The following is a 922,746-nucleotide window of genomic DNA, read 5'->3' on the forward strand; positions in this document are numbered from 1 at the left end:
TTTCTACCGGGCACCGTAAATGTCCGACTATGGGTGAGCAATGGAACCGCACGTGTACGGTTTTTTGTGATATCAGCATTGCTTGCTCTTTTTTGAGCGGGCAATGCTTTTTTTATTCTCATAACGGAGGTAGACAGGATGGAAGCACTGAAACGGAAAATAGAGGAAGAAGGCGTCGTATTATCTGATCAGGTACTGAAAGTGGATTCTTTTTTGAATCACCAAATTGATCCGCTGCTTATGCAGAGAATTGGTGATGAATTTGCGTCTAGGTTTGCAAAAGACGGTATTACCAAAATTGTGACAATCGAATCATCAGGTATCGCTCCCGCTGTAATGACGGGCTTGAAGCTGGGTGTGCCAGTTGTCTTCGCGAGAAAGCATAAATCGTTAACACTCACCGACAACTTGCTGACAGCGTCTGTTTATTCCTTTACGAAGCAAACAGAAAGCCAAATCGCAGTGTCTGGGACCCACCTGTCGGATCAGGATCATGTGCTGATTATCGATGATTTTTTGGCAAATGGACAGGCAGCGCACGGGCTTGTGTCGATTGTGAAGCAAGCGGGAGCTTCTATTGCGGGAATCGGCATTGTTATTGAAAAGTCATTTCAGCCGGGAAGAGATGAACTTGTAAAACTGGGCTACCGAGTCGAATCTTTGGCAAGAATTCAGTCTTTAGAAGAAGGAAAAGTGTCCTTCGTACAGGAGGTTCATTCATGAGAAATGGATTCGGCAAAACGCTGTCTTTAGGGATTCAGCATGTTCTTGCCATGTATGCCGGCGCCATTGTCGTTCCTCTGATTGTCGGAAAAGCAATGGGACTGACTGTCGAGCAGCTGACTTACTTAGTATCGATTGATATTTTTATGTGCGGTGTGGCTACACTTCTGCAAGTGTGGAGCAACCGATTTTTTGGGATCGGGCTTCCGGTAGTGCTTGGCTGTACCTTTACAGCTGTATCGCCGATGATAGCGATTGGATCTGAATATGGGGTTTCAACAGTTTACGGCAGCATTATCGCTTCAGGCATTCTTGTCATTCTTATTTCATTTTTTTTTGGAAAGCTCGTATCGTTTTTTCCGCCGGTCGTGACAGGCTCTGTTGTTACGATTATCGGTATTACACTGATGCCGGTTGCCATGAATAACATGGCCGGCGGAGAAGGAAGTGCAGATTTCGGAGATCTCTCCAACCTTGCTCTTGCTTTTACCGTGTTGAGTATCATTGTGCTTCTATACCGTTTTACAAAAGGCTTTATCAAGTCCGTCTCGATTTTGATCGGTATTTTGATTGGCACCTTCATCGCTTATTTTATGGGGAAAGTTCAATTTGATAATGTTTCGGATGCGGCAGTTGTTCAAATGATTCAGCCATTTTACTTCGGCGCGCCGTCTTTTCATGCAGCGCCTATCATTACGATGTCCATCGTTGCAATTGTCAGCCTTGTGGAGTCAACTGGTGTTTACTTTGCTTTAGGTGACCTGACAAACCGCCGTTTGACAGAGAAAGATTTGTCTAAAGGCTATCGAGCTGAAGGACTGGCTGTGCTTCTGGGCGGTATTTTTAACGCTTTTCCTTATACGGCATTCTCTCAAAATGTCGGGCTTGTTCAGCTCACAGGGATCAAAAAAAATGCCGTCATTGTGGTCACAGGTGTGATACTAATGGCATTTGGGCTGTTTCCAAAGATCGCTGCTTTTACGACCATTATTCCATCCGCTGTTTTGGGCGGTGCAATGGTGGCGATGTTTGGAATGGTGATCGCTTACGGAATTAAAATGCTCAGCCGCATTGATTTTGCGAAACAGGAAAATCTGCTGATTGTTGCCTGCTCAGTGGGATTGGGGCTCGGTGTGACCGTTGTGCCGGATATTTTCAAACAGCTTCCGAGTGCCTTAACGCTGCTTACAACGAATGGCATTGTGGCGGGCAGCTTTACTGCAGTCGTCTTAAATATTGTATATAACGTTTTTTCTAAAGCTAAAAAAACAGAACAAGAAGCTGACCTCGCTGAACAAAAAACAGCAGTCTAACTCCGCCGCGGCGGAGTTTTTTTGCATATAAAAAAGATTGTTGCGGCACAATGTATGCAAAGAGGTGATCGCATGGCGTTTATTTTATCCATTGGAACAAGTCTTCCTGCGTATAATGTAAACCAAGAGAAAGCGGCCGAGTTCGCCCGCTATATGTTTCAGCATTCTTTTAAGGATATTGACAGGCTGTTATCCTCCTTTAAAAACGGGCAAATCCATTCGAGACAGTTTGTTAAGCCGATTGAATGGTATAAAGAGGGGCACAGCTTTGAAGAAAAAAATCAAATATACATAGAAGAAACACTTAAACACAGCAGAGCGGCTGTTCGTGAGTGCCTCTCTCATCCGGAATTTTTTCAAGAAGCCATTCCTTATGAGAAAGTGGAAGCTGTTTTTTTCGTCTCCAGTACAGGTCTTTCCACACCGAGTATCGAGGCGCGGCTTATGAATGAACTTCCGTTTTCTCCATATACGAAGCGGATTCCGATTTGGGGGCTTGGCTGTGCAGGAGGAGCCAGCGGACTTGCGCGTGCAGCCGAATACTGCAAAGCGTATCCTGAGGCTTTTGTGCTTGTCATTTCTGCCGAGCTGTGCAGCCTGACATTCCAGCCGGAAGATAAAACAAAAAGCAATCTGATCGGCACCTCGCTTTTTGGTGACGGCATTGCCGCAGCTTTATTATGCGGAGAGAAGGCGGACCGCAGGGTGTCAAAGCTGAAGCTTGCGCCGAAGATAATGGACGCCCAATCTGTTTTGATGAAACAATCAGAAGATGTCATGGGCTGGGACTTTACCGATCAAGGATTCAAAGTCATTTTCTCACGAGACATTCCGACCTTGGTGGAAAAATGGCTCAAAACAAATGTACAGATTTTTTTGGACAAACATAAGCTGTCATTCCATGATATCAGTGTTTTTTTGGCGCATCCAGGCGGAAAAAAAGTGATCGATGCATACATCAAAAGTCTCGGGCTGTCGTCAGAAAAGCTTTCATCTGCGCAAAGCATTTTGCAAAAGCACGGAAATATGTCTTCAGCCACAATCTTGTATGTGATCAAAGACCATCTGCAGAACGGACATAAAAAGGAAGCTGAACGAGGACTGATTGGCGCATTAGGGCCGGGTTTCTCATCAGAGTTGCTATTATTCAGCTGGGAAAAGGGGGCCTGACTCATGTTTTGGTTGTTGATCGCCATTCTCATTGTTCAAAGAGCAGCAGAAATGGCAGTGGCCAGGCAAAACGAACAAAAGGTAAAGAAGCAAGGAGCAATTGAATTTGGCGAGAGCCACTATCCGTATATCATTACGATGCATATCCTTTTTTTCCTGTCCTTAATTGCCGAGGTGCTGCTGATGAATAAACAGCCGTCCAGCTGGTGGCTCGGTATCGCTGCAGTGATTTTAAGCGTACAGATCGTACGGTATTGGGCGCTTTGTTCCTTAGGAGCATATTGGAATACGAAAATCCTTGTTGTTCCAGGTGTAGAGCTTGTAAAAAAAGGTCCATATAAATGGATGAAACATCCAAACTATGCCGTTGTTATCCTCGAAATTTTGCTGATTCCGCTGCTTTATCAAGCATACGTCACCATGTGTCTGTTTTCCATTTTCAATGCCGTGTTGTTAAGCGTCAGAATTCGCGCAGAAGACAAAGCATTACAGGAATACAGCGTAAAATAGCGATTGAAAATCATTCTCAACCATGTTAAAATGGATTTGAAAAAGATTCTCAATCAGGATGGTGAAGCAAATGACAATGCTGTTTTTGCTTGGAGCGGTTTGTACATATAGTGTATTAATTGGTTTTGTATTAAAAGGAATCTCTAATAAATCTGTTTGATGAATCTGGAACTTGTAAAAGTTGCAGATTTTCTTTTATAGAAGCTGCCGTAATGGCGGCTTTTTTCTATTCTCCTAAAGAAATTTGGTTTATTCTTGTGTAAAATGAAAAGGGAATGAATTCAGATCTTTCAAAAAAGGTTCACAATTGAAACGGCACAAAGGGGTTCAGACTTATGACAGATCAAAACAGAAAAAAGCTTTTGCATAAAACTGGGGAACTTTATAAGCAATTTATTGAGAATCAAGATGAACAAAGGGCTGCTAAACTGGCTGCGGTCATGAAAAAAGCGGCTGATGAAGAGGTTTATATCGCGTTTACCGGGCATTATTCAGCGGGAAAATCGTCACTGCTGAACTGCCTGTTAATGGAGAATATTTTGCCGACAAGCCCGATTCCGACAAGCGCTAACCTTGTTGTGATCAGAAACGGGGAAAAGCGAGTTCGGCTTCATACAACAGACGGAGCGTGTGCTGAGCTGGAAGGGGCTTACCAGAAAGACAAGGTGCAGCAATATTGTAAAGACGGGGAACAGATTAAAAGCGTCGAAATTTTTGACAGGTATACTGAGATCGATTCCGGGGTTGCGTATATTGATACTCCAGGGATAGATTCAACAGATGATGCTCATTTTTTATCGGCTGCTTCTATTCTTCACCAGGCGGATGCGCTGTTTTACGTCGTTCACTATAATCACGTGCACGCTGAGGAAAATGTAAAGTTTCTCAGATCAATAAAAGAAAGCATTCCGAATGTGTATTTTATCGTCAATCAAATTGACCGCCATGATGAGACGGAGACAAAATTTGGAGACTATCAAGCGCAGGTAGAGGAGATGCTTTGCAATGAAGGGATTTCAAGGGAAGCGCTCTATTTTACATCAGTAACAGAACCGGATCACCCGTTCAATCAGATGGGGGCCCTGAGAGAAGAGTTAAGAAGAATAGAACAGCAATCAAAAAGCAATATGCAGGCTTTAACGGAACAAAAAGTCCGTAATCTGCTAAAGGAACATACGGAAATGCTGAAGAAAGACGAAACAGGCGCTCCGAGTTTCGCTGAACAGCTTAATATCCAAATTGGACTGGTCCAATCGCTGCGTGATCAATTGAATGAGGCCGAAAAACAAACGACTGAGGCAGAGAAGAGGATGCAGGAAGAAATCAATCGTATTTTAAAAAACGCAAACCTGACGCCTTTTGAAATGCGTGAATTGGCGGCTGCATTTTTAGAATCACAAGAGCCTTCTTTTAAAACCGGCTTTTTCTTTTCTAAAGCGAAAACTGCACAGGAAAGAGATAAAAGGCGGAATGCTTTTTTCTCTGATGTGGCAAAACGAACAGAGGCCGAAGCGGATTGGCATATGATAGACACGCTTCATAAACTCGCCAAGGTATTTGATGTCTATACCGCTGAAAGTGAAAAGCTGATTCAGGCCTATCGCACACCGCTTGATATAAGCATCATTGAACGCGCGGTCAAGCATGGTGCAGCCTTTTCCTCTGAATATGTATTGCAATATACAAAAGACTTAGCAGAGCTCATCAGGAAAGAGGCGAAAAGAGAAGCCGCAGACATCATAAAGGTGCTCTCCGCTATGGTGAAAGAGCGTGTTTCCAAAGATGTGCAAACAATTAACGACCGGCTCGTCCAAGAATCAGAAAAACTTGTATTTCTTCAAGAACAGGCGTGTTTAGAGAATAATGCCCGAGAGAAAACCGATCGCCTGTGGGCCATTTGGGAAGAAGAGTCCGCATGCCCAATGCATATAGACACAGAATGGTTTAAATCGAAGAAAACAAGAGTGGCGGCTCCAGAGCAGAAACAAGGCCGAAGCCAGCTGACGGCGCAGCCGATGCCGAAATCAGAAATCAAAATGGAACAAGAAATGCCGCTTCAAGACCAAATCAAACGCTTTTACACTTTGTCTGACCTTTTAGGCGAATGCAGCATGTTGTTAAAGCAAACTTCAGCGTTTCGTGAAAGGGTGAAAAGGCTTGAGGAACGGAAATTTACACTTGCTCTTTTTGGAGGCTTCAGCTCGGGGAAATCATCATTTGCCAATGCGCTTGTCGGCGAAAGAGTGCTGCCATCCTCACCAACGCCAACCACAGCGACAATTAACAAGATCACAATGCCAATCAATGGCAACTTAAACAAAACAGCGGATGTAGTGTTTAAGACAGAGGATGACATAACGGCTGAAATTTTGCAGCTCACCGGAATACCAAAGGAACCGGCAGGCCGTTCCTTCACAGAGAAGTGGGAAAAGGCAGTCAAAAAAAACAGGCTGCAGGAAGAACACGTGAAATTGATCAGCAATTTCCTGCTTGCATATGAGAAGTATCAGCAGTATATACAGGAACAGAAGAAATTAACGATTCCGCTATCTGAATTAAAGCCGTATGTAGCAGAGGAAACAACGGCCTGTGCTGTGAAAGAGGTAACGGTCTACTATACATGCCCGCTCACTGAAAAAGGGATTACGATCGTTGATACACCCGGCGCGAGCAGCATGAATAAACGGCATACAGAACTGGCATTCCAATATATCAAAGATGCTGATGCATTTTTTTATATGACTTATTATCAGCACTCTTTTTCAAAAGGAGACCGTTCATTTTTGCGAAAGCTTGGACTTGTGAAAGAATCGCTCAGCATGGATAAAATGTTTTTTATTATTAATGCTGCAGACCTTGCAAAAGATAAAACAGAGCTCGAAACAGTGACCGATTATGTCAGCGCAGAGCTTGTAAAAGAAGGGGTTTATGAGCCGCAGCTCTTTACCGTATCAAGTAAGGAGGAACTGGTGGGAAAACCGGAGTCATTTTATAATCAGTTCCCGAAAGTAAGAAAACACTTAGACCGGTTTATCGAAGTGGATGTAAAAAAAGCGTCAGCAGCGCAGCTCAGTTCGGAGGCAGACAAACTATGCGAAACTGTTTTTCAGCTTCACCAATCCCAGCATCAGTCCCGAGAAGAGAAGGAAGCGCAGAAACAGCGCCTTATGCTGTCATTTGAGCGGACAGCGGCCGATATCGAGAAACGGCGGAACTCAGAAACCATCATTGAAAAAGTAAAAAAAGATACAAGAGAGCAGCTATATCACATTACACAGCGATTATCATATTTTGTAAATGATTTATTAAAATCGGCATTTCATCCCGGGCTGCAAAACGGGGATTGGAAAAAGAACGTCAGTAAGGCGATGACAACAGCCTTACATGAATATCAATTTGAATATATTCAGGAAATCAAAACGCTTGATGTTCGTATGAGCGGTTTCATCGAACGGCATATCAATGAAGAATGGCTGGATCAATTTCAAAAAACATTAAACGAGGACGGCTATTTTTCCGTTTATGCGGGTGATCAGCATTCAAACGGCATACAGTTGAAGGAAGTTGAACCAGAAATAGAAGAACGTGCTTTTGAGCAGGAACTAAAAGAGGTCAAATCACCGAAGCAGTTTTTTGAGCAGAAAGGAAAATCGGCCTTTATCGAAGCTGTACGGATGAAACTTACGAAAATCACAGAGGCATGGATAAAAAATGAAGAAGAAAGCCTGATTTCTCATTACACAGCTCACCTCAGACGCTTACAGGAAGATATGGGCGAAAAAGCAATCGCGCAAATAACGGATCAAAAAGAGACATATTTAAGAGGATATGCGGAAGGGGAACATGCGAAAGAGATTGAAATAGCGTACCAGGCGTGCATCTCCTGGAAAAATTCAGACAATACAATAAAAATGTAAAATTCAGTTGGCTTGTATTTCAAGTCATGGTAGACTAAATAGAAAAAAGCGAGATGAACGATTAATGTCAGAGGTACATAAAGCAATTTCAGCACATTCATCAAAACAGCACGAGCATATCAAAGCATTTATGCGTCTTGAAAATATGCGTGAATTGGCGATTGAAGAAGCTGTTGCGAAATGCAAAAACGATGAGCCTTATACTACAGAAGCAATTAATGAAATTACCGAGCAAATGAATCAGCTCGCTAAAAAAGGCATCGTCCCGACAAGACGGCTTGTATCAAAAGAAATGGTCAGAGAATACGTAAGCCGCATGTAAGCTGGATGATCCTGTCGCGAGTGAACCTCCTGCCGGAAGCATATACTATATGCATCCGACGTAAGGGGGGATTCATGTTGGGCAGAACAAAGCTCGGAAACAGAAATGCACAGGCGAATAACAATGCCAAAAAGAAAAACGGATTTCAAACCCATTTTGACTCTTACGCAGGACGCGAAGCTGAAAAGCTGATCGCCAGCAACAAAAGACACAACGATTGATAAATATCCAAACAGTATCTCTAATTAAAGAGATACTGTTTTTTATTTTTGGGCTGCTTTATGATAAAATAGAAGGAATGAAAGAAAAGGGAGTTATTTGATGAATAATAATAAACTATTGCTGGTTGACGGCATGGCTCTTTTATTCCGGGCCTTTTTTGCCACGGCCGTACATCGCAACTTTATGATAAATGACAGCGGGGTGCCGACGAACGGCGTCAACGGCTTTTTAAAGCATTTGATTACAGCTGTGGAAACATTCCAGCCGACACACGTCGTCTGCTGCTGGGACATGGGGAGCAAAACGTACCGAAATGACTTGTTCCAAGATTATAAGGCTAACCGCAGCGCGCCGCCTGTGGAGCTGATTCCGCAGTTTGATTTGGCAAAGGAAGCAGCCGCAGAGCTTGGAATTATGAATATTGGCTTTGCCGGCTATGAAGCGGATGACTGTATCGGTACTCTTGCCGATTTATTTGCGAATGAAGCGGACATTACGGTCGTAACAGGAGACAGAGATTTACTTCAGCTGTTAACGGATAAAGTAAGCGTTGCTTTGCTTCAAAAAGGAATCGGAAATTATAAAGTCTATACAAAAGAGACTTTTTATGAAGAAACAGGCGTAATGCCGAAGGCTTTGATTGATATTAAAGCGCTTATGGGAGATTCCAGTGATAACTATCCCGGAGTCAAAGGGATTGGAGAAAAAACAGCCTACAAACTGATTCGTGAATACGAAACGATTGACCATTTATTGGGAAATCTTTCTCTTCTTCCAAAAGGACAGCAGGGAAAAATTCAGCAAGGTTTAAGCGATTTGGAGATGTCGAGGAAGCTTGCGGAAATTCATTGCTCAGTGCCGCTGGCCTGCACATTGAAAGACGCTTTATTTACTTTGCAAATGGAGCAGGCGGCTGACATGCTTCGCCGCCACCAAATCAAAGGAATTGAGCGTATGCTTGAAAAGCTGAACGCTAGAGAGATCGTTTAGATCTTCTCTAGCGTTTTGTATTGCTTTTTTTTGCTCTCTCCTCAAGCTCTGTTTTAGGGTCATTATGTGTATTGCCTTCCAGGTCGCCTTGCGGAGTAACACCGCCGGTCAGCCGGCCTTTATCTTTCTTTTTCATGTTAGTTCACCTCGCCATTAGGATGAACCAATGATCAAGATTTAATTCTTTTCATTCAGCCGAATCGCTTCTTTTGCCAGAAGATCGGCTTTTTGGTTTTGCTTGCCCGGTATCCATTTGATGAAAAAAAGAGGGAATGCCGCTTTTAATCGGATGATTTCTTCTACGAACGGTTGAAACGTTTTATTTTTAACCATTTCAAGCTCAGTGGCGCGTTCCACAATATCTGAATCGGTTCGAAAGGAAACCGATTGATACCCGCGCGTTGCACATAGCTTCATCCCTTCAATTAATGCAAGAAATTCCGCTTCTTGATTTGTATGCACTCCGATTGGAATAGAGAAGGATTCTGCTGTTCCCTCATGTTTGATAAAAATGCCGATACCGGAAGGTCCGGGATTACCAGCGCTTGCGCCGTCTACGTATATTTCTGTAGGCATTATGAACTCCTTTCATCTTTAGGTATCATTTTTTTGGCTGCATAAGCATAAGGCAATGAAATCAAAGATACCGCAAACTTAATCAAATATGTAGAAATAAAAATATGAAGCCACACGCCTGCCGGATAAATGCCGAGAAAGGCGACTGCAGTGAATATGAATGTATCAAACAACTGGCTGACTGCTGTACTGCCGCCGTTTCTGAGCCATAAAAGCCGATCAGAAGGAAATATCCTTTTAATTGCCGAATATACATAAACATCCAGCGTTTGGCTGAAGATAAAGGCAAGCAGACTTCCTAACGCAACTCGCGGAAGGAATCCGAAGATCGTTTCCAGCGCTGTTTGTGATATGTCGCTGGAAGCCGGTTCGAAAAGCAGCACGCCCTGCATGACAAATGTCAGCGTCAGGAGCGTTGAGAATCCGAGCCATACCGCTTTTCTGGCTTCAGCTGGTCCGTATTTTTCATTCAGCACATCTGTCGCAAAAAAGATTGTGCCATACATCACATTCCCGAGTGTCGCTGTTAAGCCAAACAGTTCGACTGTTTTGACGACTTGGAGGTTGGCGCAGACTGTCGCAAAACCGATCCAAACAAACAGTCCCATTTTGCCAAATCCTTTATAAAATAAAAGAACAATGATAAAATGAATGATCGCAAAAAAGATCCAAAACGAATTATTAAACAAGATGAAAAAGCTTCCTTTCCGGGGTAAGATTGGTTTGATTATAGCATAAGCCCGGCAACTAATGAATGGTAAGGTGATTGTAATGAAGCTCAGACCGCATTTGAAAATAGAAGCAAAAGGAACAGGATCCGTCTCATTTTTTAGCGAAGACTGGCTGACAGCACAGCAGGCACGTATGCTCGCCAGAGAACTTGGACGTTTTCCATACATGAAAGAGCTAGAGTTCGAAGACGAGAAAGGCGGCAGCTGGACGCTGAAGGAATTGGAAAAGCTGACAGAGGAGCTTGCTCAAGAGCCTGATGACATTACTGTTTATTTTGACGGCAGTTTCGATAAGGAGAGCGAACTGGCCGGTCTCGGGATCGTCATCTATTATTCATTGGGAGGAATCCGGCATCGCTTGAGAAAAAATAAAAGCTTCCGGCTGAAAACCAATAATGAAGCTGAATACGCAGCGCTTTATGAAGCAATAAGAGAAGTAAGAGAGCTTGGGGCAAGCAGAAATTCAATTACAATCAAAGGGGACTCGCTTGTTGTGCTGAATCAGCTTGACGGCAGCTGGCCTTGTTATGATCCATCTCATAATGAATGGCTTGACAAAATAGAAGCACTCCTTGAATCGCTGAAGCTTACTCCAACCTACGAAACAATACAACGAAAAGACAATCAGGAAGCTGACGGCCTCGCTAAAAAAATTCTATCCCATCAATTCGTAGAAAGCCACACGAAATTAGACCGTAACGGAGATGACGATATTGGATAAGAAAATGATCTTTAAAGAACTGACAGAACTGCACGATGAATATTGCAAGGACTGTTTTATTAAGAAGCAGTTTCGCAAAGAATTTGGCAAAACTTATGCGCATTCATTTTGTATCAATAAATGTACGGTTGGTGAAAAGCTGAAACAATACGGAGATGTCTTAACCAATCACTAAAAATAAAAACCGCAGAAGCTGCGGTTTTTATTCTTTGAATTCATCCAGCTGATGCTCGCTGTCATCTAGCAGTTGCTGTTGCTGCTTTACAAATTCAGGATCATCGAGAGCTGCCAGCTCTTCAGATTGTGACAGTTCTCTAGCATCCTCAATGGCTTGGTATGCAGAGTCAACTAATGTTTTGCTTTGGCCTCTCGTCGCAGCTCCTGTTGTTTTCTGCGCTGTTTCCACCGCTAGTTCCAGCTGCCGCTTATCCGTAAAGCCAGTCTGATCCTCATTATGAAATTCTGAAGTCACCAAAAACACCTCCGCCATTATTTTGCAGAGTTTTTTTGAAATTTATGTACCAAAATAGAAAAGAAAATAAAAATAAGCCGATATAACTATTGAACCAGAATAAATAGGACCGTTTTACTATTTGAGGTATCTTGATAGAGAAGGGGAACGCAGCTATGGATGATAAAGACTTGAAGTTGATCCTTCACAAAACATTTATAGAAATATACAGTGATTTAGAAGAACTGGCGGATATCGCGAAAAAAGGAAAACCATCAATGGAAAAGTATGTTGAAGAGATTGAACAGAGGTGTAAACAAAACATTTTGGCGATTGAAATCCAGATGAAAATCAAATAGGAGAGGCGAATGCCTCTCCTCTATTTGTCATCTCATCATCATGTATTGAGTTTAGAGTTTTACAACATTAGAAGCTTGAGGTCCACGATTACCTTCGACAATTTCAAAAGAAACTTCTTGTCCTTCTTCTAATGATTTGTATCCATCTCCTTCGATAGCTGTGAAGTGAACAAATACATCGTCTCCGCCTTCAACTTCAATGAAGCCGAATCCTTTTTCGTTGTTGAACCATTTTACTTTACCGTTTTGCATATTGCTTAATTCCTCCTAGTACTGTAGCACCCATGTGCTAAAAAAAATTTTGTCATCATTTAACTTTGATTCATTGTTAAATGATGGTTCAACTATACACCATCTGGGAGCACCCGTCAAGTTGCGAAACGGCTTATTTTTCAAAAGAAGGGCAAGTTCCATAAAAAATGTAACCGCTTTTATTGATGGCTGAATATAAATAAAAAGAGCACACGATTTTCGTATGCTCTCAAGTACGCCATTACGATAGCACTTTGGCTTTTTGTTTGGCAGTCATCATTTCTGATTCCTTCAGGATATCCTCTAAAATCACTTCAGAGGAGTTTGCTAAATGAAGGTCCTTAATGTTTTTCTTCATGCGATGCAAGGTATCTTCATCTGCAAGAAGGGAAGTGACTGATTCGAGAATCTCTTCATGACGGTTCACAACGATGGCAGCTCCGCGGTCTTCAAAGAAGTTTGCATTTTCTTTTTCCTGGCCAGGCACGGGTTTGTACAGAATGACAGGCACTCCAATGGCTGTGGCTTCTGTCAAAGTAATGCCGCCGGGCTTGGTAATCATGCAATCTGTGATCCGAAATAGCTCATCAATGCGCTCCACATAGCCCAGAACTTTTAATTTGTCACCATTTTCCGCCTCAAGCGCACTCAAAGATTCTTTTAAAGCCGTATTTTTCCCGCACACGACAACCACTTGCACTTGGTCATCCTTGACAAGGTTTTCGCACAGCTCTTTTACGTTCTTTAATACACCGTGGGCACCTGCCATGATCAGAAGCACTTTTTTGTTTGGTGAAAGATTGTACTTTTTATATATCGGGCCAACCGGCATGGATTCTTCAAATTGCGGCCTGATTGGAATTCCTGTGATTTTTACATTGCTTGGATGAGTGCCGATCTCCAGCAGTTTTTCCTTCACGTAATCTGTCGCCACATAATATTTATCCACGTTTTCGTGAACCCAAATTTTATGAAGACAAAAATCAGTCATAACGTTGAAGGTAGGAATGACTCTTCCAGTTCGGCGTCTGTATTCCGGCACGACGATCATCGGAAATGTATTAATAATAATATCGGGCTGATGTTCATCGACAAGTTCGCCCAATCTTTTATTACCCATTTTAAAGTAAATATTGAATTTACGTTTATTATAGATTTTGTCAACTCCGTAATAAAACAAACGATAAAACTGTTTCCCGATTGAGAAGCTTTTTAAATAAAGGTATTGAGTTACCTCTGAAACAATCGGATTTGACTCTTGGTACAAATTAGAAACTGTTACATGCTGAAAGCCGAGCCGTACACATTGTTCATAAAGTGTTTTGGCTACCTGCACATGTCCATTTCCGTAATTTGCAGTCAAAATTAATACTCTTTTATTGGTATTCAAGTAAATTCACCTCAATGTAATCAACAACAAGCAAGCTTCATGCATCGTAAGGAGTTATTGTCTATACATAAACATAACACAAATACATAATCGAATTATTAATGCAGTGAAAAAGTTAAGCTAATTTTAAATGATTTGGATTCCAGTATTTTAAATTTTTGTTATACGCAGACTGAATCAGATGTATTTTATCATATTTTTTGCTCAGCGTATCACTAAAAAAAGAAAAATTAGTCCCATTCATAAGGAGTTTCTTGGTAAACGTAATAATTCAGCCAATTCATAAACAATAATGTGGCATGCGCTTTCCAGCGATTCACTGGCTCGTTGCTGCCTTTTGCAAAATAATGTTTAGGCTCCTCGACAGTAGAAAGGTTTCGTTCCAAATCTCTTTCATACTCTTGAAGAAGCGTATTTGTATCATATTCAGGGTGCCCTGTCAAAAAGACTTGTTTTTCGTCTTTTGACACAATTAAGCAAACCCCGGCTTCCTTTGATGCGGTAAGAATGTTTAAATCGGGCACTGCTTGAAGCTGTTCCATATTTATATCTGTATGCCGGGAATGCGGCACGTAGTATAGCTCGTCAAAACCTCTTACCAATCTTTCGTGTTTTGAAAGAACGGTATGTTCGAACACACCGAAGATTTTTTTCGGCATTTGAATTTTTTCAACACCGTAATGGTAGTACAAACCTGCTTGAGCACCCCAGCAAATATGCAAGGTTGAAGTGACATTTGTTTTGCTCCACTCCATGATTTCCTTGAGCTCTTCCCAATATGAAACCTCTTCAAACGCCAAATGCTCGATCGGCGCACCGGTGATAATCATGCCGTCAAACCTCTTGTGACGGATATTGGAAAAAGTCGTGTAAAATTCGTCAAGGTGTTCTCTCGCAGTATTTTTCGGCGTGTGTGTGCTTGGGATTAAAAATGTGAAATGAACCTGTAAAGGCGAATTTCCAAGCAATCTGAGAAGCTGAGTCTCTGTTTGGATTTTTTTCGGCATCAAATTTAATATAATAATTTTTTGCGGCCGGATATCCTGATGAAATGCTCTGCTTTCATCCATTACAAATATCTGTTCACTTTCAAGCACCTGTTTTGCCGGCAGGTGTGTTGGTATATTAATAGGCAACGTGCCACCTCCATTATTTCCCCGTTTAATTTTCTTCATTATAGGAATTTTCACGCCAATTTTCAATCTATCTATACGTGTTGAGGGGAAACAACAGAAAACTCTTTAAATAAAACGCACTGACACGCCTTTTGGTTTCACAGTAAAATGATTTTCAAAGATGTCAGAGGGAATTGTAATGTTTTATAGAATGATAAGATAAAAAATGAGCGATATGAATTGATAATGAACGGACGCTCATATCGTTAGGTTTCTTATGAGTTCTTAATTGATGTTTACATTTTGAATTGCGATTTAAAAAAGGTAAAATAATCAGCACCAGGGACATAGGAGGGACTTACATGTCTATTTATCATATGAAGGTACGTACAATCACAGGGAAAGACATGACACTTCAGCCTTTCGCGGGAAAGGTACTGATGATCGTGAATACAGCAAGTAAGTGCGGTTTTACTCCCCAATTAAAGCAGCTGCAGGAATTATATGATACATATCAGCAGGAGGGGCTGGAGATCTTAGGGTTTCCCTGCAATCAATTCATGAACCAAGAGCCTGATGAAGAGGCTGACATACAGGAATTTTGTGAAACAAATTACGGTGTTACATTTCCTATGTTTTCAAAAGTGGATGTAAACGGGAAAAATGCCCACCCGCTGTTTGTGTATTTGACAGAACATGCGAAAGGGATGCTGGGAACTAAGGCGATCAAGTGGAATTTCACGAAATTTATAGTGGATAGAAATGGAGAAATCGTTGGCCGTTATTCACCAAATACAAATCCGAAAGAGCTGGAAAACGATATCGTGAAGCTATTAGAGCAATAAAAAGAGGGTGTTTTTATGAAGGAATTGAAGCAGGCAGAGCAAATCAGGACATGGGTTCAATCTATCCTGACTGACGAAAGCTCTGGACATGACTGGCATCATGTATCAAGAGTAGCAGATCTTGCAGCGTATATTGGAGAAAAGGAAAAAGCGGATTTGTTCATTGTTGAAACGGCGGCTTTGGTTCATGATTTAATTGATGTGAAGCTGCCTGACACGGTCAGGCTTTCTGTGAGCGAAGTATATGATCAGCTCGTTTTTTTCGGAGTAGGAAAAGATAATGCTGACAGGGTGATTCATATTATAACAAGGATGTCCTTTCGGGACAGGGGGAAATTGGCGAAGGAGCCGCTCTCAATTGAAGGAAAAGCCGTACAGGATGCTGACAGACTTGATGCGATTGGTGCTGTCGGCATTGCGAGAGCTTTCATGTTTGCGGGCGCAAAAGGGCATGGCCTTTATGGAGATGAGCAAAGCGCCTACGCTCATTTTTTTCATAAGCTGTTGCGGCTGAAAGATATGATGAATACAGACACTGCACGGGAACTGGCAGAAGAAAGACACAATTTTATGCTTCAGTTTGTCCGCCAATTAGAAAAAGAAATACCCGGGATTGATGCCAAAACGTCGTAATAGAAGGCTTGGAGCGACTATGATAGAATAAGTCACAGATATGCTATAGGAGGACGATCATGAAGATAAAATCAATTGAACCTACACCAAGCCCGAATACAATGAAAGTCATCTTAACGGAAGAGCTTCCGGCGGGCAAAAGCAATAACTATAAACCTGAGCAAGCAGAAGGCGCACCGCCTGTTATAGAGGAAATTCTTAAAATAGATGGAGTTAAAGGGGTATATCACGTCGCAGATTTTCTTGCTGTTGAACGGAATGCAAGATACGACTGGAAAGACATATTACCGCAAGTCCGCACTGCATTTGGGATGGAAAGTGCTGAAAGCGGAGAAGAAAATCGTTCTGATCAAGAATCTTTTGGAGAGGTAAAAGTTTTTGTGCAGATGTTCAGCGGCATTCCTATGCAAGTTAAATTAACCGATGGAGAGCGGGAAGAACGCTTCGGCTTACCTGAACGCTTTCAGCAGGCGATCTTAAAACTTAGATCTGAAGCTTCCAATGTTGTGTTTGAGCGGGCTTGGAAAGAACAAGGTGTCAGATTCGGTGACTTTGATGAAATCGGCCATGACGTGACAGAAGAGCTTCAGGCGGCATACAGTGATGAACGGCTGAAACGACTGACTGAAGCAGCCGCTCAAGGAAAGGGCGAAGCAAAACAAACTGTACAGCGCAAAGCGTATAAAGTAACGCTTGATATGCTGGATGATGAGGACTGGAAAAAGCGTTATGCACACTTGGAACAGATGGATCCGAAAGAAGAGGATATCCCGGTTTTACAGAAGGCATTGGATGATCCAAAGGTGTCCATCAGAAGACAGGCTGTTGTGTACTTAGGGATGATTGAAACACCTGATGTTCTTCCTCTATTGTATAAAGCACTTGAGGACAAAGCTGTATCAGTCAGAAGAACGGCCGGAGACTGCCTGTCTGATATCGGCGATCCTCAAGCCATTCCCGCTATGATCAAGTCGTTAAGCGACTCCAGCAAGCTTGTTCGCTGGCGTGCGGCCATGTTCCTGTATGAAGTCGGGGATGAAAGTGCAATTGAAGCTTTGCGCGCTGCCGAAGATGACCCCGAATTTGAGGTCAGCCTTCAAGTCAAAATGGCGCTTGAACGTATTGAGCATGGAGAAGAAGCAAAAGGTTCTGTTTGGAAACAAATGACGGAAAGCAGAAAAAAAGGCGAATAGAAATAAAAAAGGTGCAGATCATGCACCTTTTTTATTTGAATTCACTTTTTATAAAAATTATTTCGAATATTGTTGAAAAATATCCGAAAACTATTTATAGTAAGTAACAATATTAATAGTTGGAGGGTTCAAATCGAAAGAAAGCTATATAAATATAAAAACACGAAAGAACAAAACAAGGTGAGGGCGGCCTGTATTTATCTTATTTGCAAAAACAGCCCATAAATAAACTGAAAATTGTCAAAATAAAATCCAATCAAACAATTGAAAGAATTTAGGAGGATCACCATGGCAGAATTACGCAGTAATATGATCACACAAGGAATCGATAGAGCTCCGCACCGCAGTTTGCTTCGTGCAGCAGGAGTAAAAGAAGAGGATTTCGGCAAGCCGTTTATTGCGGTGTGTAATTCATACATTGATATCGTTCCCGGTCATGTTCACTTGCAGGAGTTTGGGAAAATCGTAAAAGAAGCAATCAGAGAAGCAGGGGGCGTTCCGTTTGAATTTAATACCATTGGGGTAGATGATGGTATCGCAATGGGGCATATCGGTATGAGATATTCGCTGCCAAGCCGTGAAATTATCGCAGACTCTGTGGAAACGGTTGTATCCGCACATTGGTTTGACGGAATGGTCTGTATTCCGAACTGCGACAAAATCACACCGGGAATGCTTATGGCGGCAATGCGCATCAACATTCCGACGATTTTTGTCAGCGGCGGACCGATGGCGGCAGGAAGAACAAGTGACGGGCGAAAAATCTCCCTTTCCTCAGTATTCGAAGGGGTAGGCGCCTACCAAGCAGGGAAAATCAACGAAAACGAGCTTCAAGAACTAGAGCAGTTCGGATGCCCAACGTGCGGGTCTTGCTCAGGCATGTTTACGGCGAACTCAATGAACTGTCTGTCAGAAGCACTTGGTCTTGCCTTGCCGGGTAATGGAACCATTCTGGCGACATCTCCGGAACGCAAAGAGTTTGTGAGAAAATCGGCTGCGCAATTAATGGAAACGATTCGCAAAGATATCAAACCGCGTGATATCGTTACAGTAAAAGCGATTGATAACGCGTTTGCACTCGATATGGCGCTCGGAGGTTCTACAAATACCGTTCTTCATACGCTTGCCCTTGCAAACGAAGCCGGCGTTGAATACTCTTTAGAACGCATTAACGAAGTCGCTGAGCGCGTGCCGCACTTGGCCAAGCTGGCGCCTGCATCGGATGTGTTTATTGAAGATCTTCATGAAGCGGGCGGCGTGTCAGCGGCTCTGAATGAGCTTTCCAAGAAAGAAGGAGCGCTTCATTTAGATGCGCTGACTGTTACAGGAAAAACTCTTGGAGAAACCATTGCCGGACATGAAGTAAAGGATTATGACGTCATTCATCCGCTGGATCAACCATTCACTGAAAAGGGTGGCCTTGCTGTTTTATTCGGTAATCTAGCTCCGGACGGCGCTATCATTAAAACAGGCGGCGTACAGAATGGGATTACAAGACACGAAGGGCCGGCTGTCGTATTCGATTCTCAGGACGAGGCGCTTGACGGCATTATCAACCGAAAAGTAAAAGAAGGCGACGTTGTTATCATCAGATATGAAGGGCCAAAAGGCGGACCTGGCATGCCGGAAATGCTGGCGCCAACATCCCAAATCGTTGGAATGGGACTCGGACCAAAAGTGGCATTGATTACGGACGGACGTTTTTCCGGAGCCTCCCGTGGCCTCTCAATCGGCCACGTATCACCTGAGGCAGCTGAGGGCGGGCCGCTTGCCTTTGTTGAAAACGGAGACCATATTATCGTTGATATTGAAAAACGTATCTTGGATGTACAAGTGCCAGAAGAAGAGTGGGAAAAACGAAAAGCGAACTGGAAAGGTTTTGAACCGAAAGTGAAAACCGGCTACCTGGCACGTTATTCTAAACTTGTGACGAGTGCCAACACCGGCGGTATTATGAAAATCTAGACAGCTGGGGACACTTTCTTTTATTTTAAGGCGTGAACATTTGAAATCCGGCCCTCTCTATAGTATCCTTTACTTCAGATGAAGGATACTAGAGGGGGCTTTTTTTATGTCAATGGCTTATGAAGAATACATGCGCCAGCTTGTCGTACCGATGCGCCGCGAGCTGACTGGAGCAGGTTTTGAAGAGTTAACAACAGCGGAAGAAGTAGAAAACTTTATGGAAAAGGCAGAGGGCACAACTCTTGTAGTCGTTAACTCTGTATGCGGCTGTGCGGCAGGCCTTGCGCGTCCTGCGGCTACACAGGCAGTCCTCCAGAATGACAAAACACCTGACAATACGGTGACTGTTTTTGCGGGCCAAGATAAAGAAGCTACTGCGAAAATGCGTGAGTATTTTACTGGCCAGGAGCCTTCTTCACCATCAATGGCTCTTTTGAAAGGCAAAGAAGTCGTACATTTTATTCCGCGTCATGAAATTGAAGGACACGATATGGAAGAAATTATGAGAAATCTGACTGCTGCCTTCGATGCGCACTGCTAAATGCCCGTTCTCCGGGCATTTTCTTTTTGGGAGTACAGAAGATGATAACAACAAGCTATAGACCGTCTGAACACACCATAAAAACTGCAAAGCAGCTTTCTAAAGAGCTAAATATGCCATACTGCGGCCGGAATAAACAAACGGTTGAACACCTGTTGAAGTCAGCTGAACGTGATTTGCTAGTGGTCGGCAAAGAGCGGTTTGAGCTGTATACGAAACAAGGTGCCAAATTCTTTTTTCATCCGAATACAGCGATGTTCAGAGCCAAACGCTTCTTACAGGGAGAGCAAGAGCCTATGCTTCGGGCTGCCGGCTTATCTGAAGGGGATGCGTTTTTAGATTGCACACTCGGGCTGGGGTCAGATGCCATTATCGCAAGTATGGCAGTAGGCGAAACGGGTTCTGTTGTTGGGATTGAAAAAAACCATCTTGTGTCTGTTTTAGTGAGGATGGGGCTGCATTCATGGGAAACGGGTATAGAAGAGCTTCAAGCTGCGATGAGAAGAATCCAGGTGAAGAATGGTGATTGCTTAGAATACATCAAGCAGCTTCCTGACAACTCTGTTGATGTGGTTTATTTCGATCCAATGTTTCATGAACCTGTAGAGACCTCTGACGGCATCGCGCCTTTACGTGATTTGGCAGAGGATTCCGTTTTGCACGAAGGATGTATCAATGAAGCGGTACGAGTCGCCAGAAAAAGCGTTGTGCTAAAAGACCACTGGAAAAGCCCGCGATTTGAACAGTTTGGTTTTAACGTCATGAAAAGAAAAACAGCACTGTTCCATTATGGCGTCATTCAAACAAGCCCGTGATTCATATCACGGGCTTTCTGTTAATCGGTGACCTCCATGACGACAAAGTATAACAATGTTAAGAGTGAAACTGTGGCAAACAGAGCGTCAATCATGCGGAAAGCCTCCTTTCATGGAATATTGTAAGCGTTTTTACACAAAGTGCATAGCAACGAATCTCCTAATTTGCATATCAGTTTCATATAGTACATGACTTGCATGTTTTGGATGTGCTAAAATAAGAGAAACATGACAATAAAATAGAGAGGAATAAGCAGTCATGAAATTGTGGATGAGAAAGACCCTTGTGGTTTTATTTACCATTGTAACGTTCGGGCTCGTATCTCCTCCGGCTGCCCTTATGGCGGACAAGCCTTCCGGACAGCCGAGCAGTCTTGAGCAGAATGATTACACCGCTTTTTATGATGAGCATGACCTGTACGATGATGAGTCGGATGACAGGCGAGATCCTGAACTGCTTTTTCAATCGTACAAGGAACAGCTCCTTGACAGCGCTGAGGATCAGTCCTTTTTAAAATTCGGCAGCAGAATCGCTCCTGTCATTGAGGATGACTATCGGAAAGAGATCCTGCCAAAAATCGAAAAAGTGATTAGTGATTATTTAGCGACATTGCAAGATGATGAGGCGTACCAAGATGTTGTGATCTCAAGCATGCCTTCAGCGGGCAAAACGGAAAAAATTTTCAACGTTTACAATCGGACAACTGGAGAAGATCTTCTCAGATTCCATGTGCGAAGAGACCACCCGCCTCATGACGGCTACTGGTTTAATTTTCATTATCATACAGCAGAAGATGGATTTCAATCACATCATGAGCTTGGGAGTATTTACTGGGACCGCAACACGCCTCCCAACTGGATGAGTGCCTAAAGGAGATGCCATTAGACATGAAAAAGTACACAATGAATGAAATGGTCGATATAACAAAGGATATGCTGAACAAACGGGGCGTTATGATAGAAGATATTGCACGGATTGTTCAAAAACTTCAGGAAAAATACAATCCAAATCTGCCGCTCAGTGTTTGCATGGAGAATGTAGAAAAAGTCCTGAACAAACGTGAAATTATTCATGCTGTTTTGACAGGCCTTGCACTCGATCAGCTTGCAGAACAGAAGTTTCTCCCCGAACCGCTGCAGCACCTTGTTGAAACGGATGAACCGCTTTACGGCATAGATGAAATTATCCCGCTTTCCATCGTTAATGTGTACGGGTCGATCGGTTTGACCAATTTCGGTTATTTGGATAAAGAGAAGATTGGAATTATTAAGGAACTTGATGAAAGTCCAGACGGTATTCACACCTTTTTGGATGATATTGTGGCAGCTCTTGCTGCAGCAGCGGCGAGCAGAATTGCACATACGCATCAGGATCTGCAAGATGAAGAAAAAGAACAGGATGAAAAGCCTGTCGTCAGCTGACTATAAAAAAATCATTTCTGGGTTCAGAAATGATTTTTTATTGTGTTACACTACTAGAAGACTACTTTTAAAGGATGAAAAAAATGAAACAGTTTAAGGATTTATGCAGACATGTTTTAGAGCAAAAAGGGGCGGTAAGCGTATGATTTCATTCATTTTTGCGATGGATGCCAACAGGCTTATCGGCAAAGACAATGATTTGCCGTGGCATTTGCCCAATGATCTTGCATACTTTAAGAAAGTAACATCGGGCCATTCAATCATTATGGGCCGAAAAACATTTGAATCGATCGGACGTCCGCTTCCAAATCGGAAAAATATTGTCGTTACCTCAGCGCCGTCTTCAGAATTTCCGGGATGCACGGTTGTCGGTTCATTAAAGGATGTACTGGACATTTGTTCAGGCCCTGAAGAATGCTTTGTGATCGGAGGGGCTCAGCTCTATACGGACCTTTTCCCTTATGCGGACAGACTGTATATGACGAAAATTCATCACGAGTTTGAGGGTGACCGTCACTTCCCTAAATTTGATGAATCCAATTGGAAGCTGGTTTCTTCTGAGCAGGGGATCAAAGACGAAAAAAACCCGTATGATTACGAATTTCTAATGTATGAAAAAAAGAATTCTTCTAAAGCGGGAGGATTTTAATTGGTTCGCTACAGCCTTCTGGTGGTTTATATTGTGTATATGCTGTTAAAAAATATGAAACAATTATTTAATCAAACAATGCTCGATCCCCGTCTATCATACAAAAAACAGATGACTCTTGTGTACGAACAGCCAAAGGCGTTTTTGGAAGGCTGTATCGGCATATCCGGTTCAGTTGTGACGATCCATCAGCCAGAGCCAATACCACACGGTCCTGTTTTGTATGTGCATCCCCGTTTGCATTTGGCTGAACTGGCCTTAATTGCTGGATATATTGAGGAACCGGCCGGCTTTATCGCCAACCCAAAAGTGTTCCGCTTGCCTTTTATCGGGCAATGGCTGGATCGGATGGATGTGATTTCAGACGGTGATTCAGAAAAGGTATATGAAGATGTGACAAAACAGCTGGAAAAGGGACAAAGCCTGATTCTTTCACTAGATGGTTCTATTGATCCTGTAGAACTTGCGGCCCGCTATCATCTTCCGTTGGTGATGGTGGAAACGAAAGGAACAGATAACATGCAAAAGGGCTCGTTTTTTAAACGCTTAAAACCGGCAGACATTGAATTGTCCTTTTCAAAAGCTTATATACCTGCCAATGAAAAACAATTACGTGCATAAAAAAAGCGCAGTCGTTAAGACTGCGCTTTTCTGTTACTGTTACGAAAGGAACGGCACTTTTACACAATAGAAGAGCACGCAGAAAAACATGGCGGCGCTCCCGCCCAATACAAAGCTGTGCCAAATGGCGTGATGGAAGGGGATCTTTTTCCAAATGTAAAAGATGGTCCCGACAGAGTATAAAATGCCGCCGAGAAAAAGGAGGCTGAATCCCGCTCCGCTCAGTGAAACATATAAAGGTTTAACTGCAATAATCATCAGCCACCCCATGACTAAATACACGAAGGTTGACAATAGGATAAACCGTTTCACAAAGAAAATTTTAAAAACGATTCCGCCTAGGGCAAGTGACCATACGATAACCAACAGGGTAAAGCCGAGTGTGCCTTTCAGCGGCCCAAGCAAAAAAGGCGTGTAGGTTCCGGCGATGAGTACGTAAATCGCGCTATGATCAATAATCTCCAAAATGTCCTTCGTTTTTTTATGTGTGATGCTGTGAAGCAGGGTGGAACTCAAATATAACAGCAGCATAGAGACACCGAATATTGTAAAGCTGACAATGTCCCATGCAGACCCGTAATTAGCCGCAAATATGATTAGAAACACTAATGCTGGGATGGATAAGAGGACACCGATGCCGTGTGTAATCGCATTGGCGATCTCTTCTTTGATTGTAAACAAGTACATTCTCCTTTCGATCGCTAGATCATTTGATTTTTTAACGTCTCTATAAAGCTCAAGCCCTCAAAGGTAATTTTTGTGCCTGCGCGTCCGCGGCTTTTGGTGACATAATCTTTTTTCTCCAAATAGTCGAGACGGCTTCTGACCTGCTGAGGAGTTAACGAGGTTTGGGTATTTTTGCTGTGTTCAGAAATGATCCGTCTGCTGGCAGGTTCTCCTTTTTCGTTCAATACTTTTATTGTTTCCAAAATAAACAAAAACTCAGCTTTTTCCATTAAAGTAAGCAGTTTCGCTTTTTTCTTCGACGTTTTTCCGTCTATCGTGCCTCTAATATACGGCGGCAGGTCATATGGCTGAATCGTTCCCCCGCTTGATACTGCCGCCATATAATCTGCAGCGTTTTTTAATTCCCTGACATTGCCTTCAAATGCATGCTTCTCAAGCACGGGAAAAACGGAGGGATCGATTAACAATTGCTGACCGGAATTTGAGAGAAAATGCTGTGTCAAAAGCGGAATATCGCTTTTTCGTTCCGATAATTCGGGCAGTGTGAGCGTTAAAATGTTCAGTCTGTAGAATAAGTCTTGCCTGAATGTATGTTCCACGGATCGGTCTGCAGAAGCACAGATCATTCGCGGTTTCTCCGTGTCTGAATCAAGCGCTTTTAACAGCTGAGCTTGTACAGAAGCAGGCATGCGCCATACATCATCAAGAAAAAGGGTTCCTCGTACCGCTTTTTGAAAAACACCTGTGTTTCCGTTAGGGCCAAAAAGCTCATGAATAAGGGTTTCTTCCGAATGGGTGCTGCAATTGACGCTTATAAACGGTTCATTGCTTCTCGAAGATTCCAAGTGTATGGCATGTGCGAAGTGATTTTTGCCTGTTCCGATTTTTCCTGTTATTAAGACAGGAAGCTCCGATAACGAGAACTGCTTGGCGATTCGCTTCGCTTCCAGGAAAGTTTGATGTTCTCCGATTAGATGTTGAAATGTATTGAGTTTTGGTGCACTATTCATCAATTGGCTCCTTTTGGTTCTAATTGGTTTCATTATATCATGCCTTTTGGTTGAAAACACCCTTTATTTTACGATCATCTTTTTTCTTGGCTCTGCAGGATAATGGTTGAACAGAAGTTACCACAAGATGTGGTGGACATAGTCTGTATTTTTTTAATTATTAAATAAAAATAATTGTCTTATTTTTTGAATATTCATGTTATAATGGCATATTAAATAGGGATTTAAAACAAGAAAGGAATCTGTACATGAAACCGTTGCTTAAAGAAAACTCTCTCATCCAAGTGAAAGACATTTTGAAGGCTCACCAAAACGTAAAGGACGTTGTCATTCACACACCTTTGCAGAGGAATGACAGACTTTCTGAGAGATATGAATGCAATATCTATTTAAAACGCGAAGACTTGCAAGTTGTCAGATCTTTTAAGCTCAGAGGGGCTTATCATAAAATGAAACAGCTTTCCAGCGAGCAGACAGAGAACGGAGTTGTGTGTGCAAGTGCCGGAAACCACGCTCAAGGTGTGGCATTTTCGTGTAAACATCTTGGCATTCACGGGAAAATTTTTATGCCGTCTACTACACCGAGACAAAAAGTATCTCAAGTTGAACTATTCGGAAAAGGATTTATCGATATTATTTTGACAGGCGATACGTTTGACGACGCGTATAAAAGCGCTGCTGAATGCTGTGAGGCGGAATCTCGGACGTTTATCCATCCGTTCGATGATCCGGATGTGATGGCCGGACAGGGAACGCTCGCAGTCGAGATTTTAAACGACATTGATACAGAACCGCATTTTCTTTTTGCAAGTGTCGGAGGCGGCGGCCTTCTCTCTGGGGTAGGTACATATTTGAAAAACGTGTCTCCTGATACAAAGGTAATTGCTGTTGAGCCGGCGGGAGCGGCATCCTACTTTGAATCAAACAAAGCTGGGCATGTCGTCACACTTGATAAAATTGACAAGTTTGTAGATGGTGCGGCTGTTAAAAAAATTGGCGAGGAAACCTTCCGGACGCTGGAAACTGTCGTTGATGACATTCTCCTTGTGCCTGAAGGAAAAGTATGTACATCCATTCTTGAATTATATAACGAATGTGCGGTTGTTGCTGAACCGGCTGGAGCTCTTTCTGTCGCAGCGCTTGATTTGTACAAGGATGAAATTAAAGGGAAAAACGTGGTGTGTGTGGTAAGCGGGGGCAATAACGATATCGGAAGAATGCAGGAAATGAAGGAGCGTTCCTTGATTTTTGAAGGTCTTCAGCATTATTTTATCGTCAACTTTCCGCAAAGAGCGGGGGCGCTCCGCGAATTTCTTGACGAAGTCCTCGGGCCGAATGATGACATTACAAGATTTGAATATACGAAGAAAAATAATAAAAGCAATGGACCTGCTCTTGTCGGCATCGAGCTGCAGAACAAAGCCGATTATGGGCCGCTGATTGAACGGATGAACAAAAAACCGTTTCATTATGTAGAGGTGAACAAGGATGAGGACTTGTTCCATTTGCTGATCTAATTTTTTTACACAACCGCGCAAAATGACAGACAGCCCGGCTGGCATCATATATAATAGAAGAAAAACAAAAAAGAGGATTGATAGCTTGTTACTCAAAAGCCTAGAGTTCAAACGCGGTGACGGGATTCAGGTGAAAGTGACAGAAATACCTGTATTAAAGGAAGATGAGCACTATTTCTTTATGTTACATCACCATTTGCAATTCTACTTAAAAGAAGTGTTTTCATCAAACAGCAGGGCAAAAGTGTATTCTTTCCGACATTATATGAAGCGCCGGATGAAGTGGGCAGATTATCAGGCTGTATTTCATCAAGAGGTGTTAAAGCACAACGCGTAACATGCCGTTTTTTACCTGCATGCCCTCCTTTGTAATCGTTAATGGGAGGCATGCAGGATTTTTTTTGCTCAGTATCGAATACAAACATGGGACAGTAAGGACGGTTTTAGAAAGCGTTTTTATGATGGCTGGAAAGGGTGGATGTCATGAAGGTTATCAACGGGTTAACGGCTGGGCTGATTTTTCTGTTTTTGTGTGCATGCGGAGGACAGCAGATTAAAGATCCGCTCAATTACGAGGTGGAGCCTTTTACATTTCAAAACCAAGACGGCAAGAACGTTTCTTTAGAGAGTTTAAAAGGAGAAGTATGGCTGGCGGATTTTATTTTTACCAATTGTGAAACTGTATGTCCGCCAATGACCGCTCATATGACCGATCTGCAAAAAAAACTGAAAGCCGAAAATATAGATGTCCGCATCATATCATTTAGTGTTGACCCAGAAAACGATAAGCCGAAACAGCTGAAGAAATTTGCCGCAAATTATCCATTATCTTTTGATAACTGGGATTTTCTCACGGGATACAGCCAGAGTGAGATTGAGGAGTTCGCACTTAAGAGCTTTAAAGCGATCGTAAAGAAGCCGGAGGGAGAGGACCAAGTGATTCATCAATCTTCTTTTTATTTGGTAGGTCCGGACGGTAAGGTGCTGAAAGATTACAATGGAGTGGAGAATACACCGTACGATGATATCATTTCCGATGTGAAGTCAGCCACTACACTCAAGTAAGCTAAGAGACTAGGCATTTGCAAATCTTCTAAAACATGATACACTTTCCACTAGTAGAATGGGAAGGAGCAACAAGATTGAAGCTGCGCATTTTTTCAATCATGGCCAGTTTGATTTTGCTTCTTACTGCGTGTACGAGCATACGTACATCATCTGAGGGAAAACAAAAAGCCCATGAAACGAAAACAAAAGAACACATTGTCATAGCGGCTGTCGGAGATTCGCTGACAGAAGGAGTCGGAGATCCCGACGGAAAGGGATATGTCGGCAAGGTGGCGGATTCTATCCGGTCAGATAAACAAGTCAAAACGGTCGACGTGAAAAATTATGCTGTAAAAGGGAACCGTTCGGATGATTTATTAGAAAAACTAAAAGATAAAAAGGTTCAAAAAGGCATAAAGGACGCAGATTATGTCTTTTTTACAATTGGCGGTAATGATTTGATGAAAATCCTTCGCCAAAACTTTCTGCAATTAACCGTTGAACCGTTTCAGGAAGCGGAAAAACCGTACGAAAAGCGCTTTGAAAAAATCATTTCTGAAATTCGCGAGCTGAATGATCACGCTGAGCTGATTTATGTCAGCATGTACAATCCGTTTACGTTTACATTATCAGAACTAAATGAAATAAATGGTGTCGTCACGGATTGGAACCATATTGCTGAAAAAGAGCTGAAAAAAGATAAACATGCAAAAATCGTCCATATCGAAGATTTGTTCAATCAAAAAAGTGACAGCAGCCGAATTTCTGAGGAAGATGATTTTCATCCTAATGGTACGGGTTATTCTCTTATCGCAAAGCGCGTCTATCAAGCCATTAAAAAAGAAGGATTACCGAAAGAGTAGGGTGGCAGCATGAATAAGTGGAAGCGACTGTTTTTTATATTGCTTGCAATCAATTTTATCCTCGCCGCCGGGTTTGTGGCACTTGTTTTGCTCCCGGGGGAACAGGCTCAGGTGAAGGATTCATCTGAGAGCGAGTATGGATTTCAAGTGACAAGCACAAAAGAATCATTAGCTGCGTTTGTTAACTCATATTTAAACGACAAAGCATCAAACAAGCTTGATTATAAAGTAGAGATTGATGATGATGTTCATGTCGCAGGGAAAATCAAGGCATTTTCCACGTCTATTGATGCGTTTATCGCTTTTGAGCCGACCGTGAAAAAAAACGGTGATGTAGAGCTGAATGTCACGAAATTTTCGTTAGGGAAATTGAGTATACCAATTAGCTTTGTGTTAAATTATATGGACAGCTTTTATGAATTGCCGTCATTTGTCCATGTTCACCCCGGGGATAAAAGCATTGAAGTGCGTTTGTCAGAAATGCCTTTAACGAATGGAATGTATGTCAAAGCGGATAAGATAAATTTAGAAAAAGATGAAATTGAGTTTTCCTATTACCATCCTAAACAATAGAGGTGACTGAAAATGAAACGGATTTACCAGTATTTCAGTTTATTATCCTTTACATTTTCCCTGTATTTCGGCTGGCTTGCTTATCATCATCTGGCTGCTGAAGACATGGATCAAATGTATTTGAATGTTTCCTATTGTGCCTTGTTCCTAAGTGTGATGGTGTTTACATTCGGTATGCGAGACCGAAAAAAAACCGATAAGTCATGAAAAAAGAGACATGAAACAACGTCTCTTTTTTCGTGCGGTCCAAAGAAAATTTGAGAACACAAGGAGAAAAGATGAAAGCATACGATTTTACACAGGGGAATGTGCTGAAACAGCTTGTACTGTTTTCAATGCCTATTATGCTCGGAAACGCATTGCAGGTTTCCTTTCAATTTATAGACAGCTTGTGGATCGGCAATTTACTGGGGGCAAAGGCCCTTGGGGCAGCCGCGGTATCAAGCACGATTGTTTTGACCGTGCTGTCTTTTATTTTGGGCCTTAACAATGCGACGTTAACCATTTTATCTCAGCAAAAAGGAAAAGATGATATAAAAGGAATGGCGTCGTATATTAACGCTTTTGTTGTTTTATTAACAGGCCTAAGCATCGGATTCGGCGCGGCCGGTTTTTTTCTCTCAGAGCTTTTGCTGCGTCTTCTAAAAACACCGGAGTCAATGATACCGTTTGCTGAGACGTATTTACAGATTCAATTTATCGGCATTTTATTTTTGTTTGGTTATAACTTTATCAGTACTGTGCTTCGTGCGCTGGGCGACAGCAAGACACCTCTCCGGTTTATTGCGTTTGCTGTTGTACTGAATACAGTGCTTGCGCCGCTCTTTATTTCTGTGTTCCACATGGGAATAGCGGGAGCGGCTTATTCAACGATTTTGTCACAGGGCATTGCGTTTTTGTATGGGTTGTTTTATGTCATCAAACACAAGCTTGTGCCATTCTCGATTCCGAGAATGCCCAAGTGGGAAGAGTCCGCGCTGATTTTGAAACTCGGGATTCCGGCAGGTCTGCAGATGATGGTGATTACAGGCGGTATGATGGCGATTATGAGTGTTGTTAACTCATACGGGGATCACGTGGTATCAGGATTTGGCGCGGTGCAGCGGCTTGATAGCATCATCACGCTTCCAGCAATGGCTGCCGGTACGGCCGTCAATAGTATGGCAGGGCAAAATATTGGAATCGGAAACGAAAAAAGAGTGGGAACAATTGCAAGGCTAGGTGTGATAGCTGTTATTTCCTGCATGCTGGTGATTGCGGTTATGATTTGGGTATTTGGTAAATATCTCATAAGGTTATTTATCAGTGAGCCTGATGCGGTCGCATTTGGTGAACAATATTTGAAGTGGATCGCGTTTTTCTACCCTTTTATTGGGATTAATTTTGTGCTGAACGGAATCGTCAGGGCCGCGGGAGCGATGCTGCAGGTTCTGGTATTAAACTTGATCTCGTTTTGGGTGTTGAGATATCCTTTCACAGCTCTATTTTCAGCTTGGCTTGGACAAAAAGGAATCGGGCTTGGAATCGGAATGAGTTTTTTATTTAGCAGCTGCGCGGCATTTTTGTATTATAGATATGGCCGCTGGAAAGCAATGAAGCTGTTTACTGAAAAATAAGTGAAGCACTGCGAAAAGCACATACCTATATATCGGTATGTGCTTTTTTTCACCGTTTTTTATCAAGTTTGCTGAAGAGCTCGATTAACGTGGCAAGTTCAGCATCAGTGTAGCAGTCAAAGCGTTTAAAGAAATATTCCGTTTTTTTCTCGTTAAAGTGCTGAAGGACTTTTTCGCCTGCTTCAGTGATATGAATGCGGATGATGCGTCTGTCTTCCTTCGATCTGATTCTCGTAATCCATTCCTTTTCTACCAGCGCATCGGTCACAGCCGTAATGTGGCTTGCCGATACCTCTAAAATAGGCGCAAATTCAGTGACTTTTTTAGGCCCTTGTTCACTGAGGATCCGAAGAATAGTGAATTCATTCCGCGACAGCTCTTTATCTAAAATTTCATTGATTTCATTGCGTATTTGTTTAAAGACTTTACGGAGTAAAGTTTCCATATCGTACATCATCTGTGTTCTTACTTTCAAATTTGTGAACCTCCATTACATAAGCATATTGCTTAAAACCTATAGATTTTATTGAAAAGCAGAATCATTTTCATTCTATTTTTACATGCTATAATATAATAATACCACGTATTAACAAAGGAGGCACCAGTATGTCTGAAAAAAAAGAAATCGCCACATTTGCAGGAGGCTGTTTTTGGTGTATGGTTAAACCTTTTGACGAACAGCCGGGAATTGAAAAAGTGGTGTCCGGGTATACAGGCGGCCATACTGAAAACCCTACGTACGAAGAGGTGTGCAGTGAAACGACGGGACATCGTGAAGCCGTTCAAATCACATTTAATCCTGATGTATTCCCTTATGAAAAACTGCTTGAATTATTTTGGCAGCAAATCGATCCGACAGATGCCGGGGGGCAGTTTGCTGATCGCGGCAGTTCCTATCGCGCAGCCATTTTTTATCATAATGATAAACAAAAGGAGCTTGCGGAAGCTTCCAAGCAACGTCTGGCGGAAAGCGGCATCTTTAAAGATCCGATTGTAACGGACATTTTAAAAGCTGAACCTTTCTATGAAGCGGAAGGCTACCATCAGCATTTTTATAAAAAGAATCCAGCACATTATCAGCGCTACCGGACAGGTTCCGGACGCGCGGGGTTTATCAGCGAGCATTGGGGGGCTAAATAAATGGCGTACAATAAAGAAGAAAAAATAAAGTCATTAAATCGCATGCAATATGAAGTAACGCAAAATAACGGCACGGAGCCGCCATTTCAAAATGAATATTGGGATCATAAGGAAGAAGGGTTGTATGTAGACATTGTGTCAGGCAAGCCATTGTTTACATCCAAGGATAAATTTGATTCCCACTGCGGCTGGCCAAGCTTTACAAAGCCGATTGAAGAAGAAGAAGTGGAAGAAAAACTGGACACGAGCCACGGCATGATTCGCACAGAAGTAAGAAGCCGAACTGCTGATTCTCATCTTGGCCACGTATTTAATGACGGACCTGGTCCAAACGGACTTCGTTACTGCATAAATTCAGCAGCGCTGCGGTTTGTTCCGAAGCATAAGCTAAAAGAAGAAGGATACGAAAGCTATCTGCATCTCTTTAATAAATAAACTGTTAAAAACAGGCCTGCCTAATGGATAGACAGGCTTGTTTTTATGCCTTTTTCTCTTGATGCAATTCTTCAATAATCTGTGCAATTCTTTCTTTCGTAATGAGCGGGGCTTGATCTGATTGATACCCAGGCAGATTGACTTTGCGAAAGTCAGGATGTTTTTCCGGCTCTGGAAGGATCGCATAAAGGTTGCCCCATTCATACAGTGATTCAATTTCATGTGGAGATGTTAATTCTTCGTGAAGCTTTTCACCTGGACGCTTGCCCACTTCTACTGCAGCCGGCCGCGGGAGCCCATGCTGCGATGCATATTCTTCAAACCCATGAATCAGTTCTTCAAGTTTCAGTGATTCCATTTTGAAAATAAAGGTTTCTCCGCCTTTTGTAATAGCAGCCGATTGTAATGTCAATGTAGCTGCATCGTCTATTGACATGAAAAATCTGGTCATGTTTTTGTCTGTGATGGTCAGGGGTTCACCCTCCATCATCTGTTCAAATAATATGGGGATGACCGAACCTCTGGAACCGAGAACATTTCCAAAGCGGACCGAACAAAACAAGGTTCCTTTGTTTTGGACGTGGCGGTTTGCTTGATGAAACAGCTTTTCAGATAACAGCTTGGTGGCACCCATTGTGTTCACAGGAGATACAGCTTTATCTGTACTGATATTAATGACATGCTGCACTCGGTGTGAAAGGGCAGCTTCCACCACATTTTGTCCGCCGATGAGATTGGTCTGGATCGCTTCAAATGGATGGTCCTCACATGTCGGAACCTGTTTCAGCGCAGCCGCGTGAAAGACGATATCGACGCCTTTCATCACCTGATTCACCCTTCTGTGATCGCGTACATCTCCAAGTACAAATAATAGCCGCTTATCCTCCGCATACTTTTGGCTCATGACATACTGTTTACTGTCGTCTTTGCTGAATACAATCACCTGTTTAGGTGTAAGCATCAAAAGGCGTTTGACAATTTGACTCCCGATTGAACCCGTTCCGCCAGTGACTAAAACTGTTTTGTTATGGAAAAATGGTTTTAGTTCTGCTGTTTGCTGTTTAGGCATGGCTTATCCTCCAACTCTCGTTTCTCTACCATGCATCATATGTTCAACTTTGTAATCGAATTAATGAAAGCAACCAATAAAACAAAATTTAGGGGAATGATCATGTCACAAAGTGTTCTTTTTTAATAGAAAATGGAAAAACGGACGTAACTAGGGAAAAACACAACTAAATAAACAATGTACTAAATATTCAACATATTTTTATTTCGCTCCGCAAAAGGAAATCTGGCAAAGTCATCTCACGTACCTCTTTGGGGAATAAGTTGTTTATGAGTCAGAAACCCTATAAAAAAAGGTTCATTTTCCTCACGGTAATCACCTGTATATATTTTACAATAGTAGTGTTAGTAATAAAAGAGGAGGGTACCAAATGAAGGTTTCAAAAACAATGCTGCTAAGCACTGCCGCGGGTTTATTGCTTAGCCTGACAGCAACCTCGGTGTCGGCTCATTATGTGAATGAGGAACATCATTTCAAAGTGACTGCACACACGGAGACAGATCCGGTCGCATCTGGGGATGACGCAGCAGATGACCCGGCCATTTGGGTTCATGAAAAACACCCGGAAAAAAGCAAGTTGATTACAACAAATAAGAAGTCAGGGCTCGTTGTGTATGATTTAGACGGAAAACAGCTTCATTCTTATGAGTTTGGCAAGCTCAATAATGTCGATCTGCGCTATGATTTTCCATTGAACGGCGAAAAAATTGATATTGCTGCCGCATCCAACCGGTCCGAAGGAAAAAATACAATTGAAGTATATGCAATAGACGGGGATAAAGGAAAATTGAAAAGCATTACAGATCCGAACCATCCTATCTCCACCAATATTTCTGAGGTTTATGGATTCAGCTTGTATCACAGCCAGAAAACAGGAGCATTTTACGCATTAGTGACAGGCAAACAAGGGGAATTTGAGCAGTATGAAATTGTTGATGGTGGAAAGGGTTATGTAACAGGGAAAAAGGTGCGTGAATTTAAGTTGAATTCTCAGACCGAAGGCCTTGTTGCGGATGATGAGTATGGGAACCTATACATAGCAGAGGAAGATGAAGCCATCTGGAAATTTAACGCTGAGCCCGGCGGAGGGTCAAAGGGGCAGGTTGTTGACCGTGCGACAGGAGATCATTTGACAGCTGATATTGAAGGACTGACAATCTATTATGCACCAAATGGCAAAGGATATCTCATGGCTTCAAGTCAAGGAAATAACAGCTATGCAATGTATGAACGGCAGGGGAAAAATCGCTATGTAGCCAACTTTGAGATTACAGATGGCGAGAAAATAGACGGTACTAGTGACACGGATGGTATTGATGTTCTCGGTTTCGGACTTGGCCCAAAATATCCATACGGGATTTTTGTGGCGCAGGATGGCGAAAATATCGATAACGGACAAGCCGTCAATCAAAATTTCAAAATTGTATCGTGGGAACAAATTGCACAGCATCTCGGCGAAATGCCTGATCTTCATAAACAGGTAAATCCGAGGAAGCTGAAAGACCGTTCTGACGGCTAGAATAGAAAGCAGCTTGTGCAGCTGCTTTTTTCTATGAATAAAAAAATCGTTCATAGCAATGAACGATTTTTCATGAGAGCGCCAGATGAATCGCTTTTAGTTTTGCAGGAAGCTCATCAAACGTAAATGCGGGTACGATCTCTTTATAATTGGCTGCTGCAGCTTTTTGCCGTTCTTCAGGGTGGTTGATATAGAAAGCGGCTTTTTCCTTAAAGTCGTTCATGCCGTGATAAGAAATAAAGGATGAAAAAGGATGCGCCGCGGGTAAATCTGTTAATTGAAATGCTTCGCATGCAGCGATATCAAACGTTCGGTTATTAAAACTGGCATTTTTGATGCGCATAGTATTTTGGTTGAAAGCAAAATGATAGGGACGATGCGCATTAATTACGATGTCTGCCCCATTATAATAATGAACGGCCTGTTCGGGTGGAACCCATGTGCTGACGACATCAATATGCGGCTGTTTGAGCACTTTTTTAGGCAGATATTTTCCCCATTCCTTGCCGATTACCCGAACCGTGAATGGCAGATGGACCGCTTCTTTCATAAGCTGAACCCGATTAGGGTAAGGATAGCCGATGATTAACAGATTTGAATGATAGGAATGTTCGGTGTCCATTTTTTTAAACAGCCGATGGTTAACTGGTATCGGAACATAATAGACGTTCTGGTAGCCGAGCTCTTGATAGTAGAGAGCTGCATTTTGTTCTATCGTTAATATGGCGTCAGCAAGCTTAATTACCTGAAGGCTGATATCCGTATAAAATGGGTCTTCGGTCAGCCAAACATACACGGGGATATCCTTACCCTTTAACCAGGTCAGCCAGTCGTGAGGAACGCGGTCTCCAACCATCATAAGTGTGAAATCCGGCTGAAACGCTTCGATCTTCATCAAAGATTCTGCTTCAGGTTTATCTGCAATCATATACTCTGTATGAGTGTTCTGAAAACATTCTTCAGCCCAGCGATCAAAATAACTGTATATTCCTCCGTATCCCGACTGGATATACAAGACTTTCATCGGATGTTATGAAAAGAACGTAACGCTTTCTACTTTGTCTACATCAATTAATGTTGTAGCTTGGCCTGCCGGAGTGACGGAGCTTTCCTGTGTTACAAATACGATCCCGTGAACCTGATCGAAAGCAACGAAAACAACCGGTCCGATCATGTCACCTGAATCAGTCACAATGCTGATTGTAGTGCCTGGTGTAATTCTGGCAAAAATCCATCTTGCCGGAAGAGAAGGGTCTAAAATAGATTCTGCCGTAACCGTTTCACTTTCATCTACTTTTTGATCGATGGCAGCATCAAGCAAGGCTTTAAGATTACTATCCATATTTTCTCCTCCTTCTGTTGCAGTTGGAAATAAAGGGCTTAAAACGGCTTTAATTAAATCCTTTTTTAACTGTGCATTTTCAGAGCTCATTACACACACCTCCTATTCGATAGTGAACTCACGTTAATCATATTCTTCCGGCTGTTATTTGGTATGAGTCGAACGCCGTACCTGATCTAATTTTCATCTATTTAAGGAAAATGCTGATTTTTTAATGGAGTGGACATAGCCTATACCATAAATCGGAGTCGCACATATTGTGAAACAGAGATAAGGATAAGGGAGAGGGATGATTTGGATTTAGAGAAACAAGTGGATCGAGAAGAAAATCAAGATGAACTGCATTTTATTTTGCTTTTGCTGATTCTGCTGATACGTCAATCGTCTTCTGAAGGAAATCCATCTGACCTCAGACGCCAGCTTGTTTTTGCAAAAGAGCTGGGCGTACCGGTTTCAAAAGTCAATTTGATTAACGGAGATACACTTCAAAATGTCATCGTAAAAGAAGTTCTGACTGATTTGGTTATTTTCCAAAACCCGTTAAATAACACGAGATCTCATGTTTCACTCTCAAGTGTTGTAAGCTGGGGTGCTTTTTAAATGATGACAGAGGCTCCGCTTGCTGCGGAGCCGTTTTTATGTTTGACGGAGGGAGGCGGTATAGATGGGAGAGAAAGTGTCTATTATTTTAACAAGTTACAACAAACCCGATTATTTGCAAAAAGCGATCGAAAGCGTGATACAGCAAACGCATGATCTTTGGGAGCTTTTTATCATGGATGATCATTCGAATGCAGAAACAACTGCGGTGATTCACAAGTATCTCCACGACCGGCGCATTCAATATCATAACAGTTTCGTGCATCCTGCAGATCGATTAAAAACAGCTCGTTATGCCACATTAATTAACAGTGCGCTCCCATTTGCAGACGGCGATTACATTTCCTATCTTACTGACGACACTGTTTATCATCCTGAGCGGCTGAGCCGTATGATGCAAGAGTTTTCACATAAGCCTGAAGCGCAGGCGGTCTATTCAAAACAAAAAGTTGTACATGTAAACGAAAGGGGAGAGGAAATCTCACATTTCTACAGAAATGCCAATGCAGTGCTTGATCAGGCCGCTTTTCAAGTTGATCATTGCTCCGTTATGCATCGCCGTTCGTTACTTAATCTCATCCACCATAAATTTGGAGGCTACTGGGATGATGATATGAAGCATTGGAATCATGGCGACGCAATTTTTTGGGCGAGACTCAACAACTTTACCCCATTTCTGCCGATAAATGAAGTATTAGACACAACCTATAAAACCCCAGATTCATTTCAAAATGCATATCGGTTTCTGCCCGCCGATTTGATTGACGGCTCTTTTGTAAAAGGTTCAGATCAAAATGTGTATTTTTTTGATCAGGGTGTAAGGCATCCTGTTGGAGAAAAGTGGGGTTTTTTGTATCTAAATCGGACTGTCGCTGTTCCAGACCCATATTTATTCCAATATAGGATTGGCAAAATTTTAAACATTCCGAATTATATTTTAGTAAAGGAAGCTGACCATCCTGCAATATTTTATATCGAAGCTGGAAAAAAAAGGCGAATTGTGGACCAGTATGCGTTTCAATTTTATCAATTTCAAAGAAAAGACATAGTGACAATTGGAAAAGAAGAGATGGAGACGCTTCCGGAAGGGCCGCCGATTACGTGGAAACGATCTGAATTGATCAAAAATCCGCCTGGCCGACGTCTGTTTTTCATCGAACGCGAGCCGTTTTTGTTTCTAAACGGCGTCTTTCACCCGATTAGTGAACAAGTAACAAGGAAGTTTTTTTTACATCAGAAGCCAATCTCCGCTTCTTTCCGAAATATTCAGCAATTTCCAATTGGAAAGCCGTTTTATCCGGTGTACGATGAGATTATAAAGAAATTGAATATTGCAACAGAGTAAAGGTATAGGTCATAAAAAGGAGACGTTCATGACAGGACATTATTCAAAAACGGAACATCAATATATATTGTTAACGTCTGAATCGGCATCGTTTGATCATTACAGCGTATACAGAGATCCGCAGCTTCCGCAAATTTTTTCTCATAACTTTGTTCAGCTCCATGATACGTTTCCATTGGAGCGGTTACTTAACTTTTTACCCTCCGTACCAAAGCTGCTTGATGCGAATTATCTCCATTTAAAAGCGTCGCCGCAGCATGTTTTTCCGCTCGGTTTGAAGCAGTCGCTTGTAAAAAGCGGTTTTGTCGTCGAGGATGAGCTACTATATGACATGAAGCTTAGTGACTGGAAGGGGCAGATGGGACATCCTTTAACCGCATGGGGGACGGCAAAAAGTCTTTGCGACGGATCTTCTATTATGAAAATTTACGATTCCATTTATATTGGAGAAGCAATCGCTGAACAAAAATTAAAAAGAAAATATCCTTTCTATGAAGCAGGTATAATCATTCTTGTTGTTTGTTACAGCGACCAGGCACAGAAAGTTCCCATTGGGTGCGGCGAGCTGTTTATCGATCATCAAGAGAAAACGGCTAAAATCGAAGAAGTGGCAATTTTAGATCAGTTTCAAAGGAAGGGCTACGGCAGTATCTTAGTGAAAGAAATGCTGTCCATCGCCAAATCACTAGGAATGGAAGCAGCCTACTTAGTGGCTGCAAGCACTGACGGTGCAACTCAGTTTTACGAAAAGCTGACGTTTAAAAAATATGAGCGGGTGCATACTGTATTTCATTATTTCCTTACATGAAATAGGCGTTTGCACAAACCATTTGGGACTTGGCCCGCATAAAATGCCGTATATCGTGATAAGAAAGGATGAAAACAGCATGTATGGATACTCTGGGTACGGTTACGGATTTGGCTGCGGGACAAATACATTTGTGTTAATTGTTGTCTTGTTCATTTTATTAATTATTGTTGGAGCCGCTTTTATTTGCTAGATGCTGAAATTTCAAAAGAGCCTTCCCTATTAGGAAGGCTCTTTTTATGTGAAAAAGTTTTTGCGGGGAACGTCATGCCGCCATTTGGACACTCATACAATATGGTAAAAGGGGTTTTGAGGTGGGAGCATGAGCAGTTATTTGATTAAGCCAGAGCTTAGCTCGGCCTATCCGGTTGTCAGTTATGCGAAGGGTTCATATGTTTATGATCAGACCGGAAAAAAATATCTCGACGGCTCGTCAGGTGCGGTGACATGTAATATCGGCCACGGAGTTCGTGATGTGACTGAGAAGCTGAAAGAACAGCTTGATCAGGTGTCTTTTGCTTACCGCTCACAGTTTACGAGTGAGCCCGCCGAGCAATTAGCCGCTCTCTTGGCACAGGAGCTGCCCGGAGATGTGAATTGGTCTTTTTTTGTCAACAGCGGGTCAGAAGCGATAGAAACAGCTATGAAAATCGCCATTCAGTATTGGCAGGAAAAAAAGCAAACACAAAAATCCATCTTTTTGTCTCGATGGAGCAGTTACCACGGAATAACTTTGGGAGCGCTTTCATTGTCTGGTTTTTATGAAAGGAGATACCGGTTCACCCATCTCATTGAGCGGTATCCAGCTATCTCAGCTCCACATATTTATCGGCTGAATTATGAGACGGAAGAAGACTTTGTTCAGACTGCAGCTGATGAACTGGACACTATGATCAAAAGAATCGGAAGCCAATTCATCGCCGGCTTTGTGGCTGAGCCTATTATTGGTGCTGCAGGAGCAGCGATTACTCCGCCTCCGGGATATTATGAGAGATTAAGTGAGGTATGCCGCACACACGATGTGCTTTTTATTGCAGATGAAGTGATGACGGGGCTTGGGAGAACAGGAAGGATGCTCGCGACAGAGCATTGGGACACCGTACCTGATATTGCTGTACTGGGGAAGGGACTCGGTGCGGGGTATGCACCTATTGCCGCTGCCGTCGTATCTGATTCTATTATTGAAACGATAAAACAAGGGTCAGGTGTGATTATGAGCGGTCACACATATAGTGCACATCCCTATTCAGCCAAAGCTGCTCTTGAAGTTTTGCGATATGTGTTAAAGCACGGCTTGATCAAACAATCAGAAAAAAAGGGCGCTGTGCTGAAGAAAAAGCTTGATGAGGCGGCATCTCAAAGCGGCATTATAGGTGATGTGCGCGGAAAAGGACTGCTATTAGGCATTGAATTTGTGGCAGACCAAAAAACGAAGAAAGTGTTTCCGCCAGAGCAGGCGGTAACCCAGCTTATTGTCAGCGAGGCGAAAAAACGCGGGCTGATTGTTTATCCTTCCAAAGCTGGAATAGACAGTGGAGAAGGAGATGCTGTCATTATTGCTCCTCCTTTTACCATTTCAGACGTTGAAATGGAAGAGCTTATCTCTATTTTTTCAGAAACAGTTGCAGCGGTCGAAAAAAACTTAAAAAAGGATTGACATTAAATGGCGCCATTTCAAAAAGCAATCAGCATTGACACAGCAATTGCAGATGTTCGGGATGGATCGGTTCTGATGTTTGGCGGTTTTGGGGGAGTCGGGTCGCCTCCTTCATTGATTGAAGCGATATTGGACAGCGGTATAACGGATTTAACTGTGATTTGCAATGACGCCGGTTTCCCGGATATAGGGATCGGCCCGCTTATTGTTAATCAACGGGTCAAAACCCTGATCGCCTCGCATATAGGTTCCAATCCTGTAGCCGGAAAACAGATGACAGAGGGGACGTTAGAGGTTCAATTTTCACCTCAGGGAACGCTTGCGGAACGGATTCGCGCTGGCGGAGCGGGACTTGGCGGTATTTTAACCGATGTGGGCATTGATAATCCAATGGTTTGCGAAAAAAAGGACATCGTAACAGTGGCGGGAAAACGATACTTGATTGAAGAGGCGCTGACGGCTGATTTTGCTTTTATCAATGCTTACATTGCAGATGAATTCGGCAATCTAACGTATGACAAAACCGCGCGCAATATGAATCCGCTTATGGCAATGGCCGCCAGGAGAACCTTTGCCGAAGCTGAGCGTATCGTTCCGATGGGGGAGATTTCTGAAGAAATGATTGTCACACCGGGGGTTTTTGTTAAGGGGGTTGTACGAAGCGAGGGAGTGAAGTGGAAATGGGCTTGGGAGTAGCAGAAAGAGAACAGATTGCAAAACGCGCTGCTACTGAAATTAAGCAGGGCATGATTGTGAATCTCGGTATCGGTATCCCATCCTTGGTACCGAACTTTTTGAAGCCTGACATGCAGGTCATGTTTCAAGCGGAAAACGGTGTCCTTGGCATTGGAGAAAGTCCCGAAAAGGGAGAAGAGGATGCGCATTTATGCAACGCCGCGGGATATCCTGTCCGCGCTGTAAAAGGGGCGTCTTATTTTGATACAACCATGTCTTTTGCAATGATCAGAAAAGGCAAAATTGACATTACGATTTTAGGCGCCCTGCAGGTGAGCCAATCAGGAGATTTGGCAAATTGGCTTGTTCCGGGAAAAAAGGTGCCTGGTATGGGCGGGGCGATGGAGCTTGCCCAAAAAGCGAAAAAAGTGGTTGTCGTCATGAGTCATACAGATCAAAAGGGAAGGCCTAAATTAACAGAAAGATGTACGCTGCCATTAACTGCTGCAGGCTGTGTAGATTTGATTATTACCGAAAAAGCGGTTCTTGAGGTCGATAGCCATCACTTCATTTTAAAAGAGCTGATGAATGGCTCGACAATCGATGAGGTGACGAGGCTGACAGAAGCTGAAATCAAAATAGATATGCCTTTTTCTTAAGAGGGGGAATGAGGATGCAAGACATTGAAAGAAAAGTAATCGAGTGGCTTGATCAGCATTCGGCCAAAGCCATTCGTCTTCTCAAAAGGCTCATTGGGGAAAAAAGCACATTGGGGTCAGAGTTTAACGCCCAAGCTGTTGTGCTTGAAAAGCTGCGGCAATTTCATATGGACATTGATGTATGGGAGCCAAGCATAAAGCAATTAAAACAGCATCCCTACTTTAAATCTAACCGATCCGATTTTCATGAGAGCCCGAATATCGTGGCTAAAAAAACGGGAGCCGGCGAAGGTAGGTCCCTGATTTTGAACGGCCATATCGATGTTGTGCCTGAAGGAAGCGTAAAGGATTGGAAGTATGAACCGTATCAAGCTGTCGAAGAAAACGGTAAAATATACGGCCGCGGTTCAACGGATATGAAGGGAGGCAATACAGCCCTTCTTTTTGCTTTAGAAGCCCTGCACGCCTGCGATGTCAAACTGAAGGGAGATGTATTGTTTCAGAGTGTTGTAGATGAAGAGTGCGGCGGCGCCGGTACACTGTCCGCCATCATGAGAGGCTATCGTGCTGACGGGGCACTGATTCCTGAACCGACGAATATGAAACTATTTATTAAGCAGCAGGGTTCGATGTGGTTTCGGATCACTGTGAAGGGATTATCCGCACATGGGGGCACACGCTATGAAGGGGTAAGCGCGATTGAAAAAAGCATGCACGTTATCACAGCGTTACAAGAGCTGGAGAAAGTCCGCAATGCGAGAATTTCAGATCCGCTGTATGACAATATCCCAATACCGGTACCGGTGAATATCGGCACCATCTCAGGCGGTGCCTGGCCATCTTCAGTTGCAGACCGTGTCGTCATAGAAGGGAGATGCGGAATTGCTCCCCATGAGAAAACAGAAGCTGTAAAACTTGAATTGGAAAACTGGCTGAAGGATTTAGAATACCATGACGAATGGTTTAAACGCCATCCCGTACAAGTCGAATGGTTTGGCGCTCAATGGCTGCCGAATGATTTACCTGATGATCATCCTTTAATTTCTGTGCTGCAATCAGCCTATCAAAAAATGAAACAGACAGAGCCGATTATTGAGGCTTCCCCGTGGGGAACGGATGGAGGGCTTTTGTACCATGCAGGAGATACACCAGTAATCGTTTTCGGGCCGGGGGAAACAAAAACGGCTCATCAGGCCAATGAATACATTGAGGTTGAAGCCATGATAGAATCTGCTAAAATTATTGCACTTTTTGTCATGGATTGGTGCGGGCTTCATACAGATGGGGAGGATGCGGATGCTCAAGTCAATAAAGAGTAGCGGTGTCACAGCAGTTTTGGACCATGACGGTTTTAATAAACGAATCAGAGTGGTCCGTTATGACGGAGCCATTGAGAAGGTTCTGCCGGATATCGTGGCAGCGGCAAAAGAAGAGAATGCAGAAAAAATCATCGTCTATGCGAAGCAGCATGATGAGCCAATGCTTGCCAAACAATTATTTGCGCCGGAGGGCTATCTAAAGGGCTATTATCTCGGCCATTCGGCTTGTGTCATGGTACGTTATCTGTCAGAAAGCCGAAGACAAACAGATTCTTATACAGAGGAACAGGAGATCATCGAAGCCATATATCGCACAGCGCCCCGTCTTCGCAACGACAGTAAACCCGTTTTTACGATGAGAAAAGCAGAAACAAACGACATGTACCAGCTATCGATGCTGTATAAAAAAGTATTTCGCACGTACCCAACCCCAGTATTTGACCCCGCTTATATTGAAAAGACGATGAATGCAAATACGGTGTATTATATCATGTTTGATCATGACCGCCTGATCAGCGCAGCAAGCGCAGAAATCAATCCAGAGCTTGGGCATGCAGAAATAACCGATTGCGCTGTGCTGCCGGAATATCGCGGCCATTCGTTAACAAGCTTTTTAATCGAGGCGTTAGAAAAAGAAATGGCTGGAAAGGATATCTTTCATGTGTTTTCTCTCGCCCGTGCTTCGTCTTTTGGGATGAATGCTGTGTTGTACCATTCAGGTTATCAGTATGGCGGAAGGCTGATCAATAATTGCTTTATAGCCGAAGGCCTTGAAAACATGAATATTTGGTGCAAGCAACTGTAAGTCAAAATATGCGCGAGGAGGAGTTCGTTTGAAAAACAAATGGTATAAACCGAAACGGCATTGGAAGGAGATCGAGTTATGGAAGGACGTTCCGGAAGAGAAATGGAACGATTGGCTTTGGCAGCTGACACACACTGTAAGAACGTTAGATGATTTAAAGAAAGTCATCAATCTGACCGAGGATGAAGAGGAAGGCGTCAGAATTTCTACCAAAACGATCCCCTTAAATATTACACCTTACTATGCTTCTTTAATGGACCCCGACAATCCGAGATGCCCGGTACGCATGCAGTCTGTGCCGCTTTCTGAAGAAATGCACAAAACAAAATACGATCTGGAAGACCCGCTTCATGAGGATGAAGATTCACCGGTACCCGGTCTGACACACCGCTATCCCGACCGTGTGCTGTTTCTTGTCACGAATCAATGTTCCATGTACTGCCGCTACTGCACTAGAAGGCGCTTTTCCGGACAAATCGGAATGGGCGTCCCAAAAAAACAGCTTGATGCTGCAATTGCTTATATCCGGGAAACACCCGAAATCCGCGATTGTTTAATTTCAGGCGGTGATGGGCTGCTCATCAACGACCAAATTTTAGAATATATTTTAAAAGAGCTGCGCAGCATTCCGCATCTGGAAGTCATCAGAATCGGAACAAGAGCGCCCGTTGTCTTTCCGCAGCGCATTACCGATCATCTGTGCGAGATATTGAAAAAATATCATCCGGTCTGGCTGAATACCCATTTTAACACAAGCATCGAAATGACAGAAGAATCCGTTGAGGCATGTGAAAAGCTGGTGAACGCGGGAGTGCCGGTCGGAAATCAGGCTGTCGTATTAGCAGGTATTAATGATTCGGTTCCAATTATGAAAAAGCTCATGCATGACTTGGTAAAAATCAGAGTCCGTCCTTATTATATTTACCAATGTGATCTGTCAGAGGGAATCGGGCATTTCAGAGCTCCTGTTTCCAAAGGTTTGGAGATCATTGAAGGGCTGAGAGGCCATACCTCAGGCTATGCGGTTCCTACCTTTGTCGTTGACGCACCAGGCGGAGGAGGTAAAATCGCCCTGCAGCCAAACTATGTCCTGTCACAAAGTCCTGACAAAGTGATCTTAAGAAATTTTGAAGGTGTGATTACGTCATATCCGGAACCAGAGAATTATATCCCCAATCAGGCAGACGCCTATTTTGAGTCCGTTTTCCCTGAAACCGCTGACAAAAAGGAGCCGATCGGGCTGAGTGCCATTTTTGCTGACAAAGAAGTTTCGTTTACACCTGAAAATGTAGACAGAATCAAAAGGAGAGAGGCATACATCGCAAATCCGGAGCATGAAACATTAAAAGATCGGCGTGAGAAAAGGGATCAGCTCAAAGAAAAGAAATTTTTGGCGCAGCAGAAAAAACAGAAAGAGACTGAATGCGGAGGGGATTCTTCATGAAAACATGCGAATGGTGCGGCGAGCTTGAAGCGGTGCCCGGCAGGAACACGGTGTACTGGGAGCTCCCTGATGGAACGAGGGCTATAGAACTGACAGACACCCCTGCCATGGTATGTTCTTCCTGCGGTATGACCTATCAAGAGGAAAACACGGTTAAGGAGATTGAGGATCAGCTGCTTTTAATTCAAACAAAAAAACTGCCTGAAAGCCTGACATATCAGCAGCTCATGGAGACAGAAAGAATTTTGAAACGCAACTATTTTGACTTCTCCTGAGTCATGTTTCAGTATTCTTTTGTTGTAATTTTACACTTGAACTGTATAATAGAACAACAAAAGACAGACACCAGGAGGGGAAACCCATGAAATCCTTTTATCACTATTTATTGAAATACAGACACCCTAAGCCGAAGGACAGCATCAGTGAATTTGCCAATCAGGCGTATGAGGATCACAGCTTTCCAAAAACATCTACCGATTATCATGAAATCAGTTCATATTTGGAGCTGAATGCTGATTACCTTCACACGATGGCGACGTTTGATGAAGCTTGGGATCAATACGAGTCTGAAGTGCACGGCAGATAATAGCTGTTTCATCCGCAGATCACTGCGGATTTTTTTATGTCTCCCATACCATAATTGGATATTTCCTTTGGTTTTCATGCCCATGCGAATTGGCTTCACCCGGCATACGATAGCGTATGAGAAATGTTGCGGCGAGGGGGAGACACCATGAAGCAAAATAAACCGAAATTCCAAGTAGGGGATATCGTAGTCGTCATTATGTATGGAACAGTCGGCACCATCACAAAAGTACACCAAATTGATAAACACTATCTTTATGAAGTCAATCATAACGAAGTTTTATACTTTGAATCATCTATTCAGCTTTATAAAGATTATGAGGGTGTCATTGTCGACATGGAGAAGCTTGATATTGAGTATGAATTCCTTATTGGGGACGTTGTTTATGTAAAAGATTATGGAAAAGAACTCTTTCGCATTATCGGCCATAGAACAGAAATTTGGAGATATTTAGAAGATGGCTGGGAAGATATCATTTATGAGCTGACCCGTTTAAAGGATGGAGAGTGGCTTGAAACGGAGGAAGAGGATCTCACGCTGGTGCTTAGAAAATATGAAATGGACCAGTTTGTGCATCAGCTGTTGTTTGTCCATTATGTCGGAGAAACTGGCCATGAGATCGGCGAAGATATCGCATCGTCTGCTCTTCTTCAGTTTGAAGGCGATGATGAAGATCAAGATACCCTTCACATCCTTGCTGTGTCAATTGTTGATGAGCTTCTGGATATTTATAATGACTACAAAATTCTGTACGAAATGTTTCATGATGAAGAATATAAAGACATGATGATGTTTGTTTTGGAAAGTTTAAAAGAGCATTTCAGTTAGTTTGTGAACATACGGATCAAGACATATAAAAAATATGGCAGACAGCCCCAAATCATCACACGCGTCATTCCTTTGAGCGTTTTTTCCATTATGATATCAAATCTTTCTCCGTCCAGTGCTTCCATCATTTTAGCAATCATAGCGTCAGCCTCCCATGGCTCGTTTTTTATTCAATATATGACTGAAAGAATTGTTTAGAACACCGGGTATAATTCAGCCTGTTTTTTCATAAAACATAAAAAAGGAGGCGGTACGGAGATGAAAGAAATAGATCTTGTGATTGATACGGAAGAAATCGCTGAATTTTTTTACAGAGAGCTTGCAAGACGGGGCTACATACCGAGTGAGGATGAGCTGTTTGAAATCGCTGATATCACCTTTGATTATTTGATAGAAAAATGTATGATAGATGAAGAGCTGGATGAAGATGAGTGAGGCTTAAAACCGGAGTTGTCAGCTCCGGTTTTATTATTCATGTTCTATGACTTCTGTGAAAATTGAGGTGGTTAAATTGTACAAGCCCGTTAGTTTGTTTCTTTTCTTTCTCATTCTAGCTGCGGCCATTCATACAAATGCTGTTCAATCTGCAGATGAAGCAATAAGCAAGGCAGCTGTTTTGATCCGTCAGCCATGGCTTAATGAAGTCATGACGGGGATCACGCATCTTGGTGCTTCTTCTTTTCTGCTCCCTCTAATTGTCATCATTGGAGCAGGCATGTTTTTCTACAGAAAAACATGGGACGGCCTGTTGATGCTCTTAGTATTCGGCACAGATCGGCTGTTAAACAAAGTCTTAAAAGAATGGATCGAAAGAGTGAGGCCTGATTTTGCACCGCTGGTTCATGAATCATCCTTCAGTTTTCCGAGCGGCCATTCCATGAATGCTGCTTGTGTCTATCCTGTTATTGCCTACTTTTTAGTGAAACACCTCCCGTTTTTGTCCAAGCATAAAAAAATGGTATATATCATAGCCGGTGTAATTGCTGTTTTAGTCGGCATAAGCAGAGTGTATCTGGGGGTTCATTTTGTGACAGATGTGTTAGGCGGCTTTAGCCTCGGCTTGCTTCTGTTTTTCCTAGTAAAAGGTTTTGACGAAAAGATTAAGCGGTTTCGACAAAAATAGAGAGAGGAAAACACAGCAAAAACGCCAATATGTTAAAGAAATAAAAGGGAGGGGATCTTGATGATGTTATCCGTGTTTAAAAAGAAGTCTTGTTCCTATGACGTGACAATATTTCAGACACCCCGGTTTGGCGAAAAAAAGGGCTACAGAGCCGTCTATCGAACTGAACTGAACGGGAGCGATCATCAAGACGTGCTGAAAAGAGCATTCTCTTTGTTTAATGTATTCGACACTGTTCCGAGTGATTATGATGCAAGATTTATGGCCACAGGGGACGTGATCCTGATTGATGAAGGCAGAAAAGGGAAAACATATTATCAACTGCTTCCCGCCGGCTGGAGGAAAATCAATCGTCTGATTGTACAAACGACATAATGAAAAGAAAACTGCGGAAACCCGCAGTTTTCTGCAGTTTTAAGGCTTGCGTTTGGCAGCAGAATATTCTTTCCCGTGTGCTTCTTCAGCTGCAATGATATCTTTTTCAGGTATATGATTGTTCTTTTTTTGGCCGGTGATCCGGTTGCGATGTTTTTTACCCATGTCCCACCCCTCCTTCCTGCGGTTAGGTTTTCAAATTAACACCCCGATTATCCGTTTTTCTGAGGAAGTGCCAAACAGATCCTCGAACATTTCTTTTTTCGACATATTCCTTTATAATCAATGCTGAAGTTTGTTTCATCATGACATTCGTTGTAAAATGGACGGGCTGGATGATAATTTAGATTTACAGGAGGATATGAGATGAGTGTACATATAGGTGCTGAAAAAGGACAAATTGCGGATACAGTGCTTTTGCCGGGAGATCCTCTCAGAGCAAAATTTATTGCAGAAACGTATCTTGAAAATGTAGAATGCTACAATGAAGTCAGAGGCATGTATGGATTTACGGGTACATATAAAGGTAAAAAAATCTCAGTACAAGGCACGGGAATGGGTGTTCCGTCTATTTCAATTTATGTGAATGAATTAATTCAAAGCTTCGATGTGCAAAATCTAATAAGAGTCGGTTCTTGCGGCGCTATTCGTAAAGATGTCAAAGTGCGAGACGTCATTTTGGCGATGACCTCCTCAACTGATTCACAAATGAACAGAGTCGCTTTTGGAAGCATTGATTTTGCGCCTTGCGCAGATTTCGAGCTTTTAAAAAATGCCTATGATGCCGCAAAGGATAAAGGTGTGCCGGTGACTGTAGGAAGCGTATTTACAGCTGACCAGTTCTACAACGACGATTCGCAAATTGAAAAACTTGCAAAATACGGTGTGCTTGGCGTTGAAATGGAAACAACTGCATTGTATACATTAGCAGCGAAGCACGGAAGAAAAGCCCTGTCAATTCTCACCGTGAGTGATCACGTATTAACAGGAGAAGAAACGACAGCGGAAGAGCGTCAAACGACATTTCATGATATGATAGAAGTGGCTTTACATTCCGTATCACAATAAAATATATCAAGAGGCGTGCTGGGTGCCGGCAGCCTCTTCTTTATGAATGCGGAAACGATTGATAAAAGGAAGGTAATGTAATATGAAAAAGTCCGGTAAATGGTTCTCACTGGCTGCCGCTCTGAGTGTAACGGCAATAGTCGGAGCCGGCTGCAGCATGTCGAACGGAGATGCTCAAAAGGATACGAAAACCACAGCAGAAACAAAGCAAACAGAACAAAAAACAGCTGACAGCAAAAAATCAAACACTCAAAACAGTGAGTTTTCATTGGAAAGCCAGTATTTCAATGATATTAAAAAAGTCGATGGTCTGGAAACCATTCAAAATCCAGAAAATATACTCGCGCTTGTCAATAAACAATATGCACTGCCCGGAAACTATGAACCTAGCGATCTTGTCATACCTGATGTAGAGTTTTCTTTTGAAGAAAAGATTCAAAAACGTTACATCAGAAAAGAAGCGGCCGACGCATTAAAAACAATGTTCGATGCTGCCAAAAAGGAAGGCTATGAACTGGCAGCTGTCTCAGGGTACCGTTCGTATGACAGACAGAAAGTCATTTTTGACAATGAAGTAAGCCTAAAAGGGGAAAAGAAGGCAAAGGAAGCGGTCGCTTACCCCGGGGAAAGCGAGCACCAAACAGGCCTTGCGATGGACATTTCGAGCCGGAGCAATGGCTTTGAGCTAAATGAAGCGTTCGGAAGCACGGCAGACGGGAAATGGGTGCAGGACAATGCTTATAAATATGGCTTTATCATTCGCTATCCGAAAAATAAAGAAGATATCACGAAATATGAATATGAGCCATGGCATCTGCGCTATGTAGGCAAAAAAGCCGCAAAGGTCATCCAAGATAATGATTTAACGCTAGAAGAGTACTTTGAAAAAGTGAAGAAAATTTAAAATGAAAAGCCCGCTTACACTAGATAAGCGGGCTTCATTGTGTCTGGTGAATCTAGCATTTGTTCTATGCTTACCAGAAGAATAAACCAGCAAGAGCGACCCCTGTAATTAAACCGAGGGAAATCCCGTAAGCTGCTCCGTATCCCCAATAACCGCCCCAATATCCGTAACCGAAACCTCTTGGCCCTCCGCCGGTCGGAGCTATAAAAACTCTGTCTCTTGTTACACGGGTAATTCTGCCGACGTGAACTCTCCCGCCTCTCTCTGTAATTCTGACGACTTTACCTTGATGGTTTTTGCAAAGATGATAATATCTCTCCAATATTGTTCCCCTCCTATCCTGACTTTCTATCAGCATATGATAGATAGGAAAAAAAGGTTGGACGAAAACAGGGGGCGATACGCCGTTTTACTTGTACGCGATAAAAATACAATGACCCATGTACTCACTATATAACTGCATGAGCTGATAATGTGTTTGAAGCGTATCGTAATAGATGGGATCAATCGTTTGCGATAAATCCATTTCTGTGGTTGGTTCAAATTCCATGTCTTCCGGAAGAAGTGTCATCGCTTCTGTTTTTTGAAAGCCATAGGATCTTAGGAGTTTATGCCATTCGCTTTCTTCATGTAAGCAAGTAAATCCGTAAAAATCCATCATTTGCTTCTTTTCTGCAGGGGGCATCGGTTTTTTTAAAGCAGCTTCGATACCAATCAGCATCCCGCCGGGTTTTAAAACTCTTGAAATTTCTTGAAGAGAGGATGTCAGGCGTGAAAAACTGAGGACCGATTCTGACAGGACACAGGAAAAGGACTCAGAAGAAAACGGGAGATGTTCCAGCTCCGCCTGATATGCAGGGATGGCAAGCCCTTCATTCGCAAATCTTTTTTTCGCTTTCTCAAGCATAATAGGATCTTTATCAACGACTGTTACAGGATACAGCAAATGTCCTAAATAAGCCGCCGTTTGTCCTGTTCCGCATCCGGCATCAAGAATCGGCTGATTCGGAGAGGGTGCAGCCTTTTGCAAGACCGCTTTTGAAAAAGCCAGTCCGCCTGGGTGCGCCCCTGCGACACCGAATAAGGACAGCATTTCTAAATATCGGCTCAATATCGAATCCTCCTTTTTCCTTATCATATGTCGTATAAAGACATAGGTTTATGAAAAGCAAAAGAAGGGCGTTTCTCTTTCATTTCTGCTCCGAGTTGACGAATAAGAATTCGTCCATGATAATAATGTAAGAAGAAAAAGGTGGTGTTTAATTGAAACGGCAATTAAAACTGTTTTTTATTGTGCTGATCACTGCAGTTGTCGCTTCGGCGCTTACTTTATTTATTACGGGCAATTCCAGTATCCTGGGCCAAAAATCAACAAGCACAGGAGACAGCAAGTTCGACAAATTAAATAAAGCGTATGAGCAAATCAAAAGTGATTATTACCAAAAAACAGATGATGACAAATTAGTAGACGGAGCAATCCTTATTGTATCCCCAATTAAAGGTTCACCTGCTGAAAAAGCCGGTATCAAACCGAGGGACCAAATCATTAAGGTAAATGGAAAAAGCGTAAAAGGCATGAATGTAAATGAAGCCGTCGCTTTAATCCGAGGCAAAAAGGGCACAAAGGTGAAGCTGGAACTGAACAGAGCGGGAGTGGGGAATATCGATCTTTCCATTAAGCGCGATACCATTCCTGTAGAGACTGTCTATTCAGAGATGAAAGACAACAACATTGGAGAAATTCAAATCACTTCTTTCTCTGAAACAACAGCTAAAGAGCTGACAGATGCGATTGACGGTTTAGAGAAAAAAGGCGCCAAAGGCTATATTTTAGACTTGAGAGGCAACCCGGGCGGCTTAATGGAACAGGCGATTACGATGAGCAACCTGTTCATTGATAAAGTGAAAAACATCATGCAGGTTGAATACAAAAACGGTTCAAAAGAAGTCATGAAGGCCGAAAAAGAACGGAAAGTGACCAAGCCGACCGTCGTTTTAGTAAATGACGGTACAGCAAGCGCAGCCGAAATTATGGCCGCTGCCCTTCATGAATCGTCAAACGTACCGTTAATCGGCGAGACGACATTCGGAAAAGGTACAGTGCAAACGGCAAAAGAATATGATGATGGCTCTACTGTCAAACTGACAGTTGCCAAATGGCTGACTGCTGACGGCGAATGGATTCACAAAAAAGGCATCAAGCCTCAAGTGAAAGCTGAGCTGCCTGATTACGCGAAGCTGCCGTATTTGGACGCAGATAAAACGTACAAATCAGGTGATACAGGCACAAACGTCAAAGTGGCTCAGAAAATGCTCAAAGCACTTGGTTACAAGGTAAACGTTAACAGTACGTATGACCAGGATTTTGTATCTGTCGTCAAACAGTTCCAGAAAAAAGAGGAGCTGAAAGAAACAGGCATACTGACTGGCGATACAACAACGAAATTAATGATAGAACTTCAAAAGAAGCTGTCTGATAATGATACGCAAATGGAAAAGGCAATTGAAACACTGAAAAAAGAAATGTAAAAAAACCATACGCGGCTGCCGCGTATGGTTTTTTTATGCACCCTTTTGATTTGGATTAGCGTCTTGTTTTTTGCCAAATAAACCTTCAATGACAGGATTGGATCCCGCGTTTTTAACGAACAGCGGATTCAGGATCACCACAGCGATCATGTTGGCGGCCAATCCCCAGAATCCTTCATAAATGCCATGTGCGGATTGAGTGGTATACACAATAAACGTAACCGCAAGGCCGACTAATAATCCAATAACTGTCGCTTCTTTCGTTTGATGCTTCCAGAATAGACTGACAGCAATCGCCGGGAAGATTTGCACCATGCCGGATACACCTAATAGCTGGAGTGTCACTAAGGCAGTCGGGAACAGCATTCCAAACAGCAGCGCGAGACCGATGACAACAAAGACCATTGAACGTGTGACAAGAGTAAGCTTGCTTTGCGACACATTCGGATGAATCAAATCCCGGTATAGGTTGTTGGCGAATAAATTCGATGCGCCGATTGCCATAATGGAACAAGGTATTAATGAAGCAAGAGCGATAGTGGCATATGCAAAACCTTGTGCCACGCCGCCGTAAGATGTTTGAATCAAATGCAGCAGCGCGAGTCTTGGATTTGTATCTTCCGGCAGGATAAGAAAGGCGATAAAGCCAAGAAAAATGACCAAAATTAACACAATATTGTAAAGGGGTAAAAACATGCTGTTTTTTCTTACTGCATCGGCGCTTTTCGCTGTAAAAACTCCTGTAGCGGCGTGTGCCCACATAAAAAGTGCCAGAACGGAAACAATAGATGCTGTGATAAACCAAGGAATGCCTTTTGGCCCTTCTGCCGGTATCGTCAGCATTTGCGGTGCTTCCTTCACTAACGTGTCAATCATTGGCGTCCAGCCGTTAAAATGAATGAGAGGGAGGGACACCACCATAAACAGCATAATGACCCATACTAAAATGTCCTTAATGATGGCTGTATATGTGGGCCCTTTAATCCCGCTGAAGAATGTGTAAAGAGCAACAAGAATAAATGAAATGATCACAACGAATTTTACGTTAATATAGCCAGTGCCGGCAACCTGAAGCGTGTCTTGAATGCCGCTCAGCTGAAGGCATATGTACGGAATAAGCATGAGTACCCCGACGATGGCAACGAGGCTTGCCAAAAGCTTACTGTTAAAACGTTCCCGGGCATAATCCGCGAGTGTTGTTAGTTTATGAATTTTCGCAACATTCCAAAGTTTTGGCAAGAAGAAGTAGGCGATAAAGTAGGCCAACACAGAATAAGGAATGGCGAAAAATGCAACACTTCCGCCTGTAAAAGCAGTACTGGTCAACCCTAAGAAAGTATAGGCCGTATAAAGGTCAGCGCCTACTAAAAACCAGACGAGAAGACCGCCGAAACGTCTGCCGCCGACAGACCATTCTTCCACAGAAGTGCGTGAGGATTTGTCTCTTCCGGCGAGAAAGCCGATACAGACAACGGTTAAAACAATAATAGCAGTAATGAGAAGTGCAGTCAGATTCCCTTGCATTATTCAAGTCCTCCATCTTTTTTTTGCATCTGATAAATGCCAAACGAGCATAACGGCGTAACAATAATCCACAGCAGCAGCCAAAAGTGGAAAAACGGCAGGCCGAACATAATCGGTTCTATTCGATTCACAAGCGGCAAAAGCGCGAGCTGAACGAATGGCAAAAGAATGAGAATAACAATAAGTGCTTTTTTAACCATTTACTTTCCTCCTGAAACATGATAATGCTCACTATAATAGCAGTTGTAAGAAAAGATCACAAGATAATTATTAGAAAAAAATGATTTTTTCAATTATTTAATCAAAACACATGGTTTGCATCCTTTTCAATAAAGGTTTAAAATAATAAATATCTTGAAATCGAGATAAATAGGAGTGAGAAAATGAAAACAGAAGGATTGCACCATGTCACAGCATTCGCCAGAGATCCGCAAGAAAACTTGCGATTTTATACAGAAGTGCTTGGGCTCAGGCTTGTTAAAAAAACAGTAAACTTTGATGATCCCGGAACGTATCATTTTTACTTTGGGAATCAAAACGGAGATCCCGGTACAATAATGACCTTTTTTCCGTTCCAAGGAAGCGGACAGGGAACGGTAGGAAAAGGCCAAGCGGGCCGGGTGTACTTTTCAGTTCCCTCAGGCTCCCTGTTTTTTTGGAAGGAGCGTCTTGAGAAAAGCGGGCTGAGCCTAGAGGAAAAAACGTTGTTTGGTGAAAAAGGTCTTATTTTTGATGATACAGAAGACCTTCCGCTGGCGATCATGGAGGATGCGAAAAGCGGCAAAAGCGAGTGGACGCCTGACGGGATCACAACAAATGAAGCAATTACGGGAATGAAAGGTGTGCTGCTATATTCCTACGACCCGCAGGCGACCATACAATTGTTAACGGAAAGCTTTGGATACACCAAAGTGGCCGAAGAAGACCAGATTGTCAGACTGGCAACCTCAGCGGCCGTCGGCGGTGTCATTGATGTCCATTTACACCCTGAAAAAAGAGGAGTCGGAGGATATGGTACGGTACACCATATAGCGTTTCGGACAAAGAAAAACGAACAGGCGAAATGGCTGCCGATTATTGCTGAAAACCATCTGCCTTCGTCAGAAATTCTCGACAGGGAATACTTTACATCAGTTTATTTCAGGGAGAAAGGCGGTATCTTATTTGAAATTGCCACAGATGAACCGGGCTTTATGACAGATGAAACGTTTGCTGAGCTAGGGACTTCCTTAAAACTGCCTGAATGGCTGGAGAAACATAGACAACAAATTACAGACATTTTACCTGAACTTTAAAAGGGGGAATTTATAATGAAGCATATTTATGAAAAAGGAACATCTGACAACGTACTTTTGCTGTTGCATGGCACGGGCGGTAATGAACACGATCTGCTTTCATTGGGGCGGTTTATAGACCCTGATGCCCATTTGCTTGGTGTCAGAGGATCGGTGCTTGAAAATGGAATGCCGCGATTTTTCAAACGTCTGAGTGAAGGAGTTTTTGATGAAAAGGATCTTGTGGTGCGGACAAGAGAATTGAAAGATTTTATCGACGAGGCTGCAGAAACGCATCAGTTTAATCGCGGCCGAGTGATTGCAGTCGGTTATTCAAACGGCGCAAACATTGCGGCAAGCCTGCTTTTTCATTATAAAGATGTGTTAAAAGGGGCTATTCTGCATCATCCAATGGTTCCGATTCGGGGTATCGAGCTGCCTGATATGGCGGGGCTCCCTGTTTTTATCGGTGCCGGGAAATACGATCCTCTTTGCACGAAGGAAGAATCAGAAGAGCTTTACCGCTATTTACGTGACAGCGGGGCATCAGCCTCCGTTTACTGGCAGGACGGGGGCCATCAGCTGACTCAGCATGAAGCTGAACAGGCTCGTGAATGGTACAAAGAGGCGATTGTATAAAAAAAACTTAGTCCGTATTTCGGACTAAGTTTTTTCATATCCTTACAGCCAAGTTGATACTTTTGAAAGCGGCAGGCGGTTGCTTTGATGGGCAGGCTTCACTGCTTTGCCGATTGAAATAAGCATAACCGGAACATAGCGCTCACTGATATCAAATTGCTTTTGGAACTGCTCTTTGTTAAATCCGCCAATTGCGCAAGTGTCATAACCTTTTGCTTTTGCGGCAATCATAAGCTGCATAGCAGCTAAAGAAGCATTTAAGAAAGCGGAATCACGTGCGAATTGCTCGCTTTGGTAAGCACCGTTGATTTGGCCGAGCAATGTTTGTTTGATTTCATCCGTAATATAGCCTTGGCTTGTTAATTCAGCATAAACTTCTTCACCGTTTTCATTTGCCTTTAAATCGCCTAAAATGGCAACAACAGCAGAAGACTCAACGATTTGTTTTTGATTATACGCTACAGGAAGAAGCTCCGCTTTTGATTCATCGCTGTGGAATACTGTAAAATGCCAATGCTGAAGGTTCCAAGCGGAAGGCGCTTTAGCGGCAAGGTCTAATAGCTCAGTCAGCTCCTCCTTAGAGATCGGGGCATTTGTATCATATTCCTTTACAGATGCACGTGCTTTTAAAACATCCAGAGTATTCGTCATAGTGTTTCCTCCTTCGGATAAACGTGGTATGATAATAGAAAAGTTAGAAGCTTACTAAATGTAACTTGAAAGATTATTGTAATGGATCATTGAATACATGTCAATCAATAGATGAAGGGATGAAGACTTGTGGGAAATACGATGTGCCCTAAAATGGAATCCGCATTCTCATTGCTGGGAAAACGATGGAACGGTCTGATCATCCATGTGCTAATGGATGGGCCGAAACGGTTTAAAGAGATAACGGAAACAATACCGATGATCAGCCAAAAAATGTTGGCAGAGCGCTTGAAGGAGCTTGAACAAAACGAGATTGTCGAACGGCAGGTTCTCCCTGAGACGCCGGTCAAAGTCATCTACACGCTGACTGAAAAAGGAACAGCGCTTCAAGCTGTATTTCAAGAGATGCAGGCATGGGCCGATCAATTTTGCGAGCCTGGTGACACAGTGTGTGAAGAAGAGAAATAAGGAAAGCGGCGTCTGAAAAAGCGCTCTTGTTTCCATGGTGAGTCATGTAAGTACGGTTCACACCCGTTTATATGACTTTTTATATTTGTCAGACTGACATTTCCGGATTGGCAAAAGTGTCATGTGCATATGAAGGGGATATATAAAATAGGAAATGATCAATAAGCTATAACATCCAACCTATTGTAAATGGGGATTATGATGTATCTTATTATGCAAATCAGCAAAATTTTATATTTTCGGCCAAAACCCAGTCAGCTTCCAATTGGCGTTTAAACCGGATATAAAAGGAAATCCAGGTTTTTCGTATTGCTGGATGCTTCTATACTGATGACTTCCGCATTTATGAAAAAAAGAGAGAGCTTCTTTGGAGCTCTCTCTTTTTTTATGGGGAGACGAAATCTTATAGTTTTCCATTCAAAAATTGCGCCTCACCGAGACCGAAACTCCAGTCTGCGTCACCATTCTCAGTAATAGATACCATGAGGTCTTCAGGGGAAATTCCGCATTTTTCTTCTAACCTTTCAGCAAGCAGAGCATACAATTTTTCCTTTTGGCTTTCGGTTCTTGCTTTGCTTGTCATACTAATGATGACCAGATCCTTGGTTCTCTGAAACCCTAATCCCGTATCCTGGATTATAAGCTCGTTTGCGGGATGCTGATGGACAATTTGATAACGGTCTCTTTCCGGAACACCAAACGCTTCAACCATCGCTTGGTGAGCAGTATCTAATAACAATTGCAGCGATTTTTCGTCACGGCCTTCAATTACATCAAAACGCAATAATGGCATGTGTACTCCTCCTCTTGTGAAGTTGTTATCCGTCTGTTCTCATATTGTCTCATTTGCTTCCAGACAATGGAGAGATATAATGATTGGCAGTCAACTTTAAAAAACATAACATATAACCAAAAGTTAATCAACATATAACTAATAAATCATTGAGTTAGGTGGTAGGTAATCGAGACAAGCTCATAAAAACGATTGACAGTCATTGATTAGGAGATTAGTATGAACATATTAGTTGATCAAAAGATAACAATCATATAACCAAGACGTTTTTAGTTATTAATGAAAGCGCTTTCTGTTCATCTAGGCATGAAAAGCGCCAAAACATTGTCGCGAGAATCATATAAAACACTTTTGGAGGGGTACCATGCCGATTTTAATTGTAGCTGTCGGAGTGCTGATTCTGTTATTTCTCATTATTAAAGTAAAATTAAATACCTTTGTCTCACTGATTGTCGTTTCATTTTTAGTAGCCATCGGACTTGGAATGGATATCAATAAAATTGTTCTTTCAATTGAGGCTGGAATTGGCGGGCAGCTGGGGCATTTAGCTTTAGTGTTTGGACTTGGCGCGATGCTTGGGAGGCTTGTCTCAGATGCTGGGGGCGGCTACCGGATTGCCATTACGCTGATTGACAAATTCGGGAGGAAACGAATACAGGCGGCGGTTGTAGTTGCCTCTTTTATCATCGGTATTGCGCTGTTTTTTGAAGTGGGTCTTGTTCTGTTGATACCGATTGTTTACGCGATTGCTAAAGAATTAAAAATGCCTTTTCTGTATCTGGGAATCCCGATGGCCGCCGCCTTAAATGTTACTCACGGATTTTTGCCCCCGCATCCTGCTCCAACTGCTATCTCAGTTGCATACGGTGCCCATATTGGCCAGGTGCTGCTTTTTGGAATCATCATCGCTGTTCCGACAACTGTGATTGCCGGGCCATTATTTAATAAATTTGCGATGAAACGGTTTCCTGGTGCGTATCAAAAGCATGGAAACCTATCGGGGTTAGGACCAAGGAAAGAATTTCAGCTGGATGAAACACCGGGCTTTGCGATCAGTGCTGTCACGTCTTTATTCCCGGTTATCTTTATGGCAATGGCAACAATTTTTTCTTTATTATTGAGTGAACATTCAAAAGGAAAAGACATTATAGAATTTATCGGCACTCCGGGAACGGCAATGCTCATTTCGCTGTTGCTTGCACTCTATACGATGGGATATGCCCGTAAAATATCTATGCAGGAAATCAGCAGATCTATTTCAGAATCAATTTCGCAAATTGCGATGATGCTGCTCATCATAGGAGGGGGAGGAGCGTTTAAACAGGTGCTGATTGCCGGCGGAGTCGGCGATTATGTCGCTGATTTTTTCCGTCAAACAAACATGTCGCCGCTATTCGTTGCATGGACCATCGCCGCGGTTCTGCGTCTGTGTCTAGGCTCTGCTACCGTGGCTGCGCTTACCACAGCGGGAATGGCAGCTCCGCTTATGGAGGCTGGCAGTGTAAACCCCGCGTTAATGGTGCTTGCAACAGGAGCCGGCAGTGTCATTGCGTGTCATGTAAATGATGCAGGATTTTGGATGGTAAAGGAATTTTTCGGCTTGAGCATGAAAGAAACATTTCAAACCTGGACGTTGCTTACAACAGTTCTTTCGGTTACAGGGCTCGGCTGTGTGTTATTGGCAGGGCTTGTGATGTAACAATCATAGACAGTCCGTAGCCCAATCGTTTTTCTTCCTTGCTGAATACTTTACGTATAGGCAGACATAAAGGAGGAAAAAATCATGTACCCTCATCATTCGTATTATCGCGGAATCCCAGGTTCAGCCGGATATCCGGCGCGTAGTCCTTTTTTGTTTGGCGCTCCTCTAGTCGGCGGTTTATTAGGCGGTTTTCTCGGGAGTGCGCTGTTTAACTATTCTCGTCCCTATGCCTATCCTCCTGGCCCTTATGGATACGGAGGCGGACCGTACGGTTTTGGTGCCGGTGTGCCATACGGGGGATATCCTGGCTTCTATTAATAAAAACGGCCTGCATCGATTGCAGGCCGTTTTTTATCGGATGATTTCTACCTCGGACATATTGTAGTCTTGCTGTTTTTGAAACATGACTTCCAGAAGGCCATCCTTATAGACGGCTTTTGTTCCTTTGCGTTTGACTAAACAAGGAAGGTTTACTTTTTTCGGATGATCTGCTCTTGGGAGGTTTTCCAACCATAATTCGTGAGATGTGTGTTTGATTCTCACTTGTTCCAGCCATTCTTCGCTGATTGGCACCTTTACAAACACATGGTCTGCTGTTTCGAATATATCAATATCAGGTTTGACATCAGGTTTTGCATCAGGTTTGGCGGGATGTTCTTTTTGGGGGAGAGGATCGCGGAAAGGAAATTGAGCCGCATAATCACTGCCGAACACACTTTCCATCACACGATTGACATACGTTTCAACTTCTTTCGGATCAGCTTTTTTTAATGCTTCTTTAGAAAATTGATTGTGGAAAGGAAAGTACTTGTTCCACTCAAACATTGTCTTCACATCCTTTCTTCACGGACAAAATAGTATATGCCCGCCAGATCTTTCACGTGATATAATATAAGATGCTCTAAAGAAAGGCAGGGATATAAATGCAACATTCAGAAACAAAAAAAGGCGTTATTTACACAGCCGTTTCCTTTATCATGTGGGGCCTGTTTCCGCTCTATTGGAAGCTTCTCGAACAGCTGCCGGCTCTTGATATTTTGGCTCATCGTATTATATGGTCTTTTGTTTTTATGTGTATCGTACTTTTTTTCTTGCAGCAATGGAAAATAGGATGGCAGGAGCTGCGCTCTCTGAAAAAGAACGGAGGGATCCTCTCTTTATTTCTTGCTTCTATCCTGATTTCGATCAACTGGTTTGTATACATATGGGCTGTAAACCATGGCTTTTTGCTTGAGGCTAGTCTTGGCTATTACATTAATCCGCTTGTATCAGTGCTCCTTGGGATTTTATTTTTAAAGGAAAAACTGAATCGCCTGCAATTAGTGGCCGTTTCGATTGCGGCAGCCGGTGTCATCATCTCGGCGTTCCAATACGGCTCCATTCCTTATGTTGCGCTTCTCCTCGCATTCAGCTTTGGGCTGTACGGGTTAAGCAAAAAAAGAACAAGCCTGCCGAGCGCCATCGGCTTAACGCTGGAAACATTCATGATTATGCCCATTGCATTGGGGTATTTGCTGTTCAGCGGACATGGTCAGCCAGCGGGTGCAGAAAGCGGAGGGACGTGGCTGCTTCTCTTTTTGGCCGGTGTGTTTACGGCTTTGCCGCTCTTATTGTTTGCGGAAGGAGCGAAACGGCTGCCACTGTATCAAGTCGGTATCTTACAATATATTGCGCCGACCATTACCCTGCTGATCGGGCTGTTTGTTTACCATGAGCCATTTTCAAGCTCGAAGGCTTTTACATTCAGCTGTATATGGGCTGCGCTGCTCTTGTTTACGTTTTCACAAGTGAAGTGGAAACGGGCGTCAAAAAGCCATTGAGGCCTTTGGCTTTTCAGCTGATGCATATATTATGTATAATCATTTCATGTATGTAAGACATAAAGGAGCAAGACGATGGACAATGATAAAGAGATAGTGAAAGCCTATGCTTCACTTTGGAATAACCGATCTCTCGCACATGATGACGCAGAAGCGGTAGCAGAGGCGATTGATCTTGAGCTCTTGGATAAACGAACACATCCAAGACTCCGAAAACCGATGCTGGAAAAATATTTTGCCGCGATTCAGCGCATTGTGAATTCACAGCTCGAACCGGCTGTGAAATATCAGCTGGTCAAATTACATACAGAACGTGCAGAGTATTTAAAAGAAGAAAGAGGGGAGCAATCATGAAAGCGATCATAAAAGAAGATGTGCAAGCATCTTTAGAACGATATGCGGACCGCCCTGTATATATCCATTTAGAAACCACCACAGGTTCTTATTCAGCGCACTTAAATGAAAAGAACATGACGGTTGTTGCGTATATTCGCAATGCAAAAGTCACTTATCATCAGGCAAAAATCAAAGGCAACGGGCCTTACCGCGTTGGCTTGAAAACAGAAGAAGGCTGGATTTATGCTGAAGGCTTGACTGAATACACGGTAGATGAAGAAAACCGTTTATTAATGGCGGGACACCTGCCGGGCGGTAAACTGGCTATTTCTCTGCAAATCAGCGAAAAACCGTTCACAGTTTAAAGAAAAGGGTGAATAATAATGAAAGAACATGTACTAGTAATCCTGCCTCACCCTGATGACGAATCATATGGAGTGGCAGGCCTCATTGCCTTAAACAGAAAAAAAGACATTCCCGTTACGTATGCCTGCGCCACTTTAGGTGAAATGGGCAGAAATATGGGCGATCCATTTTTCGCGAATCGGGAAACGTTGCCGCTGCTAAGAAAACAAGAGCTCATCAATGCTTGCAAAGAAATGGATATCAATGACCTTCGGATGCTTGGACTCCGTGACAAAACGCTCGAATTTGAAGACGATGAGTATTTAGCTGATATCATGGAAGAGATCATAGATGATGTAAAACCAAGTTTAATTGTCACATTTTATCCCGGACACGGTGTGCACCCTGACCATGATGCATGCGGGGAAGCGGTTATCCGTGCATTATATCGCAAAAAGAAAGAAGACCGTCCGCGTACAATCTGCATGGCCATTACCCGCAACAGAGAAGAGGTTCTCGGCGAAGCTGATGTCGTACTTGATATCAAAGAAGTAGCTGATATTAAAATGAATGCGTTAAGAGCTCACCGCACACAAACAGAAGGCATGCTCAGAGAGCTTGAAGAGAAATTGAAAAATAATGAACCTGTTATGGCAACATGGTTTGAAGAAGAAATATATTGGACGTATCAATGGAATGATTAATCAAAAAGGTATAAGGCCTTAAGCCTTATACCTTTTTTAATTTTAAGTCCGATGCAATTGCTGAAGCGAGAGTGGATCTCAAGGAAATATCTTCGAAAGACAAACCTAGCTGAACCGCTGTTTGCGCGATTTCCGGACGGATTCCAGACAAAGTTGAAGAAACACCGATTAAACGAAGTGCCTCAATCAGACTGAACAGCTGATGGGCAACCATCGTATCAATCACAGCTACTCCTGACAAATCAATATACAGTTGTGTCACCTTTTTTTTCGCACATTGATGCAGTGTGTTTTCCATAATCAGCTTGGCGCGGACTGTATCAATATCTCCGATTAAAGGCAGCAGTCCGACGCTGTGAAACAGCACGATGACCGGAGCGCTCAATTCAGTAATCATATCTTTTTGGGCCTGAAGCTGAAGGCTTGTGTTTTTGTACATTTCTTCTATAAAAATATGAATCACAAGATCAAACGCTTTTATAAGGGCGTGATACAGGTCTTCGGCTTCTTCGCTTTTCACAGTATCCTGATTGAGATGGACAAATTCTTTCACATAAGAAACATATAAATCTCTCACTCTGACAAACTCCCGAATAATATAGTGGATAGGAGTTTTTAAATGCTCTTGATCCTGTGTGACTTCAAAGGCCCATTCTTTCAGTATAGGCAAGTATACGTCCTCATCATCTATAAAAATACGGTTTATTTTATAGTTAAAGGCAAGATTCTGGCTCTTTAAATTGTGAATGACAACAGGATCTGTTGAGGCATAAATGGAATTGGGATCAGTCTCCTCGATTGTTTCATACCACGTTGAACTGATGGTTTCCGCATGCTGGGAAAGATACTCGAATAATTTTTTGTTTTTTGCCATGATTGATCACCTCTTTTAAATGTGTTGTTTTTGCGAATAACGTTTTTGCAGTTTTGCCAGCCTGAAAAACAGCCCAACTGCTCCGGCGGCGAGTCCTGCTATTAATCCAATCCAATAGCCGAATGCACCGAGGCTTGTAAACGTACCGACCATATAACCGACCGGAAGGCCAATGACCCAGTAAGAGACAAAAGCGGCCGCAAGCGTATAGTTCACATCTTTGTACCCTCTGAGTGCTCCCTGGATCGGTGCGGCAACAGCATCGGAAAGCTGAAAAAATAGCGCATAAATTAAAAAGTGCTGTGTCAGCCGGAGCACATCGGGGTCAGAAGTGTACATGCCCGCAATTTGCTCTCTGAATAAAAGGATACAGGCGGCAGTGAACAAAGAAAAGCCGATCGCCATCATGATGCCGATTAAGCTATATGAGCGCGCATCCTTAAAACGGGCTGCACCCGCTTCAAACCCGACAACAATTGTTAGAGCCATGGACACGCTAAGCGGCAGCATATATAAAAGAGACGCAAAATTCATGGCTGCCTGGTGGGACGCGATGGTCACTGTATGAAAATGGCTCATTAGAAGCGTGACAGCTGCGAAAATGCTCGTTTCAAAAAACACGGCGAACCCAATAGGCAGCCCGATTTTGAGCAAATTTTTGCATGCTTTCCAAGAGAACTTATACAAGGTAAGGAAAATCCCGTATTCAGAAAACGGTGCGTTTTTATGAATAATGAAAAAACTGATGATGCAGATACACCAATAAGTTAACGCGGATGCCAGCCCCGCGCCGACACCCCCAAGTGCCGGCATTCCGAACTTCCCGAAGATAAATACATAATTCAATACAAAATTGATTGGAAGAGAACTGAGTGTAATCATCATGGTGACTCTCGTTTTTCCTAATGAGTCGATGAATGATCTCAACACGGTGTAAACAAATAAAGGGAAAATTCCCAGTGATAAAAAGCCTAAAAAGTGTTTAGCAATCTGATGCACGTGAATATCAAGGTTCAATCGGCCAAGAATAAGGTCAACTGCAGCATATCCAATCAATAAAACGGCGATGCTAAGTAGCGCGGCCACGTATACAGCCTGTAAAACAGTAAAGGGAATCTTCTGTTTTTTCTCTGCGCCTAATAACTGAGCGACAATCGGGGTGACCGCCATTAATATACCTGCAAGTCCTGTGTAAACAGGGGTCCAAAGGCTTGAGCCAATCGCGACACCCGCTAAATCAGCGGGGCTGACTTTCCCTGACATCACCGTATCTAGAAAAGTCATTAGAGAAAGCCCCGCTTGGGTAATGAATATCGGTATTAAAATGTGCAAGAGCTGTTTGATTTTTTCCCGGGCGTTTTGAGTTTCTTTCATACATTGATCTCCGTTTCTTTTTCATAACGAGAGAAATTATAACATTTTATGTATAAAAAGCAATGAACGCCGGGCCTATTCTTTTTTTGTCGGTTTCGTTTTTCTAAACATTTGGGCATAAATAAAAGAAAGCGAAATCACGCCTAAAAAGGTGCAAATATACTGAATGATTCTTTCGATTTCCATTCTTTACATCCCTCCTTTACCAATAGAATGTGCATCAATAAGATAAGCATTCGTGAAAAGTTGGAAATTTGAACAGGAGATGAAGATTATGCGCTATGAGCAGATATCAGAAAATGCGTTCAAGGGGAAAATACAGGTGTACCTAGAGCAAATATTAGGTGATGCATCTCTAATCTTGAAAACGCTTCACGAAAAAGACCAGTGTCTCCTTTGTGAATTAGATGATTTGGGGCACATATTTCAGGACATGCAGGGGATCGCATCCTCCTTTTATTTGCAATCATACATTGAGGAATTTACGCCGGCATTTATTGAGCTGGCCAAGGCGATTAAAGCCTTATCGGAACATAAGCATGGAGCTTTAATTGTGATTGAAAGAGCAGATCCGGTTGAACATTTTATTCAAAAAGGCACCTCCCTACACGCCGAGATCAGCTCTTCATTAATTGAAAGCATCTTTTTCCCCGGAAACCCTCTTCATGACGGCGCTTTGTTAGTGAGGGAAAACAAACTCGTGTCAGCAGCCAATGTGCTCCCGCTGACGACGAAGGAAGTGGATATCCATTTGGGAACCCGGCACCGGGCGGCTCTCGGTATGTCGGGCTATACGGATGCACTGGTGCTCGTGGTTTCAGAGGAAACAGGGAAGATGTCGTTTGCCAAAGACGGTGTATTATATCCGTTAATTTCACCAAGAACGTAAAAATAATAAAAAGGGCCTGATTAAGAATCCTATAATGAGACAAAATGACTGAATTCGTATCTTTATTAAAGCATTCGCTTCAAGCTGAATGCTTTTTGTCTTGAAGACAGGGAATATAAACTGGTAGAAAAGTTATATGTGATGAATATTAATCAAGTGAAATACTTTACCTGTTTATGTATTTATAGTACCGTATAAAATATTATATAAATTTTCAAAGGAAGGGTGCTGCCGCATGGCAAATGTATTAATGATCGGTTTCCCCGGTGAAGGGCATATTAATCCCTCTATCGGTGTGATGAAGGAGCTGAAATCCCGGGGAGAAAACATTACGTACTACGCAGTGAAGGAATATAAAGAAAAAATCACAGCTCTTGATATAGAGTTTCGTGAGTATCATGATTTCAGAGGAGATTACTTCGGGAAAAACGCAACCGGCGATGAAGAAAGAGATTTCACAGAAATGCTCTGCGCTTTTTTGAAAGCCTGCAAGGATATCGCGACTCATATTTATGAGGAAGTCAAACATGAATCGTATGATTATGTCATATATGATCACCATCTTCTCGCGGGTAAAGTCATTGCCAACATGCTGAAGCTGCCAAGATTTTCATTGTGTACAACCTTTGCGATGAATGAGGAATTTGCGAAGGAAATGATGGGAGCGTACATGAAAGGATCACTTGAAGATTCGCCTCATTATGAATCATACCAGCAGCTTGCAGAAACGTTAAATGCTGATTTTCAAGCAGAGATCAAGAAGCCATTTGATGTTTTTTTAGCTGATGGTGACTTGACAATCGTCTTTACATCAAGGGGATTTCAGCCACTGGCTGAGCAATTTGGCGAGCGATATGTATTTGTCGGTCCTTCCATTACAGAAAGAGCCGGAAACAATGATTTCCCATTTGATCAGATTGACAATGAAAACGTGCTGTTTATTTCAATGGGAACCATTTTTAATAATCAAAAGCAGTTTTTTAATCAATGCCTTGAAGTGTGTAAGGACTTTGACGGTAAAGTTGTGCTTTCCATCGGCAAGCATATTAAAACAAGTGAGTTAAACGACATTCCGGAGAATTTCATTGTACGCCCGTATGTCCCTCAGCTTGAGATATTGAAAAGAGCCAGCTTATTTGTGACACACGGCGGAATGAACAGCACAAGTGAAGGTTTGTATTTTGAAACCCCGCTCGTTGTCATTCCGATGGGAGGCGACCAATTTGTTGTCGCAGATCAGGTGGAAAAAGTCGGCGCAGGAAAAGTATTAAAAAAAGAAGAATTATCTGAAAGCCTTCTGAAAGAGACGATACAAGATGTAATGAATAATCGTTCGTATGCTGAAAAGGCAAAAGAAATTGGACAATCACTGAAAGCGGCAGGCGGCTCTAAAAAAGCGGCCGATAGCATTCTTGAAGCTGTAAAACAAAAAACTCAATCAGCAAACGCATAGTGTAAAAGCCTGTTCTTATCGAAAGAACAGGCTTTTTGCCATTTCATAAGAGGGATTTGACACGCCGATAGAGAATTGATTAGAAAAATAGACAAGAAAGGAGGAGAAACTGCTTCGTTCATCAATAGAAAACCATCATTTTTACCCTCGCTTAAATAGTTCCTTAGACTTTCGAAAAACATATCGTGCTTATGTAAAATGTTAGATGTTTATTTGAAGGTTTAAAGGTCGAACGATGCTGAAAATGCTGCGCCAAATGTTTGAAAAGGGTTTAACTTGCTGAAAAATTGACGATAAAACAGTTGTGTGCCATTTTTGGAAACAAAATACTAGCTGTTTTTGCAAAAAAACAGTTTAGGAGGTTGAATGAATGAAAAAGAAGATTGTAGCCGGCTTGGCTGTTTCTGCAGTTGTTGGGTCGTCGATGGCCGCAGCACCCGCGGAAGCAAAAACGATAAAAGTAAAAAGCGGTGACTCTCTTTGGAAGCTTTCCCGCCAGTATGATACGACAATATCAGCTCTGAAATCCGAAAACAAATTGAAATCAACGGTGCTTTATGTCGGACAAAGCCTTAAGGTTCCTGAAAGCAGCAAAAAAAGCACGACATCCCCATCTAATTCAAGCAAAACATCAACATACACAGTTGCATATGGTGATTCCCTATGGATGATTGCTAAAAATCATAAAATGAGTGTTTCTGAGCTTAAAAGCTTAAACAGCCTGAGCAGTGACCTGATTCGTCCGGGGCAAAAGCTTAAGATCAAAGGGACAAGCCGTTCAAGCGGATCAAATGGATCAAAGAAAAACAGCGGTTCCAATTCTTCAGGTTCTTCAAAAAGTACATATACGGTCAAGCTTGGTGACTCACTGTGGAAAATCGCAAACAGCTTAAATATGACTGTAGCCGAATTAAAAACCTTAAATGGCTTAACATCAGATACACTTTACCCTAAACAGGTGCTCAAAATAAAAGGAAGCAGCTCACCGAAGAGCGGAAACAGCGGTTCAAAAAAGCCGTCAAACTCCAATCCCTCAAAAACAACGACGTACAAGGTAAAAGCAGGCGATTCGCTGTGGAAAATTGCAAATCGGCTCGGAGTCACTGTCCAAAGCATCCGTGATAAGAATAATTTATCATCGGATGTGCTGCAAATCGGGCAGGTTCTGACTATTTCGGGAGCATCAAAATCTAATCCTTCAAATCCGACAAAGCCAACAAAGCCAAAAGATAACTCAGGGTCAAACATTCAAATAGGCTCGAAGATTGACAGAATGATAACGGAAGCGAAAAAATATGTTGGAGTGCCTTACCGATGGGGCGGAAACACGCCTGCCGGTTTTGATTGCAGCGGCTTCATTTATTACCTCATTAATAATGTATCATCTATATCAAGATTGAGTACGGCAGGATATTGGAATGTCATGCAGAAGGTCAGCCAGCCGTCAGTAGGAGACTTTGTCTTCTTTACCACATATAAATCCGGCCCGTCTCACATGGGGATTTATCTAGGCGGCGGTGATTTTATTCATGCAAGCTCATCGGGCGTCGACATTTCCAATCTCAGCAATTCGTATTGGAAACAGCGGTACTTGGGCGCAAGAAGTTATTTTTAAAAATGAGTATGACAAAAAGCCTTTTATAGGCTTTTTTGTTTATACCAGACAATGATTGACCACACTGTTAGAAAAAACAAGGGGGAGACAGTATGTACCGTCTCTTGCTGTTGATGATGCTGACGGCACTGGGAGTTGCCGGATGCGGACAAAAAAAACCTCCAGACCCTCCTAACCGGGTGCCGGAAAAAAAAGTGGTTGAAACGTCAGCGTTTGGTCATCATGTCCAGTTGGTCAATCGTGAAGGGAAAGCAGTCGGCTTTATAGAGATCAAAGAATCAGATGATGAAGGCCTCGATATTCATATTTCCGCAAACAGCCTGCGTCCAGGTGCTTCTCTCGGTTTTCATATTTATGAGAAAGGTTCTTGTGTCAGGCCGGATTTTGAATCAGCGGGCGGTCCCTTTAATCCGCTGAACAAAGAACACGGCTTCAATAATCCGATGGGGCATCATGCCGGAGATCTGCCGAACCTTGAAGTCGGTGCTGATGGAAAGGTAGATGTCATAATGAATGCGCCTGACACTTCACTGAAAAAAGGAAGTAAACTAAATATTCTCGACGAGGACGGAAGTGCATTTATTATTCATGAACAAGCGGACGATTATCTGACAAACCCAAGCGGCAATTCCGGTGCGCGTATTGTCTGCGGAGCCCTTTTGGGAAATAACGAGAAGCAGTAATATCATCCAAGCCCTTTTGTATTGAGCATACAGGGGCTTTTTTAGTATACTCGTTAATGGAATATGAATAGGAAAGGGAATCTGTCTATGACAACTCAACTACAGCACTTAACATTGCCGGAAGATATACAACAAAAGCTTTTATCATATAAAGAGCAGCCTATTTCCCCGGAGTTTCAATCGCTTATAGGAACATCAGGCTATGAGGCGGAGGATGAAGCCATTCTATTTGACGCCATTATTGCATTAGCCATGGGGAAAAATGTCCTGCTGAAAGGGCCTACAGGTTCAGGAAAAACAAAGTTGGCAGAAACATTGTCCAGCTATTTTCATAAACCGATGCACAGCGTCAACTGTTCAGTCGACTTGGATGCTGAGGCATTGGTCGGTTATAAAACGATTGAAAATCAATCTGGCCAGGCGACAATCGAGTTTGTTTCAGGACCTGTTACAAAGGCAATGAAGGAAGGCCATTTTCTTTATATAGATGAAATCAATATGGCGAAGCCAGAAACACTGCCTATTTTAAACGGTGTATTAGATTACAGAAAAATGATGACAAATCCGTTTACAGGCGAGGTCATACGGGCTAAAAGCGGTTTCGGAGTCATTGCAGCCATCAATGAAGGCTATGTCGGAACTGTTCCTCTGAATGAAGCGTTGAAAAACCGTTTTGTCATCATTGATGTGCCTTATATTAAAGGCGAGCTGCTGAAACAAGTGCTCATGTCTCAGTCAGCCCTGAAAGACGAGAAATTGATTGACAGATTTATCACGCTTTCCTCTGACTTGATCGTTCAGGCCAATAACGGACAGGTGTCTGAAGAAGCGGCATCCATCAGAGCTTTACTCGATACATGTGATTTAGCTGCTTATATTCCGCCGCGTCGTGCCATTGAGCGGGGAATTGTAGAAAAGCTTGATGATGATCGGGAAAAAGCGGCCGTCCGAAATATTGCAGAAACTCTGTTTGAATGAGGGGGCTGCGATGAAATTTATCAAATTTAACGACAGCACGATTGATTCATTTTTATTTATGATGCTGACTGATTTGGCCAAAACACTCACCAAGAGTGAAGCGGTAGAAGTGGAGTATGGCGTTCAGTCCTATTACAATCCATTTGAAAAGAAAATCTATATGAGCCACTTTTGGAAAGACAGGGCAGCTGAGGACATGGAAGCGGGTCTGAAAAGCGACGTCTACCTGCGTTCAGTCGGAACAAGATATAGCTCGCTGCATGAGTTTGCGAACTTTTTGAATGATATCCATCGTCATCTCACCTTTAAAAGTTTTGCCAAGCAGCTCTTTATGCTGCTTGAAGACATTAGGATCGAAGAATGCATCAAACATGAGCGTCCGGGTACGAAACATGTATTTGCGAAGCGAAAAGACATGTACAGAAAACATTTCTCAACTCAGCTGACCTTAAATTTGGAACGAAGCATTTTTACCGATGCGCTCTTTTGCGCGATCTATGTCAAGCTCACAGCGGAATCGCCGCTCGAGACTCTTCCGTCCATGCGTGAAGATATCGATCTGATGCGCCCGTTTATTGAGCAGCAGCTCTTGCGTGTGTATGAAGCAGATTCGACACGGCAGGTTCTGAAAATTGTTGAGGACCTCATGGACGGGCTTGAAGAGGTGCTCGATAAAGACATGTTGAACACCTACTTCTTTTTGCCTGAGCTTGACTACGCAAAAGCTGCAGAACAGCCGTTATTTGAAGAAGAGAAAAAAGCGCCGAAGCTGAGTGATGACATCACGCTTCCAAAACAATCAGACGGTGATGAGGATATCCATGAAGAAGAAATGCCGACATGGCACAGGGAAACAGAAGCACCGTCCAAAAGCTTCCTTCAATTTGATATTGAACACGGCGCAAAATCAGATTTAGGAAAAGATGCTTCAAGGGAAGGCGACGATGGAGATCAGGCCCTTGGCTCTGTTCAAGGATCAGCCAGACAAACGAAACGGAAAGACTATTCCAAGCTGGAAGCGCTGGAGTCCCAAAAAGACCAGCCGAACGGAGCGGGTATGGCTGACGGCAAAGAAAATAAATATGCATTTCCAATTTATAAAGAACCGCAGCCGGCAACCAGTGAAGAAGAGCTTTCTTATAAACAGCAGGCAAAAACGATTGAATCGTATCAAAAGCGTTTGAAACAAATGATTCAAAAAACGCTTGAACATAAAAAAACATTGCCGAGAACAGACCTTCATGCCGGGAGACTGAACAATAAGCTTCTTCGCTACTTCACTGAGCGAAATCCGCGCCTGTTCTACAAAAAGCAAGAACCATCTTCAGAAATCGACGCAGTTTTTACATTGCTGGTCGATTGTTCAGCCAGCATGTTCGACAAAATGGACGAAACAAAACGAGGAATCGTGCTGTTTCACGAAGCGTTGAAATCGGTAGCGGTTCCGCATCAGATTGTCGGGTTCTGGGAGGACACAAATGATGCAACCGAAACAAGCCAGCCAAACTATTTCAATACGGTTATTCCCTTCCGATCATCATTAAGACAAGAGTCTGGACCGGCCATTATGCAGCTTGAGCCAGAAGAAGATAACCGTGACGGGTACGCAATTAGGCAGATGACGAAAAAAATGCTGCATCGCAGCGAGGCGCAAAAGTTCTTAATTGTTTTCTCAGATGGAGAGCCGGCCGCATTTGGCTACGAACAAAATGGGATCGTCGATACAAGTGAGGCGGTTATCGAAGCCCGAAAAAGAGGAATAGAAGTGATAAATGTTTTTCTCTCCAACTCAGAAATAGAAGAATCGCAAATGAAGACGATCCAGGATATGTACGGAAAATTCAGTATATTTGTCCCGGATGTTGATCAGTTACCGGATGTTCTGTATCCGCTGCTGAAAAAACTGCTTCATAAAAGCATAGGGTAGCCCTTAATCCTATGCTTTTTGGCGTTTGTTTTTTCGAATGATTAAATTTTTTGTTTTTTATAAAGGTTTTTTACTATTTTGTGAACAATCAAGGTAGAATCAAATTGCAAACAGTGGTAAAATATCGTTGGAAGCGTTTTTATTACATAATTTTGGACACAGCGTTCGAAAGTTATTTCAAGATAGTGAATCAATCACTTGATTATCTAAGTTGGGGGTAATATTCAAATGTTTCAAAATAGTATGAAACAACGAATGAATTGGGAAGATTTTTACGGTCCGAACCTCGGCTATGCGCTGGAGCTTTACGATCAATATACCCAGGATCCGGACAGCATTGACCCGGATTTGAAGGAAATGTTCGACGAGCTCGGTGCTCCGCCAAGCGATATAAAAGAGGCCTCGGGAACAAAAGAAAAGGGACGTGTTACAGCCGATCTGATTCAAAAGATCGCATCCGCAGTCAGACTTGCAGAAGATATCCGAACCTATGGCCATTTGAACGCTTCCGTCAATCCGCTCAGAAAGGATGGGAAAAAGAGCGAACTTTTTCCATTATCCGATTACGGGCTAACAGAAGAGGAAATAAAAGCAATACCTGCGTCTGTCATCTGCAAAGACGCTCCTAAAAACATTACGAACGGTTTAGAAGCCATTCAGTATTTACGAAATACGTATAAAAGAACCATCTCTTTTGAATTTGACCATGTGCATGACTTCAAAGAGCGCGAGTGGCTGACAAGAAAGATTGAATCTGGCGAGCTGTTCCAGAAGAACTCAGCTGAAAAGCTGTCGGCTGTGCTGGAAAGACTGACTGAAGTAGAGGGCTTCGAGCAGTTTTTGCACCGCACATTCGTCGGGCAGAAGCGCTTTTCCATTGAGGGTCTGGACGCTCTTGTTCCAGTGCTTGATGACATTATTGCACAATCTGTCAAATCAGGCACGACAAGCGTCAACATCGGGATGGCGCACAGGGGACGCCTGAATGTCTTGGCACATGTGCTCGGCAAACCGTATGAAATCATCTTCTCTGAATTCCAGCATGCGCCGAATAAAGATCTTGTCCCGTCTGAGGGATCAATTGGAATCAGCTACGGATGGACAGGGGATGTCAAATACCATTTGGGGGCGAATCGGGAGCTTCAAGACGCTGAAACAAAATCAGCGCGCATTACGTTAGCGAACAACCCGAGCCACTTGGAATTTATCAATCCGATTGTTGAAGGCAGCACAAGAGCGGCACAGGAAACGCGAACACAAAGCGGATACCCGGTACAAGATGAAACAAAATCGCTGGCCATTTTAATCCATGGAGACGCTGCATTTCCTGGGGAAGGAATTGTAGCTGAAACATTGAATTTAAGCTCTTTAAAAGGGTATCAAGTAGGCGGTGCGATTCATATTATCGCCAATAACATGATCGGATTCACAACAGAAAGCGCTGAATCCAGATCGACAAAATATGCCAGCGACCTGGCCAAGGGTTATGAAATTCCGATTGTTCACGTGAATGCGGACGATCCTGAAGCTTGTCTTTCAGCTGTTAAGTTTGCGGTCGAATACCGAAAAACATTCAACAAGGATTTTCTGATTGATTTGATCGGGTATAGACGCTATGGACACAACGAAATGGATGAACCGTCAACCACTCAGCCAATGCTGTATGATGCTGTCAGAAAGCATCCGACCGTCAAACAAATTTTCGCTGAAAAGCTGGTAAAAGAAGGCGTGCTTACCGAGGAAGTCGTTCAAAACATCGAAAAATCGGTAACGAAGCGCATTGAGGATGCATATCAGAAAGTTCCGTCTAAAAAGGAACACACTGCTTGTGAAATTGAACTTCCAGAGCCTGTATCAAACGGTTTCCCAGATGTGGACACTTCGATTGATTTTGATGTGCTCCGCAAGCTGAATGGCGAATTGATCAACTGGCCGGAGTCATTTAATGTTTTCGGCAAGCTAAAGCGCATTTTAGAAAGACGCGCCAAGGCGTTCGATGATGACAGAAAAGTGGAATGGTCTTTGGCAGAATCACTCGCGTTTGCTTCAATTTTGAAAGACGGAACACCGATTCGTTTAACCGGACAGGATTCCGAGCGCGGAACGTTCGCCCAAAGAAACCTTGTGCTTCATGACAGTGAGACGGGCAAAGAATTTGTGCCGCTTCATCACTTATCTGACTGCAGCACATCATTTGCTGTTCATAACAGCCCGCTGTCTGAAGGATCGGTTCTCGGTTTTGAATACGGCTATAACGTGCATTCACCGGAAACGCTTGTTTTGTGGGAAGCACAGTACGGAGATTTTGCCAACGCTGCTCAAGTGTATTTTGACCAATTTATTTCTGCCGGACGCGCGAAATGGGGCCAAAAATCCGGATTAGTCATGCTGCTTCCGCACGGTTACGAAGGACAGGGGCCTGAGCACTCAAGCGGAAGAATCGAGCGATTCCTGCAGCTTGCAGCGGAAAACAACTGGACGGTTGCCAACCTGACAAGCGCGGCACAGTATTTCCATATTTTAAGAAGACAGGCTAAAATGCTGCTTCGTGAAGAAATTAGACCGCTCGTCATTATGACGCCGAAGAGCCTTCTTCGCAACCCAAATACGGTGTCGGAAGTGCAGGAGCTCAGCGAAAGCCGCTTCCAGCCTGTTTATGAACAGTCGGGACTTTCTCATGACTATGAAAAAGTAACCAGACTTGTATTATCCAGCGGTAAAGTGTCTATAGACATCAGTGATCATTTTAATAAGTTAGAAGACGGTAAAGAGTGGCTTCACATTGCGAGAATCGAACAGCTGTATCCATTCCCGGCAAAAGGAGTCAAAGAATTATTTGCAAAACTTCCGAACCTGAAAGAAATCGTTTGGGTGCAGGAAGAGCCGCAGAACATGGGGGCTTGGGGTTATATCAGCCCGTATTTGACAGAGATTGCACCAGAGGGAGTAAGCGTTCAATATATTGGACGCAGAAGACGATCCAGCCCTGCAGAGGGAGATCCGACAGTTCATAAAAAAGAACAGGAACGTATTGTATCTGATAGCTTGACTCGCAAAAACTAAGGGGGAAATGAAAAAATGGCGGAAATTAAGGTACCTGAATTAGCAGAATCAATCTCAGAAGGAACAATAGCCCAATGGTTAAAGCAGCCTGGTGACTATGTAGAACAGGGTGAATATCTGCTTGAACTAGAAACGGATAAAGTGAATGTTGAATTGACAGCAGAAGAATCGGGTGTACTTCAAGAGGTATTGAAAGATTCGGGTGATACCGTCCAGGTCGGAGAAATTATCGGTACGATTTCAGAAGGCGCGGGTGAAAGTTCTGCCCCTGCTCCTACAGAGAAAGCAGAAAGCAAGGAAAGCGTAAAAGAAGAGAAACAGGCTGAACCAGCTGCACAAGAGGTGAGCGAGGAAGCACAATCTGAAGCAAAATCAAGAACGATCGCTTCTCCGTCGGCCCGTAAGCTTGCGAGAGAAAAAGGAATTGACCTGTCTCAAGTTCCAACTGGAGATCCGCTTGGAAGAGTGCGCAAGCAGGATGTCGAAGCGTACGAAAAACCGGCATCAAAACCGGCTCCTCAGCAAAAGCAGCAGTCTCAGGCTCAAAAAGCACAGCAAAGCTTTGACAAACCTGTTGAAGTGCAAAAAATGTCACGCCGCAGACAAACGATTGCAAAACGCCTTGTAGAGGTACAGCAAACATCAGCGATGCTGACCACATTTAATGAAGTGGACATGACGGCTGTCATGAATCTCAGAAAACGCCGCAAAGATCAATTCTTTGAGCAAAATGAAGTGAAGCTCGGCTTTATGTCTTTCTTCACGAAAGCGGTCGTGGCTGCATTGAAAAAATATCCGCTGTTGAATGCAGAAATTCAAGGCGATGAGTTGATCGTTAAAAAATTCTACGATATCGGAATCGCTGTTGCTGCTGATGAAGGCCTTGTCGTTCCGGTTGTGCGGGATGCGGATCGCCTGACATTTGCAGGAATCGAAAAAGAGATCGGCGAGCTTGCGAAAAAAGCAAGAAACAATAAATTAACCCTTAGCGAGCTTCAGGGAGGCTCCTTCACGATTACAAACGGAGGGACTTTCGGTTCATTGATGTCAACTCCAATTTTAAACAGCCCGCAAGTCGGTATACTGGGCATGCATAAGATTCAGTTGCGCCCTGTAGCCATTGATGAAGAGCGTTTCGAAAACCGTCCGATGATGTATATCGCTTTATCTTATGATCACCGAATTGTAGACGGTAAAGAAGCGGTTGGTTTCCTCGTGACAATCAAAAATTTACTGGAAGATCCTGAACAGCTTTTATTAGAAGGATAATAAAAAAGGGTACATCACTTTATCGTGATGTACCTTTTTTGATGCATATTTAAAGTGATAGATTGCTGCTTTTGGATCCAGCTTGTTTCTTTTTCACTTTTTTTGACCAATATGTTGCAAGCATAGAACCTGAAAGGTTATGCCACACACTGAATATTGCGCTTGGTACGGCAGATAGCGGTGAGAAATGAGCCGTGGCAAGTGCAGCCCCAAGTCCGGAGTTTTGCATGCCGACTTCGATTGCAATCGCTTTTTGAGACGGGTAATCCATTTTTAAAAGCTTTGCACAAAGAAACCCAAGTAAATAACCGATACCGTTATGCAGGATAACAACTGAAAAAATGAGCAACCCCGATTGAAGCAGATTTTCCCGATTGCCGCTGACGACAGCTGAGACAATCGCAACGATGCCAATGACAGAAACAAGCGGAAGGGCATGTACGGCTTTTGCCACTTGTTTTCTGAAAAACATTTTGACAATCAGACCTGCAATGATCGGAAATAAAACCGCCTGTAAAATTGAGATAAACAAAGACCCCGGCGAGACAGGAAGCCATTCTTTGGCAAACAGCATAATCAACAACGGTGTTACAACAGGTGCCAATAAGGTAGAAATTGTCGTAACCGCAACAGAAAGGGCAGTATTTCCTTTTGCTAAGAATGTCATAACATTAGATGCAGTTCCCCCGGGACAGCAGCCGACAAGAATAACACCAACTGCGATTTCAGCTGGAAGATGAAGCCCAAATGCGAGGCCGAAAGCAACGAGCGGCATGATCGTATACTGAGCTATTACTCCAATAATAACTTGCCAAGGCTTTCTGACCAGCTCTTTGAAATCATCGGCTTGCAGTGTAAGGCCCATCCCAAACATGATAATGCCAAGAAAAATCGTAATATAAGAACTGATCCACGTAAATAAAGATGGGAAAGAAAATCCCAGCACTGCAAAAACAATGACCCATATGCCAAAGGTTTGTCCTGCAAAATGACTTATTTTTCTAATGATGTCCATAAAAACACTCCTAACACACTTATCAAGAACTTCAGCAGAAATTCTTACAAATTTCATAACATTCTCTTATTATAAATAATTTTCTGAATAATTCAATATTAGTTTTTAGCAGATGTCTATAGATATATAATGTAAACTAATTAAAATGTTCTTGACTATATAGGAAGATATTCTTACAATGAACCTTTATAATGGTTAGATCAAATAGGAGTGATACGGTGAAGGAAGCAAATCAATGGTCTTCGAAGCTCGGCTTTATTTTAGCCGCGGCAGGATCAGCTATCGGGCTTGGTGCGATATGGAAATTCCCATATGTTGCCGGAACCAGCGGAGGAGGCGCATTTTTACTTATTTTTATTTTATTTACGGTTTTAATCGGACTGCCTTTATTGTTAGGTGAATTCATCATAGGCAGAAGAACACAGAAAGATGCCGTTCAGTCCTATAAAACACTTGCTCCAGGAACGAAGTGGCATTGGATCGGTTATTTAGGCATGGTGACGTGCTTTATTCTTCTATCTTTCTACAGTGTCGTAGGCGGATGGATTTTAATTTATATTATAAAAGGCTTCACTGGCGGTTTATCGCAAACATCTGGTTTTGATACGATATTTGCAAGTACCATTTCAAATCCTTATTTGGCTGTAGGAGGCCAGCTGCTCTTTATGGTGGTAACAATTTTAGTTGTTGCAAAAGGGGTAAGCAGCGGAATTGAAAAAGCAAGCCAAGTATTAATGCCGGCGCTTTTTCTATTATTCATTATTTTAATGGTGCGTTCGGTTACACTTGATGGCGCGATGGAAGGAATCAAATTTTTCCTGATGCCTGATTTAACTGCAATTGATGCCAATACCATTTTATATGCAATGGGACAATCCTTTTTCTTATTAAGTGTCGGTGTATCTGTCATGGTAACGTATAGCGCTTATTTAGAGAAACAGGAAAATCTGGTACAGTCCGCTGTATCTGTAACTGTTATGAACATGCTTGTTGCTGTAATGGCCGGAATTGCGATTTTTCCAGCTGTCTTTTCATTCGGCCTCAAACCAGACCAAGGCCCGGTTCTGTTATTTAACGTGCTGCCGACTGTGTTTAATCAAATGCCGTTCGGAATTATCTTTTTATTAGCATTTTTACTTCTATTTTTATTTGCTGCATTGACATCTGCTTTTTCAATGCTGGAAATTTTGGTCGCAGTACTGTCGAAAGGTGATGTCAATAAGAGAAAACGATTCGCTTGGTTAGGCGGAATTGCTATTTTTATTGTCGGTGTGCCGTCTGCATTGTCATACGGTGTCTTAAGTGACGTCTCTATATTTCATCTGTCTATTTTTGATGCGGCCGACTATCTTGTGAGCAATATTTTAATGCCGTTAGGTGCGTTACTGATTTCGATTTTTGTCCCGCTAAAAATACCGAAACAGGATTTGTTTGACGAGCTGAAAAGCGGTTCCAATCTCAAACGAAAGTGGTTTGCGGTTTGGCTGCTGCTCATTCGATATTTATCTCCTGTTGCCATTATCATCGTGTTTTTGCATGTGGTAGGGATTTTTTAAAACACGAAGCCCCCGGAGAAAGGGGGCTTTTTTTAATAGAGCTTCCAAACGACTTCTTTTGCCTGCTCAAAACGTTTTTCAGCCTCGCGCCAATCCACGACATTCCACCAGTGATCGACATAGCTGGCCCGGTCATTTTTGTATTGCAAATAGTAGGCATGCTCCCATACGTCAAGCGGTAAAAGGGGGATCACATCCCATTGGCTAAAGAGCTGGTGTTTTTCTGCCGTTAAAATCTCCAGCCGTCCTGATCGAGGTGCCCAGACCAGAATGGCCCAGCCGACACCTTCCACTTTTTTAGCGGCCTGGGTAAAATGTTCTTTAAAAGCGGAATAGCTTCCAAATGAAAGGTCTATCATTTGGAACAATGCCCCTGTAGGACGCCGTTTTCCGTTTGGATGCATAGAAAACCAAAAAATACTATGCAAATAATGGCCTGCTCCATGGAACGCAAGCTCTCTTTCCCAATGAGTGATTAAGTCATAATTCTTTGTCGCTCTCGCTTTTTTAAGCTCTGATTCTGCTTTGTTCAGGCCATCGACATAGCTTTGATGATGTTTTGTATGATGAAGGACCATAATATCGCGTGAAATATAAGGTTCTAAGGCGGAGTATTTGTAAGGAAGCTTTGGCAGCACGTGTTTCCCTATAGGGACATAAGCGCGTCTTTCACTTGTATCATCTGATTCTGTAATATCCCGATAAAGGGCAGCGGCCTGTTTATACCAATCTTCTTCTGTTGTTTGATCATCTTCCAGAGCCTCAATCATCTTGTCGATTTGATCTTCAAACTGGTCAAGCTGTCCTCGCTTTTGAATCTGATCTTTCAGGGCTTCACACCAATTGAACATCTCCGTTTGATAAGATTCACGTTTCATTTGCTGTCTCCTTTTCAATAGAATCTAAATACTTTCCGACAGCCAGCAAAGAGAATACAAATGGATAACTGTGATAGCGAATATAAAATTGTTTTGGCAATCCGATCCCTGCTGGATACGCGAGGCTATCGGCGCTATGCGAATTGCTGTCGGTAAGGTATTGCATGCCTTTCACAACAGACGGGTGTTCGGAATTTTCATATGTGAGCAAAGCGTCTAAAGCCCAGGCCGTTTGTACAATGGTTCCTCTATGAAGCGGTACATATGTTTTGATTTCGGCGCTTTTGCAGGATTCTCCCCAGCTTCCGTCATCATTTTGTATGGATTTGAGCCAACGCAGAGCCTTTTGTATACCGAGATGCTTTCGGTCAACCCCGCATGCATGCATACCAGTAAGAGCAGCCCAAGTGCCGTAAATGTAGCAAACACCCCATCTGCCGTACCATGACCCATTTTGTTCCTGATGTTCGAAAAGCCAGTTCACAGCGCGTTGAATATGTTGATGTTTTTTTGTGAAGCCAACTTTCTCGCCTAAAAAGTGCAGTACACGTCCGGTGAGGTCGGCGGTTGAAGGGTCAACTGCAGCGTCCTCGGCGGATTCAAGCGGCAGCAGGCGGATCAGCGGATGGTTCACGTTTTTTTCGAAAGCAGAAAATCCGCCGTCATTGTTTTGCATCGATAAAAGCCAAGATACCCCCCGCTCCCATGCTGCAGGAGAATGATTGCGGGGAATCGCCTTTAAAACGGCTGCAGTGTCGTCACAGTCAGGGTTATTTGTATTAATGTTTGAAAACCCCCAGCCGCCAGGAACTGAATTTGGATTTTTGACAGACCAATCTGCTGTTTTGGTATGCTGGCGTTCTAGCAAAAAGTCGGCTGCTTTTGTAACAGAGCCATCCGTTTCGGTCACACCATTTTTTTGTAGGGCATAGCTGATTAGAGCTGTATCCCAAACAGTTGAAGTAGAGTTTTCCAGATAAGGAACCCCGTTGCATTTAGTCACCAGTGATTTAATGCCGGTAATCGCCCTCCTGATAACAGGAGAATAGCGTGACACACCAAGTGACAGAAGGCTGTAAACCATATATATGGTTGCGCTCGCATAGCTGTATAATGTTCCATCTTTTTCAATCCGCTCCAGCATATACGTTTTAGCTGTCTGTAGGCCCAGCTGCTGAAAAGCAAATGGTGCATGAAAAACGCGTTTCCAATGTGACAAAATAGACGTGAGATCTCTTTCTTCGAAAGCATCAGACCGAAGCCAAGTGAAAGGATTTTTTGTCATGTGCGGATCGAGATGGCGAAGAGATGAAATATTGCGGTTAATAAGGACAAATCGCTGATTGAGTGTTACAGCCATAGGAGCAAAATGAATACGGGCATATGAGCTGAACTGATAGAAATGAATCGGCAATGTTGGGGGGAGCGCCATGAGTGATAATGGTAAATACAAAGCAGGCCAAGGATAAAGCCCGTTCGCGGCAAGCATCCATTTTGTCATGAAATGAACATGTCTCAAACCGCCATGTGAGATGATAAATTGTTCAGCTTTCTTCATGTGCGGCTCAGATCTGTGAAAACATCCTGAAGCCAGCATCCCGACATATCCTTGGACGGTAGCCGTTAGATTTCCGCGCGTTTCATCGGGATAGTTGATAAATGTGCCGTCTGGCTGCTGTTTTGCATGAATGCCGGCTGCAAGGGATGATATCAGTTCTTTTTCATTTTCGCCTTCATCTAGTGAGGTAAGGAGCAAAATAAAAAAGGAATTTGTCATGATTGGTCCTTCAAAGCAAAATGTCCATGAACCATCAGCATTTTGCCTATCTCTTAACTCCGTAATGGTTTTCTTTTGAAAACGCCTCACTTTCTCCTGAAGTGTGCCCATCACGCTCAACTCCTTCAGAAGCATATATATTCAGCGTCTTTTACTGCCATTACAGAAAGAAAAAAACTGCTGGCAGGCAGCAGTTTTTTAAACATACATGTTAGTCTTCAAGGTTTATCCATACACTTTTGACTTCTGTGTAATTATCCAAGGCATATGATCCCATTTCTCGTCCGAGTCCTGACTGTTTATAACCGCCAAATGGAGACGCCGCGTCAAACACATTATAGCAGTTCACCCAAACGGTTCCGGCTTGAAGTCGGTCCGCGATATAATGAGCCTGCTTGACGTTCTCTGTCCATAGTCCGGCCGCAAGCCCATATTCTGAATGGTTTGCCCGTTCAATAACTTCATCGACAGTTTCGTACGGAATTGCAGTCAGCACGGGTCCGAAAATTTCTTCTTTTGCGATGGTCATTTCGTCTTCAACATTCGCAAACACAGTCGGTGCGACAAAATATCCTGCTTCAAAAGGACAGCTTCCGCCGGTCACTGCTTTTGCTCCTTCATCTTTTCCTTTTTGAATATAGGAAAGAACGCGCTCATGCTGTTCCTTGCTTACGAGAGGCCCGATTTGAGTATCTTTATGAAGTCCCGCTCCTTGGCGGAGTGACTCAGCATAGGACGCCATTTCATCAACAACTTCATCATATTGGTCTTTATGAATGAAGACACGTGAGCCCGCACAGCAGACTTGGCCCTGGTTAAACATCACACCGTTTAAAGCGCCCGGGATGGCTTTTTTCAAATTCGCATCCGGCAGAAGAATATTAGGCGATTTTCCGCCCAGCTCCAATGTAACACGCTTAATGCTTTTCGCTGCGGTGGACATGATTTTCTTTCCGATTTCAGTGGAACCGGTAAAGGCAATTTTATCAACCGCTTCGTGGTTCGTCAGCGCTTCTCCCGCATCTTCACCGAATCCTGGGATGATGTTGATTACACCGGCAGGGAAACCGGCTTGGTCAATTAATTCTGCCAAATAAAGAGCTGAAAGCGGTGTTTGTTCAGCCGGTTTGAGGACGATTGTACAGCCTGTTGCAAGTGCCGCGCCCATTTTCCACATCGCCATCAGGAGCGGGAAATTCCATGGAATGATCTGGCCGACGACACCGACAGGCTCATGACGCGTATAATTAAAATAAGCGCCGGAAACCGGAATCGTCTGTCCTGTTATTTTTGTACACCAGCCGGCGTAATAGCGCATATGCTCAATAGCCAGCGGAATATCTCCATTAGTCGTTTCATTGATCGGTTTCCCATTATCAAGTGTTTCAAGCTGAGCAAGCTCAGTTTTATGCTCTTCCATTAAGTCTGCCAGCTTATACATCAGTCTGCTTCTCGAAGCTGGAGACATTGTTCTCCATTCACCTTGGTCAAAGGCTTTCCGGGCAGCTTTAACCGCTTTGTCCACATCCGCAGCCTGGGCTTCATACAGCGTCATCAAGGTTTCGCCGGTAGCCGGGTTTGGAGTGTCAAAGGTTGCCCCTGAGGCACTCGGAACAAACTTTCCGTCAATATAAAGCTTCTTTGTTCCCTGTAAAAATGTCTCCAGCCTTTTCGTCACTTGCATCGTTAAAGAACTCATCCGTAACAAACCTCCAGTCATTTTTTATGGTCTGTTCTGAGATTCTTGGTGATAGCACATTGATTCCTGGATTGAATAGCAGAAATAAGCTGTGATAGTTGCTTCAAACGTAAGCGTATACAAACATTCTATAATAGGAATCAAGGCAAAATCAATGAATAACCGATATTGCAATTTACAAAAGAAAAAAGCTACAATATGCTTATAGATAAGAAAAGGAGATTTCATCATGATTCATAAAAATTGGCTTGAAAAAGAAACAATTAAAAAAGTAAAGTGTGTGCAGACAAACGCAAAAAAATATATCGTAAACCGCGTTTTAACGCCGGGAAAAGAATATGAAGTAAAAAATGAAACAGAGGAGTTTCTCTTTGTGGTCGACAATACGAATAAAGTCGGCGGCTATTATAAAGAATACTTCGAAGAGATGTAATGCTTCCTTGAAGCATCAGACAGATTTTGTTAAAACATCGATACATAATCCGCAGCTCAGCTGCGGTTTTTTTGTGGTTAAAACAGGAAATATAAAACAAAATTAAAAAAATCATTAAAAACCGCTTTTTTATAAAAACATTGCTGAATATTGAAACTTTTTTCTCTATATGTGCGTATTACTTGATGACAACAGCTTAAAAGCCAAAAAACAAATCAAAAATTTGAAAAATGTAATCTGTTCGTAATGGTTTAAATGTCTTCTATGTCGTATTCTTATATAGGGATAAAGGACTTATTTTTATGTAGTGAATGATAAAACAAATAGATAAATGCAGAAAGAGGGGTTCTTCATTGGGTATTTTTTCTGTTAGCAGATCAACGGACGCAAAGAAGCTTGAGGCTTTGCTCGTTGAAGGGGAAAGAATAGAATCGATTTATAAGCTCCGAGTGGACCAAATTTGCTTTACAAATAAGCGGATCATTTTCTTTGACAATAAAATGTTTTCCAAAAAGAAGGTTCGTGTATTTCTTCCATATAAAACAATTGAAAGCTTTGCCATCCAAGAAGCGGGAATGTTTGATCCGGACACTGGGCTTTTATTGATGACAAGAAGCAAAACGTTCGAATTAGAATTTGCGAAAGACACCGATTTAAGCGAGGTTCAGGCGGTGCTGACAAAGCATTTGTGCAGCTGAATATTTGATGAGCCAGCCGTTCAAAAAATGGTTAGGCTTTTTTTTATATATATAAAAAAGAACAGGGCATGTGCGCCCTGTTCTTATTACACCACACTGTTTTTCGCTGAGTTCGAATCAACAAGATCTGCATCTAATACATTTGAAATCGGTACGACAAGAGGAGTAAAGTCGCCATTTTCTTCTCCAAACCCTTGATTTATTTTAGCTGATAAAAAGTAATCGACCTGCTGATACGGACCGAGTGTTAAAGAGGAACCTCGATCCATCGTATTGATTTTAAATCCGCCGACATTTACGACGGAGGGTGAAAAGAACATCTCATCACTTCCTTTTGATTGAGGAGTTAACCGCTTCACTTTCAAAAGAGGCCGGAGAATCAATTTGGTCTCTGTCATCCACATGGCTTCTCGTGCCCATAAATCCGCTCGCATCTCCAAAATTCTGTCCGTAGCCTTGATTTTTTTTATCTGAATTTTGCCATTCTGCCAATAAATTTTGTCCTACGTTAACCGCTGAAGCATTTTCAAAGGAATTAATTTTCAGCATGAAAATATTAATATTGATATACGGAGTTGGTTGAACCACAGGCAAACCTCCTTTCTATAGTTGTATGCTGGCGGTTATAAAGTATGTTAAGACAGGGGGCTTCAAATGGATTTCGAAAAGATGAAGCAGTGGATGGAATTCGCACAGCAGATGTACGGCGGTGACTTTTGGAAACAGGTATTTGATGAAGACCAAAAAACCCCTTTTATGACAAATGGCCAATCTCCGTTTCCGTTTGCGCAGCAAGATCAGCGAGGGAAAGGAGATGCTTCATTTCCGAGCATGGATATTGTAGATACCGTTGCGGAAGTGCAGTTTTTAATTTATCTTCCAGGCTACCGTAAACAAGACGTTCACATATTATCGTACGGAGATTATTTAGTGGTGAAGGGGCAGCGCTTTTCCTATTTTAATGAACAGGACTTTCGCCAAAAAGAAGGGAAATACGGAAGTTTTGAAAAGAAAATTCCGCTTTCCGATCATCTTCATGGAAAGATGAATGCCATTTTTAAAGACGGAATCCTATACATCACTATTCAAAAAGACGAAGGTCAAGCGAAAACCATTGTTATTGATGATTGATTTTCATACTGAGTGCATCTGACACATCACGGTCATCAATTGATTCAATCGGAATGACCATAACAATACCATCTGCATTTTGTTCCCCAAAACCGTTATTTCTTTTGATAGCAGAGCACCTGTTCCTTAACTCCGCAGAACCAAAGGTAAGGGATGAGCCGGTGCCTATCGAGTTAGTCTTGAGATGAGAAATATTGATGTTAGTCGGAAGCATGAAAACCTCTCCTTTCTATGGGATATACCTCATTATATATGTAGACGAAAGAGGAGTATGCAAAGGGTCGTGATGTCATGAAAAAAATGTTCCGGTCGCTGATCAGGCATTGCTTGAAACCAGAACTTGACAAACTGCGTGAATGTGAAGAAAGACTCTCAGTGATTGAGAAACAAAAACAAAGCAGCAAACAAGAGTCTGAAGAAACCTATATACATATTGAAACGCTGAATGTCGAAAAAGTTGACTATCATCTTGAATTCGGCGAGCTGACCATTGATGAACTGAGCGGCAGATTAAATATAGGCGCAACCTATTATATACCGCCAGAAGAGAAGGACAAAAAGTGCCAACGAAAACCCGAAGCACCATCGACGCCAGCGGTCACGATCCGTTCAAAAAGGCAGTAGCTCATCTTTCCATCGATGTTTCCATGTTTGACAGAAGGCAAAACGGGAAACAGGATAGAAAGGAGAGGATATACATGGCACTGACAAAAGAACAAACACAGCATCTCTATCATAAATTGCTCGATATGCAAAAAGAATTGTCTGGCGAGAAAAAGGAAACAGAATCAATGACGGAAGAAGTGGGGGAGCTTTCCAATGGGGTTGACAACCATATGGCAGACCACGGGACGCTCGTCACAGACCGGATGACAGACCAAACAGTGAAAGAGATTGACCGGGAGCTGTTAGAGGAGGTCAACCGTGCATTACAAAAGATGAAAGACGGAACTTATGGCGTGTGTGAAAAAACCGGCCAAGAGATTCCTTACGAAAGACTTGAAGCTGTTCCTTATGCAAGAATGACAGTTGAGGCCCAAGCTGATGTGGAGGATGATCTGGAGACAGATGCTCCTTCTTATGAAAGAGAGTTTCATAAACAGGTAAAAGACTTATCCAACAAAGAAACAATTGATCAAAAAAGCTCGCAGACGTATGAAATCTTGGATCGTGAACAAGATTCGAAGTAAAAATGGCAAGCAAGTACACCGATATTAGATGTACTTGCTTTTTTTTGAAAAAAAATCTCATATTCAAAATAAAGTGATTGACTTTACGTAAAAAAGAAAGTAACATACTATTTGTAAGTAAATATAAAAAGTTTACCGGGAGGAATACAAATGTCTACAGTTTTATTTGTAAAATCAAGCGACCGTACAGCTGAAGAAGGCGTTTCAACTAAACTTTACGAAGCTTTCTTAGCTGCTTATAAAGAAAACAACCCTAATGATGAAGTGGTTGAATTAGATCTTCATAAGGAAAACCTTCCTTACCTTGGCAGAGATATGATTAACGGAACATTTAAAGCAGGTCAAGGAATGGAAATGACAGAAGATGAGAAAAAACAAGCAGCAATTGCTGACAAATATCTGGACCAGTTTGTAAAAGCTGACAAAGTTGTTTTCGCATTCCCGCTTTGGAACTTCACAGTGCCAGCAGTGCTTCATACTTATGTTGATTATCTGTCTCGCGCAGGCGTTACATTCAAATACACACAAGAAGGACCAGTCGGTTTAATGGGCGGCAAAAAAGTTGCGCTTCTTAACGCTCGCGGCGGTGTCTACTCAGAAGGACCAATGGCTGCACTTGAAATGTCATTAAACTTCATGAAAACAGTTCTTGGTTTCTGGGGTGTTCAAGACTTGCACACAGTTGTCATCGAAGGACATAACGCAGCACCTGATCAAGCGCAAGAAATCGTTGAAAAAGGTTTACAAGAAGCAAAAGATCTTGCTGCAAAATTCTAATAAAGCCAAGACTCCTATCGTTACAAATAGGAGTCTTTTTGTATATACACATTAATATAGAAGAAAATAATCATTCGCTTTTAGCGAAAAAGGCTGTTTTTTTTATTGTAATATATTTTTTATTTGTCGAATTGTCAGGTATTTTGGAGAAAAAGCAGTTTTATTCACTGGAAAAAGTTTTTCTAAACAATTGTTTTGGCCTCTTGATTAAAAGCGCCTGATGGTGTACTATATTAAAGAAGCTACTTTGTGCGTATTGTTAATTAAGTTTTAACCTTTAAGCTGTAATAGGGAGTTTTATATCGAAGCCGGAATGTCATGCCTCCATTGCAGAGGACGACAGGAACGTTTCTGCAAACACCCACTTTGAGGAGTGGTGGTTTAAAACTTTCTTACTTGCATACGGCAAGACGTAGCGAAAGCCATTTCCTTTTCGGAAATGGCTTTTTATTTTATCTAAAAAGGTTTGGTATAGTGAATATTCCATTTTTATGTGAAAGAAATGAAGGCCGCTTTTTTATGATATGATGGGAGAAATTCAAGGAAAAGCGAGGTTTACACGTTATGTTACATAGAGCCCAATCCCTTCTGGCTCATTATTTTGGTTATGAGAAGTTTCGGAGCGGCCAAGATGAAGCGATCCGCTTGGTGACGGAAGCGAGGCAAAATACGGCCTGCATTATGCCGACGGGAGGCGGCAAATCGGTTTGCTATCAGATTCCGGCATTAATGTTTGAAGGGACGACGATCGTCATTTCACCGTTGATTTCCTTGATGAAGGATCAAGTTGATGCGTTAGAAGAAGCGGGGATTAACGCCGCCTACATTAACAGCACACAATCCAATCAGGAAATATATGAGAGGCTGAACGGACTCAAAGAAGGAGCTTATAAGCTTTTTTACATTACACCAGAGCGACTAACGTCCACAGAGTTTATCCGGATTTTGCAGGGGATAGATGTTCCTTTGGTCGCAATAGACGAGGCGCACTGTATTTCTCAATGGGGCCATGATTTCAGGCCAAGCTACAGGAATATTGAAATCTTGTTCCGTGAATTACACGACAAGCCTGTCATCATGGCGTTAACAGCAACAGCCACACCCGAGGTTCATGATGATATTTGCAAACAGCTGCATATTCAAAAAGAAAACACGGTATATACCGGATTTACCCGAGAGAATTTAACCTTTAAAGTAGTAAAAGGAGAAAATAAAGATCGGTTTATAGACGAATATGTGCAAAACAACAGGCATGAAGCAGGAATTGTCTATACCGCGACCAGAAAAGAAGCTGATCGGATATATGAGAGATTGAAACGAAATCAAGTCAGGGCAGGTCGGTATCACGGAGGTTTGGCTGATGATGTGAGAAAAGAGCAGCAGGAAAGGTTTCTTAATGATGAGCTTCAAGTGATGGTGGCAACCTCTGCTTTTGGAATGGGTATTGATAAATCAAATATCAGATTTGTTCTGCATGCACAAATTCCGAAAGATATGGAAAGCTATTATCAAGAGGCAGGACGAGCTGGACGGGACGGTCTTGCCAGTGAATGTGTTCTCCTGTTTTCACCGCAGGATATTATGGTACAGCGCTTCTTAATTGAGCAATCAGAACATGAAGAGAAACAAAAGCAGGATTTAAAAAAGCTGAGACAAATGGTCGACTACTGCCATACGGAAGATTGTCTGCAGCGTTTTATCCTTATGTATTTCGGAGAAAAGGAGCCTGATGCGTGCGGACAGTGCGGAAACTGTACCGATACAAGAGCGGCCCATGACGTGACGCGGGAGGCGCAAATGGTCTTATCTTGTATCATTCGCATGAAAGAACGGTTTGGCAAGACGATGGTTGCACAGGTGCTTGCCGGCTCCAAAAATAAAAAAGTTCTTGAAAACGGCTTTTCCGACCTTTCAACATACGGGATATTAAAACACCAATCCGTTGGCGAAATCAGTGATTTTATCGAATTTCTTATTTCTGACGACTTCATCAGGATGTCAGACGGAACGTTTCCGACTCTTTTTGTCAGCAGTAAAGGAAGGAATGTGCTGAAAGGAGAATTATCAGTAGCGAGAAAAGAAGCGTTAAAAGCGGCAGCGATTACTGAAAATGACGAGCTATTTGAACGATTGCGCATGGTTCGGAAAGAAATTGCTGCTGAGCAGGGTGTTCCGCCATTTGTTGTTTTCTCTGACCAAACGTTAAAAGAAATGTCAGGAAAACAGCCCGTAAATGATGATGAACTTTTGTCTATAAAAGGAGTCGGAGAACAAAAAAGAGCAAAATACGGCCGGCTTTTTTTACAAGAAATACAAGCTTATGCAAGGATGACAGACTAAAAAACAGAAAAAAAATCTTTTTTTCTATAAAAAACACATTTTATTTTCTCTGTTTCGCCTCAAAATAAAAAGACCTGCGAAGCCTATTATATCAAGGGTTCAGCAAGTCTTTCCATCAGAGAGAAATCCTTCATGTAAAGGAACTGTAATCTAAATCATATCTTTTTGTTATTGATTTGACATTTACGTGTGTTACGATATCACCTGTTAGCCGCCAATAAAAAGCTAACAAGGGAGGATTTACTTATGAAGAAGACGATTATGTCCTTTGTGGCAGTTGCTGCACTTTCAACAACTGCATTCGGAGCTCACGCTTCTGCAAAAGAAATTACGGTGCAAAAGGGTGATACGCTCTGGGGAATCTCTCAGAAAAATGGAGTGAACCTAAAGGACTTAAAAGAATGGAACAAGTTAACTTCTGATAAAATCATTGCAGGAGAAAAACTGACCATTTCTTCAGAAGAAACAACCACGACTGGGCAATATACAATTAAAGCGGGAGACACGCTTTCTAAGATTGCTCAAAAATTCGGCACGACAGTCAACAACCTGAAAGTTTGGAATAACTTAAGCTCTGACATGATCTATGCTGGATCAACTCTTTCAGTAAAAGGTCAGGCAACAGCAGCAAACACAGCTACTGAGAATGCGCAAACAAACGCACCTCAAGCTGCACCAAAACAAGAGGCTGTGCAAAAAGAGCAACCTAAACAAGAAGCTGTACAACAGCAACCTAAACAAGAAACAAAGGCTGAGGCAGAAACTTCTGTTAACACAGAGGAGAAGGCTGTTCAATCAAATACAAATAATCAAGAAGCTTCAAAAGAACTAACAGTTACTGCTACTGCTTACACTGCTAACGACGGCGGCATTTCCGGCGTTACAGCTACAGGCATTGACTTAAATAAGAACCCGAATGCGAAAGTTATTGCGGTTGATCCTAATGTAATTCCGCTAGGTTCTAAAGTCTATGTTGAAGGCTACGGGGAAGCAACAGCAGCAGACACTGGCGGCGCTATTAAAGGAAATAAAATCGACGTATTTGTACCAAGTAAAAGTGATGCTTCTAATTGGGGCGTCAAAACTGTAAGTGTTAAAGTCTTAAACTAATAATATAGATTGTGATAAAAGACATGAGCTTTTGGCTTGTGTCTTTTTTTGTTCTGCTTAGAGCTGTTTATATCATATGCTGATAAAAGAAAGTGGTCCCGTTTTTCTCTTTATGTGCGATTCAGGGGCTCTCGGGTTAAAAGATTGGTTCCACATTACAGAGACATTCGGCATCATGACATTTATAGCTGGTTGTTACTATCTTTGATCAGCGAAACGAGCTGGTGTTGTATCTTTTTTGGCAGATAATAAGCAGTTGGATGTAGCAGATGCCATTTATGGAATCGGATTGATTTCAGACGGTTTTTTATTGTGATATTAGGCTCTTGCAGTTGGGCATGGCAGCTTCGGGAGCGAAGTGGCACAACTTTGTCATACTGAAAATACAAAATAATCAATATCAGAAATTCTGCTGATGTGCAATGGCCGACCATTTTAACAGGGATATCATTCAATCCAGTCTTTTATTGGGCTGTTAACCAAGCAATCGTTCAGCGGGCGTAGGAGCGAGGATATGGATCAATTTAATTCTGGTTGCGACGAGGTTCTCAAACGGGAATTTCAGGTTAACAAAAAGGATCCTGGCAGATGCCAAGATCCTTTTTTATTTAAACCAGCCTTTTTCTTTTGACCGGGTAATGGCTTCAATTCGATTTTTCACTTCAAGCTTTTCTAGAATCATTGAGATATAATTCCGCACCGTCCCGCTTTTGATGCTGAGTTCCTGAGCGATTTCTTTTGTGTTTTTACCGTCAGCCACAAGTTCGAGCACTTCTTTTTCTCTATCTGTAAGAGGGTTAGCTTCGCTGTATAAGTCCTCCATCAGCTCAGGTGCATAGATGCGTTTTCCGTTCATGACGCTACGGATGGCGTTGGCCAGCTCTTCACTCGGACTGTCTTTTAACAAATAGCCTTTAACGCCAGCTTTAATAGCTCTCTGAAAGTAACCGGGTCTGGCGAAGGTGGTTAAGATGATAATTTTGCAGCCTGTATCTTTTAGCTCCTCAGCAGCTTCAAGCCCTGTTTTTCCGGGCATTTCAATGTCCATAATACATACATCAGGCTGGCGTTTTTTGACAAAATCAACAGCATCTTGGCCGGTTGTACCTTTGCCTACGACTTCCATATCGTCTTCGAGGTTTAGAAGTGATCCTAAAGCGCCCAGCAGCATTTGCTGATCTTCTGCAATAAATATACTAATCATATAAGCCATCCTTTATGTTTATTTTGAATTATTAGGAATTGCCATGGTAAGCTTGGTCCCGTTTTCGGTATCGATGTGAAGGCTTCCGTTTGCAAACTCAAGCCGTTCTCTCATCCCGAGTAAGCCATGTCCTTTTGAAAAGGAATTTTCTTCTCCTTTGAATGTTCCATCGTCAGACACTGTTATCACAACTTCCTTCCAGAGCTGCTGAATGTCAACTCGGCAAGTTTTAGCCTGGCTGTGTTTGACGACATTTGTGACAGCTTCCTTTAAGCACATGCTCAAAATGTTTTCATTCAGCAATGAGATATTTTCGGGCCATTTCTCTTCTTCATAGATAAACATAATGTCAGCTGCTTCGAGAATTTGTTTGATGTTGATCAATTCATCCTTGAGCCGTATGCCCTTCATAGAGGAAACGATTTTTCTTACTTCATTTAAAGAAGTTCGCGCTGTTTGCTGAACACTTTTCAGTTCACGAGCTGCTTGTTCGGGATCTTTGTATATCAATTTTCTTGCTAAGTCGCTTTTTAAACCGATAAGAGAAAGCTTTTGCCCAAGCGTATCATGGAGATCGCGGGCAATTCGCTGACGTTCTTCTAATTTTACCAGTTCTGCAATCCGTTCATTTGCATCCTCGAGCTTTTCTTCAAGCCGTTCGCGCTCCTTGCGGCTTCTTATACTAAAGGGCAATAAAATTGCGCTGATGAGGGTTATGACGACAAAAGGAATTTGTGTCAGAAAGAATTCCTTCTTTAATACGAGACTGAAATTGGCTGCGACGGCTGCGCTTATTAAATGGACATAATATAAAATATGAAAAGGGACGCGTTCCTTAATGTTTCCTATAAAATACGCGATAAAAAAAGCAAAATAAATATAACTGAACAGAGTAATGGAGGCGGTTGAAATGCCAATTAATAAAAATCCCCACAAATAAATGGTCCAGCCTTTTGAGACAAAAGCAAATCGATATACCGAAAAAAATAAAAGCGTCAAAATGATGCCGACAATAATAACAAATGTAGATGATGATTTCCATATAAAGTAGAAGGGGAGGATGAAAAATATCGTCCATATATAGGGCGTAATCCCGTTTAGTTTTTGAAATGTAAAATGATTTTTAATCATGATCTTACCTCATTTTCAGCTTTTCATCTTACTTGTAACTTTATCATTGTGAAAGCCAGAATGCACCCTCAAACAATAAAAGGAAGCCTTCTAGTATATTAGAAGACCTCCTTTATCATCAGGCATTCTTCCGCAGCTTCTGTTTTTCTGGTGAATCAGGCGGAAGGCTTACAGCTATATGTTTTATAGCCCGAAATGACACAAACTGTTTGTTATCTTCATCCCATAGACGGAACGCAAGTGATTGCAGGCTTGTTTTTAAGGTGATTGTCGGTACGTTTTTTAATGGTTCGTGATGTTCATGAGCAACTTCAAGCTTATAGTTAGGCACCTTTGGACTCAAATGATGAACGTGGTGGTAACCAATATTGCCTGTTAGCCATTGAAGCAGTTTCGGGAGTTTATAAAATGAACTGCCTTCAACAGCAGCCTGAACGTAGCTCCAGTTTTCATCCGCTTCAAAATAAGAATCTTCAAAGGTATGCTGCACATAAAACAGCCAAACACCGATTGAACCTGAAATCAGAAATATCGGGCCTTGCACCAGTAAAAACGATTGCCAGCCAAAGATCAGACAGCAAGCAGCAGCCAACGCGACAATTGCCAGATTCGTAAGGTATGTGTTTACACGTTCCTTGCGTCTTGCGCCTTTTTTGTTAAAACGGTTCGTGATCAGAAAAACATAAATCGGTCCGAGAATAAACATGATAAACGGGTTTCTATAAAGTCTGTATGCAAGCTTTGTTCGTCTGGATGCAGCTTTATATTCGTTTACTGTTAACATCCAGATGTCTCCTGTTCCGCGTTTATCCAGATTGCTGCTAGTTGCATGATGAATCGAATGGCTGTGCTGCCATTGAAGATACGGGAATAAAGTCAGGACACCTGTCAGAAAACCGAGAATGTGGTTATAGCGTTTTTGTTTGAAAAAAGATTGATGGCAGCAGTCATGGAAGATGATAAAAATTCTTGTCAGAAAACCTGCGGCAATCACCGTTAATGCTAACGTAAGAAGATAGGAGATATCGAGGCTGAGATAAGCAAGAAACCATAGGCCGAAGAATGGGATAAACGTGTTTAAAAGCTGAATCAGGCTGTTTTTTGTTTCAGGCTGAGCAAATGCAGCGACTTGCTTTGTCAGCTGTTTTTGTTTATGTGCAATGGTTTGTTCAGTCATAGTAAGTATCCTCTCATTGTGTGTCTCGGTTCAGTATACGCTAATGAGAGAAGTCTTTTGTAGTAGCACACATCATGCCTCCTATATGACATTTGTCATGTCTCGTGCGGCATACATAACCGATTGCGCTAAAAAAGCTTGTAAAAAAATTTACAAGCTAATTAATGTTTATCAATCCATATGCGTGATGTACCCGAAATAGCTTCAATCCTGCATGTTCCTCCTATAGGGAACGTGGCAATTGGCGAGGTATGTCCGGCATTTATATTTGCGATGATCGGGATGTCGGATAATTCTTTTTTTGTTTCGATCATGGTTTTTACAAGATCCATTGATACGTTTGATGCTTTCTGAAATCTGCCGATCAAAATCGCCTTTACATGTGAAAAAGCGGGGAGGTGGATGAGTGATTGCAGATCGCGGTCAAACATATGGATGTCTGACATATAATCATCTTCAATCAATAAAATAGTATGTTCTGTTTCAGGAAAATACTCCGTTCCCTGCAGCAAATTAAGCGTGCATAAGTTTCCGCCAATTAAAGTGCCTTCCGCATAACCTTCTTGGATTACAACAGGGCCGTTATTAGGATAAAAACGCCTGTTTTCTTGATCCAAAAACCAGCGATCATCGCTCCACTCACTTGAAGGAAGAATTTCAAACGGATCGTCTGAAGCGCAGCAAGAAAGAAAATACTCCTCTGTATAATCAAGCCCTTTTTTCATTGCAAATGTTGAGAAGTGGGGACCTGAATACGTAACAAGACCCGTTTTTTGATAAATAGCGTTGCAAAGAGCGGTTATATCGGAATAGCCGCACAGAATTTTTGGATGTCGTTTGATTTTCTCGTAATCAAGATAACGCAGCAGCTGATTTGAATTAAACCCTCCGAGTGTCGTTAAAATCGCTTTGACGCCTGGATCAAAAAAGGCAGCGTGCAGATCATGGACTCTTGACTCGATAGAGGATGAATCAAATTCGTTACATTCATTTGCGTGTTCAGCGATGGTTACCCGATAACCTAAGCGTTCTAACGCCGTTTTTGCTTGGATTTTTGCTTCATTTGATAATATAGACATGCTGGTCGCGGGAGACACGATCCGGATTTCGTCTCCCTTTTTCAGTTTTGAGGCGTACATAGAACCCTCCATCAATGGTTTTATACCATTACAGCATATCTTGGCTCTTTCTTCCAGACTTTTTTACAAATCAACCCACTTAATGCTGCCGGATTGGGTATCATGATCGATACATACTTTGAATTGATGTTTTTCATAAAAGTGAATCAGCCGGTCTACATGATTCCAATCCCGTTTGGCGATGTCTCCGGTGACTTTCGGTATATTGTGGTCTCTTGCAATATCTTTTAAATATTTCATGCAAATGGAGCCAAACCCGTGATTCGGAGGGCCTTTTATATCCCCTATATGAATGGCATCGTCCTTGTAAGACGCTACAAGTGAAAAACAGCCTTTTCCTCGGTATGCCGTTTTACAATCAGTTAGCATAATTTTGCATGTTTGGCCATCATCAATCGAGGAAACAATCATCCACTCATCATGTTTCGATTGATCAATACCAAGCACTTTGGCATCTTTAGATAAATCCTTCATATTCTCCTGCATGCGATAAATTTGAAATTCTAAATCATTTAGTTCTTCTTCAAGCTCTTGACGATTTTTTTCTTTAATAGTAAACAAGATCAAACTCCTTTCAAAAATCAGCTTAGAAACACAGTTACCAATTGTATTAGAAGAGAGGCGTATTGTAAACAACAATTCCATTATTACTAGAAATTAGCGGAAAGTCAGGTTTGATCGTTTTTAAGAGAGGAAAAAGAAAACTAACCTGTGAAAAAGGAGGAATCGGAATGGCGATTGATTCATTGATTAACAAATTACAGTATGTCCAATTGGAACCGCCGGATAAAATTCTCTCTCTGTATCTCAATACAGACATGAGAGATCCAGAGCAGCAGGGGGGAGAATGGAAGATCGCCCTAAAGTCAGGATTCAGCCGATTAAAAGAGTATTTGGCAGCTAGTGATCCAGAGGAGGAAAAGTGTCTGGATGGAATCAGGGCTAAAATGAATCAATACTTGAATGCAATGGGAAAAGACATGCCCCGCAGTCTCGTGTTTTTTGTTTCCGACAGCGGCATATGGGAACCTATTAAGCTTCAAGTCCCTGTAGATACAAGATTTTACTGGGAAGAAACAGCTGTCCTGGATCAGCTGAAGGATTTGCGCCAGGCATACCCAAGTACGGCGTTTATTTTAACTCAGCAGCATGAAGTGAAAATTATTGAAACTGTTTTAGGGAAAATTGAGGCGGTGGAGCGTTATGAGTATGATATGATCAATGAGTCTTGGAAGAATAGCCATTCCGCTGTAGACAAAGCGCCACCATTTGAAGAGAACCGGATGAGGGAACATGTAACAGAGAACCAATCGAGACTGTATAAGCGGCTGGCTGCCAGCCTTGATCAAAAAGCTGCCGCGAAAAGATGGGAACGAATGGTTATTGCCGGGGATAAAGAAACGGCCGATATCTTGGATCAGCATATGAATAAACCCATTCATTCGAAAATTCAAAAGAACCTGCTGAATGAAAATGAACATAAGGTCATTGAACATTTGATAAAAGAGGCGTAAACCTAACAGGCCGGGGCTAATAGCCTCCGGCCTTTGAAGTGTGTCTAATTTCTGACGAAGCAATCGAAACCGTTGACATCTTCTTTGAATTTGCATACGATTTGGATAGCCAGTACAAATTAGGAGAGGTCACCAAATGAACCAAACAGAAAATAAACCGAAAAATTACACGGGGATTGTCCTTACGCTGACAGTTCTGATTAACGGTTTAATCGCAGTGCTGTTTTTTATGCCTAAATTAGATCAGTTCAGCCATGCGAATATTCACATTTTGCCAATGCTGAATGCGATATTCAACAGCTTTACGTTTATCTTCTTATTGGCCGCGCTGATTATGATTAAACAGAAAAATATCAAAGCTCACAAACGCTTTATTTTGGCCGCATTCACAACAACATTACTATTTTTGATTTGCTATGTGACGTACCACTCGATTGCGGAAAACACGCTCTATGGCGGAGAAGGTATTATGCGCCCGATTTATTTCTTTATTTTAATTACACATATCTGCCTTTCTGCAATTATTGTGCCGCTTGCGCTGTTTACGCTGATCAGAGGCTTCAGCATGCAGGTGGAGCGCCACAAAAAAATTGCGAGATGGACAATGCCTCTATGGCTGTATGTAAGCCTTACAGGCGTTATTGTATATTTGATGATTTCACCGTATTACTAAAAGCCATACTCAGTATGGCTTTTTTTACATGTAAACATGGCAAAAGCCCAAATTCATTTTTGGGCTTTTGTCAGTAAATTGATAGACTCTTATTCATGAGCCTTGGATTCCATGGTTTCAAGTGTTGCAACCTGCAAAGATTCTTCAACAGTTTTTGTTTTTTCTTTTACTTTTTCTGCATACGTATAATCACCGTAGCAATACGGATAGCGGAAATTTTTCGCATTTCCCCCGCAAGTATACAGATCAGGATTTTTTTTGACTTGCTGCTCGGAGTATTGTTTTGCCAATTCCTCAGTATGCGTTCCTCCATGTTCAGCTACAAAATCAATGTAACCTGCCCCCATGTTGTAGCTTTGAATAATGGTATCCAAATCCACGCCTTTTTCCTTACCGGTCTTGTACATGAGGGTAAATTGCTTGATGCCTTGTTTAACACTGAGTTGAGGGTCTGTTATCTCATTGCGTTTTAACCCCAGAGATTCAGAGGACTGCATGGGATCATTGCCTTTTCCTTTTGACTCCTGATACATCATGCCTAATATGAGTGATGTATAATTAGAGAGTCCTTGGCTTTCAAGCTCTTCTTCCACCAGGGGTTTGTAATCGGTTAAACGTTCCAAAACAATCGTTTTCGTATCGATCGGAAGTTTTTTGATTAAATCCCGGTTGAAAAAAAGCAGGACCAATAAAAAAGAGGCGATGACAAAGACAAAAATCATCATAAAACCCGCAGCAGCGAAACAGCCTTTTCTCTTTTTCTTCACTGTGTTTCACCCTCAATGTTTGGAGCAGTATGACCTTTTTTATTATGACATAAGACGGTATATCAGACCAAGTAAAAACCTGATTTGAAACATAAATTTAAACTATGAGATTGAAATGGAATACAAGCAGGCTGGTTTGCACTCAAGCGCATTTGTTATAAGATAAAACTATGAATAAAGAAAGGTGATACATATGACTGAATTTAGAGAAACGGAACAATCGGCTGCTGATCTGGACGAGGAGACGCTGTTTCTAGTCGCGCAAACATTCAAAGCGCTTTCTGATCCTACCCGAATCAGAATTCTCCATTTATTGTCCCAGGGTGAGCATGCAGTAAACGGAATTGCAGAAAAGCTGAATTTACTGCAATCCACTGTGTCCCACCAGCTTAGATTTTTGAAAAATCTTCGGCTTGTCAAATCGCGCAGAGAAGGAACATCGATTTATTACTCTCCGGAGGATGAACATGTTTTAGATGTTCTTCAGCAAATGATCCATCATACGCAGCATGATTGAAAAAGACATCCTTGCTTAACTCGCTGCTAGCGGGCAAGGATGTCTTTTTCTTTATTGTGTCCGTGCTGTTCGAATTCGTTTCTGCTGAGCTTGATGACAAAAGAAGAAAAACCGATATAATAAACGGCTATCAGAAAAAAGACTCCTATTGTCAGAGGGTCCGTTCCGATTGACTGACCGTAAGATCCAAGGCTGTTTAGATCAGGCGAGGTAAGATAAAGCTCTGTCACTCGATATAGAAATCTTGACAGGAATAAGGTTAGGAGAATCATTTCTACCCAAATATGAGTCCGAAAATAGATCTTTCCTCTGCGTTTTTCAAAAGAGATGTTTTTCTTAGCGAAAAAGACAAGGAGCCATCCGCCAAGAATGCCCAAAATGAGATATCCATATAAAAAAGGGTGAATGGCGCTGAAGATTGAAAGGCCAAAAGCAAACAGCGAGAAAAGAATGATACGGGTGAACAGCCAGCGGGGCTTCAGCGGCTGGTATCCGATGGACCTTTTAATTTTTTTATACAGAAAAAAGATGATGATCATGGCAGGATAAACGCTCTGAAGTGTAAGATGCATGATGTGAAATCCCCTCCGTTGAGAAGTGTATGCTTATCCGGTCAGAAATAGTAGCTGAAATAAATACTGAACACAAAAAAGAAGGGGAAACCCCTGTTTTCATAGCATATGCAAGGTGTATTCCGCCGCATGATAGATATGCCCAAGCGTTATCAAAATGTTATGATTGTTTTTGTTGGAAAATACAAGAAGAAAAGGTGCGCAGAATGAAACTGGAACGTTTGTTAGCGATGGTTGTGTTATTGATCAGCAAAAAACAAGTGCAGGCTGCAGAGCTTGCTGAGCTGTTTGAAGTATCTGTCAGAACAATTTACCGTGATATTGAGACGATCAATAGGGCTGGTATTCCGATTGTGACCTCACATGGTTCCGGGGGCGGAATTGGCATCATGGAAACGTATCGGCTTGAAAGAGAGTGGCTGAAGGAGGAGGAATTGTTTGCAATTGCTTCCGCTTTGCAAAGCGTTTCATCTATGTATGAACCCGTTTCTCACAGCACAGCCTATCAAAAAATCAAACACCTTATACCTGAGCAATCTGCTCAAGCATTTAAGCACCAAACAGAAAAATGGTTTATTGACATGACGGCATGGGGCCATACCGAGGATCAAAAGGCGCTTCGTGAGAAAATAAGCGCTGCCATCGATCGGTTGTCAACGATATCTTTTACATATACAAGCGCAAGCGGGGAAACTCTTCTTCGTGAAACTGAACCTTATACATTGGTTTGCAAGGCGGGGCACTGGTATTTATACGCTTATTGCTTGGTGAGAAATGATTTTCGCTTTTTTAAACTAAACCGGATGAAAGATCTGGCCATCTTACATCAGACCTTTATCAGAAAAGACATTCAGCTGGACACTTTGCCATGGGATAAGAGTTGGTACCAGAAGGACCGTTTAACTGAATTGGTTATTCTTGTTCAGCCGGCAGCACGTCAGCGCATAGGTGAATGGTTCGGATATGATGTCCTTCACTGTTGTGAGGAAGATAAAATCTGCCAGGCGGTGATTTCACTTCCAGAAGATCAATGGCTGATCGGTTTTTTGCTCCAGTTCGGAAAGGATATTGAGGTTCTGCAGCCTCTTCATATACGGGATAAAGTAAAAGAAACCATTCATCACATGCAAAAAATATATGAAACCTGACACACTGCTGTCAGGTTTCTTTGTCTATAATCTTAAAAAAAGGAGGAGATCGTATGGGCTTTTCACATATAACACACTTAGACCGGAAACGATTTGCCGGACTGTCACAACGGACAAGCAACGCACTGGAAATGACGGAAGAAAGGAGGATTCCGGCACTGTGGGATCAATTCTGGAAGCAGGATATGAGCGCTCTTTTATCACAGGCTGAAAAAGACAAGAGCATTATTGCCTTATATTCGAATTATGAACAAGAGACGAATGGGTTTTATACGTTTTCAGTCGGAACGTTTCAGGAATACGACGACATTCTTCCGGGACCATATGAAAACATTGATTTGCCGGCTTCCGCTTACGCCGTTTTCACTTCCAGAATCGGTCCTATTGAAGAGATTGTGCTTGAAACGTGGAAGGAAATTTGGACTTGGGATAAGCGGCATCTGCGCACGTTTACAGGTGATTTTGAGATGTATGATCAAAGTGCCGCAGTGCCACAGCGAGCACAAGTTAACATTTATGTAGCGATAAAAAAATAATAAACTCTTGAAAAACTAATGATGTTAGTTAATAATAAAACTAACATCATTAGTTTTTGTTAGGAGGAATAAAAAGATGAGAATGACTCAGTACCAAACGGTTTGGCAGCTGACTTTTTTTCCAGCATTGTTTCCGGTTAATTGCTATTTAGTAGAGGAAGAAAACGAAGTCACCCTTATTGATGCCGCACTGCCAGGCAGCTATAAAGGGATTATTCAAGCTGTGAATCAGCTTGGAAAACCGCTTCGGCATATTTTACTGACTCATGCACATGGGGACCATGTCGGATCACTGGATACATTGGCACAAACATTTCCGCATGCAAAGGTCATGATCTCGGAACGGGATTCATTCTTGCTCCAAGGTGACACATCCTTGCGGCAAGATGAGCCGCAGACGCCTATAAAAGGAGGTATTCCGAAACACATACAAACAAAGCCTCACCAACTGCTGACGGGCGGTGAAACAATTGGTTCTCTGCTTGCCATTCCAACACCGGGCCATACACCGGGCAGCATGTCATTTCTTGATACAAGAAACGGCACTTTAATAGCAGGAGATGCGTTTCAGTTGCGCGGAGGAATCGCTGTATCAGGTCAGATAAAATGGACGTTTCCTTTTCCCGCTTTCGCCACATGGAATAAGGAGGAGGCCATCAAAAGTGCACAATTGCTCGCAGATAAGGCGCCTTCCTGTCTCGCTGTCGGACATGGAAAATTCCTGCGATCACCTTCAGAGCGGATGAGACAGGCGATCCAAAAAGCAAAGAAAGGATGATGAGCATGTCACCGAGAATAGGTTTGACCCAAAAAATGATTGTAGACGCTGCAGCAGAGATTGCCGATCAGGAAGGATTGAATAGTGTCACTCTTGCCGCTCTGTCTAAAAAAATGAATGTGCGCTCTCCGTCGCTGTATAATCATATCAACGGGCTGCAAGCGATCAGAACAGAACTTGCTGTCAGAGGACTGACAAAGCTTTTTGATCAAATGGCGGACTCCGTAACCGAACGAAAGGGAGATTCCGCTATGCTTTCTTTAGCACATGCATATGTTGATTTTGCAATTGAAAATCCCGGATATTATGAAGCGGCTCTTCTTAAGGTTCAGGACAAACGGACGGAAATCGTCTCTGACCAAATTGTCTGTCTTGTGACGAAGCTGCTCATTGAAAACGGCTATGCAAGTGAAAAGACTGCCATTCATGCGACAAGGGGGCTCAGAAGCCTGCTGCATGGCTTTACTGTTTTAATCGCAAAAGAAGCATTTGAACGTGAGGAGGACATTTTAGAAAGCCTGTCATTTTCAATTCGGACATTTTTGTCAGGATTATTAGTAAACAATAAAAATATTATGTAAACAAATAAATAGATGTCTTATATTTCTGAATATTGTATAATATCAAGGGAGTATACATAGGGGAGAGGCATTATGCAATGGATGACATTCACAAGATTGAACGGTTAGCGGCAGCTTCATGGCCGGCTTATTTTCAAAAAAGCGTAGGGCAATGGCTTCTCAGAGCGAATTTTGGCGTAACCAAAAGGGCAAATAGCGTATGGACTTCTGCGGATATGCCTGAAGGGAATTTTCAGCTAGAGGCCGAACTTTTTTATCAAAGTTTAGGCTTACCTGTTTGTTTTCATATTAGCAACGCATCACCGAAAGGGCTTGATGACGCTTTGGCAGACAGCCGTTATGAAAAGGTAGACGAGTGCTTCCAGATGACAGCATTGTGCCGGTCAATTATGAGCCGAACAAATGACAACAGCCGATTTACATACAAGTGGGAACAAGAGCCATCATCTGTTTGGATAGATGAATTTATTCAATTAGAAGGGTTTTCACCCGAGCGTCACAAAGGTTACAAACACATTTTCGAACGCATGCCGCCGTGTAAAACTTTTTTCAAGATGTATGACAAAGAAAGCCTGACAGCGCTTGGCACGGTTTCTGTCATTGATGGTTATGGCGGACTTAGTAATATCGTTGTAGCTGAGGAGCACAGAGGAAAAGGGGCAGGAACCCAAGTGATCAGGGTGTTGACTGAATGGGCAAAAAACAACGGAGCGGAACGCATGTTTTTACAAGTGATGAAAGAAAATCTGGCGGCAGTTTCTTTATATGAAAAAATCGGATTTTCGCCTATATCGGAACACCATTACCGGATTAAAAGATGACCAAAGGAAGGGGTTTGCTGATGGACTCGCTTCAAGAGATGATTTGCGAAAAACGGACATACACACACCTTTATCATTCACATAAGCACGCATACAGCCAATTTCTTTTTCCGCTTGAAGGGAGTATTGATCTTGAGACTGAAGAGCGCCAGGTGAAATTAAAGCCAGATCATTTTTTATATATTCCGCCGGAGTGTGAGCATCGTTTCCGTTCTATCGGAAGAAATGAATGTCTTGTACTGGATGTTCCGCTTCATGCAATGAAAATTGATGAGTATCGTGCAGGATCAGGAATTGAAGCTGCCCTCGATCCTTTCTGGTCTTCGATCAGGTATTTGCTGACAGAGGAAGCAAAGGCCGGAACAGCCAACTCGCTTCATATGCTAGTACAATACATAAAAGAAAAGCTTCAATCCCATAGCTATGCCTCAATTGCATACATTCACAGCCATTTATTTGAGCGGCTGACGATTAAGAAGCTGGCAGAAATCGAGCATTATCACCCAGCTTACTATTCAAGCTGGTTCAAAAAACAGACAGGGAAGTCCCCGCAGAACTATATTGCCGACCTTCGCCTTGAGGAAGCAAAACGAATGCTGATGGAGAGAAATGAAACCCTTACCGTCGTGAGCGAGGCGCTGGGCTTTCAAAACCTTTCTTCTTTTACAAGATGGTTCACGAAAAGCACAGGAATGCCGCCCCGCCTGTATCGAAACACCTTATATTCGGATAAAAAATGATGGCTCTTTCGTTAAAAGAATATTGTATATCTCCTTTACAATAGGAGAAAAAGGAGTTATTGATATGGCAGTTATTGAAGACTTTGAGAAATTGGATATCAGAACGGGAACAATTGTAAAAGCGGAAGAATTTCCTGAAGCAAGAGTACCGGCAATCAAGCTTGTGATAGATTTTGGGACTGAAATCGGCTTAAAACAATCGAGCGCACAAATCACGAAGCGTTACAAGCCGGAAGGTCTCATCAACAAGCAAGTCATAGCAGTCGTGAACTTTCCGCCCCGCCGGATCGCCGGATTTAAATCGGAAGTCTTGGTCCTCGGCGGCATACCCGGCCAGGGCGACGTCGTCCTTTTGCAGCCGGATCAGCCTGTTCCAAACGGCACAAAAATCGGATAACGCAAAAAAAGACGTTTGCCTAGGGCAAACGTCTTTTGCGTATTGAGGCGATGCACCACACGCCACATTCGTGTGTGCCGTAAGGCATGTACATCGGCTTACACAATTCAGCTCATCGCTATATGAATATAGCATGGAGGGCGAAGGAATGCAAGGATTACTTTGTTATTGTGATTGAATTTGTCCGTCTAATCAAGATCTTATTATATGAAATGTAATAATCTTTTAGTACAGAAGGTGAGCATGAACTAAGGTAAGCGATTGACCTCATAAGCAACACGTATTCCAGATTCAATCGCGCCTTGCATCCACGCATGAGTGAGTGAGGCGTGTTCTCCGGCGAAATGAATTCTGCCCTCAGGGACAGGAATATAGGGATACAGCTCTAATTCTTGTCCTGGTTCGAAAGCTGTAAAACCTCCCGCAGAATACGGGTACTGGCTCCAGCTAAAAGAAGTGCCAGACACAAATTCAGACCACACAATATCACCATAGATTTCAGATAAATCCAGTAAAGTATACTGGATACGCTCTCCTTCTGAAAGACTGTCCCATATTAGTGCCTCATCAGCCCAAGTATAACTCGCCAGAATGACGGCATGTCCATTTGCTCCAATATTTCTGCTTGGATAATATGAAAAACGAATCGGAAGATCAGTAATAGATTTGCCGCCGCGCTGACCGGCTTTTTCCCAAAATCGGCTTTTAAACTCTATGCCGATTTTTGTTGCACTGATATAGTTTAGCTCACGGATGGCCCTCCGTTTATAGTAAGAGAATGAATGGTATGGTTCGACTTTTACAAATCGCAATGTTGAAAAAGGAATGGTTACAATAGCGAGATCTGCTGTGAACGATGCAAATTCTGCCGTTTGTTGATGCTGACAATGGATCGTAACACTATTTTCACCCTGAGACATTTTCATCATTTTTTGATGGTATAGAATGTTTGTTTTTAATTGAGGAAGAAACGCGTGAGGCAGCAGATCCATACCGCCAGTTATCTCATAGAAGTGAGCGGGCGATGAAAAAAAGATAGATTCCCGCAATACTTCAACAAGGGACATCCCCATATACGCTTCCATATCCAAAAGTACACCGATCATATCGATCGCGCCATATGAAAAATACGTGTTTAAAAAAGAGCTTAACGAATGATTTTTGTATTGTTCTTCGACAATCCGCCAATTTCTCGCTGGATTTTGATTGATAAAATTTAGAATAGGCTGCAGTAAAGAAAGCAACAGCTCTTCAGACGTTTTCCCTTGTTCATTTGGTGCAACTGGATATCTCAATATTCCAGGAGCTCGTTCAAAAACTTGGAGACGTGTTTTGATTCCATTTGCATAAATGATGTCCATCGGGGTTCTGTTGATAAATACATTTGTTGGCAATTTGAATTTTTTGATATATTCTAAGGTTAACGAATGGTTATTCGGTATGCGCATCGGGCCAGCGTTGAAATACAAATCATCACTAAAGGGAGATCTCAAAGTGCAGACACGGCCGCCCGCTCTGCCGCTCGCTTCGAGAATCGTTACTCTGTGACCGGCATTTTTCAACAAAGATGCTGATACAAGCCCGGACAATCCAGCTCCTATAACAAGAATGTGCTTTGGATGCTGTGACGCGCTAAGGCCATTTCTAATGATCTTTACCATGTCATCATTCATTAGAGAATTCAATTTTTGGAGGCACCTCTTTTTAGAATTTATTGCATTATATTCACTGAAAAGAGCACCTATCACGATCTGTTCACATCTTTTGGAATTTGAAAGGTTATTGTTAAAAGGAAATAAAGGGGTGATGTATGTGACTAACTTTGTTCATAAGACGGTAAATGGCTTGAAAAGTCTTTTAGATGAAAAAGGAGCCATTCAATTGTTTTGTTCTGAAGGGGATATCATGGAGTTCCTTGTTACATTTTCACAGGACAAAGCAACCCTTAACGACATTAAAAGCTTTGAAGCTAAACATCAGATTACCCTTCCAGAGGATTATCAGAAGTTCATGACACTGCATAACGGTGCGAAAATTTTTGAGATTCTTTCTGATGGGGAGAATATAGGTGGAGGACTTCAGCTATTTAGCCTTGAAGAGATTGAAGAGGAGTTAAAATATGAGGATTTGTTTGAAGATATCAATGGTATTCCAATTGGCTACTTATTGGAAGAATGCCATTTAATGATCGATAAAGATAAAGTGAACGAAGGTGATCCCAACTATCTCTATATATTTGAAAGTGGTTTAGAATATAATCCATTAAATGTAAACTTTGAAATATTTTTAGACCGGTATATATTGGCCAATGGGGAACCTTTTTGGGATTGGCGCTACTATACCGCAGAAAATTATTATAGAACAAGATAGTGTGTGATGTATAAGACAGTCATTTTGGCTGTCTTTTTCTGTTATTCAAATAGATTACTGTGGTAAAATTTACATAGAGTAGTCTAGGAAGGAGAATGATATGAAGGTATTTGAGGCTGATTCATTACTCTTTGAGGCCGATAAAAGAACCAAAGAGTATAAGGAACTAAGGTCGCAAATGGTGAAGCTAAGAAAAGCTTTTCAAAACGTAGCTAACCTAGATGACAGTGAATTTTCAGGCAAGGGTGCTGACAACATTAAAGCATTTTATCATGATCATGTCGGTGTTACTGATCAATGGATTGATTTAATTGACATGAAGATTGCTTTCTTAAGCAGCATGTCTGCAACACTTGAAGATGCGAAGATGTCTGATGCTTACATAGAAGAATCCTTTCTAGAACACGAGTTGGCTAACGCTTATGCAAAATCAAAATCCATTATGTCTGAACAGAAAAAAGCAATGAAAGACATATTAAACAACATCAATGATATCCTTCCCCTTGAAATATTCTCAACAGAAGACTTCAAAGACAAACTTTCTTTTGCAGATGACAAACGTGCAAAAACAATCGATAAGCTAAACAAGCTTGATGAGGATTTAAAAACAGAATACGCTGAAACAGAACCAAACGAACAATTTATTCAGCAAGATAAAAAGCTGCAGGAATCAACAGGCAAAGGAAAAAACGCTACACCAATTCACTATAACGCTAAAGCGTACAGAGAAAGTGACATACATAAGAAAAAAGGCGATATTGAAAAGCATTCTGAAGCTTACTTAAGTGTGAAGAAAGAAGAAGCAAAGGAACGTGAAATCAAGGAATTAAAGAAAAAACTTAATGACGGTGTATCTGACCCTGATGAATATTTAGAGATTGCTAAGAAAGTAGGGTACGAGAATCTGGAGCCAACTCAAGTGCAGCTTGCAGTGCAAATTGAACAAGCGAAGCAGCTAGAAGGAGCAGGAGAAATCACCTGGGATATCGTAAAAGGTGTCGGAGTAGGCTTATATAATGTTGGCAAAGACACTGTAACTGGCATGTGGGATTTCATCACCGATCCGGGAGAAACACTCTCAGCACTGGGGAATGCAGTTATTCATCCGGTGAAAACTTACGATGCCATTTCAGCAGCAATAGAAGAGTCATATCAAAAGGATATGGTGAATGGAGATGCCTATTCTAGATCAAGATGGGTTACCTATGCTATTGGTTCAGTGGCTGTAGCTGTTGTTGGTACAAAAGGTGCAGGAGCCATTAACAAAGCAGATGCAGCGGGGAAGGTCATAAACAAAGCAAGTCAGGCAGGGAAGAAAATTAAGGACGTCAAGATTCCAGATTTGCTGCCTTATAATCCTAAGTACGACTTTGCTCTAGCCGATAACGTGCCATACAATGTGGTTGATAGCCAAAGCCTTAAGAATGAACTTTTGACTAATGCGAAGAAAATACCGGATGGAACAAGAAAACCGTTTACTGGCCAAAAGATAAGCCCCCCTTGGCTAAATAAAGAAAAGTATGATGCATATGAAATAGAGGGGAAGGTAAAGGCGAAGGGGAAAGTTAAAGATGTAAGCCGTAGAGTGTATACTATGAAAGATATTGATATTAATCAAAAAACAGAATTCGGTGTTACAAATCTTCAGCTAATGAAAAACGGGAATGCCCCTTATGCAAAAGACGGTACACAGATTAATTTACATCACTTGATTCAAGAAGAACCTGGCCCAATGCTTGAAATCCCGAACAGCTTACATACAAAATATAGTGATGTCATTCATCAGCTTAAGTCTGATGGTGAAAGTTTTAGAAATGATAAGGTTTTAAAAGCACAATACGAGAGCTTTAGAAAGAGATATTGGAAATGGAGAGCGAAACAATTTGAAAATGAGAATTGAGGTGTTTATATGATTTATTCGAAGGTTGAGAACTTTATTAATGAAAATAAACAAAATGCTATATTTACAGAAGGTGCAAGTCATGAAAACATTGGTCGCATTGAAGAAAACCTCCAATGCGATCTCCCCAACAGTTATAAATGGTTTTTAGAAAAATACGGTGCTGGTGGTTTATTCGGCGTTTTGGTTTTAGGCTACAACTTTGATCATGCATCAGTTGTAAATAGAACTAATGAATATAAAGAACACTATGGCCTTACTGATGGACTTGTGGTTATTGAAGATGTTGATTACTTTGCTTACTGTCTAGATACAAATAAAATGAAAGACGGAGAATGCCCTGTAGTTGAATGGGATAGGGTAGTTGGTTATCAAGATACTGTTGCAGAAAGCTTTATTGAATTTTTTTATAATAAGATTCAGGAAGCGAAAGATGATTGGGAAGAGGATGAAGACTGGGACGATTAAGTAAAAATATTGCAATTGCTCAATAGATACACTTGAGTTGCACATCCTCAATCTAAATAAAATAATGGTTTTATCCATAAAGCAATTGTATTCAAATAACATTTCTATATGGTTATAATTAGGATAAGGATTATGCTTTTTAAGGTATAAAAAATGCATAAAATAAAAAGACTAGGGTGCTATCAACACCCCGTCTCTGTACTAAAGCTACCCACTAAAGGGCTTGCTCGATGTGATTTCTTGGTAGACCTATCCCTTCAGGTTCTTAGGCTCAAGGGAGGTCTATTTTTTATTTATATATGTCAACAGAGCAATTACAAATGACCCGAATGCAAGCATTAGCATTAATGCCTGGATGTTGACATAGCCTCACCCTCTTTCATAGGGGATGAGCAAGACTCCCTTGAGTGAGAAAATTAATGTACAGGAGAAAATATACTTTACATAAATGTTCTTGTCGTTATAATTCCATAATAAATTACCAATGTGAAATGGACGTGCTTTAATGCAAGTTCTTCTTTATTTCAAATCCTAAAAAACTCATCCAACAGTATAAAAATAAGCCAAAAAATCAGCTTTTAATAAAATCAGAGATTTTGGCCATTAAAATTGGACAAGGAATCTTTTTTATAAATCCTTAATATTAATTATATTTTAATAAATAATCTGGTCCTTGAGTTGCTAAAAATATTCATCTGCTGCTTCTTTTGATTCAAGAAGTTCCATACTTAATAACACATTCACCTCGTTCTACACCTTCAAAATATGACGTCTCGTGACCTGATTCTTGAGCAAATTTTTCTGACTGGGTAATATTAGGGATGATTTGTAAGGAATATAAAGATTTAAAAGAATAGTTTTTATCCCAATTGTCTTGGGGACAGCCATTGGCTTGTAACTAATTTCGTAAAAGAAGCTCTGCATTTATGCAGGACTTCTGTCGTAAGTTTCATGGTCAGGATCAGGCATTGTTCTTTTCCAGTCTATATCTCGACACTGAAAGTAATGGAATAAAGCACCGAGAAGATTAGCATCATTTCCAAATTTGCATGCTTCTATTATTGGACGTACTTTTGCACCCTGCAATGAATTCATTATGATATCAATTTTTTTATTTATTTGTTTGATAAGATTTTCATTGCTGCTGACTGCGCCGCCAATAATAATTTTCTCCGGATCATAAACATACTGGAGGTTGAAAATACCCTTAGCTAAAGATAAATGAAAATCATCGATGGCTTTCATGCACTCCCGATCACCTGCTTCAGCTGCTGCAAATACTTGTTTTCCATCTAAATTCGATACATCGATTCCTTTAATTTCTGCAACCCGACGAACGAGAGCACCTATTGCAGCTAATTCACTCCATGTCCGGAAAGAAATATTGTTTATATCATCAACAGTATCCATGATCATATTGCCGAATTCTCCGCTGTGCAAGTTAGCTCCTTTATGAACTTTTCGGTCTATTACAACTGCACCGCCGATTCCAGAACCGATTACTACAAATAAAACATCATTGTTACCTACAGCTGTACCTTTCCAAACCTCACATAAAGCCGCACAGTTTGCATCATTTTCGATTTCAACTGGCAAACCGCTTTTGTTTTGAATTATTTCTTTTATATTAGGGCCGTGTATACAAGGGAGGGCACTGGTTCCCCCTATAATGCCGGTGTCGCTATTAACTCCCCCAGGACTGCTGAGAGCAATCCCGGAAATCTGGTACTTATCTTGATTTTTTCTCGTTACTTGTAACAATTCAGAGATGAACTTTTCAAAATCAAGGGGTGAAGAAGGAAATGAACCCCTGGTAAGAAAATCACCATTTTCATTAATAACAGCATATTTAATCGCACTGCCGCCTATATCAAAAACCATGTAATTATTCATAGGTATCCCCCTTTTTTACAACGCAGTTTCTACTTCCTTCAGTACAAATATCTCGGAAGAGAAGTCACCTGGCAACTCCCTTTGCCAATATTCATAAGCGCGGTCTGTGTAGTCCTCAGCTAAAATAATTCCTATATTCATTAATTCATCACCGTAATGATTGCTGCCCCGCTCTTTAATATGATAAAGTTTCTCAGGGTTTAGGCCTTTTAATTTAATACGGTAGTATTTATCGTTTGGTTTTGCGAGGATCTTATAATATCCCACGATTGCTTCTCTTTGATCTTCTGATACAATCATCCAAGACACTTCGTTGGATTCAAAAGGGTTTTGCAGCCGGTAAAACTGTCCGTTACGAATTAGATTGCGTTTTTCTTTAAAGAAGGAAACCTGTTCTTTCACTTTTCTTTTTTCTTCATCATTTAGTTTTGTTACATCAAGTTCGTAGCCAAATGTGCCGAAATAGGCAACATTTGCCCGAGATTCAATCGGTGTGGTCCTGCCGACCTGATGGTTCGGAACAGCCGAAACGTGGCTTCCTATAGAATTTAGTGGATAAACCATAGAAGTCCCATATTGAATTTTTAATCGTTCAACTGCATCTGTGTCATCACTGGCCCAAGCTTGGGGAGCATAATATAGCATCCCCGGATCAAAACGAGCTCCTCCTCCTGCACAAGATTCAAACAAAATTTGTGGATGTTTTTGGATTAAACGCTCGTAAAGACTATAGACTCCTAGAATATACCGATGATAAACCTCCCCTTGTTGATCTGCAGCCAAGCTCATTGAATAAGCTTCTGTAATATACCGGTTCATATCCCATTTGATGTAGCTTATTTTTGTACCCGTGATAATCTCATCCATGAGCGAGAAGATATGATCGACCACTTCTTCTCTTGTAAAATCCAAAATAAACTGGTTGCGGCCATGTGAAGGCGAGCGGCCAGGAGTGGCGATAATCCAATTCGGATGTTCATTTAATAGCTTTGTACCTTTGCATACCATCTCTGGCTCAAACCACAAGCCGAATTTTAACCCTAATACATCTATTTTTTCAGATAAGCCTTTAATGCCAGTTGGCAATTTTTCTTTGTTTGTGAACCAGTCCCCAAGTGAACTTGTATCATCATGTCTTTCTCCAAACCAGCCATCATCCAAAACGAATAGCTCAATTCCTAAGTCCTTGGCCGCCTTGGCAATTGTTAAGATTTTTTCTTCATTGAAATTAAAATACGTGGCTTCCCAGTTGTTAATTAAGATAGGGCGGTCTTTATCACGCCAATTTCCCCTAACCAACCTTGTACGGTAAAGCTCATGAAATGTTTGACTCATTCCGTTTAATCCTTGGTCAGAAAACACCATAACACATTCAGGGGTTTGGAAGGATTCTTTTGAATTTAATTTCCACTTAAAACAGAAAGGGTTAATTCCCATCATTACCCGGGTTACACTATATGCGTCTACTTCAACCTGGGCTAAAAAGTTACCGCTGTATACCAGGCTGAATCCATATACATCACCGGTGTGTTCAGTGGTATCCGGCCGCTTCAAAGCAAGAAAAGGATTGTGGACATGGCTGCTGGCACCTCTCGTGCTATAGACAGATTGGATTCCTTTTGATATTTTTTGCACTTCCATGTGAGCTTCACGGGCCCAAGCTCCTGCTAGATGAACCATTTCATAGTTGTCGTCTGGGAAATCAACATTCATGCTCATAGCATTATTAAGATAAAATGCTTCCTCACCGGTATTGATAAATCTAGAATTTCGGCAAATAACACTTCTATCCGCATAAATAGAATAACTTAAAATTAATTTGCTCTTTAAAGTATGATCCACTAATGTGATTTCGATGGTCTCCGCTTCACTCTCATTTTCTACATAAGTCGCAGGCAATTGATTGAGTAGGGGCTTTCCTTGAATAATTTCATAGCTTTCAAACTGAAAATTTGTAACATGGCTGCCTGCATCATTTGTTATCATATGGGCGGGATATCGATAGTCTGTAGTTCCAAAACTTGGGTATTCTTGTTTTATGTGTTCTAATGATGAAGTGTGATCGCCTTCAAACATATTGCAAGAAGGTCTTATTTCGCGCTCAATAAGATGCTTAAATGACTCCCGGTGTTTTATTTTTTTTCCATAATACAGGTGCTCTAGTTGCTTGCTTTTTTCTAACACCCTAAAAATATAACTAATATTTCGGTTGAAAAGATGAAATTCTTTCGTTTCCTCATTGACCTTAATCGGCATTACTATTCACCACTCCTTACTAATAATAAACCCTTATTTTAGAAAGCACTTACAAAATAATAGAGAAAATAAAAAGAAAGTTGCAAGCGACTTAAATTATAACAAAAATTATCAAAATAAACTATTTATTTTTTGACAATATAAACTTAAATTAAAACTAAACCGTTACTTAATAAACGAACTCATCACAAATCATGTGTCTAATCTTAGTTATTTCTTGATAGTTAGGAACAAATTAGAATTAAATCAATATTTGTAAGCGTTTTCTGTTTTATTTTTGAAAATTTCAAAAAAGTATAGACATTTAATTCTGGTGAATATATAATTATTTTATTAAGTTAGCGATTAACGATTGTTTAAGTTAAGTTAATAATTAAGTTAACTGATTAGTGATTTAATTTTTTTAAAAGGGAGTGAAAAACAAAGAATTTTTTGAAAACTGATCTAAAGGGTTTGAAGGTTTTCGAGAATTCCCAGGATATTTGATAAAGTCATGTGGAGTTCCTTATTAAAAATTAGATAAGGCGGGGTGGAAAATGCATAAATCGAAAACATTTTTGTTCTACATGTTCATCTTACCTTGGTTGATTGGGTTCTTTGTTTTTACAGCGGGGCCCATGGTGTATTCGTTATATATGTCCTTTACTGACTATTCGGGTCTTGGATCAGCAAATTGGGTAGGATTTGAAAATTATCAAAAGATATTTACAGAAGATCCTTTGTTTTGGCAATCATTATGGAATACACTTTTTTATACCGTTTTTGCAGTACCGCTTGGATTGATAGTTGGTTATCTGTTAGCGGTCCTTTTAAACGCAAAAGTAAAGTTTATGGGGTTTTTTAGAACTGTATTCTATTTACCGTCTCTTGTTCCCACTGTTGCCAGCTCTTTATTATGGATCTTGATTTTTCAGCCGGATTTTGGCATTGCGAATGCGATCCTTTCATTTTTTCATCTGCCAACCTCGAATTGGTTGCTGAGTGAGGCAATGGTTAAACCTTCTTTAATAATTATGAGTCTATGGGGAGCAGGTGGAGGAATGGTTATCTACCTGGCCGGCCTTCAAAATGTGCCTGCCTCTCTCTATGAAGCTGCTGAGCTTGATGGAGCAGGGAAGTTATCGAAGTTTTGGAATATAACAATACCTATGACATCAAACGTTATTTTTTTTAATTTAATCATGGGACTCATCGGCGCTTTTCAAATTTTTACACAAGCGTATGTTGTAAGCAGTGGAAACGGTGGACCAAATTATAAATCTCTATTTTATGTTTTCTACTTGTATCAAGATGCATTCAAGTTTTTTAAGATGGGGTATGCATCCGCTCTTGCTTGGATTCTATTTCTCATCATTTTAGTTTTCACACTGATTCAATTTAAGGTATTTGGAAAAAAAGTCTACTATGAATATGACGAATAAGTGAGGGAGGGAAAGTGGAGTGGAAATCGCAAAAGTAAAAACCAAAGCAGTGAGGATAAAAAAAGAGAGCAGCATAAAAAAAGGTAAACTTTTTGAAAGAATTCTGACATACGGACTTCTTGTCAGTTTATCTATCGTTTTCATCTTTCCATTTTTATGGTTGGTTGGGACATCACTAAAGCCTGAAAATGAAGCCATTTCTTTTCCACCTAGTTTGCTGCCGAAGGTATGGGATTTTGCGAATTATATAGACGTATTCACTATCGTGGACTTTGGTCAATATTATTTAAACTCCATCATTGTTACTGTAGCAACGGTAATTGGGACGGTTTTATCCTCGACATTGGTAGCTTACGGTTTTGCACGAATTAAGGGAAAAGGACGGGATGTTTGGTTTATCTTGTTGTTGGCAACTATGATGCTCCCTCCGCAAGTCACCATGATTCCTGTATACATGATTTTTGCGAAACTTGGTTGGACAAATACTTTTTTGCCGCTAATTGTTCCTGCTTTTTTTGGTAACGCTTACTTTATTTTCTTGCTTCGACAGTTTTTTAAAACCATCCCAAAAGAGCTTGAAGAATCAGCTTATTTGGATGGGTGCAGCACTCTGGGAATCTTCTGGCGGATTGTCCTTCCGTTATCCACTCCGGCAGTCATTACTGTTGCCTTGCTGAGCTTCATGTGGACTTGGAACGATTTCTTGGGACCGTTAATTTATCTCAATGACGATTCTAAATTCACGCTAGCTTTAGGGATTCTCCAATTCAAGGGTGCATTATTGATAGAATGGGGACCAATGATGGCAGCAAGTGTGCTTATTATTCTGCCTTTGATAATCATGTTTTTTGTTGGGCAGAAGTATTTCATAGAAGGTATCGCTACTACTGGTGGAAAGTAATAGCTAGGTTTGATTAGTAAGGGTCACGCTAGATAATGACCTTTTCTGGAATCTTATCTATATTTTACTAAATAAATAGGGGGAGTAATTCGATGTTTAAGAAGAAAGGATTAGGTGTTTTCCTTTTAACCCTTGTGCTGGCTTTATCAGCCTTTTTGTCAGGATGTTCTGGATCTGATACGTCAAGTGGGGACTCAAAGAATGGTGTGACGCTCCGTATATTAGTTTGGAATAACAATCCAGAAGGTACAAAACTGGAAAATGAAATCTTTAAAGCATTTGAGAAAGAAAATCCTGGTGTCAATGTTGAAATGGTTTATGCTCCATACGATAAGTTTAACGACAAGTTCCTAACAATGTCTGCCGGCGGTGACCAGCCAGACTTAGTTTGGATCCAACCATCTGCCTTTGGACAGTTAGTATCTAAAAATGTATTGATGGATCTATCTGATAAAGAGATCAATAAAGATGAATACTTGCCTAACATTCTTGAAATGGGTAAGGTTGATGGCAAGCAATACGCGCTGATTCGTGATGCAGCGACATTCCAGATGGGCTATAACAAAGATATGTTTGATGAAGCAGGAGTGCCATATCCTTCAGATGATTGGACTTGGGATGACTTCCTTAATGCAGCGAAGAAATTAACAAAAGTTGAAGGTGGAAAAACAGTACAGTTTGGAATTGAAAACTACTATACTGGGGAAATTTTGGTTCAAAACGGGGGATCATACATAAGTCAAGATGGCAAGACAGTGACAGTGGACTCGCCGGAAACAATTGAAGCAATCCAGTTTGGATCCGATCTTATCAACAAATATAAAGTTCAACCAACTTCAGCTCAAGCACAGGGCATGTCTAATTTGTTCCTAACTGGAAAAGCGGGCATGAAATTAATGGGCCCATGGGACTGGGCAGATACAGAGAAAAACGTTTCCTTTGAGTGGGATGTGGCACCAATGCCAGCAGGAAAAGCCGGCAATGTATCTGCAGCTTCTTATCTGCCAATCGGTATTGGAAAAGGGACAAAACATCCTGAAGAAGCATTTGAGTTGCTGAAGTTCCTATCAACCGGTAAAGGGCAGGATATCCAGATTGATACAATTAACGCAATTCCAGTGGTAAAGCGTCATGCAGATAAAATAACTACTATGAAAAACGCGCCGGAGAATGCAGCTTCATTAGGAACGCTTCTTCAAGAAGGCAAAACTGTTATGAATGCACCGTATACACCTGATTATGCCGAGATTGCAAATAAAATCCAGCCGGTCATTGACAATATTAATTTGAAGGATCTCGATGCGGAAAAAGAATTGAAAAAAATTGCGGATCAGATTCGCAAAGAATATAACCTGAAATAATAACGAAAAGGTACTTGTTAAATCAAGTACCTTATTTCAAGAAGGTGAAACGGATGAATAAAAGTACGTATTTAGACAGCAAGGTTTTCTGGATAATGGATTTGGTCTTTAGCCTGGCTAAAACGAGTGTATTCTTTTGGGTAGCGTTGATAAAAGAGTTCTTTATATTTGGTCTTGTTGCTTCTTTCTGTACATTGGTTGAAATGATGGATGAAGTTCTTTTGGGGAACGGGGTTTCTATTAGGGAAGGACTTCGAGAGAGAAGCCAAAAATACAAAGGTTATAAAAAAATTTCATTGTTTACTTTTTGTTTTTTTATTTATACAGGGCTGTTTATCATATTTCCATTACCTGAATCCGTACCGGCAGATATAGGAGTTTTTACAAAGTTTGCGTTTGTTTATTTGTATTTATTGGGAGTGGTGCTATTCACATATGTATCGTGGAACTTGGTTAAGTTGAATTTAAGTGTAAAGAAAGCTTTATTTTATGGTTTTTATTTAATGTTTAAAAGGTTTGTACGATCTATTTTATTATTTGCTGTATTTTTAGTCATAGTTTTATTAAGTCAGATGAATTTAATTTTTCTTATATTCATTGCTCCTTCTCTCTATGTTATGTGTGGGACTATGATATTGAGAAAAATCTACAAAAGTGAAGTTTTGAACTAAGAATACTAGATCTGACTTAGACCGTTATTTGTTTGCAGGATGCACCTAAGGTTTATCAAATGTAGCCTGCTTCCGCTTTTTATGTTCCTGCTCTATAGTGGTGCGTAATAGATGTGTTTGTGCGGAAGACTCAGCAAAAGCAGTAAAACTATTCTGGAGAGAACTCTACCAGAATGGCGGAGAGCGATAATTATAAGGTAATACAACATAAGATTTCTTTTTTCGCTTAAACATACGCCTTGAAAGAATGTTCTTGAGGTAAGCCTGCAATGTTATTTCACAATTAAGGAGTGCAAAGAAATGAATAATAAGAATATTATCCCCGAGGGTTTTTTCTGGGGAGGAGCGGTAACATCTTTTCAAACTGAAGGTGCTTGGAATGAGGGGGGAAAGGGCCCGTCTATAGTAGATGCAAGGCCGGTAAAGAATAATCATTCAAATTGGAAGGTAGCAGTGGATTTTTATCATCGCTATAAAGAGGATATTGCGCTTTTTAAAGAAATGGGATTTAATGCCTACCGCACAAGCATTTCATGGTCAAGGGTTTTTCCAGATGGAGAAGGAGAACCTAATGAAGAAGGTTTAAAGTTTTATGATGAATTATTTGATGAGATGCTGACAAACGGAATCCAGCCTGTTATCACTCTTTATCATTTTGATTTACCTTTGGCGTTGGCAGAAAAATATAACGGTTTTGCTTCCAGAAAAGTCGTAGAGTTATTTGATAAATATGCAAGGACAGTATTTAAACGATTTGGAGGAAAAGTTAAATATTGGCTTACTTTTAATGAGCAAAATCTTGTTTTAACAAACCCGCAATATTGGGGAGTTACATTGGCTGATAATGAATCAGTTGAGGCTTTAAGATATCAGGTGTGCCACAATGCTTTTATTGCACATGCTAAGGCGGTAAAAGCTCTGCATGAGTTAGTGCCAAATGGACAAATGGCAGGAATGGTAACCTACCTAACAACGTATCCAGCGACCTGTGATCCAAAAGATGCTATAGCAAATATGAAAGCAAAAGAGTTATTGACAGACTTTTATTTTGATGTATTTGTGCACGGCGAGTATCCATCTTATGTTACCAGTCATCTTGAGCAGAACAACATAATGCCGGTGTTTGAAGAGGGAGATGCTGAATTACTTAAGGATAACACAGTTGATTACTTAAGCCTCAGCTATTATCAGAGTCAAACGGTTAAGCACCTGCCGGAAACGGATGGACACATTATTTCAGGTGTATGTCCGAATCCAAAACTAGATACCAATGAGTGGGGATGGGCAATTGATCCAATTGGCTTAAGAGTGGCTTTAAAAGATATGTATGCCCGTTATCGGCTGCCTATTTTCATAACAGAGAATGGGATTGGTGTAAGAGAAGAGCTGGACGAAAACCAAACAGTGGAAGATCAGTATCGTATTGATTATCTAAGGGAACATATTGAACAAATGAAACTGGCCATGAAAGAAGGTGTAGATGTTATCGGATACCTTTCGTGGGGATCAACGGATATTTTAAGCTCTCAAGGTGAGATGAAGAAGCGTTATGGCTTTGTTTTCGTAAACAGAGATGAAACAAATTTAAGAGATTTGAATAGATATAAGAAGAAAAGCTTCGATTGGTTTAAGGGAGTAATTTCTTCAAACGGGGTTAAGTTATAAACAAATAATAGTTTTGTGCTAGATTTAAAACGTTGATAATTAATGATTTGCCATACTCCGCCTATATCCATTGTTTATATTAAAAACAGTGAATATAGGCTTTAATTGTTCCGCTCATACTATTCGCTGCTGTTGTATTAAAATTTACGTACCAATCTGTGCACGCTCTCGGGGTGGATTTCAGTAAGCCTCATTGACAAAAGATTTTATTAGCCATAAAATTAAGTTATCGATTAACAATAATTCAGAGAGGAGCGAGGATTTGAAAACTAATATTACCATGCGAGATATTGCAGAAAAGCTTGGTGTAAGCAGCGTAACAGTATCGAAAGCTTTAAATGATAAAGAAGGAGTCAGTGCTGATCTCAAATTAAAAATCAAACAAGTAGCTGATGAAATGGGTTATCGCTACAACACATCAGCCCGTGCCATGAAAGACGGGCGTTCTTATAATATTGGTGTTACTATTCCAGAACGATTTACGGGCATGACGCAGTCATTTTATTTAAACATCTATCAGTCTCTGTCTAAATCGCTGGAGCAAAAAGGTTATTACGGCATCCTTCACATTTTAAGTTCAAATGATGAAAAAACTTTAGTGCCGCCACGTATTTACTCGGAACAAAAAGTAGATGGTCTGATTATATTGGGGCAGGTCAGTAAAGAATACATTGAGATGATGCAGTCCGTAAATATTCCAGTAGTATTTATGGATTTTTATGATGAGAAAACAGATATGGATGCGGTTATTACGGATAACTTTTATGGCGCCTACGATTTAACAAACTACTTGATCAGCAAAGGACACAAGGAAATCGGATACGTCGGTAATTTATACGCGACAAGCAGTATTCAAGACCGCTTTTTGGGTTATTATAAATCGCTCCTTGAACACAGGTTAGAAAGAAACGACAATTATATTTTAAATGACCGGAATGAAGAGGGGAAATTTGTAGATATTCAATTGCCAGACCAAATGCCAACTGCCTTTGTTTGTAACTGTGACCAGGTAGCACGCCTCTTGATTAATAAGCTCGTCTTACACGGATATCAGGTACCGGAAGATGTATCAGTAGTTGGTTTCGACAATGATGCTTATGCAACAATCGGGTTTCCTGAATTAACAACTGTAGCTGTCGATGTGGAAGAAATGGCACGTACCGCTGTTCAATTTATGTATGAAAAAGTAAACGATCCTTCTAAAAAATTTGGTCGGGTCCAAGTAAAGGGTCGTATCATTTACCGCGATTCTGTCAGTTCTCCAACTGCCTCTCCCCAATGAGTATAGACCTCTTGTCTATGCTTTTTTATATTCAAATTATTACAATCATAGTTTTAATAAAATTAGTAAGTTAATAAGCTTTGCACAAAGTAATTTTAATGTTTTCTAATCAAAGAGAAGCTATACGAAGTTGTAGCGGAGAGCATTTGACACCTATTAAGTGAATCTGTTGGGCTTTTCCAACAGATTCACTATATATTCTGAATTATAAAGGAAAGATGTTAATTGAAACAGATCCGTTTTTCCATTCATAGGCCCGAATCAGAATAGTAGCCATTATATATATGTGCTCAGTGGCTGGCCGGTATATCGGTAAAGTCTGTTTTTCCAGAAGATGATACACGAATATTATCAAGGTAAATCGTGCCGTTAACAGGTTCTGATCCCGTAGCATTTACATAAATAGAAAACGCCCTTACACTTTTCAAGTGTTCAGCTGTTAATGTTTCTTTTTGCCGTTCGGCAGATTCCCATGGGGCCGGTTTAAATTCGGAAAATGGGATTGATACCTCGCTGGCTGTTTTAGAAGCAAGTGACGGATACGCCTCGAAGGCGATTCCTCCGGCATTGAGTTGAACAACCATTTTTTGATTTCCACCGTCTGCTTTCAGCCAGAAATCAATTGAATCTGCTTCAGCCCAGTCAACACTATCTAGAGATTTGGTCATGCCAGTATAACCTGCTCCAGCTAGTGAATAGTCATATTTTAATGCATAGGAACCTTCCGTTTTTACGCTACTGGTTAACGATAGCTTTAAGGGATCACCTTGAGTAGCAAAGGCAGCCTGCAGCTGTTCATCATCGCCATAATATGTCTCAAATGTATCAACAACTGTTGGTGGCTGTTTTTCTGGCTCTTTTAAATACACCTTAATCGTTTGTTTTTGAGAGGTTCCATCAGCAAATTCGGCTGTTACATGAATAGTTGCTTTGTCACCTTTTAAAGCAGCAGACCCTTCATAATAATAACCATCACCTTTGACAAGAGGGTACTTCTTCGCTTTGTCATTCACGGTATAATAAATATCTTTGGGTTTACCCTGAATCACACTAACGCTGATTGGTGTAACTTTTTGGAGCGAAAGACTACGGTCAATTGGCGAAACAATATGCATAAACGGCTTTTCTGCAACTGTTTCCGGTACTGCTCCTCTGTATATATTCCCAACATCTTTCGAGAAAGCAGAATAGGGGTCTTTATAAAAATTGATAAAGTCAGGAAGTAACTCGTGATCTCCGAGCCCATTTGGTGCATTTTTGTATGGAACAAACAAGTTGCCATTAAGCCCGAAGTTAGCCCAGGTCTGCATATAAGAAATTTTTCTTGCATAGGGATCTGCTTTGATGGCATCAAGCACTCTCGTGAACCATTGTGTGTCAAGGTTTCCGTTTGTTTTTAATCCAAGTCCATATTCAGTTAAAGCAGCTATTTTCCCTTTCGAGTCTGCTAATTTTGAGAGCATGCCAAGATCTACTACGAGAGTATTTAAAAACCCTTCAGACCCCGGATTGTTTGGATTATCATACTGATCAAATCCTAAAACATCAACATAATCATCTCCAGGATAGGTTTTTAGGTATTTCTCTTCATCTCCGTTAAAAGATGCACCTGGTGAAAAAGCGTATAAAAAGTTATCGACGCCTTTTACATCACGCAAGTATTCTACAGTATATCGGTAAAGTTCTTTGTATTCTGCAGCCGAAGTGGTTTGAGCTCCCCACCAGAACCAGCCGCCGGTTTGCTCGTGGAACGGGCGGAAAATCACAGGAATATCTTTGCCTTCGTTGTCTTTCAAATCATTTGCAAAAGCAGCAATGTTGTCAAGCCATTCATTGAATCTAGCATTATAGCTTCCGCCCGGCAGGATATTTTTGACTACACGGCCGCTTGTGTCATAAAAGTCGCCGCCGGTTACAAAGTTATGCGGATGAGTACTAAGCGTTAAGATGCCACCAAGTTCATGTGCGGTTTTCATCGATTTGATCAGATTGGCTCGATTTTCGGCGGCAGATTGTTCACGTGATCCCGGCTTTTCATAGCCATCAAGACTGAGCGTATCCCAGCCAAAGAGGGCGGGATAGTCACCGACCGAGTTTTTCACTTCAGATTCGGTAGAACCTGTCCGCAGACCGGGTCCGGTAACGGTAATTCCCTCATCCGTTGCGTGCTGCTGGCCGAACAAAACTTTTTCGCCGCTAATACTTTGCAAGTAAGAAAACAGCTGTTTTGTCGACGTTGATGCTTCAGCATCTACAAGATTAATAATCTGCTCCTGGGCTTGTGCGGAAGGCATAAGAAGAGAAGAAGATAAAACGAAAGCACCCGTAAAAGAAATCCATCCTTTTTTCAGCAAACCAGTTCCTCCTTTTAATCATTTAATGTTGAAAGCGCTTCAATTTTATATTATATATTTAGTTGCTTAATAAATAAAGTAAAAAAATTAATTTTTAAGGTTTTCGATAAATTAAAAAGATGTGTTTTCTGTAAATAAACTAAATTTCTTGTTTGAACAGAAGGCCGGTTGTAAAAATTCTACACACAGAATGTCGCGAGGGAAGAGTGTCCTTGGCTGTTTAATGAGATAAAGCACGTTTATGAAAATATGATCAGTGTAGCAAAGATAAGCATTTCTTTCCCGAGCTTTTAGATAGGCCTTTTTTAAAAAAAGACAAATTGACGAAAAGGCCATTCACTGCATCTAACAGCTTTCAGCATATGGAGAGAATTTGGTTTGATGTGCACAGTAGGCATTGGAGATAATATGTTGCTGAGTAAGCTTGCGCTTGACCTGGAAAGTAAGAAAACAAAGAGTGGCATTGCACGTTGGAGATAAGAGGATGTGCCAAATAAACTCTGGAAGTTTCACCCGTTGTCTAAAATGTGGGGGATAGGAGGGAGGATGGAAAGAAACCTAAATCGGATGGCAATATCGACTGTAGATCAGTTAGCCAAATTTCCTTTAGAGCTGCTTGAAAAGAAGTTCGGAATAATGGGAAACCAGTTGTATTATCATGCTCATGGAATCGATTTATCAGAAATAGGAGCTCCTTTGATGCAAGGGCAGATTAGTTGTCTCTGAGGTACTTGAATTTAATAAAGAGTTGAAATTCAAACTCTTTAACAATGGATTCGTTGAAAATGTCACCGGCAGAGTCCATTACATTAATTTTGAACAACACAGGCTTCATGTAAAAGACCAGAATGACAATACAATGTCTTTGGATCAAGGCGTTTCCATTCGTTTACTTACGAGCGGCTTTCGAAAGCTGGGTTTCTCGGACAATGTTTCAGCGCGGGTATTAATCATTTTATAGCCGATCTTTTCATCTTTAGCCCATGGAGGGATAATACCGGTTATTGGATCCATCGTTGATAATTGTCAGGATGTTTTGTGAAGGAGCGACATTATAGCTAGGGTGATATTCACCTTCAGGTAAGAATTGATCTATGTTGAATTGCTCAATGATGTCATCAAACTCAGAAAATAAAGTGAACTTGCCACACATGTTCATCATCCTTTAGGGTTTTTGAATATTGTACAGGCTTGATACACAAAAATCAAAAAGGAGGAATGTGATGCAGCAGCAAACAGTTGAGGGTTAAGGAAGTTGAATGGAGAAAGAAAAGGTCAGTGATATTTATACAATACATTAAATAGTTTTTCTATAAATAGTTCTGATAGACTGTACAATAATAAGAACGCCCCCATATGGGGGCTTGGATCTGCTTAATAACCATTAAATCCCTTGATTTCAAAGTTTTCTGTATCGAGATTTAGGCTATTCAATTGCTTTAACAACACCTCAAATTTTAAGCAGTTACCGTTTCTTAATTCATCTGGAATATATTTAGGATTTGCAATTTTCATGCCATTCTCAATCCATTGTTTTCGGTATAACTGAATTGCAGCTTCAATTAAGTAATCTGGCGTTACAATAAAACCTAAGCTTACTTCATGATCTTCACTGTAGCCGTATTCAAAATCACAACAAGGGCAGATTTCAAATGTTTTTTGATACTCACCATCATTGTTTAATGGGTTTTGAATTAATCCTTTATATCCGCAAATTAAACATGTATATAATTTTGGCATAGCAATCCCTCTTTATATATTTATAGTTCCTATTGATTTTTATAATAATTATAACCAGCCTTTTTATTTGGATGTTTTGGCTTAAAGTAAGTTATTATAGTGTCCTTATTACCTGAGCGTTCTACAGATAAAAATTCATTTGTCTTTTTATTATACTTATACAAAGGGATTGAGACAGTTGCAAGGAATGGTGAACCGTACACAGTTTTGAACGATTTGCTGTTTGCAACAGGCAATTTACATATTGGTCTGGGGTACGATTATTTAAAGTGCATTGCCTTACTAATCAATGTCAAAAGATTTTTTAGTGTAACAGAGTCATATGGAAATATTTCTGATAAATTAGCTGTTGCTGCTATGAAGGGTGTGCAATTTGATCAGTTCGAGGAAGCTTACAAAGCTTATAAAGAAACAGTTACAATAAATCAAAATAGCTTAATGGACTATTTAAGTGCTTTAATTACTCTGATAAAAGCAGGTGAGAAGCCACAAAAAGCTGGTGAAAGTTTAGCTATCATCATGAATAAACTTATTGAAATGAGTTGGAAAATTCAATGATATAATTGTTTTATGCAAAAGCCCTTATGCGGGCTCTTTTTAATTGTTGTTTGCAGTAACCAACTTCAAAATTTTCCGTATAGGATCTAATATCTCAGGGGTAAGTTTATATCCATCCCAGTGAATATCTGGTTTTTCTAAAAACTCTTTTAGATTTTTTCTTTCCACTTTAGGATCAGGATCATCTGTTAATCCAAGTATGTAATCAACTGAAACATCATATAGTCTAGCTAAAATAACCAACTTGTCCAAAGGTGGTTTTTTGCTTTCAGCTTCATACCCGCCGTAACTTGATTTTGCAATTCCAATTTTCTCAGCTAACTGTTCCATTGTTAATTTGTGTGCCTTTCGTAATTGACGTAATCTTTGGCCATACATTTTGAATAAACGCCTCCCAAAACCATCTAGTTCAATTATATGAGCTTTCATTTCTCAATAAAATAAAAAATCTCAAAAGAATTTCAAAATTTTCACGATTTCTGGCGGAAAATGCATTATAATGTGAAAGCATTACTTTAAAAATGGTAGCAATGAACTAGGAGGAAGTCATGGTAAGCAAGAAGAACAAAATTGTAGCGGCATTATTAGCATTTTTCTTCGGGGGTCTGGGAATACATAAGTTTTATTTGGGAAGAGTAGGACAAGGTATTCTATATATTTTGTTTTGCTGGACTGGTATCCCCTCTATTATCGCATTTATTGAATTCATTATTTTTCTTTGTGGTAGCGAAGAAGGGTTTGATCAAAAGTACAATTTTTATTACTTTCAGCAGCAATCTAAAGCTTAATTTTAAAGAGGGATATACAGTCCCTCTTTAAATAAAATAAGAATTTTAAAGATTTTTATTTTGAATTGGAGGCTCGGTTACATCCCACAGTTACCCTGATTGTCAATTCTTTTTTTCTTTTTCAGAGTCCTTTCAAATAAAAATCTTGCAACTTCTTTGTAAAACTGATCTAAGCTATCATCCTCAAATTTTTGGTCAATAATTCTAATTGAGCAGTTCTTTCTTAGTATAACCTTAATTGTTTTCTTCTTCAGTTCTTCATATTCTTCATATTCTTCATAGATTTGCTTCCCTTCATTAGACAAGCGGCAGCACAATAATTTCACAATCTCTACTGTATATCTCCTTTATAGAAATGGTTCAATGGGAATTCATTGCAGATATTACTCCATCTGAATTAGAAACAAGAATTGTGATCCTACGAAAAAAGGATCAGGATATGGTGGAAGAAGACCACTTATAATGTGTTTCTAGGTATTTGTAATTAAATTACAAATACTTTTAATATTTGCTCATGAATTCGTGGTATTATACTGAAGGGGACGATCAAAAGCTTTGGCATTAGTAATTAAGAATGTTTTAAATGTATACGAGTGCTACCTCAAAGTCGGAAAAAATATTATAGGAGGTAACATATGTTTAAGTTTAAAAAGAATTTCTTAGTTGGATTATCGGCAGCTTTAATGAGTATTAGCTTGTTTTCGGCAACCGCCTCTGCAGCTAGCACAGACTACTGGCAAAATTGGACTGATGGGGGCGGTATAGTAAACGCTGTTAATGGGTCTGGCGGGAATTACAGTGTTAATTGGTCTAATACCGGAAATTTTGTTGTTGGTAAAGGTTGGACTACAGGTTCGCCATTTAGGACGATAAACTATAATGCCGGAGTTTGGGCACCGAATGGCAATGGATATTTAACTTTATATGGTTGGACGAGATCACCTCTCATAGAATATTATGTAGTGGATTCATGGGGTACTTATAGACCTACTGGAACGTATAAAGGTACTGTAAAAAGTGATGGGGGTACATATGACATATATACAACTACACGTTATAACGCACCTTCCATTGATGGCGATCGCACTACTTTTACGCAGTACTGGAGTGTTCGTCAGACGAAGAGACCAACTGGAAGCAACGCTACAATCACTTTCAGCAATCATGTGAACGCATGGAAGAGCCATGGAATGAATCTGGGCAGTAATTGGGCTTACCAAGTCATGGCGACAGAAGGATATCAAAGTAGTGGAAGTTCTAACGTAACAGTGTGGTAGCAGATCATCTTTAATCAGGGGTAGCTAACGGGCTGATGATCGTTCCTTGAGAAGTTTTATAATCAATGATTATTAAAATCGTTAGTAATGGTTAAAGGTTGTTTTCTACTAGGTGAACGGCCTTGGAATTACTGGAGGTAGGGTATTCTCCATCTGGTTTTATAACTTTTCCTATAGGTTAATAGAATGGTATTTAAATGAGAATGCTATCAATTTTTTGTAGTCAGCGCTTGCTCACAACAGACACCTTTACATAACCCTTCTTTATCAAACATAAGCCTTACTCAAAATAAAAATATCTCAGTAGTTAACCAGAATCCTCATAACTTTATACTAGTTAACGGTGGGACTGTTAAGAACAAAAAGTCTAATTTATAAATGGGGACTCTACTGAACAAGACAGGTTAGTTCGAAAAGAACCCAACTTTAGGATTTCCTTAGAGGATTGTATCAGCTCGAACCAAGTTTTTTAATGCGACTAGCTATGGAAATTAAGAAAAGAACCTGGTGAAATTGCCCAGGTTCTTTTTATATTGCACAAAAACAGACACGGTGATATAATCACACTACGTGCGCTTTCTGGTTAAAAAGTTAGAGATATCCATCTTATAATTTTATTATATCCTGCTAGGAAGCTCTTGTCAATATTTATTTTTGAAGGGGAGATGTAGAATGAGTTCTTTGGTTCTCGGTTTACATAAAATTGAAAAAACACAGTTTTCGCTCGTTGGAGGAAAAGGGTTACATTTAGGGGAATTATCAAAAATTCAAGGTATACAAGTACCAGAAGGATTTTGTGTCACAACAGTAGGATATCAAAAAGCCATCGAACAAAACGAAACGTTACAAGTGTTGTTGGATCAATTGACCATGCTAAAAGTTGAGGACCGAGATCAAATTGGTAACATCAGCCGGAAGATTCGGCAAATCATTTTGGAAGTAGACATTCCTTCCGATGTTGTGAAAGCAGTGGCTCACTATCTCTCCCAGTTCGGCGAGGAACATGCCTATGCCGTGCGTTCTAGTGCAACTGCTGAAGATTTACCACATGCTTCTTTTGCCGGTCAACAAGACACCTATTTAAATATTATCGGCGTCGATGCAATCTTGCAGCATATCAGTAAATGCTGGGCGTCCCTATTTACGGATCGCGCGGTTATTTACCGTATGCAAAATGGATTTGACCACAGCCAAGTCTATTTATCCGTTATCGTTCAAAGGATGGTTTTCCCTCAGGCTTCGGGGATTTTATTTACCGCTGATCCGATTACCTCAAGCCGAAAGGTGTTATCCATCGATGCCGGTTTTGGACTTGGTGAAGCACTGGTTTCCGGATTGGTGTCTGCCGATTGTTATAAAGTACAGGATGGGCAAATCATCGATAAGAGAATAGCAACTAAAAAATTGGCTATCTACGGACGAAAAGAAGGCGGAACAGAAACACAGCAGATCGATTCTGATCAGCAAAAGGCTCAAACACTGACTGATGAACAAATTTTACAGCTGGAACGCATTGGAAGACAGATCGAAGCTCATTTCGGCCAGCCGCAAGATATCGAATGGTGTTTGGCCCGCGATACTTTTTATATTGTACAGAGTCGTCCAATCACTACTTTATTCCCCATCCCTGAAGCGAGTGACCAAGAAAATCACGTCTATATTTCTGTTGGTCATCAACAAATGATGACGGATCCCATAAAACCACTGGGGTTGTCTTTTTTTCTGTTGACGACTGCTGCACCCATGCGTAAAGCCGGTGGAAGGCTATTTGTTGATGTCACACATCATCTAGCATCCCCTGACAGCAGAGAAGTTTTCTTAAAAGGCATGGGGCAGCACGATCAGCTCTTAAAAGACGCACTTATGACTATAATAAAGCGACGAGATTTCATAAAGTCGATACCAAATGATAAAACAGCACCAAATCCCAGCAGAGGCAATGCAGATATGCCGGCTCAAGTTGAAAACGATCCGACAATCGTGTCTGATTTGATTGAGAGCAGTCAAACATCGATAGAAGAGTTAAAACAAAACATCCAAACGAAATCAGGATCAGATTTATTTCGTTTTATTCTGGAAGATATCCAGGAATTAAAGAAGATTTTATTTAACCCAGAAAGTTCGGTTGTGATTCGAACTGCTATGAATGCTTCATTATGGATTAACGAAAAAATGAACGAGTGGTTAGGTGAAAAAAACGCAGCAGATACACTCTCTCAATCTGTACCCCATAATATTACTTCAGAAATGGGTCTTGCGTTATTAGACGTCGCAGATGTGATTCGTCCTTATCCAGAGGTAATTGATTACTTACAACATGTAAAAGATGATAACTTTTTGGATGAACTGGCTAAGTTTGATGGCGGAAGCAAAACCCGAGACGCGATCTATGATTATCTCAGCAAATACGGAATGCGATGTACCGGAGAAATTGATATTACAAGAACTCGATGGAGCGAAAAACCAACTACACTTATCCCAATGATTCTTAATAATATCAATAACAGTGGGCCTAATGCCAGCCATCGGAAATTTGAGCAAGGGCGACAGGAAGCTTTGAAGAAAGAGCAAGAGTTATTAGATCGATTGAAGCAATTACCGGATGGTGAACAAAAAGCCAAAGAAACAAAACGAATGATAGATATCATCCGGAATTTCAGCGGGTTTAGGGAATATCCAAAATACGGCATGGTTAATCGATACTTCGTTTATAAGCAGGCTTTACTGAAAGAAGCCGAACAACTCATAGAAGCGGGCGTTATTCATGAAAAAGAAGATATATACTATCTCACTTTTGAAGAACTTCACGAAGTCGTACGCACACATAAACTGGATTATCAAATCATCAGCGCACGAAAAGACGAGTACACATTATATGAAAAACTATCTCCACCACGTGTTATCACGTCTGATGGTGAAATCGTTACAGGTGAGTATAAACGAGAAAATCTCCCAGCCGGAGCGATTGTAGGTCTACCTGTTTCCTCCGGAGTGATAGAGGGGCGAGCGCGTGTCATTTTAAACATGGAAGATGCTGATTTAGAAGATGGAGATATATTAGTTACCTCCTTTACCGATCCAAGCTGGACACCATTGTTTGTATCCATAAAAGGCTTAGTCACCGAAGTTGGTGGACTGATGACCCATGGAGCTGTTATAGCGCGTGAATATGGCTTACCTGCAGTTGTTGGCGTTGAAAATGCTGCCAAGCTGATAAAAGATGGGCAACGAATTCGCGTTCATGGTACAGAAGGCTACATTGAAATTTTATAATGTCTGATGTGTGTAGAGAGCCATCAGATATTCCGCCATCAGCCCTAACTAGAAGTTGGGAGGCTGCAATTGTACCGAATGATAAAGTTCCCGTTGAACTAACGAAGATCGATAGCACATTAAGAAAAGCTGGAACCTCTTGGAGGAGGTCTGGCTTTTCTATATAAAATTGGCGTAGTGTGCAAAAGCCTCATTTTGCGGGCGGCGCTTCTTTAAAGTGAATTTTTTATTACCAGCATTTAAACTTGTATTTGTGCTTAAAACAAGAGAAAAAGGAGCTAAAAAGCTCCTTTATAAATTTAAACAACTTTTGTATAAATAGCCGTGTAAAACCCGATTGAGTAATCAAAATAATGTCGTGTAAGCGTATAAGTATAACCGTTGTATTCTATTGTTGGCTGGAAGTCCATTGGCAGAGGACTAATGCGGTATATAGTGTCATAATCATATTCATCACTTTTTACTGCAACCTCAGACGAAGTGCCAGCAGCCAATGCGGGAATCGCGGATATGAGCATGCCAAAGGATAAAGCAGAACTCATTAAGATTTTCCTAATCTTCAATTACATCAACTCCATTTACAATTTATACATATATTATGTTGTAATTGGAAGTTATTTTGAAAGTGAATAATGGATCATAAAAAGTAAAAATCTCGATTTTAAAGGGAGCAAATATATGTATAGTAGACGACAGTAATGATAAGTATATTTATGCTGGAACCCAAAAAGAAGCAGCATACAATAATGAGTTTGAAAGCGGAATAAGAGTAAGGGTATGGTTCGAAGGCAACCACATACGAACATTTGAGAAAGAACAAAAAGAAGTAGATCCGTTTGGTGAATGTCCCTTACATATTAACTAAAGTGTAAGTCAATGAAACAATGAATAAAAAATACGAAATATAAGATATTGCTTTTGAAGAACTTGTTTTATGTTTTTCGAATGTATAGATAAGTGCAAAACCCAAGAAGAAAACTGTTACAAACCAAGAAGTGTATTGTGGAAAGATGGCGACCGCCAATACCATGATTGTTGAAAAAATAAATGAAGAGTAATGAGTTACTTTATGATCATCATTCAATGAAATCACCTCTACGAATTTTTACCCGATTTAGTCTGTGTATTACCAGCTTGTAAAAGATTCAATATGAGAAAATGAAGAAGTTTCTGGATAGATTTACACTACAGTTTATTGATATGTAGTTATGGAGTGAGATTGTTAAACATGACGGGAGGGAGAAAGGTTGCCGAAAATCGGAGTAAGCTTGATAGTGCTCATTATTTTCCTTGCAGGCTGCAATAAAAATGAACAAAACGGAGACGAAACAAAGATGCAGAGCCTAGTAGGCTATGTCGTGCTTAAAGACAATAATAGGGCAATTCTCATTACCACTACAGAAACTCCAGTAAAAGAAGATTACGATCTTTCTGAAGGACAACTTATGAACAAGTTTAAAAATAACATAGTAATTGTAGGATTAAGTGAGATTGAGATTGATAACACAGATGATCTCAAAAGAGGTGAAAAAATAAAAGTGTGGTTCCATACACTAAAAGAGTCAAATCCACCAAGTGCAACGATACAAAAATATGAATTATTATAAAAAAAATTGTTGAATTCTCATATAGATAACCTCTGAGACAACAAATGTTGTTCTATTGCATTGAAACTGCCAGTGACCAATATCAAGTTCAGTTATGTTAATTCAAGTGGTTTGATATGTTAGTGTCTTCGAACGAGACGAAATATTGGGAAGAGAGTCCGAATATCAATGAGTATTACAAATTGGTCACAGAATAAGAGACTTAAGAGAGTTGTCTGCATTGTATGTTTACTTGAAGGAGAAGAAAACGGATTTTAGGGTGCTTAGTCTTAATTCTTGTCAGGTCAAACTTTACTTGTTCCATAAAATGAAAACTTGCCGTTAATTATAATAACGTTTAATTTTGTGGCGTTTAAATATATGATTCTAGAGGTCTTATGAAAGAACCGTTCATCAAAAAATGAACGGTAGGAGTTAAAAAAGTAATGTCTTTTCCTTTGTGGCAAAAGGCTAAACATATTATTTGAGATCGTTAAGGACGATTTTTGCAGCCTCAGCGATAAGAGCATTATCATAATTAGCATCTTTCGTAAAGCGGTTTGACAGAATTGCCAAAACAATAGGAGCTCTGTTAGGCGGCCAAACGATAGCAATGTCGTTACGTGTCCCGTAGCTTCCGGCTCCAGATTTATCGCCGACTTCCCATCCTATTGGAGCGCCTGCCCGAATCAGTTCGTCACCAGTAGCATTGCCTCGCATCCAATCGGTTAAGATCGTGCGTTTGTCAGTCGTGAGAGTGTTATCTAAAGTGAAAGCTTTAAGATCGGTTGCCAGTGCTTTTGCGGTGCTGGTGTCACGAATATCACCAGGAATCGCAGAGTTTAGATCCGTCTCGAATCGTTTAGCTTTCGTTACATGATCCCCAATCTGTTTCAGTGACTTTTCAAAACCTTTAGGGCCGCCAAGCTGTTGCAGCAAGATGTTCCCAGCGGTATTATCGCTGTAACGGATAGCCGCTTCCGAGATTTCTTTTAGGCTCATGCCTGTATCTAGGTGTTTCTCTGTGATAGGAGAATATGTAACAAGATCGTCCTTGCTGTAGTGGATGACTTCATTAAGTTTTTCAATTGAGTTTTTCTTCAGGACAGCAGCTGCGGCTAGAACTTTATAGGTTGATGCGTAAGCAAATCGCTCATTCGGCCGATAGGCGATTGTCTTGTTTGAACCTGTATCAATTGCATAAACACCAAGCCTGGCATCAAATTTTTTCTCAAGTTGAACTAATTTTTTATTCGTTATACAGCTTGCCATGTTTGTGTCTTCTATGGATTTTGCTTCGGCATGCGTTGAGCTGTAAAAAGGTGTGAAACCAGTAATGCTTAAACATAAAAGCCCAACACATATTCCGAATTTTATTGACGCTTTATTTTTCAACTTCATCAAGCCTCCTCATTCAAATGATTTTGTATTACCTTTGAAATGTTTCCCATGACAGTTAGTGTAACAAACCCCTTTGCGCTAGTAAACATAGAATCAATTGATCTTATATTTTTAATAAGTTGGGAGAACAAGGGCAATTGCCCACCTACATGGTATTATATAAGAATAGGCAAATCAGAATACATATGCTGACAATGGCTGTCAGCAAAGTCATCTATTAGAAAGCTTTATCAATTGTGATTGGAGTGTTGTTGGATGCAAACGAGAAAAGTTTATCTCTACGTATTTCACACAATGTCAGACTGGGAATATGGATATTTAATTGCGGAACTAAACTCAGGGAGATACTTTAAACAAGATGCAGCATCTTTAAAAGTAGTTACAGTAGGGGTTAATAAAGAAATGATAACTACGTTGGGAGGATTAAGCATAAAACCAGATATTTCTCTTGACGAATGTACTCTTGGGAGTCAAGATCTTATCATTTTACCCGGAGGAAACACTTGGGGAGAAGATATTCATCAGCCGATCTTGAAAAAAGTTGGCGACGCTTTAAAGCTCGGCACGACTATTGCTGCAATTTGTGGGGCAACCTTGGGCCTCGCGAATGAAGGATACTTAAATTCGAGAAAGCACACAAGCAATGACCTAGACTATATGAAAATGGTCTGCCCTAATTACAAAGGAGAAACACTATATGAAAAGGAACCTGCAGTATCTGATAAAAATTTGGTTACTGCATCAGGAATTGCTCCTCTGGAATTTGCAGTAGAAGTATTGAAAAAATTAGATGTATTTGCACCAGATACATTGCGTTCATGGTATAAGCTGAATAAGACTTATAAGCCTGAGTACTTCTTTGAGCTAATGAATACAATAAATCGATAGAAAACACTTTAGCAGTTTTTTGTAGTGCTCCTGAACTTATGGGAGCATTTTTTATATGTGTCTAGGAGCTATATAAAGAAATGCAGAAACTTTTAAAAAGAATATAGATTGGTAAGCCTTAAAACTGTTCTTATTAAGGCTCATTTCATGATGCTAAAGATTCATTTGGAGAAGACTGTCTTGATCAGAAAAGACCCTTCCAATATATTGAAGTAAAAAGATATCGGGAGGAACTCTTTTGAAAAAGATGTTGATGTTAGCTTTTACATTTCTTTTGGCTTTGACTATCCATGTAGGGGAAGCTTCGGCTGTTATCGTGAAAGATGAGGAGAAAGTGAGTTTTACAATGACAGAAAATGAAAAATGGTTTATGAAGTCTGATGACCTAAATTCAAACCATTGGACATCTCACTTTGGGTACAGATTCACCATTTTCGATACTGAAGGATGTACAATTAACGCAAGAATCATGCGAATGACTTTGTCAGGATATGAAATAACCGTTAGTGAAAAAAACTTCTCAGGGGATCATTTTGATTTGAGTGCAACTGATCGAGTTGAGACGATGCCTTATAAGACTCATTATTTGATTTTGACAAAAGATCCAGATTGCGGAGATGTTAAAGTAAAAGGTCTATACGGTTTTCAGTTTGATCAGCCAGAATGGTAATAAAAAAGTATCTGGATTCTCACCAGCCTAAACGCCAGCCAAGCTAATGTCTACATGCAGACATTAGCTTTTTTCATTGTTTAATAGGCTGTCGTCAGGATTCTAGAAGACTTTCTCGTAATAGTCGTCTCCTGTCACATGAAGCCCAAATGACAGGGGAAATGTATATCATTCACACTTTCCGTCGTGAAAATGTAAATGTATTCATAAAAATCCCGCAGCATATCAGCAGTGCGCCGAGGATAATATTGATGGTGATCTGTTCGTGCAATTGCAGCCATCCAAAGAATAGGGCTAATACGGGAACAAACATTAATGCCATGGATGCTTTTGACGCTTGGATTTGATTGAGCACCCAAAACCATACGACAAAGGTAAAGCCGGTGGAAAGCAAGCCATTAAACAGCAATGACCACACCGCCTGATATGTCCACTCGGCTGAAGGGACCGGCTCAAATATAAAGGAAAACACCAATAACATGACGGCTCCCATCATAAGGTGCCAGGCATTCATGTGAATAATATCGATATGCTTGAATTGTAGCTTGCTGAACACATTCGCGATTCCCCAGCTAAGCGCTGCCGCAAGTACGCACAGCTCCCCAAATAAAGCGCTTTGATCGATATTGAGCATTTCCTTTCCAAATATAAATAACAGTCCGAAGAGGCCGCAGACCAGTCCCATCGTTTTATACACATTCATTTTCTCGTTTAATGAAAAATGGCTGATCACCGTAACAAATATAGGCATTGTATATACCAAAACAGAGGTTTTCCCTGAATCGACAAACTGCATTCCATACGTCAAAATCCCCATATAGCCCAGCCCCATCAAGAGGCTCATGATGATATAGCTTTTGAGATGTTCTTTTTTAATTGAAAGCTTTTTTCTTTGGATGAAGAGAATGAGAAATAAAGGAACCGCTCCGATGAACAGGCGCAAACCCGAAAATAAAAGCGGGGGGATGTCATGAATTCCTACTTTCATCGCAACCCAAGTATAACCCCAAATAAGTGTGACAGATATGATTCCCAGCATAACTTTTACCATAATGAAGCCGCCTTTCTTGTTTAAATATCGTGCTGGTTTCTATCATATGTTACATTTATGTATAACTGAAATACATTTTTATTATTGGGGGTATAACCAAATGGTTATGAACATGAACCATCTTCACATATTTGTAAAAGTCGGGGAGAAATTGAATATTACAGAAGCGGCAAAAGAATTGTTCATCTCTCAGCCGGCGGTAAGTAAAGCGATAAAAAACCTGGAGAGCTCACTGCAGCTCAAATTATTGATCAGGGATAAACATCATGGTTTAATGCTGACGGACATCGGAAAAGAAATTTTGCTGCTGGCGAGGCAAATGAAGGGAATTGAAAGCAAAATATATCAAGTAGCCAACCGGGAAAACAAGCTGTTAAACGGGAAGGTGAAAATTGGTTCATTTCCTGCAGTTTCAACAAATATCATGCCACAGGCGATTGCGGCATTCAGATCAAACTACCCGCTGATCCGCATAGAATTGATCGAGGGAACCTCTGACCAAATAAAAGGATGGGTTGAAGATCGGACGGTTGATATCGGGATCGCAGCATCTCCATTTGAACCGTTTGAAAATCAGCTATTGTGTAACGACTATATGGTGGCCGTCATCCCGCCGCAGCGTGACGAATTAAAACTTGAAAAGCATGTCGACCTTGAAACATATCAAGATGACCTCATTTTTTGTAAAGGCGGTCATGAAATCGCGATGTCAAACGCATTTTCGCAATACAACATCGAATTAAAGGAAAACTTAACTGTGCAAAATGCCGAAACCTTGATTAATATGGTCAAAAATAACTTGGGTATCGGCATCATTTCAAACTTTACACTTTCATCCGTCCCGCATCAATTGATTAAAAAGGACATCTTTCCTAGGGTCACACGCGATATTGGCGTCATCGCACATTCATTTGAAGAGATAACGCCGGCGGCGCATGAGTTTGTCAAGGTGTTGAAAGCAGTTGTAATCTGAATCAGTTATCGTGGTGCGATGAAATTTGAAGAAGATGAATACTCAGCGGCAGAGTAGAAAAAAGCAACCATTTGAACGTTGCTTTTCACTCTATTTGGGACTTGAATGCTAAGAAAAAGATTCACCAATCTCTGCCTTTGTGGGATTCTGCTCTTTAACTTGTTTTAATGATGCTACTATAAGAAAGCTAACAATCACTAGCAAGAGCCATGAACTTACCTTTCCAAGGTGTACGAGACTCCATGTATCGATTTGGTTTGGATATTTCCAAGCTCCAAAAAACGTAGCGATATTTTCCGCTATCCATATAAAAAATCCGATGAGTACAAAAGAAAGTGCGAGCGGCATACGGTAACGAGCTCCATTCACCTCGTATGTAACCCATGTTTGCCAAAAGACAATGATGACAAGCCCAGATAACCACCATCGAAAGTCTATAGAAAAATGGTGGGTGAAAAAATTCAAATAAATCGCTGCGGCAAGCGGAACAACTGCAAAAAAAGGCGGCCACTTAATCAGTTCAACCTTAAGCCTTCTCCATGCCTGGCACAAATAACTGGCTACACTTGCGTACATAAAACCGCTATACAAAGGTACTCCAAATATTTTGGAGTATCCTTCTTCTGGATAAGACCAGGAGCCCATATGGACTTTAAAAAGTTCCAGAGCAATCCCAATAAGGTGGAATAATGTGATCACTTTTAATTCATCCCGTGTTTCAAGACCGGAACGCACCATCCACAATTGCATGAGAACGCAGATAATGAGCAGCCAGTCATATCGCGGCAAGAAGGGCAGTGGGATGATTTGCGTAATAGCCAAAGAGGCAAAAATAACGGCAGGAAACAAACATGAAAGGGCTTGTTCCCAGCCAAAATGAACGATTTGTTTTATTGCTCTCATGATGTATGCCTCCTCCATAGTTGTGTTCTTCGTGTATGGAAGGGACGCTTAGTATAGCAGCTAGATGGATATAAGTTTATGTCCATAAGCTCACCGCCAATCACTTTATTTTTCTGTTGATCTTACATATTTTTTTACGAATCCTGTGTGTCTTCATCACTTCGGTATTCCAATATATCCCCGGGCTGACATTCTAAAGCCTTGCAAATCGCTTCTAAAGTTGATAATCGAATAGCCTTTGCTTTTCCGTTTTTCAATATCGAAAGATTAGCCATGGTGATGCCAACTCTCTCTGAAAGCTCTGTTACGCTCATTTTCCTCTTAGCAAGCATCACATCAATGTTGATAATAATCGCCATGTCATCACCTCAGACCGTTAAGTCATTTTCTGATTTTATATCTATCGCTTCTTTTAACAGTTTTTGAAGAACAGCAGCAAAGACCGCAATCACCATTGAAGCAAAAATAATAACCAATCCGATCACAATGATACCCGGTGCGTCGTCTATCTCGGCGATCAGATAAAAGACAGGCATGCCTGCTGCGTAAAAGATACTGATAGTGACTGCGCAATATTTTATATTCTTCAAAGCTCTTACAGACAAACCCGAGAAAGCTTTGTTTTTGTCAATATAGCTTAAAAGTTTGAACGCTTGATAAAGAGCAAAGTAAAAAGGTATCGCCGTTACATACAAATAGATGAAAACGAGATATTTTATATAAGCGATATTTGGAAATAATTCTGCTGAATAGTTGGCTATCTTAGGCACTAAAAAAATGCATAAAGCAAGAATTGGAATTCCAATAAGAACCAAAGCTATCTTTAAAAAAATTGTCGACATTCGATTCATAACAAGCACCTCATTTATTTGTTGTCTAATTGAATGTAACAAAAAATTTATCGTTTCTCAATAAAAAAATATTGAAATGAATTGATTTTTTGTTGTTATAGGAGACCCTTTTCATTTTTGACAAGACAAAAAAGCATCCCTCATCACTGGGAGATGCTGAACTACTTCAAACTTGCCGACTGAATGAACCGTGTGCCTCAGTGAGCTCAGGGATCGGTGTGAACAAAGCTAAGCTCTTTTATGAAGGTTTTTATCAACGTCTAAAGATTCAAACAAACGATGGGAAGAAATACATCAAAGGATAAGCGGCTGTTCATACTAATGATCGGGAGGTAAACCGACTTATGATACAAATTTTGATCACTGGTCTTTTTTTATTGGCTCAGCCGAGTGAGCCGCAGGACAGTTTAACGATCACACAGCAAGGACGGACGATTGCCACTGTTAACCGTGAAGACTTTACAATGCCTCTTCCCGGCACTCCAATGGTTGACTATGAAAAATACAGTAAATTCATCAAACAGCTTGATCAGAAAGTGTACCGTGAGCCGATAAATGCTGTCCTTAACGATCATGGAAGCATCGTCCCGGGCAGGGTTGGCTACAAACTGTATCAACAGGCGTTTATGGAAAAGTTTTATGCGTATTTTTATGGGCAAGGTCCCTCCAAGATAGAAGTGCCGGAAATGAACATTTATCCGAAAGTTGACAGCGAGCTGCTAGCTCACATCAGTACGCAGCAGCTTGGTCAGTACGTGACATATTTTAACTCAAGCAATAAAAGCCGTTCACACAATATTTCTCTTTCTGCAAAAGCAATCGACAATCACGTTGTTTTCCCTAATGAGACGTTTTCGTTTAACCAAGTTGTGGGAATGAGAACTCGGAACAAAGGATATAAAAGTGCACCCATTATTGTAAAAGGGGAGTTGTCTGAAGGTGTAGGAGGAGGAATTTGTCAGGTGTCCTCAACTCTATTTAATGCAGTCGATCGTGCAGGACTGCAGATCGTTCAGCGCTATTCTCATACTAGAAGTGTACCATATGTACCGCCCGGACGGGATGCGACGGTAAGCTGGGGAGGTCCTGACTTTCGCTTTCAAAACCAATATAACCAACCAATCTTAATTCGGGCAAAAAGGTATGGGGGAAGTATGATTATTACGCTATACTCTTCTGATGTGATAAACAGCAAATTGAGAAAAATCCCCAAAGCTCCATCTCGGATACCGAAAGAAATAAATGCAGAGCAGTAAAGACAAAACCTCAGGTAAGGTTTTGGTTAAGAGAGCTTGTAGATTGCTCAAAATCAATTCTTTAAGGAACGGCCAGTGAAAAGGAAGGAGGGATAAATGAAGTGAAAAGGGTATTATTTTCTGTAATTGTTTTTACAGCAGTTGGATTTACGTTTTGCCAATCAAAAGCGCATGCCCTGACTTTTACGGTGTTGCCTATTACACAAAAAACAGACCAGTGGTCAGTAAAAGTAAGTGAAGCAAAAAATGCAAAGGAATTTGCGAGACCTCAAAAAGGAGAATATCAAGTATATTCCTTGGAAGTCAAAAATATAGGGGAAAAAGCAGCTACAGTGGATGTGCAATTGTATAGAAATGACCCTAATTCAATCACAAGGTTTTCGCTTTTTGGATGTCCCGATGAAAATTGTGTCAAACCAAAAGAAGATTCTAAAATGTTAGCTGAAAGTTTAAATGATGGCTCACCGCTGAAGTTCAATCATTTTATGCTGGCAGATAAGGCCTCTGAATTAGAGGTTGTTATAATTTGGACACAGAAGGTGCAAGAAGGACGCAATTTAAAACAGACCTTTAAATTCACTGAAGATGGCGTTAATTAGACAGTAAAGATGGAATGGCTTTGGTGATTCGATCTCTTACTTTGCCTGAGGAAAAAACGAAAATAATTGTTGGAAAACCAATCATAGCTGAGCCAAATGTCAAAGTGACTGTGATTTATGACTATAGAGAAGAACCAGAGGCCTTTTGGATACTTTATCCGATGGGAGTGAAATGTTTGTCGATGATCACAAAGTCTTTATTGAATACGAATAGAGACTTTGTGACTGACTGCGCATTTCAGCATAATATTTTACTGATAATGACAGTGACACCTAAACAAGTGCAGCCCGTTCATCATTAAAAAACTCTAATTTCGAAATTTTCAGAGTTCAATTTCAGTCAATTCAGTTATCATCGAAAGAAGAGGCACAAAAGTCACCAGCTATTTGGACAACTTTTAGCGTTTTTTTTGATGGGAGATTTGTGACTCACGAGATCATGAGTATAAATAAATTTGAAAAGTTACTTAATACACTAGCTTGATTTTTAATAATAAAAAGCCATTTTAAGGTTCTTGACTCAATGAAACAAAAAATGCATTTAAGAGCTGTTATACGTTTTAATCTTGTCTTTAGAGAGCACTTTAATTTAAGTCAAAAGTTTAGACAGTCATCTGTTAGATCATTAGCCCTTTTTTATTTTCTTTTCGGTAACATTTTGATCATATTTTCCTACTAAAAAGTTAGGAAAGTGGGGAAAAACATGAGAAAAAAGAATAATATTAAGAAATGGCTATTGATCATTGCTGTATTCTTGATCATCTGCATCACCACATTATTAGTAATGGTGTCAGGAAACGAAGTGAAATATGAGGGCAGCGGGAAAAGCGGACTGTGGATGTCTAACCTTGAAAAATCAGACAAAACTTCAATTGGACCCAATTATTTTCTAAATCTATATTGGCAGGGGAGTAAGAAGGAAGAAAAGTGGACTGTTGTTGAAAGAATTACTCTGTATGTAGATGGCGAAAAGTATCAAGATGATAACGTAGATGAGTACGACTTATCAGAGTACACAGGTGATGAAATGCCAGGTGGGGGACGCATGGAGGACCATATTGCCACCTTTGATTATATGCCTGAAGATGAAGTGATAGGACATGATGTATTAGTAAAAGTGGAGTGGAGGACAGGCCAGAAAAAACAGACAGAAGAAATCAAATTACATAAGAAGCCATGGTATAAAAAATAGCTTATTCGCTGTATTTGTGATCACATTGGTTGTCACTTTTTTATTTGCGGATTCCTAGGCACAGCAATCTAAGATTCTGCATAGGCTGAAATAAAATCTTGTTCATTTCTAAAACGAGGTGCATGCTGTTGGAACAACAACCAATCAATCATGATGACAGAAACGTGCCGCAGCCTATTCGAAGTGATGGAGCTGGAGCTATTGATGCAGGCCCGCGAAATATGATGCGGGATATTCAAAATCCGAATATACTTGTTCCGCCTGTCACAGATGAAGGTATGATTCCTAACTTGAGATTTTCATTCTCAGACGCTCCCATGAAATTAGATCATGGCGGCTGGTCAAGAGAAATCACTGTAAGACAGCTTCCGATTTCGACTGCGATTGCAGGTGTAAACATGAGCTTAACTGCGGGAGGCGTCCGTGAGCTTCATTGGCATAAGCAAGCGGAGTGGGCTTATATGCTTTTGGGACGGGCACGTATCACCGCTGTTGACCAAGACGGACGAAATTTCATTGCTGATGTTGGTCCCGGCGACCTATGGTACTTCCCAGCAGGAATTCCGCATTCCATACAGGGATTGGAACACTGCGAGTTTCTGCTCGTATTCGATGATGGAAACTTTTCTGAGTTTTCAACGTTAACCATTTCAGATTGGCTTGCACACACACCAAAAGACGTTCTGTCTGCAAATTTCGGTGTCCCAGAGAATGCTTTCAACTCTCTTCCGTCTGAGCAAGTCTATATTTACCAAGGGAATGTGCCGGGATCAGTCGCGAGTGAAGACATTCAGTCACCATATGGAAAAGTCCCCATGACCTTTAAACACGAGTTGTTAAATCAACCCCCAATTCAAATGCCAGGGGGGAGTGTACGAATTGTGGATTCTTCTAACTTCCCAATTTCAAAAACGATAGCCGCTGCACTTGTTCAGATTGAGCCTGGCGCGATGAGAGAGCTTCATTGGCATCCCAATAGCGATGAGTGGCAATATTATCTAACAGGACAGGGACGAATGACGGTATTTATCGGAAATGGGACTGCCCGCACATTTGATTATAGAGCAGGCGACGTTGGATACGTACCTTCTAATGCTGGCCACTATATACAAAATACTGGTACAGAAACATTATGGTTTTTAGAAATGTTCAAAAGTAACCGCTATGCAGATGTGTCACTCAATCAGTGGATGGCATTGACGCCTAAAGAATTAGTGCAAAGCAACTTGAATGCTGGATCAGTCATGCTTGATTCTCTGCGTAAGAAGAAAGTGCCTGTTGTGAAATATCCCGGTACGTAAAGACGTAACAGATCACACAGCTGCCCTTCATATCTTTTTAAAGTAGATAGAGCTGAATTTTGGCCTGTGTTTTATTAAATCCCTATATATACGTTATGTAGGGTTTTTCTGCTTGAATCGTATTGTAATGAGCTTTAAAATGTTAATGTGGAAATGAAATGGTAACCATTCGATAATGGGGATTCAATGGCCGATTTCTACCAGTTTGATTGGCTTTAAAGGAGGAGAAGAAATGAAAGCACTCATATTTTTATCCAGTTTGACTGCCATTGGGAGCTCTATATTGGGGCGATGGTTAGGGATGCTGGATGATTCTTATGCTGTTGGCGATGCTTGGTTTATAGGTGTTTTAGCTGGATTGATTTCACTTCTAATATTGATTGACAGTCAAACGATGACAAAGAATTACATAGTAAGTTTAAGTACGATACTAGGCATTCTTGGAGTGGGATTTATATATTTTCCAGCTGCATTCATCAACATATTATTAAGTATTACACTGGATAAACAAAAGAAAGAAGACCTTCATGTAAGATGAAAGAAATTTCATTTAATTCTTAGGAGGGAAAGTGTATGGATTTACCTCTATGGGCTTATATCATATTTGCAATCCACAGGTGCGGCAGGTTTCATAAGTTTAATGTGGTTCAGTTTTTTTGCTGACAAAATAGAAAAGTGAAGCGATTTTATAAAAATGTAAACTATTTTATATGAAAGGAATAACATTGCTTATTTAAGTTTACATAATAAAATTATTTCAAACTGATGCTAAAGATAACTAATTGATCTATGTACTAAATATTCATAATTACTAGAGGGATTGGCACCTAAGGAACAAAGCTATTTGACAAGTTCTTGCTAGAGAATTTTTTCAATCACTACATATGATTTTCTGCATCAAGAAGCTCAGCTGAATTATTTTTGGGTGAATTTACTAATGATGAAACCTGGTATGCTTCCATGTCATCAGCATCATAAGGCAGCAGCAAACTTTGCAGATAATCAGGGCTTGTATTTTTGGGGTTAAGCCACTCCTTTTCATGATCATGGGCCAATATAACCGGCATTCGGTCGTGTATATCTTTCATGAACTCATTAGGCTCAGTTGTTATGATGGTGCAGGTATAAAGAGGGTATCCTTGATGTGTGCTCCACTTTTCATATAAGCCAGCAAACGCAAAAAGAGCAGATGATTTCAATTTGATCCGCATTGGGATTTTGGTTTTGGAATCAAGCCGTTTCCATTCATAAAAACTGTCTGCTGGTATGATGCAGCGTTTGCTGACAAGCGGTCTTCGAAAGGCCGGTTTCTCGGTAATTGTTTCGGCTCGAGCATTGATCATTTTATAACCGATCTTTTCATCTTTTGCCCAAGGTGGAATAAGTCCCCATCTAAGCTTGCCTAAGCGATTATTTGATCCATCATTGATGATTGCAAGGATGTTTTGTGATGGTGCGACATTATAGCTTGGCTGGTATTCACCTTTAGGAAAAAATTGATCGATGTCAAACTGGTCAATAATATCATCAAATGCAGAGAACAAAGTAAACCTGCCGCACATATCCATCATCCTTTTTAGGGGTTTTTGAATAGTGTGTGGGACGAACGTTCATTTAATACAGGTCCAGAACAATGATTTCTTTTCACTTGCGATAAACTGGTATAATAAGAAAGCCAGTTAAGAAGTTATTGTGGAAAAGAACATATGCTTTTTTGTTTGACCGACGCTGGATCTTGATGGAATTACAAGGATCGCTTAAAAATAGCCTATAGTATAAAAAGAGGCACAACGTTTTTAACGCATGGCCTCTTTTATATCAGTAGCCAAATACCAGAGTTGTACTTTGTGATCCGGCATATTTCGTGACAAATTCTTTTGTATATTCCGGCGTTTGGACACGATAGCTATAGTTTGACCCGGGATTCCAAGAAGTCAGCGGAGAGGTTTGCTTGTTGAGTGATGGATAGCTGCCTATGTCTTTGAAATAACCAGTGCCCTTGTCGTCAAGGATGCCGCCTTTTTCACTGCCTTTCCCAAAGTAATTATATTCGGAATATATTTTTGCTTTTGTAGCAATTGTAATCGCCTGGTTAAAATTGTTGCTGTAATTGTTTTTAACATGAAAGTAACCGTATCTCATCAGACCTGGGCCTCTAACATACAAGTTCTCAAAATAATTATTGGCGATTGTCATGTGAGGGTAGCCGTCATATTGATGCTGAGAATCATCCGGGTATCCTAAAATCAAACCGTATTTATGATTCGCAAATTTTGAGTTGCTGATCGTGATATAATCTGCGGATTTTCCGATATACAGGAGTTTGTCCAAATCACTTCCGCTTGCACTATAGCTATGACCTGAGAATGTGACGTGATCAATCCAATAGTTCATACCGGAATCTAAATAAAGCTGGATATCATTATTTCCGTTAATCTGCGGACTGTGTTCAAACGTTAAATTTTGAAAAATGACATTTCCAGAAGCTGATGAAGTTGTTAAATAAATATTTTTCAGCGTTTTTTTCGCGTAAGAGCCCACGAGTGTTTTATTTGAGCCAATGGTAACTGTTGTTTTCGCAGATGCGGAAAGATCATTTTGAAGCACTAAAATTTTCGGAGTGGATCCTCCTAGATGGGTTTTTAAATCATTTACGCTTTGAATGTAAACAATCTGCCCGTTTTTTCCACCCGTTGTGCCCGTTTTAGAAATGCCTTTTTCATTTTTGGCATTTCCGGCAAAACCTAAAAGGCCATTTGTTGAGGTATTCGGAAAATCGGCTGCACCTAATGCTTTTCCAGGCAAGAGAACCAAAAACAAACTAAAGACGGTGAACCATAAACAAAGTCGTTTCATCACAATATGCTTCCTTTCAATTTTAATCATTTCCTTGCGGGGATTATTATTACAGTTAATGGAAAGGAATAATAGGTTCTATCTTCCTAATTAATGTTGGGTTACTTAAAAAATAGAGATTGCGCCAAAAGACATACTAACAATTGAAATAGAAGAAAGGATTGATACACCGTTGACTGCAGCAGCTTATCGAAACACCTTGCTATCACTTTTATGTTTAACAGCTGGAATCGTGGATGTAATCGGGTATTTAAGCCTGGGACATGTGTTCACAGCTAATATGACTGGAAACATTGTATTATTGGGGTTAGCTATCGGCAAATCCATTCAGGTCACTGTTTTTAATTCCTTGACTGCGCTAATCGGATTTATATGCGGCGTGATCATTGCTACATTGATGGTCGGAAAGGCGGAAAATACCCTTTGGCCTTCTGCTGTGACAAAAGCCCTCGCACTTGAAGCATTCATTTTGTTTGTCTTTGCTTGTCTTTCTTTTTACCGGGCATTTGTTCCTGTGCACATTCTAATTATACTCATGAGCATTTCTATGGGGATTCAAACTACAGCAGCAAAAAAACTGGGGATTGCAGGTATTTCTTCAACTGTGTTGACCGGCACTTTGGCTTCTCTTTTAGAGGATATATCCGGCCGTTTGTTTTTTAAGAAGCAAAAGAAGACTTTCTTAAGAGATACTGTGTTAAGAGCACTGGCTATTATTTTGTATTGTGTAGGGGCTATTATTGTTGCTCTGGCTGAGCCTGATTTTTATCACTTCATTATTTGGGTTCCGATTGTGCTGATCTTTGGCATCATGATGACAGCTAAGTTGAAACTGAGCGGGGAAAAATAGCTTTTCCTGTATAGCTGTTATCAGGCCAACAGCCTGTTTCATTTCGTTATTGAAATGCGAATTTTGAGAGGGAAAAATAAGACATTCGGCTGAAGTGCACATTCGTTCATTTGTATTGGCTTTTTCATAAGTACCTACATTTGATATATGAATGATAGTGAATTTGCCTTAAAATCAACTATGAATCTATTTCCTCTTTCAAACCAGATGGATTGAGTCTTATAATGATAATGATTCTCATTTGAAGTCTGGTTTGAGGAGGACCAAATATGAAAAAGATCATGAGTGCATTTGTTGGTATGGTTTTGTTGACGATCTTCTGTTTTTCCCCGCAAGCTTCGGCAGCATATGACGACCTGCATGAAGGTTATGCAACGTATACAGGGTCAGGCTATTCAGGAGGAGCTTTCCTGCTGGATCCCATTCCTTCCGATATGGAGATTACTGCAATAAATCCGGCGGATCTCAATTACGGAGGAGTAAAAGCGGCACTTGCCGGCTCTTATTTGGAAGTTGAAGGGCCAAAAGGGAAAACAACCGTATATGTTACTGATCTTTATCCCGAAGGCGCTCGGGGAGCTCTTGATCTGTCACCTAATGCCTTCCGTAAAATCGGCAATATGAAAGACGGAAAAATCAATATTAAATGGCGTGTTGTCAAAGCCCCAATCACCGGCAATTTCACGTACCGGATCAAAGAAGGCAGCAGCAGGTGGTGGGCAGCAATCCAAGTCAGAAATCACAAGTATCCTGTTATGAAAATGGAATATGAAAAGGATGGTAAGTGGATCAACATGGAGAAAATGGACTATAACCATTTTGTGAGTACGAATTTAGGTACTGGCTCTCTCAAAGTCAGAATGACTGACATCCGCGGAAAAGTTGTGAAAGACACCATTCCAAAGCTGCCTGAAAGCGGAACGTCCAAAGCCTATACAGTACCGGGCCATGTTCAGTTTCCTGAATAAAAAATACGAAACAGCGGATCTTTTCCCGCTGTTTTTTCAATGTTCTGTATCTGCATGTAAAAATGTTTTAATCATGTTCAACTGCTCCTGCTTTGGATAACTGGTATACAGCCTGCTTGAAATCCGAATAGGATCTCCGAAAAAATATCTTTCGTAGTGAGTTTGTCTAGTTCCGAATGAACTCATTGTTAAATCCCATGCCAAACGGAAAATTTTCACACGTTCTTCAGCATTTGTATTGGTTGCTTGAAGATATTGGTCAAGATCTTCCCGTATCTCTGAGTCAAATGCATTTTCGGTAGGCAGTGTCACCATTCCGCTAGCTCCAATTAATTGTATGATTTCAGTAAATCGAGGATATAGCTTAGGAATGATCGTACTGATGACTTGAAGAGGAATTAAACAGGGGCGCATATAGCCGAATTCATCTAACTGAGCATCATTTTCCGATTTGTCAATGAGGGCTTTGATTGTTTCCAATCCCACAATGATTTCTGAGAGCTTTTCTTGGATGTGCTGATATTCGGAAACATTAATGGTGTCGACAAGAAGCTGTGCAACACCTAATAGAAATTCAATTTTTATCATTTGCCTAATGACAACCTGGTGAAAGGTAAAGGCATGAAAAGAGCTTTTTGTCATAAAATCTTTAGCTGCTTCCACATTATCGTAAAAAAACACACGATTCCACGGCACTAACACATGATCAAAAACCACAATTGAATCCATTTCTTCATACCTTGAGCTTAAGGGATGATTAAAGGAAGAGTCGCTTAATACAAATGATTCTCTTGTGATGAATTTTACGCCTTTTGTATTAGAAGGGATTGAAAAAGCATAAGCTTCATCTGTTTCAAAGAAAAATTTAGGCGCTGAAAAAACCAAGATTTCATCGGTCAACCCGCCTTGTGTGGCAAGCAGTCGTGCGCCATGAATCATTAAACCTTTTTCGGTTCTATCAATGACTTTAGCAGATATCGGTTTTTCACTTAGCCCAAAATAGGACTGTGACCGGTTCACTTGCGGAGTAATGAATGTATGGGTAAAGGAAAGGTCATGCTTAGCAGCTTGTTCATACATATCTAGTATATGTTCAGGAAAGCAATTCTCTTTATCTTTTAGAAGCTCCGCTGACGAAGCAAAGCTCATCATAACCGTATTCATGTAATCCGGACTTCTCCCCATCATTCCATGAGTATGTCTAGCCCAATGTTCAATCATGGTCCTTCTTTTTTTCAAATCATTTTTTGTTTTAGGCTGGAGATAGGAAAGGCCGATTCGATTATGATCTCCAGGAAGGCAATAAGTCATTTCATGTATTAACTCATCCTTTGTTTGCAATTCATAAAGTGAGCTTTTTGTTTTGATTATTCCTTTAAATGCAGGATGCTCAGAAATGTTACCCTTTATTTTTTCGCCATCATACCATATTTCGTTTTCTAGTTTATTCAATCGGTCAATGAATTCTTTACCATTGATGATCCCCATTTAAGTTTCGCTCCTTCATATTATGCTGCGTATTGTATTATATTTTCGAGAAAACAGCCGGTTCAGCCAATTTGAGGTGGGAAAAGCCTTTTTTAGAAAAACGAATAAGAGTGACTTACATACCGCAAAAGACTGCAAATTTTACTTAAGGTTTTTCTGTAAGTTCAGAGACGTAAAGAATTTGCTTATTCATATAAGAATATCACTATAAAACTTGATAACACGTGTCGATATTATGGACATGAGCGTAAGCGAATTGGATTCAAACGCGCTTGAACATATTTTATTTCAGCCATTACATTGTGCGGAAAGGGAAAACGACACATGAAAGTGAAAACAAAATTGCTGGGGATTATATCAATATTAGTTGTTTCAATTATTGGAATTGGAGGCTCCTCAGTATTTATGATTTCTTCTACTGTGAAAAAGAATGAAGAACTTAAAGACAAAATGGAATTCCAAAAAGAGATAAAACACATCCAATATGAATTGACCGGGTTATCAAATGATGAAAGAGGCTTCTTGATTACCAGAGACAAAGAATACGACGAGGGTATGAAGGGAAAAGCAGACGATGTCTTAAAGAGCCTTGACCGGGTTAATGACTTGATTGATGAAGAGAAGTATCAATCCAATATTGAAGACATTAAGACAAGTTTTACTCAGTATAGAGCTTTGAATCAGCAAGTAGTAACAGCCTACTCTTCAAATCCTAAAAAAGCAGAAACCATCCATTTTGGAGAAGAAAGAACAATAAGAAAAGAAGGCGTAGCTCCGGCTGTCAATAAGCTGTCTGATCGCCTGGATCAAGAGGTAGAGGATCTAAAGGATGAAATACAGGGCAATGGGAAAATGAGTCAATCGCTCATTATCATTGTCACAGGGATATCAGTAATATTAGGCATTGTTCTAAGCATAATGCTGTTAAAGTCCATTATGGTGCCACTAAGAAGCATAAATAAGCAGCTGGAGGAAATTGCACACGGCGAGGCTGATTTAACCAAAAAAGTCATTGTGAAAAATAAAGATGAATTTGGCCAGCTTGCCCAATCTTTTAATTCTTTTACTCATTCATTAACTCAAATTGTGAAGCAGATCAGCAGCTCATCTGAACAAGTCGCCGCTTCCTCTGAAGAATTATCGGCAAGCGCGGAAGAATCGAAATCAACATCTGAACATATTTCACGAGCCATGCAGATGGCTGCCGACAGCAATGTGAAGCAAAGCTCAATGACAGAAAAGAGCGCAGAATCCATCACTGAATTATTAGACAGTATATCATCAGTCGCTTCAAATACAGGGAACATAGCGGATCTTTCTTCTTCGATGAGAGACAAGGCTGAAATAGGCTCTAAGTCCGTCAACAAGATGTTAGACCAGATGAAATTCATTGATAAATCTGTAGATTCAGCCGGCAATGGATTGCAAACATTGGTAGCGAGCACAGCAGAAATCAGCGATATCTCTTCGCTTATCACGACGATTTCAGAGCAGACAAATTTGTTGGCACTAAATGCAGCGATCGAGGCGGCCAGAGCCGGAGAGCAAGGAAAAGGATTTGCTGTGGTGGCAGAAGAAGTTCGGAAGTTGGCGGATGAAACAAATAAATCTGCAAACCACATCCAATCGGTGGTAGCGACCATCCAAAACGAATCGATAGAAACGGTAAATAATATTAAAGTTGTTCAAGAAAATGTGAGCTCAGGTATTGTTCTTTCTCAAGAGACAACAGGAAATTTCAATGAAATACTGAACCTGGTGGAACAGGTCACTTCTCAAATACAAGAAGTTGCAGCAGCAACTCAACAGCTTACTTCAGGCGTTGAAGTGATTCAGCACACAGTTCATACATTGGCTGCTGGTACAAAAGAAACGTCAGCAAATACAGAAGCGGTTGCAAATTCATCACAGGAACAGCTTCATTCAATGGGGGAAATCTCCTATGCCGCAGAATCTCTATCTCAGTTGGCAGAAGAACTTCAAACCGTCATTAATCGTTTTAAATATTAAACAGGCTACTTACGTGCAACCCCCATCTTATTCGGTGGGGGTTGGCTACTTTTACTGTGGTTGTTTCTAAAAACAGAGTTAACTGACTTCTTTTAAGTTAGTTCCGTTTGTATGGCTAGTCCAAATTTTGATCGATTGTCCCTTCAAAATAGTCATCGCTGACCTGTTCATGAGTTTCAGCCAATCCTTTTTCTAATTGCGTGCTTCCTTTATAATCTGAGGGCTCAAAGTATTTCCCGGCAACATCTGTTGTGTCATTTTTGTTTTCTTTGTTATGAGTTTGTGTTTCAGTGTTTACACTTTCTGTCTCAGTATTGCTGCGTATAGATTGCTGAAAATCATATTCCTTGTCTAATGAAGAAAATCTTTTATAATCATCAGGTCTGTCTGCACCGTTTTTTTGAGTCACTTTACTTCCTCCAGATTATTGATATTTTAGTGGGGGTAAGAACTTATTTCGTTCTTTTAGGATCGGAACCGTGTTTTTTAGGATCATCTGCTTTAAAAGCTGTTTCAGTCTCATGGTCATTTCTTATTTGTTCAATACTTGAATTTTGAATTCCCTTTTTACTCATTGGTTTCACTCCTTTACGAAAAGTGTTGAATATCAACTCTTCTTATTTTGTCTGTTGATCAGGTATTCATGCACTTTTTTCTTTCGCGCTTTGGCCAATCAGGAGAGGCGTTTTCATGCCAGCGTATTATCTAATAAAAGAACGTCATTTTTGAAACCTTTTATTAGCGCATTGCGTATAGCACGTTAGGGAAGACATCTCGATAAAAGAAATACAAAGGTTGTGAATTTATACTAACAGCACTATGAATAAATCAAACAAGGGGGGTGAAAAAATGAAAAAAATCGCATCATATTATTTAATGACATTAGGGCTATCCAGCCTTACATTTGGTTTGTTATTAGGGTTTTATTCTTTCGTTATGTATGGCGATATGATAATTGCATTGTTTACGGCAGCAATTGCTTTATTATACGGTTTTGTGGTGTATGGCCTTTTTGCTGTTCCGCTCCAAATGAAGTTGCAGAAAAAAGCGAGAACTTTCAATGTCATGTACCTATTGATTTACAGTGTGGTTGCTTTTATCGCAGCTTTCCTGTTTTTTGTTATCAATGAACCTGCGTCAATAGCATGGACATTGCAATCGTACTTTTATTATATGTTAAGTATTGCGGCTGCAGTAATTTACTGGTTATGGGATTCTCTGATCCTTTATAAACGTACAGCTTCCGGTGTATAGGCTAATTTTTACCAATCGGAGAAATATGGAGGTTCAATAAAAATTCAGGATCTAAAAGCTTTAGGTTTCATATTTTTTTAAAAAAATCCTCCGCGGATAAAGGCGCAGTATGGGGGCATAATGAGAGCACACATTCGAACCGAATAGGTTTTCTAAGTGTTTTACGATACATACGTTCATCAAGAACATCACGTCATCAAAGGAATATAAAAACTATTGTTGTGGAACGGGCATCTCGAGCCGTTTGAGGAAAGAACATAGATGGTGGTTTATCGTTTTATCAGCGCTTATAGAACAAAGTTTTGGTGGCAGGATCCATACAGCTAAACAGAGGAGAGCGTGACAATGAATCTCGCTCTCCTCAGATTTGTTTTATTCACCCTGATGTTTTTCAACTAATGTGAATGTCCAATCTTTTAACATATGTTTCTGTACATATTTTTTTCCGTTTATTTCAATGTAAGGCAGGTCTGCCATGTCTCCAGCTAACTGTTTTGCTTCAGTCGTTGTTATTCCTAAAAAAAGTCCGATGTAAAAGTAAATATCCCGTTCTTTTATAAGCAAGATATCATTTTGTTCACTACCTTTTGTATGGTTCATCTGCTTTAAGCCTTCACCGATAAAATATCCTGCCAAAGCAATACCAATTCCTAAAAAAACGTCCATGTGTATGCCTCCATTATGTCAATGTTATGTTATACGGGCTTGGCATACTCCGGGTTTCATTATTTTTCAAACCTTTTCAATCTGTACACGGCCTGAAAAAAAGGTGGCGCCGCCGCCCATATCGGACAATCGGTCTGGGGTTAGCGCGTTTACAAGCTGTTTTTTTCCTTGTTCATCCGCCCATAATCCTTGGCTGACAACGACACCTGGCAGCACTTGTTCTCCAACTGCAGCGGTCAGCTCGCATTCTCCCCGGCTGTTCCAAATTCGTACAGGTGCCCCATCAACGATTCCGTGTTCTTCAGCATCTTTTGTGTTGATAAAGAGCTTTGGCGTCTTTTCAAGCTTGATGTGTTTTTCATTATTGGAAAATGTTGAGTTTAAGAAATTATGGTTTGGCCCCGGAACATACATAAACGGATGTTCATTATCGGTTACAAGAGGTGTATATGTCGGTAAAGCAGGGAAGCCGTCTTGTTTCATTTTTTCTGAATATAATTCTATTTTTCCGCTTGGCGTTGGAAGTTCGCCCGGAAACAGCGGCTTTTCACGTTTCGCTTTCATAAATGAATTCTTAGTAAGTGAATCGTAATCAATCTCTGCCAAATGCGGATTATCTGGATGGTCAAGCGCCTGGCGGATTAATTCTTCATCTGAATCTTTAAGCTCCTGATCTGTGAATCCCATTGCTTCAGCCATTAATCGGAACACCTCAGTGTTAGACTTGCTTTCCCCATATCTCTCAATCACCGGCTGCTGAAGCTGAATGTAATGGTGCCAGTAGGAGGTGTAAAAATCAGTATTTTCAAAAGCGGATGTTGCAGGCAGTACAATGTCCGCATATGCAGCCGTTTCCGTTAAAAACAAATCATGAACCACAGTAAACAAGTCTTCCCGCAGCAAGCCCTGTCTGACTTTGTTTGCTTCCGGCGCAACGACGGCCGGGTTCGTTCCGTAAATAAAAAGCGAGCGAATAGGCGGATCTGTTTCCAAAAGCACCTTGCCAAGCTGATTCATATTAAACGACCTCGGGGTGCGCCCTTTCAATAAGTCGGGCCGCTGCAAGGCATTTGTGTTATATTCTAAAATTCCGCTGTTATGCTTAATTGCGCCGCCCCCTGTGTGCAGCCATTGGCCGGTGATCGCCGGAAGACAGGCAATCGTCCTGACAATCATCCCGCCGTTATCGTGATGCTGGGGTCCGTTTCCGATTCTGATAAAAGAAGGGGAGGTTTCCCCGTACATTTTTGCCAGTCGGTAAATATCTTCGGTACTGACACTGGTGATCGTCGATACCTTTTCAGGATCATATTGTTTCACGTGTTCACGGAGCTCTTCATAGCCAACCGTGTACTCGGACAGAAATGCTTCATCATGAAGGTTTTCTTTAAATAAAATGTGCATGATGCCAAGAGCAAGTGCACTGTCGGTTCCCGGTTTTATTGGGATAAACCAATCTGCAAGACGTCCTGTTTGATTTTTATGCACATCGATCACGACAATTTTGGCACCTTGTTTTCGCGCTTTTTGGGCGATCGTAATTTGGTGCATGTTTGTACTGACCGCGTTGATTCCCCAAAAAATAAATAGTTTTGTATGAATGGTTTCCTCAGGATCGATTCCCGCGCTTATGCCCATTGTATATTTATAGCCTTCAGATCCCGCTTTGCTGCAAATCGTCCGTTCAAGCTGGCTTGACCCCATGCGGTAAAAAAAGCGGCGGTCCATTCCTTCAGCTGTCAATTTCCCCATATTTCCGTAAAAGCTGTAAGGAAGTATGCTTTCAGCTCCCTCTGCATCAATCAGCTGTTTCCAGCGGGAGGTGATCGTATCGATTGCCTCTTCCCAAGAAATCGGTTCAAATATCGCTTGGCCTTTCGCACCTGTTCGTTTGAGCGGTGTAGTCAGCCGCTTTTTATCATATATGCGCTCCGTCATATTCCGGACTTTGTTGCATATGTTTCCGGCTGTGACAGGATGATCAGGGTCTCCTTGCACTTTTACGATTTTCCCGTCTTTTTTATGTATTAACAATCCGCACTGATCCGGGCAGTCCAGCGAGCAAACGGATTTGAAAATGCCGTTTTGTTGTGTGGCAAAAGATTTCATGGCCCAGTTCCTCTCTCTAGTTAGATATTTTGTAAGAATTATAACATTTCGGATCATAACGTCAATTCTGAAAAAAGAGATTGACATCAATCTGAGACTTCTTTATGATAAACGTATTCTTTATTCTGAAAATTACATACTCAACATTTTCTATCCAGAGAGGTGGAGGGACTGGCCCTATGAAACCTCGGCAACATTATTGTGCCAATTCCAGCAAGCGTCAGCTTGAAAGATAGGAAAGCAAGGTTTATACCGGCGTCTGCCTGTAACAGAGCGCGCCTATATATGAATCTCTTTCCATCTTCGGAAAGAGATTTTTTTTATGAAAAATACGATGAAAAGGATGTTTTGCACCATGACGGTTTTGGTTACAGCACCGTACAACGAAGAAGGACGAAAAGAGCTAGAAAACTTGTTTGGCTCAGTTGCTTATCAATCTTGGAAGGAACAAGGCCGGGCATATCGGGAAGATGAACTCATTCAGCTGCTAAAAGCAACAAATGCGACAGGCTTGATTACTGAGCTTGATCAGGTAACAGACAGCGTATTTGCTTCTGTTCCCGAATTTTCATTTGTCGGTGTTTGCAGGGGAATGCCCTCCAATGTGGATGTGGCAGCTGCCTCAAAAAGAGGCATACCTGTTTTTTATACACCAGGGCGGAATGCACAAGCCGTTGCTGAAATGTTTATTGGAAATGTGATTACCTTTCTCCGCCATACCAGCGTCTCGAATCAATGGCTGAAGGATGGAAAGTGGGACAGGGATTACTTACAGGCTTATGTCAAATTTAAAGGAAATGAATTATCAGGAAAAACGGTTGGCATGATTGGGTTCGGGGCGGTTGGCCAAAGGATTGCAAAACTGCTGACTGCGTTTGACTGTAAAATAAAGTATTACGATCCATACATTCAAGACGATCATCCGTTGTATGAAAAAGTATCTCTTAAAACGGTGTTTTCAGACAGTGATATCGTTTCTGTACATCTGCCTCGTACTGAGGAAACACTTGGACTTATTGATCGGAAGTATTTTGATCTGATGAAACAGAGTGCGATTTTCGTCAATACTTCAAGAGCAGTTGTTGTAAACCGTGAAGATCTTTTATCTGTATTAAAAGAACATAAAATCAGAGGTGCGATTTTAGACGTTTTTTATCATGAACCTCCAGAGGAATCAGATTATGAATTGATTTCATTGCCTAATGTTCTGGCAACACCGCATCTCGCTGGAGCAACATTTGAAGTGGAGGATCATCACGTGACGATACTGAATAAAGCCCTCAAAAAGTGGAAGGGTGAAAAAACTCTTAATATTCCGACAATGTATAACAAGGACGAACTGAAAACAGGGGTATAAGAAAGGAGGCTAACAGAATGAAAAAACAAAAAGGCTATCTTGTTTTTGATATTGGCACAGGCAATGCGAGGGTAGCGGTCGTGAGTGTAACCGGCAGTGTTTTAACAGTTGAACGGGAGGACATCGTGTATTCCACAGAGACGCTTTACCCGGACAGCCGTTATTTTTCTCCTCAGGTGCTGTGGAAGCAGGTGATGAATTTGGCAAAACGTGCGCTATCCCGTTCGTGTGATATTGACATCATTGGTTTGACATCGACGAGCCAAAGACAGGGGATTGTTTTGATTGATCAAAACGGCAATCCTTTTCTCGGGCTGCCGAACATCGATAATCGCGGCCGAGAGTGGGAGGCGGGCATTCCCGATCGGGAAGAGATATACAGCCGCACAGGCCGCCTGCCAACCGCACTTTTTTCTGCGCTCAAGCTTTATGGATTAAAACAGCGCCAGCCCTCTTTATGGGAAAAGACTGCAAGCTTTACAAGCATCAGTGATTGGGTGACGTACCAACTGAGCGGAAGATTAACATATGAACCATCACAGGCAACAGAAACCCTGCTGTTTGATGTGAAGCAAAACACTTGGTCAGAAGAGATGTGCGACATATTCGGCTTTTCTCCATCTATCCTTCCGCCTCTTGTAAGAGCGGGAACAGCAATTGGAACGATAGCAAATGAATATGCATCCGAATTAGGCCTTTCAATAAATGCTAAGGTTATAGCAGGGGGCGGGGATACACAGCTGGCTGTCAAAAGCACCGGAGCTGGACTTGAGGACATTGTCATTGTATCAGGGACAACAACGCCAATAACCAAAATTACTGAGGATCATGGCGACACAAAACATAAAGCCTGGCTGAACTGTCATGCAGATCAAGGGCATTGGCTTGTGGAAACGAATCCGGGAATTACCGGCTTGAATTATCAAAAATTAAAACAGATTTTTTATCCGAATGAAACGTACGAAGTAATGGAGGAGGAGATTTCTGCACTTGCAAAAGAAGACCATGCATGTGTAGCGGCTCTCGGCTCTTATTTATCGGCTGAAAAGAATGCGTTAACGAGAGGCGGTTTTCTTTTTGATGCCCCGCTGTCAGCACATTTAAAGAGGGCACATTTTGTACGTGCAGCGCTAGAAGAGATCGCATTTTCAATCAAATGGAACTTTGACATTTTAACAGAGGTTACTCCGTTTGAACGTGACTATGTTTGGGTGTGCGGAGGGGGATTCCAAAGCAAAGCGCTCACTCAATATATCGCGGATCTTCTTCAAAAAAAGGTCTATGTCCAAGAGGGATATCATCAGGCATCTGTCGTCGGTGCTGCAGTCATTTGCAATGAAACCTTTCAATTAACGGAGGAGATGTCAGCAAATGTCCGGGTGATCGAACCGAAGGACTGTCAGATAGAATTGGCTTTATATGAGGAATGGAAGCAAACACAGCGCTTTTTTTCAGGATCAGAAAGCAAAGTATTAATTTAAGACGGCATTTCTGCTGTTTTGAGGAATCATTTAATTTTCAACTTTAATAAGGTAATACGGTAATGAATATTAGCATCTAAGGAGGAGACAGATATGTTGGATAAAATAGGAATACTGAAGCGGCTTGCCTGGGGATTTTTAGGGGTTGTTTTGTTTATGATGGGAGATGGCCTTGAACAAGGCTGGCTCAGTCCTTTTTTGATCGAAAACGGGCTCACCGTTCAGCAGTCCGCTTCTATTTTTAGTATATACGGAATTGCGCTTGCCATAGCTTCCTGGTTTTCGGGTGTATGTCTCGAAGCATTTGGCGCAAAACGAACGATGTTTATGGGGCTGTTGTTTTATGTGATCGGTACAGCTGCTTTTATCGTATTTGGATTTGAACAGCTGAACCTGCCAGTGATGTATGTGACTTACTTCGTAAAAGGGTTAGGTTACCCGCTTTTTGCTTATTCTTTCTTGACATGGGTCATTTACAGAACACCGCAAAGCAAACTGAGCACTGCTGTCGGCTGGTTTTGGATAGCATATTGCCTCGGCATGTTTGTGTTCGGCGCTTGGTACTCAAGCTACGCGATCAAAGCGTTCGGTTATTTGAATACGCTTTGGAGCTCTATTTTCTGGGTATGTCTCGGTGCATTTTTTGCATTGTTTATCAATAAAGACCGTTTTGAAAAGAAGAAAAGAAAAAGATCAGAAACAGCCGAGGAGCTTTTAAAAGGGGTTACGATTTTATTTACAAATCCGCGCGTGCTTACAGGCGGAATCATCAGAATCATCAACAGCATTGGTACATATGGTTTTCCAGTCTTTTTGCCGATGCACATGGCCCAGCATGGAATTTCAACCAATGTGTGGCTGCAAATTTGGGGAACGATTTTCCTGGGGAACATTGTGTTTAACCTTATCTTTGGTATTGTCGGCGATAAATTCGGCTGGAAAAATACTGTTATTTGGTTCGGCGGAGTCGGCTGCGGCATTTTCACCCTCTTATTATACTACGCACCTGTTTTCTCCGGCGGAAGCTTAGCGGTTGTCAGCGTGATCGGCTTTATTTGGGGCGGTTTGCTGGCAGGCTATGTGCCGATTGGTGCAATTGTGCCGACGGTGGCAGGAAAAGATAAAGGGGCAGCCATGTCTGTATTGAATTTGGCTGCAGGTTTATCAGCGTTTGTCGGTCCCGCGCTTGCTTGGTTGTTCATCGGTCTCGTCGGTGCGCAAGGCGTCGTCTGGATCTTTGCGGTCCTTTACGTTGCGAGTGCAATCATGACGAAATGCATTCATATACCTGAGGAAAAAGCAGTTAAGGAGGAATCATCTCCTCAATATGCATCTTAATTAGAAAGCGCCCATTTTCCGGGGCGCTTTTTATCATTTGTTCAGCAATGTAAGGATTTCCGATACGGAATGACGCAAAAATGATTGATCTGGACGGGATTTCACCATAACAGTCAGCTGATAAGAAACAGAATATAAGTCTGAGCCGTTTGTTCCACGTTAATTTCACGTCTTAGCTCGCCCGAATGTTCTCTCAAAACAAATTCATAACGGTCTCCAATGCTTTATTCTTCATTGAATTCTCGATGACGAGCCATCAACATTACCTCTTTCTGAATCGATCAGTATATAACTATTCTATAAATTATCGAGGGAGTCTAAAGAAAAATAGACAACATATTGACAATGTAATGAGAAATGTTAAGATGTATAGACAATAAGTTGTCCATTCAAGGAGGGAACATCGTGGATTATTCTAAGGAACTGAAAGATTTATTTTTAATGCAACAGTCTTACGCTACATTTTTTTCCACTTTAAACAAAATCCAATCACGCGGAGACGATTATTATGAAAGCTTAACGTCGAGGCAATTTATGACGATGGTTGCCATACTGCATTTACCGGAAGAGGAAACGACATTCAACAACATTGCAAAAAAATTAGGCACTTCAAAACAAAACATCAACAGACTTGTCAGCGGTATTGAAAAAAGAGGTTATGTCATCACTGTACCAAGTAAACGCGACAAGCGTGCAGTTAATGTGAAGATTACTGATTCAGGAAAGCGTGTCATGGAGGAATGCGGTGAAAAAGCGGTGTATTTTATGGCCGATCTATTTAAAGGCTTTTCGACGGAAGAGCTGGAAACATTATGGGTTTTATTGAAGAAACTGTACAGTTTTGACGGAGAAGAACAGGATGGTTTTGAAGAAGACGCTGCTGATTTTGACATTGAACAAAATCGAGACAATTTGAAAACAAATTTATTGCAGGAATTCGCAAAACGGAGAAAGTAAAAAGGAGAACCAACTATGAACAACGTAGCAACAGTAGAAAACTTGAAAATGCAGTATGAAAACAAAACGGCAGTAGATGGGATTTCGTTCGAAGTGAGAGAGGGGGAAGTGCTTGGCTTACTAGGTCCAAATGGTGCAGGGAAAAGCACAACCATTCATATTTTATCAGGAGTATTGTCGGCCAGTTCCGGAAATGTTTCGATATTGGGCCATAGTGTGAAAAAAGGGTCCAAGGAAATGAAGAAAGGCATCGGGATTGTGCCTCAAGATATCGCGATTTATGAGGAGATTTCCGCTGAGAAAAATGTTCGTTTTTTTGCCAGTCTTTATTCTCTTAAAGGAGAAGAACTGAAAGCCCGAGTCAAAGAGGCTTTGGAGCTCGTACAGCTATATGACCGGAAAGATGACAAGCCAAAGACGTTTTCAGGCGGGATGAAAAGAAGATTAAACATTGCGTGCGCCATTGCCCATCAGCCGAAACTGATTATCATGGATGAGCCCACGGTAGGAATCGATCCGCAATCCCGGCATCACATTTTGGAATCGATAAAAGAGCTGAAAACAAAAGGCGCAAGCATCATTTACTCTACACACTATATGGAAGAAGTCGAGGCAATTTCAGATCGTATTATGATCATGAATGAAGGAAGAATTATTGCCAATGGAACAAAAGAAGAGCTGTACAGAGAAGTCAATAAAGAAATAACATACGCTTTTCAACTGGCGCATGTTCAGCGATTAAATAAAAACTCGATTAGAGAAATCATAGGAGTGACAGGAGTTGATTTCTCTGACCATCAACTAAATGTTACCGTTCAAAAGAACCAAGATCACCTGAGTGAAATCATATTAGAATTGAGTGCCCAAGGCTGCAGCATCCTAAACATGAACAAAAAAGAGGCATCGTTAGAAACGGTATTTTTAGAGCTGACGGGAAGAAATTTAAGAGATTAGGAGAGCAAAATGAGTTTGTTAAAATTAATAACATTTGATTTTATGAATATTTTAAGGAATCCGGTTCTTGTAATAGCCAATACGGTCTTTCCTTTTGTTCTGATTCTGGTCATGGGCTTTGTTACGAAAAGCAGCTTTGGAGCAGGCGGGGTCAGTTCTTATGATTATTACGGAGTGAATATGATGATTTTCACTGCAGCTCTGATTGCTATGACGACCTCTAATACGTTTATGGAGGAAAAGGTGAAGAAGGCGAACCTTCGTATTGTGTATGCGCCGGTTTCGACAACTAGTATTTATCTTTCTAAATTACTATCAACCTTTATATTCAGTGTCATTATGTACAGCATGAATGTGTTGATAGCCCAAACGATTTTTCATTTGAACTTTGGAGGACAATATCTTACGTATTTCATGCTTTTATTGTATGTATTTTTATTTTTCGGTTGCTGTTTTGGCACAATGTTCTGCAGTTTGTTCAAGAATGAAGAACAGGCGAATGGGATTATGCAAATTCCGATAGCTTTTTTTGTTTTCTTTGGTGGCGTATTTTTCGGAATTCATAGATTTGGAGATACCGTCAATCAGATATCGATTCTTTCTCCGATTAAATGGGTAACAGAATGTTCATTTCGTCTCATTTATGATCATGATTTCAGTATGCTGCAGCCTGTTATGTCAGGACTAATATTGGCTTCAATCATTTGTATTGCCGTTTCTCATGTTGTATTTAAGCCGGAGGGATATATATGCTGAGTTTATTCCAAAACAGGTGGGAGCGAATCCTGACCAAAAAAGCCATTATTATCATTGCATTAATCATTATCCCTCTGATGATTGGCGTTGCGATTATGTTTTCCGGGAAGCCGGTTTTCAAAGAAACAATCGCTTTTGTTACAGAACTGGACGAAGTTCATCATTTGCCGAGTGATTCTGCATTTAGAGTGGTAACGGTAGATCAGAAGCCGAAGTTTTCTGATCTGATGTTAGGGAAATATGCAGCCATTGTAGAAAAAAATCAACTTGATTACAGCGTAACCACGTTGAAAAGTAAAGCGGATCAAAAAATGATTCAGCAATTTTTTGAGACTGGAGAAATGCCAGGCAGCTACCGGGGAGAGGATGAATTAAGGATGGAACGGGGAACGGGAACGAATATATTAGGCTTTATCATGATGCTTGTATTGATGCAAGGTGTGGCATTAGCTGCGTTATATCCAGAAGACCGGATGCTCAAAACCTTCAAAAGGATTTTAGTGTCTCCCGTGCATGTGGGGAAATATTTGTTGGTTCAGTTTATCTTTACTTTTTTATGTTTATACATACCCACTTACTTGGCCATCCTAATTACAAATGTACTCTTTCATGCTGAAATTGGTTTCCGTTTAAATATTCTTGCTGGGTTACTGGGTGTTCTTACAGTGCTTGCAACAGCATTCGCTATCTTTATGGCTTCTGTGATGGATCGAAACATCAGTTTGATGACGAGTGGTATCAGTGTGATCACGTGTGTATTGTCAGGCTGTTTTATTTCTTTTGCTCCACATCATCCAATATTAAATGCCCTTTGTGCGATACTGCCACAAAAAGCGTATATGACTTTCATTCACGGGGTAGAAATGGGGGATTCAATGTGGGAATACAAAACTCAGGTTATTTATATTTTGATGTGGTCGGCTACGTTTTGTTTCCTTGGGGATTTTATCACAAGAAGAAGAACCAATAAAGGGATTTATGAGTAGGGGAAAAAAGTTATTAGCATTGTTTTAAGAGATGAAAATCTTGTAGGGATTGATCAAGAATCAAAACGTCATAGCTGATGCAGGTCATGAATCGGACATTTTAAAGGAAAAGGGATGTGGCACAGACCAAGAGAATACCGTCATTCTCTTGGTTTCACAATAGAATACACATTTGTATCATATGGAGTACCATTTTGATACATGTACTGTCTTAAAACACCTTCTTTTTGAAACCCCATTTTTAGGAGCAGACGATTTGATGCATCATTAGCAGTAAATACAACTGCGCCAATACGCGACAGTCCAAGGGCAGAAAATCCGTAAGATACGACCTTTGAAATGACTTCTGATGCAAAACCGTTTCGCCAATGCTCCGGGATGATTTCATAACCGATTTCCGCGCGCCTATGCTTTTGGGCCAGAGCGTGAAAGCCTATTGTTCCGATCAGTTCTTTAGTGTCCCGTCTTTCAATTCCCCACCGTATACCGCGTTTTTCTTGATAGAGGGCAGCAAACGTTTGAATCATTGAAATGGCCTGTTCTATAGATTCCATGTTTTCAAGCCCATAATAGCGTGTCACCTCATCGTTTGAGAAACAAGCAAAAATGGCTTCCGCGTCCTGATCTGTGATTTGCCTAAGTATAAGCCGATCCGTTTCTAATATAGGAAACATTCAACCACTCCCCACGTTTGTGTTTTTGTTTATCATATCCCTTTTATTTCCTCTTTTCTATAGCGAAATCAACCAATGCAGCAAAGGAACGAATTTGTGTTTCTAGTTGCTCTTTGTTTTTGCTGAATTGTTTCAAACGATGGCCGTTCGCGCCTGATGGATGGGGAAAGCCGTTAAGGCAAATCAAATTCTGGAGGCTGTGTTGTCTGATCAATGTTTCACATACTGTTTCGGCCGCTTTTCCTAACGGAATGAGAAGAGCTGGTCCCGTCACATGGTTAAGCTCCGCAGGGAAGTGCCCAAAAGCATAGGTGCTTAGGATAGGAGAATGAGTGATAGCCGGTTTGTATCCGGTATAGTTTTTTTGCTGGATAAAGACAGGATATTTAATAACGGAAGTTGTATGGAGCATATACCGTAATTCTCCAAAAAGCTTTGCGGCGCTTTGAATGCCGAAAGCTTGCGGCAGCCCGCATAAATCCAGCATGGTGATAAGGTTATGTCTCATCGACCCGGAGAAACCCGCTGCTATTTTTGTATCTACCGCCATTTGCTCAAGAGTGCGGCCTTGCCGCAGACTTTCGACTGCTGTTTCGTACGCTGTTTTCATCTGGGAAAAACCCGGCGTGATCCCGGCAATCACAATCGTAGCAGTCCGATTGATATATTCATTATGAGGTGAATAGTAGATGTCAAGTTCATTTTCTTGATGGAGATGAAATGGAGAAATAAGTAAATCCGACTTTGTAAGTGAAGAGGGAAGAGAATGTAGTTTTTCTGCGAACTCCTTTAAGCAACTGTGGTTTACAATCATGCGAAAGCCTCCTCAAAAAATGATATCCCATTGTCCATTCTGATCGAAACAACGGGATATCATTCATCATGACCTGCTATTTAAATGACCAGCCTGCCACACCTCTTTAACAGCTTTAGGAACTTCTTTTACTTCAGCTGCGGTCTGCTGAAACGCGGATTTTTTCATTTGGACATCCTGCTGAATCTTCTTTTGTTTTTGCGTCAGCAGATCTGTTTCTGTTTTTAATCCTTCGATTTGTTTTTGCATAGCCTGCGTAACAGAGGAAAGCTCCTTTAGTGCAGGGTCCATTTTTTTCTTGTTTTGAATCACGTTAACTCCTAAGAAGATAATAGAAACTGCTAATACTGCAAGACTGATATAAACTATAATCATATGTTCACTCCTTTTCTTATGTCATTACCCTGTATCCGTTTTTTTAATCAGAAGAAATGATATTTACACAGTTCGTTTGATTTGCGTATTGGATGTATTGTACTTATAATGTGATAACGTACATATGTAAACAAAGAAAGGGTGCTTCAATTGCAAAATTTACAACATAAAACTGCACTAATCACAGGCGGAGGCAGAGGAATTGGCCGCGCTACTGCTTTGGCGCTTGCCAAAGAAGGCGTGAATATCGGGTTAATTGGCCGGACTTCCGCTAATGTAGAAAAAGTGGCTGAAGAAGTCAAAGCGCTTGGTGTAAAAGCTGCATTTGCTGCTGCAGATGTAAAAGATGCCGATCAGGTTAACCAAGCTGTAGCTCAAGTGAAGGAACAGCTCGGTGATATCGATATTCTCATTAATAATGCCGGCATCAGCAAATTTGGCGGTTTCTTAGATCTGTCAGCCGATGAGTGGGAAAATATTATTCAAGTCAACCTAATGGGTGTGTACCATGTCACGCGCGCGGTGCTTCCGGAAATGATCGAACGCAAAGCCGGAGACATCATTAATATTTCGTCTACAGCGGGTCAAAGAGGAGCTGCTGTAACAAGTGCTTACAGCGCTTCTAAATTTGCCGTTCTCGGGTTAACAGAGTCTCTTATGCAAGAAGTGAGAAAACATAATATCAGAGTCAGCGCGTTAACGCCGAGCACTGTCGCTAGTGATATGTCTATCGAATTGAACTTAACAGACGGTAATCCTGAAAAAGTGATGCAGCCTGAGGATCTTGCTGAGTACATGGTGGCACAATTGAAATTAGATCCTCGTATTTTCATCAAAACAGCGGGATTATGGTCAACAAATCCTTAAAAATGAAAACCTGTCTTTCGACAGGTTTTTTTATTTGAATGAAATTCATACCGGCATATGCAAATCTGACAATCGTTTTAAATTGAAGCTGGCAGTGAATGTAGGCTATAATAGAACTAAGAAAACTATGTACCAAATGTTCAGTCAGAATTTATTTTTTCCGCTACACCTATAATCAGTAAACATGAAATGACTGGACTATCAGTCTTTAATATAAAGAAGGAAAACAATAAAAGAAAATTGAATATTTAGTACATAGTGTTGTCAGTGACAGAAGAAGGAGTGCATATGATGAAAGAAGAAAAAAGGAGTTCAACAGGCTTTTTAGTGAAACAGCGCGCATTTTTGAAGCTTTATATGATAACGATGACAGAGCAAGAGAGACTCTATGGGTTAAAGCTGCTTGAAGTACTTCGGTCTGAATTTAAAGAGATTGGTTTTAAACCAAATCATACAGAAGTATACCGGTCTTTGCATGAGCTTCTTGATGACGGGATACTAAAACAAATTAAAGTAAAAAAAGAAGGGGCTAAGCTCCAGGAAGTCGTCCTCTATCAATTTAAAGATTACGAAGCCGCCAAGCTATATAAAAAACAGCTGAAGGTAGAGCTGGATCGCTGTAAAAAACTGATTGAAAAAGCCCTCTCAGATAATTTTTAATAGAAACAAACACCCGGCGCAGCAGTGTGAACCGGGTGTTTTCTGCTTTTCATTATACATATTTGTCGAAAAGAAACAATACAAATCAATGATGACCTTCAAACTTGACATCATTTCCTCACGTGGTAACATTTTAAACGTGTGAAAATGCGAACAAAAAAGCGAACAAAGGAGATGTTACCGATCTTTGATCAAAAGAAAGTAGCCTTTATAGGAGCAGGATCTATGGCGGAAGGAATGATATCAGGTATCGTTCGTGCCAACAAAATCCCGAAACAAAACATCTGCGTTACAAACCGCAGCAATACAGAGCGATTAACTGAACTTGAACTTCAATATGGCATTAAAGGCGCCTTGCCGAACCAACTATGTATTGAAGACATGGATGTGCTCATTTTGGCAATGAAGCCAAAAGACGCCGAAAACGCTCTGTCATCACTAAAATCACGTATTCAACCCCATCAATTAATATTGTCGGTCCTTGCCGGCATAACTACCTCTTTTATTGAACAATCATTGCTTAATGAACAGCCGGTTGTCAGAGTGATGCCCAACACTTCCAGTATGATTGGCGCTTCTGCAACAGCTATTGCCCTTGGCAAATATGTGTCGGAAGACCTGAAGAAGCTGGCCGAAGCATTGCTCGGATGCATGGGCGAAGTCTATACAATCCAAGAAAATCAAATGGATATATTCACCGGAATTGCAGGCAGCGGCCCCGCGTATTTTTATTATTTAATGGAATTCATTGAAAAGACAGGCGAGGAAGCGGGCCTCGATAAACAGTTATCTCGAAGCATCGGCGCACAGACACTTTTAGGTGCCGCAAAAATGCTCATGGAAACAGGAGAACATCCTGAGATCTTAAGAGATAATATCACGTCACCGAACGGAACGACAGCAGCGGGGCTGCAAGCCTTGAAAAAAAGCGGCGGCGGAGAAGCGATTTCTCAAGCGATAAAGCATGCGGCTAAGCGTTCAAAGGAAATCAGCGAAGATATCGAAAAAACTGCAGCGCCGCTATCAGGAGTGATAAAGTGACGCCTGATACAAGCATGAAAAGAGTCGTTGTGAAGATTGGAAGCAGTTCATTAACAAGCCTTCATGGAGAAATCAGCATTCGTAAATTAGAAGCGCTGGTCGACCAGGTCGTCAAACTCAAAGACGCCGGAAATGAAGTGATTTTGGTTTCCTCAGGCGCAGTGGCGGCGGGATATCGGAAGCTCGGATTTATCCAAAGGCCCGAGAAGCTTCCAGAAAAACAAGCATCAGCTTCAATCGGCCAGGGATTGCTGATGGAGGCTTATTCAAAGCTGTTTTTGGCACACGGCTATGTCGCATCCCAAATTTTAATTACGAGAAGCGATTTTTCTGATGAATATCGATACAACAATGTCAGGAATACAATGAATGTACTGCTCGAGCGCGGCATCATCCCGATCATAAACGAAAATGACACAGTTACCGTCAATCGGCTCAAGTTTGGCGACAATGATACGCTCGCAGCAAAAGTCGCAGGATTGATTGATGCAGATATGCTTGTGATTTTATCAGATATCGACGGATTATATGACGGCAATCCGCGCACAAATCCAGAAGCGAAAAGGATACAGCGGGTGAGTGAAATAACACCTGACATCGAAGCATGCGCAGGTGACACTGGAAGCATCGTTGGCACCGGCGGCATGCGCTCTAAGCTTGATGCGTTTAAAATCGTAATGGCGTCTGGCATTAAAGGTTTCCTAGGTCAGGCAGATGTCGGCGATATTTTATATCACGCCGTTCATGAACAGGCGGAAGGCACCTATTTTGAAGCAGAAGGAACGCTTCCGTTGAATCAAAAGGAGCAATGGATCGCTTTTAATTCCGGTCCGGAAGGTGAAATGATTTTATCAGATGATTGTTCACGAAAAATAACAAACGGCCAATCGAGTTTATACCTAGACGGTGTACAGAAGATTAAAGGGAAATTTAAAAGCGGTTCAGTTGTTCGGCTAATGGATTCAAAAGGGACGGAAATCGGCCTTGGAATCGTCAATTACTCTTCTGTACAGCTTCAAGAACCGGAAAAGAACAAGGAACTGACAAACAGAGCTCTAATTGATCAAGAAGCATTTGTTTGCCATGTGGATTTTTCTTTACCTGTAAATTAATTTGCAGAAAAAAACCCGAAGCTTCTATATAGAAGCTCGGGTTCATTTTTTTTATTGATACTGCTCCAGCTTAGAGAAAAATTGAATGACAAACTCATAAAAATCATTCGCGGAAGGCGCAAGCTCTCTATTTTTCGGTTTAATGATTCCGACAGTCCGTTTTACTTGAGGGAACTCAATTGGAATTTTCACAGTAAAACGAGGTGTTGTTTCAGCAAAAGTACTTTCAGGCAGAAGGGTAACGCCCATTCCTGCGGACACTAACCCTTTGATCGCATCCAAATCCTCACCCTCCGTGGAAACGAGAGGAGCAAAGCCTGCTTGTTTGCAAGTATCGATTGCCATCTCTCTAAGTACAAATCCTTCCGGGAACAATACAAATTGGTCGTTGCGCAAATCAATTAAATGAACCGTTTTTTGTTTAGCAAGCGGATGATTTAATGGAACAAGCGCGTAAATTTTTTCAGTAAATAATATTTTTCCCGTTATGTCAGAGAAATTCGTCGGCACCGGTCCTAATAAGGCCAGATCAATATCGCGGTTTCTGACAGCTTCAATCAGAAACTTATAGGAGCCTTGGCGCAGCAAAAATTCGACGTGCGGATATTCTTCTTTAAACGCTGAAATGACAGTCGGCAAAAGCTGGCTGGCGAGGCTTGTAGGAAAGCCGATCTTTACCGTTCCGCGATGCGGGTCAAGATACTCATCAATTTGCTCTTTCGCATAATCAATGGCTTTCATCGCCGTTTTCACATGAATCAAAAATTCTTTTCCGATTGGCGTGAGTTTGATATTTCTCCCTTCACGCTCAAATAAGGTCACATTTAATTCTTCTTCAAGATTGGCAATTTGTCTGCTGATTGCTGATTGGGCCACATGCAAATGATCAGCGGCTTCTGAAACGTGTTCTCTTTCAGCCACCTCCATGAAATAACGCAGTTGGCGCAGCTCCATGTTTGTCTCACATCCATCTATCTCATTTTGAGATTCTTTTGATCTAAATTATATATTGTTTATATCGTTTTGAAAACCTACAATGATTATAGAGTTGTTAGATTTTATGACCGGTATTATCGGAAATTGATCGGGGGAGAGGAATTATGACGTACAATCAAATGCCAAAAGCTCAAGGTCTCTACCGTCCTGAATTTGAACATGATGCATGCGGAATCGGCCTATATGCACACTTAAAGGGCAAGCAGACTCACGACATTGTCAAACAAGGACTTAAGATGCTTTGCCAGCTAGATCATAGAGGAGGGCAAGGCAGTGATCCGGATACAGGAGACGGAGCCGGCTTACTGGTTCAAATCCCTGATGCTTTCTTTAGAAAAGAGTGCAAAAACATCAATCTGCCAGAAAAAGAACGTTACGGGGTAGGAATGGTCTTTTTCTCACAGAAGGAAGATGAAAGAAAAAAAATTGAAAAGCAAATCAATGCACTAATTGAACAAGAAGGCCAAGTCGTTCTTGGATGGAGAACTGTACCTGTAAATGTCGGAAAAATCGGAACAGTGGCGCAAAAAAGCTGTCCGTTTGTCCGTCAGGTATTTATCGGCGCAAGTTCTGATCTAAAGGACAATTTATCTTTTGAACGAAAATTGTATGTCATTCGTAAACAGGCTGAAAATTGGGGAGTAACGGAAGGTCTTGATTTTTATTTTGCCAGTTTTTCAAGCCAGACCATTGTTTACAAAGGCCTTTTAACACCTGAACAGGTTGATGCATTTTATTCTGATCTGCAAGACGAAGCATTCGTTTCTGCTTTTGCGCTTGTTCATTCACGCTTCAGTACCAATACATTCCCTACATGGGAAAGAGCGCATCCTAACCGCTATTTGGTTCACAACGGTGAAATTAACACCCTTCGCGGAAATATCAACTGGATGAGAGCACGTGAGCAACAATTTGTTTCTGAAAGCTTCGGTGAGGACTTAAACAAGATTTTGCCGATTCTCAATGCTGATGGCAGTGACTCTTCCATTTTGGATAACGCATTTGAGTTTTTTGTGATGGCTGGACGCAAACCGGCACATACGGCAATGATGCTCATTCCAGAGCCTTGGACGGAAAATACGCATATGTCCAAGGAAAAAAGGGCGTTCTACGAGTACCATAGCTCCCTGATGGAGCCTTGGGACGGACCGACAGCTATTTCATTTACTGACGGTAAACAAGTCGGGGCGATCCTTGACCGGAACGGTCTCCGTCCGGCCCGTTATTATGTCACAAAAGATGATTATATTATTTTCTCATCTGAAGTAGGCGTTATTGAAGTTGAACAGGAGAACGTTTTATATAAAAACCGCCTTGAGCCTGGGAAAATGCTTTTAATCGACCTGGAAGAAGGCCGTATTATCTCCGATGAGGAAGTCAAAACACAAATTGCAACTGAGTATCCGTACCAAAAATGGCTTGAAGAAGAGCTTGTACAAGTAAATCCTGATCCGGAGTCAAGAGAAGAAGAACAATTTAGTGATCTTCTTACTCGCCAGAAGGCATTCGGATACACATATGAGGATATCCAAAAGTATCTAATTCCTGTTATTAAAGAAGGCAAAGATCCCCTTGGTTCAATGGGGAATGACGCTCCGCTTGCTGTACTTTCTGACCGAGCGCAATCGCTGTTTAACTACTTTAAACAGCTGTTTGCACAAGTAACGAACCCGCCAATCGACGCGATTCGTGAGCAGCTTGTCACTTCAACGATGACTTGGCTCGGTGCGGAAGGCGATCTTCTTCATCCAAGTGAACGAAATGTTCGCCGGATTAAACTGTATACACCTGTTTTATCCAATGAACAGTTTTACGCATTGAAAACGATTGTTCATCCTGATTTAAAAAGCCAAAAAATTGATGTGCTGTTTTCAGAGGATCTTGAAACTGGTTTAAAGGACATGTTCACACAGGCAGAGAAAGCCATCAGCCAAGGCGTAAGTTTGTTAATTTTATCAGACAAAAAGATGAACGAACGACTGACACCAATTCCGCCGCTTCTGGCAGTAAGCGCACTGCACCAGCACTTAATCCGCAAAGGGCTGCGTACGAAGGTCAGCATTATTGTGGAATCGGGAGAAGCACGTGAAGTGCATCACTTTGCAGCGTTAATCGGTTATGGCGCAGATGCGATTAACCCTTATCTCGCTTATGCGACCTACAAGCAGGAAATTGATGAAGGCCGTTTGGATATCAGCTATGAGGAAGCGGTCAGCAAATATGGAAAAAGCATTACTGAGGGCGTCGTAAAAGTGATGTCCAAGATGGGAATTTCAACTGTGCAAAGCTACAGAGGCGCACAAATCTTTGAGGCGGTAGGAATCAGCCGCGATGTGATCGACCGCTATTTCACAGGTACTGCATCACAGCTAGGCGGCATCGATTTACAAACAATTGCAGAAGAGGCACAGCGCCGCCACCGGGAAGCGTATCAGGATGATTACAGCAAAACGCTTGAACCGGGAAGTGACTTCCAATGGAGAAATGGCGGAGAGCATCATGCGTTTAATCCGAAAACGATTCATACTTTGCAATGGGCGTGCCGCAGAAATGATTACAATCTGTTTAAACAGTATACAAAAGCGGCTGATGAAGAACGCATCGGGTTTTTGCGGAACTTGTTCGCATTTGACGGAAACCGCAAGCCTTTGAAGTTGGAGGAGGTTGAATCCGCTGAATCGATTGTCAAACGTTTTAAAACGGGTGCGATGTCATTCGGGTCCTTGAGTAAGGAAGCGCACGAAGCTTTAGCAATCGCAATGAACCGTCTTGGAGGAAAAAGCAACAGCGGTGAAGGCGGAGAAGATCCCAAACGCTTTGTTCCAGATGAGAACGGCGATGATAGAAGAAGTGCGATCAAACAAATTGCATCCGGACGGTTTGGTGTCAAAAGCCATTACCTCGTCAATGCTGATGAGCTGCAGATTAAAATGGCTCAAGGTGCTAAGCCGGGTGAAGGCGGGCAGCTTCCTGGCAACAAGGTATATCCATGGGTTGCCGATGTCCGCGGGTCAACGCCAGGTGTCGGATTAATCTCACCTCCGCCACACCATGACATTTATTCGATTGAGGATTTAGCCCAGCTGATCCACGATTTGAAAAATGCCAACCGTGACGCAAGAATCAGCGTAAAGCTGGTGTCAAAAGCAGGTGTAGGAACAATCGCTGCAGGTGTTGCCAAAGCGACTGCAGATGTCATTGTGATCAGCGGCTATGACGGAGGTACAGGCGCTTCTCCGAAAACCAGTATTAAACATACAGGGCTTCCGTGGGAGCTTGGCCTTGCAGAAGCACATCAAACACTAATGCTGAACGGACTTCGTGACCGTGTTGTATTAGAAACAGACGGAAAGCTCATGACGGGCCGCGACGTTGTGATGGCTGCCTTGCTCGGCGCCGAAGAATTTGGTTTCGCAACGGCTCCGTTAGTTGTACTCGGCTGTGTCATGATGCGTGCCTGCCATTTGGATACATGCCCTGTCGGTGTAGCGACACAAAACCCAGAGCTTCGCAAAAAGTTCATGGGGGATCCTGACCATATTGTGAACTATATGCTGTTCATTGCTGAAGAGGTTCGTGAGTACATGGCTGCGTTAGGCTTCAAGACATTTGATGAAATGATCGGCCGCACTGATGTACTTCATGTAAGTGAACGGGCGAAGGGGCACTGGAAAGCAAGCCAGCTTGATTTGTCTACACTTCTTTATCAGCCTGAAGGGGTGCGGACGTTCCGATCGCCGCAAAATCATAAAATTGATCAATCGCTTGATATCACAACAATTCTCCCGGCTGTACAAGAAGCCATCGAATCTGGAAAAGAAGCTGATATTTCGATTGAAATCAATAATACAAATCGTGTAGCCGGAACGATAACCGGCAGTGAAATCTCAAAGCGTTACGGAGAAGAAGGTCTTCCTGAAGATACAATCAAGCTGCACTTTACCGGATCAGCCGGCCAAAGCTTTGGAGCTTTCGTTCCTAAAGGGATGACGCTTTATTTGGACGGAGACTCAAATGATTACGTCGGAAAAGGGCTTTCTGGCGGAAAAATCATCGTCAAGTCACCAGAAGGATTCAACTCTGCTTCGGATGACAATGTCATTATCGGCAACGTGGCTTTTTACGGTGCGACAAGCGGAGAAGCATATATTAACGGACGTGCTGGTGAACGCTTTGCCGTTCGAAACAGCGGTGTGAACGTAGTTGTAGAAGGTATTGGCGACCACGGCTGTGAATACATGACTGGCGGCAGCGTTGTCGTTCTCGGTGATGTAGGCAAAAACTTTGCGGCAGGTATGTCCGGCGGAATCGCTTATGTACTGGCCGAAGATGTCAAAGCGTTTAAACGCAAATGCAACCTTGAGATGATTTTATTTGAATCATTAGAGGACGAGAAAGAAATCCAGCAAATCAAAGCAATGCTTGAAAGACATACTGCATATACAAACAGCCAAAAAGCAGAAGATTTGCTTGATCAATGGGAAGACAGTGTGAAAAAATTCGTCAAAGTCATTCCGAAAAACTATAAACAAATGCTCGCAAGCATCGAAGAGCAAAAAGCTGCAGGTTTATCAGATGAAGAAGCCATCATGTTCGCTTTTGAGGCCAACACGAAGCCAAAGCAGAATACAGCAGCATCGGGACAAAAACAAGCGGTAGTACAGTAAGGAAGGGGAGAGGAACATGGGGAAACCAACTGGATTTATGGAGATCAAACGAGAAAAACCTGCGGAGCGGGACCCTCTCACTCGCTTAAAGGATTGGAAAGAATATTCTGCTCCTTTTTCAGAAGAAGCATCGAAACGGCAGGGGGCGCGGTGCATGGATTGCGGTACACCGTTTTGCCAGATCGGTGCGGACATTAACGGATTTACATCCGGCTGTCCGATTTACAACTTAATTCCTGAATGGAATGATCTTGTCTACCGGGGCAGATGGAAGGAAGCATTGGAACGCCTGTTGAAAACAAACAACTTTCCTGAATTCACAGGGCGGGTATGTCCCGCTCCTTGTGAAGGATCATGCACTTTAGCGATTTCAGACCCGGCCGTTTCAATTAAAAATATCGAGCGAACCATTATCGACAAAGGATTTGAGAACGGCTGGATTCAACCTAGAATTCCTAAAAAACGAACAGGCAAAAAAGTGGCCATCGTCGGGTCAGGCCCAGCCGGACTGGCGAGTGCTGACCAGCTGAATCAAGCGGGACATTCCGTCACTGTTTTTGAACGAGCAGACAGAGCGGGCGGCCTTTTAACATACGGCATTCCAAACATGAAGCTTGAGAAGGGCATTGTAGAACGCCGAATTAAATTGCTGACGCAAGAGGGAATTGATTTTGTAACGAACACAGAAATCGGTGTTGACATTACAGCTGATGAGCTAAAGGAGCAATTTGATGCTGTGATCTTATGCACAGGCGCTCAAAAACAGCGGGACCTCTTAATTGAAGGACGCGACTCAAAAGGAGTCCATTACGCAATGGACTACCTCACACTTGCAACAAAAAGCTATTTAGATTCTAATTTTAAAGACAAGCAATTCATTGATGCCAAAGGGAAAGATGTCATCGTAATCGGAGGCGGAGATACAGGAGCTGACTGTGTGGCTACCGCTCTGCGTCAAAAAGCCAAAAGCGTGCACCAATTCGGCAAACACCCGAAACTTCCGCCAGCCCGCACGAATGACAATATGTGGCCTGAACAGCCACACGTCTTTACGCTTGAATATGCATACGAGGAAGCAGAAGCAAAATTCGGAAGAGATCCGAGAGAATACTCCATTCAAACGACAAAAATGGTCGCGGATAAAAACGGAAAGCTGAAAGAGCTTCATACCATCCAAATGGAAAAAGTGAAAAATGAGCATGGAAAATACGAGTTCCGCGAGCTGCCTGGAACGGAAAAAGTATGGCCTGCTCAGCTTGTCTTTATCGCTATCGGCTTTGAAGGCACAGAACAGCCGCTGTTGAAACAGTTCGGTGTTGATTCAGTAAATAACAAAATCAGTGCAGCATATGGGGATTATCAAACAAATATCGATGGTGTATTCGCCGCAGGGGATGCAAGAAGAGGGCAAAGCTTAATCGTATGGGCGATTAATGAAGGCCGTGAAGTGGCGCGTGAAGTGGATCGATATTTGATGGGGAGTTCAGTTCTTCCGTAAATAAAGGGGATTATCATATAAGAGAAACCGGTCTGGCTGCCAGCCGGTTTCTTTTTTTATTCCATTACGATCCCGATGTTTCCAAACTGTCTGCCTTCCTGCATTCTTTTATATGCTTCACATGCTTTTTTTAAAGGATATATCCGGTCAATTACAGGCCGCAGCTTATGTTTGTCAATGAAAGCGAGCATAGCTTGAAATTCCTCACCGCTTCCCATCGAGGTTCCCAAAACATTGACCTGAGGAAAGAATAGAGAACGCACCGGAAAACTGAGATTATCCCCTGAGCTTGCCCCAAAGCTGACAATACGGCCATTTGGTTTTACATGGCGGAAGTATTCCGAAAAGAGGGCAGGTCCTATGCTGTCAAGAACAACATCCGCCTTTTTTCCCTGCAACTGCTCATCCCAATTGCTGTAGCTGTCAAATGCGTAATCAGCACCTAATTTCAGCGCCTTTTTTCTTTTCTCCTCACTGCGGGAGGTCACGCTTACTGTTGCCCCAATCGCCTTAGCCATAAATAAAGCGTAGGTTGCTACACCGCTGCCGATGCCGGGTATCAATAGATGCTCGCCTTTTTTTAATTGCCCCTTTGTAAACAGAGCCCGATATGCAGTTAAAGCGGATAAAGGTAAAACGCCCGCTTCTTCCCAAGATAAATAAGCAGGTTTTTTGATTGCATTTTGTGAAGGAATGATCACATATTCAGCAAGTGTTCCGTCCGAAGGACCTCCCAGAATCTCAGGTACAGGTGGAACATTTTCTGTCAAATCCCAGTTCAATGTCGGGAAAATGACTACTTCTGTCTGAACAGTAACATTTTTCACGCCTTCACCAATCTCTTCGATGATACCCGCGCCGTCAGAACCCAGTATCATGTGAGGATCTTGTTCAGATTTGTTTTTCATAAGAAACAAGTCACGATGATTCAGGCCTGCAGATTTTAATTTAACCTTTACCTCTCCGTATCCAGGCTTTGTTGATGGAACGTCCTGAACTGATAACCCCAGAAGACCGGCTTTTCCGTTGTGAATTACAGCTTTCATGCTGTCTGCCTCCTCATTAATTGTATTTTCATATCTTTACATATTTTACATAGCGGTTTTCTTCGAGTAAAATGAACAAATATGATAGCCAATATCACTTTTCATCATAGCAAGCAGGTGAGAGCGCGTGGAAAGCGGAGATTTAAAGATTTTTCAGGCTGTTGCTCGCGAAGGAAGCATAACGAAAGCAGCCCAAATGCTGAATTATGTTCAGTCGAATGTGACAGCCAGAGTGCATAACCTTGAGGAAGATTTGAATATCAGGCTTTTTCATCGAACGAATCGGGGAATGAAGCTGACTGCTGCAGGAGAAAATCTTTTACAATATGCAGATCAAGTATTATCGCTGTTAGACCAAGCTGAAAAATCGACCCGAATGAGCAGGCAACCAAAAGGGCCTTTGCGGATCGGATCACTGGAAACAATGGCGGTAACGCATCTGCCTGAGCATGCAGCATCCTTCCTCAGGCGTTTTCCTGAAGTGGATTTATCAGTGAACACAGCTGATACGCATCATTTGATTCAACAGGTTCTTGATCATAAAGTTGATGGCGCTTTTGTATATGGACCGGTTGAACACGCTGCAGTTAGACAACTCCATGTCTCCCATGATGAATTAGTTTTGATTTCATCACGAGAAGGGACGGCAGAAGACATGCTTCAGCAGCCGATGCTCTTTTTTGGGGCTGGCTGTTCTCATCGTGACAGGGTCAAAAGATTACTAGAGGAAGCAGGCATACACAATCAAAAAATCATAGAGTTTGGCACATTGGAGGCTATTATAAAAGGTGTTTCCGCCGGGATGGGTACGGCGCTGCTCCCAAAGTCCGCTGTTGACGGCTCCGAGCATCGTACAAATGTATGGATTCATCAGCTGCCACCATCATATCAAGACTTAGAGATCGTCTTTATATACAGAAAAGACTTTTTTATTACGAGTGCGTTTCAGACATTTCTTGATGAGATAAACGAAATGAAAAGATGAAGATAGACGTGCATTAGCAGAATAAAGACGTTTGTCAGTTTTTATTTTAAAGATGTGTATAAAAAAACTGTACTCATTTGAAGCGAGTACAGTTTTTTTATTTATTTACGTTTTAAATTAATGCCGATCGCCGCTCCGTTTCTGCTTGAATCAGCTACACCTTTAAAGGTGCCGTTTTCATGGTCGATCGATATGCTTTGCACGTTTCCGATATCCACCGGACTTGTGCCGAATTTGTGGCCCATCCCGTTTAGCTTGCTGAGGACATCTTTAGGAACTCCGTCTTCGTAACGGTAAGAGCTCATGCTGTTTGTGTAAATTCTCGGCTCTTCAACAGCTGCTTTTAATTCCATACCATATTCAATGTGGTAGAGAATGGTTTGCAAAACGGATGAAATAATTGTGGCCCCGCCAGGAGATCCAACCGTGAGGACAGGCTTGCCATCCTTAAATAAAATCGTCGGGGTCATGCTGCTTAAAGGCCGTTTGTTTGGCTGTACTTCGTTAGCTCCGCCTGGTATCGCATCAAAATCCGTTAATTCATTGTTTAAAATAACACCGTAATCAGGGACCATAATACCCGTTCCGAATAGCTGTTCGATTGTTGTTGTGTAAGAAACAACATTTCCCCATCGATCAGCAACTGTAAAGTGGGTTGTTTGGCCTTCTACTTTGTCTTTCGGCTGTTCAACTTGTTTATAGTTTGCTGATCCTTCTTGGTATTTCCAAGGGTCACCGGCTTTCGGTTTTTTATTCACTTGATCTAGGTTGATTAATTGCTGGCGTTCTTTGATATAATCGGGGTGAAGCAGGCCTTTGAGAGGAACATTTACAAATTCGGGATCACCTGCGTAAGACGCACGGTCGGCATATGACAAATGCATCGTTTCAGCAAGCAGCTGATATTTTTCCCATGAGCGGACATCGTATTGTGAAAGGTTAAAATCATCAAGGATTTTTAGCATTTGCAATAAGAAAATACCGCCGGAGCTTGGAGGAGGAGTAGTAGCGATTTGATAGCCTTGATAGTCTCCCCAAATCGGTTCATCAATTGTAATGTCGTAATTTTCTAAATCTTTTTCTGTCATTGATCCGCCGAAATCCTGGACAGTGTCAGAAAGCGTCTTGGCGAATTTTCCTTTATAAAAAGCGTCAGTGCCTTTGGAGCGAATAAGCTTAAATGTTTTAGCCAAATCCTTTTGAATAAGGGTATCTCCTTCTTTAAGCGGTTCGCCATTTGGTAAAAATACATCTTTTGCGGCAGTCCGTGAAAGCTTTTCCTGATAATCAGAAATGGCCTCTGCCAACACCGAATCAATCGGAAAGCCTTTTTCAGCGAGTTTAATAGAAGGGGTAATTAATTGCTTCATCGAACGGGTTCCCCATTTATCCAAGGCTTCTTCCAGCCCTTTCAGAGTGCCTGGAACACCAACGGCAGTACCTTTTGTTACACGTTCAGAGAAAGGAATTGCTTTGCCGTTTTCGTCCAGAAACATATCAGGAGTTGCGCCTGCTGGAGCACGCTCACGGCTGTCGATTATCGTTGTATCCTTCGTTTTTCCGTCATACACCATCATAAAACCGCCGCCGCCAATACCTGACATCATCGGCTCTGTTACATTGAGTGCAAATTGAATGGCAACCGCTGCGTCAATAGCATTTCCTCCTTTTTTCAGCACATCAGCACCGATTTCAGAAGCAAGAGGATGTGCGGTCGCAACCATGCCGTCTTTTCCAACATCTACTTGTTTGTACTCATCGTAGCTTTTGGGCGGTTTTTTAGCTTCCGCGTGAAAAGGGACACTTCCAGCGACTAACAGAACACTAAGCAGAGCTGTTAAACAGACGTTCCACGTTCTTTTCATGTTCTCCCTCCTATATGAAGCTGTATTGTTACAATCTTAGCGTAAAAAAATTACAGCGTTTTCACAAGTGACAAATGGTATATTATATAGTGCATAATGCCGTTTTTCTGTGCAAAATTGATTATATTGATATGAGCCATGTGCTATATTAGAATCAGCATACGGATTAAGAAGGGACTGCTATATGTATTTAACGATTGAAGAAACAGCAGAATATACAAATCTTTCAGAGGATTATATTAAAAGCTTGGTGCTCGAAGGGAAAATCAGAGCCGTTCATGACGGAGAGCAATTTTTGATTTATAAAGAGCAGTTCAAAACGCATCTCGAACAGCTGGAGAATTACAAAGCACTTGTGCAGGAAATATTAAATGAACCAATCCCGGAAGATATTGATGTAAAGGATGAGGATTAGGACACAATTTGAAGTTGTGTCTTTTTTTTATGTTTTTTTGCGGAAGCTCCAGAAAATTGGGAGCGTCAGATTTCGTTTTAAGAGGATTTTTGAGGATTAGTAGGGGGATAAGTATCCAAGAGATTAAAAGCTTTATAAGAGGCTTTAAAGCTTATTTTATAGGGTGAAGGTTTTAAGAAGCCTTTTTTAAAAGCTTATGTAACACTATGTATATTATGTTACATAAATGCCGCTGCACTTTGACATTCAACGTTTTTCAGATATAATAGTAACATAGACCTCAAAACGTTACATAACGGTTTTTAAGGAGTTTTTTGATGCATATTGTACAGCCAATTCGCAGTCTAGAGAAAATCCAAGAAGTCAAACAGTATTTGCTTAACAAAAACAAGCGGGATTATTTTCTGTTTATTTTCGGCATCAACAGCGCGCTCCGCATTTCTGATATTCTGCCGCTGCAAGTGAAGGACGTTCAAAATAAAGATCATTTATGGGCGACTGAAAGCAAAACGAAAAAGAAAAGAAAGATTCTTATTTTAGAATCGCTGAAACAGGAAATATACGAGTATACAAAAGACATGAAGGAAAACGAATATCTTTTTAAATCAGTGCGGACCAGGAAGCCGATTTCCCGCATTCAGGCCTACAGAATTTTAAGAGAGGCTGCTGCGGCGTGCGGACTTGAGGAGATAGGGACGCATACACTCCGGAAAACGTTTGGCTATCATTTTTATCAGCGAACGAAAGACATCGCCGAGCTGCAGAGAATACTGAATCATTCATCACCATCAATTACAATGCGGTATATCGGTATTGATGAAGATACGACAAGAGCCGCATATAAGGTTTTTGGAGGGCTTTAATACAAATCGCTTGAAAATATTGATCATCAGAGCTACTATATAAATACCAAAAGCTCTAGTAGCACAGCGGATAGTGCAGCAGTTTCCTAAACTGCAGGTCGGGAGTTCGAATCTCTCCTAGAGCGTTATATTCACAAAAAGACAACAGGCACTTTTCGCCTGTTGTCTTTCTTTATGCAAACCAAATAAAAAACGCCCGCTTATCCCGGGCGTTTTTCTTATATAACTGCGTCAAATTGATTGACTTTCCATTTTTTATTTTCTTTCACGAATGTCACTTTCCGTTTTGCAGAAGGGGATCCGTCTAATGTAGGGACGGTAAATTCGTATGTGATTGTGCTGCCTTTTTTAGAGATCAGTTTAGCAGTTGATTTTTTCCAATTCAAAAGATTGTCTCCGTCACCGATTGGAACAGCAAGTTTTCCTTTTGAAACAGTGAAATGATAATCTTTAAAGCCTTTTTCGATTGCTGTTTTTGTAAAAATAGGAGTTAAATAATTCACCGCTTTTGCTTTAGTGCCTAGATCACTGCACATGTATACATATTGAAGATTTTGATACTCGAATGTGCCTGATGGGCAAACTGCTTTTTTCACCTTCGGATTGTGGCCGCTCATGGTGTTCCAAAAATGTTCTCTAGCGGATAATGCCAACTGTAATGCTTGTTTTTGTGATAAATCGCCTGATGTATTTTTCGCAAATGCATTTGTGCTTAATGACAGAATAAGTGCAATGGTTGTTAGAAATAGAAGACATTTTTTCATTATCGCTCTCTCCTTCAAAATCTCTTTCTCTTATGTTACAAATGTTACAATAATTACGGATAGATTACAATACTTTTGCATAAATTATTTTTTTATTCTTTTACTCACAAAAAATACGCCATTACTTGCTAGTTTATTCTTCATAAGCTAAAAAGATGTGTAAAATTAGAAGAATCGGGAAGGGTTTCATATGTGCAGTGATGAATAATAACATGTTACATATCCTGTTTTTGTCAAAAAATGAGGACATGTTTAAAAACGATTTCAAATAAAGGAGTCCTTTAATATGGAAACATCACAAGAACCTCTTGTAACTCAAAAGAAAAGCAAACCATCAGTTTGGCGGTCGATGTCACTCTTTTTAGTGCCGCTTCTGCTGAGCAATGTGCTGCAATCAGTCGGCCAGCTAGTCGGGATGATGGCTGTAGGCAGATGGCTCGGTGTTGATGCAGTGGCAGCTGTATCATCCTTTTTCCCGTTATTTTTTCTTTTAATCTCATTTACGATTGGGATCGGTTCAGGAAGTTCGATTCTGATCGGACAAGCTTACGGAGCGAAAAATGAGGAACGGCTAAAGGCTGTTGTCGGGACGACACTCACGTTTACATTTTTATTAGGCGTTGTGTTAGCCGTTATCGGCAGTATTTTCACCTTGGATATCCTTCGTTTAATGGGAACACCTGAAAATGTCATTCATGTCAGCGCTAACTATGCACGTATTTTATTTTATGCTATGCCGTTTATGTTTTTATATTTTGCATATACTACCTTTTTGCGCGGAACAGGAGATTCCAAGACACCGTTTTATACGCTGATTGTGAGCACGGTCATCAACATCGCGCTTTTGCCTGTTTTAATCCTTGGCATGTTTGGTTTTCCGAAACTGGGCATATACGGCTCGGCATATGCAACTGTCATTTCCACGATTGCGACTTTTCTCGTGTTAATGGTGTATTTACGAAAGCGAAAACACCCGCTGCAATTTGATAAAACAGTGCGTCGTTATTTGAAAATGGATAAGGAACTGCTGGTTCTCCTGCTGCGTCTTGGGGTCCCAGCAAGCATCAATATGATTCTTGTCTCATTATCAGAGATAGCGGTTATTTCATTCGTCAATCATTACGGCTCTAATGCAACAGCTGCATACGGAGTGGTCAACCAGGTGGCCAGCTATGTACAGATGCCGGCCGTCAGCCTTGGTATTGCGGTTTCTATTTTCGCTGCGCAATCGATCGGGGCAAACGAGTTTGACCGCTTAAAGCAGGTCATTCGCGTGGGGATTTGGCTGAATTATATCATTGGCGGCGTACTGATCATACTGATCTATGTTTTTTCACATCAGATTTTGTCGTTATTTTTAACCGAGCAAGAGACGCTTTACATTGCACACCGTCTTTTGATGATTACATTGTGGAGTTATTTGCTGTTTGGAAATGCCCAAATTATTTCTGCAACGATGCGGGCAAGCGGAACAGTTTTATGGCCGACCGTCATCAGTATTTTTGCAATCTGGGGAGTAGAGGTGCCTGTCGCTTTCGTCCTTTCTCACTATACAAAGCTTGAAATACTCGGCGTCTGGGTTGGTTATCCAGCTGCGTTTGCCGTCAGCTTGCTGTTGATTTATGGGTATTATCAATTCGTCTGGAAAAAGAAACAAATCACACGTCTCATCCAATAGCCTCCGAATCACACCGTTCATAAGTTTGAACGGTGTTTTTTTATTTGATAGGGGAAAATATAAAATGGAGGAAATATGGTACAGTACATTGAATTCTTATACTAGCAATGAATCAAGGAGAGGTTGAGTAAACATGGCAAACTTTATTGAAAAAATGACTTATTTGGGAACACCGGCCATCAAAGCGGGCAACGAACATCTAGAAATGATTGTTGTCCCTGAGTGGGGGAGCAACGTCATTTCTCTCGTGGACAAAACAACAAATGTCCAGCTTTTGCGTGAACCGGAAACAGCAGAAAGTTTTCACGACACACCAACATTGTATGGCATTCCAATCCTGTTCCCGCCTAACCGCATAAGTGACGGTACATTCAGTTTCCGGGGCAGAACGTATCATTTTGATATCAACGAGAAGGATAAACACAACCATCTTCACGGGTTTCTTTACCATGAAAAGTGGAATGTCGTGACCACGAAGCAAACTGATGAAGAAGTGATTGTTGAAACAGAAATTGATCTTTCTGAGCTTCCCCATGTGCAGAAGCAATTTCCTCATCATGCCGTCGTTCGGATGACATACACAATCAAGGAGAATACCCTATTTAAACATGCGACGGTCATGAACAAAGGAAAGGAAGCGTTTCCTTGGGGAATTGGTTATCATACTACATTTATATTTCCGGCAGAAAGCTCGTTATTCTCCCTGACAGCAGATCAGCAATGGGAGTTGGATGAACGCCTGCTGCCGACCGGGAAACTGATGGGTGTACCGAATAAAGAAGCTTTGCATGAAGGAATGGATTTGCGCCACAAGCAGCTGGATGATGTCTTTTTATCTTCTTATCAGAAGAGGGGCGGAGAAAACCAGGCAGTCATTTATCATCAGCATGCACATATCAGCATTATTTATAAGGCAGATGAACAGTTTAAACATTGGGTTGTATACAATGCGGACGGAAAACAAGGGTATTTATGCCCTGAACCTTACACATGGGTGACAAACGCAGTGAATCTTGATTTACCTTCGTCACTCACTGGTTTTCAAGTGCTGGAGCCGGGAGAAGAAACGACAGCTAAAAGCAGTATCACCATTGAACTGAATCATCAATAGCCAATGATGAAGCGCAGAGAGGCGGGGAAATTAATGAAAAAAAGCATAAAGCTTTATGTTGCTGTTTTACTGCTTTTCGTCGTTGCTTCGGTGCCTTATATGCATCAGGCTGCGCTTGCCGCTGAAAAACAAGATGCACTTTCCGGGCAGATCGATAAGATTTTAGCTGATCATCCTGCCCTCGAAGGCGCAATGGCCGGCATCACCGTTCGCTCTGCGGAAACAGGTGCTGTTCTATATGAACATTCAGGAGACACCCGAATGAGGCCTGCCTCTTCTCTAAAGCTTTTGACAGCGGCCGCGGCACTTTCTGTCCTTGGCGAGAACTATTCTTTTACAACCGAGGTCCGGACGGATGGAACACTGAAAGGGAAAAAGCTGAATGGTAACCTTTATTTGAAAGGGAAAGGCGATCCGACACTTTTACCATCTGATTTTGACAAAATGGCTGAGAAATTGAAAAATTCCGGCGTAAAAGTAATTAAAGGCAATCTGATCGGTGATGATACGTGGCATGATGACATGCGATTATCACCTGATATGCCTTGGAGCGATGAATACACATATTATGGCGCGCCAATCTCCGCTCTAACAGCGTCTCCGAATGAAGACTATGATGCAGGCACTGTGATTGTTGAGGTCACCCCAAATCAAAAAGAAGGGGAAGAGCCTGCCGTGTCTGTCTCTCCGAAAACCGATTATATAACGATAAAGAACGATGCTAAAACGACTGCTGCCGGTTCAGAGAAAGACCTCACAATCGAAAGAGAGCATGGAACAAACACGATTACAATTGAAGGGAGCGTACCGGTTGACGCAAACAAGACAAAGGAATGGATTTCTGTCTGGGAGCCTGCCGGATATGCCTTAGATTTATTTAAGCAGTCACTAAAAAAACAAGGTATTACTGTGAAAGGGGACACCAAGACGGGTGAAGCACCTAGTTCTTCAGATGTGCTGCTCTCTCATCGCTCAATGCCTTTATCGAAACTTTTTGTGCCGTTCATGAAATTAAGTAATAACGGACATGCCGAAGTGCTCGTAAAAGAGATGGGGAAAGTGAAAAAAGGAGAAGGGAGCTGGGAAAAGGGGCTCGAAGTGTTAAACAGTACGCTTCCGGAATTTGGTGTTGATTCTAAATCACTCGTCTTAAGGGACGGATCAGGAATCTCACATATTGATGCTGTATCCTCAGATCAACTTTCACAGCTGTTATATGACATTCAGGATCAGAGTTGGTTCTCGGCTTATCTAAATTCTTTACCTGTTGCGGGCAATCCTGACAGAATGGTGGGCGGAACGCTGAGAAACCGCATGAAAGACACTCCTGCACAAGGAAAAGTAAGAGCAAAAACCGGATCGCTCAGTACGGTAAGCTCTCTATCGGGGTACGCAGAAACAAAGAGCGGAAAAAAACTTGTTTTCTCTATTCTTCTAAATGGATTGATTGATGAAGAGGATGGAAAAGATATTGAGGATCAAATCGCTGTCATTTTGGCGAGTCAATAATAGCGGCAGACCTGTTTTCCAAGAGAAAACAGGTTTTTTTATGTCTGTAATAACGCTTTGTCGAACCTTCCAACAATTAGAAGAATGATGCACAAAAGAAAATTAGTCCGATTAAAAAGTAGTGTATAAGACCTTATGTAAAACAATACTTTTATCACTTTATATCCGGAAATTTGATAAAAAAAGAAACGAAAAATAAAGAAATAATACTATATTCAAAAAAATGTTATAAAAATTTAATGTTTTTTATTGTACTTTAAAAAATATCCGTTAATATAGTGCATATATGGATTATATAGTCATATAATTTCTTTTATTGTCATTTTTCTGCTTTTTTCTACATTTTCTTATCCTCTTATTAAGAGAACTGGAGGGAATCCGTTGAGCGAACATACTTATTCTTTAACCCATGCCCAAAGGAGAGTGTGGTTTACCGAACTGCTGGAGCCAGATACCAGCATTTGCAATCTCACAGCCTGTGTGAAATTCAAAGGCAATATTAAGCTTGATACTCTAGAGGGAGCGCTGAATCATTCCATCTCCCGCAACGACGCCATTAGATTTCAGCTGTTAGAAGGAGAAGAGCTTGAGCCGCGATTGCACCTTACTGAATATAAATATTATCCACTTAGAATAATTGATTTTTCAAATGTTGAAATGATAGAAATAGAGCAATGGATTCAGGATCAAGCGAGCATTCCATTTAAACTGTTCAACTCGCCTCTTTATCAATTTTACCTCCTTAGAATTGACTCTCATGAAGTTTGGCTATTTGCGAAATTCCATCATATCATAATGGATGGAATCTCTTTAAATGTGATGGGAAATCAAATTATAGATCTTTATCAAAAAATGAAAAAGAAAGATCCTTTACCTGATCAGCCGGAACCTTCTTACTTGAGCTACATCGAAAAAGAGAGTCAATATCTACAATCTCCGCGGTTTGCAAAGGACCGTTTATTTTGGACGCAAACCTTTGAGCACCCGTTGGAATACCACTCGTTAGCCGACCAGACGTCCTTACAAAAACAGAGCACATCTGCATCCAGAGACACCATCATTCTTTCACCTGATCTAGAGCAAACGATTCGAATCTTCTGCGAAGAACACAAGATCAATATCATTTCCTTATTTATGGCTTCATTTTACATATGCATCAGCCGAATCACTTCTAAAAAAGATCTTGCCATTGGCACCTACTATGGCAACAGAGGTTCAAAGGCTGAAAAAGAAATGCTCGGCATGTTCGTTAGTTCCCTTCCAATCAGAATAACGGTTGATCCTGACACAGATTTTCTTTCCTTTGTCCGCACAATAGGCAGGGAACAGCTTTCTGTTATGCGTCATCAACGGTTTCCTTATAATTTGCTTGTAAATGAATTAAGAAATGAACAGAAGGATTTACACAACCTTATCGGTATATCTATGCAGTATCAGCCACTTCAGTGGCACAATGCAGATGATTTTGACTATGAAACAGCGCTTTATTTCAGCGGATACACCGCGAACGAACTTTCAGTTCAAATACAAGAACGGATAGACAATGGAACCATTCAATTAAATTTCGACTATCAAAATACCTTGTTTTCTCTTGAGGATATTAAACGAATACAATCTCATCTGCTTACCATACTGGAAAACGCCCTTAAACATCCGCACAGCTTTATAAGAGAATTAGATATGACGAATACAAGAGAAAAGCAAAAATTGTTGTATGAGTTTAACAAGACGGAAGCTGTTTCGCCTAAAGCTTTCACCCTGCATGGGCTGTTTGAGCGACAGGCAGCTTTCACACCGGAGCGGCTGGCCATTCGCTTTTCAGGCGGTTCGCTGACATACGCTGAGCTTGATATGTACGCCAGCCGGCTGGCTGCGCACCTTGCGGCACGCGGCGTCACAAACGAAAGTATCGTCGGTGTCCTGTCTGAACGCTCACCTGACATGCTGATCGCTGTCCTTGCTGTATTGAAGGCCGGCGGGGCGTATTTGCCGCTTGATCCTGCGTATCCAAAGGAGCGGCTGAGCTACATGCTGAAAGACAGCGGGGCATCGCTCTTGCTGACACAGCCGGGATGCTCCGCACCAAACTTTTCTGGCGAAACGCTTGAAGTGGACATGACATCTCTTGCGAGCGAAAAAGCAGAAAACCATGAGTTTACTCCTGCTGACGGCGGATCTCTCGCCTATGTCATCTATACATCGGGCTCTACCGGGCAGCCGAAAGGAGTGGCCGTTGAGCACCGTCAGGCTGTTTCCTTTCTGACCGGCATGCAGCACCAGTTTCCGCTTTCGGAAGATGACATTGTCATGGTGAAAACCTCTTTTTCCTTTGATGCGTCTGTGTGGCAGCTGTTTTGGTGGTCGCTTTCCGGTGCTTCGGCGTATCTGCTTCCGCCCGGCTGGGAGAAAGATCCGGCATTGATCGTAAAAGCCATTCATCAGGAAAACGTGACAACGGCTCATTTTATTCCGGCTATGCTGAACAGCTTTCTCGATCAAGCGGAAATCGAAAGGCTGAGTGACAGGACAAGCCTGAAGCGTGTATTCGCCGGAGGTGAACCGCTTGCGCCGCGTACGGCAGCCCGTTTTGCTTCTGTATTGCCGCAGGTATCATTAATCCATGGTTACGGGCCGACAGAAGCAACGGTAGACGCGGCATTTTACGTATTGGATCCAGAACGGGACAGGGATCGTTTGCGGATTCCGATTGGGAAGCCCGTACCTGGTGCGCGTTTGTATGTTTTAGATCCGCATTTAGCCGTACAGCCTTCCGGTGTCGCCGGCGAACTGTACATTGCCGGAGCGGGTGTTGCCAGAGGTTATTTGAATCGGCCGGCATTAACGGAGGAGCGTTTTCTTGAAGACCCGTTTTACCCGGGGGAACGCATGTACAAAACCGGGGATGTGGCGCGCTGGCTCCCTGACGGGAATGTTGAATTCCTCGGGCGCACGGATGATCAGGTAAAAATCCGCGGCTACCGGATTGAGCCGGGAGAAATTGAAGCGGCACTAAGAAGCATAGAAGGCGTAAGAGAGGCGGCTGTTACCGTACGGACAGACAGCGGGGAGCCGGAATTATGCGCTTATGTAGAAGGGCTCCAAAGAAACGAAGTGCGTGCACAGCTTGAGAGACTGTTGCCGGGCTACATGGTCCCAGCCTATATGATAGAGATGGAACAGTGGCCGGTTACGCCAAGCGGAAAGCTCGACCGAAACGCCCTGCCAGCTCCTGGCGGAGCGGCAGATGCGGAGACCTACACGGCGCCGAGAAACGTGACTGAGATGAAGCTTTCTCAGCTGTGGGAGGACGTGCTGAAAAATGGCCCTGTCGGGATTCACGACAACTTTTTTGACCGCGGGGGACATTCCTTAAAAGCAACGGCGCTTGTCTCACGGATCGCCAAAGAATTCGATGTACAGGTGCCGCTAAAAGATGTGTTTGCCCATCCGACAGTAGAAGGACTGGCTACCGTTATCCGTGAAGGAACGGACAGTCCATATGAAGCGATTAAGCCCGCTGAAAAACAGGAAACCTATCCGGTTTCCTCTGCCCAAAAGCGGATTTATGTCCTTCAGCAGCTGGAGGACGGAGGGACAGGCTACAATATGCCGGCTGTGTTAGAGCTCGAAGGGAAGCTCAACCCTGAAAGGATGGAGAGAGCTTTCAAAGAGCTGATCAAGCGCCACGAGTCGCTTCGGACCTCCTTCGAACAGGACGCAGGAGGCGATCCGGTGCAGCGCATCCATGACGAGGTGCCGTTTACGTTACAGACTACAGTTCTCGGCGAACGAACCGAACAGGAGGCCGCAGCCGCATTTATCAAACCGTTTGATCTCAGCCAAGCGCCGCTGTTCCGTGCCCAAATCGTAAAGGTATCAGATGAGCGGCACCTGTTGCTGGTCGATATGCATCACATCATTTCAGACGGTATTTCCGTCAACATTTTGATTCGGGAATTCGGCGAGCTGTACAATAATCGGAATCTTCCGGCGCTGCGCATTCAATATAAAGATTATGCCGTATGGCGAGAAGGATTCAAAACAGGAGACGCGTACAAAACGCAGGGGGCGTACTGGCTGAAGCAGCTCGAGGACGAGCTGCCTGTGCTGGATCTTCCGGCTGATCATGCCCGCCCGCCTGTGCGAAGCTTCGCGGGTGACAAGGTCTCATTTACGCTGGATCAAGAGGTTGCATCAGGCCTTCACAAGCTGGCACGAGAAAACGGAAGCACATTGTACATGGTGCTCCTTGCGGCTTACACCGCGTTCTTGTCACGCTTAAGCGGACAGGAAGATATCATCGTCGGCTCGCCAATCGCCGGCCGGCCGCACAAGGATCTTGAGCCGATACTCGGCATGTTTGTGAACACGCTGGCGCTTCGGACACGCCCGGAGGGCGGGAAGCCATTCGTACAGTATTTGCAAGAAGTGCGTGAGACAGCATTGGAAGCCTTTGAGCACCAAGATTACCCGTTCGAAGAGCTTGTTGATAAGCTTGAATTGACACGGGATATGAGCCGGAATCCAGTGTTTGATGCGATGTTTATCCTTCAAAATGTGGAAAAACAAGACATAGATCTGAGAGAAATAAAAGTCCGGCCTGCCAATTTCGCACATCACATTTCCTTATTTGATATCACATTAATAGCTACGGAAATAAATGGATCTATTTGCTGCGAAATGGAATTTAGTACAGAAGTATTCCTAAAAGCTACGATTGAACGGTGGGCTGATCATTTTATCGAATTTCTGCATGCGGCACTTTCAACCCCTGAAACAAGCCTTGCACAAATAAACATACTTAGTGATAAAGAAAAACAAAAAATAGTCTTTGAATTTAACAAAACTCAGGTTGAATTTGCTCAAAAAGATGTTCCTTTTCATCGCATATTTGAAGCGAAAGCTGAAGAAATTCCAGAACATATAGCTGTTATTGATAACGAAACAGAGATTAGCTATCGCCTTCTAAATGAAAGAGCCAATAGTCTGGCACGAACATTGCAAAACAGAAAAGGACCGAAGCCAACTGTGGCTGTTTTAGCCAAGCGGTCCATTGATGCAATTGTTGGGGTGCTGGCAGTGATGAAAGCTGGCGGAGTGTATATCCCAATCGATTCACATTATCCAAAAGCCCGTATTGAATACATTCTTCGTGATAGCGGGGCAGATATTCTTCTTTTACAGAGAGAGTTGAAGCATTTGATTTCGAACTCGCCTGAATCTAAAATGTCTCACATCTTCCTTGACGATGAGGGCTCTTTTGAAGAAAGTAACTGCAACCTTAACTTATCTCCTGCTCCTGAAGAGCCGGTATATATCATTTATACGTCAGGAACGACGGGTGCGCCTAAAGGTGTTATTGTCACCTATCAGAACTTTACTCATGCTGCTCTTGCTTGGCGTCAAATTTATGAACTGGATCGGAAGCCTGTCAGACTGCTTCAAATCGCGAGCTTTTCATTCGATGTCTTCTCAGGAGATTTGGCGAGAACATTGACCAACGGCGGGACTCTAATCGTTTGCCCAGATGAAACACGGCTGGAACCTGCTGAAATATATAAAATCATGAACTCTCAGAGAATCACGGTGATGGAGTCGACACCGGCTCTCATTATCCCGGTGATGGAGTATGTATACCGTAATCAGTTCAAGCTTCCTGACTTAGACATACTGATCCTTGGTTCCGACATGGTGAAGGCTCAAGATTTCAAAACATTGACAGATCGCTTTGACCAAAGCATGCGCATCATTAATAGCTATGGTGTCACAGAGGCAACCATTGATTCGAGTTTCTATGAAACCAGTATGGGTGGAGAGTGTACGGGAGATAACGTACCAATCGGCAGCCCGCTGCCGAATGTACACATGTACGTACTCAGCCAGACTGATCAAATTCAGCCGATCGGTGTTGCCGGCGAGCTGTGCATCGGCGGGGCAGGTGTTGCGAAAGGCTATCATCATAAACCTGACTTAACGCAAATGAAATTTACAGAAAATCCATTTGTCTCTGGAGAAAGGCTGTACAGAACCGGTGATCGAGCATGCTGGCTTCCAAACGGAACGATCCGGCTTCTTGGCCGAATGGATTATCAAGTAAAGATAAATGGATACAGAATTGAAACAGAAGAAATTGAAAGTGTTCTGCTTCAAACGGGGCTTGTCAGAGAAGCTGCTGTTGCCGTTCAGCATGATAAAAATGGACAGGCTGGTTTGGCAGCATATATTGTGCCTTCAGACGTCAATACGAATGCTCTCCGGGCTGCTTTAACAAAGGAGCTGCCAGCGTATATGATTCCTGCACATCTGATTCCTTTAGTAAACATGCCGCTGACCCTAAACGGAAAGCTGGACAGAAATGCCTTGCCGGCTCCAAATAATGTGTTATCGCGTCCATATACCGCACCAGTTAACGACTTACAAAAAACGATGGCGTATATATGGGAAGATGTACTGAGCATGTCACGAGTCGGCATTCACGATTCCTTTTTTGAGCTTGGCGGAGACTCAATTAAAGCATTACAAGTGGCAGCACGTCTGGCAGCTGAAGGCTGGAGCATGACAATACGCGACTTATTCCGTTATTCAACGATTCAGGAACTATGCGGACATATCACACCATTGGCATCTCAAGCGGACCAGGGACCTGCGGAAGGTGAAGCTGAACTCACCCCGATTCAGCGAAGATTTTTCGGACAGGTACATGCTTTTCACTATCATTACAACCAGTCCGTCATGCTTTTCAGTGAAAAAGGATTCAATGCTAACGCGCTTCATCTAGCGCTGCGTAAAATAACCGAGCATCATGATGCCATTCGCATGATTTTCCAACGTGACCAAAACGGCCATGTCATTCAGTTTAATCGCGGAATCAATCACAAGGATCATGAACTGTTTGGCCTTTATATTTCAGATTGGACAAAAGCATCCCTGGAAAGGGCTCATCTTGATGAAAAACTTGCCGCTGAGGAAACCGGCATTCAAAGCAAAATGAATGTAGAAAAAGGGCCTTTGCTGCAAGCAGGTTTGTTTAAAACGGCAGAAGGGGATCATTTGCTGATTGCACTTCATCATCTTGTGATAGATGGTGTTTCTTGGAGAATTCTGCTTGAAGATTTAGCTGCAGCATATCAACAGGCCTTAGAAAAGAAAGAAATCCAATTACCGCCAAAAACGGATTCTTATTTATCCTACGCCGATGGTCTTACCCAAATAGCTGAAAGTAAACAATTGCATTCAGAGAAAACGTATTGGCAAACGATTTTAGACGCTCACACTGCTTTTCTTCCTAAGGACATAGAAAATGTGCCGGACAGACTCCAAAAGAACAGCGACGCAGCAGCGTTTGTACTATCCGGGGACTGGACTGAAAAATTGCTGTTTGAAACCCAGCAAGCCTATGGTACTGATGCCAACGAACTTTTGCTTACGGCTTTAGGAATGGCGCTTTCTGAATGGACTGGGCATGACCAAATCGTGATCAGCACTGAGGGACACGGTAGAGAAGGGCATGTGCCAAACATTGATATTTCAAGGACAGTTGGATGGTTTACTTCCATTTATCCTATTCTGCTAGACATGGGTATTCCCGAGCCTTTCGAGGATCAGCTCGCATACCGAATTAAGATGACAAAAGATATGCTGAGAAGAGTACCGAACAAAGGAACTGGATACGGATTGTTAACACACATAGGAGAACTGCGGCATAAAGAGCCTGAGGTCAGCTTTAATTATCTCGGTCAATTTAGCGAAGAGAAGGAAGCTGAAACGTTTCAATTATCATATTACAAGCCCCGTTACGAAATAGCGGGTGAGAGAGAACGAGAGTATGAGCTGGACATCAACGCTCTCATTACGGACGGACGGCTTCAAGTAAAAGCGGTATACACCCAGGCGTTCAGCAAACACTCAATTGAGTGCTTTATGGATCGTTTTCACAGGCATCTTATCGAGACGATTGAGCATTGTTCGCAGAAAAAAGCACGCGAAAAAACATTGAGCGATTTCAGCAATAAAGAATTAACGTTGTCTGCATTATCTAGCATCGAAGATCTCGTGAAAGATCTTTAACTTTTGAAAAGGTGTGTGGAATTGATGGCACAATCGGCACAAATTCAAGATATTTATCCGTTATCGCACATGCAGGAAGGAATGCTGTTTCATTCACTAATGGATTTCAGCTCGAAAGCATATATCGAACAGACCTCGTTTACGATCACAGGGAATCTATGCGTCGACTCGTTTCAAAAGAGCTTAAACCTTCTTGTTTCTAGATATGATATTTTCAGAACGATTTTCATTAAAGAAGTACCAGATCTTACAGGTCCGCAGCAGGTAGTTCTATCAAACCGTGAATTGACAGTATATAGAGAAGATATTTCTCGCCTGGCTGATCAAGAACAGCAGACGCTGATTGATGCTTTTATGACTAAGGATCGGGAAAAAGGATTTGATTTGCAAAAAGATCCTTTAATGCGTCTTGCCCTTTTTGATAGAGGAGACAGCCAATATACATGTGTCTGGACACATCACCATATCATCATGGATGGGTGGTGTCTCGGCATTATTCTTAAAGAGTTTTTCAGCATGTATGATTCGCTCAAAAATAACTCACCTGTACAGCTTGGCAGCACGGTGCCGTACAGCCGTTATATTGAATGGCTCGGAGAACAAGATCAAGAAGAGACTGCTGCCTACTGGAGCGAATATTTGAAGGAGTACGGCAATACTGCTTCTATTCCCCGAATAAAGCGCCGCACGGCAGACGGGAATTATAAAGCCGACCAGGTCAGCTTTTCATTAGCGCCGGATATGGTTGAGAAACTGACAGAGGCTGCCCAAAACTGGGGAGTGACATTAAACACGCTGTTTATGAGTATTTGGGGCGTGCTGCTCCATCGATATAATGCTGCAGATGATGCCGTTTTTGGCTCCGTCATTTCGGGACGCCCGTCAGCGATTGACGGGATTGAATCAATGGTCGGTTTGTTTATCAATACTGTTCCAGTGCGAATCCGATCTGCGGAAGGCATAACGTTTTCTTCGCTGGTCAAAGCCGTGCAGGAGGATATTTTATCATCTGAACAGCATGGGTATTATCCGCTTTATGAGATTCAAAACCATAGTCCATTGAAGCAAGGGTTGATCGATCATATTTTTGTTTTTGAAAATTACCCTGTACAGCTTCATCAGGCATTAAGCGTGGAGAGTGAAAATGACGAAGGCGCTCTGAAGCTGAGTGACATTTCAATGTCGGAACAAACCAATTACGACTTTAATATCGTTATCGTTCCGGGAGAATCATTTTATATCAAATTCAGCTACAACGCAGACGTTTACGAGCGGGAGGAGATGCTGAGGATTCAGGGGCATCTAAAGCAAGCACTGGATTGCATTTTGACAAATCCCGATGTTGCCGTCAGTGACATCAATATCGTGCCGCCGGAGGAGCAACAGGTTATCCAATCGTTTAACGAAACTGAGCGTCCTTATGTGAAAAAAACGATACCCCAATTGTTCGAGGAACAAGCTCACAAAACACCTGAAGCTGCTGCATTGAAAATGGGAGACGAATGCTGGACCTATCGCCAGTTACAAGTAAGAGCCAATCAGATTGCGCACGCTCTGATAGAAAAAGGCGTTGGATCTGGAGATATCGTTGCTGTAATGATGGGCCGGTCAATGGTAATGCCTGCAGCTCTGCTTGGGATTTGGAAAGCAGGCGGCGCTTATATGCCGCTTGATCCACATTTTCCAGCAGAACGTCTTTCTTTCCTGCTGAAGGACAGTCAAGCGGCTCAATTGCTGATAGAAGAAGACCTTATTTCCTTGATCCCTCCGTCCTATGAAGGAAATACGATAACGATAGAACATACAGAAAGTTACCAAACAGAAGCTCCAAATATGTCGCCAGGTGATCTAGCCTACTTGATCTATACGTCGGGAACGACGGGGCGCCCTAAAGGCGTTTTAGTTGATCATCACGGTATTGCCAATACATTGCAATGGAGACGGGAAGAGTATGGCATGGCCGAACAGGATATATCCCTCCATTTGTTTTCGTACGTGTTTGACGGCTGTGTAACGAGCTTATTTACCCCGCTTTTGTCTGGTGCGTGTGTGCTGCTGACAACAGATGACGAAGCGAAGGATGTGCTGGCCCTTAAGCGAAAAATAGCCCGTTATAAGGTCAGCCACATGATCATTGTTCCTTCCCTGTACCGGGTATTATTGGAAGTGATGACTGCTGACGATGCAAAAAGTCTTCGTATTGTGACATTTGCGGGTGAAGCGGTCACGCCTGATCTGCTTGAGTTGAGTCAAATGATTTGTCCTTCTGCTGAACTGGCAAATGAATACGGGCCCACAGAAAACAGTGTGGCAACAACAATATTGCGGCATCTGAATGAAAAAGAGAGGATCACGATCGGACACCCGATCAGAAACACAAAAGTATTTGTTTTGCACGGAAATCAAATGCAACCGATCGGCGCTTCGGGTGAACTGTGTATTTCCGGCGCGGGTCTTGCGAGAGGATACTACAAACAGCAAGAGCTGACACAGAAAGCATTCTCCGATCATCCATTCCTTGAAGGGGAGCGTTTATACCGAACAGGTGATGCAGGCCGCTTTTTGCCTGATGGAACGATTGAATATATTGGGCGTTTTGATGATCAAGTAAAAATTAGGGGTTACCGTATTGAACTGAGAGAGATTGAAACAGTTCTTCGACAAGCACCGGGGGTAAAGGAAGCCGCGGTACTGGCCCGTGATGTTTCTGCTGAGGAAAAGGAGCTCGTTGCTTATATCGTTCCAGAAAAGGGAAACAGCCTCCCAGATTTGTATCAGCATCTTGCCGGGACATTGCCGTCCTATATGATCCCAGCAAGTATTATCAACATCAGCCGGATGCCATTAACATCCAGCGGCAAGCTTGACAGGTTTGCGCTTCCTGAACCAGAAAACAATAAGAGTGTCACATATATGGCGCCCCGAACCTTAATCGAAGCTGATCTCGCACATATTTGGGAAGATGTGCTGAATAAACAGCACATCGCCATTCGTGATGATTTCTTTCAGTTAGGCGGACAGTCCTTAAAAGCGGCCGCACTGGTATCAAGAATACATAAAAAGCTTAATGTCGAGCTGCCGCTCAGTGAGGTGTTTTCATATCCGACGGTTGAAAGCATGGCGGGCAAATTGATGAGCTTAAAAGAACACGCTTTTACACAGATTGAACCAGCGGATCAAAGAGATGTCTATCCGCTGTCTTTCTCGCAAAAACGATTATATGCTCTTCATCAGCTGGCAGATGACAGCACAGGCTACAACATGCCAGCTGTACTTGAATTACGCGGAAATCTGAATCGCCAGCGGTTGAGAAGCGTTCTCACAGAACTTGTGAATCGGCATGAAGCATTACGGACTGTTTTTGTGCTTGACAGAGACGAGCCTGTGCAGATCATTTATCCAGAGATAGCTTTTGATCTAAAAGAGCTTGAAATGGAATCAGAACAAATGCTTGAGTCTGCAATCGAGACCTTTATCAAACCGTTTGATCTATCATCCGGTCCGCTTTTTAGAGCATGTGTCATTACAATCGGCAATCACCGCGGCTTTTTGCTGCTCGATATGCACCATATTATTGCCGACGGTGTCTCGATGAGCACTCTTGTCCAAGAATTTACTGACTTATATTGCGGAAAAGAGTTGCCAGCTTTAAACCTGCATTATAAGGATTTTGCTGTTTGGCAGCAAGAGAAGCACCCGAAAGAGCTATACAAAAAACAGGAGGCCTACTGGCTCGGTCAGCTTGGCGGGAGTCTTCCTACACTAGAATTACCGCTTGATAAAACAAGGCCGCGTCTCCCTGATTTCAGCGGTGGAACAATTGAAGTCAACATTGATAAAGACATGGCTGATGAACTGCACCGTTTAATGGCTGAAACGGGAACAACATTGTATATGATTCTTCTGGCTGTCTATTCTATTTTGTTATCTAAGCTAAGCGGGCAAGAGGATATTGTTGTCGGTTCGCCTGCTGCCGGAAGACCGCACGCTGATCTGGAGCGCGTCATCGGGATGTTCGTCAATACATTGGCGATGCGCAGCAAGCCCGAGGGCCACAAAACGTTCAGCTCCTATTTGCAGGACATTCGCCACCTGGCTCTGACCGCTTACGAGCATCAGGATTATCCTTTTGAGGAGCTGGCAGATAAGCTCGATACAAATCGAGAGGTAAATCGCAACCCGCTGTTCGATGCGATGCTTGTGCTTCAAAGCAGTGAAGATTTCCGGTTCGAAGTGCCTGGTCTGTCGATTTCGTCTGTCACTCCTAAACATGATATATCTAAATTCGATTTAACATTACACGCTGAGGAGCATCCGAGTGGAATACGCTGCCGTTTTGAATACAGCACTGCTCTTTTTGAAGAAGAAACCATTACGCAGTGGGCATCCTATTTTATTGAATTGGTGAAAGGGGTAACGGCGGATACCGAGATGAGAATTTCGGACATGCAATTGCTTCCTGCTGCAGAGCGTAGGTTGCTCCTTGAAAAAATGGGACAGTATGCGGCTTATCCGAGAAATGAAAACATAGTAAGCTTATTTGAAAAGCAAGCCGCTAAATATCCGGAGCATATCGCAGTGGTGTGCGGCCATTCTCAGCTTACGTATCGAGACCTGAATGAAAAAGCCGAGCGGGCAGCTGCTATGCTGATCAAACAAGGGGTGAGAACTGGCGATATCGTCGGTCTGATGCTCGATCGGTCACCTGATATGATCATTGGCGTTTTATCGATTTTAAAAGCTGGCGGGGCCTATTTGCCGATTGATCCTGAATATCCCAAGGAGCGTATTAGCTTTATGCTTAATGACAGCGGAGCAAAACGGCTGCTGACTGAGCGCGGTCAAAACAAACCTGCAGACTACACCGGGCATATTTTGTATATCGATGAATGTGAAAACGACTCATTTCCGGCTGATGTAAACATTCAAGAAATAGTAACAGATCAGCCCGCATACGTGATATACACATCTGGAACGACTGGCCAGCCAAAGGGAGTCATTGTCGAGCACCGCAATGTGATCAGTCTCTTGAAGCATCAAAACCTGCCTTTTGAATTTAACCATGAAGACATCTGGACGTTATTTCATTCTTATTGCTTTGATTTCTCTGTATGGGAGATGTTCGGTGCGTTATTGAACGGAGGTACATTAGTCGTGGTCTCTAAAGAAACAGCCCGTGACCCCCATGCATTCCGTTTATTATTAAAAAAAGAGCGCGTCACTGTACTCAATCAGACCCCGACTGCTTTTTACGGCTTGATGCTTGAAGATCAAAATCATACAGATCATTTAAACATCCGCTACGTGATTTTTGGCGGCGAAGCCTTACAGCCCGGCATGCTTCAAAGCTGGAATAAAAAATATCCTCATACTGATTTGATTAATATGTACGGTATTACAGAAACAACAGTCCATGTAACATTCAAAAAATTGTCCGCAGCAGACATTGTAAAAAATAAAAGCAATATCGGACGGCCGCTTTCAACTCTGCAGGCTTATGTGATGGATGCTCATATGAATCTGCAGCCGATCGGAGTTCCAGGGGAGCTGTATATAGGCGGCGAAGGTGTGGCAGGGGGATATCTCAACAGAGATGAGCTGACCGCTGACCGTTTTGTATCCAATCCTTATCTTCCGGGAGACAGATTATACCGAACAGGAGATCTTGCTAAGCGCCTGTCAAATGGCGAGCTGGAATATTTAGGCCGCATTGATGAGCAGGTGAAAGTCAGAGGGCACCGTATTGAGTTAGGCGAAATCCAAGCGGCACTTCTTCAGTATCCAATGATTAAAGAGGCGGCTGTCATTACCAGAGCAGACGAGCAAGGGCAAACAGCTATATATGCTTATATGGTGATAAGAGATCAACAGGCTGCGAATATATCAGACATCCGGGCTTACCTAAAAAACGCCTTGCCTGACTTTATGCTGCCTGCCCGTATGATACAAATTGACAGCATCCCGGTGACTGTTAATGGAAAGCTCGATCAGAAAGCCCTGCCAGAACCTGAAAAACACGCTTATACAGCTGATGATATCAGTCCTAGAAATGAGATTGAAACGGTGATGGCTGAAATTTGGGAGGAGCTTCTTAATGTGAATGAGTTGGGTGTAGGCGCCAATTTCTTTGAGCTTGGCGGAGACTCTATTAAAGCGCTGCAGGTTTGTGCCAGACTGAAGCAGCGCGGATTTGAAACGACAGTACGTGAGATGTTTGAACATCAGACTCTTGGTGAACTGTCCGCCCGGGTTCGAAAAGACGTACGCGCCATTGACCAAGGCCCGGTCGAAGGCGAGATTACTTGGACACCTATCCAGCAGTGGTTTTTCTCGCAATCTCTGGAAAGCCATCATTTTAACCAGTCCGTTATGATCTACCGGGCTGAACGATTTGATGAGGCTGCGCTTAGAAAAGTACTAAAAAGCCTTGTGACTCATCATGATGCACTGAGAATCGTATGCCGGCATGAAGATGGCAGGCAGGTGCAGATAAACAGAGGGATAGATCTTTCAGATGAGGAGCTATATGCACTTGAACTGTTTGATGTAAAGGATAGCCTAACAGAAGCACGGTACACGATTGAGGAAGCAGCCAGCCGGATGCAAGAACATATTCGTTTGGAAACCGGCCCCTTACTTCACGCTGGATTGTTTAGAACCGAGAATGGTGACCATTTATTTCTGACGATTCATCACTTAGTTGTTGATGCGGTTTCCTGGCGAATTTTGTTCGAGGATTTTTCAGCTGCTTACAAACAGGCAGTCTCAGGAGAATCTATTAAACTGCCGCAAAAAACAGATTCATATTTAACGTATTCACAAAGAATAGCTGACTACTCTAAAAGCCGCCAGGTGCAGCGCGAAGCAGCGTACTGGGATGAGTGCGAGAACCGTCACATCCAGCCTGTTCCAAAAGACAATGACGCAGCATCTAACACATTCAAAGATACAGAAGTGATTCATTTTGAGCTATCTCGCCACCACACAGAATTACTGTTAACGGCTGTACATAAAGCTTACAGCACGGAGATGAATGATATCCTTCTGACAGCTTTAGGTCTTGCTTTGCAGAAATGGACGGGAAATAACCAATTTAAAATCAGCATGGAGGGCCATGGAAGGGAATCATATCTTGAGGACATCGATATTAGCAGAACTGTTGGCTGGTTCACCTCCATTTATCCTGTGTGGCTTGATATGAGAGATTCCGATCATAAGGACAAAGAAGAGCGGCTGGGCCACCTTATTAAACAGACAAAAGATATGCTGCACCGTATACCGCATAAAGGCGCGGGCTACGGCGTGCTGAAATATATCAGCAAAAGATGGGGCTCTCAGAAAAACAGCCCAGAAATCAGCTTTAATTATTTAGGCCAGTTTGATCAGGATATTCAATCAAATGCCTTTGAGGTGTCTGACATCAAGCCAGGAAATGAGATCAGCCCGAACTGGGAGCGTCCTTATGCACTGGATATCAGCGGCGCCGTTTCTTCGGGGTGCCTGAACATGCACATCATCTATAACAGGTTTCAATTTGAGGAAAAAACAATCCAAACATTTTCCAGGCATTTTAAACAGACTCTGGAAAACATCATTGAGCATTGTACCGGCAAAGAAAACCAAGAGTGGAGCGCATCTGATTTCACTGATGAAGACTTAACGCTTGATGAATTGAGTGAGATTATGGGAGCCGTCAACAAACTATAGGGAGAGGAGATTCACTGATGCCGCAGCAACCCGAAATACAGGATATATACCCTTTGTCATTTATGCAGGAAGGGATGCTTTTTCACTCACTGTATGATGAACAGTCGAGAGCTTATTTTGAACAGGCTTCTTTTACGATCCATGGACAGCTTGACTTGGAGCGTTTTCAGAAAAGTATGGATGCTGTTTTTGACAGGTACGATATCTTTCGAACAGCATTCATCTATAAAAATGTAGCCAAACCTCGCCAAGTCGTGCTCAAGCAACGTCATTGCCATGTTCATTTTGAAGACATTTCTCATCTCAATGAAAAAGATAAAGAACATTGTACAGAGGCATTCAAAGAGCAGGATAAATCCAAAGGCTTCGATCTCCAAACGGATGTACTGATGAGAATATCTATTTTAAAATGGGCGCCTGATCATTATGTCTGTATCTGGAGCCACCATCATATTTTAATGGATGGCTGGTGTTTAGGCATCGTCATTAAAGACTTTCTCCATATTTATCAAGCGCTTGGAAAAGGGCAGTTTCCTGATTTGCCTCCCGTACAGCCGTACGGGACGTATATTAAATGGCTGATGCAGCAAGACCGGGAAGAAGCAGCTGAGTATTGGAAAAAGAGGCTTCAGCATTTCGAAAAAGCTTCGCCTCTGCCTAAAAGAACAGATCAAATGTCGGATGGGACATTACAGCAGATCACGTTTACCATTCCTGAAAAAGAAACCTCCGAATTACAGAAAATCGCTGCAGCATGTGGTGCGACACTTAACACTGTTTTCCAAGCTTTATGGGGAATCATGCTCCAAAAGTTCAATCGCCGCGACGATGCTGTGTTCGGATCAGTTATATCAGGCAGACCTTCTGAGCTAAAAGATGTGGAAAACATGGTCGGACTTTTTATCAATACCATTCCTATTCGAGTCCAAAGTGATTTTCTGTCTTTTTCTGACCTAGTCAGCAGAATGCAAAAGGACATGACTGAGGTAGAAGCTTATAGTTACTTTCCCTTATATGATATTCAGGCGCAGAGCGCTCTTAAACAAGAGCTGATCGATCATATTATCGTCTTTGAAAATACACCTACTCAACAAGAGATTGAAGAGCTGAATCAAGCTGGATCATTTGATTTCTCCGTGAAAGATTTTGAGATGGAAGAGGTAACTAATTATAGATGCAGTGTCAAAGTGATCCCAGGGCGTACTTTGTACGTTCGGATTCATTTTCATACAGGCGCTTATCAACCAAATATGATGTCTGAAATAAAAGATTATTTACAGCACATGATCTCTGACGTCATCTCTGATCCATCTCTTCCTGTGTCAAAGATGACATTGCTAGATGAGGACAAAACACGGAAAATCGTTTCTCAAAATAACAGGACAGTATCTGTTTCACCTGAAGCCCCAACCTTGCATGGTCTGTTTGAACGACAGGCGGCAGTCACACCGGAACGGCCGGCTATCCGATTTTCCGGCGGTTCGCTGACATACGCTGAGCTTGATATGTACGCCAGCCGGCTGGCTGCGCACCTTGCGGCACGCGGCGTCACAAACGAAAGTATCGTCGGTGTCCTGTCTGAACGCTCACCTGACATGCTGATCGCTGTCCTTGCTGTCTTGAAGGCCGGCGGGGCGTATTTGCCGCTTGATCCTGCGTATCCAAAGGAGCGGCTGAGCTACATGTTGAAAGACAGCGGGGCATCGCTCTTGCTGACACAGCCGGGATGCTCCGCACCGAACTTTTCTGGCGAAACGCTTGAAGTGGACATGACATCTCTTGAGCGTGAAGAAGTAAAACGTTATGTGTCTGCTTCTGTTAGCGACGGATCTCTCGCCTATGTCATTTATACGTCGGGCTCTACCGGGCAGCCGAAAGGAGTGGCCGTTGAGCACCGCCAGGCTGTTTCTTTTCTGACCGGCATGCAGCACCAGTTTCCGCTTTCGGAAGATGACATTGTCATGGTGAAAACCTCTTTTTCCTTTGATGCGTCTCTGTGGCAGCTGTTTTGGTGGACTCTTTCCGGTGCTTCGGCGTATCTGCTTCCGCCCGGTTGGGAAAAAGACCCCGCGTTGATCGTACAAGCCATTCATCAGGAAAACGTGACAACGGCTCATTTTATTCCGGCTATGCTGAACAGCTTTCTCGATCAAGCGGAAATCGAAAGGCTGAGTGACAGGACAAGCTTGAAGCGTGTATTCGCCGGAGGTGAACCGCTTGCGCCCCGTACGGCAGCCCGTTTTGCTTCTGTATTGCCGCAGGTATCATTAATCCATGGCTACGGGCCGACAGAAGCAACGGTAGACGCGGCATTTTACGTATTGGATCCAGAACGGGACAGGGATCGTTTGCGGATTCCGATTGGGAAACCCGTACCCGGTGCGCGTTTGTATGTTTTAGATCCGCATTTAGCCGTACAGCCTTCCGGTGTCGCCGGCGAACTGTACATTGCCGGAGCGGGTGTTGCCAGAGGTTATTTGAATCGGCCGTCATTAACGGAGGAGCGTTTTCTTGAAGACCCGTTTTACCCGGGGGAACGCATGTACAAAACCGGCGATGTGGCGCGCTGGCTCCCTGACGGGAATGTTGAATTCCTCGGGCGCACGGATGATCAGGTGAAAATCCGCGGCTATCGGATTGAACCGGGAGAAATTGAAGCGGCACTAAGAAGCATAGAAGGCGTAAGAGAGGCGGCTGTTACCGTACGGACAGACAGCGGGGAGCCGGAATTATGCGCTTATATAGAAGGGCTCCAAAGAAACGAAGTGCGGGCACAGCTTGAGAGACTGTTGCCGGGCTACATGGTCCCAGCCTATATGATAGAGATGGAACAGTGGCCGGTTACGCCAAGCGGAAAGCTCGACCGAAACGCCCTGCCAGCTCCTGGCGGAGCGGCAGATGCGGAGACCTACACGGCGCCGAGAAACGTGACTGAGATGAAGCTTTCTCAGCTGTGGCAAGACGTGCTGAAAAATGGCCCTGTCGGGATTCACGACAACTTTTTTGACCGCGGGGGGCATTCCTTAAAAGCAACGGCGCTTGTCTCACGGATCTCAAAAGAATTCGATGTACAGGTGCCGCTAAAAGATGTGTTTGCCCATCCGACGGTAGAAGGGCTGGCGGCCGTTATCCGTGAAGGAACGGACAGTCCATATAAAGCGATAAAACCGGCTGAAAAACAGGAAACCTATCCGGTTTCCTCTGCCCAAAAGCGGATTTATGTCCTTCAACAGCTGGAGGACGGAGGGACAGGCTACAATATGCCGGCTGTGTTAGAGCTCGAAGGGAAGCTCAACCCTGAAAGGATGGACAGAGCTTTCAAAGAGCTGATCAAGCGCCACGAGTCGCTTCGGACCTCCTTCGAACAGGACGCAGGAGGCGATCCGGTGCAGCGCATCCATGACGAGGCGCCGTTTACGTTACAGACTACAGTTCTCGGCGCACGAACCGAAGAGGAGGCCGCAGCCGCATTTATCAAACCGTTTGATCTCAGCCAAGCGCCGCTGTTCCGTGCCCAGATCGTAAAGGTATCAGATGAGCGGCACCTGTTGCTGGTTGATATGCATCACATCATTTCAGACGGTGTTTCCGTCAACATTCTGATTCGGGAATTCGGTGAGCTGTACAATAATCGGAAGCTTCCGGCACTGCGCATTCAATATAAAGACTATGCCGTATGGCAAGAAGGATTCAAAACAGGAGACGCGTACAAAACGCAAGAGGCGTACTGGCTGAAGCAGCTCGAGGGCGAGCTGCCTGTGCTGGATCTTCCGGCTGATCATGTCCGCCCGCCTGTGCGAAGCTTCGCTGGTGACAAGGTCTCATTTATGCTGGATCAAGAGGTTACATCAGGCCTTCACAAGCTAGCACGAGAAAACGGAAGCACACTGTACATGGTGCTTCTTGCGGCTTACACCGCGTTCTTGTCACGCTTAAGCGGACAGGAAGATATCATCGTCGGCTCGCCAATTGCCGGCCGGCCGCACAAGGATCTTGAGCCGATACTCGGCATGTTTGTGAACACGCTGACGCTTCGGACGCGCCCGGAGGGCGGGAAGCCGTTTGTACAGTACTTGCAGGAAGTGCGTGAGACAGCATTGGAAGCCTTTGAGCACCAAGATTACCCGTTCGAAGAGCTTGTTGATAAGCTTGAATTGACACGGGATATGAGCAGAAATCCGCTGTTTGACGTAATGTTTGTTCTTCAAAACATGGATCAGGAATCGTTGGAGCTGGATGAACTTTGTCTCAAACCTGCAGCAAACAATGGGCATCAAACGTCCAAATTTGATTTAACCCTATATGCCCAGGAACAGCTCCACGGTTTGCTGACGTTCCAAATGGAGTTTAGTACTGACTTATATAAGAAAAAAACGATAGAAAAGTGGCTTCAATACTTCATCAATATGTTACTCTCCATCATCAAAGACAACAAAGCCGCTCTCGGAACAATAAATATCCTGAATGAGGATGAGACCCATTACCTTATCCACGAGCTCAATCGTACAAAAATAGATTATCCAAGAAATGAAACCATCAGCAGACTCTTTGAAATGCAGGCAGAACAAACGCCTAATGCTGTAGCAATTGTCAGCGACACCCAAGTATTCACTTACGAGGACCTGAACAGCTGGGCAAATCAAATTGCCTCAGTTCTACAGATAAAGGGCGTAGGGCCTGATAGTGTTGTAGCCTTGTTGACAGGCAGAACACCAGAACTCATTGCAGGAATGCTGGGCATTCTAAAAGCCGGGGGAGCCTATCTGCCTATTGCTTCTGATCTGCCTGTTGAACGAATAGCTTATATGCTGTCAGACAGCGGGGCGGCATTACTCCTTCAATCTGAAAAAACAGAAAAACAACTATTAGACATTGAATGTGAACAAATCATAATCGAAGATATTCAAAAGCAAGGAAAAACGAAGAACGTTGATTCTTCAGCAGGGCCACATTCACTCGCATATATCATTTATACCTCTGGATCAACCGGTAAACCAAAGGGTGTCATGATTGAGCAGCGAAGTGTAATTCGTCTTGTTAAAAACAGCAATTATATTACATTTACACCTGAAGACCGCCTTCTGATGACATCATCAATCGGTTTCGACGTTGGGTCATTTGAAATTTTCGGACCGCTGCTAAATGGTGCCGCTTTGCATCTGTCCGATCAACAAACATTTCTCGATTCCCATCAGCTTAAGAGGTACATAGAACATCAAGGAATCACAACGATTTGGCTGACATCTTCTCTATTCAATCATTTGACAGAACAAAATGAACAAACATTTTCACAGCTGAAACATTTAATTATAGGCGGAGAAGCTTTGTCGCCGAGCCACGTCAATCGAATCAGAAATGTCTGCCCTGAAGTATCTATATGGAATGGATATGGCCCTACCGAAAATACAACTTTTTCGACATGCCTTCACATTCAAAAAACATATGAACTTTCCATTCCGATCGGGCGGCCGGTTGGTAATTCCACCGCTTATATCTTAAATCAATGGGGAGTGCTGCAGCCGGTCGGAGCTGTCGGTGAACTTTGTGTCGGCGGAGATGGCGTCGCCAGAGGATATTTGGGCCGTCCTGATTTAACGAAAGAGAAATTTGTCCCACATCCATTTGCACCTGGCGATCGACTGTATCGCACAGGTGATCTGGCGCGCTGGCTTCCTGATGGCACAATTGAGTACGTTGGCCGTATTGATGATCAAGTAAAAGTCAGAGGCTATCGTGTGGAGCTGGGTGAGATCGAATCAGCACTTCGCCAAATAGACGGAGTCAAAGAAGCGGCGGTGTTGGCACGTACAGGACAGTCAGGGAGCAAAGAGCTGTTTGGCTATATCAGCGTAAAAGCAGGCACGAATGCTGAACAAGTGCGTTCTCTTCTTGCGCGTTCGCTGCCAAACTATATGATCCCGGCGTACATTATTGAAATGGAGGCTCTTCCGCTCACATCAAACGGCAAATTGAACCGAAAAGCACTGCCTGAACCAGATTTCGCATCTAAACAAACATACATCCCGCCACGCAACGAACTTGAAGAGCAGCTGGCATTGATCTGGCAGGAGGTTCTAGGCATCCAGAGGATCGGAATAGAGGATTCATTCTTTGAATTGGGCGGAGATTCAATCAAAGCCCTTCAAGTTTCTGCACGCCTTGGGCCCTATGGACTAAGCTTGCAGGTAAGTGATTTATTCCGTCATCCAAAGATAAAGGACTTATCACCATTGATCCGTAAGTCAGAGAGAATCATAGAGCAAGGACCCGTTCAGGGAGACGTTCCTTGGACGCCAGTTCAGCAATGGTTTTTTTCACAAGATATTGAAGAAAGACACCATTTCAATCAGTCTGTCATGCTATTCCATTCTGGACGTTTGTCTGAAAACGCCCTTAGACCAACCTTGAAAAAACTGGCGGAGCATCATGATGCGCTTCGGATGGTTTATCGCAACGATGATAGGCGATGGATTCAAATCAACCAAGGCATTCATGAGTCACAGCTATACAGCTTAAGAATCTCTGATCTTTCACAGTCAGAAAGCGGCTGGGAGACGCAAATCAAACAAGAAGTTGCAGATCTTCAGCAAAGCATCAATTTGCAGGAAGGACCATTGTTGCACGCCGCTTTGTTTAAAACACTGACCGGAGATTACTTGTTCCTTGCGATCCATCACCTTGTCGTTGATGGTGTCTCATGGCGGATTTTGCTTGAGGATTTGTCAGCCGGATATCAACAAGCTGCTGCAGGCCAGACGATCCAGCTTCCGCCTAAAACGGATTCCTATCAGGAATACGCAAGACGCATACAGGTATATGCCCAAAGCAGTAAGCTGATTCGCGAAGAGGCGTATTGGCGAACTGTAGAAGAACAGCAAGACGCAGAACTGCCCTATGAAATACCGCATCATGTGAACATCGACTTCAGCAAAAGGGACTCATTAAGCTTTTCACTGACTGAAGCAGACACCGCCGTCTTGCTGCAAAACGTCAATCACGCCTATGGCACAGATACACAAGATATTCTGTTAACCGCAGCATCCTTGGCGATTTGTGAATGGACAGGAGGAAGCAAGCTCCGTATCGCTATGGAAGGACACGGGAGAGAACACATTCTGCCAGAGTTAGATATCAGCAGGACGGTCGGATGGTTTACATCCATGTATCCGGCCCTCATAAGCTTTGAAAATCATAGGTATGAGCTCGGAACCGCATTAAAAACCGTTAAAGATACACTGGGCCGGATACCAAACAAAGGGGTAGGTTACGGTATGCTGAAATACCTTACACACCCTGAAAATAAAAGCATTACGTTTTCAAAAACACCTGAAATCAGCTTTAACTATTTGGGCCAGTTCAACGACATCGAAAGACAGGACACCTTCCGCCCATCAAGCCTTGGGAGCGGAAAGGATATCACTCATACATGGAAGCGTGAGCAAATCATCGAGATGAGCGCAATGGCAGCAGACAAAAAGCTCCATTTCAATCTTAGTTATCCGCCAGCCCGCTTTCACAGAAACACAATGGAGCAGCTTATTAACAGGATTGAACACTTTTTGCTGGACATTATGAAACACTGCGCCGGTCAACAGAAAACAGAAAAGACACTGAGCGATTTCAGCAGTCAATCATTAACGGCTGAGGACTTGGACAGCATATCCAGCTTGGTGGAAGAATTGTAGAAAATCGTGACAGGGAGACATGAACATGACAAAAGCGAATTCAATTCAGGATATTTATCCGCTGTCTTACATGCAGGAAGGGATGCTTTTCCATTCCCTCCTGCAAAAAGATTCACAGGCGTATGTTGAGCAAGCTTCTTTTACAATTGAAGGAAAAGTCAACCCGCAGTTTTTTCAAAACAGCATCAACGCTCTTGTAGAAAGACATGATATTTTCAGAACGATTTTTATCAGCCAAAATGTTTCCTCTCCCCAGCAGGTTGTTCTGAGAGAACGAAATGTCATCGTACTGGAAGAAAACATTACTCATTTAAACGAGGCGGAGCAATCACAGTTTATCGAGCAATGGAAAGAAAAGGACCGGGACCAGGGGTTTCATTTGCAAAAGGATGTGCTCATGCGCATCGCTCTGATTCAAACAGGAGAGAGCCAGTACTCTTGCATTTGGACCTTTCATCATATCATGATGGACGGTTGGTGCCTCAGCATTGTGCTAAAGGAGTTTCTGCATATTTACGCATCTTATGTAAATGCATCCCCAATAACATTGGAGCCGGTCCAGCCATACGGAAAGTATATCAAATGGCTGATGGAGCAAGACAAAGAGCAGGCGGTTTCTTATTGGGACCATTATCTTTCCGGCCACGAACAGCAAACCGTGCTCCCGAAGCAGAAAAAAACAAAGGGAAAAAGCAGGCAGGAACACGTTACATTTTCATTCTCTAAGGAAGAAAGCAGCAGGCTTTCAGAGCTTGCTGCTAGAGAAGAAGTGACACTCAGTACGATTTTTCATACCATTTGGGGCATTCTGCTACAAAAATATAATAATAACGATGACGCCGTATTCGGTTCTGTCATTTCAGGAAGGCCCGCAGAAATCGAAGGCATTGAACATATGGTAGGTCTTTTCATTAATACGATGCCGATTCGGGTGCAGGGGGCAAAAACGCCATTCCTTCAACTTATAAAAGATATGCAAAAAGACCGTCTTGCCGCTGAAGCGTACAGCTACCACCCTTTATATGAGATTCAATCCCGCTCAGCTGTTAAGCAAGGGCTGATTGATCATATTCTCGTATTTGAAAACTATCCGGTGCAGCAAGAGATTCAAATCCTGAACAAACAGGAACATGCTTCTGATCTTTTTCAGATTCATAATTTCACTGTCGCAGATGAAACCAACTACAGCTTTTATCTTATGGTGGCGCCAGGGGAAGAAATTCATATCAAAATGAACTATGATGCGGAGCAACACGATCGGTCTTTTGTGCTCTCTGTCAAAGAGCATCTTCTGAATGCTGTATCACAAATCTTAAATAATCCGAATCTTCCACCTGAAGAAATCGATATCACGACAGATACTGAAAAGCGGCAGCTGATTGGAGAAATCACAGATCGAACACCAGTTTACGAAACCATCCATGCCATGTTTGAAAAGCAAGCGGAAAAGACACCAGATGCTCATGCTGTAATTGATCAAGCCTGCTCATTAACATACAGAGAACTGAATAAAGCGGCTAACAGATTGGCACGGCATTTACGAATGAAAGGCGTTGTGAGACAGGAACCCGTTGCGATTATGATGGATCGCTCTGCGGCGTTTATCACCGGCGTTCTTGGAATCTTAAAGGCAGGCGGCGCCATTGTTCCCGTTGATCCGCATTACCCGGCTGACAGAATCCGTTATATTCTGCATGATTGCGGCTGTTCGCATGTTGTTTCACAAGCGCATCTTTCCTCATCGTTAGAAGACAATTACATTATCACTTATCCAGAAGAAATCGAAAGCAAAGTAGACGGCAGTAACATAAAGTCAGTCAACAATGCTGACGATCTGCTGTATATGATTTATACATCAGGCACAACAGGTAAACCAAAGGGTGTTCAATTTGAGCATCGAAACATGGCTAACTTGCTGAAGTTCGAATATACTCACTCCGGCATTGACTTTGAAGCAGATGTTCTGCAATTTGCGACACCTTCGTTCGACGTCTGCTATCAAGAAATATTTTCTGCGCTTCTGAAAGGCGGCACACTGCACATCGTGCCAGAAGCCATAAAAAGAGATGTGCCTCAGCTGTTTGCATGTATAAACAAACATCAGACGAATATTGTGTTTCTCCCAACTGCTTTTATCAAAATGATTTTCAGCGAGCGAGAACTTGCGAACTCGTTTCCTGATGGCGTCAAACACCTGATCGCAGCCGGGGAACAATTAATGATTTCAGACCTTTTCCAAGATGTGTTGCGTGAACGCGGCATACACCTGCACAATCATTACGGACCTTCAGAAACTCATGTGGTATCTACGTATACCATTCATCCTGGAGACCCTATTCCTGAGCTTCCGCCAATCGGTAAACCGATAGGCTGTACTGATCTATATATTTTGAATCATCAAAAACAGCTTCAGCCATGCGGTGTACCAGGCGAACTCTATATTTCCGGCGCAAGTGTTGCCAGAGGATATGTCAATCACGATAAACTGACAAGCGACAAATTTTCATCCGATCCATTCAAGCCTGATGTGATCATGTACCGGACAGGTGATTTGGCCAGACGGCTTGAAGACGGCAACATCGAATATATCGGACGGGCAGACAATCAAGTGAAAATCAGAGGTTATCGAATTGAGCCGCAAGAAATCGAAGTCACGCTAATGAATCATCCGGACATTAGTGAGGCTGCCATTCTCATCTGGCAAGATCAAAACGGTGAACATGAATTATGCGCTTACTATTGCAGTGTACAAAAGCTGAACGCAATAGATTTACGCAGTTATATGGCTAGTGAGCTCCCAGAATACATGATTCCGGCGAAATGGATATGGGTTGACAGCATACCTCTTACCCCAAACGGAAAAGTAGATCGCGCAGCACTTCCGGAGCCAGATGCTTCAATCAGCGGAAACCCATATACCGCCCCTCGAAATCTGTTAGAGGCAAAGCTTTCACAACTATTTGAAGATGTACTGAATAATGGCCATATAGGCATCCAAGACAACTTTTTTGACCATGGCGGCCACTCGTTAAAAGCAACAGTGCTTATGTCACGGATCGCTAAGGAGTTTCATGTGCAAGTTCCGCTAAAGGACATCTTTGCCCATCCGACTGTTGAAGGATTAGCTTCAATCATTCGAGAGGCAGAACAAAATCCGTATGCAGCAATTGAACCAGCAGAAGAAAGGGATACATATCCTGTATCTTCGGCCCAAAAACGAATGTATGTGCTTCAACAGCTTGATGAGGGTGTCGCCTATAACATGCCTGCGGTCTTAGAACTGGAAGGTGCACTGGATGTCGCCAAACTGTCTGCTGTATGTAAAGAACTGATCAATCGGCATGAGCCGCTTCGAACTTCCTTTGTATCCGGAGCTGATGACGAGCCGGTTCAGCGTATCCACACCGAAGTGCCGTTTACGTTAAGTAAAGAGACCACTATCGAGGGATTTGTCCGTCCCTTTGATCTCAGCCAGGCGCCATTATTTAGAGCAGGCCTTATAGAAGTGTCAAACGAGAAGCATGTATTGCTGGTGGATATGCACCATATCATTTCAGATGGCGTATCCGTTCAGCTCCTAATCCGAGAATTTACCGATCTTTATGCAAACCGGCAGCTTAAGCCATTGCGGATCCAATATAAAGATTACGCCGTATGGCAACAGAAATTTAAAAAGGGAGACTCGTACCAAAAGCAGGAGACTTACTGGCAGCAGCAGTTTAGCGGGGACCTTCCTATACTGGAGCTTCCAACAGATAAACGACGTCCGGCAGAACGGCAATTCATAGGCGGGAAAGTAACCTTTCAATTGGACAAAGAGATCACGGCCCGCATAAAGCGGCTCGCCCATAAAAACAGAAGCACGCTTTATATGACGCTTCTCGCTTTGTATTCAGCCTTTTTGTCCCGGTTAAGCGGTCAGGATGATATCGTGATTGGTTCACCTATCGCCGGACGGCCCCATGCCAACCTTGAAGCTGTTCTTGGGATGTTCGTCAATACATTGGCTCTCCGCACACGCCCGGCGGGTAATAAGACATTTGAGGAATTTCTGAAAGAAGTCAGACAGACGGCACTAGAAGCGTATGAGCATCAGGATTACCCGTTTGAAGAGCTTGTGGACAAACTCGGTGTGCAGCGGGAAATGAGCCGGAATCCTTTGTTTGACACAACGCTAGTCCTTCAGAATATGGAACAGCAAAAGCTAAAAATGAATGATGTACAGCTTCAGTGGAACGACTTGGAGCACCCAATATCAAAATTTGATATTTCCCTATACGTTACAGAGCATGATTCCGAGCTTTTCTGTCAGTTTGAATACAGTACAGCTTTGTTTGAGAAAGAAACCATCCAAAGGTGGGCCAGCCTTTTCACCACGCTTGTGGAACATACAGCTGCCAGTCCTGAAACAGAATTGGACAATATTCCAATCTTAACAAAAGAAGAAGAGCGAGATTTCATTGAATCATGCCATCTGTTTGAGGAGACGGGCTATTCAATGAATCAAACGCTCCACTATGCACTCGAACAGCAGGCAGAAAAAACGCCTGATCAGGCGGCCGTTATCTTCGAAGATGGAGTGATGACCTATAAAGAATTGAACGAACAGGCTAACCGTATCGCCTGGGAGCTGATCGGACGGGGGGTAAAACCCGAAACGACTGTTGCCATTATAGGAAAGCGTTCACCTGAAATGCTGCTTGGCATTTATGGCATTCTTAAAGCTGGCGGCGCTTATCTGCCCATCGACCCGGATTATCCGGAAGAACGAATCAGCTTTCTGCTGGAGGACAGCGGTACAAACATTCTCCTGCTTCAGTCTGCCGGCCTTCATGTTCCGGAATTTACAGGAGAGATTGTCTATCTCAATCAGACAAATAGCGGACTGGCACATCGTTTGTCCAATCCGAATGTGGATGTTCTCCCGCAATCTTTAGCCTATGTCATCTATACATCCGGCTCTACCGGGATGCCTAAGGGTGTTGAAATTGAACATCGATCAGCGGTGAATTTTTTGAATTCCCTACAGTCCCGCTATCAGCTAAAGCATTCAGATATGATTATGCACAAAACATCATATTCATTCGATGCTTCAATATGGGAGCTGTTTTGGTGGCCTTATGCCGGAGCTTCTGTTTATCTGCTTCCTCAGGGAGGCGAAAAAGAGCCTGAAGTGATCGCGAAGGCCATAGAAGAACAAAAGATCACAGCTATGCATTTTGTGCCTTCAATGCTCCATGCATTTTTAGAACATATAAAATATCGCTCTGTACCGATTAAGACAAACAGACTCAAGCGAGTGTTTTCTGGGGGAGAACAGTTGGGGACCCATCTTGTCTCCCGATTTTACGAGTTGCTTCCAAATGTTTCAATAACCAATTCCTATGGGCCAACGGAAGCAACCGTAGAAGCTGCATTCTTTGATTGTCCGCCACATGAAAAACTTGAACGGATTCCAATTGGAAAACCTGTTCATCATGTCAGATTGTATATCCTGAATCAGAATCAGCGGATGCTGCCTGTTGGATGTATCGGTGAACTATACATTGCCGGAGCGGGTGTTGCCAGAGGTTATTTGAATCGGCCGGCATTAACGGAGGAGCGTTTTCTTGAAGACCCGTTTTACCCGGGGGAACGCATGTACAAAACCGGGGATGTGGCGCGCTGGCTCCCTGACGGGAATGTTGAATTCCTCGGGCGCACGGATGATCAGGTGAAAATCCGCGGCTACCGGATTGAGCCGGGAGAAATTGAAGCGGCACTAAGAAGTATAGAAGGTGTAAGAGAGGCGGCCGTTACCGTACGGACAGACAGCGGGGAGCCGGAATTATGCGCTTATGTAGAAGGGCTCCAAAGAAACGAAGTCCGAGCGCAGCTTGAGAGACTGTTGCCGGGCTACATGGTCCCAGCCTATATGATAGAGATGGAACAGTGGCCGGTTACGCCAAGCGGAAAGCTCGACCGAAACGCCCTGCCAGCTCCTGGCGGAGCGGCAGATGCGGAGACCTACACAGCGCCGAGAAACGTGACTGAGATGAAGCTTTCTCAGCTGTGGGAGGACGTGCTGAAAAATGGCCCTGTCGGGATTCACGACAACTTTTTTGACCGCGGGGGACATTCCTTAAAAGCAACGGCGCTTGTCTCACGGATCACCAAAGAATTCGATGTACAGGTGCCGCTAAAAGATGTGTTTGCCCATCCGACGGTAGAAGGACTGGCTACCGTTATCCGTGAAGGAACGGACAGTCCATATGAAGCGATTAAGCCCGTTGAAAAACAGGAAACCTATCCGGTTTCCTCTGCCCAAAAGCGGATTTATGTCCTTCAGCAGCTGGAGGACGGAGGGACAGGCTACAATATGCCGGCTGTGTTAGAGCTCGAAGGGGAGCTCAACCCTGAAAGGATGGACAGAGCTTTCAAAGAGCTGATCAAGCGCCACGAGTCGCTTCGTACCTCCTTCGAACAGGACGCAGGAGGCGATCCGGTGCAGCGCATCCATGACGAGGTGCCGTTTACGTTACAGACTACAGTTCTAGGCGAACGAACCGAACAGGAGGCCGCAGCCGCATTTATCAAACCGTTTGATCTCAGCCAAGCGCCGCTGTTCCGTGCCCAAATCGTAAAGGTATCAGATGAGCGGCACCTGTTGCTGGTCGATATGCATCACATCATTTCAGACGGTGTTTCCGTCAACATTCTGATTCGGGAATTCGGCGAGCTGTACAATAATCGGAATCTTCCGGCACTGCGCATTCAATATAAAGATTATGCCGTATGGCAAGAAGGATTCAAAACAGGAGACACGTACAAAACGCAAGAGGCGTACTGGCTGAAGCAGCTCGAGGGCGAGCTGCCTGTGCTGGATCTCCCCGCTGATCATGCCCGCCCGCCGGTGCGAAGCTTCGCGGGTGACAAGGTCTCATTTACGCTGGATCAAGAGGTTGCATCAGGCCTTCACAAGCTGGCACGAGAAAACGGAAGCACACTGTACATGGTGCTCCTTGCGGCTTACACCGCGTTCTTGTCACGCTTAAGCGGACAGGAGGATATCATCGTCGGCTCGCCAATCGCCGGCCGGCCGCACAAGGATCTTGAGACGATACTCGGCATGTTTGTGAACACGCTGGCGCTTCGGACGCGCCCGGAGGGCGGGAAGCCGTTTGTACAGTACTTGCAGGAAGTGCGCGAGACAGCATTGGAAGCCTTTGAGCACCAGGATTACCCGTTCGAAGAACTTGTCGATAAGCTTGAATTGACACGGGATATGAGCCGGAATCCAGTGTTTGATGCGATGTTAGTTGTTCAAAATAATGATTACGAGCGATTGCTTCTTCATGATTTGCAAATGAAGCCGGCACAAGTTTCTCATCTCGTTTCTAAATTCGATTTGACACTACAGGCATCTGAGGGCGACGGAAACATTCATTTCCTTTTTGAATATTCAACCGCATTGTTCGAGAAAACCACCATTGAACGCTGGGCATCGCATTTAACAAATGTACTTAGCATCATCGGCAAAAACCCGAAGGTGACACTCAACCATATCGACATCCTGACCCAAGAAGAGCGGCACCAGCTGCTTAATGAGTTTAACACCGGGCAAGCGAATCAATACGGAGTTCAAACAATCAGTCAATTGTTTGAGCAGCAAGCTGCACGAACACCAAAAGCTTCTGCACTTGTCAGCGGAGACAAAACACTCACTTATCAGGAGCTTGACGAGTGGTCCAATGGAATCGCACGTGCATTGCGCAGCCGAGGTGTTAAGCCGGACACACCAGTAGGCATCATGATGCATCGTTCGTTCAGTATGATAGCAGCCATACTTGGTGTGTGGAAAGCAGGCGGCTGTTACGTTCCCATTGATCCTGAATACCCGACAGAACGCAAACGCTATATCCTCAGCGACAGCGGAACGAAACTGCTGATGACAATAAATGAAGCGGATCTGGGAGTACTTGCTGACTTTGAAGGAGAGATCTTGACGATAGAAAGCGTAGAGGAAGACGACAAATCGCCGCTGCCGCAAATGTCGTCTGCCCATCATTTGGCTTATATCATTTATACCTCTGGAACGACGGGCCGTCCAAAAGGGGTAATGGTCGAGCATAAAGGTATTGCTAACACTCTTCAGTGGCGGCGAAACGCTTATGCATTCAACGAGACAGATACCATTCTGCAGCTCTTTTCTTTCTCATTTGACGGCTTTTTAACTAGTATGTTTACACCGCTTTTGTCAGGTGCAAAAGCCGTTTTGCTTCATGAAGAGGAAGCGAAGGATATTCTAGCCATTAAGCATCAGCTGTCTCGTCAACGGATTACACATATGATTATTGTGCCTGTTTTATATCGAGCGCTTTTGGACGTAGTGCAGCCGGAAGATGTAAAGACGCTTAGAGTCGTCACACTGGCGGGAGAAGCGGCTGACCGCGAATTGATCGACCGCAGCTTAGCTGTATGTCCGCATACCGAACTCGCCAACGAATATGGACCGACAGAAAACAGCGTGGCGACTACCGTCATGAGACATATGGAAAAGCAGGCATACGTAAGCATCGGCCAGCCGATTGACGGGACTCAAGTGCTGATTTTAAATAGCAATCATCAGCTTCAGCCAATCGGTGTTGCGGGAGAGCTTTGTATAGCAGGCACAGGGCTTGCAAGAGGGTACGTCAATCTTCCAGAACTGACAGAGAGAGCATTCACGCAGAATCCATTTAAACCCGAAACACGAATGTACCGAACAGGAGACGCCGCCAGATGGATGGCCGACGGAACACTCGAATATCTCGGAAGAATCGATGATCAAGTCAAAATCAGAGGATACCGTGTAGAAACGAAAGAAATTGAATCGGTCATCCGGTGTATAAATGGTGTAAAAGACGCCGCAGTAGTTGCTCATGTAACAGCGTCAGGACAAACCGAATTAAGTGCTTATGTGGTGACAAGACCAGAGTTGAGCACAAATGCTGTACGCTCAGAATTACAAAACAAGCTGCCGGTGTTTATGCACCCTGCGTTTATTGAAAAACTGGACTCACTTCCATTGTCACCAAACGGCAAGCTGGATCGCGGAGCACTTCCAAGACCTGTACACAATCGCGAAGGTGAACGTCCATTCCTCCCGCCAGCCAGCAAAACGGAACAAATACTGGCGGATATATGGAAGGATGTACTGGGTGCAGAAAAAATCGGAACAGCTGATTCGTTCTTTGAGCTTGGAGGAGATTCGATCAAAGCGTTACAGGTATCTGCGCGGCTTCACCGGATAGGCAAGCAAATGGCAGTGAAAGATTTGTTTAGCCATCCGACCATTCAAGAATTGGCAGCTTATATCCGTGATTCAGATACAAGTTCCAGCCAAGCTGCGGTTGAGGGAGACGTACAATGGTCGCCTGTTCAAAAATGGTTCCTTTCTCAAGATATAAAAGAAAAACACCATTTTAATCAGTCCGTAATGCTGCATCGAAGCACCTCTGTACAAGAAGATGCACTGCGCAAAACGTTAAAAGCAATAACGTGTCATCATGATGCGCTGCGAATGGTGTTTACACAGAATGAACAAGGAAAGTGGGATCAATATAATCGGCCGCTCAGTCATTCGGACGACGCGTTGTACGGCCTTCAGATGATTGATTTATGCACTGATGGAAATAGAGCGTATGAGCCTATTATCAAACGCCATGTACTTGATATTCAGCAGAAAATGGATTTGAAGAATGGTCCGCTGCTGCAAGCCGGTCTTTTCCACACAATTGACGGTGATTTCTTATTTTTATCTGCTCATCACCTCGTCGTTGACGGCATTTCATGGCGGGTTCTGCTTGAAGATTTGGCTTTAGGGTATCGCCAAGCTGCAAGCGGGGAGGATATCAAACTGCCGCCTAAAACAAGCTCATTTAAAGCGTACACGAAAAAGCTCTCTGACTACGCTGAAAGCCAGCAGCTAATGAAACAGCTCAAGTATTGGCGCGAAGCCGAAGAGTATCAAACAGAGGCATTGCCTTTTGATCACATTGATGGAACTAGAGCACACGAGGGACAACGGTCCACGATTTCGTTTACCTTAAACGAGAAAGAGACAGCAGCACTCTTAAAAGACGCCAACAGCGCATATAACACTGATACGCAGGACATGCTGCTCGCTTCTGTCATTCTTGCGCTGCGCCATTGGACCAATCAATCCGCCTTCAAACTATCATTAGAGGGCCACGGGCGAGAGGATGTATTAGAAGGAATAGATGTGAGCCGGACGGTTGGATGGTTTACCGCCATTTATCCGTTATTGGTTAAATTGAACGCAGACTTGCCAGATTCGGAAGAATACATGGTTCATGTGCTAAAAACAACAAAAGATACACTGAGACGTGTACCTGACAAAGGATTCGGCTACGGTGTCATCAAATATTTGACGCCGCCTGGCAAAAAAGACATCAATTTCACAGGTGCACCAGAAATCAGCTTTAATTATCTTGGTCAATTTGAAAGCGTCCGCTCAGCTGAAGTACCTGAGGAGGACGCCTTCTCATTCTCTCCGCTTGGTGCCGGAGGTGATATCAGCACAACATGGAACCGTGAACAGTCGCTGGATATCAGCGCAATCGCTGCAGAAGGAAAATTGACTGTCAATATGACTTATGACAATGCCCGCTTTCAGCGCAAAACCATCAAACAGCTTAGCGAAACATGCCGTCAATTTTTATTACAGCTGATCGAACACTGCCAGAACAAAAGAGAAACAGAAAAGACGATCAGCGATTATGATGATCAAGAACTAACCGAGGACGCCCTGCAAGAGATTGCTGATATGCTCAGTTTTCACTAATGAAACCGTGAAGAAAGGTGCAGACACTATGGATAACATCAAAAAAATCAAGAACATTTATCCTCTGAGTCATATGCAGGAGGGAATGCTGTTTCATTCCTTCCTCCGTAAAGAGGAGGGGGCGTATGTCGAGCAGTCGCTCTTCACCATTAAAGGAAGCCTCAGCTATGACTGGTTCCAGCGCAGCATTCAAGCCATTATCGACCGCCATGATATTTTCAGAACCGTGTTTTTGCCGCACGTCCCGCATTTGTCGGGACCTCGGCAAGTCGTGATGACAGAACGTGAATTCCATTTGTACAGCGAAGACATTTCCCATCTGCCAACAAACGACCAGAATGAGTATATTGAACGCTTTAAAGAGAAGGACAAGCAAAAAGGCTTTGATCTGCAAAAAGACATGCTGATGCGGATTTCTCTATTCAAGACAGCTAAAGATGAGCATGTCTGTATCTGGAGTCACCATCATATTTTAATGGACGGATGGTGCCTAGGTATCGTTATGCAGGAATTTATGCAAATTTATCAATCGATTCATGCAGGAAAACCACTTTCATTAGACCCTGTCCGTCCGTACAGCACCTATATTTCATGGCTGACAAACCGAGACAAAGAAAAAGCAGCGGCCTACTGGGATACCTATTTAAAAAACTACAGCACTCCATCACCTCTGCCTCGTGTGTCTGATAAAGAAACAAAAGAAGGTTATCACCGTGAAGATTTGATATTTTCATTAAATAAACCACTGACAGACAAGCTGAAAGAGACTGCCAAACAACACGGCGTCACGCTCGCTACCCTTATTCAGGCAGTCTGGGGTGTGATGCTGCAGCAATATAACCGCACAGACGACGTTGTGTTTGGCGCAGTTGTATCAGGAAGACCGTCAGAAATCCCAGGCGTGGAGCAAATGATAGGGTTGTTTATCAATACCATACCGATTCGAATTAAAACACATCAAGACGAAACGTTTCACGAGCTGCTCATACGCTGCCAGAAAGAAATGCTGGAAGCTGAGCCGTTTACCTGCCAGCCTTTATTTGATATTCAGGCAAACACCGCATTAAAACAGGAACTGATTGATCACATTATCGTCTTTGAAAACTATCCGTTACAGCAGAAAATCGCCGATTCCGCTGATCAAACCGATTCACCGCTGCAAATCGATCAAGTTCAAGTATCCGAGCAATCAGGATATAACTTTAATCTTGTCGTTGCTCCCGGCGAAGAGCTTGTCATCAAGTTCAGCTATAATGCATTCGTTTACGATGCTGCCTGGATCAGCTGTATCAAGAGGCAATTTACGCAAGCGCTTAGCACAGCTGCACAGCACCCTCATATGCCAATTGCTGATTTTTCTTTTCTTGATGCAACAGAAAAAGAGCAGATTGTCACACAGTTCAACAATACAAAAACGGAGTATCCAAAGAATCATACAATTATCGATTTATTTCGCGAACAAGCAGAAAAGACGCCAGACCATACCGCACTTGTGTATGGCAATATGTCTATTTCGTATAAAGAGCTTGATAAACGCTCTAATGCGCTCGCCAGAGAATTAATTCAAAAAGGATTTCGGAAAAACGAGACAGCCGGAATATTGGCTGCACATTCTCCCGAATTCATGATCAGTGTGCTTGCCGTATTAAAAGCAGGGGGAGCATACCTCCCGCTTGATGCGGAGCTTCCGCCTGAACGAGTCAGCTTTATGCTTGAGGAAACGCAAGCAAAAATGCTGATTGTTCAAAAGGGGCTGGAGCAAAATGCTGCGTTCTCAGGAACATGTATGATTGCAGATGCGCAGGCATTGATGGGAGAGAACCATTTTCCTATCAACACCATCTCCAGTCCAGACGATCTTGCATATATCATGTATACCTCAGGATCAACAGGCCGGCCGAAAGGGGTCATGATCACGAATCGCAATGTCGTGTCCCTGGTCAGAAACAGCAATTACACGTCTGCGTCCGGTGATGACCGGTTTATTATGACTGGATCTATCAGCTTTGACGCCGTCACCTTTGAAATGTTCGGGGCACTTTTAAATGGCGCAAGCCTTCATATCATTGATAAATCGACAATGCTGACACCTGATCGGTTTGGAGCGTATTTGCTTGAAAATGACATTACAGTGCTATTTTTAACGACAGCTCTTTTTAATCAGCTGGCACAGGTACGAGCTGACATGTTTCGCGGACTCCATACGTTATATGTCGGAGGAGAAGCACTCTCTCCTGCCCTGATGAATGCCGTCAGACACGCCTGTCCAGATCTCGCGCTTCATAATATTTACGGGCCAACGGAAAACACGACTTTTTCAACCTTTTTTGAAATGAAGAGAGACTATGCGGGGCCGATTCCGATTGGAAAACCAATCAGTAATAGCACCGCTTACATCTTAGATACAAAAGGACGTCTTTTGCCAATAGGCGTTCCCGGCGAGCTTTGTGTTGGCGGTGATGGAGTCGCTAAAGGCTATTTGAACAGAGTAGATCTGACAAATGCTGTGTTTTCTCCTCATCCTTTCTTGCCTGGAGAAAGAATATACCGTACCGGTGATTTGGCGCGCTGGCTGCCTGATGGAAACTTAGAATACATCAGCAGAATTGACAGGCAAATGAAAATCCGCGGAAAACGAATTGAGCCCGCCGAAATAGAAGCGCGCCTGTTAGAAATGGAAGGCGTTCAAGAAGCAGCAGTGACATTGAGAGAAAAAGATGGAGAGGCGCAGCTGTACACTCATTACGTCGGTGATCACAAAAAAACAGATACGGATTTTCGCGCCGATTTGGCGCGTGTGCTTCCAGACTATATGATCCCGCAGCACTGGGTGCGTGTGGAGCGGATGCCGCTTACCGGAAACGGAAAAATAGACCGCAGCGCGCTGCCTATTCCAGAAAATAAGCCTGCCAAACGACAGAACATCATATTGCCAAGAAACTTGGTTGAAGAAGAATTGGCGAACATTTGGAAGCAAGTCCTCGGTGTTAACACAATCAGTATTGATGATGACTTCTTTGCTATTGGCGGACATTCACTAAAAGCACTGCAAGTCATACATACACTAAAACATCAGCAGAACATTGACATACCGATTGATTTCTTGTTCGAACATCCGACAATCGCTCAGCTTGCCGAAAAACTTTATTCTAAACAGCTGAGAGCGGCAGATGAACAGCATGTGATCAAACTGAACCAGCACGGCGCGCAAAATCTTTTCTGCTTCCCGCCGATATCAGGATTTGGCATTTATTTTAAAGACCTTGCTTTATTACTGAATGAGAAGGCAGCCGTATACGGGTTTCACTTTATTGAACAAGACACCCGCATTGAACAATATGTTAATTGCATGACGGACATACAGCCTGAGGGCCCATACGTTTTATTAGGCTACTCTGCTGGCGGAAACCTGGCTTTTGAAGTGGCACAGGCTATGGAGCGCAAAGGATTGGAAGTCAGCGACTTCATTATCGTGGACGCTTATCTAAAAGAACAGCCTTTGCCTATCGATACCGGGAATGACGAATCTGCAGCATATCTGCCTGAAGCAGTCAGAGAAAAGGTGATGAAGAAAAAAAGAAACTATCAGGAATATTGGGCACAATTGCTGAATGAAGGCCACATCAAAGCAAGCATTCATTTCATCGAAGCTGGAATCCACCCCGAAACCAGCGGGCATACAGGCTTAACGAAATGGGAAGGCGCCTGCGGAAACTATAGTGAGTACACGGGTTTTGGCGCTCATAAAGACATGCTGGAAGGAACATATGCTGAAAAGAATGCTGACATCATCCTCGACATTTTAGAAAAGATCACTTCAAATAAAGCAATCCCGCACAAACAATAGAGCGGATTCGCGGACAAAAGCATTCTTTGTCCGCTTCTTTTTGTATCAAAGAATGGATCGATGACACTAGGGAATGATAACATCATCCTTTTTCTTGGAGGCTTGTCATGGAGCATTTATCTTTTCTTACGTTTATCATGCTGATTCTAGCCAGTTACAGGCTGACACATTTGATTGTATTCGACAAAATCACAGAATTTATCCGAAAACCTTTTATGAAAAAGAAAAGGATTGTTGATCAAAACGGGCATGTAGATGAAAAAAGCGTGCCGGCTTCTAACTTTGGATACATGCTCAATTGCTACTGGTGTGCCGGTGTTTGGTGTGCCATCTTGATCGGACTTGGCTATCTTTTTTTGCCTCGTATTGCAATACCGCTGATCTTTATTTTAGCCATTGCCGGAGCACAAGCGATCCTTGAAACGGCTGTCGGTGTCGGCGTAAAACTTATTGATGTGTTAAAAAGTCTGCAAACCATGATGAATGATAAAAAGTCCTAAAAGCGGTTCACAACATGCTTTAGGACTTTTTTCGTTTATTTAGTGAGATAGACATTCTGTTAATCACCCTTTTAAAGCCCGGGAATACCGTAATAGCGAATAGTGAAAGTGATGTAATGGGGGAGAAGAAACAGAATGAAGGTTTGCCAAAAGTCGATTGTCCGTTTCCTTGTCAGCTTGATCATCGGAACGTTTGTCATTTCCGTTCCGTTTATGGCCAATGCGCAGTCTGACAGGGAGCTGAGAGCCGTATGGATTGCTTCCGTATTAAATATTGATTGGCCGTCCAAAAAAGGGTTATCTGTGAAAGAGCAAAAACAGGAGTATATCAAACTGCTGGACGATGTGCAAAAAATGGGAATGAATGCCGTTGTTGTTCAGATTAAACCGACGGCTGATGCCTTTTATCCGTCAGCTTACGGGCCTTGGTCGGAATACTTAACCGGTGTCCAAGGGAAGGACCCGGGCTATGATCCTCTTGCATTTATGATTGAAGAAACCCATAAACGAAATTTGGAATTTCACGCGTGGTTTAACCCTTACCGTATTACAATGAATCATACAGATCTTAATAAATTGTCTGAGAGTCACCCGGCAAGAAAACATCCAGATTGGGTTGCCGCCTACGGAAACCAGCTGTATTATCATCCAGGCATTCCAGAAGCGAGAGATTTTATCGTCAAAGGCATTGAAGAAGTCGTAAAACATTATGATATCGATGCTGTTCATATGGATGATTATTTTTACCCTTATAAAATAGCAGGACAGGAATTTCCTGATCAAGCACAGTATGAACAATACGGAAAAGACGCTTTTTCTAATATCGATGACTGGCGGCGGGACAATGTGAACCAGCTTGTCAAACAAATCAACCAAACAATTAAAGCTGCAAAACCGTATGTCAAATTCGGCATCAGTCCCTTTGGAGTATGGAGAAACGCCGCAGATGACCCGACCGGATCGAATACAAAAGCAGGCGTCAGAAATTATGACGATCTATATGCAGACACAAGACATTGGATCCAAGAAGGCGACATCGATTATATTGCTCCGCAAATTTATTGGAGTATCGGCTTTAACGCAGCGGCTTACGACGTGCTGGCTGATTGGTGGAGCAATGAAGTCAAAAATAGACCTGTTCACTTATATATTGGCCAGGCAGCATATAAAATCAATAACAATTTTGATCCGCCTTGGTCCGACCCTGAGGAATATGTGCGGCAAATCACTTTGAACCGCCAGCTTGAACTGGTGAAAGGAAGCATGCATTTCAGCCTCAAGGACCTCAACAAAAATCCGCTTGGCATCAAAGACAGGCTTATCGCCGATCTTTACAGAAATCCGGCACTGGTTCCGCAAATGCCTTGGCTTGACAATACCGCCCCAAAAAAACCGAAGCTTACGAAAGTCACCGAAGACAAAAACGGCAATCTTCTGCAGATTAAAGATCACCCATCAAATCAAAAAACGAAAGAAACAGCCTATTATGCGATATACAGAGCCGAAGGGAAAAAGCAGAGAACATTGCTGGCAACGCAAAGAAAAACACATGAGCAGCAAACCTTCTTAGATAACACGGCAGATCCCAACAAGAAATATACGTATTATGTCACTTCAGCAGACCGGCTTCATAACGAAAGCAAGGCTTCCAAACGAACAACAAAATAAGAAATGAGAAGGACGGCTTTCTAAGTCGTCTTTTTTTAAAAGTGATTTTGGAGACAGGAAACGATGGTAAACCCCTGTAGGCGGTGTTTGGACATTTTCCATTATTGGAATCTGAGAAGCTAGTACTAAGTAAAATCTAAGAGAAACATGTACAGGACGTGTTTTACGTTTTCATTTCTAGTCTGGTTAGGTGCCACATTATTTTTTGTGCTGTTCGAAGATGCTGTGTTGACTGATCCGGCTGAAGAAGCCTTTTTGACGAACTTTCTTCTCTTGGAAGCGGGCACCGCTCTTGTTTTATGCCTTGTGTTCTTTCTCTATCAAAAACTCGATCAATCACAGTTCGCGGTGATCAAGCTATATATGGGGATCAGCGGTCGGTTTATTGATTGATACGATTTCCCTTTGGAATCTCCCTCATCTTCCCGGCTTTATCAAAGGGCCAAGTTATTGCATTTGCGATATGGATGGTATGCGCCTACTGCATGTATTTGCTCATTCCGCTGAAATTATCACATAAAAAATGATTCAGTTTTAATTTTCAGACTTTTCTTGTCAGGGAATGATTATAGAACTCGCCTAATAGGATGTTACAAAGATGTGAAGGAGGAAACGATGTGAATTTTGAGCTGACAAAAGAACAACAAATGGTGCGTGAAATGGTAAAAGATTTTGCGAAAAAAGAAATTGCTCCTCACGCTGAACATGTAGATCAAACAGGCGAGTTCCCGATGCAAACATTTGAAAAAATGGGTGAACTCGGTCTGATGGGTATTCCATTTCCAGAAGAATACGGCGGATCTGGCGGTGATACGATTTCATATGCCTTAGCGGTTGAAGAAGTCGGCAAAGCCTGCGGCAGTACTGGATTAAGCTATGCTGCAGCGGTCTCGCTAGGCGCAAGCCCTCTTTACTACTTCGGAACAGAAGAGCAAAAACAGACGCATTTGACGCCGCTGGCTTCAGGCACAGCACTCGGATCATTCGGCCTGACGGAGCCAAATGCCGGCTCAGATGCAGGAGGCACTCAAACAAAAGCGATTTCAAATGGTGACGAGTATGTAATCAACGGCGAAAAGTGCTGGATCACTAATGCAAGCTACGCACGCACAGTTATTGTAACCGCCGTAACAGGCAAAAACAAAGACGGAAAAAACATCATCTCCGCATTAATCGTGCCAACTGACACACCAGGACTTACGATTACGAGCCCGTACGATAAAATGGGCGTCCGCGGTTCGAATACAGCGGAAATTTTGCTTGAGGATGTAAGAGTGCCTGCGGCCAACTTACTTGGCGATCCAACAAAAGGGTTTAAACAGTTTCTATATACGCTGGACGGAGGGCGAATCTCCATCGCTGCTCTTGCAGTCGGCATTGCCCAAGCGGCCCTTGATGCATCATTGGCATATGCGAAAGAACGAAAGCAGTTTGGACAGCCGATTTCTTCCTTTCAAGCGATTCAATTTAAGCTTGCTGACATGGCGATGGAAATTGATCTGGCACGGCAAATGGTGTTAAAAGCCGCCTGGCTGAAAGACCATAACCACCCGTTCACCAAAGAAGCGGCGTACGCCAAGCTATTCGCATCTGAAATGGCGACAAGAGCTTGCAATCAAGCCATTCAAATCCATGGAGGTTCAGGCTATATGAAAGAGTATGGGGTGGAACGGATGCTACGGGACGCAAAATTAATGGAAATCGGTGAAGGCACATCTGAAATTCAGCGTCTCGTGATCGCCAGACAGCTTTTAAAATAAAAATGTAAACGCTTTCCTATCATTGAGAAAGGAGGAACAATGAATGGCTGAACTCATCCATTCCACAATCGGCAGGCTGCTGGAACAAACAGCTGATGCGTATCCCGATCGAGATGCTGTTGTGTATCCAGACCGAAATATCCGCTATACGTACGCCCAATTTGACAGTCTGTGCCGTCAAACCGCTAAAGGTCTTATGCGGATGGGGATTGGAAAAGGAGACCACGTCGCCATATGGGCTTCTAATATCCCTGAATGGCTTGCCGTCCAGTTCGCAACTGCGAAGATCGGAGCCGTGCTCGTAACCGTCAATACCAATTATCAAGCACACGAGCTGGACTACTTGTTAAAGCAATCGGATGCCGCCGCGCTTATTATCATGGATTCATACAGGGGCACTTCTTATCCAGACATCGTGAGCAGTTTAATTCCAGAACTGCAAGAAGCAAAGCCCGGCCAACTGAAATCTGAACGCTATCCCTTTTTAAAAACGCTAATCTATATTGGCAATAAACGGTTGCCTGGCATGTATCATTGGGACGATACAGAGAGATTGGCGAAAACAGTGACAGATGCTGAGCTTGAAGAGAGAATGAACAGCCTGGATAAAGACGATGTGATTAATATGCAATACACATCAGGAACGACAGGGTTTCCAAAAGGCGTGATGCTGACCCATTTCAATGTCATCAATAACGCTGCTAATATCGCTGAATGTATGGCTTTAACCTCTCAAGACCGCATGTGTATCCCGGTTCCGTTTTTTCACTGCTTTGGATGCGTCCTTGGGGTTTTGGCATGTGTATCCGTCGGGGCAGCCATGATACCCGTGCAAGAATTTGATCCCGTTACCGTCCTTAAAACGTAGAAAAAGAGAAATGCACAGCGCTCCATGGTGTGCCTACCATGTTTATCGCCGAGCTGCATCATCCGGATTTTGATGCATATGATCTATCGACGCTCCGAACAGGAATCATGGCCGGCTCTCCCTGCCCAAGTGAAGTGATGAAAGCTGTGATTGAAAGAATGGGCATGAAAGACATTACGATCGCCTATGGACAAACCGAAGCCTCGCCAGTCATTACGCAAACGAGAGCAAATGATTCCTTCATAAGAAGAGTCGAAACAACCGGCCGCGCCCTGCCACATACTGAGGTGAAAATTGTAGAACCTGGGACATGTCAAGAAGTTCAAAGAGGCATGCAGGGAGAACTGTGCACCCGTGGCTATCACGTCATGAAAGGCTATTATAAAGACAAAGATGCGACCAGAAAAGCAATCAATCATGACGGATGGCTGTTTACCGGAGATCTTGCTGTCATGGACGAAGACGGGTACTGCCGCATCACCGGAAGATTAAAAGATATGCTCATCAGAGGCGGCGAGAACATTTATCCGCGGGAAATTGAAGAATTTTTATACCGGCATCCCGCTATTTTAGATGTACAGGTCGTTGGTGTGCCTGACGCCAAATTCGGGGAGGAAGCTGCAGCCTGGATTAAACTGAAAGACGGTAAAAGCGTTTCACCTGATGAGCTTAAAGCCTATTGCAAAGGGAAAATCGCCCGCCACAAAATTCCGCGTTATGTTATTTTTACGGATGACTATCCGATGACGGCCTCAGGCAAAATTCAAAAATATAAACTGCGAGAAAAAACGATTGAAATGTTCAACCTATCATCAAGTCAATGAGGTGAAATCATGTTTACAAAAGTACTGATCGCCAACCGCGGAGAAATTGCAATGAGAATTATCCGAACATGCAGCCGTCTCGGCATTAAAACGGTCGCGGTTTATTCAGAAGCAGACAAGGACGCGCTCCATACAAAAGCCGCTACAGAGGCTTATTTGATCGGAGAATCGAGAGTCAGTGAAAGTTATTTAAATATAGAGAGAATCATAAAGACGGCGAAAAAAGCAAATGCCGACGCGATCCACCCGGGATATGGATTGTTATCAGAAAACAGCCGGTTCGCTGAACGCTGCAAGCAAGAAAACATCGTGTTTATCGGACCTTCCCCTGATATCATCGCAAAGATGGGCAGCAAAATTGAAGCGCGAAAAGCAATGGAGGCTGCAGGTGTCCCTGTGGTGCCGGGCGTTTCTGAATCCCTCGGAGATATAGAGGCAGCCTGCCGCACCGCAGGTCAAATCGGCTATCCTGTCATGCTGAAAGCTTCAGCGGGCGGAGGGGGCATCGGAATGCAGCGGGTTGAAAATGAAGAAGCATTAAAAAAAGCGTACGAGGGAAACAAAAAGCGCGCAGCAGATTTTTTCGGTGACGGGTCGATGTATATAGAAAAAGTTATTGAACATGCGCGCCACATCGAGGTTCAGCTTTTGGCCGATCAACACGGCCATACAGTACATCTGTTTGAACGTGATTGCTCTGTTCAGAGGCGCCACCAAAAAGTCATTGAAGAAGCACCGTCTCCATTTGTAGACGATGAACTAAGAATGAAGATCGGGCAAACAGCGGTAAAAGCAGCGAAGGCAATCGGCTATACGAACGCAGGCACCATCGAATTCATAGTTGACCAGAAGCAAAATTTTTATTTCCTCGAAATGAATACGAGACTGCAAGTTGAACACCCCGTGACTGAAGAAATAACAGGCCTGGACTTAGTTGAGCAGCAGCTGCGGATTGCTGCGGGCCATACACTCACATTCTCCCAAAAAGACATCCAACGGAACGGGCATGCGATAGAGGTTCGAATATACGCGGAAGATCCCAAGACCTTCTTCCCGTCACCAGGTACGATCACTGCGTTTTCACTTCCTGACCAAAAAGGAGTCAGACACGAATGTGCGGTAGCAAAAGACAGCACCGTTACCCCTTTTTATGACCCGATGATCGCTAAGATGATTGTCAAAGGCCAAACCAGAACAGAAGCAATTGAAAAACTAGAGACAGCGCTTCGCGACTATCGTGTAGAGGGAATCAAAACAAATCTTCCGCTTCTCATACAGGCTGCGGCAACAAAGGCATTTAAAGAAGGGGATGTCACGACTGACTTTTTGAAACAACACCTATAAAGGAGGCAGTTGTCATGACGGTTAACATACAAATGGCAGGAAACCTGTGGAAAGTCCACGTCAAAGCCGGCGACCAAATCGAAAAGGGCCAGGAGGTAGCCATTTTGGAATCGATGAAAATGGAAATCCCGATCGTTGCAGATAGAAGCGGAATCGTAAAAGAAGTCAAAAAAAATGAAGGCGACTTTGTAAATGAAGGAGACGTACTGCTCGAACTGAGCGATTCCACTCAATAATTTGGAGGAAGACCATGACATATCCTAAAAAAGTGACAATCAAAGAAGTCGGCCCGCGTGACGGCTTACAAAACGAGCCCGTATGGATCGCAACAGAGGATAAAATAACCTGGATCAACCAGCTTTCCAGGACAGGGCTTTCGTATATTGAAATCACATCCTTCGTTCACCCGAAATGGATTCCGGCGCTTCGAGATGCTATCGATGTAGCAAAAGGCATCGACCGTTTAAAAGGGGTAACGTACGCGGCACTTGTCCCGAATCAAAGAGGACTGGAGAATGCACTTGAAGGAGGCATTAACGAGGCTTGCGTTTTTATGTCCGCCAGCGAGACGCACAACAGAAAAAACATCAATAAATCCACTTCTGAATCCCTTCATATACTCAAACAAGTAAACAACGACGCACAAAAAGCAAACCTCACAACAAGAGCCTACCTCTCGACTGTTTTCGGCTGTCCGTACGAAAAAGATGTCCCCATTGAACAAGTCATTCGCCTTTCAGAAGCTCTATTTGAATTTGGGATTTCTGAACTTTCGCTTGGAGATACGATTGGAGCGGCTAATCCCGCCCAAGTGGAAACTGTACTTGAAGCTCTTTTGGCACGATTCCCGGCTAATCAAATTGCCTTGCATTTTCATGATACGAGAGGAACCGCTCTGGCCAACATGGTCACAGCACTCCAAATGGGCATCACGGTGTTCGACGGCTCGGCAGGCGGGCTTGGGGGATGCCCATATGCGCCAGGTTCAGCAGGAAACGCCGCAACTGAGGATATCGTGTACATGCTTGAACAGATGGATATCAAAACAAATGTAAAGCTAGAAAAACTGCTATCTGCGGCCAAATGGATAGAAGAAAAAATGGGCAAACCGCTGCCGAGCAGAAATTTACAGGTGTTTAAATCATCTTGATAAAAGGGAGGACGCATACAATGGGAGACTCTATTCTTTTTACTGTTAAAAATGAACATATTGCGTTGATCACCTTAAACAGGCCTCAGGCAGCAAATGCTCTTTCAGCGGAAATGCTTAGAAACCTGCAAATGATTCTTCAGGAAATTGAATTCAACTCAAACATCCGTTGCGTCATCCTCACAGGCACCGGTGAAAAAGCGTTTTGTGCAGGGGCAGACCTAAAGGAACGGATAAAACTGAAAGAAGATCAGGTTCTGGAAAGTGTATCTCTCATTCAAAGAACGGCGGCTTTACTTGATGCCTTGCCGCAGCCGGTCATAGCTGCGATAAATGGAAGCGCATTAGGCGGCGGACTAGAATTGGCATTGGCATGCGACCTTCGAATCGCAACTGAATCAGCTGTGCTGGGACTTCCGGAAACAGGGTTAGCTATTATCCCGGGCGCTGGAGGGACCCAAAGGCTGCCCCGGCTGATTGGCAGAGGAAAAGCAAAAGAATTCATTTATACAGGCAGACGCGTGACCGCACACGAAGCAAAAGAAATCGGCCTTGTAGAGCATGTCACGGCTCCTTGTGACCTTATGCCAAAAGCAAAGGAACTGGCCGCAGCCATTTCTGCCAACGGGCCGATCGCTGTCCGTCAGGCTAAATTTGCAATCAATAGAGGATTGGAGACAGATCTCGCTACAGGCCTTGCGATTGAACAAAAAGCGTATGAACAAACCATCCCGACAAAAGACAGGAGAGAAGGGCTTCAGGCCTTTCAAGAAAAAAGACGGGCCGTATACAAGGGAATATAAAAGGGAGGCAATGCTCATGGATTATGAAAAGGAACGAACAGAACGGGCTGAACGGATTCGAAAAGGCGGAGCGGAAAAGTATCATCAAAGCAATCGGGAAAAAGGCAAGCTCTTTGTCAGAGAGCGGCTTTCCCTTCTCTTTGACGATGACATTGAGCTAGAAGACGCTTTTTTTGCGGAATGTATGTCAGACGGGCTTCCCGCTGACGGAGTTGTAACCGCTATCGGCAAAATCGGCGGCCAAACCGTTTGCGTCATGGCGAATGATTCAACAGTGAAAGCGGGGTCATGGGGAGCAAAAACAGTTGAAAAAATCATCAGAATTCAAGAAACCGCCGAAAAATTAAACTGTCCGCTCATTTATTTAGTCGATTCGGCAGGCGCCCGAATTACCGACCAAATCAATGTCTTTCCAGGGAGACGCGGTGCAGGAAGAATTTTTTACAATCAAGTCAAATTATCGGGACGCATTCCGCAAATCTGTCTGCTTTTCGGACCATCTGCAGCAGGTGGCGCTTATATTCCGGCCTTCTGTGATATCGTCGTTATGGTAGACGGTAACGCCTCCATGTATTTAGGCTCGCCAAGGATGGCGGAAATGGTTATTGGCGAAAAAGTGTCTCTTGAAGAAATGGGTGGCGCCCGTATGCATTGCTCAATCTCCGGCTGCGGAGATATTCTTGCAGAAACTGAAGAAGAAGCCATACAGCTGGCGCGGGCTTATTTGTCTTACTTTCCGGCAAATTTTCAAGAAAAAGCGCCCATTCATAAGAAACGCCCGCCAAAACACTTCGACACTCCGCTTGCCGACGTCATTCCGCAAAATCAAAACGCACCTTTTGATATGCATGAGCTGATTGAGCGGGTCATAGATGAAGACTCATTTTTTGAGATCAAAGCCTTATTTGCACCGGAATTATTGACGGGCCTCGCACGAATCCACGGACAGCCTATCGGCATTGTTGCAAACCAGCCGAAGGTAAAAGGAGGCGTCTTATTCCACGATTCAGCAGACAAAGCGGCTAAGTTCGTTACCTTATGTGACGCTTTTCATATCCCATTGCTGTTCTTAGCCGATATCCCCGGTTTTATGATTGGCACAAAAGTAGAACAGGCTGGGATTATCAGACACGGAGCGAAAATGATTTCTGCGATGTCGGAGGCAACTGTTCCAAAACTCTCTGTCATTGTCCGAAAAGCTTACGGGGCGGGGTTGTATGCAATGGCAGGGCCGGCATTTGAACCGGATTGCTGTCTAGCGCTCCCAACCGCCCAAATCGCCGTCATGGGCCCTGAGGCCGCTGTAAACGCTGTCTACGCTAAAAAAATCGCCGAGCTGCCAGAAGAAGAGAGAGCCGCATTTATCAGCAGCAAACGGGAGGAATACAAAGAGGACATCAATATCTACCGTCTGGCTTCAGAAATGATCATTGATGCTGTTATCCCAGCCAATTCGCTGCGTGATGAGCTGGCCAAACGGCTCAAGGCATACATGACAAAGGAAATGACATTTACCAATCGAAAGCATCCGGTTTATCCGGTGTAAAAGCAAGAACTTAGGAGCGCAAAAAAAGCGCTCCTTTATATATTTACAATAACAACATTATGTCAACTAATTACCATTGCATAAAACGCTTGGTTTTTTAGAATAGTAAATAAAGGCTGCCGCACCTCTAGCGGCAATTGTCAGTTTATCATAAAAAGGGGCCTACATTATGTATCATTTATATTCACATAACGACTTGGACGGAGTAGGATGCGGAATCGTAGCAAAATTGGCGTTCGGAAAAGACATAGAGGTCCGGTATAACTCTGTTAACGGCTTAAACGCACAGGTGCAGTACTTTTTAGAAAAAGCGAAGGAGAGCAACAGACAGGACGCGTTATTCATCACCGATCTCGCCGTCAATGAAGAAAACGAAGAGAGATTGAATGAGTATGTTCATGCAGGGGGCAAAGTGAAGCTCATTGACCATCATAAAACAGCCCTTCATTTGAATGAGCATGAATGGGGATTTGTCCAGGTGGAATACGATGATGGAAGGCTCACATCCGCGACATCGCTTTTATATGGCTATCTCGTTGAAAATGGCTTCATGAAACCGACAAACGCCTTAGATCAATTCACAGAGCTCGTCCGCCAATACGATACATGGGAGTGGGAGCGGTACGATCAAAAACAGGCGAAGCGGCTTAATGATCTTTTCTTTTTGCTGTCAATCGATGAATTTGAAGCAAAAATGATCCAGCGCCTTTCCACGCATGACGAATTTTTCTTCGATGATTTTGAAGAAAAACTGCTTGATTTAGAAGACGAAAAAATCGAGCGCTACCTCCGCAGAAAGAAAAGGGAAATGGTACAAACCTTTGTTCACGAACACTGTGTAGGCATCGTTCACGCTGAATCGTACCATTCAGAGCTGGGGAACAGGCTAGGGAAAGATAACCCGCACCTCGATTACATTGCGATTTTGAGCATGGGGTCAAAACGAGTCAGTCTCCGCACCATTCATGATTACATCGATGTGTCAGAAATCGCCGGCCGATATGGCGGCGGAGGGCATGCAAAAGCGTCCGGCTGTTCAATAACCGATGAAGTATACGAGTTGTTTGTAGCTGAAGCTTTCCGTATTGATCCTGTACGGCCGGATGCCTTCCGTAACATCTATAATCTAAAGGGATCTGCGAATGGATCATTATATGAAAATCGCGCACAAATGAGATTTTTTCTTTTCCCTTTAGACAACGAATGGAATATTCAAATTAACGGAGAAACCCAAGACGAAACATTCGCAGCGTTTGAAGAGGCAGAATGGTTTATTAAGAGAAATTATGCCGCATCGCTCGTGCGGGATGAAGTGTTTGTCGCATTTTTAGCGGAGAATCTGAAGCTGGCAAATCAACATCGCAAGTAAAAAAATATGCATAGGGGAGCGTCAGTCACCCCCTATGCATATCCGCTAGCTATCGTTTAAATATGGCTGTACGTTTCTTAATCACAAAATAAAGGGCTATCACGACAACAGCCAATATCATAATCGGTGTTGTATAAGTGCCCGCTATATTCTCAACATCATCCCACTGGCTTCCTAGCTGTATGCCTAAATAAACAAACAGAATAGACCATGGAATGATAGCAAGCACAGTCAGTACCACAAATTTGAGAAAAGGCATTCTGGCAATACCTGCCGGAATGGATATGGCATGTCTGACAACCGGTATAAAACGAGCCGAGAAGACAACTCCGGCGCCGTATTTCTGAAACCAGTTTTCCGACATGTCGATATGATGCTTTTTAATCAATAAATACTTCCCGTATTTGTCCAGAAATGGCCTGCCGCCATAGCGGCCGATCCAGTAAATAAAGATCTGGGCAATGGTGCCCCCGATAACACCCGCAATAATTGCGCCAATAAATCCAATCGTGCCCTCCGATACCATATAGCCGCCATAAGCTAATACAATCTCACTCGGAATGATTTCAATCATTAACCCAATCGCAATACCCGCATATCCCATGTTCGTCAGCCATGTTAAAATTTCGCTTATCAAACTGCCCACATTCTTCACAACCTGTCCTAATCTTTTTCACTATTATATGACTGATTGACGAGCAAGATGGTTACAATTTTTTTACCGCAGCATTTCTTTCGTTTCCCGTTTGATCACATCTTCTAAATAGGCCAAAAGCTGAGATCTCATTTCGGGACGCATTAAGCCGATTTCGGTGCTCGCTTTAAAACAGCCCAGCTTATCGCCAATGTCATATCGATTTCCTTCCAGCAACCGGGCATGGATCGGCTCCTTACGGCAAACCTCACGAAGCGCATCTGTCAGCTGAATTTCGTTGCCCGCGCCTCTGCCAATTGTCTTCAAAACGGAGAAGATCGAAGAATTCAGCACATAACGTCCCATTACTGCGATTTCCGAAGGTGCTTCTTCAGGAGAAGGCTTTTCCACTAAATCGTTCACTTCATATACATGCCCTTGAGACCCTGATGTATTTATAATACCATATTTGCTGACATCCTCAGGGAGAACTGACTGTACACCGACAACCTCTGTGCCATAAACGTCATATACATCCATTAATTGCCGAAGAGCCGGTGTTTCAGACACCATAATATCATCACCTAAGAGAACAGCAAAAGGCTCATCTCCGATAAAATGCTCCGCACACAGCACCGCATGGCCTAATCCGAGCGGTTCTTTCTGGCGGATGTAATGAATGTTGGCCAAATCGGCAATCTGCTGCATTTCCTTAAGTGTCTCCGTCTTGCCTTTTTCCCGGAGATTGAATTCCAATTCCGCCGACCGATCAAAATGATCTTCAATCGAGCGTTTGTTTCTCCCTGTAATAATCAGTATATCTTCAATTCCTGACTCTGCGGCCTCTTCTACAATATATTGGATTGCTGGTTTGTCGACGATTGGGAGCATTTCTTTAGGCTGCGCCTTTGTCGCCGGCAGAAATCTCGTTCCTAAACCCGCTGCGGGAATAACTGCTTTTCTCACTTTTTTTCTCATTCATCCTCACTCCTGATCCTGTATGTTTTTCAGTGAATCTCCAAATACCCAGATTCGGTTTCCGATAAAATTCATCATCATTCCGCCGATAGTGGCGGCGAGCTTACTCACCAAAAGCGAGCAGCCGCAATTTTGAAACAAATAAAGCAGCAAAAAGGTGATCCCCGACGCGGCAATATTAATCATGAGAAAACGCACGATCTCTTTCCCGTCAGCCTTACGTTTCACACAAAACGTCCAATTCCGGTTCCACACATAGCTGTTGACGATACCTGCAGTATAGGAGCAGATCTGCGCCGGCAGATAAGAGACATGACAAGCGGTAAGAAGAAAGAAGACACCAAAATCTATCAGCGTATTGCCGACGCCTACGGTGCAAAAACGGCCTAAGGTCTTTATTTTTTCTTTCAGCGTAACGGACCTCCCTTCATAAAAGATGCGAGTGGCAGTCATATTTGTTGATATGGATTACTATAGCGGACAGTGTTGAATAAACAATTAATAAAATATGAACAAAACATGAAAAAAGCGGGTATACCGCTCAATAGTTTTTATACTCTTTAAAAAGCAGCGGCATGAACGGCTGATTTTTCGAAAACGCTCATTACAAAAAGATGAAAAAATATGACATATTTCGCAGGGGAAGAGGGCGAAATGATAACGAAAGGTCTTGCAAAGAAGAGAACAATACTTCAATAGATTGAGTGGTCTTAAGCCTTGATTCCCTATCAGCAGAGATGATGTCTATTATGTCAATAATCGAGGGAACAGTCTAAGCGAAGAAGAGTCGGTAACAGCCGTATATGTAGCCCCATCTAAACAATGAATAAATGTATCCAGTTCCTTTGTAGAATCGAACACGAATTCCTCCAAAAGTATTCTATACACTATTTTTTTAATAAGGTAGGATGTTAGATAAAGGGATTTTTTTGAATAAATATACATACCTGCTCAAGCGTTATAGGGGACTTGAACAATTCGCCATTTTATTTTCTGGACAATGACCGCTAGGAATGGGGGAACTTTTCTAGATTGATCTTGAAGAAACAAGTGGTGCAGTCTTCATGACCTGTTGTTAACAAATTTCAAAAGAACCCTTCATTTTAAGGAAAAAGGAGGCTGTTAAGTGATGAGGAAAAAGTGTAGCGTATGTTTATTTGTTTTTGCTTTACTATTGAGCTGTTTATCTGGAAAGTCTGCGTATGCTGCCACAGGTACTACAATTGCAAAACATATAGGGAATTCAAACCCGCTTATCGACCATCATTTGGGAGCGGATCCGGTTGCGCTGACCTATAACGGAAGAGTCTACATCTATATGTCAAGTGATGACTATGAATATAATAGCAACGGAACAATTAAAGATAATTCATTTGCCAATTTGAATAGAGTATTCGTCATATCTTCAGCGGATATGGTGAACTGGACAGACCACGGAGCCATTCCGGTAGCAGGTGCCAATGGAGCTAATGGAGGCCGTGGAATTGCAAAATGGGCAGGTGCGTCATGGGCACCGTCAATCGCAGTTAAAAAAATTAATGGCAAGGATAAATTCTTCCTTTATTTCGCAAACAGCGGCGGAGGTATCGGGGTTCTCACCGCAGACAGCCCGATTGGTCCATGGACCGACCCAATCGGAAAACCGCTCGTAACGCCAAGTACGCCAGGAATGTCTGGTGTTGTATGGCTTTTTGATCCGGCAGTATTTGTAGATGACGACGGAACCGGTTACCTGTATGCTGGCGGAGGCGTTCCTGGCGGTTCAAATCCAACGCAGGGACAATGGGCCAATCCTAAAACGGCAAGGGTCATAAAATTAGGGCCTGATATGACGAGTGTTGTTGGAAGTGCATCTACAATTGATGCGCCTTTCATGTTTGAAGATTCGGGATTGCACAAGTATAACGGAACATATTATTACTCCTATTGCATCAATTTCGGCGGCACGCACCCGGCCGATAAACCCCCGGGTGAGATCGGCTACATGACCAGTTCAAGTCCCATGGGCCCCTTTACATATAGAGGGCATTTCCTGAAAAATCCGGGTGCATTTTTCGGAGGTGGCGGAAACAACCATCATGCTGTTTTCAATTTTAAAAACGAGTGGTATGTGGTGTACCACGCGCAAACTGTCAGTTCCGCTCTGTTCGGGGCCGGCAAAGGATACCGTTCTCCCCATATTAATAAGCTGGTGCATAACCCAGATGGATCCATCCAAGAGGTAGCAGCAAATTATGCAGGTGTAACACAGCTTTCCAATTTGAATCCTTATAACCGGGTAGAAGCTGAAACGTTTGCTTGGAATGGACGCATTTTGACAGAGAAGTCCACAGCACCCGGCGGGCCAGTAAATAATCAGCATGTAACAAGCATTCAAAATGGAGACTGGATTGCTGTAGGAAATGCAGACTTCGGAGCGGGCGGTGCCAGGTCATTTAAAGCAAATGTAGCATCCACTTTAGGCGGGAAAATAGAAGTGCGCCTCGATAGTGCAGACGGTAAGCTTGTTGGAACTCTGAATGTGCCTTCAACAGGCGGAGCGCAAACGTGGAGAGAAATAGAAACTGCAGTAAGCGGGGCAACCGGTGTGCACAAAGTATTCTTTGTATTTACCGGAACAGGTACAGGAAACTTGTTTAATTTTGATTACTGGCAGTTTACGCAAAGATAGCACTCGTAATGGGACCGCTTAAAAACGAGGCGGGTGAAGTACGAGCCATCACCGGAACAGCCCGCCATTATGGATATGCCATGCAGATTTTTTAATACCGTAAAAGACACATGACGAAGGAGAGGAATAAATGATTCCACGCATTAAAAAAACAATTTGTGTATTATTAGTATGTTTCACTATGTTGCCAGTCATGTTAGGGCCAGGCGCTACTGAAGTTTTGGCAGCCAGTGATGTAACAGTTAATGTATCTGCAGAGAAACAAGTGATTCGCGGTTTTGGAGGGATGAATCACCCGGCTTGGATTGGGGATCTTACAGCAGCTCAAAGAGAAACTGCTTTTGGCAATGGACAGAACCAGTTAGGATTTTCAATCTTAAGAATTCATGTAGATGAAAATCGAAATAATTGGTATAAAGAGGTGGAGACTGCAAAGAGTGCGGTCAAACATGGAGCAATCGTTTTTGCTTCTCCTTGGAATCCTCCAAGTGATATGGTTGAGACCTTTAATCGTAATGGTGACACATCGGCTAAACGGCTGAAATACAACAAGTACGCAGCATACGCGCAGCATCTTAACGATTTTGTTACCTTCATGAAGAATAATGGTGTGAATCTTTACGCGATTTCGGTACAAAACGAGCCTGATTACGCTCACGAGTGGACGTGGTGGACGCCGCAAGAAATACTTCGCTTTATGAGAGAAAACGCCGGCTCAATCAATGCCCGCGTCATTGCGCCTGAGTCATTTCAATACTTGAAGAATTTGTCGGACCCGATTTTGAACGATCCGCAGGCTTTTGCCAATATGGATATTCTCGGAACTCACCTGTACGGCACACAGGTCAGCCAATTCCCTTATCCTCTTTTCAAACAAAAAGGAGCGGGGAAGGACCTTTGGATGACGGAAGTATACTATCCAAACAGTGATAACAACTCGGCGGATCGATGGCCTGAGGCATTGGATGTTTCACAGCATATTCACAATGCGATGGTAGAGGGGGACTTTCAAGCTTATGTATGGTGGTACATCCGAAGATCATATGGACCTATGAAAGAAGATGGTACGATCAGCAAACGCGGCTACAATATGGCTCATTTCTCAAAGTTTGTGCGTCCCGGCTATGTAAGGATTGATGCAACGAAAAACCCTAATGCGAACGTTTACGTGTCAGCCTATAAAGGTGACAACAAGGTCGTTATTGTTGCCATCAATAAAAGCAACACAGGAGTCAACCAAAACTTTGTTTTGCAGAATGGATCTGCTTCAAACGTATCTAGATGGATCACGAGCAGCAGCAGCAATCTACAACCTGGAACGAATCTCACTGTATCAGGCAATCATTTTTGGGCTCATCTTCCAGCTCAAAGCGTGACAACATTTGTTGTAAATCGTTAAGAGCACAAAGACACACATAAATAATAGAGTGTCTGAATTGGCGATTTTCCGATTGGGAAATCGCTTTTTTATTTTGTTGCTGAATTACAGGAAGAAGAAAGGATGTACATAAAAACAGCAAAGCTTTAATCTTCATCTTTTCTAGTTTACATAATATATATTCTAGGAAGTAAACAAAATAAATAAATTTCTGTCTCAATATCAAAGTATACTTAAGTTAGTGAGACAGAAATTGAAATTTTACTGCTGAATGACAAATCAAAAAAATGGTGTTGTCAATCCATAATAAACGGCTTCTAAATCTTCCAGCGTCATATCGCCATATGCGCATTTGATAACAGAATCAGCAAACACATCATAGTCATAATCTGTAGAAAATCCTTGCTGCAGCTGTTTTTCGTAAACTTCGATCTGATCTTTTTGATGCTGGATGTCTTTTTCCTTACCTGGATAGTCGGGACCATTTATCATATTACTCATTTTTTTATACAGCACCATATACTGTTTCAGTATTTCATCCACAACGCAAACCTCCTATTAGATGATAAAAACGGACATCGTTACTGATGTCCGCCAAAAAAAAGCTTAACTAATTTGGTTCTGTTCCCCAAATCAGTTTTCCTTGATCATATAATGTGATTTTTTTCGTTGTTTTAAACGTATTTGATTTGAAAAAGGAATAATCGCCGCTTTGTGCATAATTGCTCCAGTCATCATTGTGAAGACGGAGCTGAATATTCCCTGTGCTTGCTCCCGGTGCCAACGTTCCGTTTTTAAATCCAAGTTCCAGATAGGTATCTGCACCTTGCTTTGGTTTATGCAACGTCACAAACTTGTGTGTCACATTGCCGCATCCAATCTGCGCGTAGTCACAGTCAAAGTTTTGGCCTTTGTTTTTCGCTTTATACCAGTAACGGGCAGTGACATCTTTTAAATCAACCGTGGTATTGCCGTTATTTTTTATTTGAAGCTGCGGACGGATTTGGTTGCTGTTCATACTCCCATCCCCTGCTCTGTACTGTACAGAAATACCATTTTCCTGTGTGGGTTTATCTTTTGATGGCGTTTCAGGAATGTCCTTCGTCGAATCTTTGGTGCCGAGAATGTTTTCTCTAACGAATGTTCCTGAAGCAGATAAATCTGACAACCGCCAGCCGCCTGTTTTAGATGCCCCCGGCTTTAAAGCTGAGGATGATTCCTGCTTATCAGAAAGATTCCAGTTCACCCAGCTGATGGTCTTGTTGTCGAGATATTTCAGCCATTCCCTCGATTGATCAAGGAATACACCGCCATTGCCAGACGCGTCGCTTGTTCCCCACTCTGTCACAAAAATAGGTGCTCCTTTGCTGAGTGCATAGTTTGCTTTATCCCGTAAAAATTGGCCGTGTGTGCCGGCATAAAAATGAAGTGCGTACATAACGTTTGCATCTTTTAGCTGGTCATCGGCAGCATCATTCACATCCTGGCTCCATGTACCGGTTCCGACAATGATGATGTTGTCTGGATCATTTTTGCGGATAACTGAAATCACTTCTTCCGCATATGGTTTAATATCACGCTTCCAGTTCACATCACCGTTTGGTTCGTTTGCAATTTCATAAATGACGTTTGGCGTGTTTCCGTAAAGGCTTGACATTTCCTTGAAGAATTCTTTTGCCTTCTCTTTATTTTGGTTTGGATTACCGTCATTTAAGATATGCCAGTCAATGATGACATATATCCCAAGCTCTTTTGCCGCTTCAACCGCTTCTTTTACTTTATTTTTCACGGACGGGTTGTCAATATAACCGCCATCTGCCGTATACATCGCTGCACGGAAAACGGTGATACCCCAATCATCTCTCAGCCATTTTAAGCTGTCTTTATTGACATATTCTCCATACCATTGCAATCCGTGTGAACTGATCCCCTTCAGCTGTACCGCTTTACCGTCTCGGTTAACGAGCTGTGTACCTTTTATGCTAAGCTGGCCATTCTTGGCTACTGGCGTTTTTGTCCCTGCTGCTGATGCCGGCGAAGCTATCATGCCGCCCATTGTCAATAACGTAATCAATAAACACGTAATAAAAATAGAGATTGACCGTTTCATATCTGATCTTTTCCTCCTTCGCATCATTTTGGCTCTACACTTCTTATGAGCACGAACTCATTGTAAAAATCTTTCTCATGATTGTCTATCAACCTAATTTCTTGTTTTTGGGAGGTTTAAAAGCCTGTCAATTTGCTCTACCTCCAATGAATAAGACACACATGACACATATAGAACAAAGAAAACTGGACTGAATTGGGACTTTACACGTCATTTTTCATTCGAGTCGAAAAATTAAATTTATTTCCAATAATGAAAAAGCTGCATTCAACTATTGAATGCAGCTTTGTTTTATATTTATATTATACTTCTTGTTTCTCATCTTCCCATGTTTCAGCGTTTTTCAGCCCTGGGATGTTTTTCGCTTTGAATACAGGATCAAGTCCTTGTTTACGCTGTTTCGCGTAATCTTTATACACTTTGTAGGCAACGTTTGACAGCAGCGTAATCACAATTAAGTTGATCAGCGCCATGATACCCATAAAGAGGTCCGCCATATCCCAAACGATTTGGAAGCCTGATAAAGATCCATACACAACCATAGCAATTACAGCGATACGGTAAATGTTCAGCCATGTTTTGCTTGTTTTAATAAATTCAATGTTTGTCTCGCCATAATAATAGTTGCCGACAACTGAACTGAATGCAAACAAGAACATTGCGACTGCGATGAAAGTCGGCGCCCAGCCTCCAATATGATGGTTAAGAGCAGCCTGTGTGACTTGGATGCCGTCGCCTTTTGGCGTTACACTGTACAGCAAAATAATAAATGCTGTGGACGTACATATGATAAATGTATCGAAAAATACGCCTAATGTTTGAATAAAGCCTTGCTTTGCCGGATGGGATACATGAGCCGTCGCAGCCGCGTTTGGTGCGCTCCCCATTCCTGCTTCGTTTGAAAAAAGTCCGCGTTGCGCACCGATAACGATGATGCCGCCTATTCCGCCGCCGACGACTTGTTCAAAACCTAAAGCATTTTTAACAATTGTAGCGATAACGCCAGGGAAAGCCGTAATATTCGTGATGACAACAAATAAAGCGATAAGAATATAAATGCCTGCCATAACCGGCACAATTAACTGTGAAACAGCGACAACACGTTTTAAACCGCCGAAAATGATAAACGCAGTTAAAACCGCCAGAACTATGGCTACAACTATTTTATTCACATGGAATGCGCCATCCAATGCTCCAGCAATTGTATTTGTTTGAACAGCGTTAAAAATCAAGCCGAATGAGACGGTAATTAAAATTGCAAAAACGATGCCAAGCCATCTGGCACCAAGACCCTTTTGAATATAGTAAGCCGGGCCTCCGCGGAAATCCTCCCCGTCTCTCACCTTATAAAGCTGCGCTAACGTACTCTCAACAAAGCTTGAAGCCATGCCTACTGCAGCTACTACCCACATCCAAAATACAGCGCCTGGTCCGCCTGTCGCAATTGCTAAGGCTACACCAGTCAAATTCCCTGTGCCGACTCGGGATGCGGCCGAAATAAAGAATGCCTGCATAGATGAAACACCTTTATTTCCTTCCGGCTTCTCCCCTACTATTCTGAACATTTCAATAAAATAACGGAATTGGATAAAACCAAAACGTATGGTAAAAAATAATCCAAGCCCTATTAAAATATAAAATAGGTATTTCCAGATGAAATCACTTGGAATATTAATCAAACTATTGAAAAAAGACTCCATATTTACCTCCCGTTTTCATCAATTCAATACGAATTCGATTTTGATGTTAGATTTTTTAACATAACGAGTTTTATTATATCACAATATGACGAATTAGGAAGTTTTTTCGAGAAGAATATTGTCGTAGCCAGATGTTACTCTGTCGACCCCTTCTCTATTATTTTCCTACGAATAAAAACATTCCTTGCAAGCTGGCTTTTATAAAAGAGTGCCCTATTAACAATGTAATCATTTCTTCCCATTCTCTTGCCTTTCTCTTTGATTTAGCACATAAATAAAGTAATAAACCCTAAACAACAAACATATCATTTAAAATATGTTTTTATTCACACCATAAACCGGGTATACATACGCTAATAAAAGAAGTTTTCTCTTTCAAAAACTCTTTCAAAAATAAGCAAAAAGATATATACTTAACAAAGTTAATTTTATTTTTAAATTTAATAAATCAGGTTTACTTTTAGGATGGATTGGGGTATTATTATAAAAATATTCAGTAATATTAAAGGAGGGGGGAGATCATTTGAAAAAAGTAACGATATTGAAAGCATCCATCTTATTCTTGGCGATTGCCAGTTTTCATTTGTTCTCAATTCCCCACGCCTTTGATATCGGCCATCATTATAAAGCCGTAGCCGACCAGCAGGAAATGCATGAGATGAAAGCCGGCCAAAATGCTGATGATGAGAAGAAATCCATCACAGGGGCATTTACGCTGACCGCTTTATGGGCAATGGCTGTTCTGCTGCTGACCGCTGAAAGCAAAAGTACGGGATACTCCCGCAGACGTCAGCGGAAAAAAAGCTTTATACTGGCCAAATTTTATCAATCGTCTTATTTCGGCAAACTTCATGTTCAACATCACCCGATTATGTAACGAAAATATGAGGAGGCTGTTAAACATGTTGTTTATCTTAAGAATGGTGATTTTAGGCTTATTTTCTTTCACAGCGCTGAATTTATTTGTATGGCAGGGGATTGAAGTCATTCATGCTGTAACAGATCTATTCACCAACCATGAAAGCTGATAAAAAACAAACGAAACCCGCTCATATAGTATGAGCGGGTTTTTTATTATTGTTCTGTATGAAGGCGCCAAACAGCTGTAACCTTGCCTGATTCCTCTTCATCAAAAAAGAAAGAGCCATTGCTGTATCTGTCGTTTGTCCGCAACTCTTTTGCCTGCAGTTCTTTTCTGTCGCCTTTTTCTGTTTCTGCCATTAGTCGCTGTTCAAGACCGCAAGCGAACAGTGCTACAACTCGGTGAGGATTCTTTTTCAGTTCCCTTAGCATTACGACACCGCGTTTTGCGCGGGATGTCTTCTCGAACTCAGAAAGACTCATGCGTTTTACCGCTCCCCGCTGTGTGAACAAGACAATTGAATCAGATTGCTGAAGGATCTCACCGGAGACAACAAAGTCATCCTCTTTTAAGTTAATCCCTTTGACACCTGCCGCACGCGCGCCAACTACATTCACTTCGTCTTCTCCAAACCATAGACCATACCCTAAGTGAGTGGCCATAAAGATCTGGCTTTCCCCATTTGTTACATGTACATCAATCAGTTCATCTTCACCCTTCAGATTTAAGGCTACAAGCGCCTTAGAATAACGCTGTGCTTTATAATGGGTGAGCTCTGTCTTTTTCACCATACCGTTTTTCGTAAAGAATAGAAGATATGCCGACGGATCAAATTCTTTTATCGGTATAGCCTTTACAATCGTTTCATCACGGTCAATAGTGATCAGATTTGAAAAATGCTGGCCCATGTCCTTCCATCTGATATCAGGCAGCTGGTGAACAGGACAATAGATGTAGCTTCCTTTGTTCGTAAAGAGCAGCAGCACGTCTGTCGTATTCATTTCAAACTGATGCAGCATCCTGTCCGTATCTTTCATTCCGAAGTCCTGACCGTTGGAAGCGGCAAATGAGCGCTGGCTCGTCCGTTTTAGGTAACCATCCTTCGTAACGGTTACATATACATCCTCAGATGCAACCATGACTTCGAGATTGATTTTAATTTCTTCAATTTTTTCTTCAATCACGGAGCGTCTCGTATCTGCATATTTCTTTTTCAGTGCTTTTAAGCTGTTTGTAATCACTTTTAGCAGTTTTTTATCATTGCTCAGAATAGATTCGAGCTCTTCAATTTTTTTACCGAGCTCTTCTGCCTCTTCCTTAAGCGCTGTGATATCGGTATTGGTTAAACGATATAGCTGCAATGACACGATGGCTTCAGCCTGAGGCTCTGTAAATTCATATTTGGCGATCAAATTGTTTTTAGCGTCACGTTTATCGCTAGAAGAACGGATTGTTGCAATCACTTCATCCAAAATAGACAAAGCTTTCATGAGCCCTTCTACGATATGATGTCTGTCTTTTGCTTTTTGAAGCTCGTAAACGGACCGGTTTGTGACAACTTCCTTTTGGTGTCCGATATATGCATCCAAAATAGACGGCAGGCTCATCAGCATCGGACGGCGGTTATGGATAGCCACCATATTGAAGTTATATGTGATCTGCAAATCAGTATTTTTATATAAGAAATTCAAAATGCCTTTGGCATCAGCTTCTTTTTTGAGTTCAATGACCACTCTCAGCCCTGTTCGATCCGTTTCATCACGAACCTCTGAGATGCCTTCAACCTTTTTATCAATACGGAACTCGTCCATTTTTTTTACAAGGTTTGCTTTATTTACTTCAAATGGAATTTCAGTAATGACAATTTGTTCTCGTCCGCCTCTGATTGTTTCAATTTCAGCCTTTCCGCGGATAATGATTTTTCCTTTTCCGGTTTCGTAAGCTTTTCTTATCCCGTCAACGCCCTGAATAATACCGCCTGTCGGAAAATCAGGCCCTTTAATGACTTCCATGAGTTCATCAACAGAGCAAGATGGCATTTGAATACGCTTAATGACAGCATCAATGACTTCTCCCAGATGATGAGGGGGAATGTCGGTCGCGTATCCTGCTGAAATCCCGGTAGATCCGTTGACCAATAGGTTAGGGAACATCGCCGGGAGTACGACAGGCTCCTTGCTTGTATCATCAAAGTTCGGCACAAATTCAACCGTGTTTTTGTCAATATCCCGAAGAAGCTCAGATGCAATCGGAGATAATCGTGCCTCTGTATAACGCATGGCTGCCGGGGGATCTCCGTCGATGCTTCCATTGTTTCCATGCATTTCGATTAACACATTACGAACTTTCCAATCCTGGCTCATCCGCACCATTGCTTCATAAACCGAGCTGTCACCGTGCGGATGATAGTTACCGATGACGTTACCGACCGTTTTGGCCGCTTTTCTGAAGTTTTTATCAAACGTGTTTCCATCTGTATGCATTGCATACAGAATTCTGCGCTGTACCGGCTTTAATCCGTCTCTCGCATCGGGCAGCGCCCTGTCTTGAATAATATATTTACTGTAGCGTCCAAAACGGTCGCCGATCACCTCTTCTAATGGTAAATCATGAAATAATTCTGGCTGTGACAATCATTAAACCTCCTCAGCGACCGATAAGTTTTCATTTTCTAAAATATTGCTTTCTTCATCTAAGCCGAAAGCGACGTTTTTCTCAATCCACTTTCTGCGCGGCTCTACTTTGTCTCCCATTAACGTCGTCACACGTCTCTCTACACGTGCCGCATCGTCAATTTTGACCCTAACAAGTGTGCGGGACTCCGGATTCATCGTCGTTTCCCACAGCTGGTCTGCGTTCATCTCTCCAAGACCCTTATATCGTTGAATGGTATAGCCTTTGCCGACTTTTTTCAGGACATCACCCATCTCTTCATCAGACCATGCATATTCAATGATTTCCTTTTTCCCGCTTCCTTTACTGACCTTATATAAAGGTGGCAGGGCAATGAACACCTTGCCATGCTCAATGAGCGGTTTCATATAGCGATAGAAAAAGGTAAGAAGCAGCACTTGAATATGGGCGCCGTCAGTATCGGCATCGGTCATAATGATGATTTTGTCGTAGTTGATGTCATCGATTGAGAAATCTGCCCCGACTCCCCCGCCGATCGCATGAATGATCGTATTGATCTCTTCATTTTTAAAGATATCAGCAAGCTTAGCTTTTTCTGTATTAATGACTTTACCGCGTAAAGGCAGAACCGCCTGGAATCTGCGGTCTCGTCCCTGCTTGGCTGACCCGCCTGCTGAATCTCCCTCAACGAGATACAATTCATTTTTTGCCGGGTTTCTTGAACCCGCAGGCGTCAGCTTTCCGCTTAAAGTCGCTTCTGATTTTTTTCGTTTTTTGCCGCTTCTTGCTTCTTCACGGGCTTTGCGTGCCGCTTCGCGCGCCTGGCTCGCCTTGATTGCTTTTTTGACAAGAAGCGTTGCGGTGTCCCGATTTTCCTCTAAAAAGTAAGCAAGCTGCTCTGAAACAATCGCATCCACCGCTGATCTTGCTTCACTGGTACCGAGCTTTCCTTTTGTTTGTCCCTCAAATTGAAGAAGCTCCTCAGGAATGCGGACAGAAATAATGGCTGAAAGCCCTTCCCTTATATCGGTGCCTTCAAGGTTCTTATCCTTTTCTTTCAGCAAAGCCACTTTTCGTGCATATTCATTAAAAGCACGTGTCATCGCAGTTTTTGCACCTGACTCATGCGTCCCGCCGTCTTTTGTTCTGACATTGTTGACAAACGACAAAATATTTTCAGAATAACCATCGTTAAACTGGAACGCAAAGTCCACTTCTATAGAATGATGCTCCCCCTCAAACGAGACCACTTCAGACAAGACGTCTTTTTCTTCATTTAAGTAAGCAACAAACGCTTCTATGCCGTTTTCATAATAAAAAACCTCATGCTGGTCATTGCGTTCATCAATCAGCTCAATTTTCAATCCTTTTAACAAAAACGCAGACTCTCTTAAGCGCTCAGAGAGCGTTTCAAAATTATAAGTGGTTGTGCTGAACATCGTTGGATCTGGCTTAAAGTGTGTAAGAGTTCCCGTCTTTTTTGTTTTGCCGATCTTTTCGAGAGAAGTAACCGGTTTTCCTCCATTTTCAAATCGCTGCTGATAGACAAAACCGTCCCGCTCAATGGTAACCGTCAGCCATTCAGATAAAGCATTCACGACTGATGCACCAACCCCGTGGAGCCCGCCGCTTGTCTTATAGCCGCCTTGGCCGAATTTTCCTCCGGCATGAAGCACCGTTAAAATCACTTCAGGGGTTGGTTTGCCGAGCTTATGCATTCCGGTCGGCATGCCGCGGCCTCTATCCTGTACAGAAATACTATTGTCTTTATGTATTTTGACGATTATGTGATCTCCATGGCCGGCAAGCACCTCGTCGACAGAGTTATCTACAATTTCATAAACCAAGTGGTGCAAACCCCGCGCGTCAGTAGAGCCAATATACATACCCGGCCTTTTCCTGACAGCCTCAAGGCCTTCGAGCACCTGTATGGCATCTTCGTTGTAATCAAATTGCTGTTTTCTAGCCAAACGTACAAACCCCTTTCAAAAACTAACATTGTCTTTCTCTTTTTCAGTGTTACACATCATTTGTATATAAGATATTTTTTATAAACCTCGCCTCGAGCCAGTACTGCCTTGGACTCCTCATTATAACCAATATGTTTGCAATCGCAACATAGAGCTAACGAATCAGTTCTTCTCAAAACATCGGCTAGTGCTGTTTTCACACTATGAGAACGTATGTTTGTTTATTATATATAAAGCAGCAGACCTTCGCAAATCGAACGGCCGAAACCCAGCTGGACAAGGTATTCAAAAAAAGCTGTTCAAGCTTTATTGTATCTGTTTCACCGTAATACGCAAACAATATCTTAAAATTAAAAAGCAAAAATCCTTGAATTTACAAGGATTTTTGCAGTTCTGCACCTATTTTGTTACAGCGTGTGCCACTTTTATGCACAGATCCATGATAACCGTTCTGCCTTTTTCTTTTAGCATCTGGTATGCTTCCTCATTAACTAGCCCTTGCTGTGCCCAAAATACTGGCGCATCTGTCTCTAAAAACTCTTCCGCCACTCCAGGAAGCTGTTCTGAGCGCCGGAATACATTTACGATGTCAATCGGACCGTCAATCTCTTTTAAAGATGAAACGGCTTTGACACCTAGCGCCTCATCAATTGTAGGATTCACAGGGATAATTTCATAACCCGCGTCCTGCATTGCTTTTGAAACCATATGTGACGTTCTATCCGGACGGTCTGAAAGCCCTACTACCGCTATACGTTTGCTTCTTTGAAGAATCTCTTTAATTTCCGCTTTAGAAGGGTTTTGCATCGTGTGTCACTCCTTTTCCACTTATTTTACACGATCAAAACAGGAGAAATCAAAATATGATGCATGTTTGATTGGATTTGTAAGCAAACTTTACAAAAAAACTTATCATCAGATCATGACATCTCATGTTAAAATAAAAAGAAGGGAATTTGAAAAAGGAGAAATGTAGATGTTAATTGCTTTATTGATTATTTTGGCCTACTTGATAGGCAGCATTCCATCTGGCTTAATTGTGGGCAAGCTTGCCAAGGGAATTGATATTCGGGAGCACGGAAGCGGCAACTTAGGCGCTACCAATGCATTCCGTACATTGGGTGTAAAAGCTGGTTCGGTCGTCATAGCCGGAGATATTTTGAAAGGGACACTGGCAACTGCATTGCCTTTTCTCATGCATGTTGATATTCACCCGCTTCTTGCAGGAGTCTTTGCGGTTTTAGGCCACGTGTTTCCCATCTTCGCCAAATTTAAAGGCGGTAAAGCCGTGGCGACATCAGGAGGCGTTTTGCTATTTTACGCACCCCTGTTATTTATCACGATGGTTGCGGTATTCTTCATCTTTTTATACTTGACTAAATTTGTTTCTCTCTCATCGATGTTAACAGGGATCTATACTGTTATATATAGTTTCTTTGTCCATGATACGTATTTATTGATTGTCGTTACCCTGCTCACTATTTTTGTGATATACAGACACCGAGCGAACATTAAACGAATTATCAATAAAACAGAACCTAAAGTAAAATGGTTATAAGCTTAAAAAACTTCTCTTTTGACACAGAATAGCCTAATACGTTTATAATAGAGAAAATTCAAATGAAGAACAAAGGGGTGTTCTGTTATGAATATGACAATTAACGAAGACGCATTGAACTGGTATAAAGAAGAACTCGATTTGGAAAGCGGAGACCAGGTTCGCTTTTTCGTCCGCTATGGAGGCTGTAGCAACGTTCAAAAGGGTTTTTCTCTCGGTGTAGCGAAAGATGCCCCACAAGAGGCTGGAGTCACTGCAGAAGCTGATGGCATTACCTTCTTTATTGAAGAAAGTGATTTATGGTACTTTGATAACCACGACCTTCTCGTCAGCTATTCAGAAGACGCTGATGAACCGGTTTTTGAATACCAATAAAAAAGAACGCACTTCATGTGCGTTCTTTTTTTACAAATGAAATCGTATAAGATGATCGGTTAGGTTTTCTTGTTCCAAAACATATTTTTGTGTTTCACCCAGCAGATCGAAGTGAGGAAATTCACTTTTCTTATGGATCCATTCTTTTTTTAACCCGTACGCCGCTCCCCACTGAACCAGCTTATCAATGTCTGCACAACCGGCTTTTGTCACGGTCCTTGCTTCTGGAAATCGGTCATCCAGCCAGTAATGTGTTAAAAATGCGATTTCTCCTCTTTTCACTGCTTGTTTCCACCGGTTAAGTTCCTCCCGTTTCACACCAAACGCCATATCCCATTCACTTCCCTATTTTTTGGCCTTTTCATATGATGTGTGCCAATCAGGAAAAGCTTTGCGGAATTGAATTGGCTTAAAGCTTTCTTTATCCACACAAATATGAGATGAGGTGGCTTTGATGGAAAGCTCACCGGCCGGATTATAAATGTGATAACCATAGACGGTTTTAAAGCCGTTATATTCCTCTATCCATGTATGTACAACCGCGGTTTCTCCGTAATGAAGCGGCTTTTTATAGGAAATATTGATATCAACGACTGGGGACAGAACGCCTTTTTTTTCCATATCACTATATAAAAAGCCTAAGTCCTTAATCAAGGCCGTTCTGCCGACCTCCATCCACACAAGATAATTTGCGTGATAGACAATCCCCATTTGATCTGTTTCTGCATAACGCACTTCTATTTCTTTTTTTGATACATGCAAGATTACTCTGCTCCCTTAACGTCAATTTAGCCCCATTTTACCATAATCAAATCAGAAAGAAAAAAACCAGGTTTCCCTGGTTTTTTAAGAACGGTATCCGTTTTGTCTCGCTGCAGATTCGTCCTGTATTTCATTACGAAACGCTTCAATGCTCTGTTCGCGCCTTGCATTTTTTTCTTTGATACGCTGTTTATCTTCTCCTGAAGCAAACTCCATTGATGCTTCTGCTTCTTCTATATTTTCAATTGTATTTTGAACCATATCCTGCAATTTTTCCACATTGTCAGAACGATCATCAGGATTAGGCTGCTGATATTGATTTTGGTTCTTTGTCATTCGGATGTACCTCCTAGAAATAAACTCGAATTTTCGCTACTCGCCTTTTGTCTGCATGATAATCGGCCGCTGTCCTGAAGTATCATGCATTTTTTCCCCTTTATTGGCTTTATATTTTACAGGCTTTGTACCCAAGTGGCTTGGAGCATATTGAGGCTGACCGTTTTTCTTGTTGTTTCCCATGTTTATCCCTCCTCAACAGATAGGTTTCTCAAAAGGAGGGGTAAACATGAATACAAATTAAAGGTTATTTTTGCTTAAATCGCTGTTCAAGCTTTTCCTCAAGCTGATTTAAATACTCTGTATTGGTCATCAGCTCTTTTTTGTTTTCCATGACGAGCTCATGAAAAGAACGTTTTCTCATCTTCTTCACGCTTCTCACCTCCGCATATTCTTTTATTTTTTCCAATTCTGAAAACTTGTAAGCATATCTGAGCATAAAAAAAAAACTGAATCTAATCAAGATCCAGTTTTTGTTCCATTTCTTTTTTTGTCATGGTGCCAACATGTATGTCTTGGATAACACCTTTTTCATCTAAGATATATGTCGTTGGATATGACATCACGTTATAGTCAGCATTGATCCCTTTTTTATCAATCAGAATGGGGAACGTTAAGTCATAAGTATCAGCAAACGCTCGGACCTGTTTCTCACTTTTCTCAGCTGAAGTGAAATTTACCGCAACAACCGCAAGTTTGTCGGCGTACTCTTTTTGCAGCTTTTCCATCGCAGGCATTTCCTGACGGCACGGCTTACACCAAGTTGCCCAAAAATTGAGCAGCACTTTTTTGCCTTTTGCATCCTGTAAAGAGCTTTTCTCTCCTGATAGCGTTTTCAAAGAAAAATCAGGTGCTTGTTGCCCCTCTTGAATTCCGACTTCTTTTTTGCTGTATGTTTGATATAAATTCCATCCCGTATAACCGACTAGCATGATAAGCAGGATCCCTGCGAGCCATTTTTTCAGCATATGCCACCTCCGCAGCACATTGTGTCATAAAAAGAAGAGAAAGCGAAATGCCTTCTCTTCCTATTGATTCATCAGGACTGCTTCATTTTTTCACGAAGCACCATTTGAAGGATGCCGCCATGGCGGTAGTAATCAATTTCAACTTCACTATCAAAGCGGACGACTGCTTCAAAAGTTGTTACATTGCCGTCTTCATTGATTGCTCTTACAGTCACAAGGTCACGAGGACGAACTGTTTCATCAACATCTACCTCGATGACTTCTTTACCCGTTAAGCCGAGTGTATCCGCATTTTCACCTTGTTTAAACTGAAGCGGCAGCACACCCATGAATACAAGATTGCTTCTGTGAATTCTTTCGAAGCTCTCTGCAATGACCGTTCTGATGCCGAGAAGGTTTGTTCCTTTTGCAGCCCAGTCACGTGAAGATCCCATACCATAGTCTTTTCCTGCTAATACGACAAGACCGGTTTTATCTTCTTTGTATTTCATGCATGCATCATAGATGGATGTTACTTCACCAGTCGGCCAGTACGTCGTAAATCCGCCTTCTGTACCCGGTGCGATTTGGTTTTTGATGCGAATGTTGGCAAATGTTCCTCTCATCATGACTTCATGGTTTCCACGGCGGGAGCCGTAGGAGTTAAAGTCACGAGGTGAAACACCTTTTTCTTGCAAATACTTTCCGGCAGGCGTATCTTTTCCGATTGCCCCCGCAGGAGAAATATGGTCAGTTGTGACTGAATCGCCGAATTTACCGACAACACGCAGTCCTTTTAATGGCTCAACCTTGCCTGGCTCAACAGACATCTCTTCAAAGAATGGTGGGTTTTGGATGTAAGTTGAATCGTTATCCCATTTATATAAAGCTTCATCTGTTGTTTCAATTTCGTTCCAGCGCTTGTTGTCATCAAATACTGTTTCATACTCTTTGCGGAATAGCTCTGGCGTAACAGTTTGCTTAACAAGTGCATTGATTTCGTCCATTGACGGCCAAATATCATTAAAGTATACGTTTTGACCATCCTTGCCCACACCGATTGGATCGGTTTTTAAGTTAATGTTTACCGTTCCAGCCAGCGCATATGCCACAACAAGCGGCGGTGAAGCAAGATAGTTGCCTTTAACAAGCGGGTGAATACGTCCTTCAAAGTTACGGTTTCCGGAAAGGACAGACGTAATCAGAAGATCATTTTTCGCAACCGCTTCTTCGATTTCCGGTGAAAGCGGACCTGAGTTCCCGATACATGTTGTACAGCCGTACCCAACGAGGTTAAAGCCAAGCTCTTTCATGTATGGAAGAAGGCCTGAATTCACAAGATATCCTGTAACAACTTTAGAACCCGGTGCAAGTGACGTTTTCACGTAATTAGGCACCTTAAGCCCTAACTCAACCGCTTTTTTCGCTACCAGTCCGGCGCCGATCAGAACGTATGGGTTTGATGTATTTGTACAGCTTGTAATCGCAGCAATGGCGATCGCACCCGTTTTCATAACTGTTTCTTCGCCGTTAAGGAGTTTAAACTTAATTTCTTTATTTTCTTCCTCAGCATTTAAACCGAATCCTTGGTTACCTGCAGGGCTGACTAATTGCTTTTTAAACGTTTCCTGCATAGCAGATAGCGGGATCAAATCCTGAGGACGCTTTGGACCCGATAAGTTTGCTTCAATTTGAGACAGGTCAATTTCAACCACATCAGTAAATTGAGGGTCTTCCGCATCTGGAGTGTAAAACAAGCCATTGCTTCTGCAGTATGCTTCAACAACATCAATATGTTCAGGATCACGGCCAGTCAGGCGCAGGTAGTTAAGCGCTTCTTCATCTACTGGGAAGAATCCGCATGTAGCACCGTATTCCGGAGCCATATTCGCAATTGTTGCGCGATCTGCAAGCGGCAGTTCAGCAATTCCCGGTCCGAAGAATTCAACAAATTTACCGACAACGCCTTTTTCACGCAGCACTTGTGTTACTTTTAACGCCAAGTCAGTAGCTGTTGTTCCGTTCGGAAGCTTGCCGACAAGTTTCGCGCCGATTACCTCTGGAACTGGGAAGTAAGAAGGCTGTCCAAGCATTCCCGCTTCAGCTTCAATTCCACCGACACCCCAGCCGAGAACACCGATACCGTTAATCATTGTTGTGTGTGAGTCTGTTCCGACAAGCGTATCAGGATACGTTACAAGCTCGCCGTCTTCTTCAATGGCATGGACAACACTTGCCAAGAACTCAAGGTTGACCTGGTGCACAATACCTGTTGCAGGCGGTACTGCCTGATAATTGTTAAACGCTTTCTTTGCCCAGCTTAAAAATTTGTAGCGCTCTGCATTTCTTTCGAATTCCAAGTCCATATTTACTGCTAATGCATCTTCTGTACCCGCTTTATCTACCTGTACAGAGTGGTCGATAACAAGATCAACAGGAATTTCAGGGTTGATTTTATCAGGATCTCCGCCGACAGCTGCCATTGCTTTACGCAGTGAAGCCAGATCTACTACTGCCGGAACCCCTGTGAAGTCTTGTAAAATAACACGAGACGGTTTGAACGGAACGTCGATATCCTTTAATTCGGCAGTTCCCCATTTTGCCAAATTTTCCACGTGTTCTTTTTTGATAACGAAGCCGTCAACTTGACGCAATACTGATTCTAAAAGAACTTTGATGGAATAAGGAAGCTTCGAAACCTTTCCTATACCTGAATCTTCTAACGCTTTTAAAGAGTAGTAATGATATGTTTTCCCATTTGTAGTAAACGTTTTTCTCGCTTGGAAAACGTCTTTTGCTGCAGTTTTTTGCTCGTTTGCCATTCTCCAAAATCCCCCTTCAGATCAGATCATTCTCAGATGAACATTACATTCCATCACAATTTTCTCACAATTTCATATTAAAACAAAATCATACATAAGTAAATATCAATGTTTTTATTAAATACAATAAGTTAGACTTATGAGAAAAATGTACCGGTAATTTTTACTGTTTACGCTCTCTCATATAACACAATAAAAGAAGCCATATTATGATTGAGGTGATAATGATGGTCAAAAGAAAAGCGAATCACGTCATTAACGGAATGAATGACGCAAAAAGCCAAGGCAAAGGCGCCGGCTATATTGAAAACGACCAGCTTGTACTGACTGAAGCAGAACGCCAAAATAACAAAAAAAGAAAAACCAATCAATAACACCGAACTCTTTTAAGGAGGTTCTCATTTTATGACCAATAAGAATACAAGTAAAGATATGCATAAAAACGCCCCTAAAGGACACAATCCCGGCCAACCTGAGCCTCTAAGCGGAAGCAAAAAAGTAAAGAACCGAAACCATACAAGACAAAAGCACAACTCAAGCCATGATATGTAAGAAAAGCAGACCTTAGTGTCTGTTTTTTTATGCGTTCACCCATTTATAATCCACCGCATATGATGTAAAGCAAGGTTGATATGTGGAGGAATGCTTCCATGAACCATTCAAAACGCAACGATGCGAATGATTTCGATAGTATGGATGAATGGCTTCGGCAATTTTTTGAAGACCCCTTCGCCTGGTACGACGAAACATTGCCTATTGATTTATATGAAACAAGTCAGCAGTATATTATAGAAGCGGATCTGACTTTTTTACAGCCTACACAAGTAACAGTTACCCTTTCTGGATGCGAGTTCATCTTAACTGTCAAATCGTCAGGACAGACTTTTGAAAAACAAATGATGCTTCCTTTTTATTTTAATGACAAAACCATTCAAGCCGAATGCGAAAATCAAATACTCACAGTCGCCGTCAATAAAGAAACAGAAGATGGCTCTTCTTTTTCTCTTCAATTTCCTCTCAGCTAAACATAAAAAGTCACTTTCATCCCCTATTATGAAAGTGACTTTTTTTTCCGTCCATTTATCGTCAAATACCCTCTAGTGACTCTCCCATGGCCAAATAGCAGATTCACTATACAATAGAATATGATCTACTATCTCTTTTGACTAGACGTCTATCACTTTTTTCTATTCTTTTTTTACTGTGTTCTTCTAATCTCTCTTCGTATACAATATGGTTAGAATAAGGGGGAATGATTGATGCTGGAAGGATGGTTTTTATGGTTTATTCTGTTTTGGGTGATCATGATGGTAGTCTTATTATCAATCGGCGGTTTTTTCATGTTTCGAAAGTTTTTAAAGCGTTTACCAAAAGAGGACGGCAGATCAGAGCTTGATTGGCAGGATTACTATATTGAAAACAGCAGACATTTATGGAACGATGAAAACAAACAGTTTCTAGATGAATTGACTGCGCCGGTGCCAGAACTGTTCAGAGATGCAGCAAAAGCCAAAATCGCAGGCAAAATCGGTGAGCTTGCAATAAAAGAAAAGGTAGCAAAGATTGATCAGCAACTTATGATCAAAGGCTATATTCTCGCAACTCCTAAAAGAGACCATACCTTCTTAAAAAGGCATCTGCGGGACAAAAAAATCGATTTGGAACCTTATCAGACCCTTCTCAAATAAAAAACCTTTCCTGACAAGAGGAAAGGTTTTTTAATTCATTTGAATATTAGATGACTGCAGCTCGTTATGAAGTTTTCGATATGATAAATACATGGCGATTCTCCAAGGCACAATCATACCGAAAGCCAGAATCCAAAACATTCCGCTCAGTGCACCATAATCAATTGATGTGCTCAAGATCGATTTCATCACGATTCTGATCACCAAAAGACCGACTAATATAAAAACAAATGCTTTAGAGCGTTTCATGTAAATTTCATTATTTTTAATTTCGAACTTAGAAGTTTTGATTAGAAAAATAGAGAAAATCACACCTAAAGTGAATGCTTCCAAAAACTCTGCACCAGTTACCCAAAATACCGGAAATAAAAACATTAACGCTCCCGTACTCATAAAAATCGGCGGAAGAATGATTTTTTTTGGTGAAACAGGCTTGTCAGAGGACTTTATTCTGACCACCATCACAGCTACAGCCATTAACACAGCAATAATCGATGAAACTATAATCATCATACTTATCATTCCTTTGTTTCTCGGAGTGTTGATACTATATACTATACTCCAAAACAATAAAAAAAACCATTTTGAAAAGAAATGACTTTAATGTCCCATAACGCGGCTTACAGCTTCCAGCACTTTTGTTTCCTCAAACGGCTTAACAATAAAATCCTTTGCCCCCAGCTCAATTGCTTCCGTTACAATTCTTTGCTGGCGCATGGCGGTGCACATGATGACCTTCGCTTTAGGATCAAAGGTTAAGATATCACGAAGCGCTTTTATGCCGTTTTTCACCGGCATTGTAATATCCATTGTCACAAGGTCCGGGCGCAGTTTTTTATACAGGTCCGCTGCTTGTTCACCGTCCGCCGCTTCGCCTGCGATTATGTAATTTGCCTCTTCCAAGATCTCTCTGATTTTCACTCTCATGAACTTGGCGTCGTCTACAACTAAAACTCTTGTCATATTCCCCTCCAACAATCGATTTCCACAGATAATAGTCTTATTGTACCAAAAACAAAAGGATTAGTAGTAGTACGAAAGTAATTTACCGTCAAAAACCAGTAAAGCCTCCAAAAAGATCTGACAGCAAAATAATGATCAGGCTCATCCAATTAAAGAATAACAGCACACCAATCACAATCATCAAAACGCCACCAGCTTTCATAATGAAAAGCTGGTTCTTCCTTATCCACTTCAGCTTTGTGATAAAAAAAGACAATAAAAGAAACGGTACCGCAAAACCGAGTACATATAACATCATGTATGGCACCGCTGAGCCCGGATTGGTGCCTGCAAGTGTGATAACAGCAGCTAATATCGGACCGGTACATGGTGTCCATCCAGCTGCAAATGCCATTCCGATTAAGACCGACCCTAAAAACCCGCTTGGTTTATGCTTAAAATGGATTCTCCGCTCTTTCATCATAGCCTCAGGCCGGAACACACCGAGTGTAATGAAACCGAACAAAATAATAAACAACGCGCCAATTTGCCGAATCGCATCGTGATAATCCCTAAACAGGCTGCCAATAAAAGATGTTCCATAGCCTAAAGCAATAAAAATGACTGAAAAGCCAAGCAAAAAACACAAAGTATGAAACAAGCTTCTTTTCTGCAGCAGCAGCTTTTCAGTTTTTACATCGTCCATGCTGACCCCTGTAATATATGACAAAAAAGCTGGGTAAAGCGGCAGGCAGCAAGGCGAAATAAAGGATAAAAACCCCGCTCCGAATGTCAAAAAATAATTCACGTCTCCCATGTCATCATCCCTTCATGATTTGACATTCCTTCAAGTTATGACAAAATCATTTCATTTTTTTAACACTTTCACTTGAAGGATTTCTATTTTCAGAAAAAACTTATATAATTTAATTTGACATTGAGACATTATACTCCTTCTCATTTGAAAATTAGTATAAATATGGATATAATATAAACATTCACTTTGAAGATCTAATGTATGAAAGGATACATCCCTGTGATTAGAGAGCATCTATTAAAAGAAATTGAAAAAAAAAGAGCAGAGCTGCTGCAAATTGTCATGGCGAACGGAATGACATCTCATATTACGATAGAGCTCAGTCAGGAGCTTGACCATCTTCTCATACAATATCAAAAGCAGCGCCTTCGAGCAGTAGCGGGTGATGAATGATTGCAAAATAAAAAACCCGTATAAGGGTTTTTTATTTTATAACCATGTTTCTCTATATCATAATCTTTACGTATTATTTCGTTTGATTATTCATGGCTTTCATCATTTGATTGATTTTCTTTTGAGAAGGTTTCATTCCCATTTGCATCATCATCATGCGTAACATTTGTTCATTAATAGGCGGATTCTTTTTCAGGTAGCTCATCATATATTTACGAGCAATAAAAAACCCGAGTGCAACACCTATGAGCAATGCAACAACGCCCACTAGGATGCCAACCCATAAAGTCATTTTATTTCCTCCTTCATGTTGTCTAGTTTAAAGTGTACTAAACCAAAAGCTATTATACAACATTTACATCTCTTTTTCTTCGGTTTTAGACAAAATTTCTTTCTTTCACCGGATTTAGCCATCCGTAACGCTTCGAATTGAAATCCATTGCTAAAAAGCAAGGGCTTACTTTTCTTAACACTTCAAAGAATATCGTTTCTGCCTCGTAATCTCCCGAAGCCACAATTTCTATCATGTGCTCCTTCATCATAAACGTCGCGTGGCCTTTTGCTTTCGGCAAAGCTATTCTATAAATATAATCCAGCTGCCTGTAATCCGTCTTGTTTAAATTCATTTTTAACCGCTGATGCATATGTAAAATCGGGATTGGTTGTGTAATATATTGAATCTGTTTCTCTGTCATTTCATACTGCTGCTTTTCAAGGCTTGTCCAATGATAGTCTTGAAACAGCTCAAACATAACCGATTCCCGGCCGAAATAGTGATTGGCAAATTCCTCTTTGATCAGGTACGTATAGTAGTGACGTTCCATCTTTTCATCCCCTTTTCCAGCAGCATTTCATTTGCTCTCTATTATACAAAAGAAGAAAAGAAAGAATTGTCTATTACTGTTAAACAGCCAATACTATTTTTGTCGGATAAACAAGAAAAAGAGGATGATTTGACTCATCCTCTTTCAAAAGCTTACTTATTGATTAATGCCTTAACTCGATTCACTACGTTCGGAACTGAGAAGCCGTATTCGTTAATGATGGTTTCACCTGGAGCAGATGCACCGAATCGGTCTATGCCGAGAACGTCACCTTCAAGCCCTGTGTATTTGCCCCATCCAAATGATGAGCCCATTTCAATTGCAAGACGTTTTTTCACATCTGCAGGAAGGACTTCGTTTTTGTATTCATCAGATTGTTTCTCAAAACGGTCCATTGAAGGCATGCTGACAACAGAAACATCGATATTTTCTTTTGCCAATTCAGCCTGCGCTTCAATTGCAAGACCTACCTCGGATCCGGAGGCAATGAGAAGAGCGTCAGGTGTTTCGTTTTTAGATTTAGAAACGACATATGCACCTTTTTCTACTCCTGCCAATGCTTCTTCAGCTGTTTGATCGATGGTAGGAAGGTTTTGACGTGTAAGCACTAGCGCTGTTGGGTGGTCAGTGCTTTGCACTGCAAGCTTCCATGCTGCTGCTGTCTCATTGCCGTCTGCTGGACGGATCAAAGAAAGGTTAGGCATCGCACGGAGTGAAGCAAGCTGTTCAACAGGCTCGTGCGTCGGACCGTCTTCACCAACCGCAATACTGTCATGTGTGAAGACATATGTCACAGGAAGGCCCATTAACGCTGCAAGGCGAATCGCAGGACGCAGGTAATCAGAGAAGACAAAGAAAGTTCCGCCGAATACACGAAGACCGCCATGAAGCGCCATACCGTTTAAGGCTGCACCCATCGCAAATTCACGTACACCAAACCAGAAGTTTTTGCCTGAGTAATCAACCGCTGTAAAATCACCGGCATTTTTAATAGTCGTTTTGTTCGATCCCGCTAGGTCAGCAGAACCTCCGACAAAGAAAGGAATTTTTTTCGCAAGTCCGTTGAGAACTTCACCGGAAGATGCACGGGATGCCAGGCTGCTTCCTTTTTCATACACAGGAACCTCTTGATCCCAGTCCTTCGGAAGCTCTCCTTTGATTGCCAGTTCAAGCTGTTCAGCAAGTTCAGGATAAACTTCTTTATATTTAGCGAATTGAGCATTCCATTCTTGTTCTTTTTTCTCACCTGATTCTTTAACAGCTGCAGCGAAATGCTCATAAACTTCTGACGGAACGTAGAAGTCTTCTTCATATGTCCACGCGTAAGCTTCTTTTGTTAATTTGCTTTCCTCTTTACCAAGCGGCGCACCGTGAACACCGGATGTACCGGCACGGTTAGGTGAACCGAATCCGATTGTCGTTTTCACTTCAATTAATGTAGGTTTCTTTTCATTTTGGCGTGCTTTTTCGATAGCCGCTGTTAATTCTTCAATATTGTTTCCATCCTCAACATAAAGAACTTCCCAATTCATTGCTTCAAAACGCTGTTTCACGTTTTCAGAGAATGAACGGTCGAGGTCTCCATCAAGAGAGATGTCATTAGAATCGTATAGTACGATCAGACGGCCAAGCTGAAGATGGCCTGCGAGTGAAGCGGCTTCAGAAGAAATACCTTCCATTAAATCACCATCACCGCAAATACTGTATGTATAATGATCGACTACGTTAAATGAATCGCGGTTGTATGTTTCCGCTAAATGGCGTTCAGCAATTGCCATACCGACTGCCATGGCAATTCCTTGGCCAAGCGGACCTGTTGTAGCATCAACACCGGCAGTATGTCCGAATTCCGGATGTCCTGGTGTTTTGCTGCCCCACTGGCGGAATCCCTTAAGATCTTCAATACTAAGATCAAACCCGCTTAAATGAAGCATGCTGTATAATAGTGCTGACCCGTGTCCAGCAGATAAAACAAAACGGTCACGGTTAAACCAGCCAGGGTTTGCCGGACTTACGTTCATAAATTTTGTCCACAGCGTGTATGCCATTGGAGCGGCTCCCATCGGCATCCCTGGGTGACCAGAATTTGCTTTTTCAATAGCGTCTATTGACAGTGTGCGAATGGTAGCAACTGATTTCTTTTCAATTGTATCCATAAAAATCCCCTTCCTTATGTGTTGTACCCTTACATCATAAATGTCTGACGACTTTTTCTCAACTGTTTCAGCTTAAATTTGAGAGAAACTTGTTGAATTTTGTCACATAAGAGTTTTGATTATAGTATATGCAAAAGAGGAATACGATATTGCCGTATTCCTCTTATATTAGTGAAGTTTGTTATTTCTTTGTTCTCTTTTTAGCTTTTCTGGTGTTACATCATTGCCTTCTGGGTCAATGATTTTCACGCTTTTTAACGTGTTCTTCATAGAAGAACGAAAACCTTTCAAATACTCTTGACGGAGCTTTTGCTGTTCGGCTTTTTCTTCTTCTGTAATAACGCCAGCTTTAGCTTTGGCAGCAAGTTCATTAATTCTGGCAATTTTCGCGTTTGAAATCATGTTAAACTCCTTTATTGCATTTTGTCTATATAGTACTAGATCAAAAAAAGTTTTACAACTGATTCACTCTGCTGTCTCTTCATTCTCTATGTATTCCTGAAAACGCCGGTGAACGGTTGCTTTAGAGACATCATAGCCAAACCCTCTTAGAGTAGCCGCGATTTCAGCAAACGTCAGTTTATTCGCTCTCAGGCGGACGATCTCAGAGATTGGCACCTCTATTTTTTCTTTTCCACTGTTCTCATGTTGGTTTTTTAAGTTTTTTTGCGGTTTAAAACCGTTTTTTACTGCACGTTTCATTCCCCGTCTGATTTTCATGTTGTGAATCTTTCGCTGATACTCTTCCACAATGCTGACGATTTCCAAGACCATTGAGTCAGCCTCCGATAACTCCAGTTCACCTCTATGAGCCGTTGTATAGACTTTCACACCTTCTCTATAAATACAATGAAGCAGTGCGATTTTTGCGTTTCCCCGTCCGAGCCTTGTCTCATCCTGAACCAAAATGACATCAATTCCAGCGTTCTTAATCTCATCAAGCAGCTCAAATATACCATCCCGATCCATTTCATATCCGCTGGCTTTTTCTGAAATCACTTTGACCACTTCCATGCCGTTCTCCGCTGCAATGGCCGTAAGCTCCTCCTCCTGCCGCTTTAATGACGTTTCCTGCTGTTCTTTATTTGTGCTTACACGGGCATAAATGAGTGCTTTCATTTTATCTCTCTTTCCTCTCTATTTTACAGTTGCTAATTCATATGCATCCTGATGCTTCTTTTTCAATGGGATCACTAACTCATCACCCGGCTGGATATCAGAGGTTTGAAGTTGATTTTTATCAGCTACCCATTCAATAAAATCATTTTTGTTTATCTTTTTTGTATCTGCTACCTGATCAGCAATTGACCAGAGTGTGTCGCCTTGCTGGACTTCTATTTTAACATACTGATTAAGCTCTTGGCCGCTGCTTGTATATGACAGCATAAGGATAACCGCGCTCAAAATCACTGTGAACAGACCGACAAAAATAATAGATTCTTTACTCATGATCATAACCTCCAACAGGAATGTTTGTTCGCATTTTTATAATTTCAGTATATACGAACAAACGTTTCTGTCAATTGTTTTTTCGAACCTATGTTTGTACTGTAAGGAAAATCATGCTATAATCTTCTTAAAATCGACGTTTTGAGGTGCGAAAAATGACGAAGCTATCAAAAAGGCAACTTGATATCCTCCGTTTTATTAAAGCAGAGGTTAAATCAAAAGGATATCCGCCTTCCGTGAGAGAGATCGGAGAGGCTGTCGGGCTTGCGTCCAGCTCTACTGTCCACGGCCATTTGGCCCGCTTGGAAACAAAAGGGCTGATCAGACGGGATCCGACAAAACCAAGAGCAATAGAAATTCTTGATGAAGAAGTAGACATTCCGCAAAGCCAGGTCGTTAATGTACCGGTCATCGGGAAAGTCACGGCGGGATCTCCTATTACAGCAGTAGAAAATATTGAAGAATATTTTCCGCTCCCAGACCGCATGGTTCCTCCAGACGAGCATGTATTTATGCTGGAGATTATGGGAGACAGTATGATAGATGCTGGTATTCTCGATAAGGACTATGTCATCGTTAAACAGCAAAACACAGCGAACAATGGGGAAATTGTAGTTGCGATGACAGAAGATGATGAAGCAACTGTAAAACGATTCTATAAAGAGGATACCCACATTCGCTTGCAGCCTGAGAACCCAACGATGGAACCTATCATTTTGCAGAATGTCAGCATTCTAGGGAAAGTGATTGGCGTGTTCAGAACCGTCCATTAATCTATTGATCTATCAGATGCATAAAATAACCCCCTCTTCCTTTACGGAGAGGGGGTTTGTTGTTCAAAAAAAGCAGGCTCGCCCTGACTTTTGGGTGCGAGCCTGAATAGGAGGAAAAAGAACATCATGTTTACACCATAATTATCCACCAAAAGATTGTTGAAGTCAAGAAATTTTCTTTCCTTCAGGAAACTTTTATCAAAATATGAACATTTAAAATATTAGACGCCATCTTCTTAAAAACGTTTCATTTTTTAGGTCGTGGAAGGATACGGTTTCATATTTCTTAAGGGGCGAAGCAATTGAAATATACTGAAAATTTAGTACATAGTTTAATTAGTTCAACATTCTGATAAAACAGCTCGCTTTCTTCATATAAAATGTAATATGTATTTCAATTTCACCTTCACCCAATCACTTGTGCAGTTCAAAAGATATGGCATCGTTGAACAAGTCGGGTAGAAACCTTCCCCAAACATAAAGTCTCCACCAACACCCTTCTTTAAATTTAACCTTATATGAAATATGGTTGTGATATCAAAAGTTTCATCATAAAAAGTGCATATGCGTTTTTTCTTGTTTGTAATATCGAAGCCTGTCTTGAAGGGTTCCGGTATGAAATTCAAATTTGTGGCCGTCAGGGTCGGTAAAATAAATTGATTTTCGATCGCGTTCATCTCGTTCTCTGCCAGGCAGAATATTGACATGAAGTCTTTTTAATTTAGCTGATACCTCCTCAAATTCATGATCTTCAATTGTAAAAGCAATATGGGTATAAGAAAGCTTAATGTCATTTCTCGGGATGTCTGGTTCTTCATTAAGCGCTAGCCAGATGCCGTTCATGTCAAAATATGCAGTTGTTCTTCCCTTTACCAAAAGCTTTGCATCAAACACTTTTTGATAAAAATCAATCGATGTATCCAAATGCGAAACTGAAAATAGCAAGTGATTGATTCCTTTTATCTCCACAAATCATTCCCCCCCCTTGATAGCTGATCATCCACATATACGACTTTTTTCATAAGAAAGTTTCATACAGCTGAAAAAAAATACCAGTGTAAACAAAAACGGACTGTTTAAAATAGTAACATGACCATTATGAATGGTTTTGAATTGCATTATTTATCATTTGTTTACGCCCAAGAATTTTCTTCAAAAAATAACAATTTAGGTGGTCAAATGAAACATATCATTGCGCTTGCTTCAAAGATTGCTTTCACTCTCGCCCTTTTATATGTGATTTTGGACAGAGTCTATCACGCATCCTTTTTAAGTGTGATGTTTATTGCACTTTTCTTAGGTTTTGTTTCCTATCTTTCTGGTGACATGCTCGTCTTACCCAGAACAAACAATATTACAGCTTCATTGGCTGACTTTGGCCTTTCATTCGTTATTCTTTGGGTATTTGTTTTAACCCAAACAAGAAACGATTTCTCACCATTTGGAGCGGCTCTCCTTTCCGCTGCCTGTCTTACTGTTTTTGAATACTTTTTTCATCGGTATTTACTGAAAAATGTGCTTGATGAAAATTTCCGAAATGAACTGTCAACGAGAGATAACGCGTTGCAGTATCAAACGGAAGCCGCGGACGAGCTGTTTCCCGAAACGAAAGAGAAACATAAGGAATAGGAGGCTGTCTTATCGCCTCCTATTTTTCAGTAGCTATTTTTGAGAAAACGGAACATCACTTCTGTAAACTCATAAAACCTCTCATTTTGAGTAACAGCTCTGCTTTTTAAAGAAAAGATGCCGAACAAAGACTTTCTAAAGCCTGTGCTCATTTCTATCTGGATACTTAAACCTGTTTTTGATTTATTTGCAATGTTATTCGGACTAACGCCCGCATGCGGATGGTCCATATTGAGCAATACAGCAGGAAAACCGGCATGCTGCAATTTCTCAACTAAATCTGCCGCTCTTACGCGATCTGTACCGCCGACTTCGATCTGCTGATCTTCTTCTGCGTACCCATGTAATGAAATGACATATTCATGATTTCTCGTCATTTTAAGGGCCCGAGGTTCATCAAAGTGCGTGCTCGTAATGTGCAGGACTGAGTTTCCTGCCGATTTTAAGCCTTCAAATAAATACATCGAGTACTCTTTGCTGAGCTCTCTCGCTACTTCACTTGTCCCGCCTTCAATACCTCCTCCGTGAATGGCTAAAACAAGAACAGGGCTTCCGGTTTCTTTCGTAACAACGCCGTAATCAGAAGGATCTTCATTGCTTTTTAATTCCTCAAAATTCTGATATACATCTTCAGCATAAATTGAAGAAATCGGAGTAAACACCATAAAAATCAACAATAATTTTACAATTTTAATAGTTGATGGAAAACGTTTGGCTATGTTACAATCAACATGCTTCAAGGAATGGAGCAAACGGCGGAGCAGGGATACTTTGGCCGGTTTCATCTACTCCGCCTCTAAGTCCAAATCAACAGGATGTAGGTCTCTTTGAGGCTTTAGCACGAATTCTCTCGTCCTCCTTGTTAAATTTTTGTTAAATTCACAATATTATATACCATTAGCCCGGGCGCTGTTCTTCTCATTTTTGAATTTATGAAAAGTAAGCTGGCACCACCTCTCCCATTTCCATACAAAACAAAAATGCACCTGCCCTTTGGCCTGTGCATTTTTTATTTTCTCTTCATTCTTCGTTTTTTTGCTTGATTTAATTTCATGATGTTTTTTTCAATTTTTCTTATGTTTCGCCTTTGCGGGATTGTTTTCATTTCATAATAAACAGAAATAAACCCGCTTACTGTCACTGCTGCAATATAAAGGACGCGCTGTTTGATCATCCGGTCAGCGTGTCCATGATCATTCGCTTCTTTTTCCAGTCTTTCGATCACAGCTTTATCAAACAGCTGATCGACATACACTTGTTTCATTCCCACTGCAAACCCCGCAGCCAGCCAAAGAATCAGAAATAAACTGATATAAAACACCATAAACCCTTCCTTTCCTGTCTTGATGCGGTGCAGAATTTTGAAATGCAGCAACTGGCAGACGAAGCTTCTTCTTTGTGTTAGGTTCTTTCAATAGGCTGGTTAATATGTGTAATGCTGTAATGAACAGTTAGAAATTTTAATCCAAACAGCCACATATGATGAACAGCGGTTAATTTGTTGTCATGTGCAGCTTCTATCAGAAAGGTTTCAGATAAAGGAAGCGGACAAGTTCCCGCTCTTGTTTGCAGATAAATCCCCTCATCCCCCGCTCTGCTTTTTCTCCGGCTGCTTGTTAAAACCAGCTTCTCCTGATGATGATATGGTTTTAAAACACCTGTCATGCTGCTGAATGGAAGCGGTAAAGAAATATTCATATACCCCTCTCCATTTGAACGATACACTGAATAAAGAGCGGTAAAAATGGTTTCGTTTTTTTCATTTGTTCTAATCCAGGCACGTACTCTTTCCCTTCCGTCTTTTTTCGAATGAACACCTTTTATCTTGCTGTACATCCTATACCAGTCAGGGTTCGTCGAAAGATGTATTTGGCCGATTCTTCTGCTGAACCATTCGTAAATAATTGCAAGCGGCCGAAACCACGTGCTCCATGTTACTTTTGCTTTAATATTGTATTCGATGGTTTGTTCATAAAACGAAAGAATGAGCGGCGCCAGTTTTTCTGGTGAAAAATCTTTTGAACGCAGGCTGCCCATATCATCCACAAGTCCGCTGTACCGAGCGTTATTTTCAGCTTGAATGTTAGCTAAAAATTCTTCTCCAATCTTTCTTTTTCCGTAGATACGGCTGAATGTCTTTACACTGTCTGCATCAAAAGGTTTCGCATCCTCTATTCTCCACCCTATGAGAGCGGGCAAGATAACACCAAACGCGTTGACAAAACCGTGAATCCAAATCATCTGATTGATGGTCAATGTAACTTCTTGCCGAAAGACACCAAATGAATAAATCATCGAGAAAGCAATCGTTATCATTAAAACAGCGGAAGAAAGCCGAATAAGAAATGTCCCCGTCTTGGTGCGAAAAGCTGCCGTGAACACCAAAAATGCATGAAGATAAATCGCCGCCATATAAATGCTAACCGCAATGACATCAAGTGTTTTTGAATATGTGATGCCCAGTGCGATAAGAAGGGGCGAAAGCAAAATCACCCATGTTATCCAACTGTACAACATCCGATGTTTTCTAATGGTTCTGCCGAGTAAACCGTTGAAGATCGGGATCAGAAAAGCAGAATAGTGAAAGTGGACAGCAGTCAGCAAAATGATGAGAGGGCCAAATTGCATGATCTGCAAATGGGCAGCATAAGCAAAAAACCAAAATCCTCCTCCCGCCAAATAAATAAGACCGAACAAAACTGATGTCTCTTCGATTCTATGTATCTTTGTTTCCCAAAGGCGGAGGATCGCATACAATGCATTAAAAACTGTGTACATCCACCAGATAAGTGCGAAACCCCCAACCTCCGTCACTAGAGCCAGCACCGCAAAGAATGCGGCTACAGGATAGCACTGGATTAGCCCGTTTTCCATAAACTGAGCAGCACGAACCGGAGATTGACGAAAAACAAAAGGAAAAATTCCCGGCACGAAAAATAGAATGGATAACAAAACGAGTGCCTCTGCCACTGAAATATCCGGTGCTTCTGCTGCAAGAAATCCAATAAAACAAAGCGCACTGACTATGCCATTTCGTTTCATGATTCTCTCTCTTCCTCCTGAAACGTTCCCTTATAAAAGAAAAGAGTGCCAAGAATTGTATTTTGCACATGCACTTCAATGGTGAAACAATTCTTTTTTTCATCAAACGTTTCGCAAACTTCGGATGTACCGGTCAGCCATTTCGGCAGCGGGATTCTTTTTCCGCATATCAATAGCCATTGCTTTCCCGATGTGATCGTAAGAGAGCCGTCAAGAGATGCCTCGAACGTCAAAACAGACAGCAGCAGATGAGGTTTGCCGAAGAAATCAAGTATTCTATTTTCTTTCTTGTCATATATCATTATCGCGTCAAAGAAACGTTTTTTGCCTTTAAAGAAAAATGTACGATTCCATTCTATTCCTGTATGTTGCGATTTCAAAAGACAAGTTCTATTTTGTATTGTAAATGGAATGTCTTTGCCTCTTTCTGAAAAGAAGCATCTGAAAAAAACACCCAGTTTTAACAGCATTCTAACCAGAAAAGAGCCTCCGCTTATTTCTGACATCGTTCCCGTCCCGCTGAATGTTTGAGACCCGTCTAATTGGTACCGTTTCCGCAGCTTGGGATGCAGCAAATGATAGTTAATAATTGATTTTTCATAAATCGAACTCACAATGTCACTTCTTTCTCTTTCGTTTTGTGCGCCTGGCACTGGGGAGCTGCAGGCTAAGAGCGCCGCTTGCAGCAGAAAACACACTCAACAGAACCCACATGAATATTTCGGAACCTAGACAAGCAAACCCAGCAAAAATACAAGCCTGGACACCATGAATGATCCATTTTCTTTTTAAAGGAAGCAGCCACAAAATAGCTAAGCCTATCTCCGCTGTTCCTGCCAATATGCTTGTCTTAACACCTGCAAAGCCTTGATAGAACCAAAACAGGCTGAAAAACAGACACATGAACACATAGATGATAGCAGATCGAATGAAGCGCTTCGGATGTTTATTTTGCTCTACCCAAAGCCTTAATGCATCAAAGCTCCAGGCAGTCGCCCAGCCAAGCAGCGGCCGAAATAATAAACGATCAATCCATCTTCCCAGCAGTCCGTAGGCTGTTTTGTATTGGTACTGTGTTAAAAACGTCATTTTCCCATTTTCTCTCTGTATATACTTCCAGTAGCCGCTTCCATGCCGAATCAGAGATAATGGATGATCAGAGCCAAAAGCCAGTGAAGAAGACCTTTCAGATGAACATTTGTTGAAAACACCGACGGTTTCTCCTGTACCTGACACCTTTAATCCAAAGCCTACCCTTGTTTCGTAAAGAAACTTCTGTTTTTCGCATGGCTGACTATTCAAATACGTAATATTTGAAAACCGGAGATCCCATTCCTTATGCAGTGATGGGTTTTGTGTATATTCCCAGAGTGTATCCAGATCAGATTTCATTTCGATTTCTACATAAATCGGTTTCTGCCTCACAGCCCCTTCTCCCTTCTATTTCAAGCAATTCCTATATTAGCATATTGGTCGATTTGAAAAGTGTATATCTCTCCAAAAAAAGTATCTTTATCCTAATAAATGCATAAAAAAGAGAAGAGATGTTTCCTTCTCTTCCTTGGGATTCATTACTGAGTTTTAACCGTGCCGAAATGAGTAATTGTGACGTTCACACTGTATGTGATGTCGGCTTTACTGAAGGTGTCATCCCAGTTATTTTTCACCCTTTTCCATAAGTGAGGATATGTAAGTCTAAAAGATTCATCAAAACCCGCAACATCTGCTTTATAATCATGCTGAATTTTTTTTAATACCTGACCAACTATTTTCTTTACCTCGTTTTCAATAGTCGTTTCGAGACGATCTATAAACTGGGTGTCCAACGCCTCTTTTGTGTTCCAGTTTTCAACCAAATCGCCTTCTGATTCAATATCGACATGGAATGAAATATCTTTCCCTTTTACGATTGGCTGAATTCTGCTTTTGATTTTATTGATATCGTACGCTAACGTCTGTTGGCTCTTTTTATCATGACTTTTGACAACTCCGCCTTTCCCTTCTCCTCTAATCCATGTAATCCCCTCAGTTTCATATTCATTTAAGGTGCCTATCATTTTTTTCGATTTTCCGTTGATTACAGCTGCTCCGGAATACTTGACCGCTCCATTCGCCGCAACCACATTTTGCAGTAAAAAGCTGCTGCCAGAATGCAGTTTTCCAATTAGTTTCGCGAGTGTCATAGGGGGAAGAATTCTGGAAACTTTATGTTCATTTTCACCTAATCCAATCAGCCGAAATGCCGGAATTTCTCCGTTCTCTTTCAGTTGGAGAGCGTCTCTTGCTTCCCCTTTAGCAGATAAAACAAGACAGCTCAGCCTGATTTCATTATCACGAAAAAATTGATCCAGCATTTCGTCGATTGGAAATGTGTGCAGCACATCTTCACTCATGACAACAACTTTTAAATGCGGGCTAAACACTTCTCGGTCCCGTCTTAATGCAACCTCACTTCCGATCTGCTGTAATGAATCCCCTGTTTCACTTATATTAATGTACGCTTTTTGCGCTCCTTGTCCGCTACCGCCTCCCCCGCTTGTGCCCGCGCCTGCCGCTTTTTCATTAACAAATTGATAGGTCAGCGTAATGTTGTCTTTTTTCGGATAGCTCCCGCCCTCTTCTTTTAACTCTTTTTCAGTGTTCGTTTCTTTTCCTTTATCAATTGCGATAGCGAATGTGAGACCCAGATCTTCTATTTCCCGACTGCTCCAGCATCCTGTTACGCAAATCATCAGCAGACATACTATGACCATAGCAGGCAATTGACGTTTTAGTTTACTTTTCACCTCTTTTCCTCCATTTCGAAATGACTAACAGCAAAATCGGCAAAGCGCCAAATATATACAAAGCGATATGACTGACCGTATCGCCTAATATAAAGACGTCATTTTCATTTTTCGGCATGCAAGAGAGGATATATATAACAGGAAGCAGCCCAAACATACATGAAAGGGGTTTCTTTTTAAAAACTTGTGAGACTCCCAGGGAAGCTGCATAAAAAGTGATAATAAACGTGGCAAAAAGCTGCATAATCCAAATCACAAGCAGAAATGATTCAAACCGTTCAAATATTAAACCAGGTATTTCAAAACTTCTCATCAGGTCAAGCCCCGGCCATGTTCTCGTCACAACTCCCTCAACTGATAGTGCACCGATGACCATAATCATCGTAATCATATAAAAACTGGTCACAACGCCTGTCCCGATCACAACTGCTTTCACCGCATTTTTCGGCTTTTTCATAAATGCTACTAAAATGAACATAATTTCTGAACATGTAAATGAAAGGTTCGTTGTCTTTACACCTCTAAGAACCGGCATGATTCCATCACCTAATACAGGGCGCAAATTGTTGATCTCAAATATACCTAAACTCATGAGGGCTATCGTTAAAAAGATGATGACCGTAATCGGAAAAATCATTTCAAAAAGCCGTGCAATCGGATCTAGGCCTTGTGTAATTGAATAAAGCCCAATCCAAAGAACTGTCATAATGATGGCCCAAGACGGTGTCCCTTCGAGGAGAAAAAAATCCACGATTTCGGACATGACTCTGACTTCAAATGCACCGAGTGCCAGAAAATAAGTAATAAAAACAATACTGATCAGATGCCCGAGCCATTTTCCTACAATATGTCGGGAGTATTCATAAAAGGTCTCCTTAGGATACTGCTGGCTTAATTTAACTATCATCATCCCGGCTATTACCGCTAGGACCCCGCCTAATAAAACTGAAATCCATCCATCAGGAGATTGTGTTTGTTCTGTTACTGTCCGAGGGAGCGTAAGAACTCCGGCAGCAAGCATATAATTAATGATGATAACCGTTGCCTGAGCGGTTGTGATTTTACTGGTTGGGCTGAACATGAGACTTTATCACCATCCTGTCGAGTTCATCACTTCACCCGTTTTGTATTATCTGTATTCATCAATTTAGGCCGGCGCTTCATGACTAAAAGAGGCATTCTGATAACAAAGTCTTTCCAATCTTTTAAGTGATAGGGCACTGCCGGACTTGCGTATGGCACACCAAAGCTCTTTAGCTTTACGACATGGCTGCTTAGCAGCAGATAATACATAATGACTCCAAACAATCCAAACACCGCCGCACAAAACATCGCGCCAAACCGAAGCATCCGAAGTGCTATACCTGTGCTATAATGCGGGATGGCAAATGAAGAAATTGCTGTGAGCGCAACAACAATGACCATGATTGGACTGACAATCCCCGCCTGCACAGCTGCTTCCCCGATGATTAATCCGCCAACTATGCCTATTGCGGGTCCAATTGGTTTTGGCAAACGAAGCCCCGCCTCTCTTAAAATTTCAATCGCGACTTCCATAAATAAGGCTTCAATCAGAGATGGGAACGGAACACCTTGGCGCGTCCCGGAAATTGAAATCGCCAGCTTGGTCGGAATTAACCCAGGATGAAAAGAAATAAATGATATATATAAAGCGGGTGCGAATAACGTTATCATTGCTGCGATGAACCTCAGCAATCTGATGAGCGAGCTCGGGAACCACCGTTCATAATAATCTTCAGGCGATTGAAGCATCATGCTGAAAGTGACTGGAACAATCAAAGCAAACGGAGTGCCGTCTAGCAGAATAGCTACTCTTCCTTCCATTAATCCGCTTATGACGCGATCAGGACGTTCTGTACTCTGTACTTGCGGGAACGGGCTCAAATAATTATCCTCAATTAACTGTTCAACGTAGCCTGACTCCGGCAAATGATCGATCTCAATCCCTCTCACTCTTTTTCTTACTTCCTCGACTACTTTTGGGTCTGCAATGTCATTCATATAAGCGATAATTAAATCCTTTTTTAATCGTGTTCCTACTTCAAATCTCTGCAATGTTAATTGATCATTTTTTCCTTGCTGTCTCAAAAGAGCTGTATTCGTACTCAACTCTTCTGTAAAGCCTGTGCGCGGCCCTCTGACAAGCGCTTCTGAAAGCGGCTCCTCGATACTTCGATTTTGTTTTTTTACAGTTCCCAGAAGAAAGGCCTGCGGTATTCCATCGATGAGAAGCGCTGTCGAACCCATGAAAACATTCAACACGATATCACTGATTTTCTCTGATTCTATGACATCACCGATTGATATGATTTGATTTTTTATCTGTTTCGAAGTTAAAATACCTTTGCCGGATTGAGAAATTTCATCGCTTACCTGATTAGGTTGATTCATGACTAACACTGATAGACCTTTATTAATCAATTCCTGATCAGACAGTCCTTCAACAAAGATCAATGCCGCTTTTACATGTAATTGAGTGATTTCAAGCTCACGGAAATGAACGTCCCCGTTATGTCCTATTTTTCTTTTTACATGTTCTAAGTCGTATCCGATGTTACCGGTTAACACATCCTGATCCTGCTTTTCAGCTGTCGAATATTCTGATTTATGCTGCTTCTGTGTTTTGTACTGATTGTTCCGCCACCTCATCATTGCACCTTCTTATACATGAATCCAAGTAAACACTTTATAGATTACATATGGAACGAGAAATACTACTAACGCTTGAAACCACACATTCCAGTCAGTAAGTGTTGATATCATGTTATCCATCTGTCAGTTCCCCTCTCTCTAATAGGATTATTTTTCCCGTATACCTATTTTTTATGTTCGTCTTTTTTCTCAATAAAAAAGCATGATGAACATTTCATCATGCTTTTAAAGAAATCAACCTGACCATTTTGCATAATTAACACAAAATGAGCCTTTTAGCAGTCTGGAAAAACTAAAATTCCAGCTTGAAGCTTTCTGCCTGATCTGAAACTTCCACAGGAATCCCCATTATCGTTTTCGGTTTGGAAACGTAAACAAAGCGCATTTCTTCCTCTAATTGCTGAAACGCTTTTTCACTAACTAAAATTCTGGCCGGCTTCCCTGGACTGTTATCAATGGCTGCTTTGATTTTTCCAAGCATAAAAAACCTCCTGTTTTAGAAAATGGCTCATTTACTATTAAAACAAAAATCGCAAAATAAATTGGCTGAACAGGAATCCCAGTTCAAACATAACAGTTGCGGCTGCAAACAAGAATGAACGAAATCACAACATACACCTCTCTCTCTTTTTCGCGCATGCAGAATTCTCCCATTCACAGATCAGACTGGCGACTGACACGCTGTTCAACAGCAGCTCTAGCATAAATAATGCACGCTATGGACATGATCTTATTAGTTATTATATGATTGAATTGAAAAAACATCATATGTCAAGAGGTAAACGAAATGGCTCAAAACAACGAAAATGCATTACCGGATATTACAAAAAGCATTACTCTGGAGGCTCCCATTCAGAAAGTCTGGGAGACAGTCTCTACTTCAGAAGGCATTGCCAAGTGGTTTATGCCCAATGACTTTCAGCTCAAAGAAGGACAAGAATTTCACTTACAATCGCCGTTTGGGCCGTCCCCTTGTAAAGTTTTGGCTGTTCAAGCTCCAACTGAACTTTCTTTTGAATGGGATACAGAAGGATGGGTCGTTACCTTTCAATTAGAAGACTTGGGGGAAAAGACAGGGTTTACCCTTATTCACAGCGGCTGGAAAGAGCCGAATGAAGTGATCGGCAAAGCAAACGAGAAAAGCTCCGTCGTTCGCGGTAAGATGGATGGCGGCTGGACTGGCATTGTAAATGAACGGCTTCGTAAGGCTGTCGAAGAATAAAAAAGAGAGAGGTATCTCTCTTTTTTGTTTTTTTCCAAGGGTTATACTTCACAATTTGAGTCCATCAATCATAAAACGTAACAGTTTTAGATTTACCAGAGTAATCGGTAACAAAGAACTCGGCCTTGTTATTGCTCCCATCTACAAATTTTCCAATACTGCCAAAGGTGTGGCATTCTCCGGGTGAAAAATAGTTTGCCCCTACATAATCATCAGGATTGTCACCGGGATCATCCTCATATAAGTGCAGTGAAACAGAAAAAGGAGTGCTTCCTGAAAGGCACACTCTAAAATCTCCTCCGGTCGAGTATACCGTCGGACTTGAGTAAGTATATGTGTAAGTCCCCAACTTATCCCACTCTCCAGCCCCCGCAGTTCCGGCTTTTTCTGCTTGTGCCGTTAATGGAAAAACCGCAGCCAACCCTAAAACAGACAAAAATCCAACTACCTTAGTGAATCTCATCAGCTACACCACTCCTCTATTTCAATGATAGCCGCAGATACGTTTGTATCATTTCCGGCAAAGCTACATAATTGATCCAGCCTGCCTCCCTGCTTCTTAGGCAGGTGGCATTGGACATTATATTCAGCAGCAGCCGTTTTATGAATCCGTCTTTGTGCTGGTTTTAAAATGTTCAAAATAAATGCATTCCCATTTGTACTGCTATCTCTTATAATTTGTTTAAAAGGTTGTACTTCAATCAGGGGGAAAAGGATATGGAATTAAGCTTCACAAAAATACTCGTTATTTTGTTTGTGGGTTTTTTAGTATTTGGGCCTGATAAACTGCCGGCGCTTGGCCGTGCAGCAGGAAAAGCCTTATCAGAATTTAAACAAGCAACAAGCGGACTGACTCAGGATATCAGAAAAAATGACTCAGAAAACAAAGAAGACAAACAAATGTAGGATAAATCGTTTGGGCCGATGAAAAATCGGCTCTTTATTTTGATTTGTTTCTGTGTCATCTGCCTTTTTTTTATCATTTGGACAGCCCTTTTTTCCTTCTATGATTTTAACTGTCCAAGCCGCAAAATCTACTCACCGTATAATAAAGCGTAGTAAAAATAAAGGAGGAGTAAATATGGGTTATTACAAAAAATACAAAGAAGAGTATTATACGGTCAAAAAAACGTATTATAAGAAGTATTACGAATATGATAAAAAATACTATGACCACCATGATAAAAAATATGATGACTGTGATTACGACAAAAAATATGATGACTATGATAAAAAATATTATGATCATGATAAAAAAGACTATGATTATGTTGTAGAGTATAAAAAGCATAAAAAACACTACTAAACGCCATTAACATCTCCTCGTTTTTACTTTCCCCGGCTATTGCCGGGTCTTTTTTGTTTGTGCACTATATGTATATTTCTGAAGCTTCCCTTTCTATGAAAACCTTGGTGACTGAACCCAAAAAAGAATAATGAATATTTAGTACATAGTTTAGTTAGTTCATAAATGAGCGCATTCAGTTTATTGCAGTTACAAAGAAACTTTTATAAACTCTTTGAGGATCATACATAAAAGGAGAGGTTTTTTGTATAGAAACATCGTATTTTATCTCATTTTACTTTGTCTATTTATATCAGTTGTCATGAAAAGCTTTGAGGTGATAAGAACAATAGCCAATGTTATCTGCTTTGTTTTCGTATTGCTGTATTTTAAAGATGAAATGAAAACATACTCACGTAAAGCGTTAGCAATCCTAAGTATTTGTTTTCTTTTCTTAGTCGGTATCTGTGCTTTTATCATTTTACAAGGACAGACATTGATGAAACGTCACCTCTTTTTTACAGGCTGGGAAACGATAGCGGGCATTCTTTTAATGATCGTTTCTTTAAGCATTTGTACTTTTATTTTAGGGAAAATTTCAAATCGGTTAAAACGATTGTGATCTCATTCTTTCCTCTGATAAAGGTATATAGCTTTCAGATTGGCGAAGCGTTTCGTCCCTTACTTCACTCAAAATGAAATATTTTGTCGATTATATACATCAATCCAGTTCCAAAATAAGGTATAATAAATGGCGAAACCACTATCAAAAGGGGGAATTTTGGTGAAAAAAGTATTGATTGCAGGTGCAGTAGGAACAGCGGTTCTTTTCGGAACCCTTTCATCAGGTATACCAGGCTTACCCGCGGCAGATGCTCAAGTCGCAAAAGCAGCATCCCAGTTGCCTAACGGAATCGGCGGCCGTGTCTACCTGAACAGTACGGGCGCCGTTTTTACAGCTAAAATCACGCTTCCTGAAACTGTCAAAAACAACGACTCGGTCTCTACTCCCTATATTTATTCTGGCTTTAGGGCAACAAGCGGAACTGAAGCCGATATCGGGCTTCAGTACAGCAAACAATACAACGTCTGGAAGCCCCTCATGAAGGTTGGGTCCAAAAATGAAGAAACATACATCGAAGGAAAAGACAAATTCACATACAATAAAGGCTTCCGCCCTGGAAGCACAGTCCAAATGACAATCTATAAAAATTTAAGCGGCAATACGCGCATGACCCTTTGGGGAACGAACAATGACGGCTACACCGGACGGATTATCACAGAAATTCAAGGAACCAACATCGGCACGATTTCAAAATGGAAAACCCTTGCTACCGCGGCTGTTTCGTATGAAAGCCAGCGTGATGCGATCAAAGCAACCTTTTCGACATCTTTTAACAACATCACAATCGACAATAAAGCCGTCACTCCTGTGGTAGATACACAGGATTTCGCAAAGGTTTCAGTTGCAGGAAATAACGTTACGATCTCTGTTCATAAATAAACGAAGCAGCAAAAAGCCGCCAGCATTGTCTGGCGGTTTTCATTGGAGCATACTGGTCATAGTTCGTTTCTTCAGCTCTTTTGTTTAAACCTAACTTTAATAAGGGTGGAAATTGGTATGAAATATGAAAAATCAAGTCTTTTTGGAATGATTTTAGTTATTGTAGCACTTCTAATATCTATATATTTTATGTGTAATACAAATGCGTTGGTACCTGCTGGATATGATTTAGCTATTCATGGAATTGTAATATCTAGAACTGTAATGATTGCTTTTACTTTGTATTTAGTTTCAAAGTTAGGATATTTTCTTCTGAATAAAAAAGATTAACTGTAGAGTTAATCTTTTTTATGTATTATACGTGTTTGTCCTTCAATTTTTATTCATCTTCCAGATTGCTTAATGAAATTAGGATACCTGCTATCCATTCACTGCACAATAAAAAGGCAGCATTAAACCGCTACCTCAAATAAAAGCTTGTCCCCATGTTTATAGTTGAATAATTTGAAATCATCAATGGTAAAGTTATAAAAATCTTTCACTTCAGGATTGATCCATAGTTCAGGTGCTTCAAACTGTTCTCTTTCCATTTGAATTTTCAAATTTTCTATATGACGTGTGTACACATGGCAATCCCCAATGTTAAAGATATATTCACCAAGCTCATAACCAGTCACTTGAGCAATCATGCGCTGCAACACATTGTACTGGAATACATTGAATGGATTTCCCAATGCCATGTCATTGCTCCGTGCTCTTACCTCGAGGTGGAGCTTACCTTGCTTCACATACCATTGAGTTTCGTATACACATGGCGTTAAGGACATTGCGTCTAAATCATCAGGATTCCACAGCATTGTAATATGTCTGCGTGAAGACGGGTTGTTCTTCAATTGATGAAGAAGATAGTCTACCTGATCCACTTTTTCTCCATTTAGACTTCTGTTTTTCTTCCCCAGCTGAAATCCATATGCATGTCCGATGGTGCCGTCTTCTTGTTTCCACTGATCCCAAATATGTACGCCCATCTTGTTTAAATCATTAACATCATTAGATTTCAGCTGCCAAATCCAGAGCAACTCTTTAATGGCTGTTTTCCAGGCAACCTTTTTTGTCGTTAAAATCGGAACCTCTGAGTTGTCGAATCTCATTTGCTTACTGATTACACTTAGAGTATGTGCCGGTGTTCCATCTGAGTCCCACTTGGTTCTCACATCAAACTCTTCGTCTGAGATTCCATTATTTATAATATCCTTTATAATTGAATTGTATTGTTTATCGAATTGCGTCATAACTATTCATATCCTTCTTTCATTTTCAGTTCTAAGCATAATTTATTACGAATGCAATATTATCGCAAATACTAAGCACTCGCAGATAAAGTGAGGATCTTATTCCACTCACTGTGTGTTTAAAGAGGAGTTAATAACCCCCTCTTTTACACCTGTATTTCTCCATAACATAGTCTGTCACATAGCTCATAGTTACCGCCAGTTTGGTACATACACCGTTGATAACATTGTTGAGGATTATAAGAAATGGTTTGATATTGCGGCACATAAAAATTCAAATAGTCAGGTGTTTGTGTATACCAAATTGGAAATTGTCTAAACACATTAAATCCTCCAATAGCTTTTTCTGATTTAATGCATTGTATTTTACCTCAATATCAATTGTCATTTGTCCATGTGCAATTGGGCTTTCTTTAAAATAAATTCTCTCTAATTTCATTCATTTTTTTTATGATATTTGGCAGCGGTTCATTCCTTATATGATCTGTTTCTAACCGGTTTTGATGTTTGTTTTTGATGTCTAACTCTAAACCCTTCAAAAGCAGTGTTAAAAATCACATCATAGAGCTCTTGAATCTTAACCATAACGTTCAAATATTCTTCAATGAGAAAGTCCCTTTTTACGTATACTAATCTTCTCTATACACTTTACTATTATTTTACAGTGATTGAGTGCTCTCTCTCGCTCTTAAACAGCTATCCGTTTTGTTTTTCAGAAAGTGTTTTAAACAGCCTCTTTTTACTATTCTTATTTCATTTGACCATACCATATCATTTAAACTTCATAAATTAAATTCGAATAACATAAAGGAGGAATTTAATTGGGTTATTATAAAAAATATAAAGAAGAGTATTACACTTGGAAAAAAACATATTACAAAAAGTATTACGACAATGATAAGAAGCATTATGATTGCGACAAGTATTATGATCATGATAAAAAACATTATGATTACGACAAAAAGTATGATGACCATGATAAAAAGTATTACGATGATCACGATTATCATTACGAAAAAAAGTATTATGATGACGATGATCATTATTATGATTTTGTCGAATCATATAAAAAACATCACTAAATCTCTTAAACGTCTATTAATTCCCCGGCGACATACCGGGGGCTTTTTTATGATATTTATCGACGATACTCAGATTTTTTTGTGAAGTCTTATGTCTCATTTCATCTTATATTTTGAACTTGTCTCAAGGCTGCTGTAAATTCAATTATTAATGAACACATGTCATTTAACTTGGCTTATTATTAGTGGCATTACTAGTTTTTAGTTGCCTTCCCCTATTTATAAAAATTTAGATAAAAGTATTTCTTTATAGAGATGCTTGTTTCATCGACAACTCAATCCTAAATGTGGTAAAATCGATAAAAATGTAAAAACTGTAAATATAATAAAAGAAGCATCTTTATGTATATAAGTATTATAATTTTAGCATCCATGCTTTTATGGGGGGCAGTTATCCACGAGCTAAGTAAACCTTCAAAAAAGCAAAGCACCAGAAAAATTGTTCCTTTGACATCTTTAGGTTCTTTATCGACTTTAGTTATTACTATTTCACTTTTTCAAAACTTCCCTTTTTAAACTTTGTTTTTAATTAAATCCTTCGTATTAAAATATTCATTTTATACATAATATTTATATGTACCTTGGCTGAAACCTCCATTGATCAATCACACAGCATGAAGACAGCCAAGGATTTATTTTGTTTACTTCGTACCTGTTGAACCGAGTCCTCCTCTATCCTCGTTTCCCAAATGCTCGACTTCAACCAATTCAACCGCCGGCATTTTCTTCATGATTCTAAACTGGCAGATACGATCACCCTTCTTAATTTCAGTATCACGCAATGCATAAGCAGGAAAGAACCAGAAATCGTTGTCTCCCTTATATGACTCATCGATAACACCCATTGAATTTGTTTGAATAACGCCAAAGTTCTTATATGTACTTGAACGAGGGACGACATGTGCTTCGTAACCTTCAGGCAGCTCCATTGCAACACCTAATGGGACAAGCTTAAATTCATCTTTTTTGATTGTTACATCTTCAGCTGCCCGAAGATCAATCCAGTCTCCCTGCTCAATTTTGCTGATTCTTGTTTGTGTTTCATCTAGATACTTGATTTTAATTTGCATTGTCATGTACTAGCTCCTTTAATTTTTATTGAGTATCATACAGTAAGGCTTGTTCTTGTGTCATTTTCATCAGTTATAAATTCAACGTCTTCAAAATCATTCTGTAAAGCATTGAAGTACAGTTTTTCAATGATATTTTTGTTTTTACAGTAAATCGAAACGTAGCTATTATCTGCTATCAACAGGACAAGTTCGCAATCACTGTCAGCAAACTCTTCATATGTATTGACTTGATTAACCATTTTTCCATATGGAAATGCTTTCAGTTCAACGAAAATGGTATAGTACTGATTCGTTTTTAATTGTTGCTCAAAAACTGCCCCTTCAACAATTGCGTAGTCATGAAAAAGTTCCTCATCATCGAGCTCTCCTTCTACAACAAAATAAGATTCCCCACTCGTTTGCCACCTATAATTAGCTATTTCTACCGGCTGCAGTATTCTCCATAGAAAATTTCCATATTCATTCGGTATTTGAAAACTAACTCCCCTATTCATGTATACCCCTTACTTAAACGATTTTTGTGAATACGAGTTTAATTATATACTCTGATGTTAGGTTTATGGAACAAGGAATCGACTGCCTTTTCAACCGATTATCTTTTACAGAATTTCCTCAGCCCTTCTCATTTAAAAGGTTCTTCAATGTTCATAACAACGGTAAGTATTTCCTGATTAGATTTCTCGTTATCATCTACCCTTAGAAAAAAATGTCCCGAAACAAATAATCATTTTTGTAATCCTCGGTCGCCGTACCCATTAACACCCCACTTACAAGCCTCATGTATCCCGTACTTGCTATTATTCGAACATTGATAGGCACCTTCTCGTATCACATGGATTTGCTGTTGAATGATTTCAAATAAAGTTGAATAAAATAAGATCGAATCATCCAACAATTAACATTTATTCTTGCGGCAATAGGTGGTATTTACAATCCATAAGAAGGAAGGAAGCGTTGATGATAAAGCTTTGCCGAGAAGTTTGGATCGAAGTCAATCTTGATGCCGTTAAAAAGAATTTGCGAGCGATCCGCCGTCATATTCCACATAAGAGCAAAATTATGGCTGTCGTAAAAGCGAACGGTTATGGTCACGGGTCTATAGAAGTGGCACGCCATGCACTGGAACACGGGGCGAGTGAGCTCGCTGTTGCCAGTGTGGAGGAAGGAATCGTTTTACGAAAAGCTGGGATTACAGCACCTATCCTTGTGCTTGGTTTTACATCCCTTAGTTGTGTAAAGAAGTCAGCAGCTTGGAATATAACATTATCAGCATTTCAGGTTGATTGGATGAAAGAAGCAAACGAGATATTGGAAAAAGAAGCGAGTGCTAACCGGCTGGCCATTCATATTAACGTGGATACCGGCATGGGACGATTAGGTGTACGCACAAAGGAAGAACTTTTAGAAGTAGTGAAAGCCTTAAAGGCAAGTAAATTCCTCAGATGGACAGGGATTTTCACACATTTTTCGACAGCTGATGAACCGGACACAACACTCACAAAGCTGCAGCACGAAAAATTCATCAGTTTTCTCAGCTTTTTAAAAAAACAGGGGATTGAGCTGCCCACCGTGCATATGTGCAACACGGCTGCAGCTATCGCATTTCCGGAATTTAGCGCTGATATGATCCGTTTAGGTATCGGCTTATATGGTTTATATCCTTCAGCCTATATTAAACAACTAAATCTCGTTAAGCTTGAACCTGCGTTAAGTTTAAAGGCACGCATCGCTTATGTGAAAACCATGCGGACAGAACCCCGAACCGTTAGCTATGGTGCTACATACATCGCAGAACCTAATGAAGTAATTGCTACACTCCCGATTGGCTATGCTGACGGCTATTCTCGTGCCCTTTCCAATCGCGGGTTTGTTCTTCATCGCGGAAAACGAGTGCCAGTGGCGGGAAGAGTAACAATGGATATGATCATGGTCAGTTTAGGAGAAAACGGTGAAGGTAAACAAGGAGAAGAAGTCGTGATTTACGGTAAGCAAAAAGGAGCCGAGATTTCCGTTGATGAAGTGGCTGAAATGCTCAATACGATTAACTATGAAGTCGTGTCTACATTAAGCCGCCGCATCCCTCGTTTTTATATAAGAGATGGCGAGATTTTTAAAGTATCAACTCCAGTATTATACGTGTAGAACATCTTAAAATGCTGAATCAAAATCCCTCTACCAGAGGGATTTTGTTTTTTCTGAAACTAAAAAAATCCCTCCTATAAGAAGAGAGATTTTCAACATATTTATAACTCAATAACTGATTGTTCAGGAGTATTATGATCGTGTCGAGAACGAAAATGCTCTTCTAATTCTTCAAGTGTACGCCCTTTTGTTTCCGGCATGAATTTGTACACAAAACCGATTGCCAATACACCTAAAGCCACAAATATAAAGAATGTAAAAGACAAACCTACAGAGCTAAGCAAGATCGGGAAAGCAAAACCGATCACAAAATTTAATATCCAAAGGAAAAAAACACTTATCCCAGAACCAAGTCCTCTTAACCTTTGAGGGAATATTTCCGCTATGACAAGCCAAGTCACAGGTCCTACACACCCTTACATAAAGGCAAGAAATAAAACGGTCAAAGAAAGCACTACATAAGGAAGTGCCATAGATCCATCAAGCACAATTGAGAAAATCGCAATCAATAGGAGAGCTGTAGTCGTCCCCGCCAAACCAATCAATAATATTGGACGCCGTCTCACTTTTCCGACCAGCCAAATCCCAAATATAACTGCAATAACTGATATCAGCCCATTTCCAATATTAGCGATTAAAGCCGCTTTTGTACCAAAACCAGATTCTTTAAGGATTTGTGTGCCATAATACATAATCGAGTTCACACCTGTAATTTGATTCACGATGGCAACACCAATTCCAATCCATAAAAGACGGCGCAGCCATGGTGTAGAAAAGTCCTTGAGTGATGCCTTTTCTAGTGCTGTATCTTTTTCTACCGCTTCTTGAATTTTTCTACATTCAGCTTCTGCACGTTTATCTTCTCGAATTTGTTTAAGAACTCGCAGCGCCTCACTGTTTTTGCCTTTGGTGATTAGCCATCGGGGGCTTTCTGGGACCTTAAGCATACTGGCAAATAACATGATAGCCGGAACAGCACAAATGACTAGCATGTATCTCCAAACATGTCCCGTATTTGCCATTGTTACACCGAGGATCGCATTAAAAACATATGCTAAAAATTGCCCGCCAACAATCATTAGTTCATTTTGGGTTACCATACGCCCTCTCTTTTCATGCGGTGCCATTTCTGCTAAAAAGGCCGGCACCATCGCCGAGGCTCCTCCAACAGCCAGCCCCAGTAAAAAACGAAAGACCGCCATGATGAAAACGTTAGGTGCTAACGCTGTTCCCAGTGATGCCAGGAAAAATAAAAAGGAAAGATTAAGGATCATTTTACGGCGGCCATATCGATCAGCCAATCTTCCGCATAACAACGCTCCAAACGCGGCACCTAATAAAAGAATACTCGTAACAAGCCCTTCTGTAACCGGTGTTAAATCAAGCTGATCTGGCCTTGCCATAAAAGGTAAAGCTCCATTTATAACTCCGGTGTCATATCCAAAGAGAAGCCCTCCAAAAGTTGCTGAAATCATTATTAATTTCAACCTTCGATTTCGATGTTCATTCATATCCATTTCCCCTGCCTTTATTAAGAATACTTAATAAGCTCTTTCAGTGTGGATATTGAGTCAAAACTAAAGTCATCTCTATCTTAGATTTTCGCCTCTGGATTTGTAACCGTTTACATTTTTAGCCAATAGAATAAACCTAAGCTATCAGTTGTTATGTTGTAGTAATGTTTTTGTCACATTATTGTCATTTCTCATATTATCATAATTCCAAAAGCATTTTCAGTCAATATTATTTTCAGGATTATTTATTTCCGCTATGTGATGGTGATGTTTTGATCATCTCGTTGTAAAGTTAACTATTGGCAATTTGGAGTGTTATAAGTTCCCTTGAAGTTTTCCATTCACAAAAAATGTCCATATCGTTATAATGATGATGTTTAAACGCAAAAAGAGAAAATGATAAAGAGGGAATCAATATGAAGAAGATTTTGATCAGTATGATCGCAATCGTTTTAAGTATTACTTTGGCAGCTTGCGGATCAAATCACGCAGCCAAAAACCATTCAGATTCTAATGGGACGGAGCAAGTCTCTCAAGATACTCAATCTAATAAATATAATCAGACAGAACAAAAGGCCGGCACGCCTCATTCAAAAAATCAGAAGAAATTGGTCGATGTTACATTAGATAGAGCAATAGATGGAGATACGATTAAGGTTATTTACAACGGAAAGGAAGACACAGTGCGCTACTTGCTCGTTGATACACCTGAGACGAAGAAACCAAATTCTTGTGTTCAACCATACGGTGAGGATGCGTCGAAACGAAATAAAGAATTGGTCAACAGCGGTAAGCTACAGCTGGAATTTGATAAAGGCGATCGCAGAGATAAGTATGGAAGACTGTTAGCATACGTTTATGTTGACGGCAAATCTGTTCAAGAGACATTATTGAAAGAGGGATTGGCCAGAGTAGCATATGTATATGAGCCTAACACAAAATACATAGACCAATTCAGACTAGATGAGCAAGAAGCAAAATCAGATAAACTGTCAATTTGGAGTAAGAGCGGTTATGTGACGAACAGAGGATTTAATGGCTGTGTGAAATAGAAAAACACTGTTTGTTAAAAAAAGCAGCAAACCTAGCAGAATGCAGTTTCCAAAGAATTAGAAAGAGATGATGGAGAGTCTAGTTCCATTCTGCTTATCAAGCTAAAATCATGCAACTAGCCTGTAAAATTTCCGCTGTATAGTAACAATAAAAAACACCCCTTCACGTCAATGTGAGGGGGTTATTTGTGTGTAAACATCCTTCCTATTTCATCATAAATCAAGAGATCCCTCTACCGTCGTTAGCGCGGTTTCATACATCTTACCCATTGGCATTCCTAAGCTTTCTCACTTCTTGAAGTGTTCGCTGACAGAATACGGTTCCGCTCGTTCGTTTTGTCTGCTGGACACTCCAATACTGTTTAAAGGTTGCGATACCTTATTCTCACCATCTTTTCAAAAGAAGGCAGCCATGTCATCAAAGGCCTTTGATGATTAATCGTTAATTGTTCTTTCGTTGATCTCCAGACAATAACATCATTAGTTTTTTCGAAAGCTCTTCAAAGCTTGATTGAGATCCTTTGTGTGAGTATAAATGTTCTTATACAAATCAAATAGTGTTTTATATTTTTGAACATTTTGTGCCTTTGGATAAAATGCAGCAGCCTCACGAATGAACTGCTCTGCACATTCTTCAAGGGATTCAAACCATCCGCTTCCAAAGGCAGCCAGCATTGCAGCCCCCATAGCTGGCCCTTGTTCATTTTCTAACTTAATTACCCTCGTATTGAAAATATCAGCTTGCATTTGCAGCCACGTATCATTTTTAGCTCCCCCACCAATAGAAACAACAGTATGAACTGATTTTCCCGCTTTACGGAATAGCTCAATTGATTCATGTAAAGAGAATGTGATACCTTCCATTATTGCCCTCAAAAAATGCTTTCTATTATGGGCTCCATCCATTCCGATCAAGCTTCCCCGAATAGAAGAATCAGCATGCGGCGTTCTTTCACCAACCAAATAAGGAGTGTATAGCAGTCCATTGGCTCCTATCGGAATAGCTTCCACCCCCTGCAATAATTGCTCAAACGATTCGTTTGGTGCAAACGTTCTTTTAAACCAGTCCAAGCTGTATCCTGCAGCGAGCGTGACGCCCATCGTATAAAAAGAATCCTTTTTTCCATGATTAAAAAAGTGGACTTTCCCTTTAAAGTCTCTTTCTTTTTCTTCTTCGTAGGAAAGTATGACCCCTGACGTCCCAATACTGCATAATGTTTTTCCGGAAGAAAGGATACCTGCTCCAATAGCGCCGCAAGCATTATCTGCTCCCCCAGCGTACACTTTTGTTTTTTCTAATAGCCCGGTCTTGGCGGCAACGTGCGGAAGCAGCGACCCTACACAATCATGAGATTCAACAAGCGGAGGACAAATATCTGCAGAAATACCAATTTGATTGCAAATATCATTGCTCCACTTCTTGCGAGTAATATGTAAAAGTAAAGTTCCTGCTGCATCGGAGTATTCGGTGTGAATGGCACCGGTCATACGGAATCGCACGTAGTCTTTCGGAAGCAAAAACACAGCAGTTTTTTTAAAAAGTTCAGGTTCATGTTCCTTTACCCATAACATTTTAGGTAATGTAAACCCTTCTAAAACACGGTTTTTTGTGATGTCAAGAAGATGATCGCCAAATTTCTCGGTCATCCTTATACATTGAGGCGTTGTTCTGGTATCATTCCAAAGAATTGCATTACGTAACACCTGACGATCTTGGTCAAGCAGTACTAATCCATGCATTTGTCCCGAATAGCTTATCCCGTCAATATCCTTGGCTTGAACATTGGATATAGAAACCAATTCAGCCAATGCTTCAATTGTTTGCTGCACCCAGTCTTCAGGATTTTGCTCACTATATCCCGCCTTCTCTTGGATGAGCGGGTACTTTTTGGACGTTTCTGCACAAACCTTGCCGTTTTGGTTAACTAAAATGGTTTTAACAGCACTCGTTCCAAGATCTATTCCAATGACATACTTCATTTTTTCACTCCTTGCCCTTTTAAAAAACCATTCACTCTAAATAAATCCTAATTATAGAAGTTACCCGTCATAACAACAAGCAATAGGAAAGGAATCATGACGGGTAATTCAGTGACTTGGTATTGATAGCAGGATCTGGAGCTTATCCTGTTATACTTCTAAAATGTATTGGTTCAATATCGCTTTTAATTTCTCCTGTCTTCCAGATTCGTTTTTAATTAATTTATGATTTAGCGCATATTGCTCAAGTGTGTGGAAATTAGCTCTTCCTTCTATAATTTCAAGACCAATCCCTTCAGTAAAGCTGCGGTAACGATGTTGAATCACATCTTCAAACACACGATCTTCGATTAATTTGTGGGCAACTTTCAATCCTCTTGCAAACGCATCCATCCCTGCAATATGGGCATATATTAGATCATCAGGCTCAAAAGAAGATCTTCTGACCTTCGCGTCAAAGTTTAATCCGCCGCTTCCTAGGCCGCCATTTTGCAGGATTTCGTACATTGCTAATGTCGTAGAATATAAATCCGTCGGAAATTCATCCGTGTCCCAGCCTAAAAGAGGATGACCCTGGTTTGCGTCAACAGAGCCAAGCAGACCATGTACTCTTGCCATGCGTAATTCATGTTCGAATGTATGCCCAGCTAATGTGGCATGATTGGCTTCAAGATTTAATTTAAAATGATTGTCTAAGCCATATTGCTTCAAAAAGGCAATGGTTGTTGCTGCATCTGTATCGTATTGATGGGTGGTCGGCTCTTTTGGTTTTGGCTCAATCAAAAACTGCCCTGTGTACCCGATTTCCTTCGCATAATCCACTGCCATATGCATAAATCTAGCCAAATTATCAAGCTCAAATTTTAAATCAGTATTTAACAATGTTTCATATCCTTCACGGCCGCCCCAAAATACATAGTTCTCAGCGCCAAGCTCTTTTGCTGTTTCTAACCCTTTTTTCACTTGTGCTGCAGCATACGCAAACACATCTGCATTGCAAGAAGTCGCGGCACCATGGACGAAACGGGGATTCGTAAACATGTTTGCGGTATTCCATAATAGCTTAACGCCGCTATTTCTCATGTAATCTTTAATCATGCCCACGATCATATCTAAATTTTGGTTTGTCTCTTTTAGCGTACTGCCTTCTGGTGCAATATCCCGGTCATGAAAAGCAAAGAATGGTGCATCTAGTTTTTCAAACATCTCAAATGCTGCTTCTACTCTCATTTTCGCTAGATCCATGCCTTTATAGTGATCCCATGGTCTTTGCATCGTAGCTGCTCCAAAAACGTCTGTACCATCAGCAGTAAATGTATGCCAATAGGCAATAGAAAATCGCAAATGCTCTTTCATCGTTTTTCCGCCGATTACTTCTTGAGGATTATAATATTTAAATGCTAAAGGATTAGTCGAATCTTTCCCTTCGTAAACCACTTTGTTTGCGCTTCCAAAATAGTTGGTTGAACTGGAATGAGATTGAGCCATGTGATTTCCCCCTTAAAAATAAATTTAAAACATGATCATTCAAATACAAATGCATTTTATTTCATATTGTAAGTTACCTATTAGTTTGTCGTTTAAACAAACTAACTTATTTTCATCTTATATAACCTCATCAGTATTTTCAATATTTTTTTTAGTTTTTTATGAACACATTAGATATAATAAAGGGAAGATTCGCTATGTACTATGTTCATACTTAATTTAAAGATTAAACAAATGGAGTGGATGAAGTGGATATCGCTGATCAAACCTTTGTCAAAAAAGTAAATCAAAAGTTATTATTAAAAGAAATTCTTAAAAATTCACCTATTTCAAGAGCAAAATTATCTGAAATGACTGGATTAAATAAATCAACTGTTTCATCACAGGTAAACACGTTAATGAAAGAAAATCTGGTATTTGAAATAGGTCAAGGACAATCAAGTGGCGGAAGAAGACCTGTCATGCTTGTTTTTAATAAAAAGGCAGGATACTCCGTTGGAATAGATGTTGGTGTGGATTATATCAATGGCATTTTAACAGACCTTGAAGGAACGATCGTTCTTGATCAATACCGCCATTTGGAATCCAATTCTCCAGAAATAACGCAAGACATTTTGATTGATATGATTCATCACTTTATTACGCATATGCCCCAATCTCCGTACGGGCTTATTGGTATAGGTATTTGCGTGCCTGGACTCATTGATAAAGATCAAAAAATTGTTTTCACTCCGAACTCCAACTGGAGAGATATTGACTTAAAATCTTCGATACAAGAGAAGTACAATGTGCCTGTTTTTATTGAAAATGAGGCAAATGCTGGCGCATATGGAGAGAAAGTATTTGGAGCTGCAAAAAATCACGATAACATTATTTACGTAAGTATCAGCACAGGGATAGGGATCGGTGTTATTATCAACAATCATTTATATAGAGGAGTAAGCGGCTTCTCTGGAGAAATGGGACATATGACAATAGACTTTAATGGTCCTAAATGCAGTTGCGGAAACCGAGGCTGCTGGGAATTGTATGCTTCAGAGAAGGCTTTATTAAAATCTCTTCAGACTAAAGCGAAAAAACTGTCCTATCAAGATATCATAGACCTCGCCCATCTGAATGATATCGGAACCTTAAACGCATTACAGAATTTTGGATTCTATTTAGGAATAGGCCTTACCAATATTTTGAATACTTTCAACCCACAGGCCGTAATTTTAAGAAATAGCATAATTGAATCGCATCCTATGGTTTTAAATTCAATGAGAAGTGAAGTGTCGTCAAGGGTTTATTCCCAATTAGGCAATAGCTATGAATTATTGCCATCTTCCTTAGGACAGAATGCGCCGGCATTAGGAATGTCCTCCATTGTGATTGATCATTTTCTGGACATGGTTACAATGTAATTTTTATGGAATGTACAGCTCATCTTTAAAGATGAGCTTTTTTATTCTAGGGGTATTTCTGAAGCAATAGTGACATAGGCACCTTCTCATATGAAAAAGGAGTTCTAAAATAGAAATCTCCTTTTTCATGTGCAAATTATTTTTCTTTATAACGAAAATATCTAAAGTCGGCCGGAATATGATTACCACTGGTATCTTGGCATTGCATCCCTACAAAGGCCCCTGTGAAGAATCCTCCCCCACGGATGTAATCATCTGATAATTTTTTCGATTCCAGTGCTATGTCAATTTTGTGCCAATCTTCTTTGTTAAAAGAATAGAAATAATAATATTTGTCTTTTTCAATATTTACTCTTAAATATACATACTTTACTTCACGAGGAATAACAATTTTATTATTTAATGGCTGTGAAAAAGAAAAGTTGTCACATATTGTTAATTCAAGAATGCGGCCAAGTTCTTCATCATGCGTGACTTGAAGAGCCGTCCAGTTTTCTGTATTGTAGTAATTCACCAATCCAGCGGCTTGTTGAAAATTTTCCGGATAAAACTCAACAGCAGTTTCGGCTTCAAAATGGAGACTTTGCCAGCGTCTGGCTACAAATGCCTGAGTAAATGTCGAGGTCAATGATTCATGACCGAATAATCGTAAATGATTTGGCGCTTGAGTCAATGAACCTAATTCATTCGTGAATGGAATCCTTAAAGTTTGAAAATTTATATTTAATGTTGAATCCTCAAATTCATCAACTTCCGGGTACGTTGCTTCAAATATTGTTTCGGGTATAGAAGGTGCATCTACCTCCAAGCTTCCTTCTTTTCCACCTACTACATAGGGCCATTCATCTTTCCAGTAAAGTTTTTGAATAGCTGTTTCTCTGCCCAAAGGACAGTATCCTCTCTGCTGAAAAATTGAATCATCGTCAGGATGAATAGGACGTCCCGTTAAATGAGCTAAATACCACTCATCTGTATGTGTTTGAACAATGGATGCATGACCACATTTTTGCAATGGATTTCCTGGGTCATGCCATGACGTTAAGATTGGATTATCGGGATGAACTTCATATGGCCCCTCAATATTTGCAGAACGGGCAATTGTAGCAGCATGTTCGTACCGTGTTCCTCCTTCTGCAGTTAATAAATAATAATAGTTCCCGATATGATAAAGGTGCGGAGCTTCTGTCAGTTTTCTATCCGTTCCTTCAAATATAACTTTTGGTTTACCGATTAATTTTTGCTCTTTATCAGAATATTCCTGTATAACAATTCCTCCAAATGAGTGCCGATCAATACGGTGATCCCATAACATATTTAATAAATACTTTTTTCCATCCGTATCATGGAACAAAGAAGCATCAAATCCCGAGCTATTTAATGTAATCGGCTCACTCCAATCACCATTAATCGTTTCACAAGTAACTAAATAATTGTGACAATCTTTCCATGCGCCATCTACTACCTTAACATCCGTATAGATCAGCCAAAACTTCCCATCACTATAGCTTAAACATGGTGCCCAAACCCCACCTGAATTTGGATTTCCTTTCATGTCTAATTGTGAAACTCTCTGTAATGGATGTGCAACTAAGTGCCAATTTACTAAATCTTTTGAGTGGTGTATCTGGACTCCCGGAAACCACTCAAATGTAGATACAGCGATATAATAATCCTCTCCTACCCTACAAATACTTGGATCGGGATTGAATCCTTTAAGTACTGGATTGGTAATCTTCATTTGGGACTCCTCCTCAGTTTATTTTCTTTTTTAAGCTTTGAAATCATCAATATGATCCAAATAAACTTTGTCTCTATTCTCTAATTCTCGAACCATGTTTTTATATTTTTTCTCATCTAAGTTATAGAAATTAATATCAATTAAAGCTAGAACAAGCAAGAACACGGGAATAATGGTTGTTGTAATTAAAATCCCCGTTAATGCCGCCGGGGTTTGTGCCTGATTTGCCACATATCCAAACTTATCAAGAACCAGACCCGGAACAACTCCTCCTAAGGCCATACCAAACTTAAAGAAAAATCCGATTATAGCGTAAATGAGCCCACCCATTCTTTTTCCAGTCCTGTACTCTCCATATTCTATTGTTTCAGGAATAAGCGCCCACATATATCCCCCGGCAGTGAGACTTCCAGCAGCAGCGATTAATCGACAGAAAAGTATGAGGTTAACATTACTTGGCGGAACAAACAGTAAAGCTAAGAGGCCGATAATATTCAGTAATAATGCATAGTTTAGTAATTTCTTTTTCCCCAAAAATTGATGAAGCCTTGGAATAAACGGTAAAATGACCAAAGCGGGCAAACTTCCTATCAAACCGTACCACTTCACCAAATCCTCTCTTTCTACGTTATACGTTACGTAATAAATGCCAACCGAATTACTGATGGAATTCACTCCAAAAATAATAATAAAGAAAATACTTAATACAACAAGTGGACGATTAACACGAAACTGCTCAAATATATCCGTAAATTTAATTTTTTCTTCGGATTTTTGAAGAGTGACCCGCTCTTTTGTGCTTTTAAAACAAAAGATTAAAAGGCACCCGCCTATCATTCCCAAAATACCCATGGTTAGTTGCCAGCCAAGAGACTCGTTGCCGGAAGTATCGCTTAAATAAGCAGCCAGTAAGGGAACAAAAAATGCAACGACAAGTCCCCCAAGATTCGCAAATAACATGCGAACAGAAGTTATACTAACAACTTCTTGATTATTTCTAGTCATTGCAGAAGTTAACGCGCCATATGGAACGTTTATCGTTGTGTATGTAAGCGACAAGCCAACATAGGTTATATAGGCATATACTAATTTCCCCATATCCGAAAAGTCTGGTGTTGTAAAACAGAGTATTGCCAGTATGACAAATGGAAAAGCTCCGAATAAAAGATACGGTCTAAAGCGTCCAAATCTGCTGTTCGTTCTGTCAACTATTGTTCCGATAAAAGGATCAGCGAGAGCGTCGATTATTCTAACCACTAAAAACATAGTACCGGCTGCTGCTGCCGATAAACCAAAAACATCTGTATAGAAGAACAAAAGATACGTAGACACTGTTGCATAAATTAAATTACAAGCAAAATCTCCAGACGCATATCCAACTTTTTCAACCATGCTAATCTTCTTTACATTTTCACTGAGCATGATTTCTCCCCTTTTCGATCCTTTAATATGGAACAGTGTGAAACGGTATAACAATTTCTCGAATTTACGGTCAGTAAACTTTTATAAAAGCGCTTTCAAAACAGTGCAAAAAAATATGGTGATCAGCAAGCAGAAAATTCATCTTTTTTCGTCATACCTTATATACCTGGAAAAGGATAAAAGCCTCATTCTTTCGTTTCTTATATTGTTTAGCTCCATTAAATCGACCCTCTTATCCCCCTTCCATCCATATTTAGTAAGACCTTATCTTGTGGACAATGAAAGTTCATCTTATTAGTTTGTTGATCGAACAAACTAACTTGATTTAATATTATAAAATCCTTTCAACTTTTTCAACATCTTTTTCAGAAAGTTTAAACAGAATGAATTAAATATTGATTTTTGAATGTTTCGTTATATTCAGTGTTTCAAATATTTGCGAATGTCATGTATCATTTAACAACGATCAGTCCGAAAACAGATTCTTGTGTAACCACATGACAAAGATGATCTATGCGAAATAAGGAATTGGTTAGTGGTAAGCTGCATTAACAGTTTGATAAAGGTGATAACAGGATGTATGGAGACTGTTATCGTAGATTTATGCTGATGGCAAACTTGGTCATGAGTAGAAAGAAAAGGAATGGCCAGAGTAGTTTATGTTATAAGTCCAACCCTACATACTTATATCAATACAGGAATAAATAAGAAGCAAAAATAGAGAAGCTTTCAACAGGAGTAGAAATGGCTATTTGACTGTCTGAGGATTAAAGACTGTGTTAAACACTATGATTTATCCAAACTTATTTTAATCTTAAAAATTTAATTGAGGGTGAAAACAAAAGAGAATACAGAAATTAATTCTGTATTAATTTATTCAATATGTTAATTTTACTTTGGTCTTTATGATTCTTCTTCCTTCTTCTATAGCCATCTAATAAAGACTTTTTATAAATCTTGAGGTAATCATCAATCGTTAGCAAATGATATTTCGCTCCGCCATCTTCAAAAACCTCTAGGTTATTATAGTCTACATCTGCAAATGGTTTTAAATCCTCAATATAAGCAATGCCTATTTTTGTATTAGTTTTCTTAAATTCATGCTCATGTAAATCAACCATTTTGTATCCATGCAGTTCCATCACTTTTTTTAGTTTTTCCCACTTTTCCTCTAAAAAAATTAAAGGAATAAGGAGATCAATATCTTCTGGAGAAAAGTCTAACCCAGTTACCTTTTCAAGACCTAAAGAGCCATATAATAATGGAATGATGTCTAGCTCTTTATTAAAAATTTTAGCTATATTGATAAATTCATTATACAATTTCATTTTCCATCCCCGATATTTGGTAATTAATTATTTAAGATTCAACTGCCTCTTGAATTTTCATAAGTCCTTCAATACTAATACCTCAAAGGGTTATTTTTTCAATAATCCTGAAAGTCATCTGTACAATATCTAAAAAGCCTTAAATACTGAATTAAAGAAAAACATCAATATGATAATGGCTAGCACAACAACAATTTCAAAAGTATGTGAACTGCCATCTTCTTTTTCTCGTTCTTTCTTCTCCCTCATTTGCTCCCTATACTTTCTTTGTATTTCATCCTTTTTTTTATCCATCTTACTCGACCCCTTTCATCATAAAGTAAAGTCAAGCAATTCTGAAATTTCCCATCCCTTTCTGTTGACACTTAATTTAATCCAATCCTCATCATCAGCATATGGTTTTTTGAAATGGACAACTAATTGAATCATTCATTTCTCAGCCCGACCTTTAGAATCCTTCCCTAATTACGTAAAACCATTTTAGCTGTTGTCCCATGGCTTGTCGAACTGAACTAGAGCCATATAAAACTTAGATTTTTTCAGTTTCTATTAAAAAAGAGTATTACATGTACTTATACTCTTCTACCCAGTCGTGATATTTTTCATAAAGTGGACGTATTCGTTTGAAATCAAGAGCTATGACTTCACATCCACGATCATCATAGATAAAGAAAATAATGTCTTTTGTAATGTTCACAAAGAAAACATCAGGGTAATCAATAGAGTAACCTCCGAATTTCGGTTTTAATGGAAAATCCTCGTTACTGGCTGCTTTAAGTAATTCAGTTACACGTAAGTCTCGAGGTTTGCATAACAAGGAAAATTGTTGCATCTCGTATTCTTCAGCTTTATTGATTTCGAAAGGGTAGGGATATGTCTTCACCAGAATTTGATTCAAATGATTTTTACACTTTAGAAACGGTTGATAGACCTTTAATTTTCTTATACATTTCTCTTTCTTGTGCTTATACATATTCGTTACGAGGAATATGTCATCATTTTGTTCAAATAATTCATTAAAAAGGATTGTTATTTGCTCATATACAACTTGGAACCTCTTAAGATTCAATTCTTCATTTTCTTTGAGTTGATAGCTATTTTTCCCAAGACAAAAATGGATTCCTATGCCCCATTGATTATAGATGCTAGGAATGAATTCGAGGTTTTGAAACCTTTCCTCCATATACTCCATTATCTTCATTTAGACATTCTCACTTTAGGAATATGATCTTTTTGGAATATCAACAACTCATGCAGTTCGATGTTTTGATAGGGACAGACTTTATCAAACAGCTCTCTCGGATACCGCTCCATTTCGTCATTATATAGCTTTCTGACAGTTGGATACTCATGATCAATATCTCTGGAAAGTTTCCGGATACTGATCTTTCTTTGGTCTATAATCGTTTTTAACTTTGATTTAATCATATTCTCACCTTTTAGTTATTTTTGATCAATTAAAATGATCATTAAGTTTATAATGGATCCTTGACCTCGCTGAATTTAATAATCCCGCTCTTCATGTTCAAATCCATAAATACCTTTTATCCACACATCGCCGCAGCCTGAACTTTTTGTTATTTCCAACTGATCACCTTCTACTCGATCTGCTGCACTGTAGTCCAAATAACTTCCTGGAATTCTTTCTCGCTCCTTGAAAATATCCATCAGTTAGAGCTATTCTGCTAAGTTTCATATTTAGAGTACAGTCTTTATTATTGTGTATTGTGAATTTATAACCAAGTGCGGTCAAAATTCCGGTCGAAATTATCTGCCATGAAGACAATTGTTGATTCCTCGCTCAAAACAAAGTCTACATTTGTTTAATCCACCGTTAGCTTTGCTTCAGCATTCGGAAGAGTAAAACTTGAGACTAAGCCTAAGCAAACCAAAGTTAAACGATTAACCCTTTTCATCCCTCTCTCCCTTACCTATTTATGGCATAATCCGGTAAATAAAAGGGCTTTTTGACCGTGCATAAGGAAAAGGATTGTGATGATTTAAGCTACGCTGCTACCCTCCCAATGTTTTGCAGAAAAACCGAGTCCCAGATCCAAAATATTACGGCAAATGAGACGCTAAACAAGTATATTTCATATCCCATCAGAAAGTTTAAGGTGTTTTTTGGATCAGTAATGAAAGCGAAGAATAACCATACTAAGAAGGAAAAGAATATGTATATGAGTAAATATTTCGCGTTAAACCTTTTTGGATTGCGATTTAAGAAATATTGAACAGGTGCAGCAAAGATTAAACACTTATTAGGAAGTATGGTATGTAGCCGTCATAACCAATGCCAAAAACATAAACAACAGCAGCTGATAACGCGGACAAGACATGAACAAATATGATCCTTAAAACTTGCATGTTTATAACCTCTTTCTAAATGAATGCTTCTTCAACATTGTCTAGATCCTCCTTAAAATCACTTTAAAACTACTGTTCTACTCAGAAATTAAACATCTTGGTCGCATTTCTCATTCTTCCGCCATTGAATAGTATTTCGGCGAGTTATCGCAACAGGTATTAATAGTAGAGTACCGACAATAAGCAACATAAAAAAGATCACAAACAGCGCACCTGTTCCCGGAACAATTTCTTCATAGGTAATAAAGCGCTCCTTCCCCTGCAGGACGAAGAACCGAGAATTTTCAAGAAAGGCTAGATGAAAAGCGATAGACGTCCATAAGCTTCCTGTTACAATACGCAGGAGTTGAAGGATGCATCCAAAAGTCAACAATAAAACGATGTAATCTAATGTGATAGCAGGTGATTCAATTCCAGCTATATATTGCAAAACACTTACAATTATTGGTGCAAGCACAAACAGGATTGGTTGTAGGAGTAAGGCCATAAAACAGTTCCAACGCTTATTTAGAGCATAGTACACCGTCCCACGAAAAGTTAATTCCTCTGGAAAAGCTTCATAAAAGAATGCGATAATCATATTTAGGAGCAATGCTGTCACTAAATGGACAGAGAAGTGAAATTGTGTAACTTTGATCCAGCCTAATAAATGGGCGATAGCGAAACCAGACCCGGATAATACAATCACATATATTGCTCCTATTATGGCTTTCGGAATGGCTTGCCGCCACCCAGACAGTCCTATAGAATAAAAGGGTCTACTAGACATCCGTTTAAGAAGAATGTAGAGCAACGGGACAGTTATTAATGTGACTAAACCTGCTTGGATGCCTTGCTTCAAAAGCTTGGAAGCTCCTGCTTGGCTAGCCATTGAACCGACTAAAGTAGCAAAAAACAAAGCAAATACGAATGTTCCCCAACTGAGCAAGACAGTTCCTAACCATTTATGATGATTGTCTTGTTTTCCGCTTTTGGTGAGATGAATTTGCATTTGGATACCCCTCTCACATCATTCATATTAAGCACTATAAGCCCTACTATCACTATACGTTCTATAGCTGTTATGGTTTCAAATTCCTGCATTACCCCTCTTACAATTCCACTCTTCCTCTAAAATAGCGTAATAATATTCATCCCACCATTCATTGCCTTTCGGAATACATTTTTTAAAAAATCCTTCTCTTCTCATTCCGATCTTCTCCATAACTCGGTATGAAGGAATATTCTCAGGTTGACACGTAGCTATAATCCTATGTAAGTTCATTTCTTTAAATCCATATTCCAAGATAGCTTGGGCTGCCTCAGAAGCATACCCTTTATTTTGATAATTGGGATTAAACACCCACCCAATTTCGTATGTATGTTCACCAAAATACTTATAAAAGATAATATGGCCTATAAGAAAGTCTTCATCTCTTAGTATGACAGGGAATTTTTCAGCGTTATCACCTTTGTTTTTATTTACAAATGCCTTTGCATCTTCTTCAGTAAAAACCCCTTCAGGTATATACTTCATTACATTACTATCAGATGTATACTCATATACTGCTTGCCAATCTTTGAATTCAAATTCACGTATCAATAACCTTTTTGTTGTTATGTGCATTAAAGTAACTAACTCCCCTCAAATATACTTAATCTTTATTTCAATATGAAGACAACAATAACTTCTTTAAATGACTATCCTTATTAACAATATTGCCTCTTGCTAGAAACCGGTTATAACAATAATCTGATAAAATAATGCTATCCGGATTAGTTCCGTATTTTTCTTGAAGGGTTTTCTTTAATTCTTGAGGTGAAACCAACTCATTGATCTTATTTTTCAAAGCATCTTTAATTTGCTCGTAAATTGTCATTATACTTCCCTCAAATTGCAGATTCTTTGGTTGTTGAAATTAGTCATAATTTTTTCTTTTGCCGAAGTGTTATTCTGAAACCAGTTTATAATACTCTTGGAGATTCGGATTTACTTCCCAATATTTCGTTCCATTAGAAGACACTAGCATATCAAACCTTATCTCGAAATTAGAATTTAAGTTAATCGCATCTTCAATATCGTCAATTGAGTCTAGATATAACATATAACCTAATCCTTTTTTTGATTTGTTTGTGTCTATGACATACCTTCCATCAAAATGATATCCTATTAATAAGTATCCCTCTGGGAAATCTTGAACCTCATTATATTCAATGATTCCCTCTAAGCTAAGTATTTCAATGCCATCAAACATTTCCACCCCATTGTGTTGTAACAAAAACTCTTTATAGTCATTAGGGAAAGTAACACCTAATTCCTTTTCTAAGCCGCTAATTTCTTGAGGAGTTGCTGGATTTTTGAAATGAAAAGTAGCATCTTCCAAGACATAACCCCCATGATGAAACACAGGAAATGTACCATATTTAGTAACTGCTTTCTTAATACCATCTAGTGTCATGTGGACTAATTTTCCTTCTTCCATAAATGCTCCTCCTTAAATCATCCCATTAAATTTTCCCACACAGAAATTTAAAAGGGACATAAACTGTTTATAAAGAAACAATTTTATTCATAATTAAAGCAGCATTAGTGGTGAACAAAATGTAAGTATGATTTGCTGTTTTAATCACTACCCTATCCGTAGAGCCATAAGGAAACCCAATCCTTACTGCGCTTTTCTCCTCTCCCCCATAGTTTGGATCAAGAAATACATCATTGATTTCTTTGATTGGAATTTCAATTTTGGATAGCTGCCAATTGATAATTAAGTTTTCATTTGATTTTTCAACGTTGATTCCAAGCATAAAAACATTCCCCTTTTGACTATGAATTCAGTGAAACAAACACGCTTTAAAATTTAATAAATCCAAAAAGTAATACTTACGGGAAATATGACTATAAGCAAAAGAGCCCTTTCAGGCCCTTATTTTTCTTTTACCCTTGGTATGAATTTGTTACAAACTCTTTTGCTTTATTAGCAACAGCTTCCCAAGTGGCGGCAGCATGATCAAGATCCGCAGAAAGCTTATTGATATCCTCATTCTCAAACCCTTGGGCGAGTGAATAAAATTGATTTGCTATAGAATGCCAGATGCCTTCGATTTATCCTATAAACTCCTTAGACTTTTCTGCTTGAGCTATTAAATTAACCAAGTCTATATTGATACTGTGAAGCATCCCCAAAACTTTTACTTCTAATTCTGGAATCTGTATATAATCTTCATCGCTTGGACTTTGATTTTTCTGTTTCTTGAGTAATTGACTTAAAGCTTTCCACACAGTATTGTCCTCCTATGATAGCTTCTTTAGACGTGCCTCTATGAAAATGGTCATTTGGTGATCAGCTTCACGAAATGTCTCAGCAAATGTTTCAATTCCGGTATCCTAGAAACATGGCGTTCGATAATCATGCCCACGGAAGCCCCAGCTGTGTGGATCAGTTGCAAGCATAAGCATTCTGCGATTCATTACCGACCTTGTCAAAGGGATGTTAAATAAAAAAAGAACCTTAATTTTCCCATTGGCTTATTGGCTTACTTTTGAAAATTTATAAATTATTATTATATTGAACAGTGTTGGTATGATGTATACAAGACCAGTTCCAAGTAGACCTATTACTGAACTAGAAATTAATAAAATGCTGAAGATTGGTTTATTATTTGTTTGGATTGAAGCAAGCATGGTTATAATTCCCGCCAAAGTACCTAAAAACCATAAATTCCCCAAAGTGTAAGAGTCATCTATAACCGCAAACAGTTGAGCCAGTACAGAAAAAACCGCTCCTAATCCCCCGGAGAAGATAGTCAATTTTTTCATGAGAAATCTCCTTTTTGAAAATTGATTTAGATTTCAACGTAATTATGGATTCATTTGGTTATGATGTCAATGATAAACATCTACCTTACTCATCTTATTATTGCTGGTAGAAGTATTGAACAATGGAATTATCACAGAATTTGTCGAATTATTTATGCGTATTGCTTTCCTTAAGCATAAAATTATTTTCCTACTTGAAAATTTAGTACATTGTCTTATTAGTGACATAATTAAAAGTGACCTGCTTTTAGCAGTGCCGCTCCATAATTTATTACCTATTAACATAAAAAATCCCTTGACACCTTTAGTGCCAAGGGATTGAAAGATTAATACTGAGACATATACTGTTCGCGTTCCCAAGGATGTACTTGCGTGCGGAACATATCCCATTCGATTTCTTTTGCTTCGATGAAGTGTTCGAATAGGTGCTCGCCCAGCGCTTTGACCATGACTTCGTTTGATTTGAATTCTTCTAGCGCTTCCGCAAGTGTTGCTGGAAGGTCAACGATTCCGTTTTCCATGCGCTCTTCTTTGCTCATCACATAGATGTTGCGGTCGATTGGAGCCGGCGCTTCCAGTTTGTTTTTGATTCCGTCTAATCCTGCAGCAAGCAATACGCTAAGTGCAAGGTATGGGTTTGCAGCTGGGTCTACGCTGCGTACTTCAACACGTGTGCTGATGCCGCGAGAAGCCGGGATACGGATAAGCGGGCTTCTGTTTTGCGCGCTCCATGCTACATAACAAGGTGCTTCATAGCCAGGAACAAGACGTTTGTAAGAGTTTACTGTCGGGTTTGTTACTGCTGTAAAGCTTGTTGCGTGCTTCACGATACCTGCGATGAAGTGTTTCGCTGTTTCACTTAACTGAAGATCTGCGCTTTCATCAAAGAATGCGTTAACACCATTTTTGAAGAGTGATAGATTGCAGTGCATACCAGAACCGTTCACGCCGAACAATGGTTTTGGCATAAATGTCGCATGCAGGCCGTGTTTGCGGGCAATTGTTTTGACAACTAGTTTAAATGTTTGGATGTCATCACAAGAGCGGACTGCTCCAGCATATTTAAAGTCAATTTCGTGCTGACCAGGTGCTACCTCATGGTGAGATGCTTCGATTTCAAAGCCCATCTCTTCAAGCTCAAGCACGATATCGCGGCGGCAGTTTTCTCCTAAATCCGTTGGAGCTAAGTCGAAATATCCGCCTTTGTCGTTTAGTTCAAGCGTTGGCTCGCCTTTTTCGTCCAATTTGAATAAGAAGAATTCAGGCTCAGGTCCAAGGTTGAAATCACTGAAGCCGAGGTCTTCCATTTCTTTCAGAATCCGTTTTAAGTTGTTTCGCGGGTCACCTTCGAAAGGTGTGCCATCCGGATTGTAAATATCACAGATGAAACGTGCTACTTTACCTTTTTCAGCTGTCCATGGGAAGATAACAAATGTATTTAGATCTGGATACAGGTACATGTCTGACTCTTCGATACGAACGAATCCCTCAATAGAAGAACCGTCAAACATGACTTTATTATCAAGCGCTTTTCCAAGCTGGCTTACAGGAATCTCAACATTCTTGATTGTTCCAAGAATGTCAGTAAATTGAAGGCGGATATACTTCACGTTTTCTTCTTTTACTAATTTTTCGATATCTTCTCTAGTGTACTTTGCCATTTGGTAAAATTCCTCCTCTTAAAAGGTAAATGTATATAGCAAAACAGTTGCTAACGGATTAATGAAAGAAGCGGGACATGTCGCCTTGACGGAATGTATTCCCTCTTTGAAAACGGCCGGCTTGCATGAGCTCGTTTTTCAGGAGCTGTCTCAGTTCGTCATCGGACAGATCATGTTTCATTGGTTTTTTCGTCTTCTCGCTTTGTTTTTGCTCTGGCTCAGCTTCGGCTTTCGCCAGAATCTGTTTAATTCCTGCCATGTTTACACCTTGTTCTATCAGGTGCTTGATTTCTAACAGTTTATCTACATCATGAAATGAAAATAATCGTCTATTCCCTTCACTTCTGGCTGGAAATATCAGTCCATTTTCCTCATAATATCGAATTTGTCTTGCTGATAACTCAGTTAACTGCATGACAATTCCTATTGGAAATAAAGGCATTGAGCGGCGAATATTATCACTCATCTCAATTTCCTCCTTTTCTTAACTTAGTTTCATTATAGGTGATGTTATATTTTGTGTCAATACGATGTAAGGATTCTTAACATCAAAATACAGAGAAATTTTTAAAAAATTTAAATTAATTGCTTTTGCATCAATGAATCCACTGCACTGCATATGGCATTCTTCACATGCGAATAGGTTAATCCTCCCTGAACATACGCTACATACGGCGGGCGGATAGGGCCATCAGCTGATAATTCGATGCTTGCTCCTTGAATAAACGTCCCTGCTGCCATAATGACATCATCCTCGTATCCAGGCATGTAGGCTGGATAAGGCGTCACATGAGCATTGATTGGCGATGCAAATTGAATAGCCTGGCAAAAAGCAATCATCTTTTCTCTGTCAGAAAACTCAACGGATTGTATTAAATCCGTTCTTTTCGCATCCCATTTCGGGTTTGAAGTGAAGCCGAGTTTTTCAAGGAATCTCGCTGTAAACACCGCTCCCTTTAGACTTTGAGACACAACGTGAGGCGCCAAAAAGAAGCCTTGGTACATTTCTTGGAGCGAGTAAAGAGATGCCCCCGCTTCTCTGCCGATACCGGGTGACGTCATACGGTATGAGCAAGCTTCAATCCATTTCGCTTTTCCGACGAGGTAGCCGCCTGTTTTCGCAAGGCCGCCGCCGGGATTTTTAATGAGAGATCCCGCCATCAGATCGGCTCCGACATGGCAAGGCTCAAGCTCTTCCACAAATTCTCCGTAACAGTTGTCCACAAAGACGATCAGGTTTTCATTGATTTCTTTTACAAAACGGATCATTTCTTTTATTTCACTAATTAAGAAAGAAGGGCGATTCGCATATCCTTTTGAGCGCTGAATGCCGATTACTTTTGTCTTCGGATTGATCGCAGCGGCGACTGCATCATAGTCTATCTTTCCGTCTTTCGTCAGATCAACCGCATTATAGCCGATTTGAAAATCCTTTAACGAACCAGCGTTTTCTCCACCCCTGACGCCCACAATTTCCTCGAGTGTATCATACGGCTTGCCCGTGATATAAAGGAGCTCGTCCCCCGGTCTGAGGACACCAAACAAAGCAATCGAGATGGCATGTGTGCCTGAAATGATTTGCGGTCTTACAAGCCCCGCTTCTCCGCCAAACACATCCGCATATATGCTTTCAAGCGTGTCTCTTCCGATATCATCATAGCCGTATCCAGTAGACGGCGTGAAATGAGTGTCGCTTACTTTGTGTTTTCTATAGCTTTGAAGCACTCTCCACTCATTTCGCTCGCTGATTTCTTCTATTTGTTTATGAATGCCGGCAATGTCCGCTTCCACTTCCATTGCCGTTTTCTTCAATAATTCTCCGTGTGTTAATGTGTCAAACATGTCTTTATATTTCCTTCCTACATATACTTCTTTAATTCACCGATGATACTTTGCTCTTCTTGGACATAGCCGGATATGTCATACTGTTCATTTTCTTCATTAAAATAGAAGCGGTCTACCATCGTTTCCGATTTGATTCTGGAAAGGAGCTTCCCTTCACTTGCCGGCACATGTGCTTCAAAAGACGTTAACAGTTCTTGGCGCAAATAGCGCTGAATCGCTTCTTTAAAGGCTGCAGCGTCGTCCTCAAATTTCGCACTGACCATAATGTGATCCCTTCCGGCGGACGGTATAAAATCAGGCAGTTTTTGATCACGTTTATTGTAAGCCGTCAGCATCGGGATATCATCTGCTTCAAGCTCCTCGAGAAGCCGAAGCACTGTTTTTTCATGTCCCGCATAATCCTCATTTGAAGAATCAATTAAATGCAGGATCAAATCCGCTTCTTTTACTTCCTCAAGCGTTGAGCGGAATGCAGCAATCAATGTCGTCGGAAGATCCTGAATAAATCCTACTGTATCTGAAAGAAGAACACTGTAGCCGCTTGGCAGGACCATTTTTCTGGTCATCGGGTCCAGCGTGGCAAACAGGAGATCTTCTTCATAGCTGTCAGCACTCGTCAGGCGGTTGAACCATGTTGATTTCCCTGCGTTTGTATAGCCGACAAGCGCAATTTGAAGCACACCGTTTTTCTTTCTTCTTTCACGGTATCGGCTTCTATGGCGAATGACAGTGGAAAGCTGTGTGTTGATTTCATGAATGCGATTTCTGATATGGCGGCGGTCGGTTTCCAGTTTCGTTTCCCCGGGACCTCTTGCCCCAATTCCTCCGCCTTGCCGGGAGAGATTGATCCCTTGTCCCGTCAGACGCGGCAGTGCATATTGCAGCTGAGCCAGCTCAATTTGAAGTTTGCCTTCTCTCGTTCTCGCCCGCTTTGCAAAAATATCTAATATCAATTGCGTGCGGTCAATCATCTTCACTTCAATTGCTGTTGCCAATGACTTCAGCTGACTTGGCGACAGTTCATCATTAAAGATGAGGAGATCAGCTTCAAGCTCTTCCACCAGTGCCTTCAGCTCTTCTACCTTCCCTTTTCCTATATATGTAGCGGCGTCAGCCCTGTTCCGTTTTTGTGTGACGCTGGTCAGTACTTTTCCGTCTGCTGTTTTCGTCAGAGATGCTAGCTCTTCCATAGAATTTTCAAAATGCTCATCCGTGATATGCGGCAGCTGACATCCGACTAAAATGGCTTTCTCCTGAATCGTTTCTTGTTCGTTCAAATGGATGTTCCTTTCTTTTGCATATTGGGCAGTAGTATTATCATACCAAACCCTGCATGTGTATACCACAAATCGATTGCTTTGAAAAGCGGAAATACGAGCAAAAAACAGACCTCTCAAAAACTGAGAGGTCTATGCAGATCCAGATGCTTCTTCTTTAATGGAAAGATCTTGGCTTTTGATGGTCATCAAGTCGCTTTTTAAGTATTGGTCTCCCATTAAAAGCCTCATGGCTTGTGCTCTGATCGATTTTTCGATCACATTTCTGACAAAACGTCCATTGCTGAATTTAATGGGGCTTGTCGTGCTTTTCACTGTCATTAAGTAATCTTTCAATTTCCATTCCGCTTCTTGACTGAGCTGGTATTCCCTTTCATCGATCATTCGTTTCGCAATCTCCATGAGCTGGGTCACAGAGTAATCCGGAAAATCAATGGAGATGGGAAATCTTGATTGGAGTCCGGGATTTAACGAGAGAAAATGATCCATTTCCCGTGAATATCCGGCGAGTATCAAAATAAACTCATGCTGTTTGTCTTCCATATGCTTTACAAGTGTGTCGATCGCTTCTTTCCCAAAGTCCTTTTCGCCGCCTCTTGCCAGCGAGTAGGCTTCGTCTATAAACAAAATGCCACCTAATGACTTTTTGATTAAATCTCTCGTCTTTTGGGCGGTGTGTCCGATATACTCCCCGACCAGGTCAGCCCGCTCCGCTTCTATTAAGTGGCCTTTTGACAGGACATTCATTTCAAAGAACAGCTTGCCGATGAGCCGTGCAACCGTCGTTTTTCCCGTTCCCGGATTTCCTTTAAACATCATGTGCAACGCTTGCTTTCCAACCTTCAAGCCTTGCTCCGCGCGTTTTTGGTTCACAAAAATCCAGGCGTATATTTCCTTGATGTTGCGTTTCATTTCCTCCATCCCAACTAATGCGCTCATCTCTTTTTCGATTTCCTTCAAAATGCCGTGCTTTGCTTCGTTTTTTTGCAATGCAGCCTGATATTCCGCCTCTGCCTCAGCATTCGTCAGCACCTGCTTTTGCCCGTTCAGAATAATGTTGATCTGTCCGTTGTTTTTATAAGTCACAGCGCGCTCCAACATCTTCACCTCTCTGTTCTCTCTATATGATATTCAAGCGGATGCCGATTGTGACAAACGCCTATCATGTGTCGAAACAATTGCTTTTTTCGGGAACAATAAGGAATCCTGCGCTTTCCCGAGAAATACTTTATTTCTTATTGTATTCACGGACATGGAGTGGACAAACCATGAGATTTTGTTTTTAATCATTTTGTCAGAGTATTATAGTGAGCTTCTTTCTCATTATTTCTTTTTCATACAACGGGCTGTTTTTTGTACGAAGCGTATTACCCGCCCTAAGATACCTGAAGTGTTTTTCTTTTTTTCGATTTATAAAGCGGTGTCTTTAATGAAAGGAGCTTTCCTCATCAATTTACGTTTTAAATGCTTGATTTAATATGAACGCAAAGCTTAAAACCAGCAGGAATCAGTGCAGGTTAACCGAACCCATAGTACATACAAACATATGGCGTATGCACAGATTTCATGTCGGACCGTATCTGTTGTCGCTTCATGTTGAATTGTGCGCTTTCCCGAGAAATAATTTCTGGATGTGAAAGGGTTATTTCCTCATTTTTCAGTTGAATGATAATCGTACAAGCAGAAGCCGTGTTTTTTCATATCCTGTAATGAGGTGATGAAAAATGGTTAAAATTTTTATTGATCCTGGCCATGGCGGGTCTGATCCAGGCGCAACAGGTAATGGCCTTCAGGAAAAAACGTTAACCCTGCAAATCGCTTTAGCCTTACGTACGATATTAACTAATGAATATGAAGGCGTTTCTCTGCTGCTGAGCCGGACAAGCGACCAATATGTCAGCTTAAACGACCGGACAAATGCCGCAAATAACTGGGGAGCAGATTTCTTTTTGTCCATTCACGTTAATTCAGGGGGAGGCACAGGTTTTGAAAGCTATATTTATCCAGATGTAGGAGCCCCGACGACGACTTATCAATCGGCAATTCACTCTGAAGTGATACAAGCTGTCGACTTTGCCGATCGCGGCAAAAAAACAGCGAACTTCCACGTCCTAAGGGAGTCGGCAATGCCTGCCCTCTTGACCGAGAACGGCTTCATTGATACCGTTGCCGATGCAAATAAGCTGAAAACGAGCAGTTTTATTCAAAGCTTAGCGAGAGGACATGCAAAGGGGCTGGAGCAAGCCTTTAACCTTAAAAAGACTTCTAGCTCAGGGTTATATAAGGTTCAAATCGGCGCATTTAAAGTCAAAGCGAATGCCGACTCGCTCGCAAGTAATGCCGAAGCCAAAGGTTTTGACTCGATTGTCCTTTTAAAGGACGGATTATACAAAGTGCAGATTGGCGCATTTTCATCCAAAGACAATGCAGACACCCTCGCTGCCAGAGCGAAAAATGCCGGCTTTGATGCTATTGTGATCCTAGAATCATAGCCGAGACGGGGACGAGCGTCTCATAAAAAAACCCGGCTCCTCATCGCGAGAAACCGGGTTTTTTTATTCAAGAATATCAACAACAAACTGTGACCATGTTTCCAGACGGTTGTAGATGTCATCCTGTTTTAATTCAGAAACTTTCATCCATTTACCCGCAATTTGTTCTTTCTCCTTCACTTCCACTTGTGCGCCAGGCTTTAATTGAAGCGCAGAAAGAATACCGATATGCACTTTACCAACACTGTTTTCATCATCATTGATCAATCCCAGTGTGACAATCGCCTGTTTATCTTCTTCATTTATTTGCAGTTCTTCCTCAAGCTCACGGTCTGTGTTCAGCTTTAAGACTTCAGCAAATGAAGCTGCCCCTTCGATGGCGTTCATATGACCGCCAAAGCCGAGAGAAAGCTTGTTGTGTAGTCGTGATTCACCGCCGCCAGCCAGCCGCTCGTAAAGAAAAACTTCATCTTCACGCTTAATGACGACATAAGGTATCGGCTGCTTGAAACGCGGATCTTCTTCTGCGTCCCCTCTTCTCATTTCACGATAGGCCGCTTCAATCTGAGCCATGATTTCGGCTACTCTGCTATCTTCACTGTACACGCCCTGGAAGGTTAAGCTTTCTTTCTTAAACACATCATCGCGCGGGGCAACTAAAATCATTTCGTCCATTTTTCCCATGGGTACTGCGTCCTCCTCATTTGAACCTTCAAGCCGAAAAGAGCAGATATTATATCTGCTCTTTTTCATCTTCAAAATAAAAGTCATCATCTTTGAGCGGCTCAACTGTCGCTTTTTTATAACCATTCCCCTTCATAGAGAAGAAGTCATGCGATTTTGTTTTTGTGTTTAATCCGTTTAAAACGATCGGATTAATGTCTTCCTCTTCGAAGTATGGATCAAATCCAAGGTTCATCAGCGCTTTATTCGCATTATAGCGGATGAATTTCTTTACATCATGTGAGAGCCCGACTTGATCGTACAAGTCCTCTGTATACTCAAGCTCATTTTCATATAACTGATTCAGGAGGTCGATCGCAAATTCACGAAGCTCTGCTTTTTTCTCTTCTGTCTGTTTATTATAAATTTCCTGAGCAAGGAGACCGACATACACGCCGTGAATCGCTTCGTCACGAAGGATCAGGTTAATGATCTCACCGCTTTGCATCAGTTTTCCTTGTCCGTAGAAATATAACGGATAATAGAAACCGCTGTAGAAAAGGAAGCTTTCCAGATAGACGGAAGCAACCATCGCTTTGAACAGTGAAATTTCATCATCTTTTTGAATGGCTTTGTAAAGCCCGACAATCATTTGCGCTTTTTTCTGCAAATATTTATTTTGTTTAACCCATTCAAATACTTCATTGATCGTTTCAGTCGGTGCAAGGGTCATGAAAATATTAGAGTACGACTTCGCATGGACAGCGTTCTCCATCATCGCCATAAAGTTCAGCACCGCTTTCCGCTGGTGGCCGTCTACGTGTTCAGCCACGATCGGCATCCCCGTATTCCCCTGCTCTGTATCAAGAAGCGTAAGTCCGGCCAGTACCTTCATATAAGTGTCCTGCTCATTTTTTCCGAGGTACTTCCATGTGAGGAGATCGCCGTTTAAAGCAATCTCTTCCGGAAGCCAGAACTGTTTCACGTTTTGGTTATAGAACATTTGGGTAAAATCGTCTTCATGCTTTGACCAGTTTGCTGCGTCATAAATTTTTGTCACTATAAACTCTCCTTTAATCAAACAACACAAGAAAGGCAGCTGTCTTGCCCAGTATCTTTCGTTCTTGCATAGTAAATGGTTTTAATACCTCTATGATGTGCATACAGATCGATTCGGTTTAAATCACGGGTCGTCATTGTGTCTTTTAAGAACAATGTAAAGCTGATTCCCTGATCAATGTGCTGCTGGATAGTGGCGATCATATCCACAACCTTGAACATGTCCATATCGTAGGCTTCTTTATAGAAGAACCAGTTATTAGATGCAAGCCCAGGCATTGGGTAGTACGTTTTTGAGTTGCCGTATGTTCGTTCTTCAATGCGTTCCATAATCGGCATAACAGACGCCGTACTTGATTGAACGTATGAGATAGAGCCTGTCGGCGCAATGCATAATCTGTAGCTGTGATACATACCGTGTTCAGCCACAAATGCTTTTAGCTTTTTCCAGTCCTCTGTCGTCGGGATATGCATACCTTCAAACAGATTAGCTATTTTTTCATATTTCGGTGAGAAATCAGTAGAAACGTATTTGTCAAAGTATTCACCTGTCGCATAGGTTGAGCCTTCATATTGATCAAACGTTTCACCCTTCTCTTTTGCGATTTCCGCAGAACGCTGGATGGAGTAGAAGTTCACCATCATAAAGAACGTGTTTGCAAAGTCACGCGCTTCCGGACTTTCATACGCAATGCCGTTTTGCGCAAGGTAGCCGTGAAGGTTCATAGCACCGAGGCCGATTGATTTCATCGCTTTGTTTGCCCGTCTTACAGCAGGCGCATTACGGATGTCAGTTGTTTCAGACACGTGTGTTAAAGAGTCTGTCGCAAGCTTGACTGTCTTTTCGATTGATTTATGCTCCATGACATTTAGAATGTTAAGCGAACCCAGGTTGCAGGAAATATCCAGACCGATTTCATCTTCTTCATCATAGTCTGTGTATGAAGAAACTTGAGATGCCTGCAGCACTTCAGAGCAAAGGTTAGAAAATTTGACCTTGGAAATATGGTTATTCGCATGCACTTTATTGACGTTATCTTGGAACATGATGTATGGATAGCCTGATTCAGAACGAAGCATCGCCAATTTTTCAAGCAGTTTCCGCGGGTTGATTTTTTCCTTTTTCACCCGAGGATTGTCGACAAACTTGTCGTACATTTCGTTCATGTCCATCTCATCCATGTGCTGGCCGTACTCTTTATAAATCGTGTGCGGGTAGAATACATAAGCCGCTTTGTCCTCGCGTGCAAGCTCAACGAACTTATCCGGAATGACAACACCGATCGAAAGCGTTTTGACACGCACATCTTCATCCGCAGAAATCTTTTTCGTATCAAGAAAATCATTGATATCGCGGTGGAAAATGTTTAAATACGCCGCGCCGGACCCTTGTCTTTGTCCCATTTGGTCAGCGTAACGGAACGCGTTATCAAGAAGCTTCATGACGCCTACAACGCCTTTTGTCGCATTCTCAACATCTTTAATGGCTTCACCTTTCGCGCGAAGCTTGGACAGGTTAAGAGAAACCCCGCCGCCAAGCTTAGAAAGCTGCATGGAGATATCGATCGCTCTTGAAATGTCATTTAAGGAATCATTGACTTCCAGCAAGAAGCAGCTCACAAGTTCACCGCGGCGTTTTCTGCCGGCGTTCAGAAATGTCGGTGTGCTCGGCTGATATTCTTGATTGATCATCAGGTTTACATATTCTTTTGCTTTCTCAGTGTCGCCGTTAGCGAAGAACAGCGCAACAATTGAGATCCGGTCCTCATAACGCTCGAGGATTTTTTTCTTGTCATTCGTTTTCAAAGCATAGTCATTATAGAATTTAAACGCACTCATGAAGGAAGGAAAACGAAACTTCTTAGCGTAAGCTGTCTTAAACACTTCTTTAATGTCTTCAAAAGAATAAAGGCTTAAGAATTCCTCTTCGTAGTATTGGTTTTCAACCAAATAATCCAGCTTCTCTTTTAAATCGTGAAAGAAGACTGTGTTTTGATTGATATAATCTACAAAATAGCTATGTACAGCCTCTTTATCCTTATCAAACTGGAATTTTCCATCTTTTTGGATCATGATTTCGTTATTTAACTGGATCCATTTTGGCACTTGATTTTGTGACAACTCTTTCTACCTCCTGAGTAAACAATTCAACGTCTTTAGATGTGCCGCTGAGTTCAAATTTGTGCAAGATCGGCACCTGATATTGTCTTGAAATGGTATCGGCGCTTTTTGCAAAGTTATCGCCCCATACTTTGTTGCCGCTCGCAGCGACTCCTAATAAGAGATGGGCGTATTTTTCGAGAAATGATTGTGTTGATGCCGGTACCTGGCCGAAGTTTGTCGTGTAGGTGACCAAAACAAACGGAGTGTCCACGTGGTCCATTTCGTCCACCTTGCGTATCTGCTGAAAGCCTGTTTTATTCACAAACCGCTGAACATTCCCTGTTTTCGAATCAAATATGATTTGTACCACGTTTTATCACGACCTATCAAAAAATATGAATCTCTCATCACTAACACTATATATAGTATACTACCCTCTAGCAAAAACACAATATATAGATTCGTTTTTATGAAAAATTCATATTTTGATCAAATCAGGCAAATGGACAGACTCATTAGGGCCCAAAAAAGAGAGCAGAACGAGAATCATCTCTCGTCCTACTCGAGGTGTCGTTTTTAGCCGATGTATATCATAACATGAAAAAAAACTGCTTAGTAGTCTAGATTTTTTTTTCTTAAGCTATCACAGCATTTTTCGCTCTCTACTGTTTCTTCTATTTCAACATCCGCGCCGATCTCTTCTAAAACCGCCTTCAAAGCAGTGATAATTGACGCTTCTCTGATTAATTCTTTTCCGTTCACAATGATACTTGTTCCGTATTCATAGCAAGAATCATCTTCGCAAATTTCTTCCCAATGATTCACGATCACTTTATGCTTCATGTTTTCACCCTCTGTTTGATCTGTGTCTGTATTTAGTTTAGCGGCTGGAATCCGCTTTGTAAATTCGAATGCTTGTGAATTTTATTCAAGCTCATCATCCGCGTATTCTTTCTTCAGCTTTACCTCATTGCGGGACTCATTATACTCATAAATTTTGATATAGCCGTCCTCCATCACGCCAAAATGGTTATGTTCAAGTGGAAACGAGGTGGGCTGAGGCGTTTCATAGTCTGAATTGCCGCTGTCTGTTTCAATAATGGTATCTTGATTCCCGCACGCCCCGAACAGTAAAAAGACAGCTATCCATACAAGTGCAATCCTGATTCGTCTCAGTTCTGCTTCACTTTCAAACAAGGTCGATCACTCCCAAATTCATTTTATACATAATATACCATTTTCACTTCCGTATGTTGTTCTCATAAAAAAAGACCGTGCCTTGGCATGGTCAGCTTACACAAAAAGCTTGGAGCAAAAGTGGATTCATGTTAAAAATGGCCGCCGGGAACCCCCGGCAGCCTTTCCTCATGTCTTGACATGGCATTTTTTGATCTATTCGAGTTCAAGCTGGACGTTTTTTTGCGGCGCAAACGTTGAGATCGCATGTTTATATATAAGCTGCTGCTTACCTTCCGATTCCAACAATACGGTAAAGTTATCAAAGCCTTTCACCTGGCCCCGCAACTGAAAGCCGTTCAGCAAAAAAACAGTGACATACGTATTTTCTTTCCGGATTTGATTCAAAAACTGATCCTGAATATTAATCGGTTTCATGTTTCGTCCTCCTTGATTCTCTATATCATACATTTTCGATTAAAGTTCGAGTTTTCCTGCTATATGTGTGAAAATTCCCTTTTTTTTCAGCTCCATATCAACAGGCGGTGTCATATCGAACCATGTGACCTGCATTTTGTTGCGAAACCACGTCAGCTGGCGTTTCGCATACCGCCTCGAGTTCTGCTTTAGCTGTTCGACAGCATCGGAAAGTGTCACAAAACCGTCAAAATATGCATACAGCTCTTTATAGCCTATCGCCTGTATTGATTGACAGTCTCTCACGTTCTTGTCGTATAAGCGTTTCACTTCCGGAAGAAGGCCTGACTGCATCATCATATCGACCCGCTGATTAATTCTTTCGTAAAGCGTGTCTCTATCCATTGTCAGGCCAATTAACACTGCATTGTACAGAAGTTCTCGTTTTTGTTCCTTCAAATGCTGGGACATCGTTTTTCCGGACGTATGTAAAATTTCCAGTGCGCGAATGACTCTTCTTGTATTATTCGGATGAATCGCAGCTGCTGCCTCGGGATCTGCTGCAGCAAGTTTGGCATGAAGAAAGTCAGCGCCTTCCCGCTCAGCGGCCATTTGCATGCTCTCTCGAAACACGGGATCATTTGCCTCTTCCGTAAATGTATAATCGTAAAGCACAGATTGTATATAAAGCCCTGTACCGCCGACAATCATCGGAAGCTTTCCTCTATTTGCAATCTCGCTGATTTTATTTCTTACTAAGCTTTGATAATCGGCAGTAGAGAAAGAGTCTTGGGGATCTAAAATGTCAATCAGATGATGGGGCACTCCCTCCATCTCCTGTTCGGTAATTTTAGCTGTTCCAATATCCATCCCTTTATAAATCTGCATCGAATCTCCGCTGATAATTTCCGCGTTTAAGGATTTGGCTAGCTGAATACTTAAATTGGTTTTCCCCACTGCCGTCGGTCCGACTAAAATGACAACGGGCTGCTTCGTATTATTCAATATGTATCACTCTCTTTTATAAATCTCCCCCCATTATAGCATTCAACATGGACAACCACCTATCCATTTTGCCCTTTTTTTGCATCGGTAAACATCCTTCTACCAGCCGAGCGGCTCATTGCCGACAATTTCCCTTGTCTTTCCTTTCAGGGTATGACGATGCGTTTTTCTTCTGTCATCTCCGGGATCGTACACAACCCCTCCGTACTGGATCTCAATCGGCTCGTTATAGGCCAGATATGTCGTTTCTTCGATTTCATGATAATGTGTGCCATCTGCTAAGGGAATCGCCGGCCCTGAGATTCCGTAATACCGATGAAAATGGCCGTTTTCAAATGAAGTGATCCCTGTATAGTAATGTGTATGCTGATCGGTATTTGATCCGTTTGCCGGCTGAGTAAACCCTTCAATGAGATGATAATGGCCCTGTTCTCTCGTTGTTTTGACATGATAGGCATGTGCGTGGGGCGGTGCTTTTGACCAGTCAGACTGATACAGGCCCAATGTGTTCACATCCTCCTTTTTCTCGATTCGCCCAATCAAATCCGGGCAGGGTGAATACACTGCATCATCTACACTTTATTACAGGAGGAAAGAAAACATGAACGAGTTAGAGCATTTCAGCCCTGAAGATACAAGAATATTTGGAAGACCGTTCGGATTCGGGAGACCATTTGGGTTTGGAAGACCGTTCGGGTTCGGTTACGGGTTTGGAAGACCCGGATTTGGTTATGGGTTTGGCCGGCCATTCGGATTTTTTGGAGGACCGTTTATCGGCGGCCTTGCAGGCGGGCTTATAGGAAGCGCTTTATTTAATCCTTATTTTTATGGCGGATACCCCTATTATCCGTATGCCCCGTTCCCTTATTATTATTAAACGCAAAAGGCCCCTTAAAAAGGGGTCTTTTTAAGTGTGTGAAAATGAATCTCTTGACTCATACATAGGCATACACTAATATTTTTCTAGCTGAAGTTTTTTTTCTAATCTAAAAATATAGTGAGGAGAATTCATGATGTTGATAGGATATATATTCCTCACGATTGCCATATGTTCGGAATCGATAGGAGCAGCCATGCTGAAAGTATCTGATGGCTTCAAAAAGTGGAAGCCAAGTGCTTTGGTCGTTATTGGCTATTCCCTCGCCTTTTATATGCTGTCCCTGACTTTAAACCATATTCCCCTGAGCCTCTCCTATGCGACTTGGAGCGGGGCAGGCACGGTGCTGACGACAGTGATCGGAGTAAAATGGTTCAAGGAAGATCTGAATGCCAAAGGGCTTATCGGGATTCTTTTATTACTATCAGGGGTCGTGTTACTTAATTGGCCGTAAAGGAGTGATGAAGATGAGAGGATTGCTTTATTTGGCTCTCGCCATTGTATCTGAAGTGTTTGGGAGCACGATGTTGAAGCTTTCAGAAGGATTTACACAAGCCTGGCCCATTGCCGGAGTCATAGTCGGATTTCTTTCTGCTTTTACGTTTCTAAGCTTTTCTTTAAAAACAATTGACTTATCAAGCGCGTATGCAACATGGTCGGGCGTTGGTACCGCGCTTACAGCAATTGTCGGGTTTTTGCTTTTTGGCGAAACCATCAGTTTAAAAGGTGTATTCGGTCTCACGCTTGTCATTGCAGGCGTGGTCGTGCTAAATCAATCGAAAGCCCACGCTGAAGATAAAAAACAGACGGCCTGTGAGTGACCGTCTGTTTTCTTTATTCTCCACCCAGTTTCACAGAGGCTTCAAGCTGCAGCTCGACATTTCCTTGAATTGCACGCGAAATCATGCATGACGACTCCGCTTTTTTACAAAGCTTGTGCGCCAATGCGACGTCGTCTTGTGAAGCATCATGTTTAAGCACGACAGAGGGACGGTGAATGATCTTTTTGTATGTAAAGACTCCTTTTGTGACGTCGACAATGCCTTCTGACTCCATCTGTAAGCCTTCTTTTTCCAGCCCGCTTCTCTCCATCATCGCTGCAAGTGTAATAATGTAACAGGTCGCTGCCGCCCCGAGAAGCATTTCATCTGGGTTGGTCCCTTCTCCCGGGCCATCCATTTCTTTAGGAATGGAAATCGATGTGATCAGGTTTCCGCTTTCGATCGTACCGACATCATTACGGTTACCCGGCCAGTTCGCTTTTAAATAAAAATGATGATCTGCCATTGTTTTGCCTCCTTTTTTATCCTATTTCAGTCTACTGATCTTCTCTTATTTTGTCTTCTGATCTGCTTGTTACGAATACTCTTTTTCCAGGACACCTTTGATCGCACTGACATAAGCATAAAATTCACTGTTCTTTGTGTATTTTCTATTTTTATAATAAAAATCATCAAAAAATGCTTCTCTCTGCTCACGGCTGATTTCCAGCTGGATACTTAGCCCCGTTTCCCCTTGGTTATTAATGTTTTCGGCATTCAATCCAGCAAGACCGCTTTTAGACGACGCTAACTCAGCGGAAAACCCTCTCCGCTCAAGGGCTCTCACAATCATTTTCGCCCGCTTTCGGTCTGTTCCCCCTACAAGGGTATTCTTGTTCTCTCCTTTATATCCGTGAAAAGCCACCACATATTGATGCTCCTTGATTTTCTTTTTTGCCAATGGCTCATCAAAGTTGGTGCTTGTAATGTGCAGTGTTTGGTTATCATGGGACTTCAACCCTTCAAATAGGTATGTAGAGTATTCATTATTGAAATAACGCACAAGCTCACTTACTCCGCCTTCAATTCTTCCGCCATGCGGAGACATAATTAAGACTTTGCTTCCTTTTTTCTCATTATATGAAATATCGTAATCGGCTGGGCTCTCATTCTCTGCCAAGCTGCTGAAATTTGAATATGTATCTGGCTGATTTGATGGTTCTGGTTCCAATGAGTAATGAACATATCTCAAGAACAAGACAATGGCTAAGACTAATATGACATTTAGTAAAAATCTTCTCATGTTTAACTCCTTTCATAAGAATGGCGCGGTTCATTATATGAGGTTTAGCCAATAGGTTTTATCTTACCATTGTATACACAATATCATCAGTGAAAAAGTTCCCGGTTTCAAAAAATCAATTGATTGTCACGGTTATTAGCGGTTCATTTCAAATAAGAGTGAAAAAAGGTTGAGAGGAAAGACAAAAAAGGTAGGAACAACCTCACTTGGCAAATAAATGTATATAGGTTTAAGGAGGGTTTTAGTAACAGGTTGCCCGGTTGCTGAGACGGACAGCTGTTACCGGCCTGCAGAATAGAGATTTTGCTTATTTGTTCTCACAAAATCACAGGAGAGGATAGAGTCCAATAAAAATGTTCTGATCTGTTGTTTCGAAAAACAAAATGCTTTGATTTTCGTTTTGCTTTTCTGTCTCACAATAATCGTTCTTTTACTAATCGTTCCGTCTTTCTTCATATATATAATGCTGATTGGCATTTGGCTTTCCAAAGATCGGTGCAAGTAGAAATTCATACGGTTGCTCTCCCCTTCCCAGTTTGATATGATCACATTATAATACGAACAAACGTTCTTTTTCAATCCCCAATGATTTCCTCAGCTTCTGAATCTATCGTATCTAATGCGAAAGATTCAGAAAAACAAACTCTTGTCTGTCTCTTACAGAGGACAAACAAACTTACCAAACCTATCATCTGTTCATAGAGTATACAGAGAACCTTATAATAGGAGGAAAATACATGTTTGGGTACTCTATGGTACAAATGGTGAGAGCAAATGCTCACAAGCTAGATTGGCCGTTACGGGAAACCGTATTGCAACTTTACAAGCCCTTCAAATGGACTCCTTGCTTCTTGCATAAATTTTTCGAAACCAAATTGCAAAACAGAAAAAAAATGTCAGTCATTATCGAATTTGAGGAAGGCTGTCACGAGACCGGCTTTCAAATGGCTGGAGAGGTGCTGCAAAAAGAAAAACGCAGCAAGCTAAAAAGCCGCTTCAACAAAATCAACTGCTGCAGCGCCGAGGTTACTCCTTCAGCATTACATTCCCTTCTCTCTGAATGCAGCAATATCCGTAAAGTGTATTTAAACCGCGAAGTCAAAGCGCTTTTAGACACGGCAACCGAAGCAAGCCATGCGAAGGAAGTCGTCAGAAACGGGCAAACCCTGACAGGAAAAGGTGTTACTGTCGCTGTTGTCGATACAGGAATCTACCCGCATCCTGATCTAGAAGGCAGAATTATCAGATTCGCGGACATGGTCAATCAAAAAACAGAGCCGTACGATGATAATGGTCATGGCACACACTGTGCAGGTGATGTCGCAAGCAGCGGCGCATCCTCTTCCGGTCAATACCGCGGCCCTGCACCGGAAGCCAATCTCATCGGCGTAAAGGTATTAAACAAGCAGGGTTCAGGAACGTTAGCAGATATTATAGAGGGTGTTGAGTGGTGTATTCAATACAATGAGGACAACCCCGATGAACCGATTGATATTATTAGTATGTCGCTCGGGGGCGATGCCCTTAGATATGATCATGAACAGGAAGATCCGTTAGTCAGAGCGGTTGAGGAAGCGTGGAGCGCAGGGATTGTCGTCTGTGTCGCTGCCGGAAACTCAGGCCCTGATTCGCAGACCATTGCAAGCCCGGGCGTGAGCGAAAAGGTGATTACAGTAGGTGCGCTTGACGATAACAATACTGCAAGCAGCGATGATGATACTGTCGCTTCCTTCTCAAGCCGCGGCCCGACAGTATATGGGAAAGAAAAGCCCGATATTTTAGCGCCGGGTGTTAATATTATTTCCCTTCGCTCTCCGAATTCTTATATTGATAAGCTCCAAAAGTCAAGCCGTGTAGGGTCTCAGTACTTTACAATGTCAGGAACCTCGATGGCAACACCGATTTGCGCAGGAATCGCAGCTTTAATTCTTCAGCAAAACCCGGATCTTACCCCTGATGAAGTAAAAGAGCTTTTGAAAAACGGCACGGACAAATGGAAAGATGAAGATCCGAATATCTACGGAGCGGGCGCTGTCAACGCAGAAAATTCCGTTCCCGGCCAATAGAAAGCACCAAAAAACCGGCAATTCTCTCTCAGCAGAACTGCCGGTTTTTTCGTTTGAATATTCATAATCATAAGGTAAAATAATGGAAAATAGATGAAGGAAGTGAAGAAAGTGCCATATTATATCTGCAATACATGCGGTGTGCAACATGCACAGACTGTAGATCCGCCCAACTCGTGTCTGATTTGCGAGGATGAAAGACAGTATATTCATCCCGATGGACAAACTTGGACAACCCTTGAAGACATGCGTGAGAAAGGAAACCTTCAAAACATCCTTAAAAAGGAAGAAGAGCATCTTTACAGCATCAAAACTGAACCAGAGTTTGCGATTGGACAAACAGCCCATCTTATCCAGCATAAGGGCTTCAATGTGCTGTGGGATTGCATGACATATCTTGACCAAAAGACAATTGACCAAATCAACGAATTAGGCGGTATTCAAGCCATCGCCTTGTCTCATCCACATTATTACTCTACTCAAGTTGAGTGGGCTGAAGCGTTTCAGGCGCCGATCTATATCCATGAGGATGATAAAGAATGGGTGACAAGGCCAAGCAATCACATTCACTTCTGGTCAGGGGAAACGCTCAACGTGAAGCCGGGACTGGACCTTTACCGACTGGGCGGACATTTTAAAGGCGGTGCTGTTTTGCATTGGAGCAAGGGCAATGAAGGGAAAGGCTGTCTATTGACCGGAGATATCATTACGGTTGCGGCGGACCGAAACTGGGTCAGCTTTATGTACAGCTACCCAAACCTCATTCCCCTTCCCGCCTCCAAAGTTGAAGAAATAGCAGCCAAAGTAAAACCGCTTCAATTCAACCGGCTTTACAATGCTTTTTCTAAAGTTGTCAAAGAAAATGCCAGTGAAGCGGTCCAGCGTTCTGCCGTACGCTATATCAAGGCTCTCAACAGCGAATTGTTTCATACATAAAGAGTGAGGCGGCTCTTTTCCGTGTAAAAGATGCAGCAATTGGGAATAGTATCGTGTAGATCAAAAGGAGGAATATTGATGGCACACACGAATACACAGCTTTCTCAATGGCTGGAATCAAAAGTCGGCCAGACGCTTGATATTAGAAAAGGTGAATTGACCCATGATGAAGAGATATCAGACTTGGATCAGATCGTTCTCCACCTTCAAAAAGTGGCTATACGCAGTACGAATCATCCTGATGATTATGTTGCGAAAGAAGAGCTGGTTTTAGAAGGCGAAGGAACAACATTCACTGAGGACGGAAACGTACCGCTTCCGCAAAATGCCTATGAGATTCCTTTATTAGGTGACATTCATATTCACCAAGAAAACGAAGGATTGAAGGTCGTAACAGATCGTGCAGTATATACAATTGATATCCAGCACAGCTGACAGTCACTTTCATCAAAATAATACAGCGTAGCGCCTTTGAGCTTTCGTTCAAAGGCGCTGCTTTATATCGAGCCGTTTTTTCACTTTTTTCGTTCTTCACCCTATTGAATGACTCCTAAAATAGATATATAGTTTTAGAGACAGGATTACATTTCAAATCATTCTGTTTTTTGTAAACTAGTTCAGCAATTTGATTCATCTATTTACCCTATTAGGCGAGGAGAATGCAAATGGAAAAATTGATGTTTCATCCGCATGGTAAAGAGTTTCATCACAATCCTTTTTCAGTTTTAGGACGATTTAGAGAGGAAGAGCCCATTCACCGATTTGAATTAAAACGGTTCGGAGCCACATATCCGGCCTGGTTAATTACCCGATACGATGATTGTATGGCCTTTTTAAAAGACAATCGAATTACAAGAGACGTAAAAAATGTGATGAACCAAGAACAAATCAAAATGCTCAACGTTAGTGAAGATATCGATTTTGTATCCGATCATATGCTGGCAAAAGACACACCTGACCATACCCGCCTGAGATCACTTGTTCATCAAGCATTTACTCCCCGAACCATTGAAAATCTGCGCGGCAGCATTGAACAAATTGCTGAACAGCTTTTAGATGAAATGGAAAAAGAAAATAAAGCGGATATCATGAAATCCTTCGCTTCCCCTTTGCCTTTTATTGTTATATCTGAATTGATGGGAATCCCAAAAGAAGATCGGTCACAGTTTCAAATCTGGACCAATGCGATGGTTGATACCTCTGAAGGTAACAGAGAGCTGACAAATCAGGCCCTTCGTGAATTTAAAGATTATATCTCCAAGCTGATCCATGACAGAAGAATAAAGCCAAAAGACGATTTAATCAGCAAACTTGTGCATGCTGAGGAAAACGGCAGCAAGTTAAGCGAAAAAGAGCTCTATTCGATGCTGTTCTTGCTCGTTGTAGCCGGCCTTGAGACGACTGTTAACTTACTCGGCTCAGGCACACTCGCATTGCTGCAGCACAAGAAGGAATGTGAGAAGCTCAAGCAGCAGCCTGAAATGATCGCTACAGCGGTTGAAGAATTGCTGCGATACACCTCACCTGTCGTTATGATGGCAAATCGGTGGGCCATCGAAGACTTTACATATAGGGGCATTCAATCAAAAGAGGAGACATGATTTTTATAGGGATCGGATCTGCCAATCGCGACCCGAATTTTTTTGAGAACCCCGAAATATTAAATATAAATCGGTCGCCTAACAGACATATTTCTTTCGGTTTTGGCATTCATTTCTGCTTAGGAGCGCCTCTTGCCAGGCTGGAAGGCCACATTGCATTTAACGCACTTCTGAAGAGATTTCCTGATATTGAACTTGCGGTTGCACCTGATGACATTCAATGGAGAAAAAATGTCTTTTTAAGAGGATTAGAAAGTCTCCCTGTTTCACTTTCAAAATAACATTCAAAACGCCCCCTTTTAAAAGAGGGGGCGTTTGTGTTTTCTCAGCGCTTCACCAATTCATCTGTTTCTTTTTCTTCCCTCGCTTCATGTTTCTTCCGGAAAGCCTTAAGGAAATTCGCATTCACTACTCCCCTGTTTGAATAGAGCTTTTCGCAAAATTCTAACATGGCTGTTGACGCTTTCGGTTCGGTTAATATCATGAAGTGGTTGCTTGAATCGACATCCACCAGGTGGAAATGAGGAATTTGCCGCTCCCATTCCTCCCAATAGGCAGCTTGATCAAACGGTTCTTTTTCATTTGATAAAGTGAAATAAGTGTCTAAATCACCAAAGAAGGACCTGCTTTTGTTGCGGAAATAATAACATTTTACCGTCTCAGGATCAGGGAGAGGCTTAACAGTGTACGACTCCAAATCATAGGCGCGCTGTGTTTTCATCATTTGCTGAGCCTGCGCACGTATTTGCTTATTTGGTTTGTTTAGCCCTCGTTCTTTTGCCAAGTCAATCAACTCAGACAGGAATTCTTCATCCTCTAAGCTTATGTCCACCTCTTCACGGCTGATGAGAACATCCGTAAGCTTTTCCCGTTTCGCAATCGATGCCAGCATCGTATTAATTGTTTGCAGCATTGACGTTTTCATAGATGCCTCATTCTCTTTTGTCTCAGAACGATATGGGGAGTCAATCATCACCATGCTTTTGACAGCAAGGCCTTGGCTTTGCAGCTGGCGTGTGACTTCATATGCAATCATCCCGCCTAAGGAATATCCGCCTACATCATAAGGACCTTCAGGCTGTATGGATCGAATGATCTCTATATAATAGGAAGCCATTTGTTCAATTCCGTGCAAAGGAGCATAATCAGTCATGAATCCTCTGGCTTGAATGCCGTAAAAAGGGCGCTGGCTCTTTTGTGCAAATTGCTGATAGATTTCAACTCCTCCTACTCCGCCATGGAACCAAAAGACAGGGCGCCCCCGCTTGCCGTCATTTAACGGTATTAATTCCGGAAACGTGCGAGCTTGATCATTTTGTAAGGATGTATCCTCCTTTTTCTTTGCGATCAAGTCCATCATGTCCTGAACAGTATGGCATGCTTGAAGCTCCGTCAAGCCAATGAGAGGGTCCACCTTTGATTGCAATTGCTGTAATAACTGTATGCAAGAAATTGAATCAAATCCATACTGCTGCAATGGCTTATGAGGCTGCAGTTCACCCGGAACCATCCCTAGTACATTTGCTAATATGTGATGATCGCTGCTGTTGTTGATACGCTCATCCTGTGAAACAGAAGGCGTATTCTCTACTGCTTGAAAGCCGTTCCAGCAGCTTCTCTTTTCAAATGGATAGGTTGGCAACGGTATTCTGCGGGCACCTTTTCCTTGATAAAGCTTCTCCCATGGGATTTGCACCCCTTTTGTCCAGCAAAACGCGATCTTTTCAAGGTTGTTTTCAGACAACAAAGTCTCGATCACCATTTCTCTTAATGGACCATCCAGCAAGGCTTCGAGATCTGACGAGCCATTTTCTGCATTTCCGCTAAAGACAGGTACAGAACTCTTCGGCTTATCGCCTTTTTCCGCAGCTAAGCAGGCTTGCAAGCCGATTACCAGTTCTTCTTTACTGCGGACGACGAGCGCCAGGCGGTCTTCCATTTCCTCTCGGCCGGTTTGGAGTGTATAAGCATAATCTTGTAATGACAGTTCTTGTTGTTTATTCAGATAGTCAAGCTGCTGTTGAACAATTGCTTTTAGCCTGTCTTGATTCTTTGCAGAAAGAACTACAATGTGGGCACCATTCTCACTCATACTAACCGGTGGTTTTGGTAAAGGAATATATTCTTCTAAAATGACGTGCGCATTTACGCCTCCAAAGCTATAGCTGTTGATACTCGCTCTGCGCGGAATTTTTTTGCCTGCATCGTCACTTAAATCCCTCCATTGCTGATTCTCGGCAGTCACTCGGAAACGGGTGCCCTTTAATGACACCTGGTCATTCAAAGACGAAAATCCGGATATGCCTGGTATTGTTTGATGCTTCATCGCCATGCTGACCTTCATAAGAGCAGCCATACCGGAGACGAGTTCACCGTGTCCGATGCTCGGCTTTAAGCTGCTGATATAACATGGCGCTTCCTCCCGTACTTCCTGTGGAAGGTCCAATTCGAGCTGACTGCAGCCAGACTTTAACGCTTCTATTTCTATCGCGTCTGCCAATGGAGAGGCGATCCCATGCGCTTCTATATAGGTCACCGTTTTGGGATCAATTTGCGCTCCTTGATAAGCCTTCAGCATTGCATCCTTCATGCCGGCCGGATTTGGCGCGTGAAGTGACATTCCCCTGCCGCCATGCGATACCCCTGAACCTTTAATAACCGAATAAATATGATCAGAATCTTCAATGGCTTTTTGCAATGGTTTAATGATGAGAACTCCCGCTCCTTCACTTCTGACAAAGCCATTTGCATCTGCTTGAAAGGATTTGGCCTGTCCTTTCTCACTCAAATAGCCCATTGAGTCGAAGCCAATAAAGCCTTTTGGTGAAAGCAGCAAATTCACAGCCCCAACAATGGCTTGCTCACATTCGCCGTTTCGAATGGATTGTATAGCTCTGTGCAAAGCCACTAGAGCTGAGGAACAGGCAGCTTCATAATATTCACTTGGCCCTTTTACATCAAGTGCATAGGATATACGGTTTGGAATTAGGGAAGGAATCACAGCTGTATCCGTATTGCCGGCTGCGACAAATACTCCTGTCGGGCGGCTGGATACAACCTGCCCTGTTAAGCCTGCATCTTCCATCGCCTTCCATGCATGTATCAAGAGCAGAAACTCCTGTGGGTCCATATTCGCCGCTTCTTTAGGCGATATGCCAAAAAACAGGGGATCAAACTCACCTATTCCTTCTATAAAACCGCCCCATTGAAGGCTTGATTGCCCTTCCTTATCGGCTGCGGCATATTTGCGCCAGTCCCAGCGTTCTTTCGGCACTTCAGAGACACAGTTCTTTCCTTGGATAAGGTTATCCCAAAATTCCGTTACGCTGTTTGCTTTCGGAAACTGTCCCGACATGCCGATAATGGCTATGCCGTCTGCCGCGTGTTCGATTGTTTTATCCGTGTTCGTCTCGTATGCCGGAATCTGTTTCATTTGGTTTTCGATTTGAGCTGGGCGTTCTTCCTGCTGATGAGCTTCACCAAACAGCTGAGCAAATGATGCTTCATGTTTGTCCGCAAAAAAGTCGATTAGCTCTTGAATAGTCGGATACTCAAAAAACAGAGTCGGATTTAATTCGATCTTTGTCTCTGCTTCCATCTCCCTTGTCAGTGCAACCAATTGAGAAGAATCGATTCCAAAATCCATGATATGCGCTTTTGCAATTGACAATTTTGACGGATCGGCCATGTTTACTGCCAGTTTATCTGTTACATAGCTTCTGATACGATCTTTCAGATTGCTGGCTTTGATGGCCTTATTTTGATTTCCTCTTTGATTCGAAATACGAAGCTGTTTAAGCGAGTAGCCCGAGTAGTGCAGCACTGTTTCTGACGACTCATTGATCACATCTACATCAAACAGCAGCATGTCACCTGTATTCTTAACCAATGTAATCAAAAGCCAGCAATCCCCTTTTATCGTTTGCTTTGTAAACTGGATATCATTGATTCCAAACGGCAGGAAGCCGCCTGTCATGTCAAACTGCTCTAAGAAACTGAGGATAGCCAAGTACGCGCTGTTTGTCATCAATGGGCTTACAGTGTAATGGTGCCCGTTTGCCAGCCCGCTTTGGGGCAGGCGAATTTTTGCCAGTATAGACTTGTGATCTCTGTAGAGATGAGTAATTGTCTTAAATAACTCTCCCCATTCAGGACCGTTTCCGGTTTTATACATCTGATCGATGTGATGAAGCTTAGTTAATGAATGCTTAACGTTCTCGATATTGACTTTTTTCGGCTCAAAAGAACCGATTCCGCATTGTCCGATTGCGGCAGGCTTCCACAAACCAGAGGACGGCTCGCGATACATGATTTGCAGTTCTATGACTTGATCTTTTTGCAGCGGCTTTGCCTGAATTTCAATGGTCTCGCCTTGTTTGATGACAATTGGACTGATATAACTTAATTTGCTGATACGGCCGCTGTTTTCCTCAGGGAACAGGTTAAAAAATGCTTCAATGGCCAGACTGCCATATGTGGCACCGACAAGCACCCGTTCATTGTTGAAGACGTGTCCTTGAACGTAAGGCTCATCATAAGTGAATTGATCTTGAATGACAGGCTGATTGATATTGTCTTCAACATCTGACGATTTCTCATTGATAGACGATACATCGAAATGAAATGATGTATTATGGTCAAATGCATAGTGAGGCAGATGAACCCAGCCTGATCGGTTCTCTCTATCAGCTTCTTTAAAAGTAATCGATCCCCCTTGTACCCACTGCTCTGCTGCGCTTATTTCTCTATCATTAGTTACTGATTCCGCACATGGCTGTAAATCGAATGATGTATAAATGCCTTGCTGGAGTGAGCTTTTTTCTGATGTTCGGAACATCTTTAGTTTTTCGATCAGCTCCTGAGTCGATGTCACTGTAAATGCAGCCCTATGCTCTAAATTGTGGTTGATCCGGTGTAAAGCCTGGACAACGGGTTCAATATCCATAGACGCTTCCTTCCCTAAAAACAATTCCATGTTTTCCAGGTAGCTAAGCAGGCTCCATTTGGTTTTGGCTGAAAAAACGGCAGTGAATTCCTGCTGGCGGGAAGCGATATGGTTTTTCTCAGCTGTTTCTATATATTCTTCTATAATGAGATTGGCATAGGCTCCCCCCGCTCCGAAGGAATTGATCATGCTTCTGCGAGGCAATTGTTTTCCAGTTTCAGGATCATTCAAGCGATGCCATGGCTTTGTTTGTTCCTGAAGATAGAAAGCCGTGTGTTCCAGCTTAATATTTGGATTGACAGGCAGCGCGTTAATTGTCGGCACCAGCGTCCCTTTCTTCATCTGCAGCAGTACTTTTGTCAGCTGAGAAATACCGGAAGCCGCCTCTAAATGCCCCAGATTGGATTTGACAGAGCCTATCGCACAAAACTGTTTCTTGTTTGTATATTGTTGAAACGCGTTTGTTAAGGCAATTACTTCAATAGGATCGCCCAGCGCCGAACCATTTGCCGCCGATTCAATATAGCCAATAGTCTCTGGATCAATGCCCGACCGCTGAATCGACTTGACAATTAACTTTGCTTGCTGCTTCGGGTCCGGAGCTGTATACATCTGTCTTCCGCCGCTATGGTTGGCAAAACTGCTTTTGATCACAGCGTAAATATGATCCTGATCTTCCATCGCCTTCGAAAGCGGTTTTAACAGGACAGCTCCGATGCCTTCCCCGGGAATAAGCCCGTTTCCTGTGCCAAAACTTTTGCTTTGATTGCCGCTTCCCAGCAGATTGGCACGCTCCAAAGAATCATATTTAGAGAGATCGAGTGTTAAATTGACACCCCCAGCAATCGCCATTGAGCAGTTTTTCAATTTCAGGCTTTCACACGCAAGATGTATGGCGTTTAATGAACTAGAGCATGCTGAGCTGACAGCGATACTCGGTCCGGTCAGGTTAAAAAAGTGGGAAACGCGATTTGCAATGTGCCAGTCTCCCCCATTTGAGCTGAGGACTGCCTGCTCTAAAGACGGGATATTCCAAAAATACTGGTTATACATATTCCCTATAAAAACACCTACTCCGTCATCATCCCGCAATTTATCCAGCCGGGTTCGCGTATAGCCGCCGTCCTCAAACGTTTCCCAGACGGTTTCTAAACATAAACGGAGTTCAGGTGTCATTTCCATCACCCGGTTTTGCTCCACCTCAAAAAGCTGATGGTCAAATGCCTCTATATCTTGTAAAAATCCGCCATAGCGTTTCTTATTTGCCGGCTTTTTTGGATCTTTTGATAATGTTTTCAATAAAGATGTGCGCCATCTGGATTCCGGTGCCTCTGTAATACAATTGTCTCCGGCGATTAAATGCCCCCAAAGCTCTTCTAAACTGTTAGACATCGGATAGCGCCCGCTTACCCCGATTATTGCGATATCTTCTGTACTAGAATCATTAAAATGTGTTCTTTGCAAATTACTTGTCTTTTCTTTTTTTAGTGGTTCGGTATTTGCTAGCTGAGTTTCAGTGACTTCCTGCTTTGTAACAAAGCGGCGTGTATGAAAAGTAAATGGCTTATTAGGATCTGTACGCTCTGTTTGAAGTGGAGCTTCATTTTTTGCAGGCTTCGTTTTTTCCTTTAACAATGCTGTCCGGAGCTTATTTTCATGCCCCTTTACTAAATATTCGACGAGTTCTTTTGTGTTGTTATGTTCAAATAAAATGGTTTTTGGAAGCTCTCCTGTCACTTTTTCTAATTCACGAATGAAATTCACCTGCAAAATCGAATCAATTCCATACTTCTCAAATGTCGTATCTTCGTGAATACGTTCTGGTGATAGTTTGATTGATTTTGCCAGCGTATGCTTCACAAATTGTGCCGTTTGTTCGATGAGAGAATCGCTTTCCTGTGAATGATCGATTTCAACATTCATTTGTATATGGCTTGGATCTTCTTCTGCCCCCGTTCTCTTCTTTTGACGGACGACTCCGTTACTTTCAGCGGCAATGATCTGCTGGCCGAGCTGATGCGATTGTTCAGCCATAAAGGAAACATAGCGAAATCCTTCACTCTCAAGCACCGTTTTCCAAGTATCCGGATACAGGCCCGGACAGCCCGGTATGCGAAGATCAGGGTCCTCATACAGCCACCAGCCTTCCAAAAGGCCGAACGTCAAATGCGAGTATATATTATGATCACTTATTTCATTTAAAAGGAGCAGCCCGTTTTTTTTCAAAACTGCTTTTGCATTTCGCAATGTCTGCCGGATATTTTTTGTGGCATGAAGCACATTTGCCGCGATGACCGCGTCGTAGCCTCCCGCATCAATATGCTGTTCAGACGCCGGCTCCTCGACATTAAATCGTTTATATGTCAAATATGGATTGTCAGGACCATACTTATTTTCTGCATGCATTAAAAAAGCTTTAGACAGATCTGTATAGCAATATTCTTTTATATGTGTCTGCCATGCTTTCAATTTTTGAAAAACAGCCGCGCTTGTCCCGCCGGTCCCGGCTCCGATTTCTAATATTCGAATCTTCGCCTCAGGCTCTTGCTTCAGACGTTCTTGCAGATAGGCTGTTAACGTATCTGCAAGCACATCATTAAAATAGTCTGCGACTTGATTGTTTTTATAGACCCCTTCTACTAAATCCATAGATGAATTCGGAAACAGGATATCGGTGGCTGACGCCTTGCCGGTCAGAACCTCCGGCAAGGCTTTAAGTGCTGTCTCCACCAATGTCACCATGGCTTTCATATTATTGTCTTGAAGCAGGTCAGATTTTTGTTCATTCCATTCTTTCCACAGCTCGCTCATGGTGCCTATTGAGCGTATTGGAACATGTCCGTTCTCCGTTCGCTTGAGAAATTGATGCCGTTCTAAAATCGATTGGCTTTCTTCAAACCATCTGCCATAGAAATTCTCCAATACCGGCTGGGATTTACTTTCTGTGAAAAACCCTATGGACTGTAATTGTGCGAAAAGCATTTTACAGAGAATGTCTTCTGTGTTCAGCATTGGCGCTTCCCCTCCTATAACAGTTGTTGAATCTTTGTGCTGTCACCCGGGTGATAGCTTCGCAGCTTTTGAATGGCGGAGCCGTGAGTTTCCGGGTACACTTCAATCGTTTCTTCTGTCTGTTCCGCTTCATCATTCGTTTCGTTTGCCATTTTCATCATCACTAGCTGCTTCAGCGGTCCCCCGAGCAGCAATTCCAAAGCTTCCATTGCTTCAGGGGCTTCAATTGAGCCTATGCCTGCCTGAGCCATTCTCTTCTGGTAATCCGGTGATGAAACAACACCAATGCTTCCCCAATAACTCCAATTCATCACGGCCACTGTACAAGGCCATACGTGAGACAACCGCTGTGCAAAAGCATCCTTAAAACTGCAGCCCGCAGCGTAATTGCTTTGTCCGGAAGCTCTTGCAAACGATTGTACGGAAGAGAAAAACAAAACAAAATCCAGTGGTTCATGCCGGAAAACTTGGGCCATTCGCACGCTTACATCAACCTTTGCAGCAAGAACGTTTCTGAAACATTCCTCACTCATATTCATCAGGCTTCGGTCTTGTAAGACAATCGCAGAATGGATGATGCCGTTGATTTCTCGATGCGTTTGTTTCATTGTTTCATACGCGCGTTCTAATTCCTCTCGGTTAGCCGCATCAGCTTGAATGTAATACGGGGCTGGCCCTAGACGCGCAAGTCTGTCCAGCTTGCTTTGAATGGCTGCATCCTTTTTCCTTCTGCCAATCCAAACGATCTGCGCCCGATATGTTCTGATCATATATTCACTCCACGCCTCACCAATACCACCAGCTCCGCCTATGACAACATAAACACCTCCGTGCTTATACTTCGTGTGCACCGGTTGATTGTTGTGTACTGGAATCAAACGAAGCTTATGCCAAATCTTGTTTCGATAGGCCCACGTATTCCCTTCTTGATCGGCAGGCAAGGAAAGGAGTTGAGATAACGGCAAATCTTCGTATTTTTTAACATCGATCAGCTTTGTCTGCCAATTTGGATATTCTTTTGCCATTGAACCGATCAGGCCGTGCACCCCGGCATCGACCGGGTCGACAATATCATGCTGATCAACATATTGTGTATTCACCGTCACGACCGTCCAGCTTATCTCCTTCTGTCCATAGCCTAAAGAAAGCATTGCCTTAATGAGCCTATACATTTGAATGACGCCTTGATCTTGGGCTTCAATCATTTCATCGCCGACTTCGCACTCTGTCACACGAGAAGGAGACATCCACACAATGTGGTCAAACGATTCGAGTGCTTCAAGCTGTCCTGCAATTCTATGAATTGATGCGTTCGGCTCAATGTACAGCTCCTTGGCAAATGGGATCTGCCTTTGAACAGCTTTTCTGCTGTTGTCATCCCCTCCGAGGATGACAACACGCTCATCAGCAGGCGAAATGATCCTCTTCTCCAGCTGCACTCGATCCCATATCGGCGCCATAAGAAGCGCTCCGTTAAGAGTTGCTTTGGAGTTTCCTAGTGATGTCGGCCCGTCTGGCGGTTGTATGCCTTCTTCCAGCAGCCTTGAGGTAATCCCCTTGATTCTTACACACACTCGGCCTTGTTCATCACACAAATCAATATCCAGTCTCTGTATTTTGTCCTCATTAGGACGAGATGTCACAGACACCCACATTTTATTTGTACACGGGCTGAATATTTCTAGCTCTTGCAGCGCAAAAGGCAGAGAAAGCTGCTCGTCACCGGAATTCAGCTTTAGCCCGATCGACGCTTGTAAAGCAGAATCGGCCATACTTGGATGAAGAACGAATTCATTCAGTGTGTGAGTTACACCAGCAGGCAGAGAAAGCTCTGCCAAGGCTTGATTGCGGCCGATGTAAAGCCGATCTATCCCTTGAAAACCAGGTCCGTAGTCAATGCCGATCGCCTTAAACAATTCATAACACTGGTCGTGTGAGAGTGTGCTTAAACTGCATTGGTCTTGAAGCACGCTGATATCCTGGACTGGAATGTCTCCTGCCCCACGGATTGAAGCACTGCCTTGACAATGTATCTTTCGATCATTGTGTGCAGCCTCTGTATAGACGTTAAAAGCAATCTCGCCGTCCTGCTGGGGATTTAGACTGATATCCACTTGCACAGGCTGGCCGTCCGCCACAATCGGCTGCACCCACACAACATTTTTGATGTGAATAACAGATTGTTGATCTTCGGTTCTTCTCACTGCTCTTATAACGGCAGCATGAACCATCTCAAGATATGCCACGCCCGGCATAACCGGTTTTCCCTTCACCTTATGATCGGCGAAAAAGAACTCAGCACCTGTAAAGGCCGAGCTGAAACGCTGCTCTGACAAATCAGATGTGTTGACATGTATCAATGGATGCAAAGCTGCTGATTCGACTGTTTTTAAAGCTGTTTGATGGGCGGCTGCCTCCTCTTTCGTATCCGTTATCCAGTAGCGTTCTTTCGCAAATGGATAGGTAGGGAGGCTGATGCGTTTCGGCTGTTTGCCGTCATACAGTTTGCTCCAGCCTATTTCCATGCCTTTTACCCATAAATCAAGAAGTCTTTCATATATGTGAGGCTCCCAGCTATTGTTGAGCGTTTTCTGTACTTCGTCATCTGATCTCAATGTTTGTGCGATACCTTTTTCTGCTCTGCCTCTGTACATGTACTTCGCATTGGTGCCCCCTTCTATAAAGAGGTTCAGTTTTTCCAGCAAGTCCCCAGTCGAGACAGCGATGATCCCTAATCTCTCCTCCATTGCATCACGCCCCTCTTGGAGTGTATAAGCAATATCAGTGAGGTCACGAGCAGTGATAGATCGCTTGCTGATAAAGTCTGCTAATTCACGGGCTTGGTCTTTCAGACGATCTTCATCCTTTGCCGACAAAATAAAGATGCCCGGGTGCTGTGCTGTCACAGCTGATGCTGTTGCAGGATGGGTTGTTTCTTTCGGAATATATTCCTCAATGACCACGTGGGCATTGACGCCGCCTATCCCGAACGAACTGATGCCTGCGCGGCGCGGCAGCTCTCGGCCGGCTTCATCCCGAAGCGCCTGCCACTCTCTCGATTCCTGCACAATATAAAACGGGCTGTCATCCAGTCTGATATATGGATTAACAGTTTCACTGTACAGACTTTTGACAAGCGTTTTATGCTTGAGCTGCAATAACACTTTAATGACACCCGCCACACCGGCCGCAAGCGATAAGTGACCGATGTTTGTTTTCGCTGATCCAAGTCCGCAATGGCTGCCATGAACAGCCGGGTCCCCCGTTTTTTCATACAGCTCTTTAAATGCCGCTTTTAAGCCGTTGATTTCTACTGGATCGCCCAGCTCGGTTCCAGTCCCATGCGCTTCAATATAAGTTACGGTTCTTGGATCAATTCCCGCTTTTTCATATGCTGTTTTTACGACATCCGCCTGAGCTTTCGGATTAGGAGTCGTTAGAGAATTTGCGCGGCCACCGTGGTTTACCGCACTTCCTTTAATGACACCGTAAATATGATCACCGTCTCGTTCAGCCGCTGTCAGCTTTTTCAGAAAGAGAATGCCGGCACCTTCACTGACTGCGAATCCATCGGCTTTGTCAGAAAATGTTTTGCATCTTCCTTCTTTGCTCAGCGCCCCGGCCTTATCATAGGCGATATGGCCTTGCGGAGTTACGACCGTGTTGACCCCTCCCGCAATCGCCATTTCACAGTTTCCATTTTCAATGGCGCAAACCGCATGATGAATGGCGACCAAAGAGCTTGAGCACGCAGTGTCGATCGGTTCACTCGGTCCATGAATGTTCAGGAAATAACTGACTCTATTCGGTCCTGCAGAAGGACTCATATTCGCAGCCGCTGAGCCTTCGATGTCTACATTTGACAGAAGTGAACTGTACCCTGTGTTTCCTGTCCCGATGAAGATGCCCGTTTTAGTTCCTGCCAGGCTTCTCGCTGAGTGTCCCGCTTCTTCTATCGCCTTCCACGCATAGGTCATTAACAGGCGCTGCTGAGGCTCCATCTGCTCAGCCTCCAGCGGAGATATGCCGAAGAACAATGGATCAAAGTCAGCTACTTCATCAATAAAACCGCCCCATTTGACGTTTGTTTTATTCGCTTCTTTCAGAGGGTCTCCGTAATACTCCTGCCAATCCCAGCGGTCTTTTGGAACCTCTGTAATACAATCTGTGCCCGATGACAGGTTCTTCCAATATTCCTCAACGTCTTTTGCCTTTGGGAAAACGCCGCTCATTCCCACAATCGCAATAGGCTCAGGCTTGGGATCAGCTTCCTTTTGCATTGGTGTTACCGAAGGTTTTACAAAGCGGTTTTCAGTCGAAAACGTCATATTTTTTATATTCTGTTCGACAGGCTGCATTAGCACCCCAGCTTTGGCAGGCGTTTGAGCTGTAAAAGCATTTGGATATTCTTCTGACAGATACCCTGCAAATGCATAAACAGTTGCGTGCTCAAAGAAGATCGTAGGCGTAAGATCCAGCTTGTACTTCTCATTCAGTGTATTTGCGAATTCAGTTAACGTAATCGAATCAAATCCATATTGATTAAACTCCATGTCCGGGTCAATCTCTTCAGGTTTGATTTTGAGCAATTGAGAGATTGTTTGCTTTAAAACTTCTTGAATGTGGTCGCACATATTTCCTTGATCCATTCTTGCTTCAGATGTCACCGGTACTTGCACTGTTTTCATTGGTACATCATCAGAAGACGGCTTTTGAGTCAGCTTTTCCCTCATCATGTCTTTGATTCCTTCCATGACGATGACTTGATCTTTGCCAAATGCCAAAGCTTTATACAGCGCTTGAATGCCGGTCTCGGTCCGCATTGGAGTCACACCTGTGTTTTTCAACGTCATGTTTTCAATTTCTTTATTCGCGCGCATGCCGCCTTCTTTCCAGAGCGGCCAATTGATTGACAACGTTTGTCCGTGCCTGTACATGGCGGTTACAAGCGCATTTCGATAAGCTGCATAACTGTCCATAAATGCATTAGCCATTGCATAATCGGCCTGTCCCGCGCTGCCGGCAACACTTGATATTGAAGAAAAGAGGATAAAGAAATCTAACGCAAGATGCTCGGTTGCCTCATCCACATTCACAAGCCCTTTCACCTTAGGAGCGAGAACTTGTGTCAGCTCTTCATTGGTTTTGCTCATAAGATAGTTATCTTTAATCAGCCCAGCGCTGTGAATGACACCATTCAAGTCTTCGTAATCAGACGTAATGCTTGTGATAAGCTCGGAGGCTGCTTCCGTTTGTGTCACGTCAACCTGCCTGTATTCTGCGCGAGCCCCTAATTGCTGAAGTTCGTTAAGCTCCGCCTGCTGATCCGCATTCAACGCGGATCTGCCTGTCAGAATGAGCACAGGCTGTTCGGCTTGGCGAGCAATCTCTTTTGCAAAAATAAACCCAAGTCCTCCTGCGCCGCCCGTGATGAGGTATACACCTTTATCTCTCCACGGCATGCTTATTTCCCGATCATCTATTTGCATTTCATCCAGATCATTGATGTACCGTTTGCCTTTTTCATATTTGATGTGCTGATCTTCTGTGTGCCTTTTATTCTCTTTCAGTTTTTCTATTACACTTTCAACATTTTCATGTGAATCGATTTCAATCGTCTGGCCGATTAGTTTTTTATTCTCCAGGCCGGCGGTTTTAAGGAGCGCCGATAGCCCTGAGAATGAGTACTGCTTTCTTTGTGCAGAGGTAAGCAGCTGGATCAGAACATTGCCCTGAGGTCTGCTTTTGAGAAGACCCTGGACCGTCTCAAGCGCTTGTTCGGCATAATCTTGGAACCTCTCTGCAAGTCCTTCGCGGAATGACTCCAAAACGATGCATTCCGCTCCTGTCATTCTTGATTCAATGCGATCTTTTGAGAGGCCATTCATGTCGCAAAGCATGACAATGTGCCGTTCGTAATGAGGCTCAGGACTTTCTTTTTTAAAATCCTTGGGCACCCATTTTTCTTCAAACATCAGGGTTGCCAGCGTTTGATCAGATTCCGCCGATCCAGAGCCGCCTTCTGCTGCTCTGAAAGATAATCCTTTCATCCGTACGCAAACATTGCCGCTCTCATCTAAAATATCCATATCGCGCTTTTGCACCTTATCAGTTGCCTTGCTGCCTTGGCTGTATCTTGCGTATACCCACATTTCTGACGAACATGCTCCGAAGACTTCAAGCTCCTGGACCGCAAAAGGCAGTGTCAGCTGGTTATCCCCGGCTCCTGTCAAAATGCTTGACGCCTGCAAAGCAGAATCCATCAGCCCAGGGTGCATTTTGTATTGGCTGAGCGTATCTGCAGCTGACGGATGCAATGACAATTTTGCCAAAACAAATTGTTCAGCTGTATAGATTTTTTTCACTCCGCGATAAGCAGGACCATATTCAAATCCAATCATTCGATAGGTGTCGTATACTTCGTTTACGCTGAAATGACTTTCCTGACACTGCTCCCGCAGAGATTGCAAATCAACCGCCGGCAAATTTTCAGCAGGATTCAATACCGCGCTGCCTTGACTGTAGACGATTGACTGTTCGCCAGTAACGTCTGAATGACCATAGATTTCATAAGAGATCTCACCATTTTCTCCCGGTAAAAGCCTAATGTGTACTTGCTGCGGCTGATCCTCTACAACAATAGGCCGCACCCACACCGCATTCTTTAGCTTCATGATGCGCGGTACACCTTGTACCTCTGCGGCCTGCTCAACAGCTGCCCGCGCCAATTCAAGATGAGCCACTCCCGGCAAAATCCGTTGGCCTTTCACAACATGATCAGCAAGGAAAAACTCTTCTCCCGTATAAATAGAGCTAAACCTTTGTTCCGAGAGATTGGATGTGTTTTGATGCATTAATGGATGCAGCACGGCTCCGCCAAGGCGGGAGGCTGCTTGATTTGCATCAATGCTGCTTTTTTCAATATGATCAGAGATCCAATAACGGTCTTTTGCGAAAGGATACGTCGGCAAGCTGATGCGCTTTGGCAGATTCTCGCCATACAATTTCGTCCAGTCTACATCAAGCCCTTTTACCCATAATTCAAGCAATTTTGCATACTTTCCCCGTTCCATCCATTTCTCGACGGCTTCTTGAATCTCTTCGTCCTCTGTCAGCATTTGGAGTGTGCCTTTATCAATCCTGCCTTTAAATACATCCTCCACACCGCTTTTCTCCGCTGCAAAGTCTTTTAACTTTTGCTGTAAATCCTCAATGGAACCGGAAATAATCCCGAGACGTTCTTCCATCGCATCCCGTCCGGCTTGCAGTGTATAAGCGATTCGGGCGAGATTTACGTCACTATATGTTTGCTTATCAAGCGCATCTGCCAGCTGCTGTGCATGTTCTTTTAGCCGCGCTTTATTTTTAGCCGATAAAACGAAGATACCCGGATGTTCCGGCGTGATGGATGGTATATTCTCATCGGATGCTTCCGGAATATATTCCTCGATAATCACATGGGCGTTTACCCCACCGATTCCAAATGAACTGACACCTGCCCGGCGAGGAAGCTCTTCTCCCCGTTCATTTTTCAGCGCTTTCCATTCTTCCGTTTCCCGTACGATATAGAACGGACTGTTTTTCAGCTGAATGTATGGATTCACGGTTTCGCAATGCAGACTTTTCACTAAGGTTTTATGCTTAAGCTGCAATAATATTTTAATAACTCCTGCTGCACCGGCTGCCAGCGATAAGTGGCCGATGTTTGTCTTTACAGAACCTAAACCGCAGTAAGGATTGGCTGATGTGTCTCCTTCATTTACACCCAATGCTTTAAAAGCTGATTTCAAACCGTTAATTTCAACCGGGTCTCCAAGCTCCGTCCCGGTTCCGTGGGCTTCAATGTAGGTCACGGTTTTCGGATCGATTCCCGCTTTTTGATATGCCGACTGAATAACATCTGCCTGCGCCTTCGGATTGGGAGTCGTTAAAGAGGCTGCACGGCCGCCGTGATTGATTGCACTGCCTTTTATGACTCCGTAAATGTGGTCTCCCGCTTCTTCAGCCGCTTTTAATTTTTTCAGGAACAGTATGCCGGCACCTTCCCCATGTGCAAAACCATCGGCTTGATTTGAAAACGTCTTGCATTTTCCTTCTTTGCTCAGTGCTCCCGCCTTATCAAAGCTGATATACACCTCAGGAAGGATAATCGTATTTACACCGCCGGCTAATGCCATGTCACAAGTGCCTTCCTCAATTGAAGAGATGGCATGGTGGATCGCCACTAGTGAACTTGAGCACGCTGTATCAATCGGTTCGCTCGGCCCGTGCAGATTAAGGAAATAACTGACCCGGTTCGGACCGACCGATGGGCTCGTATTGGCTGCCGCTGATCCTTCTATTGCCGAATTCGCTTTAGATAGAAGAGAGCTGTATCCTGTATTTCCCGTTCCGATGAAGACGCCGGTCTTTGTGCCTGACAACCTTTTCGCCGAATATCCTGCATCTTCGATCGCTTTCCAGGCGTAAGTCAGCAGTAAGCGCTGCTGAGGTTCCATTTGTTCAGCTTCACGCGGGGAAATGCCAAAGAATAATGGATCAAAATCTGCAATACCGTCAATAAAACCGCCCCATTTCACGTTCGTTTTATTGACTTCCTTCGCCGGATCACCTTCATATTCACGCCAATCCCAGCGATCTTTCGGGATTTCCGTCATGCAGTCTTTGCCCTCTTTTAAGATGTTCCAGTACGCCTCAACGTCTTTCGCCATAGGGAAAATCCCGCTTATGCCCACAATGGCAATTGGCTCAGGCCCAGCATCACTCTGTATGGCGTTTGGCAGCATGACTTGCTGCTTTCTGCGTCTTTTAGCTTTGGCACGCACGGCTTGTTCCTGTTTCGGAGCAGGCTGAATCTGAGCCGATACAGCGCGCACAGCAAATGTCTTCGCAAATACCGATTGATATTCTTCTGACAAATGCTTGCCAAACGCATGAATCGTCGGGTGGTCAAAAAATACGGTTGGCGTCAGCTCTAACTGATAGGCGCGATTGATATGGTTGGTGAATTCAGTCATGGAGATAGAATCAAAACCATACACCGTCATCTCGGCGTGATCATCAATCGTTTCAAGCTTGACCTTTAACAGCTTGGCGATCTCTCGCTTTAACATCGCCTTTACTTTATCCAGCAAACTGTCTGTATCAATGCTATTTATTTGTTCAGTCATGTGTTCTGCTTCCTTCTTTTCCATAGGTGCTGAGGCGTTTTTGGCCAGCATGTTTTGTTTTATTTTCTGCACATCGCCTTCGATTACCATTACTTGGTTTGCCTCTGAATGAAGTGCTTGATATAATGCCTGAATTCCTTTTTCCGCCCTCATAGGAACAATACCGGCCAGTTGCACAAGCCTATTCTCAGTTTCTTGATCGACCTGCATGCCTCCATCTCTCCATAAAGGCCAGTTTACAGAAAGCGTCTTCCCATGCCGCTGGCTGAGGTCGGCAAGCCTATTTCGATAGCCTGCATACATATCCATAAATACATTGGCTGCCGCATAGTCAGACTGGCCAATGCTCCCTAAACTTCCTGAAAGAGATGAAAAGAGAATAAAGAAGTCTAAAGGCAAATCCTTGCTCGCTTCGTCTAGATAAACAAGCCCTTTTACTTTAGGCGCCAGTACATCGTGCAGATCTTTTACCTGTTTATTAACCAGGTAGCTGTCCTTGATGATTCCGGCACTATGAAGAATACCGTTCAGACGGCCATATCTTTTTTGAATGTCGTCAATGAGCTTATAGACTTCAATTTTATTGGTAACATCTGTTTGCCGGTAGGTGATGTCAGCCCCCTTACTATGAAGCTCTTCCAGCTTTTTGCTTTTGCTTTCGCTAAGAGGTGAGCGGCCTGCCAGAATGACTGTCGCATTTTTCGTTTGTTCCGCAATTTCCTTTGCAAAAATATGACCTAGTCCGCCGGCACCTCCTGTAATGAGATAAACGCCATTGTCTTTCCACGGTTTGCTGCCGTCTCCTTTTGCCTGTTTGATTTCACGCCAATCAGCAATATACCGTGTCCCGTTTTGATATTTGACATATGAATCGCCGCTCATTTGATTTTCTAACAGTTTGCCAGCGATGCTTTCTCCACTTTCTTCACCGCTGACTTCAATCATTTGGCCGGTTAGTTTGGCATTTTCCTGACAAGCTGTTTTCAGCAGTCCTGTCAACCCTGAAAACAATTGCTGTTCTCCCTCTGCAGAGGTTACGATCTGAACGAGAATGCCGTCCTTCGGTTTCTTACGAATGATCTCTTGTACCTTTTTAAACACTTGTTCTGTATAAGAATGGAAACGCCCATCTACTGAAGAAGGCCTTGCTTCCAGGCTGTATACATGGACATCCTCGATGGCTGCTTCAATCTGTTCTCTCGTCTCATGATCATATTCACATAGGAATACGAGATGCTCTGCATATTTTTTTGCTGCCGCGCCTTCAGCTGCCTTTTGTTCTTGCCAAACGGGCTGAAGCAATAAAGTTTCAGCGTTGATTTTTGATGGTTCGGTTTGTATATCTGCCTCCATCACTCTCGTCGAAAATCCTTTCATCCGCACGCAAATCGTGCCATGCTCATCGCATAGATCAATATCGACTTTCTGTATCAAATCTCCCGGTTTGTTTTTCGAGTTGAATTGAACATAAACCCACATGTCAGAAACGCACTGACCAAAGACCTCAAGTTCCTCCAGAGCAAATGGCAGTGCTGCCTTAAAGTCTTCAGTGTCTGAAAGTTCCGCTCTGACGACATTTTGCAAATATTCAGCCGCCTGTAACGCTCCGTCCATTACACTTGGATGAAGAACATAATCGCCCAACGTATGTGAAACAGATTCCGGCAGTGATAATTTGGCAAGCAGCTGGCCGTCGCCTTTATATACGGCCTCTACACTCTTGTAACCTGGACCGTAATCGGCGCCAATCATCCCTTCATAAAACGAGGCAGCATCCATTCTGCTTTGATCACATTGTTTCTTGATCTTAGAAAGATCCAGTGCTTTTTCTCGCTTTAACTGAATCAATTCCGCTTTACCTTGGTTATATACAACTGGTTCTGCATCAGCGGATTCCGGATCACCATACATCCGATAAGCAATGTGTCCGCCATCTTCATCGTAAAGTCCGATATTTACCTGAACCGGCTCACTTCCTGCTACAACCGGGCGAACCCACACGACATTTTTCAGCCTGATTCCAGTTTCATGATCCTCCAATCCGCCAATTCCTTGTTCTATAGCGGCTCTTGCCATTTCAAGCGTGACCGCCGCCGGCAAAATCGCCATGCCTTTAATGATATGCTCGGCAATAAAATACTCTTGTCCTGTGAAAATGGAGCTGAAACGCTGCTCTGACAGAACCGATGTATTATGGTGCACCAAAGGATGCAAACGAGATGGTTCAACTGTTGTGATAGCGCCGGTGCTGCTTTCAGGCCAGTATCGTTCTTCGGCAAAAGGGTATGTCGGCAAGCTGATGCGGCGTGGCTTTGTATTTGGATAGAGCCTGCGCCATTCAACGTGAAAGCCATTTGCCCACATCTCGGCAAGCTTTCTCAATTCTTCTTTTGATATCCGTGATGAAGCCATATCATCTGCTTCAGCATTTCCAAGCAGCTGTTCAGCGGATGTCATTCTCGTTTTTTCTCCTTGAATACAGCCTTCTGTGAGCGGCTTTCCAGTCACAAAAACTTCCAGCTGATGTTTCCATTCTTCCAGATCGTTCACTATAAAAACGATCCTGTTATCCATTGCTTCACGGCCGACTTGGAAGGTATATGCAATATCTCTTAAAGAGAAATGCCTTTGCTCGTCTTGACTGATATAGGACAGCATTTCCTTCGCGTATACTTGGAGCCGTTCACTATTTTTAGCTGATATAGGAATGATGTAAGGCTGATTGCCTTCGTTTTCGGTACCTGCATCAGAAATGTTTTCATATTGCTCAAATATTGCATGGGCGTTAGTTCCGCCAAGGCCGAATGAGCTCAGAGCCGCCCGATGGACACCTGCGTGTTTCTCTAACGATTTTCGTTCACGGACAACATAAAAAGGAGAGCTTTCAAACTTTATATCCGGATTCGGCTCCGTACAATTGATGGTCGGTGCAAGTTCATTATGGTATAAACTCATCGCAACTTTAATGCATCCGGCTAACCCCGCAGCTGTATCCAAATGGCCGATATTCGTTTTCACTGAACCGATTCCGCAAAATTGTGTTTTGTCTGTGTATTGCTTGTACACTTTATTTAGAGCAGACATTTCAATAGGATCGCCTAATTTTGTTCCAGTCCCGTGTGCTTCAATATAACTTACCGTTTCAGGATGGATCTTGGTTGTATCCAATACATGCTGTATCACTTCTGTTTGGCCTTTTACACTAGGCGCATAGAAGCCTGCCTTCTCTGCCCCATCATTATTGATACCTATTCCGCGCATAATGGCATAAATATGGTCTCCGTCTTTTACGGCATCCACAGCTTTTTTCAGCAGGATGACTGCTACGCCTTCACCTCCGGCCATTCCGTCCGCCGAAGCATCGAACGCCTTCACATGCCCGTCGCTTGAAAAATTCAACCCGTTTTGGTGCACGTAGCCGATCGCTGATTGTGCGTGCAATGTTGCGCCCCCGACAAGCGCATATTGTGATTCGCCCGATGTCAGGCTTTTGTATGCCTGATATAAACCGACTAGTGATGAAGAACAGTTTGAATGAACAAAATAGCTTGGCCCTTTTAATCCGAGCTTATGTGAGATCATTGTGGGAATGGTTCCGCTTTGGGCTAAAACCCATGAGACATAGCCATCCGGTGATTCATGTCCTTCTGTTGTCTCCTTCGGCAATAACGTTCTATATGAATTGCTGCTTGCAGACATATATACACTTGTTGCCGGAATCTCCTTAGCCACATATCCTGCATCTTCAATCGCTTTCCAGGAGTGCAGCAATAAGAGGCGGAGCTGAGGGTCCATATACTCAGCATCTTTTGGCGAGATTTGAAAGAAACCGGGATCGAATAAGTCTTTCCCTTCGATCACAGATTGTACAGGCACATAGTCAGGATGCTGTATCAATTCTTCGGGAACTCCATTTGCGCGAAGCTCTTCTTCAGAAAAGAATCGTATGCTTTCTTTGCCTTCTTTGATGTGGTTCCAGAAGTCATGATGATTTTTCGCACCCGGGAACTGGCAAGATATCCCCACAATCGCAACACTGTCGCCAAAATAAGGGGGAATCTTCTGTTTCGGGTATTTTCCATCTTTTTTGTCATCATGATCATCTTCATTTTGTGTCCCGGCTAGATCTGAGTTTTTCATCTCCAAAATGTATTCACTGATTGCACGGATCGTGGAATACTCAAACAGCTCAGTAACATGAAACTCACAATCGAATTCTTTTTTGATTCGTTCAGCCACAGCTACAGCCAGAAGCGAATCGCCGCCCGCATCGAAAAATCCGTCTTCCGGCCCAAATCCGCTGACCTTGAGCGTTTCCTCCCAAATGCGCAGCACCTGATCCTCTATTTCCGTTAATTGCAAGTGATTTGGTTTCCTTCTGTTGAACACGATCTCGCGTTTTTCTAATTCTTTACGGTTCACTTTTCCGCTGGGCGATAATGGAAGCTCATCTAAGCGGATAAAGTGTGAAGGTATCATATATTCAGGCAGACTCGATTTTAGATGAAGGCGCAAATCTTTTGGATTGGCAGAGGCATGTCCGCTTTCCTCTGTATAATAAGCAGCGAGCTGTTGATGGCCCTCCAGCTGCTTCACCACTACCGCCTGATCTAAAATGCCCGGAAATTCACTCAGCTTTGTTTCTATTGCGCCCAGCTCGACGCGAAAACCGCGTATTTTGACTTGGCTGTCAATCCGTCCCAAGTATTCTATGTTGCCGTCAGAAAGCCACCTTGCTGAATCACCCGATTTATATAGCTTCGTCCCTGGTTCAAAGGGATTATCAATAAATTTTTCAGCCGTAAGCCCCGGCTTTTTAAAATAGCCTCTTGCTAAGCCGGCTCCAGCGATGCAAAGCTCACCAGGCTTTCCGATCGGGACAGGCTTCAAATGCTGGTCCACAATATAAATTTTCGTGTTGGAAACAGGCTTTCCAATCGGTGTATGGTGACTTGCGATATCTCCTTTTCCGCATCCGAAATACGCAGCGTAAATGGAGGCTTCCGTCGGTCCGTATATATTTTCAACACGGCAGTTTGTAAAGAGCGATACCGCCTTTTTCACTAATTCTTTAGGGAAGGCTTCACCTGCAACCATCATATACTTTAGCGGACCGTCCTCTGTGAATCGCTTGTTGTCTTTCGCGATTTCTAAAAAAACATGCAGCATGGCCGGCACAAAATTAATGTGAGTCACTTTATATGTTTCAATATAATCCATGCAAAGCTGCGGTGATTTCTCCCCATTAGGCGGAAGAATCACAAGACGGCCGTCTCCAATAAACCATCCGAATAATTCTGAGATCGATACATCAAACACATAGTTCGTCTTCAATAAATATGCATCCTCAGCCGTTACAGGATAGTGAGATTCAAGAAAATTCAGGGTATTCATAATGCTCCGATGCTCTACCATAACCCCTTTAGGCTCTCCAGTGCTTCCCGATGTATAAATAATATAAGCGAGGTGTTCCGGTTTTACTTCCCGCTTTAAACCGCTGCTTTGGTGGTCTGTATAATCGTTTCGGCAAGCTAACTCGATATTGATCGCTTTTACATGGCTGCCAGTTAATCCGCTGATCCTATCATGAACGTTAGGTTGGGTGAGGACAATGGATGCCTGACTGTCTTTGAGCATGTACTCTAATCGTTCTTGCGGAAAACTTGGATCTAACGGCACATACGCTCCGCCAGCCTTCAGTATTCCTAAAATTCCGATGATCATATCAAACGAACGCTCTGCACAAATGCCAACGGGCTGTTCAGGTCTAACACCCTGATGTTGAAGGTAGACTGCCACAGATGTGCTTTTTTCATCTACTTCTTTATATGTAAGTGATCTGTCTTCAAACATCACAGCAACCGCATCGGGGGTTTGTTTCGCTTTTTCCTCAAACACCTCATGTATACACTTGTCATTTGCGATGTTTGTCCCTGTCGCATTCCATTGTTCCACCAAATTAGTTTGTTCTTGATTTAATCGCAAAGAGTAGGCTTCAAGCGGCAAAGACGGGTCCTCCATCATGTGCTGCGCGAGCTTCATATAGTTCTCCATCATGCTTTCAATGGAGGACAGTTCATACAAATCAGGGTTGTACAGAAGATGAAGCACTGTTTCATTTTCTTGCTCATATATTTCGAGCGCCAGCTCAAATTCACCCTCTTGCCGAATGTCTTCAATATATTCGATGCCAAGCGTTTGATACGGTTCGAGCACTTTTTGCAAGCCTGTTGCTTGAAAAAAGTTTTGGTACAGAAAAGCTGTTTGAAAAACCGGAGAATCCGCGGCCGAGCGGTCTACATTCAGCTCTCTTACCAATGCAGGGAACGGAAACGCCGCATGATCCAGGCCGTCAGCCACTGTCAGCTGCAGTTCCCGAATAAATGCTGTTAATGGCTGAGATCCGATATTCTTGCTCCGAACAGCCATCATATTGATAAAATAACCGATTAGGGTTTCAAATCTGTCTTCTTGCCGACCCATTGTCGGAACGCCAACAATGATATCCTTTTGTTTTGTATAATGATGCAGCAGCACTTTGTAAATGGAGAGAAACACAACCGATTCATTCACATGATTGGTGCGGGCAAACGATTTAATTTGATTGCTCAGGTGATGAGGGAGCAAGCTTTTATAAGCTTGCCCCTTGAATTTTCGTGCTGAAGACCGCGGACGGTCAGCAGGCAAATCAAGAACTGGCAGACTCCCAGACAACTGTTCTTTCCAGTAAGCGAGATGCTCTTCCCCTTCTCTGCCAGTCAGCATCCGTTTTTCCCAATCGACAAAATCGTAATAATCAGCTGTTAATGGCTGCTGCAAGGGCTCAATCCCATTCAGCAATTGTTGATACGCTTCGAATAGCGCCGATATCAATGTCAGCATCGACACACCATCAAATATGATATGGTGAATTGTTATAAGAACAATGCATTCTTCTAACCGATGAAAAAGGTGTGTGCGCCATAACGGACCAGCATCCAACTGGAAAGGTTCTTTTGCTTTTTCTTTTAGAAAAGGAAAGATATCTGCTGATTTCATTGCTGATATATTCTCTTCCACAAAATAAAGATCCTTTGATAACTGAACCGATTGAAATGGAATGCCATTTTCTTCTTGAATCACACTGGCTAAGATCGGATATTGTCTCTGTACAAACAGAAGGGCTTTCTTGAACGTCTCTGCATGTATTGGTTTGCTGAAGCGAAAGCATAAAGGAATATGATATGCACTCATCCCAGGAGACATTTTTTGAAGCATCCACAGCCCTTTTTGCCCTTCTGAAAGCGGGCTTTTCAACTGCCGCTTCATGCCTTTAAGATGTTCTTCCACCTCAGAAATGGTTAATTCTCCTGATCTGAAGGCATCGAGAATTTCTTTATGATTCATACGATTTACTCCCTTCTATGATGTTTTGCACACTCTTAAAATCCAATTTCCCTAGCGCCACCTCTTGCATCAATCCGATGATTTGCTCGTCTGTATACGTGTCCTTTATTTGATGTGCTGCTGCGCTATGATTTTGTTTTTCCGCTTTTAAGGCCAAATGGTCAGATAGAGCTTGGACTGTCTGACATTCAAGGATTTCCCGGCCGGCCATCTTCAGCTGCGTGGTTTTTTCGATATGCCGCATCAATTTTCGGCCAAGAATTGAATCCATCCCATAATCCAGGAAGTTTCTTTTGAAATTGATTCGATCCTCAGATATGCCCAATTCTCGTGCTAAAAATTGAACAATGATCTTTTGAATGTGGGTTTTGCCATTCGGCTCGTCAATCTCTGTTTTCATATCTTGTGAATGCTGTTTAACGGCCTCTGATTGCTGAGTGCCTGACGAAATCCAATACCGTTCCCTTGCAAATGGATAACCAGGTAAAGAAACCATCCGAACGTGATCGCCATCATGAAAGAGTTCCCAAGGAATCTGATATCCTTTCACCCAGCATTCCGCGATGTTTTCCAAATTTCTTTCTTTTGCGAGAGCTTGCAGAACTGCTTCATCTTGTTCTTCTAAAATCCCTTCTGTATATCCTGTATAAAGGGATCTCTGTTGGCCTGATACCCCACCATTCTTCATTGCTTCCACATATTCCTTCAATTTTCGCACCAATTGCTTCTGATTGTTTGCAACGATCGCGAGCCTTGCTTCCATGGCTTTTCTCCCAACCTGAAGCGTATATGCCACATCAGGTAAAGAAAGGTTATGATTCTGCTCCAGATACGCAATCATGCGGCAGGCAGCATCCTGAAGCCGATCGTCATTTTGGGCTGAAAGCACAATGATCTGCGGTGACCCTTGATGCCGCTGTGTGGACGGCTGATTATCCGGAATGTATTCTTCAATGACTGCATGTGCATTGGTGCCGCTGATTCCAGTCGTGCTGATCGTTCCCATCCTCGGCTTCTGATTTTTCCTGATCCACGAACGGTTTTCTTTGCAAAGCACAAATGGGCTTTCTTTAAACGGAATATACGGGTTTTCCGATTCACAGTGATGAGTGGCCGGAATGATCTGGTTTTTCATAGCCATCAGCATACTGATTAAAGCAACCGTTCCTGACGCTGCAAATGTATGTCCGATTAAAGGTTTAATTGAGCTGATCATACAGAATTGCTTCTGCTTCGTATATTTGCTGAACAAGCTCGTTAACGCTTGGACCTCAAGCGGATCACCAAGATTCGAGCCGGTACTGTGCGCCATCACATATTGAATATCGAGCGGATTGATTTCATTTTTTTCATAAATGTTTTCGATCAATTCTGCCTGGCTAAAAGGATTTGGCGCAGTAATGCCGTTGGTTTTGCCATCGTAATTCACGCCGCTAGCCTTGATGCAGCCATAAATATGATCTTTATCTTCAATTGCCTTTGATAATGGTTTCAAGAGAACAGCAGCCACCGCTTCACCTGGCACAAGACCATTGGCATCCTGGTCAAACACTTTGCATTGTCCGTTCGGAGACAGCATTTCGGCCCTTGTCAGCGCCTCAAAAGACATGTGAGAAATATTCAAGCTGACGCCGCCGGCTAAAGCCATTTCACAATCCCCCTGACGCAGAGCTGAACATGCCTGGTGAATCGCTACCAGTCCAGATGAACATGCTGCTGTCAAAGCCATATTAGGCCCTTTTAAATCCAATGCGTATGCGATTCTCGCAGACAATGTGGCGTTTTGTGTTCCGTTAATGTAATCCGTATCTCCGGTTAGATGCGCATATTCCCCTTCTTCCACACCTACATAAACACCGCAGGATTTTCCTTTTATCCGATCTCCCATATAGCCGGCGTCTTCAAACGTGTGCCATGCTTCCTCTAGAAAAATGCGCTGGCGCGGGTCCATGCTTTCGGCTTCTTTAGGCGATATTTGAAAAAACAGCGGATCAAACCGGTCTATGTCCTTCAAAAATGCCCCCCACCTTGGCACTGCTTTTTCTGGATCTCTGTTAGCTCTCCCCCAGTCCCGGCGTTCGCCCGGGATGTCAGAGATACACGATTTACCTTTTTTCAGATTATCCCACAGCTCATGGACCGAATCAGCTTGAGGGAACCTGCCGCTCATGCCGATAATGGCAATAGGCTCATCGTGAACCTGCCGAATGCTTTTTTTACTGGCTTCTGGTTCTAAAGCTACAGGAATTGCTGCATAAGCTTCAGGGGGCTTTTGCGCCTCTGATGCATCATCCCGGTAAAATGCTTCAATCAGCTCTTTATGATCGGTTAAGAAAAAGCTGATCAATTCTTGTAAAGTTGAATAGCCGAAAAATAAAGCCGGTGTCACTTCGATGTTGAAATGCTTTGATAACACGTTCGAGAATTTAGCCAAATAGATCGAATCAAATCCGAAGTCGGCCCAATTTTTGTTCAAATTCAGCTTGTCCTTTGAAATCTTAAGCAATGTGTGAATATGCTCTTTCAAGTCGTGTTCTAAACGCTTTTCAATGCTTAGTGTTTTTACCTCATCCTTGTTTTCTTGTGCTAGAGGGGCTTGAGTGGACGGTTCTGGAATAGCTGGTTCAGTCATTCCTAAAAATCTGCTGACACGGCTGGGCTGACCGGCTATCACGAGATGCTGAGCATCCTGCTGAGCTAGGATGTGCTCAAACATACGGATACCTTCCTCGGCTTCTATGAAGCGTTGGCCGCTTGATTTCAAGTACATATCCGTTGTTTCCTCATCACCGATCTTCATTCCGCCATCCTTCCACACAGGCCAGTTGATGACAAACGTTTTACCGTTATGCAGCTCATTTCTGTATTGTGCGTAAGCCATCTGAAACCTATTGCCAATCGCATAATCACAACATCCAAAATCCCCTAAAACCGCAGAAGAAGAAGAAAAATAACACATAAAATCAAGGTCTTCATTTTTAAGCCATTCATCAAGCGCTATCGTGCCGTTGATTTTCGGTTCAATGATGCGCTGGAAGCTTTCGATCTTTTTGTCAAAAATAGCAGAGTCGCTCTCGATTCCGGCTGCATGAATAACACCGTTGATGGCACCGAATCGGTCTTTCCCTCTTTTTACGCAGTCTCCCATTGCGATAGGATCAGACACATCTGCTTCTGCATACATCGCTTCGCCGCCTAGATCCTTTAATTCTTTTATTTGCTTTTGCTTCTCATCATTAAAAGGCGACCTCCCTGTCAAAATCAGGTTTGCGGCATAGTTTTTGGCCAAATGCTTGGCAAATAAATAACCAAGCCCTCCTACACCGCCTGTAATCAGGTAAGTACCGCCAGACTTCAATTTGCTGTTGTCCGGTTGTATCGTTGTCTGTTCAATGTGATTTACATATCGTTTCAGATTCTGATACAAAACCGTTTGTTCAGTTGAAGCCTGTAATTCTGCCCAGACTTTACGTGTCCAATCATCCATCGATCCTTGTTCCGCGGGCTGAAAGATTCCAGTGACTTTTGTGTGCGGAAGGACAAGCCCGAGTGAACGTTCGAAGCCAATCCATGATTCCAGATAACTTCGGTCAAGACTATCTTCAAAACATCCTGCCAGCAGCAGCCGTGAAGGATGAAGCTTTGCTGCGGACATACCTTGTAATAGGTAAACAATACAGGAATGGTCCTTTATACAGCGCTTGTCTTCCATAGGCCACATATAGAGGATTGCATCTGGCTCTCCAAGTTCTTCTTTAATGCTCTGGAAGGCCTTTTCAAAAGTAACGGGTTCTTGCCGCACAATCTGATAGCTATATTCAGACTGTTTGCTGTACACTTCGCCCTGTGATATAAAAATGACCTTGGTGTCTTGATCAACGTTTTTCAGGGCTGAAGCAAATGCGTTTTGCTTTTCTCTTTCAGTCAGAAAACAGATGAGCGTTTTGATACGTTTCGATGTGAGAGTCGCCGGCTCTTCTTTCCACACTTCTTGAAACGTCATAACCTTGAAAGGTTCTTCAGTTTGCTGATCATGATCCTGTTCTATAGACGCCGGAGCCTTTGCCGCGCCTGGCGCCCAGTAACGTTCTTTTGCAAATGGATATGCCGGAAGACTGATCCGGACAGGCGTTTGGGTGCCGTACAGCATGCCCCAGTCGAAAGACAAGCCTTTCACCCAAAGATCCAGCAGTTTCGTGTATTTCCCTTTGCTCATCCATGCTTCTATGATTTTTTCCGTATCCTCATCCGCTGATAAGACTGCTAACGCTTTTTTGTTATCATCGATGCGATCCAGATACAGGCTGTCTGCTTTGTTTTCGATAAAATCGTTCAGCTTTCTCTCAAGATCCTCTAGTGATTCCGCTATAAAGGCCAGCCGTTCCTCCATTGCTTCACGGCCTGTTTGCAAGGTATAGGCAATCCTGATCAGGTCTGTTTCGCGGTACCTTTTTTGTTTGATGGCTGTAAGCAGCTGTTCCGCTTTTTCTTGCAAGCGTTCCATGTTTTTGGCCGACAGCACAATCAGCGCTGGAGGATGGTCTTTCGGCGTTTGCGCCCCCGTTCTTGGAATATATTCTTCCAGGATGATATGGGCATTGGACCCTCCGGCGCCAAAACTGCTCAAGCCAGCGCGCCTAGGCACCTCTTGCCCGCCAATCACCGGGCGTTTCCATTCACCAAGTTGCTGCTGAACGACAAATGGAGTATGGCTGAACTCGATGTTCGGATTCAACCGCTGAGCATGCAATGATGGCGCAATTTGGCCATATTTAAACTGAAAAAGTATTTTTGTCAGCCCTGCAATTCCGGCTGCACTTTCACAATGACCGATATTTGATTTGCTGGAGCCGATCGCACAAAACTGTTTCTCCTGCGTATCTTTCTCGAATGCTTTTGTTAACCCCGCTATCTCAATCGGATCTCCTAATGCAGTGCCTGTTCCATGCGCCTCTAAATAACTGATGGTTCGGGCAGGAATGTCGGCGCGCTCCATTGCTTCTTTAATTACCTGTGCCTGTGCATGAGGATTTGGAACCGTGTATCCATTTGTTTTTCCTCCGCTATTAATGGCACTTGCCTTTATCACACCGTAAATATGGTCACCGTCCGCTATTGCTTGCTGCAGCGGCTTTAACACAATGGCGCCTACGCCTTCACCGTCGACAAATCCATCTGCATCATCGCCGAATGATTTACATGTATCACTAGCAGAGAGCATATTCATGACAGATAAATTCTGATAGTGAACCGGGTCGACAACTAAATTGACACCGCCGGCAATGGCACAATCACTCGATCCGCTATAAATGCTTTCCAGCGCTAAATGAATCGCTGTCAGGGAGGATGAGCAGGCTGTATCGACTGCAAGACTCGGGCCTTGGAAATTCAGTAAATAGGATATTCTGTTGGCGATAGACCAATAGCCGTATCCGGTCGGATAATTTTTGTTCATGACTCCGGCAAAGACGCCGATTTTTCTGCTTGAACAGAGCGAGTCAGGCGTGTATCCCGCGTCTTCAATACTTGCATAAGCGGTTTGCAGAAATAATCGCTCCTGAGGGTCCATTCTTTCTGCTTCAAGCGGAGAAATCTGAAAGAATAATGGGTCAAACTTGTCCATATCCTTGATAAATCCGCCCCATTTCGTATAAATTGATCCTTCTTTTCCTTTTTCTTTATCGTAATAAACTTTCCAATCCCAGCGTTCTTTCGGAATTTCCTCAATACAATTTCTTCCTTCTTTTAGGTTGTTCCAAAAGTCTTCCACTGTTTCCGCCTGAGGATAGCGTCCAGAAATGCCGATAATGGCAACGTCACGGCTTGCAAGAGTGTTTGTCGGTGTTTCTTTCTCCCCGCTGAAGCAAAGCTTGCGATAGCGCCGTGTTCTTTTAGCGGCCTGATCAGGTTTCTGTGAAGATTGGGTTCTGCTTTCGGCCGGTGTCTGTTGTTGAACTTGACGGTCAAGACCTGTTAATTTCATCAGCGCTTCTGTTTTTGTTTTGATGAAATGCTCCACTAATGCGTCAATGGTCTGGTACTCGAAAAATAAAGTGCTGCTTACATGGTCAAATTCTTTACGCAATGTATTCGTCAGCTGGACAACAACGATAGAATCAATCCCGTACTTTTCAAGCGGTTCAGATGACTCAATCTTTCCTGCAGGAATTTTCAACGTTTCCCCGATTAGTTTTTTCATATATTCTGTGCTTTTTTCTCTTAGGAGAGCATGTTTCGATTGTCCAGCTTCCTCTGAATCTATGGTATGAATGTAGGCTGGCTCCTGATTAGACGCTTGTGAAACAACCTTCTCCGGCAAGATCACATTTTTCATCATACGTCGAACCAGCCCGTTGCTTGAGGCTGCGACGATTTGGTGACTCAGATCATGTGCCGCCTCGGCCGGGAAAAAGACAGATTCAAAGCCTTCGCTTTCAAGTGCCGCTTTCCAGCTGTCAGGATGTAAGCCTGGACAGCCGGGAATCCGCACTGCAGGATCTTCATACAGCCACCAGCCTTCCAAAAGACCAAAGGTGATGTGAGGGAACAGGCTGTTTCCCGCCATTTCATTCAACAGCAGCATTCCGTTGTTTTTCATTACCGCTTTTGTATGCCGCAGTGTTTGACGGATATTTTTTGTTGCGTGAAGGACATTAGCGGCAATGACGACATCATAGCCTCCCGCTTCAAATTCCTGCTGATCAATCGGTTTTTCCACATCAAAAAGCTGATATGTCAGGTACGGATTTTCCGCCCCATATTCCTTTTCTGCATGCAGCAAAAATGCTTTAGACAGATCTGTATAGCAATATTCATTGATGTGCTTTTGATATGGTTTCAGTTTTTCAAAGATTCCGGCACTCGTGCCGCCTGTGCCTGCGCCTATTTCCATAATGCGAATCGATGCCTCAGGGTCGTGCTTCAGACGTTCATCCAGATAAGCTAATAATGTATCGGCAAGCACTTTATTAAAATAGTCTGCCACTTGGTTATGCTTATAAATGCCTTCCACCAGTTCCATCGAGGAATGCGGGAACATGATATCTGTTGCAGGGACTTTCCCTGTCAAAATATCCGGTAATGCTTTCAGCATGGCCTCTGCTAATACAACCATCGCCTTTGTCTCGCTGTCTTTAAGCCACTTTTCTTTTTTCGCATTCCATTCTTGCCAAAGCAGCTCGATATCCTCTGCTTGGTCCTTCCTCACCAATGAATCTCCAACTTTCTTAAGATAGCCATGCTGCAAGAGAAATTCGCTGCTTTGCCGAATCCATTTTCCATAAAATTCACGAGTCTTATATTGTTGAAGACGTTCAACCGATAATGTATAACCTTCAAACAGCCCGGCCGTTTGCAGCTGTCCTAACAACAGCCTGTAAAGAAGATCATCAAGCTCTTCATGTGTCACTCTTTGAAATCGTGCCGTAGTCGGCAGACGCTCCATCAGGCTCTCTGCATCTGCTGAAGGTTGCTCTGGATAAAGAGTGATGAATTCATTCTGATTCACGCCTTCGACTGCTACAGGCTTTGTCGTATGAATGAAAGCTGTTTGGCTGACTGGCCCAGAAAGCAGGGCTTCCAGCGCCTTCATAGCCTCCTCAGGCTCAATTAAACCTAAGCCGATTTGATTCATGAGCTGTACATAATGTTCATCCTCAGCCGCTTCACTATTCCCCCAATATCCCCAGTTCATGACTTTTACAGGGCATGCCCAGCTCTGAGAAAGCTGGTGAGCAAAAGCATCTGCAAATGTACAGCCAGAGGCATAATGGCTTTGCTTCACATTTTTGATATGGGCTACAAGCGAAGAGAAGAATAAAACAAAATCTACATTCTCCTGACGGAACACTTGGGCCATCCGCATACTGACATCGATCTTCGCCGCCAGTCCAGCGGTGAATTCTTCCGGCTTCATTTTTTCCAGGCTTTGCTCAAATAAAACCATCGCAGAGTGAACAATCCCGTGAATATGAGGATGACGTTTTTTCACTTGATCATAAGCCTGCTGCAATGAATGCTTATCGGCTGCATCGGCTGCAATGTAGAAAGGCTCAGGGCCAAGCGCCGAAAGTCGGTCTATTTTTGACTGGATGGCAGCATTAAGTTGACTTCGCCCAATCCAAACGATTTGCGCCTGGTAGCGGCGGATCATGTACTCACTCCATGCCTCTCCGATATACCCGGCTCCTCCGATGACCACATAGACTCCGCCTTTCCGATATAGCGTGTCGCCAGACAGTGAGTGCCGATATGGGATCAATTGCTGCTGATGCCATTGCTGATTACGATAGGCCCAAGCATGGCCAAGGCGGTCAGCTGGGAGCGCAAACATGTGATTTACCGGCCATGTGCAGCCTTTTTCAAGATCGAGAAGACGGATTTTCCAGTGTGGATATTCCTTTGCCATTGTGCCGGCAAGTCCATGATTGCTTGCATGAGCGGGTTGTACTGCCTCATGTTGCGTAACCGGCTGCGCTTGGATTGTCACAAGAGACCATTCAAGTTGTTTCTCGCCATAGCCTAATTGCAGGCAAGCTTTCACGAACTTAAATAAGTTAAGAACAGCTTCTCCTTGTCTATCACTATTCTCCAGGTCTGACGGGGCAATCCACAAGACATGGTCAATGCTTCCGTACGCTTGCAGTTTGTCCGCTATTGCCTCAATGTCATCTGCAGGGCGGATATCGACAAAGGAAATTTGCGGATAATGATGCTTTATGAAAGTCCGATCAGCTTCAGCAGCTCCGCATAAAACAGCTCTTTTACCAGCAAACGAAGCATTATCCTCCGCTTCTAGAGAGACTGGTTCCCAGACGGGGATCATCATCGTATGCCCGGTCAGCTGAGAATCAGTTACTAGTTGAGACCTTGAATGCCGCTCTCCATCAAGTGCCCGCATCGAGGCACCCTTCATTCGCACACAAACGTGTCCGTTCTCATCACATAAATCAATATCATACTTTCTGACTTTGTCCTCCGCTTTACTGTCTGAACTGTATCGAATATAAGACCATATCTTCTCTGGACATGGGCTGAAAATATCAACCTCCTGCAACGCAAATGGAAGAGACAGCGTCTGAGCTTGTCCAGCGGCATTGACTGAGCTAACGATAAAACCGACTGTGGCATGGAACGCGGAATCCATCAAACTCGGGTGGAGCGCAAAATGCTGCTTGTCGTTTTTTAGAAAAGCGGGTAACGAGATTTTTGCAAGCAATTGATCTTTGCCGACATAGACTTTTTCAATCCCTTGATAGCCCTCTCCATAGTCAAGCCCAATCTTTCGAAACGCTGCATAGCATTGTTCTGACGTCACTGTGTCCAAACTGCATTCTGTCTGTATTGATGAAAGGTTTAAAATGGAAGTGTCCGCTTCATCTGAAATGACAGCGCGGCCTTGGCAGTGTATCGTCAGGGCTTCTTCTTTATGTTCAGAGCTGCTATAAATGTCAAAGGAGATTTCCCCGTTATCCTCAGGAAAAAGGCCAATATGTATTTCTTTTGGTTCACTTTCAATCGTGATAGGACGCACCCACACAATGTCTTTAAGCGACACCACTCTTTGTTCGCCGTCCAGATCGCCTGCAGCTTTTTCCGCTGCTTCCCTTGCCATTTCTAAATAGGCAACGCCCGGCAAAATCTTCTGTCCCTGTACAACATGATCAGAAAGAAAAAATTCCGTGCCTGTAAATACAGAGCTAAAGCGCTGCTCAGTAAAGTCTGATGTATTGCGGTGCACCAGCGGATGTAAGATATGATTCACAGTGCTGGTTTTCATTTCAGGAACCGGGATCCAGTAGCGCTCCCTTGCAAACGGATAGGTCGGAACACTGATTTTAAGCGGCTTGCGATCGCCGTATAGGTCGTCCCAGGTGACCCGCTGTCCTTGAACCCATGCTTTCGCCATTTCCATCATTTCACTGTCTGTTGTCAAATTGTTATTCAGCGCATTTACCGATGCTAGCCCAGCCGCCTCCTGATTCTCCTTGGCTTGTCCGGTCCAGCAGCCCTCGATCTCTTCTTCTCCATTGGCAAACGCCCGAAGTTTAGCCGTTAAATCTTTTATGTCTTTTACAATGAAGGCCGCACGCTCCTCCATTTCAACCCGTCCTGCCTGCATGGTATAAGCTAACGCTAAAAGATTGACGTCCTCGCTAAGAAAATCAAGAAGTTTAAGAGCGTAAGCCTGCAGACGATCTTTGTTTCTCGCAGACAAAGGTATCACTATTTCTTCATTTTTCGTTAAAATCGTCTCTGAATGGCTCTCTGCTGGAATATATTCTTCCAAAATAAGATGCGCATTTGATCCTGAAGCGCCAAACGAACTTAAACCGGCACGGCGGGGATATGTGACGTCCACCCCGTTTTCTGTAAAAGATGGCTGCTCCCATTCCTTTGTTTCATGCTGGACAAAAAATGGGGTTTGATCAAGCTTCAAATAAGGATTCAGCTCTTCTGAATGTAATGACGGCACCAAGGTTTTATGATGCAGCTGCAGGACAGTCTTCGTTAAGCCGCTAATGCCGGATGCAGCTTCAGCATGGCCAATATTTGATTTCACAGAACCGATTGAACAGAATTGCTTGTCCTGCGTATTGCGGCTGAAAGCTTTTACTAACCCCTGTACTTCAATCGGATCTCCCAATGAGGTGCCAGTGCCATGGGCTTCAACATAGCTGATGGTGCGCGGATCAATTCCTGTTTTTTCTAGACATGCTTCGATTACATCAGCTTGAGCTACCGGGCTCGGTACTGTAATTCCGCTTACTTTTCCTACATGATTTATCGCACTGCCTTTGATGACAGCATAGATTCGGTCACCGTCCTGTTCAGCTTTTCGCAGCGGTTTTAGCAATACTGTGCCGACACCTTCTCCAGATACGTAGCCATCTCCGTCTTTGCCGAAAGTATGGCAATAGCCGTCACTTGAGTGCATTCCTACACTGCCATAACTGATATATTTAGCCGGATGCAATGACAAATTGACGCCTCCGGCAAGCGCGGCCTCGCATTCTCCATTCCGGATGCTCTCTATTGCCAGATGAACCGCAGTTAATGAGGAAGAGCAGACCGTGTCCACCGCCATGCTTGGGCCGTGGAAATTACAATAGTAAGAGACCCTGTTGGCGATTTGCGCATAATTCAGCGATAAAGGAAATGGATTGTGTTCTGATAGAGCTTCAGCCCCTATAAGGGAATAGTCCTTATGCATTACGCCGGCAAACACACCGACATGCTGTCTTTTATTTTCTCCCTGCGGTGAAGCAATTGTCTCTGGTGTATAACCCGCATCTTCAATAGCTTCCCAGCATGTCTCTAAAAATAACCGTTCCTGAGGGTCCATCATTTCCGCTTCACGCGGAGAGATTCTGAAAAATTGAGGATCAAAGCAATCAGCCTCCTCGATAAACCCGCCCCATTTCGAGAGTGGCTTGCCTGCAGGTGAATCCTGTCCATTGTTTTCTTTCCACTCCCAGCGTGAGTTTGGAATCTCTGTGATGCAGTCGGTACCCGCTTTAAGATGTTCCCAAAATTCCTGTATGTTTTTTGCCTTAGGATAGCGTCCCGCCATTCCGATAATGGCAATGTCCTCCCCGATCTCTGGTGAAGAGGTAACACCATCAGGAGAATCCTTCATTGGTGAAGGAGATTGGCGGACAGCATCGTCCGCCTCTCCAATTGAATAGTGATCAGCAAGATGAGCAGCTAGTTCTGCAATTGTTGTAAATTCAAACAGCAGTGTCGGAGCAAGATCCGCTCCAATCTTATCTCCAATTTCCTGAACCACGGTAAGCAATGACGGAGAATCCAGACCAAGCTCATAGTACCCAGCGTGGATATCCATTTGTTCTGCCGGCCTTTCAAGCTGCTTAGCAAGCAGCTGACGCAAATACATTTCAAATGCGGGATAGTCCCGACTGATGTTCTGAGAGACAGCAGCTCTTTCTTCTTGAATTTCTTTTGCAGAATGAAAGGCTGACATATTCCGTACAGACTTGCCTGCAAATTGTTTCAGCTCGGCCACTTTTTGTCCTGCTGAATTAAAATATTCAATCGTCATATAAGTGAGTTCTTTCTTTTGGCGCACAGATGAGGAGAGGATCCGTGCTGTACATCCTTTTTGCAATCGTTCTGAAGCAGAAAACGATTCATAATACAATGGCAGGTACATCGTTTGATCTGAGATCAGGCAGCTTGAACCTATGCCGCTGCCGTCAATAAGCGTCGGATGAAACAGAAAAGCATCAGAATGACGCAACGCTTCCTGTCCGACTGCTAAATCAATTACAGCCCCCTCTTTGGCTTCATAAATCTGTCCTTTTGCCTTCATCATGCCGGTATGGACTAACTCCTGAGAACGGCATTGTTCATAGATTTCATCTAAATTCAGAATCCTGTCAGCTGTACTTTTCCACTGATTAAGGTCTATTGATTCGGCAAAAGCGGTTTGCTCTTTACGATGCATGTCAGCAGTCACATATTGTCTCTTGTCAGATAGTGATTCTCCATGCTGTTTTTGTCCGTCGATGATGATGGACCATGTCCCTTCCTTTCTTTCAGACACGTGAATGGTCAGGGCAATGTCATATGACTCATCTGCGATCAAAGGGTAAAAAATGGTCAGGTTTTTTAATTCAAGTTCTTGGTATGCATAACCATGTTCCTGGAATACTTGGTAGATTAAATCTATATAAGCAAGGCCGGGTAATAACGCTTGTCCATATACCTTGTGGTTGGACATGATTGGATTATTTAATGAAATGTGCAGTTGTTCAGTTATCATTTTTCCACTCCTCTCTTATTTGAAAGTTTTCCAAAACATATCTTTAGAAGCCCCTGTGTCTGAATGCACTTTTTTCTGCACGTTTTGTGCTGATGGTTTGATTAAAACGGGCTGCCTATTTAATTCCGGCAAAGGCAGAGGTTTTCTTCTAATTGGACGAGCAACCGATTCATTCCAGGCTTCTATAATGAGATGGGCGTTCGTTCCGCCATCTGCAAAACAATTAATTGCCGCAGCCGGCGTTGTCTCCTTCCACTCGGCTTGCGATCTGCTGAAATACAAATCTGTTTTTTCTATATCAAAATACGGCATATTTTCATTACCTGACAGGAACGGAACCAATTGTCTATGCTTCAGCATTAAAGCTACTTTAATCAGGCTCGCAATCCCCTCTGCACATAATGGATGGCCGATGTTAGGTTTCACCGATCCCAGCCCTAACGGAGCCTTTGATTCAGAACGGTAAATGGACTGGATTGCCTTTAATTCAAGTAAATCTGTTACTGCCGACCCCGATCCGTTTGCTTCGAGATAGCTGATCTCTTCAGTCTTTTTGCCGCTTTTTTCAAGCGCTGACAGCATGACGTCCTTTTGTGCCTCGAGATTCGGAGATGATGGGCCAGCCGTTCTTCCGTCATTATTAATCGCAGCGGCTTTAATGACTGCATATATGGAATCTCCGTCTTCAAGCGCTTGGCTGACGGTTTTGACGAGAACCATGCCCACGCCTTCTCCTAAAATGACACCGTCTGCCCGCTTATCAAAAATATGGAATGACGGTTTGTCACATAAAAGTCCGCGCTCATGAAACATTCGATGCGCATCAGCATCAAGCAAACTGACGCCGCCTACAACCGCTGCCTCAATATCTCCGCTTCGCAGAGCCTGAATGGCCATATTCAGCCCCACCAGTGCAGAGGAACAAGCGGTATCCAGGACAATACTCGGTCCCTTCAAGTCAAAAAATTGTGAGATGTTAGCCGCTAAATAGTTTTGTCCGCCAGCGACTATCGGATTTCTTGCTTTTGAAAGACTGGCCGGATCAGGCTTGTGCTGGCTGCGGCCTCCTATATAAACACCAGCCCTCATGCCTTTCACTTCTTTCTCTGTATAACCGGCGTGATACCACAGCTTCAAGCTTTCCTCCAATACAGCCAAAGCTTGAGGGTCCATCGCTCTGACATCGTTTTCGGACATCATGAAGAAATCATGATCAAATCGGTTCATTTCATCAATGAGGCCCGCGTAATTCGAGCTGGAGTTCCCGAATCGTTCAGGCGGAACAGGCGCAATCGCAGACCGTCCATCACGTATTAAATCCCAGTATTCCTCTAGGGTTTCCGCTCCTGGGAACCTGCAACTAAGACCGATGATAGCGATGTCCTCAGCAAGAAGTGCCGTTTTTTCATGGCTTATCTGTTGCGGCCGCTGTTCTGGCACCGGCTTCTGTTTCATTGCTGATTGCGGCTTGAAAGGTGTCTGTTTCTCAGGAACAGATGGCTGTAAAACAGCTGATATGTCATATTTCGAAATGAGCCAGTGTGCAAAGGATTCTATTGTCGGGTATTCAAACAAAATTGACGGATCAATATCTCCATTTAATTGTTGGTTCATCTGCTGTACCAGCTGGGCCAATATAATCGAGTCGATTCCGTATTCTTGGAAAGGTTCATCCGTTTCAAAGTCTTCTGCAGCTATTTTCAGTTCATCTGAAAAAAGAGTTACGAGCCAGTCGACTGTTTCAGGGAACAGGTTGCGAGTGCCGGTTTGCTCTTTCGTCTCAGGATGCGAGAGAGCTTCGACAGGCAGTGACGGCTGCATCAGCTTATCCGGCTTCCAAACGTTTGTATCTGGTACTGCCGGCAGCACGACAGCATACTGTCTGTCTGATAGAATCTGGTCAAGCAGCTGTAATCCCTCGTCGTTTGTCAAACTGATCAATCCAGTTTGTTCTAAAGCTTTGCTTCGAACCTCGCCTAAACCGGTCTCCTTCCAGTTAGGCCACTGAATGCTTACAATGGGACATTTATCTTGATGAGCCTCCGCAAAATAATCCATAAAAGCATTTGCCATCGCGTAATCAGCTTGTCCTGCTGCTAGTGCAGGGATGGCCGCTGATACTGATGAAAACAAGGTGAAAAACGCCAATGGTTCATCTTGAAGCAGGTCAAACAACGTTTGCAGACCTTCGACTTTCGGTTCAAGCACCTGTCCGATCTCTTCTAGTGATTTTCTGATAAAAGCCGGGTTTTGTTTGTTCACCATCCCGGCACAATGGATGACTCCGCCAATCGCCCCCATTGTTTCGTGTATTGTCTTCAGGCTCTGTTCGACAGCAACCCTGTCTGTGAGATCCAGAGACAGCACCTGAACTTGCGCACCCATGTCTTCTAGCTCTTGAACGGCTTTTATTTTCTCGGCAAGCGAGGATATTTTTACCGAATTCCACTGGTCACGCGGCGGAAGCTCTTCACGGCCGATAAGGACCAGCCGCTTAACGCCGTATGTTTTCACAAAATGCCGCGCACACAGCAAGCCGAGACCTCTTGTCCCGCCTGTAATGAGCAGGACTTTGTCTGTTGAAAACGATACTTGCTTATGACTTAGAGCGGCTTCTGCTGGCTGCTCTGCCAAATATGCTCGATATCGCTGTCCGTTTCGATAACAGACTTCTGATTCTGTGCTCTTGGCATAATATTCAACTGCAATCAGTCTGGCCAGCTCCTCATGAGAGGCTTCGCATTCCATATCTGCATGTCTTGAAGTAAGATGGCTGTACTCACTTTGAAGCATGCGGTATAAACCGGCCCGTGAAGCACCAGACAAAATAACACCCTCATTTGCGTAGGCCTCCAGCCCCTTTGTTACACCCAAGACCGTCAAATGATGCTTGCTTGCACGTCCTTGCTCGATCAGCTTTTGGAGCCAGTTTATCCAGCCCATAGAATGCTCATGGCTCGTTCCGCACCCGATCAGATCGATTGCTCCAGCAACGTGTTCATAGTCAGCAGCAGATACCCGATCCAGCTCTTGGCTGTCAAATATACGGTATGTCGAGAAATACGTCGAAAGCTCTTCCGCTAATGCCATTGTCTCCTCATTTGCCAAAATGGCGACGGTTTGATTCGTCATTTCTGCCGGTTCAATCGGACAAGGCTGCCACTGTTTACGCAGAAAGCAGCGCTTTGGCATCAGTTCGGAATGAGGGAGTGCTGTAGCAATGGTTTCGGGTTCATCTTCTTGAGTTGGCAGCCAGTAATAGTCTTCCGCGAACGGATAAGCAGGCAGGCTGATTCGGCGAGGCGTGTATTCCCCATAAAGCTTGTTCCAATCTATCTGCAGCCCTTTCACCCATAGCTCTGCTACTTTCTCCAGCCTTTTTTTCTCTATCCATGTTTGCAGCAATGCTTTGGCATCATGATCCGTTTCAAACAGCTTGATTTCGCTCTTCTTCGTTTTCACGTGAGCAGCAAATATGCTGCCGTTCGGCATTTCAGCCAAATAATCATCTAAAGCTTTGATCAGCATTTCTCTCGAATCCGCCAAAAACGCCATGCGATAATCCATTGCTTCCCGGCCCGTCTGAAGTGTGTATGCCATATCCTCCAGATCGATATCTTCATTGGAAGTTACGAAATCTTTCATTGCTTCCGCATAGGCCTTCAATTGCTTCTCTTTTTTCGCTGAGAGTGCAAATAATGCTGAGCGGTGCTGCTTTGTTAATCGATCGTACCTCTTTTCAGGCTGATATTCCTCTATCACAATATGGGCATTCGTTCCGCTATATCCGAAAGAGCTCACACATGCTCTCCGCGGTTTTCCATCACCCGTTTCCCAAGGCTTAAGCTCCGTATTTACGTATAAAGGAGAATGCTCAAATTCAAAATGCTCATTCGGTGTCGTGAAGTTCAATGTCGGCACAAGTGTTTTATGATTCATGCACAATAACACTTTTTGAACCCCGGCTACTCCTGCCGCCGCGGATGTATGGCCAATATTGCTTTTGACGGAACCGATTGCGCAAAACTGCTTTTTGTCTGTTTTTTCTTGAAATACGGTGGACAGAGCTTCTAATTCAATTGGATCGCCTTGTTTTGTTCCTGTACCGTGCATCTCGACATAACTGATACTCTCAGGATGTATACCGTATGTTTCATATATGTCTCTTTCCAGATCCATTTGGCTTTTCGCACTCGGTGCCGTGATTCCGTTTGTTTTCCCGTCCTGATTAATACCCGAGCCAATGATGATGCCATAAATATGGTCACGGTCCGCTTCCGCATCTTTCAGCCTTTTCAATACCAGCGCACCCGCACCCTCGCCGGGCACAAAACCATTCGCGCCATTGTCAAATGCTTTACATTGTCCATCAGGTGAAAGCATGCCGGCCTCACACATACTGATGTAAGATTCCGGCGTCAGGTATAAGCTGACCCCGCCGACCAGCGCCATATCAATTTCTTTGTTTATAAGTGCCTGCCGCGCTAAATGTGTGCCGACCAATGAAGATGAACATGCGGTATCAATAGGAATCGCTGGCCCTTTTAAATTAAGAAAATACGGAATACGCGCCGCAGCGATCGCAAAGCTGTTCCCGGTGGCATTTGCTCTTGCCTGCCGGTTCAGCATAACTCCATATTCATTGCTCATAATCCCAAGATAAACGCCGCATCTTTTCTCATTTAATGTTCGGGCGTTGTACCCAGCGTCCTCAAAGGCTTTATAGCCTTCCTGCAAAAAGATTCGATGCTGCGGGTCCATCAGTTCCGCTTCTGATGGCGGAATATTAAAAAACAATGGATCAAAATGTTCAATATCATCCAGCATCCCCATTGATTTGCAGTAGACTTTCCCTTTTTTGTTGAGGACAGGATCATAGTATTTGTCTACATCCCACCGTGATGTTGGAATGTCCCGAATGGCATTTCTCGCATGAACCAGGTTATCCCAGTACTCTCTTACATTACGAGCGCCCGGGTATCTTCCCGATATCCCGACAATCGCTATCGCATCCTCCGGGCGGTCTTGATGAACAGGAACCGTTTTCTTCACATGTTCTTTCTTTATTGGATGTTGAACAGGCTGAAGGGGCCGTTCTGCCGGCTTTGGATGAGATGGTGCTGCTGGCTTTTGCTGGGCTGCTTCGATAGGAACAGTATGCTCTACCTCTCTATCATGATGAGTTCCAAGCTCGGACTTTAGCATTTCGGCAAAATCACGTATCGTTGGATAATCATATACCCTGGTTACCGTAAAAGACGTTCCGTATTGCTTGTTCACCGCTTTTATCCATTCGAGTCCGGTAATCGAGTCCATTCCGATATCTATGAACGCTTCGTCAATATCCACCTCGTATGGCTCCATGTATAACACGTCTGCTATGCTTTCCCTCAAGTTTTCATGCAGCGTTTCAATTGCTACAGTATATTGTCTTGATGCAGATATTTCTGCCGCTGCATATTGAATCGTTTCTTCAGCCTCCTCTTGCACTGGCTGATGATGTTCTAACGGCTGCAGAGATATATTAGCCGGTTTAGCAGCAGGTACCGCTGTTTTTTGTCTTATCGGCGTGTACGTCTCCGTTTGTTTTTTCTCCCCAGCCTGTGTGCTTAACTCGTGTGCTAAGTAAACAGCGAAATCACGTGTTGTCGGATAATCATATACCTTTGTGACATTTAGTGATGTGCCATACTGTTTATTTATTGCTTTTATCCATTCGAGCCCGGTAATCGAGTCCATACCGATATCTATGAATGCTTCGTCTGGATCAATCTCGTTTTGGTCCATGTACAGCACTTCCGCTAAGCTCGCTGTCAGTTCATCGCACAAGGTCTCCGCCGTGATCGTCTCTGTTTCTGTATCTGATGGAACCAGAGATGCTGTCCGCTCCAAACGATCCTGATTGGTCATTAAAGGCTGTAACGTAATATTGGCAGGCTTGCCACTGGCTTCTCTGTCTACAGACGGCTTTGGAATAACGGGCTGTACTGGAGCGAATGGCTCCTCCGTTCTTTTTACCTCAGCCTTTGCATTTACGTCTATCCAATAGCGATCTCTTGAGAAAGGATAGGCAGGTAAACTGATGCGCCGCGGTTTTTGATCCTGATATAGCGTGCTCCAGTCGATTCGCAAACCTCTTACCCACAGGTCTAAAACCTTCGCATATTTTCCTTTTTGCAGCCATGCCTCAATTGTTTTTGACATATCCTCATCAGCAGCAAAAGCAGCAATGGCTTCTTTGTTGCTCTTTACTTGTCCGCGATAGACATATTCACGATTTTCTGTTCCGGAGATACATTCATACAGCTTTTCTTCAAGCTCCTGCATCGTTTCCGCAACGAACGCCAGCCGTTCGTTCATCGCTTCCCGGCCGACTTGCAGCGTATAGGCAATTCGGTGTAAATCTGCTTCAACATATGTTTGTTCACGAATGGCATGCAGCAATCGCTCCGCGCGTTTCTGAAGTCTTTCCTCATTTTTTGCTGAGAGCACAATGACAGCCGGCTGTTTCCTCGCTGGTAAACGTTCCTCCACAGGTTCCGGAGCATACTCTTCTATTAAAATATGGGCGTTCACACCCCCGGCACCAAATGAAGAGACTCCTGCGATTCTCGGTAATTCGATGTCTTTGCCATTGACACTGATGATCGGCCTCTTCCACTCTTCTAGCTCTTGCTGTACTTTAAACGGCGAGTTAAGGAAATCAATATTCGGGTTCAGCACGTTTGAATGCAGGGAAGGCGCAAGCTGCCTGTATTTCATTTGGAGCAATACCTTCGTTACTCCTGCGATACCTGCCGCACTCTCACAGTGCCCGATATTTGATTTGGCTGACCCTATTGCACAAAATTGTTTGTCATCGGTTTCTTGCGTAAACACTTTGGACAGCCCTGTGATTTCAATAGGATCACCGAGAGAGGTTCCCGTGCCGTGGGCTTCGATGTAACTGACTGTCCGCGGATCAACCTTCGCTTCCACAAACGCCTTTTTGATGACATCTGCTTGGGCATTCGGATTGGGCACTGAGTACCCGTTTGTTTTTCCCCCGTGGTTAATGGCAGTCCCCTTAATGATTCCATAAATGTGATCACCATCTTCAACTGCTTTAGACAATGGCTTCAGAAGCACTGCTCCAACGCCTTCCCCCGGCACATAGCCGTCTCCGCCCTGTCCGAAGCTTTCACACCGGCCTTTGCTGGACATAAATTTGTTCTGCCCGAGCATCAAATATTTATTTGGATGGATTGACACATTCACGCCGCCCGCGAATGCCGCCTCACACTCTCCGCGCTGCAGGCTTTGGCAGGCCAAGTGGATAGCCGTTAAAGAAGAAGAACACATGGTGTCTAATGCAATACTCGGTCCGTGAAAATCAAAATAATAAGATACCCGGTTCGCGATGGATGATGGATTTCCCGTTAAAGCCAGAGACCTTCCCCGCACCTGCTCTTGTGCCCCGTACAGCTGATATTCTTCGTACATGACACCGACGTAAACACCGACGCTTCCGCCAAGCTCAGCATCACGCTTACGGCCGAGGTGCTCTCTTGTATAGCCTGCGTCTTCCATCGTTTCATACACGCACTGCAAAAATAAACGCTCTTGCGGGTCCATTAATTTTGCCTCACGCGGCGAAATATGGAAAAACTGAGGATCAAACTTGTCTACATCCTTCAAGAAGCCTCCCCACTTGCTGTAGGTTTTTCCAGGCTTGTCTTTATCTTCATCATAATAAAGACTGTGATCCCAGCGGTCTGCAGGAATTTCAGTAATACAGTCTCGACCGTCTCTCAGGTTTTCCCACAATTCATCAATGTTGTCTGCCTGTGGATAGCGACCTGAGATACCGATGATCGCGATTTCTTCCGTTTCCTTCTCTCTTAACTGCTTCTGCTCTTTATCTCGCAAAGGAAGAAATCCAGACTTTCTTAGGGTAACTGGGATTTCTTGTTTTTCAGGTTCTGATTTTCTTTCAACAGAAGGTTTTCCTGTTTCAATTCCCAAGATGTCCAGCAGTTTTTCTCTGCGGGAATCAATAAAATACCGTGTTAATGAGCGAATATCCTGATATTCAAAGAACAACGTCTTGGACAAAGAACCGAATACTTTTTCTAATTGACCCGTTACATGCATGATCATGATAGAATCGATCCCGTAATCCTCGAGAGGAGCTTCAGCATCAATCTGGCCGGCTGGCAGCTTAATCACCGAAGAAAGCACCTGTTTAAAATAGTTCTCCGCTTTTTCTCTTAGTATCTCTTCATCAATTTCCCCGATCATGTCTGCTTTTTCTGCCTCCTGATTGAGACTGCTTTTTTTGATATCGTGAGATTGGCCTTTGCCATGTCCCGTTTCATGTAAAAATGCACGAATCCGATCAGTAACACCGGAAGCAACTAACACTTGCGGCTTTCCTGACGTCCAGCCATGATATAGCGCCTGAATCCCACGATCTGTTTCCATGGCCACCATGCCTGTTTCTCTTTTCAGCATCCTTGCAGTTTCCGCATCAATTTGCATGCCCCCGTCTTTCCACAGCGGCCAGCACACTGAAAGAGTTTTTCCGTAACGCTTGTGCAGCTCTGCTTGGCCATTGCGATATTCGCTGAATGCATTCATAAATGCATTGGCCATTGCATAATCAGCCTGTCCCGCGCTTCCTACTGCTCCGGCACCTGAGGAAAAAAGGATAAAGAAATCGAGCGGAATATCTTTCGTTGCTTCGTCAAGGTGAATCAGTCCTGCTACCTTTGGAGCAAGAACGGTTTGAACCTCTTCTTTCTTTTTCTTCATAATGAAATTATCTTTTATTAAACCGGCGCTGTGAATGATGCCATCTAAGTCTCCGTAAACGTTTTGGGTTTCTTTTAATAAGGCATCAACCGTTTGTTTGTCAGCCAGATCAGCTTGCCTGTAAATCGCTTGGATGCCAAGTTTCTGTAAGGTTTGAAGCTTCTTCTTCTTCCTTTCATCAAGCGGAGAGCGTCCTGTCAGGATCACAACCGCGTCATTCGTTTGGTTCGCAATTTCAGTTGCAAAGATGAATCCAAGACCGCCCGCACCGCCTGTGATCAGATACACGCCTTTATCCTTCCATGGCATGTCAGCACTTAGGTGCTCACCAGACACTTCTTTCCACTTGCTTACAAATCGCTTCCCTTGCCAGTGGCGGATATGCGTGTCACGCGGATAGCGTCTGTTTTCCTCCAATATTTCGAATAGGTCACCAGCTGACATCCCGGTCTCTATTTCGATCAACTGTCCTGTCAATTTTGGATTTTCCAGTTCAGCCGTTTTGAGCAATCCAGTTAAGCCGCTTAATAGCTGAGGGTCGTCCAACGCAGGCACCGCCACTTGAATGAATGTATGTCCCCCTGTTTTTGAGTGCATTAGCTGTTTGATTTCTTCAAATAACTGTATGGCATAACCTTCAAACCGTTCATCAATTGTCTCTGTATCATGCTGCAGAACTGTACAGTCAAGATGATTTTGGAGGCTTTCCATTTGTTCTCCAACATCACAGATAACGACTTTATGTGTGCCGTACTCTATGAGCTCTTGCCTCTCTGCAGCACGTTCTTCCCAAATATGTTCGAACAATAGCGTGTCAGTCGCTTCAGAAGGATCTTCTTGATCTGTTTCTAACACTCTTGCAGAATAGCCCGTCAATCGCACGCAAACCTGCCCCTCTTCATTGCATAAATCGATATCAAGCTTCTGGATACGATTCCCAGCTGTACTGCCCTCGCTATATGTGATCCGCGCCCACATAGATGCCTCGCAGCCTTTGAAGATTTGGACATCCTGTATGGCAAAAGGCAGCATTGCCTTTCTGTCTTCTAAACTCGCAGCTCCTCCCAGCCTCAAACCGATAGATGCTTGAAATGCCGAATCTATCATGCTCGGATGCAGAATATAACAGTCTTTTGTATCAGAGATTACAGGAGGCATCGTCAATTTCACTAGAACTCCGTTTTCGCCGGCATATAGGCTGTCGATCGCTCTGTGGCTGTCACCATAATGAATACCCATTTCTGTATAAGCCTCGTAGCAATCAAAAGGTGACAGCGTCCGGCCATTATAGCTTGCCTTCAATTCTTCAATGTTGATAACCGGATTTTCACCAGCCTCACAAAGCACTGCACTCCCTTGCCCATATACAATCGGCGACTCCTCTGCGCTTTCAGGGACCCGGCAGATTTCAAATGTAATCTCACCATTTTCCTCAGGATATAGACGTACATCTATATCTTTCTGCTGTTCCGTGACGGCGAACGGCCGGACCCAGACGATATTCCGGAGTCGGAATCCTGTCGGGAACTGATCCGCAGCTGCCCTTTCCACAGCTGCCCGAACCATCTCCAATAAAGCTGCGCCAGGTAAAACGTGTTCGCCCTTTATGACATGATCCTTCAAGAAAAATTCACGTCCTGTAAACGCTGAACGGAAGCGGACACCCGATATGTCGGACACATTTTGATGCAGAAGAGGATGCAGGATGTGCCGCTCCTGTTTTGAACGATCAGTCTTTTTCTCCGCTTTCGGCACCCAATAACGCACCCTCTCAAATGGGTAAGTCGGCAGGCTGATCCGCTTTGGTTTGCTTCCCTCGTAAAGCAGCTTCCAGTCAACACCAGATCCGTTCGCCCACTGCTCCGCAATCTGATCGAGTTTTCTTTGCTCCAGCAATTTATGTACCGATTCGGCGGGACGCGATGGTTCGCTTCCTCTTGACACGCGGCCCTTCCAGCAATGCTGAATGGCTTTTCGTCCTTCTATAAAAGCCTTCAATTGGTCGCTCAATTCTTGAATTCCGGATGCTAAGAAAGAAACCCGTTCTTCCATCGGTTCACGGCCTACCTGCAATGTATACGCCAAATCTCTAATCTGAATCCCATCATGAAGAAAATCCAAGAGACGTTTTGCATATACACGGAGACGTTCTTGATTACGGGCAGAAAGCGGAATAACTGCGGATATGTCAGAATCTGAGGACAAAGAAACGTCCTGCTCCGCTGCTTGAGGAATATGTTCCTCAAGGATAATATGTGCGTTTGAACCTGTTGCGCCAAAAGAACTGATCCCCGCCCGTCGCGGATAAGGGACGTCTTCCCCATTCTCCTTGATAACAGGCTGCTTCCACGTTTCTGTTTCATGCTGTACATAAAATGGAGACTTTTCAAAATCAACGTACGGATTCAGTTCTTCCGAATGCAAAGAAGGCACAAGTTTTTGATGGTGAAGCTGAAGAGCAACCTTGCTTAAACCGCTGATCCCCGCGGCGGATTCGGCGTGCCCAATGTTTGACTTTACAGAACCGATTGAACAGAACTGCCGATCCTGCGTATATTGGCGGAACGCTTTCACTAATCCCTGTATTTCGATCGGATCTCCTAAGGACGTGCCGGTTCCATGGGCTTCCACATAACTGATCGTCCGCGGGTCGATTCCCGTTTTCTCCAAGCATGTCTCAATCAGATCAGCTTGAGAAACAGGGCTCGGCACTGAAATGCCGCTTACAGTGCCCACATGATTCACAGCACTTCCTTTAATAACCGCATAAATGCGATCTCCGTCTTCTTCCGCCTGGCGCAAAGGCTTTAATAAAACCGCGCCTATACCCTCGGCCGGCACATAACCGTCCCCATCCTTTCCAAACGTACGGCAGTGTCCATCAGTGGAAAACATATCCCAGACCCCGTATGTCATATATTTATTCGGGTGCAAAGACAGGTTCACTCCGCCTGCTAACGCAACATCGCACTCACCGTGACGTATGCTTTCCAACGCCAAGTGCACTGCGGTCAAAGAGGATGAACATACCGTATCGACAGCCATACTCGGACCGTGGAAATTACAAAAGTAAGAAACACGGTTGGCGATTTGCGCATAGTTGAGCGAAAGAGGAAACACATTTTCTGCTGATGCTTCTTCAGCTCCGACTAATGTATAATCCTTGTGCATGACACCGGCAAAAACTCCTACATGCTGCCTTTTATTTCGTCCTTTAGGCTTGGCCAACGTCTTTGGCGTATAGCCCGCATCCTCAATCGTTTCCCAGCATGTTTCTAAAAACAGCCGCTCTTGAGGGTCCATTGTCTCCGCTTCTCTTGGCGTGATTCTGAAAAATTGGGGATCGAAGCAGTCGGGATCATCAATAAATCCTCCCCATTTCGAAATGTCCTTACCCGAAGGAGATGTGATTCCTTCAAGTCGCTGCCAATCCCAGCGCGACTCAGGAATCTCGCTAACGCAGTCCTTCCCCTCTTTCAGATTGTTCCAAAATTCATGAATATTGGCTGCCTTCGGATACCTGCCCGCCAAGCCGATAATCGCAATATCGCCTGCTGCCTTAACAGGTGCAGGACGAGAAGCTTCAACAGTCTTACGGTCGTTTATGCTGTCGGAAACGCGTGCTCTTTCATTCTGGCCAAGGGAACCAGCGGCACTAAAATGCTCAGCATATTCCTCGGCAAGAAACGCTGACAGTTCCGCTATGGTGGTATGCTCAAACAGAAGAGTCGGCGAAAGGCTCTCACCGATCTTATCACTGATCGTTTCTACCACCTCAAGCAAGCCCGATGAATTCAGTCCCATTTGGTAATAACCGACCTGTTTTTCAACTTGTTCTACCGGCTTATTGATTTTCTCTGCGATTAATTGGCTTACGAACTGTTCAGCCTCACTATAGGAATTAACGGGAGAAGATACCATGTCAGCAGGTTTATCACGCTCAGCAGTGTCCGCTCTTGTCATCTGTGTCTCCTGTGCATCTTGATGTTTTCCGCTAATCAGCTCCGCTTCTCGCACCAATTTGCTTGTAAAGTTTTTCAACTCAGCCACTTTTTCTCCCGACGCATTAAAAAATTCAAGTGTTACATAAATCAGCTCTTTTTCCCGCCGGACGGAGGAGCGCTTAATTCTTGTCATGCAATCCGACTGCAAAAGTGCAGAAGCGGAAAAGGATTCATAGAACAGAGGCAAATACAGCCTCTGTTCTCCTTTAAGCAAAGATGTGAGCAAATGATTGGCACCCACCCCGCTCCCGTCTATGAGAGTCGGGTGAAACATAAAGCCTTCTGCGTGAAGCATGGCTTCCGAACCGAGAGAAAGCTCAAGAAGAACGCCGTCTTCCTCTTCATAGATGTAGCCTTTTGCTTTCATATATTCGCTGTGCACCAATTCCTGACGTCTGCATTGTTCATATACATCATCAAGCTGAACAACGTTCTGTGCAGATGCTTTGATTTGACTGAAATCCAGTGTTTCTTCAAATATGGCTGGGGAGTCTGCGTGCATGTCAGCCTTCATATAGAGCTTTTCTTCCGAAGCTTCTTTCCCGTCACGTTTTTCAATTCCCTTGGCTGTGATTTGCCACTTTCCTTCTTTTTTCTCCGCGCATTGGATATTCAGAACAATTACTGCATCCTGTTCCGCCCTCAATGGCTGATAGATGGATAAATTCCGCAGCTGAAGCTCTGAGCAGGAGAAGCCGTGTTCTCTGAATATCTGGTAGATTATATCGATATAAGCCAATCCCGGCAGGACATTTTGTCCGTAAACCACATGGTGATAAATAAACGGATTTTTTAACGATAATGTGAGTTGTTTCGTTATCTTTTTCACGTTAGACCTCCACCTCATAAGTATCCCATATGTTTGCCGCAGTCATTTTCGAAGTCTCCGCTTCCAGCTTTGTCTCGCCTGGCGAAAGCATTCGTTTCTTTAATTGAGGAGGCGATTTTGGACTGCGCTTGATGGCGTGTTTTTCATCTTTTTCCCACGCCTCTACGATGACATGGACATTCGTCCCCCCATCGGCAAAGCAGTTAATAGCCGCAGTAGGCTGCGAATCTGTCCATTTTTCCAGGGCTCGGCTGAACGTGATGTTCGCTTTCTGTTGATCGAAATGCGCCATCTCTTTTTCACCTGATAAAAATGGGACAAAGCGGCGCTCTTTCAGCATCAGCACAACCTTAATGAAGCTGGCGATCCCTTCAGCACATAGCGGATGCCCGATGTTCGGCTTGATTGAGCCAAGAGAAAGAGGCGATGAGTGCCCAGAACGGTACACTGATTGGATCGCTTTTAGCTCAAGGAGATCGGTTACGATTGAACCTGACCCGTTTGCCTCAAGGTAGCTGATGTCCTCTGGTTTTTTTCCGCTTTTGAAAAGCGCATCTTTCATGACTTCCTTTTGCGCCTCAAGATTAGGTGTTGCAGGCCCCGCCGTTCTTCCGTCGTTATTGACCGAGGCCGCTTTGACGACAGCATATATGGTATCTCCGTCTTCCAGTGCCTGTTTTACGGTTTTTAGCATGACCATTCCGACGCCTTCACCTAACACAACTCCGTCAGCACGCTCATCAAACACATGGAAGGATGAATGCTTGCTTAAAATGCCGCGCCGGTCAAACAGCCTGTGAGAGGCATCTGAGCTCAGCAAACTGACACCGCCGACTATGGCGGATTGAATATCTCCGCCACGCAGCGCCTGAATGGCCATATTCATGCCGACCAAAGCTGAAGAGCATGCAGTGTCAACTACAACACTTGGGCCGCGGACATCAAAAAATTGTGAAAGATTAGCGGCTAAATAATTTTGGCCGACTGTCACGATCGGATTCTTGGCATGATCAAGGCTGTCTTCATCAGGTTTGTGCTGGCTTCTGCCTCCGATATAAACACCGACGGGCTTGCCCTTTATTTCCTCAGGTGTATAACCGGCGTGATACAAGAGCTTCAGACACTCTTCCAACACGAGCAGTGCTTGCGGATCCATCGCCCTTACGTCTTCTTCGTGAAGCAAAAAGAAATCAGGATCAAAATAGCTGACGCCATCAATCACGCCGGCATAATATGGTGTCTTACAGCCCCAACGCTCTGCCGGAATCGGGCCGATTGACGAACGCCCCTCGGATAGTAACGACCAATATGACTCCAATGTCTCTGCCCCAGGGAATCGGCAAGAGAGTCCGACAACGGCAATACCTTCTGCATGAGAGTCCGGTGACAAAATCGCTGGTGCCTGAATCTGAGGTGTAAGAGCTCGATCCTTCGCAGGAACAGGTGCCTCCACCTCTATTTTGTTCTCCAAAGGTGCTGATGCATCCGATATCCTGCCTCCGAATAAAGCGGACAGCCTTTCGGAATAAGAACCGATCAGCCAATCTGTGAATCTTTGAATTGTCGGGTATTCATATAGAATCGATGGATCGAGCGCTGCCTCTAATTTGCGGTTTATACGCTGGAGCACCTGTGCCAAAATGATTGAATCCACGCCATAATCCTGAAACAACCCGTCAATCTCGAAGTCTTCACGATCTATTCTCAGCTCTTCGGTAAACAGATCAACAAGCCAGGACTGTGTTTCAGATAATAATCCATCACATTTGGAAACTTCATCGGCCTCTTCAATGTCTCTGGCTGGCGGGCTCTGTAAAGCAGCTTCCTGCAAACCGCCCTCATGCGGTTTCCTCCTCTTCATCAGCAGTTCCGGCTCCCAGTTTGTTTGATTCGCCATTGCAGGGAGAACAACCGGTCCGAACATTTTCGATACAATTTGATCTAGAAAACGTAAGCCTTCTGAATTCGTAATGCTCAACAAGCCGCTTTCCCGATACGCTTGATTTGTCACTTCACCCATACCGGTTTCTTTCCAGTTCGGCCACTGAACACTGATGATCGGCACATGTTTCTGATGTGCTTCTGCAAAATAATCCATATAGCTATTGGCCATCGCATAGTCAGCTTGTCCCGCCGAAAGCTCCGGAATAATGGCTGAAACAGAAGAAAATAAGACAAAAAACTGTAAAGGCTCGTTACACACATGGCGATATAACGTTGTAAGACCTGACACCTTAGGTTCCAGCACCCGCTGAATATCATCTGAAGTTTTTCGGATAAATGCCAGCGTATCCATATCCGTCAAACCTGCACAATGAATAACACCGCCAATCGGTCCTAATGTTCGCTTGATATGTTGCAGCGTTTGCTCAACCTGAGCTTCATCAGATAACGTCAGCGACAGCATCTCCACCTGTGCACCCTTCGCTTCCAGCTCCCGCACTGCCTGGATTTTCTGGGCAACTGATGTGTTCGAGGTGTCAAAACGAGCCCACTCCTCTCGCGGAGGAAGCTGTTCTCGTCCGGTCAGCACCAGTTTTTTCACTCCATAGCACTCTGCAAAATGACGGGCGCATAATAGTCCGATGCCTCGTGTGCCGCCTGTAATGAGAAGTACATGATCATTCGGGAAGACCGTGCTTTGTTCCGTGGCCTTACCTGTTTCCGGATGAGCTTTTAGAAAAGCTTGGTACCGTAAACCATCCCTGTAGCAAACCTCCGCATCATAAGATTCGGAATAAAACTCATCAGCGATCAACTTCGCGAGACGGGGATGATCAGTAACCTCCTCAGCATCCATATGCCTTGATATAAGATGGCTGTACTCGCATTGGAGCATTCGATACAACCCAGCCCGTGAGGCGCCAGCCATCCGGACAGATGTGTTTTGAAACGATTCGAGCCCCTTCGTCACACAAAGCAGCCTGAGCCCCTCTTTATGCCCGAATTCAACCAGTCTTTGCACCCATTCAATCCAATCCAGCCGGCCCTCATCATCCCTACCGCATCCGATGACATCCACTAGGCCGTCAAACTCTTTCCAATCAATGTCTGACTGATCATTTTCTATCCGGCTCACATCTAATAAGAGATGATTCGGAAAATACGAAGACAATTCTGCTGCTAAATCTGCTGTCTCTTGATTGCACAGGATGGCAACGGTTCTTGTCCCCGGCACTGCTGAGCCAATTGGACTCAAACTCCATTGTTTCGTCAAAAAGCATGCAGCCCGATCTTCAATCGCATTAACCAGTTCTTTTTTGTCTCTTTCTGAATGTTCCTTTGCCGGCACCCAATAGTAATCCTTCGCAAACGGATATGAAGGGAGGCTGATCAGGCGCGGTTTGGTCTCTCCGTATAATGTGTTCCACTGGATTGAGACCCCTTTGACCCATAAATCAGCAAGTTTGGCGTATTTTCTTTTTCTGATCCAAGCATCAAGTGCCAACGCCATATCTTCATCTGCTGTAAAAATAGTCTGGGTCTCTTTATTTCGATGAGACTGTCCCCGGAAAAATTCGTCTGTTTCTTCCTTACCGTCAACAAACGCCTGCAGTTTCTCTTCAAGCTCCTGCATTGTCCCCGCAACACACGCCAGACGCTCATCCATTTCTTCGCGCCCGACCTGCAGGGTGTAAGCGATGCGGTGCAAATCCTGATCTGTATATTTTTTATTGCGAATCACCTCAAGCAATTGCGAAGCACGATCTATCAGCCTGCTTTTATTTTTAGCCGACAGCACAATTACGTTTGGCTGTTCTGTAGCCGTGTGTTCTGAATTGGCTTTTGGCATATATTCTTCAATCACAATATGCGCGTTTACTCCGCCAATCCCAAACGAACTGATTCCGGCACGGCGCGGAAGCTCGTTTCCGTCACGATCTGTGACAGACTTCCATTCCTGTTTTTCCTGAACGATGTAAAACGGACTGTCAGTCAGCTGAAGATAAGGATTAAGCGTCTCGCAATGCAGGCTTTTCACTAACGTTTTATGCTTCATTTGCAAAAGCACCTTGATCAAACCGGAAATACCTGCTGCTAGCTCTAAATGACCGATATTGCTTTTAACTGAGCCGATGCCGCAACGGTGATCTGGAACATCCGGCTGGCTCTCGCCTCTCATATTGGATAGTTCCTTAAACGCGGCTTTCAGCCCATTTATTTCAATCGGATCGCCCAATTCCGTCCCTGTTCCATGTGCTTCGATATATGTGACAGTGCTTGGATCTATGCCTGCTTGGCGATATGCACGCACCAACAAATCAGCTTGTGCTTTCGGATTAGGCGATGTCAGGGTATTGGCTCTTCCGCCGTGATTTTCCGCCGTCCCCCGAATAACGCCGTAAATATGATTTCCGTCGCGCTCGGCATCTTCCAGCTTTTTCAACATGACCATTCCGACCCCTTCGCCTCTGACATAGCCATTCGCATCGGCGGAGAAGGTTTTACACCTGCCGTCTTTGCTGAGCATCCCCGCCTTGCTGTAGCTAATATGCGCCTCCTCGGTTAAGATCGTATTCACGCCTCCAGCGATCGCCATCTCACAATCACCGTTTTGCATCGCAGTCACAGCACGGTGAATGGCTACAAGAGAACTGGAACAAGCCGTCTCTACTGGCTCGCTCGGACCATGAATATTTAAAAAATAACTCATTCTATTCGGGCCTACCGAAGGAATCATATGACCTGTAGCAGCATGGCCTTCAATTGGAAGATTCGCTCTATGGAATAGATCTTTATAACCGGTGTTTCCCGTACCGATAAAGATACCGGTACCTGTACCCGAAAGGCTTTGCGGCGGGCAACCCGCATCTTCCAATGCCTTCCACACGTATGTCATTAACAAGCGCTGCTGAGGGTCTACATAATCAGCTTCTCGCGGCGAAATACCAAAAAACAACGGATCAAACTCTGCGACACCATCAATAAACCCGCCCCATTTGATGTCGGTTTTATTGACGTCAGTGTCTGGGTTTCCATAATGCTCCCGCCAATCCCATCGATCTTTTGGAACTTCTGTGATGCTGTCTTTTCCTTCTTCTAGGTTTTTCCAAAATTCGTCTATATCCATAGCGCCAGGGAATCGGCCGCTGATGCCGACAATTGCAACCGGCTCAAAATCGGCAGCCTGCTTTTTGTTTCTTTCTGCTTTTGCAATAATAGGCTGTGTAAAGCGGCGCTTTCTACGTGATGTGATTTTCGGCGCTTCAGGGGATTTTGTCTGTAACTCTTCCTGCCCCTCTGGTTTTTCTCGCTCCTGAACCAGGGTGTCACCATGTTCAACGGTCAAATACTCAGCCAGGCTGTGGATGCTTCCATATTCAAAGAAAATGGTCGGCGTTAGCTCCAACTGAAATTCTTCGTTGATCTTGTTTGTAAAGACCGTAAATGTAACGGAATCAAATCCGTATTCACTCAGCTCTGTATTGACATCAATATCTTCACTATTTACTTTTAAAATTGCACTGACCATGTTGCTTAATGATGCCTCCAGGCTGCTTAAACTGTGCACTAAGTTTGTTCTTTCATCTTTGCCTTTAGCAGTAGCATCTTGATTCCATTCGCCCTGATACGCAGCAACTACATATTCAGCCAGGCTTTGGACGCTGCCATATTCAAAGAAAATGGTCGGTGTTAGCTCCAACTGAAATTTTTCGTTGATCTTGTTTGTAAAGACAGTGAATGTAACTGAGTCGAATCCGTACTCACTCAGCTCTGTGTTGACATCGATATCGTCAGTGTTTACTTTCAAAATTGCGCCAACCATTTGGATTAAGGCTGCTTCCAATTTTCTAGTTTGTCCTTGATCCTGATCCGCCTTTCTCTGATCGTTCCGCTTGGCTTTCGATCCTGCGGAAAGCAGTTTTTGTTTCATTTTCTGAAGCTGTCCTTCCATCACAAAAACTTGCGGCTTATCAGATGCTATCCCCTGATAAAATGCTTTCAAGCCACTATCTGTCGGCATCGGGACCATTCCCGTCGTTTTCAGCATTCTCTTTTCATCTTCAGCGCCGACTTGCATACCGCCTTCTTCCCATAACGGCCAATTGAAGGAAATGGTGGAGCCGAATCTCTTTTTTGATGCCGCAAGAGAACGGCGGTATTCAGCAAATGCATCCATAAACGAATTGGCTGCCGCATAATCGGCTTGTCCAGCGTTTCCTAAACATCCCGAAACAGATGAGAAGAAAATGAAAAAGTCCAATGGGAAATCCTTGCTGCATTCGTCTACATGTAACAACCCGCTCACTTTTGGCTGCAATACTTCTTGAAACTCTTCATTCGTTTTATGAATGATGAAGTGATCTTTAATGCTGCCTGCACCGTGAATAATTCCATTGAGAGTGCCATATCTTTCTTTGATTTCCTCAAAAAGATGATGAACCGCATGCTGATCACTTACATCAGCCTCTCGATAGACAACCTCCGCTCCGATGCTTCGAAGAGCCTCCAGTTCGTTTTCCTTATCCTCACTTAAAACAGATCGTCCCGTCAGCACAATAGTAGACCGGCCAGTTCGATTGGCAATTTCCTTTGCAAACAGAAGGCCTAAGCTTCCTGCTCCGCCTGTGATTAGATAAACACCTTCGTCTCTCCACGGCATGTGAAGCGTATCAGCTGAAGGAAGCACCATCTCCCTCCAGCCTTTCACAAAACGGTGTCCAGCCTCATATCGAATCTGTTTGTCAAATGGTCTCTGGCTGTCGTCTTTCAGCTTGAGGTGAAGGTCTATCATCTCTTCAGGTTTCTCAATTTCGATGACCTGAGCAGTCAGTTTGCTGAACTCTATTTCTGCTGTTTTAAGCAGACCGGAAACGCCGGCAAACAATTGCTTCTCTTTTTCCAGTGGAACAATCGCTTGAATGATGATACGGCCTGCAGAAAGCTCACGGACCTTGCTTTGCAGGAGTTCAAAAATGTTCTGCATGTAACATTGATAACGTTCAGCAATATGTCCTACAGCTTCGTTTAGAGTAATCACACGGGCATCTTTCATGTGGGAGGCAATGCTGTCTGTGACACTTCGTTCAGTTTCGAAGAGAACAATGATATGCTCCGTGTACGAAAGATCTTCGTCCTCTCGTTCTTCATTCTGTTTTTCCCACACCGGTTCAAGCATTAAGCGTTCGTGCCGTGTTGAAGGCTTTGAAGGATGAACCTCCCCTTCTAATACTCTCGTTGAAAATCCTTTGATCCTGACACATACGCTTCCACTCTCGTCAATGACATCGATATCCGCTTTCTGAACAACCCCTCCGGAGTGATCGCTGTCACTTAAGCGAGCATAAGCCCACATAGAAGAAGAACACCCTTTGATCACTTCAAGCTCCTCAAGCGCAAATGGCAAAATCAGCTTTTGATCCGTCAATTCCTGCATGATACATATTGTTGCTGTCTGCAAGGCGGAATCCATGATACTTGGGTGCAGCACAAACTGTTCATTCGTTCCAGAAACGATTTCTGGAAGCTGCAGCTGCGCCAAAACCTCTCTGTTTCCTATATTCACATTCTTAATTCCTTGAAAGGCCGGACCATGGAACATTCCTCTGCTTCTGCCTTCTTCGTAAAATTGATCAGGCGACATCTTTCCTTTGCCGCAGCGGCGTGAAATTTCAGTGAGATCTGCGACTGGCGTTTCGGCGGCAGATGCCAGCTCCGCACTACCTTGACTATGAATAACAGGGTCGTCCCCGTCTTCCTGTGTACTGTAAATGTCAAAGGTGATTTTTCCATCTTCTTCAGGAAAGAGACTGATATCCACTTGAGCTGAATGTCTGTCAACCACAACAGGCTGAACCCAGACTGTATGATTCAATCTGATTCTGACATCTTGGCCAATTTCACTTCCTGCCGCCTGGTTTATAGCCGCGTACGCCATTTCAAGGTACGCAACACCAGGAAGCACAGGCTTTCCTCTTACCACATGGTCTCTCAGGAAAAATTCGTCACCAGTGAAAACCGAACTGAATTTCTGTTCAGAAAAATCAGATGTATTCTGATGAAGCAATGGATGAATAGAGCCGATCCCTGTCTGATTTCCGGATATCTGCGCCACCGGTTTGCGGTCATCCTGCGACGGCCAGTATCGTTCCTTTGCAAATGGATAAGTCGGCAGACTCATTCTGTTTGGGCGCTCTCCCTTGTAAAGCTGCATCCAATCTATATGCGCTCCCTTGCTCCACATTTCTGCAAGCTTGTTTACTTTTCCTTTGGCCATCCACTTACGTATGAGTTCAGCGCTGTCCTCATCCTCCGTCAGCCATGAAACCTCTCTGGCATTGTGCTTACTTCCTTGAAAACAGCCTTCAATCGCTGTTTTTCCATTGATAAAATCTGTGAGCCTCTGTTTTAACTCATTTACATGATCGGCAATAAAGACAACGCGATGCTCCATCGCTTCGCGCCCCACCTGAAGGGTATACGCAAAATCAGGCAGCTGGCTGTTCTCAAGCCCTCTTCTTTCTAAATAGGCCAGAATGTCTTCTGCATACTCTTGCAGCCTCTCTTTATTTTTCGCCGAGATCGGGACGATGCAGGTTCCGTCTATCTTTCCCTTATCTGAATCCCTTTTGAATTGTTCAAAAATGGCATGGGTATTTGTCCCGCCAAGCCCGAACGAGCTAAGTGCAGCCCTGTGCGTTTGGATCTCACGGCTTAACGTTTTCTTTTGATCGACGACGTAAAAAGGAGAGCTGGCTAAGTCTGTATTTGGATTCGGCTCCTTATAATTGATACTCGGTGCAAGCTCTTGATGATAAAGACTCATCACAACCTTAATGCAGCCCGCAAGACCGGCGGCTGTATCTAAATGTCCGATATTGGTTTTCACCGACCCAATGCCGCAAAATTGCGTTTTATTTGTATATTGCCTGTAAACGTTTGTTAAAGCCGCAAGCTCGATCGGATCCCCCAGCTTCGTTCCGGTCCCGTGTGCTTCTACATAGCAGATGGATTCAGGATGTATCTTCGTTTGATTCATGACCTGTTGGACCACGTCAGCCTGGCCTTTAACGCTTGGAGCATAAAAGCCGACTTTGTCAGCGCCGTCGTTATTTACACCAATGCCTCTCAGCAAGGCATAGATATGATCCCCGTCCTTTACTGCATCAGCTGCTTTTTTCAGCAATACAACAGCAACGCCCTCACCGCCTATCATTCCGTCAGCTGAAGCGTCAAAAGCTTTAATATGTCCATCACTCGAAAAGTTCAGCCCAGGCTGATGCACATATCCGATATTTGACTCAGTATGCAGCGTTGCACCGCCAACTAAAGCATAATCAGATTCAGCCGACAGCAGGCTTTTATAGGCAGAATGCAATCCAATCAGAGATGATGAGCAGTTGGCATGAACGAAATAGCTTGGCCCTCTCAGCCCGAGCTTATGAGAAATCATTGTCGGAATCGTCCCGCTCTGTGCAAGCACCCACGAAACATAGCCGTCCGGCGTCTCCAAGCTCTCTGTTGTATCTGACGGCAGCAGCGCGCGATAAGAATTATTGCTTGCCGACATAAAAACACTGGTTTGCGGAATCTGCCTCGCAGCATAACCGGCATCTTCTATTGCTTTCCATGAATGAGTCAGCAGCATCCGAAGCTGAGGGTCCATAAATTCAGCGTCTTTAGGAGAGATTTGAAAGAAGCTTGGATCAAATCTGTCTTTCCCCTCAATTGAAGCTTTAGCAGGGACATAGTCGGCATTCTCCGCTATCTCCTTTGAAATGCCAAAGCGCTGAAGCTCTTCTTTATTGAAAAACGCTATGCTTTCCTTGCCGTCTCTGAGGTTCTCCCAAAATTCATCATGATTTTTTGCCCCTGGAAATTCACACGATATGCCAATAATCGCTACACTATCGTCATAATAGTCTGGGAGATCACTCATCTCGGTAGACTGATCTTCTATATGAGCTGCCGGGTCTGTCGGCATATGGTCACTTGCATCGCCCATTCGCTGTTCAGTGATGTACTGGCTGATATTTTTAATCGTTGAATACTCAAACAGGTCTGTGACAGAAAACTCACAGGATAGTTCATGTTTGATACGATCAGCCACAGTGACCGCGAGAAGCGAATCCCCGCCCACATCGAAAAATCCGTCATCCCATTCAATGTCACTCGTTTTCAGCACTTCCTGCCAAATGGTAAAAACAGTATCCTGAATGTTCTTAGGAGAGGTCTGCCTTTGCTTTAGCTGCTCCCCTGATAAATCGATATTCTTAAGGCTGTTTCTATCTATCTTTCCGTTCGGAGTTAACGGCATATGATCAAGCTGAATAAAATAAGAAGGCACCATATAGGCAGGCAAAGCGTTTTTCACAAAATGACGCAGCTCTCTCGCTGTGAGAGAAGCATTTGCATGTTTAGCTGTATAATAGGCAGCTAGGTTATCCATATCTGCGACCACAACGCATTCCAGAATGCCGGGATGCTCACTAAGCCTGCTTTCAATATCACCAAGTTCAATACGGAATCCGCGGATTTTTACTTGATTATCGATGCGGCCTATATATTCAATTCGCCCTCCCGTAAGCCAGCGGGCCATGTCTCCCGTTCTATAAAGCTTAGACCCAGGCTCAAAAGGGTTGTCAATGAATCTCGAATCCGTTAATTCTTCCTTTTTGTAGTAGCCCTTCGCCACACCGTCTCCTGCAATGCACAGCTCACCCGGGACACCTGCCGGCACTGGCGCGAGCTGAGAATCCGTAATATAGATTTGTGTATTGGCGATTGGCCTTCCTATCGTGGCATGAGAGCATTCATCGTTAATGCGCTGAACCGCTGACCAGATAGTTGTTTCGGTTGGCCCGAACATATTCCAGGCTTCGCTGCCCGTATCTAAGAAATATCGTTTTAATGTCTCAGGCAATGCTTCGCCACCGCATAAAATTTTCACGCTCTCTTCATTTTCCCAGCCTGAATAAAAGAGCATCTTCCACGTAGCGGGGGTTGCCTGCATCACTGTCGGTTTGATCGTGCGGATGTCCCGTTTCAGTTTTTCAACGTCTTTTGTATGCTCCGTTTGACAAATATAGCAGTGTGCGCCCTTTATTAAAGGCAAAAATAATTCCAGAGCTGCAATATCAAAACAGTAGGTTGTGACAGCAAGCATTTTATCCTCTGCCGTAAGACCTGGTGTTTCCCCCATCGAAACGAGAAAGTTTGTCAAAGCTTTATGCGGTATCATGACACCTTTTGGCTTTCCTGTGCTGCCGGATGTATAAATGACATATGCCAAGTTCTCTTGCGTGACAGTGCGTGTAAGCACTTTTCGATCAGAGGCTGTTTGAGCAATTTCATCCCAATCTTGATCTAAAAGAGCTGTTGTGACACCGTTCCAACTCAACGTATTTACTAATTCCGATGTCGTCAGTGTAATGAAAACTTCACTGTCCTCAAGCATGTATTCTAATCGTTCAGCCGGATAGGACGGGTCTAGCGGCACATAGGCTCCCCCAGCCTTGAGGATCGCTAATAAACCCACTAGCATGTCCAGCGATCGATCCACATAGATCCCCGCCAGACGGTCAGGACCCACTCCATGCGCCTGCAAATAAATGGCCAGCTGTGTGCTTTTCTCATCAAGCTCCCGATACGTCAATGTTTGACCTTCATAGCTGACAGCCGCTCTATCAGGCGTCTTTTTCGCCTGCTGCTCAAACAACTCATGAAAAGTTATATATGGATACGTTTTTCCTGTGGCGTTCCATGTTTTGAGAATCATCTGCTTCTCTGCCTCAGGTAATAAAGAATACTCTCTTAAAGGCTGAGAAGGATTCAACATCGCCTGCTCTGTTACATAAACAAAATGGTCGAACATGGCGGATATAGAAGCCGCATCAAACAGCCCAGTATTGTACTTGATGTTCAGCTCCATTTTTTCTTCTGTTTCCCACAGTTCAAATACTAATTCGTATTCGCCCTCTTGGTGAATATACTCAACGAAATCGACAGAAAAGAAGTCAGCATAGCGGCTCAGCAAGCTTTGATAGCTTCCGGATTGAAGAAAATTCTGATAGAAAAAAGCGGTTTGAAATACCGGTGAACCTGCTTGACTGCGAGGAATATTCAGATCCCTCACCATTTTTGGAAAAGGATATGCTGCATGATCAAGCCCATCCAATATCGTTAATTGCAATTTTGATATAAAGCTAGAAAAAGTGTCTGCCGGGTTCAGCTCACTCCGAATCGGGAGCATATTGAGAAAATGTCCAATGGCATCATCAAATCTTTCTTCCGGCCTCACCATGGCCGGCATGCCGACGATCTGTTCCTTTTGGCCGGCGTAACGGCCAAGCAGCATCATATAGCAGCTTAAGAATACCGTCGTGACATTTACAGAATGCTCTTTCGCAAACGTTCTGACCTGATTCATGAAGCCGCTGGACAGCCGCCTGGTGTATGTATCCTCTCTAAACTCAGAATCGACTGAACTTGCGCTGACATTAGGCAGCTGAAGATTCGGCAAAGTTCCCGATAGCTGTTTCTGCCAATATGTACGGTGCTTCACACCGTCTTTGCCAGCAAGCATGTTTTTCTCCCATGCCGCAAAATCATGATAAATAGCAGGAGAAACAGCTTTTTCCGGCTGCTGTCCTTTTAAAAGAAGCTGATAGGTATCAAACAGACTGCGTATAAATGTGACAGACGAAACTCCGTCAAAAATCAAATGGTGAATGACAACTAATAAAAAATGCTCTTGTTCAGATCTGGAAAAGCTCATGACACGCACTAACGGGCTGTTTTCCTTTACATACGGTTCCTTTACTTTCTTTCTAAGAAAAGCAGGAATATCAGACTCTTTCAAACTTGAGATATTTTCTGTCTTGATTTCAATTGAAAGTGCTGGCTCATTTTTAAGAAATGGCACTCCGTCTTTCTCTTGGATGACGTGCTTTAAGATTGGGTGCTGATTCAATACAAGGCCAAAAGCCTGCTGGAATGTTTCATGGTGAAGCCCTGACGAAAATTTAAAACAGAGAGGTACGTGATATGCACTTTTTTCGGGTGACATTTTTTGCAATGTCCATAATCCTTTTTGAACCTCAGAAAGAGGTTGAAAAGTTGCCTGACTCCTTTCCGGTTCGGTTTTATATGTGTCCGTGCCCTTTTTGTCAGCAGACGAGCTGCTGAGGTCTTCATGTTCTGATAGATAGCTGGCTAAGCGTTCAATTGTAGGATATTGATGTATCTCTCTGGCTGTTAGTTTGATATGGTAGTTTTTCTCGATCGATCGAATGAGCTTCATCATCTTGATAGAATTCACACCAAGACTTTGGATATTTGCATTTGGCTCCACCCAATCGCGGGAAACATGCAGCTCCTCAGTCAAACAGGTGAGCAGATGCTCCTGTATTTCTTCCCTTACTCTTTTCACATGGTCTGCTTGCTGCATCTCCTCATCCTGGACCGCATCGTTCATCCGATTGGGTTTATGTAGCAAGTGGTCGAACTCTCCATTTTCAAATGAAGTTTTTAGCTGGGTGCGCTGGATCTTTCCGATAGCCGTTTTTGGAATCTCTTCTTTTTGTACAGGCAGCAAATATTCCGGGGTGACTCCGATCACCTGTGAGACATGGGATTGTATGTTTCTAAGAAGCTGAGACATCTGCTCATTATTTAATTTTGCGGAAGTAACAAAGAAGATAGCCAGCTGATCTGTTGAATTCTGGCCCAGACGGACAGCGCAAGCAGCAGTATAAGAAGTTTCAATTTCAGATAATTCTTCAACTGCAGACTCAATTGCATGACTGTAATAATTAATGCCGTTAATGATAATTGCATCTTTCGTACGGCCTGTTATGGTTAAGCGCCCGTTTCGCAAAAAGCCAAGATCTCCGGTTTCAAACCAGCCGTCTTCTGTAAACACACTCTCATTCAAATCAGGCCGCTGGTAATAACCGCTAGTAACAGAAAGACCCGAGACTTGAAAACGGCCGATCTCGCCCTCTTCAACCAATTCATTATGGTCATTCACAATTCTCATAGAGAAGCCGGGGATTGGAGAGCCTATTTCAACAAAATGATCATCATCACTTGTTCCAGCCCGGGTAAATTCATGAGAAAAAATAACGCCCGATGAAGTTTCGGACATTCCCCAGGCAGGTCGGATGGCGTCAGCAGGCAGTCCATGTGGTTCTAAAAGCTCAAGTATTCTGCGCCCTACCTTGGCTACCATTGCTTCACCGCCATTGAGCATGTATCGCATTGAAGACAGATCCCATTTCCTATCTTTTATTTCTTCTGCAAAATCAGTGACCAGACCAAACGCAAAATTCGGCGCCCACGTAACAGAAGCTCGGTAATGATCAATCCAATCCAGCCATTTCAACGGCTCCATTAAGATTGTTTCGCTTGAGACGTTAATTTCCTGACAGCCAAGATAAACATCCCGCAAATGCAGCATTCCGATCCCTCCGACATGGTCAAACGGCATCCAGTTAAACGTAATATCCTCTCTGGTGAAGCCTTGCATTTGAATAATCCCTTTCACCATGCTCATAATGTTACGATGATTAAGCATAACTGCTTTGGGCGTTCCCGTACTGCCTGAAGTCAGCAATAAAAGCGCTAAGTCTTCAGGACTGGATTGATGCCAATCTGTGTCCGCTTCAGCGCTGAGCAGATCCTCTACAGCAATTGCCCTGAACCCTTCAAGCTCTTGTTCTTTTGCCCAATCGAGCATTTCCTGGTGCATCCCTCGGTCCGTAATCACCGCTGGCTTGTCAAGAAGCGTCCATGCGTCTTTCAGCTTTTGAGTGCCGCTGCTCGATTCAGCATACGTTGGTGGAACGGCTAATGGAGCCGGAACCACCCCTGTTAACACACACCCCCAGAACGCAGGGAGAAGCTGTGAATTGTCACCAAGCTGCAAAATCACGCTTTGTTTTGCTTTCAGGCCTGATTGGCGAAGCCCCTTCGCAATACGCAGTCCATCATCCCATAATCGTCTGTATGATTGGTAAACTTCAGTCCCATCCGGCTGCAAATAAATGATTCCCTTTGTATCCCCAAGCTCCGCCGCCGTTCTGTATAAAACTTCAGGTATTGTTGCCGGCTGCTTTTCAGATATATGTAAAGGCTCACCATGACTGACAGAAGGATTAGCTAATATGCGGATATTATCATTATTTCTCATCACGCTGCCACCATTTCACCTGCAAAATTTTATATATATTTTCAGTTAATTACCATATAAGCCTTTGATTCTACTTTTGACTTCTTCATGATGAAATGTTTCCTCATGCATCATCAGTTCCTGTTCAATGACGCGCGGCAGCTGATTGCGAAGCGGGGCAACCAAATGATCTTTCAGTGTAACCAGTGAGTTTCTCGGCTTTTCCGCCAGTTCTTGCGCCAGCTCCACTGCATAATCTAACACTTCTGCACGGGGCAGCACCTTAAAGGGAACCCCTCTTTTTTCAAGATCAGCTCCGCGGTAGCTGCCCGCATTCAATAATATTTCCTGGGCTAGGCTGAAACCCAGTTTTTTAGGAACGATAAAGGTAGCGCCCATTCCAGGCGTAAATCCGTATTTCATAAAATTAGCCGTATACACGCTTTCTCTGCTCAGAATGACTAGGTCAGCAAAGAGCCCCATGACAAAGCCGCCTCCAATTCCATGGCCCTGCATTGCCGCAATAACTGGAATCTCACAATCCAGCGCCAGAGAATAAAGATTGTCATCAGTGAACTTGGTCAATCCCTGTTGAATTCGTAGCAGTCCTTCTTGCGTTCCTCCTGAAGCAAAATAATTATCATATCCTGTCAAAATGACCGCTTTGTATTTGGGGTTCTGCCGTATGTATTTAAACGCTTGAATTAAACCATCTGTAAGTTCTTGTGAAAAAGCGTTTTTATGAGTGCGATCTTGCATCTTTACCTGAATAATGGCGGATTCAATTTCGATAAGCTCTACAACAGAATGCGTCATGATGTCCTCCTAACGGTTCTGATTGAAACGGTTACTGATCCTCCCATGGGAATTGTCCTGTTTCAACATACCTGATGATTCCCATTTGGTTTTGAGGATCAGAAAACATGTTTTGATTTGCAGTTAAAGCGGTGGCTTTCGCACGACTGACTTGATGATCAAGTGAGCTCATAAACTGTTTATAATGTGCGATTCCTTTTTTATTCAGCCTCCGCAAACGCAATAAATGCTTTCTCAGCAGCACGTCACTTTCAGCATCAAAAGCATCTATTAACCCCCATTCACTGGCTTCCTGAACGGAAATCGGCTTTGTCATAAGCGTCATATAATGCGCTTTCTGCCGGCCGATACGGCGGATCAGAAACGGTAAAACACAAGCAGGGTACAGGCCGAATAGCAGCTCAGAGAGACTGAATGACGCCGTCTGATCAGCAATGGCAATATCTGTGGCAGATACAAATCCAAGACCGCCGGCATTCACTTTTCCCCTGACATGCGAAATCGTGACATAAGGGCCGGTCTGCAATTTCATCCACAAATCATAGAGAGGCTCTTGGGAGCTTGCCTGTTTTCTGCCCCTTTTCATTTCCTGATAGATTTCTTGAAAATCCGCTCCGAAACAAAACACCTCGGGAAGCCCCTCTAAAACGACAACCGTCACCGTTGATGTTTCACATTGGTTTAACACTTGCAAGCATTCTTCTATCAGCGTATCATTAATCGTATTATTCGCTTCAGGACGGTGAAAGGTAATATAGCAAACCGACGCTTGAAAGCGGACCTTTATCGTTTGATAGGTCACGAGATCCACCTGTACTTCCGATGAAACTCAGAAATTTCTTCTAAAAACAAGCGCGGCTTCTCTTGAGTGGACTGCATGATGCCCGGTATCATCTCAAAGTCCAGCTTTACATTGCGCGTCCCAAACCGCACCATCCCGCTCCCCTTAAACAATAGCTCATACTCTTCCATGGAGAGCTGATACCGGCGATCCAAATGCTTCTCAATACCAAATGTTCGCTGACGCTCCTGGCCTTGCGGAGTTGTAATTCCGCTGTAAAATTCAGAACAGCAGCCGGATCCGTAGGAAAAACAGCCAATTCGTTTAGGCGTATCAAATCTCCCTTGGTCTATCGTGCTGGCCAATGCCAGAAACAAGGCTGCCCCCATAATATTTCCAACTCGTTGACAGTAGTTTAAACCTGGTTTTACCCGAGTTAAAAAATCCGTCTCAATCCCGGATGTTTTCACCTTCGCCACCTTACGCATCATTGTCCGGTGCGCACCTTTCACCATCCCGCCAAAGGGCGTATGGTAAGCAAGATATTGAAACGTGTCCTGATAATTGGCACCCGGTACACGCTTTTGATATTCCAGAAAGGTCTGTTCGCAGCAATCCAAATATGACATTAAAGACAGATCAGAATCTCCCGCTTCACTGTCGGGAATGGGGCGGCACGTGTCCATCACTTCATAGCCGTAATAACCATTTGCTCCGGGATCTATTTGAAACACCTCGGGATTTTCGCCAACTAAAACGGCCACCGCTCCCGCTCCGGCGCTCGGTTCCGCATAAGACCAATCTTCGCTTAAAGCGTCTCCGCCCTCAGCGATTAAAAAACGTGAAATATCACTGGCGATAACCAGTGCTTTGGCACCCGGAGAAGTTTGGGATAATATAAAATTCACCGCCATCTGAAATCCCGCTGTCCCTGAATAACACGCCTGTTTAACCTCAAACAAACGGCAGTTGCGGTTGAGACCTAAATATTCATGGATATATGTACTTAACGATTTCCCAAAGTCGATCCCGGATTCAGAGCAAGTGATCAGCAATTCAATCCGGTCCTTCTCTGCTTCAGATAAAGCATCAATAATCGGCTTAGCTGCATTGACTCCGAAGGTCACGGGATCTTCATAAGGCAGTGCTACCGCTTTTTCTTTCATTAATAAGTTTTCAAATCTCGCAGTATCTAAGTGTCTGTATTTGGCCAGCTCCATGACATCAAGGTATGCCGTTCCGCCAAAGACATTCATCGCTTCTATTCCGGCTGAAACCATTTATGATTCGCCTCCACATTTCTCAATGTTTTGTATACAAACCGCGGTGTTCATTCCGCCAAACCCCATGCTTAAACTCAGCGCATTTTTGATGCGGTATGAAATCGATTTCTCATTTACCCAATGAAAGGAATCATCGATTGGATGATCCAAATTCCTGCTCGGATGCAGGGCAGATTTTTTCATTTGCAGCAAAACAGAAATAATCTCTACGATGCCCGCCGCACTAAGCCCGTGTCCGGTTATCGATTTTGTTGCATTGATATAAGCATGGGAAAGCCGGCATGCACGGAGCGCCTTTAATTCTATTTCATCTCCAATAAAAGAGCCTGTTCCATGAGGATTAATATAATCAATATCTTCTGGTAAAAGCCTGGCACGCTCCAGTGCCTTCTGGATGACATGAATCTCTCCTTCTAATGAAGGATCAGGATTCCGGTTTCCGTCCAGTTTGATTGACCAGCCAGACAATGCTGCATAAGGTTTGAGACCTCTTCGTAAAGCCGTCTCCTTTCGTTCTATTACCAATGCACCGCACGATTCTCCATAGATAAACCCGTCTCTGTTTTGATCGAAGGGACGGCACGCTTTTTCAGGTTCATCAGCATATTTGTCCGTCCCCATAGCGCCTAAAGCTCTTAGCGCCTCGCATTCCATATAAGAAAGATCCATTAAAGCACCAAGTGCAATGCAAGTATCAACTTCGCCTGACAGGACTTGCTGAATCGCATGAATGACTGCTAACTGGCCGCTGGCCGAGGCTCCTCCCACCGTATATGCTAATCCCGTGATGCCAAACTGATCTGTACATATCCCGCAAAGATCGCTGTCCATGAAAGACAGGCCATACGCCGGAGAAATAAAACCGGAGCGGTCTTGATACCTTTCATAAACTTCAAAGTTTTCTCTCTGCTGAAAATTTGACCCGCCAACAACCAGTCCGATACGTGAGGAATCTGCATCGTCCAATTCAGCCTCCTCCCAAGCCTCTGTGAGAGTTACCAATGCAGCGCGGCTGGAGAATGATGCTTTTCGCAACATTTTTTTAGAGAGTCGGTCAGGATAAGACAATGACGCAATTTCGGCTCCGATAAACCGGCTGTCTTTTTGTCTGCCTGAACGCTTCATGACATCAAAGGCATGTCTGCCGGACAGCAGCGAGGAAGCAAAGTCCTCTTTCCCTTGACCGATAGAGGCCGTAACGCCTACACCGGTCACCACCACCTCAGGCAGATTGCACTTTGTCATAAAGCACCTCAGCTAATTCACCGATGTTTTTCACCCCGGATAGCTCAATGCGAGGGATTTTTAGCGATAAATCCTCTAGCACCATCGTGATAATTTCAGCTCTGTCTACAGAGTCAGCTCCTAGCTCAACTAACTGATCTTCAGGCTCAAATCTGTGTCCGTCTAATTCAGGAAGCACCTCGCAAATATTGGTGATTAGTACTTCAAAGATTCTCTGTTTATCCATAATGCGCTCTCTCCTTCAAGGGATTATTTTAATGATTTTTATAGGTATATTTTCATAATATTCAAACTTTTATTTTTATGTTGTCTGTTTCATGCGACGGCTGATACATCGATTGCATCCGTTCATGAAGCAATACTGCCGTTTCTGTCATTAATTTTTTCCCGATTTCATCCACATGGCGGTTTCGCCAATTTTCTAATTGCGATCCTTTGACCCATTGATTAAAGGCTCCCAGCGCGGGACCGCAGTGAATTTGATAATCGACCTTCGAATGTTCGCTTCCGCTGATTGCCAATTTTGAGCTGTATCTGAAGTACCATCGGAAAATCAAAGCCATTTTATGTTTCGGGTTTTGTTCAGCCTTCTCAATGTCTGCCGCGGGATAATGCAATGCAATATCTTTATATATGTCTTCTATACTGCGTTTAAAGTATTTCTCCTCAAGCTGGGCCAGCATCTTTGCATCCAGCTCACGTATAGACCCATACCGCTGGTACAGTTCATATAACTTGTTTGCCCGCGCGGGAAAGAACACGCCTTTCTTTAGCACCTGCACTTTACTGCCCGATTCAAACATATCACCTGCAGGCGCATAGGCTGTATCTTGTACATTCATCTGCTGAAGCAAATCCTTTACTTTATCACTTGTTGCCGCCTCAACCGTACATTGATTGATTGAGCCTGTTAGAATAAAATCAGCCCCTAGCATAAAAGCCGCCATCGCTGCCTCAGGTGTTCCAATCCCTCCAGCTGCACCAACTCTTATTTTTTTCCGAAATTGATATTTTTTCATCATTTCATCTCTTAAAGATGTCATCGCCGGCATCAGGCTGTATGCCACACCGCCATCTGTATGACCGCCTGAATCAGCTTCTACACAAATATCGTCAGCCATCGGAATGCACCGCAACAACTCAGCTTCGTTCATAGTGATTTTATTTTCTCCTAAAAGCTTTTGCAGCATATTCTCAGGCGCAGGACTCAGAAATGATTCTGCAACTTCCGGCCGTGATATTTTTGCTATGAGACGATTTGAGCATATAACGTCACCATTTTGATTTCGTTTCACTCCTTTTGCGCGGTACCTTACTAATGCAGGAGTGACACTTAGAAATGCTGAAGCCTCCACAATGCTCACTTGATTCGTCAATAAAAGATCGATCATTTTTTCTTCTGATTCAGTATGTTTCATATTGTGGACCAGATTGATGCCATAGGCCTGTCCTTTCCCTAATTCACCTTGTATAGCATGGATCGCATCTTCAACCTCTTTCAGGCTCAGACCTCCTGTGCCAAAGAACCCCATCATTCCCGCTCTTGACAGCTTTACTACCATTTCTTTCGAAGCAATGCCGCGGTACATTCCTCCTGCAAGATAAGCATATGTAAGATGATAATCTTGTTTAAATTCAGCACTTCCTAAAGATTCTGCCGTAATCCCAGCTTGAACATTGCGTTTCTCCTTTAGATGCGCACTGATCGCGGGGTTCTTTTTCGGTATATATGTCAATGGTTCAGCTTCATTTTTAATCCGATGAATGAGACCGGTTAAAACAGTTCCAGGCCCAATCTCTTCAAACTCCATTTCTCCTCTTCCCATCAGGAAACGAATGCTGTCCGTCCATTTCACTGTGTTGTCCATCTGTTCAGATAATGTATCTTTTAATCTGTCTTGATGGTATGGCTCTGCGTAGACATTGGAGATAACCGGGATCGCCAAAGGTGCAAACTGGAATGAGTCAATATATTGCTTAAATACCTGTTTGGCTTCATTCATATATCTGGAATGAAAAGCTCCGCTCACATTTAATGGATGAAACAGCTTTACATCCTTGGTGCTTTCAAAAACAGCCCGAGCTTTTTCAATCTCTTTTTTCGGGCCAGAAATCACAATTTGCCGGGGCGTATTTTCATTTGCCACATCAATGTCATGAAGACGGTGCTCTTCTAAAACGGCTGTAACTTGTTCCTTACTCAGGCCGATCACAGCAGCCATTCCGCCCCCTGTAATTCGTCCCATCAATTCTCCTCTTTTTTTGACGAGCCTTAATCCGGTTTCAAAATCAAAGGCACCGGCTGCCATCAGCGCATTGTATTCTCCTAAGCTATGTCCTGCCGCAAAATCAGGTTTTCTGCCGGTCTCCTCCACTCTCTTCAAGTAATTGAGTGCATTAACAACATACAAAGCCGGCTGCGTGTATTCAGTATGATTTACATCCAGATATGATTTTTCGGTACATAGCTTCTCTATTGAATAGCCCAATATTTGATCTGCTTGATCTGTCAAATGCTGATACTGTTCAAATAGCCCTTGTCCCATCCCCTTTTGCTGGGAGCCTTGCCCTGGAAAGACATATGTAATCATCTTGTAAACTTCCTTTCTGGTGTACGGTAATACTCAACCGTATTCAGATTTTTCAGCTCCTGATGAAATGGTGTTATGATTGAGCAGCAACGGTCAGCTGCATCACCCGGAATCAGCTGTTTCACAAAAGCAGCTAAGGTGCCGGATGGCCCTAAATCGATAAACTTGCATGTATGCTGGCTTTCCAAATATCGAATCGCTTCACGAAACATCATTGGCTTTCTGACCGCATTCCAAAAGAAATTCTCGTCCATTACGTGAAGGCAGCTTCCCGTTAAGCTCGATACAATCGGTATTGACGGTTTTTGAAAAGATTTTGATCTTAAAAATTCTGCATAGGCACTCTCTGCCGGATCAATAAGCGAAGAATGAAAGGCATAGGACACAGGAAGCAGCTGGCAAAGAATCTGCTTCTCCTTTAAATCCTCCATAATCTTCCTTATATGATCTTCTTCACCAGAAATGACGAAGTGCGAATCATAATTGATAGAAATGAGTTCACTATTTCCAAACAGTTGCGGATAATCATTCAGCAATTGCGGTTTGTCCAGAATGGCCAGCATTTTTCCTTTATCGCAGGAATTTTGGATGATAATAGCCTGTTCAAGTATGCAATCCAGTATATCCTCTGCGTCTGACACACCAGAAACTGCCGCTGCTGCGAATTCTCCCAGACTTGATCCCAATACGTAATCAGGATAGATTCCCCTGTCTTCCAAAACCTTATATAAGGAATACTCAATCATAAAAATGGCGGGGTGGGAAAAAAGAATACTGTCAAACGGATCTGACATACGTTTACCTGGATGGTAGATTTCTTCAACAATGGATGTGCCGATTCGCCGTGCTGCAATGTCATCCATTTCAAGCATAGATTGGCGAAACACGGTATTTTCCTTAAATAGTTCTTTCCCCATGTGATAGTATTGGGAACCTTGCCCGGAAAACATAAAAACAAGCGGTTCTTTCATGTGTATAACCTTCTTTTTTTATATTTATAACGGCTATTGGATTTCTCATTTCCATGTATGTTGTAAAGCACATAGCAGCGATTGAAATGAAATTAATAAATGGAAAAGACATATGTGAAAAAGTAAAGGAGATTCAACTTGGAAGGATTGCTATTGGTGCTCTGGATGCGGTTCATTTATGACGTGATCGTAGATGTATGTTGATATCTCAAAATTGATGTAACATAATAACAGGATCAGCAAAGAACATCGACTCTATGATTGGTGGGTACGGTTAAAAAATGGACCATCTAGATGTGGGAGCGATGGTTTGACAGACCGGCTGACATAGTTCAAATGTCTAACTTAATTTATCAGCCTCTTTATGTAACAGTATATAAAGTTATTCAATTAGAAACAGTGGCAATCGAACGATTGAATCTTTAAAACTTTATACCTTAAATGAAAGGAAATCTGTGTTTAGACCTGATTGATGAGGTGCACGGCCATAGGGGCAAATGCTTTAGCGGGGCATTGCTTCCGCATCTTTCTTTATGCGATGAATTAACCCAGTTAAAACATTTCCAGGCCCTACCTCCTCAAACTCCATATGGCCTTTTTTCATTAAGTAGCTTATGCTGTCAGTCCATTTCACTGAGTGATTAATTTGATCAGCCAGCGTCTGTTTCATGAATTCGTATGTATACGGTTTGGCATACACATTAGAAATAACCGGGATAGACGGAGGCGAAAAATAAAAGGCATGAAGGAACTCCTCGAATTCTTCTTTTGCCTTATTCATGTATCTGGAATGAAACGCGCCGCTTACGTTTAAGGGGAGTACCATTGTAACTTCAGTCATCGTTTCAAAAAGAGATGCGGCTTTTTCAATCTCATCTTTTTTTCCTGAAATTACAATTTGATATGGGGCATTCACATTAGCGATATCAACATCATGTAAATGATATTCTTTCAGAGCCTTTGCAACCTGCTCTTCATTTAGTCCCATAACAGCTGCCATACCGCCGTTGCTTATCAGACTCATCAGCTCGCCTCTTTTTCTGACAAGCTGTAAACCTGTCTTAAAATCAAAGGCTTCAGCTGCAAATAACGCATTGTATTCACCCAAGCTGTGCCCGGCGACAAAGTCAGGCTTAACTTCTTCATCCTTGATTTTTTTCAGATAGCTTAGTGCGTTTACCACATATAATGCCGGCTGAGTAAATTGCGTTTTGTTTAAATTGGAATAAGGATTTTCCAGGCAAAGACGTTTGATAGAATATCCTAAGATCTCATCTGCCTGATCCGTCAGTTCTTTAAATTCATCGAATAGGCCGCTGCCCATTCCCTGTTTTTGTGAACCCTGACCTGGAAAAACATATGTGATCATTCTCTCAAAGCCACCCTTCCGATTAGTAGATGTATTTCACTTCTGTATGATTTTATAATAGTGATGACCGGATAAATAGTAGCATGTTCATGTTGATGGTAACCTCTGTAAATATTATCCGTCAAGTTAATTTTTCCTACAGTTTGCTCGATTGTTTTTCTGCTTTTTTCCATTGAGGAATAAAGGATCAGGAGATATAACAGAACATAAGAAAAAAGACCCGGATCACGTATAGGGCACCATATCATGATAATGCGCTTCATTTCCTTTCAAATGAGTTTTCAAAATAAATAACACCTTCTATGTAATCATTTTCGAAAATAAAAATCATTTAGATATTCGAAGAAAAATAGGATAATAGATTCAGAAGGATTATTTAAAATCAAAAATACCTTTTTGGTTTTTACGAGTGCGAAATTTCACAAAATATTCTTTCTTATCAATTTGAAAGTAAATATTATGCTGATAAAGATCCTTTATCGAATGGCCGGGCAATTTGCCAAATGAGTGACCAGGATACACCCGTACATGGGGTGAAACCTCCGACTTTATTCTTTGAATACTATCAAACATCTCTTCCGCAGAGCTGCCATCATCCTCACATATGCCGCACCCTTCTGTAAACACCGTATCTCCGGTAAAAATACTCTCAGAAAACAAATAACACATTCCGCCGGCTGTATGCCCCGGTGTGAGAAGGCATTGTGCTCTTGTGTTTCCTATGCTGATTGTCTGATGATCATCTAGGCTAATTAAATTTCTGCATCGGAATTGATAATAATCAATTTCTTTTTTTGACATATAAACTTGAGCGTTAAACATCTTCGTCAGCGGGTCTACCAGATTTACATGATCATAATGAGAGTGTGTCAATGCGACTGCCTTTAATTCCGCTTCGAGTTCAGAAAGTGTAGTGGTTATTTTACTCAATTCCCATGAGGGATCAACAACAATTGCAGATCTGCTTACAATATCTTCAATGATATAGCAATAATTCGTCCAGCCCTGATACCTTGTTTTAATTGGATGCACCTTGTAAGTAAGATTCATTTATACCATCCCTATCATGTAAAGTTCTTAAACGATGGACCAGTGTTCACTCCTCAGTCCGTCTTTCATTCCACTTTACCAAACAGCATGATCGTTTTCCATTTTTTTCAGAGATCCTTGTTCTTTGAATATAAAAAAGCGACTCTTTTGGACGCATGCCCAACAAGAATCGCTTTTCGCACTAGTGCCTTAAGGATGACGTTTTTGTGTCTCACGTGTATCTTCCACGCAAATTGACTCTACATGCTGCATAATGACCCGCTTGATTCGGTCTTTATTCACTCGCACAGGGTCAAGCATGGCATGTAAAGCCAAGCCGTCAACAAGCGCGTAAAGTCTCTCAGCTTCAATGTCTTTATCAGCATTCGGCTTCAGTAAATCGGATTCATCTAAATAGGCAATCAGATTCCGCATGCCGCTGAAAATCCCGTCATGATTCGCATCAAACATATCCTTTTTATGTCTGGCGTAAGCAGTAAAAGCAAACCAAACCTCCATCTCTCTAATCGTTTCTTCATTCGTCGGGACCATTTCAAGCAAAATTTGCAACACTTTTTCCTTAGGGAGCAAATCCCTCACTGCAATGTCCTTAATTCGGTCCGTCACCTTTTCTTGGACAAGTTTCATTGCAAAAGCAAGCAATTCATCCTGTGTAGAGAAATAATGGCGCAGCGCACCTAATGACAATCCTGCTTCCTTTGCAATATTTCTGGCTGATGCTCCCTCCATCCCTCGTTCTAAAATGACGCGCCACGTTGCTTCTGCAATTTGTTTTCTTCTTTTCTCATGGTCAATTTGTTTTGGCATAGCTTTATTGTAACAAGAAAAAAATGAGAGGGCAATTTTTATAATACAGTTGTGTTACAAAAACAAAGATGGTAACATATTATTTAAATAATACAACTGTATTGAAAAGAGGGAATGGATTGAACGGTATCGCATGGATGATTGTTTTCTGTGAAATTGCGTTTTGGGTTGTCATTGTTTTGGGGCTTGCTGTACGCTACGTATTCAAACGACATACATTAGGACTGCTATTCCTTGCCTTAACTCCAGTTATCGATTTGATCTTGTTAGCGGCAACTGGTGTGGACCTTTACCGCGGAGCCTCAGCGACCGCAGCCCATGGGATTGCAGCTGTTTACATCGGTATATCGATCGCTTATGGGAAACAAATGATTCAATGGGCAGATGAAAAGTTTCAATATTATGTGACAAAAAAAGGAACAAAACCGCTGAAACGTTTTGGAATGAACCATGCCAAGCACGGTGCGAAAGGCTGGCTAAGACATGTGCTGGCCTACTTAATTGGTGCGGGACTATTGGCAGGGATGATCTATTTTATCAATGACTCTTCCCGAACCGAGGCGTTGAGCGGCATTCTTAAACTGTGGACTGTCATTATAGGCATTGACTTTCTCATTACAGCCAGCTATTTTATTTGGCCAAAAAAAGAGAAAGCTTCGGCGAATCTCAGGAGTTAACATGATGAAAAAGGCCCTTCCCCAGTGGAAAGGACCTTTTTTGGTTTTGTTAAAATATGCTATACTATTTTCGTTAGAAAACAGACTTATAGATATTTTGGGCTGATTCAAGGGTAACTGTTTGTACGAGTAAGCAGGTGAAGGGAGTGTCATACATGAACCAAAAAGAACAGAACGAGCACTCTAAAGATTTTAACCTGAGATCAAAATTAATCGGAATTGTATCTATTACTTTTATCGCGGCCATCGCGCTTGCAGTCATCTTCGGCGGCTTTTTCTTCGGGATGAAAGGCTTATTCTCCATACTTGGCATCACATACGCTTCCAATCAAACATTAGCTTTATTTATTTTAGCCTGCTTTGCTGTAGGTTTAATCATAGACCCACTCACAAAGATTATCTCTATCATTTTGGCAAAATCACTTTCATTGAAAAAGACTGCACTTTTTGCTTTTATACTGTATTTTATCAGCAATCTTATAACGATCTGTTTTGCAGATTACTTTATGCAGTCTATTTATATTCCAGATGTCTTGCTTGTTGTGATATCAGCTTTCATGGCTTTCATTGAACTTGCTTTTGATAACCAGCCTAATAGAGAAGCAGCTTAAAATGCCGATGGCAGATATGGGAAATTCATAACACCCTATATTTGGACATCACCAGTTATATAAACGAAAAAAACTCCCTGTTCACACGAACAGGGAGCAAAACACAATGTTGTAATTAAATTCTGCATTCTAAAATGATTCTTACATTCGGATCATCAAGTTCATCCAAAAAGATAATGATCTTCGGACCACATGCCATGTGCTTCCACCCCCTCACCCAAAATATACATTAATCCCAATTGCCTGTAAATGGAAATTTTGTTATACAGAGGAACCATGAAGTATAATGCGTTAACACTGCTCACACGTTTACAACCGTTTCTTATAATCTGACACTCGAAGGAGTACAAAAAAAGCATTGATCCATTCAGAGAATGGATCAATGCTTACCACCCCCGCTACATCACGCGTTTGAACATCTTTTCCATCTCATAAGTGGAATGGTGTATGATGATCGGGCGGCCGTGCGGGCATGTAAATGGGTCTGATGTGCTTCGGAGGTCGTCCAGAAGCGCTTTGATTTCATCGTTTCTGAGGTGGCGATTTGCTTTGATGGAGCCTTTGCAGCTCATCATAATCGCCGCTTCCTCGCGGAGTTTTTTAATATCTATATTTTTGGAGTCGAGCACCTGCTGAATGATTTCTTCTATAAGCTCTGCTTCTTCTCCCTTTGGAAACCAGGCCGGGTGGCAGCGGACGATGTAGCTGTTAGAGCCGAATGACTCTAAAAAGACACCGACGCTTTCGAGCTCTTGTTTGTGCTGTTCAATAATCAAAGCCTCATTTGTGGAGTAGTGGAACGTCAGCGGTACAATCATCTCCTGCACCTCAGGCTCAACCTCCCCCACCTTTTCACGAAAGTACTCATATTTAATACGTTCTTGGGCGGCGTGCTGGTCGATAATATACAGGCCGTTTTCGTTTTGTGCCAATATATAAGTCCCGTGCATCTGGCCGATCGGGTACATAATCGGAACCCGCTCAGACGCTGGCTGCTGCTGTTCCTCATGGCATTCCTGCTCAAATGTTTCAGGCAGTTCTTCTGAAACATCGGACACCTCAAGGGTTTGTTCCTGATCAACGATAGGAGGAGCTTCAAATTGGAGAGGAGGCAATTCTTCCTCCGCATCAATCGGCTCTTTCACGACTGAGCTGAGCTTCATTGGTGAATAAGATGGCGCATGCGCTTTTTCCGGTACTTTTCTTTCCGGAGGCTTTTCATCAAAGGTTATGAACTGCTGCTCATTTTTGATAACAGGTGCCGATTTTTTCGGAAGCTGGGCACTCGGAATCAGCTGCTGCTGTTTAAATACATCTTTAATTCCGTCACGAATTAAGTCATGAAGCTCTGTTTCCTTGCTGAGCCGGACCTCAAGCTTCGATGGATGCACGTTGACATCGACTAAAATCGGGTCCATCGTAATTTCTATAAAAGTAATCGGATGGCGTCCGATCGGCAGAAGCGTATGATAGCCTTCATGAACCGCTTTGACGAGCGGGAAATTTTTAATGTAACGGCCATTGACCACAGACGACATATAGTTCCTCGACGCCCGTGTAATCTCTGGGAGGGCGATATATCCCTTTACTTCAAAATCCAAGGAGCTCACATGCAGCGGAAGCATTTTTTTGGCGACAGCCGTGCCGTAAATCGCTGCCAGTACATGGCGCACATCTCCGTTTCCGTTCGTTTGAAGCAGGTTTTTCCCATGATGGCGCAGGCGGATCGATACCTCTGGATGCGCCAGAGCAATACGGTTAACCACATCCGTAATGTTTCCAAGCTCTGTATGAACGGTTTTCATATATTTCAAACGGGCCGGTGTGTTAAAAAACAGGTTGGAAACGACAATTTCAGTTCCCTTCCTGCTTGAGGAACGCGATTCGGAAATGATGTTTCCTCCTTGGAGGACGAGCTTCGTCCCAGCTCCTTCACCAGTGCTTGTTGTAATCTCCAGATGAGAGACTGACGCGATACTCGGCAGGGCTTCTCCCCTGAAACCGAGCGTTCTCACCCTGAATAAATCATTTTCATCTTTTATTTTACTCGTTGCGTGGCGGCGGAAAGCACGCTTACAATCTTCATTCTCCATTCCTTCGCCGTTATCCAAGACCCGAATGGATGCAAGGCCTGCTTCCTCAATATCGATTTCAATGACTGTGCTGTCAGCGTCGATCGCATTTTCCACCAATTCTTTGACGACTGAGGCGGGCCGTTCCACAACCTCGCCCGCCGCTATTTTATTCGAAAGCTCATCTGACAGCTGGATGACTTTTGCCACATTCATCACCCCGTTTTAATGTAATTTCTTTTGCAGCTTGTACATTTCATTCATCGCTTCAAGCGGTGTCATATCCAGTATATTAAGTGATTTGAAAGCATCGATCACTTGCTTTTCTTTTTTTGAAAGCTTTGGTGTTTCAGCCGGCTTTTCCGCTTCGTCAAAAAAGGACAGCTGTGCCGGCTTTTCTTTCACCTGAGGTTTCTGCACCGGCACTTCCGGTTTGTTTCCTGAATGCTCAAGCTCTTTTAAAATATCTTGAGCGCGCGCAATCAGATCTTCCGGCAGTTCGGCAAGCTGAGCTACATGGATACCATAGCTTTTATCAGCAGCACCTTCTTTGATTTGATGAAGAAAGACAACCGTTCCGTTATATTCTTCAGCGCGAACATGAACGTTTTTCAGCTGAGGCAGCTTGTCCTCAAGAACTGTCAGCTCGTGATAGTGTGTACTGAACAGCGTCTTGGCGCCGATATGATCGTGAACATATTCAATAATCGCCTGTGCCAGCGCCATACCGTCATAAGTGGACGTTCCCCGCCCGATTTCATCAAACAGAATGAGGCTGTTTTTCGTCGCATTGACAATCGCATTTTTCGCTTCAAGCATTTCTACCATAAATGTACTTTGTCCGGAAATCAAATCATCTGCAGCGCCGATTCGTGTAAAAATTTGATCAAAAATCGGAAGCACCGCTTTTTTCGCGGGTACAAAGCAGCCGATTTGCGCCATAATGGAAATGAGCGCGATTTGTCTCATATACGTGCTTTTCCCTGACATGTTTGGACCTGTAATGAGAAGCATTTGTCTGTTATCGCCCATCATGCAGTTGTTCGGGACATATTCCTGGCTGTCCATGACTTTTTCAACAACCGGGTGTCTGCCTTCAATCACTTCGACTTCATCTTTAGAGAACTCCGGTTTCGTGTAGTGGCGATTTTCACTGATTGTCGCAAAGCATTGCAGTGCGTCCAGCTCGCTCATCTGTTTTGCAAGCTGCTGCAGCCGCGGAATATACTGCTTCACTTTCTCGCGCAGCTCGGTAAACAGCTCGTACTCCAGCTCACAGATGTTATTTTCAGCCTCTAAAATGAGCGCTTCTTTTTCTTTTAATTCAGGTGTAATGTAGCGCTCTGCATTGGTTAACGTCTGCTTCCGCTCATAACGCCCTTCCTCAAGCAAATGCAAATTTGCTTTTGTCACTTCAATGTAATAACCGAAAACTTTATTAAAGCCGACCTTTAAAGAGCGAATGCCTGTGTATTCCCGCTCCTGCTGTTCCAGGCGGGCAATCCAGTCTTTTCCGTTTCTGCTTGCATCACGATATTCATCAAGCTTTTGATTATAACCATCTTTAATCAGGTTCCCTTCTTTTACCGATAAAGGAGGATTTTCGTACAGCGCTTCTTCCAGCAGTTCAAGTACATCCCCGCAAGGGTCAATGCGCTCTGCACGTTCCTTGGCCTTGTCATGAGCCAGTGAAGCAACCAGCTGTTTGATGCCAGGAACTTGCTTTAACGATTCCTTCAGCTGAATCAAATCCCGGGCATTGACATTTCCGAATGCAACGCGGCCGGCAAGGCGTTCTAAGTCATATACTTCTTTTAAACGTTCACGCAGATCTTCCCGTTCAAAGAAATGGGACATTAATGTTTCCACCATTTCTTGGCGCTCTTCGATTTGATTGACTCTGATAAGCGGCCGGTCAATCCACTGTTTAAGCAGCCGGCCTCCCATTGCCGTTTTTGTTTCATCCAGCAGCCACAAAAGGGAGCCTTTTTTATTTTTCGAACGGATCGTTTCGGTCAGCTCCAGATTACGCTTTGAGTACAAGTCAATTTTCATCGCTTCCTCAAGCTCATACACCTGCACGGGCTGAAGATGATCAAGGCTGCGCTTTTGGGTTCTTTTCAAATACGTATATAAGCGCAGAAATGTTTTTGTTATATCTTCATTATTTAAGTGCTCAATGATCGTTACGTGTTCGTCTGTTTCTCCGTCTTCAATTGAAATCGTTGCACCGCACCGCTCTCTCAGCTGTGCCACTGTATCGGCATCCAAGCTTCCTGAAACCACGATTTCCCTTGCGCCGACTGAATAAATTTCTGATATGACGTCTTCAAGCCGTTCAATCAAAACAGCCAAATTTTCTCCCGTTGTTAAATCAGACAGCGCAAGTCCGTATCCGTTCGAGCAGGCTGAAACAGATGCGATAAAGTTATTTTCCGATTCATGGATGCCTTTGCCGTCCATTACAGTTCCGGGCGTAATCAGCTGAACCACTTCTCTTTTCACAACGCCCTTTGCGGCTTTCGGATCTTCCGTCTGTTCACAGATCGCCACTTTGTATCCTTTTTTAATAAGCTGTTCGATATACGCGGAAGCAGAATGATACGGCACACCGCACATCGGTATTTTTTCAGCCGCACCGCCATCTCTGCTCGTTAACGTAATTTCCAGCTCTTGTGACGCTTTTTTGGCGTCCTCAAAAAACATTTCGTAAAAATCACCCAGGCGAAAAAATAAAAAGGCATCCTGGTGCTCTGCCTTTATTTTTAAATATTGCTGTATCATAGGCGTATAACCGGCCATTGTTTAATCCCTCACTATGTATCAACGTTTCTATTTTCCAACCTTCATTATAACATAAACAAAAAGTGATAAAAGAATGATATATCAATATAAAAAAGAGACTTGGGGGTACTGTCTCCCCTAGTCCCTTTTTTATTCTTCAGGATCTCCCACTAAAAACTCCGGGTTGATGTCTTCAAGCTCTTCATCAAGCTCATCTTCCCAATCTTCCTCGTCATCCTCTTCCCAGTCAGGATTGACCTCAACAACTACCTTTGTTTCCCCTACCACTTCCGCCAAAAATTCTCTTTCTGCCTGCACAACGATTTTATTTCCATTCGGCGAAATGGTCACTTCAAGGCAGTTTGGCTGCTGAAGCACTTTGGCAATCACTTCATGCTCATCATCTAAGTAATTATTGTCTCTGTATCTGAGTTTAATGACATCTACATATTTTACCCGTTCTGTGACAACCTCTGTCTTTGTGTTGTCCGCGTAAGAGTACCATACGTTTATATCATAATACCCTTCAATTTCTACCGTTTTTCCAATTTTTTCAGCGTCATACTTGTGGTTAATAATCCAACCACCCAAAATGCTGCTCGGTTTTTTCTCAGGCGAGATGGTGTTGGTGCATTGGGTGAATTTTCGGCCTTTCGCTACTACTGCCTTCGTAATAATTTCCCTGTATTCAGACATTCCGGCATGCCTCCTTGTTCTTCTTCGTGTTATCTTATGCTGGGCATTTGTCTAGTGTGCATTTTTATAAATAAAATATAAAAATACAAAGTTTCTGTTCCATTGTATGCAGGGGTGCCTAGAAACTTTACTTATAAGTGCGATAAAGTTTATACGCGGCTGAGCACAGAAAAACCAATTGAACATTTGGTACATAGATTATTTAGTTCGTTTTTAACCGCACAAATGATAAAAAAACACGGGCCTGTAAAGGCACCGTGTTTAGAGAGAACAGCTGTTATTTGAATGCTTCACCTTTGAACCGGTTTCCCCTTTCAGCAGGTCGCCTCCGGTTGATGTGATGATTTCATTTGTGACTTGGTTGGAAATGGTGTGTGCAACGAGCTGCAATAGGTCATTTACTTCCATCTGCGAGTCTCTGAATTCCTGGATAACAGGAATCTCTTCAAGCTCTTCTTGCAGCGCGTCAATTTTTGCTTCTACTTGTTTGAGCGCTTCATGCTTTTCATAATGCTTCAGATTGACAGCCTGCTTTTGCAGGGCTTTAATCTGATTAACGATTGTGGACACTTTGTCATTCTCATTGATTTGCGCTTCAGCCCGTTTGAAAAAATCAACCTCTTCTGTTTCAGAGATCATTTTTGCAAGGTTTCGTGCCTGCTGCACAATGTCTTTTTTTGAGTAGAGCGTCATCTCATTTCACCTCGATTGCTTCTCCTACCATTTCTCCGTCAAGCGACCATGTTTTCGCTTGCTGGATTTTCACGCGGACGATTTTGCCGATGGCTTCCTTCGGCCCTTTGAAATTGACAAGCTTGCTTTTTTCAGTATAGCCGGCAAGAATATCAGGGTTATTTTTGCTTTCACCCTCAACTAATACTTCGACAACCTTGCCTTCGTATTCCTTCATTTTTTTAGCAGAAATTTCATTCACCAGTGCGTTTAGACGCTGCAGGCGTTCTTTTTTCACACGCATCGGTACATTATCTTTCATCTTAGCAGCCGGAGTGCCTTCACGCGGAGAGTAAATGAACGTATAGGCGCTGTCAAACTCCACTTCACGGTATAGAGAAAGCGTTTCTTCAAACTGTTCGTCCGTTTCATTTGGAAATCCGACGATAATGTCCGTTGTCAAAGAAGCGTTTGGCATTGCTTCTTTAATTTTTCGCACCAGCTCCATGTAACGCTCTCTGTCATATTTGCGGGCCATCAGCTTCAGAACTTCTGAGCTTCCTGATTGAACCGGAAGATGAATGTGATCAAGCAGATTTCCGCCTTTTGCCAGCACTTCAATGAGGCGGTCGTCAAAGTCGCGCGGATGACTCGTTGTAAAACGGATTCTCGGGATATCGATTTTTCTCAGTTCATCCATCAAATCACCAAGTCCGTACGTCATATCTTCAAAGTCTTTTCCATACGCGTTTACGTTTTGACCTAACAGAGTAATTTCCTTATAGCCTTCACTTGCAAGCCTTCTCACTTCCTGAATGATATCTTCAGGGCGGCGGCTTCTTTCTTTTCCGCGTGTGTAAGGCACAATGCAATACGTACAGAATTTGTCACAGCCGTACATGATATTGACCCAGCCCTTAATTTTTCCATTTCGGACTTTCGGAAGGTTTTCAATAACGTCCCCTTCCTTAGACCAAACTTCTACAACCATTTCTTTTGAAAGGTATGCTTCTGACAAAAGCTCCGGCAGGCGATGAATGTTATGCGTTCCGAAAATCATATCGACAAACGGATGTTTTTTCAAAATACGGTTCACGACTGATTCCTCTTGGGACATACAGCCGCACACGCCTAAAATCAGATCGGGATTGTTTTTTTTCAGTGCTTTTAAGTGCCCGAGCTCACCAAACACCTTGTTTTCAGCATTTTCACGGATTGCGCATGTATTTAACAAAATGACATTGGCATCGTCAACAGAGTTTGTCGCTTCGTAACCGAGCGCCATAAAGATCCCTGCCATAACCTCTGTATCGTGTTCATTCATTTGGCAGCCGTACGTACGGATATAGAACTTTCTTCCGTCTCCCAATCCTTTAAATTGTTCAGAAATTTTAAAGTCATTATGATAAGTAACGGCTTCCTTGCCTCGTTTTTTCGCGTCTTTTAAAGAAGGCGGAATGTAAACAGCTTCAAAGTACTTGCTGTAATCCTTCTCGGATTTTTTGTCCGATGGATTAACTTGTCCGCTCTCTAATTTTTGTTTTTCATTCATGTCATATTTTCTCCTTTCAAACCAAACTTCCACCCTTCAGTATAAAGGTTATTGAAGCTCTGCACAACTGGCAACCTATCATTGTACACTCATTGAGAATAATAATCAATAAGGAATCAAAAGAGGAAGAGTAAACTCTTCCTCTTGTTACAATAGCTGGAGCTCCTTTGCCGTCTTTTCGATGACATCAAGCGCCTGATCCAGTTCATCCTTGGTGTGCTCTGCTGTTATAATCGTGCGAATTCTGGCTTTTCCCTTTGCTACAGTCGGGAAAACGATACTTTGGGCAAAAACACCGCGAGAAAGGAGCTGATCTGAAAATTGCTTTGCCACACCTTCATCACCTATTAAAATAGGAAGAATCGGCGTTTGACTCTCTATGAGAGTCAAACCCATTTTCACAAGCATTGCTTTAAAATAGGCAGTATTCTCCCACAAGCGCTCCATATGCTCCGGCTCTTCAAGCAAGACATCAATCGCTTCCATACAAGCTGCAGTGACAGCCGGGGGATGAGATGTGCTGAATAAAAATGGACGGCCTTTATGGCGCAAATAATCGATCAGCACCTTTGAACCTGCAGCGTAGCCGCCGAGCACTCCGATTGCCTTGCTTAATGTTCCGACCTGAATATGAACTCTGCCGTCAAGACCGAAGTGATTCACCGTTCCCCTGCCGTTTTCGCCAAGTACTCCGGATGCATGGGCGTCATCCACCATCACAAATGCGTCATATTTCTCAGCGAGCTCTACAATATCAGGCAGAGGAGCTATGTTGCCATCCATGGAAAATACGCCGTCTGTCACAATCAGACGCATCCGATAATTCATTGACTTTCTCAGCACCCGCTCTAAATCACTCATATTGACGTGCTGATACACCTTTTTATCCGCCTTTGTCAGTCGAATTCCGTCAATAATAGAGGCATGGTTCAATTCATCTGAGATGACAATGTCCTCTTTTGATAGAATACTTGAAAGTACGCCTTGGTTTGTTGTGAAGCCTGATTGGAATACAAGTGCCGCCTCCGTTTTTTTAAAGGCTGCCAGCTTTTTCTCAAGCTCTTGATGCATTGTAAATGTACCCGCAATCGTTCTCACTGATCCGGTGCCGGCTCCATACTGCTGAACGGCCTCCTGTGCGACGTTGATGAGTCTAGGATGTGAAGTGAATCCGAGGTAATTATTAGAAGATAGCTGAATGACTTTTTGGTGATTCACTGTGACAGATGGACCCTGCATAGATTCAAGCTGTTTTATGTCTTGCCATGTATGGTTTTCTTTCATACTATCAAGCTCTGCTTTTAAAAAATCAAATTCCTTCGTCATGTTTATCCCCCTTTATGGAATTAAAATTACTTTTCCGCACTGGCCGCTTCTCATCAGTTCGAAACCTTTTTCAAACTCCTCTAACGGAAACTGATGGGTAATAACAGGTTCAAGATCGATCACGTTTGAACTGATCAACTGAGACACCTGGCGCCATGTTGAAAACATTTTTCTTCCTGTGATTCCTTGGATGGTAAGCCCTTTAAATACCACTTTATTCGTCAAATCAATTGTCACCGGATGTTCCGGCAAGCTGAGAATATGAAATCTTCCGCCATTCGCAGCCATCGCAAGACCTTGGGCAATCGCTGAGGGATGGCCCGACATCTCACAAACAAGATCTGCTCCTTCCCCACTCGTTAAAGCGCTTACAATTTTGAGCGGGTCTTCTTTTTCAATAGAAACAGTACAAGTCGCTCCCATTTGTTTTGCAAGCCTCAGCCTGTATTCATTCTTATCAATCGCTATCACCTGAGAAGCTCCTGCTGCTTTTGCAACCGCAACAGCCATAAGACCAATCGGCCCGCATCCAATGACTGCAGTCGTTCCTCCTGCAGGCTGGCTCTCAAGTACGGTATGAACTGCATTTCCTAAAGGCTCTTGAATGGAAGCAATTGACGGGTCCATATCAGCGGGATTTCTCCAAATGTTATCAGCTGGAACTTTTACATACTCCGCAAAACAGCCTGCCGTGTCCACTCCGATTATAGCAGTATTGGTACACACATGAGATTTTCCTGTTAGGCAAGGGACACATTCACCACAAACAATGTGTGTTTCCGCAGACACATACTCTCCCACTTTTACACTGCTGACATTCTCTCCCACGTCCTCTACGATGCCGCTGAACTCATGGCCGAAAACATAGGGTGTTTTGATTCTCTGACGTGCCCATTGATCCCAATTATAAATGTGGACATCCGTGCCGCATATGGAAGCGGCTTTCACTTTTATGAGGACTTCATGTTTATCAATCTCAGGAATGGGAACTTCAGTCAGCACAGCACCGAACGCCCCGTCCTTTTTCATTAGAGCTTTCATCTTTCCACTCTGCATGTACAATCCTCCTTGAAAAATTCTTGTTATATTCGGATTGTACCATGATATGGAATAAGCGTAAACAGCACTGTCTTTTCCAGAAGGACAAAAGTATCTGTCTTGAAAAATGGACGGAAATTTTTTTTTGAAACGTTTTAGCTCATTTCTGATTTTGTATATTCGCTCATTTATGTGCTAAAAATACTATCGGGAGAAAATATCACAATAAATGAAAAACAACCTGTTTGCATTACGCAAACAGGTTGAGAATGCTTTATTTGTTTTTAGCGAGGCTCCACGATTAATTTAATCGCTGTTCTTTCTTCCCCATCGATTTGAATATCTGTAAAAGCCGGAATACAAATCAAATCAACGCCGCTTGGCGCCACAAATCCCCTGGCAATCGCCACAGCTTTTACAGCCTGGTTTAATGCACCCGCTCCGATCGCTTGAATCTCGGCGGCTCCTCGCTCTCTCAACACGCCTGCAAGCGCACCTGCCACTGAATTTGGACTCGATTTTGCTGAAACTTTTAAGATTTCCATTTCTGCTCCCCCTTAGTTTTACAATGGATAAGTGAGTGTTCATTAGAACAATCATTATTAGATGTTGCTATCCAAAAAGCCATCCCCACAATGCTTTTCAAAAATAGCGGGCTACCTTCCATTTTTACTATATTCACTAAGGAGTTGCTATATTCCTGCTTTTCTTTTTAATATTTTTATAAAATAACCATATGTTCAACTATTCAAAGAACATGTGATCATCGTTGATTAAAATACGCTCAATTTTCACGGCTTTTTTCGTTTGATCGTCAATGTCAATGACAACTCCGCTGAGCGTTGTTTTTCCTTCAGCGACAGTAAACCGGACTGGAAGGTTCGTTTTGAATCGCTTAATAATCGTCTCTCTGTCCATCCCCAGTATACCGTCATACGGGCCAGTCATTCCCACATCAGTAATATATGCCGTTCCCTTCGGCAAAATGCGGTTATCCGCTGTTTGCACGTGTGTATGAGTTCCTACTACAGCCGATGCCCGTCCATCCGTGTACCAGCCAAGTGCGAGCTTTTCACTTGTCGCTTCGGCATGAAAGTCAATAAAAATGTACGGTGTTCTTTTCGCAGCTTCTGCGATCAATTCATCCGCTTTTAAAAACGGGTCATCAAGCGGCGGCAAAAACGTACGTCCCTGCAAATTAATAACTGCTAGTTCTTTGCCGTTTGCTTTCACATATGTGATCCCTTTCCCCGGTGTTCCTTCAGGAAAGTTTGCCGGGCGAACCAAGTTCGGAACGTCATCTATAAAATCAAATATTTCTTTTTTGTCCCATGTGTGGTTCCCCATTGTGATTGCATCTGCGCCGGACTGGATTAAGCTGTGATAAATTTTTTCCGTCAGGCCTTTTCCATGTGCGGCGTTTTCACCATTAATAATGGTAAAGTGAGGCTTATATTTTGTTTTTAGCTTTGGTACATATTCTTTGACCATGTCACGGCCCGGTGAACCGACAACATCTCCGATAAATAAAATTCTCATTTTGTAAATCCTTTCTTCTTGAAAATTCCTTGCCGTCAAAAAAATAAAGTGATGCTTAGCGCATCACTTTATTTTGCATACTCTACGGCTCGAGTCTCTCTGATTACTGTCACCTTAATATGACCTGGATAATCGAGCTCGTCCTCAATTCGCTTGCGGATATCTCGCGCCAGTCGATGAGCCTCAAGATCATTAATTGAATCCGGCTTCACCATAATTCGCACTTCGCGTCCAGCCTGAATGGCAAATGATTTTTCAACACCTTCGTAGGACTCAGAAATTTCTTCGAGTTTTTCAAGTCTTCGAATATAATTCTCGAGCGTCTCACTTCTTGCGCCAGGTCTTGCAGCGGAAAGCGCATCTGCTGCAGCTACCAGTACAGCAATAATGGAAGTCGGCTCCTCGTCCCCGTGGTGTGATGCAATACTGTTAATCACGACTGGGTGCTCTTTATATTTGGTCGCAAGCTCTACCCCGATCTCAACGTGGCTTCCTTCTACTTCATGGTCAATTGCTTTCCCGATGTCGTGAAGAAGACCCGCACGTTTAGCAAGCTTTGCGTCTTCACCAAGCTCCGATGCCATTAGACCGGCCAAGAATGCGACTTCCATGGAATGCTTAAGCACATTTTGACCGTAGCTTGTACGGAACTTTAAGCGGCCGAGGATCTTGATGAGATCTGGGTGGAGGCCATGAACGCCAACCTCAAATGTCGTTTGCTCACCCATCTCACGAATATAGTCATCGACCTCGCGGCGAGATTTTTCAACCATTTCTTCAATCCGTGCCGGATGAATACGGCCATCCTGAACGAGTTTATCAAGAGCAATTCTGGCTGTCTCACGTCTGATCGGATCAAATCCGGAAAGAATGACAGCTTCAGGCGTATCATCAATAATCAGGTCAATTCCTGTCAGCGTTTCAAGCGTACGAATGTTACGCCCTTCCCGTCCGATGATACGTCCTTTCATCTCATCATTTGGAAGATTGACAACTGATACCGTTGTTTCGGCAACGTGGTCCGCTGCGCAGCGCTGTAAGGCGAGTGAAAGAATGTTTTTCGCTTTCTTATCCGCCTCTTCTTTCGCACGGTTTTCAGTTTCTTTTGTCATGATGGCGATGTCATGTGAAAGCTCGTTTTCAACCCGCTCAAGAATGATTTGTTTCGCTTCGTCACGAGTCAGACTCGAAATTCGTTCCAACTCAGACTGCTGCATACGAATCATCTCATCCACTTTGCTTTCCATCTCTTCAATATGTTGTTGTCGTTCATTCAGAGAATGATCTTTCTTCTCCAACATCGCTTCCCGTTTATCAATTCCCTCATGTTTGCGATCAAGGTTTTCCTCCTTTTGGAGTAAACGGTTTTCTTGTTTTTGAAGCTCATTTCGTCTTTCACGAACTTCCTGTTCAGCATCTATTCGAAGTTTGTGGATTTCATCCTTTGCTTCAAGCAGAGCTTCTTTTTTCAGTGCTTCAGCATCACGCTTCGCATCTTCAAGAATTTGCTCGGCTGCACCGCGTGCGCCCGCAATTTTCGCTTCGGCAATGGTTTTACGAACAAAGTAGCCAACAACTAAACCGAGTAGAATCAGCAAAATGGAGATGAGAACCATCATAATTGGGGTCATACTTTCACCTCCTCTTGCTATGAACTTGGTTGTTGCTTAAAAAGTGTCGGCATGTACATTGTCTAGTTTTCTCAACATACAGAACCTTCACAGGGAATGAGTGTGTTCATCGCCCTTGTCAAGTTTAAATGGTTTAACAATCATGTTAAAAAAACAAATGTTACAACTTCATTGTAAATGTGTCGGAAATACTTGTCAAGCTTGCCATCTTAACGTTTGCAGGCCAGTCTTCTTTTCACGTGCCGAATGCAATTCATCCAAAAGAAGATCGCCAATCATTCTTGATTTAGAAGCTGGTATATTTTATTGTTCACTTGGCCCAATTTAGCATTATTTTGAATGTTTGAGAACAAAATAACAATGGTTTGCCCAGATTTGCTAAAGCTGTTCAAGATATTGAAGCCCGGCATAACACCATGGTTTGAATAGCTTCCGGGAGCAACATAAAATCCCATGCCGTATGTGGAGCTGCTCCCTGGCGTAAACATCTTTTCATAGCTTTTTTGCGAATACAGTTTTCCGTCTATCAGCGCTTGGTCAAATTTGTACATATCTATAGCGCTCATATAAATATCACCCGCTCCATACAGCTGGGATAAATCAGGTATATACGGTGTAACTGTTTTGCTGCCCTCCATCTTATACCCGACGGCAGGATAAGGTTCTTTTTCATATGTTTTGTAAAAGCCTGCATGCGTCATTCCCGCAGGTTTAAAAATATGATTCTTTATGTACTGTTCATAGGGCTCACCGCTTACTTCAGCAATAATATAAGCAAGAACAGAATAGTTGGAATCCTTGTAGTCCCATACGCCCGGCTGACGTTTGATTCCCTGAAGTTCTATATCTTTTATTAAATCGTCCGGAGTAATGGCGCCGTTTCCTTCAATATGTCCGTTTATCCCCGATGTATGTGTAAGCAGATTCTTCAAAGTAATCGTTTGTCCGTTGGGAAAATGAGGTAAATACGTGCTTACCGGATCACTTGTCTGAAGTTTCCCCTTTTCCTCAAGCTGCAAAATAGCAGTTGCAATCAGCGCTTTTTGTGATGAACCGACATAAAAAGATGTCAATGGATTATTTTGAATGTAGTGTTTACGGTCAGCATAGCCAAAACCTTTATTTGTTACGATTTCTCCATTTCTGACAATCATGGCTGTTCCGCTGAAACCGATCTCTTTTAAATAATTGCTGATTTTTTGGTTTCGATCCACTGTTTTGATTTGTTCCTCTGATTTTTTGGCAGTTTTCTTTTTGACCTCTTTTTTCTGATCGGTATTTGAAACCGCTGCAGTTTCTTGAGATGGTTCGTTTTCTTCACTATTTCGATGAAGAGCATTCCAAATCGTAATGCAAACCATCACTGCTAAAAGACCAAACAACAGTTTTCCTCTTTTATTTAGTTTTCTCCGTCTGCGTTTCGCAGTTCTTCTGCGGGTTGGGCTTGTCATTCATTTTTTCCTCCCAAAATAAATTCCATTTTGCACACGTTTTGTTAGACGAATAAAGCCCTAAAAAAGTTGTCAAAAAAAGCAATATTTTTATCATTTTTTTGCAAAATACAAAAAAGCTGAGTTTTTCACTCAGCCTTTTGTATCATTTGAAACTTATTTTATTTTTATTCTTCAAATTCGAGTTCTTCTTGTGTCTCTTCAGCTTGCTGCTGCACTACTCCGTTATTATCCAAGCCGTAATGTTCGCGAATTTGCTCCTGGATCATCAGCATGATATCTTTATTTTCTTTCAGGAATTGTTTTGCATTTTCACGGCCTTGGCCAAGACGCTCTTCTTCATAAGAGTACCATGAACCGCTTTTTTGCACGATATCAAGTTCAGTTCCTAGATCAATGATTTCGCCTTCTTTTGAAATGCCTTCTCCGTACATAATGTCAACCTCGGCTGTACGGAACGGCGGAGCCACCTTGTTTTTCACGACTTTGATTTTCGTTTTGTTCCCCATTACGTCGTTGCCTTGTTTCAGCTGTTCAGCACGGCGCACTTCAAGACGCACGGAAGAATAGAATTTCAACGCACGGCCGCCAGGTGTTGTTTCCGGGTTCCCGAACATAACACCGACTTTTTCACGAATTTGGTTAATGAAAATCGCGATTGTCTTCGATTTGTTAATGGCCCCTGAAAGCTTACGAAGCGCTTGAGACATTAAGCGTGCTTGTAAACCGACATGCGAATCTCCCATGTCGCCTTCAATTTCCGCTTTCGGAACGAGAGCGGCTACAGAGTCGACAACGACAATGTCAACTGCCCCGCTTCGAACCAATGCTTCCGCAATTTCAAGCGCCTGCTCGCCTGTGTCAGGCTGAGACAGTAAAAGCTCTTCGATGTTAACACCGAGCTTTTGCGCGTATACCGGATCTAACGCATGCTCCGCATCGATAAACGCGGCTTGTCCGCCCTGCTGCTGAACTTCAGCAATCGCATGAAGCGCCACAGTTGTTTTACCTGAGCTTTCAGGACCGTATACTTCAATAATCCGTCCGCGAGGATATCCGCCAATTCCCAGTGCTGTATCAAGAGCGAGGGAGCCGCTTGGTACAGTAGAAATTCTTGTATCTGTCTTTTCTCCCAGTTTCATAATGGAACCTTTGCCGAACTGTTTTTCTATTTGTTTAAGAGCCATATCTAAGGCTGCCTGACGATCACTCATTCTATTTTTTCCTCCTTTATGTTACCACTACATATACTATACCCTGTTTGAAGGGATTTGCCAAGAAAAAAGCGAACGCATATTCGGATTTTTTCTTGGCGTGATTCCTATCAAAATATCATAATGTATCAGAGAAATCATGTTTTCTTAGGAGGATAATGTGCTGAAAATATTATTTTTGCTCTAAAAGCTTTAAGATTAAATGGCAGCCGTATTTAGCGCCGCGTTTTCTGATCCCCGTTCTGGAGCCCGCAAAGTGAAACTCGTGAACCTCTTCTTTACCATTTGCGGAAATGCCGATAAACACATGCCCAGGCTCATGCCCTTCTTGAGCATCAGGTCCTGCTACACCAGTAAAGCTAATGCCGATATCGCTGCCAGTGAGTTTTTGAACACCCTTAGCCAGTTCGGATGCGCACTCCTTGCTGACCGCCCCAAAACGATCTAATGTTTCCTTCTTGACACCAAGCACATTCTGCTTCACGTCGTTTGTATAGCAAACAACGCCCCCGGCAAATAATTTTGAGGCACCGCTATGATCCGTCAGCCATTCAGAAAACAGCCCTCCGGTAAAGCTTTCTGCCGCAGAAATTGTTATGCCTTTTTCCTTACACGCTATAGATAGCTCTTTTACAAGAGAAGTATCATCGTAACCATAGAAAAATTCACCGACACGCTCTAAGATAACGGCCTCTGTTTCTTTTAACAGACGCTCTGTTTCCTTTTCATCGGCGTGTTTGGCTGTCAGACGCAGCGTCACCTCTCCATCAGCCGCCAAAGGCGCAATTGTCGGATTGGTTTGTGCATCAATAATATCTTCCAAATCGGCTTCAAGCTGAGATTCACCGATACCGAAAAAGCGAAGAACAGTTGACACAATTTTTTCATTTGAACCCATCTTTTTCAGCAGAAGAGGCTTTGCCTCGTTTTCAAACATTGGACGCAATTCGCTCGGCGGTCCAGGAAGAAGCATATAATAGCGCGATTCATGCTCTGTGAGCATTCCCGGGGCCATTCCAAAGTGATTCGCCAGCACGTCAGAGCCTTCGATCACAAGCGCCTGTTTTCGGTTATTAGGTGACATCGTGCGTTTTGTTCGTTTGAAATAGTCCTCAATGGATTGGAATGCCTCATCATTTAACACAAGCGGACGTCCCAGCGTATTTGCAATCGTTTCTTTCGTCAGATCATCTTTTGTGGGTCCAAGCCCTCCTGAAAAAATAATGAAGTCAGAGCGTTCTTCAGCAATGCGGATGACCTGCTTCAGCCGCTCCGGGTTATCTCCGACCGCTGTATGATAAAATACGTTGACCCCGATTTCAGCGAGCTGTTTGCTGATAAATTGAGCATTTGTATTGGCGATTTGGCCAAGCAGCAGCTCTGAACCGACTGCAATTATTTCTGCTTTTTTTGGAAATTCCATGACGAAGTCCTTCTTTCTTAGTTAGATGTTTTTAACGCTTCCCAGTTTTTAGAGAAATATTCCCAGCCTGAAACGACAGTAAAGAAGACGGCTACCCACAGCGCCAAGTCCGCAAACGGGAATGACACAAGTTCAAATGGAAGATTATGAAGAAGCAATGCGGATACCGCAATAATCTGTGCCCAGGTTTTGATTTTACCAAGCATGTTAGCAGCTACGACTTCTCCTGTTCCGGCCAAAACAAGCCTTAAACCTGTCACGGCAAACTCCCTGCTGATAATCACAATGACCATCCAAGCTGGAGCGAGATCAAATTGAACAAGGATAATTAACGCTGCGGATACGAGCAGTTTGTCCGCAAGCGGATCAAGAAATTTCCCGAAGTTTGTTACGAGATTTAATTTTCGGGCATAATACCCGTCCACCCAGTCTGTTGTAGATGCAATAATAAATAGAATGGCCCCCGCCAAATGTGCGACCGGGATGGATTCGTCTCCAACTTCGAGCCTGCCCCAGTCAAACGGCGCCAGCATGATAATCATGAAGATTGGGATTAATGCGATTCTAGCTAGTGTGATTTTATTTGGTAAGTTAAACATAAAGCCCCTCCAATTTCATACTCGGACGTGAAGAAAAGTCATCTGATAATTAAGATGACTTTTCTTCCTTTTTATTTACAATCTTTATGGTTTGTGCCATCACTTTTTTCGGATCAAGTTCATATGAAAGAACCTTACCGTTGATTTTTATTTTCAGATTAGGTGCATATCCGGTGCGGATATCAACTTGTTTCTGATCAGTTATGTCTTTTTTATAGGTTTCGTCTTTTTTCAGCGTTCCTTCTTTTAAAGAGCTGCTGTTTTCATCGCGCACTCGAATCCAGGAGCTGTCTGATGCCTTCAGTTCCAGCTCGATTTTATCAGCGCCGGACACTTCATAAGTCGTTAACGATCCTTCAGTGCCAGCAGCTTTAATCTCCAGCTTCTCACTGTCATTTTCTTTTTTCTTATCTTCGTTTTCTTTCGTTTCTTTTTTAGTGTCTGTCTCTTTTTCAGAGCTGTTATTTTGATTCTCTTTCAGCGTTGAATCTTTAGGGATTTCGTACTTGCTCTCACTTTGCGTAATTGCTTTTTCTGATGCCGCATTGTGATCATCACTGTTTTTGTGATTGGCAAACTGAATGATCGCGTACACAATGGCAATCACGACAATCACGCCGAGAATAACAAGTATCGTTGGCAGCAGCTCCAGCGCCTTAGATGCTGGCTTTGGCATTTCCTTTTGAAGATTCATGCCGGAGATCTTTTCAGACACATCATCATGATACGTTTTAGGGATATCTTTTTTATGCTCCTCAAACAGCTGATCCGCATCAAGCCCAACGGCTTCTGCATATTGCTTGATGAATGCCCGAACATAAAACTTCCCCGGAATAATGTCATAGTTTCCTTCCTCCAAGGCGGTTAAATACCTTTTTTGAATCTTTGTTGCCGCTTGGAGATCATCCAATGACATTGCTTTTTCCTCTCTGGCTTCTTTGAGCCGGATTCCTAGTTCAGTCACAACAAACACCTTCCAATTTTAAAAATCAAAGCTTGAAAACCCGGATTGATCAAACATTTGGGGTTCCTCGGCATGTTCATATGTAATAACCTCATCAGGGTCATTTCTCAGTTCAATAATATAATCAAAGTCATCTAGTGTATACTCTGTATTTTGAACGAATATGTCCGGATGCTCCACCACTTTTGTTGCCGGAAGCCGCATGATTTCTCGGACCAGCTGGAGATGGCGTTCCGATCCTCTTCGTGTTGACACAATTCCGTCAACGATAAAGACATTTTCAGTGCTGTATTCATCGGCAATCAGCTGGCTTCTTATCGTCTGCTTCAGCAAGGTTGATGACACAAACAGCCACCTTTTGCTTGCACACACACTAGAGGCTACAATCGATTCCGTTTTCCCGACACGCGGCATACCTCTGATTCCGATTAATTTATGGCCTTCTTTTTTGAACAATTCGGCCATAAAATCGACTAATAAGCCAAGCTCGTCCCGCTCAAAGCGGAACGTTTTCTTGTCATCGGCATCCCGTTGAATATAACGGCCGTGGCGTACGGCAAGTCGGTCGCGAAGCCTCGGTTCTCTAAGCTTCGTTACTTTAATTGTTTCCATCGTTTTTAAGATTGATTCTAATCGTTTAATTTGATCTATATGGCGGCACCTGAGGAGCATTCCCCTTCTGGAAAGATCGACGCCGTTTATCGTTACGATGTTGATAGAAAGCATCCCAAGAAGAGATGAAATATCCCCGAGCAGTCCGGGGCGGTTCACTTGAATTTCATATTCAAAATACCATTCGAGCTTTGCCAAATGATATACCCCCTTCATTGTGGCAAAATTTTACCTTCCTTTATCATAAAGCATTTTTCTCTAATTAGAAAGAAGAATGTTGCTGTGATGAGGAAAACATAAAAAAGAGAGGAAAAATCCCCTCTCTTCCTAGTGAGTGCTGTTATTTTCAACAAGCTTAACCATCATATTGGCAATGGCGTGCTGTTCATCTTTTGATGCTACACTCCAAAGATCTGCCAGCACTTTTTCCTGCTCGTTCTTAGATTCCACTTCATTAGCCAAGTAGCTGCCGATTTCTGTCGCAAGATCTGTAATCGTATCCTGGCTCATACCTTTATCTTGCGCATAGTTTAGACGGTCGCCAAGGAAGTTTTTCCAGCTATCCCAGTTTTCTAATACTGACATGCTTGTTTCCTCCATTTCATGTGAAGTTACAAGATTATTGTGTCCTTCGCAAAAGAAACTATACACCGAATATTTTCGGATCAGCAGTGCCAGCCGCCATTCACCGACAGAATTTGGCCGGTGATATATGACGCTTTTTCAGACAGGAGAAAAGCTGTTGCATCCGCAATTTCTTGCGGCCGGGCCAGCCGGCCGATCGGAATCTCATCAGCGATCTCTTCTTTTTCAGCCGGGGTAAATTGATTCATCATATTTGTATCAACTGCACCTGGCGCTACGGCGTTTACTCTGATTCCGCTTGGCGCCAGCTCCTTAGCCAATCCTTTTACAAATGAATGCTGAGCTCCTTTTGCCATGCTGTACAGCACTTCACAGGATGCTCCAGTCTCTCCCCAAATCGAGCTGACAGCCACAATCGCTCCCGATTTATTCCGAATCATGCCTGGCAGAAGGTTTCTCGTCAGCATATACGGACTCGCCACATGAAGCTGAACCATTTCCTGGACCGTTGCGTTATCTACATCCGTAATCAGCCCAAAATGGCTTCGTCCGCTGTTTAAAACAATCGCATCAATCGGCTGAACAATTGAACTTGTCAGCTTATCTGCTCCATCTTGCGCGGACAGGTCAGCTTGTAATATCTCCGCATTTACGCCAAACATCTGACTTAGTTTTTCAGCAAGCTCCGCTGCCGCGTTTTGATTTGTATTGTAATGCAGCAGCAGATTGTATCCTCTAGCTGCAAGGGTTTCGCTGATGCTTTTGCCAATGCCGCCGCTTGCTCCGGTGATTAGTGCTGTTTTGTTCATCCTCTTTCCTTCTTTCCGCAGAAAAACACCCCTCACACTGGAGGGATGTTTTGTTTATGATTTAGGAACAACCTTGCAGACAGTCAGTCTGTCTGCAGCAATTTCCTCTTGTATTACGTTCTGGACATCCTCGAGGGTAATCTGCTCGAGTACCGTTACAACGTCAAACAAACTCATATCCAAGAACGCATAACGGGTAAATTGATTGGCGATGTATTCAGGGGAATTCAGCGCTTTTAAGAATGTACCAATCTTTTTCTTTCTGGCAAGTTCAATCTTTTCAGCAGTAATCAGTTCACCGGCGCGCAAAAGCATGCTTGAAATGTCTTCAGCCAATTGATCAGGCTCAGGCGTATCTCCGCCGATCGCCGCAAAACCAAACCCATATTCAGCAGTAAAGTCAAAGCTGAACGTTTCGTCAATATATCCTTTTTCATAAAGTGATTCATACTGGGCAGAGCTTTTGCCAAAAAGAGCTTCAAGCAATAAGTTCATTGAAAGTTCATGCTTTAAGAGCTCTTTGCCTAATTTAAACGGCTTTTTGGATTTCAGCCCGACAAGACATTTCGGTCCCTGCACGTTCATTTTGATCTCTTTTTCTTTTCGGAAAACCGCTTCTTGCTCTTTCACTTCTTCTCGTTTGATCTCCGGCTGATCGGTATACGGCTTTTTCTCCTGGTTTTCTCTTACCTGAGAAATAATCGCTTCAGGATCTACAGGTCCGACAATGAAAAGGAGCATGTTACTCGGGTGATAAAACGTTTCATAGCATTCATAAAGAAGGTCTTTTGTAATATGTGAAATGCTTTCCACTGTTCCCGCTATGTCAATTCTGACAGGATGCTCTTTGTACATGTTTTCAATGACCCCGAAGTAAAGCCTCCAATCAGGGTTATCGTCGTACATATTAATCTCCTGCCCGATAATCCCTTTTTCTTTTTCAACCGTTTTTTCAGTAAAATATGGGTCCTGTACGAAATCGATAAGCGTCTCTAAATTGCGTTCAACATTTGATGTGCTTGAGAAAAGGTAAGCCGTTCTTGTAAATGACGTAAACGCATTGGCAGAAGCTCCCTGTTTGCTGAAATCTTGAAAAACGTCTCCGTCCGCTTTCTCAAACAGCTTGTGCTCAAGAAAGTGAGCAATCCCGTCCGGCACGTGAACCATCTCGTTTTTACCTAAAGGGACAAACCGGTTATCTATCGAGCCGTACTTTGTTGTAAAGACCGCATATGTCTTGTTGAAGCCTTTTTTCGGCAAAACGTAAACATCGAGGCCGTTGGACATTTTTTCATGATACAGCGTCTCCTGAAGCTGTTCATATTCGATTGGTTTGATCAAGATGCACCCTCCGTCCCTTTTAAGAAATAAGTCGTATCAAGCTGAATCTTTTCGCCGGCTTTAATGATATCCTCTTTTGTGACATTCTCAATATTGGCAAGAAAGTCTTCGATAGGAATCTCGACTTGAGCAGCGGCCTGCTGATATAAAAACTCAGATAAACCGTATGCTGTATCAATCGTTTCCAGCACTTGATTTCGAATGACGGCCTTTGTCTGTGCTATATCCTGCTCACTGAAATCGCCATTTTTCATTGCCTGGAATTGCTCAGCAATAATCGAAACAGCCTGTTCATAATTTTTTACTTCAATGCCTGACATCACCATTAACAAGCCTTTAAAACTTTCTATACGGGAAGCCGCGTAGTAAGCAAGACTGGCTTTTTCCCGAACATTAATGAAAAGTTTAGAATGAGAGAATCCGCCGAACAATCCGTTAAACACTTGTAAAGCAGGATAATCCTGATCTGTATAAGTGATGCTGGTGCGGTAGCCGATATTCAGTTTTCCTTGCTTGACATCCTCTTCATCAATTACTTCTTTTGGCTGAACTTTTTCATCAGCGTGATTGTTTTCAATCGTGCCAAGAGTTCGCTCTTCTGTTTTGAAATACTTATCAATTGCCGAATGTACCTGGTTACTGTCCACATCGCCAACTACATATAAATCAAGCTGGTCTTTTTGGATAGCGCTTTGGTATGTTTCGTATAATTGCTCTGTCGTAATGTCATCGACATCGTCGATTTCACCATTGACATGAAGCGCGTAAGGCTCATTTTTGCACATTTCCTGTATCAGCCTTAAATTCGAATAGCGCATTTTATCATCATAGACGGCTTGGATTCTTTGCTTAAGCGTCCGTTTTTCTTGAGCCACATATTGTGACTGAAAAGCGTCTCCCTCCAAAGCAGGTGAAAAGACGATTTCTGCGAGAAGCTGGAGCCCTTTCTCAAGTAGCGGCGTTTGGTCTTTTAAATATTTTTCATTCGGAATTTCAAGCCTGAACGTAATGACGTGCCGCTCTCCTTTTTTCGTAAGATCAGCCGATACTGACGTGCCGTACAGCTCATCCAAATATGAACGCAATTCTGCGGTTTTCGGATGGCTTTTCGTTCCGCGAAGAAGCACATGCGGGAGAAGCGCTCTTTTGGTGACTTGGTCCTTTGTCAGCGGCGCAAGCATCTTAAAAATAAGCGAGACGGTTTTGAATTTTTCTGTTTCTACAATGTGTGCGGTTAAACCGCCGTGCTTTGATTTGAGTTCATTAACATATGACATATGGAACCTCCTTCGTTCATTTCTTAATTAGTATGTATTATGACCAATTTTCAGCATCCGCAGAAACACTCTTTCATGTAATTATAGCAACTGTAGGATTTATAAGGAAACAATAACCTCCGCATGCTGTATAGGTACAGTTGTAAACTGTGCAAGGAAGCGCAAAAAAAGACGGCTGGCTAGACCGTCCCTAAGTTTTTTTCTTCTTCTTCACTTTTTTTAGCATCTACAGTAAAGAGCACTAAAAATAAAGAAACGATGCTGCAAAACGCCGAGAGTATGAAAATAATCCAGTTTGCATTAGACATTAATGCAGCAAAAACAGGTGGACCGAGAGCTACTCCTATAAAGCGCATGCTATTGTAGAAGGAGGAAATGGTTCCGCATTGTTCACTTTCAATCCCTTCGGTTATCAATGCATCTAAAGCAGGAAGAGCCATTCCAATCCCAATCCCGCCAAAGCTTAAAAAGACAAATAAAAAATAAAAACTGTGGTTCCACCACAAGGCAATAAACGAAAGGGTTAACAGAATCATTCCTGTAACAACGCAAAATTTCATTCGGCCTTTATCTTTACCGATCTTTTTGCCAGCTATAAAAGAACTGGTTGACAAAAACAAAAGTGGGATTGCCAGTAATCCGCCTTTAGCTACTCCGTCAATAGCATACTTGTTCTCCAGCGTATCTGATAAATAAAATAATACGCCAAATAACAAAAACATAATGACACACCCGATAATGAAGACCGTATAAAGCCAGCGACCATCCTGTTTAAAGATTTTCTTCACACTCTTAATAAACTCAGAAACAGCAGGCGCATCTTCATCTTCTTCAGGCTTGGCCACCAAAAACAATACGAGCAAAAAGCTGATCAAACAGAAAAACGGAATAAACCAAAATGGTACAAACCAATACCAAGAAGCCAGTAAGGCTCCAAGTATGGGACTCAGTACCTTCCCTGACGTGTTAGCGGTTTCAATATCGCCAAGACCCGCGCTGACCTTTTCATCGTCTCCTTTAAACAGGTCGCCGATAAACGGCATGACAATTGGAGCGGCACCTGCAGAACCAATGCCTTGAAGAACCCGCCCCGCCAAGATCATAGCATAAGGATTTTTCATATAGGTCGAGGCAAAAGCAGCTACGGCTCCCCCCAATCCTGCAATGAGGAGGCATGGAAGCAATATTTTTTTTCTCCCGAAACGATCCGACAAATATCCGGCAATCGGAATGCAAATAATTGCTACTACTGAATATACAGTAATGATTAAAGATACTTGAAATGAAGTCACAGACAGCTTTTTCTCCATCATCGGAAGAACAGGAATCAGCATGGAGTTCCCGAGTGTCATCACAAGCGGGACAGAAGACAATGCAATAATATTTTTCATTCCATTTTTCTCTCTCAACATTTTCACCCATTCACTTTCTTGTCATCCCTTATATATTGCGTTAACCGGAATGAAAGTATGTACAAAGAAACATGAATCAGTGCAAATAAAAAAACAGACACATACAGGCGTCCGTTTTTAGAATCGTTTACGCAAAACATGAAATCTGAATTTATCCGCTCTAAAATAATTTAAAGAATAAAGCACCGGTTTATCGTGCTGATCGTAATGGGTTTGTTTTAACAGCAAAAGAGCTGTTTCCGGATCGCATTCAAGCACTGGAGAAATGGTATCGTGATAGCCGATCGGTTCTATATCAGTTACTGCATAGCTGATTACGGAGCCTGAATTTTTCTCAAGCAGGTCAAACATAGATTCTTGCTGATGAGAAAAAGAATTCGGCAAAATATTCATCGGAATTTTGTCTATACAATACACAATCGGCTGTCCGTCAGCTGTCCTGACTCGTTCAAGGTAAAAAAGTTCTTGCCCTTCTGCCAAATGAAATCTCTTCGTATCATCTTCAGACGGCATAAGCACTTGTGATGATAGAAAAATCGTGCCAGGGGTCATATTCGCCTGTTCTATCATCTTGGTTACACTGTTCAGCTGTTCAATGCCCGAAAGAAATAACGGCTTAGAATGGACAAAAGTGCCTACACCATGCCTTCTGATAATCACATGCTCTTCTTCCAGTATCCGCAAGGCTTCTCTTAGCGTCGCTCTGCTGACACCAAGCTTTTTGGAAAGCTCAAATTCAGAAGGCAGCTTTTCCTTCTCAGTGTAGATCCCATTTTTTATATCCTCTTTAATTCGTTCAATTACTTTCAAATACAAGTGCCGATTATCAGCTTTTGTAGACATGTTTCCCCTCCGTAAACCACTTTCGATAAAAATTATTGAACAATTGGGACAACTATATCATGTTTTGTCGAAAAAATAAATAGAAAGGTGATCAGTTTACATAATGTTATTATTGACAACTATAGAAAGCGGAACTCCCTTCATTAAGAAGAGAGCTCATCATATTTCTCTTTTGATAATAATACTTCCCTAGGTTTGCTGCCTTCATACGGTCCGACAACACCGCGTTCCTCCATTGCGTCAATCAGGCGCGCCGCTCTCGTATAGCCGATTCTGAATCTTCTTTGCAGCATTGAAACAGATGCCGTCTGCATGCCGACGATTAATTCAACAGCTTCATCATAAAGTTCATCAGTAACCTCGGAATGAGTTTCCGTCGTCTCCTCAGGAATCATTTCTTCTTGATATTGCGCTTTCTGCTGCGTAATCACATGGTCGACGACCTTCTCCACTTCGTCATCCGACAAAAATGCTCCCTGCACACGGACAGGTTTGTTAGCCCCTACAGGTAAAAACAGCATATCGCCGCGGCCAAGAAGCTTCTCAGCGCCACCCATGTCAAGAATGGTCCTTGAATCCGTCTGTGAAGATACGCTGAACGCGATTCGTGACGGAATGTTCGCTTTGATCACCCCTGTGATAACATCCACCGATGGCCGCTGTGTCGCAATAATAAGATGGATGCCGGCAGCCCGCGCCATTTGGGACAATCTCGTAATCGAATCTTCCACATCAGATGAAGCGACCATCATGAGATCGGCTAGCTCGTCCACAATGACAACAATATAAGGCAGCTCTGGCTGTTTCGCTCCTTCTTCATTGTTGGCGCGTTTTATATAATCATTGTATCCTTCAATATTTCTTGTACCCGTATGAGAAAATAATTCGTACCGCCGCTCCATTTCATTGACAACCTTTTTCAAAGCCTGCGACGCTTTTTTCGGATCGGTTACAACAGGAGCAAGCAAATGCGGAATCCCGTTGTAGACATTTAGCTCTACCATTTTAGGATCGATCATCATCATTTTCACTTCATGCGGTTTCGCCCGCATTAAAATACTTGTAATAATGCCGTTGACACAGACACTTTTCCCGCTACCGGTTGCGCCTGCGACCAAAAGGTGGGGCATCTTGTTTAACTCAGCCAATACAGCTTCACCTGAAATATTGCGGCCGAGTCCAATTAACAGCTTCGCATCCGGTCTGTCATTCAATTTAGACTCCAGCACTTCTTTCAGCGAAACCATTGCCACTTCTGCGTTTGGAACTTCAATTCCGATTGCTGATTTGCCTGGTATAGGCGCTTCGATCCTGATATCCTTCGCAGCAAGCGCAAGCGCTAAATCATCGCTTAAATTGACAATTTTGCTAACCTTCACTCCGACATCAGGATATACTTCATATTTTGTTACGGCCGGTCCGAGATGAACCTGTGTGACTTTCGCCTTTACGCCAAAGCTTTGGAATGTGCGTTCAAGCTTTCTCGCATTTTCATAAATATTCTTTTTATCAGCCTGCTGGCCGGTATGCTTCGGATCTGCCAGCAAATCCAGTGACGGCATCTCGTAATCCTTATTTTCGAGCTCTGTAAAGGTCATAGGAGGAGCAGAAACAGTTTCCTGATCACCTGTCTCCGGTTGGATGTCCTGAAGCGGCTTCGACACAGGTTCGGCGCGCTTTTCTATAACTGGAGACTCTTCCTCTTCATTACGATCAGAAAAGCTTGAGATAATCGGCTCTGAATGAATAAGAGGCGATACTGTTTCATAATCCCCCTCTTCATCAGGAGGCTCCGGTTCCATTTGCTGTTTTTTGCGGGCCGGTTTTTGTTTTTTGCTCGGTGCTTTCGTTTTTTTCGATGACTGCATATTTGATTTGAAGGATTTCATATCATCAATAAATGCTAACCATTGCTCTTTTATAAAACGTCCAATCGGGCTCATCCACTTTTTTAGTGTTTCTTGCAGTGAGCGTCCTGTGACTAAGATCATTCCGATCAAAATCATGACAATCGCCATGATCTGAGAACCAGTCGACGCAAACAAAAAGTGTGAAGCCGCAAACAGCAGCGCACCGATCATCCCTCCGCCTAAATCAGGTGAAGCAGAGCTGCCATTCATGTCCATTAAAAACAATTCCCACGTATTGCGCACCACGCTTGCGGACTCAATAGACCCTTTGTGCGTCAAATTTTTAAATAGCTGCACATGAGAAAGCAGCAATATGCTTGCGATGATACAGTACAACCCGGCCTTTCGTCTCGTTAAAAGGCTTGGGGTTTTCTTCTTCCAAAACAGCGAGACTCCTAACGCCAATAAACCTAACAAGCATAAAATAAACCACTCTCCAGCAAAAAAGCGGAACAAATAGATAAACGTTTGCCCGACTACCCCCAGCTGCAAGATTGCGATAATTGAAATGGCTATACACAGCAATCCGTTGAGCTCGTATTTTATATTGAGCTGTTTCGCCTGTTTTTTTCTTGATTTTCGTTTTTTCTTTGCCACACTCATCACCTTACTGCGTTAAAAAATGTAAGTTCATACATAATGAAGAAAGCAGCCGTTTACAGGCTGCGTTTTTTCTGTAGGATTCCCCTATTATAGCATATTTTGCCCTTAAAAAAGGGTTGGATTCTTATACGTTTAATTTCAGCTTTTGTCCCGGTGAAATGTCCGGATGCAGAAAATGCATTGGATTGGTGCTCATGATTTGAATGACTTCCGCTTCATTCCCTTTCATTTCGACTAGAAGCGGTACACCTTTATATTCAATTTGCTCATGTGCGCTTGTCTCTTGGTTCTGTTCTGCAAACACAATTTCCTGCGGCATCACGGTATAAAGAATCATTGAATCATCCGTCCTTCTTCTTTCCTTGCTTCATCGATGAGCTCATTCAGTTTATTGATTGCCTGTCCGACACCGCCTGCGTGATCGATCAATCCGTATTTAACTGCATCCTTACCGACTACATTTGTTCCGATATCGCGTGTTAAGTTTCCTTTTGAAAACATTAGCTCTTTAAACTTCTCTTCGGTTATATTGGAATGGCTTGTCACAAATTTAACAACTCTTTCTTGCATCTTATCCAGGTATTCAAACGTTTGCGGCACCCCGATGACCAGCCCGGTGAGCCTAACTGGATGAATCGTCATCGTTGCTGTTTCGGCGATATAGCTGTAATCACAGGATACAGCAATCGGAACGCCGATTGAATGCCCCCCGCCAAGCACGATAGAAACGGTCGGTTTCGATAAAGATGCAAGCATTTCCGCTATGGCAAGACCAGCTTCAACATCTCCTCCGACAGTATTTAATATGATCAGCAAGCCTTCAATTTTGGGATTTTGTTCAATTGCCACAATCTGCGGGATGACATGTTCATATTTTGTTGTTTTGTTTTGCGGAGGAAGCTGAACATGGCCTTCAATTTGTCCGATAATGGTCAGACAATGAATATTTGTATCTTGGGGCAGCTGAGGAAGCGTCGTTTCACCAAGCTGCTGTATTTTATTCATAATGCTGTCCTTCGCATCATTTTTTTCAGGACGCTCTTCTTCTGTGTTTTCCATACGATGATCCATCTCGCTTTCATCCTTTCCGAGTTTCTCTTTGTATTATGAACAAAGATACTTCATTCAATCCCGGCTTGAAGGACAAAAAATAAAGACCGGAGCAGCTCCGGCCTTTAGTCAGTCATTATACTTCCATAATAATTGGGATGATCATCGGTTTACGTTTCGTTTTTTCATAAAGGAATTGGTTCAAAGCATCCCGCATTGCCTGCTTCAGCGTTGACCATTCGACATTTGATGTTTCAGTCGCTTCTGTCACGATAGACCGGACAAGCTCAGTAGCCTGTACGATAAGACCTTCAGACTCTCTTACATAAACAAAGCCGCGAGTGATAATTTCTGGTCCTGATACAAGATGTTTCTTTTGTTTATCAAGTGTAATGACAACGATTAAAATTCCGTCCTGTGAAAGCAAGCGGCGGTCTCTCAATACGATATTGCCGATATCACCGACACCTAAACCATCAATTAAAATATTGCCGTAAGGAACTTTATCCCCAATTTTTACGTTTTGGCCGCGGAATTCAACAACGTCTCCTTTTTCAATTAAGAAGATGTCACTGCGCTTCATGCCGGTTTCTTCAGCGATTTTTGAATGAGCTTTTTGCATTCTGTATTCGCCGTTTACAGGAATCAAATATTTTGGTTTAAGCAGGTTGATCATCAGCTTTAACTCTTCTTGTGAGCCGTGGCCTGATACATGAACACGCTTTTGGGCAAAGATGACTTGTGCACCGGCTCTTGCAAGAAGATCTACTGTTTTAGAGTAAATGAGTTCCTGCCCGGGAATCGGAGTTGACGCAATGACCACCGTATCCCCTTCTTCAATGTTCAGCTGTTTGTGAGCTTTGTTTGCCATTCTTGTCAAAGCAGCTAATGGTTCACCTTGGCTTCCGGCTGTAATAATGGCCACTTCGCGCTTCGGATATTTTTTGACATCCTGTACAGAAATAAACAATTCATCATCTGCTTCAATGTATCCTAACTTTCTCGCGAGCTGCAGGACAGATTGAAGATTTTTTCCGGCTACGGCAATCTTTCTGCCATTTTGAGCCGCTGCATGAATGACTTGCTGAATCCGGTTAATATTGGATGCGAAAACAGCAATAATCACCCGGTTCTGTGAATTATACAGCGCATCCGAAATTTCTCCGCTGACAGCCGCTTCTGAAGGGGTGTAACCCGGCCGTTCCGCATTTGCACTGTCAGAAAGCAGAGCGAGCACGCCGCTATTGCCGATCTTGGCGATCTCGCCAATGTCGCACGTCTGATTAAGTGCAGGTGTTTGGTCAAATTTGAAGTCTCCCGTGCATACAATAGATCCAAGTGATGTTTTAAAGCTCACACCTACAGAATCAGGAATGCTGTGAATCGTTCTAAAGAACGATACTTTTGTTGATTCAAATGTAATGACAGATTTGGAGTGAATTTCTCTTAAATCAGTTTTTCGGTTATGTCCATATTGTTTTAATTTCTCTCTTAACAGTGCAAGCGTCAGTTTTGTTCCGTACACTGGAACGGACAGCTTGTTTAATAAGTAAAAAACGCCGCCGATATTTTCATCGTGCCCGTGCGTTAAAAAGATTGCCTTGACGCGGTCAGCCCGTTCAATCAAATATGATATGTCAGGAATCACTACATCAATACCGAGCATTTCGTTTTCTGGATGCATAAGGCCGGCATCAACGACAAATATGTCTGAGTCAATTTCAATGACATAAAGGTTCTTCCCAATCTCTCCGACACCGCCAAGGGCGATAATTCTAACGTTTTCTGTATTTTTCTTTTTCAAAATCTATATCCTCCTAGTCTCATACCCGTCCATCATCACTTGTTCCTATTATAACTGAAAGTAAATTTAGAAAACAAGATAAAGCAGAAGGTTTAGGGAAAACCAATATGTAAAAGAAACGGTCAAACTCAGCTGAATGTGAGAATGACCGCGTTTGTTTCACTGTATGAAATTTTCTTACAGTTCGCTGATCGTGCTGCTTAAGCTCAGACGTTCATCCTCAGTTAACGGGACTAGAGGCAGACGCACAGAACCGACATCAAGACCTCTCAGCTGAAGCGCTGTTTTGACTGGAGCAGGATTAGGCGCTTTAAACAGTTCCTTCATAATCGGCAGCAGTTTCTGATGGATCAGTGCCGCATTAGCTGTTTGCCCATTCGTATAATTTTTGATCATTTGCTGCATATCAGTGCCTGCAATATGGCTCGCCACTGATACAACTCCTCTTCCTCCAACTGAAAGAATTGGAAGCGTCAGAGCGTCATCCCCTGAATAGACATAGAAGTCTTCAGGTGTTTCAGCAATAATTTTTGTAATCGCTTCGAGGTCTCCGCTCGCTTCTTTAATCGCAACCACATTCGGAATGTCTGCCGCCAAACGGATCGTCGTTTCAGGAGCAAGAGAAGCAACCGTACGGCCAGGAACATTATAGAGCATAACCGGAAGAGATGTCTCTGCCGCAATTGCTTTAAAATGCTGGTACATTCCTTCTTGAGAAGGTTTATTGTAATACGGGGTAACAAGCATAACAGCGTCCACGCCCGCTTCCTCAGCTTTTTTTGTCAGCTTAATGGAATCTTTCGTGTTGTTGCTTCCAGTACCAGCGATAACGGGCACCCGTCCGTTTACTTCTTTTACCGTATATTCAAAAAGCGCAATTTTTTCTTCAGTTGAAAGGGTCGGAGATTCTCCAGTTGTTCCCGCTACTACTAAAGAATCCGTTCCGTTTTTCAACAAGTAATCAATCAGTGTAGACAGTTTTTGAAAGTCTACGTTCCCTTTATTGTCAAAGGGTGTAATCATCGCTGTAGACACATTTCCGAAATTCATTTTATTCACCTCATCATGATTCAATCACATTTACTTCGAAAGTTCAAACACTTCATGCAAAGCGTTTACAGCAGGAACCATATCCGCTTCATGGACGAGCACCCATATCGTCGTATGGCTGTCAGCCGACTGAAGGATCGGAATTTCTTTTTCTGAAAGAGCCGATACAATTTTGGACGTAACACCGGGAACACCCATAATGCCCGCGCCGACCGCCGATACCTTCGCGCAGTTTCTCGTCACCATTGGATCATAGCCCATATCCATTAAAATACGCTGAGCTGTTTCTGTTTTATTTCCGGCTACCGTATAGACGATTTCACTAGGTGTAATGTTAAAGAAATCGACACTGATTCCAGCATTTGCCATAGCCTTGAACACTTCAGTCTGAACGTTATACTGGCCGATTTTCGCAGGCACTTTGAACTGCGTGACATCTTTGACATGGGCGATTCCCGTAATCAGCCTTTCAAAAACATCACTGCCGACCTTGGAAGAGTGATGTGATGTCACCAATGTACCTTTATCATTCGAATAAGTCGAACGGACGCGGATCGGAACCTTGGCCTGCATTGCGATTTCCACCGCACGCGGATGAATGACCTTGGCCCCCTGATACGCCAGGTTGCAGATTTCTGTATACGTCACAACAGGAAGCGGTTTTGCATTTTCCACCACTCTTGGGTCAGCAGTCATCACGCCTTCTACATCGGTGAAAATATCGATGTATTCCGCATCAACAGCTGCTCCGAGTGCGGCTGCAGACGTATCGCTGCCCCCTCTGCCGATTGTTGTTGTATCACCCTTTTCAGTTGCGCCCTGGAAGCCTGCGACGACTACCGCATCATGATTGGCGAGCACACTGAATAAACGCTCCGGTTTCATTTCAATGATTTTCGCATTGGTATGCTGATCATTCGTTAAAAAGCCAGCCTGAGCCCCTGTCAGCGCAGCTGCTTTCACACCGTTATCAAGCAGCATGCTTGTAAAGACGACAGAGGAAATAGTCTCTCCGCAAGATAAAAGCAAATCCTGCTCCCTAGGAGAAATCGCTGACTGATCGCCGTAAAGCAGCCCGAGCAAAGAATCTGTTGCATACGGGTCTCCTTTTCGGCCCATCGCTGAAACGACAACGACAACCTTATATCCTTCACTGATTGCTTCTTTAATATGCCCTAAAGCCAGTTTGCGGCCTTTATCATCTTTTACTGATGTTCCGCCGAACTTTTGAACAATTATCTTCACTGTTTTCACTCCAAATTATTCGGACGTAACAGAAGAGAGCAGGCTGATAGCGCCTTACTCTCTTCTATTCGTCTTTAGAAAATTCTCTCTTTTATACGAGGTTTAGTTTTTTCAGGCTTTCTGCAATTTGAACAGAGTTCCATGCCGCGCCTTTTAATAGGTTATCAGAAACAACCCATAAATGAAAACCGTTTGCTCTGTCCAAGTCTTTGCGGATGCGGCCTACAAACACGTCGTTTTTGCCGACAGCATCAGCAGGCATCGGATAAAGCTGCTGGCTTGGATCATCCTGAAGTGTCACGCCCGGAGCTTCTTGCAATAGATTTTTAATATCTTCAACTGTAGCGTCATCACGGTCTATTTCGATGTAGACGGACTCTGAGTGTCCAGTTTGGATTGGCAGTCTCACACATGTAGCCGCTACTTGAAGGTCAGGCATGTGCATGATTTTTTTCGTTTCATTTATCATTTTCATTTCCTCAAACGTATAGCCGTTATCTTGGAATTTATCGATTTGCGGAATCGCGTTGAAGGCGATTTGATAGTGTTTTTTGTCACCTTTTACAGGCATGATCTCAGGCTCTATTTCTTCTTTATTTAAAATCGCCTGTGTTTGGCTGTAAAGCTCTTTTACAGCTTCATTACCCGCTCCTGATACTGCCTGGTAAGTTGATACGATGACTTTGTTTAAGCCATATGCTTTGCGGATCGGTTCAAGTGCCGCAACCATTTGGATTGTAGAGCAGTTTGGATTGGCAATAATGCCATTGTGTTCATGCAAGTCTGCCTCATTCACTTCTGGCACAACAAGCGGTGTATTTTCATCCATGCGGAACGCGCTCGTATTATCTATAACAATAGCGCCGCGTTTTACAGCTTCTGGTGCCAATGCTTGTGATACGCTTCCGCCGGCGCTGAACAAAGCAATATTTACCCCTTCAAAGCTCTCAGGAGAAGCTTCCTGAACAGTCAGCTCTCGGCCTTTAAACGTGACTTTTGTCCCCGCAGAGCGTTTTGAAGATAGCAATGTAAGTGTGTCCATTTCAAAGTTTCTGTCTTCAAGTGTTTTAAGCATTTGTTGTCCCACAGCCCCTGTCGCTCCGACAACAGCTACGTGTAAACCTCTTCCCATCTGTAAAACTCCTTCCGCCAATCAGCTTCATTGAATTGATTTGACTATGATTTTACGTTTTATTTTACCATAGAATATGCAGGTGATGACCGAATTTTTTAGTTTGGGAAAGATTTTCTGTAAATTTAGTCATTTCCCTGATAATTCTCAACTAGAATCGGCTGAAGCTGCTGGTGCATGAGTGCCTTTTCAATCGTTTGCGGTAGCAGATCCATTTTGGCTACCATTGAATTCGGTTTTTTAAAGGGATCGTCTTGCCCGAATGGAATAAAAAAGATATTTTTTGTTGACATGAGCCTCATTAAATTTGTTCCGTTTAAACCAAGAGCATCATTTGTCGAGATACCCAGAACGACAGGCCGATTGTTTCGGATTGTCGCTTTTGCCGCCATCAGCACCGGGCTGTCCGTCATGGCATTTGCCAGCTTGCTCATTGAATTGCCTGTTAAAGGCGCAATGACCATGCAGTCAAGGGGCAGCTTCGGCCCAAGAGGTTCTGCCTTTACAATCGAATCAATGGCCTCATATCCAGTCAGGTCTTCAATTTTTTTAACCCATTCTGCGCCCTCTCCAAATCGGGTATTTGTGGATTTCACATTAAATGTGACAACCGGACGGACTTCAGCTCCTTCGTTGACCAACGCCTCAATTTGCGGGAAAACCACTTCATATGTGCAATGCGACCCGGTCAGCCCAAACCCGATTCTTTTTCCTTTTAATGACGACATCCTTATTTCCCCTCCTCAGCTTGTATTTCAGCCAAAAGCTTGCTCAAGACGTTTGCAAGGATTTGCCCAGCTGTTTTAGGAGCGACAATCCCTGGAAGCCCGGGAGCAAGAAGTGCTTTAATCCCTTGTTTCTCGGCATATTTAAAATCCGTTCCCCCGGGACGTGAGGCCAGATCCAATATTAAGGTTTTTGGTGTCATGCTAGAAAGTACCGTTTGATTTAAAATCATACTCGGTATGGTATTAATGCAAATATCTATATCTTTTACATGCTCTTTCAGCTCATCGGTATGAAAAGGAACGAGCCCCATTTCAGTGATACGTGCCAGATGCGCTGAACTTCTTGCCCCCACTTTTACATTCGCTCCGAGCGCGGCAAATGTACGGGCAATCGTCATCCCGGTGCGCCCCAGACCGAGAACGGCCACCTGTGATCCGTGTATCGTATAATCCGTGTGCTGAATAGCCAGCATGATCGTTCCTTCTACTGTCGGAATAGAGTTGTATATCGCAATGTCATCCCGCTCAAACAGCTTAACAAGTTTTCTTTTTGCCTGAGCTGCAATGTTTTCTAAATAGGCGTTAGAAATTCCTGAGAAAATGACACAATGTGCAGGCGTTCTGTCAAGATGGTCCTGTTTTAACACAACTTCTTCATTCGAAAATACAGTCGATACGACACCTTCTCCTGTTGTCGCGGATACTGGAAGAATGATGCTGTCTATTTGCTGAAAAGGAATTTCATCAATATTGCATTTTACTGCCCCGGTAAAACCGTGATCCAATTGGTCAAAACCGACAAGATAGATGTCAGCCTGCTGTTCAGTGAGCTTTCTTATAATTTCGAGCTGTCTTGCGTCACCGCCAATAACTGCAATTTTCAATCCGGTTAACATTCTAAACGTTCACCTTCTTTGTATATACTGGATCTCTAGTTGTTAAGCTCCCCTTCATCTTATGATCAAAAGGAAATACCGGTGAATATAAAAGATGCGCTTTTTCCATATAAAAAAACATCGGCTCCGGCAGCCGATGTTTCAGATGTTTTCTTTAGAGCCCGCTTCACAGTCAATTGGGCTATTTACTCTTGTCGAGGAGGCATTTCCTCAGGTACATCTAATATAATCATATCTGAACCGATCTTTTGAATATGGTGCCATGGGACACGAATGTCATGACCTTGCTTTCTCAAACCAAACCACTTAACTGTGGGAATGAGGAGTGCTGTAATCTGTCCATCCTGTTCATTGATTTCCAAATCGGTCTGGCCGAGCACTCCGAGCCGTTCAGCTCTTTTGATGTCTACAATTTCCTTTCCTGATAATTCACTGAGCCGCATGTCTGTCACCCCCTTGTACTATGTATGATGAAAGGGATTAAAAAATGCCTGCTCCATTATGGAGCAGGCTTTCCTTTTTAAGACGGCATATTGCCGGAAGGGCTGATAAGTGCTAATGCATAGTCTTCAGTAAACAATTGTCTGGCAAGGCCGTTAACACGCTCTAAGTTCACGGCGTTTAATTCATTGATGATTTCATCTAATGTTTTATGTTTGCCGAGCAGCAGTTCATTTTTTCCGTTTCGGCTCATTTTGCTGTTTGTGCTTTCTAAGCTCAGCATTAAGCTTCCCTTCATTTGCTCTTTGCTGTTTTCCAGTTCTTTCGAGGTAATGCCGTCACGTTTTAATGTGGCAAGGGTTTCTTGAATTGTTTCCGACAGCTGCTGAAGCTGATTTGCACCCGTTCCGCCGTAAATCGTTAGCATTCCGCTGTCCTCATATGAGCTGTGATAGCTGTAAACAGAATAAGCAAGTCCTTTATCTTCACGCACATCTTGGAACAGCCGGCTGCTCATGCTGCCTCCGAGCACATTGTTGAGGACGATTAAATCATAAATACGTTCATGGCCAACCTCTAAGCCTTTAAATCCCAGGCACAAATGAGCCTGCTCTGTTTCTTTTTTTCTCGTCAGTTTTTCCGTGTGGAACTCAGGCTTCTCAAGGCCTGTCGCTTTGCCCTTCGCCTCGTATGAACCGAACCATTTTTCTACATCTTTGATAAAACTGTCAGATATATTGCCCGCTACCGAAATCACCACTCGGTCCGGCGTATAATAATCATGCATGTATTGTCTGAGAGAGTCACCGTTAAAGGAAGCAAGCGTTTCTTCCGTGCCTAGAATTGGGTAGCCTAAAGAATGATTGCCGTAAGTGGCTTTGCTCAGTAAATCATGTACAATGTCGTCCGGCGCATCTTCGTACATTTTAATTTCTTCATATACTACATTTTTCTCTTTTTTCAGCTCGTTTTCATCAAACGTTGAATGAAAGAACATATCTGCTAATACGTCCAGCGCGTAATTCGCATGCTCGTCAAGCACCTTTGCATAGTAGCAGGTATATTCCTTTGAAGTAAACGCATTGACCTGGCCGCCAATACGATCAAAAGATTCTGCTATCTCGCGTGCAGATTTTGTGCTCGTCCCTTTAAAGAACATGTGCTCTAAAAAGTGAGAAATTCCGTTTATCTCCGGCGTTTCATGTCTCGAACCTGTGCCGATCCATACGCCGATCGCAACAGAACGGACTGTCGGGTTATTTTCCAGCACAATTCTTACACCATTTTGACACGTATATCGTTTAATCAAATTTGTTCCTCCTATTCAAAGACAAGCTGCCTTCATCTGTTACTTCAATAGTCTTGTTTCATCCATTAGTTCAGTGACTGTTCCAAGCGCATATCCTTTGTCTTTTATCTGTGTAATCAGCGCTTCAAGACTTTCCGCCGTAGGGTCAGTCGGATGCATTAAAATCATGGCACCATTATGTATCTTGCTTAACACTCTCGTCTGAAGTACAGACGGAGCCGGCTTTTGCCAATCGATTGTATCAACTGTCCACATGACTGTTCCCATCTGTTTCTCTGCTGCAATGTCGATAACCGCTTTTCTGAAACTTCCGCTTGGCGGAGCGAACCACTTTGGCTTAACACCGATCGTTTGTTCTATTTGTTCATTAGTCTTGTCGAGCTGCTCGGAAATTCTTCCTGTAGTCAGTTTGCTCATATCCGGATGATTGTATGAATGATTTCCGATTTCATGTCCGTCTTTTGCAATCTTCTTAGCGAGCTGTACATTGTTTCTCACCCAATTGCCTTCTAAAAAGAACGTAGCTTTAACCTGGTGCTTTTGCAGAATAGGGAGCATTTTTTCCAAATACTCATTTCCCCATGCCACATTGATTAAAAAAGCCACCATCGGTTTGTCAGGATTTCCTTTATAAATAGGCTCAGGCTGAAGTGACTCAAGATGAACACTTGGTTTTACTTGACTGTACACCAAATCTTTTTCCCGAAACTCACCATGCTTTTTCATTTTTTTATATGATTGTTCAATATTGACCTTTAATCCATTGTAGCCTGGAATGCTTTTCCACACTTTATCAATTCTTGCATTCTGGGGCTTAACTTCGTACTCCGGCGCTTTTTGAAGCAATTCTTCATATAATGGGTCTTTTGACGCCGTGACAGTCACCGTATCTTTTTTCATTGCCCCTATATAATCAAGTGCATGCGGATTTTCCATCATCTCAAATGAGACAAAAAAAAGAAATAAAAAAACGGCAAACGGTACAAATTTTTTGTGCATGTTCTGTCCCCCCTCACCTCACATTATGAAGGAGAAGGACAAGGTAGAACCCGCCTGCTTTTGAAAAGCTTCAAAATAAAGAAGCCGGGTCTCCCAGGCTCCTTTTATGTTTTCATTTAAGATTGTTGTTCTTCTTTTTCTTTCTCTTCACGGAGCACCGCTTTGCGGGATAAATTCACTCGTCCTTGTTTATCAATTTCAGTGACTTTGACAAGAATCTCGTCTCCGATTTTTACAACATCTTCAACTTTCCCTACGCGTTCAAGCGCAAGCTCTGAAATGTGCACCAAACCGTCTTTTCCGCTGAAAATTTCAACGAAAGCCCCGAATTTTTCAATCCGTTTCACTTTACCTAGGTAAAGTTGGCCGACTTCAACCTCTCTAACAAGGTCTTCGATGATTTTTTTCGCTTTATGGTTGCCGCTTTCATCTGTAGAGGAAATAAAGATTGTGCCGTCCTGCTCAATATCAATTTTAACACCGGTTTCTTCGATGATCTTATTGATTTGTTTCCCGCTTGGTCCGATGACATCGCGGATTTTATCAGGATTAATGGTCATTGTTAAGATCTTAGGCGCATATCGAGAAAGCTCTTTTCTTGATTCGCTTAATGTTGCAAGCATGCTGTTGAGGATTTCCATTCTGCCCTTTTTCGCCTGCTGAAGCGCTTCTTCAAGAATCTCTCTGGAAAGTCCTTCAATTTTAATGTCCATTTGCAGGGCCGTTACGCCTTTTTCAGTTCCCGCTACTTTAAAGTCCATATCTCCGAGCGCGTCTTCCATGCCTTGGATGTCAGTCAAAACAGTGTAATGTTCGCCTGATTTGACAAGACCCATCGCAATACCAGCAACTGGCGCTTTAATCGGTACACCGGCATCCATCATTGCAAGTGTGCTTGCACAAATGCTTGCTTGAGATGTAGAACCGTTTGATTCAAGCACTTCTGAAACAAGACGGACAGTATAAGGGAAGTCTTTTTCAGACGGAATAACTGGCTCAAGCGCACGCTCACCCAGTGCTCCGTGTCCGATTTCACGACGTCCCGGTCCGCGCATCGGTCCTGTTTCCCCAACGCTGAATTGCGGGAAGTTGTAATGATGCATAAACCGTTTCGACTCTTCGACACCTAAGCCGTCAAGGATTTGCACATCTCCCAGAGCACCTAGCGTACATACGCTGAGGGCCTGAGTTTGTCCCCTTGTAAATAGACCTGAACCGTGCGTTCTTGGCAAGAGGCCAACCTCTGAAGAGAGCGGGCGGATTTGATCGACACCGCGGCCGTCCGGTCTTACTTTCTCTTCAGTAATCAGGCGGCGAACTTCATTTTTCACCAGCTTGGATAAAATCTGCTTCACTTGCTTGATTGTGTCTTCATCATGTTCTTCATCCTCGAATTTTGCCACAACTGCGTTCTTCACTTCGTTAATGGCATCTTCACGGGCATGCTTTTCATGAACTTGGATGGCTTTCAGCAGATCCTCTTCTGCCAAAGCTTTTACTTTTTCATTAAGCTCTTCATCAATTTCAAAGAGCTTAATTTCAGATTTCTCTTTGCCGACTGCTGCAACAATTTCTTCTTGGAATGCAATCAGGCGTTTAATCTCTTTATGGCCGAACATAATGGCTTCAAGCATGATTTCCTCAGGAACTTCGTCCGCTCCCGCTTCTACCATGTTAATCGCATCTTTCGTGCCGGCAACGACAAGATTGATATCGCTTTTTTCAAGCTGATCGACTGTCGGGTTAATGATAAATTGATCATCAATGCGTCCGACAGTAACCCCTGCAATCGGTCCTTCAAACGGAATATCCGATACAGAAAGTGCAAGAGATGAACCGAACATGGCAGCCATTTCTGAAGAGCAGTTTTGGTCAACACTCATGACAATGCTGATGACCTGAACTTCATTACGGAATCCATCGGCAAACAAAGGACGGATCGGACGGTCAATTAAACGGCTGGCAAGAACCGCTTTTTCACTTGGACGTCCTTCTCTTTTAATAAATCCGCCCGGAATTTTCCCTACCGCATATAATCTTTCTTCATAGTTTACAGTAAGAGGGAAGAAATCAAGCGGTTTAGGTTCTTTTGAAGCGGTTGCTGTACTAAGTACTGCTGTATCACCGTAGCGGATCATCACAGCACCATTTGCCTGTTTGGCAAGCTGGCCGGTTTCAACAGTAAGCGTTCTTCCGGCCCAATCTATGGTAAAGACATGTTTTTCTTGTCCCATACAATTACGAACTCCTCTCTTCGTTGTGTGAAATAATCAATTACTCCTATTATGAACGAAATGAATTGAACATATCAATGTCAAAGTAGTATGTAAAAGGATTTCAATGATTTGTTATAAGAAATTTCGCTTTAATACGATAAAAAAGCGGGAATCCTCCCGCTTTTTACGATTATCGACGTAAGCCTAGTTTGTTAATTAACTCACGGTAACGAGTTACGTCTTTATTACGCAGATACGTAAGAAGATTACGACGCTTACCTACCATTTTAAGAAGACCGCGACGTGAGTGGTGGTCTTTCTTGTGAGTACGTAAATGCTCGTTCAAGTTGTTAATTGAGTCAGTTAGGATAGCGATCTGAACTTCTGGAGATCCAGTATCAGATTCGTGTGTTTTGAACTCATTGATGAGTTGGTTTTTACGCTCTTGAGTAATTGCCATCCTGTTTCACCTCCAAATCATATTTAGCCCCAGTTACCTAGCAACCGTCGGTGACTTCGGATTGCCAAGCAATGGTTTTAAGACTACGAAAACTATCATACTAAAAATCGCGCCTATATGCAAATATTTTAGAATAAAATTTGTGTGCGTTGCAAGTTATTTCCGCAAATTGCTGAAATAACGGATGGCTTCCTGCTTATCTTTCTCAATTTGCTCAGTTAATTCTTTGATGCCAGTGAATTTCCGCTCGCTCCGAATCCGTTTGTACCATTCGATTTTTATAGCGGCTCCATATACCTCTTGATCGAAATCAAACAGATTGACCTCGATGGAAGGCTGTTCAGGGCGCTTTTCATAAAACGTTGGCTTATAGCCAATATTGCAAACGCCATTGTAAACTTCGCCGTTCACTTCCGCTTTTACGGCATATACACCTGTGGGCGGAACGATATAGCTGTTATTTAAACCGACATTCGCTGTCGGAAACCCGATGGTCCGCCCTCTTTTATCACCATGAATGACAATTCCTTTAATAAAATAAGGTTGTCCAAGCAAGACATTCGCCAATTCAACATCTCCGTTTTGAAGCGCGGTACGGATATACGAAGAACTGATTTTTTTATCCTGCTCCGTTAATTTTTCTACCATTGTGCACCCAGCTTTTCCGTCTAAATCATCCGGCATGGTCTTCATTGTTCCCTTGCCGTATTTGCCGTACGTAAAGTCAAAGCCTGCCACTGCGTGCTGCACATTAAGGCCGATAATATACTGGTCTATAAACTGCTTAGGAGAAAGAGAAGCAAACACTTCATTAAATTTAACGACATACAGAACTTCTGTGCCTAATTGTTCAATTTGGTTTATTTTGTCTTCAAGAGGCGTAATCAGATCCTTTGGTTCCTTATCTCTGCCCAACACGTGAGAAGGATGGGGATGAAAGGTCATCACAGCTAATGTCAGACCTTTTTCTTCGGCTATTTGCTTCGCTGTGCCGATTACCTTTTGATGCCCGAGATGAACGCCGTCAAAATAACCTAACGCCATCACTGATTTTGCCTGCTCCTCTTTTATTAAATGATGAGGATGTGTAATATGTATCGTCTTCACAGAACGGTCACCTTTTTTCTATTGTTCGCTTTTTTGCATCAATACTTTTGCCGGCTTTAACAGCCCTTTTTTTGCAGGATGAGGGAAATAGATCGCCAAGCAGGTTCCGGATTCAGTAAAGACGGCAATACGGTCTTCACTTGTCATTTCAGAAAACTGCTCGGGCGTCTCAAGCAAAGCCCCATTTTCTACTTTCTTAGCTAATGTATCACTTATGATCCATTTCGGCAAATGATTGAGCGCACGTTCAATAGGAACTGTATGCTCTTCCACGGTTCCGGATTGGGCCTGTGCTTCGAGTTCATCAAAAGTAAAGCATTCGTCGAGAGAAAAATCTCCGGATGCCGTACGGATTAAATGAGACATATGGGCCGGATATCCGAGCTTTTCTCCGATCATGACCGCCAGCGTCCTTACATAGGTCCCTTTGGAGCAAGTCACTGTAAACCGGAAGCTTGCGGTTTCTCCATGATGTTTAATCTCTGTTGTCAGGGCAATGTCTTCAATGGTTATCATACGTTTCGGACGTTCTACTTCAATCCCTGCTCTTGCGTATTCGTATAATTTTTTGCCGTTTACTTTTACAGCGGAATACATGGGCGGAATTTGTTCTTGTTTCCCCTTTAAACTGTTTAAAACCTTTTCTACATCCGCTTTATCAATGTCGTGATTGACAGGCTTTGTTTCCACCGTTTCTCCGGTTTGATCCTCTGTTGTGGTTGAAAAGCCCAATGTTATTTCTGCATCATACGTTTTAGATTTTTCAGTTAAGTATTCGACTATTTTTGTCGCTCTTCCTACACAAATCGGAAGCACGCCTGATACTTCCGGATCGAGCGTTCCTGTATGTCCTACTTTTTTTGTTTTTAACAGCTTTCGGATCTTCATGACACAGTCGTGCGATGTCATGCCAACAGGTTTATGTAAAAGGAGAACTCCGTTAACCATTTGCCTTTCACTCCTTCTTTTGAGTTTTTTTCTTATAAACGAAGAAAGAGGACAGACGATATACGCCTATCCTCTCTTTTTTTATTCAGATGGTTTCTCTGAATGTAATTCGTGAATCAGTGTTTCGATCCGATTCCCGTAATCGATTGATTCATCGAACTCAAATTCAATTTCAGGCGTTTTTCGAAGTCTGATGCGGCTGCCGATTTCGGATCGGATAAATCCTTTCGCTTTTGCCAGCCCTTTCAGCGCTTCTTCCCGTTTTTTCTCGTCACCGAGAACCGAGATATACACCTTTGCAATTTGCAAATCACCTGATACACGTACATCCGTTACTGTCAGAAAACCAATTCTCGGGTCTTTCAGCTTGCGGCTGATAATATCACCGAGTTCTTTTTTCATTTGCTCGCCGACACGGTTCGCTCTCATACTCAATTCAATCACCTCTAAGTTAAAACCACTCTGTCCTAGTGATCGTCCGTTCAATTTCAGGAAAAGAATCGATAAACGCTAGGACGCGCTGCAGTTCTTTTTCTGTTTGAACGCGAGAGGAAGAAACAGCGGCGATTCCGAAGCTGGTTCTTTGCCAGGTGTCCTGATAGCCAATCTCCGAAATCGAAACATTGAACTTGTTTTGAACCCTGGTTAAAATCCGCTTCAGAACGGCACGCTTTTCTTTTAGCGATCCTGCATCATAAATGATGCATTCACACTCCGCAAATCCGATCACGTTCTTTCAATTTCTTGCATGACAAACGCTTCTAGGATGTCACCTTCACGAATGTCATTGTATTTCTTAATTGTAATACCACATTCATAGCCTTGTGAAACTTCTTTCACATCGTCTTTAAAGCGTTTCAGAACATCTACTTCGCCTTCAAAGATGACGACGCCGTCACGAATTAAACGGAGGCCGCTGTCGCGCGTAATGGTTCCTTCAGTAACATATCCGCCGGCAATTGTACCGATTTTAGATACTTTGAATGTTTGGCGTACTTCTACTTGACCAATTACTTTTTCTTCATATTCAGGATCAAGCATACCTTTCATGGCAGCTTCAATCTCGTCGATTACTTTGTAAATGATACGGTGAAGTCGAATATCTACATTTTCAGCTTCAGCCGTACTCTTAGCATTTCCGTCCGGTCTCACATTAAACCCGATAACAATTGCATTGGAAGCAGATGCCAAGATAATGTCAGATTCAGTAATCGCACCAACGCCTGTATGGATGATTTTCACTTTAACGCCTTCTACTTCAATTTTTTGAAGCGCAGCCGTTAAAGCTTCAGCAGATCCTTGAACGTCAGCTTTTACGATGAGGTTGATGTCTTTTACATCACCTTGCTTAATTTGCTCGAATAAATCATCAAGACTGAGCTTCGCTTTATCGCTGCGCTGCTCTTCAAGCTGTTTCGAAGCACGGGCTTCACCGACAGAACGAGCTGTTTTTTCATCCTTAAAGACAAGGAATTGGTCTCCCGCTTGAGGGACATCATTCAAACCGGTAATTTCAACCGGAGTTGACGGGCCGGCAGTTTTCACACGGCGGCCAATGTCGTTGACCATTGCACGGACACGGCCAAATGTATTGCCGACTACGATCGGATCACCGACATGCAGTGTTCCAGTCTGTACGAGCAACGTCGCAACTGACCCTCTGCCTTTATCGAGTTCAGCTTCAATAACCGTTCCTTTTGCCTGACGGTTCGGATTCGCTTTCAGTTCCTCTACCTCACTGACAAGCAAAATCATTTCAACGAGCTCATCAATGCCTTTTCCAGTTAAAGCGGAAAGCGGCACAAAAATGGTTTCTCCGCCCCAAGCTTCAGGGACAAGTCCGTATTCCGTCAGTTCTTGCATTACACGGTCAGGGTTTGCGGATTCTTTATCTATTTTATTCACAGCAACGATGATTGGAACCTCTGCTGCTTTTGCATGGTTAATCGCTTCAACTGTTTGCGGCATGACACCGTCATCGGCAGCTACGACAAGAATCGTAATATCAGTTACTTCTGCACCGCGTGCACGCATTGTTGTAAATGCGGCGTGGCCCGGTGTATCCAAGAACGTGATTTTCTTGCCGTTCTCTTCAATTTGATAAGCGCCGATATGCTGAGTGATTCCGCCTGCTTCTCCTTCAACAACCTTTGTTTTACGGATGCTGTCAAGAAGCGTTGTTTTCCCATGGTCAACGTGGCCCATGATTGTCACGACAGGAGGACGAATTTCAAGATCCTCTTCATTATCAGGCTCTTCGTATTTTTCCAGCTCTGTTTCTTCAAGCACAATGACCTCTTCTGTTTCAACACCATATTCTGATGCAATGAGTTCGATTGTGTCTTTATCAAGCTCTTGGTTAATGGTTGCCATTACGCCAAGAAGCATCAGCTTTTTAATGATTTCTGAAGGCTCTTTGCCAAGCTCTTCAGCAAGTGCGCCAACTGTTAAAGTGCCAGAGAATGTAATTTTCTCAGGAAGCTCTTTTTTCGGCTTTACAGGCTTTTGCTGATGTTGGTTTTTATTATTGTTGTTGTTGCGTTTATTTTTTTTGTTGTTGTTATTCTTCTTGTTTTTGTTAAATTGATTATTCTGCACGTCATTCTTCTTTCCGTCTCGAATTTTATTTGGTTGATTTCCAGCTGATTGCTGATTAACCCCTTGTGGCTGTTTGTTTTTGTTCGTTTCTGCTGGCTTTTGAGATTTAGCAGCTGCGCCGCCTTTTTTATATTTGGCATCTAGCTTTTTAATGGCCTTTTCTTCAAGCATGGCCATGTGATTATTCACTTCTAAATCCATGTTCTTCAGTGCGGTCAAAATTTCCTTACTTGAAACATTTAACGCTTTTGCATATTCGTATACTCTCATTTTAGCCATTCGTTCACCCCCAAAAATATTAATCGAGCAAGCTGATCAGCTTATTCGCAAAACCTTGGTCAGTGACGGCGACAACGACACGGGCTTCTTTACCGATAGAGCGTCCAAGAACCGCGCGACTCTCGACTTTTTTATAAGGGACTTTATAATAATTGCACTTGTCAGTTACTTTTTTTGCTGTGTTAGATGATGCATCCTCTGTAAGCAGGACAAGCTTTGCACGCGCATTCCTGATTTCTTTTATTACCAAGTCTTCGCCTGACACGACCTTACGAGCTCGATTGGCCAGACCCAGCAAGGGAAACCATTCCATTCCAGACATTTTATTTTTTCACCTTTTCCGCCAGTTCCAGCAATTCATCGAAAATCTGGTCATCGATTTGTGATTGAAATTGATTTTGCAAAGTGTTTTTCTTTTTTGCTGCTAAGATGCACTCTTTATCCAGCGTTAAATAAGCACCCCGCCCATTCTTTTTTCCGGTCGGGTCTACTGAGATTTCGCCTTCTTTCGACCGTACAACTCGGATCAGTTCCTTTTTAGGCTTCATTTCACCAGTCACTACACATTTGCGTAATGGGATCTTTTTGTGTTTATTCACCTAAAGTCACCTCTTATTCATCCGATTCAGCAGTTTCAGGCTCCGTAAAGAGCGGCTCATCATCTTCTTCAAGTTCTCTCGGATAGATTCCAAGTTCTCTTGCGTCCGTTTCGCTCTTAATATCAATCTTCCAGCCTGTCAGTTTAGCAGCTAAGCGTGCGTTTTGTCCTCTTTTTCCAATTGCCAGAGACAGCTGGTAATCAGGAACAATAACAGTTGTCGCTTTTTCTTCTTCATTAACAATGACATCAAGCACTTTGGAAGGGCTGAGCGCATTCGCGACAAATTCTACAGGATCACTGGACCAGTTGACAATGTCAATTTTTTCACCTTTTAATTCATTGACGATTGCTTGCACACGCTGGCCTTTAGGCCCTACGCATGAACCGACAGGATCCACGTCAGGATCATCTGTGCGAACAGAAATTTTCGAACGGTCGCCGGCTTCTCTGGCAACAGATTTTAGCTCGACAGTTCCATCATAAATTTCAGGCACTTCAATTTCAAACAAACGCTTTAACAGGCCTGGATGTGTTCTTGACACATAAATCTGCGGGCCCTTCGTTGTTTTTTCTACTTTTGTGATATATACCTTAATGCGGTCATGGGGCTTGTAGCTTTCATTCGGCATTTGCTCATTAACCGGCAGCAAGGCTTCTATTTTGCCTAAAGACACGTAGATAAATTTATTGTCCAGACGCTGGACGATCCCTGTCATGATGTCTTCTTCACGGTCGATAAATTCAGAATAGATCACACCGCGCTCAGCTTCGCGCACACGCTGTGTGACGACCTGCTTTGCTGTTTGAGCAGCTATGCGCCCGAAATCCTTAGGTGTAACTTCGATTTCGACGACATCTCCGACCATATATTCCGGATGGATGCCCTGCGCCTCTTCAATTGAGATCTCTAATCTCTGGTCGTATACTTCGTCAACGACATCTTTTCTTGCAAATACACGGATGGAGCCAGTTTCACGGTTTAGATCCACCCGTACATTTTGCGCTTGATTAAAATTCCGCTTATAAGCAGAAATTAACGCAGCTTCGATTGCTTCGATGATAATTTCTTTACTGATGCCTTTTTCTTTTTCAAGAATCGTGAGAGCATCTAATAATTCACTGCTCATTTAACGGTCTCCCCCCTTAAAACATTTGTATTGATTAGAATGTAACAGCTAATCTTGCATTAGCTATCTTTTCATACGGAATATTGATCCGTTTCTTTCTTGTTTTGATCGTGATCTCAACTGTCACTGTTTGTCCATCAAATTCAGCCAGTTCACCTTCAAACACTTTTACGCCGTCAATAGGCTCATACGTCTTAATGTATACGTTTTTTCCTAGTGATTTTTCGAAATCGGCTTTTTTCTTTAGCGGACGCTCAGCTCCTGGAGATGAGACTTCAAGAAAGTAATTTTGGCTGATTGGGTCTGCCTCATCAAGCTTTTCGCTTAAAGCTTCGCTTACTTTGGCACATTCCTCAATATCCACACCGTCATCGGAATCAATAAACACGCGAAGGAACCAGCTTTGGCCCTCTTTGACAAATTCAATGTCAACGAGTTCCAGCTGAAGGCTGTCTACGATTGGCTGAGCCATTTCTTGAACGGTGTCAGTCACTTTTTTGCTCATGTTCTTCCTCCTTGTGCTGTCGATCTCATATTCGTCTCGTCACTCTGCATAAAAACCCTGCTTCAAAAGAGCAGGGGCTAAAAAGTAAACGATGAACATGTCGAGACAAAATTCTCCTGTTCAATACAAAAGAGCGGGTTTCCCCACTCTTTGCCTCGGTAATCGTTAGCATTTCCAATAAAACTATACCATAACCATATTTTTATTGCAAATGGATATACGCTTACCTTCATACCTAAGCAAGTGACAGAAACTCTAATATTACGATGGCACTTTTTGCGCTTATGTATGCATAGAAGCAGAATTTCTGAGAAATTCTGCTTTCCATATTAGAACAGTGACAATTGGTTTTGATCAGGCAGTGACTCCAGACAGCCATGGCGATCTAAGTACTCTAAAATCGTTTTTGATACTTTCCCTCTCTTTTGCAAATCTTCTTTTGAGAGGAATTCGCCTTCTTCACGAGCTTTTACAATGTTCAAAGCAGCGTTCGTCCCTAACCCTGGAATAGAGTTAAACGGCGGAATAAGACTGTTGCCGTCAATAATAAACTCTGTGGCGCTGGAGCGATATAAATCGACTTTTTGGAATGAATAGCCTCTCTCACACATCTCAAGCGCTAATTCTAAAACAGTCAGAAGGTTCTTTTCCTTCGGTGAAGCATCAAGTCCTTTAGCGTTTATATCCTCCATTACCGCTCTGATTGCTGTAGAGCCCTTGATCATTGTATCAATATCAAAGTCATCTGCACGAACGGTAAAATAAGCCGCATAATACAAAAGAGCATGATGCACTTTAAAGTAAGCAATGCGGACTGCCATTAAGACATATGCCGCGGCGTGGGCTTTCGGGAACATGTATTTAATCTTTTTACAGGAATCAATATACCAGTCTGGGACATTGTTATTTTTCATTTCTTCTTCCCATTCAGGCGTTAATCCTTTTCCTTTACGCACGAATTCCATGATTTTAAAGGCAAGGGACGGTTCAAGGCCTTGATAGATTAAATAAACCATAATGTCATCACGGCAGCCGATAACCTCACTCAGCTCACAAATATTATTGTGGATGAGCTCCTGTGCATTGCCAAGCCATACATCAGTTCCGTGAGACAAGCCTGAAATCTGAACGAGCTCAGAAAAAGTTGTTGGCTTTGTATCTTCAAGCATCTGCCGGACAAATCGGGTTCCGAATTCAGGAATTCCAAGAGTGCCCGTTTTACAGCCAATCTGTTCTTCAGTCACACCGAGTGATTCGGTTCCCTGGAAGATCTTCATCACTTCAGGATCATCCGTCGGAATTGTTTTCGGATCTATTCCGCTTAAGTCTTGAAGCATCCGAATAACAGTCGGGTCATCGTGTCCGAGAATATCAAGTTTTAACAGGTTGTCATGGATGGAGTGGAAATCAAAATGAGTCGTTTTCCACTCTGAACCTGTGGCATCTGCCGGGAACTGGATCGGTGAAAAATCATAAATATCCATATAATCCGGAACTACGATAATACCGCCAGGGTGTTGTCCAGTTGTACGTTTTACACCCGTGCATCCCTGTACGAGCCGATCTATTTCGGCACCGCGCATATGAAGATTGTTGTCTCCGGCATAGCCTTTTACATAACCGTAGGCTGTTTTTTCTGCCACCGTGCCTATTGTTCCCGCACGATATACATTGTCTTCTCCGAACAATACTTTTGTGTAATTGTGTGCTTGCGGCTGATATTCCCCTGAGAAGTTCAAATCGATATCAGGTACTTTGTCCCCTTTAAATCCTAAGAACGTTTCAAATGGAATATCATGGCCGTCTTTTTTCAAAGGCGTTCCGCAATGAGGACATGTCTTGTCAGGCAGGTCAAAACCAGAACCGACAGAACCGTCATTAAAGAACTCAGAATGCTGGCACTCAGGACAAACATAGTGCGGCGGCAGCGGGTTTACCTCAGTAATCTCAGTAAGTGTCGCAACTAATGAAGATCCTACGGAACCACGGGAACCAACGAGATACCCATCATCTAGTGAACGTTTTACAAGTTTGTGAGAGATCAAGTAAATAACAGCAAATCCGTGGCCAATAATACTCTTTAACTCTTTTTCAATCCGCGCTTCGACAATTTCAGGCAGCTCTTCCCCGTAAATGCTTCTTGCACGCTGATAGCTCATTTCTCTGATCTCTTCATCAGCGCCTTCGATTTTCGGCGTATATAAATCATCTTTAATCGGCTTGATGTCATCAACTAAAGAAGCAACCTTTTGGGTATTGGTGACTACGATCTCCTTCGCTTTTTCTTCACCTAAGAAAGAAAAAGCTTCAAGCATTTCGTCTGTCGTTCTAAAATGCACTTTCGGCAGTTCATGCCTATTCAGCGGATTTGCCCCGCCTTGTGAGGATATTAAAATCTTTCTGTAGATTTTATCCTCATCATTCAAATAATGAACATTTCCCGTAGCAACAACCGGTTTATTAAGCTTTTCCCCCAGCTTCGTGATATTCGCAATAATTTCTTTCAGCGCTTTTTCATCACGGACCAGTTCAAGCTCCAGCAAGTGACGATACACTTCAGGCGGCTGAACCTCAAGGTAATCATAGAATGACGCGATATCTTCCACCTCTTCAGGCGATTTTTGCATCATTCCCTCAAAAACCTCTCCCCTGTCACAGGCAGAACCGATCAGAAGCCCTTCCCTGTATTTCTCAAGCTGAGATCTCGGAATACGCGGCACTCTGTAAAAATAATGAATATGAGAAAGTGACACAAGCTTAAATAAATTTTTAAGTCCCGTGCTGTTCACGGCAAGTAATGTTGCATGATACGGTCTTGATCTTTGATAAGCATTGGACTGACCCATATTTTCATTCAACTCATCATGGTACTGAATACCTTTTTCAGCTGCGTCTTTCAGCATTTTCAGAAGCAAATAAGCGGTTGCCTCAGTATCATAGATCGCACGGTGATGCTGTGTGAGTTCGATATCAAACTTTTTACAAAGTGTGTTCAACCGGTGGTTCTTAAATTCCGGATAGAGAAAACGTCCAAGTTCAAGCGTATCAATGACTGGGTTTTTAGCTTTTTCGACTTCAAGAAGCTTTTTATAGGCTACATTTAAGAATCCCATATCAAAGCTTGCATTATGAGCGACAAGAATATCATCGCCAATCCATTCTCTGAAATCTCTTATTACATCTACGACATCCGGAGCGTCTTGTAGCATATCATCTGTGATCCCTGTCAGCTCTATGATTGTGGCGGAAAGCGGACGATGCGGGTTCGCAAACGCCTCAAATTTATCAATAATTTCTCCGCCTTTTACTTTTACTGCAGCCAGCTCAATAATGGTATCGTATACAGCAGACAATCCTGTCGTCTCAACGTCAAAAACAACATATGTTTCTTCTTCGAGCAGACGATGTGCGGCATTATAAGCAATTGGCACGCCATCATCCACGAGATTCGCTTCCATCCCGTAAATCATTTTAATTCCATGCTTTTTGGCCGCAGAATACGCATCAGGGAAGGATTGAACGACAGCATGGTCGGTCAAAGCGATGGCCTCATGCCCCCATTTTTTCGCCTGTTCGACAAGCTTTCCGATACCCGTAACAGCATCCATTTGGCTCATTGGGGAATGAAGATGCAATTCCACTCTTTTTTCTCCTTCAGGTGCTGAATCTTCACGGGTTTTTGCTTTTATTTCGTTTACGTCATTTGCGATCATGACAAGGTCTCTGACAAATGTATCATTTTGAATGCTTCCGCGTGCTTTTACCCACATTCCTTTTTTCAGAGACTTCATCAGCGTCGCATCTTCTTTTTCACGTGCAAACATTTTGATCAAAATACTATTTGTATAGTCTGTAATTTTGAAGATACACAGCGTGCGCCCGCTCTTCAGCTCGCGCGTCTCCACATCAAACACATAACCTTGGACCGTAATTCTCCGTTCTTCGTCCATGATGCTGTCAAGCGTCCGGATTTCCTCGTTATCTTTAATTGGATAACCGATAACAAGAGGACCAGATGGTGCTTGGTCTTCATCACTTTCTTTATCTTTCTTCTCCATTTCAATCAAGGCCTGCATAGCCCGCTCTTGGTCTTCCGCAAGCTTTTGCTCCCGAAACTTTTGAACTTCTTGCTCGGATACAAATATTTCAGCATCAAGCTGAAGATCCGGAAAGCCAAATTGACGGTATTCTGCTTGAATCATGGAACTGTATTTGTTTTTTAGCGCAGCCGCTTCTGTATCCGTTTTGGTTTTGACAATCAGTTTATTGCCCTTCAGCTTCGGTTTTTGCTGGTTTAAAAGACTGATAATCGGCGGCGAAATGCCCTGCAGTTCTTCTATGCAGCGTGACCAGTAGTCTTGTACGATACTTTCACTGACCTCGGCATCCTGAACTTCAATTGAAGATGTCACTTTTGCTATGTGGGCAAACGATTGCGTCAGCCTCGTTGTTAATGTGTCATATATTTGAAAAGGCAGCAAAGATTTAAATTGAAAATGAAAATGCCAAGACTTAGAAGCTTTGTGAATTGTCAGCTTTTTAATCTCGCCATGTTCAAAGTATGTCATGAAGGTATCATCTGTCATATTAATCTGCTGCAGAAGAATTTGAAACTGCCTTCTGTTTACTGATAACTGTTCCATTAAGACAGTATCCCTCCCTAAAAACATCATAAGTGAAGGTACCTCAGGCAATGAGGTACCTTCTATTATTTCTATTTTAACATGTTTTTTGATAAATCGTTATGGTGATTACTGCTTGCTGATAAACGCAGATAATTCGTCTACTGAGATTTCAGTTGACTCACCAGTTTGACGAATTTTCACTTCGACGATTCCTTCGTCAGCCCGTTTTCCGACAGTGATACGGATTGGAAGGCCGATTAGATCTGAATCAGCGAATTTTACGCCGGCACGCTCAGTACGGTCATCATAGAGCACTTCATAGCCTTCCGCTTTTAAATCGGCATACAGCTTTTCAGCAAGCTCTCTTTGCCCATCGTTTTTCATGTTCAATGCAAGAATATGAAGATCGTACGGCGCAACGCTTTTTGGCCATATTAATCCTTTTTCGTCGTGATGCTGTTCAGCAATAGCAGAAAGCGTTCTTGACACACCGATTCCGTAACAGCCCATCAGCATTGGCTGCGCGCGTCCGTTTTCATCTAAATATGTCGCATTCATCGCTTCTGAATAGCGTGTTCCGAGCTTAAAGACTTGTCCGACTTCGATTCCCTCAGCAAAACGGATCGTTCCCTTGCCGTCTGGTGAAGGATCACCTTCTTTAATAAAACGAAGATCAGCAAATTCTTTAATTTGCGCGTCACGATTCACATTGACATTTTTATAATGATGATCTCCTTCATTTGCCCCGGCAACAGCATTAACCATTGCTTTCACAGCTTGATCGGCATATACTTCCACATCCTGATGAATACCGACAGGGCCTACAAAGCCTGGCTCTGTTCCGAGCTGCTGAATGACCTCTTCATGTGTGGCAAGCTCTACAACTTCTGCATGAAGCAAGTTTTTCACTTTAATATCGTTAACTTCATGATCCCCTCTTACAAGCACTAAGACAAAACGGTCATCAGCTTTAAACAATACTGACTTAATGCACGCTTCAGTCGAAACCTGCAAGAACGCAGTCAGTTCTTCGATTGTTTTCACGTTAGGCGTATGAACCTTCTCTAGAGCTTTAGGCTCCTCATCTGAAGGAACTTCCTGGTGAAGAACTTCAGCCATCTCGATATTAGCCGCGTACTGTGATTCATCAGAATACGCAATCGTATCCTCTCCGATCGCAGAAAGTGCCATAAATTCGTGCGTATCCTTTCCTCCCATTGCGCCTGAATCAGCGATAACAGGTCTTACATTAATGCCGCAGCGGGCAAAAATATTAGAATAGGCTTCGTACATTTTTTGATACGTTTCATCCAGGCTCTCTGCAGATGCATGGAAAGAGTACGCATCCTTCATAATAAATTCGCGGCCTCTTAACAAACCGAAGCGAGGACGTTTTTCATCTCTGAACTTAGACTGAATTTGATAAAGAGTCAGAGGGAGACGCTTATAAGATTTAACCTCATCGCGAACAAGCGAAGTGATAACCTCTTCATGCGTTGCCCCTAAAGCAAATTCACGGCCATGACGGTCTTTTAGTCTCATCAGTTCGGGACCATACGTATACCATCTGCCTGATTCCTGCCATGTCTCTGCCTGCTGCAATGCGGGCATGAGCATTTCTACGGCATCAATTTTCTCCATTTCTTCTCGAACAATCTGCTGAATGTTTTGAATCACCTTATACGCAAGAGGCATATAGCTGTATACCCCGCTCGTATTCTGTCTGATAAATCCTGCTCTCAGAAGAAGCTGATGACTTTTTGCTTCGGCATCAGCTGGAACTTCACGGAGCGTAGGAATAAGCGTCAAGCTTTGTCTCATTTCTTCGCACCTCTGATTGATTTACTTTTCGTTTACAAAAACAGCCGCTGGATATCGTTCCATGTGACAACCAGCATAAGAAGCATTAAGAAAGCTACGCCGATAAACACAACAAATGCTTCTTTTTCCCTGTTAATCGGTTTGCCCCGAATCGCTTCAATAAATAGAAACAACAGTCTTCCTCCGTCAAGTGCCGGAATCGGAAGCAGGTTGACAATCCCAAGGTTAATGCTTAAAAACGCCGCAAACTGAAATAAGTTCACTATCCCTGTTTTCGCCACTTGGTCTGTCATGTCATATATGCCGACAGGACCTGACAGCATATCGAGTTTAAATTGGCCTGTTACTAATTTGCTCAGATTGGTTAAAATGGCTTTGGTGACATCAACTGTTGATGTCGCGCCGTAAGCAACCGCTGAGAGTACGCCTTTTTCAGTCGGCGCATAGGAACCGAAACGTCCGATTGTTTTTTTGTTCTCATCTTTAACAGCTTCCGGAGTCACCGAAATATGAAGCGTTTTGTTATCTCTTTTTACTGCAACGTCCATTTCTTTCTCCGGGTTTTCTTTTACAGCGGAGACAATGTCAGTCCAAGACCTCATTTTCTCTCCGTTAATGCTTTGGATATAATCCCCTTCTTTTAGCCCTGCTTCAGCCGCCCGTCCATTGTCTGTCAGCTGCCCGAGCATAGGTTCATTTGACGGTACGCCTTGAATCAGCCCAAGCATCACTAAAATGACGTAAGCTAAAATAAAGTTCATAATCGGCCCTGCAGCAATTGCTTTAATCCGCTGCCACACAGGTTTGGAACCAAATTGGCGATTATACGGCGCAATCTGCACTTCTTCTCCGTCTACAATAAAAAAGGATGTTTCGCTGACAGTAAAGCTGGAAAGTTCGTCCTCTTTCCCCTGTTCATAACCGGTGATCTTCATGTCATGCTCTAGATCCGCTGTTTCCACTTCAATGACTAATGCATCCGGATATTTTTCCTTTTGATTGATGATGACTTTCTCAACTTGATCTTCCTTATTAAACAGAAGCCCGACCGTGTATCCGGGTTTCACCTCAATCATTTCCGGATCTTCGCCGGCCATACGAACAAATCCGCCGACCGGAAGCAGCCTGATCGTATAAACTGTTTCATTTTTTTTGAAAGAAAAAATCTTTGGACCGAAGCCGATCGCAAATTCACGGCAGAGAATTCCCGCTCTTTGGGCTAGCAATAAATGGCCCAGTTCATGGAAGAAAACGAGCGTTCCGAAAATAATGATAAACGCTATAACTGTATTCACGAACATACCACCTTATGTGAGTATTGAATTGACGTATCCCCGGGTATCTTTGTCCACTTCTTGAATGTCCGCCAGGCTCGGTTTTTTCAGTAATTGATGGCGGGTTAGTGCCTTTTCGATACAGTCTTCAATAGCCAAAAACGGTATCTTGCCAGCTAAAAAGGCAGCGACAGCTACTTCGTTTGCCGCATTTAGCACTGTCGGCATTGTTCCTCCTATTTTACCTGATTCAAAAGCAAATTGTAAGCATCGGAACCTGTCAAAATCAGCTTTCTCAAAATGAAGGCTGCCGATTTCCCATAATTCAAGCCTTTTCGCATCTGGTAATGGCAATCGGTCAGGATAAGTGAGCGCATATTGAATGGGGACTCTCATATCCGGAGTTCCGAGCTGTGCGATCACACTTTTATCATGGAACTCAACCATTGAATGGATGATGCTCTCCTTATGTAAAACCACATCAATTTGTTCATAAGGTATATCGAAAAGCCAGTGTGCCTCGATCACCTCTAATCCCTTATTCATCATTGTAGCCGAATCAATTGTAATTTTTGCACCCATTGACCAGTTTGGATGTTTTAATGCATCTTCAACTGTTACTGATTCGAGCTCCTCCCGCGTCTTGTCCCGAAAACTTCCGCCGGATGCCGTAATGATGAGGCGTTCAATGTTTTTAGCCTGTTCGCCTTGAAGAGCTTGAAAAATGGCTGAATGCTCACTGTCAACAGGCAGCAGCGGAACATCATATTTCTTAGCATGTTCTTTTACTATATGCCCTGCAGTGACAAGAGTTTCCTTATTTGCAAGCGCAATTGTTTTTTTCTGTTCAATTGCCTTTAATGTCGGGATAAGACCGACGCTTCCAAGCAAAGCGTTGACAACAATGTCAACCTCCTCCATCACTGCTGCTTCTATCAGTCCTTCTTCTCCCAGCCCGATTTGGCATTCAAAAGAAAAAGACATTTGTTTTAATTTATGATATGTATCCAGATCACCGACAGAGACAAACTTCGGCTGAAAGACCTCAATCATTGGAACGGCCTTATCAATATTTCTGCCAAACGACATAGATACCAGCTGAAATTGGTCTTGATGTGCACGCAGTACATCAAGAGTCTGTTCGCCGATTGATCCTGTTGCTCCTAAAAGACAAATATTTTTCAAAGTTGCCACTACTCCTATTCTTATTGCTGCATGATCAGTCTCATATTCATATTAGACTTTTTTATGAAAAAAGGGCAAGCAGAAAGTACAAGAAAGGCATGACAAACAAGAAACTGTCAAAACGGTCTAATATACCGCCATGCCCGGGAAGAATATTCCCAGAATCCTTTACATCGTAATGTCTTTTCAAGGCGGATTCCACTAAATCTCCCAGTTGTCCAAAAACAGACAAAAACAGCGTGATCAACAGCAGATAGATATACGGGATCGGAAGTTGTGCAACAAGCTGAAAAATCGTCGCCAATACAAGTGCGATGACAATTCCGCCTGCAAACCCTTCCACTGTTTTATTCGGACTGATTTCAGGCCACAGTTTCCGCTTCCCAAGCGATTTACCGACAAAATAGGCACCGGAATCGGTGGACCAAATGACAACACACGCATAAAAAATGTATGTTAATCCGTATTGGTCAAGATTTCTGATTTCGATAAAATAATGAAAACACATTCCGATGTAAATTGCTGCAAGCGTAATAAACCCGACTTCATCAAAAGTAAAGGTGTTCTTGACCAACACTGTGTAAGTCAGCAATAGCAGTACCGCAAATAAAGCTATTTCCATTTTGGAAATCCCGTCCGCTTCAAAAAACGAATACTGGCTTGGCAATAAGAACATCCACAATAATAAAAGACCGATCAAACCAGGCAGTGAAACCAGCTTCAGCTTTTTCATCCGTAAAAGTTCAAAAAGCGCCACACTGCTCATAGCATAAATTAATATGGTGAACGGCAATTTCCCGACAATAACCAAAAATAAAAATACAATTGCTGCCAGAACACCTGTCAAAATTCTTTGTTTCATGTCCACCATCCTCTAAATTCCGCCAAACCTCCGGCCTCTCTGCTGAAACTCTCCTAACGCCTGCAAGAAGTGATCTTCTTTAAAGTCAGGCCACAAGACGTCAGTAAAGACAAATTCACTGTAGGCAACCTGCCATAGCATAAAATTACTCAGCCTTATCTCGCCGCTCGTTCGAATTAAAAGTTCAGGATCCTGCAAAGATTCAGTCATCAAATAAGTAGAAAAAAGCGATTCATCAATGTCTTCAATATTCAAAGAGCCTTCCTTCACTTTTTCCGCGAGTGATTTTGCAGCACTGACAATTTCAGTACGGCCTCCATAGTTAAGAGCAAAATTAAGGATCATTCCGTCGTTTTGCGCCGTGTCCTGTACAGCTTTTTCAATCGCACGTAATGTGTGCGCCGGCAAAGCCGTTTCATCCCCAATGATCCGAACCTGTACATTTTCCTCAACAAGCTCTGGAAGATACGTATTCAAAAATTCTTCCGGAAGCTTCATTAAAAAATCGACCTCCATTTTCGGTCTTTTCCAGTTTTCTGTTGAAAATGCATACAATGTCAGTACTTTGACACCTAATTCGTTTGCGAGCTTCGTGGTCCTTTTTACCACCTTCATCCCTTCATGGTGGCCTGCAATTCTGGGAAGAGAGCGTTTTTTAGCCCAACGGCCATTTCCATCCATGATAATGGCGATGTGTTCGGGAATTTCTCCCTTAAGTATGTCTTCTTTTGTATAACGTTCTAAGTTGGAAGCCGCAGTTTGCTGATTCTTCCAATTTTTGAGTATGTTGAGCATGAGATTCCTCCGTCACCCAAAAAGGTTACATTCCCTGCTGATAATCAATGTAATCAACAGTATTAACAAAAAAACCCCCTGTAAACATGAGAGGGTCTTTTCACTATTATCTATTGTACATAGTTTTTCATTAAACTTCCATGATTTCTTTTTCTTTGTCTTTTGTGACACTGTCAATTTTTGACACATATTCATCTGTCAGTTTTTGAACGTCTTCAGTGGAAGCACGCAGTTCATCCTCAGTAATGTCTCCGTTTTTCTCAAGTTTTTTGAGATCATCGTTAGCATCACGGCGAACGTTACGAACAGCTACTTTTGCTTCTTCAGCATATTTTTTTACAACTTTCACTAATTCTTTCCGTCTCTCTTCTGTTAGTGCCGGAATTGCAATTCGAATCATATTGCCGTCACTTGTTGGTGTAAGACCTAAATCAGCTTTTAAAATCGCTTTTTCGATATCGCCGATTGCTGTTTTATCGTATGGTGTGATAACGAGCATACGAGCTTCAGGCACGTTAATAGAAGACAACTGATTTAAAGGTGTCTGCGCTCCGTAATATTCAACCGTTACTTTATCTAATAATGATGGATTTGCACGGCCTGCGCGTACAGTAGCCAATTCGCGCTGATAAGCAGCAATTGCTTTTTCCATTTTTTCTTTTGTTTGAGTTAATACTTCTTTTGACACGTTATTTCCCCCTCACGATCGTTCCGATTGATTCACCGATAACGGCACGTTTGATATTTCCTTCTTCCATAATAGAAAAGACGATAAGCGGAATGTCATTGTCCATGCATAAAGAGGAAGCTGTTGAATCCATGACTTCCAGGCCGTCTTTAAGAACGTCAAGATAAGAAAGTGATTCATACTTAACAGCTGATTCATCTTTTCTAGGATCAGCATTATACACACCGTCAACGTTATTTTTAGCCATTAAAATAACGTCTGCCTCAATTTCAGCAGCCCGCAGTGCAGCTGTCGTATCAGTTGAGAAATATGGGTTTCCTGTGCCCGCAGCGAAAATAACGACACGTTTTTTCTCTAAGTGGCGTATCGCTTTTCTTCTTATGTACGGTTCAGCAACTTGTCTCATTTCAATGGATGTTTGCACTCTGGACTGGATTCCGAGTGTTTCCAAGCTGTCTTGAAGAGCAAGCGAATTCATTACTGTCGCCAGCATTCCCATATAGTCAGCAGTCGCGCGGTCCATGCCCAGGTCACTTCCTGTTTTTCCGCGCCATAAGTTGCCGCCGCCTACAACAACAGCCACTTCGACTTCAAGCTCAGCGATTTCCTTCACTTGCTTTGCAATGGATTGAATGACAGTCGGGTTAATTCCATTTCCCTGTTCTCCTGCCAATGCTTCCCCGCTAAGCTTTAATACGATACGTTTGTATTTTGGTTTTTCCATGATAACCTCCAAGTGTAAACATTGCCGTTTTCTATTATGCAAGAGAAAAAAAGGTTTGTAAATATAGTTTTAAAAATAGGGAACACAAAATGTGTCCCCTATACTGCCTGAAAAGACGCGACTTAGCCGCGAAATCTTTTCACCATTATTTTTTCACTTGGTTCATTACTTCTTCAGCAAAGTTTTCTTGACGTTTTTCGATGCCTTCTCCAACTTCATAGCGGACAAAAGTTTGAACAGTAGCGTTTTTCGCTGCAATAACTTGTTTCACTTTTTCATCTGGGTTTTTAACGAACGCTTGGTCTAATAGACAAATTTCTTCGAAGAATTTGTTCAGACGGCCTTCAACCATTTTCGCTACGATGTTTTCAGGTTTGCCTTCTTGGAGGGCTTGCTGAGTTAAGATTTGACGCTCATGATTTGTTTCTTCTTCAGATACTTGATCACGAGAAATGTAACGAGGGTTAACTGCAGCAACGTGCATTGCGATATCTTTCGCAGTTTCTTCATCAGTTGTACCGTTGAGAACAGTTAATACACCGATGCGGCCGCCCATGTGAAGGTACGCACCGAATGCAGAGCTGTCGTCTTTTGTAAGAACTGTAAAGCGGCGAAGAGTGATTTTCTCACCGATTTTAGCAACTGCGCTTGTGATGTACTCTTCAACAGTTGAGCCATTTTCCATTTTTTGGCCCATTGCTTCTTCAACATCAGCTGGCGTGTTTGCAAGAAGGTGGTCAGCTAAAGTGTTAAGAAGCTCTTTAAAACCTTCGTTTTTCGCAACGAAATCAGTTTCAGAGTTTACTTCTAGGATAACGCCTTTGTTGCCGTCAGTTTTAATAAGAGTAGAACCTTCTGCTGCGATACGGTCAGCTTTTTTCGCTGCTTTTGCAATTCCTTTTTCTCTTAAAAGGTCAATTGCTTTGTCCATATCTCCGTCAGTTTCAGTTAACGCTTTTTTACAATCCATCATGCCCGCGCCAGTTTTTTCACGCAGTTCTTTTACTTGCTGTGCAGTAATTGCCATTTGTATTCCTCCTTATATGTTTAAACAAGAGTATGTATATTACACATTTTTCTTGAAAAAAGGTGATAAAAGGCAGTCCCTCTTATCACCTTTTGAATAGGTTACGCAGTTGTTGTTTCTGTTTCTGGTGCAGTTTCTTCAGCAACTTCCGCTTCTTCTTCGCCTTGCTTCGCTTCTAAGATTGCATCTGCCATTTTAGAAGTTAGAAGTTTAACAGCGCGGATAGCGTCATCGTTCGCTGGGATAACAACATCGATTTCATCTGGATCACAGTTAGTATCTACGATACCGATGATAGGGATGTTTAATTTGCGAGCTTCCGCAACAGCGATGCGCTCTTTGCGAGGATCGATGATGAATAATGCATCAGGAAGATCCTTCATATCTTTAATTCCGCCTAGGAATTTTTCAAGACGCTCTAATTCTTTTTTCAATTGAACGACTTCTTTTTTAGGAAGTACATCAAACGTACCGTTTTCTTGCATTTTTTCAATGTCTTTAAGACGTTTAATACGTTTTTGGATTGTTTCAAAGTTTGTTAATGTACCGCCCAACCAGCGTTGGTTGACATAGTACATGCCAGAGCGTTGAGCTTCTTCTTTAACAGAATCTTGAGCTTGTTTTTTTGTTCCGACGAAAAGGATTTTTCCGCCTTCAGCAGCAAGATTTTTAGTGAAGTTGTAAGCTTCCTCTACTTTTTTGACTGTTTTTTGAAGGTCAATGATGTAGATTCCGTTACGCTCCGTGAAAATGTAACGCTTCATTTTTGGGTTCCAGCGGCGTGTTTGGTGACCGAAGTGAACACCAGCTTCAAGCAATTGCTTCATAGAAATGACTGACATGTTATTTCCTCCTAATATAATGGTTTTTTTCCTCCGCTTAGGTCATTTTTGTGCAGAACTGCCGCCTGCAGCACCCTCTGCATAAATCGTTAAGCGTGTGTATTTAACACCAAGACATAATATAACACAGCTTTATCCGACAATCAAGAATCCTTTACACCTTTGGAGCGAAATTTTAAAAATAGCTCGATTTCTGTCTTTCCGCTCTTCATTTTCTGGGCAATTTGACTTGCCGAATATCCCTGTTCATATAATTCTATGACCTGGTCTTCAAATGATTGGACCTCACTGTTTACGATCTCTTCCCGACGGTCAACCTCTGTAATCAGACCTTCAATATGTTCAGGAAGATTCTCTGCCTCTTGAACTGGATCCCGCTCTTGATATGTTTCAGAGTGCTGAAGGCCTGGCTTTTGGGATTCTTCATCTGATTGACTTGCAGATGAAGCTTTATTTTCTATCAGTTTCTCATTTTCTTCTTTTAATTCAAGCAGAAATGCCGCCAAGGTGTTTTCCGTCTCTTCAAGTATCTGTTTTTGCTGTTTTTCTGTTTCTTTCACTGCAGCGAGCCTCGTATACAGGATAATGACAGCGTACAGAAGAACGCCGTGGAGCGTAAAGCTTAAAAGCCATAATAGTGTTGACATGTTTTTCACTCGCTAACCATGAAATTCATTATTGTATCACTTTTTCCAGCAGATTCTTTAATTTAAATAATGCCTTTGAATGGATCTGAGATATGCGGGACGTAGAAAGATTTAATACTTGTCCGATTTCTGTCAGTGTCAACTCCTCTTTGTAGAACAAACTCACAACCAGCTGTTCTTTTTCAGAGAGTTCGTGAATTTTTTCCGCAAGCTGTGCAATCAGTTCATCCTTCATAATCTTTTCTTCAGGCGGAACATTTTTGTCATCTCTGATCATGACTTGAATGTTTTCCCCATCATCTTGATCATGGAGCCTTTCATCAATTGACAGCAGATTTGCAAAAAAACCTTCATTCATTGTTGACACGACATCCTGTACCGTCATTCCGAGTTCCTCTGCAATTTCCGCGGGCGATACATTCCGAAGATACCGCTGTTCAAGCTTTTCAATTGCTGCTTCAACCTTTTTTGTTTTTTCGCGCGAGGTTCTGGGCAGCCAATCTTCTTTACGAAGCCCGTCTATGATTGCGCCGCGAATTCTAAACGAGGCGTAGGTATCAAATTTTAAGTCCCGGCTGGGGTCAAATTTTTCAAGGGCATCATATAAACCAAGCATACCAAGGCTCATAAGATCGTCTTTATGCACTGATTTCGGCAGTCCGACAGAAATTCTGCCTACATGATATGTGACAAGCGGCATGTAACGGCGCATTAAGTCGTCACCGGCTTTAGGATCTTTCCACTCTTTCCAGCGCGTCCAAAGCACCTGATCTTCATAATTCAAGGATTGCATTGTTATCCCCCTAATACCTTGATTAAATCGTTTTTTCACCTTGTTTAACAGTTCGAATATGCAGCATGCAGGACTTCGGTTCAAATTCTATCGTCCGGCCGCTTGAGCCGCCCGTATCTTCACTAATAATAGGAATATTAAATAAAGACAGCTGTTCTTTTATCGCTAATACATTTCTCGGTCCGATCTTCATCAAATCATTTGTCGATTTAAATTTAAACATCTCTGATCCGCCGGCCAGCTTTGCTTTTAATGCAAATTTCCGGCATCCCGCTTCTATCAGCATATCAATCGTGGTCTGTACGGCGGTGTCAGCGTACTTAGCCCGGTTGAGCTCGGCAGTTTTCGATAACGTCGAATCCGGAAGCATGACATGAACAAGACCCGCCGTTTGCTTTTCTTTATCATAAAGCACCAGCCCCACACATGAGCCCAAACCAGAGGTCCGGATGGTATCCGGGAAGCGGGCGATCTTCACGTCAGCAATCCCAACCTTTATAACAACAGCCTCAGTTGTACTCATAATGATGCACCTAAGGCGACAAAGAGCTTTTCAAATGAATCATAGTCCGGCAGCATAAACATATGCGCTTTCAGCTCCTGCTGATGGCTTTGGTCAAAAATTGACGTGTCGACAACAATGGCGTGTTCTCCAACCTGACTGAGCTCCATCAGCCCTTCGCTGATCACTGCTCCGAACATGTCCAAAGAGACTTCAGGAACACTTGGATAGAGCTGGAGTTTCGTCAAATCCGCCAAAGCTGTTAAATATGACCCCGCTAAAATATTGCCCAGTTCATGCAAAGCGGATGAGCTCATGTGGTCTTCACCTAAGTCCTCTATGTCAAAATCGGGGTTTCCAATCAGCTCTCTGATAAACTGCTCCGCCTGAAAAAAAGGCATTATAAAGAACATTGAACCCGTTAAATCGCCTTCCATTCTTAAAAAGATGCTGGCAACCGGGACATCGGCGCCGCCGAAAAAATCAACAAGCTCATCAAAAGACAGCAGCTTTGCAAATGGGACTTCCATATCTATCTTTCTATTTAACAGCTGGGCCATTGCAGAGGCGGAGTGGCCGGCGCCTATATTGCCGACTTCCCGCAAAATGTCCATCTGCTCTTCTTTGATTCCATTAAAAATACTCATGTCATAACCCCTTTAAGATTAAGCTTGATCGGGCACAGCGGACTGAGATGATTCTTTATCCAAAACCGCGTTCGCATCAATAATATTTAAGAGTCTGTTCTCTTGTTTCACAATCTGTTCGATCGACACATCCGTATCTTTCTGAACGCCTTCTGGAGCAGATTCTATTTCACTTTCGTGTACGGTAATCACATCATTCGCTTCATCCACAATCCAGCCGACTTCAATATCACGATAAGCAATAATGATAATTCGTGTTTCATCTGTAATTTCATACTCTGGCAAATTCAGGCGTTTTCTTAAATCAATAACCGGAGTCACCACCCCGCGTAAATTGATTACCCCGCAAATATATGGTTCGACGCCAGGTACCCTCGTTGGCTTTTGCCATTTTTCAATTGATTTCACCTGAGTGACGGAAATGGCATATTCTTTGCCATTTACCATAAAGACTATCATTTTTTCGCCTGTTTTAATTTCTGCAGTCATGTGAGACACCTCCTCGAATGGTTAAATAATCAGTGCATTACAATCAATAATGAGCGCTACTTCTCCGTCTCCTAAAATAGTAGCTCCGGAAATTGCAAAGACGTTTGTTAAATAATCTCCGAGTGATTTCAGCACAACTTCCTGCTGGCCAATAAAGGAGTCCACCACAAATGCAGTAGGTTTGTCGCCTTTTTTCACGACAATGATATGGAGCTGTTCCGCATCTTTTCTTGTATCTTCTATTTTAAACTCTTCTTTTAAATAAACGACAGGGACAATATGCCCTCTAAAGTCAATCACTTCACGGTCATGCGTTTGCAAAATGTCTTTTCTGTCAATAACTGCTGTCTCAATGATTGAAGAAATCGGAATGGCAAATGTCTCTTCTTCCAACTTAATCAGCAGAACTGAAATAATAGACAAGGTAAGCGGCAGCTGGATGCTGAATAGAGAGCCTTGACCCTCGGCTGATTTCACACTGACTGAACCGCCAAGAGACTCCAGTTTGTTTTTTACAACGTCAAGTCCTACACCGCGGCCGGAAATATCAGAAATTTGGTCAGCAGTTGAGAACCCCGGAGCAAAAATCAATTCGTAAATTTGGTTGTCTTCTAAGGTTTCAGCTTCTTTTTCCGTTATGACCCCGCGCTCAAGCGCTTTTTCCAGAATTTTTTTTCGATTAAGGCCTGCGCCGTCATCCTCTACTTCGATAAAGACATGGTTGCCGCTGTGATAAGCTTTAAGCACAACTTTTCCTGATTCCGGTTTTCCCTTTTGCAAACGTGTTTCCGGCGCCTCGATACCATGGTCAATACTGTTTCTGATCAAGTGAACGAGTGGATCTCCGATTTCATCAATTACTGTACGATCCAGTTCAGTTTCCGCACCGATGATCGAGAGTTCAATTTTTTTATTCAGCTCTTTCTGAAGCTGGCGAATCATTCTCGGGAATCTGTTAAAAACAGTTTCAACCGGGACCATTCTCATATTCAGAATAATCGATTGCAAATCTCCGGAAATTCTCGTCATTCGTTCAACCGTTTCAGTCAGTTCATTATGCTCAAGCTCTTTCGCAATCTGCTCGAGACGCCCGCGGTCAATGACAAGCTCTTCAAATAAGTTCATTAAAGAATCAAGCCTGTCAATGTTGACACGAATTGTTTTAGATCCGCCGGCTGAATGCTTCGCCTGTTCATCGTTTTTAGCAGGCTGTTTTTGTTTCTCCTGCTTCGCAGGTACAGCTGCTGCTGGTGAATCTTCTTGCTTAGATTCTTCAGGCTTTTCAGCTGATGTTAAAGGAGCCCCTTGAATGACTTCAACATGCTCAATTTCCGACACGCCATTGATTAATTGTTCAATGTCTTCCGCTGATTGATGTGTTAAGAAACAAACTTGAAAGTCAGTTCCAAAATCTTCTGTTTCAAGCACTTCAGCACTTGGAATTGTTTTGGCTACTTCTCCGACTTCATTTAGTTTTTCAAACACCATATAGACACGAACTGCTTTTAACATACAGTTTTCGTTCAGAGAAATCTTGATTTCATATCGTTTGAAGCCTTGCTCCTCCGCTTCTTGTATAACTGTGCGTTCAAATTCATCATATTCCCAATCAGATGCTGAACTCTGTGCTTCTGCAGGTTCAGCGGAGGCAGCGGATTCAGCGTGCGCACCATTCACATCAAGCTTGGCACTCACTTCTGAGATATCTCTTTTACCATCCCCGCCATCAATAATAGACTGAACCATTGCTTCCAGGTGATCCAGAGCTTCAAACAAAATATCCAGCCAGTCTGAGGTGACTTCCATGTCTCCGTTTCGGATTGCATCCAGCACGTTTTCAAGCAGATGGGTAAGATGTGCTAAATCCGTGTAGCCCATCGTTGCGCTCATTCCTTTTAATGTATGGGCAGCCCTGAATATATCATGTACGAGCTGAAGATCAGTCGGGTCTTTCTCTAAAAGAAGAAGCTTTTCATTACATGTTTGTAAATGTTCTTTACTCTCATCAATAAAGACATCTAAATACTGATTCATATCCATTTGAATCACACCCTCTCTTTTTTCACACAGCTTGTGATGGATGCTGCGATATCTTCCACATGTTTAATCTCATGAATGAGACCCGCTTTAACAGCAGCTTTTGGCATCCCGTATACGACACAAGATTCTTCAGACTCCGCAATGGCTTTCACATTGCCGGCTGTTAGCATGTCCTTTAGTCCAGCAGTGCCGTCACTGCCCATTCCGGTCATGATAACCGCTACTTTTTCATAATCTGTCAGTTTCCCGACAGAACGGAATAAATAATCAGCAGATGGTTTATGACGGCTTGGTGTGTCATGGTTATCAAGCACAACCTGGAGTCCTTCGCTGTTTTTAATAACGGATATGTTTTTTCCGCCCGGTGCTATGTAAACACAGCCGTTAAGAGCTGCTTCACCATCTTTTGCTTCTTTTACCTGAATGTCAGATAAATGATTCAGCCGATCAGCCAAAGAAGCAGTAAACCCTTCAGGCATGTGCTGAACGACAACCACTGGTGCGTTCAAATCCTTAGGGAGCTTCGGTATCACCTTTTGTAACGCCCGTGGACCGCCTGTTGATGTGCCGATACACACAATTTGTCTGCCCGTGCCAGGTTTCGGTTTGCTTAATTCAGGCTTAACGACAGCACGCACAATAGGTTCGGGCCGAACTGTCTGGGAAACAGGACGTTTCCGCTTGCCGGAAAGTCCTGCCGCGACGACACGCTCAACTAGTTGTTCTTTAATTTTGTATAGATCCAGAGATATTGAGCCTGATGGCTTTGTGATAAAGTCAAAGGCACCGATCTCCAAACAATTAATTGTGCATTCTTTACCTTTCTCGGTCTGGCTAGACACCATAATGACCGGCAAGTTATAAATCTCAATAATTTTGCGGAGCGTATCTGTCCCATTCATGACCGGCATTTCAACATCAAGAGTAATAACATCCGGTTTTAATAATTCAATCTTCTTAAGCGCTTCTTCTCCGTTTCTCGCAGTTCCGATTACTTCTATCTGCTTTTCTTCGGTCAGAAAATCACTTATCATTTTTCTCATAAAAGCTGAATCATCAACTACAAGCACACGAATCAAATTAAGCCCTCCTCATTAAAAAAGAAGATAATTTCTCAATAAATGTCTGTTTGTCTTCTTTGTGTCTCGTTTCTTCTCTTTCAAACAAGGCGTCCGCTAAAATACGGACTGACCGGCTGGCTTTTGCCTGAGGGCTTTTTATGAAAAAAGGAACCTGTTCGACAACCGCTTTGCTCACGATCACATCGTCAGAAACGGAACCGGCAAACTGAACCTGAACATCCAAAAACATATGAATTGTACGGGAGAGGCGGGCAAAAGCGTCAAGCCCTTCCTTTTGGTCACGGCACCGATTGACAGCCACCTTCATTGAAAGCTTATTTTCTGTCAAAACCAAGTGCTTGACAGCGCTGTATGCGTCCATAATGGCCGTCGGCTCGGGAGTTGTAATAATCAAAATATCTTCTGCTGATAAAATAAAAGGCAGTTGATCTTTTGATAAGCCTGCTCCCATGTCAAACAGCACATAATCGAACTGGCTTAATGCATGAGAAAGTTCATTGGCAAAAAACGTCCATTTTCTCTGATCGAGCTGAAACATCACATCAAGACCGGTTCCCCCTGATATATACCGCAAACCCTTTGGGCCAACGGATAATGACTGCAGCAAAGGCTTACGATCGGTTAAAACATCGATTATCGTGGCAGACGATGAATTTCCTATTAATATATCAATGTTCCCCATCCCGATATCAAGGTCGATGAGCAGCACCTTCTTACCTTTATCCTGCAGCGCAAGTGCCATATTTAAGGTAATATTGGATTTTCCGACACCGCCCTTGCCGCTGATGACAGCAAGTGTCTTCGCTTTTTGTGAATAAACCATTGGCAGAACGCGCTCACGTTTTTCCATTTTCGCCCGTAAAGTTGCTGCTTGGTCATATCTGTTCATCTGCACAGCATCCTCACAAAACCAAGTGGAGATACAGTCTGTATATCCTCAGGCACATTCTGGCCGTTAGTCATAAACCCGACACCTATTTTTGATTCTGCCAGTATATTAAATACAGAACCTAAGGAAGTCGTTTCATCTATTTTCGTAAAAATATACTGATTGACAGGGACGGATGAAAACCGTTTGACAATATGCTTCATATCTTCATATTTTGCAGTCGCGGATAAAACAAGAAATGACTGAATGCTGCTCTCAAAAGGAATCGTTTCTTTCAGTTCATCAATGTATTGCGGGTCTTTGAAGTTTCTTCCAGCTGTATCAACAAACACATGATCATACTCAGAAAATAGCTCCTTCGCCTGCTGAAATTCTTCTTTTGTATAGCAAACTTCCAGAGGAGCCTGCAGCAGTTCAGCGTATGTTTTCAACTGTTCAACAGCTGCAATACGATACGTATCTGTTGTAATAAAAGCGATTTTTTTATGTTTTTCAAGCATAGATATGGCTGCGAGTTTAGCCAGTGTAGTTGTTTTACCAGCCCCTGTTGAACCAAAGAGAACGATATATTTTGAATGAATTGGCTCCTGCCACTTGTCTGCTGAGGGCAGCATATCGCATAGTATTTCCTGAAGTTTGCCGACAACATTTTCTTCAGTCAAGCCGCCTGCTTCAACAGAGAAGCGAAGCAATTTTTTCAGAGTGTTCGTTTTCGTAGACTCTTTGATCCCTGTTTCTTGCAAAAGCTTTTCTGCTTTTCGCAGCGGCTCAGGAAGTACAGATTGATATGCTGAAAAATCACCTAGCTCCTGTTGCGCCGGAATTTGAGGGGGATATGTTCTCTCCTCTATTTTTGGACTGCTGACCGGAGTTTTTAATGTTTGTTTCGGTTCAGCTGCCTTCTGAGGCGTTTTTTTCTCAAGAAAGTCCTGATCCAATACGGCGATTACTTCAACAGCAGGCTTGTTGACGAGGCCAAACCATTTTCGCTTTTTAATTTTTTTCGAATTTAATATGACCGCTTCATTACCTAACTCTTTTCTGATGAGAAGTGCCGCTTCTTGCATTGAAGCAGCAGTAAATTTTTTTATTTTCATTAAATATCCACCACTCCAATGCTTTGTACCTCAACATTCGCCTCAAGTTCGTTATAAGAGAGTACCGGAAGATCAGGGAAGTACCGTTCCAGAAGCTGCTTCACATACATTCTGACAGGCGGCGAGCAAAGAAGAATCGCGGTTTCCTGACGTAATGAGAGCTGTTCAGCTTCTTTGGCGACAGAGCGCACTATACTTTCTGAAATATCTGGTTCAAGTGATAAATAGTTCCCGTGTTCCGTCTGCTGCACACCGTCTGCTATTGCTTTTTCTACACGGCCCGAACAAGTAACAACCTTCAACACTTCATTTTCTTTGGCAAACTGGGCTGTAATTTGTTTAGCAAGCGCTTGTCTTGTATACTCTGTCAAAAGATCAGAATCTGTTGTTAATTTCCCATAGTCAGCAAGTGTTTCAAAAATCGTTACTAAGTTTCGAATTGAAACTTTTTCTTTTAAAAGCTTAGCAAGCACTTTCTGAATATCACCGACAGACAATGGATTCGGCGTAACCTCTTCAACCAGGACTGGATACGATTCTTTCAAGTGATCGATCAGCTGTTTTGTCTCCTGCCTTCCGATCAATTCGTGGGCATGCTGCTTAATTTTCTCCGTAATATGCGTTGAAACGACTGATGCAGGATCAACTACTGTATAACCAAGCATGTCGGCTTCATCCTTTACCGCTTCGCTAATCCATTTAGCCGGCAGTCCGAATGAAGGCTCCACTGTTTCAATCCCTTCAATGAGATCGTCCTCAGGAGTAGGCGACATCGCTAAATAATGATCAAGCAACAGCTCGCCTTTTGCTACCTCGTTTCCTTTAATTTTCAATCGGTATTCATTAGGCTGCAACGCTATATTATCTCTGATTCGCACGACAGGAATGACAAGCCCGAGTTCCAAAGCCAACTGACGGCGTATCATAACAATTCGGTCTAATAAATCACCGCCTTGATTGGCATCAGCAAGCGGTATCAGGCCATATCCAAACTCAAATTCTATCGGATCTATATGCAGAAGCTGAACAACACTTTCAGGGCTTTTAAGCTCGTCCACCTCAGCCTCTTCCTCAAGAATCTCATCCACTTCTTCTTTTTCCTTACCTGATTTAGATAGTGTATATGCGCCAAAAGCAAGCAATCCCGCAAGCGGCCCCGTCAGAAGGATGCCGATCGGAGTGAAAATACCTAAAAGCATGATCGTAGCTGCTGCGACGTATAAAAGCTTTGGATACGCAAACAGCTGGCCTGTAATGTCATGCCCTAAGTTTCCTTCAGAGGCAGCTCTTGTGACCACAATACCCGTAGCCGTAGAAATTAACAGCGCCGGGATTTGCGAAACAATTCCATCCCCTACAGTCAGCATCGTAAAGTGTGAAGCAGCCTCTTGAATGGACATGCCCTGCTGAAGCATCCCGATCACGATTCCGAAAATAATATTGATCATCACAATGATGATTCCGGCAATGGCGTCACCTTTTACAAATTTACTGGCACCGTCCATTGCTCCATAAAAGTCTGCTTCTCTTGCCACTTTTTCGCGGCGATGCTTCGCTTCCTGTTCGGTAATCATCCCTGCGTTTAAATCAGCATCAATACTCATCTGCTTCCCAGGCATTGCGTCCAGCGTAAACCTTGCTGCAACCTCGGAAACACGTTCAGCACCTTTTGTAATGACGATAAACTGAATAATAATAAGGATGATAAATACAACGAGTCCAACTAATACATTTCCGCCGACAACGAAATTTCCGAAAGTCTCGACGACTTTACCTCCTTCACCGTGTGAAAGAATTGAACGGGTAGTTGAGACGTTCAAGCCCAAACGAAATAGGGTCAAAAGCAGCAACAGTGACGGAAAAATCGAAAACTGAAGCGCTTCCTGCATATTCATTGTGGTGAGAAGCACGATCAACGCAAGAGAAATATTAATAATGATCAAAATACTTAACAGCCATGGAGGAAATGGAATCACCAGCATCGCCACAATGAGGACAACACTTATTAAAACGGATAAATCTCTTGTTGACATGCTGTTTTTTCTCTCCTTTTAAATCGAAAAATTCAATATACTTTTTGTTTTGTTTTATATACGTAAGCCAGAATTTCTGCTAAAACTTTAAAAAATTCTTCCGGCACTGCCTGGTCAATTTCCACCTGATCATATAACGCACGGGCAAGCGGTCTGTTTTCTACCATCATGACATCATGCTCTTTAGCAATTTTCCTGATTTTTAACGCAAGGTGGTCGACGCCTTTTGCAACAATATAAGGTGCGTCCATTTTTTCTTCATCATATTTCAAAGCAATCGCATAGTGAGTCGGGTTTGTGATAATGACATCTGCTTTTGGAACTTCCTGCATCATCCGCCTCATCGCCATTTCCCGCTGTCTTTGTTTAATTTTAGACTTGATAATCGGGTCTCCTTCAGATTTTTTGTACTCATCTTTTATATCTTGTTTTGACATTTTGATATTTTTCTCATAGTCAAATCTCTGATATAAATAGTCGAGACCAGCAAGAATCAACAATGCACCTGCACCGCTTAGTCCCATCCACAAAGTGAGTTTTGAAACGAAAGAAAGTGCCTCTTCGGGTGTCAGGAGAGGAAGCCGGAGAATTTCTCCATAATGCAGCCAAAGCACAGCAAAAGCCGCAAAACCAACGACTACGATTTTCAAAATTGATTTAATCAGCTCCACAATCGCCCTCATACTGTATATTCGTTTAAAGCCTTTGATCGGATCCAGTTTTTCAAGCTTAGGCTGTATCACTTCAGCAGAAAATAAGAACCCAACCTGCATATAGTTGCTTACGACTCCTGCAACAAGAGCAACAAGCAAGATCGGTGCGAGTATCATGCCCATATCCTTTAATAAGCTGACAAACAATGTATGCACATTTGATTCTGAGAGCTTCATTGTGAGCGATTCGGTATAAAATGTTTCTATGAATGACAGCAGCCTGTCTCTCATATACGGACCAATTGCAATAAGCGAAAGGAATATTACCAGTAAAGAAACGGCAGTATTGACATCCGAGCTTTTGGCTACCTGCCCCTTTTTTCGCGTATCCTTCCGTTTTTTCGGAGTGGCTTTTTCTGTCTTCTCTCCCGCAAAAAACTGCAGGTCAACTCTAAGCTTCATTAAGAAACACCGACCAATGCTAAAAGATTCCGCATCGTTTCAATCGTTAAGCTGAAAACATTCCGGACAACGACGAAGATAACGGACATACATACAATGAGCATGATGAAACTGACAGCGATCTTTAAAGGCAGACCGACCACAAATACATTTAACTGCGGAACAGTTCGAGCCACGATACCTAATGCTAAATCAACTAGAAACAAGCTGGCCACAACCGGCGCTGACATTTGAAAAGCGATAATAAACATTGCATTAAAGCTTTTCGCAATAAAATAGGCAAACTTTTCATCGCCGAAATTCGGAAATGCCTGATCAACTGAAATATACTGAAAGCTGTAGTAAATACCATCCAGCAACAAATGGTGGGCATTGACACTCAGCATAAACAAAAGTGCCATCGTATAGATAAACTGGCCAATCAACGGACTTTGTGCACCGGTTTGCGGATCAATAACGTTTGCTATTGAAAATCCCATTTGAAAATCAATAAACGAGCCGGCAATCTGCACTGCGGCAATCATCATATAAGCAATTAAACCCAGACATAGGCCGACCAAAGCTTCTTTAAACGCCAAAAGCATATAGTGCTCATCTATCTCCAAAGAGGGCGGTTTATCAATGGTGCTGAAACAAATGACCGCAAGAAAAAAAGCAAAACCTATGCGATGAACAGCTGGCACATTTCGATGTCCAAATAGCGGAATCGTTACAAAAAAAGCAGAGATTCTAATAAAAACCAATAAAAAAGCAGGAAATAAGTCAATAATTGAATTCATCTCTACATTACCCTGCAAAACGATTTAAATTAGAAAACAGCTCTGTTGTAAATGAAAGAATCGTCGACAGCATCCACGGACCAAAAAAAATGAGAGCCAGGAGAACCGCCACGATTTTCGGAATAAACGCCAAAGTCTGTTCCTGGATTTGAGTTGTCGCCTGAAATATGCTGACAATTAAACCGACCAGTAAAGCAATAGCCAATAATGGCCCGCTGATCATCAGCGTTACGTATACGGCTTTTTCCGCCATAGAAATTACAAATTCTGAACTCACGTTTAGCACCTACCCTAAAAGCTCTGAAGCAAAGATTTCACAATTAAATACCAGCCGTCTACCAAAACAAAAAGTAATATTTTAAAGGGCAGAGAAATCATAACTGGAGGCAGCATCATCATTCCCATTGACATCAAGACGCTCGCCACTACCATATCTATAATTAAAAAAGGGATAAAAATCATAAAACCTATTTGAAATGCTGTTTTAAGCTCCGATATGGCAAAAGCCGGAACCATTGTTGTTAACGGAATATCCTTTAATGATTCAGGTTTATCCATTTTCGCGTAATTCATAAACAGCGCCAGATCCTTCTGCCTTGTGTGTTTACTCATAAATTCTTTAATCGGTTCCTCAGCTTTCGTATACGCTTCATCCAAGCTGATTTTGTTGTCCATTAATGGGGTCAGCGCTTCTTTATTAATTTCTGAAAAAGTAGGAGCCATAATAAAAAATGTTAAAAACAGCGCAAGCCCGATTAGAACCTGGTTTGGGGGCATAGATTGCGTCGCAAGTGAAGTTCTGACAAATGACAGAACAATGACGATGCGAGTAAAACAAGTCATAAGAATCAATATTCCAGGCGCCACTGAAAATACAGTTAACAATAATAGTAATTTAACAGTCGAACTTACGTTTTCCGGATCGCTTGAACTGAAAATATTTATAAACTCATTCATGATGACGTGGGCCTTTCTTCTTTCCTTCAGAACGGTTTTGTTTTAACTCTTCAAGTTGCTCTTTTAATGCTTTTGAAAATGAAGGCAGTTTTTGCTGCGGCTGATGTTCAGAACTCTTAAGCGGCTTCACAAACTTTTGCCACTCTATTTTGCTTGACATTGCCTCTTCATGCTGACTGAGAATGACTTCAATCTCTTTTTCATCCTCAATTTCTTTCAGCAGCTGGATCGTCTCTCCTACACCGACGACGAGCACACTTTTCCCGACCTTGATCAATTGTATGGATCTGTTCTGGCCGACCGATGTGCCGCCAATATTTTCAACATATTGAAAAGGCTTTAGGAGCCGATTTCTTTTGTTCATGAGCTTAACCAGCCCGTAAATCAGCGCGATAACAAACAGTAAAGCGAAAATCATCTTTACAAAATCAAAAGCTGAGACAGAAGGAGCAGCCGCTCCCTCCGTCTCATCAGCAGTTTTTGTTGTTTTTTCTTTCTTTTGCTCTGATTGATCTGCAGTTTTTTCATCTTTCTTTTGAAACCATTCGTTTACAGTTGAATTATCAGAGTCTGCCGCGGCAGCAGCAATCGGATGTACACTGAATAAAACGAAAAAACAAATAAAAACAATAAAATATTGACTCTTTTTCAACAGTCGTACACCCTTTAACTTAATGTTTTGTTGATTGCTTCAAGCACACGGTCAGCCTGGAAAGGTTTCACAATGAAATCCTTAGCGCCGGCCTGAATGGCATCAATAACCATTGATTGCTGTCCCATAGCAGAACACATGATGATTCTTGCCTGCGCATCAATTTGTTTAATTTCTTTTAATGCTGTAATACCATCCATTTCTGGCATCGTGATATCCATAGTAACAAGGTCAGGTGAATGCTCTTTATATTTCTCTACCGCTTGTGCTCCATTTTCAGCTTCCGCCACAACTTCAAAACCATTTTTAACTAAAATATCTTTAATCATCATTCGCATAAATGCTGCGTCATCTACAATTAAAATTCTATGTGCCATAATCTATCTCTCTCCTTGTGTTTCGTTATTTTAAATTATTAATGCGCTCTGCCTGGCTTAAAATGTCAGTGACTCTTACTCCGAAGTTTTCTTCAATGACAACGACCTCGCCTTTGGCAACGATACGCTGATTAACTAAAATATCTACAGGCTCACCGGCTAATTTATCAAGCTCGATAATACTTCCGGCAGAAAGCTCTAAAATCTCTTTTACGCTTCTCTTCGTTCTGCCAAGCTCAACAGTAATCGAAAGCGGGATATCCAAAAGCATATCCAGATTATGAATAGGGGCTTGTACAGCTTCGTTTGGATCAAACGCGGAAAATTCCACCGGTGAAACCTGAACTGGCGCTGCTTTTTTTGCTGTTCCCTGCCTTTTTGGCGGCTGCTGCTGTTGCTTCGGTTCAATACGCGGCTCTGGCGTCACAGGCTCTTTCGGCTGTTCGTATGTAACTTCAGGCTGCACCGTTTCTTCTTCCTCTGCACTTTCTGAGTTCATAAGGCTTGAAATTAAATCTTTCGCAAATGTCAATGGGTAAAGTTGCATAATGCTGGAGTCTATTAATTCTCCCACCTTTAAGTTGAAAGAAACTTTCACCAGCATTTCATCATCAGGAATACGGTCTGTACCCTTTTCTTCAGTAACATCCAGCAATTCAACTCGAGGAGGTGAAATATCAATTTTTTTACTGAATACAGTAGACATTGATGTGGCAGCCGATCCCATCATTTGGTTCATTGCTTCTTGAACCGCACTTAAATGGATTTCACCCAGTGAAGGGTCCGCACCTTTTCCGTCTCCCCCGATCATTAAGTCCGCAATGATCGCCGCGTCACTTTGTTCCACGACTAACAGGTTGCTTCCGCTGAAGCCCTCCGTATAATTCACTTCAATCGCTACATACGGTTCAGGAAACGCATCGCTGATTTTACTTCTTGGAATGACCGTTACGCTTGGAGTCGTAATATCGACCTTTTGATTTAAAAGCGTTGACAGTGCTGTCGCAGAACTGCCGAATGAAATATTACCGATTTCACCGATCGCATCACGCTCCATTTCCGATAAGTCATCTACTTCCGGAATCTCTGGCTCATCAAGCGTGCTGCCAGTACCGTTAAGAAGCGCGTCAATCTCATCTTGAGATAATCTATTATTCTCCATCTTGTTCACCTCTTATGTCGTGATCTAAAATTTGCACTGCCTGTTTTCGATTCACCCGGCCGGCTTGTCCTAAAAATTTCGGCTTATCTCCGACCAATACAGTAAGAGGATCCGTGACTGATTTGTCCAAAGTTATGCAGTCTCCGACTTCTAAACTTAAAAACTCTTCTATCGTCAGTTCAGATGTGCCGAGCTCGGCCACGACAGGTATTTGTGCTGTCATGATACGTTTTTCAAGCGACTTTGTTTCCTCAGGCTTTGGCTCATTTCGGTCTGATTGCATCCAATAGTGGACTGAAAGCTTCGGTATGAGCGGCTCGAGTACAATATGCGGGATACAGAGATTAATGACACCGCTGATTTCACCAATTTGAGTATTGAGCGAGATCACCACGACTGTTTCATTAGGAGATACCATCTGAACAAATTGCGGATTCACTTCAAACTCAGTCATTTCCGGTTCAATATCAGCAATTGACTGCCAAGCTTCTTTATAATTACCCAGTGCATTTTCAAATAAATTAGAAATGATTTTTGTTTCAATTTCTGTCAAACTGTCAACCTTGTTATGACTGATTCCAATCCCGCCCATGACTCGATCCATCATCGTATAAGCTATCGTGGGGTTGACCTCCATCATAATTCTTCCTTCCATCGGATGAACATCAAATAGATTCAGAATCGTCATGTTTGGAATCGATCTGATAAATTCCTCATACGGAACCTGATCAACAGAACTGACAGATATGTGAATATAGGTTCTGAGCTGAGCAGAAAAATGAGTGGTAAGAAGTCTTGCAAAATTGTCATGAATTCTCGTTAAACTGCGGATCTGATCCTTAGAAAACCGCAGCGCACGTTTGAAATCATAAACCTTGACTTTCTTCTCTTTTTCTTCTTTTTTCAGCTCTTCAGCGTCCATTTCACCAGTTGATATTGCAGAGAGCAGTGCATCTATTTCATTTTGGGAGAGAACTTCTCCTGACATTTTCCTCACCTCCGTATTCTGTCAAATTATGCTTTATTGCAGATTAAAGGAGGTAATATACACTTTTTCTACTTTTCCTTCTTGGAGGTAGCTATTTATTTTATCTTTTAGTTCCTTCTTAAAGGTTTCTTTTCCCTTGTCTCCCTCAATCTGATCAGCATTCGTATCAGCCAGCAGTGATATAACAGCGTCTTTCACTTGGAAATCACGTTTCTCAAGTTCTTCTTTTGATTTATCAGAATCAGTTTCAAGTTTAATAGCAAGACGGATAATGTTATCAGACTTTAAATTTGTTGTGATCTCTTCTACATCAACAGAAGACGCAACGATTTCATCAATACTTTTTTTCGCTTCACTTTTTTCGGACTTTCCGCCTAAAACAAAATAAGCCGCCGCCCCGAGAGCACCAATTACGATAAGAATAATTAGTAATATGATCATTAACTTTTTCTTCATTCCGGTTCCTCTATTCCTTGATCCATTGCAAATATTTGTATTTTTCGGTAGAAAGCTGCGATCTTTTCCAGAACAGCTTCTTCATCTTCTTTTACTACAAACTTCTTACCATTTGACAGAGTAATTGTAGTATCCGGAAAACATTCAATCTGTTCAATAAATAGCGCATTCAGTGTAAAGGGCTGCCCGTTCAAACGGGTTACTTTAATCATAAAACAGCGGAGAAGCGATTACTCGCCTCCCCTCCCTCCTTAACGTTTAAGGTTAACCAGTTCTTGAAGGATTTCATCAGATGTTGTAATAATTTTTGAGTTTGATTGGAATCCGCGCTGGGCTACGATCATTTCAGTAAATTCGTCAGTTAAATCGACGTTAGACATTTCGAGAAATCCTGATTTAAGAGCACCAGTTCCGCCGTCACCAGGCTGGTTCGCTGCACTGGCCGTTCCAGAGTTTAAAGATTCACGGTATAGGTTGCTTCCGATTTTATCCAATCCATCACTGTTGGCAAAAGTAACAATCCCGATTTGTCCCCCGTCTTGTGTTTTCCCCTCAGCATCAACAATTGACACCTTTCCATCAGAACCAATGCTAAAGCTTTGAGCATCAGTAGGAATTTTAATTGTTCCGCCATTCATATTTAGTACATGGTAGCCATCACCTGTAACCAGTGTTCCAGTATTATCTAAATAGAAGTTCCCTGCTCTTGTATAAGCTGTCCCGTCACCTGTATCAATTCGGAAGTAACCGTCGCCGTCAATTGCTAAATCAAGTGTTCTTCCTGTGCTTTGTGTCGCGCTTGTTGAATGAATTGTATCAATTGTGCCAGATGATGAACCTAAACCGATTTGCTTAGAGTTTGTTCCGCCGATTGTTGCACCAGCAGCAGAACCGCCGGCAATGGTTTGGCTTACCATATCTTTAAAGGTCACACGGCTCTTTTTGAATCCTACTGTATTTACGTTGGCAATGTTGTTACCGATTACGTCAAGCTTTGTTTGAAAGTTCTTCATACCGCTGATTCCAGAATAAAGTGAACGTAACATAATATATTCCCCCAGATGTTTTTATTTAGATGATTGTCCCACAGACATGACATTCGCAGGACTGATCTCGGTCCCATCATCAAGAACGAGATAATAATTTCCTTTAAAATGTTTAACAGAGCTTACTGTGCCTGTTTTATCTGTTGCACTTTTACCATCAGTCCAAGATACTTCTTTTCCCATCCAATCAACATACGTTGTAAACGGATCTTGGTTTTCAACGAATTGAGTCATTGTCGTATTCAGATTCATCATTTGCTCCAAGCTTGAAAAAGTCGCCATCTGGCTGATAAATTCTTTATCGTCAATCGGGTTAAGCGGATCTTGGTTTTGAACTTGAGTCATTAATATTTTTAAAAACTCGTCTTTCCCCAAGCTGCTGTTGTTCGTCGACACAGTGTTCGTTTTTTCAGGCAGTTTATATTCTGAACTTATAGAAGTCATTCTTCTTCCTCCATTTCAACCATCGACACTTCATCGAGCAGATCGCCAAAATCATTTGATTGCTTTTTCTGTCTTTGCTGTCTCTGCCCCTCTTGCTGCTGTTTCTGTTCATCAGCAAGCTGGCCGTATATCGGCTGATCCCCGCTTTGGACCGGAAGAGTAAAACGGTCAATTTGGACGGCCATATTCGGCAATGATTGCTTCAGCTGAGGAAGATGCTGTTCAAGCAATTCTTTTGCTGATTGGCTAGATGCTATGATTTTACTCTGAAACATTCCATTTTCATTTGTCAGCTTGATTGTGACAAATCCTAAATGTTCAGGGTTCAGCCGAATAGTGAAACTTCCCGTCGATCTGCCGAAAGGCGTATATTTCATCTGCTTCCACGCATTAATCACTTGATCAGCCACCGTTTTTGTTTCGGCATTTGGTATATCAGATGACATCTGCTGCAGATCAAGTGTTTGAACTCCTCCTATGCCCCGATACCCCGAAAACAGCATTTGGAGTCCTGATTTACTATCTACAGGCTGAATACTTCCAGAAACATCCGATGCATTTTTGCTGGATGAACTCTGCGAGAGCGGTGTGAGAACACTCTTCCCAAAGTCTTGTGATGATTCGGATGATTTCGATAACAAGAAGGCTTTCAGCTGGCTTTCAGCTAAACTCCATTCTTTGGTCCCTTTTTGAGGAAGCATAGACATTTGATCCATTAAGCTTTGAAAACTTTTCAGCTCTGACGCTGTCATCGAGTAAAGTTTTGAACTTGACTCAGCTTTAGTGAATATTTGCTGTTTAAGATCCTGAATTAGTTGTTGAGATACACCCTTCTTTTCTAATGCAGAAAGGAATTGATCTCCATTTTGGTAAATGGCATGAGCTTCATTGCCATTCCCGAGATCAGTCAGCTTATTCCCTTCTACGAGCTGGCTAATGAACATCTGGATATAGATAAGCTCTTTTGCAGGCTCGGATACTTCATTTTCCTGATTTGATTGCTCTTTATCAGACTTCAGTGCTCCATTAATGTCAGAAGCAGAATCATTGGCACTCAGAGCCGTTTTAGCTTCTGAAAAGATTTTCTCCGTTTCTGTGAGCAATTGATCCGTCCCGCCTGACATTTTTGATTCAACTGCTTGCAAAAGATTTTGCAACATTTGCAGAGCATTCGCATCCAATTGCTTCCCTGTCAGTTTGCTTAATGTTTGCAAAAGATCCGCATTTTGTTTGTCTTGATCTTCAGGACTTGCATTTAGCCATTCACCGATCTTTTTAAGCGCATCTGCTAAAAGCTGATCTTCAGAATTAGGAGTTCCCTTTCCTTGTTCTGAAAGTTCCTTCAATCCAGCCTCAGACATAAGAAAGTTTTGAAAAACTCCTTGGCTACTTTTCATGTTTTTAGCGGCAGAACCCATTGTGGTTTGCAGCAAAGGTCCGGCTAATTCAAGCAGCTTCACCTTTCATTCCCCCTATTCTTGGCTGGCAGCAATTTTTTCTGTATAGGTTGCTGCTTGCTCAGGAGTCATTTTCGCCAATATGTCAGCAAGCTGCTTTTTGCTTAGGCCATTCAATATTTTCAGTGCTTCTTGCTCCTTTAATTGGGCAATAATTTTAGCAGCCTTTCCGCTGTCCATGCTTTTGTACACACTGATCACTTTGTCATTTTCAGAAGAAGCTTTCGAGTCTGCTGATCCTTCAGTATGATCTTCTGATGACTTTTTTTGATCCTCAGCCGTCTTTTCAAGTGAACGGATCTTTTGATTGAGCCTATCGATTTCTGATTTACTTGTTTCTAGATCTTTATTCAATATACTGATTTCACTTTTTTGATCCTTAATGGTCTTTTCCAGAGCTGCCGTATTACTGCTATCCTTACTTGATGCTGCGCCTTTTTTATTTTCGGTTTCAGGGACCAATTCTTTAAGAACCGGCGTTTTTGCCGCAGCATCCTGTATCGGCTTTAAGACATTGATACCAGCAGCCCAAAGAACAATCCCCCCTGCGATTAATAGAAACATCAGCGGGAGGATAATGATAAGCAAAACCGAACGGAACTTACCTGATTCTTTCTTTTTGCCGGACATTACATTCGCTCCTAATGGCCTTGAATCATAAACTGCTTAATCGAAATATCGTCCATTTCTTTCATTTCTGCAGCTTTATCTTCAAGAGCAAACATTTTAAACTGTTTTTCACGCATTTTTTCAAACTTTTTCACTTCAATGTTTTTCTCTGTCAAAATTTCTTGTTTTTGATTCATTTGATTTCTTTTCATAATGACAAGCTTTTGATAGTGATAGATCGTATTATCAAGATTTGAGACAAATTGTTGGTAGTGCCTCATTTCTTGTACACTCATGCCGCTTTTTAATTTCTTTTCCTTATTTTGTTCCAGCAATTCTTTTTTGCTCATATTCTCATATAATTTTTCAGCAACGTTTTCAAATTCAGAAACTGATTGCTGATACTCGGATAAGGATTGGTCTTTTTCATTTTCTTTTAGTTCCAGCAGCTTTTGGAATCTAAATTGATAAGCCACGTTTATTCCTCATTTCCTGTCAAACTAGTTAATACAGCAATGCTTTCTTCCAATAAAGCCGGTTCGTCTGTTCCCTGCTTTAAAAATTGAATAAGCTGCGGATAAAATTGTATCGCTTCATCAATTTCTCTGGATGATCCTCTTTTGTAAGCTCCGATATTAATGAGATCTTCCGAATTTTGATATGTCGATAAAAGCTCACGGAATTTATTGGCCGCATCCAGATGCTGTTTTGTTGAAATGTTTGACATCACCCTGCTGATGCTTTTTAGTACGTTAACTGCAGGAAACTGGCCTTTATTGGCAAGCGCCCTGTCCAACACAATATGTCCGTCTAAAATTCCGCGTACGGTATCGGCAATCGGCTCATTCATGTCATCCCCATCTACCAACACTGTATAAAATGCCGTAATGGTTCCATGCTCGTTTGCACCTGTTCGTTCTAGTAAACGAGGTAAAATAGCGAACACTGAAGGTGTATAACCTTTTGTCGTCGGAGGCTCTCCTGCAGCCAGTCCAATCTCTCGCTGCGCCATTGCCACCCTTGTAACAGAATCCATCATAAACATGACATTTTGGCCTTTATCTCGGAAATACTCGGCAATTGCAGTCGCTGTATATGCCGCTTTCAATCTCATTAATGCTGGCTGGTCTGAGGTGGCAACGACTACAATCGATCGTTTCAGCCCCTCTTTCCCCAGATCTTTTTCAATAAACTCCCGAACCTCTCGTCCGCGCTCTCCGACAAGTGCAATGACGTTTAAGTCAGCCTCTGTCTGCTTGGCGATCATCCCCATTAAGGTGCTTTTTCCGACACCGCTTCCTGCAAAAATTCCAATCCGCTGGCCTTTACCGACTGTCAGCAAGCTGTCAATTGATCTGACTCCAACACCCATCTTTTCACGGATAGGCGGCCGTTTCATCGGGTTGGGCGGTGATTGCTCCGTTGATACAGGCGAAAGCCCTTTCGGCAGAAGTTTTCCGTCAAGCGGTTCTCCAAAAGCATCGATGACTTGTCCAACCAGTCCCGTTCCAACTTTAACCCGAAGTGATTCCCCAGTAGCTTCTACAATACTGCCAGCTGCAATGCTCGCAGCCTCTAAATAAGGCATAAGCAAAATATTTTCTTCCTGGAAGCCGACTACCTCAGCTTTAATGACTTTCCCAGATTGTCCTTTTGCATAAATCAGGCACACGTCGCCAATTGAGCTTGCTGGCCCTTTTGATTCAATCATCAGGCCGATTACCCGCTTGACTTTTCCGTACCGTTTATACGAGTCTGTCATTTCTATACAATCTATCAGACTCTGTGTCTTCATTCAGCTGCACCTGCTTCCAGCGCTGTCAGAAGTTTATCTTTCAATTGCATCAATTGTGTGTCAACACTCGCATCTACCCTGCCAAAAGGAGTTTCAATATAACAGGTTCCTTTTTGAGCTTTTTCATCAGCATATATGCCAAGCCGACATTCTTTATAAAGAAGCTGCTGGATTTCATCTTTTTGCTGAAAGATTGTCTCATAGTAATATGGATCAACATAAATTGATATATCGTCATATTCCTTCACTTCGTTTACAACCTGTTGTACAAGCAGGAGAAAAGCCTCTTTATCATCAGATTTTTGCTGCCAAACTTTTTTTGCTAAGGCAACGGCAAGCTCAACGATTTCTTCATTAGCGTCTTCAAGCTTGTCCTCAACAGCTTTTCTGGACATTTCAGTTATACTGTTTGCTTGGCCGATCAGTTCTGCATACTGTTTCATTGCCTCAGCTTTGCCCAGCGCTACTCCTTGTTCAAAGCCCTCGGCTTTTGCTTCTTCAATAAGCTTCTGTTTTTCAGCCGCCCAATCGTTTTTCTCCTGTTCAATTTGACGGCGAATATTTTCTATATGACTGTTTGCCTGCTCAGAAATCCGATCAGCTTCCTCTTTCACTCGGGCCATAAGCGCCTCCGGGTTCTCTTCAGCCTGCAAAAGGTGAGAATGATCAATACGCACCTCTTGTATAGAAAGTTTTCTTTTTTCCTTTTGTGGAGAAATAGATGATTCTTGTTTAATGATATTAGACAATAATATCATCCCCTCCGCCTCTTGCTATTACAATTTCACCGGCTTCTTCAAGCTTTCTGACGATACTTACAATTCTCGATTGAGCTTCTTCTACATCTTTCAAGCGTACAGGGCCCATAAATTCCATTTCTTCTTTGAAGGTTTCAACCATACGCTGTGACATATTGTTGAATACAATTTCTTTGACTTCCTCGCTTGCAACCTTTAATGAAAGGAGCAAATCGTCGTTCTCAACATCGCGAATGACTCTCTGAATGGCACGGTTATCAAGTGTGACAATATCTTCGAAGACAAACATCCGCTTTTTAATTTCTTCAGCAAGATCGGGATCCTGAATTTCCAATGAATCCAAGATCGTCTTCTCTGTCCCTCTGTCTACCCCGTTTAACACTTCCACAACAGCTTCAATTCCGCCTGTTTGTGTATAATCCTGAGTAAATGCAGAAGATAATTTTTGTTCCAGAATCCGTTCTACCTCATTAATTATTTCTGGAGATGTTCTATCCATAACCGCGATTCTTCTCGCAACCTCAGCCTGTACTTCAGGATTCAGCTCGGATAAAATCTGCCCAGCCTGCACTGGATCTAAATAAGACAAGATTAACGCCATCGTCTGCGGATGCTCTTGCTGGATAAAATTCAAAATTTGTTCAGGCTCCGCTTTTCTGGCAAAATCAAATGGTTTAACCTGCAAAGAAGAAGTCAGCCTGTTTAGAATGTTCTCCGCCTTATCCTCTCCAAGCGCCTTTTCCAGAACTTGTCTTGCATAGCTTAAACCGCCTTGAGAAATATAATCTTGCGCAATGGCTATATTATGAAATTCTTCTATGATTTCATCCTTTTTTTGATGATCGACGCTTCGAACACCTGATATTTCCAGAGTAAGCCTTTCAATTTCTTCATCGGTTAAGTGCTTATAGACAGAAGCTGACACATCTAACCCCAAGGAAATCATGAGAATGGCTGCTTTTTGTTTTCCTGTAAGCTTATCTTGATCACGTCTCGCCATTTCTAATTCCTCCTAATCCTCGGCCAGCCAGCTTCTCAGCAGTTTTGCAAAATCTTCCGGCTTGTCTTTCGCCATCTTTTCAAGCTGTTTTCGTCTGACTGATTCCGCTGTTTCATTTTCCTCTTCGTTGATATCAGGCAAATTGATTGGTTCTTGAGGAACCTCATACTCATATTCCTCAAATTCATCCTCTTGCGCCCGTTTCTTTCTGATAAGCATAATGATCAGAACAATGATCGCTGCGATTAAAACACCGCCTACAATATATGCCCACAGCGGGATACCTGAGGATTCTTCCGTATTTGTATCCAAATTGACTTTTCCGTCGAATGGCTGAACGGAAACAACAATCTTATTATTGATATCAGCATCAGATAAATTCTGATTTTGCGTTTCATCTTTATCCAAAGATGTTCTGACTACAGTTGAAAGGATTTTTTTTTTTGTATATCATCCTGTCTTTCAGTTGATAGCGACGCAGTGTTTTTGGCATCAGGCGGCTCTACCATTACTTGAATCCCTAAATCTCTGACCTTATAAGGACTTTCAGCGATTTCTTTATGAATTCGGTTAACCTCGTAATTGATTTTGTTGCTGTTTTTTTCGTAGTTCCCGCTTTCGGTATTTTCACCGTCAGCCTTATAATTTGTAACATCTTCCTCGCCGGTTCCGGCAGTTCCGCCGTTGGCTGCACCGTCGCCCTGATATGTTTCAGATACCTTTTCAGCGCTGACTGCAATACCTTCCATGTTTTCTTTATCCACAGGCTCGACAATGTCTTCTGTCCGATTTTCTTTTGTGAAATCAATGTCTGCTGTAACGGAGACAACGACTTTATCTTGGCCCATCATCGTACCCAGCAATGACTGTACATGTTTTTGAATGTCTTTTTCAACTTGAGACTTAATTCCTTGCTGAGAAGAATAACTATCCGCGTAGGACCCTGCATCGCTGTCTGATTTGTCGTAGTATGTAGAATTTTGGTCCATGATGACGATGTTATCTTCTTTTAGGTTTGGCACGCTTTTAGATACCAGATGATATAATCCGTTGATTTGGCTTTGATCAAGTGTATAACCCGGTTGAATCTGCAAAACGATTGATGCAGATGCTGCAGATTGCTCCTCACCGACAAACACAGCGTCTTTCGGGAGATTAATCATTACTTTTGAATTTTTAATACCGTCCATTTCATTGATCAAGTTTGACAGTTCTGTCTGTGTAGCTTTCACTTTCACCATATCAAACTCATTGTCTGTCAAACCAAAGCCGGCATTCTGTCCAAAAAACGAATAATCAATTGATCCCGTTTTAGGAAGTCCTTCTGCAGCCATCTGCACTTTCAAAGAATCAACCTGATCCTCCGGAACACTAATCACTGTACCGCCATTCGAAAGTTCGTTTGGCACTTTTTTTGCATCCAATTCTTCTTTGATTTGTCCTGCTTCTTCGGCAGACAAATCTTTGTACAGCGGCGCCATTTTAGAATTCGAAGCAAAAACACTAATAATAATTCCAATAATAATAATTGCCGCTAAAGCACTAACCATTAAAATCTTTTGTAATTTAGATCTATTTTTCCAAAACTCACTCGTTTTGTTTTTCATTTGCATTAGAGTACGATTCATGTTAACCCCCGGTCATTCCACTCTTTCTCTAAATCGTCAGACCCCCTACATTTGCATTCTCATAATCTCCTGATAAGCTTCCACAGCTTTATTGCGGAACTCTGTTGCTGCAGTTAGAGAGATGCTGGCTTTTTGAGCAGCGATCATGACCTCATCAAGATTTACATCTTTTCCTGCAGCCAAGGCATTAGTCATGTTGTCAGAAGCTACTTGGGACTCATTTAACGAACTAATAGAGTTTTTTAAAAGCTCCGAAAAGCTTGTTTGATTTGAAGAATCTGTTTTTTGGCTATTGTTTACTTGATTTGTTGCATTTTGAGTGTTTTGAGTATTTTGAACCTGAAAAGGAGAAATTGCATTAATCACATTCATTCACCTACTTTCCGATTTCTAACGCCTTCATCAGCATTCCCTTTGTGGCATTCATCGCCGTGACATTCGCCTCGTATGATCTGGTGCTGCTGACAAGATCAACCATTTCCTTTAATGGATCAACATTAGGCTTTTGTACATATCCTTCAGCGTTTGCATCAGGGTCTGTCGGATCATAGACAAGATTAAAATCTGAATCATCCTCCGTAATTTTTGAAACCTTCACACCGTTTCCAGCATTCCCGCTTCCGCTCATTTGAGAATTGAGAATAGAAGAGAACGATTCACCTTTTGACTGAAGGGAAACCATTTTTCTTCTGTAAGGCACCCACTCTCCATTCACCTGCTTAGCTCTTGTCGTATCCATATTTGCTAAGTTAGATGATACAACGTCCATTCTGACTCGCTGAGCTGTTAAAGCCGATGCTGAAACATTTAAGCTATGAAAAGCTGTCATCATTTTCCTCCTGTTAATACGGTCTTCAGCGAATTAAATTTACCGTTCATTCTTTCAACCAAAGCTTGATAGTTGATTTGATTTTGCGCCAATTCTGTCATCTCTTTGTCAACATCAACATTGTTTCCGTTTTGCTGATACGATGTATCTCCGCTCGCAACAATTGAATAATTCGAATCAGTATCAGAAAAATCAACATGACGATAGTCTGTTTTTATCGCTTCAAGACGCGAGGATTCTTGATCTAATAAATTTTGGAAAGAGACTTTTTTTGCCTTATAGTTCGGTGTATCTATATTGGCGATATTATTAGTTATGACTTTTTGCTTAATATCCGCTCTACTCAAGGCATTTTCAAGATTTTGTATCGTTCCAGAAAATAAGCTCAAATCCACTTACCTCCATTTCAGTTTTTTTCACCCTCAATATCCTTGTCGAGAATTGTAAAACTATATGCTTATTGTAAGAAATAACAGGCATAAAGTCTATGAAGTTCGTGTAAAAAAATGTCCTCACAATTATCTATTTTGCAACTAGGTATAAAGTCCTAGATTGTTAGAACTACATTTCTCGCCTTGATATAAGCCTGAAAATAGCAGAATTTCTGTTTTTTCTCCTTTCTTTTCGGCATTTTTGAAACTTTTTGAAGAAAAATGCAAAATTTATTAAAATTATTACATAGAAAGACTTTCAACCCAGGAAATAAAGCTTATTGATTTCCTTTATTTGAAATAAAAAAAGAACCCTCAAAAAGGGTTCTTTTTGTGATTAATGAGATTTTAGATTTTCTAATTCAATTAGGAATTTGTTGTTTAGTACCTTGATATAAGTACCTTTCATTCCTAATGATCTAGACTCGATAACACCGGCGCTCTCCAGCTTTCTGAGTGCGTTCACAATAACAGAACGGGTAATGCCGACACGGTCAGCAATTTTACTTGCAACAAGAAGACCTTCATTTCCGTCAAGCTCCTCAAAAATGTGCTCAATTGCTTCAAGCTCACTGTAAGAAAGCGAGCTGATAGCCATTTGTACGACAGCTTTGCTTCTTGCTTCCTCTTCAATTTCTTCTGCTTTTTCTCTTAGGATTTCCATTCCGACAACTGTTGCGCCGTATTCAGCTAGAATTAAGTCATCGTCATTGAATTGATCTTGTAAACGCGAAAGAATAAGTGTTCCTAATCTTTCCCCGCCTCCGATGATCGGCACAATTGTTGTTAAACCAGCTTGAAACAGGTCTCTGTTCTCAACAGGGAAAGCAGTATATTCACTATTAATATCCAAGTTAGAAGATGTTTCAGGGACATTAAACAGATTTTTCGTATATTCTTCAGGGAATTGACGATCCTCAAGCATTTTTTTCATACGATCATTTTCAATTTGCTGGTTAATAGAATACCCAAGGAGTTTCCCTCTGCGGCTTACAACGAAAATATTGGAATCAATTACATCCCGCAGCGTCTCCGCCATTTCCTTGAAGTTTACCGGTTTCCCTGCCGCAGCTTGCAGCATGGAGTTAATAATTCTTGTTTTTTGTAATAAAGCCATGATAAATAATCCTCCTAAACATTCCTCATATTAAATTTTTCACAATATAAATTGACTTAAATCTTTGTTTTTGGCTATCGTTCCGAGCTTTTCTTCGACATACTGTGGTGTAATCGTTATTTTCTCCATCGTTACATCTGGAGCTTCAAACGACAAATCTTCTAATAGGCGTTCAAGTATTGTATGAAGGCGTCTCGCACCGATATTATCTGTGTCCTGGTTCACATGATAAGCAACTTCAGCAATCTTATGAATAGCTTCGTCAGAAAATTCAAGAGATATACCTTCTGTCTGCAATAATGCCTGATATTGTTTCAGCAGCGCATTATCCGGCTCAACCAAAATTCTCACGAAGTCGTCTACCGTGAGTTTGTTCAGTTCTACACGAATCGGGAAACGCCCCTGCAGCTCAGGAATCAAATCAGACGGTTTGGCCATATGAAACGCTCCTGCTGCAATAAATAATACATGGTCTGTTTTTACAGAACCATATTTTGTGACAACGGTAGAACCTTCAACAATCGGAAGGATATCCCGCTGAACGCCTTCTCTTGAAACATCGGCAGAAGAAGATGCACCGCCGTTCTTTGCGATTTTATCAATCTCATCGATAAAGATAATCCCGCTCTCTTCTGCTCTCTGAACAGCTTCCTGGCCGACTTCATCCATATCGATGAGTTTGCTTGCTTCTTCATTCGTCAGGACTTTTCTGGCTTCTCTGACTGTCATTTTGCGCCGCTTCTTTTTCTTTGGCATTAATCCGCTCAGCGCATCCTGCATGTTCATACCCATCTGCTCCATACCCGAGCCCTGCAGCATGTCAAACATAGAAGGCTGCTGCTCTTCGACTTCTACTGTTACATAGTAGTCTTCGAGCTCCCCTAAAGCCAGCTGATGCGCCATTCGTTTTCTTTTTTCTTCGATGTTTGCTTCTTCCTGGCTCTCCGCCTCATCTTCACCATTCGGCTGGCTGCCTCCAAAAAACATTTCAAACGGATTTTTAACGCCAGATTGTTTTTTCTTCCCAGGAACTAACAGACGAACAATGCGTTTGTTTGCATTTTCTTCTGCCTGTTCCTTTACTTCATTCATTTTCTCTTCTTTTATAAGCCGAACAGAAGTCTCCACAAGATCTCTGACCATTGATTCAACATCTCTGCCTACATAGCCGACTTCGGTAAATTTAGTAGCTTCAATTTTGATAAATGGCGCACCTGAAAGCTTAGCGATTCGTCTGGCAATTTCAGTTTTCCCGACGCCGGTAGGACCCATCATTAAAATGTTTTTCGGAACGACCTCGTCCTTCAGCTTTTCATCCAGAAGACTTCTTCTATAGCGGTTTCTTAATGCCACGGCGACAGCTTTTTTCGCATTTTGCTGACCGACAATATATTGGTCTAACCGATCTACAATCTGTCTAGGAGTTAACGGTTTTTTTTCCATGCGCCTCAAGTCCTTTCTATTCAAGCTCTTCCAGTATGATTTGATCGTTCGTGTAAACACAAATTTCGCCTGCTGTTTCTAACGCGGCTCTGGCAATCTCACTTGCAGACATGCTTTCACCGGCATGCTTTTTCAGTGCTCTTCCCGCTGCCAAAGCGTAATTGCCTCCTGATCCAATCGCGAGAATGCCGTCATCTGGTTCGATCACCTCGCCTGTTCCCGATACGAGAAGCAAAGTATCCTGATTCATAACAATCAGCATGGCTTCGAGCTTTCTTAGCACTTTATCGCTGCGCCATTCCTTCGCAAGCTCAACAGCCGCCCGTTTTAAGTTGCCGTTATATTCTTCAAGCTTAGCTTCAAACTTTTCGAATAAAGTGAAAGCGTCTGCAACAGATCCCGCAAAACCAGCAAGAACTTTGCCGTTAAACAGTTTTCTCACTTTCCGTGCCGTGTGTTTCATGACAACAGCCTGACCAAATGTTACTTGGCCGTCTCCGGACATAGCGCTTCGTCCTTTATGCTGTACGGCAAATATTGTGGTCGCATGAAAAGATGACATAAAGGGCCTCCTTTAATTTTTCTTAAATGCTCTTGGATGGTGAGACATATATGTGTTTCTCAACATTTCCTTCGAAACGTGCGTGTATATCTGTGTAGAAGACAGATTGGAATGCCCGAGCAGTTCTTGAACGCTTCTCAAATCCGCTCCTTCATTTAACAGATGCGTGGCGAACGTATGTCGAAGCATATGCGGATGGATATGTAAAGTGCTTGACGCTTTTTGAACAAGCCCGCTTAAAATATGTCTGATGCCACGGGCTGTAAGCGGTCCGCCTCTTTGATTTACGAATAATAGATCATGAGGTTCTTTTGCCTTCATCAGCAAGCACTGTCTTCCGCTATTCATGTATACCTTCAACGCTTCGCGGGCATAAGACCCAAAGGGGATATAGCGCTGCTTCTTGCCTTTACCGTGAACAAGCACAGTGTCCATAAATAAATCAACGTCGTTAATAGTTATGGAACAGCATTCACTGACCCTCATTCCAGTGGCATAGAGCAGCTCTAACAGCGCTTGATCCCTCATTCCGGCCGGCTGGCTTATATCTGAAACTTCAAACAGCTCCTCAAGCTCTTTTTGATATAGAAACTTCGGTATCCGTTTCTCCTGTTTTGGCAGATGAACAAGCTGAAACGGATTTTCTTCAATAAGCTTTTCCCGCATCAGAAACTTATAAAAGCTTCTTAATGCAGATATCTTTTTGCTTATTGTTCTTCTCGATAAACCTTTTTCATAGGCTTCTGTCAAAAAAATCCTAGTATCTTGATATGCAGCTTCTTCAAATCCATTTATACCTTGAACGCGCAGGAAAGTCTCGAATTCTTCAATTGAATCCACATAATTCACAATAGTATATTGTGAATAATTTTTTTCAATTTGTAAATATTCAACGAATAACTTTACGAAATTCTTAACATTCTCCATGCCTAATACCTCCCCAGGAAGGGCTTTTAAATGGTATCACAAATCGCGCTCAGGTTGCAATCAATACCTATATTGTTTTCGAAATTGTTTGAATTGTTTCAATCGCACGGTTCGCGTATTGTTCATTTCGTTCTTTTTTATTTTTAATTTTAACTGGCAATTCTTTCAAAAGCCCAAAGTTTGCATTCATCGGCTGGAAGTTCTTCTGGTTTGTTGTTGTAATATAATGTGCCATACTGCCAATTGCTGTTTCCTGAGGGAAGATCACAAGCTCTTCTCCCAATACAAGCTTCGCCGCATTAATGCCTGCTACAAGTCCTGAGGCAGCTGATTCCACATATCCTTCTACTCCCGTCATTTGGCCTGCAAAGAACAGATCACTGCGGTTTTTAAATTGATAAGTCGGCTTTAACAGGCTTGGAGAGTTAATAAATGTGTTTCTGTGCATCACGCCATATCTGACGATTTCTACATTTTCAAGTCCTGGAATCAACTTGAGAACTTCCTTTTGGTCTCCCCATTTTAAATGAGTCTGGAATCCTACAATATTATAAAGTGTTCCCGCAGCATCATCCTGTCTGAGCTGAACGACGGCATAAGGGCGTTTTCCTGTAACAGGATGCTCTAGACCAACCGGTTTCATCGGACCGAAAAGCATTGTTTTCTTACCCCGTTTTGCCATAACTTCAATCGGCATGCAGCCTTCAAAGAAAATCTCTTTTTCAAATTCTTTTAACGGCACTGTTTCTGCTGATGTTAATGCTTCATGAAAACGGTCAAACTCTTCTTCTGTCATCGGGCAGTTCAAATATGCTGCTTCACCTTTATCATAACGGGATTTTAGGTACACTTTATCCATATCAAGGCTGTCTTTTTCTACAATTGGCGCCGCTGCGTCATAAAAATATAAATAGTCCTCTCCAGTCAGCTCCTTCAGCTGGGCAGACAGCGATTCAGATGTTAACGGACCCGTTGCGATGATAGTAGGGCCTTCAGGAATTTCAGTCACTTCTTCATTAATAACGGTTACGTTTGGATGATTTTTCACCCGATTTGTCACACTTGCGGCAAATTCATGACGGTCTACTGCAAGAGCGCCCCCGGCAGGCACCGAACATTCGTCAGCCGCAGCGATAATGGCTGAATCAAGCGCACGCATTTCTTCCTTTAATACACCGACAGCGTTAGCAAGTGTATTAGAGCGAAGAGAGTTGCTGCAGACAAGCTCAGCAAATTTATCTGTATGATGCGCAGGCGTTTGTTTAACTGGCCGCATTTCATACAATTTGACTTGAATCCCACGTTTGGCAAGCTGCCATGCTGCTTCACTTCCTGCGAGTCCGGCTCCGATTACATTCACTGTTTGTTGGTTCATCTTTCACATCTCCTAGTTTATTATTCAAGGCCTTCTTTTAACACACAAAGAAGGTGAGCAAGACCCTGCTCACCGCTACTTCTGTGGTTCTTCCTTATAATCGCATTCCACGCATTGGACTTGTATACCTTTTTTGAGTTTTTTCTCGACGAGCATTTTTCCGCATTTCGGGCATTTTCGTTCAATTGGTTTGTCCCATGATACGAATTCACAGTCCGGATAACGGTCACAGCCGTAAAACACCCGTTTCTTTTTCGATTTTCGCTCAACAATGTTTCCTTCTCCGCAGCTCGGGCACTTCACACCGATTTGTTTCACAATCGGTTTCGTGTTCCGGCAGTCAGGGAAGTTGGAGCAAGCTAAGAATTTACCGTACCGTCCCATTTTATATACCATTGGAGAACTGCACAATTCACAATCCTCTCCAGCATACTCTGGTTCAATCTCAACTTCCTTCATTTCCGATTCGGCTTTTTTGACGCGTTTTTCAAAATCGGTGTAGAAATTATCGATAATCTTGACCCATTCGGTATTTCCTTCTTCAACATGATCAAGATCTCTCTCCATTTTAGCTGTAAACTCAACGTTAATGATCTCAGGGAAAAACTCCATGATCAAGTCAAGAACGATCTGACCTAATTCAGTCGGAACGAAACGTTTATTATCCAATGCCACGTAGCCGCGCCGCTGAATAGTATCAAGTGTCGGAGCATATGTGGATGGACGGCCGATACCGCGTTCTTCAAGGGTTTTAACAAGCCGGGCCTCAGTATATCGCGGAGGCGGCTGGGTAAAATGCTGCTCAGGTTCTATATCTTTTGATAATACCGTGTCGCCTTCTTGTAAGTCAGGCAGCATCCGGTCTTTTTCTTCCATTTGATCGTCTTTTCCTTCAACATACACCTTCATAAACCCGGAAAACTTGACTTTACTTCCATTTGCACGAAATGTCAAACCGTTGTTTGTCAGGTCGACACTCATTGTATCGAGAACAGCCGGTGCCATTTGGCTGGCAACAAAACGCTCCCAAATTAATTTATACAGTCTCATTTGGTCTCTGCCGAGGACTGCTTTTAATTCACTTGGTTTTCTAAGAACTGATGTCGGCCGAATTGCTTCGTGGGCATCCTGGGCATTTTCATTCTTTTTCGCAGGCTTCCGTTTTCCGCCTAGGAACTCTTTTCCATATGTCTGATCAATAAATGCAGCTGCTTCATCAACAGCCGTATTTGAAATACGGGTTGAATCCGTTCTCATATACGTGATCAGACCAACCGTTCCTTCTCTTCCTAAATCAATTCCTTCATATAATTGCTGTGCAATCATCATCGTTTTCTTCGCTCTGAAATTGAGCTTGCGAGCCGCTTCCTGCTGCAGGGTAGAAGTGGTAAAAGGCAAAGCAGGATTACGTTTGCGTTCCTTTTTGGTTACTTTTTCAACTGTATATTGATTCCCTTTGAGCTGAGAAAGAATCTCTTTTACATCAGCTTCACTATTTAAAGGAAGTTTTTTGCCGTTTTTCCCGAAAAAGCTCGCTTCAAAGGTTTCTTGACCTTTTAAGAACGTACCGTCAATTGTCCAATATTCCTCAGGCTTAAAGTCGTTAATCTCTTTTTCACGGTCAATAATCAAACGGAGGGCAACGGATTGCACGCGTCCTGCGCTAAGCCCTTTTTTGACTTTTTTCCATAAGATTGGACTGATTTTATATCCGACAAGCCTGTCTAAAATACGTCTCGCTTGCTGTGCATCCACTAAATCCATATTGATCATGCGGGGATGCTTAAACGATTCCTTAATAGCGTCTTTTGTAATTTCGTTAAACACCACACGGCAGTCTGAGTTGAGATCTAAATCAAGACTGTGTGCCAAATGCCATGCAATCGCTTCCCCTTCTCTGTCGGGGTCAGCTGCGAGATACACTTTTTTGGCTTTTTTCGCAGCCGTTTTCAGCTCTTTTAATACCGGGCCTTTACCTCGAATGGTAATATATTTCGGTTCAAAATTCTGTTCTATGTCAACTCCCATTTGACTTTTTGGAAGATCCCGGACATGTCCCATTGATGCTTTTACTTTATATTTTTTACCTAAGTAACGTTCAATCGTTTTCGCCTTAGCGGGCGATTCCACGATGACTAGATAATCAGACATTTTCATCCCCCTCAAGAGGTGTTCTCTCTCTTTTCAAGATATTTCAATTTTATTTTTGCAGCTGTCTTTATTTGGCTTTCAACATTTCATTCTTTATCATGAACGTCATTAATTAAATAGAAAACAATATGCAACTTTAAATCCTCACTATTATTAAATATTACAATACCGTTTGTCAAACGATAATTCAAAAGGGTTCCGTATATTGAACGTTTCTCTCAGGAAGTTCCTCGAAAATATCCTCTGCTGACCATATGGCTTTAGCCCCCTGCTGGATCAGTTTTATAGGACCTCCGGCGTAAGGGTCAAACAATGAACCGGGTACGGCAAATACCTCTCTCCCTTGTTCCAATGCTTGATAGGCAGTAATCAGCGAACCGCTTTTTTCTTTGCCCTGAACGACAATAACGCCTTCACTTAGTCCGCTGATAATACGGTTTCTCATAGGGAAATGCCATTTTTGGGGTTTAGTTTCAGGTGGGTGCTCTGACAGCAGGATATGGTGTTTAGCCATGTGATCTGCTAACTGAAGGTTTTCTCGGGGATAAATGTGTTGAAATCCGCCTGCAATGACGCCAATTGTCCGCCCCTTCGCCTTAATACTTGCAGCATGGGACATTCCGTCTATCCCAGACGCCAGTCCGCTGACAATCACCCAACCTTTACGACAGATCTCTTTTGTAAGATGATTGACAACTTGTTTCCCATAAGCTGTTGGATTTCTTGTGCCTACAATTCCAATTTTTCTCCCTTTCGAAAGAAGAGTCATGTCACCTTTTGCAAACAGTACGGCAGGGGGATCATAAATGCTTTTAAGCCAGAAAGGATATTGCTTTGAAGAAATAGGGATGGTGTTAATGCCTTGCTCACGATAAGCAGCAAGTACACGCGGGAGCTTTGGATAAAATTGTTCTATTTCGTTTTTTAATGCAGCTGCTTTTATTTGATCACGAGTAACCGTTTGTAACACGGGTGATGTCAGCGACATAGACGGATCGGCTTTCCACCATTTTAATAGAAGGGATGGGGATAATAATTGATTGATTCTGCAAATCGTTAGGCAGACAGCGGCCTGATCCAATAGATTGACCTCCTTTTGTTAGAAAAAGCAGGAACAGCCTTGACGGCTGTCCCTTTTTTATTAATGCGTTTTACAAGTTTCGAACAAGTTCTTCTCTTTCAGCACCTTGATTAAGGTTTCACCCATGACAGAAGGTGTCTCTGCAACTTCGATTCCGCATGCATTAAGGGTTTTGATTTTTTCATCAGCTGTCCCTTTCCCGCCGGAAATAATGGCGCCTGCATGCCCCATGCGCTTCCCAGGAGGTGCTGTTTTACCGCCAATAAAACCGACTACCGGTTTTGTCATGTTGGCTTTTACCCACTCTGCCGCTTCCTCTTCGGCCGTACCGCCGATTTCGCCAATCATGATGACTGCGTGTGTGTCAGGATCTTCGTTAAACGCTTTTAAAACGTCAATAAAGTTTGTTCCATTTACAGGGTCGCCGCCGATTCCAACAGCTGTAGATTGCCCTACACCCGCTTCTGAGAGCTGGTGCACCGCTTCGTATGTTAATGTTCCTGAACGTGATACAACGCCTACATGACCCTTTTTATGGATGTATCCGGGCATAATGCCGATTTTACATTCTTCAGGCGTAATGACACCAGGACAGTTCGGCCCTATCAGTCTCGTTTTCTTGCCTTCCATGAAGCGTTTGACCTTCACCATATCCAAAACCGGGATATGTTCTGTGATACAAATCACGAGATCAAGCTCCGCATCTACCGCTTCCATAATCGCATCAGCTGCAAACGGTGCGGGCACATATATAACAGACGCGTTAGCGCCGGTTGTTTGAACTGCTTCAGCCACTGTATTAAATACAGGAACACCTTCCGCTTCTGTTCCGCCTTTTCCAGGTGTTACACCGCCAACAATATTTGTGCCGTATTCAAGCATCTGCTTCGTATGAAATAAAGCGGTAGAACCTGTAATCCCTTGCACAATAACTCTTGTATCTTTATTAATGAAAACACTCATTATTTGGTCCCCTGCCTTTCATTCTTTCTTAAACTAAGGATACGATTTTCTGCGCGCCGTCAGCCATTGATTCCGCAGATGTAATGTTTAATCCTGATTCACTAAGGATTTTCTTCCCTAGATCCACGTTTGTGCCTTCAAGACGGACGACAAGCGGCAATGTCAAACCAACTTGTCTAGTCGCTTCAACAACCCCTTCTGCGATGACATCACATTTCATAATGCCGCCGAAAATGTTGACAAAAATCCCTTTAACGTTTTGATCAGAAAGAATGATTTTAAATGCTTCCGTGACTTTTTCCGCGGTTGCACCGCCGCCCACATCAAGGAAGTTGGCCGGTTCTCCTCCATAATGCTTGATAATATCCATCGTAGACATTGCAAGTCCCGCGCCGTTTACCATACAGCCGATATTTCCATCAAGGGAAATGTAGCTTAGATCATATTTGGACGCTTCAATTTCTTTCGGATCTTCTTCATCCAAATCTCTGTATTCCATAATGTCCTTTTGTCGGTACAACGCATTGCTGTCAAAATTCAATTTTGCATCAAGCGCCATCACATTTCCGTCGCCAGTCACAACAAGCGGATTGATTTCGGCGATTGAGCAGTCTTTCTCAACAAACGCTTTATATAGTCCAAGCATAAATTTAGCAGCTTTTCCCACGAGCTCTTTTGGAATATTAATAGCGAATGCAATTTCTCTGGCTTGATAGCCTTGAAGGCCAACAGCCGGATCAATGACAGCTTTTTTGATTTTTTCTGGTGTTTTCTCCGCAACCTCTTCAATTTCCGTTCCGCCTTCTTCAGAAGCCATTAAAACGATTCTTGAAGTGGCGCGGTCAAGCACTAGACCGATGTAATATTCTTTTTTAATATCGCAGCCTTCTTCAATAAGTAAGCGTTTTATTACTTGGCCGTCCGGACCCGTCTGATGTGTAACTAGGGTCTTCCCTAATAGTTCTTCGGCATACGCTTTTACTTCGTCTAATGATTTTGCTATTTTTACCCCACCAGCTTTGCCTCGACCGCCAGCATGAATTTGAGCCTTTACGACATAAACCGAGCTGGATAAGCTCTTTGCACTCTCAACTGCTTCTTCTGCTGTAAAAGCCACTTTACCTTCAGGAACAGATACCCCATATTTTCTGAGGACTTCTTTTCCCTGGTACTCATGGATATTCATTTCCCATCCTCCTAACTTATGTAACAAAACTAAAATAGACTGCGCTTTCATTCTATAATAATACTGGAAGAATTGTCTACAGTTCGATGCAAAATCTTTTAATCCTTCTAAACATTCAAACTTTTACTTTATTAAAAACATAAATTTCAAAGAAGGATGGGGAATATTTTAGCTATTTTTTGTTTTTTACGCTTTCGTCCAATTTGTAAATGAATGAAAAAATCTCGGCTACCGTTTCATAAAGAGCTTCAGGAATTTGATCATCTACCGTCAAATGGCGCATTAATTCGACAAGGGTCCGATCTTCTTGAATCGGGACCCCTGCTTTTTTCGCTTCTTTGATAATGTTGTCAGCTACATGGCCCTTCCCTGTGGCAATCACTCTCGGCGCCTTATCTTTTTGTTCGTCATAATGGAGAGCAACAGCTTTTCTGATCGGTGTCTGCTCTTTCATATTTTCACATCCACTTCCTGATCACTGATACTTGTTATATATTGATCGATTGAAGCCTTTTCTTCGGTGTGAACCCTTTTTTTAGTGTTTACCCCTGAAAGGCTGTACCCCATTTCCTTTAGCCCCTGTTTAAGCGCGGGCACCATCGGATCGATCGCAGCCTGCAGCTCGAAATCAGTCTCTATTGTAATGGTCATGACTTTTTGCTGTACCAAGCAATCAACGACGGTTTCTTTTAGTGTATCAAGCTGCAGCAAAAACAAAAGGCGGCAATGGGAAGGATCAAGCTTTCCATCCGCTTCTTTCTTTCCTTTAAACAGAACAGTCATGTCCTGAACCCCTGACTTCGAAAACATCGGAAATGACATTACAATTTGGCTGTATGATGGATGGTCCTGCTGCATGAAAAGCTGGCCATTTAATTTATGAAAAAGCTGATCGGCTTCTTGTTTGACTGGTTCGGCTACCTCATGCGATGCTCTTAAGGCAGAAAGAGCCAGCTTGATGGATTGCATTTCGCCAGATGTGACTGCGCTTCCTTGTTCAAACGCTTTAATGAACGCAACCTCGTCCCTTGCGCCGATTGCCGTTTTCACTTTGGATAAGAAAGAAAGAACATCTGCCTTATCCGCCAAATGGGGTGCTGTCTGCTGAACAGCCTTTAAAAAGACTTCGGCTTCCTGATCTGTGACTTGTGCCGCCTGTAAAACAGCTGAAGCTGCAAGTGACTTACTATCACCCGATGAAGCAGCCGCTTTAATCCAATTTGCTGCTTCTTTCACAATTTGGAGACTGTTTTTTTCAGCAGATTCCGTCAGCTTCACCAGCAGCTGGCGGGCTTCTTTAATTGGAATGTCTGCTGCTGTTTTAACAGGCTCTTCTTGTATGCTTCCCTGTTCTGCTGTGTGATTTGCAATCGGCAGGCTGGCTTTTCCGGGGGAGCCAGCTGGTGTGCTAAGCTCCCTGCTTCCAGCTGTATTCGTCGGAGAAGGTGCTTTCGTATTGTCGGTTAAAGAAATAAGCTTATCAATCAGCCGTTCTGCATGGACATCGATTTCACTATTTAAAAGCACCGTGACTGCTTCCTTTAGCTTTGACATCATTTGGCTCTGCTGAGGGTTTTGGTCGATTGCCTGTAGCAGCTGGGATACGTGCTGATGCAACGGAACAGGCGATTTCACAGCGTGAACACCATTCAAAATCTCGGAGTGAATGGGAAGATCACGCTTTAAAGCGAAGAGAACCGTTTCAACTGCTTTTTTTGTGTCTTGCGAAGGCAGCGTGTCCATCCAGTGGACAGCTGTTTTGATATCATTTTCTGTTACGGGTGTTTTGCTTTTCAGCATCGCTCCTGTCATCATGAGAGCTGCGTTTGACGTCTTCACTGAAATAGCATTTAAAAGTTTGTCAGCTGCATCCTGAATGGTTTTAGGATTTTGATCAAAGCTTTGAACGACCTGAAGACGGCCTGTTTGCTCTGCCGTTTTTTTTTCGTAGGAAAACCAATAGTATGCCTGAGGACGAAGCTGAGTTTCAAGTTTTCCCTGAACAGTTTGATTGCCGACTTGGATCAGGGCATGCTGATCTCCTAGTAAACGAAGCACTTTTCCTAAGAGGAGACGCTTCTCCCCGTTTAGCGCTTCGTTTACTTTTGATGTTTCCTGCGGGACGGCTGTACGCCCGAAAAGGTGCTGCAGCGCCTTTTGCACATCATTTCGTATGTTCATTTTAAAAAGGTGCCTCCTTGTCCATGGTGATTTATCTGAAAGATTGAACAGGAGCGAAAGTTTTGCGGTGCAATTCAGTTGGGCCGTATGCAGCGAGAGCTTCCAAATGTTCTTTTGTCCCATAGCCTTTATTTTTTTCAAAGCCGTACATGGGATACGTTTCGGCATAAGCGCTCATCATTCGGTCCCTCGTCACTTTTGCGATACACGCACCTGCCGCAATAGACACGCTTTTGGCATCGCCTTTTATAATTGACGCCTGAGCCGTGTCGAGGGGAAGTGTCATTGCGTCAACAAGCAAATAATCAGGTGTAGCCGACAAATCCTGTATCGCTTTCACCATTGCCATTTTTGAAGCTTCATATATATTGATCTCATCAATCACAGTAGCTTCTACAATTCCTATCCCGACCGCCAGTGCTTCCTTCATAATAAGCTCGTAATATTCCTCGCGTTTTTTCTCTGAAAGCTTTTTGGAGTCTGTCAGTCCAAGTATTTCACATTCCTCTGGAAGGATGACTGCGCTGGCGACAACTGGTCCTGCCAATGGCCCCCGGCCGACCTCGTCAACACCTGCCATCAAGCGAAATCCCTTGTTTCTTGCCAGCCTTTCATAGGAAGTCATATTCACCCATTGTTCTTTCAGCGCTTTTTCTTTCGCTTGCTTTTTAAGCCATTGCTCTACAAGCGTTTGAACGCTTTTTCTCGGGTCGTTTTCGCATTGGGCAATAAATGGGTCTTGTGCATCCTTCACTTCCTGCAAACGGTCTTTAATGTCCTTTACGGTTAATGTATTCACTTTCTCTTCTCCCTTACTGTATGTATCGGTTCAGCCAAGAAAAAATAAAGACCCGCATTTCTGCGCGCCTTTACATCGTCGGCTGTTCAAATGACAGCCTGCCGAACTTTTCAGTGCGAATATCGCGAATGATGACTTCAGTCGTCTTATCGTAGTTGATGAGCCCACCGCTCATGAGACAGCCCCGCTTTTCACCTATTGCATCAAACAGCTCGGCAATGTCCTCTGGGATCTCATCAAGGCCATAACGCTCTTTAAGCCGTTCTGGGTAATGTTCTTCGAGAAAACGAAGACCAAACACGGCCACGTCCTGCAAATTGATAATCGAGTCTTTAATAGCCCCGGTGACTGCCAGTCTCAAACCGACAAGCTCATCCTCAAATTTAGGCCACAAAATTCCCGGTGTATCTAATAGCTCTAATTCTTTCCCAACTTTGACCCACTGTTGAGAAGTCGTAATACCAGGTCTGTCTCCCGTTTTTGCTATGTTTTTCTTTGCAAGCCGGTTGATGAGCGTTGATTTTCCGACGTTTGGAATGCCGATAATCAAAGCGCGAATCGCTCTCGGCTTCACACCTTTCGCACGCATCCGGTCAAATTTTTCTTGGAGGATCTCTTTTGATGCAGGCACAATTTGATTTAACCCTTGTCCATTTATAGAATTAATAGACAGAGAGCGGATCCCCTGGTTCTCAAAGTGCTCTTTCCACTGCTGTGTAACTGCCGCATCTGCTTTGTCAGCCTTGTTTAACAGCATAATTCGCGGCTTGTTTTTTAGAATATCTTCAATCATTGGGTTTCTTGATGACATTGGAATTCTGGCATCTACCAATTCATATACGATATCGATTAATTTTAATTTTTCGGTTACTTCCCTTCTTGCTTTTGCCATATGGCCCGGGAACCATTGAATTGTCATGTGACACGAACACCGCCTTTATCTTCAGTATGCATGATTCATTGTTGTCCTTTATGTATTTTACGATGCCTGTCCGGCATTTTCAAATTCTGTATAAAAAAAGAGCTTGTTACAGGTAACAAGCTCTTTTCGTTCGTTATCATTATCGTCTGATCTCTTTAATACGAGCCGCTTTTCCGCGAAGTTCACGCAGATAGTAAAGTTTAGCACGGCGTACTTTACCGTAACGTACAACTTCGATTTTCGCGATTTTTGGTGTGTGTACTGGGAAAGTACGTTCAACGCCAACACCGTAAGAAATCTTACGAACTGTGAACGTTTCGCTGATTCCACCACCACGACGCTTAATCACAACACCTTCAAAGATCTGGATACGCTCACGGTTACCCTCAACAACTTTAACGTGTACACGTAAAGTGTCACCAGGACGGAACGCAGGAAGATCAGTACGAAGCTGTTCTTTTGTGATATCTTCAATTAGTTTTTGCATCGTTTTCAACTCCTTCCAACAGATGCTCTTGGCCACAAAAACCGGCACAGCGGAACATCGTTTTCAAGCTTGCAGCGGATAAGCCCGCTTAAGCCACAAGTAGTATCTTATCACAATTTCATAGCCTATGCAATAAAATCTATTCTTTTTCCCATTCAGAAATCCACTTTCTTTGCTGCTCTGTAAGCGGGTAGTCTTTCAACAGATCCGGACGTCTTAGGTAGGTCCTTCTGATCGATTCTTTATTCCGCCATTCTTCAATTTTTGCATGGTTTCCTGACAAGAGTGTTTCAGGCACTTTTAAACCTTTGTAATCTGCCGGTCTTGTATAATGCGGGTGCTCTAAAAGTCCGGTGCTGAAGGAATCCTCAATATGGGAAGCCTCTTTACCCAGTACACCCGGAAGCAGTCTGACCACACTGTCTGCGATCATCATTGCAGGGAGCTCACCGCCCGTCAGAACAAAGTCGCCAATTGATATTTCATCCGTTACCAAGTGCTCGCGAATGCGTTCATCATAGCCTTCATAGTGGCCGCAAATGAACAGCAAATGCTCTTCCTTTGCTAATTGCTCGGCTTTTTTTTGGGTAAAACGCTCACCTTGCGGGCATACGAGGATAATACGCGGAGCAGCGGCTGCCTTTGATGTCAGGTCCTCGACCGCGTCAAAAACAGGCTGAGGCTTGAGAACCATGCCTGCCCCGCCGCCATAAGGATAATCATCAACAGTATTGTGCTTGTTATCAGAGTACTCTCGGAAATTTACGACTTGAAACTGCACCGCATCTTTTTCCTGGGCTTTTTGAAGAATCGATGAGCCGAGCACGCCTTCAAACATTTCAGGAAACAGCGTCAAAAAGTCGATTTTCATTCGTCTATTAACCCTTCCATTAGTTCAATCTCAATTTTCTTTTCCCTGACATCGATATGTTTGACCACTGATTCAATGTAAGGAATGAGTGCGTCTTTTTTTCCTTTTCGTCCGATGACCCAAACGTCATTGGCTCCAGGCGTCAAAATTTCTTTGACCTTTCCGATGAGTTCGCCTTCTTCAGTAAATACTTCACACCCAATAATTTCGTGGAAATAAAATTCACCCTCATTCAGCTCTCCTAATTCTTCTTCAGGAACTTTAATGATTGCGTTTTTCAGCTCTTCTACTTCATTTAGGTTTTGTCTTTCTTTAAACTGCAGGAGATGAAATTGCTTATGCAGTCTATGTGTGTTTACCGTTACCTCCACTGGTTCGTTACGGCCGTCCATAAACAAATACAGCGTGTTTCCCGGCTTGTATCGTTCTTCGGCAAAATCTGTTTTTGAAATCACCCGCACTTCACCTTTGATTCCGTGGGTATTTACGATTTTGCCTACATTAAACCATCGCTTTGTCATATGATCACCTCTGGCGAATTTCAATTACTTTTCCGTCTTTTATGACGATGGTGTTCGCTGCTGTTTTCTCATGCCAGTCATCCCCGACTTCAATCGTCAGCAGCGCATCGACTTCCTTTTCTTTCAACTCACTGCCAAGCGGCAATGTATGTACTTGAGCAATTTGAAAATCAATGATTTTTATATCATCTTTTCGCTTTTCTATTGCCTTTTTAAATTGTTCAATCATATCAGGGTTTTGCTGTTCTTTCTCATGTTTTCTAAGCTGAAAATAGAGCTGGCTGCATTCTCGTTCAAGCATTTGTTTCTTTTCGGCAAAAGAAGCTAAAAGCTTTTCTTTGCTACTCTCGGTTAAGACTTGCATAACGGCTACACGGTGAATAATTTGCATCGCACCAAGCTCCCCGCTTTTAAAACTTTTACTCGCCCAGGCTTTTCTATTTTGCCTAAGCTTCTATCAGTTTACCCTTTTTTTGCGTGTAAAAAAAGGGGAGGTGCCGGCCCTCTCCCTTTTAGTCAAATATTTCAAATTGAACTTTCTTAGAAGACTGTGCGCCAGCTGCAAATACAGCTGTTCGAATCGCTTTTGCAGTCCGGCCTTGCTTTCCGATAACTTTACCGGTATCTGACTTATGGACAGATAAGCGCAGCGCAATCTTTTGATCGGTTTCTTCTCTTATGACGCGAATGTCATCTGGATGATCAACAAGCGGCGTCACAATGTGGACAATCAAATCTTCCAAGTGTTGATCAGTCATTACTTGCCTTGTTTAGCGTTGTGGAATTTTTCCATGATTCCTTGGCTAGAGAACAAGTTGCGAACTGTATCAGATGGTTTCGCTCCAGTTTGAAGCCATTTAAGAGCAAGCTCTTCGTCAATTTTTACTTCCGCTGGTTTTGCAACCGGGTTGTAAGTTCCGACTGTTTCGATGAAACGGCCGTCACGTGGTGAACGAGAATCTGCTACAACAATACGATAGAAAGGAGATTTTTTTGCTCCCATACGTTTTAAACGAATTTTTACTGCCATTTTACTAGCACCTCCGAAAATATTTCAACAAGATAGTATATTAACAATGATAAAAGTGTTTGTAAAGTGTTTTTTCTTAACAACGGTTTTATCATGTATAACCGATTACATAAAAGGTAGCTTAAACCCTTTTTTCTTGCCTTTTGACATGTTTGTCATCTGCTTCATCATTTTTTTCATTTCATCAAACTGCTTAAGCAGACGGTTGACTTCCTGTACGGATGTCCCGCTTCCTTTTGCAATCCGCTTCCGCCGGCTGGCATTGATGATATCCGGCTGTTCTTTTTCAAGAACAGTCATTGATTTAATGATTGCTTCCACATGATTCAGCTGTTTTTCATCAACTTGGATGTTTTTCAGGCCTTTCATTTTACCTGCACCCGGCATCATTTGCAGAAGCTCATCAAGCGGCCCCATGTTTCTGACTTGCCCGAGCTGCTCCAGAAAATCGTCCAATGTGAAGCTCATCGTTCTCATTTTTTGTTCCAGCTCTTTGGCTTTGTCTTCATCAACGCTGGCCTGTGCTTTTTCAATCAATGTCAGCACGTCGCCCATGCCGAGAATCCTTGATGCCATGCGTTCAGGGTGGAACGGCTCTAACGCATCAAGCTTTTCGCCCAAACCTGCGAACTTAATTGGCGTGTTTGTAACAGCGCGAATAGAAAGCGCAGCCCCGCCGCGTGTGTCTCCATCCAGCTTAGTTAACACAACACCGGTTAAACCGAGCTGTTCATTAAAGCTTTTGGCAACATTCACAGCGTCCTGACCGGTCATTGAATCGACAACCAGGAAAATTTCTTCCGGATTCGCGATTTCTTTGACGTTGGTCAGTTCATCCATCAGTTCATGGTCGATATGCAAGCGCCCTGCCGTATCCAAAATGACGTAGTCATAATGTTCTTCCTTGGCTTTCTCAATAGCCTGTTTAGCTATTTCTACAGGACTGACCTGATCGCCAAGAGAGAAAACAGGCATATCAAGCTGTTTGCCGAGTGTTTCCAGCTGCTTAATTGCGGCTGGGCGGTAAATATCGGCAGCAACCAGCATCGGTTTGCGATTATGCTTTTTGCGCAGCAGATTCGCAAGCTTACCGCTTGTTGTCGTTTTACCGGCACCTTGGAGACCGACCATCATAATAACAGTCGGCGGCCTTTTTGCGACGGCGATTTTGCTCTCTTCGCCGCCCATCAGCTCAGTCAGTTCCTCTTGAACAACTTTAATGACCTGCTGGCCGGGCGTCAGACTTTTCATGACGTCTTGGCCTACAGCGCGTTCACTTACTTTTTTGACAAAATCTTTGACTACTTTAAAGTTAACGTCAGCCTCAAGCAGCGCAAGGCGAACCTCACGCATCATATCTTTTACATCTTGTTCGCTGACTTTCCCTTTTCCGCGGATTTTAGAAATCGTCTGCTGCAGTCGGTCGGCTAATCCTTCAAATGCCATAGTTTGCCGCCTCCTAATCTAATTTCTCAAGCGCTTCAATCAGAGCTGTAATTTCTTCCTCTTCTTTTGAACCGGAAGCAAGCTCCTTCAGCTTATTAAACATCTCTTTACGCTCCTGAAACTTTTTCAAAAGGAGCAGCTTTTCTTCATATTGTTCAAGCATTGCTTCTGTTCGTTTGATGTTATCATAAACAGCTTGTCTTGAAACCTCATATTCTTCGGCTATTTCGCCTAGGGAGAAATCGTCCAAATAATAAAGCGACATATAGCTCTTCTGTTTTGACGTCAACAACGACTGATAAAAATCAAACAGATAATTCATTCTCGTTGTCTTTTCGAGTGACATTTGAGCTCTCCCCTTTGTTAAGTCAAATCCCTTTACGATAACTTAGTTTACACGGTTTTATTGACACTGTCAAGTTTTTATCTTGTCAAAGCGGTGATTAACTTTTTCCAAAATACGCTAAATATCATCCAATTTATTCCGATATTGTATATGAACCCTATTTAAAGGAGGATTTTTATGAAAAAAATCGGTTTATTGTTTATGTTATGTCTGGCAGCCCTGTTTACAATAGGTTTTCCGGCACAGCAAGCAGACGCTGCTGAGGCACCTTATAAGGCTTCGATCACAAATATCAGCACAGATGGAGGGGTTTACGGTAAAATCAATTATGGACAAGGTCAATATTGGCGAGTCAAGTACAATATTACAGTAAGCGGCAAATTACTCGACCAAAACGGACAGCCAGTGCCAAACGCGCCCGTAAGATTTGAAGCGGACACGAAGGTCGGAAACACAACACAAACTGCTTCAGGAACCACTGATGCAAACGGAACATTTGAGGTTCCAATGTATTTGGGGCCAGCTGCTGGTTACTATACGTATTACACATCTGTTTCCGTTCATTACTATGACATCATCCCATTCAGAGTTTTTTCTGGTGAATCAAGACTGGTATCCACTGATAACAGCCTTTATCATTTCGCCTATCAAGTAAGAAGATAAAAAAGAAAAAGGCCCCAAGATGTTGGGGCCTTTTTCTTAATCGTCGGCTTTTTCCACTAAATCTGAAAAGAGTCCGTACACATAGGATTCTGGATCAAATTCCTGAAGGTCATCAACTTTTTCTCCTAAACCGACTAGTTTAACCGGGATGTGAAGCTCGTTGCGAATCGCAAGGACGATACCGCCTTTTGCCGTACCGTCAAGCTTCGTTAAAGCAATGCCGGTAACATTTGTTGCTTTAGAGAATTCTTTTGCCTGAGCCATTGCATTTTGGCCGGTCGTGGCATCAAGGGCAAGCAGCACCTCATGCGGAGCTTCAGGAACTTCTCTTTCGATAACACGTTTCACTTTCTCAAGCTCTTTCATGAGATTTACTTTGTTTTGAAGACGACCTGCCGTATCACAAATTAATACATCGGCATTTCTTGCTTTCGCAGCATGAACAGCATCGTAGATGACAGCTGCCGGATCGCTTCCGGCCGTCTGCTTAATGACAGGCACTCCTGTACGCTCTCCCCATACTTCCAGCTGTTCAATGGCTCCCGCTCTGAAAGTGTCTCCGGCGGCAAGTACGACAGATTTTCCTTCTTGTTTCATTTTATGAGCAAGCTTTCCGATCGTTGTTGTTTTCCCGACACCGTTTACACCTACCAGAAGGATTACGTTTAAACGCCCATCCTGGATGTTCAGTTCTGAAATTTGCTCATCTCCGCTGTTATAAATCTCGACCAGTTTCTCAGAAATCACTGACTGGACTTCCTTTGGATCTTGAATATTTCTGCGTTTGACTTCTTTTTTCAGCTCATCTATTAATTCCATAACGGTTGTAAAACCGACATCCGCGCTGATAAGAACCTCTTCAAGCTCTTCGAAGAAATCCTCATCCACTTTACGGTAACGGGATACAAGATCATTCACTTTGTTTTGAAAGGAGTTTCTTGTTTTTTCAAGGCCATCCTTAAACTTTTCAGATACGGAATCTGTCTGTTTTGTGATTTTCTCTTTTAATTTTTTAAAAAAGCTCATCTTTTAACCTCTTTCCTCGTTACTGAACGAATTCTTTTGTTTCTTCCAGCTTAACGGAGATTACCTTGGAAACACCGGATTCCTGCATGGTTACGCCATAAAGCACATCCGCTTCCTCCATCGTTCCTTTTCTGTGGGTAATCACAATAAACTGGGTATCACTGCTGTATTTTTTTAAATACTGCGCAAACCGGAACACATTCGCTTCGTCGAGCGCAGCCTCTACTTCGTCAAGGACGCAAAACGGCACTGGACGAACCTTTAGGATTGAGAATAAGAGCGCTATAGCAGTAAGCGCACGCTCTCCGCCTGACAGGAGGTTTAAGTTTTGCAGCTTTTTCCCCGGCGGCTGAGCGATAATCTCGACTCCTGAATGAAGCAGATCGTTAGGATCGGTGAGCCTCAGTTCAGCTCGCCCTCCTCCGAATAAGGAGCGAAAAACTTGATCAAAGTGTGAGCGGATTTGAACGAATGTGTCGTTAAAGCGCTTCGTCATTTCTTCATCCATTTCTTCAATCACTTGGAACAAGGTATTTTTCGCTTCTGTTAAATCTTCTTTTTGTTCCGACAGAAACTTGTACCGTTCGTTGACCCTCTCAAACTCATCTATGCTTCCGAGGTTCACGGTACCCAGTTCTTCAATTGCGAGTTTAATCAGCTTCACGCGCTTTCTGGCTTCCTCTGGATCAGTTTCAAGCTGATATTTCTCTTTTGCCCCCTCAAAGGACAAGCTGTATTCCTCCCGTAAATATTGGAGTAAATTATCAAGCTCGACTTCCATTCGTCCGAGTTTGACTTCTTCGTCTTTTAAGAGCGTTGTTTTTTGTTTATACAGGCGTTTCATTTCTTTCAGCTCACGCTCATACGTATCAAGCCCATGCTGAAGCTTGATGCGCTGATCGCGCCTTAATGCAATCAGTTCGATCGTTTTCGTTTTGTCACTCAATTTATGTTTTGCTGCTTCTTCCAGCTTTTCTTCGCCGCTGGTGCTAGATGACATCTCTGACGTTAAGAAGCTTAAGTCTTCTTTTGCTTCTTTTAACGCAATCTCTGTTTCAGTGAGCTCTTTCTTTAATCTGGCAAGGTTGTCCTCTTCCCCCTTGCATGCCTGCTCTTTTTTGGCCGCAGCGATCTTCAGCTCAGTAAGCTCGTTGGAAAGAGACTCTTTCGTTGAGGATTGCGTTTGTTTTTGTTTTGTCAGTTTGTCTATGTCCTCTTCAAGCTGTTTCATCTTTTCAGATACGGCAGAGAGCTCTTCTTCAAGCTTGCGTTTGCGCGCTTTTTTCTCTTCATCGCTTTCTGACAGAGCAGATTTTTCTTGGTCATAGAGCTCTAAATGGGTATTGATATTTTTCTCGGCAACTTGAAGTTCGTACAGCTGGCCTTTCACATCCTGCTGCTTTAACCTTAAGCCTTCCCCGGTTTCTCTTAAGTCAGCCAGTTTTTTCTCCATATCCTGAATGGATTGTTTAAGGGTTTTGACCTCTTGTTCAAGCAGTGCTGTTTTCTCTTCCATTTCAGCGAGCCGTTTCGTCACATCTTCTAGCTCCCGGCTTCTTCCAAGGAGGGAGTTATTTTTCTTTTTAACCGCGCCGCCCGTCATTGAACCACCGGGGTTCACAACATCTCCCTCAAGGGTTACGATGCGGTACCGGTGCCCGAGAAGCTTCGCAAGCTCGTTTGCACCCTTTAAGTCCTCTGTGATCAAAACGGTTCCAAGAAGATTCTGGATGACGCTTCGATACGCAGGATCAAATGTGACAAGTTCACTGGCAACCCCGAGAAATGATGAATGCCGGGCGGCTGTTTCCGCGTCACGGCTTTGAAGCTGGCGGTCTCTAATAACAGAAAGAGGCAGAAACGTCGCCCGGCCGAAGGAATTCTGCTTTAAATATTGAATCGCTTTTCGGGCAGATTGTTCATCGTCGGTCACGACGTGTTGAGCAGAAGCGCCGAGCGCTATTTCAATGGCCGTTTCATACTTCTGTTCTGTAGAAATCAGCTCAAGAACCGCTCCGCGAATTCCGCCAAGGCGCTCTTTCGCTTTCAGCACTTCTTTAACACCTTGATAAAAGCCGGAGAAATCTCCCTGCATCGTCTCAAGCATGTCCTTTTTTGATCTCGCTTGCTGAACGTATTGGTATGCCTGATACAGAGCGGATTCATTTTTTTCGTATTGGCGCTTTTTCTGCTCATATTTTGTCTGCATATCACGATATGCACCGACTTGACTGTGAATCTCCTGCTCAATTCGGGCAAATTCCGTTTCACATGCGGCTTTACGCGCAGAAATATCACGCCGTTCCTGCAGGTGCTTTTCATTGTTGTCCGCGAGTCTCTGCAATGTGACAGCGGATTGGGACATCTGGTCATCAAGAAGCTGGAGTTCGTTGCGTATCGAAGCCTGGCTGTTTAACAGCTCAAAATAATCACTTTTCAGCTGCTCGATTTTCTCTTCAACATTTTCATTGTGAAGACTGAGAGCCTGCTGTTTTTCTTTTACTTGCGCCCTTAACTGCTTCACCTCAGCCTGAAGCGTTTCGAAGACAGCTTCCTGCTTTGAAAGCTCTTCTTTCAGAACCGTTTCTTTTTGCTGGAACTGAACGATGGCTTCTTCAAGCTGTTCTTGGTTTTGCACAGCGTTTTTCTTTCGTTCTTTTAGGACTTCTTTACGGCCTTCAAGCTTTTCCAGCTCTTCACTTGTTACCAGTAAAACTTGCTGGAGCTCATCTACTGACTCATCAAGCGCTTGTATTTTGTCCCTTGTATCCTCAATCTTTGCTTCTTTCGCAGAAATAGCAGACGATTCAGCAAGCTCTTCTTCTTTTGCCATCTGCACTTTCTCTTTAAGAGTCGACCATTTACCATGCAGCTCTTCGATATCATAGGCAGTCAGCGCAATTTCAACATGCTCCAGCTCTTTCTTTTTCTCAAGGTAGTCTTTCGCTATTGAAGCTTGAATTTTAAGAGGTTCAACCTGTCCTTCAAGCTCATGTAATATATCTTCTACCCGATTTAGATTGTCCTGTGTCTCAAACAGTTTATTTTCTGCTTTTTTCTTTCTCGTTTTATATTTAAGCACCCCGGCCGCTTCTTCAAAGATACTGCGGCGATCCTCCGCTTTGCTGCTCAGGATCTCTTCCACTTTCCCTTGGCTGATAATAGAAAATGCTTCTTTACCAAGGCCAGAGTCCATAAATAAATCAATAATATCCTTCAACCGGCACGGCTGATTGTTAATCAGAAACTCACTCTCACCTGATCTGTACACACGTCTTGTGACACTCACCTCGTGGAAGTCAATTGGCAAGAAATGATCATCATTATCAAGAGTAAGCGTAACTTCAGCTAGATTTAATCGCTTTCTTGAGTCACTCCCGGCAAAAATGATGTCTTCCATTTTTCCGCCGCGAAGAGAGCGTGCCGATTGTTCGCCGAGAACCCAGCGAATGGCATCCGTGATGTTGCTTTTTCCGCTTCCGTTCGGCCCGACAACTGCTGTCACGCCTTTAACGAAGTCTACGGAAATCCGTTCTGCAAATGATTTAAATCCTATAACGTCTAAACGTTTGAGGAACATAGCGATCCTCCTTATGTAATAAGTATTTCAATTCTATCATAAACATTGGTCAAATAAGACGGCATACATACTGAAATCCCCCTGAGTCATAAGGGGGATTTTATTGTTTCGTATGGTGTTTTTGCAATTTAGCTAAAGCTTCCTGAGCAGCGTGCTGTTCGGCTTCTTTCTTTGAACGGCCGTTTCCGACTCCGAGTGGTTCACCTTTTAGAGATACGATGGCTTCAAATTCACGGTTGTGCGCAGGTCCTTTTTCGTTGGAGATTTTATACTCCAGAGAGCCTTTGCCGTCCCGCTGCACGTATTCCTGCAGCTGGCTTTTGAAATCCATCACATGAGAAAAAGCACCATCGTTAATTTTAGGGAACACATAAACTTTTAAGAAACTTTCGACCGGCTCTAATCCTTGGTCAAGGTACAAGGCTCCGATAAATGCCTCAAAAACATCCGCCAATAGAGCAGGACGCTTTCTTCCGCCTGTCATTTCCTCGCCTTTACCCAACAGGACAAGATCGCCGAATGACAGCTCGTGAGCCAATGAAACGAGAGACGGTTCGCAAACAATTGCGGCTCTCAATTTCGTCAAATCTCCTTCACTCATAGCCGGGTATTTGGCAAATAAGAATCTGGAGATCGTCAGTTCCAAAACAGCGTCACCTAAAAATTCAAGCCTTTCATTATCTTCATACGGCTTTTTCCGATGCTCATTCACATAAGATGAATGTGTAAATGCTTGATACAAAAGCTTTTCATTTTGAAAGTGAACCGAAATCCGTTCTTGAAACTCTTTAAATTGTTCTACTTTTTTATAGAACTTTTTTTTATCTTTATAATGTGAGTGTTTTGACATAGTAACCTCCATAGGCACATCAGGTTCACCGCGCTTCTCTGACTAAACCGGATACAGCGCGCGTAAAAGCGGCATGCTGTAATAACTGCACGAATAAAGGGCTAAAGCCCCGCGTTTCGGCGGGACTTTTAGCATCAGCTTATTGCTGGTTTTGTATGTAGTTCACAGCGTCGCCGACTGTTGCAATCTTTTCAGCATCTTCGTCAGAAATCTCCATATCAAACTCGTCTTCAAGTTCCATAACAAGCTCAACTACATCTAGGGAATCAGCACCTAAGTCTTCCTTGAAAGAAGCTTCAAGTTTGACGTCTGCTTCATCAACGCCAAGGCGATCTACGATGATTTTCGTTACACGCTCTAATGTGTCTGCCATAGCAATTCACCTCCCCTCAAGTATTATAGTGGATTCGTTTTTAAAAAACTAGAGAAACTACGATGAAATTTTCGAGAAAAAACTTACATCACCATTCCGCCGTCAATATGAAGCGTTTGGCCTGTCATATAACGAGCTCCCTCTGAAGCTAGGAACGTGACAACACTGCTGACATCGCTAGGTTCACCAAAGCGCGCGAGCGGAATTTGTTTCAGCATTTCGTCTTGAACGTCTTTTGCAAGTTTATCTGTCATATCAGTTGAGATAAATCCTGGCGCTATTGCGTTTACCGTAATATTTCGGCTGGCGAGCTCTTTAGCAGAAGATTTGGTTAAACCGATGACGCCGGCTTTTGCAGCCACGTAGTTGGCTTGTCCAGGGTTTCCGCTGACGCCGACGATAGACGATACGTTAATAATGCGGCCTGAACGCTGTTTCATCATTTGTCTTGTAACAGCTTTTGTGCAGTTGAAAACACCCTTCAGGTTAATGTTAATGACGTCATCCCATTCGTCTTCTTTCATTCTCATGATGAGATTGTCTCTTGTAATTCCCGCATTATTAACCAGAATGTCAATCGTAGAAAAAACAGACAATGTTTCTTTTATCATGTTTTGTACATCTTCGGGATTTGATACATCCGCTTTTACAGCAATTGCTTTTCTGCCCATTGATTTGATTTCATCTACCACTTCATTTGCTTTCGCTTCATTGCCGGAGTAGTTCACGACAACATTTGCTCCGCTTTTTGCCAGATCAAGGGCGATTGAGCGGCCGATTCCGCGGGATGCGCCAGTGACAATAGCCGTTTTATCATTAAGCATTATCATTCTCCTCCTTAAGCGTTTGAATTGCCAGCTCGATCGTTTCCGGATCTGATACAGCAATTGTTTTTAACCGTCTATTCACTTTTTTCACAAGGCCTGAAAGCACTTTTCCGGGACCGATTTCAATAAAAGTCGTAACACCCTCTGCGATCAGCTTGTTAATGCTTTCCTCAAAACGAACCGGAGAGTAAAGCTGCTCAATAAGTTTTTCTTTGATATCTGCTTTTTCAGTCATCACGTCAGCAGAAACATTTGAGATGACCGGAACGTCAGCGTCTTTTATGTCACAGGCGTCCAATACCTCTTTCAGCTTTTCAGCAGCCGGTTTCATCAGTTCAGAATGGAACGGACCGCTTACTTCAAGCGGAATTGCGCGTTTTGCGCCGTTCTCTTTTGCCAGTTCAGATGCAAGCTCAACCCCTTTAGCTGTTCCGGAAATGACGATTTGGCCAGGACAGTTGAGATTCGCAAGCTGTACAAGGTTGCCTTCCTCTGTGACTTTATCGGTTACTTGCTTTAATGCTTCAGCATCCATGCCGAGAATCGCAGCCATTGCTCCTTCGCCAGCCGGCACCGCTTCATTCATAAACTCTCCGCGCTTTCTGACAGTATAAACAGCATCTTTGAAAGACAGAGCGCCAGCCGCAACCAGTGCAGAATATTCACCAAGGCTGTGTCCTGCTGTGAAATCAGGTGTAATGCCAGATTCTTTAAATTTCTCAAGAACAGCGATGCTTGTCGTAAGCAAAGCAGGCTGCGCATTGTATGTAAGTGTTAATTCTTCAGCATCCCCCTCAAAAATAAGCGAGCTGAGTTTTGTTTCCAACGTTTCATCGGCTTCATCAAACAGACGCTTTGCAGCAGGCACCTGCTCATAAAGCTCTTTTCCCATGCCGATAAATTGTGATCCCTGACCCGGGAATAAAAATGCAATCTTACTCATGATGTAAAAACCTCCAGACTACTCATCTGTTTTTTCTTCTTTCACTTCTTCCTGAATGAGCGCAGCCACATTTTGGCTGACCATCTCTCTTGCTTGCCGAATCGCATGGAATACAGCATTTGAATCTGAAGAGCCGTGCGCCTTGATCACAGGCGCTTTTAAGCCAAAAAGACTTGCTCCGCCATAATTCGAATACTCCATTTTCATTTTCATTTCTTTCAATTTTGGTTTCAGCACAGCTGCTGCAAGCTTGGATGTCAAAGTAGACGTCATTACGTCTCTCATCATTTTAAAAATTGACAACGCAGAGCCTTCCAGCGTTTTGAGTGTAACATTCCCGGTAAAGCCGTCTGTTACTACAACATCCGCCACATCATCTAAAAGGTCTCGCGCTTCCACGTTTCCGATAAAATTGATGTTTGCTGTTTCTTTTAAAATTTGGAACGTCTGCTTCGTCAGTTCGTTTCCTTTTTTATCTTCTGTTCCGACATTTAAAAGTCCGACTCTCGGTGAAGTGACACCGCGCACTTGCTGAGAATAAACAGAACCCATGATGGCATATTGAACGTGGTGCTCCGGTTTGGCATCGACATTGGCGCCGACATCAAGGAGAAGAAATCCGTCTCCCGAAACAGTCGGAAGTGTCGGGGCAAGCGCCGGACGGTCAATTCCTTTAATTCTTCCGACAATAAAGAGACCGGCTGTCATTAATGCACCGGTATTTCCTGCTGAAATGCATGCGTCAGCTCTGTTTTCCGCAACCTCCTGCGCCATAAGAACCATAGATGAGTTCTTTTTTCTTCGCACGGCACGGACAGGTTCATCCGTAGGCTCAATCACTTCATCTGCGTGCAGCACCGTGATGCGATCTGATGTAGTTGTTAAATGTGATTCTATCGTTGTTTTGTCACCGACAAGTGTGATATGGAGATCATCAAATGCCTCTATACCTTTTATAACTCCGTCAATAACAGCTTTGGGAGCGTGGTCTCCTCCCATTGCATCTACAGCTATTCTCATGCATGCTCCACCTTTATGAATGTTTTGAACGATACATGTCAAAGCGTCCAGAAAAAACAATTTCTTCGCCAACGTAGCTGTTCACTTCGACAACCGTTCTTCCTTTTTCTTTTTCGACAGCCGTCACTTTCGCTTTTGCTACGACACGTTCACCCTGCTTTACCTGTCTTGTAAAGCGGATGTCTGCACTTGCAGTCAGCGCCAGCTCGTCATCAATGACTGCAACGGCCAAAGAATTCGCCTGTGCAAATAAATGGTGTCCTCTCGCAATCTGATTCCGGCTGAACACGTGCTCCTGTTTTATTTCTAAAATGGATATCGCCTGATCATCCAGCTCAAGGTCAATAATTTCTCCGATAACTTCATCAAGTGACAGGGACTTCACTTCGTCCTCAAGTGTTTTCTCTGCCACGTTCTTAATTCTTTCTCTCAGTTCAGGTATGGAAAGCTCTAAGCGGTCCAAACGTATCGTCTGGATGCTCACCCCGAATTTACCCGCTAGTTCTTCATCTGTAATAAAGGGGGTTGCTTGAATCGTCTGCTGAAGTAATTCCTGGCGTTCTCTCTTATTTCTTCTCATATCTAAACACCATCCGGACAATTAAGACTAGGTACTAATAGTAGTATATAATTTCATAGATTGGAATGCAACGATTGTTTCTGGCTGAACACCAAAAACTTCTGATACTCAGCTTAATTTTTCCCCGTCCATTACTCCGCTCTTCAGCAATTCATCTCTTAACACAGCGTATTCCGGCTCCTTCCAGAACGCGTCAGAAGCCACAAGATTCGCAGCATCCTGCCTTGCCGTTTCAAGCGCTCTGTAATCATGAACCATGTCCGCCACTTTAAATTCCGGCATTCCGCTTTGTTTTTTCCCGAAGAAATCACCGGGACCTCTCAGTTCCAGATCCTTTTCAGACAGCTCGAAACCGTCATTGGTTTCCGACATGATCCTCATCCGTTCTTTCCCTGTTTCTGATTTTGGATCAGCCATCAGAATACAGAAAGATTGATGCTCACCCCGTCCAACACGGCCGCGCAGCTGGTGAAGCTGTGATAGCCCGAAACGGTCGGCGTCATAAATCACCATAATCGTTGCATTCGGAACATTCACGCCAACCTCCACAACAGTGGTTGATACGAGAATTTGACAGTGATTTGCGCTGAATTCTCTCATGACCTGGTCTTTTTCATCGGAATGCAGCTTTCCATGCATAAGGCCGACATTCCATTTTCCCCGAAAAATATCAGAAAGCATATTGTACACGTCAATGGCGTTTTGCACATCAAGCTTGTCTGATTCTTCAATCAGCGGACAGATGATATAAGCCTGCCTGCCTTGCTTTAATTCTTTTTCGACAAATGCCAATATACGATCCAGCATGTCATGTTTTACCCAATAGGTTTCGATTCTCTTTCGTCCAGCCGGCATCTCATCGATGACAGATACATCCATTTCACCGAACACTGTGATCGCTAACGTTCTTGGGATTGGAGTGGCTGTCATAAAGAGAACATCGGGATCCTGCCCTTTGTTCCGAAGCTTTTTGCGCTGCTCAACTCCAAATCTGTGCTGTTCATCAGTAATAACGAGACTCAGCGCCTTAAACTCCACCTCGTCTTGGATTAAAGCGTGGGTTCCTACAAGAATATCAATCTCACCCGCCGCAAGACGCTCAAGCAGTTCTTTTCGCCGCTTCCCTTTAACAGAGCTTGTCAAAAGAGCAACGCTGACGTCCCATTTTTCAAATAGCGAAACGAGCGAATCAGCATGCTGCTCGGCCAGAATTTCTGTCGGCACCATGAGCGCTCCTTGGTATCCGGATAGGATCGCGGCATACAGTGCAATGGCGGCGACTGCCGTTTTTCCTGATCCAACGTCCCCTTGAAGAAGACGGTTCATTCTGTATGGAGAAGACATGTCTGCTGTTATTTCGCGAAGAACGCGTGACTGGGCGTTTGTGAGGGGAAACGGGAGGCTTTTGATAAATCTCATGAGTTCTTCGTTTGAAAAACGCTGCCGTATCCCTTGTGTCTGCTCTCTTTCCGCCTTTCGGAACGCCTGCATTTTCAACTGAAACAACAAAAATTCTTCATAAACAAACCGCCGTCTGGCAAGCTTTAATGCTTCCCTTGTTTCAGGCTGGTGCATTGCTTTTAACGCTTGATAATAGTCAGGCAGTTTATAGCTTTTTCTTAGCTTTTCCGGAAGAGGATCAGGAAGTGAGTCTGCATATTGGGTCAGCGCCTGCTGAATAAACCGCCTCATCATTTTGACGGTAACATTTTCTTTCACAGAATACACTGGTTCAATGCTTTTGTCTTCTTGATGCGGCCCGTTTTTCAACTCCTGAACAGAGATGGTTTGGCGGTGCTTGTCCCATTTACCTGAAACCGTCACCACAGAGCCGAGCGAAAGCTGCTTCTTCAAATAAGGCCGGTTAAAACATACGGCTGTAATTAAATAGTGGCCGACCAGAAGCCTGAATGTCAGCCTGTTTCGTTTTTTTCCGTAATAGGTAAGAGAAGGCTCTGAATGAACCTTCCCTTCAACTGTGACTCTTTCATCATGCTTTACTTCTTCTAAATCCCTCAGCTCGTAGTCATCATAGCGATAAGGGAAATAATTCAGAAGATCAGAAATGTCATAAATACCGAGTTCATTCAATGTTTTTTCTGTTTCCGGCCCAATACCCTTAATGTTAGCTATACTAGTTTGCTGATGTTGTTTCACGTGAACCTAGCGCTCCTCCGAAAATTTTTTTCTCTAATTCTCTTCCTGTCGGTGTTGCCGCTAAACCGCCCTGGCCTGTTTCTCTAAGTGCAGTTGGCATCGTTTGGCCTATTTTATACATGGCATCGATAACCTCATCACATGGAATACGGCTTGTAATGCCCGCCAATGCCATATCAGCGGCAATCATCGCATTTGACGCGCCCATCGCATTCCGTTTCACGCAAGGCACCTCAACAAGCCCTGCAACAGGGTCGCACACGAGGCCTAGCATATTTTTTAATGTAATGGCCATGGCTTCCGCGCTTTGTTCGGGTGTTCCTCCTGCCATTTCAACAATGGCCGCAGCCGCCATACCTGAAGCTGATCCAACCTCTGCCTGACATCCTCCGGCGGCGCCGGAAATGCTTGCGTTATTGGCCACGACAAATCCGAAAGCCCCGGCTGTAAACAAAAAGCGGATCATTTGTTCTCTTGTTGGATTCAGCTTTTCTTTTACAGCAAATAACGTACCGGGCACCACACCGGCAGAACCTGCAGTCGGTGTCGCACAGATGGTTCCCATGGCTGCATTTACTTCATTTGTTGCAACGGCTTTCGATACAGCATCTAAAATCAGCGGGCCAGACAGGCTTTTTCCTGATCGAATATAGGCCTGCAATTTAACGGCATCTCCGCCTGTTAAGCCCGTTTGGCTCGTAACTCCCTCGAGTCCTTTCTGAACCGCCGCTTCCATAACAGACAGGTTATGATCCATCTGCTGAAAAATGTCCTCTTTTGTTTTTTCTGTTACTTCCATCTCTTGAGCTATCATCACATCAGAGATCAATATTTGTTTTTCTTTAGTAATCTCAATTAATTCTTTTACATTACGAAACATAACTGGCTCCTCCTGACCCTTTTCGCTAGTCAGCAATCTTTGTCACTTGAATAATATTCGGCAGTTTCGACAGCTCGTCGAGAATGTGGTCGTCAATATTTTGGTCGACCTCTATTGTCATCAGCGCAAGCTGGCCGATATCTTTCCGGGCTACTTCCATATGTCCTACGTTGATTGAAAATTTCGCCAGAACATTGGCAACACCGGCAATTGTGCCAAACTTGTCATTATGAACAACTAATATGGCCGGATGATTTCCTGACAGCCGGAGCTCAAAACCATTCAATTCTGTGATTTCAATCTTTCCTCCGCCAATCGAAATACCCGTCAGTTCCAGCTCACCCTTTTCATCAGAAATGGTGATTTTTGCTGTGTTCGGATGGACCGGGACTGCGTCTTCTACCCGAAACTCTATATCAATTCCTTTAGCTTCTGCAATTTGTATAGCGGTTTTAATCCGTTCATCGAATGTATCAAAATCAAGCAATCCACCGATAATCGCGACATCTGTGCCGTGGCCCTTATACGTTTCCGCAAACGAGCCGTAAAAAGATACAATGATGCGCTCAGGCTCTCTGCCAAATAAACTTCTGGCCACTCTCCCGATTCTAGCAGCTCCCGCTGTATGAGAGCTGGACGGACCGATCATAACCGGGCCGATAATATCAAAAACGCTTCTGTATTTCATGCTATTCCTCCTTATGAACCAGAGCTTATTAGCGCTTTGCTTCTAGACTAATTGATCAGATATAAAATGGCAAGCGGGCGCGTTACAGCGCTGCCGCACTTAAAAGCAGACATAAGAATAGAAGGGCAAATTGCCCTTCTATTCTGCTGAAACTATATACGAATACAGAGGCTGTTTCCCATTGTGGATCTCAACCTCAATCTCCTCGTACTTTTCACTGAGAAACGCTTCAAGCTGCTCAGCTTCTTCCTGAGACGCATCCTCACCATATAGAATGGTCACGATTTCATCATCTTCTCCGATCATTTCTGACAGCAGCAATTTCGCGGCTGACAGCTGATTTTCAGAAGTGCCGATAATCGTTCCATTCAGAATGCCCATAAAGTCGCCTTTTTTAATGTCTTTACCGTCAATATGAGTATCTCTGACTGAGAACGTCACCTGTCCGCTTTTTACTTGCTGAATGGCGCTTAGCATATTGGCCTCGTTCGCTTCAGCTTCTTGATCCGGGTTAAAAGCCAGCAGAGCTGACATCCCTTGCGGAACCGTTTTAGCAGGAATGACAAAAACCTGTTCATCCACTACGCTGGCCGCTTGGTTAGCAGCCATGATAATGTTGGAGTTGTTAGGCAGGATAAATACCGTATCTGCATTTACAGACTTCACGGCATCAACAATATCCTCAGTGCTTGGGTTCATGGTCTGGCCGCCTTCAATCACAACAGAAGCGCCAATGCTTTTGAATAGGTCTGAAATTCCTTCTCCCATCGCTACAGTCACAATGCCATACGGCTGTTTTGCCGGCGGTGTTTCGTTGTCTGCAGGTTTGCTTTCTTGACTGATGATAGAGGTATGCTGTTCTCTCATATTTTCTATTTTTATTTTGATCAATTCACCGTAATGCTGGGCGTAGTTTAACACGTTTCCCGGCTCTTCAGCATGAATATGAACCTTCGCCAGCGATTCATCCGCAATCACAAGCAGAGAATCTCCGAACTGGCTGAGGTCTTGCCTGAACGTGCCTTCGTCGAACTCTCTTTTTGTCTGATCAAGCCTAACCATCACTTCGGTACAGAATCCAAATTCAATATCTTCGGTATTCATCATGCTTTGCGCGCTCTTGTGATGCTCTGCGCTGACCATGTCGTCAAGTGACGGAAGAACTGCTTTCTGAGGTACAGTTTCACCTTTTAATGAAGCAAGGAAACCTTCATACACACAGAGCAGGCCTTTGCCCCCGCTATCGACAACTCCTACTTCCTTTAGGACAGGTAGCAATTCAGGGGTGCGGTTTAAAGACGCCTCTGCTTCTTCTGTCACTGCAATCATCAGCGCAGTGATATCGGTTTCTTTTTCTGCTAAGATCATCGCTTTTTTTGCAGCGTCTTTTGCAACTGTTAAAATGGTGCCCTCTACAGGTTTCATGACAGCTTTATACGCCATGTCTACACCTGCTTGCAGCGCAGCGGCAAACTCAAGTGCATTAATTTCTTTTTTCGTTTCAATGCTTTTGCTAAATCCGCGGAACAATTGGGATAGGATCACTCCTGAATTTCCGCGTGCTCCCATGAGCAGCCCTTTAGATAACGCGGAACCCACCTTCCCGATATCATCCGTATCCATTTGTTCAACTTCTCTTGCTCCGGAAGTCATCGACAGGTTCATATTTGTTCCCGTATCACCGTCCGGCACCGGAAACACGTTCAGTGCATCAACTGCACTGGCATTTTGAGACAGATTCTGCGCTCCCGCAAGAATCATCTCGGCAAAGGTTCTGCCGTTTAATGTTCTGATAGACAATCCTACTCCTCCTAACTACGGGTTCGTCACTCGTACGCCTTGGACATAAATATTGACAGAGTCCACTGCCAGTCCGATGGTTTGATTTACTGTGTACTTTACTTTTGTTTGGACATTATGTGCCACTTCAGAAATTTTCGTGCCGTAGCTGACAATGATATACATGTCGATATGTATCTGTTCTCCTTCTTGGCGAACTTGGACACCCCTGCTGAAATTCTCTTTCCGAAGGATTTCAGTCAGTCCGTCTTTAATCTGGTTTTTAGAGGCCATGCCGACAATGCCGTAACAGTCAACCGCCGCGCCTCCTGCAACCATCGCGATGACTTCATTAGATATATCAATCTGTCCGTACTTCGTTCTTAATTCAATGGACACACTAGTTCCTCCTTCGAATGCATAGAGTTACAGCTATTCTACTATATGGTTTCCATTATGAAAAGACCAGGCAATAATCGCTGGCCGTACCTCTACATATACTATAGCGCTGCTGTTTCCGCAAGATGTCAAGTGAATTTTCTTGAAAGATGATGAAACAATAGTTGCAAACGTTTTTTAGCTGTGGTAAATTATTTAAAGTATCCATATCGAAAGCATCTAAGATTATATGAATGTTAAAAAGTAGATGTTTTGTGCAAGTGAGGAGGGAAACAAATGGCACGTAAATGCGTTATCACAGGTAAAAAAACAACAGCTGGGAATAACCGTTCTCACGCAATGAACGCTTCTAAGCGCACTTGGGGCGCGAATCTTCAAAAGGTTCGTATCCTTGTGAACGGAAAACCTAAAAAAGTATATGTATCTGCTCGAGCTTTGAAATCCGGTAAAGTTGAGCGTGTATAACAAAATGAACGCCTGCCCCGATATGTGGCAGGCGTTTTTATGTGGTGAAAGAGGGCTTTGAACCCCTGGGCATTAATCTTTTCTAAATGAGCCCAGCATCGCCCGGACAATTCCTCCTAAAAACTTCGGCAATTTAATGGTGTAAAATTTCATTTTTGTCCCCTCCTATAACGTCCCGTAACCGCCTTGTTCATTGTTTTCAGCAATTGAATGAAAGCACATGCTTAATCCGTGCTTCTTATCATTATTAATATGCCTTTTGCAAACGAAAAAGTACCTCGTGAATGAATGAGTTCGTTACTAATACATAGTGTTGAACCGAGCGTAATATGACAATTATTTAGAGGATATTTAAAACCGGTCAGGGTCAGCTCATGTATGTCTTCGGAAAACGGTATGAAGGAGATATATCGCTTATTTTCATCCTTCTCAATATCATATTCACCAGGAGGAAACATTTGAATATGATTTTGTTTGTCTATCAACCTAATTTTTATGTTCGTTTTTACACCTCTATACAGTAGCTGAATGTTTCCTAAAAAATGATCAGCTCTGCCGCCTGTAATGCCGAAAATCTGAATAATATCCGGCTGCTTTTCCAGCGCCCAATCAAGGGCGAGGTCTAAATCTGTTTGATCTTTTTCTGCTTGATACACATGAAGGGCGGGAGCGGCTTTTTCTATTCGCCGGCGTTCTTGCTCCGTTATGCTGTCAAAATCTCCGAAGGCTTCAACAGGAATGATCCCGGCATCTAAGAGAGTGACGGTGCCTTTGTCAACACCGATCCAAAGCGTGTGTTCGTCCGTATAGCCGGTTAGATCGGGAATGAGATTTTTCGGGCCTCCCGCAACGATATTAATTGTTTTCATCTCTGATTCCTTTCTCTGCATACAGGAAAAAGAGCTTAGGCTATTGTATGCCCAGCTCTTTTCTAAAGCTGCTTATTTACTTCCTCTGATTTCAGAAATTGCTTTTTTGCGGTCAGACTGGCCATAAACAGCTGAACCGGCAACGAGTAAATTTGCGCCCGCTTCAATGACGAGCGGAGCGGTTTCTTTGTTGACGCCGCCGTCTACTTCAATTAACAGATCTTTTTTTCCTTTTTCATCCGCCATTCGCTTAACCTCTTTTATTTTAGGAAGGACTGAATGAATAAATTTCTGCCCGCCGAAGCCCGGGTTCACCGTCATTAAAAGAACAAGATCGAGATCGTCGAAAACATGCTCGATGACTTGTACAGGGGTATGCGGGTTTAGAACCACTCCGGCCTTCACTCCTTGCTCTTTAATGAGCTGGATGGTACGGTGCAGGTGCGGACATGCCTCAGCATGCACAGACAGGATATCTGCGCCTGCTTTCGCAAAAGCCGGGATATAACGATCCGGCTCTTCTATCATTAAATGGACATCAAGCGGCAGATCCGTTACCGGCCGGACGGCTTCTACAATCAGCGGACCGATTGTGATATTCGGGACAAAATGGCCGTCCATAACATCAATATGAATACAATCGGCTCCGCCTTTTTCTACATCTTTAATCTCATTGCCTAAAGCGGCAAAATCAGCGGAAAGAATAGATGGTGCAACCTTTATCATTATGCTAATACCTCGGCTTTCTGTCTTTAATCTCCGTCATAAATTCAACATAATGGTCATAGCGATACTGCTTTAATTCTCCGTCTTCAACAGCTTGTTTCACCGCGCATTTCGGCTCTTTCAGATGTAAACAGCCTCTAAATTTGCATGAAGAGCTTTTTTCTCTGATATCAGGGAAGGTATAGCCCAGCTCTTCTTCCTCAATGTCTGTAAATTCAAGCGAGCTGAATCCTGGTGTATCTGCAACCAAACCTCCGGACGTATGAATCAGCTCCACGTGGCGGGTTGTGTGTTTCCCGCGGCCCAAATGCTCAGAAATCTCGTTTGTTCTTAATCCAAGCTCCGGACTGATCGCGTTGAGAAGCGAGGATTTCCCAACACCGGACTGACCGGCAAATACCGTTGTTTTATCCTGAAAATGCGGGATGATGTCCGTTAAACTGTCTTGGTCCTTAGAGGAGGTAAGGTATACGTCATAACCAATATTCCGATAGTCCTCTGCATAGGCTTGTATCGTATCTTCTGTATCTTGATCTTCAATCAGATCCATTTTAGTAATGCATATAATCGGCTGAATATCATTGGCCTCAACGAGAACCAGGAAGCGGTCGAGCAATGCCGTGCTGAAAGAAGGCTGAACCGCTGAGAAAACCAGGACCGCTTGATCAACGTTGCAAATTGGCGGCCTGATAAGCTCGTTGGTTCTTTCTTTAATTTCCATTAGATATCCTTCTTTGTCATTTTCAGCCTGGTACACAACGTAATCACCGACAAGAGGGGTAATTTTGTTTTTTCTGAAAATGCCTCTTCCTCTGCATTGTATTACTTTATCTGAATCCTCTGATTCATCCAGTACATAGTAAAAGCCGCTTAGCGCCTTAATAATTTTGCCCTCAGGCATATTTTCCCTCCTTGTTATTCATCTTTCGGATACTCAATGGTTTTGTAGCTGACAACTTTATTGTTTACCATTACTTGATAGTACCCTTTTTGGCCGGGTTCAATCTTTAGTTCGATCGTTCGTTCAGTCGGCTCTTTTATCTTAAATTCTTCGTAAGTGTCAGAGATGCTGTGATCCGCATCGTCAACCGCGATTTGCACTTGAAGCTCGTCCCCTTCATTTTCTGGTTCGTAGGGGATCTTGACCTTTTCTTTCACTGTTTTCGCAGGTTTTTTCTCTGGTCCGAGAGAGAATGTCACTTCAACTTCGTTCCCCGGCTTTACTGCCGTACCTGCTGCTGGTTTTTGTTTGACAACCTGTCCTTCTGGAACATCATCTGAGTATGCTTCTTTTTCTACAAGCTTCAATCCGTTGTCTTCCAGATATCCAGACGCTGCTTCTTTACTGTAGGTTTTCAAGTCTCTAAGCGTAATGTCTTCGGGTCCGATACTGACTGTAAGTTTGACTTGATCTTCACTCGGGACAAGCTCAGTCCCTGCTGAAGGATTTTGGTCAATGACAGTGCCCGCGTTTTTCTCGTCATTTACTTCATTTACCGTTACATGTTTAAACCCTTGGTCCTTCAACGCTTTTTTTGCCTGGTCGACCGTTTGGCCTGTCACATCACCGATCTCCGTTTTTGCTTTTCCGGTGCTCTTATAAAGGGTGACCGTGGCGCCTTCTTTGACTGTGGTATCCGCTTTAGGATCCGTTTTTACCATCAGGCCCTCTTCAATTTTTTCATCTGAGATTTCCAACACCTCGGAATCAACCTGTAAACCTTCTTTTTCCAAGAGCCCTGCGGCTTTTTCGTATTCCATTCCGGAGACATCAGGTATTTTGACATCCTTAGGCATGAAAAGCGACGGAAAAACAGTGACAGCAAGAATTCCAGCTGTGATAAAAACGAGGCATATCGTGAGCAAAACCCACGGCCACTTTTTTCTTTTGCCGTTCTTCTTTGTTTTGTTTTCTTGTGCGGTTGTCACTTCAGCTTCTTTTTCGCCAGCAGCTTTAGCGAGTTCTTCATCTTTAATGATAGGTATCGCTTTTGTCATTTCTTCATCTTCTTGAATCGTAAATCTCTTTTCATTGAGTCTGTCGGCATCAAAAGCTGTTTTTATGTCTGCTTCCATGTCTTCAGCCGTTTCGTAGCGATGAAAAGGATCTTTGGCAGTTGCCTTGAGTATGATGTTTTCAACGCTTTGGGGGACCGATGGATTCCACCTTTTTGCCGAAGGAGTTTCCGCTTGAAGATGCTTCAAGGCGATGCTGACTGCTGACTCTCCATCAAACGGAATACGGCCGGTTAAAAGCTCAAATAGAACGATTCCAAGCGCATAAATATCCGATTTCTTTGTGGCTAAGCCGCCTCGGGCCTGTTCAGGTGATAAGTAATGGACCGAGCCCAGAACTGAATTGGTATGGGTGATTGTGGTCGAACTTAGTGCCGTCGCAATTCCAAAATCCGTTACTTTGATATTTCCCATATGATCAATCAAAATGTTATGCGGCTTGATGTCTCTGTGAACAATCTGGTTTTGATGGGCATGAGCGATGGCTGAGACAATTTGCTCCATGATGTTCAGCGCTTCTTTAGGGTGAAGCGGCCCATTTGCTGTTATGTATTCTTTAAGCGTCATGCCTTCAACGTATTCCATGACAATATAATAAATATCATCTTCCTCGCCCAAATCGTAAATGCTGACAATATTCGGGTGATCGAGGCTTGATGCGGATTGGGCTTCTCTGCGGAAACGTCTGATAAATTCATTGTCATTTGCATAGTCAAACCGCAGGATTTTAATTGCGACTTCACGGTCTAGAATGATATCCTCAGCTAAATACACGTTGGCCATTCCCCCGCCACCTATAACGCGGAGAATTTGGTAACGCCCGCTGATCCGCTTGCCGATTAGCACTGATCTTCACCCTCTTCAGCTTGTAAAGCAAGCTCAAGCAAAACTGCTGTTATGTTGTCTTCTCCGCCATTCTGATTGGCTTTGTCCACAAGCAGGTTTACTTTTTCCTGAGGAGCTGAATCGCTTTGCAGGATGTCTTTTAACTCAGTGCCTTCCACTTTATTCGTCAGTCCGTCAGAACATAGAAGCAGTTTGTCTCCGGGTTCTATATCAAAGGAACGGGTGTCAATGCTGACTGACTGGTCTGTTCCAAGCGCCTTCGTCAACACATTTTTTCGCGGATGATGTTCAGCGTCTTCTCTGGAAATCTCTCCAGTGCGAACCAGTTCATTTACAAGCGAATGGTCTTCTGTCACTTGAACGAAATCATCGTCCTGAAGCAAATAGCATCTGCTGTCTCCGATATGGGCAACAGAAACCGTTTTCCCCGCAAAAAGCGCACATACAATCGTCGTCCCCATGCCTTGGCATTCTTCGTGGGCTTGAGCGTGATCGTATATTTTGCTGTTTACCGAAAGAATCTGTTCAATGAGCCATTTTTCACATTCCGAGGGCGCAGTTGGAATCGTCTCTGCTTCATTCCATTTCTCCCCCATGGCTTTCACAGCCATCTTGCTCGCAACATCTCCAGCAAGATGGCCGCCCATGCCATCAGCGACAACCGCTAATATAAATTCATCTTTCCCCTTGAATATCCCCGCATCATCTTCATTATGCTGGCGGATTTTTCCTGTATCTGTTTTTAAGGCTGTTAACAACCCTCATCACCTCGTCTCGTCTTGACGCTCCTTCGCGCGAAGCTGACCGCAGGCTGCGTCAATGTCATGTCCTTGCTCTCTTCGGATTGTGACATTTACTCCGCGGGATTTCAGCGTTTTTTCAAAAGCAAAAATCTGATCACGCGGTGTGCGCACATAGTCCCGTTCAGGCACGTAGTTTACCGGAATCAAGTTCACGTGGCATTTGACTCCTTCCAGCAAGTCGGCAAGCTCTTCGGCGTGTTCCACCTGGTCGTTTACGCCTCCGAACAGCCCGTATTCAAAGCTGATACGGCGTCCTGTTTTATTAATATAATATTTAACGGCTTCCATTAGATCAGGCAGTTTATATGCTCTGTTAATCGGCATCAAACGGCTTCTGATTTCTGTGTTCGGCGCGTGCAGAGAAATTGCAAAGTTAATCTGCATTTGCTGATCAGCAAATTCGTAAATTTTCGGGATGATTCCACTCGTAGAGACCGTAATATGGCGAGCACCGATATTCAGGCCCTTGTCATGGTTAATGATTTTCAAGAAAGCGAGCATTTCGTTAAAGTTATCAAAAGGTTCGCCGATTCCCATGATCACGACAGAGCTGACGCGTTCATCCGTTTCATCAAGAGCTTTTTGCACTTTGACTACTTGAGCGACAATTTCCCCTGCTTCAAGGTTTCGTTTTAAGCCTCCAAGCGTTGACGCGCAGAATGTGCAGCCAATACGGCAGCCGACTTGTGTCGTTACACATACAGAATTGCCATACTCGTGTCTCATTAAAACGGTTTCGATGGTATAACCGTCATGAAGCTCAAACAAAAACTTCATCGTACCGTCTTGAGAGGTTTGTTTAACAGCCGTTTTCAGCGTTGTTAACACAAAGTGAGTGTTTAATTTCTCACGCAGATCCTTTGAGAGGTTTGTCATATCTTCAAAAGAAGATACGCGTTTTTCATATAGCCATTCAAAGATCTGGGCTGCACGGAACGGTTTCTCTCCATTGTCTGTCAGCCATTGTTTGATTTCATCTAATTCAAAAGAATAAATAGACGGACGCTCTGTCCGCAATTCTTTTCTTACTTTTGTTTTATTAAGTTCTGCCATTGCTTATCCCTTCTTTCTCATGCTGCAAATAAAGAAACCATCTGTTCCGAAATAATGAGGAAGGATTTGAAGCCTTCCATCCCGAACAAAGGGTCTCACCTTTTCAGGCAGCCGCTTTTCAAGAGACAAATCGGGTTCAAAATCAGGATGTTCTTGTATAAACGCATGTATTACTTCATCATTTTCTGTCCGGTCCATTGTACACGTACTGTAGACAAGAGTGCCACCTTTTTTTACTAATGGTGCGATTTCCCTCAAGATCGACAGCTGGATTTCAGCTAGACGGGCGCTGTCGTCAGGTTTTTTCGTGTATTTCATGTCCGGCTTTCTTCTGATAACACCGAAACCTGAGCACGGGGCATCGACCAATATTCGGTCAAACTGTTCGTTTTCAAACGTTTCCCCCGCTTTTCTAGCATCCATTGTTTCCGCATGAATGATTGTCAGGCCAAGCCGATCTGCCGCTTCTTTGATCAGCTTCACTTTATGTTTGTGAAGATCAAGCGACGTAACGCTCCCCTTGTTCTTCATTAATTCTGCGATATGAGCCGACTTTCCGCCAGGCGCCGCACACGCGTCAAGCACTGTTTCATCTGACTTAGGATCAAGGGCGCGGGCGACGAGCATGGAGCTCTCATCCTGGATAGAAACTTCGCCGTTTTGGAAGAAATGAGTTCCGGCAATTGTTCCCTTTAAGAGCTTCACAGCATCTTCAGCGAGGTCGCCTTTTTCAACTTCGATTCCCTCAGCAGCCATTTGGTCAAGCAGCTCAGCTCTGTCTGCTTTCATTTGATTGACACGCAGCGTCTGTTTCGGCGGAATGAGATGGATGCGGCAAATCTTTTCCGCAGCTTCAAATCCATACGCATCCGCCCACTCTTTCACAAGCCATTCCGGATGGCTTGTTTCTGTCGCCAGCCGGCGGACAGGATCTTCGATCGCGTCAAAGGATGGAACACCTTCGCGCTGAATAGAACGGAGCACGCCGTTGACAAATGAAGCAATGCCTTTGTGTCCGCGGATTTTAGCAATCTCAACCGCTTCATGAATGGCTGCCCTGTCTGGAATCTTCTCCAAATACTCCATTTGATATAAGGATAGGCGAAGAAGCTGAATCACCCACGGCTTTACCTTTTGAGGCTTATTGATAAACGGTTTAAGCATATAATCAAGCGCGATCTTATTTTGTAATGTACCATAGACAAGTTCAGTCAAAAGCCCTCTGTCCTGATCACTCAGTTCATTTGATTTAATGACCGATTTCAGCAGCAGGTTGCTGTATGCCTGGTTTTGTTCTAATTTGATCAGCGCCTCAAGGGCGATGTCACGAACACTAGTTTTTTTCATTGTTTACTCCTAACACATCACCGGCTTCAACATGAGCGCCTCGCACAAAGTCTTCGCCTTTCATTCGTTTTTTGCCTGCCGGCTGGAGTTCGGTTAATAACAGAGCCGTCTCGTTACCTGTGGCAACGATAATTCCTTCCTTTTCAACTGCAACGACTGTGCCGGGCTCAGCTGTTGTTGGTGCCGCTATTTTTTTCGACGCCCATATTTTCAAGTTTTGTCCGTTTAGAGTCGTATAAGCAACAGGCCATGGATTTAAGCCGCGGATCTGGTTGTAAAGCTCTTCGCCCGTTCTGGACCAGTCGAGCAGCTCTTGCTCTCTTTTAATGTTAGGCGCGTACGTCGCTTTCTCTTCATCCTGCTTTTCAGGTGATATGCTGCCGGCAATAACGTTTGGAACCGTTTCAGACAATAGCTTCGCGCCAGCAACGCTTAATTTATCGTGCAGTGTTCCGACATTGTCGGTTTCTTCAATGTCCACTTCCACTTTTGAGATCATATCGCCCGCATCCAATTTTTCTACCATATACATAATGGTAATCCCGGTTTTCTTCTTTCCCTGCAGAATGGAATAATGGATCGGAGCACCGCCGCGCAGTTCCGGCAAAAGGGATGCGTGAACGTTAATGCAGCCGTATTTTGGACTGTCGAGAAGCTCTTTAGGCAAAATTTGTCCGAATGCCGCCGTTACAATCAGGTCAGGCTTTAATGCCAGCACTTTTTCAATTTCTTCTGTCAATCTGACTTTTTCCGGCTGAAGAACCGGGATGCCGTGGCGCAATGCCTCTTCCTTTACCGGAGGAGGTGTCAGTACTTTTTTTCTGCCCTTCGGACGGTCCGGCTGTGTGACGACCCCCACTACTTCATATCCGTCCTCTATCAGGGTTCTTAAAACAGGAACTGAAAAATCCGGCGTTCCCATAAATACGATTCTCGTCATCAAATCATCCTTCCATATCCACTAGTTCATCTTCTGTATAGTATTTACTTATTTTAGATGTAAACAGCACACCGTCTAAGTGGTCCATTTCATGCTGCACGGCTCTTGCTAAAAAGCCTCGCGCTTCCAGAATGAACGGTTTTCCCTGACGGTTAAACGCACGCACTTTGACATAATCGGCACGTGTGACATCACCATAGACGTTAGGAAAGCTCAAGCATCCTTCAATTCCGGTTTGCTCGCCGCTTTTTTCTAAAATTTCAGGATTAACGAGATCAATTCTCCCTCTGTCATCCCCGATATCTACGACGGCCGCTCTTTTTAAAATGCCGATTTGCGGCGCTGCCAGTCCGACACCATCCATTTCAAGCATGGTGTCGTACATATCATCAAGCAGTTTTTTTAGCTTTTTATCAAAAACAGTCACGGTTTCCGCAGGTGTTTCCAAAACCTCCGCAGGATGTGTGACGACCTTTTTTACTGCCAATTTGTTACCCTCCAAGACGTGAGATCTTACATCATCATATAAGGATTCATATCAATTGAAATCATTACATGTTTTTGTTCAATTTCGCGTTTATAATGTTCCAGTATCTTCTTCAATAAAGCGGATAACTGGGTTTCCTGTTTGTATTTTATCACGCATTGATAGCGATATCTATCTTTGATCCTGGCTATCGGCGACGCGCTTGGTCCGAGAATTTTCGTGTCAGCTCCGCAGTTTGCTTTCAAAAAATGAGCGATTTTTTCAGCTGTAACCGCTGCTTTCGCCACTTCCTCATGAGAAACAGTCACAAGAGCCAAATAGTAGTATGGCGGATAGGATTGCTCCCTCCTGTGCGCCATTTCATGCTGATAGAACGTTTCATAATCGTGTGTTTTCGTCAGCTGGATACTGTAATGAGACGGTGTATACGTTTGAATGATGACATGGCCGGGCTTTTCATGCCTGCCTGCCCGGCCGCTGACTTGCGTTAACAGCTGAAATGTTTTTTCAGCCGATCTGAAATCAGGAATATGAAGTGTTGTATCAGCACTTAACACTCCGACAAGCGTGACATTCGGAAAATCAAGCCCTTTCGCGATCATTTGCGTTCCGAGAAGAATATCCGCTTTTCCTTCTCCGAAAGCTGACAGTAATTTTTCATGGGCGCCTTTCCGTGATGTCGTGTCAACATCCATCCGAATCACTCTCGCACTTGGCAGCACTTTTGTCAGCTCTTCCTCCACTCGCTGTGTTCCCGTTCCGAAAAAGCGGATATGCTCGCTTGCGCATTCAGGACAAGTGTGCGGAACAGGCTCTTCATGTCCGCAATAATGGCATTTCAGCCTTTGGCCGTAACGATGATACGTCATGGAAATGTCGCAGTGCGGGCATTGCGGGACATAGCCGCAATCCCTGCACATCACAAAGGAAGAATAGCCCCTCTTATTTAAAAACAGCACCGCCTGCTCACCCTTGGCAATCGTTTCTTCAAGCTTTTCCATCAATTCAACTGAAAACATCGAGCGATTGCCGTTTCTAAGCTCCTCTCTCATATCGACAAGCGAAACCTCGGGCATCACCCGGTGGTTAACACGGTGCTTCAGTGAAAGAAGCTCGTATACGCCCTTTTGCGCTCTAGCATATGATTCTAATGTCGGCGTAGCACTCCCTAATACAACCGGGCAGCTGTGATGCTCAGCCCGCTTGATTGCCACCTCTTTCGCATGATAGCGCGGCATTTCTTCCTGTTTATAGGAAGACTCGTGCTCTTCATCGATGATTATCATTCCGAGATTTTCAAACGGAGCAAAAATGGCGGATCTGGCACCGACGACAAGCCGTACTTCCTTCCGGTGGATTTTACGCCACTCGTCATATTTTTCTCCTGTGGATAAACCGCTGTGCATGACTGCCACCTGGGAGCCGAAGCGGCCCTTGAAGCGGTTGACCATTTGCGGCGTCAGCGATATTTCCGGTACGAGGACGATGGCTTCTTTTCCTTTCGCCAGTACTTTTTCAATTGATTGCAGATAAATTTCGGTTTTTCCGCTTCCTGTCACGCCGTGAAGGAGGAACACTTTATGCTCATCGCTGTCCAATGTCTCGCGTATGGGCTCGAAGGCAGCCCTCTGTTCGTCTGTCAGCGGCAGGGGCTCTGTTTTTTTGAACATTTTGTCCTGATAGGGATCTCTGTAAACCTCTTCATAGCTTTCCTTCAAAAGCCCTTTTTGGATAAGGGTTTTGATGGTTGCAGAGCTCGTGTCCGTTTTTTTGCACAATTCCGCCGCAGGAATTTTCACACCTTCCGGCTCAGAGATGAGAAAGTGAAGAATCGCCTGCTGTTTTGCTGCTTGGCGGGACAATCCCTCAGCCTGCTTAGCAAGCTCTTCTTTACTCGCATTTGCCTGAATATGCCTGACCATTTTTTTATTGGTTTTTTGCGCGACTTTATACGTCACGTCAATGTCCCCTTTTTGAACATGCCTTTGAATCAGTTTCAGCGTCTCATGATCGGGTATATCTGAATACAGCAGCGTCTTTGTTTCAGAAAACAGCCGTTCCACTTGCGGCGGAAGATCGGCTCCGTGTGCAATTTTTAATTCTTTTTCATATTTCGCCTTTAAGGCGGCAGGCAGCATTGCTTGAAGCGCCGTTATTTTAAAAGACAGCGTTTTGTCTGACAGCCATGATGACAGAATCATAAGCTCCTCTGTCAGAACAGGTGTAAGATCTAATAAATCCTCTACTTCCTTGACAGATTTTCCCGATAGGTCAGATGCTTCTTTGACTGCTGTCACAAACCCTTGAATCTTACGGGGGCCAAACGGAACAATGACCCGCATCCCCGTTTTGATCATGCCCTTCAGATGGTCTGGGATTTTATAATCAAAAGGCCTGTCTATATTTTTGGTGCTGACATCAACGATGACTTCTGCAAAATTCATGAGCGCTCTCCGGTTTGTTTTGAGAGGGCTGCGATCTCCTGAAGGATTTCAAAAGAAACATCGAGCTTAGACATAATCGGGAGTTCGCGTTTATGCCCGTCTTTGAAAAAGATTGTCACGATATTCGTATCAGCACCAAAACCGGCCCCATTTGCTTTCACATCATTTGCCACAATCAAATCAAGGTTTTTAGCGGCGAGCTTTTTACGTGCATAGTGTTCAATGTCTTGTGTTTCGGCGGCAAATCCGACCAAAATCTGCTCTTTCTTTTTCTCGCCCAATTCTTTCAAAATATCGACTGTTCTTTTCAGTTCTAAGGTCATGCCGCCGTCTTGTTTTTTCATTTTATGGTCAAATACTGTTTTCGGCGTAAAATCGGCTACCGCAGCTGTTTTAATGACTATATCGCTTGCGTCATACACAGAGAGCACAGCTTCGCGCATATCCGCAGCCGATTGAACAGGGATAAACTCAGCAAGGCCTTTAGGCTGATCAAGTGAAACAGGCCCAGAAATTAAGGTTACCCGTGCGCCGAGCTGAACAGCAGCCTCCGCTAGTGCGTAGCCCATTTTGCCCGTCGATTTATTGGTAAAAAACCGGACAGGATCAATCGCTTCCCGCGTTGGGCCGGCTGTAATGACCACATGCTTGCCTTCTAAAGGAGCGGATGTTTCTTCAGCAAAATGTTTTTCGGCCAGCTTTACGATGTTTTCCGGCTCTTCCAATCTGCCTTTTCCTACGTAACCGCATGCTAAATAGCCCTCACTTGGCTCAATAAAACGATAACCGTCCTGATAAAGAACAGAAATGTTTCGTTTGACTGCCGGGTGGTCATACATATGAACGTTCATCGCCGGCGCGATCCAAACGGGAGCCGTTGCTGCCAACAATGTTGTCGTCAGCATATCATCAGCGATGCCGTTTGCCAGTTTTCCAATCACATTAGCCGTAGCCGGCGCTACGATAATCAAGTCGGCCCAGTCTGCGGCATCAATATGAGAAATAACGCTTGGATTTTGTTCTTTAAATGTATCTGTATAGACTTCGTGGCGGCTCAATGCCTGAAATGTCAGCGGTGAAACGAATCGGCAAGCGGACTCAGTCATAATCACTTTGACATTTGCTCCTGCCTGAACCAGCTTGCTCGTTAACGCACAGGCTTTATAAACAGCGATGCCTCCGCTCACGCAAAGTAACACATTTCGATTGTTTAGCAATGAATTCTCCCCCTCTGCACTTTACAAAACCGCACGGAAAAAAATAACAACCTACATGTGATATAGGTTGCTACTTGTGCTACTATTCGCGGTCTTCCTTTTCAAACGAAAGCAGGCCTGCATCAATTTCTTCTAAAGCTTTGCCTACATATTTGTGTGAAATCGTATGTTCAATCATTTGGTCTTTTTTGATTTGCATTTCACGTGCGCGTCTCGCAGAAACAGTCACCAGCGTATATTTTGAATCTAATTTATTCATTAAAGAATCAATTGACGGATCTAACATTGATTATTCAACCTCCAGCATTTTCTTATATCTTGGTGCAACGCGTTCACGCTTCAAATGTTCAGCAAGAACGATTGCTTTGATTTTATCGCAAGCCGTTTCGACATTATCGTTTTCAACGACATAGTCATAAGCATCCATCATTTCGATCTCAGCTTTTGCGGCTTTCATTCGATTTTCAATCAGAGCGTCTGTTTCTGTGCCTCGTGTCACGATTCTGTTTTTCAGTTCAGAAAGGCTTGGAGGCGCAAGGAAAATAAACAGGCCTTCCGGGAAAGCATTTCTCACTTGAAGAGCCCCTTGAACTTCAATTTCTAAAAAGACGTCTTTTCCATCTTGAAGCGTCTGTTCAACATAATCGACTGGCGTGCCGTAATAATTGCCGACATACTCTGCCCATTCAAGCAGCTTGTTGTCCGCAATCATTTGTTCGAATTCGTCTCTTGTTTTGAAAAAATAATCGACTCCGTTCACTTCGCCCTCTCTTGGACTTCTTGTGGTTACTGAAATCGAATATTCAAATTTTGTGTCTTCCTGCGAAAAGATCGCTTGTCGAACCGTTCCTTTACCAACTCCTGAGGGACCTGAGAGAACGATTAATAACCCTCTTTCTTTCATGCGGCAATTACCCCTGCCCTTCATCCATAATTTCTTCTTTAACAGAAAGTCTGTGTGCAACTGTCTCAGGCTGGACGGCAGATAAGATAATGTGATCACTATCCATGACGACAACTGCACGGGTTCTTCGTCCGTATGTAGCGTCAATTAGCATTCCGCGGTCTCTTGCATCCTGAATCATCCGTTTGATTGGCGCAGACTCCGGGCTGACAATCGAAATCATCCGATTGGCGGAGATGATATTGCCAAATCCGATATTAATCAGTTTAATCGTCATCTTCTACGTTCCCCCTGTAAAATAGACGTCTCTAGTTTAGCCTAGTAAGACCGTCTGTAAACAATACGCACAGTCACTATTCTATATTTTGCACTTGTTCTTTTATTTTTTCAATAGAACTTTTCATTTCAACGACAAGCTTTGTGATCTGATGATCATTTGCTTTTGAGCCGATCGTATTTGCTTCCCGATTGAGCTCCTGAACAAGAAAGTCGAGTTTGCGCCCGACAGCTCCGCCACTAGCTAATATATCACGAAACTGGGCGAAGTGGCTCTTCAGCCTTGTAATCTCTTCAGTGATATCAGAGCGGTCTGCAAAAATAGCGCATTCTGTTACAAGCCGGCTCTCGTCTAATACGTCTTCAGTCCATTCTTTGATTCTGGCGTACAGCCGTTCCCGGTAACGAGATACGACATCTGCAGCCAGCAATTCAGTTTCTCTCACCAGCTCTTCAAGCTGATCAATATGCATCAGGCAGTCTTTCGCTAAGAGCAGCCCCTCTTTTTCACGCATTTCACAGAGACCTTTTACCGCTTCTTCTGCAGCATCGATGATCAACGCCTCCAGCTTGTCATTTTGCGTCTGTTCTTCATGAATCTGGACGACATGATCAAGCTTAAAGAAATCCATTACATCGGGCTCTGCAGACAATTGATACCGCTTCTTCATATCTCTCGAGGCTGCGACAAACTCATCGAGCAGCGGCCAATCAATTTCAAGCCTTTTCTCAACAAGCATATCGCTGTCAACAGATACGAAAAGCTCAATTCTTCCGCGCTGAATATGCTGCAAAATGGTCTGTTTCAGCTTATCTTCAAAATATAGCAAAGGCCTTGGCAAACGAGCGTTCACTTCTTTAAATCTGTAGTTCACAGATTTAAGTTCAACGCTTACAGAGAGATCGTCTTGTGTTTTGCTTGCACTGCCGAAGCCTGTCATACTTCGTATCATTTTAAAACACCCAATTCTTCCCTGTTCTCATAATAAAAGGGCAATAGACACGCTATTACCCCTAAGATTATATCATATGAATTTATTTTTTTCTTGTTAAAAGTGATCCCGCCAGCAAAAAAGTAGGGATGGCGGACATACCGATGACGAGCATCCAATCCCCCGGCGTGATGGCTACAGTATGGAAAATCGGCTGAAGCGGCGGATAGTAGATTACTACAAGCATCAGCAAAATGGATGACAATACCGCGCCGATTAAATACAGGTTTTGAAACGGATTTCTAGAGAAAACAGAAGTTTCGCTGCGGCAGTCAAACACGTGAATAAGCTGAGCGAGCACCAATGTGGCAAACGCGATCGTCTGGGCATAAGCTAAGTTTTCCGGATTGCGGTGGTACACAATGATAAACGCTAAAATAGTGGCAACTCCGATTAAAAATCCTCTGGAAACGACCTTCCATCCTAGCTTGCGGGCAAATACCCCTTCTTTCGGATGACGGGGCTTGCGCTTCATGACGTCTCCTTCGGGCTGATCCATGCCGAGCGCCATTGCCGGCAATCCGTCCGTCACCAAGTTGACCCACAAAATCTGAATCGGAACGAGCGGTAAAGGAAGGGCGAGCAGCATCGCAAACAGCATGACAAGGATTTCTCCGACGTTAGACGCCAGCAGGTATCTGATAAACTTCCTGATATTTTCGTAGATGTTCCTGCCTTCTTTTATCGCCGATTTAATCGTCGCAAAATTATCATCCACGAGAACAAGAGATGATGCTTCTTTGGCCACATCTGTCCCGGTAATGCCCATAGAGACGCCGATATCAGCTTGTTTAATGGCAGGAGCATCATTGACGCCGTCTCCCGTCATCGCCACAATATGCCCGTTCTCCTGATAGGCTTTTACGATTTTTAGTTTATGTTCAGGGGAAACGCGGGCAAATACATACACATCCTCCACCACATGAGAAAGCTCTTCTTGAGAAAGTTCATTCAGCATCTTGCCGTCCATGATTTTGCCGCTTTTCGGAAGGAGGCGCAAGTCTTTCGCTATCGCTTTAGCGGTTTCTACATGATCACCTGTAATCATAACGGTCTTAATTCCTGCTTCACGGCATTCTTTTATCGCCTGCCTGACTTCCGGCCGCGGGGGATCAATGATACCTGAAAGGCCAAGCATGGTCAGATCTTTTTCCGCCTGCTCCATTGACGGTGTTTCGCCTGCTTTTATCGGCCTGTAAGCGACCGCTATCGTTCTGAGTGCCTGTGATGCCAAATGTCTTAATACCGCCTCTGTTTCTGCTTTTCTTTCATTTGAAAAAAGAGCCGCTGAGCCGTCATAATAAATACGGGAAGATCGCTGCATCAGTACATCCGGTGCACCTTTTGTAATGATATAGCGCTTTCTGTCTTGATCCTCTACGATGACAGTCATCATTTTCCGTGCAGAATCAAACGGAAATTCTTCGACCACCCGGTAGTTTGATTCAACAAACTCCTTTGAAAAACCGCCTTTTCTTGCCGCGGTGAGCAGCGCTCCCTCTGTCGGATCTCCGTCAAGCACATATTCGCCGTCTCTTTTCTCGATATTGGAGTTGTTACAAAGCGCTCCGAACAGAAGCATCTGCTGAAGCGGCTTATGTTCATTGACACTGATCTCTTTTTCGTTTAGTGTGAAGCTTCCTTTCGGTTCATAGCCGGCCCCTGCCACTCTCCATGTTTTCCCTCCGGACCAGACATGCGTCACTGTCATTTTGTTTTGGGTCATTGTCCCTGTTTTATCTGAGCAAATGATAGACGCACACCCAAGCGTTTCAACAGCAGGAAGCTTTCTAACAATGGATTTTTGTTTAATCATCCTCTGTACACCAAGCGAAAGCGCCACTGTCACAATCGCCGGCAGCCCCTCCGGAATAGCGGCTACCGCTAACGAGACACCTGCTAAAAACATACTGTACAGATCATGACCCTGAATAACACCGACAGCAACGACAAGTACGGTCAGAAGCAATGCAACCACAATCAAAATCTTTCCGAGCTGCTCCAGTCTTCTTTGCAGCGGGGTTGACAATGTCCCTGCCGATTCAAGCATGTCGGCAATTTTCCCCATAGCCGTATTCATTCCTGTCCCGACGACAACCCCGACACCGCTGCCGCGGGTCACAATCGTTCCCATAAATGCCATATTGGTAATATCGCCAAGTGAAACATCAGGTTTTTTCAATTTATCAGCATGCTTCACAACCGGGATTGATTCCCCGGTCAGCGCTGATTCTTCTATTTCAAGGCTTCTCGCTTCAACAATTCGAACGTCTGCGCCAATTCTGTCCCCGCTCGTAAATTTCACAATATCCCCCGGCACAAGTTCCTTAGAAGGAATCTTTGTCCAGCTTCCTTCCCTGAGTGCCATGACATGCGGTGTTGAAAGCTCTTTTAAAGCCTGAAGAGATTGCTCAGCTCGCCTTTCTTGAAAGAAACCGAGTATGCCATTCACAAACACAATCGCAATAATCGCAACCGCATCTACATATTCACCAAGAAAACCTGAGATTAACGTTGCCGCCAGAAGCACAAGCACCATAAAATCTTTGAACTGCGCGAAAAACAAGAGAAGCGCTGAAGTTTTTTTCCCTTCTTGCAGCTCGTTTGGTCCATGCTTGTCAAGGCGTTTTTTTACCTCTTTTTCTGTTAATCCTTGTTTCATGGACGTATTGGTTGCCTCTAGTAAATCTGTTTGTCCCATTTCATGAAACTTCATTCCGCTCGTCCACTCCCCTGCTCTCTTATAGAGATATCACTCTATAAGCATGCTTATTCTGACTCGTCCCATTTCATGCTATAATTATCGAATGCAGGAAGAATGAGAGGGTGTATTGCATATGTCGTTTGATGGCATGTTTACATACGGAATGACACACGAACTTAACGAGAAAATAATGGGCGGACGAATTACAAAAATCCATCAGCCATATAAGCACGATGTGATTTTCCACATCCGTGCCAAGGGAAAAAACCAAAAACTATTATTATCGGCACATCCGAGCTATTCACGGGTGCATATCACGGCACAAGCTTATGAAAATCCAAGCGAACCGCCAATGTTTTGCATGTTGCTGAGAAAGCATATCGAAGGCGGATTCATTGAGAAAATTGAACAAGCGGGCTTAGACCGCATCATGATTTTTCATATCAAAAGCCGAAACGAAATTGGCGATGAAACCGTACGAAAGCTTTATGTAGAAATTATGGGCCGCCACAGCAATATCATTTTGACTGACGCAGCAGAAAATGTGATTATCGACGGACTTAAGCATTTATCACCGTCAATGAACAGCTACCGTACAGTACTGCCCGGCCAAGATTATAAGCTTCCGCCTGCTCAGGACAAAATATCGCCTCTTGAGGTGTCAGAAGATGATATTTTGCGTCACCTCAGCTTTCAAGAAGGAAGGCTTGATAAACAAATTGTCGACCACTTTTCAGGCGTGTCTCCGCTTTTCGCCAAAGAAGCAGTTCACAGAGCAGGCCTTGCTAACAAAGTCACACTGCCAAAAGCGTTGCTGGCACTGTTTGCCGAAGTGAAAGAGCACCGTTTCATTCCCAACATTACGACTGTAAACGGAAAGGAATATTTTTATTTACTGGAGCTGACTCATCTAAAGGGCGAAGCGCGCCGTTTTGATTCATTAAGCGAACTGCTCGACCGTTTTTATTTCGGAAAAGCTGAACGAGACCGGGTCAAACAGCAGGCTCAGGATCTTGAGCGTTTTGTTGTGAACGAACGGAAGAAGAATGCCAACAAAATTAAAAAATTAGAGAAAACCTTGGAGTATTCGGAAAACGCGAAGGAATTTCAGCTTTACGGGGAGCTTTTAACCGCTAATTTATATATGCTGAAAAAAGGTGATAAACAGGCTGAGGTCATCAATTATTATGATGAAGAAAGCCCGACAATCACGATTCCTTTAAACCCGAACAAAACGCCTTCTGAAAACGCACAGGCCTATTTCACGAAGTATCAGAAAGCGAAAAATTCGGTCGCAGTTGTCGAGGAGCAAATCAGGCTGGCACAGGAAGAGATCGAATATTTTGATCAGCTGATTCAGCAGCTTTCGTCCGCTTCTCCCCGGGATATCAGCGAAATCAGGGAAGAGCTCGTAGAGGGCAAATATTTACGCCCTAAGCAGCAAAAAGGCCAGAAAAAGCAAAAACCGCACAATCCGGTGTTAGAAACATATGAATCCACCTCAGGGCTGACAATTTTAGTGGGTAAGAACAATCGTCAAAATGAATATTTAACGACAAGAGTGGCGGCCAGAGACGATATCTGGCTTCACACGAAGGACATTCCAGGCTCCCACGTTGTGATCAGAAGCAGCGAACCGGATGAGCAAACAATCATGGAAGCCGCGACAATTGCAGCTTATTTTTCAAAAGCTAAAGATTCAAGTTCAGTGCCTGTAGATTATACAAAAATCAGGCATGTCAAAAAACCAAACGGCGCGAAACCCGGTTTCGTCACCTATGACAGCCAGCATACCGTCTTTGTCACGCCTGATGCTGATACTGTCATCAAGCTCAAAAAAAGCTGAACCGCATAAAGAAAAGCCAGAGCATTTGTATGCTCTGGCTTATTTCTTTCTTCTCATCTGATAAAGCCTGTTCACTTCAGCAACAAAATCGCCGTCAATCAGCTTATCCACGTTTTCAGCAAGCTCTTTCGTGTGCTTTGGACTGGCTCCGCTTGTAGAAACAGACACAGTGACATGCCCTCTTTTTACGATTTTCGGCATATATACATTGCCAAGCTCAGCGTCACTGACACAATTGACAAGCTGAAAAGGCGAAGCGGATTGGGCAATTTCTTTGTTCACTGCCGCATTATCCGTCGCAGCAATAATGAAGAAAGCATTGAGATAATCTTCTTTTTCAATTGTCCGTTTTTCCCATTTGATACGCCGCTCTTCTGCCATTTGCTTGATTTCCGGTTCCACATCCGGACTGACAAGCGTTATATCAGCTCCCTCAGAAATCACCGTTTTCAGCCTTCTGAGAGCGATGCTTCCGCCCCCCGCAATCACAACCTTCTTCTTTTCCAGGCTAATGTGCAGCGGAAGCATATGAACCTCCATCAAAATCAAATTGTCCCTCAGAATTTGCCGCAGTTTCTCTCACACGGTTCAAAAATGCGTTTTTCACATGAGGATGAAAACCGATATAGGAAGAGAGGTAGACGTTCGGATTATGGGCTTTTAATTTCTGAACCTCTCGTTCGATTTCATTCATCAGCATACCCGTAAAAAGCAAATATGGAACGATAAAGGTTGTTGTGCCGTCATCTTTTTTAAGTTCTGAAAAAACCTCTTTGTAATTAGGGCCGCATGCTGTCAAAAAGCACGGAATGACTTCCTTGACTGGAACCATTTCCTGAAGAAGATTAGCAATTCCGGTTACGTCTCTTTTGACATCTGGATCTGAACTTCCCCTTCCGATGAGCACCACTCTGGCATTTTCATACGGAACACCTATGTCTTTCATTCGGTGATATACAGCCTTGACTACTTCTTCGTCAATCCCGATCGGCTTTCCGTATGAAATGCGGACTGATGGATATCGAGATGCAACACGGACAATTTCTTCCGGAATATCATGTTTTGCATGCGCAGCTGTTAAAAGAAGCAGAGGCACCACTGCGATATGAGTGGCGCCTTGCTTCACACATGCTTCAAATCCTGTCTCAATTGTCGGCTCCTGAAGCTCTAAAAAGCTGATTTCTTGTACTGGCACAGAGATGTGGGCCTTGCATCCTTCCAAAAAGGCTGCGGCTTCTTGCTGCGCTTTTTTGACCCGGCTGCCGTGGCCGACATATAAAATTGCTTGTTTCATTTTTACAACGCCTCGCTTAAATCTTGTTTTTTCAGTTCAGATTCAAACCATTCCAGCTTATAGTGATAATTTACAACATTTCCAATGACAATTAAACTCGGATTTGTAATGTTTTCTTTTATCACCGTTTCTGAAAGGGTGTCAACTGTACAAAAAACAGATTTTTGCTTGTCCGTTGTCCCCCAATGAATAAAGGCTGCCGGCGTAGAACCGTCCCGGCCATTTTCAAGGAGTTTTCTTTCAATCTGCTGCACGTTTTTGATACCCATATAGATGACAAGTGTATCAATTCCTGTAGCCAGCGCTTTCCACTTTTCCTCAAAATCTTCTTCTTTTTTATAGTGACCCGTTACAAAAGCGACGTTAGAGCCCGCATCCCGATGGGTAACAGGAATCCCGGCATAAGCGGCTGCCGCGATTCCAGACGTAATGCCGGGAATGATTTCAAACGGAATTCCATTTTCAGAGAGGCATTCCGCTTCTTCCCCTCCTCTCCCGAACACAAAAGGGTCTCCGCCTTTCAGTCTGACAACCATTTTCCCTTTTTGCGCATACTTCACAAGAAACCGATTGATGGTTTCCTGCTTCATCGTATGAAAATCCGGAAGCTTCCCGCAGTAGATCAGGTCTGCTTGCTCTTTGGCATATTGTAAAATCTCTTTATTTACTAATCTGTCATATAAGATGACATCAGCTTTTTCAATGGCTTTCAGCGCTTTAATTGTCAGCAGATCAGGGTCACCGGGACCCGCTCCTACAATATATACTTTCCCCATCGTATTTCCCCCGATCTATTCGAGTTCTTCCAGAAGATTCGCTGTGATGATGTTCTCGCTCGCATTCCGGCATCTGAGAAGAACGCAGCAGATCATATTCAGCTCAATTTTTGTTTAACAAACTCGATCAGCTGATTTTTACACGCTTCACGGTCATGCTGTCCTGAATCAAGAACGAGCTCTGGAGCTTCCGGTTCTTCATAAGGAGAATCAATTCCTGTAAAGAACGGAATCTCGCCGTTTCTTGCTTTTTTGTAAAGCCCTTTCGGATCTCTTTGTTCACAAATATCAAGGTCGCATTTAATGTAGACTTCATTAAATTCGCCCGCTTCCACAAGCTCGCGAACCTGTTGCCTGTCCTCGCGGAAAGGAGAGATAAAAGCAGTAATCACAATGGTTCCCTGCTGAACAAAAAGCTTCGCCACCTCTCCGATCCGGCGGATGTTTTCTTTTCGGTCTTCATCAGAAAAACCAAGATCCTTATTTAAGCCGTGACGGATATTATCCCCGTCAAGCACAATCACTTGGTAGCCTTGCTCAAACAATTCTCTCGCAGCGGCGTTGGCAATCGTTGATTTGCCTGAGCCGCTTAACCCTGTCAGCCAGAGAATGGAGCTTTTATGCTTGTTTTTTTGCTGGTACTCTTCTTTTGTGATAGAGGCTTCATGCCATACAATATCGCGATTTGTCACTGCCAGTCCTCCTTAAGATACGCCTACTTCTTCTTTTTTCTTCATCCCTTTGATTAACACTTCTACGACTTCTTTTCGACTGAATTCAGCAGGCGGCAGCACACCGTCTCTCAGCATACCTCTTACCTTAGTGCCTGATAAAATGACGTGATGCTCTCTGCCATGAGGGCATGTTTTCGCTGTTCCCATATTTCCGCATTTTTTACAGAAGAAGCTGTGCTCAAATTTCAGCGGTGTAATTCCGAGTTCTTCAGGTTTAAATGTGTCAAACAGCTCCTGTGCTTCGTATGTTCCGTAATAGTCGCCTACACCTGCATGATCACGGCCGACGATGAAATGTGTGCAGCCGTAGTTCTTTCTGACAAGCGCGTGGAAAATTGCTTCTCTCGGGCCTGCATAACGCATCGCCGCTAAAAAGACACCAAGGAAAACGCGATCTTTCGGGTAATAATGATCAAGAAGCACTTGGTAGCTTTCCATCCGTACATCAGCTGGAATGTCATCAGATTTTGTTTCACCCACTAACGGATTCAAGAACAAGCCGTCTACTGTTTCAAGAGCCGTTTTTTGAATGTATTCATGCGCTCTGTGAACAGGGTTTCTTGTTTGGAAACCGACAATGGTTTCCCAGCCTTTTTCCGCAAACTGGCGTCTCGTTTCTGACGGTTCAAATGTAAATTCAGGGAACTGTTTTGAAGCTTTTTTAATCAACGTAATCGGCCCGCCGACATATGTATTGCCGCGGCTGAACAGCTTTTTAACACCAGGATGCTCCTGTTCATCTGTTTTGTACACATTGACAGCTTCTTTTTGTTTGTCAGGCACGTACAGGTCTTCGATTTGGATAACGCCGTATGTTTCTCCTTCATACGTTAACTTTACCGTTTCACCAAGTGACAGTTCCGCTGCTTTTTGCGCATCGACCGGAAGCGTGATCGGAAGAGACCAGACAACGCCGGAAGAAAGACGCATGTTTTCGACTACAGATACGTAATCTTTTTCATTAAAGAAACCTTCAATCGGGCTGTATGCACCGATACCGATCAATTCCAAATCCGCAAAAGAAATTAAATCAAGTTCAATTTCTTTTTGAATGCCGCTCACATCATATGATTCATCTACTCTGTTTACTAATGTTCCTCCGTGTGGTGCTAAGCTCATAATATCCATCTCCTCCTAGTTAACTTATAAAATTACTCAGATTAATGATCAGATTCCCCCGCCTTGTTCGTGGACTGAGCGTCTCTCTTTACGAATGGCCTTTGTCAGGCTGATGGCACCGCCCGCCGCTAAAAGCACACTTACCATGATAAAGATCGAATAATAATCTGCTTTTAAAAACAAGGATACAAGCAGATAAGAAATCGATAAAGATAAAAACGGCGATACGATCCATACCTTCAGCATCGTTTGAACAACTTGTTTATGGAACACGTTCGGACCGTTTTTTGCCATGCCTATTCCGATAATAGACGATGACGTGACTTGCGCCAAGGGTACCGGCATCCCAAATACAGAACTGATGATCACAAGTCCTGCTCCTGTACCGGATAAGAGAATGCCTTCCCCTTTGGAGAATCTCGTAATTTTCTTCCCGTTTGTTTCTAGCACACGCCGGCCTAATAACAGTGCGCCAAGAGCAACAAAAGCTCCTCCATACAAGGTTCCTTTTCCGACATCAAGCACATCGGCAGCTACTAACGGGCCAACAGCATTCGCCACGTTATTCATGCCGGCAGAGAATGCTTCGAAAAATCCGGCAACTAACAAAACAATGCCGAGGATTTTTTGTTTTTTAGAAGATTTTACTTCAATCTTAAAATAACGAAACAGCTTAGATACGAAATAGGTGAAGCCGAAAGCGAACAGCGGGACAAAAACCCAAAATGACACAATGATCAGAAGATTGTTCACAAACAATACTTTATAAGCCACTCCCACGCCGACAACCGCGCCGACTGTTACTTCACTTGTCGACAAAGGAATGCCGAGCAGATTAGCAGTAAAGAGCGACAGGGCAGCAGCTCCAATAATGATGCAAACAATCGTCAGTGTAATCGTCTGCTCAGGAATAATGCCGGAGCTGATTGTTTTTACAACCTCGCCTCCGCCAATGACCGCCCCGGCAAAGACACCGACTGCGCATAGGATCAAAGCGTAGGTTTTCTTTTTGATGGCTCCGGAGCCGTAAGCAACCCCCATCGAAGCTGCAGCACCGCTTGCACCAATATTCATCGCGAAAAACAAGCTAAATAAAATAGCGGCTAATTCCATTTTGCAGCTCCTTATTCATGCAGTCCGCATTCTGTTTTCGCCATACCATTCCATCTGCCTGAGCGCAAATCCTCTGCTGTAAAAGCGGGAGCAGTGCAAGGCGCACATCCAATACTTGGATATCCTTGGTCATGAAGCGGATTGTAGTCCAGTTCATTCCGGGATGTGTATCTCCAAATGTCTTTCCAAGTCCAATGGATAAGCGGGCAAACTTTTACTGACTTGAATTTTTCATCTTTGTTTAAGAAATTCGTATTGGCACGGCTTGGCCCTTGATCACGGCGCAGGCCGGAAAGCCAGGCTGGATGTCCTGAAAGCGTCTCTCTTAAAGGAACAACCTTTCTAAGATAGCAGCACTGATTCGGCTCTCTTTCCCACAGTTTGTCACCATGTTCTTCGGCTTGTTCCTCAAGGGTGAGATCTGGTTTTTTCAGGATGATATTAAGACCCGGATAACGCTCTTTCACTCGTTCAATTGTTTCATAGGTTTCTTTAAAATGAAGTCCTGTATCAAGAAACACAATCTCTGCGTCTTTTTTCACTTTATAAATTAAGTCAATCAGAACGATTCCCTCAATTCCGAAACTGCAGGCATAAACAAGCTGATCGCCGTAATGGCCGTATGCCCATTTTAAAACTGACAGCGCTCCTTTATAAGGATCGTCTTCCGGAAATGTAATCGTTGGTTCTTCCCAATTATCATACGTTAACATTTCATCTTTCCTCCTTTCGGAGACAAACAAACAGTAGCTTTCTGCCGGTTGTCTTTTCCCATGTAATGTGATTCGCGGCTGCTGATATACAGATAGCCTTTTTACCTCTTAAAATAAAAAACTTTCAATCCGGCGGAAAGAAAGACAGGAACAGCATGCAGCCCTTATCTTTCAAAATGGAATTCATTTTGCTGGAAGTAGCACCTTACAAACTTTGCAGGTTGCCGGGCTTCATAGGTCCAGTCCCTCAGCCGCTCTTGATAAGTTTTTAGATTTGTAGTAAATTTTAGCACAATTCTAACATAAGTCAACCCGACTTTTTTTATAGGATTAATAAAAAAACAGGCCTCACAGCCTGTTTTCAAGTACATCAAGGCTTTGAAGCCTCTTTATATCATTTGAATTTATTTTTTATTTTTTAAACCAATCTTTTGACTCGGGATTTCGTTTCCATGTTTGCAGCTTTTTTAGATCATCTGAATGAATATTTCCGTTTTCAAGCGCGACCTCTGTGAGCGTATCATAATCAGTTAATGAGTAGTATGGCAGTTCTGCCTTTGCGAAGGCTTCCTCCGCTTTAGGAAGTCCGTACGTAAAGATTGAGACGACACCAAGCACTTCACAGCCGGCCGCTTGTAAAGCTGCACAAGCTTCAAGCACACTGCCTCCTGTGGAAATTAAGTCTTCAATGACGACTGTTTTTTGCCCCTCTTGCACAGCTCCCTCAATCTGATTGCCTTTTCCGTGCGCCTTCGGCTTGCTCCTCACATAACACATCGGAAGATTCAAACGGTCAGCCGCTAAAGCAGCATGAGGAATACCGGCGGTTGCTGTTCCCGCAATCATTTCAGCTTCAGGAAAATGCTCTTTGACAAGGTTGCTGATACCTGAAGCAACATCGTTTCTGACCTCTGGGAAAGATAGCGTAAGGCGGTTGTCACAGTAGATTGGAGATAAAATGCCGCTTGCCCATGTGAACGGCTCGTTCGGGCGTAAAAATACAGCTTGGATGTCTAATAGATGTTTTGCGATGATTTGTTTCAAGATTTGATTCCCTCCCATTCAAGTCTGACAGCCTTATAGGCTTTTACCGGGTCTTCCGCTTTTGTAATCGAGCGTCCTACTACAATCGCTGATGAACCTTTCTCTCTTGCAATAGCAGGCGTCGCTACGCGGACTTGGTCATTCGCAGCGTCCTCAGACATTCTGATCCCCGGAGTGACAGTCAGAAATGAAGGCGACACCGCTTGGTAAATGGCTTTTGCTTCATGAACAGAGCAGACCACTCCATCCAGTCCGCTTTCTTCCGCCTGTTTGCTGTAGTGCACAACCGTATCAATCAGAGACTTTTCGATCAGCAGTTCATCTTTCATGATTTGTTCAGATGTGCTTGTCAGCTGGGTTACCGCGATAAGTGACGGACGTTTTTTTCCAGCCGGCGTACCTTCTTCTAAGCCTTCGAGAGCTGCCTGCATCATTTTTTTGCCCCCAGCAGCATGAACATTGACGAGATCTACTCCGAGACTGGCAAGGCGCTTCATCGCTTTGTTTACAGTAGTCGGGATGTCATGAAGCTTTAGATCTAAAAACAGCTCGCAGTTTCTTTCTTTTAATTGTTTCACGATCGATGGCCCTTCTTGATAAAAAAGCTCCATCCCAACCTTTACAAATAACGGTTCTTGCTGAAAAGGCGCTAAGAACGCAAGTGTTTCTTCAGCTGACGCAAAATCAAGCGCGATGATGGGCAGGTTGTTTTTCATGATTCCAGCTCCTTCCGATGCATTCTTCAATTGATTGATAGCCGTATTGGAGCAAAACAGATGGGAGCTGTTCAATAATCTCTGGACATGCAAAAGGATTCACAAAGTTTGCTGTTCCGACAGCGACTGCGCTTGCTCCCGCGAGAAGAAATTCCAGGGCATCTTCAGCCGTTTGCACGCCTCCCATTCCGATAATCGGGATGTTGACCGCCTGGCTGACTTCATACACCATGCGAATGGCAACCGGCTTCACAGCAGGGCCCGAAAGTCCCCCTGTTTTATTCGCTAATATCGGTTTGCCGGTTTTTAAATCGAGTCTCATGCCGATTAGTGTGTTGATCATCGTAAGACCGTCCGCTCCCGCTTCCTCGATCGCTAAGGCAATTTCTGTGATATTAGCCACGTTCGGGGAAAGCTTCACATAAACGGGTACATCCGAAACCTCTTTCACCGCTTTTGTCAAATCGGCAGCCATTTCAGGATTCGTGCCAAAAGCGATTCCGCCTGTTTTCACATTCGGGCAGGAAATATTCAATTCAAGTGCATGGACATTAGGCGCTTTGCTGATATGTTCTGCGACTTCAACATAATCATCGACTTGAGAACCTGCGACATTGGCAATGATCGGTGTATCAAACTGCTCAAGCCACGGCAGCTCATGATGCAACACACTATCCAGCCCCGGATTTTGGAGACCGATCGCATTGAGCATTCCAGCACCAGTCTCAGCTACCCGCGGCGTCGGATTCCCAAAGCGTGGCTCCTTTGTCGTAGCCTTAATCATGATGGCTCCAAGACAAGACAAATCATAAAAACGTGAAAATTCTTTTCCAAAACCGAAGCAACCTGATGCAGGAATGATTGGGTTTTTCAAATCAAGTCCCGGCAATTTCACCTCTAGCATTACAGCGCCACCTCCTGAGCTTTAAATACAGGCCCGTCGAGACATACTTTTACATAGGATGTCTCACTTTCGTTTGTATGGCACACACACGCGAAGCATGCGCCGATTCCGCAGCCCATTCGTTCCTCCATGGACAGATATACTTCTTTATGGGCATATTCCTGTTTTAACGCCTTGAGCATCGGTGTCGGCCCGCAGCTGAGGAGGATATCAAACTCTAGATTTTTCCGTTTAATCACATCTGTGACAAATCCGGTTTCCCCGTAGCTTCCGTCAGCTGTTGCCACATACGTGTCTCCGTACTGCCTGCATTCTTCCTCGTAAAATACATCCTTTGCCGATTGGAATCCTAAAACGTGGATGACATTTACCCCTTTTTCAATCAAGCGTTTCGACAGCTCTTGGAGAGGCGGCACACCTACTCCGCCTCCTACCAGCAAAGCCGTCTTTCCGGGTTGAACTTCATTAACAGGAAAGCCATTTCCCAAAGGCCCGAGGACATCCACAAGTTCTCCCTGCTGCTTCAGTGACAAGAGTCTTGTCCCTTCACCATCTACCCGATAAATGATGGTGACTTCATTTTTTTCAAAGTTGACGTCTGCGATGCTGATCGGCCTTCTCAAAAGAGGCGTAACCGCTTCGCTCACTTTAAGATGAAGGAACTGTCCAGGGGTTGTAAACCCTTGGACAAGCTCCCCTTTCAGAACCATTTGAAACACCCGGTCTGCAATTTGCTGGTTAGAACATACTGTCAAATACGCTTTTTTCATATAGTGACTGCCGCCTCCTGATTTGTGTTGACTGCCGGCATTTGATCAGCACGGAATGTCATGCTTTCCAGCACTCGCAATATCGCCTCTGCCGTATCTAAAGATGTTAGGCAGGCAACACCATTTTCTACTGATTCACGTCTGATTCTAAATCCGTCTCTTGCCGGCTGCTTTCCTTTTGTCAGCGTATTGATGACAAACTGCGCTTCTCCGTTTCTGATGACGTCAAGCAAGTTCGGGCCATCCTGACCGATTTTTCCGACGACCTTCGCTGGAATGGAAGCTTCTTTCAGGTAGCCTGCCGTTCCTTCCGTCGCTAAAATGTTGTAGCCGATCGCGTGGAACCGCTTAGCAATGGCAAGCCCTTCTTCTTTGTCCTTATCAGCTACTGTTAAAAGCACGGAACCGTAGTTCGGGATTTGAATACCTGAAGCAATCAAGGCTTTGTAGAGCGCCTTTTCAAGTGTCGAATCTTTCCCCATGACTTCACCTGTTGATTTCATTTCAGGCCCTAACGTAATGTCCACTCTTCTCAGCTTGGCAAAGGAGAAGACCGGCGCTTTTACAAATACACCTTGCTGTTCAGGCTGAAGGCCCTCTGTATAGCCAAACGCAGCCAGCTTTTGACCAAGAATGATTTTTGTTGCGAGATTCGCCATTGGGATACCCGTAATTTTGCTTAAAAACGGTACGGTTCTGCTTGATCTCGGATTCACTTCTAGCACGTACACCTCACCTTGCGACAAGACGAATTGAATATTGAGCAAACCGACAATATTCAGCCCTTTAGCCAAAGCGATCGTGTATTGTTCAATTTTTTTCTTAATGTCCTCTGTGAGAGACTGAGGCGGATAAACAGCGATTGAGTCTCCGGAGTGAACGCCCGCACGTTCAATGTGCTCCATAATTCCCGGAATGACGACTGTTTCACCGTCGGATACTGCATCGACTTCAATTTCTTTTCCAGTCAAGTATCTATCAATTAATACAGGGTGCTGCGGATTGATTTTGACTGCATTTTTCATGTAATGAAGCAGCTCCTCTTCATGGTACACAATCTCCATCGCCCGGCCGCCAAGTACATAGGAAGGACGCACCAGTACCGGATAACCGATATCACTTGCGATGCTTACCGCCTGATCAACTGATGTCGCTGTTTTGCCAAGCGGCTGAGGAACACCAAGTTCTCCAAGCGCTTGTTCAAATTTATCCCGGTCTTCCGCACGGTCTAAATCTTCTAATGAAGTTCCAAGGATTTTCACTCCGCGTGCAGAAAGCTCGTCAGCAAGGTTAATCGCAGTTTGTCCGCCGAACTGTACGACAACGCCCATTGGCTGTTCGAGGTCAATGATGTGCATGACATCTTCAATCGTAAGCGGTTCAAAATACAGCTTGTCTGAGATGCTGAAGTCTGTTGAAACGGTTTCCGGGTTGTTATTGACAATAATGGCTTCATAGCCTGCTTGTTTAATTGCCCATACAGAGTGAACCGTCGCATAGTCGAACTCGACACCCTGACCGATTCGAATCGGACCCGAACCAAGCACCATCACACTTTTCTTATCTGTAACGACAGATTCATTTTCTTCTTCGTATGTGCTATAGAAGTATGGCGTTTCTGACTCGAATTCCGCCGCACATGTATCTACCATTTTGAATACCGGAGCAATCCCCGCTTGTTTTCTCAAGCTGTAAAGCTCGGATTCTTTCATTTTCCACTCGCGGCTAATGTACTGATCAGAGAAGCCGAGTTCTTTTGCCCGTCTCAGCACATCTGTATCGCCCGCATTGGCCTTCAATTCTTTTTCAAACTGTACGATTCCGAACAGCTTATGCAAGAAGAAGACATCGATAGCGGAAAATTCATGGAGGTCTTCTACCGTGTAGCCTCTTCTGTACGCTTCAGCTAAGTAGAATAAGCGTTCATCACCGGCCTTTTTAATTCGCTTTTCAAGAAGCTCATCTGAAATGTCAGCGGCGTCCTTCAATTCAAGATGATACACATCCGCTTCCAGTGATCGCACTGCCTTCAGCAATGACTCTTCAAGCGTGCGGCCGATTGCCATGACCTCACCTGTCGCTTTCATTTGCGTGCCAAGCTTTCTGTTTGCTGATTCAAACTTATCAAACGGCCAGCGCGGAATTTTGGATACGACATAGTCAAGAGCAGGTTCAAATGCTGCATATGTTTTTCCTGTCACCGGGTTCATCATTTCATCTAATGAAAGTCCGACTGCAATTTTAGCAGCGAGCTTCGCAATCGGGTATCCCGTTGCTTTTGATGCAAGGGCAGATGAACGGCTGACACGCGGATTTACTTCAATAATGTAATATTGGAAGCTGTCTGGGTCTAAAGCGAGTTGCACGTTACATCCGCCTTCGATTCCAAGCGCGCGAATCAGTTTTAACGATACATTCCGCAAGAGCTGATATTCGCGATCGCTGAGCGTTTGGCTCGGCGCGACAACAATACTGTCTCCAGTATGGATTCCAACCGGATCAATGTTTTCCATGTTACAAACGACAATGGCGTGATCTTGGCTGTCTCTCATGACTTCATACTCGATTTCTTTATAGCCGGCGATGCTTTTTTCAAGCAGACATTGGTGTACCGGGCTTAATTTCAAGCCGTTCTCAACGATTTCTTTTAGCTCTGTTTCATTCGAGCAGATACCTCCGCCTGTTCCGCCTAATGTATATGCCGGGCGGACAATGACAGGGAATCCAATTTGACTGACGAATTTTTCTGCTTCTTCAAGGGAGTGGATAATCTCACTTTCAGGCACCGGTTCATTCAGTTCATTCATTAATGTTCTGAACAAGTCACGGTCTTCAGCTTGCTGAATCGCAGACAGTTTCGTGCCAAGCACTTCGACGCCGCATTCTGCCAAAACGCCTCTTTCAGAAAGCTCAACCGCAAGATTCAAACCAGTTTGGCCTCCGAGTGTAGGAAGAATGGCATCCGGGCGCTCTTTTCTGATGATTCGTGTCAGGAATTCAGGTGTGAGCGGTTCGATGTAAACCCGGTCAGCCATTTCTGTATCTGTCATGATCGTTGCAGGGTTTGAGTTGACAAGGATGACTTCATAGCCTTCTTCTTTCAAAGCAAGACAGGCTTGTGTTCCCGCATAGTCAAATTCTGCTGCTTGGCCGATGATGATCGGTCCAGATCCGATTACTAAAATTTTGTTAATGTCTACGCGTTTTGGCATACCGCTTCCCCTTCTTTCTCTGTTGTTTCGATCATTTCGATGAATCTGTCAAATAGATGATTGGCATCCTCAGGACCAGGTGAGGCTTCGGGATGATATTGAACCGTAAATGCCGGCAATGTTTTATGCTTCAGCCCTTCAATCGTATCGTCGTTAATTGCGATATGCGTCACTTCCAGTTCTGTTTTACTGATAGACGAAACTGTATATCCATGGTTTTGAGATGTTAAGGCAACTTTTCCTGTAGCCAGCTCTTTTACCGGGTGGTTTGAGCCCCTGTGGCCGAATTTCATTTTTTCAGTATTCGCCCCGCACGCCAGCGCGAATAATTGGTGGCCAAGACATATTCCGAATAATGGCACTTTTCCAAGAACACCTTTAATCATTTCAATCGCTTCAGGCACATCCTTCGGGTCTCCAGGTCCGTTAGAAAGCATGATACCGTCCGGTTTCAGCTGAAGCACCTCTTCCGCTGTAATGTTGTAAGGCACAACGATGACGTCACATTTCCGTTTGTTCAGCTCTCTTAGAATCCCGTGTTTCATGCCGAAGTCAACCAAGACAATGCGTTTGCCTCTTCCCGGGCTCGGATATGCTGTTTTTGCTGATACTTGGGATACTTGATTTCTTGGCAATTCCGTTTCGTTCAGTCTTTTCAGCACTGCTTCGATATCTTCATCAGATGAAGCGAATGTTCCTTTTAGCGCGCCTGCCGTGCGGATCATTCTTGTCAGCTTCCTTGTATCAATCCCCTGGAGTCCGGGAATGTTTTTCATTTTTAAATACTCGTCTAAGGTGTATGCTGAACGCCAGTTGGAAGGCAGCTCACATAATTCTTTGATGATCAGCCCTTTTACAAAAGGGGTAATGGATTCAAAATCATCACGGTTAATGCCGTAATTTCCGATAAGCGGGTATGTTAATGTTACGATCTGCCCGCAGTAAGAAGGGTCAGATAAAATTTCCTGATAGCCTGTCATCCCAGTATTAAAAACGACTTCTCCCATGTTGTGTTCTAAGCTTCCGAAGGCTTCTCCCTCGAATACCGCTCCGTTTTCCAGTACTAATCGTCTCTTCATTTGACAAGTCTCCCCTCTTCATAAGCAAGCTTCCCTGCCGCAATTGTAGCGACCGGCCAGCCGGTGCAGCTGATGCCGTTGAATGGTGTATTTTTTCCTTTTGATAAAAATGTCTCTTTGTCTATAACTGCTTCTTTTTCTAAATCGATTAACGTAATGTCCGCAGCTTGCCCCGTTTGTAATGTTCCATATGGGAGACCGAACGCTTCGCATGGCTTGATTGTCATGTAGTCAATCAACTGCTTCAGCGACCAGCTGCCATTTTTGACAAAGTGTGTGTAAAGAAGCGGGAATGCTGTTTCTAAGCCGACAATTCCGAATGGCGCCAGTTTCATTTCTGTGTTTTTCTCTTCTTCCGTATGCGGTGCATGGTCTGTTGCGATAAAATCAATTGTTCCGTCTAAAAGACCTTCAATTAAAGCAGCTCTGTCTTCTGCACTGCGGAGCGGCGGATTCATTTTATAGTTTGTGTCCAGCCCCGGGATGTCCTCATCACAAAGCAGCAAATGATGCGGCGACACTTCTGCTGTCACTCTGATTCCCGCTTTTTTCGCATCGCGTACAACTCTGACAGATTCTTTCGTGCTGATATGGCATACATGATAATGGCAGTTTGCCGCCTCAGCCAGCAGCACATCGCGGGCAATATGAACCGATTCACACACAGAAGGAATGCCGCTTAGCCCGTTCGCTTTGGAGAATGTCCCCTCATGTACGCTTCCTCCGTAAATTAAGGAGTTGTCCTCGCAATGTGCAACAATCGCTTTGTCAATTGCAGCTGCCCGTTTCATCGCTTCATACATCATACCTGCTGTCTGTATACCAACACCGTCATCTGTAAAAGCAAATGCCCCGGCTTCTTTTAATGCTTCAAAGTTTGTCATTTCATCGCCGATTTGTCTGATCGTAATGGATGCATATGGAAGAACTCTGACGCATGATGTTTCTTTAATTCTGTTTTGCACCCATTCCATCTGCTCCTTTGTATCAGGAACCGGCCGCGTATTCGGCATTGCTGCTACTGTAGTATAGCCGCCGCGTGCCGCCGCTTTGGCCCCGGTTTCAATAGTTTCTTTTTTCTCTCCGCCCGGCTCTCTGAAATGCACGTGGAGATCAACAAACCCAGGTGAAACGAGCAAACCTTTCGCATCAATTACCGTTTCATTATCCGTTGCATCAAGCTTGCCGATTGCGGTGATGGTTTCTCCAGTCACTCGGATATCCGCTTCTGTTTTTTCACCATTTTCGTTTAGTATCCAGCCGTTTTTAATGAGATATGACATATGCTGCTTCTCCTCTTTTCACATTGGTTTGTAAGGCACGCTGTATCACTGCCATTCTGATAAATACGCCATTTTGCATTTGCTTGAAGATTCTTGATTTTTTGCTTTCTACTAAGCTGTCATCAATCTCCACTCCTCTGTTTACCGGAGCAGGATGCATGATGATCGCATGCTGCTTCATACGCTCAGCCCGTTCTACGGTCAAGCCGTATTTGTTTAAATAGCCTTCCTGGCTGACAGCGGACTGATGTCGTTCATTTTGAATGCGCAGCAGCATGACGACATCGGAAGACTCAACTGCTTCATCCATTGAGACATACGTGCCGAATGTATTTTCTTCATCCTGCCATGCCGAAGGGCCGGAAAATAGGACCCGGGCACCCAATCTTGTCAACACTTCCGCATTTGACCTTGCCACTCTGCTATGCTTGATGTCACCGTGAATGGAGACGGTAAGCCCTTTGAACGTATTGAACTCTTCATAAATCGTCATTAAATCAAGCAGTGATTGTGTCGGATGCTGGCCGCATCCGTCTCCCGCATTCAGAATCGGAATGTTCACCTGGCTGACAAGCTCTTCATAATACTCATCCTCACTGTGCCTGATGACGCAGACGTCCACACCGATTGATTCGAGCGTCCGGATCGTGTCATATAAGGTTTCGCCTTTTTGCACGCTTGTGCTTGTTCCATCAAGGTTGAGCACATTCATGCCCAGCTTTTTTTCTGCGACCTCAAAGCTGAACCGCGTTCTCGTGCTCGGTTCGAAAAACAGGTTTGCGGCAAACTTTCCTGTAAGCTGATTGTCTGTTTTTCCGCTTTTGAGATCTTGTGCTGTTTGAAGCAAATCTTTGATTTCCTCAGTGCTGAGTTCACTCATCGTCGTTAAATGCTTCATGTTCTTTCCCCTCTCTTTTCAACTTAAGGCTGAAAAAAACCCCGGTCTAAGATAGACTCGGGGTATGGTTAAATAGAGGGCAGCATTGAAGCTTCCTTCTCTTCATAACCCTTCCAAGCCTCTCTGGACTTTCATTAAAAGGTTTTAGATATGATGTTGTTCAGATGTGTCTGTCTGCTCTTCCTTCGCATGCGGAAGAATCAGGTTTAAGATGACACCGACAATTGCGGCAAGCGCCATTCCTGACACTTGGAATCCGCCTTGAGACACTTGGATAAAAGCGCCTCCTACCCCGATGACAAGGATAACTGATGTAATAATGAGGTTTCTGTTGTTTTCATAATCAATTTTGTTGTCAATCAGCATTCTCAGGCCGCTTGAAGCAATGATTCCGAACAGCAGGAAGGAGACGCCTCCCATGACCGCTGACGGCACTGAACTGATCAGCGCTGAAATTTTGCCGATAAAGCCGAAGCAACAGGCAATCACTGCCGCTCCTCCGATGACAAAGACGCTGAATACTCTTGTGATGGCCAGCACGCCAATGTTTTCTCCGTAAGTCGTTGTCGGAGGGCCGCCGATCAGAGAAGCAAGAATTGTCGCCACGCTGTCACCCATAATGGAGCGATGCAGTCCCGGCTTTTTAATGAAGTCTTGTCCGACAACCTTGCTCAGCACCATTTGGTGGCCGATATGCTCTGACATTGTGACAAATGCGACAGGAACCATTGCGGCTGCGATGCCGAGTGTAACTGACGGTGAATAATCTTTGAACGGAATGATAAATTCAGGCACTGCAAACCATTTCGCGTCAAGCACCGGCTGGAAGTTGACAATCCCTTGAGTAAGGGCGAACAAGTATCCGCCGATGATTCCGATCAGAACCGGAATCAGGCTTAAAAATCCTCGTAAGAAAATCGCACAAATAATCGTGATTGCCAGCGTAACTCCTGCGACACTAAAGTGCTTTAAGCTGTAGACCAACTCACTCGCGTTTGGATCAGCATACATCGCCATGTTTACCGCAGTGCTTGCCAGTCCCAGCCCGATGACGATAATAACAGGCCCTACGACTACAGGCGGGAGAATCTTCATCAGCCATCCTGTTCCAAGCTGCCTAATCAATAAGGCAATCAGCCCGTACACCAGCCCTGCAAGAAACGCCCCAACCATTGCCGCTCCCGGCCCGCCGGTCGCTTTTACCAGAATGATCGGAGAAATAAAGGCGAAGGACGAACCGAGATACGCCGGAATTTGCCCTTTCGTAATAAGAAGGTACGCCAGTGTTCCGATGCCGCTTGTCACCAACGCCACAGCAGGACTCATTCCGACGAGCTTCGGAACCAAAATGGTTGAGCCAAACATGGCAAACAAATGCTGAAGGCTGAATGAAACCCAAGAGAAAGGTGTCGGGACATCCCTGACCCCTAAATTTACTTTTTTCTTACTCATGATGATTTCCCCCTGATTGTTGACTTTCATTTTAGGATGACTCAATGACTGTATAAAAAAACCTCTTTGCATTTTTACGCAAAGAGGCATACAAAGACCTGCCGAATACTTTTTGGGCCTTTGTTGTGCACCTCTTTGCAACCTCTCTGGATTGCCCTTAAAAAGGTGATCTATTATTCGTTTTCATAAATGGCGACGAGATCGTTTTGGTCTACCTCATCAAGCTGAACCATAACCTTTTCTGACTTTGATGTCGGGATGTTTTTCCCGATATAATCCGCTCGGATCGGCAGCTCCCGGTGTCCTCTGTCCACAAGCACTGCAAGCTGAATGGAGGAAGGTCTGCCTACATCAACAAGCGCATCCATTCCTGCTCTGACTGTTCTTCCGGTATACAGAACATCATCAACGAGAATGACTTTTTGATCTGTGATATCTACCGGAATATCTGCACCTTTTACAAGCGGTTCATCGTTGCTCGTTTTTTTAGAAAGATCGTCTCTGTAAAGAGTAATATCAATTTCACCGACTGTAACAGGATTTCCCTCAATCTGTTCAATGCGTTCCGCAAGGCGTTTTGCCAGGTAAATCCCTCTTGTCTTAATGCCGACAAGGATGCAGTTATTCATTCCTTTATTGCGTTCGATCATTTCGTGAGCAATCCTGGTCAGCGCCCGTCTGATTGCCTGTTCGTCGAGAATGACAGCTTTTTGATTCAATGTGTGACACCTCACAGTTCATATAGAAGAAAAAACCCCTCCTGCCAGAGCATAGAGGGGTTTTAGGACAAGGTGCGCGCCTATACACGCATCCCGTCAATCCGTTATCCTTCTCAGCCTCTCTGGACTGTTTTAAAGAATCTATTCAGCTTCGTTTATTATTTCAGAAAAGAAACCCTCTGTCAACCGTTTTTTCTGAGGTTTTCGATTAATTCTGCCATATCCTCAGGAAGCGGCGCTTCAAATTCGACATATTCTCCTGTTCGTGGATGGTCAAAACCTAAAACTCCCGCGTGAAGCGCTTGGCCATTAAAGTCAATTGTTTTTCTTGGGCCGTATTTCGGATCGCCTGCTAATGGGAATCCGATATATTTCATATGAACACGAATTTGATGGGTTCTCCCTGTTTCAAGCTGGCATTCCACTAACGTAAAATCCTGAAAACGCTCTAGTACATGAAAATGAGTGACAGCGTTTTTGCCATCACGTGTCACAGTCATGCTTTGACGGTCTTTCTTATCTCGTCCGATCGGCGCGTCAATTGTGCCATCATCGTGAGAAATAAGCCCGTGGACAACTGCCGTATATTTCCGCGTGACCGTTTTGTTGACCAATTGGTTTACAAGTGACTCGTGCGCCATATCATTTTTCGCCACCATTAATAAACCGGACGTGTCCTTATCGATTCTGTGAACAATACCCGGACGCATCACGCCATTTATTCCGGAAAGGTCTGTGCAATGAGCCATAAGGCCGTTTACAAGTGTGCCCGTAAGATGCCCGGGTGCTGGGTGAACAACCATTCCGCGAGGTTTATTGACAACCAGCACATCCTGGTCCTCATAATAAATATCCAGATCCATAGGCTCTGCCAGGACGTCGAGCGCTTCCGGTTCGGGTACAGTGACGGTCACCTGATCACCCGGCTGAATTTTATAATTCGCTTTCACCGCGCTTCCGTTCACGACAACCTGTCCGTCTTTTACCCATTGCTGAACCTGGGTTCTTGACCAATCATTCTCAGTCGATGCCAAAAATTTATCAATCCGCTCACTTTTTTGTTCTTCTGAAGCGGTTATATCAATTTGATTCATGCTATTGCTCCTTTTTCTTTTTCCTGCTGTCCAACAGCATTTGTATAAATAAAAGCATTACGCCGACACATAGTGAAGAGTCCGCGATGTTAAATATCGGATAATTGTAATTGACAATAATAACATGGATAAAATCCACAACTTCCTGTCTGACAGCCCGATCGATAAAGTTGCCGATGGCACCGCCAAGCATAAGTCCGAGGGCAACGCCAAGAAGCCTTTGTCCCTTTGTATAACGCTGTATGTAATAAACAATACCAATAATAACAGCGGTTGTTATGAGGTAGAAAAACCACATCTGACCCGCTAATATCCCCCATGCAGCACCCGTATTGCGATGGGAGGTGATATAGAATACCTGATCAATGATCGGAATGCTTTGGCCAAGTTCCATGTTCTTAACAACTAGCCATTTTGTCAATTGATCGGCTGCAATAATAAGTAGTGCAATCATATAATACAGCACAAACGTTCCTCCAGTTTACGGTTACTTTAATCCATTATGCATTTTATCAATAAAAAGCACTGGAGTAAAGAAATATCAGGCATAATAACCGGCCAGACACTGTTATTCATACAGTGCCTGACCATATTCGATATCCGTTGATTTCATATCGGAAGCGTTTTTTTCTCAAATTGGACAGAATAAAGAAAATCGTTTGCTGTTCGGGCCGTCGGCAGCACTGCCAGCTTTGAAAGAGGAATGGGAGCCCCGGTTTCTTCACAGTATCCGAATGTGCCGTTTTCGATTTTGGACAATGCAAGGAGAACGTCTTGAAGCTCTTCTTTAATATGATAGATCAGAGTTGCTTTTTGTTTATGATTGATTGCTGCTTGCGGGCTTGTAGAAACCTGAAAGCAAGAATACTCAAATAATCTCGACTGTAATTCTTCTTTCATCAGAAGAAGTTCCGTATAAATTGCGGTCAGTTGATCATTCATTCTTCACAACTCCTGCTCTTAACGTAGTACCTTTATTGTTGCCTATGAATGATGATCTAAAGCCCATAAGATTTTTCCTTTCGTTCTAAAGGATGTCACTCTTGGCACAAAAAAAGCCCGGCTTTTACGCCGGGCTCTTTTGCATTATTTTTGATAGTATTTTTCAACGATTTCAGCGTTGCGTAATGAAAGTGTAGGATATTTCGGATTTGCCCCTACATCTTTTGAAATCACACGAGATCTCTCACACATTTCGCCTTCCGCTTTCTCGACAGCGATTTTACCCGTCGCAAAGCTTTGCGCATCGTTCGGCGCTTCATTTTCTTCGCTGATTGTCAGTTCAGACACAATAAACAGCTGAGAAAGGTTTTCTTTTATGGAAGCCAAGAGCTCCTTGTTTTCTTTGTTTGGATACAACTTCAGGTTTGCTTCCAAAGATTTACCGATAATTTTTTCATTTCTCGCAGTTTCTAATGCTTTTAACACGTCATCACGAAGAGCCATAAAGCGGTCAAATTTTTCTTCAGTCGCTTCACTGTTTGGAACCGCGATTGTTTCCGGCATATCGGTCAGCTGAACGCTCTGCTCTTCAACAAATGTTAAATGAGACCACAATTCGTCTGCCGTATGTGGAAGGATAGGCGCTGAAAGCTTCACTAATGCAAGAAGCGTTTCGTAGAATACTGTCTGCATGCTGCGTCTATCCGGATGATCCGCATGCTCGATGTAGACAATATCTTTTGCAAAATCAAGGTAGAATGAGCTCAATTCGATTGTGCAGAAATTATGAATGCTGTGATACACAACCGCAAATTCGTACTCATCATACGCTTTTTTCACTTTATCAATCAGCTTGTTCAGCTTAATCAGCATATACTGATCCACTTCACGAAGATCTTCGACAGCCACCGCATTTGTTTTTGGATCAAAATCGAAAAGGTTGCCGTGAAGGAAACGGAACGTGTTGCGGATTTTACGATATACTTCCGCAACCTGCTTTAGAATGGCGTCAGACACACGAACGTCCGCCTGATAATCCACTGAAGATACCCATAATCTTAAGATGTCGGCACCAAGCTGTTTCATGACTTTAGCCGGAACAACAACGTTACCGATTGATTTACTCATCTTGCGTCCTTCTCCATCCAGTGCGAACCCATGGCTGAGCACTCCTTTATACGGCGCTTTCCCTGTTACCGCTACTGCTGTAGAAAGAGAAGAGTTAAACCAGCCGCGATATTGGTCAGATCCCTCTAGGTATAAATCAGCCGGGCGAACGAGGTCATCACGTTCTTCAAGCACTGCTTGATGTGAAGAGCCTGAATCAAACCAAACATCCATGATATCCTGTTCTTTTGTAAATGTGCCGTTCGGGCTGCCAGGATGCGTAAAGCCTTCCGGAAGAAGATCCTTTGCTTCTTTTTCAAACCAAATGTTTGATCCGTGCTGTCTGAACAATTCAGAAACATGTTCAATGGTTTCATCTGTAATAATCGGTTCTCCGTTTTCAGCGTAAAATACCGGAATCGGCACACCCCACGCACGCTGTCTGGAAATACACCAGTCTCCGCGGTCCCGAACCATGTTGTGCAAACGCTGCTCGCCCCATTCAGGCACCCATTTGGTTTCTTTAATGGCATCCAGCAGGTCTGATCTGAAATCTTTAATAGACGCAAACCATTGCGCTGTCGCTCTGAAAATGGTTGGTTTTTTTGTTCTCCAATCATGCGGATAAGAGTGAGTAATGAATTCAAGCTTCACAAGTGCGCCTTTTTCTTCAAGCTGCTGTGTGATCGCTTTGTTTGCATCATCATAGAACATGCCTTCAAAGCCAGGAGCTTCGCTTGTCATTACACCTTTTTCATCGACCGGGCAAAGCACATCTAAACCGTATTTTTGGCCGATGATAAAGTCATCTTCCCCATGTCCTGGCGCTGTATGAACACAGCCTGTTCCGGCATCAGTTGTTACGTGTTCACCAAGCATAACGAGAGAGTCTCTGCCATATAGCGGGTGTTCAGCGATAATGTTCTCAAGATCTTTCCCTTTGACCGTTCTTGTCACTTCATACTGATCAAATCCGCATGCCGATGCAACATTTTCGACTAAGGCACTTGCTACGACAAAGCGGTCTTCACCTACTGCAATCACGCTGTACTCAAGATCAGGGTGCACTGAGATTCCGAGGTTCGCCGGAATTGTCCAAGGCGTTGTTGTCCAAATGATGATGCGCTCGCCGTTTTCAAGAACGCCTTTTCCGTCTTTTACACCAAAAGCGACGTAAATAGATGCTGAACGTTTGTCTTGATATTCGATCTCGGCTTCAGCCAGAGCAGACTCACTTGAAGGCGACCAGTTAACCGGTTTAAGGCCTTTGTAAATGTAGCCTCGTTTTGCCATTTCACCAAATACGCGGATTTGCTGCGCTTCGTATTCCGGTTTTAATGTCACATATGGGTTTTCCCAGTCACCGCGGACACCAAGACGTTTGAATTGCTCACGCTGTCCCTCGATTTGCTTCCAAGCGTACTCTTCGCACAGTTTGCGGAATTCCGCTACTGACATTTCTTTGCGGTTGACCTTTTTGTTTTTTGTCAGAGCTGTTTCAATTGGCAATCCGTGTGTATCCCAGCCCGGCACATACGGTGCGTTGTAGCCGCTCATTGATTTATAGCGGACAATGAAGTCTTTCAAAATCTTGTTAAGTGCATGGCCCATATGGATGTCGCCGTTTGCATACGGAGGTCCGTCATGTAAAACAAATTTCGGGCGGTCTTTCGTCCGTTCCTGAACAAGACGGTAGATATCTTCTTCCTCCCATTTTTTTTGAATGTCAGGCTCACGGTTTGGCAAATTTCCACGCATCGGGAAATCTGTTTTCGGCATTAAGAGCGTGTCTTTAAAATCCATTTTCATTCCTCCACTGCATTTTTTCAGAAAATAAAAAAAGCCCTCTCATCCCATAAGGGACGAGAAAGCTTATCTCGCGGTACCACCCTTTTAGAAAAAGCAAGCATACACTTTTTCCTCTTGAGCATCGTAACGTGATGAACGTCCTAACCTACTGTGAGTTCAGCAAGGAAACTAAAGGGCTGATCTACATGATTCCGGCCATCCCGGACTCTCACCATCTCCGGGTCGCTATGAAGGCCTGAAGGAAACATGACTGTCCCTTTCAACCGTTTTTTCATCTGAATTTATGAACGTATTATATTCGACAAGCTAAGAAAATGTCAAGATAATCAAAGAATTTATTCCTTTTCCTCAAATACAGCGTCGACTTCATACTCAAGGAGATGATCCCAATCGTCATTTTTCAGAAGATCAAGCTGAGCTTCAATCAGCATTTGGAAACGTGTTCTGAACACTTTAGACTGTTTTTTCAGCTCTTCAATTTCCATTGCAATTTTTCTTGATTTTGATAACGATTCGTTGATAATGCGATCAGCGTTTTTCTCCGCTTCCCGAACGATCAGCTTTGCTTCTTTTTGAGAATTGCGTTTTACGTCTTCAGCCGCTTCTTGAGCAACTAAAATTGATTTATTCAATGTTTCCTCAATATTGGCAAAGTGTCCGATTCTTTCATCAAGCTCATTGACTTTCGCTTCAAGCTCAGTTTTCTTGCGGAGAACAATTTCGTAATCTTTTCTGACTTGGGCTAGGAATTCATTTACTTCATCTTCATCATATCCGCGAAAACTTTTTGTAAACGTCTTGTTGTGAATATCATTTGGCGTTAATGGCATGATGCCACCTCCATTTTTACATTTCAGTACGGTTATCTAGTTCACATTATAAAACAAATTTCGCACAGATGGAGAAAAAAACTGAAAAACCGACTATTTTTGTCGTTCAAACGTAACTCTCCATTTGTCTTTTTTGGTTTTTCCTTCGATTTTTGTTAAGCTGCACCGGCCAAAACCTCTGATTGACAGCATGTCCCCTTCCGCGACTATGTATGAAGGATCTTCAACCACCTTCCAGTTCACTTTCACAAGGCCGTTTTTCACAAGCGTCTGTGATTTCTGGCGGGATTGCCTGCTCATAGAGGCGCAGACGGCGTCAAGCCTTAAAGAAGAAACCGTGTCATCTCTTATTTCGACATCAACTGCTGGAATGTTAAGGTCTGACAAGTCAATTTTCTCTAGGCTGACCGCCGCTTTGCCTGCTTGGGTCAGCTGTGCAGCCACAAAATCAGCGGTATCGGCTGAGACAATCAATTGCACTGCTGTCTCAGAAAACACGATGTCACCGAATTTTTGCCGCTTTAATCCTATGCCCATTAATGCACCAAGCAGAGAACGATGATCTACTGAGACAAACTTGTCAGCATAACGGACGTTAAACGCCTGCAATTCAAAATCCGATTCTTCCGGAGTAATGTACTCTGGAAACAGAATCGCCCGTTTCCGCTCCGCTCTGTCATAGCCGCCGGAAAAGGCAAGCCCGACATCTGCCTGTCCCGTAACAGCAGAGAGGATGACCTGCTCTCGGGGGTCTAAAAAGTCGGTCAGCTTCATCCGGTACTGCTCCTGGACAATTCTTTTCCATTCGAGCGCCTGATCAATAAAGGCCCGCTCGTCTTTTCTGAAGTGCTGATATATATCGCTCATCGTCTTTCCCTTCTATGTAAAGAGGCTTGGCTGCTGCCAAGCCCCTATCAAACTGTCACATTAAAACGCAATCATGCGATAAAGCCCCCACAAGCCGGTTGTCGCAAACCGAAGCACAAGTATTGCTACGATTGGTGAAATATCCAGCATTGCAATCGGAGGGATGATTTTTCTGAATGGTTCGAGATATGGTTCACAAATCGAAGCTAAAAAACGTCCGACTGCTGTTTCCCTCGTACTCGGCACCCATGACATAAAAATATATATGATCAGGGCAAATGAGTATATTGTGATTAATAAGTTTAAAACCGAAAAAACTTGATAAAGGATCATCTCGCTTTACCACCTCTGATGTTCGTCTTCAGATATGAGCTCAGAAATTGTGCCTGATACATCTACGTTGTCAGGCGTGCAGAGGAAAATATCTGAGCCGATTCTTTGAATATCGCCGCCGATGGCATAAACGGTTCCGCTTAAAAAGTCAACAATCCGCTTCGCCTGGTCATGCTGTATCCGCTGAAGATTGACGACAACTGCCCGCCGGTTCTTCAAATGGTCGGCTATTTCCTGCGCCTCCGCATAAACGCGCGGCTCACTCAACACCACTTTAGAGGATTTCTGAACACTTTGCAAGCTCACTACATTCTGTTTGCCTGCAGGTTTATTCCCCGTATAAGCCGGCTTTTCTTTTTGCTCATGCTCCTCATGAGATTCCCGCTCTGTCTCAATATATTCATATTCGTATTCTTCATCTTCCATTGAGAAAAAGTTTTTCAGTTTATTTTTCATACTCATTGCTGTACACCCCCTGTTTCATTTCCGACTAACGATGAGCCGATTCTAATATAAGTAGCTCCTTCTTCAATTGCAATTTCAAAATCATTTGACATGCCCATCGACAGTTCAGTACACGGAGCGTTCGGCTGGTTCAGCTTCTGAACCTGGTCACGGAGTTCTCTCAGCGACCTGAAACAGCTTCTGATCTGATCTTGATCATCAGTCAGCGGAGCCATTGTCATCAGCCCGGCAACAAGGATATGTTCGAAACCGGAAAGCTCCTGTATGAATGGAATGACTTCTTCTTTTTTCATGCCGTGTTTAGAAGGCTCAAGAGAGGTATTGACCTGCACAAAGCATCGTACAGTACCTTCAGCCCGTTTTTCAATTTCTTTCGCTAATGAGAGCCGGTCTAGGGAATGGATATAGGAAACCGCATTGACGACAGATTTTGCTTTTCTTGATTGCAGACTGCCGATAAAATGCCATTCCGGATTCCCTTTCATCAATTCCTGTTTGCGGAGCAGTTCCGCATCCCGATTCTCTCCGAGGCAGGTGATGCCAGCATCTACTGCCTCCTGTGCTCTTTCAGGTGATACATATTTAGTGACTGCAATAACCGTAACTTCATCGGAGCTGCGGCCCGATCTGTTACATGCTTCGTTTATTCGTTCGTTTATATGTCGTAAATTATCAACAACACGCAAGATCTTTTATGCCTCCTTTATTCCGATAAAGGACATCATCCGTCCAGTTTTCCCCTGATCGCGGCGGTGAGAATAGAAAAGAGACGGCTCGCTTTCCGTGCATAAACCGCTGACAGAAATTTGTTCACTTGCCAAACCGCTGTCCATCAGTATAAGACGGTTCAGCTCTTTCAGATCAAGCTGATATTGTGCCTTTGCCGTCTGATTAACGGCAAGGTCTGCTGAAACCGGCAATGCGCGGACAGCATCCATGACGCGGTCGTCTACCGTATAGCATGCACCGCTGATAGACGGGCCAATAACAGCGTAAATATCTGAGGGATTTGAACCTTCCTTCTCAATCCATTGCTTCACCATTTCTCTGCCAATCTGTTTGACGGTGCCTTTCCACCCGGCATGGGCGACTCCGACAAGCGACTTAACCGGATCATAAAAGAAAAGAGGCACACAATCAGCAAAGCATAATGCTAAAAATACATTTTTTTCATTTGTATATAGCCCGTCCGTTGCTTTTAGAGCCGTGTGATACTCACGGGCGCCTTTTCCCCTATCCCTCTGCGTCACTTTCTGAACGCGATTATCATGTGTCTGATCAGCGAATACCCAAGACTGCAAATCAGTATTAAACATATCGGCAATATATTCACGATTTTTAACTACATCTGCATCTTTGTCATGAACGTGCAATCCTGTATTTAACGATTCAAAAGGCTTTTGGCTGACACCGCCGTTTTTTGTCGTAAATCCGGCAATGACTTTTTTGTTGTTTTGATTCGTTTGAACCCAGTCTTGTATCATGAGTGTCGAGGGTGTGGTAAGACTGAATGGGTGATATGTATTCATGATGATCCAACCTTTCGACAAACATTTAAAAAAGCGGAATTTCCCACTTATTTTACCACATCTTACTGCATTCGTTGAGCGCCGATTTGCATATTTCTAAATGAAATGTGCCGGAAGAATCGAGACTTCCGGCATTTGCCAATCTGCGGCAGACAAGCAGGTTTATGCATGTGGTTCACTTAATCGGACTAAGATTACATCTTCCCCGATTTTTACTATATTTCGCCATGGAATGACCAATTCCTCTTCTTTTCCAAAAAATCCGAGAACTTTCCCATTTCCTCCGAGTATGATCGCCTGAATTTTTCCAGTAGTCACATTGATATCAATATCACCAATACTCCCCAGCTTTTTTCCGTTTGAGACATTGACAACATCTTTTACCTGAAATTCTGAAATGCTGATCATTCCATCACGTCCTTTTTCCGTCCTTTTGTTCAAGTATATGAACGGGCAGGCTGAACCTTGTCAGCAAGAAGAAATTTTCATGTCATTGTTCTTTTTTCCGGCTGCACCAGCTGATGATAAAATCGAGTATAATTTTTGTATACTCTACTAGCTGCTCAATCGATACCTTCTCGTTCACAGAGTGTGCATTGTGCAGATCTCCAGGACCGTATATTACGCATGGAATACCGGCATCATACAGCCATCCGCCATCTGTAACTGATTGAGAAACGTCAATAATTGGACACTCCCGTTTCACTTTCTGATGAGAGGCAGTTAGCGCTAAGACGCCTGGGTGGCCAGGGTCAACTTCCAATGCCGGAAAAATTTCTCCTCTGTCTTCTATCATAGATGAGCCTCCCCACTTGAATACAGGGCGGTTTTCCCTAAGCCAAATATCACTGTCACTCAGCCGATTGACGTAATCCTCTATTTCCGCTGCCACTTGGTCATGGGTTTCATTCGGATAAAAATGGACTGTGATCCACAGCCGGCATTCGTCCGCTATAAAAGCCGCATGTCTGCCGCCTTCTATAACTGCCGGGTTAATCGTATTTGTGCCTGGTTTAAAACCGGGATAACTTTTCATAATAGACCAGTGGCGCTCAAGTTCACCGAGCCCCGCAATGATTTTTGCCATTTTTTCAATTGCGCTTGCTCCGAATGTTCCTCCGCCTGCGTGAATCATATTCCGTCTCGTTCCATCATGAAATGTTTGACTGCTTTTGATTTCGATCCAGCCTGTAATGACACCCCCTTGGCCTTGAATATGCATATCGCTCGTATCCGCGACAATTGCAAAATCAGCGTGGTAGCCCCTCTTGCAGCATTCAAGTGTGCCGGCCTCTCCAACTTCCTCCCCAATAACCGATTGCAGAATCAGATCACCTGGAAGCTCAATGCCGGCTTCACGAATTAATTTGACAGCAAACAGCACACAAGCCATTCCGCCCTTCATATCGGAAGCGCCTCGCCCGATTAAGAGACCGTTTTTTTCAATGGGATGAAACGGATCGTGCTTCCATTCTTCATCCTCTTTTACCTCTGCCACATCTACATGACCATTGATAATCAGGCTATAATAATCTGCTGAATCTGTTCCCTTTAGCTTGCCGACAACATTGGGATCTCCAGGGTACACATCCCATTTGTCGATCGAGAATCCCAATTCATTTAAAAATCCCGCAATCCATGACTGAATGCCCTCTGTATTTCTTGCAGGCGGAGCGGGTGTTTGATAAGAAATCAGTGTTTTAGCAAGCTGAATAAGCTCCTCCTTTTGTTCTTCCACTTTTTTTTGCAAAGAGTCTATTTGTTGATCCAATGTAAATCCGCTCCTATTCTTTAAAATCAAAAAAGCCGTTTCAAATGTGATGAAACGGCTTAATAAAAACAAACGAAGTCCGATGTACTCCGCTTTTCACCGCTTCCCTCCGCTGGCATGATCCAGATCAGGTCAAAAGGGTTGAGACAAAGTCTCTCTCAGCTTCGCAAAGCACCCCTAGGATGAATCTATATATGTTTGTCAGGCATTCGTTATCGGCTCAGCTCTTGTTAAAAACGGCCGATCCTGATTCCATAATACATGGATTGGCGTATCAAAAAAAGCGGAAAGTACTTGATCAGTAAGCATTTCCTTTATTTCTCCGGATCCAAAGACCTCTCCCTGTTTTAATAAAAGGGCTTTATCAAAGACAGGCAGAATTTCTTCAGCATGATGAGTCACATAAAGGATAGATGGTGCATTTTCTTTGTTTGCAATGTATGTAATCGTATCTAACAACTTTTCCCGGGCAATAAAATCCAGCCCTGTGACTGGTTCATCCAGTATCAGCAACTCCGGATCGGCCATTAGTGCTCTAGCAATCAACGCTCTTTGTTTTTCCCCTTGAGAAAGGGTTTCATAGCGGCGATCGGCATATTCAATTGCTCCCAAGTCCTCTAACAAACCAATCGCTTTTTCCCTGGTTTCCTTACTTGGCGTTTCATATAACCCAATCGAAGCGTAAGCTCCGCTCAAAGCAATTTCAAAGGCTGAATCTGCCGGATACAATTTTTGCTGAAGAGCTGCTGAGACGAGGCCAATTTTACGTCTGAGCTTTTCCCCAAGCTCTGTTTTGCCAAATTCATGGCCAAGCACCTGCATCTCGCCTGATGTTGGAAAATAATATGAGCAAAGCATATTTAACAGCGCTGTCTTCCCGGCGCCATTTAGGCCGTAAAGCACCCAATTTTCCTTTTCTTCCACCTTCCAATGAATATCTCTCAGTATCCATTTCCCATTCCGTTTTAGTGAGACATTGTCAAGCTGCAAAATCATCGTGGTCCTCCTCTTTATTGCCTTTTATAATTGTTTTAATTTTCATAAAACTTTGTACGAACTAGGATACCTTACTTTTTCCAAAACGTAAACCATCCGTAATCAATAGAAAAGCCTTTAAAACAACATCGTTTTAAAGGCTTTTCATTATTGATGAATATTTTTATTCATTTGTTTGATAGCCGCTTTTTCAAGTCTGGACACCTGCGCCTGAGAAATTCCGATTTCCTCGGCGACTTCCATTTGGGTTTTCCCTTGGAAGAATCGCTTTCTCAAAATCATTTTTTCCCTATCATTCAGCCTTCTCATGCCCTCTTTTAAAGCCAGCTCTTCAATCCATTGTGAATCTGTGTTACGCTCATCACTGATTTGGTCCATCACATAGATCGGGTCTCCGCCGTCGTTATAGATCGGTTCAAATAGAGAAACCGGATCCTGGATGGCATCAAGCGCAAATACAATTTCCTCATGCGGTACTTCAAGAACTTTTGCGATGTCTTCTGCAGTCGGCTCCTTGCTTGTCTCACTGATTAACCGCTCTCTTACCTGAAGCGCCTTGTAAGCGATGTCCCGGAGTGATCTTGAGACACGGATCGGGTTATTATCGCGTAAATACCTGCGGATCTCTCCGATAATCATAGGTACAGCGTATGTTGAAAACTTAACATTGTGGCTTAGGTCAAAATTATCAATGGATTTCATTAGTCCGATGCAGCCGACTTGAAATAAGTCATCAACATACTCCCCTCTGTTATTAAATCGTTGAATGACACTTAAGACAAGACGCAAGTTCCCGTTTACAAGCTTTTCTCTTGCTGAATCATCGCCTTCATCCTGCAGCTGCCTAAACAGCCTTCTCATCTCTTCATTCTTGAGTACTGGTAATTTGGAGGTATCCACCCCGCAGATTTCGACTTTATTTCTCGACACTTTTTTCCCTCCCTACAGGAGCTGCTGTACAACGTTAAGTATCTCCTTGGGTGGGAAAAATATGCACTGCACTCAGACCGAAAAACTGTCGAAATCAGGAAATCCCTGTAAAATCAAGGGGTTCTAACCATAAAATTTTTTACACCATTTTGTTGAACTCTTTTCTCAACCTTTTTATAATTCTTTTCTCAAGCCGCGAAATATAAGACTGAGAAATCCCCATCATATCCGCTACATCCTTTTGGGTTTTTTCTTCTTCACCGACAAGCCCAAACCGCAGCTCCATGATTTGCTTTTCTCTCTCATTAAGCTGTTCAAGCGCTTTTTTCAAAAGCTTTTTATCGACGTTAGCTTCTATGTCTTTAGTGATGATGTCATCGTCAGTGCCGAGCACATCAGAAAGCAAAAGCTCATTGCCGTCCCAATCAATATTAAGCGGTTCATCAAAGGAAACCTCTGAACGGATTTTGTTATTTCTTCTTAAATACATCAGGATTTCATTTTCTATACACCGGGAGGCATAGGTAGCAAGCTTGATTTTCTTTTCTGGATTGAATGTATTCACAGCTTTGATTAGACCGATGGTACCGATGCTGATTAAATCCTCTATATTAATTCCCGTATTTTCAAATTTACGGGCGATATATACGACCAGACGCAAATTGCGTTCAATTAGAATGGCGCGCGCCGCCTGATCGCCGTTTGGGAGCTTCATTAACAAAACCTGCTCCTCATCTTTAGATAATGGAGGCGGCAGGGCTTCACTCCCGCCTATGTAATAGACTTCATCACTTTTCAGCCCAAGTTTCATCAGCAGCTTATACCAGAGGTGCGTCAACCGTAATTTCAGTTTTTTCATCTTCCTCTCCCTTCTAAATGTCACGCCGTTTGAGTATGATAAGTAACGGACATTTGCGAACATTATGAAACGTGTTTGACAGCCTTGCCCGAAAGCATTTTCGGATGAATAATCGCGTCAAACTCTCCATCTGCCGACAGCTTTGTTGTGCTGATGCCGATTAAACATTTATCTGCAGAAATCATTTCTTCTTTTGTCATAATCGTTACGTGATCCGGTTTAACGCATAATAAAAATTGATTTTGCTGACCAACTCCCCTGTATGGAATCAATCTCATTTTATCTAAAAAGCGAAAGGAATCATCGAGCTGTTCGATGGCTTCCAATGGGTCTGTGTTTCGAATGATCATCGTTTCGGCTGTTCCGAAAATCGGCTCCAGTTTATCAATGTAAATGATCATTACCGGTGTTTTTGTAAGAGGATCGTACAGCTGATTACCGGAATCAATCAGGCCTCTGACATGAAGTGTTTGGCTGCCCAAATCTGCCTGCACGCTGACTCGTTCCTCATATTGAATGTTTTTTGTTTCAATATCTTCAATTCTTCTTTTAGAAAAAAACCATAATGCTGGAAAGCCACCAACAATAAACAACCAGCTGATCGGGTCTCCAAACCCTGTTTGATTGGTAATCATGACACCGTTTTGAACAATAGAATTTGACTGCAGCAAAGAATGGGCTCCGATAATTCCTCCCCCCATTAAAAAAGTGGCAAAATAAAAGGAAAACAAATTTTGAAAGAAAAACCGAAATCTTTTAAAGCCAAATGTCACCACCACAATCACAACTGAAAAAGCTAGCTTCCCAGCCGGATGTTCAACAATCGGCGAAAAAGGAGTAAACATCAAAAGGACAATACTGGAACCGATGAACGCTCCGCCTACCAGTCTTCTTTTTTTTACATGCCGTTTTAAAATAAATGCCGTGAGCAAAAGCAAAAGTGCATCAAAACAAAAGTTTAACAGCCAAATGACATCTAAATAGATTTTCACATCTGACTCCTTTCTTTCTTGCCTCACGCTGTTCCCCTTCTTGCTTCATAAGTATAAAGCAAGCTCTGTGGGAAAGTCTGTCAATTAATGTTGAGAGGAAAATACAATTTTTCAGGGAAATCTGCTTAATTTGTCGAGGAAGTGTAATGAGAGGATATATAAAAAAGCTGCCAATGACGGCAGCTTTTTTCCACTTAATTTTCTGTGTTGATATTAAGTTTTCCATTCGCAGTTTTTCTAGTTTCATTTCCATAATCATCTCGTACGATCACTTCTACTTTTGCTCCTTTTGCTTTAATAGAAGAAGTGGCTGTCCAATAGCCTTCATATCTCCCCGGAGAGATTTCTCTTAACGGGAGTTCGGTGGCGTTTTGCACACTCGCTCTTGCATTCGTCAGCGGCATACGAATGATAAACGTTGCATCCAAATCCTCAGCGCTTGAGAAAGCGATTTTCACAGATTCACCGACTTTTAAGTTTTTATCCTCTCCCGGAATTAAGCCGGAAATGACAGGCTTGTCAAAGTTCACATCAATGACTGTCTTTTTCGTCGTTTTGTTGCCTGCCAAGTCTGTAGCAATCACCTTGATTTCATTTCTTCCATTTTCCAAAAGAATACGGGCTGAGTATGAACCATCAGCTACTGTTGCTTTTTTGCCATTCACCTTGACGTCTTTCAGATTGTCATCGGATACAGCCCCTTTGACAGTCAGCGTTTCTTTATTTGTTTTCCCGCCATCCTTTGGATTGTCCAGCGTTAACTCAGGCTTTTCTTGATCAAGCGTGACCGTGATTGGGCTGGAGGCATCTGTTGTTCCGTTGTCAGTTGATGCAGTTGCCGTCAGCTCATTTTCACCCTTGTTGAGTGTGATGCCTGCATGGAACGTGCCATCCGCAGCGGCTTTCGTTTCTCCTGCCTCTTTCTCTCCATTATAAATGTGTACCGTTGTACCAGGAGAAGCTTTTCCTTTTACAGTGACGCTATCCTTATTTGTGTATGATTTGTCTGTCGGTGAAGTAATCTCAGGTACAGCAGCTTCGTAATCAACTAATGCGCGAATCATATAGTTGCCGTCTGCTTTGTCACCCGGCTCCCATTGTCCACCTATATACTGCCAGTTGCGGCCGGAATTCTTGCCGGTTTCATCCATTGCCAGTCCAGGTGAATACGGGTCAGGTTTCGACTGGATATATACGAGATAAAAGTCTTTATCGACCATAATCCCTTTTGAACTGAGATCTACCTTAGTCCACTCGCCATTGCGAAGAGCTTCAGCGTTAAATGGCCCGGCAATTTTCTTGCCCGGTGCTCCGTCTTTTCCTGTGGCATCGTATACCTCAACCTTAAACTCTGTGCCGCCCGGATCTGGGAACTCTGTATCCCAGAATCTAAACAGCCCTCCTGTAAGCATGCCTTTGTCCTTGCCGTCAGCGAGCGTCATTTTTACCGCCCATCCGTTACCGGCAGCAAAATAGGAATTGGCATTCTCCGCTGTTCCGTCATCATATGCAATTTCACCCGGATAACCGACGAAAGGCTTCAATGCAGTTTCTTTTGTAACATCACCTTTTAACTCAACGGAAAATTCATCACTGTAATAACCCGGTGCAGCGACTTTAATCGTATAAGCGCCTTCATAGGCCTCCAGCGTATATTCACCTTTGTCGTTTGTCATAGCCGGTTCCACCGCAGCATCCTCTACAACATAAACGGAAGCGCCTGTTACCGGCTCTCCTGTCGTTTTATTGATGACCGTGCCTTTTAATGTGCCCTTCTTCATCTCTTCTAACGTAAAATTAGCTTGTGTCGTCTGATCCGTCTTTAAAGATACTTTTTGTGTTTTCGACTGATAACCATATGCTTCTGCCATAAGCGTATAGTCTCCCGCTTTGTGCTTCAGCGTGTACTGCCCTGTGGATTGATCTGAATATGTTGATTTTCCTGTTTCCACTACACTGACTTGTGCCCTGAGCGGCAAAACTTGAGGCTGTATAGCCTTGTTCTGATGTTTTACCGCTGTGTTTGCAGATGGCTTAGCCTTTTTCGGATTTACTGGCTTTTTCTTTTGCTTTCCAGACGGCTTTTCGACGCCCAGCTTATTCTTTTTGACTGTTTTTCCGGCTGATTTGTCAGAAAGCACTACATCATCAATATACCAGCCCTCTTTTGCAATGCTTTCATCAGATTGAAGGTTAAACATCACTTGAATGTTTTGGCCTTTATAAGCCGATAAATCAATTTCTTCGTCCGTCCAGCTTGATGTCTTTCCGTTATAGACACCAGCCTGCTCCCAATTCTTTTCACCTTCCGGAAGAACAAAAACGTAGCCGTAATCAAAATCATCCTCTAAATTGTGCCAGCTTTTAAATTGAAGGAACAGACTTCCTGAATCAGGTGCTTTAACAGGAGGCATAACAAGGTTCATGTTTGCTGAGTTGGCATAATTTCCTGTCAAATTCGTTCCATATACTTTTTCTCCAGATGCTGCTGTATTTGGGCCAGTTGACGGAACTCCCCATTCCCAGTTATTATTTGTTCCGCTCGCAACCCAGCCGCCGGGTGCAGTTTCAAAGTCCTGCTTATATCCCGCCGTGATGCTTGGTTTCACTGTTACATCGTATACGTCAGACGAAACGACATGACCGCCAAAATCGTGAATCATCCACTTATAGCTTAGTTTAGTTCCTTTTATATCTGGGATCTCTGCCTGATACGTTCCTTTTAGATGATCACCGCTGATTCGTTTAGCCGTTATTTCTGTCCATTCACCTTGATCAAGCTTGTAGGACAGCTTTACAGATGTCACACTCACATTGTCTTCAGCTGTCAAAGTCAATGGCAGGCTGCCACCTTCATAAGCTTCAGTTACTTTCTCATGCTGATAGACAGGAGGCTCTTGGTCATCCCCCTCTACAGAAACTTGTCCTTCCGCTTTCCCTAAACCATCTGTAACAGCGGATACAGCATCAAAAGCATTCACCAGACCATGGCCATATCCGTTATTCGGTGAATCAGGAAATGTTGAATCCGTGAGCGGTTCAGCCGTGCTGGTTAATATATCCTCCATCTCATCAACAGAAAGTGAGGCATTCGCCTGTTTTAGCAGTGCAGCAACAGCGGATACATGCGGCCCTGCCATTGATGTGCCGTCCCATCCATCCTCATATGTCTGACCGGGAACGGATGAACGAATATTTACGCCCGGTGCAGATATTTCCGGCTTTGTTTCATCATATGGAGATGGCCCTTGAAGAGAAAAGTCAGCGAGCTTTTTATTGATATCAGTCGCTCCAGTTGCAAACGATTCTGGATAGTTTGCCGGATTTGCGATAGAACCAGGCCCGCCGGGAATAAAGAGATCCGTATTCCCCGCTGAAAACTCTGGGAAAATATCGGCCGCACGCCAGGCATTGACCATGTCTCTGTACCATTCATCAAGTCCAGAGCCCCCTCCCCATGAGTTATTGACAACATCAGGAGCCATTTCCGGGTGGGGATTTCCTTCCGCGTCCTTTGGTGCTAAAACCCATTCACCAGCTTCCAAAATGTCAGCATCAGTGCCGCCATCTTCAGAGAACGCTTTAACAGCAATCCATTTTGCGCCAGGCGCTACACCGATTTGATTTGTTCCATCAGGTTCAGAGCCCACCATCGTGCCTGTCACATGGGTTCCATGAGCCAAATCATCATAAGGGCTTGCCTCGCCTGCTACGGCATCATACCAGTTCATTTCATTTTCAGGCTCATTAGGATTTTCCGGATTATACCCGCGATATTTCTCTTTTAATGCCGGATGATTCCATTCCACACCGGTATCAATGGACGCAACAACCGTGCCAGTTCCATCATATCCAAGTGCCCAAGCTTTTGGGGCATCGATTTGGTCTACATTCCATTCCACACCGTCAGTTGCTTTAATAGCTTTCTGTGCTTTTTTCATATTAAATGGGGAGGATGACTTAAAAAGCTGCCGTTTCTCATTAGGAAGCACCTTCTCCACTTCGGGAAACTGCGCCACTTTTTCCATAACCTCTTTTGAGGCATGAACAGCAATCCCGTTCACCACATAATAAGAATGAATTTGGTCTGCATTTCCTTTATCTTTCTGGGTGTTCAAGTATTTTAGGACATCTTGCTGGGATTCATCGGCTGTGACTTTTAAAGATGACACAACAGCAGAACGCTTTTGATATTCCGTCTTAGCAGCAGACAGCTTCTTCGATTTCGCTTTTTTAACAGCCGCTTTTGCCGCTTTTTCTGTGTTAGCCTGATCTTTAAATTTAATCAGAAAAGTCGTTTTTTCTTTCTTTTTAAAGCTTTTCTTTAATGAACTCGAAATCTTGTTTTGAATGGATTCCGCAGATTGAAGCTCCTTTTTAACAGAAGGTGAGGTGACTTTACTGCTTGCCCCGGCTGCTCCCGGAAACAGCAGTGAACTGATGACAACTGTACTTAAAACAGAGCTGATGAGTCTGTTTTTCGTTTTTTTCTTCATTTTCATCCCCCTTTTTCAACATGCTTTTTAAAAAAAGTGTCGTCCCTCCTTTTAATAATGAATGGTTTGTCAGAACATCGCTGTATATTAACTGTAGACAATCTGAATTACAGATATTGTCGTTTCATGTCATTCAATTTCCATATATATGAAAATGATAGAAATGTCACAAAAATAAATAGGTCTAATTATCTGTTTTGTTACTAAGCGAAGGAAGCAATAGGGAAAAAGACTTTATAAGAAGGAAAGTGTGAAGAGAAAAACAAAAAAGGACAAAATCGAAAACGATTTTGTCCTTTACTTTAGCCGCGTTTATTACGGTTTCTTAAGAATGTCGGGATGTCAAGCGTATCATCAGCCGGCTGTGAAGTATGACGGCTTACTGTGTTCTGCTGCTGAGGCTCCTCACGTTTTGGCTCACGCTTCGGAACACTTTGATTGTGTGTTTTGATGCTTTGATTTAAGCTTGGACGCTGAGGCTTCGTCACGTCCTTCTCTTGTTCGATAAAGCCGGTTGCAATCACTGTCACCACAATCTCATCTTTTAGATTTTCATTAATAACAGAACCGAAAATCATGTTTACGTCTTGATCAGACGCCGAAGCGACAATGTCTGCTGCTTCCTGAACCTCATATAGGCTGAGGTTTGTTCCTCCAGTGATGTTCATGAGGACGCCTTGCGCACCGTCAATGGCCGCTTCAAGAAGCGGGCTGGAAATTGCTTTTTTTGCTGCCTCTGCCGCGCGATTTTCCCCAGTAGCAATACCAATACCCATCAAAGCAGATCCTTTGTTTGACATGATTGTTTTCACATCAGCAAAGTCAAGGTTGATAAGACCAGGTGTAGCAATCAAGTCAGAAATACCTTGAACCCCTTGGCGAAGTACGTTATCCGCTTCACGGAATGCTTCAAGCATCGGTGTGTTTTTATCAACAATTTCAAGGATACGGTCGTTCGGGATCACGATCAGTGTATCCACCGCTTCTTTCATTGCCGAGATTCCGCCTGCAGCCTGAAGCTGTCTTTTGCGTCCTTCGAAGGTAAACGGTCTTGTCACAACGCCGACAGTTAATGCGCCTAAGTCTTTCGCGATTTGTGCGATAACCGGTGCGGCACCTGTTCCTGTTCCGCCGCCCATACCAGCTGTCACGAATACCATGTCAGCACCTTTAAGTGCTTCTTCAATCTGCTCTTTGCTTTCTTCAGCGGCTTTTTTCCCGACTTCTGGATTCGCACCTGCTCCCAATCCTCTAGTCAGCTTTGCGCCGATTTGCATTTTCACTTCTGCTTTTGACAGGTTAAGAGCTTGAGCGTCCGTGTTTACCGCGATATACTCTACTCCTTGCACTTCATTTTCAATCATTCGGTTAACGGCGTTGTTACCACCGCCTCCTACTCCGATTACTTTAATTGATGCTAAGCCGTCTATGTTTGTTTCGAACTCCAACATGCTAAATCCTCCTAATCTGCCGAATGACTATCTATCTATTCCCAAAACATGCTTAATAGTTTTTTCATTTTGCTCTGTTTATTATGTTCGGCTTGTGTTTTTTGTTTTCCTTTTGGCCGCTGCTGCACCTCATTTTGGTGATGATGCTGCTCTTGTTCCTCAGATGATGAGACTGCGATTTCCTGTATCGCTTCTTCAGGCATCTTAAAGCCTATTTTTCTGCCTTGGATTCTTGCATTCCGGCAGGCGAATTGGATCAGGCCCACTCCCGTCATATATTGAGGATCTCTTACACCGATATAATTCGGGCTTGCCACTCTGACATTGTTTTGCAGCACATCCTGTGCCAAAGACATGACACCCGGCATAGCTGCTTGTCCTCCTGTCAGCACGAAGCCTCCCGGCAGATCGGTAATTCCCATACTGCGAAGCTCTTCTGAAACAATTTCAAGAATTTCTTCTACTCTCGCTTCAATGATATTCGCTGCTTCTTGCTGTGTAAATGTTTGTTTTTGATTGGTGCCTATAACGGTTACCTCAAATATTTCATCTTCCGAGGCTTCGTCATAGTAGGCATGTCCAAATTGCTTTTTCACGCGTTCTGCTTCTTCTGTTGACGTTCTCAATCCGATGGAGATATCTTTGGTGATATTTTCGCCTCCGAGAGGAATGACACGGGTAGAAGTGAGATGTCCGTTCTGGAATACGGCAATGGTTGTTGACCCTCCCCCTATATCAATGAGAGCCACACCAAGGTTTTTCTCGTCCTTTGATAATGCAGCAGAACCGGCTGCCAGCGGCTGAAGGCAAATATCAGTTATTTCAATACCAGCTCTTTCAACGCAGCGGAGTAAGTTATGTAAGATTGTTTTTGAACCGGTGATCAAGGTGCCCTCTACTTCTAAACGCACACCCAGCATTTTTTTCGGGTCGGTGATTTCATCTCTTCCATCTACGATAAACTGTTTAGGAATGACGTCAACAATCAGCTGTTCGTGCGGTACTGAAACAACCTGTGCCGCCTCCATGACACGGCGTACATCTTCAACCTGAATTTCTTTATTTTCACTGGAAACTGCTACAACACCGTTTGTATCTTGAATATTGATATAATTTCCATTAACGCCGACAATAGCTTTTCTAAGCGGAAAACCTACCATTCTTTCAGCTTGGTCAAACGCTTTTCTTATAGAATGAACGGTCTCATCTATATCAACGATTGAGCCTTTTTTCAACCCTTCAGACGGTACATTTCCCACACCGATAATATTAAGGGAATCATCTGTCATTTCTCCGACGATCACTTTTGTATTGGACGTACCGATGTCAAGACTGACGTAAAGTTCATTGTTGTTCATTCTATGGCACCTCCTCACATTTCGATCATTTCTATTCTATTATTTGCGGAACAACAATACAATGAATGTGGCTTTACAAGTGTGTAACAAAAAATAACAACAGAATATTTTTATGTGTTTTTCACATTTTATGTTTATTGAAAATATTCGTTATATCCTATGTATATCCTCTTTTATATCACATTTTTTTTATTTTTTTTAGAAAGAGTCCACTTTGTTAGTAGATTTCTTCTGATAACGGCTATATTCTGAAATAATCTGACTCCAAATGCGAATATACCTGCTAAATACAAGTCTACACCAAGATGGACTCCCAGAAAAGCTAAACTTATTGCCAATATAATATTAAAAAAGAAACCGGAAACAAATACCATTTCATCATATGTACCTTGTAAATGCGCCCTGATTCCGCCGATTAATGTATCAAGTGCGGCAAGCACCGCAAGCGATAAATAGTTTGAGTATTCACTCGGTATCGTTAAGTTTGTCATTAGTCCAATCGCTATTCCGAGCACCAGTCCCAACACGGGCAGCCACATGACAATTCTCCTCCTTTTCAGTCTTTAAGCAGTTTCAGCTGTTGTACGTCCAGTGGTCTGTCATATGCTTTTAATGTTAGTTTGCTTTCAGATTTACCGGCTTTTAATGCTAAATTTTCAGATGCAAAAAGATCCTCAAGGCCTGACCCCTTCACTCTGCTGTGTAACATGTCCGGATCTTTGGCAAGCACTTTTACTGTTAAAGGATAATCGTCAAGGGCGTATCCGTCTATTTTTGTAGTGCCGTTTATATCTCTGATGACTGTATGATTCACAACTCTTCGCTCGTTAATCGAGATATGCTCTGCACCGTATGAGTTGAGTTCATTAATCAGCTTTTTCAGCAAATCCGGAGGCGGATTTTCGACCGGCTCTCCTGTTAAGCTTTCAGAAAAAAGCGGGGAAATCGTAATGACAATTCCGCTACCTGTTATATCGGTCATGCCGGCTGTTTTTTTTAAGGATTGCAAGGTATTATTTAGCGCGGTTTCTTTTGTCATTTCTTTCGTTTGCGAATAGCTATTCAGAAGTTTGTCATATTTGTTTATTTCAGACAGCAGCTTTTCCTGCTTCTTCTGCTCTGATGTCAGCTCTTCCCTAATATCCCACATATCTCTTGTATCCCGGACTTTGGGGTGCTTTAACGAATTAAACTGAACAGATATCATCAGGCCGAAGATGACCATAAGCACACTGATGCTTATGAAGGAACGCTTTATTTTCAATCTATTTCACCCGCTTTTTCAGTCATTCCTTCGTTTTCAGAATCGGTTTCATTTGTACGTTTTTCTCTTTTTCTGCCGACACAGAAATATGATCCATTGACAGCTGATCAATTAGGCCTCCAGCGATATTTAACGAGGGCAGCAGGACATCTGGATCTCCAATAGCGGATACCGTAAATGGAGCGGGATGCTGCACCCCGTCTACCGTTACCACAGGACCATTGCATTTGATATACGAATCATGCGTCAAACGCTGTCCATTAACGGCGACAGCTGCCGCTCCTGAGATATACATTTCGTTTACTACTTGGAAGATATGGCTTTCGTGAACGATGTAACTATTCACATTCTCCCCTTCCGGTATGTATGACGCATCTTCCAATGTCACCTCAACGCCTTCTCCCTGCACACCGACTTCCCCAATATACATCCTGTATTTTTCTGTATCTTCGAGGACATTATAGTATTCCGACTTCTCTTTCTTCAGCTTATTTTCCGCCTGGCGGACTTTGTTTTGCTTTTGATATAATTCTTTTTCAAGCTTCTTATTTTCTTTCTCTTGTTTCAGAAGTTCATCTCTCAGCGCATATTCTTTTTTCCACTCTTCCGTCTCAGCCGCGCTTTTGTTGTTTTCTTTTGTCATTTGAAAAGAAAATGAAATCAAAAAGCCTGCGATAAGCATAATCAAGGAAAGAAGGACTGCTGATTTGCCCCTCAATTTTCATCTTCCTTTTTAGCAGCCTTATCGTTTTTCCCAAACTCTTCAAAATAGGTGGCAACTTCTAAATGAATGATTCCTTTTTTATTGCTGCTTAGCTGAGAAATGATAGAAGGATACGTCTTCATTCGGTCTGCAAACGTTTTAATAGATGCAGTGACAACATAACCGTCGTTCATGTACAACTTAATACGGTTTTCATCCATTTTTACAGGCGTATAATAAATTTCTGAAATCGACTGTTTTAACGAATTTGACAACGCATCGAGCTGCTTGGCCATTTGAGACCGCTTCTTCGCGTTTGTCCAATTCACTAAAATCGGTCCGGCATCATCTGGCGTTACTTCGTTTGGCAGAACTGAGCCGTTTTCAAGCACTTCATAGTACACATCGTCTTTTTCTAAATAAGCAATCGCTTTATATTCTTCGATTGCAATGTTGATTTTATTAGGAAGCGATTTGCTGATCTCCGCTTTTTTCACTAATTTATTTTGCTGAATCTTCTTTTCTGTTTTTTGCTTGTCCAAACTCCAAAACTCAGTATCCCCGCTGTTAATATCGGAAAGGTCGATAATTTCCTTTTTTGATACATTTTCATTCCCTGTAACAGAGATTGTTGATACTTTACTGATTGGTGTTTGCAGGTACACAATGATCAGCACCATAATAAAAAAGAGCATAATAAATGAAATGAGACGGCGGTTTGCCTTTTGTTTCCTCTGCTCTTTAATTTTAGGGATCCGCTCTTCAATGTTAACGATTTTTTCTCGGTCTTGACCCGGGTTCATTGCCTGTTCACCTCATTCAAATGAAACAGCTGTTAAAAGTCTGTCTATTCCAAAACAAACGGCATACTATGATGCCGTTTGTCGTTTGCTTACAGTATATCATATGAACAGCTTCAGTCAGAACTTGAATCAGCGATTTCCGCCGATGATTTCAACCTCTGTGTGCATATCAATCTCGTATTTTTCACGGATTGTCTTTTTCACATGGTCAATGAGATCAAGCACATCTTTTGCTGATGCTCCTCCCGCATTGACGATGAAGTTTCCGTGCATCTCCGATATCTTTGCACCGCCGATTTGATATCCTTTCAAGCCTGCTTTTTCTACAAGGTTCCCAGCATGATTCGGAAGCGGATTTCTGAATATGCTTCCCGCACAAGGGCTTGAATACGGCTGTGTATTTTTTCTATAGTCTTTATTGCTTTGCATTTGCTGAACGATTGATTCCTTATCCTTCTGCTCCAGCTGCAAAACAGCTTCAAGGCAAACGCCCGGGCGTTTCTTTTGCAGTACAGATGTCCTGTAGCTGAAATCCATCTGCTCATTTGTCAGCCACTCAATCGTTCCGTCTTCAAATAAAATATGCGCTTTGACGAGGATCTCGCTCATATCAGAACCGTGAGCGCCGGCATTCATATAAACCGCTCCGCCGACTGATCCTGGAATGCCGGCAGCAAATTCCAAACCGGACAGGCCTTTTTTGCTCAATGATGTAGCAAGGCGGACCACTGAATAACCGCCTCCGACTGTTACTTGCTCCCCTTCAAGCTCCAAGTGGTCAAGACCCGCACCCAGCTTGATTACTACGCCTCTAATTCCTTCATCTAAAACAAGAAGATTTGATCCGCGGCCGATGACTGTCCACTTCACATCATATTTTTTAATCACGTCCATGATGTCTTTAACAGCATCTACACTGCTTGGAATGACCAATACATCCGCAGGTCCGCCGATTTTCATCGTTGTATGATTCGCGAGCGGTTCATTTGCAAGAACCTTGCCGACTTCGCGTTCTTTTAATTCCTGTATCACTTTCTCCATCGTAAACCTCCGCATTCCATTTGCTTTTCTACAATTTTTTTAATTCCTCGAGTACGCTGTATAAACGGGCAGCCGCGTCAGGAACACCGAGTGACTTTGTTCGTTCGCTCATTTCCTTTAACGTTTGCTCATTCAGTACAATCCGGTCTAGCGCTTCAATCAGCTTCTCCCCGCTGAGCTCTGTTTCTTTCAGTACAATCGCCGCATTATGCTGGCCAAGAGATCTCGCATTGACCTCCTGGTGATTCGCTGTCACATATGGACTTGGGATCAGAACACTTGGGATTCCGAGAGCAGTAATTTCGGCAATCGTTGTCGCACCGGCTCTGGCCACAATGACATCAATGGCCTTTAAATACTCAGGCATTTGATGAAGAAACGGCTTTGTGACCATATTATCAGCGGCACCCTTGCTTTTCAGCTCATTCATTACTTTTTCATAGTGAACTTCACCGGTGATATACAGCACTTGATAGTCTCTTGTTTTCAGCGCATCCTGCATGTCAATGACAGCGCGGTTAATCGGTGCAGCGCCTCGGCTTCCGCCGAAAATTAAGACCGTTTTTTTGTCTTCAGAAAGCCCAAATTCAGCCATTGATCGTCCCGTCTTTATTGAGACGACTTCAGAGGCTCTCGGGTTTCCCGTAAATACAACTTTCTCGCTAGGAAAATGTGATTTCGCTTCTTCAAAACAAATCGCTACTTTATTAACATATTTTGAAAGAAACTTATTCGTGATGCCCGGCAGGCTGTTTTGTTCATGGACAATAGTCGGAATTCCCATTTTCGCAGCGGCATAGACAACCGGCCCGCATACATAACCGCCCGTTCCAATTACGGCATCGGGCTTAAATTCCGCTAAATACGATTTACTCTTTTTGACGCCCTTCAGAAAACGCATCACAGTCTTGACATTTTCAAATGACAATTTTCTTTTAAATCCTGTAATTTCAATTGAACGAAACGGTATATTCTCCCGCTCAACAATTTTTTTCTCCAGCCCGTTTTCTGTTCCGATATATAAAAATTCCACATTAGGATGACGTCTTTGCACTTCTTTAATAAAAGCAAGCGCAGGATAAATATGTCCCCCTGTACCGCCTCCGCTTATTGCAATTCGCATTTCTTTTCCCCCAGTCTAAGTTTCTCTATAACATAACGATAACCCTGTTTTGTTGGACAGGGTTATCGCATCAATTGTTTCCAAGCTTCATGTTAGACAGGAAGCTTGGACATACATTCGTTAATACCTCGAGTAGCGGCTTACATTCAGCAGCACACCAACTGCCATCAGCATTAGAGTCAATGAAGAGCCTCCGTAGCTCAGAAACGGGAGCGTGATGCCTGTTACAGGAATCAGGCCCGTGACTACGCCGATATTGATCATGACTTGAATGGCAATCATTGAAATAATGCCGACTGCGACAAAGCTTCCGTACAGATCAGGGGCACCAAGCGCAATTCTGATTCCTCTCCACAGCAGGACGCTGAAGAGGAGCAAAATAAGTGTTCCCCCGATAAAGCCCAGTTCCTCTGACAAGATGGCGAAAATAAAGTCTGTTTGCGGCTCAGGCAGATAAAAGAACTTCTGTCTGCTTTGTCCGAGCCCCATTCCGAACAACCCGCCGGGCCCCACTGCATAAAGCGATTGAATGATCTGAAATCCGCTTCCGAGCGGGTCTTCCCATGGATTTAAGTATGAGGTAATCCGCTTTATCCGATATGGAGCCGATAGTACGAGCCCGACAAATCCGCTGAGGCCGATCAGCCCGAGAAAGACGAAATGGGCGATCCGTGCGCCGGCTACAAAAATCATGACAATACAAGTTCCGACCATTACTGTCCCCGTTCCGAGGTCAGGCTGGCACATGATAATCAAAAATGCTGAAAACACGATGCCAAGTGCAGGGACGAACCCCCGTCTGAACGATGTGATGTTTTTTTGTTTTTCAGAGAGAAATTTAGCAAGGAATGCAATCATCGCAAGCTTCATAAACTCTGAAGGCTGTATGCTGAATGCTCCGACTCCGATCCAGCTTCTTGAACCGTTCCGCACCATTCCGACGCCCGGTATCAAAACAAGCACCAGAAGGAAAAAGCAGATAACCATCAGCAATTTGGACCATGTCCTCCAAGTCCAATAATCGACATTCATGATAAAAAACATAGCAATGACGCCGATTCCCGCAAACAAAAGCTGCCGTTTCGCGAAAAAGAATGAGTCGTCAAATTTATAATCCGCCCATACCGCACTCGCACTGTACACCATAATTAATCCGATTGTTAATAATAATAACGTAATGATGACCAATAACAAATCAGGCGATGTTTTTTTAGTAGTCAAAGCAATCGACACCCCAAGCTTAAAGTCATTAGGGCTGCCGATTTACTTCAAGACAAGCCCTTACTTAAGCATATGCACGGCATCTATAAACATGTCACCGCGTTCTTCAAATGTTTTGAATTGATCCCAGCTCGCACACGCGGGTGACAGCAGGATGACATCTCCTTCATTTGAGAGCGCAAACGCCGCAGATACTGCTTGTTCAACATTATCGACACGTTTGACATGTTGTATTCCCAGTTCATTGCCGAGTTTCTCGAGTTTTGGCGCCGTCTGGCCAAATGTAAGCACTGCTTTGACATGCTTCATATAAGGTTTCAAGTCATCAAAACCATTTCCGCGATCCAGTCCGCCCGCAAGCAGAATGACCGGCTTATCAAAAGCTGAAAGCGCCTTGCTTGTCGCCAGAATGTTTGTTGCTTTACTGTCGTTATAAAATTTGCGGCCATTCACAGTTGTGACATATTGGAGGCGGTGCTTCACACCAGTAAAGCTTGTCAGCACCTTTTTAACCGCCTCATTGGATGCTCCTGCCGTTTTCACAACTGCAATAGCTGCTAAAATGTTCTCCAGGTTATGAGCACCGGGCAGCACAACCTCTTCCAGAGGAAGAATGGCTTCGCCGTTAAACATAATCATACTGTCTTTTACATATGCGCCCTGTTCAAGCGTTTTGCTGACTGAAAATGGGACGATTTCGGCTTTTCCGGCTTCAGCAAGACGCACGACGGTTTCATCATCCTGGTTGACAATGGCTTTATCTGAAGCAGTCTGATGAAGGTACACTTTCTGTTTCGCTTTTTCATAGTTTTCGCGCGTATGGTGATAATCCAGATGGGCGTCAAATACATTTAAAATCAGGCTGATTTCCGGTCTGAAAGCGTGTGTTCCCATCAGCTGAAACGAAGACAGTTCGGTAACGATCCATTCATCTCCATCAGCATGATAGGCAACCTCACTTGCGACTGTGCCGATGTTTCCGGCAATCAGTGCTTTTTGCGAGTCAGCTTTGAGCATTTCGTAAATTAGCGTTGTCGTGGTCGTTTTACCGTTCGATCCGGTAATCCCGATAAACTTGGCGCTGGTCAGGTAGTAAGCGAGCTCAATTTCCGTCCAAACCGGAATACCTCTTTTCTCCGCTTCCTGAACCATAATATTTTCATAAGGAATTCCCGGGTTTTTGATCAGAATCGTGATTTGATGCTGATCGAACAGAGAAACTGGATGCTCTCCGCAAACAACTTCGATTCCTTTTTCAGAAAGCTTTTGTGCCGGTTCATTTTCTTCAAAAGGCTTTTGGTCATTGACTGCAACATAAATGCCTTTTTCATGAAGAATGGAGGCCGCCGCATATCCGCTTTTCGCAAGCCCAAGGATTAAAAAATGCTGTTTCTGTAAAAATTGATCATTTTCCACTTATAACCACACCTCGATGTAAATTCCTAAAACGGCAAGCAAAAGTCCCGCAGCCCAAAACGTCACGACTACTCTCCATTCAGACCAGCCGACAAGCTCATAATGGTGATGAAGCGGACTCATTTTAAAGATTCGTTTACCTGTCGTTTTAAAGCTGATGACCTGCAAAATAACAGATAATGTCTCGATAACGAATACACCGCCGATGATAACCAGCAGGATCTCTAATTTCGTTAAAATGGCAATGGTAACGATTGCTCCTCCCAATGCAAGCGATCCCGTATCTCCCATAAAAACTTTGGCCGGATGAGCATTAAATACAAGGAAGCCCAGAACTGCACCGACAACGGCAACTGAGAAAATCGCTACGTCATATTGAGACTGATTCCATGCCAGAATGGCAAAGGCGCCAAAGGCAATCGCCGCAGTACCGGATAATAACCCGTCAAGGCCGTCAGTCAGGTTAACTGCGTTTGATCCGCCGACAAGCATAAAGAGCACAAGAATAAAGTAAGCCCAGCCAAGATCAAATGATAAGTCAGTACCAGGAATGCGAATATCCGTCGCAAAATTGTAGTAATGATACACGGCGTAAAATACAACTGCAATAATAATTTGTCCGATCAGCTTTTGCTTTGATGTCAATCCAAGATTGCGCTTCATGACAACCTTGATGTAATCATCTAAAAAGCCAAGCAAACCGTAGCCTAGCGTAACAAACAGAAGCAGCACCATTTCGGGGCTTATTTCTGAAAACTTCTGTGTCATAACAATTGTTGTCACTATGATAGAAAGTATGATCATGACCCCGCCCATTGTCGGTGTCCCTGATTTTTTCTGATGTGATTTCGGTCCTTCTTCTCTAATACTCTGGCCGAATTTTAATCTTCTTAAAAACGGAATAAGAATCGGAGAGAGCAGAACACTAATTAAAAACCCCATTAAAATTGTAAACAGAATGACTTGCTCAAGCATTGTCCTTTTCTCCTCCTGTTTCTTTCAAACGACATACGTAGTTATCATATTCATGATTTTTTTCCATATGAAAAATCTTTTCAAGCTCCATTATTCAGTAACATCTCTTTCCTATGAATTCGTCTTATTCTTATTGAGTTCAACAATGGCTCTCGCCGCTACTTCAGCATCATCAAAATCGAAAGTTTCATTTCCGATCTGCTGATAGGTTTCATGTCCTTTTCCGGCAATGAGGACAACGTCGCCTTTTTTGGCATTGGCAATTGCGAAAAAGATCGCCTGCTCGCGGTTTGCAATACTGTGATAGTATGCGTTCTCTACTCCGGCTTCCATATCTCTTAAAATCGCGCGAGGATCTTCGCTTCTCGGGTTATCTGACGTGAAAATCGGCTCGTCAGCCAGCTCCACAGCAATTTGAGCCATTTTCGGGCGCTTCGTCTTATCTCTGTCTCCTCCGCAGCCGACAACGACAAATAGCTTTCCTTCCGTCATATCTCTGCATGTCTCCAGCACATTTTCAAGGCTGTCCGGTGTGTGCGCGTAGTCTACAATGACAGGAAACTCCTGCTGCTGATTGACCAATTCAAAACGGCCTCTTACACCATGCAATTCTTCAACAGCCTCAGTGATGATTTCAAACGGTATGCCTGCTGCAATACATGTTGCAACAGCGGCCAGCACGTTATACACATTAAATTGTCCGACGAGAGACATCGTGATGTGCTTCGTGCCTTTGTTTGTCACGAGATCAAAGCTTGTGCCCTGTGCAGTGATACTGATGTTCTTCGCCATCACATCAGCATCGTTTTTAATTCCGTATGTAGAGATATGCGCAGCTGTTACCTTTTCAAAATAAGCGCTCGCCTCATCGTCAGCATTCAGTACGGCACGCTTTGGATGTTCATGGTTGAAAGCCCCGCCAAGTTGGGAAAAGAGCAAGCTTTTTGCATGCCGGTACTCATCCATCGTTTTATGATAGTCCAGATGGTCCTGTGTTAAATTCGTAAACACGGCAATATCATAATCACAGCCATGGACGCGTCCTAAAGACAAAGCGTGGGAAGAAACCTCCATGATTGCAGTGTCAACGTGCTTGTCATTCATTTTCTTAAACGTTTTCTGCAGCGTGACGCTTTCCGGAGTCGTGTTTTTAACAGGAAGTGTTTCGTCTCCGATTTTCATGTACATTGTACCGATCAAGCCTGTGCGTTTTCCCGCTTTTTTCAGAATCTCATCGACCATGTGGGTCGTTGATGTTTTGCCGTTTGTCCCTGTTATCCCAATCAGCTGAAGCTTCTTCGTCGGCTGTCCGTAAAACGCATCAGACAAAACGCTGAGCGCGCGAAGTGACTGCCGGACAATAATAACAGGAACATTCACATCGACCTCTCTTTCTGCCACAATAGCCGCTGCACCGTTTTCTACTGCTTTTTGCGCAAAATCGTGGCCATCCACCGTATACCCTTTTACACATACAAAAAGACTCCCTTTCTTTACTTCCCTGGAGTCCATCTCAATTGAAGTTATTTCAGGGTCTTGTGAGTCGTTTACAGAAGGTTCGGTTGTTAAGTATGTAAGCAGCTTTGTAAGTTTCATCGTATCAAACCTCTCAACATTCTAATTCGTTCTTTTTATCATTGAAGTCACATCAAATGATGTGGTAATGATTTTAAGCATACAGTTCATATTTTAGCGTAAATAAAAGGATACATCCAGCTAATCTTGAAAGTTATCAGCATTTTTTCTGCAATAAAAGAATAGGCAGCCCGAATCAATCGGCTGCCTCCTCTTCATCTTCTTCAGTCAAATACACGCGTATCTTTGAGCCTTCTTTTACTTTCGTTCCGGCAGCTGGCGATTGTTTAACGATTTTGCTCCCTTTCCCGGAAGCATCCACATTGAGATTCACCAATAGTGACTCAAGATCTGAGACAGACATCCCTACAACATTCGGAACTTCTATTGTTTTTGTGTCGTTCCATTGGTATTTTTTCTCGATTTGATTTTTCCGGGGCTTCACACCAAGTTCCGGCAGACTGTCTCTCATAATATTTCCGACAATAGGCGCTGCAACCGTTCCGCCAAACTGAATCGTGCCTTTCGGGTTATCCACCGCAACGTAGACGACTAGACTCGGATCATCGGCGGGCGCGAAACCAATAAATGATACAATATGGTTGTTTTCAAGATATTTTCCATCTTTAACCTTTTGTGCAGTTCCCGTTTTTCCTCCGACACGATATCCTTCTACAAATGCATTGCGGCCGGTGCCTTCTGCGACGACGCTTTCTAGAGCATAGCGGATTTGTTTGGATGTTTCCTCAGAAATGACTTGTTTCTTTGCGATTGGTGATTGTTTTTTGACCGTTTTCTTCGTAACAGGATCGATCCATTCCTTTGCAATATAAGGTGTGTAGAGCGTTCCTCCGTTTACAGCGGCGGATACTGCTGCAACCTGCTGAATCGGCGTGACGGATACTCCCTGTCCGAAAGCCGTAGTTGCTTGCTCCACCGGGCCCACTCTCTCAAGCGGGAATAAGATGCCTGTTCCCTCGCCTTGGAGATCAATCCCCGTTTTTTGTCCAAAACCAAAGTCTTTGATATATTTGAAAAGCTTTTCCTTTCCTAAGCGCTCGCCTAATTCAACAAACCCCGGGTTGCAGGAGTTCTGCACAACTTCCAGATACGTCTGCAGCCCGTGCCCGCCTCTTTTCCAGCACCGCAGTCTCGCTCCGTCCACTTCAGCATGCCCTTTATCATAAAATTGATCCCGTTTCAAATTTACTTTTTGCTCTTCAAGGGCTGCTGCAAGTGTAATAATTTTAAAGGTAGATCCCGGTTCATACGTGCTCCATACTGGCAGATTTCGATTGTAGACGGACGGATCAACAGATTGGTAATCAGCAGGGTCGAAGTCAGGCCTGCTAGACATCCCCAAAATTTCTCCGTTTTTCGGATTCATGGCTACGGCAATCATGCCGTCCGGATGATATTTGGCCTCAGCGTTATCAAGCTCTCTTTCCATTATCGTCTGAACCTTTGAATCAACTGTCAGCTTCATATCAAGCCCATCCTTAGGCGGCGTATAGTCATCCGCTTCATCAGGCATCTTCTTCCCCTTGGCATCTGTATAAAACTTAACAGAACCTTTTTCCCCTTTTAAATCATCGTCGTAATAGGCTTCAAGTCCAAGGAGCCCTTGGTTGTCAATTCCTGCAAATCCAAGCACATGAGATAAAAAGCTGCCGAACGGGTAATGACGGATACTGTCCTCCGCAACATACACACCTTTTAAATCAAGCGCTTTGATTTCTTTCGCCTTCTCATTTGAAATTTTTCTCCCTTCAGGAGTGATCTTTTCGATTGACGCTTTTTTTGTCACATGTTTATATACTTTTTCTTCTGACATATTGAGCACCGCCGCAAGCTGCTTGCTCGTTTTCATCGGATTCTGAACTTGGCGCGGCACGACGAATACGGTCGGCGCACTTTTATTTGTTGCGAGCTTCACACCATTCCGATCCAGAATCTCGCCTCTCTCCGGCTCAAACGGCAAGTTACGGCTCCAGGAATCTTTCGCCAGCGAAGTCAGTTTTTCGCCCATCACAAACTGAACATACCCCAGCCTTGTATCAATGATCAGAAACACGATCACGCCAAAAAGCAAAACAAATAATAAACGTTTTCTAACCGTTACATTCGAGACGCGCAAGAGACCGTTCACTCCTTATTTAGGCTTGTTTCATTTTATGCCTGAAATTGGACAGGTAGAACGATGCTCCTCTGAAGGCATAAAAAAAGAAAGCCTGCATAACGCAAGCTTTCTTTTTAATCAGGATTTTTAAACTTAACCTTGATTACGGTTTTGTCTTTGATTTCTTTGTCTTTCTTAACACTTTGGCTGACAGCGTAGCCTTGTCCGCTTACTTCAATATGAATTCCCGCGAGCTCGCCGTACTGCAGAACCTCTCTTCTCGACCAGCCTGTCATATCAGGCATTTTGATTTTGCCGCCCGTTTTCAGGAAGACCTTTTGATTGGTGAGAACTTCCTCATCCGCTTTCGGATACTGTTCTTTTACAGCGACATCACTGCCGATGACAATTGGTGTGAGATTCTCCTCTTTTGCTTTCTTTTGAGCAGCAGCTACCGTTTGATCTGTTAAATCAGGCATTGTCTGCGCTTTTGTTTCTTCCTTATCTGAGTCAGATTTTTCAGTTGGTTCGATGTTTAGGTAGTGCAGGCTATTTTTCATTGTTGGATTGAAGATTTCTGATACTGGATCTGAACTGCTTTGTCCTGCTTTTAGTTGCGGCTGCTGTACAGCCACATAAATTAAAAGCTCAGGATCATCTTTTGGCGCCATACCCATAAACGAAAAGATATAGTTATCTGTGCCGTCTAAATATCCGCCTTTACCGGCTATTTGCGCAGTACCTGTTTTCCCGGCAACATCAAAACCTTCGATTTTATATGCTTGCCCTGTTCCGATTTTCGACGTAACAACTTCTCCCAATATATCCCGCACCTTTTTCGCTGTGCTTGCAGAAATTGGGGTTCCGGCTGATTCCGGCTTATTTTGATAAATAGTTTTATCTTTATCGGGATCAACGATATGGTCAATGACATAAGGTTTCATCATTTTGCCGTCATTTGCAATTGCCGTTGCGGCCTGAATCTGCTGAATTGGTGTGACCGCAGACGCTTGGCCATATGCAGTTGACGCCTTATCAAATTCATATTTAAAGTTGATTTTGCTGGAGACTTCTCCTGGCAAATCAATACCTGTTTTCTGGTAAAAATTGAATTTGTGCAAATATTGATTGAGGCGGTCATATCCCAGCTTTTCTTTCGCCAGTTTCGCAAAAGCGACATTCGACGACCTTAGGACGCCGTCATGATATGTTGTCGGACCCCAGCCTACACCGTTATTGTGATCCTTAACAGGTGCTCCGCCAACTTCAAATGTCCCTGATTTATATTTTTCGTTCGCATTAAACACGTTTTCCTGCATCGCAGCAGCAAGTGTAAAGATCTTCATCGTGGATCCGGGCTCATACGCATATGAAATCAAATCATTATAGTAGTTTGTCACATCGCGCTTGTTCGGATCAAAGCTTGGGCGCTGTCCCATGGCAAGCACTTTGCCCGTTTTCGGATCGACGACTGCGGCCATGATTTTTTTCGGATTATACTTTTGCGCCACTTTTGTCATGCTGTCTTCCAAAAAGGTTTGAATTTTCTGGTCAATGGTTAAATATACATTGTCACCATTTTTTGGCGCTGTAATTTTATTTTTGCTGTTCGGGAGCTCCCAGCCGGATTTGTCGCTTTCATATGTCACATATCCGTCCCGCTCCTTCAAATACTTATCCAGCACTTTTTCTAACCCCATCGCGCCGGAAATTTCATTTGTGTCTTGATCAACCTCGGCATAGCCGATTAAATTGGATGCGAAAATACCATTTGGATAGTAGCGTTTTGTATCCCGCAAAAATGAAATGCCCGGGAGTTTCATTTTTTCAATTTTTTGCTTTTGTGAATACGTAATATCCCGGCCAGCTGAGCCAAACTCGACTTGTTTTGCATTCTCCTTATTTAAGATATCAAGGATGTCGGCCTTGTCCAAGTTTATCACTTTAGACAATGCTTCTGCCGTTTTTTCTTTGTTTACAACATGCTGAGGATGCTTGACATCAGTGGTCATTTTTTTATCGAGAATCGCAATCAGTTTATACGTCGCTGTGTCCTCTGCAATGACTTTTCCTTTTCGGTCTAAAATCGAGCCGCGGCTCGCTTCGATGGTCCGTTTCTTTTCATGCTGCTCTGTCGCTTTTGTCGCAAGCACTTCGCCATTCGCTTTTCCGGTTATTTGAATATATGCCATTCTCCCCAGGATGACAAAGAAAAAGAGAGCGAAACAAATACTTAGAATCGCTGCTCCTCTATTCATAAATTTATTCTTTTTTGGCATTTGAATCATTCCTGTATGTTTTTCACTTTTTTATCTTTTAAATTCAAGCCGTTCTTTTTCGCAATGTCCATAATGCGCTGCGGTTTGCTTAAATCAGCAACGCTTTTTTCGAGGTCACCAATTTGCTTATTTTCGGATGAAATTTGCTCCTCAAGCTTTTGCACCTCAATATTGGTTTGATATGCCGCATACGCCTTCGATACGATCAAAAGCGATACGCTGAGCACCGCCGCAGCAAAGAGGACAAGAAGCACTTTTTCTCCGAGAGTAATGGAAGCCCTTTTCTTGACAATCACTTTTTTCTCAGGACTGATCGCATGCCGCTGCTGTTTCTCTGGTTGGTAAGCTAAATTGCTCATAGGCTGATGACCTCCTTTTAATTTTGCGTTCGCGTTTCGTTATTTTCTTTTTTCAGCAATCCGAAGCTTGGCAGAACGAGCCCGGTTGTTCTCTTCAAGCTCTTCTTGAGATGCCGTAATCGGTTTTCGTGTGATGAGCTTCAGCTCCGGTTCAAACTCTTCCGGTATAACAGGAAGCCCCGGAGGAAGTTCCGGAAGCGACGACTTTTCTTTAAAAGTGGTTTTGCAAATTCTGTCTTCTAGCGAGTGGAAGGTAATGACCGATACCCTGCCCCCTGGCTTCAGAACCTCAATTGCCTGCTCCAAAGCTTCTTCAAACACCCTAAGTTCATCGTTTACGGCAATTCTGATTGCCTGAAACACGCGTTTAGCGGGATGTCCGCCGCTCCTTCTCGCTGGAGCGGGAATCGCGTCTTTTATTAGATCGACCAGTTGGCCCGTAGTTTGAATAGGAGACTTCATTCTTGCCTCCTCAATTTTTCTGGCGATCTGTTTACTGAACTTCTCTTCTCCGTATTTAAAGAAAATACGGACGAGATCCTCATAGCGCCACTCATTAACGACTTCTTTCGCCGAAAGCGTAGCCGACTGGTCCATCCTCATGTCCAACGGTGCGTCATGATGGTAACTGAATCCGCGCTCCGGTGTATCCAGCTGCGGAGAGGACACCCCTAAATCAAATAAAATGCCGTCTACTTCTGTAATGCCTTGTTCATTCAAACATTCTTTTAAATACCTGAAATTGCTTTTAATCAGAATGAGCTGTCCTTTATAATCGGACAACACTTCTTTAGCATGCTGTAATGCCGTATCATCTTGGTCAAAAGCGATTAAACGCCCCTTCTCGGATAACTGCTGCAATAAGTATGTACTATGCCCAGCTCCGCCGAGTGTGCAGTCTACATATGTACCGTCTGGTTTAATATTAAGTCCGTCTACGGTTTCACGAAGAAGTACTGTCTTGTGTTGAAACATATTGTGTTGGTCCCACCTTTTATCAGGATGAATTGAAATTGTTTTTAGAGTGTTATACACGAAGAATCATTATATATCAAACCCAATCATGTTTTCAGCAATTTCAGCAAATGAATCTTCTTGCTCTTCTGTGTATTGTTCCCAAATTACTTTACTCCACAATTCAATTCGATTAGAAACCCCGATAACAACACATTCTTTTTCCAGTTTGGCGTAATTCAATAGAGATGATGCGATATTTACCCTGCCTTGCTTGTCCAGTTCGCATTCAGTCGCCCCTGAAAAGAAGAAACGGGTAAACGCGCGGGCATCTTTCTTTGTGAGAGGAAGAGCTTTTAGTTTTTCTTCAATTTGTTTCCATTCGTGCATAGGGTAGCCGAAGAGACATTGGTCAAGTCCTCTAGTCAGCACAAATTGCTCACCTAGGCCTTCTCTGAATTTAGCGGGTACGATCATGCGGCCTTTCGCATCGATGGTATGCTGATATTCACCCATAAACATGATCTCTTGCCCCACTTTCTCTCCTTAACTCACCACTATTCACCACTTCGCTCCACAACTTCATTTTACACTGTTTACCCATAAAAAAAAACCCTGAACTAGTCAGGGTTCTTTAAAACTTTATTTCAAAGTTTGACAACTTGATGTTGATTTTGAAAAGAAAATGGCAGATTCTTGAATGTCGTGAAGAATTTTGGACCGTACCTGTTCAAATAATACATGATATTCCAAATCCGTTCTTGCGGCGCAAGAAGCGGCTTAATGCTATTTTGAATTCTTTCATAATCCTTCAAGACGTAGCCTTCTTTTTCTTCAATTCGCTTCGTCACCGTGCGCTCTAAGAATTGAAGCTGATCCTGAATAAAAGCGGCATTTTTCAGGAGTAAAGGTTCCATGCTTTGATCAACCTTTAACGCCTCCTGCCGGACCGTTTTGTGAATCGCTTCAATTTGGCTTTTCGCCTGATCCATCACCGCCGTAAACTCTTCCGGAATCTGGCGCTCGAAGTATGTCTCTCTTTGATTCTCCGTTCCGCGCTCAATCGCGTCTTGTAACGAGATATTCCGTTCAGCCAGTTTTTTCTCAATATGCCGCTCAAGTATCGTAATGTTCAGCCTTGGCATGACAGGAGGCATTTTGAAGCCCATCACCGCAAAAGCCTGTTTGAGCTCGCCCCAATAATTGATTTCTCCAGGCCCTGCAATAAATGCTAAAGTCGGAATGAGAAATTCCTGCATTAACGGTCTCGTTACAACATTGTTGCTGAAACGCTCTGGATGTTCTTCCATATGTGTATGAAGTTCATCCATCGTCCATCCTAGATCAAGCTCTTTGATGACAAATCGGCCGTTATCTTTTTCAATTAAAAAACGCTCATCTTCGTATTCATAAAACAGATTCGCCTGCTCTTTTCCGGACTCGATAATCGGTTTGTAGCCTGCTTGACGCATGAAGGCCTGCTGATCTGATACAGAGCGGGCGAGTTCATCATTTTCTCGAAGAATCTTTTGGAACATGGCCGTTTCCAGCTTTTTAATCCCCGGATCTCCAGAATTTAATAAAACTAAGCCCTCTTCTTGGAACAAATCCGCGATCAGCAGCTCAAAGAAGTCAGTAAACGTAACAGATTCCCTTAAACATCGTTTCACATTGTCGAGAAGTGTATTCGTATGGTCTGTTTCTTCAAAAGCGGCAAAAACATCATCTATCCACGCGGCACACTTTTCCTGATCAAGCGATGTACTCGCTGCTGATGATTTCTTCCAATAAGACTGAGGCAGCTTTTTTTTCACAGGCCCATTCTCTTCAGATGTGTGAACAAAATTAATCTCATCCAAATCGTGGTCTTCTCCAGCCACCCAGAAGATTGGTATGACAGGCACTTGCAGTTCCTTTTCTTGTTGCTTTGCTAAAACAATGATTGAAATGATTTTATGTATGGTGTAAAGCGGTCCTGTTAAAAGTCCTGCCTGCTGTCCGCCGACTACAGCGGCACTTGACGGGTCCTTCAGCTTCTCAATAGCAGACTGCATCGCACTTGAACCGAATTTATTATGGTAAGAGGTTAAGTACGCCGCCAATTCCTCTCTTGCGAAAAACCGGGAAGATAAGTCTTCCAGTCTTTCTCGCCACATGTCCTTATGATGAATACTGTAATCAAAAAAAGAAGACATTTCTTCTTTGCCATCTATATAGTGCTGTACAAACACATTCTGATTTTTGATGGAAAGTTCAGTTAGCTGCATCTTCTAGAACTTCCTTTCTCCAATAAATAGTTAGTGATCCGAAATGAGTATAGCATGTTACCGAAAAAGCTCAAAAGACTTTGTTTGTATTTCGCTCCAATGCTTTGATGCTGCCATATAAAAACTCTAGGTGGACTGCATCAAGACCTTGAAGACTTGCTTCCTTCAATAAGTATCCGATAATGGCGTCAGCTTCCGTCTGCCGGCCTCCAATGACGTCAACCAGCATGGATGAACGATTCTCTTTCGTTTGCCCACAAACGGCCTGAACCCGCTCCCAAGCCTTTTCTTCGTTTTCAAGTTTTAAAATGCGGCATGCCTCCTGAAATACCAGCTTCATAAAAGCCAGATAAGCTGGCGTTGTCAGCAGTTCTCCATTTTTTACCTGCAATAACGCAGTTAAAGGATTAATACACGCATTTACAATCAGCTTGCCCGTCAGCAGACGGTACCAATCCGTCTCATAATAAATCGGAAAATCCGAATGGTTATGCTGAAACAAGATGTTCAGCCAGTCTGGTTCAGCATCGTCGAACGCGCTCCATTTTATCGCACCTAGGCCTGTATGATCAACAGCTGTATCCGATTTTCTTACAGCTCCGTGCTCAACGATTCCAACATAAATGGAATGGCCAACGTGCCAGTCTTTTAGGTCGTGGATATGCCCCATGCCGTTTTGCAAAAATAATATATGCGTTTTCCCGATCCGTTCAAGCGACGAAAAAACAGATTGAAGCTGATGCTGCTTCACTGTCACGACAAGCAGGTCAAAGTCCGAATTGATACTCGTGTCCGCACTGCAATCAGCCCTGAATTCCTCCCCGCCTTTATAAAGCCGGATTCCTTCAGACTGAATGGCCGCAGCCTGTTCTTGCCGCCTCGTCACAACAGTCACGTCGTGATAAAGTGACAAATAATAGGCGCATAAAAGACCGACGGAGCCTCCGCCGATAATTCCAATTTTCATGATGTCACACCCAATTTAGCATTTACGTATTATCATAGCAGAAGTAAGAAGAAATTACTTCTCAAAGATCCCATGTGCTTAAAATTAAAGTTTAAATATTTGGATTTTTTAAATAAAGCGTTTACAATATATGTAGAAACAACAAAGGGGGAGATTTGTTTGACAAAGGTAGAACGTCTGCTTATCAACTATAAAACGCTGGAAGAATTCAAGAAATTCAAAGAATACGGCATTCAGGAGCTTTCAATGCTTGAAGAACTTCAGGATAATATTATTGAAAATGACAGCACCTCGCCTTTTTACGGGATTTATTTTGGCGATAAACTTGTAGCACGAATGAGTCTGTATCAAGTTAACGGCAAATCGAATCCCTATTTTGACAACCGCCAGGATTATTTGGAGCTGTGGAAGCTTGAGGTTCTTCCGGGCTACCAGAACAGGGGATACGGGAGAGCCTTGGTTGAATTTGCAAAATCATTCAAAATGCCGATCCGGACAAATCCGAGAATGAAATCAGCGGAATTTTGGAACAAAATGAACTTTAAAACTGTTAAGTATGATATGGCGAGGGACAAAGGGGAAAACCCGCTCATCTGGCATCCTGATATGGATCACGAAATGACACCAGGAGAGTCTGCATAGAAATCAAAACAACCGGCCTATTCTTACTATAGGGCCGGTTCATTTCAGGCGTTTCTTTACGTTTCTTGAGCCGCTTTTTTCATTCTTCCGTCTTCCTTCGAAACAACCATTTTTCTGGCCCGATCCATGATATCGATCAGTGCCTTGTAATCCTCTTCTGTCATCTCTAGCTGATTCCGCAATGTCTGATTTTCACTCCGCAAATCCTCAAGCTCTTTTTGCAGCGATTGGATTTGCTCCTTCAATTTTTCCCTTTCAAGCTGAAATTCTTGTGCAGACGGCGCTTCTTTGAATTGTTCGAGAAATTGGATGACTTCCTGAATGGACAAATCTCGTTTTCCTTCCGACGATGCCGAGGCAGTCTGCTTCATGGAATTCGGCATATTGACCGAATGAACGCCGATTTGCTTTCTCAGTTCTTTCCTTTGCTTTTTTGCAAGCTCTATACCTGACTGGTATTGTTTTCTCACATACGAGTTCCACCTGAAACCACAGGCTGCCGCGGTTCTGGTCAGCGCCCTTCCAACCTCCTCAAAGGCTGAAAGCTGTGTTCCTCCCTCTCGAATATGACGAAGCACCACTTCTGCCAGCAGCAAATCCTCATCCTGAGTCCAAGCATCTTGTCTTGTAATGGTCAAATTCAATCTCCCTCCATGTCAGCTTATTTATCTCATACATATGCCGGTAATAGATTAGATAGACTATTTGCACTCACAAATTTTCCGCAAGCTGACAGGAAGAGAAAAAGAAAAAGCGCAGGGCTTTCACCCCGCGCTTTTCTTATTAGTTACTTTTTACATTTATGTCTTTGCCGTTGTATGATCCGCATGCTTTGCATACACGGTGAGACAACTTCATCTCTCCGCATGACGGACATTCTGTCATACCAGGTACATTAAGTTTGAAATGTGTACGGCGCAATCTTTTCTTCATTTTAGAAGTTCTTCTAAAAGGTACAGCCATTATTCCCACCTCCTTAAAGAGTTAAGATTCATCATCTTGTTTTAAGAGCTTTTCGAGGGCTGCAAGTCTCGGATCAACTTGATTCTTCTTGTCTTCTTCCGAAATGACTTGCCAATCCTTTCCTTCTTGAGGAGCAGCTCCTTTTTCTTGTTCAGATTCACAAAAGATTTGCATAGGGATTTCTAAAAGAATTTCTTCTTTCACGATCGGAGTTAAGTCGATAGTATCGTCCTCAACAATGTGAACGTCATCATCTTCTATATCATCCGTGTGATGAAATATAAACAGTTCTTTTGTTGAAATTTCAAATGGATACGGGACATCAACGAGTGTTCTTGAGCATGGCAAAATCATTTCGCCTGAAATTGTAAAATCAAACGAAACCTGTTTGGATTTGATATCCGCTCTGCCCTTCACCCGGACGGGAGAAATGCGGCGAATGTCAGAATTCAGCTTTGTCAGCTCATTTAACTCAACTGTTTCATCAAACTCAAAACTTTGTTTTGGCATTTGATGCAGCTGATAAATCGTCCATTTCATTTGTATCACCTCAGGAAAGCAACAAACATGATTATAGCTTTTAAGATTGTTTTTGTCAATATTTTTTCTTTACAGCATAATGCTGCCATTGAAGTATCGTTGACAGCGGAATATGCTATGCATACACTTAAAACAAAAATAAGGCGTAAGAGTTTTCATTTGCAAATGTACCATACGTTTTTAAACATAGCAAGAAAGGCGGAAAAAATATGAAAGCTGTCGGATTGGTGGTTGAATATAATCCCTTTCATAACGGTCACCTTTATCATGCCCAAACAGCAAAGCTGCAAACCGGATGTGACACGGCTGTCGCGGTCATGAGCGGACATTTTTTACAGCGCGGGGAACCCGCTGTTGTATCAAAATGGGCCCGAACAAAAATGGCGCTGCAAAGCGGAGTTGATCTTGTCATTGAGCTGCCTTATCTTTATGCCGTGCAAAAAGCAGACATTTTTGCACGCGGCAGTGTTTCCATCCTGAACGAACTTGAATGTGAGGCGCTGTTTTTCGGGAGTGAAAATGGGGATATCAAGCCTTTTTTAGAAACAGCACAGCTTATTGATGAGCATAAACATATATTGAATGACCGAATTAAAGAAGAACTTAAAAAGGGGGCCAGTTACCCAGCAGCGGCGGCTATCGCCTTCAGCTCCATTTTGCATACTGAAAGTGCACTTGACTTGTCAAAACCAAATAACATTTTGGGATACCAGTATGTGACCTCGATTCTAACCGGGGGATATCCTATGAAACCTTATACTACGGCACGAATCTCTTCGGACTATCATGATGCCGATCTCCCTGAAGGCGAAAACCATATAGCAAGTGCCACAAGCATTAGAAAAGCGATGATTGGCCAGAATCTCGAAGCCTGCCTTCGTTTTCTCCCTGCTGCATCTGCACGTGAATTAGCAGCTTACCGCAAATCTTTCGGATTGTGGCATACACCTGAAAGCTACTTTTCTTACTTAAAATACAGCCTTTCAACTGTAACGGCACGGGAATTACAGCAAGTATACGAGGTGGAGGAAGGTTTAGAGCACAGAATTATTCGTTCGATCAGAAAATCCAGCTCCTATCAGGAATTTATGGAACTGCTGAAAACAAAACGCTATACGTGGACAAGGCTCCAGCGGATGAATACACACATTTTAACCAGAACAAAAAAACAGGATATGCAAAAGCTGCTTGACAACGATAAGGTGCCGTATATCAGGCTTCTCGGCATGACGAAAAAAGGACAGGCTTATTTATCCGAAAAGAAAAAAGCACTGTCTGTTCCGCTTGTCAGCAAACTGTCCTCTTTCTCCCATCCAGCTCTCGATCTGGACGTAAAAGCAAGCAGGATTTACAGCCTGCCGATAGAAGAGCCGCTGAGAACTGAGTTTGACCTGCAGGAATACGGACATGCACCGATTCGATATGACGAAGATGAACAACATTTTTTTAATGTATAGAAAAAGCACCTGATTCTCAGGTGCTTTTCGCTTTCAGCTTATTCAAATAATCAATCGCATCCTGCATGGTATCAACAGGCACAATCTTCATATTTGAATCAATATCTTTTGCTGTTTTTACTGCGTTCTTATAATCGGAATTGCTGGCGCCGTTTTGATTTGGCGCGAAGAAAATGTCTTTTCCGGCTTTGTCTGCGGCGACGACTTTTTGATCAATGCCGCCGATCGGGCCTACTTTTCCATCAACATCAATGGTACCTGTTCCCGCAATATCGTAGCCTTTTGTTTCGTCTGGTTTTGTCAGCTGATTATAGATTTCAAGGGACATCATTAACCCTGCTGACGGGCCGCCAATATTTTCGATTTCAAAATCAATATCAGGCTCTACCTTCACGTTTCTGTCTGTATAAAGCGAAACTCCGATTCCTGCCCGATCCGGCTCATCAGGAAATTGTTTTAACGTAAGGGTGACACGCTTTTCTTTTTCTTCTCTTTCGATCTTTAACGTGACTTTATCTCCCGCTTTTTTGCTGCTGATATAATCAATCAGCTTTTCAGCAGACTGATAGTTTTTGCCGTCTGCGCTGATGATTTTATCACCGACTTCTATTTTCCCTTTTGCCGGCATGTTTTCTACAACTGAGCTTGCGTATATGCCGTTAAAGGAATAGCTGACTTTTTTTCCTGCCTTTTGATAGGCGGCTATAACCGCATTTTCTTGCGAGCTTTTCATCATTTGGAGCTGTCTTTTCATATACTCCTTATCTGACTCGCCTTCCTCCTTAATGCTCTCATCAGGAACAATTTCATAATAAGGGTGCATCTTTGCCCACACATATGTAAACGGATTAGCCGGTCCCACTTTAACAGTCATTAAGGACAGACTTCCTTTTTCCGGGTAGCCTCCCTCCACTTTTATCAATGAAGCAAGCTCTGTCGCTTCTCCCGGTTTTGTAATATAGTATGGAAGTTTTATAAATGATAAAAAGGCGATCAGTATGAGGATGACGACCATCCAGCTAAAATGTTTTTTACGTAGCAAATTATGAGCCCTCCCAATTCTCTATTTCTTTTCTTATCTTGCTGATCATTCGGTTTGTCGCCTCTTCGCCTGCCGATATCATTTCTTCAATATTGGCAAACGAGCTTGAGCTGTATGTTTCAAGGGAAGGGCGAATCATGATATCTGCGGCAATTGTTTGATGCCGCACTAATTCATTTTGCAGTATATCCATACTTTGCATAATCACATCAAAAATATGCACTGCTGTTTCAGTTTTTCGAACCCTGGAAACATCCGAAGCGATGATAATATCAGCTCCCATGTCTTTCACAACAGAAACCGGAATTCGATCGACGACCGCGCCGTCTACAAGAAGGCGTCCGTCCAGCCGCTGCGGAATAAAGATACCCGGGATGCTGATGCTGGCCCTCACTGCATCTGACACTGATCCTTTTCGGAACACAATCTTTTCTCCCGTCTGTAGATCACACGCAACAATGCCCAGCGGGATTTGGAGCTCTTCAATCGGTTTTCCGAATGTATAAGCATGCACAAGCTGTCTGACGCGGTCACCTTTTAAAAAACCGAGTTTCGGCACCGTATAATCAGCATAAAGCCTTCGTTTAAAGGCTTTGGCTACTTTTTTCATCGTTGCCACGTCATGTCCGGCGGCGTAAAAACTGCCCACCAAAGCGCCCATGCTGCTTCCTGCAATCATATCCACTTCAATTTGGTGCTTATGTAAACTGGAAAGCACACCGAGATGAGCAAGCCCTCTGGCCCCTCCCGATCCTAACGCTAACCCGATTTTAGGTTTGGCCAAAGCGTTAACCTCCTGCCTGAATTCCCTGTATACCGAATTCTATGGTCTAAACTGAACCCCTATGCTCGTATATTAGTACAAAGAATCAAGAGGACAGGTACTGCTTGGCCGTTTTACATCATACATTATTTTATCATGATATACATGTCATTGGGCATTTTTAGCATCGGGGAGGTAAGAATGAACTTGTCGAAGATTAATACACTTTTGATTGCCTCGTTTTTTCTTTTTTTAACAGCGACTGTCATCTCACATCCACAGGCCTCATTCGAAGCCTCTAAAACCGGGCTGTCTATGTGGTGGGAGGTTGTGTTTCCGTCATTGCTGCCATTTTTTATTCTGTCCGAACTCTTAATCGGCTTTGGCATTGTGCGGTTTGTCGGTGTTTTGCTTGAGCCTTTTATGCGGCCGATCTTTCGCGTGCCGGGTGTCGGCGGCTTCGTTCTTGCTATGGGAATGGCATCAGGAAACCCAGCGGGCGCAAAACTCACTGCCCGTCTGCGGCAGGAAAATCAGATTTCAAGAGTAGAGGCAGAACGGCTCGCGTCGTTTACCAATTCTTCAAACCCGCTCTTTATTTTCGGCGCTGTTGCCGTCGGTTTCTTTCAAAACGCATCACTAGGCATTTTATTAGCTTCTGCACACTATTTGGGGAATCTTGCCGTCGGTTTAACAATGCGCTCCTATGGCCGCAAGGAAGAGCAGCATCTCAGAAGAAAGAAAACGATACCTTTCCCTTCAGTCAAAGATGCTTTACACGCTCTTCATACCGCCAGACTTGCAGAAAAACGGCCCTTAGGTAAAATTTTAGGCGACGCCGTGACGTCTTCTGTTCAAACGCTTCTTATGGTAGGCGGCTTTATTATTTTATTTTCTGTCTTCAATCGGCTGTTGTCAGTGGTCCAGCTGACTGATGTTTTGTCTGTTTTCACAAAAGGAGCACTGACTTTGTTTCAGCTTCCGACTCAATTGGACATTCCGCTTTTATCAGGGATGTTTGAAATTACATTAGGCAGCAAGCTTGTCAGCGAGACAGATGTTTCTCTTCTGCAAAAAGCCATTATCGTCAGCTTTATTCTTGGGTTTAGCGGCTTTTCCGTACAAGCTCAGGTGGCAGGTATTTTATCGGAAACCGACATTAGATTTAAACCATTCTTTATCGCACGTTTGCTGCAGGGCGTTTATGCCGCTGTCTTCGTCATGCTTTTATGGAAACCTCTTTACACGGCATGGCATGATCCGTATCAGTATGTATTTAAATCTCTTAACAGCAGTGACATGCCAACTGCCTTTATAAACGGCTGGAATCTGCTTGTGCAGATCGGACCTGCTGTCACACTATGCGCGCTGTTTACGTACATTATCATTTTTTCTTACAGACTGACAAACGGAACAAAAAAAGGATGAGTCAAAACCCTCATCCTTGTCTGAATTTTTGCTGAAGCGCCAGCTCTACTTCCGGCGGTACAAACTCTGATACCGAGCCGTTGTATCTTGCCACTTCTTTTACGATGCTTGAACTTAGAAACGAATATTGATTGTTTGTCATCATAAAAAATGTCTCAATAGATTCATCAAGCACACGGTTTACTGATGTCCCCTGCATCTCGTATTCAAAATCAGATACAGCTCTCAAGCCTCTTAAAATCGCTTTCGCATTTTTTCTTTTTGCATAATCAATTAACAGGCCTTGCGATGTTTCAACTGTTATGTTCGGAATGTCTTTTGTCACTTCTCTCAGAAGCTCACACCGTTCTTCCACACTGAACAAAGGCTTTTTTGAAGAATTATTCAGCACACATACATACACTTGTTCAAAAATATGCGCCCCGCGTTTGATGATGTCCAGATGCCCGTAGGTCACCGGATCAAAACTGCCGGGACAGACAGCTATACTCGCCACCTCACTACCCCCTCTTTTTATAAATCGCCACACCTGTAAGCCCATAGGTTTCTTTTCTTGTCATCACAAGATCTCCTACGGTTTCGGGAAGCTCGACCTCTCTGTCATGCTCAGCGACGATAAAGCCGTTTTCTTCCAGCACTTGATATTCGTCAATCAGCGTTAAAAGTGCTTTCAGCTTTTGTTCCTTATACGGCGGATCGAGAAAAATGCCGCGAAAGCCGGTTTCTCTTTTAGCAGCAGCGTGCAAAGCACGTTCCGCATCATTGCGGTATACCTGTGCATGTTTTGTAAGCTCCAGCGTTTTCAAATTAGATTTTACCGTTTGAATCGCTTTAAAATCACGGTCAACGAATATACAATGCTCAAACCCGCGTGAAAGCGCTTCGATTCCAAGACCTCCGCTCCCTGCGAATAAGTCAAGTCCCCTGCCCCCGTCAAAATAAGGGCCGATCATATTGAAAATGGATTCCTTCACTTTGTCGGTTGTCGGTCTTGTTGATGTTCCGGGTACAGCCTTTAGTGAACGGCCTTTTTTTGATCCAGAAATTACTCTCATGTTCCACACCACTTTTTCTAAAAGCTATTTTGTTTCTTTATTCGGCCGGACGCCGCTATGTACATAGAAAAAAATCAATCCTATCTTAACATAAAGCATTCTTCCAAACAATGAACGCTAATCTTGATAAACAGGTGTATAGGCAGCATGATCCTTGTCCATACTATAAGCAACAGCATCTAGAGGATGTTGTTGCCAACCGCGGAGAAGACTTACGTTTCCCCATAAGTTCTTCCTCCGGTTTCTCCTCTCCCTTTGCCTTCTCCTTAACATATTAAGGAATAGAAGGACCCCGCAGATGCCTGCGGGGATTTTTTTATAGCTATATGCCGATTTTATAATCGTATTCTTTTGCCTTATCAAGCTTTGACTCGAATTCCAATTTTAAAAACGGTTTATAAGAAGGCTCCACTTTTTTCACAAATGAGTAAGACGCAATCTTGTCCATTGTTTTTTCAATTTGGTTCATATCACAGTACAGTACGACATATTTTAATCGTTTTGATACATAGTGCACATTCCCGAACTTCCTCAGCATTTTGCTCTGCTTTAGGGAGTGCAGATACACAACCATGCCCTGGCGCCTATTCTCCAATACAATCACCTGCCTGTTTTCTCTTATATGTAAAAGACGAGACGGCCAGTCTCGTCAGGACACTTTACATCCGCAGCTTCCGCCTGAACCGCAGCCGCCTCCGCATGAAGACAAACCGTCAAAATAAGGGTTCCCAGTCGGAACTTTCACATGCTCCGAAACAGCTGTCCCAATCTCAACGCTGACCTCATCAAGAATGGACTGGAGCTCATTTTCAGCTCTCTTGAAGTCAACCACCTTATCGTTCAGGTCCAGCTCACGTTTGATCTCCCTCATTTTCCGGGATATTTCTCTATAGTCAGGATGATATTTGCCAAAACGCTGTACATCCTCATACTGCTCTTTTATTTTAATAAAAGAACGAATAATCCGCCCTGCCTCTTCATCTTCCTGGAGACGCTTGTAACAATTGCGGTAGTTCTCAGCCGTCTCCGACTGCAGAATCATCTCGGCAAGCTGCTGAGCTTCACTTTGAAGCCGCACGGATTCCATCGTCGCATACATAACATGCACCTCCAATTGTTAGTTTACCATGAAACCAGCCAATTGGAAAATGCTTAACCGCAGCCGTATACAAAACCTTATGTCCGCATCGCTTGAAACATTTGCATCATCATTTGCGCCATTTGAATCCCGTTCGTAAACTGATTCACCCGATGCGGAATGGTTTTTTCATAAAAATTCATCATTTCAAGCTGAAAGGAGGACAGATCATCCGGTTTTCTTGAAAGCCTGCGGTACCATATCGGCTGTTCTCTGATGAATCGTTTCCGTTCTTCGTTTGCTAAAATATATTCCTGAACCTCTTTGCGCATATGAGCTCCCCTTTTTTAATCCTTTCGAAAAGAAAAAGGATGCTGTCCAGAGCCTGGCTGAGAATGCTTCTGTCCGCTTCCGGAAAATGTATTAAGAAGGCTTTGCAACGATGAGATCGACTGGCTCATTTTATTGATTTGTTCGTTCATTTGATTGACATCCATCTTTTTCACCGCTGTCACCATTTTCGAGACAAAATCATTTTTTTGCGGTGTTTCAGGCACAGCTTCAGAAGCTTCTTCCGGTTCCCGATACGGATCCCAAATCGGATCGCTCTCCCCGAAGAGGACCCAATTTTCATATACGTCCTGCCAGCTTCTTTGTTCTTTGCGCACTTCTTTTATCAGCTTGGGATGCTTTTTGACGAATTGTTTAAAGTCATTGATTGAATGATTGGCATGTTGATTCGCCACAATCCTCACCCCCTCCGAAAATCGTTACCTACTACAATGTATCGTTTTGTCGGGCATTGTGTTCGCCTATATTCATTCCCAAATGAATTTTTAGCGATATCCCTATACACTGGTGAAAAAGCCTGACTGAAGGAATGGGAAACGGCCTTATCTGTAAGCTATTAGCACATTCATTCAGACCAGCTTGTATGGAAATAGAAAAAGCCGGGAACCATTCGTCCGCGGCTTTCATTACCATCGCTTAATAAAATTTTGGGTGTAATATTTCCGGTCTACTCCGACACCAAGATGCGTATAATCTGAATTCAGCAACGCTTTTCGATGGCCTTCGCTATTCAGCCAGCCTTCTACAGCGGCCGGACCGTCCACATAATTGTATGCGATATTTTCTCCCGCTTGCTGAAAGTCAACATGCCCTTCTTCTAAGCGGTCTTTCAGCGAGCCGTATTTTTTAGAGACATGGGAGAAATAATTATTTTCCTTCATATCCTCACTATGTCCAAACGCCACCTCCGCCGTTGGCTGATCCCATTCAAGCTTCGCAAGTCCATGTTTAACGCGTATGACATTCGTCAAATCAAGGATTTGCTTTTCGCTCGTTGTTTGGATCTTTTTCCATTTCTCATCTGAAACGGCTTTCGGTTTAATTAATTCCCCGCGGTACACTACCTCATAAGGTCTTTGCTTTACAAAGGTTTGCGCATCAAACGCCCTAATGCTGGATAGCTTCCCCTCAAATTTGTCCATATACAGCTGGACATACATCTTTCCTACCTTTACAGTCGGTCTTGTATTGATATCTTCTTCAGAAAATTCAAACCGATAGGAATTTCCTTTATACTCTACATTCACAAATGGTGCCACCTGGGTGGTCTTAAATACTTCGCCAGTTGATTCTCCAATTTTGAAAGGCTTGGCGTTAATATCATTACCCGACGCGAATAATGTGACCACTTTATTGTTTAATACCCCGATTTGGATATATTGATCCTTACCTTGATTGTATACCCACCAATCGTAATCATAAGCCGAAGGGTCAATACGTTCAGGTTCCCCAAGCTTTTTCGTTACTTCATCGGCGGGCTTGCCCATGAAGGACAATAACCCTGAAGTCGGCATATGTATTCGTTTGCCGCTTTGCGCTTCCTCATTCGACACCTGAGGCTCGCTGTCATTTGATTTCTTTTCAGGAACAGATCCATATTGAATAAACAGAACATAAGTTCCGCAGATAATCAAAAGGATAACCATTGCTCTCAATATATTTTTCAATCTATCACCCCCGTGGCGATTCACAATCTCTTGTTTACATCCCATTACAATACAGCCTATTTAACATGTCAAAGATTTATGTGTTAATGAAAAAAGCCTTCTTCTCTATTATCCCCTTCGGAAATATCCGATAAGGCGCTGCCGGCACGTTCATTCGTTTGCTCAGATAAAGAAAGATCACCAAGCGTGACAATTCCAGTCAGTTTTTTATTTTTTGTAACTGGTATCCTTCTGAGCTGATGCGATGCCATCAAATGAAGAACCTCATCGACTGAAGCATCTTCCTCCACACTGACAGGTTTTTCAGTCATCGCGTCAGTGATTTTTTGCGAGTTCGGTTTTTTGATGGCGATTCCTCTTAATACGAGATCGCGGTCGGTTACGATGCCGACCAATGTTTCCCCGTCCTCATCAACTACCGGCATCGCTCCTACATTTGCGTCCTTCATCTTTACTGCAGCTTCATATACATTATCTAATACCGTGCAATATTGCAAGTCGGCTGTCATCAGATCTTTTATTTTTGTCATCCGTTTAACCTCCTTTAGTCTAGTGCTATTGTCGTCAAAATTTAATTTTTGCATACTTTCAAAAGAAGAAGATTCATTGAAAGTTTAACGCTTTCATACTATGATTGTCAGGAAAGGTAATTTTTATAAGGAGGGGTCAGTGTTGAAGTTTACTGAAAGCGGACTTGAAGGGGTTAAGGCTGAGCTCAGCTGGCTAGACGACTTAATGGAAAGCAAAGGTCTTATCAGAGCGGGTCAATGGGATTACGAGAGAGTCACCTATGACAAGAAGTTTTCGACGATTGAGGGTACGTTTTACCTGCGGATACAAGGTATTGCGGCAGAAGGCGATGTCGGAAGCGGGCGCGCCGTGATTCAATTAATGTCCCCTCTCCTAGGAAAGCATTACTACCCTCATGGAGTAGAATATGGAGAAACGGAAGAGTTTCCTGTACAGGTTGTGACAAAAAGCAAGGCACTGATTCAGGACATAGCCAACATGTTAAAAACAGTTCAAATGTAACGAAAAGGTACAGCATATTTCGCTGTACCTTTTATGATATCGTCTGCTGAATATACGGCGGCTCCTCCTGCCCGTCCTTTTCCCTTTCTTTCTTCACCCATTGGAAAAAAATAACGGCCAAAAAAGTACCGTACACAATTTCCTGAATGATTTTCATCATGACTGCTCCGAGCTGCTGATCCTCTAACAAAGGCAGTGTATTCAACATCTCTGGCCCTGTTAATGGGACCTGCCCCATCATATCCGCTGGCACACAAAGCCTCATTGCCTCAGCCCATACAGCCGGATCTGTATAGGTGGCGTATAACGGTGCACCGCTGAACATGATCAAGGCGCAAGCAGGTGTGAGCAGCATACCGTCTGCCATAATATAACCCAGCTTCATCAAGCCGCTGAGCTGCCGTAGACGCTCAACCTTATGAACAAGCGGCCACCACATGAAGAACGCAAGCACAAAGATAAGCCAAGTGATTAATGTATGGTAAAACGGATCCGTTTTGACAGTATCAAATATAAGCGGTACATGATATAAAGAAAAAATGCCGTTAAACAAAAGCAAAGCAATTAAAGGCGTCGTAAAAAAGGAAAAAAACGGTTTGATTGAAGGCCTGAAAATGATTTTTTCCCAGAGCCATGCAGGAATTCCCGCGATTAACAGCGGCGGGACAACCAAATACAGGACGGCCATCTGCACCATATGTGCGCTGAACATAATATGTCCGAGCAGATCAACCGGGCTTCCCTCGGCTGCATATAAAAACAGCATCGCCGACAGAAAGCATACCATCTCTTTACCAGTTATTCGATTTGGCTTTGAAGACATTCGCCTGTAAAAATAGAGATAAAGCGCCGTAATGCCTAACAGGATACAAAAAAGATAAGGGCTCCACATCGCGCGAAACCCGAATATCTCCAACTGATTCATTTCTTCACCTCCGGCGGCTGTTTCAAATTACCACCATATAATTGTCACAAACGCAAGCACAGTGATAAACGCGACAAACACCCCTGAATACAAAAACAGTGCCGGCGCCTCATGCCCTTTCTGATTCATATGCATGAAATAATACAGCTGAAAAATGACTTGAATTGCAGCTAGCAAAATAATGAAAGGAATCGTAAACCAGCTGCCGACACCGTCCGTGGCCACAGTCAGAAATGCAACAATCGTAAGACCGATCATTAAACCAAAAGACAGGACTTGATATTTCATCTCCCGGGCATGCTTTTTTTTCTTAAATTCAAGGTCGCTATTAATATGCCCTCTGCTTTTTTTATCGACCATGTTTATCCCACCATCCCCATTAAATATACAACGGTAAAGATGAAGACCCACACGACATCAATAAAGTGCCAATAAAGGCTGGCAACGTAAAACTTAGGCGCCGTATACAGATTCAGCCCTCTCTTGGCATTGCGGATCATAAGCGTGCTGATCCACATAAGCCCAAATGCCACGTGGGCGCCGTGTGTACCGACAAGCGTGTAAAACGCAGAACCGAGGGCAGAGCTTGTGATGGTAAAGCCAAATTCATGGGTGTAATGCTTGAACTCATAGATTTCCAGTCCTAAAAAGCCCGCCCCCAATAAAATCGTAATTCCCAGCCAAAGCTGCATCTTGCCGAAGGAAAAGTTCTTCATGTGGTACATCGCGTATACACTCGTTAAACTGCTCGTTAATAGAAGCATTGTGGCAATGAATACAAGTGTCACATCGAACATTTCCGTCGTAGGCGGATCACCGGCATTTGAATTCCGGAGCGCAAGAAACGTGGCGAAGAGAGACGCAAACAGAACAGTCTCTCCGCCAAGAAAAAGCCAAAAGCCTAAAAATTTATTTTTCCCTTCCAGGGTTACTTTTTCAGGAGATGCTGGAAAGGTTTCTGCGGTGAATTTTTCTTGAACTTGCATTATGCCTTCACCCCTTTATCATCGTTCGGCAGTTCCTCTTTATGAATATGATAGCCGTGATCATCAATTACTGAACGAAGCAGCATCGTAATAAATGTGATGCCGAGCCCGATAAAGATCACCGGCAGGCCCCAAGCGTAATCACTTCTGTACAGCAGCCCGAACGCTGCGACAAAAAGGCCGAAGGAAATGATGAGCGGCAGGATTGAGCCGTTTGGCATATGAATATCATCAACCGGTTCCGCCGGCGTCATTGATTTGTGCCCTGCCTGCTTCTCGATCCAAAGCGGATCAAGTCCTCTGACAAAAGGAAGCTGTTTAAAGTTATACTCCGGCGGCGGTGAAGAAACGGTCCATTCCAGCGTACGTCCGTCATGCCATGGATCAGCACCTACATATTCACCTTTTACCGATGTCCATATGACATTGACCAGCAGAAGAATAACAGCTGCCGCCATAAAAAACGCCCCGATTGTACTGATCAAGTTGCCGGTTTCCAGACCCTGTCCTGGCAAAAACGTATAAACCCGGCGCGGCATCCCCATTAAGCCGACAAAATGCTGAATGAAAAACGTGAGGTGAAAGCCGATAAAAAACAATACAAATGAAATTTTCCCCATCGTTTCATGCAGAATTTTACCGAACATTTTCGGCCACCAGAAATGAACACCGGCTAAAAGGCCGAATACAACGCCGCCAATAATGACGTAGTGGAAGTGCGCAACCACAAAATACGTATCATGAAACTGATAATCAGCCGCAGCAGCTGCCAGCATGACTCCCGTCACACCGCCGAGCACAAAGGATGGAATAAATGAGACAGCATACAGCATAGCGGTTGTATACTTCACATTTCCTCCCCAAATCGTCAACAGCCAGTTAAAAATCTTAATCCCGGTCGGAATCGCGATAGCCATTGTTGCAACCGCAAAAATCGCATTTGCAATTGGGCCGAGACCAGTCGTGAACATGTGGTGCACCCAAACCATAAAGCCCAGAAAGCCGATGAGCACGATTGCAAAAACCATTGAAGAATAGCCAAACAAACGCTTTCTGGCGAACACAGGGATGACCTCAGAAAAAATACCGAATGCAGGCAAAATTAGGATATAAACCTCCGGGTGGCCAAAAATCCAAAATAAATGTTCCCAAATGACCGTATTTCCGCCAAGCTCCGGATTAAAGAAATTGGTTCCGAACAGCCGATCCAGCATCATGAGAGCCAATCCAACCGTAAGCGGCGGAAACGCGAACAAAATCAATGCCGAGGCCACAAATGTCGTCCATGTAAACAAAGGCAGCCTCATATACGTCATGCCCGGAGCCCTCATGTTGATAATCGTGGCCAAAAAGTTAATCCCGGCTATCAGCGTCCCGAGCCCCGATATTTGGAGTCCGAGGACGAAAAAGTCTATGCCGTGCCCTTTAGAATGAAGCGAAAGTGAGGCATATGATGTCCAGCCCGCATCTGGCGCTCCGCCCAAAAACCAGCTTAGATTTAAGAAAATGCCCCCGAAAAAGAAGAGCCAAAAACCAAGCGCGTTTAAAAATGGAAACGAAACGTCCCGAGCCCCGATCTGCAAAGGCACAACCGCATTCATCAAGGCAAATAAGAGCGGCATCGCAGCCAGAAAGATCATCGTCGTTCCGTGCATAGTCATTACTTCATTGTACGCTTGAGCACTGAGAAACGCATTTTCCGGCTTTGCAAGCTGAATTCTGATAAACATCGCTTCAATTCCCCCGACAAGAAAGAAGAATCCCCCTGCCACTAAATAAAGAATCGCGATTTTTTTATGGTCCACCGTCGTCAAATAATCCCAAAGCATAGATCCGCGCGTCCGCTTTTCTGTAAGCGCATTCAACATATGTGACCTCCCCCAATATCTCCCTTTCTTCCCTACTTGCTTTCCGCTTTTAAGCCTTTTAAGTATTCATAAAGCGCATCTGTTTCGCTGTCTGAGAGCTTTGGATATGTGCCTGTCATTTTGTTCCCCGGCTTTATACTGTCAGGGTCCTTCAGCCAAGCCTTCACATTTTCTTTGTTGGCCTCTTTCACCCCTGCCACTTTTGTCCTTTCACCGAAGGTCGCCAAGTTAGGTGCCGTTCTAGCGGCTTCTGCACGCTTATCATTCGGCTCTACCGCATGGCAGCTCAGGCAGTTTTTCTCTTTAAACAGTTCTTCACCCTGCTTAGCCAAATCGCTCTCTGCTGTAGATTTATAGTTTTTCATTTCTTTTGTCCAACCCTGAAATTCCTTTGCAGACATTGTCTTCACCTTAAAATCCATCAGCGCATGTGAAGGGCCGCAAAGCTCTGCACACTTCCCAAAAAACATATCTCCTGCCTCTTTGCTTCGTTTTGAATCAAATGTCAGGAAGAACTTATTTTCATTATCCGTATTCGTATCAAGTTTTCCTCCAACTGAAGGAATCCAGAAGGAATGTTTTACATCAGAGGCTTTTAAATTAAAATATACACGCTGATCTGTCGGTACAATCAGCTCCTGGCTTGTGATAATGCCGTAATCAGGGTACTCAAACTCCCACCAGTATAAATTTGCCCTAACATTGACTACAAGAGCATCCTCAGCTTTGCGGCCTTTTTTATCCATTGGTGATGTGTCCGCTAGCTCCAGCGTATATAATACAACAGGAATCACAAGAATAATGAGCAGCAAAATCGGGATCACGGTCCATGTGATTTCTAAAAATTTATTCCCCTCTACCTGTTTCGGTATCGTGTTCTCACCGACCCGTGATCTTCTGAATCTCACAATCACATAAAAGAAGATAACAGATACTACTGCAACAACAACCACCATAATCAATGTGCTGAGCACTGTCAGGTCATACTGTTTATCAGCCACCTCGCCAGCAGGCTTGAGCGTGGATAAAAAAGGTTTTCCACATCCGCTTAATAGAAGCGGCACTAAGGCTAATAATAAAATAAGACGCCAATGCTTTACCATTTCACCCAACCCCTTTTCTGGTCAATACAAAGGCGGAAAGCGGATCGAAATCTATCGCCATCCAACCTATCACCAATAAAGCACTTACATTTCCTCTTCTCTTAAATTATGAGTTTTTTTACTCAAAATGCCATCTATGTATAAAAGTAAAGCCGCCTGATTAAACAAGAGGTCAAGGCGGCATTTACTAGTTGTCATCGTTTATTTTGAAGCGATAAAACAAGCATCATATCTATTTTTTAGAAAAGCGTCAAGACAACCATGGCAACGAAATAGATTGTCATGTAGTTAAGCGAGTAAACGAACATCTGCGTTGCCCACTTCATGATATTCTTGGAGCGGAATCCCATTAAGCCAAGAATCAGCCAGCCGATATTTAACAGCAAGCCGAGAATGACAATCGGAAGACCCAGGCTACCAAGGAAAAACGGAAGCGGCATCAGGCACGCAACCCACACAATAATTTGTCTTTTTGTCACTTCAAATCCGTATACGACAGGAAGCATCGGAATATTTGCAGCTCTGTAATCCTCAGTTTTCTTAATAGCCAATGCTAAGAAGTGAGGAATCTGCCAAATAAATAAAATCATGAATAACACCCATGCTACGACACCGATATTCCCTTCCACTGCCGTCCATCCAATAAGCGGCGGCACTGCACCGGAAACGCTTCCTACTACTGTGTTAATCGTATAGCGGCGTTTCGTCCACATTGTGTACAATACAACATACGTAAAGACTCCGATAAAACCGATAACAGCAGCCATGACAGTTGTCATCAGCAGCATGATCAATCCTAAAGCAACCAGCAAAATTCCAGACCAAAACGCCTGACTCGGCTGAATTTTACCCGTAACCGTCGGTCTTACTTTCGTACGCTCCATAAGATGGTCAATGTCCCGGTCATACCAGTTATTGATCGCGCAGGAGCCCGCAATAATCAGTGAAGACCCGATTAACGTAAGAAGAACGGTGTTTATATTGCCTAAAAAACTTAAACCGGATATATGCAGTGCAAGCCACATTCCAGTGAAAGTCGTGATGAGGTTAGAATTGACGATCCCTATTTTAATAAGGGACAGAAAATCTTTCCATGCCGTTGTTTCTTCAATTTGTCCGTCTATAGCTGTATCATTTAAGATTCTGGAGTTAGCCATAACGTAAACCTCCCTTACAAACCTAACGCAGGAGAATAAAATAACCTGCAACTCTATCATACAAGATAACATCTTGTAAAAAAACATCCTATTAAATATTAAACGACAAACAGGAATTTATTTGTGAACTTTTTATGAATTTTACCAAAGATGAAGGCAATCTCCAAATCGGCATTGCGTTTACCTTATTTCTATCAGACCCGGCATGAATAATCAAGTGTACATTTTCCAGAAGCCGTCATTCTATTATATTTTTGTGAACAAAAGGCTCTGGGAATTGCCACAAAACACATATTCGCTTACACTTGGAACGTATATAAAATTGCAGCAGTATGTTAAGAAGGTGAATATTGTATGAATAAAGCATTAAAAGCTCTCGGTGTTCTGACGACATTTGTCATGCTAATTGTTTTAATCGGGGGTGCCCTCGTTACAAAAACAGGTTCCGGCCAAGGATGCGGCAGACAGTGGCCGCTGTGTCACGGCCGTTTTTTCCCTGAACTGAATCCGGCTTCAATTATTGAATGGAGCCACCGATTCGCAAGCGGAATCTCTATTGTCCTTGTGCTAAGCCTTGCGTTTTGGTCATGGAGAAAAATCACGCCGATTTTCCGTGAAACAACGTTTCTCGCGATCATGTCAATTATCTTTTTATTTCTTCAGGCATTGCTTGGCGCATTGGCTGTCGTATTCGGTTCGAACGCGCTGATTATGGCGCTTCACTTCGGCATATCATTAATTTCTTTTGCTTCAGTGCTTATTTTGACATTGCTCATATTTGAAGCTGATAAATCAGTCAGAACACTGGTTAAGCCGCTTCAAATCGGCAAAAAGATGCAATTTCACATGATAGGAATTTTGATATATTCCTATATCGTTGTGTATACAGGCGCATATGTAAGACACACTGAATCAAGTCTGGCATGTCCTGATGTGCCGCTGTGCAGCCCGCTGAACAATGGACTTCCGACCCAATTCCATGAATGGGTGCAAATGGGCCACAGAGCAGCAGCCTTACTGTTATTTGTATGGATTATTGTTGCCGCTGTTCATGCTATTATCTCCTATAAAGATCAAAAACAGATCTTTTGGGGATGGATCTCATGTCTTATTTTCATTACATTACAGGCACTGTCCGGTATTATGATCGTATACACTGAACTCGCTCTGGGTTTTGCACTTGCCCACTCGTTCTTTATTGCCTGTCTGTTTGGCGTTCTATGCTACTTCTTATTATTGATTGCTCGTTTCCGTTATGAATCCAGGCAATCATAAGGACTCAAGACCAAAGCCTTAGACGGCTTTGGTCTTTTTCATGTCTTGTTTTGGTGCATTATTGTTTCAATGGCCAGCCTTCACTGAACTTGATGATCAGTGAGCGGCTCACTTCGGTCTGTCCCCTTTCTCATCGTGATTATAGAAATTTCATATGGATCTATAGCCCGCGAACATAAGTATTAAAGCCTTTTAAATCAGATAGTGCTTAAAGAAATATGCACGGCATACTACAAAGCATCTAAAATATTGGCTGTATAAGCCTCTATTTATTTTGGGCTTGTGACAGTATTGTATAATCTCTGAAGTCCCCTTATATCTCTTCTAACCATCTGTTTCACTCCACATTTTCTATATAAAAAAACAAGAGTGTATATCAAATGATATACACTCTTTGTTTATTATGCTTTTTCAATTTCAAGGAGCAGATCTCCCGTTTGGATCGGCTCACCATTTTTCACATGAACCTGCTTGATTGTTCCTGAGAAAGGCGCCTGAACCGTTGTTTCCATTTTCATCGCTTCATTAATCATCAAATGATCACCTTTATTGACTTTTGTGCCTGCTTCAGCCAATACCTTAATAACTGTTCCAGGCATAGAAGCTGCGATGTGGCTTGGATTTGTCCGGTCTGCTTTCAGCCTTTCCTGAACGGAAGACTTAATGCTTTCATCTTTAATGACTACTTCACGCGGCTGCCCGTTGAGTTCGAAATAAACGACGCGGGTGGCATCAGGCTGAGGCTCACCGATTGAAATCAGCTTAACGATCAGCGTTTTGCCGCGCTCAATTTCAACTTCTATCTCTTCACCTAATGTCATACCGTAGAAGAATGTCGGTGTATCTAATACCGAGATGTCTCCATAGCTTTCTGTCGTTTTCACATAATCAGTGAAGACTTTAGGATAAAGGGCATATGCCACAGCATCCTGATCTGAAATTTCCAAGTTATGCTGCTCTTTAAATTCCTGTTTGATCGCTTCAAATGACACCGGCTCAAGCAGTTCGCCCGGTCTGACTGTAATCGGCTCCTGTCCTTTTAAGATCAGCTTTTGCAGTTTTTCCGGGAATCCGCCATGAGGCTGGCCGATATTTCCTTTGAAAAGCTCCACGACAGAATCAGGGAAATCTAAAGATTCGCCTTTTTCGTAAACGTCTTTTTCAGTCAGATTGTTTTGCACCATGTAAAGTGCCATATCTCCGACAACTTTTGAGGAAGGCGTTACCTTGACGATGTCACCGAACATATCGTTCACGCGTCTGTACATTGCCTTGACTTCGTTCCATCGGTCGCCAAGGCCTACTCCCTTGGCCTGCTGCTGCAGGTTGCTGTATTGGCCCCCTGGCATTTCGTGTTCATAAATTTCAGTATGCGGAGACTTCATTCCGCTTTCAAATTCACTATAATATTTACGCACCGACTCCCAATATTGGGACAGCAATTCAACGCCTTGGACATTCATTTCCGGACGGCGGTCGTTGCCTTCCATCGCATGATAAAATCCGCTCGCGCTAGGCTGTGACGTTAATCCCGCCATTGAGCTGACCGCCACGTCTATGATATCAACGCCGGCTTCAACAGCTTTCGCATACATATAAATACCGTTTCCGCTCGTATCATGCGTATGAAGGTGAACCGGAATGTCGATCGTTTCTTTCAACGCAGAAACGAGTTCATATGCAGCCTGCGGTTTTAACAGCCCTGCCATATCTTTAATCCCGAGAATATGGGCTCCGGCCGCCTCAAGCTCCTTCGCCATCGATGTATAATATGCAAGGTCGTACTTCGTCCGGTTCTTGTCAAGGATATCTCCCGTATAACAAATCGCAGCTTCTGCCACTTTGCCGGTATCCCTAACAGCATCAATGGCTAACGTCATCCCTTTTACCCAGTTTAAGCTGTCGAAAATACGAAACACATCAATACCGGATTGAGCTGATTGCTTCACAAATTCTTTAATCACATTGTCCGGATAATTCGTATAGCCGACCGCATTTGATGAGCGAAGCAACATCTGGAATAAGGTATTCGGCACTTCTTTGCGAAGATCTTCCAAACGCTTCCACGGATCTTCTTTCAGGAATCGGTAGGCTACATCGAAGGTCGCGCCTCCCCACATTTCCATACTGAATAGTTCAGGCCATAACGCAGCCGTCGGATTTGCGATTTTTTTCAAATCATGCGATCTGATTCTAGTTGCCAATAACGATTGGTGGGCATCTCTGAATGTCGTATCAGTTAAAAGGACAGATTTCTGCTCCTTAACCCAATTTGCAAGCCCTTCTGCACCTTTTTCATCAAGAATTTGCTTTGTTCCTCTGGCAGGCTGCTGATCAACGTCTACCTTTACGCTTAACGGTTTGTCAAACGCCGGTTTTTCTTTTTTCCCGATTCCAGGGAAGCCGTTCACTGTCACATTGCCGATGTAAGTGAGCATTTTCGTTCCGCGGTCTTTTTGTTTAGGGAATTTAAATAATTCAGGCGTTGTATCAATGAAAGACGTATCATATTGCCCTGTCAGGAACTTCTCATGTTTTGCAACGTTCTCAAGGAACGGAATGTTCGTTTTTATGCCTCTGATTCTAAACTCCTGAAGGTTTCGTACCATTTTGGCAGCTGCCTGTTCAAACGTTAAAGCCCAAGTTGAAAGCTTAACGAGAAGTGAATCATAGTATGGTGTGATCACGGCGCCCTGGAAGCTGTTTCCGGTATCAAGACGGACACCAAAACCGCCGCCTGAGCGGTAAGCCATGATTTTTCCTGTATCAGGCATGAAGTCATTTTGCGGATCCTCAGTCGTAACCCGTGACTGAATGGCATAGCCGATTGTAAAAATGTCCTTTTGCTCAGGAATATTTACTTTTTTGCTGTGAAGGCTATGCCCTTGGGCAACAAGGATCTGAGTTTGAACAATATCGACACCAGTAATCATTTCTGTTATCGTGTGTTCAACTTGTACGCGAGGATTTACTTCAATAAAGTAGAACTCGTTGTTTGCAACAAGGAATTCGACCGTCCCCGCATTTATATAGTTTACATTTTTAGCAAGCGCAACTGCCGCCTCACAAATTTGATCCCTTAATTCAGGTGACAGCGAGACACTCGGCGCCACTTCAATGACCTTTTGGTGGCGTCTTTGAACGGAACAATCCCTCTCAAAAAGATGGACGACATTTCCCTGCTTGTCTCCAATGACCTGAACCTCAATATGTTTCGGATTCTCAATTAATTTTTCTACATAAACTTCATCATTGCCAAAGGCTGCTTTCGCCTCTGATTTAGCACGCTCATATGCTTCTTTGACTTCACTTTCAGATCTGACAATCCGCATACCGCGGCCGCCTCCGCCAAGCGAGGCTTTAATGATGATCGGATAACCGTTAGCTTGTCCAAATTGTTCGACGGCTTCAAGCGTTTCGGCAGGACCGTCGCTTCCCGGAATCACGGGGATTCCCGCTTTTTCTGCCTGCTCACGCGCTTTTACCTTGTCACCAAACATATCGAGATGCTCGGATTTTGGCCCTATGAATACGATGCCTTCTTCTTCACATCGTCTCGCAAAATGAATATTTTCAGATAAGAAACCGTATCCCGGATGAATTGCATCGACTTTGTTTCTTTTCGCAATATCAATGATACCTTCAATATCCAGGTAAGCATCAATCGGTTTTTTCCCTTCACCGACCAAGTATGCTTCATCCGCTTTGTACCGATGGTAGGAACCGGAATCTTCTTTTGAATAGACCGCAACTGTACGAATATTCAACTCGGTACACGCCCGGAATATTCGGATTGCAATTTCTCCCCTGTTTGCTACTAATACTTTTTGTATCGATTGCTGAGACAAACTTTTCTCCCCCTTACCCGAATGGAATATAATCTATCATAGCGGAATATCCTTCCCCTGTACACACTTGTTTTTTACTGATAAACAGTTTTTTTGAGCTGTTTCTTTTTCATTCCCTTCGGAGCCAAGGGCTCTTTCTTTTTCTTATTCTCTGAATATTTCACAAACATGCTGATATTCGCTAATATCCCCATACTCCCCAGCAGCAGCACCAAAGAAGAGCCCCCGTAACTGATAAATGGCAGCGTAACCCCTGTAATCGGAATTAATCCGCTGACACCGCCAAGGTTAATAAACGACTGGATGGCAATCATGCTTGAAATGCCGATCGCCAGAAGACTTCCAAACGGGTCCTCGCATTTTCTGGCAATATAAAAACCTTTTATGACGACAAAACCCAATAAGAAAATCACAAACAATACCCCAAAAATGCCGAGCTCTTCAGCAATGACAGCCATAATAAAGTCAGTGTGTGATTCAGGCAGATATCCGTATTTTTGGATACTTTCACCGAGCCCCAGGCCGAAAATGCCGCCTGAGCTGATCGCATAATAAGAATTGATCACTTGCAAACCTGATGAATTTGCATACTTAAATGGGTCTTCAAGACTCTCAAAACGCGCTAAACGGCCTTCAGTTAAAATTTTGTCCTGATTCAAATAGATAATCGGGCTGACTAAAATGAAAACAATTCCGCCGAGCAAAAGCAGCCTCACCAGCGTCTTTCCGCTGAAGCCGGAGCACAATATCATGCACGTCGCAATCAGCCCTATAATCATGGCTGTACCGAAATCAGGCTGCATGGCAATTAACCCGCAAATCACAAGCGTCATGACTACGGGAGGAGCCACACCTGTTAATAGATGGTCAATATAGCTTTGTTTTTTGGCATATACGGCTGCAAGGTATAAAATCACGACCAGTTTCACAAACTCCCCCGGCTGAATACTCATTCCGCCGATTTTAAACCAGCTTTGCGCGTTTCCGGCAACATGTCCGAATACAAACAGTGAGATAAGCGCAAGAACAGATACAAGCAGTATCCCCTTCTGAAACCTTTGATGGGCCAGTGCTTTATAAGGAAACAACGCCATGAGAATAAATAGAGCGCCACCCGCAATTAAAGCAAACAGCTGCCGCATGAAGAAAAAATTACTGCTTACTCCATACCGGGAGACAGCCGTAATCATGCTTGAGCTGTATACCATCACTAAACCGAATCCGCATAATAAAACGATTGCGAATATCAGTGAGTAATCATAAGATTTTAGCATTTTTTTTAACATAACATCCTCTTCCCTGCTTCTAACTTCCATTATCTATGGTTTTTATGTATTTATCTTTTTTATTTTACTACAATTTATCAAACGAGACGAAGAATCTCTATACGATTCGGAAGGAATGTGTAAAAAAAGACCGTCTTTTATGAGATGAGAGAAAAATAGCGGTTATAAAAAAACCCAAACTGTTAATAAGTTTGAGTTTTATCATTTATTTAGCTGTAAACGCGTCATGTAAAGCAGACAATTCGCGTTCCAATGTGTATAAAAGGTCTTTACCGTCTTTTTCATCAACCAATCCCAGGCGGACAGCAAAATCGATTTCCCTCGAAAGCCCGAACATTTGAGTATCTAAAACCTCTTCATATAGAGGACATTGAGGCATCGTTAAGTTATCCATTTGTACTCGGATCAGCTTCAAAATCTTCTCAGCGTCCACTTTTAAGAGTTCAAAAGCTTTTTGCCGATGGTCAACTATCATCTCTGAAGCCAAAAGTATCCCTCCGTTCCCCAGGCGAGTACCTAATTCTTCTATTTATCATAAAGGGTATCAACAGAAAATGCAAGAGGATTTAAGCATATGACATAAATTAAAAAATACTCAGCCTGTACATCTCAGACATTATTTCCAAAAGCTTTACACCTGCAATGCTGTTCCCTTTTTCGTCTAATGCGGGGCCGAATATGCCGATCCCGAAATCGTAAGGCGAAATGCCCATAATCCCGCCGGATACGCCGCTTTTCGCAGGAATTCCGACCTTAATTGCGAATTCCCCGCTTGCATTATACATTCCGCACGTCACCATAAATGTTTTGCAAATTCTAGCGACATCTTTTGAGATGACTTGCTCCCCAGTCTCTGGATGTCTGCCGTTCAATGCAAATACAGATCCGATTTTCGCTAAATCCAAGCTGTTCATCTCAATCGCGCATTGCTTCGTGTATAAATCCATTACTGCCTCTACATCATCTTCAAAAATGCCGTACTGCTTCATATAATAACACATCGCCCGATTAATCATTGAAGTGCTGTATTCAGATTCAGCCACTTCCCGGCAGTATGTAATCTCTTGGTTGTTTGTCAGCCTTCTGATAAAAGAAAGCAAATAATCAAGTCTCTCTTTCACCGTTCTTCCTCTTATCAGACTTGTCACTACCAATGCCCCGGCATTAATCATAGGGTTTAACGGCTTGCTCGGATTCACCGTTTCGAGCTTGATAATTGAGTTAAACGGATCACCGGTCGGCTCCTGTCCAACATAACTGAAGACCTTATCTTTGCCGTATTCCATTAACACCAAAGCAAGGGAAAGGACTTTCGATATACTTTGAAGCGTAAATGTTTTTTCTACGTCACCTGCTGACAGACAAACATTATTGGAATAATAAATCGCCACTGACAGGTCGTGTTTATCAGCTTTTGCCAAGGCGGGAATATAGCTGGCTACCTCCCCCTTGTCCGTTACTTTTTTCGCCTTTTTCACTAAGGCTTCAAGCTCATCATTATGCCGGCATACCATGCAAACACCCTCGTTCCCTCAGCATTTCAATACACATAATTTGTACACAAAGTGACAATTCATGCGAAAACTTTTATAATTTTGAGAGAAGGGGGTCATATCATGAGCGTTATCCAAGTAAAAGGCAATGTTACATATCCAATTACCATTGATCCAAGCGTATGGATTTTTGATGATCGCAAATTTTCGTTTGACCGCAAAGGGGACAGTCAAGACACATATTTACAATCAGCCGGGGATGAATCCGACCTTGATCCGGAACGCGTCATCAGAGAGGGGCGAATCGCGCCGCCTACATTAAAGACGGAAAAGCAATATGAGAAGCAAAAACTGATGAACGGCAGTTTCGCAATGAGACTTGGGACTGTCCTGAAAAATGCTGAGCCGAACAGCTCTGCGACACAATGTGTATTTGTCACAAGTTCGGGAAAGGCCGCCGTTTCTCTGGAAACCGCTCTGAACAGTATTGTCCATTTCAGTGAGGCAGGCAAGCCGATTCAAGAAGGCGGCCCCGTGCATATTTACTTTGAAGACCCGGTTCATCACAAACAGCCGATTACCGATGTAAAAGAGATCGAAATCATTTAATGTTACAGCAAATCAGCTGCGAGCTGGGCGAGACCTGATCTCTCACCTTTTAACAGCTTCACGCTGCCTGAGATGGGTTGTCCTTTAAACCGCTCAACCACATAGGCCAAACCATTGTTCAGACTGTCTAAATATGGGTGATCAATTTGTTCAGGGTCACCCATTAAGACAATTTTACTGCCTTCACCGACTCTCGTCAGCAACGTTTTCACCTCATGCCTGGTCAAATTTTGCGCTTCATCAATGATAATAAATTGATCTGGAATGCTTCTCCCTCTGATATAAGTCAGCGCCTCTACCTGAATTGAGCCAATTCCCGCCAAAATAGCATCAAGCTCCCCTGGTTTTTTCGCATTAAACAGAAACTCTAAGTTGTCAAAAATCGGCTGCATCCAAGGCTTTAGCTTTTCCTCTTTTTCGCCTGGCAAATACCCGATGTCCTTGCCAACAGGAACAATCGGCCTTGCGACGACCAGCTTTTTATATATTCCCAAGTCTTCTGTCTGTAATAGCCCTGCCGCCAAAGCTAAGAGCGTTTTGCCGGTTCCCGCTTTGCCGATCAGGGTGACAAGCGGAATATCTTCCCGCAGCAAAAGCTCTAATGCCATTGTCTGCTGTACATTTTTCGGCCTGATTCCCCATATATGTTCATCATCAAATACGAGTCTTTTTAATACCGTTCCGGTTTTGTCTGCAATTCCGACTGCCGAGGAGGACCCTCCTAGCTCATCCTTCATTAAAGCAAACTGATTCGGATAAAACGCATGCTGTTTCACATCGTTTACTGAAATTTGATTTTTTCCGTAAAAAGAGCTGAACAGCTGCTGGCTGATATATAAATCTTTATAGCCGCTGTACATTTCATCATTGTCCACAACCCGGTCATTCAAGAAATCTTCAGCAAGCAGTCCGATTGCGTCGGCTTTAACCCTGACCAGTACATCCTTACTGACGAGGATAACCGGCCTGCCATTTTCCTTGGTTTCTTCCTCGAGGCTTAAGTTTTTCGCAACGGCTAATATGCGATTATCGTTCGTCTTTTCAATAAAGATCTCTTGCAGCTGGTGAAACGAACGATGATTCAGTTCAATTCTCAGTGTGCCGCCGGTGTCAAGCGGTACATGCTCATGCAGCCTGCCCTTTTGTCTTAGCGCATCGATTAGCTTAGATACGTGCCTTGCATTCCTCCCAACTTCGTCCATATACCGTTTTTTTGAATCAACCTCTTCTAAAACGACAGCAGGGATGACAACCTCATTTTCTTCAAAAGAAAATATCGCGTTAGGATCCTGTAATAACACATTCGTATCTAACACATAAATTTTACTCAAGTCTCAGCCTCCTGATATAAGGGTCAAAGTTCTTCCTGCTTCTCTTTTGATGAAAAAGGTGAATGCCTGCTAAAATATATGTTTTTGTGCATAAAGATAGAAGGTTAATTCAACAATAAAATTAATGAAAGCATTTTAAGGAGGGAACCCACAAGTGCGAATTCTTTTCATTATCATACAGCTGACACTTATCCTGTCCGCTTGTGCCTATCAACAAGGAAAACAGGGTCAGAATGTTGAAAAAGAATCAACAAGACAGCAGGAGACTAAACCGATTCACGTAAAGGACACAACTCAAGAAACAAAAGACAATGGAACAAGAACCGATATTGCCAAGCATCTTGTCAGCGTTGCTGAAAAAAACCCCGACGTCAAGGATGCAACAGCCGTTGTGCTGGGAGGCTATGCTGTTGTTGGGATTGATGTCGATGATACTTTGGACAGAAGCAAAGTGGAAACCATTAAATATTCTGTAGCTCAGGCGCTAAAGAATGATCGATATGGCGCAAACGCAGTGGTCATTGCTGATCCCGATACGGTCAGCCGCCTTCGTGAAATGAGCAGAGAAATCAGCGAGGGCCATCCGGTAACAGGCATACTGGATGAATTAGCTGCAATTGTCGGCCGAGTGCTTCCCGAAGTGCCTAACGACGTGATTGACAATGAAGACGAACCGCAAACAAAGCAGCAAAATGACCAATTAAATAGAAAACAGCAGCAGGAAATGGAGAAGGAGCAAAACGATCAATCTGATCATCATATGAAAAAGAACAACAATGACTAAGCTATAGCCTTGCGCTTTAGCTTTTTCTTATTTTGGACAGCTTCTGATCCGTGCTATAATACATGTTAGTGAAAGAGGTGATATGATGAGGGTCAAATGTTCTATTTGCGATAAAATTGAAACAATTGATGATGATACCCTGATCGCGAAACGGCTTCGAAACCGCCCGATCCATACATATATGTGCCAGGAATGCCACGATCGGATTGCCAAAAAAACAGAGGAACGGCTGAAAACGGGAAAATTTACTTTTCACCCGGGACAGCAGAAAAAAGAAAAAGTCAAAAAATAAAGCGGCCGCTTAACCATACAGAACACAAAAAAGACTCAGCTTTCAGCTGAGTCTTTTATGATTTTGCAGACTGTCCTTTTTTCGACTGATACAGCCGGATTTTGTAAATGATTAAAATCAGCGCAGCGACGACCAATCCTTCTGCCACGGGCAAAAACACCCCTAAAAAAGTCAAAACAGTGCAGCCCAACGCCAAAAATACATACACCACTGCAGATTTTAATACAGGAAGCCGTTTAGCAAATCCAAGCTTAAATACAATAACGGCCAACACAAAAATCGTGCCGTACAGCAGCCACATGCCTGCCGCAGGCTGCCGGTCTACTTGATATAGAGCGGCGAAGAACGACAGACGTTCGCTTACGTCATTCAAAAAGATTCCCTCCCCTGTAAACGTACGGGTTCTATCTTTTCAAATTCTGCACGAGATTAAGACAATCCTGCTGTTTTTTTCTTTTTAGCTGCTTTTTCACGTTCGTTCTTATTGAGGATCTTCTTTCTTAAACGGATGGATTCAGGTGTTACTTCACAATATTCATCTTCGTTTAAGTACTCTAGAGACTCCTCAAGAGACATGATGCGCGCTTTTTTAATTGTAGTTGTCTGATCCTTTGTCGCAGAACGGACGTTTGTTTGCTGTTTCATTTTGCTGACGTTAACAACAAGGTCATTGTCACGGTTATGCTCTCCAACGATCATTCCTTCGTATACTTCAGTACCCGGCTCAACGAAGATGACACCGCGGTCTTCAATTCCTTGAATACCGTATGATGTTGCTTTTCCGTTTTCCATTGACACAAGTACACCTTGACGGCGTCCGCCGACTTGGCCTGCCTGCATCGGCTGGTAGCTGTCAAACGTATGGTTCAAAATACCGAATCCGCGTGTTAATGATAGGAATTCTGTAGAGTAACCGATCAATCCGCGGGAAGGAACTGTAAAGATGAGACGGACTTGGCCGTTTCCGTTGTTGATCATATCAACCATTTCGCCTTTGCGGGCACCCATTGATTCCATGACAGAGCCAGTATGCTCTTCAGGAACATCAATTTGCACACGTTCAACAGGCTCACAGCGTACGCCGTCGATTTCTTTGATAATAACTTCAGGTTTTGACACTTGAAGCTCATAGCCCTCACGACGCATATTTTCAATTAAAATTGACAAGTGCAGCTCACCGCGTCCTGAAACAACCCAAGCATCAGGAGAAGCTGTTGGCTCAACACGCAAGCTCACATCCGTCTGAAGCTGTGATTGAAGACGCTCTTCGATTTTGCGGGCCGTTACATATTTGCCTTCACGGCCTGCAAACGGACTGTTATTCACGACAAATGTCATTTGAAGTGTCGGCTCATCAATGCGAAGCACCGGAAGCGGATCTTGATGGTCTACAGGACATACCGTTTCACCAACGTTGATATCTTCCATCCCGGAAACCGCAACGAGGTCTCCCGCTTTTGCTTCTTCAATTTCCACACGCTTTAAGCCTTGGAAACCAAAAATCTTTGTAACACGGAATGACTTTGCCGTTCCGTCAAGCTTCATAAGAGAAACCTGCTGTCCGACTTTCATTGTGCCGCGGAATACGCGTCCGATTCCGATACGGCCTACATAGTCGTTGTAGTCAAGAAGGGCAACTTGGAATTGAAGCGGCTCCTCTGCATTATCAACAGGTGCCGGAACATGCTTAATAATGGTTTCATATAAAGCTTCCATGTTTTCATCCTGTTGTTTCGGATCAAGACTCGCTGTTCCATTAATCGCGGAAGCATATACCACTGGGAACTCGAGCTGCTCTTCATTGGCATCAAGCTCAATGAACAGATCCAGAACTTCATCGATAACTTCCTCTGGACGAGCAAAGTCACGGTCAATTTTGTTTACAACAACAACAGGGTTCAGGTTTTGCTCAAGAGCTTTTTTCAGAACAAAACGAGTTTGAGGCATACAGCCTTCATATGCGTCAACGACAAGCACTACGCCGTCAACCATTTTCATAATCCGTTCTACTTCTCCCCCAAAGTCTGCATGTCCAGGGGTGTCCAAAATATTGATACGTGTATCTTTATAGTTAATCGCAGTATTTTTCGCCAATATTGTAATGCCGCGTTCGCGTTCAAGATCATTAGAGTCCATTGCGCGTTCAGCAACCTGCTCGTTGGCACGGAACGTACCAGCCTGATGTAAAAGCTGATCGACTAGAGTCGTTTTCCCATGGTCAACGTGGGCAATAATCGCGATGTTGCGAAGATCATTTCGAAGTTTCACTTTTTCATCTCCTAAAAAAATTAGATAACTTTCATATTATATCACACATCCTCTTTAAAAGCGTCACGTTTTTCTGTAAACTTAATATAAGACGTAAAAGGGGATGGAATTTATGAAAAAAATGAATTGGCTTTTACTATTATTTGCATTTGCAGCGGTTTTCAGCATTATGCTGATCGGCGTCTTTATCGCTGAAAAAAGCCCTGCAGGCATTATCGCCAGCATTGTACTTGTTTGCGCTGTCATGGGCGGCGGATTTACATTAAAAAAGAAAATGCGCGAACAAGGCTTGCTTGATTAAAAGCATTGCCCCGCCGGCGACATTGTAATCAAAAAACACCGCAAAGAAAGCGGTGTTTTTCATTTCTTAAGCCTTATCTCCCCTGTTTCTTAGTCAGGAAGATGCAAAACAGCCTTCATACATAGACAATCGTTCTAACGATCACACGTGCAGCCTTCAAAAAGTAGTTCGGCAACGATACACATAAAATACCATAGCGCCTATTCCTCCACCGGAAACTACTCCCTATAATGGAATTTGTAGCACAATTCATAAAAGGGAGAGAAGAAACATGAAGAAAACATTTGTAAAAAAAGCTATGTTAACGACTGCCGCAATGACCTCAGCTGCTCTATTAACGTTCGGTCCTGATGCAGCCAGCGCAAAAACACCGGTTGATAACACTGCTGTTCAACTCCAGCATCAGGCGAGCACTAACGAAGATCTCAATACATTCATTGATATATTAAATCAATGTATATACGAACAAGACGGTGTATATTATTTTGACAGCGACAAAGCTGTCGAGTTAGGAATGACAAAAGAAGAGGCTCAGGTAATTGCTACACTCTGGGAATCGACATCAGAATTTTTCAGCATTGTTTCACAATGTGTGTATCTCGAGGATGGAAATTACAAATTTGATACAGAAAAAGCAGTTGAACTTGGCTTCACAGAAAAAGAAGCACTTGCACTTGAACAATTTTTCTCCGCTGTTTCTCTCAAGATTCACATTCTTCAAGCAGCCATTGTGCTACAAGATGATGTGTACAGCTATGATAAAGACGCAGCGCTACAAGCAGGTGCAACGCCACTGCAAGCTGACGTTTATGAAAAACTCTTCAGTGCCCTGTCACAAGAACAGCTTGCCGCTATTTACGATATGATTCATCCCCAGGCTTAATGTAAAAAAGCGCTTGCCGGAATCGGACAAGCGCTTTTTTTATATCAGCAGTTTGATGATCAGCATCATGGCAACCGCCGCTCCAAACCAGCAGGCAGCTTTCATGATCAGTAATCCATAGTACCTCTGTTTAAAACGCAGTTCTTCTTCCGGCAGAAAAGCCTCCTCAACAACGGCCTGCTCGCTTTCCAATTCAAATGGCTCAGCCATCGTGTCATACATGTCTTTGCAGCTGCTGCACATTTTTAAATGCTCTTCTATAACGTGTTCCGTTTCTCTTTTACAATCACCTTCAAGATACAGAGGAAGCAGGTCTCTTACTAGAAAGCAGGTCATATCCGCTCCTCCTCTCTACTTTTCGTCATGTGTTTCTTAAGTTCTAATCTAGCCCGGTGCAATGTGGTTTTCACCTTAGAAAGACTCCATCCCAATATCTCAGCGATTTCTTCATAAGAAAGCTCTTGGAATTCTCTTAAAATCAAAACGGATTGATGCTGATCTTTTAACTTCAGGAGCTCCTGCCGCAGTGTTTCGCTTTTCACCGTTCGTGACAGATACTGTTCAGGCTGCTCATAAGTTGTTTGCGTTAACCCTTCATTTTTGCTGATTTCAGTAAATTGGTATTTGACATCCCTTCGGTACCAATTGATAAAGGTATGATGCGCAATGGTGTAGAGCCATGTTCTGATGGAAGAATGCCCCCTAAACGAAGCCAGACCGTTAAGAGCTTTTACAAACGTGTCCTGCGCTAAGTCCTTGGCTGTTTCAAGATGATGAGTCCTTCTGAATAAATAATTTAAAATTTCTTGATAATACTGCCGATACAAGTCCTCAATGGAATCCCTATGCTTCATTAAAAGTAAAACCACACCGTCATCCAAATGGCCAATAAAATGAAACAGATATACATGGAAGACAGGTATACTTTCATATATCTGATTTGGCTTTCTTCTTCAGCACCGGGACTTCTCTTTAAACAAGTTTTACTCTTTAAGTCTTCCGCATTCTTTTGAAATAGGGATTCATGCTGTTTCATCCATTCCATTGATTCATCCTCTAGCTCTCCTTCTTTATACAGGTCGTATAAGTCTACAAAAACAGACTCTTTTTCTTTATGATTCATAAAGACTTTTCACCTCTTGTGTTTCTCCATCCACTACATAGGCATCATGGCGATTTGAACCAAACGGCTGAATAATGATCAGCCATGCATAATGCCGTTCATCCCCTCTTTGAACGATAATCGGACGCATACGCTTTTTGTAAATAACATCCTGATATAGAGAAGCTACCTTTTCGTAAGCCAATGTTCCATTACGATACGTATAAGGGAATGACTGATCAGGTGTATCGCTGTATACATAAACGTTTAGCTGACCTTGATCTTCAAAAAACTCATATGTTTTAGAAGAATCAGTATACATCACCATGTCACCCTGACTGCTTTTTTTCTTCTTTTCTGATCCACGAGCATCGAAGATCGATAATATCTGATGCTGCATCCGGCTGTTAGCCATTGAGATATTCTTTTTCATCGGAAGCGAAAGACTATGTAAACAACCTGATTCGCCCTCAAATTCCAAAACAATTCCACCTTTTGTTTCCACTCTCACCATGCTTCCGAGCAGGCTATTGCTTTCAATATCAGTGATCTGATAAGGCTGTTTTGAGATGTTCAGCGCTGTAAACATTTGTTCCACTTTGTCTTGAATGTCTTGTTCCGTTATATGAACATGCAGAAGAGAGTCAAGCTGGTAAATCGATAGATCTTCACTAAAACCCATTAAGGTTTCCTTTTCCCAATAAAATACCGCGCCATCATCAGCATGATCTTTTTTATGAAGCTGGTTTTTCAGGTATATACGTACGACTGTCTGGCCGTCCTCATTTGATACCTTTGTTTCGATATGATCCTTATGTAACACACGTCCGTGTCGCTCAAGGAAAGCGATGGACTTCCGCTTGTACTCCTGATTCGTTAGCTTTTTCCCATGTGCTTTTTGTAAGTATTCATAATTACGAATCAGCTGCGATACTTCATCTACCTCAGCTTTGTAACCTTTGCTTTCAAATGAGTAGAAATAATGCACATCCATGTTTGTATCATGCAAATAAAGTGTTTCATCCGTAGGAAAAAATGACTTTAGTATCTGTTCCGCTTTTTCTGATGAAATGTGCTCCCCGACAAAATTGAATGAATCATGGACATTTGCTGGCTTTGATACAGCGAAAGCAGCCGTTCCTATGTTATATATCGGATTTAACAGCAGGACAAAAAACACCAGGACAGCCATCGTCACCCACTTATTCACACGCACATAAACCTTTCCTGACTTTTGGAACAGATGATAGCTCATCAAAAATCCCGCCATTGCCAAATAAATCGTATATGGCATTACTGCACCATAATCTTTTGAGATTTGATTGGGATATGGCGCAAGCAGCAAGACAAGCAGTCCGATAATCAGCGTATAAAATAAGCCTAGTAAGATCTTATCCGTTCTCCAATACAGCTTGAAAAACACTACATTCAACGCAATGGGAAGAGTGATGATGAAAAACAGAAACACGAATGCAATCGGCTCCATCCCATCCGGGTATTCCTTCCAATACGAAAAGAAACTAAAAATCATTTGTACGATCGGCAAACTGACAACGGCAAGGTCGAACGTATAAAACTTACCCTTTCCGCCATGATCACGCGGCATCAGCATATAGTGAAAAGCCGTCAGCAGCACATATCCGTATAACAAAAAATGCAGCAGCGGCAGCAGTTCTTTTCCGTCCTCTCTTAAGTAAGCGCTGGTGAAGTTTGTTGATTGCACCTGGTGAATAAGTTCAACAGACACTCCCGCCAGCAGCACAATCCGCAATATAACACCCGCCAAGAACATTGTGCGCTGCCGGTTTATTTTGGGATGATGCACCAAAAGATATAAGCCCGCCAGAACAACAATTGACCATTGAATCAGCAGGGTGCTTTGTCTGCTTAATATAAAATAACGTTCGAAATGCAATACATAATGACTGAATAACTCCAACAAGAACAACAATCCTTTACTTCTTATTAAGGCCTCATTCGGTTAGACAGCGGACTTTTCAAAAAGTTTCAAGTTGAAACAAAAATATCTCATCTTCCCCTTGATATGTAAAAAACATAACTCTTGAGTGAACCGTCACATGACACTTGACTCATCTTGATATTATTCAACAAAAACAAACACAGGACAATACTATCAATTTTGTCTAGTTATGTTAGTTTTTGTTGAGTATTCCAGAATGCTAGTTTAATATAACAATATAAAGTTTTCAGTATTTTCAAAAAGGGGGATTTATTGTGGGTTTAGGTAAGAAATTGTCTGTTGCTGTCGCTGCTTCGTTTATGAGTTTATCAATCAGCCTGCCAGGTGTTCAGGCTGCTGAAGGTCATCAGCTTAAAGAGAATCAAACAAATTTCCTCTCCAAAAACGCGATTGCGCAATCAGAACTCTCTGCACCAAATGACAAGGCTGTCAAGCAGTTTTTGAAAAAGAACAGCAACATTTTTAAAGGTGACCCTTCCAAAAGGCTGAAGCTTGTTGAAAGCACGACTGATGCCCTTGGATACAAGCACTTTCGATATGCGCCTGTCGTTAACGGAGTGCCAATTAAAGATTCGCAAGTGATCGTTCACGTCGATAAATCCGATAATGTCTATGCGGTCAATGGTGAATTACACAATCAATCTGCTGCAAAAACAGATAACAGCCAAAAAGTCTCTTCTGAAAAAGCGCTGGCACTCGCTTTCAAAGCTATCGGCAAATCACCAGACGCTGTTTCTAACGGAGCGGCCAAAAACAGCAATAAAGCCGAATTAAAAGCGATAGAAACAAAAGACGGCAGCTATCGTCTTGCTTACGACGTGACGATTCGCTATGTCGAGCCTGAACCTGCAAACTGGGAAGTCTTAGTTGACGCCGAAACAGGCAGCATTTTAAAACAGCAAAATAAAGTAGAACATGCCGCCGCCACTGGAAGCGGAACAACTCTAAAGGGCGCAACTGTTCCTTTGAACATCTCTTATGAAGGCGGAAAATATGTTCTAAGAGATCTTTCAAAACCAACAGGCACCCAAATCATCACATATGATTTGCAAAACAGACAAAGCCGCCTTCCGGGCACGCTTGTCTCAAGCACAACGAAAACATTTACATCTTCATCACAGCGGGCAGCCGTTGACGCACACTATAACCTCGGTAAAGTGTACGATTATTTTTATTCAAACTTTAAACGAAACAGCTATGATAACAAAGGCAGTAAAATCGTTTCTTCCGTTCACTACGGCACTCAATACAATAACGCTGCATGGACAGGAGACCAGATGATTTACGGTGATGGCGACGGTTCATTCTTCTCTCCGCTTTCCGGCTCATTAGATGTGACAGCGCATGAAATGACACATGGCGTCACCCAAGAAACAGCCAACTTGATTTATGAAAATCAGCCAGGTGCATTAAACGAGTCTTTCTCTGACGTATTCGGGTATTTTAACGATACAGAAGACTGGGACATCGGTGAAGACATTACGGTCAGCCAGCCTGCTCTTCGCAGCCTGTCCAACCCTACAAAATACAACCAGCCTGACAATTACGCCAATTATAGAAACCTTCCAAACACAGATGAAGGCGATTATGGCGGTGTACACACAAACAGCGGAATTCCAAACAAAGCCGCTTACAACACCATCACAAAACTTGGTGTATCTAAATCACAGCAAATCTATTACCGTGCGTTAACAACGTACCTCACGCCTTCTTCCACGTTCAAAGATGCCAAGGCAGCTCTCATTCAGTCTGCCCGTGACCTCTACGGCTCAACTGATGCCGCTAAAGTTGAAGCAGCCTGGAATGCTGTTGGATTGTAATATTAGAAAAAGCCTGAGATCCCTCAGGCTTTTATTGTTACATATCTTGATTTCTCTCTCAGCTGAAACGACGAAAAGATGCTGCCATGAGACAGAAAACCGCTCCTGATTTGCAAAAAGAGGGATGCAGCCGCAAGTACGCATTTTATAAAAGCTAATGATTCAGTCCACATAATTGATAGACGAATTCTGCTACAGGTCACGTGGCTATGTGAAGGATCGCGCGTCCAGTTAAGAGCAAAAACATTGACAAAAAAATTTATTTATGCTAAAATTTACTATTAATATATTTGTATGTATAATAAGATTCTCCTGGCCAGGAGAATCTTATTTTTTGTGGAGGATCATTTCATGAGGAAAAATGAGTCCAGCTTAACGTCTTTGATTTCAGCGTTTGCCCGTGCTTATCACAGCAAATATGACACATCTCTTATTTTTGATGATTTTATCGCAAAAGATCTCATTAACGAAAAAGAGTTTATCGACATCAGTAAAAATATGATTCAAGGAATATCGTTTTTCAACAAAGAGATCGCCGAACGTCTTCAAAATGATCCTGAAAAAATATTAAAATGGGTTGCACAAATCCAGCTGTCTCCCACGCCACTAGCACGTGCTTCTTATTGTGAAAAAGTCTTGCACAACGAATTAATCCTGGGGGCAAAACAGTATGTCATTCTTGGAGCGGGGCTGGATACCTTCTGCTTTCGGCATCCAGAATTAGAAAACAGCTTACAGGTTTTCGAGGTTGACCATCCGGCTACACAGCAATTCAAAAAAAATAAGCTGAAGGATGCAAATCTGACAATTCCGGGTCATCTTCATTTTGTTCCTATGGATTTCACCAAAACGTTTTCGTATGATCCTCTCTTAGATGAAGGATTTAAAAACACAAAAACAGTCTTCAGCCTTCTCGGAGTGTCTTATTATGTAACACGGGAAGAAAATGCAAGCTTGATCAGCAATTTATTTTCTCATGTCCCGCCTGGAAGCTCTATTGTTTTTGATTATGCGGACGAAACACTTTTTACAGCAAAAGGGACGTCGAATCGAGTTGAACATATGGTGAAGATGGCTGCCGCAAGCGGGGAACCGATGAAATCATGTTTCACTTATCAAGAGATTGAACATCTGTTAGAGTCATCTGGTTTACTGATCTATGAACATCTATCACCAGACGACATCAATGACCTTTTCTTTAGTAATCGAAAAGACAATTTGTCAGCGTTTGAAACGATTCATTATATTCATGCAGTAAAAAAATAATTTTCAAATCATCAGAAGCCTCTCAATGTTTGAGAGGCTTTTTATTGAACCCGCATGCAGCAAATAAGCTGTCGTTATCATACGGCAGCTTCTGCTAAAGGCTTCACCAAGATCATAAATGATTTGCCTTTCTCATCTTTTTCCGTTTTCAGCTGTTCAAAGCCGCATTGGCTTAAAAACAGTATCCATTCACTGCGCTCAATGGGAACTCCCGCAAACATCGCTTTATGTTTCGCTCTAAGCAATTTGCTGATCTGTTCAATGATCATCTTCGCATGTCCCTTTTTTTCTTCAGCCGGGTCAATCAGGACCGTTCCGAGCCACGGCTTACCGTTTGAAGGAGACCACTCGAGATGGTAGCTGACGGCAACAGGCAGACCGTCTTTTTCCCATACAAGCCATAAACCGTTGTACATGGAGTAGGAAATGATATAGTCTTCTGCATCTTTATCTCCAAACTCCTCCTCTTTCCATACAGGATGAGCCTCCGCGAGCTTTTCTAACAAGCTGAGATCATCCTGCTCAAATGGCCTACTTCCGAGCATGAAGATACTCTTCAAATATCGTTTTATGTATAGATGGGTTTCCGGCTAGCACACTGTGGTTTTCTAAAAAGGTAAACGGCTCTCCTTCAATGGTCGTATAGGTGCCTCCTACTTCATTTAACAGCACACAGCCGGCTGCGTAGTCCCATGGCGCAAGCCGCATCGTGATGTAAGCATCTATTCTTCCTGCCGCGACATTTGCCAGCTCTAAAGCGGCAGAACCGTAGGAGCGTGTGCCTCTGACTCTTTTCACAAGTGGCGCTAACACACTTTGATCAATTCTTCTGTTTTCCGTTACCCATGTTGCATTAATGGCAAGAATCGCTTCTTCAATGACGGTTTCTTTTAAAGGAGCCAGCTTCGTTTCATTCATATAAGCTCCTCTGCCGCTAAATGCGTGATACAGCTCATCGTGCACCACATCATAAATTAAGCCGATTTTCCCTTCACCGTTTTCAAAAATCCCAATGGAAATCGCAAAATTTCTTTGCTGATGCACAAAATTCATCGTCCCGTCAATCGGATCAATAATCCATACGACTCCCTCAAGTGAGTGGATTTTGTCTCCTTGCCCCTCTTCACCGAGTATCCGATGTCCCGGAAATGTTTCTTGAATTCGATCAATGAAAAACTTTTCGGTTTCTTTGTCAATATTGGTGACTAAATCATTCGGATTTGATTTCGTTTCAATTGTCAGGCTTTCATGCATGGATTGTGTAATTCTCGCGCCTGCTTCTCTTATCCACTTCTTTGCAATCTCATCAATTTCCGTCCAATTTGTCATTCGTTCGTACCTCTCTTCTATGTAGACCTTTTATTTTATAGGATACTGATAACGGCAATGAAAAAGCAAGGAAAATGAAAAATATCCCTTCTCACGTAAAAACGAACCATTCATGCGGTTCGTTTTCACTATCGCTTTTTTACCCGTTAAGACGAATCCATTCTTTTCTAAGTCGCTCAAGTTTGTTTTTGCTTTGTTCAATCTGCTCTTCATTTTCCTTCTGCATTGCTTCATATAGGGTTGCCAATTCATAATCAACCTCTAGTCTCCAGACAGCAACACGATTGTTTTTCTCTTCCTTAAATCCCTCTTTTACAACTTGCCTCATTGTCTTTCGCCCCTTCCAGAGATCATTTGTTTGTAAAAAAGCATCCCATTTTGCCATTCAACAATGATTACTTCTTATATCGTATGATTGTTCTATTTACGCGCAACATGATTCTAAAAATTGTGTGTTTACCTACTCGTTTATTACCACATTTCCCCTTACTTCAAACGCGCTCAATCTTTTTGAAGCTCGTATGAACTGTGATAAAATATGTATACTTAGCATGAAGGAGGAAAATCATGACACAAATGCGTTTCACTGAAGAGGACTTTAACACTTTTACAATAGAAGGCTTAGACGCGCGCATGGAAGTATTAAAAGAGACGGTCCGTCCGAAGCTTACAGCTCTAGGCGAACATTTTGCCCCAACTTTATCAGCTTTAACCGGAGATGAAATGTTTCCGCATGTGGCAAAGCACGCAAGAAGATCCGTCAATCCCCCGGCTGACAGCTGGGTGGCGTTCGCAAACAGCAAAAGAGGCTATAAAAAACTGCCGCATTTCCAAATTGGTTTATGGGAAAGCCACGTCTTTGTGTGGTTCGCGATTATTTATGAATCCCCTATCAAAGAAGAATACGGCAAATTGCTTGAAGTGAACCAAGAAACCATTACGAAAAATATCCCTGACAGCTTCGTTTGGTCTGCAGATCACACAAAACCGGGAGTACATAAACAGTCTGAAATGGACAAGGAACAGCTGAAGACACTGTTTGAGCGTTTGCAGACTGTAAAGAAAGCTGAGCTGTTATGCGGCATCCAGCTCCAAAAAGAAGAAGTGCTGAATATGAATAACCAGGAATTCCTTCAGCGTATCGACGATGCCTTTAAGCAGCTTGCTTTTCTGTACCGTCTCACCCAAAAAGTATCACAAGCATAAAAAAGAGCCGGGATATCCCCCGGCTCTTTTTCTTACATCTTAATCTTCGCGTGATCAGATTCTCTCGCCTGTTTGACCGTGCGATAAGGAGAATATGTACTTTGTTCCTCAAACTCGCCGCATAGCTTTTTTTCCTCGGCCTTCCCCGGTACAATTTCCTTGAAACGGCGGTAAGCTTTAAGCAGTTCTTCACGATCCGCCCCTTTTTCATATGCAAGCTCAACCTGCTGGAAAAATGCAATCACATCCACTGCTTCTTCGGTTGTCCAATCTTCATTCATCGGATATTGATACTCCATTTTCTTCACTCCTTGTAGATTTACTTCCCTTAAGAGAAAGCATCTTCATTTGATCATAAATTGTTCTTTACATTCTTTCAAGTTCATAATATAATTCATTTGTTTTACGTCTAAAAAACGGTTGAGAAACTGATTTTAATACACACTATTATGCATAGGTATGATTACAAAGGTGGGAAAACAATTGTCGCAACATGAAACACCCTTATACACAGGACTGAAAAAGCATGCAAGCAGACAGCCTGTTCAATTCCACATTCCCGGCCATAAAAAAGGGGCAGGAATGGACCCAGAATTCAGACAATTTATCGGTGAAAACGCGTTAAGCATAGATTTGATTAATATTGAACCATTAGACGATCTGCACGCGCCAAAAGGCATTATTAAACAAGCACAAGATCTGGCTGCTGAAGCATTTGGAGCGGATCATACATTTTTTTCTGTTCAAGGAACAAGCGGCGCCATTATGACAATGGTAATGGCTGTTTGCGGACCTGGTGATAAAATTATTATTCCAAGAAATGTTCATAAATCAATTATGACAGCTATTGTATTTTCCGGAGCGGTTCCAATTTTTATTCATCCTGAAATTGACAATGAATTGGGCATCTCCCACGGAATTACACTTGAATCTGCTAAACGGGCGCTTACCGAGCATCCGGATGCAAAAGGGCTTCTCGTCATCAACCCGACATATTTCGGTGTTGCAGCCGACTTAAAAAGCATCGTAGAACTCGCTCATTCGTTTGATGTGCCAGTGCTTGTGGATGAAGCACACGGCGTTCACATTCATTTTCACGACGAATTGCCGCTATCGGCTATGCAGGCAGGAGCGGACATAGCAGCGACAAGTGTACACAAGCTGGGCGGATCACTGACACAAAGCTCTATTTTAAACATGAGAGAAGGCCTTGTATCTAAAGACAGAGTGCAATCCATCCTGAGCATGCTGACAACTACGTCAACTTCTTACTTGCTTCTCGCTTCTTTGGATGTTGCCAGAAAACGCCTTGCAACAGAAGGCCGCCAGCTTGCTGAGGAAACACTCAAGCTTGCCAATCAGACGAGAGATCGCCTCAATCAGATTGAAGGCATTTATTGTGTCGGTTCTGAGATTCTTGGGTCGAAAGCAGCTTACAGCTATGATCCGACAAAATTGATTATCTCTGTGAAAAGTCTTGGCCTGACAGGACATGACGTGGAAAAATGGCTTCGTGAATCCTTTAATATTGAGGTGGAGCTTTCTGATCTGTACAATATTTTGTGTATTTTCACTCCTGGTGACAGCCAAAATGATGCAGACCGGCTTGTAGAGGCTTTAACTGAGATCGCACAGCAAATGTCAGAACAAGATGTAACACATCAGCAAACTGAGGTTCTGCTTCCAGAAATACCTTTATTGGCAATGACTCCGCGTGATGCTTTCTATGCAAATACGGAAGTCATCCCATTAAAAGAAGCATCCGGACGGATTATTGCTGAATTTGTCATGGTATATCCGCCTGGTATTCCAATCTTCATCCCAGGAGAAATTATTACAGAAGAAAACATCAGCTACATTTTTAAAAACCTTGACGCAGGCCTCCCTGTTCAAGGACCTGAGGACTCGACTTTACATATGATCCGGGTCATCAAAGAACAAAAAGCAATTCAATAAAAAATAAAAAGCATGCGGCTTTAAGCCGCATGCTTTTTTTTACTCTTCATCAACAGGACATTGACATTGTCCGCAGCAAGTTCCATATAATGTTGTCACTTTCTCATCTTCAAAGTAATGAATGGCTTCGTTGCAATCTTGGCAAACAATCGTACCCATCTCTTATTCCCCATTTCTTTGAAATTTGAAAACGCTTAATTTCTTTTGTTGTTATTATATTAATATGTCACATTTAAAATGTCAACAACAAACTGTATAACACATTTTATTTCATATCATCATATTCACCTTGTTTTTCCATTTTCCATCATACAATATCTTCTTCATACAGAAGCTTTACTCGATATATATGCCACAGCACATAATGTAATTGCACGTTTTCTTGAACTTTCATCCAAGAATGCAGCAAAAAATTCAATATACCCCAGGTTGCTATTTTAAACGATTGATATAATATGTAATCTCACTTTAAAAACGGTTTCAATTATATAACAATTAGGTAACAAGAAGCAGATTAAGCCGTCTCTCGTGATAAACTAAAGCTAGTTAACTACTGTTTATACAGAGGAGAAGATAGATGCGATATCGCGCGGTATTCCCCATGCTGATAATAGTATTTGCTTTATCGGGCTGTACGCTTTCCACCATCAATCCGATGAAAAAAAGCCGGATTGACAACATTCATCATACACAAATCCTGTTTTTTTCTGATGAGAACCAAATAGACCAGGAAGCGCCTTATTACGATGCACTGCTTGATTTAGAAAAAGATTATCCCGAGCAAATAGATAAAATGAAGGTCTATGATAAAAAAGAAGGCTGGGAAGATGAGATTGAAACTGTCCCTACCCTTATGGTTGTTGATCAGCGCCATGTCGTGGTGAAAATCGAGGGATGTGTGAAAAAGAAAGAAGACATCATTAAACCATTACAGCATGTGCTGTCAAAATAAAAAAACAGCCCTCGCTCAAAGCGGGGCTGTTTTTGATATGAAAATTATTTTACGATGTGAATCGGACTTCCGATTGCCACTTCAGCAGCTTCCATTGTGATTTCGCCCAATGTTGGGTGAGCGTGAATTGTCATTGCGATATCTTCAGCAGTCATGCCGCCTTCAATCGCTAAGCTTAATTCAGAAATCATATCAGAAGCACTTGCTCCGGCGATTTGCGCACCGATCACAAGACCGTCCTCTTTACGAGTGATCAGCTTCATGAAGCCGTCTGTTTCGTTAAGAGAAAGCGCGCGGCCGTTTGCTGCAAATGGGAATTTAGCAGCAACAATGTCAAGACCTTCTTCTTTCGCCTGTGCTTCAGTGTAACCAACTGATGCAAGTTCAGGCTCAGAGAAAACAACCGCAGGAATACCAAGGTAATCGATTTCTGCAGGCTCTCCAGCGATAGCTTCTGCAGCGATTTTACCTTCGTAAGATGCTTTATGAGCAAGCGGCGGTCCTTCGATGATATCACCGATTGCATAAATGTTAGGTACGTTTGTGCGGCACTGTTTGTCAGTTTTCACGATACCGCGGTCCGTCATTTCGATACCGACTTGCTCAAGACCAAGCTCATCAGTGTTTGGACGGCGTCCTACTGTAATCAATACGTAATCAGCATCAACAGTTTTTTCTTCGCCTTTTACTTCGAAAGTAACTGTTACGCCGTCTGGTCTTTCTTCAACGCCTTTAGCCATCGCGTTTGTATGGATTTCAACGTTGCCTTTTTTCTTCAGTCTGCGTGTAACGAGAGAACTCATTTGTTTTTCGAAGCCAGGAAGAATTTCATCTCCGCCTTCAAGAATAACAAGTTCAGTACCGAAGTTAGCATACGCAGTTCCAAGTTCAGTTCCGATGTATCCGCCGCCGATAACAACGAGCTTTTTAGGAATTTCTTTAAGAGCCAAAGCGCCAGTTGAATTCAGGACACGCTCACTATATTTGAAGTTTGGCAATTCGATAGGACGAGAACCAGTAGCAATGATTGCGTTTTTAAACGTGTATGTTTGAGCAGAGTTCTCATCCATAACACGAACTGAATTGCTGTCTACAAAGTAAGCTTCACCTTTTACAACATCTACTTTGTTGCCTTTAAGAAGACCTGCTACACCGCCAGTAAGCTTGTTGACAACAGAAGCTTTCCATTCTTGAACTTTTGTGAAATCAACTGTTACATTCTCAGCAGTGATTCCCATGTCATCAGAATGTTTTGCATTCTCATAACGGTGACCTGCATTGATCAGCGCTTTTGAAGGGATACATCCAACGTTCAGACAAACGCCTCCAAGAGTTGCTTTTTCAACGACTGTTACTTTTTGTCCAAGCTGTGCAGCGCGGATGGCAGCTACATAGCCGCCAGGTCCCGCACCAATTACAAGAGTATCTGTTTCAATAGGGAAATCTCCTACTACCATAACATTACGCCTCCATTAAAATTAATTGTGGATCGTTCAGTAAACGCTTGATGTGATTTAATGCATTTTGCGCAGTTGCTCCGTCGATCATACGGTGGTCGAAGCTGAGAGAAAGAGCTAAGACTGGAGCTGCTACGATTTCGCCATCACGAACAATCGCTTTTTCTGCAATGCGTCCGATACCAAGAATCGCAACTTCTGGATGGTTGATAACCGGAGTGAACCATTGTCCGCCGGCAGAACCGATGTTTGTAATTGTGCAAGATGCGCCTTTCATTTCAGCTGGAGCAAGCTTGCCTTCACGAGCTTTTGTTGCAAGGCCATTGATTTCATCAGAAATTTCAAAGACAGATTTACGATCTGCATTTTTCACAACCGGTACAAGCAAGCCTTTTTCAGTGTCAGCAGCGATACCGATGTTGAAGTAATGTTTTTGGATGACTTCATCTGTTTTATCGTCAATTGACGTGTTTAAAACAGGGAATTTTTTCAGTGCAGATGTAAGAGCTTTTACAACGTAAGGCAAGTAAGTCAGCTTGATTCCTTGATCAGCAGCAACCTGTTTGAACTGTTTACGATGTGCAACAAGGTTTGTTACGTCCACTTCGTCCATTAACGTTACGTGAGGAGCAGTGTGTTTAGAGTTAACCATCGCTTTTGCAATTGCTTTACGGATACCGCTCATTTTTTCGCGTGTTTCTGGGAATTCGCCCTCTGGAGCTGGTGCAGCAGCCGGTTTAGCAGCTGTTTCTTGTGGTGCAGCTGTTTCTTGCGGTGCAGCTTCTTGCGCTCCTCCGTTTACAAAGCTGTCGATATCTTCTTTTACAACACGTCCGTTGTTGCCTGAACCAGTAACCTTACGGATGTCTACACCTTTTTCACGTGCATATTTACGTACGGAAGGCATAGCGATCACGCGTTTGTTCGGGTCAACTTCAGCTTGATCCTGCTGTCCTGCGCCAGTAGCTTTTGCAGGCTCTTGAGCTTGCTCTTCTTTCGCAACGTCTTGTCCAGCTTCTGCAGTTGACTGAACTTGTGCTTCAGTTTTCGCATCGTCAGACTCGTCGCTGCCTTTAAATTGAAGATCTTCGTAACCAGGTGCATCAAACGTAATAATCGTTTGTCCAACAGTTGCAACCGTTCCCTCTTCAACTTTTAATTCTAATACTTTTCCTTTAACAGGTGAAGGAATTTCTACTACTGCTTTATCATTTTGGACTTCAGCCAGTACATCATCTTCGTCTACCTCGTCGTTAGGCTTGACAAACCATTTTACGATTTCGCCTTCGTGGATACCTTCCCCGATATCTGGAAGTTTAAATTCAAATGCCACAGTTCTCGACCTCCTAGTTTGATTAAGCAATTTTAAAGTTTACATCGTAAGCATTGAAAACAGATATATAATAGAGGGAAAACGTTCATCTTCCCTCTCGATTATGCAGTTTGATTAAAATTCAAGCACTTTTCTTGCTGTTTCAAGAACGTCTTTATGGTTTGGAAGCCATACGCTCTCCGCTTGAGAGAAAGGAAATACTGTATCTGGCGCTGCAACGCGAAGTACAGGTGCTTCCAAGCTCAGGATCGCACGGTCATTAATTTCTGCTACTACGTTTGCAGCAATACCGGCTTGTTTTTGTGCCTCTTGAACGACAATCGCACGTCCTGTTTTTTCTACAGAGGCGATAATTGTATCGATATCAAGTGGGCTTACTGTACGAAGGTCGACAACTTCAGCAGAAATGCCGTCTTTTTCAAGCTCATCAGCAGCTTTTAATGATTCATGAACCATTGCGCCGTAAGTGATGATTGAAAGATCAGTACCTTCACGTTTCACGTCAGCTTTTCCAAGCTCAATTGTGTATTCTTCTTCAGGAACTTCCTGACGGAAAGAACGGTAAAGCTTCATATGCTCTAAGAAGACAACAGGATCATTGTCTCTGATCGCAGAAATTAAAAGTCCTTTGGCATCGTAAGGAGTTGATGGAATAACAACTTTGATACCAGGCTGTTGTGCAACAAGACCTTCCAAGCTGTCAGCGTGAAGTTCAGGAGTATGAACACCGCCGCCGAATGGAGAACGAATTGTTACAGGTGAAGTCCAGCGTCCGCCAGAACGGTAGCGCATACGAGCCATTTGGCCAGAAACTGAATCCATTACTTCATAAACAAATCCGAAGAATTGGATTTCCATTACCGGACGGAAGCCGTTTAAGCCTAAACCAAGGGCAAGACCGCCGATACCAGATTCAGCAAGTGGCGTGTCAAACACACGGTCTTCACCGAATTCTTTTTGCAATCCTTCTGTCGCACGGAATACGCCGCCGTTTACACCAACGTCTTCTCCGAAAACTAAGACATTTTCGTCATTTTTCAGTTCTGTGCGTAACGCATCCGTGATTGCTTGAATCATTGTCATTTGCGCCATGGCTTACTTCGACTCCTTCTGTGTATAAATTTCAAATTGCTCCTCAAGGTTGTGAGGCATTTTTTCGTACATGATTTTCATTAAATCAGTTACTTTTTGCTTCGGTTCAGCATCAGCTTTTTTGATCGCTTGCTTAATTTCTTCTTTCGCATCCTCAATCACTTTTGCTTCTTCTTCTTCAGACCATAAGCCTTTGTTTTCAAGGAACGCACGGAAACGTACAAGCGGATCTTTTTGTTCCCACTCATTTTCGATTTCTTTTGTACGATATTTAGTAGGATCGTCACCAGCCATTGTGTGCGGGCCATAACGGAATGTAAGTGTTTCAATTAGTGTTGGACCTTCGCCGTTGATTGCGCGCTCGCGTGCTTCAGCAGTTGCTGCGTATACAGCAAGCGGATCCATTCCGTCTACTTGTACGCCGACAATACCGGCAGCTACAGCTTTTTGTGCAATTGTTTCAGCTGCAGATTGTTTTTCAACAGGAGTTGAAATCGCGTAACGGTTGTTTTGCACCACGAAGATTGCAGGTGCTTTATAAGCTCCGGCAAAGTTAATTCCTTCGTAGAAGTCCCCTTGAGAAGCTCCGCCGTCACCAGTGTAAGTGATTGCGACAGCTTTCTTACCGCGTTTTTTAAGACCTAGCGCAACACCGGCAGTTTGAATGTATTGAGCACCGATAATGATTTGTGGAGAAAGGGCATTCACATCATCAGGCATTTGGTTTCCTCTGAAATGTCCGCGAGAGAAAAGAAACGCTTGATATAATGGAAGGCCGTGCCAAATTAACTGAGGCACATCACGGTATCCAGGAAGAACAAAGTCTTCTTTTTCAAGCGCGAAATGCGTTGCAATCTGAGAAGCTTCTTGACCCGCAGTAGGAGCGTAAAATCCGAGACGTCCTTGACGGTTTAATGAGATAGAGCGTTGGTCAAGCACACGCGTAAATACCATGCGGCGCATTAGCTCTTTTAATTGATCATCAGTTAAATCAGGCATCGCCGCTTCATTCACGACTTCTCCCTTTTCATTTAAAATTTGGAACGTTTCGAACTGCTTTTTAATGGCATCAAATTGCTTCTTACTGTCAACGATAGCTTTTTTCGTTTTTGCAGCCATACTAAGTCACCTCTTCCTTTCTTTTAAACAGTCATTAGACGTGCATTCCTTTTATACATACAAACTTAGGGTACCCTAAAGTATCAGCAGTAAGTCGTATTATATTTTAGCCGATCCCCAGTTTGCCAAAACCTTTTATGTAGGATAGTTACACTCTGCTTTGAACTGTATTATTTCGAAGTTGTAAAAAACTAATACAACACCGCTTAACATGGATTAGTTTACACCAAATAAAGAAGAACCGTCAATCGTTTTCATCGCTGATTTTCAATAAATGTATTCGCTTTACATTTTCATCAAAAAAACAGATGCCAACCGCACCCAAAACTGTACTAGTATACCTTACTATGCTGTACTACAATAGAAATGAAAATTTTGAACGAAATCCGAATCGCATTTCATTCAAAAAAAGAGCTGATCGAGTCAGCTCTTTTTCACACGATAGCCTGCAGCGTCATATAAATCTTCCCGGGCTTTATTATATTTTTCGGTTTGTTCATTAAATTCTCCGCTATATTTAAGGATCTTTTCATAAGAAGCATTGACTTTATCGATCTGCTGATCCAGATCATCTCTTGTCAAATCTTTGTCTTTCAGCTGCATATACAGTTTTTTATTAAGCTCAAGCGCTTTTTTATACTCTTTATACATAGTGCCATATGATGTATATCTTTTCTCCATATGGTTTGCTGCGGCATCGGCCTTTTCTTTTATGTCTTTTTCCTTAATATGTTCCGCTGACGTTTTTGCTTCCTCAAATTCTGTTTCCGATTTTTTCATGCTGTCATTTTCAAGCTTTAGGTGTTCTTCGCGCTTGCTGACATTTTCAAGCGCCTTATTAGATAAAGCAACAATTTTTTTATAATCATCCATATTGAGCTTCATAACACTATCGTAAAGCTGATTTTCTTTGGCCTCTAATTCTTTGAGTGTGTTTTGTTCTTCTTGAAACGGCTTTTCCGATTCCGCGGCTTTTTCTAATGAATGATGAAGTGAATCAACCGGGTCCTGTCCCATGCATCCTGTTAATATCAGTGCCATGGCACAAAAAGCTCCGATCTTGATTCCAGGCCGCCGTTTTATAGCGTCTTTCACGTTAAATCCCCCAATCTTGACAATTTCTACTATAGAATCCATGGGGACATTTGGCAATAGCCGTGCTGTATAAATGCAATACTGAAATTAAATCAAAAAAGTGAAAAATCAGGACAGATGACCATACAACTTTTTTGTTTTTACATAGGTTATATTAGACGCTATGCCTACTTATAAAGGCTCTGGCGTAATTAAAAGAGGAGGTTATGTAATATGTATGGATATGGTTACGGCGGAGGCTGCTGCAGTTATGGTGGTTACGGATATGGTGGCTGCGGATATGGCTACGGCCGCACCTTTGCGCTAATCGTTGTTTTATTCATTCTGTTAATCATTGTCGGAGCTGCTTATTTAGGTGGAGGCTGTTGCTAACCACACAGCATGAAATTGACCAGCCATATACGGCTGGTCATTCGTTTCGTTGCACCTTTGTGAAGAAATCCGATATAATTTACATATTAAGCTTTAGGAGTGAAGTTTCTTGATTACTATGGAAAACATCGTACGTGACGGCCATCCAGCCCTCAGAGAGACTGCCGAACCTGTTGAGCTGCCTCCAACTGATGCAGAAAAACAGCAGCTGGCCGACATGATCGAATTTGTTAAAAACAGCCAAAATCCAGAATTAGCCGAAAAATACAAGCTGCGCCCTGGCGTAGGACTCGCAGCTCCTCAAATTAATATCAAAAAACGAATGATCGCCGTTCATGCGGAAGATGCTTCCGGTAAATTATACAGCTATGCTCTGTTTAATCCTAAGATCGTCAGCCATTCAGTTGAAAAAAGCTACTTAACAAGCGGCGAGGGCTGCCTCTCTGTGGATGAAGCGATTCCCGGTTATGTTCCCCGCTATGCTCGCATCAGAGTAAAAGGAACAACACTAGAAGGCGAAAATATTGATATTCGTTTAAAAGGATTTCCGGCTATTGTGTTTCAGCATGAGATCGATCATTTGAACGGCGTTATGTTCTATGATCATATTGATAAGGAAAATCCTTTCAAAGAACCTGAAAATGCAATCGCAATTGAGCGCTAAAAGAGAAAACGGCTGGCACAATGCCAGCCGTTTCTTTATTTTAAAAGGCCCAATTCTTTGACAGCGTATGCAATTCCATCCTCGTCCACCGGTTTTGTTACAAAGTCCGCGATTTCTTTCAGTTCGGGAACAGCATTTCCCATAGCAACGCCTGTCCCAACGTATTCAATCATTTGCAAATCATTTAATCCGTCGCCGAAAGCATATGTATCGCCGATATCAAACGGAAGACGCTCAATCACTTTTTTGATTCCTTCTGCCTTCGAACCTCCGTGCGGCAGAACATCAGTCGATAGCTCATGCCAGCGAACTAGATCAAACTCAGGAAAAGCGGCATAAGCTTTTTCTTCTTCATCCTGACAAAATAAAAGAAGCTGAAAAATTTCTTTTCCTTCATAAAAAAGGTCATCGGTCTCTGGATAATCTGTTTTAAGGCTGCCGATTCCCTCGAGAACATGGGGGTGATCCGCAACAGTCGCTTTCATCGTGTCCTCAGCCATAAACACAACAGGATGCTTGCCTTCATCCGCCTGCTTTAATAATCGCCTGATTGCATTTTCAGGCAGCGGATTTTTATAAATCACTTGATTTTCAAAGACAACAAACTGTCCATTGTAGGAAATAAATGAGTGGATGCCCAGCTCCTCCAAAATCGGCTTAACCAAAAATGGAGACCGGCCGCTGGCAATAAACACATGATGCCCTTGGCGCTGAAGCTCCGCCACGGTTTTTCTCGTACTTTCCGGTATATTCTTATCATGATCATATATTGTGCCGTCAATATCAAAAAAGATTAATTTAGAATCCATCGCAACTTCCCCTTTATCGTCTTGGTCTGCAATTCCCACCCTCATCATACAAAAAGATTGTCATTCAGCAAACAATTTCGTTCAAAAATCATATTAAATTCCATTAATAACCACGAAAAGTCTTCCTCAATCTCCGTATACTATTTGTATAAAAGAACTCTGGGACAAATTTTTCATTAAAGGAGGGACTGGCTAATGCTGCGTAAATTAAGAAAGAAACTCAGAAGACAATGGAACGGAATGCTCCGTAAGAAAGCAATTGCCTGACAAGGGATCTTTCACTTTTTGAGAGATCCTTATTTTGCTCAAGGCTTTCCTTATATTCCGTTTTCGAATATAATAGAATGAGCGAGTCTAACATACGGCATTTAAGGAGAGATTTGGAATGATTTATAAGGTATTTTATCAAGAGAAGGCTGACGAAGTACCTGTTCGGGAAAAGACAGATTCACTTTATATTGAAGGCGTATCTGAGCGTGACGTCAGAACAAAGCTGAAAGAAAAGAAATTTAATATTGAGTTTATTACACCTGTTGATGGTGCATTCTTAGAATATGAACAACAGAGCGAAAATTTTAAAGTATTGGAGTTATGAGCGGTATGAAATTTGTAAAAAATGATCAGACTGCTGTTTTCGCCCTCGGAGGTTTGGGCGAAATCGGTAAAAATACGTACGCGGTGCAATTCCAGGATGAAATTGTACTGATTGATGCGGGGATCAAGTTTCCCGAGGACGAACTGCTCGGAATTGACTACGTCATCCCTGATTATACGTATTTAGTCAAAAACGAAGATAAAATTAAAGGGCTTTTTATCACCCACGGGCACGAAGACCACATCGGCGGTATTCCATACCTGCTCAGACAAGTGAATATTCCTGTATACGGCGGAAAACTCGCGATCGGCTTACTTCGGAATAAACTTGAAGAGCATGGATTATTGAGACAGACGAAACTGAACATTATCGGCGAGGATGATATTGTAAAGTTCCGCAAAACGGCTGTGTCATTCTTCAGAACAACACACAGTATTCCGGATTCCTACGGCATTGTTGTAAAAACGCCGCCCGGAAACATCGTACATACTGGGGATTTCAAATTCGACTTTACTCCAGTCGGCGAGCCGGCAAACTTAACGAAAATGGCCGAAATCGGTAAAGAAGGCGTTTTGTGCCTTCTTTCAGACAGCACAAACAGTGAAAATCCGGAGTTTACCATGTCTGAGCGCCGTGTAGGAGAAAGCATTCATGACATTTTCCGCAAGGTGGACGGCCGAATTATCTTCGCCACATTTGCGTCGAATATTCACCGCTTGCAGCAGGTAATTGAAGCTGCTGTACAAAATGGAAGAAAAGTTGCCGTATTTGGACGCAGTATGGAATCGGCTATCGAAATTGGACAGACACTCGGTTATATTAACTGTCCTAAAAATACGTTTATTGAGCATAACGAAATCAATCGTATGCCTGCTAATAAAGTAACAATTTTATGTACAGGAAGCCAAGGGGAACCAATGGCGGCGTTATCAAGAATTGCAAACGGCACACACCGCCAAATTTCAATCAATCCTGGGGATACAGTCGTATTTTCTTCATCCCCTATCCCAGGCAACACAATCAGCGTGAGTCGAACAATCAACCAGCTGTATCGTGCGGGTGCTGAGGTTATTCACGGCCCTCTTAACGATATCCATACATCCGGTCACGGCGGACAGGAAGAACAGAAGCTGATGCTTCGTTTAATCAAGCCTAAATTCTTCATGCCGATTCACGGTGAGTACAGAATGCAAAAGATGCATGTCAAACTTGCAACAGATTGTGGCATCCCAGAGGAAAACTGCTTTATCATGGATAATGGTGAAGTATTAGCACTTAAAGGCGATGAGGCTTCAGTTGCAGGAAAAATCCCGTCCGGTTCAGTGTACATTGACGGAAGCGGTATCGGTGATATTGGCAATATCGTACTTCGTGATCGCAGAATTCTCTCTGAAGAAGGACTTGTCATCGTTGTTGTCAGCATTGACATGGACGACTTCAAGATTTCAGCGGGTCCTGATTTGATTTCCAGAGGATTTGTGTACATGAGAGAATCTGGTGACTTGATCAACGACGCTCAAGAGCTCATTTCAAATCACTTACAAAAAGTAATGGAACGAAAAACGACTCAATGGTCTGAAATCAAAAACGAAATTACAGACACGCTTGCACCTTTCTTGTACGAAAAAACAAAGCGCCGTCCAATGATCCTGCCGATCATTATGGAGGTTTAAAAAAAGAGGCACTCCCTAAGGGAGTGCCTCTTTTTATTGCAGTGATATGTGTTGAAATGATTTTACATCGAATAATCCCGTAGTCGTCATTTTAATATCAGGAATGACAGGCAACGCTAAAAACGACAATGTCAAAAATGGATTAAATCCGCCTGTGAAACCGATTAACGACAATTTATCATGAAGCGTCAGCAAGCTTTGATTCACTTGCTCTGCAGATTGGTCGGATAATAACCCTGCAATCGGCAGCGGTACTGAATGGAGCTCTTCCCCATTTTTTATAATTGTTAATCCTCCGCCAATTTCCTGCAGCTTATTAACTGCCGCCGCGATATCCTCATCATTCGTTCCGACGGCAATAATATTATGGGAGTCGTGTGAAATGGTTGTGGCAATCGCTCCGCTCTTGAATCCAAAACCTTTCACAACACCAAGTCCGGTTTCTTTTAATCCTTTATGCCGCTCGACAACTGCAATCTTTAACAAATCAAGCTCAGTGTCAGGCTCAAATTCGCGGGCAACAGGAGCCGGAACTTGTACTAATCGTGTTTCAAGCTGATTTGGTATGATTTGAATGACATTGATCTGCTGCTCTGAATCGATTGGCATATGAAAATCCTGTTTGTTAAGAGGAGCAGCAAGCTTAACAGAATCAAGCAGTGCCTGATCTGGTGCTGCAGTTGAAGCATGATCCTGATAGACCGCTTTGCTGTCTTCAGCAACAGTCTGCCCTTTTACCATCGTCATTGTGACAGTGACATTTTCCAGATCAGATACAAAAAGCAAATCAGCGTCAAAACCCGGGGCAATCGCTCCCTTTGTATCTAATCCGTAGCATTCGGCTGCATTGAGGCTTCCTAGCTGATAGGCTAAAAACGGATTAAGTCCGGCTTGAATCGCCATTTTCACCTGATGGTTTACACTTCCCTCTGACAATAAATCATCCACATGCTTATCATCCGTACAGAAAAAGAACCGGCGTGCGTTCTTTTCATTCACCGCCGGCAGCACATTGAGCGTGTTTTTGGCGACTGATCCTTCACGCATCATGACATACATGCCCCTTCTGATACGATCAAGGGCTTCTTCCTTCGATGTTACTTCATGGTCGTTTAAGACAAATGCGGTTCTGTAAATGTTAATGAGGTCTGTTGATAAACCAGCTAAATGACCGTCTATCCTTTTTCCTGCCACACGGGCATCAAGCAGTTTCTGAACCATGTCTTTTTCAGCCTGCTGAACCGACACATAATCCATAACTTCAGCCAGCCCTAATACTTCTTCTTCTTCATAAAAAGGCTTGAGATCGGCAGCTTTGAGAATTGCGCCTGATCGCTCAAAACTTGCGGCAGGCACACTGGAAGGAAGCATAAAATGGATATTCAGCGGTGTATGCCGAGCTTGTTCAAGCATAAACTCAATCCCTTTTTCACCAGACACATTCGCGATCTCATGCGGATCTGTAACAACCGTCGTCACGCCATGAGGCAACACTGCTTTAGCGAACTCAATCGGTGTAACCATTGACGACTCAATATGTACATGTCCATCAATAAAACCCGGAACAATCATTTGTCCCTCTGCATCAATGATATTTTCGCCTTCATACTCACCGAGGCCTACAATAACTCCATCTGTAATCGCAATATCTTCATATATCCATTCTTGATTATATACGTCCATGATTTTTCCGTTTTTAATGACGATATCAGCTTTTTGTCTTTTGGCTGAAGCATTCAGCCTATTGACTAGCGCTTCTTTATTCAAATAGGCCCCTCCTTTTTTTATTATATGGTACAATATGCTATCGGAACGCCTGTGCTTAGTCAATGAAATTTTAAGAAATTGACGCTCAGTTCATTAAAGTTGTTATATTCTGATAATATGAAAAACCGCCCTTTGAGGACGGCTTATTTGGCTGCTATTTTGTATGAAGAACTCTTTTTTCGAAACGGGAGATGTCTGTAACTGATCCAATAACAATGAGTATATCTTCTTGGTGGATGACTTCGGTTGCAAGCGGTGATACGATGACTTCCTTGCCCCTTTTTATGGCTACGATGTTAATACCGTATTTTGCGCGAATATCTAAATCGAGAAGCGTATTTCCAGCCAGGCGGCTGTTAGCTACGATTTCAACAAGACTATGCTCTTCAGACAGCTCCAAATAGTCAAGTACATTGTTGGACACGATATTATGCGCAATTCGTTTTGCCATATCGCGTTCCGGGTGGACGATGTGATCCGCACCAATTTTAGACAGCACTTTTTCGTGATAATCGTTCTGCGCTTTAACTGTAATCGTATGGACGCCAAGTTCTTTCAGAATGAGTGTCGTTAAAATACTCGCTTGAATATTTTCCCCGATTGCTACAATAACGTGGTCAAAATTTCGCAGGCCTAAATTTTTCAGGACAGATTCGTCTGTCGAATCACCGATAACTGCGTGAGATGCAATCTTGGCATACTCGTTGACTTTATCTTCATCGATATCCATTGCCATAACCTCGACGCCTTCTTCGCTTAATGCTTTGCAAATACTGCCACCAAAACGGCCCAGCCCAATTACCGCAAATTCTTTTTTCATCGTGGTGCTCCTTTATATGACATGATATTGATCAAATTTTATCATATTCTTTTGTTACAGTGTTATCCTTTTGGCAGCGAATTCATATGCCGCTTGAGCTTTTCAGTAAACTCAGGCGACAAATACAGCTCCGCTCCGCGTTCGATTTCAATCTGATAGTGCTGAGGCGGGGCAATTTCCGCTTCTTTTTGGAGGACGAGAAAGGTTAAGCAGTCTTTGTAGTGCCTTCCGCCAGCTTCAACGTCTACAAATGCCGGCCGATACGTAAGAGATTCGACACCCTCCCTTTTATATAGATAGGAGAGAGCAGAATAAGGAATACGGTATAAAACGCCTTCTGTTGTTCCTCCGTCTTCCAACATGTCCGCTCTTGAACCGTCATCCCTTTTTAGCGTGAAGCGAGTTGTGTATCCTTTTAAAACACCTCTTCCTACTGGATCTTGAAAATAGTGATCGACTCCCGCTTTTTGAAAGCGGGCATTATCCATGCATGATCCGTAGGCAAAATAATAAATGGGATTTTTCGATTTGCTGATCATCTGATGTTCTTTCCAGTCGCCGCTGCTTATTTTCGTAAAACCGGCACACCCGTCTTTGTTCATAAAATAAATAAGCGCATTTTTAATCCCGACATCCGTTTCTACAAACACCGTTTGTTTATGATATCCTTGAAAAAATTGATCGAGCTTATGTATACACAATTCATCTGCTTCATATACTTCGCCGTATATATAGCCTTCACTATTTAAAACAGCTGTGGGCTCCTCTTTTGCAGCAAACAAACTTCCCTTTGTTCTCGCCTGCTCATTGATACATGCCGATTGTGCCAGCAAATGATGGTTTTTTTCATGCTTTCTTAATGTCCCGTATACAAACAGAAGCGAGTTCACTTTATTTTTCTCCTCTCAGCTGTCTGATTTTAAAGGCAAAACCACTTGAAAGACGCTGCCTTTTCCAGCTTCACTTTCGATTTTCAATTCCCCGTCATGTTCCTTCAGGATTCTCAAACAAATGGGAAGTCCCAGTCCAGTGCCCTTTTCTTTTGTTGAATAAAAAGGTTTGCCAATCTGCTTCAGCTTTTCCTGCGGCATGCCGTTTCCTTCATCCTTTACGCTTATCACTGCATGAGAGGCGGTTTTAGCAGTTGAAATGGTTACGACACCGCCCTTTGGCATTGCCTCAATTCCGTTTTTAATGATGTTGATAAAGACCTGCTTCAGCTGATTTTCGTCTCCATTAATCATACAGCCATCTGTCTCTTTGAAATTTTTCTCTATGACGATATTGGACAGAATTGCATTGGTATCAAGCAATGTCGTGACTTGTTTCAAGATCTCATTAAGCTGGTGTGTTTTAAATGTGATTGCCTGCGGTTTTGCAAGCAGCAGCAGCTCGCTGAGCACTAAATCGATTCTTTTAATCTCTGAAAAGATGATGTCAAAATAGTCTTTTCTGTCCGGATATTGTGTTTTCATAATCTGGAGGAAACCGCTGACAGATGTTAAAGGGTTTCTGACCTCATGAGCAATACCTGCGGCAAGTTCACTTGTGATTGATAGTTTCTGGGATTCCCTCGCCAGCCGTTCATTAATCTCAATGAGCTCATCTTCAGCCTCTTTCCGCTCAGTGATATCTGACATTGTACCCAGGCTGCCTGTAAATTGGTCATCCCGGTCATAGTAAAGTTTATAATGAACTTCTCCCCAAAAAATCGTGCCGTTTTTTGTCACGTATTTTGCCGTAAACATGCCAGAAGACGCTTTGTTTTGGATTTGGGTGTTAATGTGGTCGGCTACGTGCTTTTCTTTTATGAAGTAATCGTTATACATTGTTCCCATACATTCACTGATTGAAAACCCGGTTATAGATGCCCACGCTTGGTTTAAATATGTAATTTCACCTTTTGCATTCGTTTGAAATACGATTTCCTGCAAATTATCCATGATGCGGTTTTTTTCTTCAGAAAGCTGTTTATACTTCCATTCGTTATCCTTCATTTTCTTAACCAGCTGCTGTTTCTCATCAATATAATAAGCCAACATCCAGACACTTACCAGCGTGACTGCAGTATACACAATATCAACAGGCCAATTAATCGGGTTTTTGCCTATAAAATAAAATAAATAATCCCAAAACATTATAAAAATCATTGCCAAAATGATGGAAATGATACGAGCTTGATATTTTCTCATATGACCACCTGCCGCTTGTGTTTCTCTACTTATTGTACCATTCTTCGACAAATAATTGAGTAAAATATGTAAAGTATCCCAAATCATTCATTACCAAATATCTTGATGTCTTATCTTAGGCGGCGGTAATCAAAAATTGGCACGCAAAAAAGGCGGAGATGATATCACTCCGCCTTTTTTAGCATAATTTTATTCTTTTAAAGCGGCTTGAATTTCTTCGAGAAGCAGCTGTGCACCCTCAGGGCTTAGCGTAATTTTACCGTTGCCGTATTCTTTATTTTCTGAAGTGATTTCTCCAGTCATTAAACAAACGCCATGAGGTTTGTACTTTTTCAAGATAATTTTATCTCCGTCAACAAAAAACTCAATGCTGTCTTTTATGGCAATATCCAATGCCCGTCTCAACTCAATCGGCATGACAATGCGGCCTAATTCATCTACTTTTCTCACAACACCTATTGATTTCATAAAAACCCTTCTTCCTTTAAATGTTTCTTTTCTCATGTAATGTTTTAAGGATGTACCTCAATATATCGTAGACGAATGAAACTTTGAAAAAGTTTCCCGCTTTCTATAAGAATTACAAGATATTTTTTCCATAAAACCGAAAAATGTATTACTTCTGTTACACAGTTCCTTGATTTTTTACAAAAACATTTCTTTACCGACGCACACCCCCAAAAATCGCAGTATTTCTGAGAAACTTTAAATGTAGAATCATATTAAATTAGGATAGAGATTGGGTGAAAACATGTTTCAATCAACTGAAATCGGGATTGACTTAGGAACAGCTAATATACTTGTTTACAGCAAAAATAAAGGGATTATCCTAAATGAACCATCTGTTGTCGCAGTGGATACGACGACAAAAGCAGTGCTTGCAATCGGAGCTGACGCGAAAAACATGATCGGTAAAACACCGGGAAAAATTGTCGCTGTCAGACCGATGAAAGATGGCGTGATCGCAGACTATGATATGACAACTGACCTGCTAAAGCACATTATGAAAAAAGCCGCAAAAAGCATCGGCATGTCGTTCAGAAAACCGAACGTAGTCGTTTGCACACCATCAGGCTCAACAGCAGTAGAACGCCGCGCCATCAGTGATGCGGTGAAAAATTGCGGCGCGAAAAACGTTCATTTAATCGAAGAGCCAGTTGCAGCCGCCATCGGAGCGGATTTACCGGTTGATGAGCCGGTTGCCAATGTGGTAGTAGATATCGGCGGAGGGACGACAGAGGTCGCTATTATTTCCTTCGGTGGCGTTGTTTCCTGCCATTCTATCAGGATCGGCGGAGACCAGCTTGATGAGGATATCGTTTCTTTCGTCCGTAAAAAATACAATTTGCTGATCGGCGAACGCACAGCTGAGCAGGTAAAAATGGAAATTGGCCATGCTCTGATTGAACATATACCAGAGGCAATGGAAATTCGGGGACGTGACCTCGTGACAGGTCTTCCAAAAACCATTATGCTTCAATCCAACGAAATTCAAGATGCAATGCGTGAATCCCTCCTGCATATTCTTGAAGCCATCAGAGCGACACTTGAGGACTGTCCGCCTGAATTGAGCGGAGATATTGTTGATCGCGGCGTTATTTTAACAGGCGGCGGCGCGCTCCTTAATGGAATTAAAGAATGGCTCACAGAAGAGATTGTCGTGCCTGTACACGTGGCGCAAAACCCGCTTGAATCTGTAGCAATCGGCACAGGCCGTTCTTTAGAAGTGATTGATAAGCTGCAAAAGGCAATTAAATAGTCTTTACCCGCAAAATTCTCACACGCGGCAAATTTCTTGCTTCTTTTTTCCTCACTTCCTTCATATTGTGGGAAATGGAGAAACGTTAAGGAGGAAACAGATGCTAAGAGATTTAGGAAGAAGAGTAGCGATCGCAGCCATTTTAAGCGGAATTATTCTTGGAGGCATGAGCATTTCTTTGGCAAATATGCCCCATTCGCCTGCAGGCGGCACTGTAAAACTGAATCATCCATAATATTGAAAAACCCAAGACGTGTCGTTTTGGGTTTTTCACTTTGGGCTCCTTCTTTCCTTTATAGGATCATATTTGATATGATGAGAAAAAAGCTTGGAGGAATGATTCATGGATTCATTTTCACAGAAATTAAATACATATGCACAGCTGGCGGTAGAAGTCGGCGTTAATGTCCAAAAAGGCCAGTATGTAGTCGTCAATGCTTCAACAGACGTCCGGGATTTTGTTCGTTTAATTGTAAAACACGCATATGAAAAGGGCGCAAAAAACGTCACCGTGAATTGGCAGGATGACGAAGTCGCCAAATTAAAATACGAACTAGCGCCGTTTGAAGCATTTGAAGAATATCCTGAATGGGAAGCAAAAGGCAGAGAAGAGCTTGCAAAAAATGGAGCTGCTTTCATTTCTGTTGTGTCGTCAAACCCAGACTTGCTAAAAGGTATAGATTCCAAACGGATTGCGGCATTCCAAAAAGCAGCAGGCAAAGCATTACATACATACAGACAATATATTCAATCAGACAAAGTCAGCTGGACTGTCGTAGGTGCGGCATCAGCAGGCTGGGCTCACAAGGTGTTTCCTGGCAAATCAGAGGAGGAAGCGATCCACCTTCTGTGGGAAGAAATTTTTAAAGCGACGCGCGTAAATGAAGACAACCCGGTTCAGGCGTGGATCAATCATGACCAAAATCTTCATGAAAAAGTTGACCATTTGAACGAGAGACATTACGCTGCCTTACATTATCAAGCTGAAGGAACTGATTTAACAATTAAGCTGCCTAGGAAGCATGTTTGGGCAGGTGCGGGAAGCGTGAATGAAAGCGGCCATGAGTTTATGGCCAATATGCCGACAGAAGAAGTGTTCACGCTGCCGCAAAAAGACGGGGTTGACGGAGTGGTATCAAGCACAAAACCATTAAGCTACGGCGGAAATATTATTGAAAATTTCACCCTGACGTTTGAAAATGGCCGTATAGTCGACATTAAAGCTGAAAAAGGTGAGGATATTTTAAAAGAACTGGTGGAAACAGATGAAGGTTCTCACTATTTAGGTGAAGTGGCACTTGTTCCTTACGATTCACCTATATCACAATCAAACATTCTTTTCTATAACACGCTGTTTGATGAAAACGCGTCAAATCATTTGGCGATCGGAAGCGCCTATGCCTTTAATATTGAAGGCGGAAAGCAGATGTCTCGTGAAGAGCTTGTCAAAGAAGGCCTAAATGAAAGCATTACACACGTGGACTTTATGATCGGTTCTAAGGATATGAATATTGACGGAATTACGGCAGACGGGAAAAGAGAGCCTATCTTCAGAAACGGAAATTGGGCTTTTTAAGTAAATAAAAGGAGGCTTTTCCGCCTCCTTTTTTTATTTTTCTGCTTCATACATTTGCAGATTCGCATAAACGGTTTCTAATACTGGTGCTGCGAGAGATAAACGTTTTGCTTTTTCAAGCAAAAATCCATGCAGGTGGTCTCCTTCAGTCGTTTGGCCGTTTTCCATATCCCGAAGCATGGAGGACTTCATATGGTAAGACATGCTGGTCATCGTACGAAAGCTCTCTTCCTCAAGATCCGGATCAGCCGGAACACCTTCTTTTCGTAAAACAGCGCAAATTTCCCCAATAAGAGTTTGAGCCGTGTGACGTCCGGCTTCTGTGGCGAGGATTGGGCCAAGCGGTCGTTGAAATAACGTTGTGATCCCCGCTTGCGCTGCAATAAAGAGATACTTTTTCCAAATGTCCTTCTCGATATGCCCGCTAATGATGACTTCAGCCTTCACACCTGAAAATGCCTCTTCAAGCGCTCTTATTCGCTCCGTACGCTCGCCGTTCCATTCTCCAAATACAAAACGATGTGATGCGCTCGTATGATGAATTTCTCCTTTGTTGTCTAAAGCACTTTCTATAAAACACAGGCCGCCCAGCACCTGTTCTTTTGAAAATGCCGCAAATAGCTGCTCATAGTGGCGGTACCCATTTAAAAAAGGGATAATGACAGATTCTTGATGGATAAATGGTTTGACATCCTCTATCACTTGACCAAGCGAGTATGCTTTAGAAGCAATGATAACGACATCAAATTGCCCTGTTTCTCCGGCACTGATTAGTTCGGGCTGAAATGATACATTCCCTTTTTCACTATGGATGACAAGCCCGGTTTTTTTAAGCTGCTCAGCTCGTTTTTGGCGCACGAGAAATGTCACATCATTTCCTTTCTCTGCAAGCCGTCCGCCAATATACCCACCTACTCCACCTGCTCCGACAACTAAAAATTTCATGTTGTGATCTCCTTTCATATTTAGGTATCAAAAAAAGCAGAGAAATCTCTGCTTTTTTATTCCGCGTATAGTTCAGTCAATTTTTTCTGCACATCAGCATTTTCAAGGAACTCGTCATAGCTCATTTGCTTATCGACGATGCCGTTAGGTGTAATTTCTATAATTCTGTTGGCAATGGTCTGCACAAACTGATGGTCATGGGAAGTAAACAGCATAGCGCCTTTAAAGCTGATTAAGCCGTTATTGAGCGCTGTAATGGACTCCAGGTCTAAATGGTTAGTCGGCTCATCCAAAATTAAAATATTGGCGCCAGAAAGCATCGCTTTCGACAGCATACAGCGGACCTTTTCTCCCCCGGAAAGTACATTTGCTTTTTTGTGGACTTCTTCTCCAGAGAACAGCATGCGTCCTAAGAAACCGCGTAAAAAGCTCTCACTTTGGTCGTGCGGAGAATATTGGCGAAGCCAGTCTACAAGGTTCAGATCACTGCCTTCGAAATATTCGCTGTTGTCTTTTGGAAAATACGCTTGAGATGTGGTAACACCCCATTTAAACGTTCCGCTGTCAGCTTCCATTTCCCCGGAAATGATTTTAAACAGCGTAGTAACAGCAAGTTCATTTCGGCCAGTGAAAGCAATTTTATCTTCTCGATTCATAATAAAGCTGACATTGTCAAGCACCTTTACGCCATCGATTGTTTTTGTTAAGCCTTCCACGCGAAGAACATCATTTCCGATTTCCCGTTCCGGCGTGAAGTTAACATAAGGATAGCGGCGGGAAGACGGTTTAATATCATCCAGCGTGATTTTTTCGAGAAGTTTCTTTCTTGATGTAGCCTGCTTAGATTTAGACGCATTGGCGCTGAATCTAGCGACAAACTCTTGAAGCTGTTTAATCTGCTCTTCTTTTTTCTTGTTCGCTTCTTGAGAAAGCTTTAACGCCAGTTGGCTTGACTCGTACCAGAAATCATAGTTTCCGACATAGATTTGAATTTTGTTAAAATCAAGGTCGGCAATGTGCGTACATACTTTATTTAAAAAGTGACGGTCATGGGATACGACAATAACTGTGTTTTCAAAGTTAATCAGAAACTCTTCAAGCCACTGAATTGCCTGAAGGTCCAGGTGGTTCGTCGGCTCATCGAGCAGCAGAACATCCGGCTTGCCGAATAATGCCTGTGCCAAGAGAACTTTTACCTTCTCCGAACCGCCGAGGTCTGCCATCTTTTTTGTGTGCAGATCTTCTGAGATACCAAGGCCTTTTAACAGGATCGCAGCTTCACTTTCCGCTTCCCAACCGTTCAGTTCCGCAAATTCACCTTCTAGCTCAGCAGCACGAATCCCATCCTCATCTGAGAAATCAGGCTTCATGTAAATAGCGTCTTTCTCCTGCATGACTTCATACAGGCGTTTGTGGCCCATAATGACCACTTTCAGCACTTCATACTCTTCGTACTCAAAATGGTTCTGCTTCAAGACGGCAAGACGCTCGCCAGGACTCATATGCACGTCGCCTGTCTGAGGCTCGATTTCGCCTGACAGCACCTTTAGAAACGTTGATTTACCGGCACCGTTTGCACCAATTAACCCATAGCAGTTGCCTGGGGTAAATTTAATATTAACATCTTCAAATAACTTGCGATCCGCAAACCGCAAGCTTACATTATTTACAGCAATCATTTATTATCCTCCATCATGTCTATCATCAATAAAAGTATACCATGAATGCAGGGCAAGAGAAATGATTCCCTGATAAAACAGAGAGAAAACACTTATACACCCAAACCAGCCAGCTGTGTTACAATTAAAGAGAGAGAATGCATCCGCTCGGAAAATTACACACTCTCATGGAGGAACACGTTGAGGCTTTTAACACTTACTGAATATTGCTTACTGATCTTTTTTACGGGCTTTTACCTTGCCGTAACAGGCTTTACCGCCAAAGATATCGGCTTATATATAGGCATAGCCCTTATTTACATATTTTCACACATTTTTTCTAAACGGCTTTTAGAAAAGCGCGGAAAAGAGAACAAACAGGTTCACCTTTTCTTCAGTGTGCTAGCTATTATCGGTTCAGTGTTCATCACGGTTTTATGCATTGCATTGGTCGCTTCTTTTTCAAAATAAAAACGCCTGCTGTCCTAGGCCAGCAAGGCGTTTTTATTTTGTTTGACGCATTTCGTTAAACGGGAAAAAGACAAACTTCGATGTGCCGACAATTCGATCTTCCGCGATCAGTCCCAGCCCGTTTCGGCTGTCCATAGAATTCAGCCGGTTATCTCCCATGACAAAGTATTTGCCTTTCGGAACCTTAACCGGTCCAAAGTCTCCTGTCAGACTGACACCAAGTTTTTCTGCTTCCTTCTTGTTTTTAGACAAGTAAGGCTCGGCTACTTTTTTACCGTTTATATAAAGCGTGTCATCCTTCATTTGAACGGTTTCTCCAGGCTTTCCGATCAATCTTTTTACATAATGGATTTTAGAAGTTTCACCGTTAATAATAACGATATCTCCGCGCTTCAGCTCGCCGATATAGTTGACTGTTTTATTCACAAACAGCCTTTCTCCGTCATGTAATGTGGGATACATAGATGAACCTTCAACTAAATACGGTTCAAACAAAAAGTGACGGATCAGGAGAGCCAGCAGAACAGCGATGACAATCGCTTTACCCCATTCCAGGTACGTATTGGTTTTTTTCTTCGCCGTTTTCTCAGTATTCGTATTTTTTTCCTCGGTCAAAGTGTTTCCTCCTAGACAATTGCTATGTCAGTTGTTTCTCTTCTTTTACTTTATCATAAAAAAGAATAAAATACATAACTTAACCGCGCTCCCTGCCGGCCGGATAAGAAAAAGCGTCCTTTCGAACCAAGGACGCTTTTTTTCTTATTTTTCTGTAACAGGTTTTTTGACGATACCGAGGATAATTGCCATCACGACAGCACCGATCACGATACTTAAAAGGTAAAGCATCGGATGGTTTGTAATGAAAGCTACGAATACTCCTCCATGAGGCGCCGGAAGCGTTACTCGGAAGAATTCAGTTAATCCGCCGGCAACAGCTGCACCGACTACAGCAGCTGGTATGACGCGAAGCGGATCAGCCGCAGCAAATGGGATCGCTCCCTCTGTTACGAAAGCAGCTCCCATGAAATAGCATGTAATACCAGCTTCACGGTCACGCTGAGTGAATTTGTTTCTGAAAATGGTTGTTGCAAGTGCAATACCAAGCGGAGGAACCATACCGCCGGCCATGATTGCTGCATGAGGCGCATAGTTGCCTGCATCGATCATGGCGATACCGAACGTAAAGGCTGCTTTATTAAGCGGGCCGCCCATATCGATCGCCATCATGCCGCCCAAGATAATACCCATTAACACAAGGTTTCCAGTACCAAGGCTTTCAAGCCAGTTTGTTAAGAAATTCATAAATGCCGCTACAGGTGTATTGACGACAAATTGCATTAATACGCCAGTGATAAAAATACCGAACAGCGGGTAAATCAAAACAGGTTTTAATCCATCAAGTGACTGAGGGATAAACGTAAATACTTTCTTCAGTAAAATCACGACATAACCGGCAAGGAATCCGGCAATTAAGCCGCCTAAGAATCCAGCATTCGCTTGAGTTGCCATAAATCCGCCGACCATACCAGGCGCAAAACCAGGACGATCTGCAATACTCATCGCAATGAAACCGGCCAGAACTGCAACAATCAGTTTTAATGCATTGTCGCCGCCGATAAAGTTTAATGCTGCTGCAAACGTGTTGTAGCTAGGATCATTCGGATCAGCAGAGTGAATTCCCCAGAAGAATGAAATCGCAACGAGAATACCGCCGCCGACTACGAACGGAAGCATGTTGCTGACACCGCTCATAAGGTGCTTATAAAACGCGTTTCCGATACCGCTTCCAGACTTGCCTCTCGCTTCTTCATCATCGTTTGAAGCTGCTGAACCGCCGCCGCTGCCTTGATAAATCGGCGCATCTTGATTCATCGCTTTTTCGATAAGCTCTTGCGGACGTCTGATACCCGCCGTTACAGGAACTTGAAGTACGCGCTTGCCTTTAAAACGTTCCATTTCAACCTGCTTGTCCGCTGCGACAATGATTGCAGGTGCATCTTCGATTTCTTGGGCAGTGAGCTTGTGCTTAATGCCGCTTGACCCATTTGTTTCGACCTTAATTTCCACACCAAGCTCTTTCGCTTTTTCTTTAAGGGCATCAGCAGCCATGAATGTATGGGCAATACCTGTCGGGCATGCAGTAACCGCTAAAATTTTCCCTTTTCCGGCAGGTGCTGGTGCCGCTTCTTCTTCTTCCTCTTCCTCTTCGTCATCATCTTTATCGTGCTGATTAATAATGTCGATGATGGCATCTTCAGACTCAGCTTCAAGGAGCTGCTTACGGATTTCTTCACGCATTAACAGCGTTGAAAGTCTTGACAATGCTTCAAGGTGAGTGTTGTTTGCGCCTTCAGTCGCCGCGATCATGAACACTAAGTGAGCCGGCTGGCCGTCTAATGATTCATAATCGACGCCGTCTTTTGAACGTCCGAACGCGATCGCCGGGTTGATAACGCTTGCCGTTTTCGCATGGGGGATAGCGATTCCTTCACCGATACCCGTGGAGCTTTGGCTTTCGCGATTTAAAATGGCTTCTTTATAGGCTTGTCGGTCATTTAACTTTCCAGCCTTATCAAGAACAGTGACCATTTCGTCAATAACATTTTCTTTTTCTTTGCTCTCAATATTAAGCTTTATCGTATGCTTCGTTAAAAGCTCAGTTATTTTCACTTGTGTTTCCTCCTCTATAGACGTGTGACCTTAACTTCAGGAAGAAGCTGCTGGACAAATTCTTCTGTTCCAAGTTCTTCAGAGAACGCGGTAGCACTGCCTGAAGTAACTCCTAAGCGGAATGCTTCTTCAAGCGGCAGCTGTTTGGAAATTCCGGCAAGGAAACCTGCAACAACGGAATCCCCTGCTCCGACTGAGTTTACCAATTTCCCCTTTGGCACGTTAGCAAAATAAACAGCTTCGTTCGTAAACAGAAGCGCTCCGTCTCCGGCCATTGATACGATTACATGTTCAGCGCCTTGTTCTACAAGCTTTTTCCCATAAGGAACGGCTTCCTCAACAGATGTAATGGCCGTGCCGAACATTTCTCCAAGCTCATGATGATTTGGCTTCATCAAAAATGGTTTCATTTCTGTTGCTTTCAAAAGAGCCTCGCCTGAGATATCCAGAACAACTCGTGCGTTCTGCTGTTTGCAGGCCTCTGCGATTTTTTCATAAGTATCGTGAGGGAGTGAAGATGGAATGCTTCCTGCAAGAACAACGATATCTCCCTCTTGCAAAGATTGAAACTGTTCTAAAAAGGCTTTGAAATCTTCATCCGAAATTGTCGGTCCCTGCCCGTTAATTTCAGTTTCATCACCCGTTTTCAGCTTTACATTGATACGGGTATCCCCTTTTACTTCAGAAAAAGCTGTTTCCAGGTTTTCTTCCCGTAAAAATGTTTTGATATATTCTCCGGTAAATCCGCCGACGAATCCGAGCGCTTTAGACGCCACATGGTGTCTTTTCAGCAGTCTCGATACGTTGATGCCTTTGCCCCCTGGATACTTGGTATCATACGAAGAACGGTTCAGGCCTCCTACAGTAAAATCTTCAACGTGAACTATATAATCGACAGATGGATTAAGTGTTACAGTGTAAATCATGGTTTCACTACCTTTACGACAGTTTTTTCTTGGTAATTATCGAATGTAAGCTCTTCAGCGTCAGTCGTAATGATTGTTGCGTCGCCTATTCCGGCGAATGCCGAAAATGAAATTTCTCCGAACTTCGAAGGGTCTGCTAAGACGTAAGCGTGTTTTGCCTGTTTGATCGCTTTCTGTTTTAAAAGGGCCTCATCAGGGTCCGGCGTTGTAAATCCAGCCTCTGTATGGACACCGTTTGTCCCCAGAAAACTCTTGTCAAATCTGTACTGGTCCATGGCAATCAGTGAAGCGCCTCCAATAATCGCGCCCGTTCTGTGCTTTACGTATCCTCCAAGCAGATAAAAAGAAATTTCTTTCCTTATTAATGCATCGATATGCATTACCCCGTTTGTGACAACGACAATATCTTTGGTTTTATCCATAAAATCAATCATGTGCAATGTCGTCGTGCCTGCATCAAGGTAAATGCAATCCCCTTCTTCTAAAAGAGAAGCTGCTTTTTCAGCAATCTTCAGTTTATCGTGAAGGTTTTTGGATGATTTTTCAAGCATATCGGGTTCAAGTCTGATATCGGAAAGCTTGGCCGCTCCACCATGAACGCGCTTTAAAAAACCGCGTTCTTCAAGGGTCGATAAATCTCTTCTGATTGTTGATTCAGAAGCATTAGTCAGATTTATAAGCTCTTGAATCTTTACCACATCATGCTTTTCTATTTGATCAATAATCAATTGATGCCGTTCAGGAGTTAGCATGCTTCACCTCCTAATGAAAACGTATTCATTTTGAATACAATTTCATTGTAAACGCTATTTTCGGTTTAGGCAACTAAAATCATTCAAATTCATTCAATAACTATCAAAATCTTTCACGTTTCTCCATATTAACGTATGTCTATAGGGTTTGTAAACTGTAAATTCGACAAAAATAAGGACAATTGTACGACATTTTCTTCTTATTTTAATGAAAAAAGTCTTTTATATTCATAGTAGAAATCACTAAACATAAAAAAACCTCATGCATGTTGCATGAGGCTACTCATAACGCAGCGCTTCAATGGGATCAAGCTTTGCGGCTTTATTTGCAGGAAGCATGCCGAAAATAACACCAATGAGCATACTGAACAGCACGCCCCCGCATACAACCTGCCAGGATATGAGTGACGGCCAGCCCGCAATGGCTGAAACAAGCGCGGCCCCTCCGTATCCAATACCAATCCCGACCAGACCGCCAATCAGCGTCAATACGACTGATTCAATTAAAAACTGAGTCAGAATCTGTCCCCTCGTCGCACCAAGTGATTTTCTGATTCCGATTTCCCGCGTCCGTTCTGTGACTGATACGAGCATAATATTCATGACACCGATTCCGCCGACCAAAAGGGAAATACCTGCAATTGAGCCGATAATCGTCGTCATAATTGCAGTTACTTTGCCAATTCCGGCCGCAATCTCTTCCATGTTCATCACTTGATACGAATCCTCTGTGCCATGATTGTCATTTACCAGCTGTGCCGCTTCTTTTCCAGCCGATTTTATGTCGTCTGCTGATTCGACCTGCAATGATACGTTACTGAAATCACTTGTGCCAAAAGAGGATTTCATCATATTAAATGGCACATACATTTCACTTAAACCGAAAGAAAGCAAGCCTGTTTCTTTTTTCAGCACGCCGATAATTTCAACGGGCTGTCCGTTTATCCAGACAACTTCACCTAAAGGGGAGGTTTTATCGAACAGTTCTTCAGCCATCTTTTGAGAGATGATTCCGGCTCTATTCCCCGCGAGAAAGTCATTGTCGGTAAATGTTCTGCCGCTTTCGATTTCTAAAGAATTGACATTCATGTATCCATCATTTATTCCGTTAACCGTAGCATCGGTTTCTTCTTCGTGATAACGCGCTTTCATACTTTCAGAAGTCGAAGCAACGACTTGTTTAATGCCTTCTATTCCTTTTAAACCTTTAATATCGTTTTCTGTAAACGTAGATTCAGCTGCTGCATTCGGGTTGCTTGCAAGCTCCTCGTCGCTAGGCATATAGTACAGCTCCACAGTATTTCCCGGGCCGCTGATCGACTGCTTCAGCATTTGCTCGCCGCCCTGTCCTACCGCAACGACAACAATGACAGAGCCTACACCAATGATAATGCCGAGCATCGTTAAGATCGAACGCATTTTATGGGCAAGGACAGAGCTTAGAGCCATTCTGATGTTTTCCAACAGGCTCATTCTCCCACACTCCTTTGTCCGGAGCTGGCAGGAACAATGTTTCCGTCACGCACCATGACGATCCGATTCGTGCAATCTGCTACTTCAGGCTCGTGAGTAACCAGAACGATTGTCGTTCCCTCGGCATTTAATGCTGTAAACTGATCCATAATCGCCTCGCTTGTTTTCGTATCCAGCGCGCCGGTCGGTTCATCAGCTAAAATCAATTTCGGCTCATTCACGATCGCCCTCGCAATCGCCACCCGCTGCTTCTGCCCGCCCGACAGCTCGTTGGGCATGTGGAGCATTCGATCGGCTAACCCGACCTTTTCCAATGCTCTCTCAGCCCGCTCTTGACGTTCCTTTTTGCCTATCCCGGAATAAATCATCGGCAGCTCGACATTTTTTTTTGCGTTCAGCCGCGGAAGAAGCTGAAATTGCTGAAACACAAAACCGATGGACCGGTTACGGACTGCCGCCAGTTCTTTATCTTTATATGAAGAAATGTCTTCGCCGTCCAATTGATATGTACCGGAAGTCGGCCGATCAAGACAGCCGATAATATTCATGATCGTCGATTTTCCTGATCCTGACGGCCCCATAATCGAGACATATTCACCTTGATGAATGTCCAAATCAATAGAATGGAGAACATCAAACGTTTCCTTTCCGATCTGATAGCTTTTTCGCACATTAGAAAGCTGAATCATTTAAGATTTCACTTCCATTCCGTCAGTCACCTGATCAGATGGATTCAAAATGACTTGATCATCTTGGGAAAGCCCCTCTTTAATTTCTGTCAGGTCATCTGTCACTTCGCCGATTTTGACATCAACTCGCTTTGCTTTTCCGTCTTTTACTGTATACACATAATATTGGTCATCTTCTTTTTTGACTGCCTTTGAAGGAAGCGTATTTGCTTTCCGTTTATCTGTTTCAATATTCATGATAAATTTAAAGCCTGGCTTTCCTTCTGGAAGATTTCCTTTTATTTTCACTTGAAGCGGGTATTGGACCGCCTGTTCTGTTCCTTGTGCCGCAGCGCTCTCCTGCTGATCCGGAACAAGCCCGACTGCGGAAACCGTGCCTTTCCATGTTTTACCCTGTATTACATCTGAAGTGAGTGTGACCTTCTGGCCTTTTTTGACTTTCAATGTATCGTATTCAGACAATTTCCCTGAGACGACAAGGTCTTTTGGGTTGCCGATATGTATGACAGGCTCTTGAATATCTGACTTTTTGGATGCCGCTTCTTGGTTGACAGAAATAACGGTGCCTTCAATTTCGCTTTTCACTTCAAGATCTGATACCCGGTTGGCAAGTGACTGTCGCTGAAGCTCGGTTTGTTTTAATTCGATCTCCGCTGTTTTTTTCTGCATTTGAAGCTCTGTTCGTTCAGATTCGATTTGTTTTTCTGCTTCTTTCTTTCCTACCTGTTTTTCCAGTTCTCTTTCTTTGCTGTCTAAGGCTTTTAACTTTTCTTGAATTTGGTCAATTTGAAGCCGGTTGGATTCAGACGTTAACTGGTTCTGTTCTTTTTCCAGGCTCAGCTGCTCATTTGTATAGGTGACTAAAGGCGTGCCCTTTTTAACTTTATCGCCTTCCTTAACTTTAATGTCTTCTAATGTCCCTTTATCCGCTTCATAAAAGACATACTGTTCATTTGAAAATTTTAGCGTGCCAGGAACCATAACCGTTGATGAGATTTCATTTTCTTCAACGCTCCCCGTCTGTATCTCCTTGCCGGCGCTGCCGCTTGTTGGAGCGGCAGACCGGTATATATTGATTCCAACAAAAAGAGCGACTATAACTGCGATTCCAATTCCGATCCAGACTTTTTTCATGAGCTTATGCACCCGCCACAGAATTGATTAAACCTGAAAAAAGCGAAAATACAACTAAAATTCCGAATAGAATGATTGCTGAAATCCACCCGGCTTTTTTTGAGATGCCTCCCGTTTTGTGAAGTCCGATTGCTAATAATACAAAGCTCCAGATGCTGAAAATTTCAAAGGTATTTAACACACTGGCGAGAGCCCCGTCAGATGGGATAATCCCTGCCAGTGACGTCGTGCTGTAAAGAGGATTCACGTCAGTCGTAAAAGCAACGATTCCATTAACCAATAATCCGAGACTGCTAATCAAAGAGACAAACAGACTGAGAGAAAGCATTTTTTTATATGTCGTAACACCGCCTGATACTTTTACACAGAGCCAATAAATAAGAGGGGCAATAAATAATGCTGCGATACCGCCGATAATAGCGCCTGCCATTCCGCCAAATTTGGTTATTGTTGCGACAGTTTCCATTTGTTCAGCAGATAGCCCTTGCGTATCCTGGCTTTTCAAAAGCTCACTATAATCCGTACCGAGTGATTGCAGCACGGCACCGACGATGATAATTGCTGCAACAATCAAAAGCGGTCCCCATACAGCCGGCCTTTCTCTTATTCTTTCAAATTGAACGGACGGACTTGTGATTACTCCGAAAAGTGAAGGCTTTTCAGTCGCCGTTCCGCTGTTTTTTTCTACATTCGTTTCCATTTCAAAACCTCCTTGAGAATATCTAACAAATAGTACGGGAAGGATATCAAAAAGTTTCATGTTTTTCTAATAAATTTCCAAAAACCTTCAATATTGAAGGCTTTTCATATTATTCTATCGCTGTGCTGTATTGCGCTTTCACAAGCCCGGCATAAATGCCTCCTTTAGCGAGCAGCTGATCATGGTTCCCTTCTTCTATTTTCCTGCCGTGATCAAGAACAATGATGCGGTCGGCGTCGCGGATCGTAGACAATCTGTGAGCGATCATCACTGCTGTACGCCCTTTCAGAAGCGTTTTTAACGCTTGCTGAATTTTTACTTCTGTCTCTGTATCAATGCTTGCCGTTGCTTCGTCAAGGATGATAATAGCCGGATCGGCGAGCAATGCTCTTGCAAATGAAATGAGCTGACGCTGACCGGCAGACAGTACGCTGCCCCTTTCCTCTACCTCTGTTGCGTATCCTTCCGCTAAATCGGAAATAAACTCATCCGCTCCGACCGCTTGGGACGCTTTCATCACCTCTTCATCCGAAGCATTTGGCCTTCCAAAACGAATATTTTCCATGATGGTCCCGGAGAAAATAAATGTATCTTGCAGGACAATGCTGATTTGAGAGCGCAGACTGGCAAGGGAAAGATCCTTAATCGGTATACCGTCTATTTTAATGGTGCCTCCGGTCGCATCATAAAAACGGCTGATTAAATTGGCAATCGTCGTCTTCCCGCTCCCTGTATGCCCGACAAGCGCAAGCGTCGAGCCCGCAGGAATAGAGAAAGAAACGGCGTGAAGGGCTTTTCGTTTTTCATCATACGAAAATTCAACCTCTTCAAAACTGATCTCCCCATTTATCTTTTCATTATGAATGGCATTCGGCTTCTCCTTGACATTTGGCTGTTCGTCCAGAAACTCAAAAATCCGTTCTGATGATGCCATCCCCATTAACAGCTGATTATAGACCTGACCCAGTCTCGAAATAGGTTCCCAAAACATTCCCAGATAGAAAGCAAAAGAAACGAAGACGCCAATCGTAATGGTTTCATTCATGATGAGTGTGGCTCCATACCAAATCAAGACAGCCGTCCCAATCGCATTCGTCATTTCTACAAGCGGACGGAACATGGCATTTTTTCTAGTTGCTTCCCGCCATGATTCGTAGTTCTCCTGATTGACACCGTCAAAATACGCCATGTTTTCTTCTTCCTGCGTAAATGCCTGCGTGACCCGGATGCCCTGAATGCTTTCGTTTAGATGAGAGTTGAGCTTCGATTGCTTCAGCCGTACCGTTTGCCAGGATCGGCGTATTTTTTTTCTGAGACTTGTTGAAATAAAAAACATAATCGGCAATGTCACCATGATGGCTATAGTCAGCTCAGGGCTCAGCGTAAACAAAATAATAATCACGCCGGCCAGAAGCAGCAAGTCGGTCAACAAATTGATGACTCCGCTTGTAAAGAGCTCCTGAAGAGAGTTAATATCATTCATGATCCTGACTAAGATCGATCCCGCCGACCGCTGATCAAAAAATCGATGGGATAAGCGCTGCACATGGGTAAATAAATGCTGTCGCAAATCGTAAATGACATGCTGGCCAAGCTGATTCATCCACCTGATTCTTAACACATTGGCGGCGTAATTGAGGACATATAAACCGCTAATAATAAAAATGAGCTGAATCAGCAGCTCCGAGTTTCTCCCTGTAATCGCTTGATCAAGAACATAAACGCCGATCAAAATGGGGATCACAAGCTTCACAGCAGTGCCAATCAATACAGTGAGAAAAGAAAGCGGCAAAATTGTTTTTCGATATGGTTTGACATAGCTCAGCAGCCGCCACATTTGAGCCCAGTTAAACGGCTTTTCAATGATTTCATCTGAAGAGTAATAGAAACGCTCTAAAACCCCCTGTTTTTTCGCTTGTTTCATTTGGCCCCTCCCTATCCGACCTCATGCGGCTCATTAATCATTTTGACATCACGGTATTGCAAATCGTAAATCTTTTTATAGTAGCCGCCTTTTTCAAGAAGCTCATGATGTGTTCCCCTTTCACGAATGCGTCCTTTATTAAAAACGAGAATTTCATCAGCGTGTTTCAGTGAAGAAATGCGGTGAGCGACGATAAAGGTTGTGCGGTTTTTCATGACTTCTTTTAAGGCAAGCTGTATGCTGTGCTCCGTTTGCATATCTACTGCGCTTGTGGCATCATCCAATATTAAAATGCTCGGGTTCAAGCAGATGGCTCTCGCAATGGCAATACGCTGTTTCTGCCCGCCGGAAAGCCCCATTCCCCTCTCTCCCAGCATGGTGTCATACCCATCAGGAAGCTCCATAATAAAGTTATGAGCCTGCGCCCTTTTTGCCGCTTCGATGACGTCTTCCATTGAGGCATCCGGCCGCCCATACGAAATATTTGATCTAATCGTAGATGAAAACAGGAAGGATTCTTGAAGTACGACCCCGATATTGGAGCGAAGGGTTTTTAACGAATAATCTGTGATGGGTTTGTGATCAATGGTAATCATTCCGCCAACAGGACTGTAAAATCTGGTGAGAAGCTGTGTCACTGAGCTTTTGCCTGAACCTGTCGGGCCCAACAGTCCGATTACCTTCCCGCTGTTTGCCTCAAAGCTTACATTGCACAGCGCGTTTGTTTGTTCTTTTCCGTATGCAAGAGAAACATTTTTGAAATGGACATCTCCGGTTAATTTTTGTTTATGCAAAGCATGAGGATGATCTGTAATGTCTTCTTCTTTTTCCAGAATGTCGAGCAGGCGTTCCCCTGACGCTTTTGCTTGAGAGAACATATTGATGACAAAACCTAAGTTCATAATCGGCCACATCATATAATTGACAAGGCTGAAGAAAGCAACAAGCTCGCCGGGATTGAGCTGATTTTGCATAACCAAGTAACCGCCGTATGAGAGAAGAGCTACAATACAAATGTTACCAATGAACTCCATTAAAGGGAAATACGCAGACCAAATGGATGATGTTTGTAAATACTGCGCCCTGTATTCTGCATTGGCTTTATTGAAAGTGCTGATCTGAAAATCTTCCCTGGAAAGAGATTTAACCGTATTAATGCCGCTGATATTTTCCTGAACTTTTGTATTGAGTTTCGCAAACGATTTGCGGATGCCTCTGAAGGCGGGATGGACTCTTTTGTCAAACCGGTATACCGCAACCGCGAGAAATGGCAGAACAGCTATTGTCACAAGCGTGAGAGGAACAGAATAGTAAAACATAACCGACAGGCTGATGGCTACCAGCAGGCCGAAGCGAATGAGCTCAGCGAGACCGTATGATAAGAAAAAACGAAGCCCTTCAACATCAGCAGTCAGCCTGGACATCAAATCTCCTGTTTTCGCGTTATCATAGTAAGAAAAAGAAAGCCGCTGCAGTTTTTCATACAGACCATTTCTCAGCCGATAAACGGATTTGATCCCGAACATATCACCTAAATACTGATGAAAAAAGGTAGCCATTCCTTTCAAAACCATTACCGCAATAAATCCTAAGCTGACCCACGCCGCAAGCTGATACTGCCGTCCCAGTACGATCTCATCAATCGTAATTTGCAGGATAATCGGATAAACGACAGTAATTGCAGTCATCAAAAGCATGGCTAGAAGCGACCACATAAACACTTTTCTGTACGGCCAATAATACATTTTTAATCTTTTAAATGTCTCCATATCCAGCACCTTTCCAACATTTATCATCTTCACTATATCGATACCCGAAATAAATTTCTATTATTTTTCAAAATTTCAGTCTAATTATGGAGTGAGTCTCTTACTTTATAGGGAGTAACATATGTAGAATAAACGCTTACAGAAAATCATTGTATGCTGGGGATACTTGGGGATATGCCAATGAAATACAGAAAACCGGACGGCTGAAATGCCGTCCGGTTTTCATCCCCCGCTGACCGGCGGTATGATGGCTACCGTGTCACCTGAAGATACAGAGGTATTTTCTTTCACATAGCTTTCGTTAACGGCAATCATAGCCGTATCAATAGATTCAAGACCGTATTGTTCTTTTAGACTCGCTTTTATTTCATCTGTGGTTGCTTGTTCCATATCTATTTCTATTGCTTGTGTACCGGCCTGTTCAGCCAGTCCTGCAAATAAAAGAATTTTAATCATGCTGCTCTCCCTCGCTTAGGTCTGGTTTTCCGTTCGGATAAGCTGTTGTTTCTAGCTGGTCACCGATCCATTGCTCACCGTCTTCCCAAATTTCTTTTTTCCAAATCGGCACAATCTGTTTAATGCGTTCAATCGCATACTCATTGGCTTCATATGCGGCTTTTCGATGGGGAGAAGATACAGCAATCACTACCGCTGCTTCACCGATATCGAGCACACCTATACGGTGCGTGATCGCAGCTGAGGCACCTTCCCATTTTTCTTCGATTTCAGCGCCGATTTGAGCAAGCATTTGCACGGCCATCGGTTCATATGCCTCATATTCAAGCCGAACCGTTCTTTTTCCGTTTGTCCATTCCCGAACCGTACCAATAAATGTCGTAATGGCTCCTGCTTCCCGTTTCTCCACTTTTTTAATGATGTCTTCAGTATTAATGGGTGTTTTCGTAATCTCAAACCGTTCCATTATGCAGATTCCCCCTTCAGCTGTGAAAGCACAAAATCCACGGCAACCGGATCATCCGCATGAAAAACGGGTAATCCCTGATGCTCTGTCATATGCTCTTTTTTTCTATAGATGATGGCGATTATATTTACTGCTTGCAGCGCTTCCAGATCTTCCTTTTCACTTAGGATAACCACTTTAGGATAAGGGGCTTTTTTAAAGCCTTCAATCAGAAGACAGTCTGTTTCGAGAAATTGGTATAACTCGACCAGCCGTGCCAAATCCCAATTGCGGCGGGCAGTCAGCTGTAACACACCAGCACCTTCTACCGCTGTTACATCAGCACCTGCCGCCTTGTAACGGTCCGTGTCTTTTCCTTCCGTGAGCGTTTGCGGTTCACCGCCGTGACCATGGTGCTTCAGGCAGCCCAAATGGACTCCCTGTTCAGAGGCTTTTTCAAGAATGCGCTCAATAAACGTTGTTTTCCCGCTGTTTTGAAATCCTACAACTTGGACGATCGGGAAAGGACGGACCAAGGCCATTCACTTCCATTCTCTTCTCTGATGAGCAGCACTTGAACCGTTCTGCCAGATTCGTAGCCTCGCGTGCCGCCCGGCAGGATAATAAATGCATTGGCATCTGCAAGTGATGTGACAGAGCTCGACTTATCTAAGCCAACGGGTGTCGCCAACAGCTTCCCTTCCTGATGGTGCACGAGCGCACGAACAAATCGGGTAAATGGGTTCGGCTTCGGAAAATCCTTGGTCAAAACAGCTTCCGCACAAATTGAATGCGGTGTTTCATTGAGCAGCCATGTCTGGATTATCGGTTTGACAAACAGTTCAAAACCGACATAGCATGCCGACGGATTACCTGAAAGGCCAAACAGCAGCATATCGTTTGCATGCGCCACCGTTGTCACGCTGCCCGGGCGCATGGCAACTTTATTAAACAGCACGTCCGCTCCGAGTTTTTCATAGATCGCAGGCAAAAAGTCAAAGTCACCGACTGACACACCGCCAGTTGTGATCAGGAAATCCACTTTTTTCATCGCTTCTTTAACTGCAGCAAAGCTTTTATCCAGTTCATCAGAGATTTTCCCTAAATAAAGCGGTGTTGCGCCTGCTTCTATCGCTTGCGCATATACCATACTCGCATTGCTGTTGCGGATTTTTCCCGGTTCCAGCGGATCACTGACATTCAGCAATTCGGTACCGGTTGCGATAATCCCGACTACAGGCTTTCTCACGACAGGCACAGATGCGTATCCGAATGTTGCCAAAAGAGCCGTCACTCCTGGTGTCACCCGGGTGCCCTTTGTCAGTAAAACACTCCCTTTTTGAGCGTCCTCACCTGTTTTTGAAATATTATCCCCCGTCTGAAAGCGGCGTTTTAAAGACATAAATGACTTCCCATTCTCCTCAAAGGCTTGAGTCAGTTCAATCATGACGACTGCATCTGCCCCTTCAGGGATTTGCGCGCCAGTCATAATCCGCACGGCCTGAAACGGGCCAAGTTCTTTTTCAGATACTGCTCCCGCTCCAATATGGTCAATAACTTCAAACCGAACTGGGTTTTCACGTGAAGCTTCTGCCGTATCGCACGCTCTGACAGCAAAACCATCGTATGGCGAACGGTCAAACGCAGGGACGTGGTGATCCGCAGTTATATCTTCGGCTAAAAACCGATGAAGGCTGTCTTCAAGCGCCACCCATTCTGTTTCACCTTGTTTTTGAAAATGGCAGACACGCCGAACTGCCTCGTCTACCGGTATCGGTGTTCTTTTCTCCAGCATTCTGACCCCTCCTGTTGTTACAGTCCAATCACTCTTGCCAACACGGAGTTGGCTTCTTTCACATCATTTGTTCCATGCACCAGTGCCCGTCCGTCATTGAAAATGACAATTCTGAAATCCTCGTAAAAAATATGCAGCAAAAACGCATTAGCCTCGACCTTGCCGATTGTTTTCAGCCGCTTAATGAGCTCCTGTTTCGGGATTCTTTTTAATGATTCTGACCTTACCTGCACTGTATCACGGCCGCATAGTACAGCAGCTTTTGGTGTGTTCCAATCCTGAAGATAAGGATATACCGCATTTGCTCCGCAAGATGGGCATTCCTCATGGCGTACATGATTAACGTTAATCTTCATATGCGAATTGTTCCAGACATCAAATGTCACAAAACCCCGCTGTATTGCTTCTATTTGGCCGGTTAACAGCTTAAATGCCTCAGCCTGCTGATATGCTGAAACGATATGCACAGCAGGCGGAATAATACCGGCAGTATCACACGTCGCCCCGCCAACAGGAATTTGCTCAAACAAACAAGACAGACAAGGGGTTTCTCCGGGAATGACAGTCATGAACATTCCCTGGCTGCTTACACAGGCGCCATAGACCCAAGGTGTCTTTGTTTTCTGGGCAAGATCGTTTATCAGCATGCGGGTTTCAAAATTATCTGTCGCGTCAATCACGACATCTGCTTTTTCAATCAGCGGCTCAAGCGTTTCGGCTGTTCCTTCGGTAACATACGCCTCAATATGTATCTCGCTGTTAATCGCTGATAGATGCTCTTTGGCAGCCATGGCTTTCGGCATGCGGAGTTTGGCATCGCTTTCTGTATAAAGCTGCTGCCTTTGAAGATTGCTCCACTCCACATAGTCACGGTCAATAATGGTAATCGTACCGACTCCCGCTCTCGAAAGCCCTTCAGCTCCTGCAGTGCCGAGCGCTCCCGCTCCGACAATCAGCACATGGCTGTCTGCCAGTCTTTTCTGGCCCTCTTCCCCAATTTGCTTAAATCTGATTTGCCGTGAATAACGTTCCTCCATCAAACCTGTTCTCCTTATCTTTTATGTCATCTTATCATGTTATTGCCCCGTCAGTCCCGCTTGAGGGAGTTCGATTTTTCTTCCAAACAGCTAAAATCATCACGTGTATTAATGTTGATAAACTCTGCCGGGTTTGCTCCGATATTTTCAGCCTGTACGTAACAAACCGAAATTCTGCATAATAAATCTGATATTCTCAACCTCTTCTCAGAAAGCTGATCGTATAGAACTGGCATGATACGTTTGTGGTAAATCGCAATCAATGGCTGCACTTGTCCGTCTGAAATTGGGACTACCGCGTCCGCACCGGCAGTCATCAGACGTTTGAGCTCCAGCATCGTCCTTCTTTGTATCAGCGGTGTGTCACAGGAAAGAACAGTATAAAGATCACCGTCTGTCTTTTTAAAAGCGGTATATATACCAGCCAATGGCCCCATGCCTTGAAATGGCTCAGCATCTTGATACACTTCATTTTCACCGTTTTCTTGAAATCTATCAATAAATTCGGGACGGCTGATGATAACCGTTTGTTCTCCAAGTGCCTCTTTAGCGCATTCGTAAAGCATCCTGCCCTTCCATTTGACAAACGCCTTCGGTTCTCCAAATCGCCGCGAGGCTCCCCCTGCCAGCAGTACGTTTACATGCTTCATATCATCTCACCTCTAGTTTCGTTAAAAGCATAGCAAAAGCAAAGGCTCAACGCTACTGCTTGTCTGTTTATTAAAGAGGAATAGCTGTTCAGTATTTGCATATTGTAGTGTTAACATCATGAGGGAGATGGTTCGAATGAAAAGATCAGGTCCTTTTTTCCACGACGTGTCTCAGGAGAACCTTTATTTAAAATCCGAGCTTTCAAGGTGCCATAAGCTGATTGCTGAACTTGAAGCAAGCTACTTCCATCAGAAAAATAACAAACTGCTCAAAGAAAATACCGATATGAAAGAAAAACTCCAGCAGCTGTCTGCCGAATTAACACATATGTCAACAAAAGAAAAACATGCCTCCCACACCAGCCAAACCCTGCACCAAATAAGAGCGGAACTGCTTGATAAAATCGTTGTTTTGCAGGAGCTTCTATCTGCTGAAACCTATAAACGCAGAGCCGAAATCGAAGAAAAACATAAACTTCATATTGCTAAAGTCAAAATCGAAGAAGAAAATAAAAATCTTCATAAACGGATCAGCGAACTTCAAGCCTCGATTGAGCAGGAACAAAATGCACTGCTTCAGGCAAAACAGCAAGCCGAATTGATAAAAGCCGAAAACGGGCGTCTAAAAGAGCAAATGGTAGAAAAAGAATATCAGCTAAAACATATTAAAATAGAAGTTGATCATATGAAAGATCGAATCATAGAAACGAAAGAAAGACTGCTAGACATAGAAAAAACGAAAGAAAAATTATTTCACGAAACTATTATATCGTATAAACGGCAGCTTGATGAAAGCGATGCCTGGATTGCTTCTCATTTTGCCGATATTGATGGCGGCACAAAACAAAAAGAAAAAACGGAAGAAGAAGCTCCAGCGGTCTACGCGCAGCCAAATCATGTAGAGACCATCCTTGAAGATGTCACCAAACAGATACATGTGCTTCAAAAACAGCTTGCCCACGCCCAATCATCAGACCAGGCCAAGAGCCATACAATCGAAGAGCTGAAAAACAGAGCCGCTGAAGAAAAGCCTTATCAAAAGTGGGTGTATAAGCTTAATCTTGAAAAAGAAAACAAACCTTCACAGAAAAAACCTCAATAAAAAAACTGCTTGAGCGATGCCAAGCAGTTTTTCTTTATATTTATTCGTTTGCTGATTCTGCAGATTCGATTTCACCCTCTAAAATGTACTGCCCGCGATATGGCTTTTTCACTTCCGGGTACATTTTAATTAAGCTTTGCATAAACGTTGTCATATTAGGGATTTCAAGACCGCTTTCTTTTTCAATCTCTTTTTGAAGCTCCGAGCTCTTAATCGCCGCGTTGTGGCGTTTTAATGTTTTAATAGCAGCTTCACGCAGCTTAGCTGCTTTTGATCCCGGTCTTGCCGTTCCTCTTCTTCTTCGTGTTGTTCCGTCTGGTATACCGGCAGGAAGAGAGGAAATAGATTGAAGCTGAGGCTGAACAGACTGCTGCTGTGATTGCGGCTGATAGCTTCTGATTTCCTGAGCCGCAAGCTCAGCGAGAACCGGCAGAGAGTCAGGTTTTTTTTCAGAACGGAAATCCTTTTTGATTTCGGAAGGGCTTCCATTTCTGTCCAGCTCTCTTAATTTTGCGTATATTTTATCACGTTCAATTTGATATTCACGAATGACTTTCACTTCAGCTTCATTTAATTGTTCTAACCGCAAGCGCAAAGCTTCTCTTTCATTAAACATTCCTCAATGTACCCCCTATCAAAATTAACATCTTTAATTAAGATATTAGATTACAAAAGTAATTTTATCAACTATTATTTTAGCATTTTACTATTATATTTACTCTATGAAAAATTCCTTATTTTCTGAAAAAGTTTTATTTTTCAAAAGAGTCCTTTATTCTCAAGGGGTCAAGGGTCTTTCTAGTTTATTTGGTATAATGTTGAAAATATATATTTTACTTACTTCTTTAAAGAAATTTAGTGTAATATCTACAATTTTCGAGTTATGAGATATGAGATTTATCTAAAATTGAGGAAAAACATCAAAAATTAGCTGTGTTTTTTAGCGTATCAATCAAACAAATCATCAATTCCTATACCCAAATTTGGAAAAATAAGCTTCTTACTCTTCTTCCATTGCTTTTTGCACAAATAAAAAACCTGATGTGATCAGGTTTTTAGGAAATACTATTTAGTCAGATACCTATTCCGTTTCAGCCAGAACGCGGTTCACACGTTTTTCAAGCATTTTCATACCGCTCCCGCCGGCTTGGAAGTGACGGAGCTGTCCTGTTTTATCAAACACATAATACGCAGGTACGTATTCATTTTCAAATGCATCGGTTAAAGCATGGTCACTGTCAACAAAAATCGGCTGAGTGATATCGTGTTCAGCGGCTGTTTCTTTAATTTTACCAAGGTCAAGATCATCTTCGGAACGGGGCATATGCACAGCTACAACATTCAGTTGATCTTGATATTTATCACGAAATTCATTCACTTGCGGCATCGCTTCTTTGCACAAGTGGCAGCTGATGGACCAGAAATGAATAAGCGTCGGCTTTTCCCCAATCAATTGCTCTCTCGTCACTTCACCATTTAACCAAGCTTTTTCTCCCGTCAATTCCGGCATGGGCTGACGTAATTTCATTGCTTTTTCCCTCCTATTTTAAAAGAGAGGCCTAACGAATATGCTAGACCGCTTTTCGTTCTTGGAAAGAATTAAAGTGTTTTTTGGCCTGGTTTCCAGTTAGCCGGACAGAGTCCGCCAGTTTGCAGCGCCTGGAGAACACGAAGCGTTTCATCAACATCACGCCCAATGTTGTTATGGAAAACAGTTTGATATTGAAGCTCCCCTTCAGGATTAATAATAAACAATCCGCGCAAAGCCACACCTTCTTCTTCGATTAAAACGCCATATTCCCGGGATACCTCATGGTTTGTATCAGCAGCAAGCGGGTATTTCAGCTGGCCAAGACCGTTTTCTTTGCGGTCTGTATTGATCCAAGCTAAATGAGTATGGATGGTATCAGTTGAAACCCCGATGACTTCTGCATCAAGATCTTCGAACTCGTCATAGCGGTCAGACATTGCTGTAATTTCTGTCGGACAAACAAAAGTGAAGTCCATTGGATAGAAGAATAGCACTGTCCATTTGTCATTTTTCATGTTTTCCTCAAGACTTACTTTGCCGAATTCTTTGCTTGCAAGGACTGCTTCCATTTCAAAACGAGGAGCTTGTTTACCTACCATACGTTCTGCCATATGTATCCCTCCAATTTATTGTTTGGCTTTAAGGTCAAAATCGCATGAAAATAAAGGGTGATTAACCATTTTTAGTTATATTGCAATGCCATTATATAAAAGCAGATTTCCTGAGTCAATTTTTAACAAATCATGTATGTCTTTGGCTTCGACATTTTTAAATAAAACGTTTAACATGGTCATGTACAGGGTAACTAGCCTCAATGTGCAGCAATCAATTAGAAAAGGAGCTCAACATGGACTTTATTAAACAATATGATTGGGCGGGACTGATTACAAATGCCGGTGTTCTGCTCATTAAACTCGCCATTATGATATTGCTCTATTTTATCGTTCGATCATTAGGCATGAAAATCATTAAACATCTGTTTGCAAAATTCGAGGAGCAGAATAGCTTGTCTATCGGACGTGCACATACGCTCCGAAGCCTGACTCTTAACATATTTGCTTATACTTTGATTTTTATATTCTTCGTCATGGTTCTAGATTTGTTTCATTATGATCCAAGCGCTCTTTTAGCGGGGGCAGGAATCGTCGGCCTGGCTGTCGGATTTGGCGCCCAAGGGCTTGTCAGTGACATCGTGACAGGTTTTTTTATTTTGCTTGAGAAACAATTGGATGTCGGAGACTATATTACCGTTTCCACCTTTGACGGAATTGTCGAGCAGGTTGGCTTAAGAACAACTCAAATCCGCAGCTTTGACGGAACATTGCATTACATCCCCAACAGAAACATCACAAACGTGAGTAATCATTCTCGTGGTACCATGCAGGCTCTTGTTGATATTAAAGTGCCGGCTGAAAGAAACATTGATGAAATGATTCATATTTTACAGCAGGTTTGTGATGAGACGGCAGCGGCTCTTCCACAAATAAAAGAAGGCCCAAATGTCATCGGGATTCAAGAACTGGGGACTTCTGAAATTGTGATCAGGGTCATTGCCAAAACAGAAAATATGGAACAGTGGCGAGTCGAACGAGTGTTGAGAAAAGAAATAAAGAACGCGTTCGACCGCGCTTTCCCTAAAGAAACAGAATAAATAAAAGAACCGAAGCTTTTTGCTTCGGTTTTTATATTACTGAATTCTGCTTTCAACTTCGCTGCAAATTTCTTCAGCCGTCATCCCGGAAGCTGTAATGACAGGTGCTTGTGTTACCGTATCGGCTATCCCTTGCACATTATTATCAAGACCTGTTACGACACAGCAGTCACAGCCTTGAGCATCAGCAGGGCTTTTCATCATTACAACGTCATATCCTTTTTCTTTTAAAGCAGCTTCTACATCTGATAATGATTGTTCAATTCCTATTTTTTTAGCCATTTTTGAACACCTCCGTTTACTAGAGTGCTCATTTTATGGAATTTTATTCTTTCATTTGTACTTAATTGGCATAAACAGAAAAATAACCTGTCATGACATTAACCGCTGTTTCTATCGCATTTTCATCGGGATTCAGCTTAGCATGATGAAGCCCATGTTCAGAATCAGCGCCGAGCCAGAACATGAAGCCGGGATATTTTTTCAGCATGTAGCCAAAATCCTCTCCAGTCATTGCTTCTTTTGCTTCAATTACTGTCGCCAGTTGATGTTCAGCAACAAAAGACATAAATTCTTCTGTTAATCCGCTCGTATTGTAAACTTGGTGATATACAGACGGATATGTCACTTTTCCTTTGCAGCGGAATCCGATTTCGATTCCTTTCACTACATCTTCAATCCGTTCCTTTACTTGTTTCATCGATTCTTCAGAAAGCGTGCGGATCGTGCCTTCCAGGTGGGCCGTTTCTGCAATGATATTTTGTGCCGAGCCTCCGGTAATGGTACCAACTGTAATAACAGCACTGTCTAGCGGATCTGTGTTTCTAGAGATAATCGTTTGCAGCTGGGTGACAAGTGTACTTGCTGCTACAACCATATCCTCAGCCAAATGCGGATATGCCGCATGTCCCCCTTTGCCTTCCAGATCGATGACTAGCTCTGATGTATTCGCAAATAGAAGGCCGCTTTTTGTCGCAATGGTGCCTACCGGAAGCTCTGGAGCAATATGAAGGGCAGTGATGAAATCAGGCTGCCATTTTTTTAATACATCGCTCTCAAGCATTGGTTCCGCACCGCCAGGCCCTTCCTCTGCCGGCTGAAACAGAAAAAGCAAATCATGTTTGACTGGGTGGTGAACAAAATGATCAATAATGCCGAGTGCAATTGTCATATGCAAATCGTGACCGCAGGCGTGCATGTTGCCGTGATGCTCTGATGCGAATGGAAGACCAGTTTGCTCTTCTATAGAAAGTGCATCGATATCCGCTCTGTATGCCAGCATTTTTTCCGGCGCCGTCCCGTTCACTTTTACAAAAAGCCCTGTTCGCCATTTCTCAATTTCAATTCTGTCTTGCGGATATTGTTCCAAGACATTTAATAAATACTGCTGGGTTTTGAACTCCTGAAATCCAAGCTCCGGTATACGATGCAGATCTCTGCGAATTGCGATGAGCTCCTCTTTCTTCATTTCTATTCCTCCTGCCTATACGAATAAGGCGTGGATATATTATCCACGCCTTTTTTATCAAACTTTTCCTTACAGCTGGCGTAATTCCTGCTTGATTTCAGTTTTGCCTTTTGTTTTTTCATCAATGTCTTTGATTTTTTTAGCTGGTGTGCCTGCAACGACAGTGTATGGCTCAACGTCGTTTACCACGATCGCGCCCGCAGCAACAACAGCTCCTTTACCTACTGTTACGCCTTCAAGCACAACAGCATTTGCGCCGATTACGACGTCGTCTTCAATCACAACCGGTTTAGCGGATGGCGGCTCAATAACGCCCGCAAGTACAGAACCCGCGCCGATATGGCAGTTTTTTCCAACAGTAGCTCGTCCGCCTAGCACAACGTTCATATCAATCATTGTGCCTTCGCCGATGACTGAACCGATATTAATAGAAGCACCCATCATGATGACTGCGTTATCACCGATTTCAACTTGGTCGCGGATGATCGCACCCGGCTCGATACGCGCTTTGATGTTTTTAAGATCAAGCATTGGAATCGCAGAATTGCGGCGGTCATTTTCAACCACATAGTCTTCGATTTTGCTTTGGTTTTCTTCGATTGCTGTTTGGATTTCGCTCCACTCACCGAAAACGACACCAGTGTTTCCGTTAATAAAAGCTTTCGCAGATTCGCCGAAATTGATTCCTTCCAGCTCACCTTTCACGTAAACCTTTACAGGTGTAGATTTTGTACTATTTTGAATAAATGAAATAATTTCATTTGCGTCCATCATTTTCATATGTATAGTCCTCCTCCTGATTTTCTACCTCATTACTGTATCAAAGGAAAGATACAAAGACAAGAAAAAAAGGAACAGCCGTTTAGCAGTTCCCAGTGAGTGATCAGACAGCGCACCCGCTTTTCTTTGCGAATTGTCTCCCAAAGTTCATTAATTCTTCCTCTTCGTCACCTTCTGGATTATTTTCGATTTTTACCGAAGGCAGCACAATGTCGCCACCGCATTCTTTTATTTTTGCTTCGAGCGTATCAACCGCTCCGCAGAAAAATTCATATGCTGTATCACCAGAACCGAATACCGCGCATGTTTTACCGGAAAAATCAATCTCCTCCATGTCTTCAACAAGATCTAAAAATTCATCAGGCAGATCTCCGTCTCCCCACGTATAGGTTCCCATTATGATATGGTCATAATCGGTAAACAGCTGGGCATCATCAATATCCATTGCTTCGAAACGGTCTACTTCTGCTTCCGCCTCCTGAAGCCCCTTTTCAATCAAATCTGCCATTGCTTCAGTGTTGCCTGACATTGTTGCATAAACGAGCAAAATCTTCGCCAATTCCTTGTTCCTCCTCTAATGAATCATTGCTGAAACTTCGTACGGCTGGACAAATTTACATTCATACAAGCCTGCGCAAAAGAAATTCTCTTTCTGATTGGCCACTCTCCATCCATGTCCCTTAATGGTATCGAACCACTTTAACGACCGGGCTTCGAGATCAGCCTGGTAAATTCTCGAAAAACCGTTTTCATCTTGTGTTGTAGTGACATATATAATTCCATCATCCTCTGAAAGATCAAGAAATGACTCTTCTTTTCTGATCATGCTGGATTGAATAATAAATTCTTCACCATTCAAAAGATTCCGTACAGTGACAGCACCGTGCTTTCCTTTCACAGAACCCATCGCCGCCACCAGCCAATTTTCATTGAACACGAGCATGGATGCCGTCATCCGGTTTTTTTCTTTTTTGACAATTTGGACAGTGTCACGCTTAATGTCGTAAGCCCAAATGCCGCCAAAATATGCGTGTATTTGCGTGCCGATAAAAAGATTGCCCCCGTGAAGGCATAGCGACCGGATAACAGGGGGATTATGAAATTCGGCAAAAGGTTTGACTACGCGCCATGAGACACCAAAATCATCCGTTACATAAATACAATGCTTACCGTGGGCGCAGACAAACCCGTTGTTTCTGCCGGTAATCGCCCACACTGTTGCATTTGTCGGAAAGCTCGACATCGTCCAGGTTTTCCCTTCATCAGCCGAACGAATGACTGTTCCCTTTTCACCAACACCAAATAAGTAAGGCCCTATGTAGCTGATACAGTGTATCTTACTTTTCAAACGAAAAAGCTTTCTCCAGCCCTGCTCCAAAGAATAATGAAAAATGCCTTCTCCTTGTACCGCCACAAAATATCCAGAAAACGCCGATGCCGTAACAGCAGTTGCCCCTTTATGAAACATGGCTTTTTTCCTTGTTCATATAATCTGCCCATGCAAGAAAACCTCTCGCAAACGCTCGGCAGCTTTCCACATCTTCATCTGTTTCAGGCGCTAATTCAATTTTTAGTGTTTCCTGGTAAACAGCAGCTCCCGCCTCTTGCAGCATGACATTGAACAAATTCACCGCTTCGCAAAACTTTGGATAAGAATAATCGCCAGACCCGAAGCAGGCTGTTTTTAAACCATTAAGCTGAATCTGTTTAACCTCTTCGAAAAAATCCTCCGCTTCGTAGGGCAAATCGCCGTCCCCCCATGTATAGGTGCCAATCAGTACATAATCATAGGAGGTTAAACAAGACGCATCCATATCATCTATCTCGACACAATCGATATCCAACTCATATTCCTGAAGTGTATCTTTTATTATGAAGGCAATGTCTTCTGTATTTCCTGACATGCTGGCATATGTAATCAAGGCTTTAGCCATGTTATCACCCCATTAGTTGATAATGATTTTCAATATCATATGTATCACTTTAAATGATAATGATTTTCATTGTCAACAGATAAATAAAAAAAAGACAGCACCTCGCTGTCTTTAAAATGGATTTTCCTGATCCAGCATATCCTTTATCACTTGTACAAAAGCTTGAACTTGTTTCAGTTCAAAGGCAGGCTCATAGCCTAATAACCATGTATCCCGACCGATCGGATGCCCTTTCATGTCTAAAAGAGGCATTTTATTCACTTTATCTTCATTTTGAAGGGTAACAGACGGCAAAATGGCATAACCGATTCCGTGCAGCGCCATCTGTTTGCACGTTTCAATCTGATCAACCAATATCGTCTGTTTCGGCGACGTTTTAAATTTTTGATGCCACCAGTGCTGAATTTCCTGAAAATAAGTGCTATCACTTTTAAACTGGATAAACGGCCGTTCTGTATGGGCAATATCTTCGATGCAGGAAATTTCAGTATCCACTAAATACAGATGATCTGTCATTAAGTAATCTTTGCGCCCCTTCCACTCAGGGTTGCCTCTTATAATGCCGATATGAACCTGATCCTCATACAAGCTTTTCAGCATTTCGCTGCTCCACCCGGTTATGAGCGAGATCTTTGCATTCGGATACTTTTCAACATACGTCTTCAGGACTTTAGGGAGCCAATGCTGACCGATTATGGAGGCGACGGCAAGCTTCAATGTGCCGTGAATTTCACCTTCAAGCTCGTCAATATTTTCTCTTATTCTTTCCTGCTCTAATGTCACATCATTCGCAAACTGAATGATTTTCTCACCAGCAGGCGTTACCGTTAATCCTTTTTGGGATCTTAAAAAGATTTTTGTTCCCCACGCCTTTTCAATGGTTTGTAAGCGCTGAGATAAAGCCGGCTGAGATACAAAAAGCCGTTCTGCCGCCTTTCTCATATTTAATTCCTCAGCTAAAACTACGAGCATATGAAGCTCTTGAAGCTGCATGTCGTCCTCCTTTTTGTTATCAATAAGTTTTTCTTATCTCCCATTCTAATAAACTCTTAGTTTCTTATTCAAGCCCTATTCTCGTTTAAATTATGTATGCGCTTTCTTTTTCACTCTGCCTATATAATAAAAATAGGCCGTACAGCCTACTTATTCAACGAGCGTATATGCTTATTCAATTCCTTTAAAACGACTCTTCTCGTAAAAATCCCTTCAAATACCTGCTCGTCATTTTCAACACAGACAAATCCGTTATTAATGACCATGCCGAATCCCTTCATAATCGGATCATTGATATGAAGGCGCGGAATGTCGGTCAGCATGACTTCCTCAACAGTGATTTGGTCAAGCTTTTCAAACTCAATTCGCTCAAGTCCAAAAATACTGTTCATGATCATATTTGTCCCGATTAAGCCATGTAAACGGTAGGAAGGATCCAGAACCGGGATGGCAGTGTATCCGGTTTTTGTCAATACTAATAATGCGTGCTCAAGGTTATTTCCGACTTGCACGTGCGCTACTTTGTCCGCCTCAATCATAAATTGTCCGACTGTTGCCTCAAGAAGTTGATCTGATTGTAAGCTTATCATGTTTTCGACCCCTTTTCATTTTCATCATCAATACATTCCCTATATTGCAATAATATAAACTTTATCAGTATTTGTCGAAAAGTTTCCTTTCAATAAAAAAGATACTCTTTGTGGAGTATCAATTATAGGGTGTCCCATTAATTTTCAAATCGAAATCGGTCGTATAGCGTTACAAGTTTTTTGTAGGTGGTTCCGTCAACGTTTTTGGTCCCTGTCTCTATATCGTTGATCTCACTGCTTAATAGCTCGATGGCATACTCATGGTTGATCAGGATATTCAGCAGAAGTTTTTGTTCTTCTTCTGTAAATCGTTCACCGATAAGACTCATTCGCAATCAGGCCCCCTGTTTTATACTGAATACCTCTGAAAGCAAGACAACTTACTTTCAGCTCTACCGCTAGAATAAGTAATCAGATAACAAACGTCAACCGCATAATTCGACATTTACCTTGGCTTTTTCAGCCAAATTATTTTGTGAAACGATTTGCATAGCTGAAGGCAGTGTATGAATCCGGCTTTATTTTGGCCTCAATCCCCATGGAGGTAATACGTCCAGTCATTTCTTGGATCAGATCTTTTGTAAGCCCTTTTTTCCCAATATCCAAGTGAACTTCAAAGGTAAGATCCGCCCCCTCACCGGTAAAGGGCAGGAGCAGATCGGTAATATCCATTAAGTGTCCATCAAGAATATGAGCGGCCGTTTCTTGGCTGTACGCCGTTTCTAACGAAATCTTCTCCCGAAGGCTATGTATGGGTCTGTCGACTGTATGATTTTTCAAGCAGCCCCAAGCTCCCTTGCCTGTACGATGCAAATGCAATGCGGTAATAAACTTTGTGTAATCGCGGTAAACCTGTGAATCGGTTCCGATCGATAACACATAAGAAGAACGGGGGTCCTTTTGAACAAAGGCTTTAAGCCGTTCCATCACATCTTGAAAGGTCATCTGTGCTTCTGAAAGATTATAAAACAGAAAAGAATCAGCCATCACGACACTCCTTTTCAAGGATTTACAACCATGAAACAAGTATGTTCCTTACCGTTTATTTCGATTACTTTTGCAAAGGCGGAAGCTTGTTCCCCCCTATTTCAGGAATCTTACTGAAGAAGTTCAAAGATTTCGATGGAAACCATGTCGATATTATCAAACGGATATGTGTTAGGTTTTTCACCTTTTTGGAAAACCGTCAGTTCAAACGTTTGATTTTTTTCGAAATATTTAACACTGCATATTTTCTCACCATTCACTTCGAAATAGCGCTGCATTGGCTCGTTAGCCGCTTCCGCTGTTTCTTGCAGACTTTGCAGCCGTGTGATGATACCCATTAATTGTGACATTCTAAAAAAAGACTCCTTTCAAAAAGCAACTTCAAATCAACAAGTATTTATTATAATACAAGTTCTATTGAGCATCATACCATAAAGTCGGACAGGATGGCATTTTCACTGCTGAATTTAAGCAAAGAAAAAAAGTGAAAAAAACGATTTTTCTTTAGTTTGAGGCTTTTTTTGAATGTCATGCACACAATTATAATTTTTTTCGAATCTTTGGCAGCATTAAGAATGCCTTTTTGCAACTTTGTCAAAACCTTCTTTTGAATTTTATGGTGAAGTCCCGCGTGGCCATAATCAATGGGAGTCATGCTGGATAGAGGTAAACAACGGAACTGAACACCCGTGCAGCAGTGTCAGGGGTGTTCGGCACTCAATGTTTCTCCCCGTGTTAAACGTTTACCACTAGTTAGGTTTATTGTTTCATTGGATTGTCCTATGCTTTGACAAATAAAAAACTTGGCGGGGGTAGCGCCAAGTTTTTTCGGATCTTGATCTGATAGAGGGGTTGGGGAACAGAGAGTAGCTTCTCTCTATAATTAAATGATAATGATTCTCAGTATCAATGTCAATCGTTTTTTGATATTTTTTTCAATTCATAAAAAAAAAACGGCCTTTCAGCCGTTAAATCAGTCCGTCCTGCTCATATAAATAAGAATAAGGCAAGTCTATAAATAAATACATCTGATCATCCATCGGATATGAAAACGTTCTGATCATTTCACCTGTTTCCAAATCACTGTACAGATCACTGAAAAAACCTTTTCTGAGATTTCTCATTCTCATAATGTTCTCCAGAAAATAAGGGCGCCAGCTCCAGTTCTTTTCCGCATATTCCGGCTGATAAATCCATTCTCCATCTTGCTTAAACACATTTCCCGTCAGCTGATCGCCTTCTTCATCACACATGTAAATCCTGAAGCTGCAATCTGTCAGCTCTTCCGCCAGCTTTTTAATAAAGTCATCATCAGAAGACAGATTGTTTTTTCTCAAAGAGGTCACAGCCTGATGCACTCGTTTGTAAAACTGTTCAGAGTGCTCATAGACGGTCTCCAGTTTCTTTTTCTCATGTGTGATAAATTGGTGAAATTCAGTTTTAAGTCTTTGTTTCAATACATCTCTCTCTAGAAACGTTTCAGATGGAGACACCAAGTAATAGCCCTGAAAATAACGGCCTCCGTTTCTCCAGGCGTACTGTAGCTGGAAGTTCGCCTCAATGTCTTCATACAATAGCGCCGCACCGATTTTTCTTGCTAATAAAGATATGCTGTACAGCACATGCTCATATGACGGTGACGGCTGTGACACTTTCAGCGCCTGCAAATCGATTTTTAACAGATCTGGTGAGAGCAGCGCGATTCTGTCCAAGTTGCTGCTTTCTTTTCCGATGTTGTCAACTGCGATTTTAATTCCGTATGTACGATAGTATGCAAGCATATGGTAGAGCTGCTCAATATCCCCTTCAAAATTGTGCTCTGTAATTTCAAGAACAAAACGGTGGAGTTCGATTCCCTTCGCTTCATATTCTTTCAGAAGCTCCAGAAAGCTTTCACCATGATCCAGCATCAGCAGATTGGCATCCTGATTCATAAAAATCAGCAGATCAGAATCCGCCTCTAAAAAGCGGTCAAGAGCCTGGCGGATAATTCTGTTATCAACCTCTAGTTTATATTCTTCGGGTATCCCCGCATCTAAAAAGAAGGGCCCGAGACTTTGGATTTCTGAATCTGCCAAAATTCGTCCAAGCACCTCATATCCGACAACCTTCTGCTCCTCGGCACTAAAAATCGCCTGGTAATATGGAAGGACATCATCAATGTTCGTTAAAATATCAAGTGGATCCAACATGTTATCACCTGCTTCTCTATCTTTGTCTGATTATACGCACAATTATAACTACACCACAAATTTCAAAAAAATCATAGTATGGAAAAGTAGGTCGTATGGAGTATGTTAAAAGAAGAGGAAAATTTTTTTGAGATTATCAATCTACATACTGGTTAATTAAGAATTTTATTCATTTGTTTCACAATAACCAAAACAAATACAAAAATAACAGCATTATAACTAGCAGCTGTCCAAAAGTAAAGATTCCAGTCAGTGCCTTTATACATCCAATCATCATCATGTTTCATATTATAGAAAGTTCCTTTTTTATCGTAAGTGCCAAATGTAAGAGTTGTTAAACCGGCGACACTCTTTGAAACGTCAACTCCATACATTGAACCGACATTGTCAGTATAGTTTATTTTCATATACGTGTAATCAGATAAAACTTTTTCTACCCGCTTGGTTGGCAGAGACACATATAATACAGCTGACGTATCTCCTCCGGGCCCAGCCAAATACTCTCTAGCTTTAATAAATTTTGTTTCATCAGGAAAATCTATGTGGTATAGTTTTTCAAATCTTATTATTTCATTAGAAGTAAGATTTGTATTTTGATAATACTCTGGGGAAAAAGCACAAATAATAAAGTACCAAACATTAAAGATGATAACTAAACTGCTTAAAAATAATACAACTAACTTTTTTAACAATTTCTTCAATGAATCACTCCTTAATCTTTAAAAATTATATCATAAATTTAAATAGAAAATAAAACAAGCGAACGACCAGTTTTAACGTTCGCTTGTTTTGCAGTTTATTCAGATATCATTTTTTTCTCAATAACATCTCTAAATGCTTGTGCTGTTATTTTTCCAATCTCTTCACTATAATCCTCAACATCAAAAGCACGTTTAAAGGCTAACCTAATTGGAACAACAACTGGGTCAAGGTTTGTATTTAAATAATACTCTGCTTCAGAGAAAATTGTGTCTAACGAACCATCAAATCTATTATTTACAAATTGAGTGAACCTATTCATACAGTCATTATTACTATAATAATCTCTAATTGCGATATTTAGAGGTTGTGCATTAGCACCAACTGATGTTTTATTCGCTAGATTAATTGCATCTACATCACTAAATAAATCATCTAGGCTAAATTGATACATATTACCTATTATTTTCATAGCCGCATCATAAGGCGAATTAAATTCTTGAGCGTGTAATTTCATGTCCTGTATTGTTGTTAATAGATCTCCAGTCCAACCAGCAAAATCTCGTAGTGTTTGAGAGTAACCACCACTATAAATAATGGCATTATAAGTTGCCATAAGATGCTGCGTTCCTATGACAGTTTTTGATATAGGATCAACAATTCCATTTACTAGGTCTTCCCCTAGCGCTTTATCTGCCCATTCACGATAAATAGGATCAATCTGGCCTGCGGTAGGGACCCACTTCCACCCTTTGTAGTCATCCTTTCTTAAATACTGGGCAACCAACTCATTAGCTAATTGTGTTTTTTCTACCCCATTATTTAAGTCGCTTTGCATTTGAGCATATTTTTCAGCAGTTTCATATAAAACATCAATTTGATCAAAAAACTTCTTATTCTCTGAAGACACTATATTTATGGTATTAACTCCATTATCCAAACCTGAACAAATATCATTATCAATTTCAATCATTCCAGAACCATTTCCAACAGTAATTGTTGAAATTTGGTCAAACGCCCAATTGTAAGGCAAAGGATATCCTAAGTTTCCGCTAAAGCCAGTAGACATACCACTTACAAAACTTGCAAATGCTAAACCTTTTTTAGAAACTATAGTACATACATTCCTAGGGGCATAAATACCAATTTTGTAAGTTGAACCTAAAAAACCGTTCATTATTTCATTTATACCTTCGAAGTGTGGAATAATATTGTTGTTTAAATCGTTACCATATGCATCATAATCTACTGCAAAGTATATTACAGTGTTATTTTTAAACCCGTATTCTTTTGCTGCTTTATAAGCAGCAAACGCATCTTTCTTTCCTTGTTCTTTATTAAAATAATTTGTTGCTCCCCCATAGGTTTGATAAATCGGAAAAACATTTAAACCTGATTTTAAGATTGTTTCTAATTCACCTGGTTGTATTTTTTTATTTAGTGTACTCCCCGGCGCATTTGTTAGATACCGCCCTACAATCTTATAACCTGCCCTCTTAAGGGACTCCGCCCTGTCCGATGTAATTTGAGTAATTGAGTCACAAGCAACTCCTTTTCGATTGGGGTCTCCAGTACTTACTAGAAGTGAAGCCCATGTTTGAAAGTCGGCAGTACCACTCTGTTGTAATTTTGCAAAAGACTGAAAAGCCTTTACTTTTGATCTTACAGATTCAGAGTATACTCCATCAAAAGGAACATTGTAGCCATTAAAGATTAGAGCAGCTTGAAATAAATGAATAAAACTGTTTTTTTCATCTGTTTCTCCAATTCTTAATACAGGAATCAATCTTTGAGTAGTTGGTCCAAAATTCCCATTAGCTATACTATCACTTAACCCTTCCTCGTACTGTATTGCATAAACAAGAGACTTTTGAGTATCCCTTGAATACAGGCCATCACAGGGCATAAAGTAGAAATTCTCTCTATTGTAATATTTATTATTTAGCCATTGCTGTATTGAACGAACTTTCTCTGACGCCCCATTTAAAAGGATATAAGAGTCCATGTTTAATAAAGCTTTAAACACCTTAGGCGTTACTACACCGTCTGTTTTAGAAAGCCCCATATGCAATTGCATTTCTGCTATCGCCTCTTTCGTTCCCTGACCAAATGTACCCGTTAATCCACCTGGACCATAACCTTTACAATAAAGAGCACCTTGAATAATTTTCACAATATTTTTTTTTGAATTAGTTGACGTAGAAATCGGGCCTAATTCTTTAAGCTTTCTTAAAGTTGTAGGACCAAAACTGTCGGAAGTCTGTGTAATTCCCAATTCTAGTTGTAATGCTCTAGTTAATGCATACATTGTTTTCCAGCCAGTTTTCCCATTTTCCTCAATGGAATTGTAGCCACTTTTTCCTTTGTACGTTTCATTGAGCCATTCCTGAGTTAATAATACCATCTCGTCCATTATATTACCTTCCTCCCAATCTGATGTAACCTTGAAACCTTTCATTCTTATAATTTCTCTTTTTAGTTAACGAAGTAATTATATGAATGTTTTATTTGAAATCTAAGTTCTTCATATTTCGTCTCCCCTTTTAAAATATACCTTTCATATATTAGGTGGCTTACGTATGACACAACACCTCATAAACAAATAAAGCTCTATGTGTTATCAAATTGGATAGGAAGAAGGTTAATTGTGGAGGTATTACATTCGAACATAAAAGTTCTTAATAACTTAAATATTCACTTATAAATATTCAGATTAAAACGGATAAGGATTCAGCCATTGCCCTCCGTCCATTGTGATACAATCCCCGTTTATATAGGATGCTTCATCAGAAAGCAAAAACGCTGCCAAAGCGGCGATTTCCTCCGGTGTGCCCAATCGGCCGAGCGGCACACTGTTCATCGTGCGGGCCATCGCTTTTTCCGATTCAAATAGCTTCTCCGCACCACCTGTTCGTTCAATCGGTCCGGGGGCTATCGCGTTTGTGCGAATGCCGTATTTGCTCCCCCATTCAACGGCCAGCGTTCTTGTCAATGACAATACCCCCGCTTTGGCTGCAGCGGAATGAACGACCCCCGCTCCCGCTCCCCAAGCGTACGTGGCTGCCATATTTAAAATGACACCCTGCTGCTTCTGGTCAATCCAATGCCTTGCCGCTGCCTGGCTGCAAAAAAATGTGCCGTTTAAAACAATCTCAATAACGGCTTTCCATCCATTGGGCGTCAGCTTTTCTGCCGGACAAATAAAGTTTCCGGCTGCGTTGTTAATCAGCGCGTCAAGCCGGCCAAAGGCTTTTATCGCTTCTTTAATCATGTCTGAAGCGGCGGAATCGGAACGGACATCCATTTGAAAACAAGCGACCTGTCCCTCAAAGGTCTGAATTTCTTTTTTTGTTTCCTCAAGTGCCTCATGGTTCCTCCCTGTCACCATAACGTGCCACCCTAATTCAGCCTGTTTTTTTGCCATCGCTTTTCCCATGCCGCTTGACCCGCCGGTAATAATTACCGCCTTTTTTTCCATGTTTATCCCTCCAATTGTGAATGAGTATTCATTCAATAATATTCTATCATTATATCCCTGCCTCTGTCAGCACATGCTCATATGAGATTTTTATCAGATACAGATGATATAATAGAAAAACTCTATTAAAGGTTGGTTTGAAATGAAAAAGATGTCCAGAAGACAATTTCTAAAAGGAATGTTCGGCGCTCTTGCTGCCGGGGCTTTAACGGCCGGCGGGGGATATGGCTATGCCAGGTATCTCGAGCCGCATATGATCGAGACAACCGAACACACAATAAAAAGCTCTCTCATCCCGCACGGATTTGACGGTTTTAAAATCGTGCAGTTCAGCGATGCACACTTGAGTGATTACTTTACTCTCGAAGATTTAAAAACTGTCATTCTTACAATTAATGAATCTAAACCTGATCTCATTGTTTTTACAGGTGATATTATTGATAATCCTGATACGTACCAGCACCACCAGGCAGTCATTCCATTATTGAGAAAGCTTAATGCTCCCTTCGGCAAGCTTTGTATTTACGGCAATCATGATCACGGAGGCTATGGAACTGCCGTTTACAAAAGCCTGATGACGGCCGGAGGTTTCACGGTATATCGCAATGGCTATCAAACATTGTCACTCGCAGATGGCAGCAAAATCGAGATTGCTTCGCTTGATGACTTAATGCTGGGAAACCCAGATTATGAAGGCACCCTTTCAAGGCTGAGCGACAGACTTTTTTCCATTCTTCTCGTCCATGAACCTGATGCAGCCTTGAAAACAACAGATTATCCCGTGAACCTTCAGCTTTCCGGCCATACACACGGCGGCCAGATTCAGCTGCCTTTTTACGGACCGATTATTACGCCTCCATATGGAAAAGTCTACACAGAGGGAATGTATCAAACGGGCAGCACTCATATTTACGTAAACCGAGGCCTCGGGATGACCAGGCTGCCTTTGCGGTTTCTGGCCAAGCCTGAAATCACTGTCTTCACCTTAAAAAGCACAAATTAATGTAGCAGGATGGGCTCCTCATCAATACTTATAAGTAAAAAAGGAGGATGAGGAAACTGCTTACGTACCAGGTAAAGCAAGGTGATACACTGAACAGCATCGCGGCTGATTTCAGAATCAGCACGGCTGCATTACTCCAGGCTAATCCGTCACTGCAGGCAGGGCTCACCGCAGGACAGTCCATAGTCATCCCCGGACTGCCGGACCCTTATACAATTCCGTATCATATCGCAGTCTCAATCGGAGCGAAGACCCTTACGCTGTTCCTAAATAATCGGGTAATGAAAACCTATCCCATCGCCGTTGGTAAAATACTAACGCAAACGCCTACTGGCGAGTTTTACATTATTAACCGCCAGCGCAATCCCGGCGGCCCATTTGGCGCTTATTGGCTGAGCCTTTCAAAGCAGCACTACGGAATACATGGGACGAATAATCCCGCTTCGATTGGTAAGGCTGTTTCTAAAGGCTGCATTCGCATGCATAACAAAGACGTGATCGAACTTGCTTCAATTGTGCCAAACGGAACGAGAGTCACGATTAACCGGTAATGTTTTCTTATTTGTTTCAAAAACAGGCGGTTTATAATATGATAAAGTGGGACCTTTAGGGTAAGGAGCGTTTTTATGGATATATTTAAAAATCGTAATTTTGTTCGTCTATTTTTCGCAGCACTCGCTTCTCAAATGGGCACGACAGTAGGCAACATGGCCTTTGCTTTTTTTTTGCTGGACCGATTCAGTAGCCAGCCTTCATATACGACCTTGGCGGAGCTGATGTATTCTCTTCCGACCATATTTGTATTTCTGATCGTGGGAGTCGTCGCGGACCGGTTTGACAGAAAAAAGGTGGCAGAAAATTGTGATTGGATCAGAGCAGGCCTGACTGTCGTGCTTTTTTTCACTTTATTTACCGGCAATATTCCTCTTGTTTTTTGTATCTTATTTATCAGAAGCGCTGTAACAAAGTTTTTCTTTCCGGCAGAAAACAGTTTGGTACAAGCCATTCTGCCGAAGGAGCATTATGCGAAAGCGGCAGGGCTTAATCAGATGCTTTTTAGCATTTTTATGGTGTTTGGAGTCGGTATAGGCGCATTTATGTACAACACCATCGGTATTGAAGGCGCCATTATTCTTGATTTTGTCAGCTTTATCATTTCCGGGCTGCTCATCCGCAGCTGCCGGATTCCAAAAGAAGCCCGACAGCCAAACGGTGCATTCAGCTGGAGAAAGACTTCTGTTAAGGATTCAATAAATGACTTTAGAGAAGGCATCCTCTATATTTTAAAAAACAAATTGCTGGCATCTCTTATTTTTGGCTTCTTTATTTTTGGATTTGTCAATGGAGGATTCGCCGTATTGCCGATGTTTACAATGAAATATGGATTGGCGCCTGACCGTTATGAGTGGCATACGTCTGTATTTACGATCGCACTCGGGTTTGGGCTGCTAGCAGGCAGCGTAATCGGCACGATCATCTCTAAAAAAGTGAAGCCGCACTTTTTAATGTCGATACCGATTTTCATTGCAGGTTTGCTGATCTTCGTCCTCGGCTACACCAATATTTTATGGGTGTATTACGCGGCAGCTTTTGCACTGGGAATGTGCATCGGACCGATCAACATTGCAATCGGAGGCTGGATGCCCAAAATTGTTCATCCAAAACTGATGGGACGTGTAAGCGGCATGCAGGACCCTTTTATGATGTTTGCACAGTCTTTGACACTCGGCTTAGTTGCGCTGTTATTCCCTAAGTTCGTTTCAAACATTGATTATCTTTATTACGGCATGGGTGTTATCATCCTGATCGTTTTTATTTTTTATTTTATTGCACTGCCAAAATACAGTGCCCAGGCTGTGGAAGTGAATGTTCAGGAAGCATTTCAAGAACAGCCGAAAAAGAAGGCAAGATCTGTATAATGCAGGTTAAAAATGCGCTTTTTTTCTTAGAAAAAAGCGCATTTTTACATTCAATATTTGCATTTCAACTTTAAAAAAGTATAATCTAAACATATAGAAATTGATAAGAGCAAAGGAGAGAAATAATGGACGACCATGCATATACGAAAGATCTGCAGCCAACCGTAGAAAATCTTTCAAAAGCAGTTTACACTGTGAACCGCCATGCAAAAACCGCCCCCAACCCTAAATACCTATATCTGCTGAAAAAACGGGCTTTGCAAAAGCTTGTCAAAGAAGGTAAAGGAAAGAAAATAGGGCTTCATTTTTCAAAAAATCCAAGGTTCAGCCAACAGCAATCGGACGTGCTTATCTCAATCGGAGACTACTATTTTCACATGCCTCCAACTAAAGAAGACTTCGAACATCTTCCGCATTTAGGTACACTTAATCAATCGTACCGAAATCCTAAAGCTCAAATGTCTTTAACAAAAGCGAAACACCTATTGCAAGAATATGTCGGCATGAAAGAAAAGCCGCTAGTGCCAAATCGCCAGCAGCCAGCTTACCATAAACCGGTCTTTAAAAAACTTGGCGAGAGTTACTTTTAAAATAAAAACAGCCGTGCCTCTTTCTGGCAACGGCTGTTTTTATTTATTCAATAACATACGTATCCACTTTTTTAATCAAATCACTGATCTCAGGCTTGCTGATTTGCTCATCTGCGCCTACAACTTCGCCGCGGTGACGCAGATCATCCGTAATTAACGATGAGAAAATCATAACCGGCACATCTGAGCTTTTCGGATTTTCCTTCAGCAGCTTTGTGAGCCTGTGTCCGTCCATTTTTGGCATTTCAATATCAGTGATGATCATATCAATCTGTTCTGATAAATCAGTTTCGTTTTCAGCAAGGTTCATAATGTATTCATATGCCTCTTTTCCATTTTCAAACGAAGCGATGTTGTTGTACCCTGCTTCTTTTAATTCATCCTGCAAGAGGCGCATCAAAAGCGGTGAGTCCTCTACAATGATAAGCTTTTTATCAGTTCTTCTTTCATCGAAGCCCTCGGTATGCATATTATACGTGTCAACACCTGAATCTGATTCAATGTCATAAATAATTTTTTCATAGTCAGGCAAAAAGATCATCAGGTCTTCGAGCTTAATAATCCCGGTAAGGTGCCGCTCCATTCCTTGATTTAACGATGTCGGCTTTTCAATCGCTTCCCAGGATACTCTGTGAATTTGAGAAACAGAGCCGACATGAAAAACAATTTTCCGTTTATTAAATTCAGTCACGATATATTTCTCATCTTTTGATCCTTCAGGCTCTACTCCAAAAAATGAGAAGAGACTGATCACAGGGAGGATTTCTCCTCTGAGTTTAATCATTCCTTCTACATGCTGATGGGAGTGAGGCACTGATGTCACCTCGACAGGCTGAATAATTTCTCTTACCTTCATGACGTTAATTCCGAAAGCATTTTCACCCACGCCAAACTTCACAATTTCTAATTCATTTGTACCAGAATCCAATAAAATTTCGTATTGTTGTAACGACAATTCAATCCCTCGCTATTCGCATTCAGTATTGTACTGTATATATCGGCGTAATTTGTAAAAAGTGAATGGCAGCTCTTCAAAATCAAATTCCGAAGGCAACAAGCCGCGTTCCTCAAAAAAGAAACTTTTTTCCTAATAACCATTGACTTTCCAACTAACAGTGATAAAATAGTCAAGGATTTTTCCAAAGAAGGGTGTAAATAATGGGTACCTTAGTAATATTTAAAGAAAACGAAATGACTGTTTTAGAGGATATCAGTGAAGAAACTTACCTGAATATGAAGAAAGAATCAGCTGACCTTCAAGAAGAGCATCCTCCGTATCTGATTTGGCACGAAGACCTTCATTTTGATTATGGCTATTAATGAAATTGGCACATATAAACAATAATAGAACATGATACAATAAAGACAATCAAATCGCTGGTTGTCTTCTTTTTTTCTGAAAAGAAAGGTATGTTTAGAAAAAAGGCGCATACAATCGAAATATATCAGTTAAAAAGGTGACAAATGATCAGCTAGTGGTAAAATAGGATAAACTCATTATATTTGTTAAGGTGATGAATTATGGAACATTTGCTGAATCCGAAAGCAAGAGAGATCGAAATTTCAGGAATACGCAAATTCTCGAATCTTGTAGCCCAACACGAAGACGTCATTTCACTTACAATCGGCCAGCCTGATTTTTTCACACCGCATCATGTGAAAGCTGCCGCAAAAAAAGCCATTGATGAAAACGTGACGTCATATACTCCGAATGCCGGCTACCTGGAGCTGAGACAAGCTGTGCAGCTTTATATGAAGAAAAAAGCGGATTTCAACTATGATGCTGAATCTGAAATTATCATCACAACAGGCGCAAGCCAAGCCATTGATGCTGCATTCCGGACGATTTTATCTCCCGGTGATGAAGTCATTATGCCAGGGCCTATTTATCCGGGCTATGAACCTATTATCAATTTGTGCGGGGCCAAGCCTGTCATTGTTGATACTACGTCACACGGCTTTAAGCTTACCGCCCGGCTGATTGAAGATGCTCTGACACCCAACACCAAGTGTGTCGTGCTTCCTTATCCGTCAAACCCTACCGGCGTGACTTTATCTGAAGAAGAACTGAAAAGCATCGCAGCCCTTTTAAAAGGCAGAAATGTCTTCGTATTGTCCGATGAAATATACAGTGAATTAACATATGACAGACCGCATTACTCCATCGCAAACCATTTGCGGGATCAAACAATTGTCATTAACGGCTTGTCAAAATCCCACAGCATGACTGGTTGGAGAATTGGATTTTTATTTGCACCGAAAGACATTGCAAAGCACATTTTAAAGGTTCATCAATACAATGTGTCATGTGCCTCATCCATTTCTCAAAAAGCCGCGCTTGAAGCTGTCACAAACGGCTTTGACGACGCATTGATTATGAGAGAACAATACAAAAAACGTCTCGACTATGTTTATGACCGTCTTGTTTCCATGGGACTTGACGTAGTTAAACCGTCCGGTGCGTTTTATATCTTCCCTTCTATTAAATCATTTGGAATGACTTCATTTGATTTTAGTATGGCTCTTTTGGAAGACGCTGGCGTGGCACTCGTGCCGGGTAGCTCGTTCTCATCATATGGTGAAGGATATGTAAGATTGTCTTTTGCGTACTCGCTGGACACACTGAGAGAAGGCTTGGACCGTTTAGAATTATTTGTATTAAAAAAACGTGAAGCAATGCAGACGATAAACAACGGCGTTTAAGCCGTTGTTTTATTTTTTTGGAAATGAAATTTTAAACGCTGTGCCTTTTTCAGGATGGCTGTCCACATGTATAACTCCCTGATGGTTTTCAATGATATTAAATGTCACCATTAATCCAAGACCCGTACCTTTTTCTTTTGTTGTTAAAAATGGCTCTCCAATCCGGTTTAGTACCTTTTCAGGTATACCTTCCCCTTCGTCTTTGACAGTAACATGAACAGAATGCTCATCTTCGGTTATGATAATGTCTACTGTTCCCCCATCAGGCATTGATTCAACTGCATTTTTGATTAAATTAATGAATACCTGCTTTAATTGGTTTTGATCCCCGTTTATATAAATGCTGTCTTTTTCATAACTTGTTCTGATAAAAATGCCATTTAAATTCGCCTGCGTTTCTAACAGGGCTGAAACCTCACCAATTAATTTTTTCAAGTTCAAATATTCTTTGACAGCATTTTGCTGAGGTTTCGCCAGCATGAGCAGTTCACTGAGTATTAATTCGATACGACTGAGTTCAGAAAACACAATATCAAAGTAATGTTCGTTGCCTTCCATTGTCGGTTTCATCAGCTGTAAAAATCCTTTGATCGCTGTAAGAGGGTTGCGGATCTCATGGGCGATTCCCGCCGCGAGCTGCCCTGCGATTGATAATTTTTCCGATTTCAACATCAATTCTTCTGTTTGTTTTCTCTCTGAGATGTCCCGAAGAATGACCTGGACGGCCGCTTCACCAAAAAAGGTTGTCGGAATGCAGACCATCTCCGTATAGATGACCCTGTTCTGAAAGGTGAACCAGGATTGCTTGACAATTTCAGATTCTGTTTTTTGCTCGGCAATGTTTTGGATTCTCTCTTTTACATCCTCGTGATCGCAAGGATGCAGCTGATCGTATATGTTTTTGCCAATTAAATCCTCATATGTAGCCGCTTCAAACAGGGAAATTCCAGACTCATTCATAAATACCCATTTTCCATTGTGAATCACCGCAATGGTATCAATGGAATTTTGAATCAGCAGCTGATATCGTTCACGGCTTTTTTGCAGGATGGTTTGGAATTTCTTCCTTGAAGAGATATCGATCAGCAGCAGCAGCTCAGCCTGCTGGTTTTTGTAGACGGTCGGGGATGCTTTCACTTCTAAATGAACAGGTGTGCCATCAAGCCTTTTCCACGTCTGTTCAATCATTCCGACTTCCATTCCTTTTTGCATTCGTATAATCCTGTTTTTCACGATATCATGATATTCTTCTTCAATAAATTCATAGGACCATTTACCAATAATAGCATCCTTGCTTTTTGCTCCCAGCATTGAGAGCATCGCGCTGTTTACATAGACGATCTTGCCTTTGACACTGATGCATAGCGGACTCGGGAGATTTTCAACCAACCGTTCATAATCATCCGTTATATATGTAGTCGATTCCGGGCTTGCAGGTTCGATTTCATGTTTTTCGCAGTTTAGGGATTGATGGCCTGTTTCTTCTTCAAGAACCTTCATTTTCAAAATGATTTCCCGTTCTGTCCGCTCAGCTCTTGTCGTAACAATTTCTACCGCAGCCTCCACCCACACAATCGTATGATCTTTTTTAATAAAACGAAAGGTGCACGGCATCAGATGATGTTCATTATAAAAATAGCTTTCAACCAAAAATTGGTCTTCCTCATGCAGAAACGTTTTGAGGAATGATCCGATCATCTCTCCTTGGAGATAGCCCAAATGCAGTTTGGAGTTGGCAGATATATAAATGATGCGTCCATTAGAGGCCAAGACTGCATGAATATCGGTTTTTGTTTGAAGTGGTTTAACATGCTGCGTATCCTGTTCCACAGAATCCCTCCTTTGCATGATCATCGTGTTTCGACATATACAGATTGACTTTTACCTAGTATGATTCGCTAGAAAATGAGTATTCTCCTTCTATTCTTATGGTGAACGTCAATTTTTGAATAAAAGAAAGGGCACACAATCTTTTCGTTGTGCACCCTGTTTTTTATTTTTTACTGTGTTTTTTTTCGAGCTCTGCGTAGGCGTGGATAGCTCTTTTGGCAATAATTTTATTGATCTTATCATCATCATCTACTGATGGAACAACAACACTAAAGGCCACTTTTGGTTTTTTCGACGGGTAATAGCCGACAAAAGTCAGATTGTATGTTTTTTTCCCCCACCAGTTGCGATTCGTGCCGTAGTAAAATGTTTCCGCTGTTCCCGTTTTCCCTGATACATCTTCTGTAAACGTATTTTTTGCTGTCCCTGAAGAAGTGACTAATTTCATGCCTGTTTGTACTTGTTTCAAATCGCTCTCTGAATTATTAATCTTATTGAGTACTTTAGGTTTCCTATGTTCAATCGCCTTACCCAGCTGGTCTTTTTTTCCTGGCTTATGAATACTTGTGACGATTCTAGGCTGAACACGATAGCCACCATTGGCGATTACTGAGATGTATTGAGCCATTTGAAGCGGTGTGTATGTATCGTATTGGCCAATTGCTAAGTCTAAAATTAATCCTCCTACAGTTTTAGGTGTGGTTTGCATTCCGGCTGATTCCTGCGGGAGATCAATACCTGTCTTTACTCCCAGACCAAACTGGCTGTAATAGTTTCTCATTTTCAGTAGATCGTTCTGATCAGCCGGGAGAGATCCATGCGGCTTGTATGTTACGCCTGCAATATGCATGGCAACATTGAACATATATACGTTTGAACTTTTTTGCAATGCGGTTAATTCATTGATGGTTCCCATATTAGTATAAGATTTTTTTATAAGATTCGTTCCTAAAAGCATTGGAGCATCGACATAATATTTATAATGCGGAATTCCGTCCTGATAGCCGGCTAGCACGGTGGCCCCCTTTACTGCTGATCCCATTTCATATTGGGTGGTAAATGCCCCTATCGCATAATCTTCAATTTTGTTGGTTTTTAAATCTATCTTTTTCCCTGCCATCGATAAAATATCGCCGTTATTCGGGTCCATCATCACGGCAAAGGCTCTGTCAAGCATGTAATTTCCGCGTGCACGGCTGTTTCTTACTTCTTCTTTAATGATCTTTTCTACCTTTGCCTGAAGCTCCATGTCAAAAGCAAGCTGAAGATCGTATCCCCTGCTGCCTTTATCAATGGTTTTTTGGCTGACGACATTTCCTTTATTATCTTCTACGTATTCCACTTTTTCTTTCTGCGAATTTAAATATTCTTCATATTGATACTCTAAATAACTTTTTCCCACCCTGTCATTATTCGCATAGCCTCTTGTTAAGTAGAAATCTTTCCGGTCGCTCAGCAGGCCCTGATCAGGTGTCGTGACGCCCCCGAAAACAGAATAAAGGGTTTTGTCATAAGGATATTTTCGTGTCCAATCGTTTACGATATCGATTCCCGGAAGTTCTTCTAAATGCTCAGAAACAATGGAAATTTCATCATATGTTAAGTCATTTTTTGGTCTTTGCGAGGAGTTTTTCTTCTCATCAAGCAGCGCTCCGTTTTTTCCATTGCTATTGCTCTTATTTGGATTCATTGCCTTTACGATTTGAGGTTCGTAAGCATTTCCGCTTGAAAACCTTGTATATATCGCAGCAGTTTCCATTTCTTCGTCATCTTGCTGAATAGCCTTTAATTCTTGATCCGGAACACGCTCTATTTGAAGCTTGTAAGCTTGGTCTCCTTTCAGATTGCTTTCTGATTCCTTAAGCAGAGCGGCGGCTTTTTTCGGATGAGCTGCGATCCAGTAATCACGAAGATCCCTTTCCTTCAAAAATTCGGTATCAATATGAATGAAAGAAGCAAGCCGCTTCGCTGTTTTGATTTTATCTTCTGTTTTTGTGCTAGATGTTGATACATACACAATTTCTGGAACGCTCTGGTTGTCGACAGCAACTTTCTGGTTTCTGTCGTACATCTTCCCGCGAGGCGCAGGATAGTAAGCTGTTTTTGCATTTGATTTCTCAGCGTCTTCTTCATGCTGTTCGCCTTCAACAATTTGAACAACCCCGAGCTTAAAAATTAATGCAGTGAATAGAACAAAGACAGCTAGGAAAAAAAGGTTCATTCTGATTGCTCTGTTTCCTTTGCTCTTTTTCTTTGGTTCACGTCCTATTTCAGTCACTTCTGGTTACCCCTCTCAAATCGTTCAATATATTTACATATACTGAGATTAATTGTAACACCTTTGTAATAGTTGTTACAGCGAAAAGGAGTAAAAAAAGCTGTCAATATAAAAACACATTAAAATATAACTAACGGTTCAAAAAAAAGGAAGCTATGTAACGGTACGATAAAATCATATATACCGCTGATTCCCTTATTCTTAGTAATTCAACGGATTTACTTTACGAAAATGACAATCTCTATTTGTCAAAGGAAAGTGCTGGAATCTTTATGACAAAAAAGCTATGTTATGATTTTTCTGTAGAAACAAACAACTCTAGGAGGTTACGAACTAATGAAGAAAGCATTTATTTTATCTGCTGCCGCTGCGGTTGGATTATTCACATTCGGGGGCGTACAGCAAGCATCAGCGAAAGAACTCTCCTGCCAGCCTGTGGTTACAGTAAAAACAGGGAACACAGTACAAAACATGTCACTTAACGATGCAGTGAAAAAACTGCATATTAACACAAATATCAAAACGTTAAACGCTGCAAACGAAAAAGAGATGAAGCAGCTTCTTCAAAAACATGCGAAGCAATCTAACGTGAAAGTTCAGGATGTTCAAAAGACAGAAACGGCAAAACCTGCACAAAAGACTACTGAAAAAGCAGCTGCTGATCAAAACACTGCTTCTAAAGCACCCGCAACTGCTGAAAAAACAAATACAACAACGTCTGCACCTTCATCTGTAAGTGCATATGAGAAAAAAGTTGTTGAACTTACAAATGCAGAAAGACAAAAACAAGGCTTAAAACCGCTTCAAATTGATGAAACGTTAAGCAAATCTGCACGCGCAAAATCTCAGGATATGAAAGACAAAAACTACTTTGATCACCAAAGCCCAACATACGGCTCACCGTTTGATATGATGAAATCTTTCGGAATCAGCTACAAAACAGCAGGTGAAAACATTGCGAAGGGCCAAAAGACACCAGAAGAAGTAGTAAAAGCTTGGATGAACAGTGAAGGACACAGAAAAAACATTCTAAACCCTAACTTTACTCACATCGGTGTTGGTTACGTTGAGTCTGGAAGCATCTGGACACAACAATTCATCGGAAAATAATAAAAAAAAGATTGCCTGTTTCGTACAGGCAATCTTTTTTTATTTCACCCAAAGCTTATAGATACTCTGTGTTCCGCTGTTTTCTTCACCTTGAGCAGCTAGCTTGTCATATAAGGATTTTGCGAGCGACAAGCCTGGCATTTCTTCCCCCATTAATTCTGCTTCCTCTAGTGCGATTCCCATATCCTTAATAAAATGCTTCACATAAAATCCCGGTTCAAAGTTGCCTTGCAGCATACGGGGAGCAAGATTTGACAGTGACCAGCTTCCGGCTGCGCCCGTTGTGATGCTTTTCAGAACATTTTCCGGCTCTAGGCCTGATTTTTGGGCATAAGCCATCGCTTCAGCAACACCGATCATACCGGCTGCAATTGCAATCTGATTGCACATCTTGGTATGCTGTCCGCTTCCAGCCGGTCCTTGATACTGAATATTCTCTCCCATTAAAGAGAAAATCGGCATGCAGGCTTCAAAAGCTTCTTTTTCTCCACCGACCATAATCGCGAGTGTTCCGTTTTGTGCACCGATGTCTCCACCGGAAACAGGAGCGTCTAAAGCGAACAATGCTTTTTCTTTGGCCGCTTCAGCAATCTTCTTCGCAAGCGAAGGCTTAGATGTCGTCATATCAATAAGATATGCCCCTTCTTTTGCGTTTTCAATAATTCCATTGCTTCCGAAATACACTTCTTCAACATCACTGGGATAGCCGACCATTGTGATGATAACATCCGCTTCTTTCGAAAGATCTTTGACCGTATCTTTCCAGATCGCGCCTTTTTGAAGTATGCTTTCTGCTTTTTCTTTTGTCCGGGTGTACACCAATACAGGATGGCCGTCATTGAGAATATGTGATGCCATGCTTTTTCCCATTACTCCAAGACCGATAAAACCAATTGTTTTTTTCAAGGTCATTCCTCCCAGATGTTTCGTTTAGATTTTAGTTAAAATTTATCATTTTTCCTTCATTTTCTAGACTACCATATCTATTCATCTTATAAAATAAAAAATCCCCAAAACAAATGATGTTTGGGGATGTAATTGGATTACAATGTGAATTTTGCAATTGTGTTCATAAGCTCTTGGCTTGCATGTTTTAGTGTTTCCGTTGAGTGTTTGACTTTCTCAAGGGTGACAAGCTGTTCATCGGTTGATGCGTTCACTTCCTCTGCTGCGGCAGCTGATTCCTGTGATATGGCTGAAATGCTTTGAATAGCTTCAGATATCGCAAGCTGTTCTTCACTCATTCTTTGAATTTCCGCGTAAATGTGATCAATACCTTGTACCAGTGACTGCATTTCTGCAGTTATCGTATTTAATACCTCTCCAGTTTCGTGAATGGCACTGTTTTGTTCATCATTCATTCTGCTTGCCTCAACCATCGCGTGAGAGGCCTCTTTTGTCTCAAGCTGGATAAGCTTCACAGTCTCGCTGATATGCTTTGTAGAAAGGGCTGATTGCTCAGCTAACTTCCGCACTTCATCGGCTACGACGGCAAAACCGCGCCCGCTTTCTCCGGCTCTGGCTGCCTCAATACTGGCATTTAAGGCAAGCAAGTTGGTTTGATCAGATATGTTTGATATCGCTGTAACGACTTCTTCAATATTCTTAGTTTGATTTTCCAAATCCAGCAGCATCGTTTCAACCTTTTTCGTTTCCATATTGGCTTCGTTTGATTTCATCAGCAGCTGGCCGAGCGCATCAAGTCCTTTATAGCTTGCATCCTCGGACGATTTTGAGCGTTCTTTAATTCCGCCTGCCTCCTCAGCGATTTGCCTGATTTTCGTTGACAGGCTTTCCGATTTTTCATTAATGGTTTCAACTTCAGAAGCCTGTTCCGATGCCCCTGCGGCTACTTCTTCAATCGCTTTTGCAATTTGTCCGCTTGTTTCATTAGTTTCGGCAGCGACAGCCGTTAGTTGTTCAGAGGTGTCAGATACTTTCCCTGAAGAGAGTCTCACTTGCTCAACCATTTCCTTCATATTTTCAACCATCAGATTGAAATCTCTTGTTAAAATACCGACTTCATCCTTAGATTTTGATTCCGCGCGCACTGTTAAATCGCCTGCGGAAACAGCTTTCGTTTTTGCGATCAACTGCTGTATCGGACCGGTTATCGTTTTGGCCAGGAAGTAGCTGAGAATAATTGTTATGATAAGCGCAAGCAATGATATCCAAAGATTTGCCCGATTCATTTTATCTGAAATCCACATTAATTGATCGGTATCAAATTGCGTTCCGACCTTCCAGCCCGTTTCGCCAATCGTTTGGTACACAACCATTTTTCCATTCACATCTTGTATCCCTTGTTTCTCGGATGCGATGGTTTGCAGTGTTTGATCCTTTGATATATTTTTTCCTTGATTTGACGGATGGGCTAAAAGATTGCCGCTCGTATCAGCTAAAAAGGCAAATCCATTGTAAGGCACCTTTTGTTTATTGACCATACTCTGGATAGCAGAGAGTTTCAAGTCATAGCTGGCAACCCCTATCACTTTTTGCCCGTCTAAGATCGCTTTCGATGCAGTAACAATCATGTCTCCTGTCACGACATCTTTATAAGGTTCCGTCCAAACAACTTGATCCGGGGTTTCAGCTGCAAGCTTATACCATGGTCTTGATGTTGGATCATAATCCTCAGCGAAATCCGCTTTTGGATATGTAAACATTTCTTTTTTTGCGGTGCCTATGTAAGCCATCGCAACATAATCATCGTTATCTTTGATTTGCTTAATGTCATCGTGAAACAGCCGAGCAACTTCTTTACTTGGTTTCGTTACAAATGTATGCGTTAATTCCCCATTAGCCAATCTTGATAACGAAATGGCATAACTCTTTAATTGCAATTCAATATTTTGTTCAAGTGACTGCGTCACGTTTTGAGTTGTATTTTTCCCATCCTCTGTAATCATCGGTTTTAGCGTCAAATAAGAAGACAGCATTAAAAGAACAACTGTGACGATTAACATAATCGAAACAAAAACAGCAATCTTCATGTGAAGTTTTTTAAACAAACCAATCCCCTCCTAATTTCTATATCGGCCCTTTCGTTTGAAAAATGAATAATCAAAAAATAAATTATAAGAAAATCGGAATATATTTACTGAAAATTCAATCTTCGTTATAATGAAACAACATAAGGAGAGTGATGATCATACTAAAACAAATGTATGTGCATGACGGCAGAAAATTTGAGGCTCTGACCATCAGAAACTACACTGAGACTGACATCGAGAGGCTGATTTCTCTTCAAAAAGAATGTTTCCCTCCTCCGTTTCCCCAGGAATTGCTGTGGTCAGAGGACCAGCTTGCCAGCCATATCAAAACCTTTCCAGAAGGGGCTTTATGCGCGCTCATCAATGGCAGAATTATCGGTTCCATGACTGCTCTTATTGTACAATTTGAGCCTGAATCTCCTGATCATACATGGGCACAAGCAACAGACAACGGATCGATTAAAAACCATGAACCTCATGGAAATACTTTATATGTAGTGGATATTTCTGTTTCTCCTCATTATCGAAAGCTTGGAATCGGAAAATGGCTGATGAATACGATGTATGAGCTGACTGTTGATAAGAGACTGGAGCGCCTTCTCGGCGGCGGCCGCATTCCTTTATATCATAAATACGCACACGAGATCAGCGCTGTTCAGTACGTTGAAGATGTGATGGAAGGCAGGAAAAACGACCCTGTGCTGTCCTTTCTCCTCCGTTGCGGGCGTTCACCTATTCGTGTAGTCAGCAATTATGTAGAGGATAAAGAATCATTCAATTACGGTGTGTTTTGATGGAATGGAAAAATCCTTTTTATAAAAAGAGAGCTGTTGATCACAACAGCCCGTTTAAGTGAAATATTCAATTTTCGCGTTAGGGAAAAAGGTATCAATATAGGATTCAAGTGCTTCTCGAAGTGCATGCTCTTCATCTTTCTGATAAATATATTTTCCGATCCCGTAGCGTCCCCATTTATAACGGCGCTTTTCTTCATCTAATTCGAGCTTCGTCTTCGGATAATTTTTCTCTATCACTCGTTTGGCCGGTTTTGTAAAACGGTGTTGAATTAATTCAAACGTTATGTCATGTCTAACGTCCTGCGGCAAAGCAGCATCAAGCTTTTCAAACAGATGTCTGTATCCTTCTTCCCAGCCTTCATGAATATAAATCGGAGCAACAATAAAGCCTAGCGGGTAGCCTGCTTTTGCAACTTTTACTGCTGCTTCTATCCGCTTATCAAGAGGTGAAGTTCCCGGCTCAAAGTTTTTAATCACATAGTCGGCATTAATACTGAATCTGAATCTCGTTTTCCCGTTATGCTTTGCGTCTAATAGGTGATCGACATGATGAAATTTCGTTACAAATCGGAGCTTTCCGAGATCACTTTGGCCAAAATGTTCAATGGCGCGCTTCAGCGTGTGTGTCAGATGATCAATTCCTACAATGTCTGACGTACATGATGCTTCGAACCTTGTGAACTCTGGTGCGCGCTCCTTCATATACTTATCTGCCTGATCCAAAATCTCTTCGACGTTTACATAAGTTCTGATATACGGCTTTGATCCCATGGTTGTTTGCAGGTAGCAGTAATGACAATGCCCCATACAGCCTGTTGCAAACGGAATGGCATATTCGGCCGAGGGTTTGGATGAATCAAACTTTAATGTTTTCCGGACACCGATAACTAAAGTTGATTTCGCATTGCGATATTGCTGAAGATGATTTTTCCCAGGAATATTACGCACCTGATTGTGGGATGTTGTTTCTCTGATTTCAATGCCCATATTCTCAAATTTATCTTGTAATTCTTGGCCCAGCGGATATTCCAGCGCCCTCGGTTCTATATATACAAGCTGCGGAACAAATGGGTTCTGCATGATGCCACATCCTTTTCCTTTACTAACGTTACTTTTCTCACTAGGCGGAAAGGATATGAGTTGTAATGATTTCCTTGTTACTCATACGGATCAATATCAAAGAGTTCTTTGTAAAGCGATTTAGCTTCTTCATAGCTTGCAAACACAGCATCGTCCTCTGCGAACGGATGATAGGTTTCATAAATAAACAGGGAAAGCTCGCCTTCATGGTATGGATGGTGCACAATTTCGGCTTCCTTTATGTGGGCTACATTGGCGGCGTGCGGATTTCTGTAGATCACATAAACAGTATCTCCTGCGTTAAATTGGTTTGACATACTATCCCTCCTAGCCATGTTATTGTGTCCTTCTATACCCTTACTTATGAAAAAAACCAGACAGGCCGGAGGCCGTCTGGTTTTTGTACATTACTTGAATGTTTCTTTTACGAACGCGACAACTTCTTCTGTCGTGCTCATAGATAAGATTTTCTCTTTGAATGACTCAGCTTCTTGTTTAGACAATTTGCTGATTTGTGTTCTTGCCGGAAGGATAGACGTTGCGCTCATTGAGAACTCATCTAAGCCTAAGCCGAGAAGGATCGGAATCGCAATCTCGTCTCCTGCCATTTCTCCGCACATGCCAACCCATTTTCCTTCTTTGTGTGCTGCTTCAATTACCAGTGTAATTAAGCGAAGGATTGCCGGGTTGTATGGCTGATACAGGTAAGATACACGTTCATTCATACGGTCAGCTGCCATTGTGTATTGGATCAAATCGTTTGTTCCGATACTGAAGAAATCAACCTCTTTAGCAAACTGATCAGCGATGACTGCAGTTGACGGAATCTCAACCATCATTCCGACTTCAATATCGTCAGATACAGCCTGTCCCGCTTTTACGAGCTTTTCTTTCTCTTCAAGAAGGATCGCTTTTGCTTCTTTGAATTCGTTAACTGTCGCAATCATAGGGAACATGATTTTCAAGTTTCCGTATGTACTTGCACGAAGCAGCGCGCGAAGCTGTGTTCTGAAGATTTCTTGCTCTTCAAGGCAAAGACGAATCGCTCTATATCCCAGGAACGGGTTCATTTCTTTAGGAAGCTGCAGGTAAGGAAGCTCTTTGTCTCCGCCGATATCAAGTGTCCGCACGACGACTGATTTTCCTTCCATACGCTCAAGAACCGTTTTGTAAGCATCAAACTGCTCATCTTCTGTAGGCAGCTGATCTCTTCCCATGTAAAGGAATTCTGTACGGTAAAGGCCAACTGCTTCTCCGCCGTTTTCAAGAACACCTTTTACATCATCAGGAGTACCGATGTTCGCTGCAAGCTCTACATGATGTCCGTCTTTTGAGACAGTCGGTTCATTGACAAGCTTCGCCCACTCAGCTTTTTGAGCCAAATAAGCATTATGTTTTTCTTCATACTCTTTTACAGTTTCCGCAGATGGGTCAATAATGACATCGCCATTGATACCGTCAACGATAACAGTCACGCCGTTTTGGATCGTGCCTGTAGCCGCTTTCGTTCCAACAACTGCTGGAATCTCAAGAGAACGTGCCATGATGGCAGAGTGAGATGTGCGTCCGCCGATATCAGTAGTGAATCCTTTTACGAACTCACGGTTTAATTGGGCTGTGTCAGACGGTGTTAAGTCTTCAGCTACAATAATAACCTCTTCTGAGATCATGCTTGGGTTTGGAATTTCGACGCCAAGCAGGTGGCCGGTTACGCGTTTTGTTACATCGCGGATATCTGCCGCACGCTCTTTCATATATTCGTTGTCCATAGATTCAAACATGGTAACGAACATAGAAGACGTTTCTTTTAAAGCGAATTCAGCGTTCACTGAATCAGTGCTGATTTTTTCTTTCACAGGGTTCAGAAGCTCAGGGTCACTGAGAACTAAAAGGTGAGCAGAAAAAATATCAGCTTTATCCTGACCCAGTTCTTTCAAAGCGTGCTCTTTGATTTTTTCGAGCTCTTCTTTTGAACGTGCAATCGCTTCATCAAAACGGCTTACTTCCGCTTCAGAATCAGAGATGTTTTTCTTTTCAACCGTTAAATCTGGCTCTTCAAGCCGGTATGCTTTTGCAATCGCGATGCCGGCTGAAGCACCAATCCCTTTTAATTCTTGCATTACTCGCCGAGTCCTTCGCTTTTCATTGTTTCTTCTAAAGCGTTAAGAGCATCGTTTTCGTCAGCTCCGGAAGCAGAGATTGTGATCTCAGCGCCTTTAGCGATACCTAAAGACATAACACCCATAATAGATTTAAGGTTAACTGTTTTGCCGTTATATTCTAAATTAACGTCAGCGTCGTATTTGCTAGCAGTTTGTACAAGAACTGTCGCAGGACGAGCATGGATTCCAGAATCTGCAGTTACTTTAAATGTTTTTTGTGCCATTTTTATCATTCTCCTTTTAACTTAAAGCTTTATTACTTCACAATATTATATCATACAACCGTACTTGTCATCTGACAAGCACGGCGTACTAACACCCTTATTTTTCAATCTTCACAATATCTTCTTGTTCTCTGTTGACTGAACCGCTTGCTTTAATGCTGACTGTTTCTCCTTCAGCAAGATTTGTAAATACAATCGGTGTCATGAGAGATGGTACATTCGGTTTGACTGCATCCAGATCAACTTCAAGAAGTTTTTGTCCAGGCTCAACGCGGTCTCCTTCTGATACGAAAGACGTAAATCCTTCGCCCTTCAGGCTGACGGTATCAATACCAAAGTGGATTAAAATTTCTCTTCCGCCGTCGGATTGCAGGCCGATCGCATGTTTCGTCGGGAACACATTGAGAATTTTTCCGCGAACCGGTGATACGACAATTCCTTCAGAAGGGAGAATCGCAAAACCGTCACCCATCATTTTCCCTGAGAAGACTTGGTCAGGAACATCCGTAATCGGGTGAATTTCCCCGGTAATCGGAGAAACGAAAACTTCCTCGCCGATTTCATTTTGCAGCGGTTCTGCAATCACTTCCTCAACCTGCTGTCCTACTTCCTCTTGAGCAGATGTTTTCGGTTCAGGTCTAGGCTTGCGTCCCGCAATAATGTCTTGCATTTGTGTTTTTAACCCGTCAGAACGCGGTCCGAAAATAGCCTGAATGTTGTTGCCGACTTCCAGCACTCCGGAAGCGCCAAGCTGTTTCAGACGGTCTTTATCAACCTTTTTCTGATCGTTTACAGTCACACGCAGACGAGTGATACAAGCATCAAGGTGTTTGATGTTTTCCTGGTCACCCATTGCCTGCAGAATCTCATAAGGAAGATCCCCTGCTTCACCTGTTTTCCCAGGTGCTGCTGTTTCTTCCGCAGCATCTTCGCGTCCAGGTGTTTTCAGATTAAATTTGCGGATGGCAAATCGGAATCCGAAGTAGTAAATGACCGCTAACCCTAAGCCGACAGGGATGACAAGCCACCATGCCGTCCGGTTCGGTAAAATACCGAATAGGAAGTAGTCAATTAAACCGCCGGAGAATGTCATACCAATCTTAACATTCAACAGCTGCATGACCATGAATGAAAGTCCCGCAAACAAACAGTGAATCGCAAACAGGACTGGAGCAACGAATAAGAAAGAAAATTCCAATGGCTCTGTGATCCCCGTTAAGAAGGATGTCAAGGCCGCTGAACCCATAATACCTGCAACGAGTTTTTTGTTTTGCGGTTTTGCTTCATGATAAATGGCAAGCGCCGCAGCAGGCAGACCGAACATCATAAATGGATATTTACCTGTCATGAACGTACCTGCCGTTAACTGTACGCCGTCTTTAATCTGCGCCATAAAGATACGCTGATCCCCGCGGATGATTTCTCCTGCTGCACTCTTATAGCTGAAGAATTCATACCAGAACGGCGAATAGAAAATGTGATGCAATCCGAATGGGATAAGCGAACGTTCAATCACCCCGAAGATAAATGCAGCAAGGGTTGGATTCGCTTCCACTAATCCTGTTGAAAAGGCATTCAATCCATGCTGGATCGGAGGCCAGATCACTAACATAATAAGACCCAGAATCAGTGCAGAAATTGACGTAACAATTGGAACGAAACGTTTACCCGCAAAGAAACCAAGGTATTGCGGCAATTCAATTGTGTAAAATCTGTTAAACAATAATGCAGCTAACACACCGACGATAATACCGCCGAACACCCCTGTCGCCAAGGTAGGTATACCAAGCATGTTTACATATGCAGGATGGTTTTCCGTAAAGAACTTGGCTCTTTCAACTGAATCCGAAGGAATGGTTCCGTTTGCAAGAAGAACCGCACTCATGGATACATTCATTACAAGATAACCGATAATTGCTGCAATCCCTGCAACTCCATCACCGTTGGCAAGCCCGATGGCTACACCTACTGCGAAAAGAAGCGGAAGGTTATCGAAAACAATCTGCCCAGCGCTTTCCATCACACCTGCTACAAGCTGAACATTGTCATTGCTCAAGAAATGCAGGACCTGAATCATGTCCTTATTTTGCATCGCATTCCCGATCGCAAGCAAAATCCCCGCAGCCGGAAGGATCGCAACTGGAAGCATAAGCGCACGCCCAATTTTTTGAAGAACGCCGAATAATGCTTTAAACATAAGAATTGACCTCCTCTTTTTACTAGTCTGACCTTACAGCTAAAAATCATGACAACGAATTCACAGGCGTAAGTCTTCCAGTTTAACCGTTTACATTTGCCCTTTTACACAACAAAAAGGCATGAGCAAAATTGGGTGCGCAAAAGAACGAGAATGAACTTCCCGTTTTTTTCCCTCAATCACTCATGCCTGATCGAATCAGTAACACGTTATAAGGATAAACTGAATTTATGAAATTTTATTGGTTAATCGGTACAGATGAAGCGTTAGGTAAACCGCTTCCGCCTCATGAACTGGTTTCTTCAATGTTTGCTGCAAGATTTTAATCAATTTCCAAGCTGTATTGTAGCATAGCGGATATTCATTTTTCAATAACAACATTAATTTTTCTGGTTCTTTAGTCGGTTCTTCTTTTTTAATTCTTTCTATTGTAAATCTGATATGTCGGATCAGCCGCAAATAGTTGACACTTTCCTTATTTACTTTCATTTGAAATGAGTCTTCAATCACCTCGACAAGCTGCGCCATGAGCTGAGAGTGCTGATTGACCTCGGACAGCGGACGGTTTGTCAATGCTGAATGGATATGCAGAGCGATAAAACCAATCTCCCCTTCCGGAAGGCAGATTCCCGCTTTTTCATTGATCATATCTATGACTTCTTTGGCAATTTGGTACTCCTCAGGATATAGTGACTGAGTCTCCATTAGAAATGGATTTTTCATATCAAATCCCTGCTGCTGCCTTTTGATCGCAAATGCGATATGGTCTGTCAACGCAATGTGAATATGTTCATTTAATGAGTGATTAGTCCTATTGCTTATGTGATAGATGACATCGTTTGAAATATCAACGAGCTTTTCATCAACATAGTCAAGGAGCTTTTTAAACTGCTTTTGTTCCTTCTCGTCTTTTAAAATGAACATTTTATCGTAGCCTTTATCTTCAATGACATCATCTTGTTTTTTTCCGAAACCAATACCTTTTCCGATTAAAACGACTTCGCTGTATTTATGATGAGAAGCAATTAATACGTTATTATTCAGTACCTTTTTCACTGTGAAGGACCCATTCACGATCCTCAGCTCCTTTGTCATTCAATACCTCATATCGTACATAACGAACAGAATGCACGTCAAACCTTTTTTCAATGCATTCACTAAACAGTCGATCTTTCGAAGAGACGGTAATCCAGAACTTTCCTTTCAATCGGCTGTCCTTGAATTCTTTTTTCCAGTATGGCAAATGCCTGCTTTCCCATTTCCCTTGTCTGAATATCGATCGTTGTGATTCCAAGCGCTTGGCTGATTTCGTGGTTATCAACGCTTAAGATTGCAAGCTCATCCGGTACTGACACCCGCTGGTTCTTTGCTTCAAGAAAAAGCCCTGCTGAGACTTGGTCATTGGCAACAAAAATAGCCGTCGGCTTTTCCTTCCACGTATTCCATTTATGAAAAAGCGCCTTCCCATCATTGATTGTAATCGCTTTCTCAATTACCCAGTCTTCACGAAATGCCTCGCCGATCTCTTCCAATGCCTCTTTGTAGGCTTTGATTCGAAAATGGCTGTTCATGCCTTTTTTTCTTGCCAAACAGATGGCTATTTTTTTGTGCCCTTTGGCAATTAAATAGTCCAAGCCGTTCCGAAATGCTTCTTGGTGAGGAATGCTGATGGTTGGGAAGCGGGCATTATCTGAATTCTGGCAAAGCAAAATCGGGCCCTCCCATTCCATGAGTTTCTCATCAGCAAGCGCCTTTGAGCAAAAAATCAGGCCGTCAACCTGGCGCTGCTTTAATTGGGACAGCGCAAAGATTTCTTTTTGTACCTCATAGTTTGTTTGGAATAAAGAGAGGTGAACCCCGGATTCCGCGGCTGCGTCGGCTATTCCTGCAATCAGCTCTGCAAAATATGGCAGATTAACCGTCGGCAAGACAACACCAATCATGTTTGAAAATCCTTTCGACAAATGTACAGCGTGAATATTTCTCGTGTACTCCAATGATTCCATTGCCTCAAACACTCTTTTTCGTTTGTCTTCACTGACGTATGGATGATTGTTTATGACTCGGGAAACCGTTGTAACAGAGACACCGGCTTTTTCTGCAATGTCTTTAATATTAGCCATAGATTCCCTTCTTTCTAAATCCCCTTGATCTGGAATGCGTTTCATACAATATGATATGGACGTACCAGATATCTTTTTGTGTTTTAAGCTGAAAGGAGAAGATCACATGGGTTTCTTCATTTTAATTGGGTTATGTCTCACTGTTCTCGGTGGCAGCTGTCTTGCTGTAAAACCTCTCAACCAAAAACATGAAATTAAACCCTTTCGAACATTTGATGATTTTTTTATTTAATGCAGATAAAAAAGGACAATGTCGAGAACAAAGTCCTTTTTTATTTCTATTACGGCAGTATGATTAATTCCTTTGGATATTGGGTCAGAGCAACTGCTCCGTCCTTTGTTACGTGAACGTCATCCTCAATGCGCACGCCGCCGATCTCAGGCACATAAATCCCCGGTTCGATCGTGTAGACCATGCCTTCCTGCAGCAGTGTATCGTTGGCCTGGCTCATTGATGGATACTCATGGACAGAAATTCCGAGTCCATGCCCAAGCCGGTGAGGAAAATAGTCACCGTATCCCGCTTTTTCAATGATTCCGCGGGCGGTTAAGTCCAGATCTCCGATTCTCACACCGGGTTTGCTTGCCTCAATCGCGGCTTTTTCCGCTTGAAGTACAGTCTCGTAAATGGCCTCCTGCTTCGGATTGATGGTTTTGTAAGCAAACGTTCTTGTAATATCAGAGCAATAGCCGTCAAGAATAACACCGAGATCAAATAATACAAAATCACCTTTCTTCAACGTGGCTGTACCAGGATTTCCATGTGGCTGGCCTGATTTTTCTCCGAATAAAACCATTGTAGAGAAAGACATGCCCTGAATTCCTTTTTTCTTCAGTTCGTACTCAATTTGAGCGAGCACTTCCACTTCACTGATGCCTTCACGCAAAGCGGCTGTACCGACTTCAACACCGTAATCCGCAAGCTTTGCCGCCTCTTTCAGCAAACGAATCTCATTGTCTTCTTTAATCAGGCGAAATTGATTGAGTGTTTCTTCTGCTGAAACAAATTGAGCCCCGCCAGTCGCATGCTTCAGCTGTTCTGCACGTGATAGCGAGATTGAATCCTTTTCTACCGCAAGCGTATGTATGCTGATATTTCGCTTTTTCAAGGCCTTCTCTATCAGCTCCCACGGATTTTCGTGATCCGCATAGCCAATGATTTCATGATTCCAGCCTGCGTTGCGGGCCTGTCCTGCTTCCATTCCTGGACAAACAAAGAAAGGCTCCTCTTCTTGAAAAACAAATAACCCCATTAATCTTTCATGCGGCTCTGTGTAAAAACCGGTTAAGTAAAAAACATTTTCTTTTGTATGAATAAATGCGGCAGTATGCCCCGCTTCCTTCAGCCATGAAGAGACGCGTTGTATTCTATTCACTTCTTGTTCCTCCCTGCCATTTGCAATGCATTGTTCTGTCTTCCATTGTAACAGGTTTTACCGGTGTTTGCCTTTCACGACGCCTTCATTTTCTAATGCATTTTATTTCCTGCTCCTCTTCCTGTATACTGACAGTAACGTTCAATCGCAGGGGGGTTGTTCCGTTTGCTGATGAATTTTTTCAGACGAAAAGCAGTTATGCTCTTAACGGTTTTGGGAATTTCCGCTCCTTTTATCGGGATGAAGATGGTGGGCTTTTATTATTACAGCTCTATCATAGGCTGTGCAGCGGGTTTCCTTTGCTGCATCCTCGCTCTCATCCTGGTTATGAAAAGATCTGATAAAGACAAAAATGAAGGGAAAGCTTGATACATAAAAAGCCAGCAGCCTGATTAGGGCTGCTGGTTTTATTTTAGGAGTCTTAAACCGTTTAGTATGACCAAAATCGTGCTGCCCTCATGACCAATCACGCCAAATGGCAATTCCATCACCTGCAAAAAGTTTGCACAAATCAGCAGGCAGATTACAGCTAGAGAAAACACGATATTTTGTTTGATGATCCTGTTCATTTTCCGAGACAAGCGGCACATGTTTACGAGCTTTTTCAAATCGTTTTTCATGAGGACCATATCAGCGGTCTCAAGTGCTACATCTGTTCCGCCGCCCATCGCAATGCCGACATCCGCCGCTTTGAGTGCCGGCGCATCATTGATTCCGTCACCCACCATTGCAATCGTTCCGAATTCTTCTTTTAACCGTTTGATTTCATTCACTTTTTGGTCAGGCAGGCATTCTGCTACGACAGTTGTCATGCCGGCTTCCTTGGCAATCGCTTGAGCCGTGTCTTCGTGATCTCCTGTCAGCATGGCCGTTTTAATCCCAAGTCGGTTCAGTTCTTCCATGACCTCTTTTACTTCAGGCCTAATTTGGTCCTTCAGTGCGATACAGCCTGCTATTTGATCATCCTTTTTCACAAATACAATTGTATGACCGCTTTGAATGACATCTGATGCTGTTTGTTTCAAAAATTGTGCTGCCATTTCCTCGCCGATAAAACCTGCTTTACCGACCTTCCATTTCGCACCCGACACTTCTGCCATAACGCCAAACCCTGAGGTTTCTTCTATAGATATGTAGCCGGACTGATTCACGCCGCGGCTTTCAGCGTACGCCGTTATGGCTTGGGCGAGCGGATGGCTTGATTGCATTTCGATGGCATAGACAGCCTCAAGAACTTCCGCTTCACTGAATCCTTCTGCTATTCTAATCGTCTCTACGGCAGGCTGGCCTTTTGTTACAGTGCCGGTTTTATCAAAGGCGATCATTTGCACTGAGCCCAGCTGTTCAAGAAAGACGCTTCCTTTCACAAGCATACCGTTGCGGGCGCCATTTGAAATCAGGGACAGCGCCGCCGGCATAATAGAGGCGACAAGCGCACAAGGTGACGCGACAACCATAAACACCATTGCGCGGTAGAAGGTTTCACTCCAGCTCCAGCCCAGCGCAAAGTGCGGGACGAATAAAAGGAGCGCCACCGCAATTAGCACACCTTTCACATAAGCATTTTCAAATCGTTCGATGAAAGCCTGCGCGGGTGAAACACTATTTTGCGCTGATTCAACCAGTTTGATAATTTTTCTGAATAACGAATCTTCATTTGCTTTCGTGACACGGACAGTCAAGGAGCCATTGCGATTCACCGTTCCTGTGAATACAGCGTCGCCTCTGTTTTTTTCTACAGGCATTGATTCACCTGTTAAAGCCGACTCGTCAAGACTTGTCGAGCCCGATTCAATGATACCGTCTGCCGCTACGCGTTCTCCAGGTTTGATCACAATCATATCACCGGCCTGCAAGTCTGAAACCGGAACTCTTTTGGTTTCACCATTGACCATCAATGTCGCTTCTTCAGGCTCAAGCTGCATTAAAGACGTTAAATCTCTGCTGCTTTTATTCATCGTGTATGTTTCTAAAGCTCCGCTTAAGGAAAAAATAAATATTAAAATAGCACCCTCTGCCCAGTATCCGATCAAGGCGGAACCAACGGCAGCGAAAATCATTAAAAGTTCTACATTCAGCGTTTTGGATTCGAGTGTTTCTTCGATTCCTTCCTTTGCTTTAGCAAATCCGCCGATCACAAAAGCCAGCAAGAAAAGTATTATGGATAATACCTGATATCCGGATAAGAGCCAGCCTGCCAAAATAAGAGCGCCTGATACAAGTGCTGCAATAAGCTCCGCGTGCTGTGCCCAGTTTTTTTCCCTCTTGTCTGTTTTCAATGGCTCGTGCGGGTCGCGTTGAACGATAACTTGTTCATTCATATCGAATTCTCCTCTCTAATTGAGAACGTAAATCATCTTCATTTCTCTTATAAAAACAAAATCGCTGCCCAAAAGGCAGCTTTATCGTCAGTTATTTCTTGATGTCTTCCTTTATTATAGCACGCACGAAGAGAATTTCAATTATAATTATTTTAATTTCTTTTTGATAATAATTATCATTAATGTTTATTCGCTTCTTCTCTATATGAAAAAAGCTGAGAGTCTATGCTCTCAGCTATTCTTCCGTCCATTCCTTCAGTTGTTCCGCTGTCATCGGGCCAATTTTTGTTTTTTCAATTTCTCCCTTTTCATTCAGCAAAAATGATGTTGGGATCGTAATGATATGATACTCCTTCATCAATTCCCCTTTTGAGTCAAGGACAATCGGGAACGTCAGCTTGTTTGCTTTAATAAAATCTTCAACGACTTGCTGATTTTGTTCCGAATTCACTAAATTCACCGTTACCAGCTTTACACTGTCGGATGGATGGGCATCATAAAACGATTGAAACTGGGGAAGCTCCTTTTTGCAGGGCGGACACCATGACGTCCAAAAATGGAGAATTGTTTTTTGCCCTTTATTCGGAATCGAGATGTCCTCCCCTTCTATCGTTTTCATAAGAAAAACAGCGGGAACAGCAGGCTGTTTTTCCTCAGCTTGTGCCGCACATGGAAACCATGCAATCAACCCTAATAACATAATGTATATAGTAAGCAAGCGCTTCGTCAACATGGAATCTTCCTTTCATGCTTTTCAATTAGCTTGCCCCTGCAGTTCCTATATCATCCTTCAATTCGCGGCGTTCTGGTCCCTCCCGTAAGGAATACGGATACCTTCAATGCTTTGCAGATCGTGGCATAGTGCAGGCTCGTCAAAAGAATCATGCCAGTGTTCATTCCAAGGATAATCCCGAGCATTTGCAGATTCTCCATTGATCCCAGTACATACATCATACTTAGCGCAACGATATGGCTCCATACATTGTGATAAAAAGCCTCTTTCACAAAACCCATCCCGATTAAGCACGCCTGCAGCGGCATGACAAACAGATGAAAGAGAAAGTAAGGCCACAACAGCTGCAAGTAATACTGCGCTTCAGGAGAGTGAAAAAACAAATGTGTGAGAGGTCCCGCAAACTGGAACATGACCCAGACGGCAGGTATACCGTAACCTAATGTAATGAAAATCGACTGCTTCAGCCTTTTTAACACGATGTCATACTGAGAAAGTGCATAAGCTTCCGAAATACTCGGTATCATGACGACCATTAACGAATGGGCAATAAAAGCTGGGAACGACCCTATCGTCACAGCCACTCCTGCCAGCATTCCGTATTGATCGATTGCCGCTGTCCCGGCAACGCCCGCAGCCAAAAGAGCTCCTTTTACTAAAAAGGGTTCAATTGCATTGACAACCGCATGAAAAATGCGCAGTCCTGTTGTAGGAATTGAAACAGCAAGCAGTCTTTTCCTTACATCCTTTCCGCGCAAATGAATGTGCTGCTGGCCGGATAACGCCCGCCTTGCCATGATAAATTGTGAATATAAATAAACAAGCACGACCACATCACTCACGACTAGAACAAACAAGGAAATCAGCACAGCCATGTCCAATTCAAATGAGTACCATTGAAAAAAGAGAAATAAGCACAAGAGCTGGATGATTTTTTTCAGCACATTGGCAATTGCGATCTTCCCCATTTTCTGCACACCCATAAAGTAGCCCCTGGCGATTGAAGTAAAGGCGACAACAGGAATTAAGCCGATGACAATCCCTTTAATAAACGGGTGGTATGTATCAAATACCGGAATAAACGGAAGCGCAATACTAGCGGCGGCAGTAGAAAAAGCAGTAAAAATGGCTGTCATTCTGAAAGCGTGCCTCAGCATGCTTTCATGAAGCTTAGGATTTGACTCGGCAATGAATTTAGAAATGGATATCGGCAGTTCTAGGCTCGCGATGACAATAATTAAAAAGATCGTGGGCAAAATACTCATGTAAAGCCCCATCCCATGCTCGCCAAGCTCCCGCGCCAAAATCATATTGACGACAAATTCAAGGCATTCAGCGAAAAAGGCGGCAATGGATAAAAGAATGATCCCTTTCACAAATCGATTCATGATGTCTCTCCTTGTCTCTTGTACTACCAACATCATATGAGACAAGTTCAAAAATTATTTTATTTTTACTCTTTATATGAAAAAAAGCACAGCTGAGACAAATTGTCTCTTCTATGCTTAGACGGCAAAAACGTGTCTGCCGATTTTTTCTACGATTTTTCTTGAACGAATCCAATTATCTGACGCTGTTTTCGGATTATAAAAGAATATGGCATCTGTTTCTCTATTTTTTGAGGACAGCGCTTCTTCGGCAGCTTCAATCGATTCTTTATCAGGCTTTTGGTTAATGCTCCCGTTTGCGACCGGTTCAAAGGCGTTTTTCTGATAAATAACTCCTCTTATCGTATCAGGAAAACCTTTTTTCTCCGTCCTGTTCAGTACAACGCTTGCTACAGCGACCTTGCCTTTATATGATTCTCCTTTGGCCTCTGCGTGAACGAGACGGGACAGCAACTCTTTTTCAGACTGTGTATATGTTTCTTTCTCATCATTTGTTTTGTTCGGTTTATCTTTCTCTTTCTTTTCAGTGTGTGCTGATAGCTTAATCGGTTTTATTTTCTTGTCTTTATCAGCAGACAGTGAAGGGAAAGATTCATTCGTATTTCGATCTATATGTGTAAGCCATTTCGCTTCTTCATGTTTTGTCTTCTTTGCGCTCAGTAGTGAAGCTTGTGTATGCTCAATTTTGGCTGCAGGCATGAAACAAAGAAGAAAAACAGCCAGAGCAGTGAATTTCGTTGTCATACAGTTTCCTCCTTAAAGTGCTCCAAAAAACACTTCATAACCTTAACAAGAGATCCATTCATTTTCACGGAAAAAGATTTTCCAACTCTCCCAAGGAGGTATCAGGATGGAATAAAGAGGATGACTCACTGCTTAATGGCAAAAAAACAGTTTGAAATTCTATAAATATTGTCAAATCAAAACATGTTTATCCATTTTTGACACTTTACATTTTATTTACACCTGTTACAGACAGCTGTAATAAAAGGCTTGTATTCTGTCATATATGATAAAAAGGCTTCTCACGTATGAGAAACCTTCAGCTTCTTGGCTGTTCTAAGTATTGAAAGATAACATCTCCGCCTTGCTGGGCAATTCCTCGGAAATGTTTAAAATCATCTTGTTTAGATAACACGGCCCTGAAATCAAGAAAATGCTCTTTCTGGACTCTCAGTTCGTTTATGGCGCCGGTGCGCAGCTGTTCAATCATTTCTGTTATTTCTTCGGGACGCAACAAAAATTCCCCCCTTTTCTTTCTATTGACGAAAATCAATATATCATCTTTATAGCGACAGAACAATTCATAAGGGAGATAAAACTCCTTATCGCTTTACTTCTCAATGAAAATACTGCAAAATACTTTCAAAAGGCATTATTATGTTTAAAGGAGAGGAAGCTTGTGAAAATCGCTAAGGTTGGGAATGTCATTGAATTTAAAAACGGATTAACCGGTGTTGTTGAAAAAGTAAATGAGAATTCTGTTATCGTTGATGTGACGATCATGGATAACTATCGGGATCTTGAGTTAGATTCATTGACAGTTGTTAATCATAAAAATTATAAGATCATCAGAGACTCCTATTAAAACCTCCTTATTTCCACATTTATTCCAAAAACTGCAAGACGGACAATTTAACACCTTACATATGAAATTCGCTTTCTCAAAAGCTGCCGGCCGGCAGCTTTTTTACATAAAAAACACCGATCATGAATCGGCGTTTTTGTCTATTTCCGTTATTTCTATATAGAACTCGCTGACGGCCCCTGGTTCGTACAGGTTGGTCAATGATGTTGAATAATTTGTCATTTCCCCCCGGAAGGCAAGACCGCGTTCCGGAACCTCGACATTAAACGTTTTTTCATACAACAGGACAGCGATATCATGGTAAGTCTCACTCGTAACGTTTAAGGTAAATGCAATTTTTCGCTTCGGCTCGCTCTCCTCTTGATATGCAGCCATTTCTAACGTTACATTGTTTAACCGCAATGTCTTCACTTCATATCACTCCTTTATAGTCCATGCATCTTAGCATACCTTAGCGAATGTTTACAATGAATCTGTTCTTAACGGTTATATGAACCAATTCATTCGAAAAGACATCTTTACAAACGTACGTTCGTTAAATTATAATAAAACAGACGAGCTGCCATCCAGCATCCCGTCTTTTCATTAGAAAGCGGCGAGTGGAATTCCCCCCCGGATTCGCTCGTCTTTTTTATGTAAAAACCCCCTCATTTCTAAGGAGAAACTATATGGTCGATTATCAACAAGTCATGTTTCACCATGCGTACCTTGGCGCCTTGAATTTCCCCATCCTTTAATGAGAGCGGCCAATCAATTCTCATCATGTTTTTTAGATAAACCAGCATCCATTCAGGAAGTATATGAGTGTATGTTTTTAAAGTTCTAGTTATTCGTGCGCTTCCATATCGATCCTGAACAATTCTGAATGAAATGCAATAATCCTGCTATTAAGGTAGCATGTGTATGACTTAAATCATGGAAGCAGAATAAATTCAACACATCCGTAATTACTTGAAATGCGTACTATAACATAAGTTTGAATGGGGATTTCAAGCCCAATGTAATGCCTCGTATAGAACATTCCGGGAGAAGGGCCTATGGAATGCCCACACTGTTTTACCCACACTCGTAATAAACTCCTTTCAGTATGTCCATTTAGAGATTCATTGCAATTATCTTCGAATTTTGTTCTGAACTATAAATCATTATATATTTTTAAACACTGTATTCCAGACTGACGCATCTTCTTGTCCAAGACTCCAGCTGCCAAGACCTTTCAGATTATATTTTTGAGCGAGTTTTATTTTTGCTCTGAGTGACTGTTCATTTTCAAACCATAATGTATATGTTCCCGAAGGCAACGGCCCCTTGTTATCGTGATTGACAGTAAAAATAGCTTTTGGAGATTGACTCTTGGTGTCAAAAATAATTGTTCCGCTATGCCTTTTTACTAATGAGTCAACAAGGTAAAGGGGAATGGCTTGAGAGGCAGATTGGCCTTCCATCCAGCAGCGGCCATAGAATGGCAATCCTAAAACTAGTTTTTGAGGAGAGATTTTTTGGGTCAGAACATATTGAATGGACTTTTCCACCCATCCTACACTTGCGGTAGGCCCAGCAAGGCGGCTTTCATCATAGGCCATAACCATAAGATAATCTGCATATTTAGCTAAATACTCGTAATCATATGATCCGTGCCAGCCCTTCGTCCAGCCAAAAGGATTTGCCGCCACTGCAACTGATACTTCTTTATGTCTAGGAATACTTTCCCTTACCAATCTAACAAAATCTGTAAATAGATTCCGATCTTTTTCTGTAAGGTTTTCTATATCGATATTAACTCCGTCCAAATCCAGTTCTTCTATTGCATGAGAAATTTGTTTAGCTAAAAGAACTCGGTTCATTAATGCAAATCGTCCCAAATCCTGATCCCAATGATTGCTTAGAAAAGGAACTACTTTTAATTTTCTTCTATGAAGAGCTTTAATCACATCGGGATTAGCTGAACGGAGAAGTAATGATCCATCTTTTCTGATATAGAAAAAATCAGGAGACACAACATTTAATACTCCGTTCGTTTGATCAACGTGTTGAATAAAATCCCATCCTAATCCAGAATAGAAATAGCTCATTTGAAACATCTCATAACCCCTTCATCCCCAAAAATATCAAGTTCCCCACAAATAAAAAAATGAGGATTGTCATTTCAATTTGATTCGTTTCCGAAACCTCAAAGATTACCTTTCTCTTATCTTTATAATTTGTCCAGGATAAATTCTATCTGAAGAAAGCTTATTAAGATTCATAAGTTGTTGTACCGGAATGTTAAAGGATTTGGCAATCGTCCATAATGTATCGCCGGATTCCACATGATACACTTCGTATGTTACGGGAAATTCCATATAACGAGGCGTTCTTTTTACTTTATTCGCTTGATTTCTTATTTTAGGTATTTTCCCCTTCATTCATATTACTCTCCTTTAGAATAATTTGTTATTAATATTTCTAAACAGTTTCTCTCTAATCTTAATGATTTGTCCAGCATATATTTGATCTGATTTGAAATGATTAAGCTCCATGAGTTGCTGCAGGGAAACATTATACTTCCTGGCAATTATTGATAATGTTTCACCGGGAGTAACATGATGGATCACGTATTTTTCTTTAAGAACATCTACATAATGAATGGTTTCCCCTAAGTTTCTTATAATTCCTCTGCTTTTTAGCACCTCAAGCATTCTCTCGGCTCTATGCCGATAGGAATCATTCTTTACAGCCTTTTTACCGTTTATCTGAATCTTTTTTCTCTCGCTATCATGATTCAAATAGTATTTAACCTTTTCCAAAGTTTCTTTTGGGGAGGAAGAAACGATGAGATCGCGGCCAGGTTTGAATTTATCTCGAACTGCTGGTATATCCGATGTCAATAAAAACCCCCCGGAACCAAGAATCTCATAGGTGCGTTGCGTAAGTTGGCTTTCACAGTTTTGCAAACCGATAATGATTTTTGCTGAACTGTAAACTTTATATGCTTCAGTATAATCAAGGTATCCATGGATCCAATTGCGGGGAATTTCTCTTCCTATATATTTACTCATTTTTTCCCAGTTTCTCCCCCAAAAATCAATGCGAATACCTTTCCGTATAAGAGGACGAATAAGCGTTTTTAAAGAGGACGAACGGAACACATCCGGATGTTCTTCAAGAAAATTAGGGTAAGCATTAGCCACCACCGCTATATCACAACTGTATTTTGCTAATGGTTTAATCTGGTGATGTATACTTTCGTGAAATGCAAAGTCTAAGTGAGCTGCTTTAATCCCCATGCTTTCATAAGTTTTACACAGAGAAGGCGTAACCGTGAAAACAAAATCCGGTTTCATCTTTTTAATTAACGGGATAGTAAAGTTTTGAGTGTGCAGCGGGTCTTCAGTTGCCCAATAAACGAGAGGGATATTCACCTTTTTAGTAGCGTTGCGAATCCAGGCCTGCTTTTCCCTTGAATGCTCTGGTGTCCATCCCATAGATACTATTAGATCTGGTTTAAATTCGTCTATCATTTCAGTTATATTTTCCCGACTTACAGGACCGGAAATCATTACGGTATGTCCTGCTTCCCTAAACCCATTCGGTAAACCATAGAGCCACATGGGATGACTCTCAAGGAAAAGAATTTTCACACATTTCCATCCTCTCTTTCACTTTTTAATGTCTACTTTATTGGTATGTATATGTAATATAACTTGTCGCGGTACTAGTCTATAAAAAACGTTCAGGTGTGAGATCACGAGATAGCTTGTGTGGGATGCCCCACAAAAAAAGAAAGCAACCTACAACATATTTTCCTATGTGGTTATTCAGGACATAAGGATTCCTTTAAATATTTTTAAAAGTATTAGAATACAAGGACAGGGATATTATTTTTTATTAAAAGTCAAGAGCCCCCGTTACTTTAAGTACATTTATTCACAGTGTAATCTTTTTTACAGGTCATTTAGTAGTAGCCCCAGGAAAATGCGAATTTACAACGTTAATCAAATTCAAATATAAAAAAGTCGAATTCCCTGTCCTTTAAGGAAAACGACTTTTTTATACGACTTCTTCAAGTAAATCCCCATTAACCTTTTTTGGGGACTATTTGTAATCTCTGCGCAGTGAAATTATACCTGTGCTAGCCCACCATCTACGAACAATTCAACACCCGTCAAGTAACTGCTTTCGTCTGAAGCAAGGAAAGATACAGCGTTTGCTACTTCTTCAGGTGTCCCAACTTTTCCAGCTGGAACAGTATTTCTGCTATTTTCCAGTACCTCTTCAAGTGCATCACCAAAAAGCTCATCGTAGGCAGGTGTAAGAATACCTCCTGGACTAACCACATTTACACGGATTTCAGTACCTTTTAGGTCAAGAATCCAGTTGCGAACCAGTGCTCTTAATGCTGCTTTAGATGCTCCATATACACTAAACGCTGGGTTGCCAATTGATCCAGCAGTAGAGCCCGTTACAATAATAGAACCTACTTTGTCCGGGAATAGTGATAACGCTTTTTGAACAGTAAAGATGGTTCCTTTAACGTTAATGTCGAACGTTCTATCAACCTGCTCTTCAGTAATTTCACCTAATGGAAGGAAGTTGCCGATGCCTGCATTAGCAAAAAGAATGTCCAACTTACCTTTTTCCTGCTTTATAATGTCATATAGTTTGTCTAAGTCTTCAAGCTTAGAAATATCACCTTGAACACCGGTTACGTTCTTGCCAATTTGGTTAACAGCTTTATCAAGTTCGTTTTGTCTACGTCCCGTGATATAAACATATGCACCTTCGTTTACAAATTTTTGTGCTGTAGCAAGACCAATCCCACTTGTTCCACCCGTTACAAGCGCTATTTTACCTTCAAATTTACCCATACTTAACACTCCTTTAGAATTAATATTATTTTATGTCTAGTACCTTTAAGTACTTGAAGAACAACTTACAAGATATAGTATCCTTCAGTAAGCACAGTATCGGAAGTACCCACTTTTTTGTGATATAGTAACTAAAAAGTAATAAATGTGGAATGGAGAGCTTTAGACATGAAAAAATTTAGCTGTGGGTTTGAAGTGACAAAGGAAGTTATTGGCGGAAAATGGAAAGGCCTTGTATTATACTTTTTAATGAATGGACCAAAGAGAACGAGTGAATTAAAGCGCATTATCCCAAATATAACTCAGAAAATGCTGATTCAAACACTTAGAGAGCTTGAAGCCAGTGGACTTGTTAGCAGAAAGATGTATAATCAAGTACCGCCGAAGGTTGAATATTCATCCACTGAACTTGGAGAATCTCTTAAACCTATCTTGCAGGAGCTCTGTCAATGGGGAGGCTATTATGCGGAGCAAGAGTATGCAGAAGGTGAATATGAAATTGTACAACCAGAACAACTAAGTTAGGATTGATGTAGCTGCTGGAGTAAATGCTAAACAACTTCAATACCATCACCTAACAGATGAAGAACAGTCAGAAATAAATGAGATATTCAATTTTGAAAGTGAAGTTCTAATAAGAAGTGTCATCGACTATATTCAGGAGAACTTTGATGAAATTCAAAAAAGAGCTGTTTCAAATGTTAAAGAGAAGGCTCAGAAACTTAGCCAAAAAATAATGAAGATATTGATAATAATATTTAATGCCTATGATCTCTAGATAGGCATTTTTTCTTTCGGATAAAAAAGAAAAGACGTACAAATTGTACGCCTTAATCTGCTTCTGTACTATCAATTTTTCACTGCATAAAAGTCACAGTTCAGGTTGCACCTCAGGTCACACTTTTTAATACAATTCCCATGAGTAGAGCCATTTTCAGGTGTGACTTTTCCCATTTTTATTGAGCTTAGTACGGGTCACACTCCGGTCACATTTCCGCTGAAAATTAACGCTGAATGTTCGGATTTTACTGTGACTCCACTTCGTTTCACACTCCGTATCACACAACGGAATAATTAACGATTATCAATTGTCTCCGGATACAAATCATGGTTCATCATACGGTATTCGGCCATTTTCTCATACTTCGTGCCAGGCTTTCCGTAGTTTGTGTACGGGTCAATGGAAATTCCGCCTCTTGGCGTGAATTTGCCCCATACTTCAATGTAGCGCGGGTCCATTAATTCAATCAAGTCATTCATGATGATATTCATGCAGTCCTCGTGGAAGTCACCATGGTTTCTGAAGCTGAATAGATACAGCTTTAATGATTTGCTTTCAACCATTTTTTCATCAGGAATGTAGCTGATGTAGATTGTCGCAAAGTCAGGCTGGCCTGTTTTAGGACATAAAGATGTGAATTCCGGGCAATTGAATTTTACAAAGTAATCACGGTTTACATGTTTATTCGGGAAGGATTCCAGCACGTCCGGTGCATATTCGAACAAATAATTTGTACCTTGATTGCCTAGCAATGTTACACCTTCTAATTCTGATTCTTTTCTTGTCGTCATGTTCATCTTCCTTTCTATTATACTCCGCGTTTGTTGCCCCATAACAGGGTGTGCAGCTGCGGGAGCACTCTGACGAGATTCAGCTCCGCATCGACAGCTACCTTATCAACAAGCGCTTCATATTTTCCAAGCAAATGTGCAATCAGTGACTGATCATCTGTCGTATGCACGTCATCATTTCCGACTTGTAAATAAAACGGGATTCCCGGATACCGCTTGTGCACAGTTTTGGCAAATTCCAGATCTTCATCATTAAAGATGACAACCTTCAAGCTGACAGCATGCTGTCTATCATTCTCTTGAAGTAAAGTTAAAATGTGGTCAAGCTTTTGAAAGTTCGTTACCATTTTTGAGCTTGGCGGTTTTGGAGAAATTGTCAGGTCATCAATCAGCGTAAACCAATCCTGATAAACGGTCCCTTGAGTTTCAAGCGCTGCACGGATGTTATTTTCCTTCAGCAGTTCAATAAAAGCATCCAGCTGTTTTAACAGAGCCGGGTTGCCGCCTGAGATCGTCACATGAGAAAACGCATCTCCCCCAATGTCCTTAAGCTCCGCAAAAATCTCCTCCGCCGTCATCCAGCGAATATCTTTTTTAGCAGACCCGTCCCAAGTGAAAGCGGAGTCACACCAGCTGCAGGAATAATCGCAGCCGGCTGTCCGGACGAACATCGTTTTCTGTCCGATCACCATGCCTTCTCCTTGAATCGTCGGGCCGAAAATTTCTAATACAGGAATTCCTTTAGCCATTCAAACCACCCTTTTTCGGACGGTAGACACAGTAGCTTGTCGGTGTTTCACGGACAAACACCTGTACACAGGTCGGCTTATTCTCCAAAGTGTCTAAATAAGCCTGTACGTTGTCATAAATCGTTTTCGCCACGACTTCAGTTGTCGGCAGCGAATACCGGTCGTCCTGAGAAAAATCTTCATGATCATTTAATAGCGTGTGATCATAGTTTCCGTGCACCAGTTTTTTGAGTACGCTGAAATTGACAAGAAAGCCTGAATCGTCAAGTTCGTCGCCGGCAACGGTTATATTTACGGTATACGTATGCCCGTGAACCCTGCTGCACGCTCCCGCACTTTCCCGAGGGATAAAATGAGCGGCTGAGATATGCATGTCCTTATTCAGTTCAAACGAATAAGGATGCTGGGCCTGCGGATAAATTTGAGATAACAATTTATGCACGCTCTCCTTTCATCACCATATATTCTTCATAACCTTTTGAACGAAGGTGACATGCCGGACATTCGCCGCAGCCGTCTGCGATGATGCCGTTATAGCATGTCAGCGTGTTGTTTTTCACAAAATCCAGCGCGCCAAGCTCATCTGCAAGCTTCCACGTTTCCGCCTTATTGAGCCACATGAGAGGCGTGTGGATCACAAACGGCTTCTCCATTGCCAGATTTACCGTGACATTGCAAGATTTCACGAATTCGTCACGGCAGTCAGGATAACCACTGAAGTCTGTCTCACAAACTCCTGTAATAATGTGGCGCGCGCCAATTTGGTAAGCCAGGATAGACGCAAAGGATAAGAATACCAAATTGCGGCCTGGAACGAATGTGGATGGCAGTTCGCCGTCTTTTACTTCTATCTCAATATCATTTCTAGTCAGGGCATTCGGTGCAAGCTGATTTAAAAGTGACATATCAAGCAAATGATTTTTCACACCAAGCTTTTCCGCAATGGATTTTGCCACTTCAACTTCCTGCGAATGTCGCTGATTATAATGAAAAGTCACCGTTTCGACTTCTTCGAATTCTTTTAAGGCCCACAGTAAGCATGTTGTGCTGTCTTGACCGCCGCTAAATACGACAATTGCTTTTTCTTTTTTCATGATTCCTCTCCTTCTCCGCAATAAAAACGCCGGCGAGAGACATCGCTACAGCTAATTCACGCAAAAAAACACCTTTTTTCGGAAGGTGCTCTAGAAAAACATAAAAAAGGCCGTATCCAAGGATACAGCTCGTCCTTAGTTTTTTATAGAGGGTGTAGCTAGAACCTCTCCCGCATATCGCACGGATTTTCTTCAATTTTTTCACTTCTGCTATCTTACCATAATGATGTTTTTCTTGACAATAAAAAAGTCAGTCCCCGGTTCCTAGATCAATTATCGCTCTATAGTGACGGTTCGTTTCATTATATATATTTATAAACTGCGCCGCCGAGGAGCTTTTTTGCAAAGCAAAGCGCCTATGAAGGCCAGGCTCACATAGCCAAACAAGGGATAAATCGTTGAAATAAGCCTGCCGTACCCTATTTGGCTCGTAATATAAGCCGTGATCATAATGGCCGCAAAGATATATTTGCTTTTCACTGGAAGAAAGCTTTGCACTTGTTTTTCTAATCCATATAGATTACCGATAACTGATGTGAACACTTCTCCGAAAATAATGAGTAAATAAATCAAATGGACAGATCGTGCAAAGAGATAAACCACTTGTGCCATCGGTATATCATACAAAAATACATCCGGAAGAGTTGACAAAGACAGAAAACTCGCGGACAGCACAATCGTCAGCATCGTCCCTCCGATTAAAGCGCCTTTTTTGATCACTTTCTCCGAGGACATTTCATTCGCCAGCGGAACCAAAATTGCTTGGGCAAGCGATAAATTCAAAGCCCCGTAAGAAAAGGCTGATAACAGCCAATCCCAGCGATGCGGCCAGACCCACTGAGCTGCGTTTCGTGATTCGCTGAATATAAAAGAGTCGGCCACCACAATCATTGAAAAGATGATTAAAAGGGGAACAACAAACACATTGACACCGAAAATGCCTTTTACTCCTCTAGTCATCACAATTAAGCTCAGACCGATTGTAATAAGCATCCCAATCTGAGCGGACATCCCCAGCTGTTCCTCAAAAAGCGCCCCTGCCCCTGAAAGCATGACAGATGTAACTCCGAGGAGAACAAACAGCATAAATACATTGATAATCCGCCCAGCCGCCGCCCCGAACAAAAAGATGTTCATTTCTTGATATGACTTGGCATTGATTCGCTTTGAAATGATCATCAGCTTGGCGCCCAGAAACGTAAACATTCCACCGCTGACGAGAATGCCGAATAAACCGAACCAGCCGAACTTCAGAAAAAACTCAACAATTTCTCTGCCAGTCGCAAATCCAGCTCCGACTACTGTGCCGACATACACAAAAGCAAGCTGACTTGCAGACCCTTTTGATTGTTCCATTTCTCCCCTCCGAACGAACCGCAGTTTTGTCCATAGGTGCCTTTTTATAACCTATGAGACAAGTTCCTTGAAAAGACGAAGAAAACATGTTTTACTTTGTAACAAATCAAAAATTTTTTGTGCGTAAGACTTGAAAGTCAAAGATAGTCAGAGTATACTATTAATCAAAGTTGGTCAAACAAACCGGCCTTTTTTAAAAATCAATTGGTCAAAGATAGTCAAATATTCAGTCTGCTTTGAGCATATTGGTTTGAATGCCGTTAAGTTTGCCGTATACTAATAGTCAAAGAAGGTCAAATCCAATAGACCTTTTTATTCACTTTCATTGGTCAAAGAAGATCAAATTATTAAGGAGGTTTTGGCAAATGCGTTGTCAACATTGTCATCAAAACGAGGCGACGATTCGCCTTAACATGCAAATAAATTCCGTTCATAAACAGATGGTTCTTTGTGAAACTTGCTATAACGAACTGACCCGTAAACCTTCAATGAGTATGGGTTCTCAATCTTTCGGATTTCCGTTTGAACAGGCATTCCAGCCGAAAGAAAAGAGCGCAGCAAAACAAAGCGGAAAAAAAGGGCTGCTTGATGAGCTGGCTCAAAATATTACAAACGGTGCTAAAGCCGGTCTCATTGATCCCGTCATCGGCCGTGATGATGAAGTGGCGCGAGTGATCGAAATTCTAAACCGCCGCAACAAAAACAATCCGGTTCTTATTGGTGAGCCGGGTGTGGGGAAAACTGCCATCGCTGAAGGGCTCGCTTTAAAAATTGCTGAAGGTGATGTTCCAAACAAACTGAAAAACAAAGAGCTATATTTGCTTGATGTTGCATCCCTTGTTGCAAATACAGGGATCAGAGGCCAATTTGAGGAGAGAATGAAACAGCTGATCACTGAGCTGAAGGAACGAAAAAATGTCATTCTGTTCATTGATGAAATTCACCTTCTCGTCGGCGCAGGCTCTGCAGAAGGATCAATGGACGCCGGCAACATTCTCAAACCGGCCCTAGCCAGAGGCGAACTGCAAGTCATTGGCGCGACAACACTGAAAGAATATCGTCAAATCGAAAAAGATGCCGCGCTGGAAAGACGTTTTCAGCCTGTCATGGTGCAGGAGCCTTCAATTGAACAGGCTATCCTCATTCTGCAAGGGATTAAAGACAAATACGAGGCGTACCATGGCGTAACATTCAGTGATGAAGCAATCAAAGCGTGTGTCACTTTATCATCCCGCTACATTCAGGACAGACACCTGCCGGATAAAGCAATTGATTTATTAGATGAAGCAGGTTCAAAAGCCAACCTGTTAATTGATGAACTGAATGATGAGGATGCCGCTGAACGCTTAACTGCAATTGAAGCCGAAAAAACAAAAGCCCTGGAAGAAGAAAATTACGAACTGGCGGCAAAACTCCGTGATGAAGAACTCGCATTGGAGAAAAAACTGAACAGCTCCTCCGCTCATACCGCTGTCACTGTGGAAGCTGAGCACATTCAGGAAATTATTGAACAAAAAACAGGCATCCCTGTCGGCAAACTGCAGGCAGACGAACAAACGAAAATGAAAGAGCTTGAAGCAAAACTTCATGAACGCGTGATCGGACAAGAAGCCGCTGTTCAAAAAGTGGCAAAGGCGGTAAGACGAAGCCGCGCCGGATTAAAATCCAAAAACAGACCAGTCGGCTCCTTCCTCTTCGTAGGTCCTACCGGCGTAGGGAAAACAGAGCTTTCTAAAACACTGGCAGATGAATTATTCGGCACAAAAGACGCTATTATCCGACTCGATATGAGCGAATACATGGAGAAACACGCCATATCTAAAATTATCGGTTCACCGCCTGGATATGTCGGCCATGAGGAAGCTGGACAATTAACTGAGAAAGTGCGCCGCAATCCTTACAGCATTGTGTTGCTGGATGAGATTGAAAAAGCACACCCAGACGTTCAGCATATGTTCCTGCAAATTATGGAAGATGGCCGTCTGACAGACAGCCAAGGCAGAACTGTAAGCTTCAAAGACACAGTGATCATCATGACAAGTAATGCGGGTGCTGGTGAGAAACAAACGAAAGTCGGTTTCCAATCAGATGACAGTGTCATCGAAGAACAAACATTAATTGATTCACTGAGCATGTTCTTTAAACCTGAGTTCCTCAACCGTTTTGACAGCATTATTGAGTTCCGCTCATTGGAAAAAGAACATCTTGTCAAAATCGTCAGCCTTCTTCTTGGAGAACTTGAAGAAACATTGGCGGAACGGGGCATTCGCTTGAATGTGACAGATGAAGCGAAAGAAAAAATTGCTGAGCTGGGCTACCACCCTTCATTCGGTGCACGTCCGCTTAGAAGAACCATTCAAGAATGGGTTGAGGATGAAATGACCGATCTGCTGCTTGATAATGGCGAGATCACAAGTTTTCACGTGATTTTAGAAGATGATAAAATCAAAGTGCGAGCGAAATAACAATCAGCGGTTTCCTTTTAGGAAGCCGCTTTTTTTTATGCTTTCATACTCTTGACTTAAAAAATACCGTCCCTTCCCCTGAAGCGCTACTTCCCTTCATCCTTTACACTTTTTTTAAGGAGGGATGGAACATGTTTATATACAGTGAATATGTATTTCTACTATTATATGAATACCATCTGAAGGACAGCTTGCAAGAAAACCGCTAATTTCAGTAGACACCCGGGCTTTTCAATTTTGGAGAGCCCGTTTTTGTTTATTTCTCCCTTCTATGCCTCTTCCTTGAATATTTCATGAACAAATTCACAATGTCCCTAAAGTTCCGGGCACCAAAACCGATATTAACCATAGACAAGCTAGTAAAAAAGGATTTGGTGAAAAACTATGGATAAAACTTCGTTAATCGGTATTATTCTTGCTTTTGTGGCATTGAGCGTCGGGATGGTTCTGAAAGGCGTCAGTTTCAGCGCCCTTGCAAACCCCGCTGCCATTTTAATTATTATCGCTGGGACAATCTCAGCAGTCGTTATTGCGTTCCCAACAAAAGAAATTAAAAAAGTGCCTGCGCTGTTTCGAGTGTTATTTAAGGAAAATAAACAGCTCACAATAGAGGAACTCATTCCTATGTTCTCTGAATGGGCTCAGCTTGCACGCCGCGAAGGTCTGCTTGCTTTAGAAGCAAGCATTGAGGATGTAGATGATGCTTTCTTGAAAAACGGGCTCAGCATGGCTGTTGACGGGCAAAGCGCAGAATTTATCAGAGATATTATGACAGAGGAAGTCGAAGCAATGGAGGACAGACACCAAGCCGGAGCCGCTATTTTTACACAAGCAGGAACGTACGCTCCGACACTTGGAGTACTCGGCGCTGTAATCGGGCTGATTGCCGCTCTCTCTCATATGGACAATACAGATGAGCTTGGACACGCCATCAGTGCCGCCTTTGTTGCCACACTTCTCGGTATCTTTACAGGGTATGTGTTATGGCATCCTTTCGCAAATAAATTAAAACGAAAATCAAAACAAGAAGTAAAACTGCGTGAGGTCATGATTGAAGGTGTTTTATCCGTTTTAGAAGGACAGGCACCGAAAGTCATCGAACAAAAGCTTTTAATGTATCTTCCTGCGAAGGACCGCTTGAAATTTGCAGAACAAGGAGAGGCGCAAAATGGCGAGAAAAAAGAAGAAGAAGCATGAGGACGAGCACGTTGATGAATCATGGCTCGTTCCTTACGCCGACATCCTTACTCTTCTCCTGGCATTGTTTATTGTGCTGTACGCGAGCAGCTCGATTGACGCAGCTAAGTTTCAAATGCTCTCAAAATCATTTAATGAAGTTTTTACAGGCGGCACCGGTGTACTGGACTACTCCAGTGTCACTCCTCCTGAAAACGAGTCAGACGGCATCGATGAAGTGAAAAAGGAAAAAGAAGAGAAAGAGAAAAACAAGAAAGAAAAAGAAAAAGCAGCTGATCAAGAAGAACTTGAAAATGTGAAGAGCCAGGTGGAAAAGTTCATCAAAGATAAAAAGCTGGAACATCAGCTGGAGACGAAGATGACTAGTGAAGGCCTTCTGATTACGATTAAAGACAGCATCTTCTTTGATTCTGGAAAAGCGACCATCCGTAAGGAAGATGTGCCGCTTGCAAAAGAGATTTCAAATCTTCTTGTGATTAACCCGCCAAGAAATATCATTATCAGCGGACATACTGATAATATGCCAATTAAAAATTCTGAATTCCAATCAAACTGGCATTTAAGCGTCATGAGAGCGGTAAACTTTATGGGGCTCCTGATTGAAAACCCCAAGCTCGATGCAAAAGTGTTCAGCGCCAAGGGTTATGGCGAGTATAAACCGGTGGCTTCCAATAAAACTGCGGAAGGCCGAAGCAAAAACCGGCGGGTTGAAGTTCTCATTTTGCCGAGAGGCGCAGCGGAAACAAATGAAAAATAGCAAAAAAGGAAGCCTTGTGACATATCAGGCTTCCTTTTTTTACTTATTATGAAACTGTTTTGCGTTTAATCCTACTCTTTTTAACATTTCGGTGCACATCTCTACCTCTTCTTCGCTTAATACGCTGATCATTTCATCAATTTCAGCAGCGTGATCAGGGAAAATATCGTTCAAAAGACCGATGCCTTTTTCAGTAATTTGCGCAAATGTCACTCGTCTGTCTGTAGGAGACGCTTTCCGAATGAGAAGTTCTTTTTGCTCCAGCTTATCTACAACGTATGTGATGCTCCCGCTAGCCAAGAGAATTTTATCTCCTATCTGCTGCAGCGGCTGATCGCCTTTATGGTACAAAAGCTCTAGCACAGCAAATTCAGTCGGATTCAGCCCATGCTTATGAATATGCTTATTCATATGATCGTTAATAGACCGATACGCGCGCGACAGCACGATAAATAACTTCAGTGATTTTTCTGTCATGTCTCAATCATCCTTTTAGAAACCGTTACAGAGAAACATTAATAAACAAAGACCAAAATGTCAATAAAAATCTTTCCAATATTTCTCTTCTTTTTTAAAATGTAAGCTTGCCAACACCTTTTTCTAATTTTTTTGGTTATTTTTTCTTATTAAAGAAGAAGAAACAATGATATAATACCTCTAATCAGGTGTATGTTGGAGCGATGCAAATTGAAAATACTAAAAGGCGCCTGCGGGAGAGTCAAACTTTATATCATACTGGTCGTGATTCCGGCAATCGTCATCAGCTTTTTCGTATATGAAAAAGAAAAAGATACAATAGCTGCAGAACATAAACAAGAAGCAAGTGTCCTGCTAAACCTTCACCGCAACAAAATCAATTATTTAATCGGAGAAACAATGGCGAGAATGACCTCCTTGTCCATCGCCATTGACAGACCGGTTGATATAAAGAAAATGCAGTCAATTTTGGAAAAGACCTTTGATTACCCCCTTTCTAAAAACCGAGTACCTGATCGATATAGACTTCCTGCTTCCCGCCGCTTGAATCGTTGCGCTTGTTTTTACCGCTATCGGAATATTGCATTAGCTCGAAGAACCAGCCGATGTCCATTTCGTCCAGGTAATAGATATCCTGCGGCCGTTCCATGCTGTCGAGATAAAGCTTTTTAATGTCGTGTTCGAGCTTTTCGAGGAAGTCTAAAGGGAAAAGGTACCCCGGCGTTAGTTTTTTGCCGGAGTCTCCGCAGTGGCTTCGCCTTCACCTTTCGCAGTTTCTGATGGTTCAACGCCTGCATTAACCGTTCCTACGACGCCTTGGATCGTATCGGAAATAGTTGAGATCATCTTTTCGGAAGAAATTCCGTCGTAGAAATCGTCAAGCGAGAACTGGCCGTCGTAAACGCGAACAACGTAATCAACGAGGTTGTCAAGATCGCCAACGTCCAAGTCATCGAAGTTGCTTGTTTTCGAAAGTTTGATAGCTTCGCGAAGCATTCTTCCTTTAATGAATGGCGCGCTAAATACTTTTTCCTCACCGTTGATTAGTAATGTAATTTGCATATAAACACTCTCCTAGTTTTTTGTTTTTAAGTAGTCAAATAAAAAGAGAGCCGGCTTGCGCCGAACTCTCCGTTGAATCTATTAAGCTCCTGTATTTTCTTCCGGTGCAGGTGAAGACGTAGAAGGCTCGTAAACTTTCTTAAACCAATCGTTAATGACCGTCTGATTAACGCCTTCACCTTTCGTGTAAACTGAACGTCCCCAAACGCCATCAAATTCACGACGCATGAATGTACCGGAAATTGAATCTGTCTGGAATTCCGGACTATCCGTTTTAGTTGCGAATTCTTCTTCTTGTAACTGGAATTTACCTTTATATAACGCGTAAAGCTTATCGCCGCCGCCCGATACTTGCGACTTAAAGAGCAACGCACCATATGGCGCCAAGTCAGTGTCTTTCTTTTCGAGTACGCCGTCAGCGTTAATCGTGTGACCGAGCAATAACGCCTGGATATCGTGAGATAATTGGTCAACACCGATTTCTACCTCAACGCCTCCGAAAGCTGTTTCGATTTCTGACGGACCATCATCCGCGTTCAAAGTTTCGCTGTTTGTATTCGGTGAAATAGATGCCTCGATTGCCTTACCGACCTTAACCGGCGTATCGTAAGTGGCGCCCGTAGCATCGTCCTTAATCAATTTCGCAAAGTAAATATCGCGTAATCCCATGCGTGTTCCTGCCAAATTTATTCCTCCTCTGTATTTTGCGCATAATAAAAACGGAGCACCTTGTGGTAGATCTCCGTTTCGTTTTCGTATAGGTCGTACTGCCCTAAGCGACCAAAGCCCGCGTCAACGAGCTGTTTCTTAACACCGGTTTCTAGACGGGCGTATTCGCTATGGTCCTTCGTATAAATATCAACTTGAACGTAAAATCCCGTCGCTTCCTCGGCATCTTCCGCATTGAATGCGCTCTTTTCGTCGTAGAAGAAAAAACGGATATACGTTTCGTCCTCTCCGCGATACTTCAGAAAAACAACGGGCACGCCCAACGGTTTAAGCGCCGAATTAACGATTGCCCGTGCACTCATCGCAGTAACTCCCTTTCTAAATAGCGTCTGATTTCGCGCTGTGCTTCGTTCTTTTTCGCGTTGAAAGACGGCTCAATGAAAGGCATCGCTTGGTGTCCGGGGTGGTCGACTTCTCTTCCGTAAAACGTAGAACCGTCGCTCATGACCTTTTTGTTCTTCGCTTTCTCTAAGTGCGGACTGGTGCCGAACTCAGCGAATCGCGATATAAAGTCGAGGTCGCTCGGTCCGATTTCGATAATGTCGTTCTTAACGTCGCTGACTAGGATCTTGCTTTGTTCGCTAGGTTTTCGCGCTTCCATCTCGTCAAATACCGGTTTTGCGCCGGCTTCGAGAGCGCCTTTCTTAACGGATTGAGCTTCGCGGCCCATCCGATTAAGCCGCGTCATTAATTCGCGCATTCCTTTTACGTTTGATCTCGAACTCACTTAACGTTGACCTCCTCCCCGATAATCGTGAAGGTAACGTTCGCTTCGTTATCGTTGATGATGCTTTTGATCTCGAACTCGCGTCCGCCATATTTAACGCGCATCTTATTGTTGAGTAGCGAATTCATCCGCTTTGAATACCGAATGATAAAACGGGTCGTTCTCTCGGCCTGAATCGTAGCCGCCGCGATATATTCCCGGCCCTGTAACGTTTTTACTGCCGCCCATACCGTAGCGACCTCCGTCCAGCCATCGATCTCAAACCCTTCGTCATTCGTTGTGTTTCCGTATTGTAAAAACGTGATTCGCTTGTTTAAACTTCCGATATTTACCGCCATAGCCTCACCTCAATTGAAGGATCATACCGGCGATTTTTGTGCCGCTGTTGGCTGTCGTCCTATTTTCGTAGGCATCCGCGACATAGATCAGCGCCGCCATTTTGTATAGGTCCGATTCGGTATCCTTTACGCCTGCGTTTTCCATGTGCTTGGCTGCTGCGGAAATAAAAAAGGAGACGAGGTTGTCGTCCTCATCTCCGTCAATCCGCAAGTATTCTTTTGCTTCCTCAAGCGTAAGAGCCATCGTTATTCACCTGCCGGTGGTGTCGGTTCGTTAACGGTAATAGCAACCGTCGTCTTAACCGAAGGTTTTACCTTAGACGCGACTGTAATCGTCGTTGTGCCGGCCGTTTTAGCCGTTACTAAGCCGGAGCTTGATACGGTTGCTGTTGCGGTGCTGCTAGACGTGTAGGTCACGTTTTGATCTGCGCCTGCTGGCGAAACTGTTGCGTTAATCTGGTACGTATCGCCGACCGTTAATGTCTTAGATGATTCCGTTACGTTAACGCTTGTAGGTTCGGTCGCTAACGTTGTAACCGAAAGCTCGGCGCTAAGTGGCGACGGATCACCGACGTTAGGAATTGCGCGGACTTGATACTTATACGTAGTTAATTGCGTCAAGCCGCTGTCCGCAAACGATGTTCCTACGCGTGTTCCGATGGATACTCCGTCTCTATAAACTTCGTATTCTTTGATGCCCCCGTTAAAGGTTACGGCGTCCCAACTAAGGGACACCGATGTGTCTTTAGGAGTCGCCGTTAACCCTTGGGGCGCATTAGGGCGCAGTTACGACGGATGCGATACGGAAAGCAGATTTAAGTTTGATTTTGTGATCGAACCAAGCAGTCAGAACGAATAAGTTCTCGCCTGTGCTGATGTCTTTGTCGCTTTCGTAAGTGATCGCAGGATCGTAGTTAAAGTGAGAGTAACGGAAGTCACCCACGATTGGTTTAACCGCAGCATCAGAGAACACAACCGGCTTACCGATGATTTGCTCTGGCTGAGCGTTGTAAAGAGTTGCGCTGCCGTTCGCAAGAGTTTCGATCATTTCAAGGTAATCAGAGTAGCGCATCATAACTTTTGCGTTATCGCGGAAGTCTTCTGCAAGATCAGCGATTGCCGCTTTGATTGCTTTATACGTGCTGTCTCCCTGAACTTCTTTGATTCCTGCACCGTAGAATGACATTTCTTCTTCGCCAGTTTTCGGAGTCACAGCGAAAGAGACTTTCTTTTCTTTGGCAGCCAAACCGGATTGAAGCGCTCTCTCAACAGTAGAAACCAAGTCAGTATCAGTTGCAGCCAAAATAGTTTCAGAGATTTTAGCTTTAACTTTGAACTTACGACGGCCGAAAGTAACGACTGAGCCTTCAACTTCTAGTTCCTTAGCAGTCTGTGTATCTTGAATGAAGTCGTCATCATCTAAAGAAAAGTCCACTTTAGGGATCTCAAGATTTGTAACGTTAGTGTAAGTTGATACACTGCGTAGTGGGTTTGTTACAAAAGGTTCGTGTAAAAGCTCTTGTGAAACTGTTTTAGGAAGGAGTTTTTCGCCACCAGTTCCATTGTTGTCCCCTAAAACCGCTCTAACTTCTTGTGCAGGAACTTCATTACGTACAGCTGCGCGAATGAATCCGGCTTTAGCTGAGATTTTTTGTACTTCAGGATCGTTACTGGATAGCCCCGCAGATACGCCGGCTTTTGCTTTTTCTAAGCTCGCTTGGATTTTCGCTTTCTGTTCGCGCTCTAAAGAATCATGTTGGTTTTGAAGGATATCCATACGCTCTTTAAGGTCATCTTTCTTCTGTTTAAGAGCTCTTACATCTTCGATAGAAGCGTTCGGATCAGCAGCTTTGTTCATGATTTCCTTCTCGACAGATGCTAGTTGAGTACCCACAGTGTTTAAGTTAGCCTTCAGATCAAATAGTTCCATTAAATAATTCCCCCGTTTTTGAGTTTTAGTAAGTTGGTTTGTGCTTCCGCGATTAATTGCTCGCGTTCCAGGCGCTCTCTTTCCGCCTGCTTTTCGTCTTCTTGCGTTTGATTAAGTAAAGCGTCCGGAGTATTCCGATAACTCGCGAATAACTTCGTATCTACTTTCGCAGCCACTTGCTTAGGTGCTTCGATGCTGTCGCAAAGCCCTAATTCGAGGCATTCTTGCGCTGTAAGCCACGTTTCAGCGTCCAAAAGCGCGATTAATCGGTCGCGATCAAGCTTTTCGCCTGCTTTTCCGAGATAAGCCTCGATAAGACTTTCGCGAATACGGTCCATGTCATCGGCTTGCTTGCGGAGTTCGTCCGCGTTTCCCTGCGCTAACGTCCACGGATTGTGAATCATCATCATCGCGTTTGCGGGCATAAAAATAGCGTCACCGGACATTGCGATGACACTTGCGATACTGGCCGCTAGCCCGTCGACGTAAACGTTAACGTGGGCTTTGTGCCGCTTTATGATGTTGTAGATCGAATTTCCTTCGAAAACGGACCCGCCAGGCGAGTTAATATAGATATTCAGCGTAGAAACGTCGCCAAGTTCGTCTAAATCCGCCTTAAAAGTCTGCGCTGTTACTTCGTCGCCCCAAAATTGAGCCGAACTAATTTCGCTGTAAATGTATACCTCTCCAGCTTTAGCGTCATTCTTCGCCGCTTTGATTTCCCAGAACTTCTTTATCGTCCTCACCTCCTTTCGAGTCTTCGTTATCATCTTCGTTAGTTTTTAACGTTGGAGGCGTTGGCGCGTCGGTGCTTGTGATTTTCTGCTGCGCGACTTGATCGATCGGGAATAAGTCTTTGCTTAAATAAAGCGTATCTCCGCCCTTTTCTGGCGGTAAATCCTCCCATGCACGCACCTCGTTCGGCTTAAACCAACCGCTCCGGATGCCTTGTTGATAGAAATTACCGCGAGTCTGCATGTCTCCGCGCAATAACGCGTTCATACTGAACTTAAAATAATAACCGGCCTTGCGTTCCTTTTCGGTCAGCAACTTCCGGTTAAATTCCTTTTCGTATTGAGTTGCGATAGGCATCAACGTGCCTTGTACATAATCGATGTAAAGTTGCTCCATGTTCGATACGCTGCCTTGCGTTTCACCGAGCATATATAACGGAATGTTAAAAGCCTGCGCAACCCTTGAACGGGTCACTTTTTCGACCTCGAACGCCTTTGTATCGATGAATTCTTGCTTTAATTCGCGAATTTTAACGCCTTGCTCCTGAATTAAGATACCGCCATTATCTCTATAGAAACTTTTAAAGTTCTCGAGCATCTCCGCTTTCCGCTTCTCGTCCAGTTGCGTCGCAAGTTCGAGAATGAACGATATCTTGGCGCCGTCCATCTGTTCGAGACTGAACGTCCTTACATCGCGATCAAAGTCGAGTGCGTTCCGCAGTACCTTTAACGGCGAGATTCCTTTCAGTCCGTCAACCGACGTGTACTTAACGTGAATCATATCCATGTTGTGAACGAAGTAATTTCCGTTATCACCGAATATCTCGTACCAGAGCTCGCGAGACGTTTCTTCAATGACCGGCTGCACTCGCGAAGGGTCTAAAACATCCAATCCGATGACTTCATATCGCATTCCATACCGTTTTATCGCGTAAGCATTGCCGTAAACAGCTCGATGCGTCTCTAAAATTCCGATCATTTCACCGGACGTCATGTTATGGTTCGGCGCGTACGTTAATAGTTCGGATGCCTGCGACTCGATTGGCTGATAATTTTTGTACGCCTTGATCGGTAAGCTTGCCATCGTATTTGACAGCCGCGATACAGCCGAAAAGACTGTTTCGTTATCAGCTAGCGTTGTCTCTCCGTAGTTGCCGAAAATACTGGCGCGAGGAATAAACCAATGCGGAAGGTCCTTTTTAACGGCCGCCTTTGATCCGGATGCGCCTCCGAAAAAGCTTCGTACGTTGCTCCAAAAGCCCATTTTCTCACCTCCTAACCGTTTAGTAGATCGTTAATCGAGATAAATCCGACGCTCCCGCCTCCAACCGGCTTAGTCATGTCGAGATATACCTGCGAATGGGCGTTAAGGAACGCAGCAAAGCCGTCTATTTTCCGGTAGCGCGTCTGCTTGGTCGGCAACCAGTTTCCGTTGCGATCTTCGACGAGCTTAACGTTGTTTAAGTACCACGTAAAAAGTTTGTTTTCGTTATATACGACTCTTCCGTCGAGCAATAATTCTTTAACGTTCTTCAACGGATCGCTCAGCGTAATGTAACCCTGCCGCACGACCTCCGTTTGGAATCCGTAGTTCTGCAGGTCTTGCACCAACCGCATCGCATTCGCCGGGTCAAACGTGATCTTTTCGATCTGATATTTGCGCGACATTTCCACGAACCAATCGTAAACGTACTCGTATTCCACGTATTCGCCCGGAATAATCGTCAAATAACCGTCGGCCTCAAACCCACGGTAGTCGATTTTTTCGTTATCTTTTTGTACTTTTGCCGCCGGAACCCACGAATGAGACAAAACAAAAACGCGATTATCCGGCAAAATAAATTCCAGACACGCGCTCGTAAAGTCTTCCGTTTGTGATAAGTCGAAGCCGCCGATACATCTCATGCCGCGCAACGATTCCGGATCTACATGTCCGTTATTGCGCTTAATGACTTCGAAGTCGATAAAGCTTTCTTCGCCGTTGTCAACGAAGATATTGAAACGCTTGACCAGCCAGTCGTTATATTCTCGTGGTACGTGTCGGTCCGCGTTAAAGTCCTGTATCATTGACGGAATATCCATCGTTACGCCGATGTTTGGGTTCGCTTTGATCCACATTTCCGGGTTTTCGACCTCGGATATGTCGTCTAATTCCGCCATAAAGTAGAAATTTCGCTCCTGTACGTTACTTCCGTCAAGAACATCGGAGGCAATTTCGTAATATTCGACTAAAGGACCGTCCAGCTGATAACCTGCCGTCGTAATGTAAATGATTAACGGCTGAGTCCGCGCAGCCCTTGAGTTCTTGATTACGCTAATGAGTTTCGAATCTTTGAATTCGTGGATCTCATCGAATATGCCGAGGTGCGTATTTAAGCCGTCCAACTTTTCGCTATCTGACGCCCGCGCTTCGATTTGACTCATTGACGCGTCGTGATAAATGCCTTTCTGATTTTCGCGAATATGTTTACGAAGCTTTGGCGATTTTCTAATCATGGCGCGACTCTCTTCGAAAAGCACGCCCGCCTGCTGCTTCGAGTTGGCTAAAACGTAGGCTCTGGCGCCCGGTTCGCCGTCTTTTGTTATCGCAAAGTTAGCCAAACCGCTGATTTTCGTTGTTTTTCCGTTCTTACGGCCGACAAATATCAGGCCCTCGCGGAAACGTCGTAGCCCAGTATCGCGATGAACCCACCCGTACAGCGATCCGATAACGAAGTGCTGCCACGGCTGAAGCGTTAAGTTTGAATACCGACCTTGCGACGGCTTGCAATACCGCTCGATAAATTGTATCGGCCGGTGTCCTTTTTCTTCGTCAAAGACGTAAGGAAATTCGTCTGTGCCGGCGCGTTCAAGATCGCGAAGGTGACGTCTGCAAGCGAGAATATTTTTCTTGCTCGCGACTATTTCACCCGACGCTACCTTTTCCGCATACCAAGTCGTTAGCAACTTTTCGGACGGTTTTTCGCGTATAAATCCGGCTATTTTTTGCGTTTTTAGCCAGTTTTCGTACCATTTTTCGACCTCTGTAGCGTTAGAATTTACTGAAATCGTCGTCATCGTCATCACCGCCTGCGTTTAATTCCTTGCGTTGTGCCGGCGTAAGATCGAGTGATTTCAGAAGGTTATTTAACGTCGTAACCGTCTTCGTAAGCTCAATCGCTAACGGATTTTTGACGAGGTTTTCCGCGCCTGCCTTGTTCGTATGCCGCATCATTAAAGGGTTTTCCGCCACTTCCTTTTTTAATCGGCGGTAGAACTTATGCGTATCGATGTAAAGTTCGATAAGCTCTTCGTCCGATTCCGTATACCTGTCGCCAAGATATTCGCGCAGCCTTTTCGCAGTGGGTACCGCCATATGATCGCTCCTTTCGTCCGGGGATTTACCCCCTTTAATGTAAAATTTCCGGTCGCGCTACAAGCGAAGGGGCCCCGCCGGTCCCTACGTTTTTGCCTTCGAAATCCCGACGGTAGGGGGGCTATAGCTCCGGATTAGCCTGCGCCTTAACCACGTTTATTCTGCGTTTCTTAGCCGTTTTCGCAGCCGGTCCAGCGCCTTTTTCCGGGTGCCTTCGGTTGTGGCACGGATTGCACAAACTTACGAGATTTTCGAGCGTTAGCGCGAGTTCCGGATGATCGCGCAGTTCTTTGATATGATGAACCGTCTGAGCCTTCGTTATCTTACGTTCTTTGAGACAGTCTTGGCATAAGCCGTGGTCGCGCGTAAGAGCCAACGCTCTACATTCCGTCCATGCCTTCGACTTGTAGAACGCTCGTGCTTCGGGATCGCGTTTATGTTTGTCGTAGTAGTTAGGCATCGACCGAATCACCGTACAAGTTATAACGCTTAACCTCAGCAGAGTCCGGATTGTACGTTATCCTTTCGATATTACAGTTGCCGTTATGCTTCTCGATATTGATATACGTTGGAACCTTTCCGTTTGCATTATCGGTATGCCACAGAAACTCTACCGCAACCCTACCCGTAAGCTCTTCGCCTTTGTATATAACGCGTGGGATCGATTGCTCATCCGTTAGTTCTATCGTTAGTAGTTTCGGTGATGCTGCCGCCTTAGTATCCGAATCCCCTTCCGTTTCCCTATCGTATAACTGACGAAACTTATTCAACGCTATCCCTCCGTTCTAATAGATATAAAACCTAGCGCCCATTCCGGTCGCTTACGCTCCCTACATGTACGCAGATATTAATACCTTGATCGCGATTAGTAATAATAGTGGATTGCTAGATCCACAAGATAAAGAGAAGAAATCAACCGAAAACAGGCGCCGCCCCTACAGCGCCAAGGATTCGCCCCACTTTCGATTGGTGCAGTTTTCGCCTTATATTCGGGCTTATTGGTGCAGTTTTGACCGCCTATTTCCGATCGGCCCGGTGCTGTGCGAACATCTTCCGTACTGATTGCGTCCAGTCTGTCTCGATAGTCTGACGGAACATTACGTCCGGATGCACTAAGTACCGAACCGTGCGGCCACTCTTCGTGCTCAGGATCGCGCCCTTACGCTGCAGCTTCGCAATAGATGCCGTCACTGTATCTCGGTCATGTCCGATCTCCTTTGCGAGCTGGTCGCGTCCAAGATGTTCGATTACTTCCGGATTCTCTTCGTCCGGATTTGCGCAAAGGTAATATTCGCTAAAGTGAAAGAACGGCAGTATTTTATAGAGCAGCCCGATCTCGCTAAGTCCGAGGTCTGCGATAATCTCGTTCGTCTTTACCTGATACAGCTTCGTAAAGCTTGCGCCTTCTTTCGTATCTCCCATCGTATGGAACTCGGCGCTAATATAATACTCGTTACTTCTGCCGCGTTGCGCGACTTTAATAATGCCGAGCGCTTCAAGCCGTCCGAGTATCGTATTAGTTGCACGCCTTGACTTGCCGATAATGCGCTGTATGTCCGCCTGCTTTAACGGCTTACCTCCGTTGATAAGTTGACCGTCGCTCTTGAAACGCAAATAAGGCAGAAGCTTAACGATAGCCCCCGCCTCAATTAACGATAGATCCTTGATGACTGCGCGTATCGGATCGTGATAGCTCGCGACCCAGCGCTTTGTATTAGCCGACTTATAACGTTCCTGCTCGATCTTCTTGCGATAGGCTTCGTCTTGCTTGCGGCTCCTTAGTGAATACAAATGCGTAAGATCCTCGCCTGTCTCAACGTCAATCAACCGTTTGTCTCCCAATTCCGTTATCCCCTCCCGAAGCATGCCCAACACTCACCCTACATCCGCCTTTATTTACTCAACGTGACGTCGTAATCATCCGGAGAACCGCAGAACACAATCGTTAGACAACAAGGTTTATGGCGGATAAACGCCCTTCGAATACCGGAACATCTAATAACGATAAACCCCTCGCCGTTAATTTGAAAATCATCTATTTCAGCGACTTCAAACCCGTAATCTTCGAGTTCCCTCCTAAGTACTTTTCGGTACATCAAAGGTATTTCTTCTTCTTTCTTAGGCTTATACCGGGTGGCATCTATCATATGCAGCACGTTCTACACCCCTTTCGCGAAGTCCTTAACGGACAAAGCTCGTGAGCTACGTTCTTCAAGCGTCACACCGTCAATCAATACCGTCGTTTCATCGCTCTTCAACCCGAGTCCAACTTCGTGCCTAATCGCGGATATAACTTCCGTAATCTCATTTCGCACTGTATGTCCGGCGGTCTGTAGCGCAATCAGGCGATCTAAGTACGCTAATAGTTCATCGAATCTCGTCATCTTCATCGTCATCGTCTCCTTTTCGTTTCCTATTCGCTCGCCTTACGCAAGCACAAAAAGACCTCCGCCGTAGGGTGCGGAAGCCTCGTTCTGATTGCGTCTATACACCGAGATCGGGACGCATCCCTTACTCGCTCGTTTTTCTGCCGGACAATGCCAGATGTATAGTGGGCGCAAATATACGCCTGCCGTCCGTCTACTGACGAATCTTCGCGCTTATCCTAACCGCCTGCTTTCGCGGACTGGAGCATATTCCCGTTTTATTTAACGTGTTCGGGATTCGCACGGATTGAACCGCATTATATATATATGCGTGATTTGCCCGTATGTTAACGAGCGAAGTAAATACCCTCCAAATGGATTAAAACGGCTGTGGCGCGCTTATTTCGCTTTTCTAACGTTTATGATCTCGCAAATGTATATGTCCGTTTCGTCCCAGTAATCGTCTTTTTCGCGCTCATTAAGATCCGCGAGCGCTTCCTCGTAGGTGGCGTATGAGCACAGCGCCGGATCGATAATAGAATCGCTAAATACTACGTACTTCACTCGCGAATGCCATTCGGTTGAAAATAACGGAATTCTATCTGCACCACTACTTCGTTGTATTCGTCTTTATTGCAAGTTATACATAGGCTACTATTACGTTCGAGGAGCTCATCGAATTTCTTCCGTAGAAAATCTTTTTGATCCTCCGGCATTTCTCTGGTTTGTATATACACGCGAACACCTCCGTTTGATATACCGCCGCAATATGTATTAAAAGGACGCCAAGTTGCGGCTAGTGCCCGTTGTTATTCCGTAGGGGTGGCGTCCTTTACCGTACATACTGTAAAACTCGAATTTCGGTTCATAACGTATAGACAACTAAAGGGCAAAAACATGTATAGTTTTCAAATAAAAAACCAAATTATTTTCATCCAGTAAAAATCACCGGACAACGTAATTTGGCTTCTCTTTGTATTATTAAATTCTAATCGCGATAAAGGTACTAAGTAATTAATATCTGCGTCCGCTAATGAGCGTAAGCGAATAGTGGCGCTATTATTTAAGTAAGTCTTTATAAGTAAGTATATATAGTAAGTCTTTATACGCAGTGAAAATCACTGGAACGTCCAGTAAAAATCGCTGTATGATCCAGTAAAAATCACCGGACAAATCCGCCTATGACCGCATCGACAGTATTTTTCCCGCCAGAAATAGCCCGAAAACCGCCTTCCGCTTAAGCATCGCCAGGTACATACGTCGCGCCAAACTTTCCTCGTGCTGCAACGCTATCTCCACCGCCTTCCCTACGTTCGGATGCTCAACTATGTCCGTAATCAACGCTAACTTTTCACGCAGGCCTTTGTCACAACCCGGCTTAAATTCGTTCTGTATACATCCGTTCACCGCGATATAACACTTCCGCCGCGCCAGATCAACCGCAACCTTTTCGTCGTATAAACCCCACCGTTTCGCGTACGTCTCCAGCGTATTGCCGTTTATGTACGAATCGAATAGCTGCGGGTTATATTTGCGCATCAAACTCTCGTCGTTTATTTGCCGGTAATGATACAACGGTTTATCGATATAATAAGCCGTCTGACAATACGTAAACGCGTCCATATTAAACAGCCAATCTTCGCCGAGATACTTGCCGTCAGGAAACGTTAGACCATACGTATCTATTAAACTTTTGCGGATTACCTTCCATACGCCGCCATATGAGCCGTTATACAAAAAGTCCGTCAGTATCTCCGCCTTTATCGCGTCACGGTCTAACGGCGTATTTGCTATTGCGCGATAACTTTTCGTATAGCTTTTCGTTGTATCTTCGTAATCCCAGCAGATATCCGTAAACACAATATCGGCGTTGTTTTCGACGGCGGCTTCGTACATGGTCGCGTATGTCTCTCGTTCGATCCAATCGTCAGCATCGATAAACGCAACGTATTCGCCACGCGCTTGTTTAAGCGCATTGTTGCGAGCCGTAGCCGGTCCTTGATTCGCCTGATAGATCGGCTTGACACGTTCGTCAATGGCTTCGTAGTATCGTAAAATACTGCGCGTTGAATCGGTCGAGCCGTCATCTACGATCAAAACTTCGATATTCTTCAGCGTCTGTCCGAGCACACTATCTAAACAGTCGCGCAGGTACTTTTCGCCGTTGTATACCGGTATAATAACGCTCATTTTCGGAGTCATTTCGTCCACCCTTTCGGTTCGGGAATTCCCGAACTGGTATCGATAGGATAATTATACCAAATCAAAACCGAATTTCAAGACGAAAAAAAAGACGCCGATTTATTCAGCGTCCTCTTCCGTTTCTTTTACTTCGAATAATTCTTCGTATTTGGCTCCGGTTGCTTTCATTATCGATGCGACATGCCAATCGTAATGCCTTTCGGAATTATCAAACCGAGAAATCGACGATTGAGATACGCCGGATCTCCGTGATAATTCGGATTGCGACCACCCTAACTTCGAAAGCAGCTCGCCAAGACGAGGTTTTACCGTAAGTTTCATTTCGATCACCTCTGCTCTAATTATACGCCAGAGAATATTTTTCCGCAATTACTGTTGACGTAGTCTATACGCTAGCGTATAGTTTAGAGTAACGAAGGGCCCTCGTTAATAAAAATCCGAGAGGGGTAACGAAATGATTAACGTACCACAAAAACTGAATAAGGCGATTTTAGAACGAAACGGAGGCGCAGCCCCACCGACCAAAGCAAAGCTGCGCCGTCCGAATCGAGCGAAGCACTTCCAGTATATCACAGCGTTTATTATATGCGCAATGTTATCCGCATTCACCGCGCAAGCCACCGATGTTTACCGTAACTTTGCCGAACTCCAAGCTAATGAACCTGCTACAAACTACAATATATTCGCGACCGACCGCGCCACGCCTGTATTGATACTCGCGCCACACGGCGGCAGTATTGAAGGTGGCACCAGCGAACTTGCTCGCGAACTTAGTAACGATTATTCAACGTATCTTTTCGAATCGCTTAAGACGCCAGGCGGCTCCGACCTCCACATCACGAGCACTCACTTCGACGAACCAACCGCGCTTGCTTTAGTTACGCACCACCAACGCGTTATATCGCTCCACGGTTATAGCGACAGCGCCGAGCATATTATCGTAGGCGGCACCGATCCTATACGCGGCCAGGCGCTAGTTGACCGCTTGAATGCCGCTGGCTTTAGTGCCGAACTCGTAGGCGAAGGGCATCGCTTTGCGGGCGCCAGTGCTGCGAACATAGCGAATAAGTGCGTAACCGGCGAAAGTCTGCAGCTGGAACTCAGCACCGGTTTGCGGAAAAGCATGTTCGGAACGTTCTCGCTTACTGGACGCGCTGGAACCGAAACCGCGACGTTCTATAAGTTTACCGGGTTGCTGTCGGCCTTTATTAACGAAAATTATAACGTTGGAGGTAACGAATAATGATGCGATATACGTTGGAAGTCGAAAAGTACGGTATTTGTTGCGATGGAACTGAGGCGGCTGCGACTACGGCAGGCTTTAATCAGGCGCTTAAGGACGCATCAGAGGCGGGCATTTGCGAGATAGATATTCCGCGCGGTATTTATTTGATCAACGGTGTTAACAAAGAATCCGCATTAAAGCCGGAAGAACATGCCGGTATTATCGTACCGTCCAATATGACGCTGAATTTGCATCCGGAAGCCGAATTCCGAGTCGCGCCGAATGGATCTTTCGGTTATACGTGTTTCTATATCGGTGAGGTCGAAAATGTAACGCTCAGAGGCGGCAAGATCCGAGGCGAACGTTATCAGCACGATTTTACCGGTCACGGCGATTTCGAAAAGAAGAAAACGCACGAATGGGGTTACGGTATAAACATACACGGCGCTAGGAATGTCGTAATTGAAGGCGTTGATATTGCCGACTGTACAGGCGACTGTATTATGGTTAACGCGCAAGGCATGCTTAACGTTTCCTGGACGACTTACCGCCCTGCTCGCAATATAACGATTAAGAACTGCAAGTTAGACGGATCGCGCCGCAATAACATATCGGTTACGGGCGGCGAGGACGTTAAGATTCATGATAACGAAATTACTAACGCAGGTATCAACGACGGATGCAAGCCGATGTTTGGTATAGATATTGAGGGTTACGGTGAAGGCGACATTGATTACGAAGAACCGCGCAACGTAAAGATAACGAATAATACTTTCGCGGGCAACGTGGCGCAGTCGGTGTGTAACTTCAGTGGTTATGAGGTCGTTATTGACGGGAATCATTCGGATAACTCGATCTCCTACGGCTACGGCACCGATACAGTGATCGCGAATAATACGCTGGTTCGTAAAGACAAGAAATATACCGCGATTACCGGGCTCGGCGTATCAGCCGGATTTAACGGAAACAACGCAACGATTACCGGAAATACGATAAAAGGCTTCAGCAGCGGAATCGACGTCCGCGGGGCAGATGTTACAGTTTCCGGTAATACGATTACGGAACTCAGCGCAGACGGAATCGCGTTAGCTACCTTCGAAGCCAAGAACGTGCAATTCTCGGACAATACCGTCCACCACACTACCGGAAAACATTGCTGCGCCCGTAATTCTAGCGATGTGACTTTCGAGAATAATAAGCTGAATGGTTCGGATATTACCGCGATAGAGATTATCGATTCTGACAACGTTATTGCCGAGTCCAATAAGATCAAACGTAGTAAACAAGGCGCCGTAATTACAAGGTCTTCCGCAAAACTAATCGATAATGACGTCGATCTTACTGAGTATCCTCCAAGCGCGGTGTCCTACGCAATATTTTTCGATAAAGGTAGCGATGTATTTATCAAAGGAAACCGCATACCTGAGCCGACTAACATGGCAATTAACGGAGAAAGCGCTGAGGGACGCACTGTACGCATTAAAGGTAACGATATCACCAACGCGAAGTGTCTAATACCGATTTATGTCATCGGCGGCAAAAACCACGAAATATCCGGTAATGACGTAACGTTTAATCGAACATCTTCCGGCGGTTACGGTATCCAAACGAAAAACACAGATGGTGCTCTCGTAAAGGAAAACGTCGTGTACTCCGTTAATTCTTTCGCACTGTACAATCCGATAAAGACCGCCGAATCTATTAATTCGCGAGTTATCGGAAATAAAATATCCGGCAATCTTGCGCTGAACAAAACTGACGTAGAATATCAAAATATTCCGATTTAACTTGACATTTCCTATGCGCTAGCGCATAATAGAGTTATAGAAAGGAGGGAAAAACGAATTGAACGCGGACACGGTACTAATTATAACGGCGATAGTAAACTTCGTCATTGCACTAACGAATTTGGCAACCGCCTGCGTTAACGCAAAAAACGCTAATCGCAAAAACGACTAGCGCCAGAAACGTTGATACGGGGATAGATGTGAGAGTCCTCCCCGTGTCTCCTATAGTACCGTATCAAAAACGAAAACACAAGGAGGCGAGCACGCCATGATAACGGCTTTATCAATCGTAATTACGGCGGCGGCCCTGATCGTTGCAATCGCGGGCCTGGTCGTCGCACTCAAACGGAGGCGATAACGGTATGAAGCAGCTTATGATTCGCAAAATATGGTCGGAGACACCGGCACTTACACCGCAGCAGGAAGCGCAGATCCTCGATCTATACGAGCGCCCCGCCGCCAATTTCGGTCGTTGTGGGCGCGCTTACCAAATTGGGATCAATTCGATGCTACAATATTTCGGCTATCGGATCGAAGTCGAAACGGAGGCTACGAACGATGATTGAATACGCTTGTAACGAATGTAATTACGCAAGACTTGACGTAGAAATTAAACCTGACGCGTGTTGCCCTACGTGTGGATCGCGCCTGCAGGTCGAGGAGGAAATCGTATGAAACGTTTATTTAAATCAATCGTAATCACTGCGGCTTTATTGACGAGTACTATCGCTTTGGCACCGCAAGCAGACGCAGCCTGGTCGGGATGGCAGGCGGAAAAGTTCGGACATAAAGCGCGCGTTTATACGGATGCGACTACGTATATAAGCAGCGCAAAGTCGGTCGATTGGAAAACCGAAAAGAAAGGCGCGGCCACGCTTTATTACACGGCCGGCGTATATAAAAAGCGCTCAGGTGGCGGGCTGACCGATACGGGCTTGGTGCAGCGCGGAAGCTTTAAGACCGCAACGCCACTAAAATCGTTTAGCGTGAAGTCTATTCGCGGTAAAACTGGCGCTGGCAGTTACGTGATCCAGGTCGATTGTTATACGGATTCGGGCAAGCGCCATTATATCGGGACTTTTGAGTCAACGCGTTTCAACGTGAAATAAGCGTGTTTGAGCCGTTTTAAGCTACGGGGTACTAGCGTACCTGATCGGCGTTAAGGCGGCTCTTTCGTTTTAATTTCGTGGTATAATCGTTCTATACGGAGGTTGAAGCGATGGAAACGAAAGACTACGAAACAAAAGGATACGATACGAGTATAACGTACGAATACAAGGAAATGCCGGACGTACGCGCAGGACGTTGCGATAATTGCGACTATACGTTATTTAAAAGTTCAGTTAAGCACGGGAAGTTTTTACGCGAATGCCGACGTTGCGGAATGAAAAAGAATATTTAAACGCAAAAAGAAAGACGCCTTAATGGGCGTCCTTTTTCGTTTTATGCTCCTCTAACGATACTTTCTAACGGACTAGCTCCTCGCGGCATCCCGTATCGTTGCGGAAATCCGCCTGGTTTTAGTTCTCCCATTCGCTTCACCTCCGATATAGTAAAATTATACCACGCGCGCTTTCCTTTTCGCACCTATATTCGACCATATCGCGTCCTGCTTCCGTTTATTCTCGGCAGCCTCCGGAAACATGCGAAAAAACTCGGCTTCGTCTTCGATCGGCTTTCGGAAATAATAGACGAGGTTCTTCGCGCCGCCTCCGTTCTCTACCGTCTGTATTAGCTGCGCCTGGACTAGCGTTTTGACCGCGTTACGATACGTTGAATCGCTCATGGCCAGCGCCCTAGCCGCCTGTTCTTGCGTCGGAAAGGCGTAGCCATAGTCCGCGTTATAAAACTTCAGCAGAAACGCGTATACCAACACGGCGTTACCGTTTAGTTTCGGAAAGTATTGATAATGCGTAAGAATAACGTTAGGAATGCCCGTATAGCCCGCCGCAGCATCAAACGGCAGAGCCTTCGCTTTATCGCTCATATAATCGTCCTCCACTTAAATAATATTCGACTTAAGCCGGCTTGCGGCGCTGCCACTCCGTCAATAAACGATCGAGTTCGGGCGTACGCGCATATTGCCAAAACTTCCGTAAAGTATTTTCGTTCAAGCCTACGCAGATATATCGTTGGTTATGGTCGCGCAGGAATTCGTATAGATTCGCAGAATAGCAGTAATAATAACCGTTTTGCATCCGGTCGCACCTCCGTAAATATATAAATAAAAAGGCGCCTATGCGCCCGTATGCTCTACCCTTTCGCCTGTTGCGATATTGACCGTAAACTGGCCGTCCGTACGTCCGTTGATAAAATCGTTGTAGCGCTTTCGGCGTTGCTTGTTGAGCGATTTAGCGCGCGCATCAACGAAAATAGATTCGTAGGTCGATAACGACCGACGCTTCGGTTCGGCACGATTGCGCCCCGTTTGGTCGTATTCTTCCGCAAATTTATCCGAAGCCTCTTTTTTATAGCGCTCGTCAAGTTGCGACTCACTCATGAACGGGTATTCTTCGCGCGTCATTTTATCCGGATGACGATCGGATAATTCTTCGTAAAGTTCGAGATTCGCCATACGTTCCAACGCAAAGGTATCGGGATGCTCGCCAATTGAATCGTAGTAGGCGTCGGACAGAGCCGTAATTTCTTCAATACGTTCCAGGCGCGATAGTTCACCGGCTTTTGTACGCTTATATAGTTCCGTGATCGTTTCGTGCAATAACGCTTTATCCATTAATACGTCCCCCTAATCGCGTAGCCTTCGCCATGGCTCGCCCAGTAATAATAAATGTCCGTAAGCTTATCGGCTGCCGCGTCAATGTGTCTCGATATCGTATCCTGTCCGACGCCCATGCGTTCGCCCGCCTCTGCTTGCGTTAGTTCGCCGAAGTAAACGAGCTCGATCGCCTGGCGCTGGCGGTCCGTTAAATTCGCTAGATCAAGCGCCTTGTGAATGTCGATAAGAATCGTAGCCGCGTCGTAATCTCCGCAACGCTTGCGACTGACGAACTTCTGATAATCGGCGAGTAATAGCTTAACGCCTTCTGCGTTATCGAGCGCATAGGCTGCGTCGAATTCGCGTTCCTTTCGGTGTAGATCCACCTTTACCGTTCCTATAACAATCGCCCCCTTATCGTTTGACTTTCGCCCTGAAAGCGAATATAATTTCCGTATAATGTATAATCGAGGTGGTTTCCGTGGTAATTAATTGGATATCAGCGCAGAATAACGACGCATATATAACGCTTGATTCGCAAAGAAGAATTTACATATCGTCTGGTGCTCGTAATGTTATCGGACTTCCTAACAAAGCGCCGTTTTATCTAACGCTTGGATACGACGAGGAATCGCGCCGGCTTGTTTGCGCAAAGCCCGAGAACGTAAAAGCTGACGTCGAACCGTTCAAGTTCGATAAGCGTTCGTATAATAAGTCCGCCAGTAAAGTGCTACAAACCGCAGGATTCCGCGAAGAAGATTTACCGTTGCGCTTCTACATGGTCGGCGAAGGTGCAGCCGCCAAACAGGCGTATATGGCGTATCCTGAAGGCGTTTATGCTTTCGAGTTGAGTCGTAGTTGATCCGCAAGCGCCCTTCCGATATACCACGAAACGCGCGAAGCAATTCCGTTCCCAACGATCCGATATTGCGCCGATAAGGAAATATCGTCCGGCAGAACGTAAGTGTCAGGCGCAGATTGGATTCGGAGACATTCGCGAACGGTGAAACGTCGCGGCTCAGGTTTGATATCGACTAGACCATCGGGTGCTCCTTTGGCGTAATGGGAAGTAATGGTGTACCCAGGCAACTTTAACTGACCCATCGGATGCTTTTTGAAATACGTTTCATATCCGCCTGAATTCATTCGAGACCTCACTCTCACACTCAACGGCTTAGGGTGGTGGTTCTCAATAGTTTCTGGCAAATCTCCGATAACATCCCGCAATACTCGCGTCTGATAATCGCCTTCTAACGGATTCGGAAACTCGAAGGTGAAGCCGAGGTCTTTCCGTATTCCAACGATAAACACGCGCTCACGCTTCTGCGCTACTCCGTAATGCCACGCGTTTACTACTTGCCAACTAATCTCGTAACCTATTTCGTTAAATTTCTCGATAAGCGCATCGAAGGTAGGTCGGTGGCGCTTCGATATCAACCCCTTAACGTTTTCGAATACGAAGGCTTTCGGCTGCTTTGCCGCAATGATTTCGAGATAACGCCATACTAATTTACCACGCTCTCCATCAGCGCCAGCGCCTTTACCCGCAACCGAGAAGTCCTGGCACGGAGGTCCGCCGAAAATAACGTCTGTGTCCGGTAAGCTGTCGATATCTACTGCGTTTATATCCGCCTGCTCAACGTGATCTCCGAAGTTATGGCGGTAAGCTTTAACGGCGTTCTTATCGAAGTCTAACGCCTTCACAATGTCGTAGCCTGCCGCCTTGAATCCGATTGCGCCAAGTCCTCCTCCACAGAATAATTCGAATACCTCAAGTCCGTTTGCCGGCTGTTGCGGTGTTACGTTAAATACCGTCATAGTATCGCCTCCATCAACGCATCCAGTTTCGCGTATAATTCATCGATCGTTCCGTCGTTTGTAATTTCGTAGTCAACTTCGAAATCCAGCAACGCAAGCTCGGTCGGATGCTTCAACGCCGCCAAGTCGAAGTCATCGCCGGCTTTTCTCGCGCGTTCAATCCGTAGGTCTTCCGGCGCCGTGATGCGTATTAGCGTAAAACCTTCGGAGCGCAGTCGGGCGTATTCGTTTGACTGCCGGCAGTCTTCGATCAGTACGCGGTTCTTTAGCATCGGCGCTAGGCCGCAACCACAGTCGCAAGTATGCCGCGCCAGGTAAGCGTCCACCTTCGGCATCAAAGCGTTAACCCAAACGTCTTCGCCGAATGCTTCTCGCACCCACTGGCCGAACTTTTGATAATACGCGCGCGGCTTCGGCTTTTCGGGTACGGAAGGGAAAGCGCGATGGAAGGCGGCTTTAAGTTCGTCGCCGAATGCGAACGGATGGAAATCGTAATGTAGCGATAAATAACCGGCGGCTTCCGACTTGCCTGCGCGTAACGGTGCGGTTAGGGCGAGTTTCATGGGCGCATCAACAACCTTTCGATAATTGCCGCCAATTCGTCCGCGGTAAATAACTTTTCGCCTTTAACTCCGGACGTACTTTCCTTCAACCGTTCCAATTCTTCGCCGAGCGTTCGGTTGTCTTTGTGCAGCGTGTCGATTTCGTTTTCAAGGCGTTTAGTTTTGTCGTACATACCGGAAAGAATCTTTTTGATTGCGTCGTCTCGCTCGTTATTTTCCCGTTTTAATTCCGCAACTTCTTTCGCTAAGTTTGCGACGACATCGATTAGATCGGCTGGCTGCGGTTCGTCGGCTTCGACCGGGACGAGTACGCGGTATTCCTGTAAATATAACGGAACATCTCTTCCGTCTGACACTCGCACATTAGCGTATAAACCGTATAACATATCATCCGACGAATAACTTTCAACCGTACCTACCTCACCAATTCGGAAGCTTCCGAACTCCTCCGAAGAATCATCGTCATCTACAACGATAACCTTCTCGCCAACTTCCGCCTTGCGGTCGGTTAATTCGTAGCGCTGACCGCCAATGTGGACGATGTCAGTCGGTTCGAGTACGTGGTATTCCTCATTAAGCAGGTATCGATCACACGTTGTCCTTACGCAACTAGAACCGCTGTTTTCTATGTCGAAAATATCTCCGTCACTATATGGTTTCTCTTCTCGAACGTCAGCGTCTACAATTACGATCTTCTCGTCGACCTTCGCCTTCCGATCGACCTCTACGTATTCGCGCTTGATGCCGCCAAGTGTTTCGTCAGCCAGTACGTGGATTTTAGCGTTAGTTTCCGTCATTTATTCCGCCTCCTTTTCGTCTTTTAATTCACTTCTCACACGCATTAGAATCTTGCCGAGTTTATTCTGTCCTCGTCCTCTACATACGCCCCATATAACGTCACCCCACGTGTTCCCCTCGATCAGTTCACACGATCCAGTATCGAGAAGACGCTTTCGAAGAACCTCGTTTTGTCTGAATTTCGCTGACACTATTTCATACATGTATTGCTCTTTGACGGACTCCCAATCGTCGCGCAGCTTTACGTTACGCCCCTTTCTCTTCGCGTGATTCGGAGGAAGTTCCGCGAATTGTTTCCGTATATCATTAGACAGTACTTTCATCGCTTGAAAGGCTGCTTCATTATTTTGATACGTAATGCCTTCGTATGTCACCGGTGCTGAATAGAAGTTACTAAGAAAATAAAACTTTCCGCGAAACTCATCTATTTTGTTCATATCCGATCGCCCTCCCGTTAATTTATTACGCGAACCTGCACCGACTGCCGTCCGAACTGTACCGCGTCGGCTTCTCGCGCAACTAATACGTCAATCTTGGCGCCCTTAATCGCCGAGCCCGTATCTTGCGCCACGGCTTCAAACGTCGTGCCGTCCGCCTGCTTTATTTCAACCGTCGAGCCCAATGCAATCACTGACGGATCGACCGCTATAATGCGCTTGCCGGCGTGGAAGATCGTTCCCGTAACGTCTATGCCGGTCGCTGTTACGCCGCTGCATCCTTCGGGGCAATCCGCCGTATAAGCCGATGCCTCGAACGTTTGCCATGGGCTTTGCTTCGCGGGTACCTTCGCGTTTGAATTTTCGTTAATGCTTTCGTTAGGTCGCGCCTTGGGCTTCGCTTTGACCTCCGCCTTTAACGCTGCCACTTCGTCTTCAAGCGCCTTGATGCGTGCGTCTTTCTTTTTCGCCTCAGCTTCCGCCTTTTGCAGCGCCGCCTCGTCTTCGGTGATGCGCGGAGGGTTTGGCGGTGGTGGCTCCGGCGGCTTGGCGGTCGGGTTCGTAAGTAATTGCGTTGACATCGCTAGATTCGTTAGTATACCGATGCTTACACCTCCTCGAAAAACTGCGAAGTCCATGGCTCAACGGCGACCACTTCGCGTCTTAGCGCTTCTGCCAGTTCGGTGATCTCTTTTTGCGCTCCTTTTCCGGGTTTCCGCTTAGAATAAAACGAAAGTAACGCGGTCAGATTCGCAGTCATTACGAGATTGGTTGCGGCTGCGTTCGGTAGGACGGCGCGAGCATCTTCTGCAGGTACGCCCACTTCACGCAAGTAATCGTAAGCATCCTGTATATCACGTAGAGCATTTTCGAATATCTCTCTCGCGTTAAACAGGGCGTCGCCTCCTCCGAATAAATCTAATTCTTTCGTGCAGGTCTTAACCTTTTCCGGAACCACGTAATCGAACCCGCCGATCTTATCATCGCTTCCCATTCGTACGTAGCGCTGTGACTGGACGCTGAAGCTAAATCCGACGCGATGGCGTGTAAGCTGCGCCAATAACGCTCGGCTGACGCCTTCAATCGCAAAGGTGAACGTTAGGTGTTCGAGGGTCGACGTGTGTTTGGACGCGAAGATATGTCGGAATAGCCGGTCGGCGTCCGTGCCTTCGCCGCCATCTGACGCTTTGGAGCCGAAATACTTGGCGCCTTCCTTTGCGACGATTTCGGTCGGCTTGTTGGCGCTGTAGCACGTTCTGATTGCGGTTAGGGCGACCGCTTGACCGTCGGTTGCTTCAAGTTCCTCTAACGAATTTAAATAATACGGCTGGTCTCCGTCATATCCGCCACGTAGTTCATAGTCGAATTGGCTTCGAAATTTTTCACTCAATTGCGTATGTGCGATTAGCTGTATGTTCATTTTGGTTTCCGCCATTTATTCGTCCTCCAATCGTTTTAATGCTTCGCCGTTTTCGCAAATAGTTTCGTTAATTAATAATCTGCGAGCTTTCTCCTTCGTAGTTATTCGAAATGTGCAATCGTCTTTTCCGTACATCTCACAGTTAACAACGTAATCGCGAAATAGGTCGTTCATATACTCGATGTCGCCGCATCCGTACAGCTTACCGTTTAGAAAACACGCATATATTTGCGTCATCTAAGCGTCTTCCTTCGCCAGTCTCTCTAGCACGCCGCCGTTTCTTTCGTTAGCTTTTTCGTAAGACTCCGCAATAACACCGCTACTCCCAAAACCGCCCGCACCTCGATCGCTATCGCCGAGCGCATCAACTTCCGTAAACACCGCCTGCTCGACCGGCTTGATTAACGCTTGCGCGATACGATCGCCTTTGCGGATGATGTACGAAAACTTCGGTAAGTCGCCGGTCATCCGGTAAATATCACCCGAAATCATCACCGGACCGTAGTCGGAAGGTAGTTCCGTATTTAATGGCGCTATATTATCGACAATCACTCCGACTTCTCCCGTATACCCGCAATCTACAGTACCGAGCTGCACGCGCAATTTAGTTTTCAACGTAATGCCGGATCGCGGTCGAATCTGCATTTCAAAGCCTTCCGGAATCTCGAACGCCAAGCCTGTCGGCACACACGCGGTAGCGCCCGGTTCGATAATTACGTCGGCCACCGCGACTAGATCGAAACCTGCGTCCGTTGCGTGTGCGTAGGTCGGCGTTTGAGCGTCCGGTGATAAGCGTTTTATATTTACGTTCATTTCGTTTCCTCCTTCGTAACGTCCTCATATATAACTGCGTATCAACTTTCCGTTTGGCACAACGCCTTCATAAATAGATGCGTATAAAGTTCGGAGACCGGACGCTTATTCCTCGAAATAAAAATCCGAATCTTTAAGCGCCTCGACCGTCGCCTTCTTATAGCCGTTACCCTTCTGCGAAAAGAAGTCGTGCGATTTCGTCTTCGTACTTAGTCCGTTCATTACGATCGGATTCGGCGTTTCGTCCTCGAAATACGGATCAAACGCGAGGTTTTGCAGCGCTTTATTCGCGTTATAGCGCATGAACCGTTTAACATCGTGCGTTAAGCCGACCGTATCGTAAAGATCCTCGGCATATGCGACCTCGTTTTCGTATAACTCCGTTAGCAAATCGACCGCAAAGTCGCGTAATTCTAACTGAACGCTATAAGCCTGGCGGTTATAAATTTCCTGCGCGAGCAAGCCGGTATAAACGCCGTGGATCGCTTCATCGCGAATAATAAGCGATATAATTTCGCCAGAGTTCGTGAGCTTGCCTTGACCCGCGAAATATAACGGATAGTAAAAGCCGCTGTAGAACAAAAAGCTTTCGAGATATACCGAAGCAACCAGCGCCTTATACAGCGAAATATCATCGCCGGGTTCAATCGCGTTGTACAAGCCGACGATACGCGCCGCCTTCCGCTGCAGGTACGGATTGGTCTTAACCCATTCGAAAACCTCGTTAATTGTTTCGGTAGGCGCGAGCGTCATGAAAATATTCGAATAGGATTTCGCATGGACAGCGTTCTCCATCATCGCCATGAAATTAAGGACGGCTTTACGTTGATGACCGTCGATGTGTTGCGCGATAGCCGGCATGCCTTCGTTGCCTTGTTCGGTATCCAGAAGCGTTAGGCCCGCAAGATCGCGCATGTATACGAGTTGCTCGGTAGGACTCAACGACTTCCACGTTAAGAGATCGCCATTTAGCGAAATCTCTTCCGGAAGCCAGAATTGCTTAACGTTCTGCGCGTAGAACATTTGTGTAAAGTCGTCTTCGTGGCGCGACCAATCGGCCGCCGTGTGGATTGCGTTTGCGTTCGTCAATTATTCGTCCTCCCGAAAAAAGTTATATAATTCCCCTTTACATGCGATAACGCACATGATATATTATAAACAATAGATGCGATAACGCACATTATAAGGAGGAATTCAAATTGGCTAAAATAATTAAGTTCCCTGGTAAATACGTAAGTGAAATGGTTGGTAAAAAAGTAATCAGTATAGACGGTCCAGGTCAAAGTGAGAACTCACCAGCAAAAACAGGAACTATCATCACTGAAACTTCTGAAATTTGGGGTGACTTTTGGATAGTTCAGTGGGATAATGGACATCAGGAACCGTATTATAAAAGTTCTATTAAACACATTAGTAAGATTTATGGAATTGGAGTGTACTATCAATAATGTCTGTGCTAGATAAAATAATGGGTGTAGATGAAGCCTCCGAATTATGGGGGCTTTCACCCGGTTATATAAAAAATCTCTGCGCTAATAACAAAATTGAATGTAAAAAGATTGGTAAGACGTGGATTATCTATAAAGATCAGCCGAACCCTAAAAAACTGTAAATTAATCCGTTTCATTAGATTCCGCTTGTTTGAATATTAATGATTTCATACGCGATCTTATCTGTTTTTCTTTCAACTTCTTTGCTATACATGAAGAAACCAGGTATTCTCTCCGCATTCTCATAAATCGCCCCTATTTGTTCGGAAAGCCGCTTAAGCTCTTGCCTTATTAATTTTGTGTTATCATCCACATGAAAAGGCTTAACGTCCTTTAAATTAAAATCTCCCCTACTTATCAATCTCTTAGCGGCTATTCCGTCGGTCGTATGTCTAACCATTACTTCGAATTCGTCATTTATTACTACTTTGACGGATTCTTCTTTGCGATTAACATACGCTTTTATTGTCCCTTGCATTATGTCATCCTTAGTTATACTGCGCATGATAAGCAACCTTCCTGACCCGTATCCTTCGTCCGCGCATAATACAACGTCTTGATTCCCCGATGATGAGCGTATAAGTCAATCCGATTCAGATCGCGCGTCGTCATCGTATCCTTCAAGAACAGCGTAAACGAAATGCCTTGGTCGACGTGTTGCTGAATCGTTGCGATCATATCGACGACCTTAAACATATTCATGTCGTACGCTTCCTTGTAGAAGAACCAATTCTGCGGCGACAACCCCGGCATAGGATAATACGTCTTCGAATTACCGTACGTACGCTCCTCGATGCGCTCCATAATCGGCATGACCGACGCCGTAGCCGACTGGACATACGAAATAGATCCCGTTGGCGCAATCGCAAGTCTGTACGAATGGTATAGGCCGTATTTACGAATGTCCTGCGATAATGCTAACCATTGCGTCCATTTCGGTATTTCGATACCTTCGAATAGTTTCGCTACTTTCTCTGTTTTAGGCGCAAACTCTTTTTGAACGTATTTGCGGAAATACTCACCGCTAGCATACGTTGATTCCTCGAAGCCTTCGTAGGTACTGCCGGTTCCTTTCGCTAGTTCCATTGACCGGACAAGCGACCAATAATTCACCAACGCGAAGAATACGTTAGCGAAATCGCGCGCTTCTTCCGATTCATAAGCGATACCGTTTTGCGCTAGATAGCCGTGTAGATTCATCGCGCCGAGTCCAATCGAACGCATCTCGCGGTTAGCTCGCGCAACAGCCGGCGCATTCTTGATATTCGAAGTTTCCGAGACTCGCGTTAGAGCATCAACGGACAGCTTAACGATCGTTTCGAAGTCGCCGTTTTTCATTACGTTTGCAACGTTTAGCGAGCCGAGGTTACACGAAATATCGAGGCCGATTTCGTCCGGTTCGCCATAGTCGGTGTATTCCGATACCTGCGACGCCTGAAGCACTTCGCTACAGAGGTTCGAGAACTTAACCTTCGAAATGTGATTGTTCGCATGCGGTGCGTTAACGTTTCCTTCGAACATGATGTACGGATATCCCGATTCGGATCGCAACACGGCAAGCTTTTCGAGAAGCTTCCGCGGATTGATCTTTTCCTTACGTACGGACGGATTATCAACGAGCTTATCGTACATCTCTCCGATATCCATTTCGTCTAAGTGTTGGCCATACGCTTTATAGACGGTGTGCGGATAGAAAACGTAAGCCGGCCGATCTTCTCGCGCTAACTCGATGAATTTATCCGGAATGACAACGCCGATCGATAACGTTTTGACGCGTACGTCTTCATCGGCCGAGATTTTTTTGGTCAGTTACCCCTGTATTTCTACAAGGACTGGACTATATCTTCGTCTACGTGAGACGCCTTGCGCTTCAACCGGTGCTAATCTCCGGCTTACTATTAGTCTCTACACCTTCCGAGCACCTATAATAGTTTTCGAATCTTGGGTTGTTCACGCGACTTGTTATAGTCGTTCGGCTTATTCCTAACTGCCGGCTAGCCTCTGACATTGAGTAATAAAAAACACCGTCTATATAAATTCCTGCTTTATTACCGTTGTTCAAACGTAGCTTTAAGCGCTCATCATCTGATTTTTTCCGCCCCTTGTGCGCCTCTGACATTTTTAGTCTCGTTTCTTTCGTGTGCTTTCGCCCATCAAAGCGTTTAGTTATTTTACTGCGCATCTTCTCCATGTGCTCCGCGTTGTTATACCATGGATTGTTTTCTCCTGAATTTATTTCAGATAGTTTTTTCTTTACACCCTCGCTATGCGTTCGGCCAAACATGGGATTCTTATCACCTTCATAAGACATACCAAATGCATTGCAATATAAGTTGTATCTTAGAGATTCGTCGGACCTGTCTATCCAATATTGCTCTGCTTCAAACAATTCATGGCGATCAATTTCCTCGAAGCTCTGTAGTACTTCAAACTCAAAAGCTTTTTCTCCGAACGAATTATATTCCTCTTGCAGAGGGCGGTTGTGGTGTACGCCTCTTCTGAGTAAGTTAAAATGATCCCTCTTTCTTTTGTCAGAATCGGAACTACTTCCGATATAAACCTTTCCATTCTTTACGTTCGTGATTTTATAAACAGCCTTCACTTTTTTCACCTCCTTTAGTGCTCGGCTTGGCACGGGATTGCCACCACCTTTACGTGCTGAGGTTCCCCCGTTAGCCCTCTAATGAGGACACCGCTTTTGCATGCGTTCACAAGGTTTTCACTACCCAATCGCTTGGATAGGCGACTACCATTTAATCGAGAAAATCGTTAATGTCCGCATGGAATACGTTAAGGTACGCTGCGCCGGAGCCCTGCCGCTGACCCATCTGATCTGCGTAACGGAACGCATTATCGAGCAGCTTCATAACGCCGACTACGCCCTTCGTCGCGTTCTCTACGTCTTTGATCGCCTCGCCTTTCGCACGGATCTTCGATAAATTCAACGACACGCCTCCGCCTACTTTCGATAGCTGCATCGAGATCCCGACGGCTCTTTCGATGTCATTCAACGAGTCGCCTACTTCGAGCAAAAAACACGAAACTAATTCGCCCCGACGTTTCCGGCCGGCATTTAAGAACGTCGGCGTTGACGGTTGATATTCCTGACGCATCATAAGATTTACGTACTCGATCGCCTTGGTTGCGTCTCCTCCCGCAAAGAACAACGCAACAATAGAAGCGCGATCTTCGTAGCGTTCGAGAATCTTTTTGCCATCGTTCGTCTTAAGCGCATAGTCGTTGTAGAATTTGAACGCGCTCATGAACGAAGGGAATCGGAATTTGTGCGCATAGGCCGCCTGATAGACCGCCTTGATTTCATCGAACGTATAGGCGTCGAGAAATTCGGTTTCGTAGTAATCGTTATCGCGTAGGTAGTCGAGCTTTTCGCGAAGGTCGTGGAAAAATACGGTGTTTTGATTTACGTAGTCGATAAAATAAGCGCGGACGGCTTCGATATCCTTTTCGAATTGGAACCGGCCGTCCTTCTGTATCATAATTTCGTTATTAAGTTCGATATAGCTTGCATGTTTATTCGTCAAGCGCATTCACCCTCTCGATAAATTGTCGTACATCTGCGTCCGTGCCCGCTAATTCAAAGCGCCCGACTATCGGCACGCCGTATTGCGCCTCAATCACATCGGCCGCCTTTGCGTAATTATCGCCCCAATTGCGGTTCCCCGACGCAGCCACGCCCGCAAGATAGTCGCTGTTATCCGCGAGGAAATCCGAAACCGTGCCGGCAACCTGACCGAAGCCGTACGTACCGGTCACGCATACGAACGGCTCGGCGAGCATCAGGCCCGGCTTAATTTCGACGGCGGCCAGACCGGTCTTAGCGACGAATCGGCGGACGTTGCCTGTCAGCGAATAGTAAGCGATCAGCATCCGATCTACCCCTTCCGTCTCTCAATTTCCGCCTCAACTTCGTCCAGACGCGCCTGTGTCCGTTCTCGCTCGATACGCTCCTCGATTAGTTTCCGGTCGTGGAAGCTGATGGCGGTATCACTTTCGATCAGTTTTTCGTTAAGCCAGCGTCTCATATTTCGCAAACCTTCGTCAGTTGCTCCGTGAATCATTCGGCCGTTCCCTCCGTTTCGCGCTCGCGTTTATATGCGCGGTATGGTTCGACGATCAGCCATAGGACAAAACGGACGATTCCGTAAAGCCCGACGAGAAGCAGGCCGAATACGGCCGCAATCGTAAAGATCGCTTTTGCTACGGGAGATTCTATCGCCCATATCAGAAATCTGACTAATAGAAAAAACGTTGCGATTGTAAGTATCCACGAAAGCGTTTCGATTAATCTCCGCTTAAACATTCGCATCACTTCTCCTTTACCGTCATTATATTTTCGTAGCTCGACATGAACGGAATACGGAAGCCGACCGTCTTGAATTCGTACGTCTTACCGATTTCGATCTCCGCGTACAGATCGCTGGAATTAAACTTCCGCGCAAATATCGCGTCGGTATTTTCGAACACTTTTGCGTTACCTTTCTCGTCATCTCCGAAAATCAGATACTTCGAGGAATCGTCAGACGTTTTCGTTTCTTTGTCCGTCACCTTTATTACGTAAGTGTTTTCGTTATGGTAAGACGCAATCGTATACGCCGGCGCTGCTACCACGAAAACAAATACGAACAATGCGATTACCGCGATAGTTACCCATTTAATTAAGCGCTCCATCATTCCGCCTCCCCCGGTTTTATAATCTTCTCGCGGACAAGATACGAAAGCCCAATCGCCACCGCATCTGATTCGTCATCTGTCCGAAATGTAAAGTCGGCCGGGAGCGAAAGTATCCGCCGTACTCCCGCCTCTACTTCGTCTTTTGATGCGCTGCCTTTTCCGGTTACGTCCTTTTTAACCGTTGTCGGCGTGATCTCCACATCCGCCTTATAGCCGTATTTACCAAGCGCTAAGTCGATGACGGCCCACGCACCAAACACCGTTTGGGTCGATCGCCTATTGCGCCCTTTCGTGTAATGCTCCCGGACAACAACGTCGAACGGTCCGTGTTCGTGCAGAACCATCGTTGCCGCTGCCTCGATATAGGAATACCGGTGACTGTCCGGCGACTGGCTCGTCGTGCTTACAGACGTTACGTGTACGAGATTCACGCGCGGACCTGACTTCAGCCGTTTGACTTCGAGGACCGCGAAGCCGGGATTAGTCGATATATCTAACGCTAGAATGCGGATAGGCTTGGTGCTAGTCATCTAATACCGCCTTCCACCCTGCGATGAGCCCTAAAATAAGGGAGATAGGAACCGATAGTGTAGCGCTTACCTCCGGATTAATTAGCGATATCAAAAAGGTAACGAGAGTCGATAACAATACCGCAATTAACGTGTAAAGAATAAACCTCGCCATCAAACCGCCTCCCCTTTGCGTACTTTTTCGATAAACTCTAGCGCATCTACTAATCGCTGTTTTTTCCAGTCTGGTAATCGCGATCTAAGCATCCGACTCTTCAACGAATATAAATCGGCAAGTTCCTCGTCAGTCAAAGCTAGCGCAGTCGAGCGTTTGTATTCGTAATAATCCCACTCGAACAGATCCAACGAAGGCACTTGCGAAAGTCTGACCGCCTTAGCTACGTTGGCGAACTTATCAAACGTCTTCTCACGATCCTCTTGCGTAATAAAGATTCCAAACGTTTTATTGCGGTTAAGGTCTTGGTCCCACTTTACGCCGTACGTCAGATGGTAAAGGACGATGTAGTAATCTAGGTCGTACATTTCCGAGTAACAAATCGTCTGATCTACGTGGCTCGACTTCGGTTTATCCTTCCTCTTAAACTCCGAGTAGCTTTTTTGAAACGACTTTACCTCGAGTCCTACGCGGTACTCTCGGCCATCATCTGCGGTGTAGATTAAGATTCCGTCTGGTAACCCGTTTAGAGCAAACTTTTCTCCGTTGTGTTCAACTTCGTGCATTACCTTAACGAAATGCTCGAACTTCGGCTCACCTCGGGCTGTCCGTTCAAAACGAAACTTCGGCTTTAAACCCGTCAACCTTTTATAATGACGTTCGGCAAGTAATACCTCACGCTGAATATAATCGCCGACCTGCGAGCCGAGTGCCGTCCAGTTTCGTTGGTTTGGCGTAGGTGCTTGTGGATCACGCATTGCCTTACGCGCTTTCTCGTATAATTCACGCTCCGATTTACTCGCTCCGCTCGGCGAAAATGCAGGCCGCGGCGTTCCGTCCGGTGCCTTCTTCCAACTGAAATAACCCGGCTCTGCCTGCTCGCGTAAAATCCGCGCATATTGCTCGTGTAATTCAGCGTCCATTAACTCGTCATAAGGCTGTGGATGTTTATGGAATTCGTATAGCATATCGTTAAACTCTTGCGCGATAAACTGAGCGAATTCTTGTTCCTCGGTTTGTTGCGGCGCTAAATGGGCGCGCAGTGAATTTGCGGCTGATCGTGCGTTTGCGTTCGTCAAACTGCCACCCACTCTGTTACTACGACTTCGCGTTTTTCTACTTCGGTAATTTCGGCCGGATCGTCGGCTCCGTAAATTTCGCTGTCATACGTCCAGTCAGTCCATTCAGATCCGGATCTGCCAATTTCTCCGCGATAATGTTTATTTCCATCGGTGAAAATAACGGTTTTACTTTGGTACTTGTGATCGTACTCCCATCCGCTTTCCTCTACGACTGTATAGGTCACATCGTCGATATCAATTCCGCCCTCAAACGCCATATCTTCCAGTTGTTCAATCGTCAATTTAACCAATTAAACCGCCTCCTTATTTTTAAACCATTCTTCTACGGGCACGCCTTCGCCCCATTTGCGCATGACTTCGATATCCGTACCGTTTGGCACAACGTCTCCCCAACGGTACGAGTTAAGCATGATATCGCGAATTTCTTGCGCTTCTTCCCACGTAAAATCTTCCGGAACTTCGAAAATTAGTTCGTCATGCACCGTTGACCACAGCGCCCATCCCGGTTTGTTAGCGCAATACTCGTGCGCTTTAATCATCGTGACTTTCGTTTGAATAGACGACGATCCCTGCACGCGGGCATTTGTCGCTTGTCTCAATGCGCGATTAATCCGCGAGTTATGCTTTCTTGCGTCTTCATATTTCGGGTCATTCCATTTTCCGTACGGAATGTTTTTGCGCGGTAATTTCGCATCAGGCAGCCGGCGTTTACGCGCTTTTAAGTCCGCCCATACATATCCGTTCTTACGCACAAATTCTTCGTTCTCTTTAAGCCACGCCGATAAATCCGGCATACTTCCGAATAGCTCCTCCTTGAACTCGGTAGCTTCTTTCTTACTAACGCCTAGCATATCCGCGAGTGAATAATCGCTCATACCGTACAATGTCGCAAGCCAAGCAACTTTCATTCGCTTACGCTCTTTCGTATCAGAACCGTCAGGGTTTTTGTAAACTTCCTCGTACGGACGCTTATAAAAGTTCGATGCCATCGTAGCGTAGGGATCTCGCTCTGCTAAAAAAGCGTTTATCAGTACTGGCTCACCCGATAAATACGCCACGCATCGTATTTCCTGCGCTTTAAAGTCGGCGCCTACTAGCACCTTTCCGGGAGGAGGACCGAACATTGGACGTGCTTCTTGCGGCTGATTTTGCACGTTAAACCCTTGCTGCGTTTTATCCTCTTCGTCCTTACCGGAGCTGAACCGTCCCGTAACGGTTCCCATCGGATTGAACCGCGAATGCCAACGCTCAGTTGTCGGATTCTGCTTTGTAGGTAGCGTATCAATGTACGTGCCGCTTAGCTTAACGATATTTTTATACTCGAGAAGTTTAGCGATGATCTCGAGGTCGTCTTTCAGCGGCTTGAGTGTTTTCTTCGCGTCCATATTCGGTAGCTCCTTGCCGATCGCCTTCGAAAGTGCGGGCCGCATCTGATGGGTCGAGTTTAGATTTATCGGTTCGTCTCCTTCATGGAACGGCGTCAACTCTGCGACTAATTCCTTACGCAACTCTTCCGCGCGCTTATGAAGCTTTTCTCCGTATTCTTTCGCAAAATCCAAGTCGAGAATATAGCCATTAGCTTCTAAATCGACGATTACGTACAGTAACGGAACTTCAACGGTTTGATAATAGTCCAAAATCGTCGGTATTTTCGCCATGTGATAACGCTGAAATTCGTACAACTTCCACGTTAATTCCGTATCCTTCGCTGCGTAAACTAACGCTATATCTAAAGGTACTTCTTTAAATTGCGTGTTCTTTCCGAATAGAGCATCAAATGTGTCCGCCGGTGTTTTTAGATATTTAGGCGCCAAGTCTTTTAATTTAAATGATCCAACTCCGCCCAGCGTACGATCGTCTTCGTTTTCATTAAGTAAATGCATCGCGGTCATCGTATCCCAAACGACGCCTTTAAGGTCGAATCCATGCCGGCGAAGCATCGCAATATCGAATATCGCGTTGTGTAAAACCTTGCCGATTGATTCGTCGTTAAATACAGGCGCCAGCCCTTCGAGTACATATTCGCGACTTAGCTGCTCGCAATCAACGTGCTCTACCGGTATATAAACGTGCCAGTCAGCGTTTGGCAATGTCAGCGAAAGCCCCACGATTACGTCCGTATAAACATCTACGCCGGTTGTCTCGGTATCAACTGCGATTATTGTTTCGTTATTTAACGCCTTAGTCAGCGCCTGAAATTGTTCTTCAGTCGTAATTAATTCGTAATTATCCGGCGTGTTCTCGACCATCTGCCGCAAGGTTTCTTCGCGCTGGGCTTCCTGTAGTGTCTTCCATAGCCGGAGCGCCTCCGCCTTGCTGAACGCTTTAGGATTGCCGGCCTTGTTCACGCAGTCAGCCGGATCACGCGCTAGTTTGCCCGCATCCATGGCCGCCTTGACTTCGGTTAGCCGGTTGCGGTCGGCATCCGATAGCTTCATCGCGAATATCTTACGCCAGCTTTCCTCGATCGGCTCGGCGGTTTTGGCTTTCGCCTTCCGCTTGGCCGTCGCCTGGACCGCGTCCGTTTTCGGCGCAGCCGGCTTCAGCGCGTTCAAGTTTAACCGTAAGCCTTCCATCCGTCGTCCTCCTTCCTCGCGAAGTAATTGCGGGTTACTTTTCGATTGTATCTGCTACGGTCATAATACCGAACGCAATGACAGCGATAGCCGCGATAGGCAACGTTGCCCAAGGCGATTCATTTGCGCCATGACCCGCTGAGAATGCGATTGATATCCCGAGCGCATAAGATAGCGCGCGTTCTTTTTTCCGATTCATAAATCGACCGCCCCCGTCCATCTTCGTTTATATTCCGCTTCGATTTCCGCATACCACTCCGACCAACACGCCGCGTCGCACGCATATACCTCGAAGAGCGAATCGTAAATGGCGGATCGCCCTTCGTAGAGGTTAGCGTTGCAATTGGCGCAGACGGCGGCCGGCTTAGCGGTCAAAGCGCGCCTCGACTGGCGTGATCAGGCGCAGGGTATCCGGTTTTTCTCTGCAAATTCCGTAATCCTTCGTTTGAACCCCTACGCGACCATCTTCGGTATCGTCCACAACTTCGCAAATCTCGTTATCTCCGTAGTCGTAGCGAACAACATCACCGACCTTATACTCGCCAACCTCGCGTCCGATTTCCGCCCATTTCGCCGCGCGTTTAGCTTCGGCTACTTCTTCGTCAGTGGCGCGGACGAGGGATTCTTCTCTACACCATCCGGCGTACTCTCCATTTAAAAACGTAATCTTAAACGGGCATTCGGAACCGTCATCCACTGTAATCTTGACGATGCTCCCCGTTTCACTAAAACCATTCGAATTCCCAACCACCTTCGCATAATCACCGACCTTCAGACGCTCAGGCTTCGGCTCGGTCTCTACGCTTGAGGCGCTGACTTTGCGGTAGACTTCGAAATTGTCAGTGTAGGTGTCATATTCATCGTTATCATCGTCAATAATTACGGGGTCTCCGTCATCAAATTCTTTAATTTCGTAATATTCCTTATCGGTTAGATAGCTCGGCGGATCGTCGAACTTAACGAAATCGCCCACCTGCGCTTCGCTTTTGGCGATACGCTCATATTCCGCTTCACCCTTCAACGCAGCCACGTCGGATTTTAACGATTCGATTTCGCCTTCCGCCTTTGCTACGCGTTCTTCTACGGACGGATTGGTTGCGGAGGCGACTTTGCGGAAAGCGATACCGTTACCATTCTTTTGGACGGCTGAAGCGTTCCCTTTATACATCGTTGGGATTTCGATACCACCGCTAGGACGTTTATTCGCCATGTAAAACGCTCCAGTATCGCCACCGATTACGAGATGTCCTTCCGTTAATAGGAATATGTCGCCTTCCTGAACGGGGCTATCCGTCTTCACATATTCCGCACCGCCATACGCAACCTTCGTAATTTCACCGTTCACCATATCGAGAGTCTTAACGCCTTCTAATTTCGCCATCATACCGCCTCCGCTTCGTTAATTTCCGTAAACTCTACGTCTTCGCGACTGAACGCCAAGTCCATCCGTACCCACCGCTTGCCTTCCTTCGACTGCGGCCCCCAATATTCGGTTAGCTCGCGATTCTCGAACATCCAAACGGCGGGCGCCGGACCCGTGCCGACCTCGACGCCGATAAAATAATCGACCTCATCAAGCGTATAAGGTGTGCCGTCGTTCTTCCGCGCCTGGACGATACGCTTGCCGCCGCGCTTTTCACGTACGATAATCGTCTTCACCTGGAACGTTTTCCACTCGCCGCTTAACGGATCTTTCGCGCTAATATCGAACGCCTCTTCCGTTTCGGACGTACTGACCGCCTGCCAGCCGCTAGCCAGCAGCGCAGCACGAGCGATCAGTTCCGAATACTTGCCGGTATCTTCTGTTTTATGCGCCATATGAGCGCCTCCTTTTCGTTTGGTTAGGTTGATCGCGATTAAAAGTCGAATGAATCTTCGGCAGGCGATTCGTTAGTTTCTGCGCCTGCTCCGAGCGACAATCCGATCAAGCTAATATCGAAGCCTGCCGCGACTAGGTTTTCAATCTGCGTTTTCTCGTCCGCTTCAAAGAGCAATCCGTCAAACAGCGCCGAGTTAAATTCCTTTCCGTCAAACTTGGCGAAGTTCTCGCGTTCGTTTTCGTTAAGATCTTCGTCAAAGTCGATCAGAGGCGTCAGCGCGACCTTAGTATCTTTCGCCTGTCCTGTCGCGTTCGTTTTCGTTAATTCAAACGCTAACTTGCCGAGTTTCTTTTCGTATTTCGTAATTGTTGCGTATACGTCCAGCGCTTGGTTGCGCGTTAAGTCAACAACGATTTCTTTGCCTACCGCCAGATCAACGAAGCCCATTGCAAACCGTTCCTTGCCGCGATACTTGCTGGCCTCCTGGCTTTGCGCTTTCTCTTCCTTTTCGTTGCCTGCGTCTTTGGCTGCGAATTGGAGATCGCGGTGATACTTTTCGGCTAAATCCCACGGAGTGTGATCGCTAACTACGAAGCCCTTTTCGTTACGCGTAGAAGGATTCTTCGCAACAAACGTATTTACTTTCTTGTAAACGCCGTAACCGAAATACTGCATCAGGTCTTCCGTACCCAGCACGCGCACCTTATATTTAGAACCTACGCTAAACTTTGCGAAGTCGATCGTATTTAAGTTACCGCCCTCGCTTCCGCCTGACTGTAAAGCTCCTAGTGCCGCTGCGCCTTTTTGAAATTGTGTCATTCGTTTTCCCCCTACGATTTAATATTGAGCGTTAAGCCCTCGCAAAATGCCGGTATCTGCGCCCGAAACGCCGCCAGCGCTTGGCAGTAGCGACGCGACCCGAATTACTTAACGGCCACCCCGACATTCTCCGAGGGCCTGGCGCCCTTACTGCGTGTTCTTTTCGTCTTCGTTTAATTGCCACGCCATGCCGCCGATAATGACCGCGCTGATAATCACGACAATAGGAACGATCCATACTGCGTCAGACATAAGCCGCCACTCCTTCCGCTGCTTTGTAGAGGTCGCGTTTGAGATCGAGCGATTCCGTCGGTAGTTCGTCAAGCCGCATCTGTAGCGCATTGATTCGCGCTTGGTACGCCATACGTTTAGCTGCCGATCGAGTCCGTTTATATTCGGCGCGAAAGTATTCAATTTCTTCGTTTAATTCTTCGCGAAGATTTTCGTTAGACTTGAGCGCAGCCTGCACGTTTTCTTTCAAAGTAGCGAACGCCTCCTTAATAAGGTTAGCGCCGAGGTGCTTGCGCGCTTTATATACCGTTATTACGTTATTGTCGTTAACTCCGATGTGGATAACGATGCCTTTGCCGCCATACATGCGAGCCTCGCGTCCGTTTTCGTCAACATGAATTCCGAGATACTCGGCGTCTTTCAGATGATCCGCAACCCATACGTAGGCTGCTCGATGGTTTTTAATCCCAAAGCGCGACTGCAACCGTTTATGTGCGTGTGAGGTAATACGGAAGTTCATCCGACGCGCACCGCCTTAATGGCCGGATAGTAATCGGCCGGATCTTCGTCGTGCGGCCATGCGCCTTGGTAAATAAATTCGGTAAGTTTGCGCTCATCTAGCGCGATTAACGTTTGGATTTCGTTAAGATTGGGTAAATTTGAAGTAGTCATAGTACGTTAGCCTCCGTTTTAATTGAGATTATCGTACTAGGTCGCGGGGGTGCGTTCGTAAAGTGTTCGCTTGAATCCGTTGGCAACAGATTGTATTATAGAGGAGTAACGAACGTCCTCGGACCTAGTTACGTATAGCGTGTTATACAGCTAGAAAAGCGTTAAGTTCGCCGTGTTGAGAAGCGTCGTAATTTTTCGCTAAACCTTTGATCACACGTTCTACTTTTTTGTAGTGAACGCCTACCTTACTGCCGATCGAAGCGTATGTAGGTCGCTCACTCGAAAGATGCTCATTAACGATTGCAGTCGTTATGGCATCGGAATTTACTGTTAGGGCCTTGATAAGTTGCAGCTTATCTTGGTCCGTTTTTATTTCTCCATCTAATTGAGAAATCACCTTATCTTCTATATGGACAACAGCGCCAGATTCGAATGTTGCAGCATTCTCTTCTGCGGTTGAATCCATTAATTTATGTCGTTTAACATATGTTCCATTCTTCCCGCGAATAATATCTATAGATGATTTCTTTAGTTCGTAGATTATCGCGTTTTCCGCGTTTTTTATTTTTTTTTGTATCGACTGATGAAGACCACTTCCAAAGTTTTTCGTGTAAGGCACTAAGTATGTCTTCGCGAATAACTTGTCTAGTTTTAGAAAAATCAGATAAAACCTTAGAAATTAAGTCTCTTGATTCTTCAAATAGTAGGTTGAAGTCCTCATCCTGCCTAGTTATTTGATAGGCGTTGATTAGCTGTATTAACTTTTCGTGTTTCTTCAACTAAAATCCCTCCTCATTTATTGATGCGTATAAACTTTCCTTTTTGGACACCATTTCATAAAAGAAATAATATTTTCTTTCATGTCCATATATTAGCATGTCTAACATTATAATTATCTAAATAGGAACAATATTTTGATTTAGCAAACTTGTTCAGGTATGTAAACAAAATAAAAAGCCCACCTACCGTGAGATGGGCTTTAAAACTTATCCTCCGATCGCGTTGATTGCTACTTCTTTACCTGGATAGGAGACTTCTCCTTTTCTAAACCCCTCAACCTTTTTCAAAACATCAGGCGCGCTTTCTTCAACTTTCTTTGATAAGAGGATTCTAGCAAAGTTATAAGTATAAACCGCGTACCCTTCTAATCGATCGTCTTTTAATTCTTTAGCTACTTCAACACTGTCTTTTAAGTAGCTCAAACAAATTGATTCATCTGTCTGCAAGTAAGTCATACCAATGATGTACAAAGCGTCTGAATTCACTCTCTTGTTAATATTAGCATTGAGGAGAATATTTGAGTAGCGTCTAGCTTCTTCTAAGTTGTTTGAAAAAAGGTGTGCATATGCTAAAATCTCAGATAGCCTGTACAAATAACACTCCTTTAAAAACAGATGAGATTTATCATTCAATCCATTTATTTGAACTTCGAGTTCTGAAGCTTTGTTTATTACATATGAGAACTGTCTTTTATGAAGTAAAGTGATACAACCGTAGATGTCTACAAGAATTTTAAGGATTGGGTCGTTGAGGTTTGATAGTTTGTCTAGTTCTTCGTTCATTGAATCGAACTTAACTTTTCCGTGCATGTACTTACTGATAAAGGAATACACCTTGACGTACTTCTCGATAATATTCCGCTTTTCACATTTATAAGTCTCGATATGGTTATCCAGAAGCTCGATATCTCTAGTTATAGCAGCATACTCAAAAGTCTTTCTTATACAATCGGAGCTCTCGGTTAATTGAGGGCATACGTCCCTCATAAAAGATCTATAATTTTCAGGATCTGCTAATTGCGAAAGAACAAGAAGGCTTCTTAATGTCAGTTTCCGCTTTCCAGCCCTAAGGTTTCCTACTTGTTTTGTAGACAGTTTTAAATATGACGCGATTAATGAGTCGTTTAAATCATCTCTGTCCGAAATACGATCAAATAGAAAATTTCTAACTTTGTCCATGTTGTTCACCCCAGTTTTAAGTAAATGAATGACATCTCCACCACGTTTAAGTATAATTGAATTATATCTCATATGTTTATATACGTAAACATATTATTAGGAGGATTTTTTAAAAATGATCGATTTTTCCCCTTTGATGGAGACTTTAAAAGAAAAAGAAATGAATCTGAGTGATTTACGTCAGGTTATGAGTTCAGCTACTCAAGCTAAAATAAAGAAAAATCATAAAGTGTCTGACTCTAAAATGCGTTTAGGAACTATTGAAAAAATATGTTTACTATTAGACGTTAGGATTGTCAAGGAATAAATATTGGTAAATGTTCTTTCTATAAGTTAAAATGTTACGGACACCTTTACGAATGGAGGTGTTTATTACGTTTAAGGTCGGCAAATGCCGGATACCCGAATTATGCAAAGATATCGGAATTGAACACGCACAACTCGCAGCCAAGGTCGGACTAGATAAATCGCGTATTTCCGATTACGCCAGTCTTCGCAATATACCGAATATCGAGCTCGCCTATAATATCGCTCGAGCACTCGGCTGTAGACTCGAAGACTTATACGAATGGGTAGAGGTATCCGGCGACGAAACGGAGGGCTAGAACCTCCGGCCGACCTGAAGTTCGGAAATTCCCGAACCGACACGTAATACAGTACGTACACCCTCCGCACGATCATAAACGTTTCTCAACGCCTCTGCACCGCGCTTTACCAATAGCTCATTAGCGTCTTTCACCTCCGTTATATAACCGTGCGCAAGCCGCACCTTTCCGTTTAAATAACGCTCGATCGCCGCACGTAATTTATCGCCAGCTTTGTCGTTATCTGTAACTACCGTTAAATATTCGATAGGTGACTGCGTAATTATGTCCGCCTTTTTCAAATTAAATGCGCTGCCGCCGGTTCCGATCGCCGGTACCCCGACTGAACGCCACGCCATAGCATCGATTTCCGCCTCGCAGATCACCGCGTGCCTTAGCCGCTGCGCATAAACGCGGTCCATTCCGTAGACTAAATCGCGAATAGGCCAGCCGCCTTTTACGTACCAAAAAGCCTTGCCGCGCGTTGAACGATATTTCACGTTGGCTAAACGTCCATTCGGCAACCGCCACGGAATCGCGACCGCATTACCTACGAGCCCTACGCCGGCCTCGCGCTGTACTTCAGCCGATATGCCGCGTCCGGTTAGATAATCGTTAGGTCCGGCCTGAACGTCCACCAGTAAAGATTCCGGCAAAGGTTCCGGTTTGGATACGGCTTTAAGTTTCGGAAGGCGAAGCGTTAGGCGCCCGTCTCTAGCCGTCGGTGCATACGTTTCCAATAAGTAATCGACGGTTTCGTCTTCGGTTTCAGCGCGCAGGAAAGCGAATAATTTAACGAACCCACCGCGCGCAAACTCAGCATCATAAGCGCCTGAATCGCCCCAGTAGCCGGCCTTTGCCGACGCTGTGTCTTCGAGATAAACGTAGAAGCTCGGCGTTCGATCGTCACGGAACGGACTGGCAGCGAGCAATCGGTCTTCCGTCCATGTAGGCCGCGTCCATTCGAATTGTTCGAGTTCATATCGGATATCTACGTCGACGTGGCGTCCGTTTAGTATTAAAGTCGGCATACTAACACCTCCTAAAGATGTATTTGTAAAACATATTACACGAATGTTACATTTTATACAGTCGGTTTTTGTCGAAACTATTCAGAATTTTATATTAAATTCTTTCCATCTTAGAAATCGAACTGTGCTGCCGCTGCTTCTCCGGCTTCTGGCTGCTTCACGACGCCGATTTGCGGTAGGTAGATAATCTCCGCAGACTCTCCTTCGCCGCCATCGCGCCCTTTATTTAGGCCGATCATGCCGCGCCCTTCCTTTGCGTTCGTATCCACCGCGATTAATAACGCAGCATCTTCGAGCAAGGCTTTCGTTTTCTTAACGTCTTTACGTTGTGGCAATTTAAGTTCTCGCTCGCCATCTTCGCCCGCCTTTTCGTCTTCTTCGTCCGCCTGAGTAAGCGCAAATATAGTCGCCTTTGTATGGCCCGCTAAACGGCGTAGTTTTTGCGATGTATTAGCCGCATCTCCGCCCGCCGTCTTAGACGTATTGGCTTCGTAGTCTAAATAATAAAAGGGATCTACGAGCACCACGTCGGCTTTCGTTTCGATGATGTCCGACTTAAGATCGCGCAATGTACGAGAACCAAAGTCTTCGTCATCTACAGCGCGCACCGTAATGTTTCCCGGCAGTATATCGTTAAGCCGCCCGAGAAATTCCATAAAGCCCGCTTCGAATTCTTCGTTAAGGTTTCCCTGGCGGACGTCACGCGAATTAAAGCCGGCTTCCATATTGACGCCGTTAAGAGTCGCAGCCGTAACGCCAAGGCTTCCGGAAATTGAAACGTACAGGCGCACCAGGACCTCGTACCATCCCATCTCCATCGACCATATCAGAACGTTCGCGCCTTGCATCGCACAGTTAACGACTTCCTCTAGCGCAATGGCCGACTTACCGCGCCCCGACTTTCCGTAAATAACGTAGACGTTGGATGATACATAGCCGCCCATAGCCCGATTAATAAAGTCGAACTTGCTGCGCCAGATCCGGAAAGACTCGCCGGCCTTGCGGTTTTCGTATTCGGCTTTGAATTTATCGATGTCGCGCTTGATGTCCGTTCCAACCGAATTTCGAACGCTTGTTCTCATTTTAAGACTTTCGGCCTGCTCTGTCAACCACTCGAAGAAACTTCCCATATCGCCGCTTTTTTGCGCTTCAATAAATCGTTTTTCTAGTTGCGGCTCCTGCACTTGGCGTCCAGTTTCCGGATCGATACGACCGCTAACAAGCTCGATAAATTGGCGTTCTGCCGCCCGGTCCTTAAGGTTTTTCGCGAGGTAATCCCAGCTTGCCTCGATATTAAAGTCCGGCTGGAAGTCCGGCACTTCATTCGTAACCATTTCGGCGGTCGGCGCCTGGCCTCGGTGCTGCTCTGCGTATTGCATGACATACCGGAAGGCTTTGCGTTCGCCTTGCGTTGGTAGGTCGTTTTCAGCGATATTGAAGCGCAGCAAGGCGTTCGGGTCGTTCGCTTCGATGGCTTTCGATATTAGCAAAGTTCCATACTGCATCAAGATCTCCTCCGTTTCTTTTCTTGAATTTTGATGTTACGTTCATATACAAACTTTGGAAGCGGAAACAGAAGTCCTGTTCTTTCTCTCCACAGTTCAATAGAACTTCTCTGGTCAGCCTTAACCTCTACTAAATCCCTTGGGTTTTCATAGCACCACGTCACGTACTTTTCGAATTCACTAGGCGTTAAACCGTTTATTAATGCCAGATCACTGGCAACGTTATCGAATTTTTTCTGAGCCTCCTCACATAAAGATTTAGCCCACTCAAAAGGATTAATAGCGCCTTTATAACTATTAAGATCTCTGCTCAGAAAGACTAAATTTCCAACATACGTTCCACCGTGCCCCACGCCTATCGCGATGAAGTGATCTACGACAACATCTTCCTTAGTGCCGTTTATCTGACAGGATATAATTTTTTTCGATCTTTCTTCAAATGTTTTAACCCTAATCTTCATTGGCAGGGATCGCTCTAAGCCATTTCTTATTTCTCTTTTTCGGGCTATCACATTCTTATTTCTTCTGTAATGATCTTTTCGGTAGTTTGGATTACGTTTATAAAAAGCTCTTGAGATAGGTTTAATACATTCTTTGCACCTAGAGACCCTGCCCATAAAACCGTTATTCTGACGCGAAAAAGATTCAAGAGACTTCATCTCTTTACATGCGTTGCAAATCCTACAAACACAAGCGACTCCATCCGTGTCGACATAAATAATCACTTTAGGAGTCCTACCTCTCATTCGCCCGCCTCCCGTCTCATTTTCGCCAACACACCGTCAGCCTTCGTTTTATATTCCGCATCCCCAAACGTCTCGAACAGGCGCATGTAATCGTTATATTCGTCCAGCAGGCCGTCGATTAGCTTCGCCTCTTCCTTCGCTTTCTTTTTCGCCATATCACTCGCCACCTTTTTGAGTCCTTTTCCTATCTCCGCGACGCTTTCTACGCTTGGTAATGTCGGAAAAATGTCTGCAATATGAATCTCAGTGCCCACCGGCTCCGGATAGTTCGTCATGTCATACGTCATTAAGAAATCTTCCGACGCTGCCTTCCGACAGACCAAACGCAGGTCATCGCTATCGGCTTCCAACCATTCGCCGTTAATCGCGTCGGTCAGGTCGTACTCGACGTAATCAAAGGCGCCATATTCTTCGTGCTGTGTTACTTCGCGCCAGCAGTCTACGTAGAAAATCCGATCTTTGTATCCGTCTACTGCGACAATATCTCCGATAGCGAATTTCGGCTTCATCTACGCGTCCCCCTTTTCGATTTACCTACGAATTCAATCTCGCGGCAAAGGTCGCCAATACGGTCGGCTAAGCGCTTCTCCTTGAAAACATCCGCCAACGAATCGAGCGCAATGTTACTCGTATAGATAGTCGGTAATTGATTTGTTACCCTTGCGTTTATTACGGCGTGTAGATATCCACGAAATGCAGGCGTGCAGTCTCGTACCCCTATATCGTCTAGGACCGCAAATGGTGTCGTCATTGCTAGCTTCATCTTACGTTGAAATTCCGTCATGCCTTCGTCGTCATTCGCCATCGTCGCCAAGTTAAACTCCGTCTGCCATTCGTTCATATCGAGGAAATATGCTGGACGCTGTAAAGGTGTTAACCCCCGACGCAAGGAGCCGCTATAATGGACGCGCAGCCATTCGTTAAGGAGCGCTGCGGCCGTCGTTGTCTTTCCGGTACCTGGCGATTCGCTTACGAGGTACAGCGACTTTATGCGGTCGGCTGGCGAGATCATTCCAGTTTCCTGGTCGAACTGCCGCTCGAAAGATTTAACGTAAGCTTCCGCCATAGTCGTTACGCTTTCTTTTATAACGGACGGCTTCCGTTCCTTTATATAAATCGCCCCGCGCGCCGGCGAATTCTGTAGCGTCACTAGCCGGTACTCACGCGGAAGGCCTGCCGCCGCCGACCGTCCTCCGTTTCCGCTGACGCCGTGCATTGCGATGAAATACGGACAGTGTTGCGTACAGGCGCTGGAGCCCGCCGCTTTGCATCCGTTAGCAAGTACGCAATTATTTTCGTTAGACATATTCGCGGACCTCCTTTCGTTATTGCTTGCGTTCAACGTCGCCCGTCACGTGATTATCACGCAAACTAAATGTTTTAAGAACGTAACCTCGTTTATCTAAATACTCGATACACGCCTGCATAATCTCATGTTTATCCAGTTTCACGTATACTTCCATTAATCGCCCACCTCTTCGCGTGAGTCGTCGATGATTCGTGTTGCGAGGCCATTTGCGGTAGTTAGTTTCGTTTCACCGAAACCATTAGGTCTGCCTGCTACAACGGTTGCGCATCGTTTTGAATATTGAACAACGTCACCCACACGAACCTCAGTCGGCTGCGGCGCGTTCAAGTATTCGTCCGGCACCGCCAGGCTTAGCGCACGTCTTAGCGCAATTGCTTTACCGATATGAACGTTGAAGCAGTCGGACGGTGCGGCTTTGGCGATGCCGCGTTTATAGCGTTCACCTGTACGAACTCCCCGTAAGTCACACGCAACCGTACGGTGTTCTTTATTCACACGAAAACTAGCGTAACAACTGCACGGATATCCTTCGTTGTCCTCCGTCTGATAAACCGGACCGTCTTCGTCAGCGAGGTTTTCGAGGTCCGCCTTCGCCTGCTCGACGATTTCATCCCGGCGGGCTTGGGCGTTTACAGTCGGAGCCTTCGCGTTTATCTGCCGTCTAGCATCCTCGTACCCTTGCTCATACGCAGCCAGTCGTAATTCTTCGAGTGCTTCTCTCGCGTTTTCTACCGCTAGGTCGTACCGTGTTTTTCCGTTTTTCATTTCGTCAGCCTCCTCGTTTTGTTTTCGCTATTCACTTACCCGCAACCACTTTTCCGCTGTTTTAATCGCGATTTCTGCGTGCTCGAGCGTCAAAGGTTCCGTTCTCTCATCCGTCATAAATACCGCATTGCCGACCCTTCCGCGCTCTTTGTACCACATCATTACGATATAGCCGCCAAACCCTTCGTAAGTATCAGGCGCATAATTATCGCTTAAAGGCACGTATCCTATAGATCCGCAAGAATCATCGTCACGGTCAGAATGTCCGAGTTCCTCCGATAATCTACGCAGTTCACCCATCGTTGCACACGCCCAGTTATCCGGCGAAAAGACGCCATTTTCGAAAGCGCATACCGGATCGGAGCCTTCCCACGTCTTACCGCGTTCCTTACATAATCGACATACCATTCCGCAATCCCTCCTCGTTTTTGTTTGCGTCAAAACCACGTATTATCTACGCCTTCATTGCGCTCGGCTCTTTTTTGTTCGGCCTTTAATTCGTTAACAGCTCGCTGCAGGTTCCGTCCCATCCACTTTCGCATCCAACCGAAGCTGACGCCCGGCCATTCAAGCGACGGTTTGTATTCCGCGAAACATAAATCGATAAAACGTTTCGTAACTTCCGGGCCGTACTCGCCTGGCTTGCGTTTTGTACCGACCCAGCGTCCGATAAGTCCCGCCTCCGCCTTCCACGGATCGCGAACAGGCATCGGAACATAAGGGACGCCGTAGATCCGTTCGTGCTCCGCTTTGAGGTACGCCTGGAAATCGCGCGTATTCCACTTGGCGACCGGCTTTGATTCATACGTTGTCATCTTCGTCACTTCCTTCGTACTTATAATCACGTAGCACATCCGTTAAGGAAATAGAACCTATCGAACTACTTCCGATGAATCTTCGTAATTGTTCTTTTCGGTCGGCTTTCGGAGGAGCGTAACACGCGGCTTTTAATTCCGCCTCAAGCTCCGCAATGTGATCGAGTAGCGCTGGAATGTCTTGGCGTGCGTTTGCGATGAAGTCTGCGTATACATCTCCGCTAGTCATACAAACCGAATGAACTTCACAAGATCCCGGTGGATATTCGTAGGACACGTCTGTTCTATCCGAAACAAACCACCGCGCATCTCCAACCGCTTCCGCGCGCTTACGGATTTCTTCGAGTTGTTCCTTCGTGATTGTCGGCTTCATTTTAGCGCCTCCTTTGCGTGTAAATTAATTTCGTATAGCGCAGTAACCGGAACCAAATCGACGCTTTCTTCGGGTAACTGCGACTTTATTTCGATCACCCTCAACGCCGCCGTCAACCGCTCATTCTCGCCAATCAAATCCGCCACAGCACAACGCAATCGTTTAACTTCTTCGGTCATCGCTTGCCCTCCTCTAAACTTTCGTTATAGTCACGGATAGCCGCACCACAAAACGCCTCCGCCGTATTTTTCAACGCGATAAGTTCCTCCGCAGTCAGATACTTAATAACGATTGCGTTTCCGAAATCCTCTCTAAATACACCGTCATCATCTCGCCCAAGTAGCGCTCTTCCAATCGTCAACGTATACTCCGACCACTTTTTCGGAGATTCTTCGTCTTCTTGCTTTACCGAGTAGTCGTACCGTTCAATTTTGTAATAGTATTCGTTATCCATTCCGAAGGCATCTTCGAGAACAAGTTGCGCATAGTCTACGTTGCGTACAAACCCACCATCCTCGGTTCGTTCCAGCGCGTACGCTTTCGTCATATCAATCGTAAGAATATGGTCGATGATAGCCGGCAGATTTTGAACCTTCGGAAAGTCGTGTGTGCTCGCTGAGAATATCGTTTTCTTTCCGTGTAAAATTGTAATGTCGTAGTAAAAATAAATTACATCCCGCATACTTTCGATTTTCTCATCGTCATCACCAAACGTGGTTATTATCGGGTTACCGTATGAAATCAACAGGTCACCTTTCCGCCAAGTTCTACGTGTCAATTTAACGCCTCCACTCCGTGTATTTTCGCGTTTTATCGTCTACCCTACCGAATACCCTCGACCGTCAGTAACGCCGCTAATTCGCCGCGATACGCACGTTTATTCGTGAGTATTTTCGTTATTAATAAGACCTAGCAATCGTTCGCTTTAGCTCACTCTTGCAGATATTATTTATCGCGATAAGATTCTATTGATTAATAAGTATCTGCGCGAAAGGTTTTTAATTGAGCGCTATTATTTATTCTTTTTAAAGATATTCTTTTTAAAGATATTCTTTTTCAGTTACAGGATAGAAAGTTTATATATACAGAGCTGTAAGGTTATATCTACGCTTCTGTAAGTTTAGCTCGAAACTCTTTACCGAAAAGGGATTCGGCTCCTTCGATTTCTTCTGCGATCTTTTTCAACGCTTCAGCAATTTTCGGCTCAGCCCACCGGAATTTCTCCCGATCTAATGGGTCATTGACGATATAAACGATTTTGTCGCGCCCCCGTCCGCTCGGCTTCGTCTCAATTTCGACTAGCCCGGCTTCCTTTAGTATTGCGTCGAGTATCTTAAGCGTCGAATACGAAAGATTAAACTTTTCAGCAACACCTTTCCGGCCGCGCCACGACTTTCCATACTCGGAATCTTCGCGATTGTGTCTATAGCGTAGTAGAAACGTATAGTACAGCGTTGCCTTATCGCCTATATAACCGTGGTACAGATCGAATAGTTCGTGGTAAACCATCGAAAAGTTTTCGCGTGTGTTGCCGCTTCGTATGAATACGTTTGTCATGCCGCATCGACTCCTCTCTTCATTTTTATTTCCTCGGATTTTAGTTCCGCCAAAAACGAGTTTAATCGAGAAACCAGTTCGTTGTTTCCGTTTTTCAAAAGCGCCGGGATAAACTCGCTGATGTGTGTAAGAGTAACGTTAGGATGTTCGAAATTCCCTTCGGATTTTTTAGCGTAAATAATCGTAAGATGATCCGTATAGCGCAAATATTTATCGAAAGTTTTGCAAGCACGATTAAACGCAGTATTCTCGCTTAATTTAGCATCGATCCATTTAGTTCCGTCAATAACGAAATCCGGGATGCAATCTTCAATATGTTTTTGCTCATCGACAGATCCCGGATATAGTGCGGAAAGAACTTCACCAACAAGCGACTCAAATTCGCGCCCCTTAGTTATATAGAAAGATGTGTAAGATTCGTTGATAAGTTCGTATGAAAATCCCCATTCTTCGCATAATTTCCTAGCACTATGGCCGTAATATTTCCGTAAGTAATTTTCGATGTGCCACAGTTTATTTCCGTAAATATACTCATGTCTCAAACCATGCGGAAACGCATCTCTAACGTAGGCATCCAGCGCCTCTTTTTCGAGATTTTCAAGAACCTCTTTTCTGTATTCGCGAAACTTCGTATCTGAAATGTTGTACAACTCTTTAACTTCCTTTAAAATAAATTTGTTCTCAGAGACTTTATACTCGTCATCGATGTAGAAACATCTTTCAATTTCCAGATGGGAAGGTTCTGCGACTTGCTCGTAGAGACCATATGCAATTAGAGCGTTTTGTAAGCTACCAAAACATCTTTGTAGGTGTCTCATCACTGCGTGATAACTGTATTTTGAGGATTTCAATAGCTCCTTTCTTAAATTAGACACATCTATACCATCATCTATTAAGTTGTCTATAAGTAGTAATGCGCTTTCTTGCTTCTGTGTAATATCCATCTTTTTCACCTCTCATCTATAACTGCGTATTGACTTTCGGATTGGCACATCTTTTCACCGAAATTTATTCCGTCACTTATAGATGCGTATTAACTTCGAAAAATGGACAAAAAAAATAGCCGCTGAACTTAATCAGCGACGTAAAAATTTCCGTATTGGTGAGTATTTATTATGTTGCGCCTTCACGTCCGCGTTACTCATCTGAACGTATTTGCGCGTTGTTTTAATGTCGGCGTGATCGAGGATTTTTTGCAACGTAAATATATCGCCGCCATTTAAAAGATAGTTTCTTGCGAAGGTATGCCGGAACATGTGCGGATGCAGCTCGTCTAATTTAAGTCGGACTTTCATCCGATTCAACCGTTTCCTAAACGCATCAGCAGTGAACGGATCTCCATACGCATTCATAAATACTTGATCGGGCTCGCCGAAATATTGGCGTATCTCTTCGTAAAGTTCCCGGATCATTCTGCCGACTTCTCGCGAAATAGGAATCTCGCGTTCTTTCCGATTCTTTGCGATCTGTGACGGAACCAATACGGACATACTGCGGAAATCAAATTGCGAAATATGCACCGATACGGCTTCTTCCGGTCTGAGTCCCGTATCTAACATTAAGTACATCAAAACCTTATCGCGCCACTCCGCAAACTGCCGGTCATCTAACGCATTGAAAATCTTACCGATCTCTTCATCCGTCAAGCCGCGAACTTCTTTTTGCTGATCGTCGCGAACAGGTTTAACTGATTCCATCGCATTTTTTCCGGTAATACCTTCCGCATACCAAAAACGGCACATCGTCTTCAGCGTACGCAATCGCATATTAATTGTATTAACGGAAAGGCCTTCGCGCTCTACTACTTTCCGGTGTTCTGCGCCTTCATATGGTCGCCTATCTTTCCGCAAGTAATTAATATATGCGCGAATAATTTGCGCTGTTAAAGCGTTAATGTCCTCGATGACTTCCGGGTATTCCTCCGATAAAAATTCGCGCAAATACGAAATGTGCTGCCGGTAATCTTTAATCGTTCGAGGCCGGAGTCCTTCCGCTTCTTTTGCTTGTACGAATATTTCCAACGCCTCTTCTAGCGAATATTTAACGTCAACGGGCGTACGTCGGTCTTCCGGAGACCGTTGGACTCCTCGACTAGCCGTCGGACGTCTTTCCGTAATAAATTTTCGTGCCACGTCTATTGCGCCTCCTTAATCGTTCGGTCGGGCGCCATTTGATCCTACGTACATGACAGCGTTAGTCCTACGTACAACGAAAAAACCCGCTATGTCAGCGAATATGCCATCGTTGATTCAACGTAGACAATCCGCAATTCATAACGGGTCATGATGGGTACGTCCCAGGAGAGATTCGAACTCCCGACCGACGGCTTAGAAGGCCGTTGCTCTATCCAGCTGAGCTACTGGGACACGTTTTGTTTTTTTGTTTTTCGCTTTAACTATCAGCGACAAGATTTATTATATATGGGATGCAATAATAAGTCAACGGTTTTTTAGAATTTTTTTCATGAGGAAGAAAATTTTCTTCCTCATGACATTTTCATAGTGTGACTCGATTTTGCAGATCCTCAATTTCATTGCCTGCTTGGTCGTAAAAACGGACTGTCGCAGCATCATTTTCTAATGTCAGTATAGCATAGCTTTCTGTCCTGCGCACCCTCGGAAGCCGGATGCTGCCTGGGTTAATCATCAGTTTTCCGCGCAGCACTTCGCTTCCCGCGATGTGCGAATGCCCGAAGCAGATAACATCCGCCCCGAGCTCCTCTGCACGATAGTATACGTTTAACAAGGTCTGTTTTATACCGTGAAGGTGGCCGTGTGTGACTAGTATTTTTCTTGAGCCGGCAGTCAGAAGAAGCTCGTCCTTAAAATCGCCGGCAAAATCGCAATTGCCTTTTACAACCGCATAAGGCTCCAATGCAGGATGCCTCGTCTCAAGCTCAGAGTCCCCGCAATGAATCATGAGATCAACTTCTGCCTCATGCCGTTTCGCAATGGTTTGGAGTTCTTCTTCAAGCCCATGGCTGTCACTGATAATCAGCACGTTCATGTACAAGCTTCCTCCTTATGCCTCCAAAAGCTTAGACAGCTTTTTAAGCGCGTCAGCCCTATGGCTGATTTTATTTTTTTCATCACTTGTCAGTTCAGCCATTGTCTTATCTTTATCTTTCACGATAAAAATTGGGTCATAGCCAAAGCCATATTCTCCTCTCGGTTCTTCAGCAATATACCCTTCAACATGGCCTTCGACTGTTTTTGTTTCCTCTCCGGGAATACTCACGGCCAGTGCGCAGCGGAAACGGGCGGTGCGCTGTTCTTTTTCGATACCTTTCAGCTCGCTGAGCACTTTTTCGATATTTGCCTGGTCGTCTTTCTGTTCCCCTGCATAGCGGGCTGAATAAACCCCGGGTCTGCCGCCAAGATTATCGATGGATAGTCCGGAGTCATCCGCAATCACCATTTTGTTCACTGCTTTGGCAACAGCTTCCGCTTTCAGAATGGCATTTTCTTCAAATGTATGGCCTGTTTCTTCAATTTCCTCTGTGAATCCAATTTCAGCTAAAGATTTGACATCATAGCCTCTTGGCTCAAGAATTTCTTTGAATTCCTTCACTTTTCCCGGATTATGTGTTGCAATAATTGCTTCTTTCATGATGATCAAGCCTTTCTGTCTTTATTTCAGTTCTGGCAGAGAATCACCCAGCACTTCTTTTTGCTTGTCAATCAGCTCTTGGATTCCTTTTTCCGCAAGACCCAGAAGACCGTTCAGATCCTCTCTAGAAAAAGTTGCCTCTTCCCCGGTTCCCTGCAATTCCACAAAACGGCCGCTGCCTGTCATGATGACATTCATGTCAACTTCAGCAGAGGAATCTTCTTCATAATTTAAATCTAACAAAATTCCCTGTTCCTTATCAATTCCAACAGAGATTGCAGCAAGAAAATCAGTGATCGGATTTGTCTTGATTGTTCCTGCTTTGATCAGCTTGCCAATCGCAATCGCCATAGCAAGAAATGCGCCTGTAATGGAAGCTGTTCTAGTTCCTCCATCAGCTTGAATGACATCACAGTCAATCCAAATCGTCCGTTCACCGAGCTTTTCCAGATCTACAACAGCTCGAAGCGCGCGGCCGATCAGGCGTTGGATCTCCATTGTTCTGCCGGAAATTTTCCCCTTAGAAGATTCTCTGATTGTTCTTTGGTTTGTTGCCCGCGGCAGCATGCTGTACTCTGCTGTAATCCAGCCTTTCCCTCCGCCCCGCAAAAACGGCGGTACGCGGTCCTCAACAGACGCGTTGCAGATTACCTTTGTATTTCCCGCTGTTATTAGAACAGAACCTTCCGGATGGCTGATAAAATCCAAATCGAATGTGATTGGACGCAGCTCATCGTGTTGTCTTCCGTCATGTCTCATGTTTTACCTCCGATTGTATGTACATAAACCATTTTTGTCCCGGAATTGAATAAAGAAAGAGGCAGCCGGAACGCTAACCTCTTTCTTTCTAGTATATCAAAAATCCCAATTTAAAAACTACCCGTATTCACTTGAGATGGTCTGGAGACCGGTTCTGTGAGCTTTTCGCCTTTTTCATTTACCAGCTCTGATTTTCCGTTCACTTTAACAGACACGCCTTTTATATCCGGCTGCTCCGTTAACGTGAGCACAATGCTGTTCAGCACTTCTGAAGAAATCATTTTCGTCTTCTCATCGGCGCTGCCGAATATAGATTGATTGAAATCCAACGTCACGCGCCCGTCTTTGATTTTTGGTTTGCTGACCAGCTTTACATCTTCACTGAAGTCTGTTAACAGCCCGCTCACCTTGCTTGGACCTTTAGCCAATTCATTGATGGCTGCCGTAACGTCGTCTTTTTCCGAATTGTCGATTCGTTTGGTCACCGGCACGTAGTATTCACTGTCTTCATTTTCCGCCAAATAGTAGACTGTCAGCGGATGGGTAGCAGTGAGATCATTTACACCGGCTGTTTCCAAATTAATGCCGTCTTTGCGGCTTAAATCATCTGAGATCGGCGTCCCTCCTACAGGCATCTCCTTCAGTTCATGCCCGTTTATTCTCAGCTTCACTTTATCTATCGAACTAAATTGCGTCAGCGTCCACGTCACAGATTGAACGATTTTCTGTTCGTCTTCTTTCTTATAATTTTTGAACTCATTAGAGAAATCAGCTATCGCGGTTCCATCTTTTTTGATGTCAACGTTAACGGTGGTGTCAGCCGGCAATACAGCTCTGAAGCCATTCGGAAGAATTTCAGACACAGGCCCGCCCTGTACGAGGTATTCAAGCGCCTGCTTAGCCGTGCTCTCACTTTTAGGGAGAGGCAGCGTTTGCGCAACAACATATCCGTTTTTATCAATGAGATAAAGCTCCCTCATAACAGTAGATGAGGCTTGATCCGCTTTTGCGGTATCGCTTTTTTCACTTTCTGTTTTTTTGGCTGCTGTTGTATTTGAATTGGCACCCGCTTCATCGTTCACGAATGTAACGTCTTGAGGCGGATCAATTTCCTCGGCTGCCTTATCAGATTGAAACAAACCGCATCCGGATAAAAGCAAGGCAGAGGTGAGACAAGTGGCACCAATGACTGCAGGTCCTTTTTTCAGCATACTTTTCCCTCCTAAGGATGTTTGTACTATTATGTATACGAGCCTCTTTAGGAAATAGACCGAAGAATTCCGGCAAAACAGAAAAAAACCCGCAACATACCGTTGCGGGGAAAACTATCTTCTAATCGGTTCTTGCAGTGAGATGCATTCCACATGGCCTACCTCATGCCCAAACCAATCGTCTGCGATTTTCGCAAACTGATCACGCGCTCCTGTTGTCAAGAACTGATGATCCGGGGCATTCGCAGACTGGTTCAGCAGCCCTTTATACGAAAGAATCGTGCTGACTTCCCGGGCTGTTTCATCGCCGGACGAAATAATGTTAACGTGTTCTCCCATATATCTTTGAATGGCTTCTTTTAAAATGGGATAGTGGGTGCAGCCTAAAATCAGCGAATCAATCGATGTATCTTTTAACGGATACAGCGAGGTTTTGACAATCTCGTCTGCTGTTTTGTCAAGAAACTTCCCGCTTTCCACAAAAGGCACAAGCAACGGGCAGGCAAGGTTTTCAACCTTCAGATCAGGATTTAATGCCAAAAGCGCCTCTTCGTATGCATTGCTCTTAATCGTATTCTCTGTGCCGATGACACCGATATGCTGATTATCCGTCACTTTTATCGCTGCTCTCGCACCAGGCTGGATCACTCCGACCACCGGTATACCGACGCTTCGCTGGATGTCATCCAATGCGATCGCTGTTGCTGTGTTACAGGCGATCACGAGCATTTTGATGTGGTGGTTTTCGAGTAAATAATTCGTCAGCTCCCACGTATATTGAAGCACCTCTTCTTCAGGGCGCGGCCCGTAAGGACACCGTTTCGTATCCCCGACGTAGATAATATTTTCTTTAGGTAGCTGTCTCATGATTTCCTTCGCAACGGTTAAACCGCCAACCCCGGAATCAATGACTCCTATTGGTTGTTCCAACAAAATCGCCTCATTTTCTCTTCATTTCATGCTGCAGTTTCATCAAAGATTTTTCGAAGATGGCTATTTCTTCATCTGTAAACGATTCGAACATATCACGCAGATATTCCTGTCTTTTTGTAATGACCTCTTGGATAATCCGTTCTCCTTCAGGCAGCAGATGTATCCTGACAACACGTCTGTCCGCCGGGTCCTTGACCCGCTCAACAAGCTCATTTTTTTGCATGCGGTCGATTAAGTCCGTTGTCGTGCTGCATGCCAGATACATTTTGCCCGATAATTCACCGATTGTCATATCTCCTAATTCATAAAGCCATTGCAAGCCGACAAATTGCGGCGGCGTAATCGCATATTGGTTAAGGATTTCTCGTCCTTTTTGCTTAATGATCGCGGCAATGTGGCGGAGTGACTTTTCAATATCCGCAACATGCTCCAAAGGTTTTGATGTCATTTGTCCATCCCTCACTCAAGGATCTCTTACGCACAAAAGCGTTCCGTGTCTATTTTCCTTCTTTTTTGAAGAAAATGCAAGACTCGCAGGAGAGAAATAGAGGACTTTAGTCAAACAACATCAAGAAATAAAATTTAATTTATGACTTGCCTACGTTTTGCACAGCATTCCAAATATGGTTTCGAATGTTCCAAACAAACAGCAATAACCGGCTCCTTCCAAAAGAAGGAATACCGGCAAGGATTAAAGCTCTAGCTCACCCATTCTAAGAAGCTCAACAACGGCTTGCGAACGCCCTTTCACACCCAATTTCTGCATGGCATTTGATATGCATATCTATCGCAAACTAAAACAATAATAATCACTTGAATTTATAATGGAAATCGACTGTTCCATCCTCGTATATTACAAGTTTATCAATAAGCGCTGAAAATGCTTCGAATAAATCCTGATCAGTTCTTTCCAGCTGCGCGAATGCATTCTTTATATTTGATATGTCGATTGTTTCTTCTTCCTCACGCTCAAGCATGAACAGCTTATCGTTCAGTTTTTCAATTTGTTCTTCAAGCTCTTTTCGCTTCGCCTGGAATTCCACCTTAGTGATCAACTGATCTTCCAAGTACAATTCGATTAGACGTTTTTTCTTGTTTTCTGCGTTTTCAATTTCTATTTTCGTTCGCTTGATCCGGTTTTTCTTCTGCTCTTCAAAATCAGACTTTACATCCAGTTTTAACTTCTTGCCCTTTTGTTTCAGTGTTTTAATAACAAAAGCCCGCAAGTCCTTATATTGCATCGGAGCATGGTTTACACAAAGAGCAGTTCCACCTCGTCTGTAGGCGCTACACTTCAAATAATTAAACTCTTTCTTCTCACGTTTCTGATTGTATTTGTACGACGGTAGCACAACCATATTGCAACCGCACACACCACATTTCATCATTCCTCTTAGCTCATTCCGAGGGTTAAAACGCTTTTTACGCATCTTGTGTTCTTTGTTATTAGCTTTCTCATACTCTTCTTCCGATATGATCTTAGGACACCAGTCTTTGTAAACAGTCCATTTTTCTTTTGGGTTGCGGATAAATTTTTTCCGTCCCCCTATTTTGACTTGAGTATGTCTATTGGCAATAAACACGCCACAATAAATAGGATTCTTTAAAATCGTTTGTACTGTAGACAGCTGCCAAAACTCAGTCTTTTGAGGCTTTACAATGTTTCCAAGTGCCAATTCTTCGTTAAGCTTGAGAACGATCCTTTTATGTCCATATCCATGATTATTATGAAGATCGAAAATAAAACGTACGACTTTTGCTTCTTCTTCATTGATAGCTAGGAATTTACCTTCTTTCTTAAATCCAAAAGGTACACGGCCGGAATGTTCACCACGGCGGGCTTTTGCTGCTAGTGCCCCACTGGCTGCCACTGAAATTGTTTGAGGGTATTGAGCTGCAAACATTGAAAACATTTCAAATTTCATTGAGTTTTTGCCTTCATATAGGCTATCGTAGCCCTCTTCAAGCGTCACAACTCTTACACCGTGAGCCAATAAAACCTCTCGAATTTCAAGGGCATCTTTAAGATCACGCGCAAGCCGGCTGATTGATTTAAAAACAACCATCTTCAGCTTTCTTTTTTGCGCCTTATCTAAAATGAGTTGCATTGCTTTTCGATCAAGCAACACTGTTCCGCTTATCCCATCATCTAATTGGATTGCTTCATCTTTCCATTCGTAATTATTTTTCTCAATCCAATGATGACAAATATCAATTTGGTTGGCTATTGATGTCACCTGTTCATCTTTTTCTGAGGAAACCCGTGCGTAAACTGCATAAGGGTAATCTTCATATTTGATGATCTCCTGTGTTTCTGTCTCTTTGAAGAACACTAAACCACCCCATTATTTTGCATTTGGTACATTTTAGTGTGATTATAGCATAATGATTACGAACCTCCTATACTTTTCCGGTTGATTTTCGAACATTTGTTCTTGTATAATTTGTTCAAGGAGATGATCGGAATGAGTCAAGGAATTTACGACAAGAGATGGGAACAAAAATTTATATTGCCTGAGCAAAGGGCTGCCCTTTTAAACAGAAAGAGAGAAGTCCAGAAGGTCGAAAAACCCATTCTCGATGAATACCAGCTGGAGGAAATGGCACGCACTATTTGCGAAGCAATGGAATTCAACTCGGTTCTGGTCATCAGTGTATACAGAGACGGTCTTATTGAAGAAGTAACAGGACATGTTCATTACATAGATGAAGTAAAACAGAGGCTACATGTGAAGGATTTAAAAGGTGATACATGGTTTATTGTATTTTACACACTCATAGATGTAAAAACTGTATCTGATTGAGTTTAGACAATCTTAACAAACAAAAACCCCTTAACTTTAAGTTAAGGGGTTGTAAATTCAAAGGTTAAGGCCCTGGGCACTCTGCCGTTAATGGCGGGGCATCTTAGATACCGAGTGGTGATCCAGCTGACCTAAACCCACTATACATTATGTATATATTTTTGTCAATGTATTAATTAATTTTGCGTACAGCTGATTTTTTTTGTTTTCCAAATGGAAAGTTATGCTTCATGAAACATGAATTGGATATTATATCCCAGTATTCACTTTTTTTATTTTCGTATTTTTGATAAGTTGCGCCAGCAACGAAATCTGCCAACTGTAACATTCTTTCTGCAGTCGAGTCCCCAAAAGTTAAGGCAGTAAAATACATGCTATCTTCCGCTGTAAAACGCCTCGATTTCATATACTCCTCAACCGCTTTATTTCTTACAATATCTCTCCCATCAATTACAATTTCCAAGTTCCTCTTATTACCTAGTTCCCTGTTTATCGCTTGTAATATAAGTTTTAAAGGGAAATTATATCGAGCGTCCATATCTTTATATAGCTGTGTGTGATCCAATATTACGTGTTTTCTATATAGTAAATACCCTATCTTAATATTGGGATCGTTAACCAGTTCATTCAGAATAAACTTTCTTTGATTTGGACGACATTTTTGGAATTTCAACTCTTTTATTTTCTTAAATGGCAGATTGAATTGAGTTCTTGCATTATTAATTATTCTTCTGGCTTGTGCTTTATAACTCTTTTTTATTAAAACAATGCCATAGGCAAGATACTTGCTTGAGCCTTTTTCAAAATTTATTCCAGCACACCCTGACTCATCTATATATGCAATCCATTCAGTGTTCTCGGGTGCATCCAGCACCCCCAATGTTTTTAATCGATTTATTTCAACTTTATATTGAGACAACGCCTTAACCCCCGAATATTTTAATCTGCTACCGAATTTTTCTATACATTTCATTATACACCATTGTTTGAATTTTCGTATTCTGATTAATATGCAAAAAATAACCCTTCAACAAAAAAGAAGGGTTATTCATCATACGGCCGGTACTTCTTCCGGCCGGCTTCTAATTCTTTTTTTAGGGCTTGTACATGTCCAAGCAAAAACAATGCGACTGTCCCAACCTTTTTAACCGGCTTGAGCTTCCCAGAAGTCACAAGGGTACTTAAACGCTGCCGAGTGATTCCAAGCAACTCCCCCGCTTCCGCTGCTGTTAAAACTTCTTCCTGGATAAACTTAATTTTTTCGCTTTCTTTCATGTCGGCTTTCTCTCCACATCATAATGAATCCTTTTAACAAGGTAATAACAACGGCTATCATCAATACAGTATGCGCAATCTTTCCAGACATACCCTCATCGGTCAGGTCAATTGCAACGATCCCAGCAACCAAAATGAGCAAAACGGCAAAATCTGCTGTGCTGTACTGCTTAAAATATTTTTTCATACTATCGTGGACGTGATATAATGTATGAGCAAGGGGATTTCTCCCCTTGTCTCACTAGTATCAGCGCTTCTTGCTTGTCCGGCGGGAGCGCTTTTTCTTTTTCTTGCTATGCTTTTCGCTTTCCTTTTGCCATATGTCGTAGATGTGTTTAATGATGGTCACGATACCAGCGATAGCAAGAATCCAGTTTCTTACCTCGTCCACTTCAGCACCTCCTTTCTATACCTTAATTATACAATATCTATTTACAATAGTCAATAGATATAACAAAAAAACATACTCTCTTGATCAAAAAATGCTAATAATTTGAAGTGTTTAACCGATAGTAACAATAACAGGACATGAGCAAGTAATTAGGAGGAAGTAAATTGATACCATCATCCAAAGCAGAATTGGACAAAATAAAAAAAGATTGCCTAAAAATGGTTAACAAACGAGCAACCGCTTCTGGTCTCGCTGGAGCAATACCGGTACCAGGTGTTGACGTAGGAACTGACGTCGCTATTATGATGGAGTTAATTCCGAAAATTAATAGAAAATTTGGTTTAAGTGAAGAACAGATTGAACAATTAGATGTCGAGTCTAAAAAAATGATACTCGTTTTAGCAACATCCATTGGCAGTGAAATGATTGGGAAAATGATTTCTAAAAAAACAATTACAACCTTACTCAAAAAGATTGGGTTGAAAAAAATTGCAACTAAAAGCACAGCCAAGTTTATCCCTGTTGTAGGTCAAGTCGCATCTGGATCAATTAGTTTTTTCGCAATGAAAAGCCTTGGAAAATCTCACATTGAAGACTGTTATAATGTATGTCTAAATTATATAAATCAAAAAGAATTAAGTTTGTAAGAGCCCTAATTCCAGGGCTCTTCTTTTTTTATTTTAATTTCGCTTCGATTTTCGCTTTCGTTTTCGGTCCATAAATGCCATCAGGATTTAGTCCATTCATCAGCTGGAACCGTCTGACGGCATCGGCTGTTTTTGGTCCGTAATAGCTATCAATCCCAAAGTTTTTGGCTTTCTTATCCGGATAGAAATGCAATGCCGCCAGCGCTGTTTGAATCTGTTCAACAGCATCACTGTGCATCAATGGGCTCTTCACTTTGAAAATGCCAGAAGGCAGATTGAAAGATGATTTCTTTTTGCTTGAGCTTGGTTTTTTCACTGCCTTGGACGAAGTTGTTTTCTTGCTGGATGATTTGCCGCCAAGTGCTTTTAATTCAGCATCAATAGCCGCTTTAACCTCATTCCAGCGTCCCTCGTCTAAAATACGGTGAGGGCAATACTTTCCGCTCCAATCTTGGTGCTTCCGCACTCGATCAATACCCCATCCGCGTTCTTTAAGCAGCTGAGCAACAAACTTGATAGCCAACTTTTCAGCAGCCCTGTATTTAGGCCCTCCTGACTTGCTGTAGCAGATTTCAACGCCGATAGACTTCCGGTTCCCGGTGCCGTTTGTACCGTCTCCTGTGTGCCATGCATTGCGATCTGTTGGGATGCCCTGCCTTACCTCTTTGTCATCAACGGCAAAGTGAAAGCTTGTTGAACTGGTGTTTCCAATCATGTAGCTGACTTCGTTCGCAGCTGATGCATCATTGTAAGTGTTGTGGATGGTGATATATTCAGCGTCCATATAATTAGGGCATTTCAAGCCGTATTTTGATGTTGAAACAAGGTTCTTTTTCACTGCGATTGTCATAAATGATCTCTCCTATTCTATTTTTCAAATAAAAAGAGCTACTGGATTATCCAGCAGCCTGTTCGTCTTTTTCTTTTGTTTGTTCGTTGTCGTTTTCGATCACATGCAGCCGCTCCGTAATGGTGGCCGGAATCTTAACGCCGATCTGTGCTAGGTTCTCTGTAATCGACAGTCCTTCATTTGCGATATAAAAAAGAACGGTTCCAAATGTGAGAACACCGTTCAGGTTAAGAATTGTATCTACTATATTTGCCACAATGACCACTAGAAAACTGAGCATTTTCCGGACATACCCGAACCAAGCGCTCCGGCTTCGTAGCTTTTTGAATTTCCATGCCTTGATTACACCTGTTATAACGTCGATAATGCTGAGAACTAGTAGTAAATCTAGGTATTTCACACCTCCAAACAGGTAAACCCTCGCTAAATCTAATGTTTCAAAATTAATAAACACAGTCGTTTCCTCCATTTCTTTGATCACCTCCTTAGAGGCAAAATAAAAAAGCCCTTATTGACTGGCTTCTGTCGTTTCCTCATATGTCTGACCTGTTACCTCGTGGTATTGGTCATGTGTAATGTATTTTGCTTGAACACCTTCTTTCATGTCCTCAACGGAACAATCGTTAAATGCCATAGCCTGCTTTACCATAGATGTTGTAGCCCATTTGTAGAACAACGCAAATACCCAGAAATTAAGATTCACTTGTCATTCCTCCCTTTAAACTCAGTACGTCTAATTTTAAAACTGCCATTTGTTCACCAAGAGATTGATTCAAGGCCTCTGCTTCTTTCCTTGCCAGCACTTCCGCTGTCAACTGTACACCTAAAGCATTCTGAGCCTGCTCAGCTTGTTTTCTTGCGAGCTTTTCGTCCGCCAGCTGCTGCCCGAGGGTTGCAAGCTGATCAGTAATAGGATTGGATTCAGGAATACTACCTTGTTTTAGTTCCTCTTTATACTCTTCATCAGCAGTTTCAACCCATGCTTGTTTTTTTTCATCAAATAAAGGTCTCCACATACCCTCCCCGTTTATTTCTGGAGGAATATCAGTAGCATTCGCAGGGATAATATACCTTCCTGTCTCCCTATCAAGGTGTAACTCAACCGGCCTTCCTAAATAGATTTTATCCTCATCATATGGGTATATTAATTTCATGCCTCTCCCTCCTTTCTTTAGGTTAGAGGTACAACTAAATCTATATAATATCCATTTACCTTTGACTCAGTAGTTGCCATTATACCTGTTAGTTTCATATCACCAGATGCATATATAATAATCTTGCTATAACCGGTCGTGCCGCTGGTTGCAACCATTTTGACAATCCCTTTTTTCGGGGCGCTTGAAGACGGGATACTCGCAAAAACTACCTCTCTATCAGTAAGAACGTGACCATTAAGATGCAACGTGTTTCCAACTTTACGGTATTGTAAAGGTCTATCACCTGAAGTTGCCCCGTTTTTGTATGGAACATTTACCCACGGCGTCTCTATAAAATCTAAATCTGTAACAACCTCTCTCCACCCCGTGAATTCTCCTTCTTTATGCTTTGTTCCAATCCATGTACGGTTATCATAGGATCTTGTTGCTACAATTTTCTTTAACCCTTGAGGTGGGGCAAGGTCAGCCGGAACATCTGTAATATCATAATAGTACCAGGCAGCATCATCATCCCCTGGATGATTCACAACACCTGCCCCAAAATAAAAGCCAGTCGGATAATCAAAAAGGTTTTGTCCTTTAGTTATTTTTATTCGCTGACCGGTTTGGGTTGTCAGTGGATAGAGTTGTCCATTATTCCACTTGTTCTTATCTTCTTTCGTTACATGAATGTCTGTTTTATTTTCATGAGTATTGACCTTTGCTTGGGCTCCTGCGGAATATTCAATCTCCATCCAAGGTGTCCAGTTTTCTGATCCACTCACCTTATTTCTTATGAATTTCCGCCGATTATCAGGTATAGAGGTTGTTGCACTGGTATATGCTGTGAACTCCTGATATGGATATGTGCCGTAGTTGTAAACCAATAAATAACCATTGCTATTCACAGGGGCATTCAGTGCAGTTGAAACTGAAGTCATATAATAAAACCCTGTTTCAATAACAGTATTGAAATCTACGCCTGACAAGTATTTCATCAAACCATTGTCTTGTGTTAATTTTGATAACTGAGCCGCATTCCACTTGGTCCGCTCTGCATCAGAAATATGTCGAATCTGGTTATAGTTATGTGCATCAAACTCCGTTTTGGTTGCCTGTTTGTCATTGGTAACATTACTGAGCCCGACTTGATCTTTTGTTACTCCGTGAGGGTTACTTTTATCATTAATGTGCTGATCAGTATATGTTTTTGCGTTTTTTTCGGCTGTATCGGCCTTGTTTTGCGCTCCTGTAGTCGTTTCCTTTGCATTCCAGTTTGAACGCTCTGTGGACGTAATATGCCGCGTAGAATCTGTATTGTGTGCGTTGAATTCTGCTTTAGTTGCTTGCTGCACGTTGTCTACGTTCCCTAAACCAACTTGCCCCTTTGTGACTTGGTTAGGGTTATCCCTACGCGCAGCAAATTCATCTGTATATGCTTTTGCTGTTTTTAAAGCAGTGGAAACATCATCCTGCGTTGCTCCGATCTCTTGCAATTCCTTTAGTGCATGATAGGCCGTATATTGATACCAATTGAACCAATCCGCAGGGGGATGATCCATCGGTTTGTATCCTTCATCAATGGAGGACTGCGGGGGCCTCTGCCCGGCGTTCCCCCATTCAGGCAATTCTTTTGTAAAAGGCATAAAAATCACTCCTTAAATCGGTAAAGGGTAATCATCTTCAGGCTGAAAGATTCCGCCGAGTGTTCCCCCGTCTGTCCCGTCTGTTGAAAATCCATATTGACTCGTTTCTATAGAGTTAGCAGATGACGAAAAGCGAAAAGTGCCGTTTAAATCTACATAAGCCACTCTCACGCCCGCAGCTACTGTTTTTTGAACGATATTTGAAAACTGTGTTGCGCTCATTCCGACTTTGCTCAAAGCTTCAATAGGTGCCTTTTTTACAATGATGGAGGCTGGTTCGTCTTCGTTGTTTTCCTTACTGCTGACAATGTGTATTTCACTTGGCTTACAGTTCAGTGTTTTTGCTAAAGCTTCGATGATCCGGTTTGTGGTACCATCAGAAACATTTCTGGCAACCTTGCCACGAATAAGCACACGATAAATTTCATCGGTGGCACGGCCTCGATCCTGCGATACGTTGTCACCAAGTAGATCCAGAGCCTTTCCTTTTGCTGCGTCAATATCCCGCCAGTTCTCAGCTGTAGTCAGTGCGCTTTTAAGTGCTGTCAGCTGTTCATCGACAATTAAAAAAAGCTTACCGATATTGCTCTTTTCGTCTTTCAAAAAGGCATCGGTCAGCTTTCCTATTAAGTCTTTAATCATATGAGATTCACCACTATTTCATCAAAATGTACCTGAGCAACCTCTTTAGGTTCAATCTCAATGTTTGACTGTGAAAGGCTTGTCGCATCTTTCCCTATCTTGATCGTTACATCGGAGACACCATCTACTTGATATACCGCGTTGAATAACTGAGACAATATAACATCATCGCCCATTTGTGAGCCGGTATAGTAAGAGCCGTTCGCATCAATTCCCCCGATTTTATAAACGAGGTTGTTTTTGATCTGGCTAACTCCATCAATAGGGAAAGAAGCATTTGTTTTTAAATCCAACTGCAGATATATTTTGATTTCCCTTGCAAAATCAAATTTGACGGCATGATCAAGCCCGCTGGCGTCTGTTATCGTAACAACTTGCTCCCCGACCGTTTCAATTCCTGCAGCAACACTGTCAAACAGTGCTTGCGCAACATCATCTTTTGTACCGCCCAGTACATAAGCGTGAATGCTTTTTGGTGGGTTGCCGTCCGCATCGGTCTGCATGGTATTGTTAGCAACTATATTCGCCGATCTGACGCCTGACACGTTTAGCAGGGCTGAAATAATACCTCCGTTTGTAGAGGCTGAACTGCCCTCAACTGATTTCTTTATTCGTGCCCGGAATTCCGAATCTGTTTCCTCGTCGACACCACCTGCCGATGGTTCCGGATTTGTAACTGAATACACGCCCTCTGAAGGCTCTGCCTGCACGGTAATGGTATTTGCCGCAACATTGTTTATAACGCCCTTAGAAAGCGAGACAGCCGTCCCTGAGCCTGTCCCATTAGCCTCAATTACAACATCTTCAATCAATTCAAAATAGATGCCTGATTCCGTAGTAAACTGAGTTTGTTCTTCAATTACGATACCGGGTTCTCCGGTAAAGGACAGAGTCACAACTGACTCTGCAGCTGGTTCACGGGTGATTCCCGAGTTGCTGCCAAGACGATCAAGCTGCACGCCCTCAGACTTACTGACAAAGCCGCTGTTATAAACTCTTTCTGCAATGTCCCACAAGCCGGCCAGAAACCAAGCAAAAATACGAATAATAATTCCTAACGGTGTTTTACTGGATGTGTTTACATCCTCCCCGAATTGTTCCCGCGCCCGGTCCTCCATACTATCTACAAGTTCGGAATAGGTTTGCCGTTGAAAGCCCGTTTCATCAAGCAAGATCAACACCCCCTATTTCAATTGTTTCTTCATCTTCTTTTGTCATTTTTACATGTACTGAGAGATTGCGTGATTCTTTATTAATCGAAAAGCTCACTGACTCAACACTGGCAATTCGCTCTTCTTGAGAAATCGCATTGATGATGTCATATTGCGCCTCTTCTTGATCAAACTGCTTTCTTAAAATGTTGCTGCGATCAAGGCCGACATGTTCATCGAGCTCAAACTCTCCTAAACTTGTTCTAAGGATCATTTCTACTGATTGAGCCAGCTCAGCATCACCCTCAACCATTTGTAACTCACCATTTTCAAAACAAAGATCCCCGTCTTTAAGCTTGAGAGTTTTCATCCTTCCCACACTCCTATGACAACTGGATCGTTTATACTGTGTGTGCGCCTCGAATCCGGATCAAAGGTTTTATTGCCGTCCAGGTTATCCAGTGAACGTTCAGCAAACGAAACAAACACGCAGGACCCTACTTTAATATCAGCTTCGACGTGTTTCAAAACAGGCGCATGCTCGATTAAAGGGTATTCATGTAGATACTCACCATCATTGGTTTGAAACAGCAATTTCAGATCGGCAGTGTGTTTCTCAGCATTGTAATTTACAACCCGTGCTGGCGCCGTTGTATGGATTGATTGTTTTATCCGCTGTTCGAATCCGTCAAAGAACTTTGTCGCTTTACTCATTAAATCACCCTACATTCTGTGAAAAAGTCTTTACCGTCAAAGGAATGAGAGCCATCTTTCACACGATATTTTCCTTTCGCTGTCTTGCTGTTTATTTCTATGATTGAAGCAACTGCGATACGATGCTGCAATAGGCACTTCACCTTATACCCTTTGAGATCATCTTCCTCAAATTGTTCAGGCGTTTCCACAAGTCCTGTTGCCTCTTCGAGCTTGAAACGTTCGTCATCCCCTTGACTGAGTGGCCGAATAACAGGACGGCCGCGCCGATAATACATGACTGCCCCAGCATCATGAATGACCTCTTCAAGATTGTTTTCAATCAATCCGGTGACACGATAGCCTTTTTTATAAACTTTATTTTTTGGCAGAATGATATTTTTCACTTTAATACCGAGCACACGCAGAAGCTTATCGACAATTTGCCTTGAGGTTGTGCCAGCCTTGAACGTGATTTTCATGTATCTCTTACGGTATCTGACCTCTGTTCGAGTGCCATAATTTCGGACCGTTTTATATGTCCGGCCGTTCTTGTCTTTTTTATAAGTCACCACAGGCTTTGCGAGCTTGTACCGCTTTTTCACGTAATATTTTTCAGCAGGATCAGCGTTTTCAGTGGTCACTTTCATATGGGTGTAATCATCGCCATCTTTTGAATAGATGGCCGTTACCTTATTCAAACCGTCCCAATTATTCAGCACCTTGGTAACTTTACCGATAGTTAAAACACCGTAATCGTCTTTATAACCAGCTTGAACAGTGATAGTGCTGCCTTTTTTAATTTTGCTGATTGAATCTTTGCTCAGGTTGTATATTTCAACCTTTGTTTCATTCGGTTTAAAGTCATCATCAAACGGGACCTCAAAATGAATCTCTAAGTCCTTATAATCGAAAGTGGTTTGTGAACTGCCGTTATCTATCGTGATCTTAACGACGCGCCCAAACAGCATTTTATTCGTCGCCATCGTCTTCTCCCTCCGCATCGTCCGAGACATCATCAATATAAAGAAACACGGTTTGCATAAAATTCTCGTATGTAACCCGTGTTTCTGTATTCGATTCATCCATAGGGATAAGGGAAGGCGCAGGCAGTTTCTCGTTTACAATGTCTTCCCACAAAGGGACGTTCAAAATCAATTTTTCGCCCAGCACGATTGCTTCCATATCTTGATCATATAAATCAAGTGAAAAACTATCGTCTGTTTGGTTGTAATTGATACGCAAAATGAACGTGTCATCTGCTAAATCAAATTCAAACTGCTGTGGTATGTCCTCTTTGTCAAAAGGAATGTAATCTCTTGATGCCATGCCTTTCCCTCCTTCATCTGATCCTCATTTTGACCCCTATCGGAATTCTTCGGTCCGGCCAGGGATTCAACCGACGCAAAGCATTTACTGTGGTGCCGTATTTACGAGCGCAGCCCCAGTAAGTGTCGCCCTTCTTGACCTTGTGGTATAGCTTGCTGGATTTTTTTGTTTTCTTCTTGCTGGCTTTCTTCTTTTTCCCGGCTGTTTTCACTTTCTTTTTGACCCACGGGCTTTTTGCAATACGGATTTCTTGCAACTCAATTGAAATAGCAAAACCGTTTGTGTAATCGCCTGTGTCGCGATCTATCTTTGTGATGATCACATTTTTAGCAATCTTACGCCCGGTATAAGTCAAAAGAGTGCCGGCATAAGCCTGCTTTTTCAGATATTCATAATCACTATTTGCTGTTTTGCCTAATAAATAGCCAGAGACTGTTGTCGTCTCTGGCTTTCTTTGTACATGGTCCGTGATCGGAACCCCTTTTTCAACGGGATATGAAGTGACCTCCACATCCGCGCCATCAGATTCCTTTTCGTTTACGAGATTAATCTTTCCGAGCTTCGCCAATTAATAAGCCCCCTCTGGTGGATAAAGCGACTTCAGCATGTCGAAAACTTCGTCAAATGTTTCAGTTACAGCCTTTTTCACCTTTGTTTCTGCCCCTTCACTGCCGCCCTCAACTTTTACGTTGATCGACGGGTTAAAAGTGATATTGACAGATGAACTGTTTGAGCTTGTAGCAGCCTTTTCTGGTGTGTAACCAGTATCCGCGCCAAGCTCCCGACCGAGTGCAGCATACATTCCGAGTGATTGGTTTCTGTATCGTGGCTCAGTTGTGATGACATACTCCCTAAAGCCGTTTTCACCAAGCGCAGCGACTTGTGGGCTGTTAATGACTCCACCTGTCGCATAACCTCTATACGGCCCACCATGAGCCATAGAAACGAGCCCAGGGTGTTTTAAAATACCGCCGTATCTGCTGTTCAAATAGTTGATAGCAGCAAGGATCTGGTCAACTGGATTTTTAATATTTCCGTGCCCAGGTTCCTTGTGAGCGTTGAATGTGCTTGGAATGAACTGCATAAGCCCTTGAGACGGGTGCCCGGCTTTCCAGTTTGAATCCCATCTGTTCACAACATTAGGATTTCCGCCTGATTCTTTCATGGCAATGGTTTCAAGTGCGCCAGCATATTCAGAGCCAAGGCCCTTGATTGATAGCGCTTGAGCTACCCACTTTTTGACGGCTTTTGAGCCGCCACCTGAAAAGCTTTCAGCGTAACTGGACATTTTGCCTTTAACAAAACCAACGGCTTTATCTTTAACAAAATTAAAAGCTCCTTTTGCAAGATCGCCGAACGATCCGGACATAGAAGGAGCTTTAACACCCATATTTTCCAAGACCTTCGTTAACAGTTTGGATGGATGGCCGACATAATCAAATACATCAAGGGCTATGTCTTTGGCTTTTTTCACCACATGTTTTGCTCCATCTATTGCTGATGTAGCCTTGTCTTTGACCCAACCCAAAGCACCTGAGATACCTCCACCAACATTGCCACTACCATATGCAGGGAGAGCCGATAAAGCAGCCCTTGTCTGTTTTGCGGATAACACCTCAGTGCCTTTCGGAAGGTTCATCAGTGTATCTGTTGCAGGGCTAAGCCCTACGTGTCCTGAAGGTGTCCGATACATTTCAGGTCCAGCGTTTGCCCCTTTACCGTCTCCCAGTATCGCTGGGCCTCCCGGATGTCCGCCGGTTCCGTGCGCATATTTAGGTACTTCCCATTTAGGGATATGCTTATCTTTCAAACCGATCTTATCAAGGACCCAGTTCACTCCGCCGATTACACCATTTACGCCTTTTCCGAGTGCTCCGGCAAGTTTGTTCGCTAAGCTAGTCACACCAGACACAGCCTTATGAGCCATGTTCTTAATTCCATCACCGATTTTACCCGGAAGTTTCTTGGCCCCTTCGACTAAATCATTGAAACGATCCATAACTTTTTGACGTAAATCAAGCGCCAATAACGCGACTTTATTTTTTATATAAAGCCATCTATCAGTGATTGCTGAACCCATATTACTTACAAGCTTTTTCACCATGCCGACAGCACTAGAAAAAATTTGCTTCACTCCGTCCCACATCATGCGGAAATTCCCAGTGAATAAGCCTTTGAAAACCTTCACTATTCCCATAATAATGCCGATTGCACCCTGTATTATCGCAATGATATTTTTAAGTGCAACTTGAATTATTGAGAGCACAACCGGGAACACAGCAGTCACGATATTTAGGATGAAACGGATCGCCGGAATGACCACAGTTGTAATGATATTCGCCAGAAATTGCAAAAGAGAAACAACAATCGGAAGTACCGCTTGTATGATTTGCATGATCTGCGGGAATACCTGCTGCACAACTTGAATCAAAATAGGAAGTGCTGCTTGCGCCAACTGGAAAATGATTGTTGCCGCTACAGTAAGCAATTGAGCCACAATTGGAAGAACAGCCATGATGACTTGTTTAATAATCGGGAACACTTGCTGCACCGCTGATAAAATTAACGGTAGCACTTGAACCGCTATTTGTCCGATGGATGAACCTAAAAGCTGAATCAATTGCAAAACAATCGGAAGAGCTTGTTGTACAATGCTCAGGATCAACGGGAACGCAAGCTGAATCATTTGAACCAAAATCGGTAAGGCATTCTGCACAATGGAAACAAGGATTCCTGAGAAACTGCCTATCAATTGAATAATGATCGGCAGCACCGCATTAATTACGCTCAGAATAACCGGGAAAATCGTCTGGAAGCCTTGAACAAGTAACGGCAGAATGCTGCTTGCTATTTGCAAGACACTCGTCCATAAAGTACCCGACAACTGCATCCAAGCTGACAGCAATTGCTGAATCAGTGGCATGATTTGCGGACCGATTGTCTGGAACGTTTGCGAGATAGCTGCAGCAAATAAAACGAGCGTGCCGCCTATTTGAACGAAAGCCTGCTGAAGTTGTCCGGCCAGCTGCTGAAACTGTGGTGTCAATTGCGTGACCAATTGCCCGAAAGACTGTTGCAGCGTGTTTATGATTGGCTGCAATGCCTGAAAAACAGTCGTTAGAACAGATTGTACCGAAGTCCATGCTGTCTTTAAGGCCTGGCTTACGTTTTGGTTTGTTTGTTGCATGCGATACAAGGCGCCGGCAACACTCAAAATAGCACCGACAGCCACACCGATTGGCCCTGACACTCCGAGGAATGCAAGTCCGATCGCCGCGACAAACGGAGCAACAAGAGAAACCATCCCTTTAAAGCTGGATAGACCGACTTTCAACTGCTCCATGAATCCTTTTACGATGCCGTTTAGACCGTCTGACATTCCTTTACCGAAGAAGTCCGAGACTGTCTTTCCGGCATTATGAATGAAGCCTGACACGGTTTTCACAGCCGTTTTATAGGCCGACTCAATTCCAGCCACTAACTGAGGATGTGATTCACCGAGACGATCCCATAATTTCAAGGATTCAGCTTGCATTTTATGAATGGCTGTGATCGCCACGTTTTGTGCGTCCTTGAATCCTTTCATGAATGCAGGCTTCAGACCCTCCGCTTCTTTGATCATCGTATGGAACGCACCGACAACCGCCGATTTCCCCATGTTAGCAAAGCGTTTCATCGCGTCTGTCGCTGGCTTGAACCTCTCCTGAAGCTTATCGAAATTCTTGTACAGCAAATAAATGCCGGTTACAAGGAGAACGATTGCCCCAGCTACGACATACACCGTGCCCGACATAGCTGCCAAACCGGTTACAACAGGACCGATGAACATCCACAAACTGCTGAGAGCTCCAAGGAACCCATTAACTAACCCTACCCCTATCGCTAGTGGCGATAAAAGTAGGGTTAAAACAGGGATGAGAAGCATAAATCCTTGGATCATTTTCGAGAGTACAGGGTGCGCTTCGTTAAACTGAATGATCAGCTTCGCAACGGCCGTAATACCCTTGTATATCGCCATCGCAAACGCCGCAAACACTTCGATTGCTGGCTGAATGGCTTTCAGTAGTGTACTGCACATCTCTTCCCATGCTTTTGAATAACCAGGAACCGTTTGTGTTGCCGCTTTATGAAGCCCTTGGAACATGAAAAAGTTTGTAAAAGCCGCGCCCAGTGCCACCATTTGAAAACGCATATAACCCTGAGTGATCATCATTGTCATATCGTTAAGCTCTTTCATGTTGGCAGTAGGTCCGAGCATTTTCAGAGCCAAATGCGCAGCAGTACCCTGCTTTGCCATGTTCTCAAGCGTATTCGATACGGCAAGCCCCGCTTTATTGACTTGATATAACGGGTTTCCCATTCGGTCATAATTGGCCGCGATCTTCTCAGATTGAGTAGACCGGGCCATTAGTGTTCCGACGGTCTGCAGCATGCTCATGCGCATCATTTTGTTGTTTTTCATCATGTTGTCTGTGACTTGCTTGTGAGCACGTCCCAGCCTGTACACTTCATCCATAAATTGCTGATTGGTGCCAGACCAGCTGTCCATCTGGTTCCCTAACTGAAAGAAACCATACTGAGCCCGGATCATTTCATTCCGGAAACCCGACATATTATGGTGTTCGTTATACCATGCTTGCCGCATTTCATTCAGCATACGGATTGTGTCTTCTTCCAGCCCTTGAGTTGAACCGCGTAAAAAGTTCATTTCACGGTTATACTGCCGAATTCCCCGGTAGTCCGGGGCCGGAACAGCTACTGCCGCCACGTTATTCTGAACGCTTTGCGTGTTCTGCTGCGTAACGTTTGCTGCGGGTGTACCGATACGGCTCATATCGACGTTATTCAAATTCTGCCTGAGTTGATCAATTGATTCATTGGCGTTTACTATCGACGTCTGATCAACATTGATATTGACCTCAGACGGAAGGCTTTGAATAAGTCTGCTTGTCTCTTGTACCTGGGTATTCAGCTGGCTCAAACGGGATGTAACTAAGTCGATTTGAGGCCCTAGCCGTTCAATTGTTTGGCTGGCAGTTTGCAAAGATGAGTTGTCCAAGATCATACTCATATGGATGTCCCTAAAATTCCGCTGTTGCCTTTGAACCTGAGCCATCCGTGTACGCATCTGTGAAAAACTGCCGCCAGCATCGCCTACATGATCAACGAGTCTATCTATTTGCTGATTTGCTCTTTCAAGAGGGGAGGTATCAACGTTCAATTCAACGTCAATATACGTACTTCTCAATGCGTCTGACAACGTTCATACCCCCTCATTTCTTCTTGTTCCTCTTGTTTTCTTGCTCAATATGGATGTCGAGGGCTGCGTTTGCTTCCAGCAGCGTGTCGAGATCCATCGCCGCGACCTCTGAGAAGGAAAACTTCTCAGACATCACGAGCCGATACATAGGCCAGTTGTCACTCGCCTTCTTTTTGTAGAACTGTTTCGGCTTCGGTTTCGGCGCTAAGAAAGGTTTGAACCTCTTTCATCAGCTCAAGGAAACCAGGTTTTTTATCAAAATAGTCATAGCTTACTTTCGGTTCAACAACCACTTCTTTCATGTACAGTTCATACAGTTTGGCAGACGAAAACATCCCTGTATTGATATTGATAGCTTCATCGTTAAATTCAATTGAACGACGTGTTCCCGGGTGTTGAAGAGTGTACTCAGTTCCTTGGATAGTTACTTTCTTTTGTTTACCGAATTTTGACATAGGTTTTCCCTCCGCTTGTTTGGTTTGCATATATTGAAAAGCAGCCCTATTGGACTGCTTCTTTGCGTTTGATTTCTTCTTTTTTGCCATAGCTTAATTACTGTTCCAATACTGTATAGTCAAAGACTTGAATCTCGAACTCACGATCTCCAATCTCGTCACTGAATTCAGCATCAGCAGGCTTTTTGACCATCGCTTCTGTGCCACCGATTTTTTCCTGTCCGCCTGTAACCCAGATAGGGAATGTTTGGGCTGTATTAGCCAGTTTGTTCAGGTATGGTACAAATGGCGATCCCATGGAAAGTGTCAGTGTGATTGTTCCAAGTGGATTGTTTTTCGTTGCTACACTGACATCACCCTTGGCGCTGACTTTCGTCGAGAACTTTTCTTCATCTTTGGAACACGAAACCATTGTACCCTCGGAATAACCGGTTACGATTTTCCCGTCAATGTTCGTGTTTACTTCATTTGCATCATAAACATATGCTGCCATTGTTTAGATCCTCCTTAAATTGAGATTTCACCAGTGATTTCAGCAGAATGAACCGCGCCAGCCAGCTCAAAAGTAAATGACAGGCCGTCATATACACGATTTTTTCTGTTTTCATCTGTGATTTGATCACGGGTTTTAGTGCTGATTGAATACACTGGCTGCCCGTCTGCATCTTCGGCAACGATGCCATTTGCAAAGGCTGTTTGCAGAACGTTTGTGACCTGTACACTCAGCAATGAAAAACCAGTATTCGAGAACGGGATTTTACCGTTGTTTGAGAATGCTGATTGAATAGAGGTTTCAATATTCAATTTCACCCAGTCTTTGCCGTGCAGCACGTCGATATATTCTCCGGATGCAGTAATGCCCTCGGATGTCTCGTTGTGGCCCGCTTTGGTTACATAAGCAATAGCCCCTTCTGTGTGCAGTTTCTTCAGCTCGTCTGCCTTAATATCTTGAGGCGTGATACCTACGATATTTTTAAACTTCCAAGTTACTGAACCCACTGTATGAGAAGCAACCGAACCAACAAGGCCAGCGTCTGGATGCTCGTCATTTAACGGGTGATAGAAAACGATTGTGCGGTCCTTACCTTTGTAAGAAGCAACTTCTTCTCGGTCAGTTACCTGTAAGACTACAAATTTATATGACTTCTCTTCCATCGCTTTTGCCGCTTCCATTCTTTCGTCCGCTGTCGCATCAGCAAGGATCAAGAAGTGCCAGTCCTTGTCGAAATACTCGTCAAACGCATTCCGAATGGAGAATGTCGCTGTTGTAGTCGCTCCTTCCTCCGGCGTTTCTGTGCTGCCTCCATACGTACCGATGGCAACCTTTGACGGTGCATTGTCACCCTGTGCAAAGATAGCCGCAGCCTTTTTATATGCTGCTGTCGTTTCCGGATAGTCTGCCTTAATAGCTTCTAATGAGCCATATTCTTTATATGTGTTGTGGTCGTCTACCTTCGCAAGAATCAGAGGTGTTCCCAATCCTTTAAGACTGGACGGTTTCACTAAGTCAATTTTGACTGTAACGTCACTAAGTGGCATATGATTTACCCTCCTGTATTTTCAATTCGCACAGAGTCGAAAACCTCTGCGTTCGCTTCACCATGAGACACACGTGTTCTAAAGCGCGTATCGAAGCCGTGACGGCGTTCTGTGTCGATTGTGATAAATGTATCTCGATTACCGAAACCGTCGTTCCTGACCCACGCCAGCCCATTATCATGAAGCTTTTGACGCGCTTCAGCTGTTTTGAAGTACGCCGCTGTTTGTTGAGCAAGGGAAATGGCCTCAATATGGCTGTTTGAAACCCATGTAAAAGAGAAAACAAGCTCGATGTCTTCCGTTAACACTCCCTGTTCTTCAATGCCTCTATGTTGGGGCAAATACGGGGATGTCACGGTATACGTGCAAAAAGGATAGACAGGTTGTTTCCCTGTACCATTTGCAACAATAACGACATGGCCTGTTTTCTCTTTAATCAGTCCCAAGACTGTTTGTATTATGCTGTTGTAGTCCATCTGAATTGATCACCGCCTTTAAGATATAGCTGTTGAAATCGGCATACGTCCCAAAAGGCGTCATCGCTTCAACATCAAAGGTGGCGCCATCAAAAATCACCTGAGCTTTTAGAGGAATTTCGTTCTTGATAAATAGTTGCCTGTCCATAGATGTAAGCCGGCCGCCAGATTGATAGACCAGTTGTGACTGTAAAGGTACTATTGCCCCCCTTTCATCTGACTTCGTCGGTTTCGGTGGCACCCATTCGCCGAGATCATCATATGAACCCCCTTCAGATGGAATAAGCAATGTAAAATCAACGCTGTACCGCTTAATCAGATCAGAAAATATGAAATGATTCCCCATCAGCTTTCAACCTCATAATCCATAGAGCCAATCATTTCCCCCGTATCAACCAATGGGTTTGAAGAGCCTTTTTCCTCGGTTGTAAATGGATGGTTTGCCGGGTTCCGCAAGTCTCGGGCATACACTTGAAGCCGCCCTTTCGCAAGCAGGCCGACTGTTTCCATGATGTCATTCATCGAATCACCATGTTCTAACGCTCTATTGACCAGATCTTCTACCTTTTGAACGATCTCTTCCTCATTCTCGTCCCATCCAGCACGGATAAATGAACGCTCTGGAATGTTGATATATTGAGTTTCTTTCTTGAGGTACAGCCCTTTTGCAGCAAGGTAGTTCCTCATTCGATCAGTTACAGCAATACGGCAGCCGAATTCGTGAACAGCCGCGATCATTTGCCGCTCACTGTCCAGGATTCCTACTTTCACCTTACCGACAGAACCGAGGTTTCTTATGACCTCCGGAATACGGTTGCTATCTCGCACCCGAATGTTTCTACGTGCCATTTGATCACCTCAGTGCCCTAAAGCGTATTTTTCTGTAGGGCCGGAATAACTCATGAACAGGATTGAGCCTTTCTTCATCAGCCGCATAGGATCTACTCATGCCCCCAATTGATTCAGATAGAACACCGGACGGGCTTTCTCTGTCAATCTTAATTAATAGGGCAATCCCCTTTTTTACGGCTGGAGGAAGAGACACAGTATTATCTGGACCAACAAAGAGATTGTTGCAGTATGCCATCGCATATGAAATACCATCTTCCAGATCAATTTGCAGTTTGGCATCCTGCGATGTGTCTTCAGCTGGAATCCCTAACCTGACTTTTAATTCTGCCAAGTCCATTTTTCTCATTCCTTTCAAAGAACCGGTTCATATGTCGCAAAACATCGGCAATTAATATCATTTGATGGATCACCGCTTTGCCCCGGGGCTTCTGCTGTTACATGAACACCATTTTTATTGATGCCAAGATCAAACAACTGATTGACCATGCGTTCCTGACCTTCTAAATGAACATGATCCGCATGTTTTGTCTCACGAACTCTTTCATCCCCAACGTTGTGCCAGGTCTTTTTCATGTTGATGCCCCGCGACTGAGCTTTTTTAGCAGCGTCAAGCGTTGCTTTTTCCCTTGTGCGATGCATTTCTGTATTGGCTATGCGCTTTGATCGGTTGTAACTCAGGCCGACATCAGTCTGCAGCTCCTTCGCAACCTGAGCAAAGCGTTTCCGCTCAATAAAACCGCGTTCGATTGTCTTGTTAATCTGCTGTATTGTCTTTTTGCGATCAGTTTCAATGGCTTTGTCCATTTGTTTACTTTTAATAGCCCGCTGAACGTCTCCGGGAGCCCATTCAGCAGGCAAATTCATCTGATTCAGTGTTGTTTTTGGCCGCGCAAGTTTTATCCCTAACGCAGCCAGAACGCCAAAGATCAGCCAGCTGTATGATGATTCGTAAGTTTCTTCGAGAAATTCTATAATCATAGCTTTGACTTTCGCTGAAAGATCACTAATCAACGAGGTGATTTCCCGCTTTATACGGTTTAGATCACCGTGTCGATTAGCATCAGCAAGTGTCGGTTCTTCGATTTGATCAAGCTTGACGAATAACGTAGTCAGCTTTGACAGCACATCTTTTGAAGCACGCTGAAAAAGCCGCTTGAGTTTCCGTAAGAATTCCTTAGTTTTACGGTTCAACGGCTTCAAAAGCTCTTTTTCAGTTTGTTCTTTATCCACCGCTTACCCTCCTACTCTTCGGCTGTTTCTTTGGCGTTAGACTCTTGTGTGTCCTCGGCTTCTTTTTTACTTGTGCCCTTGTCCAGCTTATAGCCAAGCCCCTTATAAACTACCTCGAAAGCACGTTCAGTCACTTCCAAAGAGTCTCTTCCTTTTTTGATCCTAACCATTAGGCAGTGGCACCTCCATCAACAGCAGGGACTAAAGCTGCAAAGGCATCCTCTGCAAGAGTAGTGAATCCGACTTCCATAGTTGCTCGAAGTGCGAACATGTCACGCTCGAATAAGTTTAGAGGTTCGCCGGCTTCATCTACAGTTGTTGTCAACGTTGCATCCTGAGAAATGGTATATTCAATGTCCTGAAGAATACCATAACGCGCATAGTCCCAAGCCCCTGTAATAAGGTCAGCTTTTGTTTTATCCCATGATTTGCTGTCAACAAACCCAATAGGCAATCCAAGAGCTTGAGGTGTTGCATCTGCTGTCACTTGGTTAAATAGTGGCAGCCCGTTATTATCTTTTGCAGCGCGTAACTTTTGACGGAAACGTCTAATAGTTGTAAATGCATCAGGATCTTTGTCTGCATCTTCTACAAGCGCCATTACTGCAGCGAGATCGTCATAAACAGTTGCCCCTGAACCCGCGCCAGTACCAGATGTGATCTTTTGGCCGGACTTGTTGACTCTTTCCATGATTGATACACCTGTCTCAAAAGGCGATCCCACCCCAAACAGTGCGGCTTGGTCAAACTTGATTGCAAAGGCTTCTCTAATAGCTGATTGCATTTGAGTAAAGAAGTCAGCAACTGTGTATCGTAAGAATTCTTTTGAAACTGGAATGATAACCGCAAGTTTCTTCGATGTCATTTTTGCTGTGAGCCATTTGGCGCTGCTTGTTTGAATGCGTTCACCTTCACCAACCCAGTAAGCGCCAGGTCCTTCTGCTAAGTACGTGAACGTCTTTACCGGTTTTGTCATCGGTTCATATTTAGCAAGCTGTGTGATTGCAGATGTCTGCATAAATTCTTTTAACACAATTTCTGCTTGTTCTTCTGGGATTTTCCCAGTTACTGCATCTTGTAGTAATACTGTTTTGGGATTAAATGTTGGCATAATAGCCCTCCTTATTTTCTGATATTTGCTTGGTTAGCGAGTTCCCCAATATCAACCGCCCCGCCAGCTGGTGATGGATCACCTTTTTCGAAGTTAGTGCCGCTCTCTTTGAATTTGATATCTACAGCATTTTGAACTGCTGCATTGAATGTCTCTTCAAACTTACTAAGATTGGCAAGTGTTGTTTCCTCGTCTTCGCCAATAAAATAGTCAATAACTCCTTTAGGCAGCTTTTTTTCATCCGCTACATTCAAGGCTTTATTGACCAATGCTTCACGATTTCTTGCTTTTTCTGCATCTTCTATTTGTTTTTTGAGCTTCTCAATTTCTAATTCAGCCGGAGTTTTATCCGGATTACGTTCACGGATTTTCTCTTCAACGATGCTATCCAAATTGTTTGCCTTCCATGTTGCAAGACCTTTTGTGAAGTAGGAATCCAGGCGTGGCTGAATGAATCGTTTTCCCTCTTCAGTTTCAAGGAACCCTTCCACCTTATCTGCTGATACGGCCGAAAGTTCTCCCACAAATGCTTTTACTTCTTCATTGTCTTTATTTTCAGCAAGAAACTTCTTGATTTCTTCAATATTCACTTATGATCAACCTCCATGCCATGCAGTACGAGCCTGCAAGTCAAAGTTTTCCGGCTTTTAAAGACTTCCGGCAGGTCAGTTCTCATCTTCATCATTTTCACTGTCTTCGAGATCATAGGCATCTTGTTCAGCTTTCATTCTCTCAATCTCGTATTGCACATCATCGACAATAGAGAGTGTTGAAAGGCGTGTCTCTTCGCTTACCTGGCCTTTTAATTGAGCAGATGTCTGCGCTTCTTCCAAGAGATTTGACGGCAGATTCCGTTTAAATGAGAACCAGACCTTCAAATAATCATCAGCTTTCACGCTGCTCTTTTTCGCCCATGCAGAGCAAAGCAACTTGTACTGATAACGGAGGGCAGCAGTCATTTTCCTCTCCATCGTGATACATTTATTTTCAAGGGCCATAAGCTTGTATTTCATCGCAACTCCTGTCACATTCCCACCGAATGATTCATCAGAGAAATTGACCGACTTTGCAAAACGAAGAATGTTCTCTTCAAGCCTGTTCAGATGGTTTTCTATCATGGTGTCGTTAATGTCTTTTGTCAGGAATTTGGCATCATCATCTTTCCCAAACATTTCAAGCACACCGGTCTTTTTCAGTTCTTGGATTTCTTCATCATCCATACCAGCGCCCTTTAAAATCAAATAAGCCAGCCGCAGCTGTTCAATTTCGTTTGATGCATCAGAAAGAGTTCGATCATATGCATCTATAAGTTTAATTACCTTTTCCGCGTCGCCCATCTGTTCATCATTGTTAGGCAACCCGAATAAAGGGCAATAATCAAACAAATGGAGCTTCTTATCTAATAAAGTCCAACCGTCTTTTTGTTTTTCAAAAAAATAGGACATCTTATCATCGTAAAAAGTGGCTTTTTCACGCTCTTTGCTTTGATTATTGACCCAATCAAATACCTTATAATATCTCAGTGCGAAAGAAGGCTCTGTGATGTCATTCTCGGCAATAAAGACCACTTCCCATGGGTTTACATTCGCAACTCTTGCTAAGCCGTCAGGAGCGATATACACAAGTCTAGCACCATATCCACTAATAGCTGCTTTCTTTCCCCATTCGCTATCAGCATCAGCAATGTTATTTACGGTATTAAAGTTATTGATTTGCTCAGCTAAGGCTGTTTTCTTATTTTCTTCGTCCTTCTCCGTCTCGTAAGAGATTGGATGACCGAACATATACCCGACCTTTGTATCCACTATCTCAGCATCAAAAGCATTATTCAGGCGATTGTTTACTAGATGGTCAATACGCCGAACCTTTCCTGTTTCAAAATCCTCGAATTGAGCTGCCTCACGCTGTAAGATCGGCACACCGGCAATACTAGCCATATATCGTTCATACTGAGCTATGGCTTTTTCTTTGATCGGCTTATGCTCGGTTATGATCTGATCAATGATGGTGCCGTCTATCTCATTATTCCGAAGATAATTCAAGAACTTGTTCATGTTCTCACCTCTTTCCTTTGCGTCTCATAGGTTTGTTGTGTGTATAAATGGCATAACGGATAGAGTCGAGCACATCGTCCCACTCTTTAACCGGCTCGCCTGTATTCGGATTCCAAACATACATAAATATCTCTTTTTTAAAGCGACTAACTTTATCTTCAACAATAAAAATCAGATCCCGCTTGAACAGCCGCGCCACTTCTTCGATACCTGAAACAACTGCTTTATCAGCATCTAACGCACGCAGCTTCTCTCTGCGAAAACGCACGATATGTTCAGGCCGAGCTGTATCACAATAGAAATTAATGTTGCCATACCGCTCTTTGATGTCCTTTGCTACCTTCACCCAGTAGTCAATCTCTTCGTGCTGTTTGCAATGTTCTTCGAGCAAATAAAAACACCCTTGGTCATCTTGTCCAATTACGACAATAGAACCCGGGTGCTCATATCCCCAGTCAACGCCAGCAAAGTATTTTGTGAAGTTGACTTTTCTATTTTCCAATTCTTTAGAACTGATATAGTGTATGTCTTTTTTGAAATCCTTGTATATTACGCCTTCCGGAGCAACCCAGTAGCCGTAAATATCTCGGTCCGTAAACATGCCGCTTGGTGTTGAAGCAACAATACTTTCGACATACTCAGGATCAAGAAAGTTGTTATCAAACAATGAGAAGTGAAAAGAACGGATATTCAGCCGGCCGTTTTTCAGCCGTTGCCCGTCTTTGTCAATATAATCAGTTTTGACGGTGTGCATCGGGTTTTCTGGGTTTGTATCCATCATGACCATTGCGCCTTTATAGGAGCAACGAGAAATAACTTCTTTCACGAATGAATCATGCAGGGCCGTCGCTTCGTTTAAGAATGCGCCAGCTGATGTGAAACCCCGTGCCTTTTTCCATGAGTCTGCATTTGCGCCATCGAAACAATAAACACGGTTGCCGAATATCTCAACGGCATTCGATTTATCAAGGCGCAATTCTTTCCCCAGGATGAGCTCTAAATCATTTAGGATATTCCGCTTTATAGAAGCCTGAGTTGCCCCGCCAATGATAAAGGAAAGCCCCATGTTTTGATATTTGCTGATATGCCCGAGGAACGTCAAAAGGAGCACGAATGTTTTTCCTGCCCTTTTCGCCCCGCTGCATATTAAGATTTTCGGCTGTTCTTCAATAAAGCTATTCCATACCTCTTGTTGCTTAGAGTTAAGTTCCATGAGGTTTCACCATCTTCCGAAGCATGGCAGCAACTTCATTTTCTTGAGAGTTTCCGTTATCTCCGTCAATATCTTTCTTCGCCTTCTCGATATTCAAGCGCATTTGTTCCAATTTAAGACGCCGCTCGTCTGCTTCGTGAGCCAACTGGTCAAACTGCTTGATCAAGCCCCTTAGCTCTCCCATTGCTCGAGATTGGGCGTTCAGGAATGTAGCATGACGATCCCAAGCGAATTGAAACTCCCATTCTTGCTCATCGCCAAATGCACCCGGCTTCTCTTTTTTCAAAACCTTAGTCATATCGTCTTTATCCTGCACATGCATAATGCGCTGCGCCCTGATAATAGCTGCATATTGAATCTGTATCTGATCCCATATCATATCAGCAGGCGAGCGTTCCTGAATCTCTTCCATGATTTCAAGCGTCTCTTCTGGCAGGAATTTAGAGAAAAAGCCGTGAGTGACAGCATTCTGATTCCTCTGTGGTGCGCCGCCGTTGTTCCCGACTGCATTTTTGTTGCCCGGTTGCCCGCCTTTTTTTGTGTGCACACTTTTTTCAATGGGTGCACCCTTTTTCCTTTCCCAACCATGCCGCTGCTTCCACGATTTAATGGTGTTCACTGACACCCCGTATTTTTCGGCAAGGTCCTTGTATTTCATGCCTTTGACGTAATCCTTATACGCCTGAATGTGCTTTTCGGCCATCTACATTCACCGCCGCCCCCTTCTGATTCGTGTTGTTTTGGAAAAGATATTCCCTCTAAACCACCACCGTGCTCAAGCCGTTAACCGCCAATTGTCTATCCTGAGGCTTACCGGAAGCAGTTTACAGGGAACAAAAAAAGCACCCCGCAGGATGCAATTTATTACTTTAAGTATTTTTCAGAAACTCTTTTTTCAAAGACCTCCCGAAACCTTTTACCAATATCAGCATTGGAATATGTTTCATCCGTTAAGATAATACAAAATTCCGTAAATATGTCTTTCAGCTCTTCTTCACTAATTTTGTTTTCAAGAGCTTCTTCAAGCGTATGTTGAAATGCCACAATCTCACCTCCCACCTATATTTATCGGCAGAAAGTAAGTATATGGAACTATTCGCGAAATTTGTCGAACGAATTTACTACGTTATAATTCGAATTTTATATTAAAATAAATCTATGCCTTTTAAACTGGGTGAGAGTCGCCTTACGGATTAGTCCGAACGCGTCAATCACAGACTAGCTAAATGCTGGTCCAACTCGCCTAGATGGGGGTGTGGATATGGAAATCCACTTCAAAATTTCCAAAGAGTTTGCGGTGTCAGTTATCATCGCTATCGCTCACGCCTTTCTCCGATAGGAGAGAGGTTTTTTTATTTTAGCTCGCAAGAGCAAGTGAAAATATATTAAATTGTGGTGACGCGGAATGTTTTCGCCTCCCCGTCCTGCCTTCCATTTTACACCGCCGATTTAAACGAGTTCAAATATTGCAGAAAGTTGGCTTCTTTGACTTTATTGACGATGTTGCCGATTATGGCTGTTTTGATCTTTCTGATAGTATCCCGGGAGCAATCAAGGTGGTTTGCAATAGCAGTGTAGCTCATGCCTTCCATCATGCAATCATAAACGATACGGTGTTTTTCTTCTTCAATGTGTTCCATAGCGTTGTCCAGGTAATGCACAATAGATTCATATTTGTGAAGCCGCCTTTCTCTTCGGTCCATCTGTCGCAATTCTGCCTGACTGACGCCAGCTGATCCCCTTGGCATGCCCGCTTCATCCCCGTATGTTGCAGTGAGCTTTCCGCCAATAAAATCTACTTTGTTTAAAACACGATTGAGCCTTTTGATTTCCCGTAGCATGAATTTATAATCACGAATCCATTCCTCAATCTCCCATGCAATCATTTGATCTGTCATAGTGCTTTCCCTCCTGATAGTTAAATAGAGTAAGTGTCATTCCAGTTGTTTGCTTTTTGCTCTGCGATATATCGAGGTCTTGATACCTCTTTCACGCTGATACTGTAGGTTTTGACCAAGAAGGCTTTCAACTCGTTATAGAGCTCTTCTTTTCCGCAAAAGATATTTACAAGCTTTCCGTTTTTATAAGCGAATCTGTATTTCATCCTGAAACTCCCCTTTTACTTTCTGCGTTTATAAGCGCCGCCTTTGCCGCGTCTGAGTGTTTGCATGTTTGTGTTCATCATTGATTGCCAGAAACGATCTGAGCGCTCTTGTTGCTTCTGTGATGGTTTCTTTTTGGACTGTTTCATATCTCATCACTCCTTTCACCGCTAGTAATCGCGATAGACATCCAGATAGTTGCGAAATAAAAAACGGACACCAACCAAAGTACAGAATTCTCTGTACAGTGATCAGTGTCCGCAGGCTTTCCATCTTGGACTTTATTTAAATTAAATGTTTTTTCGCTATAGTAAATAATGGCATAGCTATATCAAATAAATTCTTCTCACCAACTTTTTTATAGACTACTATATTTCCATCCTTCGTTAACAAGACACTTAGAATATCATCTTCGTTTTCTATTGGATTCGGCACATCTAAACGCAAAGCAGAAATAATTCCATCACTTTCTTCATAAGAACTCCAATTTTGACTCGCGGTAACAGTACCCCCACCTAAATAGGCAACTTCTACATCGGCTATTTTTAAATCTCTCCACCAACCACCTTTTATTGCAGCATTATCATTTTCTTCTAATTCTTCTTTTAGTTTTCTTAAATCTATAGTTATAGCTTGTGAGTTATATCGGTTATCCCCACGTCCCACAGTCCCATCGATTAATCGCTTAATCCCGTGTTCAATAATTGATTTTTTGGAACCCCAAAAATATAAAAAATCATCATCTGATTTAGCCACATTGAAAGTTTCATCAGCAGAAATAGCAATTATATCGTGTGCCGTTCCATCTTCCAAATAGCCTTTTCCTGTAAATGAATCTCCTATTGGATGTATTACTTGATACTTTTTTAAATCTTCTTCTGTATATTCAGTACTACCTAGGTTTTTAAGCGTAGTTTTAAAAGATTGACTTTCAGAACCAGTATTAAATTCATTTGTTTCTAATGGTAATTGTTCTGGGAAATTGATTAATCTCTGCATAATAATTGATTGCGGCATTTAATTCTCTCCTCACAAAATCAATTTAATTACTTTGTCCAAAGCTTTAATTAAAGATGTTCTTTGATTTGTCACCAAAACTATATTCTTTTCATGCGCACTTAACTGTACACCAGGATTACTTTTAATTTTAATATTAAAAGATAATATATCAGATGGCTTAACCTCTTTAATAAAGTGTTTTTTCATGAAGTCAACTTTTTTAGTGTTTTTAGCAACTTTCATTGTATACTTATTCTCTTCCACCCCTAAATCATCACAAATCCTCTGGTAAAAGTGAACTATAAAATCTTCAATAATTTCTTGTCCATTTTTATACTTTAAAGTAGCAGATGCACTTACATTCAAATTCATCTGACCAAAATTATCTGTTTGGATAATCGAGAAATAAATCTTGTATGGTTTAATGTACATTTTAACGTTGTTAAACTTATCAAAAGAGACTTCGACTAACTCATTTTTGCGCCCTGTATGACCTTTATTTTTTAGTAAATCATAAAAAATTGTTTGGACTTCCGTATAATCATCTTTAATTTTTTGTAGAGTTGAATTTTCGACTATGTTAAAAACCGCTTGAAAATCTATATCAAAATTATCGAAATTAAAGTGATTTTTCACCCATCTAAAACCCACTCTAAATTTTTGGGATTTGTCATATATAGTTTTAAGTAAAGCTGCTAATGTTGGTAAAATAATGATTCCTGTTGCCCAATTAAATCCTTTTGTGTAAAACTGAAAAAGCATTGTTGCAAGAAGACTGAGTAGCATTAAAACCCACATCATCTAGCCCCCTTATCTAATAATGTCATTAATTATAGCCATAAGATATTGCTTGGTAAACATTCTTTAGAATTAAATCAATCAACTTCCTCTGTCTAATTTACAACAATGTTTATCTTTTCCACAGTTTTCAGTACAATAATACCATTTATTTTCATATTTTTTCTAATTTTTTTCACCCTTTTTCACCCCTCCATCGTTTTTTCTTTTTTGATGAATTATTTTCAAATCTCTATTTCCTCCTCAACTCAACGCCCATGCTGCAGCCGCATTTCGGGCAGCGTGCATCTGGGCGGATTTTTATATCTAATTCGTTGTGACCACATTCAGGACAGCTGTATTCGATCATGGTGTCACCCCCCTATTCCCAGCCGACTGCAATTGCAAAGAATAAAACCAAAACCATCGCCCCGATTAGCCAGCCATTTGTCTTATCACGCTTTGCAATGATTGTTTCATCACCGATCATTTTCAAATCGTCTGACTTTGCCACGAGAACTGGTATGTAATCTGGATGCACTTTCAAATATTCCGCCGCCTGCTCAACTGTCATCGCTTCGTCTTTCGTGGCTTTGACTGCCCGCTGAAGCTCAACTTGTAAAGGAATCATTTCGCATCACCTTCTTTCCCAAGCGAATCCCAATCAAACGTTTCAAGAATCTTAAGCAACCGTTCAACTTTTGGTGCTCTCCAAGCTGTCATAGCGTACGTATGAGCTTCTGAAGTGTAATGGTGCTTGTTCAATTTGATGTGGCTCTTTGCTTCTGCTTTTGTCAAAAACATTGTATTTGGTTGTATAATGTGAACCTTTCTTTCTGGAATTAATTCTGCTTCTTCATCAATGTATTTTTGAATCCACTCAACAGCATCTTCATAGTCGTCCTCAATTTCTTGCAACTCTGTTAAGGCTTCCTTAGACAGCTCACTATCTTCTTTTATTTCTTCTAGATAATCATCAAAAACATAGGCTTCTGCAATATATGGCAGGTATACAGAATAACGCTCTGCGTTTTCCTCCCGAGCTTCAACCCATTCATAATCACCGACTGTCCAAAACCGTGGTGCAGCTTGAGAATCACGATCCTGTGTTTTCAATTCATTTTGAAGCTCTTTCAAAAATTGAATATCCTTGTTCATTTCACATCACCCTCCAATTCATTTTGGGCAACTGTTATCGCGAAATTGAGATTGGTAATGATCTTCTCTAATGCCTGTTTGTATCGTTTCCTATCCCCGCTTAAATGCTGAATGTCCTTTTGAGCCTGCCGGAATTGATGAACCGTTACTTCCTGCTGGCGTTTGTTTTCCTCGATGATTTCCCGCTGTTTTTCTACTGATTGAATTAGAAATTCTTGATCCTCAAGAATAGTGGACCAATTAACATCAATTTTCTTTTTATAAAGTGAAGTTGCTATTGAAAATCTATTTTTTATTTCCTGTAATTTATCCATGCCGTTCCTCCCCCGCAGGGGAAAGCCCCTGCTATTTGATTTTGAAACCTATTTCGTGATCGACTCGAGCAAAGCTTCCCTTTGCCGTTTGAATGATTGTTTTGCCATGCTCCGGGGCTTCCAAGACATGTGCGGTGCCCTGGCTCCCGTCTAAAACGATGATCTGTATTTTGCCCGACTCCATTGCCTGTTCGATTGTTGTATCTTTGCTTAAATTAATTTCTCTTGGGTTGTACATTCTTAGCGCCCCCTGTGCTATGATAGAAGTACCAGTTCATATCAGAGCATCGGGGCATACGCTTCGGTGCTTTTTTTGTGTTTAATAGTGATCCGGTTTCCATCCAGTCATTGTGAATGTTGGCGATGGTTTCAGATCCTCACGGTAAACGATCGGGTGTTTTTTCACGTATTCGGCCAGCTGTTCCGGCGTCATCTTCCATTCTTCAACCGGTCCTGGCAGGTAAGGATTGATGCTTTGCTGTTCCATGGTATCTACCTCCTGAATTGATTTTGGGAATTTCCGTGCCGCCGAGCTTCTTGCAATCAGAACCCATTCGGCTGGCGCATGCCTTAAACTGAGAGCAACGTGTCATACAGGCCATGAGCTTATCTTCTTCCTGCACCCACAACGGCCGATCGTCTGCGATTACCACGTTTAGCAGTGGACTTTCCCGCCTTTCTTTTGAGTTTTTTCAGCTCGTCCAGCTCGATGAAGCCGAGTGACTTATCCAGAGCCAGCACCTTGAGTGGCGTATCGTAAAGCCGCTCATACAGCTTGCGCTTGATGGCAAATTCCTTTGTTTCAACGCCCTTGATGTCAATGATCTCGATGCTGCCGTCCAAGTTATGAACCTCAAAGTCTGCAATATATTCAATCTTCCGAAAAGTTTTGCCGTTCTTTTTGAATGCCTCTTGCAGCAGGAACCGTGGCTGCAGCTTAAAATCTTTGATCTGCTTGCTCACCTTGAGCCATTTCAGCTGCTCATAGTATTTGGCTTCGGCCCGGCTGTCGAACGTGATGCCGTCTACCTGTGTTTTTCTTGCGCCGTACTTATTTGCTGGCATGTGATGCCTCCTGAAACTTATTCTTTTGTTCTGCAATCTCCATTTCTGACATGCCGCAGTCAATACAACATTCATAGTCAGGTATTTGCAAATGACCTTCTCCCGGCATAGTGCAGTAACTCATTTCCATGTGTTTATGTTCACAGGATTCCTGACGTTTTTTCTGTTCAGCCTCTTTGACAACCGAGCAGTATTCTCTTTCGTGCAACCTAGCACCGTGCTTTGTCATCAGCCGCTTTCCGCAATGTTCACACTGGTAAAGCGTCTGATTTTCTAACACTTTCATTCTCCTTACCTCCCGTCACTCTCTTCCCATTGCTGAATCTGCTTTTCTTTTGCTGGCGCCGTTAGTATGATTGCCGGCAGCAGCATCACCGCTTTAAGCACTCGGCATCAGCTCCATTTGTCTGATCTTTTCCTCAAGCACCTGGATAGCTGGTGTGAGGTCCTTGCCGCCCTTTTGTTCAGCAGGCCCGAACAAATACATTCCTTTGGATCCTATAACGTTCGTTTTCTCGTTCAATCCCAATCACCCAATCTATGATTTAATTCCATCCGGTTGCCCTGAATGATCACCGTGTAATACTTGCACATCTGGTAAATCCGAGAGCCCAGCGCCTCGTCAACGTCCAGCAGATCGTCCGTTGTGAGCTCAGAAGAGATCAGCAGAGGTTTATGGTTCAGGTAGCGATAATTCACAACTGACTGGATCTGTTCGACTTGCCATTCAGTTGCCCTTGGCTTCCCGTCAACTGGCTTGAATAAGTCATCAATGAACAGCACATCTGCTTTTCTCATGGCGTTCAGCTTTGTTTCCAGCTGGTCAAAGTCATTTTTCAGATCACTCATGCCCTCAACGTAAGGGAAGTACAGGCAGTGAGTTGATTTCTTCTTAATGAGATTGTTCATGATGGCCGTTAACAGATGGGTTTTGCCGCTGCCCGGCTGTCCCAGCAGAGCAATGCTATTGGCACGCTCTCCCTTGATCTTTTCAAAGTCTTTGAAGTATTCGACCGCACATTCATAGGCATCTTTAATCATTTGAGGTTTGCCATCTAATTTGAAGTTGCCAAACAACAGCTTTTCGAACTTTTCTGTAATGCCGCTGGCTGCCATGAGCTTCGCTATTTTCTTTTGTTTCACACACTCACATTGTTTGGAATACGTCGTTTTCCATTCCCGAGCCTTATCCGGCGTGCAAACCTTTCCTGCAAGGTAATCATCTTCAAGAACCATTTCATCAAGTGATAGGCTGTCCAATGGCTTGTGTTCTTTTCTCAACCGCAGCTCAGTGTCTTTGTGGATGCGGTAGATCACAACGCCGCGATCCTTGCACTCAGAGCATTCATATTCAACCTTTTCTTCTGATTCGGCCTGTTCTGTTTCCCAGGAACGCGATCTTGCTTGAAGACCCTTCATCATTGCTTGGAACGCTGTGTCTATACTGACTGCTTTGTTTATTGCCATACTGTTGTTTCTCCTTTCTCTTTTGGCTTAATGGGTTGGACAGGATCGCCTCAATGTAGTTTAAGCCAACGTTGCTGCCTTTATTTCTGAAAGCCTTTTTCATTGCCTCGATGACCTTCTCTTCGCCGTAATCATCCACCATGTAGCCGATTCTTTGCGCCTCAATGGAGCCGATAGAACGAGCGACCTTATTTTCGAATAGCTCAAAAGCGTTTTTCATTTTTGGATCAACCTCCTGCGTTTCTTGTGGTGCTGGTGCAAGTTCAGGAACAGGCTTTTCTGATGGTTCCTGCTCTGATACAGGAGTTTCAAATGAGATCAGCCTGTATTGTCCTGCCTTTCTCCCCTGCGGCTTATATTCAATTCTTTTAAGATCAATCAGCATCTTTCGGTGTTTGATCAACGTATTTTCGGAAATCTCAATCTTTGCTTGCAGAGTGGTATTTGAAGTGGTGAACCACTCTCGCCACCCTGCCTTATTGTTGATGTGCAAAAGATGAAACCATAATGCTTGAGTTGTAGCAGACAACGGATTCGTTTCTAGCCAATTCATGAAGCCGTTCATTTCTTTCAGGTAGTTCATGGCTCACCTACTTCCTTTCACACAGTGCTGTCATTCCGCTGATACGGACTAAACGTAAGCCAGGTTCATTTGTTCTGAGATAGCCTTCAACATAAGCACGGAACAGCTGCGCGCGATTTGGCGCCCCTTCCGTCAGCCATTTGTAACAGAAGGGGATGCCGACTTTAATCAAATGGGAGGTCATCTTCGCTGATGTCTACAGGCTTGCCGTCAAAAGGATCAGCGTCCTGCGCGCTTGGTTTTTCCTCAGATGGTTCGGCATCAATGATTTCTGGCTCAGACATTTCGTCAGTGATGTCAATGCGCTCTCGTTCCTCGTTATCCTCAATAACTGCCTTTTGCATTTCAACAGAGAGTATCCCCCACTTGCTGAGCATGGATTTTAGAACGGTTTTGAGTGCCATCGCATCCCAGTCCTTGCCCCAACCGAAGTCCGACTTGCTAAATTTCTTTTTGTGTTTCTCAACTTGCGCCTTTGTCCAATAGACAGTTTTTCGGAATCCATTTAAAAGCTCAAAATAAGCAGCGTAACCAATAACCGAATCTGATTCCCGCTTTTCAAAATCAATATCAATTTCCTCGGTCAACGGATTCCACTTTTGCAATTCTCCTTCATGAACCGGTATGCAATTGATAGATTTATATTGGCCCGTCCGCAAAGCAAGCTGAATGTATCCTTTGTAACCAAGCTGAAATTGCGCACGGCCTTTATACGGAACGATCCAGGCATAACCTAAGTTCTTATCCACTGGCAAATCGAGCGTTGCCGCCACCATAGCCGATGAAATTACACTCATAGGGTCTGCCTTTTGAAGCGTATTTTCACTGTTGTACAGGCTCAGAATTGACGCTGTGAATTGAGACGCTCTTTTTCCCAGAACTTCTTCGAATCGATTCATGACTGCTGGAGAAGAAAGCAGGCCCTTCATCGTTGTTCCCTGCTGTTGTCCTGGGGCACTGTTTTGTTTCTTCTGAATGCTGTTTTTAAGCGTTTGATTTGTAGCCATATTCAGCTAACCTCCTTAATTCCAAAGCGCCTGAATTGCACTTCTTTTGTGACTTTCTCGTATACATCTGGAAACTGCTCTTTCAATTTCTTGCTATCGATCCGATTAGTTGAAACTGACTTCCAGCTAGTTTGATAGTTTCCGATGAATCCATATTCTGCTTCCTTCATTTCATGTTTGATCTGGTTTTCTAATTCCTTTGCCTGCAATGACAGCTCGTTGATCTGCTCTTTCAGCTGTAAATACTGCTGAATACGTGTTTTATTATCAGATGTGAGATCAACGACTTTGCCGCCTTCTGCTTCGGCATAACGTTGCTTGAGATATTCTTCTGCAGCACTCGAACCGTCAAGAACCGGAGCCTTTCCGCCCAAGACCTTTTCATTCCAAAATTCAATTTCGGCCTGAAAGATCATTGCAATAAGCTCGTCATCGCGCTCAATCTCTTTCCAAACGAATTTATTGCCGCCGATCAGTACAGCAAAATATGCTTTTTTATATTCAGGCCCCAGCACTCCTAGATAGTGTTGGACCTGAACAATATAGCTGTCAGGAATCTCGTCATCTTCCCACTCTTTCAGGTTGTATGCCGATGTGGTTTTGCATTCCAAAATGGCTTTTTCGCCAACAATCATTCGATCAACGTTTGCCAATATAAAATCGTGCTTAGGATGCCTGAGCATTGCTTTTCTCCGCCTTACTTTTTTGCCGCTACGTATCTCAAACTCTTTTGCAACGATATCTTCAAGGAGTGAACCGAAGTAGGCTGCCTCACTTCCTGATTCACTCACAGGTACTTGACCTGTTTTGTCTAACCATAATTCAAACGGTGTTTGCCATTTGTTTATGCCTAAAATAACGGAAGCATCAGAACCGCCTATGCCCTTCCGTCGCTCAAGAAGCCATTCGTCCCGACTCATGTCCGCTGTCGAAGCGAAAACCTCAGCTTGCATCAGATCAACCCCACCTTTCTTTTGTACTCTTCTGCACCAAGCCGCTGCCATTCCCGGTAGTGATCCATTGAAGGGAAACTAAACTGCGCTTTACCGTTTTTGGCGAATACAATTGAACCGCCGACCTGTCTTAAACGTTGCTGATCCTCCGCACGCTCGCTGAATGCCACTTTTATTGATTTAGCCATGTATAAAACCTCCATTGATTTTTATGAGGCGTTTTGGTATAATTAAGTAAATATTTCAGTCAAAACGCCTTACTGAGTCCACTTGCCAGAGTGGGCTTTTTTATTGCTCATTTTTAAATTCAAAACCAAGATGCTCTTTTAAGTACCGCTCAAGGTTTTCTCTCAAGATGACTTCACCCTCAGCGCTATCTATCACGTAATCGTCGAAAGGCGTTACTTCATCCCCGAAAAAATCCTTTGGTGTTTCTGGCTCAGTAAGCTTGTCGTGCCAATTGTTTAGGATCATTGGATTTTCGATCATTCATATTCTCCTTTCTGTAATTTGCTGTACGTTCATCCCAAATCAAGTGCAGTTCGCTATGATTTCGGATTCTTTCACACCACGCTCGGACCTCCAACGCTGTCGCTGGTTTATGAACAAAGTGAACCATCATCCTAAGCTCCTGCGTACCACTGATAAATCAATCCCACGCTGTTTCAGCCTTATCGCTGCATCATATAAGCGTCCCTTATTTGAAATCCGTTTAAGATCCTCAATGTTTGCTTTGATACTGCCAAGGATGTCTAAAGCTTCCTCGTAGTCGCCTTCTTCCAAAGAGTCCAGTAATAGTTCAGCCAAACTTTCAACTGAATCAGTTTTCCGTTTTACGACTTCTTCATCTGACTTCAAAAATTGGTTGAGTTTCATACGAGCATTGCCTTCCTTTCCTCTTGTTTTGACATAGCAACCTGATCCATTAACGCTTTTCGCGTCCATTTGTCTGCAAGCTCCTGCATTTTCAGACCATGACTTCGAGATAAAGCATAAAAGAGAGTGTCTACAGCTGGACCAAGGTCAAGAATCTCTTTAAGATCCGCCATCGGTAGCGCCTCAATACGGCCGGGGCGTTCATTCGCCAACCAGAGCGCGATATTTTCAGCAGCCTCAAGGGATTCCTTTGTCTGTTTCATAAAATTGATCAGGGCTTTACTGGGGCTGACGTTCAACGCCGGATCGACTGGGGCTGTTGCCCTCGGATGAAGCCGGAACAAATAATGTACAAGGTCAATGTGCTCATAAGCGCCGCATATCTCAAACCATTTGATGCAAAGTTCAGGCGTTAATGTGGTCAGGCCATTTTCAACGTCTGATACATACCGTTGATCTTTGCCGCCAAGTAACTGCCCTAATTGAAATTGAGTAAATCCCACTGTCTTTCTAACCTCTCTCATAATTTTTGGTAAATTATCGAGTTTATACGGGTTGTTCGACATATGTTCGCCTCCTGTTTCACGGGGAATTATTTGGTAAAATTTAAGTAATGAAGGAACTAGCTGGCTTGCTGTTTTTTCAGCTTATTGATGATGAAGGCTTGTCCCTTCGGAGTGATGCGCATTGTCAGCCAGGATTTCGGCGTCCCGTTTACTTGGCGCACCCCCTGTGCGATCTCAAAGAAACCTCGCTCGATGTATTCCTGGTATGGCTCATTCTTGTTGGCCATGATCATCTTCCATTCGCGCAGCTTCTGAAACAGTCGCTTTTCACCAATCATGATGCCGTTTTTCGAAGCAAGCTTTGCCAGTTCTCTCACAAGCAATGATTTTTCGGCCGCCATGCAACTCTGTGCAAAGTTGACCAATGGTTCCTGAATCTTCAATGCTTGTTCAAGTTGCTGCCGTTCTTCCTGCTCGCTGATCCATCGCTTTGCCCGGCTGACTGGATCTTCGATCATGTAGGACGGTTGAGTCATTTTTTGAAGCTCGGCTTCCATCCGATTAAATTCAGCAATGTATTTTTCTTTGAACACTGCTGCTTTTGCACCTGTATAACCAAAAACCAAAAATGCGAGTCCATCACGTTTGATCAGATATTTTTTTAATGATCGTCCTGTTGGATCTTCATATTCACTCAACGAAAAATTTCGTTCAGTAAAATCTTTAGAGCAATTCAGTGTTTCAATGCTTTTTATTACATCGGCGTGTCGTTTTCCGAATACCTCAGCCACTGTTAGGCTGTCTGTTACGGCTTGGTTGCCTTCAATAAAAACAATTTGATTCATGCTGTTACCTCCTTGCTTGTCCACCAAAAAAAGGTGAAGCAGATAATTAAGCGTGAAGCCTTAATTCTTTTTTAGAAGTGAAGTACGGCTCAAGAGCTTTACGGAAACACTCTTCTCTGTCCATCGTTCCGTAATATTCTTTGCCCATCTTGATGTTTGTTGTTTTTTTCTTAGTTTGTTTCGCCATGTGATCACCTCACGTCAGTGTATTCGTGTTGGACGGTTGGACTAACCAAGAATTTTGCTTACTTTGTAATCTATCAACCTTTCACTTGTGGTAAAATCTTCTACGTGAAAGGTGGGGAGAATATATGGATTTTAAGAAAATCAGTGACAATGCTTATCTTGAATGGTTTACAGAACACGCTGGTAATCTCAGCATGTACGGTAAGGAAGACTTACCGGAATTCATGAAAGATGAAAAAGATGTTCACTTATTTCTTCAAAAATTCGCTCAAGATATCAGCTTACTAACTGTCAAAAGCTATCATTCTGAGCTTGCTAAGAAACTGAAGGAATACGACATCGACCTTGAATCCTTAGAAATTCCAAACAAGAAATAAGACAAAATTCAACTTGGCCGGGACTGGATTTTTCAATGAAGTTGGCGGCTTCATTGATGGTCCAGTTCGTGGCTGAAGCAATTACTTTTGCTTTGTTCATTTGAATCTAGCTCCTTTTATTTGATTCATGTTTTCACTCCTATGCTGTATTTGTCCGTTGCGTAGGACTAACCAAGAAATTAAGCAGAATGTACTGCATTACGCTCACTACTCGAAACGCGTACTTGATCATCAAAAAAAAGAGTCCAGTTAAAATCAAGAACTTCTGCTATAGACTTAGCAGTTTGAACTCCCGCATTACGCTCGCCTTGTTCAATTGAAGCGTAAGTAGTTCGTGCGATCTTTGCTTTAGCAGCAACATCTTTTTGAGTTAATCCTTTGTTTAAACGATGACACTTTAACCATTCTCGCTGTTTTGATTTAGTGGCCATTCCTTTCACCTCCACTACTCATTTCGTGTCGTTGAATATAATATACTACGCATTTAGAGTATTGTAAACCCCTTCCCCTAAAAAAAAATACTCTTTTCGAGTAATTCAATATACTACGCTTATTGTGTAGTTATAATGTTCTTAGTGCCACAAAATGTGAGAGGCGATAAAATATGAACTTTTCAACCAAAATAAAGAAATTAAGAGAAGAAAAGAAGATGAAGCAACAGGAAGTAGCAGATAAGTTAGGTATTGCTCGTACAACCTACGCTTCATATGAGCAAGGGAAAAGAGAGCCAGATCATGAGACTCTAATAAAAATTGCTGACTACTATAACGTCACTATTGATTTTCTTTTGAGAGGAGAAAGCCAGGAGACACAAGATGAAATCTTCAACGAACAAGCAAGAAAGATTCTTGAAGATCCTGATACTCTGGTAGCTGCTGCTGATGGAAAGATAACAGCTTCAATTTTGGAAGCAGCTCAAAGAATTATTGCTGAGCAATTAAAATCAGGTAGACAACCCGGAGATATAAAAAACGGGAACAAAAAATAATTACATAACGATCTCTTTATCTTTATTTATTATTATTGTTTAGTTTAGTTTAATTAATGCTGAACACTTCGCCTCAAAATTTGAGGTAAACTATTCAGTTGAAACCATTTCAACCTCAATTTTTGAGGTGATCCATGAGGTTATTTCTGCATTCAACCGCAAATTTTGAGGTAAAACATTCAGGGTTTTTCACTCAGATTTTAGAGAGAAAAAGTAAAAAAATCCTTTATTTAGACGATACAAAGAAAGAGATTGCACTTCATTATAAAAGGGGAAATTACAATTGAAAAAATGGTTATTAGGTATTGGAGCATTGACTCTTAGTTTTTCTTTAGCTGCATGTAGTTCTGACTCTTCAAGTAGTAATGAAAAATCTTCTTCAAGCAAGACAAGCTCACTTAGTGCTGAGGACCAGTTTAAAAAAGATGCAAAATCATATGCCTATGAAAAAGTAAATAGCGCCGGCATTAAGAAAGGGACAAAAATTGTCATTGAAGGCGATGTTACTTATGCAGATAACGTCAATGATGATGGGGATACAGTTTCTAAAAATGTTGAGTTTACTGTAAGTAAAAATAGCGATGGATCTGAAGTTTACACAGTAAGCAATAAAAGCGCTGATAAGTTCAAACTAAACGATACCGTTAAAATTTATGGTACATATGAAGGCAGAGCTGAAGGAAGTGCCCTTCCTAAAGTGAAAGCCGTTTACGTTGAAAAAATTGATAAAGAAAAAGAGCAAGCTAAACAAGATGCTGCACTAAAAGAACAGTTTGAAAAAACTGGCGAAGGTGATATTGAAGGACTGGGCCACGTTAAAGATATCGGCGTTGGATATAACGACGAAGTCGGAATTGACGGTAAAGACACTCCTATAAAACCTGTTACGATGGGCAGCATGAAGCTTTATATTAACAGTGTCGACGTTCTCGAAATTCAACCAGATGATGATGCAAAATCACTTTATTTTAATGATCAAGATAAGGTTCGGGCTATTGTTGTCGATATGAAGGCCGAAAACACTTCTTCTAAGGACGTAACGTTTGACCCTAACCAAGCTGTTATTGTTACAAATACAGGAGAACAGCTTGAATCTGAAATGGGATTAATGGGTGAAGTAGGCGGAGACTTCTTAGGAAAAGTTAAAAAAGAAGGCCAGGCATGGTGGATACTTAAAGATAATTCAAAAGATATCACTAGTTTGAAAATGATTATTTCTCCTCCAAGTGATGCAAAAACCTATGATGATTTAGGAAGCGAGAAAAGACTAGATTTTGATATCTTGAGTTTTGAAGAAGCTAAGAAAAAAGATTCAAATTAAATTGAGCCCCTAAAGGGGGCTTTTCTTTTCGCTAAAAAAGGAACATATGTTTGTTCACCTTCGACAAAATAGGTGATAAGATACAATAAAGACCATGATAAAAGTCACATATTTGGTTATTTAAGGGAGGTTTCATCTTTGAGATACACTAACAGCCATTTAGAAGATTGGATTGAACAGCTTTACAGGGAGATCAATATTACAAAGCCACATGAGATTAATTTTGATAGAATTGCTCAGGCCTTGGACATCTTAATTGTTTACAATCCGGAAACGAGTTTTGCTCTGCGATTCAACGGCATGTATACAATTTCTTTAGATTCACGAAAGACACGACAGGAACAGTGGCTGGATTTTGCTCATGAGGTTTGCCATGATTTTAGACACATGAACGATGATAAGATCATGCCTGCTTCGTGGAAACGATATTTAGAGTACCAGGCCAATTATTTTGCGTATCACTTTTGTATACCTACTTTCATGCTCCGAGCAATGGACATCCCCCGTAATCTATACGACGCAGTTCAAGTCATTGCCGATGCCTTCAAGGTTCCAGATTCATTTGCGATGACCCGCATCAATATGTACTTCAATAAAAAACGACTCATCATATAAAAAAAGAGCCTCTAAAGGGCTCTTAGTTTGCGACCGGTATGCATACCATTTGAAATATGGTTTCGAACGGTTTTCTCACTGATAAATAGCTCGCTTGCAATCTCCTTTGTTGTCTTATCTTGAACGAGCAATTCGAACACTTCTCTTTCTCTTTTCGTTAGCAGCGGCTTCGATTGAAATTCTTTCTCCTTCAAGTATTGTAACCCTCCTTGCTAAGGTGAGAGCGAATCAGAAACGAATGGGTTTTGATATAGTCGAGATATCATATGTAAGAAGGGCGCAGGAGGTGACGTTTACAAGATAATTAGTTTATCGTGTATGAAGAAGCGTTTCTTTCTCCTCATCTGTCCAGCTGACAGCCTTGCCGCTTTCCTTTGAGACTTGAACCATCACGACTGCCCCGGTGAAGCAGGGCTCGCCTTCGAGGTTCTCTCCGAGATAGTGCAAGGTAAGAGATGAACTGCCGACTGCGCTTGTTTTCACATAGATGCGCAACTCTTCATAAGGCATGACTTGGCGCAAATAATCGCATTGCTGGCTTGCCACGACTGTCATGGTCTGTTTGTTTTCACTCATCATATTCAACTTTTTAAAATAAGAAATCCGCGCCTCCTCAAAATATATAAAAGGGGTTACATTATTCATATGCCCAAACATGTCTGTCTCCGAAAATCTTACGGATACCTCATTGAAAAAAGAAAAGGATGTTTTCCATTCTTGAAACGGCATATCAATATAAGCGGGAAGCTTCATCTTTTTTCATCTCCTTATTGTTTAAAAAAACCTCTCCCATGCGGAAGAGGTTTTTCTTCTTATACTCTGTCGCTTCCGAAGAAATTGCGGAACGCTTGTAAGTTTGTATCTCTATTCAAGGCTGCAATCGAAGTGGTAAGCGGAATCCCCTTCGGACAGGATTGAACACAGTTTTGCGAGTTGCCGCAATCTGCAAGGCCGCCTTCATCCATTAATGCTTCTAATCGTTCAGATTTATTCATGGCGCCTGTCGGATGCGCGTTAAACAGGCGGACTTGCGACATCGGTGCAGGCCCCATGAACTTCGATTTGCTGTTCACATTCGGGCAAGCTTCGAGGCAGACGCCGCATGTCATGCATTTTGATAATTCATATGCCCATTGACGGCGTTTTTCCGGCATTCTCGGCCCCGGTCCTAAATCGTACGTACCGTCAATCGGTATCCACGCTTTTACTTTTTTCAATGAATCAAACATTCTGCTGCGATCAACCTGCAAATCACGAACAACTGGGAATGTTTTCATTGGTTTTAAACGGATCGGCTGTTCAAGCTGGTCGATAAGCGCCGTGCAAGACTGGCGGGGTTTTCCGTTTATGACCATTGAACATGCGCCGCATACTTCCTCAAGACAGTTCATATCCCATGTGACAGGGGTTGTCTTCTCACCTTTGACATTAACCGGATTCCGGCGGATTTCCATCAGAGCGGAAATGACGTTCAGATTCGGGCGGTATGGAATCTCAAATTCTTCATCGTAAGGCGTGCTGTCGGCTGTATCTTGACGTGTGATAATAAATCGTATGGTTTTTTGTTCACTCATGATTATTTCGCCACCTTCTTCTTCGAGTAATCCCGTTTCCGAGGCGTTATCAGTGATACATCGACATCCTGATACTCAAATTCCGGCGCTTCATACGGGCTTACATGTTTAGCCATTGTTGTTTTGAGCCATTCATCATCATTACGTTCAGGATAATCCGGTTTATAATGGGCGCCCCGGCTTTCATTACGGTTGTATGCGCCAAGGGTAATCACCCTAGCAAGCTGAAGCATGTTTGAGAACTGGCGTGTGAACATCGCTCCCTGGTTGCTCCATTTTGTCGTGTCATTGATGTTGATCTTTTTGAAGCGCTCCATTAACTCCTGAATTTTGTCATCCGTTTTCAAAAGCTTGTCATTATGGCGGACAACCGTTACGTTCGCCGTCATCCACTCACCGAGCTCTTTGTGAAGAACATAGGCATTTTCGGTTCCGTCCATACTCATAATATCAGCCCATTTTTCTTCTTCTTTCTTAACGTGAGCGTCGAATAAAGATGAAGACATGTCTTCCGCTGAAGATTCTAAGCCGTTTACATATTTCACCGCATTCGGACCGGCCACCATGCCTCCGTAAATCGCAGACAGCAGGGAGTTCGCTCCCAAGCGGTTGCCGCCGTGCATAGAATAATCACATTCCCCAGCCGCAAACAGTCCAGGGATATTTGTCATTTGATCGTAATCCACCCATAAACCGCCCATAGAATAATGGACCGCCGGGAAGATTTTCATTGGGAGCTTACGCGGGTCGTCTCCCATGAATTTCTCATAAATCTCAATGATGCCTCCAAGCTTAATATCAAGCTCTTTCGGATCTTTATGAGACAGATCGAGATATACCATGTTTTCACCGTTAATGCCAAGCTTCTGGTTCACACACACATCAAATATTTCGCGTGTCGCAATATCACGCGGCACCAGGTTTCCGTATGCCGGATATTTTTCCTCCAGGAAATACCATGGTTTGCCGTCTTTATATGTCCACACGCGCCCGCCTTCACCACGCGCTGATTCACTCATCAGTCTTAATTTGTCATCGCCCGGTATGGCTGTCGGGTGGATTTGAATGAATTCTCCGTTTGCATAATACGCTCCCTGCTGATAAACGATTGACGCAGCAGATCCTGTATTAATCATGGAGTTCGTTGATTTTCCAAAGATGATTCCCGGTCCGCCCGTCGCCATAATGACAGCGTCTGAACGGAAGGATTCAATTTGCATGTTTGTCAGGTTTTGTGCAACAATTCCACGGCAGGTTCTGTCATCATCTAAAACAGCGCCAAGGAATTCCCAGCCTTCGTATTTTGTGACCAGACCCGCAACTTCGTATCTGCGCACTTGCTCGTCCAGTGCGTAAAGCAGCTGCTGTCCCGTCGTCGCACCAGCATAAGCAGTTCTGTGGTGCTGTGTACCCCCGAATCGGCGGAAATCAAGCAGGCCTTCAGGCGTCCGGTTAAACATGACGCCCATCCGGTCTAATAAGTGGATGATTGAAGGCGCCGCTTCACACATCGCCTTGACCGGCGGCTGGTTGGCAAGAAAGTCTCCCCCGTATACCGTGTCATCAAAATGTTCCCACGGAGAGTCACCTTCCCCTTTTGTATTGACCGCTCCGTTTATGCCGCCTTGCGCACAAACCGAATGAGAACGTTTGACAGGAACGATGGAAAACAACTTAACCGCCATTCCTGATTCCGCTGCTTTAATTGTCGCCATGAGGCCGGCAAGACCCCCGCCGACTACGATAATGCTTGATTGACTCATGATAGCCCCTCTCCCTCTAGTAATCTAGTACTCTTAAACAAATGCGAAAATCGCTTTTAAGCCTACGTATGACAGTGCAACAAAAATAATCAGCGTAACGTATGTCGAAATTCTTTGAGAACGAGGCGTTACCGTGATGCCCCAAGTAACAGCGAAAGACCATAAACCGTTCGAGAAGTGGAAAATTGTTGATAAAACACCGACAATGTAAAAACCAAGCATAGCCGGAGAGCTCAAAATATTCGCCATCATGTCGAAATTGACCTCAGCACCCATTTGTGCGGCAATGCGGGTTTCCCACACGTGCCAGCTGACGAAAATGAGGGTGATGATACCGGTTACACGCTGCAGGACGAATAGCCAGTTTCTCATGTAGCTGTATTGGCCGGCGTTATTTTTCGCAGTAAACGCTATGTACACACCATAAACTGCATGATAAATTAATGGTAAGAAGATAATAAAAATTTCCAAGGCATACCTGAAAGGCAGGCTATCCATAAAATGAGCAGCGCTATTGAATGCTTCAGCGCCCCTTGCGGCAAACTGGTTGACGACTAAATGCTGAATAAGAAAGATGCCGACCGGTATGACGCCAAGCAAGGAATGCAATCTTCGAAAATAAAACTCTCTGTTCCCAGACATTACTTTACCCCCTGTTTGATAAGTGCGAAATGTGCTAAATCTCTTCCCCCACTTCTTTCAATTGTAAGCACTTTATTAAGATTTATTGACAATTTCATTTTACTCCTCCCTCAAAAGGGCGTCAAGAAAACGCGTACATAAATTATAATTTTCCGAATTGATTAGTTGATTGAAAAATTTTATTTTATCAATATATATTTCTTGCTTAATTTTTCATAAGAATTACAGGATCATTCTGTAATCCTCCCCCCTGTTTGAGCTATAATATACGCAGGAGAGAGGGGAGACAGTTATGAAGTCTAAATTTGAAGCATCTATTGACAACCTAAAAGAAATTGAAATGAACGCCTATGCCTACGAACTAATACGAGAGATCGTTCTCCCAGATATGCTTGGCCAAGATTACTCTTCCATGATGTATTGGGCAGGAAAACATCTCGCCCGTAAGTTTCCTCTTGAATCATGGGAGGAATTTCCGGCCTTCTTTGAAGAAGCGGGCTGGGGAACCCTCACCAACGTAAGCGCTAAAAAACAGGAGCTTGAATTTGAACTTGAAGGGCCGATCATTTCCAACCGGCTTAAACATCAGAAAGAACCTTGCTTTCAGCTGGAGGCTGGTTTTATCGCTGAACAAATTCAATTGATGAATGATCAGATTGCCGAATCATATGAACAAGTGAAAAAGAGAGCCGATAAAGTGGTTCTGACTGTGAAATGGGATATGAAAGACCCAGTGTAATCAAAAAGGCGGTGACTGCATAGTCCCGCCTTTTTGATTGTCATTACACAGCTGAAGGGTGTTTTGAAAGCTCAAATGCATCGTGAAGCGACTCGACTGCTTTCACCATGTCATTTTCGCTTACGACTGTTGACACTTTGATTTCAGATGTGCTGACCATTTTGATTAAAATGTTTTTTTGCGCCAGTACAGCAAACATTTCAGCCGCTACACCGGGATTTGAGACCATGCCGGATCCAACAATAGATACTTTAGCCAATTTGCTTTCTGTCTCGATTTTCTCAAATTCCAGCGCGTCTTTATACTCTTCAAGCACCGCAACGGTTTGGTCTGCATCTTCTGTTTTGACAGAGAAGGAAATTCCAGTCTTGTCCTCGGCCTGCGTTTGGATAATGATATCCACGTTTATGTTTCTTTTGGCAAGTGTTGTAAAAATAGTAGACAAAGTTGTCAGGCCGCTAGTCAGCCCGTAAATGGTTACTCTTGTGATTTGATCTTCAAATGCAATGCCTCTGACAATTAAATTCTGTTCCATGGATGATTCCTCCTCAATTAATGTTCCCGCTTCGGTTTCTGTACTTGAACGCACTTCTAACGGCACTTGGTAATTTTTCGCGAACTCAACTGCTCTCGGATGAAGAACACCGGCGCCTAAATTGGCAAGCTCAAGCATTTCATCGTATGAGATGCCCTCAAGTTTTCTCGCTGATTTCACATAGCGCGGATCGGTTGTAAACACGCCTGGCACGTCTGTGTATATGTCACATTTATCAGCTTTTAAAGCGGCAGCCAAAGCAACTGCTGTTGTATCTGAACCGCCCCGGCCCAATGTCGTAATTTCACAATCCTCTGTCATGCCTTGGAATCCTGCAACAATGACAATTTTTCCTTTTTCAAGCTGGTCTGCTAAAACCGAAGTGTCGATATCTGTAATTCTGGCGTTTCCGTGAATGGCCTCCGTACGGATTCCCGCCTGCCAGCCAGTATAAGACACAGCGTCATAGCCTTTTTCCTGCAATGCCATTGAAAGGAGTGAAATCGTGACCTGCTCGCCTGTCGCCAGCAGCATATCCATTTCGCGTTTGCTCGGCTGGTCAGAAATAGCTTTTGCAAGGCTGACCAATTCGTCAGTGGATTTTCCCATTGCTGAAACGACGACAACGACTTGATGGCCTTTCTGTTTTTCTGCAATTGCGCGGTTTGCCGCATTTTGAATTTTTTCGACTGAGCCGACGGAAGTGCCTCCGAATTTTTGTACAATAAGACCCATGTATTACCACCCTTTACATTTTGGTTCGTGCGGGTGAGGAGAAAGAGCGCTTTGTCCACAATAAAAAAAGCAATGAGAGGAATACTCTCATTGCTTATCAATTAATCATCATAAATGATTATGAACAACGAGATAGCCCTCCAAGAAAATGATTTCTTGACAGCCTTACATTTATTCAATGCACGGCCAGCAAATAATACCGATGGGGTTTTATTTGCTTCGGCGACGCTCCCCTTTCAGCCTTTTTCACAGAATCCATCTTTCTCCAAAGGCATACTCTTGAAGTTCGCACCTCTATCTTCACCATATAACACGATCTAACTATGAAATTAGTTCACATTTTATCAGATCTTATTTAAAAGGACAACATTATTTTTGCAATTTGTCGTAAAGGAGCTGAGCCGCCGCTGTGGGAACACCGGCTTTTTTGATGTCCTCAAGGCTTGCTTCCTTCATTTTTTTAACGGAACCGAAATGCTTTAACAGCATTTTCTTTCTTTTCTCTCCGATACCCGGGATGTCGTCCAAAACGGATTGAAACGCGCTTTTTCCGCGGATTTGCCTGTGAAAACTGATTGCAAAACGGTGCACCTCGTCTTGAATGCGCTGCAGGAGGTAAAATTCCTGGCTGTTTCGTTCCAGATACACTACCTCCAGCGGCTCACCGATCAGTAAATTTGAGGTTCTGTGTTTTTCATCTTTCGCTAGACCGGCGATCGGGATATCCAAGCCGAGTTCATTTTCAATGACATCCCTTGCTGCGTTGATCTGCCCTTTTCCTCCGTCAATGATAATCAGATCGGGCAGCGGCAGATTCTCACGAAGCACTCTCGTATAGCGTCTTCTGACAACCTCTCTCATAGAACCGTAATCATCCGGCCCTGTAACAGTTTTGATTTTATATTTGCGGTATTCCTTTTTATATGGTTTGCCATCGATAAACACAATCATCGCGGAAACCGGGTTTGTCCCCTGTATATTTGAGTTATCAAACGCTTCAATTCTGTGCGGCGTATAAATATTTAATGCCTCACCTAGTTTCTGCACTGCCCCGATTGAACGCTCCTCGTCCCGTTCGATTAAAGAGAATTTTTCTTTCAATGCGATTTTCGCATTTTTATGGGCAAGCATGAGCAGTTCTTTTTTCGGGCCTTTTTTCGGCTGGTGAACGTTTGTTTCCAGCAGCTGCTCGATCATAGATTGATCTACGCTGTCCGGAACTAAAATCTCCTTCGGAAGGAAGTGGTTGTTTTTTGAATAGAACTGCCCGATGAACGTGAGGAACTCTTCATCTGCTTCCTGATAAAGCGGGAACATGCTGACATCGCGTTCAATGAGCTTTCCTTGGCGGATGAAAAAGACCTGCACACACATCCAGCCCTTATCGTACGCGTACGCGAACACATCACGGTCGACTAGATCGTTCATCGTCATTTTTTGTTTTTCCATCGTTGATTCAATATGGGCCATTTGGTCACGAAGCTCTTTTGCTCGTTCAAACTCAAGATTCTCAGCAGCTTCATGCATTTTCTCTTCAAGCTCTTTTTTGACCTCATTATAGCCGCCCCTTAAGAAACGTGTAATGCTTTCAACCAGCTCTCTGTTCGTCTCTTCGGAAATATCCTTTACACACGGAGCGAGGCATTGGCCCAGATGATAGTAAAGGCACACTCTGTCCGGGAGCTTGGAGCATTTTCTGAGAGGATACAGACGGTCGAGCAGTTTTTTTGTTTCCCTTGCTGCCTGTACATTCGGATACGGCCCGAAATAGCGCCCTTTGTCTTTTTTGACATTGCGGGTGACAATCAGCCTTGGGTGGCGTTCATGGGTGAGTTTTATGAAAGGATAGGTTTTGTCGTCTTTGAGCATGACGTTGTATTTCGGATCATGCTTTTTGATCAGATTCATTTCTAAAATAAGCGCTTCAAGATTGGAGGACGTCACGATATATTCAAAATCCTCGATTTCCGTCACAAGCCTTTGGGTTTTCGCGTCGTGAGAACCGGTGAAGTAGGAGCGCACTCTGTTTTTCAGCACTTTTGCTTTCCCTACGTAGATCACAGTCTGCTGCCGGTCCTTCATGAGATAACAACCCGGTTGATCAGGAAGGAGGGCGAGTTTTTCTTTCAGTTGTTTGTTCATATGTTACCCTTCCTTATGTTTAATCCTTTATTTCCAGTTTAACACGAACGTTTGTTTTTCTCTATGGTTCACAATTGGCGAATAAAAAAAGCGATCCCTCAATCGGAATCGCTCTGGCATGTAAGCAGCGGAAAATTAAAGATGTTTGTTTACAAGCTCTTGAAGCGCTTCTTTTGGTTTGAAGCCGACTGAAGTTTCAACTACTTCGCCGTCTTTTAACACAAGAAGAGTCGGGATGCTCATAACGCCGTATTTTCCGGCAGTTTCTTGGTTTTCGTCTACATCGATTTTTACGATTTTCAGTTTGTCTCCCATTTCTTGATCCAATTCTTCAAGAACAGGTGCAATCATTTTACAAGGTCCGCACCAAGGAGCCCAGAAGTCTGCCAGTACGACGCCTTCGCTTGTTTCAGCTGAGAAAGATTGATCAGTTGCTTTTACGATAGCCATTATTGAATTCCTCCAATGTGAAATGATGATTTTTAGTATAGCATCTCCCATTCGTTCACGCTATTTTAATGCTTACAAATTATTTTTTCCTGATCACAGCCGGTTTACTCATTTTTATATGGTTGAATGGGATATGCTCTTTTTTTAAAACACAAATCTGATAATGGCCCCGATCACTACAATTGCCCCAATAATCATTAAAATGGTACGAAGCATAAGATCACATCTCCTCTTCACTGTCATGTACTTTACCATGCCCTGCCGGAGCTGTTTTAAAACCTGAAAAAGAGCGCCGGCATGAAGCTCCGGCGCTCTTGCGCGATTAAGAATCAGCACGCAGCGTAAGTAAGACGACTGACATTGGCGGGAGTTTTACTTTCAGTTTGTTTTTGCTGAGCGTGTATTGTCTGAAGGATTCCGGTTTGACATGATGAGGATCGTCAAACGTGTTATGCTCATTCATTTTTTCTGCCGTAAGAATGACTCCGGAATGGTCCGCTGCCTTGTGTAGGCCCCTCAGCTCGATTTCCGCCTCTGCCTTGTTTTGGTGATCGATGTTGCAAATTGTGATATTGATATCGCCTTCAGCTTGTTTCGACGCTGAAATGCTGATTTGCGGAAGCGTTTCACCGTTCCATTCATAGTCGGCAGACATTGTCTCTGTGGCTAAAAGAGAAGCGTCCTGATGCACCTTAAACATATTGAATACATGGTACGTCGGTGTCAAAAGCATCCGCTCTCCCTCAGTCAAAATCATCGCTTGCAGAACGTTTACTGTTTGGGCGATGTTGGCCATTTGCACCCGGCGGCAATGTTGATGGAAAATGTGGAAATGAGAAGCCGCCACCAGTGCATCACGAATGGTGTTTTGCTGATATAAGAAACCGGGATTCGTGCCTGGCTCGGGATCAAACCACGTGCCCCATTCATCAATAATCAGCCCGACCCGCTGCTCCGGATCGTACCGGTCCATAATCGTGCCGTGTTTTTGAATCAATTCATCGATGTATTTGGCTTTTTTCATCGTAATAAACCATTCATCTTCCGTGAATTCTGTAGCTGATCCTTTGCCCTTCCAGAAATCCCCCGGAATCGTGTAATAATGAAGACTCAACCCGTCCATCAGGCCAGCGGCTTTTTTCATAAGCACGTCCGTCCAATTAAAATCATCCACATTTGCGCCGCCTGCAATTTTATAAATGTCATTCCCGCTGTAATTGCGGACATAAGTCTGAAAACGCCGGTACAGATCTGCGTAGTATTCGGGATGCATGTTGCCGCCGCAGCCCCAGTTTTCATTGCCCACGCCGAAATATTTCAGCTTCCAAGGCTCTTCTCTTCCATTTTGCTTTCTCCAGTCTGACATCGGCGTGCCTTCTTCAAATGTCATATACTCAATCCACTCCGCCATTTCCTGAACGGTTCCGCTTCCGACATTGCCGCAAATATATGGCTCGCATTCAAGCAGCTCGCAAAGCATCATAAATTCATGCGTTCCGAATTCATTTGATTCAATTGTACCGCCCCAGTGAGTGTTCAGCATTGTCTTACGGTCACCGACACCGTTTGCCCAATGGTATTCGTCCGCAAAACACCCGCCTGGCCACCTGAGGACAGGGATGTGCAGCTGTTTGAGCGCCTCCAGCACGTCCTTTCGTATCCCGTTGATATTGGGGATGTCTGAGTCCGTTCCGACCCAGATCCCCTCATAAATCCCTCTTCCTAAATGCTCAGCAAAATGACCGTATATATTTTTGTTAATTGTTCCTTTTACGATATCTGTTTGAATCACTGCTTGATGTTCAGACATGCCTCTGATCATTCCTTTCATACGGATATGAAAAGCACCACAGTCAAATATGTGATCTGTCTTTTGCCTGAGGAGTCAGCATGAATGTAAGCGCTTTTAAAGTAACCATATTATATATGTTCGTACATGTCAACGTCATTTTCTATAGTTTTTATATTTGTACGTATGTATTTATAAATATGAAAAAATCCCGAACTTTTAAAGTCCGGGATTTCCTTTATGAGTGTATATTCAATTGTTTGAATTCCTCAGTTAATAACGGGACAACTTCAAATAAATCACCGACGATGCCGTAATCCGCTATTTTAAAGATATCGGCTTCGGGGTCTTTATTGATGGCGACGATCACCTTGCTGTTTGACATGCCGGCCAAATGCTGGATGGCGCCGGAAATGCCGCATGCAATGTACAAATCCGGAGTGACGACTTTCCCCGTCTGCCCGATTTGGAGAGCATAATCGCAATAATCAGCGTCACATGCCCCGCGAGAAGCCCCGACTACGGCCCCTAGCACCTCTGCAAGCTCCTGCAGAGGCTGAAATCCCTCCTTGCTTTTGACTCCTCGGCCGCCCGCAACGATAATTTTTGCTTCGGAGAGATCAACACCGTCAGCTGTTTTTTTCACGACCTCTTGGATAACAGTGCGGAGGTCAGTAAGAGAAACATCAATGCTTTCGATGCTCCCCGATCTGCTGGTGTCTTTTTCTGAAGCTTGAATGTTATTGGGGCGAATTGTTGCAAAGATCATCGGATCGGTTGAAATGACGCGTTCAAAAGCTTTCCCCGAGTAAATCGGCCGTGTGAACATAACATTTCCTCCGGTAACGCTTACATCTATAGCATCAGAAATTAAGCCTGTTTGCAGCCGGGCAGCAAGCTTCGGTGAAAGATCCTTGCCCATTGCCGTATGCCCGAAGATGACTGAATCAGGATTTTCTTGCTCGATAACACCTCTCATGACCTGGCTGTACCCGTCTGCCGTGTATGTTTTCAGCTTCGGGTCCTCAGCGGTAAGAACTTTATCTGCTCCGTAATGAATAAGCTCTTGTGCAATGCTTTGTACATTTTCACCGATGAGAACACCGATGACTTCCCCATCTCCTGAAATGGTTCTTCCTGCAGCTATTGCTTCAAAGGTGACATTTCGCAATTCCCCATCGCGTATTTCTCCAAGCACGATCACTTTTTTTCCCATTCTAACATCCCCCTGTTTCTTTGAATGTCCAAGTTTTAAATGACTTTAGCTTCGCTGCGGAGCAATGAAACAAGCTCTTTTGCCTGTTCAGCAGGCTCACCTTGGAGAAGCTTCCCGGCTTCTTTTTTCGGCGGCAGAAAACGTTCAATGGTTTTCAGCTTTGGTTCAGCATCCTCTTCGTCCAGATCAAGATCATCAAGTTCAAGCTCTTCAAGCGGCTTTTTCTTAGCCTTCATAATTCCCGGAAGCGATGGATAGCGCGGCTCGTTTAAGCCCTGCTGAGCTGTGACAAGCAATGGGAGCGTCGTTTTGATTTTTTCAACATCCCCTTCGACGTCCCTTTCTGCTTCTGCATCAGTGCCGTTGATTTCGAGTTTGGTGATCGTAGTGATACACGGAATGTCCAGTAGCTCGGCAAGCCGAGGCGCCACTTGTCCTGATCCTCCGTCAATGGCAACATTTCCGCCGAGAATCAAATCAAACTCCTGATCCTTCATATAGTGGTATAAAACTTGAGAAATGGAATATTGGTCGGGTTCTTCAAGATCATCTTCTATGTTGATTAAAACAGCTTGGTCACAACCCATGGCAAGCGCCGTACGCAATTCTTTCTCCGCTTCTTCACCGCCGACCGTGACAGCGGTGATCGTGCCGCCATGCTTTTCCTTCAGCTGGATGGCTTCTTCTATCGCGTACTCATCATATGGATTAATGATCCATTCCGCTCCGTCATCCTGAATCTTTCCTGTTTCAATGACGATTTTTTCTTCTGTGTCAAACGTCCGTTTCATCAGTACAAATAGATTCATGATCATATCCCCTTTTATTCGCCTTTGAACTGAGGCTTTCTTTTTTCGAGAAATGCCTGGATGCCTTCCTTGGCGTCCTCTGACTCAAATGCTTCCCCAAATCGCTTTGCTTCAAGCTTTAAGCTGCCTTCATAGGAATACACCTTGTTGGAATAAAGAAGTTCAAGCAAAGATGCCAGCGTTTGCGGGCTTTTCTCTGCAAACTTAGCGGCAAGTGCTTTTGCTTTTTCAATCACTTCTGCCTCATCTTTCGCTCCAATTGAGACAAGTCCGAGATCAAGCGCTTCTTTTCCGGATATCGGTTCTCCTGATCCGATGAGCTCCAGTGCTTTGGCTGTACCGACATATCTCGGAAGGCGCTGTGTCCCCGCAAAACCTGGAATGATACCGAGATTAAGCTCCGGGAGCCCCAGCTTAGCATCTTCTGCCGCGATTCTGATGTGACAGGCCATTGCAAGCTCCAGCCCGCCTCCGAGAGCAGCGCCGTGAATCGCTGCGATAATCGGTTTTGGAAAACTTTCGATTCTCTCCATTAACTGCTGGCCGCGCTCAGCGAGCAATGAGGAATCCTCATTGCCTTTAAGCGATGTAAATTCTTTAATATCAGCGCCGGCTGAGAAAAATCTTCCCTCGCCGTGAATGATAATGCTTCGTACGCCTGCATCTGTCTCACATTGATCAAGACAGGAAGACAGCTCTTCTAATATCCGGCTTGAAAGCGCGTTTGCCGGCGGATTGTGAATCGTCAAGACTGCCACAAATTGATCAACCGCAAGTGAAATTGCATTCATAGGACAGAACTCCTTTACTTATTGTGAATTCCGGATACCAATAATTCTAAAACGCTGTTTGAAAGCGCAACGAGATCGTACTTTTGGTCATTCATCACCCAAGTTGTCACAGTTTCGTCAATCGTTCCAAAAATCATCTGCCGGGCGAGGCGGACATCGAGGCCTTCTTTTATTTCGCCTGATTGTATACCTTCCGTCAAAATGCCATCCAAAATATTTAAGTAGCCTTTTAATATTTCGTTGATTTTTTGGCGCAGCTCCAAGTTGGTTTGGCGGAGCTCAAGCTGCGTGACAATGGCGAGATTATGGTCACCCGCTAAAAGGGAAAAATGCTTTGAAATCACAAGCGCCAATTTCTCTTTCGCTGTTGCTTTTTCTTTAATGTCCTCTTCCATCCGCTCAATAAATTGACCCATTTTTTCTTTGAAAAGAGAAATTAAAATATCTTCTTTGTTTTTAAAATAGAGATAGATGGTGCCGTCCGCTACCCCGGCTTGTTTGGCAATTTTGGATACCTGTGACTGGTGGTAGCCGTTTTCTGCAATGACTTCTACTGCTGCATCAATAATCTGCATATACTTTGGCCGTTTTTGCTTCAATGTTCATCGTTCCTTCCTATAGAAATGAATGACTATTCATTCATAATTTCATGATAAGAAGGATTTTCAGGTTTGTCAAGTTTATTCATAGGCGTTCTCTTTTTTTATTTGATATGATGATTTTCGGTTTCTTCTTCAAGTAAACGCCTTCTTAAAATTTTTCCCACCGCCGTTTTCGGCAGCTCCTTTCTGAACTCATAGGCTTTGGGCACCTTATAGGGAGCTAGACGTGATCTCGCAAAAGCGTCCAGTTCTTCTGTATCGGCTTTTGCGCCTTTCTTTAATACGACAAATGCTTTTACTGTTTCTCCCCTGTAGGAATCGGGAACGCCTGCGACAACAATTTCCTGGATGGCTTCATGTTCATAAAGCGCTTCTTCTACCTCACGCGGGTAAATATTGTAACCGCCGGCAATGATGATATCCTTCTTCCTGTCAGCAATATAGAAAAAGCCTTCTTCATCCATATAGCCCATGTCCCCGGTGAACAGCCAGCCATCTCTCAGCACTGCGGCGGTTTCCTCTGGTTTATTCCAGTATCCTTTCATGACTTGCGGACCTTTTACAATGATTTCTCCATGCTCATACGGAGCGGCAAGCTCACCCGTCTCTTCAGAATAGATCGCAGCGTCCGTACTCGGCCAAGGACAGCCGATACTGCCCGGCTTGTTTTTTCCCCAGATAAAGTTGGCGTGCGTCACTGGGGATGCCTCAGACAAACCATAGCCCTCCACAAGCTTTCCACCAGTCACCTTTTCAAATTTCTGCTTTACCTCCACGGGGAGCGCGGCTGATCCGCTAAGACAGCTTTTAATGGATGACAGATCATAATGCTGCAATTCAGGGTGATGCAAAAGGCCAATGTAAATTGTCGGTGCGCCAGGAAAGAGCGTCGGTTTGTGTTTGTCGATGATTTTAAGTGTTTCGAGCGGATCAAACTTAGGAAGAAGAATCATTTCGAAGCCTAGTTTAATCGAATAGTTCATGACTGCCGTCAGTCCGTAGACATGAAAAAATGGAACGATGCCCAGCACTTTTTCAGCGCCTTCTTTCACGTCATACATCCAAGCGGCGCACATTTCAGTATTTGCCAAAATATTTTGGTGCGTGAGCATGACCCCTTTTGGAGCTCCGGTTGTTCCTCCGGTATACTGGAGGACAGCGATATCATGCTCAGGATCGATCTTCGGGATTGTCAGGAGTTCAGTTTTTTCCTGCTTCATACTGGAAGCGAACGTGTGAATGTTAGCTGTTTTGTCAAAGTCGATATGCACTTTTTGTTTTTGCGTCAGCGGGTAAAGAATATTTTTCGGAAAAGGCAAATAGTCTTTTACACTGGTTATCAAAATCTGGTCGACTATTGATAACGTTTTCATTTTTATTGCCTTCGGGAAAAGCAAATCTAAGGTGATGATTACACTTACCTGAGCATCTCTAAGCTGGTATTCAAGCTCATGCTCGGTATAAAGCGGATTCGTCTGCACCACGATGCCACCGGCAAACAAGACGCCATAATAAGAAATCACTGTTTGCGGGCAATTGGGCAGCATAACAGCCACTCTGTCTCCTTTTTGCAGGCCATTGCACTGCAAAAAAGCTGCAAGTTTAAGAGCATCCGTCAGAATGTCATGAAAGGTGAGTTTTTTTCCATAAAACGATATTGCGGTTTTATCAGGGAATCGTGCGGCGGAGTCTGTCAGGATGGATTGCAGGGTTTTATTCGGCAACGGAAGCTCATGCGGGATATCGTTGGGATACTCGGCAAGCCACGGCTTTTGAGACTGCATAAAACCTCCCCCTTTCGATTTTAGAGTTCCACCTTATCATTATAGCAGATGGACGGCAAAAAAAAGAAAAAGAAAGGTAAATCTTTCTTTTTCTCATAATATGAACAGATATATAAGACCAATTAACAAAAAGATTCCCGCCGCGGCGAGCAGTACTTTTGCAAGCTTTTCCATTTATTCTCCGTCCCCTTATATTCCGGCTGCCACCACAAATGAAAGCCCGACAGAAATGACAAATGAAATAAAGCCGACAGCCCGGTTATCATTTTCGATTTCCTGATCAATTTTAAACCGCGGAGTCAAAAACTCAAAAATAAAGTAGCTGATCAGAAGCATAACAAACCCGTAAACGCCCCAGCCGATCATTTGCAGCAGCGAATTATGCTGAGAGATGGAATGCTGAAATACGTTTGCGATCCCCAAAATTTTTCCGCCGGTCGCCATTGCCACCGCAAGATTTCCTTTTTGAATCTCTTCCCAGTTTTTATAAGCCGTCACCAGCTCAAACACAGTCAAAAAGAGGACGAGGCAGAGAACCGCGACACTGTAATATGCCGCGATTTCCACAAGCTCGTTTTCCCAAAAATCACTCATGGCCATACTCCCTTTTATTTTAGTTCAACAACCGTAACGCCTGATCCTCCCTCACCTGCTTCACCGAAACGGGAACTTTTGACGCTGCGGTGGTTTTTCAGAAGATCCTGTACGCCTTTTCTTAAAGCGCCGGTTCCTTTTCCGTGGATGATTGACACTCTTGGATATCCGGCTAACACCGCATCATCCAAGTATTTTTCAACCCGGCTGAGGGCATTTTCATAGCGTTCGCCGCGAAGATCAAGTTCAAGCGATACGTGATAGTCCTTTCCTTTGACCGCTGTAATCATTTTTTCTTTTTTTGGCTCCGGAGCTGATTTGATAAACTCCAAATCTTTTTCTTTTACTTTCATCTTTAAAATACCGATTTGAACGTTCCATTCATTGCCGCCTGTTTTTTCGAGCAATGTTCCTTTTTGCCCGAAAGTGAGGACTTTCACCTCGTCGCCAGGCTTAAAGTCGCGTTTTTGCGTTTTCGGCTTTTCCGGTTTCTTGGACTTTTCAAAAGCAGGCATAGCGCCTTCTAACCGTTTCTTCGCGTTAATCAGCTCGTGATCCTTGAAGGATTTGTGTTCTTCTTTTATGGAGCGCAATTCATGAATAATGTCCTCGGCTTCTTTCATTGCCGCTTTTACTTTTTCAGCAGCCTGCTGTTCTGCCTCTTCAAGCATTTTGTCTTTTTTGCTGTTAAGCTCGATGATTTGCTGCTGCAGCTCTTTATGCAGTTTTTCCGCTTCTTTTCTGATTGATTCTGTCTCAGAAAGCTCTTCTTCCGCACGTTTTTTGCTTTGTTCCAGCGACGCAATCATCGTATCGACTTCGTTATGCTCGGCCGTCATTTCTGACTTCGCCTGCCCGATGATATGGTCCGGGAGCCCGAGGCGTTTTGAAATTTCGAAAGCATTGCTTCGACCCGGCACACCAATTAAAAGTTTATAGGTCGGTGACAGCGTTTCGATGTCAAATTCAACGCTGGCATTCATGACGCCTTCTCTGTTATAGCCGTACGCCTTCAATTCCGGATAATGCGTCGTAGCTAACACTCGTGCATTGGTGCGATGCACGTCATCCAAGATGCTCATGGCGAGGGCCGCCCCCTCCTGCGGATCTGTCCCTGCACCAAGTTCATCGAAAAGCACAAGGCTGTTTTCATTGACCTGTTCTAAAATGCCGACAATATTCACCATATGGGATGAGAACGTACTTAAACTTTGCTCAATCGACTGTTCATCACCGATATCAGCGAATACGTGCTCAAATACTGCCGCTTCTGACCCTTCATCTGCCGGGATATGAAGACCTGACTGCGCCATTAAGGTTAGCAGGCCTAACGTTTTAAGGGTGACTGTTTTCCCCCCGGTGTTTGGCCCTGTGATGACAATGGTTGAAAAATCGCGGCCAAGCTCGATGTCATTGGCAACAACCTGATCAGGCGGAAGCAATGGATGGCGGGCTTTTTTCAAACGGATAAAGCCGGTGTCGTTCATAATCGGTTTTGTCGCTTTAACCGCTTTTGCATATCTAGCTTTTGCAAAAATAAAGTCAAGCGTCTGCAGCACTTGCAAATCTAGAAATAGCTCCTCTGTATACTCTGCCGTTTTCTCTGTCAGCACACGCAAAATCCGTTCAATTTCTTGCTTTTCTTTCACTTTCGCCTGCTGAAGGGAATTGTTCATATCTACAATCGCCTGCGGTTCAATGAATAGTGTCGCACCAGAGGATGAGGTGTCGTGCACAATTCCTCCATAGCTGGATCTGTACTCCTGTTTGACCGGGATCACAAAGCGGTCATTCCGAATCGTAACAATCGTATCAGACAGCATTTTCGATGCGGAAGAGGAACGCAGCATCGACTCTAACCGGTCTCTGACTCTTGATTCGAGTGTTCTGAGCTGTGTGCGGATTCCTCTTAATGTTTCCGATGCATGATCAAGCACTTCTCCGTGATCATCAATGCAGGAATTAATGTCCCGCTCTAAATCGGACAGCGTGATAAGCTGTTCAGCATGCTGATGGATCAGCGGAATGTCGACACCGTCTTCAGCCATTTGCGTGATAAAATGTTTCATTTGTTTAACTGCATAAAGCAGGCCTGAGATTTCAGTGAATTCAGAAGGACTGAGAACGCTGCCGATTTCCGCCCGTCTTAACGCTCCTCTGATATCTACAAGGCCGCCAAATGGCGCTTGGCCTCTCAGCCGGATAATGTCAGAAGCTTCGTCTACTTCATCCAGCTGTTTTTTGATTTCGTCTATAGAAGCAGAAGGCTTAAGCTCGAGAAGCATTTCTTTTCCGAGCGATGAAGCGGCATGCCCAATAACCTGTTCTTTCACTTTATGAAATTCAAGAGCTGATAATACTTTTTGCTGCACGATTGTGTGAGCCTCCTTACTTAATCGTTGCGCTTCAGAAATGCCTCTACGTCTTTAAGCGACCGGGCATTCAGAACGTTTTTCGTTTCCGTCCATCCTTTGCGCGCGGCAGTAACGCCAGTTTTCATATCGTCTAACATCTCAATATTATGGGCATCAGTATTAATCACCAATGTAACCCCTTGTTCGTTTGCTTTCATTAAATGCTCTGTGCGCAGATCAAGGCGCGCAGGGTTGGCATTGAGTTCAAGCGCCGTATTTGTTTTCCTCGCAAGCTCAATCAGCTGATCAATATCGATTTCGTAACCGGCCCGTCTGCCGATAAGGCGCCCGGTCGGGTGTGCGATAATGTCAACATGCTTGTTTGTCAGTGCCGTCTCAAGCCGTTTCATAATCACGTGTTCCGGCTGATTAAAACTGGAATGAATCGATGCAATAACGATATCCATTTCCGCAAGCACATCGTCATCATAATCGAGCGTACCGTCAGGCAGGATATCCATCTCAACGCCTTTCAAAATACGGAAGTTTTCAAACTCTGCATTCAGCGCGTCAATTTCTTTTGCCTGCTGCTTAAGTCTTTCTGCAGTAAGCCCGTTGGCGACCTTTAAATATTGTGAGTGATCGGTGATCGCCATGTATTGATAGCCTTTTTTGATGCAGGCTTCAGCCATCTCTCTGATCGAAAATGCGCCATCGCTCCACGTTGAGTGCATGTGGAGATCACCTTTGATTTGCCCGAGCTCTATCAGTTCAATGCTGTCGCTGTAGGTTTCCACTTCCTGTCCGCTTTCACGAATTTCCGGCGGAATCAGCGGCAGGCCGAAGTGCGCATAAAATTCACGTTCACTCGGAAATGTTTTGATCTCTCCGGTTTCAACTGTCTCAACGCCGTATTCACTGATCCGCTCGCCGCGTTCTTTGGCGATTTGGCGCATCTTAATATTGTGATCCTTTGATCCCGTAAAATGATGGAGTGTTGTCGGAAACTGCTCTTCCGTCACAAGACGGAAATCGACGCTTGTTTCATATTCAAAGGAAAGGATGACGGACACCTTCGTATCTCCGCTTGCGATCACGCTTTTGATGTTTGGCAGCTCAAGAAGCTGCTCTCTTACTTCAGCCGGATGATCTGTAGCAATGATATAATCCAGATCCTTCACCGTTTCCCGCGCTCTGCGGAGACTTCCGGCACGAGAAAATTTGATGATATGCGTAAATTGAGAAAGATGCTCCTCAATTTCCCGCGCGATCCGGAGGGCGTAGCCGATCGGGAACCGTTCAGGCTGTTTTCCGGCTTCCCCGAGCGCCTGTAATATTTTTTCTTCCGATTTTTTGCCGAAGCCCGCAAGACCCTGGACCTTTTGCTGCTCACAGGCTTCCTTCAGAGATTCTGCATCGTGTACGCCGAGCTCTTTATACAGCTTTGCGATTTTTTTGCCGCCGAGCCCCGGCAGCTTCAATAAAGGCACGAGTCCTTCCGGCACTTCTTTCTGAAGCGATTCGAGCGTGCTTGACTTTCCTTCATCTATATACTCTTTAATGACGCTGTACGTTCCTTTTCCAATGCCGGACAGCGACATCATATCGTCCATTTCTGATAAGCTTCGGTCGTCCTGTTCCAGAGCTGCCGCCGCTTTTCGGAAGGCGGATACTTTAAACGGGTTGTCCCCTTTGAGTTCCATATAGACTGCAATGGTTTCAAGCAGCCGGATAATATCTTTTTTATGCATATCATAACCCCCAGACGTTCACATATGTTTCCATCATACTTGAAAAAAACTTCTCCGGACAAGAGAAGTTTTTTTATGCCCCGTACTGTGTCCACAGCTCTTGTAGGAGCCCTGACAAGTATGGTGTATGGTTAATGATCACATTTGCGAGAGACGATTGCCCCATCATTTGCTGCAACGCGTCTACCGGCAGAACGGATGCGACATACAGCAGCACAAATGTAAATAAATAGACTTCTAGAAAACCGAGAACGGCTCCCAGCATCTGGTTGATTTGTTTAATCACCGGAATGCCGGCTACAATACTCAGGAACGAGCCGATGATTCTCAGTAAGATTTTAGCAATGATAAATAAAACGATAAACGCAATCGCATTATAGTACGCTGCTTCCAAATTCCCCGTAAAAAAAGAAAGAGCCGGCTGTCCCGCTGAAAAATCGGGTGCGGGAATCCAATGTAAATGCGGTGCCACGTTTTTATAGAATAAAGCCGCAAAGGCAATTGATAAAATAAAGCTCGTCAAGCGGATAAACTGCAGGATAAAACCGCGTTTTAACCCCAGTAAAGTCCCCATCAGGAGCAAGATTAAGATGATGATATCTAGCATAGTTGTTCAATCCTTTTCTTTAAGCTGACGCTCCAGTTTTTCACATTTCTCTTGTAATTTGACATAATCGTGCACCACATTTACCGCTGTCAGCACTGCAAGTTTATTTATATCAAGGTATGGATTTTTTTCATTGATTTCTCTCATTTTATCATCAACAATTCCGGCGACATACCTCATATGGGCTCTGCTTTCTTCACCGACAATCGTGAAGTGCTGGCCGTAAATGTCAACGGTTGTTTTTGTTTTTTTGCCGTCAGACAACGTTTCTCCTCCATTCCGCGAGAATCCTAGTTCTTATCATAACACGTTTATTAAATGAATGGAAAGACGAGCCTCCCGCTGTTATGATACACTGGTATATACAGCGAAAAGTGTAAAAAAAGGAGATTATTACGTGTCCCATTCAGTGATAAAAGTATCGTTGTCTGCTATTGACCAAATGAAAATGACATACAGCGGTTCGCTTACAGCCTCTGTTCCGCAGGGAGCCGTTTTTCAGGCGAAACCGCCCGGCTGTACCATTACAGCATATCAATCCGGTAAGGTCTTGTTTCAAGGCAAAAACGCAGCGGCAGAATCCGCGCGCTGGGGAACAGCAGAGCCGGAAAAGAAGAAAATGGCCAAAAAGCCGGCTGATCCCCGCTATGCCCCTCCGGCAGATATCGCCGGAATGTCTGTTATCGGTTCTGACGAAGTCGGAACCGGAGATTACTTTGGCCCAATGACGGTTGTATGCGCGTACGTCGACAAAACCATGCTTCCTTTAATGAAGGAACTCGGTGTTAAGGATTCTAAAGATTTAAAAGATCCGCAAATCATCGAGATTGCCCGAAACCTGATCAAAACTATTCCATATAGCCTGCTGGTTTTAAAAAATGAAAAGTATAACAGCATGCAGGAAAAAGGCATGAGCCAAGGGAAAATGAAAGCATTGCTGCACAATCAGGCGATCACCCATTTATTAAGGAAAATGGATGGAATAAAGCCTGAGGCCATTTTGATTGACCAATTCGCTGAGCCAGGCGTCTACTTCAATCATTTAAAGGGCAGAGACATTGTGAAGGAGCGGACCTATTTTAGCACAAAAGCTGAAGGTATTCACCTGGCTGTCGCCGCTGCTTCAATCATTGCAAGATATTCATTTTTAATGGAAATGGATAAACTGTCACGCGAGGCAGGAATGACACTTCCGAAAGGAGCCGGTCCGCACGTTGATGAAGCGGCCGCCAAGCTGATCCTCAAAAAAGGGGCATCTGCACTCAGAACCTTTACAAAACTCCATTTCGCCAATACGCAAAAAGCGCAGCGCCTTGCTGATAAAAAACGCTCATAGAAAAAAGCTTGCAGATTTCTCTGCAAGCTTTTTTATCAGCCTCTTAAAACAGCTTGATATGTGTCTTCTAACGCTTTCAGCACTTTGCTGTGCGCCTTTGTCACTTCTTCTTCAGTCAGTGTTTGTTCAGGATTGACATACTGGAGTGAGAAAGCGACTGACTTCTTGCCTTCCTCCATATGCTCTCCTTCGTATACGTCAAATACGGTTACCTCTTTCAGAAGCTTGCCCCCGGCCTCTTTAATGACGCTCTCGAGCTGTCCGCTTGTGACGGTTTTATCTGTTACAAGAGCAATATCACGTGTCACAGACGGATATTTCGGAATCGCCGTGTAAACAAGAGGTGCTGTTTCTGCTGCGAGCAACGCATGAAGATCGAGCTCAAATACGTATGTTTCCTTTATATCCAGTTCTTTTTCCAATGAAGGATGGACTTGGCCGATGAAGCCGATCAGAGAACCATTCAATAAAATGTTCGCTGTTCTGCCCGGATGCAGCTGTTGGCGTTCAGACTGTACAAATTCAATGCATTCTAGGACGTTGAGTTTGTCTAACAGCCCTTCCACAATTCCTTTGACAACAAAGAAATCAACTGGTTTCTTTTCTCCCTGCCATAGCTGTTTGCGCCATAATCCGGTAACAGCTCCTGCTACGCGTTCTGTTTCAACAGGTTTTGTGTCCTCTTCCTTCGTCAGGAAAACGGAGCCAACTTCGTACAGTGCAACTGAGTCAGTCTGCCTCGCAAGGTTGTAAGAAACAGAATCAAGCAGATTCGGAACAAGACTGTGTCTGAGAATGCTTCTTTCTTCACTCATTGGAAGCGCAAGCACAGTATTCAGTGATTTTTCAATTGCAAACGCTGCCGCTTTCTTCTCGTTTGTCAGTGAGTAAGTGATGGCTTGTGATAAGCCTGCGCCTTCAAGGAAGCGTCTGACTTTACGGCGTTTTGCCTGATATGCCGTTAATCCGCCTGTAGTCCCCGCTGTCTCAGGAAGCGTAGACGGAATGTTATCGTAGCCGTACAGTCTTGCCGCTTCTTCGATTAAATCCTCTTCTATTGTAATGTCGCCGCGGCGTGATGGGACAGTCACAACGAGAAGTTCACCCGCTTCACCGACCGTAAAACCGAGACGTTTATAAATGCTGATCAGTTCTTCTTTACTGATCGTCAGGCCTAGAACGCTGCTCACTTTGTCAGCAGATACGTGAATGTTATTTGCTTCGATTGTCAGGTGATCTTCCTCAACTGTTCCAGCAAGCACCTCACCGCCGGCATACAGATGGATCAGCTGCGCAGCCCGTTCTGCTGCAAGACGTACGCGCGCCGGATCAATTCCTTTTTCAAATCTTACGCTTGATTCACTTCTCAAACCAAGGTCTTTGGAAGCCTTGCGAACCGTCTGCCCATTGAAATACGCAGCCTCAAGCAAAATCGTTTTCGTATCTTCCTGAACCTCTGACTCTGCTCCTCCCATGACACCCGCAACGGCCTGCGCTTTCGTTCCGTTTGTAATGACAAGGTGATCGGCGGACAGCTTACGTTCTTGATCATCAAGAGTTACGATCATTTCATTCTCAGCTGCTTTTCTTACTACGACTTCCTTAGAGCCAAATCTGTCATAATCAAACGCATGAAGCGGCTGTCCGTATTCCAACAGGACAAAATTTGTGATGTCAACGACGTTGTTGTGCGGACGAATGCCTGCATTCATCAGCTTTGTCTGCATCCAAAGCGGTGACGGAGCAATCGTGACATTTTTAATGATTTTTGCAGTGTACAGCGGGTTCGCTTCTTGATCTTCAATTTTGACTGAAATGTAATCAGACGCTTGTTCTGAAGCAGCCGGGTAATCCGTTTGCGGAAGCTTTACCTCAGTGTCTAAAATCGCGGCAACCTCGTAAGCAACACCAAGCATGTTCATGGCATCCGCGCGGTTTGGCGTTAAACCCAGCTCAAGAATCGCATCGCCAAGCTGTAAAGCCGCTAAGGCATCGCTTCCTGTTTCAGCGTCATTAGGGAATACGAAAATGCCTTCTGCATACTCCTTCGCCACAAGTTTGCTTTCGATACCAAGCTCCTGTAAGGAACAGATCATGCCATTTGATTCTTCACCGCGAAGCTTGGCTTTTTTGATTTTGAAATTGCCCGGCAGCACCGCTCCGACTGTTGCAACTGCGACTTTTTGTCCCTTATCCACATTCGGCGCGCCGCAAATGATTTGTACAGGGGCTTCAGCTCCGATATCCACAAGGCACTTATTCAGCTTATCAGCATTCGGGTGCTGCTCGCGCTCCAGCACATGGCCGATGACAACGCCTTTGATGCCTTCTCCTTTGTATTCAATTCCTTCAACCTCAATACCGGCTCTTGTAATTTTTTCAGCAAGAACAGCCGGGTCCATGCCTTTTAAATCAACATAATCCTCTAACCATTTATAAGAAACAAACATCCTTGCATCCTCCTCTTACGCCTGTTTAAACTGCGAAATAAATCTGACATCGTTTGTATAGAAGTGGCGGATATCATCAATGCCGTATTTCAGCATCGCGATGCGCTCAACACCCATTCCGAATGCGAAGCCCTGATATTCCTTCGGATCAAAGCCAGCCATTTTAAGCACGTTCGGGTGAACCATTCCGGCACCGAGGATTTCAATCCAGCCTGTTCCTTTACATACTGAGCAGCCGTTTCCACCGCATTTAAAGCATGTCACATCCACTTCTACTGAAGGCTCAGTAAACGGGAAGAAGCTTGGGCGGAGTCTGATTTCACGGTCTTGCCCGAACATTTTTTTCGCAACGAGTTCAAGCGTTCCTTTTAAATCACTCATGCTGATGTTTTTGTCAACGACAAGCCCTTCAATTTGCATAAATTGGTGAGAGTGCGTCGCATCATCGTTATCACGGCGATATACTTTACCCGGGCAAATGATTTTAACGGGACCTTTGCCTTTATGCTTTTCCATCGTCCGTGTTTGGACAGGAGAAGTTTGCGTTCTCATCAAAGTTTCCTCTGTGATGTAAAAGCTGTCCTGCATATCGCGCGCAGGGTGTTCTTTCGGAAGATTGAGCGATTCGAAGTTGTAGTAATCCGTTTCAACCTCTGGCCCTTCCTCGACTGTGTAGCCCATACCGATAAATAAATCTTCAATTTCTTCAATGACAACAGTGAGCGGATGGCGGCCGCCGACTGCAACAGGGTTCCCCGGCAGCGTGACGTCAATTGTCTGTCCTGCAAGCTTCTGTTTCATTTCCTCTTCTTCAAGCTTCTCGTTTTTGTCAGCAATCGCATTGGCAATACGCTCCCTTACTTCGTTCGCGAGCGCCCCCATTTTTGGACGTTCCTCAGCAGAAAGCTTGCCCATTCCGCGCAGCACTTCTGTAATCGGCCCTTTTTTTCCGAGATATTGCACCCGAATATCATTGACAACCTTCAATGAGCTTGCCGCTTCTACTTGTTCTAAAGCTTCTTGTTCCAGCTGTTTTAGCTTTTCTTCCATTTTGCATCCTCCTTTTATGTAAACAAACCGTCATATGTCTTTGGAAAATAAAAAAACCCGTCCCTTGTACAAGGGACGAGTTGTGGCCGCGGTACCACCCTTATTTCAGACAGACTGATGCTGTCGTCAGCTTCATTGACATAACGGAATCAGATTCCGGTTCACCTTTACGCGCAGTGTACGCGGTCCCGGCGACAACTCAAGAGGTGAAGCCAATTTCCGGCTGCGTTAAAAATGCTCTCAGTCAGCGGCATTTTCTCCCTGGAAAGCAGTTGATCAGAAATTGAGGTCCTCTGTCACGGTTTTTGAAATATTATGTTCTATTATAGAGAAATCCAACGCTTGGCGCAACACTATCCTCGCAAGTGATACACGAGGATGGCAGCCGCAACCGCAACGTTTAGTGATTCAGCCTGTCCGTAAAGCGGCACGTACAGGTTCAAATCCGTTTTTTCCAGCAATGCAGCATCCACCCCTGCACCTTCATTTCCTACAATGAGCGCAAAGGATTCAGACTGAGGAATCTCCTGGTAAGGCGCTCCGTTTTGCAGCGCCGTGCCGTATACTTTTACGCCCTCTGCCTTCAATTCGTCCACATATGAAGGCAGGTTTCTTCTCACAACAGGAATATGGAAGTGAGATCCTTGAGCAGATCGCAGTGTTTTTCCGTTAAAGGCGTCCGCCGTGCCGTCACCGAGTACAACCGCATCCAAACCGGCCGCATCAGCCGTTCGAATCATTGTGCCAAGGTTTCCCGGATCTTGAACAGCGTCAATCAGCAGCACCTTGCGTGCCGTTGCCAGCTTTTCTTCAGGCATATGGCACACAGCGGCAATCTGCTGCGGCGTTTCGGTTTCAGTCACAGCTGAAAACGCATCTTCACTCAGCATATAGCACTGGATACCAGTCTCAAGATCTGAAGGAATCCTCGTTTCATCCTTTACAAGGATTTCTTTCACAATGCCCGGGCTTTTCAACGCCTCTTCAACGAGGTGTTCTCCCTCTATCAGAAATGTATTTGTTTTTGTTCGTTCTTTTTTTGTGTGAAGCTTTTTCCAATCCTTCACTTTTTGGTTTTTTGCCGATTCTATTTGTTTCACTGTCTATGTGGCGCTCCTTTTTTTAACATGATGTTATTATATCGCAAGAACAGCACATAATAAACCAGGTGCAGGGTTAGAATATACGTATTACATTTTAGAAAAAGGAGCGTTTTACATGGATCTTAATTTACGTCATGCCGTCATCTCCAATGTCACCGGCAATAATCAGGAGCAGCTTGAGCATACAATCGTAGATGCGATTCAAAGCGGTGAAGAAAAAATGCTTCCAGGGCTCGGCGTTTTATTCGAAGTCATTTGGCAGCACGCATCCGAAAGTGAGAAAAACGAAATGCTGAAAACGCTTGAAGGCGGATTAAAACCCGCCGAATAAGACATGAAACCGGGTGACAGCGCCCGGTTTTTTTCTTATATAATAAAAACATGATGAGGGGGAACGCCATGTTTTTACAGCCGTTATTAGCGAAAAAAATTATTGCTGAAGTTAAAAAAATGTACGAACGTGAAGTCATAATTGTAAACACGAACGGTCTTATTATGGCAGGCACAAACGATGAGCGTGTCGGACAATTTCATGAGGGAGCGCTTATCTGCGCAAAAGAAAGACGCAGCGTGATTATTACAAAAGAAGATGAAACAAGGTTAAAAGGAGTGAAAGCAGGCATAAACCTCCCTGTATTTTTTGACCATGATGTGATTGCCGTCTTCGGGCTGACAGGTGAGCCTGCAGAGATTCAGCCATTCGGAGAACTGCTTCGAAAAATGACAGAACTGTTCATTAAGGAATCGCGGCACTTAGAGCAATCCCAGTGGCGTGAGAGAATGCTGGAGTCCTTTATGATCGATTGGCTGCAACTAAAGGAGTGGTCTCCCAGTTTTCTTGAGAAAGCTCAGCTTCTTGGTGTTGACCTTTCCTCCCGGCGCCAAATGATTCTTATTCAGGGGTATGAGTGGTCACCTCATGATATTGAACAAATGGCACGCAGCTGGAAATCCTCGTACCCTGCGGATTTGTTCATCAGGTGGGGAAATGAACGGATTTTGATTAATCATGAAGTGCCGCAGCATGAACAAAGGGATCGGCTTTTACGGAAAATCCTTCACATTTGTTCGTTTGCCAATACCGCAAGCAGCCAATATACAGCAGCTGGCGCCGGAAGGGCTGTCGCAAGCTCCAGCCTGACAGATTCATACGAGCAAGCGGAAAAAGCGCTGGCTGTCAGCCTTAAGCGAAAAACGCCCATATTTGAAGAGGATCTGAAGCTTGATATGTGTCTGACGGAGATCAGCCCGGGAACCCGAAACGAATTTCCGCAAAGAGTATTAGGAAAGGCGCTAGAGCATCAGGAACTTATGAATACGATACGGACTTTCTTTCATCACGATTTGTCTTTGAAACAAACCGCTGAAGACATGCATATACACATCAATACATTGCGTTATCGTCTGGCTAAGGCTGAACAGCTGACGGGATTACGTTTTGACCGTACCGAGGACGTCGTCACGATGTACGTCGCACTCTATTTTTTAGATCAAGATACAAAATAGAGAGAGTTTCAGTTTCATTTTTTGTATGTTTCTCCATGGAAGGCTTTGCTTTTTTTCTTTTACAATAGATTGAAAGCGTTTTTTGACAGGGGGATGGGTGAAATGATCACCAAGGATGTAAAGGAGCAGCTGATTCAGGTCTCCGGACCAGAAAACTTTGATGACTCGAATGCCGGCCGTCTCGTCTATTCATATGATGCGACGCCTCAGTATCAGTCTATGCCTGATGCCGTGATTGCTCCGAGGAATACTGATGAAATATCACGCATTTTAACAATTTGCAGCGAACATCGAGTGCCGATCGTTCCAAGAGGATCAGGGACAAACCTGTGCGGCGGCACGTGCCCGACTGAAGGCGGACTTGTGCTTCTCTTTAAGCACATGAACCAGATTCTTGAAATTGATGAAGAAAATTTAACTGCCACAGTTCAGCCGGGCGTCATTACGTTGGATATGATCCGGGCAGTTGAAAGCAAAGGTTTATTTTATCCGCCTGACCCGAGTTCTATGAAAATATCAACTATCGGGGGCAACATCAATGAAAATTCCGGCGGGCTACGCGGATTAAAATACGGTGTCACCCGCGACTATGTTATTGGACTGGAGGTTGTTCTCGCAAATGGTGACATCATCCGCACCGGCGGAAAACTCGCAAAGGATGTGGCCGGATACGATCTCACACGTCTTTTTGTCGGCTCAGAAGGAACACTCGGCATTGTGACAGAGGCAATCGTCAAACTCGTTCCAAAGCCGGAAACAAAGAAGACGCTGCTTGCCCTTTATGAAAACATCGATGCCGCTGCTCAAACGGTATCGGACATTATTGCCGCAAAAATTATACCCGCTACGCTTGAATTTCTCGATCAGCCTACACTATTGGTGATTGAGGATTATGCCAAAATCGGACTTCCGACAAGCGCAAAAGCAGTTCTGTTAATTGAACAAGACGGGCCATTTGAAACTGTTGAACGGGATATGGAAAAGATTGAGGCGATCTGCAAAAAAGGCGACGCCGTATCCGTTCAGACCGCACAAACAGAGGAGGAAGCGTTTGCCCTGACTGAAGCCCGGCGTTCTGCACTTTCTGCCCTAGCCCGCCTCAAACCGACGACGATTTTAGAGGATGCGACCGTTCCTCGCTCAGAAATCGCCAATATGGTTAAAGCGATTAATGATATTGCTGCTAAATATGATATTTCCATCTGCACCTTTGGTCATGCGGGAGACGGGAACCTTCACCCGACATGCACGACAGACATAAGAAATAAGGATGAAATGGAACGTGTCGAACAGGCTTTTGCCGAGATTTTTGAGAAAGCGATTGAACTTGGTGGGACGATAACCGGAGAGCACGGAGTCGGGGAAATGAAAGCGCCTTACTTGGAAATGAAGCTGAAAAAAGAAGGCATTGATGCGATGAAAGCGTTGAAAGCGGCATTTGACCCCCGGAACATATTAAATCCCGGCAAAATGTTTGCGAAAGATGCCAGAAAACGTGTGGTGGCGGAAAGATGACAACAGAAAAAGAAATGAAACAGATCCAAAATGAATTTAAAGAGCGTATGGATGAAGGAGAGTTATTAAATTGTATGCGCTGCGGCTTCTGTCTTCCTTCCTGTCCGACCTATATCGAATCGGGATTTCAGGAAACACACTCTCCGCGTGGGCGCATCGCCTTAATGAAAGCCGTAGCCGACGGTATGATTGAACCGGATGAAGATGTCGAACGGTCGCTGTCACTTTGCCTCGGCTGCCGCGCCTGTGAACCTGTATGCCCGTCAGGCGTGAAATACGGACAGCTGCTTGAGGAAGCCAGAGATATTATCCACCAAAATAAAAAACACTCGCTTGGTGAACGTGTCATGCGAAAGACGGCTTTTCACGAGCTGTTTCCGCATCAAAACCGCATGCGCTCAGCTGTAAGCCTTATCGGTTTGTATCAGCGGTCAGGACTGCAAACCGCTGTGCGTAAAACCGGTATGCTTCGGGTCCTGCCTGAGCATTTGCGAACGATGGAAGCTGTTCTTCCTGATGTTCCTAAAAGCAAAGACATGAAACATCGGCCGCGTTTCCTGCCGTCCATTGGCCCCATGAAAAAACGGGTCGCCTTTTTTTCGGGCTGCTTAATGGATACGATGTTTTTACCGACCAACAACGCCACATTGAAGCTTTTACAGCTGGCAGGCTGCGACATTGTCATTCCGCCTGAACAGGCTTGCTGCGGGGCGCTTCATGGACACAGCGGTGAAAAAAACACAGGGAAAGAGCTCGCGAAACAAAATATCGCTGCTTTTGAAGCGTTAGACGTTGATGCTGTCATTACAAACGCAGGAGGATGCGGAGCCTTTCTCACTGAATATGATCATTTGCTGAAGGATGACCCTGAGTGGTCGGAACGGGCTGCTGCGTTTGTTCAGAAGCTGAAAGATTTTTCGTCCGTTTTGGTTGAGCTCGATTTCCATCAAATGGATCTAGCACTCGAGACGCCGCAGATCATTACCTATCAAGATTCATGTCATCTAAGAAATGTGATGCATACGTCACTCGAGCCCCGCCAGCTTCTTAAAAGCATAAAAGGTGCTGAATTCAAAGAAATGGAGAAAGCAGACAGCTGCTGCGGGTCAGCGGGAATTTACAACATCGTCGAAGCTGAAATGTCTATGAAAATACTGGACAGCAAAATGGCTGCCGTCAAAGCAACCGAAGCGATCCTCATTGTAACAGCAAATCCCGGCTGCCTGCTGCAAATGAAGCTCGGCATTGAACGCGAAGGACTAAGCGGTAAAGTCAGAGCCGTTCACCTGGCTGATTTGCTATTGGAAGCAGCCGGGCACAAAACATCATGAGAAAGCCCAAAACAGATATTGTTTTGGGCTTTTGTGCGTTATTCCATCGGACTGCAAATTTCGATATAATGTCCATCCGGATCAGCGATATAGGCGACCGTCTGCCCCCATGGTTTCACTTTCGGCTCCCCGATAATCGATACGCCTTGTTCTCTCATCCTTTTGATGACCGCTTCTACATTTTCAGTAACAAACCCGATTTCAAATGTGTTTGAAGCAGATGTATCCGGAATGTCCAGCGCCGTGATGTCTCTGGCGCTTTCCCGCGTATTAAACGCCAATATCGTAGACCCTGTATCAAATTCGACATACGTGCCGTGTTCAGCACGAATCGGCAGTCCTAAAATATCCCGGTAAAAATGAATAGCCCGCTTGCTGTCCGATACATATAGAATAAGATATTTCATTGATAGATTCATTGCCAACCCCCCTCAGCATTTTCAATAGTCCTTCTAGCCCGGTATAGATGCTTCCATCCTTAAGCTCGGATCTTTCCACATCTGCGCCCATTTTTTCACAGCCGCCACGATAATGATGAAGCCTAACACCAGCATGATGATAGATAATACGCCATTCAATACACTATATCCTGCTGCTTCAGGATTGAGATACACATTGCGCACCATCCAATAGCCCGCATAATTGACAGTGACATATAAATAGGCAAGCGGGATAAGACAGGTCAGAATGTACCGGCGTTTATCGGCTATTTTCAGCACGATCGTCGCTCCGATAATCAGCCCCACTGAAGCCATCAGCTGATTAGAAACGCCGAACAGCGCCCAAATTGAACCGATATCTCCTGAATACAGCAAGTACCCCCACATCAAACAGGCAAGCGCGCTGGCAAATACAGAGCCCGGAATCCAGTCTGTTTTCTTCAGCGGCTTATACACCTCCCCGAAGAAGTCCTGGATCAAATAACGGGCGACGCGTGTGCCGGCGTCAATCGCTGTTAAAATAAAGACCGCTTCAAACATAATGACAAATTGGAAAAAGTATGAGGCCAAATGGCTGAAAAACGGCATTCCGGTAAAAATATAAGTCATCCCCACCGCAAGCGTGACGGCTCCCCCTGTTCTTCCTTCTAAGTCCAAACCGATTTCCCTGCTCAATTCAGGCAAATGTACGACATTCATGCCAAGCGTACGGAAAACCTCAGGCGTGCTGTTAATCGCAAAGTAATCAGCAGGCTGTAAAGCGGTCGCTGCAATCAGCGCCATGATGCCGACAAGACACTCAACAAGCATTGCGCCAAACGCAACCGGCTTCATATCACTCCATTTATTCAGCATTTTCGGTGTCGTTCCTGAGCCGACAAAGGCATGGAACCCAGAGATCGCCCCGCAGGCGATGGTTATTGAGATGAACGGCCAGACAGGCCCTGCCAGCACCGGCCCGCCGCCTTTTACGAATTCTGTAAACGCAGGGAACGGAATGGACGGATTGACGACAAACACACCAACAATCAAAGCGATAAAAACACCGATTTTCATAAAGCTGCTTAAATAATCACGCGGAGCAAGAAGCAGCCAAACGGGAAGCGCAGCAGCAAAAAACGCGTAAACAGGAAGCGCGATTGCAAGCGTTTTCGTATCTAGCGTTAAAAAGTCACCGAGCGCGGTAGTCTGTACCCATGGACCAATAAAGACTCCTGCCATTAAAAAGAGAAAGCCGACCGTTGAAGCGAGCTTTAAATTTCCCGTTTTCTTATAAAATAAGCCCACACCCATCGCAATCGGAATCGTAATCCCTACCGCAAATGTTCCCCATGGATTACGTTCAAGCGCATGCAAGACAACCATCGACAGGCCCGCCATTGTGATCGTGATGATAAACAGCATGGACAGTCCTGTACAAAATCCTGCAACAGGGCCAAGCTCATCCTTCGCCACTTCCGACAGCGATTTTCCGTTTTTGCGCATCGATGCAAACAACACCACAATATCATGGACGGCTCCCCCAATTACCGCCCCGATTAACAGCCACAATAATCCCGGCAAATAGCCAAACTGCGCCGCCAGAATTGGTCCGACCAGCGGCCCGGCCGCTGCGATCGCGGCAAAGTGGTGGCCGAACGAAACCCATTTATTTGTAGGCACATAGTCTTTCCCATCCTCAAGCGCATGAGCAGGTGTTGGCTTGTCATCATTCACTTTGAGAACCTTCACCATCATAAATGTTCCGTATAAACGATAGGCAATAGCCAAAATACACATTGATGCTATCACAATTGTAACCGCATTCATTTTCTCCCATCCCCTTTGCTGTTTTTCATAAATATATCATAATTTCATGGGGAAAAGCGGTCATTTTTTCCTATACAAAAAGCCGGCTGGAATGGGCCGGCTCGTGGCAGTTGAAAGACAAGCCAGAGATTTCTCTCCGGCTTTGCTATTCTTATGACTGTTTTTTCAGGCGGATCACATTCCAGGAAAGCGGCGTGAAATGAGCAGTTAAGCCGTTTTCGCTGACAGACGATGATCCGTTGGAATGCGGAACGACATTTTTTCTGTTATGCTGGTTTGTTGCTTTGATATCCTGATGCTCAAGTACGATGTGCTCTGCGATTTGGTAGGATTCAAAGCCTCTGAGCGAAATCTCCGTCTCCATCTGATCCTCAGCCTTGTTTACCGCAAAAATAGTGAGTGTTTCTTCCTCTTCAGAGTACACAACAGCAGCATCAACATATGGCACATCAGTGAAATCAGAACAATCGTACTTAGGAGAAGAAATAAGCGGTTTCAGTGACTCGCCCCTTCCGTAAACAGAAGCATGCATGTATGGATAGAAAATCGGCTGTCTCCATGCTTCTCCGCCTTTTTCCGTCATGATCGGCGCGATGACATTGACAAGCTGTGCAAGACACGCAATTTTCACACGGTCTGCGTGCTGCAGCATCGTAATGAGCAGAGAGCCGACTAATAAGGCATCTTCAAAATTGTAAATATCCTCTAAAATCGGACGCGCAGTGATCCACGGCTCGACTTTTTTATCAGCCTCATTTGAGTGGTACCATACGTTCCATTCATCCAGAGAGAGATTGATAGTTTTCTTGCTGCGTGTTTTTGCTTTTACATAGTCACAGGTCGCAGCGACTGATTTGATAAAATGATCCAAATCCATAGAACGTGCCAAGTAGTTTGGCAGATTGTTATCCCGGTTTCCGTAGTAAGTGTGAAGAGAGATATAGTCGACATGCTCATACGTATGCTCAAGCACCTTCGCTTCCCAATCGATAAAGGTCGGCATACCGCTGTTTGAGCTGCCGCAGGCAACGAGTTCAATTGATGGGTCAACCCACTTCATGACCTTTGCTGTCTCTGCGGCAAGCCGTCCGTATTCATCAGCTGTTTTGTGGCCGATCTGCCACGGTCCATCCATTTCGTTTCCTAAGCACCATGTTTTGATGCCATACGGCTGTTCATAGCCATGCGATCTTCTTAAATCACTCCAGTAAGAGCCTTTCGGATGGTTGCAATATTCAACGAGATTACGGGCGGCATCTATGCCTCTTGTGCCAAGGTTGACGGCCATATTGACCTCAGTGTTCACCTTTTTTGCCCAAGATAAAAATTCATTTGTTCCCACTTCATTGGTTTCTGTCGTTTGCCATGCCAAGTCAAGCCGTCTCGGGCGGTTTTCGACTGGTCCGACACCGTCCTCCCAGTTGTATCCGGATAAAAAGTTTCCGCCCGGATAGCGGATGATGGGAACCTGTAATTCTTTGATCAGCGACTGGACATCTTTTCTAAATCCATCTTCATCCGCTTCAGGGTGATCAGGCTCGTATATGCCTTCATATACCGCACGACCCATATGTTCGATAAACGAGCCATAAATCCGTTTATCTACTTCACCGATTTTATATTCTTTGTCTACAATCATTCGCGCTTTTTTCATCACACGTTTCCTCCTTCATTAACCTTTGACTCCCCCTACCGTCAGGCCGGAGATAAAGTACTTTTGGAAAAACAAGAAAATGATAATCACCGGCAAAATCGCAAATACTGAGCCGGATATAAGCATGTCATAGTTGTTGCCATAAGGGCTCAGCAAGCTGGACAGCCCTATTGGAAGCGTAAACATTTCTTTCGACCGAAGCACAATCAGCGGCCATAAGAAGTTGTTCCAGCTGTTTAAGGACTGAAGGATAATCATCGCGCCGAAAGCCGGTTTCATCAGCGGTGCCATAATCCTGAAAAAGATGCCGAATTCCGTACAGCCGTCCATCCTTGCAGAGTCCAGCAGATCTCTTGGAAGGCCAAGAGCATATTGCCTGAAAAAGAAAACGGCAACAGGTGAAACGATAAACGGCAATATGACACCTGTATATGAATCGATCAAGTGCAGTCCGACAGTAAGCTTAAACAAAGGAAGCATCATCACTTCCAGCGGAACCATCATGATAATCAGCACAAGAACAAAGATGATATTTCTGCCCTTAAAATCATAAACCGCAAGCCCGTACCCGATCATCGAAGAAAAAAACAGAGTGAGCACGGTCGTAAAAAGTCCGAGTACAAGACTGTTAAAAAACCATTTGAAATAAATGCTGCCGCCATTAAACAGAAATGTGTAGTTATCAAAACTCATCACTTTTGGATCAATTTCAAGATTCAGCCCCACACGCAAAAGCTCAGATGACGGCTTTAATGATCCTAAAAGCAAACAGAAAATCGGAAAAAGATACAATAGGCTCAGCATAATAAAAAACAGGGTTAGCGCAATTCTATAAACGCTAAACTGAGGACTGTGCCGCAACATTTATCCCTCCCCCTTAAACGAGCCTGACAGCTTTAATGAAATCAGGCTGACAACAAGTATCACAATCAAAAGCACGATGCCGATGGCTGCTCCGTACCCCATTTCGTTGTAGGCAAGTCCCTGCTGATACAAATATCCGACAAGCGTCAGACCAATATTACCCGGGGAATTATTCTGCCAAAGGACGTAGCTTTCCTCAAACATCCTGAAGCCGCCGATAATGCTGATGGTCAGCACATATACGGTTACAGGCTTGAGAAACGGCAGCGTGATGTGCAGAAATTTTTTCATTGTATTCGCGCCGTCTATATCAGCGGCTTCGTACAGCTCTTTCGGCACATTTTGCAAACCGGCTAAAAAGTAAAGGATGTTGATTCCCATCCATCTCCATGAAGCAAGCAGCACCATCAAAAACATGCCGGTATGTTCATTGTTCATCCAGTTCTGAGGTGAAAAGCCGAGTTTGAGTAGGATGGAATTGGCCAGAGACGTTTCCATTTCTCCGAAGATCAGCCGAAAAATGATCCCCGCGACAATGGTGGAGGTCAATGCCGGGATGAATAGTGCTGATTTAAATATATTTCTAAATTTGACCAGCTTTGAATTCAGGAATATGGCCAGAAGCAATGGGACAGGAATCAGCACGATCAGCGTCCAAAAGGTGTATTCCAGCGTATTCCAAAGGGCGGTATAGAACGTCGGGTTGTTTAGCGCTGTATAATTAGACAATCCGACAAAGGACACCTCTCCCGGCAAAATTCTTTGGAAGCTCATGATGAAGACACTAATGATGGGGTATAGAAAAAATACGAGAAAGGATAAAACGAATGGCGCTGTAAACAGATAGGGCGCCGCTTTTTTTGAATAAAATAGATCTCGCCAGCCTGATTGTTTCGCAGCTGAAGGAACGGGATGAACCGTTCCTGTTTTCACAGGTTTCATGAGAACCTCCCCGCTTTCACTTTTTGAATGGGATTCTATTTCTGTTTCAGTTCACCTGCCGCTCTGTCCAAGGCTTGTTTAGGCGTTTTTTGCTGAGATTTAAGTGCGTCGAACAACACGCTTCTGTTGACAAGGTCTGAAGCCTTGGCAAAATCCTCATGTAAATAAATCGGATTGATTTCATCCTTGATATCGAGCAGCACGGAAAAAATGCCTGTTCCGTTTTGGAAGTAATCCGTGTATTTGTTTTTCTCTTTCAATTCCTTGGAGCTCCAGACATCCCAGCGAAGCGGGTCAAAGCCGAGTACGCTCCAGAGTTTTTTATTTCCTTCTTCAGAGCCCTTCGCAAAGGCCAAAAACTCTTTTGCTAACTCAACATGCTTGGATTGCTTCGGTACAACGGTTGCCGTACCGCCCAAGCCTGCCGAGCGGTCGCCCCCCTCTTTCCATGCCGGGAGCGGCCTGATGGCAATCTTCCCTTTCAGATCAGGCATATAATCGATAAATCTTCCCATATACCAAATCGGCATGAGGACTGAAGCAGCTCCTCCTTGGTTCATAAAGCCGTAGTATTCTTCACTGTGATGCCCGCCGCCCGGCGCAGGAATCATCGTTTTATCATTGATCATGTCTTTTAAATATTGAAGTGTTTTTACGTTGGTGTCATTATTGAGGATCAGCTTGCCGTTTTTATCAAAATAGCCTGAGTTTTGCTGTGAAATCATAGATAAGAACGTTGCGGAATCATTTGTTTCCACCGTTCCCATCGGCTTCCCGGTCACTTTGCGCACTTTCTGTCCGGCTTTATGGTAATCATCCCATGTTTTAATATCGTCAGGATTGACGCCGGCTTTTTTCATCACATCCATGTTATAAAACATGACTGTTGTTCCTACATGCGTATCGAGTCCGTAAAGCTTGCCGTTTTTGCTGTACAGGGTCAGCCGCGCCTCAACGAATTTATCGCGGTCCTTTTCAATCAGCGGAGTCAAGTCGGCAAGCGGTATGTCAGAGCCCTTCAAAAAGTTTGAAAAACGGGCCAATTCGACATCTGCAATATCAGGAACGCCTTCTCCCGCTATTAGGGAGATAGATAAGTTATCGTGCATTTGTCCATATGGATAAACGACCGTATTCAGCTTAATTTTGCGGTCAGGATATTTTTTGTTCCATTCCTTCACCATTTCCACATAGAACTGCTCATGAAGCCCGTTAAATGTCCAAAAGGTCAGCTCGGTTTCACCCGACTTCCCGGATGATCTTTCTGCTGAACACCCGGCAATGACTAATGTCAGCAGCATCATGAGCACAAGAAAACAGACAGTCATTTTTTTCATCTGCGTTACCCCTTCCATTCGAGGTGCGGGCTATTCATATAGACCATGGTTGATCAGCGTTTTGTTTTCATTAATGATTCTTAATCCGGTGCAGCGGTCTCTTAAGGTGTGCGCGTGTCTGAAGGCATTCTTGACGGAATCCTGCCCGACACCGATTTCGTCAAAATACGCAGCGCCTCCGGCTGATCTCAGCCAATCAGCCAGCACTTCTCCTTCCGGGAGAGTTTGATAAGCCGATTGGATGGCTTGCCGCCGGCTCGGTGAAAATTCGTTCAATCCCTCATCCTTAGCGAGCTTTCTGTATGTGTCAGTTAATAAAACAGCTGCACAGCCCACCTTTGCCCCATGAAGAATCTGCGGCCGTTTTTTCTCCATTAATTCCATCTCAATCCAATGTGAAATATGATGCTCTCCGCCTGATGCCGGGCGGGAATGATCTAATGCCAGCATGACAAGCCCCGATACAAGTAAAGACTCCATCAAAACCCGTATGCCTGTTTCCGTTTTCATCGCAATGTCTTCTGTGTGTTCAATGCAGGCAGCAAGCGCCTCCTGAACAATCTTAGCTCCTGCTGGCGAATAAGGCTCGCCGGCAAGATGCCGGGATATTTCCCAATCTGCTAAAGACGTTATTTTACCGAGCATGTCACCAAATCCAGCCGCCACCATTGACTGCGGTGCCGCTTTTAATAGATCCAGATCAGCGAACAGCGCAGATGGGGCCTTCGTTTGAATGGTTGTTTTCGTGCCGTATAAAATAATCGGCGCACCGGCTGATGTAAAACCGTCTACAGATGGAGCAGTCGGATAAGAAATAAACGGCAAATCTCTTTGAAACGCCGCAAAGCGGACGATATCATGAATCGTGCCCGAACCGACTGCGATCATGACATCCGTTGGTTGTTTCGTATGGATCAGCACATGAATGAGCGATCGTTCATCAGCTGTCACATCTCCGGCTTCATTTTCTGGAATGATCAGGCACTCGGCCTGAAATCCTTCTTGATTCAGTCGGTTTTCTAAATCAATTCCTGCAATGCGGTGTGTATTCGCGTCGCAGACAAGGACAATATGTTGATTGTTTTTTCGTTTTACATAATCCAAAAGCGAATCAGCTGCTTGCTTACCGAGAACAATTTCTTCAACTTTTATAGGCAACGTCTTTTCTCCGGCGTTTTCAAAAGCACGCTGAACGTCAGCTGCGATACGATTCATATCAGAATCCCCTCCTCAGCCAATTTGGTTACATCCTTAATAGAATCCAGCACATAATCCGGCGTGTACAAACGCTGTTCACCCTGTTTCGCAGAACCAGTTAGCACTAAGGCGCTTTTCATGCCATAAAGCTTCCCCATCGCAATGTCAGATTCAATGCTGTCTCCTATAATCATGCATTCATGTGCGGACAGCCCCATTGCTGTACAGGCAGCCTCCGCCATCAGCCATGACGGTTTTCCGACAACAAGTTCAGTCTTCGCTTGTGCAGAAGTCTCAATTGCCCCGATCATTCCGGCCACATCAATGGCATTTCCGTCTTCGTTCGGAAAAGAGCGGTCTTTGTTTGTAGCGATAATACGAGCGCCGCCGGCAGCCGCTTGAAAGGCTTGATTTAAATCGTCGTACGTGAGCGTTTCATGAAGGGAGATCACGAGCCAATCCGCTTCCTTCGGTTCGTTCGCGTTCTGCACACCGGCCAGCCTCAGCTCGTCAACCAAGCCTTGCTCCCCAAGCACCCATACCTTTGAAAAACGATAATGTTTTTTCAGAAAAGCCGCTGTCACGCTTGATGACAGAACAATGTCGTTTACGTCCGCTTCAATCCCCGCGCCGAGAAGTTTTTTTCTGCACATGGCACGGGAGATATTCCCCCGGTTGCTTAAAAAGACGATTTTCTTTCCCATTCTCCTAAGCGTTTTGATCGCTTCTCTTGCTCCTTCGATCAACTCATTTCCTCTGAATACAGTACCGTCCAAGTCAATCAGAATGCCGGCCGGTGACACAGGCGTATCATGACTGGCCATAATACGCATTTGCTCCGTGTTTTCGATAAAAATGCTTTTCATGCAGAACTGTATTGATTGGGGTTACATCCTTGTTCAGCATAATGGAGTGATAGGCCATTTCGGCAACCGTTTCTAATACAACTGCGTTATGAATGGCATTTAAGGCGTCAGTGCCCCAGCAGAACGGTCCGTGATTATTCACGAGCACACCCGGCACCTGTTCGTAATTATGATGCTGAAAGGTTTCCGCTATGACTTTTCCTGTATTCAGTTCGTAGTCATGAATGATTTCTTCATCATACATTTCTCGAGTACATGGAATCGCACTGTCAAAATAATCAGCATGGGTCGTGCCTAACGGAGGGATGTCTCTGCCCGATTGTGCCCAGCTTGTCGCCCATTGAGAATGGGTATGGACAATTCCCCCGATATTCGGAAAGGCTTTATATAAATAAACATGGGTAGGTGTATCTGAAGAAGGTTTAAGCGAGCCTTCGACGACCTCTCCATCAAGGTTCAAAACAACCAAGTCATCTGCTGTAAGGTCGCTGTATTCGACTCCGCTAGGTTTGATGACAATTCTTTCTTTTTCACGGTCAATACCGCTGACATTTCCCCACGTAAAGGTTACCAGCTGATGCTCTTGAAGCTTCAGGTTGGCAGCCAGCACTTCCTTTTTTAATGTTTCAAGCATGCTCCATCACCCTTTATCAATTCTTTTTGGCGGCAGATGAAAATTGAAGATTTTTGATCGTTTTCAGCCGCTTCATGACATGGTTTTCTTTTCCGAAATAATGAACCAGCTCTTTATATTCAGCGTACAATTTTTCATAAACCGCGGCGTTTTCGGCATTTGGCGTATAAGTTATATCTTTCAGTTTTCCCATGTTCGCCGCTGCCTTTTTGATATCATCGTAGCCGCCTTTTTCTTTGCCTGCTGCAAGCGCGCCGAAAATGGCAGATCCTAAGGCTGGGGCTTGCGGTGAACCAGAGATTTTAATGTCCATGTTTGTCACATCCGCATAAATCTGCATGACAAACGGGTTTTTCTCAGCTATTCCGCCGGCTGCGAACAGTTCCTCAATCGGAACACCGCTTTCTTTGAATGTTTCGATAATCATCCGGGTTCCGTAAGCTGTCGCTTCAACTAACGCTCTATAAATCTCTTCAGGCTTCGTCAGCAGTGTCATGCCAAGCAGCATCCCTGTTAAATCTGCATCAACAAGAGTTGAACGGTTTCCATTCCACCAATCTAAAGCAAGCAAGCCGCTTTCACCAGGCGCTTGATGGTTTGCTTTCTCACTCAGCAGCTCATGAACGCCAATGTTTTTTTCCTTTGCTTCCTCTTGATAAGCTGGCGGGACACATGTTTTCACAAACCAGTCAAAATGATCGCCGACACAGGACTGCCCGGCTTCATATCCCGCATAGCCCGGGAGAATTCCGTTGTCCACAACGCCGCACATTCCTGGAACGATATGCACCTCTTCACCAAGTAGAACATGGCACGTCGAGGTTCCCATAATCATCAGCATTTTCCCTGGCTCTGTAATGCCGACCGCCGGTACCGAAACATGAGCGTCCACATTGGCAACCGCAACAGCCGTTCCCGGGAGAAGCCCTGTCAGCTTTGCCATTTTTTCAGTCAGACTGCCGGCTTTTTCTCCTACTGAATGAATAGAACCTGACAATTTGTCCTTTGTAATCGTTTTCATTGAAGGATTTAATTTCTCAAAGAAATCATCTGACGGATACCCCGCTTTTTCACTCCACATCGCTTTATACCCTGCGGTACAATTGCTTCGCTTGAGCGAGCCGCACAGCTGGTACACGATCCAGTCTGCAGCCTCGATGATCCGGTCAGCCGCTTCATAAATGTGAGGCGCTTCCTCGGCAATTTGCATGACCTTTGGAATCATCCATTCTGATGAAATTTTTCCTCCGTACCGCTGTAAAAAAGCCTCTCCTTCTTCTTCCGCGATTTGATTGAGCCGATCAGCATGTTTTTGGGCCGCATGATGCTTCCAGAGCTTCACATAGCTGTGCGGCTCCTCTTCATATTCAGGCAGCATGCATAACGGCTGCCCGCTGCTGTCAATAGGAAGGATCGTACATGCCGTGAAATCAATTCCAATCCCGATAATGTCTTTCGTGTCAACGCCCGTCTGTTCGAGTAAAGACGGAATGGTTGTTTCCAAGACTTCGAGGTAATCAGCAGGGTGCTGCAGCGCCCAGTCACGCGGCAGCTTTTGACCCGTTTTTGGAAGGACGGTATCAATGACAGCATGCCTGTATTCTTTTACAGCAGCCGCAAGTTCCTCCCCTGTTTGGACATGAACGAGCACTGCTCTTCCTGATAAAGTTCCAAAATCAACCCCTATTGTGTAAGCCATGTGACATCCCCCTCTACTTTTGAAGCCGGTAAAGCGCCTCGTTCCATTTTAACTCGTGTTTCAGTTTATGAATTGTCGTATCACGGGAAATGAGAACACTTTCGATTCCCGCCATTTCCGCCCAATCAAGCATTTGCTCCGCTGTCAGTTCATAAGACAGGCAGGTATGGTGTGCACCGCCGGCTAAAATCCATGCCTCCGCTGCTGTTTTCAATGACGGCTCCGGCTTCCAGAGAACACGGGCAACCGGTAAATTCGGCATGTCTTTTTCAATTTCCTGGCCGTTGACTTCATTCAGCACAAGGCGGAAACGCCCGCCAATATCAACAATGCTAGCTTGAATTGCAGAACCGCTGATGCCGTTAAATACAAAACGCGCAGGGTCCTCTTTGCCGCCAATCGAAAGCGAATGAACCTCGATTTTCGGCTGATCCAAAGCGACAGTCGGACACACTTCAAGCATGTGAGAGCCCAGAATCATTTCATTTCCCGGTTCAAAATGGTACGTGTAATCTTCCATGAAGGAAGTTCTTTTTCCTTTAGCCATGATTTTCATCATCCGTACAAGGGCCGCTGTCTTCCAATCTCCTTCACCGGCAAACCCATAGCCTTTCTCCATCAGGCGCTGAACGGCAAGTCCCGGCAGCTGTTTCATTCCGTGCAGCACTTCAAACGATGTCGTAAACGCTGTGTATCCGCCTTGCTCAAGAAAAGCGGTTAAGCCAAGTTCAATTTTCGCCTGTTCTTTAATGGACGCTACCTTTGCTTCGTCACGTTTTGTTTCCTCACTGATCACATATAGTCTGTCATACTCGGCATAAAGCGTGTCAACCTCGTCGTCCGTAATGCGATCCATCACTTCAACGAGATCCCCGATGCCATATCCGTCAACCTGCCAGCCAAATTGAATATGCGCTCCCACCTTGTCTCCGTCCGTTACCGCGACATGACGCATGTTATCTCCAAATCTGGCAACCTTAATATGTCTGCTTTCATTTAATGCAGCCGCCGTATCCATCCACTGGGACATTTCTTTTTTCACTTCTTCATCATCCCAATAGCCGGCAATGACTTTTCGGCTAAGCCCCATTCTCGAGTTGATGTAACCGTACTCTCGATCGCCATGCGCGGATTGGTTGCTGTTCATAAAATCCATGTCAATCGTACCCCACGGGATATCGCGATTATATTGGGTATGCAAATGCATAAGCGGTTTTTGATAAGAGGAAAGGCCTTCTATCCACATTTTTGCAGGGGAAAATGTGTGCATCCATGTAATGATGCCAGCACATGTCTCACTGTACTCCGCTTCTCTTAACAGCTCTCTGATGGTTTCCGGTGAAGTGACGACGGGCTTATGAGTGATTTTATATCTGGAAGAAACCCCGCTGAGCCCCTCACAAATGCTTTTAGCATGCTGATCTACCAGTTCCAGCGTCTCTTCCCCGTATAGGTGCTGGCTTCCTGTCACAAACCAGAATTCATAATCCTTTGTCTGAAGCATGTAAACTGCCCCTTTCTCATAAAATAAAACGCTTTCAAATATAAAAGATACGTACTAATGATAGAAAATAAACCTATAAATAAATATTTGTACGAACAATTTTATTATAGTAATTGACTATTATACTGTCAATCTTTTCTTTTAAAAAAAGCCGGGGGCAGAGCCCGGCTTTTTGATTCAATAGGACGGCCAGCCCGAGCTCCAATTCAAATCATTGATGAGAAGCTTTGGAATGCCATTGTCATTGGCATCATAGGCATGGCGAACAAGAATGTTTCCGTTCACAATATCCTGGCCTCCAGGTCCTTTCCATTGGTCATTGCCCGAATCCAAAATAGTGCCTCCGCCTTCAAGCATGCTTTTTCCGCTTTTATCAAGATAAGGGCCTGTGATGTTTTTGGATCTTCCGTAAGCAATTTTGTACGTACTGTTTACCCCGTCACAGCATTTATCAAATGAAACCATTAAATAGTAATATCCATTTTGATACGTAAGAGTAGGAGCTTCTAAGGCACCTCCATTATTCGGTCTAGCTGCAATCGAATAGAGCGAGCCTGTAGGCTTCATCGTACTCTTATCGAGCTTAGTCAGCTTAATGCCGCTCCAAAACGAGCCGAATGCAAGCCACGGGTTGCCATCCTTGTCGAAAGTCAGCTCCGGATCAATGGCGTTATAATTATTTGAGCTTGTCGAACGAATCACCAAGCCCTCGTCCTTCCAGCTCCCCGAACTGATGCTTGTTGAAGATGCCAGGCCAATGGCAGATGTATTGCTTCCAAAAGAAGAAACGGAATAATATAGCCAGTACTTGCCGTTATAGTATTGGATGTCCGGCGCCCACTGGTTTTGACCATAATTCGGCACATAATTGGACCACCACGATAGCGGTGTAGTGAAAATGGATTTTTGTACGGTCCAATTTTTAGCGTCTGAAGACTTCAAAACCCGCAGTCCCCGTTCTTCAGTAAGCCCTGTTCCAAGCGCATACCATGAGCTCCCCTCTTTAATCATAGTCGGGTCATGAAGCAGCTCATTGGATGCACCCCAAAACGCTGCCTCTGCGGGAGCAGCAGAAGTGAATATCAAACCTGCAGCCAGAGCTGCACTCGAAAAGTGTAAGAAGCGTTTCCATGTTTTTTTCTTTTTCAATTTTGTTCAACCTCCTTTATATTAGAAAACGCTTACAAATTAGATTATTTATCCTCCCTTCCTGTCAAATCGAGCTGCGTATCGTATATCGTCATGTTCAGGAAATTTTCGGTATCCCCTTTATTGTAGTCACTATGCTCTAATTTGTACAGACAAAAAAATAGAATCCGCCTAAATAGGCGGATTCTTCCGTATCTTTATTGGTACGTAATTTCGTCAACCGTTTTTCGGTCTAACTTCTTAATGACTTCTGTAATTAACTTTACCGCATTTTCATAATCATCACGATGCAGCATGGCCGCGTGCGTATGAATGTAGCGGGTTGCAATGGTAATGGACAGCGCAGGAACGCCATTTGCCGTCAAATGGATGGCACCCGAATCAGTTCCGCCGCCGGCAATGGCATCAAATTGGTACGGAATGCCGGCTTCCTCCGCAGTGGCTACAACTGCATCGCGCAAACCTTTGTGAGAGACCATGGATGCATCGTAAACGATAATCTGCGGGCCTTTGCCCATTTTGCTCTGCGCTTCTTTCTCGGAAATGCCAGGCGTGTCTCCTGCTATCCCTACATCAACACCAAACGCAATATCAGGCTGAATGGTGTGTGCAGCCGTTTTCGCTCCTCTCAGGCCGACTTCCTCCTGCACGGTTCCGACGCCATACACTATATTTGGATGATCTGTGTTTTGTAAGTTTCTTAACACATCAATTGCAATCGCACAGCCAATACGGTTGTCCCACGCCTTTGCGAGTAGGAATTTTTCATTGTTCATGACCGTAAATTCAAAATGCGGAACGATCATATCTCCCGGGAGTACACCCCACTCCAAGGCTTCTTCCCGGCTTGAAGCTCCAATATCAATAAACATGTCTTTTATTTCCACTGATTTTTTTCTTGCTTCAGGAGATAAAATATGCGGCGGCTTAGAGCCGATAACCCCTGTGATTTCTCCTTTTTTTGTGACAACGGTGACGCGCTGGGCAAGCATAACCTGAGCCCACCAGCCGCCAACGGTTTGAAAACGGATAAAGCCTTTATCTGTGATTTGTGTCACCATAAAGCCGACTTCATCCAAATGTCCGGCGATCATAATTTTCGGGCCGTTTTCTGCACCAGTTTTTTTGGCAATTAAACTGCCCAGGCGATCTGTTGTCACCTCATCAGCAAATGGTTCTATGTATGATTTCATCACTTGCCTTACTTCTCTTTCATTGCCGGGTATGCCTTTTGCATCTGTTAAATCTTTCAGCATGGTCAATGTTTCATCTAATTTTGCCATGTTCCAAACCCTCCTTCATCAGTCCTGCATTCTTATTATACAAAACATGGCGCGAACCATACGACTATTTCACTTGAAAATCGGGTATATGTTTTTACAGCTTTCTTTTAGAAAAAGTGAAACCTTTTTCTATGCTTTTCGTATTACATCAGATCATCACCATAAGGGAGGTGCCTTCACACAATGTTTGTCATGGTTCTAAGGATTATTTTGCTTGCACTTTTTGCTTATTGTATTTATGCCGTGGTCAAATATGTCGCGAATCCTAAGAGAAGGCTTAAGCTGGCCCAATCAAAAGAACATTTTTATATTATTGATGAACAAAACAATACCCGGAAGAATTTTCAGCTGACGTATAAAGGCGTGCTTTTTGAGGGAGAAAAGCATATTCCTTCCAAGGATCATCCGCTGTTTATTCACACGATCTTTGTCTGGACAGAATCTCCTGAGAAGCTGAAACATTTCTCTGCAAAAGATTTTGAGAACATTGAAGAAAAAGTGCTGGAACGATATCCAAATTGTAAGATTGACTGGGACCAGCCCATTAAACTCGCAAAAAAAGCAGAAGAGCGTTAAACGCTTTTCTGCTTTTTATAAATCAAACGGGCTGTAGTAAATAGCGATGAGAATCGCTTCAATTACCAGAAGAAGCGGTACTCCATACTTAAAAGAAGCGTGTTTCGTTTTATGTCTGAAGGTTTGCATGCCAAGCCAGACACCGAGCGCTCCAAATACGATGGCTATCAGCCACAGCCGGTCTTCAGAAATTCTCCACTTGTGCTGCTGCGCTTTGCGTTTGTCAATGCCCATCACCCAAAAACCGCACAGATTAATCAACACCAAATAAGCTGCAATAATCATGTTGCCTCATCCTTTATATAGAAAAAGCCGCTCTGCTGGAGAGCGGCTCTATATGATTACTTGTTTAATTGAGCTTTAGCAGCATCAGCAAGCTGATTGAATGCAGTAAGATCGTTTACAGCAAGATCAGCAAGCATTTTACGGTTTACTTCGATACCAGAAAGCTTAAGACCGTGCATTAAACGGCTGTAAGAAAGGCCATTCATGCGAGCAGCTGCGTTGATACGAGTGATCCAAAGTTTACGGAAATCACGTTTTTTCTGACGACGGTCACGGAAAGCATAGTTTCCAGATTTCATGACCTGCTGGTTAGCTACTTTGTATAATGTATGTTTTGAACCGAAATAACCTTTTGCTAATTTAAGAACCTTTTTACGACGCTTACGTGTAACAGTTCCGCCTTTTACTCTTGGCATTGAATTTCCCTCCTAATTGTTCCTTATCCGATTACTTGATGTTAGCAAGCATTTGTTTGATACGTTTGAAGTCTCCTGCGCTTACAACAGCACTCTTGCGAAGCTTACGCTTTTGCTTTTGAGATTTGTTGGCGAATAAGTGACTTGTGTACGCGTGAGAACGTTTTAACTTCCCAGAACCTGTCTTTTTAAAACGTTTAGCAGATCCGCGGTGAGTTTTCATTTTTGGCATGGGATTTCCTCCTTATTGCTTTTCGTTTTTCGGTGCGAGCATTAAGAACATGCTGCGGCCGTCCATTTTTGGTTTTGTTTCGACTGTCGCAACCTCAGCACATGCTTCGGAGAAACGGTCTAACACACGCTGACCGATTTCTTTATGAGTGATTGCGCGTCCTTTAAAGCGGATAGAAGCTTTCACTTTATCGCCTTTTTCAAGGAATTTAATCGCATTGCGCAATTTCGTGTTAAAGTCATGCTCATCGATTGTCGGACTTAACCGAACTTCTTTTAAGTTAATGATTTTTTGATTCTTGCGTGCTTCTTTTTCCTTTTTCTGCTGCTCAAATCGGAACTTACCGTAGTCCATGATTCGGCAGACAGGCGGTTTTGCATTCGCTGCAACTAACACAAGGTCAAGATTTGCGCGGCCGGCGATTTCAAGTGCTTCCTGACGGGACTTGATTCCAAGCTGGTCGCCATTTTGTCCGATTAAACGGACCTCACGTGCACGGATACCCTCATTAACCAATTGATCTTTGCTAATAATGAGCCACCTCCATAGTTTCTTCGAATTGATTCACAACTCATTTTGAATGCATTTTGCAGGCAAACAAAAAGTGTGGGCATTATAAAACACCCACACTACGAACATCTGTATCAATAAAAATGTACGGTCAACCTGCCAACTACATGCATGTGTCAATCAGGTGAGAAGCGGGTGCTTCTGCTTGTGATTTATATTCAATTCAATAACTATTCTACACAATACCGGATCTTTAGTCAAGGACGACTTATCCGGAACAACTTTTACATTGTAACATGGGTTTTCTATGAGCGCAAGAGAGAAAAAGAAAATCTTTCAGCCTCACCAAGATGCAAAAACCAACAATTCCCCCCTTATTTCGTAATTTACAACAAAACCACCGACAGGAAGAAATGTAAAACAAAGTTAATCTTTGACCGATATAAGAAGCAGAAGGGAGCCTGACACATGAACAAACTGATACAGCTTGCTTTATTTTTCACATTGATATTAACCGGTTGCTCGAATATCAGCACATCTTCCGAATCAAAAGTCGAAACTGTTAAGACAACTGCAGCATTTCCTCAAAAGGGGCTGGAGAAAGAGCTAAAAAAACTAAAACCCGTTTCATTGGACATGAAGTTCGAGAGTCCACTTGCTACTGAGTTAGGAAAGCGGAAGGCAAAAGAAGAAGCTGAAAAGCAAAGACAAATCGCCGCAGAGAAAAAGCTTGAAAAAGAGCGGGAGGCGAAACGAAAGAAACAGCAGGAGGAAAAAGCGGAGAGACAGCGATTAGCAGAGCAGCAGGCGGCGGAGAATCAGCGATTAGCGGAAGCAAAAAGACAAGCTGAACTTGAAAGACAGCGGCAGGCAGCAATCCAAAAAGAGCAGAAAGCGAACGCTGAGAAAAAGCGGCAATCACAGGCACAACGGCAGCAGACCGAGGCACCCTCATCTAATAGTAAAAATCCACCATCTTCCTCGAGTCAGACAGATAAAACCATTCAGCAGCCAGCTTCAGAGCTTCCTGATGACGATGGTTATGGTTATGAAGAACGAAAAAAGTGGCATGACGATCAAGTAGAATGGGGCATTAAACAAGGGTATATCGATCCCGAAGACGCACCATAAAATAAAAAAAGCCAAGGCATTCAGCCTTGGCTTATCCTCCGATCAGCTGCACGAACACAGGGATGACCAGAACCGTTACCACTCCTACTACGACAACAGCAATACTTGCCATCGCAGCTTCAACTTCTCCCATCTCAATCCCGACCGCTACACCAAGTGCATGTCCGGATGTTCCAAGAGCCAATCCTTTAGAAATCGGATTTTTCACTTTAAACACCTTCAAGAACAATGCTCCGAGCGCATATACGATGACAGCGTTAAAGATGACCGCAAAGGCTGTGATGTCACTGATGCCCCCGATGCCTTTTGATAAAGGAAGCGCAATTGCCGTTGTAGCCGCCTGCGGAAGCATGCTTTTCATTACGGCCGAATCGAGATGAATGCCTTTAGCGAGCAGATAAACAATCGTGACAGAGCAGATAGAGCCGGCAATAATGGAGGCCATGATTTGCCACCAGTATTTTTTAAGCTTATCTCTTTGTTTGTACAAAGGAATTGCAAATGCGATCGTTGCCGGTTCAAGGAAAAACTTAATGATCTCTCCCCCGTTATTATAATCCGCGTAGGAAAAACCGCCGATTTTTAAAAATGCGATCCCCAGCACCATGGCAACAAACAAAGGAGTGAAAAGGAAGAAGCCTTTCGTTTTCTTAAATAAAAAGGTGCCGATGCCGAATGCAGCAAGTGATACGACAATCCCAAAATAAGGACTCATTGTGCTTTCCATGTGAAGAACCTCCTGTTTCCCTTAATGGTGAACGAGTTCGTTATTGTTCTGCGGGCTTTGCACTGTTTTTGTTTTCATGTCCGCTGCGGTTTTGCGTTTTCCGCTCAGCGACAGAATCAGCTGAGAAAACAATCCCGTAGCCCCCAGCAAAATAATCGTTGCGAGCAGAATGACAAGAACAATTTGCAGGCCGTATTGCTGCATCACACCAAGCGAATTCATAACAGATATACCTGACGGAACAAATAAAAATCCGATCAGAGAGGTTAAAGACGTTCCGAGCGTTTCCACTTGTTCCAGTTTAATGACTTTCAAACATAATAGGAGAAATAATAAGACCAACCCTACAACCGATGCCGGGATAGGTATTGGGACAATAGCGGCAATCATATTTGAAACCAGCATAATGACGGCAAAAATAAATGCTTGTGTTAAAAACCCGTACACTTTTTTAGCACTCATTTTCTTCACCTCTTTCTCTTTGGTACCCTCATTATAAATAAGAATCCCCTGTTATAAAGCGCTTACAAGATAACATGCCGAATAGCGGGTCTGAGTTGCAGAATCAAATGGCTGAAATGCAAAAAGCCGCCCATCAAATATGGAGCAGCTTTTTCAATTCCTTCGCATATGTCCGGCTGACCGGTATTTTCGATCCGTCTTTCATGATCAGATTATACGTTGAATTAAACCATGGCTGAATTTCTTTAATATATTCGGTATTCACGACAAAGCTCCGATGGACGCGGATAAAATCAGAATCCGGCAGCTTTTTCTCAATCACAACGAGTGTATCGCTGACCGTATAAGAATGATCGAAGGTTTTTACATTGACATGACCATCTTCTGTTCCCGCATAGATAATGTCCTTCGTATCCACAATCACAATCGATTCCCCCACAGATAGCGCGAGCTTGTGCTGGCCGGCATGGCTGTTTTGCTCTGTTTCTACAATATCCCGATTGACTTTTTTATATTTTTTCAGCGTTTGCTGAATTCTTTCTTCATCGAAAGGCTTGGTTAAATAATCAAGAGCGTCCACCTCAAACGCTTTGAGCGCATACTGGTCATACGCTGTCGCAAACACAACAGCAGGAGGATGCTTCATTTTCTTCAATCGCTTTGCGATATCAAAACCGTTTTCTCCGGATAAATCAACGTCTAAAAACAGCAAATCAGGTTTTTGATCCATCATTTGGTCAAAAGCGGATTCGATATTTTCCGCTTCATTGATTTCCATTTCCTCATTGGTCCGCTTAAGCAAGTAAGCCAGTTCATCCCTTGCCAGCATCTCATCATCAACTATTAACACCCTGAGCATGTTCTTCTCCCTCTTTCATCTGTTGCATTGGCACTTGAAAGGAAACCTCTGTCCCTTTATGAACCTCACTGCTGATATGCAGTGCAGCCTGCTGTCCGAATAAACCGATCAGCCGCTGATTTAGGTTATAAAGCGCTGTACCGGTTCCCTCCTTAGACGGAAACGGTTTCTTTCCCAGTTCCGGCAAGACGTCCGGCGGAATTCCGCGTCCGTTATCCGCCACCTTCATATAGACGGATGCATCATCAGATAAGACACAGACTGTAACCTTGCATATGTCTTGTTTTTTCGGAAACGCGTGCCGAAGCGCGTTCTCGACAAGCACCTGCAAAACAAACGGAGGGATTTCAATCTGCTTTAGTCTGCTGTCGATATTAAGCTCAATTTTATATTTCCCGGGAAAACGCGCCTGTTCTAATGACAAATAGGCGTTTAGATGGTTCAGCTCCTTTGATAGCGGGATCAGCAGCTGTCTCGCTCCTTGAAGGTTTGAACGAAAATAAACACTGAGCTGCAATAGGAGCTTACGGGTTTTTTCAACATCTGTACGGCATAACGCAGAAATCGTGTTGATCGCATTAAATAAAAAATGCGGATTCACCTGTGCTTGAAGCGCTTTAATTTCAGCATCCTTGAGAAGTTTGCTTTGGAGCTCTGCTTCCCCAAGCTCAAGCTGTGTCGAAAACAGCATGGCCAGCCCCTCGGCAAGTTCCTCCTCTACCTGACTCAGGCCTGCCGGGCTTTTAAAGTACATTTTTAAGGTGCCGATTGTATTGCCGTTCGATGTCAGCGGCAGGACAATTGCAGCGTGCAAAGGGCATTCAGCATGCGTGCATTCAATCTCTTCCTGCGAAATCGCCTTCATAATATGCCCTGTTTTAATCACCTTTTTGGACAGCCCGGTGATCAAACTTTTCGATGGGATGTGGTGATCCATTCCCGCACCGACATGCGCAAGGATCTTTTCTTTGTCAGTGAGAGACACCGCATCTGTTCCTGTCAGCTTATGGATAATAGCCGCTACACTTTTACAGGAGTTTTCATTTAATCCTTGGCGAAAAAATGGAAGTGTCTGATCAGCAATCGTCAGCACTCGATGTGTTTCGAGAGCTCTTGCCTGTTCTTCCTTGCGAATGATCGCTTGAATAATAGACAGAAAAATAAAACTGCCTGTTCCATTGATGAGTATCATCGGAATTCCGATCATGCTGACAAGCTCCCAAGCGTCACTGAACGGCTTTGCCATCAGCAAAATAATGATCATTTGCAGTGACTCCATGCCGATTCCCACAAGAGCGGCGATGCGCGGTGTCGGCATTCGATATCGCTTCGTAAAATACCTGCCGATCAAGCCTGCAAGAACACCCGCTAAAATAGATGATACGGCACAGCTTAAAGCCGTGCTGCCACCGAGTGAAAAACGATGCAGGCCCGCCAGCATGCCGATCCCAGCCCCTACAAACGGACCTCCGAGAAGGCCCCCAATTTCCACGCCCAAAATACGGGTATTCGCGATAGAGCCCGATGGATCTATCGTAAACACCCAGTCATTGTTTACAATCATATTCCTTTGAATTTCGATGCCTGTATAATTGCTGATGATGCTGAAAAGAGAAAAAATTGAAATTAAAATCGCTTTTCCTTTATAGCCGTCCTGATTCTGAAGAGCTTGTCTGAAAAGTTTCGTATGGGCGAGAATGAACCCTAATATAACAATAATCCCCACTCTCTCCAGCATCATAATCATTAAATGAATCATTCATGTCACCTGTTCTTTCCGTTTTCATTCTAGCATGTTTTCGTTTTACGGCTGACTGTTTTTTTAAAATCGTCTGAAAACATATTTCACAAGGCTTTTATCTATTGTAAAATAAAACATGAGCCTTTTGGCAGAAAGATTTGAATCTGAAGCAGAGGAGAAGATCATGAAAGCCGTATTTTTTGATTTAGATGATACACTACTTTGGGACGAAAAAAGCGTCAGAACAACATTTGCAGAAACTTGCTTACAGGCGGAGAAAAAATATGGCCTTGCCCCTGAGGAATTCGAAGCAGCTGTTCGCGAAGCGGCGAGAGAATTGTACATGTCATATGAGACGTATCCATATACAGTGATGATCGGCATTAACCCGTTTGAAGGACTGTGGTCCAATTTCTCAGAGCCAATCAGTGAAGGCTTTCAAAAGCTGAACAAGCTTGTGCCGGAGTACAGAAGAAATGCATGGACAAACGGACTGAAAGCGCTTGGGATCGATGATCCTGCATATGGCGAATACTTGGGAGAGTTTTTTGCGGCAGAGCGCAGAAAACGCCCGTTTGTATATGATGAAACTTTTGCTGTACTCGATCAATTAAAAGGCAAGTATGAATTATTGCTTTTGACAAATGGCGATCCGAGTCTGCAAAAGGAGAAGCTTGCCGGCGTACCTGAGCTCGCTCCTTACTTCAATGAAATCGTCATCTCGGGCGCATTCGGCAAGGGCAAGCCGGATGTTTCAATTTTTGAACACTGCCTTAAGCTGATGAATATTGAAAAAGACGATGCCATCATGGTCGGCGATAATTTGAATACTGATATTTTAGGCGCTTCAAGAGCCGGAATCAAAACCGTTTGGATCAACCGGACGGATAAGAAAAACGAAACTGACGTAACGCCTGATTACATCATCAGCAGCCTTCATGATTTGTTTCCTATATTAGAGAAATAAAAAAGCATGATCTCTTCAACGAGATCATGCTTTTTATTTTATTTTTTCGCTTCAGCTACTGCCTTTTTCACAAACTCATCAAGTGAAATGGTTTCAGAGTTCTGTTCTCCGTATTTACGCACGTTTACCGCTCCGTTTTCTGCTTCTTGGTCACCGACCACCAGCATGTACGGGATTTTTTGCATTTGCGCTTCACGGATTTTGTAGCCGATTTTTTCATCGCGGCTGTCGACTTCAACACGCAGGCCTTCACGTTGCAGGCGTTCCTGCACTTTTTTCGCGTAGTCTAAATGCACAGCCGGAGAAACCGGGATGACTTGGAACTGAACCGGTGCAAGCCATGTCGGCAGCGCGCCTTTGTGTTCTTCGATTAAGAAGGCAACAAAGCGTTCCATTGTTGAAACGACACCTCTGTGAATCACAACCGGACGGTGCTGCTTGCCGTCCTCACCGATGTATGTCAGGTCGAAACGTTCCGGCAATAAGAAATCAAGCTGAACCGTAGACAGTGTTTCTTCTTTTCCAATCGCAGTTTTCACCTGAACATCAAGTTTAGGGCCGTAGAATGCCGCTTCACCTTCTGCTTCGTAATAGTCGTGGCCGATTTCGTCCATTGCCTCTTTCAGCATGGATTGCGCTTTGTTCCACATTTCATCGTCATCAAAATATTTCTCTGTATCTTCCGGATCGCGGTAAGACAGACGGAATGTGTAATCACTTAAACCGAAGTCTTCATAAACATCCTGGATTAAACGGACTGTACGGATAAACTCATCCTTAATTTGATCCGGGCGCACAAAGATGTGTGCATCATTTAACGTCATTCCGCGTACCCGTTGAAGCCCTGACAGCGCACCTGACATTTCATAGCGGTGCATCGTTCCAAGCTCCGCAATACGAATCGGAAGCTCGCGGTAACTGTGAATGTCTTGTTTGTAAATCATCATATGGTGCGGACAGTTCATCGGACGCAATACAAGTGTTTCATTGTCCATTTCCATCGGAGGGAACATGCCTTCCTGATAATGGTCCCAATGCCCTGATGTTTCATACAGCTCTTTGCTGCCTAGCACAGGTGTGTATACGTGCTCATAGCCGAGGCTGATTTCTTTATCGACAATGTAGCGCTCGATGACGCGGCGGATTGTCGCGCCTTTTGGCAGCCAAAGCGGCAGGCCTTGTCCGACTTTTTGAGAGTTTGCAAACAGCTTTAATTCTTTGCCGAGCTTTCTGTGGTCGCGTTCTTTCGCTTCTTCTAGCATACGAAGATGCTCTTCAAGATCAGCTTTTTTGAAGAAAGCTGTACCATATACGCGCTGAAGCATTTGGTTTTTGCTGTCGCCGCGCCAGTATGCGCCTGCAAGGCTTAACAGCTTAAATTCTTTAATTTTTCCGGTTGAAGGAACATGGACGCCGCGGCACAGGTCAAAGAATTCGCCTTGCTCATAGATCGAAACGGTTTCTCCTTCAGGAATCGCATCCAATAGTTCAAGCTTCAGGTCGTCGCCGATTTCCGCAAAACGGGCTTTCGCTTCTTCACGGCTGACTTCTTTTCGAACGATCGGAAGGTTCGCATTAACGATTTTTTTCATTTCTTTCTCGATTTTCGGCAGATCCTCCGGTGTAATCGCTTCGTCCATTTCTACATCGTAGTAAAAACCGTTTTCGATAACCGGACCGACGCCGAATTTAACATCCTTGTAGATGCGTTTAATCGCTTGAGCCAGCAAGTGAGCCGTACTGTGGCGCATAATTTGAAGACCTTCTTCTGAGCCTTCTGTAATGATTTCCACTGTACCGTCTTCATTGATCGGCGTTCTTAAATCGATTTCTTTTCCGTTCAGTTTTCCGGCTAATGATTTTTTCTTTAATCCCGGACTGATGGATGCCGCGATATCTTCTGTTGTTGTTCCCTTCGCAAACTCCTTGACTGCTCCATCAGGAAATGTGATTTTTACCATATCTGACATCTTTGTCACTCCTTTTTTTGCATATAAAAACCCCGCCCCCTATGAAAGGGACGAGGTTGAATAAACGGAATCGTGGTTCCACCCTTTTTTCCGCAAAGCCAATACGGCACCTGCGGCTCTAAGCTCTGTAACGGGAGTTCCCGTCAGCCATTACTGTTCCTTTTCAAGAGGTTCATAGCTGAAGTTCAAAGGCGGTAAAGCGAATGGTCCTTAGCTGGGAAGCTTGCAGCCAGGGCTTCCCTCTCTTTGAGCCGGTATCATTCCTTCGTGTCCTTATCAATACGTGTGTCTTTCTTAATCTCCTATGTATTATAAATTGTTCAATCCAAAAAATCAACACGATCGCGTTTCCTTTTTTTTAAACCGACAGCCTTAAATAGACAGGCTGCCGGCCCTCATCCTTCCAAGTGCTTCACCGGTATTTCTGCATCTGTAAAAGCATGCAGCGGGAGTATTTCCACTCTCTCTTGAAATACGTTTTGAATGGTCCTTGCCATCATGTGCTCGGGCTGGTCGGTATAAAGCACGACTTCATCAGGCGCAATGGAAATCAGCGGCGCGAGCAAATGAGAATCAATATACATAGGATGATCCCGGACAAATCTTCTGTCTATGTATTTCATTTTTTCCCGTTCCGGCACATAGCGCAGCTCCCATAATGTAAAGGAACCATCATGGACAATATGCACTTTTTTGATTCGCGGCTGTTTGGCGTCCACATAGTCTCTGAGTGTTTGAATAAAGTTTTGATATTCCTGTTCCATCTTATATTCATCAATCGCTGCTTCTGTAATATCTCTCAGCTGCTTATAGTATGATCCAAGTCGGAAGGTCTGAAAGGAGCGAATGTAAAATACTCCTTCCTCTAAACAGATCGTTTGGAGTTCATCCAAAATTGATTGTTTCCGTGAAAGCTTCAGCGGCTCAAACGGAAGATCGTCTGCTTCACCTTCAATAATACTGTGTGCGAGCTGAAGGATTTGCTGCTGTTCATCCTGGTCCGTGAAACAATACGTTTCCTCAATCAATGACAGCATATGCTCGTCTTCTTTGCATTCCAAAAAAAATTTGACCAGAATCGGCTCCATAAAACGCTGAATAGGAAAAGCCGGATTCGCTTTTTCAATCCCGATTTTTCGTATGCCTTCACGGACAATGATATTGTTCCGATCGTCCGAATGCTGAATGAGATGTAAAAAAGCGGCTGCATCATGGTCATCTTCAAAGATTATTTCAAGCATGTTTGTCCCCCCTTACGGCATCTGTTACAAGTATATGGGGGATGTTTTTAAAATAGACGTAAAGGTCATTGGCAAATCTTAATTTGATTCTTGGAACAAGTTTTGCATTTTCTTTCTGAAGATGAACGGCAATGAGATAAACACGATATACAAAGCGAGCACCATAAAGAAAGCGGGCAGATTGCCAGCCAAAAAGCTCGCACCCAGCACATTAAGCGCAATCGTCCCAGGGATGATTCCCACAGCCGTTGCGGCAAAATACGGCAGCACTTTGACATTGGAAAGGCCTGCCGCATAGCTGACGAAATCAAAATTGATCGGCAGGATTCTCAAAAGAAAGATATAGAAAAATCCGTTATCCTCCATTTGCTTCTGTATGGCTTCAAGCCTTTCGTAATGCCCGTTCTTTTTCGCCGAAAACAAACCAGCCGCAAAAAACGAAACAGCTGAAGCGCACATCGAACCGAATAACGTATAAAGCGTGCCGAGAAGCGGGCCAAACGCAAGTCCGCCAGCTATTGAAATAACAGACACCGGAAATAAAACAAGTGGCCTGACGATGGATATCCCGATAAACATCAGAGGTGCAAAGACTCCGAACGACAATACCCATACCCTGATTTCTTTCGGCGATACATTCAAATACGTTTTATTTCCCCAATAGAGTAAACCAGCACCTGCAAGCACTGCCAGCCATTTGACAGCCGTTTTTCGTTTCATACCCTCAGTTCCTTCCCCTTTGAACCACAGCAATTATGGATGTCGGCGGTTTTCTCCGTCAAGGCGGATCGGAGCAGCCAAATATAATATCCGCTCCATTAATCTTGCCGCTTTTACTTCTTCCTTTTCTCCCCTTTGCGAATACGTAAAATGATGCTTCAGCTCGTCAGGTGAGAAATTAGAAGAAAAGAACGTTGGCAGCTGCTGGGACATTCTGTGCTGAAGCACCGTTCCGATGACCTCATCCCTTACCCAGCTTGTCATTGATTCTGCTCCGATGTCATCAAGCATTAATACGGGTGTGGTCTTTACCATATTGAGCTTCTCTTCCAATGTCTGGTCTTGCAGCGAATTCTTAAGCTCTCTCACAAATTCAGGCACATAAACAATCATGGAGGAATACTCTTTTTCCGCCAGCTCATTGGCAATTGCAGCGAGCATAAACGTTTTTCCTACCCCAAATTTCCCGTATAAATATAATCCTTTCCCTTTTCCCGTCTCATTATAGCTTTTCAGGAAGTCTGTAACATGCTGAAACATCGCGAGTCTGCTTGGGTCACTGATATCAACTTGCTGGAACGTCGCTCCAAGAAGATCCTGCTGGATATACATGCTTTTCATAAGAGACTGTTGTTTCTTCTGCTGGTCGAGCTTCCGTTTGACTGGACATTCGTAATACTCGATATCAATAGACCTCCCATTGACAACAAGCTTCGGATGGTAGCCCTCCAACAAATTGTTGCAGTTTTCATCTTCCGAACAATAGGAGCAATTCTTGCTTTGTTCGATATATTCATAAAGCTTATTTAAGCTCTTTTCGATCATTTTTTGGTCAATCACTTCTTCGTTTTCCTTCAAAAATGCTTGAACATCTTGATCTTTCATGACTTTTTCCTTCATTTGTTCAAGACGTTTTTGGAAATCCGGCCTGCCGGTTACGCCCTGCAGGGAACGGCCGATTGGTTCCATCTATTCCTTCACCCCGCATCTCTGTCTTTAATAGGCAGAGTATTTTTTCAGTTTTTGCATTTCTTCCATCATCTTTTTCTTCTGTTCTTCCAAATCCTGCGGATGCAGCTTCTGCTGTCCGGATTCTGAGTCAGACGCTGTTTCCTTTTCTGTCATCCAATCAGGAAGCTTTTCTTCACGAATCACTTTTTGGTTTCGTTTCGAAGACTTTGTTTTTCCTTCAGCCCATTCAAGATACTGGCGGTTTTCTTCTATTGCGAGCTTCATCGCTTCCCTGACCGTTTTTACCTTTTTGCGTGCCCAATGCGAAGCGATTTTTTGGATATAGTTTTTCGACAGCTTCATGTCGGTTTTCAGCATGACATAATAAATTAACACATTTGTGACGCCTGGCTCGAGCTTCTGTTCGAACATAATTTCTTCTATGATCTTCAGATCAGCTTTTGACGGCTCTGTTCCGTCAGCAATGTCCTGCAGAAGCTTCTTCGGGGAAATCGCCTCCAGCAATGCGATCAGCTTCCCATCCAAAGAATCCTCTTCTGCCGGTTTTTCGCCTTCACGCAGATGCACCGGCTGTGTTTTTTCCACCAAATCGGGCAGCTGTCCGTTTCTTTCAATTTGATACCAGTCGCTCGCCGCTTTTCTTAATGCCTCCGTCGTAATGACGTCACGCTCATCAATTGCGCTCATCACAACATTTTGCATTTGCAAAGGGTCAATTCCGTACAGATAAGAAAGCTTTTTGATTGTGTCCCGCACCTGCTGGGTCATCGCTTTTCTCGGTATCATCGTCTCAGAAAGTCCCGCTAAAAACAAATCAAAATCAAACACATCCTCCGTTATGGTGTAGGACGGAGACTGTCCGACAGAAGTATACTCGGACCCCTCGGCAAGCCTTACCGTTTCCTCCATATCGGATGTGAGCTTCCATTCACTCGGCTGCAGCGATTCAAACGCATGATTAAACGGACGCGTAATGTCCTTCGCATCTTCTGAAATGGCCGGGTGCGTAAAAAATTGTTTTAATTGCTGATATTTCGTTTTTCCGACTCTATTATACAGAAAAACATTCAGCATTCCGTCTTCAAAAAATTCATTTGGTCTGAGCGGCGGAAGGAGTTCATATATAAAGAGGCGCTCCTGCCGCTCGGATTCTTTCATATATACTTTCAGCAATCCGATGCCCTCGAGCTTCCCCTGTTCCTGATGGATCGTTTTTAAGTTGGACTGTGTCATCCCCATCAGCTGTCTATGTGTGGACTCTCCGCCCCACAGACGGTTTTGTTCAAGCTCTCCCCACAATGTCATATAAAGAGAGAATGCAACAGGGCCGATTAAGGGCTGGTACAGTTGTGTAATAATTTGTCTGTCAATATCCTGCAGCATCGATCTGCTTTTAACCACATACGGGTCTACAGGCAGTACATCTTTCCAATAGTCAGCCATACATTCTCAAACCTTCCGAATTTGTTTCTACCTTTCATTTTACACCGTTTCTTATATCTATCAAATGCCAATTTTGCACATGAGAAAAGAGCTAGAAGAATCCTCTTAGCTCTTTTAACGCTCTTTCTTTATTAAGTCTTTTAATTCATCGATAAAGACGTTTATATCTTTAAACTGCCGATAGACGGACGCGAACCGCACATATGCGACTTCGTCAATCTTAGCCAGCCGGTCCATGACCATTTCTCCGACGAGCTCACTCTTCACCTCGGAGCAGCCTTGATTGCGAAGCTCTTTTTCAATATCAAAGCACATGTCTTCAAGCGTTTTGAGTGAAACAGGCCTTTTTTCACATGCTTTTATGAGGCCGCGCAGCATTTTTTCTCTGCTGAATTCCTCACGCACACCTTCTTTTTTCACGACGATGAGCGGGGTTTCCTCCACTTTCTCAAAGGTCGTAAACCGGTAGTGGCAGGATTCGCACTCGCGTCTTCGGCGAATCGACTTTCCGTCATCCACAGGCCGTGAATCAAGGACTCGTGTTCCGTTATGCTGGCATGAAGGACATTTCAATAAAATCAGCTCCCAACTATATCGTTCCCTGCAATGTATTTTCGGCAGCCTCCGCCTTTTAAAAATAGATGTGACAGCATCTGTCGGGAGAGCCGTTGTTAAATTTGTTTCTATAGCATTAGGTGGTTTGTGAAAATCTCCTTCTTATTTTACAAAAAAAATGAAAAAAGAAAAAGCTGACACTCTCGTTTCTTTATAAAAATAAAAGGAGCATAAGCTAAAAAGCGCATAATGGCTTTCTAGCTTCAGCTCCCTTTGTGTTCGCAATTTACTTTATAGTACTTTCGCTTGCGCCTGTTTAATTTGCACAGGCCCCATTCCTCTTGGTATTTCAATGTTTTCTCTTGTATCAGCATGTAATGCCTCTGCAATGTAATCAGCAGCGACATTAGGATCTAAGTCTCCACAAGTATAAACATCAATGCTCGCATATCCGTGCTCAGGAAAACTGTGAATCGTTAAGTGTGATTCAGAAATAATCACAACTCCGCTTACGCCTTGCGGTGCAAATTTGTGAAATGCAACCTCGCGCACCTCAGCACCTGATTTTAGAGCAGCATTTACAAACGTTTTTTCAATAAAATCCATGTCATTCAGCTTATCAAAATCGCATCCCCATAGCTCGGAGATAACGTGACGCCCCATTGTTTCCATAGTCATGGACCCCCCTTAACAAGAATTAAAAAGTGAAATTCCAACAACTGGGTCGGCCATTTACCACGGGGGAAAGTTAGTCCGGAGAGGTCCTAACCCTTTAAGTAATTCCGAAACAGTCTCAAGCAAGAAGTTCACGAAAAATAGTATACTGTGTTTAAGTCTAATTTGCAAGGTGCGTTTTTTCAGAAATATGCTGTTAAGGGTTTTTTCTTTAAAATGTGTCCATGACCTTATTTTATACAGCAGACGGATGTTTCATTCGTGCCGCTACATGGCGGATCAGATCAACAACTCTGCAGGAGTAGCCCCATTCGTTGTCATACCACGCCAGCACCTTTACTTTCCTGTCTTCCATTACCATTGTTGTAAGCCCGTCAATGACCGCTGAATGAGGATTCGTATTATAATCAGTCGAAACAAGCGGTTCATCTGAGTAATCAAGTACACCGTACATCGACGTTTTGGCAGCGCGTTTAAATGCCTCGTTTACTTCTCCAGCCGTAACATCCGTTTTCAGATCAACAACGAGATCAACCAATGAGACGTTCGGAACAGGGACACGCAAGGCGAGGCCGTGAAGTTTTCCTTTCAAATGCGGCAGCACAAGTGAAAGCGCCTTTGCCGCTCCTGTTGTCGTCGGAATGATGGATTCACCGCAAGCCCGCGCCCGGCGCAAATCTTTGTGCGGGTTATCAATATTTTTTTGGTCATTCGTATACGCATGAACTGTAGTCATCAGACCGCTCTCAATGCCAAACTCTTCATCCAGCACTTTTACAACAGGCGCAAGGCAATTTGTCGTGCATGACGCATTTGAAATAATGACATGGCGCTCAGCGTCGAATTGGTCCTCATTTACGCCCATCACAATGGTAACGTCTTCATTTTTTCCCGGAGCGGTCAAAATCACTTTTTTTGCACCTGCTTCTATATGGCCCATCGCTTTATCTTTAGCATTAAACTTCCCTGTTGCTTCGACGACTATGTCAATATCATATTCCCGCCAAGGCAGCTGTTTTGGATCACGGCTGTTTAACAAAAGCACTTTCTTTCCATTTACGATCAGGCTGTCTTCACCAGCCACAACCTCTTTGTCGTATCTGCCGTGAATTGTGTCATACTTTATTAAATGAGCCAGCGTTTCTGCGGAATAGCTGGCGTTAATGGCCACTACTTGAATTTGATCGTCTAACATCGCTTTTCTAAAAACCATTCTTCCGATTCTTCCAAACCCGTTGATCGCTACTTTTACCTTCATGTTGGACACCCCTTATCAATTATGCCATCCTAATTTGTTACTATCTAAAATTAGTATAACACATTAAAACAAATTCGCCAGTACATATTGATAAAAATCAACGATTATAACGCTAATTTATGATGCATCTTATGTTTTCTTGCACAGAATATCAGGCGTAAGAACCAAAAAGCAGCCAGCGCTCCGCACTGACTGCCCTCATGCTTTATGATTCCTGTTTTAACTTATCATTGAGCACACTTTCTTCTAGCACAGAAAATGTATCCCCGTACACTCTGTTAATATGATTCGCTCCCCAAGCACACAGCATATCTAAAATCCCTTCTAAGCTGCGGCCGTATTCGCTGAGCTCATATTCCACTTTGGGAGGAACTTGATTATATACGATTCGGTTAATGACACCGTCCGCTTCCAGCTCGCGCAGCTGCTGAGTCAGCATTTTTTGCGTGATATTGGGCATTAGGCGTTTTAATTCGCTTGTACGTTTTTTTCCGTGCGTCAGATGGCATAAAATGACGCATTTCCATTTCCCTCCAATCACTTCAAGAGTCGCTTCAACAGAAATGTTATATTTTTTCTTCTCCATACAATCCATTCTCCTCACAGGCACCAAAAAGTGACTATAGCACTTCAAAGTACGTACTTTTATTTCTTAACGATATGTTTCATAATCACATTTGCCGGCTGATTTGAATCTGCTCTTTTTTATTTATATAGCTTACTCGGCAGAATTTCAATCATACAACACATCTTACAAAGGAGGAACATCATGACTTCAGCCAAAAGCAGTATTCCTGCACTACTGGCTTTGGCCGTAAGTGCATTCGCAATAGGGACAACTGAATTTATCAGTGTCGGCCTTTTGCCGCTCATTGCTGATGACCTGCATATTCCAGTCACGACAGCAGGATTAACCGTTTCCCTTTATGCGCTCGGCGTTACATTTGGGGCACCTATATTAACTTCATTGACCTCAAGCATGTCGCGTAAGACACTATTGCTTTGGATCATGTTTATTTTTATTGCCGGTAATACGATGGCAGCAACCGCTTCAAGCATCGGGATTTTACTAGCAGCACGTGTGATATCGGCATTTTCGCACGGTGTGTTTATGTCGATCGGTTCGACAATCGCAGCGGATATTGTCCCGGAAGATAAAAGGGCTAGCGCGATTTCAATTATGTTTACTGGCCTCACTGTGGCAACTGTAACCGGAGTTCCTTTTGGGACATTTATCGGCCAGCAGTTCGGCTGGCGTTTCGCCTTTATGGTCATTATCGCCGTCGGAATCATTGCTTTCATTACAAATGGTATTCTTGTACCGTCCAAATTACGAAAAGGGACGAAAACAACGATGCGGGATCAATTGAAGCTTGTGACAAACAGCCGGTTATTGCTTTTATTTGTCATTACAGCGCTTGGATACGGAGGAACATTCGTTGTGTTCACGTATCTGTCTCCCCTGCTTCAGGAAGTAACAGGCTTCAAAGCCGGGACTGTTGCAGTGATTCTGCTCGGATACGGAATAGCTATTGCTATCGGCAATATGATTGGCGGAAAGCTGTCAAACCGAAATCCGATTGCCGCTTTATTCTATATGTTTATCGTACAAGCAATTGTTCTATTCGTACTGACATTTACAGCCCCGTATCAAACAGCAGGGCTCATTACCATTCTCTGTATGGGATTGCTGGCCTTTATGAACGTGCCCGGCCTTCAGGTGTATGTCGTCATGCTGGCTGAGCGTTTTGTCCCGAGTGCAGTTGACGTCGCATCCGCGATGAATATCGCTGCCTTTAATGCAGGAATCGCGCTTGGGTCATACCTTGGCGGTGTGATCACCGATTCAATCGGATTGATTCATACCGCTTGGATAGGCGGATTAATGGTGGTCGGTGCAGTCATTTTAACAGGCTGGAGCCGCTTAATGGAAAAACGAGATCGGCAGGAAGCCTGACAATTTTAAAGGAGGAAATGAACATGACAACACATTTACAAGCAAAAGCAACACTCCATAATGGGGTAGAAATGCCTTGGTTCGGCCTCGGCGTGTTCCAAGTGGAAGAAGGATCTGAACTGGTAAACGCAGTTAAAACTGCCATTGTTCACGGGTACCGCAGTATTGATACTGCAGCTATCTATGGAAATGAAGCTGGCGTTGGAGAAGGGATTCGGGAAGGCATTGAAGAAGCAGGCATTTCAAGAGAGGATCTGTTTATCACATCGAAAGTATGGAATGCGGATTTAGGCTACGAAGAAACACTCGCCGCGTTTGAAACAAGCCTATCCAAACTCGGTCTGGATTATTTGGATCTATACCTCATCCACTGGCCTGTAGAAGGAAAGTATAAAGAAGCTTGGAGAGCGCTTGAAACGCTGTATAAAGAAGGCCGTATCAAAGCGATTGGCGTAAGCAACTTCCAAATTCACCATCTTGAAGATCTGATGACGGCAGCTGAAATTAAGCCTATGATTAACCAAGTGGAATTTCACCCGCGCCTCACACAAAAAGAGTTGATAAGATACTGCCAAAATCAGGGCATCCAGATGGAGGCTTGGTCACCTTTAATGCAGGGGCAGCTGCTGGATCACCCTGTATTGGCTGACATCGCTCAAACATACAATAAATCTGTCGCACAAATTATTTTGCGCTGGGATCTGCAGCATGGCATCATTACGATTCCTAAATCAACGAAGGAACACCGCATTAAAGAAAATGCAAGCGTATTTGACTTTGAATTAACGCAGGATGACATGAACCGAATCGATGCACTGAATGAAAACTTGCGAGTCGGTCCTGATCCGGACAACTTTGATTTTTAATGGCAAAAAAACACCGTTCAATATGAACGGTGTTTTTTGTATTATGCCCAGCAGTTCATGATTTCATCAAGCTGCCTTTCGGTCTCTTCAAGCGTGCCGCTGTTATCGATGACTTGATCTGCTCTTGCTGTTTTTTCCTCTAAGGGCATTTGAGAGCGGATACGGCTGACTGCTTCTTCTTCCGTCAGCTGATTGCGCTTCATCAGACGTTCCAGTTGAAGCTCTTTTGTCACACTGACCACAATAATTTTATCAACCAATGATTCCAATTTGCTTTCGAACAATAGCGGGATATCCAATACAACAAATGCCTCCCGATTTGCAACGGCTTCATCACGGCGCTTGAGCATTTCCTGCCTGACTGCGGGATGAACAATTGCATTTAAAGCGAGACGCTTTTGTTCATTTGTAAATACCAGCGCTCCAAGCTTTTTTCGATCTATATCGCCATTTGAGAGCAGTATGTCTTCACCGAATTCGTCAATGATTTGCCGGTAGGCCGGCATCCCTTTTTCTACCGCTTGTTTTGCAATGATATCTGCATCTATAACTGTTATTCCTTTTTCAATCAGCATATTGGCTACCGTGCTTTTGCCGCTAGCTATTCCTCCCGTTAAACCAATGACTAAGGTCAAGAGATCCACTCCTTTTTACAATTTCCAGAGCCCAATCGTGATTAATAGAAGCCCCGGCAAAAACGCCATTTTATCGATCCATTTCCACTTAGACAGAAAATGGCCGGCATTGATTCCAATTGATACAAACAGCGAGCTCATGATTGCCACGGCGATGCTCATCACAATCGGCGAAAAACCGAGAATGGCTGCGCCTATACCTGCTCCAAAGGCATCAATCGATAAGGCAAATCCCAATAAGACCGCCTCAATTCCGTTGATCACACCCGATTTGTCGATATCCGCACTCATGGGTTTTCTCAAAATATGAATCACAATCCCTAATGACCGAACCTCTAAATTAAGCAGCGTTTTTTCATGCAATAGGTATTCTTTATCTTTTGCCGGTTTGAAAAATTGATACAGAACCCACGCACCGATTCCAACCAATATCAAACCGCCAAGCTTCTCCGTCACATATACAGGAAAAAACTTCGTGAGAAAGCTTCCGATCAGCATGGATATAAACATGACAGCACCGGAACAGCAGGCGATAACCAAAATCGCTTTAAACGGTATTTTCATTTTTCTCAATCCGTACGTAAATCCGACTGAAAAACTGTCCAAGCTGACAGCCAACGCCAGCAGCAGTATAGAAACCATTTGCATATCCGTTTCTTCCTTTCTGTTGGTGCTCTTGTATCAGATGTGAAATGCCCGGGATTCATCACAATCATATATATGGGAAAGTGAAAAATCCGTGTTTCGAAAATGGCATCCTCCATTACAGAGTTACTGATATATGCACCGACAGCTTGGACGATGAAGCATTATGCTACTTTTTTTTCTGGCACTTTGCGCAAAAATGCGTGCCTCTTCCTCCAACGACAATTTTCGAAATCATCGTTCCGCAATTTTTGCATGGCTCGTCTTTTTTTCCGTACACAAAATGCTGCAGCTGGAACATTCCGATTTCCCCTTGGGAGTTGATATATGAACGGACTGTGCTTCCGCCCGCATCAATCGCCTCCTGCAGAGTGTTTTTGATTTCAGCGTGAAGGGTTTTGATTGTTTTATCTGATAATTGATTTGCTTTTGTCTCGGGATGGACACCTGCTCTGAAAAGAGCCTCATCCACATAAATGTTCCCTAGTCCAACTACCGTTTTTTGATCCAGTAGGGCAGTTTTGACAGCGCGGTTTGTTTTCGCAAGCCGTTCTTTTAAATACGCACTTGTAAATTCTTCTGCATCCGGCTCCGGCCCTAACTGAGAAAGCGGGAGCTCGCCCGCTTCTTCTCCCGGTTTAAATAAGTGCATGGTTCCAAATTTCCGCACATCCCTGTACCGGAGCTGGGTTCCATCCGTCATCGTGAATATGACATGCACGTGTTTATCGTCAGGCTCCTCGGCTTGATGAAGACCGTATTTTCCTTCCATTCGAAGGTGAGAAACCATAACATAATGATCTAAATGAAACAGTAAAAACTTTCCCCGTCTTCCGATGGACTGTATCGTTTCTCCTGCTAGTTTTCGCGCAAATTCCTCCGGTTCGGCAGGCCGTTTGATGATATTCGGCCATCTGATCTCTACCGATTTGATTGTTTTTCCCTTTACAAGCCCGGTCAGAGTGCGCCGGACCGTCTCAACCTCTGGTAATTCCGGCACATCCATCACTTCCTATCTCTGTTTATTTCGCATCGTACCAAGATGGGCCTGATGCAAAGTCCACCTTTAACGGCACATCTAATGCAAGCGCATGCTCCATCACTTCAGGAACAAGCTTTTCAAGAATTTCAATTTCTTCCCTTGGCGCCTCAAAAATCAATTCATCGTGTACTTGAAGCAGAAGCCTTGCTTTCAACTGTTTTTCTTTCAGCTTGGCAGCCATGTCAATCATGGCTTTTTTGATAATATCAGCGGCGCTTCCTTGAATCGGCGTATTCATGGCCGTCCGCTCCGCAAAACTTCGGATATTAAAATTCCGGCTCGTCAGCTCAGGGATGTAGCGGCGGCGATGCATAAGCGTTGTTACGTATCCTTTTTGCTTCGCTTCCTGTACTGAATCTTCCATGTACGCTTTTACGCCTTGGAAACTTTCCAGATAGCGGTCGATAAATGCTCCCGCTTCCTTCCGGGTAATGCCGAGGTTCTGTGACAGACCGTAATCGCTGATCCCGTAAACAATGCCAAAGTTGACCGCTTTCGCCTGGCGTCTCATCGCAGATGTCACTTCATCCTTAGCGACATGGAACACATCCATTGCCGTTTTCGTGTGAATATCCATATCATTTGTAAAAGCTTCGATCAGATTTTCATCCTTTGAAATATGGGCAAGCACCCGCAGCTCGATTTGTGAATAATCGGCTGCAAAAATGAGCCAGTCTTTTTCAGACGGCACAAAAGCTTGGCGAATTTTCCGCCCTTCCTCAAGCCTGATCGGAATGTTTTGCAGGTTCGGATCAGTCGAGCTGAGACGGCCAGTTTGCGTTAAGGCCTGGTTAAATCGCGTGTGCACTTTATGCGAATCCGGTCTCGTCACCTTTAAAAGCCCTTCGATATATGTTGATTGAAGCTTGCCAATTTGTCTGTACTGTAAAATATAGTCGACAATATCATGCTTGTCAGCCAGCTTTTCAAGCACATCGGCAGACGTAGAATAGCCTGTTTTCGTTTTCTTTACGACAGGAAGGCCGATCTTTTCAAATAAGATGACGCCTAGCTGTTTCGGAGAATTGATGTTAAACGGCTCTCCCGCAATCTCATGGATTTTTTCTTCATATTCCTTCAGCTTCGCACCCAGTTCTTCACCCATCCGTTTTAAACGGTCAACATCGACCTTGACGCCAGTTGATTCCATTTCGCCAAGAATAAGCGCAAGAGGCATTTCCAGCTCTTCAAACAGTTCAAGCTGGTCGTTGTTTTCCAGCTCCTGAACGAGCTTTTCCCGAAGGCTTTGAATCGCTAACGCTTTTCGGCCAAGGTGCTCAGACAGTACGTCTTCTGACGGCACTGCCCGTTTTGCTCCTTTTCCATAAACTGATTCATCACTTGAAACGATATGCAGGCCGTAATCCTTAGCCACACTCGCAACGTCGTCATATGAATTGCCCGGGTTGATGATATAAGCCGCAAGGAGCGTATCAAACTCGGCTCCTTTCAGCTCAATGCCCTGCCAGCGCAAAGCGACAACGGCCCGCTTGCTGTCGAAGACCCATTTCTTCTGCTCGTCATTTTCCACCCATTCTTTAAACACCTCAGACTCAACGGCAATGTCTTTCGGAATGAAATAAGCTCCCGTTTCATTTACGATCGAAAATCCGAGGATCGGCTCTTCATGATAATTATCGCCAATCTGTTCAACGACAAATGCGGATGGAGAAACCAATATATCGCTTGTCACGTCTGTGACTGTTTTGACATTAATGTCTTCCAACGATTGATCCTGTTCTGCTTCTGCACTGTCTTCTCCAAGCCGTTCAAGAAGCGTGTTGAAGCCAAGATCTTTAAAGATGGCAATGACCTGTTCACGATTAAAGCCTTGATATTCCAGGCCGGAAACAGATACCTCAATCGGAGCATCCGTCATAATTGTCGCAAGCTCCTTGCTCATCAATGCCTGATCCTTAAACTCCTCAAGCTTTTCCTTCAATTTCTTTCCGCTCACCTCGTCAATGGACTCCAGCAGCTTTTCAACCGAATCAAATTGTTTTAAAAGCTTAATCGCAGTCTTTTCTCCGACGCCGGGCACACCCGGAATATTATCTGAGGAATCGCCCATCAGACCCTTCATGTCAATGATTTGTTCAGGCGTAAGCCCGTATTTCTCTTTGACATGCTCCGGTGTGTAAAATTCAACATCGGTAATTCCCTTTCTCGTAATGGCAACTGTCGTTTTGTCCGTTGCCAGCTGTGTTAAATCCTTATCTCCTGAGAAAACCTTAACTTCAAAT

General features: G+C 43.1%; 888 protein-coding genes, 2 tRNA genes, 1 other RNA gene, 31 pseudogenes, 6 riboswitches and 2 other annotated features (2 of these 930 running past the window's edge). Of the genes and pseudogenes, 266 read left to right on the forward strand and 656 right to left on the reverse strand.

Annotated elements, in window-relative coordinates; translation table 11 throughout:
* A riboswitch (purine riboswitch) is annotated at positions 1-50 on the forward strand; it begins 50 nt to the left of the window's first position.
* Positions 51-138: 88 nt separating this feature from the next.
* From xpt to exnP, 9 genes are all read left to right on the forward strand, one after another.
* The gene (xpt, locus tag MKY10_RS10760) at positions 139-723 is read left to right on the forward strand and encodes a xanthine phosphoribosyltransferase (RefSeq protein ID WP_003230744.1); all 585 of its coding nucleotides are present in this window, start codon (positions 139-141) and stop codon (positions 721-723) included.
* Positions 720-2,036, forward strand: a complete 1,317-nt coding sequence (gene pbuX / locus MKY10_RS10765; protein ID WP_029726797.1) for a xanthine permease PbuX — start codon at positions 720-722, stop codon at positions 2,034-2,036. Before xpt ends, pbuX begins: the two co-directional genes overlap by 4 nt.
* A 72-nt stretch (positions 2,037-2,108) precedes the next feature.
* Complete coding sequence (bpsA, locus tag MKY10_RS10770; RefSeq protein WP_003230750.1) at positions 2,109-3,206, forward strand: type III polyketide synthase BpsA; 1,098 nt, start codon at positions 2,109-2,111, stop codon at positions 3,204-3,206.
* Between the two features lie 3 nt (positions 3,207-3,209).
* A complete protein-coding gene (gene bpsB, locus MKY10_RS10775) occupies positions 3,210-3,716 on the forward strand; it encodes an alkylpyrone methyltransferase (RefSeq protein ID WP_004398552.1) in 507 nt (168 codons plus the stop codon).
* A gap of 70 nt (positions 3,717-3,786) precedes the next feature.
* On the forward strand, positions 3,787-3,876 hold the full coding sequence (gene fbpC, locus MKY10_RS10780; RefSeq protein ID WP_100069434.1) for a Fur-regulated basic protein FbpC: 90 nt from the start codon (positions 3,787-3,789) through the stop codon (positions 3,874-3,876).
* A gap of 175 nt (positions 3,877-4,051) precedes the next feature.
* Positions 4,052-7,633, forward strand: coding sequence for a dynamin GTPase (dynA, locus tag MKY10_RS10785; protein ID WP_129110520.1), 3,582 nt, complete (start codon positions 4,052-4,054; stop codon positions 7,631-7,633).
* A gap of 64 nt (positions 7,634-7,697) precedes the next feature.
* Positions 7,698-7,955: a YpbS family protein gene (locus MKY10_RS10790; protein ID WP_021481513.1), complete on the forward strand. Its 258-nt coding sequence runs from the start codon at positions 7,698-7,700 to the stop codon at positions 7,953-7,955.
* Positions 7,956-8,029: 74 nt separating this feature from the next.
* Entirely contained in the window at positions 8,030-8,176 is a 147-nt protein-coding gene (locus MKY10_RS10795) for a hypothetical protein (RefSeq protein WP_003230761.1), read from the forward strand.
* Positions 8,177-8,276: 100 nt separating this feature from the next.
* Positions 8,277-9,167 (forward strand): 5'-3' exonuclease ExnP, encoded by an 891-nt coding sequence (exnP, locus tag MKY10_RS10800; protein WP_048655124.1) that lies wholly within the window; start codon positions 8,277-8,279, stop codon positions 9,165-9,167.
* A 7-nt stretch (positions 9,168-9,174) separates the two neighbouring features.
* On the opposite strand, the gene sspL is transcribed toward exnP, so the two are convergent.
* From sspL to MKY10_RS10815, 3 genes are read right to left on the reverse strand one after another with little or no spacing between them, the layout of a single operon-like run.
* Positions 9,175-9,303, reverse strand: coding sequence for a small, acid-soluble spore protein L (gene sspL, locus MKY10_RS10805; protein ID WP_003218255.1), 129 nt, complete (start codon positions 9,301-9,303; stop codon positions 9,175-9,177).
* 41 nt (positions 9,304-9,344) lie between these two features.
* A complete protein-coding gene (locus tag MKY10_RS10810) occupies positions 9,345-9,743 on the reverse strand; it encodes a reverse transcriptase-like protein (RefSeq protein ID WP_015251853.1) in 399 nt (132 codons plus the stop codon).
* Positions 9,743-10,432 (reverse strand): queuosine precursor transporter, encoded by a 690-nt coding sequence (locus MKY10_RS10815; RefSeq protein ID WP_048655125.1) that lies wholly within the window; start codon positions 10,430-10,432, stop codon positions 9,743-9,745. Before MKY10_RS10815 ends, MKY10_RS10810 begins: the two co-directional genes overlap by 1 nt.
* Positions 10,433-10,514: 82 nt before the next feature.
* On the opposite strand from MKY10_RS10815, the gene MKY10_RS10820 reads away from it, so the two are divergent.
* On the forward strand, positions 10,515-11,195 hold the full coding sequence (locus MKY10_RS10820; RefSeq protein ID WP_021481511.1) for a ribonuclease H family protein: 681 nt from the start codon (positions 10,515-10,517) through the stop codon (positions 11,193-11,195).
* Positions 11,188-11,370, forward strand: a complete 183-nt coding sequence (locus tag MKY10_RS10825) for a zinc-finger domain-containing protein (RefSeq protein WP_004399003.1) — start codon at positions 11,188-11,190, stop codon at positions 11,368-11,370. Before MKY10_RS10820 ends, MKY10_RS10825 begins: the two co-directional genes overlap by 8 nt.
* 27 nt (positions 11,371-11,397) lie before the next feature.
* Here the strand turns inward: MKY10_RS10825 and MKY10_RS10830 are convergent, their stop codons facing one another.
* Entirely contained in the window at positions 11,398-11,667 is a 270-nt protein-coding gene (locus MKY10_RS10830) for a DUF2564 family protein (protein WP_004398863.1), read from the reverse strand.
* Positions 11,668-11,822: 155 nt separating this feature from the next.
* Between MKY10_RS10830 and degR the strand changes: the two genes are divergently transcribed.
* Positions 11,823-12,005 carry a transcriptional regulator DegR gene (gene degR, locus MKY10_RS10835; RefSeq protein ID WP_003230774.1) on the forward strand — a complete coding sequence of 61 codons (183 nt, stop codon included), beginning with the start codon at positions 11,823-11,825 and terminating at the stop codon, positions 12,003-12,005.
* 51 nt (positions 12,006-12,056) lie between these two features.
* On the opposite strand, the gene cspD is transcribed toward degR, so the two are convergent.
* From cspD to metA, 4 genes are all read right to left on the reverse strand, one after another.
* A complete protein-coding gene (gene cspD / locus MKY10_RS10840) occupies positions 12,057-12,257 on the reverse strand; it encodes a cold-shock protein CspD (RefSeq protein WP_003230776.1) in 201 nt (66 codons plus the stop codon).
* Between the two features lie 15 nt (positions 12,258-12,272).
* Complete coding sequence (locus MKY10_RS10845; protein WP_120028300.1) at positions 12,273-12,419, reverse strand: hypothetical protein; 147 nt, start codon at positions 12,417-12,419, stop codon at positions 12,273-12,275.
* 79 nt (positions 12,420-12,498) lie between these two features.
* Entirely contained in the window at positions 12,499-13,647 is a 1,149-nt protein-coding gene (locus MKY10_RS10850) for a diglucosyl diacylglycerol synthase (protein WP_003246153.1), read from the reverse strand.
* A 230-nt stretch (positions 13,648-13,877) separates the two neighbouring features.
* Positions 13,878-14,783, reverse strand: coding sequence for a homoserine O-succinyltransferase (gene metA / locus MKY10_RS10855; protein ID WP_014480080.1), 906 nt, complete (start codon positions 14,781-14,783; stop codon positions 13,878-13,880).
* A 341-nt stretch (positions 14,784-15,124) separates the two neighbouring features.
* On the opposite strand from metA, the gene MKY10_RS10860 reads away from it, so the two are divergent.
* From MKY10_RS10860 to MKY10_RS10905, 10 genes are all read left to right on the forward strand, one after another.
* Positions 15,125-15,607, forward strand: coding sequence for a glutathione peroxidase (locus MKY10_RS10860; RefSeq protein WP_014480079.1), 483 nt, complete (start codon positions 15,125-15,127; stop codon positions 15,605-15,607).
* 15 nt (positions 15,608-15,622) lie between these two features.
* Complete coding sequence (hdhQ, locus tag MKY10_RS10865) at positions 15,623-16,240, forward strand: Mn(2+)-dependent (deoxy)ribonucleoside pyrophosphohydrolase (protein WP_014480078.1); 618 nt, start codon at positions 15,623-15,625, stop codon at positions 16,238-16,240.
* A gap of 59 nt (positions 16,241-16,299) precedes the next feature.
* The gene (locus MKY10_RS10870) at positions 16,300-17,433 is read left to right on the forward strand and encodes a conserved virulence factor C family protein (RefSeq protein WP_014480077.1); all 1,134 of its coding nucleotides are present in this window, start codon (positions 16,300-16,302) and stop codon (positions 17,431-17,433) included.
* Between the two features lie 288 nt (positions 17,434-17,721).
* Entirely contained in the window at positions 17,722-19,398 is a 1,677-nt protein-coding gene (ilvD, locus tag MKY10_RS10875; RefSeq protein WP_009967560.1) for a dihydroxy-acid dehydratase, read from the forward strand.
* Between the two features lie 106 nt (positions 19,399-19,504).
* Positions 19,505-19,939, forward strand: coding sequence for a bacilliredoxin BrxA (gene brxA, locus MKY10_RS10880; protein ID WP_014480075.1), 435 nt, complete (start codon positions 19,505-19,507; stop codon positions 19,937-19,939).
* 41 nt (positions 19,940-19,980) lie between these two features.
* Positions 19,981-20,754, forward strand: a complete 774-nt coding sequence (locus tag MKY10_RS10885) for a class I SAM-dependent methyltransferase (RefSeq protein WP_014480074.1) — start codon at positions 19,981-19,983, stop codon at positions 20,752-20,754.
* Positions 20,755-21,013: 259 nt separating this feature from the next.
* The gene (locus MKY10_RS10890; protein ID WP_031600609.1) at positions 21,014-21,625 is read left to right on the forward strand and encodes a YpjP family protein; all 612 of its coding nucleotides are present in this window, start codon (positions 21,014-21,016) and stop codon (positions 21,623-21,625) included.
* Positions 21,626-21,642: 17 nt separating this feature from the next.
* Positions 21,643-22,176 carry a phosphatidylglycerophosphatase A gene (locus MKY10_RS10895; RefSeq protein WP_014480072.1) on the forward strand — a complete coding sequence of 178 codons (534 nt, stop codon included), beginning with the start codon at positions 21,643-21,645 and terminating at the stop codon, positions 22,174-22,176.
* Between the two features lie 142 nt (positions 22,177-22,318).
* Positions 22,319-22,825 carry a dihydrofolate reductase DfrA gene (dfrA, locus tag MKY10_RS10900; RefSeq protein ID WP_014480071.1) on the forward strand — a complete coding sequence of 169 codons (507 nt, stop codon included), beginning with the start codon at positions 22,319-22,321 and terminating at the stop codon, positions 22,823-22,825.
* Positions 22,826-23,446 (forward strand): hypothetical protein, encoded by a 621-nt coding sequence (locus MKY10_RS10905; RefSeq protein ID WP_014480070.1) that lies wholly within the window; start codon positions 22,826-22,828, stop codon positions 23,444-23,446.
* Between the two features lie 39 nt (positions 23,447-23,485).
* Here MKY10_RS10905 and MKY10_RS10910 read toward each other — a convergent pair whose 3' ends face one another.
* The gene (locus MKY10_RS10910; protein WP_339226450.1) at positions 23,486-24,127 is read right to left on the reverse strand and encodes a hemolysin III family protein; all 642 of its coding nucleotides are present in this window, start codon (positions 24,125-24,127) and stop codon (positions 23,486-23,488) included.
* 20 nt (positions 24,128-24,147) lie between these two features.
* Positions 24,148-25,143 (reverse strand): sigma-54-dependent transcriptional regulator, encoded by a 996-nt coding sequence (locus MKY10_RS10915; protein ID WP_004399025.1) that lies wholly within the window; start codon positions 25,141-25,143, stop codon positions 24,148-24,150.
* Positions 25,144-25,391: 248 nt separating this feature from the next.
* Here MKY10_RS10915 and ilvA point away from each other — a divergent pair, with 248 nt between their 5' ends.
* From ilvA to MKY10_RS10950, 7 genes are all read left to right on the forward strand, one after another.
* On the forward strand, positions 25,392-26,660 hold the full coding sequence (ilvA, locus tag MKY10_RS10920) for a threonine ammonia-lyase IlvA (RefSeq protein WP_014480067.1): 1,269 nt from the start codon (positions 25,392-25,394) through the stop codon (positions 26,658-26,660).
* 85 nt (positions 26,661-26,745) lie between these two features.
* Positions 26,746-26,997, forward strand: a complete 252-nt coding sequence (locus MKY10_RS10925) for a DUF2535 family protein (protein WP_004399020.1) — start codon at positions 26,746-26,748, stop codon at positions 26,995-26,997.
* A 146-nt stretch (positions 26,998-27,143) separates the two neighbouring features.
* On the forward strand, positions 27,144-27,725 hold the full coding sequence (gene scuA, locus MKY10_RS10930) for a cytochrome c oxidase assembly accessory protein ScuA (protein ID WP_015251866.1): 582 nt from the start codon (positions 27,144-27,146) through the stop codon (positions 27,723-27,725).
* Positions 27,726-27,802: 77 nt separating this feature from the next.
* Positions 27,803-28,570, forward strand: coding sequence for an SGNH/GDSL hydrolase family protein (locus MKY10_RS10935; RefSeq protein WP_003245956.1), 768 nt, complete (start codon positions 27,803-27,805; stop codon positions 28,568-28,570).
* Positions 28,571-28,579: 9 nt separating this feature from the next.
* Positions 28,580-29,143, forward strand: coding sequence for a YpmS family protein (locus tag MKY10_RS10940; protein WP_015251867.1), 564 nt, complete (start codon positions 28,580-28,582; stop codon positions 29,141-29,143).
* Positions 29,144-29,155: 12 nt separating this feature from the next.
* Positions 29,156-29,350: a protein YpmT gene (gene ypmT / locus MKY10_RS10945; protein ID WP_003230808.1), complete on the forward strand. Its 195-nt coding sequence runs from the start codon at positions 29,156-29,158 to the stop codon at positions 29,348-29,350.
* Positions 29,351-29,421: 71 nt separating this feature from the next.
* Positions 29,422-30,759 (forward strand): MATE family efflux transporter, encoded by a 1,338-nt coding sequence (locus MKY10_RS10950; RefSeq protein WP_015251868.1) that lies wholly within the window; start codon positions 29,422-29,424, stop codon positions 30,757-30,759.
* A gap of 49 nt (positions 30,760-30,808) precedes the next feature.
* Here MKY10_RS10950 and MKY10_RS10955 read toward each other — a convergent pair whose 3' ends face one another.
* On the reverse strand, positions 30,809-31,234 hold the full coding sequence (locus MKY10_RS10955) for a MarR family transcriptional regulator (protein ID WP_004398634.1): 426 nt from the start codon (positions 31,232-31,234) through the stop codon (positions 30,809-30,811).
* A gap of 131 nt (positions 31,235-31,365) precedes the next feature.
* On the opposite strand from MKY10_RS10955, the gene msrA reads away from it, so the two are divergent.
* Positions 31,366-31,899, forward strand: a complete 534-nt coding sequence (gene msrA, locus MKY10_RS10960; protein WP_014477117.1) for a peptide-methionine (S)-S-oxide reductase MsrA — start codon at positions 31,366-31,368, stop codon at positions 31,897-31,899.
* A complete protein-coding gene (gene msrB / locus MKY10_RS10965) occupies positions 31,900-32,334 on the forward strand; it encodes a peptide-methionine (R)-S-oxide reductase MsrB (RefSeq protein WP_014480061.1) in 435 nt (144 codons plus the stop codon).
* Positions 32,335-32,377: 43 nt separating this feature from the next.
* Here msrB and MKY10_RS10970 read toward each other — a convergent pair whose 3' ends face one another.
* Complete coding sequence (locus MKY10_RS10970) at positions 32,378-33,403, reverse strand: nucleoside-diphosphate sugar epimerase/dehydratase (protein ID WP_003230816.1); 1,026 nt, start codon at positions 33,401-33,403, stop codon at positions 32,378-32,380.
* Positions 33,404-33,773: 370 nt separating this feature from the next.
* Here MKY10_RS10970 and MKY10_RS10975 point away from each other — a divergent pair, with 370 nt between their 5' ends.
* Complete coding sequence (locus MKY10_RS10975) at positions 33,774-34,922, forward strand: phytase (RefSeq protein WP_015251871.1); 1,149 nt, start codon at positions 33,774-33,776, stop codon at positions 34,920-34,922.
* Positions 34,923-34,992: 70 nt separating this feature from the next.
* Here MKY10_RS10975 and cgeB read toward each other — a convergent pair whose 3' ends face one another.
* Positions 34,993-35,946, reverse strand: a complete 954-nt coding sequence (cgeB, locus tag MKY10_RS10980; RefSeq protein ID WP_046381120.1) for a spore maturation protein CgeB — start codon at positions 35,944-35,946, stop codon at positions 34,993-34,995.
* Between the two features lie 6 nt (positions 35,947-35,952).
* On the reverse strand, positions 35,953-36,354 hold the full coding sequence (gene cgeA, locus MKY10_RS10985) for a spore crust protein CgeA (protein WP_003230824.1): 402 nt from the start codon (positions 36,352-36,354) through the stop codon (positions 35,953-35,955).
* A 204-nt stretch (positions 36,355-36,558) separates the two neighbouring features.
* On the opposite strand from cgeA, the gene cgeC reads away from it, so the two are divergent.
* The 14 genes from cgeC (at position 36,559) to MKY10_RS11055 (ending at position 46,990) form a co-directional block, all read left to right on the forward strand.
* The gene (gene cgeC, locus MKY10_RS10990; protein WP_014477111.1) at positions 36,559-36,864 is read left to right on the forward strand and encodes a spore maturation protein CgeC; all 306 of its coding nucleotides are present in this window, start codon (positions 36,559-36,561) and stop codon (positions 36,862-36,864) included.
* 64 nt (positions 36,865-36,928) lie between these two features.
* Entirely contained in the window at positions 36,929-38,209 is a 1,281-nt protein-coding gene (gene cgeD, locus MKY10_RS10995) for a spore maturation glycosyltransferase CgeD (RefSeq protein WP_014480057.1), read from the forward strand.
* A gap of 28 nt (positions 38,210-38,237) precedes the next feature.
* Entirely contained in the window at positions 38,238-39,017 is a 780-nt protein-coding gene (gene cgeE / locus MKY10_RS11000; protein ID WP_014480056.1) for a spore maturation N-acetyltransferase CgeE, read from the forward strand.
* Between the two features lie 79 nt (positions 39,018-39,096).
* On the forward strand, positions 39,097-39,210 hold the full coding sequence (gene yoyG, locus MKY10_RS11005) for a YhzE/YjcZ family sporulation protein YoyG (RefSeq protein WP_003218179.1): 114 nt from the start codon (positions 39,097-39,099) through the stop codon (positions 39,208-39,210).
* Positions 39,204-39,359: a hypothetical protein gene (locus tag MKY10_RS11010; RefSeq protein ID WP_003230835.1), complete on the forward strand. Its 156-nt coding sequence runs from the start codon at positions 39,204-39,206 to the stop codon at positions 39,357-39,359. Before yoyG ends, MKY10_RS11010 begins: the two co-directional genes overlap by 7 nt.
* On the forward strand, positions 39,340-40,674 hold the full coding sequence (locus MKY10_RS11015; RefSeq protein ID WP_014480055.1) for an aspartate aminotransferase family protein: 1,335 nt from the start codon (positions 39,340-39,342) through the stop codon (positions 40,672-40,674). Before MKY10_RS11010 ends, MKY10_RS11015 begins: the two co-directional genes overlap by 20 nt.
* A 6-nt stretch (positions 40,675-40,680) precedes the next feature.
* On the forward strand, positions 40,681-41,370 hold the full coding sequence (locus tag MKY10_RS11020) for a CoA transferase subunit A (RefSeq protein ID WP_014480054.1): 690 nt from the start codon (positions 40,681-40,683) through the stop codon (positions 41,368-41,370).
* On the forward strand, positions 41,355-42,008 hold the full coding sequence (locus tag MKY10_RS11025) for a 3-oxoacid CoA-transferase subunit B (RefSeq protein ID WP_004399417.1): 654 nt from the start codon (positions 41,355-41,357) through the stop codon (positions 42,006-42,008). Before MKY10_RS11020 ends, MKY10_RS11025 begins: the two co-directional genes overlap by 16 nt.
* A gap of 8 nt (positions 42,009-42,016) precedes the next feature.
* Positions 42,017-43,327 carry a peptidase gene (locus tag MKY10_RS11030; RefSeq protein ID WP_072592546.1) on the forward strand — a complete coding sequence of 437 codons (1,311 nt, stop codon included), beginning with the start codon at positions 42,017-42,019 and terminating at the stop codon, positions 43,325-43,327.
* Positions 43,305-44,132, forward strand: coding sequence for a putative beta-lysine N-acetyltransferase (ablB, locus tag MKY10_RS11035; protein WP_014480052.1), 828 nt, complete (start codon positions 43,305-43,307; stop codon positions 44,130-44,132). Before MKY10_RS11030 ends, ablB begins: the two co-directional genes overlap by 23 nt.
* A gap of 28 nt (positions 44,133-44,160) precedes the next feature.
* Positions 44,161-45,576, forward strand: a complete 1,416-nt coding sequence (gene ablA, locus MKY10_RS11040; protein WP_004399420.1) for a lysine 2,3-aminomutase — start codon at positions 44,161-44,163, stop codon at positions 45,574-45,576.
* Entirely contained in the window at positions 45,573-45,851 is a 279-nt protein-coding gene (locus MKY10_RS11045) for a YokU family protein (protein ID WP_004399539.1), read from the forward strand. The genes ablA and MKY10_RS11045 overlap by 4 nt, the downstream gene beginning before the upstream one ends.
* An 86-nt stretch (positions 45,852-45,937) precedes the next feature.
* Positions 45,938-46,162 carry a YozE family protein gene (locus MKY10_RS11050; protein ID WP_003231160.1) on the forward strand — a complete coding sequence of 75 codons (225 nt, stop codon included), beginning with the start codon at positions 45,938-45,940 and terminating at the stop codon, positions 46,160-46,162.
* A gap of 147 nt (positions 46,163-46,309) precedes the next feature.
* Positions 46,310-46,990 carry a hypothetical protein gene (locus tag MKY10_RS11055; protein WP_014480050.1) on the forward strand — a complete coding sequence of 227 codons (681 nt, stop codon included), beginning with the start codon at positions 46,310-46,312 and terminating at the stop codon, positions 46,988-46,990.
* Here MKY10_RS11055 and MKY10_RS11060 read toward each other — a convergent pair.
* A complete protein-coding gene (locus MKY10_RS11060) occupies positions 46,987-47,130 on the reverse strand; it encodes a hypothetical protein (RefSeq protein ID WP_003231164.1) in 144 nt (47 codons plus the stop codon). The two genes, MKY10_RS11055 and MKY10_RS11060, sit on opposite strands and share 4 nt — an antisense overlap.
* 118 nt (positions 47,131-47,248) lie before the next feature.
* Between MKY10_RS11060 and MKY10_RS11065 the strand changes: the two genes are divergently transcribed.
* The 3 genes from MKY10_RS11065 to yodL all read left to right on the forward strand — a co-directional run bounded on the left by MKY10_RS11065 (position 47,249) and on the right by yodL (position 48,488).
* Positions 47,249-47,425: a YozD family protein gene (locus MKY10_RS11065; protein WP_003231166.1), complete on the forward strand. Its 177-nt coding sequence runs from the start codon at positions 47,249-47,251 to the stop codon at positions 47,423-47,425.
* Between the two features lie 76 nt (positions 47,426-47,501).
* A complete protein-coding gene (pgpB, locus tag MKY10_RS11070) occupies positions 47,502-48,113 on the forward strand; it encodes a phosphatidylglycerophosphatase PgpB (RefSeq protein WP_004399336.1) in 612 nt (203 codons plus the stop codon).
* 60 nt (positions 48,114-48,173) lie between these two features.
* Positions 48,174-48,488, forward strand: coding sequence for a shape determination protein YodL (gene yodL / locus MKY10_RS11075; protein WP_004399431.1), 315 nt, complete (start codon positions 48,174-48,176; stop codon positions 48,486-48,488).
* Between the two features lie 39 nt (positions 48,489-48,527).
* Here yodL and MKY10_RS11080 read toward each other — a convergent pair whose 3' ends face one another.
* Positions 48,528-48,653, reverse strand: coding sequence for a hypothetical protein (locus MKY10_RS11080; RefSeq protein WP_003231174.1), 126 nt, complete (start codon positions 48,651-48,653; stop codon positions 48,528-48,530).
* Between the two features lie 201 nt (positions 48,654-48,854).
* On the opposite strand from MKY10_RS11080, the gene deoD reads away from it, so the two are divergent.
* Both deoD and ldcB read left to right on the forward strand, forming a co-directional pair.
* The gene (gene deoD, locus MKY10_RS11085; protein WP_014480047.1) at positions 48,855-49,556 is read left to right on the forward strand and encodes a purine-nucleoside phosphorylase; all 702 of its coding nucleotides are present in this window, start codon (positions 48,855-48,857) and stop codon (positions 49,554-49,556) included.
* Positions 49,557-49,638: 82 nt separating this feature from the next.
* Complete coding sequence (gene ldcB / locus MKY10_RS11090) at positions 49,639-50,460, forward strand: LD-carboxypeptidase LdcB (RefSeq protein ID WP_014480046.1); 822 nt, start codon at positions 49,639-49,641, stop codon at positions 50,458-50,460.
* 70 nt (positions 50,461-50,530) lie between these two features.
* On the opposite strand, the gene MKY10_RS11095 is transcribed toward ldcB, so the two are convergent.
* Complete coding sequence (locus MKY10_RS11095; RefSeq protein ID WP_014477099.1) at positions 50,531-50,782, reverse strand: hypothetical protein; 252 nt, start codon at positions 50,780-50,782, stop codon at positions 50,531-50,533.
* A gap of 87 nt (positions 50,783-50,869) precedes the next feature.
* A complete protein-coding gene (locus MKY10_RS11100) occupies positions 50,870-51,571 on the reverse strand; it encodes a class I SAM-dependent methyltransferase (protein WP_014480045.1) in 702 nt (233 codons plus the stop codon).
* A gap of 152 nt (positions 51,572-51,723) precedes the next feature.
* Between MKY10_RS11100 and MKY10_RS11105 the strand changes: the two genes are divergently transcribed.
* The gene (locus MKY10_RS11105; RefSeq protein WP_339226458.1) at positions 51,724-52,989 is read left to right on the forward strand and encodes a S41 family peptidase; all 1,266 of its coding nucleotides are present in this window, start codon (positions 51,724-51,726) and stop codon (positions 52,987-52,989) included.
* Between the two features lie 33 nt (positions 52,990-53,022).
* Here the strand turns inward: MKY10_RS11105 and MKY10_RS11110 are convergent, their stop codons facing one another.
* Both MKY10_RS11110 and MKY10_RS11115 read right to left on the reverse strand, forming a co-directional pair.
* A complete protein-coding gene (locus MKY10_RS11110; protein WP_339226460.1) occupies positions 53,023-54,513 on the reverse strand; it encodes a sodium:solute symporter in 1,491 nt (496 codons plus the stop codon).
* Positions 54,513-54,713: a DUF3311 domain-containing protein gene (locus MKY10_RS11115; RefSeq protein WP_003231189.1), complete on the reverse strand. Its 201-nt coding sequence runs from the start codon at positions 54,711-54,713 to the stop codon at positions 54,513-54,515. The genes MKY10_RS11110 and MKY10_RS11115 overlap by 1 nt, the downstream gene beginning before the upstream one ends.
* Positions 54,714-54,896: 183 nt before the next feature.
* Here MKY10_RS11115 and MKY10_RS11120 point away from each other — a divergent pair, with 183 nt between their 5' ends.
* Positions 54,897-55,808, forward strand: coding sequence for a ring-cleaving dioxygenase (locus tag MKY10_RS11120; protein WP_339226462.1), 912 nt, complete (start codon positions 54,897-54,899; stop codon positions 55,806-55,808).
* Between the two features lie 15 nt (positions 55,809-55,823).
* On the forward strand, positions 55,824-56,426 hold the full coding sequence (locus tag MKY10_RS11125; protein WP_003231194.1) for an alpha/beta hydrolase: 603 nt from the start codon (positions 55,824-55,826) through the stop codon (positions 56,424-56,426).
* 42 nt (positions 56,427-56,468) lie between these two features.
* Here the strand turns inward: MKY10_RS11125 and MKY10_RS11130 are convergent, their stop codons facing one another.
* Positions 56,469-57,077: a nitroreductase family protein gene (locus MKY10_RS11130; RefSeq protein WP_015251886.1), complete on the reverse strand. Its 609-nt coding sequence runs from the start codon at positions 57,075-57,077 to the stop codon at positions 56,469-56,471.
* A 129-nt stretch (positions 57,078-57,206) separates the two neighbouring features.
* On the opposite strand from MKY10_RS11130, the gene yodB reads away from it, so the two are divergent.
* Positions 57,207-57,545, forward strand: a complete 339-nt coding sequence (yodB, locus tag MKY10_RS11135; RefSeq protein ID WP_004399427.1) for a transcriptional regulator YodB — start codon at positions 57,207-57,209, stop codon at positions 57,543-57,545.
* 403 nt (positions 57,546-57,948) lie between these two features.
* On the opposite strand, the gene MKY10_RS11140 is transcribed toward yodB, so the two are convergent.
* Positions 57,949-58,338 carry a tautomerase family protein gene (locus MKY10_RS11140; RefSeq protein ID WP_014477090.1) on the reverse strand — a complete coding sequence of 130 codons (390 nt, stop codon included), beginning with the start codon at positions 58,336-58,338 and terminating at the stop codon, positions 57,949-57,951.
* 364 nt (positions 58,339-58,702) lie between these two features.
* Between MKY10_RS11140 and MKY10_RS11145 the strand changes: the two genes are divergently transcribed.
* A complete protein-coding gene (locus MKY10_RS11145) occupies positions 58,703-60,037 on the forward strand; it encodes a gluconate:H+ symporter (RefSeq protein ID WP_015251887.1) in 1,335 nt (444 codons plus the stop codon).
* Between the two features lie 84 nt (positions 60,038-60,121).
* The gene (locus MKY10_RS11150) at positions 60,122-60,358 is read left to right on the forward strand and encodes a hypothetical protein (RefSeq protein ID WP_015251888.1); all 237 of its coding nucleotides are present in this window, start codon (positions 60,122-60,124) and stop codon (positions 60,356-60,358) included.
* A 33-nt stretch (positions 60,359-60,391) separates the two neighbouring features.
* Here the strand turns inward: MKY10_RS11150 and gerT are convergent, their stop codons facing one another.
* Positions 60,392-60,865, reverse strand: a complete 474-nt coding sequence (gene gerT / locus MKY10_RS11155; protein WP_003231207.1) for a spore germination protein GerT — start codon at positions 60,863-60,865, stop codon at positions 60,392-60,394.
* Positions 60,866-60,963: 98 nt separating this feature from the next.
* Here gerT and rarD point away from each other — a divergent pair, with 98 nt between their 5' ends.
* The 4 genes from rarD to bshB2 all read left to right on the forward strand — a co-directional run bounded on the left by rarD (position 60,964) and on the right by bshB2 (position 63,245).
* Positions 60,964-61,860 (forward strand): EamA family transporter RarD, encoded by an 897-nt coding sequence (rarD, locus tag MKY10_RS11160; protein ID WP_015251889.1) that lies wholly within the window; start codon positions 60,964-60,966, stop codon positions 61,858-61,860.
* Between the two features lie 75 nt (positions 61,861-61,935).
* Complete coding sequence (locus tag MKY10_RS11165) at positions 61,936-62,214, forward strand: hypothetical protein (protein WP_003231211.1); 279 nt, start codon at positions 61,936-61,938, stop codon at positions 62,212-62,214.
* A complete protein-coding gene (locus MKY10_RS11170) occupies positions 62,211-62,561 on the forward strand; it encodes a YojF family protein (protein ID WP_003231213.1) in 351 nt (116 codons plus the stop codon). Before MKY10_RS11165 ends, MKY10_RS11170 begins: the two co-directional genes overlap by 4 nt.
* 18 nt (positions 62,562-62,579) lie before the next feature.
* Positions 62,580-63,245, forward strand: a complete 666-nt coding sequence (gene bshB2, locus MKY10_RS11175; protein ID WP_003231215.1) for a bacillithiol biosynthesis deacetylase BshB2 — start codon at positions 62,580-62,582, stop codon at positions 63,243-63,245.
* A gap of 25 nt (positions 63,246-63,270) precedes the next feature.
* On the opposite strand, the gene rsbRC is transcribed toward bshB2, so the two are convergent.
* Both rsbRC and MKY10_RS11185 read right to left on the reverse strand, forming a co-directional pair.
* Positions 63,271-64,119: an RsbT co-antagonist RsbRC gene (gene rsbRC, locus MKY10_RS11180; protein WP_015251891.1), complete on the reverse strand. Its 849-nt coding sequence runs from the start codon at positions 64,117-64,119 to the stop codon at positions 63,271-63,273.
* Positions 64,120-64,134: 15 nt separating this feature from the next.
* Positions 64,135-65,493 carry an MATE family efflux transporter gene (locus tag MKY10_RS11185; protein WP_015251892.1) on the reverse strand — a complete coding sequence of 453 codons (1,359 nt, stop codon included), beginning with the start codon at positions 65,491-65,493 and terminating at the stop codon, positions 64,135-64,137.
* 265 nt (positions 65,494-65,758) lie between these two features.
* Between MKY10_RS11185 and cdaS the strand changes: the two genes are divergently transcribed.
* The 8 genes from cdaS to odhB all read left to right on the forward strand — a co-directional run bounded on the left by cdaS (position 65,759) and on the right by odhB (position 77,370).
* Entirely contained in the window at positions 65,759-66,382 is a 624-nt protein-coding gene (gene cdaS / locus MKY10_RS11190) for a cyclic di-AMP synthase CdaS (protein WP_015251893.1), read from the forward strand.
* A gap of 235 nt (positions 66,383-66,617) precedes the next feature.
* On the forward strand, positions 66,618-67,835 hold the full coding sequence (locus MKY10_RS11195; RefSeq protein ID WP_003231222.1) for a macrolide family glycosyltransferase: 1,218 nt from the start codon (positions 66,618-66,620) through the stop codon (positions 67,833-67,835).
* A 370-nt stretch (positions 67,836-68,205) separates the two neighbouring features.
* Positions 68,206-69,450: a D-gamma-glutamyl-meso-diaminopimelic acid endopeptidase CwlS gene (gene cwlS / locus MKY10_RS11200; protein WP_015251894.1), complete on the forward strand. Its 1,245-nt coding sequence runs from the start codon at positions 68,206-68,208 to the stop codon at positions 69,448-69,450.
* Positions 69,451-69,542: 92 nt separating this feature from the next.
* Complete coding sequence (locus tag MKY10_RS11205) at positions 69,543-70,133, forward strand: superoxide dismutase family protein (RefSeq protein WP_015251895.1); 591 nt, start codon at positions 69,543-69,545, stop codon at positions 70,131-70,133.
* A 63-nt stretch (positions 70,134-70,196) separates the two neighbouring features.
* Entirely contained in the window at positions 70,197-71,111 is a 915-nt protein-coding gene (locus tag MKY10_RS11210; RefSeq protein ID WP_015251896.1) for a MoxR family ATPase, read from the forward strand.
* Between the two features lie 10 nt (positions 71,112-71,121).
* Complete coding sequence (locus MKY10_RS11215; RefSeq protein ID WP_044052511.1) at positions 71,122-73,038, forward strand: nitric oxide reductase activation protein NorD; 1,917 nt, start codon at positions 71,122-71,124, stop codon at positions 73,036-73,038.
* A 228-nt stretch (positions 73,039-73,266) separates the two neighbouring features.
* Positions 73,267-76,101: a 2-oxoglutarate dehydrogenase E1 component gene (gene sucA, locus MKY10_RS11220; protein ID WP_048655126.1), complete on the forward strand. Its 2,835-nt coding sequence runs from the start codon at positions 73,267-73,269 to the stop codon at positions 76,099-76,101.
* Positions 76,102-76,116: 15 nt separating this feature from the next.
* A complete protein-coding gene (gene odhB, locus MKY10_RS11225) occupies positions 76,117-77,370 on the forward strand; it encodes a 2-oxoglutarate dehydrogenase complex dihydrolipoyllysine-residue succinyltransferase (protein ID WP_015251900.1) in 1,254 nt (417 codons plus the stop codon).
* A 49-nt stretch (positions 77,371-77,419) separates the two neighbouring features.
* Here the strand turns inward: odhB and MKY10_RS11230 are convergent, their stop codons facing one another.
* On the reverse strand, positions 77,420-78,385 hold the full coding sequence (locus MKY10_RS11230) for a bile acid:sodium symporter family protein (protein WP_004399225.1): 966 nt from the start codon (positions 78,383-78,385) through the stop codon (positions 77,420-77,422).
* 218 nt (positions 78,386-78,603) lie between these two features.
* Here MKY10_RS11230 and MKY10_RS11235 point away from each other — a divergent pair, with 218 nt between their 5' ends.
* Complete coding sequence (locus tag MKY10_RS11235) at positions 78,604-79,941, forward strand: sodium-dependent transporter (protein WP_014480024.1); 1,338 nt, start codon at positions 78,604-78,606, stop codon at positions 79,939-79,941.
* Positions 79,942-79,973: 32 nt separating this feature from the next.
* On the opposite strand, the gene MKY10_RS11240 is transcribed toward MKY10_RS11235, so the two are convergent.
* The 3 genes from MKY10_RS11240 to dhaS form a co-directional block, all read right to left on the reverse strand.
* Positions 79,974-80,819 carry a superoxide dismutase gene (locus tag MKY10_RS11240; RefSeq protein WP_015251901.1) on the reverse strand — a complete coding sequence of 282 codons (846 nt, stop codon included), beginning with the start codon at positions 80,817-80,819 and terminating at the stop codon, positions 79,974-79,976.
* Entirely contained in the window at positions 80,809-82,707 is a 1,899-nt protein-coding gene (sqhC, locus tag MKY10_RS11245; RefSeq protein ID WP_048655127.1) for a sporulenol synthase, read from the reverse strand. Before sqhC ends, MKY10_RS11240 begins: the two co-directional genes overlap by 11 nt.
* Before the next feature lie 100 nt (positions 82,708-82,807).
* Positions 82,808-84,295 (reverse strand): aldehyde dehydrogenase DhaS, encoded by a 1,488-nt coding sequence (gene dhaS, locus MKY10_RS11250; protein ID WP_015714095.1) that lies wholly within the window; start codon positions 84,293-84,295, stop codon positions 82,808-82,810.
* 229 nt (positions 84,296-84,524) lie between these two features.
* On the opposite strand from dhaS, the gene MKY10_RS11255 reads away from it, so the two are divergent.
* Entirely contained in the window at positions 84,525-84,728 is a 204-nt protein-coding gene (locus MKY10_RS11255) for a DUF6501 family protein (protein ID WP_003231245.1), read from the forward strand.
* 353 nt (positions 84,729-85,081) lie between these two features.
* The gene (locus tag MKY10_RS11260) at positions 85,082-85,426 is read left to right on the forward strand and encodes a PH domain-containing protein (RefSeq protein WP_003220141.1); all 345 of its coding nucleotides are present in this window, start codon (positions 85,082-85,084) and stop codon (positions 85,424-85,426) included.
* An 86-nt stretch (positions 85,427-85,512) separates the two neighbouring features.
* Here MKY10_RS11260 and MKY10_RS11265 read toward each other — a convergent pair whose 3' ends face one another.
* Together MKY10_RS11265 and MKY10_RS11270 are read right to left on the reverse strand one after the other, a co-directional pair.
* The gene (locus MKY10_RS11265; RefSeq protein ID WP_003231251.1) at positions 85,513-85,746 is read right to left on the reverse strand and encodes a hypothetical protein; all 234 of its coding nucleotides are present in this window, start codon (positions 85,744-85,746) and stop codon (positions 85,513-85,515) included.
* Between the two features lie 4 nt (positions 85,747-85,750).
* Entirely contained in the window at positions 85,751-86,014 is a 264-nt protein-coding gene (locus MKY10_RS11270) for a hypothetical protein (RefSeq protein WP_004399338.1), read from the reverse strand.
* Positions 86,015-86,080: 66 nt separating this feature from the next.
* Here MKY10_RS11270 and yocM point away from each other — a divergent pair, with 66 nt between their 5' ends.
* Positions 86,081-86,557: a salt stress-responsive protein YocM gene (gene yocM / locus MKY10_RS11275; RefSeq protein ID WP_003231255.1), complete on the forward strand. Its 477-nt coding sequence runs from the start codon at positions 86,081-86,083 to the stop codon at positions 86,555-86,557.
* Here yocM and MKY10_RS11280 read toward each other — a convergent pair.
* Positions 86,544-86,771, reverse strand: coding sequence for a hypothetical protein (locus MKY10_RS11280; RefSeq protein WP_004399329.1), 228 nt, complete (start codon positions 86,769-86,771; stop codon positions 86,544-86,546). The genes yocM and MKY10_RS11280 overlap by 14 nt on opposite strands.
* 77 nt (positions 86,772-86,848) lie before the next feature.
* Here MKY10_RS11280 and MKY10_RS11285 point away from each other — a divergent pair, with 77 nt between their 5' ends.
* The 6 genes from MKY10_RS11285 to MKY10_RS11310 all read left to right on the forward strand — a co-directional run bounded on the left by MKY10_RS11285 (position 86,849) and on the right by MKY10_RS11310 (position 91,974).
* Complete coding sequence (locus tag MKY10_RS11285; protein ID WP_003231257.1) at positions 86,849-87,181, forward strand: hypothetical protein; 333 nt, start codon at positions 86,849-86,851, stop codon at positions 87,179-87,181.
* Positions 87,182-87,255: 74 nt separating this feature from the next.
* On the forward strand, positions 87,256-87,747 hold the full coding sequence (locus MKY10_RS11290) for a TraR/DksA family transcriptional regulator (RefSeq protein ID WP_044052512.1): 492 nt from the start codon (positions 87,256-87,258) through the stop codon (positions 87,745-87,747).
* Between the two features lie 150 nt (positions 87,748-87,897).
* Entirely contained in the window at positions 87,898-88,524 is a 627-nt protein-coding gene (azoJ, locus tag MKY10_RS11295; protein ID WP_015251906.1) for an FMN-dependent NADH-azoreductase AzoJ, read from the forward strand.
* Between the two features lie 236 nt (positions 88,525-88,760).
* A non-coding RNA gene (gene ssrS / locus MKY10_RS11300) (6S RNA) lies at positions 88,761-88,947 on the forward strand.
* Between the two features lie 141 nt (positions 88,948-89,088).
* The gene (gene recQ / locus MKY10_RS11305) at positions 89,089-90,864 is read left to right on the forward strand and encodes a DNA helicase RecQ (protein ID WP_048655128.1); all 1,776 of its coding nucleotides are present in this window, start codon (positions 89,089-89,091) and stop codon (positions 90,862-90,864) included.
* Between the two features lie 246 nt (positions 90,865-91,110).
* On the forward strand, positions 91,111-91,974 hold the full coding sequence (locus MKY10_RS11310) for a 3D domain-containing protein (protein ID WP_003231267.1): 864 nt from the start codon (positions 91,111-91,113) through the stop codon (positions 91,972-91,974).
* A 604-nt stretch (positions 91,975-92,578) separates the two neighbouring features.
* On the opposite strand, the gene desR is transcribed toward MKY10_RS11310, so the two are convergent.
* The 5 genes from desR to MKY10_RS11335 form a co-directional block, all read right to left on the reverse strand.
* Positions 92,579-93,178: a two-component system response regulator DesR gene (desR, locus tag MKY10_RS11315; RefSeq protein ID WP_004399356.1), complete on the reverse strand. Its 600-nt coding sequence runs from the start codon at positions 93,176-93,178 to the stop codon at positions 92,579-92,581.
* Between the two features lie 18 nt (positions 93,179-93,196).
* Positions 93,197-94,309: a two-component sensor histidine kinase DesK gene (gene desK, locus MKY10_RS11320; protein WP_015251908.1), complete on the reverse strand. Its 1,113-nt coding sequence runs from the start codon at positions 94,307-94,309 to the stop codon at positions 93,197-93,199.
* 118 nt (positions 94,310-94,427) lie between these two features.
* On the reverse strand, positions 94,428-95,486 hold the full coding sequence (desE, locus tag MKY10_RS11325) for a fatty acid desaturase DesE (protein WP_339226470.1): 1,059 nt from the start codon (positions 95,484-95,486) through the stop codon (positions 94,428-94,430).
* A 161-nt stretch (positions 95,487-95,647) separates the two neighbouring features.
* The gene (locus tag MKY10_RS11330) at positions 95,648-96,625 is read right to left on the reverse strand and encodes an LD-carboxypeptidase (protein ID WP_087614581.1); all 978 of its coding nucleotides are present in this window, start codon (positions 96,623-96,625) and stop codon (positions 95,648-95,650) included.
* 63 nt (positions 96,626-96,688) lie between these two features.
* A complete protein-coding gene (locus tag MKY10_RS11335) occupies positions 96,689-97,186 on the reverse strand; it encodes an N-acetyltransferase (protein WP_014477061.1) in 498 nt (165 codons plus the stop codon).
* Between the two features lie 170 nt (positions 97,187-97,356).
* Here MKY10_RS11335 and MKY10_RS11340 point away from each other — a divergent pair, with 170 nt between their 5' ends.
* Positions 97,357-98,139 (forward strand): VLRF1 family aeRF1-type release factor, encoded by a 783-nt coding sequence (locus MKY10_RS11340; protein ID WP_064671115.1) that lies wholly within the window; start codon positions 97,357-97,359, stop codon positions 98,137-98,139.
* Between the two features lie 136 nt (positions 98,140-98,275).
* A complete protein-coding gene (locus MKY10_RS11345) occupies positions 98,276-98,812 on the forward strand; it encodes a DUF420 domain-containing protein (protein ID WP_003231280.1) in 537 nt (178 codons plus the stop codon).
* Positions 98,813-98,901: 89 nt separating this feature from the next.
* Here MKY10_RS11345 and MKY10_RS11350 read toward each other — a convergent pair whose 3' ends face one another.
* Entirely contained in the window at positions 98,902-99,579 is a 678-nt protein-coding gene (locus MKY10_RS11350; protein WP_003231283.1) for a lysozyme family protein, read from the reverse strand.
* Positions 99,580-99,772: 193 nt separating this feature from the next.
* Between MKY10_RS11350 and czrA the strand changes: the two genes are divergently transcribed.
* Complete coding sequence (czrA, locus tag MKY10_RS11355; protein WP_003231284.1) at positions 99,773-100,096, forward strand: Zn(II)-responsive metalloregulatory transcriptional repressor CzrA; 324 nt, start codon at positions 99,773-99,775, stop codon at positions 100,094-100,096.
* A gap of 26 nt (positions 100,097-100,122) precedes the next feature.
* On the opposite strand, the gene csk22 is transcribed toward czrA, so the two are convergent.
* Positions 100,123-100,668: a mother cell-specific sporulation protein Csk22 gene (gene csk22 / locus MKY10_RS11360; RefSeq protein WP_046160488.1), complete on the reverse strand. Its 546-nt coding sequence runs from the start codon at positions 100,666-100,668 to the stop codon at positions 100,123-100,125.
* A 206-nt stretch (positions 100,669-100,874) separates the two neighbouring features.
* Here csk22 and MKY10_RS11365 point away from each other — a divergent pair, with 206 nt between their 5' ends.
* The 7 genes from MKY10_RS11365 to csaA all read left to right on the forward strand — a co-directional run bounded on the left by MKY10_RS11365 (position 100,875) and on the right by csaA (position 105,669).
* Entirely contained in the window at positions 100,875-101,816 is a 942-nt protein-coding gene (locus MKY10_RS11365; RefSeq protein WP_015251915.1) for a YafY family protein, read from the forward strand.
* Between the two features lie 53 nt (positions 101,817-101,869).
* The gene (locus MKY10_RS11370) at positions 101,870-102,352 is read left to right on the forward strand and encodes a GyrI-like domain-containing protein (RefSeq protein ID WP_014480008.1); all 483 of its coding nucleotides are present in this window, start codon (positions 101,870-101,872) and stop codon (positions 102,350-102,352) included.
* Positions 102,353-102,428: 76 nt separating this feature from the next.
* The gene (locus MKY10_RS11375) at positions 102,429-103,130 is read left to right on the forward strand and encodes an MBL fold metallo-hydrolase (protein ID WP_015251916.1); all 702 of its coding nucleotides are present in this window, start codon (positions 102,429-102,431) and stop codon (positions 103,128-103,130) included.
* Positions 103,131-103,135: 5 nt separating this feature from the next.
* Positions 103,136-103,711, forward strand: coding sequence for a TetR/AcrR family transcriptional regulator (locus tag MKY10_RS11380; RefSeq protein WP_015251917.1), 576 nt, complete (start codon positions 103,136-103,138; stop codon positions 103,709-103,711).
* Between the two features lie 77 nt (positions 103,712-103,788).
* Positions 103,789-104,532 (forward strand): GNAT family N-acetyltransferase, encoded by a 744-nt coding sequence (locus tag MKY10_RS11385; RefSeq protein ID WP_015251918.1) that lies wholly within the window; start codon positions 103,789-103,791, stop codon positions 104,530-104,532.
* A gap of 14 nt (positions 104,533-104,546) precedes the next feature.
* Complete coding sequence (locus MKY10_RS11390; protein ID WP_015251919.1) at positions 104,547-105,272, forward strand: helix-turn-helix domain-containing protein; 726 nt, start codon at positions 104,547-104,549, stop codon at positions 105,270-105,272.
* Positions 105,273-105,336: 64 nt separating this feature from the next.
* On the forward strand, positions 105,337-105,669 hold the full coding sequence (gene csaA / locus MKY10_RS11395; RefSeq protein ID WP_015251920.1) for a chaperone CsaA: 333 nt from the start codon (positions 105,337-105,339) through the stop codon (positions 105,667-105,669).
* 248 nt (positions 105,670-105,917) lie between these two features.
* Here csaA and MKY10_RS11400 read toward each other — a convergent pair whose 3' ends face one another.
* Positions 105,918-107,354 (reverse strand): flavin monoamine oxidase family protein, encoded by a 1,437-nt coding sequence (locus MKY10_RS11400; RefSeq protein WP_129010207.1) that lies wholly within the window; start codon positions 107,352-107,354, stop codon positions 105,918-105,920.
* Positions 107,355-107,481: 127 nt separating this feature from the next.
* On the opposite strand from MKY10_RS11400, the gene MKY10_RS11405 reads away from it, so the two are divergent.
* The 3 genes from MKY10_RS11405 to yobK all read left to right on the forward strand — a co-directional run bounded on the left by MKY10_RS11405 (position 107,482) and on the right by yobK (position 110,407).
* A complete protein-coding gene (locus tag MKY10_RS11405) occupies positions 107,482-108,039 on the forward strand; it encodes an SMI1/KNR4 family protein (RefSeq protein ID WP_015251922.1) in 558 nt (185 codons plus the stop codon).
* A 100-nt stretch (positions 108,040-108,139) separates the two neighbouring features.
* Entirely contained in the window at positions 108,140-109,939 is a 1,800-nt protein-coding gene (gene yobL / locus MKY10_RS11410) for an LXG family T7SS effector ribonuclease toxin YobL (protein WP_048655129.1), read from the forward strand.
* Positions 109,940-109,948: 9 nt separating this feature from the next.
* Positions 109,949-110,407: a type VII secretion system immunity protein YobK gene (gene yobK, locus MKY10_RS11415; RefSeq protein WP_015251924.1), complete on the forward strand. Its 459-nt coding sequence runs from the start codon at positions 109,949-109,951 to the stop codon at positions 110,405-110,407.
* Between the two features lie 282 nt (positions 110,408-110,689).
* Here yobK and MKY10_RS11420 read toward each other — a convergent pair whose 3' ends face one another.
* From MKY10_RS11420 to MKY10_RS11430, 3 genes are all read right to left on the reverse strand, one after another.
* Positions 110,690-110,764 carry a putative holin-like toxin gene (locus MKY10_RS11420; protein WP_256683490.1) on the reverse strand — a complete coding sequence of 25 codons (75 nt, stop codon included), beginning with the start codon at positions 110,762-110,764 and terminating at the stop codon, positions 110,690-110,692.
* Between the two features lie 567 nt (positions 110,765-111,331).
* Complete coding sequence (locus tag MKY10_RS11425) at positions 111,332-112,300, reverse strand: ROK family protein (protein WP_015251925.1); 969 nt, start codon at positions 112,298-112,300, stop codon at positions 111,332-111,334.
* Between the two features lie 15 nt (positions 112,301-112,315).
* A complete protein-coding gene (locus tag MKY10_RS11430) occupies positions 112,316-114,556 on the reverse strand; it encodes an alpha-galactosidase (protein WP_048655130.1) in 2,241 nt (746 codons plus the stop codon).
* Positions 114,557-115,092: 536 nt separating this feature from the next.
* On the opposite strand from MKY10_RS11430, the gene MKY10_RS11435 reads away from it, so the two are divergent.
* The 6 genes from MKY10_RS11435 (at position 115,093) to MKY10_RS11460 (ending at position 121,857) form a co-directional block, all read left to right on the forward strand.
* Positions 115,093-115,977, forward strand: a complete 885-nt coding sequence (locus tag MKY10_RS11435; RefSeq protein WP_038429104.1) for a sugar ABC transporter permease — start codon at positions 115,093-115,095, stop codon at positions 115,975-115,977.
* A 19-nt stretch (positions 115,978-115,996) separates the two neighbouring features.
* On the forward strand, positions 115,997-116,878 hold the full coding sequence (locus MKY10_RS11440; RefSeq protein WP_236833390.1) for a carbohydrate ABC transporter permease: 882 nt from the start codon (positions 115,997-115,999) through the stop codon (positions 116,876-116,878).
* 92 nt (positions 116,879-116,970) lie between these two features.
* Positions 116,971-118,239 carry a sugar ABC transporter substrate-binding protein gene (locus tag MKY10_RS11445; protein ID WP_038429103.1) on the forward strand — a complete coding sequence of 423 codons (1,269 nt, stop codon included), beginning with the start codon at positions 116,971-116,973 and terminating at the stop codon, positions 118,237-118,239.
* Positions 118,240-118,292: 53 nt separating this feature from the next.
* Positions 118,293-118,910: a hypothetical protein gene (locus tag MKY10_RS11450; RefSeq protein WP_015251930.1), complete on the forward strand. Its 618-nt coding sequence runs from the start codon at positions 118,293-118,295 to the stop codon at positions 118,908-118,910.
* 300 nt (positions 118,911-119,210) lie between these two features.
* Positions 119,211-120,575, forward strand: coding sequence for a glycoside hydrolase family 1 protein (locus tag MKY10_RS11455; RefSeq protein WP_015251931.1), 1,365 nt, complete (start codon positions 119,211-119,213; stop codon positions 120,573-120,575).
* Between the two features lie 262 nt (positions 120,576-120,837).
* A complete protein-coding gene (locus MKY10_RS11460) occupies positions 120,838-121,857 on the forward strand; it encodes a substrate-binding domain-containing protein (RefSeq protein ID WP_015251932.1) in 1,020 nt (339 codons plus the stop codon).
* A 290-nt stretch (positions 121,858-122,147) separates the two neighbouring features.
* On the opposite strand, the gene MKY10_RS11465 is transcribed toward MKY10_RS11460, so the two are convergent.
* A complete protein-coding gene (locus MKY10_RS11465) occupies positions 122,148-124,211 on the reverse strand; it encodes a glycosyl hydrolase (protein ID WP_048654906.1) in 2,064 nt (687 codons plus the stop codon).
* A 357-nt stretch (positions 124,212-124,568) separates the two neighbouring features.
* Between MKY10_RS11465 and MKY10_RS11470 the strand changes: the two are divergent.
* Together MKY10_RS11470 and MKY10_RS11475 are read left to right on the forward strand one after the other, a co-directional pair.
* Positions 124,569-124,928 (forward strand): annotated as a pseudogene (locus tag MKY10_RS11470) (UV damage repair protein UvrX); the annotation flags it as partial.
* Positions 124,924-125,172, forward strand: a pseudogene (locus tag MKY10_RS11475) (YolD-like family protein); the annotation flags it as partial. The pseudogenes MKY10_RS11470 and MKY10_RS11475, both read left to right, overlap by 5 nt.
* On the opposite strand, the pseudogene MKY10_RS11480 reads toward MKY10_RS11475, so the two are convergent.
* From MKY10_RS11480 to MKY10_RS11490, 3 genes and pseudogenes are all read right to left on the reverse strand, one after another.
* Positions 125,100-125,364, reverse strand: a pseudogene (locus MKY10_RS11480) (SOS response-associated peptidase family protein); the annotation flags it as partial. The pseudogenes MKY10_RS11475 and MKY10_RS11480 overlap by 73 nt on opposite strands.
* Before the next feature lie 221 nt (positions 125,365-125,585).
* Entirely contained in the window at positions 125,586-125,951 is a 366-nt protein-coding gene (locus MKY10_RS11485; protein WP_015251934.1) for a hypothetical protein, read from the reverse strand.
* Between the two features lie 29 nt (positions 125,952-125,980).
* Positions 125,981-126,112: pseudogene (locus tag MKY10_RS11490) on the reverse strand (SAR2788 family putative toxin); the annotation flags it as partial.
* Between the two features lie 46 nt (positions 126,113-126,158).
* On the opposite strand from MKY10_RS11490, the gene MKY10_RS11495 reads away from it, so the two are divergent.
* On the forward strand, positions 126,159-126,509 hold the full coding sequence (locus MKY10_RS11495) for a hypothetical protein (RefSeq protein WP_044052683.1): 351 nt from the start codon (positions 126,159-126,161) through the stop codon (positions 126,507-126,509).
* A 39-nt stretch (positions 126,510-126,548) separates the two neighbouring features.
* Here MKY10_RS11495 and MKY10_RS11500 read toward each other — a convergent pair whose 3' ends face one another.
* On the reverse strand, positions 126,549-126,887 hold the full coding sequence (locus tag MKY10_RS11500; protein WP_015251936.1) for a helix-turn-helix transcriptional regulator: 339 nt from the start codon (positions 126,885-126,887) through the stop codon (positions 126,549-126,551).
* A gap of 170 nt (positions 126,888-127,057) precedes the next feature.
* Here MKY10_RS11500 and MKY10_RS11505 point away from each other — a divergent pair, with 170 nt between their 5' ends.
* Positions 127,058-127,297: a TM2 domain-containing protein gene (locus MKY10_RS11505; RefSeq protein ID WP_003231362.1), complete on the forward strand. Its 240-nt coding sequence runs from the start codon at positions 127,058-127,060 to the stop codon at positions 127,295-127,297.
* Between the two features lie 77 nt (positions 127,298-127,374).
* Here the strand turns inward: MKY10_RS11505 and MKY10_RS11510 are convergent, their stop codons facing one another.
* The gene (locus MKY10_RS11510) at positions 127,375-127,623 is read right to left on the reverse strand and encodes a hypothetical protein (protein ID WP_015251937.1); all 249 of its coding nucleotides are present in this window, start codon (positions 127,621-127,623) and stop codon (positions 127,375-127,377) included.
* 309 nt (positions 127,624-127,932) lie between these two features.
* On the opposite strand from MKY10_RS11510, the gene xynA reads away from it, so the two are divergent.
* Both xynA and ppsA (MKY10_RS11520) read left to right on the forward strand, forming a co-directional pair.
* Complete coding sequence (gene xynA, locus MKY10_RS11515) at positions 127,933-128,574, forward strand: endo-1,4-beta-xylanase XynA (RefSeq protein WP_015251938.1); 642 nt, start codon at positions 127,933-127,935, stop codon at positions 128,572-128,574.
* Between the two features lie 672 nt (positions 128,575-129,246).
* Positions 129,247-131,847 (forward strand): phosphoenolpyruvate synthase, encoded by a 2,601-nt coding sequence (gene ppsA / locus MKY10_RS11520; RefSeq protein WP_061891179.1) that lies wholly within the window; start codon positions 129,247-129,249, stop codon positions 131,845-131,847.
* 299 nt (positions 131,848-132,146) lie between these two features.
* On the opposite strand, the gene MKY10_RS11525 is transcribed toward ppsA (MKY10_RS11520), so the two are convergent.
* A complete protein-coding gene (locus MKY10_RS11525; RefSeq protein WP_015251940.1) occupies positions 132,147-132,410 on the reverse strand; it encodes a hypothetical protein in 264 nt (87 codons plus the stop codon).
* Between the two features lie 113 nt (positions 132,411-132,523).
* Between MKY10_RS11525 and MKY10_RS11530 the strand changes: the two are divergent.
* The 3 genes and pseudogenes from MKY10_RS11530 to MKY10_RS11540 form a co-directional block, all read left to right on the forward strand.
* A pseudogene (locus tag MKY10_RS11530) lies at positions 132,524-132,676 on the forward strand (hypothetical protein); the annotation flags it as partial.
* 418 nt (positions 132,677-133,094) lie between these two features.
* Positions 133,095-133,454, forward strand: coding sequence for a DUF3221 domain-containing protein (locus MKY10_RS11535; RefSeq protein ID WP_015251942.1), 360 nt, complete (start codon positions 133,095-133,097; stop codon positions 133,452-133,454).
* Between the two features lie 107 nt (positions 133,455-133,561).
* Positions 133,562-133,651, forward strand: a pseudogene (locus MKY10_RS11540) (SMI1/KNR4 family protein); the annotation flags it as partial.
* Between the two features lie 262 nt (positions 133,652-133,913).
* On the opposite strand, the gene bla reads toward MKY10_RS11540, so the two are convergent.
* Positions 133,914-134,834, reverse strand: a complete 921-nt coding sequence (gene bla, locus MKY10_RS11545; RefSeq protein ID WP_048654904.1) for a class A beta-lactamase — start codon at positions 134,832-134,834, stop codon at positions 133,914-133,916.
* A 255-nt stretch (positions 134,835-135,089) separates the two neighbouring features.
* Between bla and MKY10_RS11550 the strand changes: the two genes are divergently transcribed.
* Positions 135,090-135,722, forward strand: a complete 633-nt coding sequence (locus tag MKY10_RS11550; RefSeq protein ID WP_046381095.1) for a type 1 glutamine amidotransferase family protein — start codon at positions 135,090-135,092, stop codon at positions 135,720-135,722.
* Between the two features lie 238 nt (positions 135,723-135,960).
* On the forward strand, positions 135,961-136,392 hold the full coding sequence (locus MKY10_RS11555; RefSeq protein ID WP_029318068.1) for a hypothetical protein: 432 nt from the start codon (positions 135,961-135,963) through the stop codon (positions 136,390-136,392).
* A gap of 172 nt (positions 136,393-136,564) precedes the next feature.
* On the opposite strand, the gene MKY10_RS11560 is transcribed toward MKY10_RS11555, so the two are convergent.
* Complete coding sequence (locus tag MKY10_RS11560) at positions 136,565-137,443, reverse strand: DMT family transporter (protein ID WP_046381094.1); 879 nt, start codon at positions 137,441-137,443, stop codon at positions 136,565-136,567.
* 100 nt (positions 137,444-137,543) lie between these two features.
* Here MKY10_RS11560 and MKY10_RS11565 point away from each other — a divergent pair, with 100 nt between their 5' ends.
* On the forward strand, positions 137,544-138,416 hold the full coding sequence (locus MKY10_RS11565) for a LysR family transcriptional regulator (RefSeq protein WP_004399248.1): 873 nt from the start codon (positions 137,544-137,546) through the stop codon (positions 138,414-138,416).
* Positions 138,417-138,524: 108 nt separating this feature from the next.
* On the opposite strand, the gene MKY10_RS11570 is transcribed toward MKY10_RS11565, so the two are convergent.
* From MKY10_RS11570 to MKY10_RS11580, 3 genes and pseudogenes are all read right to left on the reverse strand, one after another.
* Positions 138,525-139,319: a DUF817 domain-containing protein gene (locus MKY10_RS11570; protein WP_046381093.1), complete on the reverse strand. Its 795-nt coding sequence runs from the start codon at positions 139,317-139,319 to the stop codon at positions 138,525-138,527.
* A 105-nt stretch (positions 139,320-139,424) separates the two neighbouring features.
* Positions 139,425-139,678, reverse strand: a pseudogene (locus MKY10_RS11575) (helix-turn-helix transcriptional regulator).
* A 9-nt stretch (positions 139,679-139,687) separates the two neighbouring features.
* Positions 139,688-140,170, reverse strand: coding sequence for a DUF2975 domain-containing protein (locus MKY10_RS11580; RefSeq protein WP_033883966.1), 483 nt, complete (start codon positions 140,168-140,170; stop codon positions 139,688-139,690).
* Between the two features lie 344 nt (positions 140,171-140,514).
* On the opposite strand from MKY10_RS11580, the gene MKY10_RS11585 reads away from it, so the two are divergent.
* From MKY10_RS11585 to MKY10_RS11625, 9 genes and pseudogenes are all read left to right on the forward strand, one after another.
* Positions 140,515-141,426, forward strand: coding sequence for a VanW family protein (locus tag MKY10_RS11585; protein ID WP_046160466.1), 912 nt, complete (start codon positions 140,515-140,517; stop codon positions 141,424-141,426).
* Positions 141,427-141,527: 101 nt separating this feature from the next.
* Complete coding sequence (locus tag MKY10_RS11590) at positions 141,528-142,025, forward strand: hypothetical protein (RefSeq protein WP_046381092.1); 498 nt, start codon at positions 141,528-141,530, stop codon at positions 142,023-142,025.
* A 23-nt stretch (positions 142,026-142,048) separates the two neighbouring features.
* A pseudogene (locus MKY10_RS11595) lies at positions 142,049-142,239 on the forward strand (hypothetical protein).
* A pseudogene (locus MKY10_RS11600) lies at positions 142,187-142,359 on the forward strand (hypothetical protein); the annotation flags it as partial. The pseudogenes MKY10_RS11595 and MKY10_RS11600, both read left to right, overlap by 53 nt.
* A pseudogene (locus MKY10_RS11605) lies at positions 142,354-142,509 on the forward strand (YoaP domain-containing protein); the annotation flags it as partial. The pseudogenes MKY10_RS11600 and MKY10_RS11605, both read left to right, overlap by 6 nt.
* A 39-nt stretch (positions 142,510-142,548) precedes the next feature.
* A complete protein-coding gene (locus tag MKY10_RS11610) occupies positions 142,549-142,704 on the forward strand; it encodes a hypothetical protein (RefSeq protein ID WP_128484048.1) in 156 nt (51 codons plus the stop codon).
* A 24-nt stretch (positions 142,705-142,728) separates the two neighbouring features.
* Positions 142,729-143,217, forward strand: coding sequence for a YdhH/YoaO family protein (locus MKY10_RS11615; RefSeq protein ID WP_046381091.1), 489 nt, complete (start codon positions 142,729-142,731; stop codon positions 143,215-143,217).
* A gap of 122 nt (positions 143,218-143,339) precedes the next feature.
* A complete protein-coding gene (gene oxdD / locus MKY10_RS11620; RefSeq protein WP_046381090.1) occupies positions 143,340-144,518 on the forward strand; it encodes an oxalate decarboxylase in 1,179 nt (392 codons plus the stop codon).
* 232 nt (positions 144,519-144,750) lie between these two features.
* On the forward strand, positions 144,751-145,056 hold the full coding sequence (locus tag MKY10_RS11625) for a membrane protein (RefSeq protein ID WP_004399414.1): 306 nt from the start codon (positions 144,751-144,753) through the stop codon (positions 145,054-145,056).
* 340 nt (positions 145,057-145,396) lie between these two features.
* Here MKY10_RS11625 and MKY10_RS11630 read toward each other — a convergent pair whose 3' ends face one another.
* Together MKY10_RS11630 and MKY10_RS11635 are read right to left on the reverse strand one after the other, a co-directional pair.
* Positions 145,397-146,080, reverse strand: a complete 684-nt coding sequence (locus tag MKY10_RS11630) for an SOS response-associated peptidase (RefSeq protein ID WP_061891180.1) — start codon at positions 146,078-146,080, stop codon at positions 145,397-145,399.
* A 256-nt stretch (positions 146,081-146,336) separates the two neighbouring features.
* The gene (locus MKY10_RS11635; protein ID WP_024571748.1) at positions 146,337-147,374 is read right to left on the reverse strand and encodes a polysaccharide lyase family 1 protein; all 1,038 of its coding nucleotides are present in this window, start codon (positions 147,372-147,374) and stop codon (positions 146,337-146,339) included.
* Between the two features lie 172 nt (positions 147,375-147,546).
* Between MKY10_RS11635 and MKY10_RS11640 the strand changes: the two genes are divergently transcribed.
* Positions 147,547-148,224, forward strand: a complete 678-nt coding sequence (locus tag MKY10_RS11640; protein WP_004399503.1) for a YoaK family protein — start codon at positions 147,547-147,549, stop codon at positions 148,222-148,224.
* 269 nt (positions 148,225-148,493) lie between these two features.
* Positions 148,494-149,192, forward strand: coding sequence for an expansin ExlX (gene exlX / locus MKY10_RS11645; RefSeq protein ID WP_003231419.1), 699 nt, complete (start codon positions 148,494-148,496; stop codon positions 149,190-149,192).
* Positions 149,193-149,228: 36 nt separating this feature from the next.
* On the opposite strand, the gene hpaB is transcribed toward exlX, so the two are convergent.
* The gene (hpaB, locus tag MKY10_RS11650) at positions 149,229-150,680 is read right to left on the reverse strand and encodes a 4-hydroxyphenylacetate 3-monooxygenase, oxygenase component (RefSeq protein WP_003231423.1); all 1,452 of its coding nucleotides are present in this window, start codon (positions 150,678-150,680) and stop codon (positions 149,229-149,231) included.
* 324 nt (positions 150,681-151,004) lie between these two features.
* Here hpaB and MKY10_RS11655 point away from each other — a divergent pair, with 324 nt between their 5' ends.
* The gene (locus MKY10_RS11655; RefSeq protein ID WP_003231425.1) at positions 151,005-152,690 is read left to right on the forward strand and encodes a HAMP domain-containing methyl-accepting chemotaxis protein; all 1,686 of its coding nucleotides are present in this window, start codon (positions 151,005-151,007) and stop codon (positions 152,688-152,690) included.
* Between the two features lie 115 nt (positions 152,691-152,805).
* Here the strand turns inward: MKY10_RS11655 and MKY10_RS11660 are convergent, their stop codons facing one another.
* Complete coding sequence (locus MKY10_RS11660) at positions 152,806-153,099, reverse strand: YozQ family protein (RefSeq protein WP_003231427.1); 294 nt, start codon at positions 153,097-153,099, stop codon at positions 152,806-152,808.
* Between the two features lie 43 nt (positions 153,100-153,142).
* Positions 153,143-153,265 (reverse strand): hypothetical protein, encoded by a 123-nt coding sequence (locus MKY10_RS11665; RefSeq protein ID WP_003241887.1) that lies wholly within the window; start codon positions 153,263-153,265, stop codon positions 153,143-153,145.
* A 68-nt stretch (positions 153,266-153,333) separates the two neighbouring features.
* Between MKY10_RS11665 and MKY10_RS11670 the strand changes: the two are divergent.
* Both MKY10_RS11670 and MKY10_RS11675 read left to right on the forward strand, forming a co-directional pair.
* Positions 153,334-153,454 (forward strand): annotated as a pseudogene (locus MKY10_RS11670) (hypothetical protein).
* Positions 153,455-153,539: 85 nt separating this feature from the next.
* Positions 153,540-153,944 carry a UPF0715 family protein gene (locus MKY10_RS11675; protein ID WP_004399396.1) on the forward strand — a complete coding sequence of 135 codons (405 nt, stop codon included), beginning with the start codon at positions 153,540-153,542 and terminating at the stop codon, positions 153,942-153,944.
* A 372-nt stretch (positions 153,945-154,316) separates the two neighbouring features.
* On the opposite strand, the gene MKY10_RS11680 is transcribed toward MKY10_RS11675, so the two are convergent.
* Together MKY10_RS11680 and MKY10_RS11685 are read right to left on the reverse strand one after the other, a co-directional pair.
* Positions 154,317-154,610, reverse strand: coding sequence for a hypothetical protein (locus MKY10_RS11680; RefSeq protein WP_015251960.1), 294 nt, complete (start codon positions 154,608-154,610; stop codon positions 154,317-154,319).
* Positions 154,611-154,676: 66 nt separating this feature from the next.
* On the reverse strand, positions 154,677-156,719 hold the full coding sequence (locus MKY10_RS11685; RefSeq protein ID WP_236833387.1) for a molybdopterin oxidoreductase family protein: 2,043 nt from the start codon (positions 156,717-156,719) through the stop codon (positions 154,677-154,679).
* Between the two features lie 147 nt (positions 156,720-156,866).
* A riboswitch (SAM riboswitch) is annotated at positions 156,867-156,958 on the forward strand.
* 83 nt (positions 156,959-157,041) lie between these two features.
* Here MKY10_RS11685 and MKY10_RS11690 point away from each other — a divergent pair.
* From MKY10_RS11690 to MKY10_RS11720, 7 genes are all read left to right on the forward strand, one after another.
* Entirely contained in the window at positions 157,042-158,076 is a 1,035-nt protein-coding gene (locus tag MKY10_RS11690) for a 2-hydroxyacid dehydrogenase (RefSeq protein WP_003231435.1), read from the forward strand.
* A 17-nt stretch (positions 158,077-158,093) separates the two neighbouring features.
* Positions 158,094-159,557, forward strand: a complete 1,464-nt coding sequence (locus MKY10_RS11695; protein ID WP_061891181.1) for an FGGY-family carbohydrate kinase — start codon at positions 158,094-158,096, stop codon at positions 159,555-159,557.
* Positions 159,558-159,650: 93 nt separating this feature from the next.
* Positions 159,651-160,895 (forward strand): MFS transporter, encoded by a 1,245-nt coding sequence (locus tag MKY10_RS11700; RefSeq protein ID WP_339225871.1) that lies wholly within the window; start codon positions 159,651-159,653, stop codon positions 160,893-160,895.
* Between the two features lie 405 nt (positions 160,896-161,300).
* Positions 161,301-161,852 (forward strand): MarR family transcriptional regulator, encoded by a 552-nt coding sequence (locus MKY10_RS11705; RefSeq protein WP_015251964.1) that lies wholly within the window; start codon positions 161,301-161,303, stop codon positions 161,850-161,852.
* Positions 161,853-161,867: 15 nt separating this feature from the next.
* Positions 161,868-162,806 carry an ABC transporter ATP-binding protein gene (locus MKY10_RS11710; protein ID WP_014479987.1) on the forward strand — a complete coding sequence of 313 codons (939 nt, stop codon included), beginning with the start codon at positions 161,868-161,870 and terminating at the stop codon, positions 162,804-162,806.
* A gap of 9 nt (positions 162,807-162,815) precedes the next feature.
* Entirely contained in the window at positions 162,816-163,562 is a 747-nt protein-coding gene (locus tag MKY10_RS11715) for an ABC transporter permease (protein WP_015251965.1), read from the forward strand.
* Entirely contained in the window at positions 163,556-164,548 is a 993-nt protein-coding gene (locus tag MKY10_RS11720; protein ID WP_015251966.1) for an ABC transporter permease, read from the forward strand. The genes MKY10_RS11715 and MKY10_RS11720 overlap by 7 nt, the downstream gene beginning before the upstream one ends.
* Positions 164,549-164,688: 140 nt before the next feature.
* Here the strand turns inward: MKY10_RS11720 and MKY10_RS11725 are convergent, their stop codons facing one another.
* The 3 genes from MKY10_RS11725 to MKY10_RS11735 all read right to left on the reverse strand — a co-directional run bounded on the left by MKY10_RS11725 (position 164,689) and on the right by MKY10_RS11735 (position 166,411).
* Entirely contained in the window at positions 164,689-165,222 is a 534-nt protein-coding gene (locus MKY10_RS11725; RefSeq protein ID WP_015251967.1) for a GNAT family protein, read from the reverse strand.
* A gap of 43 nt (positions 165,223-165,265) precedes the next feature.
* A complete protein-coding gene (locus tag MKY10_RS11730) occupies positions 165,266-166,036 on the reverse strand; it encodes a hypothetical protein (RefSeq protein WP_015251968.1) in 771 nt (256 codons plus the stop codon).
* A gap of 66 nt (positions 166,037-166,102) precedes the next feature.
* Positions 166,103-166,411 carry a DUF948 domain-containing protein gene (locus tag MKY10_RS11735; protein ID WP_015251969.1) on the reverse strand — a complete coding sequence of 103 codons (309 nt, stop codon included), beginning with the start codon at positions 166,409-166,411 and terminating at the stop codon, positions 166,103-166,105.
* Positions 166,412-166,561: 150 nt separating this feature from the next.
* Here MKY10_RS11735 and MKY10_RS11740 point away from each other — a divergent pair, with 150 nt between their 5' ends.
* The 4 genes from MKY10_RS11740 to proB all read left to right on the forward strand — a co-directional run bounded on the left by MKY10_RS11740 (position 166,562) and on the right by proB (position 170,091).
* Complete coding sequence (locus MKY10_RS11740) at positions 166,562-167,278, forward strand: 3-ketoacyl-ACP reductase (RefSeq protein ID WP_015483302.1); 717 nt, start codon at positions 166,562-166,564, stop codon at positions 167,276-167,278.
* A gap of 291 nt (positions 167,279-167,569) precedes the next feature.
* Entirely contained in the window at positions 167,570-167,938 is a 369-nt protein-coding gene (gene rtp / locus MKY10_RS11745; RefSeq protein WP_003220337.1) for a replication termination protein, read from the forward strand.
* Positions 167,939-168,085: 147 nt separating this feature from the next.
* A complete protein-coding gene (proC, locus tag MKY10_RS11750) occupies positions 168,086-168,979 on the forward strand; it encodes a pyrroline-5-carboxylate reductase (protein ID WP_010886524.1) in 894 nt (297 codons plus the stop codon).
* Positions 168,976-170,091 carry a glutamate 5-kinase gene (gene proB / locus MKY10_RS11755; protein ID WP_015251971.1) on the forward strand — a complete coding sequence of 372 codons (1,116 nt, stop codon included), beginning with the start codon at positions 168,976-168,978 and terminating at the stop codon, positions 170,089-170,091. The genes proC and proB overlap by 4 nt, the downstream gene beginning before the upstream one ends.
* A 51-nt stretch (positions 170,092-170,142) precedes the next feature.
* On the opposite strand, the gene gltC is transcribed toward proB, so the two are convergent.
* Positions 170,143-171,045, reverse strand: a complete 903-nt coding sequence (gltC, locus tag MKY10_RS11760) for a glutamate biosynthesis transcriptional regulator GltC (RefSeq protein WP_004399246.1) — start codon at positions 171,043-171,045, stop codon at positions 170,143-170,145.
* A gap of 146 nt (positions 171,046-171,191) precedes the next feature.
* On the opposite strand from gltC, the gene gltB reads away from it, so the two are divergent.
* Together gltB and gltD are read left to right on the forward strand one after the other, a co-directional pair.
* A complete protein-coding gene (gltB, locus tag MKY10_RS11765; RefSeq protein ID WP_339225872.1) occupies positions 171,192-175,754 on the forward strand; it encodes a glutamate synthase large subunit in 4,563 nt (1,520 codons plus the stop codon).
* 16 nt (positions 175,755-175,770) lie between these two features.
* Positions 175,771-177,252: a glutamate synthase small subunit gene (gltD, locus tag MKY10_RS11770; protein WP_014476983.1), complete on the forward strand. Its 1,482-nt coding sequence runs from the start codon at positions 175,771-175,773 to the stop codon at positions 177,250-177,252.
* 56 nt (positions 177,253-177,308) lie between these two features.
* Here gltD and MKY10_RS11775 read toward each other — a convergent pair whose 3' ends face one another.
* A complete protein-coding gene (locus MKY10_RS11775; RefSeq protein ID WP_015251973.1) occupies positions 177,309-178,298 on the reverse strand; it encodes a zinc-binding dehydrogenase in 990 nt (329 codons plus the stop codon).
* Positions 178,299-178,425: 127 nt separating this feature from the next.
* Between MKY10_RS11775 and yofA the strand changes: the two genes are divergently transcribed.
* Positions 178,426-179,283 carry a LysR family transcriptional regulator YofA gene (gene yofA / locus MKY10_RS11780; protein ID WP_003231468.1) on the forward strand — a complete coding sequence of 286 codons (858 nt, stop codon included), beginning with the start codon at positions 178,426-178,428 and terminating at the stop codon, positions 179,281-179,283.
* A gap of 101 nt (positions 179,284-179,384) precedes the next feature.
* On the opposite strand, the gene ggt is transcribed toward yofA, so the two are convergent.
* On the reverse strand, positions 179,385-181,148 hold the full coding sequence (gene ggt, locus MKY10_RS11785; RefSeq protein ID WP_015251974.1) for a gamma-glutamyltransferase: 1,764 nt from the start codon (positions 181,146-181,148) through the stop codon (positions 179,385-179,387).
* 184 nt (positions 181,149-181,332) lie between these two features.
* Between ggt and MKY10_RS11790 the strand changes: the two genes are divergently transcribed.
* The 3 genes from MKY10_RS11790 (at position 181,333) to MKY10_RS11800 (ending at position 182,551) form a co-directional block, all read left to right on the forward strand.
* Positions 181,333-181,563 carry an excisionase family DNA-binding protein gene (locus MKY10_RS11790; protein WP_003231472.1) on the forward strand — a complete coding sequence of 77 codons (231 nt, stop codon included), beginning with the start codon at positions 181,333-181,335 and terminating at the stop codon, positions 181,561-181,563.
* 317 nt (positions 181,564-181,880) lie between these two features.
* Positions 181,881-182,426 carry a site-specific integrase gene (locus tag MKY10_RS11795; RefSeq protein WP_003231473.1) on the forward strand — a complete coding sequence of 182 codons (546 nt, stop codon included), beginning with the start codon at positions 181,881-181,883 and terminating at the stop codon, positions 182,424-182,426.
* A gap of 52 nt (positions 182,427-182,478) precedes the next feature.
* Positions 182,479-182,551 (forward strand) — tRNA-Arg (locus MKY10_RS11800).
* A 93-nt stretch (positions 182,552-182,644) separates the two neighbouring features.
* Here the strand turns inward: MKY10_RS11800 and iseA are convergent.
* Positions 182,645-183,190 carry a DL-endopeptidase inhibitor IseA gene (gene iseA, locus MKY10_RS11805; protein ID WP_004399558.1) on the reverse strand — a complete coding sequence of 182 codons (546 nt, stop codon included), beginning with the start codon at positions 183,188-183,190 and terminating at the stop codon, positions 182,645-182,647.
* A gap of 286 nt (positions 183,191-183,476) precedes the next feature.
* Between iseA and MKY10_RS11810 the strand changes: the two genes are divergently transcribed.
* The 20 genes and pseudogenes from MKY10_RS11810 (at position 183,477) to nrnB (ending at position 237,451) form a co-directional block, all read left to right on the forward strand.
* Complete coding sequence (locus tag MKY10_RS11810) at positions 183,477-184,868, forward strand: MATE family efflux transporter (protein ID WP_004399508.1); 1,392 nt, start codon at positions 183,477-183,479, stop codon at positions 184,866-184,868.
* A gap of 133 nt (positions 184,869-185,001) precedes the next feature.
* Positions 185,002-185,979 carry an aldose 1-epimerase gene (gene galM, locus MKY10_RS11815; protein WP_014479967.1) on the forward strand — a complete coding sequence of 326 codons (978 nt, stop codon included), beginning with the start codon at positions 185,002-185,004 and terminating at the stop codon, positions 185,977-185,979.
* 33 nt (positions 185,980-186,012) lie between these two features.
* Positions 186,013-187,488 (forward strand): D-alanyl-D-alanine carboxypeptidase/D-alanyl-D-alanine-endopeptidase, encoded by a 1,476-nt coding sequence (dacB, locus tag MKY10_RS11820; RefSeq protein WP_048654901.1) that lies wholly within the window; start codon positions 186,013-186,015, stop codon positions 187,486-187,488.
* Between the two features lie 381 nt (positions 187,489-187,869).
* Positions 187,870-195,555, forward strand: a complete 7,686-nt coding sequence (ppsA, locus tag MKY10_RS11825; protein WP_114523482.1) for a plipastatin non-ribosomal peptide synthetase PpsA — start codon at positions 187,870-187,872, stop codon at positions 195,553-195,555.
* A 24-nt stretch (positions 195,556-195,579) separates the two neighbouring features.
* Positions 195,580-203,262, forward strand: a complete 7,683-nt coding sequence (ppsB, locus tag MKY10_RS11830; RefSeq protein ID WP_044052519.1) for a plipastatin non-ribosomal peptide synthetase PpsB — start codon at positions 195,580-195,582, stop codon at positions 203,260-203,262.
* Positions 203,263-203,279: 17 nt separating this feature from the next.
* Positions 203,280-210,947, forward strand: coding sequence for a plipastatin non-ribosomal peptide synthetase PpsC (gene ppsC, locus MKY10_RS11835; RefSeq protein WP_048654899.1), 7,668 nt, complete (start codon positions 203,280-203,282; stop codon positions 210,945-210,947).
* A gap of 25 nt (positions 210,948-210,972) precedes the next feature.
* The gene (ppsD, locus tag MKY10_RS11840) at positions 210,973-221,772 is read left to right on the forward strand and encodes a plipastatin non-ribosomal peptide synthetase PpsD (RefSeq protein WP_339225873.1); all 10,800 of its coding nucleotides are present in this window, start codon (positions 210,973-210,975) and stop codon (positions 221,770-221,772) included.
* Positions 221,773-221,779: 7 nt separating this feature from the next.
* Positions 221,780-225,619, forward strand: coding sequence for a plipastatin non-ribosomal peptide synthetase PpsE (gene ppsE / locus MKY10_RS11845; RefSeq protein WP_015251982.1), 3,840 nt, complete (start codon positions 221,780-221,782; stop codon positions 225,617-225,619).
* Positions 225,620-225,726: 107 nt separating this feature from the next.
* Positions 225,727-226,119 (forward strand): DUF1360 domain-containing protein, encoded by a 393-nt coding sequence (locus tag MKY10_RS11850; protein WP_015251983.1) that lies wholly within the window; start codon positions 225,727-225,729, stop codon positions 226,117-226,119.
* Positions 226,120-226,254: 135 nt separating this feature from the next.
* Positions 226,255-227,787 carry a glycoside hydrolase family 10 protein gene (locus MKY10_RS11855; RefSeq protein WP_015251984.1) on the forward strand — a complete coding sequence of 511 codons (1,533 nt, stop codon included), beginning with the start codon at positions 226,255-226,257 and terminating at the stop codon, positions 227,785-227,787.
* Positions 227,788-227,870: 83 nt separating this feature from the next.
* Positions 227,871-228,023 (forward strand): annotated as a pseudogene (locus MKY10_RS11860) (hypothetical protein).
* A pseudogene (locus MKY10_RS11865) lies at positions 228,013-228,314 on the forward strand (DUF5367 family protein). Before MKY10_RS11860 ends, MKY10_RS11865 begins: the two co-directional pseudogenes overlap by 11 nt.
* 90 nt (positions 228,315-228,404) lie before the next feature.
* Positions 228,405-229,547 carry an acyl-CoA dehydrogenase gene (locus MKY10_RS11870; RefSeq protein ID WP_014479960.1) on the forward strand — a complete coding sequence of 381 codons (1,143 nt, stop codon included), beginning with the start codon at positions 228,405-228,407 and terminating at the stop codon, positions 229,545-229,547.
* A gap of 43 nt (positions 229,548-229,590) precedes the next feature.
* A pseudogene (locus MKY10_RS11875) lies at positions 229,591-231,239 on the forward strand (AMP-binding protein).
* A gap of 9 nt (positions 231,240-231,248) precedes the next feature.
* Positions 231,249-232,583 (forward strand): acetyl-CoA carboxylase biotin carboxylase subunit, encoded by a 1,335-nt coding sequence (locus tag MKY10_RS11880; RefSeq protein WP_048654897.1) that lies wholly within the window; start codon positions 231,249-231,251, stop codon positions 232,581-232,583.
* A 14-nt stretch (positions 232,584-232,597) separates the two neighbouring features.
* Positions 232,598-232,819 carry an acetyl-CoA carboxylase biotin carboxyl carrier protein subunit gene (locus tag MKY10_RS11885; protein ID WP_021479784.1) on the forward strand — a complete coding sequence of 74 codons (222 nt, stop codon included), beginning with the start codon at positions 232,598-232,600 and terminating at the stop codon, positions 232,817-232,819.
* Positions 232,820-232,833: 14 nt separating this feature from the next.
* Positions 232,834-233,733, forward strand: a complete 900-nt coding sequence (gene ldeG / locus MKY10_RS11890) for a hydroxymethylglutaryl-CoA lyase (RefSeq protein WP_015251988.1) — start codon at positions 232,834-232,836, stop codon at positions 233,731-233,733.
* A 20-nt stretch (positions 233,734-233,753) separates the two neighbouring features.
* Positions 233,754-234,536: an enoyl-CoA hydratase gene (locus tag MKY10_RS11895; RefSeq protein ID WP_015251989.1), complete on the forward strand. Its 783-nt coding sequence runs from the start codon at positions 233,754-233,756 to the stop codon at positions 234,534-234,536.
* Between the two features lie 10 nt (positions 234,537-234,546).
* Positions 234,547-236,082, forward strand: coding sequence for an acyl-CoA carboxylase subunit beta (locus MKY10_RS11900; protein ID WP_080019524.1), 1,536 nt, complete (start codon positions 234,547-234,549; stop codon positions 236,080-236,082).
* A 169-nt stretch (positions 236,083-236,251) separates the two neighbouring features.
* Positions 236,252-237,451: an oligoribonuclease NrnB gene (nrnB, locus tag MKY10_RS11905; RefSeq protein WP_015251991.1), complete on the forward strand. Its 1,200-nt coding sequence runs from the start codon at positions 236,252-236,254 to the stop codon at positions 237,449-237,451.
* 49 nt (positions 237,452-237,500) lie between these two features.
* Here nrnB and MKY10_RS11910 read toward each other — a convergent pair whose 3' ends face one another.
* The 3 genes from MKY10_RS11910 to MKY10_RS11920 form a co-directional block, all read right to left on the reverse strand.
* Positions 237,501-238,097: a DedA family protein gene (locus MKY10_RS11910; RefSeq protein ID WP_003231529.1), complete on the reverse strand. Its 597-nt coding sequence runs from the start codon at positions 238,095-238,097 to the stop codon at positions 237,501-237,503.
* A 72-nt stretch (positions 238,098-238,169) separates the two neighbouring features.
* Positions 238,170-239,063: a UTP--glucose-1-phosphate uridylyltransferase GalU gene (gene galU, locus MKY10_RS11915; RefSeq protein WP_003245127.1), complete on the reverse strand. Its 894-nt coding sequence runs from the start codon at positions 239,061-239,063 to the stop codon at positions 238,170-238,172.
* A 6-nt stretch (positions 239,064-239,069) separates the two neighbouring features.
* On the reverse strand, positions 239,070-239,516 hold the full coding sequence (locus tag MKY10_RS11920) for a GtrA family protein (protein WP_014479951.1): 447 nt from the start codon (positions 239,514-239,516) through the stop codon (positions 239,070-239,072).
* A 676-nt stretch (positions 239,517-240,192) separates the two neighbouring features.
* On the opposite strand from MKY10_RS11920, the gene xynD reads away from it, so the two are divergent.
* Positions 240,193-241,734: an alpha-L-arabinofuranosidase gene (gene xynD, locus MKY10_RS11925; protein ID WP_015251992.1), complete on the forward strand. Its 1,542-nt coding sequence runs from the start codon at positions 240,193-240,195 to the stop codon at positions 241,732-241,734.
* A gap of 130 nt (positions 241,735-241,864) precedes the next feature.
* Positions 241,865-243,133: a glucuronoarabinoxylan endo-1,4-beta-xylanase XynC gene (gene xynC, locus MKY10_RS11930; protein ID WP_339225874.1), complete on the forward strand. Its 1,269-nt coding sequence runs from the start codon at positions 241,865-241,867 to the stop codon at positions 243,131-243,133.
* 258 nt (positions 243,134-243,391) lie between these two features.
* On the opposite strand, the gene MKY10_RS11935 is transcribed toward xynC, so the two are convergent.
* The 3 genes from MKY10_RS11935 to MKY10_RS11945 all read right to left on the reverse strand — a co-directional run bounded on the left by MKY10_RS11935 (position 243,392) and on the right by MKY10_RS11945 (position 246,922).
* A complete protein-coding gene (locus MKY10_RS11935) occupies positions 243,392-243,655 on the reverse strand; it encodes a YnfE family protein (protein ID WP_003231535.1) in 264 nt (87 codons plus the stop codon).
* 67 nt (positions 243,656-243,722) lie between these two features.
* On the reverse strand, positions 243,723-245,222 hold the full coding sequence (gene eglS, locus MKY10_RS11940; protein ID WP_015251994.1) for an endo-1,4-beta-glucanase EglS: 1,500 nt from the start codon (positions 245,220-245,222) through the stop codon (positions 243,723-243,725).
* A gap of 302 nt (positions 245,223-245,524) precedes the next feature.
* Positions 245,525-246,922, reverse strand: coding sequence for an alanine/glycine:cation symporter family protein (locus MKY10_RS11945; RefSeq protein ID WP_014479946.1), 1,398 nt, complete (start codon positions 246,920-246,922; stop codon positions 245,525-245,527).
* 523 nt (positions 246,923-247,445) lie between these two features.
* Between MKY10_RS11945 and MKY10_RS11950 the strand changes: the two genes are divergently transcribed.
* Together MKY10_RS11950 and MKY10_RS11955 are read left to right on the forward strand one after the other, a co-directional pair.
* Positions 247,446-247,799 (forward strand): hypothetical protein, encoded by a 354-nt coding sequence (locus MKY10_RS11950; RefSeq protein ID WP_003245190.1) that lies wholly within the window; start codon positions 247,446-247,448, stop codon positions 247,797-247,799.
* Between the two features lie 25 nt (positions 247,800-247,824).
* On the forward strand, positions 247,825-247,950 hold the full coding sequence (locus tag MKY10_RS11955; protein ID WP_003231548.1) for a hypothetical protein: 126 nt from the start codon (positions 247,825-247,827) through the stop codon (positions 247,948-247,950).
* A gap of 46 nt (positions 247,951-247,996) precedes the next feature.
* Here the strand turns inward: MKY10_RS11955 and parC are convergent, their stop codons facing one another.
* The 3 genes from parC to MKY10_RS11970 form a co-directional block, all read right to left on the reverse strand.
* Positions 247,997-250,417: a DNA topoisomerase IV subunit A gene (parC, locus tag MKY10_RS11960; protein WP_014479945.1), complete on the reverse strand. Its 2,421-nt coding sequence runs from the start codon at positions 250,415-250,417 to the stop codon at positions 247,997-247,999.
* 3 nt (positions 250,418-250,420) lie between these two features.
* Positions 250,421-252,388, reverse strand: a complete 1,968-nt coding sequence (gene parE, locus MKY10_RS11965) for a DNA topoisomerase IV subunit B (RefSeq protein ID WP_014479944.1) — start codon at positions 252,386-252,388, stop codon at positions 250,421-250,423.
* Between the two features lie 399 nt (positions 252,389-252,787).
* Positions 252,788-253,195, reverse strand: coding sequence for a CoA-binding protein (locus MKY10_RS11970; RefSeq protein ID WP_003245606.1), 408 nt, complete (start codon positions 253,193-253,195; stop codon positions 252,788-252,790).
* A 169-nt stretch (positions 253,196-253,364) separates the two neighbouring features.
* Here MKY10_RS11970 and plsY point away from each other — a divergent pair, with 169 nt between their 5' ends.
* Together plsY and MKY10_RS11980 are read left to right on the forward strand one after the other, a co-directional pair.
* Positions 253,365-253,946 (forward strand): glycerol-3-phosphate 1-O-acyltransferase PlsY, encoded by a 582-nt coding sequence (gene plsY, locus MKY10_RS11975; RefSeq protein WP_003231560.1) that lies wholly within the window; start codon positions 253,365-253,367, stop codon positions 253,944-253,946.
* Between the two features lie 87 nt (positions 253,947-254,033).
* Entirely contained in the window at positions 254,034-254,321 is a 288-nt protein-coding gene (locus MKY10_RS11980; RefSeq protein ID WP_003231562.1) for a HesB/YadR/YfhF family protein, read from the forward strand.
* Between the two features lie 30 nt (positions 254,322-254,351).
* On the opposite strand, the gene MKY10_RS11985 is transcribed toward MKY10_RS11980, so the two are convergent.
* The 7 genes from MKY10_RS11985 to acnA form a co-directional block, all read right to left on the reverse strand.
* Positions 254,352-254,651 carry a hypothetical protein gene (locus MKY10_RS11985; RefSeq protein ID WP_021479774.1) on the reverse strand — a complete coding sequence of 100 codons (300 nt, stop codon included), beginning with the start codon at positions 254,649-254,651 and terminating at the stop codon, positions 254,352-254,354.
* Positions 254,652-254,666: 15 nt separating this feature from the next.
* Positions 254,667-255,083 (reverse strand): YbgC/FadM family acyl-CoA thioesterase, encoded by a 417-nt coding sequence (locus tag MKY10_RS11990; protein WP_048654896.1) that lies wholly within the window; start codon positions 255,081-255,083, stop codon positions 254,667-254,669.
* A gap of 84 nt (positions 255,084-255,167) precedes the next feature.
* Positions 255,168-255,419: a small acid-soluble spore protein Tlp gene (gene tlp / locus MKY10_RS11995; protein WP_003231568.1), complete on the reverse strand. Its 252-nt coding sequence runs from the start codon at positions 255,417-255,419 to the stop codon at positions 255,168-255,170.
* A 36-nt stretch (positions 255,420-255,455) separates the two neighbouring features.
* A complete protein-coding gene (gene sspN, locus MKY10_RS12000) occupies positions 255,456-255,602 on the reverse strand; it encodes an acid-soluble spore protein SspN (protein ID WP_003231569.1) in 147 nt (48 codons plus the stop codon).
* Positions 255,603-255,666: 64 nt separating this feature from the next.
* The gene (locus MKY10_RS12005; RefSeq protein ID WP_003244964.1) at positions 255,667-255,792 is read right to left on the reverse strand and encodes an FbpB family small basic protein; all 126 of its coding nucleotides are present in this window, start codon (positions 255,790-255,792) and stop codon (positions 255,667-255,669) included.
* 82 nt (positions 255,793-255,874) lie between these two features.
* Positions 255,875-256,387, reverse strand: a complete 513-nt coding sequence (locus MKY10_RS12010) for a redoxin domain-containing protein (RefSeq protein ID WP_003244797.1) — start codon at positions 256,385-256,387, stop codon at positions 255,875-255,877.
* Between the two features lie 71 nt (positions 256,388-256,458).
* Positions 256,459-259,188, reverse strand: coding sequence for an aconitate hydratase AcnA (gene acnA, locus MKY10_RS12015; protein WP_003245728.1), 2,730 nt, complete (start codon positions 259,186-259,188; stop codon positions 256,459-256,461).
* Between the two features lie 227 nt (positions 259,189-259,415).
* Here acnA and sspO point away from each other — a divergent pair, with 227 nt between their 5' ends.
* From sspO to yneK, 4 genes are all read left to right on the forward strand, one after another.
* Positions 259,416-259,562, forward strand: coding sequence for an acid-soluble spore protein SspO (gene sspO / locus MKY10_RS12020; protein ID WP_003244839.1), 147 nt, complete (start codon positions 259,416-259,418; stop codon positions 259,560-259,562).
* A gap of 31 nt (positions 259,563-259,593) precedes the next feature.
* Positions 259,594-259,740, forward strand: a complete 147-nt coding sequence (locus tag MKY10_RS12025; RefSeq protein WP_003221237.1) for a small acid-soluble spore protein P — start codon at positions 259,594-259,596, stop codon at positions 259,738-259,740.
* Between the two features lie 80 nt (positions 259,741-259,820).
* On the forward strand, positions 259,821-260,213 hold the full coding sequence (gene cotM, locus MKY10_RS12030; protein ID WP_015251997.1) for an outer spore coat protein CotM: 393 nt from the start codon (positions 259,821-259,823) through the stop codon (positions 260,211-260,213).
* Positions 260,214-260,447: 234 nt separating this feature from the next.
* The gene (yneK, locus tag MKY10_RS12035; protein WP_015251998.1) at positions 260,448-260,876 is read left to right on the forward strand and encodes a DynA interaction protein YneK; all 429 of its coding nucleotides are present in this window, start codon (positions 260,448-260,450) and stop codon (positions 260,874-260,876) included.
* A gap of 30 nt (positions 260,877-260,906) precedes the next feature.
* On the opposite strand, the gene MKY10_RS12040 is transcribed toward yneK, so the two are convergent.
* From MKY10_RS12040 to ccdA, 3 genes are all read right to left on the reverse strand, one after another.
* A complete protein-coding gene (locus MKY10_RS12040; protein WP_010886519.1) occupies positions 260,907-261,398 on the reverse strand; it encodes a CcdC family protein in 492 nt (163 codons plus the stop codon).
* A 78-nt stretch (positions 261,399-261,476) separates the two neighbouring features.
* The gene (locus tag MKY10_RS12045) at positions 261,477-261,839 is read right to left on the reverse strand and encodes a response regulator (RefSeq protein WP_003245707.1); all 363 of its coding nucleotides are present in this window, start codon (positions 261,837-261,839) and stop codon (positions 261,477-261,479) included.
* 88 nt (positions 261,840-261,927) lie between these two features.
* Positions 261,928-262,635, reverse strand: a complete 708-nt coding sequence (gene ccdA / locus MKY10_RS12050; RefSeq protein ID WP_015252000.1) for a cytochrome c-type biogenesis protein CcdA — start codon at positions 262,633-262,635, stop codon at positions 261,928-261,930.
* A gap of 219 nt (positions 262,636-262,854) precedes the next feature.
* On the opposite strand from ccdA, the gene ynzD reads away from it, so the two are divergent.
* Positions 262,855-263,028: an aspartyl-phosphate phosphatase YnzD gene (ynzD, locus tag MKY10_RS12055; protein ID WP_010886518.1), complete on the forward strand. Its 174-nt coding sequence runs from the start codon at positions 262,855-262,857 to the stop codon at positions 263,026-263,028.
* Positions 263,029-263,101: 73 nt separating this feature from the next.
* Here ynzD and MKY10_RS12060 read toward each other — a convergent pair whose 3' ends face one another.
* The 6 genes from MKY10_RS12060 to yneA form a co-directional block, all read right to left on the reverse strand.
* The gene (locus MKY10_RS12060) at positions 263,102-263,320 is read right to left on the reverse strand and encodes a YneF family protein (RefSeq protein WP_003221221.1); all 219 of its coding nucleotides are present in this window, start codon (positions 263,318-263,320) and stop codon (positions 263,102-263,104) included.
* An 85-nt stretch (positions 263,321-263,405) separates the two neighbouring features.
* The gene (sirA, locus tag MKY10_RS12065; RefSeq protein ID WP_003231591.1) at positions 263,406-263,852 is read right to left on the reverse strand and encodes a sporulation inhibitor of replication protein SirA; all 447 of its coding nucleotides are present in this window, start codon (positions 263,850-263,852) and stop codon (positions 263,406-263,408) included.
* 152 nt (positions 263,853-264,004) lie between these two features.
* On the reverse strand, positions 264,005-266,008 hold the full coding sequence (gene tkt, locus MKY10_RS12070; protein WP_014476936.1) for a transketolase: 2,004 nt from the start codon (positions 266,006-266,008) through the stop codon (positions 264,005-264,007).
* A gap of 168 nt (positions 266,009-266,176) precedes the next feature.
* Positions 266,177-266,410 (reverse strand): DUF896 domain-containing protein, encoded by a 234-nt coding sequence (locus MKY10_RS12075; RefSeq protein WP_003231595.1) that lies wholly within the window; start codon positions 266,408-266,410, stop codon positions 266,177-266,179.
* Positions 266,411-266,473: 63 nt separating this feature from the next.
* Positions 266,474-267,127, reverse strand: a complete 654-nt coding sequence (locus MKY10_RS12080; RefSeq protein WP_048654895.1) for a recombinase family protein — start codon at positions 267,125-267,127, stop codon at positions 266,474-266,476.
* Between the two features lie 18 nt (positions 267,128-267,145).
* A complete protein-coding gene (gene yneA / locus MKY10_RS12085) occupies positions 267,146-267,463 on the reverse strand; it encodes a cell division suppressor protein YneA (RefSeq protein WP_015252003.1) in 318 nt (105 codons plus the stop codon).
* Positions 267,464-267,612: 149 nt separating this feature from the next.
* Here yneA and lexA point away from each other — a divergent pair, with 149 nt between their 5' ends.
* Positions 267,613-268,230 carry a transcriptional repressor LexA gene (gene lexA / locus MKY10_RS12090; RefSeq protein WP_003238209.1) on the forward strand — a complete coding sequence of 206 codons (618 nt, stop codon included), beginning with the start codon at positions 267,613-267,615 and terminating at the stop codon, positions 268,228-268,230.
* A 286-nt stretch (positions 268,231-268,516) separates the two neighbouring features.
* On the opposite strand, the pseudogene MKY10_RS12095 reads toward lexA, so the two are convergent.
* Together MKY10_RS12095 and fosM are read right to left on the reverse strand one after the other, a co-directional pair.
* Positions 268,517-268,856: pseudogene (locus tag MKY10_RS12095) on the reverse strand (hypothetical protein).
* A complete protein-coding gene (gene fosM, locus MKY10_RS12100) occupies positions 268,780-269,199 on the reverse strand; it encodes a FosM family fosfomycin resistance protein (protein WP_014479937.1) in 420 nt (139 codons plus the stop codon). The pseudogene MKY10_RS12095 and the gene fosM overlap by 77 nt, the downstream one beginning before the upstream one ends.
* A gap of 210 nt (positions 269,200-269,409) precedes the next feature.
* Here fosM and MKY10_RS12105 point away from each other — a divergent pair, with 210 nt between their 5' ends.
* Positions 269,410-269,859 (forward strand): YndM family protein, encoded by a 450-nt coding sequence (locus MKY10_RS12105; RefSeq protein WP_044052523.1) that lies wholly within the window; start codon positions 269,410-269,412, stop codon positions 269,857-269,859.
* A gap of 26 nt (positions 269,860-269,885) precedes the next feature.
* Here the strand turns inward: MKY10_RS12105 and pghL are convergent, their stop codons facing one another.
* From pghL to MKY10_RS12150, 9 genes are all read right to left on the reverse strand, one after another.
* A complete protein-coding gene (pghL, locus tag MKY10_RS12110) occupies positions 269,886-270,644 on the reverse strand; it encodes a gamma-polyglutamate hydrolase PghL (RefSeq protein ID WP_339225875.1) in 759 nt (252 codons plus the stop codon).
* Between the two features lie 224 nt (positions 270,645-270,868).
* Complete coding sequence (locus MKY10_RS12115) at positions 270,869-271,183, reverse strand: hypothetical protein (RefSeq protein ID WP_003245621.1); 315 nt, start codon at positions 271,181-271,183, stop codon at positions 270,869-270,871.
* Positions 271,184-271,260: 77 nt separating this feature from the next.
* The gene (locus MKY10_RS12120; RefSeq protein ID WP_015252007.1) at positions 271,261-272,901 is read right to left on the reverse strand and encodes a YndJ family protein; all 1,641 of its coding nucleotides are present in this window, start codon (positions 272,899-272,901) and stop codon (positions 271,261-271,263) included.
* Complete coding sequence (locus tag MKY10_RS12125) at positions 272,898-273,515, reverse strand: DUF4166 domain-containing protein (protein WP_015252008.1); 618 nt, start codon at positions 273,513-273,515, stop codon at positions 272,898-272,900. Before MKY10_RS12125 ends, MKY10_RS12120 begins: the two co-directional genes overlap by 4 nt.
* A 4-nt stretch (positions 273,516-273,519) precedes the next feature.
* Entirely contained in the window at positions 273,520-274,326 is an 807-nt protein-coding gene (locus tag MKY10_RS12130; protein ID WP_015252009.1) for a hypothetical protein, read from the reverse strand.
* Between the two features lie 146 nt (positions 274,327-274,472).
* On the reverse strand, positions 274,473-275,687 hold the full coding sequence (locus tag MKY10_RS12135) for a Ger(x)C family spore germination protein (RefSeq protein ID WP_003245832.1): 1,215 nt from the start codon (positions 275,685-275,687) through the stop codon (positions 274,473-274,475).
* Positions 275,677-276,768, reverse strand: a complete 1,092-nt coding sequence (locus tag MKY10_RS12140; RefSeq protein WP_015252010.1) for a spore germination protein — start codon at positions 276,766-276,768, stop codon at positions 275,677-275,679. The genes MKY10_RS12135 and MKY10_RS12140 overlap by 11 nt, the downstream gene beginning before the upstream one ends.
* 29 nt (positions 276,769-276,797) lie before the next feature.
* Positions 276,798-278,360, reverse strand: a complete 1,563-nt coding sequence (locus MKY10_RS12145; RefSeq protein WP_015252011.1) for a spore germination protein — start codon at positions 278,358-278,360, stop codon at positions 276,798-276,800.
* Between the two features lie 292 nt (positions 278,361-278,652).
* Positions 278,653-278,841 (reverse strand): hypothetical protein, encoded by a 189-nt coding sequence (locus tag MKY10_RS12150; protein WP_003231626.1) that lies wholly within the window; start codon positions 278,839-278,841, stop codon positions 278,653-278,655.
* A 306-nt stretch (positions 278,842-279,147) separates the two neighbouring features.
* Between MKY10_RS12150 and MKY10_RS12155 the strand changes: the two genes are divergently transcribed.
* Positions 279,148-279,582: an SRPBCC domain-containing protein gene (locus MKY10_RS12155; RefSeq protein ID WP_003231627.1), complete on the forward strand. Its 435-nt coding sequence runs from the start codon at positions 279,148-279,150 to the stop codon at positions 279,580-279,582.
* Positions 279,583-279,646: 64 nt separating this feature from the next.
* Here the strand turns inward: MKY10_RS12155 and MKY10_RS12160 are convergent, their stop codons facing one another.
* Positions 279,647-280,045 (reverse strand): hypothetical protein, encoded by a 399-nt coding sequence (locus tag MKY10_RS12160; protein ID WP_009967329.1) that lies wholly within the window; start codon positions 280,043-280,045, stop codon positions 279,647-279,649.
* Positions 280,046-280,061: 16 nt separating this feature from the next.
* A pseudogene (locus tag MKY10_RS12165) lies at positions 280,062-280,221 on the reverse strand (hypothetical protein).
* A 78-nt stretch (positions 280,222-280,299) separates the two neighbouring features.
* Between MKY10_RS12165 and tatAC the strand changes: the two are divergent.
* From tatAC to MKY10_RS12190, 5 genes are all read left to right on the forward strand, one after another.
* Positions 280,300-280,488, forward strand: coding sequence for a twin-arginine translocase TatAC (tatAC, locus tag MKY10_RS12170; RefSeq protein WP_003231634.1), 189 nt, complete (start codon positions 280,300-280,302; stop codon positions 280,486-280,488).
* A 175-nt stretch (positions 280,489-280,663) separates the two neighbouring features.
* Entirely contained in the window at positions 280,664-280,888 is a 225-nt protein-coding gene (locus MKY10_RS12175; RefSeq protein ID WP_015713994.1) for a hypothetical protein, read from the forward strand.
* 244 nt (positions 280,889-281,132) lie between these two features.
* Positions 281,133-281,489, forward strand: a complete 357-nt coding sequence (locus MKY10_RS12180; protein ID WP_048654894.1) for a YoqO family protein — start codon at positions 281,133-281,135, stop codon at positions 281,487-281,489.
* Positions 281,490-281,648: 159 nt separating this feature from the next.
* Positions 281,649-282,371 (forward strand): YrpD family protein, encoded by a 723-nt coding sequence (locus MKY10_RS12185; protein WP_129010203.1) that lies wholly within the window; start codon positions 281,649-281,651, stop codon positions 282,369-282,371.
* A gap of 42 nt (positions 282,372-282,413) precedes the next feature.
* Positions 282,414-282,701 (forward strand): hypothetical protein, encoded by a 288-nt coding sequence (locus tag MKY10_RS12190; RefSeq protein WP_015252014.1) that lies wholly within the window; start codon positions 282,414-282,416, stop codon positions 282,699-282,701.
* 122 nt (positions 282,702-282,823) lie between these two features.
* On the opposite strand, the gene MKY10_RS12195 is transcribed toward MKY10_RS12190, so the two are convergent.
* Together MKY10_RS12195 and MKY10_RS12200 are read right to left on the reverse strand one after the other, a co-directional pair.
* Positions 282,824-283,663, reverse strand: coding sequence for a thymidylate synthase (locus tag MKY10_RS12195; protein ID WP_015252015.1), 840 nt, complete (start codon positions 283,661-283,663; stop codon positions 282,824-282,826).
* 274 nt (positions 283,664-283,937) lie between these two features.
* A complete protein-coding gene (locus tag MKY10_RS12200; RefSeq protein WP_003231643.1) occupies positions 283,938-284,102 on the reverse strand; it encodes a hypothetical protein in 165 nt (54 codons plus the stop codon).
* Between the two features lie 382 nt (positions 284,103-284,484).
* Here MKY10_RS12200 and cotU point away from each other — a divergent pair, with 382 nt between their 5' ends.
* Positions 284,485-284,745 carry a spore coat protein CotU gene (cotU, locus tag MKY10_RS12205; protein ID WP_003231648.1) on the forward strand — a complete coding sequence of 87 codons (261 nt, stop codon included), beginning with the start codon at positions 284,485-284,487 and terminating at the stop codon, positions 284,743-284,745.
* Between the two features lie 641 nt (positions 284,746-285,386).
* Here the strand turns inward: cotU and dutA are convergent.
* Together dutA and MKY10_RS12215 are read right to left on the reverse strand one after the other, a co-directional pair.
* The gene (dutA, locus tag MKY10_RS12210; RefSeq protein WP_003245820.1) at positions 285,387-285,821 is read right to left on the reverse strand and encodes a dUTP diphosphatase DutA; all 435 of its coding nucleotides are present in this window, start codon (positions 285,819-285,821) and stop codon (positions 285,387-285,389) included.
* A gap of 29 nt (positions 285,822-285,850) precedes the next feature.
* On the reverse strand, positions 285,851-286,312 hold the full coding sequence (locus MKY10_RS12215; protein ID WP_015252017.1) for a DUF2691 family protein: 462 nt from the start codon (positions 286,310-286,312) through the stop codon (positions 285,851-285,853).
* Positions 286,313-286,775: 463 nt separating this feature from the next.
* Between MKY10_RS12215 and alr the strand changes: the two genes are divergently transcribed.
* On the forward strand, positions 286,776-287,960 hold the full coding sequence (gene alr, locus MKY10_RS12220) for an alanine racemase (RefSeq protein ID WP_015713988.1): 1,185 nt from the start codon (positions 286,776-286,778) through the stop codon (positions 287,958-287,960).
* Positions 287,961-288,061: 101 nt separating this feature from the next.
* On the opposite strand, the pseudogene MKY10_RS12225 reads toward alr, so the two are convergent.
* Positions 288,062-289,477, reverse strand: a pseudogene (locus tag MKY10_RS12225) (sugar porter family MFS transporter).
* 413 nt (positions 289,478-289,890) lie between these two features.
* Here MKY10_RS12225 and yncB point away from each other — a divergent pair.
* Positions 289,891-290,526, forward strand: coding sequence for an endonuclease YncB (yncB, locus tag MKY10_RS12230; RefSeq protein WP_015252020.1), 636 nt, complete (start codon positions 289,891-289,893; stop codon positions 290,524-290,526).
* A gap of 213 nt (positions 290,527-290,739) precedes the next feature.
* On the opposite strand, the pseudogene MKY10_RS12235 reads toward yncB, so the two are convergent.
* The 3 genes and pseudogenes from MKY10_RS12235 to xylA form a co-directional block, all read right to left on the reverse strand.
* Positions 290,740-290,905: pseudogene (locus MKY10_RS12235) on the reverse strand (glycoside hydrolase family 11 protein); the annotation flags it as partial.
* Between the two features lie 101 nt (positions 290,906-291,006).
* Positions 291,007-292,506, reverse strand: coding sequence for a xylulokinase (xylB, locus tag MKY10_RS12240; RefSeq protein ID WP_015252021.1), 1,500 nt, complete (start codon positions 292,504-292,506; stop codon positions 291,007-291,009).
* A gap of 150 nt (positions 292,507-292,656) precedes the next feature.
* The gene (xylA, locus tag MKY10_RS12245; protein ID WP_015252022.1) at positions 292,657-293,994 is read right to left on the reverse strand and encodes a xylose isomerase; all 1,338 of its coding nucleotides are present in this window, start codon (positions 293,992-293,994) and stop codon (positions 292,657-292,659) included.
* Positions 293,995-294,242: 248 nt separating this feature from the next.
* Here xylA and MKY10_RS12250 point away from each other — a divergent pair, with 248 nt between their 5' ends.
* Positions 294,243-295,397 carry a xylose repressor gene (locus MKY10_RS12250; RefSeq protein WP_153952143.1) on the forward strand — a complete coding sequence of 385 codons (1,155 nt, stop codon included), beginning with the start codon at positions 294,243-294,245 and terminating at the stop codon, positions 295,395-295,397.
* A gap of 136 nt (positions 295,398-295,533) precedes the next feature.
* Here MKY10_RS12250 and xynB read toward each other — a convergent pair whose 3' ends face one another.
* From xynB to spoVK, 20 genes and pseudogenes are all read right to left on the reverse strand, one after another.
* Positions 295,534-297,135 (reverse strand): xylan 1,4-beta-xylosidase, encoded by a 1,602-nt coding sequence (gene xynB / locus MKY10_RS12255; RefSeq protein WP_015252024.1) that lies wholly within the window; start codon positions 297,133-297,135, stop codon positions 295,534-295,536.
* A gap of 30 nt (positions 297,136-297,165) precedes the next feature.
* Entirely contained in the window at positions 297,166-298,557 is a 1,392-nt protein-coding gene (locus MKY10_RS12260; protein ID WP_015252025.1) for an MFS transporter, read from the reverse strand.
* A gap of 857 nt (positions 298,558-299,414) precedes the next feature.
* Positions 299,415-299,885 (reverse strand): hypothetical protein, encoded by a 471-nt coding sequence (locus MKY10_RS12265; RefSeq protein ID WP_015252026.1) that lies wholly within the window; start codon positions 299,883-299,885, stop codon positions 299,415-299,417.
* A 129-nt stretch (positions 299,886-300,014) separates the two neighbouring features.
* The gene (locus tag MKY10_RS12270; RefSeq protein WP_003231681.1) at positions 300,015-300,179 is read right to left on the reverse strand and encodes a hypothetical protein; all 165 of its coding nucleotides are present in this window, start codon (positions 300,177-300,179) and stop codon (positions 300,015-300,017) included.
* Between the two features lie 268 nt (positions 300,180-300,447).
* Positions 300,448-301,086, reverse strand: a complete 639-nt coding sequence (locus MKY10_RS12275) for a DUF3885 domain-containing protein (protein WP_015252028.1) — start codon at positions 301,084-301,086, stop codon at positions 300,448-300,450.
* Entirely contained in the window at positions 301,083-301,313 is a 231-nt protein-coding gene (locus tag MKY10_RS12280; protein WP_015252029.1) for a helix-turn-helix transcriptional regulator, read from the reverse strand. Before MKY10_RS12280 ends, MKY10_RS12275 begins: the two co-directional genes overlap by 4 nt.
* Before the next feature lie 75 nt (positions 301,314-301,388).
* Complete coding sequence (locus MKY10_RS12285; protein WP_017697686.1) at positions 301,389-301,553, reverse strand: hypothetical protein; 165 nt, start codon at positions 301,551-301,553, stop codon at positions 301,389-301,391.
* A 337-nt stretch (positions 301,554-301,890) separates the two neighbouring features.
* Entirely contained in the window at positions 301,891-302,157 is a 267-nt protein-coding gene (locus MKY10_RS12290) for a UPF0715 family protein (protein ID WP_310503461.1), read from the reverse strand.
* A gap of 183 nt (positions 302,158-302,340) precedes the next feature.
* The gene (locus MKY10_RS12295; protein ID WP_015252031.1) at positions 302,341-303,243 is read right to left on the reverse strand and encodes a CPBP family intramembrane glutamic endopeptidase; all 903 of its coding nucleotides are present in this window, start codon (positions 303,241-303,243) and stop codon (positions 302,341-302,343) included.
* 78 nt (positions 303,244-303,321) lie between these two features.
* The gene (locus MKY10_RS12300) at positions 303,322-303,858 is read right to left on the reverse strand and encodes a GNAT family protein (RefSeq protein WP_015252032.1); all 537 of its coding nucleotides are present in this window, start codon (positions 303,856-303,858) and stop codon (positions 303,322-303,324) included.
* Positions 303,859-303,901: 43 nt separating this feature from the next.
* Positions 303,902-304,111: pseudogene (locus tag MKY10_RS12305) on the reverse strand (hypothetical protein); the annotation flags it as partial.
* Positions 304,112-304,180: 69 nt separating this feature from the next.
* Entirely contained in the window at positions 304,181-304,615 is a 435-nt protein-coding gene (locus MKY10_RS12310; RefSeq protein WP_080348088.1) for an SMI1/KNR4 family protein, read from the reverse strand.
* Between the two features lie 166 nt (positions 304,616-304,781).
* Positions 304,782-305,036 carry a hypothetical protein gene (locus MKY10_RS12315; protein WP_015252034.1) on the reverse strand — a complete coding sequence of 85 codons (255 nt, stop codon included), beginning with the start codon at positions 305,034-305,036 and terminating at the stop codon, positions 304,782-304,784.
* A gap of 130 nt (positions 305,037-305,166) precedes the next feature.
* Positions 305,167-305,511, reverse strand: a pseudogene (locus tag MKY10_RS12320) (hypothetical protein).
* Between the two features lie 246 nt (positions 305,512-305,757).
* Positions 305,758-306,048 (reverse strand): hypothetical protein, encoded by a 291-nt coding sequence (locus MKY10_RS12325; RefSeq protein ID WP_015252036.1) that lies wholly within the window; start codon positions 306,046-306,048, stop codon positions 305,758-305,760.
* A gap of 326 nt (positions 306,049-306,374) precedes the next feature.
* Positions 306,375-307,709, reverse strand: a complete 1,335-nt coding sequence (gene glnA, locus MKY10_RS12330) for a type I glutamate--ammonia ligase (protein WP_015252037.1) — start codon at positions 307,707-307,709, stop codon at positions 306,375-306,377.
* Between the two features lie 58 nt (positions 307,710-307,767).
* A complete protein-coding gene (glnR, locus tag MKY10_RS12335) occupies positions 307,768-308,175 on the reverse strand; it encodes a transcriptional repressor GlnR (protein ID WP_014476884.1) in 408 nt (135 codons plus the stop codon).
* 110 nt (positions 308,176-308,285) lie between these two features.
* On the reverse strand, positions 308,286-309,551 hold the full coding sequence (locus tag MKY10_RS12340; protein WP_003245218.1) for an aminotransferase class I/II-fold pyridoxal phosphate-dependent enzyme: 1,266 nt from the start codon (positions 309,549-309,551) through the stop codon (positions 308,286-308,288).
* A gap of 17 nt (positions 309,552-309,568) precedes the next feature.
* Positions 309,569-310,831, reverse strand: a complete 1,263-nt coding sequence (gene hflX, locus MKY10_RS12345) for a GTPase HflX (RefSeq protein ID WP_015483254.1) — start codon at positions 310,829-310,831, stop codon at positions 309,569-309,571.
* A 132-nt stretch (positions 310,832-310,963) separates the two neighbouring features.
* Positions 310,964-311,932: a stage V sporulation protein K gene (spoVK, locus tag MKY10_RS12350; protein WP_003231746.1), complete on the reverse strand. Its 969-nt coding sequence runs from the start codon at positions 311,930-311,932 to the stop codon at positions 310,964-310,966.
* Between the two features lie 623 nt (positions 311,933-312,555).
* Between spoVK and cwlC the strand changes: the two genes are divergently transcribed.
* Entirely contained in the window at positions 312,556-313,323 is a 768-nt protein-coding gene (cwlC, locus tag MKY10_RS12355; protein WP_046381048.1) for a sporulation-specific N-acetylmuramoyl-L-alanine amidase, read from the forward strand.
* 63 nt (positions 313,324-313,386) lie between these two features.
* On the opposite strand, the gene MKY10_RS12360 is transcribed toward cwlC, so the two are convergent.
* The 9 genes from MKY10_RS12360 to MKY10_RS12400 all read right to left on the reverse strand — a co-directional run bounded on the left by MKY10_RS12360 (position 313,387) and on the right by MKY10_RS12400 (position 320,259).
* Positions 313,387-314,007: a hypothetical protein gene (locus MKY10_RS12360; protein ID WP_003245105.1), complete on the reverse strand. Its 621-nt coding sequence runs from the start codon at positions 314,005-314,007 to the stop codon at positions 313,387-313,389.
* A 49-nt stretch (positions 314,008-314,056) separates the two neighbouring features.
* Positions 314,057-315,046 carry a class 1b ribonucleoside-diphosphate reductase subunit beta gene (gene nrdF / locus MKY10_RS12365; RefSeq protein ID WP_003231754.1) on the reverse strand — a complete coding sequence of 330 codons (990 nt, stop codon included), beginning with the start codon at positions 315,044-315,046 and terminating at the stop codon, positions 314,057-314,059.
* A 17-nt stretch (positions 315,047-315,063) separates the two neighbouring features.
* Positions 315,064-317,166 (reverse strand): class 1b ribonucleoside-diphosphate reductase subunit alpha, encoded by a 2,103-nt coding sequence (gene nrdE / locus MKY10_RS12370; protein WP_014479842.1) that lies wholly within the window; start codon positions 317,164-317,166, stop codon positions 315,064-315,066.
* Positions 317,126-317,518, reverse strand: coding sequence for a class Ib ribonucleoside-diphosphate reductase assembly flavoprotein NrdI (gene nrdI, locus MKY10_RS12375; RefSeq protein ID WP_003231758.1), 393 nt, complete (start codon positions 317,516-317,518; stop codon positions 317,126-317,128). The genes nrdE and nrdI (MKY10_RS12375) overlap by 41 nt, the downstream gene beginning before the upstream one ends.
* Positions 317,519-317,760: 242 nt before the next feature.
* Positions 317,761-317,991: a hypothetical protein gene (locus tag MKY10_RS12380; RefSeq protein WP_003245262.1), complete on the reverse strand. Its 231-nt coding sequence runs from the start codon at positions 317,989-317,991 to the stop codon at positions 317,761-317,763.
* An 81-nt stretch (positions 317,992-318,072) separates the two neighbouring features.
* The gene (locus MKY10_RS12385; protein WP_014479841.1) at positions 318,073-318,345 is read right to left on the reverse strand and encodes a YmzC family protein; all 273 of its coding nucleotides are present in this window, start codon (positions 318,343-318,345) and stop codon (positions 318,073-318,075) included.
* Positions 318,346-318,540: 195 nt separating this feature from the next.
* Positions 318,541-318,762: an RNA chaperone Hfq gene (gene hfq, locus MKY10_RS12390; protein ID WP_003221097.1), complete on the reverse strand. Its 222-nt coding sequence runs from the start codon at positions 318,760-318,762 to the stop codon at positions 318,541-318,543.
* A 39-nt stretch (positions 318,763-318,801) separates the two neighbouring features.
* Complete coding sequence (gene miaA / locus MKY10_RS12395) at positions 318,802-319,746, reverse strand: tRNA (adenosine(37)-N6)-dimethylallyltransferase MiaA (protein WP_048654889.1); 945 nt, start codon at positions 319,744-319,746, stop codon at positions 318,802-318,804.
* A 99-nt stretch (positions 319,747-319,845) separates the two neighbouring features.
* Positions 319,846-320,259 (reverse strand): YmaF family protein, encoded by a 414-nt coding sequence (locus MKY10_RS12400; protein WP_003231769.1) that lies wholly within the window; start codon positions 320,257-320,259, stop codon positions 319,846-319,848.
* 88 nt (positions 320,260-320,347) lie between these two features.
* On the opposite strand from MKY10_RS12400, the gene MKY10_RS12405 reads away from it, so the two are divergent.
* The 3 genes from MKY10_RS12405 (at position 320,348) to ebrB (ending at position 321,444) form a co-directional block, all read left to right on the forward strand.
* Complete coding sequence (locus tag MKY10_RS12405; RefSeq protein ID WP_029317825.1) at positions 320,348-320,623, forward strand: hypothetical protein; 276 nt, start codon at positions 320,348-320,350, stop codon at positions 320,621-320,623.
* A gap of 136 nt (positions 320,624-320,759) precedes the next feature.
* The gene (gene ebrA, locus MKY10_RS12410) at positions 320,760-321,077 is read left to right on the forward strand and encodes a multidrug efflux SMR transporter subunit EbrA (protein WP_009967307.1); all 318 of its coding nucleotides are present in this window, start codon (positions 320,760-320,762) and stop codon (positions 321,075-321,077) included.
* Between the two features lie 13 nt (positions 321,078-321,090).
* Positions 321,091-321,444, forward strand: a complete 354-nt coding sequence (ebrB, locus tag MKY10_RS12415; protein WP_003245163.1) for a multidrug efflux SMR transporter subunit EbrB — start codon at positions 321,091-321,093, stop codon at positions 321,442-321,444.
* 13 nt (positions 321,445-321,457) lie between these two features.
* Here the strand turns inward: ebrB and MKY10_RS12420 are convergent, their stop codons facing one another.
* The 3 genes from MKY10_RS12420 to MKY10_RS12430 all read right to left on the reverse strand — a co-directional run bounded on the left by MKY10_RS12420 (position 321,458) and on the right by MKY10_RS12430 (position 323,200).
* The gene (locus MKY10_RS12420) at positions 321,458-321,910 is read right to left on the reverse strand and encodes an OsmC family protein (protein WP_015252044.1); all 453 of its coding nucleotides are present in this window, start codon (positions 321,908-321,910) and stop codon (positions 321,458-321,460) included.
* Positions 321,911-321,979: 69 nt separating this feature from the next.
* The gene (locus MKY10_RS12425; protein ID WP_003245758.1) at positions 321,980-322,687 is read right to left on the reverse strand and encodes a poly-gamma-glutamate hydrolase family protein; all 708 of its coding nucleotides are present in this window, start codon (positions 322,685-322,687) and stop codon (positions 321,980-321,982) included.
* A 279-nt stretch (positions 322,688-322,966) separates the two neighbouring features.
* Positions 322,967-323,200, reverse strand: a complete 234-nt coding sequence (locus tag MKY10_RS12430; RefSeq protein ID WP_014476869.1) for a hypothetical protein — start codon at positions 323,198-323,200, stop codon at positions 322,967-322,969.
* Positions 323,201-323,424: 224 nt separating this feature from the next.
* On the opposite strand from MKY10_RS12430, the gene aprX reads away from it, so the two are divergent.
* The 4 genes and pseudogenes from aprX to MKY10_RS12450 all read left to right on the forward strand — a co-directional run bounded on the left by aprX (position 323,425) and on the right by MKY10_RS12450 (position 327,571).
* Positions 323,425-324,753 (forward strand): serine protease AprX, encoded by a 1,329-nt coding sequence (gene aprX, locus MKY10_RS12435; RefSeq protein ID WP_046381045.1) that lies wholly within the window; start codon positions 323,425-323,427, stop codon positions 324,751-324,753.
* 111 nt (positions 324,754-324,864) lie between these two features.
* Positions 324,865-325,689, forward strand: coding sequence for an MBL fold metallo-hydrolase (locus tag MKY10_RS12440; protein ID WP_088325918.1), 825 nt, complete (start codon positions 324,865-324,867; stop codon positions 325,687-325,689).
* 78 nt (positions 325,690-325,767) lie between these two features.
* Positions 325,768-326,124: a hypothetical protein gene (locus MKY10_RS12445; RefSeq protein ID WP_003231786.1), complete on the forward strand. Its 357-nt coding sequence runs from the start codon at positions 325,768-325,770 to the stop codon at positions 326,122-326,124.
* 230 nt (positions 326,125-326,354) lie between these two features.
* Positions 326,355-327,571: pseudogene (locus MKY10_RS12450) on the forward strand (cytochrome P450).
* A gap of 44 nt (positions 327,572-327,615) precedes the next feature.
* On the opposite strand, the gene MKY10_RS12455 reads toward MKY10_RS12450, so the two are convergent.
* The 16 genes from MKY10_RS12455 to MKY10_RS12530 all read right to left on the reverse strand — a co-directional run bounded on the left by MKY10_RS12455 (position 327,616) and on the right by MKY10_RS12530 (position 404,238).
* A complete protein-coding gene (locus MKY10_RS12455) occupies positions 327,616-335,247 on the reverse strand; it encodes a beta-ketoacyl synthase N-terminal-like domain-containing protein (protein ID WP_015252049.1) in 7,632 nt (2,543 codons plus the stop codon).
* A gap of 14 nt (positions 335,248-335,261) precedes the next feature.
* The gene (locus MKY10_RS12460; protein ID WP_339226491.1) at positions 335,262-351,725 is read right to left on the reverse strand and encodes an amino acid adenylation domain-containing protein; all 16,464 of its coding nucleotides are present in this window, start codon (positions 351,723-351,725) and stop codon (positions 335,262-335,264) included.
* A 67-nt stretch (positions 351,726-351,792) separates the two neighbouring features.
* Positions 351,793-364,587 carry a polyketide synthase PksM gene (gene pksM, locus MKY10_RS12465; protein WP_236833359.1) on the reverse strand — a complete coding sequence of 4,265 codons (12,795 nt, stop codon included), beginning with the start codon at positions 364,585-364,587 and terminating at the stop codon, positions 351,793-351,795.
* Between the two features lie 15 nt (positions 364,588-364,602).
* Positions 364,603-378,231, reverse strand: a complete 13,629-nt coding sequence (pksL, locus tag MKY10_RS12470) for a polyketide synthase PksL (protein ID WP_339225878.1) — start codon at positions 378,229-378,231, stop codon at positions 364,603-364,605.
* Positions 378,215-393,346: a polyketide synthase PksJ gene (gene pksJ, locus MKY10_RS12475; RefSeq protein ID WP_236833357.1), complete on the reverse strand. Its 15,132-nt coding sequence runs from the start codon at positions 393,344-393,346 to the stop codon at positions 378,215-378,217. Before pksJ ends, pksL begins: the two co-directional genes overlap by 17 nt.
* 45 nt (positions 393,347-393,391) lie before the next feature.
* Positions 393,392-394,141, reverse strand: a complete 750-nt coding sequence (locus tag MKY10_RS12480; RefSeq protein ID WP_029726471.1) for a polyketide synthase — start codon at positions 394,139-394,141, stop codon at positions 393,392-393,394.
* A gap of 31 nt (positions 394,142-394,172) precedes the next feature.
* On the reverse strand, positions 394,173-394,952 hold the full coding sequence (locus MKY10_RS12485) for an enoyl-CoA hydratase/isomerase (protein ID WP_072692616.1): 780 nt from the start codon (positions 394,950-394,952) through the stop codon (positions 394,173-394,175).
* The gene (gene pksG / locus MKY10_RS12490) at positions 394,940-396,202 is read right to left on the reverse strand and encodes a polyketide biosynthesis 3-hydroxy-3-methylglutaryl-ACP synthase PksG (protein ID WP_003231805.1); all 1,263 of its coding nucleotides are present in this window, start codon (positions 396,200-396,202) and stop codon (positions 394,940-394,942) included. Before pksG ends, MKY10_RS12485 begins: the two co-directional genes overlap by 13 nt.
* On the reverse strand, positions 396,203-397,450 hold the full coding sequence (pksF, locus tag MKY10_RS12495) for a polyketide biosynthesis malonyl-ACP decarboxylase PksF (RefSeq protein ID WP_029726473.1): 1,248 nt from the start codon (positions 397,448-397,450) through the stop codon (positions 396,203-396,205).
* A complete protein-coding gene (locus MKY10_RS12500) occupies positions 397,428-397,676 on the reverse strand; it encodes an acyl carrier protein (RefSeq protein ID WP_003231809.1) in 249 nt (82 codons plus the stop codon). The genes pksF and MKY10_RS12500 overlap by 23 nt, the downstream gene beginning before the upstream one ends.
* Before the next feature lie 61 nt (positions 397,677-397,737).
* Positions 397,738-400,041, reverse strand: a complete 2,304-nt coding sequence (gene fabD, locus MKY10_RS12505) for an ACP S-malonyltransferase (protein ID WP_029726474.1) — start codon at positions 400,039-400,041, stop codon at positions 397,738-397,740.
* Positions 400,038-401,012 (reverse strand): acyltransferase domain-containing protein, encoded by a 975-nt coding sequence (locus tag MKY10_RS12510; RefSeq protein ID WP_029726475.1) that lies wholly within the window; start codon positions 401,010-401,012, stop codon positions 400,038-400,040. Before MKY10_RS12510 ends, fabD (MKY10_RS12505) begins: the two co-directional genes overlap by 4 nt.
* Before the next feature lie 502 nt (positions 401,013-401,514).
* The gene (gene fabD, locus MKY10_RS12515; RefSeq protein ID WP_029317809.1) at positions 401,515-402,381 is read right to left on the reverse strand and encodes an ACP S-malonyltransferase; all 867 of its coding nucleotides are present in this window, start codon (positions 402,379-402,381) and stop codon (positions 401,515-401,517) included.
* A complete protein-coding gene (locus tag MKY10_RS12520; protein ID WP_119899342.1) occupies positions 402,378-402,644 on the reverse strand; it encodes a hypothetical protein in 267 nt (88 codons plus the stop codon). The genes fabD (MKY10_RS12515) and MKY10_RS12520 overlap by 4 nt, the downstream gene beginning before the upstream one ends.
* Positions 402,645-402,753: 109 nt before the next feature.
* On the reverse strand, positions 402,754-403,431 hold the full coding sequence (locus MKY10_RS12525; protein ID WP_029726478.1) for an MBL fold metallo-hydrolase: 678 nt from the start codon (positions 403,429-403,431) through the stop codon (positions 402,754-402,756).
* Between the two features lie 189 nt (positions 403,432-403,620).
* A complete protein-coding gene (locus MKY10_RS12530) occupies positions 403,621-404,238 on the reverse strand; it encodes a TetR/AcrR family transcriptional regulator (RefSeq protein WP_029317807.1) in 618 nt (205 codons plus the stop codon).
* A 119-nt stretch (positions 404,239-404,357) separates the two neighbouring features.
* Here MKY10_RS12530 and MKY10_RS12535 point away from each other — a divergent pair, with 119 nt between their 5' ends.
* Both MKY10_RS12535 and MKY10_RS12540 read left to right on the forward strand, forming a co-directional pair.
* Positions 404,358-404,915 carry a hypothetical protein gene (locus MKY10_RS12535; RefSeq protein WP_029726479.1) on the forward strand — a complete coding sequence of 186 codons (558 nt, stop codon included), beginning with the start codon at positions 404,358-404,360 and terminating at the stop codon, positions 404,913-404,915.
* Positions 404,916-405,070: 155 nt separating this feature from the next.
* On the forward strand, positions 405,071-405,526 hold the full coding sequence (locus tag MKY10_RS12540) for a regulatory YrvL family protein (protein ID WP_015252068.1): 456 nt from the start codon (positions 405,071-405,073) through the stop codon (positions 405,524-405,526).
* A gap of 398 nt (positions 405,527-405,924) precedes the next feature.
* Here MKY10_RS12540 and mutL read toward each other — a convergent pair whose 3' ends face one another.
* From mutL to MKY10_RS13080, 108 genes and pseudogenes are all read right to left on the reverse strand, one after another.
* On the reverse strand, positions 405,925-407,808 hold the full coding sequence (gene mutL, locus MKY10_RS12545) for a DNA mismatch repair endonuclease MutL (RefSeq protein WP_339225879.1): 1,884 nt from the start codon (positions 407,806-407,808) through the stop codon (positions 405,925-405,927).
* A 15-nt stretch (positions 407,809-407,823) separates the two neighbouring features.
* Positions 407,824-410,400 (reverse strand): DNA mismatch repair protein MutS, encoded by a 2,577-nt coding sequence (mutS, locus tag MKY10_RS12550; protein WP_015252070.1) that lies wholly within the window; start codon positions 410,398-410,400, stop codon positions 407,824-407,826.
* A gap of 132 nt (positions 410,401-410,532) precedes the next feature.
* Positions 410,533-411,078: an outer spore coat protein CotE gene (cotE, locus tag MKY10_RS12555; RefSeq protein WP_003231833.1), complete on the reverse strand. Its 546-nt coding sequence runs from the start codon at positions 411,076-411,078 to the stop codon at positions 410,533-410,535.
* A gap of 261 nt (positions 411,079-411,339) precedes the next feature.
* The gene (ricA, locus tag MKY10_RS12560; RefSeq protein ID WP_003231834.1) at positions 411,340-411,771 is read right to left on the reverse strand and encodes a regulatory iron-sulfur-containing complex subunit RicA; all 432 of its coding nucleotides are present in this window, start codon (positions 411,769-411,771) and stop codon (positions 411,340-411,342) included.
* A 1-nt stretch (position 411,772) separates the two neighbouring features.
* Positions 411,773-413,302 carry a tRNA (N6-isopentenyl adenosine(37)-C2)-methylthiotransferase MiaB gene (miaB, locus tag MKY10_RS12565; RefSeq protein ID WP_014664026.1) on the reverse strand — a complete coding sequence of 510 codons (1,530 nt, stop codon included), beginning with the start codon at positions 413,300-413,302 and terminating at the stop codon, positions 411,773-411,775.
* A 147-nt stretch (positions 413,303-413,449) separates the two neighbouring features.
* A complete protein-coding gene (locus tag MKY10_RS12570) occupies positions 413,450-414,628 on the reverse strand; it encodes a glycine C-acetyltransferase (RefSeq protein ID WP_015252071.1) in 1,179 nt (392 codons plus the stop codon).
* Between the two features lie 12 nt (positions 414,629-414,640).
* Positions 414,641-415,684 (reverse strand): L-threonine 3-dehydrogenase, encoded by a 1,044-nt coding sequence (gene tdh / locus MKY10_RS12575; RefSeq protein ID WP_015252072.1) that lies wholly within the window; start codon positions 415,682-415,684, stop codon positions 414,641-414,643.
* A gap of 266 nt (positions 415,685-415,950) precedes the next feature.
* On the reverse strand, positions 415,951-416,211 hold the full coding sequence (gene spoVS / locus MKY10_RS12580; protein WP_003154135.1) for a stage V sporulation protein SpoVS: 261 nt from the start codon (positions 416,209-416,211) through the stop codon (positions 415,951-415,953).
* 199 nt (positions 416,212-416,410) lie between these two features.
* Positions 416,411-417,205 carry a 2',3'-cyclic-nucleotide 2'-phosphodiesterase gene (ymdB, locus tag MKY10_RS12585; protein WP_003245138.1) on the reverse strand — a complete coding sequence of 265 codons (795 nt, stop codon included), beginning with the start codon at positions 417,203-417,205 and terminating at the stop codon, positions 416,411-416,413.
* 68 nt (positions 417,206-417,273) lie between these two features.
* A complete protein-coding gene (gene rny / locus MKY10_RS12590) occupies positions 417,274-418,836 on the reverse strand; it encodes a ribonuclease Y (RefSeq protein ID WP_003221010.1) in 1,563 nt (520 codons plus the stop codon).
* A gap of 275 nt (positions 418,837-419,111) precedes the next feature.
* Complete coding sequence (locus MKY10_RS12595) at positions 419,112-420,287, reverse strand: serine hydrolase domain-containing protein (RefSeq protein WP_003245877.1); 1,176 nt, start codon at positions 420,285-420,287, stop codon at positions 419,112-419,114.
* Between the two features lie 167 nt (positions 420,288-420,454).
* Positions 420,455-421,501: a recombinase RecA gene (recA, locus tag MKY10_RS12600; RefSeq protein ID WP_003245789.1), complete on the reverse strand. Its 1,047-nt coding sequence runs from the start codon at positions 421,499-421,501 to the stop codon at positions 420,455-420,457.
* A gap of 172 nt (positions 421,502-421,673) precedes the next feature.
* Entirely contained in the window at positions 421,674-422,924 is a 1,251-nt protein-coding gene (locus MKY10_RS12605; protein WP_003231847.1) for a competence/damage-inducible protein A, read from the reverse strand.
* A 17-nt stretch (positions 422,925-422,941) separates the two neighbouring features.
* On the reverse strand, positions 422,942-423,523 hold the full coding sequence (gene pgsA, locus MKY10_RS12610) for a CDP-diacylglycerol--glycerol-3-phosphate 3-phosphatidyltransferase (RefSeq protein WP_003244753.1): 582 nt from the start codon (positions 423,521-423,523) through the stop codon (positions 422,942-422,944).
* 49 nt (positions 423,524-423,572) lie between these two features.
* Positions 423,573-424,439, reverse strand: a complete 867-nt coding sequence (rodZ, locus tag MKY10_RS12615; RefSeq protein WP_206695903.1) for a RodZ family helix-turn-helix domain-containing protein — start codon at positions 424,437-424,439, stop codon at positions 423,573-423,575.
* A 66-nt stretch (positions 424,440-424,505) separates the two neighbouring features.
* On the reverse strand, positions 424,506-425,297 hold the full coding sequence (locus MKY10_RS12620) for a YmfK family protein (RefSeq protein WP_003220998.1): 792 nt from the start codon (positions 425,295-425,297) through the stop codon (positions 424,506-424,508).
* A 129-nt stretch (positions 425,298-425,426) separates the two neighbouring features.
* Entirely contained in the window at positions 425,427-425,684 is a 258-nt protein-coding gene (locus MKY10_RS12625) for a DUF3243 domain-containing protein (protein WP_003245199.1), read from the reverse strand.
* 80 nt (positions 425,685-425,764) lie between these two features.
* On the reverse strand, positions 425,765-426,493 hold the full coding sequence (efpI, locus tag MKY10_RS12630) for an EF-P-5 aminopentanone reductase (protein WP_003244676.1): 729 nt from the start codon (positions 426,491-426,493) through the stop codon (positions 425,765-425,767).
* 54 nt (positions 426,494-426,547) lie between these two features.
* Positions 426,548-427,834: a pitrilysin family protein gene (locus tag MKY10_RS12635; RefSeq protein ID WP_015252075.1), complete on the reverse strand. Its 1,287-nt coding sequence runs from the start codon at positions 427,832-427,834 to the stop codon at positions 426,548-426,550.
* Positions 427,831-429,111: a pitrilysin family protein gene (locus tag MKY10_RS12640; RefSeq protein ID WP_015252076.1), complete on the reverse strand. Its 1,281-nt coding sequence runs from the start codon at positions 429,109-429,111 to the stop codon at positions 427,831-427,833. Before MKY10_RS12640 ends, MKY10_RS12635 begins: the two co-directional genes overlap by 4 nt.
* A gap of 179 nt (positions 429,112-429,290) precedes the next feature.
* On the reverse strand, positions 429,291-430,502 hold the full coding sequence (gene bcbE / locus MKY10_RS12645; RefSeq protein ID WP_031600514.1) for a bacillibactin exporter BcbE: 1,212 nt from the start codon (positions 430,500-430,502) through the stop codon (positions 429,291-429,293).
* A gap of 138 nt (positions 430,503-430,640) precedes the next feature.
* On the reverse strand, positions 430,641-431,366 hold the full coding sequence (locus tag MKY10_RS12650) for a GntR family transcriptional regulator (RefSeq protein ID WP_003245732.1): 726 nt from the start codon (positions 431,364-431,366) through the stop codon (positions 430,641-430,643).
* A gap of 143 nt (positions 431,367-431,509) precedes the next feature.
* Positions 431,510-433,873: a DNA translocase SpoIIIE gene (gene spoIIIE, locus MKY10_RS12655; protein WP_046381035.1), complete on the reverse strand. Its 2,364-nt coding sequence runs from the start codon at positions 433,871-433,873 to the stop codon at positions 431,510-431,512.
* Positions 433,874-434,003: 130 nt separating this feature from the next.
* Positions 434,004-434,216: a TepA modulator TepJ gene (gene tepJ / locus MKY10_RS12660; protein ID WP_003231871.1), complete on the reverse strand. Its 213-nt coding sequence runs from the start codon at positions 434,214-434,216 to the stop codon at positions 434,004-434,006.
* Positions 434,213-434,950 (reverse strand): translocation-enhancing protein TepA, encoded by a 738-nt coding sequence (tepA, locus tag MKY10_RS12665; protein ID WP_003245712.1) that lies wholly within the window; start codon positions 434,948-434,950, stop codon positions 434,213-434,215. Before tepA ends, tepJ begins: the two co-directional genes overlap by 4 nt.
* Positions 434,951-435,065: 115 nt before the next feature.
* Entirely contained in the window at positions 435,066-436,733 is a 1,668-nt protein-coding gene (gene rnjB / locus MKY10_RS12670) for a ribonuclease J2 (RefSeq protein ID WP_003231875.1), read from the reverse strand.
* Between the two features lie 177 nt (positions 436,734-436,910).
* Positions 436,911-437,783 (reverse strand): 4-hydroxy-tetrahydrodipicolinate synthase, encoded by an 873-nt coding sequence (gene dapA / locus MKY10_RS12675; RefSeq protein ID WP_003245816.1) that lies wholly within the window; start codon positions 437,781-437,783, stop codon positions 436,911-436,913.
* A 30-nt stretch (positions 437,784-437,813) separates the two neighbouring features.
* The gene (gene dapG, locus MKY10_RS12680; RefSeq protein WP_015483233.1) at positions 437,814-439,028 is read right to left on the reverse strand and encodes an aspartate kinase; all 1,215 of its coding nucleotides are present in this window, start codon (positions 439,026-439,028) and stop codon (positions 437,814-437,816) included.
* A gap of 91 nt (positions 439,029-439,119) precedes the next feature.
* The gene (asd, locus tag MKY10_RS12685; RefSeq protein ID WP_046381034.1) at positions 439,120-440,160 is read right to left on the reverse strand and encodes an aspartate-semialdehyde dehydrogenase; all 1,041 of its coding nucleotides are present in this window, start codon (positions 440,158-440,160) and stop codon (positions 439,120-439,122) included.
* 125 nt (positions 440,161-440,285) lie between these two features.
* Entirely contained in the window at positions 440,286-440,888 is a 603-nt protein-coding gene (gene dpaB, locus MKY10_RS12690) for a dipicolinate synthase subunit B (protein WP_046381033.1), read from the reverse strand.
* 2 nt (positions 440,889-440,890) lie between these two features.
* Positions 440,891-441,784 carry a dipicolinic acid synthetase subunit A gene (dpaA, locus tag MKY10_RS12695; RefSeq protein ID WP_003231888.1) on the reverse strand — a complete coding sequence of 298 codons (894 nt, stop codon included), beginning with the start codon at positions 441,782-441,784 and terminating at the stop codon, positions 440,891-440,893.
* 185 nt (positions 441,785-441,969) lie between these two features.
* Positions 441,970-442,227, reverse strand: coding sequence for a YlmC/YmxH family sporulation protein (locus tag MKY10_RS12700; RefSeq protein WP_003231890.1), 258 nt, complete (start codon positions 442,225-442,227; stop codon positions 441,970-441,972).
* 77 nt (positions 442,228-442,304) lie between these two features.
* Positions 442,305-443,534, reverse strand: coding sequence for a pitrilysin family protein (locus tag MKY10_RS12705; RefSeq protein ID WP_003245717.1), 1,230 nt, complete (start codon positions 443,532-443,534; stop codon positions 442,305-442,307).
* Between the two features lie 39 nt (positions 443,535-443,573).
* The gene (locus tag MKY10_RS12710) at positions 443,574-444,533 is read right to left on the reverse strand and encodes a polysaccharide deacetylase family protein (RefSeq protein ID WP_046381031.1); all 960 of its coding nucleotides are present in this window, start codon (positions 444,531-444,533) and stop codon (positions 443,574-443,576) included.
* A 116-nt stretch (positions 444,534-444,649) separates the two neighbouring features.
* On the reverse strand, positions 444,650-446,767 hold the full coding sequence (gene pnp, locus MKY10_RS12715; RefSeq protein WP_046381030.1) for a polyribonucleotide nucleotidyltransferase: 2,118 nt from the start codon (positions 446,765-446,767) through the stop codon (positions 444,650-444,652).
* A gap of 172 nt (positions 446,768-446,939) precedes the next feature.
* Positions 446,940-447,209 (reverse strand): 30S ribosomal protein S15, encoded by a 270-nt coding sequence (rpsO, locus tag MKY10_RS12720; RefSeq protein WP_003220957.1) that lies wholly within the window; start codon positions 447,207-447,209, stop codon positions 446,940-446,942.
* A gap of 156 nt (positions 447,210-447,365) precedes the next feature.
* On the reverse strand, positions 447,366-448,316 hold the full coding sequence (gene ribF, locus MKY10_RS12725) for a bifunctional riboflavin kinase/FAD synthetase (protein ID WP_046381029.1): 951 nt from the start codon (positions 448,314-448,316) through the stop codon (positions 447,366-447,368).
* An 18-nt stretch (positions 448,317-448,334) separates the two neighbouring features.
* Positions 448,335-449,264: a tRNA pseudouridine(55) synthase TruB gene (truB, locus tag MKY10_RS12730; protein WP_015252083.1), complete on the reverse strand. Its 930-nt coding sequence runs from the start codon at positions 449,262-449,264 to the stop codon at positions 448,335-448,337.
* An 81-nt stretch (positions 449,265-449,345) separates the two neighbouring features.
* Positions 449,346-449,699 (reverse strand): 30S ribosome-binding factor RbfA, encoded by a 354-nt coding sequence (rbfA, locus tag MKY10_RS12735; protein ID WP_009967251.1) that lies wholly within the window; start codon positions 449,697-449,699, stop codon positions 449,346-449,348.
* Between the two features lie 16 nt (positions 449,700-449,715).
* On the reverse strand, positions 449,716-449,994 hold the full coding sequence (locus MKY10_RS12740; protein WP_003220950.1) for a DUF503 domain-containing protein: 279 nt from the start codon (positions 449,992-449,994) through the stop codon (positions 449,716-449,718).
* Positions 449,991-452,141 carry a translation initiation factor IF-2 gene (gene infB, locus MKY10_RS12745; RefSeq protein WP_014479801.1) on the reverse strand — a complete coding sequence of 717 codons (2,151 nt, stop codon included), beginning with the start codon at positions 452,139-452,141 and terminating at the stop codon, positions 449,991-449,993. The genes MKY10_RS12740 and infB overlap by 4 nt, the downstream gene beginning before the upstream one ends.
* Before the next feature lie 19 nt (positions 452,142-452,160).
* Positions 452,161-452,463 (reverse strand): YlxQ family RNA-binding protein, encoded by a 303-nt coding sequence (locus MKY10_RS12750; RefSeq protein WP_003220946.1) that lies wholly within the window; start codon positions 452,461-452,463, stop codon positions 452,161-452,163.
* 1 nt (position 452,464) lies between these two features.
* A complete protein-coding gene (rulR, locus tag MKY10_RS12755; RefSeq protein WP_009967250.1) occupies positions 452,465-452,740 on the reverse strand; it encodes a glucose-induced regulator RulR in 276 nt (91 codons plus the stop codon).
* A 13-nt stretch (positions 452,741-452,753) separates the two neighbouring features.
* On the reverse strand, positions 452,754-453,869 hold the full coding sequence (gene nusA, locus MKY10_RS12760; protein ID WP_003231912.1) for a transcription termination factor NusA: 1,116 nt from the start codon (positions 453,867-453,869) through the stop codon (positions 452,754-452,756).
* A gap of 34 nt (positions 453,870-453,903) precedes the next feature.
* Positions 453,904-454,374 (reverse strand): ribosome maturation factor RimP, encoded by a 471-nt coding sequence (gene rimP, locus MKY10_RS12765; protein ID WP_003231915.1) that lies wholly within the window; start codon positions 454,372-454,374, stop codon positions 453,904-453,906.
* A 329-nt stretch (positions 454,375-454,703) separates the two neighbouring features.
* A complete protein-coding gene (locus MKY10_RS12770; protein ID WP_046381028.1) occupies positions 454,704-459,017 on the reverse strand; it encodes a PolC-type DNA polymerase III in 4,314 nt (1,437 codons plus the stop codon).
* 108 nt (positions 459,018-459,125) lie between these two features.
* Positions 459,126-460,820 carry a proline--tRNA ligase gene (proS, locus tag MKY10_RS12775; RefSeq protein WP_046381027.1) on the reverse strand — a complete coding sequence of 565 codons (1,695 nt, stop codon included), beginning with the start codon at positions 460,818-460,820 and terminating at the stop codon, positions 459,126-459,128.
* Between the two features lie 32 nt (positions 460,821-460,852).
* Positions 460,853-462,121: an RIP metalloprotease RseP gene (gene rseP, locus MKY10_RS12780; RefSeq protein WP_010886508.1), complete on the reverse strand. Its 1,269-nt coding sequence runs from the start codon at positions 462,119-462,121 to the stop codon at positions 460,853-460,855.
* A gap of 6 nt (positions 462,122-462,127) precedes the next feature.
* Positions 462,128-463,279 carry a 1-deoxy-D-xylulose-5-phosphate reductoisomerase gene (gene dxr / locus MKY10_RS12785; RefSeq protein WP_003245155.1) on the reverse strand — a complete coding sequence of 384 codons (1,152 nt, stop codon included), beginning with the start codon at positions 463,277-463,279 and terminating at the stop codon, positions 462,128-462,130.
* 61 nt (positions 463,280-463,340) lie between these two features.
* Positions 463,341-464,150 (reverse strand): phosphatidate cytidylyltransferase, encoded by an 810-nt coding sequence (gene cdsA, locus MKY10_RS12790; RefSeq protein WP_015252087.1) that lies wholly within the window; start codon positions 464,148-464,150, stop codon positions 463,341-463,343.
* A gap of 3 nt (positions 464,151-464,153) precedes the next feature.
* Positions 464,154-464,936 (reverse strand): isoprenyl transferase, encoded by a 783-nt coding sequence (locus MKY10_RS12795; protein WP_003231925.1) that lies wholly within the window; start codon positions 464,934-464,936, stop codon positions 464,154-464,156.
* Positions 464,937-465,066: 130 nt separating this feature from the next.
* Positions 465,067-465,624 (reverse strand): ribosome recycling factor, encoded by a 558-nt coding sequence (frr, locus tag MKY10_RS12800; protein ID WP_003231927.1) that lies wholly within the window; start codon positions 465,622-465,624, stop codon positions 465,067-465,069.
* A 1-nt stretch (position 465,625) separates the two neighbouring features.
* Positions 465,626-466,348, reverse strand: a complete 723-nt coding sequence (gene pyrH / locus MKY10_RS12805) for a UMP kinase (RefSeq protein WP_003220923.1) — start codon at positions 466,346-466,348, stop codon at positions 465,626-465,628.
* 145 nt (positions 466,349-466,493) lie between these two features.
* Positions 466,494-467,375, reverse strand: coding sequence for a translation elongation factor Ts (tsf, locus tag MKY10_RS12810; protein ID WP_003231929.1), 882 nt, complete (start codon positions 467,373-467,375; stop codon positions 466,494-466,496).
* A 101-nt stretch (positions 467,376-467,476) separates the two neighbouring features.
* Positions 467,477-468,217 (reverse strand): 30S ribosomal protein S2, encoded by a 741-nt coding sequence (gene rpsB, locus MKY10_RS12815; RefSeq protein ID WP_003220918.1) that lies wholly within the window; start codon positions 468,215-468,217, stop codon positions 467,477-467,479.
* Between the two features lie 143 nt (positions 468,218-468,360).
* The gene (gene swrB / locus MKY10_RS12820; RefSeq protein ID WP_015252089.1) at positions 468,361-468,864 is read right to left on the reverse strand and encodes a swarming motility protein SwrB; all 504 of its coding nucleotides are present in this window, start codon (positions 468,862-468,864) and stop codon (positions 468,361-468,363) included.
* A 28-nt stretch (positions 468,865-468,892) separates the two neighbouring features.
* Positions 468,893-469,657, reverse strand: coding sequence for an RNA polymerase sigma-28 factor SigD (gene sigD / locus MKY10_RS12825; protein ID WP_015252090.1), 765 nt, complete (start codon positions 469,655-469,657; stop codon positions 468,893-468,895).
* 22 nt (positions 469,658-469,679) lie between these two features.
* On the reverse strand, positions 469,680-470,180 hold the full coding sequence (cheD, locus tag MKY10_RS12830) for a chemoreceptor glutamine deamidase CheD (protein ID WP_003244852.1): 501 nt from the start codon (positions 470,178-470,180) through the stop codon (positions 469,680-469,682).
* Entirely contained in the window at positions 470,177-470,806 is a 630-nt protein-coding gene (cheC, locus tag MKY10_RS12835; protein ID WP_003231935.1) for a CheY-P phosphatase CheC, read from the reverse strand. Before cheC ends, cheD begins: the two co-directional genes overlap by 4 nt.
* A gap of 18 nt (positions 470,807-470,824) precedes the next feature.
* Positions 470,825-471,295: a chemotaxis protein CheW gene (gene cheW, locus MKY10_RS12840; RefSeq protein ID WP_003231938.1), complete on the reverse strand. Its 471-nt coding sequence runs from the start codon at positions 471,293-471,295 to the stop codon at positions 470,825-470,827.
* Positions 471,296-471,316: 21 nt separating this feature from the next.
* Entirely contained in the window at positions 471,317-473,335 is a 2,019-nt protein-coding gene (cheA, locus tag MKY10_RS12845) for a chemotaxis protein CheA (RefSeq protein ID WP_014476817.1), read from the reverse strand.
* Between the two features lie 5 nt (positions 473,336-473,340).
* Positions 473,341-474,414, reverse strand: coding sequence for a protein-glutamate O-methylesterase CheB (gene cheB / locus MKY10_RS12850; protein ID WP_003245823.1), 1,074 nt, complete (start codon positions 474,412-474,414; stop codon positions 473,341-473,343).
* A 1-nt stretch (position 474,415) separates the two neighbouring features.
* Positions 474,416-475,312, reverse strand: coding sequence for a flagellum location/number ATPase FlhG (gene flhG, locus MKY10_RS12855; protein ID WP_010886507.1), 897 nt, complete (start codon positions 475,310-475,312; stop codon positions 474,416-474,418).
* Positions 475,303-476,403 (reverse strand): flagellar biosynthesis protein FlhF, encoded by a 1,101-nt coding sequence (flhF, locus tag MKY10_RS12860; RefSeq protein WP_003231945.1) that lies wholly within the window; start codon positions 476,401-476,403, stop codon positions 475,303-475,305. Before flhF ends, flhG begins: the two co-directional genes overlap by 10 nt.
* Entirely contained in the window at positions 476,403-478,436 is a 2,034-nt protein-coding gene (flhA, locus tag MKY10_RS12865) for a flagellar biosynthesis protein FlhA (RefSeq protein ID WP_003231947.1), read from the reverse strand. Before flhA ends, flhF begins: the two co-directional genes overlap by 1 nt.
* A 32-nt stretch (positions 478,437-478,468) precedes the next feature.
* Positions 478,469-479,551, reverse strand: a complete 1,083-nt coding sequence (gene flhB, locus MKY10_RS12870; RefSeq protein WP_003231949.1) for a flagellar biosynthesis protein FlhB — start codon at positions 479,549-479,551, stop codon at positions 478,469-478,471.
* Positions 479,551-480,330, reverse strand: a complete 780-nt coding sequence (gene fliR, locus MKY10_RS12875) for a flagellar biosynthetic protein FliR (protein WP_003245510.1) — start codon at positions 480,328-480,330, stop codon at positions 479,551-479,553. Before fliR ends, flhB begins: the two co-directional genes overlap by 1 nt.
* Positions 480,331-480,337: 7 nt before the next feature.
* Complete coding sequence (gene fliQ, locus MKY10_RS12880) at positions 480,338-480,607, reverse strand: flagellar biosynthesis protein FliQ (protein ID WP_003220888.1); 270 nt, start codon at positions 480,605-480,607, stop codon at positions 480,338-480,340.
* Between the two features lie 14 nt (positions 480,608-480,621).
* Positions 480,622-481,287, reverse strand: coding sequence for a flagellar type III secretion system pore protein FliP (gene fliP / locus MKY10_RS12885; protein WP_003245692.1), 666 nt, complete (start codon positions 481,285-481,287; stop codon positions 480,622-480,624).
* On the reverse strand, positions 481,280-481,939 hold the full coding sequence (gene fliZ, locus MKY10_RS12890) for a flagella biosynthesis regulatory protein FliZ (protein ID WP_014479789.1): 660 nt from the start codon (positions 481,937-481,939) through the stop codon (positions 481,280-481,282). Before fliZ ends, fliP begins: the two co-directional genes overlap by 8 nt.
* A gap of 14 nt (positions 481,940-481,953) precedes the next feature.
* On the reverse strand, positions 481,954-482,316 hold the full coding sequence (cheY, locus tag MKY10_RS12895) for a chemotaxis protein CheY (protein WP_014476812.1): 363 nt from the start codon (positions 482,314-482,316) through the stop codon (positions 481,954-481,956).
* A 25-nt stretch (positions 482,317-482,341) separates the two neighbouring features.
* Positions 482,342-483,478, reverse strand: a complete 1,137-nt coding sequence (gene fliY / locus MKY10_RS12900) for a flagellar motor switch phosphatase FliY (protein ID WP_003231962.1) — start codon at positions 483,476-483,478, stop codon at positions 482,342-482,344.
* Positions 483,468-484,466, reverse strand: a complete 999-nt coding sequence (gene fliM / locus MKY10_RS12905; RefSeq protein WP_003220879.1) for a flagellar motor switch protein FliM — start codon at positions 484,464-484,466, stop codon at positions 483,468-483,470. The genes fliY and fliM overlap by 11 nt, the downstream gene beginning before the upstream one ends.
* Positions 484,467-484,499: 33 nt before the next feature.
* Positions 484,500-484,922, reverse strand: a complete 423-nt coding sequence (fliL, locus tag MKY10_RS12910) for a flagellar basal body-associated protein FliL (RefSeq protein ID WP_003231964.1) — start codon at positions 484,920-484,922, stop codon at positions 484,500-484,502.
* Positions 484,919-485,134: a swarming motility protein SwrD gene (gene swrD / locus MKY10_RS12915; protein WP_003231966.1), complete on the reverse strand. Its 216-nt coding sequence runs from the start codon at positions 485,132-485,134 to the stop codon at positions 484,919-484,921. The genes fliL and swrD overlap by 4 nt, the downstream gene beginning before the upstream one ends.
* Before the next feature lie 39 nt (positions 485,135-485,173).
* Complete coding sequence (gene flgG / locus MKY10_RS12920; protein ID WP_003231968.1) at positions 485,174-485,968, reverse strand: flagellar basal body rod protein FlgG; 795 nt, start codon at positions 485,966-485,968, stop codon at positions 485,174-485,176.
* Positions 485,969-485,989: 21 nt separating this feature from the next.
* Positions 485,990-486,412 carry a flagellar hook assembly protein FlgD gene (flgD, locus tag MKY10_RS12925; RefSeq protein ID WP_003231970.1) on the reverse strand — a complete coding sequence of 141 codons (423 nt, stop codon included), beginning with the start codon at positions 486,410-486,412 and terminating at the stop codon, positions 485,990-485,992.
* Positions 486,409-487,872 (reverse strand): flagellar hook-length control protein FliK, encoded by a 1,464-nt coding sequence (locus tag MKY10_RS12930; RefSeq protein WP_048654880.1) that lies wholly within the window; start codon positions 487,870-487,872, stop codon positions 486,409-486,411. Before MKY10_RS12930 ends, flgD begins: the two co-directional genes overlap by 4 nt.
* 12 nt (positions 487,873-487,884) lie before the next feature.
* A complete protein-coding gene (locus tag MKY10_RS12935; protein WP_003231975.1) occupies positions 487,885-488,499 on the reverse strand; it encodes a MotE family protein in 615 nt (204 codons plus the stop codon).
* Positions 488,500-488,510: 11 nt separating this feature from the next.
* Positions 488,511-488,954: a flagellar export protein FliJ gene (gene fliJ, locus MKY10_RS12940; RefSeq protein ID WP_003231977.1), complete on the reverse strand. Its 444-nt coding sequence runs from the start codon at positions 488,952-488,954 to the stop codon at positions 488,511-488,513.
* A gap of 2 nt (positions 488,955-488,956) precedes the next feature.
* Positions 488,957-490,273, reverse strand: a complete 1,317-nt coding sequence (gene fliI / locus MKY10_RS12945; RefSeq protein WP_015252096.1) for a flagellar protein export ATPase FliI — start codon at positions 490,271-490,273, stop codon at positions 488,957-488,959.
* Entirely contained in the window at positions 490,270-491,022 is a 753-nt protein-coding gene (gene fliH / locus MKY10_RS12950; protein WP_044052687.1) for a flagellar assembly protein FliH, read from the reverse strand. The genes fliI and fliH overlap by 4 nt, the downstream gene beginning before the upstream one ends.
* Positions 491,015-492,031 (reverse strand): flagellar motor switch protein FliG, encoded by a 1,017-nt coding sequence (gene fliG, locus MKY10_RS12955; RefSeq protein WP_003231981.1) that lies wholly within the window; start codon positions 492,029-492,031, stop codon positions 491,015-491,017. Before fliG ends, fliH begins: the two co-directional genes overlap by 8 nt.
* Positions 492,032-492,043: 12 nt before the next feature.
* Positions 492,044-493,659: pseudogene (fliF, locus tag MKY10_RS12960) on the reverse strand (flagellar basal-body MS-ring/collar protein FliF).
* A gap of 45 nt (positions 493,660-493,704) precedes the next feature.
* Complete coding sequence (fliE, locus tag MKY10_RS12965) at positions 493,705-494,025, reverse strand: flagellar hook-basal body complex protein FliE (RefSeq protein WP_003238544.1); 321 nt, start codon at positions 494,023-494,025, stop codon at positions 493,705-493,707.
* A gap of 10 nt (positions 494,026-494,035) precedes the next feature.
* Complete coding sequence (gene flgC / locus MKY10_RS12970; RefSeq protein WP_003245521.1) at positions 494,036-494,488, reverse strand: flagellar basal body rod protein FlgC; 453 nt, start codon at positions 494,486-494,488, stop codon at positions 494,036-494,038.
* Entirely contained in the window at positions 494,488-494,877 is a 390-nt protein-coding gene (gene flgB, locus MKY10_RS12975) for a flagellar basal body rod protein FlgB (protein WP_003245656.1), read from the reverse strand. The genes flgC and flgB overlap by 1 nt, the downstream gene beginning before the upstream one ends.
* A 379-nt stretch (positions 494,878-495,256) precedes the next feature.
* Positions 495,257-496,036 carry a GTP-sensing pleiotropic transcriptional regulator CodY gene (gene codY, locus MKY10_RS12980; protein ID WP_003220850.1) on the reverse strand — a complete coding sequence of 260 codons (780 nt, stop codon included), beginning with the start codon at positions 496,034-496,036 and terminating at the stop codon, positions 495,257-495,259.
* A gap of 39 nt (positions 496,037-496,075) precedes the next feature.
* Entirely contained in the window at positions 496,076-497,488 is a 1,413-nt protein-coding gene (gene hslU, locus MKY10_RS12985; RefSeq protein WP_256683486.1) for an HslU--HslV peptidase ATPase subunit, read from the reverse strand.
* 7 nt (positions 497,489-497,495) lie between these two features.
* Complete coding sequence (gene clpQ / locus MKY10_RS12990) at positions 497,496-498,041, reverse strand: ATP-dependent protease subunit ClpQ (protein ID WP_003238555.1); 546 nt, start codon at positions 498,039-498,041, stop codon at positions 497,496-497,498.
* Positions 498,042-498,053: 12 nt separating this feature from the next.
* Positions 498,054-498,968, reverse strand: a complete 915-nt coding sequence (gene xerC, locus MKY10_RS12995) for a tyrosine recombinase XerC (protein ID WP_003231988.1) — start codon at positions 498,966-498,968, stop codon at positions 498,054-498,056.
* Between the two features lie 67 nt (positions 498,969-499,035).
* Positions 499,036-500,343, reverse strand: a complete 1,308-nt coding sequence (gene trmFO / locus MKY10_RS13000) for an FADH(2)-oxidizing methylenetetrahydrofolate--tRNA-(uracil(54)-C(5))-methyltransferase TrmFO (RefSeq protein WP_003244725.1) — start codon at positions 500,341-500,343, stop codon at positions 499,036-499,038.
* Between the two features lie 75 nt (positions 500,344-500,418).
* The gene (topA, locus tag MKY10_RS13005) at positions 500,419-502,494 is read right to left on the reverse strand and encodes a type I DNA topoisomerase (RefSeq protein ID WP_003245599.1); all 2,076 of its coding nucleotides are present in this window, start codon (positions 502,492-502,494) and stop codon (positions 500,419-500,421) included.
* A gap of 187 nt (positions 502,495-502,681) precedes the next feature.
* Entirely contained in the window at positions 502,682-503,575 is an 894-nt protein-coding gene (gene dprA / locus MKY10_RS13010) for a DNA-processing protein DprA (RefSeq protein ID WP_003245871.1), read from the reverse strand.
* Positions 503,576-503,635: 60 nt separating this feature from the next.
* On the reverse strand, positions 503,636-504,538 hold the full coding sequence (gene sucD / locus MKY10_RS13015) for a succinate--CoA ligase subunit alpha (protein WP_003238566.1): 903 nt from the start codon (positions 504,536-504,538) through the stop codon (positions 503,636-503,638).
* A gap of 28 nt (positions 504,539-504,566) precedes the next feature.
* Positions 504,567-505,724, reverse strand: coding sequence for an ADP-forming succinate--CoA ligase subunit beta (gene sucC / locus MKY10_RS13020; protein WP_003244732.1), 1,158 nt, complete (start codon positions 505,722-505,724; stop codon positions 504,567-504,569).
* Positions 505,725-505,896: 172 nt separating this feature from the next.
* Positions 505,897-506,178 (reverse strand): FlhB-like flagellar biosynthesis protein, encoded by a 282-nt coding sequence (locus MKY10_RS13025; RefSeq protein ID WP_003232001.1) that lies wholly within the window; start codon positions 506,176-506,178, stop codon positions 505,897-505,899.
* A complete protein-coding gene (locus tag MKY10_RS13030) occupies positions 506,175-507,905 on the reverse strand; it encodes a hypothetical protein (protein WP_015252101.1) in 1,731 nt (576 codons plus the stop codon). The genes MKY10_RS13025 and MKY10_RS13030 overlap by 4 nt, the downstream gene beginning before the upstream one ends.
* A 31-nt stretch (positions 507,906-507,936) precedes the next feature.
* On the reverse strand, positions 507,937-508,704 hold the full coding sequence (rnhB, locus tag MKY10_RS13035) for a ribonuclease HII (RefSeq protein WP_015252102.1): 768 nt from the start codon (positions 508,702-508,704) through the stop codon (positions 507,937-507,939).
* Between the two features lie 70 nt (positions 508,705-508,774).
* On the reverse strand, positions 508,775-509,623 hold the full coding sequence (ylqF, locus tag MKY10_RS13040; protein WP_339225881.1) for a ribosome biogenesis GTPase YlqF: 849 nt from the start codon (positions 509,621-509,623) through the stop codon (positions 508,775-508,777).
* A gap of 142 nt (positions 509,624-509,765) precedes the next feature.
* The gene (gene rplS / locus MKY10_RS13045) at positions 509,766-510,113 is read right to left on the reverse strand and encodes a 50S ribosomal protein L19 (protein WP_003220825.1); all 348 of its coding nucleotides are present in this window, start codon (positions 510,111-510,113) and stop codon (positions 509,766-509,768) included.
* Between the two features lie 139 nt (positions 510,114-510,252).
* Positions 510,253-510,984, reverse strand: a complete 732-nt coding sequence (trmD, locus tag MKY10_RS13050; protein WP_003232011.1) for a tRNA (guanosine(37)-N1)-methyltransferase TrmD — start codon at positions 510,982-510,984, stop codon at positions 510,253-510,255.
* Positions 510,981-511,505, reverse strand: a complete 525-nt coding sequence (gene rimM / locus MKY10_RS13055) for a ribosome maturation factor RimM (protein WP_003232013.1) — start codon at positions 511,503-511,505, stop codon at positions 510,981-510,983. The genes trmD and rimM overlap by 4 nt, the downstream gene beginning before the upstream one ends.
* A gap of 4 nt (positions 511,506-511,509) precedes the next feature.
* The gene (locus tag MKY10_RS13060) at positions 511,510-511,896 is read right to left on the reverse strand and encodes a YlqD family protein (RefSeq protein ID WP_015252103.1); all 387 of its coding nucleotides are present in this window, start codon (positions 511,894-511,896) and stop codon (positions 511,510-511,512) included.
* A 121-nt stretch (positions 511,897-512,017) separates the two neighbouring features.
* Positions 512,018-512,263, reverse strand: a complete 246-nt coding sequence (locus MKY10_RS13065) for a KH domain-containing protein (RefSeq protein WP_014476792.1) — start codon at positions 512,261-512,263, stop codon at positions 512,018-512,020.
* Complete coding sequence (gene rpsP / locus MKY10_RS13070; protein WP_003220815.1) at positions 512,263-512,535, reverse strand: 30S ribosomal protein S16; 273 nt, start codon at positions 512,533-512,535, stop codon at positions 512,263-512,265. Before rpsP ends, MKY10_RS13065 begins: the two co-directional genes overlap by 1 nt.
* Positions 512,536-512,640: 105 nt before the next feature.
* On the reverse strand, positions 512,641-513,981 hold the full coding sequence (gene ffh / locus MKY10_RS13075) for a signal recognition particle protein (protein WP_014479771.1): 1,341 nt from the start codon (positions 513,979-513,981) through the stop codon (positions 512,641-512,643).
* Positions 513,982-513,994: 13 nt separating this feature from the next.
* On the reverse strand, positions 513,995-514,327 hold the full coding sequence (locus MKY10_RS13080) for a putative DNA-binding protein (RefSeq protein ID WP_003238590.1): 333 nt from the start codon (positions 514,325-514,327) through the stop codon (positions 513,995-513,997).
* A 177-nt stretch (positions 514,328-514,504) separates the two neighbouring features.
* On the opposite strand from MKY10_RS13080, the gene MKY10_RS13085 reads away from it, so the two are divergent.
* The gene (locus MKY10_RS13085; protein WP_003245834.1) at positions 514,505-514,990 is read left to right on the forward strand and encodes an Ig-like domain-containing protein; all 486 of its coding nucleotides are present in this window, start codon (positions 514,505-514,507) and stop codon (positions 514,988-514,990) included.
* A 36-nt stretch (positions 514,991-515,026) separates the two neighbouring features.
* On the opposite strand, the gene ftsY is transcribed toward MKY10_RS13085, so the two are convergent.
* From ftsY to MKY10_RS13150, 13 genes are all read right to left on the reverse strand, one after another.
* On the reverse strand, positions 515,027-516,016 hold the full coding sequence (ftsY, locus tag MKY10_RS13090) for a signal recognition particle-docking protein FtsY (protein ID WP_003232026.1): 990 nt from the start codon (positions 516,014-516,016) through the stop codon (positions 515,027-515,029).
* A 19-nt stretch (positions 516,017-516,035) separates the two neighbouring features.
* Positions 516,036-519,596, reverse strand: a complete 3,561-nt coding sequence (smc, locus tag MKY10_RS13095) for a chromosome segregation protein SMC (protein WP_015252105.1) — start codon at positions 519,594-519,596, stop codon at positions 516,036-516,038.
* A 100-nt stretch (positions 519,597-519,696) separates the two neighbouring features.
* Positions 519,697-520,446 (reverse strand): ribonuclease III, encoded by a 750-nt coding sequence (rncS, locus tag MKY10_RS13100; protein ID WP_003232030.1) that lies wholly within the window; start codon positions 520,444-520,446, stop codon positions 519,697-519,699.
* 139 nt (positions 520,447-520,585) lie between these two features.
* Positions 520,586-520,819: an acyl carrier protein gene (acpP, locus tag MKY10_RS13105; protein ID WP_003154310.1), complete on the reverse strand. Its 234-nt coding sequence runs from the start codon at positions 520,817-520,819 to the stop codon at positions 520,586-520,588.
* A gap of 83 nt (positions 520,820-520,902) precedes the next feature.
* Entirely contained in the window at positions 520,903-521,643 is a 741-nt protein-coding gene (fabG, locus tag MKY10_RS13110) for a 3-oxoacyl-[acyl-carrier-protein] reductase (protein WP_003232035.1), read from the reverse strand.
* On the reverse strand, positions 521,636-522,589 hold the full coding sequence (gene fabD, locus MKY10_RS13115) for an ACP S-malonyltransferase (protein WP_003245314.1): 954 nt from the start codon (positions 522,587-522,589) through the stop codon (positions 521,636-521,638). The genes fabG and fabD (MKY10_RS13115) overlap by 8 nt, the downstream gene beginning before the upstream one ends.
* Before the next feature lie 18 nt (positions 522,590-522,607).
* Positions 522,608-523,609 carry a phosphate acyltransferase PlsX gene (gene plsX, locus MKY10_RS13120; protein WP_339225882.1) on the reverse strand — a complete coding sequence of 334 codons (1,002 nt, stop codon included), beginning with the start codon at positions 523,607-523,609 and terminating at the stop codon, positions 522,608-522,610.
* Between the two features lie 13 nt (positions 523,610-523,622).
* Positions 523,623-524,189 (reverse strand): transcription factor FapR, encoded by a 567-nt coding sequence (gene fapR / locus MKY10_RS13125; protein ID WP_003232044.1) that lies wholly within the window; start codon positions 524,187-524,189, stop codon positions 523,623-523,625.
* A gap of 108 nt (positions 524,190-524,297) precedes the next feature.
* Positions 524,298-526,346, reverse strand: coding sequence for an ATP-dependent DNA helicase RecG (gene recG / locus MKY10_RS13130; RefSeq protein ID WP_015252106.1), 2,049 nt, complete (start codon positions 526,344-526,346; stop codon positions 524,298-524,300).
* The gene (gene sdaAA / locus MKY10_RS13135; protein ID WP_003232049.1) at positions 526,324-527,226 is read right to left on the reverse strand and encodes an L-serine ammonia-lyase, iron-sulfur-dependent, subunit alpha; all 903 of its coding nucleotides are present in this window, start codon (positions 527,224-527,226) and stop codon (positions 526,324-526,326) included. Before sdaAA ends, recG begins: the two co-directional genes overlap by 23 nt.
* A gap of 25 nt (positions 527,227-527,251) precedes the next feature.
* Positions 527,252-527,914, reverse strand: a complete 663-nt coding sequence (sdaAB, locus tag MKY10_RS13140) for an L-serine ammonia-lyase, iron-sulfur-dependent subunit beta (RefSeq protein ID WP_003232050.1) — start codon at positions 527,912-527,914, stop codon at positions 527,252-527,254.
* A 138-nt stretch (positions 527,915-528,052) separates the two neighbouring features.
* Positions 528,053-529,714 carry a DAK2 domain-containing protein gene (locus MKY10_RS13145; RefSeq protein ID WP_015252107.1) on the reverse strand — a complete coding sequence of 554 codons (1,662 nt, stop codon included), beginning with the start codon at positions 529,712-529,714 and terminating at the stop codon, positions 528,053-528,055.
* A gap of 15 nt (positions 529,715-529,729) precedes the next feature.
* Positions 529,730-530,092 (reverse strand): Asp23/Gls24 family envelope stress response protein, encoded by a 363-nt coding sequence (locus MKY10_RS13150; protein WP_003232054.1) that lies wholly within the window; start codon positions 530,090-530,092, stop codon positions 529,730-529,732.
* Between the two features lie 276 nt (positions 530,093-530,368).
* On the opposite strand from MKY10_RS13150, the gene rpmB reads away from it, so the two are divergent.
* Positions 530,369-530,557 (forward strand): 50S ribosomal protein L28, encoded by a 189-nt coding sequence (gene rpmB, locus MKY10_RS13155; RefSeq protein WP_003221548.1) that lies wholly within the window; start codon positions 530,369-530,371, stop codon positions 530,555-530,557.
* Between the two features lie 72 nt (positions 530,558-530,629).
* Here the strand turns inward: rpmB and spoVM are convergent, their stop codons facing one another.
* From spoVM to MKY10_RS13240, 17 genes are all read right to left on the reverse strand, one after another.
* A complete protein-coding gene (gene spoVM, locus MKY10_RS13160) occupies positions 530,630-530,710 on the reverse strand; it encodes a stage V sporulation protein SpoVM (protein WP_003221545.1) in 81 nt (26 codons plus the stop codon).
* A 71-nt stretch (positions 530,711-530,781) separates the two neighbouring features.
* The gene (locus MKY10_RS13165; RefSeq protein ID WP_014479765.1) at positions 530,782-531,426 is read right to left on the reverse strand and encodes a thiamine diphosphokinase; all 645 of its coding nucleotides are present in this window, start codon (positions 531,424-531,426) and stop codon (positions 530,782-530,784) included.
* A gap of 72 nt (positions 531,427-531,498) precedes the next feature.
* Complete coding sequence (gene rpe, locus MKY10_RS13170; RefSeq protein ID WP_003232058.1) at positions 531,499-532,152, reverse strand: ribulose-phosphate 3-epimerase; 654 nt, start codon at positions 532,150-532,152, stop codon at positions 531,499-531,501.
* Between the two features lie 4 nt (positions 532,153-532,156).
* The gene (rsgA, locus tag MKY10_RS13175) at positions 532,157-533,053 is read right to left on the reverse strand and encodes a ribosome small subunit-dependent GTPase A (RefSeq protein ID WP_015715871.1); all 897 of its coding nucleotides are present in this window, start codon (positions 533,051-533,053) and stop codon (positions 532,157-532,159) included.
* 14 nt (positions 533,054-533,067) lie between these two features.
* Positions 533,068-535,014 carry a serine/threonine protein kinase PrkC gene (gene prkC / locus MKY10_RS13180; protein WP_015252109.1) on the reverse strand — a complete coding sequence of 649 codons (1,947 nt, stop codon included), beginning with the start codon at positions 535,012-535,014 and terminating at the stop codon, positions 533,068-533,070.
* Positions 535,008-535,772 (reverse strand): protein-serine/threonine phosphatase PrpC, encoded by a 765-nt coding sequence (gene prpC / locus MKY10_RS13185; RefSeq protein ID WP_048654879.1) that lies wholly within the window; start codon positions 535,770-535,772, stop codon positions 535,008-535,010. Before prpC ends, prkC begins: the two co-directional genes overlap by 7 nt.
* A gap of 6 nt (positions 535,773-535,778) precedes the next feature.
* A complete protein-coding gene (gene rlmN / locus MKY10_RS13190) occupies positions 535,779-536,870 on the reverse strand; it encodes a 23S rRNA (adenine(2503)-C(2))-methyltransferase RlmN (RefSeq protein ID WP_015252110.1) in 1,092 nt (363 codons plus the stop codon).
* A 3-nt stretch (positions 536,871-536,873) separates the two neighbouring features.
* Complete coding sequence (gene rsmB / locus MKY10_RS13195) at positions 536,874-538,217, reverse strand: 16S rRNA (cytosine(967)-C(5))-methyltransferase RsmB (protein WP_015252111.1); 1,344 nt, start codon at positions 538,215-538,217, stop codon at positions 536,874-536,876.
* The gene (fmt, locus tag MKY10_RS13200) at positions 538,204-539,157 is read right to left on the reverse strand and encodes a methionyl-tRNA formyltransferase (RefSeq protein WP_003232070.1); all 954 of its coding nucleotides are present in this window, start codon (positions 539,155-539,157) and stop codon (positions 538,204-538,206) included. Before fmt ends, rsmB begins: the two co-directional genes overlap by 14 nt.
* A gap of 4 nt (positions 539,158-539,161) precedes the next feature.
* The gene (gene def, locus MKY10_RS13205) at positions 539,162-539,644 is read right to left on the reverse strand and encodes a peptide deformylase (protein ID WP_044052533.1); all 483 of its coding nucleotides are present in this window, start codon (positions 539,642-539,644) and stop codon (positions 539,162-539,164) included.
* Between the two features lie 26 nt (positions 539,645-539,670).
* Complete coding sequence (gene priA / locus MKY10_RS13210) at positions 539,671-542,088, reverse strand: primosomal protein N' (protein WP_003232079.1); 2,418 nt, start codon at positions 542,086-542,088, stop codon at positions 539,671-539,673.
* Positions 542,085-543,305: a bifunctional phosphopantothenoylcysteine decarboxylase/phosphopantothenate--cysteine ligase CoaBC gene (gene coaBC / locus MKY10_RS13215; protein WP_015252114.1), complete on the reverse strand. Its 1,221-nt coding sequence runs from the start codon at positions 543,303-543,305 to the stop codon at positions 542,085-542,087. Before coaBC ends, priA begins: the two co-directional genes overlap by 4 nt.
* 82 nt (positions 543,306-543,387) lie before the next feature.
* Entirely contained in the window at positions 543,388-543,591 is a 204-nt protein-coding gene (gene rpoZ, locus MKY10_RS13220) for a DNA-directed RNA polymerase subunit omega (RefSeq protein WP_003221520.1), read from the reverse strand.
* A gap of 3 nt (positions 543,592-543,594) precedes the next feature.
* Positions 543,595-544,209, reverse strand: a complete 615-nt coding sequence (gene gmk / locus MKY10_RS13225) for a guanylate kinase (protein ID WP_003232083.1) — start codon at positions 544,207-544,209, stop codon at positions 543,595-543,597.
* A gap of 7 nt (positions 544,210-544,216) precedes the next feature.
* Positions 544,217-544,486 (reverse strand): extracellular matrix/biofilm regulator RemA, encoded by a 270-nt coding sequence (gene remA / locus MKY10_RS13230; RefSeq protein WP_003154355.1) that lies wholly within the window; start codon positions 544,484-544,486, stop codon positions 544,217-544,219.
* Between the two features lie 76 nt (positions 544,487-544,562).
* A complete protein-coding gene (locus MKY10_RS13235) occupies positions 544,563-545,438 on the reverse strand; it encodes a YicC/YloC family endoribonuclease (RefSeq protein WP_048654878.1) in 876 nt (291 codons plus the stop codon).
* 82 nt (positions 545,439-545,520) lie between these two features.
* A complete protein-coding gene (locus MKY10_RS13240; RefSeq protein ID WP_015252116.1) occupies positions 545,521-548,193 on the reverse strand; it encodes a calcium-translocating P-type ATPase, SERCA-type in 2,673 nt (890 codons plus the stop codon).
* Positions 548,194-548,314: 121 nt separating this feature from the next.
* On the opposite strand from MKY10_RS13240, the gene rqcH reads away from it, so the two are divergent.
* A complete protein-coding gene (rqcH, locus tag MKY10_RS13245; RefSeq protein WP_029317786.1) occupies positions 548,315-550,027 on the forward strand; it encodes a tRNA modification protein RqcH in 1,713 nt (570 codons plus the stop codon).
* Positions 550,028-550,066: 39 nt separating this feature from the next.
* Here rqcH and sirC read toward each other — a convergent pair whose 3' ends face one another.
* The 53 genes and pseudogenes from sirC to MKY10_RS13510 all read right to left on the reverse strand — a co-directional run bounded on the left by sirC (position 550,067) and on the right by MKY10_RS13510 (position 608,748).
* A complete protein-coding gene (gene sirC, locus MKY10_RS13250; protein ID WP_003232091.1) occupies positions 550,067-550,555 on the reverse strand; it encodes a precorrin-2 dehydrogenase in 489 nt (162 codons plus the stop codon).
* Complete coding sequence (sirB, locus tag MKY10_RS13255; RefSeq protein WP_015252119.1) at positions 550,536-551,321, reverse strand: sirohydrochlorin chelatase; 786 nt, start codon at positions 551,319-551,321, stop codon at positions 550,536-550,538. Before sirB ends, sirC begins: the two co-directional genes overlap by 20 nt.
* 2 nt (positions 551,322-551,323) lie before the next feature.
* A complete protein-coding gene (cobA, locus tag MKY10_RS13260; RefSeq protein ID WP_003232095.1) occupies positions 551,324-552,097 on the reverse strand; it encodes a uroporphyrinogen-III C-methyltransferase in 774 nt (257 codons plus the stop codon).
* A 98-nt stretch (positions 552,098-552,195) separates the two neighbouring features.
* Positions 552,196-552,789, reverse strand: a complete 594-nt coding sequence (gene cysC / locus MKY10_RS13265; protein WP_015252120.1) for an adenylyl-sulfate kinase — start codon at positions 552,787-552,789, stop codon at positions 552,196-552,198.
* Positions 552,790-552,801: 12 nt separating this feature from the next.
* The gene (gene sat, locus MKY10_RS13270) at positions 552,802-553,950 is read right to left on the reverse strand and encodes a sulfate adenylyltransferase (protein ID WP_003245745.1); all 1,149 of its coding nucleotides are present in this window, start codon (positions 553,948-553,950) and stop codon (positions 552,802-552,804) included.
* 48 nt (positions 553,951-553,998) lie between these two features.
* A complete protein-coding gene (gene cysP / locus MKY10_RS13275; RefSeq protein ID WP_015252121.1) occupies positions 553,999-555,063 on the reverse strand; it encodes a sulfate permease in 1,065 nt (354 codons plus the stop codon).
* A gap of 11 nt (positions 555,064-555,074) precedes the next feature.
* Positions 555,075-555,776 (reverse strand): phosphoadenylyl-sulfate reductase, encoded by a 702-nt coding sequence (locus tag MKY10_RS13280; RefSeq protein ID WP_042975738.1) that lies wholly within the window; start codon positions 555,774-555,776, stop codon positions 555,075-555,077.
* A gap of 161 nt (positions 555,777-555,937) precedes the next feature.
* Positions 555,938-556,043, reverse strand: a riboswitch (SAM riboswitch).
* 144 nt (positions 556,044-556,187) lie between these two features.
* Complete coding sequence (pyrE, locus tag MKY10_RS13285) at positions 556,188-556,820, reverse strand: orotate phosphoribosyltransferase (RefSeq protein ID WP_044052534.1); 633 nt, start codon at positions 556,818-556,820, stop codon at positions 556,188-556,190.
* Entirely contained in the window at positions 556,817-557,536 is a 720-nt protein-coding gene (gene pyrF / locus MKY10_RS13290) for an orotidine-5'-phosphate decarboxylase (protein WP_003232107.1), read from the reverse strand. The genes pyrE and pyrF overlap by 4 nt, the downstream gene beginning before the upstream one ends.
* Positions 557,505-558,440, reverse strand: coding sequence for a dihydroorotate dehydrogenase (locus tag MKY10_RS13295; RefSeq protein ID WP_015252123.1), 936 nt, complete (start codon positions 558,438-558,440; stop codon positions 557,505-557,507). The genes pyrF and MKY10_RS13295 overlap by 32 nt, the downstream gene beginning before the upstream one ends.
* Complete coding sequence (gene pyrK / locus MKY10_RS13300; RefSeq protein WP_014479746.1) at positions 558,440-559,210, reverse strand: dihydroorotate oxidase B electron transfer subunit; 771 nt, start codon at positions 559,208-559,210, stop codon at positions 558,440-558,442. The genes MKY10_RS13295 and pyrK overlap by 1 nt, the downstream gene beginning before the upstream one ends.
* Entirely contained in the window at positions 559,207-562,422 is a 3,216-nt protein-coding gene (gene carB / locus MKY10_RS13305; RefSeq protein ID WP_015252124.1) for a carbamoyl-phosphate synthase (glutamine-hydrolyzing) large subunit, read from the reverse strand. Before carB ends, pyrK begins: the two co-directional genes overlap by 4 nt.
* The gene (locus MKY10_RS13310; RefSeq protein ID WP_003232115.1) at positions 562,407-563,501 is read right to left on the reverse strand and encodes a carbamoyl phosphate synthase small subunit; all 1,095 of its coding nucleotides are present in this window, start codon (positions 563,499-563,501) and stop codon (positions 562,407-562,409) included. Before MKY10_RS13310 ends, carB begins: the two co-directional genes overlap by 16 nt.
* Entirely contained in the window at positions 563,498-564,784 is a 1,287-nt protein-coding gene (locus MKY10_RS13315) for a dihydroorotase (RefSeq protein WP_015252125.1), read from the reverse strand. Before MKY10_RS13315 ends, MKY10_RS13310 begins: the two co-directional genes overlap by 4 nt.
* Complete coding sequence (locus tag MKY10_RS13320) at positions 564,768-565,682, reverse strand: aspartate carbamoyltransferase catalytic subunit (protein ID WP_015252126.1); 915 nt, start codon at positions 565,680-565,682, stop codon at positions 564,768-564,770. The genes MKY10_RS13315 and MKY10_RS13320 overlap by 17 nt, the downstream gene beginning before the upstream one ends.
* A gap of 144 nt (positions 565,683-565,826) precedes the next feature.
* Positions 565,827-567,134, reverse strand: a complete 1,308-nt coding sequence (gene pyrP, locus MKY10_RS13325; protein WP_029317776.1) for a uracil permease PyrP — start codon at positions 567,132-567,134, stop codon at positions 565,827-565,829.
* Positions 567,135-567,307: 173 nt separating this feature from the next.
* A complete protein-coding gene (pyrR, locus tag MKY10_RS13330; protein ID WP_003232127.1) occupies positions 567,308-567,853 on the reverse strand; it encodes a bifunctional pyrimidine operon transcriptional regulator/uracil phosphoribosyltransferase in 546 nt (181 codons plus the stop codon).
* Positions 567,854-568,035: 182 nt separating this feature from the next.
* The gene (locus tag MKY10_RS13335; protein ID WP_003245307.1) at positions 568,036-568,947 is read right to left on the reverse strand and encodes an RluA family pseudouridine synthase; all 912 of its coding nucleotides are present in this window, start codon (positions 568,945-568,947) and stop codon (positions 568,036-568,038) included.
* Between the two features lies 1 nt (position 568,948).
* Positions 568,949-569,413, reverse strand: coding sequence for a signal peptidase II (lspA, locus tag MKY10_RS13340; RefSeq protein WP_029317775.1), 465 nt, complete (start codon positions 569,411-569,413; stop codon positions 568,949-568,951).
* A 102-nt stretch (positions 569,414-569,515) separates the two neighbouring features.
* Positions 569,516-569,889, reverse strand: a pseudogene (ylyA, locus tag MKY10_RS13345) (sporulation-related RNA polymerase-binding protein YlyA).
* Between the two features lie 144 nt (positions 569,890-570,033).
* Positions 570,034-572,799, reverse strand: coding sequence for an isoleucine--tRNA ligase (gene ileS, locus MKY10_RS13350; protein ID WP_015252129.1), 2,766 nt, complete (start codon positions 572,797-572,799; stop codon positions 570,034-570,036).
* A gap of 52 nt (positions 572,800-572,851) precedes the next feature.
* Positions 572,852-573,078 (reverse strand) — a binding site (T-box leader).
* Positions 573,079-573,140: 62 nt separating this feature from the next.
* Positions 573,141-573,635: a septum site-determining protein DivIVA gene (gene divIVA, locus MKY10_RS13355; RefSeq protein WP_003221468.1), complete on the reverse strand. Its 495-nt coding sequence runs from the start codon at positions 573,633-573,635 to the stop codon at positions 573,141-573,143.
* Positions 573,636-573,728: 93 nt separating this feature from the next.
* Positions 573,729-574,502, reverse strand: coding sequence for an RNA-binding protein (locus tag MKY10_RS13360; protein ID WP_003232140.1), 774 nt, complete (start codon positions 574,500-574,502; stop codon positions 573,729-573,731).
* Between the two features lie 60 nt (positions 574,503-574,562).
* Positions 574,563-574,835, reverse strand: coding sequence for a YggT family protein (locus MKY10_RS13365; protein ID WP_014479736.1), 273 nt, complete (start codon positions 574,833-574,835; stop codon positions 574,563-574,565).
* A 6-nt stretch (positions 574,836-574,841) separates the two neighbouring features.
* Positions 574,842-575,297: a cell division protein SepF gene (sepF, locus tag MKY10_RS13370; protein WP_014476753.1), complete on the reverse strand. Its 456-nt coding sequence runs from the start codon at positions 575,295-575,297 to the stop codon at positions 574,842-574,844.
* Positions 575,294-575,986, reverse strand: coding sequence for a YggS family pyridoxal phosphate-dependent enzyme (locus MKY10_RS13375; protein WP_014479734.1), 693 nt, complete (start codon positions 575,984-575,986; stop codon positions 575,294-575,296). The genes sepF and MKY10_RS13375 overlap by 4 nt, the downstream gene beginning before the upstream one ends.
* Positions 575,987-575,992: 6 nt before the next feature.
* Positions 575,993-576,829, reverse strand: a complete 837-nt coding sequence (pgeF, locus tag MKY10_RS13380) for a peptidoglycan editing factor PgeF (RefSeq protein ID WP_029726505.1) — start codon at positions 576,827-576,829, stop codon at positions 575,993-575,995.
* 162 nt (positions 576,830-576,991) lie between these two features.
* Positions 576,992-577,237, reverse strand: coding sequence for a YlmC/YmxH family sporulation protein (locus MKY10_RS13385; RefSeq protein WP_003232153.1), 246 nt, complete (start codon positions 577,235-577,237; stop codon positions 576,992-576,994).
* 82 nt (positions 577,238-577,319) lie between these two features.
* The gene (ylmB, locus tag MKY10_RS13390; protein WP_033883357.1) at positions 577,320-578,600 is read right to left on the reverse strand and encodes an N-formyl-4-amino-5-aminomethyl-2-methylpyrimidine deformylase; all 1,281 of its coding nucleotides are present in this window, start codon (positions 578,598-578,600) and stop codon (positions 577,320-577,322) included.
* Positions 578,601-578,687: 87 nt separating this feature from the next.
* Positions 578,688-578,789, reverse strand: a riboswitch (TPP riboswitch).
* A 12-nt stretch (positions 578,790-578,801) separates the two neighbouring features.
* The gene (locus MKY10_RS13395; RefSeq protein ID WP_014479731.1) at positions 578,802-579,596 is read right to left on the reverse strand and encodes an ABC transporter ATP-binding protein; all 795 of its coding nucleotides are present in this window, start codon (positions 579,594-579,596) and stop codon (positions 578,802-578,804) included.
* A 147-nt stretch (positions 579,597-579,743) separates the two neighbouring features.
* Positions 579,744-580,526: an RNA polymerase sporulation sigma factor SigG gene (sigG, locus tag MKY10_RS13400; RefSeq protein ID WP_029726508.1), complete on the reverse strand. Its 783-nt coding sequence runs from the start codon at positions 580,524-580,526 to the stop codon at positions 579,744-579,746.
* Between the two features lie 139 nt (positions 580,527-580,665).
* Positions 580,666-581,385, reverse strand: coding sequence for an RNA polymerase sporulation sigma factor SigE (sigE, locus tag MKY10_RS13405; protein WP_003221446.1), 720 nt, complete (start codon positions 581,383-581,385; stop codon positions 580,666-580,668).
* A 62-nt stretch (positions 581,386-581,447) separates the two neighbouring features.
* On the reverse strand, positions 581,448-582,377 hold the full coding sequence (gene spoIIGA / locus MKY10_RS13410) for a sigma-E processing peptidase SpoIIGA (RefSeq protein WP_003232163.1): 930 nt from the start codon (positions 582,375-582,377) through the stop codon (positions 581,448-581,450).
* Positions 582,378-582,571: 194 nt separating this feature from the next.
* Positions 582,572-586,873, reverse strand: coding sequence for a bacillopeptidase F (locus MKY10_RS13415; RefSeq protein ID WP_029726509.1), 4,302 nt, complete (start codon positions 586,871-586,873; stop codon positions 582,572-582,574).
* Between the two features lie 302 nt (positions 586,874-587,175).
* A complete protein-coding gene (ftsZ, locus tag MKY10_RS13420; protein ID WP_003232167.1) occupies positions 587,176-588,324 on the reverse strand; it encodes a cell division protein FtsZ in 1,149 nt (382 codons plus the stop codon).
* A gap of 35 nt (positions 588,325-588,359) precedes the next feature.
* Complete coding sequence (gene ftsA / locus MKY10_RS13425; RefSeq protein ID WP_003232169.1) at positions 588,360-589,682, reverse strand: cell division protein FtsA; 1,323 nt, start codon at positions 589,680-589,682, stop codon at positions 588,360-588,362.
* A gap of 173 nt (positions 589,683-589,855) precedes the next feature.
* The gene (locus MKY10_RS13430; protein ID WP_003238683.1) at positions 589,856-590,221 is read right to left on the reverse strand and encodes a small basic family protein; all 366 of its coding nucleotides are present in this window, start codon (positions 590,219-590,221) and stop codon (positions 589,856-589,858) included.
* Positions 590,222-590,238: 17 nt separating this feature from the next.
* Complete coding sequence (locus MKY10_RS13435) at positions 590,239-590,946, reverse strand: DUF881 domain-containing protein (RefSeq protein ID WP_015252136.1); 708 nt, start codon at positions 590,944-590,946, stop codon at positions 590,239-590,241.
* Positions 590,947-590,968: 22 nt separating this feature from the next.
* Complete coding sequence (locus MKY10_RS13440) at positions 590,969-591,664, reverse strand: DUF881 domain-containing protein (RefSeq protein WP_015252137.1); 696 nt, start codon at positions 591,662-591,664, stop codon at positions 590,969-590,971.
* Entirely contained in the window at positions 591,661-592,452 is a 792-nt protein-coding gene (divIB, locus tag MKY10_RS13445) for a cell division protein DivIB (RefSeq protein WP_003232178.1), read from the reverse strand. The genes MKY10_RS13440 and divIB overlap by 4 nt, the downstream gene beginning before the upstream one ends.
* A gap of 129 nt (positions 592,453-592,581) precedes the next feature.
* Positions 592,582-593,493, reverse strand: a complete 912-nt coding sequence (gene murB, locus MKY10_RS13450; RefSeq protein ID WP_003232182.1) for a UDP-N-acetylmuramate dehydrogenase — start codon at positions 593,491-593,493, stop codon at positions 592,582-592,584.
* 28 nt (positions 593,494-593,521) lie between these two features.
* On the reverse strand, positions 593,522-594,616 hold the full coding sequence (gene murG, locus MKY10_RS13455) for an undecaprenyldiphospho-muramoylpentapeptide beta-N-acetylglucosaminyltransferase (RefSeq protein ID WP_046664177.1): 1,095 nt from the start codon (positions 594,614-594,616) through the stop codon (positions 593,522-593,524).
* Positions 594,617-594,736: 120 nt separating this feature from the next.
* The gene (gene spoVE, locus MKY10_RS13460) at positions 594,737-595,837 is read right to left on the reverse strand and encodes a stage V sporulation protein E (RefSeq protein ID WP_003244810.1); all 1,101 of its coding nucleotides are present in this window, start codon (positions 595,835-595,837) and stop codon (positions 594,737-594,739) included.
* Positions 595,838-595,897: 60 nt separating this feature from the next.
* Positions 595,898-597,253 (reverse strand): UDP-N-acetylmuramoyl-L-alanine--D-glutamate ligase, encoded by a 1,356-nt coding sequence (gene murD / locus MKY10_RS13465; protein ID WP_003232189.1) that lies wholly within the window; start codon positions 597,251-597,253, stop codon positions 595,898-595,900.
* Entirely contained in the window at positions 597,254-598,228 is a 975-nt protein-coding gene (gene mraY / locus MKY10_RS13470) for a phospho-N-acetylmuramoyl-pentapeptide-transferase (RefSeq protein ID WP_003232192.1), read from the reverse strand.
* 111 nt (positions 598,229-598,339) lie between these two features.
* On the reverse strand, positions 598,340-599,824 hold the full coding sequence (locus MKY10_RS13475; RefSeq protein WP_015252140.1) for a UDP-N-acetylmuramoyl-L-alanyl-D-glutamate--2,6-diaminopimelate ligase: 1,485 nt from the start codon (positions 599,822-599,824) through the stop codon (positions 598,340-598,342).
* Between the two features lie 175 nt (positions 599,825-599,999).
* A complete protein-coding gene (locus MKY10_RS13480) occupies positions 600,000-601,940 on the reverse strand; it encodes a stage V sporulation protein D (protein ID WP_015252141.1) in 1,941 nt (646 codons plus the stop codon).
* A gap of 116 nt (positions 601,941-602,056) precedes the next feature.
* A complete protein-coding gene (pbpB, locus tag MKY10_RS13485; RefSeq protein ID WP_015252142.1) occupies positions 602,057-604,210 on the reverse strand; it encodes a penicillin-binding protein 2B in 2,154 nt (717 codons plus the stop codon).
* The gene (gene ftsL, locus MKY10_RS13490) at positions 604,207-604,560 is read right to left on the reverse strand and encodes a cell division protein FtsL (protein WP_003232200.1); all 354 of its coding nucleotides are present in this window, start codon (positions 604,558-604,560) and stop codon (positions 604,207-604,209) included. The genes pbpB and ftsL overlap by 4 nt, the downstream gene beginning before the upstream one ends.
* Positions 604,561-604,599: 39 nt before the next feature.
* Positions 604,600-605,535, reverse strand: a complete 936-nt coding sequence (gene rsmH / locus MKY10_RS13495; RefSeq protein WP_014479723.1) for a 16S rRNA (cytosine(1402)-N(4))-methyltransferase RsmH — start codon at positions 605,533-605,535, stop codon at positions 604,600-604,602.
* Positions 605,536-605,604: 69 nt separating this feature from the next.
* Positions 605,605-606,036, reverse strand: coding sequence for a division/cell wall cluster transcriptional repressor MraZ (gene mraZ / locus MKY10_RS13500; RefSeq protein WP_003221402.1), 432 nt, complete (start codon positions 606,034-606,036; stop codon positions 605,605-605,607).
* A gap of 125 nt (positions 606,037-606,161) precedes the next feature.
* A complete protein-coding gene (gene bshC, locus MKY10_RS13505) occupies positions 606,162-607,781 on the reverse strand; it encodes a bacillithiol biosynthesis cysteine-adding enzyme BshC (RefSeq protein ID WP_339225884.1) in 1,620 nt (539 codons plus the stop codon).
* Positions 607,782-607,851: 70 nt separating this feature from the next.
* Positions 607,852-608,748, reverse strand: coding sequence for a 2-dehydropantoate 2-reductase (locus MKY10_RS13510; protein WP_015252144.1), 897 nt, complete (start codon positions 608,746-608,748; stop codon positions 607,852-607,854).
* A gap of 159 nt (positions 608,749-608,907) precedes the next feature.
* Between MKY10_RS13510 and MKY10_RS13515 the strand changes: the two genes are divergently transcribed.
* Entirely contained in the window at positions 608,908-609,390 is a 483-nt protein-coding gene (locus tag MKY10_RS13515; RefSeq protein ID WP_014476736.1) for an N-acetyltransferase, read from the forward strand.
* A 56-nt stretch (positions 609,391-609,446) separates the two neighbouring features.
* On the opposite strand, the gene gerR is transcribed toward MKY10_RS13515, so the two are convergent.
* The 3 genes from gerR to MKY10_RS13530 all read right to left on the reverse strand — a co-directional run bounded on the left by gerR (position 609,447) and on the right by MKY10_RS13530 (position 610,893).
* Positions 609,447-610,028 carry a sporulation specific transcriptional regulator GerR gene (gene gerR, locus MKY10_RS13520; RefSeq protein WP_044052536.1) on the reverse strand — a complete coding sequence of 194 codons (582 nt, stop codon included), beginning with the start codon at positions 610,026-610,028 and terminating at the stop codon, positions 609,447-609,449.
* A gap of 145 nt (positions 610,029-610,173) precedes the next feature.
* Positions 610,174-610,353: a 50S ribosomal protein L32 gene (gene rpmF / locus MKY10_RS13525; protein WP_003154457.1), complete on the reverse strand. Its 180-nt coding sequence runs from the start codon at positions 610,351-610,353 to the stop codon at positions 610,174-610,176.
* A gap of 21 nt (positions 610,354-610,374) precedes the next feature.
* Positions 610,375-610,893 carry a DUF177 domain-containing protein gene (locus MKY10_RS13530; RefSeq protein WP_014479718.1) on the reverse strand — a complete coding sequence of 173 codons (519 nt, stop codon included), beginning with the start codon at positions 610,891-610,893 and terminating at the stop codon, positions 610,375-610,377.
* A gap of 27 nt (positions 610,894-610,920) precedes the next feature.
* Between MKY10_RS13530 and MKY10_RS13535 the strand changes: the two genes are divergently transcribed.
* A complete protein-coding gene (locus MKY10_RS13535) occupies positions 610,921-611,106 on the forward strand; it encodes a hypothetical protein (RefSeq protein WP_003232215.1) in 186 nt (61 codons plus the stop codon).
* Positions 611,103-612,350 (forward strand): nucleotidyltransferase, encoded by a 1,248-nt coding sequence (locus tag MKY10_RS13540; protein ID WP_015252147.1) that lies wholly within the window; start codon positions 611,103-611,105, stop codon positions 612,348-612,350. Before MKY10_RS13535 ends, MKY10_RS13540 begins: the two co-directional genes overlap by 4 nt.
* Before the next feature lie 16 nt (positions 612,351-612,366).
* Here the strand turns inward: MKY10_RS13540 and ddcP are convergent, their stop codons facing one another.
* Positions 612,367-613,392, reverse strand: coding sequence for a protease DdcP (gene ddcP, locus MKY10_RS13545; RefSeq protein ID WP_015252148.1), 1,026 nt, complete (start codon positions 613,390-613,392; stop codon positions 612,367-612,369).
* 1 nt (position 613,393) lies between these two features.
* The gene (locus MKY10_RS13550; RefSeq protein WP_003232221.1) at positions 613,394-614,176 is read right to left on the reverse strand and encodes a patatin family protein; all 783 of its coding nucleotides are present in this window, start codon (positions 614,174-614,176) and stop codon (positions 613,394-613,396) included.
* A gap of 180 nt (positions 614,177-614,356) precedes the next feature.
* Between MKY10_RS13550 and spoVV the strand changes: the two genes are divergently transcribed.
* Positions 614,357-615,583 (forward strand): dipicolinic acid transporter SpoVV, encoded by a 1,227-nt coding sequence (gene spoVV, locus MKY10_RS13555; RefSeq protein ID WP_015252149.1) that lies wholly within the window; start codon positions 614,357-614,359, stop codon positions 615,581-615,583.
* 10 nt (positions 615,584-615,593) lie between these two features.
* Here spoVV and coaD read toward each other — a convergent pair whose 3' ends face one another.
* The 8 genes from coaD to MKY10_RS13595 form a co-directional block, all read right to left on the reverse strand.
* Positions 615,594-616,079 carry a pantetheine-phosphate adenylyltransferase gene (gene coaD, locus MKY10_RS13560; protein WP_003245283.1) on the reverse strand — a complete coding sequence of 162 codons (486 nt, stop codon included), beginning with the start codon at positions 616,077-616,079 and terminating at the stop codon, positions 615,594-615,596.
* 4 nt (positions 616,080-616,083) lie between these two features.
* A complete protein-coding gene (gene rsmD, locus MKY10_RS13565) occupies positions 616,084-616,638 on the reverse strand; it encodes a 16S rRNA (guanine(966)-N(2))-methyltransferase RsmD (protein ID WP_015252150.1) in 555 nt (184 codons plus the stop codon).
* 322 nt (positions 616,639-616,960) lie between these two features.
* Complete coding sequence (locus tag MKY10_RS13570) at positions 616,961-617,233, reverse strand: YlbG family protein (protein ID WP_015715839.1); 273 nt, start codon at positions 617,231-617,233, stop codon at positions 616,961-616,963.
* 54 nt (positions 617,234-617,287) lie between these two features.
* On the reverse strand, positions 617,288-617,737 hold the full coding sequence (gene ricF / locus MKY10_RS13575; protein WP_044052537.1) for a regulatory iron-sulfur-containing complex subunit RicF: 450 nt from the start codon (positions 617,735-617,737) through the stop codon (positions 617,288-617,290).
* Between the two features lie 77 nt (positions 617,738-617,814).
* Positions 617,815-618,048 (reverse strand): YlbE-like family protein, encoded by a 234-nt coding sequence (locus MKY10_RS13580; RefSeq protein WP_339225885.1) that lies wholly within the window; start codon positions 618,046-618,048, stop codon positions 617,815-617,817.
* A 15-nt stretch (positions 618,049-618,063) separates the two neighbouring features.
* On the reverse strand, positions 618,064-618,462 hold the full coding sequence (locus MKY10_RS13585; protein WP_003232233.1) for a YlbD family protein: 399 nt from the start codon (positions 618,460-618,462) through the stop codon (positions 618,064-618,066).
* Positions 618,463-618,693: 231 nt separating this feature from the next.
* On the reverse strand, positions 618,694-619,734 hold the full coding sequence (locus MKY10_RS13590; RefSeq protein ID WP_014479713.1) for a CAP domain-containing protein: 1,041 nt from the start codon (positions 619,732-619,734) through the stop codon (positions 618,694-618,696).
* An 83-nt stretch (positions 619,735-619,817) separates the two neighbouring features.
* The gene (locus MKY10_RS13595) at positions 619,818-620,264 is read right to left on the reverse strand and encodes a CBS domain-containing protein (RefSeq protein WP_029726520.1); all 447 of its coding nucleotides are present in this window, start codon (positions 620,262-620,264) and stop codon (positions 619,818-619,820) included.
* Between the two features lie 139 nt (positions 620,265-620,403).
* Between MKY10_RS13595 and MKY10_RS13600 the strand changes: the two genes are divergently transcribed.
* Complete coding sequence (locus MKY10_RS13600; protein ID WP_003232238.1) at positions 620,404-620,766, forward strand: YugN family protein; 363 nt, start codon at positions 620,404-620,406, stop codon at positions 620,764-620,766.
* 31 nt (positions 620,767-620,797) lie between these two features.
* Here MKY10_RS13600 and ctaG read toward each other — a convergent pair whose 3' ends face one another.
* The 6 genes from ctaG to cyoE form a co-directional block, all read right to left on the reverse strand.
* The gene (ctaG, locus tag MKY10_RS13605; protein WP_061891196.1) at positions 620,798-621,691 is read right to left on the reverse strand and encodes a cytochrome c oxidase assembly factor CtaG; all 894 of its coding nucleotides are present in this window, start codon (positions 621,689-621,691) and stop codon (positions 620,798-620,800) included.
* 27 nt (positions 621,692-621,718) lie between these two features.
* Positions 621,719-622,051, reverse strand: a complete 333-nt coding sequence (ctaF, locus tag MKY10_RS13610) for a cytochrome c oxidase subunit IVB (RefSeq protein WP_003232242.1) — start codon at positions 622,049-622,051, stop codon at positions 621,719-621,721.
* Positions 622,052-622,053: 2 nt separating this feature from the next.
* Complete coding sequence (gene ctaE, locus MKY10_RS13615; protein WP_003232244.1) at positions 622,054-622,677, reverse strand: cytochrome c oxidase subunit III; 624 nt, start codon at positions 622,675-622,677, stop codon at positions 622,054-622,056.
* A complete protein-coding gene (gene ctaD / locus MKY10_RS13620) occupies positions 622,677-624,545 on the reverse strand; it encodes a cytochrome c oxidase subunit I (protein ID WP_003232245.1) in 1,869 nt (622 codons plus the stop codon). The genes ctaE and ctaD overlap by 1 nt, the downstream gene beginning before the upstream one ends.
* A gap of 32 nt (positions 624,546-624,577) precedes the next feature.
* Complete coding sequence (gene coxB / locus MKY10_RS13625; protein WP_014663859.1) at positions 624,578-625,648, reverse strand: cytochrome c oxidase subunit II; 1,071 nt, start codon at positions 625,646-625,648, stop codon at positions 624,578-624,580.
* 239 nt (positions 625,649-625,887) lie between these two features.
* Positions 625,888-626,805 (reverse strand): heme o synthase, encoded by a 918-nt coding sequence (cyoE, locus tag MKY10_RS13630; RefSeq protein ID WP_015252156.1) that lies wholly within the window; start codon positions 626,803-626,805, stop codon positions 625,888-625,890.
* Positions 626,806-627,159: 354 nt separating this feature from the next.
* Here cyoE and ctaA point away from each other — a divergent pair, with 354 nt between their 5' ends.
* Entirely contained in the window at positions 627,160-628,080 is a 921-nt protein-coding gene (gene ctaA, locus MKY10_RS13635) for a heme A synthase CtaA (RefSeq protein WP_015252157.1), read from the forward strand.
* A 401-nt stretch (positions 628,081-628,481) separates the two neighbouring features.
* On the opposite strand, the gene pyc is transcribed toward ctaA, so the two are convergent.
* From pyc to glsA, 4 genes are all read right to left on the reverse strand, one after another.
* On the reverse strand, positions 628,482-631,928 hold the full coding sequence (gene pyc, locus MKY10_RS13640) for a pyruvate carboxylase (RefSeq protein ID WP_015252158.1): 3,447 nt from the start codon (positions 631,926-631,928) through the stop codon (positions 628,482-628,484).
* A gap of 74 nt (positions 631,929-632,002) precedes the next feature.
* The gene (ftsW, locus tag MKY10_RS13645; RefSeq protein WP_015252159.1) at positions 632,003-633,214 is read right to left on the reverse strand and encodes a cell division protein FtsW; all 1,212 of its coding nucleotides are present in this window, start codon (positions 633,212-633,214) and stop codon (positions 632,003-632,005) included.
* Between the two features lie 205 nt (positions 633,215-633,419).
* Entirely contained in the window at positions 633,420-633,701 is a 282-nt protein-coding gene (locus MKY10_RS13650; protein WP_003245286.1) for a YlaN family protein, read from the reverse strand.
* Positions 633,702-633,798: 97 nt separating this feature from the next.
* Complete coding sequence (glsA, locus tag MKY10_RS13655) at positions 633,799-634,728, reverse strand: glutaminase A (protein WP_003232263.1); 930 nt, start codon at positions 634,726-634,728, stop codon at positions 633,799-633,801.
* A gap of 102 nt (positions 634,729-634,830) precedes the next feature.
* Here glsA and MKY10_RS13660 point away from each other — a divergent pair, with 102 nt between their 5' ends.
* On the forward strand, positions 634,831-635,316 hold the full coding sequence (locus tag MKY10_RS13660) for a hypothetical protein (RefSeq protein WP_003245279.1): 486 nt from the start codon (positions 634,831-634,833) through the stop codon (positions 635,314-635,316).
* Between the two features lie 2 nt (positions 635,317-635,318).
* Here MKY10_RS13660 and MKY10_RS13665 read toward each other — a convergent pair whose 3' ends face one another.
* Positions 635,319-636,647 carry a PhoH family protein gene (locus MKY10_RS13665; RefSeq protein ID WP_003245272.1) on the reverse strand — a complete coding sequence of 443 codons (1,329 nt, stop codon included), beginning with the start codon at positions 636,645-636,647 and terminating at the stop codon, positions 635,319-635,321.
* Positions 636,648-636,801: 154 nt separating this feature from the next.
* On the opposite strand from MKY10_RS13665, the gene MKY10_RS13670 reads away from it, so the two are divergent.
* Both MKY10_RS13670 and MKY10_RS13675 read left to right on the forward strand, forming a co-directional pair.
* Positions 636,802-637,431, forward strand: a complete 630-nt coding sequence (locus MKY10_RS13670; protein ID WP_003232269.1) for a YhcN/YlaJ family sporulation lipoprotein — start codon at positions 636,802-636,804, stop codon at positions 637,429-637,431.
* 82 nt (positions 637,432-637,513) lie between these two features.
* On the forward strand, positions 637,514-637,723 hold the full coding sequence (locus MKY10_RS13675) for a YlaI family protein (RefSeq protein ID WP_003232271.1): 210 nt from the start codon (positions 637,514-637,516) through the stop codon (positions 637,721-637,723).
* A 55-nt stretch (positions 637,724-637,778) separates the two neighbouring features.
* On the opposite strand, the gene MKY10_RS13680 is transcribed toward MKY10_RS13675, so the two are convergent.
* Both MKY10_RS13680 and typA read right to left on the reverse strand, forming a co-directional pair.
* On the reverse strand, positions 637,779-638,096 hold the full coding sequence (locus tag MKY10_RS13680) for a YlaH-like family protein (RefSeq protein ID WP_003232274.1): 318 nt from the start codon (positions 638,094-638,096) through the stop codon (positions 637,779-637,781).
* A 56-nt stretch (positions 638,097-638,152) separates the two neighbouring features.
* A complete protein-coding gene (gene typA, locus MKY10_RS13685; protein WP_003232278.1) occupies positions 638,153-639,991 on the reverse strand; it encodes a translational GTPase TypA in 1,839 nt (612 codons plus the stop codon).
* A 112-nt stretch (positions 639,992-640,103) separates the two neighbouring features.
* Here typA and MKY10_RS13690 point away from each other — a divergent pair, with 112 nt between their 5' ends.
* Both MKY10_RS13690 and MKY10_RS13695 read left to right on the forward strand, forming a co-directional pair.
* Positions 640,104-640,292 carry a YlaF family protein gene (locus MKY10_RS13690; RefSeq protein ID WP_003245500.1) on the forward strand — a complete coding sequence of 63 codons (189 nt, stop codon included), beginning with the start codon at positions 640,104-640,106 and terminating at the stop codon, positions 640,290-640,292.
* Positions 640,293-640,563: 271 nt separating this feature from the next.
* Positions 640,564-641,175: a hypothetical protein gene (locus tag MKY10_RS13695; RefSeq protein ID WP_015252161.1), complete on the forward strand. Its 612-nt coding sequence runs from the start codon at positions 640,564-640,566 to the stop codon at positions 641,173-641,175.
* A gap of 39 nt (positions 641,176-641,214) precedes the next feature.
* On the opposite strand, the gene sigQ is transcribed toward MKY10_RS13695, so the two are convergent.
* The 4 genes from sigQ to MKY10_RS13715 are packed head-to-tail and all read right to left on the reverse strand — an operon-like array spanning position 641,215 to position 644,228.
* Positions 641,215-641,511, reverse strand: a complete 297-nt coding sequence (sigQ, locus tag MKY10_RS13700) for an anti-SigP sigma factor SigQ (protein WP_015252162.1) — start codon at positions 641,509-641,511, stop codon at positions 641,215-641,217.
* The gene (ylaC, locus tag MKY10_RS13705) at positions 641,508-642,029 is read right to left on the reverse strand and encodes an RNA polymerase sigma factor YlaC (RefSeq protein WP_015252163.1); all 522 of its coding nucleotides are present in this window, start codon (positions 642,027-642,029) and stop codon (positions 641,508-641,510) included. The genes sigQ and ylaC overlap by 4 nt, the downstream gene beginning before the upstream one ends.
* Positions 642,029-642,298 (reverse strand): hypothetical protein, encoded by a 270-nt coding sequence (locus MKY10_RS13710; RefSeq protein WP_003232287.1) that lies wholly within the window; start codon positions 642,296-642,298, stop codon positions 642,029-642,031. The genes ylaC and MKY10_RS13710 overlap by 1 nt, the downstream gene beginning before the upstream one ends.
* Complete coding sequence (locus MKY10_RS13715; protein ID WP_015252164.1) at positions 642,288-644,228, reverse strand: hypothetical protein; 1,941 nt, start codon at positions 644,226-644,228, stop codon at positions 642,288-642,290. The genes MKY10_RS13710 and MKY10_RS13715 overlap by 11 nt, the downstream gene beginning before the upstream one ends.
* Positions 644,229-644,512: 284 nt before the next feature.
* Here MKY10_RS13715 and nprE point away from each other — a divergent pair, with 284 nt between their 5' ends.
* Both nprE and MKY10_RS13725 read left to right on the forward strand, forming a co-directional pair.
* The gene (gene nprE / locus MKY10_RS13720) at positions 644,513-646,078 is read left to right on the forward strand and encodes a neutral metalloprotease NprE (protein ID WP_003245026.1); all 1,566 of its coding nucleotides are present in this window, start codon (positions 644,513-644,515) and stop codon (positions 646,076-646,078) included.
* Positions 646,079-646,429: 351 nt separating this feature from the next.
* A complete protein-coding gene (locus MKY10_RS13725; RefSeq protein WP_015252165.1) occupies positions 646,430-647,344 on the forward strand; it encodes a class I SAM-dependent methyltransferase in 915 nt (304 codons plus the stop codon).
* Positions 647,345-647,421: 77 nt separating this feature from the next.
* Here MKY10_RS13725 and MKY10_RS13730 read toward each other — a convergent pair whose 3' ends face one another.
* From MKY10_RS13730 to MKY10_RS13740, 3 genes are all read right to left on the reverse strand, one after another.
* Entirely contained in the window at positions 647,422-647,850 is a 429-nt protein-coding gene (locus MKY10_RS13730) for a GNAT family N-acetyltransferase (RefSeq protein WP_015252166.1), read from the reverse strand.
* A gap of 25 nt (positions 647,851-647,875) precedes the next feature.
* Positions 647,876-648,673 carry an inositol-1-monophosphatase gene (gene suhB / locus MKY10_RS13735; RefSeq protein WP_003232297.1) on the reverse strand — a complete coding sequence of 266 codons (798 nt, stop codon included), beginning with the start codon at positions 648,671-648,673 and terminating at the stop codon, positions 647,876-647,878.
* A 139-nt stretch (positions 648,674-648,812) separates the two neighbouring features.
* Positions 648,813-649,001, reverse strand: a complete 189-nt coding sequence (locus tag MKY10_RS13740; protein ID WP_009967148.1) for a hypothetical protein — start codon at positions 648,999-649,001, stop codon at positions 648,813-648,815.
* A 239-nt stretch (positions 649,002-649,240) separates the two neighbouring features.
* Here MKY10_RS13740 and MKY10_RS13745 point away from each other — a divergent pair, with 239 nt between their 5' ends.
* The gene (locus MKY10_RS13745) at positions 649,241-649,879 is read left to right on the forward strand and encodes a YktB family protein (protein WP_015252167.1); all 639 of its coding nucleotides are present in this window, start codon (positions 649,241-649,243) and stop codon (positions 649,877-649,879) included.
* Positions 649,880-649,911: 32 nt separating this feature from the next.
* On the opposite strand, the gene MKY10_RS13750 is transcribed toward MKY10_RS13745, so the two are convergent.
* Positions 649,912-650,178: a UPF0223 family protein gene (locus MKY10_RS13750; protein WP_003245382.1), complete on the reverse strand. Its 267-nt coding sequence runs from the start codon at positions 650,176-650,178 to the stop codon at positions 649,912-649,914.
* Positions 650,179-650,362: 184 nt separating this feature from the next.
* On the opposite strand from MKY10_RS13750, the gene speA reads away from it, so the two are divergent.
* Complete coding sequence (gene speA / locus MKY10_RS13755; protein ID WP_003244780.1) at positions 650,363-651,835, forward strand: arginine decarboxylase; 1,473 nt, start codon at positions 650,363-650,365, stop codon at positions 651,833-651,835.
* A 39-nt stretch (positions 651,836-651,874) separates the two neighbouring features.
* Here speA and MKY10_RS13760 read toward each other — a convergent pair whose 3' ends face one another.
* On the reverse strand, positions 651,875-651,994 hold the full coding sequence (locus MKY10_RS13760; RefSeq protein ID WP_003232305.1) for a GapA-binding peptide SR1P: 120 nt from the start codon (positions 651,992-651,994) through the stop codon (positions 651,875-651,877).
* A 418-nt stretch (positions 651,995-652,412) separates the two neighbouring features.
* Between MKY10_RS13760 and slp the strand changes: the two genes are divergently transcribed.
* On the forward strand, positions 652,413-652,787 hold the full coding sequence (gene slp, locus MKY10_RS13765) for a peptidoglycan-associated lipoprotein Slp (RefSeq protein ID WP_003245672.1): 375 nt from the start codon (positions 652,413-652,415) through the stop codon (positions 652,785-652,787).
* Between the two features lie 44 nt (positions 652,788-652,831).
* Here slp and lpdA read toward each other — a convergent pair whose 3' ends face one another.
* The 5 genes from lpdA to MKY10_RS13790 all read right to left on the reverse strand — a co-directional run bounded on the left by lpdA (position 652,832) and on the right by MKY10_RS13790 (position 658,883).
* Positions 652,832-654,244 carry a dihydrolipoyl dehydrogenase gene (gene lpdA, locus MKY10_RS13770; RefSeq protein WP_003232309.1) on the reverse strand — a complete coding sequence of 471 codons (1,413 nt, stop codon included), beginning with the start codon at positions 654,242-654,244 and terminating at the stop codon, positions 652,832-652,834.
* A 4-nt stretch (positions 654,245-654,248) separates the two neighbouring features.
* On the reverse strand, positions 654,249-655,577 hold the full coding sequence (gene pdhC, locus MKY10_RS13775) for a pyruvate dehydrogenase complex dihydrolipoyllysine-residue acetyltransferase (protein WP_003232311.1): 1,329 nt from the start codon (positions 655,575-655,577) through the stop codon (positions 654,249-654,251).
* Between the two features lie 114 nt (positions 655,578-655,691).
* Positions 655,692-656,669 carry a pyruvate dehydrogenase complex E1 component subunit beta gene (gene pdhB / locus MKY10_RS13780; protein WP_003232313.1) on the reverse strand — a complete coding sequence of 326 codons (978 nt, stop codon included), beginning with the start codon at positions 656,667-656,669 and terminating at the stop codon, positions 655,692-655,694.
* Between the two features lie 3 nt (positions 656,670-656,672).
* Positions 656,673-657,788 carry a pyruvate dehydrogenase (acetyl-transferring) E1 component subunit alpha gene (gene pdhA / locus MKY10_RS13785; RefSeq protein ID WP_003222294.1) on the reverse strand — a complete coding sequence of 372 codons (1,116 nt, stop codon included), beginning with the start codon at positions 657,786-657,788 and terminating at the stop codon, positions 656,673-656,675.
* Between the two features lie 423 nt (positions 657,789-658,211).
* Entirely contained in the window at positions 658,212-658,883 is a 672-nt protein-coding gene (locus tag MKY10_RS13790; protein WP_009967146.1) for a YkyA family protein, read from the reverse strand.
* Positions 658,884-659,096: 213 nt separating this feature from the next.
* Here MKY10_RS13790 and MKY10_RS13795 point away from each other — a divergent pair, with 213 nt between their 5' ends.
* Both MKY10_RS13795 and def (MKY10_RS13800) read left to right on the forward strand, forming a co-directional pair.
* Complete coding sequence (locus MKY10_RS13795; RefSeq protein WP_003232317.1) at positions 659,097-659,255, forward strand: YjcZ family sporulation protein; 159 nt, start codon at positions 659,097-659,099, stop codon at positions 659,253-659,255.
* Positions 659,256-659,364: 109 nt separating this feature from the next.
* Positions 659,365-659,919: a peptide deformylase gene (def, locus tag MKY10_RS13800; RefSeq protein ID WP_003245474.1), complete on the forward strand. Its 555-nt coding sequence runs from the start codon at positions 659,365-659,367 to the stop codon at positions 659,917-659,919.
* Between the two features lie 35 nt (positions 659,920-659,954).
* Here the strand turns inward: def (MKY10_RS13800) and MKY10_RS13805 are convergent, their stop codons facing one another.
* Positions 659,955-660,728 (reverse strand): Cof-type HAD-IIB family hydrolase, encoded by a 774-nt coding sequence (locus MKY10_RS13805; protein ID WP_003245153.1) that lies wholly within the window; start codon positions 660,726-660,728, stop codon positions 659,955-659,957.
* Positions 660,729-661,113: 385 nt separating this feature from the next.
* On the opposite strand from MKY10_RS13805, the gene rnpZA reads away from it, so the two are divergent.
* Both rnpZA and rnjA read left to right on the forward strand, forming a co-directional pair.
* The gene (gene rnpZA, locus MKY10_RS13810; RefSeq protein ID WP_003222303.1) at positions 661,114-661,323 is read left to right on the forward strand and encodes an RNA polymerase subunit omega 1; all 210 of its coding nucleotides are present in this window, start codon (positions 661,114-661,116) and stop codon (positions 661,321-661,323) included.
* A 5-nt stretch (positions 661,324-661,328) separates the two neighbouring features.
* Positions 661,329-662,996: a ribonuclease J1 gene (gene rnjA, locus MKY10_RS13815; RefSeq protein ID WP_003245660.1), complete on the forward strand. Its 1,668-nt coding sequence runs from the start codon at positions 661,329-661,331 to the stop codon at positions 662,994-662,996.
* Between the two features lie 33 nt (positions 662,997-663,029).
* On the opposite strand, the gene ade is transcribed toward rnjA, so the two are convergent.
* From ade to abhA, 5 genes are all read right to left on the reverse strand, one after another.
* Positions 663,030-664,763 carry an adenine deaminase gene (gene ade / locus MKY10_RS13820; protein WP_003245362.1) on the reverse strand — a complete coding sequence of 578 codons (1,734 nt, stop codon included), beginning with the start codon at positions 664,761-664,763 and terminating at the stop codon, positions 663,030-663,032.
* A gap of 154 nt (positions 664,764-664,917) precedes the next feature.
* Positions 664,918-665,583 (reverse strand): Ktr system potassium transporter KtrC, encoded by a 666-nt coding sequence (gene ktrC / locus MKY10_RS13825; RefSeq protein WP_003222311.1) that lies wholly within the window; start codon positions 665,581-665,583, stop codon positions 664,918-664,920.
* A 62-nt stretch (positions 665,584-665,645) separates the two neighbouring features.
* On the reverse strand, positions 665,646-666,473 hold the full coding sequence (locus MKY10_RS13830) for a gamma-glutamylcyclotransferase (RefSeq protein ID WP_003232330.1): 828 nt from the start codon (positions 666,471-666,473) through the stop codon (positions 665,646-665,648).
* 15 nt (positions 666,474-666,488) lie between these two features.
* Positions 666,489-667,775 (reverse strand): two-component sensor histidine kinase KinC, encoded by a 1,287-nt coding sequence (kinC, locus tag MKY10_RS13835; protein WP_003232333.1) that lies wholly within the window; start codon positions 667,773-667,775, stop codon positions 666,489-666,491.
* Positions 667,776-667,964: 189 nt separating this feature from the next.
* Entirely contained in the window at positions 667,965-668,243 is a 279-nt protein-coding gene (abhA, locus tag MKY10_RS13840) for a transcriptional regulator AbhA (RefSeq protein WP_003244728.1), read from the reverse strand.
* A 283-nt stretch (positions 668,244-668,526) separates the two neighbouring features.
* Between abhA and mreBH the strand changes: the two genes are divergently transcribed.
* The 3 genes from mreBH (at position 668,527) to MKY10_RS13855 (ending at position 671,110) form a co-directional block, all read left to right on the forward strand.
* Positions 668,527-669,534, forward strand: coding sequence for a cell shape-determining protein MreBH (mreBH, locus tag MKY10_RS13845; RefSeq protein WP_003245743.1), 1,008 nt, complete (start codon positions 668,527-668,529; stop codon positions 669,532-669,534).
* A 100-nt stretch (positions 669,535-669,634) separates the two neighbouring features.
* A complete protein-coding gene (locus tag MKY10_RS13850; protein WP_003238865.1) occupies positions 669,635-669,769 on the forward strand; it encodes a protein YkpC in 135 nt (44 codons plus the stop codon).
* A gap of 108 nt (positions 669,770-669,877) precedes the next feature.
* On the forward strand, positions 669,878-671,110 hold the full coding sequence (locus tag MKY10_RS13855) for an aminopeptidase (protein WP_003232341.1): 1,233 nt from the start codon (positions 669,878-669,880) through the stop codon (positions 671,108-671,110).
* Between the two features lie 33 nt (positions 671,111-671,143).
* Here the strand turns inward: MKY10_RS13855 and MKY10_RS13860 are convergent, their stop codons facing one another.
* Together MKY10_RS13860 and MKY10_RS13865 are read right to left on the reverse strand one after the other, a co-directional pair.
* On the reverse strand, positions 671,144-672,055 hold the full coding sequence (locus MKY10_RS13860) for a ketopantoate reductase family protein (protein WP_046380996.1): 912 nt from the start codon (positions 672,053-672,055) through the stop codon (positions 671,144-671,146).
* Positions 672,056-672,111: 56 nt separating this feature from the next.
* Entirely contained in the window at positions 672,112-673,734 is a 1,623-nt protein-coding gene (locus tag MKY10_RS13865) for an ATP-binding cassette domain-containing protein (protein ID WP_003232344.1), read from the reverse strand.
* A gap of 180 nt (positions 673,735-673,914) precedes the next feature.
* Between MKY10_RS13865 and MKY10_RS13870 the strand changes: the two genes are divergently transcribed.
* The gene (locus tag MKY10_RS13870; protein WP_003232345.1) at positions 673,915-674,184 is read left to right on the forward strand and encodes a hypothetical protein; all 270 of its coding nucleotides are present in this window, start codon (positions 673,915-673,917) and stop codon (positions 674,182-674,184) included.
* A gap of 33 nt (positions 674,185-674,217) precedes the next feature.
* On the opposite strand, the gene lepB is transcribed toward MKY10_RS13870, so the two are convergent.
* The 16 genes from lepB to MKY10_RS13950 all read right to left on the reverse strand — a co-directional run bounded on the left by lepB (position 674,218) and on the right by MKY10_RS13950 (position 690,604).
* Positions 674,218-674,799 carry a signal peptidase I gene (gene lepB, locus MKY10_RS13875; RefSeq protein WP_003232348.1) on the reverse strand — a complete coding sequence of 194 codons (582 nt, stop codon included), beginning with the start codon at positions 674,797-674,799 and terminating at the stop codon, positions 674,218-674,220.
* A 144-nt stretch (positions 674,800-674,943) separates the two neighbouring features.
* Positions 674,944-676,854 carry a PTS fructose transporter subunit IIABC gene (locus MKY10_RS13880; protein WP_048654872.1) on the reverse strand — a complete coding sequence of 637 codons (1,911 nt, stop codon included), beginning with the start codon at positions 676,852-676,854 and terminating at the stop codon, positions 674,944-674,946.
* Between the two features lie 14 nt (positions 676,855-676,868).
* Positions 676,869-677,780 (reverse strand): 1-phosphofructokinase, encoded by a 912-nt coding sequence (pfkB, locus tag MKY10_RS13885; protein ID WP_003244923.1) that lies wholly within the window; start codon positions 677,778-677,780, stop codon positions 676,869-676,871.
* The gene (locus tag MKY10_RS13890; protein WP_014476685.1) at positions 677,777-678,532 is read right to left on the reverse strand and encodes a DeoR/GlpR family DNA-binding transcription regulator; all 756 of its coding nucleotides are present in this window, start codon (positions 678,530-678,532) and stop codon (positions 677,777-677,779) included. The genes pfkB and MKY10_RS13890 overlap by 4 nt, the downstream gene beginning before the upstream one ends.
* Positions 678,533-678,811: 279 nt before the next feature.
* Complete coding sequence (gene skiZ / locus MKY10_RS13895) at positions 678,812-680,005, reverse strand: sporulation-delaying-protein transporter subunit SkiZ (RefSeq protein ID WP_015252177.1); 1,194 nt, start codon at positions 680,003-680,005, stop codon at positions 678,812-678,814.
* Positions 680,002-680,694 carry an ABC transporter ATP-binding protein YknY gene (yknY, locus tag MKY10_RS13900; protein WP_003232356.1) on the reverse strand — a complete coding sequence of 231 codons (693 nt, stop codon included), beginning with the start codon at positions 680,692-680,694 and terminating at the stop codon, positions 680,002-680,004. Before yknY ends, skiZ begins: the two co-directional genes overlap by 4 nt.
* Positions 680,695-681,828 carry an efflux RND transporter periplasmic adaptor subunit gene (locus MKY10_RS13905; protein ID WP_015715815.1) on the reverse strand — a complete coding sequence of 378 codons (1,134 nt, stop codon included), beginning with the start codon at positions 681,826-681,828 and terminating at the stop codon, positions 680,695-680,697.
* Positions 681,829-681,832: 4 nt separating this feature from the next.
* Positions 681,833-682,528 carry a toxin SDP protection protein YknW gene (gene yknW / locus MKY10_RS13910; RefSeq protein WP_003232360.1) on the reverse strand — a complete coding sequence of 232 codons (696 nt, stop codon included), beginning with the start codon at positions 682,526-682,528 and terminating at the stop codon, positions 681,833-681,835.
* A gap of 109 nt (positions 682,529-682,637) precedes the next feature.
* Entirely contained in the window at positions 682,638-684,452 is a 1,815-nt protein-coding gene (locus MKY10_RS13915) for an ABC transporter ATP-binding protein (RefSeq protein ID WP_046380994.1), read from the reverse strand.
* Positions 684,453-684,463: 11 nt separating this feature from the next.
* Entirely contained in the window at positions 684,464-686,221 is a 1,758-nt protein-coding gene (locus MKY10_RS13920) for an ABC transporter ATP-binding protein (RefSeq protein ID WP_003244670.1), read from the reverse strand.
* A 222-nt stretch (positions 686,222-686,443) separates the two neighbouring features.
* On the reverse strand, positions 686,444-686,677 hold the full coding sequence (moaD, locus tag MKY10_RS13925) for a molybdopterin converting factor subunit 1 (RefSeq protein WP_003232366.1): 234 nt from the start codon (positions 686,675-686,677) through the stop codon (positions 686,444-686,446).
* A complete protein-coding gene (locus tag MKY10_RS13930; RefSeq protein WP_015715811.1) occupies positions 686,670-687,143 on the reverse strand; it encodes a molybdenum cofactor biosynthesis protein MoaE in 474 nt (157 codons plus the stop codon). Before MKY10_RS13930 ends, moaD begins: the two co-directional genes overlap by 8 nt.
* The gene (mobB, locus tag MKY10_RS13935) at positions 687,143-687,664 is read right to left on the reverse strand and encodes a molybdopterin-guanine dinucleotide biosynthesis protein B (protein ID WP_029725925.1); all 522 of its coding nucleotides are present in this window, start codon (positions 687,662-687,664) and stop codon (positions 687,143-687,145) included. Before mobB ends, MKY10_RS13930 begins: the two co-directional genes overlap by 1 nt.
* Entirely contained in the window at positions 687,625-688,917 is a 1,293-nt protein-coding gene (gene glp / locus MKY10_RS13940; protein ID WP_003232372.1) for a gephyrin-like molybdotransferase Glp, read from the reverse strand. The genes mobB and glp overlap by 40 nt, the downstream gene beginning before the upstream one ends.
* A gap of 17 nt (positions 688,918-688,934) precedes the next feature.
* Positions 688,935-689,954 carry a molybdopterin-synthase adenylyltransferase MoeB gene (locus MKY10_RS13945; protein WP_032721477.1) on the reverse strand — a complete coding sequence of 340 codons (1,020 nt, stop codon included), beginning with the start codon at positions 689,952-689,954 and terminating at the stop codon, positions 688,935-688,937.
* A 50-nt stretch (positions 689,955-690,004) separates the two neighbouring features.
* On the reverse strand, positions 690,005-690,604 hold the full coding sequence (locus tag MKY10_RS13950; protein ID WP_015252185.1) for a molybdenum cofactor guanylyltransferase: 600 nt from the start codon (positions 690,602-690,604) through the stop codon (positions 690,005-690,007).
* 136 nt (positions 690,605-690,740) lie between these two features.
* Between MKY10_RS13950 and cse15 the strand changes: the two genes are divergently transcribed.
* Entirely contained in the window at positions 690,741-691,706 is a 966-nt protein-coding gene (gene cse15 / locus MKY10_RS13955; protein WP_048654871.1) for a spore protein Cse15, read from the forward strand.
* 40 nt (positions 691,707-691,746) lie between these two features.
* Here cse15 and rok read toward each other — a convergent pair whose 3' ends face one another.
* From rok to ahpA, 3 genes are all read right to left on the reverse strand, one after another.
* Complete coding sequence (rok, locus tag MKY10_RS13960) at positions 691,747-692,322, reverse strand: transcriptional regulator Rok (RefSeq protein WP_003232378.1); 576 nt, start codon at positions 692,320-692,322, stop codon at positions 691,747-691,749.
* 465 nt (positions 692,323-692,787) lie between these two features.
* Positions 692,788-693,234, reverse strand: coding sequence for a thiol-disulfide oxidoreductase YkuV (gene ykuV, locus MKY10_RS13965; RefSeq protein WP_015252187.1), 447 nt, complete (start codon positions 693,232-693,234; stop codon positions 692,788-692,790).
* A 71-nt stretch (positions 693,235-693,305) separates the two neighbouring features.
* Complete coding sequence (gene ahpA / locus MKY10_RS13970; protein WP_003245371.1) at positions 693,306-693,848, reverse strand: biofilm-specific peroxidase AhpA; 543 nt, start codon at positions 693,846-693,848, stop codon at positions 693,306-693,308.
* Positions 693,849-694,084: 236 nt separating this feature from the next.
* Between ahpA and mscT the strand changes: the two genes are divergently transcribed.
* On the forward strand, positions 694,085-694,888 hold the full coding sequence (gene mscT, locus MKY10_RS13975; protein ID WP_003244994.1) for a small-conductance mechanosensitive channel protein MscT: 804 nt from the start codon (positions 694,085-694,087) through the stop codon (positions 694,886-694,888).
* Positions 694,889-694,924: 36 nt separating this feature from the next.
* Here the strand turns inward: mscT and MKY10_RS13980 are convergent, their stop codons facing one another.
* The 16 genes and pseudogenes from MKY10_RS13980 to fadH form a co-directional block, all read right to left on the reverse strand.
* On the reverse strand, positions 694,925-695,170 hold the full coding sequence (locus MKY10_RS13980; protein WP_003232382.1) for a YkuS family protein: 246 nt from the start codon (positions 695,168-695,170) through the stop codon (positions 694,925-694,927).
* Positions 695,171-695,231: 61 nt separating this feature from the next.
* Positions 695,232-696,356 (reverse strand): N-acetyldiaminopimelate deacetylase, encoded by a 1,125-nt coding sequence (locus MKY10_RS13985; protein WP_021479383.1) that lies wholly within the window; start codon positions 696,354-696,356, stop codon positions 695,232-695,234.
* A 69-nt stretch (positions 696,357-696,425) separates the two neighbouring features.
* A complete protein-coding gene (dapD, locus tag MKY10_RS13990) occupies positions 696,426-697,136 on the reverse strand; it encodes a 2,3,4,5-tetrahydropyridine-2,6-dicarboxylate N-acetyltransferase (RefSeq protein WP_003218680.1) in 711 nt (236 codons plus the stop codon).
* A 103-nt stretch (positions 697,137-697,239) separates the two neighbouring features.
* Positions 697,240-697,695 carry a flavodoxin gene (locus MKY10_RS13995; RefSeq protein ID WP_048655218.1) on the reverse strand — a complete coding sequence of 152 codons (456 nt, stop codon included), beginning with the start codon at positions 697,693-697,695 and terminating at the stop codon, positions 697,240-697,242.
* A 15-nt stretch (positions 697,696-697,710) separates the two neighbouring features.
* The gene (locus tag MKY10_RS14000; protein ID WP_015252190.1) at positions 697,711-698,604 is read right to left on the reverse strand and encodes a hypothetical protein; all 894 of its coding nucleotides are present in this window, start codon (positions 698,602-698,604) and stop codon (positions 697,711-697,713) included.
* Positions 698,594-699,070 carry a flavodoxin gene (locus MKY10_RS14005; RefSeq protein WP_015252191.1) on the reverse strand — a complete coding sequence of 159 codons (477 nt, stop codon included), beginning with the start codon at positions 699,068-699,070 and terminating at the stop codon, positions 698,594-698,596. Before MKY10_RS14005 ends, MKY10_RS14000 begins: the two co-directional genes overlap by 11 nt.
* 111 nt (positions 699,071-699,181) lie before the next feature.
* Positions 699,182-700,063, reverse strand: a complete 882-nt coding sequence (ccpC, locus tag MKY10_RS14010; protein WP_003232387.1) for a transcriptional regulator CcpC — start codon at positions 700,061-700,063, stop codon at positions 699,182-699,184.
* A 146-nt stretch (positions 700,064-700,209) separates the two neighbouring features.
* Complete coding sequence (gene cbpB, locus MKY10_RS14015; protein WP_003218674.1) at positions 700,210-700,653, reverse strand: cyclic-di-AMP-binding protein CbpB; 444 nt, start codon at positions 700,651-700,653, stop codon at positions 700,210-700,212.
* 137 nt (positions 700,654-700,790) lie between these two features.
* Complete coding sequence (gene abbA / locus MKY10_RS14020) at positions 700,791-700,988, reverse strand: AbrB antirepressor AbbA (protein WP_010886502.1); 198 nt, start codon at positions 700,986-700,988, stop codon at positions 700,791-700,793.
* 133 nt (positions 700,989-701,121) lie between these two features.
* The gene (locus MKY10_RS14025; protein WP_003232389.1) at positions 701,122-701,640 is read right to left on the reverse strand and encodes a ribonuclease H-like YkuK family protein; all 519 of its coding nucleotides are present in this window, start codon (positions 701,638-701,640) and stop codon (positions 701,122-701,124) included.
* Between the two features lie 110 nt (positions 701,641-701,750).
* Positions 701,751-701,990, reverse strand: coding sequence for a DUF1797 family protein (locus tag MKY10_RS14030; protein WP_003218671.1), 240 nt, complete (start codon positions 701,988-701,990; stop codon positions 701,751-701,753).
* Positions 701,991-702,608: 618 nt separating this feature from the next.
* A complete protein-coding gene (locus MKY10_RS14035; RefSeq protein ID WP_003232391.1) occupies positions 702,609-703,832 on the reverse strand; it encodes an EAL-associated domain-containing protein in 1,224 nt (407 codons plus the stop codon).
* A gap of 152 nt (positions 703,833-703,984) precedes the next feature.
* On the reverse strand, positions 703,985-704,533 hold the full coding sequence (locus MKY10_RS14040) for a hypothetical protein (protein ID WP_003244760.1): 549 nt from the start codon (positions 704,531-704,533) through the stop codon (positions 703,985-703,987).
* A 95-nt stretch (positions 704,534-704,628) separates the two neighbouring features.
* Positions 704,629-705,147, reverse strand: a complete 519-nt coding sequence (locus tag MKY10_RS14045) for a hypothetical protein (RefSeq protein WP_236833395.1) — start codon at positions 705,145-705,147, stop codon at positions 704,629-704,631.
* Between the two features lie 78 nt (positions 705,148-705,225).
* A pseudogene (locus MKY10_RS14050) lies at positions 705,226-706,944 on the reverse strand (glycoside hydrolase domain-containing protein); the annotation flags it as partial.
* Positions 706,945-707,244: 300 nt separating this feature from the next.
* The gene (gene fadH / locus MKY10_RS14055) at positions 707,245-708,009 is read right to left on the reverse strand and encodes a 2,4-dienoyl-CoA reductase (RefSeq protein ID WP_015383534.1); all 765 of its coding nucleotides are present in this window, start codon (positions 708,007-708,009) and stop codon (positions 707,245-707,247) included.
* A 142-nt stretch (positions 708,010-708,151) separates the two neighbouring features.
* On the opposite strand from fadH, the gene MKY10_RS14060 reads away from it, so the two are divergent.
* The 4 genes from MKY10_RS14060 to MKY10_RS14075 all read left to right on the forward strand — a co-directional run bounded on the left by MKY10_RS14060 (position 708,152) and on the right by MKY10_RS14075 (position 711,521).
* Complete coding sequence (locus MKY10_RS14060) at positions 708,152-709,012, forward strand: metallophosphoesterase (protein WP_003232400.1); 861 nt, start codon at positions 708,152-708,154, stop codon at positions 709,010-709,012.
* Between the two features lie 56 nt (positions 709,013-709,068).
* The gene (locus MKY10_RS14065) at positions 709,069-709,563 is read left to right on the forward strand and encodes a L,D-transpeptidase family protein (RefSeq protein ID WP_072174092.1); all 495 of its coding nucleotides are present in this window, start codon (positions 709,069-709,071) and stop codon (positions 709,561-709,563) included.
* Between the two features lie 75 nt (positions 709,564-709,638).
* On the forward strand, positions 709,639-710,931 hold the full coding sequence (locus tag MKY10_RS14070) for an MFS transporter (protein WP_015252195.1): 1,293 nt from the start codon (positions 709,639-709,641) through the stop codon (positions 710,929-710,931).
* Between the two features lie 125 nt (positions 710,932-711,056).
* Positions 711,057-711,521 (forward strand): YkyB family protein, encoded by a 465-nt coding sequence (locus MKY10_RS14075; RefSeq protein ID WP_003232406.1) that lies wholly within the window; start codon positions 711,057-711,059, stop codon positions 711,519-711,521.
* Between the two features lie 43 nt (positions 711,522-711,564).
* Here the strand turns inward: MKY10_RS14075 and cheV are convergent, their stop codons facing one another.
* The gene (gene cheV / locus MKY10_RS14080) at positions 711,565-712,476 is read right to left on the reverse strand and encodes a chemotaxis protein CheV (RefSeq protein WP_014476655.1); all 912 of its coding nucleotides are present in this window, start codon (positions 712,474-712,476) and stop codon (positions 711,565-711,567) included.
* A 203-nt stretch (positions 712,477-712,679) separates the two neighbouring features.
* Between cheV and MKY10_RS14085 the strand changes: the two genes are divergently transcribed.
* Both MKY10_RS14085 and MKY10_RS14090 read left to right on the forward strand, forming a co-directional pair.
* Positions 712,680-712,841: a hypothetical protein gene (locus tag MKY10_RS14085; protein WP_003245246.1), complete on the forward strand. Its 162-nt coding sequence runs from the start codon at positions 712,680-712,682 to the stop codon at positions 712,839-712,841.
* 201 nt (positions 712,842-713,042) lie between these two features.
* Positions 713,043-714,224: an aminotransferase A gene (locus MKY10_RS14090; protein ID WP_015252196.1), complete on the forward strand. Its 1,182-nt coding sequence runs from the start codon at positions 713,043-713,045 to the stop codon at positions 714,222-714,224.
* A 9-nt stretch (positions 714,225-714,233) separates the two neighbouring features.
* Here the strand turns inward: MKY10_RS14090 and kinA are convergent, their stop codons facing one another.
* Both kinA and MKY10_RS14100 read right to left on the reverse strand, forming a co-directional pair.
* Positions 714,234-716,054 (reverse strand): sporulation histidine kinase KinA, encoded by a 1,821-nt coding sequence (kinA, locus tag MKY10_RS14095; RefSeq protein WP_015252197.1) that lies wholly within the window; start codon positions 716,052-716,054, stop codon positions 714,234-714,236.
* Positions 716,055-716,217: 163 nt separating this feature from the next.
* The gene (locus MKY10_RS14100; protein ID WP_048655220.1) at positions 716,218-718,332 is read right to left on the reverse strand and encodes a penicillin-binding protein 2; all 2,115 of its coding nucleotides are present in this window, start codon (positions 718,330-718,332) and stop codon (positions 716,218-716,220) included.
* A gap of 336 nt (positions 718,333-718,668) precedes the next feature.
* Between MKY10_RS14100 and MKY10_RS14105 the strand changes: the two genes are divergently transcribed.
* Entirely contained in the window at positions 718,669-719,442 is a 774-nt protein-coding gene (locus MKY10_RS14105; RefSeq protein ID WP_003244693.1) for a CAP domain-containing protein, read from the forward strand.
* A gap of 39 nt (positions 719,443-719,481) precedes the next feature.
* Here the strand turns inward: MKY10_RS14105 and MKY10_RS14110 are convergent, their stop codons facing one another.
* Both MKY10_RS14110 and mcpC read right to left on the reverse strand, forming a co-directional pair.
* Positions 719,482-720,348 carry an NAD(P)-dependent oxidoreductase gene (locus tag MKY10_RS14110; protein ID WP_003245029.1) on the reverse strand — a complete coding sequence of 289 codons (867 nt, stop codon included), beginning with the start codon at positions 720,346-720,348 and terminating at the stop codon, positions 719,482-719,484.
* 137 nt (positions 720,349-720,485) lie between these two features.
* Positions 720,486-722,453, reverse strand: coding sequence for a methyl-accepting chemotaxis protein McpC (mcpC, locus tag MKY10_RS14115; RefSeq protein ID WP_236833348.1), 1,968 nt, complete (start codon positions 722,451-722,453; stop codon positions 720,486-720,488).
* 134 nt (positions 722,454-722,587) lie between these two features.
* On the opposite strand from mcpC, the pseudogene MKY10_RS14120 reads away from it, so the two are divergent.
* Positions 722,588-723,291 (forward strand): annotated as a pseudogene (locus MKY10_RS14120) (GNAT family N-acetyltransferase).
* Here MKY10_RS14120 and splB read toward each other — a convergent pair.
* From splB to papB, 8 genes are all read right to left on the reverse strand, one after another.
* On the reverse strand, positions 723,284-724,312 hold the full coding sequence (splB, locus tag MKY10_RS14125; protein WP_003245173.1) for a spore photoproduct lyase: 1,029 nt from the start codon (positions 724,310-724,312) through the stop codon (positions 723,284-723,286). The pseudogene MKY10_RS14120 and the gene splB overlap by 8 nt on opposite strands.
* Positions 724,313-724,389: 77 nt before the next feature.
* A complete protein-coding gene (splA, locus tag MKY10_RS14130; protein WP_003218644.1) occupies positions 724,390-724,629 on the reverse strand; it encodes a splAB operon transcriptional regulator SplA in 240 nt (79 codons plus the stop codon).
* 90 nt (positions 724,630-724,719) lie between these two features.
* Entirely contained in the window at positions 724,720-726,432 is a 1,713-nt protein-coding gene (gene ptsP / locus MKY10_RS14135; protein ID WP_003218638.1) for a phosphoenolpyruvate--protein phosphotransferase, read from the reverse strand.
* A complete protein-coding gene (locus MKY10_RS14140; RefSeq protein WP_003154654.1) occupies positions 726,432-726,698 on the reverse strand; it encodes a phosphocarrier protein HPr in 267 nt (88 codons plus the stop codon). The genes ptsP and MKY10_RS14140 overlap by 1 nt, the downstream gene beginning before the upstream one ends.
* Positions 726,699-726,795: 97 nt before the next feature.
* Entirely contained in the window at positions 726,796-728,895 is a 2,100-nt protein-coding gene (gene ptsG / locus MKY10_RS14145) for a PTS glucose transporter subunit IIABC (RefSeq protein ID WP_003244661.1), read from the reverse strand.
* A gap of 228 nt (positions 728,896-729,123) precedes the next feature.
* Entirely contained in the window at positions 729,124-729,990 is an 867-nt protein-coding gene (gene glcT / locus MKY10_RS14150) for a ptsGHI operon transcription antiterminator GlcT (protein ID WP_003218635.1), read from the reverse strand.
* Positions 729,991-730,052: 62 nt separating this feature from the next.
* Complete coding sequence (locus tag MKY10_RS14155; RefSeq protein ID WP_048655223.1) at positions 730,053-731,018, reverse strand: LacI family DNA-binding transcriptional regulator; 966 nt, start codon at positions 731,016-731,018, stop codon at positions 730,053-730,055.
* Between the two features lie 281 nt (positions 731,019-731,299).
* Positions 731,300-732,394: a di/tri-peptidase gene (gene papB, locus MKY10_RS14160; protein ID WP_015252203.1), complete on the reverse strand. Its 1,095-nt coding sequence runs from the start codon at positions 732,392-732,394 to the stop codon at positions 731,300-731,302.
* A gap of 165 nt (positions 732,395-732,559) precedes the next feature.
* Here papB and MKY10_RS14165 point away from each other — a divergent pair, with 165 nt between their 5' ends.
* Complete coding sequence (locus MKY10_RS14165; RefSeq protein WP_014476643.1) at positions 732,560-732,763, forward strand: hypothetical protein; 204 nt, start codon at positions 732,560-732,562, stop codon at positions 732,761-732,763.
* 38 nt (positions 732,764-732,801) lie between these two features.
* Here MKY10_RS14165 and pfeT read toward each other — a convergent pair whose 3' ends face one another.
* From pfeT to MKY10_RS14190, 5 genes are all read right to left on the reverse strand, one after another.
* Positions 732,802-734,715, reverse strand: coding sequence for a metal-transporting ATPase PfeT (gene pfeT / locus MKY10_RS14170; RefSeq protein WP_015252204.1), 1,914 nt, complete (start codon positions 734,713-734,715; stop codon positions 732,802-732,804).
* Positions 734,716-734,950: 235 nt separating this feature from the next.
* Positions 734,951-735,448, reverse strand: coding sequence for a sporulation thiol-disulfide oxidoreductase StoA (gene stoA, locus MKY10_RS14175; RefSeq protein ID WP_014479641.1), 498 nt, complete (start codon positions 735,446-735,448; stop codon positions 734,951-734,953).
* Positions 735,449-735,498: 50 nt separating this feature from the next.
* On the reverse strand, positions 735,499-736,836 hold the full coding sequence (ykvU, locus tag MKY10_RS14180; protein WP_003245552.1) for a sporulation protein YkvU: 1,338 nt from the start codon (positions 736,834-736,836) through the stop codon (positions 735,499-735,501).
* A gap of 117 nt (positions 736,837-736,953) precedes the next feature.
* Entirely contained in the window at positions 736,954-737,580 is a 627-nt protein-coding gene (locus MKY10_RS14185; RefSeq protein WP_015252205.1) for a cell wall hydrolase, read from the reverse strand.
* Between the two features lie 298 nt (positions 737,581-737,878).
* Complete coding sequence (locus tag MKY10_RS14190) at positions 737,879-738,073, reverse strand: hypothetical protein (protein ID WP_003218622.1); 195 nt, start codon at positions 738,071-738,073, stop codon at positions 737,879-737,881.
* A gap of 165 nt (positions 738,074-738,238) precedes the next feature.
* On the opposite strand from MKY10_RS14190, the gene MKY10_RS14195 reads away from it, so the two are divergent.
* Positions 738,239-738,424, forward strand: a complete 186-nt coding sequence (locus MKY10_RS14195; RefSeq protein ID WP_003232446.1) for a YkvS family protein — start codon at positions 738,239-738,241, stop codon at positions 738,422-738,424.
* 120 nt (positions 738,425-738,544) lie between these two features.
* On the opposite strand, the gene MKY10_RS14200 is transcribed toward MKY10_RS14195, so the two are convergent.
* The 5 genes from MKY10_RS14200 to MKY10_RS14220 form a co-directional block, all read right to left on the reverse strand.
* Positions 738,545-738,835, reverse strand: a complete 291-nt coding sequence (locus tag MKY10_RS14200) for a YkvR family protein (RefSeq protein WP_015252208.1) — start codon at positions 738,833-738,835, stop codon at positions 738,545-738,547.
* Between the two features lie 734 nt (positions 738,836-739,569).
* Entirely contained in the window at positions 739,570-740,505 is a 936-nt protein-coding gene (locus MKY10_RS14205) for a glycosyl hydrolase family 18 protein (protein ID WP_015252209.1), read from the reverse strand.
* Between the two features lie 96 nt (positions 740,506-740,601).
* On the reverse strand, positions 740,602-740,829 hold the full coding sequence (locus MKY10_RS14210; RefSeq protein ID WP_044052545.1) for a LysM peptidoglycan-binding domain-containing protein: 228 nt from the start codon (positions 740,827-740,829) through the stop codon (positions 740,602-740,604).
* A 15-nt stretch (positions 740,830-740,844) separates the two neighbouring features.
* On the reverse strand, positions 740,845-742,044 hold the full coding sequence (gene ykvP, locus MKY10_RS14215) for a spore protein YkvP (protein ID WP_015252210.1): 1,200 nt from the start codon (positions 742,042-742,044) through the stop codon (positions 740,845-740,847).
* A 480-nt stretch (positions 742,045-742,524) separates the two neighbouring features.
* Positions 742,525-743,271 carry a glucose 1-dehydrogenase gene (locus tag MKY10_RS14220; RefSeq protein WP_003245309.1) on the reverse strand — a complete coding sequence of 249 codons (747 nt, stop codon included), beginning with the start codon at positions 743,269-743,271 and terminating at the stop codon, positions 742,525-742,527.
* A gap of 168 nt (positions 743,272-743,439) precedes the next feature.
* Between MKY10_RS14220 and MKY10_RS14225 the strand changes: the two genes are divergently transcribed.
* Complete coding sequence (locus tag MKY10_RS14225; RefSeq protein WP_003245808.1) at positions 743,440-743,796, forward strand: winged helix-turn-helix transcriptional regulator; 357 nt, start codon at positions 743,440-743,442, stop codon at positions 743,794-743,796.
* 549 nt (positions 743,797-744,345) lie between these two features.
* On the opposite strand, the gene queF is transcribed toward MKY10_RS14225, so the two are convergent.
* The 5 genes from queF to MKY10_RS14250 all read right to left on the reverse strand — a co-directional run bounded on the left by queF (position 744,346) and on the right by MKY10_RS14250 (position 748,042).
* Entirely contained in the window at positions 744,346-744,843 is a 498-nt protein-coding gene (gene queF, locus MKY10_RS14230) for a preQ(1) synthase (RefSeq protein WP_003218613.1), read from the reverse strand.
* A gap of 17 nt (positions 744,844-744,860) precedes the next feature.
* On the reverse strand, positions 744,861-745,592 hold the full coding sequence (queE, locus tag MKY10_RS14235) for a 7-carboxy-7-deazaguanine synthase QueE (RefSeq protein ID WP_015252213.1): 732 nt from the start codon (positions 745,590-745,592) through the stop codon (positions 744,861-744,863).
* Positions 745,585-746,034, reverse strand: a complete 450-nt coding sequence (queD, locus tag MKY10_RS14240; protein WP_003232462.1) for a 6-carboxytetrahydropterin synthase QueD — start codon at positions 746,032-746,034, stop codon at positions 745,585-745,587. The genes queE and queD overlap by 8 nt, the downstream gene beginning before the upstream one ends.
* Positions 746,027-746,686, reverse strand: a complete 660-nt coding sequence (gene queC, locus MKY10_RS14245; protein WP_003245417.1) for a 7-cyano-7-deazaguanine synthase QueC — start codon at positions 746,684-746,686, stop codon at positions 746,027-746,029. Before queC ends, queD begins: the two co-directional genes overlap by 8 nt.
* A gap of 129 nt (positions 746,687-746,815) precedes the next feature.
* A riboswitch (PreQ1 riboswitch) is annotated at positions 746,816-746,860 on the reverse strand.
* Positions 746,861-746,998: 138 nt separating this feature from the next.
* Positions 746,999-748,042 carry a hypothetical protein gene (locus MKY10_RS14250; RefSeq protein ID WP_015252214.1) on the reverse strand — a complete coding sequence of 348 codons (1,044 nt, stop codon included), beginning with the start codon at positions 748,040-748,042 and terminating at the stop codon, positions 746,999-747,001.
* 365 nt (positions 748,043-748,407) lie between these two features.
* On the opposite strand from MKY10_RS14250, the gene clpE reads away from it, so the two are divergent.
* From clpE to motB, 3 genes are all read left to right on the forward strand, one after another.
* Positions 748,408-750,507 carry an ATP-dependent protease ATP-binding subunit ClpE gene (gene clpE, locus MKY10_RS14255; RefSeq protein ID WP_015252215.1) on the forward strand — a complete coding sequence of 700 codons (2,100 nt, stop codon included), beginning with the start codon at positions 748,408-748,410 and terminating at the stop codon, positions 750,505-750,507.
* Positions 750,508-750,891: 384 nt separating this feature from the next.
* Complete coding sequence (motA, locus tag MKY10_RS14260; RefSeq protein WP_003238984.1) at positions 750,892-751,704, forward strand: flagellar motor stator protein MotA; 813 nt, start codon at positions 750,892-750,894, stop codon at positions 751,702-751,704.
* The gene (gene motB, locus MKY10_RS14265) at positions 751,676-752,461 is read left to right on the forward strand and encodes a flagellar motor protein MotB (protein WP_003232473.1); all 786 of its coding nucleotides are present in this window, start codon (positions 751,676-751,678) and stop codon (positions 752,459-752,461) included. Before motA ends, motB begins: the two co-directional genes overlap by 29 nt.
* A gap of 39 nt (positions 752,462-752,500) precedes the next feature.
* Here motB and mhqR read toward each other — a convergent pair whose 3' ends face one another.
* Entirely contained in the window at positions 752,501-752,938 is a 438-nt protein-coding gene (gene mhqR, locus MKY10_RS14270) for a MarR family transcriptional regulator MhqR (protein ID WP_003232475.1), read from the reverse strand.
* Positions 752,939-753,130: 192 nt separating this feature from the next.
* On the opposite strand from mhqR, the pseudogene MKY10_RS14275 reads away from it, so the two are divergent.
* A pseudogene (locus MKY10_RS14275) lies at positions 753,131-753,424 on the forward strand (two-component sensor histidine kinase); the annotation flags it as partial.
* Positions 753,425-753,661: 237 nt separating this feature from the next.
* Here MKY10_RS14275 and MKY10_RS14280 read toward each other — a convergent pair.
* The 20 genes from MKY10_RS14280 to MKY10_RS14375 all read right to left on the reverse strand — a co-directional run bounded on the left by MKY10_RS14280 (position 753,662) and on the right by MKY10_RS14375 (position 766,702).
* Positions 753,662-754,000: a hypothetical protein gene (locus tag MKY10_RS14280; protein ID WP_250629402.1), complete on the reverse strand. Its 339-nt coding sequence runs from the start codon at positions 753,998-754,000 to the stop codon at positions 753,662-753,664.
* Between the two features lie 81 nt (positions 754,001-754,081).
* The gene (locus tag MKY10_RS14285) at positions 754,082-754,684 is read right to left on the reverse strand and encodes a major tail protein (protein ID WP_339225887.1); all 603 of its coding nucleotides are present in this window, start codon (positions 754,682-754,684) and stop codon (positions 754,082-754,084) included.
* A gap of 2 nt (positions 754,685-754,686) precedes the next feature.
* Positions 754,687-755,031, reverse strand: a complete 345-nt coding sequence (locus MKY10_RS14290; protein WP_339225888.1) for a hypothetical protein — start codon at positions 755,029-755,031, stop codon at positions 754,687-754,689.
* Positions 755,028-755,456, reverse strand: coding sequence for an HK97-gp10 family putative phage morphogenesis protein (locus MKY10_RS14295; RefSeq protein WP_326121070.1), 429 nt, complete (start codon positions 755,454-755,456; stop codon positions 755,028-755,030). The genes MKY10_RS14290 and MKY10_RS14295 overlap by 4 nt, the downstream gene beginning before the upstream one ends.
* Positions 755,453-755,794, reverse strand: a complete 342-nt coding sequence (locus MKY10_RS14300; protein WP_339225889.1) for a phage head closure protein — start codon at positions 755,792-755,794, stop codon at positions 755,453-755,455. Before MKY10_RS14300 ends, MKY10_RS14295 begins: the two co-directional genes overlap by 4 nt.
* A 4-nt stretch (positions 755,795-755,798) precedes the next feature.
* Positions 755,799-756,038, reverse strand: coding sequence for a head-tail connector protein (locus MKY10_RS14305; protein WP_148981638.1), 240 nt, complete (start codon positions 756,036-756,038; stop codon positions 755,799-755,801).
* 2 nt (positions 756,039-756,040) lie between these two features.
* On the reverse strand, positions 756,041-756,529 hold the full coding sequence (locus tag MKY10_RS14310; protein WP_339225890.1) for an Ig-like domain-containing protein: 489 nt from the start codon (positions 756,527-756,529) through the stop codon (positions 756,041-756,043).
* Positions 756,530-756,569: 40 nt separating this feature from the next.
* Entirely contained in the window at positions 756,570-757,724 is a 1,155-nt protein-coding gene (locus MKY10_RS14315; RefSeq protein WP_339225891.1) for a phage major capsid protein, read from the reverse strand.
* The gene (locus tag MKY10_RS14320) at positions 757,724-758,470 is read right to left on the reverse strand and encodes a head maturation protease, ClpP-related (RefSeq protein WP_088110608.1); all 747 of its coding nucleotides are present in this window, start codon (positions 758,468-758,470) and stop codon (positions 757,724-757,726) included. The genes MKY10_RS14315 and MKY10_RS14320 overlap by 1 nt, the downstream gene beginning before the upstream one ends.
* Positions 758,424-759,722 carry a phage portal protein gene (locus MKY10_RS14325; RefSeq protein WP_339225892.1) on the reverse strand — a complete coding sequence of 433 codons (1,299 nt, stop codon included), beginning with the start codon at positions 759,720-759,722 and terminating at the stop codon, positions 758,424-758,426. The genes MKY10_RS14320 and MKY10_RS14325 overlap by 47 nt, the downstream gene beginning before the upstream one ends.
* Before the next feature lie 11 nt (positions 759,723-759,733).
* The gene (locus tag MKY10_RS14330; protein ID WP_339225893.1) at positions 759,734-761,515 is read right to left on the reverse strand and encodes a terminase large subunit; all 1,782 of its coding nucleotides are present in this window, start codon (positions 761,513-761,515) and stop codon (positions 759,734-759,736) included.
* Complete coding sequence (locus MKY10_RS14335; RefSeq protein ID WP_065180427.1) at positions 761,490-761,813, reverse strand: P27 family phage terminase small subunit; 324 nt, start codon at positions 761,811-761,813, stop codon at positions 761,490-761,492. The genes MKY10_RS14330 and MKY10_RS14335 overlap by 26 nt, the downstream gene beginning before the upstream one ends.
* A 121-nt stretch (positions 761,814-761,934) precedes the next feature.
* Entirely contained in the window at positions 761,935-762,273 is a 339-nt protein-coding gene (locus MKY10_RS14340; RefSeq protein ID WP_339225894.1) for an HNH endonuclease signature motif containing protein, read from the reverse strand.
* On the reverse strand, positions 762,266-762,583 hold the full coding sequence (locus tag MKY10_RS14345; protein WP_339225896.1) for a hypothetical protein: 318 nt from the start codon (positions 762,581-762,583) through the stop codon (positions 762,266-762,268). The genes MKY10_RS14340 and MKY10_RS14345 overlap by 8 nt, the downstream gene beginning before the upstream one ends.
* Before the next feature lie 247 nt (positions 762,584-762,830).
* Positions 762,831-763,655, reverse strand: a complete 825-nt coding sequence (locus MKY10_RS14350) for a hypothetical protein (RefSeq protein ID WP_339225897.1) — start codon at positions 763,653-763,655, stop codon at positions 762,831-762,833.
* 50 nt (positions 763,656-763,705) lie between these two features.
* Positions 763,706-763,969 carry a hypothetical protein gene (locus tag MKY10_RS14355; protein WP_339225898.1) on the reverse strand — a complete coding sequence of 88 codons (264 nt, stop codon included), beginning with the start codon at positions 763,967-763,969 and terminating at the stop codon, positions 763,706-763,708.
* 3 nt (positions 763,970-763,972) lie between these two features.
* The gene (locus MKY10_RS14360; RefSeq protein ID WP_339225899.1) at positions 763,973-764,197 is read right to left on the reverse strand and encodes a hypothetical protein; all 225 of its coding nucleotides are present in this window, start codon (positions 764,195-764,197) and stop codon (positions 763,973-763,975) included.
* Positions 764,198-764,578: 381 nt separating this feature from the next.
* Positions 764,579-764,743 carry a hypothetical protein gene (locus tag MKY10_RS14365; RefSeq protein WP_339225900.1) on the reverse strand — a complete coding sequence of 55 codons (165 nt, stop codon included), beginning with the start codon at positions 764,741-764,743 and terminating at the stop codon, positions 764,579-764,581.
* Positions 764,744-765,358: 615 nt separating this feature from the next.
* Positions 765,359-766,381: a glycosyltransferase family 2 protein gene (locus tag MKY10_RS14370; RefSeq protein WP_339225901.1), complete on the reverse strand. Its 1,023-nt coding sequence runs from the start codon at positions 766,379-766,381 to the stop codon at positions 765,359-765,361.
* 99 nt (positions 766,382-766,480) lie between these two features.
* Entirely contained in the window at positions 766,481-766,702 is a 222-nt protein-coding gene (locus MKY10_RS14375; RefSeq protein WP_168781806.1) for a helix-turn-helix domain-containing protein, read from the reverse strand.
* A 133-nt stretch (positions 766,703-766,835) separates the two neighbouring features.
* Here MKY10_RS14375 and MKY10_RS14380 point away from each other — a divergent pair, with 133 nt between their 5' ends.
* From MKY10_RS14380 to MKY10_RS14400, 5 genes are all read left to right on the forward strand, one after another.
* Positions 766,836-767,624 (forward strand): poly-gamma-glutamate hydrolase family protein, encoded by a 789-nt coding sequence (locus tag MKY10_RS14380; RefSeq protein ID WP_339225902.1) that lies wholly within the window; start codon positions 766,836-766,838, stop codon positions 767,622-767,624.
* Complete coding sequence (locus MKY10_RS14385) at positions 767,624-769,393, forward strand: right-handed parallel beta-helix repeat-containing protein (RefSeq protein WP_339225903.1); 1,770 nt, start codon at positions 767,624-767,626, stop codon at positions 769,391-769,393. Before MKY10_RS14380 ends, MKY10_RS14385 begins: the two co-directional genes overlap by 1 nt.
* Before the next feature lie 362 nt (positions 769,394-769,755).
* Positions 769,756-769,959, forward strand: a complete 204-nt coding sequence (locus tag MKY10_RS14390) for a hypothetical protein (protein WP_339225904.1) — start codon at positions 769,756-769,758, stop codon at positions 769,957-769,959.
* 105 nt (positions 769,960-770,064) lie between these two features.
* Complete coding sequence (locus MKY10_RS14395) at positions 770,065-770,502, forward strand: hypothetical protein (protein WP_339225905.1); 438 nt, start codon at positions 770,065-770,067, stop codon at positions 770,500-770,502.
* Between the two features lie 110 nt (positions 770,503-770,612).
* On the forward strand, positions 770,613-770,795 hold the full coding sequence (locus MKY10_RS14400; RefSeq protein ID WP_268402162.1) for a hypothetical protein: 183 nt from the start codon (positions 770,613-770,615) through the stop codon (positions 770,793-770,795).
* Positions 770,796-770,951: 156 nt separating this feature from the next.
* On the opposite strand, the gene MKY10_RS14405 is transcribed toward MKY10_RS14400, so the two are convergent.
* The 3 genes from MKY10_RS14405 to MKY10_RS14415 form a co-directional block, all read right to left on the reverse strand.
* On the reverse strand, positions 770,952-771,395 hold the full coding sequence (locus tag MKY10_RS14405; protein ID WP_339225906.1) for a helix-turn-helix domain-containing protein: 444 nt from the start codon (positions 771,393-771,395) through the stop codon (positions 770,952-770,954).
* 234 nt (positions 771,396-771,629) lie between these two features.
* Positions 771,630-772,127, reverse strand: coding sequence for a hypothetical protein (locus tag MKY10_RS14410; protein WP_339225907.1), 498 nt, complete (start codon positions 772,125-772,127; stop codon positions 771,630-771,632).
* The gene (locus MKY10_RS14415; RefSeq protein ID WP_339225908.1) at positions 772,127-772,495 is read right to left on the reverse strand and encodes a sigma factor-like helix-turn-helix DNA-binding protein; all 369 of its coding nucleotides are present in this window, start codon (positions 772,493-772,495) and stop codon (positions 772,127-772,129) included. The genes MKY10_RS14410 and MKY10_RS14415 overlap by 1 nt, the downstream gene beginning before the upstream one ends.
* Positions 772,496-772,590: 95 nt before the next feature.
* Between MKY10_RS14415 and MKY10_RS14420 the strand changes: the two genes are divergently transcribed.
* A complete protein-coding gene (locus MKY10_RS14420; RefSeq protein WP_339225909.1) occupies positions 772,591-772,971 on the forward strand; it encodes a hypothetical protein in 381 nt (126 codons plus the stop codon).
* Here MKY10_RS14420 and MKY10_RS14425 read toward each other — a convergent pair.
* The 9 genes from MKY10_RS14425 to nrdF (MKY10_RS14465) all read right to left on the reverse strand — a co-directional run bounded on the left by MKY10_RS14425 (position 772,944) and on the right by nrdF (MKY10_RS14465) (position 779,029).
* A complete protein-coding gene (locus tag MKY10_RS14425; RefSeq protein WP_339225910.1) occupies positions 772,944-773,927 on the reverse strand; it encodes a DNA cytosine methyltransferase in 984 nt (327 codons plus the stop codon). The genes MKY10_RS14420 and MKY10_RS14425 overlap by 28 nt on opposite strands.
* On the reverse strand, positions 773,924-774,490 hold the full coding sequence (locus MKY10_RS14430) for a dephospho-CoA kinase (protein ID WP_339225911.1): 567 nt from the start codon (positions 774,488-774,490) through the stop codon (positions 773,924-773,926). The genes MKY10_RS14425 and MKY10_RS14430 overlap by 4 nt, the downstream gene beginning before the upstream one ends.
* Positions 774,487-775,287 (reverse strand): hypothetical protein, encoded by an 801-nt coding sequence (locus MKY10_RS14435; protein ID WP_339225912.1) that lies wholly within the window; start codon positions 775,285-775,287, stop codon positions 774,487-774,489. Before MKY10_RS14435 ends, MKY10_RS14430 begins: the two co-directional genes overlap by 4 nt.
* Positions 775,288-775,725, reverse strand: coding sequence for an NADAR family protein (locus MKY10_RS14440; RefSeq protein WP_278072012.1), 438 nt, complete (start codon positions 775,723-775,725; stop codon positions 775,288-775,290).
* 17 nt (positions 775,726-775,742) lie between these two features.
* Entirely contained in the window at positions 775,743-776,306 is a 564-nt protein-coding gene (locus MKY10_RS14445) for a 3D domain-containing protein (RefSeq protein ID WP_339225914.1), read from the reverse strand.
* 26 nt (positions 776,307-776,332) lie between these two features.
* The gene (gene thyX, locus MKY10_RS14450; protein WP_339225916.1) at positions 776,333-777,160 is read right to left on the reverse strand and encodes an FAD-dependent thymidylate synthase; all 828 of its coding nucleotides are present in this window, start codon (positions 777,158-777,160) and stop codon (positions 776,333-776,335) included.
* Positions 777,161-777,382, reverse strand: a complete 222-nt coding sequence (locus tag MKY10_RS14455) for a hypothetical protein (RefSeq protein WP_326285136.1) — start codon at positions 777,380-777,382, stop codon at positions 777,161-777,163.
* On the reverse strand, positions 777,383-777,958 hold the full coding sequence (locus tag MKY10_RS14460; RefSeq protein WP_339225917.1) for a deoxyuridine 5'-triphosphate nucleotidohydrolase: 576 nt from the start codon (positions 777,956-777,958) through the stop codon (positions 777,383-777,385).
* 105 nt (positions 777,959-778,063) lie between these two features.
* A complete protein-coding gene (gene nrdF / locus MKY10_RS14465) occupies positions 778,064-779,029 on the reverse strand; it encodes a class 1b ribonucleoside-diphosphate reductase subunit beta (RefSeq protein WP_339226494.1) in 966 nt (321 codons plus the stop codon).
* 128 nt (positions 779,030-779,157) lie between these two features.
* On the opposite strand from nrdF (MKY10_RS14465), the gene MKY10_RS14470 reads away from it, so the two are divergent.
* Positions 779,158-779,406, forward strand: coding sequence for a hypothetical protein (locus MKY10_RS14470; RefSeq protein WP_339225918.1), 249 nt, complete (start codon positions 779,158-779,160; stop codon positions 779,404-779,406).
* Positions 779,406-779,570, forward strand: coding sequence for a helix-turn-helix domain-containing protein (locus MKY10_RS14475; protein WP_339225919.1), 165 nt, complete (start codon positions 779,406-779,408; stop codon positions 779,568-779,570). Before MKY10_RS14470 ends, MKY10_RS14475 begins: the two co-directional genes overlap by 1 nt.
* A 14-nt stretch (positions 779,571-779,584) precedes the next feature.
* On the opposite strand, the gene MKY10_RS14480 is transcribed toward MKY10_RS14475, so the two are convergent.
* The 22 genes and pseudogenes from MKY10_RS14480 to MKY10_RS14585 all read right to left on the reverse strand — a co-directional run bounded on the left by MKY10_RS14480 (position 779,585) and on the right by MKY10_RS14585 (position 793,982).
* The gene (locus MKY10_RS14480; RefSeq protein ID WP_339225920.1) at positions 779,585-779,953 is read right to left on the reverse strand and encodes a hypothetical protein; all 369 of its coding nucleotides are present in this window, start codon (positions 779,951-779,953) and stop codon (positions 779,585-779,587) included.
* Positions 779,941-781,254: pseudogene (locus tag MKY10_RS14485) on the reverse strand (ribonucleoside-diphosphate reductase subunit alpha); the annotation flags it as partial. The gene MKY10_RS14480 and the pseudogene MKY10_RS14485, both read right to left, overlap by 13 nt.
* A gap of 64 nt (positions 781,255-781,318) precedes the next feature.
* On the reverse strand, positions 781,319-782,050 hold the full coding sequence (locus MKY10_RS14490) for an NUMOD3 domain-containing DNA-binding protein (RefSeq protein ID WP_013351534.1): 732 nt from the start codon (positions 782,048-782,050) through the stop codon (positions 781,319-781,321).
* Between the two features lie 154 nt (positions 782,051-782,204).
* Positions 782,205-782,996: pseudogene (locus tag MKY10_RS14495) on the reverse strand (ribonucleotide reductase N-terminal alpha domain-containing protein); the annotation flags it as partial.
* On the reverse strand, positions 782,980-783,336 hold the full coding sequence (nrdI, locus tag MKY10_RS14500; protein WP_088030620.1) for a class Ib ribonucleoside-diphosphate reductase assembly flavoprotein NrdI: 357 nt from the start codon (positions 783,334-783,336) through the stop codon (positions 782,980-782,982). The pseudogene MKY10_RS14495 and the gene nrdI (MKY10_RS14500), both read right to left, overlap by 17 nt.
* Positions 783,337-783,341: 5 nt before the next feature.
* Positions 783,342-783,527: a hypothetical protein gene (locus MKY10_RS14505; protein ID WP_025851616.1), complete on the reverse strand. Its 186-nt coding sequence runs from the start codon at positions 783,525-783,527 to the stop codon at positions 783,342-783,344.
* A complete protein-coding gene (locus tag MKY10_RS14510; protein WP_088030621.1) occupies positions 783,524-783,769 on the reverse strand; it encodes a hypothetical protein in 246 nt (81 codons plus the stop codon). The genes MKY10_RS14505 and MKY10_RS14510 overlap by 4 nt, the downstream gene beginning before the upstream one ends.
* Positions 783,770-783,774: 5 nt before the next feature.
* The gene (locus MKY10_RS14515; RefSeq protein ID WP_088030622.1) at positions 783,775-784,137 is read right to left on the reverse strand and encodes a DUF1523 domain-containing protein; all 363 of its coding nucleotides are present in this window, start codon (positions 784,135-784,137) and stop codon (positions 783,775-783,777) included.
* A complete protein-coding gene (locus MKY10_RS14520; RefSeq protein ID WP_339225921.1) occupies positions 784,137-784,670 on the reverse strand; it encodes a crossover junction endodeoxyribonuclease RuvC in 534 nt (177 codons plus the stop codon). The genes MKY10_RS14515 and MKY10_RS14520 overlap by 1 nt, the downstream gene beginning before the upstream one ends.
* On the reverse strand, positions 784,663-784,824 hold the full coding sequence (locus tag MKY10_RS14525; RefSeq protein ID WP_164965946.1) for a hypothetical protein: 162 nt from the start codon (positions 784,822-784,824) through the stop codon (positions 784,663-784,665). Before MKY10_RS14525 ends, MKY10_RS14520 begins: the two co-directional genes overlap by 8 nt.
* On the reverse strand, positions 784,824-785,903 hold the full coding sequence (locus MKY10_RS14530; protein WP_153986719.1) for a hypothetical protein: 1,080 nt from the start codon (positions 785,901-785,903) through the stop codon (positions 784,824-784,826). The genes MKY10_RS14525 and MKY10_RS14530 overlap by 1 nt, the downstream gene beginning before the upstream one ends.
* A complete protein-coding gene (locus tag MKY10_RS14535) occupies positions 785,900-786,196 on the reverse strand; it encodes a hypothetical protein (RefSeq protein ID WP_339225922.1) in 297 nt (98 codons plus the stop codon). Before MKY10_RS14535 ends, MKY10_RS14530 begins: the two co-directional genes overlap by 4 nt.
* Positions 786,197-788,254: a DNA polymerase gene (locus tag MKY10_RS14540; RefSeq protein WP_339225923.1), complete on the reverse strand. Its 2,058-nt coding sequence runs from the start codon at positions 788,252-788,254 to the stop codon at positions 786,197-786,199.
* Positions 788,255-788,516: 262 nt separating this feature from the next.
* The gene (locus tag MKY10_RS14545) at positions 788,517-788,681 is read right to left on the reverse strand and encodes a hypothetical protein (protein WP_157670121.1); all 165 of its coding nucleotides are present in this window, start codon (positions 788,679-788,681) and stop codon (positions 788,517-788,519) included.
* A gap of 165 nt (positions 788,682-788,846) precedes the next feature.
* Positions 788,847-789,863 carry a hypothetical protein gene (locus MKY10_RS14550; RefSeq protein WP_339225924.1) on the reverse strand — a complete coding sequence of 339 codons (1,017 nt, stop codon included), beginning with the start codon at positions 789,861-789,863 and terminating at the stop codon, positions 788,847-788,849.
* Positions 789,863-790,300: a hypothetical protein gene (locus MKY10_RS14555; RefSeq protein WP_276353214.1), complete on the reverse strand. Its 438-nt coding sequence runs from the start codon at positions 790,298-790,300 to the stop codon at positions 789,863-789,865. The genes MKY10_RS14550 and MKY10_RS14555 overlap by 1 nt, the downstream gene beginning before the upstream one ends.
* Positions 790,301-790,338: 38 nt before the next feature.
* Positions 790,339-791,121, reverse strand: coding sequence for a hypothetical protein (locus MKY10_RS14560; protein ID WP_339225925.1), 783 nt, complete (start codon positions 791,119-791,121; stop codon positions 790,339-790,341).
* A 244-nt stretch (positions 791,122-791,365) separates the two neighbouring features.
* Positions 791,366-791,872, reverse strand: a complete 507-nt coding sequence (locus MKY10_RS14565) for a hypothetical protein (RefSeq protein ID WP_259607488.1) — start codon at positions 791,870-791,872, stop codon at positions 791,366-791,368.
* Positions 791,869-792,024 (reverse strand): hypothetical protein, encoded by a 156-nt coding sequence (locus MKY10_RS14570; protein WP_164972495.1) that lies wholly within the window; start codon positions 792,022-792,024, stop codon positions 791,869-791,871. The genes MKY10_RS14565 and MKY10_RS14570 overlap by 4 nt, the downstream gene beginning before the upstream one ends.
* 142 nt (positions 792,025-792,166) lie before the next feature.
* Positions 792,167-792,490, reverse strand: a complete 324-nt coding sequence (locus MKY10_RS14575; protein ID WP_326125341.1) for a hypothetical protein — start codon at positions 792,488-792,490, stop codon at positions 792,167-792,169.
* A gap of 13 nt (positions 792,491-792,503) precedes the next feature.
* Positions 792,504-792,803 (reverse strand): hypothetical protein, encoded by a 300-nt coding sequence (locus MKY10_RS14580; protein ID WP_339225926.1) that lies wholly within the window; start codon positions 792,801-792,803, stop codon positions 792,504-792,506.
* 207 nt (positions 792,804-793,010) lie between these two features.
* Positions 793,011-793,982, reverse strand: coding sequence for an AimR family lysis-lysogeny pheromone receptor (locus MKY10_RS14585; RefSeq protein WP_339225927.1), 972 nt, complete (start codon positions 793,980-793,982; stop codon positions 793,011-793,013).
* 115 nt (positions 793,983-794,097) lie between these two features.
* Between MKY10_RS14585 and MKY10_RS14590 the strand changes: the two genes are divergently transcribed.
* Both MKY10_RS14590 and MKY10_RS14595 read left to right on the forward strand, forming a co-directional pair.
* Entirely contained in the window at positions 794,098-794,289 is a 192-nt protein-coding gene (locus MKY10_RS14590; protein ID WP_339225928.1) for a helix-turn-helix domain-containing protein, read from the forward strand.
* 52 nt (positions 794,290-794,341) lie between these two features.
* Positions 794,342-794,587: a helix-turn-helix transcriptional regulator gene (locus MKY10_RS14595; protein ID WP_041056610.1), complete on the forward strand. Its 246-nt coding sequence runs from the start codon at positions 794,342-794,344 to the stop codon at positions 794,585-794,587.
* Here the strand turns inward: MKY10_RS14595 and MKY10_RS14600 are convergent.
* The 24 genes and pseudogenes from MKY10_RS14600 to MKY10_RS14715 form a co-directional block, all read right to left on the reverse strand.
* The gene (locus tag MKY10_RS14600; protein ID WP_339225929.1) at positions 794,584-795,597 is read right to left on the reverse strand and encodes a toprim domain-containing protein; all 1,014 of its coding nucleotides are present in this window, start codon (positions 795,595-795,597) and stop codon (positions 794,584-794,586) included. The genes MKY10_RS14595 and MKY10_RS14600 overlap by 4 nt on opposite strands.
* A gap of 110 nt (positions 795,598-795,707) precedes the next feature.
* The gene (locus MKY10_RS14605; protein ID WP_339225930.1) at positions 795,708-797,102 is read right to left on the reverse strand and encodes a DnaB-like helicase C-terminal domain-containing protein; all 1,395 of its coding nucleotides are present in this window, start codon (positions 797,100-797,102) and stop codon (positions 795,708-795,710) included.
* Positions 797,102-797,848 (reverse strand): hypothetical protein, encoded by a 747-nt coding sequence (locus tag MKY10_RS14610; RefSeq protein ID WP_339225931.1) that lies wholly within the window; start codon positions 797,846-797,848, stop codon positions 797,102-797,104. Before MKY10_RS14610 ends, MKY10_RS14605 begins: the two co-directional genes overlap by 1 nt.
* Positions 797,845-798,357 carry a hypothetical protein gene (locus MKY10_RS14615; RefSeq protein ID WP_339225932.1) on the reverse strand — a complete coding sequence of 171 codons (513 nt, stop codon included), beginning with the start codon at positions 798,355-798,357 and terminating at the stop codon, positions 797,845-797,847. Before MKY10_RS14615 ends, MKY10_RS14610 begins: the two co-directional genes overlap by 4 nt.
* Complete coding sequence (locus MKY10_RS14620; RefSeq protein ID WP_339225933.1) at positions 798,354-799,154, reverse strand: ATP-binding protein; 801 nt, start codon at positions 799,152-799,154, stop codon at positions 798,354-798,356. The genes MKY10_RS14615 and MKY10_RS14620 overlap by 4 nt, the downstream gene beginning before the upstream one ends.
* Positions 799,155-799,173: 19 nt before the next feature.
* Positions 799,174-799,311 (reverse strand): hypothetical protein, encoded by a 138-nt coding sequence (locus tag MKY10_RS14625; protein WP_339225934.1) that lies wholly within the window; start codon positions 799,309-799,311, stop codon positions 799,174-799,176.
* A complete protein-coding gene (locus tag MKY10_RS14630; protein WP_339225935.1) occupies positions 799,311-799,922 on the reverse strand; it encodes a hypothetical protein in 612 nt (203 codons plus the stop codon). The genes MKY10_RS14625 and MKY10_RS14630 overlap by 1 nt, the downstream gene beginning before the upstream one ends.
* 27 nt (positions 799,923-799,949) lie before the next feature.
* A complete protein-coding gene (locus tag MKY10_RS14635; RefSeq protein WP_339225936.1) occupies positions 799,950-800,330 on the reverse strand; it encodes a hypothetical protein in 381 nt (126 codons plus the stop codon).
* Positions 800,331-800,359: 29 nt separating this feature from the next.
* Positions 800,360-800,776 (reverse strand): hypothetical protein, encoded by a 417-nt coding sequence (locus MKY10_RS14640; RefSeq protein WP_339225937.1) that lies wholly within the window; start codon positions 800,774-800,776, stop codon positions 800,360-800,362.
* Entirely contained in the window at positions 800,724-801,110 is a 387-nt protein-coding gene (locus tag MKY10_RS14645; protein WP_339225938.1) for a hypothetical protein, read from the reverse strand. The genes MKY10_RS14640 and MKY10_RS14645 overlap by 53 nt, the downstream gene beginning before the upstream one ends.
* The gene (locus MKY10_RS14650; protein WP_232502498.1) at positions 801,107-801,289 is read right to left on the reverse strand and encodes a hypothetical protein; all 183 of its coding nucleotides are present in this window, start codon (positions 801,287-801,289) and stop codon (positions 801,107-801,109) included. The genes MKY10_RS14645 and MKY10_RS14650 overlap by 4 nt, the downstream gene beginning before the upstream one ends.
* Positions 801,286-801,888, reverse strand: coding sequence for a hypothetical protein (locus MKY10_RS14655; RefSeq protein WP_339225939.1), 603 nt, complete (start codon positions 801,886-801,888; stop codon positions 801,286-801,288). Before MKY10_RS14655 ends, MKY10_RS14650 begins: the two co-directional genes overlap by 4 nt.
* A gap of 326 nt (positions 801,889-802,214) precedes the next feature.
* Positions 802,215-802,619, reverse strand: a complete 405-nt coding sequence (locus tag MKY10_RS14660; protein ID WP_339225940.1) for a hypothetical protein — start codon at positions 802,617-802,619, stop codon at positions 802,215-802,217.
* Positions 802,620-802,663: 44 nt separating this feature from the next.
* Positions 802,664-803,611 carry a hypothetical protein gene (locus MKY10_RS14665; protein ID WP_339225941.1) on the reverse strand — a complete coding sequence of 316 codons (948 nt, stop codon included), beginning with the start codon at positions 803,609-803,611 and terminating at the stop codon, positions 802,664-802,666.
* Between the two features lie 132 nt (positions 803,612-803,743).
* Positions 803,744-804,799, reverse strand: coding sequence for a tyrosine-type recombinase/integrase (locus MKY10_RS14670; protein WP_339225942.1), 1,056 nt, complete (start codon positions 804,797-804,799; stop codon positions 803,744-803,746).
* 160 nt (positions 804,800-804,959) lie between these two features.
* Positions 804,960-805,033: transfer RNA gene (locus MKY10_RS14675), tRNA-Arg, on the reverse strand.
* 130 nt (positions 805,034-805,163) lie between these two features.
* Positions 805,164-805,673: a metallophosphoesterase gene (locus MKY10_RS14680; RefSeq protein WP_003229585.1), complete on the reverse strand. Its 510-nt coding sequence runs from the start codon at positions 805,671-805,673 to the stop codon at positions 805,164-805,166.
* Between the two features lie 15 nt (positions 805,674-805,688).
* The gene (locus tag MKY10_RS14685; RefSeq protein ID WP_015251523.1) at positions 805,689-806,285 is read right to left on the reverse strand and encodes an XTP/dITP diphosphatase; all 597 of its coding nucleotides are present in this window, start codon (positions 806,283-806,285) and stop codon (positions 805,689-805,691) included.
* Positions 806,286-806,297: 12 nt separating this feature from the next.
* Positions 806,298-807,035: a ribonuclease PH gene (rph, locus tag MKY10_RS14690; RefSeq protein ID WP_003246039.1), complete on the reverse strand. Its 738-nt coding sequence runs from the start codon at positions 807,033-807,035 to the stop codon at positions 806,298-806,300.
* Positions 807,036-807,145: 110 nt separating this feature from the next.
* Positions 807,146-808,246, reverse strand: a complete 1,101-nt coding sequence (gerM, locus tag MKY10_RS14695) for a spore germination protein GerM (RefSeq protein ID WP_015251522.1) — start codon at positions 808,244-808,246, stop codon at positions 807,146-807,148.
* Positions 808,247-808,360: 114 nt separating this feature from the next.
* Entirely contained in the window at positions 808,361-809,179 is an 819-nt protein-coding gene (gene racE / locus MKY10_RS14700) for a glutamate racemase (protein ID WP_015251521.1), read from the reverse strand.
* Positions 809,180-809,186: 7 nt separating this feature from the next.
* A complete protein-coding gene (locus tag MKY10_RS14705) occupies positions 809,187-809,627 on the reverse strand; it encodes a MarR family transcriptional regulator (protein WP_003229573.1) in 441 nt (146 codons plus the stop codon).
* A 243-nt stretch (positions 809,628-809,870) separates the two neighbouring features.
* A pseudogene (gene gerE, locus MKY10_RS14710) lies at positions 809,871-809,957 on the reverse strand (spore germination transcription factor GerE); the annotation flags it as partial.
* Positions 809,958-809,988: 31 nt separating this feature from the next.
* Positions 809,989-811,512: a recombinase family protein gene (locus tag MKY10_RS14715; RefSeq protein ID WP_041850230.1), complete on the reverse strand. Its 1,524-nt coding sequence runs from the start codon at positions 811,510-811,512 to the stop codon at positions 809,989-809,991.
* A 132-nt stretch (positions 811,513-811,644) separates the two neighbouring features.
* Here MKY10_RS14715 and MKY10_RS14720 point away from each other — a divergent pair, with 132 nt between their 5' ends.
* On the forward strand, positions 811,645-811,983 hold the full coding sequence (locus tag MKY10_RS14720) for a YolD-like family protein (protein WP_339225943.1): 339 nt from the start codon (positions 811,645-811,647) through the stop codon (positions 811,981-811,983).
* Positions 811,984-812,155: 172 nt separating this feature from the next.
* On the opposite strand, the gene MKY10_RS14725 is transcribed toward MKY10_RS14720, so the two are convergent.
* The 3 genes from MKY10_RS14725 to MKY10_RS14735 all read right to left on the reverse strand — a co-directional run bounded on the left by MKY10_RS14725 (position 812,156) and on the right by MKY10_RS14735 (position 813,649).
* Entirely contained in the window at positions 812,156-812,902 is a 747-nt protein-coding gene (locus MKY10_RS14725) for a DUF3800 domain-containing protein (protein WP_159377032.1), read from the reverse strand.
* A gap of 125 nt (positions 812,903-813,027) precedes the next feature.
* On the reverse strand, positions 813,028-813,258 hold the full coding sequence (locus MKY10_RS14730; protein ID WP_015382966.1) for a helix-turn-helix domain-containing protein: 231 nt from the start codon (positions 813,256-813,258) through the stop codon (positions 813,028-813,030).
* A gap of 247 nt (positions 813,259-813,505) precedes the next feature.
* Positions 813,506-813,649: a hypothetical protein gene (locus MKY10_RS14735; RefSeq protein ID WP_015715414.1), complete on the reverse strand. Its 144-nt coding sequence runs from the start codon at positions 813,647-813,649 to the stop codon at positions 813,506-813,508.
* A gap of 164 nt (positions 813,650-813,813) precedes the next feature.
* Between MKY10_RS14735 and MKY10_RS14740 the strand changes: the two genes are divergently transcribed.
* A complete protein-coding gene (locus MKY10_RS14740; RefSeq protein ID WP_015715413.1) occupies positions 813,814-814,296 on the forward strand; it encodes a hypothetical protein in 483 nt (160 codons plus the stop codon).
* Between the two features lie 28 nt (positions 814,297-814,324).
* Here MKY10_RS14740 and MKY10_RS14745 read toward each other — a convergent pair whose 3' ends face one another.
* The 51 genes and pseudogenes from MKY10_RS14745 to MKY10_RS14995 form a co-directional block, all read right to left on the reverse strand.
* Entirely contained in the window at positions 814,325-815,146 is an 822-nt protein-coding gene (locus tag MKY10_RS14745) for an N-acetylmuramoyl-L-alanine amidase (RefSeq protein WP_339225944.1), read from the reverse strand.
* Positions 815,147-815,192: 46 nt separating this feature from the next.
* Positions 815,193-815,615, reverse strand: coding sequence for a holin family protein (locus tag MKY10_RS14750; protein WP_041052495.1), 423 nt, complete (start codon positions 815,613-815,615; stop codon positions 815,193-815,195).
* Between the two features lie 39 nt (positions 815,616-815,654).
* Positions 815,655-815,849, reverse strand: a complete 195-nt coding sequence (locus MKY10_RS14755; RefSeq protein WP_041052497.1) for an XkdX family protein — start codon at positions 815,847-815,849, stop codon at positions 815,655-815,657.
* The gene (locus MKY10_RS14760) at positions 815,839-816,300 is read right to left on the reverse strand and encodes an XkdW family protein (RefSeq protein ID WP_095713556.1); all 462 of its coding nucleotides are present in this window, start codon (positions 816,298-816,300) and stop codon (positions 815,839-815,841) included. The genes MKY10_RS14755 and MKY10_RS14760 overlap by 11 nt, the downstream gene beginning before the upstream one ends.
* A gap of 17 nt (positions 816,301-816,317) precedes the next feature.
* Positions 816,318-817,928, reverse strand: a complete 1,611-nt coding sequence (locus MKY10_RS14765; RefSeq protein WP_339180938.1) for a pyocin knob domain-containing protein — start codon at positions 817,926-817,928, stop codon at positions 816,318-816,320.
* A 12-nt stretch (positions 817,929-817,940) separates the two neighbouring features.
* Positions 817,941-818,570 carry a hypothetical protein gene (locus MKY10_RS14770; protein WP_199680908.1) on the reverse strand — a complete coding sequence of 210 codons (630 nt, stop codon included), beginning with the start codon at positions 818,568-818,570 and terminating at the stop codon, positions 817,941-817,943.
* A complete protein-coding gene (locus tag MKY10_RS14775; protein WP_339225945.1) occupies positions 818,567-819,751 on the reverse strand; it encodes a baseplate J/gp47 family protein in 1,185 nt (394 codons plus the stop codon). Before MKY10_RS14775 ends, MKY10_RS14770 begins: the two co-directional genes overlap by 4 nt.
* Positions 819,735-820,091, reverse strand: a complete 357-nt coding sequence (locus MKY10_RS14780; RefSeq protein ID WP_339225946.1) for a DUF2634 domain-containing protein — start codon at positions 820,089-820,091, stop codon at positions 819,735-819,737. The genes MKY10_RS14775 and MKY10_RS14780 overlap by 17 nt, the downstream gene beginning before the upstream one ends.
* The gene (locus MKY10_RS14785) at positions 820,088-820,435 is read right to left on the reverse strand and encodes a Gp138 family membrane-puncturing spike protein (protein ID WP_041339442.1); all 348 of its coding nucleotides are present in this window, start codon (positions 820,433-820,435) and stop codon (positions 820,088-820,090) included. Before MKY10_RS14785 ends, MKY10_RS14780 begins: the two co-directional genes overlap by 4 nt.
* Positions 820,435-821,400 (reverse strand): hypothetical protein, encoded by a 966-nt coding sequence (locus MKY10_RS14790; protein WP_134983440.1) that lies wholly within the window; start codon positions 821,398-821,400, stop codon positions 820,435-820,437. Before MKY10_RS14790 ends, MKY10_RS14785 begins: the two co-directional genes overlap by 1 nt.
* Complete coding sequence (locus tag MKY10_RS14795) at positions 821,387-821,743, reverse strand: hypothetical protein (protein ID WP_041052512.1); 357 nt, start codon at positions 821,741-821,743, stop codon at positions 821,387-821,389. Before MKY10_RS14795 ends, MKY10_RS14790 begins: the two co-directional genes overlap by 14 nt.
* A 13-nt stretch (positions 821,744-821,756) precedes the next feature.
* Positions 821,757-822,311, reverse strand: coding sequence for a LysM domain-containing protein (locus tag MKY10_RS14800; protein ID WP_339225947.1), 555 nt, complete (start codon positions 822,309-822,311; stop codon positions 821,757-821,759).
* Positions 822,312-827,003 carry a transglycosylase SLT domain-containing protein gene (locus tag MKY10_RS14805; protein ID WP_339225948.1) on the reverse strand — a complete coding sequence of 1,564 codons (4,692 nt, stop codon included), beginning with the start codon at positions 827,001-827,003 and terminating at the stop codon, positions 822,312-822,314.
* A gap of 158 nt (positions 827,004-827,161) precedes the next feature.
* The gene (locus tag MKY10_RS14810) at positions 827,162-827,458 is read right to left on the reverse strand and encodes a hypothetical protein (RefSeq protein ID WP_017696627.1); all 297 of its coding nucleotides are present in this window, start codon (positions 827,456-827,458) and stop codon (positions 827,162-827,164) included.
* A 97-nt stretch (positions 827,459-827,555) separates the two neighbouring features.
* A complete protein-coding gene (locus MKY10_RS14815) occupies positions 827,556-827,951 on the reverse strand; it encodes a hypothetical protein (RefSeq protein ID WP_015715395.1) in 396 nt (131 codons plus the stop codon).
* Between the two features lie 14 nt (positions 827,952-827,965).
* Positions 827,966-828,997, reverse strand: a complete 1,032-nt coding sequence (locus MKY10_RS14820; RefSeq protein ID WP_339225949.1) for a DUF3383 family protein — start codon at positions 828,995-828,997, stop codon at positions 827,966-827,968.
* A gap of 5 nt (positions 828,998-829,002) precedes the next feature.
* Entirely contained in the window at positions 829,003-829,473 is a 471-nt protein-coding gene (locus MKY10_RS14825; RefSeq protein WP_339225950.1) for a hypothetical protein, read from the reverse strand.
* The gene (locus tag MKY10_RS14830) at positions 829,430-829,819 is read right to left on the reverse strand and encodes a hypothetical protein (protein WP_339225951.1); all 390 of its coding nucleotides are present in this window, start codon (positions 829,817-829,819) and stop codon (positions 829,430-829,432) included. Before MKY10_RS14830 ends, MKY10_RS14825 begins: the two co-directional genes overlap by 44 nt.
* Positions 829,819-830,322: a hypothetical protein gene (locus tag MKY10_RS14835; RefSeq protein ID WP_041345390.1), complete on the reverse strand. Its 504-nt coding sequence runs from the start codon at positions 830,320-830,322 to the stop codon at positions 829,819-829,821. Before MKY10_RS14835 ends, MKY10_RS14830 begins: the two co-directional genes overlap by 1 nt.
* A 4-nt stretch (positions 830,323-830,326) precedes the next feature.
* The gene (locus MKY10_RS14840; protein ID WP_017696632.1) at positions 830,327-830,662 is read right to left on the reverse strand and encodes a phage head-tail connector protein; all 336 of its coding nucleotides are present in this window, start codon (positions 830,660-830,662) and stop codon (positions 830,327-830,329) included.
* Positions 830,663-830,676: 14 nt separating this feature from the next.
* Positions 830,677-831,555: a phage minor head protein gene (locus MKY10_RS14845; protein ID WP_251233331.1), complete on the reverse strand. Its 879-nt coding sequence runs from the start codon at positions 831,553-831,555 to the stop codon at positions 830,677-830,679.
* 11 nt (positions 831,556-831,566) lie between these two features.
* Positions 831,567-831,725: a hypothetical protein gene (locus MKY10_RS14850; RefSeq protein WP_017696634.1), complete on the reverse strand. Its 159-nt coding sequence runs from the start codon at positions 831,723-831,725 to the stop codon at positions 831,567-831,569.
* Positions 831,725-832,666 (reverse strand): phage major capsid protein, encoded by a 942-nt coding sequence (locus MKY10_RS14855; protein ID WP_017696635.1) that lies wholly within the window; start codon positions 832,664-832,666, stop codon positions 831,725-831,727. Before MKY10_RS14855 ends, MKY10_RS14850 begins: the two co-directional genes overlap by 1 nt.
* An 11-nt stretch (positions 832,667-832,677) precedes the next feature.
* Positions 832,678-833,256: a DUF4355 domain-containing protein gene (locus MKY10_RS14860; protein WP_041052529.1), complete on the reverse strand. Its 579-nt coding sequence runs from the start codon at positions 833,254-833,256 to the stop codon at positions 832,678-832,680.
* A 75-nt stretch (positions 833,257-833,331) separates the two neighbouring features.
* Positions 833,332-834,720: a phage portal protein gene (locus MKY10_RS14865; RefSeq protein ID WP_198887137.1), complete on the reverse strand. Its 1,389-nt coding sequence runs from the start codon at positions 834,718-834,720 to the stop codon at positions 833,332-833,334.
* A gap of 4 nt (positions 834,721-834,724) precedes the next feature.
* A complete protein-coding gene (locus MKY10_RS14870) occupies positions 834,725-835,933 on the reverse strand; it encodes a PBSX family phage terminase large subunit (RefSeq protein WP_339225952.1) in 1,209 nt (402 codons plus the stop codon).
* Complete coding sequence (terS, locus tag MKY10_RS14875) at positions 835,923-836,636, reverse strand: phage terminase small subunit (RefSeq protein WP_339225953.1); 714 nt, start codon at positions 836,634-836,636, stop codon at positions 835,923-835,925. The genes MKY10_RS14870 and terS overlap by 11 nt, the downstream gene beginning before the upstream one ends.
* 161 nt (positions 836,637-836,797) lie before the next feature.
* Entirely contained in the window at positions 836,798-836,977 is a 180-nt protein-coding gene (locus MKY10_RS14880) for a hypothetical protein (RefSeq protein WP_267527898.1), read from the reverse strand.
* A 392-nt stretch (positions 836,978-837,369) separates the two neighbouring features.
* Positions 837,370-837,831, reverse strand: coding sequence for a sigma-70 family RNA polymerase sigma factor (locus MKY10_RS14885; protein ID WP_038428466.1), 462 nt, complete (start codon positions 837,829-837,831; stop codon positions 837,370-837,372).
* 36 nt (positions 837,832-837,867) lie between these two features.
* Positions 837,868-838,037: pseudogene (locus tag MKY10_RS14890) on the reverse strand (hypothetical protein).
* 15 nt (positions 838,038-838,052) lie between these two features.
* Positions 838,053-838,184, reverse strand: coding sequence for a hypothetical protein (locus MKY10_RS14895; RefSeq protein ID WP_033884289.1), 132 nt, complete (start codon positions 838,182-838,184; stop codon positions 838,053-838,055).
* Positions 838,185-838,320: 136 nt separating this feature from the next.
* On the reverse strand, positions 838,321-839,052 hold the full coding sequence (locus MKY10_RS14900; protein WP_064670943.1) for a hypothetical protein: 732 nt from the start codon (positions 839,050-839,052) through the stop codon (positions 838,321-838,323).
* A 12-nt stretch (positions 839,053-839,064) separates the two neighbouring features.
* Positions 839,065-839,832: a hypothetical protein gene (locus MKY10_RS14905; protein WP_064670942.1), complete on the reverse strand. Its 768-nt coding sequence runs from the start codon at positions 839,830-839,832 to the stop codon at positions 839,065-839,067.
* A 361-nt stretch (positions 839,833-840,193) separates the two neighbouring features.
* The gene (locus MKY10_RS14910; protein WP_010330964.1) at positions 840,194-840,442 is read right to left on the reverse strand and encodes a hypothetical protein; all 249 of its coding nucleotides are present in this window, start codon (positions 840,440-840,442) and stop codon (positions 840,194-840,196) included.
* The gene (locus tag MKY10_RS14915) at positions 840,439-840,969 is read right to left on the reverse strand and encodes a hypothetical protein (protein WP_064911547.1); all 531 of its coding nucleotides are present in this window, start codon (positions 840,967-840,969) and stop codon (positions 840,439-840,441) included. The genes MKY10_RS14910 and MKY10_RS14915 overlap by 4 nt, the downstream gene beginning before the upstream one ends.
* On the reverse strand, positions 840,966-841,283 hold the full coding sequence (locus tag MKY10_RS14920; protein WP_129137818.1) for a VWA domain-containing protein: 318 nt from the start codon (positions 841,281-841,283) through the stop codon (positions 840,966-840,968). The genes MKY10_RS14915 and MKY10_RS14920 overlap by 4 nt, the downstream gene beginning before the upstream one ends.
* Before the next feature lie 31 nt (positions 841,284-841,314).
* On the reverse strand, positions 841,315-841,521 hold the full coding sequence (locus MKY10_RS14925) for an XtrA/YqaO family protein (RefSeq protein ID WP_015715365.1): 207 nt from the start codon (positions 841,519-841,521) through the stop codon (positions 841,315-841,317).
* Between the two features lie 81 nt (positions 841,522-841,602).
* A complete protein-coding gene (locus MKY10_RS14930) occupies positions 841,603-841,770 on the reverse strand; it encodes a hypothetical protein (protein WP_164972546.1) in 168 nt (55 codons plus the stop codon).
* A gap of 119 nt (positions 841,771-841,889) precedes the next feature.
* A complete protein-coding gene (locus MKY10_RS14935) occupies positions 841,890-842,348 on the reverse strand; it encodes a DUF1064 domain-containing protein (RefSeq protein WP_033884304.1) in 459 nt (152 codons plus the stop codon).
* Complete coding sequence (locus MKY10_RS14940) at positions 842,335-842,634, reverse strand: hypothetical protein (RefSeq protein ID WP_064670938.1); 300 nt, start codon at positions 842,632-842,634, stop codon at positions 842,335-842,337. Before MKY10_RS14940 ends, MKY10_RS14935 begins: the two co-directional genes overlap by 14 nt.
* Before the next feature lie 93 nt (positions 842,635-842,727).
* Positions 842,728-842,871: a hypothetical protein gene (locus tag MKY10_RS14945; RefSeq protein ID WP_064670937.1), complete on the reverse strand. Its 144-nt coding sequence runs from the start codon at positions 842,869-842,871 to the stop codon at positions 842,728-842,730.
* Positions 842,868-843,815 carry an ATP-binding protein gene (locus MKY10_RS14950; RefSeq protein ID WP_128484036.1) on the reverse strand — a complete coding sequence of 316 codons (948 nt, stop codon included), beginning with the start codon at positions 843,813-843,815 and terminating at the stop codon, positions 842,868-842,870. The genes MKY10_RS14945 and MKY10_RS14950 overlap by 4 nt, the downstream gene beginning before the upstream one ends.
* Entirely contained in the window at positions 843,700-844,398 is a 699-nt protein-coding gene (locus MKY10_RS14955; RefSeq protein WP_163136152.1) for a DnaD domain protein, read from the reverse strand. Before MKY10_RS14955 ends, MKY10_RS14950 begins: the two co-directional genes overlap by 116 nt.
* A gap of 164 nt (positions 844,399-844,562) precedes the next feature.
* Positions 844,563-845,405 (reverse strand): recombinase RecT, encoded by an 843-nt coding sequence (locus tag MKY10_RS14960; RefSeq protein WP_041056376.1) that lies wholly within the window; start codon positions 845,403-845,405, stop codon positions 844,563-844,565.
* Positions 845,406-845,407: 2 nt separating this feature from the next.
* Positions 845,408-846,409, reverse strand: coding sequence for a YqaJ viral recombinase family protein (locus MKY10_RS14965; protein WP_336149188.1), 1,002 nt, complete (start codon positions 846,407-846,409; stop codon positions 845,408-845,410).
* Positions 846,358-846,546, reverse strand: coding sequence for a hypothetical protein (locus MKY10_RS14970; RefSeq protein WP_305091018.1), 189 nt, complete (start codon positions 846,544-846,546; stop codon positions 846,358-846,360). Before MKY10_RS14970 ends, MKY10_RS14965 begins: the two co-directional genes overlap by 52 nt.
* A gap of 100 nt (positions 846,547-846,646) precedes the next feature.
* Positions 846,647-846,847, reverse strand: coding sequence for a hypothetical protein (locus tag MKY10_RS14975; protein ID WP_041339353.1), 201 nt, complete (start codon positions 846,845-846,847; stop codon positions 846,647-846,649).
* A gap of 129 nt (positions 846,848-846,976) precedes the next feature.
* Positions 846,977-847,234 carry a YqaH family protein gene (locus MKY10_RS14980; RefSeq protein WP_041339350.1) on the reverse strand — a complete coding sequence of 86 codons (258 nt, stop codon included), beginning with the start codon at positions 847,232-847,234 and terminating at the stop codon, positions 846,977-846,979.
* On the reverse strand, positions 847,231-847,800 hold the full coding sequence (locus tag MKY10_RS14985; RefSeq protein WP_269767372.1) for a helix-turn-helix transcriptional regulator: 570 nt from the start codon (positions 847,798-847,800) through the stop codon (positions 847,231-847,233). The genes MKY10_RS14980 and MKY10_RS14985 overlap by 4 nt, the downstream gene beginning before the upstream one ends.
* Before the next feature lie 56 nt (positions 847,801-847,856).
* Positions 847,857-848,585, reverse strand: coding sequence for a phage regulatory protein/antirepressor Ant (locus MKY10_RS14990; protein WP_041339346.1), 729 nt, complete (start codon positions 848,583-848,585; stop codon positions 847,857-847,859).
* 46 nt (positions 848,586-848,631) lie between these two features.
* Positions 848,632-848,772 carry a hypothetical protein gene (locus MKY10_RS14995; protein WP_017696669.1) on the reverse strand — a complete coding sequence of 47 codons (141 nt, stop codon included), beginning with the start codon at positions 848,770-848,772 and terminating at the stop codon, positions 848,632-848,634.
* Between the two features lie 124 nt (positions 848,773-848,896).
* Between MKY10_RS14995 and MKY10_RS15000 the strand changes: the two genes are divergently transcribed.
* Positions 848,897-849,148, forward strand: a complete 252-nt coding sequence (locus tag MKY10_RS15000) for a hypothetical protein (protein WP_041345248.1) — start codon at positions 848,897-848,899, stop codon at positions 849,146-849,148.
* A 179-nt stretch (positions 849,149-849,327) separates the two neighbouring features.
* Here the strand turns inward: MKY10_RS15000 and MKY10_RS15005 are convergent, their stop codons facing one another.
* Positions 849,328-849,579 carry a helix-turn-helix transcriptional regulator gene (locus MKY10_RS15005; protein ID WP_041850205.1) on the reverse strand — a complete coding sequence of 84 codons (252 nt, stop codon included), beginning with the start codon at positions 849,577-849,579 and terminating at the stop codon, positions 849,328-849,330.
* A gap of 173 nt (positions 849,580-849,752) precedes the next feature.
* Here MKY10_RS15005 and MKY10_RS15010 point away from each other — a divergent pair, with 173 nt between their 5' ends.
* The 3 genes from MKY10_RS15010 to MKY10_RS15020 all read left to right on the forward strand — a co-directional run bounded on the left by MKY10_RS15010 (position 849,753) and on the right by MKY10_RS15020 (position 852,072).
* On the forward strand, positions 849,753-850,136 hold the full coding sequence (locus MKY10_RS15010; protein WP_032722318.1) for a helix-turn-helix transcriptional regulator: 384 nt from the start codon (positions 849,753-849,755) through the stop codon (positions 850,134-850,136).
* A gap of 283 nt (positions 850,137-850,419) precedes the next feature.
* Positions 850,420-851,457 carry a hypothetical protein gene (locus tag MKY10_RS15015; RefSeq protein ID WP_134982347.1) on the forward strand — a complete coding sequence of 346 codons (1,038 nt, stop codon included), beginning with the start codon at positions 850,420-850,422 and terminating at the stop codon, positions 851,455-851,457.
* Positions 851,458-851,595: 138 nt separating this feature from the next.
* Positions 851,596-852,072, forward strand: a complete 477-nt coding sequence (locus MKY10_RS15020; protein WP_134982346.1) for an ImmA/IrrE family metallo-endopeptidase — start codon at positions 851,596-851,598, stop codon at positions 852,070-852,072.
* A gap of 11 nt (positions 852,073-852,083) precedes the next feature.
* On the opposite strand, the gene MKY10_RS15025 is transcribed toward MKY10_RS15020, so the two are convergent.
* The 5 genes from MKY10_RS15025 to sdhC all read right to left on the reverse strand — a co-directional run bounded on the left by MKY10_RS15025 (position 852,084) and on the right by sdhC (position 856,051).
* A complete protein-coding gene (locus MKY10_RS15025; protein ID WP_032722321.1) occupies positions 852,084-852,266 on the reverse strand; it encodes a LuxR C-terminal-related transcriptional regulator in 183 nt (60 codons plus the stop codon).
* Positions 852,267-852,381: 115 nt separating this feature from the next.
* Complete coding sequence (locus tag MKY10_RS15030) at positions 852,382-852,825, reverse strand: thioesterase family protein (RefSeq protein WP_015251520.1); 444 nt, start codon at positions 852,823-852,825, stop codon at positions 852,382-852,384.
* A gap of 59 nt (positions 852,826-852,884) precedes the next feature.
* Complete coding sequence (gene sdhB / locus MKY10_RS15035; RefSeq protein ID WP_003229569.1) at positions 852,885-853,646, reverse strand: succinate dehydrogenase iron-sulfur subunit; 762 nt, start codon at positions 853,644-853,646, stop codon at positions 852,885-852,887.
* A 2-nt stretch (positions 853,647-853,648) separates the two neighbouring features.
* The gene (gene sdhA, locus MKY10_RS15040) at positions 853,649-855,409 is read right to left on the reverse strand and encodes a succinate dehydrogenase flavoprotein subunit (RefSeq protein ID WP_003229567.1); all 1,761 of its coding nucleotides are present in this window, start codon (positions 855,407-855,409) and stop codon (positions 853,649-853,651) included.
* A gap of 33 nt (positions 855,410-855,442) precedes the next feature.
* Positions 855,443-856,051, reverse strand: a complete 609-nt coding sequence (gene sdhC, locus MKY10_RS15045) for a succinate dehydrogenase cytochrome B558 (protein ID WP_003222512.1) — start codon at positions 856,049-856,051, stop codon at positions 855,443-855,445.
* 292 nt (positions 856,052-856,343) lie between these two features.
* On the opposite strand from sdhC, the gene MKY10_RS15050 reads away from it, so the two are divergent.
* Entirely contained in the window at positions 856,344-856,790 is a 447-nt protein-coding gene (locus MKY10_RS15050; protein ID WP_003222508.1) for a YslB family protein, read from the forward strand.
* 43 nt (positions 856,791-856,833) lie between these two features.
* Here MKY10_RS15050 and MKY10_RS15055 read toward each other — a convergent pair whose 3' ends face one another.
* From MKY10_RS15055 to zapA, 14 genes are all read right to left on the reverse strand, one after another.
* Positions 856,834-858,060 carry an aspartate kinase gene (locus MKY10_RS15055; protein ID WP_003229564.1) on the reverse strand — a complete coding sequence of 409 codons (1,227 nt, stop codon included), beginning with the start codon at positions 858,058-858,060 and terminating at the stop codon, positions 856,834-856,836.
* A 125-nt stretch (positions 858,061-858,185) separates the two neighbouring features.
* Positions 858,186-858,365: riboswitch (Lysine riboswitch) on the reverse strand.
* 64 nt (positions 858,366-858,429) lie between these two features.
* Positions 858,430-860,202 carry an excinuclease ABC subunit UvrC gene (uvrC, locus tag MKY10_RS15060; protein ID WP_044052482.1) on the reverse strand — a complete coding sequence of 591 codons (1,773 nt, stop codon included), beginning with the start codon at positions 860,200-860,202 and terminating at the stop codon, positions 858,430-858,432.
* Between the two features lie 135 nt (positions 860,203-860,337).
* Positions 860,338-860,652, reverse strand: a complete 315-nt coding sequence (gene trxA / locus MKY10_RS15065) for a thioredoxin (protein ID WP_003222500.1) — start codon at positions 860,650-860,652, stop codon at positions 860,338-860,340.
* Between the two features lie 322 nt (positions 860,653-860,974).
* A complete protein-coding gene (gene abfB / locus MKY10_RS15070; protein WP_048654963.1) occupies positions 860,975-862,462 on the reverse strand; it encodes an alpha-L-arabinofuranosidase AbfB in 1,488 nt (495 codons plus the stop codon).
* Between the two features lie 217 nt (positions 862,463-862,679).
* On the reverse strand, positions 862,680-863,657 hold the full coding sequence (gene etfA / locus MKY10_RS15075; RefSeq protein ID WP_048654944.1) for an electron transfer flavoprotein subunit alpha: 978 nt from the start codon (positions 863,655-863,657) through the stop codon (positions 862,680-862,682).
* Positions 863,658-863,692: 35 nt separating this feature from the next.
* Entirely contained in the window at positions 863,693-864,466 is a 774-nt protein-coding gene (gene etfB, locus MKY10_RS15080; protein ID WP_014480500.1) for an electron transfer flavoprotein subunit beta, read from the reverse strand.
* Between the two features lie 14 nt (positions 864,467-864,480).
* Complete coding sequence (locus MKY10_RS15085) at positions 864,481-865,257, reverse strand: enoyl-CoA hydratase (protein WP_003229549.1); 777 nt, start codon at positions 865,255-865,257, stop codon at positions 864,481-864,483.
* A 14-nt stretch (positions 865,258-865,271) separates the two neighbouring features.
* On the reverse strand, positions 865,272-865,856 hold the full coding sequence (gene fadR, locus MKY10_RS15090) for a fatty acid metabolism transcriptional regulator FadR (RefSeq protein WP_015251515.1): 585 nt from the start codon (positions 865,854-865,856) through the stop codon (positions 865,272-865,274).
* Positions 865,857-865,960: 104 nt separating this feature from the next.
* Positions 865,961-867,643, reverse strand: coding sequence for a long-chain-fatty-acid--CoA ligase LcfA (lcfA, locus tag MKY10_RS15095; protein WP_015251514.1), 1,683 nt, complete (start codon positions 867,641-867,643; stop codon positions 865,961-865,963).
* A gap of 189 nt (positions 867,644-867,832) precedes the next feature.
* Positions 867,833-868,237: a DUF350 domain-containing protein gene (locus MKY10_RS15100; protein WP_003237674.1), complete on the reverse strand. Its 405-nt coding sequence runs from the start codon at positions 868,235-868,237 to the stop codon at positions 867,833-867,835.
* A 14-nt stretch (positions 868,238-868,251) separates the two neighbouring features.
* On the reverse strand, positions 868,252-870,609 hold the full coding sequence (locus MKY10_RS15105; protein ID WP_015251513.1) for an endonuclease MutS2: 2,358 nt from the start codon (positions 870,607-870,609) through the stop codon (positions 868,252-868,254).
* A gap of 20 nt (positions 870,610-870,629) precedes the next feature.
* A complete protein-coding gene (polX, locus tag MKY10_RS15110) occupies positions 870,630-872,342 on the reverse strand; it encodes a DNA polymerase/3'-5' exonuclease PolX (protein ID WP_003229538.1) in 1,713 nt (570 codons plus the stop codon).
* A gap of 73 nt (positions 872,343-872,415) precedes the next feature.
* A complete protein-coding gene (locus MKY10_RS15115; RefSeq protein WP_003229537.1) occupies positions 872,416-872,949 on the reverse strand; it encodes a CvpA family protein in 534 nt (177 codons plus the stop codon).
* A 6-nt stretch (positions 872,950-872,955) separates the two neighbouring features.
* Positions 872,956-873,213 carry a cell division protein ZapA gene (zapA, locus tag MKY10_RS15120; protein ID WP_003229534.1) on the reverse strand — a complete coding sequence of 86 codons (258 nt, stop codon included), beginning with the start codon at positions 873,211-873,213 and terminating at the stop codon, positions 872,956-872,958.
* Positions 873,214-873,346: 133 nt separating this feature from the next.
* Here zapA and rnhC point away from each other — a divergent pair, with 133 nt between their 5' ends.
* Positions 873,347-874,285, forward strand: coding sequence for a ribonuclease HIII (gene rnhC / locus MKY10_RS15125; protein WP_015251512.1), 939 nt, complete (start codon positions 873,347-873,349; stop codon positions 874,283-874,285).
* A gap of 35 nt (positions 874,286-874,320) precedes the next feature.
* Here the strand turns inward: rnhC and pheT are convergent, their stop codons facing one another.
* Together pheT and pheS are read right to left on the reverse strand one after the other, a co-directional pair.
* Entirely contained in the window at positions 874,321-876,735 is a 2,415-nt protein-coding gene (gene pheT, locus MKY10_RS15130; RefSeq protein ID WP_048654945.1) for a phenylalanine--tRNA ligase subunit beta, read from the reverse strand.
* Between the two features lie 15 nt (positions 876,736-876,750).
* Positions 876,751-877,785, reverse strand: coding sequence for a phenylalanine--tRNA ligase subunit alpha (pheS, locus tag MKY10_RS15135; protein WP_003229529.1), 1,035 nt, complete (start codon positions 877,783-877,785; stop codon positions 876,751-876,753).
* 80 nt (positions 877,786-877,865) lie between these two features.
* Here pheS and MKY10_RS15140 point away from each other — a divergent pair, with 80 nt between their 5' ends.
* On the forward strand, positions 877,866-878,072 hold the full coding sequence (locus tag MKY10_RS15140) for a hypothetical protein (RefSeq protein WP_004398812.1): 207 nt from the start codon (positions 877,866-877,868) through the stop codon (positions 878,070-878,072).
* Between the two features lie 66 nt (positions 878,073-878,138).
* On the opposite strand, the gene MKY10_RS15145 is transcribed toward MKY10_RS15140, so the two are convergent.
* Positions 878,139-878,885 (reverse strand): RNA methyltransferase, encoded by a 747-nt coding sequence (locus MKY10_RS15145; RefSeq protein ID WP_003246182.1) that lies wholly within the window; start codon positions 878,883-878,885, stop codon positions 878,139-878,141.
* A gap of 118 nt (positions 878,886-879,003) precedes the next feature.
* On the opposite strand from MKY10_RS15145, the gene sspI reads away from it, so the two are divergent.
* The 4 genes from sspI (at position 879,004) to MKY10_RS15165 (ending at position 883,240) form a co-directional block, all read left to right on the forward strand.
* Positions 879,004-879,219, forward strand: coding sequence for a small acid-soluble spore protein SspI (sspI, locus tag MKY10_RS15150; protein WP_021480275.1), 216 nt, complete (start codon positions 879,004-879,006; stop codon positions 879,217-879,219).
* Positions 879,220-879,287: 68 nt separating this feature from the next.
* Positions 879,288-880,394 (forward strand): CdaR family transcriptional regulator, encoded by a 1,107-nt coding sequence (locus tag MKY10_RS15155; protein ID WP_048654946.1) that lies wholly within the window; start codon positions 879,288-879,290, stop codon positions 880,392-880,394.
* Between the two features lie 102 nt (positions 880,395-880,496).
* The gene (glcD, locus tag MKY10_RS15160; protein WP_004398865.1) at positions 880,497-881,909 is read left to right on the forward strand and encodes a glycolate oxidase subunit GlcD; all 1,413 of its coding nucleotides are present in this window, start codon (positions 880,497-880,499) and stop codon (positions 881,907-881,909) included.
* Complete coding sequence (locus MKY10_RS15165; RefSeq protein WP_048654947.1) at positions 881,906-883,240, forward strand: (Fe-S)-binding protein; 1,335 nt, start codon at positions 881,906-881,908, stop codon at positions 883,238-883,240. The genes glcD and MKY10_RS15165 overlap by 4 nt, the downstream gene beginning before the upstream one ends.
* Before the next feature lie 38 nt (positions 883,241-883,278).
* Here MKY10_RS15165 and MKY10_RS15170 read toward each other — a convergent pair whose 3' ends face one another.
* The 14 genes from MKY10_RS15170 to MKY10_RS15235 form a co-directional block, all read right to left on the reverse strand.
* Complete coding sequence (locus tag MKY10_RS15170) at positions 883,279-883,647, reverse strand: VOC family protein (protein ID WP_224912984.1); 369 nt, start codon at positions 883,645-883,647, stop codon at positions 883,279-883,281.
* Positions 883,562-883,750, reverse strand: coding sequence for a hypothetical protein (locus MKY10_RS15175; RefSeq protein WP_080348093.1), 189 nt, complete (start codon positions 883,748-883,750; stop codon positions 883,562-883,564). Before MKY10_RS15175 ends, MKY10_RS15170 begins: the two co-directional genes overlap by 86 nt.
* Positions 883,693-885,489, reverse strand: coding sequence for a carbon starvation protein CstA (cstA, locus tag MKY10_RS15180; protein WP_014477607.1), 1,797 nt, complete (start codon positions 885,487-885,489; stop codon positions 883,693-883,695). Before cstA ends, MKY10_RS15175 begins: the two co-directional genes overlap by 58 nt.
* A gap of 151 nt (positions 885,490-885,640) precedes the next feature.
* Positions 885,641-887,143 (reverse strand): alpha-L-arabinofuranosidase AbfA, encoded by a 1,503-nt coding sequence (abfA, locus tag MKY10_RS15185; RefSeq protein ID WP_004398747.1) that lies wholly within the window; start codon positions 887,141-887,143, stop codon positions 885,641-885,643.
* 18 nt (positions 887,144-887,161) lie between these two features.
* On the reverse strand, positions 887,162-888,007 hold the full coding sequence (gene araQ, locus MKY10_RS15190; protein ID WP_029318216.1) for an arabinose ABC transporter permease AraQ: 846 nt from the start codon (positions 888,005-888,007) through the stop codon (positions 887,162-887,164).
* Positions 888,008-888,949, reverse strand: a complete 942-nt coding sequence (locus MKY10_RS15195; RefSeq protein ID WP_003229507.1) for a sugar ABC transporter permease — start codon at positions 888,947-888,949, stop codon at positions 888,008-888,010. It lies immediately after the preceding gene.
* 35 nt (positions 888,950-888,984) lie between these two features.
* Positions 888,985-890,286 carry an ABC transporter substrate-binding protein gene (locus tag MKY10_RS15200; RefSeq protein ID WP_015714490.1) on the reverse strand — a complete coding sequence of 434 codons (1,302 nt, stop codon included), beginning with the start codon at positions 890,284-890,286 and terminating at the stop codon, positions 888,985-888,987.
* A gap of 30 nt (positions 890,287-890,316) precedes the next feature.
* Positions 890,317-891,501, reverse strand: a complete 1,185-nt coding sequence (gene egsA / locus MKY10_RS15205) for a sn-glycerol-1-phosphate dehydrogenase (protein ID WP_048654948.1) — start codon at positions 891,499-891,501, stop codon at positions 890,317-890,319.
* Positions 891,498-892,316 carry a sugar-phosphatase AraL gene (gene araL / locus MKY10_RS15210; protein ID WP_080348096.1) on the reverse strand — a complete coding sequence of 273 codons (819 nt, stop codon included), beginning with the start codon at positions 892,314-892,316 and terminating at the stop codon, positions 891,498-891,500. The genes egsA and araL overlap by 4 nt, the downstream gene beginning before the upstream one ends.
* Positions 892,294-892,983 carry an L-ribulose-5-phosphate 4-epimerase gene (gene araD / locus MKY10_RS15215; protein ID WP_003229501.1) on the reverse strand — a complete coding sequence of 230 codons (690 nt, stop codon included), beginning with the start codon at positions 892,981-892,983 and terminating at the stop codon, positions 892,294-892,296. Before araD ends, araL begins: the two co-directional genes overlap by 23 nt.
* A gap of 16 nt (positions 892,984-892,999) precedes the next feature.
* Positions 893,000-894,682, reverse strand: coding sequence for a ribulokinase (araB, locus tag MKY10_RS15220; protein ID WP_048654950.1), 1,683 nt, complete (start codon positions 894,680-894,682; stop codon positions 893,000-893,002).
* Between the two features lie 13 nt (positions 894,683-894,695).
* Positions 894,696-896,186: an L-arabinose isomerase gene (gene araA / locus MKY10_RS15225; protein WP_048654951.1), complete on the reverse strand. Its 1,491-nt coding sequence runs from the start codon at positions 896,184-896,186 to the stop codon at positions 894,696-894,698.
* Between the two features lie 177 nt (positions 896,187-896,363).
* A complete protein-coding gene (gene abnA / locus MKY10_RS15230) occupies positions 896,364-897,335 on the reverse strand; it encodes an arabinan endo-1,5-alpha-L-arabinosidase AbnA (protein ID WP_015251497.1) in 972 nt (323 codons plus the stop codon).
* A 197-nt stretch (positions 897,336-897,532) separates the two neighbouring features.
* Positions 897,533-898,618 (reverse strand): M42 family metallopeptidase, encoded by a 1,086-nt coding sequence (locus tag MKY10_RS15235; protein WP_048654952.1) that lies wholly within the window; start codon positions 898,616-898,618, stop codon positions 897,533-897,535.
* 183 nt (positions 898,619-898,801) lie between these two features.
* Between MKY10_RS15235 and ysdB the strand changes: the two genes are divergently transcribed.
* Entirely contained in the window at positions 898,802-899,194 is a 393-nt protein-coding gene (ysdB, locus tag MKY10_RS15240) for a sigma W pathway protein YsdB (protein ID WP_003229493.1), read from the forward strand.
* A 15-nt stretch (positions 899,195-899,209) separates the two neighbouring features.
* Here the strand turns inward: ysdB and MKY10_RS15245 are convergent, their stop codons facing one another.
* Genes MKY10_RS15245 through infC form a run of 4 tightly spaced genes read right to left on the reverse strand, consistent with a single transcriptional unit; the run spans position 899,210 to position 900,661 of the window.
* Positions 899,210-899,479: a DUF1294 domain-containing protein gene (locus MKY10_RS15245; RefSeq protein ID WP_003229490.1), complete on the reverse strand. Its 270-nt coding sequence runs from the start codon at positions 899,477-899,479 to the stop codon at positions 899,210-899,212.
* Between the two features lie 56 nt (positions 899,480-899,535).
* Entirely contained in the window at positions 899,536-899,895 is a 360-nt protein-coding gene (gene rplT / locus MKY10_RS15250) for a 50S ribosomal protein L20 (protein ID WP_003222420.1), read from the reverse strand.
* Positions 899,896-899,926: 31 nt separating this feature from the next.
* Entirely contained in the window at positions 899,927-900,127 is a 201-nt protein-coding gene (rpmI, locus tag MKY10_RS15255; protein ID WP_003222418.1) for a 50S ribosomal protein L35, read from the reverse strand.
* A 12-nt stretch (positions 900,128-900,139) separates the two neighbouring features.
* Positions 900,140-900,661, reverse strand: a complete 522-nt coding sequence (gene infC / locus MKY10_RS15260) for a translation initiation factor IF-3 (protein ID WP_010886591.1) — start codon at positions 900,659-900,661, stop codon at positions 900,140-900,142.
* A 58-nt stretch (positions 900,662-900,719) separates the two neighbouring features.
* Positions 900,720-900,850 (reverse strand) — a sequence feature (ribosomal protein L20 leader region).
* A 255-nt stretch (positions 900,851-901,105) separates the two neighbouring features.
* Here infC and MKY10_RS15265 point away from each other — a divergent pair.
* Positions 901,106-901,768 (forward strand): hypothetical protein, encoded by a 663-nt coding sequence (locus tag MKY10_RS15265; protein ID WP_048654953.1) that lies wholly within the window; start codon positions 901,106-901,108, stop codon positions 901,766-901,768.
* A gap of 31 nt (positions 901,769-901,799) precedes the next feature.
* On the opposite strand, the gene lrgB is transcribed toward MKY10_RS15265, so the two are convergent.
* The 4 genes from lrgB to lytS form a co-directional block, all read right to left on the reverse strand.
* Positions 901,800-902,495: an antiholin-like protein LrgB gene (gene lrgB, locus MKY10_RS15270; RefSeq protein WP_003229482.1), complete on the reverse strand. Its 696-nt coding sequence runs from the start codon at positions 902,493-902,495 to the stop codon at positions 901,800-901,802.
* Positions 902,496-902,516: 21 nt separating this feature from the next.
* Positions 902,517-902,957 (reverse strand): antiholin-like murein hydrolase modulator LrgA, encoded by a 441-nt coding sequence (lrgA, locus tag MKY10_RS15275; protein WP_014477620.1) that lies wholly within the window; start codon positions 902,955-902,957, stop codon positions 902,517-902,519.
* A 133-nt stretch (positions 902,958-903,090) separates the two neighbouring features.
* The gene (gene lytT, locus MKY10_RS15280; RefSeq protein ID WP_015251493.1) at positions 903,091-903,816 is read right to left on the reverse strand and encodes a two-component system response regulator LytT; all 726 of its coding nucleotides are present in this window, start codon (positions 903,814-903,816) and stop codon (positions 903,091-903,093) included.
* Positions 903,794-905,575, reverse strand: coding sequence for a two-component system sensor histidine kinase LytS (gene lytS / locus MKY10_RS15285; RefSeq protein ID WP_114523446.1), 1,782 nt, complete (start codon positions 905,573-905,575; stop codon positions 903,794-903,796). Before lytS ends, lytT begins: the two co-directional genes overlap by 23 nt.
* Positions 905,576-905,741: 166 nt before the next feature.
* Between lytS and MKY10_RS15290 the strand changes: the two genes are divergently transcribed.
* Positions 905,742-906,524, forward strand: a complete 783-nt coding sequence (locus tag MKY10_RS15290) for an HAD family hydrolase (RefSeq protein WP_061891038.1) — start codon at positions 905,742-905,744, stop codon at positions 906,522-906,524.
* 38 nt (positions 906,525-906,562) lie between these two features.
* On the opposite strand, the gene thrS is transcribed toward MKY10_RS15290, so the two are convergent.
* From thrS to MKY10_RS15335, 9 genes are all read right to left on the reverse strand, one after another.
* Positions 906,563-908,494: a threonine--tRNA ligase gene (gene thrS, locus MKY10_RS15295; protein WP_014480529.1), complete on the reverse strand. Its 1,932-nt coding sequence runs from the start codon at positions 908,492-908,494 to the stop codon at positions 906,563-906,565.
* A gap of 395 nt (positions 908,495-908,889) precedes the next feature.
* Positions 908,890-909,735 (reverse strand): putative sporulation protein YtxC, encoded by an 846-nt coding sequence (ytxC, locus tag MKY10_RS15300; protein WP_061891037.1) that lies wholly within the window; start codon positions 909,733-909,735, stop codon positions 908,890-908,892.
* A 78-nt stretch (positions 909,736-909,813) separates the two neighbouring features.
* On the reverse strand, positions 909,814-910,455 hold the full coding sequence (locus MKY10_RS15305) for a TVP38/TMEM64 family protein (RefSeq protein WP_048654964.1): 642 nt from the start codon (positions 910,453-910,455) through the stop codon (positions 909,814-909,816).
* 33 nt (positions 910,456-910,488) lie between these two features.
* Positions 910,489-911,424: a primosomal protein DnaI gene (dnaI, locus tag MKY10_RS15310; protein ID WP_003229466.1), complete on the reverse strand. Its 936-nt coding sequence runs from the start codon at positions 911,422-911,424 to the stop codon at positions 910,489-910,491.
* A 27-nt stretch (positions 911,425-911,451) separates the two neighbouring features.
* Positions 911,452-912,870 carry a replication initiation membrane attachment protein DnaB gene (gene dnaB / locus MKY10_RS15315; RefSeq protein WP_015251489.1) on the reverse strand — a complete coding sequence of 473 codons (1,419 nt, stop codon included), beginning with the start codon at positions 912,868-912,870 and terminating at the stop codon, positions 911,452-911,454.
* Positions 912,871-912,984: 114 nt separating this feature from the next.
* Positions 912,985-913,443 (reverse strand): transcriptional regulator NrdR, encoded by a 459-nt coding sequence (nrdR, locus tag MKY10_RS15320; RefSeq protein WP_003223586.1) that lies wholly within the window; start codon positions 913,441-913,443, stop codon positions 912,985-912,987.
* Between the two features lie 273 nt (positions 913,444-913,716).
* Positions 913,717-914,097 carry an adenosylmethionine decarboxylase gene (gene speD, locus MKY10_RS15325; protein WP_003223584.1) on the reverse strand — a complete coding sequence of 127 codons (381 nt, stop codon included), beginning with the start codon at positions 914,095-914,097 and terminating at the stop codon, positions 913,717-913,719.
* A gap of 238 nt (positions 914,098-914,335) precedes the next feature.
* A complete protein-coding gene (locus MKY10_RS15330) occupies positions 914,336-915,358 on the reverse strand; it encodes a glyceraldehyde-3-phosphate dehydrogenase (RefSeq protein ID WP_048654957.1) in 1,023 nt (340 codons plus the stop codon).
* A gap of 205 nt (positions 915,359-915,563) precedes the next feature.
* On the reverse strand, positions 915,564-915,944 hold the full coding sequence (locus MKY10_RS15335) for a winged helix-turn-helix transcriptional regulator (protein ID WP_003229458.1): 381 nt from the start codon (positions 915,942-915,944) through the stop codon (positions 915,564-915,566).
* A 183-nt stretch (positions 915,945-916,127) separates the two neighbouring features.
* Between MKY10_RS15335 and MKY10_RS15340 the strand changes: the two genes are divergently transcribed.
* The gene (locus MKY10_RS15340) at positions 916,128-917,315 is read left to right on the forward strand and encodes an MFS transporter (RefSeq protein ID WP_015251485.1); all 1,188 of its coding nucleotides are present in this window, start codon (positions 916,128-916,130) and stop codon (positions 917,313-917,315) included.
* Positions 917,316-917,338: 23 nt separating this feature from the next.
* Positions 917,339-918,181, forward strand: coding sequence for an aldo/keto reductase YtbE (gene ytbE / locus MKY10_RS15345; RefSeq protein ID WP_003229455.1), 843 nt, complete (start codon positions 917,339-917,341; stop codon positions 918,179-918,181).
* A gap of 41 nt (positions 918,182-918,222) precedes the next feature.
* On the opposite strand, the gene coaE is transcribed toward ytbE, so the two are convergent.
* The 4 genes and pseudogenes from coaE to polA all read right to left on the reverse strand — a co-directional run.
* A complete protein-coding gene (gene coaE, locus MKY10_RS15350; protein WP_044052481.1) occupies positions 918,223-918,816 on the reverse strand; it encodes a dephospho-CoA kinase in 594 nt (197 codons plus the stop codon).
* Positions 918,817-918,831: 15 nt separating this feature from the next.
* Positions 918,832-919,482: pseudogene (gene ytaF / locus MKY10_RS15355) on the reverse strand (sporulation membrane protein YtaF); the annotation flags it as partial.
* Between the two features lie 148 nt (positions 919,483-919,630).
* Positions 919,631-920,461 (reverse strand): DNA-formamidopyrimidine glycosylase, encoded by an 831-nt coding sequence (gene mutM / locus MKY10_RS15360; RefSeq protein WP_015714500.1) that lies wholly within the window; start codon positions 920,459-920,461, stop codon positions 919,631-919,633.
* Positions 920,462-920,483: 22 nt separating this feature from the next.
* Positions 920,484-922,746, reverse strand: partial view of a DNA polymerase I gene (gene polA / locus MKY10_RS15365; protein WP_015251480.1) — the 3' portion only. It continues 380 nt past the right edge of the window; the window shows 2,263 of its 2,643 coding nt (coding positions 381-2,643); its start codon lies beyond the right edge, outside the window; its stop codon occupies positions 920,484-920,486.

The sequence above is a fragment of the Bacillus sp. FSL P4-0290 genome (genome assembly GCF_037975435.1).
GTDB classification, from domain to species: domain Bacteria; phylum Bacillota; class Bacilli; order Bacillales; family Bacillaceae; genus Bacillus; species Bacillus subtilis.

Coding starts and splice junctions, on each gene's coding strand:
- ricF (WP_044052537.1), bottom strand. CDS start 617,737: ATGTATGCGACGATGGAATCCGTGCGGCTTCAAAGTGAAGCTCAGCAG.
- coxB (WP_014663859.1), bottom strand. CDS start 625,648: ATGGTAAAGCATTGGCGTCTTATTTTATTATTAGCCTTAGTGCCGCTT.
- ytxC (WP_061891037.1), bottom strand. CDS start 909,735: ATGCTTGAAATAATCTTTGAAGATGACCATGATGCAGCCGCTTTTTTA.
- MKY10_RS13295 (WP_015252123.1), bottom strand. CDS start 558,440: ATGCTAGAGGTGAAATTGCCGGGACTTGATTTGAAAAACCCAATCATT.
- fliP (WP_003245692.1), bottom strand. CDS start 481,287: ATGAATGAGTTTATAAATATTTTCAGTTCAAGCGATCCGGAAAACGTA.
- suhB (WP_003232297.1), bottom strand. CDS start 648,673: ATGACAAATTGGACGGAAATTGATGAGATTGCAAAGAAGTGGATAAGA.
- pyrH (WP_003220923.1), bottom strand. CDS start 466,348: ATGGAAAAACCAAAATACAAACGTATCGTATTAAAGCTTAGCGGGGAA.
- rsmD (WP_015252150.1), bottom strand. CDS start 616,638: ATGAGAGTAATTTCTGGATCAAAAAAAGGCCGTTCACTAAAGGCTGTA.
- glcT (WP_003218635.1), bottom strand. CDS start 729,990: ATGACAAAGGAGCTGAGGATCGTGAATGGGTCCTTCACAGTGAAAAAG.
- MKY10_RS12200 (WP_003231643.1), bottom strand. CDS start 284,102: ATGAAATTAGAGAGAATTTATTTTAAAGAAAGCCCAATTGCACATGGA.
- MKY10_RS13415 (WP_029726509.1), bottom strand. CDS start 586,873: ATGAAGAAAAAAACGAAAAACAGACTCATCAGCTCTGTTTTAAGTACA.
- MKY10_RS12425 (WP_003245758.1), bottom strand. CDS start 322,687: ATGAGAAGATTTTTACTAAATGTCATATTAGTCTTAGCCATTGTCTTG.
- MKY10_RS14760 (WP_095713556.1), bottom strand. CDS start 816,300: ATGAAATTAATATACCCATATGATGAGGATAAAATCTATTTAGGAAGG.
- tepJ (WP_003231871.1), bottom strand. CDS start 434,216: ATGATTCTTTATACCGTGATGCCGCAGGAAATTGTGTTTGCAGAACAG.
- MKY10_RS13865 (WP_003232344.1), bottom strand. CDS start 673,734: ATGATTGCTGTAAATAATGTAAGCTTGCGGTTTGCGGATCGCAAGTTA.
- MKY10_RS14705 (WP_003229573.1), bottom strand. CDS start 809,627: ATGACATCAAAACCTTTGGAGCATGTTGCGGATATTGAAAAGTCACTC.
- MKY10_RS13985 (WP_021479383.1), bottom strand. CDS start 696,356: ATGAAGAAAGAGGAGCTCATCGCAATTCGCAGAGATCTGCATCGTATA.
- MKY10_RS11655 (WP_003231425.1), top strand. CDS start 151,005: ATGAAAGTGAAAACAAAATTGCTGGGGATTATATCAATATTAGTTGTT.
- rny (WP_003221010.1), bottom strand. CDS start 418,836: ATGACCCCAATTATGATGGTTCTCATCTCCATTTTGCTGATTCTACTC.
- MKY10_RS13540 (WP_015252147.1), top strand. CDS start 611,103: ATGAAAGCTGTCGGATTGGTGGTTGAATATAATCCCTTTCATAACGGT.
- MKY10_RS11680 (WP_015251960.1), bottom strand. CDS start 154,610: ATGGACGTTTTTTTAGGAATTGGTATTGCTTTGGCAGGATATTTTATC.
- MKY10_RS13980 (WP_003232382.1), bottom strand. CDS start 695,170: ATGGCTAAAAAAATAGGAATTGAACAATCATTATCAGATGTAGAAGCT.
- MKY10_RS14000 (WP_015252190.1), bottom strand. CDS start 698,604: ATGTTTCATAAAGGGGCAACTGCTGTTACGGCATCGGCGTTTTCTGGA.
- MKY10_RS11170 (WP_003231213.1), top strand. CDS start 62,211: ATGAAAGCGATCATAAAAGAAGATGTGCAAGCATCTTTAGAACGATAT.
- azoJ (WP_015251906.1), top strand. CDS start 87,898: ATGTCTACAGTTTTATTTGTAAAATCAAGCGACCGTACAGCTGAAGAA.
- MKY10_RS12500 (WP_003231809.1), bottom strand. CDS start 397,676: ATGGATAAACAGAGAATCTTTGAAGTACTAATCACCAATATTTGCGAG.
- MKY10_RS11150 (WP_015251888.1), top strand. CDS start 60,122: ATGTACCCTCATCATTCGTATTATCGCGGAATCCCAGGTTCAGCCGGA.
- ftsL (WP_003232200.1), bottom strand. CDS start 604,560: ATGAGCAATTTAGCTTACCAACCAGAGAAACAGCAGCGGCATGCGATC.
- murB (WP_003232182.1), bottom strand. CDS start 593,493: ATGGAGAAAGTGATACAGGAATTAAAAGAACGCGAAGTCGGCAAGGTT.
- xylA (WP_015252022.1), bottom strand. CDS start 293,994: ATGGCTCAATCTCATTCCAGTTCAACCAACTATTTTGGAAGCGCAAAC.
- MKY10_RS11365 (WP_015251915.1), top strand. CDS start 100,875: ATGAAACTGGAACGTTTGTTAGCGATGGTTGTGTTATTGATCAGCAAA.
- MKY10_RS14645 (WP_339225938.1), bottom strand. CDS start 801,110: ATGAAGCCGACAATCACGAAGGAACAACTCGAAGAAATCCGTAAGCGC.
- MKY10_RS12795 (WP_003231925.1), bottom strand. CDS start 464,936: ATGCTCAACATACTCAAAAATTGGAAGAATCAGCAAACTGCGGCTTCC.
- rpsP (WP_003220815.1), bottom strand. CDS start 512,535: ATGGCAGTAAAAATTCGTTTAAAACGTATGGGAGCAAAAAAATCTCCT.
- lrgB (WP_003229482.1), bottom strand. CDS start 902,495: ATGGAAAGCACAATGAGTCCTTATTTTGGGATTGTCGTATCACTTGCT.
- MKY10_RS13310 (WP_003232115.1), bottom strand. CDS start 563,501: ATGAAGAGACGATTAGTACTGGAAAACGGAGCGGTATTCGAGGGAGAA.
- hpaB (WP_003231423.1), bottom strand. CDS start 150,680: ATGGGGATCATCAATGGTAAAGAATTCATTGACCGATTGAATAAACTA.
- ilvD (WP_009967560.1), top strand. CDS start 17,722: ATGGCAGAATTACGCAGTAATATGATCACACAAGGAATCGATAGAGCT.
- bpsA (WP_003230750.1), top strand. CDS start 2,109: ATGGCGTTTATTTTATCCATTGGAACAAGTCTTCCTGCGTATAATGTA.
- MKY10_RS12530 (WP_029317807.1), bottom strand. CDS start 404,238: ATGCCAAAACAAATTGACCATGAGAAAAGAAGAAAACAAATTGCAGAA.
- MKY10_RS14105 (WP_003244693.1), top strand. CDS start 718,669: ATGAAGAAAGCATTTATTTTATCTGCTGCCGCTGCGGTTGGATTATTC.
- MKY10_RS14975 (WP_041339353.1), bottom strand. CDS start 846,847: ATGATCGAAAATCCAATGATCCTAAACAATTGGCACGACAAGCTTACT.
- sucC (WP_003244732.1), bottom strand. CDS start 505,724: ATGAATATCCATGAGTACCAGGGAAAAGAAGTCCTCAGAAAATATGGG.
- MKY10_RS13795 (WP_003232317.1), top strand. CDS start 659,097: ATGTATGGATATGGTTACGGCGGAGGCTGCTGCAGTTATGGTGGTTAC.
- MKY10_RS14680 (WP_003229585.1), bottom strand. CDS start 805,673: ATGAACGTGCTGATTATCAGTGACAGCCATGGGCTTGAAGAAGAACTC.
- spoVM (WP_003221545.1), bottom strand. CDS start 530,710: ATGAAATTTTACACCATTAAATTGCCGAAGTTTTTAGGAGGAATTGTC.
- msrB (WP_014480061.1), top strand. CDS start 31,900: ATGGCGTACAATAAAGAAGAAAAAATAAAGTCATTAAATCGCATGCAA.
- rsbRC (WP_015251891.1), bottom strand. CDS start 64,119: ATGGCAAAAAACAAAAAATTATTCGAGTATCTTTCCCAGCATGCGGAA.
- MKY10_RS11630 (WP_061891180.1), bottom strand. CDS start 146,080: ATGTGCGGCAGGTTTACTTTGTTCTCTGCATTTGATGATATTATTGAC.
- MKY10_RS11375 (WP_015251916.1), top strand. CDS start 102,429: ATGAGAATGACTCAGTACCAAACGGTTTGGCAGCTGACTTTTTTTCCA.
- MKY10_RS12155 (WP_003231627.1), top strand. CDS start 279,148: ATGGCTCAAAACAACGAAAATGCATTACCGGATATTACAAAAAGCATT.
- ctaF (WP_003232242.1), bottom strand. CDS start 622,051: ATGGTCGATAAAAAAAGCAGAGGGCATATTAATAGCGACCTTGAATTT.
- MKY10_RS11025 (WP_004399417.1), top strand. CDS start 41,355: ATGGGCTTGGGAGTAGCAGAAAGAGAACAGATTGCAAAACGCGCTGCT.
- lrgA (WP_014477620.1), bottom strand. CDS start 902,957: ATGAGTGCTAAAAAAGTGTACGGGTTTTTAACACAAGCATTTATTTTT.
- MKY10_RS14585 (WP_339225927.1), bottom strand. CDS start 793,982: ATGGACAAAGTTAGAAATTTTCTATTTGATCGTATTTCGGACAGAGAT.
- MKY10_RS11370 (WP_014480008.1), top strand. CDS start 101,870: ATGGGCTTTTCACATATAACACACTTAGACCGGAAACGATTTGCCGGA.
- fliI (WP_015252096.1), bottom strand. CDS start 490,273: ATGAAGACACAGAGTCTGATAGATTGTATAGAAATGACAGACTCGTAT.
- scuA (WP_015251866.1), top strand. CDS start 27,144: ATGAAGGTTATCAACGGGTTAACGGCTGGGCTGATTTTTCTGTTTTTG.
- ctaG (WP_061891196.1), bottom strand. CDS start 621,691: ATGAATCAGTTGGAGATATTCGGGTTTCGCGCGATGTGGAGCCCTTAT.
- ysdB (WP_003229493.1), top strand. CDS start 898,802: ATGTTTGTCATGGTTCTAAGGATTATTTTGCTTGCACTTTTTGCTTAT.
- gltD (WP_014476983.1), top strand. CDS start 175,771: ATGGGGAAACCAACTGGATTTATGGAGATCAAACGAGAAAAACCTGCG.
- rsgA (WP_015715871.1), bottom strand. CDS start 533,053: ATGCCTGAGGGCAAAATTATTAAGGCGCTAAGCGGCTTTTACTATGTA.
- mobB (WP_029725925.1), bottom strand. CDS start 687,664: ATGGCCTTGGTCCGTCCTTTCCCGATCGTCCAAGTTGTAGGATTTCAA.
- recQ (WP_048655128.1), top strand. CDS start 89,089: ATGTTACATAGAGCCCAATCCCTTCTGGCTCATTATTTTGGTTATGAG.
- MKY10_RS14795 (WP_041052512.1), bottom strand. CDS start 821,743: ATGGCATCAAGAGATTACATTCCTTTTGACAAAGAGGACATACCACAG.
- ytbE (WP_003229455.1), top strand. CDS start 917,339: ATGACAACACATTTACAAGCAAAAGCAACACTCCATAATGGGGTAGAA.
- ppsA (WP_061891179.1), top strand. CDS start 129,247: ATGAGTTCTTTGGTTCTCGGTTTACATAAAATTGAAAAAACACAGTTT.
- egsA (WP_048654948.1), bottom strand. CDS start 891,501: ATGAATCGTATCGCAGCTGACGTTCAGCGTGCTTTTGAAAACGCCGGA.
- MKY10_RS11895 (WP_015251989.1), top strand. CDS start 233,754: ATGGGAGACTCTATTCTTTTTACTGTTAAAAATGAACATATTGCGTTG.
- bshB2 (WP_003231215.1), top strand. CDS start 62,580: ATGAAAGAACATGTACTAGTAATCCTGCCTCACCCTGATGACGAATCA.
- MKY10_RS12360 (WP_003245105.1), bottom strand. CDS start 314,007: ATGGGAAAAATGGACGAAATGATTTTAGTTGCCCCGCGCGATGATGTG.
- MKY10_RS14375 (WP_168781806.1), bottom strand. CDS start 766,702: ATGAAACTTACGGTAAAACCTCGTCTTGGCGAGCTGCTTTCGAAGTTA.
- MKY10_RS15340 (WP_015251485.1), top strand. CDS start 916,128: ATGACTTCAGCCAAAAGCAGTATTCCTGCACTACTGGCTTTGGCCGTA.
- slp (WP_003245672.1), top strand. CDS start 652,413: ATGCGATATCGCGCGGTATTCCCCATGCTGATAATAGTATTTGCTTTA.
- priA (WP_003232079.1), bottom strand. CDS start 542,088: ATGAATTTTGCAGAAGTCATCGTTGATGTCAGCACCAAAAATATAGAC.
- ftsW (WP_015252159.1), bottom strand. CDS start 633,214: ATGTTAAAAAAAATGCTAAAATCTTATGATTACTCACTGATATTCGCA.
- MKY10_RS12710 (WP_046381031.1), bottom strand. CDS start 444,533: ATGCACAAAAAATTTGTACCGTTTGCCGTTTTTTTATTTCTTTTTTTT.
- desE (WP_339226470.1), bottom strand. CDS start 95,486: ATGACTGAACAAACCATTGCACATAAACAAAAACAGCTGACAAAGCAA.
- MKY10_RS13315 (WP_015252125.1), bottom strand. CDS start 564,784: ATGTCATATCTCATTAAAAACGGCTGGATACTAAACGAAAATGGTGAA.
- MKY10_RS11030 (WP_072592546.1), top strand. CDS start 42,017: ATGAGGATGCAAGACATTGAAAGAAAAGTAATCGAGTGGCTTGATCAG.
- MKY10_RS14430 (WP_339225911.1), bottom strand. CDS start 774,490: ATGAAACTCGCCCTAACCGCACCGTTACGCGCAGGCAAGTCGGAAGCC.
- MKY10_RS14340 (WP_339225894.1), bottom strand. CDS start 762,273: ATGCCTAACTACTACGACAAACATAAACGCGATCCCGAAGCACGAGCG.
- MKY10_RS12260 (WP_015252025.1), bottom strand. CDS start 298,557: ATGCTCAGTGAAAATGTAAAGAAGATTAGCATGGTTGAAAAAGTTGGA.
- MKY10_RS11145 (WP_015251887.1), top strand. CDS start 58,703: ATGCCGATTTTAATTGTAGCTGTCGGAGTGCTGATTCTGTTATTTCTC.
- rsmH (WP_014479723.1), bottom strand. CDS start 605,535: ATGTTTCAACACAAGACAGTACTTCTTCGTGAAACCGTAGACGGACTT.
- MKY10_RS14950 (WP_128484036.1), bottom strand. CDS start 843,815: ATGGCAATAAACAAAGCAGTCAGTATAGACACAGCGTTCCAAGCAATG.
- MKY10_RS14555 (WP_276353214.1), bottom strand. CDS start 790,300: ATGGCGCATAAAACAGAAGATACCGGCAAGTATTCGGAACTGATCGCT.
- MKY10_RS14925 (WP_015715365.1), bottom strand. CDS start 841,521: ATGTACAACCCAAGAGAAATTAATTTAAGCAAAGATACAACAATCGAA.
- MKY10_RS14515 (WP_088030622.1), bottom strand. CDS start 784,137: ATGGAGCGCTTAATTAAATGGGTAACTATCGCGGTAATCGCATTGTTC.
- rodZ (WP_206695903.1), bottom strand. CDS start 424,439: ATGTCATTGGATGATCTCCAAGCGGCAACAAAGATTCAAAAAAGGTAT.
- cdaS (WP_015251893.1), top strand. CDS start 65,759: ATGAAGATTATGCGCTATGAGCAGATATCAGAAAATGCGTTCAAGGGG.
- MKY10_RS15155 (WP_048654946.1), top strand. CDS start 879,288: ATGTTTTTACAGCCGTTATTAGCGAAAAAAATTATTGCTGAAGTTAAA.
- cwlC (WP_046381048.1), top strand. CDS start 312,556: ATGGTTAAAATTTTTATTGATCCTGGCCATGGCGGGTCTGATCCAGGC.
- rpmB (WP_003221548.1), top strand. CDS start 530,369: ATGGCACGTAAATGCGTTATCACAGGTAAAAAAACAACAGCTGGGAAT.
- MKY10_RS14435 (WP_339225912.1), bottom strand. CDS start 775,287: ATGACGGAAACTAACGCTAAAATCCACGTACTGGCTGACGAAACACTT.
- ccpC (WP_003232387.1), bottom strand. CDS start 700,063: ATGCAGCTTCAAGAGCTTCATATGCTCGTAGTTTTAGCTGAGGAATTA.
- MKY10_RS15170 (WP_224912984.1), bottom strand. CDS start 883,647: ATGAAATATCTTATTCTATATGTATCGGACAGCAAGCGGGCTATTCAT.
- thrS (WP_014480529.1), bottom strand. CDS start 908,494: ATGTCAGATATGGTAAAAATCACATTTCCTGATGGAGCAGTCAAGGAG.
- abhA (WP_003244728.1), bottom strand. CDS start 668,243: ATGAAATCAATAGGTGTTGTGAGAAAAGTAGATGAATTAGGCCGCATT.
- MKY10_RS12295 (WP_015252031.1), bottom strand. CDS start 303,243: ATGCAAATTCATCTCACCAAAAGCGGAAAACAAGACAATCATCATAAA.
- MKY10_RS11265 (WP_003231251.1), bottom strand. CDS start 85,746: ATGTTCTTTTCACCCTCCGTCGTAAATGTCGGCGGATTTAAAATCAAT.
- MKY10_RS14030 (WP_003218671.1), bottom strand. CDS start 701,990: ATGTCACAATTAATGGGTATCATCACACGGCTGCAAAGTCTGCAAGAA.
- glnR (WP_014476884.1), bottom strand. CDS start 308,175: ATGAGTGATAATATTCGCCGCTCAATGCCTTTATTTCCAATAGGAATT.
- MKY10_RS13475 (WP_015252140.1), bottom strand. CDS start 599,824: ATGAAACTTACAAAGCTGCTTACATACTTAACAACCGAACCTTCTGTA.
- MKY10_RS13760 (WP_003232305.1), bottom strand. CDS start 651,994: ATGGGTACGATTGTTTGCCAAGATTGCAACGAAGCCATTCATTACTTT.
- MKY10_RS11790 (WP_003231472.1), top strand. CDS start 181,333: ATGTATTTAACGATTGAAGAAACAGCAGAATATACAAATCTTTCAGAG.
- asd (WP_046381034.1), bottom strand. CDS start 440,160: ATGGGAAGAGGTTTACACGTAGCTGTTGTCGGAGCGACAGGGGCTGTG.
- sirC (WP_003232091.1), bottom strand. CDS start 550,555: ATGCTTCCGCTGCACATTAGCCTGGAAAAGAAGAAGGTTGTGATTGCG.
- MKY10_RS12270 (WP_003231681.1), bottom strand. CDS start 300,179: ATGGATAAAAAAAAGGATGAAATACAAAGAAAGTATAGGGAGCAAATG.
- MKY10_RS13860 (WP_046380996.1), bottom strand. CDS start 672,055: ATGAAATTTTTAGTTGTCGGAGCAGGTGGAGTAGGTGGGTATATTGGC.
- MKY10_RS12525 (WP_029726478.1), bottom strand. CDS start 403,431: ATGAATCTTACTTACAAGGTGCATCCAATTAAAACAAGGTATCAGGGC.
- gerM (WP_015251522.1), bottom strand. CDS start 808,246: ATGCTGAAAAAAGGACCTGCAGTCATTGGTGCCACTTGTCTCACCTCT.
- MKY10_RS14335 (WP_065180427.1), bottom strand. CDS start 761,813: ATGGCGGTACCCACTGCGAAAAGGCTGCGCGAATATCTTGGCGACAGG.
- MKY10_RS12040 (WP_010886519.1), bottom strand. CDS start 261,398: ATGATAAGTATGATGATTATAGTTTCATCGATTATTGCTGTGTTAATG.
- pbpB (WP_015252142.1), bottom strand. CDS start 604,210: ATGATTCAAATGCCAAAAAAGAATAAATTTATGAATAGAGGAGCAGCG.
- nrnB (WP_015251991.1), top strand. CDS start 236,252: ATGTATCATTTATATTCACATAACGACTTGGACGGAGTAGGATGCGGA.
- sigE (WP_003221446.1), bottom strand. CDS start 581,385: ATGAAAAAACTGAAATTACGGTTGACGCACCTCTGGTATAAGCTGCTG.
- tatAC (WP_003231634.1), top strand. CDS start 280,300: ATGGAATTAAGCTTCACAAAAATACTCGTTATTTTGTTTGTGGGTTTT.
- desR (WP_004399356.1), bottom strand. CDS start 93,178: ATGATTAGTATATTTATTGCAGAAGATCAGCAAATGCTGCTGGGCGCT.
- bpsB (WP_004398552.1), top strand. CDS start 3,210: ATGTTTTGGTTGTTGATCGCCATTCTCATTGTTCAAAGAGCAGCAGAA.
- swrB (WP_015252089.1), bottom strand. CDS start 468,864: ATGTCAACACTATTATGGCTTTTAAGCTTTACGCTCCACGGCGTTCTT.
- sspN (WP_003231569.1), bottom strand. CDS start 255,602: ATGGGAAACAACAAGAAAAACGGTCAGCCTCAATATGCTCCAAGCCAC.
- MKY10_RS12770 (WP_046381028.1), bottom strand. CDS start 459,017: ATGGAACAGTTATCAGTAAACAGAAGGCAGTTTCAAATTCTTCTGCAG.
- cwlS (WP_015251894.1), top strand. CDS start 68,206: ATGAAAAAGAAGATTGTAGCCGGCTTGGCTGTTTCTGCAGTTGTTGGG.
- MKY10_RS13535 (WP_003232215.1), top strand. CDS start 610,921: ATGATTATAGCTTTTAAGATTGTTTTTGTCAATATTTTTTCTTTACAG.
- MKY10_RS14155 (WP_048655223.1), bottom strand. CDS start 731,018: ATGGCTAATATTAAAGACATTGCAGAAAAAGCCGGTGTCTCTGTTACA.
- queE (WP_015252213.1), bottom strand. CDS start 745,592: ATGGCTAAAGGAATTCCTGTATTAGAAATTTTCGGCCCGACGATTCAA.
- pgsA (WP_003244753.1), bottom strand. CDS start 423,523: ATGTTTAACTTACCAAATAAAATCACACTAGCTAGAATCGCATTAATC.
- MKY10_RS14825 (WP_339225950.1), bottom strand. CDS start 829,473: ATGGACTACAACAGCATAATACAAACAGTCTTGGGACTGATTAAAGAG.
- MKY10_RS12275 (WP_015252028.1), bottom strand. CDS start 301,086: ATGAAGATAATGGAGTATATGGAGGAAAGGTTTCAAAACCTCGAATTC.
- MKY10_RS13065 (WP_014476792.1), bottom strand. CDS start 512,263: ATGACTGATCAACACTTGGAAGATTTGATTGTCCACATTGTGACGCCG.
- MKY10_RS10790 (WP_021481513.1), top strand. CDS start 7,698: ATGTCAGAGGTACATAAAGCAATTTCAGCACATTCATCAAAACAGCAC.
- cysP (WP_015252121.1), bottom strand. CDS start 555,063: ATGGAATTAGCCGCTATTTTATTTAGCTTGTTTTTCGCGATGAATATT.
- infB (WP_014479801.1), bottom strand. CDS start 452,141: ATGGCTAAAATGAGAGTATACGAATATGCAAAAGCGTTAAATGTTTCA.
- MKY10_RS12340 (WP_003245218.1), bottom strand. CDS start 309,551: ATGTTTGACACATTAACACACGGAGAATTATTGAAGAAAACGGCAATG.
- MKY10_RS14250 (WP_015252214.1), bottom strand. CDS start 748,042: ATGGAACAATCAAAAGGGTCTGCAAGTCAGCTTGCTTTTGTGTATGTC.
- mhqR (WP_003232475.1), bottom strand. CDS start 752,938: ATGACAGAAAAATCACTGAAGTTATTTATCGTGCTGTCGCGCGCGTAT.
- MKY10_RS13725 (WP_015252165.1), top strand. CDS start 646,430: ATGAGGAAAAATGAGTCCAGCTTAACGTCTTTGATTTCAGCGTTTGCC.
- MKY10_RS15030 (WP_015251520.1), bottom strand. CDS start 852,825: ATGAAGCTTCCCGCTTATATTGATATGCCGTTTCAAGAATGGAAAACA.
- MKY10_RS11885 (WP_021479784.1), top strand. CDS start 232,598: ATGACGGTTAACATACAAATGGCAGGAAACCTGTGGAAAGTCCACGTC.
- MKY10_RS15010 (WP_032722318.1), top strand. CDS start 849,753: ATGAACTTTTCAACCAAAATAAAGAAATTAAGAGAAGAAAAGAAGATG.
- MKY10_RS12700 (WP_003231890.1), bottom strand. CDS start 442,227: ATGCGGCTCAGTGAATTATCAGGAAAGGAAATTGTAGACATCAAAAGA.
- plsX (WP_339225882.1), bottom strand. CDS start 523,609: ATGAGAATAGCTGTAGATGCAATGGGAGGAGACCACGCTCCCAAAGCT.
- murG (WP_046664177.1), bottom strand. CDS start 594,616: ATGCGAATTGCAATAAGCGGAGGCGGTACAGGGGGACATATTTATCCT.
- MKY10_RS14665 (WP_339225941.1), bottom strand. CDS start 803,611: ATGGATATTACACAGAAGCAAGAAAGCGCATTACTACTTATAGACAAC.
- flgG (WP_003231968.1), bottom strand. CDS start 485,968: ATGTTACGTTCACTTTATTCTGGAATCAGCGGTATGAAGAACTTTCAA.
- rncS (WP_003232030.1), bottom strand. CDS start 520,446: ATGTCAAAACACTCACATTATAAAGATAAAAAAAAGTTCTATAAAAAA.
- sigQ (WP_015252162.1), bottom strand. CDS start 641,511: ATGACCTGCTTTCTAGTAAGAGACCTGCTTCCTCTGTATCTTGAAGGT.
- MKY10_RS13165 (WP_014479765.1), bottom strand. CDS start 531,426: ATGAAAACAATTAATATCGTTGCGGGAGGCCCGAAAAATCTCATTCCC.
- MKY10_RS10970 (WP_003230816.1), bottom strand. CDS start 33,403: ATGCCTAAACAGCAAACAGCAGAACTAAAACCATTTTTCCATAACAAA.
- rseP (WP_010886508.1), bottom strand. CDS start 462,121: ATGTTCGTGAATACAGTTATAGCGTTTATCATTATTTTCGGAACGCTC.
- MKY10_RS14550 (WP_339225924.1), bottom strand. CDS start 789,863: ATGGCGAAATTAGAAGGCGTTAAGACTCTCGATATGGTGAACGGTGAA.
- yobL (WP_048655129.1), top strand. CDS start 108,140: ATGAAGGTATTTGAGGCTGATTCATTACTCTTTGAGGCCGATAAAAGA.
- yneK (WP_015251998.1), top strand. CDS start 260,448: ATGCTGGAAGGATGGTTTTTATGGTTTATTCTGTTTTGGGTGATCATG.
- MKY10_RS14635 (WP_339225936.1), bottom strand. CDS start 800,330: ATGGTATGTCGATTATGTAAGGAACGCGGTAAGACGTGGGAAGGCTCC.
- MKY10_RS15195 (WP_003229507.1), bottom strand. CDS start 888,949: ATGAAACCTGTGAAAACAGGAACGGTTCATCCCGTTCCTTCAGCTGCG.
- yoyG (WP_003218179.1), top strand. CDS start 39,097: ATGTATGGATACTCTGGGTACGGTTACGGATTTGGCTGCGGGACAAAT.
- MKY10_RS11450 (WP_015251930.1), top strand. CDS start 118,293: ATGAATAAAAGTACGTATTTAGACAGCAAGGTTTTCTGGATAATGGAT.
- deoD (WP_014480047.1), top strand. CDS start 48,855: ATGAGTGTACATATAGGTGCTGAAAAAGGACAAATTGCGGATACAGTG.
- truB (WP_015252083.1), bottom strand. CDS start 449,264: ATGGTTAACGGAGTTCTCCTTTTACATAAACCTGTTGGCATGACATCG.
- MKY10_RS11615 (WP_046381091.1), top strand. CDS start 142,729: ATGAGAAAAAAGAATAATATTAAGAAATGGCTATTGATCATTGCTGTA.
- cheC (WP_003231935.1), bottom strand. CDS start 470,806: ATGAGTATTTTTAATGGAATCAAAGAAGAGCAGATGGACATTTTGCGG.
- MKY10_RS13235 (WP_048654878.1), bottom strand. CDS start 545,438: ATGATACGAAGTATGACAGGCTTCGGCAGTGCAAGCAAAACACAAGAC.
- MKY10_RS14940 (WP_064670938.1), bottom strand. CDS start 842,634: ATGAAAGTGTTAGAAAATCAGACGCTTTACCAGTGTGAACATTGCGGA.
- ldeG (WP_015251988.1), top strand. CDS start 232,834: ATGACATATCCTAAAAAAGTGACAATCAAAGAAGTCGGCCCGCGTGAC.
- glnA (WP_015252037.1), bottom strand. CDS start 307,709: ATGGCAAAGTACACTAGAGAAGATATCGAAAAATTAGTAAAAGAAGAA.
- MKY10_RS11115 (WP_003231189.1), bottom strand. CDS start 54,713: ATGGTTAAAAAAGCACTTATTGTTATTCTCATTCTTTTGCCATTCGTT.
- MKY10_RS12595 (WP_003245877.1), bottom strand. CDS start 420,287: ATGACAAGCCCAACCCGCAGAAGAACTGCGAAACGCAGACGGAGAAAA.
- MKY10_RS11735 (WP_015251969.1), bottom strand. CDS start 166,411: ATGATTATAGTTTATATCAGTCTTGCAGTATTAGCAGTTTCTATTATC.
- exnP (WP_048655124.1), top strand. CDS start 8,277: ATGAATAATAATAAACTATTGCTGGTTGACGGCATGGCTCTTTTATTC.
- sspO (WP_003244839.1), top strand. CDS start 259,416: ATGGTCAAAAGAAAAGCGAATCACGTCATTAACGGAATGAATGACGCA.
- speD (WP_003223584.1), bottom strand. CDS start 914,097: ATGGAAACAATGGGGCGTCACGTTATCTCCGAGCTATGGGGATGCGAT.
- xylB (WP_015252021.1), bottom strand. CDS start 292,506: ATGAAGTATGTCATTGGAATAGATCTTGGAACGAGTGCTGTTAAAACC.
- fbpC (WP_100069434.1), top strand. CDS start 3,787: ATGACAATGCTGTTTTTGCTTGGAGCGGTTTGTACATATAGTGTATTA.
- dnaI (WP_003229466.1), bottom strand. CDS start 911,424: ATGGAACCAATCGGCCGTTCCCTGCAGGGCGTAACCGGCAGGCCGGAT.
- MKY10_RS14060 (WP_003232400.1), top strand. CDS start 708,152: ATGAAAAAGATGTCCAGAAGACAATTTCTAAAAGGAATGTTCGGCGCT.
- MKY10_RS15265 (WP_048654953.1), top strand. CDS start 901,106: ATGAACAAACTGATACAGCTTGCTTTATTTTTCACATTGATATTAACC.
- MKY10_RS14025 (WP_003232389.1), bottom strand. CDS start 701,640: ATGGCTGATTCTTTTCTGTTTTATAATCTTTCAGAAGCACAGATGACC.
- MKY10_RS14915 (WP_064911547.1), bottom strand. CDS start 840,969: ATGAACAAGGATATTCAATTTTTGAAAGAGCTTCAAAATGAATTGAAA.
- fabD (WP_029317809.1), bottom strand. CDS start 402,381: ATGATCACATATGTTTTTCCAGGTCAGGGTTCACAAAAACAGGGAATG.
- dapA (WP_003245816.1), bottom strand. CDS start 437,783: ATGAATTTCGGAAATGTGTCTACAGCGATGATTACACCCTTTGACAAT.
- MKY10_RS14045 (WP_236833395.1), bottom strand. CDS start 705,147: ATGGCAACTTATAATGCCATTATTTATAGTGGTGGTTACTCTCAAACA.
- cstA (WP_014477607.1), bottom strand. CDS start 885,489: ATGAATGCGGTTACAATTGTGATAGCATCAATGTGTATTTTGGCTATT.
- ldcB (WP_014480046.1), top strand. CDS start 49,639: ATGAAAAAGTCCGGTAAATGGTTCTCACTGGCTGCCGCTCTGAGTGTA.
- MKY10_RS13695 (WP_015252161.1), top strand. CDS start 640,564: ATGAAGAAAACATTTGTAAAAAAAGCTATGTTAACGACTGCCGCAATG.
- pyrK (WP_014479746.1), bottom strand. CDS start 559,210: ATGAAAAAAGCGTATTTGACAGTATGTTCTAACCAGCAAATTGCAGAC.
- MKY10_RS11690 (WP_003231435.1), top strand. CDS start 157,042: ATGAAAAATACGATGAAAAGGATGTTTTGCACCATGACGGTTTTGGTT.
- spoVV (WP_015252149.1), top strand. CDS start 614,357: ATGAACTTGTCGAAGATTAATACACTTTTGATTGCCTCGTTTTTTCTT.
- MKY10_RS11230 (WP_004399225.1), bottom strand. CDS start 78,385: ATGGACATCATTAGAAAAATAAGTCATTTTGCAGGACAAACCTTTGGC.
- MKY10_RS14305 (WP_148981638.1), bottom strand. CDS start 756,038: ATGGCTCTTACGCTTGAGGAAGCAAAAGAATACTTGCGGATTGACGGA.
- rtp (WP_003220337.1), top strand. CDS start 167,570: ATGAAAGAAGAAAAAAGGAGTTCAACAGGCTTTTTAGTGAAACAGCGC.
- MKY10_RS14625 (WP_339225934.1), bottom strand. CDS start 799,311: ATGGAAGTATACGTGAAACTGGATAAACATGAGATTATGCAGGCGTGT.
- swrD (WP_003231966.1), bottom strand. CDS start 485,134: ATGATTAAAGTAACCCGTTTGAACGGGCAGCCCTTTACACTGAATGCG.
- MKY10_RS13945 (WP_032721477.1), bottom strand. CDS start 689,954: ATGGAGGAACGTTATTCACGGCAAATCAGATTTAAGCAAATTGGGGAA.
- MKY10_RS12105 (WP_044052523.1), top strand. CDS start 269,410: ATGAAACATATCATTGCGCTTGCTTCAAAGATTGCTTTCACTCTCGCC.
- araA (WP_048654951.1), bottom strand. CDS start 896,186: ATGCTTCAGACAAAGGATTATGAATTCTGGTTTGTGACAGGAAGCCAG.
- MKY10_RS14815 (WP_015715395.1), bottom strand. CDS start 827,951: ATGGCAGCATATGTTTATGATGCAAATGAAGTAAACACGAACATTGAC.
- MKY10_RS12195 (WP_015252015.1), bottom strand. CDS start 283,663: ATGACGCAATTCGATAAACAATACAATTCAATTATAAAGGATATTATA.
- lytT (WP_015251493.1), bottom strand. CDS start 903,816: ATGCTCAGGGTGTTAATAGTTGATGATGAGATGCTGGCAAGGGATGAA.
- uvrC (WP_044052482.1), bottom strand. CDS start 860,202: ATGAACAAACAACTGAAAGAAAAACTCGCCCTCCTTCCTGATCAACCG.
- pfeT (WP_015252204.1), bottom strand. CDS start 734,715: ATGAATGAACAAGTTATCGTTCAACGCGACCCGCACGAGCCATTGAAA.
- sspI (WP_021480275.1), top strand. CDS start 879,004: ATGGATCTTAATTTACGTCATGCCGTCATCTCCAATGTCACCGGCAAT.
- MKY10_RS14630 (WP_339225935.1), bottom strand. CDS start 799,922: ATGAAAAACGGAAAAACACGGTACGACCTAGCGGTAGAAAACGCGAGA.
- MKY10_RS11570 (WP_046381093.1), bottom strand. CDS start 139,319: ATGAGAGCAATAAAACAAATCGTTCATTTTGGCTGGGAACAAGCCCTT.
- rph (WP_003246039.1), bottom strand. CDS start 807,035: ATGAGACATGACGGAAGACAACACGATGAGCTGCGTCCAATCACATTC.
- sat (WP_003245745.1), bottom strand. CDS start 553,950: ATGAGCTTAGCACCACACGGAGGAACATTAGTAAACAGAGTAGATGAA.
- pdhB (WP_003232313.1), bottom strand. CDS start 656,669: ATGGCGCAAATGACAATGATTCAAGCAATCACGGATGCGTTACGCACA.
- nrdI (WP_088030620.1), bottom strand. CDS start 783,336: ATGCTGATCGCTTACTATTCGCTGACAGGCAACGTCCGCCGATTCGTC.
- MKY10_RS14770 (WP_199680908.1), bottom strand. CDS start 818,570: ATGATTAAAGACTTAATAGGAAAGCTGACCGATGCCTTTTTGAAAGAC.
- MKY10_RS14565 (WP_259607488.1), bottom strand. CDS start 791,872: ATGAACTTCCGTATTACCTCACACGCACATAAACGGTTGCAGTCGCGC.
- rpmF (WP_003154457.1), bottom strand. CDS start 610,353: ATGGCTGTACCTTTTAGAAGAACTTCTAAAATGAAGAAAAGATTGCGC.
- MKY10_RS13280 (WP_042975738.1), bottom strand. CDS start 555,776: ATGTTAACGTATGATAATTGGGAAGAACCAACGATTACATTTCCGGAA.
- MKY10_RS10820 (WP_021481511.1), top strand. CDS start 10,515: ATGAAGCTCAGACCGCATTTGAAAATAGAAGCAAAAGGAACAGGATCC.
- MKY10_RS11050 (WP_003231160.1), top strand. CDS start 45,938: ATGAAATCCTTTTATCACTATTTATTGAAATACAGACACCCTAAGCCG.
- MKY10_RS14315 (WP_339225891.1), bottom strand. CDS start 757,724: ATGGAACTATTTGATCTGAAGGCTAACTTAAACACTGTGGGTACTCAA.
- flgD (WP_003231970.1), bottom strand. CDS start 486,412: ATGACTTCTATAAGTTCAGAATATAAACTGCCTGAAAAAACGAACACT.
- MKY10_RS13690 (WP_003245500.1), top strand. CDS start 640,104: ATGAAAAAAATGAATTGGCTTTTACTATTATTTGCATTTGCAGCGGTT.
- MKY10_RS11985 (WP_021479774.1), bottom strand. CDS start 254,651: ATGGCGTTTGGTGTGAAACGGGAGGAACTTAACCGGTGGAAACAAGCA.
- alr (WP_015713988.1), top strand. CDS start 286,776: ATGATAAAGCTTTGCCGAGAAGTTTGGATCGAAGTCAATCTTGATGCC.
- rplS (WP_003220825.1), bottom strand. CDS start 510,113: ATGCAAAAACTAATTGAAGATATCACAAAAGAACAGCTTCGTACTGAT.
- rnpZA (WP_003222303.1), top strand. CDS start 661,114: ATGATTTATAAGGTATTTTATCAAGAGAAGGCTGACGAAGTACCTGTT.
- dapD (WP_003218680.1), bottom strand. CDS start 697,136: ATGAAAATGATGGACGCAAATGAAATTATTTCATTTATTCAAAATAGT.
- sdhA (WP_003229567.1), bottom strand. CDS start 855,409: ATGAGTCAATCAAGCATTATCGTAGTCGGCGGGGGTCTTGCCGGCCTC.
- xynC (WP_339225874.1), top strand. CDS start 241,865: ATGATTCCACGCATTAAAAAAACAATTTGTGTATTATTAGTATGTTTC.
- MKY10_RS14480 (WP_339225920.1), bottom strand. CDS start 779,953: ATGCGCAGTATAACTAAGGATGACATAATGCAAGGGACAATAAAAGCG.
- MKY10_RS12045 (WP_003245707.1), bottom strand. CDS start 261,839: ATGACAAGAGTTTTAGTTGTAGACGACGCCAAGTTCATGAGAGTGAAA.
- MKY10_RS11795 (WP_003231473.1), top strand. CDS start 181,881: ATGCATATTGTACAGCCAATTCGCAGTCTAGAGAAAATCCAAGAAGTC.
- ykvU (WP_003245552.1), bottom strand. CDS start 736,836: ATGAATCGATTTGTGAAAGGGATCATTCTTTTATCCATTGCCGCCTTT.
- ahpA (WP_003245371.1), bottom strand. CDS start 693,848: ATGGCAGAACGTATGGTAGGTAAACAAGCTCCTCGTTTTGAAATGGAA.
- MKY10_RS14790 (WP_134983440.1), bottom strand. CDS start 821,400: ATGGCGACGAATAAAATGCTGTTTGGGCGCGTCGTTAAGATCACGATA.
- fliG (WP_003231981.1), bottom strand. CDS start 492,031: ATGGCGAGACGTGATCAAGATAAGCTTACAGGAAAACAAAAAGCAGCC.
- fadH (WP_015383534.1), bottom strand. CDS start 708,009: ATGGAAAAAAAGGCGGTAATTATTACCGGCGGGTCAAGCGGCATGGGA.
- MKY10_RS13660 (WP_003245279.1), top strand. CDS start 634,831: ATGAGCGTTATCCAAGTAAAAGGCAATGTTACATATCCAATTACCATT.
- MKY10_RS15085 (WP_003229549.1), bottom strand. CDS start 865,257: ATGAATGCAATTTCACTTGCGGTTGATCAATTTGTGGCAGTCTTGACG.
- MKY10_RS14290 (WP_339225888.1), bottom strand. CDS start 755,031: ATGAGTGCACGGGCAATCGTTAATTCGGCGCTTAAACCGTTGGGCGTG.
- MKY10_RS14965 (WP_336149188.1), bottom strand. CDS start 846,409: ATGGCAGCGGCTTGGTGCAGAAGAGTACAAAAGAAAGGTGGGGTTGAT.
- gerT (WP_003231207.1), bottom strand. CDS start 60,865: ATGTTTGAGTGGAACAAGTACTTTCCTTTCCACAATCAATTTTCTAAA.
- MKY10_RS14650 (WP_232502498.1), bottom strand. CDS start 801,289: ATGACCGAAGAAGTTAAACGATTGCGTTGTGCTGTGGCGGATTTGATT.
- MKY10_RS15330 (WP_048654957.1), bottom strand. CDS start 915,358: ATGAAGGTAAAAGTAGCGATCAACGGGTTTGGAAGAATCGGAAGAATG.
- MKY10_RS12935 (WP_003231975.1), bottom strand. CDS start 488,499: ATGTCCGGCAAAAAGAAAGAATCAGGTAAGTTCCGTTCGGTTTTGCTT.
- xpt (WP_003230744.1), top strand. CDS start 139: ATGGAAGCACTGAAACGGAAAATAGAGGAAGAAGGCGTCGTATTATCT.
- pheT (WP_048654945.1), bottom strand. CDS start 876,735: ATGTTTGTTTCTTATAAATGGTTAGAGGATTATGTTGATTTAAAAGGC.
- kinC (WP_003232333.1), bottom strand. CDS start 667,775: ATGAGAAAATATCAAGCTCGTATCATTTCCATCATTTTGGCAATGATT.
- fliY (WP_003231962.1), bottom strand. CDS start 483,478: ATGGAGAATAATAGATTATCTCAAGATGAGATTGACGCGCTTCTTAAC.
- MKY10_RS12080 (WP_048654895.1), bottom strand. CDS start 267,127: ATGAAAGCACTCATTTATGCCCGTGTAAGCACAAATAAAGAACAGCAG.
- MKY10_RS14370 (WP_339225901.1), bottom strand. CDS start 766,381: ATGACTCCGAAAATGAGCGTTATTATACCGGTATACAACGGCGAAAAG.
- MKY10_RS11665 (WP_003241887.1), bottom strand. CDS start 153,265: ATGAGTAAAAAGGGAATTCAAAATTCAAGTATTGAACAAATAAGAAAT.
- MKY10_RS13930 (WP_015715811.1), bottom strand. CDS start 687,143: ATGGAACGGTTTGAGATTACGAAAACACCCATTAATACTGAAGACATC.
- cobA (WP_003232095.1), bottom strand. CDS start 552,097: ATGGGGAAAGTATATATTGTAGGAGCGGGTCCCGGTGACCCTGATCTG.
- csk22 (WP_046160488.1), bottom strand. CDS start 100,668: ATGCATCTTACACTTCAGAGCGTTTATCCTGCCATGATCATCATCTTT.
- thyX (WP_339225916.1), bottom strand. CDS start 777,160: ATGGCGGAAACCAAAATGAACATACAGCTAATCGCACATACGCAATTG.
- yocM (WP_003231255.1), top strand. CDS start 86,081: ATGGATTTCGAAAAGATGAAGCAGTGGATGGAATTCGCACAGCAGATG.
- aprX (WP_046381045.1), top strand. CDS start 323,425: ATGTTTGGGTACTCTATGGTACAAATGGTGAGAGCAAATGCTCACAAG.
- MKY10_RS12460 (WP_339226491.1), bottom strand. CDS start 351,725: ATGAAGCGGCAGTTGAAAAGCCCGCTTTCAGAAGGGCAAAAAGGGCTG.
- MKY10_RS12315 (WP_015252034.1), bottom strand. CDS start 305,036: ATGCTTGGAATCAACGTTGAAAAATCAAATGAAAACTTAATTATCAAT.
- galM (WP_014479967.1), top strand. CDS start 185,002: ATGGCAAACTTTATTGAAAAAATGACTTATTTGGGAACACCGGCCATC.
- pyrF (WP_003232107.1), bottom strand. CDS start 557,536: ATGAAAAACAACCTGCCCATCATCGCGCTTGATTTTGCGTCAGCTGAA.
- MKY10_RS13430 (WP_003238683.1), bottom strand. CDS start 590,221: ATGTGGCTGCCCGTGTTGGGACTGGTGCTCGGAATAGCGATTGGACTA.
- MKY10_RS13365 (WP_014479736.1), bottom strand. CDS start 574,835: ATGATCCTTTATCAAGTTTTTTCGGTTTTAAACTTATTAATCACAATA.
- MKY10_RS12115 (WP_003245621.1), bottom strand. CDS start 271,183: ATGGTGTTTTATATCAGTTTATTTCTGATTCTTTGGCTGGCTGCGGGG.
- MKY10_RS12025 (WP_003221237.1), top strand. CDS start 259,594: ATGACCAATAAGAATACAAGTAAAGATATGCATAAAAACGCCCCTAAA.
- hfq (WP_003221097.1), bottom strand. CDS start 318,762: ATGAAACCGATTAATATTCAGGATCAGTTTTTGAATCAAATCCGGAAA.
- bla (WP_048654904.1), bottom strand. CDS start 134,834: ATGAAGTTGAAAAATAAAGCGTCAATAAAATTCGGAATATGTGTTGGG.
- MKY10_RS14510 (WP_088030621.1), bottom strand. CDS start 783,769: ATGTTTAAGCGGAGATTAATCGAAACGCTTTCGTGGATACTTACAATC.
- remA (WP_003154355.1), bottom strand. CDS start 544,486: ATGACGATTAAACTGATTAATATCGGATTTGGCAATATCATCTCCGCC.
- MKY10_RS12520 (WP_119899342.1), bottom strand. CDS start 402,644: ATGAAGCGCATTATCATGATATGGTGCCCTATACGTGATCCGGGTCTT.
- sepF (WP_014476753.1), bottom strand. CDS start 575,297: ATGAGTATGAAAAATAAACTGAAAAACTTTTTCTCAATGGAAGATGAA.
- MKY10_RS14525 (WP_164965946.1), bottom strand. CDS start 784,824: ATGGCGAGGTTTATTCTTTACACGTTAATTGCGGTATTGTTATCGACT.
- moaD (WP_003232366.1), bottom strand. CDS start 686,677: ATGATTAAAATTCTTTTATTTGCAGGACTGGCTGAACAGGCCGGTACA.
- MKY10_RS11485 (WP_015251934.1), bottom strand. CDS start 125,951: ATGCCAAAATTATATACATGTTTAATTTGCGGATATAAAGGATTAATT.
- MKY10_RS12480 (WP_029726471.1), bottom strand. CDS start 394,141: ATGACGCATTCTGTTGTAGAGCTTATCGAAATTGAATCCGCCATTATT.
- MKY10_RS13595 (WP_029726520.1), bottom strand. CDS start 620,264: ATGACAAAAATAAAAGATCTGATGACAGCCGACTTGCAATATTGCACG.
- MKY10_RS11560 (WP_046381094.1), bottom strand. CDS start 137,443: ATGGTAAAAGTTATGCTGGGAATCATATCTGTCACACTTATTTGGGGT.
- MKY10_RS14545 (WP_157670121.1), bottom strand. CDS start 788,681: ATGAATCGGAAAAAAGAACGCGCGCTATCTTATGCGCTCGGGATATCA.
- MKY10_RS11310 (WP_003231267.1), top strand. CDS start 91,111: ATGAAGAAGACGATTATGTCCTTTGTGGCAGTTGCTGCACTTTCAACA.
- MKY10_RS11020 (WP_014480054.1), top strand. CDS start 40,681: ATGGCGCCATTTCAAAAAGCAATCAGCATTGACACAGCAATTGCAGAT.
- MKY10_RS14225 (WP_003245808.1), top strand. CDS start 743,440: ATGAAAAAATTTAGCTGTGGGTTTGAAGTGACAAAGGAAGTTATTGGC.
- MKY10_RS14395 (WP_339225905.1), top strand. CDS start 770,065: ATGAAACGTTTATTTAAATCAATCGTAATCACTGCGGCTTTATTGACG.
- MKY10_RS14990 (WP_041339346.1), bottom strand. CDS start 848,585: ATGAATCAAATTGTTTTTATTGAAGGCAACCAAGCCGTAACAGACAGC.
- MKY10_RS11970 (WP_003245606.1), bottom strand. CDS start 253,195: ATGCAAAACCCTTCTAAAGCGGAAATTAAAGAGATTCTTCAAAGAAGC.
- MKY10_RS11385 (WP_015251918.1), top strand. CDS start 103,789: ATGGATGACATTCACAAGATTGAACGGTTAGCGGCAGCTTCATGGCCG.
- MKY10_RS11130 (WP_015251886.1), bottom strand. CDS start 57,077: ATGACGAATACTCTGGATGTTTTAAAAGCACGTGCATCTGTAAAGGAA.
- spoVK (WP_003231746.1), bottom strand. CDS start 311,932: ATGTTGGAGCGCGCTGTGACTTATAAAAACAACGGACAGATCAACATT.
- MKY10_RS13360 (WP_003232140.1), bottom strand. CDS start 574,502: ATGAGCGATATATATCAGCACTTCAGAAAAGACGAGCGGGCCTTTATT.
- tsf (WP_003231929.1), bottom strand. CDS start 467,375: ATGGCAATTACTGCACAGCAAGTAAAAGAACTGCGTGAAAAAACTGGC.
- iseA (WP_004399558.1), bottom strand. CDS start 183,190: ATGAAAAAATGTCTTCTATTTCTAACAACCATTGCACTTATTCTGTCA.
- ftsY (WP_003232026.1), bottom strand. CDS start 516,016: ATGAGCTTTTTTAAAAAATTAAAAGAGAAAATCACAAAACAGACAGAT.
- dynA (WP_129110520.1), top strand. CDS start 4,052: ATGACAGATCAAAACAGAAAAAAGCTTTTGCATAAAACTGGGGAACTT.
- MKY10_RS11715 (WP_015251965.1), top strand. CDS start 162,816: ATGAGTTTGTTAAAATTAATAACATTTGATTTTATGAATATTTTAAGG.
- MKY10_RS13385 (WP_003232153.1), bottom strand. CDS start 577,237: ATGATCAGCATTTCAGAATTTCAGGTAAAAGATGTTGTCAATGTCTCA.
- MKY10_RS11435 (WP_038429104.1), top strand. CDS start 115,093: ATGCATAAATCGAAAACATTTTTGTTCTACATGTTCATCTTACCTTGG.
- mscT (WP_003244994.1), top strand. CDS start 694,085: ATGGACTTTATTAAACAATATGATTGGGCGGGACTGATTACAAATGCC.
- mreBH (WP_003245743.1), top strand. CDS start 668,527: ATGTTTCAATCAACTGAAATCGGGATTGACTTAGGAACAGCTAATATA.
- ilvA (WP_014480067.1), top strand. CDS start 25,392: ATGAAACCGTTGCTTAAAGAAAACTCTCTCATCCAAGTGAAAGACATT.
- MKY10_RS11675 (WP_004399396.1), top strand. CDS start 153,540: ATGAAAAAAATCGCATCATATTATTTAATGACATTAGGGCTATCCAGC.
- ppsC (WP_048654899.1), top strand. CDS start 203,280: ATGCCGCAGCAACCCGAAATACAGGATATATACCCTTTGTCATTTATG.
- cspD (WP_003230776.1), bottom strand. CDS start 12,257: ATGCAAAACGGTAAAGTAAAATGGTTCAACAACGAAAAAGGATTCGGC.
- rsmB (WP_015252111.1), bottom strand. CDS start 538,217: ATGAAAAAAACTAGTGTTCGTGACATCGCCCTTGAGGCGCTGATCAAA.
- MKY10_RS11720 (WP_015251966.1), top strand. CDS start 163,556: ATGCTGAGTTTATTCCAAAACAGGTGGGAGCGAATCCTGACCAAAAAA.
- MKY10_RS12570 (WP_015252071.1), bottom strand. CDS start 414,628: ATGACGAAGGAATTTGATTTTTTAAAAGCAGAGCTTGATAGTATGAAA.
- MKY10_RS14900 (WP_064670943.1), bottom strand. CDS start 839,052: ATGCCGCAATCAATTATTATGCAGAGATTAATCAATTTCCCAGAACAA.
- carB (WP_015252124.1), bottom strand. CDS start 562,422: ATGCCAAAACGCGTAGACATTAACAAAATTTTAGTAATCGGATCTGGA.
- MKY10_RS14885 (WP_038428466.1), bottom strand. CDS start 837,831: ATGACAGATCAAATGATTGCATGGGAGATTGAGGAATGGATTCGTGAT.
- ggt (WP_015251974.1), bottom strand. CDS start 181,148: ATGAAAAGAACGTGGAACGTCTGTTTAACAGCTCTGCTTAGTGTTCTG.
- flhA (WP_003231947.1), bottom strand. CDS start 478,436: ATGTCAACAAGAGATTTATCCGTTTTAATAAGTGTTGTCCTCATTGTG.
- pksJ (WP_236833357.1), bottom strand. CDS start 393,346: ATGAGAAATAATGATAATATCCGCATATTAGCTAATCCTTCTGTCAGT.
- MKY10_RS11240 (WP_015251901.1), bottom strand. CDS start 80,819: ATGAAACGTGAATCTTATCAAACGGAGATGTTCAATTGGTGTGAAGCC.
- MKY10_RS11330 (WP_087614581.1), bottom strand. CDS start 96,625: ATGTACGCCTCAAAACTGAAAAAGGGAGACGAAATCCGGATCGTGTCT.
- sucA (WP_048655126.1), top strand. CDS start 73,267: ATGTTTCAAAATAGTATGAAACAACGAATGAATTGGGAAGATTTTTAC.
- sspL (WP_003218255.1), bottom strand. CDS start 9,303: ATGAAAAAGAAAGATAAAGGCCGGCTGACCGGCGGTGTTACTCCGCAA.
- codY (WP_003220850.1), bottom strand. CDS start 496,036: ATGGCTTTATTACAAAAAACAAGAATTATTAACTCCATGCTGCAAGCT.
- galU (WP_003245127.1), bottom strand. CDS start 239,063: ATGAGAAAAAAAGTGAGAAAAGCAGTTATTCCCGCAGCGGGTTTAGGA.
- MKY10_RS14280 (WP_250629402.1), bottom strand. CDS start 754,000: ATGCAAATTACATTACTAATCAACGGTGAGGAAAAAGTATTTAGCGCG.
- MKY10_RS15305 (WP_048654964.1), bottom strand. CDS start 910,455: ATGAAACGAAAAACGGCTGTCAAATGGCTGGCAGTGCTTGCAGGTGCT.
- MKY10_RS14505 (WP_025851616.1), bottom strand. CDS start 783,527: ATGATTCACGGAGCAACTGACGAAGGTTTGCGAAATATGAGACGCTGG.
- MKY10_RS10795 (WP_003230761.1), top strand. CDS start 8,030: ATGTTGGGCAGAACAAAGCTCGGAAACAGAAATGCACAGGCGAATAAC.
- MKY10_RS12215 (WP_015252017.1), bottom strand. CDS start 286,312: ATGAATAGGGGAGTTAGTTTTCAAATACCGAATGAATATGGAAATTTT.
- yknY (WP_003232356.1), bottom strand. CDS start 680,694: ATGATTCAGCTTTCTAATGTGCGAAAAAGCTATCAGATCGGAAAGGAA.
- cgeE (WP_014480056.1), top strand. CDS start 38,238: ATGACAGGACATTATTCAAAAACGGAACATCAATATATATTGTTAACG.
- mutS (WP_015252070.1), bottom strand. CDS start 410,400: ATGGCCGGTTATACGCCTATGATACAGCAATATTTAAAAATAAAGGCA.
- pgeF (WP_029726505.1), bottom strand. CDS start 576,829: ATGAATACATATCACCCATTCAGTCTTACCACACCCTCGACACTCATG.
- polX (WP_003229538.1), bottom strand. CDS start 872,342: ATGCATAAAAAAGATATTATCCGGCTGCTTGAAACCATTGCAGTCTAT.
- MKY10_RS14995 (WP_017696669.1), bottom strand. CDS start 848,772: ATGGCGAAACAAACTAAGAAAAAAACAACAAACATCAAGATGGGCAAA.
- MKY10_RS14140 (WP_003154654.1), bottom strand. CDS start 726,698: ATGGCACAAAAAACATTTAAAGTAACTGCAGATTCTGGAATCCATGCT.
- MKY10_RS14935 (WP_033884304.1), bottom strand. CDS start 842,348: ATGCCAGCAAATAAGTACGGCGCAAGAAAAACACAGGTAGACGGCATC.
- rarD (WP_015251889.1), top strand. CDS start 60,964: ATGCAACATTCAGAAACAAAAAAAGGCGTTATTTACACAGCCGTTTCC.
- efpI (WP_003244676.1), bottom strand. CDS start 426,493: ATGAACAAAACAGCACTAATCACCGGAGCAAGCGGCGGCATTGGCAAA.
- MKY10_RS11730 (WP_015251968.1), bottom strand. CDS start 166,036: ATGATTGTAAACCACAGTTGCTTAAAGGAGTTCGCAGAAAAACTACAT.
- fabD (WP_003245314.1), bottom strand. CDS start 522,589: ATGAGTAAGATTGCATTTTTATTCCCGGGTCAGGGATCACAATTTATC.
- MKY10_RS11710 (WP_014479987.1), top strand. CDS start 161,868: ATGAACAACGTAGCAACAGTAGAAAACTTGAAAATGCAGTATGAAAAC.
- MKY10_RS14865 (WP_198887137.1), bottom strand. CDS start 834,720: ATGAACAAGTTCTTGAATTATCTTCGGAATAATGAGATAGACGGCACC.
- MKY10_RS14085 (WP_003245246.1), top strand. CDS start 712,680: ATGGGTACCTTAGTAATATTTAAAGAAAACGAAATGACTGTTTTAGAG.
- MKY10_RS10895 (WP_014480072.1), top strand. CDS start 21,643: ATGAAAAAGTACACAATGAATGAAATGGTCGATATAACAAAGGATATG.
- flhB (WP_003231949.1), bottom strand. CDS start 479,551: ATGAAGCTTAGAGTTGACCTGCAGTTTTTTGCGGGAGAGAAGACAGAA.
- dpaA (WP_003231888.1), bottom strand. CDS start 441,784: ATGTTAACCGGATTGAAAATTGCAGTTATTGGCGGTGACGCAAGACAG.
- araB (WP_048654950.1), bottom strand. CDS start 894,682: ATGGCTTACACAATAGGGGTTGATTTTGGAACTTTATCAGGAAGAGCA.
- MKY10_RS12145 (WP_015252011.1), bottom strand. CDS start 278,360: ATGATGAGGTGGCGGAACAATCAGTACAAAACACAGAAGCAGCATAAA.
- MKY10_RS10940 (WP_015251867.1), top strand. CDS start 28,580: ATGAATAAGTGGAAGCGACTGTTTTTTATATTGCTTGCAATCAATTTT.
- trxA (WP_003222500.1), bottom strand. CDS start 860,652: ATGGCTATCGTAAAAGCAACTGATCAATCTTTCTCAGCTGAAACAAGC.
- gmk (WP_003232083.1), bottom strand. CDS start 544,209: ATGAAAGAAAGAGGGTTATTAATCGTTCTCTCAGGTCCCTCAGGAGTT.
- MKY10_RS13085 (WP_003245834.1), top strand. CDS start 514,505: ATGAAAAAAATCGGTTTATTGTTTATGTTATGTCTGGCAGCCCTGTTT.
- MKY10_RS13510 (WP_015252144.1), bottom strand. CDS start 608,748: ATGAAAATTGGAATTATCGGCGGAGGCTCCGTCGGTCTTTTATGCGCC.
- motB (WP_003232473.1), top strand. CDS start 751,676: ATGGCGAGAAAAAAGAAGAAGAAGCATGAGGACGAGCACGTTGATGAA.
- ablB (WP_014480052.1), top strand. CDS start 43,305: ATGCTCAAGTCAATAAAGAGTAGCGGTGTCACAGCAGTTTTGGACCAT.
- MKY10_RS11120 (WP_339226462.1), top strand. CDS start 54,897: ATGAAAACAGAAGGATTGCACCATGTCACAGCATTCGCCAGAGATCCG.
- MKY10_RS11345 (WP_003231280.1), top strand. CDS start 98,276: ATGAACCAAACAGAAAATAAACCGAAAAATTACACGGGGATTGTCCTT.
- MKY10_RS11565 (WP_004399248.1), top strand. CDS start 137,544: ATGGTTATGAACATGAACCATCTTCACATATTTGTAAAAGTCGGGGAG.
- spoVS (WP_003154135.1), bottom strand. CDS start 416,211: ATGGAAATCTTAAAAGTTTCAGCAAAATCGAGTCCAAATTCAGTGGCA.
- ppsD (WP_339225873.1), top strand. CDS start 210,973: ATGACAAAAGCGAATTCAATTCAGGATATTTATCCGCTGTCTTACATG.
- MKY10_RS14390 (WP_339225904.1), top strand. CDS start 769,756: ATGAAGCAGCTTATGATTCGCAAAATATGGTCGGAGACACCGGCACTT.
- fliL (WP_003231964.1), bottom strand. CDS start 484,922: ATGAAGAAAAAGTTAATGATCATATTACTAATTATTCTTATCGTAATT.
- MKY10_RS12750 (WP_003220946.1), bottom strand. CDS start 452,463: ATGTCTGGAATGGAATGGTTTCCCTTGCTGGGTCTGGCCAATCGAGCT.
- MKY10_RS13025 (WP_003232001.1), bottom strand. CDS start 506,178: ATGAAAGAGCAGACACCGATCAGAAAAGCTGTTGCTCTCCATTATGAC.
- MKY10_RS13320 (WP_015252126.1), bottom strand. CDS start 565,682: ATGAAGCATTTAACGACGATGAGTGAACTCAGCACTGAGGAAATCAAA.
- trmD (WP_003232011.1), bottom strand. CDS start 510,984: ATGAAAATCGACTTTTTGACGCTGTTTCCTGAAATGTTTGAAGGCGTG.
- cse15 (WP_048654871.1), top strand. CDS start 690,741: ATGAAAAGATCAGGTCCTTTTTTCCACGACGTGTCTCAGGAGAACCTT.
- MKY10_RS14955 (WP_163136152.1), bottom strand. CDS start 844,398: ATGAACTACCTGAAAGAAATGAACGGCTTCATGAATTGGCTAGAAACG.
- splB (WP_003245173.1), bottom strand. CDS start 724,312: ATGCAGAACCCATTTGTTCCGCAGCTTGTATATATAGAACCGAGGGCG.
- MKY10_RS11055 (WP_014480050.1), top strand. CDS start 46,310: ATGAAGCAAAATAAACCGAAATTCCAAGTAGGGGATATCGTAGTCGTC.
- MKY10_RS14745 (WP_339225944.1), bottom strand. CDS start 815,146: ATGACAATCGCAGTGAAAAAGAACCTTGTTTCAACATCAAAATACGGC.
- MKY10_RS11700 (WP_339225871.1), top strand. CDS start 159,651: ATGTTGGATAAAATAGGAATACTGAAGCGGCTTGCCTGGGGATTTTTA.
- cotM (WP_015251997.1), top strand. CDS start 259,821: ATGTGGAGGAATGCTTCCATGAACCATTCAAAACGCAACGATGCGAAT.
- pksG (WP_003231805.1), bottom strand. CDS start 396,202: ATGGTTTCAGCCGGAATAGAAGCGATGAATGTCTTTGGCGGAACGGCA.
- MKY10_RS15290 (WP_061891038.1), top strand. CDS start 905,742: ATGAAAGCCGTATTTTTTGATTTAGATGATACACTACTTTGGGACGAA.
- MKY10_RS14325 (WP_339225892.1), bottom strand. CDS start 759,722: ATGGGCTTTTGGAGCAACGTACGAAGCTTTTTCGGAGGCGCATCCGGA.
- MKY10_RS12540 (WP_015252068.1), top strand. CDS start 405,071: ATGAACCAAAAAGAACAGAACGAGCACTCTAAAGATTTTAACCTGAGA.
- MKY10_RS15335 (WP_003229458.1), bottom strand. CDS start 915,944: ATGGAGAAGAAAAAATATAACATTTCTGTTGAAGCGACTCTTGAAGTG.
- MKY10_RS14600 (WP_339225929.1), bottom strand. CDS start 795,597: ATGCCGACTTTAATACTAAACGGACGCCACGTCGACGTAGATATCCGA.
- ebrB (WP_003245163.1), top strand. CDS start 321,091: ATGAGAGGATTGCTTTATTTGGCTCTCGCCATTGTATCTGAAGTGTTT.
- terS (WP_339225953.1), bottom strand. CDS start 836,636: ATGGCCGAAAAGCACATTCAGGCGTATAAGGATTACGTCAAAGGCATG.
- eglS (WP_015251994.1), bottom strand. CDS start 245,222: ATGAAACGGTCAATCTCTATTTTTATTACGTGTTTATTGATTACGTTA.
- MKY10_RS11955 (WP_003231548.1), top strand. CDS start 247,825: ATGTTGTTTATCTTAAGAATGGTGATTTTAGGCTTATTTTCTTTCACA.
- rpsO (WP_003220957.1), bottom strand. CDS start 447,209: ATGGCAATTACTCAAGAGCGTAAAAACCAACTCATCAATGAGTTCAAA.
- MKY10_RS14380 (WP_339225902.1), top strand. CDS start 766,836: ATGATTAACGTACCACAAAAACTGAATAAGGCGATTTTAGAACGAAAC.
- MKY10_RS11110 (WP_339226460.1), bottom strand. CDS start 54,513: ATGCAAGGGAATCTGACTGCACTTCTCATTACTGCTATTATTGTTTTA.
- glp (WP_003232372.1), bottom strand. CDS start 688,917: ATGCTGGAGAAAAGAACACCGATACCGGTAGACGAGGCAGTTCGGCGT.
- MKY10_RS11290 (WP_044052512.1), top strand. CDS start 87,256: ATGGCACTGACAAAAGAACAAACACAGCATCTCTATCATAAATTGCTC.
- MKY10_RS15005 (WP_041850205.1), bottom strand. CDS start 849,579: ATGGCCACTAAATCAAAACAGCGAGAATGGTTAAAGTGTCATCGTTTA.
- rnjA (WP_003245660.1), top strand. CDS start 661,329: ATGAAATTTGTAAAAAATGATCAGACTGCTGTTTTCGCCCTCGGAGGT.
- ctaD (WP_003232245.1), bottom strand. CDS start 624,545: ATGTTGAATGCGCTTACAGAAAAGCGGACGCGCGGATCTATGCTTTGG.
- MKY10_RS11195 (WP_003231222.1), top strand. CDS start 66,618: ATGGCAAATGTATTAATGATCGGTTTCCCCGGTGAAGGGCATATTAAT.
- MKY10_RS14785 (WP_041339442.1), bottom strand. CDS start 820,435: ATGAGTAAAGCGACAAAGTTCTTTGACGGATTCGAACAGCGGATAAAA.
- ileS (WP_015252129.1), bottom strand. CDS start 572,799: ATGGATTTTAAAGACACGCTCTTAATGCCGAAAACAGATTTCCCGATG.
- MKY10_RS14595 (WP_041056610.1), top strand. CDS start 794,342: ATGGAGGTGTTTATTACGTTTAAGGTCGGCAAATGCCGGATACCCGAA.
- MKY10_RS15055 (WP_003229564.1), bottom strand. CDS start 858,060: ATGGGTCTTATTGTACAAAAATTCGGAGGCACTTCCGTCGGCTCAGTC.
- MKY10_RS12325 (WP_015252036.1), bottom strand. CDS start 306,048: ATGAAAAAATTGACTATCTTCTCCGGGGGATTAGGAGCGGTTTTTTCT.
- dacB (WP_048654901.1), top strand. CDS start 186,013: ATGAAAAAAAGCATAAAGCTTTATGTTGCTGTTTTACTGCTTTTCGTC.
- MKY10_RS11625 (WP_004399414.1), top strand. CDS start 144,751: ATGAAAGCACTCATATTTTTATCCAGTTTGACTGCCATTGGGAGCTCT.
- MKY10_RS12640 (WP_015252076.1), bottom strand. CDS start 429,111: ATGTCATATGTTAATGAACTCAAATCAAAGCACGGCGGTTTAACCGCA.
- MKY10_RS14185 (WP_015252205.1), bottom strand. CDS start 737,580: ATGACAACGAAATTCACTGCTCTGGCTGTTTTTCTTCTTTGTTTCATG.
- MKY10_RS12625 (WP_003245199.1), bottom strand. CDS start 425,684: ATGTCAGTATTAGAAAACTGGGATAGCTGGAAAAACTTCCTTGGCGAC.
- MKY10_RS11685 (WP_236833387.1), bottom strand. CDS start 156,719: ATGAAATCTTTTGCCACACAACAAAACGGCATTTTCAAATCCGTTTGC.
- yneA (WP_015252003.1), bottom strand. CDS start 267,463: ATGATCATGAGTAAAGAATCTATTATTTTTGTCGGTCTGTTCACAGTG.
- cgeB (WP_046381120.1), bottom strand. CDS start 35,946: ATGAAAGTCTTGTATATCCAGTCGGGATACGGAGGAATATACAGTTAT.
- MKY10_RS11065 (WP_003231166.1), top strand. CDS start 47,249: ATGAAAGAAATAGATCTTGTGATTGATACGGAAGAAATCGCTGAATTT.
- glcD (WP_004398865.1), top strand. CDS start 880,497: ATGATCACCAAGGATGTAAAGGAGCAGCTGATTCAGGTCTCCGGACCA.
- MKY10_RS12405 (WP_029317825.1), top strand. CDS start 320,348: ATGAACGAGTTAGAGCATTTCAGCCCTGAAGATACAAGAATATTTGGA.
- csaA (WP_015251920.1), top strand. CDS start 105,337: ATGGCAGTTATTGAAGACTTTGAGAAATTGGATATCAGAACGGGAACA.
- MKY10_RS13890 (WP_014476685.1), bottom strand. CDS start 678,532: ATGCTAACTCCTGAACGGCATCAATTGATTATTGATCAAATAGAAAAG.
- MKY10_RS12140 (WP_015252010.1), bottom strand. CDS start 276,768: ATGTTCAGCCCAACCAGTAAAATCACAACCGCTCAGGCAACGGTTATC.
- flhF (WP_003231945.1), bottom strand. CDS start 476,403: ATGAAAATAAAAAAATTTACTGCTGCTTCAATGCAAGAAGCGGCACTT.
- MKY10_RS11280 (WP_004399329.1), bottom strand. CDS start 86,771: ATGCTTCCGACTAACATCAATATTTCTCATCTCAAGACTAACTCGATA.
- ricA (WP_003231834.1), bottom strand. CDS start 411,771: ATGACGCTCTACTCAAAAAAAGACATTGTGCAGCAGGCACGAAACCTT.
- MKY10_RS14835 (WP_041345390.1), bottom strand. CDS start 830,322: ATGGCACGTAGAAACATTCGGGTGCGAGATAGCAACCGTATTCCGGAG.
- fabG (WP_003232035.1), bottom strand. CDS start 521,643: ATGCTTAATGATAAAACGGCTATTGTCACTGGCGCATCCCGCGGAATC.
- yodL (WP_004399431.1), top strand. CDS start 48,174: ATGATGTTATCCGTGTTTAAAAAGAAGTCTTGTTCCTATGACGTGACA.
- cheD (WP_003244852.1), bottom strand. CDS start 470,180: ATGAGTACAACTGAGGCTGTTGTTATAAAGGTTGGGATTGCTGACGTG.
- MKY10_RS14855 (WP_017696635.1), bottom strand. CDS start 832,666: ATGCCAACATTTAATCCCAAAACAGTATTACTACAAGATGCAGTAACT.
- MKY10_RS13750 (WP_003245382.1), bottom strand. CDS start 650,178: ATGGAGTATCAATATCCGATGAATGAAGATTGGACAACCGAAGAAGCA.
- MKY10_RS14910 (WP_010330964.1), bottom strand. CDS start 840,442: ATGATTCCTTTACAAGTTGAGCTTCAGCGGGCAGTCAAAGCCACGAAA.
- MKY10_RS14720 (WP_339225943.1), top strand. CDS start 811,645: ATGAGTCAAGGAATTTACGACAAGAGATGGGAACAAAAATTTATATTG.
- splA (WP_003218644.1), bottom strand. CDS start 724,629: ATGTCAAACCAATTTAACGCAGGAGATACTGTTTATGTGATCTACAGA.
- MKY10_RS14220 (WP_003245309.1), bottom strand. CDS start 743,271: ATGGGTAAATTTGAAGGTAAAATAGCGCTTGTAACGGGTGGAACAAGT.
- MKY10_RS14035 (WP_003232391.1), bottom strand. CDS start 703,832: ATGTTGGATCCACTTGATATTTTAACGAACATTGATGATGTCCTTCCA.
- MKY10_RS14520 (WP_339225921.1), bottom strand. CDS start 784,670: ATGACTAGCACCAAGCCTATCCGCATTCTAGCGTTAGATATATCGACT.
- brxA (WP_014480075.1), top strand. CDS start 19,505: ATGTCAATGGCTTATGAAGAATACATGCGCCAGCTTGTCGTACCGATG.
- MKY10_RS12010 (WP_003244797.1), bottom strand. CDS start 256,387: ATGCTGAAAAAATGGCTCGCAGGGATCCTGCTTATCATGCTAGTCGGT.
- rpe (WP_003232058.1), bottom strand. CDS start 532,152: ATGATAAAGGTTGCACCATCTATTCTTTCCGCTGATTTTGCCGCTTTA.
- MKY10_RS11060 (WP_003231164.1), bottom strand. CDS start 47,130: ATGATTGCTAAAATGATGGAAGCACTGGACGGAGAAAGATTTGATATC.
- MKY10_RS14810 (WP_017696627.1), bottom strand. CDS start 827,458: ATGTCAAAATTCGGTAAACAAAAGAAAGTAACTATCCAAGGAACTGAG.
- MKY10_RS12265 (WP_015252026.1), bottom strand. CDS start 299,885: ATGAAATTGTATAATGAATTTATCAATATAGCTAAAATTTTTAATAAA.
- tdh (WP_015252072.1), bottom strand. CDS start 415,684: ATGCAGAGTGGAAAGATGAAAGCTCTAATGAAAAAGGACGGGGCGTTC.
- acnA (WP_003245728.1), bottom strand. CDS start 259,188: ATGGCAAACGAGCAAAAAACTGCAGCAAAAGACGTTTTCCAAGCGAGA.
- ypmT (WP_003230808.1), top strand. CDS start 29,156: ATGAAACGGATTTACCAGTATTTCAGTTTATTATCCTTTACATTTTCC.
- MKY10_RS14930 (WP_164972546.1), bottom strand. CDS start 841,770: ATGGAACAGCAAAGCATCAATCCTTACCTGCCAGGACCGGTTGAAGAA.
- rplT (WP_003222420.1), bottom strand. CDS start 899,895: ATGCCAAGAGTAAAAGGCGGAACTGTTACACGTAAGCGTCGTAAAAAG.
- fabD (WP_029726474.1), bottom strand. CDS start 400,041: ATGATTACATATGTCTTTCCAGGGCAAGGCTCCCAGCAAAAGGGGATG.
- fmt (WP_003232070.1), bottom strand. CDS start 539,157: ATGACGAGAATCGTATTTATGGGAACGCCGGATTTTTCAGTTCCTGTT.
- MKY10_RS14400 (WP_268402162.1), top strand. CDS start 770,613: ATGGAAACGAAAGACTACGAAACAAAAGGATACGATACGAGTATAACG.
- MKY10_RS14005 (WP_015252191.1), bottom strand. CDS start 699,070: ATGGCTAAAGCCTTGATTACATATGCCAGCATGTCAGGAAATACAGAA.
- nusA (WP_003231912.1), bottom strand. CDS start 453,869: ATGAGCAGTGAATTATTAGATGCTCTCACGATTCTTGAAAAAGAAAAA.
- MKY10_RS13920 (WP_003244670.1), bottom strand. CDS start 686,221: ATGGAGACATTTAAAAGATTAAAAATGTATTATTGGCCGTACAGAAAA.
- ylqF (WP_339225881.1), bottom strand. CDS start 509,623: ATGACAATTCAATGGTTCCCGGGCCATATGGCAAAAGCAAGAAGGGAA.
- cotE (WP_003231833.1), bottom strand. CDS start 411,078: ATGTCTGAATACAGGGAAATTATTACGAAGGCAGTAGTAGCGAAAGGC.
- MKY10_RS11165 (WP_003231211.1), top strand. CDS start 61,936: ATGGACAATGATAAAGAGATAGTGAAAGCCTATGCTTCACTTTGGAAT.
- pdhA (WP_003222294.1), bottom strand. CDS start 657,788: ATGGCTGCAAAAACGAAAAAAGCTATCGTTGACAGTAAGAAGCAATTT.
- MKY10_RS14440 (WP_278072012.1), bottom strand. CDS start 775,725: ATGAACAAAATAGATGAGTTTCGCGGAAAGTTTTATTTTCTTAGTAAC.
- MKY10_RS14920 (WP_129137818.1), bottom strand. CDS start 841,283: ATGGATAAATTACAGGAAATAAAAAATAGATTTTCAATAGCAACTTCA.
- ppsB (WP_044052519.1), top strand. CDS start 195,580: ATGGCACAATCGGCACAAATTCAAGATATTTATCCGTTATCGCACATG.
- stoA (WP_014479641.1), bottom strand. CDS start 735,448: ATGTTGACGAAGCGCTTGCTTACTATATACATTATGTTATTAGGGTTG.
- MKY10_RS13395 (WP_014479731.1), bottom strand. CDS start 579,596: ATGATTTTGCAGCTTGACAATGTCTCACTAAAACGGAATGGGAAATGG.
- dnaB (WP_015251489.1), bottom strand. CDS start 912,870: ATGGCTGACTATTGGAAAGATGTACTGCCTGTAGACCCGTATGTGGTT.
- MKY10_RS14455 (WP_326285136.1), bottom strand. CDS start 777,382: ATGACGCAAATATATGCGTGTTTTCTAAACGGTAAGCTGTACGGATGC.
- MKY10_RS13030 (WP_015252101.1), bottom strand. CDS start 507,905: ATGAACATACGAAATGATGTGCAAAAGGCGCTGCAGCACCTTTTCGGG.
- ylaC (WP_015252163.1), bottom strand. CDS start 642,029: ATGAAGCATAGGGATTCCATTGAGGACTTGTATCGGCAGTATTATCAA.
- MKY10_RS14730 (WP_015382966.1), bottom strand. CDS start 813,258: ATGAAAGAAAGCGAAAAAATTAAGTTTATCCAGGAAGAAGTTTTAACA.
- dpaB (WP_046381033.1), bottom strand. CDS start 440,888: ATGTCGTCATTAAAAGGAAAAAGAATCGGGTTTGGGCTGACCGGGTCG.
- cbpB (WP_003218674.1), bottom strand. CDS start 700,653: ATGATAAGCTTACAATCAGATCAACTTCTTGAGGCAACAGTCGGACAA.
- MKY10_RS11945 (WP_014479946.1), bottom strand. CDS start 246,922: ATGGAGTCTTTTTTCAATAGTTTGATTAATATTCCAAGTGATTTCATC.
- MKY10_RS14610 (WP_339225931.1), bottom strand. CDS start 797,848: ATGAGAGGTAGGACTCCTAAAGTGATTATTTATGTCGACACGGATGGA.
- MKY10_RS15115 (WP_003229537.1), bottom strand. CDS start 872,949: ATGCTAGATATCATCATCTTAATCTTGCTCCTGATGGGGACTTTACTG.
- MKY10_RS13335 (WP_003245307.1), bottom strand. CDS start 568,947: ATGAATCAAATTGATATAACCGCTTCAGAAGAACAAAAAAGTGAGCGG.
- MKY10_RS15200 (WP_015714490.1), bottom strand. CDS start 890,286: ATGAAAAAAATGACTGTCTGTTTTCTTGTGCTCATGATGCTGCTGACA.
- ctaA (WP_015252157.1), top strand. CDS start 627,160: ATGAATAAAGCATTAAAAGCTCTCGGTGTTCTGACGACATTTGTCATG.
- MKY10_RS14475 (WP_339225919.1), top strand. CDS start 779,406: ATGTCTGTGCTAGATAAAATAATGGGTGTAGATGAAGCCTCCGAATTA.
- MKY10_RS11430 (WP_048655130.1), bottom strand. CDS start 114,556: ATGCCGATTAAGGTCAATGAGGAAACGAAAGAATTTCATCTTTTCAAC.
- czrA (WP_003231284.1), top strand. CDS start 99,773: ATGACTGAATTTAGAGAAACGGAACAATCGGCTGCTGATCTGGACGAG.
- MKY10_RS15245 (WP_003229490.1), bottom strand. CDS start 899,479: ATGATTATTGCAGCTTATTTGGTGTTGATTAATCTGTGCGGTTTTTGG.
- MKY10_RS10950 (WP_015251868.1), top strand. CDS start 29,422: ATGAAAGCATACGATTTTACACAGGGGAATGTGCTGAAACAGCTTGTA.
- xynA (WP_015251938.1), top strand. CDS start 127,933: ATGTTTAAGTTTAAAAAGAATTTCTTAGTTGGATTATCGGCAGCTTTA.
- MKY10_RS15165 (WP_048654947.1), top strand. CDS start 881,906: ATGACAACAGAAAAAGAAATGAAACAGATCCAAAATGAATTTAAAGAG.
- MKY10_RS11585 (WP_046160466.1), top strand. CDS start 140,515: ATGATACAAATTTTGATCACTGGTCTTTTTTTATTGGCTCAGCCGAGT.
- recA (WP_003245789.1), bottom strand. CDS start 421,501: ATGAGTGATCGTCAGGCAGCCTTAGATATGGCTCTTAAACAAATAGAA.
- rimM (WP_003232013.1), bottom strand. CDS start 511,505: ATGACAAAGCGATGGTTTAATGTAGGCAAAATCGTAAATACCCACGGA.
- queF (WP_003218613.1), bottom strand. CDS start 744,843: ATGACGACAAGAAAAGAATCAGAATTAGAAGGTGTAACATTGCTAGGC.
- ctaE (WP_003232244.1), bottom strand. CDS start 622,677: ATGCAAGTTCAAGAAAAATTCACCGCAGAAACCTTTCCAGCATCTCCT.
- MKY10_RS11045 (WP_004399539.1), top strand. CDS start 45,573: ATGAAAACATGCGAATGGTGCGGCGAGCTTGAAGCGGTGCCCGGCAGG.
- cgeD (WP_014480057.1), top strand. CDS start 36,929: ATGGGAGAGAAAGTGTCTATTATTTTAACAAGTTACAACAAACCCGAT.
- MKY10_RS12430 (WP_014476869.1), bottom strand. CDS start 323,200: ATGAATTTCTACTTGCACCGATCTTTGGAAAGCCAAATGCCAATCAGC.
- MKY10_RS12300 (WP_015252032.1), bottom strand. CDS start 303,858: ATGCACATAACAACAAAAAGGTTATTGATACGTGAATTTGAATTCAAA.
- motA (WP_003238984.1), top strand. CDS start 750,892: ATGGATAAAACTTCGTTAATCGGTATTATTCTTGCTTTTGTGGCATTG.
- MKY10_RS11210 (WP_015251896.1), top strand. CDS start 70,197: ATGAATAGGAAAGGGAATCTGTCTATGACAACTCAACTACAGCACTTA.
- MKY10_RS14620 (WP_339225933.1), bottom strand. CDS start 799,154: ATGTCTAACGAAAATAATTGCGTACTTGCTAACGGATGCAAAGCGGCG.
- MKY10_RS11205 (WP_015251895.1), top strand. CDS start 69,543: ATGTACCGTCTCTTGCTGTTGATGATGCTGACGGCACTGGGAGTTGCC.
- MKY10_RS11215 (WP_044052511.1), top strand. CDS start 71,122: ATGAAATTTATCAAATTTAACGACAGCACGATTGATTCATTTTTATTT.
- MKY10_RS11185 (WP_015251892.1), bottom strand. CDS start 65,493: ATGAAAGAAACTCAAAACGCCCGGGAAAAAATCAAACAGCTCTTGCAC.
- MKY10_RS12175 (WP_015713994.1), top strand. CDS start 280,664: ATGGGTTATTACAAAAAATACAAAGAAGAGTATTATACGGTCAAAAAA.
- MKY10_RS14385 (WP_339225903.1), top strand. CDS start 767,624: ATGATGCGATATACGTTGGAAGTCGAAAAGTACGGTATTTGTTGCGAT.
- sdaAB (WP_003232050.1), bottom strand. CDS start 527,914: ATGAAATACAGAAGCGTTTTTGATATTATCGGCCCGGTTATGATCGGT.
- fapR (WP_003232044.1), bottom strand. CDS start 524,189: ATGAGAAGAAATAAGAGAGAACGCCAGGAATTACTTCAGCAGACGATT.
- clpE (WP_015252215.1), top strand. CDS start 748,408: ATGCGTTGTCAACATTGTCATCAAAACGAGGCGACGATTCGCCTTAAC.
- MKY10_RS11080 (WP_003231174.1), bottom strand. CDS start 48,653: ATGGGTAAAAAACATCGCAACCGGATCACCGGCCAAAAAAAGAACAAT.
- glsA (WP_003232263.1), bottom strand. CDS start 634,728: ATGGTATGCCGGCATAATGATGAGCTTGAAGCCTTAGTGAAAAAGGCG.
- MKY10_RS13240 (WP_015252116.1), bottom strand. CDS start 548,193: ATGAAGTTTCATGAAATGGGACAAACAGATTTACTAGAGGCAACCAAT.
- MKY10_RS12445 (WP_003231786.1), top strand. CDS start 325,768: ATGGCACACACGAATACACAGCTTTCTCAATGGCTGGAATCAAAAGTC.
- sirA (WP_003231591.1), bottom strand. CDS start 263,852: ATGGAACGTCACTACTATACGTACCTGATCAAAGAGGAATTTGCCAAT.
- MKY10_RS11285 (WP_003231257.1), top strand. CDS start 86,849: ATGAAAAAAATGTTCCGGTCGCTGATCAGGCATTGCTTGAAACCAGAA.
- MKY10_RS11725 (WP_015251967.1), bottom strand. CDS start 165,222: ATGTTTCCTATATTAGAAACGGATCGGCTTATACTTAGGCAAATCACA.
- MKY10_RS12120 (WP_015252007.1), bottom strand. CDS start 272,901: ATGAAACGAAATGGCATAGTCAGTGCGCTTTGTTTTATTGGATTTCTT.
- topA (WP_003245599.1), bottom strand. CDS start 502,494: ATGTCTGATTATCTAGTCATCGTGGAATCGCCCGCTAAGGCGAAAACG.
- hdhQ (WP_014480078.1), top strand. CDS start 15,623: ATGAAGGAATTGAAGCAGGCAGAGCAAATCAGGACATGGGTTCAATCT.
- MKY10_RS12510 (WP_029726475.1), bottom strand. CDS start 401,012: ATGAAAGAACCGCTTGTTTTTATGTTTTCCGGGCAAGGTTCCCAATAC.
- etfA (WP_048654944.1), bottom strand. CDS start 863,657: ATGGGAAAAAAAGTGATCGTGCTTGGAGAAATACGCGATGGGGAATTG.
- MKY10_RS11445 (WP_038429103.1), top strand. CDS start 116,971: ATGTTTAAGAAGAAAGGATTAGGTGTTTTCCTTTTAACCCTTGTGCTG.
- MKY10_RS10870 (WP_014480077.1), top strand. CDS start 16,300: ATGAAGATAAAATCAATTGAACCTACACCAAGCCCGAATACAATGAAA.
- MKY10_RS11900 (WP_080019524.1), top strand. CDS start 234,547: ATGCTCATGGATTATGAAAAGGAACGAACAGAACGGGCTGAACGGATT.
- MKY10_RS14750 (WP_041052495.1), bottom strand. CDS start 815,615: ATGGAGGAAACGACTGTGTTTATTAATTTTGAAACATTAGATTTAGCG.
- MKY10_RS14765 (WP_339180938.1), bottom strand. CDS start 817,928: ATGCCTTTTACAAAAGAATTGCCTGAATGGGGGAACGCCGGGCAGAGG.
- MKY10_RS14840 (WP_017696632.1), bottom strand. CDS start 830,662: ATGGACTTGGCAGAATTAAAAGTCAGGTTAGGGATTCCAGCTGAAGAC.
- MKY10_RS13905 (WP_015715815.1), bottom strand. CDS start 681,828: ATGAAAAAAGTCTGGATCGGAATTGGAATCGCAGTTATAGTCGCTCTT.
- MKY10_RS14985 (WP_269767372.1), bottom strand. CDS start 847,800: ATGTCGAACAACCCGTATAAACTCGATAATTTACCAAAAATTATGAGA.
- MKY10_RS12075 (WP_003231595.1), bottom strand. CDS start 266,410: ATGATTTCAAACGCGAAAATTGCCAGAATTAATGAACTTGCTGCCAAA.
- ktrC (WP_003222311.1), bottom strand. CDS start 665,583: ATGAAAAAAGAATTTGCGGTAATTGGGCTGGGCCGTTTTGGTGGCAGT.
- MKY10_RS11380 (WP_015251917.1), top strand. CDS start 103,136: ATGTCACCGAGAATAGGTTTGACCCAAAAAATGATTGTAGACGCTGCA.
- MKY10_RS14575 (WP_326125341.1), bottom strand. CDS start 792,490: ATGGATTCAACCGCAGAAGAGAATGCTGCAACATTCGAATCTGGCGCT.
- MKY10_RS14980 (WP_041339350.1), bottom strand. CDS start 847,234: ATGAAACTCAACCAATTTTTGAAGTCAGATGAAGAAGTCGTAAAACGG.
- MKY10_RS13060 (WP_015252103.1), bottom strand. CDS start 511,896: ATGCAAATTATTCACCGTGTAGCCGTTATGCAAGTCTTAACCGAGAGT.
- sigD (WP_015252090.1), bottom strand. CDS start 469,657: ATGCAATCCTTGAATTATGAAGATCAGGTGCTTTGGACGCGCTGGAAA.
- MKY10_RS11695 (WP_061891181.1), top strand. CDS start 158,094: ATGAAAAAACAAAAAGGCTATCTTGTTTTTGATATTGGCACAGGCAAT.
- MKY10_RS13915 (WP_046380994.1), bottom strand. CDS start 684,452: ATGAAACAAGCGAAAAAACAGGGGGTTTTAGAGCGTTTCTATTACTCT.
- MKY10_RS13530 (WP_014479718.1), bottom strand. CDS start 610,893: ATGAAATGGACGATTTATCAGCTGCATCAAATGCCAAAACAAAGTTTT.
- dutA (WP_003245820.1), bottom strand. CDS start 285,821: ATGACAATGCAAATTAAAATCAAGTATCTAGATGAAACACAAACAAGA.
- yncB (WP_015252020.1), top strand. CDS start 289,891: ATGAAGAAGATTTTGATCAGTATGATCGCAATCGTTTTAAGTATTACT.
- yknW (WP_003232360.1), bottom strand. CDS start 682,528: ATGGAAACGAATGTAGAAAAAAACAGCGGAACGGCGACTGAAAAGCCT.
- MKY10_RS11580 (WP_033883966.1), bottom strand. CDS start 140,170: ATGAATCGAATGTCGACAATTTTTTTAAAGATAGCTTTGGTTCTTATT.
- MKY10_RS14870 (WP_339225952.1), bottom strand. CDS start 835,933: ATGGAACTTAACTCTAAGCAACAAGAGGTATGGAATAGCTTTATTGAA.
- MKY10_RS11125 (WP_003231194.1), top strand. CDS start 55,824: ATGAAGCATATTTATGAAAAAGGAACATCTGACAACGTACTTTTGCTG.
- MKY10_RS11980 (WP_003231562.1), top strand. CDS start 254,034: ATGAATATGACAATTAACGAAGACGCATTGAACTGGTATAAAGAAGAA.
- MKY10_RS11500 (WP_015251936.1), bottom strand. CDS start 126,887: ATGTATGGCCAAAGATTACGTCAATTACGAAAGGCACACAAATTAACA.
- ebrA (WP_009967307.1), top strand. CDS start 320,760: ATGTTGATAGGATATATATTCCTCACGATTGCCATATGTTCGGAATCG.
- araD (WP_003229501.1), bottom strand. CDS start 892,983: ATGCTTGAAACATTAAAAAAGGAAGTGCTGGCTGCCAACCTGAAGCTT.
- tkt (WP_014476936.1), bottom strand. CDS start 266,008: ATGGATACAATTGAAAAGAAATCAGTTGCTACCATTCGCACACTGTCA.
- MKY10_RS13710 (WP_003232287.1), bottom strand. CDS start 642,298: ATGAATCATAAAGAAAAAGAGTCTGTTTTTGTAGACTTATACGACCTG.
- dfrA (WP_014480071.1), top strand. CDS start 22,319: ATGATTTCATTCATTTTTGCGATGGATGCCAACAGGCTTATCGGCAAA.
- MKY10_RS14640 (WP_339225937.1), bottom strand. CDS start 800,776: ATGTGCTACGTGATTATAAGTACGAAGGAAGTGACGAAGATGACAACG.
- pksL (WP_339225878.1), bottom strand. CDS start 378,231: ATGAGGTGGAGGTCTAACGTGAAAAAGATAACGAAACAACTCACATTA.
- MKY10_RS12150 (WP_003231626.1), bottom strand. CDS start 278,841: ATGCTTGGAAAAATCAAAGCAGCCATTGATAACAGTCCAGGGAAGCCG.
- MKY10_RS12160 (WP_009967329.1), bottom strand. CDS start 280,045: ATGAGATTCACTAAGGTAGTTGGATTTTTGTCTGTTTTAGGGTTGGCT.
- fliR (WP_003245510.1), bottom strand. CDS start 480,330: ATGAATTCAATTATTGACTTATTTCCTGCTTTTTTATTGGTTTTTATT.
- pghL (WP_339225875.1), bottom strand. CDS start 270,644: ATGAAACCGGCCAAAGTATCCCTGCTCCGCCGTTTGCTCCATTCCTTG.
- MKY10_RS11550 (WP_046381095.1), top strand. CDS start 135,090: ATGCAAACGAGAAAAGTTTATCTCTACGTATTTCACACAATGTCAGAC.
- MKY10_RS14780 (WP_339225946.1), bottom strand. CDS start 820,091: ATGAAAACTCTCAAGCTTAAAGACGGGGATCTTTGTTTTGAAAATGGT.
- etfB (WP_014480500.1), bottom strand. CDS start 864,466: ATGAATCTATTTGTACTGATGAAACGGACGTTTGACACAGAAGAAAAA.
- cheY (WP_014476812.1), bottom strand. CDS start 482,316: ATGGCACATAGAATTTTAATTGTAGATGACGCAGCATTTATGCGAATG.
- tepA (WP_003245712.1), bottom strand. CDS start 434,950: ATGGATCATCGTATGGAAAACACAGAAGAAGAGCGTCCTGAAAAAAAT.
- MKY10_RS14070 (WP_015252195.1), top strand. CDS start 709,639: ATGGATATATTTAAAAATCGTAATTTTGTTCGTCTATTTTTCGCAGCA.
- MKY10_RS12380 (WP_003245262.1), bottom strand. CDS start 317,991: ATGAAGCATAAAGTGATCGTGAATCATTGGGAAGAAATTTGCGAAGAT.
- MKY10_RS14830 (WP_339225951.1), bottom strand. CDS start 829,819: ATGGGGAATCATTTCATATTTTCTGATCTGATTAAGCGGTACAGCGTT.
- araL (WP_080348096.1), bottom strand. CDS start 892,316: ATGCGTATTATGGCCAGTCATGATACGCCTGTGTCACCGGCCGGCATT.
- MKY10_RS14425 (WP_339225910.1), bottom strand. CDS start 773,927: ATGACGGTATTTAACGTAACACCGCAACAGCCGGCAAACGGACTTGAG.
- bcbE (WP_031600514.1), bottom strand. CDS start 430,502: ATGAAAAATATTATTGCATTGTCTTCTGTCCCGCTTGTGATGACACTC.
- queC (WP_003245417.1), bottom strand. CDS start 746,686: ATGAAAAAAGAAAAAGCAATTGTCGTATTTAGCGGCGGTCAAGACAGC.
- ccdA (WP_015252000.1), bottom strand. CDS start 262,635: ATGGGAGACGTGAATTATTTTTTGACATTCGGAGCGGGGTTTTTATCC.
- MKY10_RS11880 (WP_048654897.1), top strand. CDS start 231,249: ATGTTTACAAAAGTACTGATCGCCAACCGCGGAGAAATTGCAATGAGA.
- MKY10_RS14445 (WP_339225914.1), bottom strand. CDS start 776,306: ATGTCAACGCAATTACTTACGAACCCGACCGCCAAGCCGCCGGAGCCA.
- pksM (WP_236833359.1), bottom strand. CDS start 364,587: ATGATAACTGAACAACTGCACATTTCATTAAATAATCCAATCATGTCC.
- MKY10_RS10860 (WP_014480079.1), top strand. CDS start 15,125: ATGTCTATTTATCATATGAAGGTACGTACAATCACAGGGAAAGACATG.
- MKY10_RS12060 (WP_003221221.1), bottom strand. CDS start 263,320: ATGACTTTATGGGTTGGCATCCTAGTGGGCGTTGTTGCATTGCTCATA.
- MKY10_RS14605 (WP_339225930.1), bottom strand. CDS start 797,102: ATGCAGTATGGAACTTTGCTAATATCGAAAGCCATCGAAGCGAACGAC.
- mraZ (WP_003221402.1), bottom strand. CDS start 606,036: ATGTTTATGGGTGAATATCAGCATACCATCGATGCGAAAGGCCGCATG.
- cgeA (WP_003230824.1), bottom strand. CDS start 36,354: ATGAGCTCTGAAAATGCACAGTTAAAAAAGGATTTAATTAAAGCCGTT.
- MKY10_RS14895 (WP_033884289.1), bottom strand. CDS start 838,184: ATGAAACAGTCCAAAAAGAAACCATCACAGAAGCAACAAGAGCGCTCA.
- yobK (WP_015251924.1), top strand. CDS start 109,949: ATGATTTATTCGAAGGTTGAGAACTTTATTAATGAAAATAAACAAAAT.
- MKY10_RS14905 (WP_064670942.1), bottom strand. CDS start 839,832: ATGTGGGTTTTAATGCTACTCAGTCTTCTTGCAACAATGCTTTTTCAG.
- MKY10_RS15100 (WP_003237674.1), bottom strand. CDS start 868,237: ATGAGTGATTTTTGGGAAAACGAGCTTGTGGAAATCGCGGCATATTAC.
- MKY10_RS14590 (WP_339225928.1), top strand. CDS start 794,098: ATGATCGATTTTTCCCCTTTGATGGAGACTTTAAAAGAAAAAGAAATG.
- MKY10_RS14660 (WP_339225940.1), bottom strand. CDS start 802,619: ATGGTTTACCACGAACTATTCGATCTGTACCACGGTTATATAGGCGAT.
- ptsG (WP_003244661.1), bottom strand. CDS start 728,895: ATGTTTAAAGCATTATTCGGCGTTCTTCAAAAAATTGGGCGTGCGCTT.
- smc (WP_015252105.1), bottom strand. CDS start 519,596: ATGTTCCTCAAACGTTTAGACGTTATAGGATTTAAATCATTTGCAGAA.
- rpoZ (WP_003221520.1), bottom strand. CDS start 543,591: ATGTTAGATCCGTCAATTGATTCTTTAATGAATAAATTAGATTCAAAA.
- msrA (WP_014477117.1), top strand. CDS start 31,366: ATGTCTGAAAAAAAAGAAATCGCCACATTTGCAGGAGGCTGTTTTTGG.
- MKY10_RS10885 (WP_014480074.1), top strand. CDS start 19,981: ATGATAACAACAAGCTATAGACCGTCTGAACACACCATAAAAACTGCA.
- ymdB (WP_003245138.1), bottom strand. CDS start 417,205: ATGAGAATTTTATTTATCGGAGATGTTGTCGGTTCACCGGGCCGTGAC.
- lytS (WP_114523446.1), bottom strand. CDS start 905,575: ATGATTCATTTAATGATTATGATGCTGGAGAGAGTGGGGATTATTGTT.
- cheA (WP_014476817.1), bottom strand. CDS start 473,335: ATGGATATGAATCAGTATTTAGATGTCTTTATTGATGAGAGTAAAGAA.
- MKY10_RS13740 (WP_009967148.1), bottom strand. CDS start 649,001: ATGAGGCAAGTTGTAAAAGAGGGATTTAAGGAAGAGAAAAACAATCGT.
- abfB (WP_048654963.1), bottom strand. CDS start 862,462: ATGTCTGAACATCAAGCAGTGATTCAAACAGATATCGTAAAAGGAACA.
- MKY10_RS15235 (WP_048654952.1), bottom strand. CDS start 898,618: ATGGCAAAATTAGATGAAACATTGACCATGCTGAAAGATTTAACAGAT.
- xerC (WP_003231988.1), bottom strand. CDS start 498,968: ATGGAGAATGTTAAGAATTTCGTAAAGTTATTCGTTGAATATTTACAA.
- ffh (WP_014479771.1), bottom strand. CDS start 513,981: ATGGCATTTGAAGGATTAGCCGACCGACTGCAGCAGACGATTTCTAAA.
- sdhC (WP_003222512.1), bottom strand. CDS start 856,051: ATGTCTGGGAACAGAGAGTTTTATTTTCGAAGATTGCATTCCTTGCTT.
- MKY10_RS14075 (WP_003232406.1), top strand. CDS start 711,057: ATGGACGACCATGCATATACGAAAGATCTGCAGCCAACCGTAGAAAAT.
- sdaAA (WP_003232049.1), bottom strand. CDS start 527,226: ATGTTTCGTAATGTAAAAGAATTAATTGAGATTACTAAAGAAAAACAA.
- MKY10_RS10845 (WP_120028300.1), bottom strand. CDS start 12,419: ATGGAACTTGCCCTTCTTTTGAAAAATAAGCCGTTTCGCAACTTGACG.
- pnp (WP_046381030.1), bottom strand. CDS start 446,767: ATGGGACAAGAAAAACATGTCTTTACCATAGATTGGGCCGGAAGAACG.
- MKY10_RS12280 (WP_015252029.1), bottom strand. CDS start 301,313: ATGATTAAATCAAAGTTAAAAACGATTATAGACCAAAGAAAGATCAGT.
- lpdA (WP_003232309.1), bottom strand. CDS start 654,244: ATGGTAGTAGGAGATTTCCCTATTGAAACAGATACTCTTGTAATTGGT.
- araQ (WP_029318216.1), bottom strand. CDS start 888,007: ATGTTGCGGCACAGTCCTCAGTTTAGCGTTTATAGAATTGCGCTAACC.
- pfkB (WP_003244923.1), bottom strand. CDS start 677,780: ATGATTTACACTGTAACACTTAATCCATCTGTCGATTATATAGTTCAC.
- ykuV (WP_015252187.1), bottom strand. CDS start 693,234: ATGAAATTACGTCAGCCCATGCCGGAATTGACGGGAGAAAAAGCTTGG.
- MKY10_RS14360 (WP_339225899.1), bottom strand. CDS start 764,197: ATGACGAGATTCGATGAACTATTAGCGTACTTAGATCGCCTGATTGCG.
- plsY (WP_003231560.1), top strand. CDS start 253,365: ATGTTAATTGCTTTATTGATTATTTTGGCCTACTTGATAGGCAGCATT.
- rpmI (WP_003222418.1), bottom strand. CDS start 900,127: ATGCCAAAAATGAAAACTCACCGCGGATCTGCTAAACGTTTTAAAAAG.
- sqhC (WP_048655127.1), bottom strand. CDS start 82,707: ATGGGCACACTTCAGGAGAAAGTGAGGCGTTTTCAAAAGAAAACCATT.
- MKY10_RS11920 (WP_014479951.1), bottom strand. CDS start 239,516: ATGACTGCCACTCGCATCTTTTATGAAGGGAGGTCCGTTACGCTGAAA.
- MKY10_RS10975 (WP_015251871.1), top strand. CDS start 33,774: ATGAAGGTTTCAAAAACAATGCTGCTAAGCACTGCCGCGGGTTTATTG.
- divIVA (WP_003221468.1), bottom strand. CDS start 573,635: ATGCCATTAACGCCAAATGATATTCACAACAAGACGTTTACAAAAAGT.
- MKY10_RS14850 (WP_017696634.1), bottom strand. CDS start 831,725: ATGGTTAGGATCAAAAAAGGAAGAGACTCTTTGGAAGTGACTGAACGT.
- MKY10_RS11455 (WP_015251931.1), top strand. CDS start 119,211: ATGAATAATAAGAATATTATCCCCGAGGGTTTTTTCTGGGGAGGAGCG.
- MKY10_RS14090 (WP_015252196.1), top strand. CDS start 713,043: ATGGAACATTTGCTGAATCCGAAAGCAAGAGAGATCGAAATTTCAGGA.
- cheW (WP_003231938.1), bottom strand. CDS start 471,295: ATGACTGCAGAAATTAAAACAGGCGAAAAAATGATAGTCTTTATGGTA.
- oxdD (WP_046381090.1), top strand. CDS start 143,340: ATGCTGTTGGAACAACAACCAATCAATCATGATGACAGAAACGTGCCG.
- MKY10_RS11015 (WP_014480055.1), top strand. CDS start 39,340: ATGAGCAGTTATTTGATTAAGCCAGAGCTTAGCTCGGCCTATCCGGTT.
- MKY10_RS15000 (WP_041345248.1), top strand. CDS start 848,897: ATGGATTTTAAGAAAATCAGTGACAATGCTTATCTTGAATGGTTTACA.
- MKY10_RS11810 (WP_004399508.1), top strand. CDS start 183,477: ATGGAAACATCACAAGAACCTCTTGTAACTCAAAAGAAAAGCAAACCA.
- acpP (WP_003154310.1), bottom strand. CDS start 520,819: ATGGCAGACACATTAGAGCGTGTAACGAAAATCATCGTAGATCGCCTT.
- MKY10_RS14210 (WP_044052545.1), bottom strand. CDS start 740,829: ATGAAGGGGAAAATACCTAAAATAAGAAATCAAGCGAATAAAGTAAAA.
- MKY10_RS12605 (WP_003231847.1), bottom strand. CDS start 422,924: ATGGAATTTCCAAAAAAAGCAGAAATAATTGCAGTCGGTTCAGAGCTG.
- bshC (WP_339225884.1), bottom strand. CDS start 607,781: ATGCAGCTAACTGAACTTTCCATCAAAAATCAGAATGTGTTTGTACAG.
- exlX (WP_003231419.1), top strand. CDS start 148,494: ATGAAAAAGATCATGAGTGCATTTGTTGGTATGGTTTTGTTGACGATC.
- MKY10_RS11505 (WP_003231362.1), top strand. CDS start 127,058: ATGGTAAGCAAGAAGAACAAAATTGTAGCGGCATTATTAGCATTTTTC.
- MKY10_RS13855 (WP_003232341.1), top strand. CDS start 669,878: ATGGATTCATTTTCACAGAAATTAAATACATATGCACAGCTGGCGGTA.
- pyrP (WP_029317776.1), bottom strand. CDS start 567,134: ATGAGTAAGAAAAAAGTAAATTTAGGGGTCAGGGATGTCCCGACACCT.
- MKY10_RS12285 (WP_017697686.1), bottom strand. CDS start 301,553: ATGGATATTTTCAAGGAGCGAGAAAGAATTCCAGGAAGTTATTTGGAC.
- clpQ (WP_003238555.1), bottom strand. CDS start 498,041: ATGTCATCTTTTCATGCGACCACAATATTTGCCGTACAGCATAAAGGA.
- MKY10_RS12650 (WP_003245732.1), bottom strand. CDS start 431,366: ATGTCTACAAAAGCTGATAATCGGCACTTGTATTTGAAAGTAATTGAA.
- MKY10_RS14560 (WP_339225925.1), bottom strand. CDS start 791,121: ATGACACAATTTCAAAAAGGCGCAGCGGCACTAGGAGCTTTACAGTCA.
- MKY10_RS13850 (WP_003238865.1), top strand. CDS start 669,635: ATGCTAAGAGATTTAGGAAGAAGAGTAGCGATCGCAGCCATTTTAAGC.
- MKY10_RS14820 (WP_339225949.1), bottom strand. CDS start 828,997: ATGCCACTTAGTGACGTTACAGTCAAAATTGACTTAGTGAAACCGTCC.
- ptsP (WP_003218638.1), bottom strand. CDS start 726,432: ATGCAAGAATTAAAAGGGATTGGTGCTTCAGCCGGCATCGCGATTGCA.
- MKY10_RS11140 (WP_014477090.1), bottom strand. CDS start 58,338: ATGCCATTATTGCGTTTTGATGTAATTGAAGGCCGTGACGAAAAATCG.
- MKY10_RS11635 (WP_024571748.1), bottom strand. CDS start 147,374: ATGAAACGACTTTGTTTATGGTTCACCGTCTTTAGTTTGTTTTTGGTT.
- fliM (WP_003220879.1), bottom strand. CDS start 484,466: ATGTCAGGAGAAGTTCTCTCCCAAAATGAAATAGATGCACTGCTCTCT.
- miaB (WP_014664026.1), bottom strand. CDS start 413,302: ATGAATGAAAAACAAAAATTAGAGAGCGGACAAGTTAATCCATCGGAC.
- cyoE (WP_015252156.1), bottom strand. CDS start 626,805: ATGGCTAACTCCAGAATCTTAAATGATACAGCTATAGACGGACAAATT.
- MKY10_RS14205 (WP_015252209.1), bottom strand. CDS start 740,505: ATGTTTCAAATGAGCTATTTCTATTCTGGATTAGGATGGGATTTTATT.
- MKY10_RS11425 (WP_015251925.1), bottom strand. CDS start 112,300: ATGAATAATTACATGGTTTTTGATATAGGCGGCAGTGCGATTAAATAT.
- proS (WP_046381027.1), bottom strand. CDS start 460,820: ATGAGACAAAGCTTGACGCTTATTCCTACGCTCCGTGAAGTTCCAGCT.
- MKY10_RS15175 (WP_080348093.1), bottom strand. CDS start 883,750: ATGGGCGCAGATGTGGAAAGATCCGAGCTTAAGGATGGAAGCATCTAT.
- abfA (WP_004398747.1), bottom strand. CDS start 887,143: ATGAAAAAAGCGCGAATGATTGTAGACAAAGAATATAAAATCGGTGAA.
- MKY10_RS10890 (WP_031600609.1), top strand. CDS start 21,014: ATGAAATTGTGGATGAGAAAGACCCTTGTGGTTTTATTTACCATTGTA.
- pheS (WP_003229529.1), bottom strand. CDS start 877,785: ATGGAAGAAAAGCTAAAACAGCTGGAACAAGAAGCTTTAGAACAAGTA.
- rpsB (WP_003220918.1), bottom strand. CDS start 468,217: ATGTCAGTCATTTCTATGAAGCAATTGCTTGAAGCTGGTGTTCACTTC.
- MKY10_RS10810 (WP_015251853.1), bottom strand. CDS start 9,743: ATGCCTACAGAAATATACGTAGACGGCGCAAGCGCTGGTAATCCCGGA.
- MKY10_RS13745 (WP_015252167.1), top strand. CDS start 649,241: ATGACACAAATGCGTTTCACTGAAGAGGACTTTAACACTTTTACAATA.
- divIB (WP_003232178.1), bottom strand. CDS start 592,452: ATGAACCCGGGTCAAGACCGAGAAAAAATCGTTAACATTGAAGAGCGG.
- MKY10_RS10915 (WP_004399025.1), bottom strand. CDS start 25,143: ATGAATAGTGCACCAAAACTCAATACATTTCAACATCTAATCGGAGAA.
- skiZ (WP_015252177.1), bottom strand. CDS start 680,005: ATGAGCCTGTTGGAAAACATCAGAATGGCTCTAAGCTCTGTCCTTGCC.
- MKY10_RS11850 (WP_015251983.1), top strand. CDS start 225,727: ATGGAGCATTTATCTTTTCTTACGTTTATCATGCTGATTCTAGCCAGT.
- rimP (WP_003231915.1), bottom strand. CDS start 454,374: ATGAGCAAAAAAGTGACTGACACCGTTCAAGAAATGGCTCAGCCAATC.
- xynB (WP_015252024.1), bottom strand. CDS start 297,135: ATGAAGATTACCAATCCAGTACTTAAAGGATTCAATCCCGATCCAAGT.
- MKY10_RS14570 (WP_164972495.1), bottom strand. CDS start 792,024: ATGACTACTTCAAATTTACCCAATCTTAACGAAATCCAAACGTTAATC.
- MKY10_RS14300 (WP_339225889.1), bottom strand. CDS start 755,794: ATGGCGGTAAATATCGGAAGTTTAAACAAGCGAATCACGTTTTTACAA.
- MKY10_RS11255 (WP_003231245.1), top strand. CDS start 84,525: ATGATTCATAAAAATTGGCTTGAAAAAGAAACAATTAAAAAAGTAAAG.
- degR (WP_003230774.1), top strand. CDS start 11,823: ATGGATGATAAAGACTTGAAGTTGATCCTTCACAAAACATTTATAGAA.
- pbuX (WP_029726797.1), top strand. CDS start 720: ATGAGAAATGGATTCGGCAAAACGCTGTCTTTAGGGATTCAGCATGTT.
- rok (WP_003232378.1), bottom strand. CDS start 692,322: ATGTTTAATGAAAGAGAAGCTTTGCGCTTGCGGTTAGAACAATTAAAT.
- lcfA (WP_015251514.1), bottom strand. CDS start 867,643: ATGCAGTCTCAAAAGCCGTGGCTTGCCGAGTATCCCAACGATATCCCG.
- lexA (WP_003238209.1), top strand. CDS start 267,613: ATGACGAAGCTATCAAAAAGGCAACTTGATATCCTCCGTTTTATTAAA.
- MKY10_RS14410 (WP_339225907.1), bottom strand. CDS start 772,127: ATGGATAAAGCGTTATTGCACGAAACGATCACGGAACTATATAAGCGT.
- trmFO (WP_003244725.1), bottom strand. CDS start 500,343: ATGAACCAACAAACAGTGAATGTAATCGGAGCCGGACTCGCAGGAAGT.
- MKY10_RS11610 (WP_128484048.1), top strand. CDS start 142,549: ATGAAACAAAAAATGCATTTAAGAGCTGTTATACGTTTTAATCTTGTC.
- cdsA (WP_015252087.1), bottom strand. CDS start 464,150: ATGGTGGACATGAAACAAAGAATTTTGACAGGTGTTCTGGCAGCAATT.
- MKY10_RS14960 (WP_041056376.1), bottom strand. CDS start 845,405: ATGGCTACAAATCAAACGCTTAAAAACAGCATTCAGAAGAAACAAAAC.
- MKY10_RS13580 (WP_339225885.1), bottom strand. CDS start 618,048: ATGCGCAAAGAGGTTCAGGAATATATTTTAGCAAACGAAGAACGGAAA.
- MKY10_RS15050 (WP_003222508.1), top strand. CDS start 856,344: ATGAAGTCTAAATTTGAAGCATCTATTGACAACCTAAAAGAAATTGAA.
- MKY10_RS11340 (WP_064671115.1), top strand. CDS start 97,357: ATGGCGATTGATTCATTGATTAACAAATTACAGTATGTCCAATTGGAA.
- pksF (WP_029726473.1), bottom strand. CDS start 397,450: ATGACAAAGTGCAATCTGCCTGAGGTGGTGGTGACCGGTGTAGGCGTT.
- tlp (WP_003231568.1), bottom strand. CDS start 255,419: ATGACAAAGAACCAAAATCAATATCAGCAGCCTAATCCTGATGATCGT.
- desK (WP_015251908.1), bottom strand. CDS start 94,309: ATGATTAAAAATCATTTTACATTTCAAAAACTAAACGGGATTACGCCC.
- rlmN (WP_015252110.1), bottom strand. CDS start 536,870: ATGGCAGAACTTAATAAAACAAAAGTAAGAAAAGAATTGCGGACAGAG.
- sirB (WP_015252119.1), bottom strand. CDS start 551,321: ATGAAACAAGCAATTTTATATGTCGGCCACGGCAGCCGGGTCAAAAAA.
- gltB (WP_339225872.1), top strand. CDS start 171,192: ATGACGTACAATCAAATGCCAAAAGCTCAAGGTCTCTACCGTCCTGAA.
- ftsZ (WP_003232167.1), bottom strand. CDS start 588,324: ATGTTGGAGTTCGAAACAAACATAGACGGCTTAGCATCAATTAAAGTA.
- MKY10_RS13950 (WP_015252185.1), bottom strand. CDS start 690,604: ATGAAGCATGTAAACGTACTGCTGGCAGGGGGAGCCTCGCGGCGATTT.
- MKY10_RS11855 (WP_015251984.1), top strand. CDS start 226,255: ATGAAGGTTTGCCAAAAGTCGATTGTCCGTTTCCTTGTCAGCTTGATC.
- MKY10_RS11775 (WP_015251973.1), bottom strand. CDS start 178,298: ATGAAAGCTGTAATTCACAACGGAAAAGCCGGTCTTCTGGGGTTATCA.
- mraY (WP_003232192.1), bottom strand. CDS start 598,228: ATGCTTGAGCAAGTCATTCTGTTTACAATTTTAATGGGGTTTTTAATT.
- MKY10_RS12455 (WP_015252049.1), bottom strand. CDS start 335,247: ATGCTGAACACAGAAGACATTCTCTGTAAAATGCTTTTCGCACAATTA.
- flgC (WP_003245521.1), bottom strand. CDS start 494,488: ATGACAGCTTTTCATAGCTTAAATGTTTCAGCATCGGCTTTAACAGCT.
- odhB (WP_015251900.1), top strand. CDS start 76,117: ATGGCGGAAATTAAGGTACCTGAATTAGCAGAATCAATCTCAGAAGGA.
- MKY10_RS13675 (WP_003232271.1), top strand. CDS start 637,514: ATGATGAGGGTCAAATGTTCTATTTGCGATAAAATTGAAACAATTGAT.
- proC (WP_010886524.1), top strand. CDS start 168,086: ATGCGAACAAAAAAGCGAACAAAGGAGATGTTACCGATCTTTGATCAA.
- MKY10_RS14615 (WP_339225932.1), bottom strand. CDS start 798,357: ATGAAGCCGAAATTCGCTATCGGAGATATTGTCGCAGTAGACGGATAC.
- MKY10_RS14330 (WP_339225893.1), bottom strand. CDS start 761,515: ATGACGACGATTTCAGTAAATTCTAACGCTACAGAGGTCGAAAAATGG.
- xynD (WP_015251992.1), top strand. CDS start 240,193: ATGAGGAAAAAGTGTAGCGTATGTTTATTTGTTTTTGCTTTACTATTG.
- MKY10_RS14460 (WP_339225917.1), bottom strand. CDS start 777,958: ATGAACGTAAATATAAAACGCTTATCACCGGACGCTCAAACGCCGACC.
- MKY10_RS13805 (WP_003245153.1), bottom strand. CDS start 660,728: ATGGATTCTAAATTAATCTTTTTTGATATTGACGGCACAATATATGAT.
- MKY10_RS13080 (WP_003238590.1), bottom strand. CDS start 514,327: ATGTCACTCGAAAAGACAACGAGAATGAATTATCTGTTTGATTTTTAT.
- sucD (WP_003238566.1), bottom strand. CDS start 504,538: ATGAGTGTTTTCATTAATAAAGATACAAGAGTTATTGTGCAAGGGATT.
- dhaS (WP_015714095.1), bottom strand. CDS start 84,295: ATGAGTTCTTTAACGATGCAAGTGACGAAAAGGCTGGAGACATTTTTA.
- MKY10_RS12420 (WP_015252044.1), bottom strand. CDS start 321,910: ATGGCAGATCATCATTTTTATTTAAAAGCGAACTGGCCGGGTAACCGT.
- sdhB (WP_003229569.1), bottom strand. CDS start 853,646: ATGAGTGAACAAAAAACCATACGATTTATTATCACACGTCAAGATACA.
- gltC (WP_004399246.1), bottom strand. CDS start 171,045: ATGGAGCTGCGCCAACTGCGTTATTTCATGGAGGTGGCTGAAAGAGAA.
- MKY10_RS14970 (WP_305091018.1), bottom strand. CDS start 846,546: ATGGCTAAATCAATAAAAGTGGCATTCAGCGAGCGTGCGGAGGATCAG.
- ftsA (WP_003232169.1), bottom strand. CDS start 589,682: ATGAACAACAATGAACTTTACGTCAGTCTTGACATCGGTACGTCCAAT.
- rqcH (WP_029317786.1), top strand. CDS start 548,315: ATGTCGTTTGATGGCATGTTTACATACGGAATGACACACGAACTTAAC.